Origin of the sequence: Staphylococcus delphini, from assembly GCF_900636325.1 — a bacterium.
In the GTDB taxonomy this organism is placed as follows: domain Bacteria; phylum Bacillota; class Bacilli; order Staphylococcales; family Staphylococcaceae; genus Staphylococcus; species Staphylococcus delphini.
This window is the reverse complement of sequence record NZ_LR134263.1, coordinates 922743-1845488: the sequence shown is the minus strand read 5'-3', so window position 1 is coordinate 1845488 and position 922746 is coordinate 922743. Positions and strand designations below refer to the sequence as shown.

Here is a 922746-nt window from a genome sequence, read left to right as displayed (position 1 = left end):
TGTAACGGGCATGACAGCTGAAGAAGTGTATACGCACATGGATCACAATTTACAAACGATGGAAAATGCACTTGAAGAAGGATTGGCAGGCGTCACTTCTAAAACAGGACTAACGGGTGGCGATGCGGTCTTAATGAAACAATACATCGAAAGTGGTCAAGCATTAGCGGGAAATCTAGTGTTAGATGCAGTGAGTAAAGCCGTTGCGACAAATGAAGTGAATGCGGCGATGGGGAAAATTTGTGCGACACCTACTGCAGGTTCTGCTGGCGTTGTTCCTGGCGTTTTATTTTCACTTAAAAATAGATTACAATTAAACCGACAAGATATGTTGAACTTTTTACTTACGTCGGGTGCTTTTGGTTTTGTTGTGGCGAACAATGCGTCTATTTCTGGTGCGGCAGGTGGCTGTCAAGCAGAAGTCGGTTCAGCAAGTGCAATGGCAGCCGCGGCAATCGTGGAAGCTGCTGGCGGAACTCCGCAACAATCAGCAGAAGGTTTTGCGATTTGTCTTAAAAATATGTTAGGTCTCGTATGTGATCCAGTGGCAGGCTTAGTGGAAGTACCTTGTGTAAAACGTAATGCGGCAGGCGCCTCTAATGCGATTGTGTCAGCAGATATGGCATTGGCTGGTATTACATCGCGCATTCCAACAGATGAAGTCATTGATGCGATGTATAAAATCGGTCAAACGATGCCATCTGCTTTGCGTGAAACAGGTCGTGGTGGCTTAGCGGGTACACCAACAGGTCAGCGATTAAAACAACAGATTTTTGGTGATTAATAATGACAAAATTAAACCTCATTGAAAATCCTTATGCGCTTAAGGACATCAAAGGGTTAGGCCCAAAACGGTTGGCCATTTTAAACGAAATGAATATTCATACCATTCAAGATTTGGTGCTCTATTTACCGACGCGTTATGAAGATAATACGTTGGTTGATTTGACGACGGCTGAAGATGAAGCTAATGTGACAGTTCGCGGGGAAGTGTATTCGACCCCCACTGTCGCTTTTTTTGGAAGAAATCGTTCGAAATTGACAGTCCATTTAATGATTAACGGGATTGCGGTCAAGGCAGTGTTCTTCAATCAACCGTATTTGAAAAATAAAATTCAGCTACATGAAACAGTCGTTATTAAAGGGAAATGGTCTCGCCGTAAACAAGAAATTAATGGTCAGAAAATGTTTTTTGATCCGTCACAGTTAGCGGATGCGCAGTTCACCCCCGTTTATCGTGTGAAAGAAGGGTTGAAACAAAAAACGTTGCGCGATATGATTCAACAAACGTTGCAAGACATTACAATTCATGAATGGTTGCCGGCATCGATGCGTGAACAATACAAGTTAGAAACGTTACATGATACCCTACACGCCCTCCATGAAGCGAAAGATCAGCAATCGCTATTACGTGCACGTCGGACGTTTGCTTTTACTGAATTTTTTATGTTTGAGCTTCGGATGCAGTGGTTGAATCGTATGGAAAAAATGTCAGAAGAAGCGATAGAAGTGCATTACGATATTCAGCAAGTTAAAGCTTTTATAGAGACGTTGCCTTTTGAACTGACAGAGGGCCAAAAGCAAAGTGTGAATGAAATTTTCCGTGATTTAAAAGCGCCGATTCGTATGCACCGTTTATTACAAGGGGACGTGGGCTCCGGTAAAACGGTCGTAGCGGCGATTTGTATGTATGCGATGAAAACAGCAGGGTACCAATCTGCATTAATGGTGCCGACAGAAATTTTAGCGGAACAGCATGCGGAAAGTTTGGTCGGATTATTTGGACCGTATATGAATGTAGCGCTGTTAACTGGCTCTGTCAAAGGGAAAAAACGTCAACTTTTGCTTGAACAGTTAGCAAATGGCGAAATCGATTGCTTAATCGGTACACATGCGCTCATTCAAGATGATGTGGCGTTTCATAATGTGGGTCTTGTGATTACGGACGAACAGCATCGTTTTGGGGTACAACAGCGTCAAAAGCTACGTGAAAAAGGTGCGCTCAGCAATGTGCTCTTTATGACCGCAACACCGATTCCGAGAACGCTTGCCATTTCGGTATTTGGTGAAATGGATGTGTCCTCAATTAAAAGTTTACCAAAAGGCCGTAAACCGATTGAAACGTACTGGGTGAAACATGAGCAATACGCCCAAGTCATTGAACATATGGAGCGCGAATTGCGACATGGGAGACAGGCGTATGTCATTTCACCGTTAATCGAAAGCTCGGAACATTTAGAAGATGTCCAAAATGCGATTGCACTGTATGAAAATTTACAAGCAGCGTTACCTCAGCGTCGTATCGGTTTATTGCATGGGAAAATGAGCGCAGATGAAAAAGATGACGTAATGCATCGGTATAGTGCACATGAACTGGATGTCCTCGTTGCAACAACTGTTGTCGAAGTCGGTGTGAACGTGCCGAATGCGACCTTTATGATGATTTATGACGCGGATCGTTTCGGGTTGTCGACGTTGCATCAATTGCGTGGTCGTGTGGGTCGTAGTGATTTTCAGAGTTATTGTGTGCTCATTGCCTCTCCTAAGACAGAAACAGGCATTGAGCGTATGCAAATTATGACGCAAACGACGGACGGGTTTGAATTGAGTGAGAAAGATTTAGAAATGCGGGGGCCCGGCGATTTCTTTGGTGTGAAACAAAGTGGCTTGCCTGACTTTTTAGTGGGCAATTTGGTCGAGGATTATCGCATGTTAGAAGTAGCGAGAGATGAAGCGGCGCAATTAATGCAGTCAGGTGCGTTTTTTACCGATGAATTTGAACGGTTGCGGACATTTATTGAAGATAAAGTGCTGTACCAAAGCTTTGATTAATCAGTAGTAAAATGACCGGATATTCGCGTGTTCATGTGACATGAAATCATTTTGAACTGCGCTGTAAACATGTTAAAATGAAATGGAGTCAATTAAGACTTGGTACTAAATTTGGGTGGCGATGATGTGAAAAAGACGAAAGATGAAAGACGGACACTAATTGAAACTACCATCCAGCAAAATCCATTTATCACTGATCAAGCTTTAAGTGACATGTTTGAAGTGAGTATACAGACGATACGCCTTGATCGGAGTCAGTTACAAATTCCTGAACTTCGAGAACGCGTGAAAAATGTAGCAAAAGATCAATATCAAAACATTAGTGCCCTTGAAGATCAAGACATTATAGGAGATATCGTATCTCTAGAACCTAATTTATCAGGGAAGTCGATTATGACGATTTCGAAAAAAGACGTCTTTACGCGAAATGCGATTGCACGTGGCCATGTGTTGTTTGCACAAGCGAATTCATTATGTGTTGCGATTGTGAAACACGCATCCGTATTGACGAAAGAAAGTCATATCCACTTTGTCAAACCTGTACAATTAGGCGATGTCGTTGTTGCAGAAGCGGAAGTCCAATTTCATGATGATAAATATTATGAAATGAGTGTGACGTCATTCGTTGCGCAAGAAAAAGTCTTTGAAGGTCTATTTAAAATGTATTACATAAGCGAGGATGAATAAGATGGTAAAACTAGCTGTAGATATGATGGGTGGCGACGATGCCCCTCACATCGTGCTTGAAGCTGTTGAAAAAGCAGTTCAGGATTTCGATGATTTGGAGATTATTCTTTTCGGTGATGAAAAGCAATGTCATTTGAACCATCCAAGAGTTGAAATACGTCATACGACTGAAGAGATTTCAATGGAAGACGAGCCAGTGCGTGCCATTAAACGTAAAAAAGATAGCTCAATGGTCCGTATGGCGGAAGCAGTGAAAAATGGAGAAGCAGACGGATGTGTCTCAGCAGGTAACACAGGCGCACTCATGTCGGCAGGCCTCTTTATTGTAGGGCGTTTGCCAGGGGTGGCGCGACCAGCGTTAGTCGTTACTTTGCCAACAGTGAGCGGTAAAGGTGTCGTATTTTTAGATGTCGGTGCAAATGCCGATGCGAAAGCAGAACATTTGTATCAAAATGCAGTACTCGGTCATATTTATGCGCAAAAGTTAAGAGGCATTGCAGAACCGAGAGTAGCATTACTCAATATTGGGACAGAAGATAAAAAAGGAAATAACTTAACAAAAGAAGCCTTTCACTTAATGTCTGAAACGGACCAATTCAAATTTACCGGCAATATTGAGGCGAAATCGATTATGGAAGATGAAGCTGACGTAATTGTGACAGATGGTTTTACAGGTAATATCGTATTGAAAAACTTAGAAGGCACTGCCAAATCATTCGGTAAAATTTTGAAAAATGATTTGTTATCGAGCCTTAAAAATAAATTAGCAGCACTCGTCGTGAAAAATGACATTAAACGTATCGCGAAACAGTTGGATTATTCCGAATATGGCGGTTCAGTGTTGTTAGGATTGGACGGTATCGTGGTTAAAGCGCACGGCAGTTCAAATGCAAAAGCGTTTTATTCAGCAATTCGTCAAGCGAAAATTGCGGGTGAAACGAAAATTGTTGAAAATATGAGAGCAAAGGTAGGCGACACTGATGAGTAAAACTGTGTTGATGTTCCCTGGACAAGGGGCACAAAAGGTAGGTATGGCACAAGATTTGTATCAACAAGATGATGCGGCGACGAAAATTTTAGAAGCAGCTGCAGAACAAATGCCATTCAATCTACTTGAGACGATGTTTGAAGACCCGAATCAAGTGTTAGGGCAAACTGAAAATACACAACCTGCACTGTTAACAAACAGCATGGCACTTTATGCTGCGATGGGTCAACCGACTGCGGACTACACGATTGGTCACAGTTTAGGCGAGTATTCAAGCCTTGTGATGAGCGGTGTTTTAAAGTTTGAAGATGCCGTACAAATCGTTCGTAAACGTGGGGAATTGATGGCACAAGCATTTCCTAAAGGCGTCGGCGGTATGGCTGCAGTGTTAGGCTTATCATTTGATGAAGTGAAAGCCATTTGTGATCAAATCTCAACAGAAGATGCTGTCGTCGAGCCTGCGAATATGAATGCGCCAGGGCAAATCGTTGTGTCAGGTCATAAAGTTGCTGTGGATCGTTTAGTGAGTGAAGGTAAATCACTTGGTGCGAAAAGAGTGATGCCACTAGACGTTTCAGGGCCGTTTCATTCGTCTATGATGCAAGTGATTGAAGATGAATTTAAAACGTTTATCGATCAATTTGAATGGCATGATGCGACAACACCAGTCGTACAAAATGTTCATGCAAGACCTGAAACAGACGCAGAAACGATTAAACAACATATGGTGGAACAATTGTATTCGCCGGTTCAATTTATCGATTCTGTTCAATGGTTAATCGAGCAAGGTGTGGATCATTTCATTGAAGTCGGTCCGAACAAAGTATTATCAGGTTTAGTTAAAAAAATGAGTAGAGATGTAAAAATAACTTCGATTCAAACGCTCGAAGATGTAAAGGAATGGATTGGAAATGAGTAAAGTTGCATTAGTTACAGGTGCTTCACGTGGGATTGGCCGTAGTATTGCATTACAACTTGCTGAAGAAGGATACAATGTTGTCGTTAACTACGCGGGTAACCAAGAAAAAGCAGAAGCTGTTGTTGAAGAAATTAAAAGTAAAGGTGTCGAAAGTGTTGCCATGCAAGCGAACGTTGCAAATGGTGATGAAGTGAAAGCGATGATCAAAGAAATCGTCAAAACTTTCGGTTCACTCGACGTGCTTGTGAACAACGCAGGTATTACAAGAGATAACTTGCTCATGAGAATGAAAGAACATGAGTGGGATGATGTCATTGATACAAACTTAAAAGGTGTCTTTAACTGTATCCAAAAAGCAACACCACAAATGTTGAAACAACGTGCTGGACGCATTATCAACTTAACAAGTGTGGTGGGTGCAGTGGGGAACCCAGGTCAAATTAACTATGTGGCATCTAAAGCAGGCGTGATTGGCATGACGAAAACTGCAGCGCGCGAATTGGCATCACGTAACATTACGGTCAACGCCGTGGCGCCAGGCTTTATCGTTTCAGACATGACTGATGCGTTAAACGATGACTTGAAAGAGACGATGAAAACACAAATTCCATTAGGTCGTTTCGGTCAAGATACAGACATCGCACATACAGTCGCATTTTTAGCTTCAGATAAAGCAGCGTATATTACTGGCCAAACGATTCATGTCAATGGCGGCATGCACATGGAATAATCATGGCAGCGTTTTGAACATGAAATCCTGAGTTGAAACTAAGAATTTTGTTCAACGCACATGAGATGTTAATGAAATGTATGTCGAACGCGGTGAACTTCATTGAAATGGGTTGTATTTAAGCCGATAAAATGGCAAAATATAACAGTCGAGTATTTCAATTCGATAAAAAAACGCGCAACATGCGTTACATAAACAGAGCATTATTTTATAAGGAGGTGAAACAACGTGGAAAACTTCGATAAAGTTAAAGACATCATCGTTGACCGTTTAGGCGTAGACGCTGACAAAGTCACTGAAGATGCATCTTTCAAAGACGATCTAGGCGCTGATTCACTTGATATCGCAGAGTTAGTAATGGAATTAGAAGATGAATTCGGTACTGAAATTCCAGATGAAGAAGCCGAAAAAATCAACACAGTGGGAGACGCTGTGAATTACATTAATACACTTGAAAAATAATGATTATCGGAGCTGGGACATTAAGTTTCCTCAGCTCCTTTACTATATTTTGTTGTGTATACCAAGTGATGAGGCTTGAAAAAATTAAGCCTCAAGCCATACATAGATTGCATCTTCAGTTCTGTGTATTTGATATAAGATTGCCCAGAAGGCTGAGACTCCTGAGGGATCAAGCTGGTCCGGAAAATCCACAATGAATGGGTGCGCTGGGAATCAATAAACGGTGTTCCAAAAGCAGGATTTTCGACAGAACTCCCGCGATTTCGGCAAAATTTGGAAATCAATTTTGCTCATCGCTCGGTTCTGCTCAAATCCTAAGCGCTTTTGTCACAACCTCCCCCCCAGCCCCTAGGAACGCGAAGCCATGAAGGCAATCTAAAGCCACAAATCATAGGCAGGGCAAGTTTAACAAAAATATTGCATCAAAAGCATCAAAAATTTTTATGTCCCTTCCCCATATGAAGTTTAAAGTAGGAGAAGTTTTAATGAATGGATGGGCTTCGGTTTGGATATCACGTATAATAGTAATGGGTATGGATTTTGAAAAATGGGTCTCACTTTTATTGAACACAATGACAATGTGATGTGCTCACTAAAAGTTTGAGAGCGTATTCAACAATAGTGGTCGTCGCAGCTTGTCGTATCCCATGTGCGTGTTAACCATGTGGTATACAACTGAGGAAGGCTGGATGATCAAATTGAAAATGTCCATGCATCTGATTGAAAGCAATAAAGGAGGAAATGATGGCATGACAAAAGTGCGTAAGGAAACGCTCGTTGCGAAGTTTCAAGAGAATTTTGCGAAAAAAATGAAAGCATTGAATTTGGCATATGACAATATGTCGCTTTATCAACAAGCTTTTTCACATTCTAGTTTTATTAATGACTTTAATATGGATCGTACTGAACATAATGAACGGTTAGAGTTTTTAGGAGATGCGGTACTTGAATTAACTGTCTCACGTTATTTATTTGATGCATTTCCGAAGTTGCCTGAAGGAGATTTGACGAAAATGCGTGCGAATATCGTTTGTGAACCCTCACTCGTTGTTTTCGCGCAACATATCGATTTAATGCCACTTATCTTGCTCGGTAAAGGAGAAGAAAAGACGGGTGGGAGAACACGTCCATCGTTAGTTGCGGATGTCTTTGAAGCATTTGTGGGTGCATTGTATTTAGATCAAGGGCTTGAAGCAGTGTGGCAATTTGCTGAAGCAGTCATTTTCCCACACGTTAAAGGACGCCAACTGATCGGTGTTGTGGATTTTAAAACAAAATTTCAAGAATATGTTCATCAAAATTATTTAGGTGCGATTCAGTATCGTATTGCGAAAGAAGAGGGACCTGCGCATAACAAAACGTTCACTTCCGAAATTTTATTAAATGGGGAAGCCGTCTCTCAAGGTGAAGGTCGCACGAAAAAAGAGTCTGAACAAAAAGCAGCCGAACAAGCATACTTATTGATGACACATAAGGAGTAGAATATGGTTTATTTAAAGTCAATTGATGCATACGGATTTAAATCATTTGCGGAAGCCACTCAAATTCAATTTGACAAAGGTGTCACAGCCATTGTTGGTCCAAATGGTAGTGGGAAGAGTAACATTACTGATGCGATTAAATGGGTACTCGGTGAACAATCCGCGCGTTCATTGCGTGGCAGTAAAATGGAAGACATTATCTTTTCTGGTGCACAACATCGCAATGCTCAAAACTTTGCGGAAGTGCAGTTGAAACTCGATAATAGCAAGGGCTTGTTGAATTTTGATGCGACAGAAGTGATTGTCACGAGACGTCTTTACCGGAATGGTGATAGTGAATTTTATGTCAATAATGAGCGCCGTCGTTTGAAAGACATACACGAGCTCTTTTTAGATTCAGGTCTCGGTAAAGAAGCGTTCAGCATTATTTCACAAGGCCGTGTCGATGAAGTGCTCAATGCGAAACCGACTGATCGCCGTCAAATTATTGAAGAGTCTGCAGGGGTATTGAAATATAAAAAAAGAAAAGAAGCGTCATTGGAAAAGCTGTCGCATACCGAAGACAATTTAACGCGTGTGGAAGACATTTTGTATGATTTAGAAGGTCGTGTGGAACCACTAAAAGAAGAAGCGGCGATTGCGAAAGAGTATTTGCAGTTGAGTGATATTTTAAAAGAAAGTGATATTCGTGTAACGGTGCATGACATCGCGTCGTATCAAACGCAAATTGCAGATCATGACACGGCATTGAATGAATTAAAAAGTCAGCAAGCCGATACGCATCATAAAAAGTCGCAAATCTCACATACGATGCAAAAGGCAAAAGGTGAACGTTTTGAAGTTGATCAGCAATTAGAAAAAGTCAACCAGCACCTGATTGAAACGACAGAACAAGTGGAGAAGTTGACGGGGCAATATCAATTGATTGAAGAACGTCAAAAAAACCAATCACAATCGAATGCGCGTATTGAAGAAGAACAAGCGTCTATAGCGCAACATCAGCAACAATTAGATCATGATGTGGCAGAAACCGAAAAAACGCTAAGTCAGTTAAAAGAAAAGCGCCAACAATTAAATCAGCACATTCAAACGCTTGAAGGACAATTGTATCAGTCAGACGAAACGATGGAAGAAGATGTTGAGACGTTAAAAGATGCGTATTATCAATTAATGACTGAACAAGCGGACATTAACAACGACATTCGATTTTTGACGAAAACGATTGAAGAACATAAAGCGAAACAATCTCGTATTGACTCTAGATTGAGTGAAGCTTATGCGCAGTTAAAAGACGCCCAACAACATATGCATGACATCGAGCAACGTCAACAACAAAAGAAGCGTCAAATGACGAAAATCGAAAATGATTGTAAACAAATTGAGGCATCATTAGCAAAAGCGAAATCTGAACAAACTGAGGCAGAATCACAACTGTATCAAGCGTACCGTTACAATGATAAGTTGAAGGCACGTATTGAAACGATGAAAATGCGTGAAGACGATTTGAGTAGCTTTTATCAAGGTGTTAAAGCAGTTTTAAAAGCGAAAGATCAACAATTACAAGGCATTCACGGTGCAGTAGCGCAACAAATCGATGTCCCTTCAAAATATACGACAGCGATAGAAACGGCTTTAGGTGCGAGTATGCAACATGTCATCGTATCTGATGAAGCCGCAGCCCGCCAAGCGATTCAATTTTTGAAAACGAAAAAGTTAGGCCGCGCCACATTTTTACCATTGAACGTCATTAAAGCGAAAACATTAGATTCACGCGTCGTCCAAACAGCAAAACAAATGACCGGATTCGTCACTGTCGCTAGTGAAGCGGTACAAGTTGATACGACATACAAAGCGATTATCGACAATTTATTAGGGCGTACATTGATTGTAGACGGCTTGAAAAATGCGAATGAAATGGCGCGTGCGATTCAATATCAAACGCGTATTGTCACTTTAGAAGGTGATGTCGTTAATCCAGGCGGTTCAATGACTGGGGGCGGTACACAACAACGTCAAAGTTTACTCGGACAAAAAGATGAATTGCAACAGCTACAAGCCCAGTTAGAGACGTATCTCGAGAAGACAAAACAATTGGAACAGTTTTGCCAAAATCAAAAATCACAACAAGATACGCTGAGTGAACAATATGTCACAGCACAACAAGATTTCAACACGTATAAACAAGCACTTCATGATTTGTCATTAGAGCATGATCGCTATCGTGAAATCGAACAACGCTTGAAAAATGAACATGAAGAGTTTGAGTTCGAAAAAAATGATGGGTATCAAAGTGATAAAAGTGAAGCGACATTAAAAGATAAACAAACGCGCCAAGCTGAAATTGCGGAACAGCTCGAACAGATGGAGCAACAAATTAAAGCAATGACTGAACAGCGCAAAGTGTCTCAAGCACAAGCGTCACAATTACAACAACAACTCCATCAATACAAATCTGATCTCGCGGTCGTCGTGGAACGTATTAAGACGCAGCAACAACAGCTCAAACGGTTGGAAAAAGAACAACAACAAATCGATGCGCAACAACAAAAACTCGCAGATCAATTGGCGCTCATTAATTCAGATGAAGTCAATGACCGTTCGACACTTGAAAAGATTCAAACACACATTACAGAATACCAAGACGCTAAAACACGTCATCTTGAACAACAGCAACAATTACGACAACAGCGTCAAGATATTGAAGATTTGATTGAATCGAATGAACAAGCGTTAGAGTCGATTCATCAAAAATTGTTAGAAATTGAAAACCAGTATCAAAATATCAAATCTGCACAATCAAGGTTAGATGTCCTTATCGATCAAGCGTTGAAACATTTAAATGAAAAATATCATATGACATTCGAACACGCGAAATCGTCTTATCCATTAGCCGATGCGAATATTGATGCGTTACGCCAAAAAGTGAAGCTCACACAAATGTCGATTGATGAATTAGGCCATGTGAATTTGAATGCGATTGAGCAATATGAAGAAGTGTCTGCACGTTATACATTCTTATCTGAGCAACGCAATGATTTAAGAGAAGCCAAAGCAACGTTAGAACAAATCATTCAAGAAATGGACGCAGAGGTGGCGGAACGTTTCAGTACGACATTCCATGCGATTCAAGACCATTTTGCGAGTGTCTTCAAAAACTTATTCGGTGGCGGTCAAGCGGAACTCATCTTGACGGAAAAAGATTACTTAACAGCTGGCGTTGATATTAAAGTCCAACCCCCAGGTAAAAAGTTACAACACTTGTCATTATTAAGTGGGGGTGAACGTGCGTTAAGTGCTATCGCTTTATTATTTGCGATATTGAAAGTAAGATCCGCGCCGTTTGTTATCTTGGATGAGGTCGAAGCAGCACTGGATGAGGCGAACGTCATTCGATATGCGACCTACTTGAAAACATTGTCGAAAGAGACGCAATTCATTGTCATTACCCATCGTAAAGGTACAATGGAAATGTGTGATTGTCTTTACGGCGTGACTATGCAAGAAATGGGCGTGTCGCGACTTGTGAGTGTAAATTTAAATACGATAGATGAAGTATTGAAGGAGGAACAAGCATAATATGAGCTTTTTTAAACGATTAAAAGATAAATTTGCGAAACCTGATAAAGAACAACAACTCGAACAAGATTTACAACAAGATGCCGTTAAACACCAAGAACCTGAACGCACACAACATGCTGCTCCTAGTGAAACTGTCCATCAAGACAATGATTTGACATCAGTTGAAGACGAATTTGATGACGGCTTGATGTCGATTGAGGAATTTGAAGAGCTCGAATCACAAAAAATCGGTGCGAAATTCCGTGAAGGACTTGAAAAATCACGTGAAAACTTCCAAAATCAATTAAACAATTTATTAGCACATTATCGTAAAGTCGACGAAGATTTTTTTGAAGCATTAGAAGAAATGTTAATCCAAGCCGACGTCGGTTTCAACACAGTGATGGAACTCGTTGATGAATTACGCATGGAAGCGAAACGTCGCAACATTACAGAAACAGAAGATTTACGTGAAGCCATCGTCGAAAAAATTGTAGAAATTTATCAACAAGACGATGATAAATCAGAAGAGATGAATATTGAAGACGGCCGCTTAAATGTCATTTTGATGGTGGGCGTGAATGGTGTGGGTAAAACGACAACTATCGGTAAACTTGCACATCGCTATCAAGCACAAGGTAAAAAAGTAATGTTAGCTGCCGGGGATACATTCCGTGCAGGTGCCATTGAACAACTTGAAGTGTGGGGTCAACGTGTCGGTGTTGATGTCATTCGCCAAGGTGAAGGTTCTGACCCAGCTGCTGTGATGTACGATGCGATTAACGCTGCGAAGAATAAAGGTGTTGATATTTTAATTTGTGATACAGCAGGGCGTTTACAAAACAAGCAAAACTTAATGAACGAACTTGAAAAAGTGAAACGTGTCATTAGCCGTTCAGTACCTGATGCACCTCACGAAGTATTACTGGCACTCGATGCGACAACAGGACAAAATGCATTGGCACAAGCGAAAGCATTTAAAGAAGTGACAGACGTGACAGGTATCGTCTTAACGAAACTGGATGGAACAGCTAAAGGCGGTATCGTCCTCGCCATCCGAAATGAATTGCACATTCCAGTGAAATACGTCGGTTTAGGTGAAAAACTGGATGACTTACAACCGTTCAACGCAGAAAGTTATGTTTACGGCTTATTTGCAGATATGATTGAACAAAATGTACCAGAAGCAGAGGAAAATCAACCTGAAAATGAGGGATAGACGATGCACCATGACGATGATTTAATTAAAACCGTCCGAATGAATTATCTTTTTGACTTTTATCAGTCACTACTCACCGAAAAACAGCGCAACTATTTACGTCTGTTTTACTTAGAAGATTATGCGCTCAGTGAAATTGCAGAGACATTTGAAGTGAGTCGTCAAGCGGTGTATGATAACATAAGAAGAACTGGCGATTTAGTAGAAGATTACGAACAAAAATTAGGACTCTATCGCCGTTTTACCCGTAGACAAGAGATTTTTCAACAAATACGAGACCATATTCATGAACCAGAACACATTCAACAATATATCCAAGAACTTGAAGAACTAGAATAAGGAGGGTCACTTTATGGCTTTTGAAGGATTATCCGATCGACTGCAGGCAACGATGCAGAAAATAAAAGGTAAAGGTAAAGTGACTGAAGCTGATATCAAAGCAATGATGCGTGAAGTACGTCTTGCTTTACTCGAAGCGGACGTTAACTTTAAAGTCGTTAAAAACTTTGTCAACACAGTTTCAGAACGTGCATTAGGATCTGATGTGATGAAGTCATTAACACCAGGGCAACAAGTCATCAAAATCGTACAAGAAGAACTGACAACATTAATGGGTGGCGACAACACGTCGATTACGATGGCGAAAAAACCACCGACAGTTGTCATGATGGTCGGCTTACAAGGTGCTGGTAAAACGACAACAGCAGGGAAACTTGCACTGTTAATGCGCAAAAAGTACAACAAAAAGCCGTTACTCGTAGCTGGTGACATTTACCGTCCAGCAGCGATTAACCAATTACAAACAGTTGGTAAGCAAATCGACATCCCTGTATATAGCGAAGGCGATCAAGTGCCACCACAACAAATCGTCCAAAACGCGTTACAACATGCGAAAGCTGAACATTTAGACTTTGTCATTATCGATACAGCCGGGCGTCTACACATTGATGAAGCATTGATGAACGAATTACAAGAAGTCAAAGAAATTTCAAAGCCTGACGAAATCATGCTCGTTGTTGATGCCATGACAGGTCAAGATGCCGTCAATGTTGCAGAATCGTTTGACCAACAGCTCGACGTCACAGGTGTCACATTAACGAAATTAGATGGGGACACACGTGGGGGTGCAGCACTTTCTATCCGTGCCGTCACAGAAAAACCTATCAAATTCGTAGGTATGAGCGAAAAGCTAGATGGTTTAGAGTTGTTCCATCCAGAACGTATGGCATCACGTATTTTAGGTATGGGTGATGTATTAAGTCTGATCGAAAAAGCACAACAAGATGTCGATGAAGAAAAAGCAAAAGATTTAGAGAAAAAAATGCGTACCTCTTCATTTACATTAGAAGACTTTTTAGAACAACTCGATCAAGTGAAAAATCTTGGACCTCTGGATGACATTATGAAAATGATTCCAGGTATGAACAAGATGAAAGGGCTCGACAAACTCAATATGAGCGACAAACAAATCGATCATATTAAGGCGATTATTCAATCTATGACACCTGAAGAACGTGAAAATCCAGATAAATTGAATGTTTCAAGAAAACGTCGTATTGCGGCAGGTTCAGGGCGCACATTGCAAGAAGTGAACCGTTTATTGAAGCAGTTTAATGATATGAAGAAGATGATGAAGCAGTTTACAGGTGGCGGTAAAGGTAAAAAAGGCAAGCAAGCACAATTGCAAAATATGTTAAAAGGTATGAATTTGCCATTTTAATTTTTGAGAACACTGGGATGTGTGAAGCATCTCGGTGTTTTTTGACATTTCGGTAAAATAAAATTTGGCTATCTTTCAGATTGTGAACCTTTAGGCTCGCGTTCTTAGGGGCTTTGCTACAACCCAGTTTTTTGTGTAATAATATATAATTAAGTTCAAAGTATACAAATAACCATTTTATATTGGGCAAGTAAATTTTTAGTGTTAAAAAGTATTTTCATGCATTTGGAATGTGTGTATAATTAATTAACTAAGCAATATGGGGGATGAAAAATGGATCAAGAATATATCAATGAAATGATTGAGTCATTTAAAACAAGAGATGTTTCATCTATAATTAAGCAGATGAAAGCGACAAAAAGAGAAGGTAAGTCTCTTTATGAATTAGTTGAAGAAAATGAAGGCCCTATTGGAAAGAAGGATAGAATACTTAAGGGTCTTGAAATGTTCAAAGAAGAACTGACTGCAATAATCTTTGAATACGATTATTTAAAGCCTTATAAATATTGCGCGTTATTCAATATTATTGACGGTGAATATGAACAGGGCATTGAAAACCTAAGACAAAAAGTATCTGATAGAGAAGAAATTAGCAATATTAATGATGATTTAGCTAATCCCAAACTATATGAGCATGATGAATTTTCGATTTTAAAATTTAATTATTATTGCAAAGGTGCTACGCTCATCGATGGAAAAGCAAAAGAAATTACTAGTATTCTTCCTATGGTGATTGTCATACATAAGGAATCTAAAATAATAGAATTTAGAGTAGCAAGAATCAACTCTAATCTAAAAAATAATGATCCTAACTTTTATGAAAAAAGAATCGATGAATTGATTGATTGGATTAACGATAATACAATTTTTAATATTAAAGAAATAAACGTTAAAGAAATCAACACATTAGCTAAACAAACCAATAGTATTGAAAATGGATTAATTAAATATAAAGATGGGAGTCATATAAAAGTATATGGTCAAAAAATGGAATTAAAAAGAGGTTCAAGTGCTACATTAGAGGCTGGGATTTCAGAGGATATTGTACTTCCGATATTGGGTGATTTAAAGCTATTAATTAAAGATAATGAAGATATTTTTGATCATACTCATAAATTTTACGATATTCTTATGGAGTTCATTGAGAATACAGAGGAAGAATCAACGTATCCATGGGTGCAATTAATCTGGTTGAATGAAGTTAAAGCTAAACAATTTACAGTAAAATTTCGATTTGACGTTTTGACTGAAAGAGGATATTCTATTATTGAATTTCATAAAAATACTGCTGAAAATAAGGAGATGATGAAAGTTGCAAAGTTTATTGACGATAAATGTAGAGAAAAACAAGAACTTTCAGAATCTGGATCAGCATAAAAAAAACAAATTTTTAAAAAAGATTACTAGATATAAAAAGAACGACTTTATACAATATTCGAATTTTTATGAAATTGATTTATCTACAACTGAGTTTTATACTATAATGCTAGATCTAGAAGAGAATCATTTAGTTGAAAAGGTATTTGAAATATACTCCCCATATTCTCATCATAGCACCGGGTATACGCTTGATGAAATTAATATAAAGGATGAAATATACTGCGAAGAAACAGATGAAGCATTTACAGTTAATCCTGATAATATCAAAGTTAAGTTTAAGGTGATAGTATGATTAAAGAAGGGGAAAGTCTAAGTGATTACTTGAAAGCGTTACCTAAAGATTTTATTCGTAAAGAGAAAAATTTAAAAGAAGAAGAGTTAATAACACTTAGTGAATTGCTAAATGAAATCGAAACTACAACTGATAAATCTGGAAAAGCATTAGAAAAATTTGTGTCACAACTTTTCAAGTATTTGAATTTACACTATATATATCTTAATAAAAGGACTAGTACCAATGAAATAGATTTATTTTTAAAAACTAATGATGTTTCAAGAACTTATTACAATAATACATTGCCAATATTATCAGAAGATTTTATTGTAGAATGTAAACAGTATCACCAAAAGGTTAAAGTAACTTGGGTTAATAAATTTTATTCTTTGTTAATGTTTGGGAACTATAAATTAGGTATTATTTTTAGTGTAGAACCACTTACAGGCAAAAATGACTGGGATAGTTCTAAAGGTGTATGTAGCAAAGTGGCTCTAAAAGATAATATTTATATTATAAACTTACATTTGGAAGACATGAAAAATATTGTAGATGGGTATAATGTTATCGATATTATTGATGAAAAATATACTAAGCTAAAAGACAATATAGCTATTGATTTAATACCACATCCTAACCAAAAATATTTAAATCCGTAGAAATAGAAAGTCGACAAAAATATGATTTAACTAAGTTGACTTTTGAATATAATCACCACACCTCTAATGAGTGTGGTGTTTTTTTGGTGCGCCCGGCATGGATAACATCTTGACGGTGAAAGTTCGTTACAGGCTTGGTAGTAGGAACTGTTATCGAAAGAAAAGGGTGTCCACTGCGAAGAGGAATCTGAAGGGAGTCGGACGCAAACACTCACACTGACGAACAGAAACATCATATTAGGTCTATGTAGTATGGATGCATCTTCCAAACAAGATGAAGTCCTATACTACTCGAGTTCTATATGGTAAATGATGCGGAGTATTTAACAAAGCTCGACGAAGAGGATGCGACCTTCTTGACGAACTAATAGCTCTTTCTAAGGGTATGACTCACGGACGCGGCAGAGGAATAATAGGATATAGATAAAGCTATAATGAAAAACTTACTACGGCAGTAAATAATTCGAAGGACACAAGGGAAAAGATTGAATCAACTAAGCATTTCACATAGCCAAGTATTAGCAACAATATATAGAATGTAAAATTTCTTCCTTCAAAAAATTTGATATTAAAAAGTGTTGAGCGAAAAGACTCACGCTGCGTACTTTTGAGAATGATGAAAAAGTCAAGTTAATCGATAAACATACGATTAAGAATAAAATAGTTAGAGCAATTCGAAGGTACTCGCGCACGCAGTTAATGATACATACAATAGCATTATTAATAAAAAAAAGGGTCAGAAATAACCAATAAAAAATTGAAGAACATACAGAACTCATAACTGACTATTTGCTAATTAAGTGTAAGGAAGGTGAGCGGCCCAATGCACGAAATAATAAAAGCACTAACTAGTAGAGATGTACAAGTAGCCATCGTACTCATTCTACCGTTAGTGCTAAGACAATTGAGATTGTGGCATATAAGCTATCTATTAGTTAGCAAAAAGCCAAACAATCAAGATATTGATTAATGATTTCGAGAGTCATTCGTGGCTCCCTCCACTTATACTCACATTATATCTCGAAATAGGGAGGATTCCAAATGGGGTGAGTCAAGTGAGTCATGATAATATTCATTTTTCTAATCGCGTAAATCATTAAGTTAGCGAGAATCTTGCATATGCGAAAATTAGGCTATCGATATGAAGGTGAGAATATTGTCAGAATACAAAAGGACGATTGAACGTTTGATTAGACTTACCATCATGTTTAAAAATGTCCTAAACACAATATATCGTTTTCTAATGATTAAACCACTAATAATTATAAAAATCCCACCACACAAATGCATAATATATTATAATAAATCGTAAGAGAAACAAAGGTAGGGGATCTTATGGTTTACCAAAGTGAATTCGCATTAGAAAAAGAAATGATGGCACAATTAAAATCCAATGGCTATGAACCTGTGACCATTCGAAATGAACAGCAGCTATTGGATAATTTTCGTCAAATATTAAACGAACGCCATGCAGATAAATTAGAAGGCAAATCACTGTCAGATAAAGAGTTTCAACGCTTATTAACGATGATCAATGGTAAAGGCATCTTTGAAAGTGCGCGTATTTTACGTGATAAATTGCCTTTGAAGCGTGATGATGAGTCTGAGGTGTATTTGTCGTTTTTAGATACGCGCCATTGGTGTAAAAATACGTTTCAAGTGACGAATCAAATCGCTGTTGACGATCAGTATAAAGCGCGTTATGATGTGACGCTTTTAGTGAATGGATTGCCGCTTGCGCAAATCGAATTGAAACGACGCGGTATGGATATTAACCAAGCGTTCAACCAAGTGAGACGTTATCGTAAACATAATTACACCGGTTTGTTCCGTTATATTCAGTTGTTTATTATTAGTAACGGGATTGAGACGCGCTACTTATCTAATAATGATGGCGAATTTTTAAAAAGTCACATGTTTTATTGGAGCGATAAGGACAATCACCGCATCAATACGTTAAGTGACTTTACGGATACGTTTTTAAGACCTTGTCATCTCGCTAAAATGATTTCACGTTATATGATTTTAAATGAAACGGATCATGTTTTAATGGCGATGCGTCCCTACCAAGTGCATGCTGTGGAAGCGCTGATCCATCAAGCGACTGAAACGAATAGTAATGGTTATATTTGGCATACGACCGGAAGCGGTAAAACGTTGACTTCTTTTAAAGCGAGTCAAGTCCTCTCAGAACAAGAGAATATTAAAAAAGTGATTTTCCTTGTAGACCGAAAAGACTTAGATAGTCAAACAGAAGAAGAGTTTAATAAGTTTTCTAAAGGTTCGGTGGATAAAACGAACAATACGTCACAGCTCGTGAAACAGTTGAATGATAAAAGTTTGCCGCTGATTGTCACGACGATTCAAAAAATGTCGAAAGCGATTCAAAATAATGCGGGAGCGCTCGAACAATACAAAACGGATAAAGTGGTGTTCATTATCGACGAATGTCACCGGAGTCAATTTGGCGACATGCATCGGATTGTGCGTCAACATTTTAACAATGCGCAATACTTTGGTTTTACAGGAACGCCGCGTTTTGAAGAAAATAAAAGCATCGATGGTCGGAGTACGGCAGATATATTTGGTCGCAACTTGCATGCGTATTTAATCAAAAATGCGATTCACGATGGTAATGTTTTAGGCTTTTCTGTCGATTACATTAATACGATAAAAGCACAACATATTCGTACAGAAACTGATGATTTGGTGGAAGGTATTAATAAAGATGAAGTGTGGTTGGCAGATAAGCGCATTGAGTTAATTGCCCGTCATATTAGAGATAATCACGATAAATATACACGCAATCGACAGTATTCGGCGATTTTAACAGTCCAAAGTATCCCGGCATTGATTAAATATTATGAGACGTTCAAACGAATCAGTCGTGATGATGACCATCCATTAAAAGTGGCAGGTATATTTACGTATGCTGCAAATGAAGCGCCACAAGAGACGAGTGTACATGAAGTCCATTCGAGAGATCAATTAGAGCTGATGATGCAAGATTACAATGCGCATTTTGGGACGAATTTTACGACGGATACATTCCCGGAATATTTTAATCATGTCTCTAAAAACGTGAAAAAAGGTGTAAAGGATAATAAAATTGACGTGCTGATCGTTGTGAATATGTTTTTAACGGGATTTGACAGTAAAGTATTGAACACGCTCTATGTTGATAAAAACTTGAAATATCATGACCTCATCCAAGCGTATTCTCGTACGAACCGTGTGGAGAAAGAAACAAAGCCATTCGGAAAAATTGTCAATTACCGCAACTTAAAACGCAATACGGATAAAGCGTTAAAACTGTTCTCGCAAACGGATGATACAGATCGTGTGCTTATGAAAAGTTATGAAGCATACAAAGAAGAGTTTATCGAAGCGTTGGCAGCGTTAAAGTCTATTGCACCAACACCTCAAGCGATGGATGAAGTGTTTGATGAAGAGGGGAAGAAAGCATTTGTCGAAGCATTCCGTCTCGTGTCAAAACTTGTGTTGCGACTTAAAGCGTTTGAAGAGTTCGAGTTTACCACTGACAATATTGGCATGGACGAACAAGAATTTGCGGATTATAGAGGTAAATACTATGCCATTTATGATGAAGTAAAATCCAAACGCGGCAATGTGGAACAAGTGTCTATTTTGGATGACATCGATTTTGAAATTGAAATTTTACGTAATGATTTGATAAATGTGTCGTATATTATGCATCTCATTCGTCAAATCGACTTGAAGGATACCGGCGAACAGCAACGTAATCGTGAACAGATTCGACGTATTTTAGACAATGCGGACGATCCAGTGTTACGTTTGAAGCGGGATTTAATACGGGAATTTATTGATGAAGTAGTCCCTCAATTAACAGAAGATGACAATATAGATGAAGCGTATATTTTATTTGAAAATGCGAAACGAGAAGCAGAATTTAGTCAATTTGCACATCAACAAGCGGTCGACGAAGACATTTTGAAATCCATGACAGGCGAATTTGAATATAGCGGTATCGTGAACCAAGCGGACCTCAAAGATTTAGTCAGTGATAAAAAGCTGAAAGAAAAACGTCAAACGAAAAAGGCAATTATTTCATTTATTGAAGAAGTTACAGAAAAATATAGTAGCTAGCACCCATCAGACCTTTGTGATTCTATACGTTACAAAGGTTTTGATCTTTCAGTGCACGCATACACTTATTGAACTAATGGAGGAAATGCAATGTCAATTACAGAAAAACAGCGTCAACAACAAGCTGAATTACATAAAAAATTGTGGTCAATCGCGAATGATTTAAGAGGGAACATGGATGCGAGCGAGTTCCGTAATTATATTTTAGGTTTGATTTTTTATCGCTTCTTGTCCGAAAAAGCAGAGGCAGAAGTGGCGGATGCATTATCAGGCGAAGATCAAACATATGAAGAAGCTTGGGCAGACCCTGAATACCAAGAAGATTTGAAAGCGGAATTGTTAGACACAGTGGGCTACTACATCGAGCCACAAGATTTATTTAGCACAATGGTGAAAGAAATTGAGAACCAACGCTTCGATATCGAACATTTAGCACAAGCGATTCGTAAAGTTGAAACGTCGACACTCGGTCAAGACAGTGAAGAAGACTTTATCGGATTGTTCAGTGATATGGATTTAAGTTCAACACGTCTCGGTAATACAGTGAAAGATCGTACAGCGTTATTAAGTAAAGTGATGGTGAACTTAGCGGACTTGCCATTTGTTCATAGCGATATGGAAATTGACATGTTAGGGGATGCGTACGAATTTTTAATCGGACGTTTTGCGGCAAATGCAGGTAAAAAAGCGGGCGAATTCTATACCCCGCAACAAGTGTCGAAAATTTTAGCGCAAATCGTCACATTAGGGAAGGACAAACTCCGCAACGTCTATGACCCGACATGTGGCTCTGGCTCTTTACTCCTTCGTGTCGGTAAAGAAACGAAAGTGTATCGCTACAACGGCCAAGAACGCAACAATACGACATACAACTTAGCACGTATGAACATGTTGTTACATAATGTACGTTACGAAAATTTCGACATTCAAAATGACGATACGTTGGAAAATCCTGCCTTTTTAGGTGAGAAATTCGACGCCGTGGTAGCCAATCCACCGTACAGCGCAAAATGGTCCGCAGACAGCAAATTCAACGACGACGATCGTTTCAGCGGTTACGGTAAACTCGCACCGAAATCAAAAGCTGACTTCGCGTTCATCCAACATATGGTGCATTATTTAGATGATGAAGGCACAATGGCAGTCGTATTACCTCATGGCGTCCTGTTCCGTGGCGCCGCAGAAGGGGTCATCCGCAAATATTTGATTGAAGAGAAAAATACTTTAGATGCGGTCATTGGCTTACCGGCGAACATTTTTTACGGCACAAGTATCCCAACATGTATTCTTGTCTTTAAAAAATGTCGTAAAGCCGACCAAGACGTATTGTTCATTGATGCTTCCAACGCATTCGAAAAAGGTAAAAATCAAAACCACCTGACAGACGAACACGTTGAAAAAATCATGAACACATACAAAAACAGAGCAACCATTGATAAATATAGCTACGCCGCAACATTACAAGAAATTGAAGACAACGACTACAACCTTAATATCCCACGCTACGTCGACACCTTTGAGGAAGAAGCACCAATTGACCTCAATCAAGTTCAACAAGACATTGCGAATATCGACAATGACATCGCACAAGTTGAAGAAGAAATCAACAACTATTTGAAAGAACTGGGAGTGGTGCAGCATGACTGATTTAAAGAAAAATGTTCCGGAGATACGATTTCCTGGGTTTGAAGGTGAGTGGAGAATTATAACTTTAGGTGAAGCTACAACAAAGATAGGTAGTGGAAAAACGCCATTGGGTGGTAGTTCAGTGTATCTAAATAATGGAATCCCATTTCTTAGAAGTCAAAACGTGCAGTATGGAATATTGGATTTAAGCGAATTGGTTTATATTGATGAAAATACAGATGAAAATATGAAAAATAGTAGAACTTATTATGGAGATATTTTATTGAATATTACAGGCGCTTCCATTGGTAGAAGTACAGTGAACACAATAAAAGAAGGTTATGCTAATTTAAATCAACATGTGTGTATAATAAGGTTAAAAGAACATTACAACTATAATTTTATAGGCCAGTTTTTAATATCACCAAAGGGGCAAAAAAGGATATTTATGGCACAAAGTGGTGGTAGCAGAGAAGGACTGAACTTTAATGAAATCAGTAAAATAAAGTTTAACTTACCAGATGAGGTAGAAGAACAACAAAAGATTGGCGATTTCTTCAGTAAACTTGATCGACAAATTGAGTTAGAGGAAGAAAAATTAGCTTTGTTGGTAGAACAGAAAAAAGGCTATATGCAAAAGATTTTCTCACAAGAACTACGGTTTAAGGATGACAATGGAGAAGATTATCCGGCGTGGACTATAAAAAGTTTTCAATTCTTTATGGATAAACCAAAAGAATTAGAAAAAGGTATAAATTTAAATAAAAAACAACTGCTTACTGTTAAATTAAATGTCAATGGAGTTAGTAATGCTAATACTAATAGAGCTCTTAAGATGGGAGCAACCGTTTATTATAAAAGGTTTGCTTCCCAATTTATTTACGGTAAACAAAACTTTTTTAATGGTGCATTTAGCATCATACCAAATGAATTTAATGGATTTTATTCATCGGGAGATGTACCAGCTTTAGATATTGATTATTCAAAAATCAACGCCGATTATTTTATAAACTATATCTCAAGGAAAAATTATTATAAGAGAATGGAGGCTTTTTCATCAGGTACAGGTAGCAAACGAATTCATGAAGATATATTATTAAATTTTAAAATTAAATTACCCGTTATCAAAGAACAACAGAAAATTGGTGATTTCTTCAGCAAACTTGACCAACAAATTGAGTTACAGGGTCAAAAGATTGAAAACTTAAAACAGCGCAAACAAGGTTTCTTACAAAAAATGTTTGTCTGAATTTGAGTGATAGTGCGCATCCAAGTGAAAGGGAATACTTGGGTGCGTTATACGTTTTATCTTGAAGTGTATTCGTAACGTTTCTTAATGGCTACTTGTGATATTCCGATAAGAGAGGGGCGTGAGGCGATGGAGGATATTGAATCTAAACTTCAGGCTATTTTACATGATGGCGAGAAGATTTTGTTGTTATCGCGTAAAAATTCGAAAGGTTCGATTTATGTGTTGTTCCGCAGAGGGTCAGCCGCTTATATGCCGATTCGAATTAGCAATCACAGAAATCATACGTACTTTTCCAATGAGACTTTTTATACGAAGCAAGGGGAAGACGTGATGCTTGCTTAGATAAGACAACATCTCGATTTAAGTGATTGGTATATTTTCAAGTATGAAGATTACTTTACATTGAAAATTTTAAAGAATGAAATTCACTGTGAAGAAACAGAGGAAGCATTTACAGTTGGTCCCGATAATATCAAAGTTAAGTTTAGGGTGTTAGTATGATTAAAGAAGGAGCAGAAATAAGCAATAAAAAATTGAAGAACATACAGAACTCATAACTGACTATTTGAAGATTGAATGAGAGGGTGCTAAATTTAACACAGGAATGTATCTATGAATTTTAATATTCAAATTTACTTCAAAGCTCGATAATTTAAAAAAATTGTCGCATATATCCCAAATGGGTGATATAATGATTAATGTGAGCAATAGCTTACTCATTGAGTGTAAGGGAGGTGAGCGGCCCAATGCACGAAATAATAAAAGCACTAACTAGTAGAGATGTACAAGTAGCCATTGTACTCATTCTACCGTTAGTGCTAAGACAATTGAGATTGTGGCATATAAGCTATCTATTAGTTAGCAAAAAGCCAAACAATCAAGATATTGATTAATTATTTCGGGAGTCATTCGTGGCTCCCTCCACTTACACTCACATTATACATTGAAATAGGGAGGATTTCAAATGAGTTTAGTCAAGTTAGTAATGATAATATTCATTTTTCTAATCCCGCAAATCATTAAGTTAGCGAGAATCTTGCATATGCGAAAATTAGGCTATCGATATGAAGGTGAGAATATTGTCAGAATACAAAAAGACGATTGAACGTTTGATTAACAGTCAGGTAAGTGCGTATAAAATTCATCAAGAAACAGGTGTAAGTACAGGGAGAATAAGTGATTTAAGAAATGGTAAACGTGAGCTTGATGGGATTACACTACAAACTGCTGAAAAGTTGTATGAGTATCAATGTAAGATTGAAGGATAAGATGAGTTAAATATTATGTACACAATAATAAGAATTATGATGATTATAAGGAACATATTTATACCAAAAGAAAGGTGTAAGGCGTATGCCTACAATCAGTATTATGACAGTATATAAATTTACACAAAAATCAGCTGAAAAACTTTTAAACGCGATGGATGTTAGCGAGAATAAAAGCGTCAATAAAACAAATGTGAGGGCAACGAAAGTTAAAGCCAAAGATGAAATAGACGTTATTTTGAAAGATTATCAAGTTAATTGAGAGTGAAATTATCCTTCTTTCTGAGTTATTAACCGATACCAAGCAAGTGGTTAATGCGAAAACACTGTAATTTAGAATATGTTTAACCCATCACGCCTTATCGGGTGTGTTTTTTTGTTCAAAAATTAAAGTTGTCCAAATCTAAAACATGTTTTGTTCTAATTATCTTGTTTTTAATCTTACATATAATGCTAATCTAAACATCAATAAAAAATTGTCCAGCTCTCTAACTGTGCGATACCCACACCAACAAAAGATGAACGGTTTGCATTTTTTAATTACATATATCCCTGCTTTCAAAACCGAAGCAGATTGCATGAACGATTCTTCCTTTAAAACAAAAAGCCTTATTGACACACAATCTGGGCGAGATTCCTGAGTGGTTATGTTAAAGACAAAATAATGTCATTTAACTTCAAAAGTGGTTACTGTTTATCGCAGTAGCTGTCTGACTTCTCAATGCACATGCTTTTGAGAAGTCTAGTCAGCCTTGCGGGGGCAGTACGACGAAATCTTTGTTACACATGAGATTTCTGTACTGCTCCCAAAATCCAATTCGGCGCCCATCTTATGTATGCTTCAATCAAGCCGAATTTAGTTGAAGGGCCAGCCTAGGAAAGGGAAGCCATGAAGGCAATCAAAGCCTAAATTATTGAGGGCAAGTTAAAAAATATTCCGTGTCAATAGCATCAAAAATTTTTATGTCCCATCCACATATGTAGCACAGTGCGATAGAAATTTTAAAATGGTAAAGTATTTTCTCTTTACAAAACCGTGAGTTCCTGTTATTATAATTTCTTGTAGATAACAAAACTTATGACATTAAAGGAGAGAATTATAAATGGCAGTTAAAATTCGTTTAACACGTTTAGGTTCAAAAAGAAACCCATTCTATCGTATCGTAGTAGCAGACGCACGTTCACCACGTGACGGTCGTATCATCGAACAAATCGGTACTTACAACCCAGCAGCGGTAAATGCACCGGAAGTTAAAATCGATGCAGAATTAGCACTTAAATGGTTAAAAGACGGTGCGAAACCAACAGATACAGTTCATAACCTTTTATCACGTGAAGGTATCTTAAAAACTTTTGACGAACAGAAAAAAGCAAAATAATGTAAGCATATCAACGGGGAAGGGAGAGACACCTTTCCTATTTGATTTTAAGCGATAACGTTTGTTGATATCGCGGTGATTCAAGCGGATAGTGCATGACAGGATCGATAAGAGTAGTCGTGCAAGAAGTGACTGACTTTAAAACAGTAAATTTCAAGTTTTAAATATCGAGTCGCCTTTCTGGAGTTCAAGTTGAGAGATGATTTGAAACTCTATATACATGGAATCACCAATCATGAGGTGAGACGAGAAGTGACTTGATGAGAGGGGCTTCGGTCTCATCTCTTTTTTGTATAAATAGTGATAATAGGAGGCTCACGATATGAAAGTAGAAGTGGGTAAAATTGTGAACACACACGGGATTAAAGGTGAAGTCAAAGTTCAGTCTCATTCGGATTTTACAGAGATTCGCTTTCAACCCGGTGAAGTGTTACAAGCAGAATATCAAGGTCAACCCCTGTCGTTAACTGTGAAGTCCCATCGTATGCATAAAGGCTTACATATGTTGACGTTTGAAGGCTATACGAATATTAATGACATCGAACATTTGAAAGGGACACATCTTTATCAAGAGCGTGATCATGAAGCGATTGAATTAGACGAACATGAGTTTTATTACTCAGATATTATTGGTTGTACGGTGTTTGACGGTGATCGTCCGATTGGTCGCGTCACGGAAATTTTTGAAACAGGTGCGAATGATGTGTGGGTCGTGAAAGGTGACAAAGAACATCTTATTCCTTACATTGCGGATGTCGTGAAAGAAGTGGACATTAAAGGACGTCGTATCGTGATTACACCGTTAGAAGGGTTGTTAAACGAATGAAAATCGACTACTTAACGCTCTTCCCAGAAATGTTTGAAGGTGTCCTCAATCAGTCTATTTTAAAGCGTGCAAGAGAAAATAACACATTAACGACGCGATTGATTAATTTTCGTGATTATGCCAACAATAAACATAATCAAGTCGATGATTATCCATACGGTGGCGGGCAAGGGATGGTATTGAAGCCTGAACCGATTTTTAATGCGATGGCAGATTTGGAAGTTTCAGAAAGGACACGTGTGATTTTAATGACGCCACAAGGACAACCGTTCAATCAAAAGTTGGCGGAGTCTCTCGCTGAAGCGGAACATCTCGTTTTTATTTGTGGCCATTATGAAGGTTATGATGAACGGATTCGCGAACATCTCGTTACAGACGAAATTTCTGTCGGCGATTATGTGCTGACAGGGGGCGAGTTGCCTGCAATGGTCATGACAGATGCGATTGTGCGTCTCATTCCGGGTGTGTTAGGGAACCAAGTGTCGCATGAAGATGATTCATTTTCGAGCGGTTTATTAGAATATCCGCAATATACGCGTCCGAGTGATTATGAGGGGATGACGGTACCGGATGTGCTGTTGTCTGGGGATCATGCGAAAATTGCACAATGGCGTCATGAGCAGTCATTGACACGTACTTGGCTGAAACGTCCTGATTTATTGGACCATTATCCATTGACAGATCAAGATCAGAAATTCATTCAATCGTTAAAAAGAACATTGAAATAAGCCTGAATGTATGCTAGTATATTTTAAGTGTGGAAACACGAATATCACTATGATCCGCTGCTATATATTGTCGAGGCAAGAACATAGGTTGAAGGAGAGAATTAATAATGACAAATCACAAATTAATTGAAGCAGTAACAAAATCACAATTACGTGACGATATCCCATCATTCCGTCCTGGTGACACTTTACGTGTACACGTACGTATCATCGAGGGTACTCGTGAACGTATCCAAGTATTCGAAGGTGTTGTAATCAAACGTCGTGGTGGCGGTATTTCTGAAACATTCACTGTTCGTAAAATCTCATCAGGTGTAGGTGTTGAACGTACGTTCCCATTACACACACCAAAAATCGAGAAAATCGAAGTGAAACGTCGCGGTAAAGTACGTCGTGCGAAACTTTATTACTTACGTAGCCTTCGTGGTAAAGCTGCACGTATCCAAGAAATTCGTTAATTCGAGTCTTAAGGACACGCATATAAAACAGGGTTGGGACATTTCGGTGTCTCAACCCTGTTTTATTGATGTAACGATTTAATTGTAATGCATTATCGTAGTTTGAGGACTTTGATCAGGGCTAGGATATTTATTCACCCTAGCCCCCAAATGTGATTGAATCAGAAGTTACAGTTCATGTCTGTGGTGTGTGGATGCATCTTATGCTTTTCATTTTCCAAGTTCTCCAGTGGGCGTGATTAGGAGATTTTTCTACTCTTTGAATGCCTAACCCAAACCGAATAATTTTGCGATTAATTCGACAGCATGCTGCACTGTAGCGACAATCGCAGCACCCATGTTCACCCAGTCGTGCTGAATGGCAGAAGTTACAATGTTTGTGATTGACTCAAATAAATCACCCATTTGAAACACCTCCTCTTATTGTATAACTTTATTTTAAATCTTCTTATACATAAATTTATGATTATTTCATAGTTGTAAATATAATATACTTAAACGCAATTAATTTGATATAAAAATACGTAAAGGCATGCCTAAATGTCGAAAATGAAGATGATGTAGCGTGCATAACTGAATGCGATGAACAGCGTTTTCGGGGGAAGTCGTTTACAACAAAAGGAAACGGAGCTGGAACATTAAGATTCCTCAGCTCCTTTACTATATTTTGTTGTGTATACCAAAGGATGGGGCTTGAAAAAATTAAGCCTCAAGCCATACATAGATTGCATATTCATTAATGGCTTTAAAACGGTCGGAAAATGAGCGTGAATGGGATAAAAATTGATGCTATTGTTTTCTTGATTTCATAAACTTGCCTTCAGTTCTGTGTATTTGATATAAGATTGCCCAGAAGGCTGAGACTCCTGAGGGAATTGCCTGCATACTGCTAACAGTGACTTCTTAACTTTAATAGTGGTTGCTGTTTATCGCAGTAGCTGTCTGACTTCTCAACGTACACACTTTTGAGAAGTCTAGTCAGCCTTGCGGGGGCAGTACGACGAAATCTTTGTTACACATGAGATTTCTGTACTGCTCCCAAAATCCACAATGAATGGGTGCGCTGGGAATCAATAAACGGTGTTCCAAAAGCAGGATTTTCGACAGAACTCCCGCGATTTCGGCAAAATTTGGAAATCAATTTTGCTCATCGCTCTGTTCTGCTCAAATCCTAAGCGCTTTTGTCACAACCTCCCCTCAGCCCCTAGTAAGAACGCGAAGCCATGAAGGCAATCTAAAGCCACGAATCATAGGGAGGGCAAGTTTAACAAAAATATTGCATCAATAGCATCAAAAATTTTTATGTCCCAGCTCCTTTCCTACGATTTGTCAAGGGCGTGTTAATTAAAAATGACATTACTGAACTAAACCGTCCAATTTTTACTTTTTTGAATAAGGTGTTATGATGTATATGATTATATGGTTTCGTTAGTGTGGTGCTTTCTGATAATCATATAATTTATCATTGACTATCAAGTAGTGAATGGTCTTTAATAAGCGATTGATACTCGCTATTACGGCAGTCTTGTGGGGTTTCCCATGAGGCTGCTCTCTTAATTTGTAATAATAATCCACAATATGGCTTTGATAATGATTTCTTCCCCTAATAATGTTCATAATGATTAAGTACAATAAACGTCTTGCTTTTTTATTTCCTCTTTTGTTGATCGTATCCCTACTTTTTGAAGTTCCTGATTGATACCGTTTAATATCAATACCTACAAATGCATTCAATTGTTTATTTGTTTTAAAATTTCTAATATCACCAAGCTCCCCAATAAGCAATGCAGCTGTGAGTTCTCCGATGCCAGGAATTGAAATAATGTTTTCAAACTCAGTCGTATTTTTTGCTAGATCAATCATTTCCTGATCAAATACTTTCTTTTCTTCTATCGCAATAAGCAGTTTGTCACATAGGTATTGGACTTTTTTTATGAGAAAAGAAGACTTGTCCACATTCGGAAAAGTATTATTCTTGATCTCAATTAATTTTTGGACATACTTGTGAGCTTTATTAACTGAAATGCCTTTATCAGTTGAATGAAGCACTTTTTCGACTAATTCATCATCAGACAACATGCTTACATAATCAGGATGAGGGAATGTTTTAGCTATATTTAATGCGATTTTTGAATATCTGTTAGTAAATAACTTTTCTAACCCTGGAAATGTTTGATGTAGTGTTTCGACTAACTCAACTTTGAGACGATTTTGGTTCGTCTCCATTTCTAAGTGAAAGCGTGCACGTTCTCTCAGTTCAAAGTATATCTCTTCGGACTGACGTTGTACCTTTGAATCTTTCATTCTAAAGGCAAGAAGTGCAAGTTTATGTGCGTCTGATTTATCTGTTTTCCATGATCTTAATGAACTCATTTTGAACTTGGCTTCTAGGGGATTCATTTCTAAGTAATCTATTTTGTGAACTGTACAGAAGCGTTTCATGCCCCTTGAATAAATACCTGTTGATTCAAAGAGGATAAATAGGGAATCAAGATGCTTGATATAATTTTCAAGATGACGATAGCCATTTTGATTATTTTGAATGACCAATTCTTTAACCAAAACTTCATCCTTATAATGTGCGACCACACTTTCTGACTTACTTACATCAATGCCTAAACAGTTGATAAAAATCATACCTTTCTTTATTGAATTGAGAAGATTTTAACTTTACTTAGCCTTTTTCATTTCATTTTCCTATACACGGTTTCTAGAACCCAACATACTTCAATCGAATTTCAAAAGGAGAGTAAAGCTGATCAGTTTATTTTACGGATTCAAAGATCCACGGAGCTGCTCGATCTACTTCTCTCTACAACTATAAAAAATAGCTGTGAAGAAATCTATCGTCATAAATTTCTTCACAGCTAATCTTAGTATGTTTAAAAAGGTTGGATTACAAAATATATTCCAAAATCCACTTACTTCTTTTCTTTATGACTTTCTGCTAGCCCCATATACGTTAATTCGATAAAACGTCTATATTTCGCGATAAAGGCTTCATCAAATAAAAGGCCACTATTTCTTTTAATGTCCATGGCTGTGTCATAAATGTTAGCTATAATTTCGCTCGGGCGGTGATGGTCTTTCGCATAATCCATCGTTAGGAAAAGGTAAGCATTGTACAAATCTTCAATCGTTTTGAAGTACCCGTGCTTTGCGATGGATTGACAAGTGAATGCAGGCCTATGTACGAGATTGAAATAATAATCAAAAGGTGTCATTTCATCTTCTAACATCGGATTCGGATCTATATTCACACGCTCCCTTAAATCTTCGCCGTATTCACGAATTTGTTGATGTTCTGACCCTTCCATTTGAGATTCTAATTGCTTCATATTTGAAAATAACACACTCACTTTACCGGCACTACTTTCATAATCAACGCCACTCACTCGCGTCAGCATTTTTGAAATGTCTTTTCTAAAAATAATGATGACGATTAAAATGAGCCAAGGAAAATTAAAATGTTCATATAAGGATGTTAAAAAATGAGCGAGCCCACTTAAACTTTGAAGTAAAAAATCTAGAAAAACATTTTCAGTGTGGTTCAAAAAATCACCGCCTCTATTTTATTTGTCATATGTCATCATTTTAACCTTTAAATATATAAAATTCCACAACGATACGATAAAAATATTATCTTTAGGTGAATTTGGAATGGGCGATAGAATATGCATGACAAATAAAAGCGATGCCTCGCCTTAACTCAACAGCGACTAGAATTTGTGAATCTGCTCAATTCTAGCATGCTCAGTCGGGGAAGCATCGCGCATCCGATTAATATTGGGTTGTACGACGGAGCCACCAACGATAAATGATAGCCCCCACAATGCCTAAAACGGTCAGAAAACTTAAAATATGCCAATAAGGAAGTGTATAGGTCACGGTCACGTCACGATCACCTTTTTCGACAGGCACAACGGTCATTAAGCCATTGCCTTGAAGCACAGGTCTTGCTTCTTCATTGACTTCAGCGTGTAAACCTTGTCTGTAAGGTATCGGGAGTACAAGGTATTGGTCTTTGTCTGATTTGAAATGTGCATGGATGTGTCGGCGATCCTGCTCAATTTGTACGGGTTCGACTTCTGAAGCGGCTCGTTTAAGCGTACTGTAATCTTCGCCGTATATGCCTTTCAGCTGAAAACGGTAATCGCCTTGTTTTAACTTCAGTTGCATCGTGTCACGAACCGGTACACGCACGGTTATCGGTGTGACAAAACGACGATATGCATAGTCGAGTTTGGTACGACGCTGGTAAAAATCATCCAGCTTTAAATAGTGCGGTTGATTGGGTGACAACAGTTCGATATCCATCTCCACGTAAAAGTCTTTATACCGTTCTTTCACATTTTGAGGTAAATCGATAGTCACGCCACCGTCTTTTGCGTGAACGGTTAAAATTTTTCCTTTCATCGATGCATCTCGTGGTGTCACTGTCGCTTTGGATAATAGGTTTGGATTCGCTTGGAATGTTTGATTGGCTTGTTGATGATCGAGTACCACACCTTGCAACATCGCTTGTTCACGATCTAGCGGTGATTTTAAATCTTTGGCGTCATAAACACGTGAAGTCAAATGTGCGCTCGGATAATCGATTGTTTGATGTGAATGGGTCCAAGCATAGTTATCATCGCGAATCGTTTGCACTTTTTTCATTCCATACGGCATTGTACGGTCGGGTGCATCTTTAATACGGTCCGTCACACCCCACAATGCATATAAGTTTTCACGATCGCCTAATAAACGATATGTACTATTACTGTCATATTCCATGTTGATTTGCATTTGACGGTCATAATAATCATAAATATTGCCATCGAAAATGCTAGAATACAATGCGACCCCATTAAAGTCATAAATCATGCTCGAGTTCACAGCGTAAGTGCTCATGTAATCAATGCGCTGTAACGGTGACTGGTCATGCTTTATCTTATCGATCTGCTGTTGTAAAGCTGCACTATGATAATTCGGCGCTTTCATATCGTTCATGGTTGACTGATACGGAGCGATATTGTTGTGATGATAGTTCAGTAATAAAACAAATTGTTGCACGATAAAGAGTAATAATAGGACACCGCGCATCTTACCTGTCAGCGGACGACGTTGGTAAATGTGATAGGCCACTACGATTAAAATGATGACACTGACGAGCATCCACCACATAGCACCGCTTGAAAAGAATATTGTTGCAATCGCCAGTACCGCAATCGGAATGAGTGATTGTAAAAATGATTGCACAGTCAACTCGGTCAAATATTTGAGCCATAATACGATTAATGCACTTGTCGTTAATGCAAGGATATACACCCAACGTCGCTGTGGGAATGAAAAGCCGTTAAACGCACTATCAAAATAGGGTGAAAACGAACCGATTAACAAAATCCAAGTGAAAATCGCGACCATTTTGTAATGATAATGGCGATACAGTTTGAACGAAAACAGTGCGATGAGCGCAATAAACGTCACTGTAATGTAAAAACCATTCGTAAAGATATGGTACTTTTGAGAAAAATCGATAATCGGTGAAATAAAGACATCATTTGTTTGCCGATCATTATTTAAAAACGACCGAACCCCAGTAAAAAAGCCTAACGCCGCGATACACAAACTACAAAGCACAGCTGGAATCAGTAAATACAATTTCTGCCAGCGACCGACTTGATCATCACGATGCGGCCAAATCATGCGATAAATTAAGTACACTGTTAAAATAATCGCTTCATAATAACTAAAGTAAAAGTTAGAAAATAACGTTAAAGCAATCGCGATAATGAATAATCCGATGCGACGACTTCTGAAAAAGCGTTCAATTCCCCAAATGGAAAGGGGCAAGTAAATTAAAATATCGCCAAAAAACGACCATGTAAAATTGAAATAATAGACCACAGTAGAAGTGGCATAAAGGATAGCGCCTAAATATCGATAAAAGAGCTCGAGTTTAAATTGACGAAACATACCGTAAGCGGCAAGAAAGGTGATGACACATCGCAAATATGCCGTGAAAATTTGGTTGCTTGGCCAAAATTCAATGTCACTTGGATCGATATGTAATAGCCATTGCCCGAGACCTACGAAAATGAAGTTCACATACATCATCGGTGAGGTCGTGTAATAGTAGGCGAGGTCTGTAAAATAATCGCCACCAAGTCCAAAACCACTGTCATAAAGTGAGTGGAGATGGGAGAAATGTTCATACAAAAAGCGTTGAAAAGGCATCATTTGTTTAAAACCATCGCCGTTCCCACTATAAATGATGCCGTCATGTATGAAACGAAACACGACCGGCACGTATACGATACATCCGACGAGACAGGCCGCAATGAAGACGGTTAAAAAGCGTGATAAATGACTTTTTTGTTTCTGTTTTTTCAATGTTTTTCACTCTTTCTCGATTGTTTATGTTGATACCAGCGACTATAAAGGATGCTACTGATAATACTGATGATAGACAAGACGACCATTGTGATGAAATAAGGCGGCCGGTAGTGAACGTCAATCTGTTTGATATGGGGTCCAATTTTGATTCCCGTCATCATGCCATTGACCTTTTGTGGTGTGACAGCGTGACCGTCAACAATAGCTGTCATCCCTTTACGATAAGGAATGTTGATGACCGCCATACCGCCAGCATGTTCGGCTAACTGAACTTTAATCTTTCCTTGATGTGCTTCATAGTGATGCGGGGCTTTATTATGATATGCCCGTTTTAACGTATTGTAATCTTCGCCATACAAACCTTGAATGTTCAATTGATACGACCCTGTTGGTGAAATGCCGAGATGAATTTGACCATTGTTGTCAGGTTGCACACGATACAGCAAAGTGTTTTGACCTGTACGATATTTCGAATTATTAAATAGGCGGTGATTTTTATAGCCATTGACATCGAGTGTGCTGTTACTATCCGGCGCATGACGTTTAAAATAGACGACAAGATAAAAATCTTCGTACTGTTCGCGCAATGTATCTGGAAGTTGCAGTGTCACACCGCCATTCGGTTCAGTAACTGTTAACCTATCTGAGGCTGTACGTTGGGCATCATGGGTGGTCATTTCGACTTCATGAACGAGATTTTGCGCTTGTTGTGAATACGTCTGACCTTGATGATCCAATACAACGCCATCGAGCATCGCATGTTCACGATCAATCGGTGTCGTTAAATCTTCACCGTTATAATATTGGTTGCTCACACGCACGGGGGGTAATGGATATTGATTTTCGTACATGACATACTGACCATATTGATGGACTTTTTCAAAATACGCAGGTTGCTGGCGCTGATAATCTTTTTCCATAAGGTAGCGCACAGACAAAAGACTCGCAATGTTTGAGCGACTGCCTGTAGATTGATAACGGCTGACAGATTCTTCTTTTAAGTTAATCATCAAATAGCGATAATAAAATTCAATGAGCTGCCGGTCGAAAATACTCGAATACAAACTCAGCCCTTTAAAATGTTGATACATCGGTGTATTATCCTGCTCATTCACACGCCAATCGATCCGTTCATCTTCGCGTTTTTCGGCATTCATTTGGTCGACCAATGACTGCTGTAAAGGTGTATTGTACAAACTGGCTTGTGCATAAAACGTATTGGCACGTTTTTCATGATCTGTATGGAAAATTTGATGTTTAATAAACACTGCCGATATCGCAAGTTGTAAGATAATGAGTGCGCATGCAAAGCTCAATGTTACAAAATGGCGACGTTTGTTATCATGACGTGCAATCGTTAAGACGAATAACCCGATGAGAAATACGAGAGGCATGAGATAGACCCACCAGACGACGCGATCATACACGTATGCACTGATGAAAATGAAAGCCATTGCCGGTATCGCGGTCAAGCTATATGTAAGGCGTGATAATGATTTGAAATGTTGCACATAAGTCGCAACGAAACCACTCGTCACAAATGCCAATAAGTAATGCCAACGCTTTTGTGGCGCCGAAAAGCCGTTAAAAATACTGTCCACATACGGTATAAATGCTGCGATAATGGTAAAGATGCTTAGTATCGCGAACAGTCTAAAGTAAAAGTGACGGTACAATTTGAATGTGATTAACGCTTGAATCACGACATATGAAATGACGATTAAATAGTTGTCATAAAAAAGATTCGTATTTGCATTGAACGGCTCAATGAGTGGGATGTCACCATCAAATGGGATACGTTGATTGTTGAAAAAACTGCGTGCCCCATGAAAGAAAAAGAATAAACTTGAACCGACGCCTAAAATTGCTGCAACACCAAGTGGTAGAACAGTTTTCATGCCGCTTTTTTGATCATCAGGATGTGCGTGAAACATTCTCAGACTATAATAAATGAGTCCCATCAATACTTGATAATAGGCAAAGTAAAAATTGTTCGCAAAAGAAATCGCAGTTATGATGATAAATAGACCTAACTTACCCGATTTCAAAAAACGTTCAATACTGAGTATGAGCAATGGTAATAAAATAAATACATCACTAAAAAAAGGCCAGTACACGGTGAATCGGAAATAAAGTGGTGACATGGCGAATGACACCGCAAATACGACCGATGCGATGTGTTGCAATTTTAACTGACGTGCATAGTAATACGTTGCAATCATGGCGCCGGTGCACTTTAAAATCGAAACGACCCATGCTTGTGTGAACCAATACATCATGTCTTTAGAATCCACGAGATGTGTGATGGATAAAAGCCAAGTGGTGCCTGCAGTTAAAATAAATATGAAGTTGGTCGAAAAATAATACGATAAATCTGTAAAAAAATCACCGCCAAGTCCAAAATCGGTGGCATAGAAAAAGGTACCTTCAGACCATTTTTCGTATAAAAACATCTGAATCGGTACCATTTGTTCCATACCGTCATTCGGACCTGTGAATAACAGACCGTCTGCAAAAAAACGATACAAAATATAAGCATGCCCAATGAGTGACATGCATAAAAATAAAACAATAAATCCGATGGGTTGAATGTAACGTCTCATATTCCGAACCTCACTTTGATTATCGATCTTTAAGAATAAATTTAGATAAAATATAAGTAATCGGTATCGTAACGATGAGTCCTACAAACGGTGCAAAGGCTGCGTTGAAATGCATGAGGTCTACAAAAATAAAAATGAGTAACGTTTGTGTCCCCATATTGACCACTTGTGTGAGTGGAAAGGCCAAAAATTTCTTTAGCGTCGGTCGTACTTTATAGACAAAGTAACAATTTAAATAGAAAGAAACGACGAACGAAAAAATGAAACCGACAATATGACTGATGAGATAATGGACATCCAATAAACGCAATAAAATTAAGTAAACGATATAATAATTCAGTGTATTAATACCACCGACTAATACAAAGCGGAAAATTTCAAAAAAACGTGCTGAGTTCACCATTCAATATACCTACCTTTGTTCAACGATATGTGATTGTAAATAGCTATTGACGATAAAGTTGATTATACTTAAAGTGGTGTATATCAAATTTTGTTATACAATACATGATGCGGATGCTTTAATTCGTCATGCAATATCATATGTTTATATCTTTAAAACTAACAATTAATATAACATATAACATTTAAAAAAACGATTTGTAAGAATAATTAAGAGGAGTTAAAACTATGGTGATTCAATGGTATCCAGGTCATATGGCCAAAGCAAAACGAGAAGTAACGGAACAACTGAAGAAAGTGGATGTGGTCTTTGAATTAGTTGATGCGCGCATTCCTTTTAGTTCGAGAAACCCTATGATTGATGAGGTCATTCAACAAAAACCACGCGTCGTCATTTTCAATAAAAAAGATATGGCCAATTTAAAAGAAATGGAAAAATGGTATGCGTTCTTTAGGGAAAAAGGGGCTTATCCTGTAGCCGTTGATGCAAAACATGGCAAAGGTTTAAAAAATGTGGAAGCGGCTGCGATTGAAGCGACACGTGAAAAGTTTGAACGTGAAAAAGCAAAAGGGTTAAAACCGAGAGCCATACGTGCGATGATTGTTGGTATTCCTAATGTGGGAAAATCAACTTTGATTAACAAGTTAGCGAACCGTTCGATTGCACAAACAGGGAATAAACCGGGTGTAACGAAACAACAGCAATGGATTAAAGTGGGCAAATCTTTACAGTTGTTAGATACGCCAGGGATTTTATGGCCAAAGTTTGAAGACCAACTGATTGGTAAAAAGTTGAGTTTAACAGGTGCAATTAAGGATAGTATTGTCCATTTAGATGAAGTAGCAATTTACGGATTAGAATTTCTCATTGAACATGATTACGAAGCTTTACTCGCTCATTTTAAAATCGATGTCCCACGTGATGCAGAAATGCTGGATTGGTTTGATGCGATAGGACGTAAACGTGGACTGTTACAACGTGGTAATGAAGTGGATTATGAAGCAGTCATTGAAGCACTGATTTATGACATCAGAAATGCGAAAATCGGGACATATTGCTTTGACTTATATTCTGAATGGCAGGCAGAGACGGATGCGTAACGGCAAAACGATTCAAGTGATTAAAGCAGAATTGCAACACGTGACGTCGTTAGAGGCGTTAGCGCAACATCCTGATTTTCAAGATGAACGTAAAGGCGTCCAACAAGCGTTCATGCAGCGTCAACGTCAACTTGAAAAAATAGCGTTACAACAACAAAAATATCGTGACATGTGCCAATATGAAATAGAAATTTTAAATGCGCAACCAGATGCATTGATTTGTGGCGTGGATGAGGTCGGACGCGGGCCTCTTGCTGGACCTGTCGTCGCAAGTGCAGTCATTTTACAGCCTGGACATGACTTTGTAGGCATTAACGACTCCAAACAGTTGTCTGCCACGCAACGGACTTTGTTGAACACGTCATTAAAAGCGCAAGTGCGTGCTTGGGCAGTGGGCGTTGCAACACCAGAAGAAATTGACGAACACAATATTTATGCGGCGACACAAATCGCGATGTACCGTGCAATTGAAAATTTGTCAGTCACACCGACGCACTATTTAATTGATGCGATGAAGCTCGATCAACTGTCTGCACCACAACAAGCGATCATTAAAGGAGATGCGAAAAGTGTGTCCATCGCTGCAGCCAGTATTATCGCAAAAGTGTATCGTGATGACTTGATGGCAGAATATGCAGAACAATATCCTGGTTATGATTTCGCACAAAATGCTGGCTATGGTACACAAAAACATTTAGATGGTTTGAAACAATACGGCGTGACACCTATTCATAGAAAGTCTTTCGAACCTATTAAATCAATGGTTTCGAAGTTTTAACTGAAATGGATCAGCATATAAAAAGTTTTCAAAAAGTTAGAATTATGTTTTACTAGTAGTAATTTCTAATAAAGAAAGGAATATGAAGCTCATGGATGAAACGTTACAAAAATTATATAAAGTGCTCGTACACTTTGAAGAAAAAGAAGTGGAAATTACTGAAGATGAAGCGAAGTTAAAGAAGATTAAAGAAGAGATTGAAGAAAATTTAAATATTTCGATTGAGGATGAACAGCAGGCGGATTTGATTCGTTTGTTGAAGGAGCATCAGTTTGTGGTGGAGTCAACGGAGGATGAGCAGAAGATTGTGCAAGTGCCAATGGATGATGATACGCAGATTTCGTTCCAAGTGAATGATGAGGATTAGTGTAGTGTGTCATAGGCTAGGATGAGACGGAGAGTTTCCGTTTTGTCCTAGTTTTTGTTTTGGGGAGCATTTTGGTTTAGGGACATTTTGGTTTATAGGCACATATTGCGACATTCACAGGTTTGGATGAGTGCGAGGGCGTAAGATTGCTTGTATCGCGCTGCGCTTTCCTAGGGGCTGATCCCTTCAACTCAATTCGGCTTGATTAAATTGTACACTTGTAGGATGCCGAATTGGATTTTGGGAGCAGTACAGAAATCTCATGTGTAACAAAGATTTCGTCGTACTGCCCCCGCAAGGCTGACTAGGCTTCTCAAAAGTGCAAACATTGAGAAGTCAGACAACTACTGCGATAAATGCCGCCCACCATTAAAATAAAGAGGCGACTGTCAGCAGTATGCACGTATTCCCTCAGGAGTCTTACGCGATTTTTGCAATCTTGGTGTAGTCCTTAAACTGAGATGAGGGGTATTCGTAATGTCCAAAACAAAATCTTCCACACACCATTCTTTTTTATAGATGGTATAGGGAGGGGGAGTTAATGAAGTGATGTATTCAAATACAAAATTCTTGCTACTCTCATTCTAGATAGATGATGTAGAATAGTTGAACATGATTAGGACTTGCCGATTTTTGCAATCTGAGTGTAGTCCTTAAACTTAGATGAGGGGTATTCGTAATGTCCAAAACAAAATTTGCCTCACAACATTCTTCATTTTAGAGGTGGAGTGATGTGCTCAAACAAAATCTTCCACACATCATTCTTCTTTATAGATGGTGTAGGGAGGGGGAGTTAATGAAGTGATGTATTCAAATACAAAATTCTTGCCCCTCTCATTCTAGATAGATGATGTAGAATAGTTGAACATGATTAGGACTTGCGCGATTTTTTCAATCTTGGTGTAGTCCTTAAACTGAGATGAGGGGTATTCGTAATGTTCAAAACAAACTTGACCTCACAACATTTTTTGTTTTAGAGGTGGAGTGATGTGCTCAAACAAAATCTTCCACACATCATTCTTCTTGTAGTGAAGGGAGTGGAGGGTGAGGTGCATGGCATGACAAACCACAAACGGATTCTCATTCTTTTGATAGGGAAGATGTAGTGCTATCAGTTGTTTTTCATCTGTCGTTTGTGTTGGGTTCGATGGGCAAAAAAATAATTTTTATCATTTGATATCGGGTTAAACAATGTATTGCGTGTGTTGAAGAGGATGTCAGACTTTATAAAACATCGTGATACGAGAGGGAATCTGTTTACAATAGCGCTTACATTTCCTATAATTGTACTTGAACTTAACCTTAAGAAACAGGAGGATGGAGTATGAATATCCATGAGTATCAAGGAAAAGAAATTTTTCGCTCAATGGGCGTAGCAGTACCAGAAGGGCGCGTGGCTTTTTCTGCTGAAGAAGCTGTTGAAAAAGCAAAAGAGTTAGACACAGATGTATATGTTGTTAAAGCGCAAATCCATGCGGGGGGACGTGGTAAAGCGGGTGGTGTTAAAATTGCCAAGTCTTTATCAGAAGTTGAAGCATATGCAAATGAGTTACTTGGAAAAGTGCTCGTGACACACCAAACAGGTCCTGAAGGTAAAGAAGTGAAGCGTCTTTACATTGAAGAAGGTGCCAATATCCAAAAAGAATATTATGTTGGTTTCGTTATTGATCGTGCAACAGACCGAGTGACTTTGATGGCGTCTGAAGAGGGTGGAACTGAAATTGAAGAAGTTGCAGCGAAAAACCCTGAAAAAATCTTCAAAGAAACAATAGACCCAGTGGTTGGTTTAGCACCATATCAAGCACGTCGTATCGCATTTAACATCAATATTCCTAAAGAATCAATTAACAAAGCGGTTAAGTTTTTAATTGCTTTATATAATGTGTTCATTGAAAAAGATTGTTCAATCGTTGAAATTAACCCACTTGTTTTAACAGGTGAAGGGGATGTTTTAGCACTTGACTCTAAAATCAACTTTGATGACAACGCATTATTCCGTCACAAAGATATCGTTGAATTACGCGATTTAGAAGAAGAAGATCCAAAAGAAATTGAAGCTTCTAAATACGATTTATCTTATATCGCATTAGACGGTAATATTGGTTGTATGGTGAACGGTGCAGGTCTAGCGATGGCGACAATGGATACGATTAATCACTTTAATGGTAACCCAGCTAACTTCCTTGACGTAGGTGGCGGTGCAACTAAAGAAAAAGTTACTGAAGCGTTCAAAATTATTTTAGGCGATGAAAACGTTAAAGGTATTTTCGTTAATATCTTTGGTGGTATTATGCGTTGTGATATTATCGCTGAAGGTATCGTAGCGGCAGTAAAAGAAGTGGAATTAACATTACCATTAGTTGTACGTCTTGAAGGTACAAATGTTAAAGAAGGTAAACAAATCTTAAAAGACTCAGGTTTAGCAATTGAACCAGCGAATACAATGGCTGAAGGTGCACAAAAAATTGTTAAACTTGTAAACGAAGCGTAAGGAAAGGATGGGACAACTACAATGAGTGTATTTGTAGATAAAAATTCAAAAGTAATCGTACAAGGTATTACAGGGTCAACTGCCCTTTTCCATACTAAGCAAATGTTAGAATATGGTACGCAAATTGTTGCAGGGGTAACACCAGGTAAAGGTGGACAAGTGGTTGAAGGCGTACCTGTTTTCAATACTGTTGAAGAAGCAAAAAAAGAAACTGGCGGTAACGTATCTGTCATTTACGTACCAGCGCCATTTGCGGCTGATGCGATTTTAGAATGTATCGACGCTGAATTAGACTTAGCTATTTGTATTACTGAACATATTCCTGTTATTGATATGATTAAGGTTAAACGTTATCTTGAAGGTAAAAAGACACGCTTAATTGGACCAAACTGCCCAGGTGTCATTACTTCAGATGAAACGAAAATTGGTATTATGCCAGGATACATCCACAAAAAAGGCCATGTCGGCGTTGTTTCACGCTCTGGTACTTTAACATATGAAGCGGTACATCAATTAACTGAAGAAGGTATCGGCCAATCTACAGCTGTAGGTATCGGTGGGGACCCAGTTAACGGTACAAACTTTATCGACGTGTTAGAAGCATTCAACAATGACGATGACACGAAAGCTGTTGTGATGATCGGTGAAATTGGTGGTACGGCAGAAGAAGAAGCTGCTGAATGGATTAAAGCGAACATGAAAAAACCTGTTGTTGGCTTCATCGGTGGTCAAACTGCGCCTCCAGGAAAACGTATGGGTCACGCAGGTGCGATTATTTCAGGTGGTAAAGGGACAGCTGCAGAAAAAATCAAAACATTAAATGAATGTGGCGTTAAAACAGCAGCAACACCTTCTGAAATCGGTTCAACTTTAATTGAAGCTGCTAAAGAAGCAGGCATTTACGAATCATTACTCACTGTTAAATAATTGAGTTTCAATACAATTATCAGTGGTGTATCGGGCAACTGAACTGATGCATCGCGATTTGGAAGCTATTCATGCATGGACTGTTAATGCGAGAGTCACTAACAGTCCATGTGTTGATAGCTTGATTTTGCTATCCTTTTTTAATTCCCATTTTCAATATGCCACTTATGTTTGGCACAACTTCTTTTATTTTCCGCATTCACACATCACGCTTATTTCACATCAAGAGGTGACTACTACGCATGAAACAATTTCTACTATTATTATTGTACGCTGGATTTTCAACACAACAACTCCAATCCTACTATCCTAAACTTTGTACTTTTACAGGAAACTTACCTCAGCGCATTCAAGCCTTCAAATCAATGCTTTCACACATGACGTCAACGCATATTCAACAAAAGCTCGCACGACTCGATACGCTTAATATTCATACAATTGAACCGGCGTTACATGAACATCAAATTGTCCCGGTTATGATAGACGAACCGCTTTATCCGCCGTTGTTGAAAGAAATTTATGATCCCCCGTTGATTTTATTTTGTAAAGGACGACTCGAACTGCTTCAACATTCTGCAAATAGTCTTGGCATTGTAGGTGCAAGGCAACATACACCATACACCTCGCAAGCGCTCGGAACACTTTTTAACACATTTCAACATTTTCCACTAACTATTATTTCAGGACTGGCACATGGCACAGACGCACTCGCACATCATTACGCGATTCGACATCACTTGTCCACAATTGGTGTACTCGGCTTTGGGCATTTTCATCATTATCCTAAAAACACACAAGCATTACGCCAGACGATGGAACAACATCATTTGACCATAAGCGAATATCCACCGCACACGCCTATCGCTAAATTTAGATTTCCTGAACGCAACCGCATTATTAGTGGTTTGTCGACAGGAATACTCATCACTGAGGCGAAAGAAAAAAGTGGCGCGCTCATTACGTTGGATCAGGCATTAGAACAAAATCGTAATGTATATGTACTGCCAGGGGATATGTTTAATGTGCATACGAAAGGCAATATGCTACGTGCCAAAGAGGGCGCAGAAATTGTATTATGTGCTCAAGATATTTTGAAAGATTATGCGAATATAAATGTTAACGCTTTGTGAAATAAATACAAAAGATTGACAAATATAAAAATAACCGTTTATCATTTATCTTTGTAAACAGAAAAAGCAAGGGGGTAACTACTTTGGCAGATAATCTTGTCATTGTTGAATCGCCTGCAAAAGCGAAAACAATAGAAAAATATTTAGGCAAAAAATACAAAGTGATCGCATCAATGGGTCATGTGAGAGATTTACCACGTAGTCAAATGGGCGTGGACGTTGAACATGACTATGAACCTAAATATATTACTATCCGAGGTAAGGGGCCAGTTGTTAAAGATTTGAAGAGACATGCGAAAAAAGCGAAAAAAGTTTTTCTCGCAAGTGACCCCGATCGTGAAGGTGAAGCAATTGCATGGCACTTGGCAAACATTTTAGAACTAGAAGATAGTAAAGAAAATCGTGTGGTTTTTAACGAGATTACGAAAGACGCTGTAAAAGAAAGTTTTAAACATCCACGCGGTATTGAAATGGATTTAGTCGATGCGCAACAAGCTCGACGCGTATTAGACCGTTTAGTGGGTTATAATATTTCACCCGTATTATGGAAAAAAGTAAAAAAAGGTTTATCAGCCGGACGTGTACAATCTGTAGCATTACGTCTTGTGATTGACCGTGAAAATGAAATTCGTAACTTTAAACCTGAAGAGTATTGGTCGATTGAAGGCGAATTTCGATATGGAAAATCAAAGTTTAATGCCAAGTTTCTTCATTATAAGGATAAACCGTTCAAGTTAGCGACGAAAGATGATGTGACAGTCATTACGAAAGCATTAGACGGTAATCAGTTCACAGTATCTAACGTGACAAAAAAAGAAAAAACACGTAAACCTGCCAACCCATTTACGACCTCCACTTTACAACAAGAAGCGGCTCGAAAATTAAATTTCAAGGCGCGTAAAACGATGATGGTGGCACAACAACTTTATGAAGGTATTGACTTGAAGCGTAAAGGTACGATTGGTCTTATCACATATATGAGAACGGATTCGACACGTATTTCAAAAGATGCGCAAAATGAAGCGAAACAATATATCGAGTCAGAATACGGCAGTGAATATTTATCTAAAGTGACCAAAAAGGGTAAACAAGGTGACCAAGATGCCCATGAAGCGATTCGTCCAACAAGCACGTTAAGAACACCTGCTGAGATGAAAGACTATTTAACACGTGATCAATATCGTTTGTACAAATTGATTTGGGAACGCTTTGTGGCGAGTCAAATGGCACCTGCAATTTTAGATACGGTTGCTGTCGATTTAACACAAAATGATGTGAAGTTTAGAGCAAACGGTCAGACGATTAAGTTTAAAGGTTTTATGACACTGTATGTTGAAACAGATGATGACAAGGGCAAAGAAAAAGAAAATCGTTTGCCGAAGCTTGAAGTTGGTAATGAAGTGTTGGCGACTAAAATCGACCCGGCACAACACTTTACACAACCACCACCACGCTATACAGAAGCACGTCTTGTTAAAACATTAGAAGAACTTAAAATTGGTCGTCCTTCAACGTATGCGCCAACAATTGATACGATTCAGAAGCGTAATTACGTGAAGAATGAAAGTAAACGTTTCGTCCCAACTGAATTGGGAGAGATCGTGCATGAACAAGTGAAAGAGTACTTCCCTGAGATTATCGATGTCGACTTCACTGTAAACATGGAAACGTTACTCGATAAAATTGCGGATGGCGACGTGGCTTGGAAAAAAGTAGTAGGTGACTTTTTCAATAGCTTTAAACAAGACGTTGAACGCGCGGAAGAAGAAATGGAAAAGGTTGAAATTAAAGACGAACCTGCTGGCGAAGATTGTGAAGTGTGTGGCAATCCAATGGTCATTAAAATGGGACGCTATGGTAAGTTCATGGCATGTTCTAATTTCCCTGATTGCCGAAACACGAAAGCGATTACGAAGCCGATTGGTGTGACATGTCCAAAATGTAAAAAAGGCGATGTCGTTGAACGTAAGTCTAAGAAAAACCGTATTTTCTATGGTTGTTCGAATTATCCAGAGTGTGATTTTGTTACTTGGGACAAACCGATTGGCCGTGATTGTCCGAAATGTCAACACTACTTGGCAGAAAGTAAGAAAGGACGTGCGACACAAGTCGTATGTTCAAACTGTGACTATAAAGAAGAAGTACAAAAATAATATGTGTATTAAAGTGAGGTAAAAACCATGACATCTGTTAATATTGTCGGCGCTGGTTTAGCAGGGTCTGAAGCAGCATTTCAACTGGCGGAACGTGGCATTCACGTGAATCTTTATGAAATGCGACCAGTGAAACAAACACCAGCACACCATACAAATCAATTTGCTGAACTCGTATGTTCCAATTCATTAAGAGGAAACGCGCTTACGAATGCTGTTGGTGTATTAAAAGAAGAAATGCGCCGTTTAGATTCATTAATTATTGCAGCAGCGGATCATGCCCGTGTACCTGCTGGGGGTGCGTTAGCGGTAGATCGACATGACTTTGCAGGATATATCACTGAAAAGTTAAGAAATCATCCGAACGTAACTGTAAGCAATGAAGAAGTGACGTCTATCCCTGAAGGTCCAACGATTATTGCGACAGGTCCATTAACGACAGAACCACTTGCGAAAGAAATCGTGGCATTAACAGGCGAAGACCAACTGTATTTCTATGATGCAGCTGCACCGATTATTGAAAAAGACTCTATCGATATGGATAAAGTGTATTTGAAATCACGTTACGATAAAGGTGAAGCCGCTTATTTAAACTGTCCAATGACAAAAGAGGAGTTCGACCGTTTTTATGAAGCCGCACTCGCAGCTGAAGTCGCACCGATGAATGATTTCGAAAAAGAAAAGTATTTTGAAGGTTGTATGCCGTTTGAAGTGATGGCGGGCAGAGGTGAAAAAACGTTATTGTTCGGACCGATGAAGCCAGTCGGATTAGAAGATCCAAAAACGGGGAAACGTCCTTATGCTGTCGTTCAATTAAGACAAGATGACGCTGCGGGCACTTTATACAACATTGTAGGTTTCCAAACTCGTTTGAAATGGGGCGCACAAAAAGAAGTGATTCGTCTCATTCCAGGTCTTGAAAACGTCGATATTGTGAGATATGGCGTGATGCATCGTAATACGTTTATCAACTCTCCGGAAGTGTTGAGTGACATTTATGAATTTAAAAATCGCAAAAACTTATTCTTTGCAGGTCAAATGACTGGTGTAGAAGGTTACGTGGAAAGTGCTGCCAGTGGTATGATTGCGGGTATTAACTTAGCGCATCGTATGTTAGGCAAAGCAGATGTCGTCTTCCCTCGTGAAACAATGCTCGGTAGTATGGCTTATTACATTTCACATGCAACGAACAATAAAAATTTCCAACCGATGAATGCGAACTTTGGTCTCGTACCGCCACTTGAACAACGTATTAAAGATAAAAAAGAGCGTTATGAAACTTTAGCAAATCGTGCATTAGAACATTTGGACCATTTCAAACAGACGTTGTAATGAAACTGTAATTAATGGCAAAATAAGCAAAATTTTGATAAATATAAAAATTCAATGTATAATCAATGCAGTTCCCCTCATCATTATGCTACAATGCTAATGATGGAGGGGTTTTTGAATTGAAACAAATCCAAGAACAATTTTTAGATATGTTAAAAAGGGAACGTTTTTTCTCAGACCACACGTTGAAAGCTTATCATGATGATCTCGTCCAATTTAATCGGTTTCTTACCCAAGAACAATTGTCGCTCACGGCATTCAAGTATATGGACGCAAGAAATTATTTACAGACGCTTTATGATATGGGGCTTCAACGGACTACAGTATCACGAAAAATATCGACATTACGGAGTTTTTATGCATTTTGGATGACGCAAGATCATGCGATAGTGAATCCATTTGTTCAGTTGGTCCACCCGAAAAAGGAACGCTATTTGCCGACGTTTTTTTATACTGAAGAGATGGAAGCCTTGTTTCAAACTGTCATGCAAGACGCGCATAAAGGATTGAGAGACAGAGTGATTTTAGAGTTGTTTTATGCAACGGGCATCCGTGTCTCTGAATTAGTGTCTTTAAAAACAGAAGATGTTGATCTTGAAATGTGTTGGATTAAAGTGTTAGGTAAGGGTGGCAAAGAACGTATCGTACCTTTTGGAGAATTCTGTAGACAAAGTATCGAACAGTATTTGGCGGAGTTTGCACCGATTCAAAATGTACAGCACCCATATTTAATTACGAATTTAAAAGGTCAGCCGATTACAGAACGGGGTGTACGCTATGTGTTAAATGATATTGTCAAACGTACAGCGGGTGTCACATCGATTCATCCACATAAACTGCGACATACATTTGCAACACATTTGTTGAATGAAGGGGCAGACCTTAGAACTGTTCAAAGTCTACTCGGACATGTTAATTTATCAACAACAGGACGTTACACCCATGTGACGAATCAACAATTAAGAAATGTTTATTTACAGGCACATCCACGTGCGAAAAAAGGAGAGTAATCATACATGAGTTCATCAATACATGCAACAACGATATATGCAGTGAGACATAATGGTGGCGCAGCAATGGCAGGTGATGGTCAAGTCACTTTAGGTGAAAAAGTGATTATGAAACAAACTGCTAAAAAAGTAAGAAAGCTATATAATGGCAAGGTCATTGCAGGTTTTGCTGGTAGTGTGGCAGATGCTTTTACACTTTTTGAAAAATTCGAAACCAAATTACAACAATATAGCGGTAACCTTGAAAGAGCAGCTGTAGAACTTGCGAAAGAATGGCGAGGCGACAAACAATTACGTCAACTGGAAGCGATGCTCATTGTGATGGATAAAGATCATATCCTCGTTGTGAGTGGGACAGGTGAAGTCATTGCGCCGGATGATGATTTGATTGCAATCGGTTCAGGTGGCAATTTTGCATTAAGTGCAGGTCGCGCGTTTAAAAGACATGCGTCACATTTAAGCGCACGTGAAATGGCATACGAAAGCTTGAAAGTAGCCTCAGAAATATGTGTATTCACGAACGACCATATCACAGTGGAAGAACTTTAATGGAGGTATCGAGCATGGATCGTAATGCGATTAAATTTACACCCAAAGATATTGTAGATAGATTAAATGAATATATTGTAGGTCAAGAAGAAGCTAAGAAGAAAGTTGCCATTGCGCTGAGAAATAGATATCGTCGTAGTTTGCTTGACGATGAAGTGAAACAAGAAATTGCACCGAAAAACATTTTGATGATGGGGCCGACTGGTGTAGGGAAAACTGAAATTGCACGCCGTATGGCCAAAATTGTTGGTGCACCATTTTTAAAAGTAGAAGCAACGAAATTCACTGAAGTCGGTTACGTTGGTCGTGATGTCGAAAGTATGGTCCGAGACCTAGTTGACGTTGCTGTTCGCTTAGTGAAAGAACAGAAAAAAGCGAATGTGGTTGAAGCAGCGACACAAAAAGCGAATGATAAATTAGTGAAATTGCTTGTACCGAGTCTGAAGAAAAAAGCAAGTCAAAATACCAACAATCCATTAGAATCTTTATTTGGTGGTGCCATCCCGAACTTTGGACAACACAACGAAGAAGAGGAAGAAGAACCACCAACTGAAGATATTAAAACAAAACGCTCTGAAATTCGTGTACAGTTACTGAATGGACAGCTTGAAGATGAGAAAGTTAAAGTCAAAGTAGAACAAGATCCGGGCGCTCTAGGTATGCTCGGCACGAACCAAAATGAGCAAATGCAAGAAATGATGAATCAACTGATGCCAAAGAAAAAGGTTGAAAAAGAAGTGCCGGTGAAAACAGCACGTAAAATTTTAGTTGACCAATTTGCTGATGAGATGATTGATCATGAAACAGCAAACCAGGAAGCACTTGATTTAGCAGAGCAAATGGGTATCATTTTTATTGATGAAATTGATAAAGTTGCAACGTCGAATCAAAACAGTGGTCAAGATGTTTCGAGACAAGGGGTACAGCGCGACATCTTGCCTATCCTTGAGGGTAGCGTAGTCAAGACGAAATATGGTACTGTTAGTACGGAGCACATGCTTTTTATTGGCGCTGGAGCTTTTCATGTATCGAAACCAAGTGATTTAATTCCAGAGTTACAAGGACGTTTTCCAATTCGCGTAGAATTACAAGATTTATCAGTAGATGATTTTGTAGGTATTCTTAAAGAACCGAAATTGTCCTTAATTAAACAATATGAAATGTTATTGAAAACAGAAGAGGTTGTTGTGAACTTTACAGATGAAGCCATTTATCGACTTGCGGAAATGGCACATCATGTCAACCAAGAAACGGACAATATCGGTGCGCGTCGTCTGCATACGATCTTAGAAAAAATGTTAGAAGACTTGTCTTTCGAAGCACCCAATATGCCGCATGCACAAGTGGACATCACACCACAATATGTTGATGATAAATTAAAAACGATTTCGACAAACAAAGATTTAAGCGAATTTATTTTATAAGAAAAAAAGGAGTAATGACATGAGCTTATTATCGAAAACAAGAGAATTGAGTAGTTTGTTACAAAAACATAAGGGCATCTCAGTAGATTTCAAAGATGTTGCACAAACAATTAGTAAAGTGACTGTAACTAATGTGTTCATTGTTTCTCGTCGCGGTAAAATATTAGGTTCTAGTTTAAATGAATTACTTAAGAATGAACGTATTATTAAAATGTTGGAAGACCGACATATCCCTGAAAAATATACTGAAAAGTTAATGCATGTTTATGAAACGTTATCTAACATTTCAATTGATGATGAATTGTCTGTATTCCCACCAGAAAATGAATCAGTATTTAAAGATTCAAAAACAACTGTATTCCCCATCATTGGTGGCGGAGAACGTTTAGGCACACTCGTTTTAGGACGCGTGTCTGACGAGTTTGAAGATAATGACCTCGTACTTGGCGAATATGCTGCAACAGTAATCGGTATGGAAATCTTGCGTGAAAAACATTCAGAAATTGAATCTGAAGCGCGTGATAAAGCAGCCATTTCTATGGCGATTAATTCATTATCTTATTCGGAAAAAGAAGCAATTGATCATATTTTTGAAGAACTTGGTGGCAAAGAAGGCTTACTGATTGCTTCTAAAGTGGCTGACCGCGTAGGTATTACACGTTCAGTAATCGTTAACGCATTAAGAAAATTAGAAAGTGCGGGCGTGATTGAGTCTCGTTCACTCGGTATGAAAGGGACATTCATTAAAGTTAAAAAAGAAGCATTTTTAGACGAGTTATCTCGCACAGAATAAATGGCTTGACTTGTTGCAATTTGTCACATGTTGTGATATATTAATATGCGGCTGAAAAAGTCAAAACACACACGTGCATCAAAGTATAAAAGGGTGCGATAAGGTGATTTATCGTTTTTATACGAGTGGACGTGGCGGATGTAAACCAATAGGAGGAATTTATATTATGGCAGTAATCTCAATGAAACAATTATTAGAAGCTGGTGTTCACTTCGGTCATCAAACACGCCGTTGGAACCCAAAAATGAAAAAGTACATTTTCACTGAAAGAAATGGTATTTATATCATCGACTTACAGAAAACAGTGAAAAAAGTTGAAGAAGCTTACAACTTTGTTAAACAAGTTTCTGAAGAAGGCGGTAAAGTTTTATTCGTAGGTACGAAAAAGCAAGCGCAAGAATCAGTGAAGGCTGAAGCAGAACGTGCTGGCCACTACTATGTCAACCAAAGATGGTTAGGCGGAATCTTAACAAACTACAAAACAATTTCTAAACGTGTTCAACGTATTTCTGAAATTGAAAAAATGGAAGAAGACGGCACTTTCGACGTACTTCCTAAAAAAGAAGTTGTAGAACTTAAAAAAGAATATGACCGTTTAATTAAATTCTTAGGCGGTATTCGTGAAATGAAATCAATGCCACAAGCATTATTCGTAGTTGACCCACGTAAAGAGCGTAATGCAATTGCAGAAGCGCGTAAATTAAACATTCCTATCGTAGGTATTGTTGATACAAACTGTGATCCAGATGAAATTGACTACGTTATCCCAGCGAATGATGACGCAATCCGTGCGGTTAAATTATTAACTGGTAAAATGGCGGACGCAATCTTAGAAGGTCAACAAGGTGTATCAAACGAAGAAGTGGCTGCTGAACAAGACATCGACTTAACAGAAGATGAAACAGCAGAAGGCGAATCAACTGAAGCGACAGAAAACACTGAAGCAGCTGTTGAATCTAACTAAGACGCATCTTGAAATGGGTGATAAGATAAATATGCTTATCACCTTTTTTTAAAATAAATCAAGCATTTTTTAAAATTGGAGGAATTATGAATGGCAATTTCAGCTAAACTTGTTAAAGAATTACGCGAAAGAACTGGCGCGGGTATGATGGACTGTAAAAAAGCTTTAGAAGCAACTGATGGAGATATCGAAAAAGCGATTGACTACCTTCGTGAAAAAGGTATTGCAAAAGCAGCTAAAAAAGCTGACCGTATTGCGGCTGAAGGTATCACACATGTTGAAGTAAAAGGTAATGAAGCAGTTATCGTTGAAATCAACTCTGAAACGGACTTCGTTGCTCGTAACGAAGGTTTCCAACAGCTTGTAAAAGAAATTGCTAACCAAATTCTTGATACAAAAGCAGCAACTGTTGAAGAATTAAATGAAACAACATTACCAAATGGTAAAAAAGTTTCTGAACATATGACAGAAGCAATTTCAACAATCGGTGAAAAATTAAGCTTACGTCGTTTTGAAATCAGAACTAAAACTGATAACGATGCATTCGGTGCTTATTTACACATGGGTGGTCGTATTGCAGTGCTTTCAGTTGTTGAAGGTACAACTGATGAAGACGCAGCGAAAGACGTTGCAATGCACATCGCAGCAATCAACCCTAAATATGTATCTTCTGAGCAAGTAAGTGAAGAAGAACTTAACCACGAAAGAGAAGTTTTAAAACAACAAGCTTTAAATGAAGGTAAACCAGAAAACATCGTTGAAAAAATGGTTGAAGGTCGTTTACGTAAATATTTACAAGAAATTTGTGCAGTTGATCAAAACTTCGTTAAAAACCCTGATCAAACAGTTGAAGCGTTCCTTAAATCTAAAGGTGGCAAACTTGTTGACTTCGTACGTTACGAAGTAGGTGAAGGCATTGAAAAACGCCAAGAAAACTTTGCTGATGAAGTTAAAGGACAAATGAAATAATTAACACGGTTTTGTATAAGAAAGAAGACACCTTTCGTGTCCTCCTTTGCATGACTTCAATGCATGATTGAAGCCGTGTGCAAGGAAGATACTTATTGTGTCTTCTTTACTTGTATTGTTTTACATATTATGAATAGAGAGGTTAAAATAATGACTGAAACTTCAAAATATAAGCGAGTAGTTTTGAAATTAAGTGGAGAAGCATTAGCAGGTGACAAAGGTTTTGGTATCAATCCAATGATTATTAAAAGCATCGCAGAACAAGTGGCAGAAGTAGCTAAAATGGACACTGAAATTGCTGTCATTGTGGGTGGTGGTAATATCTGGCGTGGCAAAACAGGTAGCGATTTAGGTATGGATCGTGGTACTGCTGACTATATGGGTATGTTAGCAACTGTGATGAACGCGTTAGCTTTACAAGATAGCCTTGAGCAATTGGATTGTGATACACGTGTATTAACTTCAATCGAAATGAAACAAGTTGCCGAGCCGTACATTCGACGTCGTGCAATTCGTCACTTAGAGAAAAACCGTGTCGTTATTTTTGCAGCAGGTATTGGAAACCCATATTTCTCAACAGACACAACTGCAGCATTACGTGCAGCCGAAGTGGAAGCAGATGTGATTTTAATGGGTAAAAACAATGTGGATGGTGTCTATTCAGCAGACCCTAAAGTTGATCCGAATGCTAAAAAGTATGATCGCTTAACTTATATCCAACTATTACAAGAAGGTTTACAAGTAATGGATTCAACAGCCTCTTCATTCTGTATGGACAACAATATACCGTTAAAAGTCTTCTCTATTATGGAAGAAGGCAATATTAAACGTGCTGTTCAAGGTGAAGATATCGGTACAATCATTACAAAATAATATAGAGGTGCGAAACAATGAAAGAAATTATTCAAGATGCAAAAACGCGTATGAAAAAGTCAACTGAGAATTTATCTCGTGAATTAGCTCAAATCAATGCGGGTCGTGCGAACTCAAACTTGCTAGCAGGTGTTCAAGTCGATTACTATGGTGCGCCTACACCTGTACAACAACTTGCAAGTATTAACGTTCCTGAAGCACGTTTACTCGTGGTATCTCCATATGACAAAACGTCTTTGGCTGACATTGAAAAAGCAATCATCGCAGCAAATTTAGGGGTTAACCCAACTAGTGACGGCGATGTCATTCGTATTATGGTACCTGCTTTAACTGAAGAACGTCGTAAAGAGATTGTTAAAGAAGTGAAGAAAACAGGTGAAAATGCGAAAGTTTCTATCCGTAACATTCGTCGTGATGCAAACGATACATTAAAAAGACAAGAAAAAGATGGCGAAATTTCTGAAGATGAGTTACGTAACGGATCTGACGAAGTGCAAAAAATTACTGATAGCTCAATCAAAGAAATCGATCAGTTAGTGGCAGACAAAGAAAAAGATATCATGTCAGTCTAAATCGCGCTGTCATTCACCTTATGATGTTGTCTCAACGTCATTAAGGTGTGTGAACTCAGTCCAATTTAATAGGAAGACTGTAGAAAAAGTTTGTCTACTTTTAAGCTGTACCGAATACGACTTTGGTACAGTTTTTTTCTTTGTTTATTCAATGCAGGTATTGAGTGTGATAAAATGGTAGATAATTGTACGCTTATGAGATTATAATATTTTAAGAGACGAAATAGGCTCGGAGGAACGCGCATGTTTAAGAAATTTAAGAAAAAAAATGACACTCAAAACCATATCGAAGCGCTCGATTTACATAATATTCCTGAACACATTGCAATTATTATGGATGGCAATGGGCGTTGGGCGAAACAGCGTAAAATGCCAAGAATCAAAGGGCATTATCAAGGCATGCAAACGATCAAAACGATTACGCGTGCAGCAAGTGACTTAGGGATTAAGTATTTGACCCTTTATGCTTTTTCAACGGAGAATTGGTCGCGACCGGATGAAGAAGTCAATTACATCATGGGCTTACCTGTTAACTTTTTAAATACGTTTTTACCAGAATTGATTGAGAAAAATGTGAGAGTCGAAACAGTTGGCTTTATTGATGAATTGCCAGAAAAAACGATTCAGGCGATTGAAGAAGCGAAAATTAAAACAGCTGACAATACGGGATTGACTTTAATATTTGCAATTAATTACGGTGGTCGTGCGGAGATTGTTCACGGTATTCAAACATTGATGAAAGAGATGCGTCATGCGTCTGATCAAGATATCGATGCGTTAACAGAACAACATTTCCAAAAATATCTCATGACTCGTGATTATCCTGATCCAGAATTATTGATTCGTACGTCTGGGGAACAACGCATTAGTAATTTTTTGATTTGGCAATTGTCGTACAGTGAATTTATTTTTAATTCTAAAATGTGGCCAGATTTTGATGAGGAAGAGTTAAAAGCATGTATTAAAACATATCAATCGCGACAAAGAAGATTTGGAGGATTGTAGATAGGAGTAGTGGGATGAAGGTTAGAACAATCACAACGATAGTGGCACTCATTGTTTTTTTACCTATTTTGCTCATTGGTGGATCAACATGGATGTATTTCACATTTTTACTTGCATTAATTGCGTTAAAAGAACTTTTAAACATGAATAGAATCCAATTATTGTCAATACCTGGTCTTTTAAGTGCATTGGCATTAGTTATTTTGATGCTCCCGCAAGGTTTTGGGGAGTGGGTTATCGTGTTGCAACAAAAATCACTAATTGCGATGAGTTTTATTATTTTAAGTTATACAGTGATGTCAAAAAATAGATTTAGCTTTATGGACTCTGCTTTTTGTTTGATGTCTGTCGCATATGTAGGTATCGGTTTTATGTATTTTTATGTAACGCGAGAAGCAGGGTTAGAGTTTATCTTATTTGGATTGTTGATCGTATGGTTGACAGATACTGGGGCATACATATTTGGACGCCTCTTAGGAAAACGTAAATTATGGCCGACGATTAGCCCGAACAAAACGATTGAAGGTTTCATCGGTGGGTTGATTTGTAGTTTAATTGTGCCAATCGCATTTATGTTTTTCGTAGATTTTGATTATCCAATGGTAGGCCTGTTACTCATCACAGTCGTATTGAGTATGTTCGGACAATTGGGTGATCTAGTAGAATCAGGGTTCAAACGTTATTTTGGTGTCAAAGATTCAGGGCGCTTACTTCCAGGACATGGTGGGATTTTAGACCGCTTTGACAGCTTTATGTTCGTATTACCTTTAATGAATATTTTCTTAATTCAAATGTAAAGAGAAGTGAGAAATGATGAAAAATATCGCTATTTTAGGCGCATCAGGTTCAATTGGTCAACAGGCTATTGATGTCATTGAACGCCATCCTGAAAATTTTAATTTAATTGCGTTCACTGTAGGAAAAAACATTGATTTTGCAATTGAAGTGATACAAAAACTTAATCCTGAGATTGTTGCTGTACAGGAAGAAAGCGCAGTCGCACAATTAAAACCTTATCACAGTCATATCGTCAGTGGTCGTGACGGGTTGATTGAAGTGGCGACTTACGATAAAAATGATTTAGTGTTAAATTCATTGCTTGGTAGTGTTGGGCTCGAACCGACGATGAAAGCCATTGAAGCAGGGAAAGATATCGCATTAGCCAATAAAGAAACGTTAGTCGTTGCTGGTGAATTGGTGATGGCGCATGCACGTCGACATGGCGTTAATATTTTACCAGTAGACTCAGAACATGCTGCGATTTTTCAATGTTTAAATGGTGAAGAGATGCGCAAAGTGAAAAACGTGGTCATTACGGCAAGTGGTGGTTCATTCCGTGACTTAACACGTGATCAATTGGCTTCAGTAACGGTGGAAGATGCCTTAAATCACCCGAACTGGTCAATGGGCCATAAAATTACGATCGATTCTGCAACGATGATGAATAAAGGCTTCGAAGTGATTGAAGCGAAATGGCTATTTGACTTAGATATTGATCAAATTCAAACCATTTTGCATAAAGAAAGCATCATTCATTCAATGGTCGAATTTGTTGATACAAGTGTGATGGCGCAATTAGGTACGCCGGATATGCGCATGCCGATTCAATACGCTTTCACATATCCAGAACGTATCGAACATCAAGCACCATCGTTAAATCTTGCAGAAGTGGCGCAATTGAACTTTAAACCTATGGACTTTGATCGTTATCGTTGTTTACAATATGCGTATGATGCATTGCGTATCGGTGGCACGATGCCGGTCGTATTAAACGCTGTCAATGAAGTGGCAGTCGCTAAGTTTTTAAACCGTGAAATTGCGTTTTTAGATATTGAAAAAATGATCGAACGTGAAATGGCAGCACATGAAGTCATTCAAAATCCGACACTTGAACAAATTTTAGAATTAGATCAATACTATAAAACAAAAGAATATGAGGTGTAAGAAACTGTGCTCATAACCCTTATTGCATTTATTATTGTCTTTGGTGTCCTCGTATTTGTACATGAATTTGGTCATATGTATTTCGCCAAACGTGCGGGCATTATGTGTCCTGAGTTTGCGATTGGTATGGGTCCAAAGATTTTTAGTTTTCGAAAAGATGAAACACTCTATACTATTCGTTTGCTGCCTGTAGGTGGCTACGTGCGTATGGCGGGGGACGGGATGGAAGAGCAACCTGTTCAACCCGGTATGCATGTGAGAATTAAAACAAATGACGCGAATGAAGTGACGCACATCATTTTAGATGATCAACATAAATTTCAACAAATCGAAGCGCTAGAAGTGAAACAGGTCGACTTAACGGAAGGCTTATTTATTGAAGGTGTGACGGCTGATGATGATGCACGTCATCGTTTTAACATTGCTGAAAAAGCATTCTTCGTACAAAATGGGAGTTTAATTCAAATTGCACCACGCCATCGTCAATTTACGCATAAAAAGCCGTACCAAAAGTTTTTAACACTTTTTGCAGGTCCATTATTTAATTTTATTTTAGCATTAGTGTTAATTATCGGGTTGGCGTATTATCAAGGTGCGCCGGTGCCTAAAATTGATCAAGTTGGAGAAAACTCACCCGCGCAACAAATTGGCTTGCAAAAAGGTGATGAAATTAAAAAAATCGGTAATCATGAGATTCATCGTTTTAATGATGTGAAAAAGCAACTTGAAGCAACAGAAGGCAAGTCGACAACCATCGTCATTGAACGTGACGGTAAAACGCTTGAAAAAGAATTCTCACCGAAAAAAGTAGAAGTTCAAACAACAAAAACAAGTAAACAAACAAATTATCAACTTGGCTTTATGCCTGAAAGAGAACGTTCACTGTTTGAACCGCTTCTATTCGGCATCCAACAGACGATTGAATACGGTAAAATTATTTTCGTTGCTGTGGCCAGTATGATCGCGAGTATTTTTACAGGTGACTTTAGTTTTGATATGTTAAATGGTCCAGTCGGTATCTACAAAAATGTCGATACGGTCGTTAAAACAGGGATTATCAACTTGATCAGTTGGACAGCTGTATTAAGTGTGAACTTGGGAATTATGAATTTATTACCCATCCCTGCACTAGATGGTGGACGTATTTTATTCGTGATTTACGAAGCAATATTTAGAAAACCTGCCAATAAAAAAGCCGAAACAGTTATTATTGCAGCAGGTGCGGTTTTTGTATTAATCATCATGGTGCTCGTCACTTGGAATGATATACAACGTTATTTCTTATAATAGGACAAGGAGGAACAATCTAGGATGAAGCAATCAAAAGTTTTTATTCCAACATTGAGAGAAGTACCTGCTGAAGCTGAGGCGATAAGCCACCAATTGTTATTAAAAGCAGGCTTAATTAAACAAAATGCTGCGGGGGTATACAGCTATTTACCAGTAGCAACACGTGTCATCCATAAAATTTCAGATATTATCCGTCAAGAAATGGAACGTATTGACGCAGTAGAAGTTGTAATGCCTGTATTGCAACAATCTGAACTATGGAAAGAATCAGGACGTTGGGATGCATACGGTATGGAGCTCATGCGTTTACGTGATCGCAACCAACGTGAATTTGCATTAGGGCCAACACATGAAGAAGTCGTGACATCACTCGTACGCGACGAATTACGTTCATACAAACAGCTTCCATTAACGTTGTTCCAAATTCAAACAAAATTCCGTGATGAAAAGCGTCCACGGTTCGGCTTATTACGTGGTCGTGAATTCATTATGAAAGATGCGTACTCATTCCATACAGATGAAGCATCACTCATGGAAACGTATCAAAATATGTATAACGCATACAGTACGATTTTCAAACGTGTGGGCTTAAATGTGCGTCCAGTTGTAGCGGATTCAGGTGCGATTGGTGGAAATCACACACATGAATTCCATGCATTAAGTGCCATTGGTGAAGATACGATCGTGTATAGCGATAACAGTGATTATGCTGCGAACATTGAAAAAGCAGAAGTACCTTATTATGAAACAGTCAATACGGACGAAGCGTTACAACCGTTAGAAAAAGTAGAGACACCTAACGTTAAAACGGCACAAGAGCTTGCAGACTTTTTAGGTCAACCGTTAGAAAATATCATTAAAACGATGGTCTTTAAAGTGAATGGCGAGTTTATTTTATTACTCATTCGCGGTCATCATGAAGTGAATGACGTCAAAATTAAAGATTACTTTAAAACTGATGATGTCGCTATGGCAACGGATGATGAAATTCGTAATTTATTAGGTGCATCACCAGGTTCATTAGGCCCTGTGACAGATCGAGATGTCAAAGTCTATGCAGACCAATTCGTGCAATCATTGCGCAACTTAGCGATTGGTGCAAATGAAGATGGTTACCATTATGTGAATGCAAATGTTGAGCGTGATTTCCAAATTGAAGGCTATGGTGATTTCCGTTTCATTCTTGAAGGTGAGCCTCTTGCTGACGGTTCCGGACCAGCGAAGTTTGCGGAAGGCATCGAAGTCGGCCAAGTGTTCGTACTCGGTGAAAAATATTCTGAAGCGATGAAAGCGACAGTGTTAAATCAACAAGGTCGTGAACAAAACTTAACGATGGGTTGTTATGGCATTGGTGTGTCAAGAACATTGAGCGCGATTATTGAACAACACCATGATGAGAACGGGATTATTTGGCCGAAATCAGTGACGCCATTTGATGTCCATTTAATTACAGTGAACCCTAAAAAAGACGAACAACGTGAATGTGCAGACCAATTGTACGATCAATTATTAGGGACTTATGATGTACTGTATGATGACCGAAATGAGCGAGCAGGTGTGAAATTTAACGATGCAGACTTAATCGGTATTCCAGTTCGTGTGGTAGTGGGTAAAAATGCTGCAGAAGGTATCGTAGAAGTGAAGCGTCGTGATACTGGCGACAGTGAAGATGTGCATGTGAACGATTTAGTGGCACACCTTGAGGCACTGTACGGCCAACTTCAATAACAATTAAAGTTGAGTTTGCTCACTTTCCAATAAAAACATGCCACTTGCATAGGATTGCTTTAATGGTTTCGCTTTCCCAGGGGCTGAGTTGCCCTCATTCTTTGCTTCTGTTCTTGCATGGTTGCCGGATGGACGAGACTCCCGAGGGATAGTATAAAAAATGTTGACTTCTCTCTTAAATTGAAAAGTGGCCATGTTTAACACAGTTTGACTAGGTGACGATGAATGGAGGCACTGGGGAAAACTATAAACGGTGTCCCAAAAGTAAAAAATAGCTTGAAAAAAGGCCCAACTTTTTAATGACGTTAACTGTGTCGATTAAATGGGGATGTCCTCTTTCCTTACGTTTGTTCATGCAAGATTGCCGGATGGACGAGACTCCCGAGGGATCAGCTGAACCGGAAAATCCACCAACGCTTCAACCAATGTAACTGTAAAAACAAAGCGTTGGTTAGTTGGAGGTTCAGCCCCTGGGAACGCGAGTCCTAGACGGCAATCGTATGCAAGTGACGTGTTCAAAAAGGAATGACGGCAATCGTATGCAAATGAAATGTTCAAAAAGGAATGACGGCAATCGTATGCAAGTAACATGCTCTTAACGAAAAATAGACATGTTCATAATAGAAAGAGGGCAACGTTATACAACCGACTCAATTACGTCATTAAAAAGTTAGCGGGGCAATGATTTGTACTTAAACGAGGAGAAAAGAGGCTGAAGCGCATTCATAGTCTCTTTTCTTTGTATTAAGACACACGAGTTCAAGGCGATAATCATAAGTCAGCGCTAAAGTTAAAAAAAGAGGACAAATTCACGCAAATACATGAAAGTTTTACCAAGCATACACGGCAATTCAAATAAGGTGGTTAGAAAATTGACATTACAGAATCAAGAAAAATTTAAGATTCTTCTCAAACAAATGAATATGTTAGACCATTTTGATCAGGACTTCATTGATCAAGGCCAATTGACACGTGTAGATGTATCCCAAAAATCACGAAAGTGGACGTTTCATATTCAGTTGCCACGATTATTAAAATATGAAGACTATGCAGTTTTTACGCATGCGATGAAAGAAAGCTTCCAACATATTGCAGATGTAGATTGGAAAATTACGGTCAATGATGCGTCACAACAAGATGAATATTTACTGAAGTATTTAGGTGATTGTATTGAACAAACGCAATTGTCGCCTAAAGTAAAAGGGCAATTAAAACAAAAACGTATGATTGTCTCAGGTGATGTCGTTAAAATACTTGTCCAAAACGATATTGAAGGGAACCATTTCAATAAAGTGTGCAACGGCAGCTTAGTGCGCGCAATGCAACGATGTGGTTTTAATGTGCAAAAAGTTGTATTTGAAACGGATGAAAGTGGTCACGATGAAGATTTAGCATCATTAGAAGCACACATTCAAGAGGAAGATGAACAAAGTGCACGCGAAGCAACTGCTAAAATTGAAAAAATGAAAGAACAACGTGCACAACAAGATGATGAAGTGGCCGTCGAACGTTGTCAAATTGGCAAGCCGATTCAAGTTGAGAATGTTCGACCGATTGAATCGATTATTGAAGAAGAGTTTAAAGTGGCGATTGAAGGGGTCATTTTCGACATTAATTTAAAAGAGTTGAAAAGTGGCCGTCACATCGTCGAATTAAAGGTGACAGACTATACCGATTCACTCGTCCTTAAAATGTTTACGCGTAAAAATAAAAACGACTTAGACCATTTCAAATCATTAAAAGAAGGTCAATGGGTGCGCGCACAAGGTCGCATTGAAGAAGATATGTTCATTCGCGACCTCGTGATGATGATGTCTGACATTGAAGCGATTAAACGTACACCCAAAATGGATAAAGCTACGGAAAAACGTGTGGAATTCCATTTGCATACATCAATGAGTCAAATGGATGGTGTGACGCATATTGGTGATTATGTCGCACAAGCTGCACAATGGGGACACGATGCGATTGCAGTAACAGATCATAACGTCGTACAAGCTTATCCCGATGCGCATGCGGCAGCTGAAAAGCATGGCATTAAAATGATTTACGGGATGGAAGGCATGCTCGTTGATGATGGTGTGCCGATTGCGTACAAACCGTCTGATATAATGCTCCAAGATGCGACATATGTCGTGTTTGACGTAGAGACGACGGGATTGTCCAACCAGTACGATAAAATTATCGAGTTGGCCGCAGTGAAAGTGAAAAATGGCGAAATCATTGATAAATTTGAGCGTTTTAGCAATCCGCATGAAAAATTGACTGAAACGATTAAAAACTTGACGCATATTACAGACGATATGCTAAAAGATGCACCTGAAATAGAAGAAGTGCTCACTGAATTTAAAGCATGGGTAGGCGACGCGATTTTCGTTGCCCATAATGCCTCGTTCGACATGGGCTTTATCGACACCGGTTACGAACGTCTCGGCTTTGGTCCTTCGACAAATGCGGTGATTGATACACTTGAATTGTCACGTACGATTAACACAAGTTATGGTAAACATGGCTTGAACTTTTTAGCTAAAAAATATGGCGTAGAGCTCACACAACATCACCGTGCGATTTATGATACGGAAGCAACAGCTTATATTTTTGTGAAGATGTTGGCACAATTAAAAGCGTTAGATGTGCACAACCATCAAGACATTAACAAAAAATTATCGAATGAAGATGCTTACAAACGCGCACGCCCTCAACACGTCACATTAATCGTGCAAAATCAAACAGGGCTTAAAAACTTGTTTAAAATTGTCAGCGCGTCACTCGTGCAATATTATTACCGTACACCTCGTATCCCACGTTCATTACTAGATGAGCATCGTGAAGGCTTGTTAGTCGGTACTGCATGTGATGAAGGTGAAGTATTTACAGCCGTCATGCAACGTGATCAATCTGAAGTTGAACGGATTGCGAAATATTATGATTATATTGAAGTGCAACCGCCTGCGTTGTATCAAGATTTACTGGATCGTGACTTGATTCGTGACAATGAAACGCTTGTCGAAATTTATGAGCGTATTTTAAAAGTGGGAGAAACGAATCAAATTCCTGTAATTGCGACAGGAAATGCACACTATTTACATGAACATGATGCAATTGCACGTCGTATTTTAATCGCCGCTCAACCAGGTAACCCGTTGAACCGTTCGACGTTACCAGAAGCACATTTTAGAACGACCGATGAAATGTTAGATGCTTTCCATTTCTTAGGTGAGGAACGTGCGCATCAAATCGTCGTTGAAAATACACGTGCGTTGGCAGATCGCATTGAAAAAGTTGTTCCAATTAAAGATAAACTGTATACGCCAAATATGGACGGCGCAAATGAAGAAATTCGTGAAATGAGTTATCGTCATGCGAAACAGTTGTACGGTGAGGACTTGCCACAGATTGTTATTGATCGATTAGAGAAAGAATTAGAAAGTATTATTGGGAACGGATTTGCGGTTATTTATTTAATTTCGCAACGACTCGTTAAAAAGTCATTAGAAGATGGTTATTTAGTAGGTTCTCGGGGTTCGGTCGGTTCAAGCTTTGTTGCGACGATGACGGAAATTACAGAAGTGAACCCACTGCCACCGCATTACATTTGTCCAAGTTGTAAAAAGAGCGAGTTTTTCGATGATGGTTCGGTTGGTTCAGGCTTTGACTTGCCTGATAAAACGTGTGAATGTGGCACAGAGATGATCAAAGAAGGACAAGATATTCCGTTCGAAACGTTCTTAGGCTTCAAAGGGGATAAAGTACCCGATATCGACTTGAACTTTAGTGGTGAATATCAACCGAAAGCCCATAACTACACGAAAGTTTTGTTCGGTGAGGAATATGTTTATCGTGCCGGAACAATTGGTACTGTCGCTGAAAAAACGGCATTTGGTTTCGTGAAAGGGTACTTAAATGATCAAGGCATTCATAAGCGTGGTGCTGAGGTCGATCGTCTCGTAAAAGGTTGTACAGGTGTTAAACGTACGACTGGTCAGCACCCAGGTGGGATTATCGTTGTTCCAGATTATATGGACATTTTTGACTTTACGCCAATTCAATATCCAGCAGACGATCAAAGTTCAAGTTGGATGACGACGCACTTTGACTTCCATTCGATCCATGATAACGTTCTGAAACTCGATATTCTCGGACACGATGATCCTACGATGATTCGGATGTTACAAGACTTGTCAGGTATCGATCCGAAAACGATTCCTGTTGATGATCAACAAACGATGGGGATTTTCAGTTCTCCAGAAGCGCTCGGTGTGACAGAAGAGGAAATTTTAGCGAAAACTGGAACGTTCGGTGTGCCAGAATTTGGGACAGGCTTCGTACGTCAAATGTTAGAAGATACGAAACCGACGACATTTTCAGAGCTTGTACAAATTTCAGGGCTTTCACATGGTACCGACGTATGGCTAGGTAATGCACAAGAACTGATTCGTAGTGGAACTTGTACGTTGTCGAGCTGTATCGGTTGTCGTGACGATATTATGGTGTACTTGATGTATGCGGGTTTAGAACCGTCGCTCGCCTTTAAAATTATGGAAGCAGTACGTAAAGGTAAAGGCTTAACAGAGGAATTTGAGCAAGTGATGAGAGAAAATAACGTGCCAGACTGGTATATGGATTCATGTAAGAAAATTAAATACATGTTCCCGAAAGCCCATGCTGCAGCTTACGTGTTAATGGCTGTTCGTATCGCTTATTTCAAAGTGCATCATCCACTTTATTATTATGCAAGTTATTTTACTGTGCGTGCATCAGATTTTGATTTGATTACGATGGTGAAAGACAAAGACAGTATCCGCCAAACTGTGAAAGATATGTATGCGCGATATATGGATTTAGGTAAAAAAGAAAAAGACGTGTTGACTGTATTAGAAATTATGAATGAAATGGCGCATCGTGGTTACCGGATGCAACCTGTCAACTTAGAGAAAAGTCAGGCATATGAGTTCATCATTGAAGGAGACACATTAATTCCGCCATTCGTTGCTGTGCCGGGTCTTGGCGAAAACGTAGCGAAACGTATTGTTGAAGCACGTGAAGATGGACCGTTCTTATCGAAAGAAGATTTGAACAAAAAAGCAGGGGTATCACAAAAAATCATTGAATACCTCGATAGTTTAGGCTCATTACCGAATATGCCTGACAAAGCACAGTTGTCCATCTTTGATATGTAGAGATAAATTTGTCGGAAAATGGAATCTATGATATAATGATGTTGCTTATAAAATTAGACTCAAGTAGGAAGAGTGGGTGTTACCCGCTCTTTTCTATTTGTTTGTCAGTCATAAGGGGGCTCGTATGAGTAAAGTTACAGAGCAAGTTGAAACCATAATACAACCTGTCCTTGACGAATTGAACTTTGAATTAGTAGACGTTGAGTTTGCTAAAGAAGGTCGAGATCATTATTTGCGTATCGCCATCGATAAACCAGGTGGCGTCGATTTGAATGATTGTACACTCGCATCAGAACGCATTAGTGAAGTAATGGATGAACAAGATCCGATTCCACAAGCGTACTATTTAGACGTGTCATCACCAGGTGCAGAACGCCCAATTAAAAATGAAAAAGGCTTTCAAAATGCGATTGAACAACCGATTTTTGTATCATTATATGCACCGATTGAAGGTGACAAAGAATGGTTAGGTCATTTGAAATCAGTCACTGAAGATGCCATTACTATGGAAGTGAAAGTCAAAGCGAAGACGAAAACCATCACGATTCCACGTGATAAAATCGCTAAAGCACGTCACGCAGTTATGCTTTAAAGACGTAAGGAGGAAAATGAGTGGAAAGTAACGAATTATTATTAGCAACGGAATATTTGGAAAAAGAGAAAAAAATTCCTAGAGAAGTTTTAGTAGATGCAATTGAAGCAGCTTTAATTACGGCATATAAGAAAAACTATGACAGCGCACGTAATGTCCGTGTTGAATTGAATTTAGACAGTGGGACATTCCGAGTGATTTCGCGTAAAGAGGTCGTAGAAGAAGTGTTTGATCACCGTGAAGAAATCGATTTATCGACGGCATTAGTGAAAAACCCAGCATACGAAATTGGAGATATTTACGAAGAAGACGTGACACCTAAAGATTTCGGCCGTGTCGGTGCACAAGCGGCGAAACAAGCTGTGATGCAACGTTTACGTGATGCAGAGCGTGAAATTTTATACGAAGAGTTTATCGATAAAGAAGATGACATTATGACAGGTGTGATCGACCGTGTGGACCATCGTTATGTTTACGTGAATTTAGGACGTACAGAAGCAGTATTATCTGAAGCAGAACGTAGTCCGAATGAAACGTATCTTCCAAATGAACGTATCAAAGTATATGTGAACAAAGTGGAACAAACGACAAAAGGACCTCAAATTTTCGTATCACGTAGCCATCCAGGTTTGTTAAAACGTCTGTTTGAACAAGAAGTACCTGAAATTTTTGAAGGTACTGTCGAAGTGAAATCTGTTGCGCGTGAAGCGGGAGACCGTTCGAAAATTAGTGTGTACTCAGAAAATCCAGATATCGATGCAGTTGGTGCATGTGTCGGCGCGAAAGGTGCACGTGTAGAAGCAGTTGTGGCTGAATTAGGTGGCGAAAAAATCGATATCGTCCAATGGAGTGAAGATCCGAAAGTATTTGTACGTAATGCATTGAGCCCGTCACAAGTGATCGATGTCATTGTAGACGAAGAAAATCAATCGACAACAGTGATTGTTCCAGATTATCAACTGTCATTAGCAATCGGTAAACGTGGTCAAAACGCACGTCTTGCTGCGAAATTAACAGGTTGGAAAATCGATATTAAATCAGAAACAGATGCAAAAGCGTTAGGTATCGGTGAAGAAGAAGCAACTGTTGAAACTGAACCTGTAGCGATGACAGCTGAAGAGATGGATTTAGAAGCAACGACGGATGAACACATTGAAGACAACGCAAGCTTAGAGGATGAAAGTAAAGAGAACTAGGAGGGATTTTTATGAAAAAGAAAAAAATTCCTATGCGAAAATGTATTTTATCTAATGAGATGAAACCTAAAAAAGAGATGATTCGTGTTGTCAAAAATAAAGAAGGCGAAATTTCAGCTGACGTAACAGGAAAGATGCCGGGACGTGGGGCTTACGTTTCAAAAGACATCGCTTTAATTGAAAAAGCACAACAGGCGCACAAATTAGAGGACTATTTTAAAGCGTCAGAAGAAACGCTTGAACCTGTTTACAAAGAAATTATACGTCTGATTTATAGAGAAGAGATTCCGACAAAATGAATGAACAACAATTTTTAAATTTTTTAGGTTTGGCGATGCGTGCTGGAAAAGTGAAAACAGGCGAATCTGTCATCATTACTGAAGTGAAAAAGCGTCGTTTAAAGCTTGTGCTTATCGCAAGTGACGCGTCTGAGAGTACGAAAAATAATATCATCAATAAATGTAACAGTTATCAAACACCATATCGCATTGTCAGCAACCGTAACGATTTAGGAGATGCGTTAGGTAAAGGTGCACGTGTCAATGTCGGTATTACTGATCAAGGGTTTGCAAAAAAGTTGATGTCAATGATAGATGAATAATGTTAGGAGTGGTTTAATGAGTAAACAAAGAATTTATGAGTATGCCAAAGATTTAAATATTAAAAGTAAAGATGTAATTGATGAGTTAAAGAAAACGGGAATTGAAGTGTCCAACCACATGCAAACTTTAGAAGATGACCAAGTGAAAGCGTTGGATAAAGTATTCAAAAAAAACCAAGCTCCGAAACAACAAAAAGAGCAAAAAAATACTCAATCAAATCACAAAAACCAAAAACAAGGTAGTAACCAAAAGCAAAATAACAACCAAAAACAAGGCAACAACAATCAACAACAAAAGGGTAAAAATAACGGCCCTAAACAAAACAAGAAAAACAACAAAGGTAATAAAAACAAAAAGCAAAACAAGAAAAATGCACCACAACAACCAAGCGAACCTAAAGAATTGCCATCAAAAATCACTTACACTGAAGGGATTACAGTGGGTGAATTATCAGATAAACTCGGCGTAGATTCATCAGAAATTATTAAAAAACTGTTCTTACTTGGTATTATGGCGAACATCAACCAATCTTTAGATATTGAAGCACTTGAATTAGTTGCATCAGATTACGGTGTGGAACTTGAAGAAGAAGTGGTCATTGATGATAACGACTTGTCAATTTATTTTGATGACGTTGAAGAAGATGAAGACGCAATCGTACGTCCAGCAGTTGTGACAATCATGGGACACGTTGACCACGGTAAAACGACATTGCTAGACTCAATTCGTAATACACGTGTTACTGAAGGAGAAGCAGGCGGTATCACACAACATATCGGTGCTTACCAAATTACGAACAATGGCAAAAAAATCACGTTCTTAGATACACCAGGACACGCCGCTTTCACAACAATGCGTGCGCGTGGTGCTCAAGTGACAGACATTACGATTTTAGTTGTCGCAGCTGATGATGGTGTGATGCCTCAAACAATTGAAGCCATCAACCATGCGAAAGAAGCGGATGTGCCAATTATCGTTGCTGTCAACAAAATTGATAAACCAACAGCGAACCCTGACCGTGTAATGCAAGAATTAGCGGAATACAACCTCATCCCTGAAGACTGGGGTGGCGATACTATTTTCGTACCACTATCAGCGTTAAGCGGTGAAGGGATTGACGATTTACTTGAAATGCTTATCTTAGTTTCTGAAGTACAAGAATTGAAAGCGAACCCGAATAAAGCAGCAGTCGGTACAGTGATCGAAGCTGAATTAGACAAATCACGTGGTCCTGCCGCTTCATTACTTGTCCAAAACGGTACATTAAATGTCGGCGATGCTCTTGTAGTCGGTAATACACATGGTAAAGTCCGTGCAATGGTGAACGACCTTGGTAAACGTATTAAAACTGCAGGTCCATCAACACCAGTTGAAATCACTGGTTTAAGCGACGTACCTCAAGCAGGTGACCGATTCGTCGTATTCAAAGACGAGAAAAAAGCACGTCGTATCGGTGAAGCACGTGAACAAGAAAACATTATTCAACAACGTCAAGAAAGCAAAAACGTAACATTGGATAACTTGTTCGAACAAATGAAACAAGGTGAAATGAAAGACTTGAATGTCATCATCAAAGGTGACGTACAAGGTTCAGTGGAAGCATTAGCCGCGTCATTAATGAAAATTGATGTTGAAGGCGTAAACGTGCGTATTATTCATACAGCAACAGGTGCCATCAATGAATCTGACGTGACATTAGCACATGCGTCAAACGGTATCATTATCGGCTTTAATGTCCGTCCAGATGCAGGGGCAAAACGTGCAGCAGACGCTGAAAATGTCGACATGCGTTTACACCGTGTCATCTACAACGTGATTGAAGAAATCGAATCGGCAATGAAAGGCATGCTTGATCCTGAATTTGAAGAAAAAGTCATCGGTCAAGCAGAAGTACGTCAAACATTCAAAGTATCGAAAGTCGGTACAATCGCGGGTAGTTATGTCACTGAAGGTAAAATCACACGTGACGCGGGTGTCCGTGTGATTCGTGACGGTGTCGTATTATTTGAAGGCGAATTAGATACATTGAAACGTTTCAAAGACGATGCCAAAGAAGTTGCACAAGGTTACGAATGTGGTATCACAGTTGCCAAATTCAATGATATTAAGGAAGGCGATATTATTGAAGCATTTGTGATGGTAGAAGTAGAAAGATAATGAACGGTATGAAACCTCCTTGAGTCTGTGATGGATTGAAGGAGGTTTTGTTATGTGAAAAATGGATTTAAAAAGTTTAAAAGAGATTTTTCATACACTTGTTTTTGTTGTTAATATAACGTTTATATGTGAAGTATTTTAAAGTAGCAAAAAACTAAAACTTTATTCCTTTAAATTTTAAACTTTTGTATAATAAAGACAAACAAAGGAGGACGTTTATGGAAAAGTTATTAAAAGATTTTTTCATCACTTTTATCATCGGTGTGGCTGGCATATTATTAATGTATTGGATCGGTTATGTACCACCGAATCCGCGAATATTCAATGCGGTTGACAAAATTACGTTTACACATTTCTTTAAAAATCGCATTTATGACAATTGGTTGATGATTGCCTTTTTATTTGCCCTTGTCGTCACTGTGATTGATGTAGGGAGTTCAAAGAAAGAGGATAAGTAAATATAGCGTCAGGTTCCGTGAATGACTTTACATATGTAGACTGAGTTAGAAGGTATAGCAATACGTCTGTTATGATAGTACGATGCAAAATTGACAAAGATTCGAGACTTGGATATTAAGTGATCCGAGTCTTTATATTTTTCTAGATCTAAAAATCTGTTTGTTATTTAGATACATACATCAAGGTATATTTAGAAATGAATGTACCGTGATGTTTAATACAGATATGTCTTTTTAAATTTTATTGTTGCACTCAATATACATTTGAAAATAATGAAATGTGCTTATCGTACATTCACAAAAGCATAGAAACCTATTTGTCATATGTTTCACCTGCAGTATGTTAAATCTGTAATAGTAGGGGATGATGCATATGTTGACGATAAAAACATGAGGATAGGACATTCATATTTTGGATTGATTTTAATCATGTGTCTCATTGATATGCTTTTGTGCGTTTTCAATTGCTTTCATGGTAGGGGCTGCCCCTTCGACTCACCAACGCTATCATTGAACCGTAACATTTGTAGTGGAAACGTTGGTGGATTCTGGGAGCAGTACGGAAATCTCATGTGCAACAAAGTTTTCGTCGTACTGCCCCTGTAAGGTTGACTAGACTTCTCAAAAGTATCACATTGAGAAGTCGGGCAGCTACTGCGTTAATCATAATTCTCTTTAAAAAATCAGAAATCGTGTTTGTGCTATTGATTCATCCCTCAGGAGTCTCGTCCATTTTCGCAATTTGAATCAAAGTATTGTAAATCGATGAGACATGTGGATTAAGTTAAAATACCAAAATTTTTGAGTCCCATTTATCTTGATTCATTTATTTTTCACATTTTAGTTTGTATTCATATGAAGAAAAGGATTTTGGAAACGCAATGTACTTCCCCATCATTTTCTATTTTCTTATTAGATTTCAAAATAGAAAAACAAAAAAAGCCCCTTTACCATTATAACGAGGGCACCAAAATATAGGTTGTAATAGTAAAACATATGTTGCTATGTTTATAGCTCCTAATCTTCACTGAGAAAGTTGGTTAGGCGTTTTTTTTTAAAACATATCATATGCATAAAAAAATATACAAGAATCTCAGTTACAGATCCGGAAATAGGAATTGATTGCGAATGACAAGGGTGTCCATTGCGAAGTGGAATCTGAAGGAAGTCGGACGCATACACTCGCACTGACGAATAGAAACATCATACTATGGCGATGTAGAACGGTTGAATTTGCCTGACAAGATGACGTCCCATAGTACCCGAGTTCTATATAGTAAATGATGCGGTTTGAACATTCTCATGAGTTATATTATGATAAGTACAAATAGAGTTTGAAAAATATGATAATTCTGAAAAAATAGCGAACTATTAATATGACTATAAGACAATTGTGAATGGAACGAAGTATTAGGAATGGACGATCAAAATATGATTATGTTAGAGCTTGGTAAATTGTAGAGGAAGCGTTGGTAGTTATTGGGAGTAGTACACACACATATATATATATGTGTATACAACAAAAATTCGTCGTACAGTCCACGCGAAGCTGACAAAACTTTTCAAAGGTGTACATAGAGGGAATAGACAGATACTGTGTTAAAAAGTAGCGAATATAGAAGTTAGAGATCCTATTTTAGTCTTTGATTTTTCCCTCAGGCATCTTGTCTATTTTTGCAATTTGTATCGAAGTGCTCTGAAACAATAAGGAAAACGGATTAAATTACAAAAATCATACTTGCTATTTATTTTAATCGATATTTTCATATTGTACTTTAAGGGGGCTAGGAAATTGAACATCACCCCTTAGCAGCAGCATACACAATATATTATCATTAGTTGTTCTTATTTCACTCAAAAATATATAAATTGTTCAATGGCAAGATACGAAAGATCTGTTCTATGTCCACACTTCATTTTTAACTTTGGGAGTCTTTCTTTCCTATAATACAATGATTTTCACTGATGAAAGTATATGAACGAACGCACACATTGTCTGGTTGATATGAATGATCGCATACTGGAGGAATAAACATGAATGATATTAAAAAGAGATTTTTTAAAAATAATAAAGTCCAGACTATACCTCGTAAAGAGAGTGATAAGATTGCGCTTTTTAAATTTCTGTTGACTGATTTTGATAAAACAAAAGAATATACTGAAATGGAAGTCAATGCCGTTTTGAGAAAATATTATAAGGACTATGCCATACTGCGACGTTATTTAGTGGATTATTCATTATTGAAGAGAGATATTGAAGGTAAGTGTTATAAAGTTGTAGAGGAACAAAACTAAATGACTGATCAAAAAATGTTGACAAAATTATTTATTTTATTTAATGGACTCACTATTTCTGGCATTGCATTATTTTCACCAATACTATATATATTTTTAATTCAAATGGGTTATTCTTATACGGAAGTAGGGATTTATTTATCAGTATTTTGGGGCACATCTGCTATATGTGAATTGCCAGCAGGTATTTTGGCAGACACGATTGGACAGAAAAAAATTGTGGTCTACAGTTGTTTAATCAGGGCGTTAGGATTATTGTTGATGACTACTAATAATTTTGTATTACTAATTTCATCTAGTTTGTTTACCGGTATCGCAGAGGCAATGTTATCAGGTAGTCTTAGTAGTTGGTATATGAATCAACTGGTTGATAAAAATAATGTGAAATTAGACAACGTGTTTTCAAAGGCCTCTTTTTTTAGTGCCTGCTCATCGTTAGTAATTGGATTTATTAGTGCACAATATTTGTTTAAAATTAATACCTTTTTACCAATCATTCTTAGTGTTTGTTTCTTTATAGCTTTGTCGTATATAACTTATAAATACTTACCTGAAAAAAATAGGTCTGTTGAGCGTAAAATTAACAATAGTGTTAAAAAAATCGAGTTTCAATGGTTAAACAATTTTAAAGCACTGTTAGAAATATTTTATTCCAACAAGTTATTGATTTTCATATTATTGATTTTAGTGATACCGAGCATTCTGGATATTGGCCCGTCAAATCAATGGCAAATTGTTTTTAGTGATCAATTAGGCTATATGTGGATTGCTATATCTTTAATTGGTATTTTAACTAACTTGATTATTCCAAAACTACCTAGATTAGGAGATGGAATCAAAGAAATTGTTATTTATATTTTGATTGATATGTTGATTTTATTTTTAGTGACCTATATCAATTTGAGTTTAATATTTTTTATAATTCATATTATGATATTTACAATTACAAGCGTGCGTTTAACAGTGTTTATGCATCAAAAATTAATCAACAGTGATCATTTAAGATCATCATTTATATCCACTTTTTACACTGTTGAAGCGTTTGCGACTATGATGCTATTGCCGCTAAATGGTTTTACCACACAAATATATGATGTTTTTTATGCTTGGAATATTTTTATTTTAATTAGTGCGTTTCTTTTATTTTTTTGCATTATTATCATTTTTAAAAATCGAAAATCAAATATTTTTGACTGAATGATAAGGTTGACTCATCATTATTAATGCTTTATTTAGCTCGACTTGTGTATCGATTTGCCAGTGAAATGTCGCTACAGTTCGGTAGTAGGAATTGTTTGTGAATGACAAGGGTGACCGTTGTGAAATAGAATTTGAATAAAGTCATACGCAAACAATAGTACAGACAATCAAATGTCATGCTATGGCGATGTAGAACGGATGAATCTGCAATAGAATGTCAATAGCGGTTTAAGAATGACGTATGTTTAAACTTTTTTCACTATTATAGTCTTTAAGTCGGTATGAATCGCCTGTAATTTTAAATGCTTTTGAATGGTGAATAAGTCTATCAATAATGGCTGCTGACGCTATCTTGTGACTAAATGCGTCTCCCCAACTAGAAAATGGGATATTCGTCGTTATGATTGTGGAATTCATTTCATATCTGAGTGACATCAATTGATAGAAGAGGTCTGCCTGTTCTTTTGAGATAGGGGTATAGCCTATCTCATCAATGATATAAGATTGTCCAGAAGGCTGAGACTCCTGAGGGATCAGCTGGTCCGGAAATTCCAATTCGGCATCGATCAAGTGTTCATTTAAATCAAGCTGAATTGAGTTGAAGGGCTAGCACCTAGGAAAACAGTAAGAAAACGAAGCCATGATGGCAATCAAAAGCAGAATTAGTGGGGAGAGGGCAAGTTTAACAAAAATACTTCATCAATCGCATCAAAAATTTTTATGCCTACCTCCTTTCCTACGATTTGTTAAGGGCGTGTTAATTAAAAATGACATTACTAAACTAGACCGTCCAATTTTTATTTTTTTAAATAAGGTGTTATGATGTATATGATTATATGGTTTCGTTAGTGTGGTGCTTTCTGATAATCATATAATTTATCATTGACTATCAAGTAGTGAATGGTCTTTAATAAGCGATTGATACTCGCTATTACGGCAGTCTTGTGGGGTTTCCCATGAGGCTGCTCTCTTAATTTGTAATAATAATCCACAATATGGCTTTGATAATGATTTCTTCCCCTAATAATGTTCATAATGATTAAGTACAATAAACGTCTTGCTTTTTTATTTTCTCTTTTGTTGATCGTATCCCTACTTTTTGAAGTTCCTGATTGATACCGTTTAATATCAATACCTACAAATGCATTCAATTGTTTATTTGTTTTAAATTCTCTAATATTACCAAGTTCCCCAATAAGCAATGCAGCTGTGAGTTCTCCGATGCCAGGAATTGAAATAATGTTTATATTTTTCTAGATCTAAAAATCTGTTTGTTATTTAGTTACATACATCAAGTTATATTTAGAAATGATAAGGAGCATAGCGTTTAATGGAGATTGTATATATAAAATTACAATGTAGCCCTCAATATACTTTCGTAATAAATGCAATGCGCGTATAATACATCTATAAAAACATAGGAGCCTATGAGTCATATGTTTTCACCTACAGCTTGTTAAATTTGTAATAGCAGGGGTGATACATATGGTGACGATAATTATACACATAGATATATCTATCTGTTTAAGTATCATTGTCTATTTTTTGATAAAGTATCGTCATAAAAAGACAAAAAAATAACCCCCGTTATCCGCAAAATAACGAGGGTACCTAATAATAGGCTGTAATAGTAAAACATATGTCGAGTTTGGACTCACTTATATGTTGCTATGTTTTTAGCTCCTAATCTTCCCTGACAAAGACGGTTAGGAGTTTTTTCTTTCTTTAATCATAGCATGTGCTTGACATAAATACAAGCATCACAACCAATAAACGCCAGATAGTCATTCAACAATGAACGATTAAGCGTGATACAAAAATCCAAGCACACAAAGTCTAATGAATCATTTTGTGCGCTCTTTTCTCAGTTCTGTAATCTTTAGGAGAGCGATGTACCAGTTTTTTAAATGCCTTTTCAAACACAAAATAATCATTAAAACCGACGAGCTGACTAATGACATTAATAGGGTGATCTGTTTCTCTCAATAGTTGTGTTGCTTTATCGATTCTTGCTTCTAAAATGAACTGTTTTGGGGTTTTGCCGTAGTTATTTTTAAATTTAGTGAATAATTGACTGTTACTAATACCAAAATGAAGTGAAATCTCTTGAATCTTAAGTGGCTTCATATAGTTATTACATATGTATTCATAAATATGATGAATAATATCTTGATGGTTGTTCAAAATAATCATGTCCGTTTGTTTAAATTCATTTTCTAAACAAAAAAGCAGTTCGTATGTTTTACATTTGTACCAATAATCAGACTGCGAAGTATTTTGCTTTGTCGTATAACAAATTTCTTTAATGATATTGACGGCTTTACTGTCTTCATGAAATTTGAGTATGTCTTGATGATTCAGTTGATTGGTTTTTAAAAAATTTTGTAAGTGTGTCCCTTTTAAGCCCACCCAAAAGGTTTTCCAAGGTACATTTTTGTCGCCTTTATACGTTACCTTTTGTCCTCTTTTTAAAATGAAGCCATTAAAATCTTTAGAAGAAAATGTTTTATGATTAATCCTCAGCAAGCCTTTCCCAGTTTCCACAAAATGTAATACAAAAGTTTCAGTAACCGTATAACTATACGTTTGCTCAGGTAAAAACTGTTGAATGCCACATTCGGAGATGACGATATTATCAAAGGATATATCAAAATGTTTCCAAACCTCTCTCATTTTCTCACCTCATTACATTTTTCGACATATTTTTCAAACATTATAACATATGCATATGCGATTCGAACTTCTAAAATAAAAGTATAGAAAGCGCTTTCGTATAAAAAGTACTCAAGTTGAGGCAGCCTCATTCATTAGAGATCGATCTTAAATCATTAAATTTGAATTTATTGAAAAGGAGAAGCTTATGAATAAATTGATTGATGAAAAAATAATGCCTCTTGCTGTGAAGTTTTCTACAAATAAAGTGTTAGTTGCTATTCGTGATGGTCTTTCTCTAACGATGATTCTAGCTATTGTGGGATCCATTTTTATGCTAATTGCGAGCTTGCCGATACCAGGTTGGCCTGAATACTTAGACAAGATTGGTATCAGTCAGTATTTGTGGAAAGGTGTAGACAGTACGTTTAGTTTAGTCGGATTAATCGCGAGTTTTTCGGTGGCCTGGAGTTATGCCAAACAATATCAACAAGATGGGGTAGCAATTGGGATCATTGCACTTTGCTCATTTTTAACAGTGACACCATTTATCAAGACAGATACGGCATCAGGTATTACGTTAGGTTATTTAGGAGCTAAAGGGATGTTCACGGCTATCATTATCGCATTGGTGAGCGTGCACATTTATAAATTCTTTATTGACCGTGATATTAAAATCAAATTGCCGGATAGTGTACCGCCAGCAGTATCACGTTCTTTCGTGGCTATTATTCCTGGTATTGTCATTTTTACGTTATGGCTCAGTATTTACGCGGTATTAGATGCATTCAAACTACCGAATGCGCATGATTTAATTACTACAGCTTTAGGGGGTCCAATTGGTTTTCTTGGTGGCTCAGTGTTTGGTACAGCGATTATCGTTGCGCTCAACAGTTTATTCTGGTTTGTAGGTATTAACGGTGGTAGTGCAGTGAACTCAATTATGGCGCCTGTTTGGTTAGGTAACTTACAAGCGAATATGGAAGCATACAAAGCAAATGAACCTATGCAATATATTTTCACACAACCATTTATGGATAACTATGTTTACATGGGTGGTGGTGGTGCTACTTTAGGTCTTGTGATCGCAATTACAATTATTGCACGTAGAAGAAAAGCAAGTAAACGTACAAAAGCACTTGCACCAATCACATTAGTACCTGGTTTATTTAATATTAATGAACCTGCAATGTTTGGCTTACCTATCGTGTTAAATGTGTTTTTATTAATTCCATTTGTATTAACACCAGTGATCAACCTATTTATTGCCTATTTTGCGACACTTGCTGGTTTAGTACCTTATACGAGAGCGACTGCGACTTGGACGATGCCACCGATTATTTCAGGTTTCTTAACGACTGGAAGTATAAGTGCATCCATACTACAAGCCATTTTAATTGTGATTGATATCTTGATTTATATCGGTTTTTACGCAGCAATTGAAAAGTCATATTTGAAAGAAGAACGAGATAAATAAAACCAATGATTTCAATAAAGTAAGATAAATTTTGAAAGATGTTGAGGTGGATGAAAATGGTAAAACGATTAATTAGTGCAGACACTTCTGAAGTCGCACAAATGACCCCTGAAGAACTTAAGCAGAGTATTAAGGCATCAGAAGGACGTGTTGTATTATCAGAAAATGTGGCAACGAGAAACCCGTGGATTCATGAAGTAACAAATGCAGAAATGGCGGCATCTTTTGGGGCAGATTTAATTTTACTCAATGGTGTCGACGTATTAGATGTCAAAATTGCAGGACTACTCGATATTGAAAACAATCCGATTCAATCTTTAAAACGATTATGTGGTCGTCCGATTGGTGTGAATTTAGAGCCAGTCGATCAAACTGCTGACATGATGGAAGAACGATTTGAATTAGAAGTAGGGCGTACTGCAAGAAAAGAAACGTTTGAAAAGTTGAATGCGCTCGGTATGGATTTTGTGTGTCTTACAGGAAATCCTGGTACGGGTGTGTCCAATGATGCCATTGTCGAAAGTGTCAAACGTGCCAAAAGTTTGTTTGACGGTCTTGTCTTTGCTGGAAAAATGCACAGTGCAGGTGTAGACGAACCGGTTGTCAACTTAGAATTGGTTCAACGTTTAATTGACGCGGGTGCGGATGTCATTCTTGTACCATCCATTGGTAGCGTTCCAGGTATCACATTAGATATGGTGAGTGAAGCGGTTCAACTGTGTCATGCTCATGGTGTACTTGTCATGAGTGCGATTGGGACAAGTCAGGAAAGCGCTACAAAAGAAACAATCCGATTTTTTGGTCTTCAAAACAAAATTGCAGGCGTAGATATTCAACATATTGGTGATGCGGGTTACGGTGGGTTAGCGCCAGTAGAAAATATTTATGAGCTTGGTGTTGCCATCAGAGGTTTACGTCATACCGTTTCAAAGATGACACGTTCGATTTTAAGATAACCATTGATATCAAGGAGGAAACATCATGAAAACAATTCTTTTAGCATGTGCAGCAGGGATGAGTACGAGTATGCTCGTGCAACGTATGGAAAAGGCAGCGCAAGACATGGAAGGTGACTATCAAATCTATGCCGTTTCTGTGCCTGAAGTTGATAAAGAAGTGGAACAAAATGACATTGATATTGTACTATTAGGGCCTCAAGTGAGATACGAAGAAAGAAAACTAAAAGAAAAATTAGATCCTAAAAATATTCCGCTTCGTGTGATTGATATGGCTGATTATGGCATGATGAATGGTCAATCCGTATTAGAAAAAGCATTAGATATCATCGGGTGATCATGATGGAAGAGAAAAATCTGGAAACTGTCATGCAGCTTATCATTCATAGTGGTAATGCAAAATCCTATGCGATGGAAGCGATACACGTCGTTAAAGAAGGAAAGAAAGAACTAGCGTTTGAAAAGCTGAGAGAAGCAGAGAAAACGATTGTAGAAGCGCATCGTTATCAAACGGAAATGTTAACGAAAGAAGCGAGCGGTGAAAAAACAGATGTCTCACTCCTTGTCGTGCACAGTCAAGATCATTTAATGACTGCAATGAATTTCATCGAGTTAGCGAAAGAAATCGTAACATTGTATGATAAATTAGATTGATAAAAGGAAAAAGAGCTGAGTTATGACTCAGCTCTTTTTTTAACATCAAAATAAAAAGACAAAAAATAACCCCCCGTTATTTGTGAGATAACGAGGGTACCTAAAAATAGGCTGTAATAGTAAAACATATGTCGAGCCTGAACGCACTTATATGTTGCTATGTTTTTAGCTCCTAATCACCCCTAAGAAAGTTGGTTAGGAGTTTTTTCTTTTTTTAATCATAGCATGTGCTTGACATAAATACAAGCATTGCACAGGTAAAATGACAATTGTTAACAAGCAAAATACACTTTCCACAGCGTCTTTTGAAAATGAATGCAAACAAATCATCTTTCGCACACAGTTTCATTGACGCCTCTTCCTCCTCTCCTTTATAATGATGTATTGAGGATAATGCTACGACACTATGTTGAAAGGAGGCACATGATATGAATATGCGTGCAGAACGTGTTGGCGAACAAATGAAAAAAGAATTAATGGATATTATTAATAACAAATTAAAAGATCCAAGAGTCGGTTTTCTAACGATTACAGATGTACAGCCAACTAACGATTTATCATTAGCAAAGGTTTATTTAACAGTACTTGGTAGTGATAAAGAACGCGAAAATACATTCAAAGGTCTTGAAAAGGCAAAAGGGTTCATTAAATCTGAAATTGGTCAGCGTATGCGACTTAGAATTGTCCCTGATTTGCAATTTGAATATGATGAATCGATTGAATATGGGAACCGTATCGAACGATTGATTCAAGATTTAAATCATAACGACTAACAATGTGTGCTAGAGTGCGTGAGATGATCTGCAATTGTAGAGTCCACGTAGTCTAGCTTATTTTATGAAAAGGAGTGTTGGTGGATGTATCATGGTATTTTACCTGTCTATAAAGAACGAGGATTGACGAGCCACGATGTCGTTTTTAAATTGCGCAAAATTTTAAAGACGAAAAAAATAGGCCATACAGGGACATTAGATCCTGAAGTGGATGGCGTCCTTCCTATTTGTATCGGTCAAGCGACAAAAGTGAGCGATTATGTGATGGAAATGGGTAAAACGTATCGCGCTGAAGTGACGTTAGGTTTTTCAACGACGACAGAAGATCAAACGGGTGACGTCTTGGCGCGTGAAATCGTTACAGCTGACCAATTCGATGCCCATCAAGTCGATGCAGTGTTACACGCATTTAAAGGGTGGACAACGCAAATTCCACCAATGTATTCGTCTGTAAAAGTGAACGGTAAAAAATTGTATGAATACGCACGCAATGGTGAAACGGTGGAACGTCCGGCACGTCAAATTCATATTTCGCACATTGCACGGATTTCGGACTTAGTTTTTGAAAATGACACTGCACGTTTTTCAATAGAAGTGACTTGTGGCAAAGGGACGTATATACGCACACTCGCAACGGATATTGGCCGTGCACTTCATGTACCAGCGCATATGTCATTGCTCACGCGCACGATGAGTGGTGGCTTCAGTTTAAACCAGGCACTCACCTTAGCATCGATTGAACAAGCGCATCTTGATGACACACTCCAAAATCAATTATTACCACTTGCATACGGCTTGAAAGGACTTCCATCTTTCCATGTTCAAAATGAAAGTGATAAAATAAAGATAAAGAATGGACAAAAGTTTGCTCAAGGTTATTTTAATGTTCCATTTGAGCAGCAACTTGTCATGATTGATAGTGACAATGACGATGTATTAGCAATTTATGAAGTACATCCATCACGACAAGATGAAATTAAACCGAAAAAGGTATTTAATTAAAAGGAGACTTGGTTATGGAAGTTATCGAAATTACACATCCTATTCAAGCTGAACAATATATTCAAGAGGATGTAGCGATGGCTCTTGGCTTTTTCGATGGGCTACACAGAGGGCATCAAGCATTATTTGATGAATTAGATCGGGTGGCAAAGGAGAAGGATCTGAAGAAAGCGGTCATGACTTTTGACCCACATCCGTCAGTCGTGTTAAATCCTAAACAAAAACGCACGACTTATATTACGCCGTTAGATGATAAAATTGAATTATTAGGCGAACAAAATATTGATTATTGTCTTGTTGTGAATTTTTCTTCACGATTTGCGGAAGTGACACCTGATGAATTTGTGCAAGACTATTTAGTGAAAAATCATGCCCGTGTCATTATTGCTGGGTTTGATTTTACATTTGGTAAGTATGGCAAAGGAAATATGGCGATGCTTCAAGAATATCAAGATCAATTTGAAAGTATCACAATTGGCAAGCAAGATTTGAATCGTGAAAAAATTTCAACAACTGCGATTCGTGAAGCATTGAAAACAGGTCATCTTGCGAAAGCGAACGAACAATTAGGTTACCGTTACCGTATGAAAGGAACTGTCGTACAAGGGGAAAAGCGCGGTCGTACGATTGGTTTCCCGACAGCGAATATTGAACCTAGTGATGACTATGTTTGGCCAACGCTCGGTGTTTATGCGGTCAGTATGACGATTGGTTCAAGTGATCATATTTATCGTGGTGTCGCGAACATTGGTGTGAAGCCGACGTTCCACGATGATTTACCACAAGCTGTCATTGAAGTGAATATTTTTGATTTTGCGGAAAATATTTATGGCGAACGTGTCACAATTTATTGGCACCACTACATCCGACCAGAGTTGAAATTCGATGGGATTGACCCACTTGTTGCGCAAATGAACGATGACAAAGCACGCGCCAAACATTTATTAGCGGTTGATTTTGGTGACGATGTATCATATAATGTATAAGTCTAATAAAGATTAGCACACGACCTTTATCTTGGTAGGTTGAAACTCCGACGCCTGACTCAGATAAAGGCACGAAAAATTTAAAGGAGGAAATTGACAAATGGCAATTTCACAAGAACGTAAAAACGAATTAATCAAAGAATACCGTACACACGAAACTGACACTGGTTCACCAGAAGTTCAAATCGCTGTGTTAACTGCAGAAATCACTGCATTAAACGATCACTTACGTATTCACAAAAAAGACCACCATTCACGTCGTGGTTTATTAAAAATGGTAGGACGTCGTCGTCACTTATTAAACTACTTACGTGACAAAGACATCCAACGTTACCGTGAATTAATCAAGTCATTAGGTATCCGTCGTTAATTTTAATTATTGCGCACGTACTAGTGGCATTACAGGAAGGAGCTGGGACATTTATCGTATCCGGCTCCTTTTTTAACTATTAAAAGATGATTATGTAAGATATAATTGAAATGTAAAAGGCTACGAAATGTTTAAAGAGGTAGGAGAGGAGATTTATAATGTCTCAAGAAAAGAAGGTTTTTAAGACGGAATGGGCAAACCAGCCGTTAACAATAGAAACAGGACAACTCGCAAAACAAGCGAATGGTGCTGTACTCGTACGCTACGGAGACACAGTTGTCTTATCTACAGCGACAGCATCAAAAGAACCACGTGATGGCGACTTTTTCCCATTAACTGTCAACTATGAGGAAAAAATGTATGCCGCGGGTAAAATTCCAGGTGGTTTCAAAAAGCGTGAAGGACGTCCAGGTGATGAAGCGACATTGACTGCACGTTTAATTGACCGTCCTATCCGTCCATTATTCCCAGATGGCTATCGTCATGATGTCCAAATCATTAATACTGTATTGAGTGCGGATCCTAACTGTTCACCTGAAATGGCAGCGATGATCGGTTCATCAATGGCGTTAAGTGTATCAGATATTCCATTCCAAGGCCCAATTGCGGGTGTGAATGTCGGCTATGTTGATGGCGAATATGTCATTAACCCGAATTTAGAACAACGCGAAAAGTCACGTCTTGATTTAGAAGTAGCCGGTCATAAAGATGCGGTGAACATGGTTGAAGCGGGTGCGAGTGAAATTACTGAAGCAGAAATGTTAGAAGCGATTTTATTTGGCCATGAAGAAATCAAACGTTTATGTGCATTCCAAGAAGAAATTATTGCGCATTTACAGCCTGAAAAACGTGAATTTATTCCTGAAGAGAAAAATCAAACACTCATCGATTCAGTGACGCAAATGACAAAAGATGAGAACTTGAATGGTGCGATTCAAACGTTCGACAAACAAGAGCGTGACGCGAATCTTGATGCGATTAAAGAACGTATTTTAGCGAACTTTGAAAACGAAGAAGATCCTGAAAATGAAGCGTTATTAAAAGAAGTTGGCACCATTATTAATACGTTAATTAAAGATGAAGTGCGCCGTTTAATTGCGGATGAAAAAATTCGTCCAGACGGTCGTAAACCTGACGAAATCCGTCCATTATCATCAGAAGTGGGCTTATTACCACGTGCACACGGTTCAGGATTGTTTACACGTGGACAAACTCAAGCCTTGTCAGTGTTAACGTTAGGTTCTATTTCTGAATATCAAATTATCGATGGTTTAGGTGAAGAAGAGCACAAACGCTTCATGCATCACTACAACTTCCCGAACTTCTCAGTAGGTGAGACAGGTCCGGTACGTGCACCAGGTCGTCGTGAAATTGGTCACGGTGCGTTAGGTGAGCGTGCATTAAAATACATTATTCCAGATGAGAAGACGTTCCCTTACACAGTGCGTATCGTTAGTGAAGTGCTAGAGTCTAACGGTTCTTCATCACAAGCGTCTATCTGTGGTTCAACTTTAGCGTTAATGGATGCGGGTGTGCCGATTAAAGCACCGGTTGCAGGGATTGCGATGGGTCTTGTGACGCGCGAAGAAAGCTATACGATTTTAACAGATATTCAAGGTATGGAAGATGCGCTTGGCGATATGGACTTCAAAGTTGCAGGTACGACTGAAGGGATTACTGCGATTCAAATGGACATTAAAATCGATGGCTTAACGAAAGAGGTCATTGAAGAAGCGTTAGAACAAGCGCGTAAAGGTCGTTTAGCTATTTTAGAGCATATGATGCAAACGATTGACCAACCAAGAAAAGAATTGAGTGCTTATGCGCCTAAAGTAGAAATCATGCAAATTAAACCTGAAAAAATCCGCGATGTCATCGGACCAGGTGGTAAACAAATCAACGAAATCATTGATGCGACAGGTGTTAAACTTGATATCGAACAAGATGGTACAGTTTACATCGGTTCAACTGAGCAAAACATGATCAATCAAGCCCGTGCATGGATTGAAAGTATCGTGCGTGAAGCAGAAGTCGGTCAAGTGTATGATGCGAAAGTAAAACGTATTGAAAAATTCGGTGCGTTTGTTGAACTGTTCCCAGGTAAAGATGCATTAGTTCACATTTCACAAATTTCGAACGAACGCATTAATAAAGTGGAAGATGTGTTAAACATCGGTGATACACTGAAAGTCAAAGTGACTGAGATCGATAAACAAGGTCGTGTGAACGCTTCTCACAAAGTGTTGCTTTAAAATTAAAAACATGATATTTGAATAGATGAACTTAAAAAACAGAAGTAGATGTGACGTATGAGCATTGACTTCTGTTTTTTGCATAGTGAGAAACAATTATGAGGAGCGTGGTCTGTTTGAGGAAAATTAACATTTTGTCAGGGATGCTCATTCTTATCCTATTATTCGGTGGGATTTTGCTGAATTTTATACAGCACTCTGAATCGATAGTGGTAATGTATAACGTGATTGCATTTGTCATCATTGCGTTACTTTTTTGGTATGCATCTCGGAATTGAGGATTGCTTTGAAATAGCAACCAATGCTTAAGACGAATCGTAATACTTTGATACATATTTTTTATGTAAATGTATCATTTGTACAGTCACCTCAATCATTTATCGTGTATACAAAATCCTCAACCTGTCCTCCGCGAAATACTTTAATAGTGTACAGAGTTTCCATTATCCACTATAATAAAATATGAATGTAAAATGGACGGGCTATATTTATTAGGAGGTAAAATTTTGAATTTAGTAAAGAAGAAAAATAAAGACATACGCATTATCCCCCTCGGTGGCGTAGGAGAAATCGCCAAAAACATGTATATCGTCGAAGTTGACGATGAAATGTTTATGCTGGATGCAGGACTGAAGTTTCCTGAAGATGAAATGTTAGGGATTGATATCGTCATTCCTGACATTCAATATGTATTAGAAAACAAACATAAATTAAAAGGGATTTTCTTAACACACGGTCACGAGCATGCGATTGGGGCAGTTTCATATATTTTAGAACAAGTGGAAGCACCTGTATACGGTTCTAAATTAACGATTGGTTTAGTGAAAGAAAATTTAAAAGCACGTCAAATTAATAAAAAAATCCGTTATTATGTGGTGAATAATGAATCTGTCATGCGCTTTAAAGGTGTAAACGTTACATTTTTTAATACGACGCACAGTATTCCAGATAGTTTAGGTGTATGTATTCATACGTCATACGGCGCAATCGTGTATACAGGTGAGTTTAAATTCGACCAAAGTTTACACGGTCATTATGCACCTGACATGAAGAAAATGGCTGAACTCGGTGAAGACGGTGTGTTCGCGTTATTGAGTGATTCAACTGAAGCTGAGAAGCCGGGTTACAATACCCCTGAAAATGTCATTGAAAGTCACATGTTTGATGCATTTGCGAAAGTGACAGGTCGTTTAATCGTGTCATGTTATGCATCTAACTTTATTCGTATTCAACAAGTATTAAATATCGCCAATAGATTAAATAGAAAAGTATCATTTTTAGGCCGTTCATTAGAAAGTTCATTTAGTATTGCACGTAAGATGGGCTATTTCAACATTCCAAAAGATCTATTAATTCCTATGAGCGAAGTTGAAAATTATCCGAAAAATGAAGTGATTATCATTGCGACAGGGATGCAAGGTGAACCAGTTGAAGCATTAAGTCAAATGGCACGTCAAAAACATAAAATTATGAACATCCAAAAAGGCGATTCTGTATTTCTTGCGATTACCGCTTCAGCCAATATGGAAGTGATTATCGGTAACACGTTAAATGAACTTGTTCGTGCGGGCGCCCACATTATCCCGAACAACAAAAAACTTCATGCGTCAAGTCACGGTTGTATGGAAGAGTTAAAGCTCATGCTAAATATGATGAAACCTGAATATTTCATTCCAATTCAAGGTGAGTTTAAAATGCAGATCGCACATGCAAAATTAGCGAGTGAAGCGGGAGTGAACCCAGAAAAGATTTTCTTAGCTGAAGCTGGTGATGTAATTCATTATGATGGTCAAGACATGAGCTTGAATGAAAAAGTGAATGCAGGTAATGTACTTATCGATGGTATTGGTGTCGGCGATGTCGGTAATATTGTGTTACGTGATCGTCATTTACTTGCAGAAGATGGTATTTTTATCGCTGTCGTTACGTTGGATCCTAAAAATAGAAGAATTGCAGCCGGACCTGAAATTCAATCGAGAGGTTTTGTTTACGTCCGTGAAAGTGAAGCGTTATTGAAAGAAGCAGAAGAAAAAGTGCGTGAAATTGTTGAAGCAGGATTGCAAGAAAAACGTATTGAATGGTCTGAAATGAAACAAAATATGCGTGATCAAGTGAGTAAGTTACTCTTTGAAAGTACGCGTAGACGACCGATGATTATTCCTGTGATTTCAGAAATATAGTTTTAAAATCAGTGTGAAGTTCAAACAAGAAAACGAATCTTACTCTTTGAAAGGCACGCCATTTTAAAGAGGAGATTCGCTTTTTTCATCATACAGGTGGATGACATTATTTTTAGAAAGTAGAAGGTGACGAAGCATGGCGCAAACCAAGAAAAGGAAATCCCAAACGACGCGCAACAGAAAGCGTACTTCGAAAAAGAAACAAAACGATACGCCTATTCGATTTATACTCGCTATTGTGATGGTGATTGTCATCATGTTAGGCGTGTTTCAACTCGGCCTCGTTGGAATTGCCATTGATAGCTTTTTAAATTACTTATTTGGTTTAACACGTTATCTTACATACTTTTTACTCTTATTAGCGATTGGTTTTATCGCATATAATGGCAAATTACCTAAAACGCGACGATTGACGGGTTCTATCGTCTTACAAGTTGCGCTCTTGTTTGTTGCACAAATATACTTTATGGCAACAGGTGGTGCGAGAGCAAAACGTGAGCCTGTTTTAACTTACGTCTTTCAAAGTTATGATGCGACTGAACATATGCAATTTGGGGGAGGCTTATTCGGGTTTTATTTGGTACATCTCTTACTCCCACTCGTCTCACTAGCTGGTGTCGTCTTACTTACACTGGTGTTACTTATTTCTAGTGGTATTTTATTACTGAAAAAGCGCCATCGTGATGTGGCCAAAATATGGTTAGAACAGTTTAAACATTCTACAGCCGCATCTTATGAAAAGGTAAAGACACACCAATCTGAACGCCGAATGTCCAGAAAAGAGAAAAAAGAACAGAAGAGATTGGCACGTGAACAACAACGTGAAGCAGAACCGAAAGATGTGTCAGACTTTCTTGAAGTCAACCTTCCAGAAGATGAACCGACTGATTATCCATCGATTCCAATTTTTGGTCATCAATCAGCGGAAGTGGAAAAACAAAGTCAAGCAATGCAAACACGGCCAACGCCACCCCCTCAACCTGATATACCTCAGCGTAATCAAGCGGCGTCAAGTGATCAGAGGGGGGATATAGAAACCGATGAATCAGTAGGCAGTATCGCTGAAGCTGGAGCAGCAGAAAATCAACAATATAAAATCCCGCCATTGACGTTATTGAATGAACCAAAACATCAACAAACGACCTCTAAAGCGGAAGTTCAACGCAAAGGGAAATTACTCGAAACGACAATGAAAAATTTTGGTGTGGATGCGAAAGTGACCCAAATTAAAATCGGACCAGCAGTCACACAATATGAAGTTCAACCTGCACAAGGGGTTAAAGTAAGCCGTATTGTCAACTTGCATAACGATATTGCACTTGCACTTGCAGCTCAAGATATTCGGATTGAAGCGCCTATTCCAGGTAAATCGGCTGTAGGAATTGAGGTGCCGAATCAAAAGGTTGCCATTGTCACGTTAAAAGAAGTATTGGATGAAAAATTCCCAGCTAAAAATAAATTAGAAGTGGCATTAGGGCGAGACATTTCAGGTGAACCGATTACGGCAGAACTGAATAAAATGCCGCATTTATTAGTCGCAGGTTCGACAGGGAGTGGTAAGTCGGTTTGTATTAACGGTATCATTACGAGTATTTTGTTGAATGCTAAGCCACATGAAGTTAAGCTCATGATGATCGACCCTAAAATGGTAGAATTAAATGTGTACAACGGTATTCCGCATTTATTAACACCAGTCGTTACCAATCCACACAAAGCTGCACAAGCACTTGAAAAAGTTGTGGCAGAAATGGAAAGACGTTACGATTTATTCCAACATTCTGGGACGCGAAATATCGAAGGTTATAATGACTTTATTACGCGAAAAAATAAAGAGCTTGGAGAAAAAGAGGCGTTATTACCTTATATTGTGGTCATAGTCGATGAGTTAGCTGACTTAATGATGGTGGCAGGTAAAGATGTTGAAACGGCCATTACACGTATTACACAAATGGCACGTGCTGCAGGGATTCATTTGATTATCGCAACACAACGTCCGTCAGTCGACGTCATTACCGGCTTGATTAAGAACAATATCCCATCTCGTATCGCATTTGCGGTGAGTTCGCAAACAGACTCTCGTACAATCATTGATAGTGGTGGTGCTGAGAAACTGCTAGGTAAAGGAGATATGCTCTTCATTAAAAATGGCGGTTCGACGAGAACACGTGTCCAAGGTGCCTTTTTAAGTGACCAAGAGGTACAAACGATTGTCGATTACGTCGTGGCACAACAAAAGGCCAATTATGTGAAAGAGATGGAACCCGATGCTGTAACTGAAGGCAGTACAGATAGTGAAAGTGATGATCCACTCTATAACGAGGCTTATTTATTCGTCCTTGAACAACAAAAAGCAAGTACGTCTTTGCTTCAACGCCAGTTTAGAATTGGTTATAATCGTGCATCAAGAATTATGGATGATTTAGAACGTAATCAAGTGATTGGCCCGCAAAAAGGCAGTAAACCGAGACAGATTTTAGTTGATTTAAATGATGGAGAGGTGTAACCCATATGTCCGTAAATCCCGACGTTAATATTGTAAAAGAATGGATTCTTAAAGAAATAGAGGCCAAAAACATTAAACCTGGTGAATCATTACCAGGTTTATTGACCATTGCGCGTCAACTCAATGTTACTACAGACAATGTCCAAGTGGCGATTCATGAACTGGTGACTGAACAAATTATTACACAAAATTTTGAAGAAGGCGCACGTGTTAAAATTCCGCAACCCTTTTTCTATCCTTTAGACGAATTGATGAGCATTGGCCGGATGATTTCTGATAAAGGGTATGAAAGTGGAACGGTATTTTTAAGTCTTGATGAAGAAATCGCTTCTCTCGACGACTGTAAAGTGATGCAGTTAGAACCGAATTCGACCATTACAGTGATTGAACGTATCCGCACTGCAAATAGTCAACCTGTTGTCTATTGTTTAGATAAAGTTACGACCAACGTACTATCTCATTTTGGGACGCATAATCAACAAACGTCTATTTTAAAAGCAATTGAAGCTGAAAGTCATCAAACGATTGCTTATGCTGAAACTGAAATGGAAGCGATTAGTTATGAACCTTATATTTCAGACGCACTAGAAGCAGACCCACAAGACGGGCTCATGTTATTGAGACAAGTCCACTACACAGAAGACGGCACGCCGATACTCTATTCTTTAAATTATTTTAAAAGTAGCTTAGTAAAGTTTCGGACAATTCGAAAACGTCTATAAAGATATTAAAACAATTGTTAAAGGAGGAGTTGCATGAAACAACTTCAAGAACACCCGGATCAACGTATATCCGTTTTATCCACGAACAAATTTAAAACGACGACGATGACATTTAAATTTATGGCTCCATTAGATAAAAAGACGATGACGCAACGTTCTTTGTTAAGTAAATTACTCGTCCGTGCCACACAACAATTTCCGACAGATAAAGCATTCAATCAATATCTCTCTGAATTGTATGGTGCTTATGTCAATAGTTACGTGTCGAAGTACAAAGACCGCCACGTCATCACTGTTACACTTGAAATTGTGAATGAACGTTATTTGTTAGATGATGAACCATTATTTGACAAAGGGATGGCATTATTAAAAGAGGTCATTCTTAATCCACTTGTTAAAAACGGCGCCTTTGATGAAACGTTTGTCGCACAAGAGAAAAGTTTATTGAAGAAAAAACTGACAGCGATTGAAGATAATAAATCACAAATTGCATATTTACGTTTACTTAAGCATATGTTTGGTGAACATCCTTACCGTTATATGGCAGCAGGCGACCTTGATGAAATTGATAGCATTACAGCGACAGACTTATATGATACATATCGTTCGATGTTAGATAATGACTACTGTTCAGTATACGTGGTAGGCAATGTTGAGGAAGAAGCGACAATTCAACATATACAAACAGAATTTAATATTCAACCTTTTACATATGAAACGACACAATTCGGTCAACATATCCAGCACGATGCATCAGTTAATGAAGTGATAGAACAAGACAATATCGATCAAGCGAAATTAAACATGGGTTTTCGTTTTCCTACCCAATATGGTGAAAAAGATTTTTATGCATTTCTCGTGTTCAATATGATGTTTGGTGGAGATCCTTCATCAGTGTTATTCAATGAAGTCCGAGAACAAAAGAGTCTCGCTTACTCGATTCATTCACAAATTGATGGTAAAAATGGTTTCCTATTCGTTATGAGTGGGGTTTCAGCTAAAGATTACCAATTAGCTAAAGAAACGATTATCGAGGCATTTAACCGTTTCAAATCAGGTGACTTTACAGAGGACAAAATGGCATTAGCGAAGAAGATCATTTTATCAGGACGTAAGGAATCAAAAGACCGTCCGAAAAATATGATTGAAATGATGCATAACCAATTGTTGCTTGAAGTCCCAGAAACGGATGACCAATATGAAGCGCGTATACAAGCCGTTAAACACGAAGACATTCAACGTCTCTGTCAAAATGCGCATCTCGATACAATTTATATTTTGACAAAGGAGGATGATACGGATGAATGAAACATACTATCAACAAATTGATGAAACGGTCTATCATGCTACTTTGGCGAATGGCTTGAATCTGTTCATTATTCCAAAGAAGGATTTTCAAAAAACGTTTGTGACATACACGACGCAGTTTGGTTCATTAGACCATCGTTTTAAACCACACGACGCAGATGAATTCGTTTCTGTCCCAGATGGTGTTGCCCATTTCTTAGAGCATAAGCTGTTTGAAAAAGAAGAAGGCGACTTATTTACAGAATTTGCAGAACATGATGCACAAGTAAACGCATTTACAAGTTTTGACCGTACGAGTTATTTATTTAGCGCTACAAACCATATCGATGACAACATTCTACGTTTATTGAAAATGGTAGAGTCACCATACTTTTCTGAGGCATCAGTCGAAAAAGAAAAAGGCATTATTGCAGAAGAAATTAAAATGTATCAAGAGCAACCGGGATACCGTTTGATGTTTAATACGTTACGTGCGATGTATCAAGAACATCCTGTACGTGTTGATATTGCAGGGTCAGTTGAGAGCATTTATGAAATTACGAAAGACGATTTATATTTATGTTATGAAACATTTTATCATCCTTCTAATATGGTGCTTTTTGTCGTTGGTGATGTCGATCCAGAGCATATTGAAAATTTAGTGCGTACACATGAAGATGCACGCGGAATCGTGGCACAACCAAAGATTGAACGCGATCCACTCAATGAATCTACTGAAGTGATTGAACATCAAGTCGTTGAAGCGATGGCCCTTCAATCACCAAGAATCATGCTCGGTTTGAAACATCCGGTCTATGATGTGTCACGCCATCAAGGTGTCAAAGAAGATATCGAAATGTCATTTTTCTTTGAGATGATCTATGGTGAAGAGACGAATTTTTATCAGTCATTATTGAGCCAAGATTTAATTGACGATACGTTCAGTTATCAAACAGTCATTGAGCCGACATACAGCTTTTCATTAATTACATCAGCTACGACAGAACCTGAACAGTTAAAAATATTACTATTAGACGAATTACGTGCACGAATCGGTACTTTAGATGATCAGCATACGTTCGATTTGTTAAAACGTCAATTTATTGGTGAATATATCTCGAGTTTAAATGCACCAGAATATATCGCGAATCAATCCACAAAGTTTTATTTTGATGGCGTAAGTTTGTTTGAATTATTGAATGTGATCGATAGTATTACGTTAGATACAATGAATGAAACAGTTCGCCGTCGTATCGATATGAATGCACTTGTCGATAGTCGTTTGGAGATTAAAACGCCATGAAAGCAATCGTCATCGGTGGTTCTGGAACAATAGGTCGTGCAATCACGCATGACCTTCTTTCAAATGGTTATGAAGTGATTGTGACATACCATCAAACCCCGTTAGCAACTTTGATGGATGAATTTCAAGGGCAACCTGTGCAATTTGTGCAACTGGATTTGTCTCAACCTGTTAATCTCGAGGAAAAATTAAGTTTTGTGCGCAATTTAGATGCTCTCATATATGCGAGTGGTCATAGTTTATTTGGGATGCTCCAAGATATGACAGATACGGATATTCATGAAGCTTATCAAGTACACGTTTTTCATTTCATTAAAATGACACAATATTTTGTTAACCAACTCATTCAAAGTCCGCATGGCAGAATTGTAGCGATTTCGTCCATTTGGGGTGAAACGGGTGCTAGCTTTGAGACGGTTTATTCGAGTATGAAAGCGGCACAAATTGGTTTTGTGAAATCATTGGCCAAAGAATTAGCCCGTACATCAGTGACCGTCAATGCGATTGCTCCTGGTGTCGTCGCGGGTTCAATGACGGATGCGCTCGATCACGAAGCACGTGTAGCATTGTTAGAGGAATTGCCTCAAAATCGTTGGGTTGACCCGAATGAAATAGCACATGTTACACGCTTTTTGATATCGCCATTGTCGCAAAGTGTAACCGGTACTGTTCAACGTATTAATGGTGGTTGGTATTGCTAGTTTGATATAATGGGGATTAAAGATAAAAGCCACTGTTGACATTAAGGGGGATTTTGATGATTACACGAGAAAAACGCGAATGGTACTTAGAATATCAAATTAATGTGAATCGTGCAGGGTTATTAGGTGACGTTTCGAGTTTGTTAGGGATGATGGGCATTAATATTGGAACGATTAACGGTATTGATCAGTCCATTCGTGCCTTTATTATTAAATCGGATAGCGAAGAAAAAATTAAACGTTTTGAGACATTGTTAAAAGAAATTGATGACATTTCGTTAAGAGTGTTACGAGAACCTGAACTGAAAGATAGACTTGCAGTAAGACACGGACGCTATGTAAAACAAGACGAACACGATAAAAAAATATTCCGTTTTGAAAGAGATGATTTAGGGTTACTCGTCGACTTTATGGCAGAGCTATTTAAAGAAGAAGGACATAAATTGATCGGTATTCGAGGCATGCCACGTGTCGGTAAAACAGAATCTATCGTTGCGGGTAGTGTTTCAGCGCATAAAAAATGGTTGTTTATCAGTTCGACACTGATTAAACAAACGGTGCGTAGTTCTTTAATTAAAGGTGAATATGATAAAGATCATGTGTACATTATCGATGGTGCAGTGACAGCAAGAGAAACGAATCCGAAACATCAGGAACTTGTAAAAGAGGTTATGACCTTGCCGTCTGTTAAAGTGGTAGAGCATCCAGACTTGTTTGTTGAAGCAAGTGATTATATCATGGATGACTTTGATTATATTATTGAATTGCGTGCCGAAGAGAATCAAGAAATTGAATATGAAGAGATGAAGAAGAAAACCGTGCGAAGTAAAAACAATTTAGATTTTGGGGATGCTTTTGGCGGTTTTGGTGATGGCTTTGGCGATGGATTCGGTTCATTGTAATGATGGAGGGATGACACTTGCGGACTATTGGAGAAGTATTACAAAGTAAAAGAGAACGTTTAGGGATGACGTTAACTGAATTAGAAAAAAGAACGCAGATTCAACGAGAGACACTCATAGATATTGAACAAAACCGGTTTGATCAATTTAAGCATCCCAATTACATTCGAGGGTTTATCCAAAAATATGCACAATCAGTCAATATTGACGGACGTTTGCTTATAGAAAAACATCATGAAGAACTACCGGCAGTGCAACGACAAGCGCATATAATTTTAGAACAAATCGCTCAACAAAAAGAGGTATTAACCTTCCAACAATTAGATCAACAGCCAAGGAAAATAGCGATTTTAATAGGTTTATTAACAGGTGTTACAGCGGTACTTTGGGTGCTGATGACCCTTATGTTATAATGATAATAAGAGATACAGATTAGTGAAAAGAGGAACAATAATGAATATACCGAATCAGATTACCGTCTTTCGCGTTATTTTAATCCCTATCTTTATGTTATTTGCGCTTGTAGATTTTGGAATGGGACAAGTGACATTCTTGGGAGGACAGCCGATTCGAATTGAATTTCTAATCAGTGGCATCATATTTATTTTGGCGTCATTTAGTGATTTTTTAGACGGTTATTTAGCGCGGAAATGGCAAATCGTCACGAACATGGGAAAATTTTTAGATCCGCTGGCAGACAAACTGCTTGTCTCCGCTGCGCTGATTGTACTCGTTGAACTCGGTTTAACAAATTCAGTAGTAGCTGTCATTATTATCGCACGTGAATTTGCAGTCACAGGATTACGTTTACTACAAATTGAACAAGGTTTTGTTAGTGCGGCGGGGCAATTAGGTAAAATTAAAACTGCAGTGACAATGATTGCTTTGATTTTAATTTTATTAGGGGAACCTTTCAGTCAGTGGATGGGTTTCAGTTTAGGACAAGTTTTATTATATGTGGGTGTATTTTTCACTGTACTTTCTGGCATTGAGTACTTTTATAAAGGTCGCGACGTATTTTTACAAGATAAAAATGCATAAGCCCGTCTGTTTTGCAATTTGAGATTGATGGCAATGAGGTCAATGTGCATATGTTTAAGAAATGACGTATATTAAAACGATTCATTTTGTGCAAAGTTGAGTTTAAATGACGCTGTTTCAATCTTTTGTAATTTCGAACAAGCGACCAAGGTTGACTGGGGTGTGGACCCTAGTCTTTTTTTATTTGGTTTTTCGTATTCCACCATGTTTTAGTAGAATGATAAAGGTGATTCATTTGTTTGAGTGATTCTTTTTTGTAAAATAGCAATGTAAGCTACAATAAAATATAATGACGACTTTAATCAACACGAATTTGAGATGGAGGAAGATCATATGAAAGTATGTATTATCGCTGTTGGATCAGAATTACTACTTGGACAAATTGTCAATACGAATGCACAATTTGTGTCGCAAAAATTTAACGAAGCGGGTCATCATGTGCTCGAACATATTGTAGTTGGGGATAATGCACAACGACTTGAAAATGTGACAAGACGTGCTTTGCGACAATATGATGTGCTCGTTTTGACAGGGGGACTGGGTCCAACAAAAGATGATTTAACGAAGCAAACTGTGGCAGAAGTGTTGAATAAAGACCTTGTCATCAATCAAAGCGCAATGGATGATATAGAAGATTATTTCAAACAACACGATAAAGTGATGACACCGAATAATCGACAACAAGCATTAGTTATTGAAGGGGCCGAAGTTTTGGCGAATGAAGTCGGCATGGCACCAGGTATTTATGTTCAGCATGAGCATAAACATATCGTGATGTTACCAGGTCCACCTAAAGAACTTCAGCCCATGGTCGTCAATAAGTTGATGCCGTACTTCTTTCAAGGAGATCAAACCATTGAATCAGAAGTTTTACGCTTTTGTGGTATTGGTGAGTCACAAGTCGAAACTGAACTGATGGACTTGATTGATGCCCAGTCTAACCCAACAATCGCTCCTTTAGCGGGCACACATGAAGTAACGATTCGTCTCACAGCAAGTGGTGAAAATTCTGAAGTGACACGAAATTTAATTGCGCCCATTAAAGAAGAAATATTAAAACGACTGGGTTGGTATTACTATGGTTCGGATGACATGACGCCTGAACAAGCGGTCCTTCAGTTGCAAGATCAAACGTTTGCTATCTATGATCAAGTGACAGAAGGGTTGCTCCATGCACGTTTAAAGCAAAACGACACACAACATTTACTAAAAGGCTACATGTTGCATCATGACCCCTTTTTAGATGCTTCAGATACGATAGAAAATCAGCTCTATACAGCGACGCAATTTGTTCAATCACTTTATGATAGCGAACAGGCCGTAAGTATACTTTCTCAAAACAACACAGTTTTTATTGGATTATTAACAGGCGATACATTCCAAGTTAAAACGTTTAAAATGGCGCAAATGAAACATTTACAACGCGACAGAAGTCAAAATTATATTCTCATCACATGGTTGAATTGGTTAAGAGAGTCCATAAGTAAATGATAAAAATATGAACTTAATTTAGACAGAAGTTGCTACTATGAATATTTTTTAGTCATACATTTCAGACTATTAAATTAAAAAGGGGCTGAGTTTGATGTTTCAGCCCCGATTTATTTTATAAATTTTTTGAGTATTTGTTTACATTCGGCCTTTTAACATACCATGCCAGTACATTTTCGGTAATAAATCTTTTTTAAATACATACATGCTTCGGCGTTCTTTAGCTTGGTTAAAAGGCATCGTTTCTTTCGGTTTTTTGTTATAATCAAACTCAGCGAGAATTAATTTATTATAACCCGTGACAATAGGGCAAGAAGTATAGCCGTCATAATGATGTGTCAGCATCTCGCTATTGATCACCTGTAATAAATTGTTGACAACAATAGGCGCTTGTTTACGAATCGCTGCTCCTGTTTTAGAAGTCGGTGCATTTGAAGCATCCCCGAGCGAGAACACATTTGAGTAATTTTTGTGTTGTAATGTGGTAGGATCAATATCTACCCAGCCGTCGTTGTCTGAAAGGGCACTTTCTTTAATGACATCTAAAGGGCCCATTGGTGGCGTGACATGTAACATTTCGTAGTCTATCGTTTTTCTTTCTCCAGTGTCGATATGTTCAAATGAGGCCACCTTTTTGTCTCCATCAATTTCAACAAGGTTATATTTAAAGTTCACTATAATATCTCGTTCTTCAACGATTTTTTCTAACTCTGTTTTATATTTTTCTACGTCAAATAAGGCATCTTTAGGTGTTTCATAAATGACATTGACGCTAGATCGGATATCATGTTTTCTGAAATAATCTTCAGCTAAATACATGATTTTCATCGGAGCGCCTCCACATTTCACAGGAGTATTGGGATACGTAAATATGGCATTGCCCTGTTTCAAATGAGCAATTTGTCTCCAAGTTTCGTTAACGTAGTCAGGTGAATAGTTAGAACAAACACCATTTTTGCCTATATTTTCTTTTAATCCTTTAATAGAAGACCAATTAATTTGTAACCCTGGAGCGACCACTAAATACGCATAACTCACTTCTGTGTCATCTTCTAAAGTTAGACTGTTGTGATCAGGTTGAAAGCTTGATACTGCATTTTTAATCCATTGAGCACCTTTTGGAATGACATGTGCCATACTTTTACGAGAGCTTTTCAAATCTGATACGCCAGCGCCTACCAATGTCCATAGAGGTTGATAATAATGATATTCAGCTGGATCAATAATAGCTATTTTTCCTTTTAAATTTTCATTCTTTTTTAATAGCCTTGCTGCTACTGTAATACCTGCTGTGCCGCCACCTACAATAACAATTTGATAATGCTTAGTCATTATTTCACACCCTTACATTATTTTAGTGATTCTTTAAAACCTTGATATCCTTCTCTGACATTTACAACATTTTTAAAGCCTTTATGCTCTAATATGCCCACAGCGATTGCACTTCTAACGCCTGACTGACAATGTACATAGATTTTTTCCTCTTTATTAAAAGGAATTTTTTCAGTTAACAATTTGCCGTGAGGAATGTGGACAGCTTGTTCTAAATGACCATTTTTCCATTCTTCATCATTTCGAACATCTAATACATGTGCTTCATCACCAGACATATCCGCGCTATGAATGGATTGTGTTGTCATCTCTGGGTTTGGTAAACGATATCCCTCTACATGATCAAAGCCAATTAATTGTAAAGTTTGTGTGGCTTGCTCAACTGTAGATTTATCTCCAATTAAGTCAATACCTTTTTCAAAATTTAAATACCAACCGATTTGGTTAATAAAGTTTTTGTTGTAAGGGATATTAATTGTTCCTTCTGTATGCCCCCCATGAAATGCTTCTTTACTACGAAGATCAAATGCGATTCTTTCGTGATCTAAACTAGGGTAAACATTGTATGGTTGATACAAGTCCATACCCAATTGATTGATTTTTTTCATTTGTGCAAAGTGATGTGGTGGCGCCGGTTGATTTGATGTTAGTGTTTCAATAAATTGTTTTTCATCAGTTTCATTAAATGCCCAGTTATTGATTTTTTCATAACCTAGCGTAGACATCGGTACGGCACCTAATGACTTACCGCACGGACTTCCAGCACCGTGGCCCGGCCAAATTTGAATATAATCCGGTAATGCTTTAATGCGCTCTATAGATTGATACATTTGTTTTGCACCAACTTCTGTAGAGCCTTTCATTTGAACTGACTTTTCTAGTAAATCAGGTCTACCGATATCTCCTACAAAAATAAAATCACCACTAAATAAGCCCATTGGAACACTTGAGCCACCGCCTTCGTCAATAAGAAGGAAACTGATACTCTCAGGGGTATGACCAGGTGTATGCAACACTTCTAATTTAACGTGACCGACTTGTATAACATCCTTATTTTTAACAAAATGTGTTTGTTCAGGCATATTTTTATAACCTAATTGTTCATCGCCTTCACCGGAAACATAAATATCCGCATTTAATCGTTTTGCTGCATCACGAATGCCAGATGCAAAGTCAGCGTGAATGTGCGTTTCAGTAGCTTGAGTAATTGTTAAACCTTCATTTTCAGCAACTTTAATATATTCCGTTAAATCGCGGATAGGATCGATAATGATTGCTTCCCCCGTGCGTTGACAGCCGACTAAATATGAAGCTTGAGATAAATGATTGTCATAAAATTGTTTAAAAAACATTGTGAAAAACTCCTTTTTAATTAATTGAATTAGATAAATAAATTGTGACTTGCTTTTTCAGTATCACCAATATAAGTTCCTACACCACCGTATCCAACTTCGTCTCTGAGCTCTTCTTTTTGAATGCCCATGACATCCATACTCATTGTACAAGCAATTAATTTGATATCTTGGTCGATGGCTTGGTCAATCAGTGATGGTAAGGAATCCACATTTTTCTTCTTCATTACGTAACGCATCATGATATTACCTAAACCAAACATATTCATTTTAGATAGCGGCATACGTACAGGTGTTTTTGGCAACATCAAGTCAAACATTTTTGCGATACCTTTCTTTTTAACATGGACGGATTGGTTTTTTTTCAATGCATTAAGTCCCCAAAAAGTAAAGAAGATTGTGACGTCTCTGCCTGCAGCCTTAGCACCATTCGCAATAATCATTGCTGCCACTGCTTTATCTAACTCCCCACTGAATAGAACAATTGTAGTTCCTTTAGCAGAATGGCTCACTTCCATGTCTTTTGGTTTTTCTTTTTGAATGACTGCATTGATTTCATTTTCACTTTTTTTCAGGCTCACTAAAGTATGGCCAGTTTGGTTGACCCAACTCTTAATGTCATTTTGAAAGCCAAAGTCAGTCACTTTAACTTCAATTTGGTCACCGACATCAATAGCTTTAACTTCTTTGCTAATATTGACGATGGGTCCTGGGCACTGAAGACCACTGTAGTTAAACTTTTTACGATCATTTTTAATTTCAACGTTGGTGTTTTCATCTAGTGCATCATGGTTCAAATATTTTTCTTCAAATGCTTTAAAACCACCATCTAAATTAACAACGTCGTAACCTTGTTCACTTAAATATTCACTTGCTTTTGCGCTTCTATTACCACTTTTACAGTGTATATAATATGTTTTGTTTTTATCCGTATTAAAAGATGCAATTTCATCAACAGGGTGTAACGTCGCACCGTTTATATGATTAAGTTCATATTCTTCTGGTGTTCTAACATCAATGAGTTGACCTTGTGCACCTAATTTCTCTAATTCTTTTTTACTAAAATCATTGATATGCTTTTCTTTAAACTGCTTCATAAATACCTCCTAAAAAATACCTTTAGGGGTATAGTAAGGCATTATTGATATTTTGTCAAATACGGTGGTGGGTATTTGACAGATTTGTTGATTTCTATTAAGATAATTTTATTCATTAAAAATCGGAGGAAAAAACTATGAATTATGATAAAAAGATGATTAATCGTATTAAGAGAGTACAAGGGCAGCTGAATGGTGTTATTAAAATGATGGAAGAAGAAAAACATTGTAAAGATGTTGTCACCCAACTGAGTGCTTCAAAGAGTTCCTTACAACGATTAATGGGGATCATCATTAGCGAAAATTTAGTTGAATGTGTAAAATTAGCTGATGAAAACAACGAAGATTCTCAAGAAATTATAAATGAAGCCGTTAACTTATTGGTGAAAAGTAAATAATGGATATTTCAATTATAATCATCATGTTGCTTATTGGAAGTTTTGGTGGATTGATATCCGGATTAGTTGGAATAGGTGGGGCGATTATTATTTATCCTGCTATTCTTCTCATTCCTCCTATATTAGGCGCTCCAGCTTATAGTGCCTATCTAGCCTCAGGGCTCACCTCAAGCCAAGTGTTTTTTAGTACTTTAAGCGGTTCTTTGAAAGCAAGAAAAAAACCGGAATTTTCACTGCGATTAGTTTTTTACATGGGTGGATCAATGGTGATTGGGAGTATGTTCGGGGCATTTCTCGCAAATTTATTAAATGCAACTTTCGTCAACACGATATATATCTTGATTGCCATAGTTGCTTTAATATTAATGTTTGTTAGAGTGAAATCCGATTCAGCCCAATCCTCATTTAATAGGCTTTTAATATCTATAATTGGTTTAATCGTTGGAGTGATTTCAGGTATCGTTGGCGCAGGGGGGGCTTTTATTATTATTCCTATACTACTAGTGGTATTTAAATTACCAATGAACACGGTAGTCGCAAACAGTATCGTCATCGCATTTGTATCTTCAATTGGAACCTTTATTGTAAAGTTGATACAAAACTATGTTCCTATTGTAGATGCTTTATTTCTCATTATAGGAAGTATTATCTTTGCGCCTTTAGGTTTAAAACTGAGTAAAAAAGTGCCTGACGTTATTCAAAAATGGATTATTAGTATTTTAATCATAGTAGCAATTATCCAAATTGTCTTTTTTGGTACTTAGAAAATTTATAAATTGATTGTTATAGAGAATAAAAATATCAATTCCTCTCTATTAAGCCAACGATTATTTAATAAATATAAGCACATGCGTTCTGTTTTGGAGAAATTGCACTTCAAAAATAACGAACAAACATTCGCAAAACACTTGTAATTTGATTTAATACCATGTATAGTAGAATTAAATTAAAAGGAAATTTCGATCAAGTAGGGGGTCCTAAATTGGATAATGAACGTCAAAAAGCGCTAGATACAGTAATTAAAAATATGGAAAAATCATTTGGTAAAGGTGCCGTAATGAAACTGGGTGAGAATAAAGATCGCCGTGTTTCAAGTGTTTCAAGTGGTTCGGTAACACTAGACCATGCATTAGGGGTTGGCGGCTATCCTAAAGGTCGTATCATCGAAGTTTATGGCCCCGAAAGTTCTGGTAAAACTACAGTTGCTTTACATGCCATTGCTGAAGTACAAAAAAATGGCGGTATTGCTGCATTTATTGATGCCGAACACGCACTCGATCCAGTTTACGCTGAAGCATTAGGTGTAGATATTGATAACTTATACCTTTCACAACCAGACCACGGTGAACAAGGGCTTGAAATTGCAGAGGCGTTTGTCAGAAGTGGCGCAGTGGATATTATCATTGTCGACTCAGTTGCGGCATTGACACCTAAAGCAGAAATCGAAGGCGAGATGGGTGATACACACGTTGGCTTACAGGCGCGTCTCATGTCTCAAGCATTACGCAAATTATCTGCAGCGATTTCAAAATCAAAAACGACAGCTATCTTTATTAACCAAATCCGTGAAAAGGTAGGCGTGATGTTCGGTAACCCTGAAACGACACCAGGTGGGCGCGCATTAAAATTCTACAGCTCAGTTCGTTTAGAAGTGCGTCGTGCCGAGCAATTAAAACAAGGTCAAGATATCGTCGGTAACCGTACTAAAATCAAAGTCGTTAAAAACAAAGTCGCACCACCATTCAAAGTGGCAGAAGTTGATATCATGTATGGTAAAGGGATTTCACGTCAAGGTGAGCTTATCGACTTAGGTGTTCAATATGAAATTGTAGACAAGTCAGGTGCATGGTATTCATACAATGGTGAGCGTATGGGGCAAGGTAAAGAAAACGTTAAACAATTTTTATTAGAAAACCCTAAACTTGAAGATGAAATCGACCGTAAATTACGCGAAAAACTTGGTATTTTTGATGGTGACGTGGAAGAGGCTGAACAAGAAGAAACACAAACGCTTTTCGATGAATAACCCCGTCTAAAGTTCATTTGAAAAGTACTGTGTTCAATATAAAAAGCGGTGTGTACAGGATACATATATTCTGTGTTCATCGCTTTTTATTTGTAATCACGACAGAAACCTTGATTTTTCGTTGTTCAAAACGTACAATTGAACTTGTATGATTCTTATTTTTATCCATATAATCATATAGATTTATTAACATACAGAACGAAATCCTAGAAAAAGGGGGTGTTTGTGTGAATTTATTAAGCCTCTTACTCATTTTGCTGGGTATCATTCTAGGAGTTGTTGTAGGGTATTTTATCGCCCAAAACTTGATTTACCAAAAGCAGTTGCAAGCCAAGCAAACTGCGAAAGATATTCTTGAACAAGCAAACAAAGAAGCAGAAAACCTTAAAAAAGAGAAGTTAATCGAAGCGAAAGAAGAAAACCAAATTCTCCGAGAACGTGCTGAAAACGAACTTAGAGAACGACGTACTGAGCTTCAAAGGCAAGAATCCCGACTTCTTCAAAAAGAGGAAAACTTGGAGCGAAAATCTGATCTACTCGATAAGAAGGATGAGATTTTAGAGCAAAAAGAATCTAAACTTGAAGAAAGACAACAACAAGTAGATGCAAAAGAGAGTAGTGTTCAATCGATAATAATGAAGCACGAACAAGAACTAGAACGCATCTCCGGTCTCACACAAGAAGAAGCACGTAAAGAACAATTATCACGTGTAGAAGATGAGTTGTCACAAGATATTGCAGTACTTGTTAAAGAAAAAGAAAATGAAGCAAAAGAAAAAGTAAACCAAAATGCTAAAGAGTTGCTCGCTACAGTAGTGCAACGTTTTGCTGCAGATCATACTTCTGAATCAACAGTTTCAGTTGTAAACTTGCCTAATGATGAAATGAAAGGTCGAATTATCGGTCGTGAAGGTCGAAATATTCGTACATTAGAAACGCTTACAGGTATTGATTTAATTATTGATGATACGCCAGAAGCAGTTATTTTATCAGGTTTTGATCCGATTCGTCGAGAAATTGCGAAAACAGCATTAATTAATCTCGTGTCAGATGGGCGTATTCATCCTGGACGCATAGAAGATATGGTTGAAAAATCAAGACGTGAAGTAGACGAAATTATTCGTGACGCTGGTGAACATGCAACATTCGAATTAAATGTTCATAATATGCATCCAGATTTAATTAAAATATTAGGTCGTATGCATTACCGTACAAGTTACGGTCAAAATGTATTGAAACATTCTATTGAAGTTGCGCATCTGTCAGGTATGCTTGCTGCAGAACTGAATGAAGATGTGACATTAGCGAAACGTGCAGGTTTATTACATGATATTGGTAAGGCCATTGACCATGAAGTGGAAGGCAGTCACGTAGAAATCGGTGTGGAGTTAGCTAAAAAATATGGCGAACCTGAAACAGTGATTAATGCGATACACTCGCATCATGGCGATGTGGAGCCAACTTCTATCATCTCAATTTTAGTTGCTGCAGCTGATGCATTATCTGCTGCAAGACCAGGGGCAAGAAAAGAAACATTAGAGAACTACATCAAGCGTTTAGAGCGTTTAGAAGAAATCTCTGAGAATTATGAAGGTGTTGAAAAGGCCTTTGCGATTCAAGCAGGTCGAGAAATTCGTGTTATTGTAGAACCTGATACGATTGATGACTTAAAATCTCACCGATTAGCGCGAGATATTAAAAATCAAATTGAAGGTGAACTGCAATATCCGGGTCATATCAAAGTGACAGTCGTTCGTGAGACGAGAGCAATTGAATATGCGAAATAATTGCGTATGAAAAGGAAAAGCAAGTTTCTTTATTAAAGGGTATAAAGAAACTTGCTTTTTTTCTATGCTTTAAAGACATGTTGTTTTTAATATTTAAGGGTCATTTCAATAGCATACGATGTCTTATCTATAAAGGTTTAATTCTGTCTCTTTCAATTCTTCCAATGCACTTGCGGTATCATAGCAATTTGAAGAAATATTCGTGTAGCGTTCAGCCATACGATAGGCGTGAATGTACAAATCAATACTTTCTTTTGCGATTTCTTCAGGTTTTAACTTTTTAGACGGATTTGCGCTCACTACAAGTTCTGCAAATTTTTCTGGATCAATATGAATTGACATAAATTAAAAAACATCTCCTAGTTTTTTGTCTTATACATTACTTATGATTGAATTGAACCATAAGTCTTCCTAAAAGTGCATTACCCTCTTCGTAACAAATTAATCATCCTTTTCATTCAAATGAACGCTTGAATGTTCTGTGAAAAGAAGTTATAATTTTAATATAAAAATAATATATAAAAGGATATGAAGATGTTATGACTCAAAAAATTGTAACTTGTGATACGTTTAGTATTGACGTTGAAGCTGTACAACAGTCAAAAGAGGAGCTTGCTGCTTCGAATATTGAACAGGTGAGTCAAATGTTTAAGAGTATTGCCGACATTAACCGTTCTAAAATCGTGCTCGCACTTTGCCACCATGATGAATTGTGTGTTTGTGATATTGCGGAAATTTTAAATGTAACCGTGGCGAATGCGTCTCACCACTTGAGATCTCTTTATAAAAATGGCATTGTGACATTTCGCAAATCGGGTAAACGTGCATTTTATCGTTTGTATGATGAACATATTCGACAATTGATGATGATATCTATTGAACATAAGAAAGAAGTGGATGAAGATGATTCAAAGTCGTAAAACATACAGAATAGAAGGTTTATCATGCGCCAATTGTGCTGGGAAATTTGAAAGGAATGTCCGCGGTCTTGCGTCAGTTGATGAGGCACAAGTCAATTTTGGTGCTTCAAAAATTTATGTGACGGGCGCCCCTACTATGGAAGAATTAGAAGGGGCGGGCGCATTTGAAAATTTAAAATTGACGTTAGATGAGGGGAAAAAGGGGAGTACAAATACTGACCAAAGCATAACCGCGCAACCGACATCTTGGTTGGATAAGGCGAAACAGTTTTATAAAGCACATCAGTCTATATGTGTGGCGACGTTGTTCATGCTGCTCGGTTACATTTCACATTTGATGAGCGGCGAAAGCCATATGATGACGATTTTACTATTCGCTTGTTCGATACTATTAAGTGGAAGTGCGCTACTCATCCGAGGCGTTAAAAATTTAGTGCATGCCGAATTTGATATGCACACATTGATGACGATTGCGGTTATCGGCGGCGCAATCATTGGTCAATGGGGAGAAGTCGCAGCCGTGGTCATTTTATTTGCGATGAGTGAAGCGCTTGAAACATTTTCTATGGACAAAGCACGTCAGTCGATGCAGTCTTTAATGGACATTGCGCCAGATGAAGCAACAGTTTTACGAGACGGCCAACATATCAAGGTGCCTGTGGATGACATTGTAATCGGTGAAACGTTATATATTAAACCGGGACAAAAAATTGCGTTAGATGGTGTTGTCGTTTCGGGGCGCGCTGCAGTGAATCAAGCCGCGATTACCGGTGAGTCGATGCCGGTTGAAAAAGTGGAAGATGCAGAAGTTTTTGCAGGGACATTGAATGAAGATGGCGTCCTTGAAGTGCGTGTCACGAAAACAGCAGCGCATACGACATTAGCCAAAATGATTCAACTCGTTGAAGAAGCCCAATTAAATCAAACACCGGCACAAGCATTTATTGAAAAATTCGCGCGCTATTATACCCCTGCCATTATAGTTATCGCGTTACTCGTTGCGATTGTGCCACCAGTCGTGTTACATCAATCATTTTTAACGTGGGTTTATCAAGGTTTGGCCGTGCTCGTTGTAGGCTGTCCCTGTGCGTTAGTCATTGCAACTCCAATTTCTATCGTATCGAGTATTGGTAATGCAGCGAAAAATGGTGTGCTCATTAAAGGGGGCATTCACCTAGAACAAATCAGTCGTATTCGTGCGTTTGCTTTTGATAAAACTGGGACACTAACGATGGGACAACCTGAAGTGACCACTGTCCTGCCTTTAACAGAGATGTGTGATGACACCGACCTGATTGGACAAATTGCAGCCATTGAAAGTCGTTCGGATCATCCGCTAGCACGGGCAATTGTACGCTATGCCGAAACAAATCATCACCATGTTGACCAATATGATGTAACAGATTTCCATTCAAAAACAGGCCAAGGGGTGACGGCAAACGTTGCAGGGCGTCAATTCATCATTGGACAACCGCAAATGTTTAAAGTGGCGCAACCGACGATAACAACGCAAATTCAACAATTACAAGAGCAAGGAAATACGATTATTCTCGTATCAGTGGACGATGTGTTACGCATGTTAATTGCTGTGCGGGATGAAGTGCGTGAACAGTCTCAAAAAGCGATACAGGCGCTTCGTGAACTTGGTATTCAACATACCGTTATGTTGACAGGAGACAATGAGAAAACAGCACGAGCGATCGCCCAAAGACTTCACATGACAGATGTTAAAGCGGATTTGATGCCTGTCGATAAATTAAATGAAATTGAACAACTTAAGCAGCAATATGGGACAGTTGCGATGGTCGGTGACGGGGTGAATGATGCACCAGCACTGGCGAGCGCATCAGTAGGTATTGCGATGGGTGGTGCGAGTACAGATACCGCACTTGAAACGGCAGATATTGCACTCCTCAGTGACGATATGTCGAAATTACCTTTTACATATCGTTTGAGTCAAAAAACAATGCGTATAATTAAGGCGAATATTACGTTTGCAATTGCGATTAAATTATTAGCGTTGTTACTTGTCATTCCAGGTTGGTTGACGTTGTGGATAGCTGTATTTTCTGATATGGGGGCCACGTTGATTGTCGCTTTAAATGCGATTCGTCTCCTGTATGTTAAAGCAGATGATCCTGAGGTGACGACGGAATAAATGATACAGCCGTATTGACTATAAATTTTCAAAAATGGAGTTAACTTAGCTTTGATGAAATATGATAAAGAAATTCGAGTCCACTTGCGACGACATTTTTTCGCACATACATTGACATCGATGGTGAGAACGGTACAATAAAACGTATCAACATACATGTAACATCGTGATGTCAAACAGTTCGAACATGACGATGAACAAGGGACGTGCCATGACAACAATGTTTGAGAGACGTCCCTTTGAAAATGTTTTTGCAGCGCCCCAATGAAAAGGTTGTTATTTTAACAAATGATATAAAATAGCAATTAGGGCATTAGAGAGGACGGAAAATATGAGGATTTTATTTATTGGTGATATTGTTGGGAAAGTCGGCCGGCAAACAATTTCAGAACTGTTGCCGAAACTTAAACAACATTATCGTCCGACGTTAACGATTGTGAATGCTGAAAACGCAGCACACGGCAAAGGGTTAACTGAAAAAATATATAAGCAGTTGTTACGTGAAGGTGTCGATTTTATGACGATGGGCAATCACACGTATGGACAACGTGAAATTTATGATTTTATCCATGAGGCGACACGTCTTGTGCGACCAGCCAATTTCCCAGATGAAGCACCAGGCGTTGGGATGCGTATCTTGCAACTTAACGCTAAAAAATTGGCAGTGATCAACTTGCAAGGGCGTAGTTTTATGCCGATGATTGACGATCCATTTAAAAAAGCAGATCAACTGATTGCAGAAGCTGAAAAAGAAGCGGATTATATTTTTGTCGATTTTCATGCTGAGACGACTTCGGAAAAAAATGCAATGGCGTGGTATTTAGATGGGCGTGTCAGTGCAATTGTAGGCACGCATACCCATATTCAAACGTCAGACAATCGTATTTTGCCACAAGGAACGGCATATATTACAGATGTCGGGATGACAGGCTATTACGACGGTATATTAGGTATTAACCGCGATGAAGTCATTAAGCGTTTTATTACGAGTTTACCGCAACGCCATGTCGTGCCGGATGAAGGACGAAGCGTATTGTCAGGTGTCATTATTGATTTAAAAGAAGATGGCACAGCGAAGAAAATTGAACGTATTTTAATTAATGAAGATCATCCATTTGAAGCATAATCATAACAATTCGTTCAAAAAGTGGCTGAATTGTGATATATCCCTATCCGCCATTAGTATGAATTTTTTTCAAACCCACTATTTTGTAGAGCAAATGGTGGGTTATTTTGATAAAATATTGAGTGAATTCAAACGTGTAGGAGGCTAAATCTATGAAATCTCAATTATCATGGAAAGTGGGAGGTCAGCAAGGCGAAGGTATCGAATCAACGGGTGAAATTTTCGCTACTGCTATGAACCGCAAAGGCTATTATTTATACGGTTATCGTCATTTTTCTAGCCGTATTAAAGGTGGTCATACTAATAATAAAATCCGTGTTTCGACAACACCTGTGCATGCCATTAGTGATGATTTAGATATTCTGGTAGCGTTCGACCAAGAAACGATTGTGTTGAACCATCACGAAATGCGTGAAGATAGCGTCATTTTAGCAGATAGTAAGGCAAAACCAGAGAAGCCTGAAGATAGTAAGGCGCAACTTATCGTCCTACCCTTTACAGAAGTAGCTAAAGAATTAGGGACGACTTTAATGAAAAACATGGTAGCAATTGGTGCAACTGCAGCATTAATGCACTTGAATACGGATACTTTTGAAGCTTTAATTACGAATATGTTCGAGAAAAAAGGCGAAAAAGTAGTCGACTTAAATATTCAAGCGTTAAATGAAGGCTATCGTTTAATGCACGAACAAATGGGTGAAGTGAACGGAGACTTTGAATTAGAAGAAAGTAGCGGCGTACCTCACCTCTATATGATTGGGAATGATGCGATTGGTTTAGGTGCTATTTCAGCGGGCTCAAGATTTATGGCAGCCTATCCTATCACACCCGCTTCAGAAGTAATGGAGTATATGATCGACAATTTACCTAAAGTGGGCGGTTCAGTTATTCAAACCGAAGATGAAATTGCTGCTGCAACGATGGCGATTGGTGCAAACTACGGGGGCGTACGTGCCTTCACAGCATCAGCGGGTCCAGGTTTATCATTAATGATGGAAGCAATTGGTTTATCAGGGATGACTGAAACACCATTCGTAGTTGTTAATACGCAACGTGGGGGTCCATCAACAGGTTTACCGACAAAGCAAGAACAATCCGACTTAATGCAAATGATTTACGGTACACACGGTGATATTCCGAAAATTGTGCTTGCCCCGACAGATGCAGAAGACGCATTTTACTTAACGGTAGAGGCATTTAACTTAGCTGAAGAATATCAATGTCCAGTCATCTTATTAAGTGACTTACAATTGTCATTAGGTAAGCAAACGGTGAAAGCACTCGATCATTCGAAAATTGAAATTCGTCGAGGCGCAACGATTACGGAAGATATTGAAAGAGATGAAGACGACAAAGACTACTTCAAACGTTATGCGGTTACAGAATCTGGCGTGTCACCCCGTCCAATTCCAGGCGTTAAAGGCGGCATTCACCACGTGACAGGTGTTGAGCATAACGAAGAAGGTAAGCCGAGTGAAGCAGCAGAAAATCGTCAAAATCAAATGGATAAACGTATGCGCAAAACAGAAAAATTAGTCATTCCAAAACCGGTAGAAGGTACAGCGACACATGACGATGCAGATATTTTATACCTTGGATTTATTTCAACAAAAGGTGCGATCCAAGAAGGGGCATCACGTTTAGAACAACAAGGCCACCGCATTAACCATTTACAAATTCGACAATTACATCCTTTCCCAACAGAAGTCATTCAAGACGCTGTGGATAAAGCGGAAAAAGTCGTTGTTGTTGAACATAACTATCAAGGTCAACTCGCAAATATTATTAAAATGAACGTGAACTTAGGTGACAAACTCGTCAAACAAACAAAATACGACGGCACACCATTTTTACCACACGAAATTGAGGATAAAGGTTTAGAAATTTTGAATGCATTAAAGGAGAGAGTGTAATTGGCTACATTTAAAGATTTTAGAAATAATGTGAAACCCAATTGGTGTCCGGGCTGTGGCGACTTCTCAGTACAAGCGGCTATCCAAAAAGCAGCAGCAAACGTTGGATTAGAACCAGATGAAGTGGCACTCATTACAGGAATTGGTTGTTCAGGACGTCTATCAGGCTATGTGAACTCTTACGGTGTCCATTCCATTCATGGGCGTGCATTACCACTCGCACAAGGTGTCAAAATGGCTAACCGTGACCTTACTGTTATCGCTTCTGGTGGTGACGGTGATGGTTACGCTATCGGTATGGGGCATACGATTCATGCGTTACGTCGAAATATGAATATCACTTACATCGTGATGGATAACCAAATCTACGGACTGACTAAAGGACAAACATCACCTTCATCAGCGCCAGGATTTGTGACTAAAACCACACCTAAAGGCAACATTGAACAAAACGTGGCGCCTTTAGAGTTGGCATTATCGTCTGGGGCGACATTCGTTGCGCAAGGTTTCTCAAGTGATATTAAAGCGTTAACGAAAATGATTGAAGACGCAATTAATCATGATGGTTTTTCATTCGTCAACGTCTTTTCACCATGTGTGACGTACAATAAAATTAATACGTATGACTGGTTCAAAGAGAATTTAACTGCTATTGATGATATTGAAAATTATGACGTCAGCAATAAACAAGCTGCATTACAAACCGTGCTCGAACACGATTCATTAGTGAAAGGGATTGTGTACCAAGATACGACAACACCTTCATATGAATCGCAAATTGACGGCTTAGCAGAAACGCCTTTAGCACATCAAGACTTGAATTTAACAGAAGAACAGTTTGAGTCATTTACAAAACAATTTGTATAAAAAAGTAGCAAATGCTTAAGCGTATTCACGTACACTAAATATCGGACTGATAATAAGACTAGGATTGCACATGCGCCTAGTCTTATTTTTTGCGTCAGTTTTGGCCTTTATGTATAAGTGAAGGAAGTTGTAGTCTGTTCGTAGCTTAAAAATAGAAGTCAGTTCAAATGAAAAATACAAATTCAATGACTGAAAGCACTTTATTTTTGCAACGTTATACAATCAAAGTCATAATAAAATGTATTAAGGAGGTTTTCATATGATAGATACGTTAATGAGCATTCAAATTATCCCACAAACACCTCATGGAGAAGATGTGATTCCTTTTGTAGATGAAGCCATCAAAGTGATAGACGAGTCAGGGTTAAACTACCGTGTCGGACCATTAGAAACGACGATTGAAGGGGATATGAGTAGTTTGCTGATTTTAATTCAAAAAATGAACGAGCGTATGGTTGAACTTGAATCACCCAGCATTATTAGCCAAGTGAAGTTTTATCATGTGACTGAAGGCATCAGTATTGAAACGTTAACGGGCAAGTATGACGAAATGGCTTAATCAATTGCACAACTTCATTTGAATTCAGAAGATATCATTTTGCACTTTCCCTAGATTTTTAATATAATGAACTAATGATATATGGGCAGAAAGGGTTTTGCATGTGAATGAAGAACAAAGAAAAGCTGGCACGATTGATGTCTTAGCGCAACGTGACAGCAAAGAAGAAAAAGATTATAGTAAATATTTTAATTTTGAACACGTTTATCAACCACCCAGTCTTAAAGATGCGAAAAAACGTGGGAAAGAAACTGTGCAATATAACCGTGATTTCCAAATTGATGAAAAATTTCGCGGTATGGGGAAAGGTCGTACATTTTTAATTAAAACATATGGTTGCCAAATGAATGCGCATGATACAGAAGTTATGGCAGGGATTTTGACAGCTTTAGGTTATACGCCGACTGAAGATGTGAATACAGCGGACGTCATTTTATTAAATACGTGTGCCATTCGTGAAAATGCGGAAAATAAAGTATTTGGTGAGATTGGGAACTTAAAACATATTAAGCAAGAGCGCCCAGATTGCTTAATTGGCGTTTGTGGATGTATGTCACAAGAAGAATCCGTTGTGAATAAAATTTTAAAATCATACCAAAATGTCGATATGATTTTTGGTACACATAATATTCACCGCTTACCACAAATTTTAGAAGAAGCATATTTATCTAAAGCCATGGTGGTAGAAGTATGGTCTAAAGAAGGCGATGTTATTGAAAACTTGCCTAAAGTGCGTGAAGGCCGTATTAAAGCATGGGTGAACATTATGTACGGTTGCGACAAGTTTTGTACATATTGTATTGTGCCGTTCACACGTGGTAAAGAGCGTAGTCGCCGCCCAGAAGATATTATTGAAGAAGTGCGTGATTTAGCGCGTCAAGGTTATCAAGAAATTACATTGCTCGGCCAAAACGTAAATGCATACGGAAAAGACATAGAAGATCTTGAGTATGGTTTAGGGGATTTATTGGCGGACATTTCAAAAATTGATATTCCACGTGTTCGTTTTACGACAAGCCATCCATGGGACTTTACAGACCGTATGATTGAAGTCATTGCTGAAGGTGGTAATATTGTGCCGCACATTCACTTGCCGGTGCAATCAGGTAATGACCAAGTGTTGAAAATTATGGGGCGTAAATACACGCGTGAAAGCTATCTTGATCTCGTAGCGCGTATTAAAGCAGCAATGCCAGATGTTGCGTTAACAACAGACATCATTGTAGGTTATCCGAATGAAACAGAAGCACAATTTGAAGAAACGTTATCTTTATATGAAGCAGTCGGTTTCGAACATGCTTATACGTATCTTTATTCGCAACGTGACGGTACACCTGCTGCTAAAATGAAAGACAATGTACCGACTGACGTGAAGAAAGAGCGTTTACAGCGTTTGAATCGTCTTGTCGGTGAATATTCATCCCGCGCGTTAAAAGCGTATGAAGGCGAAACAGTTCGCGTATTATGTGAAGGTGCAAGTAAGAAAGATGATGAAGTTTTAGCGGGTTATACTGAAAAGAACAAATTAGTCAACTTCCGTGCGCCAAAATCTGTTATCGGTAAAATTGTAGATGTTAAAATTGTTGAAGCGAAACAATATTCATTAAATGGTGAATTTGTAGGTGTGAGTGAACCAACGATGGTGACGGTGTAAATGTATTCACGTGAGATGATTTTGGAAGCGGCTCAAAAGTTAAGTGCATCCATTCAATCATTAGAAACGATACAACATTACCAACGTATCGAAACACAGATTCATCAAAATGAGCAAATTTCGCAATACATGGCAGAGTTAAAGCAAAATCAAAAGCAATCCGTTAATCTACAAAATTACGATAAACCTGTCGCATTTGCGCGCTCTGAAGAAAAAATTGAAGAAATACAAACCAAAATTGATGAAATCCCAATTGTAAATGAATTTAAAACGGCACAACAAGAAGCGAACGACCTGTTGCACGTGATCATTGGGACTTTATCAGCTAGAATTGAACAAGAAAACATCGAGGCTGAGGACGATCAAACGCACGAATGATATAAGGAGATACAGTGGTTGAATTGCCCTCAGCTCTTTCGGAGAGTGATAAGTTTGAACACACGTAAACTAACACTGACCGCTCTCTTTATTGCAGTCAATGTTGTATTAAGTACAGTGATTGTCATACCATTAGGGGCGATCAAAGCAGCACCTGTACAACATTTCGTGAATGTACTCAGCGTCGTTATTCTTGGACCATGGTATGGACTCGCGCAAGCATTTTTATCATCGAGTATACGCGTGATGTTTGGTACGGGGACGCCGTTTGCCTTTCCAGGAAGCATGATTGGCGTCTTACTCGGCAGTTTATTTTACTATGTGAACCGCCACCTGTTTGTTGCCGCAATTGGTGAAGTGATTGGCACGGGGATTATTGGCAGTTTAGTATGTATTCCACTCGCTTGGATTTTAAATGTCGATCACTTTTTAATTAAACCTTTAATGGCGGCGTTTATCGTTTCAAGCATGATTGGTGCATCCGTGAGTTACGCGTTGCTCATTTTGTTGAAACGACGAGGTGTATTAAAGCATTTAGATTTAAATCGAAAGTATCGAAAATAACAATTGAACAATGAAAGCAGTGTGTTTGGGTAGGATTGACTTAGAAGCAGAACACATGAAAGATGAGGGGCTGGGGGCTTAAACAACGCGTTTATACTCTCAGCCTTTTATGCTTAATTTTATTTGGAAGATTGTTTTTGGTTTGCAATTTTACAGTTTGCAGAATCGTTCCTCGCGTTCCTAGGGGCTGACCCCTTCAACTAACCAACGCTTCGATTGAACTGTTACATTGGTGGAAGCGTTGGTGGATTTTCGGGAGCAGTACAGAAATCTGATGTGCAACAAAGATTTCGTCGTACTGCCCCCGCAAGGCTGACTCGACTTCTCAAAAGCATAGGCATTGAGAAGTCAGACAGCTACTGCGTTAAACGGGCACCACTGAAAAAATGAAGAGACGATGATAAGGTTGTAACGCTATGCCCTCAGGAGTCTCGGAAGATTCTTGCAAACTTGTGTGATTCCACCAATCAAATGATAAGCTAAAGTCTGAGAGTGATTTTGGATGGGACAAAAATAAGAAGTGCTGGATTTTTCAATAGTGATTTAATAGTTTAGCACGGCTATACATCCATTGTTTTTTGATGAAATACACGATTTTTCATGATAGTTATTAATATTTATACATAGAGAGCTGCTTTTGTAGCACAGTAATACATAAACTCAAATAAAGGAATGTGAGAAATATATGTCAAATGTCACGCCAATGATGAAGCAATACTTGAGTATTAAAGCACAACATCAAGATGCTTTACTGTTTTTTAGACTTGGTGATTTTTATGAGATGTTTTATGACGATGCGATTACGGCGTCTCGTGTGCTTGAAATTACATTGACGAAGCGCGACGCTAAAAAGGATAATCCGATTCCAATGGCGGGTGTGCCTTATCATTCTGCAGATAGTTATATTGAAACGTTAATTCAAAATGGTTATAAAGTTGCGATTTGTGAACAAATGGAAGATCCGCGCCAAGTGAAAGGGATGGTAAAACGTGAAGTTGTGCGCGTCATTACGCCAGGTACGGTGATGGAAAAAGGTGGCGTAGATGATACACAAAATAACTATATTTTAAGTTTTGTAAAGGCGGATGATTATGCACTAAGCTATTGTGATGTGTCTACAGGAGAATTAAAGGTGACACATTTTGAAGATGAAAGTACGCTCATTAATGAAATTACGACGATTCGCCCAAATGAAATTGTCGTGACTGAACCATTATCAGAAGCGCTACAACGTCAACTGAATATGATCACAGAAACGATTACTGTCGTTGAACAAGTGTCAGATCAAAATTATTCAGTGAACAGTTTGTCACATCCTTTAATGCATCAAGCGGTACAAATTGTGTTAGATTATATTTATGATACGCAAAAAAGAGATATGTCTCATATTGAAGCGGCTATTGAATACAAGGCACTCGATTATATGAAAATGGATTACTATGCGAAACGTAATCTTGAGTTAACAGAAAGTATTCGTTTGAAGTCGAAAAAAGGAACGTTACTTTGGTTAATGGACAAGACGAAAACACCGATGGGCGCAAGAAGGTTGAAACAGTGGATTGATCGTCCGCTTATTCAACAAACTGAAATTGCGAAACGTCATGATGCCGTCGATCAATTTTTACATTATTTCATTGAGCGGGATACGTTACGTGACTATTTAACGGAAGTATACGACATTGAAAGACTCGTCGGACGTGTCAGCTTTGGGAATGTCAACGCGAAAGATTTAGTGCAACTCAAACATTCTATTGCACAAATTCCTGCGATTAAAGCGTTATTGCAATCGATTGAACATGAAGCCATTGCTCACTTTAATGCTTTAGAACCGTTAGATGACTTACTGCAAGTGTTGTCGGATAGTCTTGTCGATGAACCACCGCTCTCAGTGAAAGAAGGCGGCTTGTTTAAATCAGGGTTTAATGAAGAGTTGGATCAGTACTTGGATGCTTCGAAAAATGGGAAACAGTGGTTGGCGCAATTGCAAGCACAAGAACGTGAACGCACAGGCATTAAATCTTTAAAAATTAGTTTTAATAAAGTTTTTGGCTATTATATCGAAATTACACGTGCCAATTTATCTCAATTCGATCCTAGTGCATTTGGTTATGAGCGAAAACAAACATTATCCAATGCAGAACGTTTTATTACGGATGAATTGAAAGAAAAAGAAGCCATGATTCTCGGTGCGCAAGATAAGGCAATTGAGCTCGAATATCAATTGTTCGTGGCGTTACGTGAACAGGTGAAAACGTATATTGAGCGTTTGCAACAACAAGCCAAAATCATTTCAGAAATTGACTGTTTACAAAGTTTTGCCGAAATTGCACAACAGTATAATTATGTGCGACCACAATTTAGTGAAGATAAAACGTTAAACTTAGTCGATTCTCGTCATCCGGTTGTTGAACGTGTGATGGATTATAATGATTATGTGCCGAATGATTGTCTATTAAATACAGAGCAGTTCATTTATTTAATTACTGGACCGAATATGTCAGGTAAATCGACCTATATGCGTCAAGTGGCGATTATTAGTATTATGGCACAGATGGGCGCTTTCGTTCCGTGTCAATCCGCAACATTACCGATTTTCGATCAAATTTTTACACGTATTGGTGCGGCGGATGATTTAGTATCTGGTAAAAGTACGTTCATGGTCGAAATGTTAGAAGCACAAAAAGCACTAAAATATGCGACGGCTGACAGTTTAATCATTTTTGATGAAATCGGACGGGGTACTTCGACATATGACGGCTTAGCTTTAGCACAAGCAATGATTGAATATGTTGCTGAAACGTCACAAGCAAAGACGTTATTTTCAACACATTATCATGAATTGACAGAGCTTGAACAACATTTGCCAAGCTTGAAAAATGTACACGTGGCGGCGGATGAATATCAAGGTGAACTCATTTTCTTGCATAAAGTGAAAGACGGTGCAGTTGCGAATAGTTACGGTATTCAAGTTGCGCAACTGGCAGACCTTCCAGAACAAGTCATTGCACGTGCACAAGTGATTTTGGATACGTTTGAAGCGCATGAGAAAGCACAAGTGACGTACACATCGACCGTGGACCACATTTCAGTCAGTCCAACAGGTAAGAAAGCGTCGATAGTTGCTGAAGAGACGCCTCAATTTGAACAGCCGACATTTGATTTATTTACGTCTGAAGCTGAAGCAAGTGAAATCGAGCTCGAAATTAAACATATGAATCTTTCTCAAATGACACCGATTGAAGCATTAGTGAAATTAAGCGAACTCCAAAATAGATTACAATAGAAGGTGAAGAGCTTATGGGTAAAATTAGAACGTTACACACCTCATTAGCCAATAAAATTGCAGCCGGTGAAGTGGTCGAACGTCCAAGTTCTGTCGTAAAAGAGCTGTTAGAAAATAGTATTGATGCCGGCGCGACTGAAATAAATATTGAAGTAATGGAATCAGGAGTTGCCTCCATTCGTGTGGTCGATAACGGCTCAGGTATTTTACAAGATGATTTAGGTCTTGTATTTCATCGACATGCGACGAGTAAATTACTAGAAGATGATGACCTGTTTCATATTCGTACGTTAGGTTTTCGTGGTGAGGCACTGGCGAGTATTGCTTCTGTCGCAAAGGTGACGTTACAAACTTCTACAGACGGTGTGGCAGGTTATGAAGTGTATGCTGAAGAAGGCGAAATCATGTCAGAAAAACCAGCGAAAGCACGAAAAGGCACAGATATTCGTGTAGATGCGTTATTTTATAATACGCCGGCACGTTTAAAATATATTAAAAGTTTATACACGGAACTGGGCAAAATTACAGATATTGTCAACCGTATGGCCATGAGTCATCCAGACATTCGCATTGCCTTGTCGAATGATGGGAAGAAGATTTTACAGACGAATGGTTCAGGACGTACGAATGAAGTGATGGCTGAAATCTATGGCATGAAAGTCGCACGTGATTTAATCCGTATTGAAGGTGATACGAGTGACTATCATTTAACAGGTTATGTCGCAAAACCGGAACATTCGAGAAGTAACCGTCACTACATTTCATTATTTATTAACGGTCGCTATATTAAAAACTTTTTATTAAATAAAGCGGTACAAGAAGGCTATCACACATTGATGATGATTGGCCGTTATCCAATTGTTTATTTAAATATTGAAATGGATCCAATTTTAGTTGATGTGAATGTGCATCCGACGAAATTAGAAGTACGGTTATCGAAAGAAGATCAGTTGTTTGATTTAATTGTAGCGAAAATTCGTGAAGCGTTTAAAGACCAATTGCTGATTCCGAAAAATGATTTAAAATCAAAATATGAGCCGAAAAAAGTGTTAGAACAATTTGAACAACAAAAAATGGCATTTGATCAACAACAAGTGGCACAAACAGAGATATCGCCTTCAAACAATGAAATGACGATTGACGACGAACCCGCTCTGTACACACATACAGCAGAAATGTCAGAAACGGCCGAAACATCCGCAACATCAGAAGCAAGCGATGATTACGCTGAACGTCAACGTGCATTGTTAAATGATATGTTGCATGCGCCCACAACTACGAATGAAGTGAACTCGACTGACGACAGTTCAGACAAAGCCGACATTTCTGAAATGCAACAAAATCATCCGCAGCCATCCGACAAACCAAAGCGACGTGTGCCATACATGGAAGTGGTAGGTCAAGTTCATGGCACGTATATTATTGCGCAAAATGATGAAGGGATGTATTTGATTGACCAACATGCGGCACAAGAGCGGATTAAATATGAATATTATCGAGATAAAATTGGTGAAGTGTACAATGAAAATCAAAGTTTGCTCATTCCATTAACGTTCAACTTTTCAAAAGATGAGCAACTGATTATTGAACAACATCTTGACCAGTTGCGAGAAGCAGGCATCTTTTTAGAACCATTCGGCGGTCATGATTACATTGTGGACAGTTATCCTGTATGGTTCCCACAAGAAAATGTTGAAGAAATGATTAAAGATATGATTGAGTATGTCATTCGTCATAAAAAGGTCGACATTGCGAAGTTTAGAGAAGAAGCGGCGATTATGATGAGTTGCAAAAGATCGATTAAAGCGAATCACTACCTTAAACTTAACGAAATGGCAGACTTAATCGATCAATTAGGCGAAATGGAAGACCCGTTCACTTGTCCACATGGCAGACCGGTCATTATCAATTTTTCGAATTATGAATTAGAGCGGTTATTTAAACGGATTCAATAAAGGAGGACGTCATGAAGCCACATATTTTACCAGCGATACGATCAACAAAAGATTTAGAAAAATTATTAAAAACCGATTATGAAACGTGTGTCCTACTAGATACGCATATCGGTCATCTCAATGGCATCATGAAATTAATTAGCCAATATGCGTTAAAGCCGTTTATGCATATCGATTTAATTAAAGGCATGAGTCACGACGAATATGCTTGTGAATATATTATCCAAACTTATCGTCCACGTGGTATTGTGTCGACAAAAACAAAGGTGATTAAAAAAGCAAAAGCATTAGGTGTTGTAACAATTTTTCGTGTGTTTATTATTGATAGTCACGCATTGGAGCGCAGTATCGAACTGATTCAGCGTATTGAACCGGACTATGTCGAAGTATTGCCGGGCATTGCAGATAAAGTGATTCAAGAGATTCATCAAAAAACGGGGACATCGGTGATCGCAGGCGGCTTAATTAATACACCAGAAGAAGTTGAACGTGCGGTCAATAGTGGTGCTGCCTACATTACGACAAGCGATAAATCATTATGGTAAAAGCTATCTAAACAAGGGGGAATTGTGATGATAAAACCGCATAAATTAAAAAAAGGGGACACGATTGCGATTGTTTCACCGTCGTCAGGATTGGCCGGTGAACCGCAAATTCGTTGGCGGACGGAACAAGGGATTGCGAACATTCAAGCACTCGGTTATCGGGTCAAAGTGATGGACAATAGTTTAAATGGCATCGCGTGGAATTTTGAGCATCCGAAAGAACGGGCCGAAATACTTACAGCGGCATTTGCTGATCCAGAAGTACAAGCGATTTTATGTACAATTGGCGGTTATGAGTCTGTACGCATTATTCCGTTTTTAGACGATGAAGTGATACGTCAATATCCTAAAATATTCATAGGTTATTCCGACATTACACCCCTTCATTTACACATGTACAAGCTAGGGATTACCTCTTTTTACGGACCAGCACTACTCACCGATTTTGCAGAAAATGTAGAATTAGATGCATATACAGTGGATCATTTACTGGCAGTGATAGGTGACACACAGCCGATTGGTGCTATTTCTACTTCTGATACCGTGCGCGTGTTCGGTCTGCGTTGGGATGAAGACAAGCGCCATATTGCACGTGAAAAGATGCCTAACGGTGATTATATGTACATTAGCGGTCAAGGTACAGTGCAAGGCCAGCTCATCGGTGGGTGTTTCGACTCGTTAGATAAACTGAGAGGCACCCCTTATTTTCCGAATCTCGATCAGTTCAAAGGGAAGATTTTATTTTTGGAAACGTCGGAAGTGCAAGTGGATCCTATGAGTTTTGAGGAAACATTGCGTGCATTCGGCTTAATGGGGATTTACGATGTTGTCGCAGGAATAGTGTTGGGACGTCCTCAAAATGGTGTCCATCAAGAGGCGTATCATGACAAACTCCGCCTCATTATGAAAGAGTTTCATCAAGAAGCACGCCCTGTTATAGGTAATGCAAGTTTTGGACATAACGAACCGAAATGTACCCTACCTTATGGTGTTCAAGCTACATTATCAGCAGATGCGTTGTCGTTAAGTATTGATGAAGCTGCGGTAGTAGATTAAACCTTAAATAGTTGCCTTATTTAAAAATCAAAATTGAAAATAATTGTGAAAGTACATTGTCGCAGTATAAAAAATATTGATAAAATTTATTAATAGGGTCTTAAATGTTGACAACGCTTTCACGCCATTGTAATATTATCTCAAGTTGATATTTAGCTAGAGACTAGGAGACTTCTGCTCGCGTTTGAATGTTTTTTCATGCGGATTGAAGTCTCTTTCTATTTAAAGGGAGGAAAAAAGAATGAACGTCTATTTAGCCGAATTTTTCGGAACAGCATTGCTCTTACTCATGGGTGGCGGTGTTGTGGCGAACGTGAGTTTGAAAAAAACAAATGCTAATGGCGCTGATTGGATTGTTATCGCTATTGGTTGGGGTCTCGGTGTAACGCTCGGTGTTTATGCTGTTGGGCAAATTTCTGGCGCACACTTAAACCCTGCTGTAACATTAGCGTTAGCCATGAACGGTGACTTTGCTTGGGCACAAGTACCAGGCTATATCATTGCGCAATTAATCGGGGGAGTGTTCGGGGGCATGCTCACTTGGTTAATGTACTTACCGCACTGGCGCGTAACTGAAGATCAAGCGACAAAATTAGGTGTTTTCGCAACAGGTCCAGCTTTAAAAAACTACACAGCGAACTTCATTTCTGAAATTATGGGTACAGCTGTATTAACTTCTGGCTTATTATACATTGGTGCCAATAAATTTACTGACGGTTTAAACCCAATTATTGTAGGTGCGTTGATCGTTGCAATTGGTCTAAGTTTAGGTGGTACAACAGGTTATGCGATTAACCCTGCGCGTGACTTAGGTCCTCGTATTGCACATGCTATCTTGCCAATCACAGGTAAAGGTGGTAGCGGTTGGGGTTATGCAATCGTGCCTATTCTTGGCCCAATGGTAGGTGGTATGTTAGGTACTGTACTTTATCGCCTAGCATTTAAAGGTATTTTCGATGTATGGACAATCGTAACATTGATTGCTTTAGTTCTAACATTGTTATTAGGTGTCGCTATGAATAAAAAAGCACCTAAAGATGAAATTGCTAAAATTTAACGCAATACAACATTTCAAAAAGATATAGAAAGAATTGGAATGACGAGGTTTCTATCGCTTTTCGACTATTGATGGGGACTTGGTCATTCTTGTCGAATTGAGAAACATCCGTGTGCCTGATGAGATGTTAAAATGAAGCATGCGATGATGTCATCAATGGACACAGAGCCGAATGTTTAAAGTAGGGCTGAAAACGGCTAAATATATAAAGAACTTTTACTGAAAAACACATCATGAATGACATATAACAAGTTAATAATGACATAGAGATGAAGAGTTGAGAGGAGACAATATTATGGGAAATTACATCTTATCTATTGACCAAGGTACAACAAGTTCAAGAGCGATTCTATTTAATGAGGAAGGGGAAATCGTTGGTGTTGCGCAACGTGAATTTAAACAACATTTCCCAAAATCAGGTTGGGTAGAACATGATGCGAATGAAATTTGGTCATCAGTCTTATCAGTGATGGCGTCTGTAATGACTGAAAATAATGTATCTGCAAATGAAATTAAAGGGATCGGTATTACCAACCAACGTGAAACAACGGTCGTTTGGGATAAAGAAACAGGTCGTCCGATTTATAACGCAATCGTATGGCAATCTCGTCAAACACAACCGATTTGTGACACTTTAAAACAAGAAGGTCATGAGCAAACATTTAGAGATAAAACCGGTTTATTACTTGATCCTTATTTCTCAGGTACTAAAGTTAAATGGATTCTTGACAAAGTTGACGGTGCCCGTGAAAAAGCTGCAAAAGGCGAAATTTTATTCGGTACAATCGATACTTGGCTTGTTTGGAAACTATCAGGTGGCCGTGCGCATGTAACAGACTATTCTAATGCGAGTCGTACGTTAATGTACAACATCCATGAATTGAAATGGGATGACGAATTACTTGAATTGTTAGATGTGCCTAAAGCGATGTTACCTGAAGTGAAACCATCAAGTGAAATTTATTGTGAAACGATTGATTATCACTTCTTCGGTCAAAACGTACCGATTGCTGGTATTGCAGGTGACCAACAAGCAGCGTTATTCGGTCAAGCATGTTTCGAACGTGGTGACGTGAAAAACACTTATGGTACAGGTGGCTTTATGTTAATGAACACAGGTGAAGAAGCGGTTAAATCTGGTAACGGTTTATTAACAACGATTGCTTACGGTATCGATGGTAAAGTGAACTATGCGCTTGAAGGATCAATCTTCGTATCTGGTTCGGCGATTCAATGGTTAAGAGATGGTCTCCGTATGATTAACTCAGCACCTCAATCAGAAGACTATGCCAAACGTGTTGATTCAACTGAAGGTGTGTATGTCGTACCAGCATTTGTTGGTTTAGGTACACCATATTGGGATTCTGACGCACGTGGCGCTATTTTCGGTTTGACACGTGGTACTGAAAAAGAACACTTTATCCGTGCAACATTAGAATCATTATGTTATCAAACACGCGACGTTATCGAAGCGATGGCACAAGACTCAGGCATCGAAGTGAATAGTTTACGTGTTGACGGTGGTGCAGTGAAAAACAACTTCTTAATGCAGTTCCAATCAGACTTATTAAACATCGAAGTTGAGCGTCCAGAAATCAATGAAACGACAGCACTTGGCGCAGCTTACTTAGCAGGTATTGCGACAGGCTTCTGGAAAGATAAATCTGAAATTCAAAGACGTTGGAAATTAGAAAAATCATTCGAACCAGAAATGGATCAAAAAGAAAGCAACCGTTTATACAAAGGTTGGAAAAAAGCAGTAGAAGCAACGCAAGTTTTTAAATTAGACGAAGAATAAGCCGTGTGATATACTTGAGTTAAGTTAATAACTTCACGCGAGATAGTGAGAGACTTTGTTCGTACAACTTGATGAAAGTATGTAGGCGGAGTCTCTCTTTTTTATGAATTTAGGAGGCGAAAGTATATGAGATTATCAACATTGAAAAGAGATGCGGTAAAAAAACGTATGCAAAATGAAGCGTATGACCTGATCGTTGTCGGGGGCGGCATTACAGGTGCAGGTATCGCTTTAGACGCAACTGCTAGAGGTATGAAAGTGGCATTAGTGGAAATGCAAGACTTTGCACAAGGGACAAGTTCACGTTCAACAAAATTAGTACACGGTGGGCTTCGTTATTTAAAACAATTACAAGTCGGCGTTGTAGCTGAAACAGGTAAAGAACGTGCGATTGTATATGAAAATGGTCCACACGTAACGACACCAGAATGGATGTTATTACCAATGCATAAAGGTGGTACGTTCGGTAAATTCTCAACTTCTATCGGTTTAGCAATGTATGACCGTTTAGCAGGCGTTAAAAAATCTGAACGTAAAAAAATGTTAAGTAAAAAAGAAACGTCTGCTAAAGAACCACTTGTAAAACAAGACGGCTTAAAAGGTGGCGGTTACTATGTGGAATACCGTACTGATGATGCACGTTTAACGATCGAAGTCATGAAAAAAGCGGCAGAACAAGGCGCTGACATTATGAACTACGCGAAAGTGACAAACTTCTTATACGACAATAAAGAAAAAGTAAACGGTGTTGCTGTCGTGGATCGTCTTGGTAACGAAAAATTCGAAATTAAAGGTAAAAAAGTCGTTAACGCAACAGGTCCTTGGGTAGACGAAGTGCGCAGTGCAGACTACTCTAAAAACAACAAACAATTACGTTTAACTAAAGGGGTTCACGTTGTTATCGACCAATCTAAATTCCCATTACGTCAAGCGGTATACTTTGATACAGAAAAAGACGGTCGCATGATTTTTGCGATTCCACGTGAAGGCAAAGCATATGTCGGCACAACTGACACATTCTACAACAACGATAAATCAAAACCACTTGTAAACCAAGAAGACCGTGATTACTTAGTGGATGCGATTAACTACATGTTCCCAACTGTTCATATTACAGATGCTGATATCGAATCAACATGGGCTGGTGTGCGTCCACTTATTTTTGAAGAAGGTAAAGATCCTTCAGAAATTTCACGTAAAGACGAAATCTGGGAAGGTAAATCTGGCTTGCTTACAATTGCAGGTGGTAAGTTAACAGGTTACCGTCACATGGCACTTGAAATTGTAGATTTAGTTGAAAAACGCCTTAAACAAGAATATAAATTAAAATTTAAAGAAGTAGACACGAAACACATCCCAATTTCTGGTGGTGATGTAGGTGGTAGTGCAAACTTCGAACAATTCGTTGAAGATAAAGTTGCAGTCGCAAAAGCGATGAACTTAGATACAGATTTAGCACGTCGCCTTGCTACGAAATATGGTTCAAACGTAGATGACTTGTTCGCAATTGCACAAGCAGCACAACATCAAAACACAGGTTTACCATTAGAACTTTATGTTGAATTAGTCTATGGTGTACAAAATGAATTAGTCGTTAAACCAACTGACTTCTTAGTACGTCGTATCGGTGCATTATACTTCGATATCGATACAGTACTTCGTCATAAAGATACTGTTGTTGATGTATTGGCTGACTTACTAGGTTACGATGCCAACGTTAAAGCTGTCTACAAACATGAACTAGAAGAAGCAATCCAAGAAGCAAGACACGGTCAACATCAACCAGCTGAAAAATAATTGAAGATCAAATAAAAAAGCGTCTGAGGTGGGGTATCTCAGGCGCTTTTTTCTCTAAAAACAAAAGAAAACGGTCGATGTGTCATACACCAACCGTTGCCCTATATTGAATACTCTTAAGATAGTAATGACTTCCCTATACGAGTGAAGAAATGAATGAAAAGTTGAAGTGGAGTAGGCTTGTACACCTCTCCCTAATTTGTGCTTGATGCATCAAAACTATGTAAACTGATGGCCTCACATCAATTACACATCGTGAACCAAGCCTCCTCCACTTCGATTAACATGTTTTAGTTAGTACCTTCTAAAAACGTACTAATCGCATGTTTGTAAATTAAATGATGACGCCCCTGAGAGAGTATATCAATTACATATTGGTCAAAATCAACAATTGTACCGCGTAATTGGAAACCATTCGTTAAAAATACCGTCAGTTCTTTACCCTCACCTTTAAATTTTTCTAGGTACTCATCTTGAATGTTACGTTTCTCAATCATGTTCATTTCTCCTTTTATTTATTAGGGGTTTAAGCTCAGATAACATTGAAGTAAGTGACATCTTCTCTCTATCTAACCAATGAACATTAAGTTTATTTGTAAACCAAGTCATTTGTCTTTTTGCGTAATTACGAGAATGCTGTTTCAATAACGAGATCGCTTCATCTAATGGCATTTCATTTTTAATTACCGGTATCATTTCTTTATAACCGATCGCTTGCATACTTTGACACGATTCATAACCTAATTCAATAAGTTCTTGCACTTCATCCAATAAACCATGAGACAACATCATATCTACGCGACTATTTATTCTAGAATATAAGGTGTCACGCGACATTTCCATCCCTACTAATAATGTATCATAATTTTCAGTCAATTGGGTGCTTTTCTTGCGATTACTTAAAACTTTTTTTGTACTTAAGTAATATGAGATGGCACGTTCGACTCTTTTGCGATTATTCGGATGGATTTCGCGTTGTGAATTTGGATCAAAAGTGCCCAGATAATCATGTAATGCTTCATTTGTGTATGATTTCAATTCTGCCATTTGTTGGGCAACACGCTGTTCAGTTTCAGGCGAAATGGTTTCATCATCAAACTGATAATCGTAAATCACGGACTGAATGTACAACCCTGTGCCACCTACAATGATTGGCACTTTACCACGCGCTGTAATGCCCGTGATTAACTGTTGTGCTTGTTGTTGAAAATCATATGCTGAATATGTTTCATCTGGTTTTAAAATATCAATGAGATGGTGGGGGATACCGTCCATTTCATCCGGAGTTACTTTAGCCGTTCCGATATCCATGCCTTGATAAACTTGCATTGAGTCGCCGCTAATCACTTCACCATCGATAGCCTTAGCGAGTGCGACACCGAGTTCTGTTTTGCCACTGGCGGTTGGACCTACAATGGCAACGATAAAGGGTTTATTTTGTGACACCCCGTTCACCTACTTTTTGCTTTTTAATAATTTGTCGACTCATCCAGTCTAACATATGTCGCCATACGGTTTCTTTATCTTTTTCAAATAAAACTTCATGTCTTTTATTTTTGTAAAGTTGTACCGTAATATGATGGATACCGCCTCTTTTTAAAATTTTGCCGAAACGACGAATCCCTTTCCCATTTGCGCCAAACGGATCATCTTTGCCTGAAATGAGTAAAATAGGCAATTCAAGATTCATATGCGCAATATTTTTCACACGTGATGTCCGCATCATCGTTTGAAGCACACTGAAAATGAGTTGGTTGGAAACAAGAAAGCCAGTGTGTGGATCTTGAATGAAATGATCGACTTCTGCCTTATCAGAACTGAGCCAATCACTCGTCGTACGTGTCGGTTTGAAATTTTTATTAAAACGGCCAGTCGTCATATGATTGAGCCAGTTCATTCGACGCTTCTTACCACAGACGAGCGTAATGATTTTCAGTAAAGGTAAGTTGACAATATAATACCATGTCGGAAAGTAGCCTGTACCACTTAAAATAAGACCTTGTACGGCTTGTGGATACGTTTGTACAAATTGTCGTGCAATGATAGAGCCCATTGAATGTCCAATTAAAATTAGAGGTAAATGAGGGTTGAATTGGGCTTTCAACGTACTTTGAATTTCAAAAGCATCTTGAACGACTTGTGCCATTGAATCAAAATGACCGCGAATACCATCGACATCACAGCCATGCCCCCGATGATTGTGACGAATGACGTGATAGCCTTGCTGGTTTAACTTTTCAACTAATGCCACATAGCGATCCATATGTTCTGCCATACCGTGAAAAATATGTACGATACCTACCGCTTCAAAATCAGCCCGATCCACTCTCGCTTCAATCACCGTCCCATCAGTCACTGCAATTTTCATAGCTTCTGATTTTACCATTTTTTTCACCTCTCAAGTTCAAATCACTTACTTCAACTTTACCACATCTCTCAGTTTGAAACACACTAAAACACAATTGCAATATTTAACTTCATAAACGAAATAATAATATACAATATAATGGAAGTGTCATAAGAAATGGGGTCTATTTAGTGTATACGTGCTGATATAGGTATGATATTAGTGCAATATAAATTTTGAATTTGTAGTTGATTAATCTTACATAATAAATGCGAATTGAATTTCATGTATAAAGAGTTATTCCTTTAAAGGTTGTTTCAGGTGTGTTTGAACTCTAAAAAGGTGTCTATAAACCTTCGTAAGTAGTAATAAAAAAATTGACAATATGGATTGAAAAGATAGATAATATATTGACTGAGAGAAGGGAAATAAAGACTTGGGATGACTAATATTGGACTAAGGAGGGAGCACTTTGAAAATACTAGCAGAACATATTTTATACAGAGCAAATGAAATTGGAAGTCCGGTCACGAACTTACAGATTCAAAAAATTATGTATTTTACTTTAGGATTTATGATAGAAGATAATAGAGATATTGCTAAAAATTTATTTGAACAAGGTGAAATGCAAGCATGGTTATATGGGCCAGTTGTACCAAGTGTATATTCACAATATAAAGTGTATAAAAATAGACCAATAGAAGATGAAGGTAAATTAGCAAAAGAATTAAATAATCAGAAAGTCAATCATATTATAGATGTTTTAATTGAAGTAGATCCATTTAAACTTGTAGAAATTAGTCATAAACATGAATTCTGGAAAAAACATGAACATGAAATCAGAAACTGTAATATGAGACCAACTTATAGATTTTCTGATATTGAGGAAGCGTTTAATGGAGCATAAAAAGTTGATAAGCATAAAATCCCTAAAAGATGAATGGAGAATTGACTTTAATAAAAGCAAATTAGAAATAGATAGAATATTTAAATCTGAGTATAAAGCTTATACAGATAACCCAGATAGTTATAAAGCAGAACAATTTGATGTAGCTCGTCTTCAAAAGATATGTAAAAATATAGAACCACAATTTATTCCTTATTCTTCATTGACGGATATTATATTTTCTATGGATGTCTCATTTGAAAAAGACCAAGAACAAGAAACAGATTTTGTTACCGTTATTCAATCAAAAGTAAACAAACATTTAATCACAACTTATAGAGTTGAAACTGGATTGGAAAATGAAAGTGCACCATACATAGAAGGTGCACTTTCATTGGATAAACTTTCATGGGATACAGATGAGATTATTGATATTGAGAAAATAACAGAAGAAGATAAATCAAGTATTATTGTAATTCATAAACTAATAGAACATATTAATTTAGCAATTTCTCAAAAGCGAGGATTATACGAAAAGCAAAAAAAGGAAATAGATTCTTTAAGTTTACTGATGCTAGACTAAGAAACGGACACGGTAAATTGATAGGAATTTCATGTATAATAAAAGAAATCAATTTATAGGAGTGTCAGTGATGGCGAGAAGAAAATACGATCATAGCTTTAAAATGGAAGCAATTCAATTAGTCGAATCAGGGAGACGTGCCTCAGAAGTTTCTAGAGATCTAGATATTTCTATTCAAACGTTAACAAGATGGCTGAGTATATACCGTAAAGACGGTGAAAAAGGTTTTGTCGGTAGCGGTAAACGTACGTCAAATAAACAAGCAGAAGCAGATTTAGAAAAGCGATTAAGAGATTTAGAAGAAGAGAATAAAATCTTAAAAAAGGCTATGCACATCTTTGCCAAAGACCAGAAGTAATATACAGGTTTATTTATGAACACCGACATGAATTTCGTGTTGTGAAGATGTGCCAAGTCCTTGGTGTTTCGAAAAGTGGTTATTATGATTGGAAAAATCGCAAGCCAAGTGCGCGTATAGTAAAACGTGATGGTTTGAAGAAGCATATTTATCAAATTTATATTAAGAGTCAAAAGCGATACGGAAGCCCCAAAATCACACAAATACTGAGGAGTCATGGCCATACTGTAACCCAAAGAACTGTCAGTAGATTGATGAAGGAGCTCGGTATAAGGTCTATCACAAAAAAGAAATACAAGGCAACGACCCATTCAAAGCATCATCTTCCTGTCTACCCTAATTTATTGAATCAACAGTTTAAAGTATCACAACTTGGCAGTGTTTGGGTGGCTGACATCACGTATGTATACACAAAAGAAGGATGGCTCTATTTAGCTACAGTCATGGACTTGTTTTCTCGTAGAATCATTGGCTGGGCGATGGCAGCTCGTATGACAAAAGAACTTGTGATGTCAGCTTTAAACAAAGCGTATACAATTCAAGAACCTAAAGAGGGATTAATCCATCACTCAGATCGAGGAAGTCAATATGCCTCAATAGAATATCAAAATTTACTACGTGAAAAAGGGATTCAGAGCAGCATGAGTCGTAAAGGAAACTGTTACGACAACGCATGTATAGAATCTTTTCATAGTATCATCAAAAAGGAATTGATACATCATCAGAACTATAAAACCAGGAATGAAGCGATGTTTAGCATTGTGGAGTATATCCTTACTTTTTATAATTCCAAAAGAGTGCATTCAACGTTAAATTATATGAGTCCCATTGAATTTGAGAAGAAATACGCAACAAAATAACCTAGCTCAGAATGTACTTTTTGATTTTTAAAAGTACATGATGGGCTAGGCTAGCAAGCGAAGCGCGGTAGAATTCTCTTTTTTCTGTGTCCGTATTCTTGACATAGATCCATACAGCTTAATACAATTAAGATTAAAGCAGAAGAAAGCCTTTCAAGATACAATGAAATTAATCAAAAACAAAATGAGATAGTTTCTCAATATATTTCTATTTTGGGTATTTTTGCTGCGATATTGATGACAACTTTTGGTGGCATTCAAGCATTCACCTCCATATATAAAGACAATTCATTTAATTTGGTTGATTCACTGTTAATCGCATGTATTGGGTTCCTTGGAATACTGTTAATGTTATTTTTACTTTTAAATTCGATTGCTAAACTATCTGGTAAAAATATATATAGTAATCAGGCAGGTTCTAAGTGGTATTATAGACATCCGATGTTTATTAATAGTTTCATTATTCTAACTACGCTAATAATTACATTAGTTTCATATAAGGTAACAATAAATCCTCCTACTATAAGCTTATGGAACTCAGTTTATTTTATTCCGATATTGTATCTGATTTTCATGTTAAAGGCTTTTAATCGTTTTTCTTTATTGGGTTTTATAAAAGATATTAAAAAATGAATAATTTAATAATCGACTAAACAAAAAACATCACTGCTTTCAACGTACATAACGTGAAAGTGTGATGTTTTCTGCTATCTATAATAATTTTTCGATATCTTGCTTCAAATTTTCTGGAGTTTTTTGTGGTGAAAAGCGTTTAACGACTTGGCCATCACGATCGACTAAAAATTTAGTGAAATTCCATTTAATTTTGTCGCCGAAGATGCCAGACTTTTGCGATTTAAGATAGTTATAAAGTGGATGGGCATTGTCGCCGTTCACTTCGATTTTTTCATGCATCGGAAATGTCACGCCATAGTTCAATTGGCAATTCGTCGCTGCTTCTTTACCACTACCAGGTTCTTGCTTGCCGAACTGATTACTTGGAAAACCTAAAATCGTAAATCCTTTGTCGCGATAAGTGTCATAAAGTTTTTGTAATCCTTCAAATTGTGGTGTTAATCCACATTCACTTGCTGTATTCACAATGAGTAAGACATCACCTTTATATTGTGAGAGTGGATATGTAGAACCATCAATTTTTGGGACTTCTATATCATATAAATGCATCGTCTTCACCTCTAAATCTACTATAGCATAATCAGCACGTATAGTCTTAATTCACACACTATGATAGAATACGTGATGATATGTCAAATAGAAAACGGTGATAATATGCGGAAAACGGAACTTCACTCTACTGAAAAGGTGAAAGAAACGGCGGTACTGATCGGTGTTGATTTGTATCAGTCGCATTTTGATTTTGAAAGTACGATGAATGAATTAAATGCGTTAGCTTATACGTGTGATATAGATGTTCAAGGGCAATGGACACAGCAGAAAAATCAAGTGGATCATAAATATTATGTCGGCAGTGGTAAGTTAACAGAGATTCAAGATTTCATTGAATTTCATGACATTGATGTGGTCGTAGCAAATGACGAGTTGACGACAGCACAGTCAAAAAATTTAAATGCACGACTCGGTGTGAAAGTCATTGATCGAACACAACTCATTCTTGAAATTTTTGCGTTAAGAGCGAAAAGTAAAGAAGGGAAGCTCCAAGTCGAATATGCCCAACTAGACTATTTGCTACCGCGTTTAACAGGGCATGGTAAAAGCTTATCCCGTCTCGGTGGGGGCATCGGAACGCGTGGTCCAGGTGAAACAAAACTCGAAACAGATCGTCGTCATATTCGAACACGGATGAATGAAATTAAACGTAAATTAGCAGAAGTGGAAGCCCATCGCGAGCGTTATCGTAACCAGCGCGAACAAAATCGCGTGTTTCAAGTCGCGCTCATCGGCTACACAAACGCAGGGAAATCATCATGGTTTAATACGTTAACAGCAGCTGATACGTATGAACAAGATTTGCTTTTTGCGACGCTCGATCCGAAGTCACGTCAACTTAAAATTAACGATGGATTTGAGATGGTCATTTCAGATACAGTTGGTTTTATTCAAAAGTTGCCGACGACGTTGATTGAAGCATTTAAGTCGACATTAGAAGAAGCGCGACAAGCAGATTTGCTCATTCATGTCGTTGATGCGAGTCATGCAGAATATAAAATTCAGTACGATACAGTGAATGAAATCGTACAAGAGCTTGAAATGCAAGATATCCCCCAAGTCGTCATCTTTAACAAAAAAGACTTATTTACAGGTACAACCACACCTGTCGCACAGCATCCATCTGTATTTGTCTCATCCAAAAATGAAGCAGATATTGCGAAAGTGAAAAACTTACTCTTTCAAGCGATTCAAAAACAATTTGACTTTTATGCAGTACAATTGCCAAGCTCAGCCGCGGATCAATTGTATCATCTCAAACAACATACGTTAGTGACAAAATTAGATTACGATGAAGCAACTGACCAATATCACATTGAAGGTTATCAAAAATAATAGAAAGAAGCGGAATCATGACACAATTAACCCAACTTATTGAAGAAGTCGAAACAACTTTAGCCCCTTATTTCAAAGACATTGAGGCACGTGCATATGAAAATCAAGCGCGTGTCTTAGATGCTTTTCATAAAGTCAAAATAACGGAAGCAGATCTTGTCGGGTCTACAGGATATGGCTATGACGATTACGGCCGCGACCATTTAGAAGCGGTGTATGCCGAGACGTTTAAAGCTGAAGATGCGCTCGTACGTCCACAGCTCATTTCAGGGACACATGCCATTACTGTCGCTTTACAAAGTACGCTTAAACCGGGTGACAGTTTGATGTACATTACAGGGAGCCCATACGATACGTTATTAGAAGTGATTGGTATCAATGGTAACGGTGTGGAAAGTTTAAAAGAATACGGCATTCATTATCAGGAAGTCCCATTAAAATCAGGTCATATTGATGTGGAACGGGTTTTAGCGACCATTGATGACACTACGAAAGTGATTGCGATTCAACGTTCAAAAGGGTACGATCAGCGTCCGTCGATTAATGTTGATGAAATCGGTGACGCCATTCAACAGATTAAAGCGCAGTATCCTGAAATCATTGTATTTGTGGATAACTGTTACGGTGAATTTGTCGAGACGAAAGAACCAATTGAAGTCGGCACAGATTTAATGGCTGGGTCACTCATTAAAAATCCTGGCGGCGGTCTAGCAAAAATAGGAGGCTATATCGTCGGACGTCGCGATCTAGTCGAACGTTGTGGCTATCGTTTAACTGCTCCGGGTATCGGTAAAGAAGCGGGTGCCTCACTGTATGCATTACAAGAGATGTACCAAGGCTTTTTCTTAAGTCCCCATGTCGTGAGTCAAAGTTTAAAAGGGGCATTATTTACAAGTTTATTGTTGGAACGACTGAACATGCGCACATCGCCACGCTATGATGTGAAGCGAACAGATTTAATTCAAACCGTCTCATTTGATACGAAAGAACAAATGATTCAATTTTGCCAAAGTATACAACATGCATCACCGATTAATGCCCATTTTAGTCCAGAACCAAGCTATATGCCAGGTTACGAAGATGATGTCATTATGGCAGCGGGGACCTTTATACAAGGCGCTTCAATTGAATTATCTGCTGATGGACCGATTCGCCCGCCATATGAAGCATACGTTCAAGGTGGCTTAACGTACGAACATGTAAAAATTGCTGTTACACGTGCCGTTGAAAAATTAATTAAAGACGGTCTGATTGTATTAAATTAGGTAAATTTTACACTTTTGTTATGATGAACACGTCAAAATCGAGATCTGAATTGTCAGAAATGTTGTGATTTCGGGCTTTGGAGCACTCATGTCAGGTTTTCTGACATATTTTTGAAATGTCCATTCGGGTATGCTATGGTTATATCAAGTTCAAAAAGTCAAGGAGATGTAGGAAATGGATAAGGATACAATTCGCCGCAACATGCCTGTATTTCCGATGAGTGTTGTCAGTCGTTTAACGGAATTGTCCGCGCGACAAATTCGTTATTACGAAACACATGAACTTGTAACACCTTCGCGCACAGAGGGGAACAAACGGCTTTTTTCTTTGAATGATTTAGAAACGTTACTTTCAATTAAACATTTATTAGAAAAAGGATTTAATATGAAAGCTATCAAACAAATCATGTTAGAGGATAGCCAAAAAACTCTCAATGATGAAGAAGAGCGGTTAAGAAAGCAAATACTCGTAGATACGACACAAAAACCACAACGTGATTCGATACCATTGAATCGTGGGGATTTATCGCGCTTTTTTAAATAACTGATACTGGAGGACATTTTTCAATGCCAAAACAACACTTTACTAAAGATGATATTAGACGCTTTGCCAAAGAAGAAAATGTACGCTATTTACGTTTACAATTCACTGATATTTTAGGAACAATTAAAAACGTGGAAGTCCCAGTAAGCCAATTAGAAAAAGTTTTAGACAACGAAATGATGTTTGACGGTTCTTCAATTGAAGGATTCGTCCGCATCGAAGAATCAGACATGTACTTATATCCAGACCTTGACACTTGGGTGATTTTCCCATGGACAGCTGGACAAGGCAAAGTGGCACGCTTAATTTGTGACATTTATACAACAGATCACGAACCATTCTCAGGTGACCCACGTAGTAACTTGAAACGTGTCTTAAAAGAAATGGAATCATTAGGCTATACAGATTTCAACTTAGGACCTGAACCAGAATTTTTCTTATTTAAGTTAGATGAAAAAGGCGAACCAACAATGGAATTAAACGATCATGGTGGATACTTCGACTTAGCGCCAACAGATTTAGGTGAAAACTGTCGTCGTGACATCGTGTTAGAATTAGAAGATATGGGCTTTGATATCGAAGCTTCTCACCACGAAGTAGCACCAGGTCAACACGAAATTGACTTTAAATATGCAGACGCGATTACAGCATGTGACAACATTCAGACTTTCAAATTAGTCGTAAAAACAATTGCGCGTAAACATAACTTACATGCAACATTTATGCCAAAACCATTATTCGGTGTGAACGGAAGCGGAATGCACTTTAACGTTTCATTATTCAAAGGTAAAGAAAATGCCTTCTACGATGAAAAAAGCGACATGCAATTAACTGAAGATGCATACCACTTCATCGCAGGTATCATGAAACATGCACGTGGTTACACAGCAGTATGTAACCCACTTGTGAACTCATACAAACGTTTAGTACCAGGTTATGAAGCACCAAGTTATATCGCTTGGAGTGGTAAAAACCGTTCACCATTAGTACGTGTACCAAGCTCTCGTGGCTTATCTACACGTGTAGAAATCCGTTCAGTCGACCCAGCAGCAAACCCATACATGGCATTAGCAACAATCTTACAAGCAGGTCTTGACGGTATTAAAAACAAATTAGAAGTGCCAGAACCCGTTAACCAAAACATCTATGAAATGAACCGTGAAGAACGTGAAGCGGTAGGTATTGAAGACTTACCATCAACACTTTACACAGCATTAAAAGCAATGCGTGAAAACCCAATCGTAAAAGACGCATTAGGTGAACACATCTATAACCAGTTCATCAACTCAAAATCTATCGAATGGGACTACTACCGCACGCAAGTGTCTGAATGGGAAGTCGAGCAGTATATGAAGCAGTATTAATACGTGGAACCCTTGAAGCTACGGGCTTTGAGGGTTTTTGTCTTTGCACCCAGTTTTCACTTTTTATATGATTTGGGTGCAAAATGGGTGCAGAGCTATCCGAAAATATGGCTATCATTTATGAATTTTTCAAAGTTTTCTTTTGCTTTATGATTCATTTTTTCAGTCACGTGACTGTAAACTTGTTCAGTAACTGCCATCGTTTTATGTCCGAGTCGTTCTTGAATAACTTTCATTGGGACATCACTTTCTAACAACAGCGTCGCATGCGTATGTCTTAATTTGTGAATACTCAGGTTATTTTCTTTTCCTAATAATTTGCCGGTCACATGCATCATAGTATAGAAGTTAAATAATACGTTAAAAAGTTCATACTATATTATATTTAAGGGCGGTCATTGCGACTGCCCTGTTTTTTTGTGCTATAATTTTGGTGACAACGCCTCCACTCCTTTTTAGGCAGATACGCTCTGATGTGGGGGTATTTTTAACTCAGATGCTCAATCAAAACTAACAAAAGTTTACAAGTACTAAAAATATTTATAAAGGGTAAAAAAATTTTTAACCCTAACTGTTGCATATGAAACAAAAAGATATTATAGTTATTTATGAAGAAAGGGATATCCATCATGCTCTTTCTTGCTAACTAAAATTCTTTATCGTCAAGTTAGTTCTTAGTAGTAAAAAACTATATACAATTAGGAGTGGATTGTATAGCCCGGCAGAGGCCTTATATCTGACTGTTGGTCCCGCAAGAGACACCTTCTTGCCTCCACTCACATACATAATCCCTACTCACTTTAGGTAAGTAGGGATATTTTTAAGGGGTGTTTTAGTTGTTTGCAAATCAATCATATTTAAAAATAAATAGCGAAAATGATGTTGACTTGCAAAACATCTTAAACGATTACATTAATAATTTTTGTGACGGCTATTTTGAAGTAAAAGTAAAGCATAAAAATGTACAGAAATTCAAGTTATCATTCCATACGAATAATTTGCCACATTTGTTAGGGTTACATTATACTCAGAAAGAAAAAATAAATGCTAAAAAGATTGTCGGAAGAATAGCTGAAGGTAAAATAACAAAAAATTCTATTAAAAGGCATCATGAATATTCAAAAATAAAGGATCGTTTAATCAATTATAATTTCTTACATAAATGTTTTATAGATAAAGATATAAAATTATGTGTAATAATCCCAGAAAATTCTATAAATCCTCAAAAGATTGATATAGCTTTCATAGAAAACAATAGTAATAATGCTATGTTTTTAGGGTTAAGAAAAAATCTTAAGGATAAATATTATTATCCAGCAACAATGTATATTTTAAGAAAAAATAGTTCTTATAATTTTATGGCGAAAAGCTACATAACTAGTATAGAGAAAAAGTATCATTAACTAACTTTAATCTAAATTTGAAAAATTTTTATAGTAGTTATTATGATACTTACCTATTCACCCACCACACCCTAACCGGTGTGGTATTTTTTATGCGGAAAATTTTAAAATAAGTTAGTGAAAAGGGTTGATATTATAGTTCATATGAGCTATAACATAATCAGGAGGTGAGGGAATGAAGCGAACACAAAGAATTAAACAACAAAAAAAGAACACTGCGAAGATGTTGATTTCAAAATAAGGATCACCACCTTTATCCTGTTACTCTTATCATTCATCTACAAGGTGTTCTGAGGTAAGACCCCGATACGGGGCTCCTTACCTCTCATTATATAAAGGAGTGGTAATAATGAAAAGAGAAACAAAACAGAAAATTTCTTTTGCATTATCTGTAGGTATTTTAATTTTAGTTATATTGATTATATTTTTTTAAGATAAAAAGCGCTTCATTCCCATTATATGAATAGTTACAAAGATTTATATAAAACAATTGAAAAACTAATAAATAACAGAAATATTTCAAGTTACCAAGTGAACAAAGATACAGGAGTAAGTTACGGCAATATTAATGCGATGCGTCGAGGTGAAAGAGCTATTGATAATTTAACACTCAAAAACGCCGAAAAATTATACAATTATCAAAAACAACTGGAGCAAGAGAATAAATAAAACCACCCCGCCTGCAATAGGTGTGGCGGGGGCTTAACCTAATTTCTGCACCCACTTTTGTACAATTTTGTTTTTGGGTGCAGGGAAATACCTTTCAATATGTTAGCATGTGTTAAAACATTGATTTTGCTAAATGCTGGCTTTGGAGAACAATTAAATAAAGTATGGGTATAATATGTATATCCACGACATAATTAAAAGGGCGGTCATTGCGACTGCCCTGTTTTTTGTATGATAATAACGATTTTAGCATAATTACACAATATAACACATACAGCTATGGTTTCCATCTTTAATATTAATAAATCAATTGAAATAAAACAATATTATGTTATACTACAAATTAGAAAGTTGAAAAAGGAATAATTTTATAAAAAGGAGATTTTAATATGAAGAAGTATTCTAAAAAAACATCTTTATTATTATTGTCTAGTTTGTTATTTGTTACTCCTATTGCATTTTCATCTGGTTCCGTTATTGCTAACGCTGAAGAAAAAGCGGATAACTCTCAATTAAAAACTAAATATTTGAGCAATCAAGATTTGTTTGACGAGCTTGAGAAGCAAGGTTATAAATTAGAAGATATATTCACAAAAGAAGAAATAAAAAAGTATAAAGCTGAAGACAAATTAAGAGCAGGTAAAACTCAATATATTGTAACTGGGGAAGATTCAGCGACATTGTACCTTTCATCTGCATACACTAAAACGATAGCTGCATTAGGTGCTGCTGGAATTAGTGTGATTGCTGCGTTAACTGGTGGTATACCTGGGGCTGCAGCTGGAGGTTTCTTTGGTAGTATAGCAGCATCTAATGTTGATACTAGTAAAGGGATTTATATAAAATTCAAATCTAAAAAGAATTCGGATGGTGTGTATGTTTTAACACCAATAAAATGGGGTTATCAGTAAGGGTGATTTTATGGATAGGTTTAAATTTTCTTTAAAAGTTGGTATTTTATCACTACTACTATTCTGTACTTTGAATTATTTAGTTCCTATGCCTGACGATTTTATCATGATAATTATTTATTCCCTTGTCTATGTTGCTTTGCTCATGTTTTTAATTTATATATTTTTACCGTTAAAAACTACAAAGCGAAGAAAGAATAAACTTTAAGAGGTTGCTATTTTTAAACGAATGTCTTTCAGACTTGACAGTTCTTATTATAAAGTTAATTATATAACGAAATTTTCAACCACTCATGGCTAGTTAATGGGTGGTTATTTCTATTTTCTGATTAATTTTTATAGCCCAAATTTTAATGATTGGCCTATTTTTACAGTTAATAACGTGACTTAAATATAAATAAAATTATTAGAGTTACCTTTATTGATGTTATATAATGAATGTGTGTAGTAGCAATCAACGTCTTTCCCCGATGTTGATTGCGTTTTTTATATCCACTATTCATGTTGTTCTAAATTTATTGTATAATTACATTACTACACATTGAAAGAGGTTAAGGGGAAATGGATGAAAAAATAATAATAAATAAGTTACATATTGAAAAATTTAGAGAATTAGAAGATGTATACGTTAATTTTGGAAGAAAGTTAACTGTTATTTCTGGAAGAAATGGTACTGGGAAAAGTAGTCTCTTAGGTTTAGTTTCTCAGTTTTTAAGTTTTAGAAATGTAAATGACAGAAATGACATTAATTATAAAACATTGTTCAACGAAGATTTCGAAAGCGAATTTAAAAATCACCTTAAGATATCCGAAAAATATGATACACCCGATAAAAAATATAAGATTAATATTTTTTTAGAAGGAAAAAGTAAATTATACACATTAAGTACAACTAAGAGGGATAATAATCATATACGGTTCGTATTAAGAGGTAATGAAGATCGTAATTTTACTTGGCCATCATCTTATTTAGACTTAAGAAGATTAACTCCAATGGTTTATAGAAAAGAAGATGAAGAAAAAAAACTGGAACTGGATGGGGAAGATAAAAAATTATTGATAGAATGGACAAATAGTGTAATACCAAAAATAGAAAAAAGTGAAAATATATCTACAAATATACCTGAAAAAGATATAAAATCTGCATCTTCAGGTGAAGACAATGTTGGTCAAATACTAATAACTTTATTGTCCTTTAAAAAGCTTAAAGAAAATTATAAAGCTTATAATGGTGGGATAGTTTTAATAGATGAATTAGATGCTACATTATTTCCTAAATCTCAATTAAAATTATTAGATTTATTACTAAATTTAGCGGGAAAATATAGCCTGCAAATTATATTTACAACTCATTCACCAACTATGCTAAATTACATTTATGAATTAAAGCAAAAAACTGAAAAGAATTCTCGTACCTCAAATGATATCGCCGTTAATTATTTGACAAATACAAGAGGTAAAACCGAAAACATGAACTTTGAAAGTTTTGGTGATATTGTTAATGACTTGGAATTTAAAACAACAGTAAACAAAGCAAATAATGATAGAAAAATTAATGTGTATTGTGAAGATATAGAAGCAAAAGATATGTTGAAAAGAATATTAAATAGGGATATTAAAAGCCAAATTAATATCGAATCTAAAGTTACACTTGGAGCCGAACAATACATCTCATTAATTAAAGCAAATGTTACTGAATTTAAAAAGAATTCGATTATTGTATTAGATGGAGACAAAAAATTTAATTATGAAAATGTAATTAAACTCCCATTTAGTTTACCGCCAGATCAAATTGTATATAAATTTTTTGAAGATGAGCCTGCTGAATCACAGTATTGGGAGAACGATTTGAAATTCAATAAGACTAATTTTGCTGCTAATGAGACCGTAAATGCTATAAGACATAATTTGGAGTATGATAATGGGAAATATGTGTTACGTGAACATTGTAAAGAAAACAAACGCGTTAGAGAATATTTTAAAGAGTTTTACAAAGATGACGAAATCAAAAGATTATTAAACACTAGAGGTTGCAACGTTTTTACAATATTAAAAAATAAACAAAAAAAGGAAATTGAAAAATTTAATAACGATTTTTTAATGGCTATAAACTATGTAAAGAGTAATATATACATTAATTAATGGTGGCCATATTTCTAGAATTAGCATATGCTAATTCTATAGTTATGAGGTGATAATATGACGACTCCACTTAGATATCCAGGTGGTAAATCTAAAACATATAAATTAGTAGAATATTTAATAAAAGAAAATAATTGTACAAGTTATGCTGAGCCGTATGCTGGAGGAGCTGGAGTGGGTGTAAAATTACTCCTAAACAATAAAGTAGATAAGATTCTTTTGAACGACTATGATAAATCAATTTACTGTTTCTGGGAGTCTGCAATTAACTATACAGAAAAATTCATTGAATTAATTGAGAAGACTGAAGTGAACATAGAAAACTGGTATAAAATGAAAAAAATTCAAGAATCAAAACATTCTTTAGATTTAAAAGTTGAGGAAAATATTATTAGTTTAGGCTTTTCAACGTTCTTTTTAAATCGTACCAATAGATCAGGTATTATTAAAGCGGGGGTTATTGGTGGCAAAGCACAAAATGGTACTTATTTAATGGATTGTCGTTTCAATAAAGAGAACCTTATTCAAAGAATTAAAGAGATTTCGAAATATAGAAATCGCATACTAATTTGCAATAAAGATGCCGAGGACTTTATAAAGGTTGATTTAAGTAAAGCTAAAGGTTGCTTTGTGTTTATTGATCCACCATATATTAATAAAGGATACCAGTTGTATACAAACTTCTATAATAAAGATGATCACGTAAATTTAGCTAAATCTATAAAAAAGTACTTAGATATGAAAGATTGGATATTAACATATGATATAGATGAATTATTAGAAGATCTGTATTCAGAATATGAGTCAGAAAATTATTACATTAATTACTCTGTACACAATCCTCGAAAAGGGGTGGAGAAAATCATTTTTTCTAAAAACTTAAAAAAAATAAATATAGTGATTATATAAAGCTCGCAAAAATTTAACCACATTAAGTCGATGTAGTATTTTTTATGCTAAAAATTAAAAAAAGATAGAGAAAAGGGGTGTGTTATCACGAATTGCGTGATATAATGAATATAGAAAATAGGAAAGGGGTGAAAAAATGAATCGGGTCGAAAGAGAGGAAACTCTCAAAGACAAAAAGATAAGGCGTTGCAAGGACATTAGAGAAATTGTGAGAAATGTAATGGTTATCCTTACAGGCCTTATCGCACTAATTAAAATGTTAGTCGGGGGTTAATTCCCCCACGACTTCATTATATAATGAGGTGATAAATATGACAAATAGACAGAAAGATATTTTTGCAATCGGTTTTAATATAGTAGTGATTTTGTTGTGTGTTATAGGCATCGTGTATATGTTAAGTAATTAAATATCGACTCGGTTCATTTTTAAATATGGAAAAAGAAATATTAACAAAAGTTAAACAACTTCTTGAGAATCAAACAAGCTATAAGATTTCTAAAGAAACAAAGCTACCATACCAAACAATTCAAGATATAAAAAACGGTAAAACTAAATTGTTAGAATCAAAGTTTAAAACTGTAATACGTCTATACGAATACCAAAAACAACTCGAACGAGAAAATGAATAATAAAAAACCCCGCCTGCAATAGGCGGGACGTGGGCTCAACCTAATTTCTGCACCCACTTTTATACAATTTTTTTTTTGGGTGCAGAAAAATCATTTTCAATATGTTTGTATGTGTTAAAACATTGATTTTACTAGCTTTTAACACGTAAAAAACTGGTTATATATCCTAAACAGAGTCACCGCACGCAAGTGTCTGAATGGGAAGTCGAGCAGTATATGAAGCAGTATTAATACGTGGAACCCTTGAAGCTACGGGCTTTGAGGTTTTTTTGGGGGGGTTAAAGTTGCCCAATAGGCTAGGAAATGGTGTTTTGGGCAATAAATGGGGAGCAAAATAGTGGTTTAATCATTCAATGTTCGGGTTTTGCTCCCTTTTTGCTCCTCTCATTTTAATTTGCATTCCAAAAATAGGGGTCAATTTTTAACATATTTTTGAGACCAATTTGTAATGAGTTGGCATTTTGGTCTCAAATTACTTTTAGAATTCGAGACTTTATAAAGTTATACGCTCACATATATTTATTTTGTAGTATAATAATATTTGAATTTTGGTTGTCAACAATTCCTTGGCGATAAGAATTTTGCTAAAAAAACACGATGATATTGATCCATTGAAAACTACAAAAATGTTTATGATTGGAAGGATGAACTTGACTATTTTAAATTATTTCACGCTGTTGTTATTATGTTTGCCATTCCTGTTATTTTTAGGACGAAAAACACACTTTTATTACTTAGATAAGAAGAATGGGAGAAAAAATGATGATGGAATTTAGAGCAACGATTCAAAAGTTACTAAAGAGTGATGTATCAGGATATAGAATTTATAAAGAAACTGGCATATCACAAGCGTGCATATCTGATTTAAGAAGAGGGATTAGAGATTTAGGAGGTATTTCTCTAGATACTGCAGAAAAACTTTATACCTATCAAAAAGAACGAGAAAAACAAGTTTAAGCATTGTGAGAGAATAACTTGAAGCGCCTAAAATGATTTTTTGTGAACTAGGTGTGTAGGGGGGCAAGTTAAAATGTTTAAAAGTGATGTTCAAGGCAAATATAGGGCACAAATTCGATTTGTAGTTAGTCAATTTTGTGCAAAAAAAGAACACCACGAAGATGTTGAGTTTAAAATAAGGGTTGGCGGTGCTATTAGTTATATCATGCATATACAACCAGGTGTATTATGGCAAGACTCTAGTAAGGGAATCATACTGTTCATTTTTGAAAGGAGTAGTAAAAATGAACAGAGAAACAAAACAGAAAATTTCTTTTGCTTTATCTATCGGCATTTTGATTTTAGTTATCCTCATTATATTTCTATAAAAAGTACCTCGCTTGATAATAGATATGACAGGTGCTCAACCCAATTTTTGCACCCACTTTTCTAAAATTTCGTTTTTGGGTGCAGAAATGGGTGCAGAGAAATCATTTTCAATATGTTTGTATGTGTTAAAACATTGGTTCTACTAGGTTTTAACACGTAAAAAAACTGTTATATATCCTGAACAGAGCCATAGAACGCAAGTGTCTGAATGGGAAGTCGAGCAGTATATGAAGCAGTATTAATACGTGGAACCCTTGAAGCTACGGGCTTTGAGGGTTTTTGTTTTAAATGTATTTTGAGACCAGTATGTTAAAAATAGCGTTTTGGTCTCAAAATGGTCTCAATTAGGTGCTAAAAAATATTCGAATCCTTGAAGGTATGTGCTTTGAGGTTTTTGTTTTTGCACCCAGTTTTTCGTTTTTTATGTGATCGGGTGCAAAATGGGTGAACTACTCTTTAAAATATAGTTGCCATTAATCAGTTTTAATGTCTCTTTCTTCTTAACTATAAGAAGGAATTAATATTTTTTAATTATTCATCTAATTACATTTTTTTAATAATTTATCTAAAGTGTAAATGGCGGTTATAAAATGTAGGAAAATGGCGGAATGAAAATGCTGTTTTTCCTACATTTTTTATTTTCTAAAATATATAATCATGTCTTAACTCAATCTTTGAATGGAGGTTGTTTGATTGAGACATGATATATACGAAGGAGTGTCATTTTACATTATGAAAGGCATAAAACCAAATTACGCTGAACTGGCTAGACAATATCATTGTGATCCAAGGACAGTAAAAAAATATTATGAAGCTGGGAAAGGCAATGAGTTGAAAAAATTAAAAACAAGGAAAACGACAAAGAGAGTATCAAAATTAGAACCCTATAAAACGCTCATAGACGAAAAATTAGAGCTAGGTTGTACGGCTATGGCGATTTATAAATATATTACTAAAAAAGGATATGAAGGCAAATATACGATTCTTAGAGAATATTGTAAGAATAAAAAAGGAAAGGAAATTAAAAAAGCAACTATACGGGTAGAAACACGCCCCGGTATAGCTGCTCAAGTAGACTGGAAAGAAGATATGGTCATGCATGATAAATTTGGGAAACGTTATCAATTTAATATCTTTCTTTACGTTCTACACTATTCAAAAATGAAGTATATCACATTAACTTGGGATAGAAAACAAGATACATTATTTCAATGTTTGAAAGAATCTTTTGAGTACACTGGAGGTGTTCCTAAGGAAATATGGTTCGATAATATGAAAACGGTCGTTGATCGTCCTAGAACACAATATAGAAAAGTGGTATTTAACACCCTTTTTCATCAATTTAGTAAAGATGCAAACTTTGAACCCATCGCGTGTAGGCCTTATAGGCCGCAAACCAAGGGCTCTGTGGAATCTTTAGCTAAATTTGTGGAACAACGTTTAAGGCCCTACGATTACGAATTTTATGACGCTGTTGAACTTATCAGTCTTGTCAATCACTTTTGTCATGAAATGAACCATAACGAAATATCGCAAGCAACTGACTGCTATCCAATTGATTTATTCAATTCTGAAGAAAAACATCTATTGAACCCGTTTAATGTGCAGTTACTAAACACCTATGTCGAAGATGAATGCATTCGAATTGTTTCTAAAGAGTCGATGGTTAATTTTAGAAAAGGTAAATATTCAGTACCTACAAAGTTTATTGGTGAGGAGGTTGAATTAATCTTTAATGAATTGACTGACAAATTATCCATCTACTTTGATGCCGAGTTAATTAGAACCCATCATTTATCGGAAAAGAAATTCAATTATGTTACCAAAGATATGTGTGAGATATTGAAGTCTGACGCATTCAAGCACAAAGACGATCAAGAAATTCTTACGTATATCGAAGATTCATTATTAAAATATGACGAGGTATAGGAGAAACAGATATGTATACAGACCATCAAAAGCTATTAGAAAACTTTCAACAGCTCAATCTAAAAATGATTAAAGACTATTATCCGAAGTATTTAGAATCACTATCCAAGAATCAAAAATCTTTAACTGAAATTTTACTTGAGTTGACAGAAAAGGAAGTAGAATATCAAGCTGAACAAAAATTTAAACGTGCTATTAAGTTAGCACGTTTCCCTAAGGTTAAATATTTAAATGACTTTGATTTCACGTTTCAGCCAAGCATTAATAAACAAGAAATACTCACATTAAAATCCATGCATTTTCTAGAGAAGAGTATCAATATATGCTTCTTAGGTAATAGTGGTGTCGGTAAGACACATCTAGCAATATCGCTAGGCGTAGAAGCTTGTAAACAAAATATCAAAACTCGATTCTATACTTTTAAAGAATTAATTGAACTCTTAACCACTTCAGAGGAGAAAGGAATCATCAATAAAACTTTAAAACAATTAAACAGAATTGAACTACTTATTATTGATGAGATAGGCTATACACCCATTTCAAAAGAACAGGCAGACCTCTTCTATCAATTGATGTCACTAAGATATGAAATGAAATCCACGATCATAACGACGAATATCCCTTTTTCTAGTTGGGGCGACTCATTTAGTAACAAGATAGCGTCAGCAGCCATTATTGATAGACTTATTCACCATTCAAAAATATTTAAAATTACAGGCGATTCATACCGACTTAAAGACTATAAAAGTGAAAAAAGTTTAAACATACGTCATTCTTAAACCGCCAAAAAACGACATTTTCAAACCGCCATAAAACAACATTTTCAAACCGCTATTGACATAAAGTCCATAGTTTCTCTATATCTTTTTTAGTAATGCCAATAACATTAAATAAATTGTATTTACAATCATTATCTATATCATCGTATATCTCCACTAGTTCTTCAACTAACTTTTTTCTTATACCATCAGATTTTGTGAATATCATAATTGAAATAGTTAATGCATATAAATCATTTTTTCCGATATTCCTTTTGTATTTTGTTTTATCTAAAAAGTCAAATTCTAGTAATTCATTGATAAAGGTGCGAGATAAATGAGCGTTTTTTTCATTTGATTTGAATGAATAAAATCTTTGACCATGAGCAATCACATTTCTATATTGTCTTAATATTTCGAATATAGGAATTGCAACATTTTTTAAAGTATCTCCATTGTCAATTCCACAGATATTTGTAATCACTTCGCTTTTGTCTTTCGGTTTTAATATAGACAGCCATTTAATTGTTTCACCAAAATTAAGGGGGATGATTAAGATCCATGGTGGTATATGATTGTGGGTTTTTTTATAGTGCATAATAGACTCATTCTTTTTATAATCTCTATATGATGCTAACTTTCTTAAGTGACCTGATCTATAGCTATTATTTTTATCGTAATGATTTGCGTCTAAGTATGTTCCTCTGATATCGTAACCTCTAATCAAATTACCTTTATGATTAATAAACTCTCTAAATTTAGTAGGTTCCTGCACCCCATAATTTTTAGCAATAATGGCAGAAAGATTTGTTTTTAGAGACTGTTCGATTAAAATAATGTATTTAAAAAGTATGTTTTTTAAACGGGTATCATATTTATAGCATAGATAAAAATCATTGAAATTAACGGCATTTTCATAATTGCCATTTACAGTGACAAATAGTGGTGAATAAGCATTAATTAATGAATAGTAAGATATTGTTTGCAATTGTTCTAGCGCAAATTCTTCATCTTCAATAAAAATGCCTCTACTCTTTAATAAAGTTAACTGTTCCTCACAACTCAAGTAAGGTTTTGAATATTTTGATGTTTTTAATAAGGTTTTAATTGCTTCAATATTTCTCATAATGTCGTCCTTTCTATGCAAAAAAACCTCCATGCTCATGCACGAAGGTTTTCCTGAGTCATTTCAAGAATGACCATTTCATATTTAAATTATAAATGCCCTTACTGTTTTCGTCAAATACTTCTTAACAAATGTTGTACTAAAAAGATTGGCTTCTATAATTAATTTGAGTGAATTTCATAAATCTGGTAGGGTACCTATGAATTTACACAAAAAAGACCAGATAAATTGTCATCTGGTCGTCGGGATGGCACCGGGAATGAGCTACTATTACGTAGAAAGCAGAATTTCACCGCGAATTGTTAATTTGAATATACTAGATGTTATCTTTAAATTCAATTTTTCATCAAACTTATATTTATTATATAGCCAGTCCCAGGGTTATATCGCAAATAGATGAAGTTAAATATGAAACATATATTATCACATTGTTAAGTCAATATACTTTTTAACAAACGGTGAAGGATCTTGAAAGCCAGTTAACACAAAATATTTTTTACTGCGCCCATACGTAATCTCTAAATCATATTTTTTATATTTTTTCATACCATTAATTTTATTGATTGGATATATTTCTTTTAAAAATCCACTTGATAAGGAAATAAAATATAAATTTTCTGTTGTCAAAATTATGATGCTAGACTAAGAAACGGACACGGTAAATTGATAGGAATTTCATGTATAATAAAAGAAATCAATTTATAGGAGTGTCAGTGATGGCGAGAAGAAAATACGATCATAGCTTTAAAATGGAAGCAATTCAATTAGTCGAATCAGGGAGACGTGCCTCAGAAGTTTCTAGAGATCTAGATATTCCTATTCAAACGTTAACAAGATGGCTGAGTATATACCGTAAAGACGGTGAAAAAGGTTTTGTCGGTAGCGGTAAACGTACGTCAAATAAACAAGCAGAAGCAGATTTAGAAAAGCGATTAAGAGATTTAGAAGAAGAGAATAAAATCTTAAAAAAGGCTATGCACATCTTTGCCAAAGACCAGAAGTAATATACAGGTTTATTTATGAACACCGACATGAATTTCGTGTTGTGAAGATGTGCCAAGTCCTTGGTGTTTCGAAAAGTGGTTATTATGATTGGAAAAATCGCAAGCCAAGTGCGCGTATAGTAAAACGTGATGGTTTGAAGAAGCATATTTATCAAATTTATATTAAGAGTCAAAAGCGATACGGAAGCCCCAAAATCACACAAATACTGAGGAGTCATGGCCATACTGTAACACAAAGAACTGTCAGTAGATTGATGAAGGAGCTCGGTATAAGGTCTATCACAAAAAAGAAATACAAGGCAACGACCCATTCAAAGCATCATCTTCCTGTCTACCCTAATTTATTGAATCAACAGTTTAAAGTATCACAACTTGGCAGTGTTTGGGTGGCTGACATCACGTATGTATACACAAAAGAAGGATGGCTCTATTTAGCTACAGTCATGGACTTGTTTTCTCGTAGAATCATTGGCTGGGCGATGGCAGCTCGTATGACAAAAGAACTTGTGATGTCAGCTTTAAACAAAGCGTATACAATTCAAGAACCTAAAGAGGGATTAATCCATCACTCAGATCGAGGAAGTCAATATGCCTCAATAGAATATCAAAATTTACTACGTGAAAAAGGGATTCAGAGCAGCATGAGTCGTAAAGGAAACTGTTACGACAACGCATGTATAGAATCTTTTCATAGTATCATCAAAAAGGAATTGATACATCATCAGAACTATAAAACCAGAAATGAAGCGATGTTTAGCATTGTGGAGTATATCCTTACTTTTTACAATTCCAAAAGAGTGCATTCAACGTTAAATTATATGAGCCCCATTGAATTTGAGAAGAAATACGCAACAAAATAACCTAGCTCAGAATGTACTTTTTGATTTTTAAAAGTACATGATGGGCTAGGCTAGCAAGCGAAGCGCGGTAGAATTCTCTTTTTTCTGTGTCCGTATTCTTGACATAGATCCATTAAAATACCATGTGTGTTGAGATCTTTTTTAACATAAAAATTTGTACTACCTTTATAGTGAAACTTCTTCCCCGCGTAACAACTTACAGCACTAATAACTTGTTCACTTTCATTTTTAATTTTTGAGTAATATGCTGATTCTTGACTATTGGTAACCCTTTTATCTATATCTGGGACGCCAAAGAGTTTAATCGATAGTTTATCGTTTTCAAGTTGAATCTGGTTATTCGTAGATTTTTTTTCTTTTCTGGATGTATTGTTGATGTGAGGAATTACTTTTTTATCTTTTTCAATCAGCTGATATTTAGTGAGTATAACAATAGAAAATGCAAATGCTATTACGCTTGCACCATTGTTAACTATACCTAAAAAACTTGAAATTAAAATAACCCATATAATCCAATTATAAGTATTTTTCATAAATTATTCCCCCTAACATAATACTATAAATATAAAGTTTATGACAATATTTTTGGTTTATTCATGTATTTTAAAGTAATTTTACTGAGTGCTTGAAACAACTAGACGATTGACATTGCCGTGTTCATTAAGAACGAGTGTGACATAGTAATCTTTATTCAAAGACTTTGAATGATATTTTTGTTCAGTGTCTGATATATTCGACACAAACTCAGCATCTTTTGCCATATAATCTTTTGCATGCTCATTCAATAAGTTTTTGTCTAAATTTTTATCGAGTGGTAGTTTCGAGAAGCCTTTTTCAGCTTGTAAGATTTCGTCGTTGTCACCAAGAATATAAGTCATGTTATCAACAACGACAACCTGATTATTATCATGTGGGGCAGTTAATTTTCCGTAAACTGTATCATCTTCGGGAGTCACTTCATTTTTTTCAACAGTTGAATTAACTTTTGTATTATCATTTTTAACATCTTCTTTGGCTGATTCTTTTTCTTCTTTAATTGACGTTTTCTCGTCTTTTTTTGAATTGGCTTCAGTTTTTGGATTTGTATCTTCACTATTATCCTCGTCTGAGTTTCCAAAGAGAGCGCTGCATCCACTAAATAATAAGATGATTAACAGTACAATACCAAAACAACCAAAACAGCCAAGACAACCAAGACAGCCAAAACAGCCCGAACAACCAGAACTGCTATTTTCTTTCCTTATTGACATGTGCATGTCCTCCTTGAAAGTATTTATATTAAACGCATAAAGTGGTTTAATCAGTTATACTTTGAATAATACTTAGCAGATTAAATGTAATAATGTAATCACCGAAGCTCGTATATAACTCGCCTTTCATTTGATAATTATTCATACTTTATTGTATAAAATCTTAAATTCGCTTTGAAAAATCGGCGATCTCGAGAATGTTAGAGATGCCGTTTTTATAAGCGTCTATTAAGGCTTGGAACGTGATTACTGTTATATTGAAATAATTTAAGTTTGTTACCAAGTGCTGTTATTGATAATAATACTAATTTACAACAATATTCTTTAGTGCACAATGATTTTTCAGAAAATTATAATTAAAGTGACGATACTAAGAAGTGTTAACTACAAAGTGGAAACACATCTTAAATAAACCGTGAATAGCTTATATAAATTGATGCTAATAATAAGCAGTGAATGAGGATTCAAATTAATTCAAAGGACAAAAATTTTAAAATGACTCGGTCTAAAAGGCAAAAATTGACGTAATTTTCCGATGATGTGCGTCTCCTTTCATAACAATCCAGCTAGTGTAATTATACAAACAAGTTTACGAGTTCTCTTTTGGTATTGATGTATACAAATGCGAAGAAGAATCTACTAAAATGATTTTATAATAACTAAACCATTACTTACATTATAAATAGAATACAGAAATTATAATATAAAGATATTTTGACAAATCTGGTAATTAAGTATATAAATAATTTGTTATCTATATAATGAAATTAAATTTAAAAGGAGTAAAACATCATGAAAAAAGCTTTATTTTAAAAAGTTTGTCAGCATTGATTATTTTAAGCTCGGTTGGTGTAGCTAAAAGCGCAGTAAGCATAACACATAACGTAGCGCATGCTTAAGAAAATGTGAAAGAAATTAAAAATGGGAACATTGCACCATATAGCAGTGCAGTTTCCTTTGTGAGAGCTTCTGGATTTTCTGTTGGCTCAAATACAGTTGTTACGAATAAACATGTAGCGAAAAAGTTGAAAATCGGTGATAGAGTATTTGCGCATCCTACTGGAGATAGTGCTAATGGTGGGGTCTATAGTGTAACGAGTAAGGTGGAGTACCCAGGTATAGAGGATGTAGCTGTTGTACATGTTGGAAAAAGTGAAGCAGGGTGGAATTTTGATGACCATACGACAGCATTGCCGTTAGCTAGTAAGGCATATGTTGGAGAAAGGATCTCGGTTATAGGATATCCAAAGCCTTCATTTTATGAATATAAATTGTTTGAATCAACAGGAAAAATCGTTGAAATTCGGAGCTGGCAAGTGACATATGATGCTTATGCCGAGCCAGGAAACTCTGGTAGTGCGATTGTGAATGAAAAGGGTGAAGCAATAGGTATACACTATGCAGGAGATAGAGAAGGCACGCCTGACCCAAAATCTTATGGTATCTACTTTACAAAAGATATTAAAGACTTTATTTATAAGCATATGAAAAATCAATAGAATTATATAATTTCCATATACTTAAACTATAAGAAATTGAATTATTCTGTTCAATGATAAGAGGACGACTACTTGCTTTTAGTCGCCTCTTTTTTTAATGAGCGAGTAGTATATTAAGTGCGCCTAAATCTTGCATCATTTACTTCTCAATCTCGTTCCTACGATTTGTTAAGGGCGTGTTAATTAAAAATGACATTACTAAACTAGACCGTCCAATTTTTATTTTTTTAAATAAGGTGTTATGATGTATATGATTATATGGTTTCGTTAGTGTGGTGCTTTCTGATAATCATATAATTTATCATTGACTATCAAGTAGTGAATGGTCTTTAATAAGCGATTGATACTCGCTATTACGGCAGTCTTGTGGGGTTTCCCATTAGGCTGCTCTCTTAATTTGTAATAATAATCCACAATATGGCTTTGATAATGATTTCTTCCCCTAATAATGTTCATAATGATTAAGTACAATAAACGTCATGCTTTTTTATTTCCTCTTTTATTTGTGAATCTAAAGTAGAAATATATGACGATCATATTGATGATTGCAAAAATGCCAAAACCTCACCCCTCAAATGCTATGATGCGGAAAGCGACAAGCACCAAGCAAGTTCACAACTAGAGCTTAATAATAAAAATAAAAGCAAGTCTTGAAACTATATTTTTAATCATAATGATACACATTCCTTTTATTATTTTTGCATGTATTGAAGACTTGAAGTGATTTTAACATACAATATGAATTGTCTGAAAATCATATAAATTGCACGTCTGTAGATATAGAATTCAATGTTGATAAACACAGTTTTGTTTGTATGGTAAAATGATGAAGCATTCTTTATCAATGGCAATTACTGTTATTAGAATATGAATAGGGGGATGTGCGATGATACTCAAAATATGTTTAATCGTATTAATATTACTGCTACCACAAATCATAAAAGTAGCACGTATTTTACATTTAAAACATTTAGGCTATAAATATATTGGTCACTATCAATGTGAAAAAATTGGGGATAAAAAGTACAAATGGTATGAATGGTTAAGATAAAGCAGCATACAAGTAATATTGATGTGCGAGTCAAATTGCAGTTATCGCATGTTTAATGCGCCGACATCGATTAACAATTAAATCAGCTTTTAATTGAACACTCCTGATTTTTCATCAGTAAAAGTCAGCGGGTGTTTTTTATTTATTATGTCGAAAAAACGATGGAAATCTAACTTTATGTAAAAATATGATGATAATACGTTAAAATTTTTCGACAAACTATTGTCATAATTATATTAACGCATTATAATATTGAAAATGTCTAATGGAAACCTTTACATATGCGGTATCATCATGTTGTATGCATGTTGATTGATATGGATAAATTATTGTTTTGCTATTTGAGAAAAATAAATGACAATGTGTATACGTTGTGTCATTACAACAAGTAGTCATTTCTCATTTTTACAATATCGTCGAAAAGATAAAATCCTAGCAATATGAAGAAAACGCGATGTCATGTTTTCGTTAGTACAATCAAAAGCATAAACTTTGATGTAAAAACTAAGAAAGGAAAACTACTTAAATAGTAACTTTAATTTCATAGTCTGTGTAAATCAAAGCATATCCTCAATAGAGTTGCATGAGGCGCATGTTCAACGTGATTTTACAAAAAGTCATGATTCATACAGCTGGAATTTAAAGGTTTGAGTAGTCAGGCATCGATATGACAATAATTTTTGCACACAGAGGTTTGTCGAGTAAGGCACCAGAAAATACAGTGACAGCATTTGATTTGGCTCGAAAAGTAGAAGGCGTGAAATGGCTCGAGTTGGATTTAGCGATTACGAAAGACGAGCAGTTAATCATTTTTCACGATGACGATTTAGATCGCACAACAGACACAACAGGAGAAGTGAGCGAAACATTGTATGAAAAAATTGAACATGCTTCATCTGGGAAGTGGTTCGGTCCTGAGTTCAAAGATGAGCGGGTGATGACGTTTGAACAGTTGATTGACTTTGCGAATCGTTATCAAATGAATTTGAACATTGAACTTAAAGGGATTACAGGTCCAAATGGGTCGTATCTTAGTGAGCGCATGATTCAATTGTTTAAAGAACAGATTAAGCAATTGGAATCAAACATCGAAGTGCTCATCTCAAGTTTCAACTTTGCGTTACTTAAATTAGCAGAACAACATGTGCCGCAGTATACGAGAGCTGTGTTATTTGAACGCTGTGCTTTTTATCCAGATTGGCGTACCATTGTTGATTTTTGTGGGTCGTCTATTGTGCATTTAGAAGACATCAATTTAACACGTGACGTCGTACAAGAAATTAAATCATCTGGTTACACTTTAAACGTGTGGACAGTCAATGATAAAGATCGTGCGAATACACTGTTCAATTGGGGCGTAGATGGCATTTTTACAGACTGTGCAGACGATTTAATTCATTTACAAAAAGCATAGAATTGACAACATAATGAAAGGAACATCAGTATGCAAAAAATACTTGATAAACTCAATTTTAAAGACCGTAAAACACTGATTGGATTTTTATCAGTTGTGACGGCAGGACAATTAATCTATTCTAGTTTTGAAGCTTTTAAAGGCACATTTTACAATTTATTGTTAGAAGTTTTGAATGTGAGTAATGCGGAGTTAGGTGCAATTTTTGGATTAATTGGTATCTCAATCTTCTTTTATATTCCAGGAGGTTGGATTAATAACCGTTTCTCCATCAAATCAATCTTAATTGTCGGTTTATTGATTCGTTTTATTACAATTTCTGTCATTATTTTCTTCAGCCCGACATTCCAAGTGCTGAAAATTATTGCGATTATTTGGGGGATTGTGGACTCATTTTTCTGGCCAGCCGTACTTAATGGTGTCATCTTTTTCACGGATCAAAGTAAGCGCGGTATGGGATTTGGTCTATTAGAATCAGTTCGTCGTGCAGAAGAGATGCTCATGAACTTACTCATCGTCGGAATTATGTCTTTAGTCAGTGGTATTGTTGTCTTCAAAGGTGGGATGTTGGCATATAACTTGCTTATCATTCCATTGATTTTACTTATTATTAAATATGTCCCTAAAAACGGGATTGCTGCAATGGATGAAGAAGAAAAAACTGAAATTACTGGAAATAAATCTTTAGAGGCATTAAAAGGGTTATTTTATGTGTTATTGAAACCAAAAGTATGGCTAGCATCAATCAGTGCGATGTCTATTTACTGGGGTTATATCATTTTGATTTACAGTGTCCCTTATTTACAAAAAACTTTTGATTTATCGACAACACAAACGGCGCTATTTGGTATTTTCAACACAGGTTTAATGGGTGTGCTGATGGGTGTGTCAGCAGGGATTATTTCTGACTATGTGTTCAAATCATCGTCTAAAATGATTTTCGCAGCGTTATTGTTATCATCACTCATTTTATTAGGTGTTGTATTTATTAAAGGTAGTCTGTTTGTCAGCATGGCCTTGTTAATTGCATTTTCAGTTACGACATTTTTAGCGAAAAGTGTCATCCTTGCGCCAATTGCTGAATTCGATATTCCTAAAAAGTATGCTGGTTCTGCGATGAGTGTCGGTTCGTTCGCTGCTTATGCGCCGATATTCTGGGTGTATACAATGAACGGGAAGTTACTCGATGCCCATCAAGATAACGTCATTGAAGCATACCGAATTATTTTTGAAATTGGTATTGTGGTCGCGTTTTTAGGTAGTGTGTGTACATTGATTTTACTCATGTTAAATCGCAAATCAAAACGTGAAGTTACTGAATAAGAGAAATCGTATAACAAAACGAGTTGGAGTTATTCTGACTCGTTTTTTACTTGAAGAAAAGTGTGTTTATACTGAAATTGAGATATAATCAAATTATATTTCGAACTGTTCAAATGTCATGTCAATGCGCAGTTGGAAATGATGAAAGAGAGTGATTTGATTGTTAACATTAAAATTCATCAGTATAAGTGAGGACAGTGTCACCTACCATTTTTATCCAGAAAATCATTTTGAATCAGCGCCAGGACATATCACAGTCCGACTTTCTGACTTAAAATGTATTAAAGCGAAAAAAGCAGATCCAGATGAAAATATATGGTACCTTGAGCATGCACTTACAAGAGTGAGAGAAAACATTAAAGAAAATCACTTTCCTGAATCAGAAGTTGTTGCATGGTATTAAGAAAAGTACCATTTGCTATTTTCTGAATTTTATACCTATCATGAACTATCAAATACGAAAAAAACGAGGATTAGAACTATGTTTAAACAACCTAAGCTCATTATTTTTGATTTAGATAATACGTTATATGCGTTTGATGCATTATGGCAAGAGGCAAACAAAGCAACTTTTGAATCATATGAACAGTTTAAAGGTATGGATTATGCTGAATTTCTTCCACTTTATCAAAAATATGATCAGCATTTTTGGAAGCAACATGATTCTGGGCAAATCAGTTTAGACGAGTTAAGACGTCTGCGATTGATTGAAACATTAAAGCATTATGATATCGACGTGACGCATGAAGAGGCACAAGCGTATTTTGAGCGATTTTTTAGTTTATTATTGTCTAAAATAACGGTGAATGAAAAAATGAATGTGCTGTTGAACGATTTAAAGGCACGTGTTGAAATTGCGATTTTAACAAATGGAAAATTAACTGAACAAAGGACAAAAATTGAAAACTTGCAGCTGAATACGATTTTTAATGACAATATTTTTATTTCTGAAGTAATGGGGGTTGAAAAACCTGATGTTCAGGCTTTTTTAAAGGTGACGGATACTTTAAAAGTTTTGCCAGAAGAAGTGTTGATGATAGGAGATTCATGGACAAATGATGTAGAAGGCAGCTTGAATGTGGGCATGTCTGTGATTTGGTATAACCCATCACATGTGGACAAGCAATGCTTAGAAAGTAACAAATTACGGATTTTTAATGGTGAAATTGAGCAATTACTGGAAAAGTTGATAATAAGCTTTGAAGCGGGTAGCAGTAGGTTGAACGTTTAGTTTTACAAGAATAGCGTGTGAATGCATGGCGCTCGATGTTAAATCGATATGTCGAATAGATGGCAACATATTGATGCAAAATTGAATTTGTATTTTTGAAAAGCGTCAGTGAGAATATCATCGCACAAGAAAAATGCATATTAAAAAAGGAATGGATGTCATATAAATATAAAAGATGGTGGTGGTTAAATCGTTGGGATACGAGTGATGAATCAGGCTGGAATATCAAAATGGTTATTCCAGCCGTATCACCCTTGCAATAAATTAATTTATTTCACATGCATACAAATCTTTATCGCGGTCTAGGTGAGCAGCATAATCGGGATGATCACTTGGCACACCTTTCGGATAATCTTGATGCAATGTCGTACAATTTGGATATGATTTTAAGCTTACGATAGGGCTGCATGGCTATGTTTAGTTGATGTCTTGCTTTCAGTACGGATGCTGGTTGTTGCGCTTTGTTTTGCTGTAACATCCGCTGTAGAAGGTGTCGTAAGAGTAACATCGTTTTCAGTCGCTTCATCAGCCAATGCGGAATTTAAGCTCCAAATACCGCGTTTTGCTTCTTTTGCTTCTTCTTGTGACGCCTCTAATTGACTTAAATATCTTGTATTCGGTGGATAAACGTACCCAACTTTCGCAAGACCTTCGCGTACTAAAATATCATTGAGCATTTCACCATCGACATAAATATAACCTAAATAACGACGATACTTGTCTTGTTTTTGGTCCACATCAAATTCAACTTCTATTTGAGTTGCATTTTGAAGTAATTCTGCAGTTCTGTCTGCTGCCTCTTGGCCAAAAGGTTGCTTGCCGACACGAGGATGTTTGGTTTCAGGTGTATCAATCAATAAAAATCGGAATGTTTCAGTGTGACCACGATATTTAAATTTTGCCGTATCACCATCTACGGCTTTAACGAGTTTTACTGGAATTTTATCTGTTGTGCCGGGTTTGGCCGCTTTAAATGTAGTCTCTGCTGTTGCTTTCATTGGTTCTGTTTGATGAGAAGTGAGAGCATCTACATTTTCATTTTGATTTGTGGTTTGGATAGTTGCTGCTTTTGATGTTTCACTTTTGTTATCAGTAAACTTTGCATCTTCAGTCTTAGTGTGCGCAACTGTCGATGGATCAGACGAGAAAATTGAGATCGCAAAGATAGCCATTGCTACTAATACGAGGATGGTGAACCCACTTTTCCACTTGAAATACCTTTTTGATTGTCTATTCATGTATTTTAGCCTCCTTAAAATATCCCTTAAATATTTGAGCTAAAATCCACTAAAAAATTTTTCATTAAATCCCCAAATTAATAAATTTATTATACTTGCACATTATAGTTTTATCAATATAAACTTTAAAAATGTCAAAAATTTGTAAAACCAAAAATATTTCTTAAATTATTCAAAAGCCACTTTACAATGCAATTTAATCACTTTAACATTTTCCACTTGCATAATATTCATTAAGAGAAAAGTTGCACTTAATTATGATAGTACCCAGAAAGGTGTTTCTTTCCTTGTTGATACAGTCCCTTCTTTAAATAACTTCATATTAAAAAGAAAATCAATCTCTTCATATAATATGAAATAACACTTTATAAATAAGTGATTAAAAAGTGATAGAAGATGTTGATGTTATTCTTTTGTTTTTTGCTTGCCTACTCCGATGCTCAAAAATTTCATTTGAACTTTTTACGTTTATTTTCAAAGTTCAGTAAAGTTTAAAAGGTATTAAATCATTAATTGATTTGATTAATCGGATATATAGACTAACGATGAAAACTAATTAAATACCATGTACAACCTTTATTTAAGCGATTTTATTTGCCTGCTTTTTCATTTACGCAAACATTCCATTCTATAAAATTAATGTATTATTATTAGTAACAAAAACAAATTATGAAAACCATTATATTTAAAACAAGATAAAGTAAAATGTTATATTGCACGCGTGTTAAAAACGTATTATTATCTATTTAATGCAGTGGCAGCAGGTTTAAACCTTATGGAAATCTATTTTATGGGAGTTTTGCAATGACAAGAAAATTTAGGGAATTTAAAAAGAGTTTAATACAGGAAACCGCAAGAGTGAAACTTTACAAGTCAGGCAAAAGTTGGGTAAAGGCGAGCATTAGAGAATTTCAATTTCTCAAAGCACTCGGTCTTTCATTTTTAAGTCATGATATTGTAAAAAATGAAGAAGGAGAAGTCACAGTCGCATTTGGTGAGAAGATCAAACAGCATGCAATACGGACAACCGCCATTGCAGGGGGTATGTTTACGGTTAATATGTTGCACGATCAACAAGCATTTGCTGCATCTGACGCACCACTGACTTCAGAAATTTCAACAAAAAGCCAAACTGTAGGGGATCAAACATCTATTACGATTGAAAAATCAACTTCTGGAGATAGCCAAAGTCAACAAGGTGTAGAGAGCGAACGCAACGTAAATTCAGAAACAACGCGAGTATCAACGCATCAAACTGATGTTGCCTCATCAGAATCAACAAGCCGTCTTTCTGCATCTCAATCAGCGTCGATGTCCACTTCAGATTCAAAATCAGCATCAACATCTGAGTCTGATTCAAAATCAGTATCAGTATCAGCATCAACATCAGCTTCAAACGCTGCTAAAGCTGAATCAGAAAGCAACCAGTCAAACCAAGATGAAACAAGCCAATCTGCAGGCAGTAAATCCGTAAGTAAGTCAACAGAAAAAGATACAAAAGTGGTGTCACAACAGCATCAAGCAAGTGCAGTAGTCCAAAATATTTCGAGTACTTCTATCGATAGTCGTACAAATTATCGCAATGATTCATTGAGCCAGATTAAAGATGAAGCTAAAAACGAATCGTTAACACAATCACCATTCTCTGCGACTCAAAGTCCAGATTCAGCAGTACAACGTGTGAATATCCAACCACGCTCTGCGCAAGGGTATTCAGGTTTTAGAGCTGCCGGAGATTCTACAGGTAATAACAATGTAGTCCGTAGGAACCACAGTTATTTACATGAACTTTTACCAGTCACAGAAAAATTTAATACATCTAAAGTCTTTGTAAATAAAGGGTATATTAGTAAGGGTATTTATAAGGGTTCCTATGATATATATTCTAAAACGGTCGTTTACAGTGATGGCAAACAGATGGATATTTTTAACTTAATTACGCAAGATAATCCGAATACGCCACAGCATGAAAAGCCAGCTTGGATTGGTAGTGATAAACGATATATATATAACGTTTGGGATGTCAATAATGATAGGGGCAAGTTGCAACTCGGTGATGGATTTGGTAAACCAACTGTTTATCAAGGTGTATGGGGTAATCCAAAAAACGAGTGGGTTGTTGGAAAGAGCAAAAAAACGTTAAGTGGAGATGCTACTAGGGGATATTACTGGGAAAAAGGGGCTTTAACTAAAACGCACTCAGAAAATGCATATGGTATTGCGGTGTGGATTCAGGTCCCTATTAAGAATCCGAAAGGAAATTTAAGTTGGAGATTCCATCCTAATGGGCAACAAGATGGGCGTTTTGGAGCACAACATTTTGATTACTTTGAAACTGTTTATTTAAGTGGTAATGATCCTTATTATGAGTGGATTAAGTCTCCGCAAGGAAGTGCGTCTCTTTCTCAATCAACATCTAAAGTGCAAGCGAGCGAATCACGTTCAAGATCTATTGTGCAATCTATTGAGGATAGCCGTTCTCAATCCATCTCAGACTCAGAATCTACAGTGAAGTCAAAATCGCTGAGCACGTATAATTCGCAATCACTTTCAACAAGCAAGTCAATAGCGGACAGCAAGGCAGCAAGTACAGCGAAATCAAAATCGATTTCGACGAGTCAATCTATAGCGGACAGCAAGGCGGCAAGTACGGCGAAATCAAGATCGATTTCAACGAGTGAGTCATTAAGCACAGCGAAATCGAAATCCATTTCAACGAGCGAGTCATTAAGCACAGCGAAGTCGAAATCCATTTCAACGAGTGAGTCATTAAGCACAGCGAAATCGAAATCCATTTCAACGAGTGAGTCATTAAGCACAGCGAAATCGAAATCCACTTCAACGAGTGAGTCATTAAGCACAGAGAAATCAAAATCGATTTCAACGAGCGAATCATTAAGTACAGCGAAGTCGAAATCCATTTCAACGAGTGAGTCACTAAGTACAGAGAAATCAAAATCGATTTCAACGAGTGAGTCATTAAGCACAGAGAAATCAAAATCGATTTCAACGAGTGAGTCATTAAGCACAGAGAAATCAAAATCGATTTCAACGAGTGAATCCGAAAGCACAGAGAAATCAAAATCGATTTCAACGAGCGAGTCAGAAAGCACAGCGAAATCGAAGTCAATTTCAACGAGTGAGTCGGATAGTACATCAACATCAGCGTCAACAAGCGAATCAGATAGTACATCAACATCGTTGTCAAAATCGACATCGACAAGCGAGTCAGACAGTACGTCAACATCATTGTCTAAGTCGACATCGACAAGTGAGTCAGATAGTACATCAACATCATTGTCTAAGTCGACATCAACAAGTGAATCCGATAGTGCATCAGCATCAACGTCAACAAGTGATTCAGAAAGCACGTCAACATCATTGTCTAAGTCGACATCAACAAGTGAGTCGGATAGTGCATCAACATCAACGTCGATGAGTGACTCAGATAGTACATCAACATCATTGTCTAAGTCGACATCGACAAGTGAGTCAGATAGTGCATCAACATCAACGTCGATGAGTGACTCAGATAGTACATCAACATCATTGTCTAAGTCGACATCAACAAGTGAGTCGGATAGTGCATCAACATCAACGTCGATGAGTGACTCAGATAGTACATCAACATCATTGTCTAAGTCGACATCGACAAGTGAATCCGATAGTGCATCAGCATCAACGTCGATGAGTGACTCAGATAGCACATCAACATCATTGTCTAAGTCGACATCGACAAGTGAGTCGGATAGTGCATCAGCATCAACATCAACAAGTGAATCAGACAGCACGTCAACGTCGTTATCTAAGTCGACATCAACGAGTGAGTCGGATAGTACATCAGCGTCAACGTCAACGAGTGAATCAGACAGTACGTCAACGTCGTTATCTAAGTCGACATCAACGAGTGAGTCAGATAGCACATCAACATCATTGTCTAAATCAACATCGACAAGTGAGTCGGATAGTACGTCAGCATCAACGTCAACAAGCGACTCAGACAGTACGTCAACATCATTGTCAAAATCGACATCGACAAGTGAATCCGATAGTGCATCAGCATCAACGTCGATGAGTGACTCAGATAGCACATCAACATCATTGTCTAAATCGACATCGACGAGTGAATCCGATAGTGCATCAGCATCAACGTCGATGAGTGACTCAGATAGCACATCAACATCATTGTCTAAGTCGACATCGACAAGTGAGTCGGATAGTGCATCAGCATCAACATCAACAAGTGAATCAGACAGCACGTCAACGTCGTTATCTAAGTCGACATCAACGAGTGAGTCGGATAGTACATCAGCGTCAACGTCAACGAGTGAATCAGACAGCACATCAACATCATTGTCAAAATCGACATCGACAAGTGAATCCGATAGTACGTCAGCATCAACGTCAACAAGCGACTCAGACAGTACGTCAACATCATTGTCAAAATCGACATCGACAAGTGAGTCGGATAGTGCATCAGCATCAACATCAACAAGTGAATCAGACAGCACGTCAACGTCGTTATCTAAGTCGACATCAACGAGTGAGTCGGATAGTACATCAGCATCAACGTCAACGAGTGAATCAGACAGCACATCAACATCATTGTCTAAATCGACATCGACAAGTGAGTCGAATAGTACGTCAGCATCAACGTCGATGAGTGACTCAGATAGCACATCAACATCATTGTCTAAGTCGACATCGACAAGTGAGTCAGATAGTACATCAGCGTCAACGTCAACAAGCGACTCAGACAGTACGTCAACATCATTGTCTAAATCGACATCGACAAGCGAGTCAGATAGTGCATCAGCATCAACGTCGATGAGTGACTCAGATAGCACATCAACATCGTTGTCTAAGTCGACATCAACAAGCGAGTCAGATAGTACATCAGCGTCAACATCAACGAGTGAATCAGACAGCACGTCAACGTCGTTATCTAAGTCGACATCAACGAGTGAGTCGGATAGTACATCAGCGTCAACGTCAACAAGCGAGTCAGATAGTACATCAGCGTCAACGTCAACGAGTGATTCAAACAGTGCATCGACATCGCACAGTGAAGCAGTAAGCACAGAAGCGAGCGAGTTGACATCAGCAGTAGATTCATTAAGCCATAAAGTATCAAATGGTAGCACAACAAGTGATGCGGAAAGTGCATTTGCATCGACAAGAGATTCTCTACGAGGCAAAGCGTCGAACAACAGCACAGCGTCAGAAATGACATCAATTGAACAATCAGTATTAGCATCAGTAAGTGCGTCAGAATCAACAAGTGTGTCAGCATCGACATCGCACAGTGAAGCAGTAAGCACAGAAGCAAGCGAATTCACATCAGCAGTAGATTCATTAAGCCACAAAGTATCAAATGGTAGCACAACAAGTGAAGCAGAAAGTGCGTTTGCATCGACAAGAGATTCTCTACGAGACAAAGCGTCGAACAATAGCACAGCGTCAGAAATGACATCAATTGAGCAATCAGTGTTAGCTTCAGTGAGTGCGTCAGAATCAACAAGCGTATCGACTTCAACAAGTGCATCAACATCACACAGTGAAGCAGTAAGCACAGAAGTGAGCGAATTCGTATCAGCGGTAGACTCATTAAGTCACGAAGGATCAAATGGCAGCACAACAAAAGAAGGTGCAAGCACATTTGTATCAACAGTGGACTCATTGAAAACGAAAGCGTCGAATAACGGTACAGCATCAGAGTTTGCGTCAGCAGTGGCATCGACACACGCATCATTAAGCAAATCAACATCAATGAGTACGTCTACTTCAACAAGCGCATCAACATCACACAGTGAAGCAGTAAGCAATGAAGTGAGCGAATTCGTATCAGCGGTAGATTCATTAAGCCACAAAGGATCAAATGGCAGCACAACAAAAGAAGGTGCAAGCACATTTGTATCAACGGTAGACTCGTTGAAAGCGAAGGCGTCAAATAATGGAACATCATCAGAATTTGCGTCAGCAGTAGCGTCAACGCACGCATCATTAAGTCAATTAGCATCTGACAGCTTGTCAGCGAGCGATTCAGCAAGTGCATCAATGTCAGCAAGCGATTCAGCAAGTGAATCAATGTCAGCGAGCGACTCAACAAGTGCATCAGTATCAGCGAGCGATTCAGCAAGTGCATCGATGTCAGCAAGCGATTCAGCAAGTGCATCAGTATCAGCGAGCGACTCAACAAGTGCATCAATGTCAGCAGTGGCATCGACACATGCATCATTAAGCAAGTCAACATCAATGAGTACGTCGACTTCAACAAGTGCGTCAACATCACAAAGTGAAGCAGTGAGCAATGAAGTAAGCGAGTTTGTATCAGCGGTAGGTTCATTAAGCCATGAAGGATCAAATGGTAGCACAACAAGAGAAGGTGCAAGCACATTTGTATCAACAGTGGACTCATTGAAAACAAAGGCATCGAATAACGGTACAGCATCAGAGTTCGCGTCAGCAGTGGCATCGACACATGCATCGTTAAGCGCATCAACATCAATGAGTACGTCGACTTCAACAAGCGCATCAACATCACACAGTGAAGCAGTAAGCAATGAAGTGAGTGAATTCGTATCAGCGGTAGGTTCATTAAGCCATGAAGGATCAAATGGTAGCACAACAAGAGAAGGTGCAAGCACATTTGTATCAACAGTGGACTCATTGAAAACGAAAGCGTCGAATAACGGTACAGCATCAGAGTTTGCGTCAGCAGTGGCATCGACACATGCATCGTTAAGCGCATCAACATCAATGAGTACGTCGACTTCAACAAGCGCATCAACATCACACAGTGAAGCAGTAAGCAATGAAGTGAGTGAATTCGTATCAGCGGTAGGTTCATTAAGCCATGAAGCATCAAATGGTAGCACAACAAGAGAAGGTGCAAGCACATTTGTATCAACAGTGGACTCATTGAAAACGAAAGCGTCGAATAACGGTACAGCATCAGAGTTCGCGTCAGCAGTAGCGTCAACACATGCATCGTTAAGCGCATCAACATCAATGAGTATGTCAACTTCAACAAGCGCATCAACTTCACATAGTGAAGCAGTAAGCAACGAAGTAAGCGAATTCGTATCAGCGGTAGACTCATTAAGTCATGAAGGATCAAATGGTAGCACAACAAAAGAAGGTGCGAGCACATTTGTATCAACAGTCGACTCGTTGAAAGCGAAAGCATCGAATAATGGAACAGCATCAGAGTTCGCATCAGCAGTGGCGTCAACACATGCATCGTTAAGTCAATCGACATCAGCTTCAACAAGCGCGTCAACTTCACATAGTGAAGCAGTAAGCAATGAAGTAAGCGAATTCGTATCAGCGGTAGACTCATTAAGTCATGAAGGATCAAATGGTAGCACAACAAAAGAAGGTGCGAGCACATTTGTATCAACAGTCGACTCGTTGAAAGCGAAAGCATCGAATAATGGAACATCATCAGAATTCATGTCAGCAGTAGCGTCAACGCACGCATCATTAAGCAAATCAACATCAATGAGTACGTCTGCTTCAACAAGTGCGTCAACTTCACACAGTGAAGCAGTGAGCAATGAAGTAAGCGAGTTTGTATCGGCGGTGGACTCATTAAGTCACGAAGGATCAAATGGTAGCACAACAAAAGAAGGTGCAAGCACATTTGTATCAACAGTCGACTCATTGAAAACGAAAGCGTCGAATAATGGAACATCATCAGAGTTCTCGTCAGCAGTAGCATCGACACATGCATCGTTAAGTCAATTAGCATCTGACAGCATGTCATCGAGCGACTCAACAAGTGCATCGATGTCAGCAAGCGATTCAGCAAGTGCTTCGATGTCAGCGAGCGACTCAACAAATGCATCAATGTCAGCAAGCGACTCAACAAGTACTTCAATGTCAGCGAGCGACTCAACAAATGCATCAATGTCAGTAAACGACTCAGCAAGTGCATCGATGTCAGCGAGCGATTCAGCAAGTGCATCAGTATCAGCGAGCACGTCAACATCGATGAGTATGTCAATGGCTACATCTCAAGGTGATACGTCATCAACGACTTCATCTGGATCAACAATGACATCTACATCAATGCATAGCACGATGAAACATGATCAAGCATCATCAAAAGCAAAACAACGTCACGCAGACATGTTGCCTGATACAGGTGAAACTGTGTCAACAACAGGTATGATGGGTGCATTTGCGACGATGTTAACGGGTCTTGCGTTACTCAAAAAGTCGAAAAAAGATAAAAAAAATGAAGATCACACATCTGATCCATCATAAATAGTTTAAACATGGTTAAAGGGGCTAGCGTCATTCAAGATTTTCTTGCCAAGGACGTTTCTAGCCTCTTTGGCATCATGTTTTATAAAAAGAGGGTTAACGTGAAAAACAATGTAATCACACATATTTTTAATCAATATGAATATAAAATTTTATACAAACGCATATCATTTGTCATTTTTATTTTATTGATATACATATTAGGGGGCAGGTGGCCATTATGAGCAAGTATGCCATGCGTCACCCTATCGCTCTTTTGACCAGGCGTGACTATCATGCATTGAAACCACTTTTTGAGTGATTAGGTTAGACGATTCACTGAAGTTGTATAGATATCTTCATTATGGATATCAACGACGAGAAAAGTGGCATTTTGCAAGCATGACATGATTTACGCAACAGGTGGATGACATCGATTCACTTTGATACAAAGCAATGGTATATTTGAAATAAAGCGATCATGTAGGGGGAAAATGAAATGCGTGATGATTTTAAAGGTGGACCATTCAATTTAAAAATAACAGTCAAGAAAAATTCGTTACAAGAAGCAATTAAAGGTATTGTTTTGTGGTGCGTGGTTATTTTAATAGTGAAGTATTTTAGAAACAGAAAAAATTGTACAACAACAAAACAAAGAAAGGTGATATAACGATGACAACATTAACGCGTATACGTATCAGAACGTTCATGAATTATTTCATAGGTGTGGCTGCCTTAGCTTTCGCGCTATACGTCCTATTTATATTGTAGTGATAAGTTAGGTTGAGTAGGTGCAGCATGTGACATCATAGAGGCGTATGAAAATTAAGCGTCATAAAAAATTATATATTGTAAAATTTACTCTCATGAACTTAACTTTTTCAGGAATATTCACTGAAGCAAGTGTGTCCATGAGAGTATTTGTGTAAAAATGAAAAATCATAGTGGCTAAGTTGATCACTGCCTTAATGAAAAAGATTGAAGCACAAATATTTGAGCCATGATCTACTTCTAATTATTGCGAATCGTCCGTATCATGTCGTTTCGTTTTAGATTTAATCACTTGGGTAATGAAACCGCCTAAAACGCCTAATAGTACCCCTATAAATGCGCCTGCAATGAGTGGTAAATGAAAGGCATATTGTAGAACAAAACCGATGACAATGGCAATGATAATAATAGTAAGAGAAAGACTGTTTTCTTTAAAAGTATTCATTATGGTTCACTCCTAATCGTTATTAATTATATCATTTTTAACTTAATTGAGAACAGTGATAAAGCTATAGAATATTGACGATAAGCAAGTGTATCGCATATGATGTTAGTATTATTGTATTAAAGGAGATACTATGAAAAAGATAACAGCAGGCATCATTATCCTTATCATCGCAGTCATCGTCTTAGCATTTCAATATGTGAATAGTGACGGACCTTTCAAAAAGTCAGAAGGGGACATGAGAGGTGAAACTTACCTCGTTAAACGTGTCATTGATGGCGATACGATTATTGTGGATAAAGATGGACAAGATGAACGTGTTCGATTAATCGGAGTAGACACGCCAGAAACTGTCAAACCGAATACACCTGTACAACCATACGGCAAAGCAGCTTCAGATTTTACTAAAAAACATTTAACGCATCAACGTGTCAAATTAGAGTATGATCGTGAACGACAGGATAAATATGGCCGCACACTGGCATACGTTTGGTTAGGTGATGAAATGTTTAACGTGACATTGGCGAAAGAAGGTTTAGCTCGGGCGAAGTTTTATCGACCTAACGAAAAGTATCGTATTTTAATTGAACAAGCGCAAAAAGAAGCGCAAAAGCAACACCTCAATATTTGGGATCAAAAAAGTCATTGATCTCATGGTGATCAACGGGGCTAGGACATCATGCTTAGCGCCGTTTTTGTACGTTAAAAATCCATAAAAACGTTAAAAGTGGGCATAAATGGGTTGACGATAGGGGTAAAACGCTATTTGTCTTGCTTACAGCAGCGTAAAAAATTGCTAATTAATCTAAATATAGGGTTAATGCTTGTACTTTGATTTTTTACTTACAAGTCTCTAGAAAAGCTATGCAAATATTGGATGAGATTCATTAAAAAGAGAATGATTCCATAAAAAAACGAAGTCAAGAGGACAATCATATGTCGTCTTGGCTTCGTTTCGATTGTTAAGCGATCAGGTGCAACAATGCCGTCATTTCAAAGTTGCTAGAAATGACCCTATAAGATGTCGTTAGTCTTAGTGAAACTGATGTGACTCATGATGATTTTCAAATGCGGATATGATCTGTTGCATCTTGTTATGTGCTAACAGTGTTCGTGATGTATCCACAAGTTGTTGTATTGCAAATTGAAGGTCTTTTTCATTTTCACTAGTATAAATACGGCTGTACGATTTTGTGTCCCCCTCTATACGTTCGCCAAGTTGATCCACACAATAGATAATGCCGATTGTAGACACAGGTACTTCAACGAGGGCTTCAACAGTGTCTTGAATGTTTTGCGACGCTTTTTCAGCCAATTGATAAGGATCATACTCATGAAATTCATACGTGACTTTATTTTCTGTGATGACTTCATTAAACGTATAGGATGTTTTTAAAGCAGATTGAAATTGTTGATGATATTGGTTGGCGATATAGTGTCCAACAATTTGGTTTAAATCATGTTCATCTGTTGTTGGCGCTTTTCCTTCAAAATGATAAAACGTTTTTGATTTTAATGATTTAATATTTATCATGATCATTCCAACGTTGGTTACCACAATAAAATCAAACTCTGATACTAATGAAAACAGCGGATTTTTAGGCGCTATTTGACTCGTTGTCATAATGCGAAAATCCGTTATCTTGTCTTCACTTTTGAAATTTTCCAACAATTGATTTAAAAGCTGTTTCGTGTTTCTCAAATTAAGGTGATACGTTGTTGTGTTTGCACGTCCCTTAAATGGATAACGTTCTTGTTTTAAAATTGAAATTTTGTTCAAAAGTTGCTTTTTAGTATACGCCTCAACATCTAATTGATGCTGATAAAATTTTAAACGCAACAAAGCGAGTAAGACTAAAATAAAAAGTATGCAAACTAAAAACCATAATAACAATGACATGCTATGTATCCTCCTTCCTATAGTATTTCACGCAAACGGCATGTTTCGACTCAGCCGTCAACAGATGAAAGGATGTTAAGTTAATCTTTATCATATGTTAATTAAGCATGAATGTCTAACTTTGTGCATTTTAAATGGGTGTTTTGTTTCAGGAACGTTTCATTAGAAAGGTCATTTAATGGGAAGTCAAGGTCAAGGGATGGCGTGTTTTGACTGTAGAAGAAGGTTTCAAGTCCGCCTGTAACATCAGAAAAATAGCACGTGTTACAGACCGGACTTTGTGTAGAATATTTCAATGATACTTTCATGACTGTAGTTCATCATTATTTGATTACTGTTTTAAGTAAGTTTACTGCTATGCTAGTGTCAAAAGACTAAAACCGCTTGACATACATAATTGCAGTGATCATCAATGAATCATCTCACAAAAGCAGGATGTTCGGCAAAACAACTTCAGTGCGCTATCTTTTGCTAGCCTGTTTACGCATCGCTCGTGTTGCCCCAAAATTCATTTTAGCCTTAAACTTAAGAGCATCATGTTGGGACAAGATAGTGACAACATGATGCTCAATCCGCTTTGTAATGCGCTCGATAAATTCAATTGGACTTAGATCAGTAGTCAATTTAAATTGAGGTGACCATTAAGTTTTAGACGCATCGCATAAAGCTATCATTGACATGAAACGCCTAAAATTAATAATGACAAATTTAAATAAAATAATGATGACACTAGCCCTTAAAGTGATATCGGTTCAAAGATATGAGGAATTATTGTAAAATGTCTTTTTGAATTTGATTGAAGTTATCAAGCAGTTGTTGCATATTTTCTGCTTGTGCATCATCAATTGTAATGAAGACTTTCCGTTCATCTTCTGTAGAACGTTCTTTACCAATGATATTTTTTTCTGTTAAGGCCGTTAACGATTTATGTATCTCCATTAAACTAAAATCAATTGATTGTTTGACTTTGTGTAATGAAATACGACGACTATTTGTCGTTTTCAGGTGATATAAAAACAAAATGTCATTCAGTTTTAGGCCATGTTGTTTCTTAAGTTCACTGATAATTTTCTTTCTATTTGATTCGTAAAAGAAGATAGCTTCTGTCTCCATATCAAAATGGTTGTTCATAATTTCACTCCTTTATCAACTTTCCTATTACTCTAAGTTATATTATATTAAAAAAATTATACTTTTAAAAGAATATTCTTAAAGTAATTCAAAAAAACAGCATATGGCATTTAAAAGTGCATAAAATATCACATCCACACATGTAAAATTTTAACTGTTATTAAATAGGAATTCAATTATTTTTAAAGTAAAATAGTTATAATTCGAATGTAGGAGTGATATTTTTAATAGCTTACAATGAAATTAGATATAATTCAACGTAAAAGTGTGAATATTAATGATTTTTGTTATTAAATTTGTCGAAACTAAAAACCTTTTTGTCATATAGGTAATAAAGATGTTGGTAAATTCGGGTTTTTAATCATTATATATAAGTGTGTTTATTAAAATAAAGTGATATTATATTTTAAGTTGAATTCATTTGCGTTAAATGTTGGTAATTCATTGATAAAACACAATTAATCTAGTATAATAAAATACAATTGTAAGCGTTTTCTGAGGGGGTGAAATCACATGAATACGTCAAAAAAAGAACGAATGGAATATTTAGTGTATACGTTAATTGATAATGAACCGCATGCGTTTAAATTTCATGGTGAGATGGCAACGCATTTATTTTTAACGGATCAACTTTACTTTGATGAAAAAGTTGAGATTTGTGTTAAGCGAAATGAGCTATCGAAAATTTTACGTGTGATTCCAAAGTTTTTTACGATTAAAGGTATTAATAAAAAGGGAGAGCCACTGCCATGTGATGATGTGCAACTCCACCAAATGTCCTCTGTAGAAGTGTATGATCAAAATGAATTGTTGATGAACATTATTATTTATGATGTAGATAATGAGCATTGGCTATTTCGACTCAATCATAATGTTAGAATTCCTGAAAAGTATATTTACTATCATTCGCCTAAATGGAAAGTCGACTATATTAAACCTGAAATCGTGCTCATGTATTTGTTACATGAACCTTTTAATGATAAAAAAGTACCGTTTTATCGGCATTTAATTGATAAAATGAGTTACTTTCAATTTGTAACGTTGAAAGTGGCAGTCGGGGAAGATTTATTAAAACGCGTCATTTCAGAAAGAAGTACTTAACGTGAATGTGATGATCATTCTACGCTAAGTACTCTTTTATATTTTAACGTTTGTAACAATGTTCATAACAGGCTTTTACAGCAGCTTCGGCATCTTTTGTTGAAATCCCGAACATCATCGAAATTTCTGAAGAGCCTTGGTTGATCATTTTTAAGTTGATATTGGCTTGTGCTAAAGCGTCGGTAATTTTATTGGCGGTACCGACTGTAGAACTCATACCTTCACCGACAATCATTAATATGGCTAAGTCATGTTCAACATTCAATTCGTCAATTTGACAATAATGGCGAATTTCCTCTAAAACTTTTTGTTCTTTGCCAGCAAGCTGATTCGAACGCATAATAATACTAATGTTGTCAATTCCAGATGGCATATGATCAAATGAAATGTTATATTTTGCCAATATTTCTAAAATTTTAACTGTAAAACCGACTTGTCTATTCATCAAATACTTTTTAATGTTAATACTTGTAAAACCTTTGTCACAACTAATACCTGAAACGACTTTGTCATGGTTGATCTCACGGTCGTGCACAATATATGTCCCTTTATCACTCGGACGATTCGTATTTTTAATGACTACAGGGATACGATAGCGATAAAGCGGTTGTAAAGCCTCGTCATGAAACACACCAAAGCCAGCATATGACAACTCACGCATTTCGCGATATGTAATTTCATGAATGACTTCAGGATGTTTAATGACTGTTGGATTGGCACGGAAAATACCTGATACATCCGTAAAGTTTTCATATAAATCCGCTTTGACACCTCTTGCGACAATTGCACCTGTAATATCAGAGCCGCCTCGTGGGAATGTCACAATATGCTCCGTTTCTGAATAGCCGAAAAAGCCAGGAATAATAATTTTTTTATCTGTATTTCTAATTTCTTTAATTTTATCGTAACTCGATTCTAAAATTTGTGCGTTGCCTGGATCATCCGTTACAATGATGCCCGCTTCTTGTGGTGATAAGTATATCGTCGGGACACCTTGTTCGTTATTGTATGCAGCAATGATTTGTGCATTAAAGTTTTCACCTGATGATTTTAAGGCATCGAGCAAGCGTTCAGGTGTATCTTTTAAAGTGGCAATGTGTAATTCGAGTGTACGATCAATCTCAGTGAGAATATCTGTTTCTAATGGTAATTCATCAATAATATCTTTGAAGCGATTAAGAATCTCTTGTTTTTTATGTGTATAATCGAGTTGGTTAATCACTTTTTCATACAACCTAATGAGTAGATCAGTTGTCTTGACATCATCGCTATATCGTTTTCCTGGTGCGGATACGATAATAATACGTCTTTCAGAATCACTATTTACGATATTTAATACTTTTTTAATTTGTTCAGCTGATGCGACTGAACTGCCTCCAAATTTTGATACTTTCATAACCTTAGACAACCTTTCTATAAAATGAGATACCTATTCAAATTAACCAATACTAATGGTAAAATAGAACTATCTTTTCTAAATTTTTAGAACTTTACAAACTTTGTGAATGAATTTATACTAAACCATATTTACATATATTTCAATAGAACATGAGTAATTTCATCAGATTTGATTCGGAGGGAAGATAAATGAAACAACTTAATGTTGCATTATTAGGATTAGGGACTGTCGGTTCAGGAGTCGTTAAGATTATTGAAGAGAACCACCAGCAAATTAAAGAAACAATTCAAAAAGATATTCAGATTAAGCATATTTTGGTTCGAGATAAATCCAAAAAGCGACCGCTGAACATTTCACGTTATCATTTGACAGAAGATGTGAATGATATTTTAAATGATGACGATGTGGATATTATCATTGAGGTGATGGGTGGTATTGAGCCGACTGTAGACTGGTTAAAAGCAGCATTAAGTCAAAAGAAACACGTGATTACTGCCAATAAAGACTTATTAGCGGTGCACCTTCGTGTCTTAGAAGATTTAGCTGAAGCAAACGGTGTCGCACTCAAATATGAAGCAAGTGTTGCAGGGGGTATCCCAATTGTCAATGCCATTAACAACGGTTTAAATGCGAATAACATTAGTAAATTTATGGGAATCTTTAATGGTACTTCCAATTTTATTTTGACAAAGATGACAGAGGACGGCGCACCTTATGAAACAGCATTACAAGAAGCACAAGATTTAGGCTTCGCTGAGGCAGACCCAACTGATGACGTAGAAGGTATTGACGCAGCACGTAAAGTCGTTATCACATCTTATTTATCATTTAATCAGGTCATTACGTTAAATGACGTTAAAACAGAAGGTATCAGTAGTGTGACACCGCAAGATATCGATGCGGCAAAAGCGTTAGGCTACAAAATTAAACTTATCGGTAAAGGCTCATATGCGCAAGGCAAAATTGATGCGTCCGTTCGTCCAACGCTTATTGCACATGCACACCAACTCGCAGCTGTCGAGAATGAGTACAACGCGATTTACGTCATAGGTGATGCAGTCGGTGAGACGATGTTTTACGGTAAAGGCGCTGGAAGTTTAGCTACAGGTTCAGCAGTTGTGAGTGACTTACTCAATGTTGCATTACAATTCGAATCGAACTTACACACATTACCACCGCATTTTGAATTAAAAACGGAAGCAACGAAAGAAATGATGGACGACGGTGAAACAGTGACATTAAAAGAAAAGGAAAGTTATTATTTTGTAGTGAATACGCCTGAAGTTTCACTCAAACAAGTGGAATCCACTATAAAAAGTCATTTACCTTTCCATAAATCGCTTCAAGTGATTGAACTCTCATCGACAACATTTGCAGGCATTGTTGTTGGAATTGACACTGATCCGACATCTTATGTTGAACAAGAAGCTGATTATCAAGTTGAAAAAATTTATCCAGTTGAAGGAGTTTGATACGTATGAAATTATGGAAAGGTCTTGTTGAAGAATACAAAGCATTTCTACCAGTAGATGAAAATACTCCGAAAGTGACGTTAAATGAAGGGCACACACCCCTCATTTATTGTGACACGATTTCAGAGATGTTAGGCATTGAACTTTATGTTAAATATGAAGGGGCCAATCCAACTGGTTCATTCAAAGATCGAGGCATGGTCATGGCAGTCACAAAAGCGAAAGAGCAAGGTAAGAAAATGGTTATCTGTGCCTCAACAGGGAATACATCGGCTTCTGCTGCGGCATATGCGGCGCGTGCAGGTTTGAAAGCGATTGTCGTCATTCCTGAAGGTAAGATTGCACTAGGAAAGTTATCGCAAGCTGTCATGTATGGTGCTGAAATCGTCTCTATTGAAGGGAACTTTGACGAGGCACTAGAAATCGTTAAAGAAGTTGCTGAAGATGGAGAAATCGAATTAGTTAACTCAGTCAACCCGTATCGTATTGAAGGTCAAAAAACGAGTGCTTTTGAAATTGTTGAGCAGTTAGATGACCAAGCACCAGATATTTTAGCTATCCCTGTAGGTAACGCCGGAAATATTACGGCATATTGGAAAGGCTTTAAAACGTATGAAGAAAAATATCAAACAGGCTTACCACATATGTTTGGATTCCAAGCGGCTGGTGCAGCACCTATCGTTAACAACCAAGTCGTTAAAAACCCTGAAACAATTGCCACAGCGATTCGTATCGGTAATCCTGCAAGTTGGAAGCAAGCAGTTCAAGCGATTGAAGAATCTGACGGTTTAATTGAAGCAGTCACAGATGAAGAAATTTTAGAAGCGTATCAACTGATGACTGCTAAAGAGGGCATTTTTAGCGAACCTGCAAGTAACGCATCGATTGCCGGATTGATCAAATTACATCGCCAAGGAAAATTGCCTCAAGGTAAAAAAGTAGTTGCAGTTTTAACGGGAAATGGTTTGAAAGATCCAGATACGGCGATTGGTTTATTAGAAAATCCTATTCAAGCATTACCAAATCATAAAGAAAGTATCGTTCAATACATTAAGGACGCGTTAAAATGATAAAAAAACAACTACATTTAGAGATTCCGGCTTCAACAGCGAACTTAGGCTGTGGATTTGATTCCATTGGTATGGCGCTGAATAAATTTTTACGTATTGACGCCCATATTATTAAGGGCGATCAATGGTGTTTTATTCACAATGGTCCACATCTCGTTGGCTTGCCTGAAGACGAAACACATTACATTTACAAAATTGCGCAACAAGTCGCTACTCAATATGACGTGTCTCTACCGGCGCTTGAAATTAATATGTACAGTGATATTCCATTAGCACGTGGTTTAGGTTCATCTGCTTCAGCATTAGTGGGGGCTTTATTTATCGCTAATTACTTTGGAGATATTGAGTTATCGCAGTACGAATTATTGCAATTGGCGACACAAATTGAAGGGCATCCAGATAATGTCGCACCAACGATTTATGGTGGCTTGGTTGTCGGCTATCATAATGCTGAAACAAAAGTGACAAGTATTGCGCATATCGAAGTGCCGGATGTTGACTTTATTATTTCCATACCCGAGTACGAGCTTGAAACGGTGGAAGCACGCAAAGTTCTACCTGACAGTATTACACATCAAGATGCAGTTAAATATAGTGCTATTAGTAATACGATGATCAGTGCTTTCATTCAACATCATTATGAACTCGCTGGACAAATGATGGAACAAGATGGATTGCACGAGCCGTATCGTCAACATTTAATTCGTGATTTTGAAGCGGTAAAACGCATTGCACACGAACATGGCGCATATGCGACTGTGATTTCCGGTGCGGGTCCAACAATTTTAACAATGATTAAAAAAGAAAACAGTGGGCCACTCGTGCGTGCTTTGCGCCAACATGTTGATGATTGTCATTCTGAACTTGCCACTGTCAATACATCAGGTGTCGTATCGAAAGTGACACATCATTTTTAAGTGATTGATAACATGCGAAAAGACTGGGGGACTTTCATTGTTTCCTAGTCTTTTTTGACAGACATTAGGATTGAAGGAGATGCGGTTCAAAAGCTTGATGTGCGCGCTTTGGTTTAAGCTTCTATCATTTTGAATTTACTGCAGTTTAGTGTAAGATAAAATCAAATTGAAAGGAGTTTTGGAGATGAAACCAGATTTAGTCGTTATGGACATGGATGACACGCTAATGACGTCCGAAAACCGTGTCTCTGATAAAACAACAGCATATTTATTATTACTTCAAAAAAATGGCGTAAAAATCGCACTCGCCTCAGGTCGTCCAACAGCGGGGATGTTACCGACTGCAAAGGCTTTAAAGATGGATGAATTTGGAAGTTATATTATGAGTTACAATGGGGCTCAAACGATTGAACTTTCTAGTGAAAAAGTCGTTTCGAAAATAGTCATTGAAAAAGCAGAATTCGATAAAATTGTAGACTTTTGCCGTGAACATGAACTTTTCGTATTAACTTACCATGACGATACGATTATTTATGAAGGCGAACATGAATATATGAATATCGAATCAGAGTTGACAGGACTGCCTATGAAAAAAGTGGACGATATTAAAGACTATATTCAAGACGCTGTGCCTAAAGTGATGGGTGTCGACTATGAAGATCATATTGCAGAATTGATTAAAAATATGAATGGCGAATTTGATAACGAGGTTGATATGACAACGAGCAAGCCATTTTTCCTTGAATTTATGAGTAAAGGTGTCTCTAAAGGAGAAGCGATTCAAAAATTAGCTGAACGTTTAGATTTAGATGTGAATCAAATGGTCGCATTCGGTGACAGTGCAAATGATATTGAAATGTTTAAAGTGGTCGGAAAAGCCGTTGCGATGGACAATGCGTCAGATGAAGTGAAATCTTATGCGGATATGGTCACAAAAAGTCACGATAAAGATGGTATTCCGTACGCATTAGATCAAATATTGTCATAAACCAAGCTATGAAAGCGGGGGAGGTTCGCTGAACAATGAGCGATGTCGACCTTGCTTTTCGTTTGCGCTAATGCCGTGTAGGTGAAAGGGTCATTTAATTATGTTGGGCAGTAAAAAATGAAGCACTCCTTAACAGAGCGCTTCAAAAGATTCACTATTTCGCGGTATGCGTCCATTCATGTTTGCCACGATGACGTTTAATATGCGCATACACTTGATCTGCAGCATAATCTAAATTTGTGTACACGGTGATGGCAAATGCCGATTGAGACGCTTCAAAATCGGTCTCCAAATACAACTCTTTTAAGTGTTGAAATAAACTTTCCATTTGTTCGTGCGTTAAACTACTATACTCTCTTAACGTCCGTTTCAACAACTTCCCGTTTTTCTCTTCTAAAACTTGTACCACAATGACAAAGCGTTCTTCAGTTTTTAAAACATCATCGAAAAGGTTTGTTTGTCCTATCATCACGTGCCCACCTTTACAATTTATTAATTTAATTATACATGAAATCACAATATGTAGGAAATGGAATAGACAAGTTTTTTATTGAAATTCATACTTTCAAACACGGTGTTATTGTGATGGAAGTAAGGAAGACGAAAAAAAGAGCCCTACACGGAAGGCTCCTTGATTTGAGTCTACTCTCGATAAGATTCATGTTCACTTAAATCAATTTCTTCAAGTGGAATGATGCGTGTTTTGTGAATCAACTTATGAATGATATAGACGAGTAATAAAATGAAAATAGGTAAAAAGTTTTGTGCTAATTTCGCTAAATCAAAATGAACAAATGCTTCAGCTGAACTACCGAAAATTAAGAATAACAACGTTGCGATAACGATAATAGGTCCAACAGGGTAAAACGGCGCCTGATAAGGTAACAATTGATTGATATCTTTATTTTGCTTTTTAATCGCACGTCGTAATCTGATTTGAGCAATAATACTTGAAGCCCAAACAAATGTTACGAGGGCACCAATAATATTGAGTAAGCCCATGACACTTTGTGGATTAAAGTTTGCATAAATCGTGACGGCTGCAATGAAAATAAATGTTGTGTATAAAGCGCGTAATGGCAATTGTGAACGTGAATGAATGTGACCTAAAAATTTCGGTGCTTGTCCGTCTTGACTTAATGAGAACAACATACGACTTGTTGTAAAAACACCTGAATTTGCAGCTGAAAGTAATGATGTTAAAATTACTGCGTTGATGACAGAAGCTGCAAAAGCAATACCGACTCTATCAAAAACAATCGTAAATGGACTTTGAGCGATTGAACCACTTTGATTGAGTAATGTTGGATCTGCATAGGATAAAATGGCAGAAATCACCGCGATTGACAATACATAGAATAATAAAATACGCCAGAAAACTTGCTTGATCGCACGTGGCATAGACGTTTTTGGATTATCTGATTCACCTGCTGTTACTGCAACGACCTCAGTTCCACCAACGGAAAATCCTGCGATTAATAAGACGCTTAAGAATCCTGAAACACCACCAACAAATGGGGCTTCACCCGTTGTAAAGTGCTCGAAACCGTAATAATGGCCTCCTAAAATACCGAAAATCATTAAAATGCCTAAGACGATGAAAATAATGATTGTGACCACTTTAATTAAAGAAAGCCAAAATTCAGCTTCACCAAACGCTTTAACGGTAAAGATGTTCACTAAAAATAATAAGACTATAAAGATTAAACTCCATACAAGCGGTGAGAAGAAATGAAATGCATCCCAATAGTTAATGACACTCGATGCAACGATAATATCAACACTTGTGACTAGCGACCAAATTGTCCAGTATAACCAGCCCATCGTAAAACCTAAAGATGGGTCTACAAAACGATTGGCATAACTGCTAAATGCCCCAGACACAGGGTAAAAAGTGGCCATTTCTCCTATCGATGACATTAAAAAGTATAACATCACCCCGATGACTAGATAGGCGAGTATCGCACCACCTGGACCAGCTTGAGCGATTACGCCGCCAGTTGCGACAAAGAGCCCTGTACCAATCGCGCCTCCAATGGCAATCATTGTAATATGCCTTGATTGGAGGCCTCTACTTAATTTTTTTTCTTCCATACATATCTTCTCCTCAACAATTAGCTTTCTATATATTTTACTTGTTAAGGAGATGAGTTTCAATAAAAATTTGTGACTTTAAAGCGATAAAATATTTTGTGAAATATTATAGGGTGTGAAAAATAGAAAATACGGTGGAGAAATTCGTCGTGATACAAAGTGTGTAAGCAGTTTTGTGGTCAATATGTAGAAAAGTTGTAAGATGATAAGGCAAATAAAAAAGTCAAATGATGTTCGAAATCATTTGACTTATGTCGTATTTTAATTATAAGCAAGGTGACGCGCTCGCTAACGCATTGATGCACTTGCGTGATAAGCGTCGCACAATCAATGACAGTGATCGTTCACTATGATTATTTTGTTTCTCTGTGTAGAGTGTGTTTGTTTAATCTTGGGCAATACTTCATCATTTCAATACGCTCAGGATTAGTTCGTTTGTTTTTAGTTGTGATGTAGTTACGGTCACCACATTCAGTACATGCTAATGTTACATTTACGCGCATGACTAGTCCCTCCTTTTCAAATTGAAACTATTACGATTTATTATTTTAGCACGAGCCAGGCGTTTTGCCAACTCTTTTTTATTTTCATCAATTAAAGTCTTGCCAAGAAGAAGAGACATGTGCTAATATGTAAAACGTAATGATTACGATTTGTAAGGAGTGTTCATATATATGGCTAAAAAGTCGAAAATTGTCAAAGAGCAAAAAAGAGAAGCATTAGTCGCAAAATATGCTGAATTACGTAGAGAATTAAAAGCAAAAGGTGACTATGAAGCATTAAGAAAATTACCAAGAGATTCTTCGCCAACACGTTTAACACGCAGATGTAAAGTGACAGGTCGACCTCGTGGTGTGTTACGTAAATTTGAAATGTCTCGTATTGCATTTAGAGAACATGCACATAAAGGTCAAATTCCTGGCGTTAAAAAATCAAGTTGGTAAAGCGATTTCCTCTTTATTTTACTTTGTTCCTTAAAGATAGTATATTATCAAAGGAATAAAAAGATAAAGGGGCTTTTTTTATGAGAATTTTTGACTATGAAGATATCCAACTCATCCCGAATAAAAGTATTGTAAAAAGTCGTTCAGAAATCGATACATCAGTTCAATTTGGACCGAAACGTTTTAAATTACCAGTTGTGCCAGCCAATATGCAAACAGTGATGAATGAACCTTTGGCTGAATGGTTTGCGCAAAATGATTACTTCTATATTATGCACCGATTTGATGAAGCAGCGCGTTTACCATTTGTTAAAAAGATGCAAAGTAAAGGGTTATATGCTTCAATTTCTGTAGGTGTGAAACCTGGTGAATTTGAATTTATTGATGCATTGAAAGCTGAGAATCTTACACCAGAATATATTACAATTGATATTGCGCATGGGCATTCAGATCAAGTGATTGACATGATTCAATATATTAAGGAACATTTACCTAAAGCGTTTGTCATTGCAGGTAACGTCGGTACACCAGAAGGCGTCAGAGAACTTGAAAACGCGGGCGCTGATGCAACGAAAGTCGGCATTGGTCCGGGGCGTGTTTGTATTACAAAAATTAAAACTGGATTTGGGACAGGTGGATGGCAATTAGCTGCAGTCAATCATTGTAGTAAAGCTGCCCGTAAACCTATTATTGCAGACGGTGGTATTCGTACACATGGCGATATTGCAAAATCAGTGCGCTTTGGTGCATCGATGGTCATGATTGGCTCCCTCTTTGCGGCTCACGAGGAATCACCGGGGGAAACAGTTGAAATAGAAGGTAAAAAATACAAAGAGTACTTTGGTAGTGCATCAGAATATCAAAAAGGCGAACGTAAAAATGTTGAAGGCAAAAAGATGTTTGTAGAGCATAAAGGCTCACTGCAAGATACACTTGTAGAGATGCAGGAAGATTTGCAAAGCTCGATTTCATATGCGGGCGGCAAAGATGTTGATGCATTGAGAAAAGTAGATTATGTTATTGTACGCAATTCTATATTTAACGGAGACCGTGACTAAAAGGAGCTGTTCATTATCAAAAAATTTCTTTCAATGATTGGTGTCGGAATTATTCTCTTATTACTCGTACCCATTCAGCCGATTGAAACATTTTCTAAAATTGCGACACCGATTACCCAACAAATCGATCAACTTGTAGAAGGTAAAACGAACGAAACAACACTCAAAAAACCGAATGAACAAAAATTTGCAATTAGAAATATACAAATGAATATGAGTCGCGAAGAAGTCGAACAAAAGTTAGGTCAACCTGAGTCAGAAATTGGTAATGAATACGGAACAAAATGGGAAGTTTATCATCAAGATTTTAGCAACTTTGTGATGGTCAGCTATATTGACAATAAGGTGCATGGTTTATATACAAATCAAAATATGATTACATCGAAAAGTGGTGTCAAATACGGAACGGCTCAAAAAGCGGTACGTAAAGAACTTGGCCAACCAATTAAAGGGATTCAAAAAGGTCGCACCATTTATGAAAATGATAACGATGAATACGATATATTTGATAAAGACGGAATTTATACGACTGCCTTTTATGATCAACATGAAAATAATCAATTAACAGGATTGATGCAAATCAGTCATCAAATGGAAAATAGATTGAACAGTCAATATGCAGCCCCATCAAAATATTTACAAGAAAGTTTTGAGAAAGAAGATTATTATTTATTAAATGCTGAGAGAGTTCAAAAAGGCTTGCAACCCCTGAGCTATTCGAACAAATTAGCTGGCACTGCGCGTAAACATAGTACTGACATGGCTGAAAATCAATATTTTGACCATACAAATCTTAAAGGTGAATCACCATTTGATCGTATGGAAAAAGACGGCCATCAATATCAGACAGCGGCAGAAAACTTGGCATATGGTCAAACGAGTGCGATTTTTGCGCATCATGGCTTAATGAATTCAAGTGGCCATCGTAAAAATATTTTGAATGAAAATGTCAAAACAATCGGTATAGGTGTTGACTTTAATGAGAAACGCCAGCCGTATTGGACTGAAAATTATATAGGATAATGTTTTGAATGGTAATTTTGGGGAATAGCAATCATGGAAGTGATTTAAATGACATCAAAGCAGAACCATTCAAAGCAAAATACTGTGAATAAAAAGAAAACAACAGATGATATTTTAATACAAGTGAAAAAAATTCTGAATAAAAATTAGAAAGAGCGGACCTTACATATCAGTTGTAAGGTCCGTTTTTTGAAGGAGTGGTTTACGCAAGATTACATTTCTCTAAACAAGCCAATGACTTTACCTAATACTGTAACTTGTTCTAGATAAATAGGTTCTAAACTACTATTTTCTGGTTGTAAACGATAACGATTTTTTTCTTTGTAGAAACGTTTTACAGTAGCCTCATCTTCCTCAGTCATTGCAACAATGATGTCACCATTTTCAGCAATCGATTGACTTCTTACAATGACTTTATCTCCGTCTAGAATACCAGCTTCAATCATACTATCTCCCACAACGTTAAGGATAAAAATCTGGCCGTTATGTGTCGATGTAAAATGTTCAGGTAACGGATAATACTCTTCAACATTTTCAATAGCAGAAATAGGTGTTCCTGCTGTAACTTTACCGATGACAGGCACATAGATTGTTTCTTCCATATTCACAGGTTCGCCCATCAATTCATTCACAATCTCTATAGCGCGCGGTTTCGTAGGGTCTCGTCGAATATAACCTTTTTCTTCTAATCTTGACAAATGCCCATGTACAGTCGAACTTGAAGCTAACCCCACAGCCTCACCAATTTCACGAACACTTGGTGGATATCCTTTTGATTGCACGACATGTTTAATAAATTCAAATATTTCACTTTGTCTTTTTGTTAATTCTCTCATTTTCCACACTCCTTCTCAGTACTATTTGTTGATATTATAACATACCACACGAACATTAACAAACGTTTGTTCGTTTTGGTGTTGACATAGAACATTCGTTCTGTTAGATTATTAATACAAACAAACGTTCGAGGAGTGACGAAGATGCTTCACATTAAAAGTTCAGAGGTTTACTTGTTCTTATCAGTGTTTATCATTTCTTTAATTTTATTTTTATCATTCTTTTTACTCGCCACTGATGCAAGCAAAACAGAACAAACGTACGAAATGACAGATCATCAACTTAAAACGACACAAACAGAACAACATCAAAAATACGAACAGCAGCGCAATCATACCAACGAACAGTCCGTTGTAGCCGTGACGCTGAGTCATTAAATAAGCCACACAAAGACCATAGAGAGAAAAAGGTTCAGGTTATCTTCTCTATGGTCTTTTTCTAGTTTCTTCTTTAATATGTGTAAATTCTTTAAAAATACGAAAGGGTCTTTTTAGTGGAGGAAATGAAATACTATATGAGAAAAAAGTATTAGTTCTGAATAACGCTCAAACAATGACAGCGCTTACTTTCGTACCGAGTTCAAGCGTTTGGTTTTATAACATTTTTCTGTTATATTTTTGTAAAGAAAATCACGGAGGAGAGCTCATATGCTTAGTAAAGAAAAGTTAAATCGAATTAATGAACTCGCAAATAAGAAAAAAAGTGAAGGCCTTACTGAAACGGAAGCAAAAGAACAATCTCAATTAAGAAGTGAGTATCTAGAAGTATTTAGAAGCAGTTTTAAAAGCCAAATCGAAAACACAAAAGTGATAGATCCAGATGGCAACGATGTAACGCCTGAAAAATTAAAAGAAGTTCAAAAGCAAAATCAATTGCGTAGTTAGTATTTTTGAATAAAATGGATAACGCGGTGCCATTTATTAGGCTTCGGACACTGTTTCGGTTATAATGTAATTATGATATGGAATGAGAAAGGAAGGATTTTCAAATGAGTCAACGAAATGATAGCTTAGCTATAAATACAATACGTGGATTAAGTATTGATGCTATTGAGAAAGCGAATTCAGGTCACCCTGGTTTACCAATGGGGGCAGCACCAATGGCATATACTTTATGGACACGCCATTTAAACTTTAATCCAAATTCACATGAATATTTCAACAGAGATCGCTTTATTTTATCAGCAGGTCACGGATCAGCATTACTTTATAGTTTATTACATGTGTCTGGTTCACTTGAACTTGATGAGTTAAAACAGTTTAGACAATGGGATTCTAAAACACCAGGACACCCAGAATATCACCATACACAAGGCGTAGAAATTACGACTGGACCACTTGGACAAGGTTTTGCAATGTCAGTTGGTATGGCAATGGCTGAAAAACATTTAGCTGCTAAATTCAACAAAGATATCGACGTTGTTGATCACTACACTTATGTATTGGCATCTGACGGTGACTTAATGGAAGGTATTTCACATGAAGCAGCTTCACTTGCAGGGCACTTAAAATTAGACAAATTGATTACACTTTATGATTCAAACGATATTTCTCTAGATGGGGAAGCTTCAAAAGCATTCTCTGAAGATATTAAAAAACGTTTTGAAGCTTATGGTTGGAACCACATTCTTGTAAAAGACGGTAACGACATTGAAGCGATTGATAAAGCGATTGATGAGGCTAAAGGTCAAGCTGGCCCAACAATCATTGAAGTGAAAACAATCATTGGTTACGGTTCACCTAACAAATCTAACAGTAACGCGTCACATGGTGCGCCACTTGGTGAAGAAGAACGTAACTTAACATTCGAAAGCTATAACCTTGATCCATCTAAACACTTCCATGTTGAAGATGAAGTTTATGACATTTTCAATTCGACAATGATTCAACGTGCGGATGAAAACGAAAAAGCATGGAAAGAAAAAGTGGAACAATACGCTGAGAAATACCCTGAATTATACAAAGAGTTCGAAGATGCTATGGCAGGTAAATTACCTGAAGGCTATGAAAATGAACTTCCTAAATTTGAACTTGGTCACAAAGGTGCTTCTCGTGCAGACTCTGGTGATGTGATTCAAGCCTTAAGTAAAGCAGTACCAACATTATTCGGTGGTTCAGCTGACTTAGCTTCATCAAACAAATCAAATGTTAAAAACGAAACTGACTTCTCTGCTGAAAATGGCATTGGTAAAAACGTATGGTTCGGTGTACGTGAATTCGCAATGGCTGCAGCGGTTAACGGTATGGCTGCACACGGTGGTTTACACCCATATGGTGCGACATTCTTCGTATTCAGTGACTATTTAAAACCAGCATTACGTTTAGCAGCGATTATGGGCTTGCGTTCAACATTCGTATTCACACATGACTCAATTGCTGTAGGTGAAGATGGTCCAACTCACGAACCAATCGAACAATTGGCTGGTTTAAGAGCGATTCCTAACTTAAACGTTATTCGTCCAGCTGATGGTAACGAAACACGTGTTGCATGGAAAGTCGCTGTTGAATCAAACGACACACCAACTGCATTAGTATTAACTCGTCAAGGTTTACCTGTATTAGATGTGGAAGAATCTACAGTTGAAGAAGGCGTAAGAAAAGGTGCTTACGTTGTATTCGAAACTGAAAAAGCTCCAGAATATGTTTTATTAGCATCTGGTTCAGAAGTAAGCTTAACAGTAGACGTTGCTAAAGCGCTTGAAGAACAAGGTAAAGGTGTACGTGTCGTTTCAATGCCAAACTGGAACGCATTTGAAAATCAATCAAAAGCATACCAAGATGAAATTTTATTACCACATGTTGAAAAACGTGCGGCTGTTGAAATGGCAGCTTCATTAGGTTGGCATAAATATGTTGGTATGAACGGTGTTGTCGTAGGTATCGACCGTTACGGTGCAAGTGCGCCTGGCGACTTAGTTGTTGAGAAATACGGCTTCACTAAAGAAAATGTTTTAGCAGAAATTGAAAAATTATAATTTCCTCTAAAATAGTGTCAAATATAGCGTCGAGCTCGATCAGTCGATTTTGAGCTCGGCTTTTCTTTTTGGATTTGGTATAAATTTGTCTTCCATATCTTGAAAAGCATACATAATTTTAGTAAAATGCAAAAGGATAAAGAAAGTGGGTGAAACTATGGCTACATGGTTAGCAATTTTATTAATTGTTATTGCACTTATCGGTGGATTAGTTGGGGGCTTTTTCTTAGCACGTAAATATATGATGGATTATTTAAAGAAAAACCCACCAATCAATGAAGAAATGTTACGCATGATGATGATGCAGATGGGACAAAAACCATCTCAAAAGAAAATTAATCAAATGATGACAATGATGAACAAAAACATGGATAAAAAAATGTAATGTTCTTTAACGTTAACGATAGCAAGGATTTGTGCTGGAATTAGAAACGCGCACATCCTTGCTATTTTCTTTTTTGAATGTATCTGAAACAGAAGTTTTGGATTCAACCGTTCAATTATACTTTTTAGTTTGGAAAACTGCTGAATATATTCGTTTTCCATTCAAAACGACAAGTATAGACTATTACTCATTTGGGGTGTCATATGATATACTTATTGGTATCTTTGGATGATGTTAGGAGGAGCAGCGTTGACATATTTAGTTCTATCCATACTCATTGCGTTTGTAATGGGTGCAGGTGTCATTGTCATTAGAATGAAGGCGCAAAAATATCCAGTAAATACAAAGAAAATTATTTTGCCTCCTTTCTTTATGGCTACGGGCGCACTGATGTATGTCGTCCCTTATTTTAGATTAACTGGGTTTGAAATCATTGAATCCGTCGTGTTAGGGGTTGTTTTTTCAAGTGTACTCATCATGACCTCGCATTTTGAAGTCAAAGGTAGCCAAATTTATTTAAAAAAATCTAAAGCATTCCCATTTGTACTGGTCACGTTATTACTGATTCGTACAGTACTGAAAGTCTTTTTAGGTAATTCTGTAGACCCTGGGGAATTAGCGGGGATGTTCTTCTTGCTCGCGTTTAGTATGCTTGTACCTTGGCGACTTGCGATGCTTTATCGATATAAAAAAATCAAAAATCAAATTGTCGCATCATGAGTATGTTATTGACCTTTGCAGTGAGCGTGCTGCGAGGTCTTTTTCTATAGTTGAAAGCAAGTGCAAAATGATAATAAAAATCGTCGGTCGTCACTTGAAATGAACCGTAGCATGCTATAAAATAAAGTCGAACATTTGTTCTGAGGTGATGGAATTGAAATTAATACATACGGCCGATTGGCATTTAGGCAAAGTTTTAAACGGTCATTCGTTTTTGGAAGATCAGCAATATGTTTTAAAACAATTGATTGAAGTGCTTGAACATGAACAACCGGATGCGCTCATTATTGCAGGAGATATTTATGATACGGCTTATCCGAGTAAATACGTGATTCAACTGATGGAAGAAACGATTGCAAAAATCAATTTAGAGATGCAAATTCCGATTGTGATGATTAATGGCAATCACGATGGTAAAGAACGTTTGCGCTATGGTGCTTCTTGGTTTCGACATAATCAACTTTATATTACGACAGAAATTGAGCAATTTTTTGAACCAGTGATTTTGGGGAATGTGGCCATTTATACGCTGCCGTTTTTTACTTTATCTGAAGCACGTGAGTATTTAGAAGTTTCTGTAGAATATTATGAAGAGGCTGTGAAAAAACTAGTCGATCAAGTACGACCACAGTTAAATCCTGCAATGACGAACATTTTAGTGGGGCATTTTACGCTGACAGGTGCGCCAAAAAGTGATTCGGAACGCGACATTACGATAGGTACCATTGAAGCGGTATCGCCACAATTTTTGTTGGATTTTGATGCGGTCATGCTGGGACATATTCATCATCCTTTTGCGAGTCAGTATCAAAACGTCGTGTATAGTGGTTCGCTGTTACAATACTCATTTTCCGAAGTGCAACAAGCTAAGGGCGTGCGCCTATTTCATATTGAAGCCGATCAAGCGATGCGACAAAGTTTTATCCCGTTAAAGCCAGCACGTGAGTTAGAAGTTGTGGAAGCAAGTTTTGACGATATTATGAACGGCCGATTTAAGCGTAAAAGTGATGACAGTTATTTTCATTTTAATGTTGAACATTTAACGCATGTCAAAGACCCTATGCAAAAGTTGAAACAGATTTATCCAAATACATTATCTTTAACACAACAAACGCTACCGTCATCTTATCAGTCTAAAATACTGACAGATGTTAAAAAGTTATCCCCATTAGATATCGTAGACCGATTCTACTCTGAAATGACGACCGGTACGCTTTCAGAGACGCAAAAAAGTAATGTCATCCAGTTGTTAGAAACGATGAATGAGGAGGAATAATCATGAAACCATTAAAATTGCATCTTCAAAATTTCGGCCCATTTTTAGATGAGACGATTGATTTCTCCCGCATCCAATCCAATCAACTGTTTCTGATTAGTGGTAAGACAGGTTCAGGTAAAACAATGATTTTTGATGGGATTGTGTATGCATTGTATGGGCGTGCATCTACAGAAAAAAGAGAAGTGAAACATTTAAGAAGTCATTTTGCAGATGCTACCAAACCTTTAACCGTCACGTTTGAATTTGAAATTTCTGGTAGATTATATAAAGTCGTTCGTGAAGCATCGTTTTTAAAACCGGGTAATAAAAATGAAACGAAACCGAAGCTTGAAGTGTATCGTCATGAGGCAGGACGTTTTGAACTCATAGAAAGCACGATTCAAGCAGGGGAACGCTTTATTTTAGATCTTCTAAAACTTAAGCAAGATCAGTTTAGACAGTTGTTCGTATTGCCTCAAGGTGAGTTTAAAGAGTTTTTAGTCTCAAATAGTACAGATAAGCAAACCATTTTAAGAACGCTCTTTAATACGCAATTATATGATATGTTGAAAAATCGACTCACTGATAAAACGAAAAACATGAAAATTGAAATCGATCAAATCTATACTAAAATACAAAGTGCTTGGGATGAATTGTATACACTTGACCATCCTGATTTGGTAGTGGAAAAAGGACTCAAAAGTGAACAATATGATTTGATGATGTCAGCCTTACCTCAATTTGAAACGATTGCAGAACAACAAGTCTTAAAAGTGCAACAAGAAAAATTAAAGGTTGAAAAAGAGTTAAATAGGGTGAATGAAGCAGTAGATCGTCAAATTTTACGCCAACAATTATCTGAACAACAGCAACAATTGAAGATAAAACTTGAACAATTTAAAGTACGTCAACCGCACATTCAGCAACTTGAACAGCAATTAAAGTTAATGAATGAAAGTAAAATGGCGCTGAAACTGTATCAAAATCTTCAAGAACTTGAAGTGACATTAAAGAGACAACAAAATGAGCATAAACAACTGCAAAATGAAAACGAAAAATTAGAAACAGAACAGATTGAACAGCAAGAAGCGCTTGAAACGCATTTATTACAAGAAGATGAGATGAACCAAAAAGCACAGTATCTTGAGCGCACACGTCATTTTTATCAAGAGTGTGAGCAATTGAAAGAAAAATATGCACGTATGACAAGCATTGAGCAAACGACGCAAAAGTTAGTGCAGCATAATGAAGAAGCAATGCGAAAACTTGAAGCGATTGATAAGGACGATATAGAACGCCAACCTGATTATGAACAAAAATCACAATTACAAGCTGAACAGGCAGCGTTAGTAGAAAAAATTGCGACATTACGCATCGCACAAAATCATGCAACGATTCAAGCGCGTCAACAACATCAGCTTCAACAGTACACTGAGGATTTAAAGCGAATCGATGCGGAGATTGCTCAACAGCAGGCGAATATTCAAGCTATCTCAGAAAATGAACAACAGTTGTTGAATCATGAACAAGCTGTGATGACATTGCGTGCGACATTAAGTCAAAATGATCCGTGTCCGGTATGTGGGCAAACGGTGCATCATGTTGAAGCGGATGCAGATATAGAGCAAATTAAAAAGATTCAACAAGAAAATCGTATTATTGAGCAAACACTTGAAAAACTTAAAGAACAAAAGATTAAATGTGAAGCGAATATCACACACACGAAAGCACGTCTTGCTGAAATCGGTGAAGTTGATTTTAATGAAGAAGACCTCAAAAAGGCAGAAACGGAGCAACACGACATCAAACAAAAACTAGAGGCCATCGATAAAGAAAATTCACGCATTGCAGCCATCCAGGAAGAAGTGGGTCGTATTCATCGAGTGATAGACGAAAATCAACAACAAATACAATTGTTAAAGAAAGAGCAAGAATACATTCAAGAGCGTATGGACAGATTTGTTGCTGAAACGGCATACGACAATATTGAGGCATTCCAAACTGCCTTTACCCAATTAAAATCAACTGTCAATCAGTTTAATCAAGAAAAAGTAACATTAACAGAACGACGTGATCAACTTGCAACAAAGATCAAAGAGCAACAATATGAGATACAATTGCTTGCACAGCAAATCACTGAACGTTCAAAACAAGTGCAAACTTTGAATAATGACATTGATGAAGCATTGGAAGCATTAAATATTCAAAATCGTGAAACATTATTCGATATTTTACAAGATAGTGTGCATAAGGAAGCGTACGAACAACAAGTGACAACGTATTATCAAGAAAAACAAATGGTAGAACTTAAAATACAAGATGTGTCTCAGCAACTTTCCACCATCACTGTTGAAGATTTAGATGTTTTAAAAGTAAAACAACAGCAACAACGTGAAGCTTTTGAAGATGTGCAAAGACGTTTTAATGAATATGCATTTCAAGCGACACAAAATCAAAAAACAGCACAAAAAATTAAAGATGAAGTGACTTATTTAAAAAATACACTTAATGAACAAATTGAATTATTCCAGCTTGCTGAAATTTTAAGTGGCAAAAATGCACATCACCTAACATTAGAAAATTACGTTTTAATGCACTATTTAGAACAGATTTTGTTAAAAGCGAATCAACGCCTCCTCAGTATGACCGGGCAGCGTTATGAATTAGTGAGAAATGAGAAAAAAGGAAGAGGATTTAGTGGGCTTGAGATTGAGGTATTTGATTACTATTCTAACCAAGCGCGTCACATTACATCATTGTCCGGTGGTGAAACGTTCCAAGCTTCACTTGCATTGGCGTTAGGATTAAGTGAAGTCGTTCAAAGCGAACAAGGTGGCATTGCGTTAGATGCGATGTTTATTGATGAAGGATTTGGGACACTTGATCAAGAAACGTTAGAAACAGCACTCGACACTTTAATTCAATTGCAATCGAGTGGTCGATTAGTCGGTGTTATTTCGCACGTTTCAGAACTAAAAAATCGCATTCCGATCATTTTAGAAGTTGTCTCTAAAAACTACCAAAGTACAACGCATTTAAGAAGTAATGAATAAATGATGTTATGCACTATTGAAAGGCATGTATAAGTACTGACAAAATATAATTGTGATGAATCAGCCGCTGACGTATACCCCTCTATAAGCACGCGAAACTGCCACCAATGCTTTTGTATTCAAAGGTGTTGGTGACAGTTTTCATTGATAGAATTCGTAGCGTAGGAAATAAAAAAGAAGCTGAGAAAATTGAATTTCACAGCCTCGCTATCGTATCGATTATTTACTGTCTTTACGTAATAAATCACGAATTTCAGTTAATAATACAATATTCTCTTCTACGACAACTTCTTCTTCTTTTGGTTTTACCACCGTATTGGCGATTTTAACAAAAATGAATAATGCGAATGCAATAATAATGAAGTCGATGATCGATTGAATAAAAATACCATATTTAATGCCATACATTGACCAGTTTTTCGCAAAGTCAACTTCGCCAAATAATAAACCGATTAATGGCATGATGATGTTTTCAACTAATGATGTAACAATTTTATTAAAAGCGGCCCCCATGACAACTGCAATTGCTAAGTCAAGCACGTTACCTTTTAACGCAAAGTCTTTAAATTCTTGTAACATGTCCAATTCACCTCTATTTGCAAAATTTTGAATATCAAAAACGATTATACACGAATGCATCATTATTTCAATACAAAATTTTCATAAACTTCATACATTTCTCAGTACATTGATTATATGATAATGTTTTGTTATGGTATATATGTCGATTGCACTTTTAATTTAATTATTGAGTTTTTTTAATTATTAGTGTGTGATACTTAAAATTTAATATGAGGAAAGGGAGTATGTTATTTTATGAATTCTTCAACTCCAGAACCAAATGGTAAGAAGTTTTCTCCTGTATTCTTAATTAGTGCGATTATCGTTTTTGCGATTGTACTCATTGGTGTATTCATCCCAACGCAATTTGGTGAATTTACGAATACGATTAAACTTTGGATTACAGATAAACTGGGTTGGTATTATCTTATTTTAACTACGATTATCGTATTCTTCTGTATCTTTCTAATTTTTAGCCCAATTGGAAAGTTAAAGTTGGGACGTCCAAACGACAAACCGGAATTTAATACAGTTTCTTGGTTTGCGATGTTGTTTAGTGCAGGTATGGGGATTGGTTTAGTCTTCTACGGGGCAGCTGAACCTATTTCTCACTTTGCGTCTCCACCTAATGCAGATCCACAATCTACGGAAGCATTTACCGAATCGTTGCGTTCGACATTCTTCCATTGGGGGTTTCATGCATGGGCAGTCTATGGTGTTGTTGCGTTAGCGTTAGCATATGCACAATTTAGAAAAGGAGAACCGGGATTACTCTCTAAAACGTTGCGCCCAATTTTGGGAGATCATGTCGATGGTGTCATCGGAACAATTATTGACGTGTTAGCAGTGTTTGCAACAGTGATTGGTGTTGCAGTTTCACTTGGTATGGGGGCATTACAAATCTCAGGTGGTTTAAATTACTTATTTGGTTTACCTAATACAATTGTGACGCAATCTATCATTATTGTTGTCGTAACCATCTTATTTATTATGAGTGCATGGTCAGGATTAAGTAAAGGGATTCAATATTTAAGTAATTTAAACATTGGACTGGGCACATTATTATTGCTTGCGGGTCTCATTGTTGGACCGACAGTGCTCATTTTAAATATGTTTACAAGTTCAACAGGTAGTTTGTTAAATTCATTCTTATTCAACAGTTTTGATGCAGCAGCTACGAACCCACAAAAGCGTGAGTGGATGTCTGACTGGACGCTTTATTATTGGGGTTGGTGGTTAAGTTGGAGCCCATTCGTTGGTGTCTTCATCGCACGTGTATCAAAAGGACGTTCGATTCGAGAATTTATTTCAGGTGTTTTACTTGTACCTGTCATCGTAAGCTTTATTTGGTTTAGTGTATTTGGTGTATTAGGGATTGAAACGGCTAAGAAACATAAAGAGATTTTTGATATGTCAGCAGAAACACAACTGTTTGGTGTATTCAACCATATCCCGCTTGGCATTGTTTTATCAATGATCGCGTTATTACTTATTGCGTCATTCTTTATTACATCAGCAGATTCGGCGACATTCGTTTTAGGTATGCAAACAACGAATGGTTCACTTTATCCAAGTGCATTCATTAAAGTGACTTGGGGAATCGCACAATCATTAATCGCGTTCGTCTTGTTACTTTCAGGTGGCGGTGACGGAGAAGCAGGTTTAAACGCCTTGCAAAGTGCTGCGATTATTAGTGCATTGCCGTTCTCCTTTATCGTGATACTGATGATGATTAGTTTCTATAAAGATGCCAATAAAGAGCGTAAATTCTTAGGCCTTACTTTAACACCGAATAAGCATCGTTTGAAAGAATACGTCGCGAATTCACAACAAGATTATGAAGACGAATTAATTTCAAAACGTAAAGGCTTACGTGAGCAAGAAAAATAGTATCGATCGAAAGGAGCTAGGACATTGCGTTTCCTAGCTCCTTTCTTATGATGAACGAAAAGCAAAATGTGGAAATATCAAATCAATTAAGGTGAATGGGGATAAAATTTTTGATGCCATTGATGCATTTTTTGTTAAACTTGGCCTTCCTATGATTGATGGTTTTTTTGATTGCCCAGAAGGCTTCGCGCTCTTCCTAGGAGCTGCCAGGAGGTTGTGACGAAAGCGTTTAGGATTTGAGCAGAACCGAGCGATAAGCAAAATTGATTTCCAAATTTTGTTGAAATCGCGGGAGTTCTGCCGAAAATCCTACATTTGGAACACCGTTTATTGATTTCGCAGTGCATCCAATCATCGTCACCTCAATCACTACAGCAATCAATATGAGCCACTTTCAAACACAAGAGAAACACACTATTATTCCACACTATCCCATAGGAGTCTCAGCCTTCTGGACAATCTTTTATCAAATATAGCGAAACTGAGTGTAAGTTTATGCAATCAAGCAGACAATAGCATCAATTTTTTGTATCCCATTCCCCCACTTTCCGACTGTTTCAAAATTATTAATGAATCATAAATCTAGGAAGGGGTTAAGGCCAAAAATTTTCCATGTCACAACCTCTTAAACTTAATGATGGCCAATGTTTGACGCACTAACTGTCTAGATGAAGCTAACTGAGTCGATGAAATGGAAGTGTGCCCTCTTTCCTTGCTTTTGTCCATGCAAGATTGCCGGATGGACGAGACGCCCGAGGGATCAGACGAAGCCGAAAATTCAATTTGGCTTCAAACAAGTGTAAACCTTAATCAAGCCAAATTTAGTTGAGGCGAGTCCCTGGGAACGCGAGGCCAAGACAGCAATCGTTTGCAAGTGACATGTTCAAAAAGGGAAAACCTGGAAAGGCGAGTCCATTACAGCAATTGTGAAAATTTAAAAAGGTGACCAATGAGGTAATTTGATGAAAATGCATCAAGTTAAGATAATTAAAAATTTAATTCCCATCCCCATATTTGATCGAGCACTTAATGATAGCGCTTCGGGTCACCACGCTTTGCTCTTTGATTCTATTTTAATCAAACGCTAAAAATTTTGTTCTTCGTTAAAATTCTGCTTTTATCAAACCGAACTACTGTTAATGAAAATCATTCTCAATTAATAACATATACTTATAACGCTATATCATCATCATAACTTTTACTTATAATAACTGATTAGAAAGTCAAAACTCCAAATGGTTACTTTTGCGCTCCATTTAGTTGTTTTCATAAAGCGTTAATTATACAATTAAATAAACGGCATATAAAAATATCAGGGGGGATATTCAATGGCTTCAAATTTAAAAGCACAAGCAAAAAAGTCATTCCAATTAAATGGTAAGAACTTAACGTATTACGATTTAAACACTTTAGAAGAACAAGGTTACACACAAATTAGTCGTTTACCATACTCAATTCGTGTGTTACTTGAATCTGTTTTACGTCAAGAGGATGGCTTTGTTATTACGGATGAACACATTAAAGCACTTTCATCTTTCGGTAAAGAAAACGAAAAAGGTGAAGTGCCATTTAAGCCGTCACGTGTTATTTTGCAAGACTTTACTGGTGTGCCAGCGGTCGTGGACTTGGCTTCATTACGTAAAGCGATGGATGATGTAGGTGGGGACTTAACTAAAATCAATCCTGAAGTACCAGTAGACTTAGTTATCGACCACTCTGTACAAGTAGATAGCTATGCGAATCCTGAATCGTTAGAACGCAACATGAAATTAGAATTTGAACGTAACTATGAGCGTTACCAATTTTTAAACTGGGCGACAAAAGCGTTTGATAACTATAATGCAGTACCGCCAGCAACAGGTATCGTTCACCAAGTTAACTTAGAGTATTTAGCGAATGTTGTCCACGTACGTGAAGAGAATGGTGAGCAAGTTGCATTCCCTGATACGTTAGTAGGTACTGACTCTCATACAACGATGATCAATGGTTTAGGTGTTCTCGGTTGGGGTGTTGGTGGTATCGAGGCTGAAGCGGGTATGCTCGGTCAACCTTCATATTTCCCAATTCCTGAAGTGATTGGTGTACGTTTGACGAACGAATTACCACAAGGTGCGAATGCTACAGACTTAGCTTTACGTGTAACTGAATTATTACGTAAAAAAGGCGTTGTTGGTAAATTCGTTGAGTTCTTCGGTCCTGGTGTAGACAAATTACCACTTGCAGACCGTGCGACAATCGCAAATATGGCGCCTGAATATGGTGCGACTTGTGGTTTCTTCCCAGTTGACGATGAAACATTAAAATATTTACGTTTAACAGGACGTTCTGACGCGCACATTGAAACAGTTGAGACATACTTAAAACAAAACCACTTGTTCTTTGATGTCAATGAAGAACCGAACTATACAGATGTGGTAGATTTAGATTTATCAACTGTTGAAGCGTCTTTATCTGGTCCTAAACGTCCTCAAGATTTAATTTTCTTAAGCGACATGAAAAAAGAATTCGAAAAATCTGTTACTGCACCAGCGGGTAACCAAGGTCATGGTTTAGATAAGTCAGAATTCGATAAAACAGCGACAGTGAACTTTAAAGACGGCTCAACAACTGAAATGACGACAGGTGATATTGCGATTGCAGCGATTACATCTTGTACGAACACATCAAACCCATATGTCATGTTAGGTGCAGGTTTGCTAGCGAAAAAAGCAGTTGAAAAAGGTTTAGAGGTGCCATCTTATGTGAAGACATCTTTAGCACCTGGTTCAAAGGTCGTAACAGGTTATTTACGTGATTCAGGCTTACAAAGTTACTTAGATCAATTAGGCTTTAACTTAGTGGGTTATGGCTGTACAACTTGTATCGGTAACTCAGGTCCATTATTAGAAGAAATTGAAAAAGCGATTGCTGACGAAGATTTACTCGTGACTTCTGTGTTATCAGGTAACCGTAACTTCGAAGGTCGTATCCATCCATTAGTGAAAGCAAACTATCTTGCGTCACCACCACTTGTTGTTGCGTATGCATTGGCAGGTACTGTAGATATCGATCTTCACAGCGAAGCATTAGGTCAAGATCAACAAGGCAATGATGTGTTCTTGAAAGATATTTGGCCATCAATTCAAGAAGTTGCAGATGCAGTGGAAAGCGTTGTAACACCTGAACTCTTTAAAGAAGAATATAAGAGCGTGTATGACAACAACGAATTATGGAATCAAATCGATACAACTGATCAACCGTTGTACGACTTTGATCCACAATCAACATACATTCAAAATCCAACATTCTTCCAAGGTTTATCGAAAGAACCTAGCGCGATCCAACCGTTATCTAACTTACGTGTGATGGGTAAATTTGGTGACTCAGTGACAACGGACCACATTTCTCCAGCGGGTGCGATTGGTAAAGATACGCCAGCAGGTCAATATTTAACAGCGAATGGTGTATCGCCACGTGATTTCAACTCATATGGTTCTCGTCGTGGTAACCATGAAGTAATGGTACGTGGTACATTTGCGAATATCCGTATTAAAAACCAACTTGCGCCAGGTACTGAAGGTGGTTATACAACTTACTGGCCAACTGGTGAAGTGATGCCGATTTTCGATGCTGCAATGAAATATAAAGAAGACGGTACTGGTTTAGTTGTATTAGCTGGTAACGACTATGGTATGGGATCTTCTCGTGACTGGGCGGCTAAAGGTACAAATCTTTTAGGTGTGAAAACAGTTATTGCGCAAAGTTACGAACGTATTCACCGTTCAAACTTAGTGATGATGGGTGTATTGCCTTTACAATTTAAAGAAGGTGAATCTGCCGATACATTAGGTTTAGACGGTACAGAAACAATTGCAGTTGACCTTGATGAAAATGTTCAACCAGGTCAAACAGTTAAAGTGACAGCGACGAAAGAAGATGGTACAACAGTTGAATTCGATGTAACTGCACGTTTCGATTCAAATGTTGAGATCGATTACTATCGTCACGGCGGTATTTTACAACTTGTATTACGTAAAAAGTTAGCTTCAGCCTAATGGCATAAGATAGACTTTTAATGATAGGGGATAAGGTCATGATTGGCGCTTATCCCTTTTTATTATGGATTTGAGTCATGTCTTTTCATTGGGCGCTGAGTGATGAGAAAATGCGAGTCATCTCTCAGTCGAACACGTAAGACGAATCACTTTATTATAATCATATTATGTCAACTTAAATATTCTAATTGATTTTTAAAACGCATTAACTAGGGGTTCACACTGTATCGAATTGATCAAAATATGCGATAATGTCATAGAGATGAATGAAGTTAAAGTTTCAAATTGTGAGACAGCGCTGATTAGAACCGACGATGACTTTTCAAATGCAGCATGTTTCTCTTATATAGAAAGAAGGTAAAAGAATGATTTATGCATTAACAGAAATTGAAGCAAGATACCAAGAAACGGATCAAATGGGTGTCATTTATCACGGCAATTATGCGACTTGGTTTGAGGTGGCACGTACGGATTACATACGCAAGCTGGGCTTAGATTATGCAGAAATGGAACAAGCAGGCATTGTGTCGCCAGTAACTGAACTCAACATTCAATATAAAAAAAGTGTGACATATCCTGAAAAAGTGACAATTAAAACGTGGGTTTCTCGATTTTCGCGTTTACGTTCTCGTTATCAATACGAAATTTATAATGCAAAAGGTGAGCTTGTTACGACGGGATATACAGATAATGTTATCATTACGAAAGATGCGGGGAAACCTGTCCGTTTAGATAAAGCATTTCCGAACTGGTATGCTGTGTACCATGATGTAGATCAACGTAATCAAGCTGGAGAAAATCAAGAAGTCAAATAGAGGCATCAGTAAGCAAGCCGAAAATGTTGAGATAGGGCCGAAGTGAATCAATCAAGGCCTATAATAGCATACGAAATAAAAAACAATTTTAACACTGTGGCTAAATTTTTAATTCCACCGTGTTAATAATCAACAAAGACCATGCCCCCTTTTCCGAAGTTAACGTGAGAATGCCCCAATGGACGAGACTCTTGAGGGATCAGCTGAACCGGAAAATCCACCAACGCTTCAACACATGTTTAATTTAATGGAAGCGTTGGTTAGTTGAAGGTTCAGCCCCTAAGAACGCGAGTCCATAAGGGCAATCGCAAGTTCACGGCATGTTCAGCATCTAGTAATAGAGGGCGTGTGCCATAAGATATATCAAGAACTAAAAATCAAAAATGAAGCCACACCCTGTTAAAACCATTTCATCAACAACCTAAGCTTCAATAGCCTCCGCTTGATAAATCACTTCATCATCCTGAATATCAATATGCAAGATGTGATCCTCAAAATACCAAACGTCTTTTTCGGCAATTACGATGCGAATGTCGTTAAATGTTTCCTCAAAGCCAATTTCATCAATATCACTTTCAAATTCTACATTAAAAGCGGGGCTAAAGCCTTGTTTGAGTTGGAATTCGCCACCATAACGCACATAGAATTGTAATACTTTTCCTTCTTCAGGTAATTCTAACTCGTCTCTGAACCATTGGACAGCGTCATCTGTAAGTTCAATTTTCACGTAAAAAAACCCCTTTCAATATTAAGGTTAATGTTATTCAACCTTATTGTAAGGGGTTTTCAATGAAATTTAAAACTTTATGATTACATCCATTTAATTTTCGGTTCTGTGCCTTTAATAATGCGTTTAATATTGCTCATATGTCGATAAATCAACAATATCGCCACTACAAAGCTTGTAATTAGCATAATGTAGTCACTCACAAAGAAAGAGCCGATAACACAACAAATAGCCGCAATAATACTTGATAAAGAAACGTATTTTGTTAATTTCAAAATAGCGAAAAAGATAGCTGCAAGAATCAGTAACAAAATTGGATTGACCGCGAGCATCACGCCAGCACTTGTTGCAACAGCTTTTCCACCACGGAATTTTAAGTAAATCGGATAAACATGTCCTAGAATTGCAAAAATTCCTACGAGTAAACCGTGTATTTCTACGTTGAAAAGTACGGGTAAAAATACAACGATAAAGCCTTTGAATATATCAAAAAATGTGACTGCAAAACCAGCTGGCTTCCCAAGTACACGAAAACTATTTGTGGCTCCCATATTACCACTACCGTATTTTCTAATATCTTTTTTGAAGAAAATCTTACCAATTAAATAGCCACTTGGTATTGAACCAATTAAATAGCTAACGATGAATAGTAGGATTAACACCATGATTCTTCACATCCTTTTAGTACCTACTCCTATTTTAACATAATTTAAGAGAAAATGAGGTATTTTTATATTTTATTGAATTGCTTTATGCTATTAATGAATTTAAAAATGTATCATTGATTCATTATGATTTTACATAGATAGCAGTTTGTAATCAATAGTCGATACACATAAAAATAATATTAATTTATGCTGCTATTTAGATTAGGCTTGCATTTTACCTTGATTTATATAAGAATAGCTATTGTATAGTTTGATAAACGAACGTATGTTTGTAGGAGGGGAATTGAGTGTCTGCAAAAAAGGTTAATAATTACTCTGATGATGCGATTCAAGTTTTAGAAGGACTTGAAGCCGTACGTAAAAGACCAGGCATGTACATAGGTTCTACAGATAAACGCGGTTTGCACCATTTAGTATATGAAGTCGTGGATAACTCTGTAGATGAAATTTTAAATGGATACGGGAACGAAATTAACGTAACAATCAATGAAGATGAAAGCATCACTGTGGCAGATAACGGTCGTGGTATGCCAACAGGGACACACCGTTCAGGTAAGCCGACTGTTGAAGTGATTTTTACGGTATTACATGCAGGTGGTAAATTCGGTCAAGGCGGCTACAAAACGTCAGGTGGTCTGCATGGTGTAGGGGCATCGGTAGTGAATGCTTTAAGTGAATCATTGACTGTAGAAATTCATCGTGACGGCGAAATTTTTGAACAGCAGTTCGCTCACGGTGGCGTACCTCAGACGAAATTGATTAAAAAAGGAAAGACGAAAAAAACGGGTACAACTGTAACATTTAAGCCAGATCCTGAAATTTTCAAGTCAGCAACAAGCTTTAATTTTGAAACTTTAAGTGAACGTCTTCAAGAGTCTGCATTTTTATTACAAAATTTAAAAATCACCTTGGAAGATCGTCGTGCAGGGAAAGAACGTAGCGAAGCGTATCATTACGAAGAGGGGATTAAAGCTTTTGTGAGCTATGTCAATGAAGGTAAAGAAGTGCTGCATGATGTCGCTTTGTTCCAAGGTACAGCGAATGAAATTGAAGTCGATGTGTCATTCCAATATAACGATCAGTACTCTGAAAGTATTATGAGCTTCGTTAACAATGTGCGTACAAAAGATGGTGGAACACATGAAGTCGGTTTTAAAACTGCGATGACACGTGTATTTAATGAATATGCTCGTCGTATTGGTGATTTAAAAGCGAAAGATAAAAATTTAGAAGGTAATGATATTCGTGAAGGTTTAACTGCCATTATTTCAGTACGTATTCCTGAACATTTATTACAATTCGAAGGTCAAACGAAGTCTAAACTCGGCACGCCAGAAGCAAGAAGTGCAGTTGATGCGATTGTCGCTGAGAAATTGCCGTTTTATCTAGAAGAAAAGGGTCAACTGTCTAAATCACTCGTTAAAAAAGCGATTAAGGCACAACAAGCACGTGAAGCCGCACGTAAAGCGAGAGAAGATGCCCGTTCTGGTAAAAAGAATAAACGTAAAGACACGTTATTATCAGGTAAATTAACGCCTGCACAAAGTAAAAACATTGAAAAAAACGAACTGTACTTAGTCGAAGGGGACTCAGCGGGGGGGTCTGCTAAATTAGGCCGTGACCGCAAATTCCAAGCGATTTTACCATTGCGCGGTAAAGTCATTAACACTGAAAAAGCACGTTTAGAAGATATTTTTAAAAATGAAGAAATCAATACGATTATTCATACGATTGGTGCAGGCGTAGGAAATGATTTTAACTTAGAAGACAGCAACTACAACCGCATTATTATTATGACCGATGCGGATACTGACGGAGCCCACATTCAAGTGTTGCTATTGACATTCTTCTTCAAATATATGAGACCGCTCGTGATGGCAGGACGTGTGTACATCGCCTTACCACCCCTTTATAAGTTAGAAAAAGGGAAAGGCAAAAATAAAAAGGTTGCATATGCTTGGACAGATGAAGAATTAGAAAAGTTGCAACGTGAAATGGGCAAAGGTTTTGTGCTGCAACGTTACAAAGGTTTAGGTGAAATGAACCCCGATCAGTTGTGGGAAACAACGATGAATCCTGAAACACGTACACTGATTCGTGTGCAAATAGACGATGAAGTCCGCTCGTCTCAACGTGTTTCAACATTGATGGGGGATAAAGTAGCACCGAGACGTGAATGGATTGAGCGCCATGTTCAATTCGGTATGCAAGAAGATCTAAGTATTTTAGAAAATGAAGAAATTCAAATTTTATCAGATGACGATATTGCAGAGGAGGACGCATAATGGCTGAAATCATCCAAAATTTACCTTTAGTTGACGTTATTGGTGATCGTTTTGGTCGCTACAGTAAATACATCATTCAAGAGCGTGCTTTGCCTGATGTGCGCGATGGATTGAAACCGGTGCAGCGTCGTATTCTGTATTCAATGTATTCGAACGGCAATACGTATGATAAACATTTTCGTAAAAGTGCCAAAACAGTCGGGGACGTGATTGGTCAGCTGCATCCACACGGGGACAGTTCTGTGTATGATGCAATGGTCCGTTTGAGTCAAGACTGGAAATTACGTCACGTGCTCGTTGAAATGCACGGGAATAACGGGAGTATTGATAATGATCCTCCTGCTGCGATGCGTTACACTGAAGCGAAATTAAGTCAGTTATCTGAACAAATTTTACGTGATATTCATAAAGATACTGTTGATTTTGTACCGAACTATGATGATACCGAAATGGAGCCTATGGTATTGCCGGCACGTTTTCCAAATTTATTAGTGAATGGTTCTACAGGGATTTCAGCGGGTTACGCGACGGATATTCCACCGCACAACTTAGCGGAAGTCATTACGGCGACGTTGAAATATATCGACAATCCCGATCTGACAGTGAAGCAGCTCATGAAATATATTAAAGGGCCTGATTTTCCGACAGGCGGTATTGTTCAAGGCATCGATGGCATTAAAAAAGCTTATGAGACAGGTAAAGGGAAAGTCGTTGTACGTGCCAAAGCCGACATTGAAACGTTGCGTAATGGGCGTAGTCAAATTATCGTGACAGAAATTCCTTACGAAGTGAATAAAAGCAGTCTCGTGAAAAAGATTGATGAGTTACGTGCAGACAAAAAGGTTGAAGGGATTGTCGAAGTGCGTGATGAAACCGATCGAAGTGGCTTACGTGTCGCTGTTGAATTGAAAAAAGATGTAAATGCGACATCAATTTTAAACTTCTTATACAAAAATACTGATTTACAAGTGGCGTACAACTTCAACATGGTTGCGATTACAGAAGGACGCCCAAAATTAATGGGAATCAAGCCAATTATTAGTAGTTATCTCAACCACCAAATTGAAGTTGTGACACGTCGTACAAGCTTTGATTTAAAGCATACAGAAGAGCGTATGCATATTGTTGAAGGGCTGATGAAGGCACTTTCTATTTTAGATGAAGTCATCGCATTAATTCGAAATTCAAAAAATAAGCGTGATGCGAAAGATAATTTAGTTGAAACGTATGACTTTACCGAAGCCCAAGCAGAAGCCATTGTGATGTTACAACTTTATCGTTTAACGAATACGGACATTGTGGCATTGCAAGAAGAGTATGATGCTCTTAAACAAAAAATTGCGGCATTGAAACATATTTTAGAAAACCACGATGCATTACTCGATGTGATTAAAGAAGAGTTATCTGAAATCAAAAAGCAATTTAAACAGCCACGTCTGTCGGTCATTGAAGAGAAAATTTCTGAAATTAAAATCGATAAAGAAGTGATTGTCCCAAGTGAAACAGTCATGTTAAGTCTGACGCAAGAAGGGTATATTAAACGGACATCGTTAAGAAGTTACAATGCGAGTGGTAAAGAAGAAATTGGCTTAAAAGAGCGCGATGGTGTGTTGAAAATCATTGAAACCAATACACAAGATTACGCGATGGTCTTTACGAACAAAGGCCGTTACTTGCTCATACCTGTGCATAAATTGCCTGACGTGAAATGGAAAGATTTGGGTCAACATGTGTCTCAAATCGTGCCAATTGAAGAAGACGAACGTGTGGTAGATTGTTACACGGTGTCTGAATTCAATGATGAGTGCGCAATTATTACAGCGACACGCCAAGGTATGATTAAGAAAAGTTTGTTGTCTGGCTTTAAGTCAACGCGGACAACAAAGCCGCTCGTAGCGATGAAAGTGAAAGAAGGCGATGCGCTCATTTCGGTGGTGCTTGTGCCAACAGATGCGTCGTCACAACTTATTACATTGTTAACACACCGAGGCATGTCACTGACTTATCCGATGTCTGAACTGCCAGATACTGGATTACGTGCAGCTGGAATTAAAGCGATTAATTTAAAAGACGAAGATCATGTCGTTCTGGCTGATCACATTCAAACAGAAGATACGATTTTAATTGCGACACAACGCGGGGCATTGAAGCGTATTGGTTTTAAAGTGTTACAACAAGCGAAACGTGCACAACGTGGTATTACGTTATTAAAAGAGTTGAAAAAGCAACCACATCGCGTTGTTGCAGCACGTGTATGTCGCCCTGAGCAGTCAAAATATCGACTTGTATCTCAACAAGATGAGACAACAGGATTGATCAAAGACATTCACTTGTCAGAACAGTACACAAATGGTAGTTTTGTGGTTGATACGAGTACATTCGGTGAAATTGAAGACCTATATGTGGACTAGTATTAAAAAATAGATAGTCACTTTTGCACAATGATGATAAAATGAGACTAGTTATTTTAAAATGACACTGACATTTAAACTGAAGAGTAAAGAGGGGTTCGAGTGAGAGATTTTGATAGTTTAATTCCGGATTGGTTTAAAGCATTTATTCAAATAGGGAACGACTTGATTTGGTCACAATACTTAATCGGGTTACTGTTGACAGTAGGTTTGTTTTTCTCAATTAGTTCAAAGTTTGTCCAAATTCGATGGCTTCCTGAGATGTTTCGTGCATTAACCGATAAATCCGAAACTTTAGAAAGTGGTAAGAAGGGGATTTCATCATTCCAAGCTTTTGCCATTAGTGCAGGCTCGCGTGTAGGTACAGGAAACATTGCCGGTGTTGCAACTGCGATTGTGCTTGGTGGCCCTGGTGCTGTTTTTTGGATGTGGATTATTGCAATCATTGGTGCAGCGAGTGCCTTTATTGAAGCAACGTTAGCACAAGTTTATAAAGTGCCTGACAAAGAAGGGGGCTTCCGCGGTGGTCCTGCTTACTACATCACAAAAGGGCTGAATCAACGTTGGTTAGGTGTGTTATTTGCGATATTGATCACTGTGACATTCGCATTTGTTTTTAACACAGTACAATCGAACACTATTGCGGAGTCATTAAATACACAATATAAAATTAGTCCTGTTGTGACGGGTATCATTTTAGCAGTCATTACAGCGATTGTTATTTTCGGTGGTGTGCGCAGTATCGCAACATTATCATCAGTGATTGTACCGGTCATGGCAATTATTTATATTTTAATCGTGTTAGTCATTTTAGTGATGAACATCGATCAAATTTTCCCGATGATTTCTACAATCATTAAAAGTGCTTTCGGTATCGACCAAGCAACAGGTGGTGCAGTTGGTTTTGCTGTACTACAAGGTGTGAAACGTGGTCTTTTCTCAAACGAAGCAGGGATGGGTTCAGCACCGAACGCAGCTGCAACTGCCGCAGTATCACATCCTGTAAAACAAGGATTAATTCAATCATTAGGTGTATTCTTTGATACGATTTTAGTTTGTACAGCGACAGCGATTATGATTTTATTATATTCAGGTTTGCGATTTGGTGAAGGTGAAGCACAAGGTGTGGCGGTGACACAATCTGCATTAAATGAACACTTAGGCAGTGTAGGTGGGGTTTTCTTATCCATCGCCGTTGCATTATTTGCGTTTTCATCTGTTGTGGGTAACTATTACTACGGCCAATCCAACATTGAGTTTTTATCCACTAATAAAATTGTGTTATTTATTTTCCGCTGTCTTGTCGTTATTCTTGTATTCGTTGGTGCAGTTGTAAAGACCGAAACAGTTTGGAATACGGCTGACGTATTTATGGGATTAATGGCTATCGTCAATATTATCGCCATTATCGGTTTGTCCAATATTGCTTTAGCGGTTATGCGCGACTATCAACGTCAACGTAAAGAAGGCAAGCGCCCGATTTTTAAACCAGAAGAATTAGAAATCAATTTATTTGGTATTGAATCTTGGGGAAACGCTCTTCATAAAAATAAAAACAAGGATTAATTCAAACATGGGCTGGGGCAGCATTTGCCTACAGCCTTTATTTTATAGACACTTTCCACTATGATGAAGTGAACAATCCTATAAATTAATAACTAAAAAGTGTCGTACAAATCTCAACTTCGAAAATTAGTGCTTTCAATTCTAGTCATTTCGTTATATGATTTGAATTGTACTTTGAAGAGGTGACATAAAAGTGAATCAATATACGATAAAAAAAGTCCTCAACAACAACGTGCTCATTTGCGAATATCAAAAATCAGAAGTTATTATTATTGGTAAAGGTCTTGGATTTAATAAAAAACCAGGGATGAGAATTAATGATTTGGATACGATTGAAAAAGTGTTTAAGTTGGAAAACAAAAACGAACAAGATCATTATAAGATGTTAGTTGAACATACCGATGAACGTGTCTTGCGTGCAGTTATTGATTCTGTGCAGATGATTATGACGCATTTTGAACTGCATCATGAAGAATCCTTTATTGTCTCATTAACGGATCACTTAATTTTTGCATTGAAACGCTTAGAAAAAGGACAGTTAATTAAAAATCCATTTTTAAGTGAGACAAAATACAGTTATCCAGAAGCGTATAAAATCGCTAAAAAGGTAGTGGCGCGTATTAACTTACAATTGAATACAGACTTTCCAGAAGATGAAGTAGGGTTTATTGCGCTGCATATTGCTTCTCAAGCTGACGATATCGATTTGAGCGAAATGCAAAATGTACCGAAGTTGATTAACAATGCGATTCGAATGATTGAACATGATATGGAGATTCAAATTCCAGTGGCATCCATTCAGTATCAACGGTTTGTGAGACATATTCATTTTCTGTTACAAAGGTTGAAAAAAGGCGAGCGTACGACAATTGAACTGAGTTTTGAAAACCTATTGAAGTCGCAATATCCATTATGCTATAATGTAGCTGTTAAAATAGTTAAAATGATACAATCACAAATCGATGTACAAGTGGACGAAGCTGAAGTCGCATATTTAACGATGCACATTCAGCAATTGTCACTGGCATCTCAAAATCAATCATAAAACGTGTTACTAAGTGAGATTAGGCATGAGTTGAAAATTGTGGGCAAAACGCTCGCAGCTTTTTACGCATGCCTTTTTGTGTTGTGTCAACAAAATAGGAGGGCTTACAGTGAGGAAAAAACTATTTGGACAATTGCAACGTATCGGTAAAGCATTAATGTTACCTGTTGCGATTTTACCAGCTGCCGGTTTGTTACTCGCATTCGGTGCAGCATTACAAGGGGAACAATTGCAATCGTACTTACCATTCATTCAAGCTGATGGGGTACAAAACGTCGCAGAAATGATGGCAGCAGCCGGTAGTATCATTTTTGAAAACTTACCGATTATTTTTGCTATGGGTGTTGCGATCGGTTTAGCAGGTGGTGACGGGGTTGCAGCGATTGCGGCTTTCGTTGGTTTTATCATTTTGAACAAAACGATGGGTGAATTTTTAGGAGTGACACCTGACAATGTGGGTGACGCTGCGAAAGGTTATGCGAGTGTTTTAGGTATTCCGACATTACAAACAGGGGTGTTCGGCGGTATCATTATCGGTGCTCTCGCGGCATGGTGTTATAACAAGTTCTATAACATTTCGTTACCATCATATCTTGGTTTCTTTGCAGGAAAACGATTTGTACCAATTGTGATGGCGACAACATCATTTTTACTTGCATTCCCAATGGCACTCGTTTGGCCAGTGATTCAAAATGGTTTAAACGCATTCAGTGAAGGTTTATTAGATTCCAACACAGGTTTAGCAGTCTTTTTATTCGGTTTTATTAAGCGTTTATTAATTCCATTCGGTTTACACCATATTTTCCATGCGCCATTCTGGTTTGAATTCGGTTCATATACAAATATGGCGGGTGAAATTATTCGTGGTGACCAACGTATCTTTATCGAACAAATTCGTGAAGGTACAAACTTAACAGCGGGTAAATTCATGCAAGGTGAATTCCCAGTGATGATGTTCGGTTTACCAGCTGCAGCATTAGCGATTTATCATACCGCAAAACCTGAAAACAAAAAAGTAGTTGCAGGTTTGATGGGTTCAGCAGCATTAACATCATTTTTAACAGGTATTACAGAACCATTAGAATTTTCATTTTTATTTGTAGCACCATTATTATTCTTTATTCATGCGGTATTAGACGGTTTAAGTTTCTTAATTTTATACTTGCTTGATTTACATTTAGGTTACACATTCTCTGGTGGCTTTATCGACTTTGTATTACTCGGTATCTTGCCAAACAAAACGCATTGGTGGCTCGTGATTCCAGTTGGCCTTGTGTATGGTGTTATTTACTATTCAATCTTCCGCTTCTTGATTACGAAGATGAATTACAAAACACCAGGACGTGAGGATAAACAAACAGAAACGACGAAAACGACTGCAAGCGAATTGCCTTACGCTGTATTACAAGCGATGGGTGACAAAGAGAACATCAAACATTTAGATGCATGTATTACAAGATTACGTGTTGAAGTGAACGATAAATCAAAAGTCGACGTGGCGCGTTTGAAAGATTTAGGAGCTTCAGGTGTGTTAGAAGTCGGCAACAATATGCAAGCGATTTTTGGACCGAAATCAGACCAAATCAAACACGAAATGCAACAAATTATGTCAGGTCAAGCTGTACAACATTCTGTAGATTTAGATGAAGATAAGGACGAAGCAGTGGTGATTGATAAAGTTGCAGACACGACGGCTGTTACGAAAACAGGACAAGTTGTCGCACCAATGGATGGTGAGGTTGTGCCATTATCTGAAGTGCCTGACCAAGTCTTCAGTGAAAAAATGATGGGTGAAGGGATTGCAATCCGTCCAACGAGTGGTGAAGTGTATGCACCATTTGATGGTAAGGTTCAAATGATTTTCCCAACGAAACATGCATTCGGCTTAGTGTCTGACAATGGTTTAGAATTATTGATTCATGTTGGTTTAGATACTGTAAAATTAAACGGTGAAGGGTTTGCAGTTCACGTTGAAGAAGGTCAAACGATAAAAGCGGGCGATCATTTAATGACAGTGGACTTAGATCTTATCCGTGCATCTGCGAAAAGCGATATCACGCCAATTATTGTGACGCAATCTGAAGTGACAGCGTTGAAATATACAGAGGCAAATGATGTCAAACATGGTGACAAGTTATTTGAAATTTAAGTTGTAACGCACAAAAAGGCTAGGACGATGTTGTCCTAGTCTTTTTTGCGTTTAACGGCTTTGTTTCATGCATATCGCGCCTTCATTGGGTGCGTACGTGATGAAAGTTCCAGATTTTGTCCGATCATTTGAGAGATACATATGACTGAAATGGATAGACGATGGCATTAAAATGGCTCAGCTAGAAAAATACTTTGATATAATAGGTTTTAAGTTTCAATCTGACGTGAAAAACGATAAACTATAAGTAATTTCGAAAAGGCTTGGTGAATGATATGTCTGAAAATCAACATAAGCAAAATGGTATTTCAAAAAACATTGATATCCGAGAAAGCCGCTTCATGAAGTTTTTCGGAGGCAAAGATCTCATTTTTGCGTTACTCGTTTTTATTTTAGTTGGAATTGTGATTTTTATATTCGATCGCGTTTCATATATTTTTCAACCCTTTATTATCATTTTTAATACGATTGCAGCACCGATTATTATCGCGCTCATTCTGTATTACTTATTCAATCCCGTCATTAATTTGATGGAACGGTACAATATTAACCGTATTTGGGGCATTACGATTTTATTTTTAGGCATCATTGGTATAATTACTATCGCAGTGAACTTGCTAATTCCGATTGTATCTTTTCAATTTGAGCGCTTGATGGACAACTTCCCGAATTATTTAAACAAAGTGACATCATTCGCCAATAACATGATGCATATTCCATTTTTATCTGATTACTATTCACAAATTGAAAAGGCTGTGACAGGTTTACAGGAGAAGATTCCTACTTTTGCGGATGGCTTGAGTTCTAAAATTCGTGTTTTCGCTGAAGCTGTCGTGAATATTACAGTCGTTATCGTTACGGTACCGTTTGTATTATTCTTCATGTTAAAAGATGGTCATCGTTTTAAAGAGTTTTCAAATAAAATTGTACCGCCAAAATTCCGTAAAGATGTACATGATTTGTTGGATAAAATGAGTGAACAAGTCGGCTCATACATTCAAGGACAAATTATCGTGTCATTTTGTATCGGTATTTTACTCTTTATCGGTTATTCGATTATCGGTTTAGACTATGCTTTAATTTTAGCCAGTATCGCAGCGGTTACGAGTGTGGTACCTTATTTAGGGCCTACGATTGCGATTTCGCCAGCGATTATCATTTCAATTATTACATCCCCGTTTATGTTGATTAAATTGATTGTCGTGTGGACGGCAGTACAGTTTATTGAAGGGCACTTTATTTCCCCTAATATTATGGGTAAAACGCTGAAGATTCATCCTTTAACGATTATCTTTGTGCTTTTAAGTGCTGGGAACTTACTCGGCGTTGTCGGCGTCATTTTAGGGATTCCAAGTTATGCGATTTTAAAAGTACTCGTTTCGCATATCTTCCTACTGTTCAAACGTCGTTATAATAAATATTATGCAGATGATGCCGGCCCTTATGAGATGCCTAAAGAGGAATATAGTAAAGATTAAATGAGTGTAACACGACGAGATTGGGCGGTTTTGTGAAGCTCAATCTCTTTTTATAAGAATGCACAGTCATTACACTAAAGAAAGGACCCCTATTCATGACAAAACAGCATTGGTTAAAATATTTCAAAATTGCGTTTATTCTCTTTTTGATTGTAACGATTTCTATCATATTAGGACGAGAATTAGCACAAATTGATTTTAAACGTGTCTTTCTTTTATTTAATGAAATTAGCCGAATGGAAACGTTTAGTCTCTTTTTACTCGGCGGGAGTTCGGTGATTTTGTTATCACTTTATGATGTCATTTTAACAGCACGCTTTAAATTATCCTTATCTAAATTTAAAGCATTACGTGTCGGCTATATTATTAATGCGTTCAACAATATTATCGGTTTTGGCGGTTTTATTGGTGCGAGCGTACGATTATGGTTTTATGGTTCGTATACGACTGAACGTAAGAAGTTAGTCAAATTTGTTTCATACATGTTGACGTCCATGTTAACAGGTTTGAGCTTTCTATCCATACTCATTGTGACACATGTCTTAGATGTTAGCTTTTTAGATCGTACATCGGTATGGTTTACTGTTTTTCTCTATATTGTAGCGTTTTTATTACCCGTTTTTATTATTATTTCATGGGTATCACCGGTTGATCGGTCTGCGCGTTGGTTAGGTTCTGTATTCACTTTTGTATCGAGTATGGAATGGTTGTTTGCGAGTATCGTACTTTACTGTTCTTTTATGCTTGTAGGGGTGAACGTTTCATTTCCAATCGTGTTAAGTATTTTCATCGTTGCGGCGATTTCGGGTCTGTTGTCGTTTATTCCTGGAGGCTTTGGGGCGTTTGACCTCATCGTCTTACTTGGACTACAACAGCTCGGTGTAGCGGAAGAAAAGGTCGTTTTAGGGTTATTACTTTATCGTTTTGCGTATTATTTCTTCCCGTTACTCATTGCACTTGTCTTAACTGTATTTGAATTTGGTACAGCAGCACGTAAATATATGCTCGAATCCAAATACTTTTTACCGGCTAAAGAATTGTCTGGGTTTTTAAAATCGTTCCAAAAAGACTTAGTTGGTCTAGTACCATCATTAGCATTGAGTACATTAGTCTTTATGATGAGTCTGATTTTATTACTGAACAATTTTTCGATTATTTTTGATGCAGCCAACAAGAAACATCATTTATTGTTTACATTGTTGTACATATTTAACGTTAGTGCGAGTTTGATTTTATTACTTAATTTACGCGGGATTGTTGCACGAAGTAAACGCGCGATTTTATTTGCGATTGTAGCGATGGTCATTTTGTTACTGTCTAATTTATACGTGTACGGATTATCATTGTTAGTTGTGATCATCGTCTTAATTTTAGCGGCATTGATTTTTGCTTATCGTAAATCACGTGTATTAAAACGACCTGTACGCATGAAAGGGATATTAGCGATGGTTGTTATTAGTGTGATTTTACTGTATTTCAATCAATTGCTTGTGCGTGAGTTTTTATTCGCACTTGATGTGTTACCCCCTAAAGTTGATTTCTTCTTGCTGCGTTCGACATTTTGGTTGTCGATTATCGGTATGACGATTTTAGTCGTTGTGCTCATTTATATCTTTGAATGGAATTATCGTCGTCCAAGAGAGTTGCATGACCGACAAATCGCTAGTGTCATTTTAAAGCAATATGGTGGTCATCTACTGAGTCATTTGTTGTATAGTGAAGACAAGCTTGTGTTTGTGAACGAACAAAAAACGGCATTTGTCATGTACCGTCACGATCGTAGTTCATTTATTGTACTTGGTGATCCAGTGGGTAACAGTTCAGATTTCTATTCACTGTTAACCGAGTTTTATGAATATGCAACGTATTTAGGTGGCGATGTCATTTTTTATCAAGTTTCTAAAGATTATTTGACGTTATATCATGATTTCGGCAATCAGTTTTTTAAATTGGGTGAAGAAGCGCTCATTCCAGTGTCTGACTTTACCGTTGCAGGGAAGAAGCGACGTGGTTTCCGTGCGACATTAAATAAATTAGAGTCGTTAGGTTATCAGTTTGAGATTCTCGATACGCCGTTAGATGAAGCGACATACGAACGCCTCCATGATATTAGTCGTGAATGGTTAGGGAAGCAGCAAGAGTTTTATTTCTCAGTCGGTCGTTTTACACCGTCTTATATCAATGCGGCCCCCGTTGCTGTGTTGAAAAATGAAGAAGGCCGTATCGATGCGTTTTGTACATTGATGCCTGTAGAAGGTTCAACAACGGTGTCAGTCGACTTAATTCGTTGGGATAAGTCACTAGGATTGCCGTTTATGGATGCCCTTTATTTGCATATGATTTTGTGGGCACAAGAAGAAGGTTACGAACGCTTTAATATGGGCATGGCAACCTTGTCGAATGTCGGTCAAGTGCCATATGGTCATTTAAGAGAAAAGTTTGCTGGCCGTTTTTACGAACATTTTAATGGTTTGTATAGTTTCCAAGGCTTGCGTCAATATAAAAGTAAATTTAATCCGGATTGGGAATCACGCTTTCTCATTTATCACCGAGGTCAAAGCGCATGGGAAAGCTTGTTGAAAGTCACACGGGTGATTCGTAAAAAGTAAACATAGATTGAAATGAGGGACTTGGACATTGATTGTTCGGGTCCCTTTTGTAATGATAGAGGCCGTTTTTAAGTGGTAGGTGGAATTTTAAGTAGACATCACGAAGTTGTTTTTCACGGTGCATAACAAAAAGGCTAGGACACTATCCTAACCTCAATCCATTCATAGATTTATGATTCATTAATGATTTTAAAGCAGTCGAAAAATGAGGGGGAATGGGATACAAAAAATTGATGCTGTTGTTTTATGTCCCGTTCCCTTTTTGCGTATGTTATTGAATGCCGTGTTCTTTAGCATAAGCTTCACGTTCTGCTTCTTGTTGTGCAAAACGCTCAGGTTGTTTTTTATAAAAGTCTTGGTGGTAGGCTTCTGCTTCATAAAATTCTGAAGCCGGTAACACTTTGGTTGCAATCGCTTTGTCGTGATTGAATGTGCCCTCTAATGAAGCAATATACGATTCAGCCACTTGACGTTGATCTTCATTCGTATAAAAAATTGCAGTACGATATTGTGAACCGCGGTCTTGGAATTGGCCACCGTCATCTGTCGGATCGATTACTGAGAAGAAGATTTCTAACAGCTTTTGGTAAGAAAAAAGCGCGACATCATATTCGATTTTTACAGTTTCATAGTGCCCTGTCTCGCCTGATTTTACTTGTTCATATGTCGGATGATCGACGTGTCCTCCCATATAACCAGACTTTACCTTTTCAATGCCTTCGTTTTGATCGAACGGCTGCGTCATACACCAAAAACAACCGCCTGCGAAATATGCTGTGTTGATATTCATCTAAACATCCTTCCCTATATGAGACCTTGGTACCATTTTTATTGTTTTTACTTGATTTTTAAAATAAATTTATATAACGTTAGTGTGTATTAATTATAATACATCAGTACACAATTTTGAAGATATAAGGTTGATAAGATGAAAGAAAACAATTTGAATCGTAGCACCTCAAACTCTTCTGAGAAAACATTGAAACGTCGAAAAAAGAGAAAGATACGAAAACTGCCATTTGTGATATCGGCGTTGATCCTTATCATTCTTGTTTCTGTCGTGTATGCTGTTTCAAGTTACAAAAACGGACTTGAAGTTGCTAAGGACAAGCATCAAGCTCCAAAGATACACAAATTCAATGGTGCATCTAAAAATGATGGTAAAGCCACCGTACTCATTTTAGGTGCTGACCGTGAAGATGGTGGGGTATCACGTACTGACTCGATTATGGTTGCACAGTATGACTATATTAAGAAAGATATGAAAATCGTCTCTGTGATGCGTGATATTTATGCCGATATTCCTGGATACAATAGTTATAAAATTAATGCGGCTTATTCGTTAGGTGGCCCTGAGCTATTGCGCCAAACGTTAAAGTCGAATTTAGGAATTGATCCGGAATATTATGCCACTTTAGATTTTAAAGGCTTTGAAGCTATGATTGATGAACTTGCGCCAAAAGGTGTACCGATTAACGTAGAAAAAGATATGTCCGAAAAAATTGGTGTATCTTTGAAAAAAGGGAATCATCGCTTAAATGGTAAAGAGTTACTTGGCTATGCGCGTTTCCGTAATGACCCAGAAGGTGACTTTGGGCGTGTGCGAAGACAACAACAAGTTATGACGGCATTAAAGCAGCAATTGGTTCAACCTTCATCTATTTTCAAAGCACCGAAGCTCGCAGGTATTATGCGTGGTTATGTGAGTACCGATATGCCGGATTCAGCGATTTATCAAACAGGATTCAGTTTTATCGTTCGAGGAGATAAAGATATTAAAACCCTCAGTGTACCCGTAAAAGGCAGCTATGAAAATATTACGACGAATGATGGGGGATCAGCTTTAGGTATTGATAAAGCTGAAAATAAAAAGAGAATTAAAGCCTTTTTGGAAGATTAAAGTATCAAACGAGTCTGAGTGTTGAGCTCAGGCTCGTTTTGTATGTGCTTTGATTTTATTGGTCAGATTTACGTACGCCAGCGACACCGTAATGTTCTTTTTTCATTTCTTGAATGACTACAGAAATTGCACTACGGTCAGCATGGGTTGTACTTTCCACAGCATCTGTCACTTCTTTAACTAAATTTTTTAATTGTTCGTCACTGCGCCCCTCTAATAATTGAACTGTTACTATTGGCATCGTTCCTACCTCCTAATACTTTGCCTTTATTATACCATTTTTGCTCATAGTTGCACGATAGAATCATTACCCGGTATGATAAGAGTAAAGAAATGAAACATGGAGGGATTTTATGGGTTTTGACAACGTATTAACATCTCTAGGCATCAATGGTATGAAGGTGTTTATTCGATTAGAACAGCAAACGTTTGATGTATCTGATGCGATTGCCGGAATAATCTATTTAAAAGCGGGACAAAGTGATCAAAAAGTGAATCATATCGCCTTAACGATGATTGAAAAATATGAGAATGATGATGAAACGAGTGATTTTTCAACGATTTCACATGAATTGAATCGTTTTGAGATAGACGAAGCGTTTACTATTGATGTCGGTGAAGAAAAAGAGATTCCATTTCATTTTCACCCTGATACATTAAATTTCAAATCTGATAAAAGTCATGTTTACCTCAATACACATGTTTATATTGATTATGGTGTTGATGAGGAAACGGAAGCGGTCATTCCATATCATCGTTAATGGCGACTTTAAGGTAGGTGCGGTCCTATATTGCCGTAGCTACCTTTATTTTTATGATTAACAGAACATACATTCTTTTTATCTTGATTACAGAACAAGTGTTCGTGTATACTAAGAACATCAGGTTGATAAGTAAGGGTGAAATGTGATGTATGATTATCATTTATTAGAAGATAGGGACATTTTATGTATTGATCAAAAAGTTTTTTCGCGAGTGTGTCTTGTATTGAGAAAGGGCTCGATCCACTGACGACAAAACTCGCAGTCGTTGCAGATACGAAACGGCAAGGGTCTGTTGTACTTGCTGCGACACCTCCTCTGAAAGCGATGGGGATTCAGACAGGTTCGCGTTTGTTTGAAATTCCACATCATAATGACATTTATATTATTAATCCGAGTATGCGACGTTATTTAGAAGTGTCACTTAAAATTTCTGAAATTGCACTCCGCTATGTGCCGGCTGAAGATTTACATCAGTACAGTATTGATGAGTTCTTTATGGATGTGACGAAGAGTTACTACCGCTTCAATACGACGTTACATACGTTTTGTGAGCGTCTGATTAAAGAAATTTATGATGAAACGAAAGTGCACTGTGCGATAGGGATTGGCTCGAATATGCTGCTCAGTAAATTAGCACTGGATCATGAGGCGAAAAAGCGTCCGGATTATATTGCGGAATGGCGTTATCAAGATGTGCCTGACAAAGTGTGGGAGATTACGCCACTCAGTTCGTTTTGGGGTATTGGTAAAAAGACAGAGAAAAAATTGAATCAAAGAGGGATATTTAAAATTGGACAACTGGCACACTATCCGTATGAATATTTGAAGCGGGACTTTGGTATTTTAGGGGTGGATTGGCATCTACATGCACATGGGATAGATCAAAGCCGGATGAATGAGGCGTATCAGATTATTAATCCTTCGATATGTAAGAGTCAAATTTTGCTACGTGATTATACGTATCGTGAAGCACACGTCGTCATGCAAGAATTGATTGAAGATGTCGCCCAACGTTTGAGAGCACGTCAGCAAATTGCACGAACGATTCATTTTTCTATGGGGTACAAAGAGGGTGGCCATGTAACGAAACAGTATACGTTACATACGGGGACAAATTTAGATCAAGACATTTATAAAGAGGTGAAGCGTTTAGCGGATATGCATTGTGATCAAGGGGCGTTGTATCGGACGCTTAGTGTATCACTCACACAATTGATGCATGAGAATGAACGCAATCTAGATTTGTTTACGGATGAATTTCAACGGCTCCGTCAAGAGAAGTTGGCGAAAACGATTGATGCATTACAAGCCAAATATGGAAGAGGCGTCGTATCAAAAGCGATTTCCTTGACTGAAGCGGGTACGAAATATGGCCGCTTAGGATTAATGGCAGGGCATCAAATGTAAAAAAGCCCTGTCATGGTTATACATTAGGCTTGGAGCGCATCATCCAGGCCTAATGTTGATATAAATACCACCGTGATACTTTAACTTAAATACGTATCAAAATCAGAAAGTGCAGTTATTGCCGCGTCACGATCTTCAGCCATTTTAAAACTAATACGTAAAGCGCCGTAAATATCCTCACGCACTTCTAAAATTCGAAGGTTCCGTATAGAAATTTGATGCTGACTTAATATTTCGGTCACTTTCGAAATCATCCCCGGTTTATCAGGAATATCGACGTAAAGATCATACGTACTTTGCATTGCGCCTTTCCCTCGAATAGGTAGGCCATCACGGTACGTTTTAGCTTGGTCGAAAAATTGATATAACGCTTCCTCATGACCTTGTTCAAGCATAGCCACGGTTTCAGTAAGCTGTTGTTGTAGTTGCTTCAATGATGAGACGATATGTGTTTTATTTTCAATGGATATGTCGCGCCACATCTCAGGGTTACTACTTGCAACACGTGTAATATCTCTAAAACCCCCTGCAGCTAAGTCTTGAATTAATGGGGCATCCGCTGCGTAAAAAGCATTTAAATGAACAAGACTTGAAGCAATGAGATGAGGGACATGACTGACAACTCCTGTAATTTGATCATGTTCATCAGCAGTTAAATGAATAAAGCGCGCGCGAGTCGGTGCAAGCAGTTGTTCAATACGTTGCGCGGCCGCTTGATTTTCTGTTAACTGATGAACAAGGATATAGTAGGCATTTTCAAAGAGATGTTTTTTCGCATTCAAAACACCAGATTTATGACTTCCTGCCATGGGATGCCCACCAACAAGATGGATGTCAGCTGAGAGTAATTCCTTTTCAAATGCTTGAATGGTAGATTTTGTACTCCCTGTATCCGTGACAATTAAACCAGGTTTCGTCTTCATTTGAGGAAGTTGGTTTAAATACTGTACTGTCGTTTGTACGGGTGTCGCAAAGATAATGATATCTGCTTCTTGTAAAGTCGATTCGTAATCTGAAGATGCTTGATCGATAATGCCAATGGATAAGGCACGTTCTAATTGCTCATGATGTGCGTCATAAGCAGAAATCGTGATATCTGGATGAAAATATTGAATATTACTTGCTAAACTACCTCCTATTAAGCCTAAACCAACAAAAAACACGTGGGTCATGCTAACACCGCCTCTATTTTTATAAATATGCCATAGTTTAACATTTTAACGCGTTTAATTGCAATAGTGCTTATATGATTACGTGAGATTTTATACAATCATCGGTACAATAGAAATAAAGATGTAAGGGAGGACATAACAATGAATGAACCTGTGATTGAAACTTTAACAACACTGACTGCGATTAATAGCCCATCAGGTAATGCGGACCGTGCGATAGCCTATGTACAGCAAACGGTGGAAGCTTATGGTTATGACACACAGTTAACGAGAAAGGGTGGCTTATTAATTGAGGTGAAAGGCGACGATGATACAGCGAAAAAATGTATTACGGCGCATGTAGATACGTTAGGGGCGATGGTCAAAGAAATTTTAGACAATGGACGACTGCGTTTAGCGTTAATTGGTGGTTTCCGTTACAACGCGATTGAAGGTGAATACTGTACGATTGAAACAGCAACAGGTCAAACGTACCGAGGGACCATACTATTGCATGAAACGTCGCCACACGTTTATGCGAACAATCATGAAATTCCGCGTGATCAAGAGCATATTGAGGTTCGCATTGATGAGAAAGTGACGTCAGCCGATGAAACGCGTGCGCTAGGTATTGAGGTGGGTGATTTTGTCAGCTTTGATCCGCGTACAGAAGTGACAGCTTCAGGTTTTATTAAGTCACGTCATTTAGATGATAAAGTCAGTGTCGCAATCATTATCGAATTTTTAAAACAGTATCGTCATCGTGAGGACCGTTTACCACATACGATTCAGTTTTATATTTCGAATAATGAAGAAATTGGTTATGGCGCAAATTCAAGTATTGACCCAAAAGTTGTAGAGTTTATTGCATTTGATATGGGCGCATTAGGAGATGGTCAAGCGTCTGATGAATATACGGTGTCGATTTGTGCACAAGATGCTTCAGGACCGTATCATAAACAACTACGCCATCACCTCGTCTCGTTATGTCAGAAACACAATATCCCGTATAAAGTAGATCTCTACCCATTCTATGCCTCAGATGCTTCAGCGGCGTTAAAAGCAGGTGCAGATGTAAAGCACGGTCTTTTCGGTGCAGGTATTGAGTCTTCTCATGCAATGGAACGGACGCATTTGTATTCGATTAAAGCAGCGCAAGCCTTATTAGAAGCCTATTGTTTTTCGAAATTAGTGTAGTCGCACCACGTCTTGTTGGCGAATTGTAACGCAATACGTTAAAATGTAGAAAGACTACAAGGGTGTTTATGAGGGAAATGAAAAAGATCGTATGTCTTTTAAAGATAATGGAATAAGGGTATATCAGAAAATGTAATATCGCTAAAAGATATAAAGAGAAATAGGAGTATTAAAAATGAAGTTTACAAATTTAACGACGGCAGAATTCGGTACGTTCACGGATAGTATGCCATACAGCCATTTTACACAAATGGTAGGGAACTACGAGCTCAAGGTGGCAGAAGGTGTCGAAACACATCTCGTTGGTATTAAAGATAATCAAAACCAAGTATTAGCCGCTTGTTTATTAACTGCAGTACCGGTCATGAAAGTGTTCAAATACTTTTATACGAACCGTGGCCCTGTGATGGATTATGAAAATCAAGAACTCGTTCATTTCTTTTTTAATGAACTCGCGAAATATGTTAAAAAATACAATGCGTTATATGTCAGAGTCGATCCATACTTACCAATGTTAAAGCGTAACCATGACGGCGAAGTGATTGAACGATTCCAAAATGATTGGTTCTTTGACAAAATGACACAACTCGGCTTTGAACACGAAGGCTTTACAACGGGATTTGACACAGTGAGACAAATTCGTTTCCATTCTGTATTAGATGTTGAAGGTAAAACAGCGAAAGATATACTGAGCAATATGGATAGTTTGAGAAAGCGTAATACGAAAAAAGTGCAAAAAAATGGTGTGAAAGTGCGCTTTTTGGATGAAAATGAGTTACATATTTTCCGTTCGTTCATGGAAGAGACATCGGAAACAAAAGACTTTGTGGACCGCGAAGATGACTTTTATTATCACCGCCTCAAACACTATCAAGATCGTGTACTCGTACCTTTAGCTTACATCGATTTTACAACGTATATACCAGAGTTGAAATCTGAAGAGCAAGATTTCCACAAACAAATTGCTAAAACTGAAAAAGAACTTGAGAAACGCCCAGATAACCCAAAAGCATTGAATAAGAAGAACAATTTAATGCAACAGTTAGAAGCGAATCAAGCTAAAATTCAAGAAGCGGAACAATTACAAGCGAAACATGGTGACACATTACCGATATCAGCAGGTTTCTTTATTATTAATCCGTTTGAAGTGGTGTATTATGCGGGTGGCACAGCAAATGAATTCCGTCACTTTGCAGGAAGCTATGCCGTTCAATGGGAAATGATTAACTACGCAATTGAACACCATATTCCACGTTACAACTTTTATGGCATTAGTGGTCACTTTACTGAAGATGCGGAAGATGCTGGCGTGGTTAAGTTCAAAAAAGGTTATAACGCAGATGTCATTGAATACGTAGGTGATTTTATTAAACCCGTTCAAAAACCGGTCTATAAGATTTATACGACATTAAAACAGCTTAAAGAGAAGATTAAAAGATAAGATGAGTGAAGAGAAGGGGATTTATTGGTATGAAATTTACAGAATTAACAGTTGAAGAATACGACCAATTTGTTCAAAATCCTGCATTAGAAAGCCATTATTTTCAGGTGAAAGAAAATATTGCAACACGAGAAGCAGACGATTTTCAAGTGGTACTGTTAGGCGTGAAAGATGACAACAACCAAGTTTTAGCAGCGAGCTTATTTTCCAAAATTCCAACAGCAGGAAGTTATGTTTATTATTCGAATCGTGGTCCCGTCATGGATTATAGCGATTTAGGATTAGCCGATTTTTATTTGAAAGCATTAGACCAATATTTAAATAGAAACAAATGCTTATACGTCAAAATGGACCCGTATTGGATTTATCAAGTGTATGACAAAGACATTCATCCTATTGGCGACAAAATGCCTAACGATAAACTGGTACAGCTATTTAAGTCACACGGTTATCGTCATCATGGTTTTACAACATCCTATGATACGTCTAGCCAAGTGAGATGGATGGGTGTGTTGGATTTAAAAGGTCACACACCACAAACGTTGAAGAAGCAATTCGATAGCCAGCGTAAACGTAATATTAATAAAGCGACGAATTTTGGCGTGAAAGTAAGATTTCTTGAAGCGGATGAATTTGATCAATTTTTAGAGTTATACCGCGAAACTGAAGAACGTGCAGGTTTTGTGTCTAAAACGGACGAATACTTTAAAAACTTTATCAACACATATGGTCATAAAGCGCTCGTACCATTAGCATATATTGATTTAGATGAGTATATTACGTCGTTGCAACAAAGTTTAAATGACAAAGAAACGCGCCGTGATCAAATGATGGCGAATGAAAACAAATCGGATAAGCAAATTAAGAAAATTGCGGAATTAGATAAACAAATCGACCATGATCAACAGGAGATGTTAAAAGCAAGCGAATTGCGTAAAACGGACGGCTCTGTGTTAAACTTAGCAGCAGGTGTTTATTTTGCGAATGCGTATGAAATTAATTACTTCTCTGGCGGTTCAAGTGAGAAATACAATCACTTTATGGGACCTTACGCGATGCATTGGTTTATGATTAATTACTGCTTTGACCATGGTTATGAGCGTTATAATTTTTACGGCGTATCAGGCGATTTCACTGAGAATAGTGAGGACTATGGTGTGTATCGCTTTAAACGTGGATTCGGTGTGCAAATTGAAGAGCTCGTTGGTGACTTCTATAAACCGATTCACAAAGTGAAATATTTCGTATTTGATGTGTTAAATCGATTGCGCTCAAAAATTAAACGATAAACGAACGATAAAAAGCCCGTACTTTGTGTCATGCAAAGCGACTGGCTTTTTATTTTTGGACGAAAAATGCGCAATTGAAAGATTTTAATGGATATTTTGGCGGAAAGTAGTAAAAATTCGGATTAATTATATTTATGTTATGTCAACCTATAAAATATAATGTGGCTTTAAAACCAGTCATTTAAGCGGTTACTAGAGCAAATATTTGAAGTACAAATACATGTGTTTGAACCGTTAATATACACAGTTCAATCCCATTTTTATAGGATGTAACGTATAGATTTTATATCATGTCGTTGCAACAATGCTTTAATATGGATGATTCAGTCATTAACACCAAAATTCGTATGCATACTATGTAACCGGTTGTAATACATTTTTTTATATTTAAGCTGTGAATATCATTAAGGCACGTTATGACTGAGGATTGGGTTCAGTCAGCATCAATCTGTAGTGATATGTACGTATATGTCGTAAAAATCGTACATAAATCGCACATATATTAATAGATATGTATATATGTAATTAAAGTGCTATATATGCGTTTTATAGCAGTACTAAATTTGAATGCGGTTTTTAGTTTACATAATATATATTATAGGAAGTTGTATATAGATTATCGTTTTGACCCTATTATCTTTAATCAGCGCATCAATAGCATCATCATGTCAACATCACAAAAACCCAATGACTTAAGTATATCACTGGGTTCGTTATCATTATGGACGATGTTGTTGTTCAAAGCGTGCGCGTTCTTTCTCATACTTTTTCAATTGTCGTTTTTTGCGCCAGTCACGTGTCATAAACCATAAAATGAGACTTAAAATTAAGCTCAAGATTGCGACGAACGCTGCAAAACCTAATAAAGGTTCATAATGAATCGGTTTAAAGTTTGGCAAAATAAATGCTAAAGCACCGAGTACAATGAACATGATGATTGCTGTAATGAACCATTTGTTAAGGACAAGTGTACAAAACAATGTTAAAACAACCATGATAAGAAGTGTAATCCAAATATAGTTTGGCATGTCTAAAATGGCCATGTATGAACCTCCTTTTTGTATTTAGCCTTCATTATACTAGATTTTTAATGGCGCGTGTAATGATTTCACATGCAAAAAGATGTTAAAAAACGTTATAATGAGATTAATATATTTTCTAAGGAGGTTTTATTATGTCACAAAAACTACCACAGCGTTCAGAAGTTGCTACAGCAGAAACTTGGGATTTGACGGATTTATATCCTAATTCGGAAAGTTATGAACAAGCGCTGAAATCATTGCCGCAAGAAGCTCAAGCATTTAAAGCGCAATACGAAAACCAACTCAATACTGTCGAAAATATTGAAAAAGGTTTAAATACATATGCGCAATTGCTCGTTGAATTAGAACGTGCGGGTAACTATGCGGAACTTCTCCATAGTGTCGATACATCAGATGCTGAAAGACAACGTTTAAACGCCCTATTTTCTACACAATATGGCAAAGTTTTAAGCCAATTGACATTTGTAGAGTCAGAACTATTAAATCTCGATGATGCTGTGATGCAACAAGCGATTTCAGAGTTAGGTTATGGCTACTATTTAACACAATTACAAAAGAAAAAGCCGCATCAATTGCATCCTAAAGCTGAAGAAGCACTTGCAAGTATGTCAACAGCTTTAGATGTGCCCTATGATATTTATGGTGTGACTAAAATGTTAGATATTGATTTCGGTACATTTGAAGTCAACGGTCAAACATATGACATGGATTATACGACATTTGAAGGTTATTACGAAGATCATGACGACACAGCGCTTCGTCGTGCAAGTTTCCGTCATTTTAGCGATACGCTTAAAAAGTATGAACATACGACTGCTGCAGTGTATAATGCGCAAGTTCAACGTGAAAAACTTGAGGCTGACTTGCGTGGTTATGATTCTGTCATTGAGTATTTATTGGAAGAACAAGATGTTACTTTAGAAATGTATCACCGCCAAATTGATTTAATTATGTCCGACTTAGCGCCAATTATGCGTAAGTATGCGAAACTTGTTCAACAAGCGAATGGTTTAGATGAACTCAAATTTGAAGACTTAAAAATCTCTATCGACCCTACTTTTGAACCAGAAATTACTATTGAAGAGTCTAAAAAATACATTTTTGGTGCATTAGATGTATTAGGTTCAGAATATGTCGACATGCTGCACCAAGCGTATGATGCGCGTTGGATTGACTTCCCGCAAAATAAAGGAAAAGAAACAGGTGCTTATTGTGCAAGCCCTTATGCATCACATAGCTACATCTTTATTTCGTGGACAGGTAAAATGACTGAAGCGTTCGTCTTAGCACATGAACTGGGCCATGCCGGACATTTTACATTTGCCCAAAAGCATCAAAATTACTTACAATCTGATGCGTCTATGTATTTTGTTGAAGCACCATCGACAATGAACGAAATGTTAATGTTAAATTACTTATTTAAAAACAGTAATGATGCGCGTTTCAAACGTTGGGCGATTGCTTCGATTATTTCTCGTACGTACTATCATAATATGGTGACACATTTACTTGAAGCTGCATATCAACGCGAAGTATATCAACGTGTCGATCAAGGTGAATCACTTAGCGCCCCTACTTTGAATGCGATTAAACGACAAGTCATCGAACAATTCTGGGGAGATACTGTGATAATTACAGACGGTGCGGAATTAACTTGGATGCGTCAACCACATTACTATATGGGCTTATACTCATACACATATTCTGCTGGTTTAACTATTGGTACGATAATGGCACAACGTATTAAAAATGAAGGTGAGCCTGCAGTTCAAGATTGGTTGAACACACTCAGTGCAGGTGGAAGTAAGTCCCCTGTGGAATTGGCACAACTTGCAGGTATCGATGTTACAACAGATCAACCACTTAAAGATACGATTGCTTATATTGGCGAATTAGTGGACGAATTAGAGTCATTAACGACTGAAATTTAATATAGAATGAAACCCCTGATTACACATCATCGTGCAATCAGGGGTTTTTAATGTCATGTTTATTTCATTGAAGAACGATTTTGTTTGGGTGATCGACGTAATAAACCAAGTCCTAATAGACTGAGTAAACCACCGAAGATCAAAGCAGATGATTGTGACGATGATTCACCTGTTTCAGGCAACACTTCATCAGTTGTTGATGATTGTTCTGATGCCGTCATTTTGCTATGCCCTTTTTCAGTTGATTCGTGCTGAGGCATAGTTGATGGTTGAGATGGCTTGCGCTCACCTGGTTGCATTTCTTTTGGCATTTCTTTTTCACCAGGGTTCATTGGCTCAGGTTGTGGCGCATCCGGTTGTTTAGGTTCCGGTTTTTCCATTTCTTCTGGGTTCATCGGTTCAGGTTGTGGAACGTCCGGTTGCTTAGGTTCTGGTTTTTCCATTTCGCCTGGCTTCATTGGCTCAGGTTGTGGTACATCCGGTTGTTTAGGTTCTGGTTTTTCCATTTCATCCGGCTTCATCGGCTCAGGTTGTTCGTTTTCTTTAGGATCTTTTGGCTCAGGCTGAGGATTCCAATTTTCTAATGGGAAGAATCCCGCATCAATCGTCATATCGTCGTGAGTAACATCGATATGAGCGATTAAGCCGTCAGAATCTTTTGTAGTATCAGCTGTTGTATGTCGACTTGTTGCTTCATAGCCTTCTGGTACAGCAAATTCAACAATGTACTTGCCTTTTTGAACATTAGTGAACTGGTAGTGGCCATTTTCGTCACTAGTTGTTGTACTCACTACAGTGCCATCAGCCGTTTTAAGTGTGATAATAACCCCTTCAAGACCACGTTCACCTTCGTTTTGTACACCATTATGATCTTCATCACGCCATACAAAGTCACCAATTGTATACGTTTCATCTTGTTGTTTTGGATTCCAATTTTCTAATGGGAAGAATCCAGCGTCAATCGTCATATCATCTTTAGTAACATCGATATGAGCGATTAAGCCGTCAGAATCTTTTGTAGTATCAGCTGTTGTATGTCGACTTGTTGCTTCATAGCCTTCTGGTACAGCAAATTCAACAATGTACTTGCCTTTTTGAACATTAGTGAACTGGTAGTGGCCATTTTCGTCACTAGTTGTTGTACCCACTACAGTGCCATCAGCCGTTTTAAGTGTGATAATAACCCCTTCAAGACCACGTTCACCTTCGTTTTGTACACCATTATGATCTTCATCACGCCATACAAAGTCACCAATTTGATACGTAGCAGGCGCTTCTGGTTGAATGTTGAACTTGTAGTTGTTCTTTGGCGTTAATAAATCAATCACAAGTGGTACTCGATTGCCCTTTTCCGTTTTTGGTTTCTCAACGATAGTGTCTTCTTCAAATGTCATTGTATCGTCATGTTGACCGAATTCAGATTCAAGTTCAGTGAATGTATCAATTTGAGATGATTCTTCAATTGTATCCATTGCACCGTCATGTTGACCAAATTCAGATTCAAGTTCAGTGAATGTGTCAATTTGAGATGACTCTTCTATCGTATCCATTGAGATGTCATCGTACTGACCGCTCACATTAGGATTCATTTCATCCTCGAACTCAATCAACAAGCCATCAGTTGTGTACTCCATCGTGTCCTCTTCTGTTGTATGGTCAGAAAAGGCACCTGTTAACATGCCAGTTGTCGTATCTTCGTCGTATTCAACGACATCGGAGTGATGTACCGTATCTTGTTCACCATAGTTTGTGTCTTCTTCAAACTCTATCACTTCATTTGCATGATTTGACGGTGGGAACGTCGTTGTTTCCTCAAAATCAACAGGTTGTGTATCTTCCATTGTCTCAATGACTGGAGAAGTATTTTCACCACGGTCCTCACCAGACTGTGAAAGTGTATTTAATACAGCACTATCTTCAATCACTTCTAAAACTCCAGTTTGTTGGAAAGTCATTACAGGAGAATAAGTAACAGTATTTTGACTTGTTTCGACTGTTGGACTGAACCCATAAGTTGGCGGTATAGGTTTGTCGTTCCCTTCCCCACTCGCGTTGTTAGAATAGAAAGCAACCCCATTATCCCATGTTAGATTGAAAGAATTACCATACCCCCAATATAAATAGTCGGTATGTTGATTTAAGTTTTGGTAACCTGTTGCATTTGTTCTAAAAGAAAAATCTTTCGCATTACTGTCATAATGCCCTTTATAAACTATCACATAAGGGTGTTTGCCTTCCATATCAAAATTGATTTGATATCCAGAACTGTTGTTGCTGCTTATACTTACTTTGGAAGTGATGTCATTAAATTGCTGGTTATCATTAACATTAGCGTAAACGCTTTGTGGGAGATTCCCGCTACCAACGAACTCATAAACTTTAACTTCACCTGGTTTACCATTTTGTTTTGCCCCATTTATAACAGTTCCTACGATCGATACTGATGTTAATTTATTCTTGTTAGGATTAAATGTCGCATAATGTGTGAATGATTGATCTGCTTTTGATAATTCATCAAGACGACCGTTTAATGTAACACCAGCCGCATTTTTTACGCCGTCAATGTATTTAATGTTGAAATTTTGATTAGTTGTAGTTTGTCCTAAAGTCGATGAAACAGTAATATCACCTTCATCTTGAACCTTTGCGGGGTTAATGAATAGATTTAATGACAATTTACCTTTTAAATTTTCTTTTTGATTTACATAGTCCATAAAACGGTAGCGGACACGATTGTTTTCATTAATTTCCCCGTAAGCAATAATTTGATCATTTTTTTGACTATCCATAATGTGTGGGACTTTTCTAACTGTTGATATCCCATTAGTGTCGACATTGTCACTTAATTGAAAGTCAAAATAATCTCCCGCTTTGATGCCGTTGTCAAATGACCAATTATAATTTAATGTAACACGTTCAGCGTTGTGTGGGTTGACTGCATTTGATTGACGATGATTTGTCGCATTAATCTTTTTATCTTTATTTTGATTTGCAGTAATTGACGATGTTTCTACTTTTACCTTACTCGTTACATCTGTTCCAGTTTCCACATTAACTTCCTTCATATCCACTGGTGCAGTGACTTCTTGTGCTTGTCGTGGTGAAGTTTGTTGTTTACCTGTTGTAGGTGCAGCTGTTTGAGTAACAGGCTTTTCCACGTGTGATACAGGTTGTGCAATTTCTGTCACTTCTGCTTCAGTTTTTGTAACTTCTTGTGTGCTTTCAGGAACTCTAACTTCTTTCGCATTTTCATTTGCTACTGGTGTTGCTTCTTTCGCGACTTCAGTTAAAGCAGGTGTTGCTTCTTGTGTATTTTCAGCTACTGGTGTTGCTTCACTGACTGCTTGTTCTACTACATCAGATGCTCCTTCTCCCTCAGTTTTCATCTGTTCCTTTTCGACATTTTGTGCTTGTGTTGTTGGGCTCACTTCTGAAGCGTCAGCATCATGTGCTTGCCCTACAATAAATAATGTCCCTAATAAGAATGACGCCACGCCAAGTTTATGTTTTCGAATACTATATATGTTTTTATTTGTAATCAATTTCTTTACCTCTTTATCTCTTTATCTCTTTATCTCATGTTTCATACAACATTTATAAACACATTAATCGCTATTATATATTGTTCTGTTTTAAACGACAATATAAAAAAATATGAGTTAATAAATATTTAAGGATTTAAAAAATTAGTTGACTGGGATGAACTAAGTAAATTTTAGTGTAGGAATGTTATGGTAGTAAGGTTTTTTAGCATTTGTGTGGGTGTTTAAGATCAAAAAAAGACTCGCCACTTAAGGCAAGCCTCCCATGAATCATTAACTATTTATTTTCTGCACGTGTCCAACCTTTACGTGTCAAAGTGATTTTACCTGTTTCAATATTGATAAGGCGTTGTTTGTATAAATGACCAATTGCACGTTTGAATGCACCTTTGCTCATATGAAATACTTCTTTAATTGCTTCAGGGCTAGATTTATCCCAGAATGGCAACTCGCCTTCGTATTCCACAAGTAAATTAAATATTTTTTCGCCATCGTCATCTAAACGTTCGTGTGCAAGTGGTAAAAATGAACCGTTTAACTCCCCTTTATCGTTGACGCCGATAATACGGACGTCACATGCTTGACCTAAACGTGGCTCTTCTTGACGTTCTGACTCATGCACAAAAATTTTATAACCGTCTTCTGATAATAAAAATGTGCCAACACGTAATAAACGGTATGGACGTGCTTTCATCATGTGATTGCGCATGTCTTCAAGTTTGTCTGCTGCAACAGGGGTAAACATTTGATGAACTGTCGTTTCTGAAGCGAGACGTGCGAACATTTGTCTGTCACGGTCAATACGCAATGTACATAATACTTCGTCACCTTTTTCTGGCCATAATGACTTCAATTTAGGTAGATCTTCCCACGGTATTAATACTTCACGAGGCAATCCAACATCTACACGAGCCCCATCGCGATCGGTGTTTAACACGCGTACAAAATCATAACGTCCAACAGTAATATCTGGCATGTTTTGAGTCGCAAACAAATCGCCAGCACGGTTAGGATAGACGAAAAAGCTATACGACTCCCCTATTTCTAAATCATCATCTTCATTCACTTCTGATGCATTTAATTTAATTTTTTCTCGGTTTGGACCTTCTAAGTGATACGTAGAACCTTCAAGTGACTTCACTTCTAAAAATTCTATCGTCCCAATAATTTCATTTTCTTTAAATGACATAACGTACTCCTCTTTAATTGATAAGTTATATCTATTATAGCATGTCGATGTGTGATAAGCAGTGAAATAATGAAATCTCTTGAACAACGACAGTGATTTCAGTTGAAACCTTGATAGAAAATACAATAGAAATTAGATTTATAAGGCATTCTCATGATATAATGCATCCATTAGAATAAATGAATTAAAGGAGAAAATGCATGTTACAAGTTACGGATGTAAGTTTACGTTTTGGTGATCGTAAATTATTTGAAGATGTGAACATTAAGTTTACACCAGGCAATTGTTACGGTTTAATTGGTGCAAATGGTGCCGGAAAATCTACTTTCTTAAAAATCTTATCAGGTGAAATTGATTCACAAACAGGTCACGTGTCACTCGGTAAAGATGAACGTTTGGCAGTCCTTAAACAGGATCACTTTGCGTATGAAGATGAGCGCGTGTTAGACGTTGTGATTAAAGGTCATGAACGTTTGTTTGAAGTGATGCAAGAAAAAGATGCGATTTATATGAAGCCTGATTTCAGTGACGAAGATGGTATTCGTGCAGCTGAACTTGAAGGCGAATTTGCTGAAATGAACGGTTGGAACGCAGAATCTGACGCTGCAACATTGTTATCTGGCCTAGGCATTGGTACAGACTTGCACGATAAAACAATGTCAGAGCTTGAAAATAACCAAAAAGTGAAAGTGTTGCTCGCCCAAAGTTTATTCGGTGAGCCTGATGTACTTTTACTGGATGAGCCGACAAACGGTTTGGACATTCAAGCGATCAGTTGGTTAGAAGACTTTTTAATTAACTTTGATAATACCGTGATTGTTGTATCCCACGACCGTCACTTTTTAAATAATGTTTGTACGCACATTGCTGACTTAGATTTCGGTAAAATTAAAGTTTATGTCGGAAACTATGACTTCTGGTATCAATCAAGTCAATTAGCACAAAAAATGGCGCAAGAACAAAATAAGAAAAAAGAAGAGAAAATGAAAGAGTTACAAGACTTTATTGCACGTTTCTCTGCCAATGCATCTAAATCAAAACAAGCAACGAGCCGTAAAAAACAACTTGAAAAAATTGAATTGGATGATATTCAACCGTCTTCACGTCGTTATCCTTTCGTAAAATTCACGCCAGAACGTGAAATTGGTAATGATTTATTATTTGTTGAAAACCTTTCTAAAACCATTGACGGTGAAAAAGTGTTAGATTCACTGTCATTTACGATGAACCCAAATGACAAAGCGGTATTAATGGGCGAAAGTGAAATCGCAAAAACGACACTACTTAAAATTTTAGCCGGCGAAATGGAACCGGATGAAGGCAGCTATAAATGGGGTGTCACAACTTCACAAAGCTACTTCCCTAAAGATAACTCGGCGTATTTTGAAGGCGTTGACATGAACTTAGTAGATTGGTTAAGACAATATGCGCCAGAAAATGAACAAACTGAAACATTTTTACGTGGTTTCTTAGGACGTATGTTATTCAGTGGTGAAGAAGTGAAGAAAAAAGCTAGCGTTCTTTCCGGTGGTGAGAAAGTACGTTGTATGTTAAGTAAAATGATGCTTTCTAGTGCGAACGTATTGTTATTAGATGAGCCGACGAACCATTTAGATTTGGAAAGTATTACCTCTGTCAATGAAGGTTTGAAATCATTTAAAGGGTCTATGATTTTCACATCGCATGACTTTGAGTTTATTAATACGATTGCGAACCGTGTGATCGATTTAGATGTGCCTGGTGGTTTATCGAAAGAAATTTCTTACGAGGCGTACTTAGAAGAAAAAGGGATTTTGAAATCTAAAGCATAAAAATTTTTTAACGGGATGATATCATGTCATCTCGTTTTTTATTTTGAGTGAATCGGATACATATGTAGTTCTCCCCTATTATGTCTACTTGGGTGGCTCGTTTTTTTAGCACCTTCTTTTAACAACACGTTGCTTATAAAAAAATCGACATATGAACCTAAAAGAATGCTGAAAATTTTAGCATTTTCTGTTTACACGTGATGACATTCTATGTATAATGGTATCCATAATAATTGAATAGTTATTGATGAGGCGCATCGATCATAAGTAGATATATTGAAGTCATGTCTGCAAGCATTGTATATCGAAAGGGTGAGATGCCGAAACGAACAGTATTGCAGGTACTTGTTTGTTGGATTCTTTGGTTAAGAGCTAAGAATCTGTCATTATTGTTACAATAATGGAGTGCATCACTTGTATATAGAGTTAACAAGTTCGCACGCCGAGCTTGTTTTTTATTTATCATTTTTGAAACGGTCTGATAACAGTGACTTTCACCCTCTTCAAAAAATGCTCTAGTGACCAACATAAGTGCCCAATGTACTACCAATAGCTCAATTATTATCTAAATTTTAAGAACATTACAATCTTTGTGAATTGAAAAAAATGGAGTGAAGTGGAATGACAAAATTAGCAGTTGTAGGTGCAACAGGATTAGTAGGAACTAAAATTTTAGAAACACTTGATCGTAAAGGTATTGCTTTTGATGAACTCGTGCTTTTTTCTTCGGCACGTTCAGCAGGTCAAGAAGTCACGTTTCAAGGTCAGACGTATATCGTACAAGAATTGACAGATGAAGCAACGGATGGTGGTTTTGATTACGTCTTAATGAGTGCGGGTGGCGGTACGAGTGCGCATTTTGCCCCACTGTTTGAATCACACGGTGCCATTATTATTGATAATTCGAGTCAATGGCGCATGACGGAAGACGTTGACCTTGTCGTACCTGAAGTCAATGCCCCTACTTTTAAAAGAGGCATTATTGCTAACCCAAACTGTTCAACGATTCAATCGGTCGTACCACTGAAACCATTGCAAGAAAAATATGGGTTAAAACGCGTGGCATACACGACTTATCAAGCTGTGTCAGGTTCAGGTATGAAAGGTAAAAAAGACTTAGAAGACGGTCCAAAAGGTGTGGCGCCGCAAGCTTACCCACATCCAATTTATAACAACGTATTACCACATATTGATGTCTTTTTAGAAGATGGCTATACAAAAGAAGAACAAAAAATGATTGATGAAACTAGAAAGATTTTAAATGAACCGACTTTAAATGTTACAGCAACTTGTGTACGTGTACCGGTACAAGATAGTCATAGTGTTCATATGAATGTGACGCTGGACCAACCGGCAACAGTGGAAGCCATCCAAGCACTTTTTGAACAAGATGCACGTGTTGTCCTCGTCGATAACCCAGCCAAAAATGAATATCCAATGGCGATTCATTCAACAGGTCGTGATGAAGTGTTTGTCGGACGTATTCGTAAAGACGATTCGTTAGACAATACATTCCACATTTGGGTCACTTCAGACAATTTATTAAAAGGTGCTGCGCTTAATGCAGTCCAAGTGTTAGAACAGGTACTTCAATTGAAAGGAGCATAAACTATGTCACATATTTTTGAAGGCACAGGCGTCGCTTTAATCACCCCTTTTTCGAATGGAGAAGTGGATTATGACGCGATCAAAAGACAAGTCCAATTTTTAATCGACAATGGTATTCAATCCATCGTGGTTAACGGTACAACAGCTGAAAATCCAACTTTAACAGATGAAGAAAAAGATCGTATTTTAACAACAGTAATAGAAGAAAATGCGCAACGTGTCCCTATTATTGTAGGAACTGGGACGAATAACACGCAAAAATCAATTGAAGCGTCTTTACGTGCAAAGGCATTAGGTGCAGATGCGATTATGCTCATCACACCGTATTACTTAAAAACGAGTCAACGTGGTTTAGTTGCCCATTTTGAAGCGATTGCGAATGCGACAGAACTACCTGTAGTCCTTTATAATGTGCCATCAAGAACAAATTCAACAATCGAAGTGGATACAGTCGTTCGTTTAAGTGCGCATCCATATATCGTTGCGTTAAAAGATGCGACTGATGATTTTAATTATTTAGCAGAACTTCAACAACGCTTAGATACAGACAAGTTTGCATTGTATAGTGGCAACGATGATAATATTGTGTCATATTATAAACAAGGTGGTCATGGTGTCATTTCGGTCGTTGCAAATGTCATCCCGAATGAATTCCAACAAATTTATACAAATGTGAAGGATCGAGCAGCACGCTTTGAACCGATTGCAACCCTTCTTGATGCGATGCGTGTCGATATTAATCCGATTCCGATTAAATATTTGGCAGCGTTAGAAGGCTTTGGGCAATATGAGGTGCGCTTACCATTAGTACCACTGAATGACGAAGAGCAACAACAGTTAAAAGCAGTTTACCAACAATTTAAAGCAGGTGTTCGGACATGAAAATTTTATTAATTGGATACGGCGCAATGAACCAACGTGTCGCACGATTAGCTGAAGCGAACGGACATGACATTGTAGGTGTCATTGCAGGTCGTTCAACGGCGCATGTGCCCTATCCGATTTATCAAAAAATCAGTGAAGTGACAGATGCGGATGTAGCGATTGACTTTTCACATCCACAATTGTTATTGCCATTATTAGAAGAAGATTTCACACTGCCCCTTGTCATTGCAACAACGGGTGAAAAGACACAAATTACTGATAAACTTCAAGCGTTAAGTGATAAAATGCCAGTATTTTTCAGTGCCAATATGAGCTATGGTGTCCACGTATTGACTAAAATATTAGAAGCGGCAGTCCCTTTACTTCAAGACTTTGACATTGAATTAACGGAAGCGCATCATAATCAGAAAGTGGATGCACCAAGTGGTACGCTCGTTAAACTTTATGATGTGATTGAATCGTTACGACAAGATGTCACACCCGTTTATGACAGAAGTCAACACGATGCGAAACGTACGAAAAATGAAATCGGTATTCATACGGTGCGTGGAGGTACGATTGTCGGTGAACATGATGTCTTATTTGCAGGAACAGATGAAACGATTACCCTCTCTCACCGTGCCCAGTCGAAAGATATTTTTGCGAATGGTGCGTTAGGTGCAGCAGAAAAGTTAATTCACCGTCAACCAGGGTATTATACTTTTGATAACTTATAAAAGGAGCGTATAAAACGTTATGGTTAAAAATTTTACAGCTGAAGAAATCATCCAATATATTAGTGATGCGAAAAAATCTACACCGATTAAAGTTTATATCAACGGTGAATTCAGTGACGTGCAATTTCCGGATCAATTTAAAGTATTCGGTTCAGAAAATTCAAAAGTCATTTTTTGTGAAGCATCAGATTGGCACGCATTTTATGAAGAAAATCAAATGCGAATTGAAGACTTAGAAATTGAAATGGACCGACGTAATTCGGCCATTCCATTGAAAGATTTAATCAATACGAATGCACGAATCGAACCAGGCGCATTTATTCGTGAACATGCCGTAATTGGTGATGGCGCTGTCGTGATGATGGGTGCAACGATTAATATTGGTGCCATCGTGGGTGAAGGAACGATGATTGATATGAATGCAACATTAGGTGGTCGTGCAACTACCGGTAAAAATGTCCACGTTGGTGCTGGTGCAGTATTAGCAGGTGTAATTGAACCCCCAAGTGCCTCTCCTGTAGTGATTGAGGATAACGTGTTAATTGGAGCGAATGCTGTTATTCTTGAAGGCGTACGTGTTGGTGAAGGTGCGATTGTTGCTGCGGGTGCCATTGTAACGCAAGATGTACCAGCAGGTGCTGTTGTTGCAGGGACACCGGCGAAAGTGATCAAACAAGCGCATGAAGTAGAAGATTCAAAACGTGAAATTGTCGCAGCGTTACGTCAGTTAGATCAGTAATACATCCACAGGCGCGCTATCATATCTCATATCGGCGCCCTGTTCCAGCGATGATAAACATAACGCTACTTTTTATGAGGACTGGGACATTAAGTTATCCCATCCTCTTCTCTTTTTATACATAATGATGGGAGTGAAAGCATATGAATGAACTTGAATTTGTCACGCAGCATCGTCGATATCTTCATCAACATCCCGAGCTGAGTCTTCAAGAACACGAAACAACACAATACTTACAACATTTTTTAGAGTCATTAGATATTCCATATGAACGCCCTCTTGAAACAGGGATTATCGGTTTTTTAAAAGGCCAAAGTGATGAAACCATCGCTTTTAGAGCAGATATCGATGCCCTACCGATTCATGAACAAAATGATGTCGATTATCGCAGTACAGTAGATGATCGCATGCATGCTTGTGGCCATGATGGTCATACCACAGCGCTCATGCTATTTGCACAACGTTGTAAAGCGCTATATGATAAAGGTGAGTTGCCACATAATGTGTTATTCATTTTTCAACCTGCCGAAGAATCCGGTGGTGGCGCGAATTTATTAATTAAAGCCAACGCATTTGCATCATATAACATTAAAGCAATCTATGGTGTTCACGTCATGCCTTTTGTTGAAGAAGGTTCAGTCGTCATTCGTGATAATGAAATTACGGCAAGTGCGACAGAATTTCGCTTTTTTATTGAAGGTGAATCGAGTCATGTTGCCAACAAAGAACAAGGTAAATCTGCCGGAGAAGCGTTACAACATATTATGGCGCAATTGTCTCAAATTCAACAGTATCATTTGAATGGATTGCAACGAAATATCGTTCATATCGGTCATTTTCATGCGGGAGAAGCAATTAATACCGTTCCGAGCAATGGCTACTTAGAAGGCACGATTCGTACGTATGATATGGATGACTTAAGTATTATTCAAGGACAAATGCAAAAAATTAGTGACAGTGCAGAATTGTTATTCGGCGTGAAATGTGACGTGCGTTTTGCGGAAGGTTATCCACCGACTATGAATGATCCTGCATTGAAAAAATATGTCGTCGAAAGTCTCGAATACAATCAGCTTAATGTAATCGAAAATGAACTGCCCTATTTATTTGGTGAAGACTTCAGTTTTTATGGTCGAATCGCACCGGCATATTTCGTCTTTGTCGGGACACGTAACGAAGAAAAGCAGTTCGTGACAGGTTTGCATACACCGCATTTAAACTTTGATGAACGCATGTTGATTCGTATTGCAGATTATTATGAACGATTGTTAATGAACTACAACGAGGTGGAAGCATGACAGCATTATGGCAAGTCGATTCAGCCCAATTTCTTCAAAATGTGAAACAAGTAACGCAAAATCAATCTGTGATGGCGGTTGTGAAAAATAATGCGTACAATTACGGCTTGGATTTTGCCGTACAAACGTTTCAACAAGCAGGTATTGATACGTTCAGTACGACATCGTTAGTTGAAGCGGTGCGTATTCGAGAGCTGGCGCCAGACGCAACGATATTTTTAATGAATGCGACAGATGAATTTGACCGTTTGAGAGCAAATGATATCCATATGACGTTACCTTCTTTAGCGTTTTATCATACACATAAAGCAGCTTTAGCGGGTGTGAAAGTGCATTTGGAATATGAAAATCTACTCCATCGTTCTGGCTTTAAAACAACAGAAGAATTGCTCGCCGTTTTAGCCGATCACGAGCAGAATCCGGCACCTAAAATGGAAATTACTGGTTTGTGGACGCATTTCGGTTATGCGGATGAATTTGATGTCGACATGTATGAACAAGAACGTGAGGCATGGTTGGCTATTGTGGAGACACTCGTGCAACAACGAGGGTATCATTTCGACCTCATTCATGCTCAAAATAGTGCCAGTTATTATAGAGAAGGCCAACGTCTATTTAATCATCATACACATGCACGTATCGGTATTGCGCTATATGGTTCGCGTCCCTACTCGAGTCTGTCAGTTGATCGCATTACACAAGCATTGACCGTAAAAGCCAATGTGGTTCAAGTGCGAAATGTCCAACAAGGCGATCATTGTGGGTACAGTTTTGCTTATACCGTAGATCAGCCGCATACACGTTTAGCGGTTGTAGATGTCGGATATGGAGATGGCATTTTACGGACAAGAGCGCAACATGATGTCTCGATTAATGGCAACCGTTATCCGATTCGTGCGCTCATGATGAGTCATATGTTTGTGGAAGTAGATGACACAGTATCAGCGAAAGATAGCGTTATTTTATATAGTTCAGATTTGCGTATTGATGACTACACGTTTAAAGGTGTTGGCGCTAATTCTGAACAACTCAGTGCATTAAATTTGAATTCGTTAATAAAGGAGTATGTTTAAATGACAGTTAGTTACAATCAAAATGGTGAATTAACATTGGGAGGAACAAGTTTAAAAACGTTAGCACAAAGTTTCGGTACGCCGACAATTGTGTATGATGAAGATCAAATTCGTCAACAAATGAGACGTTATCACAGTGCTTTTCAACAAAACGATATCGGCTATGTGTTATCTTATGCCTCAAAAGCATTTACATGTCTTCAAATGGTTAAACTTGCGGCTGAGGAAGATTTCGAATTAGACGTCGTATCAGAGGGAGAGCTTTACACAGCATTAGAAGCAGGCTTTGATCCACAACGCATTCATTTTCATGGCAACAATAAAACGAAACATGAAATTCGTTATGCCCTTGAAAGTGGTATCGGCTATTTCGTTGTTGATGCATTAGATGAAATTGACCTCATCGAACAGTATGCGACAAAACCTGTAGATGTACTGTTGCGTGTGAATCCAGGTGTTGAAGCACATACGCATGAATTTATCCAAACCGGACAAGAGAAAAGTAAATTCGGTCTTTCTTTAAAACATGGGCTCGCTTTAGAAGCAGTTGAAAAAATCCGTAACACTCATAATATCGTGTTGAAAGGCATTCATTTCCATATCGGTTCGCAAATTGAAGAAACAACGGGAATGATTGAAACGGCTAAAATGGTGCTGAATTGGCTCGACGAACATGCAATTGCGATCGATTTACTCAATTTAGGTGGTGGCTTTAGTGCGCAATACGTTGAGGCTGACCAATCATTCGACATTGAAGCAAGTATTACAGAGATTGTACAAGCGATTAAAGCAGAGTGTCAGCAGTTAAAATACCCTATTCCGACATTGAGTATTGAACCAGGACGTTCTATCGTTGCGGAAGCGGGTGTAACGCTATATGAAGTTGGCACAATCAAAGACATTCCTGGTGTCAATAAGTATGTGTCTATCGATGGCGGAATGAGTGATCACATCCGCACAGCTTTATACGACGCGAAATATCAGGCTTTATTGATTAATCGTAATGAAACACCTGATGAAACAGTTACCATTGCAGGAAAACTGTGTGAATCAGGCGATATTATTATTCATGAAGCACAATTACCTTCTAGTGTAAAACGAGGCGATTATTTAGCAATACTAACGACAGGTGCGTATCACTATAGTATGGCTTCAAATTATAACCAAATGCAGAAACCAAGCGTCTTCTTTGTGAAAAATGGTAAAGCAAGAGAAGTCGTGAAACGTCAATCGTTACGTCAATTGATTATTAATGATGTGAAATAAGCACAATTCATGGTATGAGGCAATGAATGTTTGCTTCGTTAGATAGATACTTTTGACATGTTGATTTAATGTAATGATAAAAAAGAGCACCTCACCTTTTTATCGGTTAGGTGCTTATTTAGGTTTAATTCCGAATACTAAATATTCAAACGCTTCATCTGTTAATTCTGAAAAACCTTCTGGCGGATCAATCGGTTCAATAAGAAGCATTCTGATAACAGGATAAAAACATTTATAAAAACAAAAAAACAGCGAAGCGAACTTCACTGCTTTTTTCTAAGTCAATATTGCATCTATTTATTATAGTTTAACAACGTTTGCAGCTTGAGGACCGCGGTCGCCTTCAACTACTTCAAATTCAACTGATTGACCTTCATCTAATGATTTGTAACCTTCTTGGTTGATTGCAGAGAAGTGTACGAATACATCGTTTTCTCCTTCTACTTCGATAAAACCAAAACCTTTTTCAGCGTTAAACCATTTTACTGTACCTTGTTTCATAATCTGTGAAACCTCCAAGACTAAAATTCAATATGCGCTATTCGCATATTACAAAAAATACTGATTCATTCTTTATACTTTCGATAAATAAAAACTGAAAAATATTCTTTGCAATATGGAATAATGCCATTGCTTACCCCTATTATAAGGTAATGTGACAATATTTGCAATATAGAATTTAAAATTTATTGATTAGTCTATAATTGGCAAATTCAAATATATTTTTTCGTTTTTTAAAGTAATGAAGCTATAAAAAATCTGTAAATCTTCATCACAATCTTCACAAAAGTTTAAATCACAATTATTATAAAATGCATAAATGTTATGTTTGCCAACAATAAAATTGTCATAATCTGTTTTGGCTTGTTGAATCATGCGTTGATACGCTTGTTCAAACGCTTCAAAGGTCTCAAATTTTTGCGAATCAATGATGTGTTCTGGCCAATCATCGAATAACCACCAACCTTCATAGTCTGCACGAATCTTAGCAACTTCCCACATAACTAACGTCCCCCCATATGTAAAAAAAGTCTTACTAAAGAAGATAGTATCTTTAAATTTAAAAAGCAAGCTAAAAGACCTAGAAATAAGTGATATGAAACTTAAATATTAGTCTTTTGCACTGAAAATACTTATAATTAAGTGGAGGGGTGAAATGTATGAAACATTATTTAATCCGAGTATACGGACGTGTTCAAGGGGTTGGATTTCGTTATTTTACTGAACGCTTAGCTTTGAAGTACCAAATCAAAGGTACAGTGAAGAATATTGAGGATTATGTAGAAGTGCACGCACAAGGTGATGATACGTCACTTGAATCCTTCACACAAGCAGTCATTAATGGCGCTTCCCCTGTTTCACGTGTCGATACTTATACAATAGATGAACTTGAAATTAACGAGCAATATCAAAACTTTAGAGCGATTTCATAAAGGAAGATGAATATGAGATATTTATTATCGAGGGTTTGGGGTGCCGTAGTTGGCGTGCCTGTTGCAGTTATCGCCTTTTTTACAAGTGTCATTTTAGATTTTACATTTTTAATAGATTTTGTCATCGGCATCGCAGGTTTTGTAGTCGGTTATGTCCCTACACAGCGTTTGACGTCACGTGCCTATTTGAAAGAAATGAATTTGACACGTAAAGATTATCACTATATTATGCATCAAATTAACTTAGTTCAAAGCAAAAACAAGCGTATTTTAAAGTCGTTTATTAAAGTTAGATCGATACAAGATTTTAAATTAGTGAATGATATTTACCGATTATCGCGTACAATTAATTCAGCCATTAAACAACGACCTTTTCAGTTTTTTAATATTGAAAGCTTTTATTATTCGCATATCGATAATGCGTTAAACCTAATTGAAAGTTATACGCGGCTTGCTAAAATGCCACTTAAAGCAGACAACGAGCGACAAATGCTACAGCAAACACGGATTACTTTAGAAGAAGTGAAGCGGACACTCATTGCAGATTTAAAGCAAATTAATGCGCAAGATTATGAGCAGTTGGATACTGAAATGCGACTCAATGAAATATACCAACGAAGAAATGTTAAAGAAATGGAGAATGATTCATGATGTCAAATGATCTCGCGAATGAAACTAGTACACATCCATTAGATGCCTATTTTAATGATTTTGATCATCCAAAAACAGGAGCAGTGACGGAAGTAGAAACAAAAGCGCTAAACGAACATTTTAACGACCAAGACCGTCAAAAAATTCAAAGTTTAGCAGAGCAAATCGAACCGTTAAATCATGATAGTTTATTGAAATTCGGTTCAAATGCACAAACACATCTTTCTCATTTTTCGCATCAAATGTTAGATGAAATTCAGTCGAAAGATGTGGGTCCGATTGGCGAGACTTTGGAACAGTTGATGAAAAAGTTAAAAGAAGTGAATCCAGATGAGCTATCGCAACAAAATGACAATTTCCTCAAAAAATTGTTCAAACGCTCAAAAAATTCGATGCAGCAACTTTTTTCACGTATGCAATCTGTAAGCGCACAAGTCGATCGTATTTCGATAGAGCTAGATAAGAATAAAGGATTGTTAATGAAAGATATTCAACTGTTGGACGGCTTGTATCAACAAAATAAAGACTATTTTGATGTTTTGAATCTTTATATTGCAGCGGCCGAACAAAAGAAAAAGGAAATTGAACAACAGGTGTTGCCAGAGATGCGTCAACGAGTGAAAGATGCTGATGACCAAATGGCAGTGCAAGATGTTGCGGATATGGAACAGTTTGTCGACCGTCTTGAAAAGCGAATTTATGACTTGAAATTATCACGCCAAATATCATTACAATCAGCGCCCCAAATCCGAATGATTCAAAATGTCAACCAAGCATTAGCAGAAAAAATACAAAGTTCGATTTTAACAAGTATTCCATTGTGGAAAAATCAAATGGCGATTGCGTTAACACTGCAGCGTCAACAAAAGGCAGCGACAGCACAAAAGCAAGTAACAGATACGACGAATGAAATTTTATTACGTAATTCTGAAATGTTGCGTCAAAATGCGCGTGTCACTGCAGAAGAAAATGAGCGCGGTATTGTTGATATCGAAACATTGAAGACGACACAAGATAATATTATTCAAACGATTGAAGAAACATTGCAAATTCAACAAGAAGGCCGTGAAAAGCGTCAGCAGGCTGAGAAAGATTTGCTTGCGTTAGAATCAGATTTAAAAGCGCGTTTAACTACAGCGAAAGACCAGCGCGACAGTCAGTAAAGATGTATAAAAAACAGGCTCGGACATTCAGTTGCCAAGCCTGTTTTTGTGCTAATAGACATGATCATCTGTTGTTTTGCGATCAAGTTCATAATTTTCATCTTTTCTCGATTCAGAAACATATTCACGCATTCTCTCTTTATCTGGTGTCAGTGTTAAGCCGAGATGACGTCGTTCTAAATTGGCGTCTTTATAGAATGATATGAGCATCAATATAATGACGATGCTAAAGGGTAACGCCGAAATAATCGCCGCTGATTGTAATGCGCCTAAGCCTTCCCCACCACTTGATAATAATAAAACAAAGGCGATGAGTGAGAGTAATAAGCCCCAAATGACTTTTACACGTCCTGTAGGTGTTATGGAACCATGTGATGTTTGCATGCCGAGTACGAAAGTGGCTGAATCTGCAGAAGTGATAAAAAATGAGCCTACGAGTAACATCGCAATGACAGATAATATCGGTCCGAGTGGTAATTCATTAAATATGCCAAACAGCTGTGTTTCTGGAGTCATTTTGAAGAGTTCTGGTGTAGCTTTTGCGACCTCGATACCTGTAACACCAAAGACGCTGAACCATAAAATACTCACAAGTGTAGGGACTAATATGACCGCAATCACAAATTCTCTCACTGAGCGCCCTTTTGACACGCGTGCAATAAAGATACCTACAAATGGACTCCAACTCATCCACCAGCCCCAATAATAAATGGACCAACTTTCAAGCCACTTTGCTTTATTAGGATTAAGCGGTGCGACGTCGAGACTGTTAAAGATAAATTCATCAAAATAAAGGCCTGTTGCTGACGTCATGATTTTGAAAATTAAAATGGTTGGACCGACGATTAATGTAATCAACAGTAAAATTCCGGCAAGACCCATATTTAAATTACTCAAATATTGAATCCCTTTGCTCAGACCGCTCCAAGCTGAAATGAGAAAGAGCACGGTAACGATAAGAATGATGAGGGATTGCACCCAAATATTTTGTGGCACACCGAATAAATAATTCAGACCACCGTTAATTTGTAACGTCCCGACACCGAGTGAAACAGCGACCCCAATAACTGTCGCAAACACAGCGAGTACATCAATAACGATGCCTAATGTACCATCTACTTTATCTCCAAATAATGGACGAAGTGTTTTAGAAATGAGCCCGTCTTCATTTTTTCTAAATTGGAAATATGCGAGCGATAGTGCAACGATTCCATACATGGCCCAAGGATGTATCCCGTAATGGAAAAACGCTGAACGCATCGCATCCATTATCGCCGCGTTTGTTTCAGGTTTCGCATTCGGTGGTGTTAAATAGTGTGTCATCGGTTCAGTGGCGCCATAAAAAACGAGACCAATCCCCATTCCCGCACTAAATAACATCGCGAGCCAAGATATTGTTTTGAACTCCGGCTCATCATCGGGTTTTCCTAAACGCAATTTCCCTATTGGACTAAAAATAAGAAATAGACTGAAAAACACAATAAACGTCATCGTAATCATGTAGTACCAGCCAAATGTGTTAATAATCCAACTGCCGATTTGTCCTGACACTTCACCAAATTGCTTTGGGAAGAACACACCTAATAACACCATCAGGAACACAAGAATGGCAGAATACAAAAATACTTTTGACAATTTTTGGTTTTCTTTCATAAAAAATGAACCTCTCCTTTAAACATAAGTCATCATCTGCCAACTTTAATATCACAATAGTGCTTTAAATGAACAGTGACAGTTCCAATGTCCTCACTTTTTTCATACATGCGGCGAGTCAAGAGAACGTCATATGGATTTAAAGTACGATTGCAAAATTCTAAAAGGTAGCCATGAAAATTAAAAGTTGAAATAAAGTTGTGAAGTAAACAATATCGTTCAACTTTTTTCATTTACCCCCATATCCATAAAATAAACGTCATTTACAAATCATTGGGCTCAATTGATTAGGTCTTAAGTTAAAGGGCATACAATGGGGTCATTGCATGTTGAGAGGTAAAGTTTAAAGAGGAATGGGAAGGGACATAAAAATTTCAAGTCTCAATCCATTCATATATTTTTGACTGATTAAATGATTTTAAAGTAGTTGGAAAATGAGGATGAATGGATAAAACATTGATGCTATTGATTTATTGATTTCATAAACTTGCCCTCAGTTTCGCTGTGTTTAATATAAGATTGCCCAGAAGGCTGAGACTCCTGAGGGAATGCGTGCATACTGCTGACAGTCGCTTCTTTACTTTAATAGTGGTTGCTGTTTATCGCAGTAGCTGTCTGACTTCTCAACGTATACACTTTTGAGAAGTCTAGTCAGCCTTGCGGGGGCAGTACGACGAAATCTTTGTTACACATAAAATTTCTGTACTGCTTCCAAAATCCACAATGAATGGGTGCGCTGGGAATCAATAAACGGTGTTCCAAAAGCAGGATTTTCGACAGAACTCCCGCGATTTCGGCAAAATTTGGAAATCAATTTTGCTCATCGCTCGGTTCTGCTCAAATCCTAAGCGTTTTTGTCACAACCTCCCCTCAGCCCCTAGGAAACGCGAAGCCATGAAGGCAATCTAAAGCCACAAGACATAGGGAGGGCAAGTTTAACAAAAATATTGCATCAATAGCATCAAAAGTTTTCAAGCCCCATCCCTTTGGTATACACAACAAAATATAGTAAAGGAGCTGAGGAAACTTAATGTCCCAGCTCCGTTTTGTTAATGAGTTAAGCTTATTCTTTTTCGTACACGATGATATCAGAGTTTTTCATAAATGCCCCAATAATGTAACCGATAATCATCGTAATGACAGCGATTGGGAACCACTCTAATGAATGTTCATGTAATGGCAATTGATTGATAAAACCAATTTTCGCCCAACCATTGGCATTGATAACGCTTAGAATCGATTCAATCGTTACAACTGCGACAGTAATTTGTTGTGTAATCGGACGAGTCGGTACAAGACGTGCGATTAAAATTAACAATACTGTTGTAATAGCGATTGGATAAACGATCAATAATACAGGGATTGAAAGTTTAATTACTGCATTTAAACCTAAGTTCGATAAAATAAAGCTGATGATTGTAAAGATAAAGACATAAACTTTATATGAAATTTTAGGTAAAATACTGTTGAAATATTCACTTACTGATACGATCAATCCACATGCTGTCGTTAAACAAGCCAGCGCTACGATAATACCGAGTAAATATTTTCCTAATGAACCAAAACCTGTATCTGCCATCGTAATGAGCAAGTAAGCACCGATGTTTTGGTCATTTTCAACTAATTTTTTCATTGTTTCTTCAGGAATAATCATGTGGTTACCGATGAATCCTAAAGAAATGTAAATGACTGCTAAAGCGATGGCAGCAATGATACCTGCCATTGCTGTTTGTTTGAAAATATCATTCGCGTGTTTAATGCCTGTCGCTTTAATTGCATTCACAACAATCATTGAAAACGCAATTGCGGCAATCGCATCCATCGTTAAATAACCTTCAGTGAAACCTTTTGAGAAGCCACCTAGCGCGGAAGTATATACTTCAGGCTTCGCAGTGTTTTGTGCACTACCTCCAAAATCTACAAAACCTTTAATAATCATCGCAATAATCGTGATTAAAAGTAGCGGTGTTAAAATGGCACCGATACGGTCAACGATTTTTCCAGGATTCAAACATAAGTACAACACGATTAAGAAATAGATCACTGAGAAGACGAACAACCAAACAGGACTACTCGAATGAATGATCGGTGTCACAGTCATCTCGAAAGACGTTGATGCTGTACGTGGAATGGCAAATAGCGGTCCAATTGTTAAATAAATTGAGACTAAAAATACAACTGAGAAAACAGGGTGTATTTTGTTAATTGAACCAATGTACCCTTGTTTATCAAAGGCACCTACCATCACGCCCATTAATGGTAGACCAATCCCCGTAATGACAAAAGCTAAAATTGACGGCCAAAAGAATTGTCCACTTTCCAGTCCTAAATTTGGTGGGAAAATCAAGTTCCCTGCGCCAAAAAAGATGGCAAATAACATAAACCCAATAAATAAAGTGTTTTTATTCATAATGCTGCTCCTTAAAATTCCTAAATAAATATGATTCATTCTATCACAAGAACATGTAACCGTCTATAAAATTTCTGAAAATTTGAAAATTGTTGTTACAAAATAGGCAAAAAGAACTAAAATGATTTCAATAACAACTTTTTCAGTAATGGTGAAAGTAAGCTTGGCAAATGTTCGACACCTTCAACAAAGATGGCATATTGCCCGTAAATGTTATGGATCGTTTGTTCGATGGATTCAGTTATGGGTTCTTGACTTAAAAAGACGTTGAACACTTCGATGCCAAGTTTGCGTGAGTTTTCAACAGCTTCATACGTATCCAAAATGCCATCTTGACTATAGTTAAACGCAGAAGGTTCACCATCCGAAAAGACAATAAGAAAACGCTGTTGTTCCGAACGAGACAATAAACGATCACTTGCAACCCGAATTGCGACCCCATCACGATTATCGTCTTGCGGTGTGAGTGACATAATTCTCAGTGCTTCGGTATTGAAAGTTGACTGATGGTAATTAATAATCTCATCAATGATATTCGGTTGATATTGTGCATCTGCATCAAACGCATCTTCATTAAACGCAAGTATTTCATGCTTTACATTGAGTGCTTTCAATGTTTCATGGAATAGTACAACACCTTTGATCGTCTCATCCATTTTGTCGTGCATGCTCGCTGATGCGTCAATGAGTAACGTAAAAGTAGCGTCAAAAGTCCGGCTCTGGTCAGCTTTTTTATAAAATAATTTGTACTCATCATCTATAAACCAATTGAGCAAATTACGCTGCAAACGCCCTTTCGTTAAATTCGTACGCACATCTTGATATTCACGATCAATCGTCTTTTTAATAATTTGAATAAGGTCTTTGATTTCAAATTGAACAGATGTTTGTACTTGGCGATAACTTTCAATGTATTCTGGCAAAATATCAGGCACGTGCCACTTGATATCGACATATTGGTTAATACCTTTGAGACTTAGTAATGCATTTGAAGGCCCTTGTTCGCCACCTTCTTGATCATCTAACGTATCATTGGAACCTTTGCCTTTTTTACTCATCATGTCTGTCATATCATCAGTGCTGTCACCTTCACGTGCACTATCATCACCTAGCACATCACTGTTTTCGCCTTCATGAAGTTCCATTTCAAGATAAGCGCCACCAGCAGATTCGCTATCGATATTTTTAGACTCAATTTTTTCAGTTTCGACATCGTCCTCTTCCGCTCCGTTATGCTGATCCGTATTTGCAGCATCGACACGTTTCAAATCTTCAAGAGTCAACTGGCATAATGCTTCATAGACGTGACGTGGGATGTGATAATACTCGTTTAACATATCTTCGTCTAACCAGTCATCCACTTGATACATAATCCGTTGCGTTAAATACATCGTTTCTTCACTTGACTGAAGTTGAAAAGCATCTGGCAAATATTGATAAATGAATTCGAGTGTCGGCTGAAGGTCAGGATGAATATGCGGAATGGTATAAAAATCATCACGTAAAAATGAATATTCTAAATTTAAAAAGAACAAATCTGTAAATAATGTTTTCGTTTGATACACATTTATTTGTGATGCACTGTATTGTTGACGCGTTTGCTTACGAAGTTGAATCAATTTTTGTGTGCGTGGACGTTCGCGTTCAATTAAACTTAAAATACGCATCTCTTCCATCATCTTAAACAGTTGACGATAGAGTTTCGGATGATGGAACCCTTCTTCATTCGCCACGACTTCATTGACGATTTGTGGGTCCATATGAAAATAACTATAAGTCGCCAGTAAAACGTCTGTCTTCAGTCCGGTATGTTCAATATGCTCAGGTCGATGGGCCCAAAAAGAACTACAAATGACTTCATCATTGATAGCATCATAATAAGGAAATTTGTGGACTTTGACTTGTGTATTCGGATCTTTCAACAACAGCCGTGCCAAATCTTGTAACATCATCATTTTCATGGCATCGAGTTGTTCGTCGTTAAACATGATAAAGCGATCGCTCATAATATCACCTTCTAAAAGTTAAGTTCTACCGCATTCATTATCGCTTGTTGTTCACGTTCATCTTCTAATTTGTCAATGATACTACGTTGAATCGCGCGTTCAATCGGCATCACTGTCGCTAAATCGCTCATATCAATTAATGCACGAATACTTGCTGCTTCTTCAGACAATTGTCCTTGTTGTGTCATCGTACGTAAATCAGCATTAAATTTAATAATTTGGTCAATTAATGGATCGTCTTGCAATAAACTTTGCGCCTTGATGACATCATGTAAAGTTTGGCCGTCAATATAATCTACATTAATCACGACGAAACGGTTTTTTAATGCCTCATTCATCGGTAGTGTCCCAACATAGCCTTCATTAATGGCTGCTATGACTTTAAAACCAGGCGCCGCTTTAATCACTTCACCTGTAAATGGGTTGGTCAATTGACGACGATAGTCCAACACACCATTTAAAATTGGTAACGTTTCCGGTTTCGCCATATTGATTTCGTCGATGTATAAAATATGACCTTCACGCATCGCACGAATAACTGGACCATCGATAAAAACAATCTCTTGATGGCCTTGATCTGATGTTTTAATCGTTTTAAAGCCGAGTAAACTTTCTGCATCTAAATCAACAGAACAGTTAATTTGATGCATCGGTAATTCAGTCATTTCGCTCAATGTTTCAGCTAATCTCGTTTTCCCTGAACCAGTGGGCCCTTTTAGTAATATGTTTTTATTCAATTCGAACAACTTGATTGCATCTCCAAGAACAGTTTCATCGGAGTTAATATAACCAGTAAATTCCTTAACCATTGTCATTTCCCTTTCTATTTAAGTGCATGAAAAAAGACGTGAGTACCGAGATACCCCCGCTTTTTGAAATTTTAAATCGTGATAACACAAGAAGTGCTTATACTTCTTCAAAATAAGTTTTGTAATAACCGCCGACGTGACCTGAGTTATCAATAATTTGATAGTATTCTTCAGTTTCGTTAACGACATCATATGTTTGTCCAACAGTTAACATATCGCTGACAGTAAATTTCTTTGCATCTGTATGAACGACTTTCACCTTTTTAAGTGGTGTACGCGTTTTCCAAGTTTCATGTAACATAGTTTAACTTCCTTTCGTTGCATGCGCTAATGTTAAAATCAATGCTAGCCCGCTAATATCATTGACACGAATCGAACGCGTCTCATGTTGCTCATTTTTAAGCTGTTGAAATGGGATATCGTGATGTGTCAGTTGATTCAACGCATTATTAAATTCGTCTTCGTGTTGTGCCGTAAATTCGAGTTGCTCAACGATGCCGTACGGTGGGATTTGTATAGTGTCTGTTTGATAAATATGAACTTCAGCACCTAATCCACCGCCCTCTCCTTCCATAACTACGACAGATTGATTGGCTTGAGGTGAAGTGTATTCAGCAATAGGGTTAAAGCCAAATAAATCACTTAATAACGTCATCGTCACAGCCGGTTCATGTGTGCGCAACATCACTGGGCCGAGTCCTTGTAATTGATGTAGCGGACTGACAGAACTCTCTTCACTAGGCATTCCCAGTCCAATGCCGACATTCGCTTCGTCTGAAAAAATATTGAAATGTTGGTCATTGGCATCAGAAAATTGTATCCATTGATGACCATTCAAAAGAGCAGGCCCTTCAAATGGATGTTGCTGTGCTTTTAAAATGGCCATATATTCATCAATACCCTCGTTACTCGGTGTACGTAATGCCACACTTTCAAAATGTTGATGCGCCGGTTCAATCGATTCTGCTATTTCAACAAACTGAAGGCGTGTACCAGGGCTGCGTTGTGCATCTCCAAATTGAACACGATTGCCCTTTCTGTGGTACGTCATACCTAACATATTATGGAATAAATCAATCGTTTTGTCTATACTTTTAGTGCCCAATGTCACACTACGAAACTGCGCCATTTGATCTCACTCCTCTTTGTTTTTATTATAACGTAAATAAAGTATGGAAGGAATCAGATGACATAGCTTTAAAATTTGAGTATCGTACCAGCAACAATAAAAGCGATACCTGCCACAATATAAATCATTTTCGAACGATTAAACTTTAAAGTATCGAAGGCAAATAAGACTAATAATCCTGTCCCAATGAATTGGAGAACTGGATAATAATGAAGATAACCTAATAAACTTGCGACGATTAACCCTAATTCTGCAATCATATTAATTACACCGATAATAATAAGTATATAAACAAATTTATCACTCATCGTTGACACCCTTTTCTTTAAAGTGTTGTTTTTATTCATTGTAATACAAAAATCCCAATTGTGGCACACCGTAATTTTATCAAAAAATTTATAAAACGTTTTACTTTTTGTATTTCTTTAAACTTACCCTCTCGTATGCAAATATAATGAAAAATTGCCAAGATGGATAGGAACATTTTAAGAAAACAAACTCATTAGAAAAATAATTAGAAACTAACTTTGAAAGAAGATTTGATTAAAGAGAAGTAAAATTTGATGAATTCTGTGACTTAAGCACCGCTCCTGTTTTTTGGTACTCATATGAGGAGAAATTGCCAAGGTGGGTGAGACTCCCGAGGGATCAGTCATTAATATTCAAAAAGGCAAAAACAATTATTTTAATAACCATATGATAAAGGGTTGTAAAATTTTGATATGTTTTAGTATTCATTTGATAAGACCTTCCATTTTATCCGTATGCTAACGTAAAATTGCCAAGATGGCGAGACTCTTGAGGGATGAGCTGAACCGGAAAATCCACCAACGCTTCAACCAATGTAACAGTACAATAAAAGCGTTGGTTAGTTGAAGGTTCAGCCCCTAAGAACGCGAGCCAATCTTGGCAATTGTAAAAATAAGTACATACAAAAGAGGGCAAGTATAGCAAAACTAAGAATCAAATCATCAAAATTTTGCCTTGCCCTCTTAATCAAATATAAATTAAGACTCTAATAATAAATCTTCTGGGTTTTCAATTAACTCTTTAATCATTTTCAAGAAACTTACGGCTTCTTTTCCATCGATAATTCTATGGTCATAACTTAATGCGATATACATCATTGGACGGTTTTCAATCTTATCTTGATCAATCGCAACCGGTCTCGTAATAATAGAGTGCATACCTAAAATTGCAGCTTGACTACCGTTGATAATTGGTGTAGACATCATTGAACCGAAAATACCACCATTTGTAATTGTGAATGAACCATTCATCATGTCATCCAATGTCAATTTATTATCGCGTGCTTTTGCCGCTAAGTTGGCAATTTCTTGTTCGATTTCTGCAAAGTTTTTCTTATCGCAATCTCTTACGTTCGGTACGAGTAAACCGCCTGGTGTCGATACGGCAATACCGATATCGTAGTATTGTTTTGTTACCATGTAGTCGCCATCGATTTCAGCGTTCACTTCAGGGTAACGTTTCAATGCGGCAACCGCTGCTTTTGTGAAGAATGACATGAAGCCAAGTTTCGTACCGTCATGATCTTCCATAAATTTGTCTTTTTTACGTTTACGGAGCGCCATCACATTCGTCATGTCTACTTCATTGAATGTCGTTAACATTGCAGTGTTATTGCTTACTTCTAATAATTTTTTAGCTGCAGTTTGTTTTCTACGACTCATTTTTTCACGAATGACTGGTTTTGATGGTGTTTTAGGTGCTTGTGGTGCAGCAGCTTCTTTTTCTTTAGATTGAGCAGCGCCTGTTGATTTTTGTTGTGAGCCACGTTCAACATCTTCTTTACGAACGACATCATTTGCTTTGCCATTCACTTCACTTAAGCTAATGCCTTTTTCACGTGCCGCGCGACGTGCTGAAGGTGTTGCATTAATACGTTCGTTTGAAGAACTGCTTTGGCTTTCTTTGTCTGAAGATGACTTTTCTTCTTTTTGCGCTTGTTTGTCTGACGCCTGTTGTTCTGATTGATTTGACGCGTCTTTTGAGTCAGCTTTTGAATCATCACTTGAAGGTTGAGCAGCGCCACCTTCACCCACTACTGCAATGGCTTGGCCGACTTCTACTGTGTCGCCTTCTTCAGCAAGTAATTCTTGAATTGTACCTTCTTCTTCAGAAACCACTTCGACATTCACTTTGTCTGTTTCTAATTCAAGGATAGCTTCACCTTTTTCAACAGTGTCACCTACTTGTTTTAACCATTCTGCAATGGTACCTTCCGTAATCGATTCTGCTAATTCTGGAACTTTTACCTCTGCCATTTTTTATATGCCCCCTAAATATTTAAACTATTTTCAATGATATTATTTTGAACAAGTTTATGAATTTCACCATCACCCTCGGCAGGTGCAGCTCTATGTTTTCTACCGTGATAAGTCAATTCGTATTGATCGCCAACGATGTCACTCAACATTGGATAAGCATAATGCCATGCCCCTTGGTTTTGCGGCTCTTCTTGAACCCATGCGACTGTTTTAAGGTTTGGAAGTGTTTCGAGAATTGATCGAATTTCTTCTTCTGGGAAAGGATAGAGTCGTTCAACAGCTACAAGTAAAATCGATTCGTTTGGTGATTCAGCTAATTTTTCTTTCAAGTCGATAAACATTTTGCCTGATGCGAGAATGACTTTTTTAACCTTTTTAGCTTCGTGTGCTTCTGGGAGAATTGGTTCAAATCCACCAGATGTAAATGCACTGATTGGTTGCGCTACTGTTTTATTACGTAATAAACCTTTTGGAGACATGACAACTAATGGTCTCATTGCGTCAGTTCCTAGGCTTGCTGCTTGGGCACGTAATAAGTGGAAGTAGTTGGCTGAACTTGATAAGTTACAAATCGTCATATTGTTTTCAGCTGCCAATTGTAAGAAACGCTCTAAACGTGCTGATGAATGTTCAGGTCCTTGTCCTTCAAATGAATGTGGTAACAAGAACGTTAAACCTGAAGATTCACCCCATTTTGCATTACCAGAGAAAATGAAGTTGTCAAAATACATTTGCGCCATATTCGCGAAGTCACCAAACTGTGCTTCCCAAATGTTAAATGATGACGGATTTTGAACATTATAGCCATATTCAAAGCCTACAACTGCAGCTTCTGATAATGGAGAGTTATGAATGTCGAACGTCGCTTTTTGATCTGGTACGTGTTGTAACGGCGTAAATGTGTCGCCATTTTCTTGGTCATGTAACACCGCATGACGATGGCTAAATGTACCACGTTCAGAATCTTGACCTGTCATACGAATTGGTGTGCCTTCTTGCATGACTGTCGCAAATGCAAGTTGTTCGGCATGAGCCCAGTCCACTAAGCCTTCTTCACTTTCAAATGGTTGCTTACGTTGTTCAAGAATACGATTTAACTTTTTGAAAATGTTGAAACCTTCTGGATAGTTAAACATTGCATCGTTAATTTCTTTTAAGCGATCAAATGACAGTTCAGAGTCATTGTTTTTTAAAGGCTCAGAAATACTATCAGGAATGCTCATATCTGTATTGTCATTTTTGTCGTTTTTATCGATTTTGTCATGCGCTGTACGCATTTCTTTTTGAACGTTTTGCATCACTTCGTCTATTTCGTCTTGGCTCATAATGCCTTCATCTACAAGTTGTTTACCATAAATCACTTCAGACGTATCATGCTTCTGAATTTGTTTATATGGTAATGGGTTCGTTAATGTAGGCTCGTCCATTTCATTATGACCGAAACGACGGTAACCAACTAAGTCAATCACGACATCTTTATTGAATGCTTTTCTAAATTCCATTGCAATATCAATCGCTTCAATTGTCGCTTCAACATTATCAGCGTTCACATGCATAATCGGTACATCATACCCTTTAGCCACATCTGTTGCATACGTTGTTGAACGCCCGTCTTCTGGATCTGTTGTGAATCCGATACGGTTATTCGTAATAATGTGCAATGTCCCACCTGTTGAGAACCCGTCTAAATTACCAAGGTTCATCGTTTCAAAGTTCACACCTTGACCAGGATATGCAGCATCACCATGCACGATAATCGGCATTGCATTTGAAAAATGAGTTTGCACTTTACCCGCATAATCTGTTTGGTCTTGGGCAGCTCTAGTACGTCCTGTCACTACAGGTGCAACGACTTCTAGATGACTTGGGTTGTTCGCTAATGTGATTTTTTGTTCAATACCATGGTCATTAATCGTTTTAATGCCACCTAAGTGATATTTAACGTCACCTGTCCAACCTGAAGTGATAGATAAGCTACCATCTTCTGGTAAAAATTTCATTGGATCCGTATGCATAAATTCTGAAAGCATCATCTCATATGGCTTTTGTAGCACATGCGTTAAAACATTTAAACGTCCACGGTGTGCCATACCAATTTGAATATTTGAAATTTCTTCTTCAGCAGCACGTTTAATTGTTTGAGTGATCATAGGTACGAGGGTATTGACGCCTTGGATTGAAAATCTTTTTGCACCTACAAAGTTCTTGTGAAGGTATTTCTCAAAGCCTTCAACGTGTGCCAGAAGTTTGAAAAGCTTGATTTTTTCTTCTTTATTAAGGCTTGCTTTATATGGTGTTTCAATACGACGTTTTAGCCATACACGTTCTTTATTATTGTTAATATGTGTATATTCGAAAGCAATTGGCCCCTTATAACGTTCTTCCATACGTTCAATAGCTTCATAGGCATTATCGTAAATATCTTTAAAATGATCAGAGACGATTTCAGCTGAAATGTTTTCTAATGTTGCTTGATCTAAGTTAAAGTCTTCAGGATTTAATTTAGGAATATTTGTACGCTCTGGTGCGTTCACTGGATAAATATCAGCTTCTAAATGACCGTATTGTCTAATATTATCGATTAAACGCATCACACGCTTGATCGTACTATCTCCTGAGCTTGATTCGGTTGCTGATGATGTTGTCGCTTCACCATCTTTAATTGTACTAAAGAGAACTTGTAAATCTTCAGTCACAGAACTAGGATCTTCTAAAAATTGATCGTATAACTCTAAAATGAGTCCTAAATTTGTGCCGAAGTTTACAGGTGCCTCTGTCACCTGTTTATCGTTCTTCATAATCCACCCTCCACAGAAAAAATAAAAACGCTTACAGGTCAATAATAGCATTAAAATGTGAACATTTAAAGGCAAAAAGCCAGATAATTGTACTTATCCGCCCGAATCAAAACTGATGGTAAATGTTGTAAAATACCCGACTTCACTTTCGACTGAAATTCGGCCATGATACAACGTCACCATTTTATGTGCAATAGAGAGTCCTAAACCGTTTCCTCCTTGCTGGCGTGAGCGTGATTTGTCTACACGATAAAACCTGTCAAAGATGTGTTCTTGGTCTGCTTGAGGGATACCTAAGCCACGGTCTGTAATTTTAATCACAACTTGATTGCTAATGAGTTTCGTTTTAATAGAAATATGCTTATTTTGTGTGTCATATTTAATCGCGTTATCAAGAAAAATAAGTAAAATTTGTTCTAAGTGGAAAGAATTAATATCTAAGTATATAAAGTCTTGACTCGTATGAAAGTCGAGTTGATAATCTGGATGAATTTGTTGTAGTGCGTGAAGCCGACTTCTAATTTCATTATTCACATCGACTTTTTCAGTTTGATTTTCAGTTGATCTCGTATCATCTTTAGTGAGTAGCAATAATTCTTCAACGAGTTTCGTAATCCGATTCATTTCCTCGATGGAGATATTCAGAGACTCTTCTAAAATGTCAGGATCTTTCTTACCCCAGCGCTGAATTAGATTTAAGTGTCCTTGGATAATTTGAAGTGGTGTTCGCAATTCGTGTGAAGCGTCTTCTACAAATTGACGTTGTTGGTTAAATGAACTCTCTAATTTCATCATCATACTGTTAAAAGTATCGATAAGCGCATCTGTTTCTTCATAGTTGGTTGGGACTTGAAGTTTTTCTTGGAATCCATTACGCCGAATTTGTGTCATCTTTTCAGTAATAATATTAATGGGTTGGGTAATTTGAGATGAAAAGAAATAACTGAGTGATGCGGTCACGAATAATGCAATCAGTCCAAATGTCAGGGCAAGATACGTGATAAAGTTTAATAAATCATCGTACTCTTCTAATGAATGGACAATGGTTGCGTGTCCTTTAAAGTAAGGCGTATTAATCGGTGTCGATACGATGATGAAAGACCCCTTATCTGTGCGTAAAATTTTAATATTACGTGTATCATAAGCTTGAAATGGTGGTGTGAACTTTACATTCGTTGTACTGACATTTTCAAATATTTTTTTGCCACGTTTATTGTATAATATCACTTTTTGATAGTTATCAAGGACGGAACTGAATTCTAATGCAGTAATATTTTTGACCGGTTTCGTTTCAAGCAAATTGTATAGATCATCAGCGCTTCTTTCTGCTTTATCAAATTCATTTTGCTTCAACAAGCTGCTAATCGCATAAATGATCAGCAAGCAAAAGATGAAAATAATAAGAAATGTAATGAGCGTCGTTACAAAAGTCCACTTTGTCTTGAGTGTTGATTGTTTCATTGACGAATCACATAGCCGACACCACGCACAGTTTCAATCAATTTTTGCTTATCTATGCGTTTTAACTTATTTCTTAAATATCGAATATACACATCCACCACATTCGTTTCGACTTCAGATTCATATCCCCAGACGTGATCTAAAATTTGTTCACGATGAAGGACGCGATTTTTATTTTCAGCGAGGAGTAATAATAAATCAAATTCTGTTTTCGTTAATTCCAGTTTTTCACTTTGATAAGTGACATGGAAAGCACTCTTATCAATTTTAATACCATCAATTTCCACAACATTCGTATCGGACACATTCTCATCTGAATAACGACGGATGAGTGCGCGGCTTCTAGCTAATAGCTCTTCAATTTCAAATGGTTTAACGATGTAATCATCTGCACCGATATCTAATCCAGTAACTTTATCGTATATTTCACCTTTCGCAGTAATCATAATAATCGGTGTATCTTTTTGTGTTCTTAATCTTTTACAAACTTCTAAGCCGTCCATTTCTGGTAACATCAAATCTAAGAGTATTAAATCAAAGTCATGCTGCAATGCACGGTTCAAACCAGATACGCCGTCATATTTCACTTCTACTTCATAATTTTCATGCTTAAATTCAAGTTCAATAAAACGTGCTAAATTTTGTTCGTCTTCAATAATAAGTACTTTTTTCATATTAGCCACCTCTCCCCCTAATCATATGCTAAAAATAAAGAAGACGAAAGTTTTTTAAAAAAATTTTGCATTTTTAATTGACAATGATTCTCAATGCGTTATAATGTAATTGAAAATGATTATCAATCCCAACGACCCCCCACTACAATTCGTTCTTATGATTGAGTCATTTTCAATAATATCCCCTTTTATATGCCCGTATAAAAATTCGTTGATATTAAACGTTAAATAAAAGCCGTCGCAGTTTATGCGGCGGCTTTTATTGTGTATGTTTGAATGAGAAAGAGAAAAAATGTTGATGTCATGGCCTCTCTTTTGTACACGTGGCTATCCGTGTTTTAAAAAGAAAGATAATGCAAGCGAACAATACGATATGACCGTTATATTTTCTCAGTAATCAAATGATTTGGCTTGAAAAGATGAAATTTAGTGAAAGAAATAAGATACTATGATAACGATCGCATATAAAAAGAACTGCCTCTCCTCATGAAAGACAGTTCTTGATTCATTATATTTTAGTTTGCGCTAATGGGTGTCGTAGGATAAGTTGTGTCAATACGATACAGAAAAGCCCTCCGACAATACCAGCCATAATATCAGTTGGGTAATGTACGCCAAGATAGACGCGTGAGCTCGAAATAAGGACAATCATCAACACACTTAACGTCATGGCCACACTTTTTGCTTTTCCTTTTAGGATGCGGTGCGCGACGTAAATCACACTTCCGAAAAAGGCTGTTGATCCCATCGCATGACCACTTGGAAAGCTGAACCCTGAAATATCAATTAAACGTAATAAAGTTGGACGTTCTCTGTCAAAAATATTTTTCAAAATAGGGTTCGACACGCCTGATAACAGCATTGTTAATGCGAAAAAGAGCGCCTCAATTTTATAGCGGTAGAGCATCAACAATGCAACCATGACGAGTGATAATGTTATCATCGCCCATACTTCGCCAATTTGCGTGGCACCGAAGAAGATGGCCGTTGAAATAAAGCTTTCTGACGCATAAATCAAATTGTATACTTCATTATCAATCCATTTACCGAGACGCGATTCATGAAACATCGCAATCATTGAAAATATTAATGTGAAGACGATTAACAAAGAAATCTTCTTCCAATGTGTCATACGCCAACCTCCTATTGAAGTGCGTCTTGAATGATTTTGTCGAGTAAATCATGACGCGTATAGCTTTCTGTAAAACTTTCCATATTTTGAATATACTGATGTCGGTTTTTTTCAAGTTTGGCTAATGCAGGTAATAACGTGTCACTCGACAATTCCGACTCATCTAACATCGTCGCGTAGCCTTGTTTTTCAAAGTATTTCGCATTGTCGATTTGGTCACCACGAGATTGATCGAGACCGAGTGGGATGAGTAACATAGGAAGACGTAATGTCAAAAACTCATAGATCGCATTTGCACCCGCTCTTGACACGACGGTATCAGTAATCGCTAATAAGTCGGTTAATTCTTCTTTAACGAACTCATACTGCATGTAGCCTTCTTGGTTAATATTTGAAGCGACGAGACCTTTCCCAGTCAGATGAATAATTTGGTACGTTTGTAGTAATTCATCTAAATGACGACGAATGGCTTCATTAATTTTCAAACTCCCCATACTGCCACCCATCACGAGTAAGGTCTTTTTATTAGGTGTGAAGCCTGTCAATGCATAACCATTTTGTTGATGACCGTGTTTTAAATCTTCACGAATCGTTGCGCCTACAAAGTCTGATTTTTCGCGTGGCACGTATTTTAACGTATCTTCAAAAGTGGTATAGAGTCGTTTCGCAAACTTAATTGCAATCTTGTTGGCTAGTCCTGGTGTTAAATCTGATTCATGAACGATGGTTGGAATGTTCAGTGACTTCGCTGCGAGTATGACAGGAACAGATACGAAGCCACCTTTTGAAAATACGATGTCAGGACGTTCGCGTTTTAATGCTTTACGTGCATCTCCAATGCCTTTGACGACTTTAAAGACATCTTTCAAATTTTCAACAGATAAGTAACGACGTAATTTCCCACTTGAAATCGGATAATAAGTCGTTTCAGGAAGCTGAGATGTAATCATTTCTCGTTCGATGCCTTGTTTGGAACCAATATAAAATGCTTCGTGCCCTTTTTCGAGTGCAGTCGGTATCAAACTTAAATTCACGGACACATGCCCAACGGTACCGCCACCTGTAAATGCAATTTTTACCATAATAACCCTCTATTCTGTTAATTTTTTATAGTATGCGTAAAATGGTTTGCCTTTATCAAAAGGAAATTCTGTGCTTGTCATTTCACCGATTTTAATGAATCCATATTTATCAAATAAGCGTTGTGCACGTTGATTTTGTGAAAAAGTATCTGTTAATAAAATATCAACGTTGTGTTCTTTCGCTAATGCAATCGCAAAGGTCATCAACGCTTGAGCTGTTCCGCGATATTGCGGTGAAGCTACAAGGCGATGAATCACGTATGCTTGTGATTTGTCAACTGGCCATTCGAGTGTGTCATACCAGTCGGGTGCTTGTTGATCAATCACAATAAACCCTTGAATCACGTCATCTTCATCATAGACAAAGAGACTGCCGGATTCAATATCCGTTTTAAAATGGGTCTTTAAAGGGTAGCGATGGTCCCATTGTGGATTGTCATCTTTAATCATGAGTGTTTTTGCTTCTTCAGTCAATTGTTCAATCGTATCGAGATCTTGTAATGTTGCTTTTCTTAACAAGGCCATCACTCCTCTACTTTTTTCAATGTTTGTTCTAGCATCGGATCTTCAGACGACGCTTTCTCGACAAGTCTTTCTGTAAATACACCATTTGTCTCTTTGTTAAACATTCCATTTGCCGTTAAATCATTTTTTTGTTGGAATTGTTTTACTGCGGCAGTCAATTGGGCGTCATAATGTTCATCAATAGTACCGACGTCATAGCCGAGTGCTTTAAGACCGATTTTTATCGATTTAATATGTTTGTCTTCTTGTCCTTGTTGATACGTTGTTTTGGAAGGAATCATAGAAATATTCTCATAATCTGCACCTTTTACAGGGACATCAGGTTGAATCCCTTTACCGTGAATGTAATGACCATTAGGTGTGAGCCATTTCATTTCAGTGAATTTTAATAACGAACCATCTTCAAACTCACGTGTCGTCTGTACAATCCCTTTACCGAATGATTTTTCACCATAAATCTTGGCTACTTTATGATCGTGGAGTGCACCAGCAAAGACTTCGGAAGCACTTGCTGAACCTTCATTAAGTAAAATGGATACTTTTAAATCTTTCACATCTTCTAACGGCGCATTTGATGTTTTGATGGCTTCTTTTTGATCGCCTTTTTCTAATTGAACGACCGTTTCATCTTGATCAAGGAAAATATTTGCCATTTTTACAGCTTCATCCAGGAGACCACCTGGGTTGTTACGTAAATCAAGGACGATATTTTTAATGCCTGATTTTTGCGCTTGCTGTATGGCAGATTTTAACTCTCCTGCTGTACCTTCTTGGAATTTATTAATTTTAAACACACCGACATTGCCATGTTTTTCATATTTAACACTTTTGACATGTATGGTATCTCTCGTCACAGTGAGTTGTTTTTCTTCACCGTTACGTCTCACCGTTAATTTCACTTCAGTCCCTTTTTTACCACGGATTTTAGGAATAATCGCATCAAGCGTTTTTCCTTTAACTGACTTGCCATCGATTGCAATCAGTTCATCACGTGGTTTCAAACCAGCTTTTTCAGCAGGTGAATCTTGCATAGGACTCGTAATGATGATTTGCTTTCCTTTTTGTTGCAACTCCGCACCAATACCGACGAAATCACCGGAAACATCTTCATGAAAAGAAGCTGTTTGTTCTTTTGATAAATATTCGGTGTAAGGGTCTTTCAAACTTTTGGTCATCCCCTGAATGGCTTCATCTAGCAACTGGTCTTTATCTTGCTTTTGATAAAAATCGGACGCCAATATTTCATAAACTTCACTTAATTTTTGAGCATTCTCACTTATTTTTTCATCTTTACTGTATTGCTGGAAAAAGTAATTGACCCCAAAAACAATTAATCCTGTCAATAATACTGTAAGGATGAGACTTAAAATAAATATTTTTAATGAGACATATCGAGGTGTTTTTCTTTGATTTGGTGAATCTTTCAATCTGTTTTCCGCCCTTCTCGTTAAATCCATTTTTGCATTATAATCGTGCGCATAGGCGACAGTTGATTTAACGGTGTGACATAAAGAAAAAGGGTGAGACATCTTCTGCCAGCACCCTCAAAATTTATGCGTGTCAAATCTTTAGCAATCACTTAAAATTGAAGCCATTCCTGATATTCTTCATACAAGTCATCAAAAACAGACATCGGTAATGTGAAATTGCCTTCTGTCTCAATGTATTCAGATAACGCATCGAAATCTTTATCGTATTTTGGAAAGGACAAATCTTGGAATATTTGTTCTGCGAGTTGTCCAGCATCATCCTTACGACCACGAACATTTAATGCAAATTGATAGAATGAGACATTTTTCATTATTTCATTGTCACTTCAATCACTGATGTCTCGCCTTTGTTCAGTTGTGCTGCTTGTTGAATCGCAATAGCTGCTGTTTGATCTGTATTTGTAATGATCACAGGTGATACGATAGATTTTGCATGTTGGTCAATATAATCAACGTCAAATGTAACCAGTGGGTCGCCTACTTTTACCGTATCTCCGCTATTGACTAATGTTTCAAAACCTTCACCATTTAATTGAACGGTGTCTAAACCGATATGAACAAGGACTTCTAAACCGTTGTCTGCTTTTAAACCAATCGCATGTTTGGTAGGGAAAACGTTGTCGACTACACCAGCAATTGGAGACACGACTTTGCCTTCAGTTGGGCGTATACCAAAACCATCACCCATCATTTTTTGAGCAAAAACAGGGTCAGGAATGTCTTCAATTTTGACATATTCGCCAGTCATTGGTGCATAAACTTGAATTTCCTTATTTGCTTCTTCACTTTTTCCGAATAATTTCTTAAACATAAAACTCGCTCCTTTATTGGTCGAAAAGTTTGACTAAATCACCATAGCCTAACGATTCGAGCTTTTCATACGGTATGAATTGGATTGCAGCAGAATTGATACAATAGCGCAAGCCACCACGTTCTTTCGGGCCGTCGTTGAACACGTGTCCTAAATGACTGTTGCTGCCTTCAGAGCGGACTTCTGTTCTTAACATGCCAAACGATTTGTCTACCAGTTCAATAATCTCTTGGTCGTCGATAGCTTTTGAAAAACTTGGACAACCACAGTCAGACTCAAATTTATCATCTGACGTAAACAACGGTTTGCCAGAAAGTTTGTCCACATAGACGCCCTTTTCAAAGTGATTCCAATATTCATTTTGAAAAGGTGGTTCTGTGCCATCTTGTTGTGTGACGAGGTACTCTAAGTCTGTTAAATCTTTTTTATCTTTTTTAATCATGCTTGATTCCCCCAATGTTTTTCAATAAACGCTTTACGTCCTGATCCACGTTGATATTGTGCATAGTGAAGCGGATGTTTTTTATAATAATCTTGATGTGCTTCTTCTGCTGGATAAAAATTACGGTATGCTTCGACAGGTGTCACCACAGGATCGCTAAAAATTTGGGATTGATTTAACGCATCAATTTTACTCAAAGCGGCTTGTTGTTGCGCTTCATCGTGATAAAAAATGACAGGTCGATAACTGTCGCCTCTATCAAAAAATTGACCGTTTTTATCTGTTGGATCAAACGTTTTGAAATATATATCTAAAATGTCATCATAACTGATCACATTGTCATCGTATTCAATTTGTACAGCCTCTACATGGCCTGTTGTATTTGTACAAACCTGTTCATAAGTTGGATTTTCTACTGTCCCACCGCTATAACCTGATGTGACTCGTTCAACGCCGTCAAATGTATCAAAAGGTTTAACGAGACACCAAAACATCCTCCTGCTAAAGTTGCTAAAGCCATGCTTGACACCTCCATTATTATGAATCAGATGAATCTTTAAGGACAACTAAACCAATGGCCCCCGCACCTGTATGTGTCGAAATGACAGGTGTCGTGTGTCCAAAATCAAAGTTTTGAACCGTAAAAGTTTCATCTAATGTTTCTTTAAATTTATCCATGAAATCTTTTGCTTTTGCATGTGAAATACCTACAGATTTAATAGATGCATCACCGACAAACGGTTTTAAATCTTTGAGTACATATTTAATACAAGCGTTTTGTGTACGCGCATTATGAATCATTTCTAGCTTACCGTCAATCAATGAACCGATTGGCTTGATTTTCATGAGGTTACCAATTAAACCTTTTGCTTTACTAATACGGCCCCCTTTAATGAGTTGATCTAATTGACCGATAATCACGTAAAGCTGAATGTTTTTTTGTAAGTTTTGAAGTTTTGAGACAATTTCCTCTGTTGGTACGCCTTCTTCAACCCAGCGAATCGCATTTTGAAGTTGATAGCCCAAGCCGAAAGAAATCGATTTAGAATCAATAACTGTCACTTTAGCGTCAACCATTTCACTCGCTTGAACAGCGGTTTGATATGTGCCACTTAAACCCGATGAAAGATGAATACTAATAATTTCTGCGCCATTTTGACCCAGCTTTTCATATGTTTCTACAAATCTTCCAATTGGAGGTTGGCTCGTTTTAAAATCATAGCTGCTGTCTCCTAGATATTGTGAAAAAGACTCAGATGAAATGTCCTTTTGATCCTCATAAGATTCTCCGTTAATTGTAACACTCAACGGAACAATATGGACATTGTGTTGCTTCAGAAAAGCGTGATCTAAGTCAGATGTCGAATCTGTAACAATAATACGTTGTTGCATAATGCTTACCTCCAATAATTACTTTCGAGTGAGATGTAAAAAAGTGTGCGGATATTTATTCTTTTCATCCACAGTACCTTCTACAGCAGATGTCACTTCCCAATCTTGAAAAGTGTATGGTGGGAAAAATGTGTCCGCTTGGAATTTGTCGTCGATAACAGTAATGTACATATCGTCAACACGGTCAATAAAAGTTTCGAATAACGTTTGACCGCCAAAAATAAAGATGTGGTCGTCGTCAATCGCATCAATTTCTTCAATGCTATGAATGACCTCCACGCCCTCGGGTTTGAAATCAGGATTGCTCGTAATAACGACATTTCTACGTTGCGGTAACGGTTTACCAATAGATTCGTATGTCGCGCGTCCCATTACGAGAGTATGTCCAGTTGTCAGTTTTTTAACATGTTTTAAGTCATTGGGTAAATACCACGGTAACTGTCCTTCAAAGCCAATGCCACGTTGTTGGTCATGTGCAACTAAAATAGATAGTGTCATATGATTACTCCTTTGTGTTTATACCGCGATAGGTGCTTTAATCGCTGGATGAGATTCATAATTTACAATCTCTAAATCTTCATATTCAATGTCGAAAATAGAACGATCTGTATTGATTTTTAATTCAGGCGGTGCAAAACTTGAACGTGCTAATTGCGTTTTCACAGCGTCTAAATGGTTACTGTAAATATGAGCATCACCAAATGTGTGGACAAACTCGCCTACTTCAAGGCCACATTCTTTCGCAATTAAATGTGTTAATAAGCTATAGCTCGCAATATTAAATGGGACACCTAAGAAAATGTCGGCGCTCCGTTGATAGAGTTGACAGCTCAGCTTATTGTCTTGGACATAAAATTGAAAGAGTGTATGACAAGGAGGTAACGCCATTGTCTCAATTTCAGTAGGATTCCAAGCACTAATGATATGACGACGCGAGTTAGGATTCGTTTTAATTTGTTCAATTAACGTTTTCAATTGATCGTATTGTTGACCGTCTGCACTGACCCAGTCACGCCATTGCTTACCATAAACATTGCCTAAATCACCGTGCTTTTTCATAAAATCATCATCAGTTAAAATCTGTTGTTTAAACTTTGCTATTTCTTCACGATAAGTTTCAGCAAATGTTGCGTCACTTTGTGCTCTATGGCCAAAATCAGTCATGTCTGGACCCGTGTAATCCGCGCTTTGTACATATTTTTCAAAGGCCCATTCGTTCCAAATATTGTTATTATATTGTAATAAATATCTTAAATTTGTATCGCCACGAATAAACCAAATCAATTCAGTTGCAACAAGTTTAAAAGAGACTTTTTTTGTTGTTAACAATGGGAAGCCTTTTGAAAGGTCAAAACGCAACTGATGTCCAAATTTTGAAATTGTTCCCGTAGCTGTTCGGTCATCACGTTGATTGCCAATTTCTAATACTTCTTTACATAAATCGTGATAAGCTGCATCAAACGGATTCATGACATTCACCTCTTTCTCTTATTATCTATAATAGACGATTTTGCGCCATTTTCAAAACGATATCAACGTTTGCGTAGGCATTTATGTATAGCTGCGTAACCGGAATGTATTCAGTGTCTCTACCGTGTCAATGTTAAAATGATGCAAATCGTTACCCTTTGCCGAAAACGCTATCTATTGATTTAGAAGCGTAAAAAAGCTGGAACAATGACATCATTACATGTTCCAGCTTTTTCATTATGCACGACAATGTGTGTCGAATGCGTCCTTAATGTCCATCGCGATGTCATTAATATCACGACCTTCGATATGTTCACGTGGCATAAAGTGAACGAGCTCAGACCCTTTGAATAATGCGAATGAAGGACTTGAAGGCACTTGTTGAATGTATTCACGCATTTTTGCAGTTGCTTCTTTATCTTGACCAGCAAAAACAGTGACTTTATTCGTTGGTTTATATTCATTTTGTTCTGCTACGGCTACAGCTGCAGGACGTGCTAAACCAGCTGCACAGCCACAAGTTGAATTAATGACAACAAATGTCGTGTCTTCATCATTAACATTGTCCATATATTGTGAAACGGAATCTTCACTTTCTAAACTTTCAAAACCATTTTGTGTCAATTCGCCTCTCATTTGAGCAGCGAGTTCTTTCATATATGCATCATATGCGTTCATATTATAGCGCTCCCTTGTATTGATTTATTGATGACGATTTGCGATCTGTTTCCACACTGATCCAAGTGCTTCTTCCCCGTTTTCGATACGTGTAATCGCCATTTCAATTTGCAACTTCACTTCATAAGCTGGGTCGTTTTGATGTACTTTCAGTGTTGCCAGTTGTTCTGGTCCACCTTCATCAAAAAGAAACATCGCTGCACGCCATCGCACAATTTTTTGTGGATCATCCAATGCTTTTTCCATTTCAGGTAAAGCCTCTTTAAAGCCTAAATCACTTAAACTATCACCAGCTGTTCGTCTTACTGCAGGACTTTTATCGTGCAGTCCTTTATATAAGTATGGCAAAGTTTCTCGGTCCTCAATCATGCTGAGCAATACAACTGCTTCACGGCGTAATGGCACTTTATCCTCATTCAAGGCATAATCAAGTAATGGATAGTCATCGCTTGTAGGTGTTGGGAAAGACTTCAACATACGTAAACGTGCTTTCCAATCAGCTTCTTGTTGATATGTTTCTAATGTCACGTGTTCATATTGTTTTTGTGGCACTGTGACATCAGTATTTTTCGCCTCTTCCACGAGTTGATTTAAAACCTGTTCAGGATAGAGTGCATTGACTTCTTCGACGACACTTTGCATGACATCCTCTAAATCACCATATCGGACACCTAATGTTTCCCATTTACGTAAAAAGACAACATTATCGTGCGGTTCTTGTGTTTCGATCATCGCATTGACGAACATGTCGCTCAGTTGTTGCCGCTTTTCCTCTTGAGGTGTTGTGAGTTTCACTTGGTAAGGAATATTTTTAAACTTAAGTACTTCAGCTTTAACCTCACCAAAATGTGTATCCGGTTCAGGTTGCACCATGTCGCTTTGTTGTTGGTCTTGGTTGAGCGTCGCCGTAACGAGAGGTAACACAGTCTCCCAGTCTGCTTTAGGTGTTTTATCGACGGCAATAAAATCTAACACATGAAAGACAGATTTCACACCTTCAACTTGTAATATGGCGTTGATAAAGTGAGGCTGACCATCTGAGACTTTCGTATAAGTTTTTGAATGATTGTCTTGCCTTTTTTCGGATAAAATAATTTTCATCGTATTCGGACTAGGCGTAGGTTCGACCTTAATAATTTCCATGTTAAACCTCCTCGTCAATGTACTACAGCCCTCATTGTAGCGCATTGCCTAATTGTTGAATTTGTTTGCCGATTGAACACGCATTGATACAGAAGTGATGTGCTTTTGTTTTCCCTTTTGTCTTTCGAAGGTGTGCTTTAACCAAGCAGTGTTCACAATATTGTTGAGACAATTGATCGATTGTAGCAATGGCCTTCTTCTCAGAGTCTGTTAGCACAAAAGTCACCTCTTTGTAAATATAGTGCGTACAATATTCACTATCGTAACATGATTTGTATGGACATTGAAGCGTTTAATCTTCAGCGACATTAAGAAAAGTGTCATGTCTGAAAATGATAACGAAAGGTTATTGAAAAATATAAAGCGGTTGATTATAATGGAAAAGTTATCATGAAAAGCGGTTTCTAAACACCCGCTGTAACAAAATTTAGGAGGTCATTAAATTGTATAATGAATGGTTAGGTTTAGGGTCGTTTATCATCACTTTCGCACTGATGGTAGTGATGTTTCGACTTTTTGGTAAATCAGGTTTGTATGCTTGGGTTGCGATAGGCACGATTATCGCCAACATCCAAGTGCTTAAAACAGTAGATATTTTTACAATTTCTGCAACGTTAGGAAATGTGATGTTCGCATCCATTTATCTTGCAACAGACATTTTGAATGATATTTATGGTCGTAAAGTCGCGAAAAAAGCGGTTTGGCTCGGCTTTTCGTCTACTTTTATTATGATTATCGTAATGCAAGTGTCGCTCGCGTTTCAACCGAGTGAAGTCGACATGGCGCAAGATGCTATGAAAGCAATTTTTGATGTCGTTCCACGTATCGCTTTCGCATCCATTATCGCCTATATTATTGGGCAACATATCGATGTACTCGTCTTTAACATGATTAAAAAAGTATTTCGTTCAGATCGCACCTTTTTCATTCGTGCATACGGAAGTACAACGTTAAGTTCGATTGTGGACACAGCACTATTCGTATTGATTGCTTTTTATGGTAGTTTACCTAACGGCGTCGTACTAGAAATATTCGTCACGACGTATTTATTAAAATTATTAACGACTGTAATGAACGTCCCATTCGGTTATTGGGCAAAGTCACTTTATCGTCGCAACAAAATTAAAGACGATACTCTATAACGCATGATATGTTAAGCTTAAATATGAAAATACATTTAAGTGTGGTGTCGTGAAGTTGGCTAAAATATATTTTGATGCAGCAACGAAAGGCAATCCCGGATTAAGTGCATGTGGCGTCGTTATCGTCACAGAAGATGAACGCTATACATTTACAAAAGTGCTCGATGCGTTAGACAATCACAGTGCTGAATGGGAAGCGTTACTGTTTGCATTAGAGCAAGCGAAATCATTAGCGGTTGTGAATGCCTTAGTTTTTACGGATTCACAGTTAATTGAAGGTGCCGTGAATCGTGAGTTTGTGAAAAATGGACGTTTTAAACCTTATTTGGCGCGCTATTTACAAATGACGCATGCCTTTGAATTGGCGTTTGTCAAATGGGTGCCACGTGCACAAAACAAAGCTGCGAATCAGTTAGCTCAAGATGCATTGTACCGTGCGTTAGATCGTGAATAATGTTAAATATTAAAAAATGTCGAAGTGTTATGCACATGTACACACATGTCAAGCACTTCGACATTTTTTCTTTAAATTTAGAAATTAACGCTTGTTGGCATTACGCCTGTTAACTTTTCTATTTTAATGTTGAGGTTACAAATTTTGAACAAAGCGTTTTGACACAAACAATTCATGTTGCTCTAATACTGCGAGTACGTGATTTAACTCGACATGATGGGCCATTTGTTCAAATAACGTGTCAATGGATAATGGGACATTTAAAGCAATCGTTGCCAGTTTTTTTGACAAACGTAGATTTTCCATATCTTGCGCTATCTTTTTCTGTTGTCCGGGCGTAAGCTGTGACAAGTTCGCAATCACTTCCTCAACAGAGCCATATTGCTGAATCAGTTTGATCGCTGTTTTCTCCCCGATGCCTTTCACACCTGGATAACCATCTGCTGTGTCCCCCATAAACGCTTTGACATCAATAAGTTGTGGCGGTTGTAATTGATATTCTGATTCGAATCGTGCTCTGTCATACTTACTATATTCAGTAAAGCCTTTTTTGATGAGCCATACATAAACGTTGTCACTTACACATTGCAATAAATCACGATCTCCGGTAATGACATAGACTTCGTGGTCAGGTGATTGCGCATATGCATGTGTTAACGTCCCAATGACATCATCAGCTTCGTAGTTTTCAACACCAATATTTAAAAAGCCTAGCGTTTCAGAAATATGTTGGACATGGTCGAATTGTGGGATAAGCTCTTCAGGTGGTGCAGGACGATTTTGTTTGTAACCGTCAAACATGTCATTCCGGAAGGTCGCTTTCCCCATATCCCAACATACTGCAACGTGCGTCGGTTCAACGTCACGAATCGCACTGTAGACATGTCTCACAAAGCCTTGCGTGCCGTTTGTCGGTGTGCCGTTCGTATTGCGCATAAAATTTTTGTGTACACTCGTTGCATAAAAATGACGAAATAATAACGCCATGCCATCAATTAATAATAATTTGTGTGCCATGTTTTCAGTCCTTTAGATTCAATATTGTTAATAATTTAGGTGTTTCTGCTTGTAGTTGAGCAATCAGTGCATCATCTACTTCCACCGCTAACGCATTATCGATTTCTCGTTGTGCTTGTGACTCAATCTGTTCAAGCGCTTGTTGGGCTTCTGTTGTTAATGTATCGAGCATACTTTCAAGCGCTTGTCGTAAATCAGCCAATCGTGGTTGCAGTGATGTCACTGTTTCATCTTTAATGTCAGTCTGTATTTGTTTTTGTACTTGTGGCTGCATAATATTTTTCTTTGTCAATTGTTTCGGAAGTGCGTTGACCATGGCATCTAAAGAAATCGTTAAAAATGGTTGGTCTATAGGCGCAACTTCTATCGTTTCAATATCTGGCAAAAGGATGTGATATTGCTGGAACGATTTGATTTTCGGTGCCATTTCTTGTTGGAACGCTTGGTTAAAGAAAAATTTAATACGCTCAATCATTAAAGTTTGTTCTAAATATAACTTCTGATGGATTTGATTCAAATACGCTTTTGTCGATTGTCGTTTTTCCTCATTGAAACGTGTTGTATTCGTCATTTGCGTATTATAAATGGCCTTTACATGATCTAATAATTGAATTTTTAAGCGCTCATTCAAGTGATACATTTGATCTTCTATTTCGTTAATCAGTTTTTGACGAATTGCCGTTAAGCTTTGCGAATTAAAAATCGTTTTTTGACGCATATGCTGTAATTGTTGTTTAACTTGCTGCATTTTTTCAGCATTTGAAGTATGGTCTTCAATCATTTGTGTATAAGACTGCCCAATATAACGTAACTGGTCATATATTTTGGCTTCTAAAATATGTTTGGATTCAACTGCTGAAAACTGTGAAATACTCGCTTTCAATTGTTGCACACCGGTGTCCCCTTCAGTTAAAGCAGCGCGACTTGATACAGCGAAAATTTCAGGTTGCATTTGTACTTGCATTAACGCATCGGCTACGTAGTCACACACAGCACGTTTATCAGCTTCATTTTCAGCTAAGTCAGTTGCATTAATGACCATTTTGAACGCCTGATGTTCTTTTAACTGATTCATATTTTTCATATGTTCGATAAACGCTTTATCATTGTCGGTAAAAGCGTGATTAAAGTAGCTCACATATAAAATCAAATCTGAAGTTGTCAGTATTTTTTCCGTTTCGTTCGTATGACGTTGGTTATTCGAATGTAACCCTAATGAGTCCACAATCATTTTGTCTTTTAACCAATCGAGTGGCAATCTTAAATGCACCGTTTGGACAAAAGTCGCGTATTCATCTTCAGCACTCCACTTTTGTACGTCAGCAGCTTGAATTTCGTGTTTTAACCCTTTTGCAATATACGATTGATACAGGGCATAATTCTTTTCAATCGCATGAATAAATGCAAGACGGCTTTTGTCGATACGCCCTTTTAACTTGTCTGTGTTCGCTTCTAAAAAGGCTTCAATACAGTCAAATTGTTGTCCTTCAAGTTCGAACACATCATTAATTTCTTGGAGCAACATGTCTGGCGTTTTAAACGTAACGTGGTGCGTATCACCATAACCAATCTCAGTAGTTGCAGCTGTCGTCGGGTTAGGTGAACTCGTCAAATAACTGTCCCCTAACAACGCATTAATCAAGCTACTTTTACCAGCACTGAATGTCCCAAAAACACCTATTTTAACGATTTGATGTTGCATTCTTTCTCGTGTTTCCTCAATGTTTTTCACACTTGATTTAAACAATGGTATATTTTTGACAATGTCTAATGCTTGAACAATTTTTGCATCGTTAATCGGGGTTTTCTGAGCAGTGACAGCGTCCACTTGTTGTTGCACGTCTTTTTCATGATCTCCATTTGATTTCACTTGATATTGAATTTCTGTGCGATCGATTAAACGGTCAAGTGAATCTTCCATATGAATATAATAATGACGATAATTTTCCGTCTTTAACGACTGAGACAAGTTACGCAGTTCTATATAACGTGTATACGCCGAACTATCATTTGACTTATCGACTAAGTGCTCTTCTACGTGGACATTGTCAATAATCGTATCATCAAGCGGTTCGAGTTCTTTTAAAATATATTGCTTGATTGCTTTCATGACATCATTTGAGAAAGTTAACACATATTGATTCGTTATTTGAATTTGTATTTGATACAACTCGGTTACAATAGATGTCGGTAATGTCAGTTTTTGATTTAAAATACGTTGATTCAAATCGGTGTCATTAATAAAACGTGTGAGAAATGACAAATCCTCTTGCATCGGTTTAATGATTTGGTGTTCCACTTTACTTTGAAGGTCTGTCATTAATTGATTAAGGCGTGTTTGACGTTCTTCTTCTGTCTTTTTCTTTTTATTAAACAAGCCACCCGCTTTAAAATCTTTCGTCATACTTTCCAAATAATAACGAATCGTTTCACGCATGTCATGAGTCATAATATACGCATTATCGATAATGGAGCGACGTTTATCTTTCAAATAATGTTTCAACGCTCCTGCATCATTCAACAATTGTGCTTCCTCACTGATCATTTCATTTTGTTGATGTGATTGATACGCTTGATCGAATTGTGTCGCTTTAATGTTAAGCTGTTCTAAAATTTCATCCATTTCATGTTGTAAATAGTCCAATTGATGTTGATGAATAAATTGTTTCATACGTGCGACATAGTCTTTCACAGCTTCACGGTGCTGATCTTGTTCCATAATAAAGGCGCGCAACGCATCGAATTGGTTTTGTGGATGTTCAAACTTTGTTATATAAAATGTGTCGAGTAAATCAATATCCCACTCACGCACAGATTGTTCCACACGATTTTGAAATGTTTGGAATGTGAGCTCATTCTCGTCATGTTTATCAATTTGGTTAATGACGAAAACAACAGGGATGCCTGCACGATTCAGACGCTTCATAAATTGAAAGTTCAGCGCGGATTGTACATGGTTATAATCGACCGTATAGAAAACGATATTACTCGTATACAGAAATTGCTCCGTTTGCATACTGTGTGATTGTACATTGGAATCGACACCAGGTGTATCTTGGAATGTAAAGCCGTTTTGAAATACATCACTTTGAATACGAATGTCGATGGACTCAACTTGAAAATTTTCGCGGTTCATTTGTTTGACATCATCATAAGAAGTCAATTGTGTATACTTTTGACCTTCAATGTTCGCTGTAATCCCAGGTGCATCAGCAATCGTTACTAATGCGGTATTACTTGTTGTCGGAACGGGTGAACTTGGTAAAATGTCTTGGCCGATAAGACGATTAATGACCGTCGATTTACCCGCTGAAAAGTGGCCGACAAAAGTCATGGTGTAGTGATTCAAATACACTTTTTTAATCATTTGGTTAATTGTATGTATAAAAGCGGTATGATCAGATTTTTCAACTTCTTTTTTAAGTTTATATAAAATATCCAGTTGTTCTTGATTCTGCATAGATATTGGATTCCCCTTGTTTTAAACGTCTATATTTAAGTATTATATGAGTTTATAACGATAAATGCTATTGCAGTGATTAAAAATAATGGCATTTTAATATGAAATTGAAAGCAAAAAATAACACCGCACAGTCAATGTACGATGTTAGCTTATATTTGGATTAATTTTGGTATTGCAATGGTTGTGGGCGCTTTTTAATTTTGATGATTTGAGAAATAACATAAATTACGATACCGCCCCAAATAAAGCAAAACGTGATAAATTGGTCGACATTAAAGGGTTCTTTAAACACAAAAATCCCAAGTATAAAAATGAGCGTCGGCCCTACGTATTGTATAAAGCCCATTAATGATAACGGGATACGAATCGCCCCTTCTGAAAATGAGAGTAACGGTAATGCCGTAACAGCACCTGAAAAGAGCAACCAAAACGTCGACATATTCCATCCGATACTTAAATCAGCTGTTTGTCCAACGATAATTAAATAAATAATCGCCATGGGTGCTGTCGCAAGTGACTCAATGCTAATGCTACTCAACGCTGGCATCGGAACGAGTTTTTTCAGTAAACCGTAAATACCAAATGAAAAGGCTAAAATTAACGAAATGTATGGAAATTCGCCTACTTTAAAAGTCATATAAACGACACCAAGTACAGCAAAGAGAATCGCCACCCATTCGAGACGATTGAAACGTTCTTTAAAAAATATCATGGACAGTAAAATGCTGACGAGTGGATTGATATAATACCCTAAACTCGTTTGTAATACAAAACCAGCATCAATCGCATAAATAAACGTGCCCCAGTTCACTGTGACGATATAGCCCGCTAAAATGATAATCAATAGTTTGAACGGTTTCGCTTTCAGTTGCGCCATATCTTGAGCAAATTGCTGCCATCGTCCAATGATGGGTAAAAGAATCAGCATAAAAATGAGTGATAAAACGATACGATACATTAGCGTTTCAATCGGATCGACATCGTGAATGAGTGACCAATATAACGGCAATGTGCCCCACATCACATAAGCCAATAAAGCGAAAAGAATGCCTTTTTTAAATTCATTATCTTGATACAAAGTGCTCCCTCTTTTCGTAAAAATTAAAATGGCTTAAGCTTTTTTATTGGCCCAGTATTGGTAATAAGTTGTTTCAATATAGCCGTTAAACAACTTACGACGCTTTGTAGCTTTGCGATTTGCGAGATATTCAAATTCTTTGTTACTTGTCATAATGTAAAGTGACAAATTTGGGTGATTTTGCATGAGAATGCCGAGATTGCGGTACATTGCTTCAACTTCTGCACGGTCCCCGATACGTTCACCATACGGCGGGTTACCGATTAAGCCAATTGGACCGTCGTGATCAATAGTAAGGGTGTTCACATCTTTGACTTCGAAGCGGATAATATCACCGATACCGACTTCATCAGCATTGCGTTGTGCAATTTCAACCATTTCAGGATCAATATCAGAAGCATAAATTTCGATTTCTTTGTCATAATCGGCGAGTTCATCAGCTTCCGCACGTTTTTGGTCATACAGCCCTTCCGGAATGATATCCCATTGTTCTGAAATAAATGAACGATTAAACCCGGGTGCGATATTTTGCGCAATTAAACAAGCTTCAATCGCAATTGTTCCAGAACCACAAAATGGATCGATAAGCGGTGTATCACCCGTCCAATTGGCTAATTTAACTAAACTTGCAGCGAGTGTTTCCTTGATTGGTGCCTCACCTTGTGCCAAACGGTAACCACGTTTATTCAAACCAGAGCCGGATGTATCAATCGTTAACAAGACTTTATCTTTTAAAATAGCGACTTCAACAGGATATTTTGCGCCTGATTCATCCAACCAACCTGACACTTGATGCGCATTTTTCAATCGTTCGACAATTGCTTTTTTAGTAATCGCCTGCACATCAGGAACACTAAATAGTTTTGATTTTAAACTACGTCCTTGCACTGGGAATTGACCATCAGCTGGGATGAGCTGTTCCCAAGGTAAATTTTTCGTTTGTTCGAATAATGAATCAAAAGTTACGGCTTCAAATTGTCCTACGATAAGTTTGACACGGTCTGCAGTACGTAACCATAAATTGGCTTTAACGATGGCAGATGCGTCTCCTTCAAAATAAATGCGTCCATTTTCTACGCGTGTGTCGTAGCCTAAATCTTGGACTTCTTTCGCGACGATTGATTCAAGCCCCATCGGACAAACTGCTAATAGTTGATACACGAAAATTCCTCCTTTTGAATATCAGTTTATGTATTTCATTTTTATCATTGTTTTCAGATTGATTTAATTGATGATGTTATCGATATTTGGTTTTATTGTTTGCGTGCTCGGACTCGCATTCCTTAATCAATTTTACAGTCCGCTACTCAAAAGATTTCTATGTGTCGATAGCAAACAAAGCGCCTCTCTATTGATACTGATTCTTATTTCATGCGTTGTCAAGACAAATTGAAGGGCTGGAACGTCTTGTTCCAGCCCTAAGGTGACTAGTCTGAGATATTTCTATAAGCCATGTTCTGTACTGATGTACTCGTTACGTGCACTAGTTACACTGGTACTTCAGTTGTAATCATCTGTCTGAAAAGTATGCTGAACTTTTCCTCGTCTATACGTTGAATTCCGTTAGACAAGTGCTCCTACCAAATTTGGATTGCTCACTCGAGGGGTTTACCGCGTTCCACCTTCATTATTTCTAATAAAGCTACGTCACTGTGGCACTTTCAAACTAATGTAACCGTATCAAAAGACTTAGGTTAGGTCGTTGCCGTCAATATCGAATATTGCCTTGACTTATTGTTTCATCAAGCACGAACACTACAGTCATCTCAGACTGTGTGAGCATGGACTTTCCTCTATATGTCATCACATATAGCGATTACACGAAATATCCTCAAAAAATTATAGCATTTTTCAATTAAAAAACAATCCCTATTTTCCAAAGACTGCTTTTTCAAGGTTAGAAATTCGTTTTAAAATATCTACATTATTATTTTGGTTTGAACTTTGATTTGAGAAACTCTTATTATCTTGTGGTCGACTAGAGGCAACACGAATACGTAAATCTTCAATCTCTTTTTTTAATTTGTGATTTTCTTCTGATAATTTGATGACTTCATTATTTAAGTCTGACATTTTTTGATAATCCGCAATAATATCGTCTAAAAAAGCATCCACTTCTTGGGGACGATAGCCACGAACCATTGTCTTTTCAAAGTCTTTTTCGTAAATGTCTTTTGCTGATAATTTTAACGAAACATCTGACATTTGTTCCACCTCATTTGATTTAAATTTCTTCGGACCATTGTAAATCATTGATAAAGTTCGTAATTTCGTCAAACGTCACAATATCACAAGTATAGTTTGTTTTTTCAACAAAATCAACTAACTTCTTTTTGAAAAATTGTGAACTTGCGGGTTGTTCTTCATCATAGATTAATACAGTGATATCTGTATGGTCCAACATAAATTGATCCGCTTGTTGAAACTGAAACGGTCCTTCGTATGTATGCTGATGCACACTGTTGACATAATCACTCATTTCGATCACCTGCTGATATTTGAGCTGATTTTGTTCATTCCATTTAGATGTATGTTCTAAAAATGGTGTAATGACGCCTAATTTGAGCTCGGGGTAATCTTCTTTCAACGCAATGACACATTCGGCACCCCATAATTCAATACCCAATTGCCCTTGGATTAACACCCATTCTAAACCTTCCTCTATATACTGAATTAATTTTTGCGTTATAAATTTTTTTAAATAGGTCACTTCAGGTGCTTGATCATTGAATATTTGCAGTTCATAAGACTTGTAACCCGTCAAATACATGGTCTTAAACATGTTCGTCACGCTCCAATTGTGATAAGTAGTTCAGATCATGTCGTACGGCTTTAAATTGATCTAAAAATAATTTTTTGCTCGTTGTGAATTGATGGCATGCGACGGCCAGTTCTGCCATTAAAGATGACATGCGTTGTAATTTTCGTGCGTTGAAATATTTTTGTTTTGAAATGGTGTCTTGATAGTGCTGTAATGTTTGCAAGTGGGCATCAACTTGTTGGACGAACGGTTGCGCTTCTTTATAAAAATCATATTGTTTCCCTGATCGAGCTGCTTCATAACGTTGTGAAATCGTTGCTAAATCGTGGATCAACTGTTGTATGACAATTTGCATGAATCTAACACCTTTCGTTAAACTAAATTAATTTTATCATAATGTGTTGAAATATTTTAACTGGAATTGATTTTAGGTCACGTTAAACGACTATGTATGTTACAATAATGTCAGTTTATGAATCCTTTCGATTTATAAAACGCCTATCCTATCATGTTTATAGGACAAAAAACATGGATTGTAGGTGAGATAAATGAATTATCCAAACGGTAAGCCTTTTAAGCCGAGTCAGACTCAAGACGGAAGTACGAGGACAAACAAATCGAGTAAAATTAAATACGGTGGGCGCGGCATGACATTGGAAAATGATATTGAAAGTTCCAACCAATATTATTTGAAGACAGAACGCGCTGTGATTCATAAGAAACCAACACCTGTGCAAATTGTCCATGTGAATTATCCAAAACGCAGTCAAGCTGTAATTAAAGAGGCTTATTTTCGAACGCCTTCAACTACTGATTATAATGGTGTTTATAAGGGCTATTACATTGATTTTGAGGCAAAGGAAACGAAAAACAAAACATCTTTTCCGTTACAAAACATCCATGCGCATCAAGTTGAACATATGAAACAAGCAGTGGCTCATGGAGGAATTGTTTTTTTGCTACTCCGCTTTAAAGGAATCAATGAAGTTTATCTCTTGCCGTTTAAGCGATTTTTTCCGTTTTGGGAGCGCTTCTTAAAAAATGGAAAAAAATCAATTAAGGTTGAAGAAATTCAAGAAAATGGTTACTATATTCCTTATCAGTATCAACCAAGATTAGATTACCTCAGTGCAGTTGATAAGTTGATATTAGATGAAAGTGAGGACCGCTTATGACGGAAAAGAAAGGGACTTCTAAGCAAACGAAAAAGAAGTCCGGTCAAAAAAAGAATAAGAACATCAAGCGTATGATCATTAAAGTGTTGAGCTTTTTAGTATTAGCATTTGTCATCTTAGCACTCTTATCTGTATTGCTTTTCGCATATTATGCCTGGAAAGCACCGGCATTTAACGAGTCTAAACTCCAAGATCCAAGTCCAGCAAAAATTTACGATAAAGATGATGAATTAGTTAAGACGCTTGATAATGGTGCAAGACGAGAACATGTGGATTTAAAAGATGTTCCCGATACGATGAAAGATGCAGTACTTGCAACTGAAGACAACCGTTTTTATGATCACGGTGCACTCGATTACAAACGTTTATTCGGTGCCGTATTGAAAAATATTACGGGCGGCTTTGGTTCACAAGGTGCTTCGACGCTAACACAACAAGTGGTTAAACGTACGTTTTTAACAGACCAAAAGTCGATTGAACGTAAAGCGCAAGAAGCCTACTTATCTTATCGTTTAGAACAGGAATATTCTAAAGATGAAATTTTCCAAATGTATCTCAACAAAATTTACTACTCTGATGGTGTGTATGGGATTAAGGCTGCAGCAAGATACTACTTCGATAAAGATTTAAAAGATTTGAACTTAGCTGAATCGGCGTATCTCGCAGGTCTGCCGCAAGTTCCTAACACTTATAACATTTATGACCATCCAGAAGAAGCTGAAAAACGTAAAGATACAGTATTGTACTTGATGGCATATCATCATCGCATTTCTGAAAAAGAGAAAAAAGAAGCGCAAGATACGCCAATCACTGAGAATCTCGTGCAACGTACAGCAGAAGATAGACAAATTAAACCAGACGATGATTCAGAACAATACAATTCTTATGTGAACTTTGTGAAGCAAGAGTTGATGAACAATCCTGAATTTAAAGGACAAAATTTATCTGACATTCTTAACAGTGGTATTAAAATTTACACTTACATGGATAAAGATGCTCAAAACAGCTTACAAAATCGTATTGATAATGGTGGTTATTATAAAAATGAAGATCAGATGGTGGGTTCAACAATCGTGGACAGCCAAACTGGTGCTTTAGTTGCCATTTCAGGTGGTCGTAACTATAAAGATGTCGTTGAGCGTAACCAAGCGACTGACGCACATCCAACTGGTTCGACATTGAAGCCATTCTTAGCTTATGGTCCAGCAATTGACAACATGCAATGGGCAACCAACCACTCTATTCAAGACGAATCAGCATACAATATTAATGGTGCAACCTTTAGAAACTATGACCAACAAAGCCATGGTACGGTATCCATTTATGATGCATTACGTCAAAGTTTTAACATTCCAGCATTGAAAACATGGCAACAAGTCAAATCTCAAGCTGGTAACAATGCACCGACAGATTTTGCGAAAAAAGTTGGTTTAGAGTATGAAAATACAGATATTGGACCTTCAGAAGTATTAGGTGGTTCATCTTCTGAATTCTCACCTACGCAACTTGCTTCAGCCTATGCATCATTTGCAAATGGTGGTACGTACAACAAAGCACATTCAATTAAAAAAGTTGTAGAAGCAAATGGCAATACAATTGAATTCGATTTTACGAGCCATAAAGCAATGAATGACTACACAGCTTATATGATTACTGAGATTTTAAAAGGTACATTTGAAGCATACGGTTCTGCTTATGGCAACAAAGTCGATGGTGTGAATATGGCTGCTAAAACAGGTACAGGTACGTATGGTGCAGAAACATATCAACAGTACAATTTACCTGATTCAGCTGCTAAAGACGTATGGATCTCAGGCTTCACACCGAAATATACTATGTCTGTATGGATGGGCTTTAGTGAAGTGAAACAATACGGTCAAAACTCATTCGTCGGCAGTAGTGAACAAAAATATCCGCAATTACTCTTTAAAGATGTAATGAGCGATATTAGTCCACGTGACGGTTCGGACTTTACACGTCCAGACTCTGTTGCAGGTAGCGGTAAGAGCCTGTATGTTGCAAAGTCACCTGATGGCAATACAACAAGTAACTTTACTGAATCAAGTAATGGGACAAACATTGGTTCACGTTCTAACAACAACAGAAATGGCAACAACGGTCAGAATTTGAGCAATGCCAATAACAATTCACAACAAGGTAACAACAATAACAGCAATAATAACGGTAATGGTATTTTCGGCAACTTATTCGGTCGTTAAAATGCCATACAAAAAGGAGCAGGGCTAGCATGAGCGCCCCGCTCCTTTTTCATATTTATCACATCACTTATATCAATCATAAATCTATAAATCGTAGGAATGGAGCTGGGACATTAAGATTCCTCAGCTCCTTTACTATATTTTGTTGTGTATACCAAGGGTTGGGGCTTGAAAACTTTTGATGCTATTGATGCAATATTTTTGTTAAACTTGCCCTCCCTATGTCTTGTGGCTTTAGATTGCCTTCATGGCTTCGCGTTCCTAGGGGCTGGCCCTTCAACTAAATTCGGCTTGATTGAAATGAACACTTGATCGATGCCGAATTGGATTTTCCGGACCAGCTGATCCCTCAGGAGTCTCAGCCTTCTGGGCAATCTTATATTAAACACAGCAAACTGAGGGCAAGTTTATGAAATCAATAAATCAATAGCATCAATGTTTTATCCATTCATCCTCATTTTCCAACTACTTTAAAATCATTTAATCAGTCAAAAATATATGAATGGATTGAGACTTGAAATTTTTACGATAAGCGATGACGTGCACGATATGCTGCATACATCTTCACTAATTCAGATTTCAACGTCTTCATTTGCTGATATCCCATATAATGGTGCTTACGTGTTTCAATATATGCAAAACGTTCATCAATATTGAACGGCACAATACGTAAACTTTCCTGAGCCACAAGCCGATAATCTTCTACTTCATTAATCACATTAAAATAACGGATTAACGCATCATAATAATCATCCAACAACGCAATTGATGCGTCACGCCCTATTTTGCGCTGTTTCGCATAGTCGTCTAATGCTTCTTCTAATGTTGACATCTTTGCAATGATTTCTTGATGATTCATGATGATGCACCTGCCACTTTTTTCAATGATGCACGATAACGTTTTTGGCCTTCACGACAATCTTCAAACAATGGACAGCCACCGCACTTTGGTTTTTTCGCTAAACAGTGATAACGACCGAAAAAGATCAGTTGATGATGACTTTTCGTCCAACGTTCTCTCGGTATGATTGAAGTGAGTCGACGTTCTACTTCTGTCACACTATCTTTCCAACGACAAATGCCTAAACGTTTTGACACACGTTCAACATGTGTATCAACAGCGAGTGCAGGTTCCCCAAACGCTACACTCATGACGACATTGGCTGTTTTTCGCCCTACACCAGCTAATCCTTCTAGTTGTTCATGCGTATGTGGCACGGTGCCGTCATATTGATCGAGTAAAGATTGCGATAGCTTTTGAATATTTTTTGCCTTATTTCGATAGAGTCCGATTGAACGAATATCTTGTTGTAACTCTTCTAAATCTACAGCTAAATAGTCTTCCGGCGTGTGATACTTCTGAAATAAGTCCTTGGTCACACGGTTCACCGTATTGTCGGTACATTGTGCTGAGAGTAATACAGCAATCGTTAATTCGAATGGATTTTCATGTACAAGTTCGCACTGTGCATCCGGAAACATTTGATCAATGACATCAATCATTTCAAGTGCTTTCTTTTTACTTATCAAAAGGATTCTCTCCTTTCAGCCAATTAAATTTCGGAATGTGTTCTGTTTTTTGAGAAGGTTGCTGAGGTTGTTTTTTAAATTTTGCCCGTATGGGTTGTGCGTCTTTCACTGTTGTGACATTATTTTTTTGCCAATTGAGTAAAATGCGATCAATATATTTAAGTGATGTTTTTTGATGTGCCAACGCTTCATCAATCGCCGCATCAATCAATTCAACGGCATAATGATCGACATCAATCCATTGGTTAAGATGTTCAATTTCTAATGGTGACAATGCCCGTCCAAACGCAGTCTCGATTTTTTTGAACACCATTTTAAATGCTTCTTCTTCAGATATCGTTTCTTTGGATTGCTCGATTTGTTTAAAAATTGAAGCCAATTGTTCGTAAAAGCCATCAAGATTTATATATTCAGTGAATTTACCCTCATTATTTTTTTCGACGCGCATCGCTAATAAACCGAGTTGTATCAATTTTTGTATAATCGCGGTCACTTCTGATGATTGCATCGTTGTCCCCTTTTTCAACATATCAATAGAAGGCTGCTCATTCGAAGCTTCATAAGCATATAAAATTTTAATTAAAATCACTAAATCATTTTCGTTAAGGCCTAACTCTTGATAATGCTCAAGCAATTCATAGCGAATCACTACAGGACGTATTTGCAGTTCTCGTTGGTTCATTAGTTCCCCTCCTATTTCGCCAGTCATGTGACAACCATGTATTCTCGACGCACCGCTATAGTTAGAATAAAAAGAGAGTGAGTGTGAAATCCCTATTGTCAAAGAATTTCAGCTTCTCACCCCCGTAAAAGATGTGGTGATGTAATGCCCATCAACATCACCCAACATCATTACATCGGTACCTTTTATGGATACAAACGATTTAACAAGCGTGGGAATGGTGATGTTTCACGCACGTGTTCCACACCAGCAATCCATGCCACAGTACGTTCTAAGCCTAAACCAAAACCACTGTGCGGTACACTACCATATTTACGTAAATCTAAGTAATATTGATAGCTTTCTGTATCAAGTTGATGTTCATCGATACGTTGTTCTAACAACTCGAGGTCGTTAATACGCTCAGAGCCACCGATAATTTCGCCATAGCCTTCAGGTGCAATTAAATCCGCACAAAGCACTGTGTCATCATTTTCTGGATTTGGTTGCATGTAGAATGGTTTAATTTTTGTTGGATAGTTCACAATGAATACAGGCAAGTCGTAATGGTTGGCAATCGCTGTTTCGTGTGGTGCGCCGAAGTCATCGCCCCATTCAATATCGTCAAAACCTGCTTCATGTAAAAACTTAATCGCATCATCATAAGAAATACGTGGAAATGGCGCTTGTACTTTTTCTAATTTTGATGTGTCGCGTTCCAATAATTTAAGTTCAATTTGACAGTTTTTAAGCACAGCTTGTACGACATATGAAACATACGCCTCTTGTACTTCTAAACTCTCTTCATGTGTTGTAAATGCCATTTCAGGTTCAATCATCCAGAATTCAATTAAATGGCGACGTGTTTTTGATTTTTCGGCACGGAATGTTGGACCAAATGAAAATACTTTTCCGTATGCCATTGCCGCAGCTTCCATGTAAAGTTGTCCACTTTGTGATAAGAAGGCATCTTCATCAAAGTATTTCGTATGGAACAATTCACTTGTGCCTTCTGGTGCACTTGCTGTTAAAATCGGTGGATCAATTTTCGTGAAGCCATTTTCATTAAAGAACTCATATGTTGCACGGATGATTTCGTTACGAATTTTCATCACAGCATGTTGTTTTTTAGAACGTAACCATAAATGGCGGTGGTCCATTAAAAATTCAGTACCATGATTTTTAGGTGTAATCGGATAGTCATGTGCTTCGTGAATCACTTCAATATGTTTGACTTGCATCTCATAACCTAAGTCTGAGCGGTTGTCTTCAGTAATTTCACCAGTCACATACAATGATGTTTCTTGTGTTAATGATTTCGCACGTTGAAAGATTTCCTCATCAACATCTGCTTTAACGACAACACCTTGCATAAATCCTGTACCGTCACGCAATTGTAAGAATGCGATTTTACCACTTGAACGTTTATTCGCTAGCCAAGCACCAATCGTAACTTCTTGGCCAATTTTATTCTTTGCTTCTTTAATCGTTGTTTTCATAACCATTCTCCTATATGTTTTAATACTGTTATTATTTTAACAAAACTACTGCCGAACTTCTACCACATCATGATTGATCGAGTTGAGATTGCATTTGATGGAGCAATTGTCCAAACTGTTTGATGTTGCCTTGATGTTGTTGAAAATGTGTGAACGTATTTTGGAAAAAGTGACGATATTGACTGTGCACTAAACGATTATCAAAAGAAACGACAATCCCTTGATCATTTTCATTTCTCAACAGGCGCCCTAATCCTTGTCTAAATCTCAGTACAGCTTCAGGTAAGACATAATCTTTAAAGACATTGTCAAACTCATTGGCCAGTAACATCGGTTTGACGGCATGATGATTCATAAATGGTAATTTCGCAATCATGACACATTTAATGCCGTGCGCCTGATAATCAAAGCCTTCAAAAAATGTACTCGTCCCTAGTAATATCGCCTTATCAAAATGATTGAACTGTTGCACGATTTTATAATTTTGACTTTGTTGTTGTGACAAAATCACATAATCGTCAAATTCAGACATTTGATTTAAATAATCCATCACATTGTATAACATTTTATAGCTCGTGAAGAGTACGAGGCACTTACTATCTACAGTCGTGACATAACGGGCAATATATTCCACAATCGTTTGGATATATGCTTCTTGGTTTTGATAATTGTAACGTTTAATATCATTCGGCACAAAGATGTGTGCGTTGGCGTTATGTTGATGTTCTGACGTAATCTTGTACGTTTGGAAATGCACATCCTCTTCAAACCACTTTTGATAATTTTTAAAGGAGCCATTAAACGTCAATGTGCCTGAAACGAACGAAATCGATTCGAACTGTTTTAAAATTTTCTCCGTTAACAATTGTTTAATGGATGCGTCTTTAAGATGAATTTTAATCGTCGACTTTTGTTGGACATTTTTTAACGTAATATAAAACAAATGCCCAGCTTTCAGTCCCGTTTCGATTTCTCGCAATTGATCCACAATATAGAGCAAATGTTTACGCAACGTTTTGACCACTTTATGTTTCATATTATTGAAATGCTCAAGCGTGACATTAATTTTGGAAATGTATTGATGTAACAACGGAATCAATTGATCGCGTTCCATATCATAGGCATAATGTAATTTCGAAGCTTCATCATCATATAACTGACCTTCATGCACTTGATTGAAAATATGGTCAAAAAAGTGTTCGTTCATATCGTGAATTTCAATAATGTCTTGTTTAATACTAAAAACATCAATCGGTGGGATATCTAACTTTTGTAAAATACGCTGCTGTTCGAGTTGATCGATTTGTTTCAACAGTTTTTCATTTTCTGTTTTACCGATTAACCCTAATTGATATTTAATATCTGCATAACCGAATGCATGAATGGCACAATCAATCGCATAATCTGGCAATCGATGTGCTTCATCAATAATGCAATGTTTGAACATTTGATACAGTGTATGTTCAGGTGATGAATATAACAAATGCGCATGGTTTGTAATCCCTATTTGAATTTTGGATGCATTCGTTCGAATATGGTTGTAATAATGAAAATCTTTACGTACAGGGACATACGTTTCGATTTTTTGTTCGAAATACATTTTTTGGCCACCGCGTAAGTTCAGTTCTTGAATATCACCCGTACGTGTTTCTAGTATCCAAATGAGTAATTGCATTTTTAATAAATTGACATCATAATTGGTCGTTTCATCTTTTAACACTTGGCTAATAAGACCTAAAGAAATGTAGTCTTGTTTACTTTTAATCAACGTCGCATTGATCGATACATTAAGTGCGTCATTAATTTTCGGAATATCTTGTAATAACAATTGATTTTGTAACATTTTGGTATTCGTTGAAATCATGACGTGCTCGCCTGTTTCGATATAATACATTAATGAAGCGACCAAATAAGCTAATGATTTTCCACTACCCGTATCAGCTTCAATGAGTGCTTTTTCGTTATGCATGAGCTGGTCAAACACAATTTGCGCCATATAAAGCTGTTCTTCACGATATTGGTAATGACAGGCGTCAACGATTGTTCGATACAAAGCGGTCAAATCACCGTCAAACTGAACGTGACTGACTTCAAAATCAGGTGGAGCGAGATAATAAATTTGTTCAAACTGATTTAATCCAGTCATTTCTTTTGTCGCATCATGTAAACGGACTTGTTCGAAAAAATAGTCGTCCAGTTGATATTTTAATTGCTTGCTTAAATAATACAGTTGTTTCTTTGTGTTAATCGGTAAAACCTCAAACTTTTCAAACGCCAAAATCATAATACGCGCTGTTGTATAGGCGTCTTCATCTGCGCGGTGTGCTTGTGTCAGCGGAATACCTAATGATTCAGCAAGCTCTGTCAGTTGATAGCTTTTCTCTGTTGGAAATGCAATTTTAAAGAGTTCCAATGTATCAATGACTTTTTTCGGTTGGTAATGAATATGACATTTTTTGAATGAACGTTTTAAAAAGTTAAGGTCGAAATTCACATTATGTGCGACGAAAATACAATCTTTAATTTTCGCATAAATTTCATGTGCGACTTCTTTAAAATAAGGTGCTTGATTTAACATTTCTTCTTCAATGGAAGTCAATGCTTGAATAAAAGTCGGAATCGTCAAATCGGTTTTGATCATTGAGTGATAATGGTCAATAATTTGATTGTTACGAACAAAAGTAATGCCAATTTGAATAATATCATCATAATCTGCTTGGTTGCCTGTCGTTTCAAGATCGACAACAGCATAACAGGGTTGATGCGCCATATGCCCCCTCCTTTCTCTCTTTATGGATTAAAAATCAATATCTGCACTCATTAAACGGTGGAAATCACCATCACGATCAACGACAAGTAAAAAGCCTTGGTCATCAATTTCCATTACTTTACCATAAAATTGTTGTTTGCCTTCTGTAAAACGTAATTGCTTATTCCAAATGTTTGAGCGCTGAATATATTCATCTTTAATGGTTGTAAAAGGTTCAGTCAAAAATTGTTGATAACGTACTTCAATACGTTGCATCAATTGTTCTAAAAAGTCATAGCAGTTGATATTTTTTCCATAATGTAATTTGACACTCGTTGCAGTTTGTTGTAATGCGTCGTCAAAATCTGCAACGTCATGATTTAAATTAATGCCAATACCACAAATGACTGCCTCAATCCCATCTGCATTTGCTACCATTTCCGTCAGAAACCCGCATACTTTTTGACCTTCTATGTAAATATCATTCGGCCATTTAATTTCAACTTTTGCTGGACTAAATGACTGAATCGCTTCACTGATGGCTAATGACATAAATAAATTAAACGTCGTCAGCATTGAAAAAGGAATGTCTGGTCTTAAAACGAGTGACATCCATAAACCTTTCCCTTTTGATGATTGCCAAACACGTTTGAAACGCCCTTTTCCTGCAGTCTGTTCATCGCTTAAAATGAGCATAGTACGGTCATCGTTTAAAATTGCCTTTTTAGCGACTTGTTGTGTAGAGTCTACGGATGGATATGTTTGAAATTGAGCGATAAAGGATTGATGTTTAAAAATTGAGGTCAATATTCCTTTATGCCATGATTGTGGCAAAGCTTTCAATTGATGCCCTTTATTGTGGATTGAATCAATTGAAAATCCCTCTGCTTTAAGTTGATCAACTGTTTTTTTGACCGTCATCCGTGAAATATTGAGCTGTTCTGCAATCGTCTGCCCCGAAATATAGTCGGGTCTTGCATCTGTTAATAATTCTAATATTTGATCAAGATATTTTGACATGTGTTCTCACCCATTCAATGATAGCTTCTGTTTGATTGTTGACTTCACGTTGAATCACAGCATGTTCAGCTTGGCGTAATACGTCTTTAATCCACGGTCCGCCTTTTAATTGGAACGCTTGCATTAACCATTTCCCATCTATGGCTAAATCTTCTCGTGATTGAATTGGCAAATCTTCCCACACAGCTTGGAGACTTGCGCTGTTAAAGATAATCGGTGATGGTAAATCGATTTGGTTGTCTTCTAATATCGGTCGCAGTTCATTGATTGTTAGCGCAACCTCAATGCCAAAGTCGTACACAAATTGTTGGAGCTGCACTTTAGTATCTATGGTTTGCGCCCTTTGAATAGCCGATATTAACGTTTGAATGATGCGAACTTGTGCATTACTCAGTTTTAAAGGCTTAAACGCTTGATAATTTGTACGATAGCTGAGAATGGCTAAAAACGATTCAATATCGACCGGTGCATTCAATTTTATCGCTGCGACATCGACATCTTTGAAATATGGGATGTAACGCCACAAGTGCAATGGTTCGAGTTTGGGAAAGGTTTCCGCAACATAGCGCCCTTTAACTAATAATGTCAGTTCGTTCATAATGCGTTCAATAGATAAATATTCCAAATCCGCCATTTGCTGTGCCATCGCTTCAAATGTCGTCTTATCAATCGTAAATCCGAGCTGTGACTTAAAACGTAAACCGCGCAATATTCTTAGTGCATCTTCGTCAAAGCGTGTCTTTGCATCGCCTACCGTACGAATGATACGCTGTTCAATATCGCGTTCACCATCAAAATGGTCAATACGTTCGTAGTTGATATCCATCGCTATGGCGTTCATCGTAAAATCTCGACGTTCCACATCTTGGTATAAATCCCTGACAAAATAAACTTCTGTCGGTCGACGATGATCCACATATTCAGCTTCAGCACGGAAAGTTGTCACTTCATAATTTTCGTGTTCCCATACGACATTGATAGTGCCATGTTCTTTACCAATGGGAATCGTATGTTCAAAGAGTGCCTCAATTTCATCAGGTGTCGCATTCGTCGTAATGTCTACATCATGGATAGGCCGATTCATAATAAAATCTCGCACTGAGCCACCGACAAAATAAGCTTCATATCCATGTTGAATCAAACGTTCTAAAATAGGTTTGGCTAATTCAAATTGAGATTGATTCATGAATTACAATTCCCCTATCATCTTTTTATAATAATGTTCATACTGGTCAGCGATAATTTGTGAATCGAACCGTTTTGTAATATCGTGTAACATATTATCACGCAACGATTGATATAATGCATCATCTGTCAGTAATTTTAGCGCATAGTCAGCTGCGGTTTGACTGTCGCCGATATCCACTAAAAAGCCTGTTTCACGATGTTGGATGACTTCTTGAATGCCGCCTGCACGTGTACCAATAGGAACAACGCCTGTTTTCATTGCTTCTAACAAGGTAAGACCAAAGCTTTCTTTTTCACTCATTAATAACACAATATCTGACATTTGGTAAAAATTACTCATACAATCTTGCTTACCTAAAAAGAGTACATCTTCGGAAAGATCCATTTCGCGGACTTTCATTCGCATATCTTGCAATTCAGGGCCATCGCCAATGAGCAACAATTTGGATTTAATGTGTTTGCGAACGAGTGCAAATGTATCAATAATCGTATCAATCCGTTTGACTTTACGGAAATTCGACACATGAATAAATACTTTTTCGTCTTGAGCAATGCCATAACTTTCTTTTAAACCGGTATTATAACCCGTCGGAAATTCAGACTCTCTTACAAAATTATAAATCGGTACAATCTCTTTTTGAGGTGCAATAATCTCATTCGTTTCGGCTTTTAATGATTCACTCACACTCGTAACAATATCACTTTGTTCGATGCCGAATTTAATCGCATTTCTCAATGAATGGTCATAGCCGAGAACTGTAATATCTGTACCATGCAAAGTCGTCATAATTTTAATATCTTTGCCAGACATTTGTCGCGCTAAAATCCCACAAATCGCATGTGGAATCGCGTAATGCATATGGAGCACATCTAAGTCATATTCATTAATGACATTTGCGATTTTTGTACTTAACGAAATATCATAAGGTGGATATTGGAACACAGCATATTGATTTACGTCAACTTGATGAAAAGTAATGTTAGGTACCGGTTTGTTTAAGCGAAATGGCATATTTGAAGTAATAAAGTGCACTTCATGCCCACGTTCAGCCATTAAAATACCGAGTTCTGTTGCGATGATCCCTGAACCACCCACTGAGGGATAACAAGTAATGCCAATCTTCATATAGGTCGTACTCCTTTATGTCTTTCTTTCAAAACGATTTTTATCACGTTTGTTGAATTTTTCCATCGTTTGGTTAAAGCTTTCTGTCATATCGATATCGAGCGAGTTTGCGAGACAGAGGAGAACAAAAAGATTGTCACCTAGTTCGGCTTCGATGGTATTTTCAGCCTCACTCGCTTTCTTCTTTTTCTCTCCATGATAGTGATTGATTTCACGTGCCAATTCACCCACTTCTTCTGTTAAGCGGGCAAGATTTGCAAGTGGAGAAAAATAACCTGTTTTAAACTGTGAAATGTATGTATCGACTTCTTTTTGCATATCGGAGAGTGATCGATTCATGATATGACATCCTTTCTGTTTTCATTCTTCTTTATCTTACATGAAATGTGTGGCGTTGAGCAATCTATGCACCTTTTTGATAGGTGAAACACTTTTTTATAATAGTGTTTTATCAATATATTTCTACAAACGCAAAAAAAGAGCTGGGCGTCTGTCCCCCAACTCTTTTTAATGTTGATTATTGATCTGCTGAACGTGCGATTAAAATTAAACGAACGAGCTCAGCAACTGCAACGGCTGTCGCTGCAACATAAGTCATCGCTGCTGCTCTTAATACGCGACCAGCATGTTTATATTCTTTTTCATTCACGATATGCATTTTTTGAATTTGATTCATTGCACGTTTACTCGCGTCAAATTCGACAGGCAACGTCACAATGGAGAACAATACAGCGAATGCCATTAAGAAAATACCAATCCATAACGCTGTTGAACCAATCGCCATGTGTAATGATGTCATGATAATCCCAGCCATAATGAAAATATATGACATCGAACTACCGATGTTTGCAACAGGTACTAATGCACTTCGGAAACGTAAAAAGAAATAACCTTCGTAATGCTGAATTGCATGACCAACTTCGTGAGCGGCAATTGCAGTTCCGGCAACACTTGGTTTGTTGTAGTTTGAAGGTGACAATACGACGACTTTGTTTTTCGGATCGTAATGGTCTGTTAAAAAGCCTTGACCTTCTTTAACTTCGACATCATAAATGCCATTTGCGTGTAAAATTTCTAATGCTACTTCTCGTCCCGTCTTGCCACTTGTTGATCTAACTTGAGCATATTTTTCATAGTTAGATTTAACTTGGTGTTGTGCATACATTGGGAGGATCATAAGTATAATAAAATAAATAATTAAAGACATGATGGACATTATGCTCACTCCTTTATAATATTATTGTACTGGCTTCATCAAACTTGGTCAATCTTTTTACCCCTGCTGAGTCGATAAATTACGAACAAAATTGGCAATATGGATAGCCAAAATGCAAGGTAACCAATTTGTGCTTCATAATGTCCGAGTCCGCCGTACACTGGATATTGATGAAAAACGTAATCGATCACATCATTATGGAAAACCCAAATGATAGTGACTGCTAAACTCATTAACGTAAATTTGAATTGTGGTAAAAATAATACAGCTTGAAACGCCATAATACCGTGAGAAATCATTAACATGACACCCACCACATAAATAGTATTGTCCTCTATAAACAACAAAAGATTCATCATAACTGCCCAAATGCCATATTTCAATAATGTGACGAAAGCGAGCGTATCAATGATGGCACTTTGCTTTTTACACATTAGCAAGATTAAGCTGACGACTAAAAATAACGTCGCAGTGGGACTATCTGGAATAAATGGCCAAAAATACCACGCTGATCTGAAAAGTTGTGGCGCATACCAAATATAACCATAAAGCGTCCCTAAAATATTACTCATAATAATCAATATGAGTATTGGGCGTTGATAAAACAACATGTTCTGTAGAGCTGTCCACATGATTGAGATCCCTTTCGTCAGTCAATATTTAAATTTCGTCAGTAATATGTCTCAATTTAATGAGATTTAATATTTTTGTATAGTGCTGAAATGATTGAATATCTTTCAAATTTAAACTTAAGTCAATATGTGATTTTAATAAATAAATGATTTGCTGCTCTGTACTATGAGAGAGCTCGATATGATACACATCTTTATGATACGCATCTCCATTTTGCGTTGCGAGCAGTTGTTGCAATAATAAATGATCGAGACGTAAATCACGATCAGCTTCAGGATTAAAATGAATTTTAACGTCCAGTTGCTGTGAATGATGAATGACTCGATCAAATATTTCATTCGTGTTCATCATTACCGTCTCACCGTCATGATATTGAATGGCTACGTCAGGTGTATCCGACACAGCCATTTCTATAGTAGGGTGTTCTGCTACGATTTGATCGACAAAATGAATTTTTTCAATCAGTGCAGGGGTCGTTTTAATGAAATTGAGTAACCATACACTGATTCGAGATTTAAACTGATAGTGAAAGAGTAAATACTCGATAAAGTCACGTTTTTCAATATTTAAACGCGTATCTAGCATCTGTTATCACCTTAAATTAATCGTCCTTGTTCTGCATCCCACTCAGGGTTACCACTATCTTTTTGCAACAGTAATTGAAGAATAGATTTAGCTTGTTCGATTTGACCGATTTCGATGAGATAATAGTAGTAATCTTTTAAGAAATCAATGTTGTCACGCATCGATTCAAACGCTAACCCGTAAAAATGTTGCGCCTCTTTATCACGTTCTTCTTGTCCTAATGCATATGCGAGTTGCCACATAAATTGAGGGTCCATATCTTCTTCATCAACATACTGAACTAATTCAATTAATGCTTCATAATCTTCTTCATTACGTAAAAAGTCAGCCAACAACAGTAAAGGTTCTTGATAACCCGGATCCACTTCAAGTGCTTGTTTTAATAACGTCACACCTTCATTTTGATCGCCATGTTCGATTTGCAATGCCCCCGTACTGTACATCAACTCTTTATAAAACTGGTTGAGACGTAACCCTTCTTGACCGATTTCAATCGCATCTGCAAATGTTTTCTCGTTTTCATAAAGTTGTTGTAAATAGTAGTAGCCTTGAATAAAGTCTGGATCTTTTTGGAGTAATGTTTTTACCAACTTAATTGCTTCATGCGTCATGTCATTCTTTTCATACGCGATCGCTTTTTTAAGATAATCTTCTGATGTCAGTTCATTGTCATTTATTTCATCAAACCAACGTAGTGCATCGGTATAGTTGCCGCTTTGAAGACTGCTATCTGCTAAACGTGAGAATAAGTTAACACCATTGACTTCATACTCTCCGCTCTGGAGTACAGTGTCATACTCCCTTGATGCGCGCAAATATTGACCATCATAGTAGAGTAACTCTGCTAATGCGAAATGGACAATCGGATCAGCAGGTTGTAGCTCGATCGCTTGTTCGATTTTTTCAATCGCAATATCTATCATATTAATTTGTTGATATAAATCAGCTTCTAACATTAAACGTTCAGGTGTGAGTGGCACTTCATTTAAAAACTCTAATGCTTCATCTGTTTGGTTCTCTGAAATCAGCCCATCAATAAAATAGATTAAAATTTCATCTTCATCTGGATATTTCATGTAAAGCGTACGAAAGACTTCAAGGCCTTGTGGTGTAAGTCCGAATTGATATAATGTCTCACCTAGAACAAACAATGCCTCATCGTTATCTGATTGCAACGCTTCCTGAACGCGAGAATCGAGTTGATCTAATTTTTGTAAGTTGATATCGTCAATTAATTTGTAGATATCTTGCATACTATCCCTCATTTTCTAATTGTTTAAGTAGTGGCAAAAACCCTGGGAATGACACATTGACACTTTCGAATTGTGCAATTTCAATCGGTTCTGGTGTCATAAGTGAAGCAACGGCTAACATCATACCGATACGATGGTCGTTATGACTGTCAACAGGTTGAATTTGACTGATTGTTGACGGTTCGATGATGAGTCCGTCGTTAGTCGGCTTAAGTTTTAAACCTAACTTACCGAGTTCAATTGCTGTTGTATCAATACGGTTGGTTTCTTTCACTTTTAATTCTTCAGCATCTTTTATGATACTTGAACCATGTGCTTGTGTACAGAGTAACGCAATTGTCGGTAGCTCATCAATACATCTTGGAATAAGACCGCCACCAATTTCAATACCCTTTAAACCAGGTGTATATTGCACACGAATCGTTGCAGTGGGCTCTGGACCATTTGTTTGATTTGAAAGTGAAATATTGCCGCCCATACGCTCAACGATTTCGATAATTCCGTCACGGGTTGGGTTTATGCCAACGTTATGAAGCGTAATGTCACTACCTGGTGTAATTAATGCCGCCACGATGAGAAAGACTGCCGATGAAATATCTCCAGGTACTTCGAAGTCGCGCGGTTGGATATGATGAATCCCTTCGCCTGGTAAGGTCACTGTTAAATCTTGTGTTTGAACAGGAATACCATAATGGGCAAACATCGTCTCAGTATGGTTGCGTGACATATCTATTTCGCGAATCGTTGTCGTATTTTGAGCAAATAAGCTTGCAAACAAAATGGCACTCTTCACTTGCGCGCTTGCAACTGGCATATCATAATGAATCCCTTTGACTTCACTAGGTCCAATGATAAGTGGTGTGTAGTTATCCTCTACACCTGAAATGTTGACATGCATTTGTCGAAGCGGTTGAAGCACACGGTCCATAGGTCTTTTGCCGATAGACGCATCTCCAGACAACACACTTTGAATGCCTAATCCACCAAGCAATCCGGCCATCAAACGTGTCGTCGTGCCTGAATTACCTGTATATAACGTTTGGTGTGGCGTTTGAAAATGAGCATAACCAGGTGAGTCAATCGTCATGGCTTCATCTGTAATGTCCATTTTAACGCCTAACTTTTCAAATATTTTTGCTGTACGTAAACAATCTTCACCGAGTAAAGGTTGATGTATAACAGAGCGTCCTTGTGCTAAAGAAGCCAGCATAATCGCTCGGTGCGTCATTGATTTATCGCCAGGTACGGATACTTCACCAATGAGTGGCCCGTTAATCATAATTTTTTCCATCTATATCACCTCAAGATATTGTTGTTTGAATGTCTCAAGTGCTTTTTCTAATATAGGTGTTTCAACGTGTTTAACGATAGGGTCACCAATTGCTTGTAGCAGAACCATGCGTACACCCTTTGCATCATTTTTCTTGTCATTGCGCATGAGTTTAAATAACGGTTCGAATTCAAATTGGCGAATCACATCTAACGGATAACCTAAACGATTTAAATACTTGAAGTAATGTGGAATATCAAAATGCGTGTCCAATAATAGATTTGAAACGATAAATTGATAGACAATCCCCATCATGACAGCGTGACCATGTGCAAGTTGATATTGATATTCGATCGCATGACCCAACGTATGACCTAAATTTAAAAATTGACGTTGACCACGTTCTTTTTCATCATTCAATACAATTTGCAGCTTTGTTTGAATCCCGTTAATTAAATACTTTTCAATCCCATACAACGCTCTTAAATGTCCGTTATCGGGATAAGCATTTTCAAGCGTCTGTACTGATTGCGCATCATTCAACAATGCATGTTTATATACTTCACCATAACCGCTTAATATTTCCGAATAAGGTAATGAAGTGAGAAACTCTAAATCGTAAATGACCGCTTTTGGACGATGAAAGGCACCGACAAGATTTTTACCGTGTGTCGTATTGATACCCACTTTACCGCCAACACTCGAATCATGGGCAAGAATCGTTGTAGGGACTTGAATAAAGTCAACGCCGCGTAATAATGTTGCGGCTAAAAAGCCAACGAAATCGCCTGTTGCACCGCCGCCAATTGCGATTAAGCACGTATTACGCGTTGGTTGATGGGCAAGTAGCGCCTCAATATAATGTTCATACTGCGCCATATACTTCACTTGTTCACCTGAAGGGAGTTGAAACGTGGTATATGCATGATGATGAACGAACTTAGAAATCTTGGCTTCCCAAGTTGTATAGACGTTTTGATCGACAAACACAAACACATGTTGGTAGTTAGAAACGAGCGCATCTAATTGGTCGAATGCAGCATGTTCAATAATAATCGGATAATTGTGGTCCGGATATGTCGTTGTTAATTGCATGATTTATCACCTATCATTAATATGTTTGGTTCAGTTCGCGTCTTTCAGCGACTTGTTGTGCGAGACGTGAAAAGTCATGAGAACCAAACTCCTCTAAAATAGTTCTCGCAATTTCATATGAGACAGCATGTTCACAAACAATACTTGCAGCAGGTACCGCACAACTGTCTGATCGTTCAATCGTCGCTTTAAATGGTTCTTTAGAGTTAATATCTACTGATGCAAGTGGTTTATACAACGTTGGAATAGGCTTCATCACACCATTCACGATAATCGGCATACCGTTTGACATACCGCCTTCTAAACCGCCGAGATGATTTGATGCGCGGTAATAGCCTTGTTCCTCTGAATATAAGATCGGATCTTGAATTTCACTGCCTAATTTTTCTGCCGCTTTAAAGCCTTCACCAAAACTCACACCTTTAAATGCGTTAATGCCAACAACACTTTGTGCAATTCGGCCATCAAGTTTTCTATCATAGTGGACATAACTACCGATTCCGATTGGCATATGGTTAACAATGACCTGGACGACACCGCCGATAGAATCGCCTTCTTTTTTAGCACTATCAATTTTATCGCGAATCGCTTGTGCAATACTGTCGTCAATAACACGGACATCATTTTTATCAACATTTTCAACAATAGTATCAATGTCATAAATGCCCTCGTCTTTAATACCACCGATTTCAACGACACGGCTATAAACGTCGATGCCTAACTGTTTCAACAATTGCTTACAAAGTGCCCCCACAGCAACGCGTGCGGCTGTTTCACGTGCAGATGAGCGTTCAAGTACATTACGTAAATCACGATGGTTATATTTCATGCCACCGACCAAATCTGCATGACCGGGTCTTGGTTTCGTAATGACACGTTTCATATTTTCTTTCTCTTCTTCTGAAATGGGTGCAGCACCCATAATATTACGCCAATGTGTAAAATCATCATTCTTAATGACGATCGTGACAGGACTGCCCAATGTATAACCATGGCGCACACCTGAAACGATTTCTACCGTATCCTTTTCAATTTGCATACGACGGCCTCTTCCATAACCACCTTGACGCTTAAACATTTCTTCGTTGATTTGATCAATATCAATAGTCATATTTGCTGGTAGTCCTTCAATAATGACCGTTAATTGTGGACCGTGTGATTCTCCAGACGTTAAAAATCTCAACATGATGAGCACTCCCCCTACCTTTTAGTTCATATGTTTCATATCATAGCACAAAATGAAAAATAAATTAATAGAAAACACTTTTGCTATTCACCGCTTTTAACGGTTAAAGTGAATTCGATAAAATCCATTTATAAACAAGGCGTTGGCGATCATCGTTTGATTCAATATAACGTTACAATTAGACGATACAAAATGATGATGGATCGATGTGTAGAAACAAATCAAAGGGCCCAGACAACTGAATGTCCAAGCCCCATGAAATGAGTTTAAATATTATGCTTCATATAACCATGTTTCATCCGGTGTATGGTATGAACTGATTTCTTCGTCTTTAAACCAAAGTGCAATTTCACGTTCAGCAGATGCCACTGAGTCTGAACCGTGAATGACATTACGCCCAACCGTTAAACCTAAATCACCACGAATGGAACCAGGTGTCGCTTCAGAAGGATTCGTACTACCGATAATATGACGTGCAACGGCCACAGCGTTTTCACCTTCTACAACCATCGCAAAAACGGGTGCTGATGTAATGAAAGAAATCAATGAGTCGTAAAATGGCTTTCCTTCATGTTCACCATAATGTGTCTCAGCTAAAGATTGTGGAACTGTCATTAATTTAGCCCCTACAAGCTTTAATCCCTTTTGTTCGATGCGTTGAACAATTTCACCAATTAATTTACGTTGTACCGCGTCCGGTTTAATCATTACAAAACTTTTTTCCATGATGCGCAATGCCCCCTGTGTTTTTATGTATTACAAGATTATCCTATCATTTGTTTAAAGCGCTTTCAACAGGAAAGGTGATTAATTCATTCTGTTTTGTAATCTTTTTATTAATTTTCTGAAATGTGGTTTAATCTCGTTTTTAGGTAATGTTTCCAATAACGTTGAAGCTTTGTCGAGATATTGTTGGCTGACGTTTAAAGATTGAGAAATCGCTTCAGATTGACGTATTTGTTCAATGCACCAATCAAAGTCTTCAGTTGGTGAATCCGGCGTTAATGTTGCGACTTTTTCTTTTAATTGTGCGTTCTGCTTCATCGCTAATAATACAGGGAGTGTCATGTGACCATTGCGCAAGTCACTTCCGACAGGTTTACCGAGTTTCTTTTCTGTACTCGTAAAATCTAAAACATCATCAACAATTTGGAAACTCATGCCGATATGATGACCAATATCACGCATTTTTCGAATCGTTTGATCGTCCGTCTGTGAACTCATCGCACCTACTTCAGTAGCGAGCTGCATTAATAGCGCAGTTTTGCGATTGATTCGACGCAAATAGTTCGTAATCGATTGTTCTGCTCTAAATTGGTCTTGGAATTGGAAAAGTTCTCCGCGACACACTTCGATAATCGCATGAGACAGCGTTTGATGAATGCGACTGTCCTGAATATAAGACAAATGTTCTAACGCACGTGCAAGTAGAAAATTACCGGTTAAAATCGCAGTCGGTTGATCCCACTTCTTCTCGATAGTTAACTTGCCACGTCTTTTATCACTGAAATCAATCACATCATCATGGACGAGCGTTGCCATATGAATCAACTCTAACGCTGTAGCAACGCGATATGTCGCATCATTAGCAGGATTTTCACCGACGTAACTGCTCAAAATCACGAATAACGGTCGAACGCGTTTACCTCCTGATGATAAAAGGTGATCTGCAGCACTTTGGAGTGTTGAATCCTCAGATTGAATCAACTGTTTCAAAGTATTTTCAATTTTTTTAATTTCTTGATTCAAATTTAATTTCGACATGCATAATCACCTTTTAATTAGTTCGTTTTGGGTTTATAAGCTAAGTGCATGGCAGCCACGCCACCTGTAAAGCTACGGACTTTGACATTTTCAAAGTTGACATCTTCAAACATTTTCTTTAAAGTTTCGCGATCTGGGAAATCGAATGCAGACTGCTGGAGCCATTCATATTCTTGTTTTGATTTCGCAAAGATTTTACCGAAGATGGGCATCACAAATTTAAAATACAGACGATACCCTTGTTTGAAGACTGGCATCGTCGGTTGGCTAGTTTCTAAACATACAGCCATACCACCTGGCTTCAGGACGCGATACATTTCTGACAATGCTTTTGAATAGTCTGGAATATTACGTAATCCAAACCCGATTGTCACATAGTCAAATGCATTGTCATCAAACGGCAATGCCATCGCATCACCTTGAACAAGTCTAATGTTGTCCATATGCGCCGTTTTTTCTTCGCCCACTTTAAGCATATTTTCACTGAAATCCAGTCCAGTCACTTCACCTTCTGGCCCGACTGCTTGGCTTAAAGCAATCGTCCAATCAGCAGTCCCACAACAGACGTCTAAAGCAATTGTCCCTGCTTGTACGTTCATTTCTTTCATTACTTTTTTGCGCCACACTTTATGTTGTTCGAAGCTAATAATATTATTTAAACGGTCATATTTGCCAGAAATATTTTGAAACACTTCATGGACTTGTGCTTTATTTGCCTTGTTTTTAGTCATTTTGAAACCTCATTTACTTTTTGTATAGTTTTGTAATGCTATGATCATGTCGTTGATCTCATCTGGCTGCCAATCGACTAAGTAACTCAATTGTTGTACGTCGAGTTGTTGAATCAGTTGATGGCGTATATCACTAAAAGACTGTTCGATACGGTAATGTTTTATCAATACTTGAATTAACAATGTTTCAATCGTAATCATCATATCTTTTAAATTTGCATTAGCGTGTATATCTTTTTGATGTTGAATATAGGATTTTAATTCATTTATTTTTACAATCGCTTGGCTCATTTGGAGTTGTAGTTCAACATCTTTCAAATCAGCAAGTAACTGATAATAGTGTGCACTCAGCAAATCACCTATGAGTATGGCATCACGTTCATAATGATAATAACTGATACGATCAAGATGTTTCATTGATGTATCAATAGAGAGGCACGCAAGTTTTGCATTTAAAGGCACATCAAGTTGATCTAACAATTGACTTAAAGTTCGATTGATATGTATATTTTGGGGGCGATTGAGTTGGTTCAATCGTTTATCAAGTTGTTGTTGTAAACATTCAAAAGTATTCTCCATTTGACACACCTCTAATTTTAATCACTCTCTATCTTAACACTATCAACCTAAAAATTAAATCTGATTTGCTTTTTTTGTCATAAAAGCCATGAATGAAGTTTGATGTTGCTTGATTTAATGTTGTTAAGAAAGTGTTATACAAATCAACGTGATGAGTCATGCTTTAGTTGAAGTGAATAAATTTTGTTAAAAAAGTATGAAATTAAAATGTATATACAAATCAATGGAGACAGATTGATCATCATGATAGGACGTAAGCCAATGAAATGATACAAAAAGAATGAAGGATTACTTTCTTAAAGAAGTTTATAAATCGAAATGAAGTGGATAAACTTTTGAAAAGACGGAAATAAAAAGAAGTCTATGTATGAATACAAATCGTTTGAAGCGCATTGAAATGACGATGTTATGGGTAGCATTAATCATAGGAAAGGCTGGAAAACGCCATTGTGTCCCAGCCCCTTTCCTAATAATTGAATTATTTCACAGCATCTTTTAATGCTTTACCTGCTTTGAAAGCTGGAACTTTGCTTGCAGGGATGTCAATTTCTTTACCTGTTTGAGGGTTGCGACCTTTACGCGCGGCACGCTCACGTACCTCAAAGTTACCGAAACCGATTAATTGTACTTTTTCACCTTTAGCTAATGATTTTTGAATTGCTTCAAAAACAGCATCAACAGCTAAACCAGCTTCTTTTTTAGTTAAATCAGCTTGTTCTGCAACAGCGTTAATTAAGTCAGTTTTGTTCATGTCAATTCACCTCCTCAAAGGTTATGTAATGATAATTCAATTATCATTATGGTATGACTTTAACACAAGCGAATGCAAGACTGCAACGATTTATACAAGAAAAACGTTGATTTAATCGCTTTTTGTTGATTTTTTTATAATTTTGTCATGAAAATGGTCAATTTCTATCTTTATTCTGATTTTTTTGTGCGTCCCATTAACGCTTTGACTGCTTGTTCAACAGGTTGATTTTCAAATAAAACATGATACAACGCTTCAGTAATTGGCATTTCAACATTTTCTTTTTTAGAAAGATTGTACACCGATTCAGTTGTGTACACGCCTTCAGCAACCATGTTCATATGATTCATGATTTCATCTAAACTTTTTCCTTTACCAAGTTGATAACCGAGAGAATAGTTTCTTGAATGCGTAGAAGTACACGTTACAATTAAATCACCAATGCCGCCTAAACCTTGGAATGTGAGCGGATCGGCGCCAAGTTTAACACCTAAACGTGTAATTTCTGCTAAACCGCGCGTCATTAAAGCAGCTTTTGCATTATCACCAAAGCCCATACCGGCAAGGACGCCGCTCGCAATGGCAATAATATTTTTAAGTGCACCACCAAGTTCTACGCCGACAAGATCATCATTGGTATACACACGTAAATAATCCGTCATGAATAAATCTTGTATCAATTTGCGTAATTCTGGATTACTTGAAGCTGCTGATACGGTTGTTGGTTGTTTGATCACCACTTCTTCGGCATGGCTTGGACCAGAAAGCACCCCAATGCCAGCGTTATATTCTGGTGAAATGGAGTCTTCCAACATTTCTGAAACACGCTTAAATGTTGCATTCTCAATCCCTTTAGTAACATGAATAAAAGATTTTTTTGAAGTCAGCAATTGATTGACTTGCGACATAACTTCTCTAATCGCTTTTGTTGGCAATGCGATTAAATATATATCAGCATGGTCAATTGCGGTCTGAATATCTGTTGTCGCTTGAATTGACGTATTAAGCGTAACCCCTTTTAAATAATTATGATTTGTATGTTCGTGGTTGATTTCGTCTACTGTTGTTGATGTTTTACCCCACATTAATGTGTTGTGGCCATTGTCTGCAAGCACATTAGCCAATGCAGTACCAAAACTTCCTGTACCAAACACTGTAATGTTCGTCATGTTTATCCCCTCCATCTAATTTCGTTTACGTGCAATAATGTGTACGGGTGTACCTTCAAACCCAAATGCTTGTCTAATTTGATTTTCAAGATAACGCTTGTATGAGAAATGCATCAGTTCGACGTCATTTACAAATACCACAAATGTCGGTGGTTCAATCGCCACTTGAGTTGCATAGAAAATATTGAGTCGACGGCCTTTATCTGTCGGTGTTGGATTCATTGCAATGGCATCTGTGATTACTTCATTCAATGTTGAACTTTGAACACGTTTTTTATGATTTTCACTCGCTTCGTTAATTAATGGGAAAAGTGTACGCAAACGTGTTTTTTCTTTTGCTGATACGAAAGCAATTTGTGCATAATCTAAAAATTGGAAGTTTTTGCGTACTTCATCCATAAACTTTTTCATCGTATTGCTATCTTTTTCTAACGTATCCCATTTGTTGACGACAATCACAATCGCTTTTCCTTCTTCATGCGCATATCCAGCAACACGTTTATCTTGTTCAATAATGCCTTGTTCTGCATCTAAAACAACAAGAACGACATTGGAACGCTCAATGGCTTTCAATGCACGTAATACCGAGTACTTTTCAGTTGATTCATAAACCTTACCCTTTTTACGCATTCCTGCTGTATCAATCAGTACGTAATCTTGGCCTTCATAGCTGTAAACGGTATCGATGGCATCTCGCGTTGTACCAGCAATATTAGATACGATAACGCGTTCTTCGCCGAGAATGGCATTAATTAAACTTGATTTCCCTACATTAGGTCGACCAATTAATGACAAACGAATTGTATCATCGTCATAAGGGTCTGGCGTTTCTTTTTTAAAGTGTTTTGCGACCTCTTCTAATAAGTCCCCTAAACCTAGACCGTGTGAACCCGAAAGTGGGAAAGGTTCTCCAAAACCGAGTGAATAAAAATCATAAATATCATTGCGCATGTCTGGATTGTCGACTTTATTAACAGCCAATACAACCGGTTTTTTAGATTTATAAAGTATTTGAGCCACAAGTTCATCATTTTGTGTGACCCCTTCACGGACATTCACCATGAATATGATCACATCAGCTTCGTCAATCGCGATTTCAGCTTGTGCGCGAATTTGAGTTTGGAATGGTGCGTCTCCGATCTCGATACCACCTGTATCAATCACATTAAACTCATTTGTGAGCCATTCACCGCTTGAATAAATACGGTCACGCGTCACACCAGGTGTATCTTCAACAATAGATACACGTTCTCCGACGATGCGGTTAAAAATTGTAGATTTTCCTACGTTAGGACGCCCCACGATAGCAACTACAGGTTTCGTCATGCTTGTTCTTCCTCTCTATGAATAACTTAAATATTGAATATATCAGTCTGTGCAAGTCTATTTCGCATTGTTCGATACATAACAACGCTATTATATCACGTCAAGTGTCGCGAACAAAAGCATTGCTGAAAAGTACCCCTTATAAAGTGTAGGAATACATTTTTATTTGTTTGAATAGGGTTAGAATGATGGATTTTGGCTTTTGCGTTAAAAATGGGATGTGGTCATATAACTGAATTTGAAATGCGGATAGGTATGTATAAAAAGTTTGAGAAGAAGTATTGATGCGGTTGTAGTCAAGTTAGACGACAAAATATCGCAATAAAAAGAACTAAGGTTATGCGATATAACCTTAGTTCAAAATGGATTATAAATTCAAGTCTTTCAATTTATCACCGAAAACGTCACCTAAAGTTGGGTTGTTTTCGTTTTCATCAGCAGGTTGTGTATAGTGTTGTGTTGTTTCCTCAGAAGCTTCTTCAGTTTCTTCTTCTGAGTTTGCTGCTTTAATTGAGAGTGAAATACGTTCTTCTTCAGGATTAATACCTAAAATTTTAACTTGAACAGTTTGACCTGGTTCAAGAACTTCGCCAGGTGTACCGATATGTTTATGGCTAATTTCTGAAATGTGCACAAGACCTTGTAAGCCACTGCCGATTTCAACAAATGCACCAAATGAAGCTAAGCGCATTACTTTACCTTCAACAATGTCGCCTTCACTATATTTTTCTTGAATTGTTTCAAATGGACTTGGTAATGTATCTTTAATTGATAATGACACACGTTCAGAATCTTGTTCAACTGAACGAACTTTAACTTTAACAGTATCACCAATAGAAACCACTTCTTCTGGTGATTTTACATGTTCGTGAGATAACTCAGAAACATGGACTAAACCATCAACGCCACCAAGGTCAATAAATGCGCCAAAGTTAGTTAAACGCGCCACTTTACCTTCAATTACGTCGCCAGCTTTAATCGATTGTAATAATTCTGCTTTTTTCTTTTCGTTTTCTTCTGCTTCTACGGCTTTACGGCTTAAGATGACGCGATTTTTTTCAGGTTCAAGCTCTTCAACTTTGAGTTCAAGCACACGTCCTTCATAATCTGAGAAATCTTCAATGTAATCAGTTGAAATTAATGATGCAGGAATGAAACCTCTTTGACCTACATCCACAACTAAACCACCTTTAACGACTTCAGTTACTTTCGCTTCAATCGTTTCGTTGTTGTCTAATTTCTCTTGTAAATAAGCATAAGATTGCTCTTCTTCTAATTTACGTTTAGATAGGATGTAACTACCTGTTTCGTTTTCTTCATCAACTTCAATTTTAGTCACATAAGCGCTAATTTCGTCACCGACTTTGACCACTTCGTTTGCATTTTCTACATGATAAGTGGAAAGTTGGCTAATTGGAATAATACCGTTGTATTTACCGCCATTGACGTGAACAACAACGTGCTTATCTTCAATTTGTTGTACTTCTCCTGTAATCTTATCGCCCTCTTTAATGTCATTAATCATTGATTCATTGAATTCTTCAGTCATCATGATTGCCTCCTTATACTACTACATAATAATAACTTCTTATAAAAGTCTTGAATTGTCAAGAAATTTAGATAAGTTTGAATAAAATAAATTAAACCGTATTTACTAAAGACAAGATCTTATCTGTGACTTGTTCAATACTCAAGCCTGTTGTGTCGATTTCAATCGCGTCTTCAGCTTTTCTTAACGGTGAAATTTCTCTGTTCATATCGTATGCATCTCGTTCAGCAATATCTTTTTTCAGTTGCTCAATAGATGATTCGATACCTCTTTCTAGGTTGTCTTTATAACGACGTTCAGCGCGCTCTTCTACAGATGCAATCATATAAACTTTTACCTCTGCATCTGGAAGTACAGTAGTCCCGATATCTCGACCGTCCATAACGATGCCTTTTTCCGCTGCAAGTTTTTGTTGCGCTTGAACTAAAAATTGACGCACCTCTTTTATAGACGAGACGTAGGACACATTTTGCGTTACATCGTTTTCACGTAGAAAATCAGTCACATCATTATCATTTAAAAAGACACGTTGACCCTTTTCAGCATCATAACCGAGGCGTAAATCAATTTCGGCAATGAGTGATGTGAAATCCGAGAATCGTTCTTTGTTATTTAAATAATAATATGTGATTGCACGATACATTGCGCCTGTATCTACATATATCATGCCTAATTGAGCAGCTACTCTTTTTGCTATCGTGCTCTTACCAGCAGCTGCCGGTCCATCTAATGCAATATTAATCGCTTTCATACGTTACCTTCCTTGTCGTTTGTTTAACAATATTTTATCATAATAATGGACCATTTTACGAGGAGGAACCTAAATGAAAAATTTATTAGTCATCCATACAGGTGGCACAATTAGTATGTCAGAAGATGAATCGAATAAAGTGATGACGAATGATGACAATCCGATTACGCATCATCAAGACGTCATTGCACAATACGCTAACATAGATGAACAGATGCCTTTTAATGTCCCTTCTCCACATATGACAATTGATAATGTCAAAATTTTAAAAGAAATCATTGAAGATCCGAACCATTTAGCACGTTATGATGGTTTTGTGATTACACATGGTACCGATACGTTAGAAGAGACCGCTTTTTTACTAGACTTAACGATTTCGACGTCTAAACCGGTCGTTATTACTGGAGCTATGCGTTCTTCCAATGAGATTGGGTCAGATGGTTTGTATAATTTTATTTCAGCGATTCGTGTAGCGATTGAAGAAGAATCCGCGGGTAAAGGCGTCATGGTGGTTTTCAATGACGAGATACATACAGCGCGCAATGTCACGAAAACACATACTTCAAACACGAATACATTTCAAAGCCCAAACCACGGTCCGCTTGGGGTGATTACTAAAGCAGGCGTCTATTTTCACCACAGACCGTATGAACGTCAATTTTTAACAAATGTCAATGCAGCACTTCAAATTCCGTTAATTAAAGCACATATGGGCATGGGAAGCGAAATGTTAGATTTTTATGCAGAACGTCATGTGGATGGTCTTGTCATTGAAGCGCTCGGACAAGGTAATCTTCCTCATACTGCGATGCCAGGTATCAATGCATGTTTAGATAAAAATATTCCCATTGTCCTAGTATCCAGATCATTTAATGGGATTGTGAGTGCTGTTTATGCCTATGAAGGGGGCGGACATCAATTATTTGAAAAAGGTGTGATCTTTTCGAATGGTTTGAACGGTCAAAAAGCGAGATTAAAGTTACTCGTCGCATTAAGCAACGATTTTCAACATGCTCAAATTCAAGATTATTTTAATGTTTAAAACGACACTCGGTTTGTATACAAAAAAGAGATACCCTATGAAAATAGCCGCTCCTAATTGTGTAATTGGGATACGGCTATTTTTGTGCACTTTCACAGCATCATGTATCCAGTTGCTTTCTAGCTATGAAAACGATAATGGCTTCAATCAAAATCAATACGACAGTGACCCAAAAACGTTTTGTACGAGCATGATTTCAGCTAATCCACTCATGATAAAGATAGAGATTGAAAAAATGAGCGTATTGAGCACCAACGTGACTACATAAACATGCACCAGTATATCTTCTTCAACAGACTCTTGAATCAATATCGTTTCAGGTATTTCCTTTAATTGCGAAAAGAAGCCAATGAATAACGTTGCAATTAGAAAACTGATGGCATCGATAAAAATTAATGACAATGCTAACGTCGAGGCAGTTAAAATCAACGAAATAAAGACCCACAAAGGTTTGTGTTGAGTCATCACATTTGAAAATTTTAATATCCCCCAACCACCTAAAATGATACCAATGGAGTATAACGTATTGATATAACCCCAATATGACTCACTTTCGTCTAATACAACACTAATAAAAGCGAGAATAATTGAGGATACCCAAATTGAATTTGCTATGATTTCGATTGTGTTGATTCCGAGAATGAGCTTTAATTGACGATGCGCAATGATATGTTTCCATCTTTTGAAAATACTGTCTATTGGTGTTTCATTTTCGACAATTTTGATATTGACTTGAGGTAAATACAGCAAAATCAAACTCGCTAACCAAAATAAAATAACAGTGAACATCAGCGTTTGATGAAGTCCTATTAACAAGACAAGCACACCGCCTATCCCCCAGCCGATCACTTCAATCGCCTCATGAGAAACAGTTAATATCGAATTTGCTCGAGTCAAATCCGTCACATAACGTGGAATGAGCGCAGCACTCGTTGGGCCGGCAAACCCATCCATCAATGATATGACTGTGACTAAGCTATAAGTCACGCCTATCATATGTGAATTGAACGTAATCATCCATACGAACAAACATGTCAGTGCGATTGTTTTTGTGAATTGCGTGTAGAGTAAAATCTCGTTTAAGCGCAACTTTCTTGTTAGCACAGGGAGGAAAAAACTTGAAACAAAAGTTGAAACCCCTATGATGACTGGTATGCTTGAGGTGGCGATTACAGAATGTGTAATGACATACATATTTGAAATAACTGCAACTTTGAATAATACATCTGCAAAATCTGCACAGGATTCTGCTAATAACAATATTTTAAATGACTTTTTCATGTTGTTTCACTTACCATTTCTTAAATTAAATATTTAAATCACGGTTGGTAGTTGCGCCTCACTTTACCTGAATCACAATTAAAAATAAATGTAGACACATGAGACAAAATTTTTGCATCGTGTGTGGCGTGTATCGCATATAAATTAATATTGTGTTTGCGACATGTAAGTAGTCAGGCTTTATTAAGAAATGGGGTTTTAACAGTTAATGTGCATCATTATCATCGCTCCATTCTGGAATTCATTTTAGTCATTTAGTAAGTCAAGTCAATTTCGTTATTAATCGTATGCGCAGTTTTTTATATGATTAGTTAGAATATTCGGATAATTACACATGTATGAAATGCGTAAACTATGCTCGATATTCACAACCATGATACAATATGTTGAAAAAATTATACCATAAAAATGCGTCATGCAATATATAATTAAAAGCCCTTCATCAGTAATATCAATGACGAAAGGCTTTTTGATAAAGATTTGAGTATACACTCATACAATTTATGATTCTAATGGCGATTGTTTTTTAGTCAATATATCACGGGCAATGGCTTCACCATGATATTTACCGTTTTCGATAAAAATAGTATTTGCATCGTTGCCAGCTGCGATAACCCCAGCGATATAACAGTTTTCGATGTTCGTTTCATACGTTTCGGAATTGTATATCGGTGCTGTTCCATATTCATTAGTATGAATGTCGATGCCAATAGATTGCAAAAAGTCATAATCTGGGTGATAACCAATCATCGCAAACACGTAATCATTATCGATTGTGATTGATTTCCCTTCTTTTTCAAATATCACTTGATCTGCTGTAATTTTTGTCACTTGACTATTGAAATGCATTTGAACATTACCTCGACGTACCAGTGATTCAAAATTTGGTAATATCCACGGCTTAATCGCTGGTGAATATGTCTCACCTCGATAAATGACAGTGACACGTGCACCTGCTTTTTCTAACTCAATTGCCGCATCGACTGCAGAATTTTTACCACCGATAATGACAACGTCTTGGTCGAAATACGGATGTGGTTCTTTAAAATAATGCATGACTTTGGATAATTCTGCACCTTCCACTTCTAACGTGTTGTGTTGGCCGTAATAACCAGTCGCAACAGTTAAATAGCGACATTGATATACATCTTTAGTCGTTGTTAAAGTGAAGTGATCATGCATTTTTTTCACTGTTAACACTTCCTCAAATGCATTGACCTTGAGTTGATGATGTTTAACAACTTCACGATAGTACACTAATGCTTGATTTCGACGTGGTTTTAATTCTTCTACAATAAAAGGCACGTCGCCAATACTTAATTTATCGCTTGATGAAAAGAAAGTTTGATGTGTCGGATAATGGTAAATCGCATCCACAATATTTCCTTTTTCGATAACAAGCGTATCGATACCTTTTTTCTTTTGTTCAATGGCAGCACTCAATCCACATGGGCCACCGCCTATAATAATACTCTCTACAGTTTTCATTTTTATACAGAAACATTAAAAATATGCGTTCACAAACGTCAATTATGCTACTTTAATGTTTCATATTGCCTCCTAATTCTCATACTAGCATCGTATATGATAAGAACTGTGATAATCCTTATACATTATATCAACTTTTATAGTGATTCTAAATGGAAAAGTTTGTGACAGTCTCCATTGCAAATAGAGCGGCAATAAAAAACAACCTTATCCATTGATTCAGGATAAGGTTGCATGTATCAAATTTATGGAATAATGAGCTGTTGTCCGTTCGAAATGTTGTTATTTTGTAATCCGTTCGCACGTTTAATTTTTTCAACATTTTCAGGTGACCCGTTACCGTAATATTGAATCGCGATACGATATAAGTTTTGGTTACCATTCACGACATGAGTCTGTCCACCAGCAGATTGGCCTTGTTGATATGCATTTTGCTGATTATTGACATTGCCATTATTCACGTCGTTTTGACTATTATTCGGATCGGATGTCCCATTTGGATCTGAAGCATTTGCATTGTCGCTATTATTGGCGTCTGACTCTGATTGATTGTTGTCATCCTTACGCTTGTCGTCGCTATCTTTTGCAGTTGTCGCTTTATCAGAATCAGCTGGTTTGTCGTCTTTGTCTTTAGATTGACTTTGTTGATTGTCATCTGAATTTTTCTTCGCATCATCTTTTTGTGCGACTTCTTGCTGATTGTCATTTTGGTGATCTTGATTAAAGAGATACATGCCACCGAAAATCGCAACTGCACCTAAAAGAATCATCGCAGCAAGTAACGGTAAAAGCTTTTTGAAAAATCCACCGCCAGATCCATTTGAAACAGTCGTCTCTGATGATTCAGTTTCTGGTCGATGTTTTGGTGTTTGTTGCGCATGATCTCGTGAAGCGCCTATACTAGTCGCCGCACCTGCCGCAGCTTTTTTCCCTTTGTTCGAATGAGATTTGCTGTCTTGGGAAGATGACTGCTCGTCTTGTTTTGGGCTTTGGTTATTTTTCGTCATGTCTGCTTTTGCCGCACCTGCCGCGCCTATACTTGCCCCAGTTGCCAAAGCCTTTTTACTCTTGTGGTGTTCTTGTTGATTGTTCTTTTCTTCGCTTTTCGCTTTAGGTTGTTGCTTTTGATTATTGGCTGTTTGAGCATTTACATCAGTTCCAACGGCTGCAGCACCTGTTGTTGCGGCTGTTTTCCCTTTCACATCATCCTTAGCTGGTTCACTTGGCGTTGAATCAGCTGTTTGAGTATGCTTATCATCAGCACCATGTTGTGTTTGATTAAGATGATTGTCATCGCTCTTTTTAACGCCACCAATCGGACCTGTTTTTTTGTCCGCTTGTCCCTTGTCTGCTGTTGTTTCTTGTCGGTCAGTCTGCGCATCTTTTTCTGTAGGTGTAGGTTTAGCTTTTGATATACCGAAATCTCTTTTTCTGTGGCGTCTAGAAGCATTTCGTGGCGGGAATTGCTGTTGTTGCTGTTCCTGACTTGCTTGAGGTTGATCATCTTTTTCATTTATTGCATCAGTTGTCTCGTCCTCGTCATGATGATGGGACTTAATTTCTTGACGACTGCGTTCAAACTCATCTTTGAAATTATCTTTTGACACTTAACATTCATCCTTTCCATATCAATTGTACAATAACGATTTGAAAGTAAAACCTTGATACGTTCAATATCAATTCATTACATCTATTTAATTCTATGTTGTCGTTAAATCGCCTAATACCATTTACCCTAAATTATAGCGGGTTTAAATTAAAAGTGAAAGCGTTGTGAAAATTAATGAAACAAATTTTCCAACTTTTCAATGTAAGTTAACTTTCTTTTAACTTTTTTCTTATTTTTTTCATAAACTGGGCTAAGTGTGTCGCATTGATCACAACATGCATCTGTTGTTTTTTTCGTCATACCAAAGTAATTCAATAAATGTTGGCGTCGGCATTGTTTGGTTAAAATATAATGATACATATGACGATAACCTTGTCTTTTCATGTCTTCATTTTGAGCGAATATTTGTCTCAGTTGTTGAAATGAAAAAACTTGCGTTAATACATCTAAAATGGCACGTTTTTCAATATCAATCATTTGACCGACTTCATATTGGTCCACATCTGAGGCATGCATAATATTCACTAATGCTAACGTCTCCATTAAATACTGGTCATCTGGTTGAAACAGCGCAATGGCTTGGCTTGGAAGTCCATCTCTACCCGCACGTCCAATTTCTTGTAAATAACTTGAAGGTGTCGGTGATACATGAAAATGAATAATGGTACGAATATCTGGTTTATTGACGCCCATGCCAAAAGCACTCGTTGCAACGATAATCCGTATATCATTGTTTAAAAACTGTTGCTGAACGGTATGACGCTCTTGATAAGATAAATCCCCATGGTATATCCCCGTTAAATACCCTGCTTCATAAATCGACGTCGCTAAATCTAAACTGACTTTTTTGGACGACACATAAATAATCGTAGGACCAGATGCTGCGATTGTATCAATTAACCAATCCACTTTTTCTTCATAAGAGGACATGAATTTGACACATAATGCCACATTCGGTCGGTCCATTGAGTGTTCAATAACATGAATGGATTTTTGAATGACCCGTTGAATATCATCTTTCAAGTGTCGAGTTGCAGTAGCAGTCAGTGCAAGTACGGTAGCTTCGTTAAAATAACTTGTCACATTACCAATCAAGGCATAGTGTGGTCTAAAATCAAATCCCCATTCAGACAAACAGTGGACCTCATCAAGCACGATCATACCAAATTGGATATTTTTGAAAAGATTAAAATGGTGCGGCTGTAAAATAAATTCAGGACCCACAAAAATAAATCGAGCTTGCGTGAGCTGTTGGAGTGCCCGTTTTTTAGCCGCATGTTCCATCCCTGAATGAATCGCAACGACACGGTGTTCGCCTTGCATTTTCATCTGCATCACTTGGTCGTCCATTAACGAAATGAGCGGCGAAATGACCAAGGTCGGTTGTTGTTTCATATAAGTAGGTAGTTGATAACAAAGTGACTTACCACTTCCGGTCGGTAAAATCCCCAATGTATGTTGCCCTTCTAAAACGCTAGAAATAATCCTTTCTTGACCAGGGCGAAATGTTGTAAAGCCAAAATATTGTTTTAAAGCATCTTTAAGCATGTAATTCTCCTTTTGCGCTGCCGATAATCGCGAGTTTAAGTTCAAAATAGGATAATGCGTCAAATTGTTCTTTGTACAGTTTTAGCCGTTGATAAGGTTGCTCTTGATAAAATTTAAGAAATTGATGATACGGATGTGTAAAGAAATCATCATAGTTTGTTAAAAGTTGCTTCATAAACAAATCAAGAATATGATCTTCTATCGTCGTTTCCCGTACTTGCTCAATTTGTGAGACTTTTGCTATCGAATACCCTTTTTGCAGCAATTGTAACGTTTGGATGACGCGATCGGACACTTCTATAGGCATCATACATTGTGAAAGTATTGGAAATGCATCAGAATTTTGAATGAAAAGATATATGGACAATAACTCTTCGTAATATGCAGTATATAAATCATGGATATCAATGGACTCAATCATGCTTATTTGGGCAAACGTGTACATCGGTTCATCATATCCAGTCAATAAGTAATGCGTATATAACGTGTCATGTTTCTCGGATAGCATTTTAAATAATGTTGTGACCTCTTCTTCAAATGCGTCTTGTAAGTGCTGTTGCTCAATTTCATAATAAATGAGGCGTACAGCTTCGTGAATGTCAACTTGTGACGTGATAGGCAGAAAGGTCCGTTGCTTGTGTTGTATATGAGAAACCGTTTGAACTAATAGCTGTAATGCTTTAAAAGTTGCGTCTAAAGTTGAATACGTCATCCGATTGCTTGTTTGAATCGTCGGATAATGGTGTGACTCGTGACTAATCATTTGTTCGAACTGTTCATATTTTAATTTGGGTGCACAGCCGTAAAGTGATAATATATTTAAAGTAACAGCATCAAAAAAAGTTTGATGAGATTTTTTACCTATGATAATATTAAAGATGCTTTTTTTAGTTTTGTAGGCTGATGCATGATGATAGAGATATAGAATTAATTGTTTCATGTTTAGACCTCGATTAAAAACGTATATATTGAAAAATTGGGTACACAGAACTACAATAAAATTATAATGTGAGTATGGTACTTTGAAAAGGGAGGCGAAAAAATGGCTAAATATACAATTGTTGATATGGATACTTGTATTGCTTGTGGTGCATGTGGTGCAGCTGCTCCAGATATTTATGACTACGACGATGAAGGTATTGCATATGTAATTTTAGACGACAACCAAGGTACAACGCCAGTACCGGAAGAATTGTATGAAGATCTTGAAGATGCTTTTGAAGGTTGCCCTACTGACTCTATTAAAGTTGAAGAGGAGTCATTTGATGGTGACGCACTCAAATTTGAATAGTTCATATTGAGGACACTGTCTTTAATATTAATATAAAACAACTTAAGGTCTAAGTAAACTAAGATGAGGGTTGAGTAGAAAAATGGTTTGTTCACCATGCTACTCAATCTATTTTTTTTATGTTTTGAATGAAGACTCGCTTTGTATTGAAAGAAATCATATGCGAACATTTTTTACATCAATCGCTTTATTGTTTAACTATTGCTTCACTCATTAACTATAAAAAAGGCTGGAAACCACAAAGTCCCAGCCTGTTAAAATATTTATTTCAAAATATGTCCAATGCGTTGATAGAGCAATATAAAAATAATAGATATCAGTGCGCCTTTGATGATGTTAAATGGAAGAATCCCTGCAGCGACGATCAACTTAAGATTATTCGCGACATCAGTAAGGTTCATAATCATGCCATAAAGTGGTAGTAACACGAAATAGTTCATGACAGCTAACACAATGGTCATGACAATGGTACCAGCAATTAATCCTAAAATGAGATGTTTTGTAGTTTGATTCTTACGATAGAATCCATAACTTACAAGCAATAGACTCGCACCTGCTAAAAAGTTAGCTACTGGCCCAACAGGATCACTCAAGTTGAAAAAGAAATTCAGTAAGTTTTTAATCAATTCCACGAGTAGTCCCGCAACCGGACCGAGTGTAAATGTCGCCAATAATGCGGGCACATCACTGAAATCAATCGTTAAATATGGCGGTAAAAATGGCAACGGAAACTTTATAAATGTCAGTACAATTGCAATCGCACTTAACATCCCTACCGTTATCATTCGTTTCGTTTGCTTTTGCTTCATAAAAAAGACCTCCTATTAAATTCATCTTTCACGAATAGGAGGAATAAAAAGCAACACAAATAAACCTCCATCTTCTCCCATCCAGACTTTAACTGTCGGCTCTAGAATCTCACTAGATCAGCCACAAAGATGCAGAACTGAACATCATTTGCAGGTCGCAGGCTTATTTTACTGCCGGTTGGGAATTACACCCTACCCCGAAGATGAATTAATTTTTATTATTTTCGTTATTAGTTTACATGAGATAACTTTTGAATACAATCTATTTGCAACAACTTAAACATCCTTAAGATATAAATTAGGAACGGCGACACCTCGATTGTAAAATGAGACACCGTCGTTCCTGTATGAAATCATCCTTGCTTATTCATTTTCTTTTGCTACATGTGACTTTTTAGGTAGTGAAATGATAAATTTCGTCCCCTTGTCGAGTTCACTTTCTACACGGATATGACCTCCGTGCGCATTTACAATCATGCGTGTAATAAACAATCCAAGCCCTGTTCCTTGCGAGCCCCGTTTACGTGCAGAGTCCACTTTATAAAAACGCTCGAACAGTTTCTCTAAATGTTGCGGTGCGATACCAACGCCTGTGTCTTCAACAGTTAAAATTTGATGGTCATGATCCGCCGTTGCTTTAATTGAAATGGTATCGCCAGGTTGTGTATAACGTGACGCATTATCGACAAGGTTCGTCAACACTTGTTCCATACGATCAAAGTCATAGTACCAAAGTGAAGCCATCTCGCCGTCCATTTGAATATCTAAGGTCAAATCTAGTTCTTGTGCTTGTTGACGATATTTCATCGCCATTTTTCTAACTAAATCTTGCATCGGTTGCACTTCTTGCGTCACATTCAAACCTTCAGCATTCATTTTTGCGACATTCAACAATTCATTGACTAAGCGACTTAATCGTTTAGACTCATCTAATACTACCGTTAAAAATTCATTGATTTCTTCTGGTTCAGTGACGACACCATCCACGATTGACTCGGTATACCCTTGTAACAATGAAATCGGTGTGCGCAATTCGTGAGAGACACTAGCGATAAAGTCTTTTTTCACTTGTTCAAGCTCATGTTCGTTTGTCATATCACGTACGACAGCAACAAGGCCACCTTCACCATTCGCTTGAATTTTTTTAATATGACTCATAATAATCACATAAAAACGCTGATTCATTTCATATTCTCGATATTCCGTTTTTTGACTCTCAAATGTATCTTCAATTTGTTGATTAAACATTTCGCGGTCAGATGCGTTTAATTCTGAAAGCATCCGTTCAGCTAAAGCATTTGAAATAATAATTTGTTTTTTATGATTGATACCTAATACCCCTTCAACCATTGAATTAATAAGGGTATCACGAATATTTTTAGATGTCGTTAATGCGTCGATATGCGTTTGAATGCTACGACTCATTTTGTTAAAAGTCATGGCGAGCTCACCAATTTCATCTCTTGTTTGAATTGGCACACGTTTGTCATAGTTTCCTCGAGCAACTTCTTTCGCCTGGGTTTTAAGTTGACGCAATGGATTTGTAATGCGTGTTGATAAGAAAAATGCGAAAACCGTTGTAATGGCTAGGAAAACGACAGCTGTAATTAAAATCATAATGGTAATGATGTTATTCGTATCATCAATACTTTTTAAATCTTGATAAATAAATATCGCTGAAGATTGGGCGTTGTTATCTTTAGAAGGATAACCGAGTAATACATAAGTATGCGTTTTACCATCAATTTTAAAAGTAACATGTTGTAACTCAGAATGATTTTCTTTCAGTACACGATCAAAATTTGGATGTTCACTGATTTCTTTAAGCATTTTCTTTTTAACCGTATCTTTTTCATTGATATGCGCACGGTCAGGTAAGATGATAAGACCTTTATTATCCTCTAACAAAGCTTCACTATGTTCAATCGCGAGTTTTCGATTATCATTTTTGAGTAACACTTGGTTGACGTTTTCAGCACTTTGATAGAGCGCGCGTTCGGTTTCTTGCGTGAAATAATATTGGAAAAATGTGATTAATGCAGCACTTAATAAAATTAAAACTGTCGTTACTATTAAAATAATAGTTAACCACAGTTTTACGACAACGTTATTAAGTCGTTTCATCCGACTTGCTCACTTCGAATTTATAACCTACACCCCAAACGGTTTGTATCATTTTTGCTGCATCTGCAGAAACACGATTTAATTTTTCACGCAAACGCTTGACATGTGTATCTACAGTACGTAAATCACCGTAAAATTCATAATGCCAAACTTCTTTTAATAATTGTTCTCTATCAAATACTTTATTCGGTGTTTTAGCTAATAAAATGAGTAATTCATATTCTTTTGGCGTGAGATTAACCGGCGTCCCATCTGCCAATACCTTATGTGCATCATTATCAATCGTTAAATGTTTAAATTCAATCATATCACGGGCATGTGGCTCGTTTTGTTCAGCTTTTGAAGATTCTGTACGACGTAATAACGCTTTAACACGTAACACAACTTCGCGTGGTGAAAATGGCTTAACGATGTAGTCATCGGCACCTGATTCAAAACCTTCAACGCGATTATTTTCTTCGCCTTTTGCAGTGAGCATTATAATAGGCGTATCTTTAAGTTCGCGTAATTTAACCGCAACTTCAAGACCATCCATTTCAGGCAACATTAAATCTAACAAAATACATGAATAATCATATTTTGTCGCCATGTCTAATGCTTCGCGTCCATCACTAGCTTCTGCAATGACATAACCTTCTCTTTCTAAATATAATTTTAATAATTTTCTAATTCGATGTTCATCATCTACGACTAAGATTTCATTAGTCATCATGACATACCTCCCACACATGGTGACATTTCTAACTCAAAGCATATTATACCATAATGATTTATTCGGGTAATAATAAAACAATGACGTGCGTGCCGACTTGAATCATAGTTAGCGTTGTTGTTGACCATTTTCTGCAAGGTGACGGAGTGATTTCACTTCATGCGGTGATAATACACGTCCTTCTCCAGCACCGAGCCCTTTCAATGTGAGCGGACCAAATGAAACGCGTGATAACTTTTGTACGCTAAAACCAAAATGTTCAAACATCCGACGCACTTGACGATTACGCCCTTCAGTAATGGTAATTTCAACAAGTGATGTATTTTTTTCTTTATTTTGCTTTTTCACTTTTACTTTTGCAGGTTGTGTGAGTCCATCTTCAAGTTGAATCCCTTTTTCAAGTTGTTTCACTTGTTCACGTAAAATATAACCTTCTATTTTCGCAACATACGTTTTTGGAATTTTATAACGTGGATGTGTCATTAAGTTGGTAAACTCACCATCATTTGTTAATAACAGCAATCCAGATGTGTCATAGTCTAAACGTCCCACTGGATAAATGCGTGTTTCTAAGTCATCAAAATAATCAGTAACGACTTTTCGACCGCGATCATCTGAAACGCTTGTAATCACTTGCGCAGGTTTATAGAACAGGATATAAAGTTTGTCTTCTTGCTCAAGTGGAATCCCTTCTACGGTCACTTCATCTGATGGACGTACTTTTGTCCCTAATTCAGTGACAGTTTTACCGTTGACCTGTACTTTACCTTCTTCAATTAATGTTTCTGCTTTACGTCGAGAGGTATAACCACTGTTCGCAATACGTTTTTGTAATCTTTCTAATTCTTGACTCATTTAAGAATCTCCTTTCTGATTCACCAGTTGGCTGAAAAACGATTCAATTTCCTCTTCTTCTTCATCTGTTGTTGGAAGTGCCTCAAGACTTTCCAAACCAAAGACATTTAAAAATAAATCTGTAGTAAAGAGCTGTTGTCCACGGGCTTCGGGATTGGTTTTAGGTTCAATCAATCCTTTAGCAATCAATGTTTTAACAGGACCGTCAGATTGAATCCCGCGTATCAATTCGATATCATTACGTGTCATCGGCTGATTATAGGCAATAATGGCTAACACTTCCATAGCAGCTTGTGACAATTTGGCAGAGGCTTTATTAATAATGAGTGATTCGATATATGGTTCTGCCTCTTTTTGGGTCGTTAAAACATAAGTTTGACCAAATTTTTGTATCATGAGCCCAGGTAACGCCAGTGTATCGATCGCATGGGTTAACGTCTCGTAATCCACGTCGAGTGATGCCATCAGTTGTGCTTCATCAATGCCATCTTCACCAACCGTATACAGTATCGCAGTTAGCGCTTCAGTAACTTTAAGCGTCATAATTTACTCCTTTTCTAATTTCAAAGTTGTGGAAAGCTTTCACTTGTTGCAATTGTATCATGCCTGTTTTTGACATTTCGAGTAAAGCTAGAAAATGTGTGACGACGTGTTCGATAGATTCATTAAATGTAAATAAATCAAAAAATGTTATTTGAGAAACTTTCTTTAATTTATCATAAATATATGTCGTTGATTGTTGGATCGTATACGTTTCTTTTCGAATATCCACAGTGGTCGGCTTCTTCAATGAGACACGCGTTTTCATCTTTTGATAAGCGACGATCAGTTTCGTTAAATCAATTGTCGTATCTTCGGGAAGGCGTTCAGAGTGTTCATAATGCGAAAGATCTGTCGGGGGTTTCGTGAAATAATGTTCACGTGCTTGACGTTTCTCTTCTAACATTTCTGAATAAGCTTTGTAATTTTGATATTCGATTAACTTTTCAACGAGTGCCTCACGGGGGTCTTCTTCTTCAACGAAATCAGATGACGTATCAGGCAACAACATTTTACTCTTAATCATCAGTAATTCTGAAGCCATCAATAAATATTCACTTGCAATATTGATCTCTAATTTTTTCATAGCGTGAACGTACTGCATATATTGTTCAGTTAATTCGCGCATAGGGATGTCATATATATCAATTTCAAATTCATTGATAAGATGCAATAATAAGTCTAAAGGCCCGTTAAAAGCATCCAGTTTCACTTCGTACATATCTGTACCTCATTTCATAACGCATGTAATGTGCATAATAACAAAAAATATTATAACATGTTTGATGTATAAAAATAAATTTTTGGAGTGAGCCATGTTGGAAAATGATTTAGTCCATTTTTACTATCAGTTTCATCATGAACAACATTATTTTCTCTGTCATGATATTTTAGAAGAAGCATGGAAAATGCAACACGCCTTTTCAAAACAAGATGCGGTCGTAAGTTTGATTTTGCTAGCGACAGGAAGTTATCATTATCGTCGTGGTAACTTTAAAGGTGCGCACAAAACATTTAACAAAGCTTATCAAATTATAGCAAATTATTCTGAAGAGACGATGGCCACTTTAGGACTTGCACGACAAGCCTATTTAAATATATTAACACAGTTGATACATGATACTGCACAAGAAATTCCGTTTTCACCCATTCAACTCCCCCTCACAACAACAATGATTGAAAAAGTTAAGACGCAGTTTCCGAATTTTCAAATGACTGATACTGTGGTAGAAACACCAGGGATCTTACATCATCATCAGCTGAGAGATAGAAGTGAGGTTATTGCAGCAAGAGAAGCGGCTTTAGAGGTAAGAAGGAAATAATTTCAAGCACTTCAATTATTTGAGGTTAAATCATGACCCTTCAAATTTGTAAAATGACGCTTCTATGTAACGTTGTGGCTGTCTTTAAGGGCTCGAATTTCTTCCTAGGGGGCTGATTCCTCGTAAGTCTCGGACAGTTTTTGTTATCTTTCGGGGTAACGTATTTCAAATGTTGTACTGCTGTTGAAATCATAATTGGAATGCACTGAAAGTTGTATATGTATGATTATGAGCGATTTTTAGCATTAAACATTAAAAAGGATGGGTGATGGGACATTAAGTTTCCTCAGCTTCTTTACTGTATTTTGTTGTGTGTACCAAGGGATGGGGCTTGAAAAAATTAAGCCTCAAGCTATACATAGATTGCATATTCATTAATGACTTTAAAACGGTCGGAAAATGAGCGTAAATGGGATAAAAATTGATGCTATTGTTTTCTTGATTTCATAAACTTGCCTTCAGTTCTGTGTATTTGATATAAGATTGCCCAGAAGGCTGAGACTCCTGAGGGATCAGCTGGTCCGGAAAATCCAATTCGGCTACCACCAAATGTACACTATAATCAAGCCGAATTTAGTTGTAGGGCCAGCCCCTAGGAACGCGAAGCCATGAAGGCAATCTAAAGCCACCAATCATAGGGAGGGCAAGTTTAACAAAAATATTGCATCAATAGCATCAAAAATTTTTAATGTCCTAGCTCCATCCATTTTACGCTCTTGGATGATAGTCTTGGTAAATTTTACGAATTTGATTTTTCGTAATATGTGTATACAGCTGTGTTGTGGATATATCAGAATGTCCTAACATATCTTGTACAGCACGTAAGTCGGCCCCATTTTCTAATAAATGTGTCGCAAATGAATGCCGTAATGTATGTGGGGTTAAACGCTTCATAATCCCTGCTTTGACACCCGTTTGCTTAATCATTTTCCAAACGCCTTGTCTGGAAAGTGGTTTGCCATGTAAATTTAAAAATAAAACATGTGTGACCGTATGCTTTAGTAACTGCGGTCTGATATTTTGAATATAGTGTGTTAAACAATCAATGACCGTTTCGCCTAATGGGACAATGCGTTCTTTACTCCCTTTACCGAACACTTTGACAAAGCCCATCATTAAATTGATATCCTCAACTTCAATATTGATTAGTTCAGAAACACGCATGCCTGTTGCATACAGTAGCTCGAGCATTGTTTTATCACGATAGCCGTTAACTTTCGATTCATCAGGCGCCATTAATAATTGATCAACTTCTGCAATGGATAATACATCTGGAAGTTTACGATCATATTTAGGTGTTTCGATAAGTACAGTGGGATCATGTGAGGTATAGTTTTCTCTCAAAGCAAACTGATGGAAACTCCGAATTGTAGATGTAAAGCGCGCAATGGTTTTTGCTGAGCGCCCCTCATCATGTAAAAAACCAAACCACTCTTGAATCATTTGGCGATCCACAAAGTTCAAATTCGCGACTTTATGCTCAGTCAAATAGTTCAAATAATGATTCAAATCACGGCGATAAGCTGCAATCGTATTGTTGGATAGCCCTTTTTCAATTTGAATAAATCTTAAATACTCATCTCGAACTTCTTCCATAGATTGCCTCCAATTCTGTTCAAGCACTGTACTTGATTATCATTTCGCACCCTTGCCTTCTTTTTGACAAGTTTCACAAATGCCATGAAATGTCAGACGATGGTCTAAAATTTTAAAGTTAAATTCATTTTCTACACGTTCTTCAACTTGTGGTAATAAATCTTCTTCAATTTCATCTACGCGACCACATTCCATACAAACTAAATGGTGATGGAAATGTTTTGAGCCTTCTTTACGTAAATCAAATCGAGAAACGCCATCGCCAAAACTCACTTTGTCGACAACTTTTAAATCTGCTAATAGTTCTAATGTACGGTAAACGGTTGCGAGCCCTATTTCTGGTGCTTTTTCTTTCACTTTTAAATACACATCTTCGGCACTTAAATGGTCAGCTTCATTTTCGATTAATACACGCACGGTTGCTTCACGTTGCGGTGTTAATTTGTAAGAAGACTGTTGCAACTGTTGCTTCACGCGATTCAGTCTTTCCTCCACGGAAGCCTCACTCCTCTACTGAAAATTATAATTATTACAATTAAATATGTTTTCTTGTTATAAATTACCAGTAATTGAGAAAAAAAGCAACCATTTTCGCTTCTTAATTAGAATGATTATAATGTAATAATAGATGTTGAAATGCGATGAATGTTTTCGCATCCTTAATCGTACGGGCTTCAATAGCTTTTTTCACATCTTCTAATGAATAAAGCACTTTCTCAACAAATTCATCTTCGTCTAAGTTAACTTCACCTTCAACCAAATTATCTGCAAAATAAACAGAAATTTTCTCATTTGAAAAACCAGGTGTGCCATAAACTTCACCAATTAAAGTGAGTTTCTTTGCTTTATAACCTGTTTCTTCTTCAAGTTCTCTCATCGCAGCTGATTCACGGTCTTCTCCGGGTTCAAGTTTGCCTGCAGGTATTTCTAACAACTCTTGTTCTAAAGCTTTACGGTATTGCTTCACTAAAATAACTTGTTGATCCGGTGTTAAAGCACAAATTGCGACTGCCCCATTATGCTTCACTACTTCGCGATATGCGGTTTCATTGTTGGGTAATGAAACTTTATGTTTTTCTACTTCAATGATCTTTCCTTTATAAATCGATTCTTTAGAAATGGTTTTTTCTTCAAAATGCATGGTGAGTCCTCTCCTTTTCAAATGTTCATACGGTTTGCTATCATGAATATACATCGATTTTATCGGAAGGAGTGGCATCATGCAAAAAAATGTTTTGAAAAGTGGTATTGAATTATCCGAACTCGGCCTTGGATGTATGAGTTTAGGTACTGAAGAAAAGAAAGCTGAAGAAATAATTGATGCAGCAGTGACAGCAGGGATTACATATTTTGATACAGCAGATATTTATGATCAAGGGGTCAATGAAAAAATCGTTGGTCGCACACTTAAAAAGTATCAAAACCGTGATGATATTGTGATTGGTACAAAGGTGGGTAATCACTTAAAGGAAAACGGTGAAACTTTTTGGGATCCTTCCAAACGTTACATTAAAGAAAATGTGAAAAATTCATTGCAACGGCTTGGGTTAGATACACTCGATTTATATATGTTGCACGGGGGTACGATTGACGACCCACTTGATGAGACCATTAGTGCGTTTGATGAATTGAAACAAGAAGGTGTCATTCGTGCGTACGGTCTTTCTTCAATTCGCCCTAATGTGATTCGTTATTATTTACAACATAGTCAAATCGAAACGCTCATGTCTCAATTCAATTTAATCGATAATAGACCCGTCGATTTATTGGATGAAGTTCATGACAAAGGTGTGAAATTGCTTGCACGTGGACCCGTATTCAAAGGTTTATTAACACCGAATGCTGAAAAAGTGTTAACAACAAAATTTGAGGAAGGCATTTTTGATTACGATTACCATGACCTCAAAGAAACGATAACGACTTTACAACAAATTGACCCGGAATTGACAGGTTTAGCATTCCATTATTTAAAATCATTTGATGTTTTAGGTTCTATCATTGTCGGTGCAAGTTCAGTGGAGCAGTTACAACAAAATGTGACGCACTACCATCAAGAAATTAACCTAGCACAATTAGAAGAAGCATCTGCTATCGTAAAGGCATTACACTATGCACAACATTGGGAAATGCCTAACAATTAGCGCTGCTTCCCTAAGAAAAAGGGTCGTCCTATTTTCTCAAAAAAGCGTGGTGCGAGTTGATAAAGTTTAAGTAAAAAATGCACGGACTGAGGCATATTCAGTTCTTGTTGACGATGTTGAATCGCGTGAATAATTTTTTCAGCAAGTTGTTCAGGGTTCAACATTATTTTTTTCATTTTACGTGCATAGCGACCAGACGGATCTGCTTTTGCGTGAAAAGGTGTTTCAATGGGGCCGACATTGACGTTGAGCACGTGCCATTGAGGTTGTTCGATACGTAAAGCGTTGAGTACATGATTAAGAGCTGCTTTACTTCCGCCGTAATGTGCTGCATATGGTTGTGTTGCTAATGCGGCTTGACTACTAATCCCAACAATAGAAGCATGCTTTGTTAAATAGGGTGCGCATTGATTGATTAACATTGAGAAGTGCACCACGTTTACTTGATACGTTTGTAAAATTTCAGCAGGTGTATGTGCTAGTAACCCTTTAAAATAGCCAAGACCAGCTGAATGTATCACGCCATCAAAACGTGTTTGATCATTAAAATGTCGAGTAATTTCAAGTACATCACTTTCTGTCGTCAAGTCACACTGAATCATTTGAACTTCTGTATTTGGAAATAATGATCGTGCTTTGTTTACATCACGTACCAATAGTGTAATAGAATAATGGGCAGATATGAGGGCTTGTGCGAGTGCATACCCTAAACCGCTCGTACCACCAGTAATTAAAAAATGACCTTGTTGCATTGTATCGCTCCCCTATCTGACTCTATAAAATGTGGTTATATGTTACTATAAGACAAGAAAATACTTTTAGGAAGTGATATTTCGTATGAAAATTGTATTTTATGGTGCTGGCAATATGGCACATGCGATTTTTACAGGTATTCTGAATTCAAAAGTCGTTCCAGCAGAAAACATTTATTTAACGAATCGTTCAAACGAAGACATGTTGAAAGAATATGAAGAAGATTTAGGTGTGCAATATAGTTATGACGATGCCGCCTTGTTAAAAGATGCTGACTATATCTTTTTAGGGTCGAAACCACATGACTTTGATCAATTGGCTGACAGAATTAAGCAACATGTGCAACCTAACAACCGATTTATATCGATTATGGCAGGGCTTCCCATTTCATACATCAAAGAAAAGCTCGACACGACGAATCCGATTGCACGCATTATGCCAAATACCAATGCACACGTCGGCCATTCTGTCACAGGTGTGAGTTTTTCTTCAAACTTTGGTGGCAAAGCGAAGGACGAAATTTTAGAAATTATTAACGCATTCGGTACGGCATTAGAAGTACAGGAAGATCATTTACACCAAGTGACAGCGATAACAGGAAGCGGTCCTGCATTTTTATACCATGTGTTCGAACAATATGTCATTGCAGGAACAAAATTAGGGCTCGAAAAAGCGCAAGTGGAAGAATCGATTCGCGAATTAATTATCGGCACAAGTAAAATGATTGAACGTTCCGATTTAAGTATGGAGCAATTAAGAAAAAACATTACTTCCAAAGGCGGTACCACACAAGCAGGTTTAAACGCTTTGTCTGAATATGACATCGAGGGCATATTTGAGGATTGTTTAAATGCTGCCGTGAATAGAAGTATTGAACTTTCAGCACAAGATGATGATTAAGCGGATAAAGTAACTTAGCTGTATTGAAGTAACGTAAATTCATAACTTAAAACTAGGAAAAGGCTGGGAAAACGTGATATTGTTCCCAACCTTTCTTTTTGTATAGCAATATGATGAAATTAAAACTGATAACTATCGAAATCCTCTACAAATTGGAAAGATAATGGTGAATGAGCTTTCAATTTCGCCTCGATTTTATCAATATCTTCTTTCGTATAACGACTACTTAAATGTGTGAGCAGTCCGTGTTTTACGTTAGCTTTTTCGATTAACGTGAGGACATCTTCAATATGGCTATGATGATGCGCATTGGCTAAAGTTTTATCGCCTTCTATGTAAGTTGACTCATGCACTAATACATCGGCATCTTGGGCCAACTCAAGCGCAAATTGACTCGGTTGTGTATCGCCAAAAATCGTCACAACTTGCCCTTTTTTATCTGGTCCTTTAAAGTCATTGGCGTCATAGATTTGACCTTCAAACTCAAAAGTATCTTGTGATTTCACTTTTTGATATTGTGGTCCTGGAGGCATACCAAGTGCTTGTAATTTTTGCACATCTAACTTGCCCGGAGTATCAGGCGCTTGAATACGATAGCCAAAACACGGGATACCATGATTCAGTGGTCGTGCATTGACCTCGAAACCATTAATAGACAAATTCATTTGATCTTCTATTTCAATAATATGTAAAGGATAATTGAGATGTGAATATGTGAGTGATAAATTGTATTCAACATAGTCTTTAATGCCTTTAGGTCCTATGACAGTCAATGGTTTGGAGTCGCCACCTTGAAATGAACGGCTTGTTAACACACCGGGTAAACCGAATACATGGTCGCCATGCATATGTGTAATAAAAATATGACTGACTTTTCCGAGTTTAATTGAATGGTGTAATATTTGGTGTTGTGTTGCTTCACCCACGTCAAATAACCAAACATCAGTCGCATACGGTTCCAGTTTGAGCGCAATCGACTGTGTATGGCGTTCTTTTGTAGGTAATCCTGCACTTGTACCGAAAAATGTAATTTCCATGCATCGTACCTCCTTTAGCGTTATATTATCATAAAACGACGAAGAATCGGCAAAATTTTAAGTGTAAAGCAGAATATATGACCGAGAATGCGATATGTTCTATAATAAACTCATCATTAATGTATGAACTAAAATGTAGAATTGGGGTTTTGAATCTTGAATAAGACAAATAATCATGTTCCAGCACTCATAACAATTTTTGGTGCCACTGGTGATTTAAGTCACCGTAAACTATTTCCATCACTTTTTCACTTGTATCAACAAGACAATTTAGATGAAAGAGTGGCAATTATTGGTATCGGAAGACGTGAATTAACTAATGATGATTTTAGAGCTCAAGTGAAATCGTCAATTCAAGAACACGTACAAGATACAAAACATCTAGACAAGTTTATGCAACATGTATTTTATCAACCACACGATGTCAGTGATGAGGAAAGCTACCAAAAATTACTAGAATTAAGCGAATCATTAGACCGTGAATTTTCATTAGAAGGCAACCGTGTCTTCTATTTAGCAATGGCACCTCGATTTTTCGGTGTCGTAACTGATTTCTTAAAATCTTCAGGTTTAACGCATACAAATGGCTTTAAACGTCTTGTTATCGAAAAACCATTCGGTAGTGATTTGAAATCAGCTGAAGAACTCAATGAACAAATCCGTCGTTCATTTAAAGAAGAAGAAATTTTCCGTATCGATCACTATTTAGGTAAAGATATGGTGCAAAATATTGAAGTATTACGTTTCAGTAACGCAATGTTCGAACCTTTATGGAACAATAAATACATTTCAAATATCCAAGTGACATCTTCAGAGGTGCTTGGTGTTGAAGACCGTGGTGGTTATTACGAAACGAGCGGGGCTTTAAAAGATATGGTACAAAACCATATGTTACAAATGGTTGCGTTATTAGCGATGGAGCCACCTATTAGTTTAAATAGTGATGATATCCGTGCTGAAAAAGTAAAAGTATTAAAATCATTACACGTGCTTCAACCAGATGAAGTGAGAAATCAATTTGTTCGTGGTCAATATGATCAAGGTTTCATCAATGGTCAAGAAGTAAAAGCTTACCGCGAAGAAGATAAAGTTGCTGCTGATTCGACTACCCCTACTTTCGTGTCAGGTAAAGTGGAAATCGACAACTTCAGATGGGCGGGTGTGCCATTCTACATTCGTACAGGTAAACGTATGAAACGTAAATCGATTCAAGTCGTTGTAGAATTTAAAGAAGTACCGATGAATTTATACTATCAAAAGGATAAACATTTAGATTCTAACTTACTTGTGATTAACATTCAACCTAACGAAGGTGTGTCGATTCACCTCAATGGTAAAAAATATGTTCAAGGTATCGAAACTGAACCTGTACAATTATCTTATGCGATGAGTGCGCAAGATAAAATGAACACAGTGGATGCCTACGAAAACTTACTTTACGATGTGTTAAAAGGTGACGCAACAAACTTTACACATTGGGAAGAATTAAAATCAACATGGAAGTTTGTGGATTCAATTCAACAAGCTTGGGATCATTTCGAACCAGAATTCCCTAACTATGAATCAGGTACAAATGGTCCATTAGACAGTGATTTATTATTGAGTCGTGACGGCTTTAAATGGTGGAACGATATTCAATAAAGACAAGCGCACATCTTCATTGATAAACATCAGCTAAGTGATTCACATTTTAGTGTCACTTAGCTGTTTTTTGTTATATAATAAATTATTGGATACATCATGAGAGAAAGAGACTTTGAGAGTTATAAGGAGTGAAAATTTTGGACGTCATTAAACATTTACAACGCGCAATGGTTTATATTGAAGACCATTTATTAGAACCATTTGACTTACAAACTTTAAGTGAATACGTTGAAATTTCTCCTTATCATTTAGAACAATCTTTTACGATGATTATTGGAAAGACGCCTCAAGAATATTGTCGCGCGCGTAGATTGACACTTGCGGCTAATGATTTAATCCACGGTGCGAATCGTTTGATTGATCTTGCAAAACGTTATCAGTATGCGGATGCGAATACATTTGCACACGACTTTAGTGATTATCATGGCGTGTCACCGTTGCAAGCAAAGCTGAAAAAAGAGCAACTTCAAATGCAAGAACGACTTTATTTAAAATTATCGACAACTTCGCAAAAGCCCTACCCTTATCGTTTAGAAACGTTAGGTGACTTTTCGTTAGTCGGTTGTTCTCGATTTGTCCCTTCAGCGGAATTAGAACATCATTTCATCATTCCGGATTTTCTTGAAGATTTAAAAATGGACGGCACGTTAAAAGATATCATGCGCTATAATGATATTGGACCGCATGAATTGTTTGTGGTCAGTTGTCCGCTTGAACAAGGGCTTGAAATCTTTGTCGGGGTCCCAAGTGAACGTTTTCCTGGTCATTTAGAAGATCGCTTTTTAGCAGGACGTCAATATGCCGTGTTTAATTTACAAGGTGAAATTGATTTTGTCACGAGTGAGGCTTGGCATTACATTGAAACGAGTTTACAACTGACTCTACCATTTGAACACGATGCCTTATATATCGAGATTTACCCACTCGACATTTCGTTTGAGGATCCATTTACAAAAGTACAATTATGTGTTCCTGTAAATATTGATGAAAATTAAGTTATAGAGCGAGCACAATCGTTAAAATGCATTATTTCAATGACGTGTGAGAAACGATTGTGCTTCTTTTGTGGTTAGTGAGATAGGAAAACAATTAATTCGCAAATATTTCTGAATATTCAATCTTCAACTTTGTTCCCATAACGTATATGATATGAATAAGGAATGAGGAGGTAATTTAAATGCAGAAGTCAGTTATTCTTATTTTGTTTAGTACCATTTCAACTGTGTTTTCAGGCATCTTTACTTTTGCATGCGGCTTTTATGTATTACAACTGACCGGTTCAGGCAGTCTATTTGGGACCTATTTATCGATTCTAGCCATTATTCAAGTATTGACGATGCCGATATTCGGAAATATAATTGATAGACATTCGAATAAAAAAATGCTGATTTTAGGGCAAATTTTAAGTGTCGTTACCCTATTCATTTTCTCAGTTGTGTATCATGAGGAAATTGTAAGTATTTTTGTCGTGATGATTGTTTTAGTATTTATCGATATGATTGTCAAAACAATTGTCTCATCAAACTTGCAATACATCACACAAGACTATTTTGAGAGAGTTGTGACCATCAGACAAACCATTCAATCTGCAACGATGATAGCAGTCCCTATTGTAGCAGGGTTTTTAGTAACCGTTGTCCATATTAATACTTTAGCGTTGTTGAATAGTTTCACTGAATTTGTTGGCTTGATTCTTATTTTCATGTTAAGTTTTAAACCTGCAAATGCATTAAGTAAAAGTAAAAAATTCACTGAAGGCATGGCAGAAAGTTTTAAATATGTCGTTAAAAATCGGAACTTGTCGACACTCTTTTTAACATCAAGCGTCATTAACTTTTTAGGACAATCTTTATCTGTTGGGCTTCCTATTATTATCGTGACGAAACTTGGCTATTCGTCAGCACATTTAGGGACGATGGAAAGTATTTTAGGGGCGACACTTTTATTAACATACCTTGCATTGAATTTCTTCAGCATGAAAAATAATTTGAAGAAAATGAATGTCATATCCATGCTCATTTTAATTGTGTCACTTTTCGTTATCGCATCATCAAACATTTTTGTAGCGATACCTTTTTGGGCATATATTGTGATGATCATTGGTATCGTATTGATTGGCATTGCTATTCCTATTGACAATGTTCCCTATCAAATTATGTTACACAATACGATAGATGAAGATTACAAATCACGCGTATTTGCTTTATTGCAAAGTTTTGCCACTGGACTCAATCCACTCGGGCTCATCTTCTTTGGATTTGTCATTCCGTACAGTTACGGACTGGTTTTTCTGATCAGTGGGATATGTATGATTTTTGTCATGTTATATTTTATTAAAAATTATCAAGAACAAGAGGTACAATCATAAATAGTAAAGGAGCTAGACATAAAAATTTTTGATGCTATTGATGCAATATTTTTGTTAAACTTGCCCTCCCTATGATTTGTGGCTTTAGATTGCCTTCATGGCTTCGCGTTCCTAGGGGCTGGCCCTACAACTAAATTCGGCTTGTTTATATTGTACATTTCGTGGTAGCCGAATTGGATTTTCCGGACCAGCTGATCCCTCAGGAGTCTCAGCCTTCTGGGCAATCTTATATCAAATATACAGAACTGAAGGCAAGTTTATGAAATCAAGAAAACAATAGCATCAATTTTTATCCCATTCACGCTCATTTTCCGACCGTTTTAAAGTCATTAATGAATATGCAATCTATGTATGGCTTGAGGCTTAATTTTTTCAAGCCTCATCACTTGGTATACACAACAAAATATAGTAAAGGAGCTGAGGAATCTTAATATCCCAGCTCCTTTCTCATTTGAGAAGGTCTTATTTAGTCCATTGTGTATGGAAAGTACCTTCTTTATCTTTTCGTTGGTAAGTGTGTGCACCGAAATAGTCACGTTGCGCTTGAATTAAGTTTGCTGGTAAGTTTTCTGTACGGTAGCTGTCATAGTAGTTGATACTTGCTGAGAAGCCAGGAAGTGCCACACCGTTTTGGATACCAGTAGCAACAACATCGCGAAGTGCAGATTGATATTCAGTCACGATATCTTTGAAGTAACCGTCTAATAAAAGGTTTTGTAAGTTGTTGTCGTTATCGTAAGCATCTTTAATTTTTTGTAAGAATTGCGCACGAATGATACAACCTTCTCTCCAAATCATCGCTAAGTCACCTAATTGAAGGTTCCATTCATTGATTTTACTTGCTGTTTTCATTTGATCGAAACCTTGCGCGTATGAACAAATTTTACTCATGTACAACGCACGACGAATTTTTTCAAGGAATTCTTCTTTGTTACCATCAAATGCAACAGAAGGTCCGTTTAATACTTTTGAAGCATTCACACGTTGATCTTTTAATGAAGAAATGAAACGTGCAAATACAGATTCAGTAATAATTGTTAATGGTGCACCTAATTCTAATGCGTTAATAGATGTCCATTTACCTGTCCCTTTTTGACCTGCTTTGTCCATGATTTTTTCTACAAGTGGTTCGCCATCTTCATCAAGTTTAGTGAAAATGTCACCTGTAATTTCGATAAGGTAACTTTCTAATTCTCCAGCATTCCATGATTTGAATGTTTCAGAGATTTCCTCATGTGACATGCCTAATAAATCTTTCATCATAATATAACTTTCTGCGATTAATTGCATATCAGCATATTCGATACCGTTGTGTACCATTTTGACATAGTGACCCGCACCATTTGGCCCAATGTAAGTGACACAAGGTTTACCGTCTTTCGCTTTAGCTGAGATAGATTCTAAGATATCTGACACTTTATGATAAGCAGCTTCTTGACCACCAGGCATTAATGAGGGACCTGTTAATGCACCAACTTCACCGCCAGAAACACCCATACCAATGAAGTTAACGCCACTTTCAGCCAACGCCTTATTACGACGAATCGTATCGAGGTAGTTTGTGTTACCACCGTCGATTAAAATATCGTCATCGTCTAATAAAGGTAATAAGCTGTCGATTGTTTTATCTGTCGCTTCTCCTGCTTTTACCATTAACAAAATTTTACGTGGTTTTTCTAAAGAATTTACAAACTCTTCTATTGAATAAGTCGGTACAATGTTTTTCCCTTTAGATTCTTCAACCATTAAATCTGTCTTATCTGCAGAACGGTTGTACACAGATACACTGTAACCTCTTGATTCAATATTCCAAGCTAGGTTTTTACCCATTACGGCTAAACCTACTACACCGATTTGTTGTGTCATTATACTTAACCTCTCTTATTATAAATTATGGACTTATTGTATCACATATTAGCGAATGAAGCCTTTTATTAGCTTACGCATTCATTTCAATAATTTTTAACACAAAATTTGTTAAATCATATAACGATTGTTTGGAGATGCGTTCATCTGTTGTATGAATTTTTTCGTAGCCCACGCCTAAAATCACAGTTGGAATACCAAGATGATTGATAATATTACCATCAGAACCGCCACCACCGACATCGGCTTGCATGTCAAAACCTAATGCCTTTGCAGCTTGTTCAGCGATTTGGTAGACACGTTCATTCGATTCAACACGAAAACCTGGATATGATAACTCAGTTTCTACTTCAGCATGACAGTGATGTTGTGCTGCCGCATCTTCAAATGTTTCTTTCATATGTTGGACTTGTGCATCGAGTTTATCTTTAGCATGTGAGCGTGCTTCTGCCCAAATGTTCACTAAATCTGTCACAACGTTAGTCGGTCCCCCACCTTGGAATTTACCGATATTAGCAGTCGTTTCATGATCGATTTGACCTAGTTTCATCTGACTAATCGCTTGAGCAGCAATATTAATCGCGCTAATCCCATCATTTGGTGTACTGGCGTGCGCTTTTTTACCATGAATTTTCGCGTTAACTTTCATTTGGTACGGTGCCCCAATCGTGATACTGCCGACAGGTACTGCTGAGTCAATCGCATAGCCGTAATCTGCATCTAAATCTTCTTTACGTAAAGCTTTTGCACCGACTAATCCAGACTCCTCGCCCACTGTAATAACGAATTGAATTTGACCATGGGGTAACTGTTGTTCACGAATGATATGAAGCACTTCAAAAATGACAGCTAATCCTGCTTTATCATCAGCACCGAGTACAGTTGTGCCATCTGAATAAATGAAACCATCTTCTTTAATGATCGGTTTTACCTTGCGACCCGGTTCCACAGTATCCATATGACTCGTGAAATAAATTTTATCTTTATTTTCTTGATTTGCAGGTAATGTACAAATGAGATTATTAGCTCCGAAACCTGTCGTTGCTTTCGCGTTATCTTCAACAACAGATAAGCCGAGCGATTCAAACTTTTCTTTCAATATTGGTTGAATGATGTCTTCATGTCCTGTTTCAGAATCGATTTGCACTAATTCTAAAAATGTTTCAATTAATCTGTCTTTGTTCAGCATACCGTCACCTTCCCTTATGTTCTATCCTCATTTTATCGAACTTTGGATAGATTGCAAAAAAGACATATCCATCATCATTTTTATAAGAACTTTTGGCTTTTATTTAAATGAATGATATAATTCAGTCATTGTACATGAGATTATTATAGGTTATTTGGAGGCATTTCATCGTGTTAAACAAGAAAATAAGAAAAGTGCTCATCATTGTGATGCTTGTTGCTATCGTACTTGCGTTGATTTTAACTGGTATCGCACCATTATTGAGCATGTAACAAAAAACAGGCAAGGATTGAAAATGTCCTCGCCTGTTTTTGTATACAATTAAATTTCATGATGCATTTTCAGTGAACCAAATTTTGCTTTAATCGTTAAATATTCCTCAGTATCATACAAAATTTGAATCATACTTGAACGTGTCAACAACTCATCATGTGTTTGAGGTAAAGGCAGTTGATCGATTTCAAGTCGAATTTGATATAACGTGTGTAAACGTAATGCAGTATAATTATTTTCATTGACATTTTCTGCCATTTCATGGAATAACTGCGCTACATGTGCACTCATGACATCATTTGCATTAATGTGTTTAATGTGATTTTTAATGCGCTTAAGTATTTCTAACTGATCTTCACGCATGTCAAAATAATGATAATAGCTATTTTCATTCCGTACAAAATGATTTTTAACATCTCTGAATGCAATCGATTTCGCCTCTTGAATCGTATGTGCCAATGAATTAAACGTCACATCAGGGCGGTTATTATGCATCGCACAGGCTGAACTAAATGTATGGAAAATGCTTTTGAATTGAAACTCAATTTCCTTTTTATATTTAGATAATTGATGATCTAAATTAGGCATAATAGTATTCATCGTAAACGCAATGGCTAACCCAACAATAATCAGCAATACTTCATTGACAACTAATGAAAAATCGATGACATCAGCATTGAAAAAGTGAAGTAAGATGACAATACTCGTTACGACACCTTCTTGCATATTAATCATCACAGTAACTGGAATGAAAAAGAGTACGATTAATCCTAGTACCCAGGCGTGTTGTCCTAATAGCGGAAAAATAGCCCAACCAAAACCGATAGCAATTAAACAGGATATAAAACGAGAAATAATCGCGTGAACAGAGTGTATTTTCGTATCTTTAATACATAATACAACCAAAATGGCACTAGAAGCGTAATTATCCAACCCTAGTAGTTGTGCGATGATTACACCTAGTGCCATGCCGACAGCGGTCTTTATCGTTCTCAATCCGATGCGATATGGATTTAAACGCAACATGATGAGCCCCTTACTTAGCGTCGCAATAACGGTCAAATAAAGCTTGAAGTTGCGTAATGACGTCCATTGTGTCGTGGCCTTCAATTTGGTGACGTTCAATCATTTCAGTAATTTTGCCGTCTTTCATGAGCGCAAATGAAGGGCTTGATGGTGCATAACCTTCAAAATAATCACGTGCACGTTGCGTCGCTTCCTTATCTTGACCCGCAAATACTGTCACAAGACGATCGGGTAATACATCATAGTGTAATGCGTGTGTCGCAGCTGGACGTGCAATCCCTCCTGCACAACCACATACTGAGTTGATCATGACTAAAGTTGTACCGTCTTGTTGAAACACACGGTCAACATCTTCCTCAGTTGCTAATTGTTCGTAACCCGCATGGTCCATCTCAGAACGGGCTTGTTTGACGATATTATTCATATATAAATCGAAGTTCATATCCATGTGAACATTCCTCCATCATAAGTATTTCAATTAATTACATTTTACTAAAGGTCATGCACAACTGCAATCATTCGGCAACATATGAATCAAAAAACAAACGTTTAGACCGTAGATTGCGTGGTGATTTTAATGTTAACGAAACAACCCGATCCACTAGAAAAGGCCAGGTAAATATCCCAGCCTCTCCTTCATTCATAGATTATTATCCACCCTATTTCATACAAATTAATAAACTTGTGTATGTTCAACGGTAAATGCTTCAATACGTTGTTTTACTTCATTTAAAAATTGACCGGCTTGTAAACCATCTAAAATACGGTGATCGAGTGATAAACATAAGTTCACCATAGAACGAATCGCAATCATGTCATCAATAACGACGGGTCTTTTAACAATAGATTCAACCTGTAAAATGGCTGCTTGCGGATGATTAATGATGCCCATAGAATGCACCGAACCAAAAGTCCCCGTATTATTTACAGTGAATGTACCGCCTTGCATATCTTCATAAGAAAGTTGATTTTGTCGTGCTTTTTGTGCGAGTTCATGAATATCTCGAGCAATACCTTTAATAGACTTTTCATCGGCATGACGAATGACTGGCACAAACAATTTATTTTCATGCGCAACAGCAATTGAAATATTGATGTCAGAATGTAAAACAATCTCATCTTCTTGCCATGTGCTGTTAAGTAATGGATATTTTTTAAGTGCTTCTGCTACAGCTTTAATGAAAAATGCAAAGAATGTTAAATTATATCCTTCTTGCGCTTTAAATTGATTTTTGTAATGCGCGCGCGTTTTTGTTAATTCTGTAGCATCTACTTCTACAGCCATCCAAGCGTGCGGAATTTCGTGCACACTTTGTACAATTTTGTTCGCAATTTGACGGCGCACACCATTGACTGGAATCACGGTATCACGATCGCTTGTTGTTGATGTTCGGTGATTTTGGTTTGCTACAGGCGGCGTTGGTGCAGTGCGCTCTACTGTTTCTTGAGGTGCAGCATTTTCTTTCGGCGTAGAAGTACCAAGTTCAATCGCACGTTCAATATCTTTTTTAGTCACACGTCCTTCAAAACCTGTACCTGTTACTGTTGATAAATCAATATTGTTTTCGGAAGCCAATCTAAATACAACAGGTGAAAAACGACCATTATTTTTAGGTTGGTTCGCTGTTGTTTGGGCTGTTGAAGGTGATGCTGGTTGTTCATTTGATTGTTCTGTAGTTGCCGTGTCAGCTTCTGGCGCTACATTTTCAGTTGTTTCGTCTGTAGCACCTTCAACTTCCATTTCACAAATGACAGAACCGACTTCAACTGTGTCGCCAGCAACGGCAATAATTTTTTTAATCGTTCCTGCGTAGGATGAGGGCACTTCAGCTGTCACTTTATCCGTAATCACTTCGCACAATGGGTCATATTCTTCAACACGGTCGCCTTCTTGAACGAGCCACTGCTCAATTGTACCTTCATGCACACTTTCCCCTAGTTTAGGCATTTTGATTTCCATGAGTGAACCTCCTTAAAATTGCGCTAATTCACGCATTTTATTTTTAATTTTATCTGGGTTAATCATAAATTCATCTTCTAACGGTGGTGAAAATGGCATCGCTGGCACATCTGGACCCGCCAATCGCATCACGGGTGCATCTAAATCAAATAAACAATTTTCTGCAATAATCGCGGCAACTTCTGACATGACACTACCTTCTTTATTGTCTTCAGTGACTAACAAACATTTACCTGTCTTTTTCGCGCATTCAATAATCGTTTGTTGATCGAGCGGATACACTGTACGCAAGTCAACCACTTCGACGTCGATGTCTTCACCTTTTAATAAATCTGCTGCTTGAAGACAATAGTTCACTGCTAGACCATATGAAAATACTGTGATATCGCTACCTTCTCGTTTGACATCTGCTTTACCAAGCGGCACAGTGTAATATCCTTCTGGCACTTCTTCTTTGAGTAAGCGATATGCCTTTTTATGCTCGAAGAAAAGCACGGGGTCATTCGATGCAATAGAGGCTAACAGTAGGCCTTTTGCATCATATGGTGTGGATGGAATGACGACAGTTAAACCTGGTGTAGATGCAAAGACACTTTCGATACTTTGTGAATGATAAAGTGCGCCATGAATCCCCCCGCCGAATGGTGCACGAATCGTTAATGGTACCTGCCAATCATTGTTAGAACGATAGCGCATTTTAGCAGCTTCACTCATAATTTGGTTGGTCGCCGGTAAAATATATTCCGCAAATTGTATTTCAGCAATAGGACGTTTCCCCATCATCGCTGCACCAATGGCAGAACCGACAATGTTGGATTCAGCAAGCGGTGTATCTAAAACACGATAAACGCCATATTTTTCTTGTAATCCAGCTGTTACCCCAAAAACGCCACCTTTTTTACCTACATCTTCACCAAGAATCATCGTTTGATCGTCTTTTTCTAATGCGACATCAAGTGCTTGTCTAATCGCTTCAAGATATGAAATTTTAGCCATGTTGACGTCCTCCTTCTTCGTAGACATGTAAGTATGTTTCAGATGGATCTGGGTATGGTGCGGCCTCGGCTTCTTTTGTCGCTTGATGTACCCACTGTTGATTTTCTTTTTCAATCGATTCAAACCACGCTTCATCAACTAAAGATTGATCGATTAAATATTGTTTGAATTTAAGGTTACAATCATTTTCTTTATCCGCATTTTTTTCTTCAACTGTGCGGTAACGGTCATCATCATCTGAAGAATGTGCTGTTAATCTTGTACACATAGCTTCGATTAATGAGGCGCCTTCACCGTTTACTGCGCGTTCTCGGGCTTTTTTAATCGCACCATAGACAGCAATTGGATCATTACCATCGATCGTCTCACCGAACATGCCATAACCTTTCGCACGATCTGATAAATGTTCGGCACCATATTGGAATTCTTTGGATACAGAAATCGCATATTTGTTATTTTCAATTAAGCAAATAAAGGGTAAGTTATGGACGCCAGCAAAATTCAATCCTTCATGAAAATCACCTTGGTTTGAACTCCCTTCACCTAGCGTCGTTAATGCGATTTGAGATTTACCATCCATTTTAAATGTTAATGCTGCACCGACTGCATGGAGGATTTGTGTCGCGACTGAAGAACCTTGTGACATAATACCGACTTCTTTTTTACTAAAGTGAGATGGCATTTGTTTACCTCCAGAACTGATGTCATCACGTTTACCAAATGCGGATAACATCGTTTCTAAAGGTGTCATTCCTAAATAAGTAACTAGTGCTAAATCACGATAATACGGCGATGTAATATCTCCTTTTTGTAATGCATAAGCCGTGCCGATTTGTGTGGCTTCTTGACCTTGGCAACTGATAACAAACGGAATCTTTCCAGCACGGTTTAAGAGCCACATTCTTTCATCTAACTTACGGCCTAAATCCATAGCACGGTACATGTTTTTCAAATCTTCAACTTCAAGGCCAACACTTTGATAATCTTTCATATCTATTTTCCTCCTTCTTATCTATATGTGAATAGATTGATGATTAGATTTTAATCCTAATTCCATGAGTAATTCTGAAATGGACGGATGTGCGTGTGTTGAAAGTCCTAATTCAAGTGCAGAACCATTCATAAATTGTAAAACGCTTAATTCGTTGATGAGCTCTGTGACATGAGGACCAATTAAAGATGCACCGATCAAACTACCAGATGCTTGATCAAACAATAATTCAGCAAAGCCTTCAGGTGTTGATGAAGCTGTAATTGTTGCTTTACCATTTGCTTTAAACGGTGCTTTCATAACTTCAAATTTAAGACCGCGTTGTTTTGCCGTTTCTTGATTGACACCGATAGACGCAATTTCAGGTGATGTATAAACACATCTTGGCATCGAATCATAATCAACGGGCAGTGGATTTTCGTTAAACATATGTTCAACGGCAATCACACCTTCTCTAGCTCCGACATGTGCAAGTTGTAGATGGCCGATTACATCTCCAGCAGCATAAATATGTGTATCAGCCGTTTGCATAAATTCATTCGTTTCAATCATTTGTTTGTCATTTAATACAACTTTCGTATTGTCTAAACCTAAATCAGACGTATTCACTTGTCGACCAATGGCAACGAGCACTTTTTCAGTGGAGAATGGCATTTCAAGATTGAAGGTTACTTCCTCATCGCTTTGTTGGATGTCGTCTGCTTTAAGCGCTGTATTGATATGGAAGTTGACACCTTTCTCTTCCAATTGTTTTTGAATTAATTGGCTGATTTGTGCACTTTCTGTCGGTAAAATTCGTGGCCCAGCTTCGATAATATGTACCGTGACACCTACACTACTAAAGAAAGACGCAAATTCTAAGCCGATGACACCGCCACCAATAATTGTGATGGATTGTGGTAAAGTTTCAAGTGTCATCATATCATTACTACTATAGATTTGTTGTTGATCAAACGGTAAAAACGGCAGTGCCATAGGTTTGGATCCTGTCGCAATTAACACATAGTCATTCGGTAATAGTTCAGATGTGCCGTCTTCATACTCTACAGATACTGTGCCACTTTGAGGTGTGAAAATTGAAGCACCCATTAAGCGACCAACGCCATGAAATACATCGATTTTATGACGCTTCATTAGCCCTTGGACCCCTTGATACATCGTGTCGACAATGCGATTTTTACGTTCCATCACTTTTGCGAAATTAAGCGTCGGTGGTTCAGCGGTCACACCAAAGTCATCAGCATGTTGTATGTATTGGAACACTTCCGCTGATTTGAGAAAAGATTTTGTTGGGATACAGCCTTGATGCAGACATGTTCCACCCATTTTTGATTTTTCAACTATAGCAACAGATTTTCCAAGTTGACTCGCGCGAATTGCAGCAGAATATCCTGCAATACCACCGCCAAGGATAACGATATCGTATTTTTCTTTTGTCATATGCTTTCTCCTATTGATATATCTGAATTTTAATTTGTTGATTCAATGCGAATTGTGCACGTTCTGCAAGCGTGATAAGTTCATGCTCTCCTGGGAAAACTGAAATTGGAGCAATCCACTCTACATATTTCGCGATTTGATCCATTAATTGAACACTATGGCTCATCCCGCCTGTAAAAATAATTTGATCGACGTGTCCTTTTAAAACGGCAGCACGTTCTCCAATTACTTTGGAAATTTGAATCACCATCGTGTCGATCATTAACTTCACATTTTCATCTTGTTCATACTTTGCCATAATTTCCCTTAAATCAGACGTCTGAAAATATGCTTTAAGTCCAGACTCACGACTTAACTGCACCTTGATTTCATCACCAGATAATTGATGCTTTTCCATGTATTGGACAAGTAAATCATTTGGAATGCTACCAGAACGATCCATCGCCATTGGACCTTCACCATACAATGCTTCATTCACATCAATGACACGCCCCTTTTCATGCGCACCAATGCTAATGCCGCCTCCCATATGTATCACAATCACATTCACATCTTCATAGGCACGATTGACTAATGCGGCATAACGACGGGCCATCGCTTTTTGATTTAATGCGTGAAAGATACTGCGACGTTGAATGGACGGTACGCCAGTATGACGTACTTCATCGATCAATTCATCTACGACAACCGGATCAGTCGTGAAAACTGGAATATGGTATTTTTGTCCCAGTTGATAACCGATCATGCCGCTTAAATTAGAAGCATGAGCGCCATACTTAAAGCTTTTTAAGTCGTCATACATTGCTTTGTTTACTGAGTATGTACCGCCTTCAAGTGGTTTGAGTAGACCGCCACGACAAGCAATGACATCAATTTGATTCAACTGGTAACCATGTGATTCGATTTCAGTTTCAATCAATTGTTGTCTCAATGGCTCTTGATCAATTAAGGGGTACTTTAAAAGCGCTTCAGTATGGCTAATATTTTCATTTACTTTAAATTCATCATTTTCATATATGGCATATTTACTGGAGGTACTCCCTAAATTCAATACGAGTGCTGTTGTCATACAATCCCTTCTTTCAAAAACAAATCAAAAATGTATGGGACTAGGACATTATGTTTTCCCAGTCTCTGTTTCTATTTATGAACTGATATCCAATAGTGATGATTGAGCCATCGAAAAATTAGGGTGAACAAAAATTTTTTATGTCCCAGACCCATATTTGTTTGCACGGTTAACCGACTTTTAATGCGACTAAAATAGAGTTGATTTTATTTTCAATACTGTCCGCTCTTGATGTAAGAACGATTGGAAAATGCGCACCGAGAATAAGACTCGCAACTTTTGCACGACCAAAATAGGTGAGTGATTTATATAGCACGTTGCCTGCATCTAATCCTGGTACAATAAGCACATCTGCATCTCCTGCAACTTTTGAATGGATGCCTTTTTGAATCGCACTCCGTTTATCAATCGCATTATCTAACGCAAATGGACCTTCAACATGCACATGCGGTTCGATAGGATGTGATTGATAATATTGACTTAAACGCTCAGCTTGAAGGGTCGATGGTATTTTAGGGCTGACCTTTTCAACGGATGACAATAATGCAATATGAAGTTGTTGATATTGTAGCCTCTTTGAAAAATCAACCACATTTTGAATGATGGCTTTCATCTCTTCTTCTGTTGGCGCAATATTGAGCGCAACGTCTGAAATCATCAGCAGTTTGTGATACGAGGGAATTTCACATAACGCCACATGGTTTAAAAAGGGTTTTGCACCTTGTGCGTTACGTTTTAATACCGCAGATAAGATTTTAGCAGTTGAAATTTGCCCTTTCATCAAAATTTGCGCCTTACCATGATACAAATCATTTAAACAGCCTTCAATTGCAGCGTCTTCTGTATCAAACGTTTGAATATGGATACGCTTTAAAAAGTCGGCCGACAAATCAAATGAACGAATGATTTCAGCTGCATCTTGGTGATTATAAAGTTTGAAGTCAGCATCGGTTTGCTTTAAAACTTCAATAATAACTCTAATAAGCGGTTCATCCATTGCATTAACAATCGCAATTGTCCCTGTTAGAGCTTGAGGTTCTTTAAGCAAGTCTGTAAAATTCAACTTTCATCATCCTTTATGCTTTTGGTTTTGTTCAATCATTTCTTTCGCATTTTGTCTTGTCAATTCGGTCACAGTTGCACCAGAAATCATGCGTGCAATTTCGTCTATCCGTGCATCGCCTGTAAGTTCGCGTACAGTCGTAGTGGTGCGGTCATCTTTTTCATGTTTTGAAATGTACAAATGGTGATCACTCATTGACGCAACTTGTGGTAAATGAGAAATACAGATCACTTGAATAACTGATGCAATGTCTTTCATTTTTTCAGCCATTTTTTGCGCCGCTTGTCCAGACACACCGGAATCCACTTCATCAAATAATATCGCAGTTTGCCCTCGTGCACGTACAAAAATACTTTTCAGTGCGAGCATAATTCGTGACAGTTCACCGCCACTAGCAATTTTGTTTAAACTTTTTAATGGCTCACCTTTATTTGGACTAATTAAAAATTCAATGCGTTCTAAACCATCTTTTTGTGGCGATTCATAAGGTTTAAACGAAATTTCTAAATTCGCATCCTTCATTTGTAAGTATTGGATTTCATTGACAATACGATCACGCAACTGTCTTGCTACTATTCTACGCGCTTTTGATAACTTTTGCCCGTCTTCCTGAACTTGTTGCGATAATTGTTGAATTTCTTCGCGTAGTTTTGACGTACTTTCTTCATAATTTTCGATTTTATTAATTTCATCAGCAATTTTTTCTTGATAAATCATCAAATCTGAAATATCTTTGCCATATTTACGTTTTAAATTGTTCAACAAGTTCATACGTGATTCGAGTTCATTTAAATATTGTTCATCAAATTCAGTTTGGTTGATTTCTTCATAAATTTGATGTTTAGCGTCCTCTAACGTGTAATAAAATTGATCGACTTCTTCTTTGAGTTTTTCAAACGTTTCAGGTAAAATTTGATTCACATTTTGCAACTCTGTACTTAGAGTATAGAGACGATCTGTAATCGCATGTTCATCCGTTAAAGTCACATATGCAGCGTTCAATGCTAAACTTAAATTTTCGGAGTTCTGAATACGTTTGATATCGGTTTCTAATTGTTCGATTTCGCCTTCTTTTAAGTGCGCTTCTTTTAATTCATCATATTGGAACTTCATTAAATCTAAGCGTTGTAGTAAAGCTTGGTCTGCAGATTCCAGTGCCTCAAGCTCTTTTATCTTTTCTTGATGTTGTCCATATGAATGGGCATAATGTTGAAGTTCTTCAATATATTCACCGTCAGCATAACGATCAAGTAGTTCAACGTGATACTTTTGCTTTAATAAAGATTGTGTTTCATGTTGACCATGGATGTCGAGTAAAGCTTGCATGACTTGTCTTAAATCTTGTAACGTCACAGTTTGGTTGTTTATCCGACAAATGCTTTTACCAGAACTAAAAATTTCGCGTTTGACAATTAAGAAGTCTTCATTGATATCAATACCTAACGTTTCAAGTTGACGTATGGCATCTTTTGCATCATCAATATCAAAAATACCTTCAATAATTGCTTTCTTTTCACCGTGACGTACAAATTCAGAAGAAGCACGCATGCCAATCAGTTGTCCAATGGCATCAATAATAATCGATTTACCCGCACCTGTTTCACCACTAAGTACAGTGAGGCCATCAGAAAACTGAACATCTAATGTATCGATAATCGCAAATTGTTTAATGGAGAGGCTTTGTAACATCTAACATCCATCCTTATAACATATTGAAAATTCTTTCCTTGATTTCATCAGCTGAAGGGTTGTCGCGACAAATAATTAAGCACGTATCATCACCACAAATGGTACCTAGCACTTCTTCCCAATCAATTTGATCCAGTATCGCACCGATTGATTGGGCATTACCAGGCAACGTTTTCAGCACAAGTAAATTGTTAGCGCTATCGATTTTTACAAATGAATCCATCAAATAGCGCCCTAGTTTTTCTAGTGGATGATAACGGCGATCATTAGGCAAACTATAAATATATTGTCCGCTTGGTGCAGGGACTTTAATCAATTGAAGCTCTTTAATATCACGAGACACTGTAGCTTGCGTAACGTTCATATCATAATCATTTAAACGTTTCACTAACTCGTCTTGTGTTTCGATTTGTTCGTTTGAAATAATTTCTCTAATTTTTATATGTCTTACAGATTTTTTAGGCATAACAGACACCTCGTAACGAATATTTATACAATGATTTTACCACACTCGGTTATGATTTACCTACTTAAGCGATGTACGTCACCATAAGAAACAATTGATATGACGATTGACTTTTAATTTCAAAAACAGTGCGCGCAACGATTCAATATATACGAAAAATGTATATGCCCCTTTTTTAACTATGAAAATTGAATAAAGATAGACTCGAAATAAAACATATGGGGTCTTTTCCGTCATAAAAAAACACGAGCAACTGTAATACATTACTCGTGTTTGGATGTTAGTCTAAAAATTGTTGAATTGTATGAACGAGCGGGTCATGGGTTAACCCTAAATCTTCTAAAATTTGGTCCACATCTCCGTGCTCAATGTACTCATCATCGATACCGAGTCTTTTGATGCGATTGGTATATCCATGATCGGTGAAGTAATTTGCGATTTGACTACCTAAACCACCATTTAACATCGCTTCTTCGACTGTAACCACAGGCATGTTTTTGGCACCTAAGTCATCTAAGACAGTTGTGTCCATCGGTTTGATATAACGTGCATTAATGACACGTGCTTGAATACCTTGCTCTGCTAATGTTTTAGCCACTTTAACTAAAGTCGCGAGTGTCGGTCCATAGCTAATCAGTGCCACGTCTTGACCTTCAGTTAAATCTTCCCACGTTCCAATAGGCAAGTGCTCACGTTTATCAGTGATTTCAACACCTAAACCATTGCCACGTGGATAACGGATCGCAATTGGTCCTTGTTCATGGTGCATCGCTGTATAAACGAGATCTTTCGCTTCATTTTCATCTTTAGGCATCATTACAATCATATTTGGAAATTGTGTCAAGAAGCCGACATCAAACACACCTTGATGCGTTTCGCCGTCTGCACCGACAAGGCCGGAGCGGTCCACACCAAAAATGACGTTTAAGTTTTGACGATCGACATCATGTAACACTTGGTCATACGCGCGCTGTAAAAACGTCGAATAGATCGCAACATACGGTTTCATACCTTCAATCGCTAGACCAGCCGCCATCGTGACAGCATGTTGTTCAGCAATACCGACGTCAAAAAATTGTTCAGGCAACTCTGACTGGAATTTTGTAAGTTTAGACCCTACAGGCATTGCAGGTGTAATAGCAACAACACGGCGATCCTTTTTCGCATATGACAGAATTTCGTCACTCATTAACTGACTCCATGAAGGTCCTTGTGTTTGACCTTTAATTTGTTCGCCAGTTTCTAATTTGTATGGTCCTAAGCCGTGCCAAGTGCCGATTTTATCATTTTCAGCGGGATGGTAACCTTTCCCTTTGTTCGTGACAACATGGATCAACACCGGTTTGTTAATAGAATCTGCTGCAGTTAAGGCGTTTTCCAGTTCTTCAAAGTTATGGCCATCAACTGGACCAATGTAGCGAATACCGAGCTCTTCGAAAAAGGCGCCATCTACAACTAAATATTTTAAGCTGTCTTTAATGCGATCAGCAGATTCACGTAATCGACTGCCCCCAGGTAAACGACTTAAAATCGATTCAGCATCAAACTTGAGTCGATTATAGCCTTGGTTCATTCGAATACGACCGAGCATGTTATGCATTGCGCCAACATTAGGTGCGATACTCATTTCGTTATCGTTTAAAATAATTGTCATATTTGTTCGATCATGGCCGATGTTGTTTAAAGCTTCAAGTGCCATACCGCCAGTCAGCGCACCATCTCCAATAACTGGAACGATATGATTCTTTTTGCCTAAAATATCTCTCGCTTTTGCCATGCCCATCGCAGCTGATAATGAGGTAGAACTATGCCCAGCTTCCCACACATCATGATCAGACTCTTTTAATTTTGGAAATCCACATAATCCTCTATATTGTCTTAATGTTTCAAACTGATGACCGCGGCCTGTCAAAATTTTATGAATGTAACTTTGATGACCGACATCCCAGATAATTTTATCTTCTGGACTATTAAAATGCTTATGCAGTGCGATTGTAAGTTCAACAACACCTAAATTAGCACCAATATGCCCCCCCGTCACAGCACACGTTTGAATTAAGAACTGTCTCACATCGTGACTCAATGCTTCAAGCTCTTTAACAGAAAGACTTTTTAAGAATGAAGGATTCTGTATATTTCTTACGTCCATTGAAATCACCCTTAATTTTTTCTATCGTACTGATTATAACACTTCAATCACATCATAGATAGACAGAACCTAATTTTGACGTTGATAAAAAAGTGTTAACAAATAGTTTAAATCCGTTGTATCAAATTCCGTTGATAAAGTTGTTAAAATGGCTTCTGCTTTTTGAATATGTGCTTGAAGTTCTTGTTCAGCGCCCTCTTCACCTAAAAGTGTGACATATGTACTTTTATGATTAGAGACATCGCTGCCTACAGGTTTGCCTAGTTTCGCTTCATCACCGTACACATCTAAGAGGTCATCTTTAATTTGGAAAATGACACCTAAATGTTGAGAAAACTGAATCAATTGTTGTGCAGTTGTATGACGAATTGAAGTAATGATTGTTGCAGCTTCAATCGCAAATTGGATCAGCGCACCCGTTTTATGAATGTGAATATTTTCAAGTGTTTCGAGTGGAATTTGTTGATTTTCACTTTGCATGTCTAACGTTTGACCGCCTACCATACCTTGATGCCCACTCGCTTGACTTAATTTTTCAATGAGTGCAACTTTGATTTGAGCGTCAATATGAGGTGTCAACGCAATCTTTTCAAACGCTTTCGTCAATAAGGCGTCTCCAGCCAATATCGCCAGCCACTCACCATAGACTGTATGATTCGTCGGTTTACCACGTCTTAAATCATCGTCATCCATTGCGGGTAAATCGTCATGAATCAATGAATATGTATGAATCATTTCGAGCGCTAAAGCAACATGCATACCACTCGCAAGCTTTTGATGATCCAACATTTTAATTGTAGCTAACATGAGTAAGGGGCGTATTCTTTTTCCACCAGCTTCTAGAGAATAACGCATACTCTGTTCAAGTGAAGTACCAAGTTGCGAATCTTCTATCGCATGATTTAAGTGGCCATTAAATTGTTCTAATAACTCATTCAGACTTTGATTCATCACTTTCATCTGCCTCTTTATCCATTAATTCTGCTACTTTTTTCTCAGCATCACTCAATGTTTTTTCACATGATTTAGAAAGCGCTATGCCTTGTTGATACAATTCTAAAGATTTTTCTAGCGATATCGTATCATTATCTAGCTGATTTACAATACTTTCTAATTCTTTCATCATTTCTTCAAAAGATTTATTTTCGGTCGTCATTTTGCCACCTCACCTTTTCAATTCTTGCATCTAAAGCGCCATCTTTCATAGTGACTTCAATGCGTTCACCTTCATGTACGTCATGACTACTCGTAATGACTTCATCACCTTTTTTAACTATAGAGTAACCTCGTAACATCGTCTTTGTAGGGCTCAAATTATCAAGCGATAACAGTTGATGTTGAAAGATTTGCTTTTTAGAAGTTAAAATACGCTGAATTTGTTTGTGCAACTGAGATGATAAATCCATAGATGTTTGTTTTTGGCGTTGTACGTTATCATAAAAATATTTAATGCGAATGCGTTGTTGCAACATGGCTAACCGTTGTTGTTCGTGTTGTAGTCGAAATTGCATCGATTGATGAAGGGCACGATCGAGTTCGTCACGTTTTTGTGTTTGCTGTTCATATAACAAACCGGGTTGCTTAAATTTGTAATACGATTGCAACTGCTGTAGTTGTTGTGCTGTATGTTTTAAATGTTGCTTCATATAGCGGTTCAAATAAGCACGTGTTTGAGACAATACTTGTTTGAGTTCTTGTTTGTCCGGTGTCGCTAACATCGCAGCTTGCGTCGGTGTTGCGGCACGTAAATCAGCAACAAAGTCACTAAGTGTTGTATCCGTTTCATGCCCAACAGCAGATATAACAGGTGTTTGACATGAAAAAATAGCTTTAACAACATCTTCCTCATTGAAGTTCCACAAATCTTCAATAGAACCGCCGCCCCGTCCTAGTATAATGACATCTGCACCGAGTTGATCCGCAGATTGTAATTTTTCGATGATGTCCGCTTTTGCCTGTGCGCCTTGAACAAGTGTACTGATTTTGATTTGTTCAGCTAGTGGATAACGACTGTTCAAAGTGTTTTGAATATCTCGAATAGCAGCGCCGGTACTGGCTGTGAGTATCGCAATTTTTTGAGGATACTTAGGGATAGGTTTTTTATGAACTGCATCAAAATAGCCTTCTTTCATAAGCTTATTTTTTAATTGCTCAAATTTTTGGTAAAGATTCCCTACACCATCCAATTGCATATGATTTACGTAAATTTGATAATTGCCACGACGTTCATAAACGGATACACGTGCTTCTATGAGAACTTGATCGCCTTCTTTTGGGTCGAAGTCAAGTTGGTTTGCCTGTGTTTTAAACATCATTGCAGCGATAACACTGTTTTCATCTTTAACGGCAAAATATAAATGCCCACTGCTATGACGTTTAAAATTCGATAATTCGCCCTTGATATAGACGCTTTGAAGATGTGGATCTTGATCAAATTTATACTTAATATATTTAGTTAATGCAGAGATTGTTAAATACTTTTCCATGCCATCACTCAATTTCTTTTAATGTGACTTAATACACCGTTGATAAATTTATAATGATCATCATCGCTAAATTGTTTTGCCAGTTCTACTGCTTCATTAATAATCACTTTTTCTGGTGTATCACTGTGGTTCATTTCAAATGTCGCCATACGTAAAATGATACGATCAGTTTTCAACAAACGCGCAATCGTCCATCCGTTCAAATGCGGACTAATTGTTTCGTCTAATACATGTTGATGATCTTTCACACCAGAAACAAGCCATTTAATGAAGTCGAAATCCAAATCTGGATAGTCTTCTTTTATAAAACTAATCGCTTCGTCAATCGTCAACTCCGTATTTTTCATCTCTAGTTGGAATAATGTTTGAAAGGCTTGACTTCTTGCTTGTTTTCTACTCATTTTAATTCTCCGTTCATCAGTTAATCACGATTATTTTTTGCCATTTCTATATGTGTAATGTGCACATTGATTTGCTGAGGTGTGAGTGCAGTCATCGTACGCAATGCACTATGAATGGATTCTTGAACTTTTAACGCTGTTTCGGAAACTTTAACGCCATAGCTTAAAGAACAATAGACATCTATAGTGATTTCATTCTCTTTCGTTGTGATTTTAACGCCTTTACTTAAGTTTTTGCGACCAAAGCGTTCCAAAGTTGAATTTTTTAAATCTGGAAATGCCCCTTCAACACCTTTCACTTCTGATACTGCGATACTTGCAATCACAGAAATGACTTCGGGTTCGATTTCAACAGTTCCAAGATTAGGGTTGAAATGTTCAATTGGCTTTGCCATATAAGTTGCCCCCATTCAATTTAATGATCTTCATTCATAATATCGTAAATCTCTAAAAATTTGGTGCTAAAGAAACCTTTATTGAAGACTGGATGATTTAGTAAACGAATATGGAAAGGAATGGTTGTATCGATGCCGAGTACAACAAATTCACTGAGCGCACGTAAACCAGACATAATGGCTTCTTCCCTCGTCGGTTGATGCACAATCAATTTCGCCACCATTGAATCATAGTAAGGTGGAATGACATAGTTCGTGTAACAAGCTGAATCAATCCGTACACCAAAGCCGCCTGGTGTTAAATACTGTTCAATTTTACCAGGTGACGGCATAAAGTTTTTATAAGGATTTTCAGCGTTGATACGAAATTCAATCGCATGACCTTGAATTTGAATATCATCTTGTGTATAAGGTAACTTTTCGCCCATAGCCACTTTGATTTGTTGTTTTACGAGGTCAACACCTGTCACCATTTCAGTTACTGGATGCTCAACTTGAATTCGCGTATTCATCTCCATGAAGTAAAATAGATCTTCATCTAAATCATATATAAATTCAATGGTTCCTGCGTTAAAATAATTGACCGCTTTAGCTGCTCTCACGGCTGCATCGCCCATCTCTTTTCTTTTCTCTTCAGTAAGTATTGGAGATGGCGATTCTTCAACAAGCTTTTGCATGCGTCGTTGAATCGTACAATCACGTTCGCCAAGATGAATCACGTTTCCATGCTCATCACCAAGAATTTGAATTTCGATATGACGGAAGTTTTCAATAAATTTCTCTAAATATAAGCCGCCGTTACCGAAAGCTGTTTCTGCTTCTTGTTGCGTCATTTTATAACCATTGATTAATTCTTCTTCATTACGTGCGATACGAATCCCTTTACCGCCACCACCAGCAGTTGCTTTTATAATAACAGGGTAACCAATTGAGTTTGCAGTTTGGATGGCATCTTCAATCGTGTTCACAAGTCCTTCGCTACCAGGAACAACAGGGACATTTGCACGTTTCATTTCTTCTTTTGCAATATCTTTAATACCCATCTTCTGAATCGATTCATAGCTCGGCCCAATAAATTTCAATTGGACAGCTTCACACAATTCCGCAAAATCACCATTTTCAGCTAAGAAGCCATAGCCAGGGTGAATACCGTCACATCCTGTAGAAGTGGCGATAGATAAAATATTCGGTATGTTCAAGTACGAATCTTTTGATTGCTTGGGTCCCACACAGTAGGCTTCGTCGGCTAATTGAGTATGTAAAGCATCTTTGTCGCCTTCAGAATAAATCGCTACAGTTTGGATGCCCAATTCGTGACATGCGCGAATAATACGCACTGCAATCTCGCCACGGTTTGCAATTAATATTTTTTTCATATTATTTCACCTTGAATAAAGCTTGGCCATACTCAACCATTTGTCCATCTTCAACTAAAATTTCAACGATTTCACCAGCCACTTCAGCTTGAATTTCATTAAATAACTTCATAGCTTCTAAAATACAAACTGTTGTATCAGGTGTCACTTGATCTCCGACTTGAACATAAGCACTCTCTTCAGGAGACGGTGATTTATAGAATGTACCGACCATAGGCGCTGTAATCGTTTTGAGTGATGCATCAGCCTCTGTTGCTGGTGCGTCTACTGATGCCGCGCTTGCTTGGACAGGTTCAGCTGCTACACTTGGTGCAACCATTTGCTGTGGTGCTGAAATTTGTTGTGTCACAATTTCTTTTTCTTTTTTTAAGTTGATTGTCGTACCTTTATCTTCAATACTGATTTCAGTGAGGTTAGAATTGTCTAGAATATCAATTAATTCTTTAATCTCTTTAAAATTCATTTTGGTTACTCCCTTATGATTGATTATTTCTACCCTACTATTTTACTTGAGTGTATAAGGCAATTCAAGAAAATACATAATATCTAAAGCGTTGTAGTGAGTTTTCCACCCATATTATATTGATACAATCGATTCGCTTTTGTTGATTGTATCATTGTATCGTCTTTGAAACATTCAACGGTGCTTATGTTGATTTATAGAACAAGCAACGTTGACTGGTCTATGTATCGCTTAAAAATAAAATATGGACTAACAAGACAATCATCAGCCTCATTAGTCCAACAATAATATTCCATTGTTCACATTATCAGGATGATCTCATTCACCTGATATGGATTCAATTAACCGCGTGAAACGTAGCTACCATCTGTTGTGTTAATGACTAACACATCGCCTTCATTGACGAATAATGGCACATTCAATGTGTAACCTGTTTCAACTGTTGCTGATTTTGTTGCACCTGTCGCTGTGTCCCCTTTAATACCAGGTTCAGTTTCAGTTACTTCAAGCTCAACAGTTTTTGGTAATTCCACACCGATTGTTTCACCTTGGTACGTTTGGATATGTACATCCATATTTGCTTTTAAGAACTTCAATTCGTATTCTAAGTAATCTGTACTTAGTTCTGTTTGTTCGAAAGTTTCGTTGTCCATGAATACGTGATTATCACCATCAGCATACAAGTATTGCATACGGCGGTTTTCAATCATCGCTGGTTCAACTTTTTCGCCTGCACGGAAAGTTTTTTCTTGGATCGCACCTGTTCTTAAATTACGTAATTTTGATCTCACAAACGCAGACCCTTTACCAGGTTTAACGTGTTGGAATTCAATTACTTTCCAGATTCCGTTATCGACAGAAATCGTTAAGCCTGTTTTAAAATCATTTACAGAAATCATTCAGTTTCCTCCTCAGAATCACTCTTCTTCTAAAATAATAAGGTCTTTTGTGCAATTAGTAAAGCGTTCGCCGCCATTTTCTGTAATTAAAATGTCATCTTCTATACGAACACCACCTAATCCTTCTACATAAATACCCGGTTCAATCGTGACACAATGATTTTTTTCTAAGACGACATCTGATTTTTGAGATAGAGCAGGAAGTTCATGAATGTCTAAACCGATACCGTGACCTAACGAATGACCGAAATGCTTTCCGTAACCCGCCTCTGTAATGATATCACGCGCAATGCTATCCATTTCTTTACCTGTCATTCCTGGACGAATCGCTGCAATGGCGGCTTCTTGACTTTTCAACACGATATTGTAAATGTTAACCATTTCTTCAGAAGGTTGACCGACAGCGAAAGTACGTGTGATATCTGAACAGTAACCGTTGTAGTATGCACCAAAATCTAACGTGACCATTTCTCCTGACTGAATGACTTTATCAGAAGCTACACCGTGTGGCATCGCACCTCGAACGCCTGAAGCAACGATAGTATCAAATGACGTGTCGTCTGCACCTAAATGCAACATTTTACTTTCCAAATGCGCTTTAACTTCTTTCTCAGTCATACCCGGTTTAACGACAGTGAGAATATATTCATATGCCTCATCCACAATTTGTGCCGCTTTTTGAATCGCTTTAATTTCGTCTTCATCTTTCGTTTGACGAATTGTTTCAATGGCTTGACCAATCGAAATGAGATCGTGACGGCCTTGGTTTAATTTTAAAAATGAATCATAAGCAACGAGATGGCCTTCAAAACCGATATTTTGTAAATTTAATGTTTTAAATTGTTCGGTTAATGTGGAGAACAAATCTCCTTTTTGTAAAATGACCTCAAACTCAGTGGCTTGTTGTTGTGCTTGATCGGTATAGCGGAAGTCTGTGATAAGTTGTGCTTTGTCCTGTGTAATGATGAGAGCGCCACTTGTACCTGTAAACCCTGATAAATAGCGACGATTAAAGTCAGATAATACAACTAAACCATCGAGATGTTTGTCTTGTAATAAAGTTCTTATCTTTTGAAGTCTATTTTTCATACAAAAATTCCTCCTTATATTTGTACTTAATTACATGATACCTTAAAATGTAGTCATATGTAGTGAAAAACAATTGAGTGTTTAGGAGTTTATTATGAAAAAGAGAATTTGTGCGAGTATCAGTGTTGCATTTTTATTGTCGGCCTGTGGAAGTCAAAACCTGTTACCTTTAGAAAAGAAAAGTACGGATTTAAGCGACAAAAACCATGAAATTAAATTAGAAAATCAGCAACTTAAAAATGAAAATGCGAAAAAACAAAAACAAGTGGACGCTTTGAAAAAAGACTCAGAAAATACAAAACAAGCGAAGTCTAATCAGAAAAAAGCAGATTATCTTGAATTTTCATCCCAATATTATGCCTCTGTAACGGATGTGATTAATGCATACCAACAAATTGATTCGAAAGTGTTAGAAAACAAAAAAGAGGAAAAAGTGTTGGACCAATTAGATCAAATTATTGAGGATCATGAAAGTGCGATAGAAAGTTACCAAGATGACACGGAAGATGAAACGATTGTTAAAAAAGATAAATCAATCAAAGCACAGGACAAAGAAATTAAAAAACTACAAAAAGAAATCAACAGTGCATTAACAAAGATTCAAAAAGGTTATAAAGCGAAAGATAAAACAGAAATTCAAAAAGGACGTCAGAGCTTATCGAACATCAATGTGAAAACTACAAATGCAGAACAAGATAAAGAGGAGTAATTGACATGACAACTTTCCAAAAAATTATATTCGGTGTAATCATTTTCGTCGCATTCATCGGATTAATTTTTAATTTAGATGTAGTACTTTTTAGTATTTTTAGATCAATCATTACAGTAGCGATTATTGTCGGCATCATCTATTTAGTCTATTTCTTTTTCTTTTTAACGCCAGATCAACGAGATTACAAAAAGCGCGTTTGGAAAAACAAATTCAAAGGACGTCGATAAGTGCGTGTATGAGGTCATGCTTTCATCGCTTAGTGAGGAAATTGAAGTTAATATTTAAAGGCTGGGGCGCATTTCAGTGTGCGTTTCCCAGCCTTTTAAATTATCATTGATTAAATGTGGTGCTTATTTGCGATATAAAAATGCTTCTGAACGATATTTTTCTTCTAACGCTTTCACTTCTTCTAGTTGCGCTGCTGTTAATTCTAGCGGTTTAAATTCAATATCGAGTGCTTTTTTGAAACCTTCTTTAAATGCCACTTCCATTTGTGCTAAAGTGACTGTTTCATCTGATAAATCATTAATGGCCACCGCTTTTTCGACAAAGGCTTCTTTCATTTTTGCTTTCAATCTTTCATTTTTGAAAATAAACATGTCGAACAAGTCATCAATATCCACATCTTGAAGAATCGAACCATGTTGTAGAATGACGCCCTTTTGTCTCGTTTGAGCACTGCCGGCGATTTTTTTACCTTCGACAACGAGTTCATACCAACCTGGTGCATCAAAACAAACAGAACTTCTCGGTTGTTTGAGCTTCTCTCGCTCTTCTTTTGAACGGGGTACTGCGAAATGCGCATCAAAGCCTAATGATTTAAAGCCTTCTAGTAAACCACCTGAAATCACACGATATGCTTCAGTGACGGTTTGAGGCATATCTGGGTGCGCTTCAGGTACGATTACACTATAAGTTAATTCTTTATCATGTAAAACACCACGGCCCCCAGTTTGGCGTCTCACTAGACCGTAGCCCTTTTCTTTAACCTTTGCGATATCAATTTCTTTGGAGAGTCGTTGGAAATAGCCAATTGATAACGTCGGTGGATTCCAAGTATAAAATCGAACAACGGGGTCAATCTCTCCTCTTGATACAAAATTTAATAAAGCCTCATCCAATGCCATATTGTAGTATGGATCATGGCTTCCTGTATTAATAAAATGCCAAGTTTCTGTCATTTGCTATAAAGCCTCCCTATGAAATCTCATCGGGCATATGTTATGTTTCAAAAAATATATAATTGCCAACATATGTCACACATAAAAATTTTGATAAATTAGTCTATCAGTCTTATAATAATAATATCGGTATTTTAGGGAGGATGCAAGATGAGTAACATGACATTAATCGTTTTAATTGTGTTAGCATTGGTCATCATTTGGATGGTAACGAACTTTATCATCAATAAACGATCAGTAACAGAATTAAACCAAGAAGAATTTCAAGAAGGTATTAGAAAAGCACAAGTGATCGATCTTAGAGAAAAGGCAGACTATGATTATGGTCATATTATTGGTGCACGAAATATCCCTATGACAATGTTTCGTCAACGATACCAAGGATTAAGAAAAGATCAACCCATCTATCTTGTTGATGCAAATGGTATCGCGAGTTATCGAGCTGCACGTACACTTAAGAAAAAAGGGTATACGAACTTGTATATGTTAAAAGGCGGCTATAAAAAGTGGACGGGTAAGATTAAGTCTAAAAAATAGTGAAAAGAGCTAGTGGATCCAGTAGAAATGTGGATGATCTAGCTCTTTTTTATGCGTGACCTAAATATATGAAAGTATCAAAAGACAACAGCTGCTCATACTTCTCTTTTAAAAATATAGTGACCTTTTGTCGTTTTTTAGCTATCAGAACAAATGTTCGCAGTCGCTATTTTTAGCATTTTACACTAATCACACAAAAAATATTACGCTTAAATAAAAACAGGAGGATTGGCATCAAAAATTTTTATGTGCCATCCTCCTGTTTATGATTGAATGTTGTAAAATCTATTACTTTTCTTCTTTTAAGTTCTCAAATTTTAAAATTGGCTTACGTGCTGCTGTTGTTTCATCTAAACGATCGATAATTGTCGTATGTGGAGCTTCTAACACTTTGTCTGGATCTTCCTCAGCTTCTTTCGCAATTTGGATTAAGGCATCACAGAAATAGTCTAACGTTTCTTTAGATTCTGTTTCTGTCGGTTCAATCATCATGCCTTCATCAACAATGAGTGGGAAGTAAACTGTAGGCGGATGAACGCCAAAGTCTAATAAACGTTTCGCCATATCTAACGTACGTACACCCAATTTTTTCTGCTTCGTACCACTTAATACAAATTCGTGTTTACAATATTGATCAAATGGAATAACGAACGTATCTTTTAAGCGCGCTTTCATGTAGTTTGCATTTAATACAGCCGCTTCAGACACTTCTTTTAATCCTTGATAACCCATTGTACGAATATACGTATAAGCACGTAAATAAATACCGAAATTACCGTAGAATGGTTTCACACGTCCAATTGAATATGGAATGTCATTATCATACTCAAAACGGTCTCCATTTTTCACTACGAGTGGTTTTGGTAAGTAATCACGCAACTCTTTTTTTACGCCGATTGGACCTGAACCTGGACCACCACCGCCATGCGGACCAGTAAATGTTTTGTGTAAGTTAAGGTGAACTGCATCAAATCCCATGTCTCCTGGACGAACTTTATCCATAATCGCATTGAGGTTAGCCCCATCGTAGTACAGTAAGCCACCCGCTTCATGCACGATATCACGGATTTCCATAATGTTTGTTTCAAAAATACCTAATGTGTTCGGGTTAGTTAACATGATTGCAGCTGTTTTATCACTCACGACTTCTTTAAGGTGATCAATATCCACTTCACCTTTTTCATTCGATTTCACTGTGACTGATTTGAAGCCAGCAAACGCAGCAGATGCCGGATTCGTACCGTGGGCTGAGTCAGGTACAATGACTTCATCTCTTTCCGTATCACCATTTTGTAAGTGATATGCCTTGAAAATCATCAGTGCTGTCCATTCACCATGTGCCCCTGCTGCAGGTTGGAGTGAAATCTCATCCATTCCAGTAATCTCTTTTAATTCTTCTTGCAAGCTGTAAATAATCTCTAACGCACCTTGAATTTGATCTTCATCTTGTAATGGGTGTGCTTCAGTAAATCCTGGAATGCGAGCAACTTTTTCATTGATTTTAGGATTATATTTCATCGTACATGAACCTAATGGATAGAATCCTGAGTCAACACCAAAGTTTTTATTCGAAAGCTCAGTGTAATGACGAATTAAATCAAGTTCTGATACTTCAGGAAATTCAGCTTTATTTTTACGAATGAATTTTGAATCGAGGAGTTGATTCGCAACATCATTATCAATTTCTCTTTGCGGTAAAGAATAAGCAAAGCGACCTTTTCTTGAACGTTCAAAAATTAATGGACTAGATTTACTTACCATTGATTTCACCAGCTTTCTGCACAAATGTATCGATTTCTTCTTTTGTTCTCAATTCCGTTACAGCAACGAGCATGTGGTTTTCAAACGTCTCATCTACTACGCTTAAGTCGAAACCACCAATGATACCTTCATCTAATAGCGCACGGTTCACTTCAGCAATCGGGTGATCAAAGCGAACGACAAATTCGTTATAAGATACGCCCTCTAAAACAGTGAAGCCATTATTTTTAAATTCCGTTTTTGCATAGTTGGCATTTTCCATATTTTGAATGGCGATTTCTTGAAGTCCTTGTTTACCTAACGCCGACATTGCAATTGAAGATGCTAATGCATTCAGTGCTTGGTTTGAACAAATATTAGATGTCGCAGTTTCACGACGGATATGTTGTTCACGAGCTTGTAACGTTAATACAAAACCACGATTACCATCATCATCTGTCGTTTGACCTACAAGACGGCCAGGAATTTTACGCATCAATTTTTTCGTAGTTGCAAAATATCCGCAGTGCGGACCACCGAATTGTGTAGGGATACCGAATACTTGTGTATCACCTACAACGATATCTGCACCGAATTCTCCTGGAGGTGTTAATAAACCTAATGATAAAGGGTTTGCATAAACGATAAAGAGTGCTTTTTTATCGGCAATCATTGCTTGAATTGCTTCTAAATCTTCAATGGAGCCATAGAAGTTTGGATACTGTACCGCAACTGCTGCCGTCTCATCATCAATAGCCGCTTCCAACTTTTTCAAGTCTGTTACAGTACCATCTAAATCTACTGTAACGACTTCATATTGTTCGCGAATTTTTGAATACGTATCTAACACTTGTAAGGCTTGATAATGTAAACCTTTAGATACGACAATTTTATTTTTCTTCGTGTTACCCCATGCTAATAAACACGCTTCAGCAAAACTTGTCATACCGTCATACATAGATGAATTCGCAACGTCCATTGCAGTTAACTCACAAATCATAGTTTGGAATTCAAAAATTGCTTGTAATTCCCCTTGTGAAATTTCAGGTTGATATGGTGTATACGCCGTGTAGAATTCAGATCTTGAAATCATCGCATCTACAACAGCTGGTGCGTAATGATCATAAACGCCTGCACCTAAAAAAGATGTATGTGTTTCTTTCGTAATATTTTTATTGGCAATACGTGTTAATCGCTTCAATAATTGTGTTTCTGGCTCTGCATCTGCAATGTTTAAATCTCTGTTTAATAACACATCTTCAGGAACATCACTGTATAGTTCTTGAATAGATTTAACACCAATCGTCTCTAACATTTCTTGCTCGTCTTTTTCAGTTAATGGAATATAACGATGACTCACTGTATTCACTCCCTATTTTTCGATTTGATTCTTTTTAACAATTTTCGCTTTCACTTGACGTTTTCTCACTTGTACAACGACTTCTTTACCCATTTCAAAAGCATCGCGTGCAATGATGCCCATACCGATTGCGTGACCTGTAGATGGTGATTGTGTACCTGAAGTCACTTCGCCAATTTCGTTGCCATCTAAATCATAAATCGTGTATCCCGTTCTAGGAATGCCTTTATCAATCATATGAAGGCCTACTGTACGTCTTGGTGCACCCTTTTCTTTTTGAGATAGAAGTACAGATTTGCCAATAAAATCTTCCTCTATTAATGGTTTAGCTGCAAAAGCGATACCGCCCTCATAAGGTGTGATAGATTCAGATAAGTCTTGACCATGAAGTGGTAATCCCGCTTCTAAACGTAACGTATCTCGCGCGCCTAAACCACATGGTGTCACTTCTTTTGATAAGAGTGCGTCCCAAATTGCAGTCACATCTTCACTGTCACAATAAATTTCAAAGCCATCTTCACCTGTATATCCAGATTGTGAGAGGATTACATTTTTACCGAAGATTTCGACATTTTGTTTGAATTCGAACATACCCATTTCACTGACATCTTCAGAAACATTGTCTTGAATGATTTGTCTTGCATTTGGACCTTGTAATGCCAGCTGACCATATTGATCGGATACATTTGTCACTGTAGCGTCAAAGCGTGCGCTATGTTGTACAATCCAGTCATAATCTTTATCGACATTGGCAGCATTAACGACTAATAAATAAGCCGTTTCTCCAAGTTGATAAATGACTAAATCATCAATGACACCACCTTCTTCATTACATAAAGCTGTGTATTGTGCTTTTGATAATGTCAGTTGGTTCGTATCGTTAGAAAGTACATATTGAACAAGTTGTGCGGCTTCTGGACCTTCAATGCGAATTTCCCCCATATGGCTCACATCGAATAAGCCAACGTTAGTACGTACTGCGTTGTGTTCTTCTTTAATACTTGAGAATTGAACTGGCATCGCCCAACCACCAAATTCAACAATTTTAGCCTCTGCATCAACGTAATGTTGGTAAAGTGGCGTTTTCTTTAGTTCTTCTGACATGTAGTCCCCTCCTAATGTGTAATAAAAAACAGAGGAGTACCTTCATACTCCCCTGTTGAGATGCCTTCAGGAATGCGTCACAATATTATCCTTTTACCTGAGAGATTCGTAATCCATAATTACTTGCTCCTTCGGTGATGAGTCGTACCCATACTCTCTAATATTGATCATTCGCAGACAATTTAATTTTTATTTCATTAAGCGTTTCTGATAACGGTGTTGCAGATGAAATCTTAATGAATGCGATTTCATTATATCTTGAAATACGCGTCGAATACAAGTGTTTTAAAGATTCGAAACTTTTTTTATTTGCATTAGGTCGATTCGTATCGTCTTTAACTCTTTCATAGAGGGCTTCAATCGGTGCATCAACCCATACGGCTTTCACTTCTGCCTCTTTAAGAAATTGATACGTTGCGTCATGTGTGAGAATGCCGCCGCCTGTCGCAATGATATCATAAGATTGTATTGCTTTTTTTAAACATTCAAATTCATGCTTTCTAAAACCTTGTTCGCCTTCTTCTTCAAAAATTTGTGGAATTGATTTTTGCGTTTCAGTTTCGATATAAGTATCTAAATCAATGAATGAACATTGATCAGTCTCTGCTAATGATTCTGCAATGGTTGTTTTACCTGCACCCATAAATCCGATGAATAGAAGCGGTGTATCCATTTTTGATTTCATATATTACTCACCTTTATCGATAATTCGCGCTATTTGATATTCATAGTCATCTGACAGCGCATCTATAGTTTGTAATTTTAGACTATAAATCAGTAAATAAAAAGAGATAAAAGTAAAATATGCAGATAAAATGATAAACAATAGTGGCAAGGTAAAGCCGTGTTTACAATAGAATCTCTTTTTCATGTGTTGTAGTCCCTTCTTGGTAAGTTATTTTCATTAGTATTAAATCATGTGTTAGTTGTTCAAAGTAAACGTCTACAACACGGTTACACATCGTAATATTTCCGCGATGACCGACAGTTTTTATTATTTTTTTGTTGCGCAATTTGTAATTAATCTCTGTATTCGAATCTCTTATTTCTAGTTCTTTCTTTCTAACAATCTTTGCTTTGACATCTTTAGCATGAAGTGTATTTGAGATATCCTTAATCATCAGTTCTATATCGTATGTTCGATCTTCAAATACTGTTGTTTTTAATTGACTTAAACTGAAAATAAGTAAGGGTATGAGTAATACAATCGTCATTTGAATTAATAGAGCAACGAGGCTTTCAATGAGTGTGAAGCCCTGCTTTTCGATAGCAATATTTTTGTTTAGTTTGATGATTTTGTATACACAATTGATGTGCTGTCGGAATAATTTCATAATGAGACACCGTCAACTTCTTTTCTGGGATTTGATGTTGAATGACTTCAAACAATGTACGTTTTAATGTTAAATCTTCCACCGCTTCATGATATGTTTTGACCATTTGCTGGGTCATAGGAATAAGTTGAAAGATCATGATACTGAGGAGAAACATCGCAAAGAGACTTTCTATAAAAACAAAGCCTGATGTTGCTTTTAACTTGTTGACTATTGATAAGATATACGGTACCTCCCTTGCTCAATGTGGAAAATAAGAGAAAAGGCACGCTGTTGATGTTCAAAACGTAATGTGCCGAATTGATTCGCTTTTCCGTCTTTATCAAAAATGAGCGCGCGAATGTTTGAATTCATTTTTAATTGAAGCGGTGCAAGTGGAATCGTTGTCACTCGATGGGGATGAATGGTTTCGACTTTAATATCGTTGCGGTTGGGACGAAAAAGTAGCATGACAGGCGCGTGACTTTTAATGGCATACGCTTGATAATAGTCGATTTCACTTGTCAGCTTTTTAATTTCATATTCTGTCGTGTTTTGGAGCAAATTGAATTGAGGGTGCGACATAGTTATCGAAATAAAGACAGAGATTATGGTGAGTACGAGTAGCATCTCAATGAGTGTAAAGCCATCATGACGCAACTGCTTCGCCATCTCTGATTGTGATATCTTCACCTGATTTGCATGTTTTTTGACTCTCTTTAATGTAGCCTTCACGAACTAAATCATCAATCGTATTCGGTTTGTGGTTAAACTTTAAAGCATAGGCTTCTATTTGACTATCGACCATTTTTAATTGTGCTGCACAGCCCGTTTTTTGGATATGATCTGACTGTTTAGCAATATTCGGGATAATGAGTATCAATAGCACACTAATAATTAACAGCACAAGTAACATTTCAATTAAAGTAAATCCTTTCTTTTGGTTGAATTTTGATTTAAGTTGTTGAATCATTATCAATCACTCCTATTCTTTAATCGCTTGCATCATTTCAAAAACAGGTAACATCATAATTAAATAGACAGATAGCACTAAAATACCAATAAATGCGAACATAATCGGTTGGATCCATTTAATATGCTGGTGAATGAATGCTTCTATACGGTCCAACAAGAATGTGCTATAGACCTCTAACTCAATATCCAACTTATCTCGTTTTTCACCTTGTTTGATATAGCTTATAAATTGAGGTTCAAAACAGTCTAATTGAAGCAATATGAGAGAAAAAGATTCGCCTCGCTGAAGGTGTTCTTTCAATGTATGGCCGACATATTGTAAAAACAAATTTGCCTTTTGGTTCAAATAAATCTTCACAATATCATTTAATGTAATACCGTTTCTAAAAAATAATACAAATTGGTTCGTCATGTGGTAAGTTGTAAAAAGTTTATAATATCTTTTGAAAATAGGCAGATGGGTTAAAAAATGAACTTGGCGTTCGATTGGGAGATGTTTCAAACGTAATATGACCATATAATAAGTTGCTACAATCACGAGCAAAATGATTAAGAAGATGGCTGGAAAGTTTTGAATGAACATCTTAACCATATATTGCAATGTGGATTGATTCAATTGCATCGTTTCATACATTTGGTCAAATTGTTGCATGACCGTTTGGTTCAAAGTTACGATTAGCGCGAGAAAGATTAAAATGAGTACGATCGGATATTGGATAGTTTTAATCAGCTGTTTTTTTAGTTTGCGGTTTTTAGTATAAAACTGATGACACAATTTTAACGTTTCAGGTAGCGAGCCGTACCGTTCAGCAAAATAAAGCTGCATCAAAATGGTTTCAGGATAACCAAACATCTGGAAAATGTCGTAACAGTTTGCACCCCCTTTTAATTTTTCAACGAGTTGATTTTCAAATGTAGGATGTCGTATATTGAGTTGTTCATAAATAAACAGCATCGCTTCAGCAAAAGTAAAACCATGTAATAATAATTGGTAGAGGCGCTTCATAATGAGTAAGTGTTGCACATGAAGTTGTCTTAACGTGCGTTTAAATCGTATACTTTCGTAAAATTTTTTCATCTATAACCCCCTCTTTATTCAAAAGTTGAAGCTTATCAGAAAGGCTTGTGAAAGCAGTAGGTAGTTGAAAGTTATTATTCAAAAAGTAGTGAATTTCTTGTTGATCCATCGTTTCATAGACGAGTTGTCGCTGGTCATTTTTTGTTGTAATGAGTCTTTGATTGATGATGAGATTGATGGATTGAGATAGATCTTGGTGAGAGAGTCCCATTTCAATCAGTCTCAGGAGCACCCCTTGACAATCGTTGGCGTGTATCGTCGACAAGACTAAATGTCCGCTTAAACTCGCTTGTATCACGTCCCTTGCAATATGGCTGTCACGAATTTCACCAATTAAGATAACATCTGGATCACAACGAAGGATTGCTTTTAACGATGACCCATACGTAATATCAGCTTTTTCGTTAACGGAAATTTGTGTAATACCGTTGACAAGCTGCTCCACGGGGTCTTCTATCGTGATGATATTCAAGTTTAACTTTTGTTTAGCGTAGACGACCATTTGATACATTAACGTGCTTTTTCCTGCACCTGTAGGCCCGCTAAACAGAATTAAACCTTGCTTTTTCTCCATATTAGATTTGATGTCTAAAACGCTGTGGGCTTTCGCATTTTGAAAATATTGGGGTGTAATACGAATAACACAACTTTCAGTACCTAAGTTTAAAGGCAACGTGGACACTCTTAAATAATATAACTCTTTATGTTCATAAATATAGCGCCCACTTTGTGCTTTGTGGCGTGTCGAAATATCTAATCCAGCTTGGTATTTCAACAAAGTTAACAATTTTTGATACGTTTCTAGATTTAATGTGTCATATAATACAAGTTGATCTTTCACTCTGAGTTTCACTTCGACTTGTGATTGTGAAGGGATGAAATGAATGTCCGATGCCTCATTTTGAAGTGCAAATTGTATGACATGATCTAATAGTAGTTGCATAAAAATCACCTCTTGCATCTATACACGCAGGAGGTGAGCAAATTACTTGTTACGCTACTAAAAAACATTGAATTTTTGTCATGTACACGTACGTCTATGAGATATAAAAAGAGCAGAAGAAATGTTTTCATTGACATTTTCTCCTGCTCTTTGATTTAACCTTGACCGTCTAAAAACGGATTCATATATTCATCTTCAACTGTTGTAGAAGGCCCGTGACCTGGATATAACGGTAACTGTTCGTCTAAACTAAACAATTTATCTTTAATAGAGTCAACTAATGTTTCATAGTCTCCTTGATATAAATCTGTTCGTCCAATCCCATTATTAAATAACGTGTCGCCCACTACAGCAAATTCATCAAACACATAAGTCAAACTGCCTGGAGAATGTCCTGGTGTATGTAATGTTTGAATGTTAAACTGGCCAATTTGATGTGTACCTTCATCAAGTGCGTGTGGTTCTGCTTGACTCGTAATTATAGGAAGGCCATAATCTGTAAATTTTGCCGAACCATTTTTTTGTGGATCTGTTAAAAATGAAAATTCTTCCGCATGCATATAAACAGGTACGTCATATCGTTTCAGCACATCATCTAATGCAGCGATATGATCAAAATGGGCATGTGTTAACAAAATAGCAATCAGTTGCTTTCCAGACTGTTTAATTTTGTCATCAATTTTATCAATTTCACCAGCTGGATCAAACAAAATCATCTCTGTATCATTTTCCACAAAGTAAGTGTTTGTGCTAACAAAGCCTAAAGTAAGATTAGAAATATTCATGTGACACCCTCATTATTTCAAATGTTTTTTGACAGAATCTAATTTATCGTTCATTTTACGTTGTTTATCACGACGGTCGTCTATACGAATGTTTGTGCAGACACGATCGAGCCCTTTATTGAACGGTAACTCATGAATGGCTTGAATGACTTCAAATAAATCGGCTAAGTCACCTTCAATTAATGTATTCATTGGTGTGAGTTGATAGTCGATTTTACCTTCTTGCTTATATTCCTCTAATTTCGTTTGAATTTCTGCAATGTATTGGCTGACACTCGGTCCTTCTGTGCCAACGGGAATGACTACTACATCAACAATCGCCATTTAAATACGCTCCTTTTCAATGATATATGTTTTAATGAGCCCTGCAGCACCCACAATACCTGCATCGTTACCTAACTCAGCACGTACGATTTCAGTGCCTTGTTGTGATGGTGTGAATGCAAGGTGGTAATATTCTGTTTTAATATTCTCAATTAAAATATCGCCTGCATCGGACATACCGCCACCTAAAATAATGTATTTAGGGTTAGTTGTGACACTGATAATACTTGCAAGATATGCGACGTATTGTGCGACACGCTCTGTGATGAAAATACAGAATTGATCCCCTGCTTTTGCCGCATCGAATACTGCTTTAGCTGTGACTTTATGTTCTTTTATGAGCGGTAAAATTGAAGACTTGAAAGTGAGCTTCGGATAGTAGAAATGAACTAAATTCATGACACCTGTCGCAGAAGCCACTGTTTCAATACACCCTGATTTACCACAATTACATTTGAAACGTTGATCGTGGTCGACACGAAAATGTCCAAGTTCAGCACCTGAGCCGTTATGACCATGAACAATTTCACCATTAGCGATAATACCGCCGCCTAAACCAGTCCCTAGCGTAATTGCAACGACGTCATCCGCATCTTTACCAGCACCATTATGCTTTTCACCGAGTGCAGCCACATTTGCATCGTTATCGACATATACCGGGAATGACACAAATTGTTGCATGATTTTAGAAACGTTAACAGGTTGCGGCCAATTTAAGTTAACGGCACCATTGACAACGCCAGATTCAAATTTAACAGGGCCTGGGACACCAATTCCCATACCGATCACTTCATTCATATCATAGTGGTTGTGTTCCATCTCATGCACAAACGCATCATAAATTTGTTTAAGTAATACTTCACCTGTTGGATCTGAGATATCCGTCTCAATAGACCATTTAGATAATTGTGTTAATGATTTATCAAAAATACCTAATTTACATGTCGTGCCACCAATATCTGCAGCTAAAATTAAATGTTTGTTCATTCTTTATTCATCCTTCTTTGATTAATTAATAATTTAGATTGGACAAATTCGTCTCTAGTGATTAATTCATGGCGATATAATGTTTGAATTTCTTGTTCTATCATTTCTAGCATATCAGCTTTGTTATCGAAATAAATAATAAAGCCAAATTTTTTTAATAGTTGGAGTACATCATAAAACGTATTCAATTGTGTTTGCATATTAATCATCCAGTTCTTTTTTCAAATTCTGATAATCTTGATTGTTTGGGCTTGCTTTAATGGCTTTCTGGATATAAGACTTGGCTTGTTTATCATCTCCTAATGAGCGATTCGCAATGGCCATATGATAATTTAACGTTGGAGAGTTAGGAAAATATTTCAGACCGCGCTCCCATTCAGCCATTGCTTCAGCTTTAGAATCCTGTGTAGCAATAATAATACCTGATAAGTAATAAGTCACATCATCTGCATATCCATTTTGATACGTTTGTTTAATCATATCTTTCGCTTCGGTATATTGCCCATCATACATTTCACGCTGAATAATTTGATTATAAATATTCGTATCGGATGTCATAAAGATTTTAATGCAAATCAGTATCAGTATCACGATTGAAATACCGAGTAAAATATAAAAATAAAGACGTTTTTGATTGAAAAAATAACCTAAATAAACGACGAGTACACCGCCAAGCAGCCCGCCTAAATGTGCAACGACATTCACATTTTGAATCAGAAGTGTCAAGCTCGCCATGACCACAACAGCAATGACCATTTGCAAAATTACTTTTTGATCAAAGCGACGACTGATAATCATGAGTGCAACTAAAGCACCCATTAAACCGAAAATCGCGCCACTCGCACCTAATGAAAAACTCGTTGTTATTAAAGCAAGTGAAATCAGGTTGCCGATAATACCTGATAAAAGATACGTCCCTAACATTTTCAAAGGACCGATAAATGCTTCAACGAGTTTGCCGAAGATAAAGAGAGACAACATGTTTAATAATAAATGTTGAAATTCAATATGTAAAAACATTGATGTAATAAGTCGGTACCATTCCCCATGGACCACATTAAAATGCGCTAATGCACCTAAATTTATAATTTCATAATCGGTATGATGTGGTGTAAACCAAGTAACAATCATCCAAATGAGCACATTGATTGCAATGACTGCATATGTAATCGGCGTAAAACGATACATTGCTTTTTCAACGATATTTTGATTAAGGACACGTTTTTGGTACTCTTTTAATGATTTTGAATCTTTTTGACCTAATTTTCGTTTGACGATGGGATGCGTTGTGATATTGCGAAGTGCTTTGACATTATGAATACTATGAAATTGCACTTGAAGCGGTTCGTGTACGTTAAAGTTCACCGTGTTAAAAGATTTATCCGTCAACACATATACATCATAGCGTTTAATAGCATAGCCTAAAAACTCGGCAATCTGTTTTTGATGTTCTACAATACGATCTTTATCGAAATCGAGTTCTTGCGTAGTGAATGTCCCTTGCTTAAAAATAACAACATGTTGCCGCTTTTGATGCGCAAGCCAGACTTCATTTTTATCTTTTTCGTAATGAACACATTCATAGTTTAAGTAACGCATCCATAGAAAACTTGTTTGCCATAAATGTTTTTCTTCAAACATATGTTACCTCCAGTCTTTTTATGTCTTTGCAATAATAAGTTCTGACACAGGATAGTCATGAGGTTCAATGTCCACTATTTCATTGAGTTGTATATCATAAATGAGACTTAAATTGGTAGGCTCATATTGTGATAGATAGCGATCAAAATAACCACCACCATAACCAATACGATAACCGTCTTGATTGAATACAACCCCAGGCACGATGACTAAATCTAAGTCGTTTTGTACCGGACTATCAACTTGAATATAGCGAATCCCCTTATCGTCTGTTGCTAACTGATCAAAGGTTGTGAACTGTTGGAACACCATTGCTTTCTTTTCATAATCTGTTGTAGGCACATAAACGGTTTTGCCTTCGTTGATCGCGTGTCGAATAATGGGATCAGTCGCAACTTCATGTGACATTGACAATACTAGGCCGAGTTGCTTTGCCTGTTGATATTTAGGGTGTTGAATGAGTTGTTCGAATAACCAACGATCTGCTGCTTCTTTTTGTTCGGTTTGAAGCATTTTCATTTTTTGTAATGTCGCTTGACGTAATGCCTTTTTAGTCATTTCATTTTCACTCCCTCACATCTCAACCTATTATATCGTGCATTCGGCGTTGTGTCATGGAAAGATCGTCTCGAATTGACGCACAGTTTTTTGAAAAATAATTATAAAAAATGGCTAGAACACAATGTCCTAGCCCAAGATTGAAACAATTATTTTGTTTCGCGGTGTAATGTTTGTTTGTTTTCACGTGCACAGAATTTTTTCATTTCAATACGTTCAGGATTAGTACGTTTGTTTTTAGTAGTGATGTAGTTACGATCTCCACAATCTGTACATGCCAAAGTAACGTTTACGCGCATATTAACCCTCCTCATCTATCATTAAAATACGACCTTATTATCATACCATTTTAAATGAAAATTGGGAAGCGTTAATTCGTATAAGATTCATAACGATCACCGGTAATAAAATAATACAAATGTTCGGCGATATTGACGACGTGATCGCCAATGCGTTCTAAATATCGTGCAACTAGATGCGCCTGACCCGCGACAAACGGATCATTATCGATTAAGTAACTCGTATTAATAATTTGCTTATATAAATCATCAATGTCAATATCACGTTCTATAATTTCTTTCACAAGTTCTAAATCATCGTTTTTAGTCGCATCATATAAATCTTGCAGCATCAACAATGCCAACGTGCCCATTGTTTCAAGCCGTGTCATAATATAGTGATCGGTAATCTGTGCACGTGTTCGAATTTTAGCGATATTTGCGGCATTATCCCCGATACGTTCAAATTCGGATGCGATTTTAAGTGTTGCAATCATCATTCTTAAATCTTTCGCAATTGGTTGTTGGCGTGTAATCAGCATTACGACTTTTTCGTTAATATCATATTCCATTTGATTGATTGCTCTATCACTTTTCACAATTTGTCGTGCATGTGTAATCTTTTCATCTGATAAGACTTTCACGGATTTTTGAATCATACTGTACGTGTGCAACCCTAAAGCACGTAAATCTTTTAATAAATCTTTGAGTTGGTCTTCATAACGCTTTCGAATGACTGTCATATTAACCAAAACGCCCTGAAATATAATCTTCTGTTTGTTTATCAGAAGGGTTCGAGAAAATCTTATCCGTGTCATCATATTCATTTACGTAACCATTTAAGAAAAAGGCTGTTTTGTCAGATACACGTGCTGCTTGTTGCATATTGTGTGTGACAATAATGATGGAATAATTTTTCTTTAAATCTTGAATCAGTTCTTCCACTTTTAACGTCGAAATAGGGTCAAGCGCTGATGTCGGTTCGTCCATTAAAATCACATCCGGCTCAATTGCTAAACAACGCGCAATACATACACGCTGCTGTTGTCCACCAGAAAGGCTATATGCATTTTGATTCAGACGGTCTTTTAATTCATCCCAAATCGCCGCCCCTTTAAGTGATTTTTCCACAATTTCATCTAATATTTTCTTATCTTTAATGCCGTGAATGCGTGGCCCGTACGTAATATTGTCATAAATGGATTTTGGAAATGGATTCGGCTGTTGGAAAACCATCCCAACTTGTGTCCGTAACTTTTCAACCGGATAACGTTTATCGAAAATATTTTGATCTCGATAGAAAATTTTGCCTGACGTTTTTACAGAAGGCACAAGTTCTACCATGCGATTGAGTGCTTTTACATAGGTTGATTTACCAGAACCGGACGGCCCAATAATCGCAGTGACGTTCTTTTCGTAAATGTCTAAGTTAATATTTTTTAAAGAATGTTGTTCACCATACCATAAATCTAAGTTTTGCGTAGAATATACGATAGAATGATTTTGTTCTGTTTGAATTTGTTGCTTTTGATGAACGATTTCAGTTTCTCGTTCTAATGTTTGAATTTCAGTCATGAATAACCCTCATTTCCTTAATACTTGTTAGAATATTTGTTCCGAATAATGACTGCAATCGTATTTAAAATAAGTAGAATGGCGAGTAATACGATAATGGCCGCAGATGATAACGCTTGGAAGTCAATGCCAGGCTTACGTGCCCAATCATATATTTGTAAAGGCAATGTTTGAAATGAATCTAAAATACTGTTCGGTGTACGTAATAAAATCGTTGGAATACCAATCGCGACTAACGGTGCGGTTTCTCCAATGGCGCGTGAAATGGCTAAAATAACACCTGTAATAATGCCGGGAATTGCTGCGGGTAACACGACTTGTTGTATCGTTTGCCACTTATTCGCACCTAAGTCATAAGATGCTTCTTTTACTGATTGAGGTACAGAACGGATAGCTTCTTGGCTAGCGACGATAATCACAGGTAAAATAAGTAATGCGAGCGTTAATGCAGCAGCTATGACCGAATTCCCTAATTGTAGCAATGCGACAAAAATCGTTGCGCCCAATAAACCATAAACGATTGATGGAACCGATGCTAAGTTTGAAATATTAACACGAATAAATTTAGTAAATGCATTGTCTTTTGCATATTCTTCTAAATAAATGGCACTACCTACTCCTAAAACGAGGGCGATCGGAATTAAAGTCATCATGAGCCATAATGTTCCGATGAAGGCGCCTTTCACACCAGCAGAACTTGCTGATGATGAAGAAAAGTTTGTAAAAAAGTCAGTGCTCATCACTGGTAGCCCTTTTCTTAAAATGTCAATAATAAGAATGGCTAAAACGATCAGTCCCAATAATGTGCACATAAAGAAAATCGTTTTAAATACTTTGTTTTTAGTCAAACGGCCAGAGAGTTGCGCTTCGACATTTTTTTGATCAACTAAATTCATGATTAATACTCCTCCCTGAAACGTTTCGTCATCCATTGTGAAATAAAGTTCATCACTAATGTGAACATAAATAATGTGAATCCAACTGCGTAAATACTGTAATATAGGTCAGAACCATTCGTTGCATCCCCTTGTGACACTTGAACAATATAGGCTGTCATCGTTTGAATTGAATGTGAGAATGACAAATCAAATGATGGGCTTGAACCTGCTGCGAGTGACACAATCATCGTTTCACCAATAGCCCGTGAAATAGCTAATACAATTGAAGCCATTATCCCTGATGTTGCTGCAGGGATGACCACTTTGAACACCATTTCTAGTTTAGTTGAACCGAGACCCAGTGCACCTTCGCGAATTTTTTGAGGAACTGACGACATGGCATCTTCGCTCATACTTGCAATCATTGGAATGATCATGACGCCTACAACCAAACCTGGACTGATTGCATTAAAACTGCCAATACTTGGGAAAATCGTTCTCAGTATAGGCGTCACTAATGTGAGTGCAAAAAAGCCGTAAACAATTGTAGGAATACCGGCCAAAACTTCCAAAATCGGTTTAATGATTTTACGCGTTTTTTTAGATGCATATTCACTCAAATAAATTGCGGCACCTAAACCAACTGGTACTGCAAAAATTGTTGCGATTAACGTAATTTTTAAAGTACCTACAATTAATGCCCAAATGCCGTATCGAGGCGTGGCGCTAAAAGGATTCCAATCCGTTTCGAGAAAAAATTTAGATAACGGCACGCGTGTGAAAAAAGTGATTGTTTCGGTGAGCAACGTGATCACAATGCCAAGTGTTGTCAAAATGGATATCGCAGCGATAATGGCTAAAATGATCGGCATCATTTTAGCACTGAGAGATGCGCCTGCATGACTCTTCTTTTGAATGAGTGCTCTAATATTATTTTGTGATTTCATCTTACTGACTCCTTTTCTAAAAAGGGTTGAAGTATCATCTTTTGTGACAATACTCAACCCCGAACATGACTACTTACAATTCAGTTGTTTAATCAGTATGGTAAGCGCGTGAGATTTTTATTTCTCTTCACCCGTTATTTTTTCTAATTTTTCAAGTTGCGCATCATAATCTTTTTCAGGTAATGCTACATAATCGACACCTTTTGCTTCAGCGGCTTTACCTTTATTTTCTAATGTAAATTTCATAAATTCAGCAAACGCATCATTGCTTTTTAATTTTTCATTGTTTGCATAAATGAATAATGGTCGGCTTAATGGATATGAACCATCTTGAATTGTTTTTTGATCTGGTCCAACTGCTTTACCGTTATCGCCTTTTACTTCAACCGCTTTTAAGCTATCTTCATTTACTTTATAGAAGTTATATGCGAAGAAACCGATACCTTCTTTGTTATCTTGAACAGATTTTACAATGACATCCGTATTTTGATTTTTTTCAGCTTGAATATCCTCGTCACCCATGACTTCTTCAGTAAAGAAATCATATGTACCATGGGATTGGTCTGGCGAGAATGCTTTAATCGGTTTGTCAGGATAATCAGCATCAACATCTGACCACTTTTTAGCTTCTCCAGAATAAATCTTTTTCAAATCTTCTAAAGAAACCTCTTTAAGAAAGTCGTTATCTTTGTTGACTGCAATCGTTAAACCGTCTTGAGCCACTTTGAATTCTGTATAATCAATCCCTTTATCCTTCAATTGTTCTTTTTCTTCATCTTTAATGGGACGTGATGCATTTGAGAAGTCAGTTTTACCTGCAATGAATTGTTTAAAACCGTCACCTGTTCCTGAAGTCACGTTTTCTACCGTTGCTTTATCGTGACTTGAAGAAAAGTCTTCGTTCAGTTTTTCAATGATTGGGGCTACTGTTGATGAACCGTTTCCTTTAACTGTTCCTTCAACGTTAGAACTTTTCGTATCACCTTGATCACTACTTTGTTGAGATGCACCACCACATGCACCTAAAACTAATGAAGCACCAATCAGCGTACCGCCCAGTGTTTGCCATCTTTTCATTGAAACATCCTCCTAGAATTAACTTTCGATTTGCTTACAATTTAAGGATACAAATGTTTTATTAATTAGGAATGAATGAAGTGTAAAGTTTGCATTAATTTATTGCTCGATATATTTTTATGTATTAAATTCAGTTTGGTGAAAGATGATTGTTTTGGAGAAAGCGTCATGTAGCAGTTGAAGTGTCTTCAAAGAGAGTAAAAAAACAGGGCTAGAATGTTTGGAGATTCCAGCCCTGTCTATTGCTTTTCAGTTATGAATGTGTAACTTATTTATCAAAATAATAGTTGATGACATCGCGTCCTAAATCCCCACCGTTGAGCCAAGGTTCTGGCACAGGTTGGTTCGAGTAAATGATAGAGAACGCTAATTGTGGATCATCTGCTGGCGCATATCCGATATATGTTGAGTTAACACGTGGTTCGCCATCTTGGAATACTTCGGCTGTTCCGGTTTTACCAGCTGCGCGCACTTTTGTTTTATTAAAGCTCACATAACCGGTACCTTGTGGCTTATTAAATGCCATGTCGAAACCTTCTTGCACTTCCTTAATTTCATCCGGTGTATTATTGACACGGTTAAGGACGCGGCCGTTAATTTTATGTTTAACTGGACCTAATGCGTCATCACTTGTCGCTTTATGAATTTCTTTACCGATATGCGGTTGAATACGGTAACCGTTATTGGCGATTGTCGATACATATTGCGATAGTTGTAATGGTGAGTAAGTATCATATTGACCAATTGCTAAATCAAGATAATTACCAGGATTGTCTTTTAAAGGTTCAATTTGACCACTTACTTCATTAGGTAAGTCGATCCCTGTTTTGACACCAAGGCCTACTTGGTTTAATCCTTTACGCAATTTTTGACCTGGTACTGTCACATCTGTTGGCAATGACATATGCGGTTGATATTCGAGTCCTGCTAATTTCAAGGCCGTTTTAAACATGTATACGTTAGAAGAATGCATGAGCGCTTCTTTATCATCAATCAGTTTTTGACCATTTTTATTGAAATACGAACGTTTGGTTAATCCGCCTTTAAATGTCAAAGGTTCGTCCACCATTTTATCGCCAACGTGAATGACATCATTTTGGTAACCTGCAAGTAATGTTGCCCCTTTGACTGAAGACCCCACTGCGTACTGAGACGTAAATGTCCCGATGTCATAGTCGGTTAAAGTGCCATCTTTTGCAATTTTTTTACCGACCATCGCTAAAATATCACCATTTTTAGGATCTTGAACGACCATCATTGCGGAATCCATATCTTGGGCGCCTTCAGATCGTAATTTTTTAATTTGTGATTCTAAATATGATTCAGTTTTTTGTTGGAGCTTAATATCAATCGTGAGCACTAAATCGTCCCCACGCGAACCTTCATTCACAACTTCTGAATCAATAATTGCACCAGATTTATCTGTTGTATAGCGCATCTCTTTCTTTTTACCCCGCAGCACATTTTCATATTGTAATTCAAGGTAACTTTTACCTACACGATCATTACGTGAATAGCCTTTTGAAAGATAATCGTCTGTCAGTTCTTTCGGTAAACCTTCTTCAGGTGTCGAAACACTTCCTAAAATGCCTCGAAGTGTATTGCCATACGGATATTTTCTATCCCAGTCCATTTCTGTATTAATGCCTGGTAAATCCGCTAACTTTTGAGAGACTGATGCGTACTCTTCATCAGTGACCTTATCTTTTTTAATCGTTCTCGGACTTAATGTGGACCCTTGCATCATTTCGCGATAAATTGCTAATATTTGCAAGTCCTTTTTAGAGAGACTGTCGAGTTGTTGATCAGAAATTTTTGTGAGCAACTGTTGGTCATAGTCTTCTTGAGAAATATCACCATTTTCATACAATTGTTGCTCTTTTTTCATTAAATCTTTCGCTTTATCAGGATGTTTTAGAATCCAAAAGTCCTTTTTATCTCGTTCGGTAATTTTTGAAGTATCCATTTTAATTAATTCTGAAAGCTTCTTCGCTGTGTTCAGTATTTCTTGTTGGTTTGTATTTTTACCGCGTGTATAGGTAATGGATTTTTTTGATGCATTGTCTACTATCACATTACCATTTCTATCAAGAATACGTCCCCTTGGCACAGATTCATTCACAGTCACATTCTCACTTTCACGAATCATTTGATTATATTGTGAGCCTTGAGCAATTTGTAAATAACCTAGTCTTAATACAATCGCCACAAACGCAAAAATGATGATCGCAAATATAAAGTTTATCCGTTGATTCATATGAAGACGCATCTTCTCGTCATTTGTTTTTTCTTTTAATCGTTTTAACAATACAACCGACCTCTATTCACATCGTTCTCTTTAAAATGATATATGAAATACATCGTTTTTGCTAATGTTTTGTGATGAATCAAACAAAAAAATTCATCCTATGTTTATATGAATCCAATGGCGTTTAATCGTGTGAATGATGAGGCCGTTTTTCTATTAACTATATGTTCAACACAACAGACATGACAAGTGAGTTTTAGATTTGTAAGCGTATAAATCAAAAAAAGAGACTAAGCAATATCACATTGCCTAGCCTCAATCATTCATTTTACATTTGAATTGTGAAAGCTGAATATTATTTTGCAGCTTTGTATAATTCGTCAACTTTTTCCCAGTTTACAACGTTCCAGAATGTGCTAATGTAGTCTGGACGTTTGTTTTGGAATTTAAGGTAGTACGCATGCTCCCATACGTCTAACGCTAAAATTGGTGTTAAACCATCAGTTAATGGACTATCTTGGTTTGCAGTTGTAACGATTTCTAATTTACCGTTGTTAACAACAAGCCAAGCCCAACCTGAACCGAAACGGCCAGCTGCTTTGTCTGCAAATTCGTTTTTGAATTCATCTAAAGAACCCCATTGTTCTTTAATTTTATCGACAACTTCACCTTTTTCTTCTGAGTTAGGTGTTAAGATTTGCCAGAAAATAGAGTGATTTAAGTGACCGCCACCATTATTACGAACTGCTGTACGTAAGTTTTCTGGTACGCTGTCTAAGTTTGCAATTAAATCTTCTAATGATTTATTTTCAAATTCAGTACCTTCAACAGCAGCATTTAATTTTGTTACATAAGTGTTATGATGCTTGCTGTGATGGATTTCCATAGTTTCTTTATCAATGTGTGGCTCTAATGCATCATAAGAATAAGGTAATTTTGGTAGTTCAAAAGCCATAATTAATCATCCTCCTAAATTTGATTCCATATTTATTGTATCAACTTTGTACCTTTAATCAATCAATTTGCTTAAAGGAAGTTGGTACGTAATCATATTAAGAATTACACTATATATTATAGCTCATTTCTAGGATTTTTAAACATGCTCATTGAAAATACTCCAAAAGACTGATGTGTGATCGTAACGCTGAAAATAATGACGATATCGTGAAATTTTTGCATCGTTTTAAACATATTATTTTGAATAAACACGTACGCATATTGTATAATATGTAATAACGTTGATTAATGGTCTCTGAGAAGTACATTTTCAAGTTAAAATTATTTATAAAGGAGTTCCTAACATGGCTGAAATAACACATCGTAAAAATACGCGACCAGTTAAAGTTGGTGATCTAACAATTGGTGGTGCAGATGAAGTTGTTATCCAAAGTATGACAACGACTAAAACTCACGATGTTGAGGCAACAGTAGCTGAAATTAAGCGATTAGAAGAAGCAGGTTGTCAAATTGTACGTGTTGCTTGTCCTAATGAGGAAGACGCGCACGCAATTAAAGATATAAAAGCACAAATTAATATTCCACTCGTCGTTGATATTCACTTTAATTATAAACTCGCTTTAATTGCGATTGAAAACGGTGCAGATAAAATTCGTATCAATCCTGGGAATATCGGCAGACGTGAAAAAGTAGAAGCTGTAGTAGAAGCATGTAAAGCAAAAGGTATTCCGATTCGTATTGGTGTGAATGCGGGCTCACTAGAAAAACATATCCTAAAAAAATACGGATACCCTACTGCAGATGGTATGGTAGAAAGTGCTTTACATCATATTAAAATTTTAGAAGAACTCGACTTCCATGATATTATCGTCTCAATGAAAGCGAGTGACGTTAATTTAGCTATTGAAGCCTATACAAAAGCAGCAAAAGCTTTCGACTATCCATTACATCTTGGTATTACAGAAAGTGGTACGTTGTTTAATGGTACAGTAAAATCTTCAGCAGGTTTAGGTGCGATTTTAGCTTTAGGTATCGGTAACACAATGCGTATTTCTTTATCAGCAGACCCTGTTGAAGAAGTTAAAGTGGCTAAATCTTTATTAAAATCATTCGGTCTTGCAAGTAACGCAGCGACATTGATTGCATGCCCAACTTGTGGACGTATTGAAATCGACTTAATTTCAATTGCGAATGAAGTTGAAGAATACATCGAAAAACTACAAATTCCATTAAAAGTTGCGGTATTGGGCTGTGCTGTTAATGGTCCAGGTGAAGCACGTGAAGCGGACATCGGTATTGCCGGTGCTCGCGGTGAAGGATTACTTTTCATGAAAGGTAAAACGGTGCGTAAAGTCCCTGAAGAAACAATGGTTGACGAATTGAAGATGGAAATTGATAAATTGGCTGCTGAATGGGAAGAAAACAAGAAACAAGAAGCGGCTCAAAATTAAAAACTTCATTTCCCACCTAAAAACATGAATGAGATTTTAGCTTCCTACTTTTGTGGGGAGCTTTTATGTATGATTGATCTATTGACGCCCCCTTCCTCAGGGTGTCATTTCAACTGACCCACAGTTTGATTTTACAGTTACATTTGAAGCGGGCGTGTCGTGGATGTTTTAGATTATAGAACAGCGGTTATGTATGTCCTTGTACTAAAATTAAAAAGGGGATAACACATAAAAATTTCAAGTCTCAATCCATTCATATATTTTTGACTGATTAAATGATTTTAAAGTAGTTGGAAAATGAGGATGAATGGATAAAACATTGATGCTATTGATTTATTGATTTCATAAACTTGCCCTCAGTTTCGCTGTATTTCATATAAGATTGTCCAGAGGGCTGAGACTCCTGAGGGAATGCGTGCATACTGCTGACAGTCGCTTCTTTACTTTAATAGTGGTTGCTGTTTATCGCAGTAGCTGTCTGACTTCTCAACGTATACACTTTTGAGAAGTCTAGTCAGCCTTGCGGGGGCAGTACGACGAAATCTTTGTTACACATGAGATTTCTGTACTGCTCCCAAAATCCACGATGAATGGGTGCGCTGGGAATCAATAAACGGTGTTCCAAAAGCAGGATTTTCGACAGAACTCCCGCGATTTCGGCAAAATTTGGAAATCAATTTTGCTCATCGCTCGGTTCTGCTCAAATCCTAAGCGCTTTTGTCACAACCTCCCCTCAGCCCCTAGGAACGCGAAGCCATGAAGGCAATCTAAAGCTACAAGACATAGGGAGGGCAAGTTTAACAAAAATATTGCATCAATAGCATCAAAAGTTTTCAAGCCTCATCACTTGGTATACACAACAAAATATAGTAAAGGAGCTGAGGAAACTTAATGTCCTAGCTCCTTTTTTATTATTTACATTTTTCACACATGCCGTATACTTCTAATTTATGCATTTCAATCTCTACATTAGGCAATGATGCTTTAATTTCTGTCATTGGGCAAAAATCAATGACTTTCGTATCACCACAAACGGTGCAAATAAAATGATGATGGTGATGTGACGTACATGCAGCACGGAATTTCATTTCTCCATCCAACTCAGTTCCCTCAATAATTCCCAAAGTTTTAAATAGATGGAGATTACGATAGATCGTATCAAATGAAATTCCTGGATAATCGTTGTTCAATTGTTGCTGCACTGTTTTTGCATTAATGTATTTATCCTCGTTGATAAACATTTCAATCATATCTCGACGTTTATCTGTATATTTATGCCCATTATTTTTCAATATACGAATGGCTTCTTCCATTTTCATTACGCTTCACTCCTTTTAGTTTCCCAGTAACAAAGGACTGATAGAAAAGTGTTAAACCTAACATGATGACTAAAATTACTACGATGATTCCACCAGGTGAGATATTTAAATAAAACGCTGTAACTAGCCCTACAATAACTGAAAACTCTCCGATAATGATACTTATTAATATAAATTGTTTAAACCCTTTTGTCCAACGCATTGCAATAGCGACAGGTAAAGTGATGAGTGCACTCACTAACAGCACACCAATGACACGCATCGATGCAGAAATAACAAGTGCGACAATTACAATAAACAAAAATTGTATCCATTTCGGAATGCCAATCACTTGGCTATATTCTGTATCGAAAGACAGGATGAACAATTCTTTATAAAACAACATAATGAAAGCTAGCACTAAAACAGAGATGGTTACAATAGTAATTAAATCACTCATGGATACCGCGCTGATTGAACCGAACAGTAAACCGACAAGTTCTTGATTAAACCCTTTAGCCAACGAAATAAAAATAGCACTTAAACCAATACCTGTACTCATAATAATCGGTATCGCAATTTCTTGATAATTTTTATATGAAGTTCTCAAATATTCAATGAGCAGTGCACCAATTATCGCAAATAGAATCCCTGTCCAGATTGGATTAACGAATGCAAATAGCGGTGAGAGTGTAATTAAAAACATCCCGAATGAGATACCGCCTAACGTGACGTGACTCAGTGCATCGGCAATCAATGAGAGACGCCTCACCACGATAAATGTCCCGATGAGTGGTGCAATCAAACCAATGAGTATCCCACTAATAAATGAGTATCTGATAAATTCAAAATTTAATATTGCATCAATCATACACAACAATCCCTATCATGTTTATGGTCTACAAATTTAATGGGGTGACCATAGATTTTTGATATTTCTACTTCATCTAATGATTTAAATTCACTGACTGCACCATGGAAGTGAAGGTGCTTATTTAAACAAGCCACATCTGTAGCTGTATCAGCAACGACACCGATGTCATGTGTCACGAGAATAATCGTCACACCTTCTTGTTTGAGATGGCTTAATGTTTCATAAAACTCACCCACATGTTTGGCATCAATCCCATTCGTCGGTTCATCTAAAACGAGTACAGCAGGGTCAGACACTAAGGCACGTGCAATTAATACACGTTGCTGTTGACCGCCAGAAAGCTGTGCGATATTTTTATGTTTTAGTGTTGAGATATTCAGTCTTTCTAGTACTTGATCCACTTTGTGATCGTCTTCTTTACTAAACCATTTAAACAGTTTTTTCTTACGTGTCAGGCCGCTCAATACAACCTCATTCACGGTTGCTGGAAAACCTGCAGTAACGGACGATGCTTTTTGAGACACATAACTAATTTTATCAGTCGTTAATTTCTTATTGTAAGATTCACCGTCAATATAAATCTCCCCTTTTTGAATAGGTAAAATGCCTAATATTAATTTAAGGAGCGTTGATTTCCCTGCCCCATTCGGACCGACAATAGCCAAAAACTGGCCATGATGAATACGAATATTAATATTTTCTAGCACTTTTTTATGTTCGTAAAAGAAATCTATATTTTTGAGTTCAAATACAGGTTGTGACATTTTTTCACCTCAATCTCTAACTATAACGCGCCTTTACGGAAATGTAAATAGTAACGTTTACGATAAGACTTTATTATTATACCACAATTAAAGTGGGTTTAAAGTGAGAAAACAAGTGTAGCTCATATTGTAAAAATAAAAACAACCCTACCTCAATTGAGATACGGCTGTTTTAAAGCGTTGATTATGCTTGTGATATAATTTTGTTTTTCATTTCTGGATCAAACGTTTCATTTTTGAATGCTTCAATCTCATAACGATACGGTGGCTTTTTATTTTTCTTGTCTTCACCGACGTATGGTGTTTCTAAAATTTTAGGGATATTTTTAAATTGTTCATGATGTACCACGTAATTTAATGCATCAAATCCGATATGTCCAAAACCGATATTTTCATGACGGTCTTTATGTGCTGATATCGGATTTTTACTATCGTTAACGTGGACAACTTTAATACGGTCGACACCAATAATACGGTCGAATTCGTTTAAAACACTATCAAAATCATTGACGACATCATAGCCCGCATCGTGAATATGACACGTATCGAGACAAACAGATAAGCGTTCATTATTGGTAACGCCATCGATAATTTGTGCGATTTCTTCAAAAGTTCTACCGATTTCTGAACCTTTACCTGCCATCGTTTCTAATGCAATTCTGACATCGTTTTGATTCGTTAAAACTTCATTTAACCCTTCGATAATACGCTTAATACCTACTTCAGCACCAGCACCGACATGCGCACCTGGATGTAACACAATATCTTTCGCACCAAGTGCTTCAGTTCGTTCAATTTCATTTTGTAGAAAGTTAACACCTAATTCAAACACTTCTGGCTTTTGCGTATTCGCGATATTAATAATATAAGGCGCATGCACGACAATATTAGAAAGATTGTAACGTTCCATCGCTTTATGGCCTGCTTCGATATTCAGGTCCTCAATCGCTTTACGACGTGTGTTTTGAGGTGCACCTGTATAAATCATAAATGTTGAAGCACCGTATTGATGTGCTTCTTCTGCTGATGCTTCTAACATTTTTTTACCACTCATAGACACATGTGATCCGATTAACATATTTATCCTATCCTTTTTAATGAACTATTTTTTTCGAGATTGACGCTTTTTCATACGACTAAATTGACGTTTTTCTTGGCGTTTCAGTTGTTCGAGTTCTTGTTTGTATTTCTTCTTATAGCCCGGTTTGACTTTCTTTTTCGTATTGCGCTTCACTTTATGTTTTACTTTTTGTGTAATATGGTCATCCTGTTTTTGACGCAATTGTCGTGTATTATGCGCTTTGATTGGCTTTAATTCGCCATCTTTAATATCGACATTTTCAAAATGATAGCCTTTGTTTTCGATAGCCGCAATTAAACCATCTTCTTCAGGTGTATAAAGTGTAATCGCCACACCTTTATAATTCCCTCTGCCTGTACGGCCAACACGGTGCGTAAAGAAATCAATATCTTTAGGGACGTCAAAGTTAATGACATGACTCACCCCTTCAATATCAATACCACGAGAAGCAAGATCACTCGCAATCACATATTGGAATTCAAGGTTACGAATTCGTTTCATTTGTTGTTTACGTTCACGAGGCGTTAAACCACCATGAATCATACCCACTTGAATGCCTTGATGTTGAAGTTCAATGGCAAGTTGATTGGCACTGTCTCTACTGTTACAGAAGATGATTGCTAAGTATGGATTCAACATTTCAAACAATGCAACTGCTTTTTCGATTTTTTGAGCCCCTTTAGTTGGGATGAGATAAAATTCGATACTTTTTTTGTTTTTCGTCTCGCTCTTCACTTCGACAAATTCAGGATGTTCTAAATATTTATTTAAAAATGGATGTAATGATTTGGGAATGGTTGCACTAAATACAGCCATTTTTGCGTCATCATCAAGTTTTGCAGCGATTTGATCGACTTCCTCAATTAAACCTAAGTCAATCATTAAGTCAGCTTCGTCAATGACTAAATAATGCGCAAGATGAACGTGGAGTGCACCAATTTTAGCCAAATCGTTAATACGTGTCGGTGTCCCGATAATTAACTGGGGTTGTACTGTCGTTTTTTGTTTGTCTTTTTCAAAATCCGTGCCACCGATAAACAAACTCACTTTAATCCCTGTTTTATATTCACTTAATTGTGTGGCTGCTTGATATAATTGTGTTGCAAGTTCACGTGTTGGCGCTACAATGATAGATTGTGGCTCGTGAATTTCTGGGTCGATTTGTTGGAATAATGGTAAAAGAAATGCATGTGATTTACCTGTCCCTGTTTGTGATTGACCAATAAGATTGACTTGCTTCATAATTTTAGGGATAACACGTTGTTGTATTTCTGTCGGTTGTTTAAAATTTAATGCCGTTATTGCTTCAATTAAAGTTGAATCAAAACGAAATTGGTCAAATGGATGCTTTGCCATGGTTTGGCCTCCTTAAAGATTCGTCTCTATATTATAAATGAATTTATGATTAATGAAAACATGCAAGTGAATGTTTTTAGTTTTTAATGTCCTTGACTTTACAAATCGCTAGTTGTGTATTAATTTTAAAACTGCTGTGTAATTGGTATAATGAGTTATTAAAGGAGGTTCGCTTACAGAATGGAAATCATTAAAATTACCCCACGTGGTTATTGCTATGGCGTGGTCGATGCGATGGTGATTGCGCGTAATGCATCACTTGATCCAAACTTACCACGTCCGATATATATATTAGGAATGATTGTGCATAACAAGCACGTGACAGATGCTTTTGAATCAGACGGAATTATTACATTAGACGGACCGAATCGTTTAGAAATATTAGATCAGATTAATGAAGGAACAGTTATCTTCACTGCACACGGTGTATCACCGGAAGTTAAAAGACGTGCCAAAGATAAAGGATTGACATGTATTGACGCGACATGTCCAGATGTTGAAAATACCCATCAACTCATTCGGGATAAAAAAGCGCAGGGCTATCATGTTGTCTATATTGGTAAAAAAGGACATCCTGAGCCAGAGGGAGCTGTTGGTGTCGCACCTGATATCGTTTATCTCGTGGAAACGAAAGAAGACGTTGAAGCGTTGCCCGATACACTGAACGACTATCCTTTAATCGTGACCAATCAAACAACAATGTCACAATGGGATGTCTCACATTTAATGGATGATTTACAAGAGCGCTTCCCTCATGTCGAGCAGCATAAAGAGATTTGTCAAGCGACACAAGTACGTCAAGAAGCAGTTGCAGATCAAGCGGGTGCTGCAGATCTACTCATCGTTGTAGGCGATCCAAAAAGTAATAATTCAAATCGTCTTGCGCAAGTGTCAAAAGATATTGCACATACAAATTCTTATCGTATTGCTGACTTATCACAGCTTGATTTGCGTTGGTTAGAAGGCGTGGAAACAGTTGCGGTGACTGCGGGTGCTTCAACCCCTACCCCTATTGTTAAAGAAGTGATTAATTTCTTAAAAGATTATGATCCAATGAATCCTGAAACACATGTCACTGCCTCTAACGTACCGGTTGAAAAAATCTTACCTAAAATTAAAAAAGCTAAACCGGTTAAAATTATGGAATAAATCATGTTTCATTGAGTAAAGGGACATTATAAAAAGCCTGGGAGGTTGCATCTCAGGCTTTTTCACTGTTTAAATTTTTGCATATGTGTTTTTTGGTAAGCGTTTGAACATATCTCAATTATGTCCAAATGAACATTCTCGTCTACATATAATCGTAAGGATCAGTGTGTACGGTTGATGCTTTAAGTGGTATTTGTGTTGATACATCTGGTAACCAATCAAGTAGTAGTGATACTAAGCCTTCTTTCATTACATATTCACTATAATGGTTGATGTCTAATAGATTGATTCCAGCCATTTTAGCATCTAACGCTTCATGATGTTTAATGTCCCCTGTAATAAACAAGTCTGCACCACGTTGATGTGCAAGGTTTTCAAAACCTATCCCTGCACCGCCAACGATTGCAACACGTTGAATTGTCTCGACTCGATTGCCGATATAACGCACACTTGGCATCTTGAGCACTTTTTTCACTGATTGAACAAAACTTTCAACTGACTGCGGTTCAGGTAAATCGCCTATCATGCCGAGGCCATACTGACTCATTTTTTTCATCGGTATAAAATCATATACAGGTGTTTCATATGGATGATTTGCTTCAATAAGTTCTTGAACGAATGTCATTTGACCGCTACGAATCATAAATTCAATTTTGAGTTCATTAACCGTTTCAATATTACCCATTTGTCCAATATGTGGATTCGCTTCTCCCACAGGCTTAAATTGACCTTGTCCTTCAGCATTGAAAAAACAATATTCATAATTACCCTCAGTCGCCAAACCATGGTCAGCTAAAGTATCTTTAAAGGCCTGTGCATTTTCTTTTGGAATGAACACTTGAACTTTATAATACGCCGTTGTTTGTCTATCTAACACTTCATTATTTTTTAAGCCTAACTTTTTAGCTAGCATCGCATTGACGCCTTTTGGATGGACATCTAAATTCGTATGCAATGCAATCAAATTGATATTGTTTTGAATGAGACGATATAAAATCGAACCGTAGCCGCCATCTTCTGTAATGTGTTTCACGCCTTTAAAAATAAGCGGATGGTGTGCGATAATGGTGTTAATATTTTGGTTGACTGCTTCCTCTACAACATCTAACGTACAATCTAACGTCGTTAAAATGCCGTTGACTTCACTTTGTTGATCCCCGATGAGTAAACCGACATTATCCCAAGATTCAGCAGTATGAAACGGTACTTCTTGATTTAATGTTGTTAGCAGTTCATGTAATTTCATTGTGATAACACCTCTTTAATGTCGTTTTCTTGAGCTTCAATTTCTTGATAACGATGATGATGCTTATCAGGATCTAATTGTTGCTTAATATCTGCTAATGCTACGAGTTCACGCTCCCATTTTTCTACAAACAGTGCATTCGGTTCTGGATGAAGGTATGGACCAAATTTAAAGTCTCTGTCAGATAATTGCATATTTCCTGGGTCTGCAACGATAATTTCATAAATATGTGCACGTTCTTTTATCAAAGTTTCTGTTGTAATGCGATAGCCGTGTTGTTGTAAAAAACGACGAATCGGTTCACTTTGAATATTAGATTGGAGGACGAGTCTCGGTTGATTTGGAATATATGAAATCCCTTCAGTTAAAATGCGCGTGATGAGCGGACCTCCCATGCCACAAATCGTTACAGTATCGACGCGGTCTGTTGGTTTTAATATCGTTAAGCCATTACCTAAACGAACATCAATTTGTCCTTGATAGCCATGTGTCGCTACATTCGTTAGTGCAGATTGGTAAGGGCCTTGAATGACTTCTCCTGCAATCGCTCGTTGAATCGTGCCATTTTGAATACAATAAATGGGTAAAAATGCATGGTCAGAACCAATATCTGCAAGCACGTCCCCTTGCACGAACTCACTTACTTTATCCAGTCGTTTATTAATAGGAATCATGATGTTTCTCCTTCATATTGATAATCATAATAAAAAGGAATGGGACATCCTCTGTCGCCATCCCTTTCATTTGTATTAGTCCATAAAGTCTTTTAAGCGTTTGCTTCGACTTGGATGTCTTAATTTGCGTAATGCTTTAGCTTCGATTTGACGAATGCGTTCACGCGTAACACCGAATACTTTACCTACTTCTTCAAGTGTACGTGTACGACCATCATCTAAACCAAAACGTAAGCGTAATACATTTTCTTCACGGTCAGTTAACGTATCGAGGACATCTTCTAACTGTTCTTTCAACAATTCATAAGCCGCATGATCAGATGGGCTTTGTGCTTCTTGGTCTTCAATAAAGTCTCCAAGGTGACTATCGTCCTCTTCGCCAATCGGTGTTTCAAGTGATACAGGTTCTTGAGCAATTTTAAGAATTTCACGAACTTTTTCTGGTGGTAAATCCATTTCTTCACCTATTTCTTCAGGTGCTGGATCACGGCCTAAATCTTGCAATAATTGACGTTGTACACGAATCAATTTGTTAATCGTTTCAACCATGTGTACTGGAATACGAATCGTACGTGCTTGGTCAGCAATCGCACGTGTAATCGCTTGTCGAATCCACCATGTCGCATAAGTAGAAAACTTGAAACCTTTACTAAAGTCGAATTTTTCAACTGCTTTGATGAGGCCCATATTACCTTCTTGAATTAAATCTAAAAATAGCATGCCACGACCGACATAACGTTTGGCAATGCTGACAACAAGACGTAAGTTCGCTTCAGCTAATCGTGCTTTCGCTACTTCATCACCTTGTTCAATGCGTTTCGCAAGTTCGATTTCTTCTTGCGCACTTAACAAATCGACACGACCGATCTCTTTTAAATACATTCGAACAGGGTCATTTATTTTAACGCCTGGAGGTGCACTCAAATCATTAGGGTTCAATTTATCATCTGTATCAGAACTGTCTTTTTCGTTAACAAGTTGAATGTCATTGTCATTAATCATGTCGAAAAATTCGTCCATTTGATCAGAATCCATATCAAAATTCTGTAATTTATCTGCTACCTCTTCATGACTTAGATGACCTTCTTTTTTACCTTTTTCAATAAGTTGTTTTTTTACATCTTCTAATGTGAGTGTCGGATCGATGGTTTCTTTTTTGATTACTTTTACCTGGTTATCTGACATAAAAAGGCCTCCCAAAATTATTCTTGACTCTTCAATCTAGCTCTATTTTTATTAACAATCATCTCTAAATAGTATTTTTGAGATGCAATATCTCCAACACGTGTCGCTTCTCGCAATTTTTCGTGGAGTGATTCAATCGACTCAGAATAGCGATGTTCAGTCATCACTTGTATATAGTCAGCAATCTCGTTTTCATATGGTTCCCGGTTAAGTGGATAATCCCATAAATATATCAACACTTCTTTTAATATATCGTGATCTATATACGTGACAAATTCGCTCATCGTAAACGAATCATATTTTGAATAAAATTCTCGTAAGGTAATAAATATACGTTTAAAATATTCATTTGTAAAGTCTGTTTCATCAATATCTTGATAAAAACTTAAAAATACTTCTTTATCCATAATGAAATGCTTTAAAATTGCACGTTCAGCTTTTTCATATTTGTTATGTTGCATCCACTGCGTCGTTTGTGTCGGTACAGGTCCGACTTGTTCAAAATGTTGCTGTGGGTGAACACTTTCTACTTCCTTATTTAGACTATCAGCACTCACTTTAAACACTTCTGAAGCATTTTGTACGACTTTATTTCTTAAAATATGAGATGAAATGAATGCAGCATCTTCAATAAACATGTGATAGTACTTTTCATATGCTAAATCATTGTTTTGAATCTCATGCTGATGTTGTTGAAGTTTGAAACTGACAAATGCCTTTTTCTCAGTGTTCACAAAGCTATTAAACTTTTCTGCACCGTATTTCATAATATATTCATCTGGATCCATTTTTGACGGTAATTGTACGACATAGACGTTAAACTGTTGCTGTAAAAGTTGTTGTCCTATTTTCATTGTCGCTTCAATACCTGCAAAGTCCCCATCAAACATCAACGTGACGTGACTACAGAGTTTCTTTAAAAATGTGATGTGTTCATTAGAAAGTTGTGTCCCCATACTGGCTACTACATTTTTCAAACCTGCATCATCCGCTTTAATCACATCCATAAAGCCTTCCAGAAGAATGACTTCATCTTTTTGACGAATACTTTTACGTGCTTCGGATAAGTTGTATAACAGTTTGCGCTTTTGGAAAATAGGTGATTCTGGACTATTCAAATACTTCGGTTCTTGTCCAGTGTACGTTCGACCGGAATAGCCTACGATGCGCCCTTGTGCGTTGGCAAGTGGGAAAATGATACGGTTCCGAAAGCGATCGTAGTAATTAAAGTCTGTGTCATTACGAGACAAAATACCTGCTTCATAGCCAAGCTGTAAATCATAACCTTTTTTTTCCATGAAATCCGTAGCAAAATGTGATGAATCAGGTGCTAAGCCAATATTACGTGCATCAATCATATCATCTGTGAAGCCACGTTCATATAAATAATTTAAAGCTTGTTCCCCTTCAACAGTTTTTTTCAATAAATAATGATAATATGACAATAGCTCTTCATGCATTTGAATCATCTTTAAATCATCAGAAGCGATATGCATATCATCATCTGTCTCGCCAATATCAACCTTTATATTGACGCGTTCACCGAGATGTTGAACAGCCTCTGTAAAAGATATATTTTCAATTTCTTGAATAAACTGAAAGACATTGCCTCCCTTTTTACAGCCAAAGCAATGACAAATTTGCTTATCTTCAGAAACAGTGAACGATGGGGTCTTCTCATCATGAAAAGGACACAAACCGATATAATTGCGCCCTCTTTTTTCAAGCTTTACATATTCACTCACAATGTCGAGTATGTCAGACTGTTGCTTAATTTCTTCAATCGTATTTTGTGGTATTCTCATGTCATCACCTTGTATTACCATTCATCTCTATGCTATGGGTAGAATTTACACATAGTTTTAACATTGTACAACTTATTCACTCGTAAAGGAATGATTATGCTCAATAATTTGGATAATATTATTCGCCGTCTCTTCAATCGCTTTGTTAGAGACATCGAGCACTGGGCAACCGATTCGTTCGACGATTTGATTGAAATATGCTAACTCTTCAGCAATACGTTGGTCAGTTGCATAACGTGCTGAATCCGATAAGCCAAGTTGTTTTAATCGCTCTTTTCGAATCGCATTTAATTTATCCGAACTAATTTTGAGTGCCACACATTTTTTCGGATCCACTTCAAATAATGATTCCGGCGGTGTCACTTCAGGTACGATCGGCACGTTCATCACTTTATAACGTTTATGCGCTAAATACTGTGAAATAGGCGTCTTTGATGTACGGGAGATACCAATAAGTACTATATCCGCTTTAGGTAACCCTTTTGGATCTTTACAGTCGTCATATTTCACTGCAAATTCCATCGCTTCAATTTTTTTAAAGTAATCTTCATCTAATTTATGCACAACACCAGGCTCATTCAATGGTTTTTTGTGAAATGTATCTTCCATTACATTGAGCATTGGTCCCATGACGTCGACAGATTTGAGGCCATATTTATCGATATTTTCTTGAATATGCGCTCTAATATCTGGTCGCACGAGTGTATAGATAATAATAGATTCTACTTCTCTAGCAACCGCTATGACTTCATCTATATTTTCTTTCGTTTCAATATAAGGATAGCGAATAATATGATTTGTACAATCGCTATAATTAAATTGAGACATACACGCTTTTGCAACTAACTCAGCTGTTTCTCCCACTGAGTCTGAAGCAATAATGATTTTTACATTCGTCATAGATTATCCTCCTACTAATCGAACAACGATACAAATAATTTCGTAATCGTCGTTTTGGAGATACGGCCAGTGACTTCAAATTTGCCGTTATCTTTTTCTCTTACAATAGGTATTGAGTCGATTTCTTTATGAATCATTTGTCTCGCAGCATAAAGTACGAGGTCATTCTCTCTAAGTAAAACAATATTCGGCATACGTGTCATAATGATATTGACAGGCATCGTATGAATATCTTGTCCTGCCATCGACGCTCTAAGCAAATCTTTTCTTGAACATACGCCTACGAGTTCATTATCTTCATTAACGATAAATAACGTTCCTACATCTTCAATAAAAATTGAACAAATCGCTTCATAAACGGTAACATTACTTTTTAAAATGACGGGCTGGGATTGGTAATCTTTAACAATATATTTTTTGAATTTCTCGGTCAAAAGTTGCGAACTCGATTTGCCTGAATAAAAATAACCGACACGCGGTCTTGCCTCTAAAAATCCTGCCATCGTTAATATAGCAAGGTCTGGGCGTAATGTTGCACGTGTTAAATTCAGTTGTTCCGCAATTTTTTCTCCAGTAATAGGCCCATCAGACTTTACAATTTCAACAATGTGTTCCTGTCTTGGATTGAGTTCTATCTGAATCTCTGTCTATTTAAAACCGACAAAATAAGCGGTTATGCTAATTAAATAGCAGAAGTGCCTCCTTTTTACATATTAGCACTATATTTTTTACATCTCGTATCATCATTTGTTACTCGAATTGACTCCTTTGTGATGTGCATCCATATTCATCAGCGAAAAAACGATAACTATGTCACATCACCTAGAATAGTCTTATGGCGTAAATCAATGCATCTTTTTATTGAATACAATTTCCATTATAACTTGTTATGGATTATCAGACAATTATGTTTTTCCTTGCCTTTCTTTTTCGTATAATTTAAAATTAAAAATAAAGCGAGTTAAGGACGGTGAAAGCTTAACACTTCGATTTGGCGTAACGATTCAATTTAAATAAAAGAGAGTGGCTACACTAATTTGGGTGGAACCGCGGATTATTCTAATAATTCGTCCCAAGGCAAAGTTAATTCTTTGGCTTGGGATTTTTTTAATTTTTAAGGAGTGTAAAATATGGAAAAGAAAAACATGGATACGATTGTACAACTGGCAAAGCATAGAGGGTTTGTTTTCCCAGGTAGTGAAATTTATGGTGGTTTAGCAAATACTTGGGATTACGGTCCACTTGGTGTTGAACTTAAAAATAACGTTAAAAAAGCATGGTGGAAAAAGTTTATTACACAGTCCCCTTACAACGTTGGTTTAGATGCTGCTATTTTAATGAACCCTAAAACTTGGGAAGCTTCAGGTCACTTAGGTAACTTTAACGATCCAATGATTGATAACAAAGACAGTAAAATTCGTTATCGTGCGGACAAGTTAATTGAAGATTATATGGCTAACGTGAAAGGTGACGAAAACTTTATCGCTGACGGTTTAAGTTTTGATGAAATGAAACGTATTATTGACGAAGAAGGCATTACGTGTCCTGTTAGTGGTACTGCAAACTGGACAGACATCCGTCAATTCAACTTAATGTTCAAAACATTCCAAGGTGTAACTGAAGATTCTACAAACGAAATTTTCTTACGCCCAGAAACAGCACAAGGTATTTTCGTCAACTATAAAAATGTTCAACGTTCAATGCGTAAAAAATTGCCATTTGGTATTGGTCAAATCGGTAAATCATTCCGTAATGAGATTACGCCAGGTAACTTCATTTTCCGTACACGTGAATTCGAACAAATGGAACTTGAATTTTTCTGTAAACCAGGAACTGAAATTGAGTGGCAAAACTACTGGAAAGATTTTGCGGCAAATTGGCTTGAAAGTTTAGGGTTGAATAAAGAAAATACGCGATTACGTGACCATGATGAAGATGAATTATCACATTACTCAAACGCGACAACAGATATCGAATACCGCTTCCCATTTGGTTGGGGTGAACTATGGGGTATCGCGAGTCGTACAGATTTTGACTTGAAAAAACATAGCGAACATTCTGGTGAAGACTTTAGCTATCACGATCCTGAAACGAATGAAAAATATATTCCTTATTGTATCGAACCTTCATTAGGTGCAGACCGTGTGACATTAGCATTTTTATGTGATGCCTATGATGAAGAAGGTGTTGAAGGAAGCAAAGATGCCCGAACTGTTCTTCACTTCCACCCTGCTATCGCACCATATAAAGCTGCTGTATTACCGTTAAGTAAGAAATTGTCTGCAGATGCGATTAAAGTATACGAACAATTGAGTGAAGACTTTGTAGTAGACTTTGACGAATCTCAATCTATTGGTAAACGTTACCGCCGTCAAGACGAAATCGGTACACCATACTGTATTACATTTGATTTCGATTCATTAGAAGATCAACAAGTAACTGTACGTGACCGTGACTCAATGGAACAAGTCCGTATGCCAATTAGCGAACTGAATGCATTTTTAGCTGAAAAAGTTAAATTCTAATTAATGTCAAATAAAAACCTCGTCCAATGATACGAACGATCGGACGAGGTTTTTTATATAAATAACGAATTTGAGAAATAAAGGTTTAATCATGGGATGTTTTATTTCAGATGGTCAAACTCAACATATCAATCATCAGTGGTATCTGTGATCTTTAGACGATTCAATTGATTAATCAACCGTTGACTTTTAAAATACATCCCTGCATATTCTTTATATAACAATAAGATGAATTTAGACATTTCTTCAACAATCGCATCTTGAATACGCAATGTGTTAATTTTGTCTAACGGTAAATCTTTTAAAACATACGTTAAATAAATTGTTTTATTTGATAAAGGCACTGCATGCGGATCGCGATGTGTCACTTCTGTTGCGATGATGCCATCAAATTTAAAACTAAAATGTGTTAATTGAGCAGGGTTGGTCTCACCAGTCATAACACATTTCGATAAATCCACATCAAACCCAAACCGAGGCATACATTTTAACATCACAATATTGGCAATCAGTTGTGGCGATACACCTTGCTGAAGACGATCAAAAGCAAAATCCAACAATCGATACATTCCCGGATTGACCTCATCCGCTTCCATCGCACGATCAATCGTTTCCAAACATAAACTGGCATAACTGTGCGCATAAATGTCTTGGCGGAGTTCATAATTGAGATTGAGGACGTCAACAGAAGTGAGCGTCCCCATCCCTTTCCACTGATTATATATAAACAACCCTTGTACAAAAATTTGAGTTGTAGCTTGGAGGCCGGATTTAACCTTTTTAGCACGGCGGACCATGAGCGGCACCTTTGCTCCATGTTCATTTAAGATGGTAATGATTTTGTCAGACTCACCATAATCGACTGCTTTTATAATGATGCCTTTTTGTTTAACAAGCACTTCATCACCACCTCTAATTAACGTTTATTCATCTTCTACATAACCCATTTGCTTAATAAAGCTTGATTTGTTACGCCAATCTTTTTGAACTTTCACCCATAAATCTAAATAAACTTTAGAACCCAGCAAATGTTCAATGTCCAAACGCGCGCGCTTACCCACTTCTTTCAGTTTTTTACCGCCTTTACCGATAACGATACCTTTTTGTGAGTCACGTTCCACATAGATGACCGCTTCAATATGGACGCGATCTTCTGATTCCTGAGTCATGCGTTCAACGTTGACACCAATCGCATGCGGAATTTCTTCACTCGTCGTTTGTAAAATCTTTTCACGAATGAGCTCACTCACTACAAATTGTTCAGGATGATCTGAAATTTGGCCATCAGGATAATATTGCGGGCCTTCTGGTAAATATGATTTTAAGACATTGATGAAATGGTCGACGTTATGTCCTTCTAAAGCAGAGATAGGGATAATTTCTGCAAAATCCATATAACGTTGATATTGTTCGATTCTCGGCATTAAAGCGTCTGGATGAACTAAATCGATTTTGTTCAGCACTAAAAAGACAGGTGTTTTAACGGTTTTTAACATTTCCATAATGTACTCATCACCGCGACCAATTTCTTCATTAACATTGACCATAAACATGACCGCATCAATTTCAGAAAGCGTGTTTTTAGCAACTTTCATCATATAGTCGCCTAATTTATGTTTTGGTTTATGAATACCAGGTGTATCTAAAAAGACGATTTGTGCGTCTTGTTGTGTCATCACACCTTGAATTTTATTACGCGTTGTTTGTGCTTTATCGGACATAATCGCGATTTTGTGACCAATAACACGATTGACAAACGTTGATTTTCCTACATTCGGGCGTCCGATAATGGTCACAAATCCTGACTTATATTCACTCATAAATCTAAATCCTTTCCTGAAAATCCATATGGTAATAGTTCAGCTACTGTTGCTTCGCGCATTTCACCTGTTTGATTCGTCATATAGACTGGCATATCGTCATCACAAAGTTCTTTAATCACTTGTCGACAAGGCCCACACGGCGATGCAAGTTCTGGACTATCTACTGTAATCGTAATTGATTCAAAATCTCCCGGTTTGTACCCTTGCGAAATCGCCGCCACTAATGCGGAACGTTCTGCACAAATAGATGATGGATAAGCGGCATTTTCAACGTTAGCGCCATGGAAAGTTTGTCCATCTTTAGTGACTAAGTATGCGCCAACTTTAAATTGACTGTATGGTGCATAAGCTTTTTGTTGTGCTTTTCTAACCTCTGTGTAGTGTTTATCTGTATAGCCCATGTTTATCTTCTCCTCTTAAAAAAATGAAACGAATTTTGGTATAAAAATGATGCATCCTACTATAAATGCAAAGAGTGATGCAAGTAAGACACTAAATGCTGCCACGTCTTTAGCATGTTTCGCAAAAATGTGGTAATCTTGCGTCGCCAAATCGACCACGTATTCTATTGCAGTATTGATGGCTTCGGTAATGATGACAAGAAATATCGCTAAAATGATGAAGAGCCATTCTATCGTACTTAATGACAATGCCGATCCTAAAATGAATATCAAGAGTGCTGTGATAAGATGATACAAAAAGTTTCGATCTTTAGTTAAAATCGTTCGACACCCTTGAAAGGCATATTTAAAACGATTGAACATTAGTCTCTCGTCAATCCAAATTGATTTAAAATGTCTTTTTGACGCTCAAACATAACCCTTTCGTCTTCTTCTGTCATATGATCATAGCCTAGCAAATGTAAAAAGCCATGAAGTGCTAAAAAGCCGAGTTCACGTTCAAAAGAATGTCCGTATTGTTCTGCCTGTTCTGCTGCGACATCCGTACAAATAATGATGTCTCCTAACACGCGTGGAACATCCATACCTTCAAAAATGTCTTCCTCTTCTTCAAATGCAAATGAGATGACATCTGTGACTTTATCTTTTTGACGGTAATCACGATTAATCTCTTGAATTTCAGCTTTATCTACAAAAGTGACAGAAAGTTCGGCGTCTTCTTCAATGCCTTCTTCATTTTTAGCGAATTCTAACACATCTCGAATCTGTGTGTACCAGTCATCTTTCACTTGATCGGTATGATCACTAAAATCAATTGTAAACATCAATTAGTCCTCCTCATATCTACTGATGATTTGACCGACTAACGGATGGCGGACCACATCAGCTTGATCTAAATGTTGAATTGCGAGCCCTTTAATATTTTTCAAGCGTTGTTCAGCTTCAATCAGACCACTTTTAACACCACGAGGTAAATCGATTTGAGTTTTATCTCCAGTGACAACCATTTTTGAGCCGAATCCAAGGCGCGTTAAAAACATTTTCATCTGTGCATGTGTCGTATTTTGCGCTTCGTCTAAAATGACAAATGCATCATCTAAAGTTCTACCACGCATGTAGGCAAGTGGTGCAATTTCAATGACACCACGTTCAATCAATCTTGCCGTTTGTTCCACCCCTAAAACAGTATTTAAACCATCGTATAGCGGACGTAAATAAGGATCCACCTTCTCTTTTAAGTCGCCTGGTAGAAAGCCCAGTGATTCTCCCGCTTCTACGGCTGGACGTGTTAAAACAAGGCGTTTCACTTGTCCTGCACGTAATGCTTTTGCAGCAAAAACAACGGCTAAAAATGTTTTACCTGTTCCAGCAGGCCCAATTCCGAACACTAAATCATTATTTTTCATCGCATGGATATACATCCGTTGCCCCATCGTTTTAGCTCGAATCGTTTTACCGAATGCGTCTTTAGTAATTTCCTCTTCGTATAAATCAATGAGATGCTCGATTTGTCCGTTTTTAGCCATTTTAATTGCAGCTTGCACATCTTTAACAGTAATGGATGCACCTTGTTCGATGACTTTTAATAAGTTGATTAGCACAGATTCAGCTTCTGTTACAGCACTGACCTTTTCGCCCTTAACTGCAACTTCTTGTCCTCTGGCATGAATGACAACATCAAATGCTTCTTCAATCAGTTGAATATGTTCATCATTGTTTCCTAATAAAGCTTGTGCTTGGTTGATGTCGTCGATCTGAATCAATTCAGGCATAAAGTAACTCCTTTGCTCATATTGTTTATTATCAATGTATCAAATTGTCATGTGTGATACGATTTATATTTTGTGATTGCTACACACTTATTATATCACGTTTACGCCGTTTGTTACTTGTCATTCACATTCAATTCATATGTTGAAATATAACTTTTCAGCATTTTTATCGGGAATCTATTTTAACATTTTAAAGATAGAATGGCGATGTGCATTTTTCATTGAAGCGATACGATGCCTCATGAAAAATTTCTACATTAATTTAGAATTAAAAAAGAAAACAAATGAGACAAGCGACAATCTCAGCTTCTCTACTGAAATTATCTCTTGCCTCATCTTAAGAGAGTTTTATAACTGCTTTGGTCGGTTTAAAACTTCTGACCAAATGAGCCCATTCACGACCTCATTATTGGAAAATGTTAAATCGCCTTGTTGGATAGCGGTTGTATTGTTTTCTTCCAACAATTGTTTTAATTTAAATTGCTTTGTACGATTCGATAAATAGCTATCTTGAATGATATTTTTAGCGCGTCTTTCAATATGTGCAATTCGCTTTTGTCTTTCTTTATCAAGTTGTTGATCGAGTTCATGCATATGTTGATCCAACATTTGTTGCATTTCTGTAGCCTGCTTTTGTTTTTCTTGCGTTTTTGACTTTGTCGATTCAGCTTGTTTTTCGAATTGAGTAGGTTGAGGTCTTACCGTCTTTTCACGTTTTGGTTGTTGTGCTGGTTGTGGCTGAGACGGTTCGGTTGGTTCATCAAAATCTGAAAGTTCTCGTTCAAACTCTTCAAGCTTTTGTTGCATTTTCTCTAGGAAACCCCCACTTTTTTGAGGTGCTGTTTCCTTCTGAGTATTTTGAGGTTTATTTTGTTTTTGGCGTTTCTCATGACTTTTATCACTAACTGCACTAAATAAAGAAATGGCAATGGTGATAATAAATATAATCGTTCCAATGCTCATCTAATCACCTCAATTACTGTTCAGGTGTTGAGTTGTTGTTTTGAGTGCTTTTATTAATGGCTTCTCTCATCCCTGTATCTGCTTCAATATTTTTTAGATTATAATAATCTTTTACACCGATATTACCAGAACGTAATGCTTCTGCTAATGCTAGAGGTACTTGCGCCTCAGCTTCGACTACTTTCGCGTGCATTTCTTGTACACGCGCTTTCATTTCTTGCTCTTGTGCAACGGCCATCGCACGACGCTCTTCCGCTTTGGCTTGTGCAATGTTTTTATCTGCAATGGCTTGTTCAGTTTGTAAGTCGGCACCAATGTTTTTACTAATATCTACGTCAGCAATATCAATAGATAAAATTTCAAAGGCTGTTCCTGAATCTAAACCTTTACTTAAAACAGTTTTAGAAATGTTATCAGGATTTTCCAAAACTTGTGTGTGGTGTTCACTTGAACCAATTGTTGAGACAATCCCTTCACCTACACGGGCAATAATCGTATCTTCACCCGCACCACCGACTAAGCGTGAAATGTTTGCTCGCACTGTAATACGTGCTTTTGCCTTTACTTCGATCCCGTTCATTGCAACACCGGCAATAAATGGTGTTTCGATAACTTTAGGGTTAACTGACATTTGTACAGCTTCTAATACGTCACGACCTGCTAAATCGATAGCCGCACCACGTTCGAACGGTAAATTAATATCCGCACGTTGCGCCGCGATATTCGCATCAACAACACGGTCCACGTTCCCTCCAGCTAAATAATGAGACTCTAGTTGGTTTGTTGTTAAATGTAAACCTGCTTTATGCGCTTTAATGAGTGGCCCGATGACTTTACGCGGTGACACACGACGTAAACGCATCCCAACTAATGTACCAATTCCTACTTTTACGCCAGCAGCTAATGCAGAAATCCATAAGCCGACTGGAACAAACGAAAATAAAATCAATAAAGCAACAATAATTAATACGGCAATAACGATGAAAGTAATGAATCCACTTGTTAACATGACGTTCGCTCCTTATATTTAAATTTCTCTTACGACAACACGTGTGCCCTCAACTTCGATAATTGTAACTTCAGTATCTTTACTAATGTATGACCCTTCAGAAACAGCATCAATACGTTGGTTGTTCAAAATAATAATGCCTGAAGGACGTAAATCAGTATAAGTCACTGCTGTTTCACCTACGAAATGAGAGCGATCATTATGAGATGTATAGCCAGATTCTTTACTCGTTGAATCTTTTAATACAACTTTGTCAAATATCGCTATACTCTTTTTAAAGAATTTCACTAAAATCACCCACTCGATTAATGTCAAAATTAATGCGAATACGACATTGAATACCATCATTGATAAGTCATTTCCAAGTGTCATAAAACTAATGATGATGAGTATCATACCCACAATTCCCAACACTGCACCGAATACGAACAATTCGATAATGACTAGAATCACACCAATGACGAAAAACATGATTGTAATAATCGTTAAACTACCCTGAATGACAAAACCTAAAAAGACTGTTAATAACGCGAATAATGCGATGATACCGCCAAAATTAATCTTTCGAGAATAGAGTTGATATAAAAAACCTAGAAAGACAATACATGTTAAAATTAGCGAAATCGTTTGGGAAGTTAACCATTCTCCAAGTTGACTAAAAACATTTGATCCAATAATTTTCCCGATGATTGGGTTTATATGTATGAGATAATTAATATGTCACACACCTCACTCTCTTCCTTGTAGTATACATGAAAAATGTTAAATCATGTAGTGGTATTAAGAAAGTTATTAAAAGATTTTGACTTTATTCATTTTAATTTAAATTGTTATTCGAACATCTATTGTATAGAGCAATGATTGATAGTCACACAGGGCACACTGAAAATATGAGATAGACTGATTTAGTTTGAAAATAGCCATAACGCTTCGGGGGATTAAAAAGTTCAAAATAGGAATAGTGATAAGAGAGTCATATTTAGAAAGAACGCTCACCCAAAATGGAGTAAGCGTTCTTTTATATCATCATTTGAATGTTGAGGGAGTTCAACACAATGAATGATTATCTGAATTTACGTTTACGCGCAGCTTCAGATTTCTTTTTACGTTTTACGCTTGGTTTTTCATAGAATTCGCGTTTACGAACTTCTTGAATTGTACCGCTTTTTGAAACTGAGCGTTTAAAACGACGTAAAGCATCTTCTAATGATTCGTTTTTGCGGACTACTGTTTTAGACATCTGTATTTCCCTCCCTCCAAATATCAAAAAAACTTTTATTCATCATTTACACAGTAACTAACCATGTAATGAATAGTATAAATTAAATCTTTTTCTCGGTCAATCTTCAAATTTACATTTTTTTACAGAATATGAATCTTTTTTACGTGATAATAAAAAATGTAAATAAAAGCAGACAATTTACTCGAGTAGTATGTTGAATTATGCACCTAACTTAAAACCTTTTCATTTTCTGAAGCATTTGTCGCATGTTCAACGACACGTAATAATGTCCCTTGATTGGTTGGATAACCGGCTTGTGTCACTTTCACTTTGCAAATTTGTCCAATAAGTGATTCGTCTCCTGCAAATTCAACTTTCATATAGTTATCTGCATAGCCAACGAGTACGCCGTCTTTTGAACCTTTTTCTTCAGGAATGACTTCTAATACATCATTTTCAAATTTTGACGCATAAGTTTTAGCAAGTTGATTGCTCAATTCAATCAATTTATGGACACGTTCATTTTTAATTTCTTCATCAATTTGATCATCCATACGTGCGGCTGGTGTACCAATTCGTGGTGAATATGGAAAGACGTGTAATTCAGAAAAGTGATGGTTAACGATAAAATCATACGTTTCTTGAAATTCTGATTCAGTCTCACCTGGGAAACCAACAATGACATCGCTTGTAACGGCTAAACCAGGTAACGCAGCATGTAATTTTTGGATACGCTCAGAAAAATGAGCCATTGAATATTTACGGCGCATACGTTTAAGCACACTGTCTGAGCCCGATTGAAGTGGAATGTGTAAATGACGTACTACTTTTTGTGACTGTTGCAATACTTCAATCACTTCATCCGTTAATTGGCTCGCTTCGATTGAAGAAATACGAATACGTTCTAAACCATCTACTGTTTCTAGATCTCTTAACAATTGTGCGAGGTTGTAGTCTTTCAAGTCTTGACCGTAGCCGCCAGTATGAATACCAGTGAGCACAATTTCTTTATACCCTGAGTTCACGAGTTGTGTTGCTTGTTCAATCACCTTTTGTGGGTCTCTTGAACGCATTAAACCACGTGCCCAAGGAATAATACAGAACGTACAGAAGTTGTTACAACCTTCTTGAATTTTAAGCGATGCACGTGTTCGATCTGTAAAATATGGTACATCCAACTCTTCGTATGTACGATTTTTCATAATATTGCTCACACCGTTGATCGGTTGACGTTCGTCTTGATACGTATCGATGTAATCTAATAATTTATGGCGATCTTGCGTACCGACAACAATATCGACACCAGGAATTTCCATAATTTCAGCTGATGACGTTTGTGCATAACATCCTGTCACACAAATCACTGCATCAGGATTTTGTCGAATCGCACGTCGAATGATTTGACGACTCTTTTTATCACCCGTATTGGTTACTGTACATGTATTAATCACGAATACGTCCGCATTTTGTTCGAAATCTACACGGTTATATTCTGCATCTTTAAATAACTGCCAAATTGCTTCAGTTTCATAATGGTTTACTTTACAACCTAATGTATGAAAGGCAACTGTAGACATAGATTCACCCCATTAATTCTATTTCGTAGCTTATGGCACTTAATGCATAAAGTGGCGCCGTTTCAGCACGTAAAATACGAGGTCCTAGCCCTACACTTTGTGCAACATCTTCAAAAAGAGCGGTTTCACTCTCAGAAAAACCACCTTCTGGGCCAAATAATAATAATACATGGGACCCGTGTTTGAATTGACGTAATTGTTGCTTAAAAAGAGCGCGTTCATTTTGTTTGGCCGCCGCTTCATATGCCATAAGTACATAATCATATTGACTAATCATATCATATATTTCGTGTAAATTCGAGACAAATTCCACTTGAGGCACGACTTGACGATAACTCTGTTCAGCCGCTTCTTTCACTATTTTTTGCCAACGTTCTACCTTTTTGGCCGCTTTTTGTTGATTCAGTTTTACGACAGAACGATCCATTTGTGTAGTGATGAACGATGTCGCTCCGAGTTCAGTCGCTTTTTGTAGCAACCATTCGTATTTATCACCTTTAATTAAACCGCTACAAATTGTGATATTCAAAGGGAGCTCCGTTTCTACTTCTATACGTTCCACAGTTTCAATCGTAATACGTTGTGCTTCAATATTAATAATTTTGCAGCGATACGTGACGGCATTTAAAAAATTCATAATGAGTGCGTCACCAACGTTTTGTCTCATCACACTTTTAATATGATGTATATCATTACTATTAGTGATAAAAAAACGCTGATGTTGCTCAGCGTTTTCATTTAAAAAGTATCTTTGCATGTTAATTCACCTTCTGACCGATGATACAAATCCATCCTTCATCGTTTTTAACTTCTTTAATTGTGAACCCTGTTTCTTCCATTAATGTTTGAATAGATTCACGTTTCTCTTCAATAATACCAGAAGTGATAAAGTAGCCTTCAGGATTTAAATGATCGTATGCATCTTGAACCATTTTTTCAATGATGTGCGCTAAAATGTTAGCAATGACGACATCATATTGACCTGTTTCTTCTGTCAGTAAATTACCTGTTGCTGTTTCAATCGCGTCTAAACAATGATTCTTCTCAAAGTTTTCTTTTGCAACTTGGACAGCCATTTCATCTAAGTCCGTTGCTTTAATCGATTGTGCCCCTAATAAATATGAAGCGATACTTAAAATACCTGAACCTGTGCCGACATCAATGACACGGTGCTCTGGTTTGACAACCGGCTCAAGCGCCTTGAGACACATACTTGTTGTTGGATGATCTCCAGTACCAAAGGCCATACCTGGATCCAATTCAATGTAGAGATGCGTATCATCACGCTCGACAGATTCCCAACTTGGCACAATGAAAAAGCGTTCAGATGCTTGAAATGGATGGAAGTAATTTTTCCATTCATTTTCCCAATCAGACTCTTGGACGAACTTTTCTTCTATCGTCAACACATTAAGGTCTATTAAGGGTGACGCTTGAAGTTGTGAAAAGATGCTGTTTTTCAATGTTTCGTCATATTGTAAATCATTAAAATAAGCTTTAACAATCATATGTTGCTCTGGATAGTCAGCTGGATTAAGTTGGAAAATTTCTCCAAAACGATCTTCTCGAATTTTAGAAACCTCACTTGAGTCTTCAATCGCAACACCGTTCGAACCTGCTTCTTGTAAAATTTCAGTGGCGATAGATTCTGCTGCTTGGTTAACAGTTACTGAAAGTTCAATCCAATTCATGGGTTATTCTCCTTTAAAAAAACGACGTGCTTTATCTTTAAAATTTGAAGGTTGTTCGTTCACTGTTTCTCCAGATATTTCGGCAAATTCTTTTAACAATTCACGTTGACGCTCGTTAAGGCCAGTTGGTGTTTGTACACGGATGTTAACAAATAAATCACCATAGCCATAACCGTGGACATTTTTAATCCCTTTACCTTTAAGTCTAAATTGTTTACCTGTTTGTGTTCCCTCAGGCACTGTAAGCATGACATGACCTTTTAATGTAGGAATTTTAACTTCGTCACCTAATGCGGCTTGTGCAAAGCTAATATTGTGATTATATAAAATGTCATCGCCTTCACGTGTGAATTTATCAGATGGTTGCACACGGAAAATCACGAAAAGATCACCAGCTGGTCCGCCATTTTCACCTGGTCCCCCTTGTCCTGCCAAACGAATTTGTTGATCATTATCGACACCTTCAGGCACAGTCACTTCAAGTTTAACATTTTTTAATTCTGTCCCTTTACCGTGACATGTTGGACATGGTTCTTCAAATTCTTCGCCAGTCCCATTACATTCGGGACAAACTTTTTCAGTTCTCACACGTCCTAAAATAGTATTTTGTTCGACAGAAACGTGACCTGCTCCATGACAATATGAACATGTTTTCTTTTTAGTACCTGGTTTAGCACCTTCGCCATCACAAGTATGACATGTCACTTCTTTTCGAATTGAAATTTCTTTCTTTGTACCGAATACAGCTTCATCAAAAGTGACAGTCATTGTGTATTGAAGATCGTCACCGCGACGTGGCGCATTAGGATCACGTTGACGTTGTGCACCGCCAAAGAACTGGCTAAAGATATCTTCAAAGCCGCCGCCACCGAATCCAGAGAAGTCTTGACCACCAAATCCTTGTCCGAAGCCACCTTGAGGCCCGCTATGACCAAACTGATCGTATTGCGCACGTTTATTTTCGTCACTTAATACTTCATAGGCTTCAGAAATTTCTTTAAACTTCTCGTCTGAACCTTCTTCTTTATTAATATCTGGATGGTATTTTTTCGATAATTTACGGTAGGCTTTTTTGATTTCATCTTTACTCGCGCTTTTAGACACGCCAAGGACTTCGTAATAATCTCGTTTTGCCAATGCACTCTCTCCTTTTGAATTGATTTTTTGAATAAAAAGAGGCTGGGACGATTGAATGTCCTAGCCCCTTTGAGCGACCTTTTACAGTCAATTTATATGATCGAATGACCTATTTTTGTTGATTGTCGTCGTCGTTTACTTCTTTAAAATCTGCATCTTCAACAGTACTATCGTTTTGAGTAGCATTCGCGCCACCTTGTTGTTGTGCAGCTTGTTGTGCTTGCTCATAAACTTTCATTGATAATTGTTGTACGACTTGTTCTAAAGCTTCTTTTTTCGCTTTAATGTCTTCAATGTCGCTACCTTCTAATGCAGTTTTTAATTCGTCTTTTTTTGCTTCAGCTTCTTTTTTATCTTCTTCGCTCACATTGTCGCCTAAGTCTTTCAATGTTTTGTCTACTTGGAATACAAGTTGATCCGCATCGTTTCTTAAATCTACTTCTTCACGACGTTTTTTATCTGCTTCAGCGTTTTGTTCAGCATCTTTCACCATACGATCGATTTCTTCATCAGATAATGCAGAAGATGATTCGATTGTAATGTTTTGTTCTTTATTTGTACCTAAGTCTTTTGCAGTGACATTTACAATACCGTTTTTATCGATATCAAATGTTACTTCGATTTGAGGTACACCACGTGGTGCTGGTGGAATATCAGTTAATTGGAAACGACCTAATGTTTTGTTATCTGAAGCCATTGGACGTTCACCTTGTAAAACGTGAATGTCTACAGCTGGCTGGTTATCTGCAGCTGTTGAGTAAACTTGAGATTTAGATGTTGGGATAGTTGTGTTTCTTTCGATTAACGTATTCATACGACCACCCATAATTTCGATACCTAATGAAAGTGGTGTTACGTCTAATAATACAACATCTTTCACATCACCAGTGATTACCCCACCTTGGATTGCTGCACCCATCGCAACAACTTCATCAGGGTTTACACCTTTGTTTGGTTCTTTACCGATTTCTTTTTTAATTGCTTCTTGTACTGCAGGAATACGAGTTGAACCACCAACTAAAATGACTTCATCAATGTCAGCGTTTGAAAGACCAGCATCTTTCATTGCTTGACGTGTAGGTCCCATCGTTTTTTGTACAAGATCATATGCTAATTCTTCAAATTTCGCACGGCTTAAAGTTGTTTCTAAATGTAATGGACCTGCTTCACCAGCTGAGATAAATGGTAATGAAATTTGTGTTGAAGATACACCTGATAAGTCTTTTTTCGCTTTTTCAGCAGCATCTTTTAAACGTTGTAATGCCATTTTATCTTGTGATAAGTCGACACCATTTTCAGATTTGAATTGTTGTACTAAGTAATCAATAATCACTTGGTCAAAATCGTCACCACCAAGTTTATTGTCACCTGCAGTCGCTAATACTTCGAATACACCGTCACCTAATTCAAGGATAGAGACGTCGAAAGTACCGCCACCAAGGTCGAATACAAGTACTTTTTCATCTTTGTCAGTTTTGTCTAAACCGTAAGCTAATGCTGCAGCTGTTGGTTCGTTGATGATACGTTCAACTTCAAGACCAGCGATTTTACCCGCATCTTTAGTCGCTTGACGTTCTGCATCATTGAAGTAAGCAGGAACTGTAATAACCGCTTTTTCAACTTTTTCACCTAAGTAGCTTTCCGCAGTGCTTTTTAAGTTCTGTAAAATCATTGCAGAAATTTCTTGAGGCGTATAAGATTTACCGTCAATATTTTCTTTATGGTCTGTACCCATATAACGTTTAATAGATTGGATTGTATTAGGGTTTGTGATTGCTTGACGTTTCGCAACTTCCCCAACTTGTGTTTCACCATTTTTAAATGCAACAACAGATGGTGTAGTTCTAGCGCCTTCAGGGTTTTGAATGACTTTAGGTTCGTCACCTTCTAATACTGATACGCAAGAGTTTGTTGTACCTAAGTCAATTCCAATTACTTTACTCATAGTCAAATTCCTCCTAATTTTCAAACATAATTATTTTCACATAAATGGTTTTCTTCGTCAAAATTATTGATTTACTTTTACCATTGAAGCACGTAAGACTCTATCTTTCAATTGGTAACCAGCTTGCAATTCTTCGGTTATTTGTCCAGATTCAAAATCCGGATTTTCATCTTGCATGACAGCTTGATGGAAATTTGGATCAAACTGTTCACCTTCAGTTTTGATTTTTTCTAATCCGTTATCTTCTAGTGCTTTTAACAGGCTGTCGTAAACCATTTCCACACCTTTTTTCAGTGCGTTAAATGATTCATCATCACCTTCAATTTTTAGAGCACGTTCAAAATTATCAAGTGCTGGTAATACATCAGTGAGTACTTTTTGTGCCTGATATTTCTTTTGTGTTTGCGCTTCGTTTTGAATACGTCTTTTATAATTTTCAAATTCTGCATATAAACGCAAATATTGTTCTTCTTTCGCATCAACTTCAGCTTTTAAAGAAGCGATTTCCTCATCTTTAGGATCTTGCGTTTCATCATTACTTGCATCATTTTCGTTTTCAGAGTCTTGATTTACTACAACTTCTTCATGTTCCACTTCTGGTTCTGAAGTTTCTGGTGTTTCTTGTGACTCAGTTTCTTTGATTTCTTCGTCCATACGCATGTCTTTTTCCTCTGACATTTTCAAACCTCCATTACGTTTAAACATTTCGTATCACTTCGTTATGAAATCCGACTCAACAATTGTATCACATTATGATAATGCATAGCAGTAGGACCAATAACAGCAATATGACCTGTTAAATCTTTATCTATTTGATATGAACGGCTTAATATCGCAATGCCGTGTAAATGTTGTTCAATCTCGGTCCCAATACGTACATTAATCAATTGGTCAGACATATGATGAATCACATCAGCAATACGATCGGACTCAATATATTTCAATATAGGTTGTATGGACGCTACAGTTGACTCGTTTAATCCTTCAATGAGTTGATGTTTACCACCTAAATAAACACGCGTAGATTGATTGTTACGGTACTGATGGAGCATGTGTAAAATACGGACGATTAAGTCTGCTTCTTCTGCACGAAATCCTAACGTGCGATACACTTCTATCGATTGCACATCATTGCCATCAAAAAATCGACTCATATGTTCGGATAGATAGTTGGAAACTTTAATAATCGAATGATCAGCATAGGGTTGATCGCTTGTCACATGCAGATGTTTCACTTGTCCCGTCTCATCAATCATCACTACGATTAAATGGTGTGGATTTAACTTCATCAAATGCACATCCAGTATAGAGGCCTTTGAATGATCAGGTCCTATTACAAGAGTGGTATAATGTGCTTGATTTGAAAACACTTTTGCAAAGGTGTCTAATGTCGATGATAGATCATAATGATGATTCACTAACATCTGATGAATATCAAGACTACCTTGCATTTCAAAATTATAGGGTTGTTCTAACAAATGATTGGCATACAGTCTAAATCCTGCTTCTGAAGGGATTCGGCCAGAAGAAAAATGTGTTTTAGTGATGAGTGATTTTTCTTCTAGTGTCTTCATGTCATTACGAATCGTCGCAGGACTGACATCTACATTGTGCCTTTGTATTAATGTGTTAGATCCAATAGGTTGTCCTAAGTCAACATAATCTTCAACAATTGCAGTTAAAATCTTCAATTGCCTTGGCGTAATCATGTTTTTCACCTCATTAGCACTCTTTCTCCCCAAGTGCTAATTATAATTTATCAAATTGGTCAAAGTAAGTCAATGTTAAAGCATCATTTCTCTAAAAAAGTTTTTAGACTTGAATAAATGCCTCAAATACCGCGTTTCCAACGATTCTTCCTTGTTCCGTTAACGCGATATGTGTATCGGTTTGTTCAATGAGGTTTTGACCTTCCAAAGAGATAATTTCTTTTGCATAGATATCTTCAATCGTTTGTTGATATTTCTTTTGGAACTGTGCTTTATCAACGCCGGCATTCATTCTTAATCCTAGAAACATTTCTTCTTCAATTTGTTCTTTGACAGTCGGCGTTGTTTCGGTTAAACGCGGCAGTTCATGTTGTTGGATTTTTTTAATGTAGTGATTGACCGGATTAACATTTGTATAACGTACCCCATCAATATAACCACTTGCACCTGCACCAAAGCCATAATAACTTTCATTTTTCCAATAGACTTGATTGTGTACAGATTCATGCCCTTTTTTAGCAAAGTTAGAAATTTCGTATTGTTGCAATGGACTATTTTTCATCCGCTTCATTAAATATTGATACATTTCTGCACCAACATCTTCGTTTGGCATTTTTAGTTTCCCTTTACGGTACTGATTATAAAACTGTGTCTGAGGTTCTAGAATTAAGCCATAACTCGATAAATGGTCGATATCAAGGCGAAGTGCTTCCTCTAGACTCTCTTGAAATTGTTGCATACTTTGACCAGGCAAATGATACATTAAATCTAAACTAATGGATGGAATACCATGTCGACGTGCGTTTTCTATCGCTTGATAAATATCAGCTTTTTGATGACTGCGACCTAATGTTTGAAGTAAAGTATCGTCAAAAGTTTGTACGCCGAGTGAGAGTCGATTCACACCGTATCGTTTCAATAGCGCCACTTTTTGTTCTGTCAGTTCGTCAGGATTCGCTTCAAAGGTATATTCTCCTTTTATATCAAACTGGGCTTGAATTGCTTGTAATAAATATTCTAATTGGGATTCAGATAATGCGGTAGGCGTACCACCACCGACAAACATCGTCTCTAACTGAGATGCTTTGGATTGTTTCATCTCTTCAACTAAGCACGCCAAATATTGATCGACAGGCTGATTTTGGATGAAATATTTATTAAAATCACAATACGTACAAATTTTTACACAAAAAGGAATATGAATATATGCACTTTTTGCCACCATTAGTTTTCACCTCATAAAATATGCCCCCTCGACACCTCAAGATGCGCGGGAGCATGTAATTTTGACTTTATTCATCGTCCATTTTCAGTACAGCTAAGAAAGCATCTTGTGGAATTTCCACACTACCGACTGCTTTCATTTTGGCTTTACCGGCTTTTTGTTTTTCTAATAATTTACGTTTACGGCTAATGTCACCGCCGTAACATTTTGAAAGGACGTTTTTACCCATTGACTTAATGTTTGTTCTCGCGACAATTTTATGTCCAACTGCAGCTTGAACAGGCACTTCAAATTGTTGTCTAGGGATTAACGTTTTTAATTTTTCTACAAGTGTTTTACCACGTTCATATGCAAAATCGCGATGCACAATAAAACTTAATGCGTCTACCTTATCGCCATTAAGTAAAATGTCCATTTTCACAAGATTACTTTCTTTATTCTCGATAAATTCATAATCAAAAGAAGCGTAACCTTTCGTGTTGGACTTCAATTGGTCAAAGAAATCAAAAACGACTTCTGACAATGGTAATTCATAAACGATACTTACACGAATATCATCCAAGTAATCCATATTGACAAACTGACCACGTTTACGTTGACACAGTTCCATAACTGCTCCGACATAATCATTTGGCACCATCATCGTTGCACGCACATAAGGTTCAAACACTCTATCGATTTGATCTCTGTCAGGCATTTGTGCAGGGTTATCTACTTGAATCTCATCGCCATTTCTCAAAATCACTGTGTAAATAACGGATGGTGCTGTTGCGATCAGTTCGATTCCAAATTCACGTTCGATACGCTCTTGAATGATTTCCATATGCAACATACCGAGGAAACCTGTACGATAACCAAATCCAAGTGCTTTTGAAGATTCTGGTTCGAATTCTAATGACGCATCGTTTAACTGTAATTTTTCTAATGCTTCACGTAAATCGTTGTAGTCTTTATTATCAATTGGGAAAAGACCACAATATACCATTGGATTCATTTTTTTATACCCTTTTAAAGGCGTTTCAGCTGGTCTATTGGCGTGGGTAATGGTATCCCCGACACGTGAGTCATCTACATTTTTAATGCTTGCGATGATATAACCTACATCACCGACAGTCAACTCTTCAACCGGTAATTCTTTTGGTGTATTAATGCCGACTTCAGTCACTTCAAAAGTTTTACCAGTCGCCATCATTTGGATACGGTCACCCGCTTTAACTACACCGTCAACAACACGTATAGAAGAAATGACACCGCGATATGGGTCATATTCAGAGTCAAAAATCAATGCTTTCAATGGTGCAGCCGGATCCCCATCTGGAGGTGGAATCATTTCAACAATCTTTTCTAAAATTTCTTCAATACCAATATTAGCTTTCGCACTCGCTAAAACAGCATCATCTTTGTCTAAACCAATAACATCTTCAACCTCTTGTTTCACACGTTCTGGTTCAGCAGCCGGTAAATCGATTTTATTAATGACAGGAATCAATTCTAAGTCGTTGTCGAGTGCTAAATATACATTCGCTAAAGTTTGTGCTTCGATACCTTGTGCCGCGTCTACAACTAGAATCGCGCCTTCACAAGCAGCTAACGAACGTGACACTTCGTATGTAAAGTCGACGTGTCCTGGTGTGTCGATTAAATGGAACGTGTAGGTTTGTCCATCTTTAGCATCATATTTTAAACGCACAGCATTTAATTTAATGGTGATACCACGTTCACGCTCTAAATCCATAGAATCTAACAGTTGTGCTTGCATTTCTCGAGATTCAACAGACTTTGTATTTTCTAAAATTCGATCGGCTAATGTTGATTTTCCGTGGTCGATATGCGCTATGATCGAAAAATTCCTGATATTTTCACGTCTATTTAAACGTTCTTGGTTATCCATATCATCATACTCACTTTCATAAGTTTACCCGTAAATTAACGATTACATCTTTGCTATAATAACGTTTTTAAGCATTAATTGCAACTCTATCACGACGCAAAACGAGGAGTAAAATACATCAATTCAATACTTCTAATAGAAATCATTTTCGTCATGGTCACGTCTACATCAAAGAAATGATGTTGTCACTTCAGTGCATGTCGTCGAAAAAAATAATTCAACGGTTCAATTAATTATTGCACAATGAATAGAGTTTTGATAGAATGAATCTTGTTGTAATCAAATTATTTTGATACGAAGACGATTATAGGAGGTGTCTTTCATGCCAAATATCAAATCTGCAATTAAACGTGTGAGAACAACTCATACAGCAGAAAGCAAAAACATTTCACAAAAAAATGACATGCGTTCTGCAGTGAAAAGCGCGAAAAAAGCAATTGAAACTAATGCTGATAATAAACAAGAATTAGTAAGCAAAGCAGTGAAACGTATTGATAAAGCTGCTCAAAAGAATTTAATTCATTCTAACAAAGCTGATAGAATGAAATCAAAATTAATGTCAGCAAAATAATGAAAAAGAGCTGTGCCATTTGAGGTATAGCTCTTTTTCATTATGCACTAACCCCACTTCATTTTTATAAAGTGAGAGCGACACGTGCATATATCACACTTCTATGTTGAAGTGACACACGTGTCTAACTAACATCTTGCCTTCTTAAACCCTCTAGTTCTATCCATCAATTACAACTTCATAATAAACAATTCTAAAATCAGCACCTTATCCATATAAGATGATTTCAATTGATAGTCTGTTTCTGCACAAACATCCATAATGGTTAACAACGTCTCTAAATCGTATTTTCGTGCTTGATTCAATGCGAGTTTTACGCGATAAGGATGGACACCTACCGTTTTTGCGATCTGCTGACCTGAGTATCCTTTTTGATTGAGAATTTTACTTTGGTAATACAAACGATAGTTACTTGTAATTAACGCCAACAGTTTAATCGGCTCTTCTTTTAATTGAATTAAATCTTTAACGAGCGAAATGGCTTGTGACTTTTGTCCTTTTTGAATATAATCCGTCAATAAAAAAACGTTTTGCTCCAAACTTCTATTCACAATCGTCTGGACATCTTCTTTATTAATGGTTGGGCGATCACCGACAAATAGCAATAACTTATCTAATTCTTGCTTAATCATACGATAATGAATGCCTGTCAATTGGATCAACGCTTCTAATGCATCTTGTTTGATCTCTTTGAAGGACTGATTCAAATATTGATGAATCCATTTTTGCATTTCTTGTTCAGTCATTTGTTCAATTTTCTTGATGTTCGCCACTTTTTTCAATGCTTTAACAACTTTTTTTCTTTCGTCTAACTTCGCTGCTTGAACTTGAAAAATAATTAAAGAAGCCCCATCATACTTTTCAATAAACTCTAATAAGCTGTCTGCGTTTGCATGTGCCTCTTTAGGTGGTTTTTCACCAGTAAATACATAGCTATTTTGTACAACGACAATCTTTTTATCTGAAAAAAATGGAAGTGTCATCGCTTCTTCAATAATCGTATTTAAGGTCGTTTCATACAAATTGTATTTAACAAAATTAAAGTCATCTTTAGGTTCATTGCCCAAATACTTTTTAGTAAGTTGTTCTGTTTCACGATCTATTAATTCTGGGACTTCACCGTGAATGACATGAATATTTGACATGATGTGATTCCTCTCTATCTCATTGCTTTAGCTGTATTATAACATGAATGCTCAGCTGACTTCATTATCAGTTCAACGGCTCTGTCCGGAGTGTATAACCTGCTTCATTGGTATCATCAAAACGGACGTGAATATGATGATTATCTGCGGTGTTATAAATTTTCGCATGAATGTCATGTAATTTTTGTAGCGTTAAAGGATGTGGCAAATGATACATATTTTGTTTACCAGCAGAAATGAGTGCGATGTCTGGATGAATTTGACTCAGAAAGGTCTTAGAAGAACTTGTTTGACTGCCATGATGACCTACTTTTAATATTTGAATTTGTGGTAATGTATATTGCTTTAACAAGATCTCCTCATTTTTTGTCGTAGCATCGCCCATCAATAAAACATGAATGTCGTGAATGGTCGCTAATGTCACAATAGAATGCTCATTAGGATCCTCACTTTCAGGAATGTCAGTGTTGAAAAATTGAAATTGAAAATCCCCTAACACAATACGAGAGAGGTCCTCATATGAATACAATTGTGCATGTTCACTTGCAATCACATGTTGAACTTTTTGAAACTTCCCTTTATCAAAATGTGATGGATTAATCATCACATTTTTGATATTCACATATTGCGACAAATGTTCGATTTCGCCCATATGATCTTGATGTGCATGTGTGATGACGAGATAGTCGATTTGGTGAATCCCCAGTTTCTTAAATAATGGATAAATGTTTTTCTTTGCAATATTGATATTCGACTGTTTGAGTTGATGACTTTCATAGGCGCCACCCGTATCAATCATCAGTGTTTCACCTGTTTTGCTTTGGAATAATATAGCATCACCTTGACCCACATCAATCATGGTCATTTGGTTAGTATAACGGGGATGAACTTGCCAAAGTATGACGCACAGACAACAAACCAGAACCATAGATAAGATATATCGCCGTTGAGAGAGCAAATAAAGCAGTATAAACGTTACGATCGTACAACAAAGAAACCCAAATTCGCCAAAGTCAGGAATAGGAAGTGTGAACTTTTCTAGCACTGTGAGTCGTTTTAACAAAAAAACTTGGATATCAAAAATAAAGTGTGTAATATGCGTGAACAAAGATAAAAAGGCAGGTGCAACGATGGCAATGATGGCAAGTGCAAATGCAAGTGGAATGATGATTAAACTGTAGAGTGGAATGAAAAATAAGTTTGAGACTAACCCTTGCCATTGAATTTCATTAAGTTGCGCATAGTTTAAAGGAATGGCTGCAATAACAGCGACATAAGAACCTAAAAAGAGTGATTGATAAAAAGGCCGCTCTGTAAAAATATCTTTCATCAAAATCAATATTCCAGAAATCAAAAAAGAGTATAAAAAGCCTAAGTGATAGTGATAGTCGCCATTCAACAGACTCATACCACAATAAACGAGTAAAAGAGACTGCAATGAGGTCATATGAAAGCGCCTTGAAACAACCAACATGAGTAACGTCATAGTCACCGCACGTGTTGCACTTGGACTGGCACCTACAAAGATCAAGAATACCGGTAAAAAAAGCATTAATCCCACTTCTGTATAATACATAGGTAAAGGGAGACGTTTCCCAGTTGCATAAAACATGAAAATGAATATACTCACGTGGGTCCCGCTCACAGCAAACAAATGAGAAACACCCAACTGTTGCGCTAATGCCTTCATATCTTTATCTAAATAATTTGAATTTCCCGTTGCAATCGCGATCAGTTCGCTCTTTCCATAAAGTTGTGAATTTAACAATCGCTCAGTTACAACATTTCTTACATACGTAATGCGTTGTTTTAACGTCGGTGTTGTTATCTGACATTGGTCAAATGCTATATTTTTAACAGCAAAGAGTGGTCGTTGTTGACGATAAAGTGGCGGTTGAAAAGCACCTGTCAATTGACATTGGTGATTTAGGAGAAAGTGCGCATCTGGGATAAATTGTTGTGGTTTGATCCGTCCTTTAATCAGTATTTCTTCTTTTTTGAATGTTGCTTGAACAGTTAAAAGATGGTCTGTCACGATAGGTAACGTCGTCAAATGGACATTAATGGTTTGGGGAGATGACGCCGGAACTGCTGTTAGGGTTGGCCCCTCATTTTGATGTTGTATCGTCTCGACGGTATAGCCAATGAGCACGATAATCAAGGTTGAAATGATGAATGCCCATGACTTTTTCTTTAAGCATAAACTGCATGCTAACACACTATATATGAAGCATGCAGTGAACAAATGATGATATGCAATGTTGCCGATAATATATGTAATTAACCAATAAGTCATTATGATTTTAATAAATATTCCGCAATGTGTTGAGGATTAAAACTGATTTTTTCATAATGTACACCGGATTGTTCTAAGAGCTTCACTGCGTAATCATGGTTATGGTAATCTTCAGCATAATAAATCGTTTTAATACCCGCTTGAATAATCGATTTTGTACAGTTTAGACAAGGAAAATGCGTGACATAAATTGTTGCATTTTCAGTAGAGACACCTTGTTTCGCACATTGCAGTAGCGCGTTCATTTCAGCATGTATCGTTCTAATACAGTGTCCATCTTCCATTAAACAGCCTTCATCTATACAATGGACTTCACCTGAAACTGAACCGTTATAACCTCCCGCGATGATACGATTATCTTTAGTAATTGTTGCACCTACAGAGAGACGTGTACAAGTAGATCTCAATGCTAATAAATGAGACTGTGCCATAAAATAATCATGCCATTGAATACGTTTCATACTTTTTGTCACCTCGTATTGTTTGTTCAATTTATTCTTATTATAAAGGATTCGACTTGCTTCGACTAGTTACGCCTTATTTAGAATTAAACGGTTAAATAGTCTTTTAGTTTTTCAAATGTTTTTTCCCCAATGCCTTTGACATCTTTCAAATTTTCAACGCTTTGGAAAGGCCCATTTTCTTCGCGGTGTTTAATAATCGTTTGTGCTTTTGAAGGCCCGATGCCAGGAATTTGGGTTAGTTCCTTCTCGTCGGCAGTATTTAAATTGATGGAGATATTTTGTGAAGTAGACGTAGCTGACGTATGATCTTGTTGTGAGGCGTGACTAGAGTTAGTGGATGACGCCTCACCTTGACTCGGAATATAAATCATTTTTTGATCCGTTAACTTTTCAGCTAAATTAACACGACTCAAATCAGCAGTTTTCAACGGTTCAGCCTTATCTAATAGCTGTTTCATTCGATCATCTGATTGCATTTCATACGTATTCGGCTTTTTTACTGCACCTTTAATATCGACAATAATTTTTTGAGACGTTTGCTCTTTTTGCTCTTTTTTGTCTTTACTTTTTGGTTTTGCTTGATGGGCTTCAATCGGCTGCGTTTGTTGCATCGCTAAAGCGTCTTTTGCAGTGTCTTCCTCACCAGAATTAAACACGAGCCATCCCCCTAGCGCGATGAGAAATGTTATAACAATAGCTGTTTGCATTTTGTACTGTTTGACTAACGCGATAAATTGATCTACAGAAAACATAAATAAAACCTCCTATCATACGTATTACACGCATGATGGAGGTTTTTTACTTGTTATTTTTTTACAATAAAGAATAAGCGATCACTTTCTGGGTCTTGTAAAGCTTTGTTAAAATCATAAAATGTTTCGATATGATTAAAACCGACTTGTTTCAGCATATCAATATACTGATCCTTTTCAAAAGTACGCTGATATTGCGATTCATCTTGTCTGACGTATGTTTGTGCTTCATTTAATATAAAGAATGTTAAATCATGCCAAACACTGTATGGTGCTTCAGCAGGTTCAGTTTGCCATACTAATGTTAAATCTTCACGGTCATCAAGATAAACTTGTCCGTTAAACTGATGTGTCATTTTATGCGTCGTATGGACGTCGAAAATGAAATAGCCATCTGCATTCAAATGTTGATAAACATGTTCAAATGTTGCCATCACAGCCGTTTCATCAGCTAAATAATTCAAACTGTCACAAAGAATTGTAATTAAACCAAAGTCGGTATGCAGATTAAAATCCGACATGTCGCCTTCAATCCATTGCACTTGACTTGATTTTTGTTTGGCTAAAGCTAACATTTCAACACTTAAATCCATACCCATGACTTCATCAGCAAATTGTGTAAAATGCTGTGTCAAAGTTCCTGTGCCACAACCGATATCGAGTACACGGGAAACATTTTGTTGTTGAAGTGTCTGTTGTATCAAATCGAGCCACAGATCATAAGGTTGATCATCTGTAAGTCGATCGTAAAATGCACTCAAGTTTTCATATTGCATTATGAGTTAATAACCTCTTTATAACCTAACATCTCTACATCTTGATACAATTTTTCGAGGTTGTAATAGCTACGTTCGTCCTTATGGAAGACATGTACAACAACATCTGTTAAATCTACAAGTATCCAACGCGCTTCATTAAAACCTTCCATACGTTTCACTTCAATTTGATGTGACTCAGCACTTTCTTTAACAGCACGAGCAATCGCTTGAACTTGTCTTTCGTTATTCCCATGACATACAACAAAGTAATCAGTGAGATCAGAAACACCGCTCATATTAAGCGAAATAATTTCTTCTGCTTTTTTTGCATCGGCTGCTTCAACTGTTAACATTAATAAATCTTTTGCGTTCATTTAATCATCCTTTATTTTAGAGTCATTAAAATTATAGTAATTCAGACAATCAATAGTGGCTTGGTATACGCTAACATCTTTTTTGACGAGGTACAAGACAGTTCTTTTTGAAATTTCATAAATTGTTTTATCTAACCCACCGCCATTGTATACCAAATCACGAATTTCTTCCACTTTTGGCGTATTTCGACCAGGTTCAATGTAATCAGCAATAAAGACTAATTTTTCGGTTTTAGTCATATGTTTACGCCCTGTCGTGTGATTGTAAATTGCTAATAAAATTTCGTCATCTTGAATACCATATTGATGCTTCATGATTGCTGCACAGACAGGTCCATGTAAAATCTCTGAACCATAACTTAATAAATCATGACTGAGATCGTATCGTGTCACTTGTTGGTATAAAAAGCTTAAATCGTCATATTTACAAAAATCATGCAAAATCCCTGCAAGTTCAGCTTTTTCTTTATCTCCCTCATAAATATCTGCCAATTTAACTGCCGTTTCTGCTACACGTAAAGAATGTTCAAATCTCTTTTTCGGTAGCTTTTGTTCGACAAGTTCAATCGCGAATGTTCGATCCATATAACCCCTCCTTCAATATGTAGTGCTCTACATTGAGCGGCACCCACATATGAATTGTTTGTTGTTGAGACCTTCTCTGACGAATTTCAGTTGAACTAATCGCCATCTCAGGTATGCTAATCGTCATGATTGCATCGTCATTTGATTGAACCACCTTACCACGATTCACGACGACAAATGTTACGAAAGATTTTAGTGCATCTATTTGATACCATCGATCAAGTTGTTCATATTGGTCCGTTCCGATGACAAAATACAACTTTGCGTCAGGTGATTCTTGACGAATATTCAACAAAGTATCGTATGTGTAGCTTTGACCTTTACGCTCAATTTCATCTAATCGAAGCGTCCCAAACCCCAAATTTTCTATGACCAACTTAACCATTTGAATACGATGTTCAACCTCAATTAATTCATCATGCTTTTTCAATGGTGACATAAAACTAGGCATAAAATAAAAGTGATCCGGTTGAATAGCTGCATTCACTTCACTTGCAACCATTTCATGTCCACTATGAATTGGATTGAATTGTCCACCATAAACAACGATTTTTTCCATATTTATGGTAACTCGATTTGTTTATTTTCTCGAGATTCTTTATAGAGGACAATCATTGAACCGATAAGTTGGACTAATTCACTACCTGTTGCTTGACTAATATTTTGTGCCAATTCGCTTTTATCATCCATATTGTTTTGTAAAATATGAATTTTGATCAATTCGCGATTTTCAAGTGTTTCTTTTAATTGCTCTACCATATTGTCGTTAATCCCAGACTTACCGATTTGGAAAGTAGGATCAACATGATGTGCCTTACTTCTTAAAAATCTTTTTTGTTTACCTGTTAATGCCATAATGGCCTCCTTAAGTTGTTGTTGAATTTAATTTATTTAATACTGCGTTGCGCATCGTTGTAATATCACTCTCTAAACCCGTCCATATTTTAAAACTTTCAGCACCTTGATAAATAAACATATCTAATCCATTATAAGTCGAACACTCTTTTTCAGCGGCTTCTTTTAAAAATGTCGTCTGAAATGGAATGTAAATAATATCACATACAAGCACATCCGCTTTTAACTGCGAAAATGACATCACACTATCTTGAGATTGATGCATCCCAACAGGTGTCGTGTTTATAATAATATCAAATTGATGTGCGATAGATGCGACATCTTCAAGTGAGTGCGGTTGAATTTGAAGTTGCCAATCATTAAAACGGGACATCGTACGATTAGCAACGGCTATACTTTTCTCAGTCACTTGAGATAACGCATAAGAAATCCCTTTACTTGCGCCCCCTGCACCGAGTATTAAAATGTGCGCGTCAGTTAAATCACCATACTTCGCTTGTAATCCTTTAACAAATCCAGTACCGTCCGTGTTATAGCCAATCCATTTCCCGTTTTCAACTTTAACTGTATTCACCGCACCAATGGCCCGTGCTTCATCCGACATGTCATCTAAATAGTCGATAATGCGCTCTTTATGCGGAATCGTCACATTAAAGCCGTCAAGTTCTTTTTCACCAATAATATCTCGAATATGTTCAAAATGTGCAGGTGGAATATTAAGCGCTTCATAGCCGTAATCTAAGTTTAAACTTTTAAAATTCGCATGATGCATCAGTGGTGACAACGAGTGGTCAATCGGATGTCCAATAACTGCAAATTTCATTCAACCTCACACTCCTTACATAATTGAAGGTCTCAATGTCACTTCAACATTTTGAGGCACAATCACTTCTAATTCTGCACCTGCGTCCACTGTGACAAATCCTAAACCTGAAATCATAATGTCTTTTTTCTCATTTTCCGTCGTTAAACGAACTGTTTTCAACTGCTCAAAGTCAAAACGATCTTTCGGGGATGGTGGTGATAAAAGTGTGCCAATTTGTTTGCGCCACAAATCATCTGCTTTTTCTAATTTTGTGCGATGGATATTCAATTCATTTGAAAAATAACAAACGAGCGGACGTTTTCCACCTTTTAAATAATCGACGCGCGCTAAACCACCTATAAATAACGATTGCGCTTCGTTTAATTGGTATACACGTTGCTTAATTTCTTTTTTAGGCATAATCGTATTTAATGCCTTTGTCGATACATAATGGGTCATTTGATGTTCTTGAATAATCCCTGGTGTATCGTACATATAGTGATCATCATCAATCGGAATATCAATCATATCCAATGTCGTACCTGGAATACGCGAAGTTGTGACCACATTTTTTTCGCCTACTGTTTGTTCAATCAACTTGTTAATTAACGTTGACTTTCCAACGTTCGTTGTACCGACGATATAGACATCTTGGCCATCCCGATGCTTTTCAATCGTTTGTAATAAATCATCAATACCAATGCCTTTATACGCAGAAATTAAACATACATCTTCGGGGTATAAACCGTATTCCTTAGCTAAACGTCGTAACCATTCAGTAACACGACGCTTATTGATTTGTTTTGGCAATAAGTCAATTTTATTCGCAACTAAAATAATCTTTTTATTGCCGACAATACGTTTGACTGCATGAATAAAAGAACCTTCAAAGTCAAATACGTCGACTAAATTGACGACGATACCCGGTTTGTCTGATAAGCCGTTTAATAATTTTAAGAAGTCGTCACTTTCCATGCCCACATCTTGCACTTCATTGTAATTTTTCAGTCTAAAACAACGACGACAAATGACATCTTCTTTTTCTAAACTTGCTTTTGGAACGTAACCCGGTTTTTGGGGGTCTTCAGATTGTAGTGTTGCCCCACAACCAATACATTTTAAAGTTTCAGTCAATTACGATTCCTCCCATTTAATATAGCCTTTTCTTTTAAAATGCTTTAATAATCGTCGTTCAACTAAACGATTAAATTTTGTGATAAAACCATCAGAATTTTTCACTGGTACGACCATAATTGTATAAAGTCCGTGTCGATTACCACCAAATACATCTGTTAACATTTGGTCTCCAATAACAACTACTTCATCTTTTTGGATACCCATTTGTTCGGTCGCACGGCGTAAAGCTTTACCTCTAGGTTTTTGTGCTTTGAAAATATAATCCACTTTTAAATTTTGGCAAAAAGATTTTACGCGTTGTTCATTATTATTAGAAACAACAGTCACTTTAAATCCTTGTTCATCTAAAGTTTTGAACCAATTTTCAACTTTAGGCGTCGGTTGCGCTTCATCCCAGCCGACTAATGTATTATCCAAATCTGTGATAATCCCTTTGATATTCAATTGTTTCAGTTTGTCAAAATCAATTTCATAAATCGAATTCACATATTGATTTGGTAAAAATAATTGCTTGATGATACCCATGTTCATCCTCCACTTTAAAAGACTTCATTCGTTATATTATAGCATATTTATGTGCAATCATTGCGTGTTTTGTTAGAGTACTTTCACAAGTTCGTTGACCATTTGACTTGATGACTTTGCTGCCACTTTAAGGAAAGCTTCAAATGTCATTCCCGCTTCACCGTCAGCTAAATCAGAAATCGCTCGTGTCACGATAAATGGCACATGAAACTGGTGACATGTTTGCGCAATGGCAGTGGCTTCCATTTCAACAGCTAATGCATTAGGAAAATGTTCCAAAATAGCTTGACGTTGTTCGTTTGTGCCGATAAAACTATCACCTGAAACGATCAAGCCTTCTCTACCATTTTGATTTAAAGTTTTTAAGACGTTATCTACTTTTTCAAATAATGACGTATCTGCATCAAAATAGGTTGGCATACCTGGAATTTGTCCCATATCATAGCCGAACGCCCGTGCATCAGCATCATGATAAGCCACTTGTCGACTAATGACCACATCGCCAAGTGCTAATCCAGGCTGTAATCCTCCCGCTGATCCTGTGTTAATAATACATTGGGGTTGAAAACGATCAATCAGTAAACTTGTAGAAATGGCTACATTCACCTTACCGATACCGCTTTGAGTTAAAATAATATCTTTGTCGTTCAATGTTCCTTTATAAAAAATGGCATGTGCGATTTTAATTTCTTCTACCGCATCCATTTGAGATTTTAAAATTGCTACTTCTTCTTCCATTGCACCGATGATTCCGATCATTCAAATGCCTCCTTAAAAAGTGATGACTTTAATACATATCGTAGCTATTTTATCATATTAAGGGTAGTGAATTCATTTTTATAAGTTGTGATTTCATTTACGAGAACTGAGGCTAAAATGACTGATAATATATGGAGAACTGAATGGCAACGTAAAATGTGTTCTCGATTAATCAAAAAATTTTATGCTTATTCGCCTTAATTAATTTAATATTTCCATATTTTGCTTTATGTTTCTCGTAGGAGAGGGGCTGGAAAACACAATGTCCCAGCCCCGTTCCGAAAAGTTAAAAATCGTCCTGTGTAGTTGGGTGATATAGCTCACAAAAGTGCTTTCTATTTTTTCCCATACCAGTACGTTCCTAAATGAGAGAGACGCCCGAGCCACAATACCAAGCAGCCCTTCCCTTATTAAACACGAGTAAAATTTTGCTTATATTTCTCAAAACAAAAACTCGCCCTCTTTTCAGCCTTATATAATTGATTGCAAAAATGGGTGAGACTCCCGAGGGATCAGATATTTCTAAAACAAAAACTTGCCCCTTTCCCAAAAGTTAGCGTGAGATTGCCACATTGGACGAGACTCTTGAGGGATCAGCTGAACCGGAAAATCCACCAACGCTTCAACAAATGTAACGGTTCAATCAAGCGTTGGTTAGTTGAAGGTTCAGCCCCTAAGAACGCGAGTCCAAGACGGCAATCACAAGCCATTGACATGCTCAGAAAGAGGGCAAGTTATTCAGTTAAAAAATATAGCAAAATTTCCTCTCAACCATGGGTGCGATCATTGACTCCACAATGCAGCTAAACCTTGTAACGAGAAGAAGCCGGTAAAGATTGTAACGAGAACTGCAACAATACCGAATAATAACATCCAAGTCGGGTGTTGATAATCTCCAACGATACGCTTATTTTTCGAAGCAATTAATACAGTACCTAAAATAATAGGAAGAATTAAACCGTTTAACGCACCAGCAATAATTAATAATTTAACCGGACGACCGATAAATAAGAAAATCAATGTCGATACCACGATAAATGTCACGACAACATAATTATCGTACGTTCTCAACTTGTTGTGCATTGTTTTAATAAATGTCGTACTCGTATACGCTGAACCAATAACAGATGACATCGCCGCCGCAAACAGTACGATACCAAAAATATTTTTACCGATTGGTCCAATAGCGTGTTCAAAGACAGAAGCTGGTGGGTTTTCAGGATTTAAAGCGACACCTGTGACAACAACACCAAGTACTGCTAAAAATAGTAAACTCCGCATCACACCTGTTGTTAAAATCGCCGAAATAGCTGAACGATTCACAAATGGTAAGTAGTCTTTCCCTTTAATCCCTGCATCAAGAATACGGTGCGCCCCTGCAAATGTAATATAGCCGCCTACAGTGCCACCTACTAATGTAATAATGGGCAGAACAAGTGCTGAAGGATTTTCTGGCAATACCATACGTTGTGCGGCTTCTACATATGGCGGATTGGATTGAATCATCACATAAGCCACAATTAAAATCATAAGCACGCCGAGAATCATCGTAATGACGTCCATGATTTTCTGGCCATTTTTAGAAATAAAAACGAGAATCGCAATAACCGCAGTAATCGCTGAACCTACACGAACATCTAAACCAAAGATGGCGTTTAAACCTAGTCCAGCTCCGGCAATATTCCCAATATTAAATGCCAATCCCCCTAACGCGATAAGGAAAGAAATAAAAGTACCTAACCCTTTAACGACTTCATTAGCAATTTCTTGACCTCGATAACCCGTTACGACAAGGACACGCCAAATATTAATTTGTGCCCCAATATCAATAATGATAGATAATAAAATTGCAAATGCAAAACTTGCCAAAAATTGTTCAGTAAACACTGCAGTTTGTGTTAAAAATGCAGGTCCAATTGCAGAAGTGGCCATTAAAAAAACAGAGCCGAGTAACAACCTTCGATGCGCTTTAGTGAATACAAATTCACCTGGTTTTTTAATTTGATTGGATTGTTTCTTCATCATTTAACCCCCTAAAGTTACAATATCGACATTCACTTCTGATAAACGCGAACGAATTTCTTTAACGAATTCAAGTGCATGGGCCCCATCACCATGAACGCAAATTGTATCTGCTTCAATCTCAATTACTTCACCTGAAATCGCTTTAACTGTGCCTTCCGTTACCATTTGTACTACTTGCGCAATGGCTTCTTCACTGTCTTCAATCGTTGCGCCTTCTTTTTTACGGCTCACTAATTGACCATCACTTTCGTAACGACGGTCCGCAAATACTTCAGACGCGACTTTAAGACGTTGTGCTTTGCCGGCATCAATGAGTAAAGATTTTGATAATCCGACTAAATACAGATTCGGATCAATATCATACACTGCTGAGGCAATCGTACGTGCAATGGCTTCGTCTCTCACAGCCATTTGATAAAGCGCGCCATGCGGTTTAACATGATTAAGCACCACACCATTAATATCACAAAACATTTTTAAAGCACCTACTTGATAAACGACCATGTTATAAATCTCAGTTAAAGACATATCCATATTGCGTCGGCCAAAACCTTGTAGATCTGGAAAACCGGGATGGGCACCTACACGTACGCCGTTTTCTTTAGCAAGTCGTACAGTTTCAGCCATCACATTTTCATCACCCGCATGAAAACCACAGGCAACATTGGCAGAGGTAATCAATGGTAAAACTTCTCGGTCGTTGCCGATTTGATAGTTACCAAAGCTTTCTCCTAAATCGCAGTTTAAATCAACTTTCATCTTCATTCTCCTCCTTAAAAATACGATGACGATCTAAGAATTTGATGTCTACATCACGTGCATCGCCTTCATAATATGGTGGATAAGATAAGACTGCATATAAGAAATCTGCTGTCGTTGTAAACCCATCAATCACCAGTTCATCTAATGTGACTTTTAATTTTTCAATCGCATGTGCACGATTTTCACCTTTAACAATTACTTTTGCGACGAGTGAATCATAGTATGAAGAAACAGTATAACCACTATAAAGTAAAGAGTCAACACGTACATTGAATCCTTGAGGTAAATGCAATCTTTGAACTGTACCCGGTGTCGGACGAAATGCTTTTTGTGGGTCTTCTGCATTAATTCTCGCTTCAATGACATGCCCATAAAAATGAATATCGTCTTGTGTAAGTGAAAGTGTACCCTCTTGCATAATACGGAGTTGTTCACGTACTAAGTCGACATCTGTGCGCATTTCCGTCACTGTATGCTCAACTTGAATACGTGCATTCATTTCAATAAAATAATACGCATCTTCAGTAACTAAGAATTCAATTGTACCCGCACTGCGGTATTGTGCTGCTTTTGCGACTTTGACAGCATCATTACAAATTTTCTCACGTTTTTCTTCAGTTAATGCACTACATGGTGACTCTTCAATCAGTTTTTGATTTTTACGCTGCACTGAACAGTCCCGTTCCCCTAAATGAATATAACGTGATTGTCCATCTCCAAGCACTTGCACCTCAACATGTTTCGCAACAGGTATAAATGCTTCAACATAAACTCGATCATCATTGAAATATTTGTTGCCTTCACTTTTCGCCTCTTTGAATGCACGTTCAAGTTGTGACTCTTCTTTGACAATACGAATCCCTTTGCCGCCGCCACCACTCGCTGCTTTAATAACGAGCGGATAGCCGATTTCTTCAGCAAGTGTTTTAATTTCATCAACAGATTCGACTGACGATTTAGATCCAGGTATAATCGGCACACCTGCTTCATCAACCGTTTGGCGCGCAGTAATTTTATCGCCCATTCGTTGCATCGTTTCTTTCGTCGGCCCGATAAAGTAAAGCCCTTCATTTTCAACCTTTTCAGCAAACACAGGACTTTCAGATAAAAAGCCATAACCGGGATGTATAGCGTTTGCTTTTGTGATTTCAGCAGCAGCTAATATTTTACGTATATTTAAATAACTGTCTAGAGGGTTCGCTTGGCCGATACAAACTGCCTGATCTGCTAATTTAACATGTAGACTATTTTCATCACCCACAGCATAAATAGCGACAGACTCCATTTTTAGCTCTCTTAACGCACGTATAATACGAACCGCAATTTCACCTCTGTTTGCAACTAATACTCGAAACATCTAATCCCCCCTTTACTTCAATGTTAAAATGACTTGATTAAATTCTATATTTTCACCATGACCGACCAACACTTCTTGAACTTCACCTGACTCATCTGCTGTTACTTCATTCATCACTTTCATCGCTTCAATGTAGCCGATAATATCCCCTTTATTGACTTTATCGCCTACTTTTACAGCAGGTTTAGTTAATTCTTTTTCATCTTGTAAATAAAATGTCCCAATCATCTGAGAACGAATCGCTTTTGTATCATCTTCTGCAGAATCAGTTGTTTGCTGTGTTTGTTCTACGTGTTGGTTTGACGGTTGCGGGTTTTGTGGTGGGGCTACAGACGCTTCTGTTTGTTGAATGGACGATAAATCCAGTTCTAGCTCCATCTCATCATCACGATATTTAAAATGCTTCGCGCCATATTGCTTTAATAAATTTAATGTTTGCTCGATTTGTTTTAAGTCCATGGTATACTATCTCCTTTTAGAACCGTTTTAATTTTTTGTTGTGTAGGTCTAATATTGTGCAGTAAACGTTGAGGTCGTTGACGAATTTGTGCTTTCGCCTCTTCTAACTTTCTATTTTTTCGTGCTAATATTTCATTCGCCTCGTTAAATGTCATCCATTCGAATTTCACCTTATCACCAGGTTGTTTTTGGACAATATCAACAATATCAGAATCAATCACTGTGCCTATTTTGGTATACCCCCCTACTGTTTGTCGGTCGTTGAGCAAAATAATCGGATGACCATCTTTAGGCACTTGGACACTTCCTAATGCGACGGGTTCAGAAATAATATCAGCCTCTGTAAAAGGTTGTATCGTTGGTCCTTTAAGCCGATACCCCATCCGATCTGAATTTTCTGAAATAGTGAATTCGAGCTGCTCAAGTTCTTTAATCGTACGACGTGTAAATGATTCTAGCTGTGGTCCATCCATTAATCCAATCGGTAATTGTCGCGCTTTCGTAAAACTTGAAAAATCACTCGAACGGCCGATGAGTTGATAATCTAAAAATGAAGATTGTGTAGGAATAATATCATTGGCTTTTAATGCACGACCTTTGAAACCACCAATTCCTGTCCGTGTATGTGTCGCATAGCTGCCTTCAAAAAGTGGAATATCTAGTGTTTTCGCAAATCCGATATAACCACGCATCCCGTGAATGACACGCCCTATTTCTAAAACATCATTTTTTTCAACTTTAATGACAGTTTGATGTGGCACAGGTTGCCCATTTAACGTAGCAGAAAATGGCGCACCAGTCATCGCAAATAAGTTTTGATCGAGAAATTTGATCGTTGGGCCAATCATCGTAAATTCTAATGCAGGTTGTCCCTCTGTTTCTAATAAAGTGTTTAAGATTTCATAACTCGGGCGATCCATCACGCCAGCAGGAGAATAACCTTCAAACTGATGGCCTGAACGTCCTTTGTCTTGAACTGTCGTAAACAATCCAGGTTTAATTATTTTAATGGCCATCTTCTATCATCACCCATTCGTCATAGTCTAATTGATTTTTACACACATACTTTTGAATATGTAAAAATTGTTCTTCATTAATGGAATAAAATTTAATTCTGTCCCCAGGTTGATATAAAATTTTAGGCTCCCGTTTCGGATTAAAAACATCAATCGGTGTACGTCCAATAATTTGCCAACCTCCTGGTGAATCAGATGGATATAAACCTGTTTGATTATTTGCTATCCCAACTGAGCCTGCATCAATTTTAATTCTTGGTTCTTCTTTTCTCGGTGTATGAAGCTGAGGACTCAAACCGCCTAAAAATGGAAATCCAGGCATAAATCCAATCATATAAACAAGATAATGATTTTCTGTATGATATTGTATCACTTCATCAACCGTTAAATCGTTATGATCCGCTACAATCTCAATATCTGGTCCCCATTTTCCACCATAGAGAACTGGGATATTCACGATTCTCTTTTGAACCGTATTTACCTTCGTTTGTTGCATGTCGAATGTATCAAGTTGTAGTGCTTGAATTAACGTTTCGAAATCTGTTTGAATGCCATCGAAATACACCATAATCGCACGATAAGAAGGTACAATTTCATGAATGTGTGGATGGTTCATCATTTGAATATGCTCCACTACAGCATTAACATGTTCATAGACCGATTCACTAATTTCGGCTTTGAAGTAGATTATAAAAGATTGCTCGCTAATTTGTCGAAAATGCATGTACATCCCCCTTTCAGAAAGCCCTTACAATTATATATTTTATCATTATACAGTATCAGTGACAATTAAGTATTGATGAATATAAGAGAATAACGCTCGGAATTATCATCCTAACGATCTAGTTAACTTATAAGTATAAAAAATAAGCTGGGATACGATGAAGTTTTCCCAGCCATTTTTCTTATGATGCCTCATATCAAATATTAAATTGTATTATGAGATGATGCTTGTACGCATATCAATTTGCCGCATTGATTAATGAATATCTACAATTTTAACGTTCATTTCGCCGCCATTTGGAAGTGGAACACGTACTTCGTCATCCACTTGTTTACCGATGAGCGCTTGTGCCATTGGAGATTCGTTTGAAATCTTACCATTAAATGCATCAGATTCTGCTGAACCCACGATTTGATAAGACTCTTCGTCGTTACCTGGAAGCTCAACGAATGTTACTGTTTTACCAATTTGGACAACATGGTTGTCACCTGTATCTTCAATGATTAAAGCATGACGTAACATGGTTTCAATACGTTGAATGTCCTGCTCGATAAACCCTTGTTCATCTTTCGCTGCATCGTACTCTGAGTTCTCAGATAAGTCACCAAAACTACGTGCAACTTTAATTTTTTCAACCACTTCAGGGCGTTTGACTGTTTTTAATTCTTCTAATTCTTTTTCAAGTTTTTCGTATCCTTCTTGCGTCATTGGATATTGTTTTTGGTTTTCCATTGTCTGCATCTTCCTTTAACTATGATTTAATCTTTTTTACGTACAAGTGCTTGAATCTTAGTTGTCATGATGTCAATAGCAACTTTATTGGAACCACCTTCAGGAATAATAATATCCGCGAATTTTTTCGTTGGTTCAATAAATTGGTTATGCATTGGCCTCACAACAGTAAGATACTGATCAATTACAGATTCCATTGTACGACCACGCTCTTTAGTATCTCTCACAAGACGGCGTAAAATCCTTAAATCTGCATCAGTGTCTACGTAAATCTTAACATCCATCATATTGCGCAATTCTTCATTCTCGAGCGCAAATATACCTTCTACGATAATAACATCTTTAGGTTGAAATGCAATCGTTTTATCACTGCGCGTATGATTTGTATAGTCATAAGTCGGTACTTCTACACTTTGACCTGACTGTAATGATTTAAGATTTTGGATTAACAAATCATTATCAAACGCAAATGGATGGTCATAATTTGTTTTAAGACGTTGTTCAAATGTCAGATGTGATTGGTCTTTGTAATAATAGTCTTGTTCAATAAGTGCAACACTATGACCTTCTAAATTATTCATAATTTTATTTGTCACAGATGTCTTACCCGAACCAGAGCCTCCAGCAATACCAATGATCGTTGTTGCCATTCTTTAAACTTCCTTTCTCATCATGTTGTTTGGATAAATAGGCTGGTCAACTTTGATTTGCACGATTTGTAGTGGGTGTCGTGCCGCATCAAGTTCATTTCCTTCTTCATCATAAATCTTATCGACGACTTGTTTAAAGGTTTGAATTTCAGGTCCGAAAAACTCGACTTCTTGACCTGGTTTAAAGTGATTTCTTTGTTGGATTGTCGCCATTTGACTGTCTTTATCATAGTCTAATACTAAGCCGATAAAGTCAAATGGTGCTTTTTTACTTGATTCATTTCCAAACATTTGTTCTTCATAACCGGGTGTCCCCTTGAAAAAGGCGGGTGCGGTATCACGGTTTGCACATTTATCTAATTCAAAGAGCCATTCCGGTTTGATTTTGAAGTTTTCTGGGTCTGCAGCGTACGCATCAATCACTTTACGATAAACTGAAACGACTGTTGCAATATAGTGAATAGACTTCATTCGGCCTTCGATTTTAAGTGAGTCGATACCTAAATCCATCATGTTAGGAATGGATTCAATTAATTTTAAATCACGTGGACTCATCGCAAATGGCACGGCATTGCCATCTTCATAATAAACATCGAGTTCGCCGTCATTATCAACTGTTAATAAGTCATAATCCCAACGACAACTTTGGCAACACCCCCCACGGTTAGAATCACGTGCTGTCATATGGTTACTCAATGTACAACGACCTGAATACGCAATACACATCGCACCGTGAATGAAAGCTTCAATTTCGATATCCACTTTATCTTTAATTTCTTGCATTTCCATTGCACCAGTTTCACGCGCAAGTACGACACGGTCTAAACCTTCTTCTTTCCAATATTCTACCGCTTTATAGTTACTTAATGATTGCTGTGTAGATAAATGGATTTCCAACTTCGGCGCGACACGTTTACACGTTTCAATAATTAATGGGTCTGCTACAATAATACCTGTTGCACCTGTTGCTTCTAATTGCTCTAAATAGTCATCAAGACCTTCCATATTTTCATCATGCGCAATAATATTTGTCGTTATATAAATTTTAGCACCGTATCGATTTGCAAATTCAACGCCTTCACGAATTTCGTCCATTGTAAAATTGTCCGCATTTGAACGTAAACCATACTCTTGACCGCCGATGAATACAGCATCTGCACCGTAATGAACGGCGATTTTTAACTTTTCTAAATTACCAGCAGGCGCGAGTAACTCAGGCTTTTTCATTTTCGCTTTCATTGCTGGCTTAACTTCTTCAAGTACCTTCATCCATGCTCTCTCCTATCTTTAGTATACTGTTTGCTTGTAATAGAATCCTTCATCAAACGGTCGATGCTCTGGTTGTATTGCTTCAATTGGGTCTACAAGCATAAATTTTTCATCTTCATACGCTTCTGGATCTTCTTCGTATAAGTCAATCGCTTCACGGTATTGCTCAGTCGCTACATTGATGTATTCTTCTGATTGGAGAATCCCATCAATTTTCAAACTGTCGATTCCCGCTTCAAATAATGGTTCTAGCTCTTCAATTAAACAAATATCGTTCGGCGACATAATATGCGTACCATTATAATCTTCAAAAACTGGATATTTATTATCGCGCTCTTCATCGTAAAGCAATAATTGACTGTCCGTTGCTGTTTCATTACGTTGAATTTTCATTTGACGGTCTTGGAATGTATAGTAGTTACCTAATAACATACGTTTCGATTGGAACATACACGTCATACCATGGACCTGCACTTCAATCTCAACATCACTATTTGCTTTGATGTTCAAGATTTCTTCTAAACTTAACTCACGCGCAAGTACCGCTCTTTTCGCACCACGTCTTCCCCAATAATTACATTGGAAGTGGTTCGTAACGAGTGTTTCTGCATTCCAGTTTAACGGAATTGGATTTTCTTGTTGTTTTACAATCATCACCACTGCAGGATCGCCAAAAATAATTCGATCTACTCTAATTTCATGTAAAAACGCGATATAATCTTCAAGTGCTGGAATATGGTAGTTATGGAAAATACCATTCACTGCAGCATATGCTTTTTTACCAGCATGATGAATGATTTCAACCGCTTTTTTCATCTCTTCTCGATTGAATTCCCCGGCTAATCTTAAGCCAAACTTTTCTTCACCGATAACAAATGCATCTGCCCCTTTTTCAATTAAGGTTTCGATGTGACTTAAAGACTTCGGTGTCACTAATAACTCAGTCATGTTTACTCTCCTTTATTGATATCGCTAGCCCATCATCCATATGAATAAAATTCGTTGTAAAACCTTGCTGTTGACTTAGCCATTGATTGTATCGTTGTACCTTTTTTACCATCTGTTTCACATTGCGACTTCTGACCACGTCAATGTCCGCAACGAAACCATGGTATAAAATATTATCTGTAATCAAAACACCTTTTTCGCGTAATAATGGACTATAAAGCTCAAAAAAGCGTTGTGATTGTGCTTTAGCAGCATCGATAAAAATCATATCATAAATACGGTCATTTACGAGTTCAAATGCTTCTGTCGCATCTGCTTCAATTAAACGAATTTGATCCGCATAACCATATTGACGAATATTTGTTTTCGCTTGTTGAATCATTGCTTCATTACGTTCAATGGTCGTCACGTTAATCGCTTTATCCACTGAAGCGAATTGCATCGCACTATAACCAATGGCACTACCGACTTCTAATATTTCTTTTGGTTGATGTAGACGAATGATTTGTTGAATGAGATCTAAAGAAAGCTGATCGACAATAGGCACTTGATGCGTCTCTGCGTAGTGACGCAATTGGTCGATATCGTTGTCATATTGTTTTAAGCCTAAAAGATATGATTGATTTTTATCTTCCATGTATTTTTGACTTCCTTTTTATATTCTAAAAATCATCAAAAAATAAACCAGCCAAGTTGGACTGATTTAACTTTGATGTCTGTATATGCATCATCACGGATATGGCACACATTGATCCGCTCATTCATAGCACTTTAAAATGACTTCTATACATTTTATCACATAATTGCTAGACTGATAAGCATCAATCCTCATTTTAGTAAAACATTTCATGGAATTTAATAAAGCTCATTTAAAATGTTTTAGAAAGAACGATGACAAAATCAATCACCATTTACGGATTGGGACAAATACCTCCCAACTTATCCCTTATTTTTTATGAAATGAATGGGAGACGAGCTGAACAATCATTTAAAAGAAAAAAAGAGCAGGCACATCTTTCAATGCCTACTCTGTGATTCTCATCAGCTATTAAAGCTCATGATCATGGTCGTGTTCATCATCCATATTCGTATTGACAACTTCTTCAATCATATCCCATTCTTCATCCGTCTCAACAGGTAAAAAGCGTCCGCCTTCTCCTGATTCGTCTGGCTCGTTAATCATAGGAATCAATTCAATTAAATCATCGTCATCTGCTTGTGCGCCTTCTTCTGCAAGGATCACATACTCTTTTTCAAAACCAGGATGATAAAACTCTAACATTTTACGGTATAAGACTTCATTACCTTCTTCATCAAATAAAGTTAATAAAGTTTCGTCATTTTTAATTTCAATTTCTTGATTATGGTTTTCGTTTGTCATATTCGCTCTCTCCTTAATTCAATCCATCTAAATAGCCTTGTAAAATGAAGACCGCAGCCATTTTATCAATCACTTTTTTTCTTTTTGCTCTCGATACGTCGGCTTCTAACAATGAACGTTCTGCAGCCATTGTACTTAAACGCTCATCCCACATTATAATTTCTAAATGAGGCATCCGCTCTGCAAGTGCATCTTTATATTTTAACGAAGCTTCACCACGAAAGCCAATAGAATTGTTCATATTTTTTGGTAATCCAATGACAACCGTACCCACATTTTCCTTTTGTATGATGTCAATTAAGGCATCGATGCCGAGCTCATTTTCTTCTTCGTTAATTTGGAGTGTATCTAAACCTTGTGCTGTCCAACCCATCAAATCACTAATCGCAACACCAACTGTACGGCTTCCAACATCTAACCCGATAATTTTATGTTTAAGCATGCTCGTCCTTACTATGGTTTTGTAAGTAGTATGACACTAACTCTTCCATAATATCATCTCGATCGATACGTCTGATTTGGTTACGTGCTTCGTTATGACGAGGGATATACGCGGGATCACCTGACAGTAAATAACCTACAATCTGATTGACAGCATTATATCCGCGCTCTTCTAGGGTATTGTAGACGTTGTTTAAAACTGTTTCGACATTGTCTTTTGGAAGTTCGTCATAGTTGAATTTCATTGTTTTATCAAAATTAGCCATAGTCTAACACTCCTTAAACCATAATGAGATTACTCTTTCATTTTACATGAATTCAACACTCATGATAACGATTTAATATAGTTTTTAATAAATTGTAATGCTTCTGTTATCTTGTCAGGTTCAGTACCGCCACCTTGTGCCATATCCGGACGGCCACCACCTTTGCCGCCAACGACTGGTGCCATATTTTTAATAAGGTCTCCGGCTTTCACACGATCCGTCAAAGCTTTCGGTACACTTGCAATTAATGAAACTTTACCACCGACATCACTTGCTAAAACGATAATACTATCTTGTAATTTTGATTTAAAGTCATCCATCGTTGTACGCATCGCTTTCGCATTGTCAACCTCAACTTCAGTAATCAGCACGGACATGTCGTTAATCGTTTCGACTTGATCTTTAATATTGCCCATTTTCAATTCATTTAAGGCTTTGTTTTTGTCTTCAATCGTTTGCTTCAATGTTTTTTCATTATATTGAAGTTGTTCAACTTTTTCAATGACTTGTGCATCCGATTTTGCTTTCACTTGTTGCTTCACCGCATTGAATTGATCTAAGTAGTGTTCTAAATAAAGGAATGCATTTTGACCTGTCACCGCTTCGATACGACGGACACCCGCACCTGTACCAGATTCGCTTGTTATTTTAAATAAACCAATTTCTGAGGTATTGCGAACATGTGTCCCACCACAAAGCTCGATTGAAAATGGTTGCATGTCAACAACACGTACGATGTCGCCATATTTTTCACCAAATAACGCCATCGCACCTTTAGCTTTCGCATCTTCAATGTTCATTTCTTGAATATCAACTGGAATACTGTTCCAAATTTCTTCATTGACCATTTGTTCAACTTGCTTGATTTCTTCAGCTGTCATTGGTGCGATATGTGAGAAGTCAAAACGGAGACGGTCACTATCGACTAATGAACCAGCTTGATTGACATGATCACCTAAAACTTTTTTCAATGCCGCATGTAATAAGTGAGTGGCACTATGGTTTTTCATAATTGCCGTTCTTGCTTGACGATCGATCGTTGCAGTGACTTCAGCCGCTTCACGAACTTCACCAAATTGAACGACACCTGTGTGTAAATGTTGACCATTTGGCGCTTTAATGACTTCTGTCACTTGAATTTCAAATTGCGCATTGCTCACCGTACCTTTGTCGGCCACTTGACCACCGCTTACTGCATAGAATGGTGTTTGATCCAAAATAAAATGAATCGTCTCACCTGCATCAGCCGTCGTCACACGTTCACCGTCACGCACGATATCTGTAATTTTCGCATGTGTTTCAAACGCTTCGTAACCTAAAAACGTGCTCGCTGTGTTGATCTCTTTTAACACTTCGCTTTGAACTTGCATCGATTGACTGCTTTGTCTTGCTTTACGTGCACGTTCACGTTGTGCTTCCATATGGTCATTAAATGAATCCATATCAATCGCTAAGCCTTCATTAAGCGTAATTTCTTCAGTTAACTCAATTGGGAAACCGTATGTGTCATATAATTTAAACGCATCTTCTCCCGCAATTGTTTCGTTTGAAGATTTAGCTTGTTTGATTAAGTCGTTTAAAATCGCTAGACCTTCCTCTAGTGTTTCATGGAAGCGTTCTTCTTCAGATTTAATGACACGTGCAATAAAATCTGCTTTTTCTTTTACATTTGGATAGTAAGGTTCCATAATGTCTGCCACAATATCTACCAATTGATACATAAATGGTTCGTTGATTTCTAACGTTTGGCTAAATCTGACCGCACGACGTAATAAACGACGTAAAACATAGCCTCGGCCCTCATTCGCAGGTAATGCGCCATCAGAAATAGCAAAAGCAATCGTACGAATATGGTCCGCAATAACTTTAAATGCGACATCGTTATCTTTATCGACTAAATATTTTTTACCTGAAATGGCTTCAACTTGACCGATAATTGGCATGAATAAGTCTGTTTCATAGTTGGTACGTACGTCTTGGGAAATAGAAGTCATACGTTCTAATCCCATGCCCGTATCAATATTTTTACTTGGTAGTGGTGTATACGTATGATCTTTATTATGGTTAAACTCACTGAATACGAGGTTCCATACTTCTAAATAGCGTTCGTTTTCGCCACCTGGATACATTTCTTCAGCTGGATCATCTTGTCCATACGCTTCACCGCGGTCATAGAAAATTTCTGTATTGGGTCCAGATGGTCCTTCACCAATATCCCAGAAGTTCCCTTCAATACGGATGATACGGTCTTCAGTCAAACCCACTACATTTGTCCATAAATCATACGCCTCAGTATCTTCAGGGTGAATCGTTACATACAATTTTTCAGGTTCCATCGCCATCCAACGTTCACTTGTTAAAAATTCCCATGCAAATTCAATCGCTTCACGTTTAAAGTAATCACCAATCGAGAAATTACCCAACATTTCAAAGAATGTATGGTGGCGTGCAGTGAAACCTACATTTTCAATATCGTTCGTACGGATTGATTTTTGTGCGTTCACGATACGTGGTTTTTTCGGAATTTCACGACCATCAAAATATTTTTTTAATGTCGCAACCCCTGAGTTAATCCATAGTAATGAATCATCGTCAATCGGAACTAATGGCGCTGAAGGTTCAACCATATGGCCTTTCTCAACAAAAAAGTCAATATACATTTGACGAATATCACTTGCTTTTAATTTTTTCATCTTTACAACTCCTTGATTCAAATAGATACAAAAAAACACCCGTCTCTCAAAAAGGGACGAATGTTTCGCGGTACCACCCTAGTTATGGCTATGTTGCCATCACTCATTATCATATACGTGCTCATACATAGTAGCGTTCAATGAATCACACTCGTACATTCTCAGCAACTTGTACGTCTCTGTGAAGTGGATACTCATTTACTCGGCTATGCACTTGAACTTAACTTTGATTATATAAAAAAGGTTTAAACTTTGTCAATTTCTAAAAAGTCATACGGTGTGACTTCACCCATATTAATCATCGGGTGAATTTTAAACATAGTCGCTTCAGTTAAAATAAACGCAGCAGAATCCGTATCAGTATCTACTTCATCCTCACTATCTTCCGGATTAAAATATTGCGTTAAGAACGTTTGTAATTGCGTTAACCGCGTTTGACCTGCAGTCGCTAACCCGATATTAAAAGCATCCGCATCACCTAGAAAAACGAGCGATTGTTTGGCACGCGTTAATCCAGTATATAAAATCGGCTTTTGCAACATTCTAAAATATTGCTTAACAATGGGCATAATAACGATCGGAAACTCTGAACCTTGTGCTTTATGAATCGAAGTACAATAGGCATGGGTCAATTCCGTCAAATCAGAGCGTAAATAAGTAATTTCATTCCCATCATAATCGACGACCACGACATCTTTATTTAAAGCATTTTCCTTTGCCCAAAAAATTCCGACAATGACACCAATATCGCCATTAAACACATTGTCGTTCGGACGATTAATCAGTTGCAATACTTTGTCGCCTTTACGAAATAGGACATCACCAAATTCAATCTCACGTTGCGATTCGTCTGACAATGGATTCAAAATGTCTTGTAAAATTTGGTTAAGCTTTTTAATCCCTGCATTCCCACGATACATCGGTGCGAGCACTTGAATATCTGCCATCGTATAGCCTTTTTGCACAGCATTGTTGACCACTTTTTCTACAACTTGTGGAATTTGATCGGTTTGACATGGAATAAACGAACGATCGTGAAAACGTTGGGTAATATCGACTTTTTCACCGAGTTTCATGCGATGCGCTAAATCAATAATACTGGAGCCGTCCTGTTGGCGATAAACTTCAGTTAAATTAATGCGCGGTAATACATTCGCGTCAATGAGATCTTTAAAAACTTGTCCGGGGCCAACTGATGGGAGCTGGTCTTCATCACCAACTAATACGACTTGTGCATCGATAGGCACTGCATCCATAAATTGATGGAATAGCCAAGTGTCCACCATAGACATCTCATCAATAATAATCAATTTCGCATGAATTTCATTGTCTAACTTGTCTTGTGGTTTCGTATCTTGATTCCACCCTATTAAGCGGTGAATCGTCATTGCTTCTAACCCTGTTGCTTCATGTAAACGTTTAGACGCTCTTCCGGTTGGTGCAGCTAATACGACCGGATAATCATCTTCATCTGAATAGTCATCGTAATCTAATGAGATGCCATGAATTTCTGCGTATAACTGGACAATCCCTTTAATGACAGTTGTCTTTCCTGTACCTGGTCCACCCGTGAGGAGCATAACTTTATGTCGGATAGCATATTCTAAAGCCTCTTTTTGAGAAGGGGCATAATGCACTTCATTGACCTCTTCAATTCCCCCAATATGTAATTGGATATCAGACGCATCAAATGTTGTTAAATGTTCGCGATTGGCAAATATTTTATATAAATTTTGTGTGCTTTTAATTTCCGAATAATAAAGACTTGGGATGGCCACCATTTCATCTTGATTGACTAGACGCTTTTCTTCAACTAATTCAGCCAAAATTTGCGTCATGGTGTCATAGTCGATACTTGATGCTTTGGCTTGAGACAGCAGTTGAATCGTTTCATTGATTAACGCTTCTTGTGGGAGGTACGTATGACCTTGTTTAATACACGTCTCTTCAACTAAATAAAGTAATCCGGCTTTCAAACGATCGGGATGCTCAGGATGAATACCGAGCTGTTGGGCCAGTTGGTCAGCTTTGTTAAAACCAACCCCTTTAATGTCATAAACAAGTTGATACGGATTTTGGTCGAGTACCGTTAACGTATCACTTTTATAAAACTTGTAAATGTCCATCGCAAGCTTTGAACCAAACCCCAGTTCGTTCAATCGAATCATCACTTGTTCACTTTCTTGGTTGGCATAAATCTGCTCGACAATTTGTTGTTGTTTCGCTTTAGACAGTTTAGGCACCCGTTCAATGACAGATTCGTCTTTCAAAATGTCATGAATCGCATTTTCACCTAACGTATTGACAATGGATTCTGCCGTTTTTTTACCAATCCCTTTAAACAATTCACTAGATAAATACGCAATAACGGCATCTTTGGTATGAGGAATTTCTTTTTGAAACGTCTCTGCTTTTAATTGCTGACCATATCTTGCATGTTGCACGACTTGACCTTTAAAAGTGTACGTCTCATCTTCTACCATATTCGGAAAGTATCCAACCACTGTTGCCATATCATCAAAGTCGCCATTTGTTTCTTCAATTTCCACTTTAAGCACTGTATAATGGTTGTCCGCATTATGAAACAAAATCATTTCTACGGTGCCTTTAATAAATGTATGGTCAAACAGTGTTGGATTTTCCATGGTTACGCCTCCTCTTCGGCTTTTATTAATCGAAATGTTTTCAGTGCGTGCTGACTGAGTAAATGTTGTTCATCCATTTGTACTGCACGTTCAAAGCCTTGAATGGCCGCATCGATATTTTCATTGAGCATGTAAAGCGCTAATGTTAAGTTGTATTGTGCGTCTGCATGTTGTGGATCGCGCTCTAATATTTGATTCAAAATCGGTATCGCCTGATCAAACATTTCCAACTCACACATGAGCAACGCAAATTGAAATTGGACTTCAAGATCTTCAAATTGAGCGTCTAACTCTGCTGCACGCATTAAATAAGGCAAGGCTTGCTTCTTAGCGTCGAGCTGGATCAAGGATAGTCCTAGCATATAATGCGTATCTTTATGATCGACATGGTGCGATAAAGCTTCTTGATATAATTTAACTGCTTCTTGAAAACGGTCTTCATTAAAGTAAACATTCGCCAAATTATAATAAATCACACCGTTATCTGGTTTAATCGTCAGTGCACGTTGAAAAAAACGTTCAGCTTTATCAATTTCGCCTGCTTCTGCTAATAACACACCTGAATTGATATAATTTTCGACTTCATCAGGATGTGCTTCAATATTGTTAAAACTTTCTTGTAATGCACGTTCGAATTGTCCTTGTTGAATGAGTTGATGAATCTGTTCAAGTTCCATTTGAATCACCTTTTCCTATACGACATAATCAAGTTGGCCGTCTTTTTTATAGACGTCATCAATTGTTGCACCGCCTAAACATACATCGCCATCGTAAAATACGACAGCTTGGCCAGGTGTAATGGCGCGAACTGGCTCGTCGAACGTCACTTTTACTGCATCGTCACCATGTGCAGTCACAGTAACGCCGACATCTTTTTGACGGTATCTAAATTTGGCCGTACATTTCAACGGCTCAGTTAAGTCTGTTGCATTCACAAATGACACATCAGAAGCGATTAAATAGTCGCTGTATAATGCATCGTGATGGAAACCTTGTTCAACGTATAAAATGTTGTCTTCTAAGTTTTTACCTACGACGAACCAAGGATCTCCATCGCCACCAATACCGAGCCCATGTCTTTGGCCAATCGTATAATACATGAGACCGCCATGTTGACCTTTCAATTCACCATTAAGTGTACGCATTTCACCTGGTTGCGCAGGTAAATATTGCGATAAAAATGTTTTAAAATTACGCTCACCAATAAAACAAATCCCTGTTGAATCTTTTTTCTTCGCTGTGGCTAAATCTTGTTCTAACGCAATTTCACGGACTTTTTGCTTATCGATATCACCAATTGGAAACATCACTTTACTTAATTGTGCTTCAGTCAACTGATTCAAGAAATACGTTTGATCTTTATTGTTATCGACGCCACGTAACATTTCTACTGAACCATCTTCGTGATGACGTACACGCGCATAATGGCCAGTCGCTACATAATCCGCACCAAGTTTTAATGCATGGTCTAAAAAGGCTTTGAATTTAATTTCTTTATTACACATGACATCTGGATTCGGTGTACGTCCTTTTTTATATTCATCTAAAAAGTACGTAAACACTTTATCCCAATACTCTTTCTCAAAATTGACTGCATAGTAAGGGATGCCGATTTGGTTACATACCGCAATCACATCATTGTAATCTTCTGTCGCTGTACATACGCCAAACTCATCCGTATCATCCCAGTTTTTCATAAATATACCGATCACATCGTAGCCTTGTTCTTTCAATAGATGGGCAGTTACTGAACTGTCTACACCACCTGACATGCCGACTACGACACGTGTGTTTTGGTTGGTCACTATTGTTCCTCCTTAAATTTTAAATATATTTTCTGTATTTCAATCACAATTTCTCTAATATCTGCTTCAGTGACTTGTTCATTTAAACTAATCCGAATCGAATGATCCACACGTGATGATTGTTCGCCATACATCGCTAACAAAACGTGGGAAGGAATCGTTGAACCAGCAGTACAAGCGGATCCTGATGAAACATAGACGCCTGCTAAATCGAGTAACGTTAATAATGTTTCCACATCGACAAATGGGAAATGCAAATTAATAATATGGTTCGTCGTATCAATCATTGAACCATTGTATTCAAATGGAATTGCACGTTCTTGTAAACCGACGATCAATTGTTCTTTTAATCGTGTCAAATGCACATTATTATCATCACGTGAAGCTTCAGCTAAAGTTAACGCTGTCGCAAGGCCTACAATTTGCGGTACATTTTCAGTTCCAGCACGACGTTTCGTTTCTTGTTCGCCACCTAATTGCGGATATGTGATGCGTGTGCCCGTTTTAACATAAAGAACGCCGACCCCTTTAGGACCACCAAATTTATGCGCCGTCATACTTAATGCATCGACAGCTAATTCTTCTACATCAATTGGCAAATGACCGACTGCTTGAACGGCATCCATATGAAAGTAGACGTCATGGTCAGCTAACACGTCTTGGATGTCATAAACATGCTGAACTGTACCGACTTCATTATTTACGAACATGATTGACACGAGCGTCGTATCTTCACGTATACTTTGTTTTAACTGCTCTAAATCAATGAGTCCTCCAGCATCAACGTCTAAATACGTCACTTCAAACCCTTGTTGCTCGAGGTATTCGAAAACATGCAGTACAGAGTGATGTTCAATCTTTGTCGTAATGAGATGCTTCCCTTTTGCTTCGTTTGCATAGGCAATGCCTTTAATGACAGTATTGTTAGACTCGGTTGCCCCACTGGTAAAAATGACTTCATTCGGTTTCGCATTTAAATATTGTGCAACCGTTTTCCTTGATTCATCTAGTAATCTTCTCGCATCTCGCCCTTGTGAATGTATCGAAGAAGGATTACCAAAATGTGTTTGATAAACAGCCATCATTTTTTCAGCAACTTCAGGTTTTACTGGCGTTGTTGCCGCATAATCTGCATAAACACCCATCATTACGTCAGCCCTTTCTTATAATCAATGTTCCTATTTTAGCACTTGCTTTCTAAAAATTCTAGTACAGTGATTGCGTGTTTTTTTACGTTTATAATCATTTCTATTGTAATCTTTACATCTTTATAATTCAATGTATGCCAAAAAGCAGTTTTTGTGAGTTGAAGATGAGACAAATGTTATACTAGCGCTATGAAAAGGAGTGTTATAACGATGCCAAATCCTATGAAATACTCAGCATTAAATCTTGTTCCGATTAGAGAAGGAAATAATGAAAAAGAAGCAATCGCACAAATGGTGGCACTCGCTCAGCATTTAGAACAAAATCAATACGAGCGATTATGGATTGCAGAACATCACAACGCACCTAACCTTGTCAGTTCAGCGACTGCATTGCTCATTCAACATGCATTACACCATACGAACGAATTGAGAATTGGCTCTGGAGGGATTATGTTACCGAATCATGCCCCGCTTGTCGTAGCTGAACAATTTGGTACGTTAAGCACGTTATATGGAGATCGTGTAGACCTTGGCTTAGGGCGCGCACCTGGGACAGACATGGCAACCGCAAGTGCACTCCGTCGTAATCAACATCAAGGTGTGTATCAATTTCCTGACGAAGTGCAACAGTTACTGCAATATTTTGGTCCAGATACGAAACAAGGCTATGTCAAAGCCATTCCTGCAGTTAACAAAAATGTACCGATTTATATTCTCGGCTCTTCAACGGATTCTTCACATTTAGCTGCTAGAGAAGGATTACCTTACGTTTTTGCAGGTCATTTTGCACCACAACAAATGCAAGAAGCTATTGCAATTTATAAAGACCTTTTTGAGCCGTCCGAATATTTACAAGAACCCTATATCATCGTTTGTTTAAATGTCATTATGGCAGACTCGGATGAAGAAGCGCAGTATCTTGCTACGACCCAATCTCAAATCTTTGCAAGTATTCTAAGAGGTAGAATGAACAAAATGCAGCCCCCTACTGAAGATTTGAGTCAACTGTTATCACCGAGAGAAATCGCAATGGCTGAAGCCCGTCTACAGCACTCACTAATTGGTGATAAAGCATCTGTTAATCAACAATTAGACGCCTTTTTACAAAAACACGGGTGGATTGATGAGATAATGGCCATCAGTTATATTTATGACACTGCCTTGCAACATCGCTCATATCGCTACTTTAAAGCATTGATTGACGAACGTAACGAAAAACGATAAAGCATCATGCTATTTACAGTAATACTTTATTTTTGGTACACGCCATTGAACTTGCCAACGTTTCATATTTGATGAGAAGCGTTGGCAAGTTTGTTTTTGGCGTTAATGACATGATTGTGCAACATCTCGCTACCCAATGTAAAATATAAGTTGTGTACATGGATAAGCATTTCGTGATTCCCATACCTCATGCCCCACAATGATCACATCAACAGCATCAAAAAAACGGCTGCAGGCATCTACCCACAACCGTTGTCATTGATTGATTATTTATTACCGCCAGTAAATTTATCTAAAGCATCTTTCGCTTTATCGACTAAACTACCGCCATCTTTATTATCTTTGTTGTCACCTTTTTGACTATCTTGATATTTATTATAAGCGTCTTTTGCTTTGTTTAAATATTCTTCGCCTTGTTTTTTATCCATTATACTCATCCTTTCATCATGATTTTTAACCCAAAATTATTTCTTAAACTTATCAATCATGTCATTTGCTTTATCTTTTACATTTTCAACGACTTCTTTAGCTTTACCAGAAGCTTTATCTTGCTTACCTTCATTTTCTAATGATTCGTTGTCTGTTACATTACCGACTGTTTCTTTGATGTTACCTTTAGCTTGTTCGAATTTGTTCTCTTGATCTGCCATAAGTAATGCCTCCTTAAGAATGTTTCAATGTAACTATTCCACATTCTCCAGAGGCTTAAACATCCTATTAAAATTCTTCGTAAACAGCAGGATCTTGGTTCTTGCGTCGACCGTCAGCACGCGTCAATTGGTCAATCGCTTGTAAATCTTCATCCGTGATATGGAAATCGAAAATGTCAAAGTTCTCAAGTTGACGTTTTGATGATGTCGCTTTCGGTATCGGCATGACACCATTTTGAATATGCCATCTTAAAATGACTTGAGCGACTGTTTTGTCATATTTTGATGAAAGTTGTTTTAATACAGGTTCATCCATCACACCATTGTCTCGACCTAATGGACTCCACGCTTGTGTCAAGATGCCTTTCTCTTCATGATAGGCAATCATCTCTTTTTGGTTAAAATAAGGATGTAACTCAATTTGGTTAATTGCTGGTAACACACCTGTTTCTTTTTCAAGTTGCTCAATATGTTCAGGTAGGAAATTACAAACACCGATATGTCTGACTAATCCAGATTTTTGTGCTGCAATCATTGCTTTCCATGCTTCTACAAATTTACCTTGTTTTGGATTAGGCCAATGAATTAAGTAGAAATCAAGATAGTCTAAACCAAGACGATATAATGATTCTTGAATCGTTTCATAAACATGCGATTCACTTTGGTAGCGTCCGGGTAATTTTGAAGTGATCCAAATCTTGTCTCGCTGCACGTGACTCTGTTGAATCGCTTTGCCAACAGCGCCTTCATTTTCATAATTGTATGCGGTGTCTAATAAACGATAACCCATATTCAATGCATCCGTCATCGCATGCGCACCTTTTGTTCCATTTAATTTATATGTACCGAAGCCTAATTGATCGATAAATTGTCCATCTTTCAAAGTAAACTGTTCCATAATATCCTCCTTAAATTCTGGCAAAATGCGCTTAATGAGATTAAATATAAAACATGTAACCTTCTAAAGCATCTTTATCCTGATATTCAGCAAGAGATTGTAATGTCGTTTGATCAAGTACCTCCCTCACCGCATTACGCATACGTAGCCATAATTGTTGTTGACCAGGCGGTTCAGATTCCATACGTTCTACGATAGTCAATGGGCCTTCGAGTAAGCGGATAATATCACCCGCAGTAATTTCAGTCGCTGGCATCTTTAATTCATACCCGCCCTTTGCACCTCTTACACTTCTAATGAGACCCGCATTTCTAAGTGGGCCTACGAGTTGTTCTAAATAGAGATCACTTAAACCATTTTCTTCAGCGATCGTTTTCAATGACACACAACCAGATCCGTGTCGTTTAGCTAAAGCGATCATTAATGTTAAACCATATCTTCCTTTAGTGGATATTTTCATTTTTACCTCACCTTACATCATCCGATTTATTTTTATTTTAGCATTTTTTATATTAATATAATACCATTGTATATAAGAGTACAAAACTAATAACAATGGAGGGATAACGATGTTGACTGAACCACTCGCTTCCAGAATGCGTCCACGGAATATCGATGAAGTCATTGGACAACAACATCTCGTTGGAGAAACTGGGATTATTCGTCGTATGGTCAATGCGAAAAGGTTGTCATCTATGATATTTTACGGTCCTCCAGGCATTGGAAAAACAAGTATTGCTCAAGCGATTGCAGGCAGTACCGCTTTCAAGTTTAGACAATTGAACGCTGTAACGAACACGAAAAAAGATATGCAAATGATTGTTGATGAAGCGAAAATGTCAGGACAAGTCATTTTATTACTGGATGAAATTCATAGATTAGACAAAGCGAAACAAGATTTTTTATTACCCCATTTAGAAAATGGAAAAATTGTGCTCATCGGTGCAACAACTTCCAATCCATATCATGCAATTAACCCAGCGATTCGTTCAAGAGCCCAGATTTTTGAATTATTTCCGCTCGATAAAGATGATATTAAAGTCGCTTTATCCCATGCATTGGAAGATGAAGAAAGAGGCTTAAAGCAATTTGACGCTACCATTGACGATGATGCGTTTGAATATTTTGCAACACAAAGTCAAGGTGATGTACGCAGTGCTTTGAACGCTTTAGAATTAGCAGTATTAAGCGCAAATGACACCCCACCTCATATTACATTACAAGACGCGGAAGATTGTTTACAGCGTGGGGCATTTTTAAGTGATAAAGATGGGGATATGCATTATGACGTGATGAGTGCCTTTCAAAAGTCTATTCGTGGGAGTGATGTCGATGCGGCACTTCACTACTTGGGACGACTCATACAAGCAGGAGACCTTCCTACGATTGCAAGAAGATTGCTTGTGATCAGTTATGAAGATATCGGTTTAGCTTCTCCGAGTGCTGGTCAACGGACATTAGCTGCAATCGAATCTGCTGAAAGGTTAGGATTTCCAGAAGCCCGTATTCCGCTCAGTCAAGCAGTCATTGAACTATGTCTATCACCAAAATCTAATTCAGCAATTCGTTCTATTGATGCTGCGTTAAGCGACATTCGTAGAGGGCATGTCGGTCAATTGCCGGATTATTTAAAAGATGGCCATTACCAAGGGGCGAAAGCATTAGGACGTGCAGTCGGCTATCAATATCCACACAACCATCCAAATGGCTTCGTGGCACAACAATATTTGCCGGACTTGTTGAAAAACAGACAATATTACACGCCTAAAGAGACGTCGAAGTCAGAGCAACAGTTTAAACAAATATACGACAATATTAAACAGCAGCAAAATGAATTGTAAAAGTGAATTTCAATATGAACAAGGGCTCTGACGTGATGATATCTGAGCCCCTGTTCATATTTCCAATTTATTTATCTTTAATACGTTGTACGGTGATGTCTTTTAAAATGTGATTACATACATAACTTGCACATATTAAACCGACGACACTTGGCACATAAGCATTAGATGATGGCGGCATTTGTGCTTTCCGGTTTTTACCTTGCGCATCGCCCACTACCGCCTTCACGTCTTCACGAATCACGATTGGGCTTTCACCTGAAAAGACAACTGGAATCCCTTTTTTAATCCCTTTTTGCTTTAATTTATTTCGAATGATACGCGCGATAGGATCCGTATGTGTTTTTGAAATGTCAGCAATTTCAAATTGTGTTGGATCTGTTTTGTTCGCCGCACCCATACTTGAAATGATTTGAATACCACGCGCTAAACATTGTTCCATTAAGTGCACTTTATAAATAATGGTGTCGCTCGCATCAACAACATAATCGATATCATAATCTTCAAAAAGTTGTTCGTACGTTTCTTCCGTGTAAAACATATGTAATGGCGTCACTTTACAGTCAGGGTTAATTAAGCGAATACGTTCTTCCATCAAACTCACTTTACTTTGTCCTACTGTTGTCGTTAACGCATGCAATTGGCGGTTGACATTTGTAATATCTACATCATCTTTATCTATTAAAATAATATGCCCGATGTTCGTACGTGCTAAAGCTTCTGCAGCAAAAGAACCTACCCCACCGACACCTAATACAGCGACTGTTGTTTGTTTTAATTTGTCGAGCCCTTCTTGTCCAATAGCCAGTTCGTTACGAGAAAATTGATGTTTCATATTAAACTCCTTTAATTACAAATTCATATCCCATTTTAAATGAACACATAAAAAATACGCAAGACACGAAGCCTTGCGTACCGATAGATCCGTTATGCCGTAGTTGTAAAGTGCTTGATCATTTTGGCCTGCTATATACAGGTGGGTGCCCTGTTTCTTGTTTTGCACGTCCTCCTATAGAGGCGTGTGCGCTGCAAGAAAACCCATTGGGCTCCCTGATCAAAGAGTGTTAGGTCAAAATACATAAAGCGAACTTACGAACACTACAGATGACTATCTTATGAATTAATCATATCACACTTTAATGATTATTCAAGAAAAAAGTTTGCACACTGTGTTTTTAAATTAATGTTTGATACGTAATGATAATTCGTCTAATTGTCTTTCTGATACTGGACTCGGTGCATCTGTCATTAAATCTGTCGCAGATGCTGTTTTAGGGAACGCAATCGTATCACGTAAGTTTGTACGACCACTTAAAATCATAACGAAGCGGTCTAAACCTAGAGCGATACCACCATGTGGAGGTGCACCATATTTGAACGCATCTAATAAGAAACCGAATTGTTCTTGTGCTGCTTCATCAGAGAAACCTAATGCTTTAAACATACGCTGTTGAAGTCCACCATCATGAATACGAATAGATCCGCCACCTAATTCGAAACCATTTAATACAAGGTCATAAGCTTGTGCTTGCGCTTGTTCAGGGGCTGTTTCTAATAAATCAATATCTTCTACTTTAGGTGATGTGAATGGATGGTGTGCTGCAACGTAACGACGCGCTTCTTCATCGTATTCAAGTAATGGCCAATCTGTCACCCATAAGAAGTTATATTGTTCTGGATCAATGAGGCCACGCTCTTTTCCAAGTTTATTACGTAATGCACCTAAACTTTGGGCAACGACATCTTTAGAATCAGCAACAAATAAGACTAAGTCACCCGCTTTAGCACCTGTTAATGCTTGTAATTTCGCAACATGATCCTCTTCAAAGAAACGTGCGATTGGACCATTTAAACCGTCTTCAACTACTTTCACCCATGCTAAGCCTTTCGCACCATAAATATTCACAAATTCTGTTAAACCGTCAATCTCTTTACGTGTATAGTCAGGTGCAGCATTTTCAACAACGAGCGCTTTCACTTGACCGCCACTTTCTACTGCGCCTTTGAATACTTTAAAGTCCATCATTTGACCTAATTCTGAGACGTCTAACAATTCCATACCAAAACGTGTATCAGGTTTATCTGTACCATAGCGTGACATTGCTTCAGCATAAGTCATACGTGGAAAAGCATCAGTCATTTCAATACCTTTTACATCCGCAAGCACGTTTTTCACCATCGCTTCACCTAATTGCATCACGTCTTCTTGCTCAACGAAACTCATCTCAATATCGATTTGCGTGAATTCAGGTTGACGGTCAGCACGTAAGTCTTCATCACGGAAACATTTGACGATTTGGTAATATTTATCAAAACCACTGATCATTAATAGTTGTTTAAACAATTGTGGTGATTGTGGTAACGCATAGAATTCACCGTCATGTACACGTGAAGGCACGAGATAGTCACGCGCACCCTCTGGCGTAGATTTCGTTAATACAGGCGTTTCAACATCATAGAAACCATCGCCATCTAAAAATTGACGGATGGAACGCGTGATTTGGTGACGCATTTTAAATGTTTGCGCTAATTTTTCACGACGTAAATCGAGATAACGATATTTCAAACGGATATTTTCATCCACGTTTAAATTTTCTTCGTTAATTGAAAACGGTGGTGTTTCTGATTGATTAATAATTTCAATCGATTTCGCTTGGACTTCCACTTGTCCTGTTTTAATTTTAGGATTGATTGTTTCATCGTCTCTTTTAGTGACTGTCCCTGTAATTTCAACGACATATTCAGAGCGGATGCGTTCAGCGACTTCAAGCGCTTCTTTTGAAAAGTCTGGGTTGAAAACGACTTGCACATAACCTTCTCTATCTCTTACGTCTACAAAGATAAGGCCGCCTAAATCACGACGGTTATGGACCCATCCTTTCAACGTAATTTCTTGTCCTAATAATTCTTCTGTCACTAAACCACAGTATGTCGTGCGCTTTGCCATTATTCTTTACCTCCATGAATATAACTTTCTATTTCTTCAAATTTCATCGTTTGAGATTCACCTGTCGCCATATGTTTCACAGCAACTTCACCGGCTTCAAGTTCTTGATCCCCAATTACAATCGTATACGTAGCATTCAGTCGATCTGCTTGTTTCATTTGACCTTTCAACTTGCGAGATAAATAATCTTTATCCACAGAAATGCCAGCGTGTCTGAGGCGGTTAAGGAGTGTGACTGCGAAATCATCCGCTTTCTCTCCCATCGTTGCTACAAACAAATCGATGTGCTGCGTTTGTGGGAATTCAATCCCTTCTTCTTCTAGTGCCAACAATAATCTTTCAATACTTAATGCAAACCCGATTCCCGTTTCACTCGGTCCATCTAACAATTCAAGCAAACCATTGTAACGGCCACCGCCACATAAAGTCGTAATCGCACCATCATAGGCTTCATTATCCATCATCAATTCAAATGCAGTGTGCGTGTAGTAATCCAAACCTCTTACTAATTTTGGATCCACTTCATATGGCACACCTAGACGATCTAAGTGTGATTTAACCGCTTCGAAATAATCTTTGGAGTAATCATTTAAAAAGTCTGTAATGGACGGTGCTGTCTGAATTTCAGGCTGATGACGATCCACTTTACAATCTAAAATACGCATAGGATTCGTTTTGATACGTTGTTGACAGTCTTTACAATAATTGTGAATGACCGGTTGGAAATGTTCACGTAATGCATTTTGATAATCCACGCGTGACTCTGCATCCCCTACACTGTTAATCACTAATTTTAATTTTTTTAGACCGAATGATTGGTAGATGTGCATCACCATAGCAAGTACTTCTGCATCCATACTTGGGTTTTCAGCACCAATCGCCTCTACGCCAAATTGATTAAATTGACGGTAACGCCCTTTTTGTTTTCTTTCATAGCGAAACATCGGACCATTATAGTACAATTTTACCGGTTGGTTCGGTAAACCTTGCATTTTATTTTCAATATAGCTACGTACGACTGCAGCTGTTCCCTCAGGACGTAACGTAATACTACGATCTCCTTTATCTTTGAACGTGTACATTTCCTTTTGTACAACATCGGTAGAGTCCCCCACACCGCGCGCAAATAAATCGGTACTTTCAAAAATTGGGGTTCTGATTTCTTGATAATTATAAACTTCCATCAATTTGTGCAATTGGTTTTCGATATAGCGCCACTTCGCAGTTTCTTCAGGTAAAATATCTTGCGTCCCACGTGGAATGTGAATCATCTTTATCGCTCCTTTTCATCTCTATTCTTAACTTCAGCCATTTGTGTGAATAAAAAAACGCCCCCTGTATGCACTAAACATACAAGGGACGTACTTTATTTTGCCGTGTTGCCACCCTAATTAAGAACAATCCAATAGAGACTGTTCTTCACTCTAGGCTCTTAACGCGAGCGACACGACCTTACTTTCATAAAGTACCTTTCCTTGTGTTCATCTCACTAAGCACGACGGTCTATCTTTCAGCCAATGGATAGACTCTCTTCTGACATCGTTATTTGCTTAGTTCATTCAAGAATACAAACGGTGTTAAATATAAAATTCATTTTTAATCATACCTGTTTTTCCAGTCAGTTTCAAGCCATTAACTTAAAAAATAACTTTCTAACCCGTCAACAATCGCTTGTTCAACGATTTGACGATGATTTTTGTCTTTCATCATTACGGTGTCAGTCGGATTACTAATATACCCCAGTTCAAGTAGCACAGCAGGCATTTCTGTTTGTCGTAACACTTGATAATTTTCTTGTCTCGTGCCTCTATTCGATAACATTGCTTTCTTTTGTATGCTTGCATTTAATGTTTGCGCGAGCCCTTCTTGTTGTTCATGAAACCAATAGACAGTTGCACCATTGGCATTCGGTGTTTCTAGAGCATCATTATGAATACTAATAAAGACATCACCTTTAAGATTACGATCTTTTAATTTCACATATTCATCCGTTGAACGCGTCATTTTCACGTTTGCGCCCTTCTTTTCAAGCAATGATTTCAGTTCTAACCCTGTTTTCAATGTGATATCTTTTTCTAAAGTTTTGTCACCTTGTCGACTCGAAGCACCTTGATCACCACCACCATGGCCTGGATCAAGGACAATCGTTTTATTTCTCAATGGATTCGCCTGTGGATTGACATCTGCAGGTATGTCGAGATTCGTATGCCATCCCGCAATCCATCCTTTTTGCTTGCCATTAGCTGAACGGACTTCAATCCATTTTCCTTTTTTACCAATTTGATGAAATTCATCGCCTTTATGCACTTGATACAGTACAGGAAACGCTGCGTTTGGACCTGTTCGAATTTCCGCGTCCTCGATTAAATTGATATGATCATCGTCACTATGTCTCAACACAAAATACGACACGACAAGAATACCCACAATTGCAATCGTAAAGCAAGCGCCATAAAAACGTTGCGGATGAATGCGTTTTTGTTTTAACCACTGATCAACCTTTTTCATACGACTTTGCCATCTTCACTCTCATAAATAATCGTCACAGGACCATCATTTTGAATACTGACAAGCATATCTGTTCCAAATTCACCCGTCTCAACTGGAATTTGAAATGCACGTAGCTGATCATTAAAATATTCGTACAGTTCATTTGCTTGATCAGGTGCCATCGCTTGTGTAAAGCCTGGGCGATTTCCTTTTCTCACATCCGCATACAATGTAAATTGCGAAATAGATAAAATCTCACCATTGATTTGTTGAATATTTAAATTAAGTTTTTCGTTCTCATCTTCAAAAATTCGAGAGTTCGCAATTTTTTTCGCTAAAACTTCCGCATCTGCTTGCGTGTCCCTTTCACCAATACCGACGAGTAAACAAAATCCTTGTTGTATTGTGCGCTCTATTTGATGATTTTTAACACTTGCAGATTGAACTCTTTGTACAACGATTTTCATCTTTATGCACTCCTAATTCCAAACTCGCGTCACTGTGTAAATATCCCCGAGTTGTTTAATTTTATCTGCAACTCTATAAACTTCATGTACATTTTTTACCATAATACTTAAATTAATGACAGCATTTCTATCAACGTCTGATTTCCCAGCAACTTTAATCAACTGACTCGAAGTACTGTTCACAGCTTGAAGTACCTCATTGAGTAAGCCATTACGATCATATGCAGTCACTTCTAAATCGACTTGATATTTTTGTGAAGCATCTTTAGATTTCACCCATTCTACATCGATTAAACGTTCATTTTCGTTTTTAATATTCGGGCAGTCTGTACGGTGAACTTTAATGCCGTGACCTTTCGTAATATAGCCGACAATACGGTCACCAGGAATCGGATTACAGCATTTTGATAATTTAATAAGGACATTATCTAATCCTGCTACATAGACGCCTGAATCTGTCGTAATCGAATCTTTAATCGGTGCAGCTTTTGTTACTTCTTGCGCTTGATTCAATGCTTTTTGTTTATGTTCAATACGTAAACGCTCAGACAGTTTATTCACGATTTGTAATGCTGTCACACCACCAAAACCAACTGACGCATATAAATCGTCTTCATTAGCGAAATTGTATTTATCATTCACAATTTTAATATTTTTTTCAGTTAGTAACTCTTCTGGTCTAAAACCTTGTTCTTTCAATTCTGCTTCGACCATAAACTTCCCTTTTTCAATATTGGACGAGCGGTCTTGCTTTTTGAAGAAACTTTTTATTTTACTTTTCGCACTTGACGAACGGACAATTTTCAACCAATCTCGACTTGGGCCATACGAATGTTTACTCGTACGAATTTCAACAATGTCCCCAGTTTGGAGTACATAATCAATCGGTACAATTTTCCCGTTAACTTTGGCACCAATCATTTTATTACCCACTTCACTATGGATGGCATACGCAAAATCAATAGGCACTGCGCCATAAGGTAATTCAATGACATCACTTGCCGGCGTAAACGCATATACTTTATCACTTTGTAAATCGAACTTCATCGACTCGATAAATTCTTGGGCATCTGAAGACGTATGATCCGTTTCTGCAATATCTTTTAACCAATTTAACTTTTTATTATAGTTTTCATTATCTTTATCAATTTGCTTGCCTTCTTTATAAGCCCAGTGTGCCGCAACACCATGTTCTGCAATTTCGTGCATCTCAAATGTTCGAATTTGAATTTCAAGAGGATCACCATTAGGGCCTACAACTGTTGTATGTAAGGATTGATACATATTTTGTTTTGGCATCGCAATATAATCTTTAAAACGGCCTGGCATCGGTTTCCATAAAGTATGTACCAAACCTAAAACGGCATAACAATCTTTAATCGAATGAACGATGACACGGACAGCAAGTAAATCAAAAATTTGATCGAATTGCTTTTTTTGCTTCATCATTTTGCGATAAATACTATAAATATGTTTCGGACGGCCATTAATGTCACCAGCAATATCCATAATATCCATTTCTTTGCGGATATTTTCAATCGCATTTTCAATATACGCTTCACGTTCACTACGCTTTTTCTTCATGAGATTGACAATTCTGAAATACTGTACATTGTCGATATATCTTAATGCAATGTCTTCAAGCTCCCATTTAATCGTATTGATCCCTAAACGATGTGCTAATGGCGCATAAATCTCTAATGTCTCTTTAGAAATACGAATTTGTTTCTCACGAGGCATCGCACGTAATGTTCGCATATTATGTAAACGGTCTGCCAATTTCACTAAAATGACACGCACGTCTTTAGCGATGGCAATGAATAATTTTCTATGATTTTCAGCTTGTTGCTCTTCTTTTGAACGGTACTTCACCTTTTTCAATTTGGTTACGCCATCTACAATCGTTGCAATTTCTACATTAAACATTTCCGCGACATCATCAAAAGTGTATGGCGTGTCTTCAATCACATCATGTAAAAAACCAGCAACAATCGTAGGCCCATCAAGATGCATTTCTGTTAGGATACCTGCGACTTGGATGGGGTGCATAATATATGGTAAACCGTTTTTACGAAATTGTCCTTCGTGTGCCTTATAAGCGATATGATAACTTTTGAGCACGTATTCATACTGCTCTTTATCGAGATATTGTTTCGCTTTGTGTAAAACTTCGTCAACACTATATGGATATTCGTTATTCATATGGTCACCCCCACGTTATCAATAATAATACTATCATACTACATGATTTGAAATAATTGAACCGAATCATGAAGCATATTGATGAGAAATTCCGCTTTGGATGTAATCATTTTTGCTTTTTGAACATGTATTCCTTTTTGAACATGTATTCCTTTTTGAACATGTCACATGCATGCGATTGCCGTCCTGGACTCGCGTTCCCAGGGGCTGATCCTTCAACTAACCAACGCTTTGATTTTACGGTGACACTTGTTGAAGCGTTGGTGGATTTTCCGGATCAGCTGTTCCCTCGGGAGTCTCGTCCGTCCGTCAATCATGCATGAATAGCAGTATGGAAAGGTGAGCACCTCATGTACACGACAAAATCAACGTCATCAAAATACTTAGTCTATTCTTAGCAAATTTTGTAGAAATCGTAGGCACAATAAACTCTGGCACATCAAACCACTAAAACATCACTATAATCAAGCGCAGTCAATTACACGAACATCTTTTGTAAGAAGCCTTGTTTACGTTGTTTTAAAAGGTCGATTTTTTGAGATTGGATTTCGATTTGTCGATCCAGCTTACTGAAGAAATTACCTATTTTTTGTTGTTCAAGTATTATTGGTAAAGAAAATTTAAATTTCGCGTATTCTTCACTGTTAATTCCTGGCTGCCCTGATCTAACCGACATGACTGATACCCAGTTTTCGAATTGTTTTGTTAACGTGTTATGGTATATGAAATCGGCCATATTTCCTTCCTTGATTTCAAATTTTATGAGGAAGCCTGCGAAATAATACTTTTTATCTAAATCAAAATCTCTATGGATATATGACTTTCCTGTACTGGCACCTGTTCTTGCAAATAAAATATCATTTTCCTTAAGTAAGTATTTTTTATCAATTCGGTCTGGAGAAGTAAATTGATCTTGATTAAGTTTCCTACTTACTTCATTAATATCAGTTATTCTCACATATACATTTTCCCCATCAAATTCGGTTGCTGTCGCTCCAATACCGTACACCCCTTTATTGCTTATATCCCCTAGTTCCTTCTCTTCCCACGCTGGATATTCTTCTCCATTTTCATCTTTAAACCGAAGTTTCTGTGAGAAAATCTTTTGCATATAGCCTTTTTTCTGTTCTACTAACAAAGCTAATTTTTCTTCCTCTAACTCAATTTGTCGATCAAGTTTACTGAAGAAATCGCCAATCTTTTGTTGTTCTTCTACCTCATCTGGTAAGTTAAACTTTATTTTACTGATTTCATTAAAGTTCAGTCCTTCTCTGCTACCACCACTTTGTGCCATAAATATCCTTTTTTGTCCCTTTGGTGATATTATAAACTGGCCTATAAAATTATAGTTGTAATGTTCTTTTAACCTTATTATACACACATGTTGATTTAAATTAGCATAACCTTCTTTTATTGTGTTCACTGTACTTCTACCAATGGAAGCGCCTGTAATATTCAATAAAATATCTCCATAATAAGTTCTACTATTTTTCATATTTTCATCTGTATTTTCATCAATATAAACCAATTCGCTTAAATCCAATATTCCATACTGCACGTTTTGACTTCTAAGAAATGGGATTCCATTATTTAGATACACTGAACTACCACCCAATGGCGTTTTTCCACTACCTATCTTTGTTGTAGCTTCACCTAAAGTTATAATTCTCCACTCATCTTCAAACTCAGGAAATCGTAACTCTGGGACATTTCTCTTTAAATCAGTCATTCTGTACCACTCCCAGTTCTTTCAAATAACTGTTGATTTCTTCTTCAACTTGGGCGATGTCGTTGTCGATGTTGGCAAGGTCTTGTTGGATTTGGTCAAGGTCAATCGGTGCTTCTTCCTCAAAGGTGTCGACGTAGCGTGGGATATTGAGGTTGTAGTCGTTGTCCTCAATTTCTTGTAATGTTGCGGCGTAGCTATATTTATCAATGGTTGCTCTGTTTTTGTATGTGTTCATGATTTTTTCAACGTGTTCGTCATTTAAATGGTTTTGGTTTTTGCCTTTTTCGAATGCGTTCGAGGCATCGATAAATAACACGTTTTGGTCGGCTTTACGGCATTTTTTAAAGACAAGAATACATGTTGGGATACTTGTGCCGTAAAAAATGTTCGCCGGTAAGCCGATGACCGCATCTAAAGTATTTTTCTCTTCAATCAAATATTTGCGGATAACCCCTTCTGCGGCACCCCGGAATAGGACGCCATGAGGTAACACGACAGCCATCGTCCCTTCGTCATCTAAATAGTGCACCATATGTTGGATAAATGCGAAGTCGGCTTTTGATTTCGGCGCAAGTTTACCATATCCACTGAAGCGATCGTCATCGTTGAATTTGCTGTCTGCGGACCATTTCGCGCTGTAGGGTGGATTGGCTACCACGGCGTCAAATTTCTCACCTAAAAAGGCAGGATTTTCCAACGTATCGTCATTTTGAATGTCGAAATTTTCGTAACGTACATTATGTAACAACATGTTCATGCGTGCTAAGTTGTATGTCGTATTGTTGCGCTCTTGCCCATAGTAACGATACACTTTCGTTTCTTTACCGACACGTAACAATAGTGAACCTGATCCACATGTCGGGTCGTACACATTGCGGAGTTTGTCTTTCCCTAAAGTGACGATTTGCGCTAAAATTTTCGACACTTGTTGTGGCGTATAGAATTCGCCCGCTTTTTTACCTGCATTGGCTGCGAAACGACCGATTAAAAATTCGTACGCATCCCCTAACATGTCAATTTCCATATCGCTATGCACAAACGGTAAGTCCGCCAAGTTCACCATCACTTTACTTAATAACGCCGTCCGATCTTTCACCGTATTGCCCAAACGTGTAGAGCTTAAATCCATATCACTGAACAAGCCGATAAAGTCTTCTTCACTTTCTTGGCCCAGTGTCGACGTTTCGACTTTACGAATCGCTTGAGCTAAATGTTCGATATCGAAGCGTTGGTTCTCAATTTCTTTCACCATTGTGCTAAATAAATCTTGTGGCTCGATATAGTAACCGACTGTGTCTAACAATTCTGCTTTCAAATCTTCACGATACTCGGGATCTTCCCAAGCTTCTGCGTAGGTCACATTTTCTCCTGATAATGCATCCGCTACTTCCGCCTCTGCTTTTTCGGATAAGAAGCGATAAAAAATGAGTCCTAAAATATAATTACGGAACTCGCTCGCATCCATATTCCCTCTTAAGTCATTCGCAATTGCCCATAATCGTTTATGTAATTCAGCTTGTTGTTGACGCTGTTTTTCAGTAATTGACATTGTCTTTCCTCCATTTTACGCTCTTACCCCTTATTATAATATATGATCAAATGAGATAGGGTGGCATTTACGTCTTTTCAATATTAACTCTCCTGAAACATGCTCAAAACGCTCATCATTCATCATCCTCACATCGATAATTATGGATTAAAGGGATGGCAAAATGACAACGAGACTACATTACTCCTCCTCTACTATTCACACCATCGTATATCAATAATCATTTGAATCAAATACTTCATTGAAAAGGGCTCATATCACATCCAACTTCTGGCCTTTTTTCCTATTTTCATGAAGTGCTAAAGATAACCCCGTTTCATTTCAAACTAAAACAACTCCACACATCTCTGCATGAAGTTGTTTCATCTCATTAACAATTATTCGTCATACTTAATTAAGCACATGACATCATAATCTTTAATTTTTTCCATACCATTTAAATACGCAAGCTCAATAATAAATGCAATACCCGCAACAATACCGCCTTGTTTTTCAACGAGATTGATCGCCGCTTCAATAGTGCCACCTGTCGCTAATAAATCATCTGTAATTAAGACACGTTGACCCGGTTTAATCGCATCTGCATGCATCGTTAATACATTGCTACCGTACTCTAAGTCATATTCGTAACGGATGACTTCACGTGGTAATTTCCCTTCTTTACGTACAGGTGCGAATCCAATGCCCATCGCATAGGCTACTGGGCACCCGATAATAAATCCACGGGCTTCCGGTCCAACAACGATATCCACATTTTTTTCTTTCGCAAACTTAACGATTTGATCTGTGGCATAACCGTAAGCTTCACCGTTATCCATAATGGTTGTAATATCTTTAAAATTAACCCCTGCTTTTGGCCAATCTTTTACTTCTGATACATATTGTTTTAAGTCCATTAAAATCCTCCTCATTCATTCCGTGCCAATTCATTTTCTATCCAAGACTTAATGGCGCCAAATTCTTCATAAAGTAACTGCTTTTCTACCTCAATCCGCTGTACACGCGCTTGATAAACACGGCTAGAGGTGATAGGTTGTTTATATGTCGAATGCACAATCTCGATTATACCATTATTTTGAGAAATGATTCCAAGATCAAGGAAAACTTTTAAAATAAATTTGAGCATCATCGGCTTAACGTTAATAAATTGACTTAGAGCCACCCCGTCTTTTTGTAAATCGGTTTGTCCTTTTTGGTACAATGCTTTATAACAATTTTTAAAATCTGCAGGCTGTGGTAACCCTTCAAAATAAATCGAACGGTCATGTTGAAACACTAAATATACTTGAGATGTATTTAAATAATGACAAGATAACTTAATATCCTCCATCGTTAAAGGTAAGTCACGCATCACACATTTGTCATACTGCTGTGGAATGTTTTCACCGTAGTAATATTCGTGCGCTGATGTTTTGTCTTGATTCGGATGGATTAAATAACAAACATGTTGATCATCCTCAAATACTGGCAAACGTTTATTTTTACTACGATAATCTAAAATTTGACGTTCATTACTTTTCATATCTGTCAAAACCATTTGTGCCGTACGATTACCGTTCCACTCATTAATCTGAAGTTCACCTGTGACATCGACATGTTGGTTCGGCATTAACTCACTTGATAACGCACCTTGATTCCAAAATAGCGCTTGTAAATTTTGTTCGACAAAGGTCATCTTTAAGTGGGCTTGTTGTTGCCCAATACCTTTACTTTGTAACACCGTCAGACCATTAACTTGAATGATTGGTCGTTTAAAATCTGTCCCAAACGGTCGTAAACGCTCAATCGATTGAATTTGTTCCACCGTAATGTGTCCGACATCTACAGTGACGTCCACTTTTTGAATCGGTTGTAAGGCGGTCGTATCAATGTGCGTGCGCATCCAATCGTTTAATCCTTCACGTAATGCGGAGACTTGGTCGATAGGTAAAGTTAAACCTGCCGCCATATGGTGCCCACCAAATTTAGAAATTAAAGTTTGTTGTGACGATAATGCTTCAAACATTGACACTTGCGTAATACTTCGAGAAGACCCTTTTGCATGTTGTTGTTCGTGGTCAATGTTTAATACCATTGTTGGCAAATGGAAAGTTTCGACAATTCTTGAGGCAACGATACCTAGGACCCCTTCATGCCAATCTTCTTTGGCGAGAACTAAAAAGTGTTCGCCTGCTTGGACTGCATCTTCAGCCATGACCATAGCTTCATCAACAATCGTTTGTACAATCTCTTTCCGTTCAACATTGAAATGTTCGACTTGTTCAGCTAAAAAGAGTGCTTCATCTTCATCGTCTGTCATGAGTAATTCTGCCGCAAGTGTCGCATCGTCTAACCGTCCTACCGCGTTTAACCTCGGTCCAACGATAAAGCCGATTGTCTCTTCCGTCACTGTATCATTAAATTGTGCTTGATTGAGGAGAGCTGCAATTGAAACGGGTGGACTTTCATTCAATAAATTCAAACCATGTTGAACGATAAAGCGATTTTCATCTGTTAACGAAACAAGATCCGCAATGGTACCTATCATTGCATAAACCCAAAATACATTCGGAACATCACCGAGCAAACTTTGAGCTAATTTCAGCGCTACACCTGCGCCACACAAACTATAAAATGGATAATCATAATCCGGATGCATCGGGTGAACAATCGCATACGCTGCTGGTAATGTATCACCTATTTCATGGTGGTCAGTCACTATGACATCCACACCTAAATTTTGAACCATTTCGATTTCTGCATGACCTTGAATACCATTATCTACCGTAATGATGAGAGAAACCCCTTCATCATACGCATTTTTGAACGCGGGCTCACTCGGACCGTAGCCTTCAGTGAAACGGTTAGGAATATACCAACCGACAATTGCTCCTAATTGTTGGAGTGTCTTGACCATAATCGTTGTAGACGTCACGCCATCTGCGTCATAATCACCGTACACTAATATTTTTTCTTGATTTTGAATTGCTGTATGTATACGTTCGACAGCTTTATCCATATCGCTTATCAAACTTGGATCATGCATATTGTCTTTAGATGCAGCTAATATTTGTGCAAGTTGTGTTGCGTCAGTATAGCCTTTACTTTCTAAAATATAGCGCATCAAAGGGGTTAATTTATATTGATCAACCAATGCGTCGTCCATCGATTGACGATTTGTATCGGTTTGCCATTGAAATTTAGATTTTATCATATCATTCACCGCCACTTTCTCCACAAAGTATTATATCGAAAATCCATCAAAATAAAAAGAACGAGAGGCTAAGACATCTGATCCGTCTTAACCCCTCTTTGTATAATGTGTGAAATCTATACTAATACTTTTTCTTCATTCGTACGTTTACGTTTATACACGACAAGTTTATGATGAGGTGATTTACGTAATTCGCGTTTCTTCAACATGCCCCATAGTGGTACGGCAATAATGATTGACGAATATACACCAGACAATAGTCCGATTAACAGCGCGAGCGAGAAGTTGAAAATACTTGACGCACCTAACACAAGTAGGGCGATAACCACGATGACTACTGTCAACACCGTATTAATAGAACGCGTCAATGTTTGGCGAATAGAACTATTAACAATGTAGTCAATTTGTTCCTCTTTCGTAATGACTTTTATTTTCGATAACATCTCACGTACACGGTCAAACGTTACGATCGTATCATTGATTGAATAACCGATAATCGTTAGTACCGCTGCAATAAACGTAATGTCAACCTCTAGTCTGAACAAACTAAAGACCGCAATAATCATAAATGCATCATGTAACAAGGATATGATAGAGGCAATACCCATGCGCCATTCAAAACGTAATGAAATGTAAATGATCATGCCGATTGAAGCAATAAGTACGGCTAACATTGCATTTTTCGCTAATTCTTGTCCAATGATTGGTGAAACCGTATTGACTGACGGTTCTTTACCATATTGCGATTTCAATGTATCTGTTACTTTTGCGACTTCATCTTTATTCAAGTCACGTTTAAATTGCATCGAAGCATTTTCATTGTTACTACCACCGATAGACAGTTGATTTGGTTTGAGATCAATCGATTCCATCGTTTTTTCAACTTGTGCTTGTGTCAATTTTTGGTTACTTTGTAAGTCAACACGTGTACCTGATGTAAAATCAATGCCTAAATTCAACTTCAAAATCGCAAGAATGATGACACCTGCTAAAATCACGACACCACTCAATGCAAATAACGGTTTTGCCCATTTCATGAAATCTACTTTATCATACGGCGTGCTTAATTCATGTACATCATAACCTTTGTTAATATCATGAATTTGTGATTTTTTAACACCAAACCACCATAATTTTTTCTTTAAGACATTAGAATGTACCACGAGTGATAATAAAATACGTGTTAAAAATACAGCTGTTACGAAACTCATCAGAATCGCAAGTAATAACATCGTAGCGAACCCTTTGACTGAACTTTCACCAAAGAAGAAAAGTACAGCTGCCGCTAACACAGTCGTTAAGTTAGCATCGAGAATGGTAATAAATGAACTCTTATTCGCTTTCTTATACGCTTGCTTTAATGTGCGACCGATACGAATTTCGTCTTTAATCCGTTCGTACATAATGATATTTGCATCGACGGCCATACCGACACCAAGAACGAGTGCGGCTAAACCTGGTAATGTGAGCACACCAGAAATAAAGTTAAATGCAACCATAGTTAAGTAGATATACGTCGTTAATGTAATTACAGCTACAATACCTGGTAAACGATAGAATAACAGCATAAATAAGAAAATAATGCCGATACCAATCATAGACGCATTAATTGTTTTATCTAAAGCATCTTGTCCAAATTGCGCACCCACTGATGTTGAGTAAATTTCTTTTAATTCTACAGGAAGTGAACCTGAATTTAATAAGTCAGCAATTTGTTTCGCTTCAGAAATACCTTTTTCACCTTGGAAGCCACCAGAAATTTCAACGTTCGTCGAATTGATCGGTTGGTTTACAGAAGCGGCAGAAATAAATTTAGGATCTTCTTTCGTTTTTTCTTTTTCGTAACTGTCGCCTTTTTCAAAATCTAACCAAACGACCATCACATTTTCTTGCTTTTTAGAAATTTTTTCTGTTACTTTTTTAAATTTATCACTGTCTTTTAATTTGAAAGTCACAGCGGGTTGATTCGTATTTTGTTTAAACTCTTGCTTAGCTGAACCTTGCACAAGATCTTTACCTGTTAATAAAACTTTGTCATCTGCATCACGAATCGTTAAGTTCGCTTGTGAAGACAAAATTTTACGTGCTTGGTTTTGGTCTTGTACCCCTGCTAACTGAACGCGGATACGGTTTTGATCTTCAACTTGAATTTTAGGTTCTGATACCCCGAGAACATTGACACGACGTTCTAACGTTTTAGCTGTCGATTGTACTGCGGTATTATCAATTTTGTCACCATCTTCAAGTGGATTAACTTGGTACAACACTTCAAATCCACCTTGAAGGTCAAGTCCTAAGTTAACATTTTTGATTACACTTTTATATGTCGCACCCATGCCCGCAAACAAGAGTACTACAAGTAATATAAAGGTAATCAGTCTACTTACTTTTTTCACATGAACACCTCATTTAATCTTATGTCACAAGCATACTTGAATTATTCCGTTTAGTGCAAGTCATTTTTGAGCAACCAATAAAAAAGACATGGTGATAAGCCATGTCCTTTATTGTATGCAAACTTACGGATACAATCAATGATTATGAAGGGTCAACTTGCTTAATGGCTTGCTTTTCAAAAGTCAATTCTGTACCTTTACCGTTTACAGTAATAACCGCTGATGTTTCATCTACTGCACGAACTGTACCTTTGATGCCGCCGATTGTAGTCACGCGTTGACCTGCTTGTAATTGTTCAACCATTTGGCGATGCTCTTTCGCACGTTTTTGTTGTGGACGAATCATAAAGAACCACATCACTACAAACAGTAAGACTAATGGCAATAAACTAATAAGTGAAGACATAAATCATAACTCCTATCTAGAAATTTTTCGGATTATCAACATTCAGACCGTATTGTTCGAAAAATTCCTCTTTAAAATCTAAAAGACGGTCTTCTCGAATAGCCTGTCTAATGTTCTCCATTAATTTTAACAGAAAATGAAGATTATGGTAAGTAGTAAGGCGAATACCAAATGTTTCATCTGCTTTAATCAAGTGTCGCAAGTATGCACGCGTATAGTTTTGACACGTATAACAATCACAATTTTCATCTAATGGACGGAAATCATCTTTAAATTGTGCGTTTTTTACGACGAGGCGCCCTGTTGATGTCATACAAGTACCATTACGTGCAATACGTGTAGGCAACACACAGTCAAACATATCCATACCGCGAATACTACATTCAATCAAGGCATCCGGCGAACCCACACCCATTAAATAGCGCGGTTTATCTTTTGGCATAAACTTCTCCGTATGTTCTACCATTTCGTACATGACAGGTTTCGGTTCGCCAACTGACAATCCACCAATCGCATAACCAGGAAAATCAAGTTTCACAAGTTCTTCAGCAGACTGTTGACGTAAATCTTTATATTCGCCACCTTGAATAATACCAAATAACGCTTGATCTTCGGGACGTTGATGCGCTGCTAAACAACGCTCAGCCCATCGAGTTGTACGCTCTAATGAGTTTTTTACATAATCGTATTCGGCAGGCATCGGTGGACATTCATCAAACGCCATAATAATATCTGAACCTAAGTCGTTTTGGATTTTAATAGAATCTTCAGGTGAGAGGAATAATTTCGAACCATTTGTATGATGGCGGAATTCTACACCTTCTTCTGTAATTTTACGCAAGTTACTTAAACTGAATACTTGGAAGCCACCAGAATCTGTTAAAATCGGGCCATCCCAGTTCATGAACTTGTGTAATCCCCCAGCTTGTTTCACGATATCATTTCCAGGTTGCAACCATAAATGATACGTATTACCAAGCAAAATTTTAGTGTTCATTTGTTTTAATTCTTCTGGGCTCATTGTCTTCACCGTTGCTTTCGTTCCTACTGGCATAAACATCGGCGTTTCAAATGAACCATGAGGCGTGTGCACAATCCCTAAACGTGCACCCGACTGTTTACAAGTTTTAATATGCTCATATGTTACTGCAGGCATCATATTCTCCTCTCAAACTAAATAATAATCATCGCGTCACCGAAACTAAAAAATCGATACTTTTCAGCAACTGCATGGTGATAAGCTGATAACACAAATTGACGTGAACTAAATGCTGACACGAGCATCACCAGTGTTGATTTCGGCAAATGGAAGTTTGTAATTAAACCGTCAATGGCCTTAAATTCAAATCCAGGATAAATAAAAATATTAGTCCAACCACTCGTCGCTTGGAATGAATCAAACTGTCTACGAATCGTTTCAAGTGTACGTGTGGACGTTGTACCTACAGAAATAATTCGATGTCCGGCTGCTTTCGTTTGATTTAAAATATCCGCTGTTTCTTGTGACATTTGGTAATATTCACTATGCATTTCGTGGTCATCGATATTGTCTACACTGACAGGTCGAAACGTGCCTAAACCAACATGTAACGTAACAAATGCAATTTGAACACCTTGACGTCGGATGTCGTCTAATAAAGCATCTGTAAAATGTAGTCCAGCTGTCGGTGCGGCTGCTGACCCTGATGCTTTAGCGTAAACCGTTTGATAACGTTCTTTTTCATCTAAACGTTCTTTAATATAAGGCGGCAATGGCATTTCACCGAGTTCATCTAGTCTTTCTTGCAAAATCCCTTCATAACTTAAACGCATGATACGTCCGCCTTGATCCAACTCTTTAATACAAGTCGCTTTAATCGTACCTTCACCAAAACTCAACGTTTGTCCGAGCTTAATACGTTTCGCCGGTTTTAAAAGCACTTCCCAATCATCACCTTCAATTTGTGTCAGCATTAACATTTCTACTTTGGCGTTCGTCTCTTCTTTTATTCCAAACAAACGTGCCGGCATCACGCGTGTATCATTCAGCACTACCGTATCTCCAGGTTGGAAAAAGCGGGTGATATCCTTGAAATGTAAATCCTCAGTCTCCCCAGTGTCACGATTCAAATATAATAAACGACTTTGATCTCGCTGTTTAAGTGGGGTTTGAGCAATGAGTGATTCAGGTAATTCGTAATCAAATTCTTCTATATTCAAAATAATGACTCCTTCACTTATGGGCTCGTATATTTAAAATGTTCGTACGCATAAGGTGTTGCTTTTCGGCCTCGAGGGGTACGCTCTAAAAACCCTTTTTGAATGAGAAACGGTTCATAAACATCTTCAATCGTCACTCTTTCCTCACCAATTGAGACAGCAATCGTGTCCAAACCTACAGGACCTCCCCGATACTGTTCAATAATACAAGCCATCATTTTATGGTCGATATAATCCAACCCTTCATCGTCCACTTGAAGCAATTTCAACGCATGCTTCGTAGTTTCAATATAAATCATATCGTCTTGTTTCACTTGTTGAAAATCACGAATCCGTTTCAACAAGCGATTGGCAATACGTGGCGTCCCTCGACTTCTTTTCGCAATTTCAAAGGCACTTTCTTCATCAATGGCTGTTCCTAATACTTCTGCTGTTCGTATAATAATTTGTGTTAATTCTTCTTCCGTATAATATTCAAGCCTTAAATGCACACCAAAACGATCTCGCAGTGGACTCGTCAAACTACCAGCACGCGTCGTTGCACCAACTAAAGTAAATGGTGGCAAGTCAATACGAATACTTCTCGCTTCGTCACCTTTACCTACAATGATATCTAAGAAAAAGTCTTCCATCGCTGGGTAAAGCACTTCTTCAACAACGCTACTTAAACGATGAATTTCATCAATAAAGAGCACATCACCGGGTTGTAGACCTGTTAAAATGGCAGCTAAATCACCTGGTCGTTCAATCGACGGGCCAGAAACAGTACGCAAATTAACATCCATTTCATTTGCGATAATGTGTGACAAAGTCGTTTTACCTAAACCAGGTGGGCCAAAAAGTAAGACGTGATCTAATGGCTCCTCACGAATTTTAGCGGCTTGTATAAACACATCAAGGTTTGACTTAATTGCAGACTGCCCTATGTATTGTCTTAAGCGCTCGGGCCTTAATGACAATTCAAATGTGTGTTCATCTACTTGTTCATGTCCATCCATCATTCGGTCTCGATCCATATACATCACCTCTTTATGAAATCAATTGTTTTAATCCATACTTAACAGCTTCGTCAACATCACTAAATGTCTGTTGCTGCATCGCTTTTTCCACTTTTTTCAGTTCACGTTTAGAGTACCCTAACGCCTCTAACGCAAGTAAAGCTTCTTGTACAGCATGATTATCCTGTTCTGTCGCTATATCTAACAAGCCTTCGCTCACTTCTTCCGTGACAATGACTTTACCTTTTAAATCAAGCACAATTTGACGGGCCGTCTTTTTACCGATACCTGGAAATTGTGTTAAATAGGCATCGTTTTCATTTTCAATCGCACGTTTCACTTCATTTGGCGAACTTGCTGCTAAAATGGCTAACGCTGACTTAGGACCTATCCCTGTTACTTTAATCAAACTTAAAAACATATCTTTTTCTTCTTGATCAATGAAACCATAAAGCAATTGCGCATCTTCACGTACAATGAGTGAAGTATACACTTTCACCGTTTGATCTAAATGTTTTTGAAAGCGATATGAGTTGGGTGTTTGAATTTCATATCCGATACCAGATGTCGTTTCAACGATGATATGCGTCGGATGCAGAGCTGTTAATTTTCCAGAAATATATGCATACATTCAATAGCGCTCCTTACATGTTCATTCCAATAATGTCTACGTTATATACATTTTCCATTTGACGTAGTTCATTAATGATTTGATAGGGTCCCCACTTCGCATTTCGACCGTCTAAAGATAACGTAATTGATGCTTTTTGATCAGTAGGGACACTTTGATGAATCGTTAATACAGAAAGATTTAACTCAGAAAGTTTTTCGAGAATTTGAGCTAATATACCCACTTTATCTGTTACAAATAAAATAATCGTAAAAACTTCGGTCTGTTGCTGAACATCTTCTAACGGAAATATAGTATCTCTATATTTGTAAAACGCACTCCGCGAACAATCATGCATATCTACAGCTTCTTGAATCGTAAGTGATTGATCCGCCTTTAAAGAGGATTTCACTTGGAGCACGCGTTTTACAACATAAGGCAATACATCTTCACGAATAATATAAAATTGATGTTTCATCTACCATCGCAACCTCCACTCTCAATATTATTCGACAAATTCAAATTCTCCACCTAGAATACGTACAATATCTCCATTTTCAGCGCCACGTTCTCTCAATGCATCATCAATACCCATTGAGCGCATTTGTCTCGCAAAACGACGAATCGCTGGTTCACTGTTAAAGTCAGTCATTTTAAACATACGTTCAATGGCGTTACCACTGACAACATATGCGCCATCATCATCATGTGTAATTGTAAACTTATCTTGTGACGGTGTATGTTTATAAAGAACACGGTTGACGCCGACCTCTTCTTCTTTCGCAGAGAAATCAACATCTTTGACTTCTTCAAGTGTATTTGCAATTTCATAAAGCAATTGATCGATATTTTCTCGCGTATAAGACGAAATCGGTACAATGGTTACCGTCTCATCATTAAGTTGTTCTTTAAACATTTCGAGTTGTGCTTCAGCATCTGGCATATCCATTTTATTCGCAACAACGATTTGTGGACGATCCTCTAAACGTTGCGCGTACGCTTTAAGTTCGTGGTTGATAATTTGATAGTCTTCATATGGGTCACGGCCTTCCATACCGCTCATATCAATCACATGCACAATGACTTTCGTACGTTCCACGTGTCTTAAAAATTGATGACCTAAGCCTACACCTTCAGAGGCACCTTCAATTAATCCCGGTAAATCAGCCATTACGAAACTACGTTGGTCACGTGTTTCAACGACACCGAGGTTCGGTTGAATCGTAGTAAAATGATACGCGCCAATTTTAGGTCTCGCTTTAGAAACAATGGATAATAATGTAGATTTACCCACACTTGGAAAACCAACTAAACCGACATCTGCCAACAATTTAAGCTCTAATGTCACTTCGATCTCTTCACCTGGCTCACCATTCTCGCTAAAATCAGGCGCAGGGTTTTTAGGTGTCGCGAAACGAGAATTACCACGTCCGCCACGGCCCCCTTTAGCAACAACCGCACTTTGACCATGTTCAACGAGGTCAGCAAGTGTTTGCCCCGTCTCAACATCTTTAATAATCGTTCCAGGTGGGACTTTTAACACGAGATCCTCAGCATTTTTACCATGCATGTTACTACTTTGGCCATTGTCACCTTTTTTAGCTTTAAAGTGACGTTGATATCTAAAATCCATTAATGTACGTAAGCCTTCATCCACTTCAAACACGACTGAAGCCCCACGTCCACCATCACCGCCAGCTGGACCACCGAATGGGACATATTTTTCACGACGGTAGGCAGTGATACCATTACCGCCATCACCAGCTTTTAATGATATTTTTACTTGATCGACAAACATGTTTTCACCTCTTTTACTTTAATTTCTTTAGTGATACTTATCTATCACGTTATATTATATAACGATACGTTCGTTTAATATAAAAAATAAACACCAGAAGTTACCTTCTGGTGTCAAAGATTGACAAATTATTCAGCAACTGCATAAACAGAAACTTGTTTTTTGTCTCGACCTTTACGTTCGAATTTAACAACGCCGTCGATTTTAGCGAATAATGTATCATCGCCACCACGACCTACGTTTTCACCTGGGTAAATCTTAGTTCCACGTTGACGGAATAAGATAGAACCACCAGTAACGTATTGACCGTCAGCACGTTTAGCACCTAAACGTTTAGATTCAGAGTCACGACCGTTCTTAGTAGAACTTACCCCTTTTTTCGATGCGAAAAATTGTAAGTTTAATTTTAGCATGAGTTACACCTCACTTCAGATTTAATTTAATATACTCATTATATTCTTCTTCAATTGTTTGTAAAGAAATAAGTAATGATTGGAGTATTAACTGCGCCTGCTCGTTATTCGTATCCACAGCTCTCACATGAAAATACCCACCATCTTCAGAATAATCAATATCTGGACGTTCAGAAGTTAAGCCAATAATGGCATTCACACTTCCAAAAACAACTGCCGATGCACCTGCACAAACAATATCTTGACCGTGTTCACCATAATCTGCATGACCATCCATAATGACATCTGTAATTTGACCTTCGTCATTTAACTTAATATCAACATTAATCATGATTATGCATTAATCTTGTCGATTGTTAATTTAGTGTATGGTTGACGATGGCCTTTTTTACGTTTAGAGTCTTTACGACGACGGTAAGTGAAAACAGTGATTTTCTTACCACGACCTTGTTTGTTAACAGTTGCAGTCACTGTAGCACCTTCAACTGTAGGCGCGCCAACTTTAACGTTGTCTCCACCAACAAATAAAACTTTATCAAAAGTGAAAGTGTCACCTTCATTTACGTCTAATTTCTCAACGAAAATCTCTTGACCTTCTTCTACTTTGATTTGTTTTCCACCTGTTTCAATAATAGCAAACATACTTTGCACCTCCTATTTATAAGTCACGCCATACATAGGTGACAAAATGTACTTAAAACCTATGTTTGAGCGGTTGTATGTAGCTATAAACTACTCAACTATTGCATCATACCATTCGTTTTACTTCGTGTCAATAGAACGTTTAGGATTTAAAAAATAGTTTGCAACGTAGTACAGGAATATCAGTAAAATCGCATTGAACAATAATGTCGGCAATATTCGAAATACGATAAATTGAATGAGATTGAAATCAACTAAACCGACAATTAAATAAAGCATAACGACAAAAACTTCTAGAAAAACAACACCCATCAACGTCATTACATAAACCATCACATGATCACGGAAAAATACTTTTAAAAACTTATCAGCAAATAGAATGGATACGATATACCCAAATAGGTAGACACCATAAATTTGTCCGAAAAACAAATCATGGACGGTACCTAAAAATACACCGAGAATTAAAGCGATACTGGTATTTTTATAAACCGCAATCAACACTAAAAATAAAAACACGAGATGGGGCACTAAAATAAAGCGATGCCCCCCTATTATCACCGGTGATAAGAAAGTTAAAACAGTATCTAAATAGAACATAAGTATCGCAACGAGAATATAGTAAATAGATTTCATTATGAGCCGTCACCCTCATCATTAACTATCGTTTTAGGATCTCTCTTTGCAATATAGACGTGGTCAAAATGGTTAATATTCGCACCGGTTTCAATCGCAACTTGTTTAGACAAACCGTATTGATCATTTTGAACTTTTTTCACTTCTCCTATGTAAAGCCCTTTAGGCAACTGATCACCTAAGCCACTCGTCACGACTTTGTCCCCAGCTTTAATCTCTTCATTATTATCTATATCACTAATAATGAGATGATTCGTTTTCTCATCGAAATGATCAATTAAGCCAAAAACTTCATGCCCATCATGTTGTACGTTAACAGATAAGCGATTTGTGCGCCCTTTAGTCGTGATTAAATGAATTTGAGATGAAAATTGATTCACTTTTGCGACGCGGCCGACTAAACCATCAGCTGTCATTACTGCCATGTTTTCTTTGATGCCAGATTTTTTCCCTTTATCAATGACAATCGTGTTTAACCATTGGTCAGGTTGTCGCGCTATGACAGCTGCAGTAATAGGTTCATATTCAGAAATATCGCTCATATCTAATTCTTTTTTGAGACTTTTATTTTCTGATTTAAGACGTTCATTTTCAGCTTCTAATTGTTTTTCTTTATTCGTTGGCTTTTCAGTCTTATGAAAAATGTCAGAAATTGAACCCGTAATAAAATGAATGGGATAAGAGAAAACCCTCTGTCCAAAAGAAGTGGTATCACTGACATACTGTTCAGGAACTGATTGTGCATGCGAACGAATTGATAATCCAATTAAAGCGATAAATAGTATTAATGCACAAAACAACACAACGAGTTTGTTGTTTTTAAAAAAATTGGACAACCTCAACACCTCAAATTATATTTCAATGTATGTACTGTTATTATTTTATATTACTCTGGAAAGTAAATAAAGTCCCATGCTGTACAATATTGATAAATATCCGTAAGAACATCATCATTTCGTTTCAAATTGCACGAAGATAATATCATAAAAAAGCGAGATAGAAATAGCTATTACACTTTAAGCCTTCTATCCCGCTTCAATCTATTTCTTATGATGATTCTTCCGATTGTTGTGCATGAGATTTTTCTTCATCTTCTTTATACAACGTTTCATCTTTACGCCATTTCGCAAATAAGTTTTGAGCTTTCAACTGCTCATTGCTTTGTTGCGCTTGATGGTTGTCAGACATCGCAAAATCACCTCTCAAAAATCTGTCTCATCCATAGCCTAACTTATTAAAAAAGTTATCTCAAGCTGTACACCTCAAGATCGGATTAATCATCGTTATCTTGTTGATACGCACTTAGAGGTTTCATTTGAATGGATGCACCAAGTTGATTCAGGTCATAATAAAGATCATGCTCTGTTGTATACACACGCATCGTATCATCGCCAAAACGATACAAAATAAACTGTGTATCGCGTTCTGCAATTAAAAATTCTTGATCATATCCCATACGTGTCATTTCATTGACTTGCATGAATTCATATTTATCAATCCAGTTAAATACATTTCTCATCTGACTTTTAGGTATATTTCTAAAAATGTCGTTTTCACTTTGAATATAGTGCCGTCCATTTAACGGTACGAGATACCCTTCATCATCAGTCACTTGGTACACTTCTTTATTTCCAACAGGATTCCATGGTTCGTTTTTAAAATTCGGTACAAACTTTAATGCAGCAAAAACGAGGGCGATGAGTAATACAATCATCATAAATAATTTAACAAGACTTTTAATTATCCGCATGAATGCCCTCCTTAAAAATATCTCTCATCAATATTACTCCTATCATTATACGTTATATTATAATGAATAAGATATTTAAAGACATCCATCCGAAGCATGATAAATATAACTTTAGAATGATGTGTTTGTTTCATAAAAATACTACAATATCAATAAAGGAGTGACATGAATGAACATTATCGCATTATTTATAATAATTTTACTTGCCGTTGTCTTGTTTAGAGTCAGTGTTTCAATTATTGGCTTTTTAATTAGACTCGGCTTGATGATATTAGTCGTCTATCTTGGTTATCAATTGTTTTTATGGTTTGTGAACTATATTTGATGACGAGAAGATAGGGCTTCATAAAGGGTATTGGGGCATGAATATTTTTTAAACGATTCGAATTAGTTAACGATTTGAATTTTATCATTGGCATCACATGGCTCGTATTCTAGGAAAAGACACCTCAGACGTTTAGACACTTTGAGCTCTTCAATATCAAAAATCGTTCAGCAATGAGAACATCCATTGATGATGAAGCAATGATAAAATTTTTATGCCCCCATTCCTTTCCTACTTTTTACGTTTCATTTGTTTCACTCATGATTGAAACATACGATTCTTCCCCAATCACAATATGATCTAACAACTCAATCCCCATCGCCTCTCCGCATGCAATCAACCGTTTCGTCGTTTCAATGTCCGCTTCTGATGGTGTTGCGTCCCCTGAAGGATGGTTATGAATCACGATAATCGCATTAGCAGACCATTTCAAAGCTGTTTTAAACACTTCTCTAGGATGTATGATGGCACTATTCAACGTTCCAATAAAAAGCGTTTGTTCATGAACAATTTGATTTTTCGTGTTTAAGATGAGTAAAACAAAATGTTCTTGATCATAATCCTTAAATTTTGCATAATAGCGTTCTGCAATTTGACTCGGCGAATGAATAGGTTCAGAGAGGTATTGCTTTTTATCCTCAGCTAAGCGACGTGACAATTCGAATACAGCGAGTAACGTTGTCGCCTTATTACGCCCTATTCCGACAAACTTTTCTAATTCAACTAATGACATGTTTCGAAGCGCTGTTAAAGACTGACATTGCGCTAAAATGTGTGAAGCAACTTGTATGCTAGAACGCCCTTTACTCCCAGTATTGATAATAATCGCAAGTAATTCTGTGTTCGACAATGCTTGACTGCCAAATTGAATCAGACGCTCTTTTGGTTTTTCATTGGTTGATAAGTCTTGAATGCGTGTCATAAAAATCCTCCATAAAATGAAATCAACTGTGGGTATATCGTAGAAACGGTTACAAATGCGATGAAAATAGCAGGCGCAAGTGGCACTCGACGTTGTTGTATCCAATTAAACATGAATGAAATCGGTAATAGTATACAGCCTATTGGAAAAATGAGTTCTAAAAAGAAGAGTAAAAACGGTACAGGGAAAAAGAAAATGACGATAAGGAATAATTTAATATCACCCATACCTATATAACTTTGTTGAATGCACCCTATCAAAAAAGTAGTCACCCAAAGTAACAGGTGTGGCATATCTAAATAGAAAGATGGATGTAGTACGACTAACAAAATGCAGATTAAGCAAAGGAGTCTATGAAGAATTAACTGTGTACGTATATCAACAATTGCAATCGTCAGTAATAGTAACGCCATGACATAAAACGTCTCAAGCGGAATATACACAGGAAACAACAACGGATAAATCATGATGCATCCCCCTAAAACTTCGCCTATAAATAGGGATATGGGAATGCATTGTCGACAATAACGGCACCTCCCCTTTAACGCACAATAACTTAGGATAGGTATTAAATCGTGCAGCTTTAACATATGCGCACATACTTGACACTTTGATCTTTGTAAACAATGTCGCATGCTTAATGAAGGATGCTCAGCAAATTGTAGCAAAAAACTCATTAAACTACTACCTACAAAAAATAAGGCGACAATCATTCTATACACCTCCTCAACACCGTCGAATCTTTAATTCACGACAGCACCATTTCATTGAATGCATTTATTATATGCACTTCCACGTGAGCGGTCAAATCGCCAAAAAGCACTTTATACGTCGAAAAAAACGTAAATGATAAAAAACCACCTTATATGTTTCACGATTTCTCGGAATACATACAAAGTGGTTCAATTTTTATGAATTAAAGTCAACTTTAGATTTCACTTCACTGATGAAATATAGACTACCTGTAATGAGCAATGCATCGCCATCGTAGTTATTTATAAATGAGATGTAATCATCAACCATTGTTTTCTGCCCAAAGTCAATTTCATCATATAACGTTTGTTTAGGAAGTGCTTTCGGAAAGTCAAAACCTGTCACATAAATATGCTGTGCAATACTTTGGAAAGCGTCTAACATATGATGAATCGGTTTCCCTTCAATAGCTGCAAATAAGACATCAACTTTGGGTGCATCATAATACTTCTCAATCGTGTCCACTAATGCGTCAACGCTTTCTTTATTATGTGCACCATCAATAATGATAAGCGGTTCTTTAGAGACACGTTCAATACGACCTGTCCAATATGCATGTTCAATCCCTTCAATCATTTTGTTGAAGTCTAATTGAATTTTTTCTTGCTCATACAACTCAATTAACGCAGTAATCGCAAGAGCTGCATTTTCCTTTTGATGTTCGCCTACCATGTGTAATGCTAAGTTTTCTAATTCGTAATCTTTATAACGATATGTAAATTCATCGTCTTCTGATTTGATTAAAATATCACGATCGAATTCTAAAGCTTTCGCATCTAATCGTTCAGCAGTATCTCTAAAAAACTTCAATGCTTCTTCATTTTTAACAGCGTAAACAATTGGCGTATGCGGTTTAATAATTGCCGCTTTATCTTTAGCAATGTCTAAATACGTTTGACCGAGAATGTCCGTATGATCTAAACCGATACTCGTCAAAATACTCATCAACGGCTGTATCACGTTTGTAGAATCATTTTTAACACCTAGACCTGCCTCGACGATTACGAAATCAACTGGATGAAGCTCGCCGAAATAGAGATACATCATGGTTGTAATGATCTCAAATTCGGTCGCAACTCCTAACTCAGTTTGTTCCTCCATCATTTCACTGACAGGTTTCACACGAGCCACTAGCGCTACTATATCTTCGTTTGTAATTGGTAAACCATTTAAACTGATTCGTTCATTAAATGTTTCGATATATGGAGACGTAAAAGTACCCACTTGATAATCATTTTTGAGTAAAGCTTCACGTAAATAAACAACCGTAGAACCTTTACCATTCGTCCCACCGACATGAATAGCTTGGATATTCTGTTGTGGATTACCAAGTTTATCGAGCATCCATTCCATACGTTTTACACCTGGTTTAATGCCGAATTTTGTTCTTTCATGTATCCAATATAAACTGTCTAGATAATTCATAACTAAGACTCCTACGCTTTTAATTGTTCAATTCTCGCCTTGACACCATCATATTTCTCTTGATATTTCACTTGTTTTTCTTTCTCTTCATTAATGACGTGCTCAGGTGCTTTATTCACAAAGTTGTCGTTTGATAATTTTTTATTAACGCGATCTAACTCTTTTTGCCATTTTTGTAAATCTTTCTCTAGACGTTCTAATTCCTTGTCCATATCAATCAAACCTTCAATAGGTAAAATGACTTCACCTGCAGCAACGACTGTTGTCATCGCTTTATCTGGAATGTCGATTTGTGTTTCAATTTCAAGCGTACTTGGATTACAGAAACGTTCCAAGTAATGTTGGTTCGTCTTTAATAATTGTTGAATCGTTTCATTTTTAGCTTGAATTTTAATAGGAATTTCTTTAGATAGTGGTGTATTCACTTCTAAACGTGATTGACGTACCGCTTTAATGATTTCAACTAACTGTTCCATCACGTCTTTACTTTCTTCAAACACGAGCGATTGATCTACTGTTGGCCATGCGCTTGTCACGATAGATTCACCTTCATGCGGTAAGTTTTGCCAAATGTGTTCAGTAACAAACGGCATAAATGGATGTAATAAACGCATAATACGATCTAAAGTGTAGCTAAGTACAGAGCGTGTTACATTTTTCTGAGCTTCATCGTCACCGTTCATTGGAATTTTACTCATTTCAATGTACCAGTCACAGAACTCGTCCCAAATAAAATTATACAATACGCGGCCCACTTCGCCAAATTCATACTTGTCGCTCAGCTGTGTGACAGTGTCAATCGTTTCATTCAAACGTGTTAATATCCATTGATCTGCAACTGATAAATGACCTGATAAATCAATATCTTCAAATTTGAATGAGTCACCAATATTCATCAAACTAAAACGTGCGGCATTCCAAATTTTATTAATAAAGTTCCAAACAGATTCTACTTTTTCTGTTGAATAACGTAAATCATGACCTGGTGAAGAGCCTGTCGCCAAGAAATAACGTAAGCTGTCTGCACCATATTGATCAATGACGTCCATTGGGTCCACACCGTTACCTAATGATTTACTCATTTTTCGACCATCTTCAGCACGGACTAAACCATGTAATAATACGTCGTTAAATGGTTTTTGACCTGTGAACTCTAAGCCTTGGAAAATCATACGTGCCACCCAGAAGAAAATAATGTCGTATCCCGTCACTAATACATTCGTTGGATAGAAACGTTGATAGTCTGCTGCATCTTCATTTGGCCAACCGAGTGTTGAAAACGGCCATAACGCACTAGAGAACCATGTATCTAACACGTCTTCATCTTGCGTCCAATTTTCAATATCTTCTGGCGCTTCTTCACCGACATAAATTTCTCCTGTTTCATTATGATACCAAGCAGGAATTTGATGTCCCCACCACAACTGTCTTGAAATTGTCCAATCACGAATCTCTTCCATCCAGCGATTAAATGTTTTTTCGAAACGTGGCGGTACAAACTCGATACGGCCCTCAGTATCTTGGTTATTTAAAGCTTGTTCAGCAAGTGGTGCCATTTTAACAAACCATTGTGTTGATAAATATGGCTCAACGACAGCGCCTGAACGTTCGGAATGACCGACAGAATGTGTATGGTTATCGATTTTAATCACTAAACCTTTATCCAACAAATCTTTAACGAGTTGCTTACGACATTCAAAACGCTCCATACCTTCATATTTGCCCGCTTCACTATTCATGTGACCTGCTTCATCCATTACGACAATACGTTCTAAATCATGGCGATTACCGATTTCAAAGTCGTTCGGGTCGTGTGCAGGCGTTACTTTCATCGCACCACTACCGAAGTCTTGATCGACATAGTCATCTGCAATAATTGGAAGTTCACGTCCGACAATTGGTAAAATCACTTTCTTGCCGATCACTTCTTTATAGCGTTCATCATTTGGGTTGACGACAATCGCCGTATCTCCAAGCATCGTTTCAGGTCGTGTCGTCGCAATCTCAATGTAACCTTCACCATCTGCAAATGGATATTTGAAATGATAAAACTTGCCTTCTACGTCTTCATGTACCACTTCAATATCAGAAAGTGCGGTTCTCGCCACAGGGTCCCAGTTAATAATACGTTCACCACGATAAATGAGACCTTTATTGTACATGTCTACGAATACTTTACGTACTGCTTGACTTAATCCTGCATCCAATGTGAAACGCTCTCGGGAATAATCTAAACCAAGTCCTAACTTTGCCCACTGTTGACGAATAAATGAGGCGTATTCCTCTTTCCATTCCCAAGCTTTTTCAAGAAACTTTTCTCGCCCAATATCATGACGCGAAATCCCTTCTTCTCTCATTTTCGCTTCTACTTTTGCTTGTGTCGCAATCCCTGCATGGTCCATACCAGGTAAATAAAGTGTTTCATAACCTTGCATACGTTTCATACGTGTTAAAATATCTTGTAAAGTCGTATCCCACGCGTGACCTAAATGCAACTTCCCTGTCACATTCGGTGGTGGAATCACAATAGTATATGTAGGTTTATCTGAATGATCATTTGGTTTAAAAAGTTCTTGGTCTAGCCATTTTTGATATCGACCCGCTTCAACTTCTTGCGGATTATACTTCGGTTTCATTTCCATTAAAAATCCCTCCATTAAAATAAAAAAACACCTGTCCAAAATAGGACGGATGTTCCGCGGTACCACCTATATTCAATAGTGTAGACAAACCTCTACACTACTGCTCTCTTATGATTAACGCTCATGACACGCTTTAACCTACTCTTAGTTCAATTAAAGTTCAAAACGGGCTACCTTCAGTTATGACTTTTATGCATTTCCAGCTACCATGCACTCTCTATAAAAAGCAAATAACTTACTCTTCCCTGACACTATTTTTGATTTCATTCTTATAGTATACTGAAACGACAATGAAGTCAATACAAGGAGGAACGAAAACATGAACCCATGTGCATTTGGTACAAAAGATCCACTTTATCTCAATTATCACGATCACACCTGGGGCAAACCGCTGTATGATTCACGCGCTTTATTTGAATTGTTAGCCCTAGAATCACAACATGCGGGTCTTTCGTGGTTAACGATTTTAAAAAAGAAGGAAGCCTATCAACAAGCATTTCACAATTTTGACCCCTATCGAATTGCACAAATGCGTGATGAAGATATTGATGCATTAATGGCCTTTCCAAATATCATACATCATCGTCCAAAATTAGAAGCCATCGTCTCACAAGCGAAAGGTTATATTCAAATTGAGCAGGATTACAACAGTTTCAGTTCGTTTTTATGGTCATTTGTCGATGGTGCACCGGTCGATTTTAAATATCAATCTGTTGAAGAACGCATCACCGTTAACGATACAGCTAAAGCATTATCAAAAGCATTGAAACAATATGGATTTAAATTTATTGGTCCTGTTACCGCCTTTTCATTTATGGAAGCTGCCGGCCTTTATAACAGCCATTTAGTATCATGTCCGAACCGATAAAAAATGCTAGACAAACCCATTTCAGCGTTACCATCAATGTATGCCACAATATAAAAGGACTTGGACGTAACATCATCCAAGCCCTTAATTGATATCATTTTTATTGTTACGCTCTATATATTTCAAATACACACTAACGAGTGGTGCAATTAAAAATAGAATAAAGAATACACGGAAAATATGATAACTTGAAATCATCGCAATGTCCGCACCGATATCCAATGCGACCAAGACAATTTGACTCATTCCACCTGGTGCCGCACCAAGGAATAATTCATCAATAGAAGCATGGTTAATGAACTGTACAAGATATACCATTGCTAACGCCCCAAATATAAGCATGACATTTTGATAAGCAATAGCAACTGCAATTCTCCCTTTTAATTGATCTGTTAAATGCGCAATTTGAATGCCGACACGAATCATATAAATAATTTGTGCGCCAGCAATAATGGGTGCATCAAGTGTGAATGTATGGTTCGTTACAAAATTCCAAATGATTAACACGACGATAGGTGCCATCAACATTTTTGTGGGGAAATGAATCCACTTCATCAGCATATAAACGACAGCAATTCCTAAAGCGATAATGACAACGTGTTGTATCGTTAAAACATCCGTTAAATATTGTACGTTCGTTTGATTGACACGATTCGAATGATCAGTTTTAAAGAAAAATGATATTAAAGGCACTAACAACACAACAAAAATGACACGTGACGTTTGTGTCAGACTCACGACAAGGATATCTGCTTTTTTATTTTCTTCAGCCATTACAATCATCTGACTTAACGCCCCTGGGATTACGCTTAAAATAGCCGTTTCACGATTGACATGTGCAATTTTTCTAAAACCAGTGGAGACGACAAGGGCTAACAGTAAAATGAGGACACTCACTAAAACAATCGCGAGCCAATCATCTTTAATATCACTTGTCACACTTCTTGTAAATGAAGTCCCAATTTGAACCCCTAGCATAATTAAGCCTAGTTCACTCAACCAAAACGGCCATTGAACATCTCGTTTTAGTACTTTTACGACAAAAATACTTGCCAAAATGGGTCCGAACATCCATGGCAACATGATATGCAATGCAAACAAAATCCAACCAAACAAAAACGCAATAACGAGTACAAGTAAATTATTGAACATTTTATTTTGTGCCATGGCCTCGCCTCCTAATTTTTTATTACAACGAGGAGTAAGGTTAACACAGTTCTCGTATGACCTCACTCCACTCATAGCAATCATATATTATACGCTTTTCTATTAAACATGCAATTCGCAAAACTTATACATTAGATTTACGATAAATGATGATCAGCGACATGAAAAAAACCTAGGATAGTAGGCTTCAAATATGCACCATCACGAAAAACAGAGGTCGGGACACGTCAATCCCAACCTCATCTATAGTCATATTTAATTATTTTCCGAGACGCTCTAACGCAACATCGAAAGCATGCAATGTTTTTTCAATGTCTTCTTTTGTATGTGCTGTCGATAAAAACATACCTTCAAATTGTGATGGTGGCAAGAAAATGCCTTGTTCAGCAAGTTCTCGATACAGTTGGCTAAACAATTCTAAATCGGATTGGTTCGCTTCTTTAAAGTTTGTGACTGGCCCTTCATTTAAGAAGAATCCAATCATAGAACCTGCTCGATTTACTGTTAACGGCACTTGATGTTTGCTGAAGATTTCAGTTAATCCTTCTTCTAACCTATCACCAAGTTCATTAAAGTAATCATAGCTTTCTGGTGTTAATTGGCTTAATGTCATATAACCACTCGTCATTGCAAGCGGGTTACCTGACAATGTACCTGCTTGATAAATGTCTCCACTTGGTGCAATATGATCCATAATTTCTTTACGGCCACCGAAAGCACCAACAGGTAGACCACCGCCAATCACTTTACCTAGACACGTTAAATCTGGAATGACGTCAAAATAGCCTTGTGCACAATTGTAACCAACGCGAAAACCAGTCATCACTTCATCAAAAATAAGTAAAGCATCATTTTCTTTCGTAATGTCGCGTAACCCTTGTAAAAAGTTGTTAATCGGTGGTACGACACCCATGTTTCCTGAGACGGGCTCTACAATGACCGCTGCGATATCATCACCAAACTCTTCAAATGCGTATTTTACCGCTTCAAGATCGTTATAAGGCACCGTAATCGTATTTTTCGCCGTACCTTCTGGAACACCGGGTGAATCCGGTAAACCTAACGTTGCTACACCAGAACCGGCTTTAATTAACAACGAATCACTATGACCGTGATAGTTACCTTCAAATTTAATGATTTTATTTTTACCAGTATAACCACGTGCTAAACGTAATGTGTCTAATGTTGCTTCTGTTCCGGATGACACCATACGCACTTTTTCAATAGAAGGCACACGTTCAATCACTAATTCAGCTAAACGGTTTTCTTCTAATGTTGATGCGCCAAAGCTTGTACCACGTTCGACAACATCATGAATCGCTTCAATCACTTTAGGATCACGATGACCTAAAATAAGCGGCCCCCAACTGAGCACATAGTCAATATATTCATTGCCGTCAATATCATAAATTCGGCTTCCCTCACCGCGCGCCATAAAAATCGCTGGTGTGTCTACTGATTTAAATGCACGTACGGGGCTGTTCACACCTCCTGGCATCAGTTGTTCTGCTTTTTCAAATGCTTTAATTGATTCGTTATAACGCAATATTGCCGCCTCCTATTATTGTTGATCTAAATATTGACAAATGTCTTTCGCAAAGTAAGTGATAATCATATCTGCGCCTGCGCGTTTCATAGAGATCATTTGCTCCATCACGACTTTTTCTTCATCAATCCAACCATTTAATGCTGCTGCTTTTGTCATACTGTACTCACCACTCACATTATAAGCAATAATCGGTATGTTGCTATTGTTACGTACATCACGAATAATATCAAGGTAACTTAACGCCGGCTTAACAATCATCATGTCTGCCCCTTCGTTAAGGTCAGATTCCAACTCACGTAACGCTTCTAGACGGTTCGCTGGATCCATTTGATACGTTTTACGATCACCAAATGACGGTGCAGATTCTGCTGCATCACGGAATGGGCCGAAAAAGCTTGACGCATATTTAATCCCGTAACTCATAATTGGAATATGATAGTATCCTGCTTCATCTAAACCTTGGCGAATCGCTGCTACGAATCCATCCATCATATTACTAGGAGCGATAATATCTGCACCCGCCTTCACTTGAGAAACAGCTGTTTGAACGAGTAAAGGCAATGTTTTATCATTATCGACATCATGTGTATGTGGGTCAATCACACCACAATGACCATGATCCGTATATTCACATAAACATGTATCGGCAAGAATTAATAAATCATCATACATGGATTTCGCCAAACGTGTTGCTTTTTGAATAATACCCTCTTCAATAAATGCGCCTGTCCCACATGCATCTTTTTCATTCGGAATTCCAAAGAACATAATGGCACGAATCCCTAAATCATATGCCGCTTTCAATTCTTCATGTAGTAGATTTAAGCTGATTTGGTATACACCTGGTAAAGATTTAATTTCTGTTTTAACATCATCTTTTTCTACAACAAAAATAGGATAAATCAAATCTTCTTTTCTCACATGTGTTTCTCTCACCATATCGCGCATCACTTTTGATGAACGTAATCGTCTATGTCTATCGAATTGCATTATTGAACCCTCTCTTCTAAAATTTTAGTCACCATTGATTCTAAAGTTTGAATATCAGCAATAGAGCATGAATCGCCATAATCTTGAATTTGTCGTGCTGTTTGTTGACCAATGGCATAATACCTTTCGAAATTTAATGGTGTGTCATCGTCAAAAAAAGCTTTGACAGCAGAGGCACTCGCAAACGTCAATGCATCCACTTGACCTTGCTCGATACGTGCTTTGGCCTCCTTCACATTTTCCATTAAAAAACGTGACGTATACAAATCAATTTTATCAACATTGAAACCACGTGCTTGCAACGTTTCATGCAGTAATGGGCGCGCACGTTGACTGGATGGAATCAAAATGTGCTCTCCTTGTTGTGTGGGAAATGCCTCAAGAAAGCCTTCTTGTGAGTAATCTGCTGGGTAAAAATCCACTTGCAAGCCTTGTGATTCACAAAATGCTTTCGTTTTCTCGCCTATGACCGCTAATCCATTAAAATTTAACTGCTTTAAATAAGGTAGAAAATGCGTAACGGCATTTTGAGATGTAAAAACAAGCCAATCATAGTGACGACGAAGCACAGATTGATCAAAAGGAAGTGGTTCAGTCGTCACAAATGGAAGATGAAGGATTTCCGCGCGCTGATCATCATAACGCTTTGTTTGGGTCATCACTATAATAGGCTTCATCATTTACACCTCTTTCTCATTTAAAGCTTGAATAATTTTATCCGCACCTTGAGATTTAAGAACACGACTCACTTCGCTACCGACTTGTATTGGGTCTTGACCTGAAAATGTGTACTCAAATCTTTGTTTACCATCTGGAGACATAATCAAACCCGTGAATTGAATCTCAGTATCATTTTTACGTGTTGCATAGCCCCCGATAGGCACTTGACAACTCCCATTCATTTCTTTTAAAAACGTGCGCTCTGCTGTGACACATGCCGCCACGTCTTCATTATGTACTTTTGCGAGTAAAGCTAACAATTCTTCATCATCTGCACGACATTCAATACCAAGTGCACCTTGACCAATAGCCGGTACGAGCAAGTCTTCATCTAAATACGTTGTCACTATGTCATCAGACCAACCCATGCGTTTCAAACCTGCTGCCGCTAAAATGATCGCATCGTAATCCTCTGTTTCTAGCTTTTTCAATCGTGTGTCAATGTTTCCTCTTATCCATTTGATTTCTAGGTTCGGATATTTCGCTAAAATCTGTGCCCCCCGTCTTAACGAACTTGTTCCAATAATACTACCATCAGGAAGTTCGTCTAACGGAATATGATTTTTTGAAATGAAAGCATCGAATGGATTTTCACGGTCCGGAATACATCCTAACGTAAGGCCTTCAGGTAATTCACTTGGAACGTCTTTTAAAGAATGAATAGCCATATCAATATCTCGGCTAAAGAGTTCATTTTGTATTTCTTTCACGAATAAGCCTTTTCCACCGACTTTAGATAATTGGCGATCCACAATTTGATCCCCTTTTGTTACAATTTCTTTAATTTCGATATCTAAAGTAGGATCAACTTCTTTTAAACGATCAATAAATTGTTGGCTTTGAGTCAATGCAAGCTGACTTCTTCTTGAGCCGACGATAAGTTTACGCATAGTGCTTTCCTCCAATTAAAATAAGTTAAACTCCGGTCCATTGGTGAAATGTTGATAATTGAGTCACCACAACTAAATTGATCATACAGCATAAAAATAACATAATATTTAAATTCATTAAAAATGACTGCTTAAAACGACGCGTCAATCGTAATGTAATAAAAATAGAATAGGCAATAAAAATAATAATTGACGAGATCACTTTCAAGTCTAAAAAGATGTCATAGCCAATCGATACCATACCCCACTGAATCCCTAGCACGAGACTTATGAACATAAATATGACACCAACCAAAGAACTGTAGAACACTAACTTTTCAAGTGTTGCGATACTGCTCATTCTAAAGAAATTTTGCGTAAATCGCTTTTCTTTTAAATTTCGATACTGTATTAAATAAATAATCGCATTCACAAACGCAACTGCGAAAACCACATAACTCAATAATGCGAGTGAAATGTGGAAAAACAGTAATTCATTCAAAGCTGTGAGTCGCGCACCGTCCAATTTAAATTGTCGCGGATGGAACGTGTGAATCGTCATGAAGACAAACCCAATCACATTCAAAAAGGCGATCATAAAATCAGACTGACGCAACACGGACATCACAAAAGTAATCGTCAAAATCAACCACGTTAATACATAAAAACTCTCGATTAAAGAGGTTAAAGGGAGTTGCTTTTGCCATATAATAAACATAGTTAAAGAGATTGTTTGACAAAACCAAACAATCCCTAAAGCATAGAACCCTATATTTTGTAGACGATAATTCTTTTGAAACACATCAATGATCAAACACACCATACTGACTAAATAAATCAATAAAATGATTTCATGAAAACGTATGAAAAACGCTTCTTCCATAGCATCACCGTTCTTTAAGTTTCTATACTTAATAATCTTTCTTTCAACACAGATTTTTTCTTTTCAATCGCTTGTGTTTTATAATCTGCTTCAACTTCTAAATCAAAAATTTCTTGGAATAGTGCTAACTTCGCATCCGCATGCTTATCATCACTAATCTCTTTCGCTTGTTTGATCGGATCTTTTAGCATTTGATTAATGATGCTCTTCGTATGCTTAGAAATCACTTTTCGTTCGCGCTCTGACATATTGGGTAATTTACGGCTAATACTATCCATCGTATCTTGTTGGATTTGCATTGCTTTTTCACGTAACGCACGAATGACCGGAACGACACCGAGCATACGCACCCATTCATTATGTTTATCAATTTCTGTTGGAATACGTGATGCAATTTGTTCTGCTGCAAGTTGACGTTCACGCAAGTTTGCATCAACGAGACCCTTTAGATCATCCACGTCATAAATAAACAACTCGGAATGCGACATGTCGACAGGTTCAATATCTCTTGGTACAGCAATATCAATCATGACTTTTTGAGATGATTTCGCAACGCTTTGACACATTTCTAACATCTCTTTTGTAATGATAAATTGTTCTGCACTCGTTGAACTAATCACGATATCTGCTGAAACAATGGCTTCCCCTAGTGACGCCCATTCGCCGACTTGAACACCATGTTGATCTGCTAATGCTTGTGCACGTGATAATGTACGGTTAATGACTGTAATATGACTCACGCCAGCACCTTTTAAGTTTAAAACAGCTAATTCTGCCATTTCGCCCGCACCAATGACTAACGCTTGTTTTTTATTCATTTTACCGAACATTTTTTTCGCAAGTTCCACCGCACCGTAAGACACACTAATCGTATTATCAGCAATATCTGTTTCATGATGTGCTTTTTTACTAAATGTGATTGCTTGCTTGAATAGTTCATTAAAAATGGTACCAGTTGTTCCCGCTTCTTGTGCTGTGAAAAACGCATCTCTCATCTGACCTAAAATTTGTGTTTCACCTAATACGATTGAGTCTAAGCCTGCAGTAACTCTGAATAGATGTTCAATCGCTTCGTCCTCAATTTTCACTTCAGACATCCCCTTGATATCATCTACTTCAAAATTAAATTGTCGCGCTAAAAATCTTTGAATATAGTAACGTCCCGTATGAATTTGGTCAACTACCGCATACACTTCAGTACGGTTACACGTTGATAAAATCACGTTTTCTAAAATAGATTTTGTCTCGAACAACGCTTCATGCACGTGTGTCAAACTCTCTTCTTGAAATGAAAGTTTTTCACGACATGCTACATCAGCTGTTCGATGATTCACACTAACTGCTATTAAGTACATGCTTATGCCCCCATATATTCTACAATGACTACATTATAACACAGATTAGAGTCATTCTAATTAAAAATGCATAATCATGTTAAGATTTTTAAAATGACTTTCTAAATTTTTATCATAATTGTAGTCGTGCATGACTTTCATCTATTGATAATAGGTTATGCTTCCTCTATGAACGCACTAATGGCTGCCCAAATTTGGTCTTGTTTCTTTTTCTCAATGGAGGAGTAACTGATAATTTGATCGCCAGGTTCTAATTCCAATTTTTCTTTAATGATTTTAATATGCTTTTGTACTTTACCTTTAGGGATTTTATCTTCTTTCGTTGCGATAATGAGTGTTGGAATGTCGTAATACTTCAAAAAGTCATACATTAACACATCATCTTCAGTTGGCGGATGACGTAAATCGACTAATTGAATCACGAGTTTTAATGCTTCTCGTGTTGTGATATATGTTTCGATCATCTTACCGAAAGCTTCACGTTGCTTTTTACTTACTTTCGCATAACCATAGCCTGGTACATCGACAAAAATCAATTGGTTATCGATGTTAAAAAAGTTTAAAGTTTGCGTTTTACCGGGTTGTTGAGACGTTCTCGCCATATTTTTCCGGCCAATCATACTGTTAATAAATGTTGATTTTCCAACATTTGAGCGACCACTTAATGCAACTTCAGGCAAATCTAACTCTGGATATTGCTCTGGTTTAACAGCACTAATCAGAATGTCTACTTCATTTGGGTTGATATTCATCAGTTTTACACCTCGTTTATGTATCATCATACTCTTTTTAGATTACCTTAATTGCTCAAAGTTTTTCAACAAATGTTCGGTTTCTCTATATCGAAATAATGAGCATTTATATTTTTACATATTTGATATTGATATTAAAGCGAAAAAAGGCTGAGTCATAATCTGACCTGATTATGAAACCCAGCCTTTTTAAAATTAAGCGTGTTGAGCCATTCGATAACTTAACCGTGATTTTAAGCAGATGTTTTTGTTGTATTCACAAGGTTACCTTCCGCGTCGTAGAGTTCAGGCTCTGTCTCATTTACAATTGTTTCTTTTGTAATGACAACTTTAGCGACGTTTTCTGTAGAAGGAATATCATACATAATATCAATCAATGCTTCCTCAATAATTGAGCGTAAACCACGTGCACCTGTTTTTCTTTCAATCGCTTTTTCACTAATTGCAGCTAATGCTTCATCAGTAAATTCTAACGCAACATCATCTAATTCAAGCATTTTAGTGTACTGTTTAACCAACGCATTTTTAGGTTGTGTTAAAATGTTTTTCAATGCTTCAACATCGAGTGTTTCAAGGTTTGCGACGATCGGTACACGTCCGATAAACTCAGGAATTAAACCGTAAGTTTGTAAATCTTCTGGACGGATTTGCTCTAATAAGCTTGCTTCATCAAAATTAGAAGCTTCATTGCTCGCAAAACCGATTACTTTTTCACCGAGACGACGTTTAATCACTTCATTAATACCGTCAAATGCCCCTCCAAGAATAAATAAAATATTTGTTGTATCAATTTGAATGAATTCTTGGTTAGGATGTTTACGTCCACCTTGAGGCGGCACACTTGCTGTTGTACCTTCTAAAATTTTAAGCAATGCTTGTTGTACACCCTCACCTGAAACGTCACGTGTGATGGATGTGTTTTCTGATTTACGTGCAATTTTGTCAATCTCATCGACATAAATAATCCCTTTTTCTGCTTTATCAATATCAAAATCAGCAGCTTGGATTAAACGTAATAAAATGTTTTCAACGTCTTCACCGACATAACCTGCTTCAGTCAGGCTTGTTGCATCCGCAATTGCGAAAGGTACATTTAATGTACGTGCCAATGTTTGTGCGAGTAACGTTTTACCGCTACCTGTTGGCCCAATTAAAGCGACGTTACTTTTTTGTAATTCAACGTCATCATCTTTAGGTCCAAGTTGTTGAACACGTTTGTAGTGGTTATAAACCGCTACTGCCAATGATTTTTTCGCTTTTTCTTGACCGATAACATAGTTGTTTAATTGATCCATAATTTCTTTTGGTGTTGGTAATTCAGTGAGCTCTTCTGCTTGTTGTTGATTTAATTCTTCTTCAACGATTTCAGCACATAGCTCAATACATTCGTTACAAATATAAACACCGCTACCTGCTACCAATTTTTTAACTTGGTCTTGATCTTTACCACAGAAAGAACATTTTAAGTTTTCTTCATCATCATTGAATTTAAACATACTTTATTACACCCCTGTTCTTTTACGACTATACTAGAAAGCATTCTATTACGCAAATATAGACCATTTCAAGTTTTTTGCATTTTGCACAATAAAACACAAGCGATGTGTGATATTGTGGCTCCAGTAAAAGTCATCCTCAACTTCTGTATCTCATCTATTTTAATTCGTAGTGTCTTCATAAAGTTTCATACCAACGCTTCATCCAACAAAAGATACGCTCAAACTTGCTGAATGAACTTCCCCAAGCTTGCCGTTAATATACTATGTGCTAGCGACATAAAAATCAAATCATTTGCAAAAATACATTAACGTAACTGTTTAATCAGCTGTTGTCATAAATACTAAGCGGAGTGCGGTTGTTATCAAATGGTCATCATTTGATTACAACAACCCACCCCGGTTGATTTCACATTTTATTAAAATACATTTTGTCGAAACGGTTCATTGAGAGTTGTGTTAGTGGGACCACACATCATTTGAAGTTGATGTGCGGTCCCACTGATTAACCTTCATTAAATTTTATCATTCAAACTTGTAATGAAAGTTTTCAATACGACGCATTAATAAAATATGCGTGCTTATGCTTCTTCTTGGTTGTCTTCTGAAGTACTTTCAACTAATTTCGCTTCGTCTACTAATAAGTCAATAACTTTTTTCACACGAACATCGTTTTTAACAAGATCAGTGTTGCCAAGTGTTTTCTTAATATCTTCAACAGAAATGTTAAATTGTTCGCTCATTGTTTCAAGTTCTTTGTCTACATCTTCATCAGTCACTTCGATATTTTCCGCATCTGCAATGGCAGCTAATGTTAAGTTTGTTTTCACACGTAACTCAGCATCTACTTTCATTTGTTCACGTAAATCATCTTCTGATTGACCTGAAATTTGGAAGTAAGTGTTTAAGTCTAACCCTTGTTGTTGAATACGTTGTGCAAATTCGCTCATCATGCGATCTTGTTCTGTACGTACCATCGCTTCTGGAATATCGATTGTCGCATTGTCAGTTGCTAAAGTAATCGCTTCTTCTTTTTGCGCATTTTCAGCGTCAGTTTTCTTTTGTTCTTCAAGTTGTTGACGTAAGTTTGCTTTGAATTCTTCTACATTGTTTGCATTAGAATCTAATTCACTAGCAAGCTCATCGTCTAATTCTGGTACTTCTTTAGCTTTGATTTCGTTAATTTTTGTTTTAAATACAGCAGGTTTTCCAGCTAATTCTTCTGCGTGGTATTCTTCTGGGAATGTCACTTCAACATCTTTTTCTTCCCCAACTTTTAAGCCTACAAGTTGCTCTTCAAAACCTGGGATGAACATACCTGAACCGATTTCCAAGTCGTATCCTTCAGCTTGACCACCTTCGAATTGCTCACCATCAACATAGCCATCGAAGTCTAAGTTTACTGTGTCGCCTTCTTCAACTTGACCGTCTTCTTTAACGACCATATCAGTCATTGCGTCAAGACGTTGTTCTACTGCTTTGTTGAATTCTTCTTCAGTCACTTCAGTGTTTTGTTTTTCGATTTCTAAACCTTTGTAGTCACCTAATTGTACTTCAGGTTCAACGATTACAGTTGCATCAAAAGTGAATGGTTGACCTTTTTCAATTTGTGTTACTTCAATTTCAGGTTGATCAACTGGATTGATACCTGTTTCTTGTACAGCTTCACTGTATGCTTTTGGTAATAAGATGTCTACTGCATCTTGGTATAAAGCTTCTACGCCAAAACGTTGTTCGAAAATTTGACGAGGTACTTTCCCTTTACGGAAACCAGGTACGTTAAGTTGTTTAACTACTTTTTTGAAAGCTTGATCTAACGCTTTATCTACTTCTTCTGCAGGTACGGATACTTGTAATAATCCTTCGTTACCTTCTTTTTTTTCCCAAGTTGCTGTCATGTAAAAAAACCTCCATGATTTATCATTTTTAAAATTTTTCAACTTCTTTATTATAACATAGGTTGACCTTCTTTGAAATAATGAGACCTATGTATTTAACGATTTTATGAGTTTAAATATCTCTACGTGTAATGAATCCACATTGACTTCCTTACCCATTAACTGATGGAAATATGCAATGTAAGTATCACGCCACATCTCTACAGTCCCATAGTCTAGGATATTTACAGGATAAAGCGCAATATTATTTGCATTAAGTAAAATATAGGCTTCTTGAACCAGTGACGGTATTTCCACTTCTAACGCATCAATCACTGCAGGCAACAATTGATCTTTAAAGACAGTTTGTTCAATACCAACAAGCTCAGAGGGTATCACTTGAATTTGACGGGAATCTTTTTCTACGGTAACGCCTTGATTGTAGCCAGCAAAACGTAAATACTCCAACATCAAACTTTGAATACTTGCAACGATAGGCTCGTGAGCTAACAGGTAAGCAATCGTTTCACTGAACTGATAGACACGATCGTCAATTAATGTGAGCACTAATTGCGTTTGATCATAATGACTCAGCTCGCTAAATCGTTGTAATCGATGCAACATATAATCTTGACGTTCGTCGAGTTTGGATTGTGCTTGATTTTTAATAGGTAATAAAGTCATACGGGTTTCATGTGCATCGACTTCATCAAGCACCTGGTCCACCATTTCAACTGTCGCTTTATATTGTTCTAAAGCATACAAACTTTTAATGTAATACACGATGTACGTATCATATGGCGGAAAACCTTGCATCATTAAAATGTTCGCCTCTTCTTTCAATTCAAGATACGCACCGAGTTGCCACAATATATCACATTTTATTATCGCAAGTTCAGATGTCAATTCAAAGTGACGCTCATACGTAATGAAGTGATCATAAGCGTGTTCGTACTGTTCCTTGTCGAATGCCTCTGTAATATCATTTATTAACTTTTCTTTAAGTTTAGGAAATGGAATGATGTCAGACATGCCATTCACCTATTTCAACTGTTCTAATATTAACGCACTCCACGATTCGAATGCACTCGTGTCATTAATTTGGCTTAATGGTTGCCACTGAATCTTTAAAGTATCCGTTTCACGCACTTCGACATCTTGTTGCTTAACCTTTACTTTAAACACGACACCGATATGCACTTGACCGACTTCATTATGATCATCATTAATAAAGCCAATGAATTCAAGTGGCGTTTGATCGTTAATTTTAACACCAATTTCCTCTTCAAGTTCTCGACTGGCATTTGTTTTAATAACTTCATCAATATGGTGCGCTTCAGGAACATCATTCATATGTCCGCCTACACCGATAGATGCGTTGCCGTGAAGTCGTGCCTCGCCGCCACCTGATAATCGCTCATAGACGAGTAATTCATCATGCTCATTTTCAATTAAACAATAACTAATCAATTGTTTAAAACTTGGATCTTCTTCCATATCACCGCGTCTTTTCACTTCATATTGAGAAAGCTTGTCATAAATTTTTTGACCGTTCTCTTCAGATTGATCTAAAAACCCGTTGAATGCGAGCGCCTCTTCTTCAAAAAGCAAACGACGTGGGACTACAGTAATTTGTTCATCAAATTTTGACATTGTGAGCTCCTTTTATTCGTTTTTTATATCGTAACAAAAGAAATGAATGGTGGTAAAGTCATAATGAAAAAGAGTTGGCGCGTCACAATAGACCCCAACTCTTTCTCTACTATTTTAAAGCTGCTTTCGCTTGGTTTACTAATTCAGCAAATGCTTTCTCATCTGAGATTGCGATTTCTGATAACATTTTACGGTTAATGTCGATACCCGCTTGTTTTAAACCGTTCATTAAACGAGAATAACTCATGTCATGTTGGCGTGCAGCCGCATTGATACGTGTAATCCATAATTTACGGAAATCACGCTTTCTTTGACGACGGTCACGGAATGCATATTGACCTGATTTCATAACTTGTTGTTTTGCAACTTTATATAATGTGCTTTTCGCACCGAAGTAACCTTTAGCTAATTTGATTGTCTTTTTACGACGCGCTCTTGTTACTGTTCCACCTTTAACACGTGGCATAATAAACTCCTCCTTTTATCTCTACGGTATGCACTTTTGCCATACCTCTCATATATTTTCGTACTTTAGAATGATTATTTAACGTATGTTAATAATTGTTTTACGCGTTTTGCATCGCTTTTTGATACTAATGAAGCTTTACGTAATTGACGTTTTTGCTTTGTAGATTTATTAGCGAATAAGTGTGAAGTGTAAGCTCTAGAACGTTTAAGTTGACCAGATCCAGTTCTTTTTACACGTTTCGCAGCTCCGCGGTGGGTTTTCATTTTAGGCATGATGTTTTCCTCCTATTATCACTTTTTATTTTTCATTAATTGGGGCTAACATAAGGAACATTTGTCGACCTTCCATTTTCGGCTTTTGCTCGATTGTTGCAAGGTCTTGACACGCTTCAGCATATCGCTCTAACACGCGTTGTCCAATTTCTTTATGCGTAATCGCACGCCCTCTGAAACGAATTGAAACTTTAACTTTGTCACCTTTCGTTAAAAACTTGCGTCCGTTTTTAAGCTTCGTATTGAAGTCGTGTTCTTCAATTGTTGGGCTTAAACGGATTTCTTTAACGTTGATGATTTTTTGTTTCTTCTTCATCTCTTTTTCTTTTTTCTGTTGCTCGAATTTGTATTTGCCGTAATCCATAATACGAGCAACAGGTGGTTTAGCATTTGGCGCAACAACGACTACATCCAAACCAAGTCGATCTGCCATTTCCAATGCTTCATTTTTAGATTTCAATCCGATTTGGTCACCATTTTGTCCGATGACACGTAATTCTTTTGCGCGAATCTTTTCGTTAACTTGCGTTTGATCTTTAGCTATGGTTGACACCTCCAAAAAGTTTACGAATGGTCCAAGTACGAAAAAAAGCGAGGGTATTTAACCCCCGCTTCTCACGTCAACATGAACATACACTACATGTTTAATCGTTAACCTGCCAACAGCTTGCTGCGTCGCTACAGGTGAGAAGCGGGATGCTTCTACTTGGTCCGTTTCGTATTCAACAGATACAATCATACCAACTCAGTGTATATTAGTCAATGTTTTTTTGAAAGTTTTTTTCAACTGTTTCCACATTTGGATCTAAGTTGACGTCTTTTAATGGAATTATTTTCGTTTTATAGCGGATTTTGTGATAGATAAAGAACGCTAAAAATACCGGAATTCCCATATAAGTAATTAAAAATCGATTGATATCAAAATCACCCGTTTGAATAAAATCAACATCTTGTCCGATGATAACAATAATACAAAGTACAGTCGCGAGAATTGGACCAAATGGGAACCACTTCGCTTGATACTTTAATTTGTGAACATCGTAATTTTGTGCAGCAAACGCTTTTCTAAAACGATAATGACTAACCGCAATACCTACCCATGCGATAAAGCCTGTCAGACCACTCGCTGCAACAATATATTCGTACGCATCGCCACTGATATGTTGTAATACAAAGATCAACACAACAATCACCGCAGTAGATAACATCGACAAGATCGGTGTGCCGTTTTTATTTGTACGACTAAACGCATTCGATGCAAGACCGTCTTTACCCATCGAATATAGCATACGTGTGCTTGCATACATCCCAGAGTTACCCGCCGATAATACAGATGTTAAAATTACGGCATTCATAAATGAGGCAGCAAACGCGAGTCCTGCATTTTTAAAGACGAGTGTAAATGGAGAAGTTGCAATGTCATCCCCACCGCCCATTAAGGCAGAAGAGTTGTATGGAATGAGCATCCCGATAATAAAGATCGCTAAAATGTAAAAGAGTAAAATTCTCCAGAACACTTGCTTAATTGCTTTCGGTACGGCACGCTGAGGATTTTCGGACTCACCTGCAGTAATCCCCACTAACTCAGTACCTTGGAAAGAGAACCCAGCGACTAAGAACACGCCGAACACAACGAGTAAGCTACCACCAAACCCGTCACCTAAAATCGGTGCATCTCCAGTTGTAAATGTATCAAAGCCCACTGCTTGACCGCCCATGATGCCTAAAATTGTCAATAAGCCGACAATAATAAAGACAATCACCGTCGCTACTTTGATGAACGCAAACCAATATTCACTTTCACCATATACTTGAACCGACAAGGCATTAAGACTAAAAATAATCACCATGAAGATACAACTCCATGCCCAAGCAGGTAAAAATTGTAGAGGTGCCCAATATTGGATGACTTGAGCAGCAATCGTCACGTCGGCCGCTACTGTAATGACCCAGTTAAACCAATAGTTCCATCCTAAAGCAAAACCTAAAGATGGATCGACAAAACGCGTGGCATATGTGCTAAACGAACCTGTAACAGGTAAATACGTCGCCATTTCCCCAAGTGATGTCATTAAGAAGAACACCATTACACCGATAATCGCATAGCCTAAAAGTGCACCTAAAGGTCCCGCATCATGAATAGCGCCCCCAGATGTCATAAACAGTCCAGTTCCAATCGCACCACCGATCGCGATCATCGAAATATGACGATCTTTGAGATGGCGTTGCACTGCATGTTGATTTTCCGTTTTTTCATTACTCATTTTCTTAATCCTTTCCTAATTGCTTAGAGGTTAAGACAAATTGTGTGAAGCTAGTTAAGTTTTAAATTAATCAACCTAGTAAAAATAAAAGCAGTGATGGCATCTATGTTGATGCCACCCCTGCTCATTATTTATGAATCGGTAGCACATCACATTTGTGACAGTCTAGCGCCTTTCGGACACTAGCCCAACGAAAAATGGCGATGGTCCATTTCCGTTTCGGCAACTTTACCTTTCACATGTTGGGGCTTTGTACCATCTTACAACCCAACCGCTACTCATCAAAGTTGCGCCTCTAACTCAATCAAATCGTTTTATAAATTGTTTCATTATACTACTATACATGATAGCCGTGCACCTATCAACATTATCTTTGTTTTTTCAAACGAATTTCATCAACTAAATCCCAAATGAAAGTATCTTTTTCAATTGTTTTTTGGTCTTTTGAACCGTATTGACGCACATTGACTTCATTGTTTTCAAGTTCTTTATCCCCGACAACCAATTGATATGGTATTTTCTTCATTTGCGCTTCACGGATTTTATAACCCATTTTTTCATTACGATCATCAATATGCACACGGACACCTTGAGATTTTAATTCGTCGTGAATTTGACGTGCGTAATCGTAATGCAAGTCGTTGTTAACTGGAATAATTTCAACTTGTTGTGGTGCTAACCAAGTTGGGAATGCCCCTTTTGTTTCCTCAGTTAAGAAGGCAACAAAACGTTCCATTGTTGATACGACACCACGGTGAATGACAACCGGTTGATGATGTTCCCCATCTTTACCAATGTAAGTCAGTTCAAACTTTTTCGGTAATAAGAAGTCAAGTTGCGCTGTTGACAATGTTTCTTCTTTACCCATTGCAGTTTTCACTTGAACGTCTAATTTAGGACCGTAGAATGCCGCTTCGCCAATCGCTTCTTCATACGGTAAGTTCATTTCATCTACCGCTTCTTTTAACATCGCTTCAGCAGTGTTCCACATGTCGTCATCGTCAAAATATTTTTCTTTATCCGCTTTATCACGATAACTTAAACGGAATTTGTAATCCTTAAAACCAAAGTCATCGTAGACATCCAAAATCATTTGAACAACGCGTTTGAACTCTTCTTTAATTTGGTCTGGTCGCACGAAGATATGCGCATCATTTAAAGTCATCCCACGCACACGCTGTAATCCTGATACAGCACCACTTGCTTCATAACGGTGCATTGTACCAAGTTCCGCGATACGAATTGGCAACTCACGATATGAATGAGGTTTGTTCGCATAAATCATCATATGGTGTGGACAGTTCATCGGTCTCAGTACCATCGCTTCATCCGCATCCAGTTGCATTGGTGGGAACATGTCTTCTTGATAATGGTCCCAGTGTCCTGATGTTTTGTACAAATCGACATTAGCCATCACTGGAGTGTACACGTGGTCATAACCGAGACTAATTTCTTTATCGACAATATAACGTTCAATTTCACGGCGAATTGTTGCACCATTGGGTAGCCATAAAGGTAAACCTGCACCGACAAGTTGATTGTTTGTAAAGAGTTCCATTTCTTTACCGATGCGGCGGTGATCACGCTCCTTACGCTCTTCTAACAATTGAAGGTGTGCTTTTAAGTCTTTCTTGTCGAAAAATGCTGTACCGTAAATACGTTGTAACATTTTATTATTGCTGTCGCCACGCCAATACGCACCAGCAGTTGATAACAATTTGAACGCTTTAATTTTAGATGTACTTGGAACGTGGACACCACGACATAAATCAGTGAATTCACCTTGACTGTACAATGTCACTTGTTCGTCTTCTGGAATCGCCTCAATTAATTCCAATTTATATGGATCGTTTGCAAAAAATGACTTCGCTTCATCTCTTGAAACAACTTGACGCTCGACTTTATGATTTTCTTCAATAATTTGTTTCATTGTCTTTTCAATCTTTTCGAAATCATCACTTGAAACCTTTTCTTCCATATCGAAGTCATAGTAGAAGCCACCATCAATCACTGGGCCAACACCGAAATGTACATCACCGTACAAACGTTTTAATGCTTGTGCCATTAAATGCGCTGTGGAATGTCTTAACACTTCTAACGCTTCATCACTACCAGGCGTAATGATTTCAATTGCGCCATCTTCTTCTAAAGGACGTGTTAAATCGACCAATTGTTGATTAAATTTACCGGCAACGGCTTTTTTACGTAACCCTGGACTAATAGATTGCGCAATTTCTTCTGTTGTCGTACCCTTTTCAAACGCCTTTTCATTACCATCTGGGAACTGCACTTTAATTTCTGCCATAATGATCCTCCATTTCACATATTTTGCTTAAAATTGAAGAAAATAAAAAACCCCATCCCAACAAAAGGGACGAGGTTTTCGTGTTACCACCCTAATTTGTCACATACCTATCCTGTGACATCTCTACATAAGATAACGGTCTTGAGCCGGGCATTCATTACAAACACCATTTATCTATAGAGGGAGTAACATCGATGACTATGCACTACATTCTCAATCACAGTAGTTCCCTGTACCATAGCGATACCGATATCATATCCTCAAACTTTAGCAACATTATTGATTTATATACATATTATAACGCTATTTTTAAAATTTTCAATGCTTACGATAATTTTCTCCTTCAAGTAAATAAGGTGTACTCAAAGTTTTCACACGTTCCATAATCCGTTTCGCTTTCATTCGATCAACACCATTTTTCGTATCAGCCAAATGTGTTTCTAATTCATCTAAGTTCATATTTGAGCTGAAAAATGTCGGAAGTTCTTGAATCATACGGTAATGTAAAATGGGACCGAGCACCTCATCACGTACCCAAGGCGTCATATCTTCAGCACCTAAATCGTCTAAAAATAATACGCGTGCTTCACGAACTTGTTCAATACGTTTTGCTGTCGTACCATCTTTAAAACCATTTTTTAATGTTCGAATAAACTCTGGCACATAAATAATCATCGAAGGGACTCGGTTGTTTTTCAACTCGTTCGCAATCGCACCTAAAATAAATGACTTCCCTGTACCAAACTCACCATATAAATAAAAACCTTTAACCGGACGCTTTTCAATAATCGCATCAATTAAATCGTCTAATTGCATGGCTAAATCTAAACGATTGCGTCGCGTCATATAAATATCTTTAATTTTGGCGTTTAACGTATCGGGATGCATATGAAATGATGTAATCATACTTTTCGCATTTTGTTCCTCGTCGTGCCTGATTTTGCATGGGCAAGACTTGTAACGAATTTTGATATGTTGTTGATCAATATACAATTCAGGAATGTGACCCCTTACGAAATTAGGACAATTTTCATACGTATGTGTCCCATCGTAGTGTTTTTGCTGATCTTTATATTCCTGCAAGATGTTCAAATCTTCCTCAATCATTCGGTTCGTTACTTCAGATTGGTGTGCGGCTAAAAATGCTTTCACATCTGGATCCGCTAAGACTTGCTTTTTAATTTGTTGAATCTTTTGTTCGAATGCATTGTTGCCACCGATAATACTATTAAAACTTTTCATTAATCTTCACCCGCCCTTCTCTTTTGTTCTAACCTTTTCAAGAACGCTGCACGATCTTTTTCCAATGCTTCTTGATCTTCCTCTTTTTGTTCGTACTCTTCTGGATGCGTCACCCAACGCGGTTGTTTTTCTTTTTTGTGATAAAATGGACCGTTTGCGTTTTGACTATAGCTTTCCATTCGTTTTTGTTTCGATTTTTCCTGATTTTTTTGAATTTCCATCGCCTTCTCATATGCAGAACGCGCGTCCGTCACACCACTTTTTTTCCATGTTGAAGCAACGGAATAAACATATTTTTCAGGTAAGTTATTATCCGTTTTTTGCATCACATATTGCAATAAAATATTGATAGCCCCAAAATTAAAGCCTTCACGTTGCACTAATTCTTCCACCATATCTTTTTGATAACGAGGCGGCTCAGAACCTCCATATTCCGTGAGCATGACAATCGGACTCGTTTGATCCATTAAAGCAAACCACTCATCCCAATTTGACACCGTTTTTTCTTGTGCTTCAGACATTTGTTCCGAAGCGGTCACCGTCACTTGCGGCTGTAATGATGGTAATTGTTGTTGATGTTCCATTAAATAGTAACTTTGTGCTTGTTTGCGTAAATCTTTAACGGATAAAGATTGATCTGCATTGAGCGATTTCAAAATAATCGTCTTCATAACGTCCGGCGATAAACGATACAATGTCGCCAATTGAACGATCAGCGATTTTGTCGGTTCTGATAAAATCGTTTGGCTCACATAATGCGTCTGCAACATGTCAGCCAACAATTCAAAATCAAACGTCACATCTGTTAAATCAACCCCTTGATATTGCGATGCTTTAAGCGCTACATCTGAAGTGGCCACTTGTTGCTTAGGTACTTTAAAGACATCCGTAAACTTTTTCGTCACATTTGAAAATCCCGCCAAATCGAGTGGTGTTGGCATAAAATAATTTTTCAATGTATGATACCGTTCTTGTCCGACAACTTCATAAAAATAAATCGACAACATCGGATCATTGAAAAAACGTTCTGGCGTGGGTGGCGGGATGAGTTCATACACAAATTGTGTCGTGTTTTCAGATTGACGGACGAACGTTTTTAACAGGCCAATGCCTTCTAACAAATCTAAAAACTCTCTAAAGCGGCCGAGGCTCAATTTTAACTCCGACATAATCGTATAATGTGTAAAACCTTGGTCGAATGTAGCAGACTCAAATTGGTTCAAAAACTGGTACACACCGATTGCTTCAGCACCAACTAACGGTGTGAATAACCGATTCAAAATATCATAGTGTACTGCATGATATTGAAATGGACGCATGACGATAAAGCCGTCGTGCGGACTTAACTGATTTTGATACATAAATTGATTCATTCGTTATTCACTCCGCTTGTTTTCTTTCAATATCCCTTGCATAGATTTTAATAATTGATCCACATCTTTAAATTCTCGATACACAGAAGCAAATCGCACATAAGAGACTTGGTCGACATGCATTAATAAATCCATGACATACTCCCCTATATCTCTAGATGACACTTCTGCAATGCCTTCTTCACGCAATTTCCATTCAACTTGATTCGTAATTTCTTCCAATTGTTGGAAACGGACGGGTCGCTTTTCACACGAGCGCACTAAGCCATTTAATATTTTTTCTCGATTGAACTGTTCGCGTGTACCGTCTTTTTTGACGACGATAAGCGGACTCATTTCTATATGTTCAAAAGTAGTGAAACGTGTACCACAATTGTCACATTCACGTCTTCTTCTAATTGCATTCATATCATCTGCATGTCTCGAATCCACTACTCGAGATTGGGTATGATTGCATTTTGGACATTTCACGACTTTGTCACCTTCTTAGTCATAGTTTTTGTTTCATTATACTATGAAACGACATGATTTCAAAAGTTAGGATATTTGTGGCAGTGTGCCTAGTGTTACGAGTGGGCTTGTCTTTTGAACATGCTAGTGGCTTTCCTTTTTGAACATGTCGGTTTTTTGGAACATATCGGTCTTTTTGGAACATGTCGGATGCATACGATTGCCGTCTTGGACTCGCGTTTCCCAGGGGCTGAGGGGAGGTTGTGACAAAAGCGCTTAGGATTTGAGCAGAACCGAGCGATGAGCAAAATTGATTTCCAAATTTTGTCGAAATCGCGGGAGTTCTGTCGAAAATCCTGCTTTTGGAACACCGTTTATTGATTCCCAGCGCATCCATTCATTGTGGATTTTGGGAGCAGTACAGAAATCTCATGTGTAACAAAGATTTCGTCGTACTGCCCCCGCAAGGCTGACTAGACTTCTCAAAAGTGTATACGTTGAGAAGTCAGACAGCTACTGCGATAAACAGCAACCACTATTAAAGTAAAGAAGCGACTGTCAGCAATATGCACGCATTCCCTCGGGAGTCTCGTCCATCCGGCAATCTTGCACGAACAAGCGCAAGTAAAGAGAACAGTGTCATACATCCCCACAGTTCACTTCATCAAAAAGTTCAGCCTCGTTTCATCTTATTTTTTGTTTTTGGGACACCGTTTATCAATTCACCAGTGCATCCATTCATCGTTACCTAGACTGCTACTGGGTTAACGTCGAGGAAAATGCTGAGCTACTTACTAATGATCATTGATGTATACAGCTTTTAAAACAAACTCTCTTAAGGTAGTAGCTCGATATTTGACTTAAATGATGTGCATTTGGATTTAGTCGAACTTACCCATCTCTCTGGTTTTAAATGAATCAAGAGCAAAAACTAAAAAATTGCCCCTAAGCACACGTGTCTATAAGGGCAATTATTGTTATATATTTTAAAAGAAAGGATTTCAAATGGATAAAAACCTATCATTTATTGTGCAACTGTGCTTGGAATTTGAGCAGCGATTTGTTGTAACACGTCGACCACTCTTGTTGAATAACCCCATTCATTGTCATACCATGCGAGTACTTTAACTTTACGATCTCCCATGACGATTGTTGAAGGTGTGTCGACAATTGCTGAATGTGCATCAGTCGTGAAATCATCTGATACAAGTGGCTCATCCGAAACAGCGACAACACCATTTAAATCATTGTCTTTAAATAATTGATTCACTTCTTCTTTAGTCACAGATTGTTTTAAATCAACGACCAAGTCAACAAGTGACACATTTTTAGTTGGCACGCGTAACGCCATCCCGTGCATTTTACCTTCAAGTTCTGGTAAAACAAGTGCGAGTGCTTTTGCTGCACCGGTTGATGTTGGAATGATACTTTCAAAAGCTGCACGTGCACGACGTAAATCTTTATGTGGATTGTCTAAATTGTTTTGGTCGTTTGTCACGGCATGTACTGTCGTCATTAAGCCATTTTCGATTCCAAAACGATCATTTAATAATTTGGCAATCGGTGCTAAACAGTTTGTCGTACAAGATGCGTTACTAAAAATGTCATAACGTTCTGTATCGATGTCTTGGTCATTGACACCTTTCACAATCGTTTGTACGTCTCCTCCTTTTGAAGGCCCTGTTAAAATTACCTTTTTAGCACCTGCGCGAATGTGGGCATCTGCTTTATCGCCATGATTAAATTTACCTGTTGCTTCTACTACGATATCGATATCTAATGCTGCCCATGGTAAATTTTCAGGATTACGATCTGACACAAGTTTAATCTTTTTACCATTCACTTGTATGCCATCTTCAATCGGTTCAACCGTCTGATTAAAGCGTCCGTGTGTTGTGTCATACTTAATGAGGTGCGCAATCGTTTCTGGTGGATAGCTTGCATTAATCGCTACAACCTCAACATCTTCTCTATTTAATGCCACTCTCAAAACCATACGGCCGATACGCCCCAGACCGTTAATCGCAATCTTTGTCGTCATGTTTAAAGCACTCCTTATCAATGTGTTATACTTATATTTAACAGTATATCACAATTGCGATAAAATGAAACCGTTTTCTACTATTATTTTTTGTTATTGCACTTCATCAACCAAAACAATCATAAAACGCAAAAAATTTCAGGAACTTAGACAAACGCATATCCAAGCTCCTGAATTTATTTTAATATTCACGACAATTATCCTTCACTATGCTTCTGAGTCGCTATGATAACCTTCTAAAAATCCTTTATCCACTAAAATCTGTTCTAAATTTTGCTTTAATTCCAACTTAGAACCTAAATTATCAATGACGACATCCGCCATGCGACTCTTTTTATCAATTGAAATTTGGCTATAAATTCTTGCTTTGGCATCTTCTATAGACAACTCATTACGCGCCATTAATCGATCGAGTTGTATCGGTTCAGACGCATAAACAAGCCAAACTTCATCTACTGTATCTTCTAAATGATTTTCAAATAACAGTGGAATATCCATAATGACATTGTGACCTTCTGCTAAATATTGGTCACGCTCTTGATTCATCATTTTGCCGACAATAGGATGCACGATCGCATTGAGTTGTTTTCTTTTTTCATCATCAAAAAACACTTGTTGTCCGACATAGGTACGATTCATTTCGCCATCTTCATTGATCGCTTCATCGCCAAATAGCGCTTGAACTTTTTTTAAACCTTCCGTCCCTTTGGCAACTGCTTTCCTTGCTGAAACATCTGCGTCGACGATTTTAAAACCATGTATTGCGAGTAATTCTGCCACTGTCGATTTTCCAGTAGCAATCCCCCCTGTTAATCCAATGACTTTGGGCATAATTTCACCTATCCTAACTTTGGCAATTTGGACAAAAATGTGTATTTCGTCCTGAAATAATAACTGTTTCTATCGCTGTTTCACACGTTGCACAGCGCTTTTGTTGATATACTTTCAAATGATCTTGCATGGTTCCTCTTTGACCATCAGCATGTACATAATCTGACACACTTGTCCCACCATTTAAAATACCCATTTCTAAAACTTTTACTACACTATTAAATAAGTTTGTCTTTTCCTGTACTGACAAGTCTTTTACTTTTTTCTCCGGATGAATTTGTGCATCAAACAGCGCTTCACACGCATAAATATTGCCACAACCCGATATCACACGATGATCCAGTATAAATGGCTTAATCGCTTTGTTTAAATATTTCTTTTCATCACTTTTAGCAAGATAATGGGCCAATGCCTCTTGTTCAAAAGGTTCAGGCGCAATCTCTAAAATTGAAGGATAAGCCTCTAAACTTTCGACATTCCGAATCTCACCAAACCGGCGAATATCTGAATAGACTAATTTAATACCATTTTCTAAATGAAACACAACTTGCCAATGCTTTCGAAAATTCGGTATCGTAATGTCATCAAGCGATTGCACGACAAAAAATGCACCTGCCATCCCTAAATGTGAAATTAATGTACGTGCAACATTCCCACTTTGGATACGAAACAAAATATATTTACTGCGGCGTTGTACATCAGTTATCTCAAAACCGACCGTATTCTTCACAAAAGCATCAAGACCAATCCCTTTAATAATCGTTTCTTTCCCTTCTAACTTACCGCGTTTGACAGGTTCCGAAAACGTCACATCTATAATCTTTTGTTGTATAATGTGAGGCGTAATGCCACGTTTGACATGTTCGACTTCTGGTAATTCTGGCATTGATTGTTATACCTACTTTCTATTTTGCATCATACCAAGTTTTCCCATAATCTGATTCTACACTTAATGGGACATCTAATTGTAATGCATGCGCCATAATTTCCTCAACAAATTTGCTGAATTCATCTACTTCATCTTTCGGCACTTCAAAAATCAATTCATCGTGTACTTGTAACAATAACTGAGCTTTAAACGATGTCTTTTGTACTTCACGGTGGAATTGGACCATCGCTAATTTTATAATATCTGCCGCACTTCCTTGAATTGGCGAGTTCATCGCAGTTCGTTCTGCAAATCCACGTAAGTTAAAGTTACGACTCGTAATGTCTGGAATGTAACGACGGCGTTTTAACAATGTCTCCACGTATCCTTGTTGTTTGGCATCTTGCACAATGTTGTCCATATAATCTTTCACACCTGGAAAATGGTTCAAGTAATCATCAATAAATTGTTGCGCTTCTTTACGTGTTATACCTAAACTTTGACTCAGCCCATAATCACTAATGCCATAGACGATACCAAAGTTCACCGCTTTTGCTTGGCGACGCATTAATGACGTGACCTCATCAGCTGCAACGTTAAACACTTTCATCGCAGTTGTAGTATGGACATCTTCATTATCATTAAACGCTTGTTGCAACGTCGGGTCTCCTGTAATATGGGCTAAAACACGTAATTCAATTTGTGAGTAATCCGCTGCAAGAATGACATAATCATCGTGCGTAGACTTAAACGCTTTACGAATTTTACGTCCCTCTTCTAAACGAATTGGAATGTTTTGTAAGTTCGGGTCCACCGAAGACAGACGACCTGTTTGTGCTAGCGTTTGATTAAAACGTGTATGAATACGACCGTCATCCCAAATCACTTTTTGTAAACCTTCAACATAAGTCGACTGCAGTTTCGATAATGTACGATATGTTAAAATGTAGTCGATAATTGGATGTGCATTTTGCAATTTTTCGAGTACATCGACTGCTGTTGAATAACCCGTTTTCGTCTTTTTAATGACTGGCAACTCAAGTTTTTCAAATAAAATGACGCCTAATTGTTTAGGTGAGTTAATGTTAAACGTTTCACCAGCTTGTTCATGAATTTGTTCGATTAACTGATCCAACTCTGTTTGAATGACTGTTTCCATCTCTTTTAATGTGTCGATGTCAGTATGAATCCCTATATATTCCATTTCACTTAAAATGAGCGCAAGTGGCAACTCAATCTCTGAAAGTAATGATGTCTGCTCATGCGCTTCAAGAATGGTCATCATTTGTGGTTGCACGACATGAATCGCATCTAAAATAGAAGCAATATGTTTATCGAGCACCTCATCTTCAGGTATGTGGAAAGATTTGCCTTTACCATAAACCGACACATCATCTTGCACGAACGTTTGCTCAAAATGCGTCATGACAGACTGTACATCATCAATCGTACGCGAGGGATCGATAATATAGCTCGCTAACATCGTATCAAAAACAACATTTTGAATGGCAATGTCTGAACGTTTCATCGCAATATACGTTTTCTTCGCATCATGTACCCATTTTTGCGTCGTTTCCTCTTCTAACCAAGCCACTAACTCTGGATATTCACTGACCTTGTCAAATGGAATCACGACATAATGTTCGCCGTCGTACAAACCAAATTTTAATAACTCATCTTTTAAGTAATTTGATCCCGCAACTTCAACATGAATCGCCGCTTCTGACAATTGGTTAAAATCTATTTTTGACATGTCATTTATCGGCTCAAAATCTCGACTCGCCGTAGCATTGTCTGCCTCGACATCCATCCCATCGAGCAACTGACGGAATTCTAACGACTTGAACAACTCGATTTTAGCACTTTCATCTATATTTTGAGGTAAACGTGTGTCTTTGAGTGATACTGTAATCGGACTATCACAATTAATCGTCGCTAAAGTTTTACTCATTAACGCATCATCCCGACTATTTTCAAGTTTTTCTTTTAGCTTTTTACCTGACACTTCTCCAATATGGTCATAAACACCTTCAACTGTTTCAAATTGATTTAACAGTTTCAGCGCTGTTTTTTCACCGACACCTGCCACACCTGGAATATTGTCAGAAGTATCTCCCATTAAGCCTTTTAAATCAACAATTTGAGACGGTGTGAGCCCATTATATTTTTCAGCAATAAACTTTGGTGTGTAATGATCAACGTCCGTCACACCTTTTTTCGTATAATAGATTGTCACTTGGTCTGTAGCGAGTTGGGTTAAATCTCGGTCCCCAGTAATGATGATTGTTTGCATGCCCGCTTCATCCGCTTCACGACTAAGTGTTCCAATAATATCATCTGCTTCATAGTTTTCAAGTTCATAACGTTGAATTTGATAGGCATCTATTAATTGGCGAATATACGGGAACTGCTCACTCAATTCAGGCGGCGTTTTTTGACGTCCCCCTTTATAATCTTGATACGTCTCATGTCTAAATGTCGTTTTTCCAGCGTCGAATGCCACGAGAAAATGCGTCGGTTGTTCTTCTTTAATAATCTTTTCTAACAAACGCGCAAAACCATATATGGCATTTGTATGAATCCCTGCTTTATTTTTTAACAACGGCAATGCATAAAAAGCTCTAAAACTTAAACTATTACCATCAATTAATATAAGTTTGTCCACGTTATTCCCTCCATCGTGATTTGTATCTATTTTATCATAATCCGTATGTATCATGTCGATAAAGCGTGTATCACACTTCTACTTCACAACAAAAATGGAATGCCTATTGTACCATAGTTGATGCGATATGGCCTTTTTCCTCATTATTCATATTATGATTAGGTATATTCTTAAAATAAAAACAGAAACAGTTTTAACGAATGGGTATACGTTATCACTGTTCCCGTTTTGTGAACTGATTATTCTGGTAACACAACTTTAAATCTCGATCCTTTTCCGAGTTCAGATGCCACTTCGATATTACCTTGATAAGCTTCGATAATATGTTTTGTAATGGACAAGCCTAACCCTGTGCCACCTGAATCACGACTTCTCGCTTTGTCCACACGATAAAATCTTTCAAAAATACGATACTTTTCTTGTTCTCCTATCCCAATGCCTTGATCAATCACTTCAATGACAGGATGCTGATTTTCTCGATACACCGCTAATGTGACCGTTCGATTTTCAGGAGAATAGTTGACTGCATTCGACATTAAATTCACGATGACTTGAGAGATTTTATTTTCGTCAGCCATCGCCGTCACATTCGGTTCAATTTGATCAATCAATTGAATCGACTTTTCATTCGCAAGCGGTTGAATGACTGAAAATGAAGATTTTGCGACATCGGTCAAATCAATTAAGTGCTTTTCTAACGTTGTGTTCTGTTCAATTTTCGATAAATCGAGTAAATCTTCAACTAGGGATTGGATACGATTAGACTCTTTTAAAATGATATTTAAGAACATATCTAGAGAGGCCTCATCATTTTTCGCACCATCAATGAGTGTTTCAGTAAATCCTTTCATCGACGTGATCGGCGTTTTCAATTCATGTGACACATTCGCTACAAATTCACTACGTAAGTTTTCCAATTTCTTCAATTGTGTAATATCGTGTAATACGATGACCATCCCTTGTAACGACTTTTTCGTACGGGATAAAATAGGCACACACGACGTATCAAAAAACTTTTGATGAATATGGTTAATTGAAATTTCAACTTGTTTGTACATCGCTTTTTCAGTGCGGAATCCTTCAACGACGAGCTGCTTAATCGTTGGATGTAAATATTGCGCATAGTCTTGATTTTCTACATTGGTCGATTCATTGAAAACTTCATAAAACGTCTTATTCGCAATCACAATTTTTCCGTTTTTATCAATCATCAATATCGCACTAGGAATATTTTCAAGCGTTGTCACAAGACGATTCCGTTGAATTTTTTGCTCGCTATTCAACTGCTCTAAACGTCGCGCTAACACATTAATTGTCACATACAATTCGCGCAACTCTTTCACACTACTTTCAGGCAATCTGACACGAAAATTCCCTTCAGTAAGGAGGGACGCGGCGTAGGACACTTCGTTAATCGGTTGAATATAAGTTCGATTAATATAACGCACTGTAAAGTAAATAAGCGCTAAAATAATCATCCCTACTAAAATTAAACATTTCCAAAATTGAAGTTGAAGTTCGTAAACCATATCAAAATGGCCTGTGATGAGTATCGTCGTCTCACCTTGTTGATGTCCAAACCAATAATAGCCTTGCTTCCCATCGAGTTGATAAATCGGCTGTCTCATTTCAAGTTGGCGCAAAAGACTATCTTGACGTTCTGCTATTGAAAGTTTTCGATCTCCTTTAAACTCGTTCGTTTGGTCGCTTTCAATGATTTTAATATTACTATGATAATGATCAGCAAGTTCTTGAATGTGTTGATTGTTCCCCGCTTTATAAAATGCAAGAATTTGTTCAGCATCTTTAAGAAGAGATTTCTTTTCGTATTCAACGGTTTTCGTATAAATAATATTATGTACAATAAAGCCTAATATGAGAAAACTTACAACAGTGATTGTTGTAAGTATGATTAAAAGTTTGTGATAAAATTTAATCATTTATTTAGGACGCTCCAATTTGTATCCTAAGCCGCGAACTGTTTTAATAAACTGAGGTTGTTTTGGATTTTCTTCTAACTTATCTCGCAAATGACTAATATGTACATCCACAATTCGAGAATCACCTGCAAATTCATAGTTCCACACAGAATTTAACATATGTTCACGCGTAATGACACGACCTTGACGTTCAACTAAATAAAGTAGCAACTCAAATTCTTTCGGCGTTAACTCTAACAACTCATCGTTGCGGTACACTTCAAAAAAGTCGGGGCGAATTCGAATACTGCCAATGACAATATCCTCATCCTCTTCTTCTTGGCGTACATGATCCACTAATGATGAGCGACGAAGGATGGCTTTCACACGTGCGACCACTTCTCTCGGTGAAAAAGGCTTAGTCATATAATCGTCAGCACCCAGCTCCAAGCCAAGCACACGATCAAATTCATCATCTTTTGCAGTTAACATTAAAATAGGTACTTGGTTTTTATCTGAGCGAATCGTTTTACATACTTCAATACCATCCTTTTTCGGTAGCATCACATCCAATACAATCAAGTCGGGTTTCGTTTCTTTTTCTTTTTGTAACGCTTCCTCTCCATCTTGAGCCACCTCAACGACATAACCTGATTGTTCGAGGTTGTATTTTAACAAAGTGACAATGGATTGTTCGTCATCAACGACAAGCACTCTTTGAGCCATATATGTACCTCCTTATTATAATTAACTTCATTATACCTTAAAATAGTCTTAAAAATAATATATCATTTAGCATCTTTACAATAACTTAACTTTCGCTTAAAAAACTCAAAAATCCTCATCCTCATTAACCTTAATTGATTTTTACACTGTCATATTTTGATTGTCGTTTATCGCAGGAGAAGCACTGATAAATCTAATGATATCACGACCTCTCTAAGAAATTTGAAAGACGCCATTTTATTTTCAACCTTATCCCTCAGAAGTGTCAGCCTTCTATGCAATTTTATATCCAAACAGCATAGTAATAAGGAAGTATTTTCGGATAAAGACTTTAACCCCATGATTGAATTTCATGCATGCTTGTCACAAAAATAAAAAGGAGCTAGGACATTAAGTTTCCTCAGCTCCTTTACTATATTTTGTTGTGTATACCAAGGGTTGGGGCTTGAAAACTTTTGATGCTATTGATGCAATATTTTTGTTAAACTTGCCCTCCCTATGTCTTGTGGCTTTAGACTGCCTTCATGGCTTCGCGTTCCTAGGGGCTGGCCCTTCAACTAAATTCCTAGGGGCTGGCCCTTCAACTAAATTCGGCTTGATTGAAATGAACACTTGATCGATGCCGAATTGGATTTTCCGGACCAGCTGATCCCTCAGGAGTCTCAGCCTTCTGGGCAATCTTATATTAAACACAGCGAAACTGAGGGCAAGTTTATGAAATCAATAAATCAATAGCATCAATGTTTTATCCATTCATCCTCATTTTCCAACTACTTTAAAATCATTTAATCAGTCAAAAATATATGAATGGATTGAGACTTGAAATTTTTATGTCCCATCCCCTTGAATCAACTTATTATAAATTTTTAATCAATTCATCTGCAAATTCTGATGTTTTTACTTCAGTTGCACCTTCCATTAAACGTGCAAAGTCATATGTCACAACTTTTGAAGCAATCGTTTTTTCGACAGAGTTTGTAATTAAATCCGCAGCTTCTTGCCAGCCGATGTGTTCTAACAACATTACACCTGAAAGCAATACTGATGAAGGATTCACTTTGTCTAAATCAGCATATTTCGGAGCTGTACCGTGCGTCGCTTCGAAAATCGCGTGACCTGTTTCAGAGTTAATATTCGCACCTGGAGCAATACCAATACCGCCGACTTGAGCCGCTAAAGCATCAGAAATATAGTCACCGTTGAGGTTCATTGTCGCAACAACATCGTGATCAGCTGGACGTGTTAAAATTTGTTGTAAGAAGATATCTGCAATAGAATCTTTAATAATGATTTTTCCATCTTTTTCAGCTTGATCTTGAATTTTGTTCGCTTCGTCTTTTCCTTTTTCTTCAACTAAGCGATCATATTGTTGCCATGTGAAGACTTGGTCGCCGAATTCATTTTCTGCTAAATCATACCCCCATTGTTTGAACGCACCTTCAGTAAACTTCATAATGTTACCTTTATGCACAAGTGTTACTGATTTACGGTTGTTATCGATTGCATATTGAATCGCCGCACGTACTAAACGCTCTGTACCTTCTTTAGACACTGGCTTAATACCAATACCTGAAGTTTCAGGGAAGCGAATGTTTTTAGCACCCATTTCATTTTGTAAGAAATCAATCACTTTTTTAACTTCTTCGCTACCTTCTTTAAATTCGATACCGGCGTAAATGTCTTCAGTATTTTCACGGAAGATGACCATATCCGTTTGTTCTGGATGTTTCACTGGTGAAGGTACACCTTTGAACCAACGTACTGGACGTAAACAGTTAAATAAGTCTAATTCTTGACGTAGCGCTACGTTTAATGAACGAATACCGCCACCGATTGGGGTTGTTAATGGTCCTTTAATCGCAATTAAATATTCTTTAATCGTGTCTAACGTTTCTGTTGGTAACCATTCACCTGTTTGGTCGTAAGCTTTTTGACCAGCTAATACTTCTTTCCAATCAATTTTTTTCTCACCATCATAAGCTTTTTCTACGGCAGCATCGATGACACGACTTGCTGCTTTCCAAATATCTGGCCCAATACCGTCGCCGATAATAAATGGTATGATAGGTTGATTTGGGACTTGTAATCCGCTGTTCGTTTTTACGATTTTTTCACTCATGTTTAATACCTCCGAATTTTGAAACTTTATAATATATAGACTTAATTAGCGTTCTTCAATTGGTACATATTTACGGTTAACATCACCGATATATGTTGCACGAGGACGCATAATTCTGTTATCTCTTAATTGTTCTAAGATGTGTGCAGTCCAACCCGATGTACGACTTACCGCAAAAATTGGTGTAAAGAGATCATGATCAATGCCCATGCTGTGATACACTGTCGCACTGTAGAAGTCAACGTTAGGTAATAATCCTTTTTCTTCTTTCATGATTTCTGCAATTTTAACAGAAACATCGAACAATTCACTTTGTCCAGTTTCATTAGTGATTTTTTGGCTCATTTCTTTCAAGTATTTCGCACGTGGATCACCATTTTTATATACCCGGTGACCGAAGCCCATTACTTTATCTTTATTTGCAAATGCTTTTTGTAAGTAATCTTCAACGTTGTCCACTGAACCAATTTCAGTCAACATTTGCATCACACGTTCATTTGCACCACCATGTAATGGCCCTTTTAACGATGATACTGCAGCAGTGACACCTGAATACATATCTGATAATGATGACACGGCACAACGCGCTGTAAACGCAGATGCATTCAATTCGTGATCCGCATGTAAAATCAATGCTTTATTAAAACCTTCTACTTCTACATCAGTCGGTTTTTCCCCTCTAAGCATATATAAGAAATTCGCTGCATAGCTTAAAGAAGGATCAGGCTTAACTGGTTCTTTTCCTTCTCTTACTCTTGCAAACGAAGCAACGAGTGATGCGATTTTTGCTTGGATACGAATCGCACGCTCTTGTAATGCTTCTTCATCGTTATCATCGGCATTTTCATCAAAGTGTGCTAAATATGAAACCGATGTACGTAAAGCCGTCATAGGATGTACTTTATCAGTCGTATATTCTTCAAAATGACTATACATTCTTGGATTTAAAGTCATATACTCAAATAATTTTTCTTTTAATTCTGATAATTCTCGTTTCGTCGGTAATCGATAATTCCACAATAAGAAAACAATCTCTTCAAATTGTGCATTTTCAGTTAAATCATCAATATCATAGCCCGCATATGTGAGTTGGCTATCGATAATTGAACTGATTTTTGTTTCAGCTGCGATTACCCCTTCTAAACCTCTCATTAATTCTGCCATATGAATTTCCCCTTTACTTTATATTCGTTCTTTGTAATGGCTTTCAATAACTATTATAGCCAATATGATACCTTTTGTGAACTTTTTAAGAACTGACATATGTCAGAATAATCTTATAATAATTGGGTTAAAATGATTTCATTAATTTCTAAAACACTGATATAAAGCGTTTTCTGTTATGTTTTCATCACTAATTTTAGAAAAAACACATCATCATTTGCATTCATTATCATTAATAATAAAAAGATTTGATGACAGAGGATAATTGTAGAAACATTAATTTAAGTGTAATTAAACTCTTTTTGCATACAAAGTCGCACTACTATCCAGAATGATGTTTGACATCACACTTCAAAAAAGGTCGATAAGGCATATTCACCTTACCAACCTTTTAAAATTAATACAGTATCATCTATTAAAAAAATTATAGCACGTTTGCATAACCTTCATAAACTTTACCTTGTGTCGCATCGACTGTCACTAATGCGTTATCAGGAATTATATCAACGACATTGTTAACACCTACGACTGTTGGAATGCCTTTTTCAAGTCCTATGATAGCACTTGAAGAAGTTAAACCAGCTTCTTCAGTGACTAAAGCAACAGCCTGGTCTAAATATGGGATAATGCTTTCGTCAATCGATGGTGTCACGATAACAGCTTGGTCTAAGTCGCGACCTTTTAATTCAGAGCCATTGTTGACAACGACTGTTCGACCTACTGCTGAGTTACGACCAATACCTTGACCACTTGCTAAGTCTTCACCTACAAGATGTAACTTCATTAAGTTTGTCGTACCAGATTCACCTGTTGGTACACCTGCAATGATAATGAGTAAATCACCGTTTTCAACACGTTCGCTTTCGATGGCTGTTGCTACAGAATTGTTCAATAATTCATCTGTAGTAAAGTTACCTTCACGAACGACTGGGTATACCCCCCATACAAGTGTACATTGACGCGCTGTTGTTTCGAATGGCGTGACTGCGATAATGTCAGATTTTGGTCTGTATTTCGAAATCGTACGCGCAGTTTTCCCACTTTCTGTTGCAGCCACAATCGCTTTAACACTTAAGTTTAAAGCTGTGTGTGCAGCAGATACACCAATGGCGTTCACAAGTGATGTTTCAACAAGTTTTGTACGGTCTGATAACAGTTGTTTGTAGTTTTGAGCCTGTTCAGCAGCTACTGCGATATCATGCATTGCTTTAACGGCTTCTTCTGGATAAGCCCCTGCTGCAGTTTCACCCGAAAGCATAACTGCATCTGTACCATCGTAAATTGCGTTCGCTACGTCAGACGCTTCTGCACGCGTAGCACGAGGATTACGTTGCATTGAGTCTAACATTTGTGTTGCAGTAATAACTGGTTTACCTAGCTTATTACATTTACGGATTAAATCTTTTTGTACAATCGGCACTGCTTCTGGTGGAATTTCAACACCCATATCCCCTCTGGCTACCATTAAGCCATCAGAAACTTCAAGAATTTCTTCAATATTATCGATACCTTCTTGGTTTTCAATTTTTGGGATAATGCTAATTGTACGGTTGCCCACTTCTTCTAAAATTTTACGAATTTCTAGAACGTCACTTGCTCGACGAACGAAACTTGCCGCAATGAAGTCAACGTCTTGCTCGATACCAAAACGAATATCTTGCGCATCTTTATCTGTAATACCTGGTAAGTTAACACGAACACCTGGTAAGTTAACACCTTTTTTATTTTTAAGTTCTCCCGTATTTAAAACTTTACAGTGAACTTCGCCAGCTGCATGATCAATAGATTCCACTTCTAATTCAATCAAGCCATCATCTAATAAAATAAATGAACCGACTTCAACATCGTTAATTAAGTTTTCGTATGTGACAGAGAACTTTTCCGCTGTACCTTCAACTTCCTGCATGCTCACGATGACATGTGATCCTTTTTCAAGCGTAATGATGCCATCTTTCATGTCATGTGTACGGATTTCAGGTCCTTTAGTATCAAGTAAGATACCAATATTTTTCTCTAACTTTTTCGCTATTTTACGAATTGAACGAATACGTGCTGCATGTTCATCATGTGAGCCATGTGAAAAGTTTAATCGCGCAACGTTCATACCTGCTTTCATTAACTTTTCTAACATATCTTCTGATTCTGATGCTGGTCCAATCGTACAAACGATTTTAGTTTTTTTCATTGGAAATGCCTCCTATAATTATATAGATAATTCTTCAGTTAAACCTAACATACGTTGGTTAATTTGACGTTCTGATGTATTGAAAATGTCATCAAAATTAGTCGCAACTAAGCGGTTGTCTTTAATCCCGACACCTTTAGCCGTTTCGCCGTTAAGTAAAAGCTCAACAGCATAGCCCCCTAAACGTGATGCAAGTACACGGTCTGCACCTGTTGGGCTACCACCACGTTGAATATGACCGAGCACAGATACACGTGCATCAACATTAATATATTTTGTTAATTCTGATGCGCACATATCACCCGTCATACACCCTTCTGCAACGATGATGATAGAATGCTTTTTACCTCTATCGATACCGTGTTGAATTTTTTCTGCGATATCTTTAATGTCTGTTTCTGTTTCGGGTAAAATGATTGTTTCAGCGCCTACAGCTAAACCTGACCATAATGCTAAATCTCCGCAGTCACGGCCCATAACTTCAATGATAAAAGTGCGTGCGTGGCTTGAAGCAGTATCTCGGATTTTGTCCACAGATTCAATAATTGTATTTAACGCTGTATCAAAACCGATTGTAAAATCAGTACCATTAATATCGTTATCAATAGTACCTGGAATACCAATCGTTTGAATTTCTTTACATTCTTCACTAATACGTTGTGCACCACGGTAACTTCCGTCGCCACCAATAACGACTAACCCTTCAATTCCACGCTTTCTAAGGTTTTCAATCCCTTTTTGGCGTACTTCTTTTTCTTTAAATTCTGGGCAACGTGCTGAATATAAGAAAGTACCTCCGCGTTGAATAATATCACCAACTGAACCTAATTCGAGTTTGCGAATGTCATCATTGATAAGACCTTGATATCCTTGATACACACCATAGACTTCAATATTGTGATAAAGCGCTTTTCTTACAACTGCTCGAATTGCTGCATTCATCCCCGGAGAATCTCCGCCACTTGTTAAAACTGCAATTTTTTTCATGTAGACATACCCTTTCTTGCATAGTTGTTATGTTAAAAATACCACAATTTCATTGTGCATTCCATCAAAAAAAGAGACAAAAACAAATGAAAACGGTTTATTCAAATGAATTCATCAATCCGCCATATTTCATGTTTTCATAGCACTTTCATTCAATTGTAAAAGTATTTTAAATCACACGCTGTTGTATCTATGCTGTATAAATCATATACCCAAAAATGAGCATTTTAAGATTTTATTGACATGATTCTACTAGAAATTCAAAAAAATAGTTTCATAGTGATATTCAACGCACAACTTTGCTTATTTCTTCACATACTATTATAAAGGACGCAATTATTTTTGTATATCAATATAGAACGTGACGATTCATGGCCATATTGAAAGTGATGAACCGTGCTAGATATGTCTATTGAGTGCAATGATTCACGCACTTTTTGACCTGTCTGCCCTTTCATCAAAACGTTTAATATAAAAAGATAATGGCCGCTTTAAGTAAATCAAGCATATCAAAAAAATAGTATGAAGCCCCATGATTCAAAGACTTCATACTATGCTTGTTACACAAACTTATTCAACATATGAACCAATATTACGGAATTTTTCAAAACGATCTTCTTTAATATCAGCGGGTGTCATATGTTCAAACGAGGCTAAATGCTTGGTAAACTTTTGCTTAATACGCTTTGCTAACATCTCAACGTCGTGATGCGCACCACCTAATGGCTCTTTCACCACTTCATCAATAATGTTTAATTCTAGCAAATCATATGCCGTAATTTTCATCGTTTCTGCCGCAATTTTAGCCAGAGAGCTGTCTTTCCATAAAATACCGGCCGCGCCTTCTGGTGAAATGACAGAGTATGTACTGTTTTCTAACATCAATAAACGATTGCTCACACCAAGACCTAATGCGCCACCGCTTCCACCTTCACCAATGACGATTGAAATGACAGGTACGGTTAAACCTGCCATAGAAACGAGGTTACGTGCAATGGACTCACTTTGACCACGTTCTTCGGCTGCTTTACCAGGATATGCACCTTTCGTATCAATGAATGTGAAAATAGGTCGGTTAAACTTTTCAGCTTCTTTCATCAATCTCAACGCTTTACGATAACCTTCAGGATGCGCCATACCAAAGTTACGGTAAATATTATCTTTCGTATCTTTACCGCGCTGTTGACCAATGACTGTTACAGGTTGACCATTGAAATAAGCTAATCCCCCTACGATAGCGGGATCATCCCTAAAGTTACGATCGCCATGTAATTCGATAAAATCATCAAAAATGTAGGGAATATAGTCGAGTACGGTCGGTCTTTCAGGTAATCTTGCTATTTGAACACGATCCCACGGCTTTAAGGAAGTGTAAATTTTTTCTTTTTCTGTTTGCAATGCAGCTTCAAGAATTTCGATTTCATCAGACAAATCGACATCATTTTTCGCTTGCGTTTCTTTCAATGATTCAATTTTAGTTTGTATATCTTGGATCGGTTTTTCAAAATCAAGCATTACTTTTTCACCTCACGATGCATATCAAATAACGTCGCTAACGTTTTCTTCATTTCACTACGATGCACAACTTTGTCGAGCTGACCATGTTCTAATAAAAATTCAGCCGTTTGGAAATCATCCGGTAATTTTTCATTAATTGTTTGTTCGATGACACGGCGTCCTGCAAACCCGATTAAGGCTTTCGGTTCTGCCAAATTGATATCGCCGACTGATGCAAAACTTGCAGATACCCCACCTGTAGTTGGATGTGTCATATAGGAAATGAACAATAGACCTGCATCAGAATGTTTTTCTAAAGATACACTTGTTTTAGCCATTTGCATGAGCGAAATGATGCCTTCTTGCATACGTGCCCCACCAGATGCCGTAAATAAGACAAACGGGAGTCGCTCTTCTGTACAATGATCGACAATGCGACAAATTTTTTCACCAACTACAGAACCCATGCTGCCCATTCTAAATCTTGGGTCCATGACACCAATACCAAACTTAATGCCATTGAGTTCTGCAGTTCCAGTGACGATTGCTTCATTTAATCCTGTTTTCTCTTGGTCTTTTTCAACCTTTTCTTCATAGCCAGGAAAGTTTAATGGATTTGCAGAGGTCATCCCTTTATCAAATTCTTCAAAAGTTCCATTATCGGCAATTGCTTCAATACGGCCATAAGCTGATAATTGAATATGATGATCACAATTAAAACATACATTTAAATTTTCAGTGAGTTCTTTTGTGTACATAATTTTTTTACAGTTTGGACATTTCGTCATTATGCCTTCAGGAACTTCATTTTGTTTCGAATCTTGAACCGTAACATATTTTTTCTTTTTAGAGTTACGGTTAAAAAAGTCTTTAAACATCTTTATTACCTCCACTTTTCCATCGGCTATCAATCAAGCTTGTATTATTTCTTTAAATCTGTGAGTGATAACGTCTTCTCGTATACATCGTCTGGATCGACTTCAATACGGGCTACTCCTGATTCCATTGCCGCACGTGCTACTTCTCGTGCTACAGATGGCGCGACACGATAATCGAACGGACCAGGAATAACGTAATCTGGGTTGCGCTCTTCATCCGTAATTAAGTTAGCAATCGCTTCAACAGCTGCACGTTTCATTTCTTCATTGATATGTGTGGCACGTACATCTAAGGCACCACGGAAAATGCCTGGGAATGCCAAGACATTATTAATTTGGTTTGGAAAGTCTGAACGTCCTGTACCAATAACTTTAGCACCTGCATGCTTAGCTTTGTCTGGCGTAATTTCAGGATTTGGGTTCGCCATTGCAAAAATAATAGCATCATCATTCATAGACTGTACCATTTCTTCAGAGAGTGCATCTGCGACTGAAACACCGATGAAAACATCTGCGCCTTCGATGACATCGACCAATTTTCCTTCAACTTTATCTTTATTCGTCCATTTCGCTACAGTATCTTTCGTTTCATTCATCCCATATGGACGCCCTTCATAAATAGCACCTTTAGAATCACACATAATCATATGACGTACACCATATGAATAAAGTAATTTAACAATCGCAATACCGGCAGCACCCGCACCATTAAGGACTACTTTAATATCTGCTAAGTCTTTATCAACAATACGTAATGCATTGACTAAACCAGCTACCGTTACGATAGCAGTACCGTGCTGATCATCATGAAACACTGGAATTTTTGTCTCTTTTTTCAGGCGTTCTTCAATTTCAAAACAGCGCGGTGCAGAAATGTCCTCTAAATTGACACCACCAAAGTTAGGTTCCACGAGTTTCACTGTACGGATAATTTCTTCTGTATCATTCGTTGCAAGTGACAATGGGAAGGCATCAACGCCTGCGAAACTTTTGAACAGTACCGCTTTCCCCTCCATGACTGGGATACTCGCTTCAGCACCAATATTTCCAAGTCCGAGAACAGCCGTGCCATCTGAAATAACGGCTACCATGTTACTTTTCATCGTATAATCATAAACACGACTCGGTCTTTCATGTATATCTTTACAAGGTTCAGCTACACCTGGAGAATAGGCTAAGCTTAATTCCTCTTTATTCGTTACCTTAACTTTTGGACTAACGGCTAATTTGCCATGATTTTCTTTATGCATTTGCAGTGCATCATCTCTTAAGGACATTCATAATCATCTCCCATTTTCAAATTCCAACTATTTTTTAAGTCCTCTTTTAATCGCCATTATACTATAGCACATTATATTCGCATATCAAAGTCAGCTTTAACGCTTACATCATCGCTTACCCGCGCAAAATACCATCTCATTATAACAAACGGATATGTTCAGGTTCAATCGCTTCTAAAAGTGCATCTAAATAGTGATTAGGTTGCAATAAATAACCTTTAAATAGAAATTGATTGTTGCTTTCTTGATATAGGTACACAGCGATACTATTGTTTGATTGTTTTTGAGTTAGATACTGTTGCTCTAGTGTATCTGTCATACCTTCTCTAATCACAATTTTACGCGTCTGCTGTCTTTTTTCTGTTTCAAAGGCTTCAAAAGTCGTCAATCGGTTGATAATCAATTGAAGTTTGTCGTTTCTTTTTTCAAACTTGCCCCAAATGATATAAAACTTTGATGTCTCCAAAGTTCCGGTTAACTGTTGATACGTTTTCGGGAAGATGACACCGTCTATTGTCGTTATGCCGTCATTTAACTCAACAAACGCCATCTGTTGACCTTGTTTCGTTCGAATAACACGGACAGCATCTAATGTAATCAGAATCGGTTGGTGCGTCACTTGTGCTTGAAGCTGAAAAATGCCGAGATATTGTTTTTGCTTAAACGCCTTTTCAACAGGATGCGCAGTCACGTAAAAGCCTAAATATTGCTTCTCATAATCACTTAATTGTTGGCTCGGCATTTCTTCAGTTTCCGCATATTCTTGTTTAATGGTTGCAACACTCGCAAGAAGATCGGTATCAATACTGACATCTGTATCTGACACTTTATCAATTGATTGTAATAAGGTCGCGCGATTTTTGCCAAAACAATCCATCGCACCTGTTAAAATCAATGCTTCTAATGTACGCCGTGATCTTAAGCGACCGGGAATACGATTACAGAAATCAAAGAAGTCTTTAAAGGGACCTTGTTCACGTCTTTCATTCATAATCGTTTGTACCGTTTGATAACCGACACCTTTAATCGCACCTAATGAAATATAGATGCCTTCTTGTGTCGCGACATAACGCCATTGACTTTTGTTAATATGCGGACCGTGTATTGTAATGTGTTGCTGTTTCGCCTCTTGAATCATCATGTTTGTTTTCGTGTCATTACCAATCACATTACTTAAGATATTGGCATAAAAGTAAGCAGGGTAATGTACTTTTAAATAGGTCATGATGTAAGCAATCTTAGAATAACTTACTGCATGCGCACGTGGAAAACCGTAGTCCGCAAACTTTAAGATTAAATCAAAAATTTGACCACTTAACGCCTCAGCATAGCCTTTTTCTTGTGCACCATCGATAAAATGTTGCCGTTCATTTTCAAGGACTTCTCTATTCTTTTTACTCATCGCACGACGTAAAATATCCGCTTCACCATAAGAAAATCCTGCAAACTGACTCGCAATCTGCATGATCTGCTCTTGGTAGATAATCACCCCATATGTACGTTTCAAAATCGGTGCCAAATCCGGATGCAAATACGTAACTTGACTTGGGTCGTGACGACGACGAATGTAAGTCGGAATTTCTTCCATTGGCCCCGGACGATAAAGTGATGTCACGGCAACAATATCTTCAAAATGTTCAGGCTGTAATTTTTGTAAAACACGTCGTACACCTTCAGACTCCAGTTGGAAAATACCTGTCGTATCTCCACGTGACAACAGTTCAAAGACGTGTACATCATCAAAAGGAATTAGTTCAACATCGATGTCGACTTTTAAATCACGCGCCACTTGTTTGATGATTTGATGAATAATCGTTAAGTTTCGCAGTCCTAAAAAGTCGATTTTCAATAAACCAATGCGTTCTGCTTCCGTCATTGTCCATTGTGTCAGCAAACCTGTCTCTCCTTCAGTTAATGGGATGGACTGATATAGCGGTTGGTCGTTCACAATAACCCCTGCTGCATGCGTCGATGTATTTCGTGGTAATCCTTCTAACTTTTTACAATACTCAAACCACCGTTCATGACGATGGTTGCGATGGACAAACGCTTTGAAACGTTCTTCTTTATACGCGTCATCCAATGTAACTCCGAGTTTACTAGGAATTAATTTCGATGCTTCACTTAATGTCGTTTCATCAAAGCCCATTACGCGCCCCACATCTCGTGCGACGGCTTTCGCAAGTAAATGGCCAAACGTCACAATACCCGCAACACGGTAATCACCATACTTTTGCTGGACATAATGAATGACTTTTTCACGTTGCGTATCCTCAAAGTCAATATCGATATCTGGCATCGTGACACGCTCAGGATTTAGAAATCGTTCAAACAGTAAATCATATTGAAGTGGGTCAATTGTCGTGATATTTAACAAATAACTCACTAACGACCCCGCTGAAGAGCCCCGTCCAGGACCGACCATGACACCATTTGATTTTGCGTAACGAATTAAATCACTTACGATTAAAAAGTAATCCGCGTATCCCATCTGTGTGATGACGTCATATTCATATTTTAAACGTTCACGATAGCGCGCTTCAGTCAGTCCAAAATCCGTAAGTGCACGTTCTAACTCGGCCCATAAGTATGCATTCGCTGAACTACCGTCTGGCGTTACAAATTCAGGTAACAAGGCTTGATGATATTCGAGTTGAGCATCACACATATTTGCAATTTCATCAGTACGTGCGAGCCATTCTTCCGCAAATTGCGACTCATACAATGCATCGACATCATATATATGTTCTGTTGGCGTTTCGTATGAATCCACCAAATTGACTTTCGTATTATCACGAATCGCATGTAACACTTTTAATGTATTTTTATCTTCTGCCCTTTCATAATAAGCCGCCTGCATCAAAACTTTGGGCAACTCACACGCCTCGGCCGATTGATGGTCGATATAACATGTTGCCCCGTCAGGCATTTCATCGTGCCAATGCTTTTCTTGGTTTGTCATCTGCTTAAAAATAACGATCGTATCATGAAACAAATCTTTCTTTTCATAAATGGATACATGTTTCATTCGATTCACTTTAATATCAGATGACAGTTTAAATAAGTTTTTCAACCCTTGATTATTTTTAGCAATGACTACCGCTTCTAACACATTCAATTGATCAGTGAGGTAAACGGTCATCCCTAATAATGGTTTAATGCCATGCTGAATACACGCGTCATAAAACTGTGGCACACCATACATGACATTCAAGTCGGTAATTGCGATGGCTGAATATCCTAATTCAATTGTGCGCTGAACGGCTCCTTCGATTGTAATGCTTGAATTCAAAAGGTCATAAGCCGTATGAATATTTAAATGTGCAACCATCGTTAAGTCACCTTCTTTAACCTGTTATAGTTTTTGGCGGAGCGCTTCGGTAAGTGATTTAAATTCATCCCATGTGTTTACAGACACACCTGAAGCATTTGGATGTCCACCTCCACCAAAGTCAGCCGCAACATCATTAATCGTAATTTCTTTTGAACGGATGCGACAACGGATTTCTGCACCTTCGTCTACCGCAAACACCCAAATTTTCAAGCCTTTCAAATCGGCAATCGCATTTACATACAACGACGCTTCATTCGGTTGGATATCAAATTTTTCTAACACATCATGCGTAATTTTCACTTGGCAAAAGCCATCATCGAAAAGTTGGAAATTTTGCAGTACATAGCCATGAAACGGCATTAACCGCGGATCCTTTTCACCCAACTGATTCAATAGACGGTTGTGTTGAATATCATATTGTAACAACTGACTAGCGATGGTCATCGTTTTCGGCGACGTATTGTTGAAGAAAAAGCGACCTGTATCGCCGACAATACCTAAATATAACGCACTCGCAATTTTGTCATTCATTAAAGCTAAATCATTCGAACCTTGTATGAAATCGAAAATCATCTCACTGGTAGATGAAGCACTCACGTCAACATCATTGATTTCCGCATATGAATCTACAGGCGGATGATGGTCGATTTTAATTAATGCGTTGCCGCGATCGTAGCGGGCATCGTCAATGCGTGCGGCGTTTGCTGTGTCGCATACAATGACAAGTGCATCGTCATATTGCGCATCGTCAATCGTATCAAACGTTCCCATAAATCCAAGTGTCGGTTCTTCCGTTCCAACAGCATAGACATGTTTAGTTGGATATTTTGCTTTAAGATATTCTTTCAATCCAAACTGTGAACCTAACGCATCCGGGTCAGGTCGCACATGACGGTGAATAATAATGGTGTCATATTGTTGAATTTGTTCTTGAATTTCTGGAATAAATTTCATACTCAACGCTCCTTAATGATCTAATAATTGGCACATAATTAATGCTTTTGCAACAGATTGATTCGCACTGAACATCGTGACTTCTAACTTCGCAAAATTACGCCCCATATCTAAAATGGTATAATCTACTTCTACTTCGCTTTCGATTTGTACAGTTCGAATATAAAAAATATTTAAACTCTCAATCATCACTTCTAACTTTTTATGTTTACGCATCACAGATTTTATCGTTTCTTCAATGATAGCGACCGATACAGATTTACTCAATGTGCCGAATTGATTCGTCAGTTGCGGTGTAATTTCGACAATGATTTGTTGATTGCGAATCTCAATATGTTTCGCCACTTGATCATTAATCGTTTCACCTACTTGTGGCTGACGTCCGACAATTTGCATCGCCTTTAGTACATCTTCACGTGAAATAACGCCGACAAGTTGTTTTTGATTGCCTGTCACTGGCAGTAATTCTATCCCTTCCCAAATCATCAAATGGGCACAACTCGCAACCGTCGTATTCAGCTGGACACTAATCGCGGGTTTCGTCATCACGCGATAAAGTTTTTCGTCCAAATCTTTGCCGATAATGTCTTTACTTGTAATCAAACCCGCTAATTTGTTTTGACGGTCCACAATTGGAAAACGAGAATGAGACGTTTCTCGGGACTTTTTACCTACATCAGCAACCGTCATTTCATCGTATAAGAAAGAAGTCTGTTCGATTGGAATGACGATATCTTCAACGACTAAAATCTCTTTTTTAATCATCTGATTGTACATCGCTCTATTAATAATATTTGCAACCATAAATGTATCATAGTTGGAAGAAATGATAGGTAGATTTTGTTCATCTGCCATTTTTTTAATTTCGTCCGTCGTATCAAAACCACCTGTAATCAACACGGCACTGCCTCGTTCTAACGCAGCTTTTTGGACATCAAGACGATTCCCAACAATCAGCAACGTATTTTTAGAAACATAGTTGACGACATTGTCTACTTCCATCGCCCCTATCGCAAATTTAGTCAGTGAATTGAACTGACCGCCTTTACCACCAATCAAATGACCATCGACAATTTTCGCGATTTCTCCAAATGTTAGATGATCGACTTTGGCACGCGCTTTCTTTTCAATACGGACTGTACCAACACGGTCAATCGAAGCCACTAACCCACGTTGCCCCGCATCCTTAATCGCACGATATGCCGTCCCTTCTGAAACGTCCAAATCTTTCGCTATTTTACGGACTGAAATTTTTTGGCCTACAGATAATGATTCAATATGTTTAATAATTTGTTCGTGCTTTGTCATGTATCTCCCTCTATTGTTATGTCATATCACTGAAATATGTGATGCCTCTGAATAAAAGATAGTGATTCATTCTCAAGTAGATACCCCTTGATTGATTTGTGAGCTACTTCTAAATCCCCATACCATCAATTTTATTTCTTTTATTATAACGTTTTTCAAATCGTAATGCGAAGTGATAACCAATAAATGTTTAACTCCTATTTAAACCGGTTAAAATAGTGACGGTTTAAGATGTTTGATGTCATAACAAATTGCTTCATATGTATTGAATCACTTTTACCGATATTTTTGATACACTAGTTTTAAGGAGGATGATAGAGATGCATCAAAATATTTTACTTGCAGTGGATACAGATTTAAAAAATGCGAAAGCGCTCCAAGAAGTTGTTAAAATTTCAGGCGACAGCTCCGTTGTGACATTGCTCAATATCATCGGAGAACAAGACGTCCAAGCTTCTGTTAAAATGGGGACACATTATGAAGAACTTAAACAAATGCGTCACGAGCAAATGCAACCGACACGTGACACATTAGAACAAAATGGTTTGCAATATGAAGAAATTATCGAACGTGGCAATCCAAAAGAAAAAATCGTAAACTATGCGAATAGCGGCCAATACGATATCGTCGTTCTCAGTAACCGTAAAGCAGAAGCGGCCAAGAAATTCGTATTAGGTAGCGTAAGCCATAAAGTTGCAAAACGCGCAAAAATTCCAGTGTTAATCGTTAAGTAAGCTAAAAACAGTGAACAGACGCAATCCATACAGCTGGCAGGAATTGAAAGATTTTTATGCGTCATAACATTTATCACAATCAAGGGGCTCGGACAAATCAACGTCCAGCCCCCTTTTTAGTATGTATCAAATGCGTTTTAAAACCAATCCTCTATATCCATTAACAACCCCTTCACATGATAAAAACCAGTTGAAGTCACGCACATTTGAGTTGTTTTTGAAACTGAGATTTCATACCACTGAATGTTAACGAACAGTACACAAAAAAAGATTGTGAGGGCTATTCTTTATGAGATTTCTGTACTGCTCCCAAAATCCACAATGAATGGATGCGCTGGGAATCAATAAACGGTGTTCCAAAAGCAGGATTTTCGACAGAACTCCCCTCAGCCCCTAAGAACGCGAGTCCTAGATAGCAACAAATGAAGCAAATCCACTATCTTTCAAATTAACATGCCATATCAAAACAGTACAAGAACAATTCTAAAGTTCTACAGCTTCACCAGGTTTGACAATTTGAACTTGCCCGACATTCACAAGCTTTTTAAACGCTTCTGGATCTTGTTCAATCAATGGGAACGTATTGTAATGAATCGGCACAGTCAATTTAGGCTGAATGAATTCATTAATCGCATAACTTGCATCTTCAATCCCCATCGTAAAATTATCACCAATTGGCACAAAACATACATCAACAGGGTGACGATCAGCAATCAATTTCATATCGCTGAATAAGCCTGTATCACCTGTATGATAAATTGTCTTACCTTCTAATTCTAAAATGACACCCATCGGCATACCTAAGTACATTGGCATACCATTGTCATCCGTTAAGCTTGAACTATGAAACGCTTGAACAAATTTAACGACACCAAAATCAAATGTCCATTTTCCGCCGATATTCATAGGGTGTACGTTTTCGATGCCTTGATTTGTAGATAAATAATTCGCCATTTCAGCTGAACCAATCACTGTTGCGTTATTACGCTTAGCAATTTCAATTGTATCTCCAAAATGATCTTCGTGACCGTGTGTTAAAATCACGTAGTCTACTTTTAAATCCTCAATATTTAAATCTGTTTGTTCATTTCCTGTAATAAAAGGATCAATAATACCTGACTTACCGTTTGCTTCAAAATATACAGTCGATTGACCATGAAAGGATAATTTCATGTTCGCATCCTCCTTCATCATGTGTAATGCAGATTCCTAACTTTATATTAACAGGGTCTTCATCATAAATCTAAAATTTACGACTAGCAAAAGCCCCTTGTTTAAAGCATTTTTTCTCATACGTATTTCAAAAAACAAAATAACTTCTGCTATTTTTATTCACTTCACCAATGCGATTTAAACATCAAAGCGTGTGCACTTTGCATTCTCAAATCAACTGACTTAAAATAAATATGAAGAAATAAAGGAGGCGTTTTTATGTCAAAAATAGAACAACTCGTACAAACTTTAAAAGATCAACAAGCAGATGCGATGTGGGTATCTAATCCTATCAATATCTTCTATTTTACGGGCTATAAATCAGAACCACACGAACGGTTATTTGCCTTGCTTGTGCGAGCAGACGGCCAACAAATTTTATTCTGCCCTCAACTCGAAGTGGAAGAAGTGAAAGCCTCTCCATTTACAGGTGACATCATCGGCTACTTAGACACTGAAAATCCTTTCGATAAACACCGAGAAACGTACGGAAAATTATTGATTGAAGAAAATCATTTAACGGTACAACGCTATCATGCACTACAAAAGGCTTTTTCTGTACATACTTTTGAAGCTGCTGATCCTGTCATTCGCGCGTTACGCAACGTTAAAACAGCCGACGAAATCGATACTTTAAGACAGGCTGCAAAATTAGCAGATAAATGTATGGAAATCGGTGTAGCATTTTTAAAAGAAGGTGTCACAGAACGAGAAGTTGTAAATCATATTGAAAATGAAATTAAAAAATACGGTGTCAATGAAATGAGTTTTGACACAATGGTCTTATTTGGCGATCATGCAGCAGCACCACACGGTACACCTGGAGACCGCCAACTTAAAAATAACGAATATGTATTGTTTGACTTAGGTGTCATTTACAATCATTACTGCAGCGATATTACACGTACCGTCGCTTTTGGACAACCTGATGATAAAGCACAAGAGATTTACGACATTGTATTAAAAGCAGAACAAACTGCGATCCAACATATTAAACCTGGCGTCACAATTAGTGAACTGGATGATATTGCACGAGGCATCATTACCGAAGCGGGATACGGCGAATACTTCCCTCACCGTTTAGGGCATGGCTTAGGTCTTGAAGCGCATGAATACCAAGATATTTCAAGTACGAATCAAAACCCACTTGAAGTCGGTATGGTACTAACCATTGAACCTGGTATTTATGTACCGAATGTTGCCGGTGTTCGTATAGAAGATGATATTTTAGTCACAGAAGATGGCTATGAATCACTATCAGGTTATACGAAATGATTAAAGAAGCTGTTGCATCCTCATTAGTAGAAGTCGAAACTAAACTAAAAGCGGGCGCCAATCGAATTGAACTTTGTGAAAATATGCATGAAAGTGGCACGACGCCAAGTTATGGCATGGTTAAAATCGCCAGTGATATGTGCCAAATGTACGGTGCAGAACTGGCTGTGATGATTCGGCCTCGAGGTGGTTCCTTTGTTTACAATTGGTATGAGTTCGAATCGATGCAAGCAGATATTCAACAACTCAAAACGTTGCCCATCGATTATTTCGTGTTCGGTTGTTTGACGACTGAGGACACGTTACATCAGTTTCAAATGCAAACATTGATTCAACTTGCAGCTCCAATTCGTGTCGTGTGTCATATGGCATTTGATCATATCTACCCTACCGGTCAATCGAAAGCGTTACAACAATTGATCGATTTAGGTGTCACACGATTACTGACGCATGGTGGCCCTGCACAATCGAACCTATTTGACAACTTACCACAGCTCGCCAAATGGGTGCGTCAATCTAAAGGACAAATTGAAATTATGCCTGGTGGCGGTTTGAATTATGAGAATTTAGATGCGTTATTGGAATTATTTCCTTTTCAAGAAGTGCATGGGACGCATATTGTAAAAACTTAAATTCAACACCGAATTTGCTTATACACATTAAAAAAGACGAGTTTCAGGTAACGTTTCATATCCCTGACTCGTCTTTTTTATATTTTAGAACATTTAATTATGCTTCAGTTAATACTTGTGTCACTGGCGTATAATCATAATTAAACGCTTCAGCAACCGCTTTATTTGTCACGTAACCATTGAACACGTTTAGTCCGTGTGAAAGTGGGACGTTTTCTGTTAGTGCACGTTGATACCCTTTGTTTGCAATTTGTAATGCATAAGGTAATGTCGCATTATTTAAGCCAATTGTAGACGTACGTGGCACTGCGCCTGGCATGTTTGCAACCGCATAATGAACGACACCGTGTTTAATATAAGTTGGATCATCATGTGTTGAAATCTTATCTGTCGTTTCGAAAATACCGCCTTGGTCAATCGCGATATCAACAATCACAGAACCCGATTTCATTTTCTTAATCATGTCTTCAGTGACTAATTTCGGTGCTTTTGCCCCCGGAATCAATACTGCCCCAATGACAAGGTCACTTTCTACAACATGTGATTCAATGTTTAAAGGATTGGACATAATCGTATGCACGCGACCATCAAAAAGGTCTTCAAGTTCTTGTAAACGTTTCGGATTCACATCAAGAATCGTTACATCTGCGCCAAGTCCTAATGCAATACGCGCCGCATTTGTTCCTGCTTGACCACCACCGATAATCGTCACTTTACCTTTTTGTACACCTGGAATTCCTCCAAGTAAAATACCCATACCCCCATTGAAGCGTTGTAAAAATTGTGCCCCAATTTGTGTAGACATACGTCCTGCTACTTCGCTCATTGGTGTGAGTAAAGGTAATGAACGATCACCGAGTTGGACCGTTTCATATGCGATAGCGACCACTTTTTTGTCGATGAGCGCCTTTGTTAATTCAGGTTCATTTGCCAAGTGAAGATATGTGAATAAAATGAGTCCCTCTCTAAAGTATCCATATTCTTCTTTTAATGGCTCTTTCACTTTAATCACCATGTCGACATCCCAAACGTCATCTTGGCTGTTGACGATGTTTGCCCCTGCTTGAACGTAATCCGTGTCTTCGAAATAAGAGCCCTCACCTGCTGCTGTTTCGACTAACACTTCATGTCCAGCTTCTACAAGTGCATGTACACCACTTGGAGATAAGCCAACACGATTTTCATTATTTTTAATCTCTTTCGGAATTCCAATTCTCATACTCCTTGCACCTCCAAAACTAATCATAACGTATACAACATGTAAGCGCAATCATAACAATTTTTGATTTTTTAGTTCATATAAATTTCACTTAAATTTGGAGATGATATGTTATAATAAAGGTGAAATAAGAAAGGGGTTTTAGCCATGTATATGTACAAAAATATTTTAATTGCTGTTGATGGTTCTCATGAAGCGGAGTGGGCATTTAACAAAGCAGTTGCAGTTGCAAAACGTAATAATGCCAAACTGATTATCGTGAATGTCATCGATTCAAGAACTTATACATCTTTTGAAGTTTACGATTCACACTTCACTGAAAAGTCTAAATCATTTGCAGAAAAATTATTGGATGGCTACCGTCAAGTGGCACAAGATGAAGGCATTCAAAATGTGGAAACACGCTTAGAATTTGGATCACCTAAATCTGTACTTCCAAAATTAGCAAGTGATGAAAATTCAGATGTTGACCTTGTGATGTGTGGTACTTCAGGCCTTAATGCGGTAGAACGCTTTATCGTAGGTTCGGTATCTGAAGCCATTGTACGTCATTCAGCATGTGATGTATTAGTTGTACGTACTGAGCAAATTCCAGAAAACTTCGAGCCAAAAGTAGCAACAGACGAACTATTGAAAGATTTCAGCATTTAATGAAACCCTATATCAAACATTTGAATGGTAATGGGACATCAATTTTTGTCTCCTATTCATACCAATCATTCACCCATGAAGGAGATAGACGCTAGAACATATCATGTAACAACTTCCTTCATAACTCACAAAGAGGCTTGGAAATTCGTTTTCCTCGTCTCTTTTTTTACTGCTTTTTCCCTTCCTCAACTACAAAAATAAAACAGTACAAGTCGTAAACAAATCACAACTCATACTGTTGATTATCATACGCTATTTTAAAATTAACCTTCTAACTCACCGAAAGTCATCACGTCACGTGCAATCATCACTTCTTCATTTGTAGGGATGACTAATACTTTTACAGGTGAATGTGGGTAGTTGAGCTCAGCTTCTTTACCGCGTAATCCTTCATTTTTACGTGGATCCCAATAAACGCCCATAAATTCTAAACCTTCTAATACACGCGCACGCACTGCATCTGAGTTTTCACCTACACCAGCAGTGAAGATGATCACATCGACACCATGCATACGTGTTGCATATGACCCCATATATTTATGGATACGTGATGCAAATACTTCTAACGCTAACTCTGCACGTTCTTCGCCATTTTTCGCATCATCTTCGATATCACGTAAATCTGAAGACGTTCCAGTGATACCTAATAAACCTGATTCTTTGTTTAAAATATTAAGTACTTCATCAGCCGTTTTACCTGTTTTCTCCATCAAGAATGGAATTAATGCAGGGTCAATATTACCTGAACGTGTACCCATTGTCACACCCGCTAATGGTGTGAAGCCCATTGACGTGTCGATTGATCTACCACCGTCGATTGCAGCAATTGAAGCACCGTTACCAATATGACATGAAATAATACGTAATTCTTCAATTGGTTTTCCTAATATTTCAGCTGCACGTTGTGATACATATTTATGACTTGTACCGTGGAAACCATATTTACGGATACCATATTTTTTATAGTACTCATAAGGTAGGCTATATAAATATGCTGATTCAGGCATTGTTTGGTGGAATGATGTATCAAATACAGCCACATGTGGAATTTCAGGAAGCAATTTTCTAAATGCTTGAATTCCCATTAAGTTGGCTGGGTTGTGGAGTGGTGCTAAGTCTGTTAGTTTTTCAATGTCTTTAATCACTTCATCAGTCACTAAAGCAGACTCAGGGAATAACTCGCCACCATGTACGACACGATGACCTGTACCATCGATTTCGTTAATGTCATTGATCACGCCGTGTTTTTGTAAACTGTCTAACATCATGTTTACCGCTTGTTCGTGATCTTTAATATCTTGTACTTCTTTGATTTTTTCACCATTCACTTCAATTGTGAAAATCGAATCCTTTAATCCAATACGTTCAACTAAACCTTTAGTGATTAATTTTTCTTCTGGCATTTCGATTAATTGAAATTTCAATGATGAACTACCAGCGTTAATCGCCAAAATTAATTTTGACATGTCAACGGCCTCCAATATATATATTTTATTCACATCTATTTAACCATTAATACAGTTTGATTTCAAGAGTGTAACAGCCTAATTTTTAGGTTGATTTTGTGACAACCAAGTTTTAAGTTCGGATAAAAATTGTTGGAAGTTTTGTGGGTTTTTAAAATCTGGAATATTTGCGAGCAAAACTTCTACAGGCTTCGTCACATTCTGTTCTTTACGTTGCAAAATGAGAATCGATTTTTGTGCACGTTCACTTTTAAATAGTGTTTTCGGCAAGTTTAGAAAAGCTTGCATTTCTGTTTCTGTAGCAATAAAATTTTCCAACTGTTTTACATAGTCGCCTTCAAATAATTGACTCGGTACAACGAGGAAAACGTACCCTGATGGCTTTACCGTTTCAATTGCTTGTTCGATAAATAAGTGGTGCGCAAAACTGTGTCCCTCATCAAAACCTAACTGTAGCTGTTCACTACGCGCATCATTTGGATAATATCCAATCGGCAAATCACCAATGACAACATCCGCACCGTCGAAAGGTAACGGCATGATAGCATCTTGAGGATACACATCAAACGGAATTTCTAAAAAGTTGGCAAGGTGTACACTCACTCTAGAAAGGACTGGGTCAACCTCAACTAAATGATGCATGATAGTGAAATCTGTCATCACTTCATGAACAGTAGCGCTTAAATGGCCTGTACCGCTGCCTAAATCCGCAATATGCAGTTCTTTCGTGCCTTCTTTAAATTGTGACACTAAAAATCCTAAAATAAGTCCAATAGAATCGGGAGTAATTTGATGATTAGCTTGAACTTCTTCTTTTTGCAGTTGGTTCAAATACGCAAATTGAAATGCCTTTCTTCTATCTTGAAGTGTGGCTTGTTCTAATAAATCACGCTCAGACGTATAAAGTTGTTCCATTGCTAAGCCTAAGTTTTCAATAAAGCTTTGACCATTTTCTTCATTTAAATTTTGTGTTCTTTCATCGAGTTGATGGAATAATGTCTCCATAATAGAGGTGCTTTCTGTCATCATTCATCATCCTTTCATAAAAATAAGGGAGCGCTTCAGAAGCACACGTTAAAAAATGTGGCTTCTGAATCTCCCTTTGTTCATTTCATCAGCATTCATTGATTGAACGACATGTTAACAGAGATAGGGTGTGCCAGAAAAACTATGATTAAAGTAGGTTAATTCTGACATACCGAATCTCCCCTCAACTTGGTCATTCATCCTCAATTAAATGTTGCGATAAGCTTCAAGTGCTGCTTCAAAGTTAGGGGAATCCGTACCCTCTGCTACAATCTCTTTATATACGACTTTATTATTTTCGTCTAATACAAATACTGAACGTGCTAATAATTGTAAACCGTCCATAATCACACCGTAGTTTTGACCAAATGAACGACTTTGATAATCACTTAATGTAATGACGTTGTCTAATCCACTTGATGCACACCATCTTTGTTGCGCAAATGGTAAGTCCATAGAAATCGTTAATACATAACCATCTTCAGCACTTGCTTCTTCATTGAACTTACGTGTCTGTTGATCACATACACCTGTGTCAAGAGAAGGAACAACGTTGACTAATTTTTTCTTGCCATCATATGTTGCAAGTGTCACAGGTTGTAAACTATTGTCTACTACTGTGAAATCTGGAGCTTGGTCCCCAACGTTAACTTCTTGACCTAGTAATTCAACAGGGTTTTGTTTAAATGTAATTTGTGCCATCAATACTGCCTCCCTTAAATAGATTACTTTACTATTATATCGTGTTAATCAGTTGTTATCACGTCATATACCTTCAGTTTCTTTAATATAATGAAGGTATTTATTTTTAACGACGACTGTATCCGCAAAATAATCATGCACACCAATATGTTTTGGCGTGAACAGTACAGCTAAGTATGGTAAACCGAAGAAGACATTTGAAATGATACGGCCGATCCATTCTCTCATTAAGACATCTGACCAGTTCAATCGCGTTAAACTTCGATGATACACTTTAATGCCGAGAATCATTTTGCCGACTGTTTGTTGAAAGTATTTCGTCATCAATACAAAGTAAACAAAATAAATAAGTACATCTAGAATATGGCCTACGCTAAATTTGTCAATCCATAATTTCCAACTGTCGATACCTGTTAATGCATAAATGGGGTTTAAAATGATTTGTGTTACAGCCCATAGTATCGCAAGGTCAATGATATAACTTAAAAACCGTCTGCCGAAACCTGCATAGAAAAACGCATCCAGTTCATAGCGATGTTTTTCAATCGTTTGTGACGCACGTCCCTCTGCCTGTTGACCTTTCATTGGTCGTGAGATCTCTGGGCGGGGTTGAGACGGATTATAGTTAAATTCATTTGAATGTTGCATCTCAATCACCTACCCTTCATATTTATACATTGGTCGTGTTTGTGATTCATTATTAATAATAGATTTCACATCTTTCAAATCTGCACGTAAACCATTAAAGAATGATTTCATGCCTAAAAAGCTCGTTAAATTACTTTCTTCAGCGTCGAACGTAACAATTTCTGGATTATCGACTTTAATCGCTTTCTTCAAGTCTTTCAAAGTTTTATCTTTATAACCGATAGCATCAATCAAACCATTACTTTTCGCTTGTTGTGCACTATAAATACGTCCATCTGCCAATTCACGCACTTTGGATTCAGACATATGGCGTCCCTCTTTAACGACATTCACAAATTGATCGAAACTATCTTTATTAATAGACTGTAAAATCTCTCTTTCTTCATCTGTCATTTTGCGTGAACTACTTAAAATATCTTTATGTGCACCTGATTTAATCGTGTTTGTTTTGATGCCTAAGTTATCCAAAAGCTCTGAATAATCTTTCGACTCAGAAATGACACCAATTGAACCTGTTAAAGATTGAGGACCTGCATAAATTTTATCGGCTGGCGCTGAAATGTAGTAACCACCAGATGCCGCTAAATTTTCCATTTGGACATATATCTTTTTACCTGAATCTTTCACTTCTTTTATTTTTTGATAAAATTCATCACTTTCATATGTACCGCCACCTGGACTATTAACGCTGAGTAGCACACCTTTGATAGAATCGTCATTTTTAATCGTTTCAAGCTGTTTTAAAGCTGCTTGATGATTATAACCGGCGCCACCACCAAACAGGCCACCGCTCGCACCTGTGTCGATAATTTCACCTTCTACGACAATTTCTGCAATCTTCTTATGACTATCACCTTCCTCAAGAACGGTACTTGTCGCTTCCTCATTAATGTTAAAATCTCCACTCACAAAAGAGGATACAACCGATGTCATGGCACTCATTAAAATACCACCTAGTACGATGACACTTGCTAATATAATCGCTATGATCCTTTTTGACATAATCAACTTCCTTTCGAATAGTTTTCAAATTTATCATAACAAAAAAATATAGTCTTTAGGTCAAATAACTGTAAGAAATCATTAGAATTTTAAAATTAAACGTAAATCAAAAGTTTCCTAAAATGTGTATCTCAGTCACGCACAATCCCATCCTTGTTAATGTGTCGAGATGTAATTCCAAACATTTTTTAAAATAAGGACGACAGTGACGATAACGAATAAGATTCTGACATAACCGACGCCTTTTTTAAGTGCAAACATCGCGCCAGCATAAGATCCCACAATCATACTGACCCCCATGCTTAACCCATATACGTAATCGACACGGCCTAAGTAAATAAACAACAGTAACGCACCTAGGTTTGAGGCAAAATTCAACACTTTCGCATTACCAGCAGCACTTAAAAAGTCAAAACCTAATAATAAAAAGACGAAGAGCAAAAATGACCCTGTGCCGCCACCAAGAAAGCCATCATAGAAGCCGATGACCACAATGAGGCACGTAAATAAAATCATTTTGTATAAAGGTAGCGTAGTATATGTACGAATACTGCCCCAATCTTTTTTCAATAACGTATAAACGAGAACCATGGACAAAATGACAATCACAAGTGGCTTTAACAGTTCAGCAGGTAAATAAACAGCTACGATTGCACCTAAAATAGAGGCGATAAAAGATAAAGGGAACAGTTTACCAACAATAGCGAGATCCACTTTACCTGAACGAATAAAACGAATCGCACTCGTCAAAGATCCGAATGCGCTCGCTAATTTATTCGTCCCTAATGCAGCAGCGGGTGGCATACCAATGGCAAGTAATGCGGGGATTGATATTAAACCGCCCCCACCGACTACAGCATCGATAAATGCCGCTAAAAAGCCTAAACTAATGATTATTAAAATCAGTGTCCCATCCCATTCTAAAATCATTGTTTATCCCCCTTTTTAGAACAAGTCATCATCCCATGCGTTTTGTTCATCTTGATGGCGTTGGTAGTTTTTATCGATCACAATCGTTTCAATATTGTCTACCGCTCTATCAATCATTTCTTCAAAATCAAAACCAGATTCATATTGCAATACTTTTTCAAATTGCGGTTCTGTCACTGGGTTTTTCGGTGTGAAAATCGTACAACAATCTTCATAAGGTTGAATAGACGTTTCAAATGTGCCAATATCTTTTGCCTTTTTCACGATTTCTTCTTTATCTAATGACAATAATGGACGTAAAATTGGTGTGTTCGTAACCGCATTAATCGCATACATACTTTTCAATGTTTGGCTAGCAACTTGTCCTAAGTTTTCACCGTTTACAATCGCGTCAGCCCCAATTTGATGCACAACTTTATCGGCAATTCTTAACATCATGCGGCGTGTTGACGTCATCGTATAACGTTCATGCACGACTTTATGAATTTGTTTTTGCACTTCTGTAAATGGCACAATGTGTAAACGGATCGAACCGACTCTTTCCGCCATTATTCGCGTGAGTTCAATCACTTTTTCTTTCGCTTTTTCACTTGTAAATGGCGGACTGTGGAAATGAATTGCTTCAATCGTCACGCCACGGCGCATCACTTCCATCCCTGCAACTGGTGAATCAATACCGCCTGATAACATTAACAGCGTCTTTCCTCCTGTTCCGACTGGTAGGCCACCAATTGCCGGGATAATGCGGTCATACATATATATCGCATCTAGACGGACTTCCACTTTGATTTCATGGTCAGGTTGGCGAACATCCACGTGGAGTGATGGATTGCTTTTAAGCACTTCGCCACCAACCATACGTTGGATCGCAAATGTTTCATATTCAAAATTTTTGTCAGAGCGTTTCACTTCAATTTTGAAACTGTCTCCTGCTTCATAATTTTGAGCGAATAAGCGTGCGTGTTCATACACCGCATCCATCGATTTTTCTATTTTTAAAACCGGGCTGATTGAATGGACACCGAACACTTTCGATATACGTACCATCATTTCTTCAATGTCAGCTTCTGGTTCTAATTGAATATACATACGATCACGATTCGCTTTCACTTCATACCCTTTTAATGGCATGAGTGCGCGTTTGACATTGGAACGCAACTGGCTGACAAATGTTTTACGATTGCCACCCTTTAATGTTAATTCTCCATAACGGACTAATATATGGTCATAAATCATTTTTCTAACAACTCCTCAACTTCACTATATACTTGATGAAACGCTGCTTTAAACGTCTCAATATCTTGCATGGTCGTATGTCGATCAAATGACAAACGGATACTTCCTAAAATACGCGATACTGAAATGTTCATCGCTTTTAATACTTCATTGACATTCGAATGTTTAGATGAACATGCACTCGTCGTCGAAAGCATAATTCCTTGTTTCGAAAAGGCATTGACTAATACTTCACCCCGTACACCTGGAAATGCCAAATTTAAAATGTGCGGTGATGCATCAACCGGTGAATTAATGACGACACCAGGATAATCTTGAATCATCTCACGCAATGCAGTCGTAAATGTCGATAACGTTTGTATCAAGGCCTCACGTTGATCTTCCGCCAGTCGAATGGCTTTCGCTAACGCCACATCACTTGCGACATTGACCGTTCCACTACGCAAACCAAACTCTTGACCGCCACCTTGAATGATTGGATAAATTTGATGTAAGTTTTTTAAAATGAGTAAACCTTGACCCTTCAAACCATTAAACTTGTGACCGCTCAACGACAAACTGTCAATACCTGTCATTTGAATCGGCCATTTGCCAAGTGCTTGTACCGCATCAACATGAAAATGCACTTTCGGATAAGGCTTTAAGCTTTCAACAATCTCTTCAATAGGCTGCATTTGTCCCATAATATTATTCACTTGCATGCACGTCACTAAAATGACATCATTGGTTAACAGTGACTTCAAATGGTCAATGTCAATGCGCCCTTCAGCTGTCACATTGATGTACTTTAAGATAAAACCTTCTCGCTCAAGTTCACGCATCACCTCTAATACAGACGGATGTTCAAGTAACGACGTGATAATGGTACGTCCAAAATGCTTTTTCTGATGTGCTGCCCCTTTTAAAGCCATATTGTTCGACTCTGTTGCCCCACTTGTAAATATGAGTGTTTCATCATTTAACTTCAACGTCGATTTAATTTGGTCTCTCGCATTTTGTAATAAACGTTCAACTTCCTGTCCTTTTTCATGTGGACTATTCGGATTATAGAAAAACTTTTCGTTCACCTTCATAAAACTCGATAACACGGATGGATCGGGTTTCGTCGTCGCTGCGTTATCAAAATATAACATGTGCAGACTTCCTCTCTTTAAATATCATTTTACATTGTACTACAAGTCGTGGGTTTGATGTCATATCCATTCGATATTTTCTAAAATTTTATCATTCCGGTCAACTTTTGGGTCTGGTACGAGGCTATGGTACATGGTATGAAAACAGTGTCAAATGAACAATGACTCCCGAACGTCTCTTCTTCCTAATCAACAAAGGGGCTGTGATTTTTATGATATGGACATTTTTGGTTTTTAACATTTCTGTTATTTGAGAACATTTTGGATTTTTTACATTTCTGTTTACTAAGGCGTTGACACTTTTCGTTTTTTACATTTGTGTTGACTGACGATTGCCGTCTTGGACTCGCGTTCTTAGGGGCTGATCCTTCAACTAACCAACGCTTTGATTGAATAATTACATTTGTTGAAGCGTTGGTGGATTTTCCGGTTCAGCTGATCCCTCAAGAGTCTCGTCCCTTTCGGCAATCTTTCGTCAACAACAGTTTGTTAGTGGACATGTCGCCTTCATTGTACTAGCTACCCACATTCCAAAAAATTTAAATGTCCATTCCACTGAACTTTTATTCGCTCATTTCATAAAATCCTTAACATACCATGCCAAAAAAGTTTCAGCAGCTCTTTCCACTCAGATTTCATAGGGGATTGCTCTAAAATATAGTAGCCTCTCCAAAAAATATTAATAATCCATGTCATAAAAATTAAAACACCCCATATAAAAGTTTCAGCAATTTATTTGTTATATTTCGTTTTTCTGTTTATTTTTATCGTATATATCATAAAAACTTTAGTCCACTACTCTTTTACTTTAAGGGGTTGTGGTGCTTTTGAGGCTTATATTTCCTAAGCATTTGTATCTAGTTGGCGTTTAACTTCGGTTTCGTTCTTCATGATTACCAATATTTCACTCAATTGATATAAACGGGTGTGTCGTTGGGGGGCACTGTTGTAAGTTTATCCTAAAAGTTAAAAACCAGGGCTACGTGTCATCAATTTCACATGAATGATGAATAATGCTGCTTCGTTTATGATGCTACTCTGCTCTCGTTCCAACTATGTATGCGCGGGTTAAAAACACTTAGATGAGCCGAAACCGTTTTCAATTGCTAAAATGCTAAATCAAATAAAAGAAAGGAGCTAGGGAAACGTCATGTCCCAGCTCCGATACACCCTATTATTCTATTTAACTGTTAAGATTGTTGTTCTAACACTTCTCGTTCAATATGTTGTGCGATACCAGGCTCAAGTTGTTCGAGCGCTTGTTCTGAAATCTCACTTGAACGTTTGTAGCGGTTGTTTTTGAATAAACGTTCTGCCTCGTTCAAGCTCTTATCTAAATCATGGTTGTCTTTACGATAACGATTACCGTACTGAATTAAACGTTCCGCGTACACCGCATTAATGAGCACATCGTTCGCTTCATCTTCAAATTTATTCATTTGAAGGACGACTTTGTTCACTTTATCTTTCAATTGTTGCACATTAATTGGTCGCTCACTAAAACGTTGATTGACGTCACGCACTTCATAATCAATTTCATTTTTCAAAATAATGAAACGTTCTGGCACACTTGTTAAATTTGAAGCAAGTAAACGACGATAAATCTCTTCTTTTTTACTTTGGACACGTAAAATATGTTCTTCTGCCTCTGCTTCATCTTCTCTTAGTGACACGAGATGATTTTGTAACTTTTCTTGTTTCGCATTAATGACTTCAACATGGTCTTCAATATATTTCAAGTTATCTTGGACTTCGCTATAACGTACGGATGATTTCGCCATTTCAGATAAAATTTCGTCATACACTGAAATTAAATTTTGAATCTCATTTTCAAATTGACGCACGCTTTGTACATCACTTTCATTGATATAATAATTTTCACGCACATATTCAATTTCAGTTTGTAACGTGTAATTCATATCTTTCGCATGGAACAAATCATTTGTAATACGTTCTTTAGATTCTTCGACGGCATTTTTCGACTTCACTTCATGTTCGATTAAGTCATACATATCATCAAGGCGGTCATTAATTTGTACCAGTTTGTCATTCGCTTCATCTAATTCAAGGCGACTGATCAGCGGTTCAACAAAACTAAGTTCCGTCTTCAAGTCTTGCAATGTACTATCGACTTTCACATGATCTAAATCATAACCTTCTACTTTCAAATCACGTACGCCATATTTAATATCTTGGAATTGACCCGGAAGTTCTTTTTGTGCTTCACGCATTAAATCAGGAATTTCACTCATATCTTCTTTTAAATAAGTGATATCTTGATCTAATCCTTGAATGTGCGTATGTGCCTCTTGGTAGTTACCTTCAGCTTTTAACGTCTCATACACTTCAAATTCTGGTTCAAAACCTTCAATTTCCTTTTCCAATAAACTTGCTGCTTCACCATATTGATGACGGTTTGCAAGGACATCGCGCTTCAATTTACGGTATTCATCTTTACTTCTTTCATAAATCTCATCGCTTTGTTGATGCATGTCGTACACTTCATCCGCTTGACTAACCAACTCTTGGTGTTTCGCTTCGTACTGGTCCATTAACGCATGTGCATCATCAATGTCCGTTTGAGCTAATGAAAACTTGAATTTATCTAGATTCATTTCTGCTTCATGGATTTTTTCATCTACAGGTGCCAAATAGTTATTTGTTGTGTCCGTCCATGATTGGTTCAATGTATCGTATTGATTTTTTGTTTCACCAGATAAGTGTAACGTTTTCAATTTCTCCAAACTTTCATCATACGACAATGCATTTAACTTTTCTCTTCTCTCTTCAGCAGATTGAATAATCGACCTTTTGTTTGATCGCATGTAAAATAACACACCGATTGCAATCAAAATAACAATGATAATCGCTAGTATAATATATAATGCCATGTCCACTCGTCTCCTCCTAAATACATAAAACTATTATAACGTAATTTAAGGATGCATTAAAATAAAATCTTAAAATTAATTGCAGTTTTTTGCAGTTCTATCAAAATATCTCAGAAAATTGCGTCGTATTCAAGAGATAGCTTATAATATGGGATAAATTGATAAGAAAGTGAGTGAATTGAATGACAGAAACAACAGACTATCATCTCTTATCTCGTCAACTTGATGCGATGTTAGATGGAGAAACAGATTTAATCGCAAATTTAAGTAATACTTCTGCGTTATTAAACGAAAACTTAGCTCAAATTAATTGGGTCGGTTTTTATTTAATGAAAGATGGCGCATTAATTTTAGGACCGTTCCAAGGTAAACCGGCTTGTGTTCATATCGAAGTTGGCAAAGGCGTATGTGGCACAGCTGTTGCAAAAAATCAAACGCAACGTGTCGCTGATGTACATGCTTTCCCTGGCCATATTGCATGTGATGCGAACAGCCAATCTGAAATCGTTATTCCAATTCATAAAAACGGTGAAGTAATTGGTGTATTAGATATCGATGCCCCTATCCGTGCACGTTTTGCTGAAGCAGATGAAGCAGGTTTAGAAGCGGTTGTAAAAGTGTTAGAAGCTCATCTTTAAGCCATTCATTCAAAATATGTTTGACTTTTACGTATAAAATGATACAATATCCTTTGTGTGAATAAACGAAAATAGCAGTTGAATATTGATAGGCGCTATGATGTTCCCAAAGCGGACGTGTCGTGTAACCGGAGCTATGAGGTGAGGACACATAAAACATTATATCCTATTGAGCATTCAACACTCTTTTTTGTTTTTTCATAACAACAAAAAAGAAAAAGGAGGAGTCACATTATGGCTCGATTCAGAGGTTCAAGCTGGAAAAAATCTCGTCGTTTAGGTATCTCATTATCAGGTACTGGTAAAGAATTAGACAAACGTCCTTACGCACCAGGACAACACGGTCCAACTCAACGTAAAAAATTATCTGAGTATGGATTACAATTACGTGAAAAACAAAAATTACGTTACTTATATGGTATGACTGAACGTCAATTCCGTAACACATTCCAAACTGCTGGTAAACAAGGTGGTGTTCATGGTGAAAACTTCATGATCCTACTTGCTAGCCGTTTAGACGCAATTGTTTACGCTTTAGGTTTAGCGCGTACACGTCGTCAAGCACGTCAATTAGTTGGTCACGGTCACGTAGAAGTTGACGGTAAACGTGTTGACATTCCATCATACACATTAAAACCAGGTCAAGTTGTTACTGTTCGTGAAAAATCACGTAAATTAGCAATCATCGAAGAATCAGTTGAAATCAACAATTTCGTTCCTGATTACTTAGACTTCGATGCTGATAACTTAACAGGTACTTTCGTTCGCCTTCCAGAACGTAGCGAGTTACCAGCTGAAATCAATGAACAATTAATCGTTGAGTACTACTCACGTTAATCTGTCATTTTTCGGACACCAAGTATATACGTATGCTTGGTGTTTTTTTGCGGTTAAAAATGTATCATAAGTTGTCTAAGCAAACGCCCCTCCATGTAAATCGCATCATCAGTAATCAATGCAGGTGTCGCATAAGACTTCGCATCAGTCACCGATTTAACAATACCGGTATGCTTTTCCTTTAACTTCGTTTCGCCCATTGCTACTTTTGTTTTAGCAGCTGCAGGTGTCGCAGTTCCGCCCGTTGCCGTATCAGCAAAAAATTGTAAACGTAATTTCAGTTTTTCTTTCATACTTCATTCAACCTTTCTTAATTTAAAAATGTTTTCCAAGCCTCTTCCACTTCTGGTGTACGCACATGGTTCCCAACGACATGGCTTTGTGTTGCTTTACTTTCTAGTTGACGCTGTACTTCTTGATTCACTAACGCTACAAAACTATCGACCGTCGCCTTAGTGTCTTCAGCCGTCTCTTTCACGACTAAATCCAGTAATGCATCAGGGACATGCATACCCGCATCATTGAGCATAGACGTCGCTTCTTGCCGCATCTTATACGTTTCAAGTTGCTTCTTATAATCGTCACGCTCTTTTTCTGTCTTCTCAAGTTCATACTGATGCTTTTGTTCGGCATTCATCTTACGAAGTTTATCCGCTTCTTTTTGCTTCTCAGTCAATTCGTCTTGAATCTGCTGACGCATCTCTTTCGTACGGCGTTGCATCTCTGCATTCACACGATCATTCACTAACTTCAATTGTGCTTCAGTCAGTTGTTCGGTATCTTCGACCTCTTCAGCTTGAGCGTCACTCACATCAGCTTGTTCTGCTACTGCTTCACTATCTGTACCTGCATCACTAAAAAACTGTAACTTCAACTTTAACCATTGTTCTTTCATATTTCGCACCTCATTATAAATCTACTCTTGCAAGTTTTATGTCATTGCATGGTGTGGACTACACTTGCATCTTTTAACGCCATAAGCACGGTTTGGGCAATAAAAAAAGCCACTGCAGCACAGTCGCTTAAATTTGGATATAAAAAGAGCACCTGGATGAATAATTTACTGTTTCATCAGGTGCTTTAGCCCCATGCAACAAGTTCAGTTTCAGGGAACTCATTAATTTTGATATTTTCCTTAATTCTATGAATTGCATGACCTAGATACTTTCTAGTTTCATAGAATTTTTCGTATTCTGATAATTCATGGTTTATTATTTCTAAATCGTTGATACCAATTGTGACACGACCAGATTTTTCACTGCCATTAGGGTAGTAATTATAGGTTACACTTTTTTCGTCCTTAATCACTAATATCAAATCTAACAATGTTCACTACCTCCTTATTCTATTACTTTTCTAACTTTTTTATTTCTTTATCGTAGTTATATTTTTTCTCAGTTATTGCATGTGCTTCTCTATAGCCATAATTATACTTATTCATCAAATAATGTTCAAGTGCTTCATGATGTAACATAATTAAATCTGCCTTTTTGATATGTTTACCATCCCTTAATCGCATCCAACTATTCGCCATATCAAAATCTGGGTCAAATTGTTTGTAACCTTCTCTAAGATGATACTTATTTATAAATATATGTTCATACACACGCTTTATTGTTGATTCCCTGAAACCTGTGTTTCTAGCCACTTCCCTTATTTCTATTTCCTTTTTTCTATTCCGAATTTCTTCATAATAATCGTCAGCATGCCTTTGTCTTTGAATACCGTATGGGTCATTTTTATCAGTCCATTTAGCACCAGATTCTTTAATAATGGAGGGAGCGTCTTCATCTTTCAATCGATATTTCCCTTGTCTATCTTTGAAAAACTTGTCACGCCAGTTGCCTACATAAGGTACTGTCGTGCTTCGACAATGAGGATGCATCGGCGGAGCATTGACACCAGGCATCATGTCTTTCACTTTAAACACTTTCTTATCGTAGTGACGACAGATTTTAGATGTCTTTTCATCCAACTTGGACACAAACTCATACGGATGGCGCCTACGTAGCATCGCGTGACTTGCCATCTGCTCAACATCTTTTCTCAGTTCATCTTGACAGTTCCAAAGTGTTTTATTAATTCATCCTATTTCTCAATTTATTTAAATCTACTCTTGCAAGTTTTATGTCATTGCATGGTGTGGACTACACTTGCATCTTTTAACGCCATAAGCACGGTTTGGGCAATAAAAAAAGCCACTGCAGCACAGTCGCTTAAATTTGGATATAAAAAGAGCACCTGGATGAATAATTTACTGTTTCATCCGGTGCTTAATCTAAAACTTCAATCGATTTTATTTCACTTTCATAAAAACCAAACAATACTGTCATACCGACATCTAAATATATAAAATCTTCTCCTCTATCACTATCGATCTCATCATCATAACTTGTAACTTTACCAGTAAATTGCTGTCCATCAATAGTTTCTATCATTACCTTTTTTCTCACATAAGTCCATAGTTTCATTACTTATCCTCCTTTTCATAAGGTACAACATGAGTGCCTGTTTTTGAGTAGTGCACTTTCCCACATTTCGTTTCTATAAATTCACCGTCAATGTATGCTTTACCAATAATTTTACCAAAGTTTATAATTTCTCTGTTTAACCATTTACCTGCATTATTAGCTACCAAGTAGCCTTTACCTGATTTTTGACGTATCATTGAATTGAGTTCCTCATTGTCTAATACCGTAACGCTTGGTATTTGAAGCCCTTTTTGTATATTCTTTTTCTTATACGCTTCATACAATGGATGGCCTAACTGATGGCGGTTCTGTTTATCTACGTTTAATTCTTTTTTTATTTTACCATTTTCAAGAGCTTCCGTCATGTCTTCTTTAGCTAATTTTTGTAAAACATCTTCATATTCGGCTTTGTACTTCCCTTGTCTGTCTTTGAAAAACTTATCACGCCAGTTGCCTACATAAGGTACTGTCGTGCTTCGACAATGAGGATGCATCGGCGGAGCATTGACACCAGGCATTATGTCTTTCACTTTAAACACTTTCTTATCGTAGTGACGACAGATTTTAGATGTCTTTTCATCACGTTTCGCCACGAACTCATATTCGGCATCGTCGCCCATCGTCTCTAAATAGTGCATTTTCTGCGCTTCCGTTTGCACACGTGCCGCTTCGGTAATCAACAATCGTTTCGTATTAGCGACTGTCTGTTGTTGTTTCTTACGTATCTCTGGCACAAACTCATACGGATGTCGGCCACGTAACATCACATGACTGGCCATCCGCTCAACATCTTTTCTCAGTTCATCTTGATTGTTCCAAAGTCGCTCAGACCAATTCAGCTTACCAAAGTTAGAATACACAATCGCTTCAACATCTGACTGCTTCACATGCACATCCGCACCTAATATCCCCGCTTGATGTCTCAGTGTACGCGTCACGCTATCTTGTAAGTGATGATTCACCACTTTCTCTTGTTCAGCATAAGCTTTCGTCACAATCAAACCAAGTTCTTGCTTTAACAACTTCTCACGATTGACATACATCGTCGTGTTATAACGCTTCAGTTCCTCATTCGCTTTTTCGCTAAAATCTTTATTTTCAACATACGCTTTCGCTTGCATTTGAAACACTTCAACATCAAACGCATCGACAATCTTTTTCGCTTCTCGCCAGTCAATCCCTTCAGCTGTCGCAAGCTTGCCATAATACGCTAATAAGTTTTTGTATATATCCGCAATCATCATCGCCACAATGCGCTCAATTTCAGCCACCTTTGCAGCATCTTCTAATGTTTCAGACTGGATGAACATTTTCGCGCGTTCTAACCAATAATCATTCAAGCTCTACATCGTTCATGTCTTCTTTCTCTTGTTGTACAGGTATCGCATCATGGTAGTCTTGATTTTCTGAAGCCTCTTTTTCCTCCGCTTTCACTTTTTCAAGCTCTTCTTTAGGATTTTCAATATTCGGCAGCCAAGACAATAACGTTTCTTGACTCACGCGACCGCCAAGCTTAATAAAGATGTCAGCGTATTCTGCTAACGATTGCGGGATGTTAGGCTTAAACTCAATGCGCATATCCGTAAAATCAATATTGTCATTCAAGTGATTCCGCACACTTTGAATAATCGCAAACCGACGTTTAAAACCTTTCGTCAACTGCCGTTCAATCGTCACACGTAACTGTTCAAGTCCGAACAACTTATATTTCATTGCTTCCCCAGACTGCACACCTCCGAAATGTTCATCCGACAAATCCGGCGTATTCGTAAACTTATGAATATCTTTTTGAATACGTTTCTTATAGGCTTCAACGCCTGCAACATCATACTGCTTATAAATATAATGCACATTCGCATTCCCAATCCGGCCAGATGCGTCAGGTTTTGTTTTAGCTAAAATAATACGGGACTTCCGCATCTTCTTTGCCTCTTCAACATCTAAGTCCAAATGCCCTATCTTTAGTTTCCTCAGTCGTATCGTTATGCTCTACCGTATTATCTGTTTCCGTATTTGCTTCAGTACCCGCATCATTGAAAAACTGTAATCTTAACTTTAACCATTGTTCTTTCATATTTCGTACCTTATTTAAATCTACGCTCCAAGTTTTATGTCATTGCATGGTGTGGACTACACTTGTATCTTTTAACGCCATAAGCACGGTTTGGGCAATAAAAAAAAGCCACTGCAGCACAGTCGCTTAAAAATGGGTATAAAAAGAGCACCTAGATGAATGAATTGCTGTTTCATCAGGTGCTTAATCTAAAACTTCAATCGATTTTATTTCACTTTCATAAAAACCAAACAATATTTCCATACCAACTTCTAAATATATAAAATCTTCTCCTCTATCACTATCGATTGCATCATCATAGTCATCGACTTTTCCTATGAGTTTTTCGCCAGTAGCCAATTCTATCCGTACATTTTTCCCTAAATAAGTCCATAGTTTCATTACTTATCCTCCTTTTCATACGGTACAATATGCGTTCCAGTTTTTGAAGAGTGTACCGTCCAAATTTCGTTTCTATAAATTCACCGTCAATAAGTGCTCTACCGATAACTTCACCAAAAAACGGTGACTTTCACTTGCTTAATCTATAATTTCAATCGATTTTATTTCGCTTTCTCTAAATTCATACAATAATTCCATACCAACATCTAAATATATGCAGTCTTCTCCGTTGTCATTAGCTACTTCATCATCATAGCCTGACACACGTCCACTGAATTCCTTACCATTTTTTAATATTACACGTACGTTTTTATCTACATAAGTCCACAGTTTCATTACTTATCCTCCTTTTCATACGGTACAATATGGGTACCAGTTTTTGAGTCGTGCACCGTCCCCCATTTCGTTTCTATAAATTCACCGTCAATAAGTGCTCTACCGATAACTTCACCAAAAAACGGTGACTTCCACTTGCTTAATCTAAAATTTCAATCGATTTTATTTCGCTTTCATTAAAATCATATAAACATATACCATCATATAAATTTATAGAATCTTCTCCGCTTTCATTATCCATTTCATCGTCATAATCATCAGCTTTACCGGTGAATTGTTGTCCATTCTTCAATTCTATTCGTACATTTTCCCCTACATAAGTCCATAATTTCATTATTTTCCCCTTCTTCCATTCGGCAATTACATCAGTTCCGTTTATAAATAATGCATCGTCCCCATCTCGTCTCTATAAAGCGAGCATTTGTATGATATTTAATGATCATTTCACCAAAAATCAACGACCCCAATGTTTCTCCAATAACGTCTGTCGTCAGTGATGAAATAATCTTAAATACTTAATCTAAAATAACTATCGATTTAATTTCGCTTTCATCAAATTCAACTAATCGCCCCTTATATCCAAACATATAGAGTCTTCTCCACTGTTATTCGCTATTTCATCTTCATAGTCAACAGCTTTCCCCACGAATTGTTCACCATCAGTTACATCAATCCGTACATATCTTCCCACGTATAACCATAGTTTCATTACTGATTATCCTTTCTGTTCGGCATGATAGAGCCATCTTACTGAAATGTCTACAAATTCGATGCGATATCCACTCGTCCAACGCTTAATGATAGTTTTATCATATATCTTTATAAATACATTTACAATATCATGTTACATTTAGTAATAAAGATTGTCTCATTGACGTTCGTTTTTGTGCGTTTTGTAAAGTTGAGACCTTATTCTTCGACGCTCAAATGGCTTAAACACATATAGCTCACGCCTCAATTCACAAATGATCACCCTCAAACGAAACTTGCTCTTTTTACATCATGTCGTATTTCCTCTATACTGATAGTAAACTTAACAAAGGAGACGTGTAGCACTGATGAAAGTTTTTAATGAAGCAACAGTGAAAAATACGTATCATATGTCTGATGCGATTCAAGACATTGAACAATTATTTACAGATATGGATGGGATTCGTCTTGATCAAAGGATTGTAATTCCAACGGGTGATGGCGCAAAATCAATGCTTTACATGCCTTGTGTCCATACCGGGCGTCAACTAGGTATTGTTAAAATCACTTCGATTACACCTGATAACCCGCAACATGGTCGACCAACGACACAAGGTAACATCATTGTGACTGACCTTGAAACGGGTGAACATGTCGCAAGCTTGGATGGAAGTTATTTAACACGTTTACGTACAGGCGCGCTCAGTGGCATTGCGACGAAATATTTAAGCCGTAAAAACACTACGACACTTGGTATGATCGGTACAGGGGGTATGGCATTCGAGCAACTACTTGCGAATATTGAAGTTCGAGACATTGATCGCGTTATTCTGTATAACCGTACAATTGCTAAAGCAGAAGATTTTAAATCGCGAGTGGTAGAGGCATTTCCAAAATTAACCGTTGAAGTGGTTGATGATGTGAAACAACTTGTCGAACAAGCTGACATTATTAACTGTCAAACACAATCTGCTGAACCTGTTTTTGATGCGGATACGATTCAACCGGGAACGCACATTAATGGTATCGGTTCGTATCGTCCTGATATGAAAGAAATTGATAATCGTATCTTACCGAAAGCAGATAAAGTCTTTTTCGATGATATTGAAGGCGTCAAAGAAGAAGCTGGAGAAATCATTGAAGCGAATGAAAAAGGTATTTTTAAATTTGAAGATGTCGACGGGGATTTAAAAGCATTGTCACTCAATGGCACACTTCAACGCACAAATGACGAGAGTATTACAGTGTTCAAATGTGTCGGGGCAGCGCATTTCGATCTTGCTGTCGCTTTAGGCGCATATGAACGTTTAATTCAACAATAATGATTCAAGGGCCACGCATCTTTTAATTGGATGTGTCGCCCTTGTTCTATTACAACTTAAATAATATATGTGGGGCATCGGAAATCAGTCCGTCTATCCCCAATGAAATGAGTCGTTTCGCATCTTCCACACGATTCACGGTGTAAGGCATCACTTTTAACCCATGCTCATGCGCTCGCTTCATCCATTTTTTATTAATCAATTTGAAGTTAGGATTTGCATAATCAGCATATGTCGCAATCTCCTCAAATGACGGTTGTTTAAAACGATATTGACGTAAACTGAGTAACACACCTAATCGAATGTGCGGGGCCAATTGATGTAATTTTTGAACACTTTGTTGATCAAATGACTGTAAAATAACCCGATTAAACGGAAAGTGATGTTGTTTGATTGTCGCTACAATCGCTTCTTCAATACCTGGATATTGCTTTGGCTTTTTAATTTCGATGAGCAATGTTTTAGAATAGTTTTTTGCTAACGTCAGCACCTCATTAAATGTCATGATTGCTTCAGGTTGACAGCCTTCTTTCCAACTTCCAAAATCAAACGTCCGCAATTCATCTAACGTTAAATTTTTAATTGCACCTGAATGATTAGAAGTGCGGTCAATGGTATCATCATGAATGGCCACGAGGACTTGATCTTTGGTCATATGTAAATCTATTTCTAACATGTCAATATGCTTCCCTAACGCTGCTTGATAGGCTGAACGCGTATTTTCAGGATATATGTTTGAAAGACCACGATGCGCGATGATTTGAAAGTCTTTCATTGGTTTGGTCAATTGGGTCATAAGAGTCTTCCTTTCAATTCTATCTTCTTTCTACTACACTTAACTTAACATATATGATGAAGGAGTGAAGTATTTTGATTGAACATCAATTTCCAGTACGAGTCACATGGCAAGGGGGGCGCAATGACGTCGGCCAAGTGCAAGGTGACGTTATAGAACATCCTGTCTCAATTCCCGCTTCACTCGGAGGCGTCGGAACAGGTACCAATCCTGATGAACTTCTCGTGAGCGCTGCCGCAAGTTGTATGACAATTTCTTTAGCCGCTACGTTAGAACGTGCACATCTCACCGCTACTAAAATTGAGATGAATAGTTATGGCGAAGCACAATTTGATGGACAACGTTTTAAAATGAACCGTATCGTGCATGAACCTAAAATTTATGTACAAGATGATACACAACAAGCACAACTAGAAAAGCGTTTATCGAAACTGCTTACGATTGCGGATAAAAATTGTATGATTTCCAATAGTATCAGAGGTAACGTCGACATTGAAGTGCACCCTACTGTCATTGTAGCCACTGCACATTAATGTTAAACCATACTGAGTGCTCTTTCCTATGCTCGGTATGGTGTCTTTAAAAGCATTCCCTTCAAATGCCATAATGATTTACAGAATTTTCACATCTTCTATCTATTAATATGTCAGAAAATTTGGTAAAATGTAAAAATATTACTGGAGGAGGTTTTCTATGTATACCCATCATTCATTACTTTTAACACCTGGCCCTACCCCTATCCCCCAACGTATCCAAGCCGCAATGAATTTACCCATGGTGGGGCATCGTTCACCTGATTTTGAACACATTGCTGAAACTGCATTTCGTTCATTAAAACCTATTTTCGGTAGTCAACATGATGTCATCATTTTAACGTCGAGTGGTACGAGTGCATTAGAAGCGAGTATGTTGAATATCGTCAATCCTGATGATCATATTCTCGTCATAGTGTCGGGTGCATTCGGAAATCGTTTCAAACAAATTGCAGAAACGTATTACGAACACGTTCATGTCCTTCAAGTTGAATGGGGTCAAGCGCTCGATGTCAATAAAGTGATTACAACGATTCAAAATCTTAATGTACCCATTACTGCAGTATTCACACAGTATTGTGAAACGTCGACTGCTGTCCTTCACCCTGTAGCTGAACTTGGACATGCGTTGAAAGCACACGATGACAATATTTATTTCGTCGTGGATGGTGTGAGTTGTATCGGTGCAGTTGATGTTGACCTTGAACGCGATCAAATCGATGTACTCGTTGCTGGTAGTCAAAAAGCGTTGATGTTGCCTCCCGGTGTCGCATTCGTAGCATATAATGATCGTGCATTGACACGTTTCAAATCCGTAACGACACCACGTTTTTATTTAGACTTAGCAAAACATCACGCTTCATTAGAGGCACATTCGACACCATTCACGCCTAACGTATCGACTTTTAGAGGCGTCGTTGAATATGGCCACATGGTTGAAGAAGAAGGCTTTGAACACGTTATTCAGCGCCACTATGTGATGAGAGATGCTGTGCGTGCAGCATTACGACAATTAGAATTAGATTTACTCGTTGCTGATGATGATGCATCCCCTACTGTCACAGCCTTTATACCGAAAGATGAAGCAGAATTAAAACAGATTAAAAATGAATTAAAGTCACAATTCAATATTACGATCGCAGGGGGACAAGGTAAATTAAAAGGCCACATTTTACGCGTTGGTCATATGGGCTTTATTTCGCCTTTTGATTTATTACCGTTTGTCGCAGCACTCGAAGTTATTTTAACTCAGTATCGCAAACATTCGTATATCGGTACTGCAACAAAAGCATTTTTGGAGGTTATTCATCATGAGTTATAAAGTTTTAGTCGCGGACCCTATTTCAGTAGAAGGATTGAAAAGTTTAAATGACGATGCCGATTTTGACGTCGTTCACCAAACAGGTTTATCTGAAGCAGAGTTGATCGATGCTATTCAAGACTATGATGCTTTAATTGTTCGAAGCCAAACGACTGTGACTGCCGATATATTGAAAGCAGGTCAAAAATTAAAAGTTGTCGCACGTGCGGGTGTGGGTGTCGATAACATTGATACTGAAACAGCAACTAAAGAAGGCATTATCGTCATCAATGCACCTGATGGGAATACAATTTCTGCCACTGAACATTCTGTCGCTATGATTTTAAGTATGGCACGAAATATCCCACAAGCCCATGCTTCACTTAGTAACGGCGAATGGGATCGTAAAACATTTCGTGGGACTGAATTGTATCAAAAAACGCTCGGTGTCATTGGTACCGGTCGTATCGGTACAGGTGTGGCGAAACGTTTACAAAGCTTTGGGATGCGCGTTTTAGCCTATGATCCTTATTTAAGTGAAGAAAAAGCGAAAGAGTTAGAATTTACGAGAGCGACAGTGGATGAAATTGCGCAACAAGCAGACTTTGTGACCGTGCATGCACCGCTTACAGAAAAGACAAAGGGTATCGTAAACGCCAACTTTTTCAATCAAGCCAAGCCGAACTTGCAAATCATTAACGTGGCACGTGGTGGCATTATTGATGAAAATGCATTAATTGAAGCGTTAGATCAAAATAAAATTGCCGGTGCTGCGTTGGATGTCTTTGAAAGTGAACCTGCAATTAATTCACCGGTAACGAAACATCCAAAAATCATTGTCACACCTCATTTAGGTGCGTCTACACTTGAGGCACAAGAGAAAGTGGCGGTGTCAGTTGCGCAAGAAATTATCGACATTATTAAACATGAAAATGTTGCTAATGCGGTCAATGCGCCAAGTGGTGTATTTAATGAAGATGAAGAACTTAAACCGTTTGTCGATTTGGCTAAAACGACAGGTAAAGTCGGCATTCAACTCCTTCCAAAAGCCCCTCGTATGCTTAAGATTACATATGCAGGCGACATTGCGTTAGATGATACGAGTCTCATCACGCGGACACTCGTTAAAGGTGTACTCGAACAAGATATGGGCGATCACGTGAATTTAATTAATGCGCTCGTGTTATTAAATGAACAAAATGTGACGTATACGATTGAAAAAACGAAAAAGAAAAAAGGATTCAGTAACTATATCGAGCTAGAACTTATCAATAAAGGAGATGTGGTGAAGATCGGTGCAACGGTATTAAACGGTTTTGGTCCTCGCATTGTACGGATTAATGACTATCCTGTTGACTTCAAACCGGAACATTATCAGCTCGTCATTCATCATTTTGACCGCCCTGGCATTGTCGGTAAAACAGGACAAATTTTAGGTGAGCATGGTGTCAACATTGCTTCTATGCATTTAGGTCGTTCTCAAATTGGTGGCGATGCGATGATGATCTTATCTATCGATCATCCGATTAATCAAACTGTGCGTGAAGCATTATTAGAAATCGACGGCTTCCAAAGCGTTTTACAAGTCACATTAGATGCATCATAAATGTCATGCATAGAGGCTGGGAAACTCATCTGTTGTCCCCAGCCTCTTCCTACTTTTTATAATAATATGTCTCTAATATCCAATACGTTATCAACAATGACTTCTGCGCCATGTGCTTTTAATTCTGCTTCAGCGGCCTTCCCTTTCAAGCCCGTCAATGTCCCGATAAATTGTGCATTAACTGTTTGCGCACTGAACAAATCTGCAAGTGAATCGCCGACAATCGTGACTGTTTCTCGATCCATTCGATTCGTTTGGTTTGTCGCATAATCGTAATAGTCTTGTTTTTGATTACCATTGAATGCTGCAATATAACTAAATGGGTTCGGCTTTCCGAGCGGTTTTAATTCCGGGTATCGTGACTCCACCTCTAACACTTCACTCGCTGAAACGATAAATGCATCATCAAAATAGGACAATAAATCCAATGTTTCAAAAGGCACAAGCGTTTCTGTTCGTGGCCGCCCTGTCGCAATAGCCAGTTGGTAGCCAGCCGCTTTTAAATCTGTTAACAATTGTTTGATATCCTCTATCGGTGCCAATGCGATTTCATGATAAATGTAGCCACGCTTATAATCGGTTTTCGCTACTTTTTGCTCAACTTCTTCATAAAGCGTTGTCCCTAAATACCACTCTTGATAAATTTCTTGTGATAGTTGCCATAATGGACTACCTATATCAAAAAGTGTTGCTTCCTCCACATTAAGTTCTGTCATCGCATAACTTTGTAGTGATTGATAAATTTGTGAACGTCCTTCTGAAGCATTTTCAATAAATTGAAGTGGTCGTTCAAAATTGATATCGCTATTTGAAAGCTGTTGACCGACTTTCCGCAAAGTAGTCTCATCAAATTGTGCGGGATTCAAAACATTTAAACGTGCCTCATGCGATAACTGTGTTAAACATTCAATGAAATGTACTGAAAACACTACAAATAACATATCCCAGTTTGAATTAATCCCCATTGATTTTAATCGGTTTAAAATCACATCGTTTTTAAATAATGTCGCACGGATATCAGTTATTTGCGCATCCGTCAACTGTGACAAATCTACATGTGACTTTAACCCCAAATATTCCGTACTATTTAACAATTCGTACACTGTTAAAGCTGAAACGTCAAAACAACGTGATTCATCCAAAAACACGCCATCTACGTCAAAAAGTATCGCTTTCGTCATCCTTAGACCCTCCATTGCAGAAAATTCAGATAAAAACATTATAACATGGATGACTTGAGATGCCTAAAGATGATTTTACACATCTGCACTTTCTACCTTGTTACGATACCATCATTCACGGGAAACACGAGCACCATACAATTGAATATGACATCAAAAATAAAAATAGCGATACAAGTCATCACAACTCATATCGCTTTGTTATCTTATTTGTTTCTTACATAAGCATTTAATTCATCTTGCAACTGCTTCGTACGCGCACTAATTTGCTGCGTCACATAATCCACTTTCTCTTGACGATTCAAATCTTTCGGCAAATTCGTCGTATCAATCGGTTCACCAAACTTAATGTAAGCTTTGCCAGTAAATAAACCGAGTAATTTTGTTGGACCGACATAGGCAGCTGGTAAAATCGGTTGTTTCGCTAAGATTGCAATCGTCGCAGCACCACGTTTTAAAGGTGTTTCTCCTGTCGTACGATGCCCTTGTGGAAAAATACCTACAATTTTATTGTCTTTTAATAATTTTACCGGTGTTTTCAAAGTACTTGGGCCTGGATTTTCACGATTCACTGGAAAGGCATTTAATCGTGTTAATAATCCGCCAAAATATTTGTTTTTAAATAATTCTTGCTTTGCCATGTAATGAATTTGATTTGGCAATAATGAAACACCTAACAATAAGATTTCGTTATAACTTTCATGATTACACGTCACGACATAACGATTCGTCTTAGGTTGATGTCCTCGCCCAATCACTTCTAAATTTTTCAGTACTTTCACTACAATGAGCTCAATGATCTTGCCGATAATATGATATAACATGTTCACACCTGCTTTTACTTTAGATTAATCCTTTAAATTCTATCATCTCCATACCTTTTCAACAAGCATTCTCTAAAATCGGTCTAAAGTTGGATAGTATCCTACTGGTAAATCGTTGAAAAATTTATCATAATATGAATAAAGGAGGAATTCTATGCGAGAAAACGATAATGAACAACAACCAAAAGAACAACAAGAAATGCATCAAAACAAACAGATAGATGATGGTCAACGTGCTTCATCTTATCGTACGTCACCCCCTCCAAAGCAACCTCATTTTCCATGGCTTAAAGTGATTCTTGTTTCACTACTTGCTGGTATTTTAGGTGCACTCATTGTAGTCGGGGCTACGGGCGGCTTTTCAAACATCTTTCCTTGGGGCAACCAAAATGGCTCGGATGTCAAAGTAGCAAGCGATCAAAAAGGTGGTAATTCCCTTGATGGCAAAAGTCATAAATACAAATCAGTGCACGAGATGATTAATGACCAAGCACCCGCCATTGTAGGTGTCATCAACGAACAACGCGCCCAAAATTTAGGTGATTTATTACAAGGTAAATCTGCTAAAGCTGAACCCACAGGCATCGGTTCGGGTGTCGTTTATGAAAAAAATAATGGAGATGCCTTTATCGTCACGAACAACCATGTGATTGAAGGTGCTTCTTCAATTAAAGTTCATTTACACAATTCTAAACAAGTCGATGCGAAACTTGTCGGTACAGACCCATTGACAGATATTGCAGTACTTAAAATTAAAGACAGAGATGATATTAAAGCGATCACGTTTGGCGATTCATCAAAAGTTAAAACTGGTGATTCGGTTTTCGCGATGGGTAACCCACTTGGACTCGAATTTGCGAACACAGTGACGTCAGGTATTATTTCTGCAAGTGAACGTACAATTGAAGCGGATACGTCTGCAGGTGCAAACAAAGTGACTGTGCTTCAAACAGATGCAGCGATTAACCCTGGTAACTCAGGCGGTGCATTAGTTGATATTGATGGTAACCTTGTCGGTATTAACTCAATGAAAATTGCAGCACCACAAGTTGAAGGTATAGGATTTGCGATTCCAAGTAATGAAGTGAAATTAATCATTGGTGAACTCGTGAAACACGGTGAAGTTAAACGCCCTTCTATCGGTATCGGCATGATTAACGTTGCGGATATTCCAGAACAATATAAAACAAATAGCGGCGTAGATTCTGGTGTGTATGTCGCTCAAGTACAACGTCGTGGCATTGATATTGAAAAAGGCGACATCATCGTTGCCATTGACGGCCATAAAGTCGAAAATGATACAGATTTAAGATCGTATCTCTACAAAGATAAAAAACCTGGTGATCATATTACACTCAAAGTCAACCGCAATGGTAAAACAAAAGATGTTGACGTTACATTAACAGAATCAAATACATCTTCATAAAAGGCATAAAGGCTGGGATGCAATGAAAGCTTCCCAGCCTTTATCTTATCGATTATTGATAATTCACCATGAAATATTTTTTCTTCCCACGACGAATAATCGTAAATGTATCATCGTAGCGGTCATCACTTGATAACGTATACTCTAAATCTTGTTGACGTTCACCATTAATATAAATCGCACCGTTCGTAATATCTTCACGCGCTTGACGTTTTGAAGAAGAAATTTTTGTTTCTACTAATGCATCCACTAAATTTGTCGTCTCATTCGATAATGTCACTTGAGGGACGTCTTTGAAACCTGCTTTAATCTCTTCAGCTGATAATGATTTCAAGTCACCTTTGAATAATGCTTGTGAAATACGTTGTGCTTCGGCTAATGCGTCTTCACCATGAATAAAACGTGTCACCTCTTCAGCAAGTGTCGTTTGTGCTTTTCTTAAATGCGGTTCTTCAGCAACAGATTTTTCTAATGCTTCAATGTCGGCTTTAGATAAAAATGTAAAGTATTTTAAGAACTTGATCACATCATCGTCAGTTGTATTAATCCAAAATTGATAAAATTCGTATGGACTTGTTTTTTCAGGATCTAACCAAATCGCACCAGATTCAGATTTTCCGAACTTTTTACCGTCAGCTTTTGTCACTAATGGAATCGTAAAACCGTAAGCATCTGTCACGCCGTACATACGACGCATTAATTCGATACCACTCGTAATGTTACCCCATTGATCTGAACCACCAATTTGAAGTTTACAGTCATGTACGCGATTAAGATGACCGAAATCGATCGCTTGCAAAATGGTATACGTAAATTCAGTGTAAGAAATACCATTTTCAAGACGTGATTGAATTGAATCTTTACCGAGCATGTAATTTACGCCGACATGTTTGCCGTAATCACGTAAAAATTCGATTAATGAAATTTGACTTAACCAATCATAGTTATTCACTAAAATCGGACCATTTTCAACATTGAAATCAAACAGTTGCTCCATTTGCTTTTGAATGCCACGTACGTTTTTGTCAACTTGCGCTTCTGTTTGGAGCACACGTTCTTCAGATTTGCCAGACGGATCACCAATCATTCCTGTACCGCCACCCACTAACACAATCGGACGGTGACCTGCTTCTTGAAAACGACGCAATGTTAAATAAGGTAATAAATGTCCAATATGTAAACTATCAGCCGTTGGATCTGCGCCACAATAAATCTTCACTTCTTCTTTATTTAAAAGTGCTTCAATGCCCTCTTCATCGGTTTGTTGATAAACGAGACCTCTCCAACTTAATTCTTCTAACAATGCATTTGCCATAAAATAACCTCCTTAAAAATAAAAAAACACCACTTACAACGACGTAAGGGCGCAATTTGCACGGTACCACCATACTTGGGACTCTTACAATGATACGTTCATTGCAAACGTTGAAATCTGTTGCTGAGGTGTATTCATAAACATGTGATTATCAGTTCACAGCGACCACTGACTCTCTTAAAATCTACAAATTTATTACTTGTCCTCGATTTCAATGCTTAATGTGATTGCTATTCATTATATAGATTTATAATTTTAAAGTCAATCATCAAATGACAATCTATTTCTACTCACATTTGTTAAATATGCTATACTGTTGATAAAAATAAAAGGAGGTTTGTGACTGATGAAGACGGAAGAACAACTTGAATTAACGACGCATACTTCATTCGATCGCTATGACTTTTACATGCGAAAAACAAAACAATTCATCATCTCGTTCGTTCTTTTCATGCTCATCGGTTTAATTTTTGTATGCGGCTTATTACTAGGCTATTTTGCAAGTATTGTGTCAGATTCAAAATCACTGAATGATCATGACTTAGTCCAACAAGTGACACGCCTCCCAGAACTGGATAACGACCAACCTGACAACACGGATTACATTGCACTGTATAACGAACAAGAACCGAGCTTAATCGCAGGACCAGCAGAAGTCTCCCCTTATGTGACAAAAGCATTAGTCGCTTCAGAAGACGCTGATTTTTATATCCATCACGGTGTATTACCTAAAGCGATATTAAGAGCGATGTTCCAAGACATTTTTGATACCCAATTCCCAACAGGTGGCAGTACGATTACACAGCAGCTTATCAAAAATCAAGTCCTCACAAAAGAGCGGACATATGATCGTAAAGCAAAAGAGATTATGTATGCGATGAGGATTGAACACATTTTAACGAAAGACGAAATCATCTATACGTATTTGAATCTTGTGCCTTTTGGACTCGATACGAACGGCCAAAATGTGACAGGCATCACTTCAGCGTCATACGGCTTATTCGGCAAACCTCCCAAAACATTGAACTTAGCTGAATCGGCTTATTTGATCGGATTATTGCAAAGTCCATACGCCTATACACCCTTCAATCATGACGGTTCACTTAAAGATGAAGATGATGTCTCTTTTTCAATCCACCGCCAACATTACGTGTTGAAACGGATGTTAGTGGAACAAATGATTTCTAAAGATGTATATGAGCAGGCACTCCATTACGATATTTATGCACATTTGTATGATGAATAACCATTAAAGAAAAGGTCCGGGATATGCCCCAGACCTCTCTTTTTATTAAAACTGCTCATTGCTTCGAATTAGAATAATCCTATCGCATGGCCGTCTTCTGTTACGTCCATTTTTAACGCAGCTGGTTTTTTCGGTAATCCTGGCATTGTCATAATGGCACCTGTTAACGCGACGATAAAGCCTGCACCTGTTTTAGCTTCGAGTTCACGAATCGTAATTTCAAAATCAGATGGAGCACCGAGTTGTGTTTGATCATCCGAGAATGAATATTGTGTTTTTGCCATACATACTGGATAGTGATCCCAACCGTTCGCTTTAAACTGCGCCAATTGTTTTTGTGCTTTTGATGTAAATGTCACTTTAGAACCGCCGTAAATTTCTTTAACGATTTTTTCAATTTTTTCTTCAAGTGGCATTTCGAGTTCATATAGGCGTTTGAATTGTTTCGGTTCACGAATGACTTCGAGTACTTTCTCTGCTAAATCTGTACCGCCTTTACCACCTTTTTCCCATACTTCTGTTAACGATAAACGTACACCATTCTCTTTTGCCCATTGTTGTACGAACTCAAATTCAGCATCCGTATCATGTATAAATGCATTGAGTGCAACAACAGGTTCAACGCCGAATTTGCGAATATTTTGGACGTGGCGTTCTAAGTTTTTAATTCCTGCTTTAAGCGCAACGACATTTTCTTCTTTGAGCTGATCTTTAGCGACACCCCCATGCATTTTAAGCGCACGGATCGTTGCTACAATCACGACTGCATCTGGTTCAAAATTGGCTTTACGTGATTTAATATTCAAGAATTTTTCAGCCCCTAAATCAGAACCAAAACCTGCCTCTGTCACGACGATATCTGCCAAATCACGTGCTGTTTCTGTGGCGATAATCGAGTTGCAGCCGTGTGCAATGTTCGCAAAAGGTCCACCGTGAATCAATGCAGGTGTGCCTTCGATTGTTTGTACAAGGTTCGGTTTAATCGCATCTTTTAAAATCATAGCTAATGCGCCTTCTACACCTAAATCTTTAACAGTGACAGGCTGACGGTCACGTGTATAACCTATCGTAATTTTCGAAATACTTTCTTTAAGGTCTTTGATACCTGTACTTAAACAAAGAATCGCCATAATTTCTGACGCTACAGTAATATTGAAACCATCTTCACGTGGCACCCCTTGTGTAGGACCACCAATACCAACGATGACTTGACGTAAAGCACGGTCGTTCATGTCTAACACACGCTTCCACTCAATACGACGCTGATCAATACCAAGTTCGTTACCTTGATGAATATGGTTATCTATAAAAGCTGAGAGTGCATTATTCGCTGTTGTAATTGCATGGAAATCACCATTAAAGTGCAAGTTAATATCTTCCATTGGGAGCACTTGCGCATAGCCACCGCCTGTTGCCCCACCTTTAATACCAAATGTCGGCCCGAGTGCTGGCTCACGTAAGGCGACCATTACATTTTGATTGATGTGTTGGAATGCATCAGCTAAGCCGACTGTCACTGTTGATTTCCCTTCTCCAGCAGGTGTCGGGCTCATCGCTGTCACAAGAACGACTTTTCCTTTTTCGTTTTTCGTTTGAATTTTCGAAATATCAATTTTCGCTTTGTAGTGTCCATATTGCTCGAGCGCATCTTCGGAAATGCCTGCTTTTTCAGCAATCTCCTTAATTGGTTTTAATGTTGATTGATTTGCAATTTCTAAATCTGATAAATGACTCACATTATTCAACCCCTTAATCAATTTGAGAAATGATGACGTTATGTAAACGCATACAATCAAATATATCAATGACTGTTTCAATATTTATCATAACGAACAATGGGCTCATTGTCGAACAAAAACAAGTAGACTACTTTTTAGTTTAACGTCTCTTTCAAACGATTGATTTAAGTCTTTATTGAATAGCGACATGTGTAACATATCAAGCTACGTTGAATACCGATGACACCTTCTTGCGTGATTGATAATTGCTCTTTCGAAAATTTAAAAAGGCCTAGACATCAAATGGTCCAAGCCCTTTCATCGTTGTTTTACCTTAATCTTCCATTGTACTTAAATCACCAGTTGGTAAATCGAGCTCCCATGCCTTTAACACACGGCGCATAATTTTACCTGAACGTGTTTTCGGTAATTTATCTTTAAATTCAATTTCTCTCGGTGCAGCATGAGCAGCTAGCCCTTCTTTAACAAATTTACGAATGTCTTCTTTCAATTCATCAGAAGGCTCATAACCTTGACGTAATGCGACGAATGCTTTAATGATTTCACCACGCACTGGATCAGGTTTACCAATGACACCCGCTTCTGCTACTGCTTCATGTTCTACTAATTTAGATTCTACCTCAAATGGACCGACACGTTCACCGGCAGTCATAATCACATCATCGACACGACCTTGGAACCAGAAATAACCATCTTCATCTTGGTAAGCAGAGTCACCAGATACATACCAATCACCAATAAAGTATGATTGATACTTTTCAGGATTTTTCCAAACTTGACGCATCATAGAAGGCCAACCTTTTTTAACCGCTAAGTTACCCATGCGATTCGGTGGTAAAACGTTACCTTCATTATCGATAATCGCCGCTTCAATACCTGGCAGTGGTTTACCCATTGAACCAAGCTTAATATCTTCTGCCAAGTAGTTCACGATCATATGCCCCCCTGTTTCAGTCATCCACCACGTATCCAGTACACGTTTGCCATAGACCTTTTTCGCCCATTTGATAACTTCTGGATTGAGGGGCTCCCCAACGGATAAAATGTTACGTACAGACGATAAATCATACTTTTCGACTAAGTCATCACCTGCACTCATCAGCATACGTAACGCAGTCGGTGCAGTATACCAAATCGTTACGTTAAAGTCTTCAATCATTGCGTACCAATTCTCTGGTGAAAAACGACCTCCAGCAATACAGTTCGTTACACCGTGCAGCCATGGCGAGAAAATTCCATAAGATGTACCTGTCACCCAACCTGGATCGGCAGTACACCAATACACGTCATCTTCTTGAAAATCGAGTACGTATTTACCCGAAATGTAGTGTAATAACATCGCTTCTTGAACATGTAACACACCTTTTGGCTGACCTGTTGAACCAGATGTATAATGTAAAATCAAGCCATCTTCACGGTCTAACCATTCTATTTCAAACGATGTCGATGCTGTTGCCAACTCTTGATTAAAGTCTACATATTGCGCATCAACTTCATCATCAACGACGACAATCGTTTCTAAATTTGGCAGTTGCGCTTGAGGAATACGCGATAATAAACTATTCGTCGTAATAATAACTTTCGCATCACTATTTTCTAAACGGTCTTTCACTGCCTTTTCCATAAATGCTTCAAATAAAGGACCTACAATACCGCCCAATTTTAAAATACCAAAAAAGGCAAAATAAAGTTCTGGTGTACGCGGCATGAAAATGAAAACACGATCTCCTTTTTGTACATTCGCCTTCTCTTTCAACACATTGGCAGCTTGGTTTGATTTGTCTTGTAAATCTTTAAACGTATAACTTTCTTTTCGTCGATTATCTTTATAATTTAAAGCAATTTTATCTGCTTTACCTTCATTGACATGACGATCGATACATTCGTATGCCATGTTGATTTTTCCAGTTTCGTACCAAGAAAATACTTTCTCTACCTCTTTCCAATCAAACTGGTCATATGTTGTTTGATAATCAGTTAAATTGAAGTTGCCTTGATCCCCTTTGTAAACTTCGACTTTCATCACAAGTACCCCCTTGTATTGTGTAATCGCTTTCAAAACTAATATCATTATACCCTATGCGCGTATTGTTTTCAAAAAATTGTACTTATTCAGAATTTAAGATGAAATTAAGTAAGCGTTGTCATATAATAACAATAGTGCAATATGTAAGAAAGGAGATGTGCCCATGAAACATATTAAAACCTATGAACATGAAAGCTATACTGTTGACGGACAAACTTTTATCATTGAAGGCCCTGTTTCTAAAACACAATTACAAACTTATACTTTTGACGAGGGCCTTGACGCATTTCGAATTCCTATTGAGCAATTTGAGGCGATACAGGATATTAGTACGTTAGATGAGGGGCGCATTTATATCATTCGAAAAGAGAATCACATCATCGGTTACGTGACGTATTTATATCCGGACCCGATGGAAAGATGGTCTGAAGGTCAACTGCCCTATTTGTTGGAACTCGGTGCGATTGAAATCAGTTTAGCGTATCGTGGATTCGGTTTGGGACGCATGTTGTTGAAAGTAAGCACACGGAGTCCAGAATTAGAAGATTATATTATCATTACGACAGAATACTATTGGCATTGGGATTTGAAAAACTCAAAATTAGACGTTTTTGAATACAAGAAATTAATGCAGCGGATGATGTCGAATGGGGGATTAGAAGTATTTGCGACTGACGACCCGGAAATTACAAGTCATCCTGCCAACTGTTTAATGGCACGTATTGGCAAGAACATCACAGTCGACCAAATGGAAGCTTTTGATGATATTAGGTTTATGAATCGTTTCTTTTTCTAAGGGGGGATGGGATATGACAAATCATTCACAACAAGAAACGGGATATGTTTATTCTGATGCCTTACTGCGCTATCGCTTCCATAATAAACACCCATTTAATCAAATGCGGGTTAAACTGACGACTGAACTTTTACTTTCGACAGGTTATTTATCTGAATCACAAATTATTAAACCAAGACAAGCGACCATTGATGAAATTGCGATGGTTCATAAATATGATTACATTCAAGCAGTGATGCGTGGTGAAAAAAATCTACTCGCTCCTGATGAACAACAAAAATACGGCTTAGATGATGAAGATACACATGTCTTTTCTCGCATTCATCGGAGTACGGCGACCATTATCGGTGGCGGCTTAAATTTAGTGGATGCCATTATGGAAGGCAAGTTTCGTAACGGCTGTCATTTAGGTGGCGGTTTACACCATGCACATGAAGGACGCGCGAGTGGCTTTTGTGTGTACAATGATGCAGCGATTTATATTAAATATTTGAATGAAAAATATCAACAGCGCGTACTCTATGTCGATACAGATGCGCATCACGGTGACGGCGTGCAATGGACGTTCTATGCATCCGATCAAGTCATGAACTACTCCATTCATGAAACGGGCAAATTTTTATTTCCAGGTTCTGGTCATTACACTGAGCGAGGCACAGATCAGGGTTTTGGTTATTCAATCAATATCCCACTCGAACCTTATACAGAACATGACTCATTTTTAGAAGTTTTTAAAAAGACCTTGAATCAAGTTGCTGAATCATTTCAACCTGATTTTATTGTCAGTGTGAATGGTTCAGATATTCATTATTTAGACCCATTAACCCATATGAGTTGTGATTTAAACACACTGTATGAAATTCCTTATATCATTACCGATGTCGCTGAAAAATATTGTGGTGGCAAGCAAATCATGTTAGGTGGCGGAGGTTACAACATTTGGCGGGTTGTCCCAAGAGCGTGGAGCCATATTTACCTCAGCTTAATTCAGCAGCCTCGACTACATGGACGCTTACCTGAAGACTGGTTGAACAAATGGCGTCATTATAGTCCTGTACCCATCCCTGAATATTGGGAAGAACAGTATGATGATTATCAAGAAATACCGCGACGTTCAGAAATTGCAAAAAAAAATAACCAAGTTGCTGAAAATATATTAAGTTGGTTTTAAGGGCATGGGTCATTGAATCAACATCACCGACATGGGGGTCACTATGTAAGAAAGGCTAAGACATTAATGTTATCTTAGCCTTTCTTCATATTTGTCGTTTAATTCATGATTAACGTGTTGTGCCACGGTATTGAATTTTATGTGGCAAAATCACATTTGGATTCTCAATATCTTCGTTATTCATATATTTCGTTAACAGACGCATCCCTACCGCACCGATATCATATAAAGGTTGAATGACACTTGATAATTGTGGTCTCACCATTTCAACTAAACGTGTGTTGTTGAAGCTCACCACTTGAATGTCTTTCGGTACTTCCAAACCATGATCTAACGCACCGTGAACAATACCAATGGCTTGTTCGTCACTTATAGATAAGACTGCATCTGGTTGATAGTGACTTAACTTTTCATATGCGCGTAAACCATCTTTATACGTTTCATTACCGACATATAGTAAATGTTCATCGACCGCGAGCTGATGTTGTTCTAACACTTCTTTAAGGCCCTCATAAACATCTTCTTGAGCCTTTTTAGAATAGCCACCACCAACGAAAGCAAACTTTTTAGAACCTGTTTTAACTAATTGCGCTGTTACTTCTTTACTTGCTTGCACGAAATCAATGTTAACAGATGCAATACCGTCGTCCTTACCATTTGTTCCTGATACGACAACAGGAATGGACGCACGGCTAATTTGTTCTTTGATCTCATCCGTCAGTGTGCCACCAAGGAAAATGATACCATCAACTTGTTTACTTAATAAATTGTTAAAGATTTCTTTTTCTTTCTCAGGATCATCATCCGAATTAGAAATAATTGTATGATATTTATACATCGTCGCAATATCTTCTAATCCTCGTGCCAATTGTGAGTAGTAGATGTTAGAAATATCCGGAATAATTACACCTACAGTCGTTGTTTTTTTACTTGCTAACCCTCTTGCTACAGCATTTGGACGATAGTTTAAACGTTTGATTACTTCATTTACTTTATCTCTTGTTTCGGGTTTCACGTTTTGATTACCATTCACTACACGTGATACCGTCGCCATCGACACTCTTGCTTCTCTCGCCACATCATAAATGGTTACAGTCATAATCGTTCCTCCTAGAAAACGCTTTATTTAGTATTATAATAAGTTTTCATATCATTTTCAAAGTGTATCATAATTTTAGCGACCAAAACATCTAAAACGCTTTCTTGTCATTGATTTGTCAAATTTATATCAAACATGATTATTAGCAAGTTCATTTTAAATAATTATAAGAGATACAAATGATGAGTTCAGTGCATATGAAGAAATAACTACTTGATGACTTTCAAAGTTGGTGCAATTAAAGTCTGTAAACGGAATGTCGTACGATTGAAAATCATATCACTGCAATTTTACACATAAAACAGCCTCAATTTTAATCAGCCAATCAAATGTCACGCTTATTTTTCTACATAGCAATAGACAAATAAAAAGGACAAGCCCCTACACACATTGTAGGATTTTGCCCTTTTTACAATCAACTTATTATTTCAATTTTTTCTCATTGTACATATCAGCTAAAGGTTTAATCACATTGTAGAAGTCATTGAACTCGTTTAAGTCCATTTGTTGACCACTATCACTTAAAGCGACTGCAGGTTCTGGATGTACTTCTGCCATGACGCCGTCCGCCCCTACTGCAAGTGCTGCTTTCGCTGCTGGTAACATAATGTCTTTGCGACCTGTACTGTGTGTTACATCTACCATCACTGGTAAATGCGTCCCTTGTTTTAAAATTGGTACTGCTGAAATATCTAATGTGTTACGCGTCGCTTTTTCGTAAGTTCGAATGCCACGTTCACATAAAATAATATTTTGGTTACCTTCTGATGCAATGTATTCTGCAGCGTATACAAACTCTTCAATCGTTGCAGATAAACCACGTTTTAATAAAATCGGTTTACGTGTACGACCTGCTTCTTTTAATAATTCGAAGTTTTGCATGTTACGCGCACCAATTTGGAAAACATCCAAGTATTGATCAGCAAGTTCAAAGTCGTTTGGATGAACAATCTCACTCACAACATTGAGGTCATATTTATCTTTCATTTGTTTAAGTATTTTTAATCCTTCTTCACCTAAACCTTGGAAATCATATGGTGATGTACGTGGTTTGAATGCGCCGCCACGGATAAATTTTTCGCCTTTCGCTTTCAAGTCTTTAGCCACTGCATCGATTTGGTCATAAGATTCAACCGAACATGGACCGAAGACGAACGATTTTTGGCCTTCACCAATAATGCCGCCGTTTTCAAAGTGTACAATTGTATCCTCAGGTTTTAACTTACGTGAGACATACAAATGTTTTTCATTATCTGATTTTTGTAAATCTGTTGAGGCTTTAAAAATTTCTTTAAACAGTTGTTTAATCACATTATCATTAAATGGGCCTTGGTTTTTATCAATCAGCGTGTTGAGCATTTCTTTTTCTCGTTGAGGATCATAAATTACAGTGCTTTGTTTGCGTTTTTCCTCACCGATTTTTTGCGCTAACTCACCTCGTTTTGATAATAAGTCCAAAATTTGATCATTAATGTCTTCAATCTGTTTTCTGTACGTTTCTAATTTACTTGTCATCATTTTTCACCCCAACCATTTTTCTAACTTGCTTTAAAGCAGTAAAATTTAAAAGTAGATATTGAGTATACTAACAATAATATGTAGCAATTTCAACCTTTTGCGCTTATTTTGGTTAAATTATTTTTCTAGTATGCTATAAAATGTAAAGTATCCATTGTCATATGTCAATGAACAGAAACTTTGTTGTTTAATTCTCACAGTATACATTTTGAAAATTGCGATAACTTGAAGTTGTAAAAAATTGAGCTTGTGAGATCATTTATCGCTCACAAGCCCAATGAGATATTAAGTCATCATTTTATCATTCACTTCACGATTAATCGTTAAATGTATGCTTTTCTACTTTTTGATTTGTTTTTTTCGCTTTTTCCGTTACTTTTTTACTGCTAGTTGTTTTCTTAGATGACGTTGCTTTTTTGGCAGTTGAAGTGCTGTTTAATTTTGACGTTGAAGCTGATGTTTCAGTTTTGTTAGCTGTTGGTTGATTGTTTGTAGCTTTTGAAGCACCCTGTTGTGACGTTGATGTTGTTGCTGTTGTCGCACCTTGACGATCGTGCGTAATCACACCGTTTTCAAATATCGCTTCACTGTGGGAATTTTTTGGTACTGTTGCACTTGATTCTGCTTTTACAGCGCCGACTGTTTTTCCTTGGTCGTCCACTTGTGCATTCGTACTTTGTCCTTTGTCTTGTAAGCGGTCCGAATCGACTTCACTGCGAATGGCGCGCTGTTGTGCTTGGACTGTGCTGTCTTGAGTTGACTGCGCTTCAGATTCACCTTTATCATTCACTGTTACGTTGGCCACTTTACCACGCGCAGACGTATCTTGCAAACGGTCTGAATCAACTTCATTTTGAATCGCGCGTTGTTGTGCAGCGACTGTACTGTGCTCTGTTGATGGTGTTGATGCTTCAGTCTCTTGTTGTTTTTGAGATTGTCTTTGTTTTGCAGCTTGAGCCAAACCTGTTGCCGTTACAGCTGAAGTCGTTGATGTTGCAACGGTTGTTTCTGATGTCGATGATTCACGTGGTGTTTGACCTTCTAATCGATCTGAGTCCACTTCATTACGAATGGCGCGTTGTTGTGCTGACAATTCATCAGCTGTCGGTTCGTCCGTTGATGTTTTTGATTCTTCTCTAACACGGCGCGCTTGCGCTTTTAATGCTTCTGCTTTACGGATTGCTTCTTCCTTAAGTGCAGAAGATGACTCAGCATTTACTGTTTGTTGTGAACTTTTACGACGTTGTTGTGCAGAACCTGGTTTTAAAATTAATCCTAATGCACTCCCTAAAACGGCGCCAGCAACAAAGCCAAATACAAAGTCTAAAGGCTTATATCCTGGCTCGTACTGGGGAACTTCATAACTTTCTAAACCTTTCGTATATAAATCGCGGTTATATTTTTCCATCTTTTATTTGCGCCTCCTATAATAAATGCACTTAAATCAAGTATGAAAACTCATTTAAGTGCATTCTGTTTAAAGCTTATTTAACATGACAACACTTATTTTGAATCTGTGTCATTCAATGTTGTGTATTTTGTGTTGACATCACTCGGATTTGTTGCGAAATCGTTAATGTTTTTGTTTTCATATTGGTTGTTGACTAATTCTTCATTAGATAAAGGTTGACCATTATGGCTTGCATTACGATTTGCATCAGCTGCTACGTTGTTCGTTTTATATGCTGCACTACCGCGACGGCTTTTTCTATTTTGCCATTTGTCAGCGATTTCCATTGCAACGTTAGACCATTGAACAACTTGAGAAATTTTATCTTCATTTTGAGAAATGTTATGTGTGATTGAGTGTGTTACTCGATCAACAGAACCATTTAATGTTTGTACTGAATCACCAATACCTTTAACCGCATCTACAACAGAGTTTAAGCGATTGGCTTTGTCTTGAACGTCTTCAGTTAAACGATTCGCTTTGTGTAGCAAGTCTGTTGACTCACGTGTAATCCCTTGAATCTGACCTTCCACACCATCAAGTGTTTTAGCCACATGATCCAAGTTCTTTTTAACAGAAACCAATACAGCAACGATGCCAATTGCTAAAATAAGAAAAGCAATTGCTGCGATGATTCCCGCGATAGGTAAAATCCATTCCATTCCTAAACGCCTCCTAATTGACTTAAAATAATATGCTATTTATTTTAATTAAATACCCAAGCTATGTGAACTCAAACATTAAAACTGCTGTTCAACACCAATTTTTTCCATGTATGCTTTAAGAATTTTTTGAATATCTCCCGCACCCATGAATAAAAGTACAGCGTTGTCATGTTTTTGCAGTTGTTCCACGCTGTCTTCATCAATCAAATGCGCACCATCGACTAATTTTAATAAATCATTAATAGACAACTCGCCTTGATTTTCACGAATTGAACCAAAAATATCACAGAGATACGTTTGATCAGCAAGGTTTAATACATCTGCAAACTCTTGTAAAAATGCTTTCGTTCTTGAGAAAGTATGTGGTTGAAAAATGGCCACTACTTCTTTATTTGGATATTTTTTTCTAGCTGTCTCAATTGTAGCACTAATTTCCCTCGGATGGTGTGCATAATCATCAACCAATACTTGATTTTGAGCAAATGTTTCATTAAAGCGACGTTTCACACCACCAAAAGTGATTAATGCTTCTTTAATGTTATCAATATTTAAGTTTTCAAGATAACTAATCGTTAATACGGCTAATGCATTCAAAATATTATGATCCCCATATTGTGGTGAAACAAAATGGCCATAGAATTCGCCTTTAACATAGACATCAAATTCTGTACCGCGACCTGTCACTTCAATATTTTGCGCATAAACATCCATCGACGTATCGAAACCATAGTAATACACCGGAATATCTACATCGATATTTTTAACGTATGGATCATCGCCCCATGCAATAATCGCTTTTTTGACATTTTTCGCCATCCCTTGGAATGCATTGATGACATCATCTACATCTTTAAAGTAGTCTGGATGGTCGAAATCAATGTTCGTAATAATGGCATAATCCGGTGAATAGCTTAAAAAGTGACGTCGATATTCACACGCTTCAAATGCAAAATATTCACTTTGCGGCAAGCCCATGCCCGTTCCATCACCAATTAAGAAGGATGTCTTTTTATCTCCATTCATGACATGAGAAAGTAGCCCTGTTGTCGAGGTTTTACCGTGGGCGCCTGTCACTGCCACAGAAACATATTCATTAATCACTTCACTTAAAAAATCATGATAGCGAATCACTTTTAATCCGAGTTCATGTGCGCGAGCGATTTCTTCATGTGTATCTTTGAAGGCATTACCTTGAATGATCGTTAGCCCTTCTTTAATATTGTCCGCATCAAAAGGTAAAATTTGAATCCCTTTATTTTTTAATGCAATTTCAGTAAAAACGTACTGGTCGATGTCTGAACCTTGAACTTCATAACCAAGATCATAAATAATCTGTGCTAATGAGCTCATACCAGCACCTTTAATACCAACAAAATGGTATCGTGTCATTGTGTCATCGCTCCTTTCTCTATTTCCATTAAAGCTCACTTAATTCCGACTCTGTCAAATAAACATCACGTGGTTTAGAACCATTTGCCCCTGAGATATAACCTAATTGTTCGAGTTGATCAATAATGCGCGCTGCACGGTTATAGCCAATTTGGAAATGGCGTTGAATTAATGACGTTGAAATGTGCTGTTCTCTCACCATAAACTGGCACACTTCATCAAAGAGTTCATCTCTGCTCGGTGCATCATTTTTTTCTAGCAACTCTTTTTCTTGGAATAAGTATTCTGGCTCACGTTGCGCACGTATGAATTCTACAACTTGATCAATTTCTTCATCTGATACAAATGTGCCTTGTACCCTAATCGGTTTGTTCATACCACTTCCTAAATACAGCATGTCACCATAACCAAGTAAACGTTCAGCACCGCCACTATCCAGTATTGTTCTAGAGTCCACACTAGATGATACCATAAATGCAATACGAGTTGGAATATTTGCTTTAATTAATCCTGTGATGACGTTCACTGATGGACGTTGTGTCGCAACGAGCATATGAATACCACAAGCACGTGCCTTTTGAGCTAAGCGCGCGATGGATTGTTCAACATCTTGTGGTGCCATCATCATCAGGTCAGCCAATTCATCAATCACGATGACAATTTTTGGAATCCGTTGATCGTAACTGACTTTGTTATTAAATGCAGAAATGTTACGAACGTGGTGATGTGCAAACAATTTAAAACGGCGCTCCATTTCATCAACAGCCCATTTCAAACTTTGTGTAGCAGCTTTCACATCAGTAATGACAGGCGCAACTAAATGTGGCAAACCATTATACGGTGCAAGTTCTACCATTTTAGGGTCAATAAGTAACAGTCTCAGCTCTTCTGGATGATTGCGATACAATAATGAAATTAAAATACTATTGATCGATACAGATTTTCCTGAACCTGTCGCACCTGCAATTAAAGCGTGTGGTGTTTTCGCAATATCCATCAACAATGGTTCATTATTAATACGATTCCCCATCGCCACTGTCAGTTTAGATTCCGCATTTTTGAACGCTGAGTGACTTAAAATGGAACTAATATTCACTTTTGTCGTATGTGGGTTTGGCACTTCAATACCGACTAAACTTGTACCTGGAATCGGTGCTTCGATACGAATATCTTTTGCTGCTAGTGCCATCTTAATATCGTCTTGCAATGCAGTAATACGTGAAACTTTGACGCCACGTTCTACCGACAATTCAAAACGCGTCACACTTGGTCCTTCGACAACATTCACGACTTCTGCAGGTACATTAAAGTAGTAGAATGCGTTGTTCAACTCTTCTTTTTTCTCAGCAATCCAATTTTCATCTTGTTCATGTTCTTCAGGTGCTTCGAGCAAATCAAGACTCGGTAACTTCAAGTTTGGACCACGACGAATCGTCTTCACTTCTTGCTGTGACTGTGGCTGCTGACTGCCTTCTGTTTGTGTTTCGTTATGTACATGTTCCGCTGCCATTTGAGATGATGACTGTTGTTCAACAGGTTGTACAGGACGCACCGGTTGCTCAGGTGCTGTTGGTGTAGGTTGCACTTTTACACCCTCTTTTTTCGCCTGTTGTTGACGCGACATCAGTCTCTTTTTATCTGAAGGTGTCATGACGACGTTAAACGGTTTGCTTCCTTTTCGAATCGGTACTTTATACGGTTTCGGTTGTTCAGTTTGTTGGGAGGCTTTAGGCGCTTCAGACGGTTGTTCCACTGTTACCCTATCGTCCTGTGATGGTTCGACCTCTTCAGCTGTTTTTTCATAAGTTTGTTTAGATTGTACAAGTTCTGGTTTCAACTCAGGTTCAAGTTTCGGCATCCCGTCAGCCTGTTGTCCTGGTTGTTCGTTTATATCATTATCGTGTACAGGTGTATCTACTGCATCACCGTCATCCGCATTATCGACCTGTTCATTATCTGTTTCATCATTATCTGTTTCATCATTATCTGTCTCATCGCTGTCCAATTCATCATGTGATGCATCATCTTCAACTTCAACGACTTCAAACTCAATATCCGATACGTCAGTTTCAGCTTTGTCCGCTGTGATTTCATCTGACGTTGTTGTATACGCATGAGTATCTCGATATTGTTGTACATCATCCACTTGAGAAGATTGCGACACATTGTCAAGTGGCACTTCTTCAATATCAAAGTTATTTTTAGTAGCCTCTTCATTTGTGAACGTATCATTATCATCACCATTTTCAGCCTCAACGTCCGATAAATCGACCTCTTCATATTCGAAGTCAGACGTCAATGTAGACGCATCATCATTTTGTTCAGTTGTTACATCTACTGTCTCTTCATTGTATCCTTCCTCAGAAATGGGTTCATCAACCGACTCAGCATATTGATCACCTAACAATTGACGTGCTTGCGCAGAATACATTTCATCAATCGCTTTTTGAATATTAGGATTCGCATGTTGTTCATAAGATTCTCGTTTCTTTTTAAGCGCCTCTTTGAAGTTTTTCTTCTGCAACATTTTCTTTTCACGTTCTCGACGTATCTCTTCTACAATTTGAGAAGCATAAATATTGTCGATATGAATGGTGTTTTGACGGCGTGCCGGTGATTTTGATGTTCCTGCCCGTTGTGATGTTTGGTTTTGTGTCGTTGTTGACTGTACTTGTGGTGTTGATTTTTGGGCTGCACGTTCATTCTTTTGCGACTGAGGCATGGCTTTACGTGCTCCAGGTGGTTGATTCAATCCACTGTTTTTAATTTTTTTCGGTTGTTTCGTACCAAAAATAGCAGACGGTACTTCACTCGCTTGAAATGGTTTTTGATGATAATTCGGTTTAACAACATCATTATCAATATGACGTTTTGCTTTTTTTGAACGTTGTGTAGATTGCGCAGCGAAAGTATAGTCGTTCTGATGAGAATGACTGTACGTTGAATTAGAACCACGTGTCTGTTGTTTTTCATAATAATGCGCTTGTTGTACACCACGATGTCGACGATGTTGACGATCAACCGTAAAGGAAGGACGTCGCTCATGTGGTTTTGTATGCATAGTCACATCATGTGCTTGTGTCGCGTCTGTTTGTTGCTGCTGACGTTCCACCGTTTCGTCATGCATCTCAATCGGAAAACGAAACTTCCCACGCGGGCGTTGATAAACATCTTGACTTTGTTGAACGAAAGACGCATGTTTCTCTTCGCGTGTTGCTTCACTTTTTCTTCTTCGTGTTGAACGTTGTGACGATTGGTCTTTATCATCCTCACCAAATAATTGATCAAACCAGCTCATTTAATTTCACAACCTTCCTCTATTCGTCAAAAAATGGTTGACCTACTTGATAATGATCGTCTAATACCATAATGCCTTTCTCTTGTGGCGCATTCGGTAAATTCAACTCTTTCATTGAACATACCATCCCACTTGAAGGCACACCTCTTAATTCAGCATCTTTAATAATCATTCCACTTGGCATCACCGCACCTACTTTTGCGACAACGACCTTTTGACCTTGATCAATATTAGGTGCACCACAAACAATTTGTAATGTTTCAGTACCGACATCCACTTGAACAATACTTAATTTGTCCGCATTCGGATGTTTTTCTTTCGATTGAACATAACCTATGACAAATTTTGGTGACAAGTCTGCCTCAATTTGATAATCAAGGTCAGTGCTATCAATCATTTTTTGAATTTCTGCAAGCAACGTCTCCGTCAATTTAATATGCCCAACACCATCAATATTTAAATGATTTGTCGCTTCAAATAAATTAAAACCTACAATTTTTTGATTCTCTTTAATAGCGACGACATCACCATGACGTTCATATTCAAACGGTCCTTCACCTTGTTCAAATTGTAAAAATGCCACATTTCCTACACCAGTTGGATTAAAAAACAAATTCATCTTCATTACTCCTCATTGTTATTGTTAATATCTTTCGTTGCTCGCAAATGATGGACAACGTTCGGATTTTCATTCGGTTTTTGTTTGTTGTTTTTACCTAAAATGAATATCGGTTCGAAATGACCGTTCTCATAGGCAAAAGAGAGTGAAGTAATCGGAACAAGCCCTTGTGCGAAAAACTCCATCGTCATATGTGCCATAATATCGTAACCTGTTTTATTACGAATATCTGCAATTAGCAATACATCTTGATGAGGGACCGCAACAAGCATCTCTCCTTCACACCGTTCTTCAAATTCAGCCAACAATTTCGCATTCATGATACGACTTGCATCATAGCCATCGTTTTTATTAATGAAATAAAAAATGTTCCCTTTGACTTCATCCGTCGTAAATGAATTATCTAATTTTCTAACATTAAACATCGCCATTTCTTTCAGTTGTTGCTGGGACAAATTTAAAGACTGCATTAAATCTTCATCAATCAAGCGATATGACTTGCCAAGATCGAGTGCATAATACACGCGTGTTTCAGCAGTATGAGGTTCAGTAATAAACGCCTTCCCCTCTTTCGTCTGTTGATCAAAACTTGTCGCACGAATCACAGGCATGACACGAATTTCATCTAATGTCTTATGTGCTTCATCTTTCATTTGTTGAATCGTTTCTTCTACATAATAAATAATCTCATCAACAATATTTTCTTGCCCTTTATTGTATTTGGCAACAACTGGCGAAAGTTTAACAGTGATCCCTTTATGATTATCTTGTCGATAAATTCTTAATGATTCTTCGTCGCGATTAAATTGATAATCGACGTCTAAATGTGTTAATCGCGATTTGATTAAGTCTCTCATTTTAAAGACATTCATGTTTTCACTCCTAATTGCACGCCTTATATTAGTTTACAATAAATATACCCTTAGGACTAGAAAAAAACCATGTCCTAAGGGTTAAAATCTCATTAAAATTGACTGAGAAATGTGTCAATCTGTTCAATTGTTTTTCTTTCTTTACCAATGTATGAACCGACTTGTTGTCCATTTTGATATACGAGGAAGCTTGGAATGCCCATAATATCGTGTTCAATCGCTAAATCGATAAATTCATCACGGTCGACTTTCACGAATTTAAACTGTGCATATTTCTCCTCTAACTCAGGCAATCCTGGTTCAATGACACGACAGTCACCACACCAATTTGCGCTAAATAAAAATACTGTATTCTCATTGGCAAAGTCTTTAAATTGTTGTTCGCTTTCTAATTGAATCATCTTCGTCACTCCTATTGATATTGTAATTGTTCTATCGTTTCAAGATTTAATGTTTGAATGGATGCCGTTAACCATGTTTTTGCTGCTTGATAATCTCGAATATCAAACACAGCATCCGTACTATGAATATAGCGTGCACATACACCGATGACAGCTGTAGGAACACCGATATTCGCTTTATGAATGGCACCACCATCAGTACCGCCTGGTGAAATGTAATGTTGATACGCAACACCATGCCGTAACGCAACATTTTGTAAAAATGATTTAAATGCCGGTTTTAACAACATCGTCCCATCTTTAATACGCAATAATGCCCCTTCTCCGAGCACACCTGATAAACCTTGGCGACCTTTCATGTCATTAGCGGGGGAACAGTCCACAACGAATGCTACATCCGGATCCACTAGACGCGCTGCCGCTTCTGCCCCACGGAGACCGACTTCTTCCTGAACATTCGCACCGACGTATAAATCAAAGTCTAATGTCACATCTTTTAACTGTTCTAACAACTCTAATGCAATCACACAACCATAACGATTATCCCAAGCCTTCGCAGCATAGCGATACTCCGACAATTGCAACAGTTCTGTATGAGGTACGATCGCATCTCCAATTTGAATACCTCTGTTATATACAGCGTCAGCATCACTTTCTCCGATATCGAGGAGCAAGTCTTCAATGCGTGGCGCTTGTTCCTGACCACTTCTAAAATGTTTTGGGATATTCGCAACAACACCAACGATTTCTTCACCTTGTTGCGTCATAATTTTTAAACGTTGACCTTGCCAAATATCGTTTGCAACACCCCCAAGTGCCGTAAACTTGATAAAGCCTTGTGATGTCACCTCAGTAATCATAAAGCCGATTTCGTCCATATGTGCCGCCACCATGACACGTTTTGCATTCGGCTTACCACTTTTTTTTACGCCATAAAAACCACCCATACGATCATCTACAAACGTATCTACGTATGGTGCCATCATTTTTTTCATATATTCACGGACATGCTGTTCAAAGTTAGGAGCACCATGCATTTCCGTTAATGTTTTGATTTTATCTATTGTATTATTCGACATGACACACACTCCTCTGAATTTTTATTCTCTTTACTTAGTATATCATCTTTGTTGTGGTAAACTATAATTAAGTCTTCAACAAGGAGATGTGGAAAATGATATCGAAAAAAAACTGGCCTTTATTGATTCCCATTTTAATCCTTAGCCTTTTAACCGGAAGTTATTTTTACGTGCTGAATATGAACAAACAAAAATACATATCAGCAGATAAAGTTATCCAATCTGTGAAGGGCTATTTCAGACATGTCACAGGTTCTTATATTTTGTATGAACCAACGACATATCGTAAATTCGGTATTGAATATGAGGTTTATAAAGGCGGCATCACTGCTGAGCGACACGGAAAAACATTTAACTATGAATTTATTGCAGATGCATATAATGGCCAAATCATTGATATTATAGAAATCTAACGTTGCTCATCTCAAAGGTGAACCCGCATAATCACATGCACAGTGATATGTGGGTTCACTTTCTTTTTATTCAACATGCTCACGTAAAATTGACGCTTCGACACTTTTTAAGTCTTGGCTCAATTTCGCCGCAAAATGTTGGACATCGTGATAAAACAAAAACCAATATTGATGTGCGACATAATAACGTGTGAGTCGCTCTTTTTCACGAATAGATTGCATCGGATAATCATCATAAGCAGAGACCCATAATGGATTGCGATGTGCAGTCGTACTTAAAATATCCGCCATATGCACAGCTTTTTTACCTTCACTTTCAATCTCAATGACAGCATGACCGAAACTATGGCCACCTGTATGCTTCATTTTAATTCCTGGATAAGGCTCAATGGCATCTTCAAATAGAATCAATTTCGCTTCATATGATCCTCTGTTGATTGGCCAATACGTCGCTTGACTTCGAATATTAGGTGCGATAAATTCATGCCATTCATCTTGTTGAACATAGTGCCACGCATTCGGAAATTGCGCTTGACCATTTGCATCTGTTAACCCTGTCGCATGATCAAAATGCATATGCGTCATCAATACGATATCGATATCGTCACGTGTTAGAGAGAATTGTGCGAGTGAAGCATCAATGTCCGATTCATAGCGTACCCCATAATTTCGCAATTGCTTCTCGGTTAATTTTCCATTACCAATCCCAGCATCGATTAAAATATTTTTATCTTCAGTTCGAATCAGAATTGGGGAAGTCGTCAACGGGACTTGGTTCTTATCATTCACTGGATATTGACGTTCCCATAACGGTTTAGGGACAACCCCAAAAATCGCCCCACCGTCCATCTGAGTGAATCCTCCGTTTAATGGATCAATTTGAAACTTGCCTAATTGCATAGTGAACACCTCAATTTCATTTTACGCATTTCCATTATCAACGAAAGCTTAGCCCAGTTTCAACTCTCAGCACTCATAAGATTGGGACATGGAAAAGTTTAAGTTTCGATTCATTCATAGATTTATAATTCATTAATGATTTTAAAACTGTCGGAAAAAGAAGGTGAATCGGATACAAAAAATGATGCTATTGTTTTCTTGGTTTAAAAACTTGCCCTCATTACCCTGTATTTGATGTAAGATTGCCCAGAAGGCTGAGACTCCTGAGGGATAAAATAAATATCTAAATATGATTTCTACTCTTTAATAGTGGTTCCTGTTTATCGCAGTAGCTGTCTGACTTCTCAACGTATACACTTTTGAGAAGTCTAGTCAGCCTTGCGGGGGCAGTACGACGAAATCTTTGTTGAACATAAGATTTCTGTACTGCTCCCAAAATCCACAATGAATGGATGCGCTGGGAATCAATAAACGGTGTTCCAAAAGCAGGATTTTCGACAGAACTCCCGCGATTTCGGCAAAATTTGGAAATCAATTTTGCTCATCGCTCGGTTCTGCTCAAATCCTAAGCGCTTTTGTCACAACCTCCCCTCAGCCCCTCGGAACGCGAAGCCATGAAGGCAATCAAAACCAAAAATCATTGAGGGCAAGTTAAACAAGAATTCTGCATCAATAGCATCAAAAATCTTTGTGTCCCACCCACATCAAAAAAGCAATGCGTGCGCTTTTAAGTCACTCACATTGCTTTTATAAATTATTCGGTTGTCTGTTTAGCATGAAATTTTGCTTCCATTCGATAAATACGTGACCCTTTTTCAGCAAATTTATGTTCATACTCAGTCGGAATATTATCCCCGTCATCTTCTTGATGGAGGTTCAAGTTAATTTTTGTAAAATACATACCAAATTGAGACATACTCTCGAGGCTGTACGCAAATAACCCGCGATTATCTGTTTTAAAATGAAGCTCGCCATCTTCACGAAGGATTTGTTGATAGAGGGCTAAAAAGCTACGGTAAGTTAATCGACGTTTGGCGTGTCGTTTTTTCGGCCATGGATCAGAAAAGTTTAAATAAATTCGGTCCACTTCGCCTTGACGAAAATAGTCTGTTAAAATGACCGCATCGTTACATAATAATTTAATATTTGTTAAGTTAAGTTCGCGTACTTTATCCAACACACGAATCATCACATTTTTATCTCTTTCAATGGCAACATAGTTAATATGTGGATTTTGCTGCGCTAATGTCGTAATAAACTTGCCCATACCAGAGCCCACTTCTATGTGAATTGGCTGTTGTTGTTCGAACCACTCACTCACTTGATGGGCATGTATGCCTTCTAAATCCACAATATCGTTATGCTCAGTTAAGTAAGACTCAGCCCACGGTTTATTTCGCATTCTCATGATTATTCATACTCCTTAAATAAATACATTACTCTTCATGACTTCATTTAAGAATTTGAGCCAAGTATTCATATCTTTATAACGTTTATGTTCTTCGTTCCACTGAATCATACCAATAGACTGAATCACCGTATACCATTTCATACGTTTTTTTAAATTCATCGTTTCTTTCACTTCATACGTGTCAAGCCAACTCGACCATTGCACTTCAGGCACGTAGTTGTAGAGCAGCATACCGATGTCAATGGCAGGGTCAGCAATCATCGCACCTTCCCAATCGACGAGAAAGAGTTCATCTTTATCTGATAAAAGCCAGTTATTATGGTTGACATCACCGTGAACTACCGTATAAAAACGTGGATCAAATTCCGGCATATGGTCTTCTAAATACGTTAAAGCCTTTCTCACGATATGGTGCGTTAACACATCACGAGACAATGAGGCGTTAATTTTATGCAACATAATTTCAGGTGTGATAGGCGCCATCTCCATACGCTTCAACATCGTTAATAATGGTTTCGACTGATGAATTTTTTTCAACAAGTGTGCCACGCGATCTTGGGCCATTTCTTGCGATTCGAGTTCACGCCCATTTTTCCAATGTTGGGCTGTCACCACTTCACCGGTTTCGATACGTTTCGTCCAAACCAGCTTAGGCACGATGCCTTCTGCTGATAATGCCGCGATAAATGGATTGGAATTACGTTTCAAAAACAACTTTTGACCATCTTGCTCAGCCATATAAGCTTCACCAGATGCACCACCAGCCGAGTCAAGCGTCCATCCTAACTGATAAAACTGCTCCACAACTCGTTCACCTCACTTTCAAATAGAAAAGGCTCATGAAATTTTTTCAAGAGCCATATTTAAACCATTTTTACAATGATTTTAAATTCACGTTCATGTTTAACACTCATTTAAGATTTTATAATTATTGAGCCTTTTTTTCAACCAAAAATGAAACACAAAATGTGACTTTTTACCTTTATCCGTTTTGAAAGTTTCACAAACTCTTCATAATACTGTCAAATCAGCCTATTTAGTGTGAATGTGAATGAATATATCTTTCAAAACCTTCTTGTAAGCGTCTTGTAATCGGACCGACTTTACCGTCATTAACAACTTCACCATCGATTTTAACGACAGGCATTACTTCGGCAGATGTACTTGAAATGATCACTTCATCAGCTTCTTTCAAAAATGCCAACGAGAATGCTTCGTCTTTAAACGTAATTTGCTCATCATCACAAATCCATTTAATCACCTGACGTGTAATCCCGTTTAAAATTAAATTGTTCGCTGGATGAGTGTATACAACGCCATCTTTAATCGCATAAACATTACTTGAAGCACCTTCTGTCACCGTACCATCACGATGTTGAACCGCCTCAGTCGCATTGTATTTTGTCGCATATTCTTTCGCTAATACGTTACCTAATAAGTTTAAACTTTTAATGTCGCAACGCAACCAACGAATATCATCCGTAGTAACGACCGACACACCTTCTTCAAGCGCTTTAAATGGACGATCGTATGATTTTACGAAAGCTGTTAATACAGGCTCTACTGATGGCGTTGGAAAAGCATGGTCACGCGGTGCAGCACCACGTGTCACTTGCATATAAACCCCACCATTTGTCACATCATTCACTTGTGCGAGTTCACGAACCAGTTCAGTCAATGATTCCACTGTGTAATTCAATTCTAAACCGATTTCACTCGCACTACGTAATAAGCGTTCGAAATGTTCTTTAGCTGTAAATAATTTGTTGTCGTAAATACGTACATATTCATAAATACCGTCTCCAAAATTGTATCCACGGTCATTAAAAGCGACTTTTGCCTCGCTTTCTTCTACAAAACTTTCATTAATCAGTACTTTTGTCATAGATTATCCCTCCACACAAACCGCATAAATCGCTTCTAAATAAATGCTCGTTGCGTTAAATAGTTGTTTTTTCGTGATGTATTCATTTTTTTGATGCATTAAATCTTCTGAGTCCTCAAACATCGCACCGAACGCGACACCTTTATCTAAATTACGGGCATAAGTCCCTCCGCCAATCGTAAATGATGGGCGCATGTCTCCTGTTTGGTTGCGATAAGCTGTGAGTAATTTTTGCACAAACGGATCTTCAGGGTTCACAAAATGAGGTGTTTGTACTTTAAGACCTTCAATATCAAAACCTAATGCTTGAATTTCGGCAGTAAAGTCATTGATGGCAAGGTCAAAATCAAAACCTTCTGGATAACGTAAATTAATACCGAATGAACCACCTTCATCTAAATCATAGCGAATCACACCGATATTTGTCGTTAAATCGCCCATCAAATCAGAATGGAACTTCATACCCATTTTTTCACCAAAGTGAGAATCAAATAAGTATTTTTCGCCAAAAGCTGTCCAGGATTGCGCAGATTGATTTAAATTTAACGTGTTTAAGAAATGAATTAAATATAAACCCGCATTCACACCAATAGAAGGATCCATGCCGTGTACAGCTTTACCAAAAACAGTTAGTTTCAAAATGCCGCTATCAATTTCGTGTTGGCCTTCTAATTGGTGTTCTGATAAAAACGCTTCAAAACGCTGAATCGTATCCGTCATATTTTCTTTTACTAAAATATCCGCGTTGGCAACGTCTGGCACCATGTTGAAACGTTCACCTGAAACGAACTGCTTCAATTCGATTTCAGGTTCATCGTCATCTAACGTTAAAGTTCGTTGTTTAATCGTAAATGTCGTAATCCCTTTTTCACCGTGAATAAGTGGGAATTCTGCATCAGGTGCAATACCAATCGTCGGCATTTCTTCAGTTTTGAAATAACGTTCTGTACATTTCCATTCAGACTCTTCATCTGTTCCGATAATAATATGTATTCTCTTTTTCCAATCTACATTCATATCATTAAGAATTTTTACTGCATAATAAGCCGCGATAGTAGGACCTTTGTCATCTAGTGTTCCACGCGCAATAATACGGTCGTCCGTTTCAACAGGGTCAAATGGATCTGAATCCCAACCGTCACCCGCTGGCACAACATCAACATGACCTAAAATACCAAAAAGTTCTTCACCTTTTCCGATTTCGATACGGCCGGCTAAATGATCAGTATCAAAAGTATTAAATCCATCACGCTCAGCTAACTGATACATATATTCAAGTGCCGCCCTAGGACCTGGACCCACTGGCGCGTCTTCCGTAGCTTCTGCATCATTTCGGACTGATTTGATAGCTAAAAGTCCTTTTAAGTCTTCGATCATTTGCGTTTCATATTCTTGTACTTTTTCTCTCCACATGCTGATCAACTTCCTTTTTTTCATGATTGTATTTCTTATTTTACATGAATTATCCATTAAACGACAGTAATATTTCTGCACACTTTTTTTATTTTTCTGACAAACAGTTGTCCTTCATTTTAAAATGGCGATGAACTCGGGGAAATTCTGAAATTATTATCATAAAAAAACATCTCACATATGAATCAAGTCATCAGAGTCACGTTGAGATAAACGTCAATATATATCATTGCTAAAAATGTTCTCAAAGATGTGACAGTAAAATTAAAAACCAGATGCTAAGGTCATCAACATGACACCTTAACGCCTGGTTTTAAAATGGTTACTTATTCGGTTCGTTGTCACGCACAACATGTAAATTGTGTGAAGGATCTCCGCCACCTTCATCATCAAACAACGCTTCTCTGTCATCTAAGTTATCACGTTGTTCACCGTTCAACAACTGCTCTTTTTTCTCATTAATAAATGATTTCGGATCTTGTTTCGCTTCGTTAATATAAGCTTTGGGATCCTCTTTCACTTTATTAAATTCTTGCGTTGCAGCTTCACTCACTTGTGCTGCTTTTTCTTGTGCACGTTTTTTGTAGTCTTCCGGATTTTCTTTATATTTTTGATATTCTTGCTTCAAGTTTTCGCGGTTTTGTTTATTTGAAAGTACAACTGCTGCCACTGCACCTCCAATACCAAGAATCGCTTTAAACAGTTTTCCTGATTTTGCCATCTTAATCACCTCAAATACTTTTAATGTAAGGTTACCCGACAGATGCGCAAGTTAAACCTTTTTCATTTAAATATTTCAATGATTAACGATAATTCAGCAATTTCAACTCGTCCTCTGTTAAAGGTCGATAAGCACCTGGTGACAGTGATGAATCTAACGTGAGGTCACCAATGGACACCCTTTTCAATTCAATCACTTCATTATCAATCGCATGAAACATCCGCTTCACTTGATGATACTTTCCTTCTTGAATCGTAACATATGCCGTCGTTGGCTCATCCAAAATTTCAAGATGTGCAGGTTGTAGCTGACCCTCTTTTAAGGTGATACCTTCTTCAAAACGTTTTGGATCACTTGCTTTCAATGCATACTTCGCTTTAACCCAATACGTTTTCGACACATGCTTATTCGGACTCATCAGCTCATGGTTAAATTGACCATCATTCGTAATTAACAAAAGCCCTTCAGTATCTTTATCAAGCCGACCCACTGGAAATAAGTCTAGGTGTTGGTAGTCTTCAATTAAGTCAATCACTGTTTGATGTTGCTCATCCACAGTTGCAGAAATGACGTTTTGCGGTTTATTCATCATCAAATATACAAACGGTTCGTAAGCAATCACACGCCCTTCCACTTCGACCACATCATGCTCTGGATCAATTTGTGTTTTAGCGGACTTGATTTTCACGCCATTATGCAATACACGCCCTTTTTTCAACAGCGCTTTAACTTCTGTACGTGTCCCGACACCCATTTGCGCTAAAAATTTATCAATACGCATTATAAAAAGCTCACTTTGCGTCTAATTTTGTTTGGAATCTCACCTAAAAACTTATCTGCCAAGCGTGTCTTCATAGTTAATACTGCATAAATTATAACGCCAACGATAGCACAAATAACTGTAATGATAAATGCGCCGACATGACTTGCTGGTGAAATCACGAATTCCAAACCAAAATAAATGATTTCAACAATAATCATCATAATGAAGCTATATAATAAAATTTTACATACATCGATAATGGTTTCGTTAAATTTGAAACGTGCGTATTTTTTAAGAATGAAAAAGTTACATACAATCGCAAATGTTAATGCAATCGCTGTACTTAAAATCGCACCAGCTGTTTCAAACATAATAATTAAAGGCATGTTTAAAATTAATTTCAACACGACTGAACCGACAATGACGAACACCGTTAATTTTTGTTTATCAATCCCTTGTAACATCGATGCCGTCACACTCAATAACGAAATCAAAATCGCGACAGGTGCATAGTAGAACAATAAACGACTGCCATCCATACTGTATTCATAAAACACCGTATAAAGTGGCACAGCTAATGCCATAATCCCTAAACTTGCTGGCACTGTAATGTACATCAAGACACCTAATGCCGTACGAATTTGACGATGCATTTCAACATAATCGCCTTTTTCGTATGTTTTAGTAATAAATGGAATTAAACTAATCGCAAATCCAGCCGCTAAAGACGTTGGAATCATAACGATTTTGTTCGTTGTCATATTGAGCATCGTAAAAAAAGTACCTTGTAAACTTGTTTCCACACCTGCAATGGACAATGCATTATTGTGCGTCAATTGATCCACAATCATAAACAGTGGGAAGTTAAGACTTACAATGACGAACGGAATACTGTAAGAGAGAATTTCTTTGTACATTTTTGAATATGGCACATCAATTCCTGTCATATCCGAAGCCACCATTTCCTGTATGCCACGACGACGTTTAATCCAATACCACCAAAGCGTTAAAATACCAGCAATCGCACCAATCGCAGCACCGAACGTCGCGATACCATTTGCTAATAATACAGAGCCATCAAAGACATTTAATACGAGATAGCTGCCGACTAAAATGAAAATGATACGCGCAATTTGTTCTGTCACTTCGGATAATGCTGTCGGTCCCATCGATTTGTAACCTTGGAACACCCCACGCCAAGTAGCTAACACTGGAATAAAAATCACGACAAAGCTAATCGTACGAATAATGGCAGTAATTTGATCGACTGTCCAACCCGCATTTTTATCCATATTATGCGCAATCGTGACTGAGGCAATCATTGGAGACAAGAGATATAAAATGATAAAGCCTAATATCCCTGTAATACTCATCACGATAAAACTGGACTTGTACAGTTTTTGACTGACACGATATGCACCTAATGTATTGTATTTCGCAACGTATTTCGACGCCGCAAGAGGTACACCGGCAGTGGCAACAGCTATCGCTACATTGTAAGGTCCATAAGCATAGTTAAACGGTGCAAGATTATCTGCGCCGCCTATGATTTGGTAAAACGGGATAATGTAAATAATACCTAAAACTTTTGTAATTAAAATACTTAAAGTTAGTAAAAAGGTTCCCCTTACTAATTCCTTGTTTTCACTCATAGATAACCAACCTACTCTACATTTTTTCAAGATTTAATTATAACACAATATGGATATTATACACTGATTGAGAATATGTTAAAATCAAAATATCAATTTTAAGGGGTTTTTATAAAATGTATCAAACAATTGTGATCGGTGGCGGGCCGAGTGGATTAATGGCTGCCATTTCATCAAGTCAAAACGGACAATCCGTACTCCTGTTAGAAAAAAAGAAAGGTTTAGGACGTAAATTAAAAATATCCGGCGGGGGACGTTGTAATGTGACCAACAACTTGCCCTATGCTGAAATTATTCAACACATCCCTGGAAATGGAAAGTTCTTATACAGTCCTTTTTCAATTTTCGATAACCAATCCATTATCGATTTTTTTGAATCGCGGGGTGTTGCATTAAAAGAGGAAGATCATGGTCGTATGTTCCCTGTATCAAATCAGTCACAAGATGTACTTGATGCATTGATTCGTGAATTGAAACAAAATAAAGTTATAGTCAAGGAAGAACAAACTGTCGTGGGTGTGAAAAAAGTGGAGGCAGACCATTTCCAAGTCCAACTCCAAAATGGTGATACGTATGAAGCAAAAACAGTCATCATTGCGACAGGTGGCACAAGTGTCCCCCATACTGGATCAACGGGTGATGGCTATCGCTTTGCACAATCATTAGGTCACCACATTACAGAACTGTTCCCTACAGAAGTGCCGATTAAATCAAACGCACCCTTTATTAAAAATCAGTCACTTAAAGGGTTGAGTTTAAAAAATGTCGGCTTGTCCGTTTTAAAGAAAAATGGCAAAAAACGTATTACCCATCAAATGGACATGCTGTTTACGCATTTCGGTATTAGTGGCCCTGCCGCACTGAGATGTAGTCAGTTTATTTATCAAGAGCAAAAAAGTCAGAAGCAACAAAACATTCAAATGCAAATTGATGCCTTTCCTGAAATCAATGAAGAAGCACTCAAACAAAAAATCACGCAACAGCTCAAATCACAACCCGATAAGTATATTAAAAATGCACTCAAAGGGTTGATTGAAGAACGCTACTTAACACTGATGATTGAAAGCGCCGATATTCCGTTTGAAACGACGTATCATCATATCAGCGCACAACAACTGACTACACTCGCACATCAATTCAAAGCATTTACTTTTGAAGTCTATGGCACATTACCGTTAGAAAAAGCTTTCGTAACCGGTGGCGGCGTTTCAATCAAAGAAATCGTACCCACGACTATGGAATCCAAAATCACACCTGGCCTATATTTATGTGGTGAAGTATTGGATATTCATGGATATACAGGCGGTTATAACATTACAAGCGCCCTTGTTACAGGGTACGTCGCAGGTTACTTCGCCGGCTTTGCAGAATAAAAATTAACCCTATCACACAACATTCCCCCACCTCAAATTGATAACGAGCTGGGGGTTTTGATTGATGTATCCATTCAAATGTTAACATCATTAACCTCCGCATTTGGCCGTCTCAACGCGCACAAAGAGCTATATTAAGATAAGTGGCTTATGATAGTTTGTATTGGTAATTGTTTTTCCCACACCCCACAGATTGCAAGACCGCGCAAGATGTAGACAGTTCACCTTCTCCCTACCATGTGCACATCAATTTAGCTCCACTCTCTCCCTTCTCCTCCCTCAAAAAAGATATAATGCGGTGAGCGTGTGAAGTTACATGTGTTTTTGATAGTTTGTGTTGGTGCTTGTTCCCCCACACCCCACAGATTGCAAGACCGTGCAAGACTCCCGAGGGGAAAGTTAAAAGCAAAATCAAATCATTGAATTATGAGAGTGGCTACTGTTTAACGCAGTAGCTGTCTGACTTCTCAATGCTTTTGCTGTTGAGAAGTCTAGTCAGCCTTGCGGGGGCAGTACAACGAAATCTTTGTTGCACATGAGATTTCTGTACTGCTCCCAAAATCCAATTCGGCCTCCATCAAGTGTATGCTTTAATCCAGCCGAATTTAGTTGAAGGGTCAGCCCTAGGACAGCGCAGCACAGGTCAGCAATCTTAAACAGCTATAAACTCATCAATTTAGCTCCACTCTCTCCCTTCTCCTCCCTCAAAAAAAGATATGATGTGGTGAGCGTGTTGGAAATTGGGATAAAAACACTTTTTATTCTGTTACATTTTGCTTTAAAAACTACAAAGATTGCAAGACCGTGCAAGACTCCTGAGGGATCAGCTGGCCCGGAAAATCCAATTCGGCCTCCATCAAGTGTATGCTTTAATCCAGCCGAATTTAGTTGAAGGGTCAGCCCCTAGGAAAGCGCAGCACAGGTCAGCAACCTACAAAACACACCAAATGCAACTAAAATGTTCAACAACCTACAAATACACTCAAATGTAACCGAAATGTTCAACAACCTACAAACACACTCAAATGTAACCGAAATGTTCAACAACCTACAAACACACCCAAATGTAACCGAAATGTTCACCAAACAACAAAACAAAAAACACTGTTATCATCGTATGGTCTCCCACACAACAATAACAGTGCATCATCAAATCTTAAATACGCTTAAACTCTAACCCTTCATCGCCCCAAGCACGCATACCACCTTCAACATTCACCGCATCAATCCCATGATCATTCAAAAACGCAACCACTTTCGCACTTCTCACACCGCCAGCACACACAATGTAGTACGTCGTGTCCTTTTTGAAATCATCCACATGATCCGGAATCTCATTCATCGGAATATGTTCTGCGTCAGGAATCATCCCCATTGCTACTTCTTCATCTTCGCGTACATCGACAATATGGACTGGTTCTGAACTTAAAATAATCTCTTTTAATTCATTTGTACTAATCTCTTTCATTATCCTCTACGCTCCCTTATTCATCTTTATTTCGCGACAATATTCACCAATTTTTGTGGAACTGCAATGACTTTCTTAACATCTTTACCCTCAATGGCAGCTTTAATGTTGTCATTGGCTAACGCTGTCGCTTCCATATCCGCTTTACTCATATCTTTTGGAATTTCGATTTTAGCACGGACTTTACCATTCACTTGAACGACGATTTCAACCACATCTTCTTCTAATAACGATGGATCGAAACTTGGCCATGGTTGATAAGTAATCGTTGTATCATGTCCTAAAATAGACCATAATTCCTCGCCGATATGTGGGGCGATAGGTGCTAACATTTTCACAAATCCTTCTGCATAGGCTTTAGAAATGGTGTCAGCTTTATAACATTCATTAATAAAGACCATCAATTGACTAATCGCCGTATTGAAGCTTAATGATTCGAAGTCTTCAGTGACCTTTTTAACTGTTTGATGGTAAACCGTTTGCAATGCTGCTGTGTCACCTTCAACCACTTTATCCGTAAGTTGACCGTCTTCAGTGACAAACAAACGCCATACACGATCTAAGAAGCGACGTGAACCATCTAAACCATTTTCACTCCATGCAATTGAAGCTTCTAATGGTCCCATAAACATTTCATATAAACGTAAAGTGTCTGCACCGTGTGAACGAACGATATCGTCTGGATTCACCACATTACCTTTTGATTTACTCATTTTTTCGTTACCTTCACCTAAAATCATACCTTGGTTGAATAATTTTTGGAAAGGCTCAGATGTAGGCACAACACCTAAATCATAAAGCACTTTATGCCAGAAACGTGCATATAATAAGTGCAATACAGCATGTTCAACACCGCCGATATAAAGGTCGACTGGCAACCAATGTTTAAGCTTTTCGGGGTCAGCTAACATTTGATCATTTTTAGGATCGATATAACGCAAGTAATACCAACAGCTACCCGCCCATTGTGGCATTGTATTCGTTTCACGGCGACCTTTCATACCTGTTTCAGGATCAACAACATTCACAAAATCATCAATATTCGCAAGTGGTGATTCACCTGTACCTGAAGGCTTGATTTCATCTGTTTTAGGCAGTAATAATGGTAATTCGTTTTCCGGTACCGTTGTCATTGAGCCATCTTCCCAATGAATAATCGGAATCGGTTCACCCCAGTAACGTTGACGACTAAATAACCAGTCACGGAGTTTATAATTCACTTTCTTTTCTCCAAGACCTTTTGCTTCTAGTAGTTCAATCGCTTTTGCAATCGCCGCTTCATTGTTTAGACCGTCTAATTCACCAGACTGAACATGTGCACCGTCACCTATGTAATAAGGTGTGTCTGCATCGTTTTCAATGACTGTCACAATTGGTAAATCAAATGTTGTCGCAAATTCATAGTCTCTTTCATCATGTGCTGGAACGGCCATCACAGCCCCTGTCCCATATGAGGCTAACACATAATCAGCAATCCAAATAGGTACTTGCTCACCTGTAAATGGATGAATCGCATAAGCCCCGGTGAAGACACCTGTTTTTTCTTTTGCCAGATCTGTTCGTTCTAAGTCAGATTTTTTCGCTGCTTCGTCTTGATAATGTTTCACTTTTTCATATTGTTGCGATGTCGTAATTCGGTTCACTAAAGCATGTTCAGGACTTAACACTAAAAATGTTGCGCCGTAAATCGTATCTGGACGTGTGGTAAATACTTCAATCGGTGTATCGATATTTTCGACTTTAAAGTTCACTTTCGCCCCTTCAGAACGACCAATCCAGTTACGTTGCATGTCTTTAATCGATTCGGGCCAATCAAGTGTATCTAAGTCTTCAAGTAAACGATCTGCATATTCTGTAATTTTCAATACCCATTGTTTCATCGGGCGTCGAACCACTGGGTAGCCCCCACGTTCTGATACACCATCGACCACTTCTTCATTAGATAGGACAGTACCTAACGCTTCACACCAGTTCACTGGAATTTCATCAATATAAGCTAACCCTTTTTTATAAAGTTGAATAAAAATCCATTGTGTCCATTTATAATATTCAGGGTCTGTCGTACTCACTTCACGATCCCAGTCATAACTAAAACCGAGCTCTTGAATTTGACGTTTAAATGTTTGAATGTTACGTTTTGTAAATTCCGCCGGGTCATTTCCAGTATCAAGGGCATACTGTTCAGCAGGTAAGCCAAACGCATCCCAACCCATTGGATGTAACACATTGTAACCTTGCATACGCTTATAACGTGACAAAATGTCTGTTGCTGTATAACCTTCTGGATGCCCCACATGTAACCCTGCACCTGATGGATAAGGGAACATATCTAACGCATAAAATTTCTTCTGCCCGATATTATCTTCTGTTTTAAACGTCTTGTTTTCTAACCAATACGTTTGCCACTTTTTTTCGACTTCTTGATGATTGTAACTCACAATTAAATCCTCCTCATTCATAAAAAGACACCTCAAACTATTCATATATGCTAAGGGACGACTTTTGCCGCGGTACCACCCTCATTCACTCCTAGAAGTGCACTTCATTTCAAATAGTAAGAGATGTCATTTATTTTTCATTATTTATCGGCAAGTTCACTTAAAGTTTTTCGTTAGTTCGCACCACCACTAACTCTCTGTGGAAACCCTTTTAAGTTACTACTCCAGTACAGCACGACCACATGCTTAATTCGTAATCAACTACTATATTATGCAATTTAGTACAAAGATGCAAGTGTCATTTACTGTGATTAACGATATAACGTTTTCGGATCCACTTTTCTATCATAAATCGAAAGGAATACCATAGCGATGACGAGTAAACCTATCATTGATAAAAACATGATTTGCATATTAAAAACATCGACGAGTATCCCACCCACTAATGGACCAAAAGCTTTCCCCACTGTTGATGCGGAATTCACAATGCCTTGATAGACCCCTTCCCTACCTTTAGGCGCTAAATTATTAGCAATCGTCGGTACAGCAGGCCAAACGAACATTTCTGCAAATGTCATAATGACCATCCCAACAACGAAGATTGAAAATGATGTCGCAAAACTTGTCACGAAAAATGACAGTATAAATACAACTAATCCAAAGTAAAGTTGCTTTTTCAGTTGCCCTTTAATAAGGTGAATAATCGGTAATATTAAAGGTTGCCCGACTAAAATGAGCACCCCGTTCACTGTCCATAACAAACTATATTGACTCATAGAAATACCGATACTTTGCGTAAATGAAGCAATAGTTGTTTGCCATTGAACATAAGCAATCCAACATAGCGCAAACATCACACATAATAAAATGAGTGCTGTGAAATGTTTCTTGTTTTGAATGTGCGCCACATTTTCCAACGTTTCTTGATGTTTAACCGTCGCTTGATAGTTCATGTTAAATTGAAATAATGCGATAAAGAAGAAAATGACGTACATTGCCAAGTTCGCCATAAAAATGTAATTAAAGCTCAGTTCAGCGACAAAACCGCCTAGCGCTGCACCTAATGCCACACCAATATTTTGTGCTAAGTAAATCGCATTAAACGTTTGTCTTCCCCCTTGCGGCCATAATGCTCCAGCCATCGCATAAATCGCAGGGATAATCATCCCACCGCCAAAACCAAGCATAATGAGCCAAATCGCATACCAAGGCCAACCGTGGAAGAAATTTAATAAAATGGTAGCGCACAAACTCACAATCGTGCCTAACATAATTGTCCGATAGCCTCCAAGTTTATCGAACAATGTCCCACCAAGTAAATTTCCTACAATCATCCCAAATGAATTGACCATCAGTACCAGTCCAGCAGTACTTAATGATTTGCCGAGTTCCTCATTCATATAAATCGTATTCAACGGCCATAAAAAACTCGCACCTGTGATATTAATCGCCATCCCAATGACGAGCCACCATATTTCTTTAGGCATATTCACTGATGTTTCACTCCTTTTCTCTCTAGCACACACTATAACACGTTATGATGAAAATATGTTAAAATCTTCAAATACTGTTTAAGAAAAATGACGAATACGATATGATAAAAACAGTTTAAACATAGAAAGTTGAAAGGAAGATTGTGATGGGCACTTATTTCCCATATGCTTTTGAAAAGAAACGATATCACACTTTAAACTATCATCTAAAAAATAAATTTGGTCAAAAAATATTCAAAGTAGCTTTAGATGGTGGTTTTGATTGCCCTAATAGAGACAGTACGGTTGCGCACGGCGGTTGCACATTTTGTTCAGCAGCAGGGAGTGGTGACTTTGCAGGTAATCGTGCTGATGCGATTGAAGTACAATTTAAAGAGATTAAAAATAAAATGCACGAGAAATGGCATGAAGGTCAATACATTGCATATTTCCAAGCCTTTACCAATACACATGCGCCCGTTGCTGTATTACGAGAAAAATTTGAAGCTGCATTAAAAGAACCGGGTGTGGTTGGATTATCTATCGGGACTCGTCCAGATTGTTTACCAGATGACGTCGTGGACTACCTCGCCGAATTAAATGAACGTACGTATTTATGGGTGGAGTTAGGTTTACAGACCATTCATCAAGAAACATCTGACTTAATCAACCGCGCACATGATATGGATTGCTATTATGAAGGTGTCTCAAAATTACGTCGTCACAACATTAATGTATGTTCACATATTATTAATGGTTTACCTGGTGAAGACTATGACATGATGATGGAGACTGCAAAAGCGGTTGCTCAAATGGATGTCCAAGGCATTAAAATTCATTTATTACATCTATTAAAAGGTACACCCATGATGAAGCAATATGATAAAGGTTTGCTCCAATTTATGACAAAAAAACAGTACATCCAACTCGTTTGTGATCAACTCGAACAATTACCACCAGAAATGATCGTCCACCGTATTACCGGTGATGGCCCTATCGATTTAATGGTCGGTCCTATGTGGAGTGTCAATAAACGGGAAGTATTAAATGAAATTGACGCAGAACTTGAACGTCGTGGTACTGTTCAAGGCGCATCTTATAATGCTCAGGTGCGCATATGATAGTCGAACGTATTTTACCTTTTGCCAAATCATTAATTCGTAGTCATACCACATCAGAAAGTGTCGTCATTGATGCAACGTGTGGCAATGGTCATGACACGAAATTTTTAGCAGACCTCGTCCCTAATGGTCACGTTTATGGCTGTGACATTCAACAAGAAGCAATAGAAAATACAAAGCGACGTGTTCACGATTACAGCAATGTTTCCCTTTTTCATACGGGGCACGAATGGATTACGCAATATATTAGAGACGAACATCTCACGCAGGTACATGCTGCCATTTTTAATTTAGGTTATTTACCGAAAGGCGACAAATCTATCGTCACACAATCAACGACTACTCTCGCTGCTGTACAGACGATTTTTGATGTATTACAACCTGAAGGCATTATCGTTTTAGTCGTTTATCCAGGCCATGAAGAAGGTGCGGAAGAAAGCGAGACTTTGATGAAGCATTTGACAGCGTTTGATCAACAACGCGCACATGTTTTGAAGTATGAGTTTATCAATCAACAAAACCGACCGCCGTATGTGATTGCACTTGAGAAAAGAGCTTAGTGTCAATAAAGGTTAAAGTGTTGTAAAAGATGTGAAGCTTTTTAAGTTTGTCACAGCGTTGTAGATTATAAATTAGAAAACGATACCCCCAATCCTTTTGATGTCGTGCGCAATAGATGGCTATTGGGGCCTCTTGTTTCAAAGGATGGGCGTATCGTTTTTTATTTTTATATTTCGCTTCAAGTCAATCTAGACCCAATTCGCTCTATCACTTCTCTCAAAAAACCAAGTGCGAGATAAATGGGGCGAATTAAAGCTTATGTATTGATTTCGAATTTACGTTCATCACGCACTACGAGAAAAACCAACGACAATCCCCATTGTGGACGCGTTGGTTTTATGATAGGTAGTATGAATAATTTATTTTCATTTGCACTCTCTTTTTAATTCAATGTCGTCTTTGGTGATGCCTAGAATTGCGGGCTTTTGTAGCTCTTCAATTCTTTTTAGCTTTTTCAGAATGGGTGCATTAAATCTTGATCTCAAATGAGAGTCGCATTGGTCCTTAAATATCACAGCCGTTGACAATGTCATTTAATAATGTTCTCAAATGTGCATCTCTTTTTTCGATTTCTATACATGTAAAATCAATTAAGTCTTGTTTGTCCGCTTCTTTATCCTCATTAAAATGAATAATAACGGTTCTTTCATCGTTTGTCGGACGCTCTTTAACAATCCATTTCATTTCTACCAAATTGTTGTAAGTTCTTGTGCGCTTGTAAGTCTTAACTTTCACATAGTCATCCATTTCTTTTAATGTCATCGAACCTTGATCCCAAAGTGTCAGTAAAATCAAAAACTCTTCTTTCGATAAACGATATTTTCCCTCAATTTCTTCAAAAATGGCTTCAACTTCTTTTTGCAGTTGGTCAAGGAGCATGATATCGCTCACTTTATAATTATTTTTTTCAGTCATAATAAGCCCCCATTCTTTGCTACCTATCGTTTATTTGTACCCACAAAATAGAAATCTAATCATATTTAATATATTAGTAATACTTTGTCATTTTAAAATTTGAAGTTGTAGAACATTTTCTTCAAATTATTTACTTTTGCAATCACTTTCTTAAGTTTTTATCCTATTTAATTGCATATGACTGAGTTTGAAGTAAAAGAAACGATGCATATATTAAAAATTGTGAGGTTTTTCACAGAAAAAAATAGCCCTACACTCTACAAAAAGTGATAGGACCATTTAAAATCTATTCATTTATTATTTTTAAGTTAGAAAAGGTGAGAAATAGAGTCTTGCATATCTTTTAAAATTTTAACAGATTTAGCGAATTTTTCTTTTTCTTCGTCATTTAATGGTGTTTCAATGACGCGTGAAGCACCGTCGCCGTTAATCACTGTTGGCACACCAGTGTACACACCTTCATGACCATATTCACCTTCTAAGTAACTTGACACAGTTAATACGATGTTTTGGTTTTTTAAGATGGCTTTTGAAATATGCATTAATCCCATTGCCACACCGTAGTAAGTTGCACCTTTTGCTTTAATGATCTCATATGCTGCATCACGTGTATTCACATAAATATCTTCAATTAAATGTGCTTTTTCAGGGTCATTTTTCAATTGATCATAAATTGAAATTCCTGCAATTGTTGCGCCTGACCATACTGGCACTTCAGAGTCACCGTGTTCACCGATAATATAACCATGAATACTAGCTGGTGCTACATCGAACGCTTCACTAATTAAATGTCTGAAACGTGCTGTATCTAAAATTGTACCTGAACCGATAACTTTGTGTTTTGGTAAGCCTGAGTATTTTAAAGTGACGTAAGTTAAAATATCTACTGGGTTCGCTGCGATTAAGAAAATACCATCGAAGCCGCTGTCCATAATTGATGTCACGATATCTTTATAAATTTTTGCATTTTTTTCTACTAAGTCTAAACGTGTTTCACCAACTTTTTGAGGCGCGCCTGCACAAATCACGACTAAATCTGCATCACCGCAGTCAGAATATTCACCTGCTACGACTTTAACTGGGGAATCTGCATACGGTGCACCGTGGTTTAAATCTAATACATCTCCAAGCACTTTATCTTTATTGATATCGATAATAACAAGTTCATCTGCTACACCTTGACTCATCATTGTAAAGGCATAGCTTGCACCCACAGCACCATTACCTACTAATACCACTTTATTACCTTTTGTCTTCATGAAAAACACTCTCCTAACTATGCCAAATTTGTTCGCTATTTATTACTTGTGATTCTTTTCACATATACAATTTAACACGTTTTCTATTTTCTTTCAATGATAAATTTTTAGGACAAACGAAAATTAATCGTTCATCCTATACTTTTTGTATATTTTTAACTTATTTAAGACTATTTTCATCTTCAACTAAATAGCCTGCCGCATACACCCGATTGTTTAAAAAGCTTAAAATATAACGCATGACGGCTTCACGTTCGGGTTCATTATGAATTTCATGTGCAAGATGAGGCCACGCTTTAAAATAAACTTCATCTAGATCCAATGTGTGCAATAATTGATGCGTCACTTCAGTATCAGAAATTTGATCAGCTGTTCCATACATAACACACATCGGTTTCGTCGTTAGTTGATGAAGATGATCAGCTGTATCTTTCATAGTACGTACTACTTCTTTATACCAATGATAGCTCACTTTTTTTAACATCATCGGGTCATTTCGCGTTTCTTCTTGGACTTCTGGATTGCGTGTTAGTAGTTCTGCTTCAATACCTAAATCAAACTTTGTCCCTTTTGAAACGTCACCAATGTTGGATGCTAAAATATTTTTACGTGTTTTATATTGTTTTTGAAATGCGAGAAGTGGCGAAAGTAAAATTAAACCTTCGATATCCAATTGCACTTTTTCTAATAAGTTTAAACAAATTAAACCACCTAATCCGACACCAATCATAAAAATAGGCAAATGATATTCTTCAGCAATTTCAACCCATTCCAACACACGCTCTTGATAGGCTTCAAAGTTTTGGATTTGCCCTTTGTTCATACGTGAAGTTTGGCCTTGTCCTGGCAAATCACCCATAATAACATGGTAGCCATTGCGTTTTAAATGTGTAATCACATAGGCATAACGTCCTGTATGTTCTAACATATTGTGTACAATGACGATGACCCCTTTAGCCTCACCTTCAGTTTCCCATTTCCACATACTACATTATCCTTCCTTTAATTCTATGTATTATAACATCTATTATAGCGTGACTCCCCCATTCATCGCGACTAAAAACATAAAAAACACGTGAATCCGTCATGATCAATCGCCACAACCATCCCACGTGTTTGCTATATTTTATGCAAGTTTAAATAATTTACGCATCCAACCGACACGTAATAATAGTACAGTTAATAAAATTTCATAAAATGTAGGGAAAAATTTTGCCACTAAGAGTAACATCAATTGTCCAAAGAAAGTGCCCTCGCCTTGACTTACATTAAATTGCGCTAAAATGCCTACATCGATTACATTCAAACCTAAGATGACTACAATCACTGGCCAAATTTTCTTTGTTAAAACACCTACAATTAAGCCGATAACGACCAATACAATTAGTTCAAATATAAAATACTGCACAAATGTATCTAACTGCGTCCCAAAAATGTAGAATGCCATATCTCTAAACATTGTCTATCTCCCTCTAATCGTTTTCACTTTATTTTATCACGATTCACTTGCCCTCAATTTAAAGATATCGTAAAGATTCAGGCCAGCCATTTACAGAACGTTAATATTCATGACAGTCTATTATGATCTTTAGAAGAACTTCACAGTGATTTCATCATAGCTTGACATCAAGGTGCTATAGTGAAACTAAACAAAGTCAAATTAAAGGAGTTTATGATGAAGCTCGTTTATAAATGTTTGTTTTGCATCGTTCTTTTCTTATGTATGCCACTCATCACAGCAGTCGCTCAAGAACCAATTACGATAGAAGCACACCATTAAACCATATGTTATGAATACTCTTTTTATAACTTTTTTCACATCGCATCAAACCTTAGTCACTCAACTTGATAAAATTCGTACCTTTTTATATGAAAACGTTTTCTTCCCTTATCTGTTCATGATACACTGATATTACATCAGAAACATAATGGGAGGAATTCAGCATGGCCATAGTCAAACACTTTTTTATCGCATTGTCTAATAATGCATTTTTAAATTCAGCAGCGAAAACTATTGGGCCTTCACTAGGGGCAAACAGAGTGGTCGCAGGGAATACAATTGATGATGTGATTAAAACGATTAAACGACTGAACGAGAAAAATATTTCAGTTACAGTAGATAATCTCGGTGAATTTGTGAATAACGAACGAGATGCTATTGAAGCGAAAAATAATATATTAAAAGTGATGGAAGCGATTCATGAACATCAATTAGACGCACACATGTCTGTCAAACTGAGTCAGCTCGGTAGTGAATTTGACCGTGCCCTTTCATATAGCAACATTCATCAAATCGTTGCTAAAGCACAAGAATACGATCATATGCATATCAATATCGACACAGAAAAATATGATAGCTTATTTGATATTACGCAAACATTAGACCGTTTGAAGCCTGAGTTCAACAATGTTGGTACGGTGATTCAAGCTTATTTATTTAAAGCAGACGTATTGATCGATAAATATCCAGACTTACGCTTACGACTCGTTAAAGGGGCTTACAAAGAATCACCATATATTGCATATCAAGCAAAAGAAGAAATCGATGAAAATTATATTCGCTTAATTGAAAAACGATTATTGACTGCGAAAAACTTTACGTCGATTGCAACACATGATCATCATATTATTAATCATGTGAAAGAATTTGTTGAAAAACATAATATCGATAAATCAAAATTTGAGTTCCAAATGCTTTATGGCTTTAGATCTGAACTCGCTGAAGAAATTGCAAATGAAGGTTACAATTTTACGGTTTATGTCCCATTTGGTGATGATTGGTTCGGTTATTTCATGCGTCGTTTAGCAGAAAGACCTCAAAATATCACATTGGCATTTAAAGAGTTTGTGAAACCAAAAGCGTTAATTTCTGTTGCAGGTGTCACATTAGGTGTACTTGCGTTACGTAAAATTTTGAAACGTAAACATTAATGAATATCAGACCATATATAGAAAGAAAGGACTAGGACATATGTGTTGTTTTCCCGGTCTCTACTTTTATTTATGGACGGATTTCTATTAATGGTGATTAAACCGACGAAAAATAAGAAGGATTAGGACATAAAAATGGGTGCTATTGTTTTCATGATTTCATAAACTTGCCCTCAGTTTACCTAAATTTCATATAAGATTCCCCAGAAGGTCGAGACTCCTGAGGGGATGCGTGCGTACCGCTGACAGTCGCCTCTTTACTTTAATAGTGGTTACTGTTTATCGCAGTAGCTGTCTGACTTCTCAATGTTTGCACTTTTGAGAAGTCTAGTCAGCCTTGCGGGGGGCAGTACGACGAAATCTTTGTTACACATGAGATTTCTGTACTGCTCCTAAAATCCACAATGAATGGGTGCGCTGGGAATCAATAAACGGTGTTCCAAGAGCAGGATTTTCGACAGAACTCCCGCGATTTCGGCAAAATTTGGAAATCAATTTTGCTCATCGCTCGGTTCTGCTCAACTCCTAAGCGCTTTTGTCACAACCTCCCCTCAGCCCCTACGAACGCGAAGCCATGAAGGCAATCTAAAGCCACAAATCATAGGGAGGGCAAGTTAAACAAAATAATGTATCAATAGCAACCAAATCCTTATGCCCCAGTCCTTTCTTTTTCATATCCCTAGTTTTATCGAAAAAGATGCCACTCACCTATTTTAAGTGTGTGCATTTGATGTCGATTACGCGTTCATTTGTCGAAGTAAGTTTGCCATTTCAATAGCACCAACTGCAGATTCAGCACCTTTATTGCCTGCTTTTGTACCTGCACGTTCAATGGCTTGTTCAATATTTTCAGTTGTCAACACACCGAAAATGACTGGGATACCCGTATCATCGCTCGCTTTCGCAATACCTTTAGCCGCTTCATTACACACATAATCATAATGCGACGTTGCACCACGAATGACACACCCTAAAGTTACGACAGCATCATATTTGCCTGTTTGCGCCATTTTTTTAGCGACGATTGGGAGTTCAAATGCGCCCGGTACGTATGCGATATCTACATCATCTTCTGCCACTTGATGTCTTCTCAATGCATCTTGAGCCCCATCTAATAAACGTCCTGTAATTAAATCATTAAATCGACTCACTACCACTCCAATTTTTAAACCTTTACCATTTAATTGACCTTCGAATTTCATCATACTTCCTCCTCTATTTATATTAAATGACCCATTTGTAATTTTTTCACTTGCATATAATCATGGTTATGCACATTCGTTTCAGTAATAACGGGAATACGTTCGCCAATTTGAATACCATAGCGCTGTAATCCTAATAATTTTTCAGGGTTATTACTTAATAAATTGACCGTTGTAATATTAAAATACTTTAAAATTTGTGCTGCAATATCATAATCACGTAAATCCGGCTCAAAACCAAGTGCTTCATTCGCTGAAACAGTATCATAGCCTTGTTCAATTAATTCGTAAGCTTTTAGTTTGTTCATTAATCCAATGCCACGCCCTTCTTGCGGCAAGTACAACAACATACCACCGTGTTGCTGGATATACGCCATTGAAGCTTCTAACTGTTCCCCACAGTCAAATCGCTCACTATGAAATATATCACCAGTCGCACAAGCGGAATGGACACGGACATTCATAGTCGGTTGAATATCACCTTTGACGAGTGCTAAATGTTCTTCTCCGTCAATATTTGAAGTAAAACCGTACATGTCAAATTCACCAAATTGGGTTGGCAATTTAATTTTCGCTTCCACTGAAATCAATGGGCGTTGTACTTTAATATACGCCACAAGGTTTTCAATCGAGATCATTTTTAAGTTATGTTGCGCTTTAAACTGCTCTAATTGCTCACCTTTGGCCATCGTCCCATCATCATTCATAATTTCACATATCACACCGGCTGGACGTGCACCTGTTAACTTCGCCAAATCGATTGTCGCTTCTGTGTGGCCCCGACGTTCGAGGACTCCGTGTTTTTTAGCAATTAACGGAAAAATATGACCAGGTTGATGAAATGTCTCAGCCGTCATTTTTTCATCTATCAGTGCTCTCGCTGTTGCTGTTCTTTCAAAAGCACTAATGCCTGTAGTCGATTGCACATGATCAATACTTTGTGTAAATGCAGTGCCGTGGGGATCACGATTATGTTTGACCATACTATCGAGACCGGCTTGTTGGGCGATCTCTGCTGTAATTGGTGTACAAATGAGGCCTCTTCCATGTGTCGCCATAAAATTAATTGTGTGATCATTCATCCACTCTGTAATCGCAACGAGGTCACCTTCATTTTCACGGTTTTCATCATCAACGACAATAATCATATCACCCTGTTTCAATGCTTCTAACGCTTCTTCAATTTTATCTAATTGCATGTAACGCCCCTCCTTAAAAACCTGCATTCAATAAATCTTCTACTGACAGCTGTGATTTTTCTTTCGTGATCGCTTGGACATATTTAAAGAGCATGTCTGTTTCTAAATGCACCGGATCACCTTGTTTTTTGTCAGCAAGAATGGTCGCTTTACGCGTTTCTGGAATTAAATGAATATCAAAACAATCTCGATATTTTTTAAAAACTGTCAAACTGATCCCATCTACAGCAATCGACCCTTGTGGAATCATTTGATCGAGTATGCACGGTTCAGCTGTAATTGTATAAATCCATTCATTTTGAGATGTTTGAATGTGTTGAATCACGCCTTTACCATCGACGTGACCTTGTACAAAATGACCACCTAATCTACTAGTAGCTAATAATGCACGCTCTAAATTAACGGCATCATTCGTTTTTAAATTTGCTAAATAGGTTTTATTTTCGGTTCCGTGAATGACATCTACTGTAAAGCTATGTTGATCAAAACGTGTCACAGTCAAACATGTACCATTGACACTAATTGAGTCACCCACGTGCATATCGTCTAATATTTTTTTGCATTGAATTGTCAGTGAAGTGGTAGGGTTACGTTTTTGAATATGTTGAATTGTACCGACCTCTTCAACGATACCTGTGAACATGTCGTCACTTCCTTTGCATTCGGAGTTTTAAATCGGTATCTATTATGTCAGTTTGTACAATTTCAAATTGTGGAAGTTGGTTTAAAGGTGTTACCAATGCTGTTTGATAAAATTGATTCACACCTTGACCACCTATGATTTTCGGGGCTAAATATAGGATGAAGTGCGTCACAAAACGAGACGCTAAAAATTGTGAAGTGACGTTAGGGCCTGCTTCGACAAGGACATGGCCATAACCTTTTTGATATAAATCTTTGAGCACATCTTCAATTTGCATGTCGGTTTGCTGAATAATTTCAACATGGTCCAATGATGAAGTAAGTGCTTGATTTTCTGTATAAATATAAATCGGTGTCACGCAATCTTGGAAAAGTTGTGCATTCCAGTTGATTTGACCTGAACGCGATAAAATGACTTTCGCTGGATGATGGCCGTCTTCCATGCGTGTCGTTAAACTTGGATTATCATGTGTCAGCGTGCCATTGCCAGTTATTATCGCATCATGTGAATGTCTCAGTTGGAAAACATCTGCCTTTACTTGTTTAGAAGTAATCCATTGACTTTCAAAATGATCCGTCGCTTGTTTGCCATCTAAACTGGCGCTCACCTTAACTGTCACAATGGGCACGGCATCTTCTTTACTGTCATAAAAAGCGGCATACAATTGTTCGGCACGTGGATGCGGACGATATTCCACCTTAATACCATGTTGCACCATCATGTCATGGCCTGTTTCTTGTAACGTCGTATCTTTCGCAGCATAAACGACTTTCGAAATGCCAGTGTCAATGATACGTTGTGCACATGGAGGCGTACTACCGTAATGTGAACATGGTTCAAGTGAGACGTAAATCGTTGCACCTTTGACATGTTCAGCGCCTGCCATATCAATCGCTTGAATTTCAGCATGGCGCTCACCCTTTTTTAAATGTGCACCGAAACCGATGATACGTCCATGTTTCACAATGACGGCGCCCACTGCTGGATTCGTTCCAGTTTGGCCTTGCGTCATTTCTGCCAATTGTATCGCAGATTCTAAATAATGGTTCATACTTTCACCTCAATAAAAAACCACTCGATTGTCGACTTCGAGTGGTAGGATGTATGAAAAGTGATCAAACACATTGATTCTTTTTCATTCAAAATTTGGATACGACAAATAAACTCACATATTGCATGTGAAAAATGTCGTCACTATTCTTCCTCCCATCCAGACTTTCACTGTCGGCTCTAGATTCTCACTAGATCAGCCATATCAAATCAATGATACGGGTCGCAGGCTTATGTTTTACTGCCGGTTGGGAATTTCACCCAGCCCCGAAAGAATATATAAAATTGTATTGAGAATAAAAGATACGCATGGACCTATCAAAAGTCCATGCGTCTATATTAGCGTATCTTTTTTGAAATTACAATTGATTGAACATCAAATAATCCGCATTATCAATTAATAATATGATGTTTTAACGCAACATTAAAACTCTGTCCGCCCTACAACAGCGTGCTTATTTCTTCTTCTTTTTCTTCTTCTTCTTTTTCTTCTTCTCTTTTTTCTTTTTAGCTTTTTCTTCCGCTTTCTTTAGTTGTTTGCGCGCTTCTTTTTCTAGAGCCTTTTTCGCTTTATAGGTATCGTATAAGTTTTCTACCGCACTGACTGCCTGTTGAATAATCATGGTCACACCATTACGTTCAAAGTTGACACCGTTTGTCAATTGTCCAATCGCACGCATATTGTTGAGTGTGCCATAAAGCGGACTGATGACTTCATTCGTTGACGACACGATTTGTATCCCACCAAGAGGATGTGCTTGGACGATTTGACGATTCGCCACATCTAGAAGTAAAGCATCATCCTCATCTAATTGACTCAAATGTTCTTTCGGACCCGTCGCATTAATGACGACATCCATTTTCATTTCTTCATGAACATTTTTAAAACGTAAACGGTATTTACCGTAAAATTGACGCACATGCTCCAAACCAGACAACACTTGTAAATGGCCAGCTTTGATTTCGTTCACTAACAATTGTGCTGTTTCTCTAGGCATTGGATTTGTATTTTCTTTCATGTAGCGATGGTATTTGTTAATCAATTGTTCTTGATCTTCACGACTTAAACTATTCCAAATCCAATCCATATTTTCTTTTAACGTTTCAAATACACTTTGTAATGCACCGACTTCTTCTGGATGATTTAAATCATAATTCAAGTCACGAATTGCATCATATTTACGGCGTTTCAATAGTTTTTCTAATGGAATATCTCGCACTTCAAATTCTTTTTTAAACAATGCTACCGCGTCTTCTAATGGAACGACGCCCATGTTTTCTGCCTTCAGCGCATCAAAATTTTCCACTGTTAAGAATTGAAACGTAATATCCTGCATCGTTCCACGTACACTTGGCAATTTACCACTACGACTCGCCATCACAATCGGTTTACGCTGATGGTGACTTAATGCGTGACGTACGACATCTAAACTTGCTAATCCTGTTCCAATAATTGCCACAGCATCGTCATCATTTACTTCAGCTAACGTTTGATTGGCAGGATAAGGCGAATGAATGTACCCCTTTTGTCCTTTCAAACCAAATGGATCGTTGTAAGACATCGTGCCAATCGTGAAGAACACATAATCGTATTTTTGACAAGAATCGACATCGTCTCCTGTACATACGACGATACGTTTAGGGATAATTTCACTTTCTTGCTCCTCAATATACATATGTGACACTTCATGTTTGATGACATTAACATTATCAAATGTTGTGTCAAATTGTTCTAAATAACTTTTCATATAGTGACCAAATACATATCTCGGCAAATAATCTGCATCACCGTAATCAAACGTATCTTGTTCGTTATACCATTCTCTAAATTCTAGAATGTTATCGATGTTTAATGACAAATGATCAACAGGCACATTAATCAAAAAATCTTCACTATCATTTTGAAAAGGTTCTCCCTGCCCCATGTTATAAGCATTATCATATAAATCAACTTCAATCTTCTTAAATTGCTTATATTTTACGAGCTGTCGCAAAACGCTCACACCTGCTGTTCCCATTCCAACAATGGCTACTCTCATTTTGCACCATCCTTACTCTAATTTGTACATTTCTTCTCTATTATACCCTGAATGACACCTATTAATTAATCATTTTACATTTACTATCACATCAATTTAGTTCGTGTCATCCATGCTATACAAAAATTGAACGATAAAGATCGTAAGCCGCACACATTTATTTTGATTACCATTCACACGCATAGTACACTTGAGACATAAAGGAGTGCGTACTATGTTAAAAATGATTGTCAAAGTGATTGTTTCAACGGTCATCTTATTTTTTGTATTCGGACGTAACAATAAAGCTGAGTAATCTCATATCAGTACATCATAAAAAAGGTTGAGTCGTTCACACAAATACCGTGACAACTCAACCTTTTCGTTCATTATTTAATTAAAGCGCATCTAATAGTTATGACCATCTTGATGCTTTTTATCATCTTTGTAAACGTACCAGTTAAAATATTTACCTTCCGTTTTCATATCTTTATAGAAATCCGCCATAATTACCGCGTTACTTTTAGCCCAGTTAATATCTGTAGCATATTGGTGTTCACCAGGATTTTTAGGATTCCAACGCATACTATATAACGTATTTTGGTTTGGGTTAGATAAGTAATGATCATGAATAAACGCTGCACCACCACTAATGGCTTTTTCTGGTGTATCCCAACCTTTTTTCTTCGCATATTCTGCACCGGTTTTAACAGGCGCTTCATCTAATGCACCGACACCATAAAAGTTATAATATTTTTTTCCATCGATTTCCACACCATTGGACAATTCAGAAACGACTGAACCTGTTTCTAACAGCGCATGTGAAATCAAATACACTTCATTAACTTGTTTTTCTTTCGCCGCATTCACAAAATCATCCGTATGTGCTAATAATGTCGGATGGTCTCGTAACATCCGTTTAATTCTATTTTTATCAATACCTTGATACTTTGACAAATCTAAAAATTGATATTTCTGACGCTTATCATCCATAAAAGATGAGCTATCCATCGCTTGACGAATTTCAGAATCTGAAGCGTCACGCCAATTCGTATGGTCTTTATTTGAAACTTGCTGGCTTGTGTAGTTATCAATTTGCTTTTCAGATGCTTGTTTTAACGTCACATCTAACTTTTCAACACGTTCAACTTGGTCAACACTTTTAAAGAATATTTGATCTTCAATCATCTTGAAAAAGAAAAAACCTGCAGCTGCAGCAATCATTAAAGATGCAAGGACAGCAAGGATGGAGCCTTTCTTGTGCTTTCTCATAAACACACCTCTTCAGAATGTTTCATATTGTTACATAATTTAAATTTACTCGCTTGACTTCAAATTTTACCACCTTACACGACTCTGTACAATTGGTTTCATCTCTTGTTACAAATTCATAAAAAAATAGTAATGAATATGTAAACTAATTCATTACTATTTTTCTTCACGGTAGTAATCCATCATAATGAAACTTGCTGCCTGAGAACGATTTTTATAATAATAGCGTGCAAGGTTGATCGTCCCTTCTACATCACCGTCACGATACATCATTTCTTTTGTCATATTATTAATCATAACGAACTCTGAACGATCTCTAATGATGTCCAAATCGTCATTACGCGCAAAAAAATGCTCTAAATTTAAATGTTCGTAATCCATAATACCCTCCTCTATACATTTGTTATGGTCGAAATGTCTTAATTGCGTGCTTATACATCGTTTCATTAAAAAAATAGCGATAAAACGATGTCTCATTCTTGTATTAAACATAAAATAGCACAAAAAGTAAAATGTCACAATCATTTCGCTATGGTATAACTCCATTGACCGGTCAAATCAGAAAAGGAGTGATTGATATCATTTTTGATACACTTTATGCTCAATATTATAAATTCATACATTTTTTACTACATCAGCATCAAATTTCGTATAATTATGATGAATACTTCCAATTGTTGTCGATACGGTTATGGGAACTCTCAATGAAATATGATGCGACTTTTAATCAATCGTTTAAAACGTATATCAATTATCAACTGAAATATTATTTAATCGATTTATTACGCTCGGCACATACGCCATTGACAACGACACCGCTGGATACGTCAGCCAATGAACTGAAAGCCATGTCGTCATCACATTTGTATTTGTTGCTTGAAGATATCGTACGAACTTTAAAACCGGCACATCGCACTTGGTTTCGCTTTTATTTGCAAGGTTATCAGCAAAAAGAGATTCAACAGTTGATGCAAGTATCAGCTACCACGGTTCGTAAATATAAAATTGCCACGTTTCGCCATATCAAACAAGCATTGACACAAGATGATTTAAAGAAAGGATTTTAGCCATGACTGTTACACAACCACAATACGAAAACATACTTTATATTAAATCGTCGGAATCGTTAGCACATCAACTCGTCATTCAACATCTCACACATGAACAACAAAGCCAACTGTCGATGAAACAGTTTATTGATCAACTGGCTTATCAATTTCAAAGAGACGTACGTACACAACAAAAAATTGCGAGCGAAACGTTGAGAGTACATCAAATGATTCCGATATTTTTAAGCAAATCACTGATACTTTGTCCACTCCAATCACAACGCGCAGCCATTCAATATTATATCAATGTCACACATGTCATCGCCGCTTCGTCACATCAACAAGACACACGCATTCATTTTAACAACAACTTGTCACTCATTGTCCCGATGCCTTTAAATCAATTCGTTCGAAAATGGAAAGATGCTTATTTACTCACAGCATTAATGTAACTTTAATTTACTTTATTAAATTTATACAACAACAGTCTTTTGGTGAAAAATGCGTTGACACGTTTCATCAAATAAACCGTCACAATCATTAATACAAGTGCACCGAATAAAACAGCGATCACGGTACCCATCGATAGTGTCACTTGAGGTTGGATAAAGTAATTGACTGCACTTAAACTCAGTAGCAAGCCAGTAATAAATAAACCAAGTAACAAAATATTCGAAACTAGTAAGCCGACTAATGATGTGACTAAATGTCCTGATGAAACGATACGCGTCCCAAAAATTTCATGTTGCAAATAAGCATTCACAAAACGGCGTGGTGTCGCATATTGTTGTTGGATATTTTCAACACGATGCTTTTCAAAATATTGTGTTAACGCATTTTTTTCGCGTCGATTGAGATACCACAACTCTTTTTTCACTTTATACTCAAATACGTCTTTTCGCATAGTAGACTCCTTTATGTCGTTTTACTCCACAAAGCATAGCTAAAATTGAGATGTATTGCAAGCGCCATTCAACTCAAAAAAGCACATGCGTGTGGGTTTTGAAATCTATCATTGACTTGATTTCAGCCCACGCACATGTGCTTTATTTTATACTTGTAAATGATGTCGTTATCGGATTATAAAATGCTAAGACCTGAAGATTTGATGTCTTTAGCGAAACCTTGAACTGTGTCTACAGATAATTCATTGATGTCACGACCGATGTTTGAAACTTTTTTAACAACATCTGAAGGACAAGTAATGATATCTGCACCAATTTCATCAGCTTGGATGACGTTGAATAATTCACGACAGCTTGCCCATAAAAGTTGCACGCCTTCCTTGCTGTGAGTCACTTCAACTGATTCTTTCATTAATGGCATTGGGTCTACACCTGTGTCAGCAATACGACCTGCGAATACTGATACATATGTTTCAACACCAGCAGTTACAGCTTCAGTGATTTCTTTAACTTGTTCAATTGTGTATACAGCTGTAACGTTAAGTTTTACGCCTTTAGCTGATAAGCTTTTGATAAGTGGAATCATTGACTCCCCTTTAGTGTTCACAACAGGGATTTTAACGAAGATGTTTTCACCGAATTGTTGGATGATTTCAGCTTCTTTTTCCATTGTTTCCATGTCGTCGCCGAACACTTCGAATGAGATAGAAGCATCAGGAATCGCTTCAACTGCTTCTTTAGCGAATTCAACGTAATCTTTCACGCCTGCTTTCGCCATTAAGCTTGGGTTTGTCGTAAAACCGTCTACCTCTTTATTTTGATATGCTTTCTTCATTTGTTCGATGTCTGCACCATCAGCAAACACGCGTACTTTTAAATCAGCCATTTAATTGTGCCTCCTTGATATTTTTATCATACTAAAGTTATAACATTTTTTATGTCCTCACTGCCATTTTTACGCTTACAAAATTTTTTAACCAGATGCAAATGAATTCAAAAATGTGATATGATAACAAGCGATACGAAAAGGAGGCATACGATGTCTAAATCTAAGAAATACTTTTACTTATCCGTGTTGTTAATGTTAATCAGTCTCTACTTTAATACGCTTAATCCATTACTTAACGCACACTTCACATCTATTATTAAACTCATTTTTGTATGTAGTGTCGTCAATTGTTTAATATTATTAATCGCCATTCGTTTTGCCGACAAATCTATTAAACATTTACCAGAGCGTCGAAATTGGATCCATAAAGCCTCTAAAATACAACCATTATTACTACTCATCGTATTAGTGTTACATCTTCTTGCTTCACTTTACACATTTGGCATCATTTAAAATACAGAAATTTGAAGAGAAATGGTGATATTTTGAAGTATATTTTAATCTTTTTAGGTGGCTGCATAGGTGCACTATTGAGATGGCAAACGAGCTTCATAACAATTGGATACCATTTACCGATAGGCACCTTCATTGCAAATTTGTCAGGTGCCTTTTTAATGGGCTATCTCACAGTACGCCTTCATCAATGGAACACAGGCCATCCGAAACTTAAACAAGGGCTCACAACAGGTTTTTTAGGTGCATTAACGACATTTTCCACTTTTCAATTAGAACTTGTCACACTCGCACAGCAGTTAGACTGGTTCACTTTAATCATATATGGATTGTGCAGCTATTGTGGCGGCCTCATCTGTTGTTTTTTAGGCTACAAATTAGGGGGTGTGCGCGCATGAATATATTTTTAGTGGCATTGGGCGGTGGCATCGGAGCTGTATTACGTGCCCTCATTAGTGTGACCACATCACGTTATATGAACACGTCATTTCCTATCGCGACGTTGGTTGTCAATCTTATCGGTTCGTTTTGTATTGGCTATTTCAATCACTTCACTTTGTTATCACCTGAATTAAAACTGTTGATCATCACAGGTTTACTCGGTGGTTTTACTACATTTTCAACATTAACTTTGGAACTCTTTCAAATGTTGCATTCAAAAATGTGGGGCCGATTCATTGGGTATAGCACATGCCAATATATCGGCTGTTTTGTACTCTGCTTCATCGGCATGCAGTTGTAGAAACTTAAAACCTTATGTATAAATGGAAAGGAGCTAGGACATAAAAATTTTTGATGCTATTGATGCAATATTTTTGTTAAACTTGCCCTCCCTATGATTTGTGGCTTTAGATTGCCTTCACGGCTTCGCGTTCTTCCTAGGGGCTGGCCCTACAACTAAATTCGGCTTGATTATAGTGTACATTTCGTGGTAGCCGAATTGGATTTTCCGGACCAGCTGATCCCTCAGGAGTCTCAGCCCTCTGGACAATCTTATATGAAATACAGCGAAACTGAGGGCAAGTTTATGAAATCAAGAAAACAATAGCATCAATTTTTATCCCATTAGCCATCATTTTCCGACTGTTCTAAAGTCATTAATGAACCATCAACCTATGAATGGATTGAGGCTTAATTTTTTCAAGCCCCATCCCTCGGTATACACAACAAAATATAGTAAAGGAGCTGAGGAATCTTAATGTCTCAGCTCCTTATCCTACGATTTGTCAAGGGCGTGTTAATTAAAAATGACATTACTGAACTAAACCGTCCAATTTTTACTTTTTTGAATAAGGTGTTATGATGTATATGATTATATGGTTTCGTTAGTGTGGTGCTTTCTGATAATCATATAATTTATCATTGACTATCAAGTAGTGAATGGTCTTTAATAAGCGATTGATACTCGCTATTACGGCAGTCTTGTGGGGTTTCCCATGAGGCTGCTCTCTTAATTTGTAATAATAATCCACAATATGGCTTTGATAATGATTTCTTCCCCTAATAATGTTCATAATGATTAAGTACAATAAACGTCTTGCTTTTTTATTTCCTCTTTTGTTGATCGTATCCCTACTTTTTGAAGTTCCTGATTGATACCGTTTAATATCAATACCTACAAATGCATTCAATTGTTTATTTGTTTTAAAATTTCTAATATCACCAAGCTCCCCAATAAGCAATGCAGCTGTGAGTTCTCCGATGCCAGGAATTGAAATAATGTTTTCAAACTCAGTCGTATTTTTTGCTAGATCAATCATTTCCTGATCAAATACTTTCTTTTCTTCTATCGCAATAAGCAGTTTGTCACATAGGTATTGGACTTTTTTTATGAGAAAAGAAGACTTGTCCACATTCGGAAAAGTATTATTCTTGATCTCAATTAATTTTTGGACATACTTGTGAGCTTTATTAACTGAAATGCCTTTATCAGTTGAATGAAGCACTTTTTCGACTAATTCATCATCAGACAACATGCTTACATAATCAGGATGAGGGAATGTTTTAGCTATATTTAATGCGATTTTTGAATATCTGTTAGTAAATAACTTTTCTAACCCTGGAAATGTTTGATGTAGTGTTTCGACTAACTCAACTTTGAGACGATTTTGGTTCGTCTCCATTTCTAAGTGAAAGCGTGCACGTTCTCTCAGTTCAAAGTATATCTCTTCGGACTGACGTTGTACCTTTGAATCTTTCATTCTAAAGGCAAGAAGTGCAAGTTTATGTGCGTCTGATTTATCTGTTTTCCATGATCTTAATGAACTCATTTTGAACTTGGCTTCTAGGGGATTCATTTCTAAGTAATCTATTTTGTGAACTGTACAGAAGCGTTTCATGCCCCTTGAATAAATACCTGTTGATTCAAAGAGGATAAATAGGGAATCAAGATGCTTGATATAATTTTCAAGATGACGATAGCCATTTTGATTATTTTGAATGACCAATTCTTTAACCAAAACTTCATCCTTATAATGTGCGACCACACTTTCTGACTTACTTACATCAATGCCTAAACAGTTGATAAAAATCATACCTTTCTTTATTGAATTGAGAAGATTTTAACTTTACTTAGCCTTTTTCATTTCATTTTCCTATACACGGTTTCTAGAACCCAACATACTTCAATCGAATTTCAAAAGGAGAGTAAAGCTGATCAGTTTATTTTACGGATTCAAAGATCCACGGAGCTGCTCGATCTACTTCTCTCTACAACTATAAAAAATAGCTGTGAAGAAATCTATCGTCATAAATTTCTTCACAGCTAATCTTAGTATGTTTAATATATCAAAAATTAATATTGACGAAAAAATGTCGACCATTACTTTCCATCAAAATGTAATGGATCAGGGCCAATGCGACGATCTTCATTCAATCCATCTAAAGCTTCCATTTGGCCCAGCGATAATTCAAAGTCAAATACGTTTAAATTCTCTTCAATACGACTTGGTGTGATTGACTTCGGAATTGTCACAACACCATGTTGCACGTTCCAACGAATAATCACTTGTGCTGGTGACTTACCGACTTCAGCAGCCACTTGCTTCACAGTATCATCTTCTAAAATTTGTGCGTTCATTAATGGTGACCAAGATTCCATATGGATATTTTGCGCTTCTAAATATACGCGTAAACGTTTTTGCGTTAAATATGGGTGGAATTCCACTTGGTTAATGACCGGTTTAATCCGTGAAGTTGCTAATAACTTATCCAAATGTTCTACATTAAAGTTACTTACACCGATATTTTTCACTTTTTGATCGTGATATAGATCTTCCATCCCTTTCCACGTATCAATCATGACATCTTCATCTAAACCTGGCCAATGCACTAAATACAAATCTAAGTAGTCGAGTCCTAGGCGGTCTAATGAAGCCTGATAAGCCGCTGCAACATTTTCACGACCGTAATCAGATAACCATAATTTTGACGTAATAAACAAATCTTCGCGCGTTAAATCCGTTTCCGCTAAAGCTTCGCGAATCCCCTCGCCCACTTTTTCTTCATTTTGGTAAATCATCGCAGTATCAATACTACGGTAACCACTTTTAATCGCATGTTTAACCGCTTCTTTTGCAGTATCATTGTTTTCAACTCGAAAGACGCCTAAACCCACTTGCGGCATTTGATTGCCATTGTAAAATGTTACATGTTTCATATGTCATCGCTCCTTTGTAATCTAACCCTATCGTATCGAATCGTGGCGTTATTGCGCAATCAATACAACCTAAAATATAGAATATCACCCACCCAAACAAAATAAAAAGAGCCGGAGATCACACTCCAGCCCTAAGGATATTTAATTAAATGATTCAATTTCGTCCATAATATTTTGTAAATCGTTCACATCATACTGAATACGTCCGTGGAACACAAAGCGATTGAAAAACTCATTCAACTGTTCCGGACCTACCAATACTTTTGTAACACCTTGTGACGCATAATTTGAAATTGTGACATCATCTTCATGACGCGGATTGAAATATAAAATCGGTGTTGGTGTATATTTCAAATCCAACTCGTGTTGTAACTTCACAGCTAACGCTTCCACATGCGCTAAACGGTTTGTGTAATCTACCACTGACAATGCATTGTGAGATGCGTCGCTTTGATCTAACACAACGGTTTGCGGCGATTGTGGGCTTAAGTTCAACGTTTTAAACACTTGTTCCATCATTGGATTGTCAGAAAACTGCTGTTGACTGATGCCTTGATAAACATGCCCTTTTAACAATTCTGAATCAATTACATAAAGGCCTGTGCGTGTTAAAACGAGATGACTGACACGTGTAATGTCTTCTAAATCATTCGTCGGTAAAAAGATATTCGCCATGATATGCATATCTTCTGGACGGATTCTCTTTTCTTTGACTAAACGCTCACGAATGCCAAGTAAACGCATATCTGTCACGTATTCACTATGATTTTTAGAGAATAGTTTCAGTGCATCGATTTCTCTGTTTTTAGAAGATACCATTGTTTCGTATTCTTCTTTATGACGTGTTTCAGCTTTTTTCTTGTCGATGCGGACTTTTTCAAGTTCTTCTTGATGTTCGTGTGTTAATTTATCTTGTTTTGTTTGATATTGATTCGCATAAGTTTCTTTCGCCTTCTTTTTGCTTTTCAATGCCACTAAGAACAAAATAAAGAATAATGCTGCTACAACAATCGCAGCAATGAGGCCGATTTCCATTGGACCAAATTGTGTCATGAGCAATACCTTCCTTTATCACTTTTCTACAGTTATTTCTATTATATTAAATAACTATAAAATTAGCGATAGTTATCATCAAGAAATTTATTTTAATGTCTTCACTGTTTCTTGTAAAACTTCAATTTTATCTGTACGTTCCCATGGCAATTGTACATCGTTACGACCAAAGTGACCGTACGCCGCAGTTTGTTTATAAATTGGCTTTTGTAAATCTAACATTTGAATAATACCTGCTGGGCGTAAATCAAAGTTTTGTCTTACCGCTTCGATTAACACATTTTCGCTTACTTTACCTGTACCAAATGTATCAATAGCAATCGAAACAGGTTGTGCTACTCCAATCGCATAAGCCAATTGAACTTCACATTTGTCAGCGAAGTGAGCTGCTACAATGTTTTTAGCCACATAACGTGCCGCATACGCAGCTGAACGGTCTACTTTTGTCGGATCCTTACCAGAGAATGCACCGCCACCATGACGTGCATAGCCACCATACGTGTCGACTATAATTTTACGACCCGTTAGACCTGCGTCCCCTTGTGGCCCACCAATGACGAAACGACCTGTAGGATTAATGAAAAATTTTGTTTCTTCATCTAACAGTTGTTCATCTACAGTTGGATAAATGACAAATGTTTTAATGTCATTTTGGATTTTTTCAAGTTCAATTTCTTCATGATGCTGCGTTGATATCACTATCGTATCAATGCGTTTCGGTTGATTGTTTTCATCATATTCCACAGTCACTTGGACTTTTCCATCTGGACGTAAATAATCTAAAGTACCGTTTTTACGTACTTCTGATAAACGTTTCGACAATTTATGTGACAAGTCAATCGGTAATGGCATGAATGTGTCTGTTTCATTCGTCGCGAAACCAAACATTAAGCCTTGGTCACCGGCACCTGTGTTTAATACTTCTTCGTTTCCTGCTTCACGGTATTCTAACGCACGGTCGACCCCTTGTGCAATGTCAGGTGATTGTTCATCAATCGCTGTTAACACTGACATCGTTTTGTAGTCATAGCCGTATTTTGCACGTGTATAACCAATTTCTTTGACAGTTTCACGAACGACTTTTGGAATATCAACATAAGTTGACGTCGTAATTTCACCAACGATTAAAGCCATCCCTGTCGTAACCGTCGTCTCACAAGCTACACGCGCATTCGGATCTCCTTTTAAAATTTCATCTAAAATTGCATCTGAAATTTGGTCTGCAATTTTATCTGGATGACCTTCAGTAACTGATTCTGAAGTGAATAAACGTCTGTTATATGTCATAGTAAACTCCTTTTTATTATGTATTACGAACATTCTCTATCTGAGCTCAATAAAAAAGAGCCTTTCAACACTATAAAATAGAGTGAAGGCTCTAACGTCCATTCGCTCTTATCGTTCAGACAAGTATTGTGTCTGCAAACGGTTTGGCACCTTTCTTCGTTAAAAGAGGTTGCTGGGTTTCATTGGGTCCATGTCCCTCCACCACTCAGGATAAGAGAATCCGTTAAAATCATATTACAAAACTTTATGGGTGATGTCAATTTCATCTTACTGGTCTTTTCAAAATGATGTTAGAAATACCTTTGTCATTTACATTTATTTTTCTACTTTGGTGTAACATTACTTTACTTTCTTTATTTTATCTTAATTTTTTTCTTAATTGAGTAGGGATTATTTAACGAATATGTTATACTCTTGAATTGTAAAGGCTTACATTGCCGAAATTACTTTGGAGGGATATTATCATGTCATTCGACAAACATGCGATTGAAACAGTAGCTAACAAGCCGAGTTCACATTTTCAACTCACAACGACTGAATTGTACAACAAAATTTTAAAAAGAAATGAAGCCGAACTGACAGAATTAGGTGCAATCAACGCAAAAACCGGAGAATATACGGGGCGTTCTCCAAAAGATAAATTTATTGTTGATAATCCGCAAGTTAAAGACGATATCGATTGGGGAGCGATTAACCAACCGATTTCAGAAGAGAAATTCTTGAATCTTTATAATAAAGTTGTGAAGTACTTAGACGAAAGAGACGAATTGTTCGTATTCAATGGCTATGCAGGTAGCGACCAAGAATCACAACTAAAACTCACAGTCATCAACGAATTTGCATGGCATAATCTATTTGCTCAAAACTTATTTATTAAGCCAACTTCAAAAGAAGAAGCATCCAAAATTAAAGCGGATTTTACCATTATTTCTGCACCGCGATTTAAAGCTGATCCTGAAGTAGACGGCACACGTTCTGAAACATTTGTCATCATTTCATTCAAACATAAAATCATTTTAATCGGTGGTACAGAATACGCTGGAGAAATGAAAAAATCCGTGTTCTCTATCATGAACTATTTATTGCCACAACAAGGTATTATGAGTATGCACTGCTCTGCTAATGTAGGAAATAAAGGAGACGTCGCATTATTCTTCGGCCTTTCTGGTACAGGTAAAACGACACTTTCAGCGGATCCAAATCGTAAATTAATCGGTGATGATGAGCACGGTTGGAATGAAAATGGTGTCTTTAATATCGAAGGCGGTTGCTATGCGAAAGCCATTAATCTTTCAGCTGAAAAAGAACCACAAATTTTTGACGCCATCCGTTATGGTACTGTGCTCGAAAACTTAGTCGTTGATACGCACGGTCACATTGATTTTGATGACAACAAATATACTGAAAATACACGTGCCGCATATCCGATCAACTATATTGATAACATTGTGTTACCTTCCAAAGCATCACATCCAAATACGATTATTTTCTTAACAGCAGATGCGTTCGGCGTACTGCCACCGATTTCAAAATTAGATAAAGACCAAGCGATGTATCATTTCTTAAGTGGTTTTACATCTAAGTTAGCAGGTACAGAACGTGGTATTACAGAGCCACAACCATCATTCTCAACATGTTTTGGTGCACCATTCTTACCATTACGTGCAGAAGTCTACGCTGAATTGTTAGGAGACTTAATCGACAAACACGATGTAGATGTATATCTTGTCAACACAGGTTGGACAGGTGGCCAATATGGCGTCGGTAACCGCATCCAATTAAAATACACACGTAAAATGGTCAATGACGCAATTAACGGTAAATTAAAAACAGCTACATTTGAAAAAGACGACATTTTCGGTTTATCGATTCCAACTGAAATTGAAGATGTCCCAACAACGATTTTACAACCTAAAAATGCGTGGACAGATCCAGCTGCATACGAAGAACAAGCACAAAACCTTGTCAGTCGCTTTAAAGAAAACTTCAAAAAATTTGGCGAAGAAGCACAACAATTAGAAGAAGCTGGTGGATTTAAAGGTTAATCAATAAAATAGCATGAAAAAAAGTAGTGTTCATTTCTTGTTCAACAAGAGATGACACTACTTTTTATTTGGTTGAAACTGAGCTGTTTTAGTACCTATCTATTCTTATGAAGCACTGACGCGACCTAGAATATCACATACCCCCCTTTTTATTACATCAAATCGTAGCAATGTACTTAAATCATTCTAAAACCAATAAAAGTGCCAAAAAAAGTTGTGATTGATATCCGACTTGTAATATTGCCAAACAACTGTAAATCCATACATTTCCTTATGCTTTTTATTCCATTTAAAATAATAAGGTATTTTCATAGCAATTGCTTTTACATCACTTTTTACACATTCTGTAACTCGTGCCGCTATTCCCAATTCATATTTTCCTATTTGCCAACGAGCACCGTCATTTATATTGTCTCCAAATCGGTCAATGTATCTGGCTTTTCTAATATTGACATCTGTACAAATTTTGAGGTGTTGAAAATCCTCAAATTCATGACTGTAAGGTTTTATCTGGTAAACACCTTCAACAAAAAGTATCGTATTTCGTTTCGGATATATAGCATTAATAGACATTTGAATGGGCTGATTATTTAACTCTAACCAAAAATGCCCTAAAGGTGTTTTTAGAACATCATAAGGGTCTTTGGGATCTACTAAATTTTTTTTACTCGAAAGATCACATACCCTTCCCTTTTCAAGTAATTCATTTAATGTTTCCGATACTTCATCAGCAAGACTCGGTAACTTTTGCAAAACTGACTTCACTTTATTAAGAGAAATTGGTGGTTGGTGAGCTGGACTTTTAAAAGCTTTAATCACTTGTGCTTCTCTTTCAATGTCATTTTTACCTACAGGGACTAAAACCCATTCCCAAGGAGAAAGATTTTGTTCTGGATTATAATACGTATAAACCTTTTTATATGGAGAAAATCTAACATGACAAAATGGTAATAGCTTATTGGGCTTCCATAATAACTCCGGCTCAAGTGGTCGTTTCTCAAAACCAACATCATTAGTTAACCAAATATTACATGTCGGACAACAATATGCATCAAAATCAAAGAAATAGCATGCACTTACTCCACAAGTATGACAATTTTTACTTTGATCTATCCAACCATCTAATTCCACACCATTGATTATAATTTTGTCATTTTTTTCATAAAGATTGATTTTTAGGCCCTCATTAAATTGAGTCAACCAATCACCAAATGGCATACCATTTATATTGTCAATCACCACTTCTGGCCATCGTTCTTTCAACGACTTCCCATTAAAAATTTTTGAATTAAACATTTCTTCAATATTTTCAAACGCTTTTAATTCTGAATAGCCTGAAAATAATTCTGAATAAGCGATTTCTCCCCAATTCATACAGCCGATAAAACAGCAAATATCATTATTATCGCTTTTAAATGAAAAAGCTAAATTATCAAGTTTTAAACCATTATTCAATAAATTTAAAAAATACTCTAGGTTAACTCGTTGAATTTCTAAATAAGAATCCTCTTTAGATCTAATTGGAACTCTTAAACTTAATGCGCCAAATTTAAAACTATAATAGCCTTCAGCAAATTGAAACTTTATTCTGTTATCATCTAATATCAATTCAGTCAAAGGCTGTGCGAAGAAGTCGTCTATCATTTGAGTAGAAGAACCACTTTCATATAGAGTCAATTCCCACACTAAGGTAACATCACTCTTTTCATTTAAATTGAATCGCGGAGACTCAATTGTAATAATACTTTTTGATTTTTTAATGTCCCAAAAAGTCGTTCCAATCCAGTAATTACGAAAACCATCCACTGTTTTCAAATAAGTTCTAAGCGTATCCATATCATGAATATAACGCTTTTGTTCTCTTCTCATCATAACCTCCAAGCAGACTCATATCGACATCAAAACGATGCGAGACAATGCGAAATTGGCGATACGCACTGAGTCATCGCACGCAATGTGTAATGAAGCGACTCGCAATATCAATCCACTTCTAAATAATATTTTACTCAATACTATTATAACAAGGTCAATGCTGTTATCAAACATGAATCTTAAATTATAATGTATGTATTTATACTTTTTAACCTTTGTAACGCAAAAATAAAACGTCATATGCATGCCCTTTTCAAATGAGCGTAGATTTCTAACGTTCATTTCGTGACATACACATGACGTGATAATATTTAAAATTTCGTGCCATTTTCAATATCCGTCATCCATTGTTGAATGCGCGTTAACACGAGTTTCATGGCAGGTGGACGTGGCACATGCCCTTCTTTCATTTGATATAACGTGTCATAGTGTGCACCCACTTGTTTGAGATGACGCTCTAAAAAGTACGCTTGATGAATGCCCACTTGCTGATCTAGACCCCCATGTACAATCAAAATAGGCGGTGTATCAGCATCAATATCCTTCAGAGCATTGCGTGCTTCATATGCAGCCAAGTCTTTTTTAGGGTGGCCAATCATTCTTCGGAGCATCCCTCGTAAATCTACACGCTCTTCATACATCAAATGTAAATCGGTCACACCACCCCAAATGATGTAACTGTCCGCTTCAACCGTTTGAAAAGTCAGTAAGCCTTGGATCCCACCACGTGAAAAGCCGACGAGATGGAGTGATGCTTCAGGATAACGCGCTTTCAATATGTCAGCTGCAACCGTCACATCCGCCAAATCTGCACCTGCAAAATCATCGTTCCCTTCACTCCCGTTATTACCACGATAATACGGCGCAAACACCAATGTATCCGGTGTCATAAATTGCAACATTCTCGCAAGACGCACACGACCGACTTGACCTTTGCCGCCACGTAAATACATAACAATCCGTTTCACAGGTTGATACGGTGCGACATTTAAACCTTTCACATGTAACCCATTGACCTCATACGTCCATTCTTCTACTTTGTGACTTTCTAAAAAGACCGGCATTGCTTTACTCTTGATAAAAGCCAAGCTCACTCATCCTTTCGACACATCGTAATATGGCAGGATCCTTTAATAAATAACTTTTATCCGTTTCATCAATCGCCTCTATCGAACGGGTTAAAATAGGCCCCATCGTTTCGTGATAATGCACATCGCGATTTATCGCATTAACACTAACAACATAAACATCTTTTTTAAAACAATCCTGTTCGCCCTGCACTTCATACTGTGCAATATAATAAATATGTTCAGCTATGGCGCCTGTTTCTTCATACAACTCTCGCTTTAATGCTTCTATACTTGATTCTCCTACTTCACGTTTACCACCTGGAAATTCAATGCCGCGCTGTTGATGGTGTGTTAATACCAATTGTTGTTCATAAATGGGTAGCGCTAGCACATGACCCCCATCTTTTTCATCAGCATCATTTTTAAACGTTAAAATGACGGTTTGCTGATTTTCATCTGTAAACTTCACGCCCCATACGCCCTTTCTGTGTTACAATATGATTGATTGAAGGAGGATTGGACTATGAAAACACTATTTATTTACGCGATCCGTTTTTATCAGCGTTTCATTTCGCCACTGACACCGCCTTCGTGTCGTTTTTATCCAACATGTTCCAATTATACATTAGAAGCGATACAAGTTCACGGTGCACTTAAAGGAAGTTGGCTCGGTTTGAAACGCATTTTAAAATGTCATCCGCTTCATAAAGGCGGTTTTGATCCTGTACCGTTAAAAAAATCAACGCATCATCATAACGGTAATAATAAAGACTGATTCACTACGGGCGGTTCGAAATATAACTGTCCGTTGTGCAACCGGCCTGAATTGTTTGTCACATCTTGTTCAAAATAAAACCCTTCCGGCGTCACATCTCCTGCATAATCGCCCCATTGACTCAGCCAAGCTGTAAAATAGCGACTTAACCCACATTCATACATTCCGCCAATAACGACGTGGATCCGATTACTTTGCAACACGTGCATTGCTTCTAACACACGATCTATCCCACCTAAACGAAATGGTTTGAGTACGACGGTTTTGATATCCGGGTTTTGGGTGAGCTGTTCGATTGTTGTAAGACGTGTCGCCTGTTCATCGAGTGCAATCGATGGTAAATGGCTATAATCCTTTTGCACATCTAATGTTTCAAATGGTTCTTCAATAAACGCAAGATACGGTTTTAATCGCTTTAACGTCTTAGTATCGGCTTCAGTTAACGTTTGATTTGCATCCGTCGAAATCGGAATATCCGGATACATCGTCGCTAACATTTTCACTTGATCTAGCATTTGTGATGTCCATTTAATTTTAATCCGCCCAACACCATCGAGTCGCATCATCCGTTGCGTAAAGTCACCATTAATCGTCAGCGTCATTGGCACGTGAAACGATTCGAGGTTGTGAAACATTTGATACAACGCCATCATCACTGTCGCACGAGCAGCCGGGTAAGGATTTAACGTTGCCACACACTGTTGCGCCTCTTCAAATGACTTCAGATCAAGGCCACGTACACCTTCAAACCACACCTTTAAGACATGCATCACATCGTTAATCGTCTCGTGATGATACCAAGCTGTGTCGAACGCATTACATTCACCAAACCATGCTTGCTGCTGATCATTCGTCCATTTCACAAACAGTGTTTTTCGATGGGTCATGGTCACTTTCGGCGTACGAATCGGATGGGTAAATGACGGTTCATAAAGATAAAATTGCATGTCAGTTAATCGCATGGTCATCCCTCATTTAATATCCGTCTTTGAAGTTTTCCAGTACTTGTATAAGGTAGTGCCTTCACAAAATAAATGTGCACAGGTAATTTATATTTCGCTAGACGGGCTTCAAGAAACGCTTCCATATCTGATACCCATTGCTTTGCGACAACATATAAAATCGGACGTTGCCCCCATGCCGAATCCGTAATACTTGTACACATCGCATCAGCAATCAACGGATGTGACTTTGCGACAGACTCAATTTCATATGGATAAATATTCTCTCCGCCACTAATAATCAAATCTTTACGACGATCATAAATCACAACGTCTCCATGTTCATCGACACTCGCAATATCCCCAGTTTTGAAATAACCCTCTTCATCAAACACATGGTTCATATTTTCAGGATACAAATAACCTTGCATCACGTTTCCACCTTTAACATAGAGTTCGCCGTGACCATTAGCGTCTGGAGAAACGACTTTAAGTGCAATGTCCGAACTGGCATGGCCTACTGTATTCGGATTGCGTTGTAACATCATCGGATCCGCAGTTAAAAATTGTGAGCATGTTTCTGTCATCCCAAACGAATTATAAATAGGTAAATGTCGGTCTAACGCTTGACGAATAAACTGTCCGTCGAGTTTTGCGCCACCTAACAGCACTTTCTCCAATTGATAAGGTTGATCCAAACCTTGTTCCATCAGGCGCATTAACGTAATTGGCACTAACGATACGTGGGTAATCCCTTCAGTTCGAAATAGTTCCATCACAGTCTCCGTATTGAATTTTTCGAGTAAAAAGACTGTAAATCCATATTGAACGCTTCTCAATAAAATACTTAATCCCGAAATATGATAAATCGGCAAGACTGCCAACCACTTGGAATCATGAGAGAAACCTAAACTTTCCCGACATGACGCCGCACTCATTCGATGGTTCTCAAACGTCTGTGGTACTGCTTTTTGCGGACCTGTCGTCCCAGATGTAAACATAATCGAAGCAATCTTTTGTGGGTCAAATGTAAACGTGTCGACTGCCATATTTAAATTCGTCGATGGCATTTCAAGATCATCAGATTGTATGACACGGGTAGATGTATTTAATGTTTGTGACGCGGCTGTACTCACAATGACATCGACACCAATCGACGCCATTTGACGATCAATTTCAAATGGTGTTAAACGATTATTGATGAGTGCGATTTCGATATCATACAACCATGCACCGTGAATTAAAACTGCCGCTTCCAATGTATTATCTAAATATAAACCGAGGCGCGTACGTTGTAACTGTTTGAGTTGCGCGCCTTTTAATGTTGCTCGGTCCAATAACGATTGAAATGTGATTGTTGCATTTATCGTCTGGATTGCGATCTTGTTTGGATGCTGTTTGGCTTGTTGAACGAGCCAGTGTTCCATATGTGTCCCCCCAAAAACAAAGATTCATTATATCTATTATAGACCTTATCCTATAAACTTGCATCGTATAAAATTGAGTAATCAAATTGACATAAAAAAACAACGATGCTTCACCACTTGAGTAAAGTCGTTGTTCACAATTAGAATCAAAGTCATTCAGTTGTTCAATGCCAACATTACATTTCCTTTTGCAATCGCATTTTCGTTTCGTATAACTGTTCGATATATTTAAATTTTTCCTCTTTGGACAATTGTTCATTATCAATAATCTGAAATATTTCGGATTTACGTTGTTGCATTGACAAGCGATATTGTTTCAATTGATAAAGTGTCTCATAATCTTTCAAAGTCAAATATTTATGGATATGTATCGTTTGGCAATTCGGATGATTGTAATACGTAGATGTCGTAATACATAAGTCAAAGTTTTGAGACAACAACGTCGCTTCTCGTTCAGAATATGGCCCATGAAAATGTCCAATCGGCAACAAGTCGTTTAATTTCGTATACAAAATACGTTGTTCCACTTTAGAAATATTCGTCACGACGACAATGTCCATATGATGTTCGGGCGTTTGATGTTCAACATATAAGGATTGAATCGCATAAGCAAACTCTGATAAATCCGACACACTTAAAGGTCTTCTAAATTTTTGTCGAAACTGCTGTGTTTGGGCCAGTTGTTCCATAATTTGCGCGGTTAATTTTGACCAATTGTTAATTTCTTTATCCATTGCCCCAGTCACATTACAACGATCTGCATAACCAAAAAACTGTCTGTAATACACGACCTTTACCAGCGTCTGAATCAGCTCGACAAAGACAGCTCTATCATTAAAATGAATTGCGGTTTGACGTTCAAATGCATCAATAAACATCTCACTAATGCACATCAAATCTTTAAAACTTTCACTATCATAATAAAAATCATAATCTTTACTAATACAGAGCAGTTGAATCGCAATAAAATGAATCTCAGTTGCTATCGTCGGCATATGCGTCTTTAATTTGTCGACTAACTGTTGGCTAATATAATATTCTAAACGTTTCTCTATCATTTGACGTTGATGAATTTCCAATGCAATCGGTCGCTCTGAGTGAAAAGTAAGCGTTATAAACAAACAGCGACATAAAATTCGTTTATTTGATAACGATATTTTTTTGTGTAACATATGTTCATACTGATCAAAAGCACGATAAAATTCATATTCAAATGACTGATATTGATGAATGAGACACGCTTCTTGATTAAAGGTCAGCATATTTTCAAATAGCGCATGATAATCTTCAATTTCGATCATTTTAATCATTTCATAAATGACATTGCGTTCAAAATTCACAGCTGTATCGACGTAATAGCCTTGCTTTTTATCATTTAAAAGAGGGATTTGATAGCGCGCCAACCATTTTTTCACTTCATTCAAATCACTAATGACGGTATTTTTGCTCACATCAAAATAGTCTTCAAACGTTTTCACTCTGAGCACTTTTTGACTTAACAAAATGGCGGATGCTATCAAAATAATACGTTCTTCCCTCTTAAAAATGTAATTCGTCGTGGATGCTTTATGATGAAAATATGTTTCAATCACCGTAGACTGCAACGGTTCAATATAAAAGTATCCTTCGTCATCTTTTGATATCGGGGACATGTCTGACAACTTTAAAATGTCGTTCAATTTGTTAATATAGTAATAAATCATACGTCGCGATACACCAATGGCCTTCGCAGTTTGACTCACACTTTTAAACTTTTGTCGCTTTTTAAAGTAATCTAAAAAGCACAACAATTTTTTATCGAAATCAACCATCAGAAACCACACTTCCTTCAATATCATCAGACTTTATATGTGTAAAGGAATGACTTACGTGTTTTATTGACCGTAATAAGCCGTCGCACCATGTTTTCTAAAATAATGTTTGTCTAATAGAAATCCATCTATTGTATTCATATCTTGCTTTAACAATTCAGATTTCATTGCCATTTCAGCAACTTCTTCTAAAATAATCGTATGCTCTACCGCTTTTTTCAAAGATGTACCAAAGATAAATGGACCATGTTGATTCACAATCACTGCTGGAATCGCAACCGGATCAATTTGTCTTTGTTCAAATGTTTCTACGATGACTTTGCCTGTATTCAACTCATAATCCGTCGCTACTTCTGCTTCAGTCAAACTTCTTGTACACGGTACCGGTCCATAAAACGTATCTGCATGTGTCGTGCCATATGCCGGAATATCACGACCCGCTTGTGCATAAGCCACCGCATGTAACGAATGGGTGTGGACGATACTTTGAACATTATCCATCTGTTGATATAAGTAGACATGTGTTGCCAAATCTGACGACGGCTTTAATTGATTATCAAAAGGTTTCCCGTCTAAATCAGTGATCACCATATCTTCAGGTCTCATTTTAGAATACGGCACACCGCTTGGTTTAATACAGATGATGCCTTTGTCACGGTCAATCACACTCACATTTCCCCAAGTCAATTTTACCAAATTATTTTTAGGTAATTGCATATTCGCTTCATAAACATGTTGTTTGATAATTGCATCATTCATGTTGATATGCACCACTCTCTTTTAATTGTTCCATAATAAAAGTTTTAGCTTTTTGAATTTCTGCTAATGGCTCAGCAGCATTTTCTGACCACATTTCAATTAAAAATGGTCCGTGATAATCGATAGCCTCTAGCTCACGAAACGCATTCACAAAATCAACACAACCTTCTCCAAAAGGGACATTTTTAAACTGACCTTCGAAAGTTTCCGTCACTGCACGCGTATCTTTCAAATGAACTGCAACAATTTCATGCGCCGCTAATGCTAATTCTTTTTTCACATCGTTTTCAGGCCACGCTGACAAATTCCCGATATCTGGATACACTTTCAATAACGGATGTTGAATTTCGTCTTTAATCGCCATGTATTTCGTTAAACTCGACATAAATGGGTCGTCCATAATTTCGATTGCGAGAATGATTTGCTTTTCCGCAGCTATTTTTAACGCTTCACGTACACCTTCGATAAACAAACGTCTTGAAGATGCTGTTTTCGTCTCATAATACACATCATAGCCTGCTAACTGAATCACACGAATGCCGAGTTGATGTGCCAGTTGAACAGCTTTTTTCATGATAACCATTGCAACTTCACGCTTAGATGCATCAGCTGAACCGAATGGAAAACGGCGGTGGCCACTTAAACACATACTTTGAATCGCAACACCGGTGTCGAGTTGCGCCTTCACAATACTGTTAATTTTATCTTGTCCCCAGTCTAAACGTGCCAACCGGTGATTCGTTTCATCAATCGACAACTCAAAAAATTGAAATCCCAAATCCGCAGCCATTTTTAATTGGTCTTCAATGTCGACTTGATTGGGCAATGCTTTTTCATATATGCCTAAATACACCATTATCCAAACACCCTTTGAATTTCCGCTTTAAAGTCTAAAGCCGCTTGGTGTGGTGAGTCTGCTTCTCTTAAACTACGACCTGCTATAAAGGCATACACATCTAAACCTTTAAACTTTTCAATCGTGTCGAGTTCTAATCCACCCGTTACCGAAACTTTAAAGCCCATCTCAATCAGTCGACGAATTTTATCCAAGTCTGCATCCGACCACGAGCCACCTGCTAACAATGCATCTCGACTTTGGTGATAGACAACTTGTTGAATATCATTGTCCAACCATTGTTGTGCTTGTTCAAATGTCCAGTCGCCATATAGTTCAACTTGTAAGTCATCCATCACTTTGCGTGCAGCCACCATAGTCGGTAGCGTTGCGGAACAAATGACCGTCATCCAGTTTGCACCGGCATCTTTACAGTTTTGCGCGACCGTTTTACCTGCATCAGCACATTTCGTATCCGCAAGTATACACTTATCAGGATACAGTGCACGCATCACTTCAATGGCAGCCTTTCCTTCTTGTAAACATAAAATTGTTCCTACTTCTACAACATCAACGACATCACCAAGTTGTTGAATGGTTGTAATTGCATCTGGAATGTTTTGATTATCTAAAGCAATTTGTAATAACGGTAATCCCATTGCTAGACCTCCAATGTTATATATATTGACTCATGTCAGCTTGATCAATAATGGCGAATACCTCTTCAACCGAAGTCGCCGAAGTTAATTTTTCAATAATGTTCTCAATTTCAAAAACCGCAACGATTTGAGGTATCGCAATACTTGTATGAATTTCTGCAGACGTCGCCGCTAGTACGACAAACACTTGTGCAGGCTTGCCATCCGAAAATGGAACCGGCGTATCAAATGTGACTAATGAAAAGGCATTTCTGTTCACACCATCTTCAGGACGTGCATGTGGCATTGCCATCCCTTCCATTAACAAGTAATACGGCCCATAGTGATGCGTACTTTTAATAATGGCATCCACATATTCTAGTTTCACCGCTTCACTTTCAACTAATGGACGCGTGGCGATACGGACAGCTTCTTCCCAAGAGTCCGCATGTTGATTTAACAAAACCGATTTTTCTGTAATTAAGCTTTCTTTAAACGATAACATCATGAATCACCTTTAAATGACAGTTTTTAAGTTCTCTTTAATTTCTTGATCATCCATTAAATTTTCTAAACCGAGCAATTTGCTAGAAGTACGCCCTTCTAACTCGTGAATCAAATGTTTGCTCGCAAATACAACATCGTAACTACTGGCTTGAGATTTCGCTTCACCAACACTGCAATAATCAACAACAAAATCACTCACGTTTAATTCGCGTAAACATTTTTCAATTTTCATCTTAATGACCATCGAACTTCCCATACCATTACCGCAAGCTGCTAAAATTTTTAACATGATATTTCCCTCATTTCTTCATCTTATTCGAATCCTGTATCATATGCTGCTTTATCTTTAGCGCGACGATATTGCAACTGTGGAATGATTAATAAGATAATGACAATCGCCACGTAACCAATCAAACCAAAATGTTGCATCAACGCACCGAAACCTGGCCAAATTAATTCAAAGTCGATATTGCCATGCCATCCGCCAAATTTGTACAGTTGGAAAATGACTACAGCAACGGCACCAATCGCCACTTGTAAGACCCCTGAAACAAATGAACAAACCATTGCTGCACGGGTTCCGCCGACTTTATTCGCAAACACTGCAATTGTGGCATTGTCAAAGAACACTGGAACGAATCCGGTAATAATTAACACTGGTGAATGGAACACTAAGAGACCGAGAATCGTTAAGAATTGACCAATCGAACCAAAAATAAAACCAAATAAAATCGCATTTTGAGGTGTAAAGTTATAAGATGCGGCACAGTCAACAGCTGGTAGTGAACCTGGTAAAATTTTGTTAGAAATACCTTGGAAAGACTGTGTTAACTCGGTAACGAACATTCGTACACCCATCATTAAAATAGCCAGATACACTGCAAACGATAACGAACTTGAAACGACATATGTCATAAAAGATAACGTTTCTGGGAACTTTTTAGGATCTAAGTGACGTAAAAAGTCTTCACCGAGGATGAATAAAATCGTACCGAAGAACAAGAGCATTAATGTTCCTGTTGCAACGATATTATCATGGAAAATAGACAACCATTTCGGCAGTTTAATATTGTCCAAGTTCTTCTCTTTATTACCAATCTTAGGCGCAATTTTATCCACTAACCAAATCGCAAACATTTGTTGGTGACCAATCGCAAACCCTGAATGATTCGTCAAGCGTTGTGTTGGACCAACCGTTAAGTTTGAACCTACAGCCCAATATAGCCCCACAATAATACCCACTAAGATCGATCCAACAAAGTTGCGATATTCTGGAAAAGCTAAGAAAATAATCCAAGTCACCGTTGAAGCTTGTTGTACCATAATGTGTCCAGTAATAAATAAGGTTCTAATTTTCGTATATTTACGCAACAATACAACGATAATATTAAGAATAAAACCGACTAATAAAGCAAGCATCGTATAAGACGTTGTTAAACCAATCGATTTCAACGCGCCGTCAACGGCATTCAATCCAAAATACGGATCTATAACCGCTGCTTTCAAACCAAAACGTTCTCCTAATCCTGCCAAGATTGGCCGGAAAGTTACAACTAATCCCCCAGCACCTACTGCTAAAATCATGTAACCCACTGTTGCCTTAATAAAGCCCGCAAAACATTCATAAAGTTTCTTTTTCAATAATGCGTAACCGATGAATACAATAATGCCTATGAAAAATTCTGGTTTAGATAAAATGTTGTTACTAAACCACGTAAACCCATTCATAAATATTTGCATGTGATTCCCTCCTATCATGCATATGGCTTATAAAAATGATGGGAACGGTAAATCAGTATCTGTAGAGAATACATCATCAAAACCACGTGGGTAATGGTACTCTAAATCATCTTTATCTTTCGGAAATACAAATTTACCACCAACTTGCCAAATGTAAGGCTTAAATTGATACTTTAATACTTTGCGTTTAAACTCCCATAGTAATAACAACTCTTTCGGATCAGCTTGGAAATTCGTCCAAATGTCATGATGCACTGGAATGACAACATCTGCTTTTAAACTTTCCGCCATTCTCAGCATGTCGACTGACGTCACTTTATCCGTAATACCTCTTGGATTTTCACCAAATGCACCGATGACGACATTGACATCGTGTTCATTACCGTGTTTCGCAAACGTATTTGAATAATGTGAGTCACCCGCATGGTATAGTGAGCCGCCAGACGTTTTGAATAAGTAGTTCACTGCGATTTCGTCCATATCTACAGGTAACTTTCCTTTCAATGTAACAGAAGGATCTGCTGTCACAAGTGCCGTACGGTCGAACGCTTCCAACACTTGAATTTCAATACTTTTCACTTGAACAGAATCACCCGGCTTAACGACGATACAACGTTCTTCAGGCACACCCCATTTTTTCCACGTATTGACCACTTCTTGAGGACCAATAAATGGGACATCTGCATTCGTATTTTGCATCACTGCAGCCGCTGTATTGATGTCCAGATGATCTGAGTGAATATGCGTCACCACTAATGCATCCACATTTTTAATCTCAAACGGATCAATGACAAAAGGTTGCGCACGTAAATTGGGCTGTAAATTTTGACAACCACTCATTCGTTGCATCTGATGCCCTTTTTTCATTTTGCCAACTTTTTGCGTACGCTTACCCGTGCCACACCACATATCGCACAAAATATTCGTGTTTTCATGAGATTTCAACCAAATACCTGTACAACCTAACCACCACATGGCAAAAGTATTTGCTTCTACAACCTCGTTTTCTATTTCTTCGTTCAACCAAGTGCCCCATTCCGGAAATGTACTTAAAATCCACTTTTCCTTTGTTACTTCATTAATATGATTCAATATTATGCACTCCTTCCAAAGTGTGTAAACGCTTACTTGTTCTCAGTTTATGCTTATTGCGATAAAAGAAAAAGTCCAATATATGTACAAAAAACATGTACATCACTGGACTGTTCAAAATAAATAATTAAATTATACACACATTAAGACTTGACGATACGATTCAATGTTTGAGTCTTTACATCATATTGATAAATATCTGGCATTGTCATATGTTGAAACTGTACATATCCGAAACGTCCACTCGTCAGCTTATGAAAGAGCACCGCAAGTGACGTTCCATGTCCACTGATGACAATTGATTCAGCGCGTTCATGTGACAAAATATCATCCAAACTAGACACCATTCGTTGTTGCACTTGCTTGAGCGACTCTCCACCAGGCAAATAAAAATCAAAGTTGTTCCATTGTTGGATCGCATAGGTATCAAAATCATCAACCCATCGTCCTATCAAACGCTCCCTTAACCCCTCTACCATTTGAATTGGAAGTTGAAAAGTATGGGCAAGAGGTTTCACCGTTTCGATTGTACGCGCATATGGACTTGAATAAATGGCATTCACATTTTCCCCGTCAAACCAATCCACAAGACCTTTTGCTTCTTGTTGACCTTTTTTTGATAAGGGGGCCGCATCAGACTTCACTGTGTGATCCCTCGTCGCGTGTCGTATAAAATAGATTGTTTTTACCATATTCATCCTCCTTTAAAAAAGCTAGCCCTCCCATTACTTCCCTATCATGATACGCTTTAAATGAATCATTCAAAATGAACAATGGAGCTATAGACTTCTACGCATTGTTTTTCAAAATATTATTTGTTAATAAGAAAACTAAAAACATAACAACAAAAATTTTAGTCTTAGATAATGTTGTAGTCAAACGTGGGTAATACTAAGAGTTAATAAACAGTTAATATTATTGAAAACAATTCATTAGATTTAAAAAACGAACTTTATACTATAGTTTCAAAATATATGTTCGTTGTTTTTTTGCTCATAATGTTTTTTACAATGCTCACATATTGATAATAGCGCATTTTGGTTTGACCTTCAAAATGCTTTTGATTATCAATGAACGTGTTTTCAGAAAAAAATGTACAAATTGTACCTATTTCAACATAGTTTTCTCCGTTCTTTTTTTAATAAATAGTTAATTTTAAATCCTCAAAAAATATATTATTATGTAATTGCATCGAAAGTATATATAGAAAGAAAGTGGTTCTTATGGTAAAAAACAAATTATTAGCCGCAACACTCTCTATAAGCTTAGTTCTTCCACTGATGACCCCATACAGTGAAGAAGCCAAAGCCGCAAACACTATAGAAGAGATCGGCGAAGGAGCGCAAATCATTAAAAGAACAGAGGATGTGACTAGTAGAAAATGGGGTGCAACTCAAAACATTCAATTTGACTTTGTTAAAGATCCAAAATATAACAAAGATGCATTAATTATTAAAATGCAAGGATTTATTCAATCGAGAACAGCATTTACTGATGTTAAAGGAAAAGGATATGAAGCTACAAAACGAATGATTTGGCCTTTCCAATATAACATTGCTTTAAAAACAAACGATCCAAATGTTGCTTTAATTAATTATCTGCCTAAAAATAAAATTGAATCAGTAGATGTCAGTCAAACACTAGGCTATAACATTGGTGGTAATTTCAATAATTCACCATCAATTAGTGGTAAAGGTGCATTTAATTATTTAAAGAAAATCAGCTATAACCAACAAAACTATGTGAGTGAAGTCGCTCAGCAAAACTCCAAAAATATTAAATGGGAAGTTAAGGCAAATTCATTTAATACAGAAAATGGGCAATTATCTGCATATGCGACACACTTATTTGTAAGAAGTCCTATTGGTCCAAATGCAAGAGACTTTTTTGAACCTGAAAGTAACCTACCACCTTTAATTCAAAGTGGGTTTAATCCATCGTTCATAGCTACTGTATCTCACGAAAAAGATTCAGGAGACACAAGTGAATTCGAAATTGCATATGGCAGAAATATTGATATTACTTATGCAACATTCTTCCCGAGAACAGGAATCTTTGCTGAAAGACGTCATAATGCATTTGTGAATAGAAACCTTGTCACAAAATATGAGATTAACTGGAAAACACATGAAATTAAAGTAAAGGGGCATAATTAAAATGAAAATGAACAAATTTATTAAAGCCGCTACGGCAACATCTGTGGCATTTATGTTATTTTCTAATTCTGCTTATGCTGACAGTACTATTACGCCTGTATCTGAAAAAAAATTAGACGATAAAATCACTTTATATAAGACTACCGCTACCGCAGACTCAGATAAATTAAATATTTCTCAACTTTTAACATTTAACTTTATTGAAGATAAAACTTATGATAAAGATACACTAATACTTAAAGCTGCGGGGAATATTAACTCGGGGTATAAAGCCCCTAACCATAGTGATACGATTTTTTCAAGCTTCTATTGGGGGGCTAAATATAATATCCTAATCAGTACACAATCTAATGACACGGTCAATGTTGTGGATTACGCACCTAAAAATCAAAATGAGGCGTTCCAGGTTCAAAATACTTTGGGTTACTCTTTTGGCGGAGATATTAGTATCTCAAATGGTTTGTCAGGTGGAATAAATGGATCTGAATCTTTTTCAGAAACAATTAATTATAAACAAGAAAGTTACCGAACAACGATTGATAGAAGAACAAGCAACAAAACAGTGGGTTGGGGAGTTGAAGCAAATAAAATCATGAACGCTGGTTGGGGCCCTTATGGTCGTGATAGCTACCATGAAATTTATGGCAATGAATTATTCTTAGGAGGCAGACAAAGTAAGCTCAACGCCGGCCAAAACTTCTTGCCAACAAATGAGATGCCAATCTTATCAAGAGGTAATTTCAACCCTGAATTTTTAGGTGTATTGTCACATAAACCTAAAGGTAATAACATTTCAAAAATCAAAGTAATTTATCAAAGAGAAATGGATGAATACACAAATTATTGGAATGGTTTCCATTGGACAGGTGCGAACTATAAAAATCAAAACAATGCTACATTTTCATCAATTTACGAGATCAATTGGGATCAACATACAGTTAAACTCATCAAAACGCAATCTGATGAGAAAATTCCTTCAAGCTAATCATTTGATTAAACAGTAATGAGATGTATGTATATCATTAACTATTCCTTATACTCCTAGAAATAAATTTAGTTTTTCAAAAATGCTGGTTCCTGATTAGTCAAATATTCATTTGAAAATACTTTTTGAAATGCACCCTAAAAGTGAGACCGCGGTTTTCACTTTATAGGGTGTATTTTTTTAATGATACTTAAAACTCATTCCACTTTTTCTAAAATCCGTGTCTTATCAACATCTTTGATGACTTCTAAATTTTTGATTTTCCCTTTACTTTTTATTTCTTCTCCTTTTGTTTTTGCTATTGTATTAATTCATAACTGTATATTAAATCATCAAATTCATCATTACTTAATTCATCAACTAGCTGCTTCATTTCTGCTTCACCCGAGATGTAAACTCCAACAACATTTTTTGAAGTTTCTTCCTTATATCTTCCTCTAGAAAATAGTATGAAAAAGGTGCGCTTAAAAAATAAACACACCCTACTAATGAATTGGCTGTTTTATAAGTCTATCCAATTCTTTTTTATCCATCTGGCTATTTCTTCTTCCTCCAATCTTTCTATCGCTACATTAACAGTAAACTCAGTAGCTTCATTGTTATCCACATTTATCCATTTACCATTATCATCAAGAAAGATTTGTAAAGCAGCAAAAGCTGTTCTTTTATTAGCGTTTTGAAATACATGTTTCATAACTAAATTTCTAAATAAGTTGGCTGCTTTCAATTCTAATGTTGGGTAAAGTGCTTCTCCAAAGACTTCTTGCTTGGGACTTTCTACAGTCATATTCAGAGCTGTTGGTTGAATCACACCAACTGGCTCATTAGGTGAGTATATTTCAATAATATGAGTGTTTAGTAAAATTAAATCTTTCTCTGTTAAATACTTGGTCATCGCTGAACCAAATTTTTCATAGTTTTATCATATTGAGCAAATACTTTGTTTGCTTTAGCAATAACTTCTTTCTCTCTATCGACATATTTTTCTAACTCAATATTGCCATTCTCATTAATTTTAATGCTTACTTCTTCACCCACATTAATCTCAGCTTTTTCTAACAACGATTTAGGTATGCTTAAAGTTGCACTATTACCTACTTTTCTCACTTTTCTTTTTAAATCTTTCTCAATCATAGCCATAAGAATAACCTTCTTTCTTATATATTTCCTGTTACAATAATCATATACACGTATACACGTATATGTCAAATAGAAGGTTGTTATACTCTCAGGTTTCTTTTCTTCTTAATAATCTTGTTTTATCTTCCTCATTCTTAACACTATATTAGTCTAGCATCAATGCGACTCTTTTTTCCTTATATTTACAATATTAGTTATTTTATATATATTTATATTCCACTCGATTTTAGCATGTGACAGAGCACTTCATAATTTATTAATATAAATCTAACCTAAATAAACAGGCATACTTAAAAAGAAGCACACCTGTTTATAATTATTTACTTCAGGTATTTACATCTTGCGTAAGCAACGGCAAAAAGAACAGCTGCGTTTTTCGCTTTATTACGATATTTTTTACTATACTTCTCATTTCTAGCAATTTTTGCTGTTTTTTTAATGAACGGTTTATCACACTTGCACTTGCCCCAACCATATTTTTCATAACATTCATCGTGTGCCTTACAAGCTGCATCTAACTTATCTATTGGTTTTCCACCATTATTACCTTTTCCGCAATAGTTGCCATGGTACATCTTGAACTTTATTCTCAAATATTTGTCTCTAGGTCTTTCTCCAAGCTCATTTTTTGTTTCACTGAAGGCTCTGATTTCTGCTTTATCATTTTCGCTTAAATTATCTTTTTGCATTTTTCCTCGTTCGCAACAAAAAATCCTTCATCGGAAGATATGTAAGAATTATAATAATTACCTAATTTAGCTAATTCTTCAATTTCTTTGTCAATCGGTAACTCCTCGGCGTTTACAGTGTCCGTTACCATAGACATGTTAAATAATATAATTAAAGCAATCACAGTTAACAAGTCTTTTTCATAAACAACCTCCTCTTTATTTTGGTGGTATTCCAAAAAATAAGTAAAAAAATACTAATGGCATTACAACTACCAAACTCACAAGTGACAAAATAGCGCTAATAATCCACGTTTTTAAATTTTCTTTATTGAGCGCACACAATAAAAGAGAAGCAATTAATAAAGCTACTGTTGAATACCCGTAAATATTCAAAATATCCCCACCGTCATAATTTAAAAAATTGAGAGGCATCAAAATGAATATTATCAAAAATGCATTGTTGATAATATGGCATGTGTACATCAACGCACTCAAACTTTTCAACACCTTTCATAAAATTTGTGTGTTTTGCTACTTCCTCAAAATTGTAAACAATATATCATTTTTGTATTACAATCCTAAAATAAGTTTATCAATATCATACAAATAATTCGACATATTCTCGAAAAAATATTTATATTCTTTAATAAAAAATATATGAAAATAACCCATTAACTCATTTTCTGTAATGACTCATAACAATGTTTTAACAATTGGTACATTGTTGCATTACTGTATACTAATATATAAAACATATTCTCTTACCCAACGAGAACAAATGTTCTACAATGTGTGTAAGGTGACAAAATGATTGATAAAAACTTACCTGAAGAATATCAGCATATAACTGATTATCGTAAAATACCCTCGAGTAAATCAAGCTTATCTGTTGATAATTCTACTTTTCTAGCATTTTTTCGCATTATAATCACCTTCACTATTGAAATATAGTAATGTGCAAAATAAAAAGGTTTATACCACACACCATGAACAACGTAGTAGAGTAGTATAAACCCTGTCAAATCTTTACGGAGAGCAAGAGCTAGTGGATTGCTGAACTGACCCCTGTTTTTAACATTTTTTTGGTCACATAGCGCTTTATTTTTGTAGATATACTTTTGAATTGCAACTCCCCTATTCATTACGCCTAATCAATACTTTTCTGCGACTTAAAACTATACTTTTTATCCTTGTGACTAAATGATACAAACCTTGTGACTAAATTCGCGGTTTTTATGACTGCCATTAGCCACATTGTGACCAAAAATTTTAAAAACTAAGTTTAGTATAGTTAAATTTTGTTTTCTATGTATTTAATGAAGTAGTCTCAAACCCTTGATATGACAGCGTTTTGAGATTATATGTAAAAAGAGAGCCGAAAAAGTAGTTTAAACTTTTTCGGCTCATTACGGAGAGCAAGGGATTCGAACCCTCGAGACGCTTGTGGCGCCTACACACTTTCCAGGCGTGCTCCTTCGGCCAACTCGGACAACTCTCCACCTTATAAAATATAAAAAATCAGAAGCGATATTTCACTTCTGATTATATGACCCCTACGGGACTCGAACCCGTGTTACCGCCGTGAAAGGGCGGTGTCTTAACCGCTTGACCAAGGGGCCATGGCTCCACAGGTAGGACTCGAACCTACGACCGATCGGTTAACAGCCGATAGCTCTACCACTGAGCTACTGTGGAATAACAATGGAGCGGGTGATGGGAATCGAACCCACAACATCAGCTTGGAAGGCTGAGGTTTTGCCATTAAACTACACCCGCATGAAAAATAAACGATATAGGCGGTTGATGGGAATCGAACCCACGAATGTCGGAACCACAATCCGATGCGTTAACCACTTCGCCACAACCGCCGTGATTTAAGAAGTGGTTCAGGACGGAATCGAACCGCCGACACAAGGATTTTCAGTCCTTTGCTCTACCGACTGAGCTACTGAACCATTTTAATAATGGCGGTCCCGACGGGAATCGAACCCGCGATCTCCTGCGTGACAGGCAGGCGTGTTAAACCGCTCCACTACGGGACCACTTATAAAAATTGCGGGAGGCGGATTTGAACCACCGACCTTCGGGTTATGAGCCCGACGAGCTACCGAACTGCTCCATCCCGCGATAATAGTATTTGTAAATCACTTACTTAATTATCATAACAAACTATCAATCTAATGTCAACAATTTTTTAATTTTTTTAAAATAAAAATTTCTAATTAAAAAAGTTGTGATGACTCCTACGGGACTCGAACCCGTGTTACCGCCGTGAAAGGGCGGTGTCTTAACCGCTTGACCAAGGAGCCAAATCATTAGAACTGTAAAGGACTTTTTAAGTATATATTTAACTATTAAAAACGTCAACATGTTATCATTAAAAATATGTGTAATTTAAATACTTTTTGGCAAAAAAAATACCTAAAGTGATGAATTAACTTCCCTCTTCTCTGTCACACAAGTTAAAATCAGCACTTAAACAACTACAAAAAAAGACTCTCAAGGTGAAAGGAGGACCTTGAGAGTAAATGGAATCTTAAACATGATTAGGAGAATACAAATATTATGTAGAATTGTATCCTACACCTATATTATATTTAGGTTAGCCTAAAAAATCAAGCAAATTACTATATATTTACGAATTCGTCATATTTTAATCGAAGTTTTTTAATATTTTATTTTTCAAAAACAAGAAAGTATCATAGCCATCTTTTTCAATAAAATGGCCCCCCTCTTCTTGTAAATAAAATTTAGCATCAAGTGCCTCACACAGTTCAGCTGTTAACGTATATGGCACGATGTCATCTGTTTTAGAAGCAATCCCAAAACGTTTAATGATCTTATGTTTAAGCTGTTCGAAATCGATATCTTGTTCAATAAAGGCATCCAAAGTTTCTATGCCTTCTAACTTATCTTTGAAGCCAGAAACCATCGCAATGCCCCCTACCTTTGATACATCGATATCGTTTAAAAATTTCAAGGTTGTAATGACGCCCAAACTATGTGCAACGAAAATAGTATCTGCATCGACTTTAGGAATCGTTTGATGCATGTATGTGAGCCATTCTTTGACATTGGGTTCATGTGAATGAGGTAAATTGAGCACTTCTACATCATGTCCCTCAATTTCAAGTGTTTGCTTTAACCATGGAAACCAATGCTTTGATGCATCGGCTTGGTAACCATGCACAATATATAGCTTTGTCACGATACAAAACGCCTTCTTTCTATAGATTCAACACTATTATCATATCATAAATCAATATATCCATTTGAAAACATAAATTTTTAAAAACGTCAAATAATAGAGTGCTATCACAAAACTTTAAAAATTATGTTCAAATTTGAGTTAAGTTATACCGAAAGACCGTCAAATGCTTTTATACATATTAAACAATGTGGTGAGTCACCATCCGCATGAAAATGAAAAAAGCTGCAACATCTCGCAGCTTTTCTTATCATTTATCCAATTCGTGACAACAGTTGTTGGACTGCTGTTTCTGCTTGTCGAATACAGTCTGGCAATCCAACCGCTTCAAACGGTGCACCTGTAATTTGTAAATGTTGATAATTGTCACAAATATGTTGTTGTATCGCTTTAATTCGAGCAATATGACCGACATGATATTGAGGACTTGCACATGGCATTTTATTCACGATTGTAAAGTCAGGTTCGCCGTGAAATGTCATCATTTGTTGTAAGTCGTTTTTGGCGATTGCTACCAGTTCTTCATCTGTTTTTTCATTGACGATGTTATCACCTTGTTTGCCGACATATGCGCGAATAAGTACTTTGCCTTCTGGTGTCGTATGTGGCCATTTTTTAGTAGTCCATGTACACGCAGTAATATCCGTTGTACTCGTTCTCGCAATTACAAATCCTGTACCGTCATACGTATTTTCAATATTGGCTTCATCAAACGCAAAGACAATCGTAGCGACAGACGATGCTTCTAATTCTGAAAAATAATCAAATATCGGATCAGTACTAAACCACTCTCTAAACACTTGATGTGGCGTTGCGACAATAACACCATCATAAAATGTACGCGATTCGTCATTTAACTCAACGAAATAACCTTTTTGTGTGCCAATTAAATCATGCACGGGTGTTTTATAATGAAATGTCACATCATGCGCTTTAAGCCATTGTTCAAGTTTGTTCACAAAGTCATTCAAACCATGTCTGAATTGCTTAAATTGTCCTTGTGGGCCCTGTTGATTGTGCTGTGCCTGTTGTTGCCTTTCTTTTTTGACATGCTGCATCCCTTTAATGATACTGCCGTGTTCTTCCTCTAATGCTTTAAAGTTTGGAAACGTACTCATCAAACTCAATTGATCAATGTCTGTGCCATATATCCCACTGAGTAAAGGTTCAATTAAATTTTCGAGTACCTCATCACCCAAGCGCGTTCTGAAAAATTCTCCTACCGACATGTCTTCGTTTTCCATCTCAATCGGTTTCATCGTTAAGTCTTTTAATGCACGGAACTTCCCCTTCATTGAGATTAGTTTCGTCGACATAAACGGCTTCAAATCTGTTGGAACACCTAGAATTGCGCCACCAGGAATTGGATATAACGTATCATCGGCAAAAATATAAGACTGACCCGTTTCATTCGTCACGATATCATCATCTGTCATCCCTACCGCTTTGGCCACTTCAGTCATTATCGTTTTGCGACCTAAATAAGATTCGGGGCCGAGTTCAATCGTATAGCCATCGCGTTGTACCGTTTTAATTTTGCCACCAGGTCGCTCTGTTGCTTCATAAATCGTTACATTCACATGCGGGTACATTTGTTTAATAAAGTATGCGCTCGATAAACCTGTTATACCCGCACCAATGATTGCTACATTTGTCATGTTTCTCACGCTTTCGGAAAAGTTTTTGTAATTTCACTCACAATTGCACCGATAAACAATGGATGTGTGTCAGGCATAGGTGGGCGATGATAAGTTGCGCCGACTGCATCACAAACCACTTTACACTCGTAATCGTTGTCATATAACACTTCTAAATGTTCTGCAACAAAACCAACTGGTGTATAAATGAAATGTTGGTATCCTTTTTGTTCGAATAAGTCACGCGTTAAATCTTGAACATCAGGCCCTAACCACGGTGTACCTGTGTTACCTTCTGATTGCCAACCCACTGCAACATTTTCAATTACTGACTGTTCTTGAATTAAACGTGCTGTGTCTTCTAATTCAAATGGATATGGGTCATTACTTTCTTTAATCATTTTTTCAGGCAAACTGTGTGCTGATACGACGAGAACTGTTTTGGCGTGTTCTTCTTGTGGAATATTTTCTAAAGTTTCATTCACACGCATCGTCCAGTAATCGATAAATTGTTGCTGTTGATAATAATGTTGAACATGATGCAACTGAATGCCAAACGTATCAGCCTTTTCTTTAGCACGACGATTGTATGATGCTATTGAGAAATTAGAAAAATGCGGTGCTAAAACGACTGTTACTGCTTCTTTAATACCGTCTTCATTCATTTGTGTCACAGCATCTTCAATAAATGGGTGAATATGTTTCAATCCGATATACAACTTGAATTCAACATCTTCATAAGTCTCATTTAGCGCCTTCTGAATTGCTTCTGCTTGACGTTCAGTCGTTCCTGCTAACGGCGACAGCCCCCCAATCGCCTCATAGCGTGAAATGAGATCATTCAACTCTTCTTCAGATGGCTTTCTACCGTGTCTAATGTCGGTATAATACGGTTCGATGTCACTCTTTTTGTAAGGTGTCCCGTATGCCATCACTAATAATCCTATTTGTTTTTTCATCTTTTAATCCATCCTTTATATACTCGATTCTTGCAACTTAACGTTTTGTATAGTCATGTACAAATTGAGCCACACGTTTTAACGTTTCCGGTTTCACTTCAGGAAAGACCCCGTGACCTAAATTGAAAATGTGTCGTCCGTGAGCCATCCCTTGATCTAAAATCGGTTTCAAGCGTGCTTCAATGACTTCCCACGGCGCCAATAAAATACTTGGATCTAAATTGCCTTGTAATGCTTTTGAAACCCCTTTGGCACGTGCTTCATTAATCGATGTACGCCAATCTAGCCCTAAGACATCGATAGGTAAAGCATTCCATGACTCTATTAAATGGCTTGCCCCCACACCAAACATAATGACAGGGACGTTGTATGCTTTAATCCCTGTAATCAGTTTTTTCATACATGGCTTAATATAGTAGTCATAGTCTGGTTGATTCAAAGCCCCTACCCATGAATCAAACACTTGAATGAGCTGTGCACCTGCTTTTACTTGTGCACCAACATAACGAATCGACATGTCTGTCAACACGTCCATTAATTTAAACCATGTCGCTTCATCACTATACATCAGCGCTTTCGTTTGATTGTAGTTTTTAGATGGGCCACCTTCAATCATATAACTCGCTAAAGTAAATGGCGCACCTGTAAAGCCAATCAATGGGACATTTAATTTTTCTTCAGTCAATAATTTGATTGTGTCTAAAACATAAGGGACATCGCGCTCTGGATTGATTTGACCTAATGCTTCCACATCGGACATTTGTCGAATCGGATTAGCAATGACGGGTCCAATGCCAGATTTAATATCAACGTCTACACCGATTGATTTTAATGGTGTCATAATATCTTTATATAATACCGCTGCATCTGTGTCGTATTGTTCAACCGGTAGTGCAGTGACATAAGCACATAATTCTGGTTGATGTGTAATGTCAAAAAGTGAGTATTTTTCTTTTAATTTGCGATATTCTGGTTGCGAACGTCCCGCCTGTCTCATAAACCATACAGGGGTATGAGAGACTGCTTCTCCTTTAATCGCACGCAAAATTGTATCGTTTTTTGTCGTACCCATATGTTCCTCCTTAAACAACGTCATTCTTTATTAATATATCATATCGAGTCCCTCTATCATCAGTATCTGGCTCAAATGTCATAAAAATTTAAAATGTACATATGAATAAAGGATTTCGACCATGATGTCTTCCTATTTTGAAAAGGTTTTCATGCCTTAATCAATGCATATTTAAAGGATATTTGATCAATCATGTGACTTGAATAAGTCGTTCAAAAATAGTCACTTAAGTTAAGGGAGAATTAAGTATTTTTTAGTGGTGATTTAAATGAGAAAAACTTATAATAGAATGAAGCAAGGAGGAACATGCCATGAAATTTTATATCACATACGGTACTTACGGGTATTTAAATCAAATCCAACGTAACAATGAAACACATGATTTATTTATTTTTTCTGGTAACGATCAATCTGTCATGATTGAGGAGACAAATGGAGAGACAATTTTCCAACAACCTAAAAGATTCCGCGTTTTAACACGCTTAGGTTCAATTTCAAGTGATGATTTTCATGCGTTAATATCGATACCAACGACTGAAGATCATAAATATCAGTTAGAAAAGAAACTCGAGAGCTATCTTCCTCACTTAGATGAATATGAGGGTTTCAATACTTACCGATTATTAAAACCTATACAGAGCAATATTTATAAAGTATTTTTAGGATTTTCATCACGTAAAGCTTATGAAGACTACAAAAAATCTTCGGCATTCCGTGAACATTTCTCTAAAGAAGCTGTGCGTCCACTTGCAGGATCATCAAGTGCACACGCTTCATACTTAGAACAATTCTTTTATCCAATTTCAGAAGAGGAATGATAAAAAAACAGGCTGGGTGATTCCAGCCTGTTTTCTATTTAATCTTTCAATAAACTTTCTTGATATTTCAATTTTTTAATCGTACTACGGATGGTGAAATAACCGACGATAAAAAAGAAGATGATGAAATAAAACTGGGTCACATGGAGTAACACATAGACGATACTGAATAAGATACCTATGATGAGTACAGTTTGTTGTAAAAATTTTCGATAACCTTCTATCACATACAATTCTGACACCGGCCAAACTTGCGGCCATAAACTATACGCCTCTTGAGTATAAAATTGGGACATTTGTAACACAATCATATACATCACCAAACTCCCGATGACTGCATTGACCCATGGATGATTTAACCAGACCATGATGAATCCACAAATCACCACTAAACGCAATGTCATGTTTAATGCGTCTTTACCACGTAAAAAGTTACGCTTAAATAAAAATGGATAAAGTTGTGTTGAGTCAAATGGTTTCGGTGTTTTTAACATAAAATCAAGATAACGACGACGAACAGCTTGTTCTTGCATGCCTTTAACATCTGTAAACATGTTCACGAATTTATAATAGTTCATGCGATGTTGATGTGCGCGTTTAATCATGGACTCCCATGGAAACAGTTGATTGACATTCAACCTGTTCAGCAATACACATAAAGCGATGATGCCCACGACAGCGATGATAGCTGATAAGTCAAAAGCTGCCAACATGACATAGTAGCCACCTAGATTGAAAATGAAGAGAACGAGTTGAACAGACCAATTTTCAAGTCTGTAGCGGTACCATTCCCACTTTAAGCATAGCCCTACTAACGGTAAAATGATGGCTAACACAATTGTCACAATGAAGGCCGCAAAACGGTCAGGATAAACCGTGTGTATAAGTGGATAAAACACGATCAGCATTAAGATTTGTAGTGGTAACCTTGAAAAATAACTAAATATGATACTGTCACGCATATACGCTTTCATTTGACGTTCGAAAGGAAGTAAAAATAAACGGTCAGCATCTTCTAACAACGTTTTTAAAGGGAAAATGGATGTGATAGACAATACAATGGATATCCATAGTGCGTAATTGATGCCTTCAGGTACATGTTTTAACCATTGACCATATCCCAATATGAACGCACCTAATAATATGACGAGAAACACTGCAAAATGACCGTTGAAAATAAATTTATTATAGTGATTTTTTTCTTTTCGCTCAGCATTTAGACGCTCTCGAAAAAGTTGTCTCGCCGTTTTCATGAGGATTGCGCTCCTTTAGTTACATGAATGTAGATTTCATCCAACGTCGCGTGTGGCATTGCTGTTTGTTGACGTAACGCTTCCAAATCACCCATCGCGACGATTTCACCTTGATCTAATATAATAAAACGATCACAATACCGTTCAGCCGTCGCTAGAATATGTGTACTCATCAACACTGTGCGCCCTTCTTCTTTTTTAGATGCCATCAAATCCAGCATCGACTGTATGCCAATCGGATCAAGACCTAAAAATGGCTCGTCTATAATATAAAAATCCGGTTCTACAATAAACGCGCAAATAATCATTACTTTTTGCTTCATCCCTTTTGAAAAGTGGCTCGGAAAAATGTGTAATTGATCTTCTAAGCGAAACGTCTTCAATAAAGGCATCGCACGTTCCATCGCTGTATCGTAGTCAATACTATACGCCATCGCTGTCATTTCAATGTGTTCTTTTAACGTCAATGCATCGTAAATGACAGGTGCTTCTGGAATATAGGATAAATGTTGTCGATAGGCATGTATATCCTCTTTAATATTAATGCCTGAAATCGACATGTCACCTTCTGTCGGCGTCAATAATCCTAAAATATGTTTAATTGTAGTACTTTTACCTGCACCATTTAAGCCGATTAAACCGACAATTTCTCCATCCGTAAGTTCAAAATTTATATTTTTAATGACAGGCTTTTTACCATAACCGCCCGTTAAATTTTTAATTTGTACAGTCATTGATCTGCACCTCCATAACTGTTATTGTATCAAAAATACGATTGCCATTGCTATTTAATAGACATTTGATAATATCGTTACATGAACAGTCACACGTGCTATAATAAAACTAAATGAAGAAATGAGGGAATCTATATGAGTGAAACGATATTCTCAAAGATTATTGACGGCGATATTCCAAGTTTTAAAGTTTACGAAAATGATGATGTCTATGCATTTTTAGATATTTCTCAAGTTTCTAAAGGCCATACATTACTCATTCCTAAAAAGCCGTCACCAAATATTTATGAAACAGATGCTGAAACGATGAAACATATCGGAGAAGCATTGCCGATTGTGGCGAATGCGATTAAAAAAGCATTTAACCCAGACGGCTTAAATATCATTCAAAACAATGGTGAATATGCATCACAATCTGTTTTCCATATTCATTTTCATTTGATTCCGCGTTATGAAAATGACATCGATGGATTCGGTTATCATTGGGAAACAAATGAATCTCGAATTGATGATGCACAAAAGGCAGACATTGCAGCTCAAATTGCTTCAAACATCGAATAAGATTAAATCATACTGAAACCGCATATTTTATATACAAATGGGTATATATAAAAGAAAATTGTCCGAGGAGGAAAATTATGAAAATCGTTCGAATGACATTAGGCGTTGTTGCTGGTGTGGCAACAGGTTTAGGTGTGGCTTTAGTGGCGAGAGATGGTCAAACACGTATCGCCAATCCAAAAGCGGCACGACCTAAAACTGAACTTGAACTTGAAGTCGATACGATGAAAAATAGTATCCATGATATTAAACGTTATATCGCTCAAATTAAAAATGAAAGCCAAAGTTTTGCTGGCTCAATTGGTGATGAAGTGAAAACGATGATTGGTGAATTTAAAGCTGACATCGATCCAAATATTAAACAACTTCAATCACATATTGAAAATCTACAAAATCGTGGCGAAGAAATGACAAATTTTCCAACAAAAAAATAACTTTTTAGTGTTTGAAAGAACTTTATTCGATATAATGACGTTAAAGCATGGTACAATACAGTATCATGCTTTTTTATAGTCTAAGAAAGGAGTCTAGTATTATGAATGACAGACAATCACAAATTGAGGGAATGCTTTACACACATAAAATTGCCATGTTATCTAAAGTTCTATGGAAAAATGCCGAAAGTGATTGGCAACGTTGGTTAAAAAAATCGGGTATCGCCATGAATGAGCATCTGATTTTATTAACACTTTACGCTTTTGGTCGCGCAACTATTTCAGATATTTCTAAATACGGGGTGATGCACGTTTCAACTGCATACAATTTTGCAAAACGCCTAGAACAACAAGCATTGCTGAACATGGAAAAAGATCACAACGATAAGAGGAATACGTACATTACTTTAACGGATAAAGGTAAAGCTTTAGTAGATGAAATTTTCGAACAATATGATGAAACACAAAATAAAATCTACAATGCTTCAAAAGATTTCCAAACTGAAATGTTCCACCTTCCAAGCTTTAGTGATGTGCATTATCTCGTTGCTAAATTGCATGGTAAAGACTTTATAAATGACGTGAATTTATGTCAAAGTCATATTCGAGAAAATTTGCTTGACGAACAGTAATTTCAGGTAGATAATACGTTATATTACTGATAGCAAAGGAGCTTGTAAATGTTAAACTGTTTGCGTTCAATTGATGTCCATTCAAGATTTGGTTTACCTCGTATTGCTTTTATAAGTTTTGTAACGGTTGTTATCACATTTTTTGTAAGTTTTGAAATGTTTCATTATTATTCTGATGTACCATTTACAGATCAAAACTTTCTATTGTTTATTGTCTTAATGTTATTTTTATATCCCGTTCACAAACTTATTCATATTCTGACGGTATTGCCTTACTTGAAATATTTAAGAGCTCACAAGTTATTACGTCAATCGTGGTTGCCACTATACAATATTTATCTTGACCGTCCAATACGCAAGTCTTATTTTTGTATATGTCTCATGATGCCACTGATTGTGATTACCATCATTTGTATTCTTGTAGCACACGCAAACCCGGAGTATGGTCATTACTTTATGTTTTTATTAGCTTTAAATGCTGGCTATTCTGTGATGGACATACTCTACTTAAAAGTCATCCTTTCAGTTCGTCAAGGGCATTACGTTGAAGAACATCAAAATGGTTTCCTATTGTTAGTACACAATGAACATTCCAAGCATATTAATATCGGCTGATACATTTTCGCTTTTTGAAATGTATCAGTCTTTTTTGTTTTATCTCAATAAAAGCAACCAGACCCCCTACTTATTTGTATACTGTCTTATCAAAATTTGGCTAAAATGATTAAAAAGTGACGTAAAAATTGGTAGCTTTGATAATGCTCAGTTCTACATGATTCGTTACCCTTTAAGTGAAAGTTTTTGAAGGAGTGATGGTCATGAATCATGACAGAGTAAATCAAGTTCAGCCAGGTTATTGGATGAAACTGTTTGCCGTTTTTACATTAGGTTGGTTAGTCATTTATGCAACACGAACAATTTTAAATTCTCTTATGGGCCATATTAAAACTGAATTCACACTAAACAATGCACAATTAGGTTTAATTATCAGTTTATTCTTTATTGGTTACACAGCGACTCAAATCCCCTCAGGTATCATGGGAGATAAAATAGGCAGAAAGAAAATTTGGTTGCTATTGATACATTATTTTGTTTAACTTGCCCTCCCTATGATTTGTGGCTTTAGATTGCCTTCATGGCTTCGCGTTCTTAGGGGAGGTTGTGACAAAAGCGCTTAGGATTTGAGCAGAACCGAGCGATGAGCAAAATTGATTTCCAAATTTTGCCGAAATCGCGGGAGTTCTGTCGAAAATCCTGCTTTTGGAACACCGTTTATTGATTCCCAGCGCATCCATTCATTGTGGATTTTGGGAGCAGTACAGAAATCATATGTTCAACAAAGATTTCGTCGTACTGCACCCGCAAGGCTGACTAGACTTCTCAAAAGTGTATACGTTGAGAAGTCAGACAGCTACTGCGATAAACAGCAACCACTATTAAAGTAAAGAAGCGACCGTCAGCAGTATGCACGCATTCCCTCAGGAGTCTCAGCCTTTTGGGCAATCTTATATGAGATTTAGGTGAACTGAGGGCAAGTTTATGAAATTATGAAAACAATAGCATCCATTTTTATATCCTAATCCTTCTTATTTTTCGTCGGTTTAATCACTATTAATAGAAATCCGTCCATAAATAAAAGTAGAGACCGGGGAACATTAGTCCTCTCTTTTTTAATTTTTGGCATTTTTATGGTGATTACAGGATTGATGCCGAGTTATATCTTATTAGTCATCGCATGGGTCATTGTTGGATTAGCTCAAGGGATGTTCTATGGTCCACAATATGCGTTATCTTCAGAAGTAATACCGGAGAAAAATATTACATTAGGTAGTGCTTTAATTAATAGCGGTATGGCTTTCGGAACATCTATCGGTTATTTCATCTCAAGCATTACTGTTTCTGAAATGGGGATGAGTTGGCGAACACCCTTTTTCATTGTGGTTATCCCTATTTTAATCATTGTATTTTTAATGTATCGCATCATTAAAGAGCGGCCTCGACATCAAGTGCAACAAGAAGACAACTTAGCACCTTTTAAATTGTCCACCTTGTTTAAAAATCGTAATCTGATTTTAGCGTATATCATTATCTTTTGTTCAATTTATGGCTTTTTTATGATTATTACTTGGTTGCCATATGACTTAGAATCAGAACGAGGCATTAGCGGGGCACAGGTCGCATTTGTCGCATCACTCGTACCATGGGCAGCTATTCCATGGTCATTATTCTTTAGTTGGCTTTCAGATCGATTGGGAAGACGAAAGCCTGTATTGATGATCATGTTACCTCTTGCATTTATCTTTACTGCATCTATAGTATTTTTTGACAATTTCGCGATTCTCTACAATGCATTAATCGGTTATGGTATCGTTGGTAAGATTAGTACCAATCCGGTGTTAATTGCGGTCGTAGCAGATAATGCACCTAAAAATGTACTAGGGACATCATTTAGTGTTTACAACTTTATCGGTATGGCTGCCTCCATTCTCGCACCGTATATCACGGGATTTTTAACGGATGTGACAGGCTCCATGGCAATCGGTTTCTATTTTGCGGCATTTTTACTACTTGTAGGTTTTTCCGCATCATTATTATTGAGAGAACAACGCAAATCAGCACATGCACAATCCTCATAATTTGAGAAAAGGCACGAATACTACACTATCGTTAGCATGAAATAACATAATTATTCATTAAAAATGTTATAAATGTGAACACACGCTCAGTTTTTAGTCGTATTTTTACCCTTCTTCGTTGGTTGCTGTAAGACATTATGGTAATATTTATGTGTGTTAATTACATATAAAGGAGCTCAAAAGATGAAGAAAGGCATACAAAAATTATTTATTCCTATAACAGCAAGTGCATTATTACTCGGAGCATGTGGAAATGATGCCCCAACTTCAAAAGATCAAACCTTAATTTCTTCTAAAGCAGGAGACGTAAAAGTTGAAGACGTTTTAAAAGAAATTGGTAATGATCAAATCGCTAGTCAATCATTTAAAGTATTATTGGATAAAATTTTAGAGAAAAAATATGGCGATAAAGTCGATCAAAAACAAATTGATAAAGAAACTGATGAAGAAATTGAAAAATATGGCGGTAAAAAACAATTTGAAAGCTTATTGAAACAACAAGGTATGACCATTGACGATTATAAAAAACAACGTAAATTGGTGAGTTACCAAAAAGAGTTGTTGAATGAAAAAGTTAAAGTTTCAGATAAAGAAATTAAAGAGAATTCGAAAAAAGCATCTCATATTTTAATTAAAGTGAAACAAGATAAAGACGATAAAGAAGGCTTATCAGACAAAGATGCTAAGAAGAAAATTGATGAGATTAAAGAAAAACTCGATAAAAATCCTAAAGACTTCGACAAAATCGCAAAAGAAGAGTCAATGGATTCAACAAAAGATAAAAATGGTAGCTTAGGTTATGTCATTAAAGGACAAATGGTTAAACCGTTTGAAGAAGCACTGTTCAAATTGAAAGAAGGTCAAATTTCAGATGTCGTGAAAACGGAATATGGTTACCATATCATTCGCGCAGATAAAGAAGATGATTTTGATAAAGAGAAATCTAAACTGAAAGAAAAAATCGTTCAAAATAAATTACAAGAAGACCCTAAAATCTTAACAGACGCTTACAAAGAATTACTTGACGAATACAACGTGGATTATAAAGATCGTGATGTGAAAAAAGCCATCGAGGATAATATTTTAAATCCAGACGCGTTGAAAAAACAATCATCACAAGGTGGTCAATTAGGCATGTAATTGCGTAAAAACAATGTCAAAAAAGAAAGGTGCGGGACGCTTTTTTAGTACCCGCACCTTTTTATGCACTTTACACTTACCTGCATTGCATCTCACCCGAAAATCGCTTTTTCGAATTGTTTCACTTTGGAAAAGACAACAACTCAAACGTGAATCAGATGCAATGTTATTGAAACACTACACATAAGCGTTTCAAAACATTTATTAATCCAACTTTTCAGGTTTATAAAATTGACGCCCTTCTAAGCCGAAAATGCGCTCCGTGAATTGACCTTTATCAATCTTCTTAAACGCTTTTTCGAACATATTCATACGTGCATCAATGTTATCAATAAAGTTTAAAATTTCCGCTTCTTTCACATAAGGCAGTTTCGGTGAGCCATATTCCAACTTACCGTGATGTGACAAAATGAGATGACGGAGTAACAAAATCTCTTCACCATCTACATTTAACTCACGCGCTGCATCTGCCACTTCATCACTAGCGATTGAAATATGCCCGAGTAAATTCCCTTCCAATGTATATGATGTCGCAATCGGACCGGACAGCTCTCTCACCTTACCCATGTCATGTAAAATAATACCGCTGTACAACAAACTTTTGTTCAGTTCTGGATAAATGATACATAATTGACGGGCAATTTCTAACATCGTTAAAACGTGATAACTTAAACCACTGACAAAGTTGTGGTGATGCGTACTTGCTGCTGGATAAACGAAATAACTCTCTTCATGTTTATTTAGTAAATAACGCGTCACACGTTGTAGCGGTGCGTTTTCAATTTCGAAAATGTAATCTTGCATCGCATCCTTGATTTCTTCAGGAGACATCGGTGCCCCATCAATAAAGTCTTGCGTACGTAACCCGTCTTCTTCAGTCGCAAGTCGAAATTGATTGACTTTCATTTGTTTGCGACCGCGGTAATTGATCATATCGCCTTTAATGTGGACAATGCGTTCAGGCTTTAATTGGTTCATACCTTCTTTTGTAATGGTCCAAACTTTCGCTTCTACTTCACCACTTTTATCTTGTAAATGAAGCGTCATATAATCTTTACCTTGCGCAGTTACGCCTTGAGTCGCACGATGGATGAGAAAGAAGTGATCCACCGTGTCTCCAGGTTGTAGCTTTTCAATATTTCTCATTTTTAACGCCTTCCCATTCTATTTATCTATCTTATTTAACGTGACAAGCTGTTTTGCTGGAATATTGGTATCACGCGAACATGTAAAGTAAAGAATTTGATACTCTTCAGACATGCCTCTTAAGTATTTCATCATTTTCGCTCTGCGTTCAGCATCAAAGTGTACAAACGCGTCATCGATAATAATCGGTAGCGAATAGTACGGCTTCAATGTTTGAATCAGGCTTAAGCGGAGTGCAATGTAAAGCAACTCTTTTGTCGACTGACTCAATTCAATAGGATGGTACATTTGGCCATCTTGGTGACGCACCATCACTTGCTCATTCGCATAAGTCACTTGTACATATTGACCGCTCGTTAAATCATTATAAATATCTGTCGCAATATTTACAACTTGCGGCAATCGTTTATCTTTAATTTGTTTAATATGTTCATCTACTAATGCTTCGAGATAACTTAACGCCGCCCAATCTTCAGCACTTTCATTCAATTGATTTCTCAAAAGTTGGTACTGATGGCGTAAATGTCTTAACGTGTCATCTGTTTCCATATGATTCATTTGCGCTAATAAGTCGCTCACTTCGCTTTGTGCTTCTAAAAAGCGCTCATTGTAAGTATCGATTTGTTCAGACAACTTTTGATATTCTTCATCAAGTTGCGCTGTTGTTTTCTCACTTAATTTAGAACTCTTTTCATAGCCGTAGTTTTGGTTATCCAGGAAGTGTGTTAAGTCATTAAAACGTGCTAAACGTTCATGATAGCGTTGATAGCGTTCGTGATGTTTATAATAACTTTCCTCGTCTAACGCGCCAATCGCACCGAACAATGTTTGAATCTCTTGATGATTTTCATTTAAACGATGCTTCAAATGTTTCAGTTCATTTTCTAACAAATTTAATTGTTCCGTATTATGTTCATGACGCGTCGTATCTCGACTCGTTGTTTTCAACCATTCTCCCACATCATGGAACAGTGTATTTCTATCAAACTCTTGAAATACTGAACCAATTTTGTCATTCGCTTCAGTATAAAATGCTTCCAATGATTCACTTAATTTTAAGTACGTTTCATGCAATTTTTCAATATACTGTTGATGGTCTTTGATCTTTTGAATCGTCTGAATCGCATCGACGAGCAGTTCATCTGACAAATTTTCAGACAAGTAAAGTGATGCTTTCAATTGTTGTAACTTGTTCGTCGCATCCGTCCATGCCGTATGTGTCTCTTCATATTGAGTATTTGTATGTTGCGCTTTAGTTTTTAAAATTGCCAATTGTTGTTGACGTTGTGCAATTTGATCACGCAACTGATATTGTGTCGATAAATCAAAGTCTAAATCATATTCCGCTTCTAACTGTTCGACTTCTTGTTCGAGTTGGGCAAGTTCTTCAGAAAATTGCGTATCATATCCAACCGGTTTGGAACGGAATAATGTCATCCCAATGATAAACACAATAGCCATGACAGTTAACACAATACCTGCCACCATTGCTTCTGTGACGAACATCCAGATGGCAAACGCAATAGAGACGATCGCAAGGAAGAGTGATGCCCCTCTCACACGTCGTTGTTGCTGTGCCTTTTGTTCTGTTTCTTGTTCAAAAGATACCTTCATTTTATCAAACAGATTACGCTTTTCTTTTAATTCTAATAGGCGTTGATCATAGACTTTTTTCTTTTCGAAGTTTTCATCATCCACTAACTGGCCATTTAAATGTTGCAGTTCTTCTTCAAAAGACACCGTTTCAATTTGATAATCATCTTGCGTCTTTTTCAGTTGTTGTAACGTTTGTAAATGCGCTTGCTTTTGCTTTAACGTCTCGCTGGCAAAACTTTTTTGTGCTTCGCTTGAATCGACATCATCATGCAGCTCTTGCCAACCGATATGAGACTTCAAACTTTCAATTTCCATCTCATGTTGATTGAATTCTCGCTCATTCTGTTTCAATTCCATGTCTTGCTGTTTCACACGGTCTTCTTGTTTCGCAATAGATTCAAAGTTTTGATAAAGTGATTTTTCAGGCACATACAACTGTGCATTCTCATTTTGCAATTGTTGTTGCTTTTCAACACGCAAACCGATATCACGTTCGAGATGATCCACTTGAACTTTCGCCAATTCATAACGATCAATCCCTTTTTCTGGAAACTCTAACGGTTCAATATTTAAATCCGCTTCCAATCCTTTCCATTCTTGAACTTGATCGATTAAAGCCACTTCTTTTTGTTTTTCTTCAAACAATGCTGTTAATTGTCCCAAATTTTGCTTTAATGTATCAAGACGGCGTGTCGCTTTTTCATGTTCTTCCGTCAAACGTTGATACGATTCCATTTTTGCTGACTCTTCGCGGATTTGATATTCCAAGTGGCGAACTTCTTCAATTTTACGATTGATTTCAGGATTTTGACCTGACTTTTTATAAAGTTCTTGCTTCTTGTGATGAATTAGTTCACGCATACCGATAAATTCTGTAGAACCGAGTGCACCAGCTTGCATTAAAAAGTTTTGTAATTGCACCTCGCTCATATGCTTATGAATGTCTTGAAGGCCAAGCACGTTGAAAGAAAAAATCGCTTGATACGTCTTTTTATTAATGTAATTCAACTGCGCTTTTAACCACGTTTCATCTTTAATCGTTCCATTAGGCATGTAAACTTTGACATCCCCTTGGGCACTCCCTTTAACACGTTCGACATCCACTTCCATACCGTCATCTAAAATTAACGTCACACGACCACCGTAATGATTGCCCATACGTGGTTCAAGACGTGGTTCGCTTTCCTTTTTCGTCGGGAAGCCAAATAAAATCGAATGAATAAATGCTTGAAGTGTCGATTTACCTGCTTCATTTTGTCCAAAAATCTCCGTAAAATATTGATCAAATTCCACTTTTCGTTGGACAAATTGACCATAACCATAAATTTCAACTGATTTAATTTTCATCGGTTAATTGCCCCCCTTTAACTCAGCTTCAATGATGGCTTCTGCACGTGCAACCAACGCTTTCCGATCATGCTGTTGATAGCTCTCCAAATATTTTGAGGCTTTCGGATTCATATACAAATCTTTCACTGCACGCTCATACACATCATCTTGCTCAAGTAATTCTGCAGGAAACTCTTGAATAATAGACTTTTGACGAATATCAATATAACGGATGTCCCATTCATCAATTAAAACAAAGTGGCGTTCATTTTCTTCATATTCTGTGGACAATACTTTCAACTGTTCTAATACTTGAGGTGAAATCATTTCATCGCCGCGTATATTCAGCTGTAATCGATAAAACGCACGACCTTGATGTCTGACACGCGCTTTAAAGTCTTGAATCAGTTCGAATAACGCTTGTTGACTAATATCTTCCGCCTCTAACGTTGCCGATTCAAAACGGATGAATTGTGTTGGCACAAAACGTGTCTTTAACGCAACATGATCGCCTTCCACAATTAAACAACCTTTTTCACCTTGTTCTTTAAAATGACGGCCTTGAATATTGCCAGGATAATGAATTTCAGGCAGATCACTCAGTTGTTGTCTCAAATGAATGTGACCCAAAGCCCAGTAATGGTATAATTTCGCATTTAAATCTTCCAATCGAAACTCTGTGTAACGATCTGAAGCTTCAGATTTACTATAAGTCCCGTGCAATACGCCAATATGTACAACATTGCGATTTTCATTCGTCGGATAGGCATCAATTTTATTTTCGTAACTTTCACGTTTTTCATAACTAAAACCGTGAAGATGCACTGTTTCACCCGTTTTCGTAATCGCTTGATACGTTTCGACCTGATTTGAAAATACAGTCACATTTTCAGGCCATTTTGTTTTAATTTCATCCGATAAAGGATCATGATTCCCATGTACAATGTAGACAAAAATTTGTTCTTTCTGCAAACGTTCAAATTGAGATTTTAAAAACACTTCCGCCTTTAACGTACGATTGTGTTGATCAAACAAATCTCCACTAATTATGACAAAATCGACCTCTTCTCTCAATGCAAGGTCAATAATATTTTTAAAACTTTCGTAGGCACTATTTTCAACATCCTTCAAAATTGTCGGATTTAAATAGCGCTTGGATGCAAATGGACTATCGAGATGCAAATCTGCACAATGCAAAAACTTAACCATTCAAGCATTCTCCTTTTATCATCAAATTTCATCTATGTATGCATGTTTCGTATTCATTTATTTTATCATATTTTCCTTATTTAAAGCGCGTCTCATTTAAGTATTATTGAAATGGTTAACTTTTTTTACCGTAAAATTGAACATAAAGATCATTGCGATAAAAAATATAAGTAATCCATTATCAAGTCGGTGAATTTTTAAAAAACGAGCTTGAGACATCACATCTCAAACCCGTTTGTTCAATTCATTTATTTTTATTAGTCAGCATAAATTTCGTCTAAAGGTTTAACGATAATTTGGTTGATTTCTTGGAATACTTGGCTCATTTTTTGCTCAGCATTCATTAACTCAGAAATATTGCTGTCTTTTTCGATTTGTTGCGCTTGTTCTTGCGCTTTTTGTAAATCTTCTTCGCTAATTTCTTCACCTTGCATTTGCTTTTGTTGGAAGTTCATTTGAGTTTCACGGAACGCATCAAATAATTTTTTAGAATTTTCATCCGCTTCTACTTTAGCGTATGCATCTTTAATTGCATTGTACTCGTCACTTTCACGTAAAGCTTGCTCTAATTTGTTTGCGTAATCATATAAATTTACAGCCATTTTAATCTCTCCTTGAGTTGTGTATTTTAAGATTGAATTCTGTCTCTTTCAACCTCTTTCCTAGCTTACGATACCACATTTTATAGTGTTATACAAAGATTGCTATTAATCCTTGGAAAAATCCGATCATTCCTCCCAAAATAAAGCCGAGCAACATAATTAATTTCAATTCCTTGTTCGCAATTTCAAAAATTAAACGTTCAATATAATCGAGGTCAAAACGGTTGATTTGCTCTTCAATTAAGCCGCGAATATTCACTTGTTTCAAAATGGTTGATAAACGTTGTGCTAATGTATCGAGAATCAAGTCTGTAATACGATCGATCCCTCTATCATGCAACATCTCAAACAATTGTGGTACAAGCGATTTAAGAGGCATGTGCGCGCGTTGAGTTAAATCTATTTGCTTTAATACAAAAGCACTCACTTGCGCTTCAATATCAGCCATTTGTTCGGGGTTAATCCATTCTTGTAATGACGCATTCTTTAATTTTTCATATTCTGCATGGATTTGTGCTGCCAAAATACTTCGCGCCTTAGAATGTGTCGTTAAACGAATTAATTCTCTTTGAATTCGTTCTGCTATCGCTTCTTTAGTCATAAACATTTGAAGCATCGACACAATTTTCCCTTTTTCAACAAAGAACGTCTCTAACATTTCTAAAATATCGTCATACCCTTTTTCAGATTCTAAATAAATACGTGCTCTTTCAAGTAACAAAGTATCTAATGAAGCCACTTTTTGATCCATCTCAGCCATCACTTTGGCAGGTATCAGTGCTGCAATTTTATCTGTTTGATGCAATTGATATTTTTCGTTCAATTTTTGTTTCGTATAACGTTCAACAAAGCTTTCGCCATCTTTCACGACATCAATATCAAATCGCTCCACTAAAGATTGCACCGTCACATGATCTGCTGCTAATGCTGCCACTTGTTGTGATACGGCACGATGCACAGTCGCTCGCATATCCGGCGTTTCTAACTTTTCTCTCATTAAAGACTCAGTTAATAAATGGTCTTCAACCACTTGTCCGATTTTCTCAGCAATTTCCCCTCTTCTTTTCGGGATTAAACCTGGCGTAAAAGGCACACGCTTACCAAAAATGTAATAAGCTTTAAATGGATGGAACAACATTTTGACAGCAATCATATTCGTGACGCCACCAATCACAGCGCCAATCACAATCATAAACAATACGACTAAAATCGCTTGCATATATACATCTCTCCTCTAAATTTCAACTGGAACTAAACCTATTTATTCATTCTTGCTCATGTTTAACAATCAAACGCAATGTTGTGTTACCAGACAAACACATATGTAACCTTATGAGCGAAAAATCACTGTGTTAAACATCAATTTCTCTATAAAAAAGGAGCACGCAACATTTCGTTTGTTGATGCCCCACATTTTATCATTTATTTTAAATTATGCACGAATAAGCTCTTCTTTCACGTTGCGTTGGAAGTAAGTTTCAGCTTCTCTCAATTTTGGTGATGCGAAAATCGGTTGTTTATCCGCATCTAGAATACGGTAAAGTTCACTTACTTTGTTTGATTGTAAGATGTAACCATTTTTGTTCGCAAGCGTATCCCAATAAATATCACTTACTGTTGAATATCTCGGGTAAGCTGCTTGATTTCGTGAAATAGTTTGAACGATTTCTAAAGGATCGCAACCGAATGTACCGTTCAATACTTCAGAATCTCTAAATAACGCACAAATAGATACACATGTTGTCCAATTTGGTAACACACGCTCTTTTTCAATTTGTACTAATGTTTTTTTAGATAGGCCGATTGTTTGAGCCATCGTATCTTGTGTATAACCTGCCTCAATACGTACCATCTTGAACTTGCTTTGAATTAATTCAGTAAAACTTTGTCTATCCATTTATTATGACTACCTTTCTTAAATAAAAATTTATCCGCACACAAGCATTGCAATTCTACACAATTCTTGAAACACAAATTACATATTAATACAAAATGCGACAAATGAAAAGTGGCATTTTAAAAAACAATCTCAAACCAGAAAAATGCGCAATTGTCGCAAAAATTCAACTTATTTTATTAGAATACTTAAACAGTAAATCAAAGACATTCCATGCGCCATAAAGCTTTGAAAATCAAGAATGCTTTATATCACATTTAATTCATTTCTTAAACACAATTTACAATAACCAGTGTTATTTTAATAAGACAATCGAATCTATATTAAAATAGTTTTATGTATTTTTATTAGATTTTAATGACTCATATGTATATCCATGTACGATAGATGAACATGATTAAGAAAACAGTCTTGTACCGTAAATATGAGTTCAAGAATTATATTATACCACAAATCATCGGCCCTGTTGTTGAAAATTTGGAGGAAGTGGGATTTATTACACATATTTGACTTAATAATTCAGAAGTGGCTCAGATGTGATCATATAAGATTCAGTTATATCGTAAAAGTATTGGGAGACCGTTAATAAACTTACCACCTTATTTATTATTTATGAAACCACCTTTTTATAATTTATACCATTATCAAAACGAATTTTCAAAGCCTTAGCATTCGTAAAAACTCTGTTACCCATGAGCTGAATATATTGTAGTTCTGTGGAATTCCCAGTATTTCCAAAAACAATTAAAGTATATATTGGAAAATTTAATAATAAAGCAAAAGCAACAATGGCTCTTAAAGTTCACCATTCCTTTAGGTTTATTTATAAATTATGATTTAGCATATTTAATTGCCAAATCATTTTCAGGCTCTTTTTCAAGTACTTTATTTGCAACCATTTTAATATTCTCTTTAGTAATCATATCAAAATCTGGTTCATCTCGAAGTTCTAAAAACTCTTTCAACAGATTTTGATCTTTAAATTGTGAAGCCTCTAGCGATTGCCAATAATGATAATAAGCCAAATTATAAGCACTCTCTACATAATTAAAATGAAAATGATAGATGTTTGCGACCATTTCATGATATTCAATCGCGTTAATTTGATTAGCAAGGCTTGATAAATAATATGCTAATTTTTCGTCTAAAATATCATTTGACATAAAGTATGTTAAAACATTATCCAAATCTTTGTTGACTAACATTCTTTGCAATTTAGTTGGCAATAAATCTAATATAATGGTAATACTATTCATTTATTTGACCCACCCTTTCGATACATATATTTTACCGTTTTTCATGTATAAGTTACTATTACAGTTCTATCGCTCCTGGTAAGTGTTTTTTGATATGCAGTTTTATTATATTTGCATTTCATGTCTCATAAAATCTTAATTAAGAGTATCCACATCAAATGCGACCATAATCATGCTATATAACTACTGGCTTTAAAAAAACCAACATTTCTTAATATAGCGAGAAATGTTGGTTTTTTGTATTCATTTATTCTACATGCATATTACCTTTTAGTTTTTTACCTTCACGTTCTGATAAAATCAACGCACATGCGGCATCACCCGTAATGTTGACAGCTGTACGCGTCATATCTAACAAGCGGTCAATCCCTAAGATAATACCGATAGCGGCTGGATTTAAACCGACTGCAGTCAATACCATCGCTAACATGATGAGTCCTACACCAGGGACGCCGGCTGTTCCGACAGATGCAATCACGGCTACAGTGACTACGGTAATGAGTTGTAGTACTGTTAAATCGGCACCAGATAATTGTGCAATGAAAATGGTAGCGACACCTTGCATGATCGCTGTTCCGTCCATATTAACGAAACATTTTATGCTTGGTACACAACAATAAATAGAACAACTTTTATTTAAAGTTCACTTTAATATTTACCACGTTTGGATTATTTACCGTTCTACTTACTATAATTTTATTAATTAATCGCTTATAGATTTGGTTCAACTCATTTACATCTGTTGTGGTTTCAATTTTATTATAAAAGTTATTTATCCTTTCTAGTTTTGTTATGTTTTTACTCTTAGATACTTTGTCGATTTCCCCTTTGATACCCTCAATTTCACTTTTCTTTTTTGTGATGATTTTTAATTTTTTCTCTTTAATTTCTTTAGCTTCTTTAGCATCAAATAATCCAGACAAAAATCCATCTTGTATTCTCATGATTTCATCTTCGATTTTAATTACTTCTTTGCTTATCTTTTCTGCTCTACTTTCTAGTTGTTCAACTAACTTTGTATTGTCGTCACTATCTAACATTTCCATAATTTCTTCTTCAAGAATTTTTAATGACTCAAGAATCACAGACTCAACGAGCATTATTGGTACAGCTATATAGTTTTCTGCTTCTGTCGCTTTCCTATTTTTAACTGTAATATTTTTAGGCATTTTTGTGTGTCTATCATAATTACCGTTTGTGTAAAGTAAACCTTCGGGCGTATAGCATAATCCCGATAATGCCGAGCGTCGCCCTTTATCTTCTCTAACATATTTGTTTTCGTTAATTTTTTCGATTATTTGTTGATATTCTTGTTTAGAAATAATAGGTTCGTGTGTGTTATAATTACGTTTCCATTCTGACTCATCTAACCTTTCAAACGGCAACCCTGATGAGTATAAATCTTTAGAGTTTCTATGATTTCCTCTTGATTTGTTATATACAGTCGTACCCGTATATGTTTCATTTTTTAATGTCTTATATACGCTGCTAGAAGTAAATAACTTTCCCCTTTTTGTTTTATAGCCTTTTGAATTTAACTCCTCTGCTATTTCTACACCATTATAATTTGCTACAAGGTATAATTCTTTCATTAAATCGATTATTTCTTTTTCTTTTTCATTGATAACTAATTTAGTTGTCTTCCTGTCAATGTCATATCCTAATGGAGCTTGACCACTTACCCATTTTCCTAGATGCCTAGCTAAGCGTCTACCTTCTCTGAATCTTTTCTTTGACTGCATTAATTCCATATTGCCGAAGAACATTTTCATTTCTAACATTTGAGCATGGTCTGAATTTGCTAAGTTATATACTTCATAAGGTGATTCTTGAACTATCTTAACATTATTGTTTCTAAAAATACCTAATATCCTATCTAAATCAGCACCCTTACCTCTTGATAACCTGTCCAAATCAACAACCACAACAGCGTCATATACACCAGTCTGAACGTCATTTAATAATCTAATCATTTCTGGTCTATCATCTATCGTGCTTCCGGAACCAATTTCTTTGTATATTTCGTACCGCCATTCGTTTAAATCACACCTAGCTTTTAGCCTAAGTAAATGATTAGCTAAGTCTTTTTCTCCCTCATCTGCACGTGATTTCCTTGCATATATAGCTACATTTTGAATTTGGCTCTCTTGGTTATCTAATTCGTCATAGTAGCCGCTCATAATATTATTCATTAGCTTCCTTCTTTCTTTTCTAAACTAAGTTCAAATTCTGCGTTTATAGACATTACATCTTCCTCATCAAATTCAATCTTTTTTAGTCTCCACACTTTGTCTGTTTCTAGTCCTTCTCTTCTTTTAACTCTGGCTATGACTTGCCTGTCTACATTCAAAGCTCTAGCCAGTTGAATATTAGTCATCTTTAAATAATTTTCTTTTATAAACTGTTCTTGTTCATAATTAATAGTATTATTTGCTACTCTTTTAACCCCTAATTTTTGCATTCTGTTGGTAATGCCGTTAATGGTTCTGTCAGGAAATAATTTCATCAATTCTTTGTATGTGTTGTCTTTATATTTTTTTAAAAGGTTGTCTTCTTCATGCGTCCATTTTCTATTTGTCCTAAAAGAGCCATTTATCGTGTAATCATATTTGTGGTGACGTTGATATTTACTAGCACATTGCTGAGGTGTTTTGTTTAAAATATTAGCAATGTCCTTATATTTAAGTTTCTTATTTTCTTTTAAGTCGATAAGTAGCTCAACCTCTTCCTTCGTCCACCTTTTCATTTTATCACCTTTATCTATTAATTTATTTCCTTATAATCATTATATACTCTGTGCATTTATTTGTCTATAAAAATTCCCCACAATTTTTCATGTGAGGAATGCAAATATGTATTAACAATATTGACTTATAACTTTCGCCATATCAGTAATTCTTTCTCTTCTGATTTTAATTCTCCACTTAGTTGCAAACTCTTCTAAAACACATCTATCCATAACAATTTTCATCTTACTTCTTCTCCTTAAACTTAGAACAAACGTATTGATTGTCTTCTTCAATGACTTCATCAATTAATTTATTTTCTAATGTTTTCTTCAAGATTGAACAAACACCGTTTCTATACCTTGTGCATAATTTACACTTGCTTTCAAACTTATCTCTTTCGTACTGGTTGTTAAAAATGCCATGCCAACCTGTTTGAGTAAATGTTAATTCTAAACGAGGGTTAGCTGAATCGATATATACTCTGTTAAATCTTGGAACTACTTTTTTATCATTAATAAAAACTAATCCCGATTCCTCAATTGAATCATTAAGTGACTTCAAAGTATTATCCAAGTCAACGTTCACTCTTGTTACATATGCGTCAATATCCATAAATATGTAATTATCACGTGTATATTCAATATCCCAATCAACATTTATTGGCAAGGACATTTGTCTCTCAACATTAATCATAATATCCATTCTGTTCTCTTTGCCAGCTTTGGATAAAATCTTCTTGCCCGTTGGTCTGCCCCCAGAGAATTGTTGTATGTATAATTTGTTTAATGATGTAGGTAGCGGTAAAGATAGCTTACATGTTTTATTTGTCATAAAATTATTTCACCAATCCATCACTAACAAATATTTTTTTCATGCTATTATTAAAATATTTATGAAGCGTGCTAGCTTTATCAGTATCACTTGGTTTAAACTCTCGTTCCTTGTACAACATGTCGCAATATTCTTTGTAGTCTTTTAATATTTGTTCTGCTCTGTCTTGAAGCCGTTGACCATTATCTGCTTCATCTTCGTCCACAAATGAATTAGCATGTTTGATTGTAATCATTAGTTGCATAGTAATATCATGGTTGTTCGTGTTGAATGAGTTGTAATAATTTTTACTGTTGTTAAACTCTACTGAATCAATGATAAGGTTATCATCACATAAAGCCAACTCTTCAATTTCGTTTAAACACCCGTGTAACTGGGTAACTAAATTTTCTTCTTTTTCTTGCGCTTCTTTTAACGTTAATTTGCCCATTCTTATTGTCCTCTCTTTGATTTATTTAATTGAGATTCGATTTCTTTCTTAATTAGAGGTTCTGGTTTATACTTTTCTTCCCAACCATCTGGCTTCATAATTTTGTTAGTTACAGCATCAATAATAGGCTTGCCGTTTTCGTCTAGCTTCTTCATATTAGCTTGGTGAATAATTTCAAATACTGGTTTAGGATTCACACCAGTCTCAACGATTGAACCATAGTTAATGTAATTAATATCATTGAGAGCGTCAGTTTGGTGTAATAAGACTTCATCATTAGGGAATGTACCTTTAGCAAAACATTTATTCTTAGCCTTATGTACTGAATGAATTAAATCATTTACTAAATTTTCTGTTTGTTGCTCATCACCTGACACTGAAGCCCATAAGAATTCAACCAACTCTTCTACTAAATAGTCGGCACGCTGTTGAGCTCTTTTTGGTGTAATTGGAGTTGGTTGAATTGCTACTGGGTGTCCAAATGCTTTATGAAACTCCATAACGTCAAAATATGGCTTGTATACTTTGTTGTTCTGCTTTGGATTATATGGTTTAAGGTTCACATGTGGTACTTTGATTAGTTGTGTTGTACGTGTTCCTTCTTCTTTATTTTGTTCAAGAATAACTTCTACTAATACGTAAGCACCTTCTTGACCAATCACTTTACCTGATTTCTTAGTTTCTGTATCAATGACAAAACTTCCGTTCTTAAATTTTGTAAACATATTCTTTTTCTCCCTTATTTGTATTGTTGTATTTCAATTACTAATTTTTGTAATTTACGCCTAGTCACAATCACATACCACAAATTAGATAAGCTAAAAGGGAGCTTTCTTAACTCCCTAATAACTTTAAAGACCCGATATTCAAGTATAACAGCTGACATCTTGTCCATTTCTTGCTCATCTAATAAGTGTGCGTATGTCATGTAAATCCCTTTAACTACTTTATCTAGTTCTCTCCTTTTACTTGTCATACGTTACACACCTCTTAAAATTAAAACCCTTCTGCGAATGCGTTAATCTTCAATCCGACTTCTTTATTAACTATAATGTCGTCAATTAAATGAACCATAGTAGGAGTTGACATTACGCCATATTCACCTGCTAAGTCTGGACGTTCCGTTACATCTACATATTCATATTTAAAATTGATTGACTCTAAATGATTCTTAACTGCTTTGCATGGATTGCACGTTGGTGAGCCGAATAAAATAAATTTAGTTTCTTTCATTATTTATTTACCTCTTTATCTTTATTTTGTATTAATTCACTCAAATCTTTGACTCGATGATATAATTCATTCTTATTAATATGTGTGGTTGTAATTAAGTAATCATAGTCAAATGAGTCGATATAAGTTTCTGTTTCATGTTGTAAGTCTTTTTCGTCAAAGTCATCATTCAACTCTTGCATACGTTTAAGACGTACAACATCATCACATTCAACTTTAATGATTATGAAATCATTCTGTTTAGCAAACTCATATTCGTTTGGTTGTCGCAAATCAGTAATGATGTTGACAATAGTATAGCTACCATAGTCAAACCCAATATTTCTTAGATTGTCATTAATCTTTTTAGCAACAAAATCAATCCAAATGTTCTCATTTCTCTGTCTTAAAGTTTGACCTAACCACTGAATAAGTTGTCTAGGCTTTTGCTCTTCGTTAAATTCATGAGGATACAATTGTCTAGCTGTTTGTTTCAACGAATCTCCAAAACTAAATGTTCTAACATATACGTTTCTATGAGGATTACTTAAAGATTTCACGATAGCGCTGGCTACTGAATCTTTACCTGAACGCATTTTTCCTGTTAAGGCAATATTAATTTGTTTAATGTTAATTGGTTTGTATAATGTAGGAATTGGGGTTTTAGCCATATTGTTCACTCCATTAATGATTTAAAAATTTCTTAGAGATTTCATATGATTCAACATTATTGAAATCAAAATCTTTATCTCGTAAGTCCTTGTTATTAAGTGACAAGACATATCCGTCGCCTTTTGTTGAGAAAAAGTCGTGATTCTTAGTTTCCGTATTTAAACCATTTTCTACAATTGGATTAAATGGGTCTGGGTTAAACACAACATCGTGTCCTAAGTTCATTAGCGCTTTATTACCGTTATATTGAATGTATCGAATTACATCTTCGGTTAGACCAATAGAATCGTATAGCGACGCTGTGTACTCGCACTCATTAAAATAAAGTGCATCGAATAGTTCCATCATTTCTTTCTTCAATCGTTTCTTAGTGTCTTCATCAAATGTACTGTAAATATCTTGTGCTGCAATACCCACACCAACACCATGAATACTTTCATCAAGAATAATCTTACGAATGATTTCACCTGAAGCAATCATCTTACCTTGTCCGGAAAGCAACAATGGATAATAGAAACCTGAGTAAAATAAGAATGACTCAAGGAATACTGACGCAACCATTGCCATGTATAATTCTTCATCTGATACTTTTTCTTTGAGTAATGAACGATAATATTTAGCAATAAGTGTTGTTTTCTTATTTAAATACTTATTGGCTGGCACCCATTCTTCTAAGTAGTATTCTGTTTCCTTACGGTCAATTAAAGTCGTAAAGATGTGAGTGTACGACTTATGATGAATGTTTTCCATCATACCCATAAATGAGAATACTGATGACCATAATGGGTGAGGATAATGAAATTGAATTAAAGGCATGCCCTCTGCGGCTTGAGTGGTATCAAGTCCCGCAAGACCTGATAGCACTTTAATATAAACCTCTTGCTCATCTTTAGATAAACTTTTCCATGATGTAATATCTTTTGATGGCTTGAATTCATCTTCTGTCCACATTTGTGCTACGTTTTGTTTCCAGAATGTTAATGCAATATGCTCTTTATCCCAGTTAGTAGCTTTAGCTTGAATTGTTGTCATTTATGTATTATCCTTTCTGTCTTTTAATGTTTTTATATCACACAGCACAACTTGTACACTCAGCAATGCTTAACAACTTATTACGAGTATAGTAGAGTGATTTTAATCCTCTATCATGTGCATATGCGTACAATCTAGCTAGCTTGTTAGTTTCAATCTCGCTATTAACAAATAAGATTGTTGAAACACCTTGGTCAATCCATTTCTGTGCAACAGCAGCTACATTGATAATATGTTCGTTTGGAATTTCAAATGCTGTTGGTGAATAGTACCACATTGTTTGTGGTGATAAATATGGCATTGGGTAGAATGTTTCTGAATTACCATATGTGCGTCGTTCAACAATATCGACAACAGGCGTTAATGCTGAACTACAGTTTGTTATGTAACTGATAGACTGGGTTGGTGCCACCGAAAGCCTGTATCCGTTGTACAAACCATATTTACCAACATCTTTTGCTAAACGTTGCCAGTCTTCTTTTGTTGGAATGTAAATATCTTTAAAGATTTCTTTTACTTTATCAGTTACAGGCTTAACATCTTCTGTTACACGATTGTTTTTATAGAAATATTCACCGTATTCTTTATCTTTAATTGCATAATCAGATGTTTCAAAACCATAGAATTTATCGTTGCGTTCTTTTGCAATTCGCATTGATTCATCTAATGAATAATAATCCATCATCATACAGTAAACATTAATTAGGTCTAATGATTCTTCTGAGCCGTATCTAATTTGATTCTTGGCACACATTGAGTGGAATGACATTACTCCAAGCCCAACGGCACGAATATTTTTGTTTGCTTTATGAACAGATGGTAAATGTTCAATACGTGAGTTATTTGCTACAAATGTTAAAGCTCTCATTCCTGTTCTGATTGATTCCTCAACTGCGTTTTCTTCAATCGACTTAACCATATTTAACGAAGCTAAATTACAAATAATATCTTGTCCTAAGTTATCTTCTTTATGGTAGTCGTTGATTTCTGATACGTTCATGTATTGGAAAATTTCTGTACACAAGTTAGACATTTTCACTTCGCCATGTTCGTTCAAAGCATGATTCTTATTAGCATTATCTTTATACATGATATATGGGTATCCAGATTGCAATTGTGTTTGTGCAATCATATTCAGCATGTCACGTGCGTTCATCTTTTTCTTAACAATATTCTCGTTCTCAACTAATTTGTCATACCATTCAGCGATATTAATATCATCAAGAATTACGCCGTATTCTTTTTCAATTGAGTATGGTTCAAACATGTACAAGTCTTTGTTGTCCTTAGCTAAATCAAAGAATAGTGAGGGAACAATTAACCCAATGGATAGAGTCGCTAATCGAGCTCCTTCATCAGCATTAATCTTCTTACTGTTCAATAATTCAATAACGTCTGAATGGAAGATGTTAAGATAAGCGGCTCCTGCACCATCTCTTGAGCCCATTTGGTCAGCATAACCAACCTCACCTTCAATTAACTTAGCCACAGGGAACACACCTTTAGCAGCATTCTTAATACCTTTGATAGGTGCGCCACGTCCACGCAAACGAGTTAAGTTTACTGCAACACCACCCGCAATTTTACTTGCTTGTGATACTTGACCTCTAATAAAGTTAATTGAATTCAATGTATCGTCCATTGTAAATAAGTAACATGAAGCTAATTCTCCACGTTGTTTACGCCCTGCATTTAAATATGTAGGTGTAGCTGTTTGAACAGTTTGTAAAGTATGTGTTTTGATGTACTTCTTAGCCTGTTCTACATCACCATTAGCTAGATACAATGAAACAATTACATTATGTTGTTCAAAGTTTTCTAACCATTGCTTCTTATCCCGTGTCTTCAATGCGTATGTTTCATAGAATTTACTTGCCGCCATGAAACTTTGGAACTCGAAATTGAATGAGTATGCATATTCAGTAAGCTCAATTAAATCTGATTCATTATATTGCTCAAATACGTCAATATAATAGCCTTCTTCAACTAAGTAGCGAAGTCGATTAATCTCATTCGTAAACTTTTTTGTTTTTGAATCAACGTGTTGGAGATAAAGTTCAATAGCTTCTTTATCTTTATGAAGGCTTAATTGACCCACTGAATCTCTTCTCATCATTTCGTTATTCTTTTCAATCCATTTGCTCATTAAATAACCTCCATTAATGATTTAATAATTTATCTTTGTAATCTTGTACTTCTTTGTCGTCAGCATTCCTGATGAAGTCAATGTCTTTGATAATTTTTTGTGTTAAAGCATCATTCATCTTTTTGTACCAAGTTAATGAGTTATCCATTGCCGCTTCATCAAACTCATTGAAATTATCATTCATATCGTCTATGAAAAAGTGCTCTATTCCAATCCCGCTAAACTCGGATATGATATTGAACTCTGTATCTTCTTCAAACTCAAATTGTATATCCTTTAACTTTTTTAAACATTTCACGGCTTTAGAGATTAGTTTAAAATCTTGCTCGCTAGTTGTTTGTAATTCATTTATCAAGGCAATTTGATTATCCACTAATTTTTGAATTTTAATGATTATCCACTCCTTTTATGTATGACACCAACTTTTCCACATCACTTTTGTTTCCATTCATTTCAAACTTGCCTATCAATTGAACACCGTATGTTTTTGATACAATGTCACCGGCTATAGCGAAGTTACCTCCCCAGTTTCTGTTACCTGAGGACATAACTGCTTTAAGATTATCGCTGTTGTTTTCAAGAAATGCCAGAACTGTTTTCGGCACTTCTCCAAAACTATATGTTGGTGTAACAAGGATAAATGGTTCATTAACAACACTGCTTTCGTCAATGCTAAGCGTTCTAATACCATAAGCTCTTAACTCTTTTGCAAAGACTTCTGTTTTTCCTGTATAAGTATAGTAGACAACTAGAATATCTTTATCCAAAAGACTTACCTTCTTCCTTTTATCAATTAATTTATCTTTATTCATAAAAATCATATTGTAAGTTGACAAGAAAATCCTCGTATATCTCTAATGACTCGGTAAAATCAGCTGTGTTATCTGTTCCCTCAATGTAAACATAACCTTGGCTTGTTTCTGCAATCTCTGTATTCATTTGTATGACCTCTCGTCTTTAATAATTTTAGTCTGTTAGTCTATAATTTCAATCTTAACTTTCTTTTTGTTTTCTGAAGCATAATCAAAGATATGGTTTAAACTCGTCTCACCAACTTTAAACTCATCACCATTGAACTCACCTTCAATAGTTTTCTTGAACATGCCTTCGATTAATTCTTTAATTAAATCAACATCAATTCGGTTTTCTTCAATTACTAGGTATGACTGTAGTTGTTTACCTGTAATAGTGTCTGTGATAGCAAAAATCATTCTACCACCATATTTATCAACTTCTGCTACTACACGTAAAACCAAGTTTTTAAAATCAGTAACCAAATCGTCGTTTAAAGTTTCATCAGTTTCAATCTTGTCTTCAACTTTGCTAATCTCACCATTAGCAACAATTGCCGCTACATCAACTGATTTTGAAACTTCTTTTAAGGTTTTGGCTAACTCTTCTTTAGTAATTTCAACTGGTTCATTGTAAGTGTTGATAACAACACCTCGATAAACTTTTTCTTTGTGACTAGCTGCATCTAATGCAATATGAAACTCTTGCTCACTAATCCCTGACGCTTGAATACTATAATCTCCCCAATCTTGCTCATGAAGATATTCATAGAACGAACCAACTGGGCTCTTATCAGATAGAGTTGTAAGAAACCAATTAATTGCTTCTTCTTCATTCTCGAACCTTAAACCATCTACTGTGTATAATGGCATAATGTTTCCCTCCTATTTAATTGAAAGTGTTTGATTAGTAACCAACTTGGCGTAATCAATCTTTTCTACTTCTTCCTCACTCAAACCTTTAAGATACCTTTTGAAACCTTCTTTATCTGGTTTGCTGATAAGTTCTTCTTTAATAAACTCTTTAGGCATTTTAGACTCATCATAGATATGTAACACTTTTGAATTCCTAGTTGATACTTTGATAGTAGGCGTTTCTACTTTCTTTTTGTTAAGCTCTTTCATGTTATGTAACAAATATTCTTTGAGTCTAATAATTTGTTTCTCTTTCTTTTTTCTTAGGTTATCAATCTCGCTTTTACGATTCTTAATAACTAATAAATCGTCTTCTAACTTTTGGATAACCTTGCCTGTGTTTGCAATTTTTTCCTCGGCACCATCAGCGATAGCATCTAAAGTATCTTTTAAATCTTCGTAAGTTAAATCCTCGTTCTCATCAATAAGTCTTAATACGTTATGATAAGATTCAGTGTAATCATAAAGTTTCATGTCTTCCATAGGGCTCTCTCCTTTTATGGTTGACACACAACTCATCATTACTGTTACTATATTAAATGATTGTTTATAGTGTGTCAACCTATTTCAATAATTTATTTCTTATAAATCACAGCGGCTACGTAACAAACGAACAATAGACCAACATTGATTGATTCTGTGATAATAACGTGTGTGCTTGCTCCCGTGAGCAATAAGATAAGTATTAAGACTAAAATACCTGTTGCAAATAGCCCATATAGTAATGGATTAGTGCCTTCTGACGTTTTATTAATATAAAAATGTTTTAATTGTGACACATATGCCGCTACAATTGCGACTGAAGCAACGATTTGTGAATGGCTTACATCTAATAAGTTAGTAGCCATTGGCGTTACTAACAGGTAAGCTACTAGAAAAGCGATATATCTTGCTTTGTAATGTTTATTACGCATATGGTTGAAATATACAAAGAAAATGACTGCAAACAAGGCATTGACGATTTGCCCCATATACATGTACCACTCAGCTTCACCAGTAATAATCATGTTATGCAACGTAATTGAAGTTGACACAGCAACATAGTACCAAAAAGAAGTTGACACGCCTTTGTGTTGTTTGTATTTAATAGTTGTATAAACTTGTGGTAAATAACCAACCATAAAGATTGCCACAACCAAGATGTTTAACATATGTAAAAAGTTTACCATTATTTTCCACCAACGATTACGCCTTGAGAATTAATTTCTAAAGGATTCTCGCCTTTCCATTTATCAATCTTTTGTTTTTCAATAAGCTCTGGTGTTAAAGAGTCATTAAGAATCTTATTTGCTTTTGCCTCACCTTCAGCTTCAATACGTTTCTTCTCAGCATTAGCGCTAGCGATTTGTTTATCCGTTTTTGCTCTTTCTAATTCTTGGTTAGCCTTAACTCGTTCATCGATTGATGCTTGTGTTGCTTTGTCTGCCTCTGGGCTCGATACTGCAATATCTTCAACAATAAAACCTTCTTTTTCTAATCGTTTTTGCAATGTTTCAATAGTATCCTTTTTAATTTCTCCTGCTTTTACACCGAATGTTTCGATAACTGAGTATTTTGATACTGATTGACGCAAGCCATCTTGTACTCTTGTACGTAAATAGCCATTCTCTAATTGTTCAATATCAGCATTACCAAATTTATTAAAGATAGGAACAACTTTAGTAGCATCTACATGATAGTTCACACTGATGCTCATTGTTAAGTTCTTACCATCTGATGTTGCTACATTCAATTTATCGTATTCTTTCGTTTGTGTACGTACAGGATAATCAGTAGTACGTGTCAATGGTGACACTAAATGCCAACCAGCGTTGAGTGTCTTATCTTTTACCCCCGCTGTACTATACATTACTGCTACATTACCTTGTGGTACTTTCTCGATACAAGCAGCTAATAAAAGCAATGCTGCTACTGTTAATGCTCCAATTGTTGCAACTAATCCTTTTGACATTAAATATTCCCTCCATTTTTAATCTCATCAAGTGTTTGATTTACTTGTTCTAGTTCATTTTCAAGCCTACGTATTTCACCCATAGGATAGAACATACCAACTTTTGCTCTAATTTGTTCTTCTAAAATACGTTGTCGTGTCTTTAACTCTGCTTCCATTAACTTTTGCTTTCTTTTACTCTCTTTTGCTTTGCTTAATATTTCACGTTTCTCCTCTAAATGACTAAACACATTCATTAAATATGAAAGTAATAAATACAAAACAACAGCAATGATGATTATGATTATAGCTCCTAAGATAAATAGCTTCATTTTAATTTCAACAACTCTTTTAATTCCGGTTTGTCTTTTAGAATATCACGCAATACAGCAATAAAACTTTTTCGAAAAATATCTTCACCTGAATAGTTATAAATCGCACAATCTCTGATTAACGGCTTAATTTCACGCCATTCTAAATGTTCATGCAACTTATCAACCACATTAGACAAATCCTCTAAGTCATCTAAATCTTTGTAATCGTCTAGTTTTAATTGAATTGCGTACACAACATAAGTATTTCCTTCTGATTCAAATTTTCGGAATGGGTGTACATTATATCCAGCCATATAGAATGCACCTAACTCTTCTTCACCCAATTCCTCAAATGTTGTAAACACTGGTGTTCTTTGTAATAATGCGTCTTTGCTTTCTGTAACAGTGTAATTAAACTGTTTAATAACATTTGTAAATTCTCTTTGTTTTTCTCTTTTTTCTTGTAACTCGCCTTTTAACTCGTCTCTTGAATAAATCAAACCTTCAAACTTAACTAAATCACTCATTATAATTCCACCTTCCATTAATTTATTTTTATAAATTCTCAATAACCTCACCAATAAAACTTTCCAATACTTTTACATTAATTGAATTTCCTGCTTGTTTATACAATTGAGCATCTGCTTTAATTAATTCACCATTCTTATATGTATCAGCTAATGCTTTTTGAGCTTCATAAAATTGTTTGTCTGTAAAACCTTGAAGTCTCCAGTATTCTAAAGGAGTTAAACCTCTAATATGTATGTTATTATCCACTAGATAGTTAATATCTTTGGGGTTAATCAGCTTAGAATAATCTTCTGTGTTGTATAACACAAAATTATTAGTCCTAGCCGCCTTTCCACCTTTAGCCACTAAACAACAAGCTAATTCATTATGTTTTAACACTGTCATTCTACCTTTAAAGTTAGGATTGTTGTTTGCTAGAGCCAAAACTGATTGCTTAGAAAGTATGTATGATTAACTTGCTTTTGGCTCTAAATAATCGCCAATCACACGCTGTTTTTGCTTTTGAATGTCGGGAAACTCGAATTTGCCCCCTAATATACTTACAACAAAGACACGAGGTCGGCTTTGAGCCTCACCAATATCTCTTGGACTTATAATTTTGTAACTAGAAGTATATCCTAAGCTATCTAACTCATTTAAATAAGCGTCAAAGTTATGTTTATGATTCTTATTCAATACAGATTTAACATTCTCCCAGATAACAACCTTGGGCTTACATTCTGATACAATTCTAACTGTTTCCCACATTAAAGATGATTTTGTTCCACTATTTTTATCTCCACCTTCTTGTTTACCCGCTATACTAAACGATTGGCAAGGTGAGCCGTGGAACAATAAATCAACATCTTTAATTGTTGTACCGTTAACTAATCTTACGTCGGATAAATTTTTACTTTTATCACGTTCACCTTAAAACTATATAATACCAAGGAGAGAAATAATGAAAAAGATTAGAATGTTGAGCTTATTCTCTGGCATTGGAGCGCCAGAAACAGCGATTAAAAACTTAGGATATGACCTAGAGCTCTTAAATTTTTGTGAGATAGACAAGTATGCTTCTACCTCATATGAAGCAATTCATAAAGAAAATAAAAGTAAAATTTAATCTTCTTCATTAAACCATGCTTCAAGTATGTTTAATGTACTCGTGTCTATGTATAAATTTAAATCGTGATACGAATAATAACCAACAACATCTACATCGTCGTATCCTACTTCATCACCGTTCCAGTCTGAATGCCACATTAATTTACTATAATCAAATGTTTCAAAATCAAACATGGTAATATCACCTTATTTAAATAATTTATTTTTATTGTTTAGCTGACTCAATGCGTCCAATTGCAACATCGTAATATTCTTTATCTAGCTCATAACCAATATAGTTTCTACCTGTATTCATACAAGCAATTGCTGTTGTGCCACTGCCGACACAGTTATCCAGTACCGTATCTCCCTCATTTGTATACGTTTTAATCAACCACTGAAATAACTCAACTGGTTTCTGAGTAGGGTGTATTTTCCCTTTCTGACTAGCATTACTAACTTCGATTACCGATGTAGGATAGTACTCATCATTCCATGATTCATACCTTTTAGTTTCGCCATAACATCTGCCACCTTTTTTACCTGTATTCCCTTTATTTCTAAACTTTCCTTTGCGCATAATAGGATTGTATACGGGAGGTTTTTTGTAGAAAATAAGAATACTTTCATGACTTCTTAAAGGCATACGTTTTGCATTTAAGAATCCGGTAGGTAAACTCTTCTTCCAAATTAAATCGTATTTGAACATTTTAGGATTGCTATTAACAAGTCGTGATTCAAAAGGTTGGGCTGCTGTAAGTGCGATAACGCCATTATCTTTAATAACCCGCTTATACTGTTCCCACAACTTTTCTAAATCAATAACTATATCCCATTTATTCCTAGTGGTTCCATAAGGCAAATCACATAATATCATATCAACTGATTTATCCGGTATTCTTTTCATACCTTCTAAACAATCTTCGTTATAAATTTTGTTAAGTTCAATCATTTCGAAACACCTAATTTCTCTAATTCTTCAAGCACTTTCTCCCAAGAAATGAACCCTACACCATTAGTGAGCTCCAATACAGCACCGTAAACAAACTGGTTCGTACTGAACTCCGCTCTGTCAGGGTTGTTGTAAGGCTTGCCATGTCCCTGACGAATATCAGAACAATAGCAGAGTACTGGTTTATTAAAAATCTTTTCTTGTTCTTCAATTTCATCTTGTAGATGTTCATATGAATCAGTCTCATAGCCCTCAGTATCATACCTTACAATTTCTGACTCCTCTTCTAAACGTTCAATAGTTTTTTGAGCTTGATGCTTCATTCCCAAAACAATACCCAGTTCTGCAATTGTTCCTAATCCCTCATTAAGAATATCAAATACAAAAATATCTGATTCTTGCATAGCTTTAAAATCATTGCGTAAAATACGCTCAGCTAATCCTTCTTGTACTGCATTTTGTTTGTCGTTAATTGATTTATCCTTGTGCGGTGAATAAGGTGTCACTCCTACAATATCCTCTACTATATTATGCTGTTTCTCACGATACTCGACCATAGCTTCGTTTAACAGATGTCCACCCATATAAACTACTTTATCTTTAATATGATTTGCCATTTTTCTCCCCCTAAAACAAGCCTTTATCAAACATTAAGTCATAAACTTCATTCTTATCAAATAACTCAAAATCGTCTTTTTGCAACCACTCTAAATCACTCAACAAATTGCTTAACTTGTCATGTTTTTTATGCTCAATAATTTTTGATAACTCTTCAATTACTTGTTCTAAATTGTTTGGTCTAATGTATGTATAGTTTGTCATATTTTCACCTTATTTAAATAATTTATTTTTAATAACCTTTCCAATTTAGCTGCTCATAACTAATATCACCATTCTTAAACTTGATGAATCCATATCTTAAAAAGTCATGAATACAAACTTCAAAGATGGTTGCGTCGTTTTTCTCGCTATAATACATCTTTTCAATTTTAATATCTCTGAGTTTAATTACTTCTAACTTAGCCATTAAGCCTTTTAACTCATTTTCTGGTAATTTCCATTTATCTTCTGGCAGTCTGGCGAACAGCTTCTTAGTATTATTAAGCTCAATAATAAACTCTTTAATATCTAAATACTCATGAAAAGGTATTACACGGCTACTCAACTTCTTTCACTCCATCTCTAATTTCATCTAAAGATGACTCAAGCGTGTTAATCTTGTCTAACAAATATTCATTTTCGTTTTTTAATTGTTCACTTTTAGTTACTGTGTCGCTAATCACTTTTTCTGCCGCAAGCCTTGATTCAATTAATTCAAAAAGAATAATGTTCGTATCATCAGCGTCCAATGATTTTTCCAATAAATTATTACCGTTTTTGTTCATTACAATATTTTTGATAACGTATTCTTCTTCATCTCTTTCCAACAGTACATAAAAACTTGGCATTGTAATCTTGTAATCATTTTTGTTTTCCATATGCATATCCACCTTTTAAATTTATTCAGCATAACCGGCAAACTGTAAATTAGAATCCTTCAGAATGATATTTACTGTTTCAATATCAAATTCATCAACGTCCGGCTCTGTCGTAAGCAAAATGTTTTTCACATTAATTTGTTTAGCGCCATTGGTGATAAAGGTTATCCACGTGTCACCTAAATCACTCTTGATAAAGCTGAAGCTGCCTGTAACCTTACCGTCGGCACTTTCACATTTATAACTCTTGTCATACACAATTTCTTCAATCATAACGTCTCTCCTACATCTTTTGTAATAACTCATCACATTTTAAACCAATGTGTTCAAGTGTGCTTTCAAGGTTTTCTCCACTAAATAGTGCTTCTTCGCATTTATCGAAGAATTCTGTTAAAGTCATTGCAATCTCTCTGTGCAATAAATAAAGATTCTTAGTCTTTTCCGTGCTCATTTTCGGTCTCCTTATTCCATTTTGAATTATCTTTCAGTAGTTTTTCTTCGTGTAGCAATTCGTTCAAGCATTTAAGTTCTCCTTCATCATAGAAAAACACTTTTGCTAAGTATCTTCCAAAATTATCAGATTTATAAGTTTGCACATAAATATCCATCTCAAAGACTTTCTCGATAACAAATTGTTTGGCTTCTGCATATAGCGGCTGCCCACGCTCAGGCGTATCAACATTTAACAAGCGAAGTCTTTTGTCTGCGTATGTCTTGAAGCCGTAATCTAACTGTACGTCGATGGTATCTCCATCAACTACATTGACGCACTTTCCTTTGAATATATACAATTTATCTTCCATTTTATTTTCCTTTTCAATTAATTTATTTACTAATGATAAGACACATCAGTAACTTCTTTGTCTTCTCTAATTTGTTTAAATGTTGGAAAGCGTAAACTTAGTTTCCCGTCTTTATCACTTGACTCTTCAAAATAACCAACTTCAACAATCTTATTGACGATTAGTTCAGGCTCTTGCCAATACTTAATTCTTTCTTTTTCCGTAAACCCAGAACCTACTTGTAACTCATTCCCTTTATATTCAACAACGATACTTCCTAACTTACCACCACGAGTGTGTTCAACTACTCGTGACACTTTCAAATCAGCGTTATAAAAAGTTTTAAATTTTAGTAACGTCTTTGTTCGTGTAGTTGTATAGAAAGCATTAATATCATCTAGCATAGTCCCCTCATATCCTAATTCTTCCATTTTCTTTTGAACACGTTGAATCTCTGCTAGGTCATTTCCTTGATACAAGGACTTAACATTTGTGAAATACTTGCGTCCTTGTTTGTTTCCATTCGTATATGTATTAAGTAAGCCTGTAAGCTCAGCAAGTTGCTCACGTCGTTTAATGTATTTAAGTTTTGACTTACCGTCTTTAAATTCTTCTAATGGCATACAATCAAACATAATATATTGAATATCTGACTTAACACCATCTTTTCTTAATCGACTTGAAGTAACTTTGAATAGTTTGTCGCTACTTAAATCATTATCGTTAAATGCTAAAAGTTCACCATCAAACATCATTGGTTGCTTATGTTCCTCGTAGAACGCTTCTAGAGCTTTCTCAAAAGTAATCAAGCCCTTATACTCTTTACCGCTTCGTGCGAATAATTTCACTCCTTCTTCATCTACCAAGGCTACGCAACGATGCCCATCAATCTTTACACTTTGAGAATAAATTACGTTTGGTTTTAACTCTCCTTCAAATTTACTTCCTTTGCGCACGTCAAATTTAAAAATAAAGTTTTTACCAAACACTTTATTCAAAGTAATCTTACTTACACCAGCAGGATAATCTTTAATAATGATGCTTTTAACAAAATTAGCAACATCTTCTCCATATTCTTTTTTAAATGCTTGGATATACCCTTTTGCTAACGCAATGTCTTTGTCCTTACCAGAGTTGTTTCTCTTCAAGTAGTCCGTTAATACTTGCAAATTTGGAATATCGACCTCTACTGGATTAACTGGTTTGGCAATCTTTTTTGTGGACAGCCCAGTTGTGATTAAGTCGTCGTATAAGAATTTTAAAACATTTTGTAGTAATTCATCATTCTTGTTATTTCGTAAAATATTTTCTTTCACGATTCTACTAGAAGTTTTCTTCAAACTTTCAAGCACTTCGTACAATTTCTGAATCTCCATGATAACCTCCTTGTGCTACTAAGCACGCTTTTGTATTTACGGCATGTTTTTTTAATTCAGGAATAAGGCGATGAAGCTCACGTGATTTGTAATTATAAAATGACAATTGTTTCTTTGTTTCTTTACATTTTTTATCATTTAATTTATTCTCTAAAGCATTAATAGTTGAATCAACCGTTTGTAAGTATGGCTCTAATGCTTCGATAAACTTGTTGATTAATTCTAAATCTCCCTCATCTAAAGCCTTATATCCTAACTTTTCAATATCATCTACCAATGATTGTGTTTCTTTCACTTCATTATGTAATTTACTCATATGTTGCTCTCCTCTTTGTCTTATGTGTTTGTTTATATTTATATTATACCACATAACCATAAGGATAACCAATAAAATATTTTATTTTTGATTAACTAAAGTATCATTGCGCTTAACTTTGATTGCCGTGTTACCAGCCATAATTTCTTTCGCTTCCTCAGAAAAATGGTCAAACCAAGAGTTTAATTTCATAAACTTATTAACTCGATTCTTTTGCCGTTTTTTCAATTGGTTTAATTTCTTCTTTCCACCTAAATCGTTAAACGATTCTTTTGCTTCAAAGCATCTTTGCTTCCATGCTCGTCTTTCTTGTAAGACATTTTGTAATTCTTTGCATAGCACCCAAGCCTCATATGCATTAAAATTTCTTGTCTCAATATCATGGTACAATTCATTAACTTTTGCAGCTGACTCATTAATCATTTGTCTAGCATATGTAATTTCACTTTCTAATTCCTCCAAATACTGCTGTGTGTTGTTCACAATAATCGTCCCTCTCACTTTTATCCTCCTCTCTATTTCAAATAATTTATTTCTTTAATCATTATATGCTCTAATTTACAACAAGTCAAGAGAATATTTTAAATATATTCTCTTTCTAGTTTAAAAGTGACTTCGCCGTTCTTTCCTACATAATCAATTAGCTTTGTTGTCGTGGAAGTGTTTGAATCAGCATATCTCTTAGCGACAAATTGATTACCTCTTCTAAATCCACTAACAATTAATAAATTCCCTTTACCAAACCAACTATCCTCAACTATCTTGCCATTTCTTTTTACTGCCTTGTTGTAGTAAGAGAAATTTCCTTGATACTTAATTGGTACTACTGAACCATCGGTAGCAATAATTGTGACCATATTCTTTGTAGCGTTCTTAGAAATCACAACACCGGCAATTGAATCGATTTTGTACTTAGGGAACTCTCTTCCTTTAAACATAAATGTATCAACTATTTGGGGTTCTTCAGGCAATTCATTGTATCTGCTTAGGTTGTACATTTTACTGTCTACTTGAGATAGCTCGTGTTCATGGTAGTAGAACGACAATGTTTCCATTTCCCATTTTGAATAACTACCTAAAGCATATTTAATCCACTGCTTATTCAATTCATAACTCTGTACTTTCTTAAGTTGCTCATCAGACTTTAACCATTCTTTAAGGTCTTTAATCTTCTTATCGAACACTTTCTTGAACTGCTTCTCATCAACTTCATAATAGTTACTTGTAACATTTACGACACCTGTGTTACCAAACAATTTGTCGTACAATTCCATATCTTCAACTTTAAATATCTTAACATTATATTTACCTTGCTTCTCTTTTCTGACCACTTTGTTCTTAAATGATTCTCTAAATAGCACCATTTCTTCTTCTGGTCTACCTTCAAGAATACCGGACTCAATTAATGTCTTAATATTTTGCATAGTCAAAGTTTCAGGGACTTTAGTTATATGTTTGATAACTTCCATCATCGCTACTTTACGTGACTCGCAAATGTTATCTAACATGCCAGACTTAACCATATTAATTAATTGTGTGTTTGTAACCAGTTTATTGTCATATAGCTTAGTAAGTACATCTTCGATAGAGTTGTATGGTCTGTTTTCGATAATATGGTGCGTTGTCTTTGAGTTTAATGACTTAACAGGCTTAAGTCCATAAATGATTACATTGTGTTCAGCGTCAGGTGTAAACGCAAAATCAGACTTGTTAACATCAGGTAACTTAACTTCTACACCGAACTCTTTAATCTTACCAATACCATTAGCAATCTTTTCATGGTCTACGAGAAATTCACTATCTTCTGATGTAGCGCCACTGTCAACGTTTAAACACGCTGTTTGCCAATAGATTGGATTGTAGAACAAGTTGAGATGTAAATTCTGAATACCGATGATTGAGTACAGATTAGAGTGAATGGAACTGAATGCATAACTGAACATTGGTGTGAATTGAGTTTCCCATACATAATCAAGTAAGTTTTTGCTTGTTCCTTGTTTCTTACCTTTACGATAAAACAGCAATTTTATTTCATCTAAAGCCGCTCCTTTTGGCTTTGCAATAGCCTTTCTGAGCTTATTCTGCTCTTCTACAGTGAAGTTTGCGATTCTAGGGTCTCCAGATAGTCCCATAGCTTGTTCTTGCACAGGAGAGACTCCTAACGTATGTCCAATATGCTCTTCCATAACCTTAATTTCGCTATCTGTTAATCCCCACTCATTCATTTCATCATACCAAGTTTGAATGTTTTCTTTATGCTTAATGAAAATGTCCATTGGTGGTTCTTTACCTTCTTGTGACTGCAATCGCATTAATGAGTTAGCAGCACTGAATTGTTCAAAGTTTTCAGGCTTGATTCTCTTTAATGTTTCAATACCAATATTAGTGTTGAATTGGAATGTATCGTTTACTATCCCTCTTGAAGCTAATTCATAGTAACGTTTATCCTCATGATTAAGTACACGTGGGTGTAGATACTCGTTAAATGTATCTTTTAGACTTCCTTTTGATTCAATCACACCGTCTTTTTCCATCAATTCTAAGGTGCTTCTAATCCTATCCAAGTTATCAATCGATAATAAGTCAAACTTTACTAAACCCATGTACTCACTATCTTTAAGCGACCATTGAGTAATACTTGCTTCTCCTTTTGCCGCTTTCATCATTGCACTGTGTTTATGAATCTCATCATTAAAGATGATTACTCCACCAGCATGTTGTGATTTAGCAACGACAATACTTTCTAAACCTAAAGCTGTTTTCAATAATTCTGGATACTTTTCCATCTCATTAATAAATTGTTGTTGTTTCTTTCTACCTTTTTCTTCATTGCCATATAAACAGTCACTGAGTGTATACTGTTGTCCACGCTCAGTTGGAATCAAACTAGCAATATATTGGGCTTCTGTATCCTCGATTCCCAATCCTCTTGCTGCTATTTTAATACAAGATTTAGTACCAGCTGTTGTAAAAGTAGCAACATTTAGAACCTTATCTTCACCATATTTATTCTTTAATGCTCGAATAACTTCTTGTCTTCGTTTACTTTCTATGTCTACATCTACGTCCTTATACACCGTTAGTTTCCTAATACTTTAACACTGAATTAACAGTCGGAATAGACTATATCACCATACATATGTATGTAAATGCGCTTCCACCTGTGACAAAATCAGGCGTACTCCTTTACAGGATAGTCGTTGCACGTTCCTTTGAACTAAAGGCTTCGCACAGTATTACCAGCTATCTATTTTTATTAATAGACCTTAGGCTCTCTTAGTCAGCTGCTTCGTCTTTTAATTTATTTCCATTATCTCCTTGTAAGGCTTGAATGGTAGTCTTATTCAACTGATACTGTTAGCACTTAGAATAATTCTAAGCACACCGCTTTGTCTTGCGTTCACATTTAATCCCCAATAATTTAGGGAAATCTTGACGACTTTTATGCAAATGTCTGAAATGTGGCATATTTTTATGTTCTAATGGATTAACTTGAGTAATTCCAAGTAAGAACAATGATAAGAAACCACCAGATGACCCACGTCCACTGCCAACTAATGAACCAGAATATCCGTTACAAGTATCTTCTTCCCAAATTGTGTTGATTATATCACGCACAGTAATATAGTATGAGCTTACTGTTTGATTAATCTTATCTCCTACACCTAAAATCTCTTCCATTTCAACATCTAGCCTTGCTAATATTTGATGAAACTCTTCTTTAGTTATATCTTCTTTGTGTAGCTCCCTCAGATAACCTTCCTCTAACAAATGAAGCATATATCTTTCGTCTTTCTTATCAGAATACGCTAATCTTTCAAGACTCTTATATTTGTCATAAGCGGGCTGAAACAAGTGCTTTAACTCAAATTCAGGAATCTCGGCTCGTGGAATAATTGGTGAATGGGCTAAGTCATAATCCTCTGATTTATCGTATAATTCCGTTGTAGTTTCTAGCGCTTGTTTGACCACGTCTTCACCTAAATAGTAAGCCATTTGTTTATAAATATCGTCTACACTATGCATATATGTATACTTATAGAACTCTTCTACCTCACGCTCTTCATTTTTAGAGTTGAGAAATGCAGCATGAATTGTAGCATGAGACTTGTTGGCGTAATGTGTGTCACAAGCAACTATATATTTTAAATCAAATTCTTTAACAAACTCTAATAAGTTTTCATTAACATAACGTTGCACGGGTGTATCCGCTGGCTGTAATTCAATGTAAAAATCGTCTTTACCAAATGTATCAACACACCATTGAACTTCATTTTTAGCTTTGTTGTGTGCTTCTTGAATCTTTTCTTTATCAAAAGTTTGTTCCATAAGCATTTTTTCTTGTAAATATAAGCAGATTGGGCTTCCAAGACATGCGCTGCTTGCCATCAATGTTCCTTTATACTCATCTGACTGCGCTACTTCTCTTAAATATGCTTTTTCAGTTGGAACACGTTCCATAATAGAACTACTAAAAAACGAATTCTTCCACGCTTGTGAGCTTAATTTACTTAATGCTTCAAAACCTTTTCTATTCTTTGCAATTAAACAAAAATGTGGGAATTTTGTTTTTCCGCTTTCATAGTTGTCTCTAACCTCTTCCAAGCTATCAACGAGATAGATTTCATTGCCCAACAGCATTCTAAAATCTTCTCGTAATTCTCCACTAGCTTTCATCTCTTTCACTGTTTTAATCATATCGACAGCGCTAGAAAGTGATTCATGTTCAGTAATACTCATACCTTTATAACCATATTGTTTGGCTGTCTCGATTAATTGTCTTGGTGAAGTAATCGCATCTGTTAAACGCAAGTTAGAGTAATATGAATGGTTATGGTGTAGTACATATTCGTTTCTTTCTGCCATTTTATCACCTTAGAAATTTATTTTATTTCTTTTTGTTCTGTAATATTTAGCTTTTCGAGCCCTGTTTAGCTTCTTTTCTTCTGATTTCATCATCATCTCTCCTCCAAGATTTTATAGTCATATTCTCTGCTTTCTTTGCCGTCTGAAATATGCACTCTAGAAGTTGGGTCGTCTTCATCAACATGCTTTATTAGCGAATCGATTGTATCAAATGCAGGTACTTTTCTGTACCATTTTTTGTAAGTATATTTACCTTCAGATGATTTAATAATGTCTAATTTCCATTCCTCACGAAACACGTAGGTACCTTTAACCTCGATTGTAAATGATTCGGCTTCTTCAGTTGGTACAAAATAATAATCAATACTCAACTCACCATTTTCATCATCAAATAACGTAAGATAGTCTCCTTGTTCTGATTCTACTCGAAGCTCTTCTCCAAGCCACGATACAGATGACCTTACCTCTAACTTAATGCTATCTGATTTGTATTTATTTCTTAATTTTTCTTCAAACTCAACTACTTTATCTGCATATTTAACAAGCAATCTTTCCATAATTAATCCTCCAAAATTGTATAATCGAATTCTACCTCATTGTTGCTGTAAGTAACTTGCTTAGACAATGTGTCGTGCTCAATTACGTGTTCCACTAATGAATCAATATCAGTAAAACTATGAGTAGAAACATAATCACGCCAGTTTTTATAAGTAAAATCACCATTTTCTAGCTTTATAATTTCTAAATCCCAACTCTCACGATAAGTAGCCGTTTCATCAACAGTGATAGAAAATTCCTTATCATTTTTCATTGGCGCATAGTGGTATTTAACCTCTAACTCACCATCTTCATCATAAAACATAAAGAGATAGTCTCCTTGCTCACACTCCACACGTAACTCTTCTCCAAAATATGACGTGTAAGATTTTACCTTTAGCTCAATATCTTCTACTTTATACTTCTCTCTAATTATCTCTTCAAATTCAATTATTTTATCAGCGTGTTCCAATAGTAACCTTTTCATGTTATCTTCTCCTTTGAATTAAATTTCAATTTGTCTAATAATAGTATTTGTATTCTCATTCGGATAACCCAATGCATTACAATAATGCTTCGTGTCAGCAACCTTATACATTACTTGATGTTCATGTACGTGCCCGAAAAAGTTAATCGGCGCAATCAATTCACTAACCTCACATTTATATGAACCGATTGAACCATCACTTAGATTCTTTCTATGAGATGATGTTGTGATTAACGGATAATGTGAGAGAAATACATCTGGCTTTACTTTCTCACTTAAAATGTTCTCATAAATTACTTTGTCATAAGTGTTGTACAACTTGGGCTCTTCTGTAATGTACTTGCTATCATTCATGAATTCACGATAGAATCTAACTTCCTCTTCTGTTGTTGGTAGGCTAGTCATAGTAGCACCAGCAAATGTAACCCCTTTATACACTTCGGAATTATCACTATACATACTATTAAAGAAAGTCACATTGCCTAATTGTTTAACTAACTCTGATAATTCTTTAGCCCGCAATTTACTTTCATTTTTATATTTTTTCGTTTGTTGTTGAGATACTAAATAATAGTCATGATTACCACTCACAAAGAATACTTTATCAAATTGCTTAGAGAACTCCTCTAGCACCCACATTGTGATTCTATTGTAATGTGAAATATCTCCAGCAATAACTAACACTTCCTTGACTTTTAAATTACTTCTTTCAATTAAATTATTAATAAACTCTTTAACTTGTTTTTCGTGTTTGATTTGGTTGTTATTGTGTTTAACCCAATTATCAATATGTAAATCACTAATATATGAAATATTCATTTATCTAACTTTCTCCTTATAATTTTTGCAATTATTTTATCTTTAAAACCTAGAATTTATCACACGTCTAAGTTTTCTATAATTAAATTTAAACCGAACACTGACATGAGAAGCATGCCAGTAATAACAAAGCCCATAAACGATGTAGTTATCACATTAACTGTTACGGAGAGTGATAAGTATAAAAGAACAACTCCCAACCATAATTTTGCTTTCCTGTTTTCCATCTGATATTTCTCCTTTAATCAAAGACTTTTCACCTTTTTAAATTTAGTCTCAAGCTGTTCAATAGAATTCTCATCAACTTTAACTTTTCCATGATAATCTGTATACAAATACGTTTCTTTTCGTTTACCAGTCTTAGCGAAATAATCGTCTGAAAATTTGATAGTAAATACTCCAAAGCCTTTTAATGTAGTACCAGTCCCATAGTAATCATCGTCCAGTGCCACAGCTCTGAATAGTTCATTCATTCATAGTCCTCCCGTGTCTTATCTTCTTTTTCAATCATTTTCATTCTGTCATGCAACATTCTGAAAAATTGATACCTATATCTATCTGTTAAAGCGTATTTATCCATGCGTTCTTTCACTTCGTTGAGTAGCTGTTCCCACATTTTTTCATATTTCATTATTGCCTCTCCTTTCATAATTAAATTATTTAAACTTAGCTAATTGAGTTATATTTGCCCTAGTTCCGAACATTTCGCCTTTTTTATAAATATCATGCCGCTCCATTTTAAACCCATCATTTTTTAAATATTCAATTGCTTCTTCTTTCTCGACAAAGTAATAGTCGTCTAAAGAATAACTTTCATTATTTGGAAAATAACTCGTATATTCAATTATAAACATATTTTTCACCACTCGATTATTATTTTGAATGCTTGTGTTCAGGAAGTCTCGACTCTTCCTCTTACTGGAATTCAACTCCTACGCCTAATTTCACTATATCTGCTTTGTATCCTAAATATGCAAGCCCTGACATAAAACCATCAATTTTTTCTTCGATTTTATCGTGATAAGTATCTCCTTCAAGAATCACTTTGCCGTTGGTATCTCGTAAAGCAACATATTCGTCCCCCGCTTCCACCATTTCTGTGCGTAAAAAATATAATTTTTCCATTCAATACCTCTCCTTTGTTATAAATTAATTTATCTCGAAAACCAATACTGTTTTGCACTTTTTGGAATCAACCCAATATCTTCGTCTGCTAAAATAATCATATAATCATTACTTTCCGCCCATGTTTCTATTTTACTTATAACTTCTTCTGTAGTCATTACCGCTAATTCTGATGCTTCAACTTCTCCTTGATTTAACAAAAATTCTCTAGCTTGCTTTTCTTGCGACCGCACACAAAATGTCATATTAATTTAACTCCTTTTCTACATATATCTTGTTATCAATCACTCTACAGCAAAATTAAACTCTTCTTTGTTTTTCACATTAGCACTTCCGTATTTAGCTCATACACCTTGATGAAAGCATATCCATCTTTTTGAATATCGAGACTGAAATCTTCCCGTAACTTAATAGAATGATTACTTGTGGCAGGAAACACTAAATTTTTATACATCTTGAAATCATCAAATAATCTATTATATTTATATTCTCTACCTCCCATATTGAACGCTTTGTAGCTTTCAATTTCTTTAATCGCTTTAGCTATGTTTGTATACACATAATTACTCTCCAATTCAATATGGTCTTCATAATATTCCCCATTGTAATAACATGGTTGATATACTTTCATTTAAAACATCTCCTTTAATAGTTCTACGTTTGCACTTTACTTTTTACAATCTTTCAATAAGCACATACTCTAAGAAATATGCGGGATTACCAGTTTTCTTATTTACTTCTTCAACTTTACTCATTGCTTCTTCTTTAACATCATAAATTCCAATCATGTTACTATCACCGTTGTACCCCATTATTTCCCACAGACGTACATACTATCGGTCAAGTCGATATTATAATTTCGACCGTTTTGCGAAACTTCCATAAAAATTATCCTCCGCACGTATTATTTCAAAACATTCAATTCTTATCTAATAAATATCTCGTTATCAATCTTTCTATAGCAAAATCAAACTCTTCTTCATTCTTTACGCCAACTCTTTCATATTTAGTTTTTATAGTCACATAATCGCTAAAATACATTTGAGATATTTCAAAAATCTCGAATGTGTCTTTATATCTCAAAGCCAATACAAAAACGCTTCCATCATCGGTTGCAAAACTATTAGAAATTTTTACTTCAACTTCTTTGTTGTCAATATAAATTATTTTATTTTTATTGTTTATAAATTTTAAATATACATCAGTAATTATATCCATATTTCCACCAACTAAATCTCAACATAAGGTGTCAACATTTTAATTGTGGCTACTATCTTATCTACATCGTCACCAATAATGTACTGGTCATCTTCGTAATGTTTAAATCCTTCTTTTAACAAGTAGTACTCTGCTTCGTCGAAACTACGAAAAAATGAACCATCTGTCATATTATCTTTCTCACCGCCCCAGTCGTAAATTCTATATTCTACAATATAAACTCGCATAATATTCTCTCCTTTTGATTTTGGTTATCATATCACTTCATAACTATATATTAAATTATTAAAATCGTCAACACTATATAGCTCATTAATCAGTTTCTTCACTCCTGCTTCATCTGAAATATAAGCACTGACAAAATCTTTTGAATATTCTTCCTTATATCTTTCTCTAGAAAATAGTACAAAACACTTTAGCTCATCATTTGAGTTATTTGCTGAATATCTTATATTTCTAATGCATTTTTCTATTACTGCATATTTTTGTGTTTCGTCATTATAATAATTACCCCACTTTTTCATATAATAATTATTACTCTCGAGTTCCTCCATAGCGTCAACGTCTGAATCGAAAAGTACAGAAGATAAATACTTGTTTCTAGTGTCATAATAATTTACCACACACAGACTCATTTTTAAGTCTCCTTTTTCATTTATTTTTAATATCGCTTAAATTTTATAACTATTTTTTACATTTTACCATTTCTCTGTTTGCAAACTAATCTATTATAAATTTTCTATTCATGTTATATATTTAATTTATCTTTTTAAATAACTTGGTACTGTTACATGCTGTGGGTAAAAGACTATACCATCATAGTATCACTACTCTGTTAAATAACTTGGTACTGTTACTAGAAGATTACTACATGTACCGAATTTATAGTATCACTACTCTGTTAAATAACTTGGTACTGTTACCTCTAACCAATCTAACGTCAAACATTGGCGAGTAGTCTAACTCGGTATTTGTGAGCTAGATTTCAAACTGATTATTCAGTTTACCTTTCGAGTGTATTTCGTTTTATATATCGTTAAAAATTATGTATTTACCTTGTTAAAACGACACTTTCTCGATTTTGTGACATGATACTGCCACGATGCTATGACGTTTAGCACCTTGCGATATTTAATTTATTAATTTATTTTCAATACTTAATTTTTTGTGCCTTACATTGCGCTTTTATTTCTTTTTCAACATTGAGCATTGAAAGGTTTCTTGCGGCATTTAAATCAGCGTTAGTTTTATGCCCACAATTCACACATTCAAACTTCTCTTGACTTTTTCGGCTCTCTTTATCGATATAACCGCATTTATTACATCTTTGAGAGGTAAATTTAGGAGAAACTTTTTTCACCTCAATACCTACTGCTATTGCTTTATTCTCAATTTTTTCTTGTAAATCAAAATAACTCCAACGCTTCAGAAATGTGTCGTTTTTCGAGATACCTTTCAATTCTTCCATTTGAATAATTGAGCAATTATTTTTCAATGCGGTATCAACAATAAATTTAGCATAACGATGATTTGTTAGTTTTCTAAAATTGCTGACTTTCTCTCTAAGTTTTTCTAACGGCTTTAGTTTCGTTGCTCTGCCATGTCCGCTTCTGTTGCTAGAGTGATATTTCAACTGATTTCTCATGCCGTTCCTTCTAGCTTCAACGCCATTTCTAAACTGCTCAATTTCTCCACCATTTATATATTCAGACACTGGTGATTCACTAACAGCCATATATGCCGCTTTTGATACTCCTAAGTCAACACCTAATACTTTATTCGGAATCAAATCGTTATCGTCTTTTACTTTATGTCTATAAGCAATGATTAAATAGTTAGTTAATTTATTTCCTTTCTTTTTAACGTGAATATGACTATCTCTTAAATCATATTCACCACTTGTTAATCTGTCTAATATAACTTTTTCCTGTCCTTTAGAGCTAAGTAAAAATTTGATTCTTGTACCATTCTTCCCTTTTCTGCCAAGCTCTTTCGCTTTTTCAGGACTTAGCAAAGTCAACTCAGCATAATATTTCCCACTTTCTTTTGTGATAAAAATCATTCTTGAAGTTATAGGGACTGGTTGATTTCTTTTGAAAGTAATGTTGCTTGCGTTCCCATTTAATATTTTTTTCATGTTATATTTTACAACCTTTTCACCCTCACGAGCCATTAAATTGAAATATTCTCTGTATAAATCTCCTTTATTTAATTCTTTATCTTCTCTTGCGCATTCGCTGTTATAGGCTGAAAATGTCTTACCATATCTCGTTTTAAAATACTTATCATATGTTCCTTTACCATGAATGTTTTCATATTCTAATTTCTCAATTACGTTCATGTAAGTTCTAGTAGCTGCTTTATTTTTAACTCTAAAGCAAGCGTAGTCTAAATCTCTTAACACTTTACCAGCAAAATCCCAATCTCCTTCATCAACACCTACTGGTTTAATTAGCTTAATCCCGTACGATTGCACGACATATTTTTCTTTTTCACTTTCCATTCGTTTCACCTCATTTAATTTTTTTTCTTTGTTACACTTAATACTATACAACCTCATTTTCTATATGTCAACAATATTCATTAATTTATTTTTAATCTTTTCATAATCTGTATAATCACCGCCCAAATAAAAAGGTGCGCTTAAAAAATAAACACATCTTACTAATATATAAAACATATTCTCTTGCCCAACAAGAACAAATGTTCTACAATGTGTGTGTGAGGTGACAGAATGATTGATAAAAACTTACCTGAAGAATATCAACATATAACTGATTATCGTAAAATACCACGACATTTACTTAACCCAAGAATACCCAAAGGACGTGGCTCTGTGAAGTGGCAACCATTTAAAACTATTCCTGAACAATATGAAATGATAAAGCAATATGAAGAAAATCAAAACAAAATAGATATGCCACTACTTTCTGAAGAACAAATACAAGATGTAAACCAAAAACTTCAATATGTTGTGTATAATAATAGTTATATAACAGTAGAATACTGGAAGAATGGTTATATGCACTCAGTTAAGGGTTACATTAAAACTATTGATGAGCTAAATCAAAAGGTTCAATTAACCAATGAACGTTCTACCGATTCTATTTGGTTACCGTTTGATTGTTTATATGATATAAAAATTTAAATAATAGGAGATGTTGTTTATTGTCTAATTTTACTTTCCCCGACCCATTTAGAAAGAACATGGAAATTTTTCAAAGAATGAGTAGAGCCGTCTCAAGGACAAATGCATTGAGACCACAAATTAGATTGGCTCAAATGTATAACAAGGAAGTTTTACCTGAACTCAACAGTACGCTTGAAATTAGCCGACAATTAAATAAAATTTACAGAGATTTTTATTTTCAGTTAAATAAGCCGATATTAGAGTTGGCAGCACAACTTTCTAAGATACAAACTCCACAGATACTTAGCGTTCCTCCTCAAGTTAAACTTCCCGTCTTAAACATTTCTACTGGTGAGAAGATATTAAGAGAAATTGAAAATGATGATTCAATAATTGAAGAAGCTGTTTCAAACATAGAGAAAATAGAAAAACAAGATTTTAGTTTACAACAGTCGTTTTTCACTTTTCAGCTCCTCGACCAGCTACTCGATACTCTGAATACTGGGAGAGTAAAATACCCAAAAACGACTTATGTTATTAACGACTTCAGCAAATCTATTAGTGATTTTTACGAACAAATGATTTATGAATATTTATTTAGTAAAATATTCGGGTCGCTCCCAACCGGTCTCGTAGAGCAAATGCCATTAATTTTCATAAACATACTTATTGGCTTGATTGTTTGCATCGGTTGCCAGAAATTATCAAAATAAAAAGAGATAGCTCAACACTATCTCTTCCTTTTCTACATTCTATTCTTAGCATACTCACTATAATTTCGTGTCTTATCCTTGGGATATTTAATCTGACAACCAAATAAGAATAATAAAGCGAACACTGGCGATAAGAATACAAATAACTCAATGTTAAACAAGATACGAATAACATTAATCAACGCATCTACAAGCAATACTCCTACAACCAATAATCCTGACAATACAATCAATAAAATTAACTTTTTATACCAAACTTCATAATTCATAATATCTGCAATTTTCTTTGTTAGTTCTTTCATTTCTTTTTCCTCCATGAATTTAGTTTCTTTTTAGTTTTTTAATCTCTTTTTGGTGTAATTCAAACATATCGTCTGTTTCAGCATCTTCAAGCAAAGGTAAGACCACATCATGAGCATAAGTATTTAAATTATCTGCTGTTTCTAATTTACTTACTGTTAGATTTATTTTGTTTTCATGGGTAACGGCTATATCGTCCATTTTCATAGCAATCCACTCGAACGGTATAATCAAAGCATTAACGATGTTGCTCAGCCCTTGCAATATATAACTTGGAGTTTTACTAATAAAGGTAGTAATTTTTCTCAAACGTCTTTCTCTTAAAGATTCCTTTAATAATTTTTGCAGCTCTTTGTTGTATTCATTTGCTATTTTAATTTGTTCTGAGTTTAAAAAATTGTCATTACCATGAACTATATACTCTCCCAAAGCACCATATATCAGTCGTCTATTTCTTTTCATATAATTCACCTTCCTGTTATTTTGTTTTCATATCACATACTTATGCTAATCTCGTCCTTTCTGGCATCGTAAAAGTAATGTCTAGATTTTACAGTTAGATTTTTAACCTTATTATCTTCAAAATACCAGCTAATCTGGTATACATAGAGTTTTTCTATTTTCACATGATATATACGGGCAACTTCTAGATTCCCATTTACATCGCCTAAGATTTCAATTATCCAGTCGCCTTGTACGATTACTGCTTTTGTATAGTGGTACTCCGAAACTATGGCTGTTTTATGTATTCTTTCACTTTGACTTATATTAATGAAATTTGGTTGTTTAAAATCGTGACAGCTTACATCATGTTCCTCTTTATTAGCAAGTTTTAATTTAACTCTTTTTTCTAAAGGTGTTCTTAAAAATACTTCTTCATCGATTCCTTTTACAATTGCGACAACTTTCTTCATTCTCTTTCTGTCTACCACAATTGGTTTTACAAGCAAGATTAATGCACCAAAAAAGCAATTGTGAGTAAAGAAGCCTCTATTGTGTTCATTGTTTACCCCCCCCATTTTAGCTCGTTCCATAGCGCTAAGTCTTAATCTCTCCACGACAAATATAGTTCATCTTCGTATATTTCTACTTCAAAACCTTTAAGTTTCAGCGCACTTTCTATAACACTATTTCTAAATTCATATTTATTTATACGATAGAGTGTTCTATCAAATCCTTTTATAGCGTCCTCTCTAGCGGCACGTAATAAATCTCTCAATAACAACTTTTCTTCCGTAGAAAAAACGTATTCTTCAATACTTTCAAATGTCAGTTCTTTAAGGTCTTTAGCATCAGTTTTTGAAATTTCAGTCAAATCTTTTTCTTCGTGCTGAGCATAATCTGCTACATGGTAATTTATTTTCAACGACACTACCACAAACGGTTTATCAATGCGCTGTTTAAACCAATCTTCAGCTTGTTCTTTAGTGTTCGCAATACTACTCAACATTGTTGCATGAACAGGTTTAACCCAATCATCTGCGTGTTCGTTCCAATATCCTTTCGGAAGTTTTGCAACCCAATATTCTTCCATATTTAAACACCCTCTCTTGTCGATTTATCGTTGATTAACTGTAAAGCTACGAGCGAAATGATTATCATGAAAATGTCCCACACAACACCTGCTAAGTTTTCATTAGTAGAATCCCATGTGCCAAATAGCCAAAAAATAAAAATATTTAAATATAATATAAAATTGATTGATTTATTAATTACACTTTCCATAAAATCCTCTTTTCAACATTTATTTGCTTTACCATCACGAATCTTATACTCCAATTTCTTAAACATTCTCTCATTCTTCGCATATAAAGAAGTAAACTCGCCATTACTATTTTTTAAATATGACAACTCTTTTTCTTTATACTTCGCTGTTCCTGCGCCGTACATATCGAATAATACAAAACTATCTTTTCTAGCTATTAAGCCAATATCTAAAGTTATAAAATCGCTATCTGAATTATATTGCTTTTTGTAGTCTTCTAAATCAAGCACAAAATTTTTACCATCTCTCATATACAGGTTTATTAAATCATAGTGCTCAATTATTTCTAATTCATCTAGATTGATTGTTTTAGGATATTTTCTAAAGTAGAGCCTATCCTCTGGAAACAAAACTATCATCAATAAAAATAAAGTTGTCAATGAAATCAACACAAACCCTAGTACACTCATTGTATTCACTCGCTTTCCAAAGGTTCTAAACCTTTATTCAGTTTGATAAGTTCGATTTTCATTTTCTTTTTATATGCCGCAACGAGTTGGTCGATAGTGTAGTATTCATACGCAAAAGCAAAAGGTAGAAGCATTTTAGTTTTGTAATCATAATCGTATAAGCCATATAAATCATACATAAATTGCGTAAAGGCATTTGCATATCCTAAATTACGATTTGCCTTTTCAATAAACTCTATTATTTCTTTTTGTGTGAACTCATCATTAACTTTTTCAGTCCCGTCAAGACATTGATTTGCAATACTCAACCCAAACGTTAACATGTTAGCAAGTTCATTCAATTGCGTTTCTAATGGTTTGCCTTTCTTCTTTTTCCAGTTTTTAAACGTTTCCAGTGTATTAAACCACTTGAAAAACTCAACTACGTAAGCGATTTGGCTATCTTGTAGATTAAGTGTCGGTATTCTATCGTCGAATTCCTTTTGTATCGTTAATAATTCTTCTAATTGCTCTACTGTTAGTATATTAGCCAATCTCATCACCTTTATCCTTTAATTTATCTTTTCTATTTTCTCTATCAAGCGACCTCATCAAACTTTCTAACAACTTAATGTTATCGCTCATGTTCAAAGTCTTTCTTCCTGATTTCTTAATAACACCTTTGCCTACTATCACAATTCCGATGTTAAACGGGATTAAATTAGTATTCTTTACTTCCTCGTATAAGTCTTCAGTCATCACTAAGTAATTGTAATGTCCAACAAACGATAATTTTGCACTACTTTTTAAGTCCTGTTTTGTAACTTTTATTTCATAAGCTCTAAAAACATTTTTGTTGTCGTAAGTTAAAAAATCTACAATCTCTCGACCTTTTCTTAAAGGTTCTATTCCAATGGTTACTTCGTGACACCCATAAATGCTTAACCTATCTTTTAATAATAAGTTATACAAGTATTTTTCTGCTGCTAACGTCTCATTAGATTTCATTTAGTGCTCCTCACTGATTTACACTTGTCTTAGGTTCGCCAACTTGTCTATTTTTAGCATATAAGTTGTATTTTTTAATTGCTTCTTCCTTACTTTCTGCTTCTACAACAGTAAACGCTTGATTACCTCTAGCTTTAGTTGCTTCTGTATACGTTTGACCATAGACATCTACGAAAGTTGTGATTAAGTATTGTGTCATTTCCTCAGCGCCTCCTTGTTTGAAAAACAGTAATATCTATGCTTCGGTTATCTCCAATCAATCAAGAATATCCGATAATGAGATTCAAAACTGCAAACGGTGACATTACTGCTAAGCCTTGTTCGCCATTAGTTCAATCTTCTTGTTATTCAATATCTGCGGCAAAACTGCTTCTAATTGCCAACCTATTTAATGAGTGTGATATTGCCATATTGATAATGAAATTAACCTCTTCCCAATTTTCTTCCGCAAAATTTAGTATCTCCTCGAATTCATCTCGGTCTATATCCGATAAAACATCATCAGTAGATAAGTCAAACTTACTCCTTTCAATCACTTGTTTTAATGTTTCTAATTTAATTCCTTTTGTCATAAATAATTTCTCCTATAAAAATTTAATTTTATTCTAAATAATTAATAATCTTGCTTATATTTAATATTCTGCACCCTCGTTTAATAATTCTGGATTTTGATGTATATTACCTACTACTTCTAAATTTGTGATATTAGATAAAGTATCATTTTTACCTGCACACCAACAAGCTAACTCTCTGTCATAATAAACTTTTTCATAATATTTGTAATATATATTTTCTTTTTTTATGATGTCTCCATCAAATATTTCTATTTTATTTGTATCTAACAACCCAGTTGAATATTCAACTAAATAAGTATTAGGCAATACATCATAAATTTCATCATAATAAAGAGCAACTAATTTTCCATCTGGTGTAATTGCTGGTTGGCATAAAGTTTTATGAAAATCATCTACAACAACATCTTCCACATATTTATTTTTAACTTTATTAAAAATTCTGTATTTATTAATCATCATGATTCTCCTTTTAAAATTCTAGTTTTATATGTTATTCTAATCCTCTTGGTAAACTTTTATTTCATCTAGTATTTTTCAAAGTTCTTGTTTTTTCCAAAATTTTCATATGATACAAAACAACCATAATCTATATCTTTAGTCTTAGGATATTCATCAGTTGTCATCTATGCACCACAACCCCACTCTTTAAACCAGTGTCTCCCTGTTTCAATTACTGTATATTGCTTTCCTGTAGTAAAATACTCATCACTTACACCTGTATAATAGTATTTCTCTGAAACATATGGCATCATATATTTTCCCCACCTCAAACTTTTTTATTCTAAATAATTAATAATCTTTCTTTAGCAATTCCAAAATATCCTTCTTCTAATTCATAGCCTATGAATCTTCTATTCAATTTTTTGCAAGCTACACCTGTTGTTCCACTCCCCATAAACGGGTCAAGAATGACATCTCTCTCGTTGGTCAATCTTTGAATTATCCACTCCATCGTTTCGATATTCTTTTGGGTAGGATGTCCGCCATTTATTTTTTCGGACTTAGGAGTGACTTTCGTTTTTATTAAAGGTCTTTCGTAAGTTTCAGATAATCTATTAAAAGTCCATTTCTCGCCTTTTTTCACTGCCCAAATTGCAATTTCATAATCCGTTATAAACCGTCTATCTCTGTTGCGTGGCATAGGATTAGACTTTTCAATTCTCAACATATCCTTAATGTCGCAATCCAATCTTTCTAATTCTTTAATTATAGGTGTTATTGCTTTCCAATCAGTGAAAATAACAATATTTCCTCCTTTTTTTATTTTAGAAATAGCGACTGGCAACCAACTTGTCATATCAAAATTCTTATCCCATTCACCGAAGTCAATCCCTGCTCTACCCATTGATTTGAAATTATTATCTCTTGCAATATTATATGGTGGGTCTGTAATTAAAGCGTCAATACTTTCTTTTTGTATTTCTTCCATTCCAATTAAGCAATCTATATTTCTGATTTTCATAACTCATTCCTCTATGCTTTTATTTTTAAGATAAAACTTTTATTTCATCACCTAATATGTAATTAAATGCCAGTTAGATGTTTTTTGTTAAACCATCGCCATTATGTAATGTATGAATAAATTCTTTTTTGCTCTTAATTTCTTTTTCAGGTGTGTCCCCCTCAAACTTCTCTTTTAATTTTAAATACGTTCTGTATTCCTGTTCTTTTGTGTACTTTTCCCTTTCCTCTTTTAATTTATTTTCTACATAGTCACGGTATTCTTTAATCGCTTCATGATTCACAAAAGGTAATTTTTCTTCAGTAAGATAGCCCTCAAATTGTAGCTCTTTGTTTAAAAGCATATATTTAAGTCGATGCTCACTAATATATGCTTTTGTAATAGCATCTATGTCGAGTAAGTCCATCTCTTCTTGCATTTCTGTGTCGATTCTTAAAGAATAAATAAATACTTTTTTAGTTTCAGTGACAAATATGATAGCAGGAAGCCTACCGGAAGTATCAACTCTCGTTTTTAAATGAAAAACATGTGTTAGTGTTTCACCCGCTAAGTCTTTTATGTGCTCGAAAGTGTATTCAGGTTTAAAAATGCTTTTTTCTATTTCTTTCAATACTTTATGTGGTGCTTTCATCTCACTCGTCCTCCTCATACTTCCAAGCCACAGAATCAATTAATTTTATAGCTTTATTAATAATATATCTATCGGCTTCGTTATCAATTTGCCGAATAGAATGTTCTAATTCACGCATTGCTTCTTGAAACACCTCAAATAGTTCCTCATTAGTCATTCACTTTTCCTCCTTATTTTAAAATTTAATAATGCTTTTAACGTAATTTTCTCCGTAATCTTTCATAACTTGTTCCGAAAGGACGCTGACATTATATCCCAACTTTTTATTTTTTTTACGTAACCTTACATAATCCGAAATAACAGCTCCGCTTAAAAGAAGTGATACTACATATAAAACAGTCATTCACTCGCCTCCAAAATTTCGTAAGTTTTCTTAAAAATATCCGGCTTAACTGGATAAAACTCGCCTTTTATCCCTTTCACAATATAATCACCTAATTCAGCTGTCATGATGCCTTCTAACGTTCTCACCTTCATTTTAGGTTTATGATTAGTGACTGTATATACTACATTGTTATATGTCCACTCTTCAATTGCTTCTGCACTCTCAATTCCAGTGAATTGAATAAAATCAATCGCCACTGGTTTCTTTTTAGCCTTATTTAAATAGCGCAAATATACCATTTTAACCCTCTTGTTCGTAGAACTCATCTCTCAATCTAATTAAGTCGCTATCTCTATCTGTTTTCTTTCCATTTTTCTTATACCAGTAATAAAAATCTCTTACTTCATGGTTACTTTGTAAAATAAATTGTTTTGGTGAATAACCAGTGTTAATCTTACCAATGAACTTTCTAATATACTTCCAGTCTTTGTACCATTTAGATTTTATCTTGAGCATATAGCCCTTGCTGTCTTCAAGTACCCAACCTTCATGTTTTGCGTCCAAGCTCTTAATTTGCACCTTATACCATTGATAGAAATCTTGCCAGTTATTGAAAGTAAACTCTAACTCCTTGTGCTCTAGTCCAATCATAGCAGCTAGTTCTCGACTGTAATCTTCACTCACTCTTTCAAATTGTAGTTGGTTCTTTACAACATCTAAGAGTATAATTTTACTTCTATCATATTTAGCGATGTGTGGGTCATTCTTAACATCAATTACTTCAAACACAGCTGATGCGTTGTACTCTTTAAGCTCATTTTTTAGCCTCTCCAATTCATCAACACTTAAAGCATTCTCAACTATATCCTTGAACCACAACGCATATTGATTGTCATACTTTGCTTTGTGAGTTTTACTCTTTGAAGCATACACAAGTTCGTCAATATCACTATCGTAAAACAGGATTCCTAAATATCCATTTTCTTTTCGATATGCTTTTACAGGAAACTCCAGTCTGTCAATAAGTTTATCTAATTTATTTTTTTTGTTTTCATCAATGTTGAAGAATTTGTTATACGCTCGACCTTTAACTACACTATCCGCTCCATCGTCTTTAACAAATAACCCTCTTGCATGCACTGCTAACTGATTCCATTTCCCACTATTAAACAGCTTTGATGTGAAATTAACAGAGCACACATTATCATATTGATTTTGAACTTTGATATACTTTCTATCACTTTTTGCTGCATCAATAAATTGTTCTACTGTTAAATCAACATCTAACTTTTCTGTGTAATCGTCTGAAATTAACCATTTTGAGTCAAACACATCATTCTTAATTTCATGAGTCTCAATTTTGTTCTTAACAAAAGGGTTCCCTTTAATAATAGTAATGGCTCTCAAATGCCCACCTTTCTCAACTCTTCCTTCTAAGTTGATTGAGCTTGCATCTACGTCCAATGGAATACGATAAAGATTTCTGTGACCATGTATTTGAATAATACGGTTTTGAATCATGTAAAAGTTTTCATCACTCCATTCATCATCGATTTCAAACTCATATCCACCAATTCCATTAATTAATTGGCTAGTAGAAACTAAGTTTAAATTTGGAATCATGTTCGGTAAAATACCACCATGAGTCACAATATATTGAGAACCATTTAACTCAAAATACAAGCATTGTAGCAATTTTCTTAGGATTGGCTTTACTCGGTCTTTTGTGATTCCACTATCTAAAAATTCTTTTAGTGTCGTTTGAATGAATCCACGAGACTTAATGTATTTATACATTTTATTGTACTTATCTTTTTCAGTATCACCTAAGCTATAATTAAGCTCATCAATTAACTCGTCATATACTTTTATATATGTTCTCAAATGTCTTTCATGATTCCCTTCAATCAGAAACACGTTAGACAAGTTATAAATAGATTCAATGAATTCAAATACTTTTGCGTTTTCTAACCCTCTATCGAACAAATCTCCTACAAAAATATAAGCTGTGTCTTGATTATCAGCAATTTCTTCATATGTAACTAATTCATTTAATGCAGTATAGCAACCATGCACATCACCAATAACTTTGACTTTATTAAATTGATTAAAATCTTGCACTTTCCATTCAATTTCTTCCAACAATTCTTCTGGTTTTAACACTTTAGCAAAACTAGGAATATTCTCGTACTTTAATCGTTCATGAATATTCTCAATAGCTTCTTCTGGAACAAATTCATACTCTTTTCTTCGGCTATTTCTCTTTAAACATTCTTCTAAGGGTATATCAAAATCAACCACATATGTACGGTAACCATAACTTTCTCTTAATTTTTTATATTTGTTAATTAGTTTAGCTGTTGAATGAGTAGCATCGACAATAATAAAATCACCATTTTTCATACGCTCTTCAAGAATCTCGAACAACAACTTCCATACTTTATTATCGTTTTCTTGAGACATTACCAGTTGACCTGTTTCGTTGACTACTGGTGCCGAATACCTTAACACATCAGGTGATAATGCGAACGGTTCTAAGCCATTTTCTTTTAAAAAGGTTGACTTACCACTAGCTGGCGCGCCTCTAAGTAATACTAATTGTTTCATTCATCATAACCTCATTCCGTTTTATTTTTAGATTTTAATTTTAGTGACCAAATCAAAAGGGAAATATTGGCTTTAAATATCGCTAAAAGTTTATTAGTTTTGTTTCTGTGTATAAATTCTTGAGTTAAATGTATTGTTGCTCTTTTCCTCGGCTCAGTAAAGACTTCAGGTGTAATTGGATTGATTACTTCACTTGGTAAGCCCGCATTATTCCGAAAATATTTTGGTAAAGAGTTAGGTTCGTTGTAATCCTCAAAGAGTATATAAGTATGACGCCACTGTTTATTCTTTATATGACCAGAACAACTAAATTTAGTTTTATATCCTTTTAAATTGAGAATATAAATTGTTGGCGCTATTAAAAAGTCTAAGCGTTGTTTTCCTTTAAATCTTGCGTTAGTTCCCATTTTTCAAGTTCCTTACTTTCCTTTCAATAATATTGTGTTCAGCTAGTTTGTCCATAATATACATTAAGCTGTCATATTCTTTTTTCGCTTCTTCATAACTTATAAATTTCATTGCTGCTACTTCTTCTATACCAGCAATACTATACTCATTCCATCGCTGTAAAACGTCAAATAAAAACGAACCAAGTTTTTTAATTTCATCAAAAATACAATCATCATTTTCTTTAATATCACGCTTACTTTTCACTAAGTCTAATTTTATTTCACTCATGATAATATACTCCTACCATTTTATATTTTTAAATGCTTCTTTAATCTCTTTAAACGTGTAATACTCATTCTTTGCCTTGTGTTCTTGACTTATATCAACGAGCACCATTGTGTTTATAGCAATGAGTTTATCTATGATGTAATTCATAAAGTTAAATGACTTATGTTTTGCCCCTTCTTCAAATATCGGTGTAACTTTATAGAAAGAATAATTGTCTTGAATGTATGGCAATACTGCTCCCCATACCCCTTCTCTAACTTTGCTACGATTGTATACCTTTAAGGCTAAATCTAAGTCGTGGTAGATTAGATAACCTAAGGAAAAATACCATACTTTGTTTAAATGTATATGACTAACTGGCGACTCATTGACGTAAGACCTGTATAAAATATGCTCAATTAACTTCTTGTTGTAATCGCACATAGTAACACCCCTTATCCGCTAATGAACATAAACATGTAGAAATCGTTGTGCTTACTATCGTACCCCACTAAATCACAGATGTGGGACATAAGGCTATGATAATAACTTCTGTCGTTAGAATTTTTAAAAGTTTGTTCGTTCATTTCTGTATTAAACAAATCAATTATTTTATCTTTAGTTAAAACATATATTCCTTCGTATTCCTCATTAATACTATCACGATATTCTTCAGCGTCTCTTAATAATAAATCCATTAAATAATCGGGTCTTCTAAAATCAATCTCGAAATTAAACTCTTCATATTTATTTTTCTTTAATACATCTTTGTATCTAAAATTGTTGACAAAATGCTGCAAACCTTTTTGCTCCACTTTCCTTTTGCTTAATGTCACTCCTACTACTTCAAAATCTAAACTCATTGCTTTTCCTCCTTAAATCGTTCTAGTCGATTAACCCAAATAGTCTATCAATATCCAAGAAAGTATGCCCATCGTATTCTGGCGCCTTATCTAACTCTTTCACATCGTACATGTGCCAATACACCATAGGGTAATGATATGTATACTGTCCTTCAGGCGTATCGACACCCACAATAAACATTTCATTAGGTTTACCAAACATTGTACCGTCATGATGTTGCTTAGATTTCCATGCTTTTTCTTTATATGTATTTAAAATTACTGCGAACAATACTGCTCTGTCATGATAGAGTTGACCAAAAGTGTGGTAACCGTCTGAAACTTCCTTTGTACTGATTATATTTTTTTCCTTTAATTGTTGAATTTGATTGTTTAAACTATTAATTATAAAACCTTTCATTAGCTCGTCCTCCTCAATTAGATTGGGTAATCAGTTTGTGTTTGAAAACTCCTTTAATTGTTTTTATTACTTTTTGTAGGTCGAACATACACAAGATTCTTCTCCTTTTTTTCTTCTTTGAATCTAGCTAATCTCTCTAAACCAGTATCATCTTCCAATTCTATTAACTTATTTTCAAATTTCTTCCTAGTATTTCTAACAAAAAGTGGGTCTGTACTTAAAAATTTAAAAATACGATACTCTATATCTCTTACTAAATCATTTGCCTTTTCCAAAAGGAAGCTCAACCCATCAAAAATAAATTCATTAATAGGTATTAAACCAATTTTAATTTTTGCTAAAGGTGTTACCAGTTTATATCTCCACACATAAGGTTTTACAACTTTTCTTTGTTCCTTGTTAAGCAAATACTCTTTATCATGATTCACATAGTAAATAAAACTATCCATGAGTTGTCTTTTATTTCTTTTACTCATTCCACCATCTCCCATCTTTCCAAATTAATACTAAATCAGTGCTACTATTAACCATATAAAACGCTTCAAGTTTTCCATCTAACTCGTCGACATACTTTTTAGCATCATTAATACTTAGATTTTTTAATTGAATATTTTGTAAATCGTCATTATCACTCTTATACATTGCTAAACCTTCAGGGAGTTTATACTCCTCCGTGATTGTCTCTTCGATTTCTACTGTAAATGTTTCATTCTTCGCAGTAATCTTGTTACTAATATCCAAATATCCATTTTCATCGAATCTAACAATTTGACCTAAAACCTTATCACTTCTAAAAGTTTTATTTCTAACATCGTTCTCCCAAGCCCATTGAATTAATTCATGTAGGTTCATTTTCTTTTTAACTTTAATTTTCATTTACTAATTCCCCGTTTCTCGTCCATAATAGAGTCATAGTCATATCATTGTTTAATATATAAAAAGCATCTGAATTACAGTTTTTCTCCCCTCTTAAAAAAGAATCATAATGAAAGTGAAATTCTCCACGATTCAATTCAATTAATACTGGTATATCTGTTTCCATATTCAGCTCTTCTTCTACTTCGACGGTGAAGGTGTCAGTTAGGTTTAAGTCAGTCATATAAAGGTATCTATCATCACCAACCACCACTTTTCCTTTGCCTTTATTATCAAAAAACACTTTGTCTGCTACCTCATTTTTTTTAATGTATTCAAAAAGTTCTAATAGTTTAAATTCCTTTTTTACTTTTATCTTCATCGTCGTTCCTCCTGTAATAATTCCCTATGTTCGTGTATGTTGCCGACGGTTTCCATTTCTTGATTAACCATTCTTAATACCAATTTATTTTCCATATTTTTAATTAAAGCTACTAAATCTTCAATAGCAATCTCGTATTTTATATTGCGTGGAACCTTACTTAATCCATCATGCTCTGCTGAGAACTTCACTATGTCTCCCTCAAAAATCTCTATACCATTCTTGTCATGTAGTCCTGTTGACCGCATTAAAACAACCTCATCAAGTCCTCTAAATGCACCATTTTCTAGCTCGACATATTTATCAAAAATGTTGATTTCACGAACATCTGACATTAGATTTTCAGTTTTTTCCCATGCCCTAAATTTTGGTATCATCTCAAACACTCCTTAAATTTTTAAATAATTCTTAGCGCTCATCACTATGAAATAATTTTCGCCTCAGTTAAAACAACTAGCGTTTAATCTATCAGCAACATCTTCTGCTACTTCTTTCTTTGAATATGAATTATATACTCTCTTATTTTCTCTACCAAAAATGTCAAAACCAATTTCAATTACGTAGTAAGTTTCTTCGCTATCTGGCATTTATCTTTACTCCTCAAATTTTTGTACAGACCAATGGCTTGTTGTCATTGTATTAAACTGAATTCTTAACAGACTTCGTAACACTGCGTCTGCTTCCTCAATATGAATTTGTGAATCTACAGGGAAGTCATGCTCCAGTAGTTCATCAAGTGTTACCGTTCTATCTAGTATTTCTCTAGTTTCTACTTCTGTCAGTTCTAGCTTCTTACACGTATGACGAATAGGTAATCTGTAATGATACGTTGGTAAAATTGTATATAACTTTTTATTCTCTTGCATCATCAAAACTGTTTGTTCTGTCTTACCTGTGCCACGTCCTGTCATAACTTGTTTCATATTATTTACTCTCCTAACTTTTCAATAGCTTTCATAATTTCTTTTTTACTTTGTATATCAGCTTTCATACTATGCTTTAAGAGAAATTGAATCTTTTGCACTAAACTGTCTTTTTTCAGGTGCACAAACGCTTCCTCATTTTCTCCCAGTAAGTATAGTTTTGCATAAACTGAAATTTTATTTTTATTAAAATAAGTATCGTCAGAACATTGTAAATTTAATTCATTGAATTTAATATCTTTTTTTTCATTATTGAAAATTTTCTCTTTCTCAACTTTACCCACTTCATATATACGAAAATGCCCACCAACTCTTTTCAACTCAATATTAAACCAGTATTTATAGTATCGTTGTTTTTCGATAAGTATCTCTTTGTTTAAATAAGGATATTCGTTTATAACGATTTTATAATCAGTACCGTAATTATCTCTAATAAACTCTGCTTCTTTCAAAGAATCAGTGTAACCAATAACATTGTTGTAATAAGTTGTATCAAAATCGTCATATTCATTAAAAACATACTCAGTTATTTGTTCTTCGATAATATAAATCTTTACCATAATTATTCTCCTCGTATTCCTTAATACTCATTAAACTTAATATCACTGCCGAATTGTAAACTTAGTAAACTTTCTTTAAAGTGGTCTAAAAAGAATAATTGGGTATCGCCATCTTTATATGTAATAAAAAGTCTAAGCAAAGTATCATTCCATTCAACTTTTTGCACATCTCTGATTGCCGATATAATTTCTTCGTTTTTGTCATCTAACGTTGTGATAAAAATTGTATTCTTGTAAGATTTACTCATCGTCCTAACGCCTCTTTTACACGTTCTAAAATATCTTTCTTATCCCAATAACGACTTTTCTCACTCATACCACCACTCCTTATCAATTAATTTATTTTTCATGATTTTTCAAAAACTCCAAATTGTCCTTTCAACCTTGCAAGGTCTCTATCAAATTGATTTTGCAATTCTTCTAGCTTATCTTGATATGAAGTTACTTTTATATAACCACCTGTTGGTTCGTCCCAATCTCCTCCGTCTCTTTCGTAATCAACCATATCAATTTCTCCATTAATAAAATTGTCTTTCTGAAAACACCAACTGTAGTTTATATCTTCAACAATCTCTTTACGAGTTTCTTCGGAATCATCTGTTACATACTCCTCAACCAAAGTTTCAGAATCCCACTTCCCGAACGTCACATAATGTTCAATTAGTACTTCCATTTCTAATCAACTCCCAATTTTGTTTTCTATTATCCACTCTACTTGTCAATATAAATTAATTTATTTCTTTTTCTTCTTCAAAACTCCAGATTGTTGTAGCAATCCCTCTGTCATCAGTATAAATAATCGAAGTCACATTAGGATTATTATTCAACACACCGTTAATAGACACATTGCTTTGTGTGATTGTAATTAATTTTCCTAATGATTCTGCTTTATTTCCTACGCCGCTATTATTAATCACAATATCGACTCGATTAAGAATTGTATCTTTATCAACTGATTTGCTTGTTGTTACATCAAACTCTTCCTCAGACGTAAACTTTTGACTTACGGTAACATAGCCGTCCGAATCAAAATAAACCTTTGTTTTCTCGTTTCCTACAAATGTACGTTCGCTAAAATCTTCTTCCCAAGCAATCTCCAATAACTCTGATAGCCTTACTTTCTTATTAATGTTAATATTCATTTTCTTCCTCCCTTTCAGTTCCTTGCTTAATGTAATATTCTGTCTCACTCATTTTAACACCGTCTAACGAAGAGTATAGATGACTATTATTCACACGTGCTCGTCTACTCCAGTAGTTCTCGTAAAGTTTTTTTGCTTCTCTGAGTGAAATTAACCAGACTCCCGCACTTTTTCTAATTCTATTTTGATTCACTAAACCTCGACTGAAATCTCTAGTTATGGTATTGGGCGGGAGTTTGAAGATAATCTCCGCTTCTTTGAAAGTAACGGAATCTCTTAATTCTGGTGCAAACGCTTTTCTGTTCTGGTTATGTAATTTACTCAACCGCACCAATCTTTCAAAATGCTCGTTTCTTAAATTAAATGAATTATGCGTTTTATAGAATTTTGTATCCTTATCCATTTTTATACCTCTTATATATTAATTTATTTCTATTCTTTTAAAAGTTGGCGTCTAGTATAAGGTTAGAAATACTAAACGCCTGATTACATTTACTATGTGTTTTGGGGCTCACATACAGGAATTGCACCTGTGTATCAATAATACCACAAACTATGTGCATGAGCGTATAGGGAGTTAATCCCTATTAGACTAAATTTAATTATTAAAGACTAATCATTCGAGAATATTGATAAGGTGAGATTATCAACACAAACCAATGATTACTCATTGTTTATCTCCTGTTTTTACCTTATGACTAAATTATATATCAACATTTTTTCTTTGTCAACGTTTTTATTAATTTATTTTTAAAATGGTAAATCATCTAAGCATAATGCACTACCTACTTGTTCTTGTGCCGACTTAATTGTAAAATCTTCAATCATCAACTGTGGTGTATTTCTGCCTTTATAGCTGTTTACACTAGCTGTGCATACCATATCGATAAACACAGTGTCATCAGCAAGTGCGATTTCACTCTTTTCATCTTCCGAAATTCTAAACTTGATACAATCTACGCCTTGTACTTGCAATTTTAGAGTACTACCAGTCTTACCAATAAAATTGAAATCACTTTTCTTCATGTAAATATTCTTTAGATAGATAAGCGGCTCGTCAATGCCATTGCACCACATATCTTTCTGCTCTGCTAAATCAAGAATAACATTCATATCTACAAAGTTTGACCAAATAAAATCAACCTCGTATTCTACATCATCAAAATCAACATCAATTAACTCAGACTCAATAATTGTCTGTATTTCTAATGCATCATTCAGTTCAAACTCGACGCCAAACGCATTTGCATGACCTCTACAAATAAACTTCCCTGTGTCAGTTAAAAACTTATTTAAATCTTTTATTGGCGAGTTGGATAAATTACGTGCCGAACCTTTAAATAATTCTCCTTTTTGTTTAACCAATAACACTGGTTTATTGTACTCTCTCACTAATTTCATAGCTACTAAGCCGGTTAATCCATTATCTTCAATAATACCATTAGCATTAACAATTAAGATTTTGAACTTGTCAGAACCTTTCTCATTAATACGTTCCTTAATTTTTTCCATAACTTCGTCTTCTTGTTTCTTTTGACGACGTTTTACTGACATGGCTCTAAGATATGCTTCTTCAATAATGCTTTGATTTATCTTCTTTCTTGAGTTATATATCTCGTAATCAAACTCACACATTCCATGAATAACCTGCTCTACTTCCTCAGGCTTGCCCATACGAAACACTGAGTTAAAAATTGGTGCAACGTTAAAACTAATATCAGTAGCGTTCAAATCAGCATCTTCTTCCATATTTCCGTTCTTTTCAATAACCTTTTTCAATAATTTGCTATGAATATTTTGTTTCTTTAGCCCACTTCTCATTATATAGTAAGCGCCTAAGTCAACAGAAAAGTCAGCTCTATCAGCAACCAAACCAATAGCTGCTAAATCTAGTAATTCTTTTGGTTCTTTTAATTCATATTTATCGCTATATGCAGTGCAAAAAAGATACGTCATAGCTGAGCCAGTTAGCCCTTTGTTTTCAAACTCAGGTGATAACTGATTGTTTACGATTATGGCTGGCGTTTCTTCTTCTGATGCTAGATGGTGGTCAACCACAACACAATTAATTCCTTGCTCGTATAACTGTCTATGTTCTTTAAAGTCGCTTGAACCAGCGTCTGTTACAATTAATAAGTCACCAGACTCAATCTCATTTAAAACTCTGTCAACGAGAATTCCATGTATTTTTCCTTTAGGCATGATTAATTTAATTAACTCTTTATCATATTCAATGTAATTCACTAAATATTTATAAATAATCCCAGCACTTGTTAAGCCGTCCATGTCAACGTCTACAGTTAATGCAATTTTACTTTTATTTTTAACGTGTTTATTCAATAGCTCGATAGCCGCTTCAATATTTTTTAGTTTGCTGTAATCTGGCATTAAATGACTTTGGGGGCTAAGATAACTCTTTATTAAGTTACTCTTAATCCCCCTGTTCATTAACACCTGTTCGATATTATTGTCAACACTAACATCATTTTTTAATTTTACTTTCATGTTTGTGTCTCCTCTAAGTCTTTCAGTGTTATTAAATGTTTATCTTCTTTCATCATTAACTCTAATTCTTCTTTATTTAAATCTAATGGACTCTCTTTAAGCCACAATCTATTTTTAGTATCAGTTAAATGATACGTTGTACAGTAAGGAGCGAATAATTTCGCTATCTTTCTTATCTTCTTCATATATTCATCATAGTCAGGAGAATCAACAATCATGTATTCTTTATCCATTGCTATGATTACTTCCTCAACTTGTAAATCTAGTAACAAATTAGCTTGGTACCTACTCATATTTGAGCCACAAATTGCTACCACAAAATTGTTATCACCATAAAAAGTGTCAGAAAATAAGCATGATTTTTCTCCCTCAACAATCATGACTTTCTTTTTCTTTTTAATAGCCTCCTTGTTTTGAAACAAACCGTACAATGCATAACCTAACGGGTGATTGAAACCTCTCTCACCAATGTAGGTGGGAATATACTTAGCTTTCTTTATTAAGTCTTTACGCCAGTTTCGACTACGTATGCCAATCAGATTTCCCTCACCATCGAGGTGAGGGATAATAGTTTGGTTCATTTCAGGGTAAAACCTAATCCCGTATTTTTCCATAGTTTCAAGGCTTATGCCCTCTTCTACCCAAGCGCTCGGATACATTTCGTCAAAATACTTCATTATACTTTTGTTAATTATGTTTAAATCAGGAATAAATTGAGTTTTAGGCTTGAGTCTATTCAGCCAAGCCCAATCATCGATAAGTTTGACCTCAAGTTGAACACCTTTAACTTTTCTACTAAAGTCAATCTTTCTTCCTAATATCTCTCCTAAAATTTTTATCGCTTGATTAAAGTCAATTTTACTTCCTCGAGTTTTATTGACTTTAATAATTAAATCGTATATATCAAATGCACCACAATGTGTGTAACAATAAAAAGTATGTGTGTCTGGATAATAATATAGCTTATGTGAACCACCAGCTCTATTGTGGCAAATTGTCTCGGAAACTATTTCACCTTTCGTATTAACGTGGTGACTAGCCCCATAATATGTAAGTACTTTCTGAATTTCTTCTATGCTTAATGTTTCTTTGAATTTATCTTTATCGAACATTTTATGTCACCACTTTAAAATGGTAGTGTTTCTTCTTCTTTTTCTTCCTCTTGAACCAATAATTCAAGTGGTGTAACTTCCATAAACTCATCTCTATCATCAGTCATAAACAAATCTTCCATTCGCATAGTATCGAAGTCAACGTAAAGATATAGTTTACCTTTATATTTTGAGTGACGATTCTTATAGATGTGCCAAATCATATTAGGCTTCTTGTTTACACCTTTTAACTTACCCATAATTGCTTCTATAATCTTGTCATCTTCGCTCGTCGGTCTAGTCATAACAATACCTTTTGTAAATTTGTCTGCCATATTCTTGGCACCACGTAATACGTTTTGGTCTAATTTCTTGCTATGCACCGCTTCGCCATTAACCTGTGTAGAAGTTGAAAGGTGCACGTTATGTTCTTTTGCAATTTCGGCTAATCCGGCTGCAAAGATACCTAAAATCATATCTTCACGGGTAGTCATGCCACGAGTTTTGCTCGCCATTTCCATCATTACTTGGAAATTTAAGTGAATGTAATCAAAAAATACATATTCAACATTATATTGAGTTACGTACTTCTTAATGATTGCGTTGATTGTTGTTGGCTCAAATTGTGGAATGTACTCGATGTAAAATGATTTACAGTCGTTTAACTCTTGAATTGATTCTTCAATAACTCTCACTTCTTCTGGTGATAAGTTATAATCCTTAATACGTTCTTCTGGTACACCACTAATATAAGCCCAAATTGTCGGCTCTAATTCCTCTTGCTCCATCTCGGTAGTTATGTATAACACTTTCTCAGATGTGCCTTTACTTTCCCACTCACCTGTTTTCCAGTTGTACCATTTTGTGATTGCTAAATCAGTGGCTTCTCCTAAAGATGTACGTGATTTAAAGGTATTGGTGGAAGCTGAGCGTAACATTGAAGCACCTAATAATTGTCCTCTGAATATCTTGTTTTGCAGTTTCCCACAAGTTGAAACCCCGTATTGTGGCTCTTCTTTAAAGCTATTGAACAACTGTAAACCATTTTCACCAGCAACTCCTCCTTCAGTCTCATAACCGATTTTAAACTTACTAGCAAACTCATTCACAATTCTTTCATAATGCTCTATAATGTCATCGACACTTAAATGTTCAAATCTATTTTGTAACGCTGTGTTCTCTTCATCATCATCTGACGTTTCATAAACATCTTCAAGACCAAACCCTAAATTTACTGCTTCTCTTAAAATAGTAAACTTACGAATTCGTGTTGCATGTCGATGATAAGAATCTGGGCTTCCTAATGTTGAAATAACATTATATAAAAATTCAACACCGTCGTTTTGTGTGAATATCTTATATGGTTCGTCATAATGACTTAAAAATTCATCAACTGCTGCGGGAGTAACTTCCTCTCTCATACCGTCCATGAACAAATTAGCTATTGCTGAGTAAATAATATAGTAAAACTTACTCTCACCCTTAGCTATAAAATCATTTTTTTCTAATTTTATTTTGCTCTCCTCAATCAACGTAGGCTTTTTCATCAAGCAAGCTAAAGCGCTACATACGTTTGAGTTAGGAAACAAGTCCATCTATCCACTTCCTCTACAATTCATTCAAATCAAACTTTCTCTTTTTATTCTTTTTCACTTTTTTAACGACAACTTCTTTAACTTCTTCTTTGTTTTTTACTTCTGTGTTTTGTATTCTCACTAGATTACGATAAAAGTCTGCCGCTTCATCATAAATATACGGAAGAATACCGATACCTTTAGAGTTTCTAGTAGAATTGTTTTTTATATCAAAGAAATATTCTAGAGCCATCTTAATTGCTTTGTATCTGTATCCGTAAGGTTTATTATGATATGTTTGAATTTGTTTTAATACAAATCCAGATGGTTTATCGGTATTAAATAAAGCACACACATACTCAATTAACTCTTTATATTCTTCTTTGTCTTGTAATTTGCGTTTTTCTTCTTCGTTCTGCTCGTTAATAAATTGTTCTCTACAAGTTTCATGCCAGTATCTTCTACCAACTTTAATCATGTTTTCTTTGCTATCTTGTTGTTCACAGTATGGGCATTTAACGTTAGCCATTTAGTTCACCAACTTACATTTAGGAGTAAGTCTCAGCAGCGTAGCGATACCACTGAGACTTTAAGAATGTTTATTCAGACTTTAATTTGTCTGTTAAGTCATCAACAATAACAGCCATTGCTTCTGTTTGTTTTTCTTTCAGTTCATGTACCCTAGTACCCTCACCAAAAGTATCGTCCATTAACTCAGTAAATTCTTCTAAACGCCCAGCTTCCATATACGCTTTTCCTAAACCAATTAATTTTTCTTGTAACTCACCGAAGTTTAATTCTTCAGAACTTGTATTTTCAACAAATTCCTCATATGTAACTGCTTTACCACCTGCTTGTTCGGCACGTTCTACACCAATACGTACCGCTTCTTCAAGGTTTTCAGCTGTAAATGGTTCAATCATATTAGGCATTAAGTCAAAGCGGGAGCGTGCAAAGTATTCGTCAGTCTCACGTACATATCCAGTAGACAAGATAACATTACCCTCGTCATCTACTCCGTTTGTTTTTAAGTACACAACAATATCAGCTAAATCACGTACAGTACCCATTGAACGAATATCACCTGCTGGAATGATTTTGCCATTTTCGTCCACTTTTTCATGTCCGATAAATACGACCGTGTATCCAACTGAAGTTAATTTATCAATTTCTCCCCAAAATTCTTCCTTGTATTGTTGCCACAATCCATAACCTCCGTTGCCGCTTGCCACATCAGCCGCACCGTGTTGATTAGCCACATATCTTTGGCAATAAATAGCGGCAATGTCAACTGTATCAAAAATGATTGTACTGTATGCTTCACGAGCTTTTTTAACATCTTTGCCAGTTAATTGCTTATTAATCTTTTTGAAATCTGACCACTTAGTTACATAGTGAAAAGGAATACCAGAAATAGCATTCAACCCTTTCTCGAAACCTAAATAGAATGGTTTACTCATTGCGGCTGCTTGTTTAGTTTTACCTGATGAGTTTTGACCGTATAATAAAAACGACTTACCTTCTAAACCTTTCGGAATTACTGAAATAGTTGGGTTAAAAATATCTAATGACATGTATAAATCTCTCCTAGTTAAAAATTATTTTATTTGTTTTGTTATTAATTCGTTTACTCCAATGCTTTGGTCGATATGTATCTAATTTGTCAATTAAATTATTTTCTTGATAATAACTTAAAAACTCTTTAATTCTCTTATTCTTTCTATGTAAATAAATTGTTGCGTTTTGGTACATCAAATTATATATATGAAACACTCTATGATTACCACCGCATTCAAAAGTATGTATATATTTCTTATTTTTTGCTTTGTATATGTTAGAAACATTCCTATTGTATCCGTTCAACTCATCAAGTTTAAAAAACTCTTTAAGTTGTTCACAAAAAGTCTTGTTAGAAACAAATTTGAAAGTGTAATGTTGAGAATCCACATATTTTCCTTTGTTTCTAATCCTAGTCAACGAACCGTCACCATCAAAATATCCTCTTACAAAATGATGTAACAAATGTTTAGGGACTTGAGTTTCGTCAGGAAAACGTATCAATTCCTTCTTTTCTTTGCCAATATTATTGTTTGTAGGAATCATTCCTTTATCAATCAAATCTTCTATCATTTTTGTAGAAGAAACCACCAATTCACAATAAGAATATTCTTTCTCGCCCACTGTCGTGTAATATGTCTTGGGATTATAATGTTCAAGCTCTATGTGTTTAGCAAATAATTTTAAATGTTCTCTATCGGCACCTTGTAAAGCTAGTTTTAATCTATTCTTGACCTTACCATCTTTACCTATCTTGTTATAAGTAAGTGTTCCATCGGCATATAACATTCCTAACCAATAAGCCTTCTCTTCTGAATCAATCATCTCAAAATAATCCTCATTATAACTATGTAATTGAAGTAACTCTTTTGAGGATTTAATAGATATTCCCCATTGTCTTAATCTTGCATTAATCCAACTAGAGCTTATACCAAATCTTTTGCTAATTGATTTTGCGTTTTCATACTTCTTTGAATAAGTGTTGATGATAAATTCTTTTTGTTTATCACTAGCAAAGTAACCATTTCCCTTTTTCTTTAATACAAAGAATTTTTTTCCATATTCTTCTAAGTCGTCTTGAATACGCTTCTCTTTCAACTTATTTATCTTTAATTGTATTTCTGATACCAATTCTCCTCTGTCTCCTTTAATATCAGCAAGGCAAGAATTATCTCACCTTGCTACAATCTACACATAACATCAATTAATTTATTTCTTGATATTAAAAAGGTAAATCTTCATCTGTTAAAGCCGGAGTACTTGCCGCCGTAGATTTCTTAACAATATTAACTCCTTTTTTAACCTCTTGCTTTTTCTTCTCTTGTGAAGCTGATTGACGCTCTACTTTATAGTCTTCATATTTCTTCATAGCGTCTTTCATTTCATCAGTAGTAATGTAATCAACTGATTCTTCATCTTCTACCGGAGTGACACCTTCAACTAAAATACGGTTTTCAATTTCACGTTTAGTATCTACGATTGGTTTACCGATGCCGGCTGGATTAGGACGTTCTACTTGTTTTAGAATATATTTATTAATCCATTGACCATTAATAGTTAATGTCATACCTTTTTCAAGATTATCTTCTAACCATTCAGCAACACCATATTCATCAGTCGCTTGAACTTCAAACGGTTGAGCCATGCCACGATGAATAGCTGCTACTTTGAAACGTACGCTATCTGTTTCGTCCCCCTCTTTATTAGTAACTCGAGTGGCACTTGATAAAGCAAATGTTTGGAAGATAAATTCAGCACCATAATCTTCTTTTTCAACATTACGTCGAGATACAAAATTAGCTTGAATTGTTGGCATCTCCACTAATTTACCGTCACGTCCTTGATACACATTGTTTTCAATATGTCCATTAATACCAATAACAGTTGGACTAACGCCTTGTAAGTTTTTCTCAGCAATGTCTTTAAGACTTACATATTCATCTTGCATAGTCTCAATAGCTTTATAAGCCTTGTTCTCTTCCTTTTTACCATCGTTTTCATAGTATTCCATAGCTGACATTCTAGCTTTATGTACTTCACCTTTACCAACTTGTACAGAGATGTTTGCCATTTTCATTGGGACACCTTTTTTAGTTGTGATTTCTCGTACCTCTAACTCTTTAAGTTCTCCTACTACCGTTACTTTGTTCTCATATCGTTTGTTTTCAGCCATATTATTCTCTCCTATGTATTTTAATTTATTTTTATTGATTTTAAGATTATAACTTCTTCAATTTCTCTTGTAACTTCTCATTATTTAAAGAATTCTTCAAGTATTCGTTTGTATTCGTTGGAACAAACTTTTGCTCAAATAATTCATCGCTATAACGTTCTTTATGTTCAAATGAATCAGACAATGCTTTTTCTTTTTCATACCCTAAACTATCGATAACTGGCTCATCATAATAGTCAATTGTGATTCCGTTAGGTGCTAAGAAAGCATCATTCAAACAATCAATTGTGACTTGTGAACCTTTGAAATCAACTAGAGTTGAATTCGAGTTTAATAGTGCGTTCATCACATTAGCAATATCCTGTTCATTTAAACCAGAATATTTGTTAGAAGTCACTTTGTAATTAGATGTAACAACAACGTTACCATAAGCAACTTCAAACTCGTTGATTAGCATGTTAGGTGTAACGTTAGATAATCTCGTACCCTTAAACGCTAACCCCTCTTCATCTAGCACAACTTCTTGTGGGTCTGCAATCCAAACAGTATAGTCACCAACTTGTCTTGCTAACGCCGGCGCTCCAATTTCTTGTTGAATAAAAGTATCAGGATTACTAACTGATTTAACTGAAACTTCAATAAATCTGTTTGATTGCTTAGGCTTAATAATTAAATAATTCAACTCTACCCTCTCCTTATTTCTTCAGCACAGTAAAATTACCATAATCAACAGCTGTTATCTTTTTAAACTCACTAATAATTTCGTTTACTGGGTCGTTAGTCGTAAAGTTATGTACACCATTCTTGCTAATGACAGAATCAGCATACGCAACAAAATCTTTAAACTTCTCAATCTTAGAAGAAAGAGTTGTGTCATAACGTGTGTGGTTAGGTACATCAACAACTTCTTCAACATCGGCAATTTCCTCAACATCACTGCCAATCAAACCAGTTTCTATCTCATCTTCACCGACAATGTCGTAAATGTCGTCTTCTAAGAGATACAATTCCTCAGAATCTTTAACATTTTCAATCGCTAATTCTTTCTCAAGTAGTAACTTTAGCTCGTTTAATGCTTTTTCTCGCATCTCTAGCAAGAAGTTAAAAGCGTCACCAGCAAAATCAAAAGCGTCACTTTCTACAAAAACGTTCAATGTCTTTAAATCCATATTCTTTTTCCTTTCATCATAATAGAATCAAAGTAATTCAATAATAGTTGTATACTCTTTGTCACGTGTAACTGGAGGAGTATTAACATCAATATCAAACTCGATAACGGTTGAATTTCCTCCATCTTTACTCAAATTGTGAGCGATAATGTGTTTCTTAATCAACTCGTACACACTTTCTATTGCTTCTTTCTTAATTGCTTCGAGCTCTTTATCTTTCAATTTCTTAAAAGATTTGTCTCGTGTAATTCTAACACTGTAATGAGCCAAAACATTTCCCCTTTCGATTAATTTATTTCTTGTAATCTGAGTAATTACAATTTCATAATACAACCACAAATATGATTATACTATCAAATTGGAATTACGTCAACACTTTTTATTAATTTATTTCCTTTGATTTGCCCTAATAATTTTTTAGGGCTTATTCACTATTACTACTCCATATAAATCTTGTAAAGCATCTTGATATTGTTTGATAAACCTAGCGATTGTATATGGTAGTGACTTTTCATAAATGTGTTTACTATATCTTCTCATCACTTTTTCTATTTTCATGTAATCTAATTTTCCGTTTTCTGATAGTAAATACATATAGTGCAATATACCAGAATCAATTACGTTAGTAACACTTGAAATGTAATTGTTAGTTAAGTCTTGTAGGACTTTCATTCGTCTATATACTACTTGCTTATCAATTTGTTCTGTTGTGGTGTCAGTAAACTCGACATTTCTAAAAATATGATTTCCGCCTATTATGTCTTTTGCAGGTCTTCTAGAACTAGGGTCACCGTTCTTGGTGTAATAGATTGTAGCTCTATATGATTTTTCCATATCATCTAACAAAACCTCTGGCACTTCAATATAGCGCTCAATTGTTTCACCTTTCTTATCGTTTAAAAGCCTCAATTTATAATATTGTTCATCACCAGCGACATGTGTTGGATTACTTCTAGCTTCTTTAATATCATCGATGGTTAGATTGATTAGTTCGCTATAAGCCGCCCCAGAAATGCCATGAAAGATTGCTGAAACTAATGCTCTATCGCTAGCATTATAGAAGCTACTAACATGTAGTAGGAATTTCTCGTACGTGAAAAACTTTTGTTTATGTTTATATACAAACTTATCAATCTTATCGTACGTAAACATTCTGAACAAATTAATGTTAGATAATCTATCTCCTCTCTCGATAGCGTAATCAGTATACTTTTTAGCAAATGTTAAATAAGTTAGTAAAGTGTTTTTACTGGAGGAATAGATATTATAAAGCAAAATTTCTATTTCAGAAGTTGTAAAGTTATACAAATCAGTATCGAATTGTTGCTCTACTTTACTGCTGTTATTGAATAATGCAGTATACACTCTTATTTCGTTTTCACGCTCTAAAGATTGTAAAAACTGTCTCTTATACAAACTATTGTAAAACATTATTCCACTCTCGCTTTCTCAAACAAGGTTTTTATATTGTTGGTTGCTTCAATTTGCACTTTCTTAACACTTTGGTTTGCCACTTCGATTCTGAAATTGACCTCGTTATCTTTTAGATAATTAGCCACCTTGTGAGTTTCATTTAAAAATTCTTTAATTGTTAAACCGCTTTCGACATAGTTTTTAAGGAAAGCGTAAATGTAGGCACGAGTATTAAAGGTTTTATTGATTTCTCGCAAGTCTAAGTATGCCAAAATCACTTCTGAAACTTCTTGAGCTGTACTTACTTGGTCTCTCCTAGTTTCTACAGTAAATAATTCATCAATATACTTGCTTAGTTCAGAAAAAGCTATTGAACCACCACCTGTTGTGCTACTTGTAGTTTTAATAACACCTTCAAACACAACATCTTTATCTTTTATTGCCTTAACAACTTTGGCGCCTCCAGATTCTTGTTGTAACTCAGCTACTCTGTTCTTTGACCACGGAGTCGCCTTACTGTGTTGCGCTTGCCATTTGATAGCTTCAGCTGTAGTAAAGTTACTAAACACCACATTGAATTCAAAATTGATAGTCGGGTTCTCACGATAAGCATTTTGTGCTGCTAAAACTCGGTGGAAACCATCGATAACATCTAGTCTAGTTCCCTCAGTAATCGTTAATGTATAACTTTCTGGGTCATAAATTAATTCATCACCACTCACACTTGTCATAGGAGCGGCATTAAAGAAAAGTGTACTTTCTTTTAATCCATCTTCTAAAAGCAACTTTTCCATCTCACTAATGTTCTTTTGGTTTAACATTGGCTTTCTAATAATTTTTCCAATTCGTTTTTCCAATTTTGATTCTCGTTGAATGTCAAAGTTATAATTGATTACTTTAGAATCAACAAATTCTGCAATTTGCTTAACACTTATTTTTGTGCTATACACATTGTTTACCTTAACAACCGGTTGAAAATCATACGGGAAAGTAATTTTGTCTTGCTCTAAGAATGCATGAAAATCAAACTGTTTTGCTTCATTAATTTCTCCGGCTGTTAGATACTCCTGTATACTATCTTCATGCCCCAATATTTTAAAACTTTCTAAAATGAATAATGAAATTAGTCGAATGTCAGTAGTATCGAAAAAGTTATCGTCTAATTCACGATTCAAGAAAGAATGTGTGATACCACTAGGGACTCTATACTTTCTTTCCATTTCACTGGCAATTTTATTAATTGATTTACTAGTGTCTTGATTTTTCAGAAGTGTAATAACCTCTTTAAAAGCCTTGAATTTATTATTCATGCTTTCCCTCCTTTTTGTCATTTTTACTTTTTGATTTATCGATTTTTATTTTTTGGTTTCTCTGTTTTGTTTAATTTGTTTTTTCGATTTTTAAAAACACAAGCATCTATTAGTTGAAACCTATCGATTTAAATCGTAGTTTCAACAGTTGATAGTGAATTCAAATTAAAAGTCAAGCTGAGCATATTTTAACTCACTACTTACATTTAACCACAAAATACAATTATTGTCTATGCAATTTTTCGTATAATTTATTTTATTTGCGTTAATGAAGCTAATTCTTTTTTCAACATAGATTGTGTTGCTTCTGGTAAATTACCTAATGCCTCAATTAACTCAGTTTTACTGTAATCAGAAAATCTAATGTCAGCCGTATCAATTTTCTGTTTATTTGATATAGCACCTTGAAACACTTGCTTATTGTCTTCAAGATAAATTTGAGTAGTGTTGATATTCGCATGATTGCCCACTTGTCTAGCTACTTGAATATCTTTTGTAGCTTCATAGGCGTAGTTTACTGCCCCTTTTTTGAAACTGTGAAAAGTAATATTTCTATTTTCATATCCTAGAGCCTTTTTAGCCCGCTTCATCATTTTATATCTGACTTCACTAGAAAAATTGAAGATTGACTCAGTAGATTCCTTATCTAAATGCAAATCGCTAAACATCGCCGATGCGAATTCTAATGATAAACTTTTAATAAATTGTTTCTTTCCTTTATCTACGCCTTTTAATACAACTTCTTCTTTCTTCCAGATAAATGATTGAGGAGTGATATTGTTTAATGCTTCGGCACGTACTCCAGTGTCAAACGCTAAAGCAGTGTAATAGTATTTCTCAATTGCTTTCTCTTTCTCATTCTCTTTAAACCAATTGATAAACTCAAGCGCTTCATCATAGCTCAATACTTCATATGAATTTTTAGATGTTTTTAATTTTGCAATGTTGTTAATACCCACGAGGTCAATTTCATACCCGCTGTTGTATAGGAATTTTGCGAATTCGATTATAGCCGACATTTTACGATTAATAGTACTTGGCTTTAATTTATTATCAATTAAAACACTTCTATACTGAATTAACTGTTTTCTGCTCATAGTGTAAACGACTAAGTCTACTTTAATATTCTCGCTTCCAAAGACTTTGCTAAGATATTGTTTTAAATCATTTAAGTAAGCTAACTTAGTGCTTTGTGAATTAGCTCCCGCTTCATTAGCAAATTCATTAACTAAACTCATGACACTATTAGTTACACTTTTACTACTCATAATATGATTTTCTAATCTTATAACACTCGCTGTCATCTTTTCCTCTCCATTCCTTTGTTTTTTTGTGTTCGTTCGTTTTATTTATCTTAACTTTATTATAATTTATTTCTTTAAAGATAACAAGTCTTTTTTGATAAATTCCATGCAGAAGTTTTACACCCTGTTATATAGTAAATTTTTGTCGAAAAATTCGAGAATGAAAACTCCCTGTAGATTTTAAAGTCGCCTGTTATATAGCGTTTTTTATTCAACCATACTAACCCCCAAAGTGTTTGTCTTTATATTTTTTTGTCATACCTCCCATGTTGTGAAATTGTTGTTTGTTGTGGCTGGTGTATGTGGTTGTCATCTATCAACCAAAAAGGTTAAAAGTTTCGGATAAAATAAAAAATGCACACACGACGCCTATACGACGCCTTTCAACGCTCTTTCTATTTCGTGTGGGTAGGTACTACCCACTGTAAACGGCGCTATGACGGGCTTTATAAGGGGTCATAATTGCAATAAAATCAGTATTTTATCGTTAAATTTTGCCACAATATTGCCACATTTTCAGTAATTTAATCCCAATTTTTTAAAACAAAATCAATTCACAATATCATTCTGTCGTGTAGCTGCTCACACAATGATGTATAATCATGATTAGTCATATTTCTGTTTGAAAAGGAGGTGCAACATGAAAGTAATAATAAACATCGATGATGATAATTTCAGTTACTTGAATCAACTCACAAAGCAAGATAATACAACAATTGACCATATTATTAATGAGTTGATAAAATTTAATATTACTGATGTTAATAAAGCGTATCAGCAAGCCGATAAACAAGCATTAAATGAATTTGCCAAAATTGCTCAAAAATATTTTCATGAAGATATAGCAAGCATTTATGACGTTCTGGGGACGTCTGAAGAAGTCGAAACAGACAGAAGAATGTTGAACGTATATGAAAAATTGTATCAAGACATATTTCAGCGTGATGGTGTGATGCTCGAACTGTTTCAAGAATATAAAAAAAGACGGTCGTAATTGACCGCCTTTTAATTCTAATTTATCCAATTATTAAATTCACTTATTTTTTAAATAATATTTCAAAGTATCCTCAACATCATTAAATGTATAATATTCGATGTTGTCTGATGTCTGCTCCTCCTCTCCTAAAAATTTGAAATTTAACTCTTTATCACGAACATACAGCATTAAATTATCAACATCACTTTCATTTTGTAAATATTCATTCGGAATGTCATAACTAAAAAACATATTACCCTCTTGCGTCACAATATTAACACTTTCATTTGTTTGATACATTTCGATTACATAAGATTTATTATTATTTTTCATTCTTAGCACCCTCCATCTTCAATAATATTTGTTAAATCTTTATATGATTTTACTTTACTTGCGTTTAAAACTTTGATAAGTCCGCCATTTTCAATATAACTAATAACAAAAATTGGTTTGCTATAATTGACGTTTGGGAATTCTGATTCAAAACATTCAACATCTTCAAATTCTCTTTCGCTTTCAAAAAATTGTACATCGTACTTGTCAACATCACTGTGCTGACGTACCTCATTATTAATTATTTCATTTGATTTCAACATCATGTCAAAATATGTTTTGGGTTCTTCCTCAAACATTCCCATTTTTTTAATTAAATCATACAACGTATATGTTGTATACGTTTCGTTTGTGTCTACCTCCTCAGTATCAAAATAAGCATTTTTCAGTTCATTTTCAAATTCGTTTAAACGTGTTGGAGTTAAAACATCTTTAAAAAAGAAACTACTTTTTGCGATTTCAAGTTCTCCATAATAATCAGTTAAATAAGACACTTCATAATAAAATTTATTGTTTTCATCTTTTTCAATTTTAATATATTTTTTATCTTCCACTTTAATTTCACCTTTTTAAATTAATAAAATGTTATACAATAATCTTCATCATATACATTTTCTTTTTCAATTCGGTACGTGCACAAATCGCCGTATCGTTTTTTTACGTCATACACCAATTTATCTTTTAAGTCCTTTTCATGCTTATAATAGTAAAATGGATAAGGTAACCCAACATTTAAAGCGCTGACAACATTAATTAATATTCTGCTTATTCTTTCTGATTCATCAAAAAGATGCAAAAAACTGTTTTTATAGTCGAGTGAATCCATTTCTAGCATGTGTTTTTCATTTTTCAGCCATGAGCGTAAACTGTAAAAATCTTCAAATTCTTTTGTTTTAAATACTACTGTATCAGCTTCGAGATAATTATACATAATATACTTGATTTCTAAAGGACTATAAAAAGTTTTGCATTTTATTGATAATTTATAGGTACCATTTTTTAATTTTTCAATTTCAGCAAATTCGACGGTATGGCTGTCTTTATTATTAAAACTGTCTGTATAATAGTCCCATTTCAAAAAATAACGGTTTTCTGTTTCTATTTGTTCTAGCAAATCAAGATTGTGCCTTTCCATTCTTTTCATTTTTTGATACTCCTAACACATAGTAATTTTTATTATTCCTTATGCGCTTACTTTTAAAATTTGATAAGCACATAAGGAATAACCTAACCTTTAAAATTCTAACCTTTTAATTTTTAAGCCTCGACACTTAAAATGTCGGCAAGTAAATAGTTTTGGTAACCAGTTTTTTGTGTAACGATATAAGCCCATTTACCGCCGTTTATTTTTTCCTTTTCATCAAGCTGGCGGATTTCTTCCAAATCGTGAAGTTTAAAAAAAGCGTCTATCATTCTTTCAATTTCAACATCATTATATTTTATAATGTCTTGCACATATATTAAATTTTTTTGAATGTATCCCATTTCTGATAATATTTCGTAAACGACTAATTTTAATTGTTGATTCATTTTGGTCTGCTCCTTTATTTTATTTTAAACTGCCCTAATCGGCATAATTACATAATCAAAAGTGTTGCTTTTGTCAGTAATTTTTATTGGTTGAATTCTACCATAAAGATTTAAACAATAAAAATCTTCATTATTAGCTTTGTCAAAATCTTTTAGAAACTCAAAAGCGTTTAACAAGTATTCTGTATTTAGAACAATCTTTTTCACATCATTATTATCTATTTTTTTGTTATAGAAAGTATATGACAATTCTAAACGTTGCGCTTCTTCATCATTCCCTGAGTAAGCAGTCAATAAATAATTATCATTTTCATTCAATTCTAATTGTACTAATTTAACTTTTAAATTTTTAAATAATTTAAGTACGTTTAAAATGATATTGATTTCACCATCAATAAAAATAATAACATTTTTTACGTCGTCATCTTTCGGAATTACGTTTTCAAAATTAGGAAAATTATAAGGGTATTCGCTTCTACTCTTATCATTTTCGTTTTTAGGATTGATTAGCATATTGTTATATTCATGTTGATGGTTTATTCTCACAAGTCTATGACCGTCTGTAAAATCAATAAGATTATCGTTAAGGTGCATATACTTTAAAATTCGATTTTTTGTGTTTTTTGTTATCTTTTTAGCGTGTTTTGTAATTGTCTTTAATTCCATTTTTCATTTCCTCCTCAGCTTTAACAAGCGCCCAATCGTCTAACATTAACGCTAATTTGTAACCTTTTTCGTCCATTAACTCAAATTGTTTAACGTCAAATGGTTCGTCGCTTGCGTCAAATTCTTTATATAAAACCTCTTCATTAACAATAGTAAAAACTGTATTTTTCAAATATTCTTCGCTTAATCGAGGTACGTTATAGTGCTCTGCAAATTCAAGATAATTGTTAATGTCGATTATTTCGACATTAACACCAATTTTAAAATTTTGTACTAATTTCATTTCAAACACTCCTAATTTTATAATTTTTTAATTTTTAACAAATGGCACAATCTCAGTTTTTTCAACAACAACAAAATAGTCTGTTAAATACTCACCGTCTGTTTCGGGTACGGGTAGCCCGTTCGCATCTTCAACGATAGAAAATGTTAAATATGTTATTTGTCCATCGGATGACGTATCAATATCAATGTCGTTTTCTTCAACATCATAGTAATCTTGCAGGACCTCAAGAACATCATAAAAATTATTGCTTTTTGATTCACCGAGGTTAAAACCGCCGGTAGTAATTACGTCCCCGCTCCAGTCTTGTAATTTTTCATTAAATTTTGTGAATTGCTTCATTATAACTCTTACGTTAAATTTCATTTTTATTTTTCTCCTCGTTTTCACAGTGATTTTTTTGTTATTGCGTTATATGTCGATTTACCAGCCGAAACCAGTTCTAACAATTTGATTATCTTTTGTTTTGTGGAAAATGCTGTCGTCCCATGAATTTATTAAGTCGGGCGTTAACTCTTCATAATCAATATATTCGAACAAATCGGGCGCATTGCCCCCACTGATTTCATTTGCAAAATAACCGAGACCATACCAGCCTTCGAAAACCTCATATTGTGCAAAATCTGTTGCGGTCGGGAATAAGAATAATTCTTCGTTTTCCCATTCTCCACCCCCTTTTTCAGCTAGTAATTCATTATAAATTTTTGGGTATTTTGTTTTTAGCTCCTCAGCGTTTTTAAATGTTTTCATTTCATACTCATATAACATCTTATGTTCCCCCATTTTTATATTATTTTATTTTTTAACTTTTTTAGTTTACTTCAATTGATTTAACGTAATCACCTTTGTAAGTGATTTTGTACACAGCGCCTTTGACAAGGTTGTTACTGTAAATTGTATATTGCTGATTTTTGTTCAACATTTTTGAATCTTCCGCATGCTTGAACACTCTTAACCTTTGAGCGTCCTCAGCGATTGCGTATGATGTTGATGTTTTTTGTGTTTGTTCAATCTGTCTTTCCGTGCTTGCGTCGAGACTGTCAAAGTCTGTTTGTGACGCTTGTGAGTTTGGCGAAAGTAATAAGGTGCTTGCTGTTATAAGTGTTTTTAGCATTGTGGTCGTCTCCTTTAAAAGTTTATAATGAAAATGTGATTATGTTCATCATCACGCCCGATATGCGTATATTCGCCACTCCAAAGCAAGTCACGCCCTAACGATTCAAAATCGAAATAAGATGAGATGAATTCATTATCTAGTCTTATTTCTTCAAAATAAGACGTTTCCACTTCGTAATAGCCGAGCGCTTCAAAGGCTGACACATCACAGTCTAAAATTAAAACACGGTTGTTTTCAACACATTTGATGATGTCGGCGTTTTCGTACTCTCCTTTTATTTTAGTTGCGACAAAACTGTCGAATGTCGCTTTTTTGATGACTTTTACCATTTCCCCAATGTCATCAATTGAATGAAACTCACTTACTTCAAGCAAGTCACTTTCAGAATCTGAAATAAACCATTCATTACCTTTACCAGCAATAGTGTTGATATATGTGCTCATTGCATCGAATTCAGTAAGTGCATCGAACCATTTACCAACAAGATTACCAGCATTGTATTCAGTTAAATCGCTGATAAAAAGATTAAACTGAATTTTGTTTTCATTTTGTTTGTTTTCCATTTTAATTACCTACCTTTAGTTAAATAATTTATTCCTAATCGCCAAGTTACTAAAACAATTTTTTTAATAAGTCTTTTTGACTTACTAGGACGCCTAAAGTAAAGCTACATAATAGAGCGCCATACACGCCTTGAATTCCTTTGTATTCAAATGTAATGCGAGGGTGTGAGTAACCTCCCCCGTTATTCGCTTTAGTAGGGTCTGCGTTTTGGTTTGTCTCTTCGACTTCGATTATTTTAAATGTTGTCATTATGAAACCTCTCTTTTATTTATAATTTATTTCTTAACCTTATATCTATATTATACACACGTAAACTTAATATATCAAGAACTTTAACGTAAACTTTTACACTATCGGTGTGTATTTACATCTAATATGTAACAGTGATGTATAATTGTAATATTGCATAAATAGTAATGTTTGTTCACTTATTTACCTTTTAATTGTACCACAATCAAGCGACTGAGTCACTAAGAATATGATGAATTATTATGCATATACATTGTATAAATATGTATATGCGCATACACTCATATAAGCCCATATAAGTGCCCTATTGCATGATAAGACAAATAGGATACGTAATATCTGGACGCTTAAGAATGCGTTAAACGTTGAATATAAAGTTGTATGACGATTTGACAAATTGCGTGAAATGTGGTAAGGTGTATGAATGATTATTAGTGTAATAAGTAACTGTGTTGGTTGGCTAAGTCTTGCAGGATTATTGTATAAGATAGCCCGCTATTTATGATGGGTAGTTATTGTATAGTTATTTGATTAGATGTAGATGTTAATTTATTTAATTGATGTAATTGAATTGATAATCAATTAATGAGTGCAGGATATATGTTTAGATTGATATTAGGTTTATTATTTATCTGGCAGTATTAATATAAGAATGCGTGACGAATGGATATGATTAATAATTGATTGATATGTTAATGTATGTAGGTGTGATAAGAATGAAGTGTTAATGAATATAAGATGATAGTTAATAATAATTGATATTGAGTTGTATATGATAATGAGTGTGATGTGTGAATGAGTATAGAGTGAGATTAGATATATAACGATAATTAAATGATAGTATAATAAATAATGATTGATATTGAGTGTGTAGTTAGATTATAAGTGACTGGATATTAAGTTGATGTGGGTGATTAGTGTAGACGTGTATTAAGTATAGTTAGGTGAATGGTTTAAGTATATATTGAGTTGTGGATATAATTGTTTATTATTATGGATTATATTATTTATAATTATATTATTTGAGTTATTATGTTTTGATTTGTATTTATTGAAATTGTGATATGAGTGTGTGGAAATGGAGTGATGTTGGGGTAGTGTTGTTGAGCGAGTGATGAGTTGTTTGTGCTGGGTAGCTGTTGGGTGGATTGAGCTGTGTGTGATGAGCTGGGACGTATGGGAAATAAGAGTATGGAGTTGTTGGGGAGTATGGAACTGGGTGAGGAAAATAATGTGTGTGTGAGGTGGAATGATGGATACATTTGTTTGTTGGGTGTAGACACATTTTCCACTGTTATGGGTACCAAAATTTTTTAAAAAAATTGATTAAATTTTAAATCATAATTTAATTCAATGATTCACCTTGTGTAAAATTATCCATGTGCTTCTACTGGAAGTTATAAAGCATCTTCCACATGTCCTATTTTCTACTTTCTTTCTCAACACGTGAAAGCCCCAGCAACCTCAATTTTAGGGGGCAAATTTGGGGCTGGTCATATAACGTTTATTATCTGAACGCCGTTTTTGCTCGGGTTTTTGTCCGGGGGGGTGGTTTAGGATTACGACCCGTTTGATGTAAAATTACATCGGTGTACTGTCCAAAAATCACCTCACCATTGACTAAATTACATATCAAATTTTTCCCCATTTTTCTCACCTTTTCCATTTCTCACAAATTACACAATTTTTTCTGCCACATTTTCGTCACAATTTTACCACTCAGTTTTCCCACCTAACTCACCACATTACTCCCTATTCTCCCTTCTTGTACCTACCTTACACAATTACATATGCACTCTTACCATTCATCTCACACTCCATTACTCCACGCACCAAATTTTTTTACCTCCCACCTACAACTCAATGAATCATATATCAATCAACGACATTTTATCCTCAAATAACACCCTTTCAGCATTCATCAAAACTAAAAATCCTATCAGTTTCATTTTTAACCACATGAGTTATGTGTGATATATTTCTATACGCTTGATTAAATTAAACATCAACTCCAAATATCTCACTCGACCAACTTTTTTTATTTCCAGTTTTTTATTTTAAATTTCAGTCAACTCCTCAATCATTAATTGACAACTAAGTTGTTCTATAATCTTTTATCACGTTCATTCCTCTCACTTTTAGAACCTATTTTTAGCATGTCAGTTTCCTGTAATCTAAGCTATAATTTATTTATAATTAATTTGTTGAAAATATTGGCTAATATTGATTTGGTTAAATCCTAAATCAAATTTGTTATAAGATATTTCTTACAAGAAACCTAATATTCTTCCACAGTCATTCACTTTTTAGCTTCCAATTAATCTCTTATTCAATCTCAATATTGTTTCACCCCAATCAATTTACTCCAATTTTCACTACTTTCTCTTAGAAAACTAACTAAAAATGTCAGAATATGTCTAAAAACAAATAAAAAGAGACTGAAATTAATCAGTCTCTTTAATCAATATTACGCTTTTAAGTTACGTAATCTCTTATTCATTATTTTCTTTAGCAAATCAACTAGGTCATCTTTCAAGAAATCTTTACGGATTGGATACCCTTTATTCATTTCTTCAAGATAATTGTTTATGTATTGATGACTTAACAACGTCTTAATTACTCTAAGGAATCTTACAGAATCGTCTTGCTGCTCACACAGATAGTATTGAAATTCTAACTCTAAGTTTCCTTCACGATTAATCACATTCTTTAGCTCAACGCTTAGCATTCTTTCAGTATTATTCTTAGTTACTGTTAGACCTATCAATGAATTCAAAGTTGCCATTACATCTTTAAACTCATTAATCATCGCATATTGCTCCAAGACACTTTATCTGCAATTCTTTCAACTTCTTTAAGCATTGAAACTACATCATTCAAACTAACTTTACCTTTCATTCTTCTCTTAGGACATTCTTTGATATATCCTCTTGTAGCAGCTTGAATAGATGCATAGAACCCTCTAAATTTCCAACTCTTAGTAGTTTTCTTTTTTCTTTCCTTGATGTCAAAATCATACTCTAAGGATTCTAATTCTAAGTTATCTGAATCACCACGTCTAATAATCCTAAAATCATAAGGTAATTCAATTTCTAAAGTTATCTCATTATTTTTCATTTCTTCTTCACCTTTTAATTTATTTTTTTAAAGTATCGCTTACCCTTTGAAATAAACTGTTAGCTATTTATACATTATAATCAATACAAGTTATTTCCCAATGGCTTTGCTTATTTAAGTTTTGCTGTGTATACAACTTGAATAATATGACAAGATTTATTTTACACCATTTCTTTATCAAGTTCAATAATTTATTTCTTATGAACAAAAAAATCTTCCTCAAATTCTATCGTCCATTCTGAGTTTGCTATTTAATCGCTCAGCAAGCGTTAATTGATTTTTGGTACTAACTATCCAAAAAGTGCTATCGTTTGTCTACGTGGCTTATAACGCATTAGTTTTGAAAAATGATGAATTTGAGATTTGAGATTAAAATCAATCATTTTGCTCATTCAAAAATCACCCATGTGGCAATCCAAATTACTATCGTCCATTTCTGATAGGCTATTAGCCCGCTGAGAGCGTTTCAAACACTTTTAGGTAGTTTATATCCAAAAATACTTACTTCGTATTCTAGCCCGTAAAATAACGCTCCTCGTAAGCGATGCCTCTGATGCCCATTAAATCGGGCTTTCTGATAATTTATTAGTCCCTGTGGTTATGCGAATTATAAATCTAAACGTTAGATTCATAGACGCTTTCCTTTTGCTTTAGCAAAATGGGAAGCAAAGGAAAGCCCTGCGGAACGTTAGTGACGTTAGGCTTTACTGAAAGGTTTTTTCAATCAATCCCACACAGCTCTAAAATTTGAAAATCGGCGCCAAATTTGACGTATTTTTTGTCTCGAAGAGCTCTCACCCTTACTCTCCCAAGGGTTTGAGCTGATTGTGAAATTTTTAAAAATACCGCTTGGGGCACCACTTTTTTGACCCTTTTAAGTTATTAAGAATATATTTTTGCTTACGCTCATCAGTTTTAGCTTGTCCTATATTCTCTTATGAGGGGTAAAAAAATTCGCACCCACATGATTAAAATTCAGAGTCAAAAAATAAAAATACTTCGCTGACAAACTCGCCGTTTCTTTTGGTTGTAAATTGCTCAAGTCTGTAATTTTGATTAGTATAATTCTTTAGCTCTCTGTGTTGCTTTTTAAAAGTTCCTAAACTTGCTCCAACCTTTTTAGCAAGAGAGTTCTTATTCACTTTAAATCGTGAATAGCTAGTAGTAATTTTGTTAGCAAGCATATCCTTTACAACACAAGCGAGATACAAACTTTGCACCGACAAATTACCTTTTACGGTATCAAATAATGATTTGTATGTGATTGTTATGTATTTATCACCTTGAACATCAATTGGTGGTTTCACTAATTCCATTTCTTGACCTTTCTTTCGAGAAACGCCTTTAGTGTGTCTAATTGGTTCAATAGACCTAACTGGTAAAGTTAATCGATTTGCATCTATCATTTTTTCTTTTTCGTCCTTACTTAATGATTTAAACATAGTGTATTTACCAAAATAATTCCGTTTCTCTTTATCCTCAACGTACGACACACTATATTCAACAGGGAAATCATATTGAGTGCCGATAAATTGGTTCTCAACCAAATAACTAGATTTTGTGAACAGTTTTCTTAATTTCTCATTGTACTTTAATCCTAAGAATTGACAAATAATTTCCAAATTTATGTGGTGTCTTCTATAAGTGTAGTTCGCTTCTTTGTACACAAGTATAATACCTGCATACAACAAAAGGGATTTGGCTTTAATAGCATTTGTAGTGTCCAAACCTTCCAAATATGTCATAAACTCTTTAGGAATCACTATCTTGAAATGGGAATTACTTTCCCTGAACACCCCCTTTCTCATTCTCTCAATTTCCTCGTTGCTTAATAAAAATCTCCAATTATTGTTTTTCTTTACTCTTTTCTCCATTTTTCTCCCTCTTATTATATTTTAATTTATTTCCTTATTTCAAAAATTCACCCATAAAACATTTTCTGCTTTTACCTTTGTCTGTCTTAATTGCTTGTACAATTGCTCCTGATTCAGCAAACAATAAACATTTATCAATTGTTCGAGTTAAAGCAGTATACAAAAATTGTCTACTCAATAATGCAAATTCGTTAAACGTTACAATGACTAGCAGTGTTTTAAAACCTGACCCTTGAGAACGATGCACACTAATAGCGTAACCTAAATCTAATACACCGATTTCATTATCATTTTCATTCTTAGCGTAGAACACTGGCTCGTCAATTCCTTCAAACTTAATCAACATACCCACGCCTTCTACACATTCTAAAATCGTGCCAAATGTGCCGTTAAACACAGCAGCAGAAGCGTGTTCAGCTTCTTCTCTATCAATAAACTTGTTACTATACATTACAAAATTAGATTGACTCATAATTGTTACACCATAGTTGTTACCTTGTTGAATAACTCTGTCACCTTTTCTAAACGTATGCTTTAAACCTTTAATCTCTTCTTTTCCACTAGAAGCTGGGTTAAAAATTTCTTGTAAATGCTTATTCATATTTAGGACTGAATAGTCACCCTTTTCTTTCAATCCGACAATTACTTGAAAATCTTCATTTCTCATTTCCGGATTATCAGCATAGCGTTGTGCTGTTTGAAGTACGTCATTCAAGATTAAAGACTTATCTCGATAATAATTCTCATAGAAATCATTACTAGCTCCCGAGATTTTTCTACCACTTTCGTTATATTTAATAATTTGTTTTCCTTCACGAACCATGTTGGCAGCACTCAAAGTACCTGAATCTTGCGCTTGTCTATGAACTTCTTTCAATGTTACGTGAGCAAACTCAGTAGAACTTAATAAATAATCAAATACTGCACCGTGTCCAATTGCTGGTAATTGTCCACTATCACCGACAATAATGAGTGGCGAACCTGATGGAATTGCACTGATTAAATCTAAAAATAGTTTGTTATTAACCATAGATGCCTCATCTAAAATGTAGACAGCTGATGGTAACGGGTTGAGTTCATTATGAAAAAAGCCACCAGTTGTAGGTTCGAATTTTAGCAATCTGTGAATTGTACTAGCATTTAATCCGTTCATAGAAAGTACATTAGCCGCTTTACCTGATAAGCTACATGCAGCGTGGTTATTTTCGATACTTTCAACAGCGGCTCTTAGTAAACTTGTTTTCCCCGAACCCGCTTTACCGTCTAGGACAAAAATCCCATTTGTTATAGCTTTCTCAATTCCTTCTCGTTGTTCTTTGTTGAACTTAAAACCTTGTTCCTCTTCTAACTTTTCTACAATCGTTTCATCAATATTATTAGGGATAAAACCGTCTCGTAATCTTCTTAAGTGACCAACAATTTGCTTTTCTTCATTTCTGTATGTATGTAAAGTAATAAATCCTTCGTTATAGTAAATAGCATTGTGGTTAATAATCTCTTCAAATACTTTATCATCGACCTCATCAATACCCAAAATGTCACATAAATCTTTTTCAAACTTATCGATTGGAATTTTTGTGTCTCCGTAACCAACGATTTGCTCAATAACGTACAATGCACCTGCCACAATACGTCGTTTATCTTTAGGAGATACACCTTGTTTTAAAGCATATTGGTCTACAGTTTTGAACCCAAAACCAGATACCTCAGTTAATTTATAGACGTCGTTTTTAACAATCTGCACGACTTTCTCTGGACTACCAAAGTGTTCCGATAATTTGATGACACTTTTAATGCCGGCACCTAAAGGAGAAAGCGCTACAATCGCTTTGCTATATTCATTGTAGTTCAATAGTTTTGCGATTATCTTTGCTGCGGTTGCTTCTTGAATGCCATGAACCGTAGTTAAGTTGATTTTCTTATTAATAATATCCTCAATAATGTTCTCGTTTGGAAAAGATGATAAAATATCTCTCGCTTGCTTTTCAGTTAAGATTTGATATAAGAATTCTTCTTGAGACTTTCTGTCTTTCAAACCATCAGACTTTACTTCGACAAAATTGTAAACGTCAACATTTCTTCTTTCATCAAAGCCTTCAATAAATCTCACCTTATATGAATTACCTTCAATTAACGCCGGTGTATTTCCAACGATTGTAAAATTCTTATATGTAGAATGCAATTTTACTTCTGGATTAATCTCATCAGCGAATTTAAAACCATATGCACCATACATGCTCCCCTCATTGTAAAACAGCTCCTTAGTTACTGTTAATTCTTCTTCAAACTCTCTAAAAGTTTTTTTCATGTAATCTTCCTCATTTCATTTTTATTTGCCTTACAGAAATAAATTATAACACCAAAGAAATGTGTTGACAATAGAAATAAATTATTTTATAATCAAGTCAAGAAAAAGAAATTACATAACAAGGAGAAAATGAAAGATGATTATTAGTTTAGAAAATATTGAAAGTTTAGCTGAAGAGCTAGGATATAAATGCGAGGATTTAAAGAAATTAGAAAAAAATGAATATATGATGTCTACTAAGGATATTAAGATTAAACGTTTAGGTTGGGACTGTTGGCTTAGCTTCGAGAAGAAGAAATCAGAACCAGTTGTTTTAATTCCATGGAAAATTGAGCGTGATAATAAGAGAAGACAAGTATGGAGACAATTTATGAATTGTTGTAATTACGCTTTGAGATATGGTGAGGAACGCACAGAAGCAATCGCTAGAGGAATTGATGAAAGCATGATGGTTGAGATTGTTAGTGACCATAAATTTATCTCTCAACAAATCAAGAAAACAACTACCCCGCTGTCAGAGGAGAATGGATTCACGAAAACCCTTGACAAGATTGCTGACTACATCTTATTTAGCAAGTTTGATAATAAAGAGCAAGAAGAGGAGCATATTAAGTTAAAGAAAGAAATTGCGCAACTAGAAAGTAAAAAGAAAACTGAAAAGAATAAAAATAAATTATTTGATGCTAAACACAAAAAGAAAGATACACCGTATATGAAAGTTAAGCGTTTAAAAAGTTTACCTCCACAATATTTAGTGTTAAATACTGAAGACGATGAATCACAGGTTGTTAAACCAGATTACGTAGTTAATTACACAAGGGTTGACAGACAAATGGAGAAAGGCAAGTTTGATGAGAGTATGGAAGCGTTTTGGGAACGTTTTTCACCTAGTAAACCAAACGAAATTCCGTTTTATGATAAAGAACCTGTTAATTATAAAGAGCTTGCTTATTCTACAATGAAGCAATACATAGCTGAAATTCAGCAACTTGAAGATAAGCCTTTTTCTCCAAACAGAGCAAAAGTTATTTCAAATTTGAAAGGTGAAATGCGAGATGCACTAAAGGTTTTAAGAAAAGTAATCCACTTTCAACCTAGTATCTCAATTGATGAAGTAATTCCAGATGATGCTTGGAATTGTTTGAGCCTCAGAGACGCAGAAGTTTACTCTGTGCTCCTATATAATTACTCAGAACTATACGAAAAGTATAAGCCAAAAGTTAATACAAACATGTGGGCGTTACTTAGAACTTTTGAAGATTTGGCAGAGAAAACATCGTGGAGTAAAGAAGAAGCTCATATTGTCGACTTGATGTTGAATTCAGGTGTTACCAAATTAGAAGAAATACAAGAAGCATTAAGAGAAGATTACAAGTTAGAATATGAAAAATACCAATTGTCAAGAATTATCAATAAGCAATTACCAAAAATATTAGTTGAGACACATGAAAAGCAATTAGAAGATTGGATTTGGATTCATCGACGCAAAGGAAAATATAAAACTTGCAATTCGTGTGGTGAAGTTAAATTAGCCGTCGACAATCGATATTTTATGAAAAATAGTAGTGGTTACCTAGGCTTAAGGTCAGTTTGCAAGTCATGTGAAAAGTCATGATTTAAAAAGTTTTGGTGAAAAATTGCAATTTTACCTACTTTTGTAGACAATATATAGTGAAGGGGTATCACAATCGTTGAGATTCACTGATATTAACCTTAATAAAAATAAATTATTATACATAATCAAGGAGGTTACCCCTTGATTGGCAGAGTAACCTCTGTTTTTATAGTTTTTTAAGCCAGTCAAAAAATAATAAAAGTTATAGGAGAGATTTATAATGGGAGTACGCTTATCAAAGAAATTAATTATTAAGGAATTACAAGAACAATGTTTAGATTTAGGAGTAAAACTAAGTTTAGACCAAACAAGTAAAATTATTACGGCTTTTGAAAATACGATTGAGGAAGCTATTTTAGCTGCGGACTCAAAAGAATATGATTCTTTCGGTTTTTCATTTGGACAATTTAAAGTTATTGATGTACCACAACGTTCAGGACATTCTAGTTTATTCGGTAAGGATTGGGTAACTGGAGCACATAAACGAGTACATTTACAGTTTTCAGCACCACTTAAACGTCGCTTAAAAGAAGAAACTTTAAAACCAGTTGAATAATAAAAGGAGAATATATAATTATGGCTAAACTTACAAATACAGTTTCATTCAAGAACGCAGTTATTGATTTAGAAAACGACACTATCACAGAAGTTACTAAAGATACAGAATCGACTTTCAAGTTATCAGAAATTATCGCTCGATTTGAAGATAAATATGTTTCATTCTCGATTAAAGAAGACACTGAAGTTCACGGGAATGAATAATCATGAACATGTTTCGTAAGGACGGAGAATCATTTGCCGAATATCAGTACCGTTTGTACGAAAATAAAGAGAGTTTGGGGCTCAGTAATCAACAGATTGCTGATTTCCTGAACCACGAAAATGGTACTGATTATGACGAATCAAAGTACAGAAAAGAATATCAAATCTTCAAGAATGTTTGGGAATCAATGTTCAAGAAACAACACACAGCTTCCCTACCTGATGAATTTCTTGAGGAATTAACTAAAGAACAACTCAAGATGAATGAAAAGAATCGTGCTATCACAAAAATGTTGCAAGACCAACGACGAGAATATAGAAAGTTATTAGATTTCTCAGGAAGGTTTGAACACATTAAGGACGAGATTTTTAGCAATATTTCAGCTTTACCAGCAATACCAACACCCCCTACTTTTCCGACCGCTGAGAGACAAGAGAAAGAGCTAATTGTTCTCATGTCAGATTGGCATATTGGCGCAGAGTATGACGGTCGTTTTGGTAAATATAACGTTAAAATTGCGAAAGAGCGAGTCCGTTACTATCTTTCAGAAGTGCTGAATGAGATTAAGACACATGGACATAACAAAGTACATTTAGCGCATTTAGGAGACGGTATCGGTGGAAATATTCACATATCAAGCCGTGTAGCCGCTTCAGAAGATGCTGTACAACAATTAATGATTTTATGTGAGTTACTTACTGAGTTTGTATCTGAGGTTGCTAAAGTTGTAACAGATGTTTCAGTTTATTCAGTTGTTGGGAATCACGGAAGGTTAATCCCACAGAAAGACGCAGTTAGAAGTCATGAAGAGAACTTTGAAAAGTTAATAATTTGGCACCTTCAAGCTAGATTAGCAAACTATAAGAATATCACATTTCATGAGGACAGAGACGGATTAGTGGAAGCTAATGTTCTAGGAGAGAGTGTAGTGTTTGCACATGGTGATTTAGACAAGATTGCTAATGGCTCAGATAAATTAGCACAAATGTTATCATATGTTCCTCAATGGATTTTTATCGGTCATGTACACCATTCTTTTGAGAAAAATTTTGGTATCACGACTGTTATTGTTAATCCAAGCGGAATTGGGCATGACTCTTACAGTGCCTCAGGACGATTTGGTGGTCGTGCTGGGCAAAAGATGGTTACATTTGAGAAATCGAAACTTGGTGGTATTAATCATTCGGTTAAGCTAATTAACTTTAACTAACTTATACATAATTAACGACAACGCCTCCACTCCTTTTTAGGCAGATACGCTCTGATGTGGGGGTATTACATAACGCCTGACGTACGAAAAACCCTCCCGTTCAATCGAACATTAATACCTATGGGAGTGCTGTCTGGTTACAGGCTTGAGATAGTAATTTAACATTAGGTTGGACATGTGAGAGACACCACATGTTGCTCGGCAGAAGCTATATATCTGACTGTTGGTCTCACTGGAGACATCTTCCAGTTAGTGTCTAATTTTAGGAGAAATCGTGCAGGGTTTTGCTTACTCATCTGATTTAAAATCTGTCACTAATTCCGTGTAAAAATACCCTTTTACATCTGTGTCTAAAATCATTTATAAATAAAAATAGGAGAACCATGCCTACTTTTTCCAAACAGGGATAGCTCAAAATTAGGTAGTTCCTTGAGAGCGAAAATAAGTTGGTCAGCTTTTACTCAGAAGAAGCATCAGAGAGTAAAAAGTGATTCCTAAGGATAGTATGGAGGAAAAATTCTATCGGACGCTTGGTGTATAACTCAAGTTTAGGTGTTGTCTGAGTTATAACATACAGGGAGTTGATGCTTACCGTATAACTTGGTGTGTTCCCATAATTCAACTAAACACCTGATTATCCTTTACTTATGGTTTAGGGTTCGCAAAGGTTTTAAGCGTTGAACCGATAATCAGTGCTAGAACAAAGGGTTGTGATAAGTCATCTAGCTAATGCTCATCTCGTCTGAATATTAAATGGCGAGGTTATCATGGCACATATCCATAAAATTTTATGTTTAGTACACTTAGTCAAGACACAGCAAGACTAGCTGTCTATGTCGATTGTAAAGAGTTTTGACTTGTGAAAATAGTCACTTCCTTATAATCGTTCTAAATACAAAACAATGGATAACACAAGGAAATAAACTATATGTTTGTAGGTTCTGTGATGAGAATTATAGAGCTGAGTTAATTCGTTTGGCTATTAAGGTAGACGTATCGAGATAGCTTAGTTTGCTAATGGACGCATTTAGCGAACTCTCCAGTTGTTTAAAAACTTACATTCATTATGATACTTGAAGTTACTGGTTTCATAGTATCATCTTTAAATATTGAAAACTGTGTCTAGGGGATTTTAATTCTTTAGGTACAGTTTTGAGTGTTTAAAAACGCTCTCGTTTCTTTTTCTTTCCATGATAATTCCCCTTTCATTTTACCGACTTATACAAGGTCGGTTTTTTGTTGGTTGGACGATGGTCTCCCCTTACCTCTCTCCTACCATCGCCCACCGAACAAAAAATAATTAGGTGGTGTTTATGTGGCAATAAGAGATGCCAAAGTTGAAAAGATTAAAACATGTGTTCACTGCAACAGAAACCTAGTTAGAGATACTAATTTTATATCAATAAATGGTAAAAACGCCGCTTTCCCAGATGGATATTATCCAGTGTGTAAGCGTTGTATAGAAGAGCTAGTAAATGAGCCTGTTGAGGGATATAAAAACTTTATAAACGTACTTATGGGTGTTAATCGACCGTACAAAGAAGAAGAATTTAATAAAGTAGGACGACAAAGATACAAATACTTAGTAAGAAAAAATCCTACACGAAATAAGGAGTTGTTTATTGAATCAGATAGATTCTTTAACGCATATGAAGCAAAACTTACAGAGGATACGATTGAAAAACTAACCCCCGAAGAGTTAAGAGATTGTCAATTGTATTGGGGAGAAGAATATGTCGAAGATGAATATTTGTTTTTAATAAGCAGATATGAAGACTACTGTAACGCTTACGATGTCGATACGCCAACATTCCAAAATATTATCACTCAGATTTGTCAATTAGAACTCGATATTAGGAAGAAACGTATAAAGTCAGTTAGCACAAAAGATGAAACTAAAATGATTATGGACTTAATGAGGACTGCTGGTATCGCTCCTTCTCAAGAAAAAGCGAGCAAAACCAATGAGAATGAAACATTTGGGGTCATGGTAAAACGTTGGGAGAACGAGAAGCCAGTACCAGAAGTACTACCAGAGTTTAAGGATATTGATAATATTGAAAAATATATGAGAAATAATTTCTTATCTCCTATGTTGACTTCACTAGAAGCTGAAAACCCTTATGAAGAAGAATACCAAGAACATGTGGAGAAATACGGTATCTCTGAGGACGAGTTATTAGGGAGTAATAAAAAATAATGGGTTTTAGTGTAAGTAATGGTACTCATAGAAGTCAATATCACTCTAAAGTAAATTTATTCAAGTTAAGACGTAATCATAGAAAAACAGAATCTAAGTCTGTATCAGCTATGAAGAATATAGCGATATGGATAGCTTATTACAGAGAGAACCCGCATAGATTTGTGTTGGAATTTTTGAACATTAATCTGAAACCGTTTCAATGCGTACTTTTGTGGGCGATGATACAACATCATTACTTTGTATTTATTGCCTCGAGGGGCATCGGGAAGTCCTTTTTATCTGCGGTGTATTGCGTAACTAGATGTGTACTTTTTCCGGGTACAAAGATAGTTGTTACAGCCCCTACTAAGTCACAAGGTATCTTGATTCTTGAGAAGATTGAGAATGAGATTTTACCTAATGCTCCACTACTACAAAGAGAAATAGCTGAATTAAAGACTGGTAACCAAAAGCCAATTATCGTATTCCAAAATGGTAGTTGGATTAGAGTTGCAGCTTCAAATGACAATGCTCGTGGCTATCGTGCTAATTTACTTTTGGTCGATGAGTTTGTAAAAGTTGACCCTGATATTATTAACTCGGTATTTAAGAAGATGTTGACGTCTCAACGTGAACCATTGTTCTTAACTAAGCCGGAGTACAAAGACTATAAACGAGAAGAAAACATGCAGATGTACTTATCATCAGCATGGTATAAATCTCATTGGGGTTACACAACAACACTTAATTACACAAAACATATGCTAAAGAAAAAGAGTGAAGATGCATTAAGGTCATTTGTTTGTCATGTCCCCTATTATACAGGCGTGCAAGAAAAATTATATTCACATGAAAGTATGAAAGCAGAAGCACAAGCAGATGGTTTTACCAAGATGAAATTTGCTATGGAGATGGAAGCTCGTTGGTGGGGAGAATCAGAATCAGCCTTCTTTAATTTTAACAAGATTGATATTAACAGAAAAATTACTGAGGCTTTCTATCCAAGAGAGGTTACTGAGCACACAAACATAGTAAACCCTAAAAAAGAACCAAAAGAAAAAAGAATACTATCTGTCGACGTTGCTCGTATGGGTGGTAATTCAAATGACGCTTCTGTATTTAGCTTAATCAGGCTGGTACCTAAGAATAAACAATACGAACGGCAACTGGTCTATATGCAAGATATGGAAGGAGAAGACTTCCTAACTCAAGCAATAAGAATTAGGCAACTTTATGATGATTTTGATTGTGATTACATTGTGCTTGACTCTAGAAACGTTGGTTATGGTATTTTAGATAATTTGAGAGTGCCATTATTAGACACTGAACGTGGTATTGAATATGAGCCGCTAAATGTTTATAACGACGATAAATTGGCAGCAACATCAAAGTTTCCTGAAGCACCACGGGTAATCTACACAATTAATGCCACTAATGAGAAAAACATGGAGATGGCGAACTTATTAGCGGATAACTTTATGCGTGGTAAGTTTAGACTATTAATAAGAGAAGAATTAGCAGAGGAGCTAATGAGAAACAATAATAAAATAAAATTCTCTCATTTAAAGAATAATATTCAAGCATTATTGAAATATCCATTTAGACAAACAGAAATGTTCATTAATGAAGCTATGAATTTAGAACAAGTTAATATGGAAGGTGGAGCCTTCAAACTTGTTACATACGGAACGGCACGTAAGGATAGATACTCTTCTGTATCTTATGGGAACCAATTTGCTACCGTACTAGAACGTGAACTACAACGTACTGCAAAAACAACAAACTTTAGAAACTTTGGTTCGATGAGGAAACCAAAAGCAATAGTATAGAAAGGTGTGAGTAAGTTCGTTGGAAGATAAAAAAGATATTACTAAATTTCAAGAATACATAAGAAATTATTCTACTGCAAGAAAACTACCTTTAACAAATCACCACAGCCTTTCAGCTTTGTATAACACTTCTAGAACCTCACTTGATGAAGTTTCTAATGTAGACGTTTTAAAGTGGATTAGAAAGCCTGAAAAGTTTTATAGCAACCTAATTAAATTATCTAATATGCTATATAAAACATCTGGTGAATATCGTAGTTTACTAAACTATTACATCAACATGGCTCGTTTTTATTATGTTTTAAATCCGATTCATAATGATACTAAAGCTATGGGAGAAAATAAGGTAAAAAAAGACTTATCTAAATTATCCATACAACTTAACAAAATGAATCTTAAACATGAGTTATCTAAGGTTTTTAAAACTTGCGTCATCGAAGATATTTATTTTGGATACGAGATAGAAGATAACGACAATTACTTTTTACTTAAATTAGACCCTAACTATTGTAAAATCAATGGAATCGCCGATGGCATGTATACATTCACTTTCAACTTAACTTATTTTAATGACCGAAAAGAATTACTAACTACATTTCCTGAAGAGTTCCAAAGAGCTTACAAAATCATGAAGATTAACAATGGTAATAGATGGTTTGAACCAGATTTTACAAAATCGGTATGTTTTAAATTTAATGAAGACGACGTGGAGATATTCCCACCCTTCTCAGCAATGTTTGAACCATTGTTAGAGTTAAATGACTATAAGAAGTTGAAAAAAGCTGGAGCTAAGATTAATAACTACATGTTGTTACATCAGAAAGTTCCTATGTTTGATAACAAGAATAATGATTATCAAGCTGATAACTTCTCAATCTCTTCTGATGCTTTAGATTATTTCAGTATGTTGGTGAATGAGAATCTACCAGAAGAAATTGGTGCTATCGTTTCGCCAATGGAGATTAATCCTATCAAACTGGATAAAGATGATAAGAACGATAAAGTTCAAGAAGCAACACGTGATGTTTATAATTCATCTGGTGTTTCAGCTCACATCTTTAACAATGATAAAAACTCAACTGGCGGGTTACAATATTCTGTTAAGAAAGATGAGCAATTAGTTATCAACTTTTACAGACAGGTTGAGCGTTGGTTAAATAGAAAAATTAGATTTGGAAATATTGTAGCTAAAACTCAATGGCGTGTTACTTTATTGAACGTAACTGCTATGAGTGAGGATAAATATTTAGAACAATTAATCAAATCTGGAACCCTAGGATTTGCGGTTAGAGGCGAAATAGCAGCTATGCATGGACAAGATTACCATACGTTAATGACCACGCTTGAACTAGAGAATGAGATTCTTGATTTAGACATTAAAATGGTTCCACTGGCTAGTTCTCACACTGGAGGAATCAACAATGCTTTAGAGAGTAAGAATGAAACTGAATCTAAAGGCGGACGTCCCCAAAAAGATAGCGACGAGATTAGCCAAAGTGGACAAACAAACATTGATTCATCACAAGGAAGAGATGAAGAAAGTTCTTTAAAAGGTGGTGAATAAAGTGAATAAGTTTAGTAATAGTTTACCAATGTCTACTCAAGTTTTAAAAACATTTGAGTCGGCAGATAACGATTTACGATTTACTAAGGTGAAGATTTGGCTGATGCATTTAGGTGAGAATCTTAACGGTTCTGTTTTTAATAAAGAAGTTGTTGAGAAAGCTATCCCTACCCTAGCTAACACACCAATTATGGGGAGCATCTCATTACTTGGTGAAGGTAACAAAGACTTTTTAGGACATGAAACTGATGTATTAATCACTGATGATGGTGATATAAAATTCATCAATACTACCGTTCCTTTTGGTGTTATTCCTGAGGACAACAACGCTAAATTCGAGAGTCGAGTTGGCGATGATATGATTGAGCGTGTTTATTTAACGGTAGAAGGTATTCTTTGGAACAAGTGGGAAGATGCTATTGAAATTCTTTACGGGAAAAATGGTGTTACTTCTCAATCTATGGAAATTTCAGAAGATTACAAAGCATACTTTGATGGAACTCACTTAATATTTGAAGAATTTAAGTTCTATGGTGCTTGCTTGTTGGGAGACGATGTTGAACCAGCTATGAAGAACAGTACAGTGGAATTAAAATTCTCAGCAAACACAAAAGAATTTATTAATGAGAAGATGAACCAGTTTGAAGCTATTAAATTCTCATTAAGCGAAGGAGGAAACACATTGTCAAAAAAAGACAAGACTAAATTTGACGAGTCAGAAGACCAAGAAGTGTCATTAGGTGAAGGCACTGAAGAACTTGGAGATGATTTAGAAGAAGAGGGTCAAGACGACTTACAAAAAGATACTGAAGAAGATTTAGGCAAAAAGAAAGGTCAAGAAGACGTATCACCTAATGAAGAGGAAGATGATGAATTAAAAGCTGAGTCAGACTCTAAGCCTGTAAAAGAACAATTAACAGTTGACGAGCAAGACGTTGAAAAAGCTGCTGGGGTACATAAAGAAATTCAGAAAGCACAAGAGGAATTACCGAAAGTTGCTGATTTGATTAAAGTTTTAGGTAAAGAATATTCAGTTGAAGATGTCGCTAATCTTCTTAAAGAGCTTGATGAAGTAAAAGAAAAGTATTCAGCTTTAGAACAACAAGTCCATCAAGAAAAAGTTACTTCGTTGTTTAATAATTACTCTAGCAAATTAACAAGTGGTGAGTTAGAGGAATTAAAAGCTAAATCAGATAAATTAAGTATTGCAGAGTTAGAAACAGAAATTTTTGCAACTATTGGTAAAAAGTCATTAACGAACGACCAATCAGCTTTAGCATATTCTGCTAATTCAGCTACATTTAATAAGGTTGGAATTTCTTCTAAAGAAAATAAATTAAGCAAATTCGATGCTATTTTAGAAGAGCTAAAATAATAAATAAATTATCGGAGGAATAATATAAATGGCAAAAATTAACTTAGACCGTGTATTAGGTCACTATGTAGAATCAGTCCTTGCTGACAAAGATTACGAGAATGGAGCTTTAGTTGGTCTTGGAGATTTAGTTGAAGGTGAAGACCGCTTATACAATGCAGTAACAGCTACTGCAGATAACTACTTTTTAGTAACAGAGCCAGAAGTAGACCCAACTAAGAAGGCTTCATCTGATTCTTTAGATTTCGTAATTAAAAAAGGAAAAGTAATGCGTGTACACCGTTTAGAAGTTGGTGCCACAGTAACAGTTGAGCAGAAATTGCACGCTGATTCACTACAAGCTAAAGACACATTAACTATCCAAGATGGTAAGTTTGTTAAAGGTGAAGGCGATTTCAAATTAGAATTAGTGACTGTGATTGGCGCAGACCGTCGCCCAGCTTATCGTATTCGTAGAGTAAAATAAATTATTGAACATATCGGAGGATTAAAAATAAATGACATTATTAAATACTGAATTAAAGAAAATGGCGATTGCTGCCTCTAAAGGGCAATCAACTACAAATTTTTCTAATGCTGACTTATCAGACGCTATTCGTCAGAAAATGGTTGAAGAGTTTGGAACTGACAAATTAGATGCACGCACATTCCGCAAGCACAAAGTTGAATTATTTGAATTTATTGAAGACACAATCGCTCCAGTGGTAAACGACCGTACTGCTGAAGTCTTTGGTCAATTTGCTGAGTACAAAAACTTGAGTTTTGGTGATGAGAACAAATTTATTGTAGAAGACATCGCATTATTCCCAATCGCTACTATTTCTGCTGGTAACGGAAACGTGTTACGTAAACGTTTAGATAACGACGAATTAGTAGTAGACATGCAATATATCGGTGCTGGTGTATATGAAGAATTAACACGTTTCTTAGCTGGTCGAGTTGACTGGGCTAAATTAACTGCACGCTTAGCCGAATCATTCGTTAACGACACTGCTCAACGAATTGCACAAGCATTATATGGTTCTGTAAGTAAATTAGGTTCTACTTATAAGGCTAATGTTTCTGGTAGTGATGGTACTTTGAAAGATAAAGTATTAGAAATTGCTGACCATGTAGACGCTGCAAACGGTGAAGCAATTATTGTTGGTACAAAAGCAGCTTTACGTAAATTAAAACCAGAAGATGTATCAGACTCTCAAAAAGGTGAAAAGAACGTTGCAGGATATTTTGGTTATGTTGACGGCTACCAAGCTATTGCACTTCCACAATTCCACAAAGCTGGTACTGACGAGTTTGGCATTAAGAATGATGTAATTTTCGTACTACCTTCAGCTAACGAAAAATTAATTAAAGTTGTGTTCGATGGTTACTATCATGTGCGTGAAGAAGGCGGTTCTGAGACTTACCGTACAGACATGCAGATGTCTCTTGACGTTATTTCTAGCGTTGGTGTGGCAGTAATCACTGGTGCTAAATATGGCGCAGTAGAAATCACTGGTTAATAATAACAAAAACATAAATTAAGCTCCCTACTATCTTGAGGGGGCTTTTCTATTATTATTATCAAAAGGAGAGCAAATTGAATGGCAATTAGAAGTAAAAAAGAAGAAGAAGTTGTAGAAGAAGCTAAGGTTGAAGAAAAGCCAGTAAAGAAAGCTGCTGCAAAATCAACAGCTAAAAAGACCACAGCAACTGCACGTAAGCGTACAACTAAACCAAAGTTAGACTTAGCTCAAGAAGTATTAGTTATCAATATGTCACAAGCATCATTTATTTATGAAGCTCGTAAAGGTAATGGTTTCTTAGAGTTAGATGAATATTTAGATTCAGATTATATGACAGTTGAAGACTTGCAAATCATGAAGAACTCTAATCGTGGTATTTTTGAAAAAGGTTGGTTGTTTGTTGACGATGAAGAAGCTGTTGAATTTTTAGGGATTAAAAAATATATGGATAAAGTGTTACTTCCAGAACAATTAGACGACTTGTTTGAACTAGACACTAACGTATTAAAAGAAGAGCTAGCAAAGTTCTCACCTTCTATCAAAGAGAATATTTATCAAACGATGAAGTTAAAGTATGAAGCTGGAGAATTATCAAATGTACATGTAATTCGTGCTATTGAAGAATCTTTAAATGTCGACCAAACATTATCAGTATTAAACGGTTAGGAGGTTATAACTCTTGACTGAGTTCAATTTAATTTATGACAAATTTTTATCCAAAATCACCGATTTCTCTTATGCTCAGCTAGATAAAGAAACACTTGAAGAAGATTTAAAAAGGAAATTAATTCAAGCTCTTGCTTACTTCACTCAGTTAGATGATGAAAAAGCAGAATATGTAGATAATGTTTTTATGTCTGATTTAACAGTTTTAGAACAAGAAATTCTAGCAAATCTAATGGTTATCAATCATCTTGATAAGTTTATTGTTTCTGAAGATAACATGAGAATTCTACTAAACTCTAAAGATTATAAGCAATACTCGCAAGCTACTCTACTTAAAGAGTTAAAATCAACAAAAGCAGAATACCAGTCTGATGTTGAGGCTATGAAAAATGCTTACAGTTTTAGAAATAAATTTAGAAAGAAAGATTCATAATGGATTACTTTGAAAGATACAAAAAGGTAAACACGTCTTATGGAATTACGTTAAGTCAGCATGTTATCGAAGCAAGTAGACAAAGTGCAGCCAGAAGTTTTTATTCCTCCCCTACCCTTACTGGTGTAAAGGTAAATGGTGAATCGGCTAAGTCAGTAGTAAGTGTTTATCAAAAAGATTTTTTTGACAGAACTTTCTTGCTTCCACCAGATTCTGAGTATGCGAAGATTGGTAATTACATTGAGCATCGAAATTATACTTATCTAATTATGAAGTCAAATGATAATGATATTTATCCAAATCTGTATGGCAAATTGTGTAACGAAGATTTTAAGCTACCTACTGAGAAAAAGAAGATTAAGGTAAAAGGACACAATGGCGCATTCACTTATAGATATGAATATGAATACGAAAATATTCCCATTGTCGTTGATGTTAAAGGTTATTCCATTTCAGACAATGCTATCTTACCTTTGACCGAAGGAAGAGTAATTATTTATATGCGTTATGAACCTCGATACTTAAATCATGTGGCTCTTAATTATGAGTTTGAATTGTTTAATGACACGTATAAGATTACAGACATACAGTTAGATAAAGTTGTTGGTGATGAAGGATATATCGCTTTGTCGGCACAGAAAGCAGTTGAAAACGAGTATGAACATTAAATACAAAGTTTCCAACAGAGGAGACATTAAACAAAAATTTATCGATGTTGTTAAAAATGATGAGCACATGCTGAGACTGTTGCATTATAATCCACTTGATTCTAATGGAAACTATGTTGACTTTACAAGTGACTCATTGCCTAACATTTTAGAATTAGATGAGGAAGAGTACGATGAAATAGTGTACGACCACATTAGAACTACACAAAAAACTGACGACATTGAAGAGTACAAAAAGACAGTGTTGTTTGTGTATTATGGTAAATCTAAAGCTAAATTTGGTAACCACACATTAGTAGATAGAGAAATCGTTTTTCAAATCTTGTCGCATAATGATTATTCGTTTGCACATAGAATTGAGGAAATTTGTGATAGATTAGATACTTTGTTTGTAAATAAAAACATAGCAGGTATTGGTAAAACTAGACTTGCCAACTCTTTTCCTAGAGAAGCACCAAAAGAATATTTAGCTTTTGAGCAAAAATATTTGGTTACGGATAAGGCTAGGTGATTCAATGTTAGATGCTAATGTGATAGCGGACAAAGTAATATTAGGATTGCCTGTTAATACTCCTTATGGAGAGTTCAAACCTTTTTCAATTGAAGAATATATGAAACGTGTGAGTTCCATTTCTATCCTGTCTTATGGCAAAAAGAAACTATTGGCTGAGTTAGGCAAAGCATATCAACTTGCTAACAAAGAAGTAACAGATGAAAAAGTCCACGAGATGTTAAAAGAATTGTATGAACTTCCCCTGTTCTATCTTTTAAAAGAATACTTTAATGAATATTTGCAACATTATATCATCATTTTAAGATTCACTTTGTTTTATAAGTTTGATGAGCAAAACGAGACTGACGAAGAAAAGAATTTAACTGAGGTTAGAGACTTTTTATTTGGCTTAACTGATGAAGAGTTCGATGAAATACGAAAAATATTAATGACGCTAAACAACCAAACTGAAAAGATAGCCTTTTTAAATCCTAAGATTCAACGTGGTCAAGACAAAAAAGAGCTTTATTTTACAGGTAATACTGATGACTCCCCTAATCTATCCACAATGATTACAACTTGCGTTACATATTCCGGAATTGATTTTAGTGTCATTTCTAAATGGAACGCATTTCAGCTACAACATGCTTTTCAAAGAATTGCTTACTTAATAAATTATGAAACTACCAGATTGTTTGCAACAGTTGCGACTGATGTTGATATTGAAAACTGGACTAAAAATATTGATTTACAATATGAAGAAAAGAATACAGACAAACAGTTCAATGAGTTTAAGAAACAATTATCTGGCATAAGAAACAGTAAGTAATCGAAATAAATTATTAAACATTATTCAGGAGGAATAAATTATATGCTTTATATCCAAGACGTTGCAGACGTACTTTTAACTCGTAAGAGTGACAACTTTAAAATCGCTACTGGTACGGCTCAATCAACAAGTATTTCACAATCAGTAGACGAAGACCAAATCAAAGGTGGTATTGGGAACCGTACCCTTTATACTATCAAATCGAACAAAGAATTAGAAATTGAAGTAAAAGACGCTGTATTTAATCCACAATGGTTAGCTGCTACACAAGGTGTTAAAGTTATGGACGACCAAACACTTGAAATTGAAGTAGTAGATACGGTTGAGATTGGTGAGGAAGGTAAAATCACTCTTAAAGATACTTCCTTCGACGGCGAAGGTGTGTTTGTTGACTCTAAAGGTGATAACCATTCAGTTACATTCGCTAAAGGTGTGGCTACAGTCGCCGATATTGCTAACCAAAAAGGCAAAGAAGGTCAAGCAGTTTATAAAGAAGAGCGTGAAGGTAAATCTATCTCAATCCGTGCTGACCGATTTGCTGAGAAGTACAAAGCTCAGCTTAACACAATTATTTATGAAGCTGAAACAGAATCAATCGTTGAAGATTTATTCGTTGTGTTCCATAACGTAACACCTTCAGCCGAGTTTGAATTAGGACTTGAAGCTGGTGAAGCATTAGCACCAGAAATTAAATTGGTTGCTTCAGCAGACCCTAAAACAAAAGAGATTGGTAACTGGTTCATGTCTCCTCATAAGGACGCTGCTGAAAAAAAGTAAGTAAGCCGAAGTCTGAGTTAGAGGAAGATAACGGTGACTCCGAGGAAGATGAAGAGGAGCCACAAGTTAAGGCTTCGGTTACAATCAAAAATAAAACTAAGACATTGAAAGTTGGCAATAAATTCCAGCTTCCAGTTACAGTGACACCTGAAGAACGTGTTGGAGATGTTAAATACTCTTCTAGTCATGAGCAATATGCTACTGTCTCCCCTACTGGAGAAGTAGAAGCTAAAGCGGCTGGTATCACGACTGTTACAGCTACTTTAGATGGCTCTAGTGCTAAGATTACTATTAGTGTAGAAGAAAACGCTGACGTATCTTCAGATGAAGAAGAGGACGAAGTGGTTTAATTTTTAAGGGGGCATAACGCTCCCTTTTTATTTTTGATTTAAAAATGGGATAAAAGGAGAATTTTATTGTGACAAACAAATCTAAGAAAAACACTGAATTTACTCGAGAAAATTTAATAAATATTACCGATATAGTTAATCAAGCATCTAAGTATGATGAGGTTTCTGATTACACATTAAGTAATGGCGAGACGATGCAATTCTATCCATATTTCTCTCGAACTAAAATTACAGAGATTATTGAAGAATTTCAAACATATGCGCAATCAGAAAACAAAGAGGATAAAAAGATTATGGAGTCAATCACAAGTGGTGAAACTCACATTATCTTATTCTGGTATTTCTTAATGATTAAAAAATTCACTCACTTCGGTGTCCAAATGGAAAAAGCTAAAAATTTAAGTGAATTGATTAATTATTATAACGCTTTGTTGGAAACTGGGTTGTTAGAAGAAATCATTAACGATGTCTTTATTTTTGATGAAGTGAAAAAAGTTAATAACATGTTTGCAAATAGTACGGCACTAATGACAAGTACCGTGGAATTCTTGAATACATATGAAGATAAATTAGAAAATGCTCGTGAAAAGTTTAAAGAAAATTTAAGAGAAGGAAACTTCGATGGCAAGAAATAAAACAGTTTCAGATTTATCTCAGTTAGAAGCAATGTTCGCTGTTGCTCTAAGAGACACGATTAACAACGAGGTATTCGAGGTTATTAGAGATGAATTAATAATGGAAATGGAACGACGTGTGTATGACGTGTATGAGCCTAAAAGGTATCAACGTCGTGGTAGTTCTGGTGGTTTAAAAGACCCTGATAATTATGTGATTACTATGCCTTATATATCCGATAAGAAGATGTCCTTCCTGATAGCAAACTTAACTAAAGGAAATGGAGACACCTTAGACGATTTTATCAATGATTTAATTGAAGGTGTGGACGGTTTCGCTGGTGACCCAAGTCTAGGAATGCCGGCTCGTCCTTATACCGAATATGCATACTCTAATTTGATTTCATCTGTAAGCAGAAATGACATGTTGGAAGCTCTTTATAAAGGTTTAAGAAAAAGAGGCTTCAATGTAAGCGTTAAATAGAAATGAGGAAATGCCGTGACAATAAATAAAAACATGTTGCGTCAACGTGCTCAAAAGTTACCCGAAGTCACTGATGAAATGTGGCAAAAAGTAAATCCCCTGACCCGAGAATTAATTGATGAATTTTTAAATTCGATTGATGCTTCAAAACAAACTAAAAAACAGTATCGTTCAGCTTTAAAGCAATTTGCATATTTTGTTTACGAGAGTTTGAATGACAAACCATTATATAAGATTAAAAAACGAGATGGATTAAGATTTATGAATTACTTACGTGAGAATCGTAAGATGTCCTCCTCTGGAATTAATCTTAAAAAATCCGCTATATCTTCTTTTTGCTCATGGATTGAAATGTATTTAACAGATGATGACGAATATGTGAATGAACATGGAGAGCCCCTGTTTCAAACCTTTAGAAATTTTATGAAAGGTTTGCCACCAGTTGTAAAGAATCAAACATATCAAAAAGTAAAAATTACGTATGAAGAATATTTGAAAATGATGGAAGCTCTTGAAAGTGATGAAAACTATTTAGGTATGGCTTGGCTAGCTGTGGCTTTCAATGCGGGAGCAAGACGTGCTGAAATTATTCAACTTAAATCTGAGATTGTTAATTACCCTTTTAATAAAGAAGGCAGCTATATATTATCACACAACATAAGAGGAAAAGGTCGAGGAGAAGATGGGAAGATGCTTCAGTACATGATAAACGACGAAGCATTGAAATATATTAACCTTTGGCTTGAAAAGCGTGGTTTTGAGCATGAATATATCTTCGCTTTAAAACGTGGTGATAACGCTCGACAAATGAGCGTTAGTTGGGCTGATTATTTTTGTGAAAGTGTTTTGTCTCCAATATTAGGACGACGTATTAATCCGCACATTTTTAAGGCAAGTTGTATCACCTACCTTTTAGAAGTTAAAGGCGTTGATATTAAAACTGTATCAAAACATGTAGCACATCATGAATCAGTAAATACAACTCAAATTTATGACTTAAGGGACTTTGATGACGAACGCAACAATATTTTTAACAAATGATTCTATTACTGAATTCTCTCGAGAATACTAAATTGTCGAGAGACTTGAATAATAGAAAAGTACGGTGAAGAAAACACAAGGAGTGAAAATTTTGGCAAATGGATTTAATATTGGAATTTTGTCAACCTTAGACGTTGATTCAAGCTCCTCTCGTAAGCAAATAAACGAAACGATTAAAGAAATCGAAAAGAATATAAACAAGGTTTCTGTTGAATTTGAAGCCAGACAAACTAAAGGTGCTTCAAATGATTTAAGAAAAAGTGCCAATAGTGTTATAGACAGTTTAAACAAATCAAGTCAATTGAGGAAAGTTAAAGTTGACTTAGATGTAAACTTAACTCAAAGTAAGCAAAATATTAAAAAAGCTATTTCAACGCTATCTGATAGCTTATCAAAGAATAAAATTAAAGTTAATATTGATGCAAATGTGGATACTAATGCCGCTCAAAAAGCTGGTAAGTCAATATCAACAAATGCACAAAAAGGTTTTGGCGCAGTATCCTCCACGACTTCTAAAGGGCAAGCTCAAGAAATTGAAAAAATAAATAATTCGATGCTACAACTGCAAAAAACTTACTCAGATGTAAGCAAATTAAGTAGCGAGCTTTCTAACGTAAGAGATAATTCTTTACGTACTGAAATTAAGTCTATCAAAGACGCTAACGGTGCATTACAATCATACCAAGTCAATTTACAAAGAGTAAGCGAATTAGGAAAAACATTAGGCAGAGAAAGCTACAACTACAAAGCAAACGACGACGGTTCGTTAAGTTTAGAAAAAATAGCTAACTTAAACTCTCAAGAAAAAGCACGAAAATTAACTCATGATTCTATGGTTAAATCTATGGAGCAAGAAGTAAGTGCTTTAGACAGAATGGTTGAAAAACAAAAGTTATCTACTTCTCAAGCCGAAAAGATTAAAAATGCATATAGCCAGCTAAGCCATTTGGCTAAAGAAAATAAAGTGATTAGCCCAGAACAATTCACTAAAGCTAAATCTGAAGCAGACATATTGCTTAAGAAGTATACATTACAAAACGAGCAATTGAAAGAGCAAGAAAAGATTCAATCAGCAATTTCAAAAGAACTTGAAAGAATTAATAAATTAGAGGCTCAAGGTAAAATTAGCAAAGGTCAAGCAAAGGACGCTACTAATAATTATACTGGGCTAAAAGAAAGAATAAATAGTGGCGACGTTACAAAATTATCAACCGAGTTCAACAAAGTAAAACAAAGCGCAGATGGCTTATTACTTGGTTATTCTCAACAAAATAAATTATTAAATCAACAAGTTTCATTGTTAGCACAAATTGATAGAGCAGAACGTCGTTTAACAAGTACGATTGATAAACGTGCTACTTCACAGTTAAAAGGTCAACTACAAAACCTTAACTCAAATGGTAGTGGTACATTTGGAAAAGAAGCAGCTTTTCAAATGTCTCAAATTCAAGGACAAGTCAGAACTATTACGGCAGAAGCTGAACGTGCTACAAGGTCACAGCTAGGTTTTGTTGAGTCGTTTAGACAAGCAATGATTAAATTCCCTGTTTGGATGGGTGCTACTACTCTGTTTTTTGGTGCGATTAGAAGTGGTCAAAACTTCTTATCAATCATCTCAGATATTGACTCTAAAATGGTTACTTTATCAAAAGTAATGAATGATAATGCTGATTTAGAATCTGTATTCTTACGAGCTAATGATGCAGCTTTACAATATGGTCAAACTATTAGTAACGTTTTAGATGTATATGCGGAGTTCGCTAGACAAGGTTATGACGAAGCTGATACCACAGTATTTGGTAATGCAGCCTTAATAGCTTCCAATGTTGGTGAAATTGATGCAAAACAAGCATCAGAATATTTAACGTCGATGTCGGCTCAGTGGGAAACATCAGCTACTGACGCTATGAGACAAGTCGACTCGCTCAACCAAATCTCGAATGAATATGCGACTACTGTTGAAAAATTAGCACAAGGTCAAGCAAAAGCTGGTTCTACTGCTAAATCAATGGGGCTAACTTTTGACGAGACTAACGCCATTGTTGGTGCTTTAACTGCAAAGACTAAGCAATCTGGTGACGAAATTGGTAACTTCTTAAAAGCTGTATTACCTAAACTTTATGTAGGCACAGGTAAAAACACTATTACTGATTTGGGAATCAATATGAAAGATTCCAACGGACAGCTGAAAAGTGCAATTACCTTATTAGAAGAAGTATCAGAAAAAATTAAAAATGTTGATAAAGACCAACAAGCTGCTGTAATACGTGGACTTGGTGGAACGTACCATTACCAACGTATGCAAGTATTATTAGACGACTTGTCGAAAGCAGACTCACTATACAAACAGATTAAAAACACATCAGAAAACTCTGCGGGTTCCGCTATTGCCGAGAACCAGAAATATTTAGAGTCTGTTGAAGCTAAGGTCAATAGAGCTAAAGTTTCAATTGAACAATTTGCAGTTGCTATCGGCGATGCTTTTGTTAAATCTGGAATGTTAGACGGACTAAGATTATTCACTAATTTAATGACTGGTTTAACAAGACATGTGCAAGAATTAGGTTCAACCTCAGTATTAATTGGTACACTAGCAGGAACGATGTCACTATTCTCTAAGAATGTTAGAGGTGGTTTTGAAGACGCCAGACTTAGTATTGCTAACTTCATTGCAGAAGCTAACGACTTAGAGTCAGTTACTCAAAAAATGAAGAAAAATGATGGCACAGTTATTGAGAGAATGGTGCTTGAAGGCAATAAAGGTAGAATTAAAGATAATCAAGTTGGAGCAGTGTCTCAATTAGTGATGGACGAATCACTTGAGAAATATGACATGGCAGCTTCTAAAGCAAAAGCAGCTAGTACATCTACCCTAGCTTTTGCGGATTCACAAAAAACATTAACCACACAAGCCCTACTAACTTCAAGTGCATTAAATACTAACAATATTAAGACGACAGCTACTGCAACAGTTAGTAAAGTAGCAACTGTTGCGGTGAATGGATTTAAAGCAGCTATGCGTGGATTAGCTTCAGCCACTTTAGTCGGTGCAGCAATTGCTGGTATATCGTTTGTACTGGAAAAGGTTATCTCCAAATTTGATAGTGCTTCAAATGCCGCTGAGAATTATAAAATGCAACAAGATACGCTCAAACAGACTATCGAAAGTATGGGCGGTACTGGTGAAATTGATAAATTAATTGATAGATATACAGAACTTGAGAACAAAATGCGTTCGGGTAAATCGTTTGATGATACTGAAGCAGCTCAATATAAAGAAACTGTATCTCAAATTAAGAATATTTTTCCGGATTTAGTATCTTCTGAAGGTCAATATGGTGCTACTCTATCAGCTAATAGTAATACATTAAAAGAGCGTGTCGAGCTCATGAAACAGCAACTTGAGATTGAGAAAGAAAACGCTCGTATTAAAAATGAAGCTGATTTACGTAAACAGTATGATGATTCAGTTAAAGAAGCTAAGAATATAAATAATGGCGGTTTTTGGGGGCTAGGAAAGAATCCAGAAACAAAATTAAGAGAACGTGCTGGTTCAGTCGGGACACCAAACGGTAATAATAACGAGATTTATCAATTACAAACTAGAATCGATAAAGTTAAATCTCTAGAAGAAGCAGAAAAAAGACAGGCAGAAGCCCAAAAACTTTTAGCTGAAGCAAGAAAAAATGGAGACCAAGAAAGTATTTCTTCTCTTGATAGAATTATCAGTGCTCTTGATACGTATAAAAGTAAAAAAGCTCAAGCTACTGCTACTGACAATGCAGCAATTGACGCACAAGCTAGACTATTTACCTCTCAAATCGAACAAATTAAGACAGCTAATTATTCTATTGGTGATTCTGGAAAAGCAATCCTAATTTCTTTAAGCACATCTGTACGAGAGTTTGCTAAATCGGGTGAAGATGCAAAGAACACATTTTCTACATTAAACGGTTTATTAACACAAGATGCCGGTTTTGCGAGCAAAATGCAAGAATATGAAGCTGCATTAAATAGTTTTAAAAATGCCAAAAATGAGACAGAACGAGCAGATAGATTGCCAGTATTGCAAGCTGCTTATACCAAGGTAGCACAAGCAATCTTAGACGCTGCTAGAGCTGCCAATTTTTCAAAAGAAGAGCAAAATAAGTTAAAACAAAGTTTAGAAACTAATATTGAAACTGAGACGGGTTATGCCGCATCAATAAGCAAATCTGGTCAAGTTTCTATTGACACTGCAAAGAAAATTGATGCTAATACAAATTCGGTGGACAAGAACACAGTTGCGAAAGAAGATAATGCAGAGGCTAGTGAGAAGCAAGCAGAGGCTAATAAACAGCTTGCTAATTCACTAAGAGAAACCGGAGACACTCATGAGCTTTTAAATAATTCACTTAAAGAATTATCTGAAGGCGATTTGTCGTGGAATAATTTAACTAGCTTGGTTGAAAAATATGGTGAAGAAGTTTTAGGTGTATTTAACAACCATGAAGCATTAACTGAGTTTATTAAATCAAAGCAAGATGAAGAAACTGAAAATTTCAATGCTAACTTACAAAAGAAGTTGGACAATAGTGAAGCGTATTATAAGTCTGTAGCTGGAAAAGGTACAGAACTAGCTGACCATTTAATGCAAACTTACGGAATTGATGCAAGTAATTATAATACTTTAACTGAATTAAAAGCTGGAATTACTGATGTATACAACCACGGCTCTGCAAAACAACAAGAAAAATTAGTTAATCAAATTGCTCAACATTACGGCGTCGATTTATCGAACTACGGAACTTTAGGAAAGAAAAAAGACGCTTTAGAAAAAGCTATTTTACAAGCTCTAGGTAAGAAATGGGCAGCACATATTAATGAATTGCGTAGGATTGCTGACGAAGCATTCGCTGATATTCCTGAAGCCCCTAAAGATACTAACTCCGCAGAATACGCTGATTATATTGAAAAGAGTTGGAATGCTGCTAAAGCCGCTACTGACTCAACAGTTGCTAACTTAACTTATTCATGGCAAATTGGACAGACTATTGATGGCGCTATTGATAGTATAGTTGGAGGAGACAAAGTTTTTAAACAAGCAGCTGACTCAGCTGGTAAATTAGGCTCGGTAGCAAAAGATTTAGGTAATGGTCTTGATAAAACTGGTAAAGGTGGAAACAAAGCCTCCAAAGGCTTAGGTAAAGCCGGAAAAGCAATGGACAAAGCGTCTAAAGAAGCAGATAAGCTCGAAAAAGAAGCAGCTTCTGCCGGTGTAAGTGTTGAGAAACTATACAAGACTTTCACTGTTACTACATATGTCGCTGATGAATTGCAAATGGCTTTAGATAAGGTGAACTTCCAATTAGAGAAACAGAAGCTAAATACACAAAAATATGCTGTTTGGTCTCAAAAATATCGTGACTCATTGAAAGCAGAAAATAAGTTAATTGACGAGAAAACTAAGAAACTTAATGAACAAATCAAATCCATGCAAGAGCAAATTAAAGCTGGTCAAGTTATTGAGTATGGACTGGTGAATAGTGATTACAATGTACCATATTTGAAATTTACAGCTAACGGTTTAGATGGTGGTAAAACAGCTTCAATTGGCGCTGTTGGCTCAACCACTCAAGAGAAAGTTTGGAATTATTTACGTGGTAAAGGATTATCTGAACATGCGGTTGCCGGTATTATGGGTAACATTGAGCGTGAGTCAAGATTCCTACCTAATGCTAAAGAACCTAATGGTACAGGTATCGGTTTAGTACAATGGTCGTTTGGTCGTGCTGATAACCTCAGAAACTTTGCAAAAAGACGTGGTAAATCTTGGGCTGACTTGAATACACAATTAGATTTCTTATGGCAAGAATTACAAACAACAGAACGTGGAGCACTAAATGCGTTAAAAGCATCAGGTTCGGTCATTGGCGCTGCCGATGCATTCCAACGTAAATTTGAACGTGCTGGCGTTGTTGCTCAAGGACAACGTAATTCGGCGGCTAATAGGTACTATAATCAGTTTAAAGGCACTAATGGTGGAAGTGCTGTTAAAGTTTCTAATGCAGGACAAAGCATAGTCGCTGGTTGGAAAAAAACGGCACCATTCGGACATTATTATGGAACTAATACACCTCACTACGGTGTCGATTATGCATCTAGTGTCGGCTCACCTATTAAAGCCTCACGTGGTGGTATAGTGTTATCATCTGGTTGGAGTAACTATGGTGGAGGTAACCAAGTAGTTATTTATAATCCTAAATTAAACAAAACTTTTACGTATATGCATATGTTAAGTGATTTACGTGTTAAAAAAGGTCAACAAGTTGTAGCTGGTCAAATGATTGGTAGAATGGGAAATACTGGTAATTCTACAGGTCCCCACTTGCACTTCCAAGTCAACGAAGGCAAAGGTTTTACTGCAGCTGGCACCTCATTTACTGGTTGGAACAGAGCAATTAATCCGGAGCCGTATCTAAGAATTGCTGGAGACAACGGAAAATTTGATTTTAGAAGCACTGGTAATCTAGATATACCTGCTGGCGAGTTATCACAAGCTATGGTCGATAGTTATAACCAAGCGCAAGAACAAATGTTAGCTGAAATTGAAGCCGGCATTAACGAACATAACGAGTCTGAAAAAATGAAGCAAAAAGTTGATGAGTTACGTAAAAAACTCATGGATACACAACTTGAATTAGTAAGAAATATGCAAGCCAAAAAAGAGAACTTGTTTAATATTCATAAATCTAATATTGCCTCTTTCGACCATTCTAGAGAACTACAAGCAGCTAAATCAGCTAAATATGAATATGAGCTTAACAAAATTGAGTTTGAACAAGGTCGCAACAGTAAAGAATGGCGTAAAAAGAATGAGCAACTTCAAACTTCTAAAGAATTAGAAAAAGGTTGGGAACAAGATAAGATTAAATATATCGACAAAGTTATTAAACAGAATAAAGGCGGTATATTAGGTAAACAGACAGCTTACAGAGACGAATTGGAGAAAGTTAAACGAGAAGCTCAGCAAAACGTAAGAGATATTGCTTCAGGTATCATGCGTGCCCGTGGTGAAATTATTGCTTCATTAATTGACCAAATTATTGAGGATTACACTAAAGATACGGAAAAGATACAAAGAAGTATTGACTCAATTGGTAAGAAGAAAGGTCATCTTGACCCAGCTAACGTAGACCAAGCCAAAACTTTAGTTGATTTAACCACTCAACAACACAAAGAAGCAACTAAACTTGCTGAGAAAACAAAATTCTACATAACTCAACTGGAAACACAAGCTAAGAAAGTTAAGAAAAATGCAGAACTTAAGAAACGTTTAACTAATCAAATCAAAGATATGAAGACAGCTTATGATGACGCTACCCTCTCGGCTCATGAGTTCTTAAAAGAAGCAGCTGACGTAGCAATCGAGCGCCAATTAACTATCAATGCTCGTAGGTTAAAAGAATTTCAAGCTGAACTAAGAAAAGCTGAATATAAAAATGCATTTGTAAACTCAGAGTTCCAAATTGATTTATTTAGAGACGGTCAAGAAAAAATGCTTAACGGCTATGCCAAAGAGCAACAAGCATTAGAGAAGAACAAAAAGGAACTCGAGGAACAATTAAAGTTGTACAAGAAGTTACCAGCTCAGTCTGAAAAGATTAAAGATTCAATTGAAGAAATTACTAATGCTCTTCAAGAGAACAATAAGTCATTACACAACCTAAGATTTGAGTTAGCAAACAGTATTATCAACTCAATGAAATCTGTTTATCAAAAACAATTAGAAGTTGCTACCAAAGCGTATGATGACGAGTATAAAGAATACGAAAAATTAATTAATAAGAAATTAAAATTAATTGATGAAGAAGCACAACAAGAAACATTCCAAAAAGATGTTAAGGAGAAAACAGAAAATCTCAACAAAATTAGAGATGAGATTGCACAACGTCTTGGTGATGATAGTTTAGCTAACCAGAAGAAACTTAAAGACTTACGTGAACAACTCAGACAAGGTGAAGAAGAATATGAAGCCTATTTGAGAAACAAGAATCGAGAAGACCGCAAACAAGCGTTGCAAGATGAACTTCAAGACAAAAACGACCAATTAACACAGCAGAAAGAAGATTTAAATAAAGCGTTTACTGACTTATTAGAAGACACAAGAAGATTCAATAGTATACAAGAAGAGCTTATGGCTGGTCAGATTGATAAGTATAAATCAATGGTTGAAGATTTAACTAAATTTGTTTCTGACAATATGAAAGATATTGGTAATTCAGTGGGACAAAATATTATCGATGGTATTGATGAGACGTTTAAAAACTTGTTGGAAGTTGCACAATTACTACAAAAACAAGATAAAGGCGGCAATCCAGTACCTAATTCAAACCTTAAACCTAAGCCTTTAAGTGAAGCTACTGCCGCAGCTATCAAGCAAATTAACGCAGTAGCGCCTTCAGCAATCCTCAATGGACTACAGATTAAAGATATTGTTAAACCTAAAGACATTGGGAAATCAACTAATGTTACTACAAACAATAATACTCAAGCCAAGTCATTAGTTAATATCGAGAACTTCAATGGAAGCAAAAAAGAAGTTGATGATTTAGTAGGCACATTAGAAAACGCATTAAGAAAAAAAGGAACGATTTAAAAGGAGATGAAATCTAATTGAGGAACTTATATTCTATGGAATATACAGAGTTAAGCAATGCTCCTCACTTCATCTTTAATGGTCAACATACAAGGGACTTTAATGTTATTAATGTTCAATCAGACAGCGGTTTGGCGAAGGAAACTTTCCTTCCCGACCGTAACTTGATTGTTGAAAAAACAAGATATAGTGATAAGGCATATTTACTAGGATACAACGAAGAGCCTTTAAAATTTAAAATAAGACTACTATTTGATGAGCACAAATTAACACAACAGAATTTAATGGCTTTAAGACGTTGGATTGATACAAGCACATTCAAAGAGTTAAAGTTCGATACTGAAGAAGAATCAAATATGCACATTGTTGTTTATGCAATGGTTACTGGTACTTCTGAGTTATCACATAATGTTATCAATGACGGCTATGTGGATTTAGAATTCACTACCAATAGCTCAAGAAGATATTCAGAAATATTAGAAGAAGAATATGACTTCTCCACAAGCGCTACTGAGAAGCTAGTTAATGAATATAACGGCGAATTCTCAAGAGTGCGTCGCTTAGCTGATTCTTTAGGTAAATCTTTAAAACAGTATGTAGCAAGAACAAATTATGCAAATGTTGAAGAATTTTTTTCTGACAAGAATAAAGACAGAATTCCAGACGGTTGGAAAGTCGTGTCGGGAGATAAGTCTAACATTACTTTTGATAATGAAACCAAGAGGATAACGCTCAACAATGTGCATTTAAGAAAAAGATTTAACGGCATTAATGGACGTAACTACTACATGCGTGTACATGGTAATAATGGTAAGATTCGTATTCATGAAAAAGACTATGAAATTAATGGCTTAGGCGTTCACGAGTTTGTATTCAGACGTAATCTGTTAGGACACCACGGAACGTTTGATATTGACAGTTCAAGAGATGGTATTGGTGAAGGTTGGACTAAAGTTGGTTCTACCGGTAATTTCACGTTAGACACACAAGAAGAAGTTCAAGTTATCAAGAATGGCGGAGTATTAACCTCCCCTATTAATATTGTTGAAGGCAAAAAATATGTTGCAATAGCTTATGACCCAAGTCAAAACACAACAATTCAAATTGGTGATACGACTTCAACTAATGAGGATAACGACTTTAACGCTTTTAAATTCATTGGTAAAGCAACAGATAACTCAATCACAATCAAGCAAGCTAAGAAAAACAAAAATGCAAGATTAACTTATATTCGTGTGTATATGGTAAGTGATGAGGAATACGAACGATTTAATGATTTGTCGGTTGAAGAGATTGACAATCTTTATCCTTACTTTGATTTTCACTCATACTTTGAACTGAATTTCAAAGATACAGAAGGATACATTGATTATATTGACCTTTGGGAATTAAATCCATTAAACAAGAAAAAACTTGATTCTGGCACTCCTATTGAGAAATTAGTTTACTTTAATTACGAAAACTATTTGAAAATGTTAGACGGACATAAAAGTGATTTAGACAATCTAACTAAAGATATTGATGAAACATTTGCTAAAATAAGCAATATCAGTGGTTTAGAGGTTACAGAACATAAAAATAAAATTACCATTTTATTAGAAAAAATCGGCTCAGAAATCGCTAAATTACGCAAAGGTGACAATATGAAACTCTATCAGTGGGACGATATGCAGCCACATTACAAACAATTTAAGCAAATCATGACGGATATTGTCCCAGTAATGAAAGAGTTTATCAATTATATTGAAATTAATCATACATTGATTGACGGCTCACACGAAATTGGAACAGATAAAGTTACTATTTTTAATTATGGTGATAAGCCTGTCTACCCTACTTTTGAATTTGAATCAGTAGACGGTTCAGACATTATGATTAAAAACATTGATACTGGTGAGAAAACAATTATCACTGACAACATCAAAGGTGAAAAGATTAAAATGATTGGCTCAGCTGAACAAATTTATTCATCTCGCCCTGCTCCGTACTATAAGTATAACTCACATGATGATGTGTTTGTTAGGCTTAGACGTGGGTATAACGATATTGAGTTCAGTGGAAACTATCGCTTAAAGATTAAATACCAGTTTGTGTTGTTGTAATATCATCTTATTTTGACTATAATTAAGCTGTAATAATCATAAAGAGGTGAGCGTCATGCAAACTATGACTTTAAGTGAGTGCTTAAACAAAGCACAAGAGAATAAAGAGCTAGCACTTAGTGTTGTGAGAAACTCATATGACTCACAATTTAATTATGGTGATAGAAAGTTCGACAGACCTCGACGCAATCCGGACAAAGCAAAGGTGTTGAAGCAACTTGAGAAAGAGTTTAATTCAAGACGCAAAACAACAACTAAGTAACATTAATCCCGATGAAACCTTAGCAATTAGAATGTATAAGACAGCTGCGATAATCACTACATTAATGGACAAATTAGATGACCACCCTAAGAAAATTAATAAACCAATTGTGGTGGGTGGTCTTTCTATGGAGTTGTATACTTCTAGTAAGTACACAACTAATGATATTGATTTTATTACATCAGCTAGTTATGAATTAAATAATATTTTGCTTGAATTAGGTTTCGTAAGAGAGTCTAGAATTTATGAATATAAAGAGTTAGGTATTGCTTGCGACATTGTCGGCAATGTTTTAGAAAGCGTTGAGTCTTATGAGAAACTAAGAAAATTAGATGTGGAGAACGGGACATATTTTTATGTAATAAGCCCTGAAGATATAATTATTGATAGAATGCTTGATTTCAAATACGCTGACAATCTTAGATATTGCGCTATATTGACAACTAATTATTTCAGTTCTTTAGATTTCGACTACATAAAACGTGAATTAAAAGTCGACAAAGAAGCGTTATCAGAATTTAACTTAATGGTCGAAAACATAAAAAGCACAATCAAATAACTTTTAATTAGCCATGGCATTTATAGTCGTGGCTTTTTATTTTTGCACAAAATAATTGGAGGGAAACAAATGGCTTTAAATAAACATTTTACTTTTGATTTTGAAGATAGACCAAAGCCAAAATTATGGTTGTTAAAACCAGACTATACACGAATAGAACGTATTACAGGCTTCACCAAATTACAAGGAACGTTTAAACACACGAATATTAACCAAATCAGTTTTCAAATCGCACCGGTAGTGTTCGATGAATTAGAACATGAAGAGAAAAAGAATCCTATTTTTGATTTAATCAAGAACAAATATCTAATTGAATATCAATATAATGGTTTTAAAGATACATTTGTAATTGATGACATCAAGAAAGTTTCTACCGAATCTGATTCAATTGAAGTAACAGCCGACTCACTTTGCAACGAATTATCTAAAAAATCGGCAAACGAGGTTGAATTATTAGGTTCTACTTTAGAAAATTCGATGAATGAAGTGTTAAAAACATATGCCCCTTTATGGTCTGTTAAATCAATTGACAGTAAATTAAATGATGTAAAGAGAGAATTAACAGCTCAAACTACAACCGTTATGGGATTGATTGAGCAACTTAATGGATTATTTGATTCGGTGGCTGTATTTGACAACAACAACCGTGAAATATCGTTCTATCATAAAGAAAACGTAGGTGTGAATCGTGGTCTAAGAATAAGAGAAAATAGTTATTTAAAATCATTTGAAGATTCATTTGTTTCAAAAGACATCATAACAAGACTATATCCGTTTGGCAATAACGGTTTGACAATTCAAAGTGTTAATCCTGCCGGAACTGATTATATCGAAGACTTCTCTTATTTCCTCCACCCTTTCAAAAGAGATGTAGAACGAAATGTTATTAAGCATAGTGATTATATGTCAGATGAGTTAGCTCACGCCCTATTGGATTATAAAGAATATTATGATTCTAAAAAAGAAGAAGCTGAAGCATTCAGTAAACGATACACTGATATTTTAGCTGACCATTCTAATGAAAAATTTAAATTAAATCAATTAGCAGCTACATTTGAACGATTGAGAGAACGCAAAGAGTTGTTGACTCCTAAATCTGAATACATTGATTTAGGTATCAAGTCTAGTAGTTTTGATATTATCGTTGAGAAATCATCATATTATGTGTTGATGATTCAAAACTTAGGTCACCTATCACGTATCAGATTCCAAGGTCAAGTCTATGATGTTCCAACTAACGATTGGTTATACCTCAAGATTGACGCCGGTGATTTTCAAGACGCTTTAAAGTATAAAGATAAATTAAAATATACGATTGAAACATTAAGTACTAGACCAGAATACAGAGTTGTATTAACACGTTCTTCTAAAAACGATTATGAGGATTTAGAAGGAGAAAAATTAGAAAGAAAATACAACTATGAGAAGTACAAAAAGTTAGTTGACGACCAGTCAAGAGTAGTTGCTACTATTGAGCGACGTATGAAAAACTATGAAGACGAAAAGAAATCATTGATTGAGTCAATGAATCCTAAGCGTTTTCTTTCACCAGAATTGTATAAAGAGCGAGAACAATTTGTGTATGGCGCTATATGGACAGAAGAAAATCATACAGAAGCTAAAGAGTTATACGATGACGCTATCAAACAAATGAAGAAGCAAAAAATATTAAATAGAACATTGAACATTAGTGTTGTAAACTTTATTCAGTCTTTAGAAGATAAACACAGTTGGGATAAATTAGTAGCTGGTGACATTATCACTTTCTCTAATAAAGCATTTGACGAGAAACTTAAGGCATATATCACTGATATTCAAATCAACTTTGATGAGAATAATGTAACTCTTACTGTAAGTGATGTAATTGATTATAAAAATAGTGCGGAAGTTGTATCAGAATTAATCGCTTCAACAGCATCTAGTGCGGCACAAGTTAATTTCCATAAAGAACAAATTCGTGAACAAAAAGGAAAATTAACTAGAATGTCTCAATTAATTGAAGCTGAGTGGGACGCTAATAAGAAACGTGTACTTGCGGGCAACGAAACAGTTGACATTGGTTCACACGGCGTCAAAGTTATTTCTAACGAAAATCCTAGTGAATTCGTCATTATGGTTGGTGGCGTAATCGCTATGACTAAAGATAACGGTGAAACTTTTAAAACTGGTATTACACCTGATGGCGTAAACGCAGAGATGCTCATTGGTAAAATGATTGTCGGGGAGTCATTAACAATGGAAAATGAGTCTGGCAGCTTTAGATTCGATAAAGATGGATTAACTATTGATAAATCATCATTCCATTTGACATCTTCAGAAGGTGAAGATTATTTCGATAAACTCAAGAAAGAGATTGCTGAAGAAAGTAAAGTTAAAAATGATTTAATTCGTGATGAGTTCGACAGAAAATTGAATGTTGCTATTAGTGAAGCTATTGACGTTGAAGGTATTGTCAATGAAACTAGCGATATTATTAAAGAAACTTTTGCTGACGGTATTATTACAGATGTGGAAAAACGTTTAATTAAAGATACTTTAACAACACTTGAGAAAGAGAACAGTGAGTTTAAGCAACAAGTTGAACAAGCGTATAATCACCCTTACATTCTAAGTGAAGATATTATTAAATTAGACGAAGCAATTGCGGTATATAACGGTATTTATGAATCTTTAGTGACAAACATTAATGAATCAATTAGTGACTCTAAGATTACTCCCCAAGAATCAAAATCAGTAAATGATTCATTAATTCAATATCGTGAAGAAGTAAAAGATATTCTTGTTATTCTTCAAGAAATCATGGAACGTAACCTGAACAATCAACTTAATCAAGTAATTAATGAGTCACATGATTATGCAGATAAGATTTCATTAGATATTAAAGATGAGCTAAAGGATTTAAGCAAGTCAATCAATGATGCTGACGAATACATTAAGGGTGCTTTCTCAGATAATATTTTTGATAGTATTGAAATCGAAAATATCAAAACGATGTTATTAATTGTTGTTAGTGAACTCGAAGATATTACAAATCGACACAATACAGTATCTAATAATGAAAAATTACCGACTGAGTTGAAATCGACTTTAGACGCTTCTTATTCGACTTTACAACAGAATCATGAAGAGTTTGTAAACTATGTACAGTCAATGATTGAAGATGGTCGCTCAGATGAGCAAGAGAAATCGAATTATAAAGAAAAATATGAGAACTACAAAACTTCTATCGCTACTTTTGAAGATGAATATTCTAAAGCAATTTTAGCTATCTCAGATAAATATTCAAAAGATGCAGAAGGTAGACTACAAGGTAAATTTGATAGTCTTAAAGAAGAGATTGATAATGACCTGAGGGATATAAAACAAAACATTACAGAGTTTGAATCGTTGTTAGGAGATTCCTTTAAAGACGGTATTATCACTGCGCAAGAAAAAATTAGAATTCAAGTACATTTAGACATGTTAGACAGAGAGTTTACTGATGTTGAGGAGCAATACAAAATATTGTTAGCTAGCAAATATATCAATCAGAATATACGTGATTTAGTTTCAGCTAAACGCTCCCCTTATGTTGCTACCCATACTAATTTACGTAGATTATTAACTTCTGTTATTGAGGACTCCAAAGTCACACAAGAAGAAAAAAATCAAGTTGATGAGTTGTTAAGAACATATTCAACTAAGTTAAGTGAATACTCAGCAGCAATTACAGACGCATTAAACAAGATGTCAGTTAATATTGCAAGTGACGTAGCAGCTACACAGTTAGAAAAATTTAATGCAGTGGTTCAACAAGTCAATGAAGAAATTGATAGTTTACAAAAACAAGTTGATGGTGCGATAGAAACGTTCTATTACCCATATGCTCCTACTCTAACAAACGTACCCGCAAAGGATTGGAACACAAACACATTAAAAGAAGCTCATGTTGGAGACTTCTTCTTAAATACTAAGTCTGGTGTTGCATACAGATTCGTTAAAGAAGGCGGTAACTATTCTTGGAAAGCTATTGAAGACCAAGTTATTACTGAAGCGTTAAACAACTCAAAGAACGCTTTAGATGTTGCTGATGGTAAAAGACGTGTATTTATAAGTGAACCTACCCCACCTTATGACTCTGGAGACTTATGGACTCAAGGTCAAGCTGGAGATATTTTAGTATCTATCGGTAAAAAATTACAAGGACAACTTTATAACCCAAACGACTGGGTGAAAGCGTCTAAGTATACAGATGATACAACTGCAAATAGAGCTATTAGTGAATTAAATAGCTTCAAAGAATCAGTAAACGGTGATTTAAGAGATTTAAAATCTTCCTCTGAGCGTTTACAAAGAGAAGTTGTTTCATCATTTGAAGATAAAATAATTTCAGCTGAAGAAAAAGCGTCGCTAAAGTCTTTAATGCGCATTATTCCAATAGAAAGAACTCGAATTACTAAACAAGGCGAAACAGTTAAAAATTCTAAGAACTTACCTCTTGAGTATAAAAATAGAGTAACGAACTCATTACAGACATTAACTGATAATTTAAACCAGTTATCAGAAGCTGTTTCTAATGCAATCGCAGACAACAAAATTACTGAGGTAGAGTCAGCAAGTGTTGAAAGACTATTTACCTCATATAATAATTCTTTAAATGATTATGAGAAGATTATCAATGAAGCTATCGATGCAATGATATTTAAAGCTGCTGAGTCTGAAGCTAAGAAAGTCCAAGATAGATTTGACCAATGGAAATCAAGTGAGTTCTCAGTTGAAAGTGAAAGAATTGCTTCACGAGTGTCTGGTTCAGAATGGCGAACTACATACTTACCTCAAATTGAAGGTAAGATTGACGGAATTCAGATTGGTAATCGCAATCTATTACCAAGTTACCAAACTAATAGTCAAATTTATTATAAGTCTAACGGAGTAAGTGTCACTGGTAAATACACTATTTCGATGATTAATGGACAACGCCTTGGTATCCGCTTATACGATGATTACAACTTGTCTCTTGAACCAAACACAGACTATGTTTTTAAGGTGCATGAGAATAGCGATAATGTTACTGTTGGCGTGTTTTACAATAAAGGTTCAAACACAATTGTTGCTTATAGTAACAATAAGACAATTAAGTTTAATACTAAAAACTATCAGAACATTTACATTGTTATTCTTTCTAACTCAAATAGTCAGACAGTAGGAAAAATATCTTTATATAAAGGTAATAAAGAATTAGATTGGACACCTTCTCCTGAAGACTTCGAGAGTGCTTTAAGCGAAGTTGAAACTAAAATTCAAAACAATACATCGTTTATTGAGCAAAACAAAGAAAGAATCACTTCTTCTGTCTCACGAACAGAGCTTAACACACAATTAGAAAAAGTAGCATCTTATGAGCAATCTTATCAAATTACACGCAACAATGCAGAAACGTTAATTGAACACTTAGGTAGTACTTTCGAAGATAAATATTCTTATGAGGTAACTGCTAGGACTAGAAATAATTCTACTGCTACATCAGCGACAGCAATTTTCACAAGTAAAGGTGTCGGCAGAGGATTCGAATTAACCATTCTAGATGAGAAAGGTACTACTGGTATCCACCCTAAATTTGAGTTAAAGAATAATAGTATACCAGCTATTAACACTTATGGTAACTATAGTAGCGTTACTACAATCGATGTAATTTATACAAAATACTTAGGGACAGAAACTAATATTCAAAAAGTTAATTCTAAGATTGAGCAAGCAGCAGATAGTATTAATATTGAAGTTAAAGAGCTTAAAGAAAAATCTGAACTTAGAAATATGTTAAGTAACACTGATTTCGCTGTTCCTAATGCTTATTGGTCAGACACTAGCACAAACCCAAACTTTAGTTTTCCTGAGTTAGATGAAATGAGTATTAACTCTAACAACAACTTATTATTAAACAATGGTTTTAATAACACTGTTGTTGGTTCGAACAATTATAAACGTGTCGAAATGAAATTGACAGAGCCGTTAGAAGTTGGTTCTACATATACATTGCAGTTCGAAACTGAGAATGATGCAAATATTTCAGTTATTTCTGTAATCCCCCACTTTCCTGAATCACAAAGCTATACAGTAAATATTTCGGGGCAAAAGAGAATCACATTAAATATTAGAGCCACAGCAGCTAGTACATCAATGTTATTCTATGTGGGGCAACAACATAGTACAAATAATACAGCCAGCATGTCTGTGTCAAGAGCAACGTTAGTCAAAGGAAATCAACCACTACCTTATGAAGCTGGCAAATCACATCGAGTCACTAAGCTGACATACACAAATAATAATAAATGGGACGCACTCGCTACCCCTATGTTACCAGTTGGCGACAACTTAGAATACTCAGTTGGTGATGAATTAACATTCTCGGCTTACTTATATGTACCGTCAAGAGCAAAGGAATTGATGAATGGCACACCATATATTGAGTTAGCGACATACGAAAATATTAGTCAAAGTAGTAATCCAAATTTTACAAGAATAGCTGTTCAGCCAAGTGAAATCGTTCCTGACAAGTGGTTTAGAGTACAGACTACAGGTGTTATTCCGGCAACTTCACCTAATGGTAAAACAAAGTTTATGCGTGCATTATTAAGATACGAAGGTGTAAACAATTCTCCTGATTCTGACTTGTTCTTCTACTATGGATTACCAATGTTAGAGAAAGGTAATGAAGCAATGAAATGGACATTATCACCATCTGATTTATTCGACCCATCTGGGCTTGCTTCAAAGATTGCTTTATCACCTAGCAGTATTGATTTAATTTCAAAAAATTTAAATATCAATACTGACTTAACTGTTATTAAGAATACTGAAGGTAATGTTGAGATTTCTGGAGATACAATTAAGATTTCTAAAAATTCTAAAGAAGATAGCGTTAGTATTTCACCAGACGGAATTACAGTTATTAAAGATGGTGTGACAAAAATTCAGAACAGTTATGACACAAACGTTAATAATGTGCAAGCGTATGAGCCACAATTCTACTCTTCCAATGCGATTTATAGTATTTCAGACACACGATATAATCATAAACCACATGTCAGCACTGGAGCAGACGGATTGTATGGCTTAGATTGGGGTACATACAGTCTAGGTAGGAAATATAAGCAGCTCATCGAAAGTAGTGGGAAATCATGGGCTCGAGTAAACCGCTATACGTATGAATACAATAAGAGATATTTGGTTGTCCACCTCTCTTGTTATACTTCAGATGATGATATAATGCTTCATTTAAGATGGAGAACTGAGACTGGTGGCGATACATTGCATGAAGAAAAGATATCTTCTAAAAGATATGTGTTCCCACGAATCACAATTGATTTAGAAAAGAAACTCGGCAAAAAGCCTGATAACTCAACCGGTTACTTTGAGTTACAAGCTGGTTTGTCTCAAGGAACCTATAATGCACAATATGGTGGCTTTCGAATTACACGCATGACTATGACAGATTCTAAATAATATTGAGTAAGGTGAGATTATGTTAAGACCTATAAAAACGTATGATAGCGTACAAGATGAAAATGGTAAATACATTACTGAATTGTACATACTAGCCATTGCTTTAAATAGCATTGATGAAGAAGGAAACTTTTCAAGATGTTCAGTTGGGACAGATAATTCTTTAGACGTCCCATCTATCACTTTTATTATAGATGAAAATATATACGAACAATTAGACGATTTAAGAGTGAAAATTATCAACAATAAATATGAACTTGTTCCTAGAGCTGGATATGATTTTGTGCATAAAGAGTTAGAAACTCCAGAACAAAGACGAATTAGAGAGCTTGAAGAACAGTTAGCAAGATTAAAAGCAGCTCAAGGAGGATTATAATGGACAATAAAGAGTTAAGTGCTGAAGAATTGAAAAGTCAATTAGGCTATCTTAGAGCCAAATATGACAAAGCTATGCGTAGTATGACCAGCCAACTTGATTATACTATGGAGCTCGAAGTAGAAAATGACTTATTAAAAACAAGATTAAACGAATTAATGAAAGAGTCACAGGGATAATTCCTTGTGGCTTTTACTCTATAAATAAGGAGTGCTATTAGTGCCAAAATTTAATAATACATACGTTTTAAAGTTAGACGTAAAGCAACAAAATCCTAATCCTCAAATTAAATTTGTGCAATATGACTCAGCGTATTTATACATTGAGTTGTATGATGGCGGAAGAAAAATGGAACTTGAAGAAGGTGAGCGTTTCACTGTCTCTATTGAACATGAAGAAACAGGCACACGCAATACTGGATTAGCGCATTATGACGGTGAACAATTTGTTGTTTATGAATTGCGTCATGCCGATATGCAATATACAGGTAAATATAAAGCACGATTTGCTTCATATAAAGACAGAGAACGTGTTACATCGCTTGTATTCCGTTATGAAGTATATGAGGACTTAGAACAAATTGGTGACGTTAGTGAACTTACAATGTTACAAGAGTTGTTCATTGAGACTGAAGAAATTGGACGAGTCACTCAACGTCAAGGTGAATATGCTGAAGACCGTGGAGATTATGCAAATGCTGCTGGCGATTACGCTAATACAGCTGGTGATAGTCGAATGATGAACTGGATTCCTTATGTGAAGACAATTCAGGAACGAAGTGAACAATATCCTAATCCTAACAATGGTGACACCTTATATGTAATTGATGAAAATAAAGTATTCAGATATGACGGAATCGACGCAATGGATTGGGAACCAATCGCTGGTTGGGACACTTCGGTTATTCAAGATATTTACAGAACTAAAGAAGATAAAGTGGTCGTAAAGAAACTTACAGACGACTTAAGAGACGAGCTAAGAGCTTTAACAGTAGGTGGAAGAAACTTACTAGGTGGAACAAGTTTTAAATCTACCTTTACCCCTACTACATCAGATAGCGCATTTACGTTTAATCAATCTGACGAGAAAGAACTTACCGTAACTCCAACTGGTAGCTATACAACTTCCTCTTATTATGGTATTAAATTAGAAAAACAAGTGGAACCTAACAACTTTGCTTCAGTATCATTTTATGCTAAAGCAAATACACAAGGAACATTCAATTTTAAAATCGGTAACCTAGAATGGTCTCAAGATTTAGAAATTGAAGCATCAAACGAATTTAAAAAATATAAGTTAAGTATTCCAACTACTCATCTTACTGAAAGAAAAGATTATGTTTATTTCAAACATTCTAACGCTATTGTTATCCAACCGATGAGCTTAAAAGTAGAAGAAGGTAACCGTCCTACTACTTGGACACCATCATATATGGATATTATGAATGAGTTCAAGAGAGTTGATGGTGAAATTCGACGCATTGATGGGACACTTGGTTCTCATAATGATAGAATCACTGGCTTAGAAACTGAAATGAGTACTAATGTTGTCAAAAAGAACATCTACGAGCGTGATAGACAAGCTAACACAGAAAAATTCGCACAAATCACACAGACCGCAGAAGGATTAGAAAGCGTTGTCGGTAGAAAAGTCGGTGCCGAAGAAGTTAAATCATTAATCAACCAATCAGCTGAAAGAATCAAAATTAAAGCAAGCAACATCGACTTCAATGGTATGACTTCGTTTAAGAACACAGAAAATAAACTTGACCCTAATGCTTTTATCCAAATTAATGGTGGAGCTATTAAATCACGTGGTTATTATGAGCGTATATGGCGTGATGGCATTAAACGTAACAGGATTCAAGAGATTAACATTGAAGATGGTATGGTACGTATTTCCGACCCACAAGGTGACTTAATCGATAATGAAACTTACGGTTATGACTTTGTGAATGACTTGCAAAAAGACGGTACGAGACAATACAACACATGGCGCTCATTGTATTATTCTTCTGATGGTATTTCCACCTTCCGTGATGGCTCAGGTAAGAACTATGACCACCAAGGAAGAATTGTTTCTTCTGGTACTATTGAATTCTTCTCACATGCATATTCAAAAGCACGTGGGCTTACAATGTATTCGGCTTTTGGTGCAATTGGGTTACAAGCTACAGGTGGACAAATTCATCTTGATGCCGCAGCAACAGTTTACGGACGTTCTCGCCAGTCAGATATTAGATTAAGACCACATGAAAACTTACGTAGTGGAACGAATGAATTTGCTTTCGGTGTAAGTTCAGATAACTCAGGTAGATTAGTATTTGGTGATTTATCCAAGAAGCTAGGTGCAGGCTTCAGATTTATGAAGTCTAAGAACCCTACTATTTATGGTTTAGATGCATCAGGTTCAGCTTCAGCAGCAGTAACTTTAAACATCGGACGTGTACAAGCAGATAAGATTACATCACGAAACGGTAAGAAATCAGTGTACTTTAACGGTGAGGGTTCAGGTAACTTAGCAAACTCAAACGTGTTAATTTCATCTGGTATTAAGACTGGTGGTAACTCATTCTACGTAGGCGTTGATGGTGAATTACGTGTAACGGATAAACGAGGGTACAACCGAGGTAAGTCAATCACTTACAAACCAGTTCGTGCGAGCAAATTAAATTCTGTATCTTCACGTAAATATAAAACTAACATTGAAGATTTAAAATTAGACACATTAGAACTGTTGAAGAAAACTAAAGTGAAACAATATAATCTTAAATCTGATTTAGAAGAAGGATATAAAAAAACTAAGTATGGTGTAATCCTTGAGGACGTAGATGAAGCTCTTCAAGAAGGAGATGCTATCGATGTATATACAATGACTTCATTGTTATGGGACGCCGTACAAAAACAACAAGCAAAAATTGAAGAGTTAGAAAGAAAATTAAAATAAATATAAAGGTGCTCATTCCACTATATTTATATTTAGGAGGAATAATAGTGTGCAAAGTTTAGAGGTCAGAGTGTCTAGCGTTGAGAGCGACGTTAAAAATATAAAAGCTGATTTAAAAGACTTGAAAAGGGAAATGTCTGAGCAAGATGAAAAAATAGAGAGAAAGATTGATGAGAAGTTCAAAGAGATTGAAACCAAAATTGATAAAAACAACGATGCTCAAACAACAAAGTCAGACAAAATAGCTGATGGTGTAGATACTATTAAAGAAACAATCTTTACAAACACTCTTACCCAACAAAAATTACAAAGTTCAATTGAATTACTACAAGCAGATAAAGAATCCGAAAAGCACGAAAGAAATAAACTTAAATGGGCTATTTACGGTGTGGGTTTCTCATTATTAGGCACACTTGTTTGGACATGGGTTCGATTGACTTTTGGTTTAATGTAAATAATTAAAGGTGGTGATTTTATGTTTAAATTAGCAGCTTCATTCTGGGCATGTTTCTGGTTTGGTATTTGCAAATAATCAATTGACTGAGGTGGTCTTTATGACTACCTCTTTTTATTTAACTATTAAATATTATGGAGTGATAAATACTTATGGATATTAAAATGATTATTAGAACGGCATTATTCGTGTACGCAGCAATTAACCAAGTTTTATTAGCACGTGGCTATAATCCTCTCCCATTCGTTGAAGGTGATGTTGAACAAGCGATTAACTTAATTATTGGTGGTTATTCTTCTTTTATGATTTGGTACAAGAATAACAACGTTACTTCTGAAGCTAAGCGTGCGCAAGATAAATTGAACAAGTACAAAGCAGAAAAGAAATATGCTAAAGCAACTGGTGGTACATTATCACAAATTAAGAACAGACCATTAGGCGATGATATTGATATTCGAGAAGGAAACAAATAATTATTATGTTGCCTCATACAGAATATTCAATTAAAGGAGAATTACAAAATTGGCTAAAAATTTATTAAATGAATTAATTTATGTGGACTTCAAAGAAGTGTCATCTATTCAATTAAAACAAGGTGATACTTCCCCTATCTTAATTAAACTTATCAACAATGCGGGAGTAAAGTCTCACAAGTCATTAAAAGAGTATGCAGCTGAAAGTTCGAGTCAGCGAGCCACTGTTTACTTATCAACAAGTAAGAACACAGTTGTGTTTAAACAAAGTTTTGAAGTAAAGAATGGTGCTATTGCATTAACTATCAATCAAGTATTACCTGTCGGAACATATTTCTTAGAGATTTTATATGATGGTAAAGTTTATCCTTCTGCTAATAGTTTGAGTGTCAGAATCAACCCGTCTGCTGATATTGCTCAAGAAGATATTATCAGCCTTGAAACTGTTGAAGCTATTGAAAGTAATATCCTTTCTAAAGTTCTTCCACAAGTACAAGAGCAAATTGACGCTTTATTATCAAACCAAGTGCAAAAATATTTAGCCGAGAATGGTCACAAGCTAAGAGGAGAACGTGGTGAAGCCGGTATTCGTGGTTTAACGGGTGAACGTGGAGCTGACGGTACTAGCGTAACAATATCTAATACTGAGACTTTAGGCAATGGCGATAAGAAAATTACATTTAGCACTGGCGAAACTATCACAATTCCTAAGGGTAACAAAGGTGAAGATGGCATCTCATTAACTATCAACAATATAGACAATGATAGTGACCCATCTAATGTCAAAATTACGTTTTCTGACAACACTGTCATTTCTATTCCAAAAGGGATTAATGGCGAGCGTGGTGAAAGAGGACTAAAAGGTGAAAATGGACGAGACGGCAGTGTCGTAACTATTGATGAAGACACTGGATTCTGGAAGATTGATGATGAATTAACAGAAGTTAAAGCACGAGTTGAAGCCTTGAGTGATGTTCCAATGGATAATGTAGCTGGCTTAAAAGAAAAGTTAAGTTTAATTGAACAATCGACTGAACAACAAATAACTCGCTTAAGACAACAAGAGTTAGCTGAAATCAATCGTAAAATTGAAGGTGTCGCTCCTCAAGTAACTCAGCAAAACCAACAGTATGTTGATAGAAAGATTGAAGAGCTTATTGATAGTGCACCAGAGAATTTAAACACGTTAAACGAGATTGCTCAAAAATTGCAAGAAGATAGTGCATTAAGTGCCTCTCTTGTTAAACAAATTTCATCTAAAGCAGCTACTACTGAGCTTGAGGAAGGATTACAATCAAAAGCTAACAAACAGCATACTCACAGTATCAGCGATATTACTGGGTTATCAGAACAATTGAGTCAAAAAGTTGAATCAGCATCTACTGAAAGTTTAGAAAACTATAAAGCTGAGGCAGATGAAAAGTTTGCGTTAAAGAATCATAACCATAACGGTGTGTATGCCCCACTATCGCATAACCATGAAGTACAACATATTACTGGATTGGAAGAACGCTTACAACAAGTTACAAATGGTTTAGACGGTAAAGATGGTAAATCAATTACAATTACCAATACAGTTACAAATTCAGACGGCAATGTTGTAATCACATTTAGTGACAACACAAGAGTTACTATTCCTAAGGGTGCTAAAGGAGACGCTGGTGCTACAGGTGCTACTGGTGAACGTGGACTTCAAGGCGCTGCCGGTAGAGACGGTAAGAATGTTGAAATCTCAAATATTGAGGAAACTTCAATTACTACGGGTGGTTGGGGTTGGTTAGGCGGTGGCACTACTACCAAAGTGACTCGTGTTACTTTTTCTGATGGTAAGACTGCAGACATTCCTCATGGTGCAAAAGGTGATACAGGAGATAGAGGTGCTAATGGTAAAGATGGTACCTCAATTTCTATCAAGAGTATTACGCCTACTGCAACGGGCAACAGAATCACATTTAGTGATAATAAGTCCATTGATGTAAAGAATGGTACTGACGGTAGAGATGGTAGAAGTTTCACCGTATGGACAGGTTCTCAAGCCGGTTATGACCGCTTATCAACAAAAGATGATAATACTATTTATCTGATAAAAGGGTGATTTTATGGCAATTTTAGACCTCAATAATACTGATAAATTGTTCTTTCAAGGCGTAGAATTTGATAAGTTATACTACGGAGGGGTCGAATTATGGAAGAAACAAGTCAACTTCACCCCTCTTCCGCTCCCAAACAATAAAACTCCCGATTATATGAGCGGCACAACTGCTAACTGGACTATTCAAGGTGTAACACCGAACAAAAATTATCATATAAGTGTTTCAAACGTTAAAAATGGAATTATGCGAGTGTCTCAAACACGTTTAGGAAACACTGACTTAGGTGTATCGGGAGTAAATGGTGGTGTTGCCGCAATTATAAAAACTGTAAGCAACCCTGAGGGTGTGGTTTACGTAACAATGAGTGAAGTATACACTGGCACACCAACATTAACAATATCTGAAATCTAAAAGAATACATTAACGCAAGCTGGCTAATTACGGTCAGCTTTTTTTATTTACACAAAATGAGGTGATTTAATGGCTCCTTCTAAAACAAAACAAGAAGCAATAAATTATGCACTTAGCTTAGAAGGCAAAGGTTTAGACTTTGACAATTTTGCTGGTTGGCAATGTTTCGATGTTGCTAACTATTACTGGAATTATATCTTTGGTCATGGTCTTAAAGGTGAAGGTGCAAAAGATATTCCTGACCCGAGATGGAATGACTTAACTCAAGAAGCATACATATATCCAAATACGCCTGAGTTCTTGGCTGAAAAAGGTGATTTAGCAATATTCAGTAGTCGTTTCGGTGGTGGATATGGACATGTAGGAATCGTGATTGAAGCTACTTTGGATTACATCGTCTTGCTAGAGCAAAACTGGTTTGGTGGAGGAATGAATAAGACCGAAGTAACAACACGAAGAAAACATAGTTATGAATACGATATGAAATTTGTAAGACCTAAGTATAAAAGCGAAGGAAGTGGTAACTTGTCCAAAAAGAAAATCTTATTAGTTGCTGGGCATGGTTTAGGTTATTGGTCTAATGATAGTGGTGCTGCTGCTAATGGATATAATGAACGTGACTTTATTCGTAAAAATATTGTGCCTAATGTAGCAAAACATTTACGAAAAGTTGGACATGATGTACATCTTTATGGCGGAGAAACAATGAACCAAGACTTATTCCAAGACACTCGATATGGCGAAATGGTAGGTAACTATTCAGACTATGGTATGTATTGGGTAGCTAGACAAGGCTTCGATAATGTAACTGAATTCCATTTAGATGCCGCTGGTGCTCAAGCTAGTGGTGGTCATGTTATTATTGGTTTAGGATTAGTACCTGACACTCTAGATAAGGCTATTCAAAACACTATCTATCATTTTGTTGGCACTATTAGAAATATTGACCCTAGAGATAATTTATTAAACGTCAACGTTGCAAAAAATAAAGGTGTAAACTATCGTTTAGCAGAGCTTGGTTTCATCACAAGTGTTAAAGACATGAATAACATTATTAACAATCTTGAGTCGTACACTCGTAGTATTGCTGAGGATATTCATGGTGGGAAACTAGAGTCTGTTAAACAACCAACAAAAGATAAAGCAAAAGTGGCAGTGAAAAAAGTTGTCGCTAAAGTGACTAATAAGAAACCAGCGCCTGCCGCTAATAATAGGAATAAACCTAAAACTGAATGGGCATGGAAAGGTCGATTTACTACATTTGCTAGTAACAGTCAGCCTATTGTTGTTAGACGTTCAGTTGGATTAAATGCAGCTAAAGTAGATGTAAATTCATGGATTTACCCGAACCAATGGGTGCCGTTTGATAGATTAATTAAGAAAGACGGTTATTGGTGGATTCGCTTTGAGTACCCTACTAATCCGTCAGCTGGTAAATTTTATATGCCAATTGGTAAGATTGGTAAAACTGGTAAAGTTAAAGTTGACAAAACATTATGGGGTACTTTAAATATTAAATCTTATGGATAGAATCATAAAAGGAGTTAAGCGCTTATGCCTAACTCCTTATCTTTTTGTTTTTACAACCTCTTAGAGACTAACCCTTCATCACATCATACTCAACCTTAAAACTATCCTCATTTTTAAGAATAATTGTATTTCCCGACTTGCTTCTCAACATCGTAATCACATCAGCGATATTGTCTTGTTGGAACATTAACTTTTCTTGCTCAGTCATTTTGTTATTGATTTCTAATTTTACTGCTACATTTGGCATTGAAACATTCCTCCCACTACATACGAACTTTCGTTCTTATAACGAACACATGTTCTATATAAATAATATAAGCTATAAAACGTCATAAATCAACTACTTAATTTGAATTATTAAAAGTTTGTGTGGAATGAATATGCAAACAAGACCATCATGGGAAGTTAGCCGATTGGTGGAAAATAATTAGTAAATCATCTTAAAGTAAATTGTAATTTATTCAACTTTTGTGAAAGGAATATCTCCTATTATTAATTTATCTCCAACAAGTTGAATGTCAACTTTATCTCCTTCTTCATCGATAGCAAGCAATTGTTCTCCCTCTTTTGTTATTTTAAACTTATGTGGTTGTGCTTTAGAATCTATATTGCTTGAAGAACCGTCATTTTCTAATATTTTCCCTTCACCATTTTTCACAGTGATAATTGCTTGAGTTTCCCCATCATATCCCTCCCATTTACCATTTAATTTCTTAATTTCTGAATCAGTGCAAGCACTTAATACAATTCCAATAAATAAAACAGTAAGCGTTAATAATAATTTTTTCATACATTTTCTCCTTTTGTTTAATTAATTATAATTATAGTCAAAACCATTATGCATTTCCATATTAATTTTGAAAAACCAAAAATAAAGTAATAATTTGTTGCTCAAATACTAAAAATGATGGAAACTAAAGAGGGGGACGCAAGAGGTAATTATTTGAAATATAATTCACGAAGCTAGTAGTATCAAGGGTTTAAGAAGTATTAATCACTTATGTGTACCAAGCATAAAATGTTTTATTAATATCCATATTAATAGTTGCCCCTAAAGGTTGAACGAAAGATGCAATTTCTGGTTTGACACCCATTTTTTTCGTACATTCCATTGAAACCGGAAGTGCCGCGTTAGAACTTGAGCCCCCGAAACCAACTGTAATTGCTGGGAAGAAACCTTTAAAAAATTCAATTGGGCTACGACCGGCTAAAAACTTCACTGCACCGCCATAAACGACAAAGAAATGAATAAAAAGTGCGGCTAATACAACGATAAAGTATAAACCGAGTTGTCTGATTGCACCAAAACCTGCGCCTGTAAATGCATGTGCGACAAGTCCAAATGTACCGATTGGCGCAAATACATTCATTACCATCGATATAATATACATCAGGACTTCATTAAACTGTTCGAAAAATTGATGTACTATCCGTCCTCGTTCGCCTACCATCATAATACCGATACCGATGAAAATCGCAAATGTAATAATCTGAAGCATATTTCCTGTTGTCATTGACTGAATCGCATTTTTCGGGAAGAAATTAATTAAAGTTTGATCAAATGTTTGATTGATTGGAGAAGCCCCAGTTGCCTTTTGATCATCTAATTTCTTTTGATATGTCGTAACTTCTTCTGATTTTAATAAGTCTGAATGGCCAGCACCTGGTTTAACGACTAATGCCAAACACATCGCTAACGTTATCGCAATCGCTGTTGTCGATAAGAAAAAGACGAGGGTTTTTAAGCCAATGCCACCTAGTAATTTGGGATCACCAACGCCAATCACACCGAGTACAATCGACACGAATACAACGGGTACTACAAGCATAAAGATCAGATTTAAGAAGATTTGACCAATGACGTTAAAAACATATTGATCGATAAATCCGACAAACTTAGACCCGACATAGAAATTGAAAATCGAACCTAACGCAATCCCTAAAATTAATGCTATAATAATTTTCACTGTTAATCCTTTAAATTTCATATTCACTATCCCCTTTAATGTTATAACAACATTATAGTCTGAAAATTAACAATATTGCAATCATTATTTTTATAGTTTTTACTAGATTTATCACACTTTTCATAGGATAATAGTAAAGTTAAATACATATCATTATGAAAAAGGTTAAGAAATTACAGTCTTAAATGCTTATCAATTAATTTTAGAGGTGTTTTCGTTGCAATTAGAATATAAAATTTCTCAAGCTAAAAAAGGCGCAACACTAAGCATCATTACTTATACATTTTTAACATTATTAAAAATTGCATACGGATGGTTAGCAAACAGTCATGGTTTGGTCGCTGATGGTATTAACAACGCGACAGATGTCATTAGTTCTATCGCTATACTTATCGCACTTCAAATTTCCATGAAGCCTGTGGATAAAAATCATCCTTATGGCCATTATCGCTCTGAATTTATCGCATCACTCATTGCTTCATTCATTATGTTTGCGGTGAGTATTCAAGTGATTATTACCGGCGTGAAGCACTTTTACCAAGGCGAGTTCGTTCAGCCAAGCCAATCTGCTATTATAGTCGGTCTGATTTCAAGTATTGTTATGTTTGCTGTATTTATTTTCAATCGTAATCTTTCTAGAAAAGTGAATAGTAGTGCTTTAAGAGCAGCAAGTTATGATAATCTCTCGGATGCACTTGTGTCGATTGGTACGGTGATTGGCGTTTTAGGTGTTTATATGGGCGTGCCGATGCTCGATACGATTGCAGCAATTGTGATTGGTTTGCTCATTATGAAAGCAAGTATCGATATTTTTAAAGAGACGGCCGTTACACTTACTGATGGCTATGATGAGGAAGAACTGGCACAAATTCAACAGATTATTTCTTCAATTCCTGGCATTAAAGAGATTCGTGATATTAAAGCGAGAAGTCACGGTGTTATTTCATTTATCGATGTCACAATCGCTGTCGATCCCAATTTAAATGTCATCGAAAGTCATGAAATATCTGATCATATTGAATCAAAATTGCAAGCACGGCTAGGTGAAGTTGAAACGATTGTACATATTGAGCCGTATTTATTGAATGACATAGAGTAAGCAATCAAAATAAAAACAGGAGAATGGGCTATGATGCGCCGTACTCCTGTTTTTTATTCAATAATTTCAAATTAAAACAAATGATTCTCCATGGCATAAATCGCCGCTTGTGTACGATCGGTCACTTCCAATTTAGAGAAAATGTGACTTACATGTGTTTTAATCGTCTTTTCCGATACGAATAAGGTTTCAGCAATCTCTTTATTCGTCTTCCCTTTCGCCATTTCTTTCAGCACTTCTGTTTCCCGTTTGGACAATTTATTGAGCATATGCGGCTTTGTAATGACAATATCCATCACCTGTTGCGCATCTTTATGAATCACTTTATCTCCTTGTAAAACCGTCTCAATAGAGGTCATTAATGCTTCTGGTTCGACATCCTTCATTTCATAACCGTCTGCACCTGCTTGCATCGCTGACATGACATGCTCTTCATCCACATAACTTGTGAGCACTAATATTTTAATATCTGCATGTTGTTCCTTCAGTTTTTGAATTAGTGTAATCCCATTCATTTCAGGCATGACCAAATCAACAAGGATAAGTTCTGGTTCGATTTGATCGGTTGCTAGTGCATCTAATAGTGCTTGACCTTCCCCAAAACTTCCTACAACTTCTATTTGTGGTTGTGTCGAAAGTAAAAATTCTAAACCTTGCCTTACTATAAAATGATCATCCACAAGTGCAATTTTAGGCATTATTGTCCCTCCCTTGGCTGTTGAAGTGGTAGTCGTATTGTAATTTCTGTCCCATGATCACTTGTCATATTTATTGTTCCTTTTAAAAATTTAATTCGTTGTCGCATATTCGACAATCCGTGTTTTTCGGCTGTATCCATTTGAGTCACGTCAAATCCCACGCCGTCATCCTTCAATTCTACAATCAGATATTCGTCTGTTTGGTTCAGCACAATATCCATATGATTCGTTTGCGCATGCTTTTTCGTATTATTCATCGCTTCTTGCATGACACGATACAGGTGGGTCTCAATTTTATTTTCTAAGTCAATGAGTCCTTTGACGGTCACATCGATATCTAGACCTATAAGACTCGCGTAATTTTTCAATGCATGAACAAGTCCATTTTCGAGGCCTACAGGTTTTAACTGCCAAATTAACGCGCGCATTTCATTCACAGCGTTTTGACTCGTTTGTTCTATCTGCATAAACGCACGTTTTGACGTTTCCTCTTGTGTCATTTGTCCTGCCGCATGTGCAGTTAATTTTAAAGAAAACAACATTTGATTAACCGAATCGTGTAAATCTCGGGCTAAACGGTTACGTTCATTAATGCGTGCCGCTTCTTTCTCTTGATTGTTCAAGTCAATCCGTTTTATCGCAGAACCGATTTGAAATGCGACAGATTCTAACAATTCGAGGTCTTCATCTGAGTAATGTGTCGTAAACGGCGTCGCGACATTTAACAGTCCAAATTGCTCATTACCAGATCGCAAAGGTACTGTCGCATGATGGGTAATATCTTCAGTTTCTGTCACAAATTCTCGACTGGCTAAATTAATGCGCGAACAGTTAATGATATTAGAGGCTTTGGTCAATTTGTGATTATGGTATGCTTGAACACACCAACATGTCCCTTCTTTCATATAATGGCATTGGCGATTCGTTAAAGCTGATGGTAATGAATACTGTGACTCTAATGTATGGTGGCCTTCTTCATCGATAAAAAATATCCATCCTGTCGTAAAATCGCTTCCCTTAATTAAAGAGTCTAGCGCACCGTCGAGCATGGATTGTAATTCAGTTTCTTCGTTAAGGAACTCCGCAATTTCCTTTAATAACGCCAATCTTGTTGGTTTTTCCATTATTGTCACTCCACTCATTGCTTCACATCAATCATCCAATTTTTATTCGTACATGGATGTACATTTAACTTTATTATACACGTTGTTTCAATGAATAAAACCATCAATCGCCTTTCGTTTTGTGTTATGATAAAAGAAATTAAGGAGGATTTTATGAAATTTAAAGTTGCCGATACATTTAATGAACAATCCATTCGTGACATATTTAAAACATTACAATTGCCGAAAAAAGAGTTGCATACATTAAATATGTCAAAATCTATCACAGTGAATAATGAAGCTGCAAATTTACAAACTATCGTCCATACAGGTGACGAAATTTACATTCCTGATGAAGACGCGAAAAGTCAATATTTACCGAGCTATCGTTATGCACAAATCGCTTATGAAGACGACTTTTTAGCGATTGTCTACAAACCTAAAGGCGTGAAAACACATCCGAATGATTTAAAAGAAAGTAATACATTAATGAACCATGTCATTTATACGTTGAACCACCCTTATGTTGAGCCTATTCATCGTCTTGACCAAGAGACAGTCGGCTTACTTATTGTGGCAAAGCATCCGATTATTAAAAAAATATTAGATCGTATGTTGGAAAATAATGACATTCATCGTATTTATAAAGCACAAGTGAAAAGTTTGTTGCCCATTAAGCCACAAACGATTGATTTACCGATTGGCAAGGATAAATTCCACCCGAATAAACGTCGTGTCTCTCCTACTGGTCAACGTGCAGTGACACATATCTTGTCTTCTGAAATGATTAAAGAAGGCGTTTGTGAAGTGCTGTTAAAGTTAGATACCGGTCGTACGCACCAAATTCGTGTACATCTTGCTGAAATCGGTTACCCTGTGCTGGGGGATCCATTATATAGTGATTCGAAATTACGTCAATTACAGCTTGAAAGTTATCAAATTGAAATGACGCATCCTATCACGCAACAACCGATTTCTGTGACGATTGATGATATTGAACAATAATTGATTACAGGCAGATTTGAGGGGCTTAGACAACACCATGTCTAAGCCCCTTTTTAAACTGTTCATTATTTCCGCTTCAGATGCCCTTTCACACGGTCCATCCAATTTCTTTTTGCGCGTACGGGTTGTCCTGTCTCAATCATATTTTGCTTGGACAATGCTAACCCATATTTTTGTGCTTCTCGCATTAAATATTCTTGTGAGTTGATTGGTGCTAACTCATTTTTAACGTAATGATACACACCCGAATCATCTTGATAACGGCCTTTTTGATTGTCAGAAAGTTGTAAGTGCATATAATCTACCAATCGTTTCGCAATACGTTTGTCCAAAATTGGGAATAAAATTTCAACTCGTTTAATCATATTGCGCGTCATCATATCTGCAGAAGATAAATAAATTTTCTCTTCGCCATTGTTATAGAAGTAATAAATACGCGAATGTTCTAACAAACGTCCGACGATACTTACGACTTCAATATTTTCGCTAATGCCCGGAATACCAGGTTTCAAACAACAGATTCCACGAATAATTAATTTCACTTGTACGCCTGCTTGTGATGCTTCATACAGCTTTTTAATTAACGCTTTATCCGTCAATGAATTCATTTTCATCATCATTTTACCGTTTCCGTGTTGACGATGGCTTTCGATTTCTTCATCGATACGTTCTATAAATAAGTCACGTATTTCGTATGGCGCCACAATCAATTGTTGATAATCTGGCTTCATGGAATAACCACTCAAATAATTGAAGAAATTCATTGCGTCTTCTCCAATTTCACGATTTGTTGTAATGATACCCATATCCGTATACAATTTAGCCGTTTTATCGTTGTAATTTCCTGTACCTAAATGCACGAAAGGAACGAGCGTACCATTGACACGTTTAACGACCAATGTAATTTTACTGTGGGTTTTTAAATGTGTCATCCCATACATGACGTGACAACCCGCTTCTTCCAACATTTTTGCCCAATGCACATTATTTTCCTCATCAAAACGCGCCTTTAACTCCACCAATACCGTGACTTGTTTACCATTTTCAGCGGCATTTTTAAGTGCTTCAATAATTGGTGAATCGCTGCTGACACGGTATAACGTTTGTTTAATTGCCAATGTATCCGGATCTTCAGATGCTTCCGTAATAAAATCAACAATCGGATCAAAGGATTCATACGGGTGGTGGAAGAAAATATCACGTTTCAACGCTAAATCATACACATTGTCATTGCCTAATGATTGCGGCACTTGTGGTGTATAGCGTTCATATTTCAAGTCTTTTAATTTATGTGATAAATGATCAACTAATTCAAAAACCATCGTTAAATCAAGTGGGCCATTCGTATAATACACATCTTGTGGTTCTAATTCTAACGTATCGATCAACCAATCCATTTGCATCTCTTGTTGTTCACGATGATCGATTTCTAATCTCACGGCTGCACCACTTTTACGCTCTTTTAAAAAGCGTTCAATTTCAATCAACAAATCTTCGGCACCATCTTCATGAATCGTTAAATCGGCATTTCTTGTAATTCTAAACGCATACGTATTCAGAATTTCATATCCTTTGAAAAGATGACCCATGAAAAAGGAAATCATATCCTCGATTAAAATGATGTATTGACGATTGCCTTCATTAATTGTAATAAAACGGTTTAATAATGTCGGAATTTGAACGATTGCAGAATTAATTTCATCACCAGTATCAATATCAACAAAAATGTTTAATGTTTTATTATTGAGTTTTGGAAATGGTCGATATGCATCAATGCCCAACGGTGTTAATGTCGGCAAAATATCATTTAAGAAGATGCGTTCCAGTTGCTTTCGCATGTCTTCGTTTAATACATCCGGTTTACATAAATACACATCATATGTTTTCAAAGTTTCAACTAAAGTATTGAAACGATGGTATTGAAAGGCAACGTTTTGACGATTTTTCTGTTCAATTGCCTTTAACTGTTGTTGCGGCGTTAATTGCGCTTTATTCTCAGGCTTATCAAATCCCATTTTGACTTGGTCTTTTAAACCTGCCACACGCACCATAAAGAATTCATCTAAATTTGCGCTCCCAATCGCAATAAACTTAAGTTGCTCGAGTAATGGGTTTTGATCGTCACAGGCTTCTTGCAATACTCTATAATTAAAGTCTAACCAGCTGACTTCACGATTGTTATAATAATCTGGATGGTTCAGGTCCAAATTTCCTTTTTCAATAGTCACTTTCATTGTCACCCCATTAATATTCTACAAAACATAGCACAAGTCCCTATTAAGCGTAACATAAAATGAATGGGCTATTATTTAAGCATTTGTAAAAATAATATTAACCTTTGTTTTAAGTACTTTTTCGATATGTTTCTTTTGTCGATTAGATTGATAAGATTCGGCAATCGATTCACCTTGATCATTGACAAACAAGTCGTAACCTTCTTTTGTTGCCTGTAATTTCACGTCTTGGACACTGTTTGTATTAGAGATATTTAACGCATTTACAAACTTGATAATGCCCCCTAACGCTTGAATGTCTGATAGTTCATCATCAGAAAACCAATTTGTCTCTTCACTATACAATTTGAGTAACGTTTTATTTTTAAAGCTTGCGAGTAATGCCAGTCGCACACGCTCTTTATGTGATAAACCGTTAATTCCCGAATTTGCGATAATGTAATACGTATGTTGGGAACTCGAATCGGAATCAATAAATCGACCTAAATAATAAATATACGCTGCCTCAAGAAAAACTTGCTTTAAATCTTCATCAATTTTAAGCTTTTTTTCTTTCGTCAACTGTTCTAAGAGCGATTCGGCTAGCTTAACTCGTTGATTGGCGCCACTTTCCTCGATTTTATACTCATTCGCTAAATGACGTAACGCATCTTGTAGCACATTGGTTTTATTAAATTCTTTTGGATACTTTTTAGCAATTTGATTCATAATGAAACCTTCACGTATCCCTTTTCTTGAAAAAGTGAACGCTGTCGCATCAATCATGTCGAATAACACATTAAATACCGATACGGCAGGTAAAATGATGTCTGCACGGTCACGACTCAACCCATCTAAAGTCGTTAACGTGTCACGTGAAGATTTTTTAAGCATTTGAAATACTTCTTTTAAATCACTTTGTTCCATCGTATAGCCATGAACGCCTGCGATAGGATACTGATGTAAAGACTGATGAATACGCGCACAGTTACGCGCAGAACCACCGATACCGACTAAATTAATATGCTGATTTTGTATCCATGACACTTTGCCAAATTCACTTTTCAAAAACTTTTCCATTTTCTTAATCGCATCTTTATCATTATGCTCTTTTCCTTCAAAGAACATCCGTGTTAAAGTGACAACACCGAACGGAAAACTGATGGCTTCTTTAATTTTTTTATCTTTGAAAAGCGTTAATTCTGTGGAGCCCCCACCAATATCGACAGTGATCCCATTTCGAATACTTGTCGTGTGCGTAACTGCATAAGAGCCATAAAAAGCTTCATCTTCTTCAGGAATCATAATAATTTCAAGGTCGAGTTCTTGTTGAATATGTTTTAAAATCGCTTTTTGGTTTTTGGATTGACGCATCGCTGCTGTCGCAATCGGATACAAATGTTCTACTTCAAAATCTGTCGCTACCTTTTTAAAACTTCTGAGTGCTGTCGTTAAAACATCGATCCCTTCTTGCGTCATATGTTGTTCAGAATCTAAATATTGACTTAATCGTGCCGGTGTTTTAATGTTTTGAATTTCGTTTAATCCTGTTTTTGGATCGTATTGAAAAATCACTAAGCGAATCGTGTTTGAACCAATATCTATTAAACCGTTACGTTCCATGTTTAAAACTTGCCTCCATACTATTTCGGGTGGACCATGTTTTCTGGCTTAATCCATTCCTCAAATTGTTCTTCTGTTACATAACCAGATTGAATTGCAGATTCTTTTAAAGTTAACCCTTCTTTATGTGCTTTTTTCGCAATGGCTGCTGCTTTTTCATATCCGATATGTGGGTTCAGCGCAGTTACAAGCATCAATGAACGGTTCAAATAGTTATCGATGTTTTCAGGGATAGGTTCGATACCTACTGCACAGTTTTGGTTAAATGTTTCCATACCATCAGCTAATAAATAAATAGATTGTAATGTATTATGCAAAATGACAGGTTTAAAGACGTTTAATTCGAAATTACCTTGGGAGCTTGAGAAACCGACTACCGTATCGTTACCCATGACTTGTACAGCTACCATTGTTAACATTTCACATTGCGTTGGGTTCACTTTACCTGGCATAATCGATGAACCTGGTTCGTTTTCAGGAATAGAAATCTCCGCTAAACCTGCACGAGGACCGGAAGCTAACCATCTGACATCATTCGCAATTTTCATTAAGTCACCCGCAAGTGCTTTGAGTGAACCATGTAATTGAACCACTTCGTCATGTGCAGTTAACGCATGGAATTTATTTTCAGATGATACAAATGGATAACCTGTATTTTCCGCAATATATCCTGCAACTTTTGTACCAAATTCAGGATGTGCATTAATACCAGTACCCACTGCTGTGCCGCCAATAGCTAAGTTTAAAATATGCTTTTTAGATTCTGCTAATAAGTTTTCACACACGTCAAGCATATAGCGCCAACCACTAATTTCTTGGCCTAACGTAATCGGTGTCGCATCTTGAAGGTGTGTACGACCAATTTTAATGATGTCTTTAAACTCATTTTCTTTTTTATAGAACGTTTCACGCAATCCTTTCAAGGCAGGTTCTAAATGTTTTTCCACTTCATGATATAGTGCAACGTGCATTGCTGTTGGGAATGTATCATTAGAACTTTGTGACTTGTTGACATCATCATTCGGGTGAATTGTTTCATCACTGCCGTTTTCTTTTAAGTATTCATTCGCCACATAGCTGACAACTTCATTCACATTCATATTACTTTGTGTACCGCTTCCTGTTTGCCACACAACTAATGGAAAATGTTCATCTAATTCGCCTGCTAATATACGATCACAAGCATGTACAATCGCATCTTTTTTCGCATCGCTTAACTTTCCTAATTCATTGTTTGCCAATGCAGCTGCACGTTTTAATTGTGCGAAACCATAAACGACCTCAATTGGCATTTTTTCTTTACCAACTGGAAAATTTTGTTTACTTCTTTGTGTTTGCGCACCCCAATATTTATCTGCAGGTACCTCAATTTCACCAAATGTATCATGTTCAATTCTTACTGACATATCTCTCGCTCCCCTTTAATTTTTGAATATTCTTGTCACTTAAATTATAGCATTAAACGAAATCGCCATTCAATGAACATTGGCGTGCAATTACGTTTTTTCTTCCAATAAAAAAGGCCGAGAAAATTAATTTCTCAACCTTATTTCTACAATATGTAAAAGTAGCATATTGAAAGACAAATCCATCGCCTCTACAAAGGGATAATTCAATGAAAACAATCCATCATTTATTCATTTGAAGTCGATTCTTTAACTTTTACCGCTTCAGTGTGCATAAATTTGTGTTTCACAGCTTGAACGACTGCAATAGCTGCCAAAATATACAAAACAAGGCCTATTACCATCGTGACCGGACTGATTTGGATTAACAAACCTAAAAAGCCACTGAATTGATTGTAAAAATCATCTAAATAAATCGTCAATGCGACTGTTATCGCGATACAACAAATAACACTGATGACGATGCCTTTTTGATTCGTTTTCACAAAAGTTTGAACGTGTGATTGTGCATCGTCGACTAAACCATTGGATAAGTTCAGTTGGAGTTGCACAATTTTAAACAATACCGGTAAATATAACGTCCCTAACGCCAATGGAAAGGCTTTAATCGATAATAAGTTGATGATTGTCGAAATTATAATTAACGTAATCCATTTCTGATGTAACTTCATGTATGTCACCTTTCATCATTTTTTAAACACGCTCCCATTTTATCACATTTGTCTTAACGTACACGAAAGAAAATAAAAAGACTGGACCATCATCATGGGAAACCAGCCTTCTCATTATAGTCTATTTTGTGTCTTTATCAAAACGCACTTTTGAATCATGGGATTGATTGAGTTTCTCTTCATCGTTCGCTTCAGAAATTTGTTCCATTTCTTTCCCGAGCTCCACGACATCATCAAAACTATCAACCATTTCATTGTCATAATGCTTTTGTTCGTCTTTCATTATGCCCGTCACCTCTTCTCTTATGCGTACAGTGAAGTAAAGTAATTGCGCACATCTTCAGGTAAACCTTGTGCAGCTACTTCATCAAGGACAACAGTTACCATACGATGTGATTTTAATGCTGAAGGAATAAATGTTGTATTCCCGTTTTCTTCGTATAATTTCTTCACTTGTTCTGCTTTCGCTGCACCTGTCACGACAACAATAATTTCACGCGCTGGTAATAAGGCGTCATTCATAGGAATACCGATTTGACCTTCTGTATCGATAGTCACGACTTGTAGTGTCAATTTACCTTTATTATCTTTTGTTTTTGCATGATGTTTAATAAATGCTTCCACTTTTTCATCTTCTGGTACGTGGTGAATTTGTTTTTCTGGGACACCTAATGCTTGATAATATGATTGTTGCGCGTCGTAATCCAATACATGAATTTGACTGAAATCAACGCTATGACGATCGACATCTTTTTTTAATGCATCTAATACAGGTGCTTCTTCTTGATTCAAATGAAACCCTACAATCGATGTCGGATTGTTATTTAACTGTTTTCTTAAGATATCTGCTGTGAAAGTTGCTGCTGTTTCTGCATCTTTAAATACTTTAAAATTCATTGCCATTATCGTACACTCCTCTATTGTCCTACTCGTCTTTTACATTAATAATTACATACCCATTTTAAACATCAATTAAAACATTAAAAAATGAGGAACATTCGGAAGGTTCTCCGTTATTGTTATTATAACCTTTTTTACACATTTGTTCTTGTGCGAACCTCAAACTTTGAACAATGTTATGAAATTCGTCCCTATCTATTGTAAATTCGGATAATTTTGTTGTCTTAACGCCTCATAAACTAAAATTGCTGCAGTATTCGATAAGTTTAATGCACGTACATTTTCGTTCATCGGGATACGTAACGCTGTATTATCATACTCATCTTTCACCCAGTCTGGTAATCCTGTTGTTTCTTTCCCGAAAATAAAATAATAGTTTTCATCAACATTTGAAAAATCTTGAGACGTATGTTTTTTTGAGCCGAACTTTGTCAGTAAAAAGTATTGGCCCTCTGTTTGTTCAAAAAATGATTCAATATTATCGTAATATGTAATCGATACATATTTCCAATAATCTAAACCGGCACGTCGCAACATTTTATCGTCAGTACTAAAACCTAGTGGACGAATTAAATGTAAATGTGTGTCAGTCGCTGCACATGTCCGTGCAATATTCCCCGTATTCGCAGGAATTTCTGGTTGATATAAAACTACATGAATTGGCATTATTCATCTCTCCTCATTTCTAATCCTTTAATCATCTCGACTTGGACTTCTTCAAGTTCATTATCATAATGTGACATGACATAATCTTTGGCCGCGTCACCTAAAATTTGACCAATTGCCCAAAAGGCCGTCGCACGAATCATAGGTCTCGGATCCGTTTCAGCCACATCTTTTAAATCGGGAATTGCTGTTTCTTCTTTAAAATGCGCCAGTGCAAGAATCGCATTACGTTGAATCGGCTTTTTACCTCTCCACGCACCTGCAAGATGTCCAAATGTATTTTTAAACGTCTTATTATTCATTTTCAGTAATGGAACTAATCGTGGTTTTAAAATTTCTGGCTCTAAATGTATATCGTCTTGTTCCGTATTAATGCCTCGATTTTTCGGACAAACTTGTTGACACGTATCACAACCGTATAGACGATTACCGATTTTATAACGATATTCATCGGGTAAATAGCTTTTCGTTTGAGTTAAAAAGCTAATACATTTTTGGCTGTTCAATTGCCCATTACCAACGAGCGCGCCAGTAGGACAACGATCGACACAAATCGTACAGTCACCACAACTGTCAAGGAGTGGATCATCGGGTGGAAATGGAATACTCACTAACATTTCTCCTAAATACGACCACGTCCCTAAGTCAGGATTAATAACGAAACCATTGCGTCCTACAAATCCAAGCCCCGCGCGTTCTGCAACAGCACGGTCAGATAGCACGCCTGTATCCACCATTGACATGAGCTCTACATCAGGTACTTTACTTTGTATAAAAGCAGCCAAATCATCTAAACGTCGCCGCATAATCGAATGGTAATCTTGCCCCCATGATGCGCGTGCAAACATGCCTCGACGATCACCGCGAACACTTTTAGGCGCACCTTTTAATTTATTCGGGTATCCGACAGCAATCGCAATAATTGAACGTGCAGTCGGTAATGATAATTTCGGCTCTGTGCGTAAAGCGATATCAGACGGCTCAAAACCGGATGCATATCCTTTTGCATGATAATCGACAAGTTTTTGTTTCAATTCATCAAAAGGGTCTGCAGTGGTAAAACCAATACGATTGATACCTATTGTGTGTGCATATGCGATTATCTCTTCTTTCAATGCCCGTACATCCATCATGTCACCTCTTTAAAATCACCATACTATTTTAACATATCTGACTGTCATTGCGTGGAATTATTCCATAGAAGCTCGGAATCTCATCTACATCATTTGACGCTTCAACTAAAAAAGAGCCGGAATCAAATTAAATTCCTAGCTCTTTCATTGATTTTTAGTTTAACACACGTTTCAAGAAGTTTTGTGTACGTTCATGTTGCGGATTTTCAAATATTTCATGCGGTGGTCCATCTTCTACCACTACACCATCTGCCATAAATACAACACGATCACTCACATTTTTCGCAAAATCCATCTCATGTGTCACGACAACCATGGTCATTCCTTCTTTAGCGAGTGATTTCATAACTGCTAATACTTCTCCAACCACTTCAGGATCTAATGCGGATGTCGGTTCGTCAAATAACAACACGTCAGGATCCATCGCCAACGCACGCGCAATCGCAACCCTTTGCTTTTGTCCACCTGATAATTGATTCGGATAGGATTCTGCTTTATCTGCCAAACCTACTTTTGATAATAAGTCCAATGCACGTGTTTTTAATTGTTGTGCATCCCCTTTTTTCAATAATTGTGGCGCTAGCATTATATTATCAATCACCTTTTTATGTGGAAATAAATTAAAATTTTGAAATACCATGCCCATTTTTTGACGTAATTCATCCACTTTAGTGCCATTATCAGTCAAATCGCGACCTTCAAAAATGACTTGCCCTGATGTCGGAACTTCTAATAAATTCATACATCTGAGTAATGTACTTTTTCCGCTTCCAGAAGGACCAATGATCGCGACCACTTCACCTTGTGCAATTTCTAAATCAATACCTGTTAACACTTCATTTTGACCAAACGATTTATTTAACTTTGAAATTTTAATCACTGATACTCATTCTCCCTTCTAAAAAGCTCATTAAACGTGACAGTGTGAACGTTAAAATAAAGTACAATACAGCGGCGATTAATAATGGTGTGAATGGGTCAAATGACGCCCCTTGTACAACTTGTGCATTGAACATAATTTCACTCACACCAATGACAGAGACGATAGAAGACTCTTTAATGACTGTCACAAACTCATTCCCTAGTGCAGGTAAAATCTTTTTAATCGCTTGCGGCATAATGACTGACTTCATCGTTTGACTGTAACTTAAACCTAAACTACGTGCCGCCTCCATTTGACCTTTATCTACGGCATTAATCCCTGCACGAATAATTTCTGCAATGTAGGCCGAACAGTTAATCACTAACGCGATGGCCCCACAAATAAATGCTGAAATGTCTAAACCTAATACTGCTGTTGTACCAAAAAACACTAAAAAGACTTGTACGAGTAACGGTGTACCACGTAAAAACTCGATATACGCTGAAGCAAACCATTTTAACGGACGAATTGTACTAATTTTCATCAACGCGAACATAGAACCAAATACTGCCCCAAATACAACACCGATTAATGAAATAACAATCGTGCTTTTAATACCTGTTAAGAAAAACGCCCCATATTTTGTTAAAAAGCTACCATCATCTTGCATGGCATCTGCAGCAATTTTTTCATATTTCGCTATCAAATTGTGATCATTGACGTCTGCAATAGATTGATTCACTCGCTTTAATAACTTAGGTGAATCTTTCGGAACAGCAATAGCAGTGGGTTTTTTAGAATCTGCAAATGATGCATCTGAAAAAGTTAATTCTTCATTTTGTGCTAAATAGGCTTTACCTACTGCACTATCCATGACAATCGCATCCACTTTGTTACTTTTTAAAGATAAAATGACTTCAGGCAAACGTGTTAATGATTGTATATCCGCACCTTCAATCTCTTTTTGCGCTAATTCTTCTTGTGTCGTTTGTTTTTGCGCCCCTATACGATGATGTGCCAAATCTTTCAACGTTTTAAATTTATCTTTATCCTTTTTACGAACAACGACTTTTTGATCCACTGTCATATAGTTATCAGAAAAATCCACTTCTTTTTTACGTTCAGCTGTTGGTGTCATCCCAGAAATAATCATGTCGATTTTTCCAGTTTTTAAAGCACCGAGCAAACTATCAAATTGCATATTGACGATTTTTAATTTAACGCCATTATCTTTCGCAATTTTTTTAGCGAGTTCAATATCGATACCTGCATATTCCCGTTCACCATTCACCGTTCTTTCAAATTCCATTGGCGCATAATCTGCAGATAGCCCCACTCTCAATTCTCCACGTTCTTTAATGACATCCCACTGATCCTCACTTGCAGCTTGGGCATCATACTTCGTGGGAATTCCCGAAATACAAAATACGACGATTAACATCATTGTCACCAGTTTCCCCAAATACTTCATTACATTGCCTCCTCCCGATAATATTGATTATTATACATTTATACGTAAGTTTATGCAATAACATTTTCAGAATTTTTCAATAACCTTCCAAGTAACAAAAAAACACCAAACAACCTTGTATCGTTGCTTGATGTTTTATTCATTATGCTATTATTAATCTCAAATTCATGTATGATGGCTCAACTTTTAATCTTTCAATACTTCAAAATGATAAATCTCATCTCGATAACCCGGTAACACTTTTTTACTCAATTGATGTACAAACCAACCGACTGTAAAAGGAATCACAAAATAAGCAATGAACAATAAGAAAATATTCATCATTGGATCCCCTTCTAAACGGTTGAACGCATTAATCGGTCCAACGAGTCCTGAATAGCCAAAACCTGCTGACATCGGTGTACCTTGTATGCCCACAAAGTATGCAATCAGACCTGCTACGAAACCATTAATGATTAACGGGATGATAATAATAGGATGTTTGAAATACACAGGAATCATCATTTTTGCCGCACCAAATAATAAAACCATATTTACACCTAATTTATTCACTTTCATTGAGCCCATTAAAAACGTAACACAAGCTGCCACAACCCCCATATTTCCAGCACCACTTCCTAAACCAGTTAAAGAGATAGCCGTTGCGATTGCTACAAGTGAAATCGGTGTCACCATTAATAATGCGTATGTAATTGCAATTAAAAGACTCATCATTAATGGATTAAGTTCAGTAAACGTATGAATTAAATGTCCTAATGATTGTGTTACTTTACTTACATAAGGCAATGTCATGAGGCCAATCATGCCGGCAGTTACTGGAATTAACGCGGGTAACACGATAATCTCTAATGATCCCAATTTACCAGACAATAAAATAAACATGAGACACGCAATCATCACGATGAGCATGATATTAATGATATCCCCAATGCCATGTAATACAAACGCACCATTCTTAAACTGTAATGCTCCTGAACCAATCATCGCAGAAGTCCCTACAAATGTTACCCCTGGACCTGGAAATTTAAAGGCATGTGCAGCGAGTGCCCCAATAATAAATGCCATAAATGATTGGATGACCAAAACAACTTGATAAATCATTTCAAGAATGGGTTGACCGTCTTTAAAAAACTTCAACAATTCACCTAGAAAGGCATTAGGAAGTAACGCAATTACCACACCTGCCCCTACCGCATTTAAAATGACGCTAAAAAATTGCTTGCTGTTAATTTGATTTGTCGCCATCTACGCAACCCTCCGCTTATCAGAATAGGTTAATCATAATATAAGTGAACTTATGGTACAACAGTATTCTGAAAATTCTTCAAAATATTCGACAATATTTTACATGTCACTCATTTATAGCCAGTTTTTGGAAGAAAATATACAACATGGGCATCGTTATTTTAAAATAAATTATTAATCCCCTCATATGTTAAAAACTGCATACATTATGATTTCTTTTAATCAATTGAATGAACTTCAATAATTGAGATAGTCATTCACAATAATATGTGTGAATCTCTCTTGTCTTCTTTAGAGTATCAATATTGATGTCGCATATTATTATTCCTAAGATATATCAATCTTGCCCCGAAAATAAGCATCAATGTTTTAATTGGTATTGATAAGAAAATACGAATCATTAAATTGATGAACGTTATTTCAAGTAATCATTTTACATAATAACATTACTACTATTTGAACATTTTAAAAAGAAGCGACTATAAATCATAGCCGTCCTCTAAAATTTCATTTGTAGCATTCAGCTTTTTCAATTTATAGGTAGCTGATCATTATCTTATTACTGCTTTTGATTATGTGTTAAATAAACTTTTTGATATCTTCAGTAAAGTATACGCCATAAGATTTTTTAGATGGTGTAATTTCAATATCAGACCCAGTATGTACGCCAATAGCTTCACCGTTAAGATTCACAATAGGACCGCCTGAATTTCCTGGCTCAGCGAAGGCATCATATATTACTCGAGTACCTTCAATTTTAATGACTGTTCCTGTCGACTCAAATAATTGATACTTATTTATTCTAGGTCTTGGGTATCCTATGAGGGAAACTCTTTCTCCAGCCTGACCGCTATTAGCGAGTGGCATAATTGTTGTTCTTTCATTAAAATCCCATCCTGCATCACTTCTACTTTTTATGTGAACGATAGCTAAGTCTTCTTCACCAGAATATGGAATCATATCCGTGATAGTGTAATTTCCACCTTTGCTAGTATTGCCAGTGGGATGTGCAGATAATCTATCTCCTACCTTTAAATGGTTAATGACAGGTTTATTCGTTACAACTGTATTCGGTCCAACAACAAACCCACTTGCCCCAACAAATGCGACGACACTAATATAGGGGGCAACATATCCATCTTTAATTTCTTTAACATTTCTTTCTGCTTGGGCAACATGATGTGTTTCATTTACAGAACTATCTACAAAACCAACTGAACTTAAAATAATCAAAGCTGACAAACTTTTTAACATAAAGCTTTTTTCATGATGTTTTTCTCTTTTTGGTTTTAATTTCATTATCTAGATAACAATTTATTTATATAACTAAAGGTGATATTTGCCAAGAATTTATTATATTAAAATTTACTTTTCTTATGCTTATAGGTCTTGATTTTTTTTATTTTAGAATTTTGCTAGTAGATTTTTATGATGTTATGTTTTTCTATAATAAGAAACATGTGTTCAACAAATTCGATATGACTTCAAGATGAATCATTCGACCAACCTGTAAGTCATTAAATATGTAAAAAGGATTAGATTAAATGTCCTTTTAGGATTTATGTACGTCGCATTTTGAAAGCGTGAGCAGAAAAACCTAATACCTAATAAAGTGAAAGAGCCTCAATAGAAAGAAATACAATGCGCAGAAATAGTAATTACAATAATGTGGAACATGGCATGAGTGCTTAAAAACTAATTTCGTGGCCAATTGAGTTATTTAATGCACAATAATGACATGGACACATCGGACACACAAAAATACAAACGTGTCCAAGATGTGTCCAAATTGCTGTGTAGTCATAAAAATTTGGAGAGTTAACTCGGTTGGGGTAAGTAAGTCTTTCATTTCGATATGTATTAAAAAAAGACAGGTAAATAGTAATAAGTTAAATTCATCTACGACTCATTGTTAATAGCCGCATCCTTACTACCACAAGGGATACAGCGAAAAAATGGCACGTGCCACTTGAAAATATAGCGTGGTGCCATTGGGGTGCCATTTTAATGGACATACGATGGTAAATAAATAAAAAGAAACCCCGTAATAACAGGGTTTCTGATGTGCTATGATGTCTAATTAATGGTTATTGATACCGGTGGTCGGGGTCGAACCGACACGTCTGTGAAGACACGGGATTTTGAGTCCCGCGCGTCTGCCAATTCCGCCACACCGGCATAATACAAAAAAATCCAATAAGTTATTGGAAAAAATGGAGCGGAAGATAGGACTTGCACCTATACCTCTTTCCGGGAAGGAAAGTGTTCTAGAATTGAACTACTCCCGCGTCATGAGTGATTAACTTGAATTTAAAATGATTTGGAGCGGAAGATAGGACTTACACCTATACCTCTTTCCGGGAAGGAAAGTGTTCTAAAAATTGAACTACTCCCGCATGCTTCATATCAATGGAGGCGGCAACCGGATTTGAACCGGTGAATAGAGGTTTTGCAGACCTCGGCCTTACCACTTGGCTATGCCGCCAAAAGTAACTGGGCTAGCTGGATTCGAACCAGCGAGTGACGGAGTCAAAGTCCGTTGCCTTACCGCTTGGCTATAGCCCATTAATTTTAAATAAAGGGCGGTTGATGGGAATCGAACCCACGAATGTCGGAACCACAATCCGATGCGTTAACCACTTCGCCACAACCGCCATGGCAGGGGCAGTAGGAATCGAACCCACATCAAAGGTTTTGGAGACCTCTATTCTACCGTTGAACTATGCCCCTATTGATATGGTGGAGGGGGGCAGATTCGAACTGCCGAACCCGAAGGAGCGGATTTACAGTCCGCCGCGTTTAGCCACTTCGCTACCCCTCCAAGACATGGTGCCGGCCAGAGGACTTGAACCCCCAACCTACTGATTACAAGTCAGTTGCTCTACCAATTGAGCTAGGCCGGCAAAAAAGTGGTTCAGGACGGAATCGAACCGCCGACACAAGGATTTTCAGTCCTTTGCTCTACCGACTGAGCTACTGAACCATTTTAATAATGGCGGTCCCGACGGGAATCGAACCCGCGATCTCCTGCGTGACAGGCAGGCGTGTTAAACCGCTCCACTACGGGACCACTTATAAATAATATTGCGGGAGGCGGATTTGAACCACCGACCTTCGGGTTATGAGCCCGACGAGCTACCGAACTGCTCCATCCCGCGGTAATAGAAAATAATAATGGCGGAGGAAGAGGGATTCGAACCCCCGCGAGCCGTTAAGCCCCTGTCGGTTTTCAAGACCGATCCCTTCAGCCAGACTTGGGTATTCCTCCGAATTATATGGACCTTGCAGGACTCGAACCTGCGACCGAACGGTTATGAGCCGTTAGCTCTAACCAACTGAGCTAAAGGTCCTAATAATGTTTTCAACTAAAATTAGTGGCGGCGGAGGGGATCGAACCCCCGACCTCACGGGTATGAACCGTACGCTCTAGCCAGCTGAGCTACGCCGCCTTATGTAGTTGTATTAGTATTAAATTTAAATGGTGGAGACTAGCGGGATCGAACCGCTGACCTCCTGCGTGCAAAGCAGGCGCTCTCCCAGCTGAGCTAAGCCCCCATATAAATAATTTTAAAAGATATCGGGAAGACAGGATTTGAACCTGCGACCCCTTGGTCCCAAACCAAGTGCTCTACCAAGCTGAGCTACTTCCCGTAAGGTAATGTAGCGCGCCCGATAGGAGTCGAACCCATAACCTTTTGATCCGTAGTCAAACGCTCTATCCAGTTGAGCTACGGGCGCATATGAAACAGAAACAATGGTGCCGAGGACCGGAATCGAACCGGTACGGTGATCTCTCACCGCAGGATTTTAAGTCCTGTGCGTCTGCCAGTTCCGCCACCCCGGCAAATAATGGAGCAGAAGACGGGATTCGAACCCGCGACCCCAACCTTGGCAAGGTTGTATTCTACCGCTGAACTACTTCTGCATATGCGGGTGAAGGGAGTCGAACCCCCACGCCGTAAGGCGCTAGATCCTAAGTCTAGTGCGTCTGCCAATTCCGCCACACCCGCAAAGTGAGCCATAGAGGATTCGAACCTCTGACCCTCTGATTAAAAGTCAGATGCTCTACCAACTGAGCTAATGGCTCATCATGGTGCCGGCCAGAGGACTTGAACCCCCAACCTACTGATTACAAGTCAGTTGCTCTACCAATTGAGCTAGGCCGGCTACTCATATTAATTTTTAAAAATGGTGGAGAATGACGGGATCGAACCGCCGACCCTCTGCTTGTAAGGCAGATGCTCTCCCAGCTGAGCTAATTCTCCAATTATGTATTAACCTGGCACCGTCCTACTCTCGCGGAACGTAAGTCCGACTACCATCGGCGCTAAAGAGCTTAACTTCTGTGTTCGGCATCGGAACAGGTGTGACCTCTTTGCCATTGGCACCAGATTAAGTTGTTGAATGTTATACATTCAAAACTAGATAGTAAGTATATTTTCACAAGCATTACCTTATGAACAATTATTTTGATTAAGTCTTCGATCGATTAGTATTCGTCAGCTCCACGTATCGCTACGCTTCCACCTCGAACCTATTCACCTCATCATCTTTGAGGGATCTTATAACCGAAGTTGGGAAATCTCATCTCGAGGGGGGCTTCATGCTTAGATGCTTTCAGCACTTATCCCGTCCATACATAGCTACCCAGCTATGCCGTTGGCACGACAACTGGTACACCAGAGGTATGTCCATCCCGGTCCTCTCGTACTAAGGACAGCTCCTCTCAAATTTCCTACGCCCACGACGGATAGGGACCGAACTGTCTCACGACGTTCTGAACCCAGCTCGCGTACCGCTTTAATGGGCGAACAGCCCAACCCTTGGGACCGACTACAGCCCCAGGATGCGATGAGCCGACATCGAGGTGCCAAACCTCCCCGTCGATGTGAACTCTTGGGGGAGATAAGCCTGTTATCCCCGGGGTAGCTTTTATCCGTTGAGCGATGGCCCTTCCATGCGGAACCACCGGATCACTAAGTCCGTCTTTCGACCCTGCTCGACTTGTAGGTCTCGCAGTCAAGCTCCCTTATGCCTTTACACTCTATGAATGATTTCCAACCATTCTGAGGGAACCTTTGAGCGCCTCCGTTACTCTTTAGGAGGCGACCGCCCCAGTCAAACTGCCCGCCTGACACTGTCTCCCAGCACGATAAGTGCTGCGGGTTAGAAATCCAATACAATTAGGGTAGTATCCCACCAATGCCTCCACGTAAGCTAGCGCTCACGCTTCTAAGGCTCCTACCTATCCTGTACAAACTGTACCGAATTTCAATATCAGGCTACAGTAAAGCTCCACGGGGTCTTTCCGTCCTGTCGCGGGTAACCGGCATCTTCACCGGTACTATGATTTCACCGAGTCTCTCGTTGAGACAGTGCCCAAATCGTTACGCCTTTCGTGCGGGTCGGAACTTACCCGACAAGGAATTTCGCTACCTTAGGACCGTTATAGTTACGGCCGCCGTTTACTGGGGCTTCGATTCGTAGCTTCGCTTGCGCTAACCACTCCTCTTAACCTTCCAGCACCGGGCAGGCGTCAGCCCCTATACGTCACCTTACGGTTTAGCAGAGACCTGTGTTTTTGATAAACAGTCGCTTGGGCCTATTCACTGCGGCTCTTCGAAGCGTGAACCTCAAAGAGCACCCCTTCTCCCGAAGTTACGGGGTCATTTTGCCGAGTTCCTTAACGAGAGTTCGCTCGCTCACCTTAGAATTCTCATCTTGACTACCTGTGTCGGTTTGCGGTACGGGCACCGTTATTCTAGCTAGAGGCTTTTCTCGGCAGTGTGAAATCAACGACTCGAGGAACAAGTTCCTCTCCCCATCACAGCTCAATCTTAAGAGTGCCGGATTTGCCTAACACTCAATCTCACTGCTTGGACGTGCACTCCAACAGCACGCTTCGCCTATCCTACTGCGTCCCCCCATCGCTTAAAACGAATAATGGTGGTACAGGAATATCAACCTGTTATCCATCGCCTACGCCTGTCGGCCTCAGCTTAGGACCCGACTAACCCAGAGCGGACGAGCCTTCCTCTGGAAACCTTAGTCAATCGGTGGACGGGATTCTCACCCGTCTTTCGCTACTCACACCGGCATTCTCACTTCTAAGCGCTCCACATGTCCTTACGATCATGCTTCAACGCCCTTAGAACGCTCTCCTACCATTGTCCAAAGGACAATCCACAGCTTCGGTAATATGTTTAGCCCCGGTACATTTTCGGCGCAGTGTCACTCGACTAGTGAGCTATTACGCACTCTTTAAATGATGGCTGCTTCTAAGCCAACATCCTAGTTGTCTGGGCAACGCCACATCCTTTTCCACTTAACATATATTTTGGGACCTTAGCTGGTGGTCTGGGCTGTTTCCCTTTCGAATATGGACCTTATCACCCACATTCTGACTCCCAAGTTAAATTATTTGGCATTCGGAGTTTGTCTGAATTCGGTAACCCGAGAGGGGCCCCTCGTCCAAACAGTGCTCTACCTCCAATAATCATCACTTGAGGCTAGCCCTAAAGCTATTTCGGAGAGAACCAGCTATCTCCAAGTTCGATTGGAATTTCTCCGCTACCCTCAGTTCATCCGCTCACTTTTCAACGTAAGTCGGTTCGGTCCTCCATTCAGTGTTACCTGAACTTCAACCTGACCAAGGGTAGATCACCTGGTTTCGGGTCTACGACCAAATACTCATTCGCCCTATTCAGACTCGCTTTCGCTACGGCTCCACATTTTCTGCTTAACCTTGCATCAGATCGTAACTCGCCGGTTCATTCTACAAAAGGCACGCCATCACCCATTAACGGGCTCTGACTACTTGTAAGCACACGGTTTCAAGTTCTCTTTCACTCCCCTTCCGGGGTACTTTTCACCTTTCCCTCACGGTACTGGTTCACTATCGGTCACTAGAGAGTATTTAGCCTTAGGAGATGGTCCTCCCAGATTCCGACGGAATTTCACGTGCTCCGTCGTACTCAGGATCCACTCAAGAGAGAATTTGTTTTCGACTACAGGATTATTACCTTCTATGATTAACCTTTCCAGGTTATTCGTCTAACAAATTCTTTTGTAACTCCGTACAGAGTGTCCTACAACCCCAATAAGCAAGCTTATTGGTTTGGGCTCTTCCCGTTTCGCTCGCCGCTACTCAGGGAATCGATTTTTCTTTCTCTTCCTCCGGGTACTAAGATGTTTCAGTTCTCCGGGTCTGCCTTCTTGCATGCTATGTATTCACATGCAGATAACACGACATAACTCGTGCTGGGTTTCCCCATTCGGAAATCTCTGGATCAATGCTTACTTACAGCTCCCCAAAGCATATCGTCGTTAGTAACGTCCTTCATCGGCTTCTAGTGCCAAGGCATCCACCGTGCGCCCTTAATAACTTAATCTTAACGTTATGATAAGCGTTCGCATTCAATCAATAAATACGTCACTCACCATCACCAGTTATTAATTATGTGAGTCGTCATTTGACGACTAGCGATAATTTTTTGTTTCAAGCTTTTAAACGCTTGTCACTCGGTTTTGCTTGGTAAAATCTATACTTACTTATCTAGTTTTCAATGTACAAAAGATATAAATGGTGGAGACTAGCGGGATCGAACCGCTGACCTCCTGCGTGCAAAGCAGGCGCTCTCCCAGCTGAGCTAAGCCCCCAATATATGATTTAAATTTTAAATGGTGGGCCTAAGTGGACTCGAACCACCGACCTCACGCTTATCAGGCGTGCGCTCTAACCAGCTGAGCTATAGGCCCCGAACATTTATACAAACACAAACATTCAAAACTGAATACAATATGTCACGTTAATCCGCTTATCACCTAATGGTGATATTCCGTATATTATCCTTAGAAAGGAGGTGATCCAGCCGCACCTTCCGATACGGCTACCTTGTTACGACTTCACCCCAATCATTTGTCCCACCTTCGACGGCTAGCTCCAAAATGGTTACTCCACCGGCTTCGGGTGTTACAAACTCTCGTGGTGTGACGGGCGGTGTGTACAAGACCCGGGAACGTATTCACCGTAGCATGCTGATCTACGATTACTAGCGATTCCAGCTTCATGTAGTCGAGTTGCAGACTACAATCCGAACTGAGAACAACTTTATGGGATTTGCTTGACCTCGCGGTTTTGCTGCCCTTTGTATTGTCCATTGTAGCACGTGTGTAGCCCAAATCATAAGGGGCATGATGATTTGACGTCATCCCCACCTTCCTCCGGTTTGTCACCGGCAGTCAACTTAGAGTGCCCAACTTAATGATGGCAACTAAGTTCAAGGGTTGCGCTCGTTGCGGGACTTAACCCAACATCTCACGACACGAGCTGACGACAACCATGCACCACCTGTCACTTTGTCCTCCGAAGAGGAAAGCTCTATCTCTAGAGTTGTCAAAGGATGTCAAGATTTGGTAAGGTTCTTCGCGTTGCTTCGAATTAAACCACATGCTCCACCGCTTGTGCGGGTCCCCGTCAATTCCTTTGAGTTTCAGTCTTGCGACCGTACTCCCCAGGCGGAGTGCTTAATGCGTTAGCTGCAGCACTAAGGGGCGGAAACCCCCTAACACTTAGCACTCATCGTTTACGGCGTGGACTACCAGGGTATCTAATCCTGTTTGATCCCCACGCTTTCGCACATCAGCGTCAGTTGCAGACCAGAAAGCCGCCTTCGCCACTGGTGTTCCTCCATATCTCTGCGCATTTCACCGCTACACATGGAATTCCACTTTCCTCTTCTGCACTCAAGTTTTCCAGTTTCCAATGACCCTCCACGGTTGAGCCGTGGGCTTTCACATCAGACTTAAAAAACCGCCTACGCGCGCTTTACGCCCAATAATTCCGGATAACGCTTGCCACCTACGTATTACCGCGGCTGCTGGCACGTAGTTAGCCGTGGCTTTCTGGTTAGGTACCGTCAAGATGTGCACAGTTACTTACACATTTGTTCTTCCCTAACAACAGAGCTTTACGATCCGAAGACCTTCATCACTCACGCGGTGTTGCTCCGTCAGGCTTTCGCCCATTGCGGAAGATTCCCTACTGCTGCCTCCCGTAGGAGTCTGGACCGTGTCTCAGTTCCAGTGTGGCCGATCACCCTCTCAGGTCGGCTACGTATCGTCGCCTTGGTAGGCCGTTACCCCACCAACTAGCTAATACGGCGCGGGTCCATCTATAAGTGACAGCAAGACCGTCTTTCACTGTAGAACCATGCGGTTCAACATGTTATCCGGCATTAGCCCCGGTTTCCCGGAGTTATTCCAGTCTTATAGGTAGGTTACCCACGTGTTACTCACCCGTCCGCCGCTAACGTCAAAGGAGCAAGCTCCTTATCTGTTCGCTCGACTTGCATGTATTAGGCACGCCGCCAGCGTTCATCCTGAGCCAGGATCAAACTCTCCATAAAAGAAGTAAGCTTGATATAGCTCGTTGATTATTTAAGTCAATCACTCTTGAAAGTACTTTTGAAGTACTCAAATTATTGGAATTAACGTTGACATATTGTCATTCAGTTTTCAATGTTCATTTTTTGCTGTTACAAGAAATCATTATACTTTAAACAAAATTCTGTGTCAAGATTTAATTTAAAGTTTTTTTAAATTCTTTGTTAATAAGTTGTTGTCTGATTCAACATTTATTATCTTATAATGTTGCGAAGAAAGTTTCAAGCGTTAATTTTACACTTTTAATTATTCATTTACATGCATTCAACATGAAAGAATTATTTTTTACAATCTCCTCGAAACGACTTCCTTATCTTACCAAGTAGAACCCCCATCGTCAACACAAAACTAGCTGTTATTTTTAATCAAATTTACTATGTTTTTGAAAACTAACACGTATAGAGTTATTTTTACATCAAAACATTTTAAACATGGATTGAATTATCTTTTGAATCAATTTAATCAGTTATAGTGCCACTCGATTCTATAGCGCTCATACACATCTCCTACAGCTTTCTTTAACCACGAAGATTAACATCTATACTATGTTCCCAGTCGTTCAAAAATTTATCACTTGAATTAACATCTACGTTTCATAACAATCAACGCATCTTAAGCTAACAATAATCACAAAAGTAAAAAAGGCTTATTCATCAAAACGTATCATTCATACGCTTTCTGAATAAGCCTTCAATCACTTATAATTCTTTTTCAGCCTCTTTACACGATTGACAAACACCATATATCTCCATTCTGTGATGCGTGACGTCAAATTCTGTTACATGTTGCGCGAGTTGTTCAACTTCATGGAGTAATGGATAGTGGAAGTCAACAATCTTACCACATTTCTCACAGATGACATGGTAATGATTCTGTGTGTCGAAATCAAAACGACTCGACGCATCACCATATGTTAACTCTTTAACAATGCCTGTCTTTCTAAATACTTTAAGGTTATTGTAAATCGTTGCAACACTTATATTTGGGAAGTCAGGTGATAATGATTGATAAATTTCGTCAGCAGTTGGATGTGATTCCGCTTTGATGAGGAAATTTAATATTGCTTGACGTTGCGGTGTAATACGCACGCCTGCTTCACGTAAAGACGCTATTGACTCTTTTAATTGATGATCATGAGATTCCAATTCAGCAGTCATTAGGTTCACCCGTCTTTCTTATTAATAATAATTCTTACTTAATAATATATAGGGTTTACCTATTTATTGTCAATATTTATCTAATATCCTCTATCAATATTAACCTTATTCTCAATCAAATTACCGTTATTGAGAAAAGATTTTAAATTATTAGAAAAAATATCAGTTGCTAATTTTTTGTTATCTACATGACTCCCTGAAATATGTGGTGTTAAAAAAACATTATCCAGTTGGTAGAGTTTTGAATCGGATGCTAGCGGCTCCTGTTCAAATACATCTAAATATGCTTTGCGAATCGATTTGTTTTTTAAGGAATCCACAATAACCGCTTCTTTCGCAATTGTACCGCGTCCTAAATTAACCAATAGTGTATGCTGATTCATCGCTTTAAAATCTTCTGCGGTCAGTAAATAACGTGTATCTGCAGTTTCCGGTAATAAATTCACAACGATATCCGCTTTCTTATAAACGTGTTGTCGTTCTGAAATAGGATATGTCTCGTTAAAATGGTCTGCCGCATGACCTGTTGTATTTAACCCTATCGTTTTCATCCCTATTGTTTGCGCTACTTGGGCTGCACGTTGAGGGATTTTTCCGGTACCTAAAAATAAAATGGATTGATCTTTAACAGATGGCGTAACGCGTTTATGGTTATAAATCCGCGCTTGCTGTTCTTCATAGATTGCTTTCAGTTCTTTGTAGTCATCTAATATGTACGCGAACAGAAATTCCGTAAGTTGTTGTGCATGTACACCCCCTGCATTGGTCAATTGAATCTCTCTTTTTTTGAGTGTTTCAAATGGTAAACGATTGACCCCTGTCGCATACCAAGCTATCCATTTTAGATTTGGTGCGTTTTCAATAAAAGCCACATCAACTTCTGGATGATATGAAATCAACACATCCATTTGTTGTTGCACTTCTTCAGGCAGTTGAGAAGGATGCTTATAAAATTTAAAGTCAACATGAGGAAATGCGTCTTGTAATCTTGTTTCTTGATCATCTAAACGCATCAAGCTAACGACTAACATGGAGAATCACCCTTCCAAGATTTCTTTCAGTTGTGCCATTTGTTCTTTGACTTTTACTTTTTCAATAACATCTATAATTTTACCTTCTTCATCTAATACAAAAGTTGTTCGTACGATGCCCATCGATTCTTTACCGAATGATTTCTTCAATTGGTATACACCAACCGCTTCTGAAAGTTGAAAATCTTCATCGACCAATAAATCAAAATTCAACTGATGTTTCTCGATGAAATTTTGATGTTTGCGTTTTGAATCGCCGCTCACACCGTAAACTTGCACATTTAAATCATTAAAGTATGCAATGTTATCTCTAAAGTCACATGCTTCTGTTGTACATGTCGGCGTGTTATCTCGTGGATAAAAATAGAGAATTACTTTTTGACCTTTTAATGAAGCTTTTGTAATTTGATCGCCATTTTGATTTTCTAATTGGAAGTCTGGAAATGTGTCACCTTTTTTTAACATAACAACCCTTCTTTCTATTATCTTCTCATTTTATGATACGATAATAGAGGAAAATATTAAATTAAAAGAGGTTGGTTGATTTATGAATTTTAATCGTAGTGAAGCATTACAAGAACAATCCAATGAATATATTTTAGGGGGTGTTAATTCACCGTCTCGTTCATATAAAGCTGTCGGTGGTGGCGCACCAGTTGTGATGAAGTCTGGTAAAGGGGCTTATTTATACGACGTCGATGGCAATGAGTATATCGACTACTTACAAGCATATGGTCCTATTATTACTGGACATGCCCATCCACATATTACTGAAGCCATTCAAGAACAAGCTGCCCTCGGTGTGTTATACGGTACACCTACAGAATTAGAAATTGCGTTTGCACGAAAATTACGCGCTGCCATTCCTTCATTAGAAAAAATGCGCTTTGTCAATTCAGGAACAGAAGCTGTGATGACTACAATTCGTGTTGCACGTGCTTATACGAATCGAGATAAAATTATTAAATTTGCTGGTTGTTATCACGGTCACTCCGATTTAGTACTCGTTGCTGCAGGAAGTGGTCCGTCTCAACTTGGTTCTCCTGATTCAGCAGGTGTGCCGAAAAGTGTAGCGCAAGAAGTGATTACGGTGCCATTTAATGATATTGAATCGTTTAAAGAAGCAATGAAACATTGGGGTGATCAAGTGGCTGGCGTGTTAGTTGAACCCATTGTCGGTAACTTTGGGATGGTCGAGCCTCAACCTGGATTTTTAGAAGAAGTGAATCGTGTGACGCATGAATATGGTGGCTTAGTCATTTACGATGAGGTCATTACTGCATTCCGTTTTCATTACGGTGCCGCACAAGATTTATTAGGCGTTTATCCTGATTTAACAGCTTTCGGTAAAATTGTCGGTGGTGGTCTCCCAATCGGTGGTTATGGCGGTCGACAAGATATTATGGAACAAGTCGCACCACTCGGCCCCGCCTATCAAGCAGGGACAATGGCAGGTAACCCATTATCAATGAAAGCAGGTATTGCCTTGTTAGAAGTATTAGAACAACCGGGTGTATATGAAAGATTAAATCAACTCGGTGAACAATTAGAAGCCGGATTACAAGCTGCTATTGATAAATATCAAGTGAAAGCAACTATCAACCGTGTATATGGCGCATTAACCGTATACTTTACAGATGAAAAAGTGACACATTACGAACAAGCTGATGCGTCTGATGGCGAACAATTTGCGAAATTTTTCAAACTGATGTTACATCAAGGCATCAACTTAGCACCATCAAAATATGAAGCATGGTTTTTAACAACTGAACATACAGAAGCAGATATTGAAAAAACGATTGCTGCTGCGGATTATGCATTTAGCCAATTGTAAACTTCGCTATTGAAATTTGCGATGTAACAGTGTATAACATGATTAAACCTATGCACGATTCAGGCTTTAATTTAATCAAAGGAGCGCGATGATTTGAAACTGGGAGCTAGAATTTTAAAAACAGGTATCGCCATTATACTTGCGGTTTCGATTGCCTCACTGTTACCTCATAGCACTGGGATGGTGACTGTCGCAGGAATTGCAGCGGTCGTCGCCATGCAGCCTAGCGTTTACCGGACATTTAAAACGATTGTCGATCAATTCCAAGGTAACGTCATTGGTGCCCTCCTCGCTGTAGCTATGGTGACTATTTTTGGCAACAATATCATTATTATGGGTGCGACAGTCATTTTGTTAATCGCATTACTCTTTAAAATGAAAATCGCGCATGTTGCCACGTTAGCGACAGTCACAGCATTGGTCATTATGGGACAACATGACGGCTCTTTTTATATCTCAGCCTTTTACCGATTTTCACTTGTGATGATTGGCGTTATCAGCTCATTCATCGTCAATCTCACATTTTTACCACCAAAGTTTGAAACGAAAATTTATTACAACTCATTAAACATTTCGACTGATATTTTTAAGTGGTTTAATTTAGTGTTAAATGATGCGACAGAATTTAATTATGTGAAGCAAGATTTAGAAAATTTACGTCAACGTATCGTCAAACTTGAGCAGTTACTTGAATTTTATAAAGAAGAACGTGTCTATACAAAGAAACAAGTCTTCGCTCAAACACGTAAAAAGATTTTATTTAAAGAAATCGTCTTGTCGACACGTGATGCGTATGACGTGCTCAGACGAATGAATCGTTATCAAAATGATTTGGTGCATTTAAATCAGGCCTTGTTATTACAAATTAAATTAGAAATTGATGAGCTGACACAATTTCACGAACAAATTTTAATTAGTATTACGAAAAAGGCAAAGTTCGATGTAACACTCGATCAACGTTTTGTTCCGAACCCATTGAAGAAAGAAGTCATCACAGCCTTCCAAGAAGAAGTCATAGCGGATCCAGAACCTGAAAACTTTTCTTATGCCAACATTATGCATATCATTTCAGCTTTAGAAGAATACCGCTACAATTTAGAACATTTGGATCGTTTACGAGTGAGTTATTTTAAATACCATAACACTGATCCTGACATTGATATTATTGAAGAAGATTTTGATTTATAACAATAAAAGCTCGAACAAGCTGATTGAATGTCACCTTGTTCGAGCTTTTTCTATATTGATAAGACTACTCTGTCACTATCACATTTATGATTCATGTTTCATGATTGACTATCAAACAAACGTAAATTGAGGATGCATTGGAAACAAGAATTTTATGTACCATCACACTTCCATTTAATCAATCAACTTTAATTGATATTGATGAATCGATTCAATTTCTCCGTTTTGATATTTAATGGTCACATGTTCAGGACCGATTTCAGTTGGACTTTTCACACCGACCGCTGCCGCAATATTAAACAATCCTTCATGCAAGCTCGTTATATAGTTCGTGACACGATATTGTTTTTCATCCACAACAAGCGCTTCTTCTTTTTTAGGATCCGTCGTTGCAACACCAACTGGACAAATATTTTTATGGCATTGACGACTCATGATACATCCGACACTAATCATCATCGCTCTAGCTACATTCACGAGGTCAGCCCCTAATGCTAACGCGATGGCAATTTTATCAGGTGTGACGAGTTTCCCAGATGCAAATATTTTCACCTTATCTCTTAACTGATGCGCTTTGAGTAAACCGTCAATGATTGGCAACGCTGTAAATAACGGTAACCCGACGCCATCTTGCAATTCTTGAAACGTTGCACCTGTCCCGCCTTCACCACCATCAATCGTAATAAAGTCTGGATAAATCTGTAGCGTTTGCATCGCATCAATTAATTGTTTAAAGTCGTCTTTTCTACCGAGTACCATTTTAAAGCCCACTGGTTTTTGACTCATGTCTCGCAATTCATCAATCCATTTCAACAAATCATACGCGTTATGAATAAAGTCAAAACGGTTTGGCGAGTCTACAGTTTCATAAGGTTTAAGCTTACGGATTTTGGCAATTTCTTCTGTCACTTTTTTGCCTTCAATATGACCGCCACGTGTTTTAGCGCCTTGTGCCAACTTAATTTCAAACGCTTTAACTTGAGGTCGTTGTGCAACTGCCATGAAATGATCAGGGTCGAATTGTCCGTGCTCGTCCCTAACGCCAAATAATCCGGGACCGATTTGGAAAATAATATCAACATCACCGGCGAGATGATAGTCAGACAAGCCCCCTTCACCAGTATTCATCCAAGTGTTCGCCATGCCTAATCCTTTCGATAGTGCCGTAATCGCATTTTTACCTAGCGCACCGTAACTCATGCCTGACTGTCCAACTAAACGTTTCACGTAAAATGGATGTGCCACATGCTCCCCGATTTTGACATAATGTTCAGGCACCAAATAAAAGGGTTCAATTTCTTTTGCACGAATATGCTCTGAACGATTAAACAATGTTTCGCTTTTAATTTGGTAAATGAATGTTGAAATCCATTCCGCATTGTCGACCATTAACTGGTGCTTTTGTGTTGGAAACATGGCATTATTAATAAAATACCCGCTGTCGTAATTTTTCTGCGTTCCAAAACTCGCTCCTCTTGAGTTGTATTTGCCCGCAATGACAATATTTTGATATTCCATTCTCGAAAACGGCTTATCTTCATTGTCATTTAAAAATAAATATTGGCGCATTTCAGGTCCAATATGTTCTAAAAAGTATCTGACACGTGCGAGCACAGGATAATTACGTAAGACACTGTGCTGCTTTTGTCGTTTGTCAAAAATTAAAAACGCAATAAATGCGATACATGCAGTGACTAATATACCTACTAATAAAATATTGATAATTAATTGAAGTACAGTTAAAAAAGTCATTGAAACTCCCACTCCCTTTTTCTTTCATTATACATGAAAAATAGGGCGATATTGACTTAAATGGCCGGTTTAAATTGGAAATAACTTGATGGATCACCTCTTGGCACCTGCACCATTCTCACATTCCATTTATTGACTTTTTCAATAACGATGGCTTCAAAAGTTATGTGTGCGAATCATGTTATGCATTTATCTGCTTCCATTTAATTTCGAATTTTAATCATCACGTTATACCTCACAAAAAAGCAAAAAAGGAGCTAAGACATTAAGTTTTCTCAGCTCCTTTACTATATTTTGTTGTGTATACCAAGGGAGGGGGCTTGAAAAAATTAAGCCTCAAGCCATACATAGATTGCATATTCATTAATGACTTTAAAACAGTCGGAAAATGAGCGTGAATGGGATAAAAATTGATGCTATTGTTTTCTTGATTTCATAAACTTGCCCTCAGTTTCGCTGTATTTCATATAAGATTGTCCAGAAGGCTGAGACTCCTGAGGGAATGCGTGCATACTGCTGACAGTCGCTTCTTTACTTTAATAGTGGTTGCTGTTTATCGCAGTAGCTGTCTGACTTCTCAACGTATACACTTTTGAGAAGTCTAGTCAGCCTTGCGGGGGCAGTACGACGAAATCTTTGTTACACATGAGATTTCTGTACTGCTCCCAAAATCCACAATGAATGTGTGCGCTGGGAATCAATAAACGGTGTTCCAAAAGCAGGATTTTCGACAGAACTCCCGCGATTTCGGCAAAATTTGGAAATCAATTTTGCTCATCGCTCGGTTCTGCTCAAATCCTAAGCGCTTTTGTCACAACCTCCCCTCAGCCCCTAGGAAAGCGAAGCCATGAAGGCAATCTAAAGCCACAAATCATAGGGAGGGCAAGTTTAACAAAAATATTGCATCAATAGCATCAAAAATTTTTATGTCCCAATCCCCTTAAATATCACTATCACACAACTGCAATTTCAGTTATAAATTTTGAATAGAATACAGTCGACGGTATGCGCCTTCACGTTGCATTAACGCCTCATGAGAACCTTGCTCCACAATTTCACCATTTTCAATGACGACGATTTTATCTGCGTGTGTAATCGTTGAAAGTCGATGCGCTACAATAATAGTTGTCCGATCATGACTGAGCTTTTCTAACGCCTCTTGAATCATCGCTTCACTTTCCAAGTCAAGTGCACTTGTTGCTTCATCTAAAATCAAAATTGGTGGATCATTTAAGAAAATACGTGCAATCGATAATCGTTGTTTTTGCCCACCAGAAAGTTTCACGCCACGTTCACCGACTTCTGTATCATAACCTTGAGGCAATGCCATAATAAAGTCGTGCGCATTTGCAAGTTTCGCAGCTTCAACAACTTCTTCAAATGACGCATCTGGACGGCCAAGCAAAATATTTTCTTTCACTGTATCAGAAAATAAAATGTTGTCTTGCTGCACCATACCGATTTGACGTCTCAAACTTGCCGTATCGAAATCTTTAACGTCATGACCATCAATTTTAATATGGCCTTCCGTCACATCGTAAAAACGAGGTATCAGATGAATCAATGTCGATTTACCGCCCCCACTCATACCGACAAATGCAACTGTTTCGCCATGTTGGATATTTAAATTCAAATGATTCAATACATTTCGCTCTTCTGGATTGTATTTAAATGACACATTTTCGATTTCGATATGCCCTTCACGAATCGGAATTTCTTTCGCTTGTGGTGTATTTTTAATATCGTAAGGTTCGTCAAATAATTGAAAAACACGGTCCATTGATGCAAAACTTTGCGTTAATGTTGTAAAAGAAGACACGAGACGACGCAATGGTCCGTAAAGTTGTTCGAGATAACTGACAAATGCCGCAAGTGTCCCCACTGTCACAGAACCCGTAATGGCTAAATAAGCACCGTATCCAATAACAATTAATGGACCAATATCCGTCACAGTGTTGATAGCTGAAAATGAATAAGCGTTCCAACGTGTATGTTTAAAAGCCTTGTTTAAAAAGTTCGTGTTGCGTTGATCGAAATTTTTCGCTTCGTTCGCTTCTATCGCAAAACTTTTAATGACTGCCATCCCATTGACACGTTCATGAAGAAAGCCTTGTGTTTCAGCGAGTTTTTGCGAACGTTCACGAGTCAGAGCTCTTAAACGGCCGAAAAAGAAATAGACCGTCAAAATGTAAAAAGGTAAGACAACGATCGCTGCTAATGTCAGTTGAACGTCTAAGAAAAACATGACCGACAACGCAATAATAATCGTAATACAGTCAAGCCAAATATTCATGAGCCCTGTCATGATGAAATCTTTCGTTTGTTCAACATCATTAATGACCCGTGAAATGACTTCACCTGCTTTGTTGTTCGCATAAAATTTTGAACTTAATGCTTGTAAATGATCATATAACTTTTTTCGTATATCATATAAAATTTTGTTACTTGTCCATTGTGCTAGATATTGTCTCACAAACTCAATCGGCGGACGTACGACTACAAAAATAAACGCCGCAATGAGCATAGACACACCTAAACGCATTAACTTATCATCTACTGTTAAAGCCACATTATTAATTACATCATCAATGACATATTTGATTAATAATGGAATCAGTAACGGAATACCAAACTTCAATATCCCGACTATAATCGTACCGACAATCAGCCATCGATACGGCTTTACAAACTCTAAATATCGTCTTATCAAAAAAACGCCCCCCCAGTATTATCCTACGTCAACATTGACCATCATTTCTCATATGTGAAGTCAATCCACTCGCACAAATCTTACAAGCACGAATTGAACGGAGCTTGGACTGAATCACATCCTAGCTCCGTCTATCATCATTTAAAAAGAAATCATCATTTTTAATGTATGTCTTATACCCGTTTATAAAACCTGTCCTCTTTCATTATGGACATGCCAACAACTTACGATTGCCCCTTATGGACTCGCGTTCTTAGGGGCTGAACCTCCAACTAAATTTGGCTTGATTTTATTGCACACTTGATGGAAGCCAAATTGGATTTTCCGGTTCAGCTGATCCCTCAAGAGTCTCGTCCACGGGGTCAATCTAACGTTAACAACAAAATGCAAGAGGACAATCATCTGTAACATAGTCATACGAGCACATCACTATTTCATAAATTTTAATATTGTTGTATAGTCGAAGTTACAATACACCATTATTTTTATAGAATGACTTTCATCTACAAGGTAGGCGAACATATCCATAAGAAATTTGATTAAGAAGTGAATAAATTTGAACGAAAATAGATTTTGATTTAAAGAACTTCTCTTTTTCAATTTATTAGTATGAGATTGTCAGGATGGGTGAGACTCCCTAGGGATCAGACGCAGCCGAAAATCCGCCAACGCTTCTACTTATGTAACATTACAATCAAGCGTTGGCTAGTTGAGGCAAGTCCCCTGGGAAAGCGAACCCAGAAAGGCAATCGTAAATCACGACATAACCATATCAAAAGAAGTCACGTTCTACTATACAAATCCAATCTATTCATCAAAATTCCAACTTTGCGGCTCACGCCATTACGAAACTCAAACATTTTTCAATACTAAGTTATGTTCGCCTTGGTTGCATCACATTAAATTTTTTTCGCTTTTTGAAAACGTTGACGCCAAACTTTAATAAAATCAGGTGCAAAGGGGCCTTTTTTCTGCTCAATCCATTGTTGTAAAATGTCAACATTGCGTCTTAAAATCATATCAATATCTTTTGGATAATTCATTTGATTCATATGTTGTTCGTATTCATCTTCATCTAATAAATGATATTTGCCGTTTGGATAAACTTTAATATCTAAATCATAGTCGATATATTTTAAGGCTTCTTCATCGCAAACAAAAGGCGATGATAAGTTACAATAATAATACACACCATCTTCACGAAACATACAAATGACATTAAACCAATATTCTGAATGAAAATAAACAATTGCAGGTTCACGCGTTACCCAAGTACGGCCATCACTTTCGGTTACAAGCGTATGATCATTACCACCGATGACGACATCTGCTGTTCCTTTTAAAATTGTAGTTTCGGACCATACACGGTGTATATTGCCATCGTGTTTATAAGATTGAATTTTAATCGATTCCCCTTCTCGAGGTATACACGATTTGACCAACTTCTCACACCACCTTGTTAAAAATTCACCTCATTATTATATCATATTCCAATCCTATTACTTAATTATTCCGCTTCATTTACAGCGTTAAATATTTTTGTCATTGGAACTGGAAAGGAATAGTCATCCTTTTCAGCGGCTGCCATCCATCTTCTTCCATTGGCGACAACCGGTGCGACTGCTTCATCCACCGTTGCAGTATGAACAGTTAAATGCCACGTCAAATGTGTAAATTGATGCTTCACTTTCACTACATTTTTACGTTGAATCGTTAAATGATTAACGTCTAACGTTGGTTCTATGTCTTCTTTCGCTCCATGTTCAATCATCGGAAACTGCCACATGCCTTTTAATAATGACGCTGTACGCTGTTCTATCAAATAGTCTCCTGATTGATTTTGAATGACATACACATCAAAGTTCAACGTTTTTTTCTTCAACTTTTTCGTTTTGACGGGACGTTCTAATACAGTCCCTTGTTTGTACGCTTCGCAATGCATTTGAACTGGACAGAATAGACAAAGTGGTGCTTTAGGTGTACACACGAGTGCGCCTAACTCCATCATCGCTTGATTAAAATCACCAGACTGTTGTGCAACATAAGGCGCCAACTCATTTTCATAAGCTTTTCTTGTCGATTGAAGCGCTGTATCACGTGCATCATCATTTAACCGCGACCATACGCGAAAGACATTCCCATCCACTGTCGCTAAGGGTAAATCAAAAGCAATGCTCATCACAGCGGCTTGAGTGTATGGACCAACACCTTTCAATTTTAAAAATGTCTCTGGATGTTGTGGCACGTTTCCATCATGAAATGCGACAACTTCTTTTGCGGCAGTATGGAAATTACGTGCACGACTATAATATCCGAGACCTTCCCATAGTTTTAACACATCGTCCTCATGTGCATTCGCCAAATCTTCAATTGTCGGAAATGCTTCAACAAAACGATGATAATAATCACGGACTGTATCGACTTGTGTTTGTTGTAACATCACTTCGCTAATCCAAATGTAATAGGGATTTTTTGTTTCTCTCCAAGGCATTTGCCGTTGTTCCTTTTCAAACCATTCTAATAGATGTGGTTTGAATGTAAGTTCATCTAACATTTCAATTCTCCTTGCACATATTAATGATTTTTGTTCATTTCAATTATCGACTATAATAAAGTTACGTTATATTGAAAAGAGTGAGACATTATGGATACAGCCACACATATCGCGATAGGCGTTGGACTTACAGCAATCGCAACGACGGATGCAGCCATGAGCGGAAACTTCGCTGCAACGGCAACCGTACTGATTGCAGGTTCTTTAATTCCTGATAGTGATACTGTACTAAAATTAAAAGATAATGCAACATATATTTCAAATCATAGAGGCATTACACATTCTATTCCTTTTACTTTACTTTGGCCATTATTGTTAACTTTACTGGTCTATAGTCTTTTCAAACATGTCGATCCTTTACATGTATGGCTATGGGCACAACTCGCCGTCTTTCTCCATGTGTTTGTTGATATTTTCAATTCATATGGTACACAAGCATTACGGCCTTTTTCGAGTAAATGGATTCAATTGAGTGTCATTAATACATTTGATCCGATTATTTTTGCGATTTTGCTCATTGGTATCGCCATTTGGGCTATCGGTGTACACCCTTATGTCGTGTTTATTCCCGTGTTAATCATCCTCATTGTGTATTATATCTTAAGATTTCAAATGCGCAGTTGGTTAAAAAAACAAGCTTTAAACCAAGTGGAACATCTCGGCACACCGATTAAAGTTTTTGTAGCGCCGACCCTTCGTTTTATGCAATGGCGTATCGCAATTCAAACTGAAAAACACGATTATGTCGGTCGCAGTTATGGACGTAATATTGTGTTTAGTGACAAGGTAGAGCGTCAGCCTTTTCCAAGTGATGCAATCATGAAATATGCGCAATATGATAAAAATGTGAAAGCTTTTCTGAACTTTTCTTCTATTTATCGTTGGCATGTGAGACAGGTTGATTCTTATACGACTGAGTTGCGATTTATTGATTTGCGTTATTTGAAGGATGGGCATTACCAGTTTGTGGCGATTTTGCATCTTGATCAAGAGATGAAGGTGAAGCATTCGTATACAGGCTGGGTGTTTAGCGAGGAAAAGTTATTGAGAAAATTACTCGCCCATTAATACAGCGTGATGATATACAGTAAGTACATTGTTGCCTCTTTGGTTATCACATCAATGGACATTTGTTGAATTCAAATCATGACGTGTATTGATGGTTGTTCATATCCGCTTCATCTTAAAGAAAATCTGCCACCCATCCCCTACCACTTAAAAACATCAAACAAAAAAGCTGTGTGCAACGATGTGATGTCGTTGTTTCACAGCTTTTTGTGTTATTCGGCTTTTTCTTCTTGTACTTTTGATTGAAGGTGTTCATTTGGTCTTAATTGTGAGACATAATCTTTTAATGCATAACAGAAGACAATCATTAATCCGATGAAGCACATGAAATAAAGATGATAACCGAGATGATTCAGAGCTTCATGGCCAACGATGACAGCTTGTTGCATGCCATTGACTAGATAATACATCGGGTTCAACATCATGATATGAGTCACCCAGCCGTTACTATTAGGTGGAATATATAGAATAGGCACGAGTAAAAACGCCAAAATCATAATCAATGTAAAAAAGCGGTCTAGTTTTGGATAGAGTACATACACTAAACCAAGTAAAAATGACATGATGACGATAAAAACAAACGACATCGCACTATAAAAGAAAACGCCTACCCACGTCGTATCGGTATTCAACGGTTTTAACCAAGCCATGACAGTCATTAAAACTGTTAATATAACGGTATGCATAACGCTCGACAAGACAATATGGAAAAATGGGCTCATATTAAAGTGACGCGTCACATAATAATCTCTAGGAAAGAAGCGGTAATGGATATAAATCGCAACCCATATAACGCCAAAAGCGACGAGTCCTGTCAGTCGATAATCAAAGGTCGCTTGTGTCACTTCCACGATATCTAAAAATTGAAAAGCGATTGCTGTTAAAACCATTAAACTGAATGCGATTAAAAAAGTTAATGCTGTCCATTTGCGATGTTTTTGAAGGCGATATTTACTGTGTCTAAACAATCTCGTTCGATTATGGAAAAAATGAATTAAGTTTTCTAACACACTCATCACCTACAATTCGATATAAATCCATTTGGAATGTTTAAGATCGGCAATGAAATAACCTGAATCTGTTTTGCTCATCCAAATATCGGTTTTAATATTAAATTCATCTTTAAATTTGTCTTGCTTCACAATTGGAAATGTAAAGCCGATTAAATGATCGCGGTCATCAAACAACATTGAAATCGGCTGTTCGACAATCGGTTCTACAAATCGTTGTTCATGTTCTGGCACAAGTGTTTCATTCACCTTTTTATGCGATTTATGGAGTGCACTGTTAAAGTAATCAACATAGTTAATATAGTTATCTTTCATATAAGGTTCTAACTGTTTGCGATCGACTTCTTTATAAAGTGCTGCTGGATTTAAATAAAGGAATTTATCTTTGTTTGCTTTATAACTTTTGCCATCCACTTCAATGCGGTACGTCGTTTTATTTTCACCCGTAATCGATGCGACTGCATAGTGTGGTAACTGTACTGCTTTACCTTTATTGTCTGTCGGCGTGATCGTCATTTCACTGTCGTTTACTATGCCATAAGCCAATTTGTCCACATAGGGATCAGATGTCGACTTCGAAATGGTCGCTTGGGTCACTAATGGTGTACTTGCAATTTTGCCTAAGTTGGTAAAAATCAATACACTTGCCATACACATGCCAAGAAAAAACAGTGCCAACCATGTCCATATTCGCGATAAAAAGGCTGGTGGTTGTGCGTGGCGATAACGTTCAATCCGTCTAAAATTATATGTAAGTTCTGGCATGCGTGAACGACTCCGCTTCCAGTCTTCATCAAAGTGTTCCCGTTCTTCCGCTGTTGTTAACGATGCCATATCCCGTTGATGTGATAGAAAATAAGGCAATACTTGTTTAATCGAACCTTCTTTACGCACTTGACCGTGTGAAATCCATGCTAAATAGTTGCTCACTGCTTTCACTTTTTCGACATCATTGTCAATCGCAATCCAAGTCCATTCGCGGTCGATATAATCTTCTACCATCACTTTTGCTTTTTCAAAAAACCCTTCATCTAAATCACTCAATATATGACTTAGAATGACAATTTTTGCTTCTGATGCGCGTGCTAAGCTGAATAACAACTGCGCATATTGTGCATCTGTTAAATCTTTGACCCGTTGATCTTGCACAGCTTCTAAATGGGCATACTTAATCACTTGTGTCGCTTTATGTTCAGGTGCATCGTAAGGATACAGTTGAATGACATCTTTTACATAGTCCATCACTAAAATATTTTCAACTGATTTTTGATTCATATTCGCATAAAACATTGATGCTGCACGTGCGATTCTTCCTTTATCGGGTTCGACAGTCCCAGCTAAAATTTCACCAATTAATGATTTTGATGATTCAGCCTCACCGATAATCCCTAACGCTTCACCTTCATAAATATGTAGAGAAATGTTGTTCAACTCAATATCTTCTGGTTGATAACTAAAAGGTTTAAGCACATTTTGCTTTTTTTGATTACGATAATAATGTGTGACATTAATCATCTTCAAGACAATTGAACTACCCATGCGCTAAAGTCCCTTCTATATTTGTAATAATGAAATTGGTAAACCTTCTTCAGCTTCCGCCCCATTAATACGGTAGCCCCATGCGAATACCCCTTTGAGACGTTCGACTTTAAAATAATTTCCCGTCCCATCTTTAAGGCGATAAATTTTACCAAGTTCAATTTCATTTGTGTCGATTAAATAACTTTCTGCAATGACTACTTTATTCGCATAAACATCATATTCATTCATGATGCCGTTCATTTCAGCTTTTCGCATTTTCTCTTTGCTCATCTGGATGACATGTAAAATTTCTTGTCTATCCATGTCGCTTAAACGTTTTTCAATCATGCTCAATACCACTTTCTGTCAGTTTTCGTTGGATATCGTCATACGGATACCCTTTTCTTAATAATGCCTCAACCGTTTTCATATATAAAGGCTTTCCTTCATATTTCTTCTGATATTTATTATAGACTTTCTCTAAATCACGTTGCAATAAATTATCCACAGTTTCTGGGTCTTGTGTAAAATCCAATGCATCCATCACTTTAAATATCGTGTCGAGGGTGAATCCTTTTTGTTGTAAAGATTGTTGTACTTTCACGCGTACTTTTGAGGCAGGTCCCTTTTTCTGATTCATTATTTTTTGACCAATCTCTACAATGCTGTCGAATGGTTGTTCCGCTTCGTATCGACGAACACCTTCTTCTATTAAATCCGCTTCAATTCCTGCTTGATACAACTTTTTACGAAATACTTCCGGTCCTTTATCCGTCGTACGCAGCATCGTGTTTTTTAAACTGATCATATAATCACGGTGATCAATGAGTTTAAGCCGCTCACAATAGGCAATCGCTTCATGAATGATGTCTTCTTCATAGCCTTCTTTTCTTAACTGTGTCGCAATTTCTTTACGTGTTCTTTTGCGATAGGACAAATATTGAATGGCATGATTATTCGCTTGTTGTTGATGCTCACGTTGGGCCAATGCTTTAAGTTCAGCTGTGTCCAGTTCATCGCCTTTTTTAATATTAAATGCTACTAACGTATCTATTGAAATGCCGAGCGCAAATTCATTATCAATATAAATGTTAAAACGTTCGTGGTTATTTTTTTGCACTTCAATTTTAGTAATTTTTGACATCGTTTCACCCCTTTAAATAACAAAAAGAGTAGAGCTCAAATCTAAAAATGTCATTAGATTCCAATGCTCTACCCACTCTGTTCATAGCGTCGTAACCAGCATTAAAGTTTGTGCAGTGATAGAAATCGCAAATTGTCTCGTTTTCCTCTACACTTCATGTCCTTATTATGCCATATTCATACGTTAAGCACCAAGTTGTTGCAACGCTTCAGTATATTGTTGTTCATTAATAAATTCTTGTTGCTTCATTTTTTCTAACGTCATTTTCGTACGATTAATAAATGAAGGAGACATGTCATTCACATTGTACACAGAAGGCGCATTCACCTTACTTGCTAATATCGCACTTTGTAATACTGTAATATGCGGTAATGTATAATTTTGTTCATTTGTTGTAACACCAAAATAACCATTCGCAGCAGATTCAATTGTATAATGGTTGTCACCGTAGTAAATATTATTCATATAATAACTCAAAATTTCATCTTTGTCGTAATGGCGTTCAATCCGTTTTGCGACAAACATTTCTTTTAACTTACGCGTCACGGTCTGTTGATTGTCATAATAATAGTTTTTGGCAAGTTGCTGTGTAATCGTACTCCCACCTTGCAGACGATCACGATCACGTACCGATGCAAAAATCGCACGTAAACTTCCTCGATAATCTACACCTGAATGTTTGTAAAAACGACGATCTTCTACAGCAATAAATGCCCCCTTTGTGTAATCAGGCATTTGGGCAGCACTGACATAACTGCTTTTTTGTTCAATACTTTTTAATTCATCTATGTCAGCGCGTTGAGCCATCAAATACATCGCGCCAATAAATAATGCTCCTGCTAAAACAATCAGCAACAAAAATGTGCGAAAAATGCGACGTGGTTTTTGTTTCTTCGGCGGTTGTCCGACAGGTTGATAATACGTATTGTGATGCGGCTCATTGTGCGGTGTATGCTTGGACTGCTTGGTTATTCGGTCTCTTCTTTTCATAAATGTTGACCTACTTTCTCATTTTCAAATCACTTAATAATGTGAGTTTACCAAGTCCTTCAAAATTATGCTATATGTTTCGGCAAAAATCAGTCTGTAGAACGAGCTTGAGCACGAACATTGAAGATTGTTACTGAACGTGGAAAAATGGGTATGTAACTGTCACAAAGAGAATCAAACAGAAGGAGTAATTATTATTATGGGAAAAGTAAAAGCAAATATGGCTTTAGTAAGAGCGTTAAAGGCATGGGATATTGACCATGTCTATGGGATTCCAGGTGACTCTATCGATGCTGTTGTCGATGGATTAAAAGCAGCTGAAAACGACATTGACTTTATTCACGTACGTCACGAAGAAGTCGCAAGTCTTGCAGCAGCCGCTTATACTAAATTAACTGGTAAAATTGCAGTCTCACTTGCAATCGGTGGACCTGGTGCCATCCATTTGTTAAACGGGATGTATGATGCGAAAATGGACAATGTGCCACAACTTGTATTATCAGGACAAGCAGACAGTCATAAACTTGGCACAAAAGCATTCCAAGAAGTGGACTTACCAAAATTATTTGAAGATGTTGCAGTTTACAACTATCAATTGAAAGACAGCGATGCGACACGTATTTTCGAAATTGTTGACGAAGCGATTCGTACCGCATACCGTGAAAAAGGGGTTGCAGTGCTGACTTTACCAAACAATATTTTAAATACAAAAGTTGAGGACAATTTCCCTACAGAAGTTGAACCTTATGTACCAGAACGTCGTCAGCCTTTAAATCACGAAATTCAACGTGCTGCACAATTATTTAATGAAAGTAAGCGCCCTGTCATTTTAGTCGGTAAAGGGACAGACCATGCGAAAGCAGAAGTGCGTGAATTCATTGAAAAAGGTAAGATTCCAACTATCGTGACGTTGCCATCGAAAACGATTGTAGGCGATGACCATCCTTATAATCTCGGTAACCTCGGTAAAATTGGCTCAAAACCTTCTTACCAAGCTATGCAAAATGCGGACTTGCTTATTTTAGCAGGCACGAACTATCCGTATGTGGATTATTTACCGAAGAAAAACATTCCAGCGATTCAAATCGATGAAAATCCAGAAGCTATCGGTCACCGCTTCGATGTCGATGCACCTATCGTTGGGGACAGTCAATTGGCATTACGCGCATTGACAGACGCAATTCAACCTGTCGAAAAACGATTATTCTTGAATGAAATGTTAGACCATCGTGAGACTTGGAAAGGTTGGATGACTGAAGATAAAAATAATGATGCTACACCAATCCGTCCTGAACGATTGATGGATGCGATAAATAAAGTCATGACTGATGATACGGTCATTGCAGCTGACGTGGGTACATCAACTGTATGGTCAACACGTTACTTGAATTTAGGTGTGAACAACCACTTCATCATTTCAAGCTGGCTCGGTACAATGGGTTGTGCCCTTCCAACAGCTATCGCATCACGTATCGCCTTCCCTGGCCGCCAAGTCATCGGTATTACAGGTGACGGTGCGTTCGAAATGGTCATGCAAGACTTTTCAACAGCGGTACAATACAATTTACCAATGGTGTTGTTCGTCCTTAATAATAGCGAACTGTCATTTATTAAATATGAACAACAAGAAGCAGGTGAATTAGAGTACGGTATTGACTTTAGTGATATTGACTTCGCGAAATTTGCAGAAGCTTGTGGCGGTGTCGGTTACACATTAAAAGATCCGAAAGACATCGATTCAATCGTACAAACAGCAGTACAACAACACAAACCGACAATCGTTAATGTGTATGTAGATAAAAATGCTGCACCACTTCCAGGTAAAATCGTACCTGAACAAGCGATGAATTATGCAAAATGGGCATACCGTAGCTTAACAGAAGACCGCAAATTTATCTTTAATGAAATGCCATCATTAACAACTGCAGTAAGACGTTTCTTATAAGTTACGTTCAATATTCAAGCAGCATGGGTGAAGTCACCTGTGCTGTTTTTTATTGCGCTTTTAGAAGCTATCCATTTCCCCAAATACATATCACACCATATTGAATGTGTACAAGTCGCCTAAGGGGTTATATTGAAAGCAAAGTAACGACATTTAACATTACAAGTGGTTACTGTTTACCAATGCATGCCGTATGTATCAAAAACAAGACATATTAAAAAAGCGAACACTAGAAATTCTAGCGCTCGCTCTCAATCAATCACATATTATTTAAATTGATTTACAATTTCTCTATTAAAGTCATCTAAGTCATCAGGTGTACGACTTGTTACTAATTTTTTATCAACAACAACAGATTCGTCAACAACGTTTGCACCTGCGTTAGATAAGTCTTTACGTACATTAAGCACAGCAGTTAAAGTACGACCTTTTAACTCGTCAGTGTCGATTAAAATTTGTGGTCCGTGGCAAATAGCGAATGATGGTAAATCTTCTTTTAAGAAATATTTCGCGAAAGTACCAAATCTTTGTTCTGCATCACCACGTAATAAATCTGGTGAGAATCCACCTGGTAATAATAAACCATCATAATCTTCTGGTTTTGCATCAGCAATAGATACATCCACAGTCACTTTAGTCCCGTGTTTACCTACAACTTCAGCATTGGCAGTTGTACCAATGACTACCGTTTCATGGCCCGCTTCTTCAAGTGCTTCTTTGGGGCTAGTGAATTCAACATCTTCAAATTCGTCTGCTAATAATACAGCTACTTTTGCCATAATTTGCATCACCTTTCTTTTAAATATCTATTTCACTGTATACCCCAGAGTCAATCGTTCAAACATATTGACCCATATTTATTTACGTAATTGATTCACTTTCGCTTCAAGTTGGTCTAATAAGTGAATCCATTCGTCGATATCCGCGACATCCACCTCGTTCGGATCCGCATGTTCAATCTCTTCTAAAAATTGAGAAAGTCTCTCTTTCACTTGATTCATAGTTTGTGGCTCTTTCATACTTTACGATTCTCCTTTATAATTGCAGTTGTCATAGTTATATTAACATGAATTTGATTTTCCTCAATGGTAAATATCAAATGATCATGTATTTTAAGATGAGGAGTTTTTAAAAATGTTAACGACCCAAAAGGAGCCTATTTCAATATTTAATGACCCGTGGGAGCCTTATACAGATATAGAACAATACGGTCAATTGACGCTGAGCAACGTTGAATTTACGACAACGAATTTGTGTAATATGCGTTGTAGTCATTGTGCTGTGGGCTATACATTGCAGACGAAAGACCCCGATACATTACCGATGTCATTAATTTTACAACGTTTAGATGAAATTCCAACGTTACGTACGATTTCTATTACGGGTGGCGAGCCCATGTTTTCAAAAAAATCAATTCGTGAAGTAGTTAAACCATTATTAAAGTACGCTTATCAACGTGGTATATATGTCCAATTGAATTCGAATTTAACTTTACCGTTAGACCGTTATTTGGACATTGCAGAATATATTGATGTGCTTCATATTTCACACAATTGGGGCACGATTGATACCTTTACTGAAGTCGGTTTTGGTGCGATGGAAAAGCAACCACCATTAAAAGCGAAATTGAAATTGTATGAACAAATGGTTTCAAACGCGCATACTTTAAGTGAGCAAGGCATGTTCGTCTCAGCAGAAACGATGTTAAACAAAAGTACCTATCCACATCTCACGGCTATTCATCGCGAAGTCGTGAATGATATGAAATGTCAACGTCATGAAATTCATCCGATGTACCCTGCTGATTTTGCGAGCCAATTGGAAGTGCTCGATTTGAAAACGATGAAAGCAGCCATTTCACATTTATTAGATGTCCGTGATCCAAATACGTGGATGTTGTTTGGAACATTGCCGATATTCCCTTGTTTGCAAGACGAAGCAGACGCGAAGTTACGTCAAAAGTTAAAACAGGCACCGAATGTAACGATGCGTAATGACCCTGATGGTCGCAGTCGTTTAAATGTGAATGTGTTTACAGGAAACGTCATTGTGACAGACTTTGGTGATGAAACAGGTACAATTTCTAATATTCGTCATGATCAATTGACGGATGTCTTCCAAAGATGGTTGGACAGTCCGTTAGCTCAGGCGATTAATTGTCATTGTCCAACATTTGAATGTCTTGGACCGAACATTCTTGTTAAAAATATGTATTATCCCAATGTTGATTTCAAGGCTCAAGAAGCAAAAATGCACACCCTTTTTAATCAATAACGAATAGATACGTACGAAAAATGGCTGGGAAGCAGTGACGTCTCCCAGCCTTTCTTAATGATTAAAAATATGGAAATGTAAAATGAATTAAGTTGAATAGGACTCAAAATTTTTGATTTTTTCATTTTATAAACTCGCCATTGATTATCAACTTTTAAGTTCGAAATGTAAAAATGGCCGAGATTCTTAAGTGATGAAGTTAAAAAAGGCCAGATGAATGACATCTGGCCAGCCGGATTGGTTACCGGAAATGTAATTTACAGCCGGATTGGTTACCGGAAATTTATACCTAAATTATATCGGACAATTATATGAAAGCAAAGAGTTAGGTTAAAAGGTTTACTTTTAAATCATTTTATATCTTATTTTTGATTTCGTCATTTCCCTTTAATTTCATGGTGATGTACAAAAGTATCATTAGTGTCATCTGAATCACACCATTTAGTTTGATAGTGAAATTTTAGTACTGTCAACTATAACTTGTTGATGTTTTTATTTTTAAAACTTATGGGAAGCCATGGGTGCAATCAAAAACCCACAAATCATAGGGAAAGAAAAATCAAACAAAAAAGCGACACCAGCAGCTTCAAAAATTTAACATCACAAGTTTTAAAGTCTAATTTGATTTCTATTGTTTATTGCTTAAATTCTAATTCTGAAATAAATTGCAGTGTTTGTTTACTTTCTTGACGTCTTGCTTTTCGACGTGCTACGCGGGCTTCAGCTGTTTCGTGAAACCATTTTTCTGCTTCCGTTTCAGGATATACTGCAGGCACTTTTGTTGGCTTGCCATCATCATCTAATGCGACAAAAGTTAGAAAACTGAGTGCTGCTAACTCCTGCTTATTGTTCGGAATATCTTCAATTAAAATTTGAACACAAACTTCCATTGATGAACTGCCTGAATACGAAACCATCGCAATATACGTTAAAATGTCGCCATTACGAATCGGTTTTAAAAAGTCTACTGAATCTGTAGAAGCCGTCACGACAGTTTGATTCGCATGTTTCATTGCACAAATTGCCGCAATTTCATCAATATTCGCCATCATTGTACCACCGAACAACGTCCCGAGATGATTAGTATCTTGTGGAAATACTTGTCTCGATTTATATACTTTCGAATCTTGCATCGCTTTTTTATCTATTTTTGCCATGTCGTCACCTCAATATGTTTAATTGACCCAATTTCCGTCTTTAAATACTTGTTCTTCTGTCCCATCTTCAAGTACACCGTAAATATTAAGGTCACTACTACCAATCATAAAGTCCACATGTGTTAATGAATCATTCAAACCATGGGCTTTCAGTTCTTCAGCCGTCATTTCAGTCCCACCTTGCAAATTAAACGCATATGCGGCACCTAACGCGATATGACATGATGCATTTTCATCAAATAATGTATTAAAGAAAATCGTGTTTTTATTTGAAATCGGTGAATCATCTGGCACTAATGCGACCTCTCCTAAACGACGTGCCCCTTCGTCCGTGTCTAGTAAGTCTGCTAACACCGCTGCTCCTTGTGCCGCTTCAAAATCAACGACAGCACCCTCTTTAAACGTTAATTTGAAACCGTCAATAATGGTGCCGTTATAACTGAGCGGTAATTTATTTGTGACATAGCCGTTGACGTTGTTGCAATCTGGTGCAGTGAACACTTCTTCAGTTGGAATGTTAGCAATAAAGCCTTGTCCTTTTTCTGTATAGCTCATCGGTTCTTCCCAAATATGGCCTTTCGGTAAGCCAATATGTAAGTCTGTCCCTTCTGAAACGAAATGAAGCGCTGTATAAGCTTTTTCGTTTAACATCGCTGCACGTGCTTTTAAGTTTTGCGCATGTTTTTCCCAGTTTTCGATTGGGTCATTGCCATCGACGCGTACAATGCTTAAAATATCTTCTAAAAATCGCGCCATCGCTTCTTCATCATTTAAGTCAGGATACACACGGTTTGCCCATGCTTGAGAAGGATAACTTGCGACAAGCCACGGGAAACTATTTTTTTGTGCTGCAATCATATATGGTTTAAAAGCTTTTGCATATTGACGTTGTGCCGCCTTTAATTTGTCAGAAGCAATGCCATTTAGTAAATCTGGATCTTCTGATAAGAGTGCTAACATACATGCACCACGGTTCACGTAATCCATGCGTTCGTCTACATCATAGTCTTTAACCTCTTGCTCAAAAAATGAAGTCGGCTCATTTTCGTATGTTAGAGGTTTAACTTGAGGATCCTCATATTTCACTCTTACATCTGAGGCTCCCGCTGCATAAGCTTCTTTTACAATTAAACGTGTGAAGTCCACGGTTTCTACAGATGTGCGAATGTATACAGGTTGGCCTTGTTGCACATTCATCCCCACACGTACGAGTAATTTAGCGTATTGTTGTAATCGTTTCTCAGTTGTCATAAAATAACCTCCCAATTCGAATTACTTGCGAATATCACCTAATGCTTCAGTAATACCTGTCATTTCACGTGGTGTAAAGTCACGTTTCGAAGTGACAAACGCATGTATATCTTCTATATCTTCACGATCATTTTCACTATAGTTTTCAGGATCAATTAATCCGGGGTTCACTAAATTCAAACGATCGCGTATTTCTATAATCATTTCTTCAATAGTTTTTGACATTTATCTCATCCTTTCGTCTCCAATATTTTATCAAAGTGATGAATATTTGAAAAATTTTTGTCGCTATCACTTTCGAATTGTTTTAAAAAAGGCTAAAATGGGCATATAGATTTAGAACATGGAGGTTATCTACATGACAACAGTTGCTTTTGTATGTTTAGGTAATATTTGTCGATCTCCTATGGCTGAGGCAATCATGCGTCAACGTCTAAAGGATCGCAATATTGACGACATTGAAGTATACTCGAGAGGGACAGGTCGCTGGAATTTAGGTGAACCCCCTCATCAAGGTACACAAAAGATTTTAAAAGCACATGACATTCCTTTCGATGGGATGATTAGCGAATTATTTACAGAAACGGATGATTTTGATTACATTATTGCAATGGATCAAAGTAATGTAGATAATATAAAAGACATTAATCCTCATCTTAAAGGAAAGTTGTTCAAATTGCTTGAATTCAGTGATATGGAGGAAACAGACGTTCCAGACCCATATTACACAAATAATTTTGAAGGTGTTTATGAAATGATTCAATCATCTACGGATCATTTAATAGACTATATTCTTAAAGACACGCGAAAGGGGTAACATCATTATGCAAAACAAATTATTACCTGGAATCTTAATTGGGGCTACAGTCGGCGGTGCGATTGCGTTAATCGACAAAAACACACGTCGTTCTGTGAAAACTTCAGTGAACAACATTAAAACAGGTCAACGTTCAAGCCAACCTTCTAAGTTCACTCAAGTGAAAGATGAAGTATTATACTGGAAAAATACGTTTGACGAAATTCGTCGTAACAATCCAGAATTAGAACGTTCTTTACGCAATGCAAAAGATACGTTTATGGAACGCAAAAACAACAAACAAATTGGTCTTTAATTTAATCATTTTTAGATCAATTGTTGGATGACAATGACAGCTTAAGTATGAACAGCTCATATGACTCACATCGATACGTTCACATTTCAATGCATTGACGCTATATGTCGTTCATAAGTTTGATGTCGTCTGTCATACCCTGGGGCAATTTCAATGCACATTTTATGATGCCTTGTAGATTGCCCCTTTTAATTTTTAAGATAAGGAGTTTAGCTATGTCTCAAAACGAACAACAGTCCAAAGGCTTTATTGATAAAGTCAAAAATACAATTTCTAATGACGATCATGAGCAAAATCAAAAAGAAGAAACGCCTTCTCCTGATCGAAAAGGAGATGCGACAGGTGAAACAGACGAGAAGCACAAATTCGTAAAACCTCAACCGTTTCAATCGAAAGAAGCACCGAAAGAAAATCAAACATTTTTCGTTTCAAGAATTAACAAACCAGCTAAATATACAGATCGTCCGAACTTTTTTAGCTACTTAATTTATCGTATTGGAAAAGATGACGCATCTGGATTAGCCGCACAACTTGCTTACTACTTTATGTTGTCGCTTTTCCCAATGTTGATTTTCATCTTATCACTCGTTCCACTCTTTAACATTGATCGCGATACGATTACAGCACAAATTTCAAACAATGCACCTGCAGAAACGTCTTCCATCATTACCGGTATTATTGATGATGTCATGGGTAATGCAAGTGGTGGCCTACTCTCAGTCGGGTTGATCTTGGCATTGTGGACAGCATCTAACGGAATGACTGCGATGATGAATGCTTTTAACGTTGCATATGATGTTGAAGATAGCCGTAACTTTGTCGTATCGAAGTTGTTAGCGATTTTCTTTACATTATTAATTGGGATTACGTTACCACTCACACTCGTCTTATTTACGTTTGGTGAGCAAATCGGTAACTTATTATTCGGACCATTAGGCCTTGACGAGCAAGTCCGTTGGGTGTTTAGTCTGTTACGTACTGCCCTTCCTGTATTAGCTGTACTGATTGTCTTTACAATTATTTATACGTTAGCACCAAATGTGAAAATTCGATTTAAATCGGTTATTCCTGGTGCCCTGTTCTCAACGATTGTATGGATTTTAGGTTCATTGGCATTTGGTTTTTACGTTTCAAACTTTGCCAACTACTCTAAAACATATGGCAGTATCGGAGGCGTCATCGTCTTAATGTTATGGTTGTACATCACTGGCTTTATTTTAATTATTGGTGCTGAAATTAATGCGATTGTTCATCAACGTAAAGTCATTAAAGGCAAAACACCTGAAGAAGAAACATATGATGAACTTGAAGCACAAGACGAAGAAGCACTCGCTGAAGCACATAATAATTATGGCGAAAAAGACGATAAACAAGCGGATGATCATCAAGAAACAAACGACACACGCCATAAAGAGAACGCACAAAACACGGCTTATGAATCAACACATGACGCGACAGCAGCAACAGACCGTGCACCACAATACAAAGAACCAGAAACAGTCGAACGTACGAATACAGGTCGTTCAAAGCATATTAAAACAACAGAAGATTAATCAACCCTGTACCAATCTTGGGAGGAAGTCTAATGACATTACTAGAACACATTTTAGAATACAACGAAGAATTTGTAGCGAATAAAGCATACGAAGCTTATTCAACAAGTAAAACACCTTCAAAAAAAGCGGTATTACTCACTTGTATGGATACACGCTTGCAAGATTTATCAACGAAAGCACTCGGTTTCAATAACGGGGATTTAAAGGTCGTTAAAAATGCAGGGGCTACGATTAGTCATCCATTTGGTTCAACAATGCGAAGTTTACTCGTAGGCATCTATGCATTAGGGGCTGAAGAAATTATTATTATGGGACATAAAGACTGCGGTATGGGGAATATTAATGTCGAAGAAGTGATGACAACGATGCAACAGCGTGGTGTCGACCAGCAAGTCATCGATATTCTTAATTATTCTGGCATCGATGTCTCCAACTTTTTAAAAGGCTTTGACGATGTTTATGATAATGTAAAACACAACATTGAAATGATTTATGAACATCCGTTATTTGATAATAAAGTGCCTGTTCATGGTCTTGTTATTGATCCGCATACTGGTGAATTAGACCTTGTGCATAATGGTTATGAACGCGCGCAAGCACAATCAAAATAAGTTTTTATAAGAAGCATCAATCATTGTGACATACACAATGATTGATGCTTTATTTTAGTTGAACTTTCACTCTTTCCATTTTGAACATTTCACATGCATACGATTGCCGTCTTGGACTCGCGTTCCCAGGGCTGAGGGGAGGTTGTGACAAAAGCGCTTAGGATTTGAGCAGAACCGAGCGATGAGCAAAATTGATTTCCAAATTTTGCCGAAATCGCGGGAGTTCTGTCGAAAATCCTGCTTTTGGAACACCGTTTATTGATTCCCAGCGCACCCATTCATCGTGGATTTTGGGAGCAGTACAGAAATCTCATGTGTAACAAAGATTTCGTCGTACTGCCCCCGCAAGGCTGACTAGACTTCTCAAAAGTGCAAACATTGAGAAGTCAGACAGCTAGTGCGATAAACAGCAACCACTATTAAAGTAAAGAAGCGACTGTCAGCAGTATGCACGCATTCCCTCGGGAGTCTCGTCCATCCGCCAATCTTGCATGGACAGAAGTAAGGAAAGAGGACATTCCCATTTAATCGACTCATATAACGTCAGCAAAACATTTAATCGCATTTCAACTTATTTTTTTGCTCTTGAGACACCATTCATCAATTTCCCGGTGTATCCATTCCTTGCCATCTTGACAGCTACTACGTTTAACATTGGCCAAAATTTCAGTCAAAATCTTCTTGTTCGAATTGATATACGTGTCCCTCGGGTGTCTCGTCCATTCGCAATCTTGCACGAACAAGCGCAAGGTAAGAGGGCAATGTTCACCCCTATGTGCATCTTATTTCAGTAAGACGATATTGCCCCCCCTAAAACACGGAATGGTTCGTTTACCCTAAATATACTCTTCCTAACTTTCAACTGGATCTACATATAAAATCCTACTCAATCAGCCCATGTTGGAAAGCATAAATGACTGCTTGCGTACGGTCTTGCACTTCAAGTTTACTTAAAATATTACTCACATGCGTCTTTACCGTCTTAATGGTAATATGTGACGCACTCGCAATTTCTTGGTTCGAATAGCCTTTTGAAATCAATAACAAAATTTCCATCTCGCGCTCAGTCAACAACTCATATAACTCCGCACGTTGCTTCATTCGATTGCGCATTTTCACTAATACTTCCGCTTCAAATACAGACTCACCACGACTCGTTTTACGTACCGCTTCCGCAATATCATTAGCACTTGTCGTTTTTAAAATATAACTATCGACACCGGCATCTAATGCACGATACACTTCTTTATCTTCAATATAACTCGTCAGCATTACGACTTTAATATGTGGCAGATCTTTCTTAATTTGCATTGTCGCTTCCACGCCGTCCATATCCGTCATCACTAAATCCATTAAAATTAAATCCGGTTTCAGTTCGTGGGCTTTTGCGATCGCTTCCTTACCTGAGGCGCCTTCCCCCACCACTTCGATATCGGGTTGTGTTGATAAATAACTTGAAATCCCTATACGTACCATTTCATGATCATCAACAAATAATACTTTAATTGTCATGCTGTTCCTCCTTTTCAAGTGGTGCTTTCACTTCTATTCTCGTCCCTGCATCAGGTAATGAGACGATATGAAACGTGGCACCAATCTCTATTGCACGTTCACGCATATTTTTTAATCCATAACTTTGTTCTAATTTATCATCGACATTAAATCCAATGCCGTCATCTTGTATACGCAACAATAAATAATCATTGCGGTTAAGTAATTCTACTGTTACTTGCGTTCCCTCAGCATGTCGTAACGTATTGGAAATCGCTTCTTGGGTAATCCTAAAAAGGTGATCCTCAATACCTTTAGGGACTTCAAACTCATCAATTTCTTGCACGACTTTAATGGGCACTTTGCGTTGTAAATCCGTCACGAGCGATTTTATCCCCTCACCTAACGATTTATCCTTCAATCCTATAGGTCTTAAATGAAGTAACAGTGCACGCATTTCAAGTTGTGAGTCTTGCACCATTTTTTCTAACGTTGGAATTTGTTGGTCTAACGGTGGAGCTAAATCTGTTTCCTTGATTGCAGACAACATCATACTTGCCGCGAAAAGTTGTTGCGACACACTATCATGCAATTCTCGTGCTAAACGCTGCCGTTCATCTTCTATAATCTTTTTCACCTTCAAATCATTTAAATTATACGTTTCATTCGTTAAATTTTGTGTTTTAATCCGCATTTTATGCAGTTCTTGATTCAATGGGACGAGCGCTTGGTACAATTCAATCGTTTCATTATACAGCTCAAGTTGTTGATCATTGATTCCCACTGTTTCGCCTTCGAAAGCACGAACGATTTGTTGCTTCACCCAATCATTTTGTTGATTGATTTTATAAGCTAACACACTGCCCACGATAATACATAAAAAAATGACGACTAAATTTAAAAAGATAAAAACAGGAATCCCTAAAATTTGTGTATAAAACATGCCTTGAAAGAAAATAATATTGGTAAACACTTTATCGATAAAGAAAAACGCGGTGAGCATACTATATACGAGAATGAGCATCGAACCTATCGCTCGGACGTAGTGATTCATCGATAAACCACCTCAACATCACCTATAAATGTTGAGACGAAGATGTTGACGGTATAGTTTTCTGGTTTATGTTGCGATTGCATTAAAATGTTATTATTCTCAACTTTAAAACGCTGTTGATCTAAAGTGACATTGCCGTAAAATGCAGCCACATTCAAATTCACATTATAATTGAGCGGCACCACGACTTGCACTTTACCTACGATGTGACGAATGACGACATGGTTTTGCATTTTTAAATTCGCCGCTTTCGTCATGTCCACAACAACGTCACCAATGCCATGTTGAATTTGCAAATCTTCCCATTTATAAACATAGACTGGTGTTTTTTGTTCGCCAAACCATTTTTGTTTAATGAATGAGGGCGTTTGCGCAGTGTCTTCTGTTGATAATATTTCAAGTGGTCGTCTTTTGTAGATCACATAGCGCACTGAAACGATAATCATAAACAAAAATAGTATCACGAGTGTGTATTTATTTGATAATAATGTAAATAAAATCATTAATGCGCCTATCCAAAAGAATAGTAATCCGCGCACTTTATGAAAGTAAATATAACCGACATACATTAAAATACTGCCTAATAATAAAACGAAGAGGAACCCGATTTTCTCAAAAAAGATATAGTACAGGTTGGCAATAATCATCAGCGCAGTAAAAATAATGAGTAATTCGGTCGAAATATATTTTTGTGTCATATTTCCACCTTTCTAGTATGCATACATTAAAGATTGAACAAAATCACATTCCCTTTTTATCAAACCTTTATCTTCTCTTAACTTGAGGAAGTAATTTTCCAATTGCGCATACTCTTTTTCAATTTCATTCAGATCACTTTTAATCGAATTGATGTCTCCACCCTCAATCACTTTCGCACTTGAGAGATGATATTCATTCATTAAGTCGATATATTTATTTTCTAATTCAATCGTTCTTCTGTCAATCATCATCCGCATTTGACATTTTTTGCGTTCGATATAAGCCATTGCACAGTCAATGTTTTGAATTTTAATATCTAATCGATTCAAGTATTGATGAAACAGTTGCTGATAAACCTCACGAAAAAACTTTTCAAAATAGCTTTTCAATAGTTGTAACATTTTAGAATCACCTCTAACATTACCCCTATTATAAAATGGTTCTATAACCTTGATAATAGGCTACAGAACCATTTCCCATTAAGACTTAAGTCCGAAACTATGCATCACGGTCGATTTTTGTTGTGAGTACAGGACCGTCTTTTGTCACAATGACAGTATGTTCGATTTGAGCGACATAACTTTTATCTTTCGTTTCAAATGCCCACTCATTTTTACCTTCAGTAACATATGTCGCATTAGAAGAAATGAACGGCTCAACAGCAAGGACCATCCCTTCTTTTAACAACAATTTTTCATGTGGATCGAAATAATTTAAAATGTGCGCAGGTGCTTCGTGTAAAGATTGACCAACACCGTGACCTGTTAAGTTTTTAATGACTGTCAAATCATTTTTACGCGCCACAGCATGGACGGCTTTCCCAATTTGACTGATTTTAGAACCTGGCTTAATTTTTTTCATTGCGGCTTCAAAAGCTTCTTCTGCAACGTCACATACTTTTTGCTTCATCGGCTCACTCGTTTCACCTACAACGAAAGATATACCCGTATCCGCGTAATAACCATTTTTCAATGCTGAGACGTCAATATTCACCAAGTCACCTTCACGAATGACACGTTGACTTGGAATCCCATGTGCGACTTCTTCATTCACACTAATACAAGTCTGTCCAGGGAAATTTTCATCATGAATCGGGGCAGAAATCGCACCCGCTTGTTCAAACATATCTTTAGCGATTTGGTCGAGCTCTTTCGTTGTCACGCCTGGCTTAGTCGCTTCACGCATTGTATCACGAACCTCAGCACAAATCGCGCCTATTTCTTTTAATGCCTGTAATTCTTCGTCTGTTTTTACTATCATTGTTATCCCGTTCCTTCTAAAAGTTTATACAGTCCTTATTATAACAAAAAAATTTTGATATACTAATAATGAACTACGAAACAGGAGATACGAACTATGAAGGATAAATGGTATAAAAATTTAGTCGGTGCACGGACGCTTAAAACAGGGTTAGCTACTTTTCTTACTGCCCTTTTTTGTTTGTCACTCGATCTCAACCCTATTTTTGCAATTTTATCAGCCGTCGTAACGATTGAACCCACTGTCAAAGCTTCCATTCGCAAAGGTTACAAACGACTCCCAGCCACAGTCATTGGTGCATTTATTGCTGTCGTCTGCACTTACTTTTTAGGTGATGACTCGGCGCTCACTTATGGTTTAACTGCAACTTTAACGATCTTACTTTGTATTCGGTTGAACTTACACGTCGGGATCACAGTGGCGACACTTACCGCTTTAGCAATGATTCCAGATATACACGAAGATTATTATTTTAACTTTTTTTCACGCTTATTAACAGCCTTCATAGGATTAGGTACAGCAGGACTGGTGAACTTCATCATTTTGCCACCGAAATATTACGACCAAATCGATGTCCTTATTGAAAAATCAGAACGTGAAATTTATCATCTATTTGATACGCGGATGAAAGAACTGGTCATCGGCTTATTTCACTCTAAAAAAAGTGATCAAGCGGTTCAAAAATTGCATGTATTGAACGCACGGATTGAGGAATTACTCGGATACCAAAAAGATGAATTGAATTATCATAAAAGTCGCAGTCAATCCGACGAATGGTTGCGTTTAAGACGGTTGACGAATCGCGCGCATGAAAATCGACTGATGATTACACATTTATCGAATATTATTTATTTACCAAATGATGCAATGATGATTTTTACGGACGAAGAGAAAATCGCGATGATTTCGATATCACAGCGGATGGATCAAATTTTTAATTGTGGCACATTTAAGCCGGAGAAAAAAGCAGCCTCGACATTGAAGAACTCAGTGAAAGGTTTGAATGAGTTTGATGACAATCAAGTTAAAAGTCATACCATTTATGAGATTTTGTTAATTTATCGTATTTTACTGTTGCGTTACAAAGTCAAATAGAGTGTATAAAAGTGAGTGCGAACCTTTCATACACTTTTTATATAATGAACCGGGAATGGGACATAAAGATTTTGATGCCATTGATGCATTTTCATCTAATTGCCTCATTCATCACCTTTTTAAATTCTCATAATTGCTATCATGGACTCGCGTTCCTAGGGGACTTGCCTCAACTAGCCAACGCTTTATTGAACTGTTAAATATGAATGAAGCGTTGGCGGATTTTCGGCTGCGTCTGATTCCTCAGGAGTCTCGTCCATTTTAGCAATTTGAACTTAAATGCTGTGAATCAATGAAACGAGCTGATAAGATGAAACAATCAAAAATTTTTATCTCCATTCACCTTAATTAATTTTATATTTCTATATTTTGCTTTTCGTTCATCGTAGGAGAGGGGCTCGGAAACTCAATGTCCTACCCCTGTTCTTTCAATTTTTAAACACTTTATTTTCAATGAGACTAACAGCAATGGGTCATTTAAAAGTCTCTTTACGTTTGTTCGCTCCGGTGATACGAGTGAATAACAATTTTGGTTTATATGAAAATCTGACCTCTTTTGCGTTCCTTCCCGAAAACTTTAAAACAAGTTCTATTCTCTACTTTAGCGTAAAAAAACAGAGCAAGGCACTGCTATCGCTCACTCCATTTTGAAATATGTATTTTATATAATGGACACTACCGCAACACACTGCTGTCCCAAAAAGCTTCTAAGTGCACACTCAAAGTTATAAGAAAAAAGACACAATTTTTGATGTATTGAATCGCTTTATTCACACAAACCTGCCCCGCCCGCCTTTTATCAATTAACGTAAAATTGCCCCAATGGACGAGACTCTTGAGGGATCAGCTGAAGTCGAAAATCCATTTTTAGTTCACCGTATCAAACCATATTCAGCCACAACTCCCCCTATATCTCATCCAAAAAAGACACCATTTTTGATAGCATGAATTGATTGACTAACAGAAACTTGCCTTTTCCCACTCTTATTCATTCAAGATTGCCCATTCGGGTGAGACTCCCGAGGGATCAGCTGAACCGGAAAATCCACCAACGCTTTCATAAATGTAACAGCTTAATCAAAGCGTTGGTTAGTTGGAGGTTCAGCCCCTGGGAACGCGAACCCAGAAGGGCAATCGCGATATCTTATTTCTTACCGGTGGCAAAAGGCAAGTTTCGCTTAATATCATTAAAAATACATCAAAAATTGTGTCCGAGCCGCTAGATTCATTTGCTCTTACGCGCACGATCCACTAATACTTGTTTTGCCTGCTCTTCTTCAGTGTTATCAATATGCAACGGTTCGAACGGAATGCCTTTTCGTTCTGCGGCAGCTTTCAATAAATAGTCCGTCATTTCATGGTTTTTCGGTAAAATCGGCCCATGTAAATACGTCCCTAACAAGTTTTTATAATGAATGCCCTCTTTAAAGTCAGTATCATTATTACCGTAACCGTGCGTCACAGTGCCTAATGTATCGTAATCATGATACGTTCGACCACCATGATTTTCAAAACCAACGATAGTGCCAAATGTATCACTTTCAATGACGATATCACCTGTTAAACGTTCTTTTTTAGATTCTGTATAAAAGTCTAAAATGTGTAAGCCTTCGAGTTCTTGGCCATCCGGTGTAATATATTTTTCCCCTAAAAACTGGTAGCCTCCACACACTGTGAGACCCGGTAAGCCATCTTCTATTGCTGCTTTCAATTCCGTTTTAATTTTGCGTAATGATTCCGTTGCTAAACTTTGTTCACGGTCACTTCCACCACCGATGAAGAAAATATCCGCTTTAGAAAGGTCGACGTTTTCAGTATCATTCACATCGACAACATTAAGATGAATGCCACGTTTTTTGGCTCGATATTTTAACGCCATAATGTTGCCAATATCACTATATAAATTGAGTTTGTCTGGCATAAAATGATAGACAGTGAGTTCATGCATATTAATCGACCTCCTTAAATGAACGATTCAGTTGTTCAAGCATTGGTGCTAAAGACGTGTAGTTCGGAATCGCAACTGTAAAGCTATTGTAGTCCATCGTGAGCGCCGTTGCTTTATGAATATCTTTTTCTAAAATAATCGGTGCTGTCACTTCCGCAAGTTTTAATCGCAATTGCAATTCTTCCGCACGTGAACCTGTCACAATAATTGCTTCTATCGTTTGCTCATTTAACTTTTCAAAGTCAGCGTCATAAATCCATGACGTATCCCGACCATCAGCTGCAAAGTCGTTCAAGCTCAAGACATACACTTTTGATTCATCTAACTTTTCACCCATAGCAATCGATGCATTCATGCCAGCCGGGTTTTTCGCCAAGTTAATCAGTGCCTTTTTCTGCCCTTTTTCGAAATACTGCATACGACCATTATCTGAAGTATACGTTTCAAAGCCTTTACGAATCGATGCATCATTTAAACCTAATTCTCTTAATACTGTATAGGCTGCAAGTGCATTGTATGCGTTAAAGTCACCTGCAATTTTCATATTAAACGTCGTATCATTGACCGTCATTTCAATAAATGGGTCCACAGTAAATGAAGCAATTTCATATTGTGGTGTCTCACGCTTAAAGCCACAATGACAAGTGTAATGACCGAGTTGATTATAATGAATGTGGGAATAATTCAGCAGTGATCCACAGTTCGGACAATAACGACTCTCATTCATCGTGGACTGTTCAAATTCATACGCATGGGCTTGCATACCATAATATGTGACATGATCACTTGCGATTTTTAAACGTGTCACAAATGGATCGTCGGCATTTAATAATAACTGTATACCTTTATTTTGAATGGCTGAAATAATGCCATTGACCATAATATCAATTTCGCCAAAACGGTCCATTTGGTCTCTGAAAAAGTTCGTAAATACCATTTTTGTGGGTGTCATTTCATTTAAAACACGTGGAATAGAGCCTTCATCAATTTCAATGATGGCGATTTTCGTTTGAGGTGTCGATTGGACGATGAAAGCTGAAGTAATCCCAGCAGCCATGTTCGCACCTTCATTGTTATGAATAATTTCGATATGATTTGCTTTTAGCGTATGACCGATTAAGTTCGATGTCGTTGTTTTACCATTTGTACCGCTAACAAAAACGACTTCATCCACACGGCCAGCCAGTTTACGTAAAATATTTTGATCAATTTTGCGCGCAACTTGGCCTGGTAAATCTGTTCCTTTACGCCCTGTTGCACGACTTGCTTTTCTTGCGAGCTTTGCCATATTAATTGCTGTCCATTGTCTCATATTCAACATTCTCCTCCGATTTCCTACAATATTATATCATGGTGACACAAATTACCAAATAAAAAGATAACTGCGCAACATCGACTGACGACCGATGTGCATTTTGATAAAAAAAACCTTTTAATACAACGTTCTTTTGAATATTGTTCACAATATAGGGTACAATGAATAAATACCAAAGATTTTAGGGGTGATTGATATGTTAAATGAAAAGTTATTAAATGCATTAAATCGTCAAATGAACCATGAGTTTTTTGCTGCACATGCTTATATGGCGATGGCTGCTTACTGTGATTATCATTCGTACGAGGGCTTTGCGAATTTTTACATCCAACAGGCAAAAGAAGAACGTTTCCATGGTCAAAAAATTTATGATTACATTAACGACCGTGGAGAAAAAGCTGTTTTCAGTCAACTCGACGCACCAAAAGTTGAGTTCAACAGCATTCTTGAAACATTTGAAGATGGTTTAAAACAAGAGCAAGATGTGACACACCGCTTTTATGATTTATCTGAAATTGCACATGAATATAAAGATTATGCGACGATTTCATTTTTAAATTGGTTTTTAGATGAACAAGTGGAAGAAGAGTCAATGTTTGAAACACACATCGATTATTTAAAACGTATTGGTGATGATTCAAATGCGCTTTATCTTTATGAAAAGGAATTAGCGGCACGTAAATTTGAAGTTGAAGCATAAACAATCCTTATAGACTCGATTTACTTTCCGCATTAAAGGCTAGGGAAACGCCATTGTTCCCTAGCCTTTATTCCTACAAATGCAGAACATGGCTTTCTGTCAAAAATCCCCTATTGAATGCAAAACTGGACAAAGTTTTACTTAACTTGCCCCCGTTGCTTAATTGTTTTCAAATACTGTGGATGAGATCTTATTCATTTTTCCACAAACCGCTTCGACATCATCTTATTTTTAACTCGCGTCCAAATGTGCTAATATTTAGCTATCATTTTGAAAGGATGTATGGCTATGACGGAAAATAGTTTTGTCGCGCTTGATTTTGAAACTGCCAATTATAAACGGACAAGTATTTGCTCAGTCGGTATGGTGAAAGTTGTTGCGAATGAGATTGTCGAAACATTTTATACGTTAGTGAATCCGAATGACTTTTTTGCAGCACGTCATATCGAAGTTCACGGTATTCACGCAAAAGACGTAAAACAGTCGCCAGATTTTGCGTACGTGTATCCTTATATGATGCAATTTATAGGTGATCTTCCAGTCGTTGCACATAATGCCGCCTTTGATATGTCAGTCTTACATGCCAGCATCCAAGCAGAAAAAACTCATCACGCCACCAATGACTTACTTTTGTTCATATCAACTCGCAAAACGGACGGTATCTGCACGTCGTCACGGTTTAAAACATATGATGTCTCATTTCAATCTTGATTTTCATGGCCATCACGATGCTTTAAATGACGCGAAAGCCTGTGCCATGATTACGTATCGTTTGCTGAAACACTATCCTAGCCTTGACAATGTCCTCCAAGTTTATGGCAAGCAACTGACTGATAAAGATATGCTATAAAAAGTCATAAATCGTCATGTTTCTGAAAAAGGCATCTTGCAAACCACCTACCGTCACACCCACTAAACGAATCGGGACCTCTGCTTCTTTCAATTCATAATATAATTCATACGCAATGCGATAGATTTCATCGGCATCTCGGACAGGCGTGATTAAACTTTGTTGTTTGGAAAAGTTTTCGAAACGATGTGTTTTAATTTTAACTGTGACCGTACGTCCTGCTTGATTCATTTTTTCGAGACGCTGAGCAATTTTCTCACTTAACATTTCTATTTTTTGTAAAATTTCTTCGTCATCGTTCGTATCGAGTGAAAATGTCCGTTCTGCCCCTACAGTTTTCCGAATTCTTTCGGCTTTCACTTCTCTATCATCATAGCCGCGTACACGTTGATATAACTGGTGCCCTCGTTTACCGAATAAATAGACCAGTTCACGCTCAGATTTTTCATATAAGTCTTGCCCGTTATAAATCCCTTTTGCATGCATTTTTTCTTTCGACGCTTTACCAATACCTGGAAAGTCACCGATATCAAGTTGCATTAATAGGTCATGCACATTTTGGTAATCAATCACCGTCAGACCATTTGGCTTGTTCATTCCACTTGCGAGCTTTGCTAAAAATTTATTATAGGATACACCTGCACTCGCTGTCAGTTGTGTTTGATCATAAATATCTCGGCGAATATATTGCGCAATTTTTGAAGCTGGGAGGTCTGGACGAACGAGTTCTGTAATATCTAGATAGGCTTCATCGAGTGAAAGCGGCTCAACCAGTTCAGTATAACTTTTAAAAATTTCCATAATTTGTTGTGATACTTCACGATAGGCTTCAAACCGTGGTGTGACATAATAACCATTCGGACACAGTTGATAAGCACGCGCCATGGGCATAGCTGAATGAACACCAAAGGCACGCGCTTCATAGGATGCTGTAGAGACAACACCACGTCCACTCGCTTTACCACCAACAATGACCGGCTTGCCACGTAAACTCGGATTATCTCTCACTTCGACTTGCGCAAAGAAAAAATCCATATCAATATGAATGATTCTCCGTTCTTTCACATAAAGCCCTCCTTTCTATCACTTCATTTTTATCCACCTTTTGATTTCCCTTTCAAAAACAAAGAACCTTCACACGCTAGTAAAAACGCGGAAGATCCATCCTATCAATGTGCAGTTCGTTCAGCTGGTTTTTTGCGATAAACCACTAAACCTGCTTCAGTCATTTCAAAATATTGTGCTTTTTTATCTCTTAACGCTAAAAAGACTAAGTAGAACGACAATAGGCTATAGCCCATATAAATCGCAAACGTAAAAATAATCGACGTATAGGGCATATTAATAAATACAATAAACAACAACATCCCAACCAACGCAATAGGCATTAACATCACAGTAGCAAATGTCATGCGGTTAAAGTAGTATTGCGGTAGAAATGTTAAGAAGACACCGTTTTTCACCTGATAATGACGTGTCTTCACTGACATCATTTTGAATAATACCGTCTTAATCCCTTCATGACATAACACTATTACTAAAAAACCAACGATTCCTATTAAAAGATTGGTTGAAAAGCGTTGTTCTTGTAATGAAATTGCCGCCATCGACCATTTGTAACTTAATACAATGAACGCAAGAATGACAATAAATTGAAGTAATAAAAAACGTTTCATGATCTGTTGATTTTGAAATAGATCAATTTTATACATGCATTCACCCTCTTATGATGTATCGTTTAGCTTCGTGGTCATTCTTATTATACCCTAGCTATGCAAGCAAATTGTGCGACTTGAGCCCTAAATTTATCCCATCGATCACAATGTACATTTCACTTCCATATTCATGAGGCGTTGAAGACACATTTCAGCTACTAGTTTAGCACTTTTCATCAGATTTTGAAATGTTTCAATCTTATTGTACATTGCGCTGATAGACATTTTTTCAACTTATCGTGACTTCAAAAATCACTTCCATTTTGGTGAGACATAAATCACATTTTAATGTTTCTCTAGTCAGAGCGAAAAGACGCTTTCCCGCTTTAGATGTCACAATGGTATGCATGTGCGTATAATATTCTGGTCATTTCAACGCATATCGTTCAATGTCGATTTGCATTCAAGGGCTATTTTACACATAAAGATAGGCGTAAAAAAGGCACCTATACCCTATAAGTGCCCCGTCCGACGATTATGTTACGTTCTACCGTAAACTTATGCGCCTCGCTCAGTATTTCTTTTTTTGATTAAAGTTGTCAAAACTATGATTAAAATCAAACCTACAATCGTCGTCACTATCCCGCCTTCAAACCCAAAGTCACCACCAGAGATTACCTCTTTACCTGGTATTGCAATAGACTTAAATAAGCTTACAGGTATACTGTTTCCGGATACTTCTGCACCGAAAATATAGCCTTGAGAAAAATTCCATAAACCGTGAAGTGCACCTACGAATAACAAATTCCCGCTGTAATAATATACAAGTGCAAAAACGACGCCAGCTATAAATAAATTCATCACCGGTAAAATTTGCATATTGGGATTTAATGCATGACCTAATGTAAATATCACACTGGTCGCAATCACCGCTATCTTATCACCGTATTTTTTGGAAAAGTGTGGCATGAGGTAACTTCTATAAATCAATTCTTCCCAAGTCCCTTGTAAAATAAAAAAGAATAAGCCCCCTATTAATCCAGTGGTGAGCATTAAACTGTTGGATTCGATTTTAATCCCGCCAAGCAAAAAGATGACACACGCTACGAAACTGAGTGCTAGAATCCCCACCGCACTCCCAATCAAGATTTGCGTAATCGCCTTTTCTTTTGTAATCCCCAGTGTGGTCAGCTTAATTTTCGACACTTTCGTCATCACAATAGGCATGAGAATCACAGCCACTAACATACCTATAATGCTCGCTACAGAACCTATCTCAAACGTAGGATTGCCCTTTAATAATCCAACCATCGGACTTATCAGTGATGGTAATAAAAACGTGACCAACCCGATTAATACTGGAATGCATATTAATTTGACAAATCCCTCTAGCTGAATAGCATTTACATACTTTTTATACATTTTTTGTTCTCCTCGATTATTTTAAATAGACCATTCATTTTGAACAATTAGTATAACATATGTGAGTGGATAATTATCATATTCATTATAGATGTGATCTTTTCAGAAATTTGACAGTTTCTTTACCCTCGAATACAACTTAAATGCAAATGTGTGATAAAGCGGCACGATATCAAAATGACTTGCCTTGCACTCCCCTGTAATCACACTTAACATGCAAAGCCATACTGTTTAAAACAATAAAAGTGAGCAAGCTGAAATGACTGTCATGCTATTTCAATCCCAATGTTACATAATCGAGTAGGAGAATAGCCATTAATTGACTACTCGTCCTCTCACACCACCGAGCGTACGGTTCCGTACTCGGCGGTTCAATATCTTGCGTAAGCCAACTCTGCAAGCTGGGCTAATGGGATTAATCCCCACTTGTAGAGTTGTTTTGTTGTAAGTGCACGATGAACCTCGTGCGTGTTCGATAACCGCCAGTATTTCTTGCGAGACTGTGCGATTTTCATTGCACTTCTATGGTCAAGACCATATTGACGCAACATCTTATATTTCGTTCTAACTCTTTTCCACCGTTTAAGAATGAGTTGTCTAAGTCGGCGGTTTAACCAAGATTTGCGTGGTTTCAATAAATCCTCTGATAAAACCTCTACCAAAGTAATTTATCCAACCTCGCGTCACTTGGTTAATTTCAGTGATAATCTCTTTAAAGGTACTGGGTCTATTTCGTTTCGTTATTTTCCTTAAGGTGCGTATTAAATTTCTTTTTGCTTCCGCAGTCGGTCTGAAACCATGGCTATGGTTTGAAAATGTTCGGTCAATGCCTGGTTCAATCACTTGTCTAATGGCTTGTTGTATGACTCTGTCTCTAGCGACAGGAATACCAAGCACACGCATTTTCCCATTTGGTTTGGGAATTTGAACTTTTCGAACTGCTTGAGGTTGGGATGTACCTTCAAGCAGTTTTTTCGTTATCTGCGGAAAGTACTGCGCAAAGTGAGCATGGAGTTCGCTGACTTTCATGCCGTCAATTCCAGGAGCACCTTTGTTTTTCTTAACCTTCTTGATAGCTTTTTCTATGTTGTTCGGTCTTACAACGAGCTCCATCAATGATGGAGACTTACGATACATTTCTTTCATTTCACCTAAGATTCACTGTACACACTTATGTATTCTTTTTTCGTTCCACTACTTATCCTTCCACAAGTTGCCGGTTAAACCGTATTCTGTACGTCGTAAATCTATAACCTCCAATCTTTACTTTGTATTGAATATTGTTCAGTCCTTCGGTACATTTTCCCTACTATGACTTCTGCTGACTTCTCATCATTCGTTGTTACTACGATAGAAGTACCGCTGATGAGACCTCCCCGGGTAAGGTGTAACCTCTTTCCACTCATGTCACCGCATCATTGACTATATAGAACTCGGGTAGTATTGGACTTCATCTTGTTTGGCAGATTCGTCCATTCTACATAGCCTTAGTATGATGTTTCTGTTCGTCAGTGCGAGTGTTTGCGTCCGACTTCCTTCAGATTCCACTTCGCAATGGACACCCTTGTCTTTCGCTAACAGTTCCTACTACCAAGCCTGTAACGGACTTTCACCGTCAAGATGTTACCCATGCCGGGCGCACCAAAAAAAGACACCTATAACGTATAAGTGCCTTGTCATCAAATGATATTGTCTATAAAAATTTACATAACGCTATCACAATCTACATTTCTTAAAGGTATCCATATCTAGAATTGTAGTCGCTAAATGTTCCACAAAATACTGATCATGACTCACAAATATCAGTATGCCTGAATATGCAGCAAGCACCTTTTCTACTGCTTCGATAGCTTTTATATCTAAAAAGTTGGTCATTTCATCTAAAATCAAAATATCAGACTCAGCAACTAAGAGCGACAATAATGAAACTTTCACACGTTCCCCTTGGCTTAAATCTCCTACTAACCGGAATGCCTTGTCTCTTTTAAAATCTAACAACGCCAATAAAGTTCTAATATGATGTTCGCTTAAATGACCATTCGTAGCTTCGACAATCGTTTCAAATACTGTCATCTTTGGGTCTAAGTACTGAAAATGATTTTGTCGAAAATAACAAATTTTATATGTAGACGGTAAAACGGAAACCAAGTCATTTAAATAAGTGGTTTTGCCTACACCATTTCTACCAATAATTCCTAATTTATCACCACTATTTAAATGGATAGTTGGGGTATGCCACAACCTTTTTTGACCCATTTTCGCTTCGTGACTAGGAATGATGATTTTTCTTTTTGGTAAACGATGAAGTTGTGATAAAAAGGAAATATCATATTGATCTTCGACGCGATCAGGTTGTTTTAACTGTTCTAACCTATTTTGTTGTTGCGTAATCCCCTTCTGGAGTTTCTTTTGTTTCACACCGATCTTCGTTTTGACACCAGCAATACGATATTCTGAGCCACTCATCTTCTTAGGTTTTCCCTTTTTCTGATTTTGCTTTTCTTTCATCATTTGAAGTGATTGTTTTATTTTCTTCTTTTCCTTCTGATATTGTTTCAAGTCATGTTCATATTGAGATAATTGAATCATACGTTCTCGCATATAATCTGAAAAAGAACCATGATATTCTGTTATTTTTCCTTGCTCTATCAACCAAATTTTAGTTGCAACTGCATCTAAAAAAGCCCGATCATGGCTCGCTATACAAAAAGAAGATGGGGAGCGCTTAATCGTTCTCACTACTTTTTTAATATGCTGTTGATCTAAATACGTTGTAGGTTCATCCAACAAATAGAGAGGCACGGACTGTCTTAATGCGTTAAGAAAATTTGAAATACTTAATTCTCCACCACTTTGCGTCATATCCTCCGTTATACAGAGTTCACTAAAATAAGTCAGAAGATTGCCCGAAATATGGCCAGTATAATCGCTTAACTGTCCTGATAACATTTTTAACAAACACGTCTTTCCAGCCCCGTTTTTTCCGATGAGGCCAATGACATCGCCTTCCTCAATCGTTAAATCATCCGCCTCAAATAATAATTTTCCACCTATCTCACACCTGATATCTTTAAGTGCTAATACAGACATATCACTCCCCCCTTTAATCAAATACCGTTTCAACATCTGCTAGGAAGCGAATACTCCAGGCAGCTAACAACATGAGTGAAGACAACAATACAATTAACAGAGGTATTTTAAAAAGCGAAACGAGAAATCCCGACATGATGGCTGCCACGGGATTGACTAATGAAAAGAGCGTTAAAATTGCCCCAAAAACACTGCCAATCATATCTCTAGGGACTTTCAATTGAATCTTTCCAAAATAGAGAATAGAGAAAATCGTGTTGATCAAAGCATACAAAAACCAGCACAACAGCATTCCTGTATAGGCAAGCGCACTGTTAGGAATAAGTAAAACGAGTCCTAATAACAACAAGACGTAACTCTGTGTAAACAATGTCCTCTTAAATAAACGATATTTATCTTTAACATCATAGAAGTATTTCGCAAATATGATGCCACCTAAGACACCTCCTAAGGCAAAGGAGAGCTCCATGCCACTATAAGAGGTTTTTAAAAATGAAAAACTGTCATTGGCGATTTTAGGTAAGAGCAAAAAGATACTCCAAAACGAGAAATTCATGACCAATGCAACTGGAATAAGGTTACGAATGTAAGGCGTTTTAAAGATATAACTCGCCCCCTGCTTCATATTATTAAGGACTGAAGTAGACTGCAATGGCGTTTCCACCATCAGTCCTACAAGTAAAATTGTTGCGATGGCAGTGATAAGAAATGTCACAAAAACAATCGTTGTAAAAGAGAGAAATGAAATATAAACTGCAGATAAAACAATCGCCATAATGGATGCAACCTGTGTTGAACTCGAAACCACAGAGTTAATACGAAAAAGCGCCTCATCACTGCTGGCTAAAAATGGAACCAATGATTCTAACGTAGGTGACTGTAAACCTCCTATCACTGTTGAACCAAACATAAACAGTGGCAACAAAATTTCCATGTTCATAACCTTTTCTAATACCAACACCATCAAAAGTAATCCTACTTTAAAAAAATTCAGAACTTTGATGAATAACAGCTTGTTCATACTGTCTGAGATGCCACCACCAAGACTTGAGAGAAACACACCACTTAATTGTCCAAAACCGATAATGGATATGATAATTTGACTAGAGAAATATTGATAAGCAAACCAGTATATATAAATGGTTAAGGCTGAAGACATCATCGTTGTTAAAAAATCTGACGCGATAATTCTTTTAGTTTTCATAACTCACCTTCTATATGAACGGAAAATCATCTTTAATCCTGACTTCCTTATTGTTTACTATGAAGAATCGTTTAGTTAAAGGAACCGTATCACTATACAGAGTCGGTTGTAATTCATAACAATACGCTTTGACTAAGTATCCTTCATCAACAGAAATACAAGAATAATATATATCATATTTATTAATGGCTGTTTTCAAGTTCAATATCTCTTTATAATCGGATAAATTACTCAATGGACTATCACTAATAAAATCAGGATACGTAAAACTAGTACGGATTTTTTTAAAATTAATGAACTCATACCTCAAACCCACAATACATGAAATCGCTTCAAAAATTGCATGTTTAACTGCACCTTTAATTTCAAAATGTGCTGCACTACCATAAGTGACTGATGGAAAGCTATCTTGTTTGAGAATACACACAACCACATAAACACCTAAATCATTTTCAATATCTAATAGCGTGATATCTATACCTTGATTTAATAATTGATTTCTAATAATTCTTAAATCCTCATCAATATCATCAATCACAATAATTCTACTTGCTGTTTCTCTATGCCACCACAAAGTAACAATATCCTTTTCTATTAATTCCATAGCCGCTTTTAATTTAGCAAGTTCAATATCTCGAGCATAGGAATACCCCTCTTGAGGACTAAAAGATAGCCCAATCCCTTTTGTTTTTTCATAATAGACACTTAATTCTTTCGGTATATACTTCAAAGATCCGTCCTTGTAGTTATAAAAAGGGACATACTTAACATTCATTTGATTATACCAATTCACATCTTGGATAGTTCGTTTTTGCCACATAAACGGATGAAGATGAATAGGTAGTTTAAAATTACCTAAGGATTTACCTCCGAAAAATACAAATGGAAAAGATTTACTTGAAATAAGCATTAACTCCATAAACTCATCTTTAGTAGCTTTTATCGCTTCCTTTTCTATAATACTTGTGGCACATGGTCTAAATGAGCTTCCCTCTGTAAAGTGATATGTGTAAAATCCTGAAACCCCATGTTCAGAAACATTCTCTAACATATTAATCCCCCTACATAAAAAAACTGTATCGTATAGATACAGTTTATAAAAATCAATTTGCTTTTAGATGCTGTATACTATTTTTGTTTGTTTTTGGTAGTAAATCCAATACATCAATCGTTTTACCACTAACACTTGTATGTGCTGAATATTCGACTAAACATAAGTATGTTAAAGAACTCATCAATTCACTGATTTTAGTCAAGGCCATTGCAGTTAACGGCGTGATATCAACTTCAATATCTCTAATTGCAACATGTGATACACCTTGTCGTATATATTTTTCTAATTTTTGATATTCCTCAAATAGATTTTGCAATGTATTTTCAAAAATAACCAACTTACTTTGTTGATAATTTAAATAATCTACTTCTCCTCCATTTTGCAGAGAAATAATAACAGACTCCCAAACCTTTGTCTCGTTCGTCACAACCCCTCCCTTTTCGAATACCCCTTTAGCAAAGGAATGATCAAACTTTTTATATTGGTTTACTGAACCATTTTTTAATTGACTATATTTAAATAAAGGCGCAATCTCATTGTAACTATTGCTAAGTGAATTTCTAGCACTCTGTAAATTAGTAATCGCCTCCTGAAAGGCAAGTAATGCTTTTTTATATGCAATTAGGGCTTTATCATTATCATCAATCTCCAAAAGTGTAAACTCTTCAACCCATGCATTTGCATTACAAAAATCTTCAAAACATTTAAACAAATATTTTGTGTAAGATGCATATTCTAATCGATACATATCATTCTTTACTACTCTATTATTGGAATGTCCGCAATTAATACCACCCATAATGGCACCCCCTCTTAATATTACACCCTAAATATAACAGATATAGGTTCAAAAGTAAACTTTTTATTCAAAATTTTCTGAATATTAATTCTGGAAAGATGCTAATAAACGCAAAATGTCTAATGTGTCTCAATATTTTTACAATTTTACAAATGTCTATTGACGACAAACTTATTTATCAAATCAAATCCGGCGTACTATTCTCTATATATCACCAAAACAAAAAAGGGCACTCAGTCACATTCTAAAAAAAATGTCCCTAGAACCCTTTGCGCTTTAACCTATATCAATATTTTCTTTCTAACAACGCTACTGTTTCGACATGTGTCGTATGCGGGAACATATCGACAGGTGTGATTTCTTTAAGTGTATAAGCTGCTTTCAACATTTCAATATCGCGTAATTGTGTACTTGGATTACATGACACATAGACAATACGTTTTGGGGCTAACGCATTTAATGTTTCAATAAATGTCGCGTCACAGCCTTTGCGTGGTGGATCTACTGTCACCACATCTGGCTGAATCCCCTCTTGTTGCCATTTTAAAATGACATCTTCAGCCGCACCAGCGACAAATGTTGTATTGTTCAATTGATTGTTGCGCGCATTCCTTTTCGCATCCTCTATCGCTTCAGGGACAACTTCTACACCATATACATGTTGTGCATGCGGTGCCATAAATAAACTGATCGTCCCAATCCCACAATACGCATCTAACACCACTTCATTACCCGTTAATTTCGCATACTGTAACGCTTGACGATACAATTTTTGTGTTTGTGTCACATTGATTTGATAAAACGATAAATCGCCAATTTCGAAAGTCAAATCATCTAACGTATCCTCGATAATGTCTTTACCGTAAATGGTTTTGGACGTATGCCCCATAATGACATTCGTTTTGTTCGTTTGGAAATTCAACTTGATACTCACAATTTGCGGAAACTGTGTCGTTAAAGCGGTCACAATGTCGTTTTGATGCGGCAACTTTTTACCGTTGAGCACAAAAATAACCATCACTTCATTCGTATAGTAGCCTTTACGAATCACAACATGACGAACGAGACCTTGATGTTTTTGTTCGTTATAAGCTGGAATGTGATATTTTTCTAGTAAACTTTTAATCACATTCATCATAGCGTTTTGATCATCATTTTGAATCAGGCAATGATCCATATCAATAATGTCATGACTCCGCTGACGATAAAAGCCCATTTGCAACTGACCATGACGATTCGTCCCAACCGGAATTTGAGACTTGTTGCGGTAATGCCAAGGATCATCCATCCCTATCGTGTCGTGAATCGGCACTTCTGCCATTTTTCCTTTATGATGAAACAAATTCATCACTTGTTTACGTTTCATCTCTAATTGCGCAGGATATGACAAATGTTGAAGTTGACATCCGCCACATTGTTGATAATATTCACATGGCGGCGTCACACGATCTGGGCTCGCCTTTTTCACGTTCATCAGCTTACCGATTGAGAAATTCTTTTTCACTTTAATGACTTTATATTGCACTTCTTCATCTATTAACGTCTGAGGGATAAAGATGGGATAACGATCTCTTTTAATCACACCATGACCTTCGTGTGTCAAATCCACAACTTTTCCCTCATAGATTTCATTTTTCTTCACTAAACTCATCTTATTCATCTCACTTTTCACAAATTCAACTTACAAGGGAAAGGAGCAGGACCAAAAATTTAACATTAACGTTAGATTTCAAAGTCCCGCTCCCCCACGAGAGCCTGTTATCATCATATGACTAAGTTCAGCTTTATTCGCTTTTTCAATAATCCTTAACGCGAACATCCCCTCCACTGTTAATACCAGGTGATACCACATGTCGTACGCTTGATGCTTCACTTCCAATCATTCATCAATCGCAAAATTCATTACACTTTTATAACTTTACACTGAACTCCTTTATCAATCAATGTTTAAAGTATAATATAAGTTAACGTTTATTTTCACTATATCAAAACTAAGAAATTTTTTTCAGCTCAATGGATTAACGATTGTATTACAAAACAATGTTGCTCACCATTAAGAAATGAGTTGCTGTATCATCTCATTCTTTTGCCTTTGATGACTTTTCTTTAAGGTATTCGGATAATATGTATAACACAAAAATCAAGATTGTCAAAATAAGGGAAAGGTAGGGGACATCTTCTAAAAAGTACCACCTTAAATTCAAATCAAATATCGTGTTAGCTGATTGAATCACATATTTTGATCCTAAAACAATTACACAAATGAATATTAAAGTATCTAATATTTTGATCAATTAAAATTCTTCCTTTCTTCAGGTTTAATAACAATCAAGAAAAAAGTATGTATATATTTGAAGCAAAGTTTGACAAAATATGCATAATCATAGCGATAAGATGTTAAAATTCGATTTAATACATAAAAATAATTGGTCAACCTAACATGACCTCTTTTAAAGCGCCTATAGTATCTACATATTTTTAAGATCAAACTATTTTTCTCTTTTTTCTTTTTCTTTTATCATTTCTGAAGGTATGGCAAACACAAACATTAATACAAGCAAAATAATTGCCATGTGTGGAATATCTTCTAAAAAATACCATCGTAAATGCCAATCAAAAATCCCATTGACAGTATGAACTACAAACTTTAAAAATAATAGACTTACACATACAAACGCCAAAAAATCTAATATAGTAGTTAGAACTTTCATCAGTTGAGCACCTCTTGTTTTAAATTCTATTTTTAGTCAAAACAAATTAATTTAGACCACTGTGAGCGAAATCTATTGGACTTACCAAAGATAGCAGTACCCTACGAACGCTCTTACAAAAAACTAACACTTGATGGATACTTTATTTTTTAAGTTAGTATATAGCTCATTAAAGATGATACCATACTTATTTAAAAGTAGTGTAATATTTTTGTAATGATCCCTTAACTTTTTTCACAATTTCAATAAAAAGGAGCAGGACCAAAAATTTAACATTAACGTTAGATTTCAAAGTCCCACTCCCCCACGAGAGTATTGTTGTGACGTTTGTAGTCATCATCTTTTTTAATTTTTGTGCGCAATTAGACTCGGTTACTCTGATTGTGTTGGTGCATCAATCAATAATGCGTTATCTTCTTGTGCAGGTGAAAAAACTTCAATATGACGGACTAAATTTAAAAAGTTGGCCGGTAACTGCCCACCGTATTCACCATCTACATTTAATGGCATATCACTAAAGGATGAAATATTTACCGATTGCGCTTTATGATAATGTACTTTCGGGTGTTTAATATGTTCACCGCGTGAGGCAAGTGTCATAATGTGCCCCAATTCTGCAATATTTGCCTTTTCAACAATCAGCAGTGTAAACATCCCGTCATCCAATTTCGCATCTGGTACTAACTTCTCAAAACCAGCCATTGAATTGGTTAAACCGAGTAAGAACAACATGATTTCACCTTCAAAGACTTGCGAATCAAATTCAATCCGCACATCGACCGCATGCATTTGTGGCAACATTTCAAACCCTTTAATATAGTAAGCAAAAGGTCCGACAATTGATTTTAATTTACTCGGTGCTTCATACGAAACTTCCGTAATTTTACCACCGCCAGCCAAATTAATAAAATAACGGCTATTCATTTTACCGATATCGACTTGGACGGTTTTGCCATCTAAAATGACATCCACGGCCTCAAAAATATCAGTTGGAAGATGGAGTGCTCGACCGAAATCATTCACCGTCCCCATAGGAATTAAGCCTAACTTAGGACGATTCGGTTTTTCAGCAATACCATTCACGACTTCGTTCAATGTGCCGTCCCCACCAGCGACAATCAACAAATCGTATTGGGCCTCGATCGCACGCGCCGCCTCTTCTGTCGCATCGCCAACTTTTTGGGTCGCATAGGCACTCGTCTCATAACCAGCTTGTTCCATTTTGATTAGTACATCAGGTAATGCACGTTTAAACACTTCTTTACCCGATGTAGGATTATAGATTATTCTCGCACGTTTTCTCATTTATATCCCTCAATTTTTCAGTACTCACAACTTATATTATAGTAAACAAAGATGTAATGAAAGCTAAAAACAAGCAAATTCTTAAAAATGATAAGAAAATAACGTCAACATCGTTTTCAAAAGCGTACATATAATCTATAGCGACAACAAGCTGTCTCGTTCACCTCTTTATATCCTCCCACTCACCTAAGATCAAGCAATAGACACTTGAATAGAACGCGTGCTGAAGAAGTGCAAGTGTATGATTAATTACACGCTTCATCTGTTTTGTAACATTTTCATTCGACATTTCAAATCGTTTGAGCATCTCAATTAAGATTGATAGAACAAGCTCGCTTTCGCTCCTATTTACGCAAATGATTGCCAAACTGGGCGCGACTCCTGAGGGAACAAGACGCAGCCGAAAATCCAATTCGGCCTCAATCAAGTGTACACTTCAATCAAGCCGAATTTAGTTGAGGCAAGTCCCTAGGAAAGCAAGCCCAAAAAGGCAATCATTAAATAACTTTATGATGAAAGCGAAAGCTTGTTCAGCAAACCCGTCCTACTCGCCACCATACGTAATGTTGAAAACCAACAAATGTCACAAAAAAAGACGAGCGTGAAATACAATCATCACTATTGCATTTCATCCACTCGCCTCTATTCAAAACAACCTATTGCTTATCCAACTCTTGCTTCAACAACTGATTCGCAAGTTGTGGATTCGCTTGACCTTTCGATAACTTCATAATTTGTCCAACTAAGAAGCCCATTGCCTTACCTTTACCGTTCTTATAATCTTCAACAGATTGTGGATTTTCAGCAATTGCTTGTTGTACAAATTCTAATACAGCACCTTCATCAGAAATTTGAACAAGACCTTTATCTTTCATAATTTGCTTCGCGTCCCCACCATTTTGTGCTAATTCTGGGAACACTTTTTTCGCAATTTTACTACTCATCGTGCCATCTTCAATCAATTTAATCATCCCTGCTAAGTTCGCTGGTGTAAGGCCTGTATCTTGTAACTCAATTTGATTTTTATTGAGGTATTCGTTGACGCCACCCATTAACCAGTTCGAGATCATTTTCACATCAGCGCCTTCTTCAACAGCCGCTTCAAAGAAATCTGACATCTCTTTTGTTAATGTTAAAACATGCGCGTCATATGCAGGTAAACCGAATTCTTTCACATATTTTTCTTTACGCGCATCCGGTAATTCAGGAATCGATTCACGAACACGCGCTTTCCACGCTTCATCAATATATAATGGTACGATGTCAGGTTCTGGGAAGTAACGGTAGTCATCTGACGCTTCCTTAACACGCATTAAAATCGTTTTACCTGTAGATTCATCAAAACGACGTGTTTCTTGTAAAATTTCGCCGCCATTTAACAATTCTTCTTCTTGGCGTTTCACTTCATATTCTAAACCTTTACGCACATTGTTAAATGAGTTTAAGTTTTTAAGTTCCGCTTTCGTACCAAACTCTTTTTGGCCGTATGGACGTAAAGATACGTTCGCATCACAACGCAATGAACCTTCTTCCATTTTACCGTCAGATACGCCTGTATATTGAATAATAGAACGTAATTTTTCTAAATATGCATACGCTTCTTCTGGTGAGCGAATGTCTGGTTCAGAGACGATTTCAATTAATGGTGTCCCTTGACGGTTTAAATCTACAAGTGAGTAACCATCTTTATGTGTTGATTTCCCAGCATCTTCTTCCATGTGTAAACGTGTAATACCGATACGTTTCGTTTCACCGTTCACTTCGATATCGATATAACCATTTTCACCAATCGGTTGGTCTAATTGTGAAATTTGGTAAGCTTTCGGGTTGTCTGGATAGAAATAGTTTTTACGGTCAAATTTTGATTCAGTTGCGATTTCCATGTTCAATGCCATCGCCGCACGCATAGACCAATCCACTGCACGACGGTTCACTGTTGGTAAAACACCAGGATACGCCAAATCGATGACGCTTGTATTTGTATTCGGTTCTGCACCGTATGCTACCGGCGCATTTGAAAACATTTTTGAGTCCGTTTTCAATTCAACATGGACCTCAAGTCCGATTATCGTTTCAAAATGCATTGATTGCCACTCCTTATAATTTTTGATATTGGTCGTGTAAGTTAAATTGTGTTTCGTATTGATGTGCGACGCGATATAACGTTTTTTCATCAAACGGTTTACCGATCAGTTGTAAACCAATAGGACGACCATTTTCCGCTAAACCACACGGTACAGAAATACCAGGTAAACCAGCTAAGTTCACTGGTGTTGTTAATAAGTCATTGGCATACATTGTTAGTGGATCATTAATTTCAGCACCTAAGTCGAACGCAACAGTTGGTGTTGTTGGTCCTAAAATGACATCGTAATCTTTAAAGACGTTTTCGAAATCATTCTTAATTAATGTACGTACTTTTTGTGCTTTTTTATAGTAAGCATCGTAATAACCAGAACTTAACACATATGTTCCTAATAAAATACGACGTTTCACTTCTTTACCAAAGCCTTCGCTACGAGACAATTTGTAAAGTTCTTCTAAAGTTTGTGCTTCTTTTGAATGATAACCGTAACGAATACCATCAAAACGTGCCAAGTTAGATGATGCCTCAGCTGAAGCAATGACATAATATGAAGGAATACCGTATGCTGTTCTTGGTAATGACACTTCTTCAACGATGGCACCTAAAGATTTAAGTGTTTCTGCAGCTTTTAATACCGCTTCTTTCACTTCTTCATCGACACCTTCACCGATGTATTCTTTCGGCAACGCAATTTTCATATCTTTAATGTCTTTACCGATATCAGCAGTAAAGTCAGTCGCCACGTCTGGTGCACTTGTTGAATCCATTTCATCAACACCCGCAATCGCTTCTAACACTAATGCATTATCCTTAACGTTACGTGTAATCGGTCCAATTTGATCCAGTGATGACGCAAAGGCAACTAAACCAAAACGTGACACACGACCGTATGTTGGTTTTAATCCTACCACACCGCAATACGCTGCAGGTTGACGAATAGAACCACCTGTATCAGTACCTAATGTAAATGGTACAAGCCCTGCTGCAACTGCTGCTGCGGAACCACCTGATGAGCCACCTGGAACGGCTTTATGGTCGAACGGGTTTACCGTCTTTTTAAAGTAAGAGGTCTCTGTAGAACCACCCATCGCAAATTCGTCTAAATTCACTTTACCGATAAGTATCCCGTTTTCATTATGTAGCTTCTTCATGACTGTTGATTCATAAATCGGCACAAAACCTTCTAACATCTTACTTGCACAAGTCGTCTCTAGACCTTCAGTAATGATATTATCTTTAATCCCCATTGGAATACCGAACAATTTACCTTCCATTTCACCTTTCGCTTGTAAGGCATCTAATTCTTCGGCTTTTTTCATCGCATTTTCTTTATCGAGCGCTAAAAATGATTGGATAGTTGGATCTGTTTCTTCAATTGCGTCGTATATATCTTTCACAATTTCAGAAGGTTTAATTTGATTATCCTTAATCATCTTTTGTAAGTTTTCAATAGATTCATAGCGGATGCTCATCTTTATGCGTCCTCCCTGTTCATAACTGCTGGTACTTTAAATTGTCCAGCTTCCACTTCTTTTGCATTTGTTAATGCTTTTTCTTGTGGCAATCCTGTTACCGCCACATCATCACGTAATACATTTTGTAAATCTAATACATGGTTTGTAGGTTTAACTTGTTCTGTATCGACAGAATCAATTTGATGACAAAAATTTAAAATACCTTCTAATGTCTGTTGCATATCGGCAGTATCTTCTTCTGTCACATTTAAGCGTGCAAGATTCGCAATATGCTCAACTTGTTTTTTGGTAATCTCAGCCATGCCGGTAAAGCCTCCTTAAAAATACTCTTTTATCTATAAATTGTACCAAATTTCAGCATAAAAATCTAAAATATTTCAAACAAGGTGCGTCACGACACAATGTTGACACGAACGCGGACGACGCTATCATTTTTCGACATGCTTGTTTTTCGCAAGCTCGACGTCTCACTATATTTTTTATTTATATTTACAACAGCAAACTGAATAATTATTGATATTTAATTTTGAACTTTTTTTATCCATATATCGCTGTTTCTCTTGTAACTACGAGGTTAAATTACACATAAACTGTGAAATACATCTTTCCTTTCGTATACAATTCTGTATAATAATCTTATGCAAGTGAAAACAAAAGGGGAGATCAATATGGTTTTATTTGGTTCTACTTTGTCCAGTCAAGTGAATCTCGATTGGCAAACGTATATTATGATTGCCATTTATTTCATTATCTTACTCGGCATTGGTTACTATGGCTATAAACAAGCAACGAGTAACTTGAGTGAGTATATGTTAGGTGGCCGTAACATTGGCCCATGGGTAACCGCCCTCTCTGCAGGTGCTTCTGATATGAGCGGTTGGATGATTATGGGATTACCTGGTGAAGTGTATTCAACTGGGCTATCTGCCGTATGGATTACGATTGGTCTAACACTCGGTGCTTACATTAACTATTTAGTTGTCGCACCAAGACTTCGTGCACATACAGAAATTGCCGGTGATGCGATTACGTTACCAGATTTCTTTAAAAACCGTTTAGATGATCAATCGAATTTAATTAAAATTATTTCCGGCTTGATCATTGTCGTATTCTTTACATTGTATACGCATGCGGGTTTAGTATCGGGTGGTAAGTTATTCGACAGTGCATTCGGACTAGACTATCATGTCGGATTAATTTTAATTGCGGCGATCGTGATTCTCTACACGTTTTTCGGTGGGTATCTTGCTGTTTCGATCACTGACTTTTTTCAAGGGGTAATTATGTTAGTGGCAATGGTCATGGTACCTATTGTTGTGATGTTAAAGTTAAATGGTTTAGACACATTCCATACGATTGCAGAAATGAAACCGACTAATTTAGATTTATTTAAAGGGACAACTGTGATTGGGATTATTTCATTCTTTGCTTGGGGACTCGGTTATTTTGGCCAACCTCACATTCTTGTGCGTTTCATGTCGATTCGTACTGTGAAATTATTCCCGCTTACACGTCGTATTGGGATTACGTGGATGATTGTCGGATTGTTAGGCGCTGTGTTAGTCGGACTACTCGGTATTGCGTTCGTTCCGGCACAAGGCGTTCAAATTCAAGACCCAGAAACATTATTTATTTTAATGAGTCAATTGCTGTTCCATCCATTAGTTGGTGGTTTCTTGCTCGCAGCGATTTTAGCAGCGATTATGAGCACTATTTCTTCTCAATTACTCGTCACGTCTAGTTCATTAACAGAAGACTTTTACAAACTGATTCGTGGTGACAAAGCCAATGCCGCTGCACATGAGAAAGAATTTGTATTAGTCGGACGTATTTCTGTAATGATCGTAGCGGTTGCTGCTATTGCCATTGCTTGGACACCGAACAACACGATTTTAAACTTAGTCGGTAATGCATGGGCAGGTTTCGGTGCGGCTTTTGGTCCATTAGTCATTCTTTCATTGTATTGGAAAGGATTATCACGTACAGGTGCAATAAGCGGGATGGTGGCTGGTGCGTTAACCGTGATTTTGTGGATTGTATTTGCGCATCCATACGGTGACGTGAACGATTTCTTTAACTTATACGAAATTGTTCCGGGCTTTATCGTGAGTTTAATCGTTACTGTCCTTGTTTCAAATATGACACAAAAACCGGGTGCCTTTGTAGAAGACGATTTGAATCAAGTCGTCAAGCAATTGAATGACGCAAAATCAAAAAATTAACAGAAGCGATACAAGTTTTACAATTATTGCTTATCGTTCAATGTCATCCATAGACATGATGATACTGAGAGACTGGGATAATTCCCGGTCTTTTTTATTTGGGTTATGTTGTACATACTGGTGACTTTAAGGATTTTCTTAATGATAGAATCGACAAGCATAGATGTATGTTACGTCATCATATAGGGTATCGTTCTATATCAAAATGAATTTAAATAGACGATGTAAAAAACATTTCCCGGTGGTGGATACCATGTTGTATATTAAACGTAAATTTTTATTTTTCATAGGTCTCCTACTGTTTATAGCTCTGTTTTATTTTAAAGTAGCGTTAGGCGATTCAATCATCAGACCTTTTGGATATATTCTATCAGGTGTGTTAATAAGCTATTTATTAGGCTATCAGGAAAAATAAAAAGGACTTTCGGTTGTGATGAGGAAACGATATTAAGCTTTTAGACTCCACGCTTAAAAAAAATAACTTTTTTGATTCTCTAGATGACTGCTTCATAAAAAACGACCACGTTTACTTGAGCGTACTTATCACTCGAAGTATCGTGGTCGTTTGTCTCATTTTATTCACCATTCACATTAGTTTTGATAAATGTGTACTTGTGGTGATTTTTCTTCTTTCGTTTTACGTATAAGCGCACGTGGCTGACTTCCATCTTTAATATGAATCTCATATTGATCCACAGATTTAAAATCTTTTTCAGCGAGCTGTGTCACATATTGCGTAATCCCGATCAACTCCGCTTTACCATAATAATCAATAGGTAAATCAACAGTTAAATGTTGTACTTTTTTGTTTTTAAACTCTGCTTTACCAACGGCTTGTGTAAAGTTAGAGAAGTAAGATTGTAATGCACTGTTAAAGTCTTTGAAGTTCGCATTGAGATTTTCATTCAAATCTGATGCCTCACTTGACGGTAACAGTACCGTCTTTTGGTCGATTTGATGCCAGTCTGACAGTTTAGACCCTTTTTTCTCGGCTGTCGCATAAGTCACAAAATGACCCGGAATAATGTCCTCTTGTGCTGACTGAATGTATATCGCAAAGGTAATTGGAATGTCTTTTAAATCCTCATTTTCTCGTAAACGCAATAACATTTCTTCAGCCATTTGTTGTCCTTGTTTTTTCACTTCTTTTTCATCGAGTTTTTCGTGATACGTTTCACCATACTTTTCTTTTTGATAGTAATACACGCTATTCATCGCTAAACCGATTGTCATACCTTCAATATCTTCGCCTTTAGTGTCACCATTATCGTAAAAGTCTTGTTCTAAAATATTCGATAAATAAGCAGGAGATTTTTTAGCGATTTTTTCTTCATCTGTTTCACCATTCACAGATGGATTTAATCCTAAGTTCGCTGTCGCATTTTTATTTTCTTTTTCTTTGTCGCTCATTTTATCAAGTTCTTTTTTCGTATATTTCGGACGCAGGTAAGCTCTGATCGTGTCTTTATCTAAATATTGACCATCTTGATACAAGTACTCATCAGTCGGATACACTTCTTTACTAATATTGAGCAAGCCATCTTCAAAATCTTCACCGTTATAGCTATTCGCCATATTTTCTTGAATTAATCCACGTGCCTGACTTTCTTTAAAAGGCAAGATTGTTCGATAATCTGTTCCTTGCACATTTTTATCTGTTGCGATTTCTTTTACTTTATTGTGGTCTCGTTGTTGCGCTTCTGTTTTTTCTTTCGAGGACTTTGATTCATCTTCATCTGGACCACAAGCTGATAATACAAGTGATAAACCTAAAAGAAGTACTATTGACTTTTTCATCGCCTATCCCCTTACTCATTAATTTCATTTTGCTTATCAATAAAATCTTGTTCTGTCCAAATCATTGTACCAAGTGATTCCGCTTTTGTTAATTTTGAACCTGCATCTTCACCTGCAATGACAAGATCTGTGGACTTCGTTACGCTACTTGTCACTTTTGCACCTTGTAATTTCAGCCAATTCGATGCCTCATTACGTGTCATCTGTTGAAGTTTACCCGTTAAGACAATCGTTTTACCCGCAAACTCTGGATGACCTTTAATTTGCGATAATTTTTGTCCTTTAAACGTCATATTAACACCTTTTGATTTTAACTTTTCAATCAGTGCACGAATGTCTTCATTTTCTAAATATGTCACTAACGATTGCGCTAACTTTTCACCGACGTCATAAATTTCAACTAATTCATCTTCAGTGACAGTGAGCAAGCGGTCCATCGTTTCGTATTTTTCTGCTAACACTTGACTTGCTTTCACACCTAAATGACGAATGCCCAGTCCAAACAACAAGTTTTCAAGGGAGCGTGCTTTGGAAGTTTCAATGGCATCAATTAATTTTTGTGCTTTCTTTTCACCCATACGTTCTAACGGCAATAAGTCTTCTTTCGTTAGGTAGAAAATGTCAGCTACATCTTTAATCAACGCGTGCGTATACAATTGTTCAATTATTTTCGTACCTAAGCCGTCAATATTCATCGCTTGTCGAGATACGAAATGAATTAAACCTTCAACGAGCTGTGCCTGACATTTCGGGTTAATACAGCGTAATGCCACTTCGCCTTCAATCCGTACAAGTTCATGATCACAGCTTGGACAATGTGTCGGCATGTGATACGTCTCGGCATCTTCTGGTCGACGATCTAAAATGACACGCACGACTTCCGGAATAATGTCTCCTGCTTTTTTAATGACGACACTATCACCAATACGAATATCTTTGTCATGAATTAAGTCTTCATTGTGTAACGACGCTCGAGAAACGGTTGTGCCTGCCACACGTACGGGTTCGAGTATCGCAGTCGGTGTCACCACGCCTGTACGGCCAATACTTAACTCAATATCTAGCAGTTCTGTGATGACTTCTTCAGCTGGAAACTTGTATGCAATCGCCCATCTTGGTGATTTTTGCGTAAATCCCATCTCCTCTTGGTGCTCGAGATGATTCACTTTAATAACAATGCCATCAATATCATAAGGCAATTGTTCACGCTGTTTAGTCCATTTTTCAATATATTCAAGCACTTCATCAATCGTTTTCACTTTTTCACGCTCGTGGTTCGTTTTAAAACCGAGTTCATCCAGTTCATCTAATGCTTCACTTTGAGATGACGCATCAAGTTCTGTGAAGTCATTAATACTGTACAAAAAGATGTCCAATTTTCGAGCTGCTGCAAGTTTTGAATCGAGTTGACGTAACGACCCTGCAGCAGCATTTCTCGGATTAGCAAACGGTTGTTCATCACGTGCTACTTTCGCCTCATTCAACTTTAAAAATGATTGACGCGGCATGTAAGCTTCACCACGTACTTCAAACGAAATCTTTTTGTCTAAAGTAAGCGGAATCGCATAAATCGTCTTTAAATTTTCAGTAATGTCTTCACCTGTTGTGCCGTCACCGCGTGTTAAGCCTTGAACGAGCTTGCCGTCGACATATTTTAATGATACGGCTAAACCATCAATTTTCAATTCACACATATATTCAACTTCACCGACTGCATCGCGTACACGTTGATCGAACTTTCTTAAATCCGCTTCATTAAATGCGTTAGATAAGCTTAACATCGGGGTATCATGATTGACCTTTTCAAACGATGACTGCGCCTCTCCCCCTACACGTACAGTAGGCGAATCCGAAGTTTTCAGTTCAGGATGTTTTGTCTCAATATCAATCAATTCGTGTAATAATTTGTCGTATTCACTATCTGGCACACTGGGATTGTCTTGAACGTGGTATTCATAGTTGTATTGGTGCAATAATTTGTGTAATGTTTCAACACGTTGAGCTATAGATGACATCCTTTAATCCTCCTTCTTTTCAATAGGCGCAAATTGAGCAAGTAAACGTTTAGGTCCTTCAGATTTGAAAATAATATCTAATTCGATTGAGCCATTTTTATCATTAACGTTCGAAACCATGCCTTCACCCCATGATTTATGCATTACCTTATCGCCGACTTTCCAATTTGACGCTGTTGATGATGAAGTTGAATTCTTCACGACACGTTGACTAAAGCCACGTTTCGCCGATTGTCGTTTTTTCGAACCAATCGTCGTGGCGTGTTGACGTTCTGGTAAATCAAGTAGTTCTTCTGGAATTTCATTTAAGAAACGAGAACGCGCATTGCTTTGCGGACGACCAAACAGCGTACGTGATGTCGCATGTGATAAGTAAAGCTCTTCTTCAGCACGCGTAATGGCCACATAACTAATACGTCGTTCTTCTTCCATTTCGTGGTCATTCTCACTTTGAATTGCGCGAATGTGTGGGAAAATGGATTCTTCCATACCGATAATAAACACAATTGGAAACTCTAGCCCTTTTGCTGAGTGCATCGTCATTAACGTCACACCATCTTCTAAGTTCGCTTCATCGACATCCGCTACTAATGATAAATCCGTTAAGAAATTAATTAGCGACTGCTCCTCTAAAGGGGTATTCTTTTCATAATCGACAGGTACGGACATAAATTCATCAATATTTTCTAAACGGCTGCGTGATTCTATTGATTGTTCACGTTTTAACATTTCACGATACCCTGATTTTTTGAGTACTTCATCAACAATTTCTGAAACCTCTAGAAATTCTTGTTCTTGCATTAAGTTTGACATCAATTGATAAAATTCTGCCGCCGCTTGTGTTACCTTTTTTGATAACCCGATAAAGTCGACTTCTGCCAATGCATCAAACATCGTCAATTCATGATCTGCAGCATAGGTTGCTATTTTTTCAACTGAAGACGGTCCTATACCACGCTTTGGCACGTTAATAATACGCTGTAGACTGATATCATCAGCACTATTCGCAATTAAACGCAAATAGCTGAGTAAGTCTTTAATCTCTTTACGATCATAGAACTTTTGCCCGCCGACCATGACATAAGGAATAGTGGATTTCAAAAATGTTTCCTCGAGCACACGTGATTGGGCGTTTGTTCGATACAGTACCGCCATATCTTTATAACGTTTACCCTTTTTTTGCTGTTTAAAAATTTCTCTCACGACATACTCAGTTTCATCACGCTCACTCATCGCTTCATAATAATGAATTTTTTCACCTTGTTGGTTTGCTGTCCATAGTCCTTTAGGTTTACGTTCAGTATTATGACGAATGACCTCGTTAGCCGCTTGTAAAATCGTCTTTGTCGAACGATAGTTTTGCTCTAAAAAGATGGTACGCGCATTCGGATAATCTTTTTCAAACGATAAAATGTTGTGAATGTTTGCGCCACGCCAACCGTAAATAGACTGGTCTGAATCCCCTACAACACATAGGTTTTTAAACTTTTGCGCTAACATATTCACCAATGTATATTGCGCTGTGTTCGTATCTTGATATTCATCTACATGGATATATTGGAATTTGTTTTGATAAAAATCTAACACGTCCGGCACACGTTCAAACAATCGAATCGTCGTCATAATCAAATCATCGAAATCTAATGCTTGGTTACGAACGAGTTGTTGTTGATAGCCCTTGTATACCGTAGCGACCATGCGTGAATAAAAATCATCTGCTTCTGCCTCAGCTTTGGCAGGTGTCAATAAATCGTTTTTAAGTTTACTAATTTCTCCAATAAAAATTTTCGGTTCATACTTTTTCGGGTCGATATTTTCTCGTTTTAAAACATCTTTAATGACTGACTTTTGGTCGGTTGGATCGATAATAGTAAAGTTGCGTTCAATACCAATTCGATCGGCGTCACGTCGTAAAATGCGCACACACATAGAGTGGAATGTTGACATCCAAATCACTTCTGCCTCTTCACCTACTAGTGCTTGCACACGTTCTTTCATTTCCTTTGCCGCTTTATTTGTAAAAGTAATCGCTAATATATTGTATGGAGATACATCTTTTTCATCTAATAAATAGGCAATTCGATGCGTGAGTACTCTCGTTTTACCAGAACCTGCACCTGCCATAATTAAAAGCGGTCCCTCAGTCGTACGCACCGCTTCACTCTGTTCTTTATTCATATTTGCAACGAGTGGATTCATTATGTTCTCTCCTTTATTTTCGTCGTTTTTAGTGCTGCTTTTAAATCTTCATAAATGACGTTACCTACAATAATCGTATCTGCTATTTGTGCCATTGCCATCGCTTTATCTAAGCCATCAATTCCCCCACCATAAAACAATTGCGTATGGTGAAGCGATTGTTTTGCTGCACGGACAATTTCAGGATTGCCATATTGCCCACTGTATTCTAAATAAAGAACGGGCAAACGATAAAACGATTCAGCCATTTGCGCATATGCCACAACATCTGATTCATCTAATGTGGTTTGTGCACATGTCTTTGTTGCGACCTTGCTTTCCGGATTCAACACGACATAACCTTCAAACACCATTTCATCAAAATCAATCATGTGTCCATAGGCTTTAAGCGCACTATGTAATAATCCATTATGGTATGTCACATCAGTACTATTCAACACTGTTGGCACAAAATAAAAATCAAATCCTGGCATCGTACTCTCAAGATTTGAAATTTCTAAGGCTAACGGTAGTGGATAACGGCGGACGCGACTCATTAACTGAATGACATTATCTTCAGTGACATCATCTGTGCCACCAATCATAATGGCGTCCGTATTTGACATACAAATCTGTTCTAAATCGGCGTCTGAAATCTCTTTAGCAGGATCAAGTTTAAAGATGTGACGCCATTCCTTGATATCATACATCGTTGGTGACTCCTTTAATTTTCATAACTTTTATTATAGCACTTTTACTTATTGATATCTAAAGTTCATACGTATATCGTGCACATTTTTTAGAAGCTGTCATATGCATGCATTCCTTTTTGAACATGTCACATGCATACGATTGCCGTCAATTCTTTTTGAACATGCCACATGCATACGATTGCCGTCTTGGACTCGCGTTCCCAGGGGCTGAGGGAGGTTGTGACAAAAGCGCTTAGGATTTGAGCAGAACCGAGCGATGAGCAAAATTGATTTCCAAATTTTGCCGAAATCGCGGGAGTTCTGTCGAAAATCCTGCTTTTGGAACACCGTTTATTAATTCCCAGCGCACCCATTCATTGTCGGTTTTGGGAGCAGTACAGAAATCTCATGTGTTACAAAGATTCCGTCTTACTGCCCCCGCAAGGTGACTAGACTTCTCAAAAGTGCAAACATTGAGAAGTCAGACAGCTACTGCGATAAACAGCAACCACTATTAAAGTAAAGAAGCGACTGTCAGCAGTATGCACGCATTCCCTCGGGAGTCTCGTCCATCCGGCAATCTCGCATGAACAGAAGCAAAGGAGGAGAGCAATGTCATGCATCTCACTCAATTAACGTGATCTATATAGCTACTGCGTTTAATATGAACATGTGGGTATATGGCTCATTTGAAAGTAAAGGTACGGACTTTGGTCATGGTTTTAACACTAATTAGCCACTTCGCAAAAATGTTTGCTATCATCAACCAAAGTGCATCTGCTACGTTTTCATCAAAAAGAAATACATTTTTTAACTATAAAGCGCGGCATATTAACGGTCTCGAAAATAAAAGACTTCTTTCGCTATTCACTTGATTAAAAGCCAATGTCGAAAGAAGTCTTTTTGTTTTACTTATCTCATTCAGTTACAATTTAGTTTCAATATTCATACGGTCTAGAATCATTGTGTAGGCATCATTTCCCCATTGCAAAGAACGTTTCACACGAGAAATGGTCGCCGTTGAAGCACCTGATTCTTTTTCAATCGTTGCATACGTATAACCTTGCTTGATCATTTTTGCAACTTGGAGACGTTGTGATAAAGATTGCAATTCGTTCACTGTACATAAATCATCAAAAAACTGATAACATTCCTCACGTGTCTCCAAAGTTAATATTGCATCAAATAACTCGTCCAAAGCTTTTCCGCGTAATTTTTCTATTTGCATGAGAACAACCCCTATATTCATAGTCTATCACTATTTTAACGGATTAATAGATTAAAGTGTAGTGAAATTATTCTAAACCGACTCTTTTAAATATTGTATCAACTTGGTTCAAGTGATGTCTAGGGTCAAAACACGCATCGAGTTCTTCTTTTGAAAGCTTATCAGTAATTGTCGTATCCGCTTCTACAAGTTCTCTAAATGGCGTTTTCGTTTGCCATGATTCCATTGCTTTTGGTTGTACTGTATCATAAGCTGCTTCACGGACCATGCCTTTATCAATAAGCGCAAGTAGCACACGTTGTGAATAAATCAGACCAAACGTTTTATTCATATTTTCAGTCATATTTTCTTCATAAACTGTTAAACGGTCAATAATGTTTGTGAAACGGTTTAATGCATAATCTAATGCAATCGTTACATCCGGCAACATAATACGTTCAGCTGAAGAGTGTGAAATATCACGTTCATGCCATAATGCGACATTTTCATATGCAGTCGTTAAGTAACCGCGAATCACACGCGCAATACCTGTTATGTTTTCAGAACCGATTGGATTACGTTTGTGTGGCATTGCTGAAGAGCCTTTTTGTCCTTTAGCAAATGCTTCTTCTACTTCACGTGTTTCTGTTTTTTGAAGGTTACGTACTTCAACAGCAAATTTTTCAAGAGAAGTTGCAATTAAGCTTAACGTCGCAATGTAGTATGCATGACGATCACGTTGTAATGTTTGTGTAGAAATCGGCGCAGTCCCAATACCTAAATGTTTACAAACATAGGCTTCAATTTCAGGCGGAATGTTGGCGAACGTTCCCACTGCACCACTCATTTTACCGACTTCGATTTCAGTTCTTACATTTTTGAAACGCTCCATGTTACGTTGCATTTCTGCATACCATAACGCCATTTTTAAACCAAAAGTCGTTGGCTCAGCATGCACACCATGTGTACGACCCATCATTAATGTGGTTTTATACTTTTTCGCTTTTGCTGCTAACACATCAATGAAACGTTGAATGTCTTGCTCTAAAATGTCATTCGCTTGTTTAATTTGATAACTTAACGCTGTATCTACAACATCTGTTGAAGTCAAACCATAATGTACCCATTTACGCTCTTCACCTAAAGTTTCTGAGACTTGACGTGTGAAAGCGACAACGTCATGGCGTGTTTCTAGTTCGATTTCTTTTGCACGGTCGACATCTACACGTGCATGTTGGCGAATCTTTTTCACATCTTCTTTCGGAATGTAACCTAACTCACTCCATGCTTCACTCGCAAGGATTTCCACTTCTAACCAAGCTTCATAACGATTTTGATCCGTCCAAATTTGAGCCATTTCTTCTCTTGAATAACGTTCGATCATGTTTATTAAACTCCAATCTTGTAATGTTAGTTTCATTGTATCAAAACAATCAATCATGTACATGTATTATTCAAACAAATTTATCGTTCGTAATCAAGCCTCAAATGCATATTCGTATCAATTTGTTAATTTTATTCAAACGCACGCCAAATTCCAATGCATTCCATCCATCAAAATATTGTTATTTCAAAGTTTAGCGCACTTTCATTTGCATTTTTACATACTCGATTTTGGGAATTCAAGTTCTTGTCTCATGCTTAACGACTCATAATAAAGACGAACATTTAAAAGTTAAATTGCCAAAACATTCGATATCTCTTTTTCGAACATCACATTATAATGGGATGGCTTTAACCTCTTGCAATGCACGCGATAGCCATAAAAAAGACAGCACATGTTCAACCGTTATGCGCTGCCTTTTTCTTATGATTCAAATGTATCCGGTATTTTTTTACCTGTAAATTCAATTTCTTGTCTTAACACTTCAATTTCACCGTGCTCATTTTCGATAAACACGGGCTTTTCAAATCGTTTCACTGGCATAAATCCTGCAGCTTTCATTCTAGCTAAACAATCTTGAATCGTTTCATCAGGTTCAACTTTAAATTTCATCTGTATCATACGCCTTTACTTTTTTACTTCTTACGCCTTTAACCCAGAAACCACCGTGAATATTTCGAGGTTCGTACGCAATAATAAATGCTTTAGGATCCAATTGTTTAATCGTATCCATTAATTTCAATTCATAACGACGTGGTGTTAAAATTTGCATCACTAAACGGTCACCGTCACGGCCATGTGCACCAAAGTGCGTCACACCATATCCTAATGCACGCAGCTGACGAGGCAAATCTAACTCATAGTCCGCTGTCGTAACATTGACGACCGAATAACCGAGTGCGAGTTTTTCTTCTATTTTCATTCCTACAATAATCCCTACAGAGAAACCAAGAGCATAGGCAATAATATTTTGAAATTGATCTAAGCTCGACATTACCAAACCTAAACCGATAATATAGACAAACACTTCTACAAAACTAACAAGTGCCGCAACATAACGGTAACCTTTTAACGTTAAAATCACACGCATCGTCAGTGCTGTGACATAGGCAACGTTAATGACGAAAATGGCAATGAGCATTAGCCAAGGATTGTCATTGATTAAACTCATACGCACCCTCTTTTCCTTTTAAAAATCTAGCTCATTGTATCAAGTTCTGTTATATTTGTCATTACTTATCTGATTTAGGCCATGAAAAACGTGTGTATGCCAATTCACGTTTATGTGCATTTCTAACGTAGTGACGCTCGATTATTGTTGCATCTTCAGGTGATACGCCTTTACCTTCAAGATAATTATCAATTGCTTCATAAGTCACGCCTAAAGCTTCTTCGTCCGGAAGTTGGGGTTTGTCATCCTCTAAATCCGCAGTTGGCACTTTTTCATATAAATGTGCGGGTGCGTCTAAATATTGTAACAGTTGACGACCTTGACGTTTGTTTAAACCGAATAGTGGCGCAATGTCTGCCGCACCGTCTCCATGTTTGGTGAAAAAGCCCGTAATATTTTCTGCAGAATGATCTGTACCGACAACGATCCCGCTCGTATTTGCCGCTATCGCATATTGCACTTTCATGCGTTCTCGAGCCTTTTCATTCCCTTTATGAAAATCACTTAAAGTAATGCCCGCTTCTTGTAACGACTGCACACTTTGATCGACAGCTGGTTTGATATTTACAGTCACGATACGGTCAGGCTGAATGAACTTCAACGCATCCTCGACTTCATCGGCGTCTTTTTGTACACCATACGGCAACTTCACCGCAATAAATTGAACATCTCTACCCGAAGCGTTTCTCATGTTTTCAACAGCGAGCTGCACAAGTTTTCCTGCTAAAGTGGAATCTTGACCTCCAGAAATCCCGAGCACTAACGTCTTAACGAACGTATGTGCATGGAGGTATTGTTCGATAAAATGTTGAATCTCTTTAATCGTTTCAGCACTATCAATACTCGGTTTCACTTTCATTTCTTCTACAATCATCGCCTGCATTTCACTCATGTTCATACTTTTCTTCCATCTCCTTCACATTTTCAGCAACTTCAAAAATGCGCTTTTGTTTATTTTCCCAACATAACGTACTTAAATCGACAGGGTACTCTTCAGGATTCAAGTAACGCTTGTTTTCTTCCCATAAATATTCCAAGTTGTTTTTCAAATAGGCTTTCGCTTCCATTTCTGTCGGACAATCATACACGAGCTGACCGTCTTTAAAAATGTCATGGTGTAAATCAACGGCCTTAAAGTTTTTAATCCGCTTCATTTTGTATGTGTGAATCGGATGAAACATTTTTAAAACGTTTTCTTCATTCGGGTCTTCATGATCTAACGTAATATAGTCCCCTTCTGATTTGTTCGTTTTCGTATTAATAATGCGGTATACTTTTTTCTTACCTGGTGTCGTTACCTTTTCAGCATTATTAGACAGCTTAATCCGATCGACAAGTTTGCCTTCGTTATTCTCTACAGCAACCAATTTATACACGGCACCTAAAGCAGGTTGTTGATAAGCGGTAATCAATTTTGTGCCGACACCCCATGAATCCACTGCCGCACCTTGTGCTTTCAAACTACTGATCGTCTGTTCATCTAAATCATTTGACGCGATAATTTTAGCATCTTTGAAACCTGCTTCGTCTAACATTTGACGCGCTTTTTTCGATAAATAAGCGATGTCACCTGAATCTAAGCGAATACCGATAAAATTAATACGATCGCCAAGTTCTTTTGCGACACGAATCGCATTAGGCACACCTGATTTTAAAGTATGAAACGTATCGACAAGAAATACACAATTGCGATGACGTTCTGCATATTTTTTAAATGCGGTATATTCATCACCATACGTTTGTACAAATGCGTGCGCGTGTGTACCAGAAACTGGAATATTGAAAAGTTTCCCCGCTCGTACGTTACTTGTCGAATCAAAGCCACCAATGATTGCAGCACGTGCCCCCCACAACGCAGCGTCAAATTCATGTGCACGTCTTGTACCAAATTCCATTAATACATCATCGACAGCCACTTGTTTAATAATACTCGCTTTCGTTGAGATGAGTGTTTGGAAATTAATAATATTGAGCAATGCTGTTTCAATGAGCTGTGCTTGAATGAGTGGCGCTTCAATACGCATAAGCGGCTCATTATTGAAACAAAGTTCTCCTTCTTTCATTGATCGAATATTGCCAGTGAATTTTAAATCAGCCAAATAATTTAAAAAGTCATCTTGATAACCAATGGATTTAAGGTATTCAATATCTGTGTCTGAGAAATGAAGATTTTGGATCAATTGAATGACGCGTTGTAAACCATTGAATACGGCATAACCGCTTCCGAAAGGCATATTTCTGAAGTAGAGGTCGAATACTGCTTTACGCTCATGGATACCATCAAACCAATACGATTCGGCCATATTAATTTGATACAAATCATTATGTAACATGAAACTGTCATCTTTATATTGATACATGATTGACTCCTTTTATCTTTTCTTATTATTGCTATCATATCACACAATAAGAAAGGTTTCTTGGGTTTGAACATTTCGGTTTTGAGGACGCTAAAATTAAATTTATTCTATGTACTTTTCTTACAGATTGCAGCACACATCCTCGCGTTTCTAAGCGCTCACTTCAACTAACCAATGCTTTGATTCAACTGTTACAGAAAGGGATATCCGCATTCGTCTTCAGCTGTTTTCTCAAGTGTCTCAATCATTTTAGCAATCTTTATTGTGCAAATTCCCAATTGTTTTAACGTCATTATATTGAAATTTTACTTAACGCTAGCATCTTGTGGCTAAAGTCAAACAATATTATGACAATTATCATATTCGTTTCAAAGGCGACATGAATTTCATTATAATAACGATGAGGTGGGGAATATGCTAAAAGAAGCACAAGCATTTATTAAACAAATGTATGATGAATTAAATTTACCTACAACTGAACGTGATGCACGCTTAGCAGAAATAGAACAAGCCATTCAGACGACGGGAACATACCGACATACGATAGACGAATTGACATATGGTGCACGAGTAGCATGGCGTCATTCTAATCGCTGTATCGGTCGTTTATTTTGGGAAAGCTTGAAGGTGATTGATGCGCGGGATATTAAAGAAGAATCACCCTTTCTCGAATCCATTGAATCACACATTAAAACTGCGACTAATGACGGTCGCATCAAGCCTTGTATAACGATTTATGCACAGTCGGATGAAGAGGGTCCTCAAATTTGGAATAATCAATTGATTCGTTATGCAGGATACGACGATAAAGGGGATCCAAGTGAAAAATCGATCACGAAGCTGGCTCAACATATAGGGTGGACGGGCGCACATACCGACTTTGATGTGTTGCCACTCATTTATCAACTCCCTAATCAACCTGTAAAATATTTTGACTATCCCTCAAATTGGATTATGGAAGTGCCGATTACACATGATCAATTTCCGAAAGTGTCAGCATTAAATTTGAAATGGTATGCTGTACCCATTATTTCAAATATGGATTTAAAAATAGGCGGTATCACTTATCCGACAGCACCTTTCAATGGTTGGTATATGGTGACAGAAATTGCTGTGCGTAACTTTACAGATACATATCGCTATAATTTACTCGAAACATTTGCGACGGCGATGGGCTATACAGATTTACGCAATGCAACGTTTAACAAAGACCGTGTGCTCGTGGAAATCAATGATGCTGTCTTACAATCATTTAAAAAAGCTGGCGTGTCCATGGTCGATCATTTAACGGCCTCTAAACAGTTTGAAAAATTCGAAGCCGCCGAAGCACGTAAAGGCAGAACTGTTACAGGCAAATGGTCTTGGCTCGCACCACCGTTGTCACCGACTTTGACCACGAATTATCATCACGGCTTTTCCAACGAAACACGTGAGCCGAACTTTTTTTACAAGAAAAATACGTCAACGGGCTGTCCTTTTCACTAACATCATGTAAAATAAAGGCAATTCATGTGAAAGGAATGAGGTTATGACACTTTTCTACCTTGGTCCTAAAGGTACTTTTTCATATTTAGCAGCTTTGAAATTACAATCTCAGACAAATCAAAAAGAACAATTGGTCGAACGTTCTAATTTGTACGAAGTGATGTCATCCTTACAAAAAAAACCGTCAGCAAGTGCGATTGTACCGATTGAAAATTCTATTGAAGGTACGATTAATGTGATTGCTGACTCACTTATCGAACAAAATTTTGTCATCATTGAAGAAATATTTTTAGATATCGCCTTTGCACTGTACGGTTTACCAAATCAATCAATCACAGATATTCAGCGTGTCTATTCTATCAGCCCAGCGATTAGTCAGACACAAAAGTTTATTCATGAACAACAGTTTGACTATGATTATACGACGAGCACTGTCGCGTCACTCGAAAAAATTGATGCCACAACTGGTGCGATTGCCCCTCTCGGAAGTGGAGAAATGTATGGGTATGAAGCGCTCGCGACACACATCGAGGATTATCCTCATAATATGACACGTTTTCTCGTATTAAAACATGCTTCTGAAGTGACAAATCAAAGCGGCTCCGAATGTTTATTAGTCATTACACCGACAGAAGATAAACCAGGTCTCCTTGCGAGTATTTTGAACACATTTGCGATGTTTCAAGTCAATTTAAAATGGATTGAGTCTCGACCACTTAAAACGCAATTAGGCATGTATCGCTTTTTCGTTCAAGCCGAATGTCCAGATACGGTGGTGTTGAATAAGATTTTGACGATATTAGAGACCCTTGATTTCAAAATTAAAAATCTAGGTCGTTTTCATTAATTGTACGTGTGTGGATTAAATTTTTGATGTGGGATGTGGACATGACTCGCTTTTGAACATGCTTCACTTGGTAGACTTTTCTCTTTTTGAACAGCATTGTAAGCGCATGATTGGTCTTATGAACTCGCGTTCTTAGGGGCTGATCCCTCAACTAAATTTGGCTTGATCGAGTTACACTTGATGGAAGCCAAATTGGATTTTCTGGTTCAGCTGTTCCCTCAAGAGTCTCGTTCATTTGGCCAATCTCGCTTCAACATTTGTCAAAAGATAAGGCCATAACTGTTGGCAAACATATTTGTCCATGTCATTACTCAAAAATTTTACCTTGCTTCATTTGATTCATTCAGTAATCGTTTAGAAATGCACAACCGCACTAGCAATAATGTAAATACTCAGTCGCAGTGAAATATGAGCCAATGTGTAACGTCGTAGCTGACTTGATAACAATGAATGGATGCACTAGGAAAATCTATCAACAGTGTCCCAAAAGCAGTACAATTAAGTTGAAAAGCAGCTAAACTTTTTGATGTTTGCATGTAGACAATGTTTAGCAAATTAGCAGAATAAAATAGATTGAAATAAGACAAAACTTTTTTGATGACATTAACTGAGTCGATTGAAGGGGAATGCCCTCTTTCCTCGCAATTGTTCATGCATGATTTCCGGACGCACGAGACTCCCGAGGGAATACGTGCATACTGCTGACAGTCGCTTCTTTACTTTAATAGTGGTTGCTGTTTATCGCACTAGCTGTCTGACTTCTCAATGTTTGCACTTTTGAGAAGTCTAGTCAGCCTTACGGGGGCAGTACGACGAAATCTTTGTTACACATGAGATTTCTGTACTGCTCCCAAAATCCACAATGAATGGGTGCGCTGGGAACGCGAGTCCAAGACGGCATTCGTATGCAAGTGAAATGTTCAAATCGTAAGAAAGCGTGCCAATAAGATTATAAGTGGTGTGTTCGTGTAATCAACCACGCAATTCTCATACTCAATCACATCCTTTTCACTGCTCATTTGCGATGAGATGGGTGACGTGCTTTTGTTTCCATTGCGGCGGATGCGCATTATTTAACAGTGCAATATCACGAACCGCTGTCAGTTTTGCTTCCAGATGGTCATCCACAAATACATTATTGAAAATGTTGACATCGGTATGCGGTGCATCTTGATGACTTCGAATATGCAGCACATCTTTAGACCTGTTATTCACAAAGTCATTGTGCATCACATACAAACCGTCGCCCCCTTGTTTACCTTCGTGATCTCCTTCTAAAGTCATGGCATTTTTACCTTGATGTACACCTAAATAACGAATTCCCCCTGCACAGTTTAAAAACAGATTATGCTGAATAAAAATATTTTTACCTTTTAATGGTGTTAGCGTATAATCTTGAGTATCTTCAAAAACATTATGTTGAATAATGATATTTTCATAAAAACGATTGAACCGTGTCGCGTGTGAACCTATGGCACGATTCCAACTTTGCATATCTCCTTCAAACGAATTACCAAAATAACAATGTTCGATGACCGCATTTTTCGTAATCGTGCCATCATTGACACCAAATTTTGGAAAGGCGCCTTCTACAAATAAATCTAATTGCACCGCTTCTGAAAACCAACGTTCCCCAGTCACATCATAAAATCCAATAAAATTGCAATGATGGACGTGCAAACCGTCGAGTCCACAAGCATCAATCCCGTGTCCACCAACAACATTTTTAATTGTTAAATGACAAACTTCAATTTCTCGTGCATGTCCTAAACACATTGCTGTATTATTGTAAGGGTAAAGGACGCCATTCATATTCCAAATGCCACCTTGAATTTTAATGTGACTGTTGCCATTGTAACCGTAATAACGTTTTAAACTTGACCCGTTTTTCAACAATGCATCTTTGCCAGTCCTTAACATTTGCGCATCTGGGTCTAATATGAGCGTCGTTCCTTCATAAATCTTTAATGCTTTTGCAATATGATAAGTACCGCTAGGAATGTAGACAGTAATCGGTCCTTTTTTAGCTTGGTTGAGCGCACGTTGTATGCCCCAAGTGTCTAACAATCGATTCTGGCCTTTCGCACCAAAATCTAAAACATTTATTTTCATATACGTGCCTTCCTTTCGCGATTAAGTTATACTTATTATACTGTTGTTTAATCTTTATACCACTTTTAGGAGAGAATGAAATGTCAAATAAAGCTTTAGTTGTTGTTGATTATTCGTATGATTTTGTTGCAGACGATGGTAAACTGACTTGTGGTGCGGCTGGTCAAGCCATTGAGCCGTACATTGTGGAACGTATTAAAGCATACCACGAAGCACAAGAAAATATTTTTTTCATGATGGATTTACATTTTGAAGATGATCCTTACCATCCTGAGACAAAATGTTTCCCACCACACAATATTAAAGGCACAAAAGGTCGTGAATTGTATGGTGAAGTGAAAGCATTATATGATACGATAAAAGATAGCGCACATGTATATTTTATAGATAAACGCCGTTACGATTCATTTTACGGTACCCCATTAGATAGTATGTTACGCGAACGCCAAGTCGACACTATTGAAATTGTCGGCGTGTGTACAGATATTTGTGTCTTACACACTGCGATTAGCGCATACAATTTAAATTATCAATTAATTATCCCTAAAAAAGGTGTAGCGACATTTAATGAAGCTGGACACCAATGGGCACTGACACATTTTAAAACGACATTGGGCGCTCAGGTAGAATAATTGCTATTCGCCGTGCTAAAATAGAACTGATATTTAGAATATGAATAAGGAGATTTAATAATGACAACTTATATTTTTGGTCATCAAAACCCAGACACTGACGCCATTTCTTCAGCAATCATAATGGCAGATTTCGAACAACAACATGGAAACAAGGAAGCTAAAGCATTTCGTATTGGTGAGTTAGGTCCTGAAACTCAATATGCGTTAGATTATTTCAACGTAGAAGTTCCAGAATTCTTAACAGATGACTTAACTGGGCAAGACGTCATTTTAGTTGACCATAATGAGTTTCAACAAAGTGCTCACAACATTGAAAAAGCGAATATTCGACACGTCATTGATCATCACAGAATCGCGAATTTCGAAACAGCAGGTCCGCTTTATTACCGTTCAGAACCTGTGGGCTGTACAGCAACGATTTTGTACAAAATGTATAATGAGCGCAAATATGAAATTCGTCCTGAGATTGCAGGTTTAATGGTTTCTGCAATTATTTCAGACAGTTTATTATTCAAATCCCCAACATGTACACAACAAGATATTGATGCAGCACAAGCACTCGCAAAAATCGCAAATGTTGATTTACAAACATACGGTTTAGAAATGTTAAAAGCTGGTGCTTCTACAACAAACAAAACAGAAGACGAATTATTAAATACAGATGCAAAATCATTCAGTATGGGGGACTACACAGTTCGTATCGCACAAGTGAACAGTGTGGATATCGAAGAAGTGTTTGCACGTCAAGAAGCGCTTGAAAATGCAATGAATAAAGCAAGTGCTGAAAATAGTTACGACACATTTATTCTTGTCGTTACAGACATTATTAATAGCGACTCAAAAATTCTTGTCGTTGGTGCAGAACAAGAGAAAATCGCACAAGCATTCAACACAACATTAGACAATCATACAGCATTTTTACCAGGCGTTGTTTCTCGTAAAAAGCAAATTGTACCACCGATTACAGAAGCATTATCATAATTTAAAAATATAAACAAAGGTGTGATAACATGTCTGAAAATGTGAAAGAAGGACACAATAAGTTCTATTACGGTGAATCTGAAAATAGACCCGACGCACAAATTCTATTTTCTTATTATGATACAAATGTGATCGATGTGTATAGTACTTATGTCAGTCCTTCTTTACGCAGTGGCGGTGTCGCCAAGCGATTGTTTGACGCTGTCATTGAAAAAGCGAAAAACGAAAATCTAAAAATTATTCCATCTTGTAGTTATGTCGCACGCCAATTTGAACGAGATTCCTCACTCGCACCCTACAGAGCGGAATAAACAGATGATTCGAAATCGAGGCACAATCCAACGTGTCTCGATTCTTTTTAACTTTCTCTATCAAAATTTAACATTGCGTCAATGACAAATCACTTACAAAAGCATTGATAGTCAAACATTTTACCATCATTTCGGCGCACTGCAACTGCGGCCATATCTGTATGACAAACGCGTATGTTACAATCATACATAACAACCTGTTTTATGTGCGATAGTAGCAAAACCCTTGCCTTCAGCTTATCCGAATTGATGAAAGACAATAGATTATTTGAAAGGAGCGTTTCCAATTGAATCCATTTCACATACAATTCGAAGCAACACAACGATATTTTAGATCTCATGCGACACGATCGCTCAAATCACGTAAAAAGGCTTTAAAACAATTAGCCAAACAAATCAAATTGCACGAACAGGAGATTTTTGACGCACTTAAACAAGATTTACGTAAAAGCGAAGTGGAAGCCTATGGTACAGAAATAGGTTATACATTAAACAACATTCGATATATCAGCAAAAATTTATCAAGATGGGCAAAAACGCAAGCAATTGACACACCTTTTTTTCTTTTTCCAGCCAAAAGTTTTATCGTCAACGAACCTTTAGGCACAGTTTTGATTATTGGACCATTTAATTATCCATTCCAATTGATTTTCGAGCCTTTAATTGGTGCTATCGCTGCCGGTAATACTGCCGTTGTAAAGCCGTCCGAACTCACACCAAATGTGGCTGTTGTCATCGAAAAAATCATTACGCAAGCATTGGATTCAGAATATGTTGCGGTCGCTCAAGGGGGCGCTGAAACCATTCAATCATTATTGGAACTGCCTTTTGACCACGTTTTTTTCACTGGCAGTCAAAAAGTAGGTCAAATCGTATACGAAGCTGCGGCGAAACAACTGATTCCTGTGACACTCGAACTTGGCGGCAAGTCCCCTACCATTATTGATAAAACTGCCAACTTAAAAGTCGCAAGCGAACGTATCTGTTTTGGTAAATTTATGAATGCCGGTCAAACGTGTGTCGCGCCGGATTATGTCCTTATTGATGAAACGATCAAGTCTGATTTTATTGAAGCACTGACTACGACGATTCGTGAATTTTATAGTGCCCAGCCGATTGACAGTGAAGATTTAGGTCGTATTGTGAATGACCGCCACTTTAACCGTTTAGCACAACTTTTAACAACACATCAATCGAACATCATTGTCGGTGGCGAAACAGTAGCCGAGCAACGATACATTGCGCCAACAATACTCGATCGTGTAGAAGCGGATGACCCGATTATGCAAGAGGAAATCTTCGGACCTATTTTACCGATTTTGACATATCGCGATTTTGACGAAGCCATTGCCTATGTCCAATCGAAACCAAAACCGTTATCGTTGTACTTATTTAGTGAAGATGAAAATGCCACAACACGCGTTTTAAATGAACTGTCATTCGGCAGTGGCGCTATTAATGATACGATTTTACAATTAGCCAATCCGAAACTTCCTTTTGGCGGGGTTGGCGCTTCAGGTATCGGTCGTTACCACGGCAAATATTCATTCGAAACATTTTCACACCAAAAGCCATACATTTTCAAAACGACAAAGTTAGAAACTGGCTTATTATTTCCGCCGTATAAAGGAAAACTTGGCTATGTGAAAAAACTGCTTAAGAAATAAAGATATCAAATTTTTTCATGTTCAATTATGTCAAACTTTAACTCAAAAGAAAAAGGCTTGGGCAATTATTTAAAAATGCCTAGGCCTTTTCGTTATTTTTCTATATTATTATAACTGTGTTTCGTCCAAAAACTTCACACAAACGCCTTCTGGAGCTGTTTGTTGATCGTCTGTTTTGGTTAATCGACCTGTATCAAGATCACGTTTAAATACGACCACTTCTGAATTTTCTTCTTGATGCGCCGCTACAAGGTAAGCATCATCTTCTGTAATATTAAAATCTCTTGGGAATGCGCCACCACTTGAAACAATATCGACGAATCCAAGTTTGGCACCGTCTTCTAATAATTTAAAGATCGCAATACTGTCGTGTCCACGGTTGCTCACATATAAGAAACGTTGATCATGTGATAAACGGACCGCAGCTAACTTTGTAGGTAACAGAAAATCTTCTGGAATCGTTAAGTGACGCTCTAATTCTGTAAAACGACCATCTTCATATGCCATCACAACAACCGTATTTGACAACTCATTAACGACGTAAGCATAACGTCCAGTTTTATGATAAGCAATATGTCTAGGGCCGTCACCTGGTTCCAATGCTGTTCTGTGTGCTACCTCTAAGCCTTGGTCGCCATAATGATATGTCACGAGTAAGTCAGCACCTAAATCAACAGCCACAACGTATTTGTGCTCAGGTGTGACATCTAAATAATGGACATGTGACTGCTCTTGTCGGTCTACGTTAGGACCATGTGGGTATTCGTGAAACACTTCTTCAATTAAACGTGTAATACGGTTGTTTGCAGCATCAAGTTCATAAATGCGGGCCACCCCATCACCATAAACCGCTTCAAATACATACTTTCCATCTGGTGATACTGAGACATAACAACCCGAACCTTTAAATGACGCCAATGATTCCCCTGTTTTTTCAAGGCTGCCATCTTGATTTATTTTAAATGTGGCTAAACCAGCATTTTTATCATTTTTCGTAATTCCGATTAATGTATCTTCATGTTGAACAAGATATGTTGACGCATTCAACTCGTATCCTGTTTCAACCGTTTCAATACGTCCTGCTTGTTCATCTAATTCAAAGCGATAAATTCCTTTACCGTCCTTTTTCGTATAAGAACCAATATAACCTTTTACCATGGCATGCATCCCTCCATTTTCTTACGTCTATTTTACCAAATTTTGATGATGAGACACACGAGAAACGTTTCATATTTCCATTCATCTTGACAGTAAAAAAAGCGAGTTTGAAATCTAATCCTATCATAGACTTCATATCCTCGCTCTCTGTTCTCAAAATCATAAAAATGGTTTCGCTTCAAAAGACTCTTTTAACGTTTAAAAAGCGAATGTTACTTTTATCCTTGGTTCGCTTCGATATCAGCAATAATTTCTTTCGTTTTGCTTTCGATTTCTTCAAAGTCTTTTTTAAATACATATGTCAACACAGCTAAACCAACACCTACAACGCCAGTAATCACTAGTGTTGAAACAAATAAAAATTTAAATATTCCCTTAATGAAATTACACATAACGCTTCACCTCTAAAATTATTGATGTTACAACTATCATATCATAAAAACAGCACATCAATAAACTTATACCCTAATATCGACTTTATTAATCAGAAATTCATTCAATTTTTAGAGTCAATATGTTACATTATCAATATAAAGAATAATGAAAGAGGGCTCTTAAAATGCCATATATATCATTAGTAAGTTCATGGAAAAACAATGATATTGATAAAATTGAGGATATGGTAGATGATCGTGTCGCTGCATATTATGTGAATGAACTCGGAGAACCACAGTCACTCACAAAATCAAATGTTATCGATATGTTGCGAAAACGTATGAATCAAATTTCCAAAATGAAAGATCAACAATGGAATTTTGAGATGATTCATCGTGCACAAATCAATGACGATCAAATGATTATATTTTATGTATACTCCATAGAAAATCCAGATTATCCAAAAACAACGAAGACACTTGTCGCATTAACATTTGGAGACACGCAATCACTCAACCATCGTATTAAAACGATTTACATCACAACAAATGTCACTGAAATCCACTCGACATAATGCCATCATTGAAAGTATAACGCCATCAATTCAAACTGCATTTCGTTGAATAAGGTTCGTGCGCCACTCATACATCAAACCTCCATTCATTCATGATGCAGTTTAGCAATTGAATCTTACACATGCATCACATCTCCTTCTCCACTTTATTTCATTGTAGTAAATTGGACTGAAAACACGACGAGACACAGCATTTTCTGTTATCGTTCAACAAATTAAAGTGGGACGGGCCAATCTTTTTGAAGAGAGACTTCTGCCCCACTTTTGTTGTGACATACGCGTTCATTCATCAAAAAGAACCGAGATACGCAGCATACCTCAGTTCCCTCAATTAAATATTCTTATTGACTTTTCACTGTAACCCACTCATATCGAAAAGATTTCATTTCGTTCTCGTTTTTGCATGTGTGTTATTTATATTCAAATCTATATGACACGCTTCCATATACGTCTCATGTTATCTTCTATGCATGTTAAACTTATTCGTAAAAACTTCAAAACAGCAGTTATTTTGTGAAATTTTTATAGAACCAGCGTTTAGCTTTAAAATAGTATTCCCACATATACTTCCCCCCTATTGATTTAATATACTTTTCCAATTGTTATAATGATAAAATAAGTATATTAAAATGGTGTATGAATTACCATTAAGGAAATATTACAACCTATTAACAAATTATGTTATACAGATGTCAGAAAGGATGGATACCCATGCAACAAGTGTCATCAGACGTTTTAACTTTTCGTTGTACACATTATGATTATGGTGTTGCTACTGCTCAATGGCTACAACAAACTGCCATGTTGAAAAATAGAGCAAAAGAATGGAAAAAGCGCGTCCCTCGTTTTGACATCGATGTAGAAGAAACCTATCAAATTTTCCAACAGTTTGCTCCTAAAATATGGGATGAAATTCAAGGGATTCAAGATGTGTTGAACATCCCGACAAGACAAGCGATTTTAAACTTTGCACATTATCGTTTTACAACATTGCCTGATAGTGGCTGCTCGGTTTTTGTTGGAGAGAATTACTTAGTACGCAATTACGATTACCATCCGGCCACATACGATGCACGTTATCAACTGTACCAACCGACTGATGGTGGCTATGCGCAAATTGGTCCGATGTCACGAACAACTGGGCGTATGGATGGAATGAACGAGCATGGGTTAGTGATGGCTTATAATTTTATGCATCGGAAAAAACCTGCGAATGGCTTTGTGTGTTATATGATTGGACGTTTAGTATTAGAATATTGTCGCAATGTCGAAGAAGCAATCCAATTTTTAAAAGCATTGCCCCATCGAAGCTCATTCAGCTATATCGTGCAAGATAAGACAGGTGCACATGCCATTGTTGAAGTGACACCGAGAGGCATTGATGTCCGTTACGATACAACTTGTACGAATCACTTTAAATTACTGACACATGAAAACCGTAACTATACCAAAGAGTCAGTAGAACGTTTGGCGCGGCTGGATGCCCAAGTCCAGTCATCTGAACTATCACGATTCGAAATTTTCAAACGTTTTAACGACCCACAATATGAACTTTATAGTAAGTTGTTTAAAAGTTGGAGTGGCACGATTCACACAACGATGTATGAACCACGTCAACTTTATGCCTGGATTACTTTAGGTGAAAATCACCCCCCCATCAAATTTGATTTCGGCGCCTGGCTTAAAGGTCAGCCAATTGACACGACACCGTTAACAGGTCACATCGATACTGACATTCACTTTGCTACACATTAATATTGGGGTTAGGATATAAAATTTCTACGCCCCATCCCCATCACGATATAAAAAATACAGGGCTCGGATCATGTCATATCCAAGTCCCTGTATTTTAACTATTCAACAGTAATATCGCCACGTGTCGTATAAAGTTCTATTTGATGCGCACCTGTCCCATTTTTACCTTTTTTAATCTCGTCGTTATTGATGATAGCTTTACCTTTTTCAGGATTAAGTGACAGCATCACGTCAGTTGGCGGTTGATGATACCCTAAATAAATATTGCCATCCTTGACTGAACTTTTGAAATCACAATCCGTTTGCATATCTTTTAAGTGAATATCACCCTTATTCAACTTAAAAATACTGTTCTTGAGTAGCGTCTTTTCACCGTTAATTTTTCCTTGTTTAATATTAAATTCACTTTTATCTATGCGACTGTTTTCAATATTAACAAGCGTTTCATTGGCGTTAAATTTAGAATGGGTCAACTCACTATTATGAATATTCAATTCTCCACTGTCACCATTCCAAATCGTTGCGTGATCAACATTGACATCTGCTATATCTATCGCGCCTAAATTCGATGTAAGATCGATTTCTTTAAGTTGATTTTGAGGAATACCGATTTCAAGCTGCCCTTCTAAATTATTAAATGGATTGAGATTCGGCGTTCGAAACCCTGAGCGATTCATCTCAGTAATGGTCAGCACGCGACTTTGTTTCGAAACTTTCATATCTTGTTTTCCTTCATAGGAGATGTGAAAGTCATCACTCGGCACCATTTTTATATTAGTCGAATCAACGTTTATCACGATTTGATTGATTGCATTTTTTTCAAAGGTTTTATCGATTTTCTCAACAGATTGTTTTTTCTTTTCAAAACCAAACCACACGGCTGTTCCTAAAATAAAACAAATTAAAAAGCAACTGAGTCCAAATATGAATAACTTTCTCATGACTGTGATGTTCCTTTTTTAATAAAATTGACATTCCATTTTAAATATTTAATCAGTAATTTTCTAATAGCAGCAATCAGTTTAACAATGATGACGATAAACATCATGCCAAGTCCTAAATAAGCAAAACTATACAAGTAATTGCTGAGGGAAAAAGAAAACATCCCTGACCAAATATCTGTAATCAACAGTAACAATGGCGATAACAACATGCCTAAAGCGAGAAATGTCCCTATGAGTAGAAGTAAGCCTACAAAAAAGAGCGGAATCACAATAAAAAACAATGTAATCATGCTCATGCCAATCGTTGCAAATACCGCACGGACTAAATGCGTCACATCCGGTTTCTTTTCAGCATTTTTGACTGCATATTTCGCATAACGTTGCTTCGCGATTTGTTTCGGTGTATCGAGAGCATTAACGATGGCTTCATCTGATTTGCCATCTAAACCTTCACGATAAAAATGGTTTTCATACTCATTCATCACTTCGTCAACGATATGATTCGGCAATCGATGTAATTGATATTCTAATTCATTCAAAAACGTAATTTTATCCACCGCAGCTCCCCCCTTTTTTAGTAATCTATTATTACCCCAAATTATAAGGAGTTGTGCTGTAAAATTAAACACTTTTTGAATATTTGTATTGTAAATGTCATAATCTTAATTTGTCGTAATCTTTTTAATTTTCTTCAAAATCATACACTGGTATAATGAATAAAAAGGAGGGGTATTTTATGGCACATTTAAGAACTTATTACGCAGAAGCTAAACCTTTCGAACAGTACATTCAAGATATGGAACAAAATCAAACGGAAGTCTTAAATATTTATAAAGATTTCGATATGCCGACTGATGATGAGAGAATTAAAAAAATTAAAGACAGTGGCTACAAATATGTCCTCGTCATTACAGAGGATTGGTGTGGGGATGCAATGATGAATAACCCTATTTTGAAACATATTGCCGAACAAGCCCATTTAGAGGTTCGCGCATTTTATCGTGATGACAACACAGATTTAATTGATCAATATTTAACAAATGGCAAGTCCCGTTCAATACCTATTTATATTTTTATGAATGAGAAGTTTGAACAAAAAGCGGTATGGGGGCCTCGTGCACGCAATGTCCAAAAATTTGTTGAGGACTTACGAAAAGCATCGTTGCCGGAAAAAACAGATCCGAGCTTTGAGGAGAAGCAAAAAGAAGTACATCTCAAGATTCGAGAGCGTTATTTGACAGACGCATCATTTTGGCATGATGTGTATGAATCGATTATGTCTCGACTCGTTTAATCAAAAAGATGGGGTTGGGACATAAAAAATTTCTACGTCCCAACCTCTACTTTTTACAATGCTTATACGAATAAACTTATAAACAGAACGAACACGAGTCCACTCACTGAAATAATCGTTTCAATTAATGACCATGTTAAAAATGTTTCTTTTACTGTTAATCCGAAATACTCTTTGAACATCCAGAAACCTGCGTCGTTTACATGAGAGCAGAAGATACTCCCTGCTCCAATCGCTAATGCAACGAGCGCTAAGTTGACATCTGCTGTTTGTAATAACGGTAACACGATGCCCGTTGTGGAAATCGCTGCTACTGTTGCTGAACCGAGCGCAAGGCGTAAAATGGCTGCGACTAACCATGCTAATAGAATTGGCGAAATATTCACGTCAGTAAATATCTTTTCAATCGCACCGCCAACGCCTCCATCAATGAGCACTTGTTTGAATGCGCCACCCGCTCCGATAATCAACAGCATCATCCCAATCGGATAAATGGCTTGCGTTAATGTATTCATCACCTGTTTCGTTGGGATACCACGACGAATACCCATGCTGAAAATCGCAAAGACAACTGCGATTAACATAGCTGTACCTGCACTACCGATAAAGTAAATGATACTTTCAAGTGTATTGTGCGCTTTGCCTTCATGCCCAGAAATCAGTTGCCAAAGTGTCGCAAATAACATAAGCAATACAGGTAATAATGCTGTAAATGTACTTAATCCGAAACTTGGCAATTCTTCATCTTTAAAGGACTTCGTTGCACCTAATGATGAAATATCGCCTTCACGTTGAAACGCTGTTGGTGTTAAACGTGGTGCCATTTTCGCAAATACAGGTCCCGCGATAATTGTGACAGGTATTGCAACAATAAAACCGTATAATAAAACTTCTCCAATGTTTGCGCCTAATTCTTTAGCGATAACGACTGGACCTGGATGTGGCGGTAAGAATCCATGTGTGACTGATAACGCGGTCACCATAGGCATACCGATTTTTAATTGAGATACATTCATTCGTTTCGCAATCGTAAAGACAAGTGGTATTAATAATACAAGACCGACTTCGAAAAATAATGCAATCCCGATGATAAATGAAGCAATCACCATCGCCCACTGCACATATTTTTTACCGAGTTTAGCAATTAACGTATCCGCAATTTGCGTCGCGCCACCACCATCAGCGAGCAACTTCCCTAGCATCGCACCGAGCCCAAAAATCAATGCGATATGGCCTAATGTACCGCCCATACCTGTCTCGATCGTTGCGACAATTTTATCAAATGGCATCCCGAGTAAAATGCCGGTCACCATTGCCGTAATAACCAGTGCGACAAATGTATTTAACTGTAATTTCATAATTAAGATTAATAACACAATAATTGCAATAGCCACACTTAACAATGGCCAAATTTCTTGAAACATACGGATCCCCTCTATTCTTTATTATTTTCTAAATCACGTTGAAATTGTGCCAATTTTTGATATGACGGACTTAAATCTCTACTAATTTGAATAAAGATAGAAGCCAATTTTTGATAGACGTCGACATGCGCTGCCTCTGGTTGATGTTGATGTGTCGCACCTACCCAAGATTTCACAATGTCATAGTTATCAATTTGTCCGAGTGCTTTTAATCCTAAAACACAGGCACCGAGACATGAACTTTCATAACTTTTTGGTATTTCAACATTAGTATTAAAAATATCAGCCATCATTTGACGCCATAAATGACTTTTTGAGAAGCCACCTGTTGCTTTAATCGATTGCGGTGACGTGCCAATGACTTCAATTAATGCTAAAAAGACAGTATATAAATTGAATAATACGCCTTCCATCACTGCACGAATCATATGTTCTTTCTGATGTGATAAAGTCAATCCGATAAATGAACCGCGTGCATCAGATGTCCATAATGGCGCACGTTCCCCTGTTAAATAAGGATGGAACAGTAAACCTTGCGCGCCTGGTTGAACATTTTGTGCAATACGAGACATCACATCATACGTTTCAATCCCTAATCGTTTCGCCGTCTCGATTTCGCTCGCTAACAATTCATCACGGAGCCAACGTAATACGACACCACCATTATTGACCGGCCCACCAATGACATAATGTTCATCATCGAGCACATAACAAAAGATACGCCCTTTTTCATCAATGACAGGATGGTCGACAACTGTACGAATGGCACCTGATGTTCCAATCGTAATGGCCACATCTCCTGGCTCAAAACTGTTCACGCCTAAATTCGACAATACACCGTCACTCGCCCCGACAATAATAGGCAAATCACGACGCAAGCCCAATTTTTCAGCGATATAGTCATCTTTCAAGTGCAGTTGATGCGTCGTCGATACGAGTGTTGGTAATTTCGAAGCCGGAATATCAAGCAACGCCAACACTTGTTCATCCCACGTTTTATCTTGTAAATGATACAATCCTGTAGCAGACGCAATCGAAGCATCCATCACCCATTCGCCAGTCAATTGGTACAGAACATACGATTTAATATCGACATAGCGTGTTGCCGCTTCAAAAAGTTCATTTTCATCTTGTTTTAACCACCATAATTTACTTAACGGTGACATCGCATGTATCGGTGTTCCAGTACGTTGATAAATGCCATACCCGTCGTGATGATTCAGTATATCTTCAGCAGCAAAACGCGCACGATTATCCGCCCATGTCATGCTTTTGGTCATTGGACGTTGTAATTCATCTATAAGCAATAAACTATGCATTTGCGCACTGAGCGAAATAAATTGCAGCGCTTCATGTGGCACGTCACCTTTCCGCACCACTTCTGCAATGGTTTCTGTCACTGCATTGACGATAATATCTGGATCTTGTTCTGAAACATCGACACGTGGTGTGTGCAATGCGTATTCTATCAGTGCTTTTTGTTGAACTTCCCCATCAGTATTAAACAACACGGCTTTCGTGCTGGTCGTTCCAATATCTACACCAATCATATATTTCTCCATAGTGATACACCTTTCTTTTAATATTACTGAGCCCAAAATGCGCCAATATCGTTGTTTAAATCATTAAAATTGGCTTCGAACGCTTCATACATCATCTTTCTATCTTTTTGTGCAATCGCTGTAACAAACAATTCATGGTTTTGAATGACGCGCTCAAAATCATCAAAATTCTCGTCCATCCGCTTTTTCATACTCATATAGTTCAGACATAACATCGTCGGCATAATTTGTTGCCATAAATGCGTTAAATAATGATGATCACACGCTAAAACCATTAACTCATGAAATTTCAAATCATTTTCCGCAAAACTCGCAGCATCTTTATATTGGATGTTCACTTGCATCATCGCTAACGCTTGTTGCATTGATTGCACAATTTCCATCCAATCAGACCGTTGAATGACTTTCGTAAAGGCAAACGATTCAATCATCAGGCGAATATCAGTTAATTCTTGCCGCTGTTTATCTGTAAAAGGAATAATTTCAGCCCCCATCCGTTCCAAACGAATTAAACGCTCTTGTGCTAAAATTTTAAACGCATCTCGCACAGGCGAACGACTCACTTGAAACTCATTTGCCACTTGGTTTTCAGTCAGTAATTTTTGCGTTGTGCGTTCCCCACTTATGATACTTAAACGTAAAGCAGCAGCTATGGCCTCCCCTTTTGATAAATACGTCAACCATTGTTTAGGAATTTCCATCTCATCACCCCTAACTTGTATACAAGTATTCTATAGTAAAAAATCATAAATGTAAACGCTTACGCAGCATTTTTTAATTTTACAAGATTAGAAGTCATCGAATGATTTCAGTACCAACCTTAGAAATTAAGGACGACACGACCTCAAAAGTAAGGCGTGTCAATACACAAGATGTTACATTTTAAAAGCATAAAAAATCACCCCACTTTTGAAGTAGAGTGATACATTTGATTGCTAGCCAGGGTGCGAGTCGCTTGAGGTATTGAAATATAGATTAAAATTTTTTCCTTTTGCGTGTGGCTACGATTTAACACAGAAGCGACCTGACTTCCCAACGCCTGTGCTTTTGAGAAGTCTAGTCAGCCTCTTGTAGCGCGAGAGCCCAGTAGCAATCATTAAGTTACTATATAAAAATAGGCGTGTTTTTTAAATATCTTTTTTCGCAATTAAACCTAAGTTCGCCAACCATAATACGACGATGGATCCAACATTAATGACCCATTGCCAATTTGTAAACGTCACACCATCGCTTAAAGTCTTATCGCTTAAGTAACTAAACGGAATATACTTTAATGAATCTTGAATATTATCGCCAATTTCAGGAATAAGCGGAATAAAAGGTTTGACGACTGGTAATAAAAGTAACAATAAAATACCGAGTGTATACACTAATGCTGGTTTTTGAACAATCAGGTTAATCAAAAACAGTAATAGTCCATACACGAAGAATAAAATTAAATAAAATACGAGTAATTTCCATGACTGATCATTATCTAAATCTTTACCATCAGTTGACCATTGAATTAAATATGTGACTACAACGACAACAGCTGTTGTGAAAATGCTGATGAAAATGATAGATAAAGTTTTCGCAACGAAATAACCGATACGGCTCTGTGTTTGATTTAAAAAGAGTTGAATCGTTCCTTGAGCAGTATCACGTGTAATCGTTTTGATAACAAATAGTAAACCGATGAGTGAAAAGAACCATTTTCCAACACTAAACATTGTATTTGCATTTATCGGATTATCGTTCGTGACTAAAATAATGACTGTAATGAGCAATGGCGCAATACCGAGAAGAATCGCTAAATAAGTCAGCGGACTTTTTAAAATACTCACGATGTCGAACTTGAACAATTGCAATATATTCATGATTGACCACCTCGTTGATTAATATTGAAATAAGTGTCGCGTAATGATACTTTACGTGTTTCAATATATTGTGGAAAAATACCTTTTTGTGCTAATCCTTTAAGGAAATTGCGATAATCGCTTTGCACATTTAAGATAATTTCTCCTGATTCTTTCTGTGATTGTACGACTTTAAAGTGATCAGTTAAATAATATAATGCTTGTTCAAAGTCATCAGGGTCCACTTGAATCATCGTTTGATCTGTGGATTGACCTTCAGCCATATTCACGTCTTGAACAAAATGACCGTCTCTTAAAAAGACAGCACGGTCACAAATGAGTTCAATATCTTCTAATTTATGACTCGAAATGAGAATTTTCATGTTTAATTGTTGTACGAGTTGTTCAATCGTTTTTAAGACGTCGATTGAACCATCTGGATCCATACCATTTGTGGGCTCATCTAAAATTAAAAATTTCGGTTTATTCATAAGAGAAACAGCGATAGCCAGTTTTTGTTTCATCCCCATTGAATATTTTTTCACTTTTTTCTTAATATAGGATTCCATACCGAATGCTTTGATAATATGGTTCGTATACGCTTCATCAAAACCTGTACCTAAAACTTGTGCAAAAAGCTTTAGATTGTATAGACCTGATTTATTATCGTAAAGTTTCGGATGTTCAATTAAATAACCGATTTTATCGTTATTTGCTACTTGAACACTTCCTTGGTAATTAATAATATTGCCATTCATAATTTTCATTAATGTTGTTTTCCCAACACCATTTTTACCAATTAATCCAACAATTTTACTATCATTAAATGCAAAATCAACGCGATCAATGACAGTATTGTTGCCATATTGTTTGGTGATTTGTTTCAATTCCATCCACGAATCCTCCTGTTTATTGATTAGATGTTACATTTGAAATGACTTTACTCATATGCTTGCGATGACTTATCATAAAGTTTGGCTCACTAAACCTTGAGCAACTCACTATCGTCTTAATAGCGCATCCTGTTAAATAGTATCGATCAGTCAAAACATGTGAGATATGTATATGTTCGACTGCACTTTTTGTAAAACTGCCCTTTATCATTAAATATAGACTGAATTCGTGTTTTAAATGACGACACACCTATGTACTGAGTGCGAATACTTCTCTTTCCCACAACTATACATTTCTCCCAAAAACATTTACCATGTATAGAAAATGGTCAACACTCGTAAACATAACAAAATCATCCGATAGAAAACAACTATCAACTTGTTATATTTAAAATTTTAAACTTTTTTACATTACATTTCATCAAATTCAATGTATTTAATTGCTTAACGTTGCTTTTTTCGATCATTATGACGGCTAATAAAGGCACAAATCATAAATAAAATGGTCGCGATAAACAGCTTAATGGCTGACGTTTCTTCCCCTAAAAACTGTAAAACGATGCCAATAACAAAAATTAATAACGCAATTATGACAAAAATTTTCGTTAAATGTTTCATTGGATTCTCCTTTTTATTAATTGCTGATTCAAACATTAGAAAAAGTTGAGCCATTTGTCAACAGTACTTCACGAACTCGTAGCGATGAATTCTTTCATGCCCAATCTAAAGCTTACGATCTACACATTACATATCTTTCGTAAATAAATCGTTTGCCTCCAAATTGTGAAGGTGATAAAATAATAGTGTATCCACACATGATTAAATACCCCAAACTTGTTGCCGCAAGTTTGGGGCTTTTGTTTGTTGGGCCTTATTTCATGAATGTGTTGAATCATCTTTTTGCTGTTTTTCCCGATCTCGTCTTCTCCACTTCGATTCGACCCAACACCTAAAAATAATGAGAATGCCACCATTAATTAATAACATCCAAAATTCTGTCCACGACATGATTAAACACCTCCTACTTTTAGAAACCGTTTTCTTATAAAGTGCCAAAAATGTAGGGAGTGGTGGCTATATTTATTTTAACACAAAATACCGAACATGTGTTCTTATTTTGCACTTTTAAGTTGAATTTTCTCTCAGTCTATTCTTTAAATTTATTGTTATTCACTGTATGATAGACGTATATGATGAAAAAATAGAAAGAGGTCGAATCCTATGAACCCTTTAGCGCTACAATTAAACGAACAGTTAAGTGAAGAAAACCCAGTCGTCCTAGATATGCTTTCCGACCTTGGAACCAATATGTATTATCCAAAAGGCATTTTGACACAATCTGCTGAAGCCAAAGCGACAAAATATAACGCGACAATCGGTATGGCTACAACAGCTGAAGGTAAAATGTACACTGAGACGTTATATGGCATGTTTGATCATTTAACGACAGATGAAGTTTTTGCTTATGCCCCGCCACAAGGTTTGGCTGAATTACGTGAACTTTGGCAACAAAAAATGTTAAAAGAGAATCCTGACTTAACGAAAGAAGCGATGAGTTTACCTATCGTGACGAACGCCTTAACACATGGTTTATCATTAATTGGTGATTTATTTGTAAACCCAGGTGACACAGTATTATTACCGCAACATAATTGGGGCAACTATAATCTCGTGTACGGTATTCGTCATCAAGCGACAATGCAAACTTACCCTATTTTTGATGCACAAGGTCATTTCACAACCGAACATCTTGTAAAAACGTTAGATCAATTTGAAGAAGATAAAGTCATCATGTTATTAAATTATCCGAACAATCCAACTGGTTACACACCTACAACGGATGAAGTTGAAACAATTGTTCAAGCGATTGACCGTTTGGCAAAACGCGGTGTCAATGTCGTTGCAGTTGTCGATGATGCATATTACGGATTGTTTTACGAAGATGTATACACACAATCCATTTTCACTGCACTGACACAATTGAACAATGAACGTGTGCTACCTATTCGTTTAGATGGTGCGACAAAAGAGTTTTTCGCATGGGGCTTCCGTGTCGGTTTCTTAACTTTTGGTACTTCAAATGACACGACAAAAAATGTGCTAGAAGCGAAAATGAAAGGACTCATTCGTAGTAATAACTCAAGTGGTGCCACACCTTCTCAAGCTGCAGTACAACACGCGCTGAAACAAGGGGCATCTTTCAATGCTGAAGTACAACACAACATTCAAATTTTACAAGCACGTTATGAAGTGACAAAAGAACTCGTTTATGATGAAGCATACCAATCATTATGGCAACCATATGACTTTAACTCTGGTTACTTCATGGCGTTGAAAGTGAAAGGTGTGAATGCTGAAGAATTACGTGTACATCTCATTGAGAAGCATTCAATCGGTATCGTTGCGCTTAACGAAACTGATATTCGCATCGCCTTTAGTTGTATCGAAAAAGAAGATTTGCCATACGTCTTTAAAACGATTGCTACAGCGATTGAAACATTACAAGCATAAACCCAACACAGACAGGTCGTCGCAAGTCACCTGTCTGTTTTTATTTTAGGAGGATTTGATGGACATCCAATCACGTCAGCCACAACAATTTTTAACGAAAGCGAGTGGCTATTTAAAAGATTATACACATACTTTGAATCCATACATGGGCTGTCAATTTGCGTGCACTTACTGTTACGTACGTCGCTCACCGATTTCGCTCTTTTCAGGTAAAACTTGGGGCGATTGGGTCGCAGCTAAAACAGATGAACAGCTGAAATTTCGAAAAGAACTCCAGAAAAATAAATCTAAAGGACCTTTCACAGTATTCATGTCCTCTTCTACCGACCCGTATCAGCCACTTGAGAAAAAATATGAAATGACGCGCAATTTATTATCTGAAATGCATGACTGTCCGCCTGATTTTCTGTTCATTCAAACACGTAGCCCGCTCATACAACGAGATATCGACATCCTTCAATCTTATCCTGGTAATTTCATCGTGAGTATGACCGTAGAAACCGACCGTGAAGACATTATTCGCCATTTCACACCAAAAGCACCGAGCATTCAAGCAAGATTGAAAACTGTGGACAAACTTCGCGCAGCTCAAATCCCCACACAAATTGCTATTGCACCTGTGCTACCTTGTACGGATCAGTTTGCCGAACGATTAGCTGAACATGTCGACCATGTTACGATTGACGATTACTTTATGGGTGACGGGTCAAACGGTCGTCGCACCCACTCACTCGGCATTCAATCTTTATACGAAAATCTCGATTTACAGTCTTGGTATCATCCAGACGCCTATCTGCATGTGATAAAATTAATGCAAGACGTTTTTCCAAATGACAACATTGCGATCAGTCGTGAGGGTTTCGTGCCATTTCAATCAAATTAAAGGAGGTCGAATCGGATGTCATTTTACTTTCAACATATTAATACACCACTTGGGTTAATGACCGCTGTTGTGAATGATAACGCCTTGTTAGGTTTGTCATTTACAGACTCAAAAGATTATCATACTGCATTGAAACATTTTCAAAAGCAAGCACCACTCGTTCAAATTTCACATCATCCGATTGTGAACCAAATTGCTTTAGAGTTAGAAGCTTATTTTCATGGCCATTATCACACATTCAAAACACCCGTCGCGCACGTCATTGGTACGCCATTTCAACAACAAGTGTGGCAAGCGTTGCAACAACTCCCTTTTGGGGCGGTTGTAAATTATAGTGATATTGCACAAATGATTGGCCGTCCAAAAAGTGTACGTGCTGTGGCATCTGCTATCGGTCAAAATCCATTGTCTATTATCGTACCGTGTCATCGTGTCTTACGAAAAGATGGGCAATTAGGTGGATTCAATAGCGGACTTCATCGTAAAAAATATTTATTAGCAATGGAGGGTCATCCTTATGGAACAACGACAATTTGATATACTTCAAACATTAATTGCGCATCCGACAGTGAGTCCCCCAGCCCGTAACACGCAGACTTTACAGCAACAAATTTCAACTTGGCTCGAAAATACGGGTTTTGACGTACAAACCATTCCTTTCTATGATAATGACACAATTATTGTTGGTACATTGAAAGGTCGAAACCCCGATGCCCCTCGCCTGATTTTAAATGGCCATGTCGATGTTGCAGAAGTAGAAGATGAACAATTTTGGCGCTTCAATCCTTTTCAACTGACTGAAGTAGATGGTTTTCTATTTGGTAGAGGCGTTGCTGATATGAAAGGTGGCATGTCCGCCCTCTTTTATAATTTAGAACGCTTGCATCAAGAAGGCTTACAACCTGAAGGCGATATTATCGTACATTCTGTTGTCGGCGAAGAAGTCGGTGAAGCAGGTACAAAAGTCGCTTGTGAACATTCACCAAAAGCTGATTTAGCACTTGTGTTAGATACGAGTGACAATATTGCGATGGGTCAAGGTGGCGTCATTACAGGTTGGGTGACCATCCAAAGCCAAGAAACGATTCACGACGGTGCACGAAGTCATATAATTCATGCTGGCGGCGGACGTCACGGTGCCAGTGCGATTGAAAAAATGGTAAAAATCATTCAAGCACTTCAAGAACTAGAACGTCATTGGGCAGTCACTAAATCTTGTCCAGGTATGCCTCCCGGTGCTAACACGATTAATCCTGCAGTCATTGAAGGCGGACGTCACCCTGCTTTTATTGCCGATCAATGTCGTTTATGGATAACAGTGCATTATTTACCTGATGAAAATTACGAAACGATTATTGAAGAAATAGAAACGTACTTAAATAAAGTGGCTGAGAGTGATTTATGGCTCAATGAAAACCCACTTCAATTCGAATGGGGTGGCACTTCTATGATTGAGGATAAAGGTGAAATCTTCCCTAGTTTTACTTTACCAACAACACACGCAGGCTTTCATATGTTAGCTAAAGCACATGAACACGTACACCAGACACCGCTTCAAACGACAATGAGCACAACTGTGACAGATGGTGGTTGGACCGCAGACTTTGGCATTCCAACTATTTTATACGGTCCAGGAGAGCTCAATGAAGCCCATGGAACGAATGAAAAAATTCGCATTCAAGATTTGGATCATTTTACAGAAGTGCTATACGCCTTTTTAAAAGAATGGTATGAGCATCCTGTGCGGTAATGTTACACATTTTCATAATACGTAAAAAAACCACTTTCCAAATGTCATGACACCATATTGGAAAGTGGTTTTTATTTTGTTATGAAGTGTGATGAGGCTATATCATAACGAGTATGATGTCATTCTAGCATCACATATCTCAAACTTAATAACCTAATTGCCTCATAAATGTTAAAAATTGATTCGTATTTTTAACTTTTGTGCAAACATAATTATTATACATTCTTAATTAATCTAACTCATTAATTAACTTTAATATTTCATCTTTGTCCATGTTTCTCAAGTTCCTATTGCACAGTTTAGTCAATTTATTAGATACATAAGCTGTAGCCATAGAAGTATTCTCACCGCTATTAGGCAACTTATTATCAACCGAAATGAATACGTCAGCATCATCGTTAGAATTAAAGACAGACTTTGAACCTTCCTTATTCAAGACTCCAACCGATATAGTTTCTTTATAGGATGCTGGAAATTCTTTACCACCAAAAATGTCGTTACCGTTTGCAGCTACAATAATAATGCCTTTTTCATGAGCTTCTTTTATTTTTCTATGTAATTCAGGATAATTTTTAGTAAAGCCATAACTCATATTTATTATATCGACATTATTTTTAATTGCCCAGTCAAGTGCTGAAATAGTATCCTCCAATCTTCCGTTACCATGACGGTTCAAAACTTTAGCATCGTAAATAACTATATCTGCTTCATATTCTATAATTTTTGAAACTTTATTAGCATGTACGCTATTCCAGTTATTGTCAAGAGTAAAATTACGAGATATTACTTTGCTTTTAATAGCTTTCTTTTCAACACCTGTATCTAGAACTGCTATTTTACTTTTTTCATACTTGCAATTATAATTCAAATATATAAATACCGATAATAAAATTAGTATTATTAATTTTAAATAAACTTTAATCCATTTCATGACTTACATCAAACAAGAGGTTGCTGTATTTTTGAGAATAAATTTTATATGACTGCTTATTTAGAAAATATAGCCACAGCCCTCTATCATCATACAAGTGAAATAATATGCCTCTTTTACTATCCATTAAATATATATCTAAGTAATTGTCTTTTTGATTAATTGTTGGGAATAAACCCTTAAAATCTTGATTGGAAATTGCTCGCACTAATTTTTTATAATTTAAATCCTTCAATGTCTTATTTTTATAAGAAAAAATATAACATTGGATGCCTTCATCATTAATATATTCTTTAAAATCTGGTATTTCGTTATTATTGAAATAACTAAACTTTTCTTTGAACCTAGTTTTTTTAAATGAGTCCCCATATAAATAATATAAAAGAACTATATCAATAGTATTACTTTGTTGAAACAAATCTTGTAAAATTTGAATTGCATTGTTATGAATCCTTTCAAAATAATCTTTGTTAAAGCTTTTTCCATCATCTAAAAAAGGGTATTCGCCTTCACTTAAATCTAAATGAACAGCATTTTCACCTTCAGAGAATTTTAAACCACTTACTTCCATGCAACTATTAATATTACTCATTTTTATCAATCACCCTATTTATGCGCCGCTTACCTAATACAGTTTTTTAAAAATACGTCTTTAAAGATTTATGCTGAGATTACCAATTCACACAAAAAGGACGCTTCCCATAAGTTTTGCTCGCTTAAGGAAAACGCCTCAAAAGAATGAATTTAAATGTTCGTTTGGTTCATCTGAATTAAACGGCATTTTTATCTTTTTGAAATCTTTTATGTTATTAATATGTCATTCACAATTATAAAATGCCATTAAATCATCATTTATAAGCTGTTTTACATCATCCCTGGCATGCCGCCCATTTGTGGCATATCATTCCCTTTATCTTCAGGGATGTTTGCAACTACCGCTTCAGTTGTTAAGAACATTGCCGCAACACTTGCTGCGTGTTGTAAAGCAGAACGTGTCACTTTCGTTGGGTCCACGATACCTGCTTCTAACATGTTCACCCATTCGTCTGTAGCTGCGTTGTAACCAATACCTGGTTCAGCATTTTTCATTCTTTCAACGATGACTGAACCTTCAAGACCTGCATTTTCAGCAATTTGACGTACAGGTGCTTGCAATGCTTTCAATACGATGTTCACACCTGTTGCTTCGTCGCCTTCCGCTTCGATAGCTTGGACGTCTTTGAAAATGTTCATTAATGCCGTACCTCCACCTGCAACAATACCTTCTTCTACTGCTGCACGTGTTGAGTTTAATGCATCTTCAATACGTAATTTACGTTCTTTCAATTCCGTTTCAGACGCTGCACCCACTTTAATCACCGCAACACCGCCAGCTAATTTTGCTAAGCGCTCTTGAAGTTTTTCGCGATCAAAGTCAGAATCAGTTTCTTCAATTTGTGCTTTTAATTGACCGACACGTGCATCGATGTTCGCAGGATCACCGTCACCATCAACCACTGTTGTATTGTCTTTAGTCACTTCAACTTTGTTTGCCGTACCTAACATATCTAAAGTCGCTTCTTTTAATTCAAGACCTAAATCGTCTGTAATCACTTGTGCGCCTGTTACAATCGCCAAGTCTTCTAACATTGCTTTACGACGATCACCGAAACCAGGTGCCTTAACTGCAACGGCTGTAAATGTACCACGCATACGGTTTAAGACAAGGTTGGTTAACGCATCGCCTTCTACTTCGTCCGCTACAATTAAAATAGGACGGTTGGATTGTACAATTTGCTCTAATAATGGCAAGATATCTTGGAATGAAGAGATTTTCTTGTCAGTAATTAAAATGTATGGTCTTTCTAATTCTGCAATCATTTTGTCAGAATCTGTCACCATGTATGGCGATTGGTAACCACGATCAAATTGCATCCCTTCAACGACTTCTAATTCTGTGTTAAAACCATTTGATTCTTCAATTGAGATCACACCGTCATTACCGACTTTTTCCATCGCTTCAGAAATGTAACGACCTACTTCTTCGTCAGCTGCAGAAATCGCGCCGACTTGTGCAATTTCTTCTTTGTTTTCAACTTTTTGCGAAATGTTGTGTAATGATTCAATTGCGACCGCCACTGCTTTATCAATACCTTGACGGATTCCAACTGGGTTCGCACCACTTGTTACGTTTTTAAGTCCTTCTTGAATCATCGCTTGCGCAAGTACAGTCGCTGTTGTCGTACCGTCTCCTGCAATTTCATTCGTTTTATTCGCAACTTCTTGAACAAGTTTCGCACCCATATTTTCATAAGGATCTTCTAATTCAATTTCTTTTGCAATCGTTACACCATCATTTGTAATGAGTGGTGCTGTAAATTCTTTATCTAGTACGACATTGCGCCCTTTTGGACCAATTGTCACTTTAACAGCATTTGCTAATTTATCGACACCACGTAACATCGCTTGACGTGCATCTTCAGAAAATTTTAATTCCTTTGCCATTCTATTACCTCCGTTGTTTCATTCATTTCTTTTATATATCAGTTTAAATTTAGTCTTCAATCACAGCTAACACTTCATCTTCAGTTAACACTAAGTATTCTGTGTCGTCACGCTTCACTTCAGTTCCTGCATATTGTTGAAACACAACACGATCGCCTACGTTGAGTTCTGGTTTTAGGCGTTCACCATTGTCTAAAGTGCGTCCCGGACCTACCGCAACGATAACACCTTCATTGGATTTTTCCTTAGCTGAATCAGTTAAAACAATACCGCTTTTCGTTGTTTGTTCATGTTCTTTCTTTTCGATGACTACACGGTTTCCTAATGGTCTAAGCATGTGTGAGTGCCTCCTTATGTTCAACATCAATTTAGCACTTTCATTTATTGAGTGCTAATTTAGTTCTATAATAATCAAAATTGGTCAAAATTTCAAGCGTTTACGTTCAAAGCCATTGTCCACACCTTTATTTTCCGTTAGAATAAAAGGGATTGAACGGAGGCTAATTATGAAGAGATTTTGGGTTTCACTACTCACCGTAGTATTATACATCCTTGCACAAATATCACCTTTTATTGCACGTGCGGTTGGCTGGATTCAAACGGACAACCAAGCAGAATTGTTGCGGCAATCGATAGCAGTTCAGTTCACTGCTTTTATCATTGTCGCCATTTTAATCATCTTACTGCAGTTTTTTGTGAAAAATAAATTAAACTTTGAACGCGGTCCGAAAGAGAAAAAACGTTATGTACTTCCCTATATTTTAGTAGGTCTAGTCATTGTGTTTATCGCACAAATGATTGTGAATCTCATTTCTGTCCAACTATTTGGGGCTAATCCTGCGAGTGAGAATACGTTAAGAATTATGAAAATCGCTCGTCAAATGCCTATATTTATTGTGTTGATAGCGATTGTCGGACCACTATTAGAAGAGTTTGTCTTTAGAAAAGTATTGTTTGGTGAACTGTATCACGCGATTAAAGCGAGTCGATGGGTCAAATTCACGATTGCAACGACGATTAGTTCTACAGTGTTTGCTGTTGTCCATATGGATTTTTCGCATTTCTTAGCTTATTTTGTTATGGGGATCATTTTTTCCGCATTTTATATTTATACGAAGCGGTTGAGTGTGTCGATCGGTATTCATATGGCTCAAAATGGTTTAGTTGCACTCATTCAACTTATGATACCTGAAAAGATGATTGAAGAAGCCGTTAAGCAAACACAATTCGTCCATTTATTAACCACACAGTGGATGTCATTTTTCCTTTCATAAACCATACACGGTTGGCTTCACAAAATTACTTTTAAATAGTTCAGATATATTTTTTACAATGCACAAAGGGTTAAGACGACTTCAGTTAAAGCGTCCTAACCCTTTGTTATTTTATTTCCAAAAATGATGCAGCCGTTTCCATAAAATCATACTAATCAGGCCGACAAAACCGACCATGACAATGCCAATATAAATCATTGGCTTGTAACTTAATGATTTTCCTGCATCTTCTTTCGTATCTTTCATACGATGCGTATTAAAATTTTCTCCGTGCTGTTCAATTTTCTTCACTTTATCTTGCTGATGCTTATTAACCAATGACTTATCGCCACTTTTCTTGAAATCTGGCATCGAACCAAATTCCCCTGTGACGAGTTCTAATACTTGTTTATCTAAACGGTGATAGTATTGCTCTGTAGAAAGCGGATTAAAATATTGATATCTAAAATAATCTGTACTTTGTTGCAAGTCATCTAAAAATGCATTTTGTGAAAATTGTTCTTTACGACTCAAACTCGCAATATCACGTTGGCCTTGACTTCCAAATTGACTTAAACGCGCAACCTCTTCTTTAAACAATGGATTATATTTATAATTATTATTCAATAACCCTGCGTATTCGTCATAAGCCGATGTACCATACTGATTCGAATGGTTGGTGCTTGCAACGGAACCGTTTTGCTGGGGATCGCTTGCATTGCCATTTGACGGTTGCCCATTCGGTTGTGGACTTGCTTCACTGCCACCTCCCCCATTTGGACCTGTTGTTGTACCGCCATTACCGTTTCCACCGTTATCTGTTGCAGGTGGTGGGATATGGTTTGAAGTATCATCTTTTTGATTCGGACGATCTGGCACTTTAGGCGGTGGTGTGGGTTTGTCCTCTTTATCAGGTTTAGTATGTTGATCTTTTGAAGGTTTGTCTTTATTCGGTTGATGCGGCTTCTGATGATTTTCTTTATTCGGCTGTTCCCCACTCTCTTCATCTTTCTTTGTATCTGGTTGATCAGGTTGAGACGGTTGGCCTTCTTGACTTGGGTCGTTGTGATGTTGATTTTCTTCATGAGATGGAACTTCTTCAGTATCCGGTTCTTCTATAGATGTGTCGTCTTCTGTACTCGGTGTTGTTGATTCACTTTCATCCGTTGCCGGTACCTCATCATTCGGTTTCACATTTTCCGTTGACGCGGCATCTGTTTCATCAGTTGAAGGCGTTGTTATTTCATTGAAAGAAGGTGTTTCAGCAGCGTTCCCATTTGAAGAAACGTCGCTTCGTAAATCATCCATGTCTGCCGTTTGATCATACGATGAAGTGACCCTCAATGTATTCAAAGTCGTCGCACTGTTATTGATATTCGCTGCTTGAACGACGTCACGAGTTAATAAAAGAGGTGATACAACACATAAAATACTCATTGAACCGATTCCCAATTTAAATAGTCGTTTGACGCTATGTTCTTTTTTATGTTCTACCATCAGATTCACCTCTGATTGCTTAAAGTTTTTTAACAAAGCCAGTATAAACAAAAGTGACTCCGATTACCACCCTCATGTATATTTGATTGTATTCAATTAAGATTTTTGTTAAACCGTTCATCATTTAGTACACTAGGATTAATTCGAAAATAAGGATGATGATGATGCAAATACAATTATTTCAATTTAATGTCGCAATCGCTAATTCACGTCAAAACGAACAAAAAATCGCTACGTTATTTGAACAACATTTAGATAATCAAACAGAGGTCATAGTTTTGCCTGAAATGTGGAATAACGGCTATGCATTACCTCAGTTAGAACAGTTAGCAGATGAAGACTTAGCTCAAAGTTATGCTTTTATACAAAAATTAGCACAACATTATCATGTAGACATTGTTGCGGGCTCTGTTTCTAACCATAAAGAAGGTGCCATTTACAATACAGCGTTTGCCGTAAATCGACACGGTGAAAAAATTTATGAATACGATAAAATCCATCTCGTTCCGATGTTAGATGAACCAGACTTTTTAACCGGTGGCGAGACTGTCCCCTACCCATATACGCTTTCTAACGGCACAAGTGTATCTCAAATCATTTGTTATGACTTACGCTTTCCTGAATTGAGCCGTTACCCTGCAGCACAAGGTGCGAAAGTGATGTTTTATGTCGCACAATGGCCCGAAGTTCGACTCACACATTGGCGTCAGTTATTACAAGCACGTGCAGTTGAAAATGATATGTATGTCGTTGCTGTTAATGGCAGTGGTGATGATGGTAAAACAACGTATGCAGGACATTCAATAGTAGTAGATCCAAATGGGGAAATCATTGCTGAAGCGGATGAAAATGAAACAGTGATGACCGTCACATTAGATCTTCAAAAAGTAGACACACAACGACGTGCTATTCCAGTTTTTGAAAATATGCGACCGTCCGTATATCGCTATGCACAAAAAGAAATATAAAATATGAGGCGCTACCTCTCTTATTTAAAGAAGTAACGCCTTTTTTCATGACCATAAAATAAAAATGAACAGACGAGCTTGGGAGGGACTCGCCTGTTCTTCATATTAAGGGAATGTTTTATTTACAGTTATTCTATTTAATTGGGGATGTTATTAATTATGAAAAAATTTAGTGAATTTACCGATTATTAAATATTGCTACAATGGCTTCAATATCGAAACCTGATTTTACTTTAGTCTAAGTAAGGAAAAAGATTCTAACAAATACTTTTATCAAATCTTATTTTTTGATAAATTTTGCTACTGTTTCTGCGATAAGTTTAACAAATTCAACGATTGTGCTAATGATATCTGCTGCCATAGTGAGCACCTCCTTAAATTATAAATAAAACCAAAGACTCCAATAGATTGTTGCTCCCTTAGTCATGTAAGCTGAGCGAAGAATACAATGACTAAGAACATCTGACTTAACTTAATCAGTAAATTTGCTTAAGTGTACTCGACAACACTTAATACAAAATCACTTCATCTCCATCACCAATGTGATGATGTCTATATTACAACATGATTTTTTACCTTTGTGTTAACGAGTGCGTAACTCGTTATTTTTTATGCTTAACTGTTTAAAAATTTATGGTAAAATATTAAAAACCAATCATTTGCAACAGTTAGGAATGATAAATGAACAGTTAGGCAAAAAGTAAAGCGTTTTAATAGTTGTGTATTATAATTTAGACAAGGAGGAGAGCCGTATGTTACTCATTGACAATGGAATTGAAAAAATGGCGCTGAAGCTTCAACAACGACAGAATTTAAGTCATATTGAGTTTTTAAAAGTGCGTTTAGGCATGCAAGTTGTCGTGATTAACTCCTTTAAAGCTGTTGTGACTTACGGACTTGCACTCCTATTGAACATTTTTTTATACACACTTATTGTTCACCTAACTTTTCTTGCCTTGAGGGGTTATTCACATGGTGCACACGCGAAAACGTCAATGCTTTGTCATGTACAAAATATTGCTTCATTCGTTGTTTTACCATGGTTAATCGTACAATATGACATTTCGTTTCAATTTTTGTTAAGCTTGAGTATATTGGCTGCGATGATCGTAATCAAATATGCACCTGCTGCAACGAAAAAGAGACCAATAGCTCCAAGAAGAGTGAAAGGCCTTAAAATCAAATCAATCATTGTATTTATTTTACTCATGGCTCTTGCATTCATCGTACCAACGCCTTATAATCGATTTGTCGTTTATGGGGTATTATTACAATCATTCACATTATTACCTATCTTTTCTACTAAGGAGGAAGTTTAACATGAGAATTTTAGAAGTTTTATTCAACCTTATTACAAATTTATTCCAATCAATCGGTAGCTTTGCTAGAATCCCTATTAGTACTGGATTTTTTGATGAGCCAGAAATCCCTTCTGAATTGTTAGAAGAGGACAAATAAAAAGTTAGAAAGTGTGTATAAAATTGGAAATACTTTTAGCCATATTTATAGTATTATTTCAATCCTTTATTTTCGCATCAGTAACGAGTATTATCCAAAAATATAAATATAGTCAAAGGGATTACATTATTCTCACCTTCGGGATAGTAATCCCTTCTATTATTTTATATTTAATTTTCGATAAAAATAGTTTGCTTTATTTAATTCTTTGCTTTTTCATCTTCTATTTTAGACGAGCAAAAATCATTGGAATTATTACAGTGTTACTTACAATTCTTGTTTTAATGATTAATGATTTCGTCGCGACTTGGTTTTTTGCATATCTTAATACATATCACATCAATTTTTATGTAGCATCATTAATCTATATGATAGCCTTTGCGCTAGGTTGCTATATTTTTTCTTTTATTATTATTACATTGTTTAATAAACTTAAAACATCTTGGTTGTATATTAACAAATTTTATTTGATTGTTCTAAGTTTGTT

Annotated in this window: 868 protein-coding genes, 35 tRNA genes, 3 rRNA genes, 2 other RNA genes, 16 pseudogenes, 6 riboswitches and 4 other annotated features (2 of these 934 running past the window's edge); of the genes and pseudogenes, 294 read left to right on the top strand and 630 right to left on the bottom strand. The window is 36.9% G+C overall.

The window, feature by feature from the left end; translation table 11 throughout:
* The 24 genes from sdaAA to rplS all read left to right on the top strand — a co-directional run.
* Window positions 1-784, top strand: the 3' portion of a protein-coding gene (sdaAA, locus tag EL101_RS08705; protein WP_026066990.1) for an L-serine ammonia-lyase, iron-sulfur-dependent, subunit alpha. Its footprint begins 86 nt before the window's first position; the window shows 784 of its 870 coding nt (coding positions 87-870); its start codon lies beyond the left edge, outside the window; the stop codon is at window positions 782-784.
* 2 nt (window positions 785-786) lie between these two features.
* Window positions 787-2832 (top strand): ATP-dependent DNA helicase RecG, encoded by a 2046-nt coding sequence (recG, locus tag EL101_RS08700; protein ID WP_096596200.1) that lies wholly within the window; start codon window positions 787-789, stop codon window positions 2830-2832.
* Window positions 2833-2958: 126 nt separating this feature from the next.
* Entirely contained in the window at window positions 2959-3519 is a 561-nt protein-coding gene (gene fapR, locus EL101_RS08695; protein ID WP_026066989.1) for a transcription factor FapR, read from the top strand.
* Between the two features lies 1 nt (window position 3520).
* On the top strand, window positions 3521-4507 hold the full coding sequence (gene plsX, locus EL101_RS08690) for a phosphate acyltransferase PlsX (RefSeq protein ID WP_096596201.1): 987 nt from the start codon (window positions 3521-3523) through the stop codon (window positions 4505-4507).
* On the top strand, window positions 4500-5426 hold the full coding sequence (gene fabD, locus EL101_RS08685; RefSeq protein WP_096596202.1) for an ACP S-malonyltransferase: 927 nt from the start codon (window positions 4500-4502) through the stop codon (window positions 5424-5426). Before plsX ends, fabD begins: the two co-directional genes overlap by 8 nt.
* Entirely contained in the window at window positions 5419-6156 is a 738-nt protein-coding gene (gene fabG, locus EL101_RS08680; RefSeq protein WP_019165521.1) for a 3-oxoacyl-[acyl-carrier-protein] reductase, read from the top strand. The genes fabD and fabG overlap by 8 nt, the downstream gene beginning before the upstream one ends.
* Before the next feature lie 228 nt (window positions 6157-6384).
* Complete coding sequence (locus EL101_RS08675; protein WP_019165520.1) at window positions 6385-6618, top strand: acyl carrier protein; 234 nt, start codon at window positions 6385-6387, stop codon at window positions 6616-6618.
* Between the two features lie 749 nt (window positions 6619-7367).
* Complete coding sequence (gene rnc / locus EL101_RS08670; protein WP_096596218.1) at window positions 7368-8099, top strand: ribonuclease III; 732 nt, start codon at window positions 7368-7370, stop codon at window positions 8097-8099.
* A gap of 3 nt (window positions 8100-8102) precedes the next feature.
* Window positions 8103-11675, top strand: a complete 3573-nt coding sequence (gene smc / locus EL101_RS08665) for a chromosome segregation protein SMC (protein WP_096596203.1) — start codon at window positions 8103-8105, stop codon at window positions 11673-11675.
* 1 nt (window position 11676) lies between these two features.
* Window positions 11677-12876 (top strand): signal recognition particle-docking protein FtsY, encoded by a 1200-nt coding sequence (gene ftsY, locus EL101_RS08660; protein ID WP_096596204.1) that lies wholly within the window; start codon window positions 11677-11679, stop codon window positions 12874-12876.
* Between the two features lie 3 nt (window positions 12877-12879).
* Window positions 12880-13215 carry a putative DNA-binding protein gene (locus EL101_RS08655; RefSeq protein WP_019165649.1) on the top strand — a complete coding sequence of 112 codons (336 nt, stop codon included), beginning with the start codon at window positions 12880-12882 and terminating at the stop codon, window positions 13213-13215.
* A 13-nt stretch (window positions 13216-13228) separates the two neighbouring features.
* Complete coding sequence (gene ffh / locus EL101_RS08650) at window positions 13229-14596, top strand: signal recognition particle protein (protein ID WP_019165648.1); 1368 nt, start codon at window positions 13229-13231, stop codon at window positions 14594-14596.
* A 273-nt stretch (window positions 14597-14869) separates the two neighbouring features.
* Window positions 14870-15973: a hypothetical protein gene (locus EL101_RS08645; protein WP_096596205.1), complete on the top strand. Its 1104-nt coding sequence runs from the start codon at window positions 14870-14872 to the stop codon at window positions 15971-15973.
* A gap of 291 nt (window positions 15974-16264) precedes the next feature.
* Window positions 16265-16909 carry a restriction endonuclease gene (locus EL101_RS08635; RefSeq protein WP_096596207.1) on the top strand — a complete coding sequence of 215 codons (645 nt, stop codon included), beginning with the start codon at window positions 16265-16267 and terminating at the stop codon, window positions 16907-16909.
* 1335 nt (window positions 16910-18244) lie between these two features.
* Complete coding sequence (locus tag EL101_RS08625; RefSeq protein WP_096596209.1) at window positions 18245-21037, top strand: type I restriction endonuclease subunit R; 2793 nt, start codon at window positions 18245-18247, stop codon at window positions 21035-21037.
* Window positions 21038-21127: 90 nt separating this feature from the next.
* Window positions 21128-22684 carry a type I restriction-modification system subunit M gene (locus EL101_RS08620; RefSeq protein WP_126489883.1) on the top strand — a complete coding sequence of 519 codons (1557 nt, stop codon included), beginning with the start codon at window positions 21128-21130 and terminating at the stop codon, window positions 22682-22684.
* Window positions 22677-23912 (top strand): restriction endonuclease subunit S, encoded by a 1236-nt coding sequence (locus EL101_RS08615; protein WP_126489882.1) that lies wholly within the window; start codon window positions 22677-22679, stop codon window positions 23910-23912. Before EL101_RS08620 ends, EL101_RS08615 begins: the two co-directional genes overlap by 8 nt.
* Window positions 23913-24041: 129 nt before the next feature.
* Window positions 24042-24257, top strand: a complete 216-nt coding sequence (locus EL101_RS08610; protein ID WP_096598781.1) for a hypothetical protein — start codon at window positions 24042-24044, stop codon at window positions 24255-24257.
* A gap of 722 nt (window positions 24258-24979) precedes the next feature.
* Window positions 24980-25183, top strand: coding sequence for a hypothetical protein (locus EL101_RS08605; RefSeq protein WP_373364906.1), 204 nt, complete (start codon window positions 24980-24982; stop codon window positions 25181-25183).
* Between the two features lie 85 nt (window positions 25184-25268).
* Window positions 25269-25445 carry a hypothetical protein gene (locus EL101_RS13285; protein ID WP_164715581.1) on the top strand — a complete coding sequence of 59 codons (177 nt, stop codon included), beginning with the start codon at window positions 25269-25271 and terminating at the stop codon, window positions 25443-25445.
* An 841-nt stretch (window positions 25446-26286) separates the two neighbouring features.
* Window positions 26287-26562, top strand: coding sequence for a 30S ribosomal protein S16 (gene rpsP / locus EL101_RS08600; RefSeq protein ID WP_014614106.1), 276 nt, complete (start codon window positions 26287-26289; stop codon window positions 26560-26562).
* Window positions 26563-26884: 322 nt separating this feature from the next.
* Window positions 26885-27388 carry a ribosome maturation factor RimM gene (gene rimM, locus EL101_RS08595; protein ID WP_096598777.1) on the top strand — a complete coding sequence of 168 codons (504 nt, stop codon included), beginning with the start codon at window positions 26885-26887 and terminating at the stop codon, window positions 27386-27388.
* On the top strand, window positions 27385-28116 hold the full coding sequence (gene trmD / locus EL101_RS08590) for a tRNA (guanosine(37)-N1)-methyltransferase TrmD (RefSeq protein ID WP_096598775.1): 732 nt from the start codon (window positions 27385-27387) through the stop codon (window positions 28114-28116). Before rimM ends, trmD begins: the two co-directional genes overlap by 4 nt.
* 107 nt (window positions 28117-28223) lie before the next feature.
* Window positions 28224-28574: a 50S ribosomal protein L19 gene (gene rplS / locus EL101_RS08585; protein ID WP_014614103.1), complete on the top strand. Its 351-nt coding sequence runs from the start codon at window positions 28224-28226 to the stop codon at window positions 28572-28574.
* A 267-nt stretch (window positions 28575-28841) separates the two neighbouring features.
* On the opposite strand, the gene EL101_RS08580 is transcribed toward rplS, so the two are convergent.
* The 6 genes from EL101_RS08580 to EL101_RS08555 form a co-directional block, all read right to left on the bottom strand.
* Window positions 28842-28979, bottom strand: coding sequence for a beta-class phenol-soluble modulin (locus EL101_RS08580; RefSeq protein ID WP_096598773.1), 138 nt, complete (start codon window positions 28977-28979; stop codon window positions 28842-28844).
* Between the two features lie 1023 nt (window positions 28980-30002).
* Complete coding sequence (locus tag EL101_RS08575; RefSeq protein WP_338419002.1) at window positions 30003-31202, bottom strand: IS110 family RNA-guided transposase; 1200 nt, start codon at window positions 31200-31202, stop codon at window positions 30003-30005.
* Window positions 31203-31495: 293 nt separating this feature from the next.
* Complete coding sequence (locus tag EL101_RS08570) at window positions 31496-32128, bottom strand: hypothetical protein (protein ID WP_096597936.1); 633 nt, start codon at window positions 32126-32128, stop codon at window positions 31496-31498.
* A 226-nt stretch (window positions 32129-32354) separates the two neighbouring features.
* Window positions 32355-34949 (bottom strand): YfhO family protein, encoded by a 2595-nt coding sequence (locus EL101_RS08565; protein ID WP_096597934.1) that lies wholly within the window; start codon window positions 34947-34949, stop codon window positions 32355-32357.
* Entirely contained in the window at window positions 34946-37555 is a 2610-nt protein-coding gene (locus EL101_RS08560; protein ID WP_096597932.1) for a YfhO family protein, read from the bottom strand. The genes EL101_RS08565 and EL101_RS08560 overlap by 4 nt, the downstream gene beginning before the upstream one ends.
* Window positions 37556-37574: 19 nt before the next feature.
* Window positions 37575-37958, bottom strand: a complete 384-nt coding sequence (locus tag EL101_RS08555; RefSeq protein WP_019165488.1) for a GtrA family protein — start codon at window positions 37956-37958, stop codon at window positions 37575-37577.
* Window positions 37959-38185: 227 nt separating this feature from the next.
* Between EL101_RS08555 and ylqF the strand changes: the two genes are divergently transcribed.
* From ylqF to EL101_RS08405, 30 genes are all read left to right on the top strand, one after another.
* A complete protein-coding gene (gene ylqF / locus EL101_RS08550) occupies window positions 38186-39058 on the top strand; it encodes a ribosome biogenesis GTPase YlqF (protein ID WP_096554988.1) in 873 nt (290 codons plus the stop codon).
* Window positions 39051-39836: a ribonuclease HII gene (locus tag EL101_RS08545; RefSeq protein ID WP_096540751.1), complete on the top strand. Its 786-nt coding sequence runs from the start codon at window positions 39051-39053 to the stop codon at window positions 39834-39836. The genes ylqF and EL101_RS08545 overlap by 8 nt, the downstream gene beginning before the upstream one ends.
* A gap of 91 nt (window positions 39837-39927) precedes the next feature.
* The gene (locus EL101_RS08540) at window positions 39928-40203 is read left to right on the top strand and encodes a hypothetical protein (protein ID WP_096540753.1); all 276 of its coding nucleotides are present in this window, start codon (window positions 39928-39930) and stop codon (window positions 40201-40203) included.
* Window positions 40204-41527: 1324 nt separating this feature from the next.
* Window positions 41528-42694 (top strand): ADP-forming succinate--CoA ligase subunit beta, encoded by a 1167-nt coding sequence (sucC, locus tag EL101_RS08535; RefSeq protein ID WP_019165484.1) that lies wholly within the window; start codon window positions 41528-41530, stop codon window positions 42692-42694.
* A gap of 21 nt (window positions 42695-42715) precedes the next feature.
* The gene (sucD, locus tag EL101_RS08530; protein ID WP_086427944.1) at window positions 42716-43621 is read left to right on the top strand and encodes a succinate--CoA ligase subunit alpha; all 906 of its coding nucleotides are present in this window, start codon (window positions 42716-42718) and stop codon (window positions 43619-43621) included.
* Between the two features lie 242 nt (window positions 43622-43863).
* Window positions 43864-44751: a DNA-processing protein DprA gene (gene dprA / locus EL101_RS08525; RefSeq protein WP_096597930.1), complete on the top strand. Its 888-nt coding sequence runs from the start codon at window positions 43864-43866 to the stop codon at window positions 44749-44751.
* 83 nt (window positions 44752-44834) lie between these two features.
* The gene (gene topA, locus EL101_RS08520; RefSeq protein ID WP_096540759.1) at window positions 44835-46904 is read left to right on the top strand and encodes a type I DNA topoisomerase; all 2070 of its coding nucleotides are present in this window, start codon (window positions 44835-44837) and stop codon (window positions 46902-46904) included.
* A gap of 27 nt (window positions 46905-46931) precedes the next feature.
* Window positions 46932-48236, top strand: a complete 1305-nt coding sequence (gene trmFO / locus EL101_RS08515; RefSeq protein WP_096554981.1) for an FADH(2)-oxidizing methylenetetrahydrofolate--tRNA-(uracil(54)-C(5))-methyltransferase TrmFO — start codon at window positions 46932-46934, stop codon at window positions 48234-48236.
* Between the two features lie 149 nt (window positions 48237-48385).
* Window positions 48386-49246 carry a tyrosine recombinase XerC gene (gene xerC / locus EL101_RS08510; protein WP_373364891.1) on the top strand — a complete coding sequence of 287 codons (861 nt, stop codon included), beginning with the start codon at window positions 48386-48388 and terminating at the stop codon, window positions 49244-49246.
* A gap of 6 nt (window positions 49247-49252) precedes the next feature.
* Window positions 49253-49795 carry an ATP-dependent protease subunit HslV gene (hslV, locus tag EL101_RS08505; protein WP_096545868.1) on the top strand — a complete coding sequence of 181 codons (543 nt, stop codon included), beginning with the start codon at window positions 49253-49255 and terminating at the stop codon, window positions 49793-49795.
* 14 nt (window positions 49796-49809) lie between these two features.
* Window positions 49810-51219 (top strand): ATP-dependent protease ATPase subunit HslU, encoded by a 1410-nt coding sequence (gene hslU, locus EL101_RS08500; RefSeq protein ID WP_096597926.1) that lies wholly within the window; start codon window positions 49810-49812, stop codon window positions 51217-51219.
* Between the two features lie 19 nt (window positions 51220-51238).
* Window positions 51239-52012, top strand: a complete 774-nt coding sequence (codY, locus tag EL101_RS08495; RefSeq protein ID WP_096597924.1) for a GTP-sensing pleiotropic transcriptional regulator CodY — start codon at window positions 51239-51241, stop codon at window positions 52010-52012.
* Between the two features lie 166 nt (window positions 52013-52178).
* Window positions 52179-52976: a 30S ribosomal protein S2 gene (gene rpsB, locus EL101_RS08490; RefSeq protein WP_096540769.1), complete on the top strand. Its 798-nt coding sequence runs from the start codon at window positions 52179-52181 to the stop codon at window positions 52974-52976.
* A gap of 90 nt (window positions 52977-53066) precedes the next feature.
* Window positions 53067-53945 (top strand): translation elongation factor Ts, encoded by an 879-nt coding sequence (gene tsf / locus EL101_RS08485; RefSeq protein WP_014614081.1) that lies wholly within the window; start codon window positions 53067-53069, stop codon window positions 53943-53945.
* A gap of 150 nt (window positions 53946-54095) precedes the next feature.
* Window positions 54096-54818: a UMP kinase gene (pyrH, locus tag EL101_RS08480; protein WP_019165475.1), complete on the top strand. Its 723-nt coding sequence runs from the start codon at window positions 54096-54098 to the stop codon at window positions 54816-54818.
* A 17-nt stretch (window positions 54819-54835) separates the two neighbouring features.
* Window positions 54836-55390, top strand: a complete 555-nt coding sequence (gene frr, locus EL101_RS08475) for a ribosome recycling factor (protein WP_019165474.1) — start codon at window positions 54836-54838, stop codon at window positions 55388-55390.
* A gap of 243 nt (window positions 55391-55633) precedes the next feature.
* Window positions 55634-56395, top strand: coding sequence for an undecaprenyl pyrophosphate synthase (locus tag EL101_RS08470; RefSeq protein WP_096597922.1), 762 nt, complete (start codon window positions 55634-55636; stop codon window positions 56393-56395).
* Window positions 56396-56409: 14 nt separating this feature from the next.
* Entirely contained in the window at window positions 56410-57192 is a 783-nt protein-coding gene (locus EL101_RS08465) for a phosphatidate cytidylyltransferase (RefSeq protein WP_096597920.1), read from the top strand.
* Between the two features lie 16 nt (window positions 57193-57208).
* Window positions 57209-58339 (top strand): 1-deoxy-D-xylulose-5-phosphate reductoisomerase, encoded by a 1131-nt coding sequence (locus EL101_RS08460; RefSeq protein WP_119529682.1) that lies wholly within the window; start codon window positions 57209-57211, stop codon window positions 58337-58339.
* A 6-nt stretch (window positions 58340-58345) separates the two neighbouring features.
* Window positions 58346-59626 carry an RIP metalloprotease RseP gene (gene rseP / locus EL101_RS08455; protein WP_096597916.1) on the top strand — a complete coding sequence of 427 codons (1281 nt, stop codon included), beginning with the start codon at window positions 58346-58348 and terminating at the stop codon, window positions 59624-59626.
* Window positions 59627-59650: 24 nt separating this feature from the next.
* Complete coding sequence (locus tag EL101_RS08450) at window positions 59651-61357, top strand: proline--tRNA ligase (RefSeq protein ID WP_096597914.1); 1707 nt, start codon at window positions 59651-59653, stop codon at window positions 61355-61357.
* A gap of 917 nt (window positions 61358-62274) precedes the next feature.
* Entirely contained in the window at window positions 62275-66537 is a 4263-nt protein-coding gene (locus EL101_RS08445) for a PolC-type DNA polymerase III (RefSeq protein ID WP_422396470.1), read from the top strand.
* A 124-nt stretch (window positions 66538-66661) separates the two neighbouring features.
* Window positions 66662-67129 carry a ribosome maturation factor RimP gene (gene rimP, locus EL101_RS08440; RefSeq protein ID WP_014614071.1) on the top strand — a complete coding sequence of 156 codons (468 nt, stop codon included), beginning with the start codon at window positions 66662-66664 and terminating at the stop codon, window positions 67127-67129.
* A gap of 20 nt (window positions 67130-67149) precedes the next feature.
* Entirely contained in the window at window positions 67150-68325 is a 1176-nt protein-coding gene (gene nusA / locus EL101_RS08435) for a transcription termination factor NusA (protein WP_096597910.1), read from the top strand.
* Window positions 68326-68336: 11 nt separating this feature from the next.
* On the top strand, window positions 68337-68624 hold the full coding sequence (gene rnpM / locus EL101_RS08430; protein ID WP_019165466.1) for an RNase P modulator RnpM: 288 nt from the start codon (window positions 68337-68339) through the stop codon (window positions 68622-68624).
* Entirely contained in the window at window positions 68621-68926 is a 306-nt protein-coding gene (locus EL101_RS08425) for a YlxQ family RNA-binding protein (protein WP_019165465.1), read from the top strand. Before rnpM ends, EL101_RS08425 begins: the two co-directional genes overlap by 4 nt.
* Before the next feature lie 16 nt (window positions 68927-68942).
* Window positions 68943-71084: a translation initiation factor IF-2 gene (gene infB / locus EL101_RS08420; protein WP_103214020.1), complete on the top strand. Its 2142-nt coding sequence runs from the start codon at window positions 68943-68945 to the stop codon at window positions 71082-71084.
* 218 nt (window positions 71085-71302) lie between these two features.
* Window positions 71303-71542, top strand: a complete 240-nt coding sequence (locus EL101_RS08415; RefSeq protein ID WP_096540795.1) for a hypothetical protein — start codon at window positions 71303-71305, stop codon at window positions 71540-71542.
* A gap of 2034 nt (window positions 71543-73576) precedes the next feature.
* Complete coding sequence (locus EL101_RS08410) at window positions 73577-73837, top strand: DUF2087 domain-containing protein (RefSeq protein ID WP_096597908.1); 261 nt, start codon at window positions 73577-73579, stop codon at window positions 73835-73837.
* On the top strand, window positions 73838-75034 hold the full coding sequence (locus EL101_RS08405; protein ID WP_096597906.1) for an MFS transporter: 1197 nt from the start codon (window positions 73838-73840) through the stop codon (window positions 75032-75034). It abuts the gene before it with no gap.
* Between the two features lie 231 nt (window positions 75035-75265).
* On the opposite strand, the gene EL101_RS08400 is transcribed toward EL101_RS08405, so the two are convergent.
* The 3 genes and pseudogenes from EL101_RS08400 to EL101_RS08390 form a co-directional block, all read right to left on the bottom strand.
* Window positions 75266-75592 carry an ATP-binding protein gene (locus tag EL101_RS08400; protein ID WP_241971461.1) on the bottom strand — a complete coding sequence of 109 codons (327 nt, stop codon included), beginning with the start codon at window positions 75590-75592 and terminating at the stop codon, window positions 75266-75268.
* 290 nt (window positions 75593-75882) lie between these two features.
* Window positions 75883-76281, bottom strand: a pseudogene (locus EL101_RS08395) (transposase); the annotation flags it as partial.
* Between the two features lie 592 nt (window positions 76282-76873).
* Window positions 76874-77710, bottom strand: a complete 837-nt coding sequence (locus EL101_RS08390; RefSeq protein ID WP_096597904.1) for an AraC family transcriptional regulator — start codon at window positions 77708-77710, stop codon at window positions 76874-76876.
* A gap of 187 nt (window positions 77711-77897) precedes the next feature.
* Here EL101_RS08390 and EL101_RS08385 point away from each other — a divergent pair, with 187 nt between their 5' ends.
* From EL101_RS08385 to EL101_RS08290, 19 genes are all read left to right on the top strand, one after another.
* A complete protein-coding gene (locus tag EL101_RS08385; protein WP_096597902.1) occupies window positions 77898-79166 on the top strand; it encodes a PTS sugar transporter subunit IIC in 1269 nt (422 codons plus the stop codon).
* A 56-nt stretch (window positions 79167-79222) separates the two neighbouring features.
* Window positions 79223-80122, top strand: coding sequence for a DUF7916 family protein (locus EL101_RS08380; RefSeq protein WP_096597900.1), 900 nt, complete (start codon window positions 79223-79225; stop codon window positions 80120-80122).
* A 25-nt stretch (window positions 80123-80147) separates the two neighbouring features.
* A complete protein-coding gene (locus tag EL101_RS08375; RefSeq protein ID WP_096593221.1) occupies window positions 80148-80459 on the top strand; it encodes a PTS sugar transporter subunit IIB in 312 nt (103 codons plus the stop codon).
* 5 nt (window positions 80460-80464) lie between these two features.
* Window positions 80465-80776 carry a PTS sugar transporter subunit IIA gene (locus EL101_RS08370; protein WP_096597898.1) on the top strand — a complete coding sequence of 104 codons (312 nt, stop codon included), beginning with the start codon at window positions 80465-80467 and terminating at the stop codon, window positions 80774-80776.
* A 428-nt stretch (window positions 80777-81204) separates the two neighbouring features.
* Window positions 81205-81549 (top strand): 30S ribosome-binding factor RbfA, encoded by a 345-nt coding sequence (gene rbfA / locus EL101_RS08365; protein WP_014614065.1) that lies wholly within the window; start codon window positions 81205-81207, stop codon window positions 81547-81549.
* Between the two features lie 84 nt (window positions 81550-81633).
* Window positions 81634-82551, top strand: coding sequence for a tRNA pseudouridine(55) synthase TruB (gene truB / locus EL101_RS08360; RefSeq protein ID WP_096597896.1), 918 nt, complete (start codon window positions 81634-81636; stop codon window positions 82549-82551).
* 14 nt (window positions 82552-82565) lie between these two features.
* Window positions 82566-83537, top strand: coding sequence for a riboflavin biosynthesis protein RibF (ribF, locus tag EL101_RS08355; protein WP_096554952.1), 972 nt, complete (start codon window positions 82566-82568; stop codon window positions 83535-83537).
* A gap of 100 nt (window positions 83538-83637) precedes the next feature.
* Window positions 83638-83907, top strand: a complete 270-nt coding sequence (gene rpsO, locus EL101_RS08350; protein WP_014614062.1) for a 30S ribosomal protein S15 — start codon at window positions 83638-83640, stop codon at window positions 83905-83907.
* 158 nt (window positions 83908-84065) lie between these two features.
* Window positions 84066-86159 carry a polyribonucleotide nucleotidyltransferase gene (gene pnp / locus EL101_RS08345; protein WP_096597894.1) on the top strand — a complete coding sequence of 698 codons (2094 nt, stop codon included), beginning with the start codon at window positions 84066-84068 and terminating at the stop codon, window positions 86157-86159.
* Window positions 86160-86665: 506 nt separating this feature from the next.
* Window positions 86666-88339 (top strand): ribonuclease J2, encoded by a 1674-nt coding sequence (rnjB, locus tag EL101_RS08335; protein WP_096597892.1) that lies wholly within the window; start codon window positions 86666-86668, stop codon window positions 88337-88339.
* A gap of 136 nt (window positions 88340-88475) precedes the next feature.
* On the top strand, window positions 88476-90842 hold the full coding sequence (locus EL101_RS08330; protein WP_096597890.1) for a DNA translocase FtsK: 2367 nt from the start codon (window positions 88476-88478) through the stop codon (window positions 90840-90842).
* Between the two features lie 5 nt (window positions 90843-90847).
* Window positions 90848-91564, top strand: coding sequence for a GntR family transcriptional regulator (locus EL101_RS08325; protein ID WP_096597888.1), 717 nt, complete (start codon window positions 90848-90850; stop codon window positions 91562-91564).
* A 33-nt stretch (window positions 91565-91597) separates the two neighbouring features.
* Window positions 91598-92872: an EF-P 5-aminopentanol modification-associated protein YfmF gene (gene yfmF, locus EL101_RS08320; protein ID WP_096597886.1), complete on the top strand. Its 1275-nt coding sequence runs from the start codon at window positions 91598-91600 to the stop codon at window positions 92870-92872.
* Window positions 92865-94154, top strand: a complete 1290-nt coding sequence (gene yfmH, locus EL101_RS08315) for an EF-P 5-aminopentanol modification-associated protein YfmH (RefSeq protein WP_096597884.1) — start codon at window positions 92865-92867, stop codon at window positions 94152-94154. The genes yfmF and yfmH overlap by 8 nt, the downstream gene beginning before the upstream one ends.
* A complete protein-coding gene (ymfI, locus tag EL101_RS08310) occupies window positions 94151-94855 on the top strand; it encodes an elongation factor P 5-aminopentanone reductase (RefSeq protein ID WP_096597882.1) in 705 nt (234 codons plus the stop codon). The genes yfmH and ymfI overlap by 4 nt, the downstream gene beginning before the upstream one ends.
* Before the next feature lie 56 nt (window positions 94856-94911).
* Window positions 94912-95757: a DUF3388 domain-containing protein gene (locus EL101_RS08305; RefSeq protein ID WP_096540838.1), complete on the top strand. Its 846-nt coding sequence runs from the start codon at window positions 94912-94914 to the stop codon at window positions 95755-95757.
* Between the two features lie 17 nt (window positions 95758-95774).
* Window positions 95775-96170, top strand: coding sequence for a helix-turn-helix domain-containing protein (locus EL101_RS08300; protein ID WP_096597880.1), 396 nt, complete (start codon window positions 95775-95777; stop codon window positions 96168-96170).
* A gap of 40 nt (window positions 96171-96210) precedes the next feature.
* On the top strand, window positions 96211-96798 hold the full coding sequence (gene pgsA, locus EL101_RS08295) for a CDP-diacylglycerol--glycerol-3-phosphate 3-phosphatidyltransferase (protein ID WP_096597878.1): 588 nt from the start codon (window positions 96211-96213) through the stop codon (window positions 96796-96798).
* A 333-nt stretch (window positions 96799-97131) separates the two neighbouring features.
* The gene (locus EL101_RS08290; protein WP_096597876.1) at window positions 97132-98289 is read left to right on the top strand and encodes a CinA family nicotinamide mononucleotide deamidase-related protein; all 1158 of its coding nucleotides are present in this window, start codon (window positions 97132-97134) and stop codon (window positions 98287-98289) included.
* Window positions 98290-98427: 138 nt separating this feature from the next.
* Here EL101_RS08290 and sqr read toward each other — a convergent pair whose 3' ends face one another.
* From sqr to EL101_RS08275, 3 genes are read right to left on the bottom strand one after another with little or no spacing between them, the layout of a single operon-like run.
* A complete protein-coding gene (gene sqr, locus EL101_RS08285; RefSeq protein ID WP_096597874.1) occupies window positions 98428-99621 on the bottom strand; it encodes a type II sulfide:quinone oxidoreductase Sqr in 1194 nt (397 codons plus the stop codon).
* A 17-nt stretch (window positions 99622-99638) separates the two neighbouring features.
* Complete coding sequence (gene cstB, locus EL101_RS08280) at window positions 99639-100973, bottom strand: persulfide dioxygenase-sulfurtransferase CstB (RefSeq protein WP_096597872.1); 1335 nt, start codon at window positions 100971-100973, stop codon at window positions 99639-99641.
* Window positions 100974-101002: 29 nt separating this feature from the next.
* Window positions 101003-102070: a DsrE/DsrF/DrsH-like family protein gene (locus EL101_RS08275; RefSeq protein WP_096597870.1), complete on the bottom strand. Its 1068-nt coding sequence runs from the start codon at window positions 102068-102070 to the stop codon at window positions 101003-101005.
* Between the two features lie 137 nt (window positions 102071-102207).
* Between EL101_RS08275 and cstR the strand changes: the two genes are divergently transcribed.
* The 4 genes from cstR to rny all read left to right on the top strand — a co-directional run bounded on the left by cstR (window position 102208) and on the right by rny (window position 106281).
* Complete coding sequence (gene cstR, locus EL101_RS08270; protein WP_096554933.1) at window positions 102208-102468, top strand: persulfide-sensing transcriptional repressor CstR; 261 nt, start codon at window positions 102208-102210, stop codon at window positions 102466-102468.
* Window positions 102468-103232, top strand: a complete 765-nt coding sequence (locus EL101_RS08265; protein ID WP_096597868.1) for a sulfite exporter TauE/SafE family protein — start codon at window positions 102468-102470, stop codon at window positions 103230-103232. The genes cstR and EL101_RS08265 overlap by 1 nt, the downstream gene beginning before the upstream one ends.
* A 218-nt stretch (window positions 103233-103450) precedes the next feature.
* Window positions 103451-104494: a recombinase RecA gene (gene recA / locus EL101_RS08260; protein ID WP_096597866.1), complete on the top strand. Its 1044-nt coding sequence runs from the start codon at window positions 103451-103453 to the stop codon at window positions 104492-104494.
* 227 nt (window positions 104495-104721) lie between these two features.
* Window positions 104722-106281 (top strand): ribonuclease Y, encoded by a 1560-nt coding sequence (rny, locus tag EL101_RS08255; protein ID WP_019165445.1) that lies wholly within the window; start codon window positions 104722-104724, stop codon window positions 106279-106281.
* A gap of 123 nt (window positions 106282-106404) precedes the next feature.
* On the opposite strand, the gene EL101_RS08250 is transcribed toward rny, so the two are convergent.
* On the bottom strand, window positions 106405-106623 hold the full coding sequence (locus EL101_RS08250; RefSeq protein ID WP_096540850.1) for a hypothetical protein: 219 nt from the start codon (window positions 106621-106623) through the stop codon (window positions 106405-106407).
* A 197-nt stretch (window positions 106624-106820) separates the two neighbouring features.
* Between EL101_RS08250 and EL101_RS08245 the strand changes: the two genes are divergently transcribed.
* The 16 genes from EL101_RS08245 (at window position 106821) to EL101_RS08170 (ending at window position 127911) form a co-directional block, all read left to right on the top strand.
* The gene (locus EL101_RS08245) at window positions 106821-107201 is read left to right on the top strand and encodes an ArsR/SmtB family transcription factor (protein ID WP_096597864.1); all 381 of its coding nucleotides are present in this window, start codon (window positions 106821-106823) and stop codon (window positions 107199-107201) included.
* On the top strand, window positions 107185-109359 hold the full coding sequence (locus EL101_RS08240; RefSeq protein WP_096597862.1) for a heavy metal translocating P-type ATPase: 2175 nt from the start codon (window positions 107185-107187) through the stop codon (window positions 109357-109359). Before EL101_RS08245 ends, EL101_RS08240 begins: the two co-directional genes overlap by 17 nt.
* Before the next feature lie 331 nt (window positions 109360-109690).
* Window positions 109691-110485, top strand: coding sequence for a TIGR00282 family metallophosphoesterase (locus EL101_RS08235; RefSeq protein ID WP_096540859.1), 795 nt, complete (start codon window positions 109691-109693; stop codon window positions 110483-110485).
* Window positions 110486-110637: 152 nt separating this feature from the next.
* Window positions 110638-112398, top strand: a complete 1761-nt coding sequence (locus EL101_RS08230) for a 2-oxoacid:acceptor oxidoreductase subunit alpha (RefSeq protein ID WP_096597860.1) — start codon at window positions 110638-110640, stop codon at window positions 112396-112398.
* Window positions 112399-113265, top strand: coding sequence for a 2-oxoacid:ferredoxin oxidoreductase subunit beta (locus tag EL101_RS08225; RefSeq protein ID WP_019165439.1), 867 nt, complete (start codon window positions 112399-112401; stop codon window positions 113263-113265).
* 259 nt (window positions 113266-113524) lie between these two features.
* Window positions 113525-113824 carry a thiamine-binding protein gene (locus EL101_RS08220; protein WP_019165438.1) on the top strand — a complete coding sequence of 100 codons (300 nt, stop codon included), beginning with the start codon at window positions 113525-113527 and terminating at the stop codon, window positions 113822-113824.
* 103 nt (window positions 113825-113927) lie between these two features.
* Entirely contained in the window at window positions 113928-115478 is a 1551-nt protein-coding gene (gene miaB / locus EL101_RS08215) for a tRNA (N6-isopentenyl adenosine(37)-C2)-methylthiotransferase MiaB (protein ID WP_096597858.1), read from the top strand.
* On the top strand, window positions 115479-115856 hold the full coding sequence (locus tag EL101_RS08210) for a YlbF family regulator (protein ID WP_096554917.1): 378 nt from the start codon (window positions 115479-115481) through the stop codon (window positions 115854-115856).
* 54 nt (window positions 115857-115910) lie between these two features.
* A complete protein-coding gene (thiW, locus tag EL101_RS08205; RefSeq protein WP_096540871.1) occupies window positions 115911-116420 on the top strand; it encodes an energy coupling factor transporter S component ThiW in 510 nt (169 codons plus the stop codon).
* Window positions 116421-117105: 685 nt separating this feature from the next.
* Window positions 117106-119703 (top strand): DNA mismatch repair protein MutS, encoded by a 2598-nt coding sequence (gene mutS / locus EL101_RS08200; protein WP_096597856.1) that lies wholly within the window; start codon window positions 117106-117108, stop codon window positions 119701-119703.
* Window positions 119704-119717: 14 nt separating this feature from the next.
* Window positions 119718-121658 carry a DNA mismatch repair endonuclease MutL gene (gene mutL / locus EL101_RS08195; RefSeq protein WP_096597854.1) on the top strand — a complete coding sequence of 647 codons (1941 nt, stop codon included), beginning with the start codon at window positions 119718-119720 and terminating at the stop codon, window positions 121656-121658.
* 11 nt (window positions 121659-121669) lie between these two features.
* A complete protein-coding gene (locus EL101_RS08190) occupies window positions 121670-122203 on the top strand; it encodes a glycerol-3-phosphate responsive antiterminator (protein ID WP_096540880.1) in 534 nt (177 codons plus the stop codon).
* A gap of 27 nt (window positions 122204-122230) precedes the next feature.
* Window positions 122231-123259, top strand: coding sequence for a S66 family peptidase (locus tag EL101_RS08185; RefSeq protein WP_096597852.1), 1029 nt, complete (start codon window positions 122231-122233; stop codon window positions 123257-123259).
* Window positions 123260-123500: 241 nt separating this feature from the next.
* Window positions 123501-124316, top strand: a complete 816-nt coding sequence (locus EL101_RS08180; protein ID WP_096597850.1) for an MIP/aquaporin family protein — start codon at window positions 123501-123503, stop codon at window positions 124314-124316.
* Window positions 124317-124611: 295 nt separating this feature from the next.
* Window positions 124612-126114: a glycerol kinase GlpK gene (gene glpK, locus EL101_RS08175; protein ID WP_096597848.1), complete on the top strand. Its 1503-nt coding sequence runs from the start codon at window positions 124612-124614 to the stop codon at window positions 126112-126114.
* Window positions 126115-126240: 126 nt separating this feature from the next.
* A complete protein-coding gene (locus tag EL101_RS08170; protein WP_096597846.1) occupies window positions 126241-127911 on the top strand; it encodes a glycerol-3-phosphate dehydrogenase/oxidase in 1671 nt (556 codons plus the stop codon).
* Between the two features lie 290 nt (window positions 127912-128201).
* Here EL101_RS08170 and hfq read toward each other — a convergent pair whose 3' ends face one another.
* From hfq to EL101_RS08155, 3 genes are read right to left on the bottom strand one after another with little or no spacing between them, the layout of a single operon-like run.
* Window positions 128202-128408, bottom strand: a complete 207-nt coding sequence (gene hfq, locus EL101_RS08165) for an RNA chaperone Hfq (protein WP_096597844.1) — start codon at window positions 128406-128408, stop codon at window positions 128202-128204.
* Window positions 128401-129357 (bottom strand): tRNA (adenosine(37)-N6)-dimethylallyltransferase MiaA, encoded by a 957-nt coding sequence (miaA, locus tag EL101_RS08160; protein ID WP_096597842.1) that lies wholly within the window; start codon window positions 129355-129357, stop codon window positions 128401-128403. Before miaA ends, hfq begins: the two co-directional genes overlap by 8 nt.
* On the bottom strand, window positions 129344-130297 hold the full coding sequence (locus EL101_RS08155; protein ID WP_096597840.1) for an alpha/beta hydrolase: 954 nt from the start codon (window positions 130295-130297) through the stop codon (window positions 129344-129346). The genes miaA and EL101_RS08155 overlap by 14 nt, the downstream gene beginning before the upstream one ends.
* A 433-nt stretch (window positions 130298-130730) precedes the next feature.
* On the opposite strand from EL101_RS08155, the gene EL101_RS08150 reads away from it, so the two are divergent.
* From EL101_RS08150 to EL101_RS08140, 3 genes and pseudogenes are all read left to right on the top strand, one after another.
* Window positions 130731-131165 carry a Panacea domain-containing protein gene (locus EL101_RS08150; protein ID WP_096597838.1) on the top strand — a complete coding sequence of 145 codons (435 nt, stop codon included), beginning with the start codon at window positions 130731-130733 and terminating at the stop codon, window positions 131163-131165.
* The gene (locus EL101_RS08145) at window positions 131155-131727 is read left to right on the top strand and encodes a hypothetical protein (protein ID WP_096597836.1); all 573 of its coding nucleotides are present in this window, start codon (window positions 131155-131157) and stop codon (window positions 131725-131727) included. The genes EL101_RS08150 and EL101_RS08145 overlap by 11 nt, the downstream gene beginning before the upstream one ends.
* Before the next feature lie 70 nt (window positions 131728-131797).
* Window positions 131798-132945, top strand: a pseudogene (locus EL101_RS08140) (IS3 family transposase).
* A gap of 711 nt (window positions 132946-133656) precedes the next feature.
* Here the strand turns inward: EL101_RS08140 and EL101_RS08135 are convergent.
* Window positions 133657-134130: a glutathione peroxidase gene (locus EL101_RS08135; RefSeq protein WP_096598689.1), complete on the bottom strand. Its 474-nt coding sequence runs from the start codon at window positions 134128-134130 to the stop codon at window positions 133657-133659.
* Between the two features lie 105 nt (window positions 134131-134235).
* Between EL101_RS08135 and hflX the strand changes: the two genes are divergently transcribed.
* The 4 genes from hflX to glnA all read left to right on the top strand — a co-directional run bounded on the left by hflX (window position 134236) and on the right by glnA (window position 138641).
* Window positions 134236-135468, top strand: a complete 1233-nt coding sequence (gene hflX / locus EL101_RS08130; RefSeq protein WP_096598687.1) for a GTPase HflX — start codon at window positions 134236-134238, stop codon at window positions 135466-135468.
* A gap of 17 nt (window positions 135469-135485) precedes the next feature.
* Window positions 135486-136733: a methionine gamma-lyase family protein gene (locus EL101_RS08125; protein WP_096598685.1), complete on the top strand. Its 1248-nt coding sequence runs from the start codon at window positions 135486-135488 to the stop codon at window positions 136731-136733.
* A 175-nt stretch (window positions 136734-136908) separates the two neighbouring features.
* Window positions 136909-137277 (top strand): MerR family transcriptional regulator, encoded by a 369-nt coding sequence (locus tag EL101_RS08120; RefSeq protein ID WP_019165420.1) that lies wholly within the window; start codon window positions 136909-136911, stop codon window positions 137275-137277.
* Window positions 137278-137300: 23 nt separating this feature from the next.
* Window positions 137301-138641, top strand: a complete 1341-nt coding sequence (gene glnA / locus EL101_RS08115; RefSeq protein ID WP_096598683.1) for a type I glutamate--ammonia ligase — start codon at window positions 137301-137303, stop codon at window positions 138639-138641.
* Window positions 138642-138736: 95 nt separating this feature from the next.
* Here the strand turns inward: glnA and EL101_RS08110 are convergent, their stop codons facing one another.
* The gene (locus EL101_RS08110) at window positions 138737-138976 is read right to left on the bottom strand and encodes a tyrosine-type recombinase/integrase (RefSeq protein ID WP_240622770.1); all 240 of its coding nucleotides are present in this window, start codon (window positions 138974-138976) and stop codon (window positions 138737-138739) included.
* Between the two features lie 501 nt (window positions 138977-139477).
* On the opposite strand from EL101_RS08110, the gene EL101_RS08105 reads away from it, so the two are divergent.
* The 10 genes from EL101_RS08105 (at window position 139478) to istB (ending at window position 149339) form a co-directional block, all read left to right on the top strand.
* Window positions 139478-140044 carry a PBECR4 domain-containing protein gene (locus tag EL101_RS08105; RefSeq protein WP_096598681.1) on the top strand — a complete coding sequence of 189 codons (567 nt, stop codon included), beginning with the start codon at window positions 139478-139480 and terminating at the stop codon, window positions 140042-140044.
* Between the two features lie 459 nt (window positions 140045-140503).
* Entirely contained in the window at window positions 140504-140713 is a 210-nt protein-coding gene (locus EL101_RS13515) for a helix-turn-helix domain-containing protein (protein WP_096598679.1), read from the top strand.
* Between the two features lie 527 nt (window positions 140714-141240).
* Window positions 141241-141624, top strand: a complete 384-nt coding sequence (locus tag EL101_RS08095) for a hypothetical protein (protein ID WP_085238467.1) — start codon at window positions 141241-141243, stop codon at window positions 141622-141624.
* A gap of 561 nt (window positions 141625-142185) precedes the next feature.
* Complete coding sequence (locus EL101_RS08085; RefSeq protein WP_096598675.1) at window positions 142186-143766, top strand: AAA family ATPase; 1581 nt, start codon at window positions 142186-142188, stop codon at window positions 143764-143766.
* 57 nt (window positions 143767-143823) lie between these two features.
* On the top strand, window positions 143824-144675 hold the full coding sequence (locus tag EL101_RS08080; RefSeq protein WP_096598673.1) for a DNA adenine methylase: 852 nt from the start codon (window positions 143824-143826) through the stop codon (window positions 144673-144675).
* A gap of 1274 nt (window positions 144676-145949) precedes the next feature.
* Complete coding sequence (locus EL101_RS13510) at window positions 145950-146081, top strand: hypothetical protein (RefSeq protein ID WP_096540966.1); 132 nt, start codon at window positions 145950-145952, stop codon at window positions 146079-146081.
* Window positions 146068-146262: a hypothetical protein gene (locus tag EL101_RS08065; RefSeq protein WP_096598669.1), complete on the top strand. Its 195-nt coding sequence runs from the start codon at window positions 146068-146070 to the stop codon at window positions 146260-146262. The genes EL101_RS13510 and EL101_RS08065 overlap by 14 nt, the downstream gene beginning before the upstream one ends.
* A gap of 73 nt (window positions 146263-146335) precedes the next feature.
* Window positions 146336-146695, top strand: coding sequence for a hypothetical protein (locus tag EL101_RS08060; RefSeq protein WP_096598667.1), 360 nt, complete (start codon window positions 146336-146338; stop codon window positions 146693-146695).
* A gap of 668 nt (window positions 146696-147363) precedes the next feature.
* Entirely contained in the window at window positions 147364-148560 is a 1197-nt protein-coding gene (gene istA / locus EL101_RS08055) for an IS21 family transposase (protein WP_241971460.1), read from the top strand.
* 11 nt (window positions 148561-148571) lie between these two features.
* Window positions 148572-149339 carry an IS21-like element helper ATPase IstB gene (gene istB / locus EL101_RS08050; RefSeq protein WP_096596554.1) on the top strand — a complete coding sequence of 256 codons (768 nt, stop codon included), beginning with the start codon at window positions 148572-148574 and terminating at the stop codon, window positions 149337-149339.
* Window positions 149340-149391: 52 nt separating this feature from the next.
* Here the strand turns inward: istB and EL101_RS08045 are convergent, their stop codons facing one another.
* Window positions 149392-150444, bottom strand: a complete 1053-nt coding sequence (locus EL101_RS08045; protein ID WP_096598795.1) for an Abi family protein — start codon at window positions 150442-150444, stop codon at window positions 149392-149394.
* A 716-nt stretch (window positions 150445-151160) separates the two neighbouring features.
* On the opposite strand from EL101_RS08045, the pseudogene EL101_RS08040 reads away from it, so the two are divergent.
* Window positions 151161-152308, top strand: a pseudogene (locus EL101_RS08040) (IS3 family transposase).
* 50 nt (window positions 152309-152358) lie between these two features.
* Here the strand turns inward: EL101_RS08040 and EL101_RS08035 are convergent.
* Complete coding sequence (locus EL101_RS08035; RefSeq protein ID WP_096598719.1) at window positions 152359-152841, bottom strand: hypothetical protein; 483 nt, start codon at window positions 152839-152841, stop codon at window positions 152359-152361.
* A gap of 81 nt (window positions 152842-152922) precedes the next feature.
* Window positions 152923-153558, bottom strand: coding sequence for a heterocycloanthracin/sonorensin family bacteriocin (locus tag EL101_RS08030; RefSeq protein ID WP_096598717.1), 636 nt, complete (start codon window positions 153556-153558; stop codon window positions 152923-152925).
* A 905-nt stretch (window positions 153559-154463) separates the two neighbouring features.
* On the opposite strand from EL101_RS08030, the gene EL101_RS08025 reads away from it, so the two are divergent.
* Entirely contained in the window at window positions 154464-155057 is a 594-nt protein-coding gene (locus EL101_RS08025) for a trypsin-like serine peptidase (RefSeq protein WP_096598715.1), read from the top strand.
* 267 nt (window positions 155058-155324) lie between these two features.
* Here the strand turns inward: EL101_RS08025 and EL101_RS08020 are convergent.
* Window positions 155325-155561: pseudogene (locus EL101_RS08020) on the bottom strand (IS110 family transposase); the annotation flags it as partial.
* Window positions 155562-155943: 382 nt separating this feature from the next.
* Here EL101_RS08020 and EL101_RS13280 point away from each other — a divergent pair.
* From EL101_RS13280 to EL101_RS08000, 5 genes are all read left to right on the top strand, one after another.
* A complete protein-coding gene (locus EL101_RS13280) occupies window positions 155944-156108 on the top strand; it encodes a hypothetical protein (protein WP_164715579.1) in 165 nt (54 codons plus the stop codon).
* Between the two features lie 667 nt (window positions 156109-156775).
* On the top strand, window positions 156776-157522 hold the full coding sequence (locus EL101_RS08015; RefSeq protein WP_096598713.1) for a glycerophosphodiester phosphodiesterase family protein: 747 nt from the start codon (window positions 156776-156778) through the stop codon (window positions 157520-157522).
* A 30-nt stretch (window positions 157523-157552) separates the two neighbouring features.
* Window positions 157553-158845, top strand: a complete 1293-nt coding sequence (locus tag EL101_RS08010) for an MFS transporter (RefSeq protein ID WP_096598711.1) — start codon at window positions 157553-157555, stop codon at window positions 158843-158845.
* Window positions 158846-159005: 160 nt separating this feature from the next.
* A complete protein-coding gene (locus tag EL101_RS08005; RefSeq protein WP_096598709.1) occupies window positions 159006-159248 on the top strand; it encodes a hypothetical protein in 243 nt (80 codons plus the stop codon).
* A gap of 78 nt (window positions 159249-159326) precedes the next feature.
* Complete coding sequence (locus EL101_RS08000) at window positions 159327-160076, top strand: HAD family hydrolase (RefSeq protein WP_096598707.1); 750 nt, start codon at window positions 159327-159329, stop codon at window positions 160074-160076.
* A 264-nt stretch (window positions 160077-160340) separates the two neighbouring features.
* Here EL101_RS08000 and EL101_RS13505 read toward each other — a convergent pair whose 3' ends face one another.
* The gene (locus EL101_RS13505) at window positions 160341-160415 is read right to left on the bottom strand and encodes an excalibur calcium-binding domain-containing protein (protein ID WP_240622773.1); all 75 of its coding nucleotides are present in this window, start codon (window positions 160413-160415) and stop codon (window positions 160341-160343) included.
* Between the two features lie 53 nt (window positions 160416-160468).
* Window positions 160469-161314, bottom strand: coding sequence for a thermonuclease family protein (locus EL101_RS07990; RefSeq protein WP_240622772.1), 846 nt, complete (start codon window positions 161312-161314; stop codon window positions 160469-160471).
* A gap of 804 nt (window positions 161315-162118) precedes the next feature.
* Between EL101_RS07990 and EL101_RS13820 the strand changes: the two are divergent.
* Window positions 162119-162214 (top strand): annotated as a pseudogene (locus EL101_RS13820) (KxYKxGKxW signal peptide domain-containing protein); the annotation flags it as partial.
* A gap of 398 nt (window positions 162215-162612) precedes the next feature.
* Here EL101_RS13820 and EL101_RS13695 read toward each other — a convergent pair.
* On the bottom strand, window positions 162613-162738 hold the full coding sequence (locus EL101_RS13695; protein ID WP_277871232.1) for a hypothetical protein: 126 nt from the start codon (window positions 162736-162738) through the stop codon (window positions 162613-162615).
* A gap of 955 nt (window positions 162739-163693) precedes the next feature.
* Between EL101_RS13695 and EL101_RS13815 the strand changes: the two are divergent.
* Window positions 163694-166450, top strand: a pseudogene (locus EL101_RS13815) (serine-rich repeat glycoprotein adhesin SasA); the annotation flags it as partial.
* A 476-nt stretch (window positions 166451-166926) separates the two neighbouring features.
* On the opposite strand, the gene EL101_RS13685 reads toward EL101_RS13815, so the two are convergent.
* From EL101_RS13685 to EL101_RS13805, 4 genes are all read right to left on the bottom strand, one after another.
* Window positions 166927-167223 (bottom strand): hypothetical protein, encoded by a 297-nt coding sequence (locus tag EL101_RS13685; RefSeq protein ID WP_126489880.1) that lies wholly within the window; start codon window positions 167221-167223, stop codon window positions 166927-166929.
* A gap of 99 nt (window positions 167224-167322) precedes the next feature.
* Window positions 167323-168381 carry a hypothetical protein gene (locus EL101_RS13680; protein ID WP_126489879.1) on the bottom strand — a complete coding sequence of 353 codons (1059 nt, stop codon included), beginning with the start codon at window positions 168379-168381 and terminating at the stop codon, window positions 167323-167325.
* 279 nt (window positions 168382-168660) lie between these two features.
* Window positions 168661-168873, bottom strand: coding sequence for a hypothetical protein (locus EL101_RS13810; RefSeq protein ID WP_126489878.1), 213 nt, complete (start codon window positions 168871-168873; stop codon window positions 168661-168663).
* Window positions 168874-169056: 183 nt separating this feature from the next.
* Window positions 169057-169299, bottom strand: a complete 243-nt coding sequence (locus tag EL101_RS13805) for a hypothetical protein (RefSeq protein WP_126489877.1) — start codon at window positions 169297-169299, stop codon at window positions 169057-169059.
* Between the two features lie 764 nt (window positions 169300-170063).
* Here EL101_RS13805 and EL101_RS13275 point away from each other — a divergent pair.
* Window positions 170064-170234 (top strand): hypothetical protein, encoded by a 171-nt coding sequence (locus EL101_RS13275; RefSeq protein WP_160215937.1) that lies wholly within the window; start codon window positions 170064-170066, stop codon window positions 170232-170234.
* 345 nt (window positions 170235-170579) lie between these two features.
* On the opposite strand, the gene EL101_RS07955 is transcribed toward EL101_RS13275, so the two are convergent.
* Window positions 170580-170780: a hypothetical protein gene (locus EL101_RS07955; protein WP_096596342.1), complete on the bottom strand. Its 201-nt coding sequence runs from the start codon at window positions 170778-170780 to the stop codon at window positions 170580-170582.
* A gap of 133 nt (window positions 170781-170913) precedes the next feature.
* On the opposite strand from EL101_RS07955, the gene nucI reads away from it, so the two are divergent.
* Complete coding sequence (gene nucI, locus EL101_RS07950) at window positions 170914-171429, top strand: thermonuclease NucI (protein ID WP_096596341.1); 516 nt, start codon at window positions 170914-170916, stop codon at window positions 171427-171429.
* A 384-nt stretch (window positions 171430-171813) separates the two neighbouring features.
* Here the strand turns inward: nucI and EL101_RS07945 are convergent, their stop codons facing one another.
* Window positions 171814-172680 carry a hypothetical protein gene (locus EL101_RS07945; RefSeq protein ID WP_096596340.1) on the bottom strand — a complete coding sequence of 289 codons (867 nt, stop codon included), beginning with the start codon at window positions 172678-172680 and terminating at the stop codon, window positions 171814-171816.
* Between the two features lie 768 nt (window positions 172681-173448).
* A complete protein-coding gene (locus EL101_RS07940) occupies window positions 173449-173811 on the bottom strand; it encodes a transcriptional regulator, SarA/Rot family (protein WP_014614004.1) in 363 nt (120 codons plus the stop codon).
* A gap of 513 nt (window positions 173812-174324) precedes the next feature.
* Between EL101_RS07940 and EL101_RS07935 the strand changes: the two genes are divergently transcribed.
* Window positions 174325-174912, top strand: coding sequence for a hypothetical protein (locus tag EL101_RS07935; protein WP_096596339.1), 588 nt, complete (start codon window positions 174325-174327; stop codon window positions 174910-174912).
* Window positions 174913-174955: 43 nt separating this feature from the next.
* Here EL101_RS07935 and EL101_RS07930 read toward each other — a convergent pair whose 3' ends face one another.
* Window positions 174956-176308 (bottom strand): aspartate kinase, encoded by a 1353-nt coding sequence (locus EL101_RS07930; RefSeq protein WP_096596338.1) that lies wholly within the window; start codon window positions 176306-176308, stop codon window positions 174956-174958.
* Window positions 176309-176499: 191 nt separating this feature from the next.
* On the opposite strand from EL101_RS07930, the gene EL101_RS07925 reads away from it, so the two are divergent.
* The 4 genes from EL101_RS07925 (at window position 176500) to EL101_RS07910 (ending at window position 180758) form a co-directional block, all read left to right on the top strand.
* Entirely contained in the window at window positions 176500-177783 is a 1284-nt protein-coding gene (locus EL101_RS07925; protein ID WP_096596337.1) for a homoserine dehydrogenase, read from the top strand.
* Window positions 177784-177788: 5 nt separating this feature from the next.
* Window positions 177789-178853, top strand: coding sequence for a threonine synthase (gene thrC, locus EL101_RS07920; protein ID WP_096596336.1), 1065 nt, complete (start codon window positions 177789-177791; stop codon window positions 178851-178853).
* Complete coding sequence (thrB, locus tag EL101_RS07915; protein ID WP_179299317.1) at window positions 178853-179770, top strand: homoserine kinase; 918 nt, start codon at window positions 178853-178855, stop codon at window positions 179768-179770. Before thrC ends, thrB begins: the two co-directional genes overlap by 1 nt.
* Window positions 179771-179954: 184 nt before the next feature.
* Entirely contained in the window at window positions 179955-180758 is an 804-nt protein-coding gene (locus EL101_RS07910; RefSeq protein ID WP_096596334.1) for a Cof-type HAD-IIB family hydrolase, read from the top strand.
* 154 nt (window positions 180759-180912) lie between these two features.
* On the opposite strand, the gene EL101_RS07905 is transcribed toward EL101_RS07910, so the two are convergent.
* The 3 genes from EL101_RS07905 to rpmG (EL101_RS07895) all read right to left on the bottom strand — a co-directional run bounded on the left by EL101_RS07905 (window position 180913) and on the right by rpmG (EL101_RS07895) (window position 183355).
* Window positions 180913-181227, bottom strand: a complete 315-nt coding sequence (locus tag EL101_RS07905) for a hypothetical protein (RefSeq protein WP_019165393.1) — start codon at window positions 181225-181227, stop codon at window positions 180913-180915.
* Window positions 181228-181400: 173 nt separating this feature from the next.
* Entirely contained in the window at window positions 181401-182852 is a 1452-nt protein-coding gene (locus EL101_RS07900) for an amino acid permease (RefSeq protein WP_096596333.1), read from the bottom strand.
* A 353-nt stretch (window positions 182853-183205) separates the two neighbouring features.
* Window positions 183206-183355, bottom strand: coding sequence for a 50S ribosomal protein L33 (rpmG, locus tag EL101_RS07895; protein WP_014613994.1), 150 nt, complete (start codon window positions 183353-183355; stop codon window positions 183206-183208).
* Window positions 183356-183526: 171 nt separating this feature from the next.
* On the opposite strand from rpmG (EL101_RS07895), the gene rpsN reads away from it, so the two are divergent.
* The 3 genes from rpsN (at window position 183527) to EL101_RS07880 (ending at window position 185877) form a co-directional block, all read left to right on the top strand.
* On the top strand, window positions 183527-183796 hold the full coding sequence (gene rpsN, locus EL101_RS07890) for a 30S ribosomal protein S14 (protein WP_014613993.1): 270 nt from the start codon (window positions 183527-183529) through the stop codon (window positions 183794-183796).
* Window positions 183797-183876: 80 nt separating this feature from the next.
* Complete coding sequence (gene guaC / locus EL101_RS07885) at window positions 183877-184854, top strand: GMP reductase (protein WP_096596332.1); 978 nt, start codon at window positions 183877-183879, stop codon at window positions 184852-184854.
* A gap of 33 nt (window positions 184855-184887) precedes the next feature.
* Window positions 184888-185877 (top strand): CAP domain-containing protein, encoded by a 990-nt coding sequence (locus tag EL101_RS07880; RefSeq protein WP_240622738.1) that lies wholly within the window; start codon window positions 184888-184890, stop codon window positions 185875-185877.
* Window positions 185878-186089: 212 nt separating this feature from the next.
* Here the strand turns inward: EL101_RS07880 and lexA are convergent, their stop codons facing one another.
* Window positions 186090-186713 carry a transcriptional repressor LexA gene (lexA, locus tag EL101_RS07875; protein ID WP_019165388.1) on the bottom strand — a complete coding sequence of 208 codons (624 nt, stop codon included), beginning with the start codon at window positions 186711-186713 and terminating at the stop codon, window positions 186090-186092.
* 144 nt (window positions 186714-186857) lie between these two features.
* Between lexA and sosA the strand changes: the two genes are divergently transcribed.
* The 7 genes from sosA (at window position 186858) to sbcC (ending at window position 195104) form a co-directional block, all read left to right on the top strand.
* A complete protein-coding gene (sosA, locus tag EL101_RS07870; RefSeq protein ID WP_096596331.1) occupies window positions 186858-187091 on the top strand; it encodes a DNA damage-induced cell division inhibitor SosA in 234 nt (77 codons plus the stop codon).
* Between the two features lie 270 nt (window positions 187092-187361).
* Window positions 187362-187598, top strand: coding sequence for a DUF896 domain-containing protein (locus EL101_RS07865; protein WP_014613988.1), 237 nt, complete (start codon window positions 187362-187364; stop codon window positions 187596-187598).
* 104 nt (window positions 187599-187702) lie between these two features.
* Window positions 187703-189688 carry a transketolase gene (gene tkt / locus EL101_RS07860; RefSeq protein WP_096596330.1) on the top strand — a complete coding sequence of 662 codons (1986 nt, stop codon included), beginning with the start codon at window positions 187703-187705 and terminating at the stop codon, window positions 189686-189688.
* Window positions 189689-189845: 157 nt separating this feature from the next.
* Window positions 189846-190073, top strand: coding sequence for a YneF family protein (locus tag EL101_RS07855; protein ID WP_014613986.1), 228 nt, complete (start codon window positions 189846-189848; stop codon window positions 190071-190073).
* 249 nt (window positions 190074-190322) lie between these two features.
* Complete coding sequence (locus EL101_RS07850; RefSeq protein ID WP_019165384.1) at window positions 190323-190793, top strand: CcdC family protein; 471 nt, start codon at window positions 190323-190325, stop codon at window positions 190791-190793.
* Window positions 190794-190947: 154 nt separating this feature from the next.
* Window positions 190948-192069 carry an exonuclease subunit SbcD gene (gene sbcD, locus EL101_RS07845; protein ID WP_096596329.1) on the top strand — a complete coding sequence of 374 codons (1122 nt, stop codon included), beginning with the start codon at window positions 190948-190950 and terminating at the stop codon, window positions 192067-192069.
* A gap of 2 nt (window positions 192070-192071) precedes the next feature.
* The gene (sbcC, locus tag EL101_RS07840) at window positions 192072-195104 is read left to right on the top strand and encodes an exonuclease subunit SbcC (RefSeq protein WP_096596328.1); all 3033 of its coding nucleotides are present in this window, start codon (window positions 192072-192074) and stop codon (window positions 195102-195104) included.
* A 219-nt stretch (window positions 195105-195323) separates the two neighbouring features.
* Here the strand turns inward: sbcC and mscL are convergent, their stop codons facing one another.
* The gene (mscL, locus tag EL101_RS07835; RefSeq protein ID WP_019166560.1) at window positions 195324-195683 is read right to left on the bottom strand and encodes a large conductance mechanosensitive channel protein MscL; all 360 of its coding nucleotides are present in this window, start codon (window positions 195681-195683) and stop codon (window positions 195324-195326) included.
* A 237-nt stretch (window positions 195684-195920) separates the two neighbouring features.
* On the opposite strand from mscL, the gene EL101_RS07830 reads away from it, so the two are divergent.
* The 3 genes from EL101_RS07830 to menI all read left to right on the top strand — a co-directional run bounded on the left by EL101_RS07830 (window position 195921) and on the right by menI (window position 202404).
* On the top strand, window positions 195921-197555 hold the full coding sequence (locus tag EL101_RS07830; RefSeq protein ID WP_096596327.1) for a BCCT family transporter: 1635 nt from the start codon (window positions 195921-195923) through the stop codon (window positions 197553-197555).
* 1328 nt (window positions 197556-198883) lie between these two features.
* Window positions 198884-201589, top strand: coding sequence for an aconitate hydratase AcnA (gene acnA / locus EL101_RS07825; RefSeq protein ID WP_019166558.1), 2706 nt, complete (start codon window positions 198884-198886; stop codon window positions 201587-201589).
* Between the two features lie 365 nt (window positions 201590-201954).
* A complete protein-coding gene (gene menI, locus EL101_RS07820) occupies window positions 201955-202404 on the top strand; it encodes a 1,4-dihydroxy-2-naphthoyl-CoA hydrolase MenI (protein WP_096541293.1) in 450 nt (149 codons plus the stop codon).
* Between the two features lie 421 nt (window positions 202405-202825).
* Here menI and EL101_RS07815 read toward each other — a convergent pair whose 3' ends face one another.
* Together EL101_RS07815 and plsY are read right to left on the bottom strand one after the other, a co-directional pair.
* On the bottom strand, window positions 202826-203131 hold the full coding sequence (locus tag EL101_RS07815) for a HesB/YadR/YfhF family protein (RefSeq protein ID WP_096596326.1): 306 nt from the start codon (window positions 203129-203131) through the stop codon (window positions 202826-202828).
* An 83-nt stretch (window positions 203132-203214) separates the two neighbouring features.
* On the bottom strand, window positions 203215-203796 hold the full coding sequence (gene plsY, locus EL101_RS07810; RefSeq protein WP_014613976.1) for a glycerol-3-phosphate 1-O-acyltransferase PlsY: 582 nt from the start codon (window positions 203794-203796) through the stop codon (window positions 203215-203217).
* A gap of 290 nt (window positions 203797-204086) precedes the next feature.
* On the opposite strand from plsY, the gene parE reads away from it, so the two are divergent.
* The 7 genes from parE to mprF all read left to right on the top strand — a co-directional run bounded on the left by parE (window position 204087) and on the right by mprF (window position 217342).
* Window positions 204087-206084 carry a DNA topoisomerase IV subunit B gene (gene parE / locus EL101_RS07805; RefSeq protein ID WP_096596325.1) on the top strand — a complete coding sequence of 666 codons (1998 nt, stop codon included), beginning with the start codon at window positions 204087-204089 and terminating at the stop codon, window positions 206082-206084.
* Window positions 206084-208495, top strand: coding sequence for a DNA topoisomerase IV subunit A (gene parC, locus EL101_RS07800; protein ID WP_096596324.1), 2412 nt, complete (start codon window positions 206084-206086; stop codon window positions 208493-208495). Before parE ends, parC begins: the two co-directional genes overlap by 1 nt.
* Before the next feature lie 102 nt (window positions 208496-208597).
* Window positions 208598-210061, top strand: coding sequence for a glutamine transporter AlsT (gene alsT / locus EL101_RS07795; RefSeq protein ID WP_096596323.1), 1464 nt, complete (start codon window positions 208598-208600; stop codon window positions 210059-210061).
* A 193-nt stretch (window positions 210062-210254) separates the two neighbouring features.
* Entirely contained in the window at window positions 210255-211106 is an 852-nt protein-coding gene (glcT, locus tag EL101_RS07790) for a glucose PTS transporter transcription antiterminator GlcT (RefSeq protein WP_096596322.1), read from the top strand.
* Window positions 211107-211215: 109 nt separating this feature from the next.
* The gene (gene ptsG / locus EL101_RS07785; protein ID WP_096596321.1) at window positions 211216-213255 is read left to right on the top strand and encodes a glucose-specific PTS transporter subunit IIBC; all 2040 of its coding nucleotides are present in this window, start codon (window positions 211216-211218) and stop codon (window positions 213253-213255) included.
* A gap of 275 nt (window positions 213256-213530) precedes the next feature.
* On the top strand, window positions 213531-214733 hold the full coding sequence (locus EL101_RS07780) for an AI-2E family transporter (protein WP_096596320.1): 1203 nt from the start codon (window positions 213531-213533) through the stop codon (window positions 214731-214733).
* A 95-nt stretch (window positions 214734-214828) separates the two neighbouring features.
* Window positions 214829-217342, top strand: a complete 2514-nt coding sequence (mprF, locus tag EL101_RS07775) for a bifunctional lysylphosphatidylglycerol flippase/synthetase MprF (RefSeq protein ID WP_096596319.1) — start codon at window positions 214829-214831, stop codon at window positions 217340-217342.
* Window positions 217343-217613: 271 nt separating this feature from the next.
* Here mprF and msrA (EL101_RS07770) read toward each other — a convergent pair whose 3' ends face one another.
* Window positions 217614-218132 carry a peptide-methionine (S)-S-oxide reductase MsrA gene (gene msrA / locus EL101_RS07770; protein WP_096596318.1) on the bottom strand — a complete coding sequence of 173 codons (519 nt, stop codon included), beginning with the start codon at window positions 218130-218132 and terminating at the stop codon, window positions 217614-217616.
* Window positions 218133-218270: 138 nt separating this feature from the next.
* Here msrA (EL101_RS07770) and EL101_RS07765 point away from each other — a divergent pair, with 138 nt between their 5' ends.
* Window positions 218271-219242, top strand: a complete 972-nt coding sequence (locus tag EL101_RS07765) for an LCP family protein (RefSeq protein ID WP_096596317.1) — start codon at window positions 218271-218273, stop codon at window positions 219240-219242.
* Between the two features lie 55 nt (window positions 219243-219297).
* Here the strand turns inward: EL101_RS07765 and EL101_RS07760 are convergent, their stop codons facing one another.
* Window positions 219298-219483, bottom strand: coding sequence for a 2-hydroxymuconate tautomerase (locus EL101_RS07760; protein WP_019166547.1), 186 nt, complete (start codon window positions 219481-219483; stop codon window positions 219298-219300).
* Window positions 219484-219595: 112 nt separating this feature from the next.
* On the opposite strand from EL101_RS07760, the gene EL101_RS07755 reads away from it, so the two are divergent.
* Window positions 219596-220003: a sporulation protein gene (locus tag EL101_RS07755; RefSeq protein WP_096596316.1), complete on the top strand. Its 408-nt coding sequence runs from the start codon at window positions 219596-219598 to the stop codon at window positions 220001-220003.
* Between the two features lie 148 nt (window positions 220004-220151).
* Window positions 220152-221413: pseudogene (locus tag EL101_RS07750) on the top strand (Y-family DNA polymerase).
* Between the two features lie 80 nt (window positions 221414-221493).
* Here EL101_RS07750 and EL101_RS07745 read toward each other — a convergent pair.
* Entirely contained in the window at window positions 221494-222585 is a 1092-nt protein-coding gene (locus tag EL101_RS07745; RefSeq protein WP_096596314.1) for a prephenate dehydrogenase, read from the bottom strand.
* 141 nt (window positions 222586-222726) lie between these two features.
* Between EL101_RS07745 and EL101_RS07740 the strand changes: the two genes are divergently transcribed.
* The 3 genes from EL101_RS07740 to EL101_RS07730 all read left to right on the top strand — a co-directional run bounded on the left by EL101_RS07740 (window position 222727) and on the right by EL101_RS07730 (window position 226491).
* The gene (locus EL101_RS07740; RefSeq protein WP_096596313.1) at window positions 222727-223761 is read left to right on the top strand and encodes a M42 family metallopeptidase; all 1035 of its coding nucleotides are present in this window, start codon (window positions 222727-222729) and stop codon (window positions 223759-223761) included.
* Window positions 223762-223936: 175 nt separating this feature from the next.
* On the top strand, window positions 223937-225202 hold the full coding sequence (locus EL101_RS07735; protein WP_096541254.1) for an aminoacyltransferase: 1266 nt from the start codon (window positions 223937-223939) through the stop codon (window positions 225200-225202).
* A 29-nt stretch (window positions 225203-225231) separates the two neighbouring features.
* A complete protein-coding gene (locus EL101_RS07730) occupies window positions 225232-226491 on the top strand; it encodes an aminoacyltransferase (protein WP_096596312.1) in 1260 nt (419 codons plus the stop codon).
* 719 nt (window positions 226492-227210) lie between these two features.
* Here the strand turns inward: EL101_RS07730 and EL101_RS07725 are convergent.
* Complete coding sequence (locus EL101_RS07725; protein WP_096596311.1) at window positions 227211-227534, bottom strand: hypothetical protein; 324 nt, start codon at window positions 227532-227534, stop codon at window positions 227211-227213.
* Window positions 227535-227665: 131 nt separating this feature from the next.
* Between EL101_RS07725 and pepF the strand changes: the two genes are divergently transcribed.
* Window positions 227666-229465, top strand: a complete 1800-nt coding sequence (pepF, locus tag EL101_RS07720) for an oligoendopeptidase F (protein ID WP_096596310.1) — start codon at window positions 227666-227668, stop codon at window positions 229463-229465.
* 59 nt (window positions 229466-229524) lie between these two features.
* Here the strand turns inward: pepF and EL101_RS07715 are convergent, their stop codons facing one another.
* Entirely contained in the window at window positions 229525-233007 is a 3483-nt protein-coding gene (locus tag EL101_RS07715; RefSeq protein ID WP_096596309.1) for an SdrD B-like domain-containing protein, read from the bottom strand.
* Between the two features lie 277 nt (window positions 233008-233284).
* Window positions 233285-234196 carry a CvfB family protein gene (locus EL101_RS07710; protein WP_096596308.1) on the bottom strand — a complete coding sequence of 304 codons (912 nt, stop codon included), beginning with the start codon at window positions 234194-234196 and terminating at the stop codon, window positions 233285-233287.
* 200 nt (window positions 234197-234396) lie between these two features.
* Here EL101_RS07710 and EL101_RS07705 point away from each other — a divergent pair, with 200 nt between their 5' ends.
* The 8 genes from EL101_RS07705 to lysA all read left to right on the top strand — a co-directional run bounded on the left by EL101_RS07705 (window position 234397) and on the right by lysA (window position 243592).
* On the top strand, window positions 234397-236007 hold the full coding sequence (locus EL101_RS07705; protein ID WP_019165354.1) for an ABC-F family ATP-binding cassette domain-containing protein: 1611 nt from the start codon (window positions 234397-234399) through the stop codon (window positions 236005-236007).
* A gap of 239 nt (window positions 236008-236246) precedes the next feature.
* Window positions 236247-236426: riboswitch (Lysine riboswitch) on the top strand.
* A 202-nt stretch (window positions 236427-236628) separates the two neighbouring features.
* Window positions 236629-237615, top strand: a complete 987-nt coding sequence (locus EL101_RS07700) for an aspartate-semialdehyde dehydrogenase (RefSeq protein WP_096545423.1) — start codon at window positions 236629-236631, stop codon at window positions 237613-237615.
* A gap of 3 nt (window positions 237616-237618) precedes the next feature.
* Entirely contained in the window at window positions 237619-238497 is an 879-nt protein-coding gene (gene dapA / locus EL101_RS07695) for a 4-hydroxy-tetrahydrodipicolinate synthase (protein ID WP_096596307.1), read from the top strand.
* Window positions 238494-239216: a 4-hydroxy-tetrahydrodipicolinate reductase gene (gene dapB, locus EL101_RS07690; RefSeq protein ID WP_096541225.1), complete on the top strand. Its 723-nt coding sequence runs from the start codon at window positions 238494-238496 to the stop codon at window positions 239214-239216. The genes dapA and dapB overlap by 4 nt, the downstream gene beginning before the upstream one ends.
* Before the next feature lie 19 nt (window positions 239217-239235).
* Window positions 239236-239955 carry a 2,3,4,5-tetrahydropyridine-2,6-dicarboxylate N-acetyltransferase gene (gene dapD, locus EL101_RS07685; RefSeq protein WP_096541222.1) on the top strand — a complete coding sequence of 240 codons (720 nt, stop codon included), beginning with the start codon at window positions 239236-239238 and terminating at the stop codon, window positions 239953-239955.
* Between the two features lie 143 nt (window positions 239956-240098).
* Window positions 240099-241253 (top strand): M20 metallopeptidase family protein, encoded by a 1155-nt coding sequence (locus tag EL101_RS07680; RefSeq protein ID WP_096596306.1) that lies wholly within the window; start codon window positions 240099-240101, stop codon window positions 241251-241253.
* Complete coding sequence (alr, locus tag EL101_RS07675) at window positions 241250-242326, top strand: alanine racemase (protein WP_096596305.1); 1077 nt, start codon at window positions 241250-241252, stop codon at window positions 242324-242326. The genes EL101_RS07680 and alr overlap by 4 nt, the downstream gene beginning before the upstream one ends.
* Window positions 242327-243592 (top strand): diaminopimelate decarboxylase, encoded by a 1266-nt coding sequence (gene lysA / locus EL101_RS07670; protein WP_096596304.1) that lies wholly within the window; start codon window positions 242327-242329, stop codon window positions 243590-243592.
* Window positions 243593-243892: 300 nt separating this feature from the next.
* Here lysA and cspA read toward each other — a convergent pair whose 3' ends face one another.
* Together cspA and msaA are read right to left on the bottom strand one after the other, a co-directional pair.
* Window positions 243893-244093: a cold shock protein CspA gene (cspA, locus tag EL101_RS07665; RefSeq protein ID WP_014613945.1), complete on the bottom strand. Its 201-nt coding sequence runs from the start codon at window positions 244091-244093 to the stop codon at window positions 243893-243895.
* Window positions 244094-244285: 192 nt separating this feature from the next.
* A complete protein-coding gene (gene msaA / locus EL101_RS07660) occupies window positions 244286-244594 on the bottom strand; it encodes a regulatory protein MsaA (protein ID WP_096596303.1) in 309 nt (102 codons plus the stop codon).
* A 158-nt stretch (window positions 244595-244752) separates the two neighbouring features.
* Here msaA and EL101_RS07655 point away from each other — a divergent pair, with 158 nt between their 5' ends.
* From EL101_RS07655 to EL101_RS07645, 3 genes are read left to right on the top strand one after another with little or no spacing between them, the layout of a single operon-like run.
* The gene (locus EL101_RS07655) at window positions 244753-245025 is read left to right on the top strand and encodes an acylphosphatase (RefSeq protein ID WP_096596302.1); all 273 of its coding nucleotides are present in this window, start codon (window positions 244753-244755) and stop codon (window positions 245023-245025) included.
* Window positions 245026-245037: 12 nt separating this feature from the next.
* A complete protein-coding gene (locus EL101_RS07650) occupies window positions 245038-245676 on the top strand; it encodes a 5-bromo-4-chloroindolyl phosphate hydrolysis family protein (protein WP_096596301.1) in 639 nt (212 codons plus the stop codon).
* Window positions 245673-246839, top strand: coding sequence for a toxic anion resistance protein (locus tag EL101_RS07645; RefSeq protein ID WP_096596300.1), 1167 nt, complete (start codon window positions 245673-245675; stop codon window positions 246837-246839). Before EL101_RS07650 ends, EL101_RS07645 begins: the two co-directional genes overlap by 4 nt.
* A 51-nt stretch (window positions 246840-246890) precedes the next feature.
* On the opposite strand, the gene EL101_RS07640 is transcribed toward EL101_RS07645, so the two are convergent.
* The 25 genes and pseudogenes from EL101_RS07640 to EL101_RS07520 form a co-directional block, all read right to left on the bottom strand.
* Window positions 246891-248492 carry a BCCT family transporter gene (locus EL101_RS07640; protein WP_096596299.1) on the bottom strand — a complete coding sequence of 534 codons (1602 nt, stop codon included), beginning with the start codon at window positions 248490-248492 and terminating at the stop codon, window positions 246891-246893.
* 1063 nt (window positions 248493-249555) lie between these two features.
* Window positions 249556-250902 (bottom strand): branched-chain amino acid-like transporter carrier protein BrnQ3, encoded by a 1347-nt coding sequence (brnQ3, locus tag EL101_RS07635; RefSeq protein ID WP_096596298.1) that lies wholly within the window; start codon window positions 250900-250902, stop codon window positions 249556-249558.
* 116 nt (window positions 250903-251018) lie between these two features.
* Window positions 251019-252908, bottom strand: a complete 1890-nt coding sequence (locus EL101_RS07630) for a vWA domain-containing protein (protein WP_096596297.1) — start codon at window positions 252906-252908, stop codon at window positions 251019-251021.
* An 11-nt stretch (window positions 252909-252919) separates the two neighbouring features.
* Entirely contained in the window at window positions 252920-253717 is a 798-nt protein-coding gene (locus EL101_RS07625; protein WP_096596296.1) for an ATP-binding protein, read from the bottom strand.
* A 97-nt stretch (window positions 253718-253814) separates the two neighbouring features.
* Window positions 253815-254018, bottom strand: a complete 204-nt coding sequence (locus EL101_RS07620) for a DUF6501 family protein (RefSeq protein WP_019165338.1) — start codon at window positions 254016-254018, stop codon at window positions 253815-253817.
* A gap of 3 nt (window positions 254019-254021) precedes the next feature.
* Window positions 254022-254846 carry a VOC family protein gene (locus EL101_RS07615; RefSeq protein WP_096596295.1) on the bottom strand — a complete coding sequence of 275 codons (825 nt, stop codon included), beginning with the start codon at window positions 254844-254846 and terminating at the stop codon, window positions 254022-254024.
* Window positions 254847-254914: 68 nt separating this feature from the next.
* Complete coding sequence (locus tag EL101_RS07610) at window positions 254915-255154, bottom strand: hypothetical protein (protein WP_096596294.1); 240 nt, start codon at window positions 255152-255154, stop codon at window positions 254915-254917.
* 699 nt (window positions 255155-255853) lie between these two features.
* Window positions 255854-257131 carry a dihydrolipoyllysine-residue succinyltransferase gene (sucB, locus tag EL101_RS07605; protein ID WP_096596293.1) on the bottom strand — a complete coding sequence of 426 codons (1278 nt, stop codon included), beginning with the start codon at window positions 257129-257131 and terminating at the stop codon, window positions 255854-255856.
* 14 nt (window positions 257132-257145) lie between these two features.
* Window positions 257146-259932, bottom strand: a complete 2787-nt coding sequence (locus EL101_RS07600) for a 2-oxoglutarate dehydrogenase E1 component (RefSeq protein WP_096596292.1) — start codon at window positions 259930-259932, stop codon at window positions 257146-257148.
* Window positions 259933-260025: 93 nt separating this feature from the next.
* Window positions 260026-261393 carry a HAMP domain-containing histidine kinase gene (locus EL101_RS07595; protein WP_096596291.1) on the bottom strand — a complete coding sequence of 456 codons (1368 nt, stop codon included), beginning with the start codon at window positions 261391-261393 and terminating at the stop codon, window positions 260026-260028.
* Window positions 261390-262067, bottom strand: a complete 678-nt coding sequence (locus EL101_RS07590) for a response regulator transcription factor (RefSeq protein ID WP_014613931.1) — start codon at window positions 262065-262067, stop codon at window positions 261390-261392. The genes EL101_RS07595 and EL101_RS07590 overlap by 4 nt, the downstream gene beginning before the upstream one ends.
* A gap of 508 nt (window positions 262068-262575) precedes the next feature.
* The gene (locus EL101_RS07585; RefSeq protein ID WP_096596290.1) at window positions 262576-263199 is read right to left on the bottom strand and encodes a phosphatase PAP2 family protein; all 624 of its coding nucleotides are present in this window, start codon (window positions 263197-263199) and stop codon (window positions 262576-262578) included.
* Between the two features lie 11 nt (window positions 263200-263210).
* The gene (locus tag EL101_RS07580; protein ID WP_096596289.1) at window positions 263211-264281 is read right to left on the bottom strand and encodes an undecaprenyldiphospho-muramoylpentapeptide beta-N-acetylglucosaminyltransferase; all 1071 of its coding nucleotides are present in this window, start codon (window positions 264279-264281) and stop codon (window positions 263211-263213) included.
* Window positions 264282-264290: 9 nt separating this feature from the next.
* On the bottom strand, window positions 264291-264806 hold the full coding sequence (locus EL101_RS07575; RefSeq protein WP_096596288.1) for a GNAT family N-acetyltransferase: 516 nt from the start codon (window positions 264804-264806) through the stop codon (window positions 264291-264293).
* Window positions 264806-266263: a S41 family peptidase gene (locus EL101_RS07570; protein WP_373364899.1), complete on the bottom strand. Its 1458-nt coding sequence runs from the start codon at window positions 266261-266263 to the stop codon at window positions 264806-264808. The genes EL101_RS07575 and EL101_RS07570 overlap by 1 nt, the downstream gene beginning before the upstream one ends.
* Before the next feature lie 122 nt (window positions 266264-266385).
* Window positions 266386-266607, bottom strand: coding sequence for a YozE family protein (locus EL101_RS07565; protein WP_096596286.1), 222 nt, complete (start codon window positions 266605-266607; stop codon window positions 266386-266388).
* Window positions 266607-267107 (bottom strand): PTS sugar transporter subunit IIA, encoded by a 501-nt coding sequence (locus EL101_RS07560; RefSeq protein ID WP_019165328.1) that lies wholly within the window; start codon window positions 267105-267107, stop codon window positions 266607-266609. Before EL101_RS07560 ends, EL101_RS07565 begins: the two co-directional genes overlap by 1 nt.
* A 13-nt stretch (window positions 267108-267120) precedes the next feature.
* Window positions 267121-267549 carry a peptide-methionine (R)-S-oxide reductase MsrB gene (msrB, locus tag EL101_RS07555; RefSeq protein WP_096596285.1) on the bottom strand — a complete coding sequence of 143 codons (429 nt, stop codon included), beginning with the start codon at window positions 267547-267549 and terminating at the stop codon, window positions 267121-267123.
* Window positions 267546-268069, bottom strand: a pseudogene (msrA, locus tag EL101_RS07550) (peptide-methionine (S)-S-oxide reductase MsrA). Before msrA (EL101_RS07550) ends, msrB begins: the two are co-directional and overlap by 4 nt.
* Before the next feature lie 17 nt (window positions 268070-268086).
* A complete protein-coding gene (locus EL101_RS07545) occupies window positions 268087-268941 on the bottom strand; it encodes a DegV family protein (RefSeq protein WP_096596283.1) in 855 nt (284 codons plus the stop codon).
* Between the two features lie 18 nt (window positions 268942-268959).
* On the bottom strand, window positions 268960-269439 hold the full coding sequence (locus EL101_RS07540; protein WP_096596282.1) for a dihydrofolate reductase: 480 nt from the start codon (window positions 269437-269439) through the stop codon (window positions 268960-268962).
* An 18-nt stretch (window positions 269440-269457) separates the two neighbouring features.
* Window positions 269458-270411, bottom strand: a complete 954-nt coding sequence (locus EL101_RS07535) for a thymidylate synthase (protein ID WP_096596281.1) — start codon at window positions 270409-270411, stop codon at window positions 269458-269460.
* Between the two features lie 237 nt (window positions 270412-270648).
* Complete coding sequence (brxA, locus tag EL101_RS07530; RefSeq protein WP_019165322.1) at window positions 270649-271089, bottom strand: bacilliredoxin BrxA; 441 nt, start codon at window positions 271087-271089, stop codon at window positions 270649-270651.
* 24 nt (window positions 271090-271113) lie between these two features.
* Window positions 271114-272232, bottom strand: a complete 1119-nt coding sequence (locus EL101_RS07525; RefSeq protein ID WP_096596280.1) for a virulence factor — start codon at window positions 272230-272232, stop codon at window positions 271114-271116.
* A 31-nt stretch (window positions 272233-272263) separates the two neighbouring features.
* Window positions 272264-272449 carry a zinc-finger domain-containing protein gene (locus tag EL101_RS07520; protein WP_096541144.1) on the bottom strand — a complete coding sequence of 62 codons (186 nt, stop codon included), beginning with the start codon at window positions 272447-272449 and terminating at the stop codon, window positions 272264-272266.
* 226 nt (window positions 272450-272675) lie between these two features.
* Between EL101_RS07520 and EL101_RS07515 the strand changes: the two genes are divergently transcribed.
* Window positions 272676-273374, top strand: coding sequence for a queuosine precursor transporter (locus EL101_RS07515; RefSeq protein WP_096596279.1), 699 nt, complete (start codon window positions 272676-272678; stop codon window positions 273372-273374).
* A 55-nt stretch (window positions 273375-273429) separates the two neighbouring features.
* Window positions 273430-273828, top strand: a complete 399-nt coding sequence (locus EL101_RS07510) for a ribonuclease HI family protein (RefSeq protein WP_096596278.1) — start codon at window positions 273430-273432, stop codon at window positions 273826-273828.
* A 135-nt stretch (window positions 273829-273963) separates the two neighbouring features.
* On the opposite strand, the gene EL101_RS07505 is transcribed toward EL101_RS07510, so the two are convergent.
* From EL101_RS07505 to EL101_RS07470, 8 genes are all read right to left on the bottom strand, one after another.
* The gene (locus EL101_RS07505) at window positions 273964-274845 is read right to left on the bottom strand and encodes a 5'-3' exonuclease (protein WP_096596277.1); all 882 of its coding nucleotides are present in this window, start codon (window positions 274843-274845) and stop codon (window positions 273964-273966) included.
* A 4-nt stretch (window positions 274846-274849) separates the two neighbouring features.
* On the bottom strand, window positions 274850-278305 hold the full coding sequence (locus tag EL101_RS07500; protein ID WP_096596276.1) for a dynamin family protein: 3456 nt from the start codon (window positions 278303-278305) through the stop codon (window positions 274850-274852).
* Between the two features lie 163 nt (window positions 278306-278468).
* Window positions 278469-279386, bottom strand: coding sequence for an EamA family transporter RarD (gene rarD / locus EL101_RS07495; protein ID WP_096596275.1), 918 nt, complete (start codon window positions 279384-279386; stop codon window positions 278469-278471).
* A gap of 33 nt (window positions 279387-279419) precedes the next feature.
* Window positions 279420-280547 carry a THUMP domain-containing class I SAM-dependent RNA methyltransferase gene (locus tag EL101_RS07490; protein WP_096596274.1) on the bottom strand — a complete coding sequence of 376 codons (1128 nt, stop codon included), beginning with the start codon at window positions 280545-280547 and terminating at the stop codon, window positions 279420-279422.
* Between the two features lie 280 nt (window positions 280548-280827).
* Window positions 280828-281214: RNase P RNA component class B (gene rnpB / locus EL101_RS07485), an RNA gene on the bottom strand.
* 41 nt (window positions 281215-281255) lie between these two features.
* Entirely contained in the window at window positions 281256-281591 is a 336-nt protein-coding gene (gpsB, locus tag EL101_RS07480) for a cell division regulator GpsB (protein ID WP_096596273.1), read from the bottom strand.
* 19 nt (window positions 281592-281610) lie between these two features.
* Complete coding sequence (locus EL101_RS07475; protein WP_096596272.1) at window positions 281611-282168, bottom strand: SLOG family protein; 558 nt, start codon at window positions 282166-282168, stop codon at window positions 281611-281613.
* Window positions 282161-282502 carry a DUF1798 family protein gene (locus EL101_RS07470; protein WP_096596271.1) on the bottom strand — a complete coding sequence of 114 codons (342 nt, stop codon included), beginning with the start codon at window positions 282500-282502 and terminating at the stop codon, window positions 282161-282163. The genes EL101_RS07475 and EL101_RS07470 overlap by 8 nt, the downstream gene beginning before the upstream one ends.
* 193 nt (window positions 282503-282695) lie before the next feature.
* On the opposite strand from EL101_RS07470, the gene recU reads away from it, so the two are divergent.
* Window positions 282696-283322 (top strand): Holliday junction resolvase RecU, encoded by a 627-nt coding sequence (gene recU, locus EL101_RS07465; protein ID WP_096596270.1) that lies wholly within the window; start codon window positions 282696-282698, stop codon window positions 283320-283322.
* The gene (locus EL101_RS07460) at window positions 283319-285541 is read left to right on the top strand and encodes a transglycosylase domain-containing protein (RefSeq protein ID WP_096596269.1); all 2223 of its coding nucleotides are present in this window, start codon (window positions 283319-283321) and stop codon (window positions 285539-285541) included. The genes recU and EL101_RS07460 overlap by 4 nt, the downstream gene beginning before the upstream one ends.
* A 523-nt stretch (window positions 285542-286064) precedes the next feature.
* On the opposite strand, the gene EL101_RS07455 is transcribed toward EL101_RS07460, so the two are convergent.
* The 25 genes from EL101_RS07455 to cmk all read right to left on the bottom strand — a co-directional run bounded on the left by EL101_RS07455 (window position 286065) and on the right by cmk (window position 311172).
* Window positions 286065-286400 carry a YpoC family protein gene (locus EL101_RS07455; RefSeq protein ID WP_096541114.1) on the bottom strand — a complete coding sequence of 112 codons (336 nt, stop codon included), beginning with the start codon at window positions 286398-286400 and terminating at the stop codon, window positions 286065-286067.
* Complete coding sequence (gene nth, locus EL101_RS07450; protein ID WP_096596268.1) at window positions 286397-287071, bottom strand: endonuclease III; 675 nt, start codon at window positions 287069-287071, stop codon at window positions 286397-286399. The genes EL101_RS07455 and nth overlap by 4 nt, the downstream gene beginning before the upstream one ends.
* Complete coding sequence (locus tag EL101_RS07445; protein ID WP_096596267.1) at window positions 287061-287753, bottom strand: DnaD domain-containing protein; 693 nt, start codon at window positions 287751-287753, stop codon at window positions 287061-287063. The genes nth and EL101_RS07445 overlap by 11 nt, the downstream gene beginning before the upstream one ends.
* Before the next feature lie 185 nt (window positions 287754-287938).
* Window positions 287939-289231: an asparagine--tRNA ligase gene (gene asnS, locus EL101_RS07440; RefSeq protein WP_096596266.1), complete on the bottom strand. Its 1293-nt coding sequence runs from the start codon at window positions 289229-289231 to the stop codon at window positions 287939-287941.
* 67 nt (window positions 289232-289298) lie between these two features.
* Window positions 289299-292001, bottom strand: a complete 2703-nt coding sequence (locus EL101_RS07435; protein WP_096596265.1) for a helicase C-terminal domain-containing protein — start codon at window positions 291999-292001, stop codon at window positions 289299-289301.
* Between the two features lie 27 nt (window positions 292002-292028).
* Entirely contained in the window at window positions 292029-293000 is a 972-nt protein-coding gene (locus EL101_RS07430; RefSeq protein ID WP_096596264.1) for a biotin--[acetyl-CoA-carboxylase] ligase, read from the bottom strand.
* The gene (locus EL101_RS07425; protein WP_096596263.1) at window positions 292984-294186 is read right to left on the bottom strand and encodes a CCA tRNA nucleotidyltransferase; all 1203 of its coding nucleotides are present in this window, start codon (window positions 294184-294186) and stop codon (window positions 292984-292986) included. Before EL101_RS07425 ends, EL101_RS07430 begins: the two co-directional genes overlap by 17 nt.
* Window positions 294187-294189: 3 nt before the next feature.
* Complete coding sequence (gene bshA, locus EL101_RS07420) at window positions 294190-295314, bottom strand: N-acetyl-alpha-D-glucosaminyl L-malate synthase BshA (protein ID WP_096596262.1); 1125 nt, start codon at window positions 295312-295314, stop codon at window positions 294190-294192.
* A 15-nt stretch (window positions 295315-295329) separates the two neighbouring features.
* Window positions 295330-295653, bottom strand: coding sequence for a nucleotide pyrophosphohydrolase (locus EL101_RS07415; RefSeq protein WP_096541089.1), 324 nt, complete (start codon window positions 295651-295653; stop codon window positions 295330-295332).
* Between the two features lie 178 nt (window positions 295654-295831).
* The gene (locus EL101_RS07410) at window positions 295832-296530 is read right to left on the bottom strand and encodes a zinc metallopeptidase (protein ID WP_014613896.1); all 699 of its coding nucleotides are present in this window, start codon (window positions 296528-296530) and stop codon (window positions 295832-295834) included.
* A gap of 38 nt (window positions 296531-296568) precedes the next feature.
* Window positions 296569-297162: a DUF1405 domain-containing protein gene (locus EL101_RS07405; RefSeq protein ID WP_096541086.1), complete on the bottom strand. Its 594-nt coding sequence runs from the start codon at window positions 297160-297162 to the stop codon at window positions 296569-296571.
* Window positions 297163-297190: 28 nt separating this feature from the next.
* Complete coding sequence (locus EL101_RS07400) at window positions 297191-297748, bottom strand: YpiB family protein (protein WP_096596261.1); 558 nt, start codon at window positions 297746-297748, stop codon at window positions 297191-297193.
* 11 nt (window positions 297749-297759) lie between these two features.
* Window positions 297760-299001 carry a tetratricopeptide repeat protein gene (locus tag EL101_RS07395; protein ID WP_096596260.1) on the bottom strand — a complete coding sequence of 414 codons (1242 nt, stop codon included), beginning with the start codon at window positions 298999-299001 and terminating at the stop codon, window positions 297760-297762.
* Window position 299002: 1 nt separating this feature from the next.
* Window positions 299003-300292, bottom strand: coding sequence for a 3-phosphoshikimate 1-carboxyvinyltransferase (gene aroA, locus EL101_RS07390; protein ID WP_096596259.1), 1290 nt, complete (start codon window positions 300290-300292; stop codon window positions 299003-299005).
* Window positions 300293-301366: a 3-dehydroquinate synthase gene (gene aroB, locus EL101_RS07385; protein ID WP_096596258.1), complete on the bottom strand. Its 1074-nt coding sequence runs from the start codon at window positions 301364-301366 to the stop codon at window positions 300293-300295.
* A 16-nt stretch (window positions 301367-301382) separates the two neighbouring features.
* Window positions 301383-302549, bottom strand: coding sequence for a chorismate synthase (aroC, locus tag EL101_RS07380; protein WP_096596344.1), 1167 nt, complete (start codon window positions 302547-302549; stop codon window positions 301383-301385).
* A 276-nt stretch (window positions 302550-302825) separates the two neighbouring features.
* Window positions 302826-303278 (bottom strand): nucleoside-diphosphate kinase, encoded by a 453-nt coding sequence (ndk, locus tag EL101_RS07375; RefSeq protein WP_019165294.1) that lies wholly within the window; start codon window positions 303276-303278, stop codon window positions 302826-302828.
* Window positions 303279-303359: 81 nt separating this feature from the next.
* Window positions 303360-304316 carry a polyprenyl synthetase family protein gene (locus EL101_RS07370; RefSeq protein WP_096596257.1) on the bottom strand — a complete coding sequence of 319 codons (957 nt, stop codon included), beginning with the start codon at window positions 304314-304316 and terminating at the stop codon, window positions 303360-303362.
* Window positions 304317-304333: 17 nt separating this feature from the next.
* Window positions 304334-305047: a demethylmenaquinone methyltransferase gene (locus EL101_RS07365; protein ID WP_096541064.1), complete on the bottom strand. Its 714-nt coding sequence runs from the start codon at window positions 305045-305047 to the stop codon at window positions 304334-304336.
* Window positions 305048-305056: 9 nt separating this feature from the next.
* Entirely contained in the window at window positions 305057-305626 is a 570-nt protein-coding gene (locus EL101_RS07360; RefSeq protein WP_096596256.1) for a heptaprenyl diphosphate synthase component 1, read from the bottom strand.
* A 478-nt stretch (window positions 305627-306104) separates the two neighbouring features.
* Window positions 306105-306377 carry an HU family DNA-binding protein gene (locus EL101_RS07355; protein WP_019165290.1) on the bottom strand — a complete coding sequence of 91 codons (273 nt, stop codon included), beginning with the start codon at window positions 306375-306377 and terminating at the stop codon, window positions 306105-306107.
* A 170-nt stretch (window positions 306378-306547) separates the two neighbouring features.
* Window positions 306548-307546, bottom strand: coding sequence for an NAD(P)H-dependent glycerol-3-phosphate dehydrogenase (locus EL101_RS07350; protein ID WP_096596255.1), 999 nt, complete (start codon window positions 307544-307546; stop codon window positions 306548-306550).
* Between the two features lie 15 nt (window positions 307547-307561).
* The gene (der, locus tag EL101_RS07345; protein ID WP_096596254.1) at window positions 307562-308872 is read right to left on the bottom strand and encodes a ribosome biogenesis GTPase Der; all 1311 of its coding nucleotides are present in this window, start codon (window positions 308870-308872) and stop codon (window positions 307562-307564) included.
* 367 nt (window positions 308873-309239) lie between these two features.
* Window positions 309240-310421 (bottom strand): 30S ribosomal protein S1, encoded by a 1182-nt coding sequence (rpsA, locus tag EL101_RS07340; RefSeq protein WP_096596253.1) that lies wholly within the window; start codon window positions 310419-310421, stop codon window positions 309240-309242.
* 91 nt (window positions 310422-310512) lie between these two features.
* Window positions 310513-311172, bottom strand: coding sequence for a (d)CMP kinase (gene cmk, locus EL101_RS07335; RefSeq protein WP_096596252.1), 660 nt, complete (start codon window positions 311170-311172; stop codon window positions 310513-310515).
* Window positions 311173-311245: 73 nt separating this feature from the next.
* On the opposite strand from cmk, the gene EL101_RS07330 reads away from it, so the two are divergent.
* Window positions 311246-312214 carry an asparaginase gene (locus EL101_RS07330; RefSeq protein ID WP_096596251.1) on the top strand — a complete coding sequence of 323 codons (969 nt, stop codon included), beginning with the start codon at window positions 311246-311248 and terminating at the stop codon, window positions 312212-312214.
* 153 nt (window positions 312215-312367) lie between these two features.
* On the opposite strand, the gene EL101_RS07325 is transcribed toward EL101_RS07330, so the two are convergent.
* The 5 genes from EL101_RS07325 to EL101_RS07305 all read right to left on the bottom strand — a co-directional run bounded on the left by EL101_RS07325 (window position 312368) and on the right by EL101_RS07305 (window position 319080).
* Window positions 312368-313495 carry an MFS transporter gene (locus tag EL101_RS07325; RefSeq protein ID WP_096596250.1) on the bottom strand — a complete coding sequence of 376 codons (1128 nt, stop codon included), beginning with the start codon at window positions 313493-313495 and terminating at the stop codon, window positions 312368-312370.
* 501 nt (window positions 313496-313996) lie between these two features.
* A complete protein-coding gene (ypdA, locus tag EL101_RS07320) occupies window positions 313997-314983 on the bottom strand; it encodes a bacillithiol disulfide reductase YpdA (protein ID WP_096596249.1) in 987 nt (328 codons plus the stop codon).
* 245 nt (window positions 314984-315228) lie between these two features.
* Window positions 315229-316590, bottom strand: coding sequence for an elastin-binding protein EbpS (gene ebpS, locus EL101_RS07315; RefSeq protein WP_096596248.1), 1362 nt, complete (start codon window positions 316588-316590; stop codon window positions 315229-315231).
* Window positions 316591-316763: 173 nt separating this feature from the next.
* A complete protein-coding gene (locus EL101_RS07310) occupies window positions 316764-318140 on the bottom strand; it encodes a RecQ family ATP-dependent DNA helicase (protein WP_096596247.1) in 1377 nt (458 codons plus the stop codon).
* Window positions 318133-319080, bottom strand: coding sequence for a helix-turn-helix domain-containing protein (locus EL101_RS07305; protein WP_096596246.1), 948 nt, complete (start codon window positions 319078-319080; stop codon window positions 318133-318135). Before EL101_RS07305 ends, EL101_RS07310 begins: the two co-directional genes overlap by 8 nt.
* 102 nt (window positions 319081-319182) lie before the next feature.
* Here EL101_RS07305 and EL101_RS07300 point away from each other — a divergent pair, with 102 nt between their 5' ends.
* Window positions 319183-319431, top strand: coding sequence for a ferredoxin (locus tag EL101_RS07300; RefSeq protein WP_014613875.1), 249 nt, complete (start codon window positions 319183-319185; stop codon window positions 319429-319431).
* A 263-nt stretch (window positions 319432-319694) separates the two neighbouring features.
* Here the strand turns inward: EL101_RS07300 and EL101_RS07295 are convergent, their stop codons facing one another.
* The 6 genes from EL101_RS07295 to EL101_RS07270 all read right to left on the bottom strand — a co-directional run bounded on the left by EL101_RS07295 (window position 319695) and on the right by EL101_RS07270 (window position 325192).
* Complete coding sequence (locus tag EL101_RS07295) at window positions 319695-320240, bottom strand: ECF transporter S component (RefSeq protein WP_096596245.1); 546 nt, start codon at window positions 320238-320240, stop codon at window positions 319695-319697.
* Between the two features lie 65 nt (window positions 320241-320305).
* Window positions 320306-320449: riboswitch (FMN riboswitch) on the bottom strand.
* Window positions 320450-320603: 154 nt separating this feature from the next.
* Window positions 320604-322364 carry an ATP-binding protein gene (locus tag EL101_RS07290; protein WP_096596244.1) on the bottom strand — a complete coding sequence of 587 codons (1761 nt, stop codon included), beginning with the start codon at window positions 322362-322364 and terminating at the stop codon, window positions 320604-320606.
* Window positions 322351-323073, bottom strand: coding sequence for a response regulator transcription factor (locus EL101_RS07285; RefSeq protein ID WP_096596343.1), 723 nt, complete (start codon window positions 323071-323073; stop codon window positions 322351-322353). Before EL101_RS07285 ends, EL101_RS07290 begins: the two co-directional genes overlap by 14 nt.
* Window positions 323074-323184: 111 nt before the next feature.
* A complete protein-coding gene (locus EL101_RS07280; protein ID WP_096541011.1) occupies window positions 323185-323931 on the bottom strand; it encodes a pseudouridine synthase in 747 nt (248 codons plus the stop codon).
* A complete protein-coding gene (scpB, locus tag EL101_RS07275; protein ID WP_096541008.1) occupies window positions 323932-324474 on the bottom strand; it encodes an SMC-Scp complex subunit ScpB in 543 nt (180 codons plus the stop codon).
* Entirely contained in the window at window positions 324464-325192 is a 729-nt protein-coding gene (locus tag EL101_RS07270; RefSeq protein WP_096541005.1) for a segregation and condensation protein A, read from the bottom strand. Before EL101_RS07270 ends, scpB begins: the two co-directional genes overlap by 11 nt.
* Window positions 325193-325286: 94 nt before the next feature.
* Here EL101_RS07270 and EL101_RS07265 point away from each other — a divergent pair, with 94 nt between their 5' ends.
* A complete protein-coding gene (locus tag EL101_RS07265) occupies window positions 325287-325793 on the top strand; it encodes a DUF309 domain-containing protein (RefSeq protein ID WP_096596243.1) in 507 nt (168 codons plus the stop codon).
* A 708-nt stretch (window positions 325794-326501) separates the two neighbouring features.
* On the opposite strand, the gene xerD is transcribed toward EL101_RS07265, so the two are convergent.
* The 3 genes from xerD to EL101_RS07250 form a co-directional block, all read right to left on the bottom strand.
* Complete coding sequence (gene xerD, locus EL101_RS07260; RefSeq protein ID WP_096596930.1) at window positions 326502-327389, bottom strand: site-specific tyrosine recombinase XerD; 888 nt, start codon at window positions 327387-327389, stop codon at window positions 326502-326504.
* Between the two features lie 39 nt (window positions 327390-327428).
* The gene (gene fur / locus EL101_RS07255; protein ID WP_096540997.1) at window positions 327429-327884 is read right to left on the bottom strand and encodes a ferric iron uptake transcriptional regulator; all 456 of its coding nucleotides are present in this window, start codon (window positions 327882-327884) and stop codon (window positions 327429-327431) included.
* Window positions 327885-327987: 103 nt separating this feature from the next.
* Window positions 327988-328530, bottom strand: coding sequence for an NUDIX hydrolase (locus tag EL101_RS07250; RefSeq protein ID WP_096596932.1), 543 nt, complete (start codon window positions 328528-328530; stop codon window positions 327988-327990).
* Window positions 328531-328609: 79 nt separating this feature from the next.
* On the opposite strand from EL101_RS07250, the gene EL101_RS07245 reads away from it, so the two are divergent.
* Entirely contained in the window at window positions 328610-329530 is a 921-nt protein-coding gene (locus EL101_RS07245) for an aldo/keto reductase (RefSeq protein ID WP_096596934.1), read from the top strand.
* On the opposite strand, the gene EL101_RS07240 is transcribed toward EL101_RS07245, so the two are convergent.
* Window positions 329527-330282, bottom strand: a complete 756-nt coding sequence (locus EL101_RS07240; protein ID WP_096596937.1) for an SDR family NAD(P)-dependent oxidoreductase — start codon at window positions 330280-330282, stop codon at window positions 329527-329529. The genes EL101_RS07245 and EL101_RS07240 overlap by 4 nt on opposite strands.
* A gap of 85 nt (window positions 330283-330367) precedes the next feature.
* On the opposite strand from EL101_RS07240, the gene proC reads away from it, so the two are divergent.
* Window positions 330368-331183 (top strand): pyrroline-5-carboxylate reductase, encoded by an 816-nt coding sequence (proC, locus tag EL101_RS07235; protein ID WP_096540985.1) that lies wholly within the window; start codon window positions 330368-330370, stop codon window positions 331181-331183.
* 119 nt (window positions 331184-331302) lie between these two features.
* Here the strand turns inward: proC and rnz are convergent, their stop codons facing one another.
* A complete protein-coding gene (gene rnz, locus EL101_RS07230) occupies window positions 331303-332220 on the bottom strand; it encodes a ribonuclease Z (protein ID WP_096596939.1) in 918 nt (305 codons plus the stop codon).
* Between the two features lie 156 nt (window positions 332221-332376).
* Here rnz and zwf point away from each other — a divergent pair, with 156 nt between their 5' ends.
* The 3 genes from zwf (at window position 332377) to EL101_RS07215 (ending at window position 336232) form a co-directional block, all read left to right on the top strand.
* The gene (gene zwf, locus EL101_RS07225; RefSeq protein WP_096596941.1) at window positions 332377-333861 is read left to right on the top strand and encodes a glucose-6-phosphate dehydrogenase; all 1485 of its coding nucleotides are present in this window, start codon (window positions 332377-332379) and stop codon (window positions 333859-333861) included.
* Between the two features lie 140 nt (window positions 333862-334001).
* Entirely contained in the window at window positions 334002-334859 is an 858-nt protein-coding gene (locus EL101_RS07220) for an AraC family transcriptional regulator (protein WP_096596944.1), read from the top strand.
* A 182-nt stretch (window positions 334860-335041) separates the two neighbouring features.
* Window positions 335042-336232: an MFS transporter gene (locus EL101_RS07215; RefSeq protein ID WP_096596946.1), complete on the top strand. Its 1191-nt coding sequence runs from the start codon at window positions 335042-335044 to the stop codon at window positions 336230-336232.
* 462 nt (window positions 336233-336694) lie between these two features.
* Here the strand turns inward: EL101_RS07215 and gndA are convergent, their stop codons facing one another.
* Both gndA and EL101_RS07205 read right to left on the bottom strand, forming a co-directional pair.
* Entirely contained in the window at window positions 336695-338098 is a 1404-nt protein-coding gene (gene gndA / locus EL101_RS07210) for an NADP-dependent phosphogluconate dehydrogenase (RefSeq protein ID WP_096596948.1), read from the bottom strand.
* 73 nt (window positions 338099-338171) lie between these two features.
* Complete coding sequence (locus EL101_RS07205; RefSeq protein ID WP_096596950.1) at window positions 338172-339287, bottom strand: tripeptidase T; 1116 nt, start codon at window positions 339285-339287, stop codon at window positions 338172-338174.
* Between the two features lie 170 nt (window positions 339288-339457).
* Here EL101_RS07205 and prli42 point away from each other — a divergent pair, with 170 nt between their 5' ends.
* Entirely contained in the window at window positions 339458-339559 is a 102-nt protein-coding gene (prli42, locus tag EL101_RS13270) for a stressosome-associated protein Prli42 (protein WP_019165260.1), read from the top strand.
* A 49-nt stretch (window positions 339560-339608) separates the two neighbouring features.
* Here prli42 and EL101_RS07200 read toward each other — a convergent pair whose 3' ends face one another.
* The 20 genes from EL101_RS07200 to EL101_RS07105 form a co-directional block, all read right to left on the bottom strand.
* The gene (locus EL101_RS07200) at window positions 339609-340586 is read right to left on the bottom strand and encodes an aromatic acid exporter family protein (protein ID WP_096596952.1); all 978 of its coding nucleotides are present in this window, start codon (window positions 340584-340586) and stop codon (window positions 339609-339611) included.
* A gap of 10 nt (window positions 340587-340596) precedes the next feature.
* Window positions 340597-341034, bottom strand: a complete 438-nt coding sequence (gene brxB, locus EL101_RS07195) for a bacilliredoxin BrxB (RefSeq protein WP_096554685.1) — start codon at window positions 341032-341034, stop codon at window positions 340597-340599.
* A gap of 225 nt (window positions 341035-341259) precedes the next feature.
* On the bottom strand, window positions 341260-342546 hold the full coding sequence (locus tag EL101_RS07190) for a dihydrolipoamide acetyltransferase family protein (RefSeq protein ID WP_096596954.1): 1287 nt from the start codon (window positions 342544-342546) through the stop codon (window positions 341260-341262).
* A gap of 12 nt (window positions 342547-342558) precedes the next feature.
* On the bottom strand, window positions 342559-343542 hold the full coding sequence (locus tag EL101_RS07185; protein WP_096541379.1) for an alpha-ketoacid dehydrogenase subunit beta: 984 nt from the start codon (window positions 343540-343542) through the stop codon (window positions 342559-342561).
* On the bottom strand, window positions 343535-344533 hold the full coding sequence (locus EL101_RS07180; protein WP_096541382.1) for a thiamine pyrophosphate-dependent dehydrogenase E1 component subunit alpha: 999 nt from the start codon (window positions 344531-344533) through the stop codon (window positions 343535-343537). The genes EL101_RS07185 and EL101_RS07180 overlap by 8 nt, the downstream gene beginning before the upstream one ends.
* Before the next feature lie 21 nt (window positions 344534-344554).
* Complete coding sequence (lpdA, locus tag EL101_RS07175; RefSeq protein WP_096596956.1) at window positions 344555-345973, bottom strand: dihydrolipoyl dehydrogenase; 1419 nt, start codon at window positions 345971-345973, stop codon at window positions 344555-344557.
* Between the two features lie 10 nt (window positions 345974-345983).
* On the bottom strand, window positions 345984-347042 hold the full coding sequence (gene buk / locus EL101_RS07170; RefSeq protein WP_096596958.1) for a butyrate kinase: 1059 nt from the start codon (window positions 347040-347042) through the stop codon (window positions 345984-345986).
* Window positions 347043-347211: 169 nt separating this feature from the next.
* Window positions 347212-348105, bottom strand: a complete 894-nt coding sequence (locus tag EL101_RS07165) for a phosphate acyltransferase (protein ID WP_096596960.1) — start codon at window positions 348103-348105, stop codon at window positions 347212-347214.
* A gap of 6 nt (window positions 348106-348111) precedes the next feature.
* Complete coding sequence (gene recN / locus EL101_RS07160) at window positions 348112-349794, bottom strand: DNA repair protein RecN (RefSeq protein ID WP_096596962.1); 1683 nt, start codon at window positions 349792-349794, stop codon at window positions 348112-348114.
* A gap of 13 nt (window positions 349795-349807) precedes the next feature.
* Window positions 349808-350260: a transcriptional regulator AhrC/ArgR gene (gene ahrC / locus EL101_RS07155; protein ID WP_014613844.1), complete on the bottom strand. Its 453-nt coding sequence runs from the start codon at window positions 350258-350260 to the stop codon at window positions 349808-349810.
* Between the two features lie 280 nt (window positions 350261-350540).
* On the bottom strand, window positions 350541-352409 hold the full coding sequence (gene dxs / locus EL101_RS07150) for a 1-deoxy-D-xylulose-5-phosphate synthase (protein WP_096596964.1): 1869 nt from the start codon (window positions 352407-352409) through the stop codon (window positions 350541-350543).
* A 69-nt stretch (window positions 352410-352478) separates the two neighbouring features.
* Window positions 352479-353360 (bottom strand): polyprenyl synthetase family protein, encoded by an 882-nt coding sequence (locus EL101_RS07145; RefSeq protein WP_096596966.1) that lies wholly within the window; start codon window positions 353358-353360, stop codon window positions 352479-352481.
* Complete coding sequence (locus EL101_RS07140; protein WP_019165247.1) at window positions 353341-353565, bottom strand: exodeoxyribonuclease VII small subunit; 225 nt, start codon at window positions 353563-353565, stop codon at window positions 353341-353343. Before EL101_RS07140 ends, EL101_RS07145 begins: the two co-directional genes overlap by 20 nt.
* Complete coding sequence (xseA, locus tag EL101_RS07135) at window positions 353549-354895, bottom strand: exodeoxyribonuclease VII large subunit (protein WP_096596968.1); 1347 nt, start codon at window positions 354893-354895, stop codon at window positions 353549-353551. The genes EL101_RS07140 and xseA overlap by 17 nt, the downstream gene beginning before the upstream one ends.
* An 8-nt stretch (window positions 354896-354903) precedes the next feature.
* Complete coding sequence (nusB, locus tag EL101_RS07130; RefSeq protein ID WP_014613839.1) at window positions 354904-355296, bottom strand: transcription antitermination factor NusB; 393 nt, start codon at window positions 355294-355296, stop codon at window positions 354904-354906.
* 20 nt (window positions 355297-355316) lie between these two features.
* Window positions 355317-355691 (bottom strand): Asp23/Gls24 family envelope stress response protein, encoded by a 375-nt coding sequence (locus EL101_RS07125; RefSeq protein WP_096596970.1) that lies wholly within the window; start codon window positions 355689-355691, stop codon window positions 355317-355319.
* Between the two features lie 20 nt (window positions 355692-355711).
* Window positions 355712-357067 (bottom strand): acetyl-CoA carboxylase biotin carboxylase subunit, encoded by a 1356-nt coding sequence (accC, locus tag EL101_RS07120; protein ID WP_096596972.1) that lies wholly within the window; start codon window positions 357065-357067, stop codon window positions 355712-355714.
* 1 nt (window position 357068) lies between these two features.
* Entirely contained in the window at window positions 357069-357530 is a 462-nt protein-coding gene (gene accB / locus EL101_RS07115) for an acetyl-CoA carboxylase biotin carboxyl carrier protein (protein WP_096596974.1), read from the bottom strand.
* Between the two features lie 341 nt (window positions 357531-357871).
* Window positions 357872-358429: an elongation factor P gene (efp, locus tag EL101_RS07110; RefSeq protein WP_014613835.1), complete on the bottom strand. Its 558-nt coding sequence runs from the start codon at window positions 358427-358429 to the stop codon at window positions 357872-357874.
* 18 nt (window positions 358430-358447) lie between these two features.
* Entirely contained in the window at window positions 358448-359518 is a 1071-nt protein-coding gene (locus tag EL101_RS07105) for a M24 family metallopeptidase (protein WP_096596976.1), read from the bottom strand.
* A gap of 94 nt (window positions 359519-359612) precedes the next feature.
* On the opposite strand from EL101_RS07105, the gene EL101_RS07100 reads away from it, so the two are divergent.
* On the top strand, window positions 359613-360227 hold the full coding sequence (locus EL101_RS07100; RefSeq protein ID WP_096596978.1) for a hypothetical protein: 615 nt from the start codon (window positions 359613-359615) through the stop codon (window positions 360225-360227).
* 5 nt (window positions 360228-360232) lie between these two features.
* On the top strand, window positions 360233-360457 hold the full coding sequence (locus EL101_RS07095) for an SA1362 family protein (RefSeq protein WP_096541423.1): 225 nt from the start codon (window positions 360233-360235) through the stop codon (window positions 360455-360457).
* 123 nt (window positions 360458-360580) lie between these two features.
* On the opposite strand, the gene EL101_RS07090 is transcribed toward EL101_RS07095, so the two are convergent.
* Window positions 360581-361411: a lipoate--protein ligase family protein gene (locus EL101_RS07090; protein WP_096596980.1), complete on the bottom strand. Its 831-nt coding sequence runs from the start codon at window positions 361409-361411 to the stop codon at window positions 360581-360583.
* A 159-nt stretch (window positions 361412-361570) separates the two neighbouring features.
* Here EL101_RS07090 and EL101_RS07085 point away from each other — a divergent pair, with 159 nt between their 5' ends.
* On the top strand, window positions 361571-361948 hold the full coding sequence (locus EL101_RS07085; protein ID WP_370498505.1) for a rhodanese-like domain-containing protein: 378 nt from the start codon (window positions 361571-361573) through the stop codon (window positions 361946-361948).
* Between the two features lie 288 nt (window positions 361949-362236).
* On the opposite strand, the gene gcvPB is transcribed toward EL101_RS07085, so the two are convergent.
* The 23 genes from gcvPB to EL101_RS06965 form a co-directional block, all read right to left on the bottom strand.
* Window positions 362237-363709 carry an aminomethyl-transferring glycine dehydrogenase subunit GcvPB gene (gene gcvPB, locus EL101_RS07080; protein WP_096541432.1) on the bottom strand — a complete coding sequence of 491 codons (1473 nt, stop codon included), beginning with the start codon at window positions 363707-363709 and terminating at the stop codon, window positions 362237-362239.
* On the bottom strand, window positions 363699-365048 hold the full coding sequence (gene gcvPA, locus EL101_RS07075; protein ID WP_096596983.1) for an aminomethyl-transferring glycine dehydrogenase subunit GcvPA: 1350 nt from the start codon (window positions 365046-365048) through the stop codon (window positions 363699-363701). Before gcvPA ends, gcvPB begins: the two co-directional genes overlap by 11 nt.
* A gap of 12 nt (window positions 365049-365060) precedes the next feature.
* Window positions 365061-366152 (bottom strand): glycine cleavage system aminomethyltransferase GcvT, encoded by a 1092-nt coding sequence (gene gcvT / locus EL101_RS07070; RefSeq protein ID WP_096596985.1) that lies wholly within the window; start codon window positions 366150-366152, stop codon window positions 365061-365063.
* A gap of 75 nt (window positions 366153-366227) precedes the next feature.
* Window positions 366228-366323: riboswitch (glycine riboswitch) on the bottom strand.
* Window positions 366310-366837: a shikimate kinase gene (locus tag EL101_RS07065; RefSeq protein ID WP_096596987.1), complete on the bottom strand. Its 528-nt coding sequence runs from the start codon at window positions 366835-366837 to the stop codon at window positions 366310-366312. Its footprint overlaps the riboswitch before it by 14 nt.
* A gap of 163 nt (window positions 366838-367000) precedes the next feature.
* Window positions 367001-367486, bottom strand: coding sequence for a competence type IV pilus minor pilin ComGF (locus EL101_RS07060; protein ID WP_119529678.1), 486 nt, complete (start codon window positions 367484-367486; stop codon window positions 367001-367003).
* 210 nt (window positions 367487-367696) lie between these two features.
* Window positions 367697-368137, bottom strand: a complete 441-nt coding sequence (gene comGD, locus EL101_RS07050) for a competence type IV pilus minor pilin ComGD (protein ID WP_096596991.1) — start codon at window positions 368135-368137, stop codon at window positions 367697-367699.
* Window positions 368115-368438 (bottom strand): competence type IV pilus major pilin ComGC, encoded by a 324-nt coding sequence (comGC, locus tag EL101_RS07045; RefSeq protein ID WP_096541451.1) that lies wholly within the window; start codon window positions 368436-368438, stop codon window positions 368115-368117. Before comGC ends, comGD begins: the two co-directional genes overlap by 23 nt.
* A gap of 12 nt (window positions 368439-368450) precedes the next feature.
* Complete coding sequence (gene comGB / locus EL101_RS07040; protein WP_096596993.1) at window positions 368451-369518, bottom strand: competence type IV pilus assembly protein ComGB; 1068 nt, start codon at window positions 369516-369518, stop codon at window positions 368451-368453.
* Window positions 369487-370461 carry a competence type IV pilus ATPase ComGA gene (gene comGA / locus EL101_RS07035; RefSeq protein ID WP_019165230.1) on the bottom strand — a complete coding sequence of 325 codons (975 nt, stop codon included), beginning with the start codon at window positions 370459-370461 and terminating at the stop codon, window positions 369487-369489. Before comGA ends, comGB begins: the two co-directional genes overlap by 32 nt.
* 155 nt (window positions 370462-370616) lie before the next feature.
* Complete coding sequence (locus EL101_RS07030; protein ID WP_096596995.1) at window positions 370617-371246, bottom strand: MBL fold metallo-hydrolase; 630 nt, start codon at window positions 371244-371246, stop codon at window positions 370617-370619.
* A 12-nt stretch (window positions 371247-371258) separates the two neighbouring features.
* On the bottom strand, window positions 371259-371570 hold the full coding sequence (locus EL101_RS07025) for an MTH1187 family thiamine-binding protein (protein WP_019165228.1): 312 nt from the start codon (window positions 371568-371570) through the stop codon (window positions 371259-371261).
* Window positions 371571-372557: an ROK family glucokinase gene (locus EL101_RS07020; protein WP_096596997.1), complete on the bottom strand. Its 987-nt coding sequence runs from the start codon at window positions 372555-372557 to the stop codon at window positions 371571-371573.
* Window positions 372554-372757, bottom strand: a complete 204-nt coding sequence (locus EL101_RS07015) for a YqgQ family protein (RefSeq protein ID WP_096596999.1) — start codon at window positions 372755-372757, stop codon at window positions 372554-372556. Before EL101_RS07015 ends, EL101_RS07020 begins: the two co-directional genes overlap by 4 nt.
* Window position 372758: 1 nt before the next feature.
* Window positions 372759-374198 carry a rhomboid family intramembrane serine protease gene (locus EL101_RS07010; RefSeq protein WP_096597001.1) on the bottom strand — a complete coding sequence of 480 codons (1440 nt, stop codon included), beginning with the start codon at window positions 374196-374198 and terminating at the stop codon, window positions 372759-372761.
* An 18-nt stretch (window positions 374199-374216) separates the two neighbouring features.
* Window positions 374217-374756 carry a 5-formyltetrahydrofolate cyclo-ligase gene (locus tag EL101_RS07005; RefSeq protein WP_096597003.1) on the bottom strand — a complete coding sequence of 180 codons (540 nt, stop codon included), beginning with the start codon at window positions 374754-374756 and terminating at the stop codon, window positions 374217-374219.
* Window positions 374757-374905: 149 nt separating this feature from the next.
* On the bottom strand, window positions 374906-375055 hold the full coding sequence (gene rpmG / locus EL101_RS07000) for a 50S ribosomal protein L33 (RefSeq protein ID WP_014613813.1): 150 nt from the start codon (window positions 375053-375055) through the stop codon (window positions 374906-374908).
* A 71-nt stretch (window positions 375056-375126) separates the two neighbouring features.
* A complete protein-coding gene (gene phoU, locus EL101_RS06995; RefSeq protein ID WP_096597005.1) occupies window positions 375127-375777 on the bottom strand; it encodes a phosphate signaling complex protein PhoU in 651 nt (216 codons plus the stop codon).
* Between the two features lies 1 nt (window position 375778).
* Complete coding sequence (gene pstB, locus EL101_RS06990) at window positions 375779-376609, bottom strand: phosphate ABC transporter ATP-binding protein PstB (RefSeq protein WP_096597007.1); 831 nt, start codon at window positions 376607-376609, stop codon at window positions 375779-375781.
* 17 nt (window positions 376610-376626) lie between these two features.
* Window positions 376627-377505: a phosphate ABC transporter permease PstA gene (gene pstA, locus EL101_RS06985; protein ID WP_096597009.1), complete on the bottom strand. Its 879-nt coding sequence runs from the start codon at window positions 377503-377505 to the stop codon at window positions 376627-376629.
* 2 nt (window positions 377506-377507) lie between these two features.
* Window positions 377508-378434, bottom strand: coding sequence for a phosphate ABC transporter permease subunit PstC (gene pstC, locus EL101_RS06980; RefSeq protein ID WP_096597011.1), 927 nt, complete (start codon window positions 378432-378434; stop codon window positions 377508-377510).
* Between the two features lie 117 nt (window positions 378435-378551).
* Entirely contained in the window at window positions 378552-379511 is a 960-nt protein-coding gene (locus tag EL101_RS06975) for a PstS family phosphate ABC transporter substrate-binding protein (RefSeq protein WP_096597013.1), read from the bottom strand.
* 268 nt (window positions 379512-379779) lie between these two features.
* Window positions 379780-381819, bottom strand: coding sequence for a peptidoglycan D,D-transpeptidase FtsI family protein (locus EL101_RS06970; protein WP_096597015.1), 2040 nt, complete (start codon window positions 381817-381819; stop codon window positions 379780-379782).
* Between the two features lie 295 nt (window positions 381820-382114).
* Complete coding sequence (locus EL101_RS06965; protein ID WP_096597017.1) at window positions 382115-382714, bottom strand: superoxide dismutase; 600 nt, start codon at window positions 382712-382714, stop codon at window positions 382115-382117.
* Window positions 382715-383060: 346 nt separating this feature from the next.
* Here EL101_RS06965 and ispG point away from each other — a divergent pair, with 346 nt between their 5' ends.
* Window positions 383061-384167 (top strand): flavodoxin-dependent (E)-4-hydroxy-3-methylbut-2-enyl-diphosphate synthase, encoded by a 1107-nt coding sequence (gene ispG, locus EL101_RS06960; protein ID WP_096541497.1) that lies wholly within the window; start codon window positions 383061-383063, stop codon window positions 384165-384167.
* A 911-nt stretch (window positions 384168-385078) separates the two neighbouring features.
* On the opposite strand, the gene EL101_RS06955 is transcribed toward ispG, so the two are convergent.
* From EL101_RS06955 to EL101_RS06935, 5 genes are all read right to left on the bottom strand, one after another.
* Window positions 385079-385486: a Fur family transcriptional regulator gene (locus EL101_RS06955; RefSeq protein WP_096597019.1), complete on the bottom strand. Its 408-nt coding sequence runs from the start codon at window positions 385484-385486 to the stop codon at window positions 385079-385081.
* Window positions 385449-386336, bottom strand: a complete 888-nt coding sequence (locus EL101_RS06950; protein ID WP_019165217.1) for a metal ABC transporter permease — start codon at window positions 386334-386336, stop codon at window positions 385449-385451. The genes EL101_RS06955 and EL101_RS06950 overlap by 38 nt, the downstream gene beginning before the upstream one ends.
* Complete coding sequence (locus tag EL101_RS06945; RefSeq protein WP_096597021.1) at window positions 386333-387103, bottom strand: metal ABC transporter ATP-binding protein; 771 nt, start codon at window positions 387101-387103, stop codon at window positions 386333-386335. Before EL101_RS06945 ends, EL101_RS06950 begins: the two co-directional genes overlap by 4 nt.
* 184 nt (window positions 387104-387287) lie before the next feature.
* Window positions 387288-388181 (bottom strand): deoxyribonuclease IV, encoded by an 894-nt coding sequence (locus tag EL101_RS06940; RefSeq protein ID WP_096597023.1) that lies wholly within the window; start codon window positions 388179-388181, stop codon window positions 387288-387290.
* 24 nt (window positions 388182-388205) lie between these two features.
* Entirely contained in the window at window positions 388206-389540 is a 1335-nt protein-coding gene (locus EL101_RS06935) for a DEAD/DEAH box helicase (RefSeq protein ID WP_096597025.1), read from the bottom strand.
* A 180-nt stretch (window positions 389541-389720) separates the two neighbouring features.
* Here EL101_RS06935 and EL101_RS06930 point away from each other — a divergent pair, with 180 nt between their 5' ends.
* A complete protein-coding gene (locus tag EL101_RS06930) occupies window positions 389721-390689 on the top strand; it encodes a 4-hydroxy-3-methylbut-2-enyl diphosphate reductase (protein WP_096541509.1) in 969 nt (322 codons plus the stop codon).
* 142 nt (window positions 390690-390831) lie between these two features.
* Here the strand turns inward: EL101_RS06930 and EL101_RS06925 are convergent, their stop codons facing one another.
* The 6 genes from EL101_RS06925 to ccpN all read right to left on the bottom strand — a co-directional run bounded on the left by EL101_RS06925 (window position 390832) and on the right by ccpN (window position 397134).
* The gene (locus EL101_RS06925) at window positions 390832-391935 is read right to left on the bottom strand and encodes a Nif3-like dinuclear metal center hexameric protein (RefSeq protein ID WP_096597027.1); all 1104 of its coding nucleotides are present in this window, start codon (window positions 391933-391935) and stop codon (window positions 390832-390834) included.
* Complete coding sequence (locus tag EL101_RS06920; RefSeq protein WP_096597029.1) at window positions 391932-392609, bottom strand: tRNA (adenine(22)-N(1))-methyltransferase; 678 nt, start codon at window positions 392607-392609, stop codon at window positions 391932-391934. Before EL101_RS06920 ends, EL101_RS06925 begins: the two co-directional genes overlap by 4 nt.
* 75 nt (window positions 392610-392684) lie before the next feature.
* Window positions 392685-393794 (bottom strand): RNA polymerase sigma factor RpoD, encoded by a 1110-nt coding sequence (gene rpoD / locus EL101_RS06915; RefSeq protein ID WP_019165210.1) that lies wholly within the window; start codon window positions 393792-393794, stop codon window positions 392685-392687.
* Window positions 393795-393811: 17 nt separating this feature from the next.
* Window positions 393812-395599 (bottom strand): DNA primase, encoded by a 1788-nt coding sequence (gene dnaG / locus EL101_RS06910; protein WP_096597031.1) that lies wholly within the window; start codon window positions 395597-395599, stop codon window positions 393812-393814.
* 72 nt (window positions 395600-395671) lie between these two features.
* Window positions 395672-396499, bottom strand: coding sequence for a pyruvate, water dikinase regulatory protein (locus EL101_RS06905; protein WP_096597033.1), 828 nt, complete (start codon window positions 396497-396499; stop codon window positions 395672-395674).
* Window positions 396500-396513: 14 nt separating this feature from the next.
* Window positions 396514-397134 carry a transcriptional regulator CcpN gene (gene ccpN / locus EL101_RS06900; protein WP_026066959.1) on the bottom strand — a complete coding sequence of 207 codons (621 nt, stop codon included), beginning with the start codon at window positions 397132-397134 and terminating at the stop codon, window positions 396514-396516.
* Window positions 397135-397629: 495 nt separating this feature from the next.
* On the opposite strand from ccpN, the gene EL101_RS06895 reads away from it, so the two are divergent.
* Window positions 397630-399024 carry a glycine--tRNA ligase gene (locus tag EL101_RS06895; protein WP_019165206.1) on the top strand — a complete coding sequence of 465 codons (1395 nt, stop codon included), beginning with the start codon at window positions 397630-397632 and terminating at the stop codon, window positions 399022-399024.
* 128 nt (window positions 399025-399152) lie between these two features.
* Here EL101_RS06895 and recO read toward each other — a convergent pair whose 3' ends face one another.
* From recO to lepA, 19 genes are all read right to left on the bottom strand, one after another.
* A complete protein-coding gene (recO, locus tag EL101_RS06890) occupies window positions 399153-399923 on the bottom strand; it encodes a DNA repair protein RecO (RefSeq protein WP_096597035.1) in 771 nt (256 codons plus the stop codon).
* A gap of 24 nt (window positions 399924-399947) precedes the next feature.
* The gene (gene era, locus EL101_RS06885; protein ID WP_014613789.1) at window positions 399948-400844 is read right to left on the bottom strand and encodes a GTPase Era; all 897 of its coding nucleotides are present in this window, start codon (window positions 400842-400844) and stop codon (window positions 399948-399950) included.
* Complete coding sequence (gene cdd / locus EL101_RS06880; protein WP_096597037.1) at window positions 400841-401248, bottom strand: cytidine deaminase; 408 nt, start codon at window positions 401246-401248, stop codon at window positions 400841-400843. Before cdd ends, era begins: the two co-directional genes overlap by 4 nt.
* A gap of 15 nt (window positions 401249-401263) precedes the next feature.
* On the bottom strand, window positions 401264-401611 hold the full coding sequence (locus EL101_RS06875) for a diacylglycerol kinase family protein (protein WP_096541523.1): 348 nt from the start codon (window positions 401609-401611) through the stop codon (window positions 401264-401266).
* Window positions 401611-402072, bottom strand: a complete 462-nt coding sequence (ybeY, locus tag EL101_RS06870; protein WP_096597039.1) for an rRNA maturation RNase YbeY — start codon at window positions 402070-402072, stop codon at window positions 401611-401613. Before ybeY ends, EL101_RS06875 begins: the two co-directional genes overlap by 1 nt.
* Before the next feature lie 3 nt (window positions 402073-402075).
* Window positions 402076-403020, bottom strand: a complete 945-nt coding sequence (locus EL101_RS06865) for a PhoH family protein (RefSeq protein WP_096597041.1) — start codon at window positions 403018-403020, stop codon at window positions 402076-402078.
* A 348-nt stretch (window positions 403021-403368) separates the two neighbouring features.
* Window positions 403369-403983, bottom strand: a complete 615-nt coding sequence (locus tag EL101_RS06860) for a hypothetical protein (RefSeq protein ID WP_019165199.1) — start codon at window positions 403981-403983, stop codon at window positions 403369-403371.
* A gap of 13 nt (window positions 403984-403996) precedes the next feature.
* The gene (gene floA / locus EL101_RS06855; protein ID WP_019165198.1) at window positions 403997-404992 is read right to left on the bottom strand and encodes a flotillin-like protein FloA; all 996 of its coding nucleotides are present in this window, start codon (window positions 404990-404992) and stop codon (window positions 403997-403999) included.
* Between the two features lie 18 nt (window positions 404993-405010).
* Entirely contained in the window at window positions 405011-405709 is a 699-nt protein-coding gene (locus EL101_RS06850; protein WP_096597043.1) for an NfeD family protein, read from the bottom strand.
* 346 nt (window positions 405710-406055) lie between these two features.
* Window positions 406056-406232, bottom strand: coding sequence for a 30S ribosomal protein S21 (gene rpsU, locus EL101_RS06845; protein ID WP_002471046.1), 177 nt, complete (start codon window positions 406230-406232; stop codon window positions 406056-406058).
* Between the two features lie 209 nt (window positions 406233-406441).
* Complete coding sequence (gene mtaB, locus EL101_RS06840; protein WP_096597045.1) at window positions 406442-407791, bottom strand: tRNA (N(6)-L-threonylcarbamoyladenosine(37)-C(2))-methylthiotransferase MtaB; 1350 nt, start codon at window positions 407789-407791, stop codon at window positions 406442-406444.
* Between the two features lie 4 nt (window positions 407792-407795).
* The gene (locus EL101_RS06835) at window positions 407796-408548 is read right to left on the bottom strand and encodes a 16S rRNA (uracil(1498)-N(3))-methyltransferase (protein ID WP_096597047.1); all 753 of its coding nucleotides are present in this window, start codon (window positions 408546-408548) and stop codon (window positions 407796-407798) included.
* Window position 408549: 1 nt separating this feature from the next.
* A complete protein-coding gene (gene prmA, locus EL101_RS06830; RefSeq protein ID WP_096597049.1) occupies window positions 408550-409482 on the bottom strand; it encodes a 50S ribosomal protein L11 methyltransferase in 933 nt (310 codons plus the stop codon).
* A gap of 3 nt (window positions 409483-409485) precedes the next feature.
* Window positions 409486-410619, bottom strand: coding sequence for a molecular chaperone DnaJ (gene dnaJ, locus EL101_RS06825; protein WP_019165193.1), 1134 nt, complete (start codon window positions 410617-410619; stop codon window positions 409486-409488).
* Window positions 410620-410728: 109 nt separating this feature from the next.
* Window positions 410729-412564, bottom strand: coding sequence for a molecular chaperone DnaK (gene dnaK, locus EL101_RS06820; RefSeq protein ID WP_096597051.1), 1836 nt, complete (start codon window positions 412562-412564; stop codon window positions 410729-410731).
* A gap of 63 nt (window positions 412565-412627) precedes the next feature.
* Window positions 412628-413269 carry a nucleotide exchange factor GrpE gene (grpE, locus tag EL101_RS06815; protein ID WP_096597053.1) on the bottom strand — a complete coding sequence of 214 codons (642 nt, stop codon included), beginning with the start codon at window positions 413267-413269 and terminating at the stop codon, window positions 412628-412630.
* Between the two features lie 14 nt (window positions 413270-413283).
* Window positions 413284-414273 carry a heat-inducible transcriptional repressor HrcA gene (gene hrcA / locus EL101_RS06810; RefSeq protein WP_096597055.1) on the bottom strand — a complete coding sequence of 330 codons (990 nt, stop codon included), beginning with the start codon at window positions 414271-414273 and terminating at the stop codon, window positions 413284-413286.
* Window positions 414274-414376: 103 nt separating this feature from the next.
* Entirely contained in the window at window positions 414377-415498 is a 1122-nt protein-coding gene (gene hemW, locus EL101_RS06805) for a radical SAM family heme chaperone HemW (RefSeq protein ID WP_096597057.1), read from the bottom strand.
* Window positions 415499-415565: 67 nt separating this feature from the next.
* Window positions 415566-417389 (bottom strand): translation elongation factor 4, encoded by a 1824-nt coding sequence (gene lepA, locus EL101_RS06800; protein ID WP_096541543.1) that lies wholly within the window; start codon window positions 417387-417389, stop codon window positions 415566-415568.
* A gap of 322 nt (window positions 417390-417711) precedes the next feature.
* Here lepA and rpsT point away from each other — a divergent pair, with 322 nt between their 5' ends.
* Window positions 417712-417960 (top strand): 30S ribosomal protein S20, encoded by a 249-nt coding sequence (gene rpsT, locus EL101_RS06795; RefSeq protein WP_014613771.1) that lies wholly within the window; start codon window positions 417712-417714, stop codon window positions 417958-417960.
* Window positions 417961-418130: 170 nt separating this feature from the next.
* Here rpsT and holA read toward each other — a convergent pair whose 3' ends face one another.
* The 32 genes from holA to EL101_RS06635 all read right to left on the bottom strand — a co-directional run bounded on the left by holA (window position 418131) and on the right by EL101_RS06635 (window position 448733).
* Complete coding sequence (gene holA / locus EL101_RS06790; protein ID WP_096597059.1) at window positions 418131-419105, bottom strand: DNA polymerase III subunit delta; 975 nt, start codon at window positions 419103-419105, stop codon at window positions 418131-418133.
* Between the two features lie 67 nt (window positions 419106-419172).
* The gene (locus EL101_RS06785) at window positions 419173-421401 is read right to left on the bottom strand and encodes a DNA internalization-related competence protein ComEC/Rec2 (protein ID WP_096597061.1); all 2229 of its coding nucleotides are present in this window, start codon (window positions 421399-421401) and stop codon (window positions 419173-419175) included.
* On the bottom strand, window positions 421401-421862 hold the full coding sequence (locus EL101_RS06780; RefSeq protein ID WP_019165185.1) for a ComE operon protein 2: 462 nt from the start codon (window positions 421860-421862) through the stop codon (window positions 421401-421403). The genes EL101_RS06785 and EL101_RS06780 overlap by 1 nt, the downstream gene beginning before the upstream one ends.
* A gap of 86 nt (window positions 421863-421948) precedes the next feature.
* A complete protein-coding gene (locus EL101_RS06775) occupies window positions 421949-422617 on the bottom strand; it encodes a helix-hairpin-helix domain-containing protein (protein ID WP_096597063.1) in 669 nt (222 codons plus the stop codon).
* Between the two features lie 53 nt (window positions 422618-422670).
* Window positions 422671-423393, bottom strand: coding sequence for a class I SAM-dependent DNA methyltransferase (locus tag EL101_RS06770; RefSeq protein WP_096597065.1), 723 nt, complete (start codon window positions 423391-423393; stop codon window positions 422671-422673).
* Window positions 423393-423749, bottom strand: a complete 357-nt coding sequence (gene rsfS / locus EL101_RS06765) for a ribosome silencing factor (RefSeq protein WP_014613765.1) — start codon at window positions 423747-423749, stop codon at window positions 423393-423395. The genes EL101_RS06770 and rsfS overlap by 1 nt, the downstream gene beginning before the upstream one ends.
* A complete protein-coding gene (yqeK, locus tag EL101_RS06760) occupies window positions 423750-424334 on the bottom strand; it encodes a bis(5'-nucleosyl)-tetraphosphatase (symmetrical) YqeK (RefSeq protein ID WP_096597067.1) in 585 nt (194 codons plus the stop codon).
* Entirely contained in the window at window positions 424312-424893 is a 582-nt protein-coding gene (gene nadD / locus EL101_RS06755) for a nicotinate (nicotinamide) nucleotide adenylyltransferase (protein WP_096541555.1), read from the bottom strand. Before nadD ends, yqeK begins: the two co-directional genes overlap by 23 nt.
* Window positions 424894-424895: 2 nt before the next feature.
* Entirely contained in the window at window positions 424896-425189 is a 294-nt protein-coding gene (yhbY, locus tag EL101_RS06750; RefSeq protein WP_019165180.1) for a ribosome assembly RNA-binding protein YhbY, read from the bottom strand.
* Window positions 425190-425199: 10 nt separating this feature from the next.
* Entirely contained in the window at window positions 425200-426012 is an 813-nt protein-coding gene (aroE, locus tag EL101_RS06745; RefSeq protein ID WP_096597069.1) for a shikimate dehydrogenase, read from the bottom strand.
* Window positions 426013-426027: 15 nt separating this feature from the next.
* Window positions 426028-427128 (bottom strand): ribosome biogenesis GTPase YqeH, encoded by a 1101-nt coding sequence (gene yqeH, locus EL101_RS06740; RefSeq protein WP_019165178.1) that lies wholly within the window; start codon window positions 427126-427128, stop codon window positions 426028-426030.
* Window positions 427129-427656 carry a YqeG family HAD IIIA-type phosphatase gene (locus EL101_RS06735; protein ID WP_019165177.1) on the bottom strand — a complete coding sequence of 176 codons (528 nt, stop codon included), beginning with the start codon at window positions 427654-427656 and terminating at the stop codon, window positions 427129-427131. It abuts the gene before it with no gap.
* Window positions 427657-427728: 72 nt separating this feature from the next.
* The gene (locus EL101_RS06730) at window positions 427729-428415 is read right to left on the bottom strand and encodes a 5'-methylthioadenosine/adenosylhomocysteine nucleosidase (protein ID WP_096597071.1); all 687 of its coding nucleotides are present in this window, start codon (window positions 428413-428415) and stop codon (window positions 427729-427731) included.
* A gap of 783 nt (window positions 428416-429198) precedes the next feature.
* Window positions 429199-430437 (bottom strand): NRAMP family divalent metal transporter, encoded by a 1239-nt coding sequence (locus EL101_RS06725; protein ID WP_096597111.1) that lies wholly within the window; start codon window positions 430435-430437, stop codon window positions 429199-429201.
* 3 nt (window positions 430438-430440) lie between these two features.
* Window positions 430441-431199: a 5-oxoprolinase subunit PxpA gene (gene pxpA / locus EL101_RS06720; RefSeq protein ID WP_096597073.1), complete on the bottom strand. Its 759-nt coding sequence runs from the start codon at window positions 431197-431199 to the stop codon at window positions 430441-430443.
* Window positions 431189-432559 carry an acetyl-CoA carboxylase biotin carboxylase subunit gene (locus EL101_RS06715; RefSeq protein WP_096541567.1) on the bottom strand — a complete coding sequence of 457 codons (1371 nt, stop codon included), beginning with the start codon at window positions 432557-432559 and terminating at the stop codon, window positions 431189-431191. The genes pxpA and EL101_RS06715 overlap by 11 nt, the downstream gene beginning before the upstream one ends.
* A gap of 12 nt (window positions 432560-432571) precedes the next feature.
* Window positions 432572-433018, bottom strand: coding sequence for an acetyl-CoA carboxylase biotin carboxyl carrier protein (locus EL101_RS06710; RefSeq protein WP_096597075.1), 447 nt, complete (start codon window positions 433016-433018; stop codon window positions 432572-432574).
* Window positions 433009-434034, bottom strand: a complete 1026-nt coding sequence (locus EL101_RS06705; protein ID WP_096597077.1) for a 5-oxoprolinase subunit C family protein — start codon at window positions 434032-434034, stop codon at window positions 433009-433011. The genes EL101_RS06710 and EL101_RS06705 overlap by 10 nt, the downstream gene beginning before the upstream one ends.
* Window positions 434024-434758 carry a 5-oxoprolinase subunit PxpB gene (gene pxpB / locus EL101_RS06700; RefSeq protein ID WP_096597079.1) on the bottom strand — a complete coding sequence of 245 codons (735 nt, stop codon included), beginning with the start codon at window positions 434756-434758 and terminating at the stop codon, window positions 434024-434026. The genes EL101_RS06705 and pxpB overlap by 11 nt, the downstream gene beginning before the upstream one ends.
* 255 nt (window positions 434759-435013) lie before the next feature.
* Window positions 435014-435490, bottom strand: coding sequence for a transcription elongation factor GreA (gene greA / locus EL101_RS06695; RefSeq protein ID WP_014613751.1), 477 nt, complete (start codon window positions 435488-435490; stop codon window positions 435014-435016).
* Window positions 435491-435516: 26 nt separating this feature from the next.
* Window positions 435517-436140, bottom strand: coding sequence for a uridine kinase (gene udk, locus EL101_RS06690; protein ID WP_014613750.1), 624 nt, complete (start codon window positions 436138-436140; stop codon window positions 435517-435519).
* A 3-nt stretch (window positions 436141-436143) separates the two neighbouring features.
* Complete coding sequence (locus EL101_RS06685) at window positions 436144-437409, bottom strand: peptidase U32 family protein (RefSeq protein ID WP_096597081.1); 1266 nt, start codon at window positions 437407-437409, stop codon at window positions 436144-436146.
* 18 nt (window positions 437410-437427) lie between these two features.
* Window positions 437428-438357: a peptidase U32 family protein gene (locus EL101_RS06680; RefSeq protein WP_096597083.1), complete on the bottom strand. Its 930-nt coding sequence runs from the start codon at window positions 438355-438357 to the stop codon at window positions 437428-437430.
* Window positions 438350-438994 (bottom strand): O-methyltransferase, encoded by a 645-nt coding sequence (locus EL101_RS06675; protein WP_096597085.1) that lies wholly within the window; start codon window positions 438992-438994, stop codon window positions 438350-438352. The genes EL101_RS06680 and EL101_RS06675 overlap by 8 nt, the downstream gene beginning before the upstream one ends.
* Window positions 438995-439405: 411 nt before the next feature.
* Window positions 439406-439738, bottom strand: a complete 333-nt coding sequence (locus EL101_RS06670) for a DUF1292 domain-containing protein (RefSeq protein WP_096597087.1) — start codon at window positions 439736-439738, stop codon at window positions 439406-439408.
* Window positions 439739-439751: 13 nt separating this feature from the next.
* Complete coding sequence (gene ruvX, locus EL101_RS06665) at window positions 439752-440180, bottom strand: Holliday junction resolvase RuvX (protein WP_096541581.1); 429 nt, start codon at window positions 440178-440180, stop codon at window positions 439752-439754.
* Window positions 440173-440445 carry an IreB family regulatory phosphoprotein gene (locus tag EL101_RS06660; protein WP_096597089.1) on the bottom strand — a complete coding sequence of 91 codons (273 nt, stop codon included), beginning with the start codon at window positions 440443-440445 and terminating at the stop codon, window positions 440173-440175. Before EL101_RS06660 ends, ruvX begins: the two co-directional genes overlap by 8 nt.
* 59 nt (window positions 440446-440504) lie before the next feature.
* The gene (alaS, locus tag EL101_RS06655) at window positions 440505-443138 is read right to left on the bottom strand and encodes an alanine--tRNA ligase (RefSeq protein WP_096597091.1); all 2634 of its coding nucleotides are present in this window, start codon (window positions 443136-443138) and stop codon (window positions 440505-440507) included.
* A 245-nt stretch (window positions 443139-443383) separates the two neighbouring features.
* Window positions 443384-445783, bottom strand: coding sequence for an SF1B family DNA helicase RecD2 (recD2, locus tag EL101_RS06650; RefSeq protein WP_096597093.1), 2400 nt, complete (start codon window positions 445781-445783; stop codon window positions 443384-443386).
* Window positions 445784-445785: 2 nt separating this feature from the next.
* On the bottom strand, window positions 445786-446460 hold the full coding sequence (locus tag EL101_RS06645; RefSeq protein ID WP_096541587.1) for a tetratricopeptide repeat protein: 675 nt from the start codon (window positions 446458-446460) through the stop codon (window positions 445786-445788).
* Window positions 446461-446475: 15 nt separating this feature from the next.
* Window positions 446476-447555 carry a tRNA 2-thiouridine(34) synthase MnmA gene (gene mnmA / locus EL101_RS06640; protein WP_155259758.1) on the bottom strand — a complete coding sequence of 360 codons (1080 nt, stop codon included), beginning with the start codon at window positions 447553-447555 and terminating at the stop codon, window positions 446476-446478.
* A gap of 32 nt (window positions 447556-447587) precedes the next feature.
* Window positions 447588-448733: a cysteine desulfurase family protein gene (locus EL101_RS06635; RefSeq protein WP_096541681.1), complete on the bottom strand. Its 1146-nt coding sequence runs from the start codon at window positions 448731-448733 to the stop codon at window positions 447588-447590.
* 213 nt (window positions 448734-448946) lie between these two features.
* Between EL101_RS06635 and EL101_RS06630 the strand changes: the two genes are divergently transcribed.
* Window positions 448947-449960 (top strand): LLM class flavin-dependent oxidoreductase, encoded by a 1014-nt coding sequence (locus EL101_RS06630; protein WP_096597095.1) that lies wholly within the window; start codon window positions 448947-448949, stop codon window positions 449958-449960.
* 266 nt (window positions 449961-450226) lie between these two features.
* Here the strand turns inward: EL101_RS06630 and EL101_RS13265 are convergent, their stop codons facing one another.
* The 4 genes from EL101_RS13265 to cymR all read right to left on the bottom strand — a co-directional run bounded on the left by EL101_RS13265 (window position 450227) and on the right by cymR (window position 451968).
* Complete coding sequence (locus EL101_RS13265) at window positions 450227-450388, bottom strand: hypothetical protein (protein WP_164715577.1); 162 nt, start codon at window positions 450386-450388, stop codon at window positions 450227-450229.
* A 36-nt stretch (window positions 450389-450424) separates the two neighbouring features.
* A complete protein-coding gene (locus tag EL101_RS06625; RefSeq protein WP_096541591.1) occupies window positions 450425-450610 on the bottom strand; it encodes a CsbD family protein in 186 nt (61 codons plus the stop codon).
* 67 nt (window positions 450611-450677) lie between these two features.
* Window positions 450678-451508, bottom strand: coding sequence for an aldo/keto reductase (locus EL101_RS06620; protein WP_096597097.1), 831 nt, complete (start codon window positions 451506-451508; stop codon window positions 450678-450680).
* Window positions 451509-451548: 40 nt separating this feature from the next.
* Window positions 451549-451968, bottom strand: coding sequence for a cysteine metabolism transcriptional regulator CymR (gene cymR / locus EL101_RS06615; RefSeq protein ID WP_096597099.1), 420 nt, complete (start codon window positions 451966-451968; stop codon window positions 451549-451551).
* Window positions 451969-452077: 109 nt separating this feature from the next.
* Here cymR and EL101_RS06610 point away from each other — a divergent pair, with 109 nt between their 5' ends.
* The gene (locus EL101_RS06610; protein ID WP_096597101.1) at window positions 452078-453349 is read left to right on the top strand and encodes a replication-associated recombination protein A; all 1272 of its coding nucleotides are present in this window, start codon (window positions 452078-452080) and stop codon (window positions 453347-453349) included.
* 67 nt (window positions 453350-453416) lie between these two features.
* Here EL101_RS06610 and EL101_RS06605 read toward each other — a convergent pair whose 3' ends face one another.
* The 26 genes from EL101_RS06605 to EL101_RS06485 form a co-directional block, all read right to left on the bottom strand.
* Complete coding sequence (locus tag EL101_RS06605) at window positions 453417-454184, bottom strand: tRNA threonylcarbamoyladenosine dehydratase (RefSeq protein ID WP_096541597.1); 768 nt, start codon at window positions 454182-454184, stop codon at window positions 453417-453419.
* 82 nt (window positions 454185-454266) lie between these two features.
* Window positions 454267-454459, bottom strand: a non-coding RNA gene (gene ssrS, locus EL101_RS06600) — 6S RNA.
* A gap of 70 nt (window positions 454460-454529) precedes the next feature.
* Window positions 454530-456296, bottom strand: coding sequence for an aspartate--tRNA ligase (gene aspS / locus EL101_RS06595; protein WP_096597103.1), 1767 nt, complete (start codon window positions 456294-456296; stop codon window positions 454530-454532).
* Window positions 456296-457567 carry a histidine--tRNA ligase gene (gene hisS / locus EL101_RS06590; protein ID WP_096541601.1) on the bottom strand — a complete coding sequence of 424 codons (1272 nt, stop codon included), beginning with the start codon at window positions 457565-457567 and terminating at the stop codon, window positions 456296-456298. The genes aspS and hisS overlap by 1 nt, the downstream gene beginning before the upstream one ends.
* A 361-nt stretch (window positions 457568-457928) precedes the next feature.
* Complete coding sequence (locus EL101_RS06585) at window positions 457929-458804, bottom strand: N-acetylmuramoyl-L-alanine amidase family protein (RefSeq protein WP_096597105.1); 876 nt, start codon at window positions 458802-458804, stop codon at window positions 457929-457931.
* Window positions 458801-459253 (bottom strand): D-aminoacyl-tRNA deacylase, encoded by a 453-nt coding sequence (gene dtd / locus EL101_RS06580; RefSeq protein WP_096541605.1) that lies wholly within the window; start codon window positions 459251-459253, stop codon window positions 458801-458803. The genes EL101_RS06585 and dtd overlap by 4 nt, the downstream gene beginning before the upstream one ends.
* A gap of 12 nt (window positions 459254-459265) precedes the next feature.
* A complete protein-coding gene (locus tag EL101_RS06575; RefSeq protein ID WP_096597107.1) occupies window positions 459266-461455 on the bottom strand; it encodes a RelA/SpoT family protein in 2190 nt (729 codons plus the stop codon).
* Window positions 461456-461933: 478 nt separating this feature from the next.
* Window positions 461934-463184: a restriction endonuclease subunit S gene (locus EL101_RS06570; protein ID WP_126489876.1), complete on the bottom strand. Its 1251-nt coding sequence runs from the start codon at window positions 463182-463184 to the stop codon at window positions 461934-461936.
* A complete protein-coding gene (locus tag EL101_RS06565; protein WP_096596915.1) occupies window positions 463177-464733 on the bottom strand; it encodes a type I restriction-modification system subunit M in 1557 nt (518 codons plus the stop codon). Before EL101_RS06565 ends, EL101_RS06570 begins: the two co-directional genes overlap by 8 nt.
* Before the next feature lie 377 nt (window positions 464734-465110).
* Window positions 465111-465629: an adenine phosphoribosyltransferase gene (locus EL101_RS06560; protein WP_096545126.1), complete on the bottom strand. Its 519-nt coding sequence runs from the start codon at window positions 465627-465629 to the stop codon at window positions 465111-465113.
* A gap of 11 nt (window positions 465630-465640) precedes the next feature.
* Window positions 465641-467926, bottom strand: a complete 2286-nt coding sequence (recJ, locus tag EL101_RS06555) for a single-stranded-DNA-specific exonuclease RecJ (protein WP_142924900.1) — start codon at window positions 467924-467926, stop codon at window positions 465641-465643.
* A 116-nt stretch (window positions 467927-468042) separates the two neighbouring features.
* Window positions 468043-470322, bottom strand: a complete 2280-nt coding sequence (gene secDF / locus EL101_RS06550) for a protein translocase subunit SecDF (protein WP_096596909.1) — start codon at window positions 470320-470322, stop codon at window positions 468043-468045.
* A gap of 142 nt (window positions 470323-470464) precedes the next feature.
* Entirely contained in the window at window positions 470465-470728 is a 264-nt protein-coding gene (yajC, locus tag EL101_RS06545) for a preprotein translocase subunit YajC (protein ID WP_019165144.1), read from the bottom strand.
* Window positions 470729-470744: 16 nt separating this feature from the next.
* Window positions 470745-471884, bottom strand: coding sequence for a tRNA guanosine(34) transglycosylase Tgt (gene tgt, locus EL101_RS06540; protein ID WP_096588775.1), 1140 nt, complete (start codon window positions 471882-471884; stop codon window positions 470745-470747).
* Window positions 471885-471901: 17 nt separating this feature from the next.
* On the bottom strand, window positions 471902-472927 hold the full coding sequence (gene queA, locus EL101_RS06535; protein ID WP_096596907.1) for a tRNA preQ1(34) S-adenosylmethionine ribosyltransferase-isomerase QueA: 1026 nt from the start codon (window positions 472925-472927) through the stop codon (window positions 471902-471904).
* A 17-nt stretch (window positions 472928-472944) separates the two neighbouring features.
* Window positions 472945-473943, bottom strand: a complete 999-nt coding sequence (gene ruvB, locus EL101_RS06530; RefSeq protein WP_096556582.1) for a Holliday junction branch migration DNA helicase RuvB — start codon at window positions 473941-473943, stop codon at window positions 472945-472947.
* Between the two features lie 13 nt (window positions 473944-473956).
* Entirely contained in the window at window positions 473957-474556 is a 600-nt protein-coding gene (ruvA, locus tag EL101_RS06525; RefSeq protein WP_096541620.1) for a Holliday junction branch migration protein RuvA, read from the bottom strand.
* Between the two features lie 13 nt (window positions 474557-474569).
* Entirely contained in the window at window positions 474570-475013 is a 444-nt protein-coding gene (locus EL101_RS06520; protein WP_014613718.1) for an ACT domain-containing protein, read from the bottom strand.
* A gap of 27 nt (window positions 475014-475040) precedes the next feature.
* Window positions 475041-476333, bottom strand: coding sequence for a GTPase ObgE (gene obgE / locus EL101_RS06515; RefSeq protein WP_096596905.1), 1293 nt, complete (start codon window positions 476331-476333; stop codon window positions 475041-475043).
* Window positions 476334-476461: 128 nt separating this feature from the next.
* A complete protein-coding gene (rpmA, locus tag EL101_RS06510) occupies window positions 476462-476746 on the bottom strand; it encodes a 50S ribosomal protein L27 (RefSeq protein ID WP_037574233.1) in 285 nt (94 codons plus the stop codon).
* 10 nt (window positions 476747-476756) lie between these two features.
* A complete protein-coding gene (locus EL101_RS06505) occupies window positions 476757-477077 on the bottom strand; it encodes a ribosomal-processing cysteine protease Prp (protein ID WP_014613715.1) in 321 nt (106 codons plus the stop codon).
* 2 nt (window positions 477078-477079) lie between these two features.
* Window positions 477080-477388 (bottom strand): 50S ribosomal protein L21, encoded by a 309-nt coding sequence (rplU, locus tag EL101_RS06500; RefSeq protein ID WP_014613714.1) that lies wholly within the window; start codon window positions 477386-477388, stop codon window positions 477080-477082.
* A gap of 11 nt (window positions 477389-477399) precedes the next feature.
* Window positions 477400-477473: a sequence feature (ribosomal protein L21 leader region), on the bottom strand.
* A 35-nt stretch (window positions 477474-477508) separates the two neighbouring features.
* Window positions 477509-478024, bottom strand: coding sequence for a rod shape-determining protein MreD (gene mreD / locus EL101_RS06495; RefSeq protein WP_096596902.1), 516 nt, complete (start codon window positions 478022-478024; stop codon window positions 477509-477511).
* Window positions 478024-478860, bottom strand: coding sequence for a rod shape-determining protein MreC (mreC, locus tag EL101_RS06490; protein ID WP_096596899.1), 837 nt, complete (start codon window positions 478858-478860; stop codon window positions 478024-478026). Before mreC ends, mreD begins: the two co-directional genes overlap by 1 nt.
* 211 nt (window positions 478861-479071) lie before the next feature.
* On the bottom strand, window positions 479072-479212 hold the full coding sequence (locus EL101_RS13260; protein WP_015729273.1) for a hypothetical protein: 141 nt from the start codon (window positions 479210-479212) through the stop codon (window positions 479072-479074).
* 85 nt (window positions 479213-479297) lie between these two features.
* On the bottom strand, window positions 479298-479774 hold the full coding sequence (locus EL101_RS06485) for a DUF4930 family protein (RefSeq protein WP_096596896.1): 477 nt from the start codon (window positions 479772-479774) through the stop codon (window positions 479298-479300).
* Between the two features lie 169 nt (window positions 479775-479943).
* On the opposite strand from EL101_RS06485, the gene EL101_RS13255 reads away from it, so the two are divergent.
* Window positions 479944-480099 carry a hypothetical protein gene (locus EL101_RS13255; protein ID WP_019165135.1) on the top strand — a complete coding sequence of 52 codons (156 nt, stop codon included), beginning with the start codon at window positions 479944-479946 and terminating at the stop codon, window positions 480097-480099.
* 238 nt (window positions 480100-480337) lie between these two features.
* Here the strand turns inward: EL101_RS13255 and radC are convergent, their stop codons facing one another.
* The 5 genes and pseudogenes from radC to EL101_RS06465 all read right to left on the bottom strand — a co-directional run bounded on the left by radC (window position 480338) and on the right by EL101_RS06465 (window position 485841).
* On the bottom strand, window positions 480338-481021 hold the full coding sequence (radC, locus tag EL101_RS06480; protein ID WP_096596894.1) for a RadC family protein: 684 nt from the start codon (window positions 481019-481021) through the stop codon (window positions 480338-480340).
* Window positions 481018-481488 carry a prepilin peptidase gene (locus EL101_RS06475; RefSeq protein ID WP_240622756.1) on the bottom strand — a complete coding sequence of 157 codons (471 nt, stop codon included), beginning with the start codon at window positions 481486-481488 and terminating at the stop codon, window positions 481018-481020. The genes radC and EL101_RS06475 overlap by 4 nt, the downstream gene beginning before the upstream one ends.
* A gap of 54 nt (window positions 481489-481542) precedes the next feature.
* Window positions 481543-481656: pseudogene (locus EL101_RS13800) on the bottom strand (prepilin peptidase); the annotation flags it as partial.
* Window positions 481657-481930: 274 nt separating this feature from the next.
* The gene (locus EL101_RS06470) at window positions 481931-483199 is read right to left on the bottom strand and encodes a bifunctional folylpolyglutamate synthase/dihydrofolate synthase (protein WP_096596892.1); all 1269 of its coding nucleotides are present in this window, start codon (window positions 483197-483199) and stop codon (window positions 481931-481933) included.
* Window positions 483200-483210: 11 nt separating this feature from the next.
* Window positions 483211-485841, bottom strand: a complete 2631-nt coding sequence (locus EL101_RS06465) for a valine--tRNA ligase (protein ID WP_096596890.1) — start codon at window positions 485839-485841, stop codon at window positions 483211-483213.
* A 38-nt stretch (window positions 485842-485879) separates the two neighbouring features.
* Window positions 485880-486102 (bottom strand) — a binding site (T-box leader).
* A 58-nt stretch (window positions 486103-486160) separates the two neighbouring features.
* Between EL101_RS06465 and EL101_RS06460 the strand changes: the two genes are divergently transcribed.
* Window positions 486161-486709, top strand: coding sequence for a DNA-3-methyladenine glycosylase I (locus tag EL101_RS06460; protein WP_096596888.1), 549 nt, complete (start codon window positions 486161-486163; stop codon window positions 486707-486709).
* A gap of 84 nt (window positions 486710-486793) precedes the next feature.
* On the opposite strand, the gene EL101_RS06455 is transcribed toward EL101_RS06460, so the two are convergent.
* From EL101_RS06455 to EL101_RS06280, 36 genes are all read right to left on the bottom strand, one after another.
* Complete coding sequence (locus tag EL101_RS06455; protein WP_096596886.1) at window positions 486794-487876, bottom strand: AbrB family transcriptional regulator; 1083 nt, start codon at window positions 487874-487876, stop codon at window positions 486794-486796.
* Window positions 487877-488135: 259 nt separating this feature from the next.
* Window positions 488136-489374, bottom strand: a complete 1239-nt coding sequence (gene hemL, locus EL101_RS06450; protein WP_394371202.1) for a glutamate-1-semialdehyde 2,1-aminomutase — start codon at window positions 489372-489374, stop codon at window positions 488136-488138.
* A 63-nt stretch (window positions 489375-489437) separates the two neighbouring features.
* Window positions 489438-490415: a porphobilinogen synthase gene (gene hemB / locus EL101_RS06445; protein WP_096596882.1), complete on the bottom strand. Its 978-nt coding sequence runs from the start codon at window positions 490413-490415 to the stop codon at window positions 489438-489440.
* Complete coding sequence (locus EL101_RS06440; protein ID WP_164715593.1) at window positions 490415-491092, bottom strand: uroporphyrinogen-III synthase; 678 nt, start codon at window positions 491090-491092, stop codon at window positions 490415-490417. Before EL101_RS06440 ends, hemB begins: the two co-directional genes overlap by 1 nt.
* Before the next feature lie 3 nt (window positions 491093-491095).
* Entirely contained in the window at window positions 491096-492025 is a 930-nt protein-coding gene (gene hemC, locus EL101_RS06435; RefSeq protein WP_096541648.1) for a hydroxymethylbilane synthase, read from the bottom strand.
* Window positions 492026-492050: 25 nt separating this feature from the next.
* Window positions 492051-492887, bottom strand: a complete 837-nt coding sequence (locus tag EL101_RS06430; RefSeq protein WP_096596878.1) for a cytochrome C assembly family protein — start codon at window positions 492885-492887, stop codon at window positions 492051-492053.
* 14 nt (window positions 492888-492901) lie between these two features.
* Window positions 492902-494242 (bottom strand): glutamyl-tRNA reductase, encoded by a 1341-nt coding sequence (gene hemA / locus EL101_RS06425; protein ID WP_096596876.1) that lies wholly within the window; start codon window positions 494240-494242, stop codon window positions 492902-492904.
* A 155-nt stretch (window positions 494243-494397) separates the two neighbouring features.
* A complete protein-coding gene (gene yihA, locus EL101_RS06420; protein WP_019165122.1) occupies window positions 494398-494994 on the bottom strand; it encodes a ribosome biogenesis GTP-binding protein YihA/YsxC in 597 nt (198 codons plus the stop codon).
* Between the two features lie 233 nt (window positions 494995-495227).
* On the bottom strand, window positions 495228-496490 hold the full coding sequence (gene clpX, locus EL101_RS06415) for an ATP-dependent Clp protease ATP-binding subunit ClpX (RefSeq protein ID WP_096596874.1): 1263 nt from the start codon (window positions 496488-496490) through the stop codon (window positions 495228-495230).
* A gap of 581 nt (window positions 496491-497071) precedes the next feature.
* Window positions 497072-498388 carry a trigger factor gene (gene tig / locus EL101_RS06410; protein WP_096596872.1) on the bottom strand — a complete coding sequence of 439 codons (1317 nt, stop codon included), beginning with the start codon at window positions 498386-498388 and terminating at the stop codon, window positions 497072-497074.
* Between the two features lie 87 nt (window positions 498389-498475).
* Window positions 498476-499399 (bottom strand): hypothetical protein, encoded by a 924-nt coding sequence (locus tag EL101_RS06405; RefSeq protein WP_096596870.1) that lies wholly within the window; start codon window positions 499397-499399, stop codon window positions 498476-498478.
* Between the two features lie 9 nt (window positions 499400-499408).
* The gene (locus tag EL101_RS06400; RefSeq protein ID WP_096556550.1) at window positions 499409-500020 is read right to left on the bottom strand and encodes an NUDIX domain-containing protein; all 612 of its coding nucleotides are present in this window, start codon (window positions 500018-500020) and stop codon (window positions 499409-499411) included.
* Between the two features lie 109 nt (window positions 500021-500129).
* The gene (rplT, locus tag EL101_RS06395; protein WP_016425302.1) at window positions 500130-500486 is read right to left on the bottom strand and encodes a 50S ribosomal protein L20; all 357 of its coding nucleotides are present in this window, start codon (window positions 500484-500486) and stop codon (window positions 500130-500132) included.
* A 74-nt stretch (window positions 500487-500560) separates the two neighbouring features.
* Window positions 500561-500761 (bottom strand): 50S ribosomal protein L35, encoded by a 201-nt coding sequence (gene rpmI / locus EL101_RS06390; protein ID WP_014613694.1) that lies wholly within the window; start codon window positions 500759-500761, stop codon window positions 500561-500563.
* A 25-nt stretch (window positions 500762-500786) separates the two neighbouring features.
* Window positions 500787-501314, bottom strand: coding sequence for a translation initiation factor IF-3 (gene infC, locus EL101_RS06385; protein WP_014613693.1), 528 nt, complete (start codon window positions 501312-501314; stop codon window positions 500787-500789).
* A gap of 24 nt (window positions 501315-501338) precedes the next feature.
* Window positions 501339-501475, bottom strand: a sequence feature (ribosomal protein L20 leader region).
* A 41-nt stretch (window positions 501476-501516) separates the two neighbouring features.
* Window positions 501517-503025 carry an amino acid permease gene (locus EL101_RS06380; protein ID WP_096596868.1) on the bottom strand — a complete coding sequence of 503 codons (1509 nt, stop codon included), beginning with the start codon at window positions 503023-503025 and terminating at the stop codon, window positions 501517-501519.
* A gap of 134 nt (window positions 503026-503159) precedes the next feature.
* Window positions 503160-503331, bottom strand: a riboswitch (Lysine riboswitch).
* A gap of 61 nt (window positions 503332-503392) precedes the next feature.
* Window positions 503393-505330 (bottom strand): threonine--tRNA ligase, encoded by a 1938-nt coding sequence (gene thrS, locus EL101_RS06375; protein WP_096596866.1) that lies wholly within the window; start codon window positions 505328-505330, stop codon window positions 503393-503395.
* Window positions 505331-505648: 318 nt separating this feature from the next.
* Window positions 505649-506572: a primosomal protein DnaI gene (dnaI, locus tag EL101_RS06370; protein ID WP_096596864.1), complete on the bottom strand. Its 924-nt coding sequence runs from the start codon at window positions 506570-506572 to the stop codon at window positions 505649-505651.
* On the bottom strand, window positions 506572-507945 hold the full coding sequence (locus tag EL101_RS06365) for a replicative helicase loading/DNA remodeling protein DnaB (protein WP_096596862.1): 1374 nt from the start codon (window positions 507943-507945) through the stop codon (window positions 506572-506574). Before EL101_RS06365 ends, dnaI begins: the two co-directional genes overlap by 1 nt.
* A gap of 3 nt (window positions 507946-507948) precedes the next feature.
* Entirely contained in the window at window positions 507949-508416 is a 468-nt protein-coding gene (gene nrdR, locus EL101_RS06360) for a transcriptional regulator NrdR (RefSeq protein ID WP_096596860.1), read from the bottom strand.
* A 1003-nt stretch (window positions 508417-509419) separates the two neighbouring features.
* Window positions 509420-510436: a glyceraldehyde-3-phosphate dehydrogenase gene (locus EL101_RS06355; RefSeq protein ID WP_019165112.1), complete on the bottom strand. Its 1017-nt coding sequence runs from the start codon at window positions 510434-510436 to the stop codon at window positions 509420-509422.
* 207 nt (window positions 510437-510643) lie between these two features.
* The gene (coaE, locus tag EL101_RS06350; protein ID WP_096596858.1) at window positions 510644-511267 is read right to left on the bottom strand and encodes a dephospho-CoA kinase; all 624 of its coding nucleotides are present in this window, start codon (window positions 511265-511267) and stop codon (window positions 510644-510646) included.
* Window positions 511268-511280: 13 nt separating this feature from the next.
* A complete protein-coding gene (gene mutM / locus EL101_RS06345) occupies window positions 511281-512153 on the bottom strand; it encodes a bifunctional DNA-formamidopyrimidine glycosylase/DNA-(apurinic or apyrimidinic site) lyase (RefSeq protein WP_096596856.1) in 873 nt (290 codons plus the stop codon).
* Window positions 512154-512172: 19 nt separating this feature from the next.
* Window positions 512173-514800, bottom strand: coding sequence for a DNA polymerase I (gene polA, locus EL101_RS06340; RefSeq protein ID WP_096596854.1), 2628 nt, complete (start codon window positions 514798-514800; stop codon window positions 512173-512175).
* Window positions 514801-515039: 239 nt separating this feature from the next.
* A complete protein-coding gene (pnpS, locus tag EL101_RS06335; protein WP_096596852.1) occupies window positions 515040-516740 on the bottom strand; it encodes a two-component system histidine kinase PnpS in 1701 nt (566 codons plus the stop codon).
* Complete coding sequence (locus EL101_RS06330) at window positions 516741-517445, bottom strand: response regulator transcription factor (RefSeq protein WP_019165107.1); 705 nt, start codon at window positions 517443-517445, stop codon at window positions 516741-516743.
* Window positions 517446-518301: 856 nt separating this feature from the next.
* Window positions 518302-519564 carry an NADP-dependent isocitrate dehydrogenase gene (gene icd / locus EL101_RS06325; protein ID WP_096596850.1) on the bottom strand — a complete coding sequence of 421 codons (1263 nt, stop codon included), beginning with the start codon at window positions 519562-519564 and terminating at the stop codon, window positions 518302-518304.
* A 45-nt stretch (window positions 519565-519609) separates the two neighbouring features.
* Window positions 519610-520728, bottom strand: coding sequence for a citrate synthase (locus tag EL101_RS06320; RefSeq protein ID WP_096596848.1), 1119 nt, complete (start codon window positions 520726-520728; stop codon window positions 519610-519612).
* Between the two features lie 424 nt (window positions 520729-521152).
* On the bottom strand, window positions 521153-522913 hold the full coding sequence (gene pyk, locus EL101_RS06315; RefSeq protein ID WP_096596846.1) for a pyruvate kinase: 1761 nt from the start codon (window positions 522911-522913) through the stop codon (window positions 521153-521155).
* 18 nt (window positions 522914-522931) lie between these two features.
* Window positions 522932-523900 carry a 6-phosphofructokinase gene (pfkA, locus tag EL101_RS06310; RefSeq protein ID WP_096596844.1) on the bottom strand — a complete coding sequence of 323 codons (969 nt, stop codon included), beginning with the start codon at window positions 523898-523900 and terminating at the stop codon, window positions 522932-522934.
* A 570-nt stretch (window positions 523901-524470) separates the two neighbouring features.
* Window positions 524471-525415, bottom strand: a complete 945-nt coding sequence (locus EL101_RS06305) for an acetyl-CoA carboxylase carboxyltransferase subunit alpha (RefSeq protein WP_096556534.1) — start codon at window positions 525413-525415, stop codon at window positions 524471-524473.
* Window positions 525415-526275 (bottom strand): acetyl-CoA carboxylase, carboxyltransferase subunit beta, encoded by an 861-nt coding sequence (gene accD, locus EL101_RS06300; RefSeq protein WP_019165102.1) that lies wholly within the window; start codon window positions 526273-526275, stop codon window positions 525415-525417. The genes EL101_RS06305 and accD overlap by 1 nt, the downstream gene beginning before the upstream one ends.
* 44 nt (window positions 526276-526319) lie before the next feature.
* Window positions 526320-527552, bottom strand: coding sequence for an NADP-dependent malic enzyme (gene ystJ / locus EL101_RS06295; protein WP_019165101.1), 1233 nt, complete (start codon window positions 527550-527552; stop codon window positions 526320-526322).
* Window positions 527553-527694: 142 nt separating this feature from the next.
* Window positions 527695-530886 (bottom strand): DNA polymerase III subunit alpha, encoded by a 3192-nt coding sequence (locus tag EL101_RS06290; RefSeq protein ID WP_096596842.1) that lies wholly within the window; start codon window positions 530884-530886, stop codon window positions 527695-527697.
* Window positions 530887-530910: 24 nt separating this feature from the next.
* Window positions 530911-531843 carry a DHH family phosphoesterase gene (locus tag EL101_RS06285; RefSeq protein ID WP_096596840.1) on the bottom strand — a complete coding sequence of 311 codons (933 nt, stop codon included), beginning with the start codon at window positions 531841-531843 and terminating at the stop codon, window positions 530911-530913.
* A 12-nt stretch (window positions 531844-531855) separates the two neighbouring features.
* Window positions 531856-533151, bottom strand: a complete 1296-nt coding sequence (locus EL101_RS06280) for a DRTGG domain-containing protein (RefSeq protein ID WP_096543264.1) — start codon at window positions 533149-533151, stop codon at window positions 531856-531858.
* A 320-nt stretch (window positions 533152-533471) separates the two neighbouring features.
* On the opposite strand from EL101_RS06280, the gene EL101_RS06275 reads away from it, so the two are divergent.
* A complete protein-coding gene (locus EL101_RS06275; protein ID WP_019165097.1) occupies window positions 533472-533885 on the top strand; it encodes a universal stress protein in 414 nt (137 codons plus the stop codon).
* Between the two features lie 483 nt (window positions 533886-534368).
* On the opposite strand, the gene EL101_RS06270 is transcribed toward EL101_RS06275, so the two are convergent.
* A complete protein-coding gene (locus EL101_RS06270; protein WP_096596838.1) occupies window positions 534369-535058 on the bottom strand; it encodes a metal-dependent hydrolase in 690 nt (229 codons plus the stop codon).
* A 258-nt stretch (window positions 535059-535316) separates the two neighbouring features.
* Here EL101_RS06270 and EL101_RS06265 point away from each other — a divergent pair, with 258 nt between their 5' ends.
* Entirely contained in the window at window positions 535317-536372 is a 1056-nt protein-coding gene (locus tag EL101_RS06265) for a M24 family metallopeptidase (RefSeq protein WP_096596835.1), read from the top strand.
* Window positions 536369-537004: a copper homeostasis protein CutC gene (locus EL101_RS06260; protein ID WP_096596833.1), complete on the top strand. Its 636-nt coding sequence runs from the start codon at window positions 536369-536371 to the stop codon at window positions 537002-537004. The genes EL101_RS06265 and EL101_RS06260 overlap by 4 nt, the downstream gene beginning before the upstream one ends.
* Window positions 537005-537101: 97 nt before the next feature.
* Here the strand turns inward: EL101_RS06260 and ald are convergent, their stop codons facing one another.
* Window positions 537102-538223 carry an alanine dehydrogenase gene (gene ald, locus EL101_RS06255; protein WP_096555823.1) on the bottom strand — a complete coding sequence of 374 codons (1122 nt, stop codon included), beginning with the start codon at window positions 538221-538223 and terminating at the stop codon, window positions 537102-537104.
* Between the two features lie 147 nt (window positions 538224-538370).
* Here ald and EL101_RS06250 point away from each other — a divergent pair, with 147 nt between their 5' ends.
* On the top strand, window positions 538371-538874 hold the full coding sequence (locus EL101_RS06250; RefSeq protein ID WP_014613665.1) for a universal stress protein: 504 nt from the start codon (window positions 538371-538373) through the stop codon (window positions 538872-538874).
* A gap of 263 nt (window positions 538875-539137) precedes the next feature.
* On the opposite strand, the gene EL101_RS06245 is transcribed toward EL101_RS06250, so the two are convergent.
* From EL101_RS06245 to ezrA, 9 genes are all read right to left on the bottom strand, one after another.
* Window positions 539138-540340 (bottom strand): acetate kinase, encoded by a 1203-nt coding sequence (locus EL101_RS06245; RefSeq protein ID WP_096596830.1) that lies wholly within the window; start codon window positions 540338-540340, stop codon window positions 539138-539140.
* 78 nt (window positions 540341-540418) lie between these two features.
* The gene (locus EL101_RS06240) at window positions 540419-541366 is read right to left on the bottom strand and encodes a class I SAM-dependent methyltransferase (RefSeq protein ID WP_096596828.1); all 948 of its coding nucleotides are present in this window, start codon (window positions 541364-541366) and stop codon (window positions 540419-540421) included.
* Window positions 541367-541573: 207 nt separating this feature from the next.
* A complete protein-coding gene (gene tpx, locus EL101_RS06235; RefSeq protein ID WP_096596825.1) occupies window positions 541574-542068 on the bottom strand; it encodes a thiol peroxidase in 495 nt (164 codons plus the stop codon).
* A gap of 63 nt (window positions 542069-542131) precedes the next feature.
* Window positions 542132-542716: an RDD family protein gene (locus tag EL101_RS06230; RefSeq protein ID WP_096596823.1), complete on the bottom strand. Its 585-nt coding sequence runs from the start codon at window positions 542714-542716 to the stop codon at window positions 542132-542134.
* A gap of 9 nt (window positions 542717-542725) precedes the next feature.
* Complete coding sequence (sppA, locus tag EL101_RS06225; protein WP_096596820.1) at window positions 542726-543718, bottom strand: signal peptide peptidase SppA; 993 nt, start codon at window positions 543716-543718, stop codon at window positions 542726-542728.
* A 156-nt stretch (window positions 543719-543874) separates the two neighbouring features.
* The gene (locus EL101_RS06220; RefSeq protein WP_096596818.1) at window positions 543875-544648 is read right to left on the bottom strand and encodes a TSUP family transporter; all 774 of its coding nucleotides are present in this window, start codon (window positions 544646-544648) and stop codon (window positions 543875-543877) included.
* Between the two features lie 15 nt (window positions 544649-544663).
* On the bottom strand, window positions 544664-545884 hold the full coding sequence (thiI, locus tag EL101_RS06215) for a tRNA uracil 4-sulfurtransferase ThiI (protein ID WP_096596816.1): 1221 nt from the start codon (window positions 545882-545884) through the stop codon (window positions 544664-544666).
* Window positions 545881-547017 (bottom strand): cysteine desulfurase family protein, encoded by a 1137-nt coding sequence (locus EL101_RS06210; protein WP_096596813.1) that lies wholly within the window; start codon window positions 547015-547017, stop codon window positions 545881-545883. Before EL101_RS06210 ends, thiI begins: the two co-directional genes overlap by 4 nt.
* 1190 nt (window positions 547018-548207) lie before the next feature.
* Window positions 548208-549908: a septation ring formation regulator EzrA gene (gene ezrA, locus EL101_RS06205; RefSeq protein WP_096596926.1), complete on the bottom strand. Its 1701-nt coding sequence runs from the start codon at window positions 549906-549908 to the stop codon at window positions 548208-548210.
* 182 nt (window positions 549909-550090) lie between these two features.
* On the opposite strand from ezrA, the gene EL101_RS06200 reads away from it, so the two are divergent.
* Together EL101_RS06200 and rpsD are read left to right on the top strand one after the other, a co-directional pair.
* Window positions 550091-550546, top strand: coding sequence for a GAF domain-containing protein (locus EL101_RS06200; protein ID WP_096596811.1), 456 nt, complete (start codon window positions 550091-550093; stop codon window positions 550544-550546).
* A gap of 234 nt (window positions 550547-550780) precedes the next feature.
* Window positions 550781-551383: a 30S ribosomal protein S4 gene (gene rpsD / locus EL101_RS06195; protein WP_014613654.1), complete on the top strand. Its 603-nt coding sequence runs from the start codon at window positions 550781-550783 to the stop codon at window positions 551381-551383.
* A 53-nt stretch (window positions 551384-551436) separates the two neighbouring features.
* Here the strand turns inward: rpsD and EL101_RS06190 are convergent, their stop codons facing one another.
* The 12 genes and pseudogenes from EL101_RS06190 to EL101_RS06140 form a co-directional block, all read right to left on the bottom strand.
* Window positions 551437-551676: a hypothetical protein gene (locus tag EL101_RS06190; protein ID WP_096596808.1), complete on the bottom strand. Its 240-nt coding sequence runs from the start codon at window positions 551674-551676 to the stop codon at window positions 551437-551439.
* A gap of 17 nt (window positions 551677-551693) precedes the next feature.
* Window positions 551694-552278, bottom strand: coding sequence for a DUF4355 domain-containing protein (locus EL101_RS06185; RefSeq protein ID WP_096596806.1), 585 nt, complete (start codon window positions 552276-552278; stop codon window positions 551694-551696).
* Window positions 552279-552463: 185 nt separating this feature from the next.
* Window positions 552464-552709 (bottom strand): hypothetical protein, encoded by a 246-nt coding sequence (locus EL101_RS06180; RefSeq protein ID WP_096596803.1) that lies wholly within the window; start codon window positions 552707-552709, stop codon window positions 552464-552466.
* 22 nt (window positions 552710-552731) lie between these two features.
* Window positions 552732-553463 (bottom strand): annotated as a pseudogene (locus EL101_RS06175) (minor capsid protein); the annotation flags it as partial.
* A gap of 193 nt (window positions 553464-553656) precedes the next feature.
* Complete coding sequence (locus EL101_RS06170; protein WP_096596798.1) at window positions 553657-553854, bottom strand: LSM domain protein; 198 nt, start codon at window positions 553852-553854, stop codon at window positions 553657-553659.
* Window positions 553854-555164, bottom strand: a complete 1311-nt coding sequence (locus tag EL101_RS06165) for a minor capsid protein (protein ID WP_096596923.1) — start codon at window positions 555162-555164, stop codon at window positions 553854-553856. Before EL101_RS06165 ends, EL101_RS06170 begins: the two co-directional genes overlap by 1 nt.
* A 22-nt stretch (window positions 555165-555186) precedes the next feature.
* Window positions 555187-555774 (bottom strand): phage portal protein, encoded by a 588-nt coding sequence (locus tag EL101_RS06160; RefSeq protein ID WP_170141199.1) that lies wholly within the window; start codon window positions 555772-555774, stop codon window positions 555187-555189.
* A gap of 13 nt (window positions 555775-555787) precedes the next feature.
* Complete coding sequence (locus tag EL101_RS13250) at window positions 555788-555928, bottom strand: hypothetical protein (RefSeq protein WP_164715576.1); 141 nt, start codon at window positions 555926-555928, stop codon at window positions 555788-555790.
* Window positions 555929-556111: 183 nt separating this feature from the next.
* Window positions 556112-556309: an LSM domain protein gene (locus tag EL101_RS06155; RefSeq protein WP_096596793.1), complete on the bottom strand. Its 198-nt coding sequence runs from the start codon at window positions 556307-556309 to the stop codon at window positions 556112-556114.
* 138 nt (window positions 556310-556447) lie between these two features.
* Complete coding sequence (locus EL101_RS06150) at window positions 556448-556645, bottom strand: LSM domain-containing protein (protein WP_096596791.1); 198 nt, start codon at window positions 556643-556645, stop codon at window positions 556448-556450.
* Window positions 556645-556722 carry a polymorphic toxin type 50 domain-containing protein gene (locus tag EL101_RS06145; RefSeq protein ID WP_240622729.1) on the bottom strand — a complete coding sequence of 26 codons (78 nt, stop codon included), beginning with the start codon at window positions 556720-556722 and terminating at the stop codon, window positions 556645-556647. The genes EL101_RS06150 and EL101_RS06145 overlap by 1 nt, the downstream gene beginning before the upstream one ends.
* A gap of 62 nt (window positions 556723-556784) precedes the next feature.
* Window positions 556785-556979: an LSM domain protein gene (locus EL101_RS06140; protein WP_096596788.1), complete on the bottom strand. Its 195-nt coding sequence runs from the start codon at window positions 556977-556979 to the stop codon at window positions 556785-556787.
* A 724-nt stretch (window positions 556980-557703) separates the two neighbouring features.
* On the opposite strand from EL101_RS06140, the gene EL101_RS06130 reads away from it, so the two are divergent.
* Entirely contained in the window at window positions 557704-558657 is a 954-nt protein-coding gene (locus EL101_RS06130) for an ornithine cyclodeaminase family protein (protein WP_096596786.1), read from the top strand.
* A 49-nt stretch (window positions 558658-558706) separates the two neighbouring features.
* Here the strand turns inward: EL101_RS06130 and EL101_RS06125 are convergent, their stop codons facing one another.
* Window positions 558707-559453 carry a glycerophosphodiester phosphodiesterase gene (locus EL101_RS06125; RefSeq protein ID WP_096596784.1) on the bottom strand — a complete coding sequence of 249 codons (747 nt, stop codon included), beginning with the start codon at window positions 559451-559453 and terminating at the stop codon, window positions 558707-558709.
* A 74-nt stretch (window positions 559454-559527) separates the two neighbouring features.
* On the opposite strand from EL101_RS06125, the gene EL101_RS06120 reads away from it, so the two are divergent.
* The 3 genes from EL101_RS06120 to serA all read left to right on the top strand — a co-directional run bounded on the left by EL101_RS06120 (window position 559528) and on the right by serA (window position 562892).
* Window positions 559528-559986 carry an SACOL1771 family peroxiredoxin gene (locus tag EL101_RS06120; RefSeq protein WP_096596782.1) on the top strand — a complete coding sequence of 153 codons (459 nt, stop codon included), beginning with the start codon at window positions 559528-559530 and terminating at the stop codon, window positions 559984-559986.
* Window positions 559987-560146: 160 nt separating this feature from the next.
* Window positions 560147-561307, top strand: a complete 1161-nt coding sequence (locus EL101_RS06115; protein WP_096596780.1) for a pyridoxal-phosphate-dependent aminotransferase family protein — start codon at window positions 560147-560149, stop codon at window positions 561305-561307.
* Window positions 561297-562892, top strand: a complete 1596-nt coding sequence (gene serA, locus EL101_RS06110; RefSeq protein ID WP_096596777.1) for a phosphoglycerate dehydrogenase — start codon at window positions 561297-561299, stop codon at window positions 562890-562892. The genes EL101_RS06115 and serA overlap by 11 nt, the downstream gene beginning before the upstream one ends.
* 56 nt (window positions 562893-562948) lie before the next feature.
* Here serA and EL101_RS06105 read toward each other — a convergent pair whose 3' ends face one another.
* The gene (locus EL101_RS06105) at window positions 562949-564073 is read right to left on the bottom strand and encodes an HAD family hydrolase (protein WP_096596775.1); all 1125 of its coding nucleotides are present in this window, start codon (window positions 564071-564073) and stop codon (window positions 562949-562951) included.
* Window positions 564074-564279: 206 nt separating this feature from the next.
* The gene (locus EL101_RS06100) at window positions 564280-564897 is read right to left on the bottom strand and encodes a lysophospholipid acyltransferase family protein (RefSeq protein WP_019165051.1); all 618 of its coding nucleotides are present in this window, start codon (window positions 564895-564897) and stop codon (window positions 564280-564282) included.
* A gap of 154 nt (window positions 564898-565051) precedes the next feature.
* On the opposite strand from EL101_RS06100, the gene EL101_RS06095 reads away from it, so the two are divergent.
* Window positions 565052-566323 carry a S1C family serine protease gene (locus EL101_RS06095; protein WP_019165050.1) on the top strand — a complete coding sequence of 424 codons (1272 nt, stop codon included), beginning with the start codon at window positions 565052-565054 and terminating at the stop codon, window positions 566321-566323.
* Window positions 566324-566375: 52 nt separating this feature from the next.
* Here EL101_RS06095 and tyrS read toward each other — a convergent pair whose 3' ends face one another.
* Entirely contained in the window at window positions 566376-567638 is a 1263-nt protein-coding gene (gene tyrS, locus EL101_RS06090; RefSeq protein WP_096596772.1) for a tyrosine--tRNA ligase, read from the bottom strand.
* Window positions 567639-567984: 346 nt separating this feature from the next.
* On the opposite strand from tyrS, the gene EL101_RS06085 reads away from it, so the two are divergent.
* Window positions 567985-568884, top strand: a complete 900-nt coding sequence (locus EL101_RS06085) for a biosynthetic peptidoglycan transglycosylase (RefSeq protein ID WP_096596770.1) — start codon at window positions 567985-567987, stop codon at window positions 568882-568884.
* Between the two features lie 68 nt (window positions 568885-568952).
* Here EL101_RS06085 and EL101_RS06080 read toward each other — a convergent pair whose 3' ends face one another.
* Window positions 568953-570620: a formate--tetrahydrofolate ligase gene (locus tag EL101_RS06080; protein WP_096542103.1), complete on the bottom strand. Its 1668-nt coding sequence runs from the start codon at window positions 570618-570620 to the stop codon at window positions 568953-568955.
* A 316-nt stretch (window positions 570621-570936) separates the two neighbouring features.
* Window positions 570937-572646 carry an acetate--CoA ligase gene (acsA, locus tag EL101_RS06075; RefSeq protein ID WP_096596768.1) on the bottom strand — a complete coding sequence of 570 codons (1710 nt, stop codon included), beginning with the start codon at window positions 572644-572646 and terminating at the stop codon, window positions 570937-570939.
* Window positions 572647-572812: 166 nt separating this feature from the next.
* On the opposite strand from acsA, the gene EL101_RS06070 reads away from it, so the two are divergent.
* A complete protein-coding gene (locus EL101_RS06070; protein WP_096596766.1) occupies window positions 572813-573445 on the top strand; it encodes a GNAT family N-acetyltransferase in 633 nt (210 codons plus the stop codon).
* A gap of 13 nt (window positions 573446-573458) precedes the next feature.
* Complete coding sequence (locus EL101_RS06065; RefSeq protein WP_096596764.1) at window positions 573459-574616, top strand: acetoin utilization protein AcuC; 1158 nt, start codon at window positions 573459-573461, stop codon at window positions 574614-574616.
* Between the two features lie 109 nt (window positions 574617-574725).
* On the opposite strand, the gene ccpA is transcribed toward EL101_RS06065, so the two are convergent.
* The 10 genes from ccpA to EL101_RS06015 form a co-directional block, all read right to left on the bottom strand.
* The gene (gene ccpA, locus EL101_RS06060) at window positions 574726-575715 is read right to left on the bottom strand and encodes a catabolite control protein A (RefSeq protein WP_096596762.1); all 990 of its coding nucleotides are present in this window, start codon (window positions 575713-575715) and stop codon (window positions 574726-574728) included.
* Between the two features lie 423 nt (window positions 575716-576138).
* Window positions 576139-577230 (bottom strand): bifunctional 3-deoxy-7-phosphoheptulonate synthase/chorismate mutase, encoded by a 1092-nt coding sequence (locus tag EL101_RS06055; protein ID WP_096542093.1) that lies wholly within the window; start codon window positions 577228-577230, stop codon window positions 576139-576141.
* A gap of 319 nt (window positions 577231-577549) precedes the next feature.
* Window positions 577550-578641, bottom strand: a complete 1092-nt coding sequence (locus EL101_RS06050) for a hypothetical protein (RefSeq protein WP_096596760.1) — start codon at window positions 578639-578641, stop codon at window positions 577550-577552.
* A gap of 95 nt (window positions 578642-578736) precedes the next feature.
* Entirely contained in the window at window positions 578737-579345 is a 609-nt protein-coding gene (locus EL101_RS06045) for a DUF948 domain-containing protein (protein ID WP_019165040.1), read from the bottom strand.
* Window positions 579346-579423: 78 nt separating this feature from the next.
* Complete coding sequence (gene murC, locus EL101_RS06040; protein ID WP_096596758.1) at window positions 579424-580737, bottom strand: UDP-N-acetylmuramate--L-alanine ligase; 1314 nt, start codon at window positions 580735-580737, stop codon at window positions 579424-579426.
* A gap of 28 nt (window positions 580738-580765) precedes the next feature.
* Window positions 580766-584035, bottom strand: coding sequence for a DNA translocase FtsK (locus EL101_RS06035; protein WP_096596753.1), 3270 nt, complete (start codon window positions 584033-584035; stop codon window positions 580766-580768).
* 19 nt (window positions 584036-584054) lie between these two features.
* A complete protein-coding gene (ytpR, locus tag EL101_RS06030; protein ID WP_096596751.1) occupies window positions 584055-584654 on the bottom strand; it encodes a YtpR family tRNA-binding protein in 600 nt (199 codons plus the stop codon).
* 5 nt (window positions 584655-584659) lie between these two features.
* The gene (locus tag EL101_RS06025) at window positions 584660-585526 is read right to left on the bottom strand and encodes a DUF1444 domain-containing protein (RefSeq protein ID WP_019165036.1); all 867 of its coding nucleotides are present in this window, start codon (window positions 585524-585526) and stop codon (window positions 584660-584662) included.
* A 92-nt stretch (window positions 585527-585618) separates the two neighbouring features.
* Window positions 585619-585927 (bottom strand): thioredoxin family protein, encoded by a 309-nt coding sequence (locus EL101_RS06020; protein WP_096542083.1) that lies wholly within the window; start codon window positions 585925-585927, stop codon window positions 585619-585621.
* An 11-nt stretch (window positions 585928-585938) separates the two neighbouring features.
* A complete protein-coding gene (locus EL101_RS06015) occupies window positions 585939-587006 on the bottom strand; it encodes a M42 family metallopeptidase (protein ID WP_096596747.1) in 1068 nt (355 codons plus the stop codon).
* Window positions 587007-587101: 95 nt separating this feature from the next.
* On the opposite strand from EL101_RS06015, the gene EL101_RS06010 reads away from it, so the two are divergent.
* Window positions 587102-587419, top strand: a complete 318-nt coding sequence (locus EL101_RS06010) for a hypothetical protein (protein WP_096596745.1) — start codon at window positions 587102-587104, stop codon at window positions 587417-587419.
* A gap of 66 nt (window positions 587420-587485) precedes the next feature.
* On the opposite strand, the gene EL101_RS06005 is transcribed toward EL101_RS06010, so the two are convergent.
* The 8 genes from EL101_RS06005 to EL101_RS05970 all read right to left on the bottom strand — a co-directional run bounded on the left by EL101_RS06005 (window position 587486) and on the right by EL101_RS05970 (window position 596164).
* Window positions 587486-588319 (bottom strand): YtnP family quorum-quenching lactonase, encoded by an 834-nt coding sequence (locus EL101_RS06005; RefSeq protein WP_096596743.1) that lies wholly within the window; start codon window positions 588317-588319, stop codon window positions 587486-587488.
* A 754-nt stretch (window positions 588320-589073) separates the two neighbouring features.
* Window positions 589074-589727: a tRNA (guanosine(46)-N7)-methyltransferase TrmB gene (gene trmB / locus EL101_RS06000; protein ID WP_096596741.1), complete on the bottom strand. Its 654-nt coding sequence runs from the start codon at window positions 589725-589727 to the stop codon at window positions 589074-589076.
* A gap of 15 nt (window positions 589728-589742) precedes the next feature.
* A complete protein-coding gene (locus EL101_RS05995) occupies window positions 589743-590534 on the bottom strand; it encodes a phosphotransferase family protein (protein WP_096596739.1) in 792 nt (263 codons plus the stop codon).
* 232 nt (window positions 590535-590766) lie between these two features.
* A complete protein-coding gene (dat, locus tag EL101_RS05990; protein WP_096596737.1) occupies window positions 590767-591615 on the bottom strand; it encodes a D-amino-acid transaminase in 849 nt (282 codons plus the stop codon).
* A 3-nt stretch (window positions 591616-591618) separates the two neighbouring features.
* The gene (pepV, locus tag EL101_RS05985) at window positions 591619-593028 is read right to left on the bottom strand and encodes a dipeptidase PepV (protein ID WP_096596735.1); all 1410 of its coding nucleotides are present in this window, start codon (window positions 593026-593028) and stop codon (window positions 591619-591621) included.
* Between the two features lie 322 nt (window positions 593029-593350).
* Entirely contained in the window at window positions 593351-593749 is a 399-nt protein-coding gene (locus EL101_RS05980; protein ID WP_019165028.1) for a YtxH domain-containing protein, read from the bottom strand.
* Between the two features lie 82 nt (window positions 593750-593831).
* On the bottom strand, window positions 593832-594530 hold the full coding sequence (locus EL101_RS05975; RefSeq protein ID WP_096596733.1) for a pseudouridine synthase: 699 nt from the start codon (window positions 594528-594530) through the stop codon (window positions 593832-593834).
* Window positions 594530-596164: a putative polysaccharide biosynthesis protein gene (locus tag EL101_RS05970; protein WP_096542067.1), complete on the bottom strand. Its 1635-nt coding sequence runs from the start codon at window positions 596162-596164 to the stop codon at window positions 594530-594532. The genes EL101_RS05975 and EL101_RS05970 overlap by 1 nt, the downstream gene beginning before the upstream one ends.
* A 116-nt stretch (window positions 596165-596280) precedes the next feature.
* Between EL101_RS05970 and EL101_RS05965 the strand changes: the two genes are divergently transcribed.
* Window positions 596281-597537 (top strand): BaiN/RdsA family NAD(P)/FAD-dependent oxidoreductase, encoded by a 1257-nt coding sequence (locus tag EL101_RS05965; protein ID WP_096596730.1) that lies wholly within the window; start codon window positions 596281-596283, stop codon window positions 597535-597537.
* A gap of 1156 nt (window positions 597538-598693) precedes the next feature.
* Here the strand turns inward: EL101_RS05965 and EL101_RS05960 are convergent.
* The 3 genes from EL101_RS05960 to EL101_RS05950 form a co-directional block, all read right to left on the bottom strand.
* Window positions 598694-599005: a rhodanese-like domain-containing protein gene (locus EL101_RS05960; protein WP_096542063.1), complete on the bottom strand. Its 312-nt coding sequence runs from the start codon at window positions 599003-599005 to the stop codon at window positions 598694-598696.
* A 26-nt stretch (window positions 599006-599031) separates the two neighbouring features.
* The gene (gene leuS, locus EL101_RS05955; protein ID WP_096596917.1) at window positions 599032-601446 is read right to left on the bottom strand and encodes a leucine--tRNA ligase; all 2415 of its coding nucleotides are present in this window, start codon (window positions 601444-601446) and stop codon (window positions 599032-599034) included.
* Window positions 601447-601493: 47 nt separating this feature from the next.
* Window positions 601494-601685: a binding site (T-box leader), on the bottom strand.
* Window positions 601686-601754: 69 nt separating this feature from the next.
* Complete coding sequence (locus tag EL101_RS05950; RefSeq protein WP_096596728.1) at window positions 601755-602936, bottom strand: MDR family MFS transporter; 1182 nt, start codon at window positions 602934-602936, stop codon at window positions 601755-601757.
* Window positions 602937-603082: 146 nt separating this feature from the next.
* Here EL101_RS05950 and mnmL point away from each other — a divergent pair, with 146 nt between their 5' ends.
* Together mnmL and mnmM are read left to right on the top strand one after the other, a co-directional pair.
* Window positions 603083-604036 (top strand): tRNA modification radical SAM protein MnmL/YtqA, encoded by a 954-nt coding sequence (gene mnmL, locus EL101_RS05945; RefSeq protein WP_096596725.1) that lies wholly within the window; start codon window positions 603083-603085, stop codon window positions 604034-604036.
* Entirely contained in the window at window positions 604033-604596 is a 564-nt protein-coding gene (mnmM, locus tag EL101_RS05940) for a tRNA 5-(aminomethyl)-2-thiouridylate-methyltransferase MnmM (protein WP_096596723.1), read from the top strand. Before mnmL ends, mnmM begins: the two co-directional genes overlap by 4 nt.
* Before the next feature lie 505 nt (window positions 604597-605101).
* Here the strand turns inward: mnmM and EL101_RS05935 are convergent.
* From EL101_RS05935 to EL101_RS05920, 4 genes are all read right to left on the bottom strand, one after another.
* Window positions 605102-605512, bottom strand: coding sequence for a transcriptional regulator, SarA/Rot family (locus tag EL101_RS05935; protein WP_096596721.1), 411 nt, complete (start codon window positions 605510-605512; stop codon window positions 605102-605104).
* 308 nt (window positions 605513-605820) lie between these two features.
* Window positions 605821-606771, bottom strand: a complete 951-nt coding sequence (locus EL101_RS05930; protein ID WP_096596718.1) for an L-lactate dehydrogenase — start codon at window positions 606769-606771, stop codon at window positions 605821-605823.
* A gap of 160 nt (window positions 606772-606931) precedes the next feature.
* Window positions 606932-607756, bottom strand: a complete 825-nt coding sequence (locus EL101_RS05925; protein WP_096596716.1) for an alpha/beta fold hydrolase — start codon at window positions 607754-607756, stop codon at window positions 606932-606934.
* A 141-nt stretch (window positions 607757-607897) separates the two neighbouring features.
* On the bottom strand, window positions 607898-608230 hold the full coding sequence (locus EL101_RS05920; RefSeq protein ID WP_096596713.1) for a hypothetical protein: 333 nt from the start codon (window positions 608228-608230) through the stop codon (window positions 607898-607900).
* 485 nt (window positions 608231-608715) lie between these two features.
* Between EL101_RS05920 and EL101_RS05915 the strand changes: the two genes are divergently transcribed.
* On the top strand, window positions 608716-609702 hold the full coding sequence (locus EL101_RS05915; protein ID WP_096596710.1) for a proline dehydrogenase family protein: 987 nt from the start codon (window positions 608716-608718) through the stop codon (window positions 609700-609702).
* Between the two features lie 737 nt (window positions 609703-610439).
* Here the strand turns inward: EL101_RS05915 and ribH are convergent.
* The 7 genes from ribH to EL101_RS05880 all read right to left on the bottom strand — a co-directional run bounded on the left by ribH (window position 610440) and on the right by EL101_RS05880 (window position 617467).
* On the bottom strand, window positions 610440-610904 hold the full coding sequence (ribH, locus tag EL101_RS05910) for a 6,7-dimethyl-8-ribityllumazine synthase (RefSeq protein WP_179299321.1): 465 nt from the start codon (window positions 610902-610904) through the stop codon (window positions 610440-610442).
* A 17-nt stretch (window positions 610905-610921) separates the two neighbouring features.
* Window positions 610922-612103, bottom strand: a complete 1182-nt coding sequence (gene ribB / locus EL101_RS05905) for a 3,4-dihydroxy-2-butanone-4-phosphate synthase (protein WP_096596705.1) — start codon at window positions 612101-612103, stop codon at window positions 610922-610924.
* 13 nt (window positions 612104-612116) lie between these two features.
* Complete coding sequence (locus tag EL101_RS05900; RefSeq protein WP_096596703.1) at window positions 612117-612746, bottom strand: riboflavin synthase; 630 nt, start codon at window positions 612744-612746, stop codon at window positions 612117-612119.
* Between the two features lie 4 nt (window positions 612747-612750).
* The gene (ribD, locus tag EL101_RS05895; protein ID WP_096596701.1) at window positions 612751-613797 is read right to left on the bottom strand and encodes a bifunctional diaminohydroxyphosphoribosylaminopyrimidine deaminase/5-amino-6-(5-phosphoribosylamino)uracil reductase RibD; all 1047 of its coding nucleotides are present in this window, start codon (window positions 613795-613797) and stop codon (window positions 612751-612753) included.
* A 143-nt stretch (window positions 613798-613940) separates the two neighbouring features.
* Window positions 613941-614075, bottom strand: a riboswitch (FMN riboswitch).
* Window positions 614076-614251: 176 nt separating this feature from the next.
* The gene (locus EL101_RS05890) at window positions 614252-615835 is read right to left on the bottom strand and encodes an FAD/NAD(P)-binding protein (protein WP_096596699.1); all 1584 of its coding nucleotides are present in this window, start codon (window positions 615833-615835) and stop codon (window positions 614252-614254) included.
* Window positions 615836-616222: 387 nt separating this feature from the next.
* Window positions 616223-617086, bottom strand: coding sequence for a peptidoglycan release complex glucosaminidase SagB (sagB, locus tag EL101_RS05885; protein ID WP_096596697.1), 864 nt, complete (start codon window positions 617084-617086; stop codon window positions 616223-616225).
* A gap of 156 nt (window positions 617087-617242) precedes the next feature.
* Complete coding sequence (locus EL101_RS05880) at window positions 617243-617467, bottom strand: hypothetical protein (protein ID WP_096596694.1); 225 nt, start codon at window positions 617465-617467, stop codon at window positions 617243-617245.
* Window positions 617468-617598: 131 nt separating this feature from the next.
* On the opposite strand from EL101_RS05880, the gene EL101_RS05875 reads away from it, so the two are divergent.
* Both EL101_RS05875 and EL101_RS05870 read left to right on the top strand, forming a co-directional pair.
* Window positions 617599-618153: a sigma-70 family RNA polymerase sigma factor gene (locus EL101_RS05875; RefSeq protein WP_236653928.1), complete on the top strand. Its 555-nt coding sequence runs from the start codon at window positions 617599-617601 to the stop codon at window positions 618151-618153.
* Between the two features lie 2 nt (window positions 618154-618155).
* Complete coding sequence (locus tag EL101_RS05870; RefSeq protein ID WP_096596692.1) at window positions 618156-618587, top strand: competence protein ComK; 432 nt, start codon at window positions 618156-618158, stop codon at window positions 618585-618587.
* Window positions 618588-618589: 2 nt separating this feature from the next.
* On the opposite strand, the gene EL101_RS05865 is transcribed toward EL101_RS05870, so the two are convergent.
* Window positions 618590-619039 (bottom strand): cation diffusion facilitator family transporter, encoded by a 450-nt coding sequence (locus tag EL101_RS05865; protein WP_096542036.1) that lies wholly within the window; start codon window positions 619037-619039, stop codon window positions 618590-618592.
* Between the two features lie 176 nt (window positions 619040-619215).
* Window positions 619216-619926 carry a transaldolase gene (locus EL101_RS05860; protein WP_019165952.1) on the bottom strand — a complete coding sequence of 237 codons (711 nt, stop codon included), beginning with the start codon at window positions 619924-619926 and terminating at the stop codon, window positions 619216-619218.
* A gap of 153 nt (window positions 619927-620079) precedes the next feature.
* Between EL101_RS05860 and EL101_RS05855 the strand changes: the two genes are divergently transcribed.
* From EL101_RS05855 to crcB (EL101_RS05845), 3 genes are read left to right on the top strand one after another with little or no spacing between them, the layout of a single operon-like run.
* Window positions 620080-620382 (top strand): hypothetical protein, encoded by a 303-nt coding sequence (locus tag EL101_RS05855; protein WP_019165951.1) that lies wholly within the window; start codon window positions 620080-620082, stop codon window positions 620380-620382.
* A 32-nt stretch (window positions 620383-620414) separates the two neighbouring features.
* A complete protein-coding gene (gene crcB, locus EL101_RS05850) occupies window positions 620415-620780 on the top strand; it encodes a fluoride efflux transporter CrcB (RefSeq protein ID WP_096596690.1) in 366 nt (121 codons plus the stop codon).
* Complete coding sequence (gene crcB, locus EL101_RS05845; protein ID WP_096596687.1) at window positions 620777-621124, top strand: fluoride efflux transporter CrcB; 348 nt, start codon at window positions 620777-620779, stop codon at window positions 621122-621124. Before crcB (EL101_RS05850) ends, crcB (EL101_RS05845) begins: the two co-directional genes overlap by 4 nt.
* A gap of 583 nt (window positions 621125-621707) precedes the next feature.
* Here crcB (EL101_RS05845) and EL101_RS05840 read toward each other — a convergent pair.
* The 4 genes from EL101_RS05840 to metK form a co-directional block, all read right to left on the bottom strand.
* Complete coding sequence (locus tag EL101_RS05840; protein WP_338419002.1) at window positions 621708-622907, bottom strand: IS110 family RNA-guided transposase; 1200 nt, start codon at window positions 622905-622907, stop codon at window positions 621708-621710.
* 296 nt (window positions 622908-623203) lie between these two features.
* The gene (locus EL101_RS05835; protein ID WP_096544931.1) at window positions 623204-624040 is read right to left on the bottom strand and encodes an aldo/keto reductase; all 837 of its coding nucleotides are present in this window, start codon (window positions 624038-624040) and stop codon (window positions 623204-623206) included.
* Window positions 624041-624181: 141 nt separating this feature from the next.
* Window positions 624182-625093 (bottom strand): NERD domain-containing protein, encoded by a 912-nt coding sequence (locus EL101_RS05830; RefSeq protein ID WP_096598564.1) that lies wholly within the window; start codon window positions 625091-625093, stop codon window positions 624182-624184.
* 87 nt (window positions 625094-625180) lie between these two features.
* Window positions 625181-626380, bottom strand: a complete 1200-nt coding sequence (gene metK, locus EL101_RS05825; protein ID WP_096598562.1) for a methionine adenosyltransferase — start codon at window positions 626378-626380, stop codon at window positions 625181-625183.
* A 105-nt stretch (window positions 626381-626485) separates the two neighbouring features.
* Window positions 626486-626597: riboswitch (SAM riboswitch) on the bottom strand.
* Between the two features lie 247 nt (window positions 626598-626844).
* Here metK and pckA point away from each other — a divergent pair.
* Window positions 626845-628425 carry a phosphoenolpyruvate carboxykinase (ATP) gene (pckA, locus tag EL101_RS05820; protein ID WP_096598560.1) on the top strand — a complete coding sequence of 527 codons (1581 nt, stop codon included), beginning with the start codon at window positions 626845-626847 and terminating at the stop codon, window positions 628423-628425.
* Window positions 628426-628611: 186 nt separating this feature from the next.
* Here the strand turns inward: pckA and EL101_RS05815 are convergent, their stop codons facing one another.
* The 3 genes from EL101_RS05815 to ytkD form a co-directional block, all read right to left on the bottom strand.
* On the bottom strand, window positions 628612-630297 hold the full coding sequence (locus EL101_RS05815) for a hypothetical protein (protein ID WP_126489875.1): 1686 nt from the start codon (window positions 630295-630297) through the stop codon (window positions 628612-628614).
* Between the two features lie 311 nt (window positions 630298-630608).
* On the bottom strand, window positions 630609-631385 hold the full coding sequence (locus EL101_RS05810; protein ID WP_096598556.1) for an alpha/beta hydrolase family protein: 777 nt from the start codon (window positions 631383-631385) through the stop codon (window positions 630609-630611).
* Window positions 631366-631836 carry an RNA deprotection pyrophosphohydrolase gene (ytkD, locus tag EL101_RS05805; protein ID WP_096598554.1) on the bottom strand — a complete coding sequence of 157 codons (471 nt, stop codon included), beginning with the start codon at window positions 631834-631836 and terminating at the stop codon, window positions 631366-631368. Before ytkD ends, EL101_RS05810 begins: the two co-directional genes overlap by 20 nt.
* 54 nt (window positions 631837-631890) lie before the next feature.
* On the opposite strand from ytkD, the gene yidD reads away from it, so the two are divergent.
* The gene (yidD, locus tag EL101_RS05800) at window positions 631891-632142 is read left to right on the top strand and encodes a membrane protein insertion efficiency factor YidD (protein WP_096598552.1); all 252 of its coding nucleotides are present in this window, start codon (window positions 631891-631893) and stop codon (window positions 632140-632142) included.
* Here yidD and menC read toward each other — a convergent pair.
* The 11 genes from menC to EL101_RS05745 form a co-directional block, all read right to left on the bottom strand.
* Entirely contained in the window at window positions 632118-633104 is a 987-nt protein-coding gene (menC, locus tag EL101_RS05795) for an o-succinylbenzoate synthase (RefSeq protein ID WP_096598550.1), read from the bottom strand. The two genes, yidD and menC, sit on opposite strands and share 25 nt — an antisense overlap.
* 2 nt (window positions 633105-633106) lie before the next feature.
* The gene (gene menE / locus EL101_RS05790; RefSeq protein WP_096598548.1) at window positions 633107-634510 is read right to left on the bottom strand and encodes an o-succinylbenzoate--CoA ligase; all 1404 of its coding nucleotides are present in this window, start codon (window positions 634508-634510) and stop codon (window positions 633107-633109) included.
* A 176-nt stretch (window positions 634511-634686) separates the two neighbouring features.
* Window positions 634687-636321: a BglG family transcription antiterminator gene (locus EL101_RS05785; RefSeq protein WP_096598546.1), complete on the bottom strand. Its 1635-nt coding sequence runs from the start codon at window positions 636319-636321 to the stop codon at window positions 634687-634689.
* Window positions 636322-636384: 63 nt separating this feature from the next.
* The gene (gene araD, locus EL101_RS05780; protein ID WP_096542009.1) at window positions 636385-637080 is read right to left on the bottom strand and encodes an L-ribulose-5-phosphate 4-epimerase AraD; all 696 of its coding nucleotides are present in this window, start codon (window positions 637078-637080) and stop codon (window positions 636385-636387) included.
* The gene (locus tag EL101_RS05775) at window positions 637073-637936 is read right to left on the bottom strand and encodes an L-ribulose-5-phosphate 3-epimerase (RefSeq protein ID WP_096598544.1); all 864 of its coding nucleotides are present in this window, start codon (window positions 637934-637936) and stop codon (window positions 637073-637075) included. The genes araD and EL101_RS05775 overlap by 8 nt, the downstream gene beginning before the upstream one ends.
* Entirely contained in the window at window positions 637936-638574 is a 639-nt protein-coding gene (locus tag EL101_RS05770) for a 3-keto-L-gulonate-6-phosphate decarboxylase UlaD (RefSeq protein ID WP_019165935.1), read from the bottom strand. The genes EL101_RS05775 and EL101_RS05770 overlap by 1 nt, the downstream gene beginning before the upstream one ends.
* A 16-nt stretch (window positions 638575-638590) precedes the next feature.
* Window positions 638591-639058 (bottom strand): PTS sugar transporter subunit IIA, encoded by a 468-nt coding sequence (locus EL101_RS05765; protein WP_096598542.1) that lies wholly within the window; start codon window positions 639056-639058, stop codon window positions 638591-638593.
* Window positions 639059-639070: 12 nt separating this feature from the next.
* Window positions 639071-639349, bottom strand: coding sequence for a PTS sugar transporter subunit IIB (locus EL101_RS05760; RefSeq protein ID WP_014613572.1), 279 nt, complete (start codon window positions 639347-639349; stop codon window positions 639071-639073).
* Between the two features lie 23 nt (window positions 639350-639372).
* The gene (locus EL101_RS05755) at window positions 639373-640800 is read right to left on the bottom strand and encodes a PTS ascorbate transporter subunit IIC (RefSeq protein WP_096598540.1); all 1428 of its coding nucleotides are present in this window, start codon (window positions 640798-640800) and stop codon (window positions 639373-639375) included.
* 27 nt (window positions 640801-640827) lie between these two features.
* Window positions 640828-641892 (bottom strand): L-ascorbate 6-phosphate lactonase, encoded by a 1065-nt coding sequence (gene ulaG, locus EL101_RS05750; protein ID WP_096598538.1) that lies wholly within the window; start codon window positions 641890-641892, stop codon window positions 640828-640830.
* A 143-nt stretch (window positions 641893-642035) separates the two neighbouring features.
* Window positions 642036-642584 carry a histidine phosphatase family protein gene (locus tag EL101_RS05745; RefSeq protein WP_096598536.1) on the bottom strand — a complete coding sequence of 183 codons (549 nt, stop codon included), beginning with the start codon at window positions 642582-642584 and terminating at the stop codon, window positions 642036-642038.
* Between the two features lie 531 nt (window positions 642585-643115).
* Here EL101_RS05745 and EL101_RS05740 point away from each other — a divergent pair.
* Window positions 643116-644048, top strand: coding sequence for a leukocidin/hemolysin toxin family protein (locus tag EL101_RS05740; protein WP_096598534.1), 933 nt, complete (start codon window positions 643116-643118; stop codon window positions 644046-644048).
* Window position 644049: 1 nt separating this feature from the next.
* A complete protein-coding gene (locus EL101_RS05735; protein ID WP_096598532.1) occupies window positions 644050-645033 on the top strand; it encodes a leukocidin/hemolysin toxin family protein in 984 nt (327 codons plus the stop codon).
* A gap of 502 nt (window positions 645034-645535) precedes the next feature.
* Here the strand turns inward: EL101_RS05735 and EL101_RS05730 are convergent.
* The 16 genes from EL101_RS05730 to hemE all read right to left on the bottom strand — a co-directional run bounded on the left by EL101_RS05730 (window position 645536) and on the right by hemE (window position 653720).
* Window positions 645536-645928 (bottom strand): type II toxin-antitoxin system death-on-curing family toxin, encoded by a 393-nt coding sequence (locus EL101_RS05730; protein WP_096598530.1) that lies wholly within the window; start codon window positions 645926-645928, stop codon window positions 645536-645538.
* Window positions 645925-646173: an AbrB/MazE/SpoVT family DNA-binding domain-containing protein gene (locus tag EL101_RS05725; RefSeq protein ID WP_096541989.1), complete on the bottom strand. Its 249-nt coding sequence runs from the start codon at window positions 646171-646173 to the stop codon at window positions 645925-645927. The genes EL101_RS05730 and EL101_RS05725 overlap by 4 nt, the downstream gene beginning before the upstream one ends.
* Before the next feature lie 320 nt (window positions 646174-646493).
* Entirely contained in the window at window positions 646494-646862 is a 369-nt protein-coding gene (locus EL101_RS05720; RefSeq protein WP_096598528.1) for a phospholipase A2 family protein, read from the bottom strand.
* A gap of 1391 nt (window positions 646863-648253) precedes the next feature.
* Window positions 648254-648342 (bottom strand) — tRNA-Ser (locus tag EL101_RS05715).
* Between the two features lie 49 nt (window positions 648343-648391).
* Window positions 648392-648463 (bottom strand) — tRNA-Glu (locus tag EL101_RS05710).
* Between the two features lies 1 nt (window position 648464).
* Window positions 648465-648539 (bottom strand) — tRNA-Asn (locus EL101_RS05705).
* 7 nt (window positions 648540-648546) lie between these two features.
* Window positions 648547-648620, bottom strand: a tRNA-Gly gene (locus EL101_RS05700).
* A 19-nt stretch (window positions 648621-648639) separates the two neighbouring features.
* Window positions 648640-648712, bottom strand: a tRNA-His gene (locus tag EL101_RS05695).
* A 14-nt stretch (window positions 648713-648726) separates the two neighbouring features.
* Window positions 648727-648799 (bottom strand) — tRNA-Phe (locus EL101_RS05690).
* Window positions 648800-648809: 10 nt separating this feature from the next.
* A tRNA-Asp gene (locus EL101_RS05685) sits at window positions 648810-648886 on the bottom strand.
* Window positions 648887-648897: 11 nt separating this feature from the next.
* Window positions 648898-648971: transfer RNA gene (locus EL101_RS05680), tRNA-Met, on the bottom strand.
* Between the two features lie 110 nt (window positions 648972-649081).
* Window positions 649082-649153: transfer RNA gene (locus EL101_RS05675), tRNA-Glu, on the bottom strand.
* A 344-nt stretch (window positions 649154-649497) separates the two neighbouring features.
* A complete protein-coding gene (locus EL101_RS05670; protein ID WP_096598592.1) occupies window positions 649498-650052 on the bottom strand; it encodes an RBBP9/YdeN family alpha/beta hydrolase in 555 nt (184 codons plus the stop codon).
* A 254-nt stretch (window positions 650053-650306) separates the two neighbouring features.
* A complete protein-coding gene (hemY, locus tag EL101_RS05665) occupies window positions 650307-651710 on the bottom strand; it encodes a protoporphyrinogen oxidase (protein ID WP_096598590.1) in 1404 nt (467 codons plus the stop codon).
* 5 nt (window positions 651711-651715) lie between these two features.
* Window positions 651716-652648, bottom strand: coding sequence for a ferrochelatase (gene hemH, locus EL101_RS05660; protein ID WP_096598588.1), 933 nt, complete (start codon window positions 652646-652648; stop codon window positions 651716-651718).
* A gap of 37 nt (window positions 652649-652685) precedes the next feature.
* Window positions 652686-653720: a uroporphyrinogen decarboxylase gene (hemE, locus tag EL101_RS05655; RefSeq protein WP_096598586.1), complete on the bottom strand. Its 1035-nt coding sequence runs from the start codon at window positions 653718-653720 to the stop codon at window positions 652686-652688.
* A gap of 311 nt (window positions 653721-654031) precedes the next feature.
* Here hemE and EL101_RS05650 point away from each other — a divergent pair, with 311 nt between their 5' ends.
* Window positions 654032-654538 carry an antibiotic biosynthesis monooxygenase gene (locus EL101_RS05650; RefSeq protein WP_096598584.1) on the top strand — a complete coding sequence of 169 codons (507 nt, stop codon included), beginning with the start codon at window positions 654032-654034 and terminating at the stop codon, window positions 654536-654538.
* 38 nt (window positions 654539-654576) lie between these two features.
* On the opposite strand, the gene ecsB is transcribed toward EL101_RS05650, so the two are convergent.
* A complete protein-coding gene (gene ecsB, locus EL101_RS05645) occupies window positions 654577-655791 on the bottom strand; it encodes an ABC transporter permease EcsB (RefSeq protein ID WP_096598582.1) in 1215 nt (404 codons plus the stop codon).
* Entirely contained in the window at window positions 655788-656525 is a 738-nt protein-coding gene (ecsA, locus tag EL101_RS05640) for an ABC transporter ATP-binding protein EcsA (RefSeq protein ID WP_019164991.1), read from the bottom strand. Before ecsA ends, ecsB begins: the two co-directional genes overlap by 4 nt.
* 135 nt (window positions 656526-656660) lie before the next feature.
* Here ecsA and EL101_RS05635 point away from each other — a divergent pair, with 135 nt between their 5' ends.
* The 7 genes from EL101_RS05635 to EL101_RS05605 all read left to right on the top strand — a co-directional run bounded on the left by EL101_RS05635 (window position 656661) and on the right by EL101_RS05605 (window position 661928).
* Window positions 656661-657086 (top strand): HIT family protein, encoded by a 426-nt coding sequence (locus tag EL101_RS05635; protein ID WP_096598580.1) that lies wholly within the window; start codon window positions 656661-656663, stop codon window positions 657084-657086.
* A gap of 77 nt (window positions 657087-657163) precedes the next feature.
* Complete coding sequence (locus EL101_RS05630; RefSeq protein ID WP_019164989.1) at window positions 657164-657520, top strand: YtxH domain-containing protein; 357 nt, start codon at window positions 657164-657166, stop codon at window positions 657518-657520.
* A gap of 101 nt (window positions 657521-657621) precedes the next feature.
* On the top strand, window positions 657622-658152 hold the full coding sequence (locus tag EL101_RS05625; RefSeq protein ID WP_096598578.1) for an HTH-type transcriptional regulator Hpr: 531 nt from the start codon (window positions 657622-657624) through the stop codon (window positions 658150-658152).
* Window positions 658153-658200: 48 nt separating this feature from the next.
* Window positions 658201-658767 (top strand): DUF3267 domain-containing protein, encoded by a 567-nt coding sequence (locus EL101_RS05620; protein WP_096598576.1) that lies wholly within the window; start codon window positions 658201-658203, stop codon window positions 658765-658767.
* A gap of 203 nt (window positions 658768-658970) precedes the next feature.
* Entirely contained in the window at window positions 658971-659249 is a 279-nt protein-coding gene (locus tag EL101_RS05615) for an MFS transporter (protein WP_236653946.1), read from the top strand.
* A 591-nt stretch (window positions 659250-659840) separates the two neighbouring features.
* On the top strand, window positions 659841-660788 hold the full coding sequence (locus tag EL101_RS05610; protein WP_240622720.1) for an MFS transporter: 948 nt from the start codon (window positions 659841-659843) through the stop codon (window positions 660786-660788).
* A gap of 183 nt (window positions 660789-660971) precedes the next feature.
* Window positions 660972-661928 carry a peptidylprolyl isomerase gene (locus tag EL101_RS05605; protein ID WP_096598574.1) on the top strand — a complete coding sequence of 319 codons (957 nt, stop codon included), beginning with the start codon at window positions 660972-660974 and terminating at the stop codon, window positions 661926-661928.
* Between the two features lie 204 nt (window positions 661929-662132).
* On the opposite strand, the gene yhaM is transcribed toward EL101_RS05605, so the two are convergent.
* The 30 genes and pseudogenes from yhaM to EL101_RS05465 all read right to left on the bottom strand — a co-directional run bounded on the left by yhaM (window position 662133) and on the right by EL101_RS05465 (window position 685330).
* On the bottom strand, window positions 662133-663074 hold the full coding sequence (gene yhaM / locus EL101_RS05600; protein WP_019164985.1) for a 3'-5' exoribonuclease YhaM: 942 nt from the start codon (window positions 663072-663074) through the stop codon (window positions 662133-662135).
* Window positions 663075-663092: 18 nt separating this feature from the next.
* The gene (locus EL101_RS05595; protein ID WP_096598572.1) at window positions 663093-666017 is read right to left on the bottom strand and encodes an ATP-binding protein; all 2925 of its coding nucleotides are present in this window, start codon (window positions 666015-666017) and stop codon (window positions 663093-663095) included.
* 3 nt (window positions 666018-666020) lie between these two features.
* A complete protein-coding gene (locus tag EL101_RS05590; RefSeq protein WP_096598570.1) occupies window positions 666021-667208 on the bottom strand; it encodes a metallophosphoesterase family protein in 1188 nt (395 codons plus the stop codon).
* A gap of 257 nt (window positions 667209-667465) precedes the next feature.
* Window positions 667466-667810 (bottom strand): YlbF/YmcA family competence regulator, encoded by a 345-nt coding sequence (locus tag EL101_RS05585; RefSeq protein WP_014613544.1) that lies wholly within the window; start codon window positions 667808-667810, stop codon window positions 667466-667468.
* An 88-nt stretch (window positions 667811-667898) separates the two neighbouring features.
* On the bottom strand, window positions 667899-669029 hold the full coding sequence (locus EL101_RS05580) for a DUF445 domain-containing protein (protein ID WP_096598568.1): 1131 nt from the start codon (window positions 669027-669029) through the stop codon (window positions 667899-667901).
* A gap of 213 nt (window positions 669030-669242) precedes the next feature.
* Complete coding sequence (gene xdrA / locus EL101_RS05575; protein WP_096541958.1) at window positions 669243-669707, bottom strand: XRE family transcriptional regulator XdrA; 465 nt, start codon at window positions 669705-669707, stop codon at window positions 669243-669245.
* Between the two features lie 830 nt (window positions 669708-670537).
* Window positions 670538-670963 carry a hypothetical protein gene (locus tag EL101_RS05570; RefSeq protein ID WP_096598566.1) on the bottom strand — a complete coding sequence of 142 codons (426 nt, stop codon included), beginning with the start codon at window positions 670961-670963 and terminating at the stop codon, window positions 670538-670540.
* A pseudogene (locus EL101_RS13485) lies at window positions 670964-671076 on the bottom strand (SAR2788 family putative toxin); the annotation flags it as partial.
* Between the two features lie 134 nt (window positions 671077-671210).
* A pseudogene (locus tag EL101_RS05565) lies at window positions 671211-671552 on the bottom strand (dicarboxylate/amino acid:cation symporter); the annotation flags it as partial.
* 43 nt (window positions 671553-671595) lie between these two features.
* A complete protein-coding gene (locus tag EL101_RS05560) occupies window positions 671596-673155 on the bottom strand; it encodes a recombinase family protein (protein ID WP_096597314.1) in 1560 nt (519 codons plus the stop codon).
* Window positions 673155-673709: a Myb-like DNA-binding domain-containing protein gene (locus EL101_RS05555; RefSeq protein WP_096597316.1), complete on the bottom strand. Its 555-nt coding sequence runs from the start codon at window positions 673707-673709 to the stop codon at window positions 673155-673157. Before EL101_RS05555 ends, EL101_RS05560 begins: the two co-directional genes overlap by 1 nt.
* Window positions 673710-673935: 226 nt before the next feature.
* Window positions 673936-674523 (bottom strand): RusA family crossover junction endodeoxyribonuclease, encoded by a 588-nt coding sequence (locus EL101_RS05550; RefSeq protein ID WP_096597318.1) that lies wholly within the window; start codon window positions 674521-674523, stop codon window positions 673936-673938.
* Window positions 674524-674527: 4 nt separating this feature from the next.
* The gene (locus EL101_RS05545) at window positions 674528-674953 is read right to left on the bottom strand and encodes a hypothetical protein (protein WP_096597320.1); all 426 of its coding nucleotides are present in this window, start codon (window positions 674951-674953) and stop codon (window positions 674528-674530) included.
* A 2-nt stretch (window positions 674954-674955) separates the two neighbouring features.
* Entirely contained in the window at window positions 674956-675678 is a 723-nt protein-coding gene (locus EL101_RS05540; protein ID WP_096597322.1) for a pyrophosphohydrolase domain-containing protein, read from the bottom strand.
* Window positions 675679-675692: 14 nt separating this feature from the next.
* Complete coding sequence (locus EL101_RS05535; RefSeq protein ID WP_096597324.1) at window positions 675693-675929, bottom strand: hypothetical protein; 237 nt, start codon at window positions 675927-675929, stop codon at window positions 675693-675695.
* Window positions 675930-675949: 20 nt separating this feature from the next.
* Complete coding sequence (locus EL101_RS05530; RefSeq protein WP_096597326.1) at window positions 675950-676186, bottom strand: thioredoxin family protein; 237 nt, start codon at window positions 676184-676186, stop codon at window positions 675950-675952.
* Complete coding sequence (locus EL101_RS05525; RefSeq protein WP_096597328.1) at window positions 676186-676836, bottom strand: AAA family ATPase; 651 nt, start codon at window positions 676834-676836, stop codon at window positions 676186-676188. Before EL101_RS05525 ends, EL101_RS05530 begins: the two co-directional genes overlap by 1 nt.
* A 13-nt stretch (window positions 676837-676849) precedes the next feature.
* The gene (gene nrdF, locus EL101_RS05520) at window positions 676850-677869 is read right to left on the bottom strand and encodes a class 1b ribonucleoside-diphosphate reductase subunit beta (RefSeq protein ID WP_096597330.1); all 1020 of its coding nucleotides are present in this window, start codon (window positions 677867-677869) and stop codon (window positions 676850-676852) included.
* A gap of 37 nt (window positions 677870-677906) precedes the next feature.
* The gene (nrdE, locus tag EL101_RS05515) at window positions 677907-680015 is read right to left on the bottom strand and encodes a class 1b ribonucleoside-diphosphate reductase subunit alpha (protein WP_096597332.1); all 2109 of its coding nucleotides are present in this window, start codon (window positions 680013-680015) and stop codon (window positions 677907-677909) included.
* A 13-nt stretch (window positions 680016-680028) separates the two neighbouring features.
* Entirely contained in the window at window positions 680029-680388 is a 360-nt protein-coding gene (locus EL101_RS05510) for a hypothetical protein (RefSeq protein ID WP_096597334.1), read from the bottom strand.
* A gap of 13 nt (window positions 680389-680401) precedes the next feature.
* Entirely contained in the window at window positions 680402-680827 is a 426-nt protein-coding gene (gene nrdI, locus EL101_RS05505) for a class Ib ribonucleoside-diphosphate reductase assembly flavoprotein NrdI (RefSeq protein ID WP_240622719.1), read from the bottom strand.
* Entirely contained in the window at window positions 680820-680954 is a 135-nt protein-coding gene (locus EL101_RS13665; protein WP_258026401.1) for a hypothetical protein, read from the bottom strand. The genes nrdI and EL101_RS13665 overlap by 8 nt, the downstream gene beginning before the upstream one ends.
* A 35-nt stretch (window positions 680955-680989) precedes the next feature.
* Window positions 680990-681679 carry a hypothetical protein gene (locus EL101_RS05500; RefSeq protein ID WP_096597336.1) on the bottom strand — a complete coding sequence of 230 codons (690 nt, stop codon included), beginning with the start codon at window positions 681677-681679 and terminating at the stop codon, window positions 680990-680992.
* Window positions 681680-681691: 12 nt separating this feature from the next.
* The gene (locus EL101_RS05495; RefSeq protein ID WP_096597338.1) at window positions 681692-682204 is read right to left on the bottom strand and encodes a siphovirus Gp157 family protein; all 513 of its coding nucleotides are present in this window, start codon (window positions 682202-682204) and stop codon (window positions 681692-681694) included.
* A 92-nt stretch (window positions 682205-682296) separates the two neighbouring features.
* Complete coding sequence (locus tag EL101_RS05490; RefSeq protein ID WP_096597340.1) at window positions 682297-682890, bottom strand: PQ-loop domain-containing transporter; 594 nt, start codon at window positions 682888-682890, stop codon at window positions 682297-682299.
* Window positions 682890-683672, bottom strand: coding sequence for a prohibitin family protein (locus tag EL101_RS05485; RefSeq protein ID WP_096597342.1), 783 nt, complete (start codon window positions 683670-683672; stop codon window positions 682890-682892). Before EL101_RS05485 ends, EL101_RS05490 begins: the two co-directional genes overlap by 1 nt.
* A complete protein-coding gene (locus EL101_RS05480; RefSeq protein ID WP_096597344.1) occupies window positions 683672-683983 on the bottom strand; it encodes a hypothetical protein in 312 nt (103 codons plus the stop codon). Before EL101_RS05480 ends, EL101_RS05485 begins: the two co-directional genes overlap by 1 nt.
* Window positions 683980-684492: a hypothetical protein gene (locus EL101_RS05475; RefSeq protein WP_096597346.1), complete on the bottom strand. Its 513-nt coding sequence runs from the start codon at window positions 684490-684492 to the stop codon at window positions 683980-683982. The genes EL101_RS05480 and EL101_RS05475 overlap by 4 nt, the downstream gene beginning before the upstream one ends.
* Window positions 684493-684520: 28 nt before the next feature.
* On the bottom strand, window positions 684521-684874 hold the full coding sequence (locus EL101_RS05470; protein WP_240622718.1) for a DNA cytosine methyltransferase: 354 nt from the start codon (window positions 684872-684874) through the stop codon (window positions 684521-684523).
* Window positions 684875-684946: 72 nt separating this feature from the next.
* Window positions 684947-685330, bottom strand: coding sequence for a DNA cytosine methyltransferase (locus EL101_RS05465; RefSeq protein ID WP_240622717.1), 384 nt, complete (start codon window positions 685328-685330; stop codon window positions 684947-684949).
* Window positions 685331-685436: 106 nt separating this feature from the next.
* Between EL101_RS05465 and EL101_RS05460 the strand changes: the two genes are divergently transcribed.
* Window positions 685437-685601, top strand: a complete 165-nt coding sequence (locus EL101_RS05460; RefSeq protein WP_119529671.1) for a DNA cytosine methyltransferase — start codon at window positions 685437-685439, stop codon at window positions 685599-685601.
* On the opposite strand, the gene EL101_RS05455 is transcribed toward EL101_RS05460, so the two are convergent.
* The 27 genes from EL101_RS05455 to EL101_RS05335 all read right to left on the bottom strand — a co-directional run bounded on the left by EL101_RS05455 (window position 685598) and on the right by EL101_RS05335 (window position 702041).
* A complete protein-coding gene (locus EL101_RS05455) occupies window positions 685598-685777 on the bottom strand; it encodes a hypothetical protein (RefSeq protein WP_096597350.1) in 180 nt (59 codons plus the stop codon). The two genes, EL101_RS05460 and EL101_RS05455, sit on opposite strands and share 4 nt — an antisense overlap.
* 31 nt (window positions 685778-685808) lie before the next feature.
* Complete coding sequence (locus EL101_RS05450) at window positions 685809-686534, bottom strand: DNA-methyltransferase (RefSeq protein WP_164715575.1); 726 nt, start codon at window positions 686532-686534, stop codon at window positions 685809-685811.
* The gene (locus EL101_RS05445; RefSeq protein WP_096597352.1) at window positions 686531-687151 is read right to left on the bottom strand and encodes a nucleoside 2-deoxyribosyltransferase; all 621 of its coding nucleotides are present in this window, start codon (window positions 687149-687151) and stop codon (window positions 686531-686533) included. The genes EL101_RS05450 and EL101_RS05445 overlap by 4 nt, the downstream gene beginning before the upstream one ends.
* 10 nt (window positions 687152-687161) lie before the next feature.
* Entirely contained in the window at window positions 687162-687356 is a 195-nt protein-coding gene (locus tag EL101_RS05440) for a hypothetical protein (protein WP_096597354.1), read from the bottom strand.
* Between the two features lie 28 nt (window positions 687357-687384).
* The gene (locus tag EL101_RS05435; RefSeq protein ID WP_096597356.1) at window positions 687385-687699 is read right to left on the bottom strand and encodes a hypothetical protein; all 315 of its coding nucleotides are present in this window, start codon (window positions 687697-687699) and stop codon (window positions 687385-687387) included.
* Window positions 687692-688012, bottom strand: a complete 321-nt coding sequence (locus EL101_RS05430) for a hypothetical protein (RefSeq protein ID WP_096597358.1) — start codon at window positions 688010-688012, stop codon at window positions 687692-687694. The genes EL101_RS05435 and EL101_RS05430 overlap by 8 nt, the downstream gene beginning before the upstream one ends.
* Before the next feature lie 21 nt (window positions 688013-688033).
* Window positions 688034-688285, bottom strand: coding sequence for a hypothetical protein (locus EL101_RS05425; protein WP_096597360.1), 252 nt, complete (start codon window positions 688283-688285; stop codon window positions 688034-688036).
* Between the two features lie 10 nt (window positions 688286-688295).
* Window positions 688296-688463 (bottom strand): hypothetical protein, encoded by a 168-nt coding sequence (locus EL101_RS13245; RefSeq protein ID WP_164715574.1) that lies wholly within the window; start codon window positions 688461-688463, stop codon window positions 688296-688298.
* Entirely contained in the window at window positions 688444-688815 is a 372-nt protein-coding gene (locus EL101_RS05420) for a thermonuclease family protein (protein WP_096597362.1), read from the bottom strand. Before EL101_RS05420 ends, EL101_RS13245 begins: the two co-directional genes overlap by 20 nt.
* A gap of 29 nt (window positions 688816-688844) precedes the next feature.
* Window positions 688845-690170 carry an ATP-dependent DNA ligase gene (locus tag EL101_RS05415; RefSeq protein ID WP_240622716.1) on the bottom strand — a complete coding sequence of 442 codons (1326 nt, stop codon included), beginning with the start codon at window positions 690168-690170 and terminating at the stop codon, window positions 688845-688847.
* The gene (locus EL101_RS05410) at window positions 690139-690486 is read right to left on the bottom strand and encodes a hypothetical protein (protein WP_096597364.1); all 348 of its coding nucleotides are present in this window, start codon (window positions 690484-690486) and stop codon (window positions 690139-690141) included. Before EL101_RS05410 ends, EL101_RS05415 begins: the two co-directional genes overlap by 32 nt.
* 81 nt (window positions 690487-690567) lie before the next feature.
* Window positions 690568-690987, bottom strand: coding sequence for a hypothetical protein (locus EL101_RS05405; protein ID WP_096597366.1), 420 nt, complete (start codon window positions 690985-690987; stop codon window positions 690568-690570).
* An 80-nt stretch (window positions 690988-691067) separates the two neighbouring features.
* Window positions 691068-693563 carry a helix-hairpin-helix domain-containing protein gene (locus EL101_RS05400; RefSeq protein WP_096597368.1) on the bottom strand — a complete coding sequence of 832 codons (2496 nt, stop codon included), beginning with the start codon at window positions 693561-693563 and terminating at the stop codon, window positions 691068-691070.
* Window positions 693564-693861: 298 nt separating this feature from the next.
* Window positions 693862-695352 (bottom strand): PHP domain-containing protein, encoded by a 1491-nt coding sequence (locus tag EL101_RS05395; RefSeq protein WP_096597370.1) that lies wholly within the window; start codon window positions 695350-695352, stop codon window positions 693862-693864.
* Between the two features lie 92 nt (window positions 695353-695444).
* Window positions 695445-695909: a hypothetical protein gene (locus tag EL101_RS05390; protein ID WP_096597372.1), complete on the bottom strand. Its 465-nt coding sequence runs from the start codon at window positions 695907-695909 to the stop codon at window positions 695445-695447.
* A 2-nt stretch (window positions 695910-695911) separates the two neighbouring features.
* Entirely contained in the window at window positions 695912-696376 is a 465-nt protein-coding gene (locus EL101_RS05385) for a hypothetical protein (protein ID WP_096597374.1), read from the bottom strand.
* 18 nt (window positions 696377-696394) lie between these two features.
* Window positions 696395-697195 (bottom strand): metallophosphoesterase family protein, encoded by an 801-nt coding sequence (locus EL101_RS05380; protein WP_096597376.1) that lies wholly within the window; start codon window positions 697193-697195, stop codon window positions 696395-696397.
* A 245-nt stretch (window positions 697196-697440) separates the two neighbouring features.
* Entirely contained in the window at window positions 697441-697668 is a 228-nt protein-coding gene (locus EL101_RS05375) for a hypothetical protein (RefSeq protein ID WP_096597378.1), read from the bottom strand.
* A complete protein-coding gene (locus EL101_RS13240) occupies window positions 697665-697826 on the bottom strand; it encodes a hypothetical protein (RefSeq protein ID WP_164715573.1) in 162 nt (53 codons plus the stop codon). The genes EL101_RS05375 and EL101_RS13240 overlap by 4 nt, the downstream gene beginning before the upstream one ends.
* Window positions 697827-697851: 25 nt before the next feature.
* A complete protein-coding gene (locus EL101_RS05370; RefSeq protein ID WP_096597380.1) occupies window positions 697852-698049 on the bottom strand; it encodes a hypothetical protein in 198 nt (65 codons plus the stop codon).
* Window positions 698050-698110: 61 nt separating this feature from the next.
* The gene (locus EL101_RS05365; RefSeq protein ID WP_096597382.1) at window positions 698111-698320 is read right to left on the bottom strand and encodes a hypothetical protein; all 210 of its coding nucleotides are present in this window, start codon (window positions 698318-698320) and stop codon (window positions 698111-698113) included.
* Between the two features lie 29 nt (window positions 698321-698349).
* A complete protein-coding gene (locus EL101_RS05360) occupies window positions 698350-698565 on the bottom strand; it encodes a hypothetical protein (protein ID WP_096597384.1) in 216 nt (71 codons plus the stop codon).
* Between the two features lie 74 nt (window positions 698566-698639).
* Entirely contained in the window at window positions 698640-698951 is a 312-nt protein-coding gene (locus EL101_RS05355) for a hypothetical protein (RefSeq protein WP_096597386.1), read from the bottom strand.
* 287 nt (window positions 698952-699238) lie between these two features.
* Window positions 699239-699538, bottom strand: coding sequence for a hypothetical protein (locus EL101_RS05350; RefSeq protein ID WP_096597388.1), 300 nt, complete (start codon window positions 699536-699538; stop codon window positions 699239-699241).
* Window positions 699539-699549: 11 nt separating this feature from the next.
* The gene (locus tag EL101_RS05345; RefSeq protein WP_096597390.1) at window positions 699550-699765 is read right to left on the bottom strand and encodes a hypothetical protein; all 216 of its coding nucleotides are present in this window, start codon (window positions 699763-699765) and stop codon (window positions 699550-699552) included.
* Between the two features lie 27 nt (window positions 699766-699792).
* On the bottom strand, window positions 699793-700173 hold the full coding sequence (locus tag EL101_RS05340) for a hypothetical protein (RefSeq protein WP_096597392.1): 381 nt from the start codon (window positions 700171-700173) through the stop codon (window positions 699793-699795).
* Between the two features lie 515 nt (window positions 700174-700688).
* A complete protein-coding gene (locus EL101_RS05335) occupies window positions 700689-702041 on the bottom strand; it encodes an RNA-guided endonuclease InsQ/TnpB family protein (RefSeq protein WP_164715572.1) in 1353 nt (450 codons plus the stop codon).
* Window positions 702042-702272: 231 nt separating this feature from the next.
* Here EL101_RS05335 and EL101_RS05330 point away from each other — a divergent pair, with 231 nt between their 5' ends.
* Window positions 702273-702686, top strand: coding sequence for a YolD-like family protein (locus tag EL101_RS05330; RefSeq protein ID WP_096597396.1), 414 nt, complete (start codon window positions 702273-702275; stop codon window positions 702684-702686).
* Between the two features lie 20 nt (window positions 702687-702706).
* Complete coding sequence (locus tag EL101_RS05325) at window positions 702707-703381, top strand: hypothetical protein (protein ID WP_096597398.1); 675 nt, start codon at window positions 702707-702709, stop codon at window positions 703379-703381.
* Window positions 703382-703413: 32 nt separating this feature from the next.
* On the opposite strand, the gene EL101_RS05320 is transcribed toward EL101_RS05325, so the two are convergent.
* The 45 genes from EL101_RS05320 to EL101_RS05115 all read right to left on the bottom strand — a co-directional run bounded on the left by EL101_RS05320 (window position 703414) and on the right by EL101_RS05115 (window position 732321).
* Window positions 703414-703683: a hypothetical protein gene (locus tag EL101_RS05320; RefSeq protein ID WP_096597400.1), complete on the bottom strand. Its 270-nt coding sequence runs from the start codon at window positions 703681-703683 to the stop codon at window positions 703414-703416.
* Window positions 703684-703702: 19 nt separating this feature from the next.
* Entirely contained in the window at window positions 703703-704143 is a 441-nt protein-coding gene (locus tag EL101_RS05315; RefSeq protein WP_096597402.1) for a hypothetical protein, read from the bottom strand.
* A 32-nt stretch (window positions 704144-704175) separates the two neighbouring features.
* Window positions 704176-704715: a hypothetical protein gene (locus EL101_RS05310; protein WP_096597404.1), complete on the bottom strand. Its 540-nt coding sequence runs from the start codon at window positions 704713-704715 to the stop codon at window positions 704176-704178.
* Window positions 704716-704726: 11 nt separating this feature from the next.
* Entirely contained in the window at window positions 704727-705215 is a 489-nt protein-coding gene (locus EL101_RS05305; protein WP_096597406.1) for a hypothetical protein, read from the bottom strand.
* A 203-nt stretch (window positions 705216-705418) separates the two neighbouring features.
* Window positions 705419-705856 carry a hypothetical protein gene (locus EL101_RS05300; RefSeq protein ID WP_096597410.1) on the bottom strand — a complete coding sequence of 146 codons (438 nt, stop codon included), beginning with the start codon at window positions 705854-705856 and terminating at the stop codon, window positions 705419-705421.
* Window positions 705857-705861: 5 nt separating this feature from the next.
* Window positions 705862-706389 carry a dUTP diphosphatase gene (locus tag EL101_RS05295; RefSeq protein WP_096597585.1) on the bottom strand — a complete coding sequence of 176 codons (528 nt, stop codon included), beginning with the start codon at window positions 706387-706389 and terminating at the stop codon, window positions 705862-705864.
* Window positions 706382-706843 carry a hypothetical protein gene (locus EL101_RS05290; protein WP_096597412.1) on the bottom strand — a complete coding sequence of 154 codons (462 nt, stop codon included), beginning with the start codon at window positions 706841-706843 and terminating at the stop codon, window positions 706382-706384. Before EL101_RS05290 ends, EL101_RS05295 begins: the two co-directional genes overlap by 8 nt.
* Before the next feature lie 10 nt (window positions 706844-706853).
* Window positions 706854-707042: a DUF1381 domain-containing protein gene (locus tag EL101_RS05285; protein ID WP_096597414.1), complete on the bottom strand. Its 189-nt coding sequence runs from the start codon at window positions 707040-707042 to the stop codon at window positions 706854-706856.
* Between the two features lie 145 nt (window positions 707043-707187).
* Complete coding sequence (locus tag EL101_RS05280; RefSeq protein WP_096597416.1) at window positions 707188-707415, bottom strand: hypothetical protein; 228 nt, start codon at window positions 707413-707415, stop codon at window positions 707188-707190.
* A gap of 60 nt (window positions 707416-707475) precedes the next feature.
* Window positions 707476-707877, bottom strand: coding sequence for a YopX family protein (locus tag EL101_RS05275; RefSeq protein ID WP_096597418.1), 402 nt, complete (start codon window positions 707875-707877; stop codon window positions 707476-707478).
* A 322-nt stretch (window positions 707878-708199) separates the two neighbouring features.
* Window positions 708200-708880: a DNA-methyltransferase gene (locus tag EL101_RS05270; RefSeq protein WP_096597420.1), complete on the bottom strand. Its 681-nt coding sequence runs from the start codon at window positions 708878-708880 to the stop codon at window positions 708200-708202.
* Window positions 708881-708953: 73 nt separating this feature from the next.
* Window positions 708954-709511 carry a hypothetical protein gene (locus EL101_RS05265; RefSeq protein WP_240622715.1) on the bottom strand — a complete coding sequence of 186 codons (558 nt, stop codon included), beginning with the start codon at window positions 709509-709511 and terminating at the stop codon, window positions 708954-708956.
* A 1-nt stretch (window position 709512) separates the two neighbouring features.
* Window positions 709513-709668 carry a hypothetical protein gene (locus tag EL101_RS13235; protein ID WP_164715571.1) on the bottom strand — a complete coding sequence of 52 codons (156 nt, stop codon included), beginning with the start codon at window positions 709666-709668 and terminating at the stop codon, window positions 709513-709515.
* A gap of 18 nt (window positions 709669-709686) precedes the next feature.
* The gene (locus EL101_RS13230) at window positions 709687-709854 is read right to left on the bottom strand and encodes a hypothetical protein (protein WP_164715570.1); all 168 of its coding nucleotides are present in this window, start codon (window positions 709852-709854) and stop codon (window positions 709687-709689) included.
* Window positions 709851-710135, bottom strand: a complete 285-nt coding sequence (locus tag EL101_RS05260) for a hypothetical protein (RefSeq protein ID WP_096597422.1) — start codon at window positions 710133-710135, stop codon at window positions 709851-709853. Before EL101_RS05260 ends, EL101_RS13230 begins: the two co-directional genes overlap by 4 nt.
* Before the next feature lies 1 nt (window position 710136).
* Complete coding sequence (locus EL101_RS05255; protein ID WP_096597424.1) at window positions 710137-712443, bottom strand: RNA ligase; 2307 nt, start codon at window positions 712441-712443, stop codon at window positions 710137-710139.
* A gap of 11 nt (window positions 712444-712454) precedes the next feature.
* The gene (locus EL101_RS05250; RefSeq protein ID WP_096597426.1) at window positions 712455-712850 is read right to left on the bottom strand and encodes a hypothetical protein; all 396 of its coding nucleotides are present in this window, start codon (window positions 712848-712850) and stop codon (window positions 712455-712457) included.
* Window positions 712840-713121 carry a hypothetical protein gene (locus EL101_RS05245; protein ID WP_096597428.1) on the bottom strand — a complete coding sequence of 94 codons (282 nt, stop codon included), beginning with the start codon at window positions 713119-713121 and terminating at the stop codon, window positions 712840-712842. The genes EL101_RS05250 and EL101_RS05245 overlap by 11 nt, the downstream gene beginning before the upstream one ends.
* 12 nt (window positions 713122-713133) lie before the next feature.
* Complete coding sequence (locus EL101_RS05240) at window positions 713134-713544, bottom strand: hypothetical protein (protein ID WP_096597430.1); 411 nt, start codon at window positions 713542-713544, stop codon at window positions 713134-713136.
* Between the two features lie 11 nt (window positions 713545-713555).
* Entirely contained in the window at window positions 713556-713963 is a 408-nt protein-coding gene (locus EL101_RS05235; RefSeq protein WP_096597432.1) for a hypothetical protein, read from the bottom strand.
* A 22-nt stretch (window positions 713964-713985) separates the two neighbouring features.
* Window positions 713986-714363 (bottom strand): WDGH domain-containing protein, encoded by a 378-nt coding sequence (locus tag EL101_RS05230; protein WP_096597434.1) that lies wholly within the window; start codon window positions 714361-714363, stop codon window positions 713986-713988.
* A 53-nt stretch (window positions 714364-714416) separates the two neighbouring features.
* Entirely contained in the window at window positions 714417-714839 is a 423-nt protein-coding gene (locus tag EL101_RS05225) for a hypothetical protein (RefSeq protein ID WP_096597436.1), read from the bottom strand.
* On the bottom strand, window positions 714832-715239 hold the full coding sequence (locus EL101_RS05220; RefSeq protein ID WP_096597438.1) for a hypothetical protein: 408 nt from the start codon (window positions 715237-715239) through the stop codon (window positions 714832-714834). The genes EL101_RS05225 and EL101_RS05220 overlap by 8 nt, the downstream gene beginning before the upstream one ends.
* On the bottom strand, window positions 715229-715600 hold the full coding sequence (locus EL101_RS05215) for a hypothetical protein (protein ID WP_096597440.1): 372 nt from the start codon (window positions 715598-715600) through the stop codon (window positions 715229-715231). Before EL101_RS05215 ends, EL101_RS05220 begins: the two co-directional genes overlap by 11 nt.
* On the bottom strand, window positions 715597-715977 hold the full coding sequence (locus tag EL101_RS05210) for a YopX family protein (protein ID WP_096597442.1): 381 nt from the start codon (window positions 715975-715977) through the stop codon (window positions 715597-715599). The genes EL101_RS05215 and EL101_RS05210 overlap by 4 nt, the downstream gene beginning before the upstream one ends.
* Before the next feature lie 63 nt (window positions 715978-716040).
* Window positions 716041-716187: a hypothetical protein gene (locus EL101_RS13225; protein ID WP_164715569.1), complete on the bottom strand. Its 147-nt coding sequence runs from the start codon at window positions 716185-716187 to the stop codon at window positions 716041-716043.
* A 6-nt stretch (window positions 716188-716193) separates the two neighbouring features.
* On the bottom strand, window positions 716194-716523 hold the full coding sequence (locus EL101_RS05205; RefSeq protein WP_096597444.1) for a hypothetical protein: 330 nt from the start codon (window positions 716521-716523) through the stop codon (window positions 716194-716196).
* A 5-nt stretch (window positions 716524-716528) separates the two neighbouring features.
* Window positions 716529-717083: a hypothetical protein gene (locus EL101_RS05200; protein WP_096597446.1), complete on the bottom strand. Its 555-nt coding sequence runs from the start codon at window positions 717081-717083 to the stop codon at window positions 716529-716531.
* Between the two features lie 20 nt (window positions 717084-717103).
* A complete protein-coding gene (locus EL101_RS05195; RefSeq protein ID WP_096597448.1) occupies window positions 717104-717331 on the bottom strand; it encodes a hypothetical protein in 228 nt (75 codons plus the stop codon).
* A gap of 98 nt (window positions 717332-717429) precedes the next feature.
* Window positions 717430-717756 (bottom strand): hypothetical protein, encoded by a 327-nt coding sequence (locus tag EL101_RS05190; RefSeq protein WP_096597450.1) that lies wholly within the window; start codon window positions 717754-717756, stop codon window positions 717430-717432.
* 55 nt (window positions 717757-717811) lie between these two features.
* Complete coding sequence (locus tag EL101_RS05185; RefSeq protein WP_096597452.1) at window positions 717812-718225, bottom strand: hypothetical protein; 414 nt, start codon at window positions 718223-718225, stop codon at window positions 717812-717814.
* Window positions 718215-718628 carry a hypothetical protein gene (locus EL101_RS05180; RefSeq protein ID WP_096597454.1) on the bottom strand — a complete coding sequence of 138 codons (414 nt, stop codon included), beginning with the start codon at window positions 718626-718628 and terminating at the stop codon, window positions 718215-718217. Before EL101_RS05180 ends, EL101_RS05185 begins: the two co-directional genes overlap by 11 nt.
* A gap of 347 nt (window positions 718629-718975) precedes the next feature.
* On the bottom strand, window positions 718976-720730 hold the full coding sequence (locus tag EL101_RS05175; RefSeq protein WP_096597456.1) for a DHH family phosphoesterase: 1755 nt from the start codon (window positions 720728-720730) through the stop codon (window positions 718976-718978).
* Window positions 720727-721842, bottom strand: a complete 1116-nt coding sequence (locus tag EL101_RS05170) for a hypothetical protein (RefSeq protein WP_096597458.1) — start codon at window positions 721840-721842, stop codon at window positions 720727-720729. Before EL101_RS05170 ends, EL101_RS05175 begins: the two co-directional genes overlap by 4 nt.
* A gap of 14 nt (window positions 721843-721856) precedes the next feature.
* Entirely contained in the window at window positions 721857-723416 is a 1560-nt protein-coding gene (locus tag EL101_RS05165) for a DnaB-like helicase C-terminal domain-containing protein (protein WP_096597460.1), read from the bottom strand.
* Between the two features lie 13 nt (window positions 723417-723429).
* Window positions 723430-723924 carry a hypothetical protein gene (locus tag EL101_RS05160; RefSeq protein WP_096597462.1) on the bottom strand — a complete coding sequence of 165 codons (495 nt, stop codon included), beginning with the start codon at window positions 723922-723924 and terminating at the stop codon, window positions 723430-723432.
* A gap of 70 nt (window positions 723925-723994) precedes the next feature.
* Window positions 723995-724969: an ATP-binding protein gene (locus EL101_RS05155; protein WP_096597464.1), complete on the bottom strand. Its 975-nt coding sequence runs from the start codon at window positions 724967-724969 to the stop codon at window positions 723995-723997.
* Window positions 724970-724982: 13 nt separating this feature from the next.
* Window positions 724983-726083, bottom strand: a complete 1101-nt coding sequence (locus EL101_RS05150) for a hypothetical protein (RefSeq protein WP_096597466.1) — start codon at window positions 726081-726083, stop codon at window positions 724983-724985.
* 91 nt (window positions 726084-726174) lie between these two features.
* Window positions 726175-727125, bottom strand: coding sequence for a hypothetical protein (locus tag EL101_RS05145; protein WP_096597468.1), 951 nt, complete (start codon window positions 727123-727125; stop codon window positions 726175-726177).
* Window positions 727126-727171: 46 nt separating this feature from the next.
* Complete coding sequence (locus EL101_RS05140; RefSeq protein WP_096597470.1) at window positions 727172-727807, bottom strand: hypothetical protein; 636 nt, start codon at window positions 727805-727807, stop codon at window positions 727172-727174.
* A gap of 13 nt (window positions 727808-727820) precedes the next feature.
* Entirely contained in the window at window positions 727821-728294 is a 474-nt protein-coding gene (locus EL101_RS05135; protein ID WP_096597472.1) for a hypothetical protein, read from the bottom strand.
* Between the two features lie 27 nt (window positions 728295-728321).
* The gene (locus tag EL101_RS05130; protein ID WP_096597474.1) at window positions 728322-728564 is read right to left on the bottom strand and encodes a hypothetical protein; all 243 of its coding nucleotides are present in this window, start codon (window positions 728562-728564) and stop codon (window positions 728322-728324) included.
* A gap of 147 nt (window positions 728565-728711) precedes the next feature.
* Window positions 728712-729725: a phage lytic cycle repressor MrpR family protein gene (locus EL101_RS05125; RefSeq protein ID WP_096597476.1), complete on the bottom strand. Its 1014-nt coding sequence runs from the start codon at window positions 729723-729725 to the stop codon at window positions 728712-728714.
* On the bottom strand, window positions 729725-731017 hold the full coding sequence (locus EL101_RS05120; RefSeq protein ID WP_096597478.1) for a ParB N-terminal domain-containing protein: 1293 nt from the start codon (window positions 731015-731017) through the stop codon (window positions 729725-729727). Before EL101_RS05120 ends, EL101_RS05125 begins: the two co-directional genes overlap by 1 nt.
* Window positions 731018-731268: 251 nt before the next feature.
* Window positions 731269-732321, bottom strand: a complete 1053-nt coding sequence (locus EL101_RS05115; protein WP_096597480.1) for a tyrosine-type recombinase/integrase — start codon at window positions 732319-732321, stop codon at window positions 731269-731271.
* Window positions 732322-732961: 640 nt separating this feature from the next.
* Here EL101_RS05115 and EL101_RS05110 point away from each other — a divergent pair.
* Complete coding sequence (locus EL101_RS05110) at window positions 732962-733315, top strand: hypothetical protein (protein ID WP_096597482.1); 354 nt, start codon at window positions 732962-732964, stop codon at window positions 733313-733315.
* A 39-nt stretch (window positions 733316-733354) separates the two neighbouring features.
* Here EL101_RS05110 and EL101_RS05105 read toward each other — a convergent pair whose 3' ends face one another.
* From EL101_RS05105 to EL101_RS05035, 15 genes are all read right to left on the bottom strand, one after another.
* A complete protein-coding gene (locus EL101_RS05105; RefSeq protein WP_096597484.1) occupies window positions 733355-733630 on the bottom strand; it encodes a hypothetical protein in 276 nt (91 codons plus the stop codon).
* A 2-nt stretch (window positions 733631-733632) separates the two neighbouring features.
* Window positions 733633-734184, bottom strand: a complete 552-nt coding sequence (locus EL101_RS05100) for a hypothetical protein (RefSeq protein WP_096597486.1) — start codon at window positions 734182-734184, stop codon at window positions 733633-733635.
* A gap of 20 nt (window positions 734185-734204) precedes the next feature.
* Window positions 734205-734774, bottom strand: a complete 570-nt coding sequence (locus EL101_RS05095) for a hypothetical protein (RefSeq protein WP_096597488.1) — start codon at window positions 734772-734774, stop codon at window positions 734205-734207.
* Between the two features lie 113 nt (window positions 734775-734887).
* Window positions 734888-735160, bottom strand: coding sequence for a hypothetical protein (locus EL101_RS05090; protein WP_096597490.1), 273 nt, complete (start codon window positions 735158-735160; stop codon window positions 734888-734890).
* 24 nt (window positions 735161-735184) lie between these two features.
* The gene (locus EL101_RS05085) at window positions 735185-735826 is read right to left on the bottom strand and encodes a hypothetical protein (protein WP_096597492.1); all 642 of its coding nucleotides are present in this window, start codon (window positions 735824-735826) and stop codon (window positions 735185-735187) included.
* Window positions 735795-736109 carry a hypothetical protein gene (locus tag EL101_RS05080; RefSeq protein WP_096597494.1) on the bottom strand — a complete coding sequence of 105 codons (315 nt, stop codon included), beginning with the start codon at window positions 736107-736109 and terminating at the stop codon, window positions 735795-735797. Before EL101_RS05080 ends, EL101_RS05085 begins: the two co-directional genes overlap by 32 nt.
* 27 nt (window positions 736110-736136) lie before the next feature.
* The gene (locus EL101_RS05075) at window positions 736137-736475 is read right to left on the bottom strand and encodes a hypothetical protein (RefSeq protein WP_096597496.1); all 339 of its coding nucleotides are present in this window, start codon (window positions 736473-736475) and stop codon (window positions 736137-736139) included.
* A gap of 57 nt (window positions 736476-736532) precedes the next feature.
* Entirely contained in the window at window positions 736533-736859 is a 327-nt protein-coding gene (locus EL101_RS05070) for a hypothetical protein (protein ID WP_126489874.1), read from the bottom strand.
* 61 nt (window positions 736860-736920) lie between these two features.
* A complete protein-coding gene (locus EL101_RS05065; RefSeq protein ID WP_096597499.1) occupies window positions 736921-737223 on the bottom strand; it encodes a hypothetical protein in 303 nt (100 codons plus the stop codon).
* A gap of 14 nt (window positions 737224-737237) precedes the next feature.
* Window positions 737238-737789, bottom strand: a complete 552-nt coding sequence (locus tag EL101_RS05060; protein ID WP_096597501.1) for an antirestriction protein ArdA — start codon at window positions 737787-737789, stop codon at window positions 737238-737240.
* A 49-nt stretch (window positions 737790-737838) separates the two neighbouring features.
* Window positions 737839-738039: a hypothetical protein gene (locus tag EL101_RS05055; RefSeq protein ID WP_096597503.1), complete on the bottom strand. Its 201-nt coding sequence runs from the start codon at window positions 738037-738039 to the stop codon at window positions 737839-737841.
* A gap of 2467 nt (window positions 738040-740506) precedes the next feature.
* The gene (locus EL101_RS05050; protein WP_096597505.1) at window positions 740507-740848 is read right to left on the bottom strand and encodes a hypothetical protein; all 342 of its coding nucleotides are present in this window, start codon (window positions 740846-740848) and stop codon (window positions 740507-740509) included.
* Window positions 740845-741156, bottom strand: a complete 312-nt coding sequence (locus EL101_RS05045) for a hypothetical protein (protein ID WP_096597507.1) — start codon at window positions 741154-741156, stop codon at window positions 740845-740847. The genes EL101_RS05050 and EL101_RS05045 overlap by 4 nt, the downstream gene beginning before the upstream one ends.
* Before the next feature lie 968 nt (window positions 741157-742124).
* Window positions 742125-743030 (bottom strand): hypothetical protein, encoded by a 906-nt coding sequence (locus EL101_RS05040; RefSeq protein ID WP_096597509.1) that lies wholly within the window; start codon window positions 743028-743030, stop codon window positions 742125-742127.
* A 34-nt stretch (window positions 743031-743064) separates the two neighbouring features.
* Window positions 743065-745338: an AAA family ATPase gene (locus tag EL101_RS05035; protein WP_096597511.1), complete on the bottom strand. Its 2274-nt coding sequence runs from the start codon at window positions 745336-745338 to the stop codon at window positions 743065-743067.
* Between the two features lie 136 nt (window positions 745339-745474).
* Between EL101_RS05035 and EL101_RS05030 the strand changes: the two genes are divergently transcribed.
* The 33 genes from EL101_RS05030 to EL101_RS04875 all read left to right on the top strand — a co-directional run bounded on the left by EL101_RS05030 (window position 745475) and on the right by EL101_RS04875 (window position 791062).
* Window positions 745475-746953: a hypothetical protein gene (locus EL101_RS05030; RefSeq protein ID WP_096597513.1), complete on the top strand. Its 1479-nt coding sequence runs from the start codon at window positions 745475-745477 to the stop codon at window positions 746951-746953.
* A gap of 220 nt (window positions 746954-747173) precedes the next feature.
* Complete coding sequence (locus tag EL101_RS05025) at window positions 747174-747509, top strand: HU family DNA-binding protein (protein WP_096597515.1); 336 nt, start codon at window positions 747174-747176, stop codon at window positions 747507-747509.
* A gap of 20 nt (window positions 747510-747529) precedes the next feature.
* Window positions 747530-747715: a YonK family protein gene (locus EL101_RS05020; RefSeq protein ID WP_096597517.1), complete on the top strand. Its 186-nt coding sequence runs from the start codon at window positions 747530-747532 to the stop codon at window positions 747713-747715.
* A gap of 2 nt (window positions 747716-747717) precedes the next feature.
* A complete protein-coding gene (locus tag EL101_RS05015; protein ID WP_096597519.1) occupies window positions 747718-748926 on the top strand; it encodes a metallophosphoesterase family protein in 1209 nt (402 codons plus the stop codon).
* 1315 nt (window positions 748927-750241) lie between these two features.
* Window positions 750242-751126: a hypothetical protein gene (locus EL101_RS05010; RefSeq protein WP_096597521.1), complete on the top strand. Its 885-nt coding sequence runs from the start codon at window positions 750242-750244 to the stop codon at window positions 751124-751126.
* Entirely contained in the window at window positions 751126-752937 is a 1812-nt protein-coding gene (locus EL101_RS05005) for a terminase large subunit domain-containing protein (protein ID WP_096597523.1), read from the top strand. Before EL101_RS05010 ends, EL101_RS05005 begins: the two co-directional genes overlap by 1 nt.
* Before the next feature lie 19 nt (window positions 752938-752956).
* Window positions 752957-754501: a hypothetical protein gene (locus tag EL101_RS05000; RefSeq protein ID WP_096597525.1), complete on the top strand. Its 1545-nt coding sequence runs from the start codon at window positions 752957-752959 to the stop codon at window positions 754499-754501.
* Between the two features lies 1 nt (window position 754502).
* Entirely contained in the window at window positions 754503-755876 is a 1374-nt protein-coding gene (locus tag EL101_RS04995; RefSeq protein WP_096597527.1) for a hypothetical protein, read from the top strand.
* A gap of 28 nt (window positions 755877-755904) precedes the next feature.
* A complete protein-coding gene (locus EL101_RS04990) occupies window positions 755905-756342 on the top strand; it encodes a hypothetical protein (RefSeq protein WP_096597529.1) in 438 nt (145 codons plus the stop codon).
* A gap of 31 nt (window positions 756343-756373) precedes the next feature.
* The gene (locus EL101_RS04985; RefSeq protein ID WP_096597531.1) at window positions 756374-757378 is read left to right on the top strand and encodes a hypothetical protein; all 1005 of its coding nucleotides are present in this window, start codon (window positions 756374-756376) and stop codon (window positions 757376-757378) included.
* 81 nt (window positions 757379-757459) lie between these two features.
* Window positions 757460-758047 carry a hypothetical protein gene (locus EL101_RS04980; protein WP_240622714.1) on the top strand — a complete coding sequence of 196 codons (588 nt, stop codon included), beginning with the start codon at window positions 757460-757462 and terminating at the stop codon, window positions 758045-758047.
* A 13-nt stretch (window positions 758048-758060) separates the two neighbouring features.
* Window positions 758061-758480: a hypothetical protein gene (locus EL101_RS04975; RefSeq protein WP_096597533.1), complete on the top strand. Its 420-nt coding sequence runs from the start codon at window positions 758061-758063 to the stop codon at window positions 758478-758480.
* Window positions 758480-759148, top strand: a complete 669-nt coding sequence (locus EL101_RS04970; protein ID WP_096597535.1) for a CYTH domain-containing protein — start codon at window positions 758480-758482, stop codon at window positions 759146-759148. Before EL101_RS04975 ends, EL101_RS04970 begins: the two co-directional genes overlap by 1 nt.
* Window positions 759138-759659, top strand: coding sequence for a hypothetical protein (locus EL101_RS04965; protein ID WP_096597537.1), 522 nt, complete (start codon window positions 759138-759140; stop codon window positions 759657-759659). Before EL101_RS04970 ends, EL101_RS04965 begins: the two co-directional genes overlap by 11 nt.
* A 4-nt stretch (window positions 759660-759663) precedes the next feature.
* Window positions 759664-760470 (top strand): hypothetical protein, encoded by an 807-nt coding sequence (locus EL101_RS04960; protein WP_096597539.1) that lies wholly within the window; start codon window positions 759664-759666, stop codon window positions 760468-760470.
* 42 nt (window positions 760471-760512) lie between these two features.
* Window positions 760513-761247, top strand: a complete 735-nt coding sequence (locus EL101_RS04955; protein WP_096597541.1) for a hypothetical protein — start codon at window positions 760513-760515, stop codon at window positions 761245-761247.
* A 104-nt stretch (window positions 761248-761351) separates the two neighbouring features.
* Window positions 761352-761597 carry an Ig-like domain-containing protein gene (locus tag EL101_RS04950; RefSeq protein ID WP_197718002.1) on the top strand — a complete coding sequence of 82 codons (246 nt, stop codon included), beginning with the start codon at window positions 761352-761354 and terminating at the stop codon, window positions 761595-761597.
* Between the two features lie 68 nt (window positions 761598-761665).
* Complete coding sequence (locus EL101_RS04945; RefSeq protein ID WP_096597545.1) at window positions 761666-762232, top strand: hypothetical protein; 567 nt, start codon at window positions 761666-761668, stop codon at window positions 762230-762232.
* Window positions 762219-762695, top strand: coding sequence for a hypothetical protein (locus EL101_RS04940; RefSeq protein ID WP_096597547.1), 477 nt, complete (start codon window positions 762219-762221; stop codon window positions 762693-762695). Before EL101_RS04945 ends, EL101_RS04940 begins: the two co-directional genes overlap by 14 nt.
* A 33-nt stretch (window positions 762696-762728) precedes the next feature.
* A complete protein-coding gene (locus EL101_RS04935; protein ID WP_096597587.1) occupies window positions 762729-763736 on the top strand; it encodes a tyrosine-type recombinase/integrase in 1008 nt (335 codons plus the stop codon).
* A 91-nt stretch (window positions 763737-763827) separates the two neighbouring features.
* Complete coding sequence (locus tag EL101_RS04930) at window positions 763828-772374, top strand: phage tail tape measure protein (protein ID WP_096597549.1); 8547 nt, start codon at window positions 763828-763830, stop codon at window positions 772372-772374.
* A 35-nt stretch (window positions 772375-772409) separates the two neighbouring features.
* The gene (locus EL101_RS04925) at window positions 772410-774476 is read left to right on the top strand and encodes a phage tail domain-containing protein (RefSeq protein ID WP_240622713.1); all 2067 of its coding nucleotides are present in this window, start codon (window positions 772410-772412) and stop codon (window positions 774474-774476) included.
* A 55-nt stretch (window positions 774477-774531) separates the two neighbouring features.
* Complete coding sequence (locus EL101_RS13220) at window positions 774532-774738, top strand: hypothetical protein (RefSeq protein WP_096597553.1); 207 nt, start codon at window positions 774532-774534, stop codon at window positions 774736-774738.
* On the top strand, window positions 774695-775297 hold the full coding sequence (locus EL101_RS04920; RefSeq protein WP_096597555.1) for a DUF6036 family nucleotidyltransferase: 603 nt from the start codon (window positions 774695-774697) through the stop codon (window positions 775295-775297). Before EL101_RS13220 ends, EL101_RS04920 begins: the two co-directional genes overlap by 44 nt.
* Before the next feature lie 69 nt (window positions 775298-775366).
* Complete coding sequence (locus EL101_RS04915) at window positions 775367-782779, top strand: hypothetical protein (RefSeq protein WP_096597557.1); 7413 nt, start codon at window positions 775367-775369, stop codon at window positions 782777-782779.
* 19 nt (window positions 782780-782798) lie between these two features.
* Window positions 782799-783155, top strand: coding sequence for a hypothetical protein (locus EL101_RS04910; RefSeq protein WP_096597559.1), 357 nt, complete (start codon window positions 782799-782801; stop codon window positions 783153-783155).
* Window positions 783155-783334, top strand: a complete 180-nt coding sequence (locus tag EL101_RS04905) for a hypothetical protein (protein WP_096597561.1) — start codon at window positions 783155-783157, stop codon at window positions 783332-783334. Before EL101_RS04910 ends, EL101_RS04905 begins: the two co-directional genes overlap by 1 nt.
* 40 nt (window positions 783335-783374) lie before the next feature.
* A complete protein-coding gene (locus tag EL101_RS04900) occupies window positions 783375-786101 on the top strand; it encodes a tail fiber domain-containing protein (RefSeq protein WP_096597563.1) in 2727 nt (908 codons plus the stop codon).
* A gap of 49 nt (window positions 786102-786150) precedes the next feature.
* Window positions 786151-786555: a guided entry of tail-anchored proteins factor 1 gene (locus EL101_RS04895; protein WP_096597565.1), complete on the top strand. Its 405-nt coding sequence runs from the start codon at window positions 786151-786153 to the stop codon at window positions 786553-786555.
* Between the two features lie 152 nt (window positions 786556-786707).
* Entirely contained in the window at window positions 786708-787028 is a 321-nt protein-coding gene (locus tag EL101_RS04890) for a phage holin (protein ID WP_096597567.1), read from the top strand.
* Between the two features lie 49 nt (window positions 787029-787077).
* Window positions 787078-789123: a phage upper tail fiber protein gene (locus EL101_RS04885; RefSeq protein WP_096597569.1), complete on the top strand. Its 2046-nt coding sequence runs from the start codon at window positions 787078-787080 to the stop codon at window positions 789121-789123.
* 4 nt (window positions 789124-789127) lie between these two features.
* Entirely contained in the window at window positions 789128-789532 is a 405-nt protein-coding gene (locus EL101_RS04880) for a hypothetical protein (protein WP_096597571.1), read from the top strand.
* 69 nt (window positions 789533-789601) lie between these two features.
* Window positions 789602-791062: an N-acetylmuramoyl-L-alanine amidase gene (locus tag EL101_RS04875; RefSeq protein WP_096597573.1), complete on the top strand. Its 1461-nt coding sequence runs from the start codon at window positions 789602-789604 to the stop codon at window positions 791060-791062.
* A 67-nt stretch (window positions 791063-791129) separates the two neighbouring features.
* Here the strand turns inward: EL101_RS04875 and EL101_RS04870 are convergent, their stop codons facing one another.
* The 3 genes and pseudogenes from EL101_RS04870 to EL101_RS04860 all read right to left on the bottom strand — a co-directional run.
* Window positions 791130-791309 carry a hypothetical protein gene (locus EL101_RS04870; protein ID WP_096597575.1) on the bottom strand — a complete coding sequence of 60 codons (180 nt, stop codon included), beginning with the start codon at window positions 791307-791309 and terminating at the stop codon, window positions 791130-791132.
* Between the two features lie 210 nt (window positions 791310-791519).
* On the bottom strand, window positions 791520-791852 hold the full coding sequence (locus tag EL101_RS04865) for a hypothetical protein (protein WP_096597577.1): 333 nt from the start codon (window positions 791850-791852) through the stop codon (window positions 791520-791522).
* A 241-nt stretch (window positions 791853-792093) separates the two neighbouring features.
* Window positions 792094-793050 (bottom strand): annotated as a pseudogene (locus EL101_RS04860) (dicarboxylate/amino acid:cation symporter); the annotation flags it as partial.
* A 196-nt stretch (window positions 793051-793246) separates the two neighbouring features.
* Between EL101_RS04860 and EL101_RS04855 the strand changes: the two are divergent.
* On the top strand, window positions 793247-794128 hold the full coding sequence (locus EL101_RS04855; protein ID WP_096598619.1) for a cation diffusion facilitator family transporter: 882 nt from the start codon (window positions 793247-793249) through the stop codon (window positions 794126-794128).
* Window positions 794129-794199: 71 nt separating this feature from the next.
* Here EL101_RS04855 and EL101_RS04850 read toward each other — a convergent pair whose 3' ends face one another.
* Together EL101_RS04850 and EL101_RS04845 are read right to left on the bottom strand one after the other, a co-directional pair.
* Window positions 794200-794826, bottom strand: a complete 627-nt coding sequence (locus EL101_RS04850; RefSeq protein WP_096598617.1) for a response regulator — start codon at window positions 794824-794826, stop codon at window positions 794200-794202.
* Complete coding sequence (locus tag EL101_RS04845) at window positions 794826-795950, bottom strand: GAF domain-containing sensor histidine kinase (protein WP_096598615.1); 1125 nt, start codon at window positions 795948-795950, stop codon at window positions 794826-794828. Before EL101_RS04845 ends, EL101_RS04850 begins: the two co-directional genes overlap by 1 nt.
* Window positions 795951-796103: 153 nt before the next feature.
* Here EL101_RS04845 and EL101_RS04840 point away from each other — a divergent pair, with 153 nt between their 5' ends.
* Complete coding sequence (locus tag EL101_RS04840) at window positions 796104-796934, top strand: RluA family pseudouridine synthase (protein WP_096541946.1); 831 nt, start codon at window positions 796104-796106, stop codon at window positions 796932-796934.
* Between the two features lie 65 nt (window positions 796935-796999).
* On the opposite strand, the gene EL101_RS04835 is transcribed toward EL101_RS04840, so the two are convergent.
* The 44 genes from EL101_RS04835 to bcp form a co-directional block, all read right to left on the bottom strand.
* Window positions 797000-799162 (bottom strand): RNA degradosome polyphosphate kinase, encoded by a 2163-nt coding sequence (locus EL101_RS04835; protein ID WP_373364893.1) that lies wholly within the window; start codon window positions 799160-799162, stop codon window positions 797000-797002.
* Between the two features lie 81 nt (window positions 799163-799243).
* Complete coding sequence (gene ppx, locus EL101_RS04830) at window positions 799244-800770, bottom strand: exopolyphosphatase (protein WP_096598612.1); 1527 nt, start codon at window positions 800768-800770, stop codon at window positions 799244-799246.
* 20 nt (window positions 800771-800790) lie between these two features.
* On the bottom strand, window positions 800791-802176 hold the full coding sequence (gene fumC, locus EL101_RS04825; RefSeq protein WP_096598610.1) for a class II fumarate hydratase: 1386 nt from the start codon (window positions 802174-802176) through the stop codon (window positions 800791-800793).
* A 227-nt stretch (window positions 802177-802403) separates the two neighbouring features.
* Complete coding sequence (locus tag EL101_RS04820) at window positions 802404-802847, bottom strand: hypothetical protein (RefSeq protein WP_096598608.1); 444 nt, start codon at window positions 802845-802847, stop codon at window positions 802404-802406.
* Between the two features lie 121 nt (window positions 802848-802968).
* Complete coding sequence (locus EL101_RS13215) at window positions 802969-803130, bottom strand: SAS053 family DNA gyrase inhibitor (protein ID WP_164715568.1); 162 nt, start codon at window positions 803128-803130, stop codon at window positions 802969-802971.
* A gap of 20 nt (window positions 803131-803150) precedes the next feature.
* Window positions 803151-803750 carry a 6-phosphogluconolactonase gene (locus EL101_RS04815; RefSeq protein WP_096598606.1) on the bottom strand — a complete coding sequence of 200 codons (600 nt, stop codon included), beginning with the start codon at window positions 803748-803750 and terminating at the stop codon, window positions 803151-803153.
* A 192-nt stretch (window positions 803751-803942) separates the two neighbouring features.
* Window positions 803943-804413, bottom strand: coding sequence for a tRNA (uridine(34)/cytosine(34)/5-carboxymethylaminomethyluridine(34)-2'-O)-methyltransferase TrmL (trmL, locus tag EL101_RS04810; RefSeq protein ID WP_096598604.1), 471 nt, complete (start codon window positions 804411-804413; stop codon window positions 803943-803945).
* The gene (queG, locus tag EL101_RS04805; RefSeq protein WP_096598602.1) at window positions 804413-805543 is read right to left on the bottom strand and encodes a tRNA epoxyqueuosine(34) reductase QueG; all 1131 of its coding nucleotides are present in this window, start codon (window positions 805541-805543) and stop codon (window positions 804413-804415) included. Before queG ends, trmL begins: the two co-directional genes overlap by 1 nt.
* Before the next feature lie 157 nt (window positions 805544-805700).
* Window positions 805701-806426, bottom strand: coding sequence for an amino acid ABC transporter ATP-binding protein (locus EL101_RS04800; RefSeq protein WP_096598600.1), 726 nt, complete (start codon window positions 806424-806426; stop codon window positions 805701-805703).
* Window positions 806419-807879, bottom strand: coding sequence for an ABC transporter substrate-binding protein/permease (locus EL101_RS04795; RefSeq protein ID WP_096598598.1), 1461 nt, complete (start codon window positions 807877-807879; stop codon window positions 806419-806421). Before EL101_RS04795 ends, EL101_RS04800 begins: the two co-directional genes overlap by 8 nt.
* A gap of 186 nt (window positions 807880-808065) precedes the next feature.
* Window positions 808066-809124 (bottom strand): PTS sugar transporter subunit IIC, encoded by a 1059-nt coding sequence (locus EL101_RS04790; protein ID WP_096598596.1) that lies wholly within the window; start codon window positions 809122-809124, stop codon window positions 808066-808068.
* 579 nt (window positions 809125-809703) lie between these two features.
* The gene (locus EL101_RS04785; protein ID WP_096598594.1) at window positions 809704-810423 is read right to left on the bottom strand and encodes a trypsin-like serine peptidase; all 720 of its coding nucleotides are present in this window, start codon (window positions 810421-810423) and stop codon (window positions 809704-809706) included.
* A gap of 795 nt (window positions 810424-811218) precedes the next feature.
* Window positions 811219-811302, bottom strand: a tRNA-Leu gene (locus EL101_RS04780).
* Window positions 811303-811338: 36 nt separating this feature from the next.
* Window positions 811339-811412: transfer RNA gene (locus EL101_RS04775), tRNA-Gly, on the bottom strand.
* A gap of 33 nt (window positions 811413-811445) precedes the next feature.
* A tRNA-Gly gene (locus tag EL101_RS04770) sits at window positions 811446-811520 on the bottom strand.
* Between the two features lie 14 nt (window positions 811521-811534).
* Window positions 811535-811609 (bottom strand) — tRNA-Cys (locus tag EL101_RS04765).
* Between the two features lie 8 nt (window positions 811610-811617).
* A tRNA-Gln gene (locus EL101_RS04760) sits at window positions 811618-811689 on the bottom strand.
* Window positions 811690-811705: 16 nt separating this feature from the next.
* Window positions 811706-811778, bottom strand: a tRNA-His gene (locus EL101_RS04755).
* A 2-nt stretch (window positions 811779-811780) separates the two neighbouring features.
* Window positions 811781-811854 (bottom strand) — tRNA-Trp (locus EL101_RS04750).
* Between the two features lie 7 nt (window positions 811855-811861).
* Window positions 811862-811945, bottom strand: a tRNA-Tyr gene (locus EL101_RS04745).
* A gap of 6 nt (window positions 811946-811951) precedes the next feature.
* Window positions 811952-812027 (bottom strand) — tRNA-Thr (locus EL101_RS04740).
* Between the two features lie 7 nt (window positions 812028-812034).
* A tRNA-Phe gene (locus EL101_RS04735) sits at window positions 812035-812107 on the bottom strand.
* Between the two features lie 10 nt (window positions 812108-812117).
* Window positions 812118-812194 (bottom strand) — tRNA-Asp (locus EL101_RS04730).
* A gap of 14 nt (window positions 812195-812208) precedes the next feature.
* Window positions 812209-812282: transfer RNA gene (locus tag EL101_RS04725), tRNA-Met, on the bottom strand.
* Window positions 812283-812299: 17 nt separating this feature from the next.
* A tRNA-Ser gene (locus EL101_RS04720) sits at window positions 812300-812392 on the bottom strand.
* A gap of 8 nt (window positions 812393-812400) precedes the next feature.
* Window positions 812401-812474: transfer RNA gene (locus tag EL101_RS04715), tRNA-Ile, on the bottom strand.
* 25 nt (window positions 812475-812499) lie between these two features.
* Window positions 812500-812573 (bottom strand) — tRNA-Met (locus tag EL101_RS04710).
* A 30-nt stretch (window positions 812574-812603) separates the two neighbouring features.
* A tRNA-Ala gene (locus tag EL101_RS04705) sits at window positions 812604-812679 on the bottom strand.
* Between the two features lie 22 nt (window positions 812680-812701).
* A tRNA-Pro gene (locus tag EL101_RS04700) sits at window positions 812702-812775 on the bottom strand.
* Between the two features lie 13 nt (window positions 812776-812788).
* Window positions 812789-812862, bottom strand: a tRNA-Arg gene (locus EL101_RS04695).
* A 17-nt stretch (window positions 812863-812879) separates the two neighbouring features.
* Window positions 812880-812968 (bottom strand) — tRNA-Leu (locus EL101_RS04690).
* A gap of 6 nt (window positions 812969-812974) precedes the next feature.
* Window positions 812975-813049: transfer RNA gene (locus EL101_RS04685), tRNA-Gly, on the bottom strand.
* 3 nt (window positions 813050-813052) lie between these two features.
* Window positions 813053-813134: transfer RNA gene (locus EL101_RS04680), tRNA-Leu, on the bottom strand.
* Between the two features lie 4 nt (window positions 813135-813138).
* Window positions 813139-813211: transfer RNA gene (locus tag EL101_RS04675), tRNA-Lys, on the bottom strand.
* A gap of 4 nt (window positions 813212-813215) precedes the next feature.
* A tRNA-Thr gene (locus EL101_RS04670) sits at window positions 813216-813291 on the bottom strand.
* Between the two features lie 22 nt (window positions 813292-813313).
* Window positions 813314-813389 (bottom strand) — tRNA-Val (locus EL101_RS04665).
* Window positions 813390-813401: 12 nt separating this feature from the next.
* A 5S ribosomal RNA gene (gene rrf / locus EL101_RS04660) occupies window positions 813402-813516 on the bottom strand.
* Window positions 813517-813593: 77 nt separating this feature from the next.
* Window positions 813594-816515: ribosomal RNA gene (locus tag EL101_RS04655) — 23S ribosomal RNA — on the bottom strand.
* A 192-nt stretch (window positions 816516-816707) separates the two neighbouring features.
* Window positions 816708-816783 (bottom strand) — tRNA-Ala (locus EL101_RS04650).
* Window positions 816784-816805: 22 nt separating this feature from the next.
* Window positions 816806-816882: transfer RNA gene (locus tag EL101_RS04645), tRNA-Ile, on the bottom strand.
* A 97-nt stretch (window positions 816883-816979) separates the two neighbouring features.
* A 16S ribosomal RNA gene (locus EL101_RS04640) occupies window positions 816980-818531 on the bottom strand.
* Together the 16S, 23S and 5S rRNA genes with 26 tRNA genes alongside form the textbook arrangement of a ribosomal RNA operon.
* A gap of 735 nt (window positions 818532-819266) precedes the next feature.
* Window positions 819267-819725, bottom strand: a complete 459-nt coding sequence (perR, locus tag EL101_RS04635; protein ID WP_096543361.1) for a peroxide-responsive transcriptional repressor PerR — start codon at window positions 819723-819725, stop codon at window positions 819267-819269.
* Window positions 819726-819805: 80 nt separating this feature from the next.
* On the bottom strand, window positions 819806-820756 hold the full coding sequence (locus EL101_RS04630; protein WP_096597708.1) for a phosphoglycerate dehydrogenase: 951 nt from the start codon (window positions 820754-820756) through the stop codon (window positions 819806-819808).
* A gap of 6 nt (window positions 820757-820762) precedes the next feature.
* Window positions 820763-821221: a thioredoxin-dependent thiol peroxidase gene (gene bcp / locus EL101_RS04625; protein WP_096597706.1), complete on the bottom strand. Its 459-nt coding sequence runs from the start codon at window positions 821219-821221 to the stop codon at window positions 820763-820765.
* Between the two features lie 82 nt (window positions 821222-821303).
* Here bcp and EL101_RS04620 point away from each other — a divergent pair, with 82 nt between their 5' ends.
* Window positions 821304-822590: a glutamate-1-semialdehyde 2,1-aminomutase gene (locus EL101_RS04620; protein WP_096543364.1), complete on the top strand. Its 1287-nt coding sequence runs from the start codon at window positions 821304-821306 to the stop codon at window positions 822588-822590.
* A gap of 93 nt (window positions 822591-822683) precedes the next feature.
* Window positions 822684-823778 carry an FUSC family protein gene (locus EL101_RS04615; protein WP_096597704.1) on the top strand — a complete coding sequence of 365 codons (1095 nt, stop codon included), beginning with the start codon at window positions 822684-822686 and terminating at the stop codon, window positions 823776-823778.
* Between the two features lie 174 nt (window positions 823779-823952).
* Here the strand turns inward: EL101_RS04615 and EL101_RS04610 are convergent, their stop codons facing one another.
* The 4 genes from EL101_RS04610 to mutY all read right to left on the bottom strand — a co-directional run bounded on the left by EL101_RS04610 (window position 823953) and on the right by mutY (window position 830794).
* The gene (locus EL101_RS04610; protein ID WP_096597702.1) at window positions 823953-825530 is read right to left on the bottom strand and encodes an FMN-binding glutamate synthase family protein; all 1578 of its coding nucleotides are present in this window, start codon (window positions 825528-825530) and stop codon (window positions 823953-823955) included.
* A gap of 973 nt (window positions 825531-826503) precedes the next feature.
* The gene (locus tag EL101_RS04605) at window positions 826504-828240 is read right to left on the bottom strand and encodes an ABC transporter ATP-binding protein (protein WP_096597700.1); all 1737 of its coding nucleotides are present in this window, start codon (window positions 828238-828240) and stop codon (window positions 826504-826506) included.
* A gap of 899 nt (window positions 828241-829139) precedes the next feature.
* Window positions 829140-829682 carry a nucleoside tri-diphosphate phosphatase gene (gene ntdP / locus EL101_RS04600; RefSeq protein WP_096597698.1) on the bottom strand — a complete coding sequence of 181 codons (543 nt, stop codon included), beginning with the start codon at window positions 829680-829682 and terminating at the stop codon, window positions 829140-829142.
* A gap of 65 nt (window positions 829683-829747) precedes the next feature.
* Complete coding sequence (gene mutY, locus EL101_RS04595; RefSeq protein WP_096597696.1) at window positions 829748-830794, bottom strand: A/G-specific adenine glycosylase; 1047 nt, start codon at window positions 830792-830794, stop codon at window positions 829748-829750.
* Window positions 830795-830884: 90 nt separating this feature from the next.
* Between mutY and EL101_RS04590 the strand changes: the two genes are divergently transcribed.
* Window positions 830885-831862 carry a metal-dependent hydrolase gene (locus EL101_RS04590; protein WP_096542469.1) on the top strand — a complete coding sequence of 326 codons (978 nt, stop codon included), beginning with the start codon at window positions 830885-830887 and terminating at the stop codon, window positions 831860-831862.
* Between the two features lie 212 nt (window positions 831863-832074).
* Here EL101_RS04590 and EL101_RS04585 read toward each other — a convergent pair whose 3' ends face one another.
* From EL101_RS04585 to sgtB, 5 genes are all read right to left on the bottom strand, one after another.
* Window positions 832075-832878 (bottom strand): teichoic acid translocation permease, encoded by an 804-nt coding sequence (locus EL101_RS04585; protein WP_241523321.1) that lies wholly within the window; start codon window positions 832876-832878, stop codon window positions 832075-832077.
* Between the two features lie 3 nt (window positions 832879-832881).
* The gene (locus EL101_RS04580; protein WP_096597692.1) at window positions 832882-834411 is read right to left on the bottom strand and encodes an ATP-binding cassette domain-containing protein; all 1530 of its coding nucleotides are present in this window, start codon (window positions 834409-834411) and stop codon (window positions 832882-832884) included.
* Window positions 834412-834426: 15 nt separating this feature from the next.
* Complete coding sequence (locus tag EL101_RS04575) at window positions 834427-834741, bottom strand: YfhH family protein (protein ID WP_096597690.1); 315 nt, start codon at window positions 834739-834741, stop codon at window positions 834427-834429.
* Window positions 834734-835537 (bottom strand): recombination regulator RecX, encoded by an 804-nt coding sequence (gene recX / locus EL101_RS04570; protein ID WP_096597689.1) that lies wholly within the window; start codon window positions 835535-835537, stop codon window positions 834734-834736. The genes EL101_RS04575 and recX overlap by 8 nt, the downstream gene beginning before the upstream one ends.
* Window positions 835538-835720: 183 nt before the next feature.
* On the bottom strand, window positions 835721-836527 hold the full coding sequence (gene sgtB, locus EL101_RS04565) for a monofunctional peptidoglycan glycosyltransferase SgtB (RefSeq protein ID WP_096597687.1): 807 nt from the start codon (window positions 836525-836527) through the stop codon (window positions 835721-835723).
* A 199-nt stretch (window positions 836528-836726) separates the two neighbouring features.
* On the opposite strand from sgtB, the gene EL101_RS04560 reads away from it, so the two are divergent.
* Window positions 836727-838472 (top strand): pyruvate oxidase, encoded by a 1746-nt coding sequence (locus EL101_RS04560; RefSeq protein ID WP_096597685.1) that lies wholly within the window; start codon window positions 836727-836729, stop codon window positions 838470-838472.
* A 266-nt stretch (window positions 838473-838738) separates the two neighbouring features.
* Here the strand turns inward: EL101_RS04560 and EL101_RS04555 are convergent, their stop codons facing one another.
* Together EL101_RS04555 and EL101_RS13210 are read right to left on the bottom strand one after the other, a co-directional pair.
* Window positions 838739-839254, bottom strand: coding sequence for a type 1 glutamine amidotransferase domain-containing protein (locus tag EL101_RS04555; protein ID WP_096542479.1), 516 nt, complete (start codon window positions 839252-839254; stop codon window positions 838739-838741).
* Window positions 839255-839329: 75 nt separating this feature from the next.
* A complete protein-coding gene (locus EL101_RS13210; protein WP_019166471.1) occupies window positions 839330-839491 on the bottom strand; it encodes an SE1561 family protein in 162 nt (53 codons plus the stop codon).
* Window positions 839492-839606: 115 nt separating this feature from the next.
* Here EL101_RS13210 and yfkAB point away from each other — a divergent pair, with 115 nt between their 5' ends.
* The gene (gene yfkAB / locus EL101_RS04550; RefSeq protein WP_096597683.1) at window positions 839607-840746 is read left to right on the top strand and encodes a radical SAM/CxCxxxxC motif protein YfkAB; all 1140 of its coding nucleotides are present in this window, start codon (window positions 839607-839609) and stop codon (window positions 840744-840746) included.
* 635 nt (window positions 840747-841381) lie between these two features.
* Here the strand turns inward: yfkAB and EL101_RS04545 are convergent.
* The 3 genes from EL101_RS04545 to EL101_RS04535 are packed head-to-tail and all read right to left on the bottom strand — an operon-like array spanning window position 841382 to window position 843379.
* On the bottom strand, window positions 841382-841903 hold the full coding sequence (locus EL101_RS04545) for an acyl-CoA thioesterase (RefSeq protein WP_014613489.1): 522 nt from the start codon (window positions 841901-841903) through the stop codon (window positions 841382-841384).
* Between the two features lie 18 nt (window positions 841904-841921).
* Window positions 841922-843154: an aminopeptidase gene (locus EL101_RS04540; RefSeq protein WP_096597681.1), complete on the bottom strand. Its 1233-nt coding sequence runs from the start codon at window positions 843152-843154 to the stop codon at window positions 841922-841924.
* 21 nt (window positions 843155-843175) lie between these two features.
* Window positions 843176-843379: a DUF1128 family protein gene (locus EL101_RS04535; RefSeq protein WP_019169369.1), complete on the bottom strand. Its 204-nt coding sequence runs from the start codon at window positions 843377-843379 to the stop codon at window positions 843176-843178.
* A gap of 133 nt (window positions 843380-843512) precedes the next feature.
* On the opposite strand from EL101_RS04535, the gene EL101_RS04530 reads away from it, so the two are divergent.
* The 4 genes from EL101_RS04530 to EL101_RS04515 all read left to right on the top strand — a co-directional run bounded on the left by EL101_RS04530 (window position 843513) and on the right by EL101_RS04515 (window position 846433).
* Entirely contained in the window at window positions 843513-843971 is a 459-nt protein-coding gene (locus tag EL101_RS04530) for a low molecular weight protein-tyrosine-phosphatase (protein WP_019166466.1), read from the top strand.
* A 7-nt stretch (window positions 843972-843978) separates the two neighbouring features.
* Window positions 843979-844266, top strand: coding sequence for a YtxH domain-containing protein (locus EL101_RS04525; protein ID WP_014613485.1), 288 nt, complete (start codon window positions 843979-843981; stop codon window positions 844264-844266).
* 215 nt (window positions 844267-844481) lie between these two features.
* The gene (locus EL101_RS04520) at window positions 844482-845819 is read left to right on the top strand and encodes a YihY/virulence factor BrkB family protein (RefSeq protein WP_096597679.1); all 1338 of its coding nucleotides are present in this window, start codon (window positions 844482-844484) and stop codon (window positions 845817-845819) included.
* 32 nt (window positions 845820-845851) lie between these two features.
* Window positions 845852-846433, top strand: coding sequence for a beta-class carbonic anhydrase (locus tag EL101_RS04515; protein WP_096597677.1), 582 nt, complete (start codon window positions 845852-845854; stop codon window positions 846431-846433).
* An 882-nt stretch (window positions 846434-847315) separates the two neighbouring features.
* Here EL101_RS04515 and vraR read toward each other — a convergent pair.
* From vraR to map, 5 genes are all read right to left on the bottom strand, one after another.
* On the bottom strand, window positions 847316-847945 hold the full coding sequence (vraR, locus tag EL101_RS04510) for a response regulator transcription factor VraR (protein WP_014613482.1): 630 nt from the start codon (window positions 847943-847945) through the stop codon (window positions 847316-847318).
* Complete coding sequence (gene vraS / locus EL101_RS04505) at window positions 847935-848978, bottom strand: sensor histidine kinase VraS (RefSeq protein ID WP_019166463.1); 1044 nt, start codon at window positions 848976-848978, stop codon at window positions 847935-847937. Before vraS ends, vraR begins: the two co-directional genes overlap by 11 nt.
* Window positions 848975-849676: a cell wall-active antibiotics response protein VraT gene (gene vraT, locus EL101_RS04500; RefSeq protein ID WP_096597675.1), complete on the bottom strand. Its 702-nt coding sequence runs from the start codon at window positions 849674-849676 to the stop codon at window positions 848975-848977. The genes vraS and vraT overlap by 4 nt, the downstream gene beginning before the upstream one ends.
* A 12-nt stretch (window positions 849677-849688) precedes the next feature.
* Window positions 849689-850078, bottom strand: a complete 390-nt coding sequence (locus EL101_RS04495) for a hypothetical protein (protein ID WP_096597673.1) — start codon at window positions 850076-850078, stop codon at window positions 849689-849691.
* A 97-nt stretch (window positions 850079-850175) separates the two neighbouring features.
* Window positions 850176-850937 (bottom strand): type I methionyl aminopeptidase, encoded by a 762-nt coding sequence (gene map / locus EL101_RS04490; RefSeq protein WP_019166460.1) that lies wholly within the window; start codon window positions 850935-850937, stop codon window positions 850176-850178.
* Between the two features lie 96 nt (window positions 850938-851033).
* Here map and EL101_RS04485 point away from each other — a divergent pair, with 96 nt between their 5' ends.
* Complete coding sequence (locus EL101_RS04485; RefSeq protein ID WP_096542445.1) at window positions 851034-852032, top strand: FUSC family protein; 999 nt, start codon at window positions 851034-851036, stop codon at window positions 852030-852032.
* Window positions 852033-853257: 1225 nt separating this feature from the next.
* Here the strand turns inward: EL101_RS04485 and gatD are convergent.
* Complete coding sequence (gatD, locus tag EL101_RS04480) at window positions 853258-853980, bottom strand: lipid II isoglutaminyl synthase subunit GatD (protein WP_096597671.1); 723 nt, start codon at window positions 853978-853980, stop codon at window positions 853258-853260.
* Between the two features lies 1 nt (window position 853981).
* On the bottom strand, window positions 853982-855292 hold the full coding sequence (gene murT, locus EL101_RS04475; RefSeq protein WP_096597669.1) for a lipid II isoglutaminyl synthase subunit MurT: 1311 nt from the start codon (window positions 855290-855292) through the stop codon (window positions 853982-853984).
* 199 nt (window positions 855293-855491) lie between these two features.
* Here murT and EL101_RS04470 point away from each other — a divergent pair, with 199 nt between their 5' ends.
* Window positions 855492-855995, top strand: a complete 504-nt coding sequence (locus EL101_RS04470) for a ferritin (protein ID WP_019166456.1) — start codon at window positions 855492-855494, stop codon at window positions 855993-855995.
* 288 nt (window positions 855996-856283) lie between these two features.
* A pseudogene (locus EL101_RS04465) lies at window positions 856284-856845 on the top strand (3'-5' exonuclease).
* Here the strand turns inward: EL101_RS04465 and dinB are convergent.
* The 15 genes and pseudogenes from dinB to gatC all read right to left on the bottom strand — a co-directional run bounded on the left by dinB (window position 856840) and on the right by gatC (window position 873948).
* Window positions 856840-857910, bottom strand: a complete 1071-nt coding sequence (gene dinB / locus EL101_RS04460; RefSeq protein ID WP_096542437.1) for a DNA polymerase IV — start codon at window positions 857908-857910, stop codon at window positions 856840-856842. The pseudogene EL101_RS04465 and the gene dinB sit on opposite strands and share 6 nt — an antisense overlap.
* A 104-nt stretch (window positions 857911-858014) precedes the next feature.
* The gene (locus EL101_RS04455) at window positions 858015-858557 is read right to left on the bottom strand and encodes a metalloprotease family protein (protein ID WP_096597667.1); all 543 of its coding nucleotides are present in this window, start codon (window positions 858555-858557) and stop codon (window positions 858015-858017) included.
* 501 nt (window positions 858558-859058) lie between these two features.
* The gene (locus EL101_RS04450) at window positions 859059-859922 is read right to left on the bottom strand and encodes a CPBP family intramembrane glutamic endopeptidase (RefSeq protein WP_096597665.1); all 864 of its coding nucleotides are present in this window, start codon (window positions 859920-859922) and stop codon (window positions 859059-859061) included.
* A gap of 371 nt (window positions 859923-860293) precedes the next feature.
* Window positions 860294-861059, bottom strand: a pseudogene (locus EL101_RS04445) (group II intron maturase-specific domain-containing protein).
* A 579-nt stretch (window positions 861060-861638) separates the two neighbouring features.
* Window positions 861639-863012, bottom strand: coding sequence for an ATP-binding cassette domain-containing protein (locus EL101_RS04435; RefSeq protein ID WP_164715567.1), 1374 nt, complete (start codon window positions 863010-863012; stop codon window positions 861639-861641).
* Window positions 863013-863025: 13 nt separating this feature from the next.
* Window positions 863026-864216, bottom strand: coding sequence for an MFS transporter (locus EL101_RS04430; RefSeq protein ID WP_096597661.1), 1191 nt, complete (start codon window positions 864214-864216; stop codon window positions 863026-863028).
* 10 nt (window positions 864217-864226) lie between these two features.
* Window positions 864227-865267 carry a YcaO-like family protein gene (locus EL101_RS04425; protein WP_096597659.1) on the bottom strand — a complete coding sequence of 347 codons (1041 nt, stop codon included), beginning with the start codon at window positions 865265-865267 and terminating at the stop codon, window positions 864227-864229.
* Window positions 865268-865319: 52 nt separating this feature from the next.
* Window positions 865320-866069 (bottom strand): hypothetical protein, encoded by a 750-nt coding sequence (locus EL101_RS04420; protein WP_096597657.1) that lies wholly within the window; start codon window positions 866067-866069, stop codon window positions 865320-865322.
* A gap of 286 nt (window positions 866070-866355) precedes the next feature.
* Window positions 866356-867720, bottom strand: a complete 1365-nt coding sequence (gene rlmD / locus EL101_RS04415; protein ID WP_096597655.1) for a 23S rRNA (uracil(1939)-C(5))-methyltransferase RlmD — start codon at window positions 867718-867720, stop codon at window positions 866356-866358.
* Window positions 867721-868147: 427 nt separating this feature from the next.
* Window positions 868148-868303, bottom strand: coding sequence for an epilancin biosynthesis-related protein ElxI1 (gene elxI1, locus EL101_RS13480; protein ID WP_422396469.1), 156 nt, complete (start codon window positions 868301-868303; stop codon window positions 868148-868150).
* Window positions 868304-868558: 255 nt separating this feature from the next.
* Window positions 868559-868780 carry an epilancin biosynthesis-related protein ElxI1 gene (gene elxI1 / locus EL101_RS04405; protein WP_096597651.1) on the bottom strand — a complete coding sequence of 74 codons (222 nt, stop codon included), beginning with the start codon at window positions 868778-868780 and terminating at the stop codon, window positions 868559-868561.
* Window positions 868781-869152: 372 nt separating this feature from the next.
* Window positions 869153-870085, bottom strand: a complete 933-nt coding sequence (locus EL101_RS04400) for a diacylglycerol kinase (protein ID WP_019166450.1) — start codon at window positions 870083-870085, stop codon at window positions 869153-869155.
* A 656-nt stretch (window positions 870086-870741) separates the two neighbouring features.
* Window positions 870742-872169, bottom strand: a complete 1428-nt coding sequence (gene gatB / locus EL101_RS04395; protein ID WP_014613460.1) for an Asp-tRNA(Asn)/Glu-tRNA(Gln) amidotransferase subunit GatB — start codon at window positions 872167-872169, stop codon at window positions 870742-870744.
* A gap of 13 nt (window positions 872170-872182) precedes the next feature.
* Window positions 872183-873643 carry an Asp-tRNA(Asn)/Glu-tRNA(Gln) amidotransferase subunit GatA gene (gene gatA, locus EL101_RS04390; protein WP_096546433.1) on the bottom strand — a complete coding sequence of 487 codons (1461 nt, stop codon included), beginning with the start codon at window positions 873641-873643 and terminating at the stop codon, window positions 872183-872185.
* Between the two features lie 2 nt (window positions 873644-873645).
* On the bottom strand, window positions 873646-873948 hold the full coding sequence (gatC, locus tag EL101_RS04385) for an Asp-tRNA(Asn)/Glu-tRNA(Gln) amidotransferase subunit GatC (protein ID WP_014613458.1): 303 nt from the start codon (window positions 873946-873948) through the stop codon (window positions 873646-873648).
* Window positions 873949-874314: 366 nt separating this feature from the next.
* Here gatC and putP point away from each other — a divergent pair, with 366 nt between their 5' ends.
* Window positions 874315-875868 carry a sodium/proline symporter PutP gene (gene putP / locus EL101_RS04380; protein ID WP_019166447.1) on the top strand — a complete coding sequence of 518 codons (1554 nt, stop codon included), beginning with the start codon at window positions 874315-874317 and terminating at the stop codon, window positions 875866-875868.
* 591 nt (window positions 875869-876459) lie between these two features.
* Here putP and EL101_RS04375 read toward each other — a convergent pair.
* From EL101_RS04375 to EL101_RS04330, 10 genes are all read right to left on the bottom strand, one after another.
* Complete coding sequence (locus EL101_RS04375) at window positions 876460-877665, bottom strand: CamS family sex pheromone protein (protein WP_096597647.1); 1206 nt, start codon at window positions 877663-877665, stop codon at window positions 876460-876462.
* Between the two features lie 11 nt (window positions 877666-877676).
* On the bottom strand, window positions 877677-879680 hold the full coding sequence (gene ligA / locus EL101_RS04370; RefSeq protein WP_096597645.1) for an NAD-dependent DNA ligase LigA: 2004 nt from the start codon (window positions 879678-879680) through the stop codon (window positions 877677-877679).
* A 3-nt stretch (window positions 879681-879683) separates the two neighbouring features.
* Window positions 879684-881879 (bottom strand): DNA helicase PcrA, encoded by a 2196-nt coding sequence (gene pcrA / locus EL101_RS04365; protein WP_096597643.1) that lies wholly within the window; start codon window positions 881877-881879, stop codon window positions 879684-879686.
* The gene (gene pcrB, locus EL101_RS04360; protein ID WP_096597641.1) at window positions 881879-882568 is read right to left on the bottom strand and encodes a heptaprenylglyceryl phosphate synthase; all 690 of its coding nucleotides are present in this window, start codon (window positions 882566-882568) and stop codon (window positions 881879-881881) included. The genes pcrA and pcrB overlap by 1 nt, the downstream gene beginning before the upstream one ends.
* Window positions 882569-883475: 907 nt before the next feature.
* Complete coding sequence (locus tag EL101_RS04355) at window positions 883476-883778, bottom strand: YerC/YecD family TrpR-related protein (protein ID WP_096542415.1); 303 nt, start codon at window positions 883776-883778, stop codon at window positions 883476-883478.
* A gap of 67 nt (window positions 883779-883845) precedes the next feature.
* A complete protein-coding gene (gene purB / locus EL101_RS04350; protein WP_096542413.1) occupies window positions 883846-885141 on the bottom strand; it encodes an adenylosuccinate lyase in 1296 nt (431 codons plus the stop codon).
* Between the two features lie 423 nt (window positions 885142-885564).
* Entirely contained in the window at window positions 885565-885753 is a 189-nt protein-coding gene (locus EL101_RS04345; protein WP_096597639.1) for an NETI motif-containing protein, read from the bottom strand.
* A complete protein-coding gene (locus EL101_RS04340; protein WP_014613448.1) occupies window positions 885743-886312 on the bottom strand; it encodes a DUF2179 domain-containing protein in 570 nt (189 codons plus the stop codon). Before EL101_RS04340 ends, EL101_RS04345 begins: the two co-directional genes overlap by 11 nt.
* Before the next feature lie 61 nt (window positions 886313-886373).
* Window positions 886374-887204, bottom strand: a complete 831-nt coding sequence (nadE, locus tag EL101_RS04335) for an NAD(+) synthase (RefSeq protein WP_096597710.1) — start codon at window positions 887202-887204, stop codon at window positions 886374-886376.
* Window positions 887197-888672, bottom strand: a complete 1476-nt coding sequence (locus EL101_RS04330) for a nicotinate phosphoribosyltransferase (protein WP_096542407.1) — start codon at window positions 888670-888672, stop codon at window positions 887197-887199. Before EL101_RS04330 ends, nadE begins: the two co-directional genes overlap by 8 nt.
* Before the next feature lie 414 nt (window positions 888673-889086).
* Here EL101_RS04330 and EL101_RS04325 point away from each other — a divergent pair, with 414 nt between their 5' ends.
* Both EL101_RS04325 and EL101_RS04320 read left to right on the top strand, forming a co-directional pair.
* Complete coding sequence (locus EL101_RS04325) at window positions 889087-890157, top strand: nitric oxide synthase oxygenase (protein ID WP_096597637.1); 1071 nt, start codon at window positions 889087-889089, stop codon at window positions 890155-890157.
* Window positions 890158-890200: 43 nt separating this feature from the next.
* Window positions 890201-891004: a prephenate dehydratase gene (locus tag EL101_RS04320; RefSeq protein WP_096597635.1), complete on the top strand. Its 804-nt coding sequence runs from the start codon at window positions 890201-890203 to the stop codon at window positions 891002-891004.
* A gap of 1008 nt (window positions 891005-892012) precedes the next feature.
* Here EL101_RS04320 and EL101_RS04315 read toward each other — a convergent pair.
* The gene (locus EL101_RS04315) at window positions 892013-893116 is read right to left on the bottom strand and encodes a glycosyl hydrolase family 28-related protein (RefSeq protein WP_096597633.1); all 1104 of its coding nucleotides are present in this window, start codon (window positions 893114-893116) and stop codon (window positions 892013-892015) included.
* A gap of 80 nt (window positions 893117-893196) precedes the next feature.
* Between EL101_RS04315 and EL101_RS04310 the strand changes: the two genes are divergently transcribed.
* From EL101_RS04310 to EL101_RS04295, 4 genes are all read left to right on the top strand, one after another.
* Window positions 893197-893748, top strand: coding sequence for a cysteine hydrolase family protein (locus tag EL101_RS04310; protein WP_014613442.1), 552 nt, complete (start codon window positions 893197-893199; stop codon window positions 893746-893748).
* A 57-nt stretch (window positions 893749-893805) separates the two neighbouring features.
* Window positions 893806-894732, top strand: a complete 927-nt coding sequence (locus EL101_RS04305; protein WP_173673939.1) for a manganese-dependent inorganic pyrophosphatase — start codon at window positions 893806-893808, stop codon at window positions 894730-894732.
* A gap of 29 nt (window positions 894733-894761) precedes the next feature.
* The gene (locus EL101_RS04300) at window positions 894762-895043 is read left to right on the top strand and encodes a GNAT family N-acetyltransferase (RefSeq protein WP_096597631.1); all 282 of its coding nucleotides are present in this window, start codon (window positions 894762-894764) and stop codon (window positions 895041-895043) included.
* A 287-nt stretch (window positions 895044-895330) separates the two neighbouring features.
* Window positions 895331-896710: an aldehyde dehydrogenase gene (locus tag EL101_RS04295; RefSeq protein ID WP_096597629.1), complete on the top strand. Its 1380-nt coding sequence runs from the start codon at window positions 895331-895333 to the stop codon at window positions 896708-896710.
* 108 nt (window positions 896711-896818) lie between these two features.
* Here the strand turns inward: EL101_RS04295 and pglS are convergent, their stop codons facing one another.
* Both pglS and EL101_RS13205 read right to left on the bottom strand, forming a co-directional pair.
* Window positions 896819-897868, bottom strand: a complete 1050-nt coding sequence (pglS, locus tag EL101_RS04290; RefSeq protein ID WP_096597627.1) for a 6-phosphogluconolactonase — start codon at window positions 897866-897868, stop codon at window positions 896819-896821.
* Between the two features lie 218 nt (window positions 897869-898086).
* Entirely contained in the window at window positions 898087-898260 is a 174-nt protein-coding gene (locus tag EL101_RS13205; RefSeq protein ID WP_096597625.1) for a hypothetical protein, read from the bottom strand.
* A 167-nt stretch (window positions 898261-898427) separates the two neighbouring features.
* On the opposite strand from EL101_RS13205, the gene EL101_RS04285 reads away from it, so the two are divergent.
* Entirely contained in the window at window positions 898428-898817 is a 390-nt protein-coding gene (locus EL101_RS04285; RefSeq protein ID WP_096542387.1) for a hypothetical protein, read from the top strand.
* A gap of 711 nt (window positions 898818-899528) precedes the next feature.
* Window positions 899529-900572 (top strand): C45 family autoproteolytic acyltransferase/hydrolase, encoded by a 1044-nt coding sequence (locus EL101_RS04280; protein WP_096597623.1) that lies wholly within the window; start codon window positions 899529-899531, stop codon window positions 900570-900572.
* Window positions 900573-900670: 98 nt separating this feature from the next.
* On the opposite strand, the gene EL101_RS04275 is transcribed toward EL101_RS04280, so the two are convergent.
* Window positions 900671-901513, bottom strand: a complete 843-nt coding sequence (locus EL101_RS04275) for a DUF4097 family beta strand repeat-containing protein (protein ID WP_096597621.1) — start codon at window positions 901511-901513, stop codon at window positions 900671-900673.
* Window positions 901510-902073, bottom strand: coding sequence for an HAAS signaling domain-containing protein (locus tag EL101_RS04270; RefSeq protein ID WP_096542381.1), 564 nt, complete (start codon window positions 902071-902073; stop codon window positions 901510-901512). Before EL101_RS04270 ends, EL101_RS04275 begins: the two co-directional genes overlap by 4 nt.
* A gap of 179 nt (window positions 902074-902252) precedes the next feature.
* Here EL101_RS04270 and EL101_RS04265 point away from each other — a divergent pair, with 179 nt between their 5' ends.
* A complete protein-coding gene (locus EL101_RS04265) occupies window positions 902253-902810 on the top strand; it encodes a thioredoxin family protein (RefSeq protein WP_096597619.1) in 558 nt (185 codons plus the stop codon).
* 62 nt (window positions 902811-902872) lie between these two features.
* On the opposite strand, the gene EL101_RS04260 is transcribed toward EL101_RS04265, so the two are convergent.
* The 7 genes from EL101_RS04260 to EL101_RS13475 form a co-directional block, all read right to left on the bottom strand.
* Entirely contained in the window at window positions 902873-904234 is a 1362-nt protein-coding gene (locus tag EL101_RS04260) for a gluconate:H+ symporter (protein ID WP_096597617.1), read from the bottom strand.
* Between the two features lie 11 nt (window positions 904235-904245).
* Entirely contained in the window at window positions 904246-905796 is a 1551-nt protein-coding gene (gene gntK, locus EL101_RS04255) for a gluconokinase (protein ID WP_096597615.1), read from the bottom strand.
* A 23-nt stretch (window positions 905797-905819) separates the two neighbouring features.
* Entirely contained in the window at window positions 905820-906497 is a 678-nt protein-coding gene (locus tag EL101_RS04250) for a GntR family transcriptional regulator (RefSeq protein ID WP_096556734.1), read from the bottom strand.
* Window positions 906498-906923: 426 nt separating this feature from the next.
* The gene (pmtD, locus tag EL101_RS04245; protein ID WP_096597613.1) at window positions 906924-907652 is read right to left on the bottom strand and encodes a phenol-soluble modulin export ABC transporter permease subunit PmtD; all 729 of its coding nucleotides are present in this window, start codon (window positions 907650-907652) and stop codon (window positions 906924-906926) included.
* On the bottom strand, window positions 907649-908524 hold the full coding sequence (gene pmtC / locus EL101_RS04240) for a phenol-soluble modulin export ABC transporter ATP-binding protein PmtC (protein WP_096597611.1): 876 nt from the start codon (window positions 908522-908524) through the stop codon (window positions 907649-907651). Before pmtC ends, pmtD begins: the two co-directional genes overlap by 4 nt.
* Before the next feature lie 444 nt (window positions 908525-908968).
* Window positions 908969-909142 (bottom strand): SE1626 family protein, encoded by a 174-nt coding sequence (locus EL101_RS13200; RefSeq protein WP_096597609.1) that lies wholly within the window; start codon window positions 909140-909142, stop codon window positions 908969-908971.
* A gap of 258 nt (window positions 909143-909400) precedes the next feature.
* Window positions 909401-909532 carry a Trp-rich small protein gene (locus EL101_RS13475; protein WP_019166417.1) on the bottom strand — a complete coding sequence of 44 codons (132 nt, stop codon included), beginning with the start codon at window positions 909530-909532 and terminating at the stop codon, window positions 909401-909403.
* Between the two features lie 213 nt (window positions 909533-909745).
* On the opposite strand from EL101_RS13475, the gene EL101_RS04235 reads away from it, so the two are divergent.
* Genes EL101_RS04235 through EL101_RS04220 form a run of 4 tightly spaced genes read left to right on the top strand, consistent with a single transcriptional unit; the run spans window position 909746 to window position 913668 of the window.
* Window positions 909746-911035 (top strand): aminotransferase class I/II-fold pyridoxal phosphate-dependent enzyme, encoded by a 1290-nt coding sequence (locus tag EL101_RS04235; protein ID WP_096597607.1) that lies wholly within the window; start codon window positions 909746-909748, stop codon window positions 911033-911035.
* 58 nt (window positions 911036-911093) lie between these two features.
* A complete protein-coding gene (locus EL101_RS04230; RefSeq protein WP_096597605.1) occupies window positions 911094-911918 on the top strand; it encodes an SPL family radical SAM protein in 825 nt (274 codons plus the stop codon).
* 15 nt (window positions 911919-911933) lie between these two features.
* A complete protein-coding gene (locus EL101_RS04225; RefSeq protein ID WP_096597603.1) occupies window positions 911934-912455 on the top strand; it encodes a methylated-DNA--[protein]-cysteine S-methyltransferase in 522 nt (173 codons plus the stop codon).
* Window positions 912436-913668, top strand: coding sequence for an acetylornithine deacetylase (locus EL101_RS04220; protein WP_096597601.1), 1233 nt, complete (start codon window positions 912436-912438; stop codon window positions 913666-913668). The genes EL101_RS04225 and EL101_RS04220 overlap by 20 nt, the downstream gene beginning before the upstream one ends.
* A gap of 229 nt (window positions 913669-913897) precedes the next feature.
* Here EL101_RS04220 and EL101_RS04215 read toward each other — a convergent pair whose 3' ends face one another.
* From EL101_RS04215 to groES, 4 genes are all read right to left on the bottom strand, one after another.
* On the bottom strand, window positions 913898-914599 hold the full coding sequence (locus EL101_RS04215) for a S8 family serine peptidase (RefSeq protein WP_096597599.1): 702 nt from the start codon (window positions 914597-914599) through the stop codon (window positions 913898-913900).
* Window positions 914586-915191, bottom strand: a complete 606-nt coding sequence (locus EL101_RS04210; protein WP_096597597.1) for a DUF3885 domain-containing protein — start codon at window positions 915189-915191, stop codon at window positions 914586-914588. The genes EL101_RS04215 and EL101_RS04210 overlap by 14 nt, the downstream gene beginning before the upstream one ends.
* A 272-nt stretch (window positions 915192-915463) precedes the next feature.
* On the bottom strand, window positions 915464-917083 hold the full coding sequence (gene groL / locus EL101_RS04200) for a chaperonin GroEL (protein ID WP_019167564.1): 1620 nt from the start codon (window positions 917081-917083) through the stop codon (window positions 915464-915466).
* 49 nt (window positions 917084-917132) lie between these two features.
* The gene (gene groES, locus EL101_RS04195) at window positions 917133-917420 is read right to left on the bottom strand and encodes a co-chaperone GroES (RefSeq protein WP_019166410.1); all 288 of its coding nucleotides are present in this window, start codon (window positions 917418-917420) and stop codon (window positions 917133-917135) included.
* 169 nt (window positions 917421-917589) lie between these two features.
* On the opposite strand from groES, the gene mroQ reads away from it, so the two are divergent.
* A complete protein-coding gene (mroQ, locus tag EL101_RS04190) occupies window positions 917590-918357 on the top strand; it encodes an intramembrane glutamic endopeptidase MroQ (protein WP_096597595.1) in 768 nt (255 codons plus the stop codon).
* Window positions 918358-918468: 111 nt separating this feature from the next.
* Here mroQ and EL101_RS04185 read toward each other — a convergent pair whose 3' ends face one another.
* Complete coding sequence (locus EL101_RS04185) at window positions 918469-919833, bottom strand: SdrH family protein (RefSeq protein WP_096597593.1); 1365 nt, start codon at window positions 919831-919833, stop codon at window positions 918469-918471.
* A gap of 164 nt (window positions 919834-919997) precedes the next feature.
* Between EL101_RS04185 and EL101_RS04180 the strand changes: the two genes are divergently transcribed.
* Window positions 919998-920801, top strand: a complete 804-nt coding sequence (locus EL101_RS04180) for a carbon-nitrogen family hydrolase (protein ID WP_096597591.1) — start codon at window positions 919998-920000, stop codon at window positions 920799-920801.
* Window positions 920802-921081: 280 nt separating this feature from the next.
* Here the strand turns inward: EL101_RS04180 and EL101_RS13795 are convergent, their stop codons facing one another.
* Window positions 921082-921162, bottom strand: a complete 81-nt coding sequence (locus EL101_RS13795; RefSeq protein ID WP_110161296.1) for a delta-lysin family phenol-soluble modulin — start codon at window positions 921160-921162, stop codon at window positions 921082-921084.
* Window positions 921163-921553: 391 nt separating this feature from the next.
* Between EL101_RS13795 and EL101_RS04170 the strand changes: the two genes are divergently transcribed.
* The 3 genes and pseudogenes from EL101_RS04170 to EL101_RS13790 form a co-directional block, all read left to right on the top strand.
* Entirely contained in the window at window positions 921554-922120 is a 567-nt protein-coding gene (locus tag EL101_RS04170; RefSeq protein ID WP_096542351.1) for an accessory gene regulator AgrB, read from the top strand.
* Between the two features lies 1 nt (window position 922121).
* The gene (gene agrD, locus EL101_RS04165) at window positions 922122-922259 is read left to right on the top strand and encodes a cyclic lactone autoinducer peptide AgrD (protein ID WP_096597589.1); all 138 of its coding nucleotides are present in this window, start codon (window positions 922122-922124) and stop codon (window positions 922257-922259) included.
* Between the two features lie 23 nt (window positions 922260-922282).
* A pseudogene (locus tag EL101_RS13790) lies at window positions 922283-922746 on the top strand (quorum-sensing sensor histidine kinase AgrC); its annotated part runs 118 nt beyond the window's last position; the annotation flags it as partial.

What these genes read in the sequence shown, in the direction of transcription:
- EL101_RS05580 (WP_096598568.1), bottom strand. Translation starts at nt 669,029, where the DNA reads ATGCAAGCGATTTTAGTCGTATTGTTTATGATTGTGATTGGCGCTGTG.
- EL101_RS05125 (WP_096597476.1), bottom strand. Translation starts at nt 729,725, where the DNA reads ATGTTTTACAATAGTTTGTATAAGAGACAGTTTTTACAATCTTTAGAG.
- EL101_RS04310 (WP_014613442.1), top strand. Translation starts at nt 893,197, where the DNA reads ATGTCAAATAAAGCTTTAGTTGTTGTTGATTATTCGTATGATTTTGTT.
- EL101_RS13215 (WP_164715568.1), bottom strand. Translation starts at nt 803,130, where the DNA reads ATGAAAGACGAACAAAAGCATTATGACAATGAAATGGTTGATAGTTTT.
- putP (WP_019166447.1), top strand. Translation starts at nt 874,315, where the DNA reads ATGGTTTTATTTGGTTCTACTTTGTCCAGTCAAGTGAATCTCGATTGG.
- rpsD (WP_014613654.1), top strand. Translation starts at nt 550,781, where the DNA reads ATGGCTCGATTCAGAGGTTCAAGCTGGAAAAAATCTCGTCGTTTAGGT.
- aspS (WP_096597103.1), bottom strand. Translation starts at nt 456,296, where the DNA reads ATGGCAAAGCGCACGACATACTGTGGTTTAGTGACAGAAGAATTATTA.
- EL101_RS04850 (WP_096598617.1), bottom strand. Translation starts at nt 794,826, where the DNA reads ATGCCTAAAATTGCACTTGTGGATGATCATTTTATAGTAAGGCAAGGT.
- hemL (WP_394371202.1), bottom strand. Translation starts at nt 489,374, where the DNA reads ATGCCAGGAGGTGTGAACAGCCCCGTACGTGCATTTAAATCAGTAGAC.
- EL101_RS13280 (WP_164715579.1), top strand. Translation starts at nt 155,944, where the DNA reads ATGATACTCAAAATATGTTTAATCGTATTAATATTACTGCTACCACAA.
- dnaG (WP_096597031.1), bottom strand. Translation starts at nt 395,599, where the DNA reads ATGAGAATACCACAAAATACGATTGAAGAAATTAAGCAACAGTCTGAC.
- EL101_RS13250 (WP_164715576.1), bottom strand. Translation starts at nt 555,928, where the DNA reads ATGAAAGAACAATGGTTAAAGTTAAGATTACAGTTTTTCAATGATGCG.
- greA (WP_014613751.1), bottom strand. Translation starts at nt 435,490, where the DNA reads ATGGAAAACCAAAAACAATATCCAATGACGCAAGAAGGATACGAAAAA.
- EL101_RS07855 (WP_014613986.1), top strand. Translation starts at nt 189,846, where the DNA reads ATGGCTACATGGTTAGCAATTTTATTAATTGTTATTGCACTTATCGGT.
- rpsT (WP_014613771.1), top strand. Translation starts at nt 417,712, where the DNA reads ATGCCAAATATCAAATCTGCAATTAAACGTGTGAGAACAACTCATACA.
- EL101_RS05855 (WP_019165951.1), top strand. Translation starts at nt 620,080, where the DNA reads ATGTCTAAATCTAAGAAATACTTTTACTTATCCGTGTTGTTAATGTTA.
- dnaI (WP_096596864.1), bottom strand. Translation starts at nt 506,572, where the DNA reads ATGAAAAGTTTTAATAGTATTATCGGTGGCAACAATGCATTCGAACAA.
- EL101_RS04955 (WP_096597541.1), top strand. Translation starts at nt 760,513, where the DNA reads ATGCTTTATATCCAAGACGTTGCAGACGTACTTTTAACTCGTAAGAGT.
- EL101_RS04980 (WP_240622714.1), top strand. Translation starts at nt 757,460, where the DNA reads ATGGCAATTAGAAGTAAAAAAGAAGAAGAAGTTGTAGAAGAAGCTAAG.
- yqeK (WP_096597067.1), bottom strand. Translation starts at nt 424,334, where the DNA reads ATGGATCGAACATTCGCGATTGAACTTGTCGAACAAAAGCTACCGAAA.
- EL101_RS05335 (WP_164715572.1), bottom strand. Translation starts at nt 702,041, where the DNA reads ATGGAAAGTGAAAAAGAAAAATATGTCGTGCAATCGTACGGGATTAAG.
- EL101_RS07370 (WP_096596257.1), bottom strand. Translation starts at nt 304,316, where the DNA reads ATGTCGAAATTAAATTTGAATCAAGAAATTAAAAAAATTGAAAATACT.
- EL101_RS04230 (WP_096597605.1), top strand. Translation starts at nt 911,094, where the DNA reads ATGGACATCCAATCACGTCAGCCACAACAATTTTTAACGAAAGCGAGT.
- EL101_RS05475 (WP_096597346.1), bottom strand. Translation starts at nt 684,492, where the DNA reads ATGAGTGATTTAGTTAAGTTTGAAGGTTTGATTTATTCAAGAGACGAG.
- EL101_RS05965 (WP_096596730.1), top strand. Translation starts at nt 596,281, where the DNA reads ATGTATCAAACAATTGTGATCGGTGGCGGGCCGAGTGGATTAATGGCT.
- murT (WP_096597669.1), bottom strand. Translation starts at nt 855,292, where the DNA reads ATGAGACAATGGACAGCAATTAATATGGCAAAGCTCGCAAGAAAAGCA.
- pnpS (WP_096596852.1), bottom strand. Translation starts at nt 516,740, where the DNA reads ATGATTAAATTTTATCACAAACTTTTAATCATACTTACAACAATCACT.
- EL101_RS04265 (WP_096597619.1), top strand. Translation starts at nt 902,253, where the DNA reads ATGGCACATTTAAGAACTTATTACGCAGAAGCTAAACCTTTCGAACAG.
- EL101_RS08375 (WP_096593221.1), top strand. Translation starts at nt 80,148, where the DNA reads ATGAAAACAATTCTTTTAGCATGTGCAGCAGGGATGAGTACGAGTATG.
- EL101_RS08330 (WP_096597890.1), top strand. Translation starts at nt 88,476, where the DNA reads ATGGCGCAAACCAAGAAAAGGAAATCCCAAACGACGCGCAACAGAAAG.
- EL101_RS06455 (WP_096596886.1), bottom strand. Translation starts at nt 487,876, where the DNA reads ATGGCACAAAATAAAATGTTCAATAATTTACTTGTACTCGTTATTGCG.
- grpE (WP_096597053.1), bottom strand. Translation starts at nt 413,269, where the DNA reads ATGTTTAAACGTAATGGAGGTTTGAAAATGTCAGAGGAAAAAGACATG.
- EL101_RS05275 (WP_096597418.1), bottom strand. Translation starts at nt 707,877, where the DNA reads ATGATGATTAATAAATACAGAATTTTTAATAAAGTTAAAAATAAATAT.
- EL101_RS05865 (WP_096542036.1), bottom strand. Translation starts at nt 619,039, where the DNA reads ATGCGAAAAGACGTATTTGAGTATAAAGTGAAAAAAGAGTTGTGGTAT.
- EL101_RS04315 (WP_096597633.1), bottom strand. Translation starts at nt 893,116, where the DNA reads ATGAAAATAAATGTTTTAGATTTTGGTGCGAAAGGCCAGAATCGATTG.
- yhbY (WP_019165180.1), bottom strand. Translation starts at nt 425,189, where the DNA reads ATGGCATTAACAGGTAAACAAAAAAGATTTTTAAGAAGTAAGGCACAT.
- EL101_RS05745 (WP_096598536.1), bottom strand. Translation starts at nt 642,584, where the DNA reads ATGGTAAAAACAATCTATTTTATACGACACGCGACGAGGGATCACACA.
- EL101_RS04450 (WP_096597665.1), bottom strand. Translation starts at nt 859,922, where the DNA reads ATGTATAAAAAGTATGTAAATGCTATTCAGCTAGAGGGATTTGTCAAA.
- EL101_RS07955 (WP_096596342.1), bottom strand. Translation starts at nt 170,780, where the DNA reads ATGAATACTTTTAAAGAAAACAGTCTTTCTCTTACTATTATTATCATT.
- EL101_RS05900 (WP_096596703.1), bottom strand. Translation starts at nt 612,746, where the DNA reads ATGTTCACAGGTATCGTTGAAGAGGTCGGTACAATTCAACATATTCAA.
- EL101_RS07740 (WP_096596313.1), top strand. Translation starts at nt 222,727, where the DNA reads ATGAATGAACCTGTGATTGAAACTTTAACAACACTGACTGCGATTAAT.
- EL101_RS05110 (WP_096597482.1), top strand. Translation starts at nt 732,962, where the DNA reads ATGAAAGTAATAATAAACATCGATGATGATAATTTCAGTTACTTGAAT.
- rplT (WP_016425302.1), bottom strand. Translation starts at nt 500,486, where the DNA reads ATGCCACGTGTTAAAGGTGGAACAGTAACAAGAGCGCGTCGTAAAAAG.
- EL101_RS05370 (WP_096597380.1), bottom strand. Translation starts at nt 698,049, where the DNA reads ATGTTTATAATTGAATATACGAGTTATTTTCCAAATAATGAAAGTTAT.
- EL101_RS05060 (WP_096597501.1), bottom strand. Translation starts at nt 737,789, where the DNA reads ATGGAAAACAAACAAAATGAAAACAAAATTCAGTTTAATCTTTTTATC.
- EL101_RS04845 (WP_096598615.1), bottom strand. Translation starts at nt 795,950, where the DNA reads ATGGAAAAACCAACAAGATTGGCGTTATTAAAGGAAATTGCGGAGTTC.
- dat (WP_096596737.1), bottom strand. Translation starts at nt 591,615, where the DNA reads ATGACAAAAGTACTGATTAATGAAAGTTTTGTAGAAGAAAGCGAGGCA.
- EL101_RS04515 (WP_096597677.1), top strand. Translation starts at nt 845,852, where the DNA reads ATGACATTACTAGAACACATTTTAGAATACAACGAAGAATTTGTAGCG.
- accC (WP_096596972.1), bottom strand. Translation starts at nt 357,067, where the DNA reads ATGAAAAAAATATTAATTGCAAACCGTGGCGAGATTGCAGTGCGTATT.
- EL101_RS05770 (WP_019165935.1), bottom strand. Translation starts at nt 638,574, where the DNA reads ATGGGATTACCGTTATTACAAATTGCTTTAGATAATCAAAACATTCCA.
- EL101_RS05240 (WP_096597430.1), bottom strand. Translation starts at nt 713,544, where the DNA reads ATGTGCGATTACAACAAGAAGTTAATTGAGCATATTTTATACAGGTCT.
- EL101_RS08305 (WP_096540838.1), top strand. Translation starts at nt 94,912, where the DNA reads ATGATTACACGAGAAAAACGCGAATGGTACTTAGAATATCAAATTAAT.
- EL101_RS06290 (WP_096596842.1), bottom strand. Translation starts at nt 530,886, where the DNA reads ATGGTTGCACATTTAAATATTCATACGGCTTATGACCTTTTGAATTCA.
- EL101_RS07630 (WP_096596297.1), bottom strand. Translation starts at nt 252,908, where the DNA reads ATGAGCGATCGCTTTATCATGTTTAACGACGAACAACTCGATGCCATG.
- cstR (WP_096554933.1), top strand. Translation starts at nt 102,208, where the DNA reads ATGAATTATGATAAAAAGATGATTAATCGTATTAAGAGAGTACAAGGG.
- EL101_RS05290 (WP_096597412.1), bottom strand. Translation starts at nt 706,843, where the DNA reads ATGAAATCTAATGAGACGTTAGCAGCAGAAAAATACTTGTATAACTTA.
- EL101_RS05530 (WP_096597326.1), bottom strand. Translation starts at nt 676,186, where the DNA reads ATGAAAGAAACTAAATTTATTTTATTCGGCTCACCAACGTGCAATCCA.
- EL101_RS06305 (WP_096556534.1), bottom strand. Translation starts at nt 525,415, where the DNA reads ATGCTTGATTTTGAAAAACCGATCCAAGATATACAAACTAAAATTGAA.
- tkt (WP_096596330.1), top strand. Translation starts at nt 187,703, where the DNA reads ATGAGTCAACGAAATGATAGCTTAGCTATAAATACAATACGTGGATTA.
- EL101_RS04910 (WP_096597559.1), top strand. Translation starts at nt 782,799, where the DNA reads ATGTTAAGACCTATAAAAACGTATGATAGCGTACAAGATGAAAATGGT.
- rnc (WP_096596218.1), top strand. Translation starts at nt 7,368, where the DNA reads ATGACAAAAGTGCGTAAGGAAACGCTCGTTGCGAAGTTTCAAGAGAAT.
- hfq (WP_096597844.1), bottom strand. Translation starts at nt 128,408, where the DNA reads ATGATTGAGAAACGTAACATTCAAGATGAGTACCTAGAAAAATTTAAA.
- ruvA (WP_096541620.1), bottom strand. Translation starts at nt 474,556, where the DNA reads ATGTATGCATATATTTCTGGAAAATTAACAGCTCTGCATCCGACGCAT.
- EL101_RS06065 (WP_096596764.1), top strand. Translation starts at nt 573,459, where the DNA reads ATGACAAATCATTCACAACAAGAAACGGGATATGTTTATTCTGATGCC.
- dprA (WP_096597930.1), top strand. Translation starts at nt 43,864, where the DNA reads ATGAAACAATTTCTACTATTATTATTGTACGCTGGATTTTCAACACAA.
- mnmM (WP_096596723.1), top strand. Translation starts at nt 604,033, where the DNA reads ATGATAGTCGAACGTATTTTACCTTTTGCCAAATCATTAATTCGTAGT.
- recN (WP_096596962.1), bottom strand. Translation starts at nt 349,794, where the DNA reads ATGTTACAAAGCCTCTCCATTAAACAATTTGCGATTATCGATACATTA.
- vraT (WP_096597675.1), bottom strand. Translation starts at nt 849,676, where the DNA reads ATGACACAAAAATATATTTCGACCGAATTACTCATTATTTTTACTGCG.
- groL (WP_019167564.1), bottom strand. Translation starts at nt 917,083, where the DNA reads ATGGCAAAGGAATTAAAATTTTCTGAAGATGCACGTCAAGCGATGTTA.
- ispG (WP_096541497.1), top strand. Translation starts at nt 383,061, where the DNA reads ATGGCTGAAATAACACATCGTAAAAATACGCGACCAGTTAAAGTTGGT.
- EL101_RS05070 (WP_126489874.1), bottom strand. Translation starts at nt 736,859, where the DNA reads ATGAAAACATTTAAAAACGCTGAGGAGCTAAAAACAAAATACCCAAAA.
- EL101_RS05015 (WP_096597519.1), top strand. Translation starts at nt 747,718, where the DNA reads ATGAACATGTTTCGTAAGGACGGAGAATCATTTGCCGAATATCAGTAC.
- istB (WP_096596554.1), top strand. Translation starts at nt 148,572, where the DNA reads ATGTATACAGACCATCAAAAGCTATTAGAAAACTTTCAACAGCTCAAT.
- EL101_RS06735 (WP_019165177.1), bottom strand. Translation starts at nt 427,656, where the DNA reads ATGGGTATCATCAAGCAATTATTTTTACCAAATCAATATGTGAATTCG.
- EL101_RS07280 (WP_096541011.1), bottom strand. Translation starts at nt 323,931, where the DNA reads ATGAGTCAAGAATTAGAAAGATTACAAAAACGTATTGCGAACAGTGGT.
- EL101_RS07705 (WP_019165354.1), top strand. Translation starts at nt 234,397, where the DNA reads ATGTTACAAGTTACGGATGTAAGTTTACGTTTTGGTGATCGTAAATTA.
- EL101_RS08210 (WP_096554917.1), top strand. Translation starts at nt 115,479, where the DNA reads ATGTATTCACGTGAGATGATTTTGGAAGCGGCTCAAAAGTTAAGTGCA.
- EL101_RS08030 (WP_096598717.1), bottom strand. Translation starts at nt 153,558, where the DNA reads ATGTCAATAAGGAAAGAAAATAGCAGTTCTGGTTGTTCGGGCTGTTTT.
- EL101_RS05550 (WP_096597318.1), bottom strand. Translation starts at nt 674,523, where the DNA reads ATGACAAATAAAACATGTAAGCTATCTTTACCGCTACCTACATCATTA.
- EL101_RS07725 (WP_096596311.1), bottom strand. Translation starts at nt 227,534, where the DNA reads ATGGCCATTTTAGACATGCCAAACTATATTTGGATTACACTTCTTATC.
- EL101_RS05030 (WP_096597513.1), top strand. Translation starts at nt 745,475, where the DNA reads ATGATTATTAGTTTAGAAAATATTGAAAGTTTAGCTGAAGAGCTAGGA.
- udk (WP_014613750.1), bottom strand. Translation starts at nt 436,140, where the DNA reads ATGGCAACAACGATCATTGGTATTGCTGGAGGCTCTGGTTCGGGTAAG.
- EL101_RS06715 (WP_096541567.1), bottom strand. Translation starts at nt 432,559, where the DNA reads ATGTTTCGAGTATTAGTTGCAAACAGAGGTGAAATTGCGGTTCGTATT.
- EL101_RS06095 (WP_019165050.1), top strand. Translation starts at nt 565,052, where the DNA reads ATGCGAGAAAACGATAATGAACAACAACCAAAAGAACAACAAGAAATG.
- gpsB (WP_096596273.1), bottom strand. Translation starts at nt 281,591, where the DNA reads ATGTCAGATGTTTCGTTAAAATTATCAGCAAAAGACATTTACGAAAAA.
- EL101_RS05280 (WP_096597416.1), bottom strand. Translation starts at nt 707,415, where the DNA reads ATGACAAAAGGAATTAAATTAGAAACATTAAAACAAGTGATTGAAAGG.
- EL101_RS05570 (WP_096598566.1), bottom strand. Translation starts at nt 670,963, where the DNA reads ATGAATAGTATTACCATTATATTAGATTTATTGCCAACTAAATTGCAA.
- EL101_RS07610 (WP_096596294.1), bottom strand. Translation starts at nt 255,154, where the DNA reads ATGAGTGATAAATTTGTTTATATACTTATTATTATCGGTGTAATTAAT.
- pstB (WP_096597007.1), bottom strand. Translation starts at nt 376,609, where the DNA reads ATGACTGAAATTCAAACATTAGAACGAGAAACTGAAATCGTTCATCAA.
- EL101_RS06470 (WP_096596892.1), bottom strand. Translation starts at nt 483,199, where the DNA reads ATGAATTATCTAGACAGTTTATATTGGATACATGAAAGAACAAAATTC.
- rpmG (WP_014613813.1), bottom strand. Translation starts at nt 375,055, where the DNA reads ATGCGCGTAAACGTTACTTTGGCATGTACAGATTGTGGAGATCGTAAC.
- perR (WP_096543361.1), bottom strand. Translation starts at nt 819,725, where the DNA reads ATGACTGCTGAATTGGAATCTCATGATCATCAATTAAAAGAGTCAATA.
- ylqF (WP_096554988.1), top strand. Translation starts at nt 38,186, where the DNA reads ATGGTGATTCAATGGTATCCAGGTCATATGGCCAAAGCAAAACGAGAA.
- queG (WP_096598602.1), bottom strand. Translation starts at nt 805,543, where the DNA reads ATGGATGTACGGGCATTGAAAGAAGAGATAATCGCATATGCACACACA.
- EL101_RS13240 (WP_164715573.1), bottom strand. Translation starts at nt 697,826, where the DNA reads ATGAAATATGAAAAAATGTGGGAACAGCTACTCAACGAAGTGAAAGAA.
- EL101_RS06240 (WP_096596828.1), bottom strand. Translation starts at nt 541,366, where the DNA reads ATGACAGAAAGCACCTCTATTATGGAGACATTATTCCATCAACTCGAT.
- EL101_RS04420 (WP_096597657.1), bottom strand. Translation starts at nt 866,069, where the DNA reads ATGGGTGGTATTAATTGCGGACATTCCAATAATAGAGTAGTAAAGAAT.
- EL101_RS05040 (WP_096597509.1), bottom strand. Translation starts at nt 743,030, where the DNA reads ATGGAGAAAAGAGTAAAGAAAAACAATAATTGGAGATTTTTATTAAGC.
- EL101_RS07430 (WP_096596264.1), bottom strand. Translation starts at nt 293,000, where the DNA reads ATGTCAAAATATCTTGATCAAATATTAGAATTATTAACAGATGCAAGA.
- pstC (WP_096597011.1), bottom strand. Translation starts at nt 378,434, where the DNA reads ATGAAATCACAAAATAATATTAGAGCACTCATTCAAAAGAAGAGTCAT.
- EL101_RS05300 (WP_096597410.1), bottom strand. Translation starts at nt 705,856, where the DNA reads ATGAGTGTACTAGGGTTTGTGTTGATTTCATTGACAACTTTATTTTTA.
- EL101_RS04890 (WP_096597567.1), top strand. Translation starts at nt 786,708, where the DNA reads ATGGATATTAAAATGATTATTAGAACGGCATTATTCGTGTACGCAGCA.
- EL101_RS05495 (WP_096597338.1), bottom strand. Translation starts at nt 682,204, where the DNA reads ATGGAAGACATGAAACTTTATGATTACACTGAATCTTATCATAACGTA.
- sucD (WP_086427944.1), top strand. Translation starts at nt 42,716, where the DNA reads ATGAGTGTATTTGTAGATAAAAATTCAAAAGTAATCGTACAAGGTATT.
- EL101_RS06330 (WP_019165107.1), bottom strand. Translation starts at nt 517,445, where the DNA reads ATGGCTCAAAGAGTGCTTGTCGTTGATGACGAACAATCCATTGTCACT.
- lpdA (WP_096596956.1), bottom strand. Translation starts at nt 345,973, where the DNA reads ATGACAAAAGAAAAATACGATATCGTTATCCTTGGCGGTGGTATTGCA.
- EL101_RS08380 (WP_096597900.1), top strand. Translation starts at nt 79,223, where the DNA reads ATGGTAAAACGATTAATTAGTGCAGACACTTCTGAAGTCGCACAAATG.
- ypdA (WP_096596249.1), bottom strand. Translation starts at nt 314,983, where the DNA reads ATGAAAACTGTAGAGAGTATTATTATAGGCGGTGGCCCATGTGGATTG.
- EL101_RS06165 (WP_096596923.1), bottom strand. Translation starts at nt 555,164, where the DNA reads ATGTTCATCCAGTCTGAAACATTAGAAGATGCTGCAAAGGTGGCTGAA.
- EL101_RS05555 (WP_096597316.1), bottom strand. Translation starts at nt 673,709, where the DNA reads ATGAAAAGGTGGACGAAGGAAGAGGTTGAGCTACTTATCGACTTAAAA.
- comGB (WP_096596993.1), bottom strand. Translation starts at nt 369,518, where the DNA reads ATGAAAAAATTTTACGAAAGTATACGATTTAAACGCACGTTAAGACAA.
- EL101_RS08220 (WP_019165438.1), top strand. Translation starts at nt 113,525, where the DNA reads ATGATAGATACGTTAATGAGCATTCAAATTATCCCACAAACACCTCAT.
- EL101_RS06105 (WP_096596775.1), bottom strand. Translation starts at nt 564,073, where the DNA reads ATGACGAAAGCGATACTTTTTGACGTAGATGGCGTGTTTTTGGATGAA.
- EL101_RS06780 (WP_019165185.1), bottom strand. Translation starts at nt 421,862, where the DNA reads ATGAAACGTATTCAATGGCATGATTATTTTATGGCACAGTCTCATTTA.
- ezrA (WP_096596926.1), bottom strand. Translation starts at nt 549,908, where the DNA reads ATGGCATTATATATTATACTAGCGATTATCATTGTTATTTTGATTGCA.
- EL101_RS06085 (WP_096596770.1), top strand. Translation starts at nt 567,985, where the DNA reads ATGAAGACGGAAGAACAACTTGAATTAACGACGCATACTTCATTCGAT.
- rimP (WP_014614071.1), top strand. Translation starts at nt 66,662, where the DNA reads ATGAGTAAAGTTACAGAGCAAGTTGAAACCATAATACAACCTGTCCTT.
- EL101_RS07250 (WP_096596932.1), bottom strand. Translation starts at nt 328,530, where the DNA reads ATGCATTTTGAAGAAAAAACCATTTCTAAAGAATCGATTTATAAAGGA.
- EL101_RS05330 (WP_096597396.1), top strand. Translation starts at nt 702,273, where the DNA reads ATGATTGATAAAAACTTACCTGAAGAATATCAACATATAACTGATTAT.
- EL101_RS08110 (WP_240622770.1), bottom strand. Translation starts at nt 138,976, where the DNA reads ATGCATGTGACCGGCAAATTATTAGGAAAAGAAAATAACCTGAGTATT.
- EL101_RS08080 (WP_096598673.1), top strand. Translation starts at nt 143,824, where the DNA reads ATGACGACTCCACTTAGATATCCAGGTGGTAAATCTAAAACATATAAA.
- phoU (WP_096597005.1), bottom strand. Translation starts at nt 375,777, where the DNA reads ATGACAGTCATTCGAAAGCGTTATGAAGACCAACTCAAAGATTTATTA.
- EL101_RS06140 (WP_096596788.1), bottom strand. Translation starts at nt 556,979, where the DNA reads ATGAAATTATGGACTTATGTAGGGGAAAATGTACGAATAGAATTGAAG.
- rimM (WP_096598777.1), top strand. Translation starts at nt 26,885, where the DNA reads ATGAAAGTAGAAGTGGGTAAAATTGTGAACACACACGGGATTAAAGGT.
- EL101_RS06070 (WP_096596766.1), top strand. Translation starts at nt 572,813, where the DNA reads ATGAAACATATTAAAACCTATGAACATGAAAGCTATACTGTTGACGGA.
- EL101_RS04915 (WP_096597557.1), top strand. Translation starts at nt 775,367, where the DNA reads ATGGCTTTAAATAAACATTTTACTTTTGATTTTGAAGATAGACCAAAG.
- EL101_RS05975 (WP_096596733.1), bottom strand. Translation starts at nt 594,530, where the DNA reads ATGCGTATTGATAAATTTTTAGCGCAAATGGGTGTCGGGACACGTACA.
- EL101_RS07015 (WP_096596999.1), bottom strand. Translation starts at nt 372,757, where the DNA reads ATGCAAACACAATTGAATACGTTTTATGATGTACTCCAACTATTAAAA.
- EL101_RS07105 (WP_096596976.1), bottom strand. Translation starts at nt 359,518, where the DNA reads ATGAAAAATAGACTTCAAAAGATAAGAACTTTATTACAAGACAAACAT.
- EL101_RS05205 (WP_096597444.1), bottom strand. Translation starts at nt 716,523, where the DNA reads ATGAAACAAGTTATGACAGGACGTGGCACAGGTAAGACAGAACAAACA.
- holA (WP_096597059.1), bottom strand. Translation starts at nt 419,105, where the DNA reads ATGTCAAATATTCATGTCATTCACGGTGAAGTCCCAGAATTAATAGAT.
- EL101_RS05395 (WP_096597370.1), bottom strand. Translation starts at nt 695,352, where the DNA reads ATGGCAGAAAGAAACGAATATGTACTACACCATAACCATTCATATTAC.
- EL101_RS08555 (WP_019165488.1), bottom strand. Translation starts at nt 37,958, where the DNA reads ATGGTGAACTCAGCACGTTTTTTTGAAATTTTCCGCTTTGTATTAGTC.
- EL101_RS05265 (WP_240622715.1), bottom strand. Translation starts at nt 709,511, where the DNA reads ATGAAAGCACCACATAAAGTATTGAAAGAAATAGAAAAAAGCATTTTT.
- EL101_RS05730 (WP_096598530.1), bottom strand. Translation starts at nt 645,928, where the DNA reads ATGACCAAGTATTTAACAGAGAAAGATTTAATTTTACTAAACACTCAT.
- EL101_RS04170 (WP_096542351.1), top strand. Translation starts at nt 921,554, where the DNA reads ATGTTACTCATTGACAATGGAATTGAAAAAATGGCGCTGAAGCTTCAA.
- EL101_RS06400 (WP_096556550.1), bottom strand. Translation starts at nt 500,020, where the DNA reads ATGTCAAAATTTGATGAACAAATTACTGTAGTCCCACGTCGTTTGCTT.
- EL101_RS06005 (WP_096596743.1), bottom strand. Translation starts at nt 588,319, where the DNA reads ATGCAATTAGGCAAGTTTCAAATTGATCCATTAAACGGAGGATTCACT.
- EL101_RS05375 (WP_096597378.1), bottom strand. Translation starts at nt 697,668, where the DNA reads ATGAATGAACTATTCAGAGCTGTGGCACTGGACGATGATTACTATGGG.
- EL101_RS06630 (WP_096597095.1), top strand. Translation starts at nt 448,947, where the DNA reads ATGCCAAATCCTATGAAATACTCAGCATTAAATCTTGTTCCGATTAGA.
- EL101_RS05500 (WP_096597336.1), bottom strand. Translation starts at nt 681,679, where the DNA reads ATGCCATTATACACAGTAGATGGTTTAAGGTTCGAGAATGAAGAAGAA.
- EL101_RS04530 (WP_019166466.1), top strand. Translation starts at nt 843,513, where the DNA reads ATGACAACAGTTGCTTTTGTATGTTTAGGTAATATTTGTCGATCTCCT.
- EL101_RS04320 (WP_096597635.1), top strand. Translation starts at nt 890,201, where the DNA reads ATGACACTTTTCTACCTTGGTCCTAAAGGTACTTTTTCATATTTAGCA.
- thrS (WP_096596866.1), bottom strand. Translation starts at nt 505,330, where the DNA reads ATGGCAGAAATTAAAGTGCAGTTCCCAGATGGTAATGAAAAGGCGTTT.
- aroA (WP_096596259.1), bottom strand. Translation starts at nt 300,292, where the DNA reads ATGGAAAAAATTATGATTAACGGGCCACTCATTGGTGAAGTATCCGTA.
- ribH (WP_179299321.1), bottom strand. Translation starts at nt 610,904, where the DNA reads ATGAAATTCGAAGGTCAATTAAATGGTAAAGGTTTAAAAATTGGAGTG.
- hrcA (WP_096597055.1), bottom strand. Translation starts at nt 414,273, where the DNA reads ATGATTACGCCAAGGCAATTGAAGATTTTAACTGCAATTGTTGAAGAT.
- EL101_RS08615 (WP_126489882.1), top strand. Translation starts at nt 22,677, where the DNA reads ATGACTGATTTAAAGAAAAATGTTCCGGAGATACGATTTCCTGGGTTT.
- EL101_RS05190 (WP_096597450.1), bottom strand. Translation starts at nt 717,756, where the DNA reads ATGGAAGTACTAATTGAACATTATGTGACGTTCGGGAAGTGGGATTCT.
- hemW (WP_096597057.1), bottom strand. Translation starts at nt 415,498, where the DNA reads ATGGTGGCAAAAAGTGCATATATTCATATTCCTTTTTGTGTAAAAATT.
- rlmD (WP_096597655.1), bottom strand. Translation starts at nt 867,720, where the DNA reads ATGAGTTTAGTGAAGAAAAATGAAATCTATGAGGGAAAAGTTGTGGAT.
- EL101_RS05480 (WP_096597344.1), bottom strand. Translation starts at nt 683,983, where the DNA reads ATGAAGCTATTTATCTTAGGAGCTATAATCATAATCATCATTGCTGTT.
- EL101_RS05160 (WP_096597462.1), bottom strand. Translation starts at nt 723,924, where the DNA reads ATGGCTAACGTTAAATGCCCATACTGTGAACAACAAGATAGCAAAGAA.
- EL101_RS08560 (WP_096597932.1), bottom strand. Translation starts at nt 37,555, where the DNA reads ATGAGACGTTACATTCAACCCATCGGATTTATTGTTTTATTTTTATGC.
- pepV (WP_096596735.1), bottom strand. Translation starts at nt 593,028, where the DNA reads ATGTGGAGAGAAAAAGTACAAGAATATGAAACGCAAATGATCGAAGAC.
- EL101_RS08425 (WP_019165465.1), top strand. Translation starts at nt 68,621, where the DNA reads ATGAATGAACAACAATTTTTAAATTTTTTAGGTTTGGCGATGCGTGCT.
- accB (WP_096596974.1), bottom strand. Translation starts at nt 357,530, where the DNA reads ATGAATTTTAAAGAGATTAAAGAATTAATTGATATTCTAGACAATTCT.
- EL101_RS08235 (WP_096540859.1), top strand. Translation starts at nt 109,691, where the DNA reads ATGAGGATTTTATTTATTGGTGATATTGTTGGGAAAGTCGGCCGGCAA.
- EL101_RS05540 (WP_096597322.1), bottom strand. Translation starts at nt 675,678, where the DNA reads ATGTTTACAAAATTTAAGAACGGAAGTTTTGTCATTGATACAGAAACT.
- trmL (WP_096598604.1), bottom strand. Translation starts at nt 804,413, where the DNA reads ATGCCAATTCATGTAGTTTTATATCAACCAGAAATTCCTGCGAATACG.
- EL101_RS07565 (WP_096596286.1), bottom strand. Translation starts at nt 266,607, where the DNA reads ATGAAAAATGTCTCATTCTATCAATTTGCATTAAATGTTCGTGGTCGT.
- EL101_RS04785 (WP_096598594.1), bottom strand. Translation starts at nt 810,423, where the DNA reads ATGAAATTAAAACCAAAAAGAGAAAAACATCATGAAAAAAGCTTTATG.
- sbcC (WP_096596328.1), top strand. Translation starts at nt 192,072, where the DNA reads ATGAAACCATTAAAATTGCATCTTCAAAATTTCGGCCCATTTTTAGAT.
- pnp (WP_096597894.1), top strand. Translation starts at nt 84,066, where the DNA reads ATGTCTCAAGAAAAGAAGGTTTTTAAGACGGAATGGGCAAACCAGCCG.
- EL101_RS05410 (WP_096597364.1), bottom strand. Translation starts at nt 690,486, where the DNA reads ATGAGTAAATTACATAATGAAGTGAAAGAAACACAATCATTGGTAGAT.
- EL101_RS05180 (WP_096597454.1), bottom strand. Translation starts at nt 718,628, where the DNA reads ATGGATAAGGATACAAAATTCTATAAAACGCATAATTCATTTAATTTA.
- sucC (WP_019165484.1), top strand. Translation starts at nt 41,528, where the DNA reads ATGAATATCCATGAGTATCAAGGAAAAGAAATTTTTCGCTCAATGGGC.
- EL101_RS13200 (WP_096597609.1), bottom strand. Translation starts at nt 909,142, where the DNA reads ATGAAACATTTAACGAAAATTTTTGTCATAATTGCGTTATTAATTTTT.
- EL101_RS04840 (WP_096541946.1), top strand. Translation starts at nt 796,104, where the DNA reads ATGAAATTTAAAGTTGCCGATACATTTAATGAACAATCCATTCGTGAC.
- cmk (WP_096596252.1), bottom strand. Translation starts at nt 311,172, where the DNA reads ATGAAAGCGATTAATATTGCATTAGATGGACCGGCAGCTGCTGGTAAG.
- EL101_RS04610 (WP_096597702.1), bottom strand. Translation starts at nt 825,530, where the DNA reads ATGACTTTTTTAACTGTACTTCAATTAATTATCAATATTTTATTAGTA.
- acsA (WP_096596768.1), bottom strand. Translation starts at nt 572,646, where the DNA reads ATGAAAGTCGAAGTTTACAAAGGGGATCAAGGCAACTTCAATTTAACT.
- EL101_RS05880 (WP_096596694.1), bottom strand. Translation starts at nt 617,467, where the DNA reads ATGGATTACGAACATTTAAATTTAGAGCATTTTTTTGCGCGTAATGAC.
- EL101_RS06250 (WP_014613665.1), top strand. Translation starts at nt 538,371, where the DNA reads ATGTATATGTACAAAAATATTTTAATTGCTGTTGATGGTTCTCATGAA.
- EL101_RS05200 (WP_096597446.1), bottom strand. Translation starts at nt 717,083, where the DNA reads ATGGTAAAGATTTATATTATCGAAGAACAAATAACTGAGTATGTTTTT.
- rpmG (WP_014613994.1), bottom strand. Translation starts at nt 183,355, where the DNA reads ATGCGCGTAAATGTAACATTAGCATGTACTGAATGTGGTGACCGTAAC.
- hslV (WP_096545868.1), top strand. Translation starts at nt 49,253, where the DNA reads ATGAGTTCATCAATACATGCAACAACGATATATGCAGTGAGACATAAT.
- EL101_RS07590 (WP_014613931.1), bottom strand. Translation starts at nt 262,067, where the DNA reads ATGAAAAAAGTACTTATTATTGAAGACGAACAAAATTTAGCACGTTTT.
- EL101_RS05460 (WP_119529671.1), top strand. Translation starts at nt 685,437, where the DNA reads ATGAAAAAGATTAGAATGTTGAGCTTATTCTCTGGCATTGGAGCGCCA.
- EL101_RS06925 (WP_096597027.1), bottom strand. Translation starts at nt 391,935, where the DNA reads ATGAAATTACATGAACTGCTAACAACATTAAATCAAGAAGTACCGTTT.
- EL101_RS08655 (WP_019165649.1), top strand. Translation starts at nt 12,880, where the DNA reads ATGCACCATGACGATGATTTAATTAAAACCGTCCGAATGAATTATCTT.
- EL101_RS05980 (WP_019165028.1), bottom strand. Translation starts at nt 593,749, where the DNA reads ATGGCAAAATCAGGAAAACTGTTTAAAGCGATTCTTGGTATTGGAGGT.
- EL101_RS06115 (WP_096596780.1), top strand. Translation starts at nt 560,147, where the DNA reads ATGTATACCCATCATTCATTACTTTTAACACCTGGCCCTACCCCTATC.
- msrB (WP_096596285.1), bottom strand. Translation starts at nt 267,549, where the DNA reads ATGATTAAAAAAGATAAAAAAGATTTAACAGACTTAGAGTACCTCGTC.
- EL101_RS07410 (WP_014613896.1), bottom strand. Translation starts at nt 296,530, where the DNA reads ATGTCCATCATGTCTTTAATTATTTATTTTATTATACTTATGATCCTC.
- yihA (WP_019165122.1), bottom strand. Translation starts at nt 494,994, where the DNA reads ATGAATATCAACCCAAATGAAGTAGACATTCTGATTAGTGCTGTTAAA.
- EL101_RS07215 (WP_096596946.1), top strand. Translation starts at nt 335,042, where the DNA reads ATGCAGAAGTCAGTTATTCTTATTTTGTTTAGTACCATTTCAACTGTG.
- nadD (WP_096541555.1), bottom strand. Translation starts at nt 424,893, where the DNA reads ATGGAAAAAATCGTTGTTTATGGTGGACAATTCAATCCAATTCATAGT.
- EL101_RS07880 (WP_240622738.1), top strand. Translation starts at nt 184,888, where the DNA reads ATGATTGGTGTCGGAATTATTCTCTTATTACTCGTACCCATTCAGCCG.
- EL101_RS06505 (WP_014613715.1), bottom strand. Translation starts at nt 477,077, where the DNA reads ATGATTAATGTTGATATTAAGTTAAATGACGAAGGTCAAATTACAGAT.
- EL101_RS07095 (WP_096541423.1), top strand. Translation starts at nt 360,233, where the DNA reads ATGACAACTTTCCAAAAAATTATATTCGGTGTAATCATTTTCGTCGCA.
- sqr (WP_096597874.1), bottom strand. Translation starts at nt 99,621, where the DNA reads ATGACTAAGCATTATCAAATTGTTATTGTAGGTGGCGGCACAGCAGGT.
- EL101_RS05105 (WP_096597484.1), bottom strand. Translation starts at nt 733,630, where the DNA reads ATGAAAAATAATAATAAATCTTATGTAATCGAAATGTATCAAACAAAT.
- buk (WP_096596958.1), bottom strand. Translation starts at nt 347,042, where the DNA reads ATGACAACAGCACTCGTATTGAATTTAGGGAGTACCTCCAGTAAATAT.
- EL101_RS04970 (WP_096597535.1), top strand. Translation starts at nt 758,480, where the DNA reads ATGGATTACTTTGAAAGATACAAAAAGGTAAACACGTCTTATGGAATT.
- EL101_RS05440 (WP_096597354.1), bottom strand. Translation starts at nt 687,356, where the DNA reads ATGACAAACTATACATACATTAGACCAAACAATTTAGAACAAGTAATT.
- EL101_RS06905 (WP_096597033.1), bottom strand. Translation starts at nt 396,499, where the DNA reads ATGACGAATGTAAAAATCATTATTGCTTCAGACTCAGTGGGAGAAACA.
- EL101_RS07545 (WP_096596283.1), bottom strand. Translation starts at nt 268,941, where the DNA reads ATGCAACAACGTATTATTGTTACAGATTCGACATCTGACTTAGATCAC.
- EL101_RS06125 (WP_096596784.1), bottom strand. Translation starts at nt 559,453, where the DNA reads ATGACCCAATTGACCAAACCAATGAAAGACTTTCAAATCATCGCGCAT.
- EL101_RS08470 (WP_096597922.1), top strand. Translation starts at nt 55,634, where the DNA reads ATGTTTAAGAAATTTAAGAAAAAAAATGACACTCAAAACCATATCGAA.
- acnA (WP_019166558.1), top strand. Translation starts at nt 198,884, where the DNA reads ATGGCTTCAAATTTAAAAGCACAAGCAAAAAAGTCATTCCAATTAAAT.
- menI (WP_096541293.1), top strand. Translation starts at nt 201,955, where the DNA reads ATGATTTATGCATTAACAGAAATTGAAGCAAGATACCAAGAAACGGAT.
- sppA (WP_096596820.1), bottom strand. Translation starts at nt 543,718, where the DNA reads ATGTCAAAAAGGATCATAGCGATTATATTAGCAAGTGTCATCGTACTA.
- EL101_RS05385 (WP_096597374.1), bottom strand. Translation starts at nt 696,376, where the DNA reads ATGAAAAGGTTACTATTGGAACACGCTGATAAAATAATTGAATTTGAA.
- EL101_RS06955 (WP_096597019.1), bottom strand. Translation starts at nt 385,486, where the DNA reads ATGAAAATGGAAGAAGCCATTCGTATATTGAAAAATAATGGGCATAAA.
- EL101_RS07615 (WP_096596295.1), bottom strand. Translation starts at nt 254,846, where the DNA reads ATGGCGCAGTTTCGTAGTGTGACATTGGGCACTAAAAGTATAGACAAA.
- EL101_RS06940 (WP_096597023.1), bottom strand. Translation starts at nt 388,181, where the DNA reads ATGTTAATCGGATCACATGTGTCTATGAGTGGTAAAAAAATGTTAGAA.
- rsfS (WP_014613765.1), bottom strand. Translation starts at nt 423,749, where the DNA reads ATGAACGCAAAAGATTTATTAATGTTAACAGTTGAAGCAGCCGATGCA.
- obgE (WP_096596905.1), bottom strand. Translation starts at nt 476,333, where the DNA reads ATGTTTGTCGATCAAGTAAAAATATCATTAAAAGCTGGTGATGGCGGT.
- EL101_RS05065 (WP_096597499.1), bottom strand. Translation starts at nt 737,223, where the DNA reads ATGCTAAAAACACTTATAACAGCAAGCACCTTATTACTTTCGCCAAAC.
- EL101_RS08580 (WP_096598773.1), bottom strand. Translation starts at nt 28,979, where the DNA reads ATGGGTGATTTATTTGAGTCAATCACAAACATTGTAACTTCTGCCATT.
- rpsA (WP_096596253.1), bottom strand. Translation starts at nt 310,421, where the DNA reads ATGACTGAAGAATTCAATGAATCAATGATTAATGACATTAAAGAGGGC.
- plsY (WP_014613976.1), bottom strand. Translation starts at nt 203,796, where the DNA reads ATGGTGTTAATCCTACTATTCATCGTTAGCTATTTAATTGGTTCAATA.
- EL101_RS08035 (WP_096598719.1), bottom strand. Translation starts at nt 152,841, where the DNA reads ATGAAAAATACTTATAATTGGATTATATGGGTTATTTTAATTTCAAGT.
- EL101_RS07760 (WP_019166547.1), bottom strand. Translation starts at nt 219,483, where the DNA reads ATGCCAATAGTAACAGTTCAATTATTAGAGGGGCGCAGTGACGAACAA.
- hemH (WP_096598588.1), bottom strand. Translation starts at nt 652,648, where the DNA reads ATGAAAAAACAAATAGGATTATTAGTGATGGCATACGGGACACCTTAC.
- EL101_RS08385 (WP_096597902.1), top strand. Translation starts at nt 77,898, where the DNA reads ATGAATAAATTGATTGATGAAAAAATAATGCCTCTTGCTGTGAAGTTT.
- EL101_RS08265 (WP_096597868.1), top strand. Translation starts at nt 102,468, where the DNA reads ATGGATATTTCAATTATAATCATCATGTTGCTTATTGGAAGTTTTGGT.
- infB (WP_103214020.1), top strand. Translation starts at nt 68,943, where the DNA reads ATGAGTAAACAAAGAATTTATGAGTATGCCAAAGATTTAAATATTAAA.
- EL101_RS05075 (WP_096597496.1), bottom strand. Translation starts at nt 736,475, where the DNA reads ATGAAATTTAACGTAAGAGTTATAATGAAGCAATTCACAAAATTTAAT.
- EL101_RS13205 (WP_096597625.1), bottom strand. Translation starts at nt 898,260, where the DNA reads ATGTGTAATTTCATTAAGGGAATATTTAAATTTTTATTTGTTTCAACA.
- EL101_RS04985 (WP_096597531.1), top strand. Translation starts at nt 756,374, where the DNA reads ATGACATTATTAAATACTGAATTAAAGAAAATGGCGATTGCTGCCTCT.
- EL101_RS05305 (WP_096597406.1), bottom strand. Translation starts at nt 705,215, where the DNA reads ATGGAAGAATATTGGGTTGCAAAACTTCCGAAAGGATATTGGAACGAA.
- gcvPB (WP_096541432.1), bottom strand. Translation starts at nt 363,709, where the DNA reads ATGGTAAGTAAATCTAGTCCATTAATTTTTGAACGTTCAAGAAAAGGT.
- ymfI (WP_096597882.1), top strand. Translation starts at nt 94,151, where the DNA reads ATGAAAGCAATCGTCATCGGTGGTTCTGGAACAATAGGTCGTGCAATC.
- EL101_RS05620 (WP_096598576.1), top strand. Translation starts at nt 658,201, where the DNA reads ATGTTAAACTGTTTGCGTTCAATTGATGTCCATTCAAGATTTGGTTTA.
- gndA (WP_096596948.1), bottom strand. Translation starts at nt 338,098, where the DNA reads ATGACACAACAAATCGGTGTAGTAGGTTTAGCCGTAATGGGTAAAAAC.
- EL101_RS13285 (WP_164715581.1), top strand. Translation starts at nt 25,269, where the DNA reads ATGCCTACAATCAGTATTATGACAGTATATAAATTTACACAAAAATCA.
- EL101_RS04965 (WP_096597537.1), top strand. Translation starts at nt 759,138, where the DNA reads ATGAACATTAAATACAAAGTTTCCAACAGAGGAGACATTAAACAAAAA.
- EL101_RS05355 (WP_096597386.1), bottom strand. Translation starts at nt 698,951, where the DNA reads ATGAAAGTATATCAACCATGTTATTACAATGGGGAATATTATGAAGAC.
- lexA (WP_019165388.1), bottom strand. Translation starts at nt 186,713, where the DNA reads ATGAGAGAATTAACAAAAAGACAAAGTGAAATATTTGAATTTATTAAA.
- recX (WP_096597689.1), bottom strand. Translation starts at nt 835,537, where the DNA reads ATGTCAAAAATTACTAAAATTGAAGTGCAAAAAAATAACCACGAACGT.
- EL101_RS05225 (WP_096597436.1), bottom strand. Translation starts at nt 714,839, where the DNA reads ATGAGTAAAAGAAATAAAAGACAACTCATGGATAGTTTTATTTACTAT.
- EL101_RS07655 (WP_096596302.1), top strand. Translation starts at nt 244,753, where the DNA reads ATGAAACATTATTTAATCCGAGTATACGGACGTGTTCAAGGGGTTGGA.
- EL101_RS05635 (WP_096598580.1), top strand. Translation starts at nt 656,661, where the DNA reads ATGAGTGAAACGATATTCTCAAAGATTATTGACGGCGATATTCCAAGT.
- EL101_RS04215 (WP_096597599.1), bottom strand. Translation starts at nt 914,599, where the DNA reads ATGAAATGGATTAAAGTTTATTTAAAATTAATAATACTAATTTTATTA.
- mscL (WP_019166560.1), bottom strand. Translation starts at nt 195,683, where the DNA reads ATGTTACAAGAATTTAAAGACTTTGCGTTAAAAGGTAACGTGCTTGAC.
- mnmL (WP_096596725.1), top strand. Translation starts at nt 603,083, where the DNA reads ATGGGCACTTATTTCCCATATGCTTTTGAAAAGAAACGATATCACACT.
- EL101_RS04375 (WP_096597647.1), bottom strand. Translation starts at nt 877,665, where the DNA reads ATGAAAAAGTCAATAGTACTTCTTTTAGGTTTATCACTTGTATTATCA.
- EL101_RS04620 (WP_096543364.1), top strand. Translation starts at nt 821,304, where the DNA reads ATGAATTTTAATCGTAGTGAAGCATTACAAGAACAATCCAATGAATAT.
- EL101_RS04260 (WP_096597617.1), bottom strand. Translation starts at nt 904,234, where the DNA reads ATGTTTCAAGAAATTTGGCCATTGTTAAGTGTGGCTATTGCAATTATT.
- accD (WP_019165102.1), bottom strand. Translation starts at nt 526,275, where the DNA reads ATGTTTAAAGACTTTTTTAACCGTAACTCTAAAAAGAAAAAATATGTT.
- EL101_RS04590 (WP_096542469.1), top strand. Translation starts at nt 830,885, where the DNA reads ATGGATACAGCCACACATATCGCGATAGGCGTTGGACTTACAGCAATC.
- EL101_RS04300 (WP_096597631.1), top strand. Translation starts at nt 894,762, where the DNA reads ATGTCTGAAAATGTGAAAGAAGGACACAATAAGTTCTATTACGGTGAA.
- EL101_RS07295 (WP_096596245.1), bottom strand. Translation starts at nt 320,240, where the DNA reads ATGAAGCAAAAGCAAACGAAACGAATGATAACGGTAGGGATGTTAAGT.
- yfmH (WP_096597884.1), top strand. Translation starts at nt 92,865, where the DNA reads ATGAATGAAACATACTATCAACAAATTGATGAAACGGTCTATCATGCT.
- rpmI (WP_014613694.1), bottom strand. Translation starts at nt 500,761, where the DNA reads ATGCCTAAAATGAAAACCCACCGCGGAGCTGCGAAACGTGTAAAAAGA.
- EL101_RS07205 (WP_096596950.1), bottom strand. Translation starts at nt 339,287, where the DNA reads ATGCTGAACAAAGACAGATTAATTGAAACATTTTTAGAATTAGTGCAA.
- scpB (WP_096541008.1), bottom strand. Translation starts at nt 324,474, where the DNA reads ATGACGCTTAAAGTTACTGAAGCGCTAACTGCGATACTGTATACGGTT.
- pxpB (WP_096597079.1), bottom strand. Translation starts at nt 434,758, where the DNA reads ATGCATTTTCGACAAATTAGCGAGCAATCTTTTATAATCTACTTCAAA.
- pgsA (WP_096597878.1), top strand. Translation starts at nt 96,211, where the DNA reads ATGAATATACCGAATCAGATTACCGTCTTTCGCGTTATTTTAATCCCT.
- EL101_RS05915 (WP_096596710.1), top strand. Translation starts at nt 608,716, where the DNA reads ATGGCCATAGTCAAACACTTTTTTATCGCATTGTCTAATAATGCATTT.
- EL101_RS05340 (WP_096597392.1), bottom strand. Translation starts at nt 700,173, where the DNA reads ATGAGTCTGTGTGTGGTAAATTATTATGACACTAGAAACAAGTATTTA.
- EL101_RS08605 (WP_373364906.1), top strand. Translation starts at nt 24,980, where the DNA reads ATGAAGGTGAGAATATTGTCAGAATACAAAAAGACGATTGAACGTTTG.
- EL101_RS07400 (WP_096596261.1), bottom strand. Translation starts at nt 297,748, where the DNA reads ATGCTAGATACGCGTTTAAATATTGAAAAACGTGACTTTATCGAGTAT.
- EL101_RS06200 (WP_096596811.1), top strand. Translation starts at nt 550,091, where the DNA reads ATGACAGAAACAACAGACTATCATCTCTTATCTCGTCAACTTGATGCG.
- EL101_RS07185 (WP_096541379.1), bottom strand. Translation starts at nt 343,542, where the DNA reads ATGGCTAAAATTTCATATCTTGAAGCGATTAGACAAGCACTTGATGTC.
- EL101_RS06685 (WP_096597081.1), bottom strand. Translation starts at nt 437,409, where the DNA reads ATGAAGGTACTTGAAGAAGTTAAGCCAGCAATGAAAGCGAAAATGAAA.
- EL101_RS13220 (WP_096597553.1), top strand. Translation starts at nt 774,532, where the DNA reads ATGCAAACTATGACTTTAAGTGAGTGCTTAAACAAAGCACAAGAGAAT.
- EL101_RS05450 (WP_164715575.1), bottom strand. Translation starts at nt 686,534, where the DNA reads ATGATTGAACTTAACAAAATTTATAACGAAGATTGTTTAGAAGGTATG.
- EL101_RS04285 (WP_096542387.1), top strand. Translation starts at nt 898,428, where the DNA reads ATGCCATATATATCATTAGTAAGTTCATGGAAAAACAATGATATTGAT.
- mnmA (WP_155259758.1), bottom strand. Translation starts at nt 447,555, where the DNA reads ATGTCAGGTGGTGTAGACAGTTCAGTAACTGCCCATCTATTGAAAGAA.
- EL101_RS05490 (WP_096597340.1), bottom strand. Translation starts at nt 682,890, where the DNA reads ATGGTAAACTTTTTACATATGTTAAACATCTTGGTTGTGGCAATCTTT.
- EL101_RS05830 (WP_096598564.1), bottom strand. Translation starts at nt 625,093, where the DNA reads ATGACACAATTTGGTCCAATGGAAATCGGCCTCATTGCTGCGATTGTT.
- EL101_RS08120 (WP_019165420.1), top strand. Translation starts at nt 136,909, where the DNA reads ATGGATAAGGATACAATTCGCCGCAACATGCCTGTATTTCCGATGAGT.
- pckA (WP_096598560.1), top strand. Translation starts at nt 626,845, where the DNA reads ATGTCATTCGACAAACATGCGATTGAAACAGTAGCTAACAAGCCGAGT.
- glnA (WP_096598683.1), top strand. Translation starts at nt 137,301, where the DNA reads ATGCCAAAACAACACTTTACTAAAGATGATATTAGACGCTTTGCCAAA.
- ccpA (WP_096596762.1), bottom strand. Translation starts at nt 575,715, where the DNA reads ATGACTGTAACCATTTATGATGTGGCGAGAGAAGCAAGAGTGTCGATG.
- EL101_RS08275 (WP_096597870.1), bottom strand. Translation starts at nt 102,070, where the DNA reads ATGAAGCAGTTTAAAGAAAAGCATATCAATGATTTTAGTAAAAAAGAA.
- EL101_RS06185 (WP_096596806.1), bottom strand. Translation starts at nt 552,278, where the DNA reads ATGAAAGAACAATGGTTAAAGTTGAAGTTACAGTTTTTTAGTGATGCA.
- xseA (WP_096596968.1), bottom strand. Translation starts at nt 354,895, where the DNA reads ATGGAAAAGTATTTAACAATCTCTGCATTAACTAAATATATTAAGTAT.
- EL101_RS08085 (WP_096598675.1), top strand. Translation starts at nt 142,186, where the DNA reads ATGGATGAAAAAATAATAATAAATAAGTTACATATTGAAAAATTTAGA.
- EL101_RS08445 (WP_422396470.1), top strand. Translation starts at nt 62,275, where the DNA reads ATGAATATGTTAGACCATTTTGATCAGGACTTCATTGATCAAGGCCAA.
- pcrB (WP_096597641.1), bottom strand. Translation starts at nt 882,568, where the DNA reads ATGTATGATATCAAGGAATGGCGTCACATCTTTAAACTTGATCCTGCT.
- EL101_RS08450 (WP_096597914.1), top strand. Translation starts at nt 59,651, where the DNA reads ATGAAGCAATCAAAAGTTTTTATTCCAACATTGAGAGAAGTACCTGCT.
- EL101_RS06150 (WP_096596791.1), bottom strand. Translation starts at nt 556,645, where the DNA reads ATGAAACTGTGGACTTATGTAGATAAAAACGTACGTGTAATATTAAAA.
- pglS (WP_096597627.1), bottom strand. Translation starts at nt 897,868, where the DNA reads ATGGTAAAAGGTTATATTGGTTCTTATACGAAAAAGGACGGTAAAGGA.
- EL101_RS04880 (WP_096597571.1), top strand. Translation starts at nt 789,128, where the DNA reads ATGGCAATTTTAGACCTCAATAATACTGATAAATTGTTCTTTCAAGGC.
- EL101_RS05080 (WP_096597494.1), bottom strand. Translation starts at nt 736,109, where the DNA reads ATGAAATTAGTACAAAATTTTAAAATTGGTGTTAATGTCGAAATAATC.
- hemA (WP_096596876.1), bottom strand. Translation starts at nt 494,242, where the DNA reads ATGTACTTAATAGCAGTTAGTGTGAATCATCGAACAGCTGATGTAGCA.
- recD2 (WP_096597093.1), bottom strand. Translation starts at nt 445,783, where the DNA reads ATGGAAAATCCAACACTGTTTGACCATACATTTATTAAAGGCACCGTA.
- EL101_RS05165 (WP_096597460.1), bottom strand. Translation starts at nt 723,416, where the DNA reads ATGGACTTGTTTCCTAACTCAAACGTATGTAGCGCTTTAGCTTGCTTG.
- EL101_RS07285 (WP_096596343.1), bottom strand. Translation starts at nt 323,073, where the DNA reads ATGACTAATGAAATCTTAGTCGTAGATGATGAACATCGAATTAGAAAA.
- EL101_RS05250 (WP_096597426.1), bottom strand. Translation starts at nt 712,850, where the DNA reads ATGGGAACTAACGCAAGATTTAAAGGAAAACAACGCTTAGACTTTTTA.
- EL101_RS05090 (WP_096597490.1), bottom strand. Translation starts at nt 735,160, where the DNA reads ATGAATCAACAATTAAAATTAGTCGTTTACGAAATATTATCAGAAATG.
- EL101_RS05285 (WP_096597414.1), bottom strand. Translation starts at nt 707,042, where the DNA reads ATGACACAATACTTAATCACAACTTTCGTAGATGTCTATGGTCAAACG.
- EL101_RS05245 (WP_096597428.1), bottom strand. Translation starts at nt 713,121, where the DNA reads ATGAGTGAAATAAAATTAGACTTAGTGAAAAGTAAGCGTGATATTAAA.
- EL101_RS04280 (WP_096597623.1), top strand. Translation starts at nt 899,529, where the DNA reads ATGCAACAAGTGTCATCAGACGTTTTAACTTTTCGTTGTACACATTAT.
- EL101_RS08015 (WP_096598713.1), top strand. Translation starts at nt 156,776, where the DNA reads ATGACAATAATTTTTGCACACAGAGGTTTGTCGAGTAAGGCACCAGAA.
- EL101_RS08545 (WP_096540751.1), top strand. Translation starts at nt 39,051, where the DNA reads ATGCGTAACGGCAAAACGATTCAAGTGATTAAAGCAGAATTGCAACAC.
- EL101_RS05085 (WP_096597492.1), bottom strand. Translation starts at nt 735,826, where the DNA reads ATGGAATTAAAGACAATTACAAAACACGCTAAAAAGATAACAAAAAAC.
- EL101_RS08460 (WP_119529682.1), top strand. Translation starts at nt 57,209, where the DNA reads ATGAAAAATATCGCTATTTTAGGCGCATCAGGTTCAATTGGTCAACAG.
- EL101_RS04485 (WP_096542445.1), top strand. Translation starts at nt 851,034, where the DNA reads ATGAAGGATAAATGGTATAAAAATTTAGTCGGTGCACGGACGCTTAAA.
- rpsU (WP_002471046.1), bottom strand. Translation starts at nt 406,232, where the DNA reads ATGTCTAAAACAGTAGTCCGCAAAAACGAATCATTAGAAGATGCTTTA.
- EL101_RS04400 (WP_019166450.1), bottom strand. Translation starts at nt 870,085, where the DNA reads ATGAGAAAACGTGCGAGAATAATCTATAATCCTACATCGGGTAAAGAA.
- sagB (WP_096596697.1), bottom strand. Translation starts at nt 617,086, where the DNA reads ATGAGAAAGCACAAGAAAGGCTCCATCCTTGCTGTCCTTGCATCTTTA.
- ribD (WP_096596701.1), bottom strand. Translation starts at nt 613,797, where the DNA reads ATGAACCATTATTTAGAATCTGCGATACAATTGGCAGAAATGACGCAA.
- pyk (WP_096596846.1), bottom strand. Translation starts at nt 522,913, where the DNA reads ATGAAAAAAACTAAAATCGTTTGTACGATTGGACCAGCATCAGAATCA.
- murC (WP_096596758.1), bottom strand. Translation starts at nt 580,737, where the DNA reads ATGACACGATACCATTTTGTTGGTATTAAAGGTGCTGGTATGAGCTCA.
- EL101_RS07595 (WP_096596291.1), bottom strand. Translation starts at nt 261,393, where the DNA reads ATGAAACAATCAACACTCAAGACAAAGTGGACTTTTGTAACGACGCTC.
- dxs (WP_096596964.1), bottom strand. Translation starts at nt 352,409, where the DNA reads ATGGACGTAAGAAATATACAGAATCCTTCATTCTTAAAAAGTCTTTCT.
- EL101_RS07245 (WP_096596934.1), top strand. Translation starts at nt 328,610, where the DNA reads ATGCAAAAAAATGTTTTGAAAAGTGGTATTGAATTATCCGAACTCGGC.
- trmFO (WP_096554981.1), top strand. Translation starts at nt 46,932, where the DNA reads ATGACATCTGTTAATATTGTCGGCGCTGGTTTAGCAGGGTCTGAAGCA.
- EL101_RS07200 (WP_096596952.1), bottom strand. Translation starts at nt 340,586, where the DNA reads ATGTTGCGTTTAAATCCATATCGCATCGGATTGAGAACGATAAAGACC.
- EL101_RS06645 (WP_096541587.1), bottom strand. Translation starts at nt 446,460, where the DNA reads ATGGAACTTGAACAGATTCATCAACTCATTCAACAAGGACAATTCGAA.
- yajC (WP_019165144.1), bottom strand. Translation starts at nt 470,728, where the DNA reads ATGTCTTCACTTATTAGTTTATTGCCATTAGTCTTACTGTTTGTAGTG.
- EL101_RS08010 (WP_096598711.1), top strand. Translation starts at nt 157,553, where the DNA reads ATGCAAAAAATACTTGATAAACTCAATTTTAAAGACCGTAAAACACTG.
- fabD (WP_096596202.1), top strand. Translation starts at nt 4,500, where the DNA reads ATGAGTAAAACTGTGTTGATGTTCCCTGGACAAGGGGCACAAAAGGTA.
- gatA (WP_096546433.1), bottom strand. Translation starts at nt 873,643, where the DNA reads ATGAGCATCCGCTATGAATCTATTGAAAACTTACAAAAGATGATTAAG.
- EL101_RS06930 (WP_096541509.1), top strand. Translation starts at nt 389,721, where the DNA reads ATGGAAATCATTAAAATTACCCCACGTGGTTATTGCTATGGCGTGGTC.
- EL101_RS06010 (WP_096596745.1), top strand. Translation starts at nt 587,102, where the DNA reads ATGATATCGAAAAAAAACTGGCCTTTATTGATTCCCATTTTAATCCTT.
- dnaK (WP_096597051.1), bottom strand. Translation starts at nt 412,564, where the DNA reads ATGAGTAAAGTAATTGGAATTGACTTAGGTACAACAAACTCTTGCGTA.
- EL101_RS04330 (WP_096542407.1), bottom strand. Translation starts at nt 888,672, where the DNA reads ATGTATCAATATAAAGATGACAGTTTCATGTTACATAATGATTTGTAT.
- EL101_RS07535 (WP_096596281.1), bottom strand. Translation starts at nt 270,411, where the DNA reads ATGAATCCGTTTGATGCAGCTTATCACGATTTATGTAAAGAAGTATTA.
- mroQ (WP_096597595.1), top strand. Translation starts at nt 917,590, where the DNA reads ATGAAGAGATTTTGGGTTTCACTACTCACCGTAGTATTATACATCCTT.
- EL101_RS04875 (WP_096597573.1), top strand. Translation starts at nt 789,602, where the DNA reads ATGGCTCCTTCTAAAACAAAACAAGAAGCAATAAATTATGCACTTAGC.
- EL101_RS07060 (WP_119529678.1), bottom strand. Translation starts at nt 367,486, where the DNA reads ATGAAATTATTCCGACAGCACATCAATTGTGTATACAAAATCATCAAA.
- ald (WP_096555823.1), bottom strand. Translation starts at nt 538,223, where the DNA reads ATGAGAATTGGAATTCCGAAAGAGATTAAAAATAATGAAAATCGTGTT.
- EL101_RS05785 (WP_096598546.1), bottom strand. Translation starts at nt 636,321, where the DNA reads ATGGTTGATTTCGATAAAAAATTGTTGTGCTTTTTAGATTACTTTAAA.
- ybeY (WP_096597039.1), bottom strand. Translation starts at nt 402,072, where the DNA reads ATGTTTACAATTGATTTTAGTGATCATACCGATCAAGTGAAAGATGAC.
- EL101_RS13275 (WP_160215937.1), top strand. Translation starts at nt 170,064, where the DNA reads ATGCGTGATGATTTTAAAGGTGGACCATTCAATTTAAAAATAACAGTC.
- EL101_RS07065 (WP_096596987.1), bottom strand. Translation starts at nt 366,837, where the DNA reads ATGAAATCAAAAATGGATACACCGCTTCTATTCATCGGATTTATGGGT.
- EL101_RS06570 (WP_126489876.1), bottom strand. Translation starts at nt 463,184, where the DNA reads ATGACTGATTTAAAGAGAAATGTCCCAGAGTTACGATTTCCTGAGTTT.
- EL101_RS07140 (WP_019165247.1), bottom strand. Translation starts at nt 353,565, where the DNA reads ATGACGACCGAAAATAAATCTTTTGAAGAAATGATGAAAGAATTAGAA.
- EL101_RS05535 (WP_096597324.1), bottom strand. Translation starts at nt 675,929, where the DNA reads ATGACAAGTAAAAGGAGAGAACTAGATAAAGTAGTTAAAGGGATTTAC.
- EL101_RS06270 (WP_096596838.1), bottom strand. Translation starts at nt 535,058, where the DNA reads ATGAAATTATCCTTTCATGGTCAATCGACTGTATATTTTGAAGCAAAC.
- dapA (WP_096596307.1), top strand. Translation starts at nt 237,619, where the DNA reads ATGTCACATATTTTTGAAGGCACAGGCGTCGCTTTAATCACCCCTTTT.
- EL101_RS06320 (WP_096596848.1), bottom strand. Translation starts at nt 520,728, where the DNA reads ATGGCAGAATTAATGAGAGGTTTAGAAGGGGTAATCGCAGCTGAAACA.
- EL101_RS04525 (WP_014613485.1), top strand. Translation starts at nt 843,979, where the DNA reads ATGCAAAACAAATTATTACCTGGAATCTTAATTGGGGCTACAGTCGGC.
- EL101_RS07900 (WP_096596333.1), bottom strand. Translation starts at nt 182,852, where the DNA reads ATGGAAGAAAAAAAATTAAGTAGAGGCCTCCAATCAAGGCATATTACA.
- EL101_RS06865 (WP_096597041.1), bottom strand. Translation starts at nt 403,020, where the DNA reads ATGCCTGAATTGATTCAGATCGACGACATCAACCAAGCACAAGCTTTA.
- EL101_RS08240 (WP_096597862.1), top strand. Translation starts at nt 107,185, where the DNA reads ATGATTCAAAGTCGTAAAACATACAGAATAGAAGGTTTATCATGCGCC.
- EL101_RS05390 (WP_096597372.1), bottom strand. Translation starts at nt 695,909, where the DNA reads ATGGAAAGATTGCTTGTTAAATATGCAGATAAAGTAGTTGAGTTTGAA.
- EL101_RS07525 (WP_096596280.1), bottom strand. Translation starts at nt 272,232, where the DNA reads ATGGAAATTATTAAGGTCGAACCTACGCCTAGTCCGAATACGATGAAA.
- EL101_RS05970 (WP_096542067.1), bottom strand. Translation starts at nt 596,164, where the DNA reads ATGAGTGAAAACAAGGAATTAGTAAGGGGAACCTTTTTACTAACTTTA.
- mprF (WP_096596319.1), top strand. Translation starts at nt 214,829, where the DNA reads ATGACAAAACAGCATTGGTTAAAATATTTCAAAATTGCGTTTATTCTC.
- EL101_RS04925 (WP_240622713.1), top strand. Translation starts at nt 772,410, where the DNA reads ATGGAATATACAGAGTTAAGCAATGCTCCTCACTTCATCTTTAATGGT.
- nadE (WP_096597710.1), bottom strand. Translation starts at nt 887,204, where the DNA reads ATGAGTGAAATGCAGGCGATGATTGTAGAAGAAATGAAAGTGAAACCG.
- EL101_RS05360 (WP_096597384.1), bottom strand. Translation starts at nt 698,565, where the DNA reads ATGACATTTTGTGTGCGGTCGCAAGAAAAGCAAGCTAGAGAATTTTTG.
- EL101_RS04220 (WP_096597601.1), top strand. Translation starts at nt 912,436, where the DNA reads ATGGAACAACGACAATTTGATATACTTCAAACATTAATTGCGCATCCG.
- ahrC (WP_014613844.1), bottom strand. Translation starts at nt 350,260, where the DNA reads ATGCCTAAAAAATCTGTAAGACATATAAAAATTAGAGAAATTATTTCA.
- EL101_RS08180 (WP_096597850.1), top strand. Translation starts at nt 123,501, where the DNA reads ATGAACGTCTATTTAGCCGAATTTTTCGGAACAGCATTGCTCTTACTC.
- EL101_RS07735 (WP_096541254.1), top strand. Translation starts at nt 223,937, where the DNA reads ATGAAGTTTACAAATTTAACGACGGCAGAATTCGGTACGTTCACGGAT.
- aroB (WP_096596258.1), bottom strand. Translation starts at nt 301,366, where the DNA reads ATGCAATTAACAACGACATATCCGGACCACAATTATCCGATTATTATT.
- EL101_RS06130 (WP_096596786.1), top strand. Translation starts at nt 557,704, where the DNA reads ATGAAAGTTTTTAATGAAGCAACAGTGAAAAATACGTATCATATGTCT.
- EL101_RS05775 (WP_096598544.1), bottom strand. Translation starts at nt 637,936, where the DNA reads ATGGTGTATTTAGGCATATATGAAAAAGCATTGCCCAATCAAGTCGAC.
- yhaM (WP_019164985.1), bottom strand. Translation starts at nt 663,074, where the DNA reads ATGAGAAATATTGAAAAGCTACAACCTGGAGACACGGTGGATCACTTC.
- gntK (WP_096597615.1), bottom strand. Translation starts at nt 905,796, where the DNA reads ATGGAGAAATATATGATTGGTGTAGATATTGGAACGACCAGCACGAAA.
- EL101_RS05155 (WP_096597464.1), bottom strand. Translation starts at nt 724,969, where the DNA reads ATGTCATTAGATATTTTTAACCCAACTATTTCAGTAATTCCGAAAGGT.
- EL101_RS05875 (WP_236653928.1), top strand. Translation starts at nt 617,599, where the DNA reads ATGTCACAATCATTTCGCTATGGTATAACTCCATTGACCGGTCAAATC.
- elxI1 (WP_096597651.1), bottom strand. Translation starts at nt 868,780, where the DNA reads ATGAAAGTTCTAACTACTATATTAGATTTTTTGGCGTTTGTATGTGTA.
- EL101_RS06835 (WP_096597047.1), bottom strand. Translation starts at nt 408,548, where the DNA reads ATGCAAAGATACTTTTTAAATGAAAACGCTGAGCAACATCAGCGTTTT.
- sgtB (WP_096597687.1), bottom strand. Translation starts at nt 836,527, where the DNA reads ATGAAAAGAAGAGACCGAATAACCAAGCAGTCCAAGCATACACCGCAC.
- EL101_RS05930 (WP_096596718.1), bottom strand. Translation starts at nt 606,771, where the DNA reads ATGAAGACAAAAGGTAATAAAGTGGTATTAGTAGGTAATGGTGCTGTG.
- EL101_RS05595 (WP_096598572.1), bottom strand. Translation starts at nt 666,017, where the DNA reads ATGAAAATTAAATCAGTTGAAATTTATGGTTATGGTCAATTTGTCCAA.
- EL101_RS06285 (WP_096596840.1), bottom strand. Translation starts at nt 531,843, where the DNA reads ATGAAATTTATTCCAGAAATTCAAGAACAAATTCAACAATATGACACC.
- ystJ (WP_019165101.1), bottom strand. Translation starts at nt 527,552, where the DNA reads ATGTCCTTAAGAGATGATGCACTGCAAATGCATAAAGAAAATCATGGC.
- lepA (WP_096541543.1), bottom strand. Translation starts at nt 417,389, where the DNA reads ATGGATAACCAAGAACGTTTAAATAGACGTGAAAATATCAGGAATTTT.
- EL101_RS07460 (WP_096596269.1), top strand. Translation starts at nt 283,319, where the DNA reads ATGACGGAAAAGAAAGGGACTTCTAAGCAAACGAAAAAGAAGTCCGGT.
- brxA (WP_019165322.1), bottom strand. Translation starts at nt 271,089, where the DNA reads ATGAACGCATATGATGCATATATGAAAGAACTCGCTGCTCAAATGAGA.
- EL101_RS07945 (WP_096596340.1), bottom strand. Translation starts at nt 172,680, where the DNA reads ATGTCATTGTTATTATGGTTTTTAGTTTGCATACTTTTTATTTTAGTC.
- frr (WP_019165474.1), top strand. Translation starts at nt 54,836, where the DNA reads ATGAAAGAAATTATTCAAGATGCAAAAACGCGTATGAAAAAGTCAACT.
- trmB (WP_096596741.1), bottom strand. Translation starts at nt 589,727, where the DNA reads ATGAGAATGCGAAATAAACCGTGGGCTGAGTCTTACTTAACTGAGCAT.
- EL101_RS06875 (WP_096541523.1), bottom strand. Translation starts at nt 401,611, where the DNA reads ATGTTCAATCGTTTTAAATATGCCTTTCAAGGGTGTCGAACGATTTTA.
- EL101_RS05120 (WP_096597478.1), bottom strand. Translation starts at nt 731,017, where the DNA reads ATGAATAATAAATTCAAGGCTTTTAAAGAGGTTATTACACTTCTGAAA.
- rpsO (WP_014614062.1), top strand. Translation starts at nt 83,638, where the DNA reads ATGGCAATTTCACAAGAACGTAAAAACGAATTAATCAAAGAATACCGT.
- icd (WP_096596850.1), bottom strand. Translation starts at nt 519,564, where the DNA reads ATGAGTGAAAAAATCGTAAAAACGAACAGCGGATTACAAGTCCCAAAT.
- EL101_RS06280 (WP_096543264.1), bottom strand. Translation starts at nt 533,151, where the DNA reads ATGACAAAGCACGAACAAATTATTAAACATATTGAATCATTATCTGTA.
- EL101_RS07940 (WP_014614004.1), bottom strand. Translation starts at nt 173,811, where the DNA reads ATGAACAACCATTTTGATATGGAGACAGAAGCTATCTTCTTTTACGAA.
- EL101_RS04325 (WP_096597637.1), top strand. Translation starts at nt 889,087, where the DNA reads ATGCTAAAAGAAGCACAAGCATTTATTAAACAAATGTATGATGAATTA.
- EL101_RS04905 (WP_096597561.1), top strand. Translation starts at nt 783,155, where the DNA reads ATGGACAATAAAGAGTTAAGTGCTGAAGAATTGAAAAGTCAATTAGGC.
- EL101_RS05525 (WP_096597328.1), bottom strand. Translation starts at nt 676,836, where the DNA reads ATGGCTAAAACCCCAATTCCTACATTATACAAACCAATTAACATTAAA.
- era (WP_014613789.1), bottom strand. Translation starts at nt 400,844, where the DNA reads ATGAGTGAATATAAGTCAGGATTTGTGACCATTATCGGACGCCCGAAT.
- EL101_RS06675 (WP_096597085.1), bottom strand. Translation starts at nt 438,994, where the DNA reads ATGGAAGATAAAAATCAATCATATCTTTTAGGCTTAAAACAATATGAC.
- EL101_RS07700 (WP_096545423.1), top strand. Translation starts at nt 236,629, where the DNA reads ATGACAAAATTAGCAGTTGTAGGTGCAACAGGATTAGTAGGAACTAAA.
- EL101_RS05350 (WP_096597388.1), bottom strand. Translation starts at nt 699,538, where the DNA reads ATGGATATAATTACTGATGTATATTTAAAATTTATAAACAATAAAAAT.
- EL101_RS06265 (WP_096596835.1), top strand. Translation starts at nt 535,317, where the DNA reads ATGTCAAAAATAGAACAACTCGTACAAACTTTAAAAGATCAACAAGCA.
- EL101_RS05585 (WP_014613544.1), bottom strand. Translation starts at nt 667,810, where the DNA reads ATGGCTGTAAATTTATATGATTACGCAAACAAATTAGAGCAAGCTTTA.
- EL101_RS07990 (WP_240622772.1), bottom strand. Translation starts at nt 161,314, where the DNA reads ATGAATAGACAATCAAAAAGGTATTTCAAGTGGAAAAGTGGGTTCACC.
- EL101_RS06670 (WP_096597087.1), bottom strand. Translation starts at nt 439,738, where the DNA reads ATGACAAACGAAAACCATAATCAAGAAATTGAAATTAAAAATGACGAA.
- EL101_RS07270 (WP_096541005.1), bottom strand. Translation starts at nt 325,192, where the DNA reads ATGTACGAAGTGAAACTGGATGCTTTTAACGGGCCTTTAGACTTATTA.
- EL101_RS05230 (WP_096597434.1), bottom strand. Translation starts at nt 714,363, where the DNA reads ATGAAAGGTTTTATAATTAATAGTTTAAACAATCAAATTCAACAATTA.
- EL101_RS07365 (WP_096541064.1), bottom strand. Translation starts at nt 305,047, where the DNA reads ATGACTAAAAACAAGGCAAATAAAGCACAAGTCCATGAAGTGTTTCAA.
- EL101_RS06260 (WP_096596833.1), top strand. Translation starts at nt 536,369, where the DNA reads ATGATTAAAGAAGCTGTTGCATCCTCATTAGTAGAAGTCGAAACTAAA.
- rnpM (WP_019165466.1), top strand. Translation starts at nt 68,337, where the DNA reads ATGAAAAAGAAAAAAATTCCTATGCGAAAATGTATTTTATCTAATGAG.
- EL101_RS07010 (WP_096597001.1), bottom strand. Translation starts at nt 374,198, where the DNA reads ATGTTTGAAGAAAAACATTTATGGCAAACAAGTTTTCTATGGATGCGT.
- rplU (WP_014613714.1), bottom strand. Translation starts at nt 477,388, where the DNA reads ATGTTTGCTATTATTGAAACAGGTGGAAAACAAATCAAAGTAGAAGAA.
- pmtD (WP_096597613.1), bottom strand. Translation starts at nt 907,652, where the DNA reads ATGAATATATTGCAATTGTTCAAGTTCGACATCGTGAGTATTTTAAAA.
- EL101_RS08250 (WP_096540850.1), bottom strand. Translation starts at nt 106,623, where the DNA reads ATGTCAATTCATATTGATCCAGAAAAATTTGCAGAACTTGTAGTGAGC.
- EL101_RS06625 (WP_096541591.1), bottom strand. Translation starts at nt 450,610, where the DNA reads ATGGCAGATCAAGAGAACAAATTCGAACAAGCTAAAGGTAACATCAAA.
- EL101_RS13515 (WP_096598679.1), top strand. Translation starts at nt 140,504, where the DNA reads ATGAATAGTTACAAAGATTTATATAAAACAATTGAAAAACTAATAAAT.
- EL101_RS08245 (WP_096597864.1), top strand. Translation starts at nt 106,821, where the DNA reads ATGACTCAAAAAATTGTAACTTGTGATACGTTTAGTATTGACGTTGAA.
- gatD (WP_096597671.1), bottom strand. Translation starts at nt 853,980, where the DNA reads ATGCATGAACTCACTGTCTATCATTTTATGCCAGACAAACTCAATTTA.
- EL101_RS04180 (WP_096597591.1), top strand. Translation starts at nt 919,998, where the DNA reads ATGCAAATACAATTATTTCAATTTAATGTCGCAATCGCTAATTCACGT.
- glpK (WP_096597848.1), top strand. Translation starts at nt 124,612, where the DNA reads ATGGGAAATTACATCTTATCTATTGACCAAGGTACAACAAGTTCAAGA.
- EL101_RS13260 (WP_015729273.1), bottom strand. Translation starts at nt 479,212, where the DNA reads ATGTCTGACAACCATCAAGCGCAACAAAGCAATGAGCAGTTGAAAGCT.
- EL101_RS07310 (WP_096596247.1), bottom strand. Translation starts at nt 318,140, where the DNA reads ATGCTTAAAGATGCTTTAAAACAATATTTTGGCTTTACAACATTTCGC.
- EL101_RS07325 (WP_096596250.1), bottom strand. Translation starts at nt 313,495, where the DNA reads ATGAAAAAGTCATTTAAAATATTGTTATTAGCAGAATCCTGTGCAGAT.
- hemY (WP_096598590.1), bottom strand. Translation starts at nt 651,710, where the DNA reads ATGACAAATGTAGCAATCATTGGTGCGGGTATAACAGGTTTATCGAGC.
- EL101_RS06460 (WP_096596888.1), top strand. Translation starts at nt 486,161, where the DNA reads ATGAACCCATGTGCATTTGGTACAAAAGATCCACTTTATCTCAATTAT.
- EL101_RS07415 (WP_096541089.1), bottom strand. Translation starts at nt 295,653, where the DNA reads ATGAATCGATCACTCTCCGATATGCAAAAAGAAGTCGATACATACATT.
- EL101_RS08185 (WP_096597852.1), top strand. Translation starts at nt 122,231, where the DNA reads ATGATAAAACCGCATAAATTAAAAAAAGGGGACACGATTGCGATTGTT.
- EL101_RS06170 (WP_096596798.1), bottom strand. Translation starts at nt 553,854, where the DNA reads ATGAAACTATGGACTTATGTGAGAAAAAAGGTAATGATAGAAACTATT.
- EL101_RS06520 (WP_014613718.1), bottom strand. Translation starts at nt 475,013, where the DNA reads ATGAAACATCAATTTTATATTATTCGTGAAGATGTATTGCCTTATGTT.
- EL101_RS13210 (WP_019166471.1), bottom strand. Translation starts at nt 839,491, where the DNA reads ATGAAAGAGCCACAAACTATGAATCAAGTGAAAGAGAGACTTTCTCAA.
- hslU (WP_096597926.1), top strand. Translation starts at nt 49,810, where the DNA reads ATGGATCGTAATGCGATTAAATTTACACCCAAAGATATTGTAGATAGA.
- nrdF (WP_096597330.1), bottom strand. Translation starts at nt 677,869, where the DNA reads ATGACAACAATTCAAGCTAAAGCTACTAACTGGGATAAAGAGCATATT.
- gcvT (WP_096596985.1), bottom strand. Translation starts at nt 366,152, where the DNA reads ATGTCAGAAGAACTAAAGAAAACGCCACTTTACCAACATTACGTTGAT.
- EL101_RS05025 (WP_096597515.1), top strand. Translation starts at nt 747,174, where the DNA reads ATGGGAGTACGCTTATCAAAGAAATTAATTATTAAGGAATTACAAGAA.
- EL101_RS06475 (WP_240622756.1), bottom strand. Translation starts at nt 481,488, where the DNA reads ATGATTTATCCGTTGTTGTTTCCTGTGTATATTCCGCTTGAGACGTTT.
- EL101_RS07405 (WP_096541086.1), bottom strand. Translation starts at nt 297,162, where the DNA reads ATGTGGACAGCTCTACAGAACATGTTGTTTTATCAACGCCCAATACTC.
- EL101_RS07640 (WP_096596299.1), bottom strand. Translation starts at nt 248,492, where the DNA reads ATGAAAGAAAACCAAAAATTGTCAAAAGTATTTTTGTATTCTGCCATT.
- EL101_RS08170 (WP_096597846.1), top strand. Translation starts at nt 126,241, where the DNA reads ATGAGATTATCAACATTGAAAAGAGATGCGGTAAAAAAACGTATGCAA.
- EL101_RS04795 (WP_096598598.1), bottom strand. Translation starts at nt 807,879, where the DNA reads ATGAAGTATTTGGGGAAACTGGTGACAATGATGTTAATCGTCGTATTT.
- EL101_RS08230 (WP_096597860.1), top strand. Translation starts at nt 110,638, where the DNA reads ATGAAATCTCAATTATCATGGAAAGTGGGAGGTCAGCAAGGCGAAGGT.
- hflX (WP_096598687.1), top strand. Translation starts at nt 134,236, where the DNA reads ATGCGGAAAACGGAACTTCACTCTACTGAAAAGGTGAAAGAAACGGCG.
- EL101_RS05890 (WP_096596699.1), bottom strand. Translation starts at nt 615,835, where the DNA reads ATGAGAGTAGCCATTGTTGGAATGGGAACAGCAGGTGTGAGCGTTTTG.
- EL101_RS07625 (WP_096596296.1), bottom strand. Translation starts at nt 253,717, where the DNA reads ATGGTTAAGGAATTTACTGGTTATATTAACTCCGATGAAACTGTTCTT.
- EL101_RS04585 (WP_241523321.1), bottom strand. Translation starts at nt 832,878, where the DNA reads ATGAGTGTGTTAGAAAACTTAATTCATTTTTTCCATAATCGAACGAGA.
- EL101_RS05430 (WP_096597358.1), bottom strand. Translation starts at nt 688,012, where the DNA reads ATGGAAAACAAAAATGATTACAAGATTACAATGCCAAGTTTTTATGTA.
- EL101_RS04790 (WP_096598596.1), bottom strand. Translation starts at nt 809,124, where the DNA reads ATGGCGACAAATCAAATTAACAGCAAGCAATTTTTTAGCGTCATTTTA.
- EL101_RS05835 (WP_096544931.1), bottom strand. Translation starts at nt 624,040, where the DNA reads ATGAAACATGTAACATTTTACAATGGCAATCAAATGCCGCAAGTGGGT.
- rbfA (WP_014614065.1), top strand. Translation starts at nt 81,205, where the DNA reads ATGAATATGCGTGCAGAACGTGTTGGCGAACAAATGAAAAAAGAATTA.
- EL101_RS07865 (WP_014613988.1), top strand. Translation starts at nt 187,362, where the DNA reads ATGCTTAGTAAAGAAAAGTTAAATCGAATTAATGAACTCGCAAATAAG.
- purB (WP_096542413.1), bottom strand. Translation starts at nt 885,141, where the DNA reads ATGATCGAACGTTATTCAAGAGAAGAAATGGCTCAAATTTGGACGGAT.
- EL101_RS05215 (WP_096597440.1), bottom strand. Translation starts at nt 715,600, where the DNA reads ATGAAGATAAAAGTAAAAAAGGAATTTAAACTATTAGAACTTTTTGAA.
- EL101_RS05815 (WP_126489875.1), bottom strand. Translation starts at nt 630,297, where the DNA reads ATGATGAGAAGAGAACAAAAGCGTTATATTCATGATATGGATACGCTT.
- EL101_RS07925 (WP_096596337.1), top strand. Translation starts at nt 176,500, where the DNA reads ATGAAACAACTTAATGTTGCATTATTAGGATTAGGGACTGTCGGTTCA.
- EL101_RS06730 (WP_096597071.1), bottom strand. Translation starts at nt 428,415, where the DNA reads ATGATCGGAATCATCGGTGCAATGGAAGAAGAAGTAGCAATTTTAAAA.
- EL101_RS05630 (WP_019164989.1), top strand. Translation starts at nt 657,164, where the DNA reads ATGAAAATCGTTCGAATGACATTAGGCGTTGTTGCTGGTGTGGCAACA.
- EL101_RS08145 (WP_096597836.1), top strand. Translation starts at nt 131,155, where the DNA reads ATGGAGCATAAAAAGTTGATAAGCATAAAATCCCTAAAAGATGAATGG.
- EL101_RS05145 (WP_096597468.1), bottom strand. Translation starts at nt 727,125, where the DNA reads ATGGCTGAAAACAAACGATATGAGAACAAAGTAACGGTAGTAGGAGAA.
- EL101_RS05005 (WP_096597523.1), top strand. Translation starts at nt 751,126, where the DNA reads ATGGGTTTTAGTGTAAGTAATGGTACTCATAGAAGTCAATATCACTCT.
- EL101_RS07645 (WP_096596300.1), top strand. Translation starts at nt 245,673, where the DNA reads ATGATGTCAAATGATCTCGCGAATGAAACTAGTACACATCCATTAGAT.
- EL101_RS04865 (WP_096597577.1), bottom strand. Translation starts at nt 791,852, where the DNA reads ATGAAAAAATTATTATTAACGCTTACTGTTTTATTTATTGGAATTGTA.
- EL101_RS04435 (WP_164715567.1), bottom strand. Translation starts at nt 863,012, where the DNA reads ATGTCTGTATTAGCACTTAAAGATATCAGGTGTGAGATAGGTGGAAAA.
- EL101_RS05735 (WP_096598532.1), top strand. Translation starts at nt 644,050, where the DNA reads ATGAAAATGAACAAATTTATTAAAGCCGCTACGGCAACATCTGTGGCA.
- gatB (WP_014613460.1), bottom strand. Translation starts at nt 872,169, where the DNA reads ATGCATTTTGAAACGATAATCGGACTTGAGGTCCATGTTGAATTGAAA.
- EL101_RS07620 (WP_019165338.1), bottom strand. Translation starts at nt 254,018, where the DNA reads ATGTTACATGAAACTTGGAAAACGCGTACACCACTTAAAAAGGTGAAA.
- EL101_RS04575 (WP_096597690.1), bottom strand. Translation starts at nt 834,741, where the DNA reads ATGATTGAAAAACGTTTAAGCGACATGGATAGACAAGAAATTTTACAT.
- EL101_RS06015 (WP_096596747.1), bottom strand. Translation starts at nt 587,006, where the DNA reads ATGTCGAATAATACAATAGATAAAATCAAAACATTAACGGAAATGCAT.
- EL101_RS06485 (WP_096596896.1), bottom strand. Translation starts at nt 479,774, where the DNA reads ATGCGGATAATTAAAAGTCTTGTTAAATTATTTATGATGATTGTATTA.
- coaE (WP_096596858.1), bottom strand. Translation starts at nt 511,267, where the DNA reads ATGCCCAAAGTCATTGGATTAACAGGGGGGATTGCTACTGGAAAATCG.
- hemE (WP_096598586.1), bottom strand. Translation starts at nt 653,720, where the DNA reads ATGGGTACGACAAAAAACGATACAATTTTGCGTGCGATTAAAGGAGAA.
- ruvX (WP_096541581.1), bottom strand. Translation starts at nt 440,180, where the DNA reads ATGCTTAAACATAAAATTATCGGGTTAGATGTTGGAAGCCGTACAGTT.
- crcB (WP_096596687.1), top strand. Translation starts at nt 620,777, where the DNA reads ATGAATATATTTTTAGTGGCATTGGGCGGTGGCATCGGAGCTGTATTA.
- EL101_RS06635 (WP_096541681.1), bottom strand. Translation starts at nt 448,733, where the DNA reads ATGGGTGTTTATGCAGATTATGCGGCAACAACGCCAGTAAAACCTGAA.
- EL101_RS05310 (WP_096597404.1), bottom strand. Translation starts at nt 704,715, where the DNA reads ATGGAACGAGCTAAAATGGGGGGGGTAAACAATGAACACAATAGAGGC.
- tig (WP_096596872.1), bottom strand. Translation starts at nt 498,388, where the DNA reads ATGACAGCAACTTGGGAAAAAAAAGAAGGTAACGAAGGATTATTACAA.
- tgt (WP_096588775.1), bottom strand. Translation starts at nt 471,884, where the DNA reads ATGCCTGCAGTAACATATGAGCATATTAAAACTTGTAAACAGTCGGGT.
- EL101_RS05765 (WP_096598542.1), bottom strand. Translation starts at nt 639,058, where the DNA reads ATGTTATCGTTTAAAGAAAGCTTAATTACAGAAAAATCGGTTTTGTTA.
- efp (WP_014613835.1), bottom strand. Translation starts at nt 358,429, where the DNA reads ATGATTTCTGTAAATGATTTTAAAACAGGCTTAACGATTTCTGTCGAT.
- EL101_RS05345 (WP_096597390.1), bottom strand. Translation starts at nt 699,765, where the DNA reads ATGCGAGTTTATATTGTAGAATATAGAATTTACGACTGGGGCGGTGAG.
- yfmF (WP_096597886.1), top strand. Translation starts at nt 91,598, where the DNA reads ATGAAACAACTTCAAGAACACCCGGATCAACGTATATCCGTTTTATCC.
- EL101_RS06220 (WP_096596818.1), bottom strand. Translation starts at nt 544,648, where the DNA reads ATGATTTTAGAATGGGATGGGACACTGATTTTAATAATCATTAGTTTA.
- EL101_RS06025 (WP_019165036.1), bottom strand. Translation starts at nt 585,526, where the DNA reads ATGAATGTCTTTAAAATGAGAGACTTAATCAAATCGCGATTAACACAT.
- EL101_RS04870 (WP_096597575.1), bottom strand. Translation starts at nt 791,309, where the DNA reads ATGCCAAATGTAGCAGTAAAATTAGAAATCAATAACAAAATGACTGAG.
- EL101_RS07240 (WP_096596937.1), bottom strand. Translation starts at nt 330,282, where the DNA reads ATGCAACAAGGTCATTTTTTAATTACTGGTGGTACGAGCGGTTTAGGG.
- mtaB (WP_096597045.1), bottom strand. Translation starts at nt 407,791, where the DNA reads ATGTCTACAGTTGCCTTTCATACATTAGGTTGTAAAGTAAACCATTAT.
- EL101_RS06950 (WP_019165217.1), bottom strand. Translation starts at nt 386,336, where the DNA reads ATGATTGATGCAATATTAAATTTTGAATTTATCAGATACTCATTTATT.
- groES (WP_019166410.1), bottom strand. Translation starts at nt 917,420, where the DNA reads ATGCTTAGACCATTAGGAAACCGTGTAGTCATCGAAAAGAAAGAACAT.
- EL101_RS07330 (WP_096596251.1), top strand. Translation starts at nt 311,246, where the DNA reads ATGAAAAATTTATTAGTCATCCATACAGGTGGCACAATTAGTATGTCA.
- xerC (WP_373364891.1), top strand. Translation starts at nt 48,386, where the DNA reads ATGTTAAAAAGGGAACGTTTTTTCTCAGACCACACGTTGAAAGCTTAT.
- EL101_RS05020 (WP_096597517.1), top strand. Translation starts at nt 747,530, where the DNA reads ATGGCTAAACTTACAAATACAGTTTCATTCAAGAACGCAGTTATTGAT.
- EL101_RS08540 (WP_096540753.1), top strand. Translation starts at nt 39,928, where the DNA reads ATGGATGAAACGTTACAAAAATTATATAAAGTGCTCGTACACTTTGAA.
- mutM (WP_096596856.1), bottom strand. Translation starts at nt 512,153, where the DNA reads ATGCCAGAATTACCAGAAGTCGAACATGTCAAACGTGGCATTACGCCT.
- EL101_RS08065 (WP_096598669.1), top strand. Translation starts at nt 146,068, where the DNA reads ATGATGGAATTTAGAGCAACGATTCAAAAGTTACTAAAGAGTGATGTA.
- EL101_RS04235 (WP_096597607.1), top strand. Translation starts at nt 909,746, where the DNA reads ATGAACCCTTTAGCGCTACAATTAAACGAACAGTTAAGTGAAGAAAAC.
- EL101_RS13265 (WP_164715577.1), bottom strand. Translation starts at nt 450,388, where the DNA reads ATGGATAAAAAACAAGGCGAAGAATATTTAAACAAAGCAAAAGACGCT.
- EL101_RS08135 (WP_096598689.1), bottom strand. Translation starts at nt 134,130, where the DNA reads ATGCATTTATATGATATAGAAGTCCCAAAAATTGATGGTTCTACATAT.
- EL101_RS06465 (WP_096596890.1), bottom strand. Translation starts at nt 485,841, where the DNA reads ATGGAAATGAAACCGAAGTATAATCCGCAAGAAGTTGAAGCGGGTCGA.
- pcrA (WP_096597643.1), bottom strand. Translation starts at nt 881,879, where the DNA reads ATGAATCCACTCGTTGCAAATATGAATAAAGAACAGAGTGAAGCGGTG.
- EL101_RS06725 (WP_096597111.1), bottom strand. Translation starts at nt 430,437, where the DNA reads ATGAAGAAACAATCCAATCAAATTAAAAAACCAGGTGAATTTGTATTC.
- EL101_RS07650 (WP_096596301.1), top strand. Translation starts at nt 245,038, where the DNA reads ATGAGATATTTATTATCGAGGGTTTGGGGTGCCGTAGTTGGCGTGCCT.
- EL101_RS05560 (WP_096597314.1), bottom strand. Translation starts at nt 673,155, where the DNA reads ATGAATAATATTATGAGCGGCTACTATGACGAATTAGATAACCAAGAG.
- tpx (WP_096596825.1), bottom strand. Translation starts at nt 542,068, where the DNA reads ATGGCACAAATTACATTTAAACAAAACCCTGTTGAATTACTAGGTCAA.
- ribF (WP_096554952.1), top strand. Translation starts at nt 82,566, where the DNA reads ATGGAAGTTATCGAAATTACACATCCTATTCAAGCTGAACAATATATT.
- EL101_RS07350 (WP_096596255.1), bottom strand. Translation starts at nt 307,546, where the DNA reads ATGACGAACATTACAGTGTTTGGTACAGGAAGTTTTGGTACTGCATTG.
- tyrS (WP_096596772.1), bottom strand. Translation starts at nt 567,638, where the DNA reads ATGGCAAATGCATTGTTAGAAGAATTAAGTTGGAGAGGTCTCGTTTAT.
- sosA (WP_096596331.1), top strand. Translation starts at nt 186,858, where the DNA reads ATGCTTCACATTAAAAGTTCAGAGGTTTACTTGTTCTTATCAGTGTTT.
- EL101_RS05485 (WP_096597342.1), bottom strand. Translation starts at nt 683,672, where the DNA reads ATGTCAAAAGGATTAGTTGCAACAATTGGAGCATTAACAGTAGCAGCA.
- EL101_RS04935 (WP_096597587.1), top strand. Translation starts at nt 762,729, where the DNA reads ATGTTGCGTCAACGTGCTCAAAAGTTACCCGAAGTCACTGATGAAATG.
- menE (WP_096598548.1), bottom strand. Translation starts at nt 634,510, where the DNA reads ATGGAACACTGGCTCGTTCAACAAGCCAAACAGCATCCAAACAAGATC.
- EL101_RS04425 (WP_096597659.1), bottom strand. Translation starts at nt 865,267, where the DNA reads ATGTTAGAGAATGTTTCTGAACATGGGGTTTCAGGATTTTACACATAT.
- EL101_RS06155 (WP_096596793.1), bottom strand. Translation starts at nt 556,309, where the DNA reads ATGAAACTATGGACTTATTTAGGGAAAAATGTACGGATAGAATTGGCT.
- EL101_RS04455 (WP_096597667.1), bottom strand. Translation starts at nt 858,557, where the DNA reads ATGTATAAAATTGATCTATTTCAAAATCAACAGATCATGAAACGTTTT.
- EL101_RS06785 (WP_096597061.1), bottom strand. Translation starts at nt 421,401, where the DNA reads ATGACTTATTGGTTAATTACATATATTATCGGCAACATTGCATATCAT.
- thiI (WP_096596816.1), bottom strand. Translation starts at nt 545,884, where the DNA reads ATGATTTATGACCATATATTAGTCCGTTATGGAGAATTAACATTAAAG.
- EL101_RS06680 (WP_096597083.1), bottom strand. Translation starts at nt 438,357, where the DNA reads ATGACTGAGTTATTAGTGACACCGAAGTCTTTAAGTCACATCGAAACC.
- floA (WP_019165198.1), bottom strand. Translation starts at nt 404,992, where the DNA reads ATGTTAACAAGTGGATTCATTACTTTCATCGTTATTGCCGTATTAATT.
- EL101_RS06660 (WP_096597089.1), bottom strand. Translation starts at nt 440,445, where the DNA reads ATGGCTAATTTTGATAAAACAATGAAATTCAACTATGACGAACTTCCA.
- rpmA (WP_037574233.1), bottom strand. Translation starts at nt 476,746, where the DNA reads ATGCTAAAATTAAACTTACAATTTTTCGCATCGAAAAAAGGGGTAAGT.
- EL101_RS07470 (WP_096596271.1), bottom strand. Translation starts at nt 282,502, where the DNA reads ATGCAAATTGTCATACAACAGTTGATCCACGATTTAGCAACGATTTCA.
- EL101_RS06230 (WP_096596823.1), bottom strand. Translation starts at nt 542,716, where the DNA reads ATGCAACATTCAAATGAATTTAACTATAATCCGTCTCAACCCCGCCCA.
- EL101_RS08190 (WP_096540880.1), top strand. Translation starts at nt 121,670, where the DNA reads ATGAAGCCACATATTTTACCAGCGATACGATCAACAAAAGATTTAGAA.
- EL101_RS04940 (WP_096597547.1), top strand. Translation starts at nt 762,219, where the DNA reads ATGGCAAGAAATAAAACAGTTTCAGATTTATCTCAGTTAGAAGCAATG.
- pepF (WP_096596310.1), top strand. Translation starts at nt 227,666, where the DNA reads ATGTCACAAAAACTACCACAGCGTTCAGAAGTTGCTACAGCAGAAACT.
- EL101_RS05115 (WP_096597480.1), bottom strand. Translation starts at nt 732,321, where the DNA reads ATGACAGCGAGTGTTATAAGATTAGAAAATCATATTATGAGTAGTAAA.
- EL101_RS07830 (WP_096596327.1), top strand. Translation starts at nt 195,921, where the DNA reads ATGAATTCTTCAACTCCAGAACCAAATGGTAAGAAGTTTTCTCCTGTA.
- EL101_RS06610 (WP_096597101.1), top strand. Translation starts at nt 452,078, where the DNA reads ATGTTGACTGAACCACTCGCTTCCAGAATGCGTCCACGGAATATCGAT.
- EL101_RS07765 (WP_096596317.1), top strand. Translation starts at nt 218,271, where the DNA reads ATGAAAGAAAACAATTTGAATCGTAGCACCTCAAACTCTTCTGAGAAA.
- EL101_RS04340 (WP_014613448.1), bottom strand. Translation starts at nt 886,312, where the DNA reads ATGAGTTTAATCAATGACAATCCTTGGCTAATGCTCATTGCCATTTTC.
- asnS (WP_096596266.1), bottom strand. Translation starts at nt 289,231, where the DNA reads ATGAAAACAACGATTAAAGAAGCAAAGAATAAAATTGGCCAAGAAGTT.
- EL101_RS05615 (WP_236653946.1), top strand. Translation starts at nt 658,971, where the DNA reads ATGAATCATGACAGAGTAAATCAAGTTCAGCCAGGTTATTGGATGAAA.
- EL101_RS05195 (WP_096597448.1), bottom strand. Translation starts at nt 717,331, where the DNA reads ATGAGTAAATCTTACAAGAATACAATTTTTATCACAACGTTAGATGAC.
- fumC (WP_096598610.1), bottom strand. Translation starts at nt 802,176, where the DNA reads ATGTCAGTAAGAATTGAACATGATACATTTGGTGAAATTGAGGTACCT.
- EL101_RS06895 (WP_019165206.1), top strand. Translation starts at nt 397,630, where the DNA reads ATGGAAAAGAAAAACATGGATACGATTGTACAACTGGCAAAGCATAGA.
- EL101_RS05960 (WP_096542063.1), bottom strand. Translation starts at nt 599,005, where the DNA reads ATGAAAGAGATTAGTACAAATGAATTAAAAGAGATTATTTTAAGTTCA.
- EL101_RS05415 (WP_240622716.1), bottom strand. Translation starts at nt 690,170, where the DNA reads ATGGAGATTCAGAAATTGTACGAAGTGCTTGAAAGTTTGAAGAAAACT.
- comGA (WP_019165230.1), bottom strand. Translation starts at nt 370,461, where the DNA reads ATGCAACTACTATTAGATCATGTCATACAATTTGCACTTCAAAATGAG.
- EL101_RS05170 (WP_096597458.1), bottom strand. Translation starts at nt 721,842, where the DNA reads ATGTTCGATAAAGATAAATTCAAAGAAACATTAAGCATAGAAGAAATT.
- EL101_RS07745 (WP_096596314.1), bottom strand. Translation starts at nt 222,585, where the DNA reads ATGACCCACGTGTTTTTTGTTGGTTTAGGCTTAATAGGAGGTAGTTTA.
- map (WP_019166460.1), bottom strand. Translation starts at nt 850,937, where the DNA reads ATGATAGTAAAAACAGACGAAGAATTACAGGCATTAAAAGAAATAGGC.
- EL101_RS07540 (WP_096596282.1), bottom strand. Translation starts at nt 269,439, where the DNA reads ATGACACTATCTATTTTAGTTGCACATGACCAACAACGTGGCATTGGC.
- EL101_RS07100 (WP_096596978.1), top strand. Translation starts at nt 359,613, where the DNA reads ATGAAAAAGAGAATTTGTGCGAGTATCAGTGTTGCATTTTTATTGTCG.
- recU (WP_096596270.1), top strand. Translation starts at nt 282,696, where the DNA reads ATGAATTATCCAAACGGTAAGCCTTTTAAGCCGAGTCAGACTCAAGAC.
- EL101_RS07505 (WP_096596277.1), bottom strand. Translation starts at nt 274,845, where the DNA reads ATGGCACACAAATTATTATTAATTGATGGCATGGCGTTATTATTTCGT.
- ftsY (WP_096596204.1), top strand. Translation starts at nt 11,677, where the DNA reads ATGAGCTTTTTTAAACGATTAAAAGATAAATTTGCGAAACCTGATAAA.
- EL101_RS13225 (WP_164715569.1), bottom strand. Translation starts at nt 716,187, where the DNA reads ATGCCAGATAGCGAAGAAACTTACTACGTAATTGAAATTGGTTTTGAC.
- EL101_RS07020 (WP_096596997.1), bottom strand. Translation starts at nt 372,557, where the DNA reads ATGAACAAACATTTAATTTTAGCTGCAGATATTGGTGGCACGACATGT.
- EL101_RS07025 (WP_019165228.1), bottom strand. Translation starts at nt 371,570, where the DNA reads ATGGCGATTGTTGATGTAGTAGTCATTCCCGTTGGCACAGAAGGACCG.
- msaA (WP_096596303.1), bottom strand. Translation starts at nt 244,594, where the DNA reads ATGTGGGAAGTTGCTAAGATTCGTGCAGACTATGAAGGTTGGTGGTTA.
- EL101_RS05315 (WP_096597402.1), bottom strand. Translation starts at nt 704,143, where the DNA reads ATGAAAAGAAATAGACGACTGATATATGGTGCTTTGGGAGAGTATATA.
- EL101_RS04560 (WP_096597685.1), top strand. Translation starts at nt 836,727, where the DNA reads ATGGGAAAAGTAAAAGCAAATATGGCTTTAGTAAGAGCGTTAAAGGCA.
- hisS (WP_096541601.1), bottom strand. Translation starts at nt 457,567, where the DNA reads ATGATTCACATTCCACGTGGGACGCAAGATATTTTACCTGAAGAAACT.
- der (WP_096596254.1), bottom strand. Translation starts at nt 308,872, where the DNA reads ATGACGAAACCTGTAGTTGCTATCGTGGGGCGTCCTAACGTAGGAAAA.
- EL101_RS04630 (WP_096597708.1), bottom strand. Translation starts at nt 820,756, where the DNA reads ATGTTAGTCGTTAGCTTGATGCGTTTAGATGATCAAGAAACAAGATTA.
- EL101_RS05650 (WP_096598584.1), top strand. Translation starts at nt 654,032, where the DNA reads ATGAAATTTTATATCACATACGGTACTTACGGGTATTTAAATCAAATC.
- EL101_RS05625 (WP_096598578.1), top strand. Translation starts at nt 657,622, where the DNA reads ATGAATGACAGACAATCACAAATTGAGGGAATGCTTTACACACATAAA.
- EL101_RS13245 (WP_164715574.1), bottom strand. Translation starts at nt 688,463, where the DNA reads ATGAGCACGGAAAAGACTAAGAATCTTTATTTATTGCACAGAGAGATT.
- EL101_RS08290 (WP_096597876.1), top strand. Translation starts at nt 97,132, where the DNA reads ATGAAAGTATGTATTATCGCTGTTGGATCAGAATTACTACTTGGACAA.
- EL101_RS06020 (WP_096542083.1), bottom strand. Translation starts at nt 585,927, where the DNA reads ATGATTCAATTAGAAAGCGAACAACAATTTAAAGACTTTGCCAATGAG.
- prmA (WP_096597049.1), bottom strand. Translation starts at nt 409,482, where the DNA reads ATGAATTGGATTGAACTTTCAGTAACTGTTAACCAAGCAGCAGAATCT.
- EL101_RS07445 (WP_096596267.1), bottom strand. Translation starts at nt 287,753, where the DNA reads ATGAACCAACGAGAACTGCAAATACGTCCTGTAGTGATTCGCTATGAA.
- ppx (WP_096598612.1), bottom strand. Translation starts at nt 800,770, where the DNA reads ATGGAACGTAACGGTTTAATAGATATTGGTTCAAACACGATTCGCTTA.
- EL101_RS06920 (WP_096597029.1), bottom strand. Translation starts at nt 392,609, where the DNA reads ATGATTCCTATTAATAAACGACTGGATAAAGTAAGTGAGTTCGTGCAA.
- xdrA (WP_096541958.1), bottom strand. Translation starts at nt 669,707, where the DNA reads ATGGATAGACAAAGTTTTACTGAATTAATTCAAAGCAAGTTCAAGATG.
- nusB (WP_014613839.1), bottom strand. Translation starts at nt 355,296, where the DNA reads ATGAGTAGAAAACAAGCAAGAAGTCAAGCCTTTCAAACATTATTCCAA.
- EL101_RS06365 (WP_096596862.1), bottom strand. Translation starts at nt 507,945, where the DNA reads ATGAATCAATTTATGTATCAAAATCAGTTAAGTCCGCACGACGGCTTT.
- alr (WP_096596305.1), top strand. Translation starts at nt 241,250, where the DNA reads ATGACAGCATTATGGCAAGTCGATTCAGCCCAATTTCTTCAAAATGTG.
- EL101_RS04355 (WP_096542415.1), bottom strand. Translation starts at nt 883,778, where the DNA reads ATGCAAATAGAAAAATTACGCGGAAAAGCTTTGGACGAGTTATTTGAT.
- EL101_RS06770 (WP_096597065.1), bottom strand. Translation starts at nt 423,393, where the DNA reads ATGCAATATGAAAACTTGAGTGCATTTTACGATCGACTTACAGATGAT.
- bshA (WP_096596262.1), bottom strand. Translation starts at nt 295,314, where the DNA reads ATGAAGATTGGCATTACTTGTTATCCCTCAGTGGGTGGTTCAGGGATC.
- EL101_RS04820 (WP_096598608.1), bottom strand. Translation starts at nt 802,847, where the DNA reads ATGAAGTTACATCAGAAATGGATTACGTTAATTATAATTTCGACAATC.
- EL101_RS04545 (WP_014613489.1), bottom strand. Translation starts at nt 841,903, where the DNA reads ATGGCAAAAATAGATAAAAAAGCGATGCAAGATTCGAAAGTATATAAA.
- aroE (WP_096597069.1), bottom strand. Translation starts at nt 426,012, where the DNA reads ATGAAATTTGCAGTTATTGGACATCCGATTGACCACTCGTTGTCACCA.
- EL101_RS06380 (WP_096596868.1), bottom strand. Translation starts at nt 503,025, where the DNA reads ATGAGTAATGAAAAAACGGAAAATCAACATGCAGTGCAACGCCATCTC.
- EL101_RS07030 (WP_096596995.1), bottom strand. Translation starts at nt 371,246, where the DNA reads ATGAATATTTCTAATCTTACTTTAGGCTTTGTTAGCACAAACACTTAC.
- EL101_RS08465 (WP_096597920.1), top strand. Translation starts at nt 56,410, where the DNA reads ATGAAGGTTAGAACAATCACAACGATAGTGGCACTCATTGTTTTTTTA.
- EL101_RS07085 (WP_370498505.1), top strand. Translation starts at nt 361,571, where the DNA reads ATGACATTAATCGTTTTAATTGTGTTAGCATTGGTCATCATTTGGATG.
- sucB (WP_096596293.1), bottom strand. Translation starts at nt 257,131, where the DNA reads ATGGCAGAGGTAAAAGTTCCAGAATTAGCAGAATCGATTACGGAAGGT.
- EL101_RS07600 (WP_096596292.1), bottom strand. Translation starts at nt 259,932, where the DNA reads ATGAAGAACGATAAACAGGTGACAGAGGCACCTGTAAACTTCGGCACA.
- EL101_RS07500 (WP_096596276.1), bottom strand. Translation starts at nt 278,305, where the DNA reads ATGCAGAATCAAGAACAACTGGATATTTTATATAAACTTAAAAAAGAA.
- EL101_RS05260 (WP_096597422.1), bottom strand. Translation starts at nt 710,135, where the DNA reads ATGGTATATTTGCGCTATTTAAATAAGGCTAAAAAGAAACCAGTGGCG.
- EL101_RS06605 (WP_096541597.1), bottom strand. Translation starts at nt 454,184, where the DNA reads ATGAAACATCAATTTTCTCGTAACGAACTGGCTATTGGACAAGAAGGG.
- EL101_RS06935 (WP_096597025.1), bottom strand. Translation starts at nt 389,540, where the DNA reads ATGGCAAAGCATCCATTTGACCAATTTCGTTTTGATTCAACTTTAATT.
- EL101_RS06975 (WP_096597013.1), bottom strand. Translation starts at nt 379,511, where the DNA reads ATGAAAAGATGGCAAACACTGGGCGGTACGCTGATTGGTGCTTCATTA.
- EL101_RS07395 (WP_096596260.1), bottom strand. Translation starts at nt 299,001, where the DNA reads ATGCAAGATATCTACAAATTAATTGACGATATCAACTTACAAAAATTA.
- nrdI (WP_240622719.1), bottom strand. Translation starts at nt 680,827, where the DNA reads ATGAATAAAGATAAATTAATTGATAAAAGGAAGAAGGTAAGTCTTTTG.
- EL101_RS07290 (WP_096596244.1), bottom strand. Translation starts at nt 322,364, where the DNA reads ATGAAACGACTTAATAACGTTGTCGTAAAACTGTGGTTAACTATTATT.
- EL101_RS05545 (WP_096597320.1), bottom strand. Translation starts at nt 674,953, where the DNA reads ATGGGCAAATTAACGTTAAAAGAAGCGCAAGAAAAAGAAGAAAATTTA.
- EL101_RS08645 (WP_096596205.1), top strand. Translation starts at nt 14,870, where the DNA reads ATGGATCAAGAATATATCAATGAAATGATTGAGTCATTTAAAACAAGA.
- EL101_RS04275 (WP_096597621.1), bottom strand. Translation starts at nt 901,513, where the DNA reads ATGAGAAAGTTATTCATATTTGGACTCAGTTGCTTTTTAATTTGTTTT.
- plsX (WP_096596201.1), top strand. Translation starts at nt 3,521, where the DNA reads ATGGTAAAACTAGCTGTAGATATGATGGGTGGCGACGATGCCCCTCAC.
- EL101_RS06965 (WP_096597017.1), bottom strand. Translation starts at nt 382,714, where the DNA reads ATGGCTTTTGAACTACCAAAATTACCTTATTCTTATGATGCATTAGAG.
- agrD (WP_096597589.1), top strand. Translation starts at nt 922,122, where the DNA reads ATGAGAATTTTAGAAGTTTTATTCAACCTTATTACAAATTTATTCCAA.
- bcp (WP_096597706.1), bottom strand. Translation starts at nt 821,221, where the DNA reads ATGTTAAAAAAAGGTGACACATTTCCAGACTTCCAATTAGAAAATCAA.
- EL101_RS05320 (WP_096597400.1), bottom strand. Translation starts at nt 703,683, where the DNA reads ATGAAAGAACTAACAAAGAAAATTGCAGATATTATGAATTATGAAGTT.
- EL101_RS06035 (WP_096596753.1), bottom strand. Translation starts at nt 584,035, where the DNA reads ATGAGCTGGTTTGATCAATTATTTGGTGAGGATGATAAAGACCAATCG.
- EL101_RS08610 (WP_096598781.1), top strand. Translation starts at nt 24,042, where the DNA reads ATGGAGGATATTGAATCTAAACTTCAGGCTATTTTACATGATGGCGAG.
- EL101_RS04225 (WP_096597603.1), top strand. Translation starts at nt 911,934, where the DNA reads ATGTCATTTTACTTTCAACATATTAATACACCACTTGGGTTAATGACC.
- EL101_RS05725 (WP_096541989.1), bottom strand. Translation starts at nt 646,173, where the DNA reads ATGGCTATGATTGAGAAAGATTTAAAAAGAAAAGTGAGAAAAGTAGGT.
- mreD (WP_096596902.1), bottom strand. Translation starts at nt 478,024, where the DNA reads ATGAAATCTATTTACTATATTCTCGTTGCGATACTTATGTTCTATTTA.
- EL101_RS04185 (WP_096597593.1), bottom strand. Translation starts at nt 919,833, where the DNA reads ATGGTAGAACATAAAAAAGAACATAGCGTCAAACGACTATTTAAATTG.
- EL101_RS13510 (WP_096540966.1), top strand. Translation starts at nt 145,950, where the DNA reads ATGAACTTGACTATTTTAAATTATTTCACGCTGTTGTTATTATGTTTG.
- EL101_RS04540 (WP_096597681.1), bottom strand. Translation starts at nt 843,154, where the DNA reads ATGACAACTGAGAAACGATTACAACAATACGCTAAATTACTCGTACGT.
- EL101_RS08405 (WP_096597906.1), top strand. Translation starts at nt 73,838, where the DNA reads ATGACTGATCAAAAAATGTTGACAAAATTATTTATTTTATTTAATGGA.
- EL101_RS13235 (WP_164715571.1), bottom strand. Translation starts at nt 709,668, where the DNA reads ATGACTAATGAGGAACTATTTGAGGTGTTTCAAGAAGCAATGCGTGAA.
- EL101_RS08390 (WP_096597904.1), bottom strand. Translation starts at nt 77,710, where the DNA reads ATGAGAGAGGTTTGGAAACATTTTGATATATCCTTTGATAATATCGTC.
- EL101_RS05455 (WP_096597350.1), bottom strand. Translation starts at nt 685,777, where the DNA reads ATGTTTGATTTTGAAACATTTGATTATAGTAAATTAATGTGGCATTCA.
- EL101_RS06440 (WP_164715593.1), bottom strand. Translation starts at nt 491,092, where the DNA reads ATGAAGCCTATTATAGTGATGACCCAAACAAAGCGTTATGATGATCAG.
- brnQ3 (WP_096596298.1), bottom strand. Translation starts at nt 250,902, where the DNA reads ATGAATAAAAACACTTTATTTATTGGGTTTATGTTATTTGCCATCTTT.
- EL101_RS05420 (WP_096597362.1), bottom strand. Translation starts at nt 688,815, where the DNA reads ATGGAAGATAAATTGTATATATTCAAAGGAAAGTGCGTCAATGTAGTT.
- vraR (WP_014613482.1), bottom strand. Translation starts at nt 847,945, where the DNA reads ATGACAATTAAAGTATTATTTGTTGATGATCATGAAATGGTACGTATA.
- EL101_RS04535 (WP_019169369.1), bottom strand. Translation starts at nt 843,379, where the DNA reads ATGTCAAAAACTATTGAAGAAATGATTATAGAAATACGCGATCGTTTG.
- EL101_RS06430 (WP_096596878.1), bottom strand. Translation starts at nt 492,887, where the DNA reads ATGGAAGAAGCGTTTTTCATACGTTTTCATGAAATCATTTTATTGATT.
- EL101_RS13255 (WP_019165135.1), top strand. Translation starts at nt 479,944, where the DNA reads ATGAACATTATCGCATTATTTATAATAATTTTACTTGCCGTTGTCTTG.
- cymR (WP_096597099.1), bottom strand. Translation starts at nt 451,968, where the DNA reads ATGAAAATATCCACTAAAGGAAGATATGGTTTAACATTAATGATCGCT.
- EL101_RS07475 (WP_096596272.1), bottom strand. Translation starts at nt 282,168, where the DNA reads ATGTTTAAGACCATGTATTTGACGGGTTACAAGTCTTATGAACTGCAA.
- EL101_RS08415 (WP_096540795.1), top strand. Translation starts at nt 71,303, where the DNA reads ATGGAAAAGTTATTAAAAGATTTTTTCATCACTTTTATCATCGGTGTG.
- metK (WP_096598562.1), bottom strand. Translation starts at nt 626,380, where the DNA reads ATGACATATAACAGACGTTTATTCACTTCAGAATCAGTTACTGAAGGT.
- EL101_RS06355 (WP_019165112.1), bottom strand. Translation starts at nt 510,436, where the DNA reads ATGACGACAAAGATTGCGATTAACGGTCTGGGGCGTATCGGCCGTATG.
- trmD (WP_096598775.1), top strand. Translation starts at nt 27,385, where the DNA reads ATGAAAATCGACTACTTAACGCTCTTCCCAGAAATGTTTGAAGGTGTC.
- EL101_RS06055 (WP_096542093.1), bottom strand. Translation starts at nt 577,230, where the DNA reads ATGACAAGTAAATTAGAAACGTACAGAAAACAGATTGAAGACATTAAT.
- EL101_RS05935 (WP_096596721.1), bottom strand. Translation starts at nt 605,512, where the DNA reads ATGACTGAAAAAAATAATTATAAAGTGAGCGATATCATGCTCCTTGAC.
- guaC (WP_096596332.1), top strand. Translation starts at nt 183,877, where the DNA reads ATGAGAATTTTTGACTATGAAGATATCCAACTCATCCCGAATAAAAGT.
- EL101_RS06575 (WP_096597107.1), bottom strand. Translation starts at nt 461,455, where the DNA reads ATGAATAACGAATATCCATATAGTGTTGACGAAGTTTTACACAAAGCG.
- EL101_RS08370 (WP_096597898.1), top strand. Translation starts at nt 80,465, where the DNA reads ATGGAAGAGAAAAATCTGGAAACTGTCATGCAGCTTATCATTCATAGT.
- EL101_RS05380 (WP_096597376.1), bottom strand. Translation starts at nt 697,195, where the DNA reads ATGAATATTTCATATATTAGTGATTTACATATTGATAATTGGGTTAAA.
- EL101_RS06190 (WP_096596808.1), bottom strand. Translation starts at nt 551,676, where the DNA reads ATGAAAGAAAAACTGAAATTACGTTTACAATTTTTTGCTGATACGGCA.
- EL101_RS07730 (WP_096596312.1), top strand. Translation starts at nt 225,232, where the DNA reads ATGAAATTTACAGAATTAACAGTTGAAGAATACGACCAATTTGTTCAA.
- rpsN (WP_014613993.1), top strand. Translation starts at nt 183,527, where the DNA reads ATGGCTAAAAAGTCGAAAATTGTCAAAGAGCAAAAAAGAGAAGCATTA.
- EL101_RS08155 (WP_096597840.1), bottom strand. Translation starts at nt 130,297, where the DNA reads ATGGTAAAATCAGAAGCTATGAAAATTGCAGTGACTGATGGGACGGTG.
- mutL (WP_096597854.1), top strand. Translation starts at nt 119,718, where the DNA reads ATGGGTAAAATTAGAACGTTACACACCTCATTAGCCAATAAAATTGCA.
- EL101_RS06775 (WP_096597063.1), bottom strand. Translation starts at nt 422,617, where the DNA reads ATGTTTTCTGTAGATCAATTTATCGCGTTAGTCAAACAGTACAAAATG.
- araD (WP_096542009.1), bottom strand. Translation starts at nt 637,080, where the DNA reads ATGAATGATGCAATTATCAAACAACATGTTTATGAAGCGAATATGCAA.
- EL101_RS04345 (WP_096597639.1), bottom strand. Translation starts at nt 885,753, where the DNA reads ATGAAATTTAAAGTTGAACCTGATGAAACGATTCAAGATTGTTTAGCT.
- EL101_RS06705 (WP_096597077.1), bottom strand. Translation starts at nt 434,034, where the DNA reads ATGGCCATTAAAATAATTAAACCTGGATTGTTTACGACAGTTCAAGAC.
- EL101_RS06100 (WP_019165051.1), bottom strand. Translation starts at nt 564,897, where the DNA reads ATGTTATATCATATTATCGGCAAGATCATTGAGCTCATTGTAGTGAAA.
- EL101_RS04580 (WP_096597692.1), bottom strand. Translation starts at nt 834,411, where the DNA reads ATGGGTAGTTCAATTGTCTTGAAGATGATTAATGTCACACATTATTAT.
- EL101_RS07755 (WP_096596316.1), top strand. Translation starts at nt 219,596, where the DNA reads ATGGGTTTTGACAACGTATTAACATCTCTAGGCATCAATGGTATGAAG.
- EL101_RS06160 (WP_170141199.1), bottom strand. Translation starts at nt 555,774, where the DNA reads ATGCGGAAGTCCCGTATTATTTTAGCTAAAACAAAACCTGACGCATCT.
- EL101_RS05720 (WP_096598528.1), bottom strand. Translation starts at nt 646,862, where the DNA reads ATGCAAAAAGATAATTTAAGCGAAAATGATAAAGCAGAAATCAGAGCC.
- EL101_RS08125 (WP_096598685.1), top strand. Translation starts at nt 135,486, where the DNA reads ATGACACAATTAACCCAACTTATTGAAGAAGTCGAAACAACTTTAGCC.
- lysA (WP_096596304.1), top strand. Translation starts at nt 242,327, where the DNA reads ATGACAGTTAGTTACAATCAAAATGGTGAATTAACATTGGGAGGAACA.
- EL101_RS07905 (WP_019165393.1), bottom strand. Translation starts at nt 181,227, where the DNA reads ATGATAGGACAAACAAACCTTTTCGATGATGTTTTAAAAACTGAAGAA.
- yidD (WP_096598552.1), top strand. Translation starts at nt 631,891, where the DNA reads ATGAAAACACTATTTATTTACGCGATCCGTTTTTATCAGCGTTTCATT.
- comGD (WP_096596991.1), bottom strand. Translation starts at nt 368,137, where the DNA reads ATGGCGAAGCAGTTGCGTCATGATGGCTTTACACTCATTGAGATGCTA.
- vraS (WP_019166463.1), bottom strand. Translation starts at nt 848,978, where the DNA reads ATGAATCACTACGTCCGAGCGATAGGTTCGATGCTCATTCTCGTATAT.
- EL101_RS05605 (WP_096598574.1), top strand. Translation starts at nt 660,972, where the DNA reads ATGAAGAAAGGCATACAAAAATTATTTATTCCTATAACAGCAAGTGCA.
- EL101_RS06210 (WP_096596813.1), bottom strand. Translation starts at nt 547,017, where the DNA reads ATGTTATATTTTGATAACGCAGCGACGACGAAACCCGATCCATCCGTG.
- recG (WP_096596200.1), top strand. Translation starts at nt 787, where the DNA reads ATGACAAAATTAAACCTCATTGAAAATCCTTATGCGCTTAAGGACATC.
- EL101_RS08620 (WP_126489883.1), top strand. Translation starts at nt 21,128, where the DNA reads ATGTCAATTACAGAAAAACAGCGTCAACAACAAGCTGAATTACATAAA.
- EL101_RS05270 (WP_096597420.1), bottom strand. Translation starts at nt 708,880, where the DNA reads ATGAAAATCAGAAATATAGATTGCTTAATTGGAATGGAAGAAATACAA.
- hemB (WP_096596882.1), bottom strand. Translation starts at nt 490,415, where the DNA reads ATGCAATTCGATAGACATAGACGATTACGTTCATCAAAAGTGATGCGC.
- EL101_RS04520 (WP_096597679.1), top strand. Translation starts at nt 844,482, where the DNA reads ATGTCTCAAAACGAACAACAGTCCAAAGGCTTTATTGATAAAGTCAAA.
- EL101_RS05255 (WP_096597424.1), bottom strand. Translation starts at nt 712,443, where the DNA reads ATGAAACAATTAGTATTACTTAGAGGCGCGCCAGCTAGTGGTAAGTCA.
- EL101_RS07305 (WP_096596246.1), bottom strand. Translation starts at nt 319,080, where the DNA reads ATGAAACAATTAATTCTATATCTCTATCATCATGCATCAGCCTACAAA.
- EL101_RS07145 (WP_096596966.1), bottom strand. Translation starts at nt 353,360, where the DNA reads ATGAATCAAAGTCTGAATGAGTTATTAGAACAATTTAATGGCCACTTA.
- menC (WP_096598550.1), bottom strand. Translation starts at nt 633,104, where the DNA reads ATGCGATTAACTGACATGCAATTTTATCTTTATGAACCGTCATTTACC.
- cdd (WP_096597037.1), bottom strand. Translation starts at nt 401,248, where the DNA reads ATGGGCTATACAGATAAACACTACACAGAGGTTAGAAAAGCACAACAA.
- EL101_RS07680 (WP_096596306.1), top strand. Translation starts at nt 240,099, where the DNA reads ATGAATGAACTTGAATTTGTCACGCAGCATCGTCGATATCTTCATCAA.
- EL101_RS05920 (WP_096596713.1), bottom strand. Translation starts at nt 608,230, where the DNA reads ATGTTTAGAGATATGGCATTCTACATTTTTGGGACGCAGTTAGATACA.
- EL101_RS05095 (WP_096597488.1), bottom strand. Translation starts at nt 734,774, where the DNA reads ATGAAAAGAATGGAAAGGCACAATCTTGATTTGCTAGAACAAATAGAA.
- EL101_RS08410 (WP_096597908.1), top strand. Translation starts at nt 73,577, where the DNA reads ATGAATGATATTAAAAAGAGATTTTTTAAAAATAATAAAGTCCAGACT.
- EL101_RS06710 (WP_096597075.1), bottom strand. Translation starts at nt 433,018, where the DNA reads ATGGACTTAAAACAAATCGAGCAAACATTAAATTTATTAAAGCAATAT.
- pmtC (WP_096597611.1), bottom strand. Translation starts at nt 908,524, where the DNA reads ATGGAATTGAAACAAATCACCAAACAATATGGCAACAATACTGTCATT.
- EL101_RS05740 (WP_096598534.1), top strand. Translation starts at nt 643,116, where the DNA reads ATGGTAAAAAACAAATTATTAGCCGCAACACTCTCTATAAGCTTAGTT.
- EL101_RS04250 (WP_096556734.1), bottom strand. Translation starts at nt 906,497, where the DNA reads ATGGAAATTCCTAAACAATGGTTGACGTATTTATCAAAAGGGGAGGCC.
- EL101_RS07575 (WP_096596288.1), bottom strand. Translation starts at nt 264,806, where the DNA reads ATGGCCTTGTTAAGAAAAGCAACATTACAAGATCTCGATACGATTGAA.
- mutY (WP_096597696.1), bottom strand. Translation starts at nt 830,794, where the DNA reads ATGTTAGATGAACTTACATTCAAACCACATCTATTAGAATGGTTTGAA.
- EL101_RS06560 (WP_096545126.1), bottom strand. Translation starts at nt 465,629, where the DNA reads ATGGACTTAAAACAATATGTATCAGAAGTAAAAGATTGGCCAAAAGCA.
- EL101_RS05925 (WP_096596716.1), bottom strand. Translation starts at nt 607,756, where the DNA reads ATGTGGAAATGGGAAACTGAAGGTGAGGCTAAAGGGGTCATCGTCATT.
- EL101_RS07455 (WP_096541114.1), bottom strand. Translation starts at nt 286,400, where the DNA reads ATGAATCATCAAGAAATCATTGCAAAGATGTCAACATTAGAAGAAGCA.
- EL101_RS05035 (WP_096597511.1), bottom strand. Translation starts at nt 745,338, where the DNA reads ATGAAAAAAACTTTTAGAGAGTTTGAAGAAGAATTAACAGTAACTAAG.
- EL101_RS05055 (WP_096597503.1), bottom strand. Translation starts at nt 738,039, where the DNA reads ATGACAACATTTAAAATAATCGAAGTCGAAGAGACAAACCAAAACGCA.
- mutS (WP_096597856.1), top strand. Translation starts at nt 117,106, where the DNA reads ATGTCAAATGTCACGCCAATGATGAAGCAATACTTGAGTATTAAAGCA.
- fabG (WP_019165521.1), top strand. Translation starts at nt 5,419, where the DNA reads ATGAGTAAAGTTGCATTAGTTACAGGTGCTTCACGTGGGATTGGCCGT.
- EL101_RS05175 (WP_096597456.1), bottom strand. Translation starts at nt 720,730, where the DNA reads ATGAAAGTAAAATTAAAAAATGATGTTAGTGTTGACAATAATATCGAA.
- EL101_RS07190 (WP_096596954.1), bottom strand. Translation starts at nt 342,546, where the DNA reads ATGGAAATCAAAATGCCTAAACTAGGGGAAAGTGTGCATGAAGGTACA.
- EL101_RS05425 (WP_096597360.1), bottom strand. Translation starts at nt 688,285, where the DNA reads ATGATTGAAGAAATTGTGTATGACAAGAGTTATAAATGTGAAAGTGCC.
- proC (WP_096540985.1), top strand. Translation starts at nt 330,368, where the DNA reads ATGAAAATTGTATTTTATGGTGCTGGCAATATGGCACATGCGATTTTT.
- EL101_RS08000 (WP_096598707.1), top strand. Translation starts at nt 159,327, where the DNA reads ATGTTTAAACAACCTAAGCTCATTATTTTTGATTTAGATAATACGTTA.
- EL101_RS05050 (WP_096597505.1), bottom strand. Translation starts at nt 740,848, where the DNA reads ATGATTAATGAGTTTAAAGATGTAATGGCAACTTTGAATTCATTGATA.
- cspA (WP_014613945.1), bottom strand. Translation starts at nt 244,093, where the DNA reads ATGAAACAAGGTACAGTAAAATGGTTTAACGCTGAAAAAGGTTTTGGT.
- ecsA (WP_019164991.1), bottom strand. Translation starts at nt 656,525, where the DNA reads ATGACTGTACAAATTAAAAATTTAACGGGCGGTTATGGTAAAAAGCCT.
- EL101_RS07560 (WP_019165328.1), bottom strand. Translation starts at nt 267,107, where the DNA reads ATGTTTAAGAAATTATTCGGAAAAAGTGAAGAAGCAAATAAGGAAATT.
- rpoD (WP_019165210.1), bottom strand. Translation starts at nt 393,794, where the DNA reads ATGTCAGATAACCAGGTAAAAGTAATCAAAAAAGAAACCATCGATCCG.
- EL101_RS05445 (WP_096597352.1), bottom strand. Translation starts at nt 687,151, where the DNA reads ATGGCAAATCATATTAAAGATAAAGTAGTTTATATGGGTGGACATCTG.
- EL101_RS05220 (WP_096597438.1), bottom strand. Translation starts at nt 715,239, where the DNA reads ATGAAAATTAAAGTTAAAAAGAAAATGAACCTACATGAATTAATTCAA.
- pxpA (WP_096597073.1), bottom strand. Translation starts at nt 431,199, where the DNA reads ATGAAAGTTGATTTAAACTGCGATTTAGGAGAAAGCTTTGGTAACTAT.
- EL101_RS07090 (WP_096596980.1), bottom strand. Translation starts at nt 361,411, where the DNA reads ATGACAGAAACTTGGCATTTTATTAATACAGGAAGCCATGATCCATAC.
- EL101_RS05590 (WP_096598570.1), bottom strand. Translation starts at nt 667,208, where the DNA reads ATGGTTAAGTTTTTGCATTGTGCAGATTTGCATCTCGATAGTCCATTT.
- gatC (WP_014613458.1), bottom strand. Translation starts at nt 873,948, where the DNA reads ATGGCTGAGATTACCAAAAAACAAGTTGAGCATATTGCGAATCTTGCA.
- EL101_RS08045 (WP_096598795.1), bottom strand. Translation starts at nt 150,444, where the DNA reads ATGAGAAATATTGAAGCAATTAAAACCTTATTAAAAACATCAAAATAT.
- EL101_RS13795 (WP_110161296.1), bottom strand. Translation starts at nt 921,162, where the DNA reads ATGGCAGCAGATATCATTAGCACAATCGTTGAATTTGTTAAACTTATC.
- rplS (WP_014614103.1), top strand. Translation starts at nt 28,224, where the DNA reads ATGACAAATCACAAATTAATTGAAGCAGTAACAAAATCACAATTACGT.
- codY (WP_096597924.1), top strand. Translation starts at nt 51,239, where the DNA reads ATGAGCTTATTATCGAAAACAAGAGAATTGAGTAGTTTGTTACAAAAA.
- EL101_RS07425 (WP_096596263.1), bottom strand. Translation starts at nt 294,186, where the DNA reads ATGAATCAATCTCAATTTGAATTAGCCAAACCTATTTTAGAACGTTTG.
- smc (WP_096596203.1), top strand. Translation starts at nt 8,103, where the DNA reads ATGGTTTATTTAAAGTCAATTGATGCATACGGATTTAAATCATTTGCG.
- EL101_RS05760 (WP_014613572.1), bottom strand. Translation starts at nt 639,349, where the DNA reads ATGTTAAAAATTTTAGCAGCTTGCGGTAATGGTATGGGAAGTTCGATG.
- brxB (WP_096554685.1), bottom strand. Translation starts at nt 341,034, where the DNA reads ATGGATATGAACTTCGATTTATATATGAATAATATCGTCAAACAAGCC.
- EL101_RS08625 (WP_096596209.1), top strand. Translation starts at nt 18,245, where the DNA reads ATGGTTTACCAAAGTGAATTCGCATTAGAAAAAGAAATGATGGCACAA.
- xerD (WP_096596930.1), bottom strand. Translation starts at nt 327,389, where the DNA reads ATGGAAGAAGTTCGAGATGAGTATTTAAGATTTATTCAAATTGAAAAA.
- EL101_RS07585 (WP_096596290.1), bottom strand. Translation starts at nt 263,199, where the DNA reads ATGACACATTGGAAGAAGATTTCTTTGTTAATCGTCTTCACATTAATA.
- EL101_RS04210 (WP_096597597.1), bottom strand. Translation starts at nt 915,191, where the DNA reads ATGAGTAATATTAATAGTTGCATGGAAGTAAGTGGTTTAAAATTCTCT.
- ligA (WP_096597645.1), bottom strand. Translation starts at nt 879,680, where the DNA reads ATGTCATCTATAGCTCAACGTGTTGAAACATTACACAAATTATTGCAC.
- EL101_RS07355 (WP_019165290.1), bottom strand. Translation starts at nt 306,377, where the DNA reads ATGAACAAAACTGACTTAATTAACGCTGTTGCAGAACAAGCTGATTTA.
- clpX (WP_096596874.1), bottom strand. Translation starts at nt 496,490, where the DNA reads ATGTTTAAATTCAATGATGATGAAGAAAACTTAAAATGTTCTTTCTGT.
- hemC (WP_096541648.1), bottom strand. Translation starts at nt 492,025, where the DNA reads ATGCGTAAACTTATCGTCGGCTCAAGAAGAAGTCAGCTTGCATTGACT.
- ffh (WP_019165648.1), top strand. Translation starts at nt 13,229, where the DNA reads ATGGCTTTTGAAGGATTATCCGATCGACTGCAGGCAACGATGCAGAAA.
- yfkAB (WP_096597683.1), top strand. Translation starts at nt 839,607, where the DNA reads ATGTTAACGACCCAAAAGGAGCCTATTTCAATATTTAATGACCCGTGG.
- EL101_RS05860 (WP_019165952.1), bottom strand. Translation starts at nt 619,926, where the DNA reads ATGGCTGATTTAAAAGTACGCGTGTTTGCTGATGGTGCAGACATCGAA.
- comGC (WP_096541451.1), bottom strand. Translation starts at nt 368,438, where the DNA reads ATGATTCAACAACTTAAATCAAAATTCAACCAAAAGAAAGGATTTACT.
- EL101_RS07180 (WP_096541382.1), bottom strand. Translation starts at nt 344,533, where the DNA reads ATGAAAGATTATCAAAGTGTTGGCCTTGAAGTTGAAGATTTGAAAAAC.
- EL101_RS05235 (WP_096597432.1), bottom strand. Translation starts at nt 713,963, where the DNA reads ATGAGTTTAGATTTTGAAGTAGTAGGAGTGACATTAAGCAAAAGGAAA.
- EL101_RS08060 (WP_096598667.1), top strand. Translation starts at nt 146,336, where the DNA reads ATGTTTAAAAGTGATGTTCAAGGCAAATATAGGGCACAAATTCGATTT.
- msrA (WP_096596318.1), bottom strand. Translation starts at nt 218,132, where the DNA reads ATGAATATCAACACAGCATATTTCGCAGGCGGTTGTTTTTGGTGTATG.
- EL101_RS04960 (WP_096597539.1), top strand. Translation starts at nt 759,664, where the DNA reads ATGTTAGATGCTAATGTGATAGCGGACAAAGTAATATTAGGATTGCCT.
- rpsB (WP_096540769.1), top strand. Translation starts at nt 52,179, where the DNA reads ATGGCAGTAATCTCAATGAAACAATTATTAGAAGCTGGTGTTCACTTC.
- EL101_RS06050 (WP_096596760.1), bottom strand. Translation starts at nt 578,641, where the DNA reads ATGGAAAAATATAACCGCGATTTATATACGAAAGGTTTAGAAAGTTAT.
- EL101_RS13475 (WP_019166417.1), bottom strand. Translation starts at nt 909,532, where the DNA reads ATGTCGTGGACAGAATTTTGGATGTTATTAATTAATGGTGGCATTCTC.
- EL101_RS13665 (WP_258026401.1), bottom strand. Translation starts at nt 680,954, where the DNA reads ATGAATACAGAGATTGCAGAAACAAGCCAAGGTTATGTTTACATTGAG.
- EL101_RS04815 (WP_096598606.1), bottom strand. Translation starts at nt 803,750, where the DNA reads ATGGCAATGAATTTTAAAGTATTTAAAGATGCAGAAACAGCAGCAACT.
- rnz (WP_096596939.1), bottom strand. Translation starts at nt 332,220, where the DNA reads ATGGAAATTACATTTTTCGGTACAAGTGCAGGATTACCTACAAAAGAA.
- dapB (WP_096541225.1), top strand. Translation starts at nt 238,494, where the DNA reads ATGAAAATTTTATTAATTGGATACGGCGCAATGAACCAACGTGTCGCA.
- truB (WP_096597896.1), top strand. Translation starts at nt 81,634, where the DNA reads ATGTATCATGGTATTTTACCTGTCTATAAAGAACGAGGATTGACGAGC.
- EL101_RS08325 (WP_096597888.1), top strand. Translation starts at nt 90,848, where the DNA reads ATGTCCGTAAATCCCGACGTTAATATTGTAAAAGAATGGATTCTTAAA.
- pfkA (WP_096596844.1), bottom strand. Translation starts at nt 523,900, where the DNA reads ATGAAAAAAATTGCAGTTTTAACAAGTGGCGGAGATTCTCCGGGGATG.
- dtd (WP_096541605.1), bottom strand. Translation starts at nt 459,253, where the DNA reads ATGAAAATCGTTGTACAAAGAGTTCAATCTGCAAGTGTTAAAAATCAT.
- EL101_RS08635 (WP_096596207.1), top strand. Translation starts at nt 16,265, where the DNA reads ATGATTAAAGAAGGGGAAAGTCTAAGTGATTACTTGAAAGCGTTACCT.
- EL101_RS05210 (WP_096597442.1), bottom strand. Translation starts at nt 715,977, where the DNA reads ATGATACCAAAATTTAGGGCATGGGAAAAAACTGAAAATCTAATGTCA.
- EL101_RS05610 (WP_240622720.1), top strand. Translation starts at nt 659,841, where the DNA reads ATGGTGATTACAGGATTGATGCCGAGTTATATCTTATTAGTCATCGCA.
- EL101_RS06565 (WP_096596915.1), bottom strand. Translation starts at nt 464,733, where the DNA reads ATGTCAATTACTGAAAAACAGCGTCAACAACAAGCTGAATTACATAAA.
- EL101_RS07265 (WP_096596243.1), top strand. Translation starts at nt 325,287, where the DNA reads ATGTTGGAAAATGATTTAGTCCATTTTTACTATCAGTTTCATCATGAA.
- cstB (WP_096597872.1), bottom strand. Translation starts at nt 100,973, where the DNA reads ATGTTTTTTAAACAATTTTATGACAATCATTTATCTCAAGCTTCATAT.
- EL101_RS07910 (WP_096596334.1), top strand. Translation starts at nt 179,955, where the DNA reads ATGAAACCAGATTTAGTCGTTATGGACATGGATGACACGCTAATGACG.
- EL101_RS04990 (WP_096597529.1), top strand. Translation starts at nt 755,905, where the DNA reads ATGGCAAAAATTAACTTAGACCGTGTATTAGGTCACTATGTAGAATCA.
- ytpR (WP_096596751.1), bottom strand. Translation starts at nt 584,654, where the DNA reads ATGAATTTGTTTTTTAATCCAACTGGTGTAGGAAATGTGGCATTTTTA.
- EL101_RS05135 (WP_096597472.1), bottom strand. Translation starts at nt 728,294, where the DNA reads ATGGATTTAAAGACATTGAACGTTTTTGTAGAAAGTGACGCTTTTGAT.
- EL101_RS07360 (WP_096596256.1), bottom strand. Translation starts at nt 305,626, where the DNA reads ATGGAGAATACTTTTGAATGTTTACAACAACAACTTGATAAACGATTG.
- EL101_RS04430 (WP_096597661.1), bottom strand. Translation starts at nt 864,216, where the DNA reads ATGAAAACTAAAAGAATTATCGCGTCAGATTTTTTAACAACGATGATG.
- ndk (WP_019165294.1), bottom strand. Translation starts at nt 303,278, where the DNA reads ATGGAAAAAAGTTTTGTAATGATTAAACCGGACGCGGTACAACGTAAA.
- tsf (WP_014614081.1), top strand. Translation starts at nt 53,067, where the DNA reads ATGGCAATTTCAGCTAAACTTGTTAAAGAATTACGCGAAAGAACTGGC.
- thrC (WP_096596336.1), top strand. Translation starts at nt 177,789, where the DNA reads ATGAAATTATGGAAAGGTCTTGTTGAAGAATACAAAGCATTTCTACCA.
- pstA (WP_096597009.1), bottom strand. Translation starts at nt 377,505, where the DNA reads ATGAATTTAGTTGATCAAAAAAATGTCGAAGCGCAACTCTCTGGCCGT.
- EL101_RS06275 (WP_019165097.1), top strand. Translation starts at nt 533,472, where the DNA reads ATGCATCAAAATATTTTACTTGCAGTGGATACAGATTTAAAAAATGCG.
- EL101_RS07930 (WP_096596338.1), bottom strand. Translation starts at nt 176,308, where the DNA reads ATGAAAGTATCAAAATTTGGAGGCAGTTCAGTCGCATCAGCTGAACAA.
- EL101_RS06860 (WP_019165199.1), bottom strand. Translation starts at nt 403,983, where the DNA reads ATGAGCATTGGAACGATTATATTTATTATCACCATTGCCATTTCTTTA.
- ruvB (WP_096556582.1), bottom strand. Translation starts at nt 473,943, where the DNA reads ATGGATCGAGACCGAATGATGGATGGACATGAACAAGTAGATGAACAC.
- nrdE (WP_096597332.1), bottom strand. Translation starts at nt 680,015, where the DNA reads ATGAGCAAATGGATTGAAAAGAATAACGAAATGATGAGAAGAGATTCA.
- EL101_RS07710 (WP_096596308.1), bottom strand. Translation starts at nt 234,196, where the DNA reads ATGTCATTTAAAGAAAATGAAATTATTGGGACGATAGAATTTTTAGAA.
- EL101_RS07125 (WP_096596970.1), bottom strand. Translation starts at nt 355,691, where the DNA reads ATGGCAAAGCCAATTGAACATTTCAACCCTAATCTTGGAACTGTTGAA.
- EL101_RS05870 (WP_096596692.1), top strand. Translation starts at nt 618,156, where the DNA reads ATGACTGTTACACAACCACAATACGAAAACATACTTTATATTAAATCG.
- EL101_RS04470 (WP_019166456.1), top strand. Translation starts at nt 855,492, where the DNA reads ATGTTAAATGAAAAGTTATTAAATGCATTAAATCGTCAAATGAACCAT.
- rpsP (WP_014614106.1), top strand. Translation starts at nt 26,287, where the DNA reads ATGGCAGTTAAAATTCGTTTAACACGTTTAGGTTCAAAAAGAAACCCA.
- EL101_RS07570 (WP_373364899.1), bottom strand. Translation starts at nt 266,263, where the DNA reads ATGGATTTAACGAGAAGGGCGGAAAACAGATTGAAAGATTCACCAAAT.
- pyrH (WP_019165475.1), top strand. Translation starts at nt 54,096, where the DNA reads ATGACTGAAACTTCAAAATATAAGCGAGTAGTTTTGAAATTAAGTGGA.
- EL101_RS07300 (WP_014613875.1), top strand. Translation starts at nt 319,183, where the DNA reads ATGGCTAAATATACAATTGTTGATATGGATACTTGTATTGCTTGTGGT.
- EL101_RS07935 (WP_096596339.1), top strand. Translation starts at nt 174,325, where the DNA reads ATGAATACGTCAAAAAAAGAACGAATGGAATATTTAGTGTATACGTTA.
- EL101_RS07005 (WP_096597003.1), bottom strand. Translation starts at nt 374,756, where the DNA reads ATGACTAAAAAGGCATTACGTCAAGCGACATTACAAAAAATGAAAATG.
- istA (WP_241971460.1), top strand. Translation starts at nt 147,364, where the DNA reads ATGAAAGGCATAAAACCAAATTACGCTGAACTGGCTAGACAATATCAT.
- alaS (WP_096597091.1), bottom strand. Translation starts at nt 443,138, where the DNA reads ATGAAAAAATTAAAAGCAAGTGATATTCGTCAAATGTATATTGACTTT.
- EL101_RS05755 (WP_096598540.1), bottom strand. Translation starts at nt 640,800, where the DNA reads ATGCAAATATTTATGAATGGGTTTACGTGGTTTAGTAACAACATTTTA.
- parC (WP_096596324.1), top strand. Translation starts at nt 206,084, where the DNA reads ATGGCTGAAATCATCCAAAATTTACCTTTAGTTGACGTTATTGGTGAT.
- EL101_RS06585 (WP_096597105.1), bottom strand. Translation starts at nt 458,804, where the DNA reads ATGAAAAAGGTTGATCAGTGGTTAAAACAAAAACGCATTCATCCGCAA.
- EL101_RS06045 (WP_019165040.1), bottom strand. Translation starts at nt 579,345, where the DNA reads ATGGAATGGATTTTACCTATCGCGGGAATCATCGCAGCAATTGCTTTT.
- EL101_RS13230 (WP_164715570.1), bottom strand. Translation starts at nt 709,854, where the DNA reads ATGACTGTTTTATATGTAGTATCACTTCTTTTAAGCGGAGCTGTTATT.
- nucI (WP_096596341.1), top strand. Translation starts at nt 170,914, where the DNA reads ATGAAAAAGATAACAGCAGGCATCATTATCCTTATCATCGCAGTCATC.
- EL101_RS05365 (WP_096597382.1), bottom strand. Translation starts at nt 698,320, where the DNA reads ATGGAAAAATTATATTTTTTACGCACAGAAATGGTGGAAGCGGGGGAC.
- EL101_RS04495 (WP_096597673.1), bottom strand. Translation starts at nt 850,078, where the DNA reads ATGTTACAACTATTGAAAAGCTATTTTGAAAAGTTTTTTCGTGAGGTT.
- EL101_RS06405 (WP_096596870.1), bottom strand. Translation starts at nt 499,399, where the DNA reads ATGTCTGACATCATTCCATTTCCTAAACTTAAAGAAAAGTTAATAAAT.
- dapD (WP_096541222.1), top strand. Translation starts at nt 239,236, where the DNA reads ATGGTTAAAAATTTTACAGCTGAAGAAATCATCCAATATATTAGTGAT.
- EL101_RS07780 (WP_096596320.1), top strand. Translation starts at nt 213,531, where the DNA reads ATGTCTGAAAATCAACATAAGCAAAATGGTATTTCAAAAAACATTGAT.
- radC (WP_096596894.1), bottom strand. Translation starts at nt 481,021, where the DNA reads ATGACACGCATTCAAGACTTATCAACCAATGAAAAACCAAAAGAGCGT.
- EL101_RS05045 (WP_096597507.1), bottom strand. Translation starts at nt 741,156, where the DNA reads ATGAAAAATAATGAGATAACTTTAGAAATTGAATTACCTTATGATTTT.
- ribB (WP_096596705.1), bottom strand. Translation starts at nt 612,103, where the DNA reads ATGCAATTAGATAAAATTGAAGAAGCGTTAGAAGCATTGAAACAGGGT.
- EL101_RS06245 (WP_096596830.1), bottom strand. Translation starts at nt 540,340, where the DNA reads ATGTCAAAATTAATTTTGGCGATTAACGCTGGTAGTTCATCATTGAAA.
- ecsB (WP_096598582.1), bottom strand. Translation starts at nt 655,791, where the DNA reads ATGAAAACGGCGAGACAACTTTTTCGAGAGCGTCTAAATGCTGAGCGA.
- EL101_RS07435 (WP_096596265.1), bottom strand. Translation starts at nt 292,001, where the DNA reads ATGGCGCATCAACCCTGTTATGCTGTTGTCGATCTTGAAACGACAGGC.
- recJ (WP_142924900.1), bottom strand. Translation starts at nt 467,926, where the DNA reads ATGATAAAATCTAAATTTCAATGGCAAACCGATACAAATCGTCAATCG.
- serA (WP_096596777.1), top strand. Translation starts at nt 561,297, where the DNA reads ATGAGTTATAAAGTTTTAGTCGCGGACCCTATTTCAGTAGAAGGATTG.
- EL101_RS06945 (WP_096597021.1), bottom strand. Translation starts at nt 387,103, where the DNA reads ATGTCACAACCTGTATTTGAACTCAAAAATATAGATTTCTTTTACGAA.
- EL101_RS05185 (WP_096597452.1), bottom strand. Translation starts at nt 718,225, where the DNA reads ATGAATATTAACATTAATAAGAAAGTAAGGCTATCAGAGTTATTGGAG.
- EL101_RS06620 (WP_096597097.1), bottom strand. Translation starts at nt 451,508, where the DNA reads ATGGAACAGTTTACTTTGAAAGATGGACAATTTATCGATCAATTAGGC.
- EL101_RS07580 (WP_096596289.1), bottom strand. Translation starts at nt 264,281, where the DNA reads ATGGTAAAAATTGCATTTACAGGTGGCGGTACCGTTGGGCATGTGTCC.